General features: G+C 57.8%; 841 protein-coding genes, 16 tRNA genes, 2 other RNA genes and 20 pseudogenes (1 of these 879 cut by a window edge). 410 read left to right on the forward strand and 469 right to left on the reverse strand.

The window, feature by feature from the left end; genetic code table 11:
- Nucleotides 1–115: 115 nt before the first annotated feature.
- The 5 genes from ACVBAU_RS09105 to ACVBAU_RS09125 all read left to right on the forward strand — a co-directional run bounded on the left by ACVBAU_RS09105 (nt 116) and on the right by ACVBAU_RS09125 (nt 7911).
- Nucleotides 116–2866, forward strand: a complete 2751-nt coding sequence (locus tag ACVBAU_RS09105) for a class I SAM-dependent DNA methyltransferase (protein WP_448325844.1) — start codon at nt 116–118, stop codon at nt 2864–2866.
- On the forward strand, nt 2863–4179 hold the full coding sequence (locus ACVBAU_RS09110) for a PDDEXK-like family protein (RefSeq protein ID WP_448325846.1): 1317 nt from the start codon (nt 2863–2865) through the stop codon (nt 4177–4179). The genes ACVBAU_RS09105 and ACVBAU_RS09110 overlap by 4 nt, the downstream gene beginning before the upstream one ends.
- 105 nt (nt 4180–4284) lie before the next feature.
- Nucleotides 4285–4698: a hypothetical protein gene (locus tag ACVBAU_RS09115; RefSeq protein WP_448325848.1), complete on the forward strand. Its 414-nt coding sequence runs from the start codon at nt 4285–4287 to the stop codon at nt 4696–4698.
- A complete protein-coding gene (locus ACVBAU_RS09120; RefSeq protein WP_448325850.1) occupies nt 4695–6740 on the forward strand; it encodes a DEAD/DEAH box helicase in 2046 nt (681 codons plus the stop codon). Before ACVBAU_RS09115 ends, ACVBAU_RS09120 begins: the two co-directional genes overlap by 4 nt.
- Complete coding sequence (locus tag ACVBAU_RS09125) at nt 6730–7911, forward strand: GIY-YIG nuclease family protein (protein ID WP_448325852.1); 1182 nt, start codon at nt 6730–6732, stop codon at nt 7909–7911. Before ACVBAU_RS09120 ends, ACVBAU_RS09125 begins: the two co-directional genes overlap by 11 nt.
- Before the next feature lie 917 nt (nt 7912–8828).
- Here the strand turns inward: ACVBAU_RS09125 and ACVBAU_RS09130 are convergent.
- Nucleotides 8829–9916, reverse strand: a protein-coding gene (locus tag ACVBAU_RS09130) for an IS3 family transposase (protein ID WP_448325853.1) whose coding sequence is annotated in 2 segments (ribosomal slippage) — nt 8829–9655 and nt 9655–9916 — 1089 coding nt in all. Because the reading frame shifts where the segments join, the coding sequence is not laid out codon by codon here.
- A 660-nt stretch (nt 9917–10576) separates the two neighbouring features.
- Here ACVBAU_RS09130 and ACVBAU_RS09135 point away from each other — a divergent pair.
- The 3 genes from ACVBAU_RS09135 to mcrC are packed head-to-tail and all read left to right on the forward strand — an operon-like array spanning nt 10577 to nt 13445.
- Nucleotides 10577–11599 carry a winged helix-turn-helix domain-containing protein gene (locus ACVBAU_RS09135; protein WP_448325855.1) on the forward strand — a complete coding sequence of 341 codons (1023 nt, stop codon included), beginning with the start codon at nt 10577–10579 and terminating at the stop codon, nt 11597–11599.
- The gene (locus tag ACVBAU_RS09140; RefSeq protein WP_448325856.1) at nt 11596–12384 is read left to right on the forward strand and encodes an McrB family protein; all 789 of its coding nucleotides are present in this window, start codon (nt 11596–11598) and stop codon (nt 12382–12384) included. Before ACVBAU_RS09135 ends, ACVBAU_RS09140 begins: the two co-directional genes overlap by 4 nt.
- On the forward strand, nt 12384–13445 hold the full coding sequence (gene mcrC, locus ACVBAU_RS09145) for a 5-methylcytosine-specific restriction endonuclease system specificity protein McrC (protein ID WP_448325858.1): 1062 nt from the start codon (nt 12384–12386) through the stop codon (nt 13443–13445). Before ACVBAU_RS09140 ends, mcrC begins: the two co-directional genes overlap by 1 nt.
- A 337-nt stretch (nt 13446–13782) precedes the next feature.
- On the opposite strand, the gene ACVBAU_RS09150 is transcribed toward mcrC, so the two are convergent.
- The 4 genes from ACVBAU_RS09150 to ACVBAU_RS09165 form a co-directional block, all read right to left on the reverse strand.
- On the reverse strand, nt 13783–14331 hold the full coding sequence (locus ACVBAU_RS09150) for a 3'-5' exonuclease (protein ID WP_448325860.1): 549 nt from the start codon (nt 14329–14331) through the stop codon (nt 13783–13785).
- Between the two features lie 158 nt (nt 14332–14489).
- A complete protein-coding gene (locus ACVBAU_RS09155; RefSeq protein WP_448325862.1) occupies nt 14490–16550 on the reverse strand; it encodes a site-specific integrase in 2061 nt (686 codons plus the stop codon).
- A gap of 117 nt (nt 16551–16667) precedes the next feature.
- Nucleotides 16668–16742: transfer RNA gene (locus ACVBAU_RS09160), tRNA-Asn, on the reverse strand.
- 81 nt (nt 16743–16823) lie between these two features.
- A complete protein-coding gene (locus tag ACVBAU_RS09165; protein WP_448325864.1) occupies nt 16824–17735 on the reverse strand; it encodes an MBL fold metallo-hydrolase in 912 nt (303 codons plus the stop codon).
- 45 nt (nt 17736–17780) lie between these two features.
- Between ACVBAU_RS09165 and ACVBAU_RS09170 the strand changes: the two genes are divergently transcribed.
- The 3 genes from ACVBAU_RS09170 (at nt 17781) to ACVBAU_RS09180 (ending at nt 20961) form a co-directional block, all read left to right on the forward strand.
- Nucleotides 17781–19109, forward strand: a complete 1329-nt coding sequence (locus ACVBAU_RS09170) for an ATP-binding protein (protein WP_448325866.1) — start codon at nt 17781–17783, stop codon at nt 19107–19109.
- A gap of 98 nt (nt 19110–19207) precedes the next feature.
- Complete coding sequence (locus tag ACVBAU_RS09175; protein WP_448325868.1) at nt 19208–20158, forward strand: L,D-transpeptidase family protein; 951 nt, start codon at nt 19208–19210, stop codon at nt 20156–20158.
- A gap of 197 nt (nt 20159–20355) precedes the next feature.
- Complete coding sequence (locus ACVBAU_RS09180; protein ID WP_448325869.1) at nt 20356–20961, forward strand: extensin-like domain-containing protein; 606 nt, start codon at nt 20356–20358, stop codon at nt 20959–20961.
- Nucleotides 20962–21033: 72 nt separating this feature from the next.
- On the opposite strand, the gene ACVBAU_RS09185 is transcribed toward ACVBAU_RS09180, so the two are convergent.
- Both ACVBAU_RS09185 and ACVBAU_RS09190 read right to left on the reverse strand, forming a co-directional pair.
- Nucleotides 21034–21107 (reverse strand) — tRNA-Gly (locus tag ACVBAU_RS09185).
- A gap of 88 nt (nt 21108–21195) precedes the next feature.
- Nucleotides 21196–23232, reverse strand: a complete 2037-nt coding sequence (locus ACVBAU_RS09190; protein WP_448325871.1) for an ASKHA domain-containing protein — start codon at nt 23230–23232, stop codon at nt 21196–21198.
- A gap of 227 nt (nt 23233–23459) precedes the next feature.
- Between ACVBAU_RS09190 and guaB the strand changes: the two genes are divergently transcribed.
- From guaB to ACVBAU_RS09205, 3 genes are all read left to right on the forward strand, one after another.
- Complete coding sequence (gene guaB, locus ACVBAU_RS09195) at nt 23460–24908, forward strand: IMP dehydrogenase (RefSeq protein WP_138923454.1); 1449 nt, start codon at nt 23460–23462, stop codon at nt 24906–24908.
- 265 nt (nt 24909–25173) lie between these two features.
- Nucleotides 25174–27975: an AAA family ATPase gene (locus ACVBAU_RS09200; RefSeq protein ID WP_448325873.1), complete on the forward strand. Its 2802-nt coding sequence runs from the start codon at nt 25174–25176 to the stop codon at nt 27973–27975.
- Entirely contained in the window at nt 27975–29258 is a 1284-nt protein-coding gene (locus ACVBAU_RS09205; protein ID WP_448325875.1) for an McrC family protein, read from the forward strand. Before ACVBAU_RS09200 ends, ACVBAU_RS09205 begins: the two co-directional genes overlap by 1 nt.
- A gap of 99 nt (nt 29259–29357) precedes the next feature.
- Here ACVBAU_RS09205 and ACVBAU_RS09210 read toward each other — a convergent pair whose 3' ends face one another.
- Nucleotides 29358–30185 carry an LEM-3-like GIY-YIG domain-containing protein gene (locus ACVBAU_RS09210; protein ID WP_448325877.1) on the reverse strand — a complete coding sequence of 276 codons (828 nt, stop codon included), beginning with the start codon at nt 30183–30185 and terminating at the stop codon, nt 29358–29360.
- A 354-nt stretch (nt 30186–30539) separates the two neighbouring features.
- On the opposite strand from ACVBAU_RS09210, the gene ACVBAU_RS09215 reads away from it, so the two are divergent.
- Together ACVBAU_RS09215 and ACVBAU_RS09220 are read left to right on the forward strand one after the other, a co-directional pair.
- Nucleotides 30540–31184, forward strand: a complete 645-nt coding sequence (locus tag ACVBAU_RS09215; protein ID WP_448325878.1) for a thermonuclease family protein — start codon at nt 30540–30542, stop codon at nt 31182–31184.
- Between the two features lie 147 nt (nt 31185–31331).
- Nucleotides 31332–31787, forward strand: coding sequence for a hypothetical protein (locus ACVBAU_RS09220; RefSeq protein WP_448325880.1), 456 nt, complete (start codon nt 31332–31334; stop codon nt 31785–31787).
- Between the two features lie 530 nt (nt 31788–32317).
- On the opposite strand, the gene ACVBAU_RS09225 is transcribed toward ACVBAU_RS09220, so the two are convergent.
- A protein-coding gene (locus ACVBAU_RS09225) for an IS3 family transposase (protein ID WP_448325853.1) occupies nt 32318–33405 on the reverse strand; the annotation gives its coding sequence in 2 pieces (ribosomal slippage) (nt 32318–33144 and nt 33144–33405; 1089 coding nt in all).
- A gap of 221 nt (nt 33406–33626) precedes the next feature.
- Between ACVBAU_RS09225 and ACVBAU_RS09230 the strand changes: the two genes are divergently transcribed.
- Nucleotides 33627–34412, forward strand: a complete 786-nt coding sequence (locus ACVBAU_RS09230; protein WP_448325882.1) for a sialidase family protein — start codon at nt 33627–33629, stop codon at nt 34410–34412.
- On the forward strand, nt 34409–34948 hold the full coding sequence (locus tag ACVBAU_RS09235) for a TlpA family protein disulfide reductase (protein WP_448325884.1): 540 nt from the start codon (nt 34409–34411) through the stop codon (nt 34946–34948). Before ACVBAU_RS09230 ends, ACVBAU_RS09235 begins: the two co-directional genes overlap by 4 nt.
- 302 nt (nt 34949–35250) lie before the next feature.
- Here ACVBAU_RS09235 and petA (ACVBAU_RS09240) read toward each other — a convergent pair whose 3' ends face one another.
- From petA (ACVBAU_RS09240) to ACVBAU_RS09250, 3 genes are all read right to left on the reverse strand, one after another.
- A complete protein-coding gene (petA, locus tag ACVBAU_RS09240; RefSeq protein WP_448325887.1) occupies nt 35251–35820 on the reverse strand; it encodes a ubiquinol-cytochrome c reductase iron-sulfur subunit in 570 nt (189 codons plus the stop codon).
- A 41-nt stretch (nt 35821–35861) separates the two neighbouring features.
- Nucleotides 35862–36554: a CBS domain-containing protein gene (locus ACVBAU_RS09245; RefSeq protein ID WP_448325889.1), complete on the reverse strand. Its 693-nt coding sequence runs from the start codon at nt 36552–36554 to the stop codon at nt 35862–35864.
- A 210-nt stretch (nt 36555–36764) separates the two neighbouring features.
- Complete coding sequence (locus ACVBAU_RS09250) at nt 36765–37361, reverse strand: hypothetical protein (RefSeq protein ID WP_448325891.1); 597 nt, start codon at nt 37359–37361, stop codon at nt 36765–36767.
- Between the two features lie 491 nt (nt 37362–37852).
- Here ACVBAU_RS09250 and ACVBAU_RS09255 point away from each other — a divergent pair, with 491 nt between their 5' ends.
- The 5 genes from ACVBAU_RS09255 to ACVBAU_RS09275 all read left to right on the forward strand — a co-directional run bounded on the left by ACVBAU_RS09255 (nt 37853) and on the right by ACVBAU_RS09275 (nt 42078).
- Nucleotides 37853–38482 carry an RNA polymerase sigma factor gene (locus tag ACVBAU_RS09255; RefSeq protein WP_448325893.1) on the forward strand — a complete coding sequence of 210 codons (630 nt, stop codon included), beginning with the start codon at nt 37853–37855 and terminating at the stop codon, nt 38480–38482.
- A 167-nt stretch (nt 38483–38649) separates the two neighbouring features.
- A complete protein-coding gene (locus ACVBAU_RS09260; RefSeq protein WP_448325894.1) occupies nt 38650–38958 on the forward strand; it encodes a hypothetical protein in 309 nt (102 codons plus the stop codon).
- Nucleotides 38959–39713: 755 nt separating this feature from the next.
- The gene (locus ACVBAU_RS09265) at nt 39714–39971 is read left to right on the forward strand and encodes a hypothetical protein (RefSeq protein ID WP_448325896.1); all 258 of its coding nucleotides are present in this window, start codon (nt 39714–39716) and stop codon (nt 39969–39971) included.
- 57 nt (nt 39972–40028) lie between these two features.
- Complete coding sequence (locus ACVBAU_RS09270; protein ID WP_448325898.1) at nt 40029–40931, forward strand: DMT family transporter; 903 nt, start codon at nt 40029–40031, stop codon at nt 40929–40931.
- Between the two features lie 271 nt (nt 40932–41202).
- Nucleotides 41203–42078 (forward strand): patatin-like phospholipase family protein, encoded by an 876-nt coding sequence (locus ACVBAU_RS09275; protein ID WP_448325900.1) that lies wholly within the window; start codon nt 41203–41205, stop codon nt 42076–42078.
- A gap of 112 nt (nt 42079–42190) precedes the next feature.
- Here the strand turns inward: ACVBAU_RS09275 and ACVBAU_RS09280 are convergent, their stop codons facing one another.
- The 8 genes from ACVBAU_RS09280 to ACVBAU_RS09315 all read right to left on the reverse strand — a co-directional run bounded on the left by ACVBAU_RS09280 (nt 42191) and on the right by ACVBAU_RS09315 (nt 52102).
- Nucleotides 42191–44596 (reverse strand): copper-transporting P-type ATPase, encoded by a 2406-nt coding sequence (locus ACVBAU_RS09280; protein WP_448325902.1) that lies wholly within the window; start codon nt 44594–44596, stop codon nt 42191–42193.
- Between the two features lie 43 nt (nt 44597–44639).
- Complete coding sequence (gene fabI / locus ACVBAU_RS09285) at nt 44640–45452, reverse strand: enoyl-ACP reductase FabI (RefSeq protein WP_448328957.1); 813 nt, start codon at nt 45450–45452, stop codon at nt 44640–44642.
- Nucleotides 45449–46513, reverse strand: a complete 1065-nt coding sequence (locus tag ACVBAU_RS09290; protein WP_448325903.1) for a bifunctional enoyl-CoA hydratase/phosphate acetyltransferase — start codon at nt 46511–46513, stop codon at nt 45449–45451. Before ACVBAU_RS09290 ends, fabI (ACVBAU_RS09285) begins: the two co-directional genes overlap by 4 nt.
- Nucleotides 46514–46516: 3 nt before the next feature.
- Complete coding sequence (locus ACVBAU_RS09295) at nt 46517–47713, reverse strand: acetate/propionate family kinase (RefSeq protein ID WP_448325905.1); 1197 nt, start codon at nt 47711–47713, stop codon at nt 46517–46519.
- 122 nt (nt 47714–47835) lie between these two features.
- Nucleotides 47836–49662 (reverse strand): DUF3141 domain-containing protein, encoded by a 1827-nt coding sequence (locus ACVBAU_RS09300; RefSeq protein WP_448325907.1) that lies wholly within the window; start codon nt 49660–49662, stop codon nt 47836–47838.
- On the reverse strand, nt 49659–49961 hold the full coding sequence (locus ACVBAU_RS09305; RefSeq protein ID WP_448325908.1) for a DUF5676 family membrane protein: 303 nt from the start codon (nt 49959–49961) through the stop codon (nt 49659–49661). Before ACVBAU_RS09305 ends, ACVBAU_RS09300 begins: the two co-directional genes overlap by 4 nt.
- A gap of 431 nt (nt 49962–50392) precedes the next feature.
- A complete protein-coding gene (locus tag ACVBAU_RS09310; RefSeq protein ID WP_448325910.1) occupies nt 50393–51316 on the reverse strand; it encodes a heparin lyase I family protein in 924 nt (307 codons plus the stop codon).
- 201 nt (nt 51317–51517) lie between these two features.
- Nucleotides 51518–52102, reverse strand: coding sequence for an RNA polymerase sigma factor (locus tag ACVBAU_RS09315; protein WP_448325912.1), 585 nt, complete (start codon nt 52100–52102; stop codon nt 51518–51520).
- 701 nt (nt 52103–52803) lie between these two features.
- Here ACVBAU_RS09315 and ACVBAU_RS09320 point away from each other — a divergent pair.
- The 10 genes from ACVBAU_RS09320 (at nt 52804) to ACVBAU_RS09365 (ending at nt 61459) form a co-directional block, all read left to right on the forward strand.
- Entirely contained in the window at nt 52804–53055 is a 252-nt protein-coding gene (locus tag ACVBAU_RS09320) for a DUF2933 domain-containing protein (protein WP_448325914.1), read from the forward strand.
- Nucleotides 53052–53705 carry a methyltransferase family protein gene (locus ACVBAU_RS09325; protein WP_448325916.1) on the forward strand — a complete coding sequence of 218 codons (654 nt, stop codon included), beginning with the start codon at nt 53052–53054 and terminating at the stop codon, nt 53703–53705. The genes ACVBAU_RS09320 and ACVBAU_RS09325 overlap by 4 nt, the downstream gene beginning before the upstream one ends.
- Before the next feature lie 18 nt (nt 53706–53723).
- Nucleotides 53724–54011: a hypothetical protein gene (locus tag ACVBAU_RS09330; protein ID WP_448325918.1), complete on the forward strand. Its 288-nt coding sequence runs from the start codon at nt 53724–53726 to the stop codon at nt 54009–54011.
- 161 nt (nt 54012–54172) lie between these two features.
- Nucleotides 54173–54790, forward strand: a complete 618-nt coding sequence (locus ACVBAU_RS09335; RefSeq protein ID WP_448325919.1) for a hypothetical protein — start codon at nt 54173–54175, stop codon at nt 54788–54790.
- Entirely contained in the window at nt 54769–55455 is a 687-nt protein-coding gene (locus ACVBAU_RS09340; RefSeq protein ID WP_448325921.1) for a DUF6629 family protein, read from the forward strand. Before ACVBAU_RS09335 ends, ACVBAU_RS09340 begins: the two co-directional genes overlap by 22 nt.
- Before the next feature lie 32 nt (nt 55456–55487).
- Nucleotides 55488–56582 (forward strand): hypothetical protein, encoded by a 1095-nt coding sequence (locus ACVBAU_RS09345; RefSeq protein WP_448325923.1) that lies wholly within the window; start codon nt 55488–55490, stop codon nt 56580–56582.
- Nucleotides 56583–57478: 896 nt separating this feature from the next.
- Nucleotides 57479–58147, forward strand: coding sequence for a methyltransferase family protein (locus ACVBAU_RS09350; RefSeq protein WP_448325925.1), 669 nt, complete (start codon nt 57479–57481; stop codon nt 58145–58147).
- A 442-nt stretch (nt 58148–58589) separates the two neighbouring features.
- Complete coding sequence (locus tag ACVBAU_RS09355) at nt 58590–59402, forward strand: PRC-barrel domain-containing protein (protein WP_448325927.1); 813 nt, start codon at nt 58590–58592, stop codon at nt 59400–59402.
- Between the two features lie 137 nt (nt 59403–59539).
- Nucleotides 59540–60829 carry a hypothetical protein gene (locus tag ACVBAU_RS09360; protein WP_448325929.1) on the forward strand — a complete coding sequence of 430 codons (1290 nt, stop codon included), beginning with the start codon at nt 59540–59542 and terminating at the stop codon, nt 60827–60829.
- A 219-nt stretch (nt 60830–61048) separates the two neighbouring features.
- Nucleotides 61049–61459, forward strand: coding sequence for a hypothetical protein (locus ACVBAU_RS09365; RefSeq protein WP_448325931.1), 411 nt, complete (start codon nt 61049–61051; stop codon nt 61457–61459).
- Here the strand turns inward: ACVBAU_RS09365 and ACVBAU_RS09370 are convergent.
- The 5 genes from ACVBAU_RS09370 to ACVBAU_RS09390 all read right to left on the reverse strand — a co-directional run bounded on the left by ACVBAU_RS09370 (nt 61380) and on the right by ACVBAU_RS09390 (nt 65386).
- Nucleotides 61380–62198: an N-acetyltransferase family protein gene (locus ACVBAU_RS09370; protein ID WP_448325933.1), complete on the reverse strand. Its 819-nt coding sequence runs from the start codon at nt 62196–62198 to the stop codon at nt 61380–61382. The genes ACVBAU_RS09365 and ACVBAU_RS09370 overlap by 80 nt on opposite strands.
- 4 nt (nt 62199–62202) lie before the next feature.
- Nucleotides 62203–63522: an ABC transporter ATP-binding protein gene (locus ACVBAU_RS09375; protein WP_448325935.1), complete on the reverse strand. Its 1320-nt coding sequence runs from the start codon at nt 63520–63522 to the stop codon at nt 62203–62205.
- An 11-nt stretch (nt 63523–63533) separates the two neighbouring features.
- Complete coding sequence (locus ACVBAU_RS09380; RefSeq protein WP_448325937.1) at nt 63534–64067, reverse strand: cupredoxin domain-containing protein; 534 nt, start codon at nt 64065–64067, stop codon at nt 63534–63536.
- An 88-nt stretch (nt 64068–64155) separates the two neighbouring features.
- Entirely contained in the window at nt 64156–64881 is a 726-nt protein-coding gene (locus tag ACVBAU_RS09385; protein ID WP_448325939.1) for a copper-binding protein, read from the reverse strand.
- A 46-nt stretch (nt 64882–64927) separates the two neighbouring features.
- Nucleotides 64928–65386 (reverse strand): hypothetical protein, encoded by a 459-nt coding sequence (locus ACVBAU_RS09390; RefSeq protein WP_448325941.1) that lies wholly within the window; start codon nt 65384–65386, stop codon nt 64928–64930.
- Between the two features lie 92 nt (nt 65387–65478).
- Between ACVBAU_RS09390 and ACVBAU_RS09395 the strand changes: the two genes are divergently transcribed.
- The 9 genes from ACVBAU_RS09395 (at nt 65479) to ACVBAU_RS09435 (ending at nt 71912) form a co-directional block, all read left to right on the forward strand.
- Entirely contained in the window at nt 65479–65823 is a 345-nt protein-coding gene (locus ACVBAU_RS09395) for a hypothetical protein (RefSeq protein ID WP_448325943.1), read from the forward strand.
- A gap of 278 nt (nt 65824–66101) precedes the next feature.
- A complete protein-coding gene (locus ACVBAU_RS09400) occupies nt 66102–66635 on the forward strand; it encodes a DUF305 domain-containing protein (RefSeq protein ID WP_448325945.1) in 534 nt (177 codons plus the stop codon).
- A gap of 21 nt (nt 66636–66656) precedes the next feature.
- Nucleotides 66657–66914, forward strand: a complete 258-nt coding sequence (locus ACVBAU_RS09405) for a hypothetical protein (RefSeq protein WP_414718554.1) — start codon at nt 66657–66659, stop codon at nt 66912–66914.
- Nucleotides 66905–67108 carry a hypothetical protein gene (locus ACVBAU_RS09410; protein WP_448325947.1) on the forward strand — a complete coding sequence of 68 codons (204 nt, stop codon included), beginning with the start codon at nt 66905–66907 and terminating at the stop codon, nt 67106–67108. The genes ACVBAU_RS09405 and ACVBAU_RS09410 overlap by 10 nt, the downstream gene beginning before the upstream one ends.
- Before the next feature lie 69 nt (nt 67109–67177).
- Nucleotides 67178–67519 (forward strand): hypothetical protein, encoded by a 342-nt coding sequence (locus tag ACVBAU_RS09415; RefSeq protein ID WP_448325949.1) that lies wholly within the window; start codon nt 67178–67180, stop codon nt 67517–67519.
- Nucleotides 67520–67684: 165 nt separating this feature from the next.
- Nucleotides 67685–69583, forward strand: coding sequence for a copper resistance system multicopper oxidase (locus ACVBAU_RS09420; protein WP_448325951.1), 1899 nt, complete (start codon nt 67685–67687; stop codon nt 69581–69583).
- 29 nt (nt 69584–69612) lie between these two features.
- The gene (locus ACVBAU_RS09425; protein ID WP_448325554.1) at nt 69613–70329 is read left to right on the forward strand and encodes a copper resistance protein B; all 717 of its coding nucleotides are present in this window, start codon (nt 69613–69615) and stop codon (nt 70327–70329) included.
- Between the two features lie 355 nt (nt 70330–70684).
- Nucleotides 70685–71137, forward strand: coding sequence for a hypothetical protein (locus tag ACVBAU_RS09430; RefSeq protein WP_448325953.1), 453 nt, complete (start codon nt 70685–70687; stop codon nt 71135–71137).
- Nucleotides 71138–71210: 73 nt separating this feature from the next.
- Nucleotides 71211–71912 (forward strand): IS6 family transposase, encoded by a 702-nt coding sequence (locus ACVBAU_RS09435; RefSeq protein WP_448325955.1) that lies wholly within the window; start codon nt 71211–71213, stop codon nt 71910–71912.
- Between the two features lie 216 nt (nt 71913–72128).
- Here the strand turns inward: ACVBAU_RS09435 and petA (ACVBAU_RS09440) are convergent, their stop codons facing one another.
- The 4 genes from petA (ACVBAU_RS09440) to ACVBAU_RS09455 all read right to left on the reverse strand — a co-directional run bounded on the left by petA (ACVBAU_RS09440) (nt 72129) and on the right by ACVBAU_RS09455 (nt 74661).
- Complete coding sequence (gene petA / locus ACVBAU_RS09440; RefSeq protein ID WP_448325957.1) at nt 72129–72710, reverse strand: ubiquinol-cytochrome c reductase iron-sulfur subunit; 582 nt, start codon at nt 72708–72710, stop codon at nt 72129–72131.
- Between the two features lie 29 nt (nt 72711–72739).
- Nucleotides 72740–72943 (reverse strand): hypothetical protein, encoded by a 204-nt coding sequence (locus ACVBAU_RS09445; protein WP_448325959.1) that lies wholly within the window; start codon nt 72941–72943, stop codon nt 72740–72742.
- A 114-nt stretch (nt 72944–73057) separates the two neighbouring features.
- Nucleotides 73058–73759, reverse strand: a complete 702-nt coding sequence (locus ACVBAU_RS09450) for an IS6 family transposase (protein ID WP_448325961.1) — start codon at nt 73757–73759, stop codon at nt 73058–73060.
- Nucleotides 73760–74019: 260 nt separating this feature from the next.
- Complete coding sequence (locus tag ACVBAU_RS09455) at nt 74020–74661, reverse strand: TorF family putative porin (RefSeq protein WP_448325963.1); 642 nt, start codon at nt 74659–74661, stop codon at nt 74020–74022.
- 811 nt (nt 74662–75472) lie between these two features.
- Between ACVBAU_RS09455 and ACVBAU_RS09460 the strand changes: the two genes are divergently transcribed.
- Nucleotides 75473–76798, forward strand: coding sequence for an APC family permease (locus ACVBAU_RS09460; RefSeq protein ID WP_413842014.1), 1326 nt, complete (start codon nt 75473–75475; stop codon nt 76796–76798).
- 53 nt (nt 76799–76851) lie between these two features.
- On the opposite strand, the gene ACVBAU_RS09465 is transcribed toward ACVBAU_RS09460, so the two are convergent.
- The 16 genes from ACVBAU_RS09465 to ACVBAU_RS09540 form a co-directional block, all read right to left on the reverse strand.
- Nucleotides 76852–77220 carry a potassium channel family protein gene (locus ACVBAU_RS09465; RefSeq protein WP_448325965.1) on the reverse strand — a complete coding sequence of 123 codons (369 nt, stop codon included), beginning with the start codon at nt 77218–77220 and terminating at the stop codon, nt 76852–76854.
- Nucleotides 77221–77346: 126 nt separating this feature from the next.
- Nucleotides 77347–78033 (reverse strand): DUF6629 family protein, encoded by a 687-nt coding sequence (locus ACVBAU_RS09470; RefSeq protein ID WP_448325967.1) that lies wholly within the window; start codon nt 78031–78033, stop codon nt 77347–77349.
- 77 nt (nt 78034–78110) lie between these two features.
- Nucleotides 78111–78803, reverse strand: a complete 693-nt coding sequence (locus tag ACVBAU_RS09475) for a CBS domain-containing protein (protein WP_448325969.1) — start codon at nt 78801–78803, stop codon at nt 78111–78113.
- A gap of 63 nt (nt 78804–78866) precedes the next feature.
- On the reverse strand, nt 78867–79223 hold the full coding sequence (locus ACVBAU_RS09480) for a c-type cytochrome (RefSeq protein ID WP_448325971.1): 357 nt from the start codon (nt 79221–79223) through the stop codon (nt 78867–78869).
- Between the two features lie 165 nt (nt 79224–79388).
- Nucleotides 79389–80039, reverse strand: a complete 651-nt coding sequence (locus tag ACVBAU_RS09485) for a methyltransferase family protein (RefSeq protein WP_448325973.1) — start codon at nt 80037–80039, stop codon at nt 79389–79391.
- Nucleotides 80036–80287: a DUF2933 domain-containing protein gene (locus ACVBAU_RS09490; protein WP_448325975.1), complete on the reverse strand. Its 252-nt coding sequence runs from the start codon at nt 80285–80287 to the stop codon at nt 80036–80038. Before ACVBAU_RS09490 ends, ACVBAU_RS09485 begins: the two co-directional genes overlap by 4 nt.
- 88 nt (nt 80288–80375) lie before the next feature.
- Nucleotides 80376–81557, reverse strand: a complete 1182-nt coding sequence (gene nirK / locus ACVBAU_RS09495) for a copper-containing nitrite reductase (RefSeq protein ID WP_448325977.1) — start codon at nt 81555–81557, stop codon at nt 80376–80378.
- A 102-nt stretch (nt 81558–81659) separates the two neighbouring features.
- Nucleotides 81660–84080 (reverse strand): copper-transporting P-type ATPase, encoded by a 2421-nt coding sequence (locus ACVBAU_RS09500; RefSeq protein ID WP_448325979.1) that lies wholly within the window; start codon nt 84078–84080, stop codon nt 81660–81662.
- 50 nt (nt 84081–84130) lie between these two features.
- The gene (fabI, locus tag ACVBAU_RS09505; protein WP_448325981.1) at nt 84131–84943 is read right to left on the reverse strand and encodes an enoyl-ACP reductase FabI; all 813 of its coding nucleotides are present in this window, start codon (nt 84941–84943) and stop codon (nt 84131–84133) included.
- Nucleotides 84940–85971 (reverse strand): bifunctional enoyl-CoA hydratase/phosphate acetyltransferase, encoded by a 1032-nt coding sequence (locus tag ACVBAU_RS09510; protein ID WP_448325983.1) that lies wholly within the window; start codon nt 85969–85971, stop codon nt 84940–84942. Before ACVBAU_RS09510 ends, fabI (ACVBAU_RS09505) begins: the two co-directional genes overlap by 4 nt.
- Nucleotides 85972–85974: 3 nt before the next feature.
- Nucleotides 85975–87183: an acetate/propionate family kinase gene (locus ACVBAU_RS09515; protein WP_448325985.1), complete on the reverse strand. Its 1209-nt coding sequence runs from the start codon at nt 87181–87183 to the stop codon at nt 85975–85977.
- 16 nt (nt 87184–87199) lie between these two features.
- Complete coding sequence (locus ACVBAU_RS09520; protein ID WP_448325986.1) at nt 87200–87352, reverse strand: hypothetical protein; 153 nt, start codon at nt 87350–87352, stop codon at nt 87200–87202.
- An 18-nt stretch (nt 87353–87370) separates the two neighbouring features.
- Nucleotides 87371–89125 (reverse strand): DUF3141 domain-containing protein, encoded by a 1755-nt coding sequence (locus tag ACVBAU_RS09525; protein ID WP_448325988.1) that lies wholly within the window; start codon nt 89123–89125, stop codon nt 87371–87373.
- Nucleotides 89122–89391: a DUF5676 family membrane protein gene (locus ACVBAU_RS09530; protein ID WP_448325990.1), complete on the reverse strand. Its 270-nt coding sequence runs from the start codon at nt 89389–89391 to the stop codon at nt 89122–89124. Before ACVBAU_RS09530 ends, ACVBAU_RS09525 begins: the two co-directional genes overlap by 4 nt.
- A 181-nt stretch (nt 89392–89572) precedes the next feature.
- The gene (nhaA, locus tag ACVBAU_RS09535) at nt 89573–90763 is read right to left on the reverse strand and encodes a Na+/H+ antiporter NhaA (RefSeq protein WP_448325992.1); all 1191 of its coding nucleotides are present in this window, start codon (nt 90761–90763) and stop codon (nt 89573–89575) included.
- Nucleotides 90764–90831: 68 nt separating this feature from the next.
- Nucleotides 90832–91068, reverse strand: a complete 237-nt coding sequence (locus ACVBAU_RS09540; RefSeq protein WP_448328959.1) for a DUF7884 domain-containing protein — start codon at nt 91066–91068, stop codon at nt 90832–90834.
- A gap of 109 nt (nt 91069–91177) precedes the next feature.
- On the opposite strand from ACVBAU_RS09540, the gene ACVBAU_RS09545 reads away from it, so the two are divergent.
- The 6 genes from ACVBAU_RS09545 (at nt 91178) to ACVBAU_RS09570 (ending at nt 99082) form a co-directional block, all read left to right on the forward strand.
- On the forward strand, nt 91178–91879 hold the full coding sequence (locus tag ACVBAU_RS09545) for an IS6 family transposase (RefSeq protein WP_448325955.1): 702 nt from the start codon (nt 91178–91180) through the stop codon (nt 91877–91879).
- 1055 nt (nt 91880–92934) lie between these two features.
- Nucleotides 92935–94830, forward strand: a complete 1896-nt coding sequence (locus ACVBAU_RS09550) for a heavy metal translocating P-type ATPase (RefSeq protein ID WP_448325994.1) — start codon at nt 92935–92937, stop codon at nt 94828–94830.
- A complete protein-coding gene (locus tag ACVBAU_RS09555; RefSeq protein ID WP_448325996.1) occupies nt 94827–95957 on the forward strand; it encodes an MlaE family lipid ABC transporter permease subunit in 1131 nt (376 codons plus the stop codon). Before ACVBAU_RS09550 ends, ACVBAU_RS09555 begins: the two co-directional genes overlap by 4 nt.
- Nucleotides 95957–96745, forward strand: coding sequence for an ABC transporter ATP-binding protein (locus ACVBAU_RS09560; RefSeq protein WP_448325998.1), 789 nt, complete (start codon nt 95957–95959; stop codon nt 96743–96745). The genes ACVBAU_RS09555 and ACVBAU_RS09560 overlap by 1 nt, the downstream gene beginning before the upstream one ends.
- Entirely contained in the window at nt 96745–98460 is a 1716-nt protein-coding gene (locus ACVBAU_RS09565; RefSeq protein ID WP_448326000.1) for an MlaD family protein, read from the forward strand. Before ACVBAU_RS09560 ends, ACVBAU_RS09565 begins: the two co-directional genes overlap by 1 nt.
- Nucleotides 98461–98464: 4 nt before the next feature.
- Complete coding sequence (locus ACVBAU_RS09570; protein WP_448326003.1) at nt 98465–99082, forward strand: ABC-type transport auxiliary lipoprotein family protein; 618 nt, start codon at nt 98465–98467, stop codon at nt 99080–99082.
- A 40-nt stretch (nt 99083–99122) separates the two neighbouring features.
- Here ACVBAU_RS09570 and ACVBAU_RS09575 read toward each other — a convergent pair whose 3' ends face one another.
- Nucleotides 99123–99536 carry an STAS/SEC14 domain-containing protein gene (locus tag ACVBAU_RS09575; RefSeq protein WP_448326005.1) on the reverse strand — a complete coding sequence of 138 codons (414 nt, stop codon included), beginning with the start codon at nt 99534–99536 and terminating at the stop codon, nt 99123–99125.
- Nucleotides 99537–99721: 185 nt separating this feature from the next.
- Between ACVBAU_RS09575 and ACVBAU_RS09580 the strand changes: the two genes are divergently transcribed.
- The 5 genes and pseudogenes from ACVBAU_RS09580 to ACVBAU_RS09600 all read left to right on the forward strand — a co-directional run bounded on the left by ACVBAU_RS09580 (nt 99722) and on the right by ACVBAU_RS09600 (nt 104220).
- Complete coding sequence (locus ACVBAU_RS09580) at nt 99722–100657, forward strand: DnaJ C-terminal domain-containing protein (RefSeq protein WP_448326007.1); 936 nt, start codon at nt 99722–99724, stop codon at nt 100655–100657.
- Entirely contained in the window at nt 100654–100953 is a 300-nt protein-coding gene (locus ACVBAU_RS09585; protein WP_448326009.1) for a chaperone modulator CbpM, read from the forward strand. Before ACVBAU_RS09580 ends, ACVBAU_RS09585 begins: the two co-directional genes overlap by 4 nt.
- A gap of 88 nt (nt 100954–101041) precedes the next feature.
- Nucleotides 101042–101758: a copper resistance protein B gene (locus tag ACVBAU_RS09590; protein ID WP_448326011.1), complete on the forward strand. Its 717-nt coding sequence runs from the start codon at nt 101042–101044 to the stop codon at nt 101756–101758.
- A gap of 355 nt (nt 101759–102113) precedes the next feature.
- Nucleotides 102114–102566, forward strand: coding sequence for a hypothetical protein (locus ACVBAU_RS09595; RefSeq protein WP_448325953.1), 453 nt, complete (start codon nt 102114–102116; stop codon nt 102564–102566).
- A 435-nt stretch (nt 102567–103001) separates the two neighbouring features.
- Nucleotides 103002–104220: pseudogene (locus ACVBAU_RS09600) on the forward strand (IS256 family transposase).
- Here the strand turns inward: ACVBAU_RS09600 and ACVBAU_RS09605 are convergent.
- From ACVBAU_RS09605 to ACVBAU_RS09615, 3 genes are all read right to left on the reverse strand, one after another.
- Nucleotides 104181–105272 (reverse strand): porin, encoded by a 1092-nt coding sequence (locus ACVBAU_RS09605; protein ID WP_448326013.1) that lies wholly within the window; start codon nt 105270–105272, stop codon nt 104181–104183. The pseudogene ACVBAU_RS09600 and the gene ACVBAU_RS09605 overlap by 40 nt on opposite strands.
- A 232-nt stretch (nt 105273–105504) precedes the next feature.
- A complete protein-coding gene (locus ACVBAU_RS09610; protein WP_448326015.1) occupies nt 105505–106608 on the reverse strand; it encodes a CobW family GTP-binding protein in 1104 nt (367 codons plus the stop codon).
- A gap of 167 nt (nt 106609–106775) precedes the next feature.
- Nucleotides 106776–107747, reverse strand: a complete 972-nt coding sequence (locus ACVBAU_RS09615; RefSeq protein WP_448326017.1) for a zinc ABC transporter substrate-binding protein — start codon at nt 107745–107747, stop codon at nt 106776–106778.
- Nucleotides 107748–107803: 56 nt separating this feature from the next.
- Between ACVBAU_RS09615 and ACVBAU_RS09620 the strand changes: the two genes are divergently transcribed.
- The 6 genes from ACVBAU_RS09620 (at nt 107804) to ACVBAU_RS09645 (ending at nt 112531) form a co-directional block, all read left to right on the forward strand.
- Nucleotides 107804–108322, forward strand: coding sequence for a Fur family transcriptional regulator (locus ACVBAU_RS09620; protein ID WP_448326019.1), 519 nt, complete (start codon nt 107804–107806; stop codon nt 108320–108322).
- Nucleotides 108319–109059 (forward strand): metal ABC transporter ATP-binding protein, encoded by a 741-nt coding sequence (locus ACVBAU_RS09625; RefSeq protein ID WP_448326021.1) that lies wholly within the window; start codon nt 108319–108321, stop codon nt 109057–109059. The genes ACVBAU_RS09620 and ACVBAU_RS09625 overlap by 4 nt, the downstream gene beginning before the upstream one ends.
- Entirely contained in the window at nt 109059–109850 is a 792-nt protein-coding gene (locus ACVBAU_RS09630; RefSeq protein ID WP_448328961.1) for a metal ABC transporter permease, read from the forward strand. Before ACVBAU_RS09625 ends, ACVBAU_RS09630 begins: the two co-directional genes overlap by 1 nt.
- A gap of 277 nt (nt 109851–110127) precedes the next feature.
- Nucleotides 110128–110412, forward strand: a complete 285-nt coding sequence (locus tag ACVBAU_RS09635; protein ID WP_448326022.1) for a TniQ family protein — start codon at nt 110128–110130, stop codon at nt 110410–110412.
- 93 nt (nt 110413–110505) lie between these two features.
- Nucleotides 110506–111084: a hypothetical protein gene (locus ACVBAU_RS09640; RefSeq protein ID WP_448326024.1), complete on the forward strand. Its 579-nt coding sequence runs from the start codon at nt 110506–110508 to the stop codon at nt 111082–111084.
- Between the two features lie 343 nt (nt 111085–111427).
- Nucleotides 111428–112531 (forward strand): porin, encoded by a 1104-nt coding sequence (locus ACVBAU_RS09645; RefSeq protein WP_448326026.1) that lies wholly within the window; start codon nt 111428–111430, stop codon nt 112529–112531.
- 212 nt (nt 112532–112743) lie between these two features.
- On the opposite strand, the gene ACVBAU_RS09650 is transcribed toward ACVBAU_RS09645, so the two are convergent.
- Genes ACVBAU_RS09650 through ACVBAU_RS09660 form a run of 3 tightly spaced genes read right to left on the reverse strand, consistent with a single transcriptional unit; the run spans nt 112744 to nt 113492 of the window.
- On the reverse strand, nt 112744–113028 hold the full coding sequence (locus ACVBAU_RS09650) for a hypothetical protein (RefSeq protein WP_448326027.1): 285 nt from the start codon (nt 113026–113028) through the stop codon (nt 112744–112746).
- Entirely contained in the window at nt 113021–113287 is a 267-nt protein-coding gene (locus tag ACVBAU_RS09655) for a hypothetical protein (protein WP_448326029.1), read from the reverse strand. The genes ACVBAU_RS09650 and ACVBAU_RS09655 overlap by 8 nt, the downstream gene beginning before the upstream one ends.
- A complete protein-coding gene (locus ACVBAU_RS09660; protein ID WP_448326031.1) occupies nt 113241–113492 on the reverse strand; it encodes a hypothetical protein in 252 nt (83 codons plus the stop codon). The genes ACVBAU_RS09655 and ACVBAU_RS09660 overlap by 47 nt, the downstream gene beginning before the upstream one ends.
- Nucleotides 113493–113532: 40 nt before the next feature.
- On the opposite strand from ACVBAU_RS09660, the pseudogene ACVBAU_RS09665 reads away from it, so the two are divergent.
- From ACVBAU_RS09665 to ACVBAU_RS09680, 4 genes and pseudogenes are all read left to right on the forward strand, one after another.
- Nucleotides 113533–114618, forward strand: a pseudogene (locus tag ACVBAU_RS09665) (IS3 family transposase).
- 133 nt (nt 114619–114751) lie between these two features.
- Nucleotides 114752–115633 (forward strand): hypothetical protein, encoded by an 882-nt coding sequence (locus tag ACVBAU_RS09670; protein ID WP_448326033.1) that lies wholly within the window; start codon nt 114752–114754, stop codon nt 115631–115633.
- A gap of 157 nt (nt 115634–115790) precedes the next feature.
- Complete coding sequence (locus ACVBAU_RS09675) at nt 115791–116951, forward strand: RsmB/NOP family class I SAM-dependent RNA methyltransferase (RefSeq protein WP_448326035.1); 1161 nt, start codon at nt 115791–115793, stop codon at nt 116949–116951.
- Between the two features lie 81 nt (nt 116952–117032).
- Nucleotides 117033–119357, forward strand: a complete 2325-nt coding sequence (locus ACVBAU_RS09680) for an ATP-binding protein (protein WP_448326037.1) — start codon at nt 117033–117035, stop codon at nt 119355–119357.
- A gap of 12 nt (nt 119358–119369) precedes the next feature.
- Here the strand turns inward: ACVBAU_RS09680 and ACVBAU_RS09685 are convergent, their stop codons facing one another.
- Complete coding sequence (locus ACVBAU_RS09685) at nt 119370–119963, reverse strand: gamma-glutamyl kinase (RefSeq protein ID WP_138923451.1); 594 nt, start codon at nt 119961–119963, stop codon at nt 119370–119372.
- A gap of 206 nt (nt 119964–120169) precedes the next feature.
- Here ACVBAU_RS09685 and recA point away from each other — a divergent pair, with 206 nt between their 5' ends.
- The 3 genes from recA (at nt 120170) to ACVBAU_RS09700 (ending at nt 124328) form a co-directional block, all read left to right on the forward strand.
- The gene (gene recA / locus ACVBAU_RS09690) at nt 120170–121240 is read left to right on the forward strand and encodes a recombinase RecA (protein WP_138923450.1); all 1071 of its coding nucleotides are present in this window, start codon (nt 120170–120172) and stop codon (nt 121238–121240) included.
- 134 nt (nt 121241–121374) lie between these two features.
- Nucleotides 121375–124035 (forward strand): alanine--tRNA ligase, encoded by a 2661-nt coding sequence (alaS, locus tag ACVBAU_RS09695; protein WP_448326040.1) that lies wholly within the window; start codon nt 121375–121377, stop codon nt 124033–124035.
- Nucleotides 124036–124040: 5 nt separating this feature from the next.
- Entirely contained in the window at nt 124041–124328 is a 288-nt protein-coding gene (locus tag ACVBAU_RS09700) for a DUF1330 domain-containing protein (RefSeq protein WP_009826907.1), read from the forward strand.
- Nucleotides 124329–124495: 167 nt separating this feature from the next.
- Here ACVBAU_RS09700 and typA read toward each other — a convergent pair whose 3' ends face one another.
- The 8 genes from typA to ACVBAU_RS09740 all read right to left on the reverse strand — a co-directional run bounded on the left by typA (nt 124496) and on the right by ACVBAU_RS09740 (nt 131435).
- Nucleotides 124496–126313: a translational GTPase TypA gene (gene typA / locus ACVBAU_RS09705; RefSeq protein WP_138923448.1), complete on the reverse strand. Its 1818-nt coding sequence runs from the start codon at nt 126311–126313 to the stop codon at nt 124496–124498.
- A gap of 104 nt (nt 126314–126417) precedes the next feature.
- On the reverse strand, nt 126418–127299 hold the full coding sequence (locus ACVBAU_RS09710) for a mechanosensitive ion channel family protein (RefSeq protein WP_448328963.1): 882 nt from the start codon (nt 127297–127299) through the stop codon (nt 126418–126420).
- A 114-nt stretch (nt 127300–127413) separates the two neighbouring features.
- Nucleotides 127414–127743: a DMT family transporter gene (locus ACVBAU_RS09715; protein ID WP_138923447.1), complete on the reverse strand. Its 330-nt coding sequence runs from the start codon at nt 127741–127743 to the stop codon at nt 127414–127416.
- A gap of 73 nt (nt 127744–127816) precedes the next feature.
- Nucleotides 127817–128425 (reverse strand): YitT family protein, encoded by a 609-nt coding sequence (locus ACVBAU_RS09720; RefSeq protein WP_448326042.1) that lies wholly within the window; start codon nt 128423–128425, stop codon nt 127817–127819.
- 147 nt (nt 128426–128572) lie between these two features.
- Nucleotides 128573–129790, reverse strand: a complete 1218-nt coding sequence (locus ACVBAU_RS09725; protein ID WP_138923445.1) for an NADP-dependent isocitrate dehydrogenase — start codon at nt 129788–129790, stop codon at nt 128573–128575.
- 173 nt (nt 129791–129963) lie between these two features.
- Nucleotides 129964–130545, reverse strand: a complete 582-nt coding sequence (locus ACVBAU_RS09730; protein WP_138923444.1) for an HD domain-containing protein — start codon at nt 130543–130545, stop codon at nt 129964–129966.
- Between the two features lie 3 nt (nt 130546–130548).
- A complete protein-coding gene (locus tag ACVBAU_RS09735; protein WP_138923443.1) occupies nt 130549–130782 on the reverse strand; it encodes a hypothetical protein in 234 nt (77 codons plus the stop codon).
- Entirely contained in the window at nt 130782–131435 is a 654-nt protein-coding gene (locus ACVBAU_RS09740) for an alpha/beta hydrolase (RefSeq protein WP_138923442.1), read from the reverse strand. Before ACVBAU_RS09740 ends, ACVBAU_RS09735 begins: the two co-directional genes overlap by 1 nt.
- Nucleotides 131436–131610: 175 nt before the next feature.
- Here ACVBAU_RS09740 and iscR point away from each other — a divergent pair, with 175 nt between their 5' ends.
- The 11 genes from iscR (at nt 131611) to ACVBAU_RS09795 (ending at nt 140416) form a co-directional block, all read left to right on the forward strand.
- Nucleotides 131611–132081, forward strand: coding sequence for a Fe-S cluster assembly transcriptional regulator IscR (gene iscR / locus ACVBAU_RS09745; protein ID WP_448326045.1), 471 nt, complete (start codon nt 131611–131613; stop codon nt 132079–132081).
- 51 nt (nt 132082–132132) lie between these two features.
- On the forward strand, nt 132133–133257 hold the full coding sequence (locus ACVBAU_RS09750) for a cysteine desulfurase family protein (RefSeq protein WP_448326047.1): 1125 nt from the start codon (nt 132133–132135) through the stop codon (nt 133255–133257).
- Nucleotides 133258–133286: 29 nt separating this feature from the next.
- The gene (sufB, locus tag ACVBAU_RS09755) at nt 133287–134822 is read left to right on the forward strand and encodes a Fe-S cluster assembly protein SufB (RefSeq protein WP_171048898.1); all 1536 of its coding nucleotides are present in this window, start codon (nt 133287–133289) and stop codon (nt 134820–134822) included.
- Nucleotides 134823–134827: 5 nt separating this feature from the next.
- Nucleotides 134828–135019 (forward strand): hypothetical protein, encoded by a 192-nt coding sequence (locus ACVBAU_RS09760; RefSeq protein WP_138923438.1) that lies wholly within the window; start codon nt 134828–134830, stop codon nt 135017–135019.
- Entirely contained in the window at nt 135009–135857 is an 849-nt protein-coding gene (locus tag ACVBAU_RS09765; protein WP_448326050.1) for a polysaccharide pyruvyl transferase family protein, read from the forward strand. The genes ACVBAU_RS09760 and ACVBAU_RS09765 overlap by 11 nt, the downstream gene beginning before the upstream one ends.
- 91 nt (nt 135858–135948) lie before the next feature.
- Nucleotides 135949–136704: a Fe-S cluster assembly ATPase SufC gene (sufC, locus tag ACVBAU_RS09770; protein ID WP_138923437.1), complete on the forward strand. Its 756-nt coding sequence runs from the start codon at nt 135949–135951 to the stop codon at nt 136702–136704.
- Nucleotides 136704–137987, forward strand: coding sequence for a Fe-S cluster assembly protein SufD (gene sufD / locus ACVBAU_RS09775; RefSeq protein WP_448326052.1), 1284 nt, complete (start codon nt 136704–136706; stop codon nt 137985–137987). Before sufC ends, sufD begins: the two co-directional genes overlap by 1 nt.
- Nucleotides 137987–138472, forward strand: coding sequence for a YIP1 family protein (locus ACVBAU_RS09780; RefSeq protein ID WP_138923435.1), 486 nt, complete (start codon nt 137987–137989; stop codon nt 138470–138472). The genes sufD and ACVBAU_RS09780 overlap by 1 nt, the downstream gene beginning before the upstream one ends.
- Nucleotides 138469–139068 (forward strand): Yip1 family protein, encoded by a 600-nt coding sequence (locus tag ACVBAU_RS09785; RefSeq protein ID WP_138923434.1) that lies wholly within the window; start codon nt 138469–138471, stop codon nt 139066–139068. Before ACVBAU_RS09780 ends, ACVBAU_RS09785 begins: the two co-directional genes overlap by 4 nt.
- Nucleotides 139061–140281 (forward strand): cysteine desulfurase, encoded by a 1221-nt coding sequence (locus ACVBAU_RS09790; RefSeq protein WP_335743960.1) that lies wholly within the window; start codon nt 139061–139063, stop codon nt 140279–140281. The genes ACVBAU_RS09785 and ACVBAU_RS09790 overlap by 8 nt, the downstream gene beginning before the upstream one ends.
- 58 nt (nt 140282–140339) lie before the next feature.
- Nucleotides 140340–140416, forward strand: a tRNA-Arg gene (locus tag ACVBAU_RS09795).
- 41 nt (nt 140417–140457) lie between these two features.
- On the opposite strand, the gene ACVBAU_RS09800 is transcribed toward ACVBAU_RS09795, so the two are convergent.
- The 4 genes from ACVBAU_RS09800 to ACVBAU_RS09815 all read right to left on the reverse strand — a co-directional run bounded on the left by ACVBAU_RS09800 (nt 140458) and on the right by ACVBAU_RS09815 (nt 144954).
- A complete protein-coding gene (locus ACVBAU_RS09800; RefSeq protein WP_448326055.1) occupies nt 140458–142311 on the reverse strand; it encodes a histidine kinase N-terminal 7TM domain-containing protein in 1854 nt (617 codons plus the stop codon).
- Between the two features lie 275 nt (nt 142312–142586).
- Nucleotides 142587–143663, reverse strand: coding sequence for a dihydropteroate synthase (locus ACVBAU_RS09805; RefSeq protein ID WP_448326057.1), 1077 nt, complete (start codon nt 143661–143663; stop codon nt 142587–142589).
- A 16-nt stretch (nt 143664–143679) separates the two neighbouring features.
- A complete protein-coding gene (locus ACVBAU_RS09810) occupies nt 143680–144609 on the reverse strand; it encodes a methylenetetrahydrofolate reductase (RefSeq protein WP_138923430.1) in 930 nt (309 codons plus the stop codon).
- Between the two features lie 48 nt (nt 144610–144657).
- Nucleotides 144658–144954, reverse strand: a complete 297-nt coding sequence (locus ACVBAU_RS09815; RefSeq protein ID WP_138923429.1) for a virulence factor — start codon at nt 144952–144954, stop codon at nt 144658–144660.
- A 262-nt stretch (nt 144955–145216) separates the two neighbouring features.
- Between ACVBAU_RS09815 and ACVBAU_RS09820 the strand changes: the two genes are divergently transcribed.
- From ACVBAU_RS09820 to ACVBAU_RS09865, 10 genes are all read left to right on the forward strand, one after another.
- On the forward strand, nt 145217–146332 hold the full coding sequence (locus ACVBAU_RS09820; RefSeq protein WP_005853251.1) for a Ppx/GppA phosphatase family protein: 1116 nt from the start codon (nt 145217–145219) through the stop codon (nt 146330–146332).
- The gene (locus ACVBAU_RS09825) at nt 146332–147120 is read left to right on the forward strand and encodes an RlmE family RNA methyltransferase (protein WP_138923428.1); all 789 of its coding nucleotides are present in this window, start codon (nt 146332–146334) and stop codon (nt 147118–147120) included. The genes ACVBAU_RS09820 and ACVBAU_RS09825 overlap by 1 nt, the downstream gene beginning before the upstream one ends.
- Nucleotides 147121–147369: 249 nt before the next feature.
- A complete protein-coding gene (locus ACVBAU_RS09830; RefSeq protein ID WP_448326060.1) occupies nt 147370–150231 on the forward strand; it encodes a monovalent cation/H+ antiporter subunit A in 2862 nt (953 codons plus the stop codon).
- 1 nt (nt 150232) lies between these two features.
- Nucleotides 150233–150610: a Na+/H+ antiporter subunit C gene (locus ACVBAU_RS09835; protein WP_448326062.1), complete on the forward strand. Its 378-nt coding sequence runs from the start codon at nt 150233–150235 to the stop codon at nt 150608–150610.
- Nucleotides 150607–152256 (forward strand): monovalent cation/H+ antiporter subunit D, encoded by a 1650-nt coding sequence (locus ACVBAU_RS09840; RefSeq protein ID WP_448326064.1) that lies wholly within the window; start codon nt 150607–150609, stop codon nt 152254–152256. The genes ACVBAU_RS09835 and ACVBAU_RS09840 overlap by 4 nt, the downstream gene beginning before the upstream one ends.
- A 1-nt stretch (nt 152257) precedes the next feature.
- On the forward strand, nt 152258–152749 hold the full coding sequence (locus ACVBAU_RS09845; RefSeq protein ID WP_138923424.1) for a Na+/H+ antiporter subunit E: 492 nt from the start codon (nt 152258–152260) through the stop codon (nt 152747–152749).
- Nucleotides 152746–153015, forward strand: coding sequence for a K+/H+ antiporter subunit F (locus tag ACVBAU_RS09850; RefSeq protein WP_138923423.1), 270 nt, complete (start codon nt 152746–152748; stop codon nt 153013–153015). The genes ACVBAU_RS09845 and ACVBAU_RS09850 overlap by 4 nt, the downstream gene beginning before the upstream one ends.
- A complete protein-coding gene (locus tag ACVBAU_RS09855; protein ID WP_093733865.1) occupies nt 153008–153367 on the forward strand; it encodes a Na+/H+ antiporter subunit G in 360 nt (119 codons plus the stop codon). The genes ACVBAU_RS09850 and ACVBAU_RS09855 overlap by 8 nt, the downstream gene beginning before the upstream one ends.
- Before the next feature lie 185 nt (nt 153368–153552).
- Nucleotides 153553–153629: transfer RNA gene (locus ACVBAU_RS09860), tRNA-Asp, on the forward strand.
- Between the two features lie 217 nt (nt 153630–153846).
- Nucleotides 153847–153923 (forward strand) — tRNA-Asp (locus ACVBAU_RS09865).
- Between the two features lie 75 nt (nt 153924–153998).
- Here ACVBAU_RS09865 and ACVBAU_RS09870 read toward each other — a convergent pair.
- On the reverse strand, nt 153999–155375 hold the full coding sequence (locus tag ACVBAU_RS09870; RefSeq protein ID WP_335743967.1) for a M20/M25/M40 family metallo-hydrolase: 1377 nt from the start codon (nt 155373–155375) through the stop codon (nt 153999–154001).
- Nucleotides 155376–155713: 338 nt separating this feature from the next.
- Between ACVBAU_RS09870 and hemA the strand changes: the two genes are divergently transcribed.
- From hemA to ACVBAU_RS09895, 5 genes are all read left to right on the forward strand, one after another.
- Entirely contained in the window at nt 155714–156937 is a 1224-nt protein-coding gene (gene hemA, locus ACVBAU_RS09875; protein WP_448326068.1) for a 5-aminolevulinate synthase, read from the forward strand.
- A 117-nt stretch (nt 156938–157054) separates the two neighbouring features.
- The gene (locus ACVBAU_RS09880; RefSeq protein WP_138923420.1) at nt 157055–158308 is read left to right on the forward strand and encodes a helix-turn-helix domain-containing protein; all 1254 of its coding nucleotides are present in this window, start codon (nt 157055–157057) and stop codon (nt 158306–158308) included.
- A 98-nt stretch (nt 158309–158406) separates the two neighbouring features.
- Entirely contained in the window at nt 158407–159540 is a 1134-nt protein-coding gene (ispG, locus tag ACVBAU_RS09885; RefSeq protein WP_323802538.1) for a flavodoxin-dependent (E)-4-hydroxy-3-methylbut-2-enyl-diphosphate synthase, read from the forward strand.
- A 60-nt stretch (nt 159541–159600) separates the two neighbouring features.
- Nucleotides 159601–160755 carry a DNA cytosine methyltransferase gene (locus ACVBAU_RS09890; RefSeq protein WP_448326071.1) on the forward strand — a complete coding sequence of 385 codons (1155 nt, stop codon included), beginning with the start codon at nt 159601–159603 and terminating at the stop codon, nt 160753–160755.
- The gene (locus ACVBAU_RS09895) at nt 160752–161291 is read left to right on the forward strand and encodes a GIY-YIG nuclease family protein (RefSeq protein WP_448326073.1); all 540 of its coding nucleotides are present in this window, start codon (nt 160752–160754) and stop codon (nt 161289–161291) included. Before ACVBAU_RS09890 ends, ACVBAU_RS09895 begins: the two co-directional genes overlap by 4 nt.
- Before the next feature lie 3 nt (nt 161292–161294).
- Here ACVBAU_RS09895 and ACVBAU_RS09900 read toward each other — a convergent pair whose 3' ends face one another.
- Both ACVBAU_RS09900 and ACVBAU_RS09905 read right to left on the reverse strand, forming a co-directional pair.
- Nucleotides 161295–161777: a disulfide bond formation protein DsbA gene (locus tag ACVBAU_RS09900; RefSeq protein WP_448326074.1), complete on the reverse strand. Its 483-nt coding sequence runs from the start codon at nt 161775–161777 to the stop codon at nt 161295–161297.
- Between the two features lies 1 nt (nt 161778).
- Nucleotides 161779–162522, reverse strand: a complete 744-nt coding sequence (locus tag ACVBAU_RS09905) for a DsbA family protein (RefSeq protein ID WP_093733900.1) — start codon at nt 162520–162522, stop codon at nt 161779–161781.
- Between the two features lie 139 nt (nt 162523–162661).
- On the opposite strand from ACVBAU_RS09905, the gene ACVBAU_RS09910 reads away from it, so the two are divergent.
- From ACVBAU_RS09910 to ACVBAU_RS09930, 5 genes are all read left to right on the forward strand, one after another.
- Complete coding sequence (locus ACVBAU_RS09910) at nt 162662–163804, forward strand: pyridoxal phosphate-dependent aminotransferase (protein ID WP_448326077.1); 1143 nt, start codon at nt 162662–162664, stop codon at nt 163802–163804.
- Nucleotides 163805–163872: 68 nt separating this feature from the next.
- Complete coding sequence (locus tag ACVBAU_RS09915; RefSeq protein WP_448326079.1) at nt 163873–165087, forward strand: N-acetylmuramoyl-L-alanine amidase; 1215 nt, start codon at nt 163873–163875, stop codon at nt 165085–165087.
- Nucleotides 165088–165216: 129 nt separating this feature from the next.
- Nucleotides 165217–167769, forward strand: a complete 2553-nt coding sequence (locus tag ACVBAU_RS09920) for a penicillin-binding protein 1A (protein ID WP_448326081.1) — start codon at nt 165217–165219, stop codon at nt 167767–167769.
- A 103-nt stretch (nt 167770–167872) separates the two neighbouring features.
- A complete protein-coding gene (gene prfB, locus ACVBAU_RS09925) occupies nt 167873–168994 on the forward strand; it encodes a peptide chain release factor 2 (RefSeq protein WP_335743976.1) in 1122 nt (373 codons plus the stop codon).
- A 115-nt stretch (nt 168995–169109) separates the two neighbouring features.
- Nucleotides 169110–170522, forward strand: coding sequence for an amidase (locus ACVBAU_RS09930; protein ID WP_448326083.1), 1413 nt, complete (start codon nt 169110–169112; stop codon nt 170520–170522).
- Between the two features lie 8 nt (nt 170523–170530).
- Here ACVBAU_RS09930 and ACVBAU_RS09935 read toward each other — a convergent pair whose 3' ends face one another.
- On the reverse strand, nt 170531–171313 hold the full coding sequence (locus ACVBAU_RS09935; RefSeq protein WP_448326085.1) for a helix-turn-helix domain-containing protein: 783 nt from the start codon (nt 171311–171313) through the stop codon (nt 170531–170533).
- A gap of 208 nt (nt 171314–171521) precedes the next feature.
- Here ACVBAU_RS09935 and ACVBAU_RS09940 point away from each other — a divergent pair, with 208 nt between their 5' ends.
- On the forward strand, nt 171522–171866 hold the full coding sequence (locus tag ACVBAU_RS09940) for a hypothetical protein (protein ID WP_138923409.1): 345 nt from the start codon (nt 171522–171524) through the stop codon (nt 171864–171866).
- A gap of 41 nt (nt 171867–171907) precedes the next feature.
- Here the strand turns inward: ACVBAU_RS09940 and ilvN are convergent, their stop codons facing one another.
- From ilvN to ACVBAU_RS09960, 4 genes are all read right to left on the reverse strand, one after another.
- The gene (gene ilvN, locus ACVBAU_RS09945) at nt 171908–172468 is read right to left on the reverse strand and encodes an acetolactate synthase small subunit (RefSeq protein ID WP_138923408.1); all 561 of its coding nucleotides are present in this window, start codon (nt 172466–172468) and stop codon (nt 171908–171910) included.
- Between the two features lie 74 nt (nt 172469–172542).
- Nucleotides 172543–174294: an acetolactate synthase 3 large subunit gene (locus ACVBAU_RS09950; protein ID WP_335743978.1), complete on the reverse strand. Its 1752-nt coding sequence runs from the start codon at nt 174292–174294 to the stop codon at nt 172543–172545.
- A 335-nt stretch (nt 174295–174629) separates the two neighbouring features.
- On the reverse strand, nt 174630–175292 hold the full coding sequence (locus ACVBAU_RS09955) for a response regulator transcription factor (protein WP_138923406.1): 663 nt from the start codon (nt 175290–175292) through the stop codon (nt 174630–174632).
- Between the two features lie 34 nt (nt 175293–175326).
- Complete coding sequence (locus tag ACVBAU_RS09960; RefSeq protein WP_138923405.1) at nt 175327–176730, reverse strand: cache domain-containing protein; 1404 nt, start codon at nt 176728–176730, stop codon at nt 175327–175329.
- A gap of 261 nt (nt 176731–176991) precedes the next feature.
- Between ACVBAU_RS09960 and ACVBAU_RS09965 the strand changes: the two genes are divergently transcribed.
- The 3 genes from ACVBAU_RS09965 to ACVBAU_RS09975 all read left to right on the forward strand — a co-directional run bounded on the left by ACVBAU_RS09965 (nt 176992) and on the right by ACVBAU_RS09975 (nt 181560).
- Nucleotides 176992–178080, forward strand: coding sequence for a TRAP transporter substrate-binding protein (locus ACVBAU_RS09965; protein ID WP_093733846.1), 1089 nt, complete (start codon nt 176992–176994; stop codon nt 178078–178080).
- 141 nt (nt 178081–178221) lie between these two features.
- The gene (locus tag ACVBAU_RS09970; RefSeq protein WP_448326089.1) at nt 178222–179190 is read left to right on the forward strand and encodes a TRAP transporter small permease subunit; all 969 of its coding nucleotides are present in this window, start codon (nt 178222–178224) and stop codon (nt 179188–179190) included.
- A gap of 15 nt (nt 179191–179205) precedes the next feature.
- Nucleotides 179206–181560 carry a TRAP transporter large permease gene (locus tag ACVBAU_RS09975; RefSeq protein ID WP_448326091.1) on the forward strand — a complete coding sequence of 785 codons (2355 nt, stop codon included), beginning with the start codon at nt 179206–179208 and terminating at the stop codon, nt 181558–181560.
- A 100-nt stretch (nt 181561–181660) separates the two neighbouring features.
- On the opposite strand, the gene ACVBAU_RS09980 is transcribed toward ACVBAU_RS09975, so the two are convergent.
- The 3 genes from ACVBAU_RS09980 to ACVBAU_RS09990 all read right to left on the reverse strand — a co-directional run bounded on the left by ACVBAU_RS09980 (nt 181661) and on the right by ACVBAU_RS09990 (nt 183472).
- Nucleotides 181661–182482: an arginyltransferase gene (locus tag ACVBAU_RS09980; protein ID WP_138923402.1), complete on the reverse strand. Its 822-nt coding sequence runs from the start codon at nt 182480–182482 to the stop codon at nt 181661–181663.
- A 66-nt stretch (nt 182483–182548) separates the two neighbouring features.
- On the reverse strand, nt 182549–182995 hold the full coding sequence (locus tag ACVBAU_RS09985; protein ID WP_093733899.1) for an RDD family protein: 447 nt from the start codon (nt 182993–182995) through the stop codon (nt 182549–182551).
- A gap of 69 nt (nt 182996–183064) precedes the next feature.
- Complete coding sequence (locus ACVBAU_RS09990; protein WP_448326093.1) at nt 183065–183472, reverse strand: DUF2852 domain-containing protein; 408 nt, start codon at nt 183470–183472, stop codon at nt 183065–183067.
- Between the two features lie 227 nt (nt 183473–183699).
- Here ACVBAU_RS09990 and ACVBAU_RS09995 point away from each other — a divergent pair, with 227 nt between their 5' ends.
- The 5 genes from ACVBAU_RS09995 (at nt 183700) to ACVBAU_RS10015 (ending at nt 189389) form a co-directional block, all read left to right on the forward strand.
- The gene (locus ACVBAU_RS09995) at nt 183700–186513 is read left to right on the forward strand and encodes a bifunctional [glutamine synthetase] adenylyltransferase/[glutamine synthetase]-adenylyl-L-tyrosine phosphorylase (protein WP_448326095.1); all 2814 of its coding nucleotides are present in this window, start codon (nt 183700–183702) and stop codon (nt 186511–186513) included.
- Nucleotides 186510–186782: a hypothetical protein gene (locus tag ACVBAU_RS10000; protein ID WP_335743981.1), complete on the forward strand. Its 273-nt coding sequence runs from the start codon at nt 186510–186512 to the stop codon at nt 186780–186782. The genes ACVBAU_RS09995 and ACVBAU_RS10000 overlap by 4 nt, the downstream gene beginning before the upstream one ends.
- A 148-nt stretch (nt 186783–186930) precedes the next feature.
- Nucleotides 186931–187560, forward strand: coding sequence for a DUF6778 family protein (locus ACVBAU_RS10005; protein ID WP_335743982.1), 630 nt, complete (start codon nt 186931–186933; stop codon nt 187558–187560).
- 57 nt (nt 187561–187617) lie between these two features.
- Nucleotides 187618–188847 (forward strand): RSP_2647 family RNA methyltransferase, encoded by a 1230-nt coding sequence (locus ACVBAU_RS10010; protein ID WP_335743983.1) that lies wholly within the window; start codon nt 187618–187620, stop codon nt 188845–188847.
- Nucleotides 188844–189389 (forward strand): RSP_2648 family PIN domain-containing protein, encoded by a 546-nt coding sequence (locus ACVBAU_RS10015; RefSeq protein WP_448326098.1) that lies wholly within the window; start codon nt 188844–188846, stop codon nt 189387–189389. Before ACVBAU_RS10010 ends, ACVBAU_RS10015 begins: the two co-directional genes overlap by 4 nt.
- On the opposite strand, the gene ACVBAU_RS10020 is transcribed toward ACVBAU_RS10015, so the two are convergent.
- The 6 genes from ACVBAU_RS10020 to ACVBAU_RS10045 all read right to left on the reverse strand — a co-directional run bounded on the left by ACVBAU_RS10020 (nt 189386) and on the right by ACVBAU_RS10045 (nt 194614).
- A complete protein-coding gene (locus ACVBAU_RS10020) occupies nt 189386–190069 on the reverse strand; it encodes a M48 family metalloprotease (protein ID WP_448326100.1) in 684 nt (227 codons plus the stop codon). The genes ACVBAU_RS10015 and ACVBAU_RS10020 overlap by 4 nt on opposite strands.
- A gap of 110 nt (nt 190070–190179) precedes the next feature.
- Nucleotides 190180–190605, reverse strand: a complete 426-nt coding sequence (locus ACVBAU_RS10025) for an OsmC family protein (RefSeq protein WP_448326102.1) — start codon at nt 190603–190605, stop codon at nt 190180–190182.
- Between the two features lie 83 nt (nt 190606–190688).
- Nucleotides 190689–191876 carry a vWA domain-containing protein gene (locus ACVBAU_RS10030; RefSeq protein ID WP_138923393.1) on the reverse strand — a complete coding sequence of 396 codons (1188 nt, stop codon included), beginning with the start codon at nt 191874–191876 and terminating at the stop codon, nt 190689–190691.
- Between the two features lie 3 nt (nt 191877–191879).
- Nucleotides 191880–192053, reverse strand: a complete 174-nt coding sequence (locus ACVBAU_RS10035) for an apolipoprotein acyltransferase (protein ID WP_093732157.1) — start codon at nt 192051–192053, stop codon at nt 191880–191882.
- 18 nt (nt 192054–192071) lie between these two features.
- On the reverse strand, nt 192072–193436 hold the full coding sequence (locus ACVBAU_RS10040; RefSeq protein ID WP_138923392.1) for a DUF2927 domain-containing protein: 1365 nt from the start codon (nt 193434–193436) through the stop codon (nt 192072–192074).
- A 338-nt stretch (nt 193437–193774) separates the two neighbouring features.
- Nucleotides 193775–194614, reverse strand: coding sequence for an AAA family ATPase (locus ACVBAU_RS10045; RefSeq protein WP_138923391.1), 840 nt, complete (start codon nt 194612–194614; stop codon nt 193775–193777).
- Nucleotides 194615–194766: 152 nt separating this feature from the next.
- On the opposite strand from ACVBAU_RS10045, the gene dksA reads away from it, so the two are divergent.
- The gene (dksA, locus tag ACVBAU_RS10050) at nt 194767–195201 is read left to right on the forward strand and encodes an RNA polymerase-binding protein DksA (RefSeq protein ID WP_138923390.1); all 435 of its coding nucleotides are present in this window, start codon (nt 194767–194769) and stop codon (nt 195199–195201) included.
- Between the two features lie 112 nt (nt 195202–195313).
- Complete coding sequence (locus tag ACVBAU_RS10055) at nt 195314–196483, forward strand: FAD-dependent monooxygenase (RefSeq protein ID WP_448326106.1); 1170 nt, start codon at nt 195314–195316, stop codon at nt 196481–196483.
- A gap of 14 nt (nt 196484–196497) precedes the next feature.
- Here the strand turns inward: ACVBAU_RS10055 and ACVBAU_RS10060 are convergent, their stop codons facing one another.
- Complete coding sequence (locus tag ACVBAU_RS10060; protein WP_448326107.1) at nt 196498–197547, reverse strand: ornithine cyclodeaminase; 1050 nt, start codon at nt 197545–197547, stop codon at nt 196498–196500.
- Nucleotides 197548–197569: 22 nt separating this feature from the next.
- Nucleotides 197570–198490: an arginase gene (gene rocF / locus ACVBAU_RS10065; protein WP_138923387.1), complete on the reverse strand. Its 921-nt coding sequence runs from the start codon at nt 198488–198490 to the stop codon at nt 197570–197572.
- 111 nt (nt 198491–198601) lie between these two features.
- On the opposite strand from rocF, the gene ACVBAU_RS10070 reads away from it, so the two are divergent.
- Nucleotides 198602–199039, forward strand: coding sequence for an Lrp/AsnC family transcriptional regulator (locus tag ACVBAU_RS10070; protein ID WP_138923386.1), 438 nt, complete (start codon nt 198602–198604; stop codon nt 199037–199039).
- A 21-nt stretch (nt 199040–199060) separates the two neighbouring features.
- On the opposite strand, the gene ACVBAU_RS10075 is transcribed toward ACVBAU_RS10070, so the two are convergent.
- A complete protein-coding gene (locus ACVBAU_RS10075; protein WP_448326110.1) occupies nt 199061–199528 on the reverse strand; it encodes a disulfide bond formation protein B in 468 nt (155 codons plus the stop codon).
- Nucleotides 199528–200106 (reverse strand): YqaA family protein, encoded by a 579-nt coding sequence (locus ACVBAU_RS10080; protein ID WP_335743988.1) that lies wholly within the window; start codon nt 200104–200106, stop codon nt 199528–199530. The genes ACVBAU_RS10075 and ACVBAU_RS10080 overlap by 1 nt, the downstream gene beginning before the upstream one ends.
- Before the next feature lie 124 nt (nt 200107–200230).
- Here ACVBAU_RS10080 and ACVBAU_RS10085 point away from each other — a divergent pair.
- Nucleotides 200231–200314, forward strand: a tRNA-Leu gene (locus tag ACVBAU_RS10085).
- 90 nt (nt 200315–200404) lie between these two features.
- Here ACVBAU_RS10085 and ACVBAU_RS10090 read toward each other — a convergent pair.
- The 4 genes from ACVBAU_RS10090 to ACVBAU_RS10105 form a co-directional block, all read right to left on the reverse strand.
- The gene (locus tag ACVBAU_RS10090) at nt 200405–201454 is read right to left on the reverse strand and encodes a tyrosine-type recombinase/integrase (protein ID WP_448326112.1); all 1050 of its coding nucleotides are present in this window, start codon (nt 201452–201454) and stop codon (nt 200405–200407) included.
- The gene (locus ACVBAU_RS10095) at nt 201451–201657 is read right to left on the reverse strand and encodes a helix-turn-helix transcriptional regulator (protein ID WP_448326114.1); all 207 of its coding nucleotides are present in this window, start codon (nt 201655–201657) and stop codon (nt 201451–201453) included. Before ACVBAU_RS10095 ends, ACVBAU_RS10090 begins: the two co-directional genes overlap by 4 nt.
- A 78-nt stretch (nt 201658–201735) precedes the next feature.
- Nucleotides 201736–202227 (reverse strand): hypothetical protein, encoded by a 492-nt coding sequence (locus ACVBAU_RS10100; protein ID WP_448326116.1) that lies wholly within the window; start codon nt 202225–202227, stop codon nt 201736–201738.
- Between the two features lie 34 nt (nt 202228–202261).
- Entirely contained in the window at nt 202262–202498 is a 237-nt protein-coding gene (locus ACVBAU_RS10105; RefSeq protein ID WP_448326117.1) for a hypothetical protein, read from the reverse strand.
- A gap of 312 nt (nt 202499–202810) precedes the next feature.
- Between ACVBAU_RS10105 and ACVBAU_RS10110 the strand changes: the two genes are divergently transcribed.
- A complete protein-coding gene (locus ACVBAU_RS10110; protein WP_448326119.1) occupies nt 202811–202990 on the forward strand; it encodes a YodC family protein in 180 nt (59 codons plus the stop codon).
- A gap of 114 nt (nt 202991–203104) precedes the next feature.
- Here ACVBAU_RS10110 and ACVBAU_RS10115 read toward each other — a convergent pair whose 3' ends face one another.
- The 9 genes from ACVBAU_RS10115 to ACVBAU_RS10155 form a co-directional block, all read right to left on the reverse strand.
- The gene (locus ACVBAU_RS10115) at nt 203105–204169 is read right to left on the reverse strand and encodes a phage portal protein (protein ID WP_448326121.1); all 1065 of its coding nucleotides are present in this window, start codon (nt 204167–204169) and stop codon (nt 203105–203107) included.
- A gap of 2 nt (nt 204170–204171) precedes the next feature.
- Nucleotides 204172–204750, reverse strand: coding sequence for an HK97 family phage prohead protease (locus tag ACVBAU_RS10120; RefSeq protein WP_448326123.1), 579 nt, complete (start codon nt 204748–204750; stop codon nt 204172–204174).
- Entirely contained in the window at nt 204750–206021 is a 1272-nt protein-coding gene (locus ACVBAU_RS10125; protein ID WP_448326125.1) for a phage major capsid protein, read from the reverse strand. The genes ACVBAU_RS10120 and ACVBAU_RS10125 overlap by 1 nt, the downstream gene beginning before the upstream one ends.
- Nucleotides 206014–206289 (reverse strand): HNH endonuclease, encoded by a 276-nt coding sequence (locus ACVBAU_RS10130; protein ID WP_235183781.1) that lies wholly within the window; start codon nt 206287–206289, stop codon nt 206014–206016. The genes ACVBAU_RS10125 and ACVBAU_RS10130 overlap by 8 nt, the downstream gene beginning before the upstream one ends.
- 74 nt (nt 206290–206363) lie before the next feature.
- Nucleotides 206364–206699, reverse strand: a complete 336-nt coding sequence (locus tag ACVBAU_RS10135) for a phage head closure protein (RefSeq protein ID WP_037944203.1) — start codon at nt 206697–206699, stop codon at nt 206364–206366.
- The gene (locus tag ACVBAU_RS10140; RefSeq protein WP_448326128.1) at nt 206690–208339 is read right to left on the reverse strand and encodes a terminase large subunit domain-containing protein; all 1650 of its coding nucleotides are present in this window, start codon (nt 208337–208339) and stop codon (nt 206690–206692) included. Before ACVBAU_RS10140 ends, ACVBAU_RS10135 begins: the two co-directional genes overlap by 10 nt.
- Before the next feature lie 382 nt (nt 208340–208721).
- Nucleotides 208722–208949 (reverse strand): hypothetical protein, encoded by a 228-nt coding sequence (locus tag ACVBAU_RS10145; RefSeq protein ID WP_448326130.1) that lies wholly within the window; start codon nt 208947–208949, stop codon nt 208722–208724.
- A complete protein-coding gene (locus ACVBAU_RS10150) occupies nt 208946–209494 on the reverse strand; it encodes a head-tail connector protein (protein ID WP_448326132.1) in 549 nt (182 codons plus the stop codon). The genes ACVBAU_RS10145 and ACVBAU_RS10150 overlap by 4 nt, the downstream gene beginning before the upstream one ends.
- Entirely contained in the window at nt 209491–209865 is a 375-nt protein-coding gene (locus ACVBAU_RS10155) for a hypothetical protein (RefSeq protein ID WP_448326134.1), read from the reverse strand. The genes ACVBAU_RS10150 and ACVBAU_RS10155 overlap by 4 nt, the downstream gene beginning before the upstream one ends.
- A 1576-nt stretch (nt 209866–211441) precedes the next feature.
- Between ACVBAU_RS10155 and ACVBAU_RS10160 the strand changes: the two genes are divergently transcribed.
- Nucleotides 211442–217114 (forward strand): Hint domain-containing protein, encoded by a 5673-nt coding sequence (locus ACVBAU_RS10160; protein ID WP_448326136.1) that lies wholly within the window; start codon nt 211442–211444, stop codon nt 217112–217114.
- Nucleotides 217115–217231: 117 nt separating this feature from the next.
- Here ACVBAU_RS10160 and ACVBAU_RS10165 read toward each other — a convergent pair whose 3' ends face one another.
- The gene (locus ACVBAU_RS10165; protein ID WP_448326138.1) at nt 217232–217834 is read right to left on the reverse strand and encodes a nucleotidyltransferase family protein; all 603 of its coding nucleotides are present in this window, start codon (nt 217832–217834) and stop codon (nt 217232–217234) included.
- Between the two features lie 173 nt (nt 217835–218007).
- Between ACVBAU_RS10165 and ACVBAU_RS10170 the strand changes: the two genes are divergently transcribed.
- Entirely contained in the window at nt 218008–219375 is a 1368-nt protein-coding gene (locus tag ACVBAU_RS10170) for a DUF2254 domain-containing protein (protein ID WP_448326140.1), read from the forward strand.
- A gap of 25 nt (nt 219376–219400) precedes the next feature.
- Here ACVBAU_RS10170 and ACVBAU_RS10175 read toward each other — a convergent pair whose 3' ends face one another.
- Nucleotides 219401–220705 (reverse strand): HlyC/CorC family transporter, encoded by a 1305-nt coding sequence (locus ACVBAU_RS10175; protein WP_138923380.1) that lies wholly within the window; start codon nt 220703–220705, stop codon nt 219401–219403.
- 64 nt (nt 220706–220769) lie between these two features.
- Between ACVBAU_RS10175 and ACVBAU_RS10180 the strand changes: the two genes are divergently transcribed.
- Entirely contained in the window at nt 220770–221597 is an 828-nt protein-coding gene (locus tag ACVBAU_RS10180) for a metallophosphoesterase family protein (RefSeq protein ID WP_138923379.1), read from the forward strand.
- Here ACVBAU_RS10180 and ACVBAU_RS10185 read toward each other — a convergent pair.
- Genes ACVBAU_RS10185 through ACVBAU_RS10195 form a run of 3 tightly spaced genes read right to left on the reverse strand, consistent with a single transcriptional unit; the run spans nt 221534 to nt 224222 of the window.
- A complete protein-coding gene (locus tag ACVBAU_RS10185) occupies nt 221534–222508 on the reverse strand; it encodes a site-specific tyrosine recombinase XerD (RefSeq protein ID WP_138923378.1) in 975 nt (324 codons plus the stop codon). The two genes, ACVBAU_RS10180 and ACVBAU_RS10185, sit on opposite strands and share 64 nt — an antisense overlap.
- Nucleotides 222508–224076 carry a hypothetical protein gene (locus ACVBAU_RS10190; protein WP_335743994.1) on the reverse strand — a complete coding sequence of 523 codons (1569 nt, stop codon included), beginning with the start codon at nt 224074–224076 and terminating at the stop codon, nt 222508–222510. The genes ACVBAU_RS10185 and ACVBAU_RS10190 overlap by 1 nt, the downstream gene beginning before the upstream one ends.
- Nucleotides 224073–224222 carry a hypothetical protein gene (locus ACVBAU_RS10195; RefSeq protein WP_005853380.1) on the reverse strand — a complete coding sequence of 50 codons (150 nt, stop codon included), beginning with the start codon at nt 224220–224222 and terminating at the stop codon, nt 224073–224075. The genes ACVBAU_RS10190 and ACVBAU_RS10195 overlap by 4 nt, the downstream gene beginning before the upstream one ends.
- A gap of 80 nt (nt 224223–224302) precedes the next feature.
- On the opposite strand from ACVBAU_RS10195, the gene ACVBAU_RS10200 reads away from it, so the two are divergent.
- Both ACVBAU_RS10200 and aroB read left to right on the forward strand, forming a co-directional pair.
- Nucleotides 224303–224893, forward strand: a complete 591-nt coding sequence (locus tag ACVBAU_RS10200) for a shikimate kinase (protein ID WP_448326144.1) — start codon at nt 224303–224305, stop codon at nt 224891–224893.
- Nucleotides 224893–226008: a 3-dehydroquinate synthase gene (aroB, locus tag ACVBAU_RS10205; RefSeq protein ID WP_448326146.1), complete on the forward strand. Its 1116-nt coding sequence runs from the start codon at nt 224893–224895 to the stop codon at nt 226006–226008. The genes ACVBAU_RS10200 and aroB overlap by 1 nt, the downstream gene beginning before the upstream one ends.
- Before the next feature lie 86 nt (nt 226009–226094).
- Here aroB and ACVBAU_RS10210 read toward each other — a convergent pair whose 3' ends face one another.
- Complete coding sequence (locus ACVBAU_RS10210) at nt 226095–226628, reverse strand: single-stranded DNA-binding protein (RefSeq protein WP_448326147.1); 534 nt, start codon at nt 226626–226628, stop codon at nt 226095–226097.
- Between the two features lie 222 nt (nt 226629–226850).
- On the opposite strand from ACVBAU_RS10210, the gene ACVBAU_RS10215 reads away from it, so the two are divergent.
- Together ACVBAU_RS10215 and ACVBAU_RS10220 are read left to right on the forward strand one after the other, a co-directional pair.
- Entirely contained in the window at nt 226851–227435 is a 585-nt protein-coding gene (locus ACVBAU_RS10215) for a lytic transglycosylase domain-containing protein (RefSeq protein ID WP_448326149.1), read from the forward strand.
- Nucleotides 227436–227609: 174 nt separating this feature from the next.
- Nucleotides 227610–228137 carry a hypothetical protein gene (locus ACVBAU_RS10220; RefSeq protein WP_138923373.1) on the forward strand — a complete coding sequence of 176 codons (528 nt, stop codon included), beginning with the start codon at nt 227610–227612 and terminating at the stop codon, nt 228135–228137.
- A 108-nt stretch (nt 228138–228245) separates the two neighbouring features.
- Here the strand turns inward: ACVBAU_RS10220 and ACVBAU_RS10225 are convergent, their stop codons facing one another.
- Together ACVBAU_RS10225 and miaA are read right to left on the reverse strand one after the other, a co-directional pair.
- Nucleotides 228246–229034, reverse strand: a complete 789-nt coding sequence (locus ACVBAU_RS10225; RefSeq protein ID WP_448326151.1) for an AraC family transcriptional regulator — start codon at nt 229032–229034, stop codon at nt 228246–228248.
- A gap of 102 nt (nt 229035–229136) precedes the next feature.
- Complete coding sequence (gene miaA / locus ACVBAU_RS10230) at nt 229137–230027, reverse strand: tRNA (adenosine(37)-N6)-dimethylallyltransferase MiaA (RefSeq protein WP_448326152.1); 891 nt, start codon at nt 230025–230027, stop codon at nt 229137–229139.
- A 99-nt stretch (nt 230028–230126) separates the two neighbouring features.
- Here miaA and pyrH point away from each other — a divergent pair, with 99 nt between their 5' ends.
- The 13 genes from pyrH to lpxB all read left to right on the forward strand — a co-directional run bounded on the left by pyrH (nt 230127) and on the right by lpxB (nt 242259).
- Nucleotides 230127–230855, forward strand: coding sequence for a UMP kinase (gene pyrH / locus ACVBAU_RS10235; protein WP_138923370.1), 729 nt, complete (start codon nt 230127–230129; stop codon nt 230853–230855).
- A 99-nt stretch (nt 230856–230954) separates the two neighbouring features.
- Nucleotides 230955–231518 carry a ribosome recycling factor gene (gene frr, locus ACVBAU_RS10240; RefSeq protein WP_138923369.1) on the forward strand — a complete coding sequence of 188 codons (564 nt, stop codon included), beginning with the start codon at nt 230955–230957 and terminating at the stop codon, nt 231516–231518.
- A gap of 66 nt (nt 231519–231584) precedes the next feature.
- Nucleotides 231585–232325 (forward strand): polyprenyl diphosphate synthase, encoded by a 741-nt coding sequence (gene uppS / locus ACVBAU_RS10245; protein WP_448326155.1) that lies wholly within the window; start codon nt 231585–231587, stop codon nt 232323–232325.
- 23 nt (nt 232326–232348) lie between these two features.
- Nucleotides 232349–233146: a phosphatidate cytidylyltransferase gene (locus tag ACVBAU_RS10250; RefSeq protein ID WP_448326157.1), complete on the forward strand. Its 798-nt coding sequence runs from the start codon at nt 232349–232351 to the stop codon at nt 233144–233146.
- 10 nt (nt 233147–233156) lie between these two features.
- Nucleotides 233157–234329: a 1-deoxy-D-xylulose-5-phosphate reductoisomerase gene (dxr, locus tag ACVBAU_RS10255; protein WP_448326159.1), complete on the forward strand. Its 1173-nt coding sequence runs from the start codon at nt 233157–233159 to the stop codon at nt 234327–234329.
- Between the two features lie 4 nt (nt 234330–234333).
- Nucleotides 234334–235686, forward strand: a complete 1353-nt coding sequence (gene rseP, locus ACVBAU_RS10260; RefSeq protein ID WP_448326161.1) for an RIP metalloprotease RseP — start codon at nt 234334–234336, stop codon at nt 235684–235686.
- A gap of 121 nt (nt 235687–235807) precedes the next feature.
- Nucleotides 235808–235930 (forward strand): hypothetical protein, encoded by a 123-nt coding sequence (locus ACVBAU_RS10265; RefSeq protein WP_302664657.1) that lies wholly within the window; start codon nt 235808–235810, stop codon nt 235928–235930.
- Between the two features lie 251 nt (nt 235931–236181).
- Nucleotides 236182–238452 carry an outer membrane protein assembly factor BamA gene (gene bamA / locus ACVBAU_RS10270; RefSeq protein WP_335744002.1) on the forward strand — a complete coding sequence of 757 codons (2271 nt, stop codon included), beginning with the start codon at nt 236182–236184 and terminating at the stop codon, nt 238450–238452.
- Between the two features lie 7 nt (nt 238453–238459).
- Nucleotides 238460–239011: an OmpH family outer membrane protein gene (locus tag ACVBAU_RS10275; protein WP_448326163.1), complete on the forward strand. Its 552-nt coding sequence runs from the start codon at nt 238460–238462 to the stop codon at nt 239009–239011.
- 68 nt (nt 239012–239079) lie between these two features.
- Nucleotides 239080–239538, forward strand: coding sequence for a 3-hydroxyacyl-ACP dehydratase FabZ (gene fabZ / locus ACVBAU_RS10280; RefSeq protein ID WP_138923362.1), 459 nt, complete (start codon nt 239080–239082; stop codon nt 239536–239538).
- Nucleotides 239538–240320: an acyl-ACP--UDP-N-acetylglucosamine O-acyltransferase gene (lpxA, locus tag ACVBAU_RS10285; RefSeq protein WP_138923361.1), complete on the forward strand. Its 783-nt coding sequence runs from the start codon at nt 239538–239540 to the stop codon at nt 240318–240320. Before fabZ ends, lpxA begins: the two co-directional genes overlap by 1 nt.
- The gene (locus tag ACVBAU_RS10290) at nt 240320–241111 is read left to right on the forward strand and encodes an LpxI family protein (RefSeq protein WP_448326166.1); all 792 of its coding nucleotides are present in this window, start codon (nt 240320–240322) and stop codon (nt 241109–241111) included. Before lpxA ends, ACVBAU_RS10290 begins: the two co-directional genes overlap by 1 nt.
- Nucleotides 241108–242259, forward strand: a complete 1152-nt coding sequence (gene lpxB / locus ACVBAU_RS10295; RefSeq protein WP_448326168.1) for a lipid-A-disaccharide synthase — start codon at nt 241108–241110, stop codon at nt 242257–242259. Before ACVBAU_RS10290 ends, lpxB begins: the two co-directional genes overlap by 4 nt.
- Nucleotides 242260–242369: 110 nt before the next feature.
- On the opposite strand, the gene mnmA is transcribed toward lpxB, so the two are convergent.
- Nucleotides 242370–243512 (reverse strand): tRNA 2-thiouridine(34) synthase MnmA, encoded by a 1143-nt coding sequence (mnmA, locus tag ACVBAU_RS10300; protein ID WP_448326170.1) that lies wholly within the window; start codon nt 243510–243512, stop codon nt 242370–242372.
- Between the two features lie 148 nt (nt 243513–243660).
- Between mnmA and sciP the strand changes: the two genes are divergently transcribed.
- The 5 genes from sciP to ACVBAU_RS10325 all read left to right on the forward strand — a co-directional run bounded on the left by sciP (nt 243661) and on the right by ACVBAU_RS10325 (nt 249281).
- On the forward strand, nt 243661–243945 hold the full coding sequence (sciP, locus tag ACVBAU_RS10305; RefSeq protein WP_138923357.1) for a CtrA inhibitor SciP: 285 nt from the start codon (nt 243661–243663) through the stop codon (nt 243943–243945).
- Nucleotides 243946–244041: 96 nt separating this feature from the next.
- Nucleotides 244042–244761: a response regulator transcription factor CtrA gene (gene ctrA, locus ACVBAU_RS10310; protein ID WP_335744005.1), complete on the forward strand. Its 720-nt coding sequence runs from the start codon at nt 244042–244044 to the stop codon at nt 244759–244761.
- Between the two features lie 85 nt (nt 244762–244846).
- A complete protein-coding gene (gene ligA / locus ACVBAU_RS10315; protein ID WP_448326173.1) occupies nt 244847–246967 on the forward strand; it encodes an NAD-dependent DNA ligase LigA in 2121 nt (706 codons plus the stop codon).
- Nucleotides 246964–249054 (forward strand): ATP-dependent DNA helicase RecG, encoded by a 2091-nt coding sequence (recG, locus tag ACVBAU_RS10320; RefSeq protein ID WP_448326175.1) that lies wholly within the window; start codon nt 246964–246966, stop codon nt 249052–249054. Before ligA ends, recG begins: the two co-directional genes overlap by 4 nt.
- Nucleotides 249055–249152: 98 nt before the next feature.
- Nucleotides 249153–249281, forward strand: coding sequence for a hypothetical protein (locus ACVBAU_RS10325; protein WP_302664656.1), 129 nt, complete (start codon nt 249153–249155; stop codon nt 249279–249281).
- A gap of 270 nt (nt 249282–249551) precedes the next feature.
- Here the strand turns inward: ACVBAU_RS10325 and ACVBAU_RS10330 are convergent, their stop codons facing one another.
- Nucleotides 249552–250007 carry an iron-sulfur cluster assembly scaffold protein gene (locus ACVBAU_RS10330; RefSeq protein WP_335744009.1) on the reverse strand — a complete coding sequence of 152 codons (456 nt, stop codon included), beginning with the start codon at nt 250005–250007 and terminating at the stop codon, nt 249552–249554.
- Between the two features lie 75 nt (nt 250008–250082).
- Here ACVBAU_RS10330 and hisI point away from each other — a divergent pair, with 75 nt between their 5' ends.
- Nucleotides 250083–250448, forward strand: coding sequence for a phosphoribosyl-AMP cyclohydrolase (gene hisI / locus ACVBAU_RS10335; RefSeq protein ID WP_335744010.1), 366 nt, complete (start codon nt 250083–250085; stop codon nt 250446–250448).
- A 3-nt stretch (nt 250449–250451) separates the two neighbouring features.
- On the opposite strand, the gene gluQRS is transcribed toward hisI, so the two are convergent.
- The 3 genes from gluQRS to ACVBAU_RS10350 form a co-directional block, all read right to left on the reverse strand.
- Nucleotides 250452–251288: a tRNA glutamyl-Q(34) synthetase GluQRS gene (gene gluQRS / locus ACVBAU_RS10340; protein ID WP_448326178.1), complete on the reverse strand. Its 837-nt coding sequence runs from the start codon at nt 251286–251288 to the stop codon at nt 250452–250454.
- Nucleotides 251285–252637, reverse strand: a complete 1353-nt coding sequence (gene trmFO, locus ACVBAU_RS10345) for a methylenetetrahydrofolate--tRNA-(uracil(54)-C(5))-methyltransferase (FADH(2)-oxidizing) TrmFO (RefSeq protein ID WP_448326180.1) — start codon at nt 252635–252637, stop codon at nt 251285–251287. Before trmFO ends, gluQRS begins: the two co-directional genes overlap by 4 nt.
- A gap of 306 nt (nt 252638–252943) precedes the next feature.
- The gene (locus ACVBAU_RS10350) at nt 252944–253729 is read right to left on the reverse strand and encodes an enoyl-CoA hydratase (protein ID WP_448326182.1); all 786 of its coding nucleotides are present in this window, start codon (nt 253727–253729) and stop codon (nt 252944–252946) included.
- A gap of 57 nt (nt 253730–253786) precedes the next feature.
- On the opposite strand from ACVBAU_RS10350, the gene ACVBAU_RS10355 reads away from it, so the two are divergent.
- The gene (locus ACVBAU_RS10355; RefSeq protein ID WP_138923348.1) at nt 253787–254206 is read left to right on the forward strand and encodes a PaaI family thioesterase; all 420 of its coding nucleotides are present in this window, start codon (nt 253787–253789) and stop codon (nt 254204–254206) included.
- An 87-nt stretch (nt 254207–254293) separates the two neighbouring features.
- Here the strand turns inward: ACVBAU_RS10355 and ACVBAU_RS10360 are convergent, their stop codons facing one another.
- Nucleotides 254294–254524: a DUF1127 domain-containing protein gene (locus tag ACVBAU_RS10360; protein WP_093732200.1), complete on the reverse strand. Its 231-nt coding sequence runs from the start codon at nt 254522–254524 to the stop codon at nt 254294–254296.
- A 98-nt stretch (nt 254525–254622) separates the two neighbouring features.
- Here ACVBAU_RS10360 and ACVBAU_RS10365 point away from each other — a divergent pair, with 98 nt between their 5' ends.
- From ACVBAU_RS10365 to ACVBAU_RS10380, 4 genes are all read left to right on the forward strand, one after another.
- A complete protein-coding gene (locus ACVBAU_RS10365) occupies nt 254623–256053 on the forward strand; it encodes an aminotransferase-like domain-containing protein (protein WP_448326184.1) in 1431 nt (476 codons plus the stop codon).
- A 162-nt stretch (nt 256054–256215) separates the two neighbouring features.
- Nucleotides 256216–256677, forward strand: coding sequence for a 50S ribosomal protein L13 (gene rplM, locus ACVBAU_RS10370; RefSeq protein ID WP_093732202.1), 462 nt, complete (start codon nt 256216–256218; stop codon nt 256675–256677).
- Nucleotides 256678–256679: 2 nt separating this feature from the next.
- A complete protein-coding gene (gene rpsI, locus ACVBAU_RS10375; RefSeq protein ID WP_093732203.1) occupies nt 256680–257180 on the forward strand; it encodes a 30S ribosomal protein S9 in 501 nt (166 codons plus the stop codon).
- 177 nt (nt 257181–257357) lie between these two features.
- Nucleotides 257358–258338, forward strand: coding sequence for an LLM class flavin-dependent oxidoreductase (locus ACVBAU_RS10380; RefSeq protein ID WP_138923346.1), 981 nt, complete (start codon nt 257358–257360; stop codon nt 258336–258338).
- Nucleotides 258339–258343: 5 nt separating this feature from the next.
- Here ACVBAU_RS10380 and ACVBAU_RS10385 read toward each other — a convergent pair whose 3' ends face one another.
- From ACVBAU_RS10385 to guaA, 8 genes are all read right to left on the reverse strand, one after another.
- Nucleotides 258344–258961, reverse strand: a complete 618-nt coding sequence (locus ACVBAU_RS10385) for a TetR/AcrR family transcriptional regulator (protein WP_448328965.1) — start codon at nt 258959–258961, stop codon at nt 258344–258346.
- A complete protein-coding gene (gene ppk2 / locus ACVBAU_RS10390) occupies nt 258954–259823 on the reverse strand; it encodes a polyphosphate kinase 2 (protein WP_138923344.1) in 870 nt (289 codons plus the stop codon). The genes ACVBAU_RS10385 and ppk2 overlap by 8 nt, the downstream gene beginning before the upstream one ends.
- 52 nt (nt 259824–259875) lie before the next feature.
- Nucleotides 259876–260844 carry an alpha/beta fold hydrolase gene (locus tag ACVBAU_RS10395; RefSeq protein ID WP_138923343.1) on the reverse strand — a complete coding sequence of 323 codons (969 nt, stop codon included), beginning with the start codon at nt 260842–260844 and terminating at the stop codon, nt 259876–259878.
- 1 nt (nt 260845) lies between these two features.
- On the reverse strand, nt 260846–261778 hold the full coding sequence (metA, locus tag ACVBAU_RS10400; RefSeq protein ID WP_335744016.1) for a homoserine O-acetyltransferase MetA: 933 nt from the start codon (nt 261776–261778) through the stop codon (nt 260846–260848).
- A gap of 81 nt (nt 261779–261859) precedes the next feature.
- Nucleotides 261860–262714 carry an ATPase gene (locus ACVBAU_RS10405; protein WP_448326187.1) on the reverse strand — a complete coding sequence of 285 codons (855 nt, stop codon included), beginning with the start codon at nt 262712–262714 and terminating at the stop codon, nt 261860–261862.
- Between the two features lie 134 nt (nt 262715–262848).
- Nucleotides 262849–263964, reverse strand: a complete 1116-nt coding sequence (locus ACVBAU_RS10410) for an OmpP1/FadL family transporter (protein WP_448326189.1) — start codon at nt 263962–263964, stop codon at nt 262849–262851.
- Nucleotides 263965–264108: 144 nt separating this feature from the next.
- Nucleotides 264109–264972: a DMT family transporter gene (locus ACVBAU_RS10415; protein ID WP_448326191.1), complete on the reverse strand. Its 864-nt coding sequence runs from the start codon at nt 264970–264972 to the stop codon at nt 264109–264111.
- Nucleotides 264973–265045: 73 nt separating this feature from the next.
- The gene (guaA, locus tag ACVBAU_RS10420; protein ID WP_138923340.1) at nt 265046–266608 is read right to left on the reverse strand and encodes a glutamine-hydrolyzing GMP synthase; all 1563 of its coding nucleotides are present in this window, start codon (nt 266606–266608) and stop codon (nt 265046–265048) included.
- 198 nt (nt 266609–266806) lie between these two features.
- Between guaA and ACVBAU_RS10425 the strand changes: the two genes are divergently transcribed.
- Nucleotides 266807–268345 (forward strand): trimethylamine methyltransferase family protein, encoded by a 1539-nt coding sequence (locus ACVBAU_RS10425; protein ID WP_138923339.1) that lies wholly within the window; start codon nt 266807–266809, stop codon nt 268343–268345.
- A 4-nt stretch (nt 268346–268349) separates the two neighbouring features.
- On the opposite strand, the gene ACVBAU_RS10430 is transcribed toward ACVBAU_RS10425, so the two are convergent.
- Nucleotides 268350–268649 carry a DUF6477 family protein gene (locus ACVBAU_RS10430; protein WP_138923338.1) on the reverse strand — a complete coding sequence of 100 codons (300 nt, stop codon included), beginning with the start codon at nt 268647–268649 and terminating at the stop codon, nt 268350–268352.
- A 243-nt stretch (nt 268650–268892) separates the two neighbouring features.
- On the opposite strand from ACVBAU_RS10430, the gene ACVBAU_RS10435 reads away from it, so the two are divergent.
- Together ACVBAU_RS10435 and lipA are read left to right on the forward strand one after the other, a co-directional pair.
- Nucleotides 268893–269996 carry a DUF6456 domain-containing protein gene (locus ACVBAU_RS10435; protein WP_448326194.1) on the forward strand — a complete coding sequence of 368 codons (1104 nt, stop codon included), beginning with the start codon at nt 268893–268895 and terminating at the stop codon, nt 269994–269996.
- 115 nt (nt 269997–270111) lie between these two features.
- Nucleotides 270112–271059, forward strand: coding sequence for a lipoyl synthase (gene lipA / locus ACVBAU_RS10440; protein ID WP_093732216.1), 948 nt, complete (start codon nt 270112–270114; stop codon nt 271057–271059).
- Between the two features lie 89 nt (nt 271060–271148).
- On the opposite strand, the gene ACVBAU_RS10445 is transcribed toward lipA, so the two are convergent.
- Both ACVBAU_RS10445 and hpt read right to left on the reverse strand, forming a co-directional pair.
- A complete protein-coding gene (locus tag ACVBAU_RS10445; RefSeq protein WP_167354508.1) occupies nt 271149–271322 on the reverse strand; it encodes a hypothetical protein in 174 nt (57 codons plus the stop codon).
- Nucleotides 271319–271855 (reverse strand): hypoxanthine phosphoribosyltransferase, encoded by a 537-nt coding sequence (gene hpt / locus ACVBAU_RS10450; RefSeq protein WP_093732217.1) that lies wholly within the window; start codon nt 271853–271855, stop codon nt 271319–271321. Before hpt ends, ACVBAU_RS10445 begins: the two co-directional genes overlap by 4 nt.
- Before the next feature lie 67 nt (nt 271856–271922).
- Here hpt and ACVBAU_RS10455 point away from each other — a divergent pair, with 67 nt between their 5' ends.
- Entirely contained in the window at nt 271923–272378 is a 456-nt protein-coding gene (locus tag ACVBAU_RS10455) for a type II toxin-antitoxin system RatA family toxin (RefSeq protein ID WP_448326196.1), read from the forward strand.
- Between the two features lie 61 nt (nt 272379–272439).
- On the opposite strand, the gene ACVBAU_RS10460 is transcribed toward ACVBAU_RS10455, so the two are convergent.
- The 4 genes from ACVBAU_RS10460 to ACVBAU_RS10475 form a co-directional block, all read right to left on the reverse strand.
- A complete protein-coding gene (locus ACVBAU_RS10460; protein ID WP_273099183.1) occupies nt 272440–273621 on the reverse strand; it encodes an ammonium transporter in 1182 nt (393 codons plus the stop codon).
- Between the two features lie 160 nt (nt 273622–273781).
- The gene (locus tag ACVBAU_RS10465) at nt 273782–274249 is read right to left on the reverse strand and encodes a CinA family protein (RefSeq protein WP_138923334.1); all 468 of its coding nucleotides are present in this window, start codon (nt 274247–274249) and stop codon (nt 273782–273784) included.
- Complete coding sequence (locus ACVBAU_RS10470; protein WP_138923333.1) at nt 274242–274739, reverse strand: phosphatidylglycerophosphatase A family protein; 498 nt, start codon at nt 274737–274739, stop codon at nt 274242–274244. The genes ACVBAU_RS10465 and ACVBAU_RS10470 overlap by 8 nt, the downstream gene beginning before the upstream one ends.
- Nucleotides 274736–275878, reverse strand: coding sequence for a bifunctional 2-C-methyl-D-erythritol 4-phosphate cytidylyltransferase/2-C-methyl-D-erythritol 2,4-cyclodiphosphate synthase (locus ACVBAU_RS10475; RefSeq protein ID WP_448326199.1), 1143 nt, complete (start codon nt 275876–275878; stop codon nt 274736–274738). The genes ACVBAU_RS10470 and ACVBAU_RS10475 overlap by 4 nt, the downstream gene beginning before the upstream one ends.
- Before the next feature lie 182 nt (nt 275879–276060).
- Between ACVBAU_RS10475 and dusB the strand changes: the two genes are divergently transcribed.
- From dusB to ntrX, 5 genes are all read left to right on the forward strand, one after another.
- Nucleotides 276061–277047: a tRNA dihydrouridine synthase DusB gene (gene dusB / locus ACVBAU_RS10480; protein ID WP_138923331.1), complete on the forward strand. Its 987-nt coding sequence runs from the start codon at nt 276061–276063 to the stop codon at nt 277045–277047.
- The gene (locus tag ACVBAU_RS10485) at nt 277047–278138 is read left to right on the forward strand and encodes a two-component system sensor histidine kinase NtrB (RefSeq protein WP_335744025.1); all 1092 of its coding nucleotides are present in this window, start codon (nt 277047–277049) and stop codon (nt 278136–278138) included. The genes dusB and ACVBAU_RS10485 overlap by 1 nt, the downstream gene beginning before the upstream one ends.
- Nucleotides 278139–278141: 3 nt before the next feature.
- Nucleotides 278142–279515 (forward strand): response regulator, encoded by a 1374-nt coding sequence (locus ACVBAU_RS10490; RefSeq protein ID WP_335744026.1) that lies wholly within the window; start codon nt 278142–278144, stop codon nt 279513–279515.
- Between the two features lie 132 nt (nt 279516–279647).
- Nucleotides 279648–281870 carry an ATP-binding protein gene (locus ACVBAU_RS10495; RefSeq protein WP_448328967.1) on the forward strand — a complete coding sequence of 741 codons (2223 nt, stop codon included), beginning with the start codon at nt 279648–279650 and terminating at the stop codon, nt 281868–281870.
- On the forward strand, nt 281863–283275 hold the full coding sequence (gene ntrX, locus ACVBAU_RS10500) for a nitrogen assimilation response regulator NtrX (RefSeq protein WP_138923328.1): 1413 nt from the start codon (nt 281863–281865) through the stop codon (nt 283273–283275). The genes ACVBAU_RS10495 and ntrX overlap by 8 nt, the downstream gene beginning before the upstream one ends.
- 10 nt (nt 283276–283285) lie before the next feature.
- Here the strand turns inward: ntrX and ACVBAU_RS10505 are convergent, their stop codons facing one another.
- Nucleotides 283286–283756, reverse strand: coding sequence for a hypothetical protein (locus ACVBAU_RS10505; protein ID WP_448326203.1), 471 nt, complete (start codon nt 283754–283756; stop codon nt 283286–283288).
- 152 nt (nt 283757–283908) lie between these two features.
- Here ACVBAU_RS10505 and trkA point away from each other — a divergent pair, with 152 nt between their 5' ends.
- From trkA to ACVBAU_RS10530, 5 genes are all read left to right on the forward strand, one after another.
- Nucleotides 283909–285285, forward strand: a complete 1377-nt coding sequence (gene trkA, locus ACVBAU_RS10510; RefSeq protein WP_138923326.1) for a Trk system potassium transporter TrkA — start codon at nt 283909–283911, stop codon at nt 285283–285285.
- A gap of 34 nt (nt 285286–285319) precedes the next feature.
- Nucleotides 285320–286855 (forward strand): TrkH family potassium uptake protein, encoded by a 1536-nt coding sequence (locus ACVBAU_RS10515; RefSeq protein WP_448326206.1) that lies wholly within the window; start codon nt 285320–285322, stop codon nt 286853–286855.
- A gap of 140 nt (nt 286856–286995) precedes the next feature.
- On the forward strand, nt 286996–287235 hold the full coding sequence (gene hfq / locus ACVBAU_RS10520) for an RNA chaperone Hfq (RefSeq protein WP_005853497.1): 240 nt from the start codon (nt 286996–286998) through the stop codon (nt 287233–287235).
- Nucleotides 287232–288530, forward strand: coding sequence for a GTPase HflX (hflX, locus tag ACVBAU_RS10525; RefSeq protein ID WP_448326208.1), 1299 nt, complete (start codon nt 287232–287234; stop codon nt 288528–288530). Before hfq ends, hflX begins: the two co-directional genes overlap by 4 nt.
- Before the next feature lie 97 nt (nt 288531–288627).
- Entirely contained in the window at nt 288628–289029 is a 402-nt protein-coding gene (locus tag ACVBAU_RS10530) for a DUF2177 family protein (protein ID WP_138923323.1), read from the forward strand.
- A 77-nt stretch (nt 289030–289106) separates the two neighbouring features.
- On the opposite strand, the gene ACVBAU_RS10535 is transcribed toward ACVBAU_RS10530, so the two are convergent.
- Both ACVBAU_RS10535 and ACVBAU_RS10540 read right to left on the reverse strand, forming a co-directional pair.
- Nucleotides 289107–289670: a pseudouridine synthase gene (locus ACVBAU_RS10535; RefSeq protein WP_448326210.1), complete on the reverse strand. Its 564-nt coding sequence runs from the start codon at nt 289668–289670 to the stop codon at nt 289107–289109.
- Nucleotides 289667–292135 carry a penicillin acylase family protein gene (locus ACVBAU_RS10540; RefSeq protein ID WP_448326212.1) on the reverse strand — a complete coding sequence of 823 codons (2469 nt, stop codon included), beginning with the start codon at nt 292133–292135 and terminating at the stop codon, nt 289667–289669. The genes ACVBAU_RS10535 and ACVBAU_RS10540 overlap by 4 nt, the downstream gene beginning before the upstream one ends.
- Before the next feature lie 99 nt (nt 292136–292234).
- Between ACVBAU_RS10540 and ACVBAU_RS10545 the strand changes: the two genes are divergently transcribed.
- The gene (locus ACVBAU_RS10545) at nt 292235–293107 is read left to right on the forward strand and encodes an NAD(P)-dependent oxidoreductase (RefSeq protein ID WP_448326214.1); all 873 of its coding nucleotides are present in this window, start codon (nt 292235–292237) and stop codon (nt 293105–293107) included.
- 45 nt (nt 293108–293152) lie between these two features.
- Here ACVBAU_RS10545 and ACVBAU_RS10550 read toward each other — a convergent pair whose 3' ends face one another.
- Both ACVBAU_RS10550 and hemB read right to left on the reverse strand, forming a co-directional pair.
- Nucleotides 293153–293719 (reverse strand): lipid-binding SYLF domain-containing protein, encoded by a 567-nt coding sequence (locus ACVBAU_RS10550; protein ID WP_138923319.1) that lies wholly within the window; start codon nt 293717–293719, stop codon nt 293153–293155.
- A 143-nt stretch (nt 293720–293862) separates the two neighbouring features.
- Nucleotides 293863–294861 carry a porphobilinogen synthase gene (gene hemB, locus ACVBAU_RS10555; RefSeq protein ID WP_138923318.1) on the reverse strand — a complete coding sequence of 333 codons (999 nt, stop codon included), beginning with the start codon at nt 294859–294861 and terminating at the stop codon, nt 293863–293865.
- Between the two features lie 152 nt (nt 294862–295013).
- Here hemB and ACVBAU_RS10560 point away from each other — a divergent pair, with 152 nt between their 5' ends.
- Nucleotides 295014–295541 carry a component of SufBCD complex gene (locus ACVBAU_RS10560; protein ID WP_448326216.1) on the forward strand — a complete coding sequence of 176 codons (528 nt, stop codon included), beginning with the start codon at nt 295014–295016 and terminating at the stop codon, nt 295539–295541.
- Between the two features lie 31 nt (nt 295542–295572).
- Complete coding sequence (gene mfd / locus ACVBAU_RS10565; RefSeq protein ID WP_448326218.1) at nt 295573–299061, forward strand: transcription-repair coupling factor; 3489 nt, start codon at nt 295573–295575, stop codon at nt 299059–299061.
- A 49-nt stretch (nt 299062–299110) separates the two neighbouring features.
- Here mfd and ACVBAU_RS10570 read toward each other — a convergent pair whose 3' ends face one another.
- From ACVBAU_RS10570 to mazG, 5 genes are all read right to left on the reverse strand, one after another.
- Nucleotides 299111–299857 carry a DUF533 domain-containing protein gene (locus ACVBAU_RS10570; protein ID WP_448326220.1) on the reverse strand — a complete coding sequence of 249 codons (747 nt, stop codon included), beginning with the start codon at nt 299855–299857 and terminating at the stop codon, nt 299111–299113.
- Between the two features lie 140 nt (nt 299858–299997).
- Entirely contained in the window at nt 299998–301410 is a 1413-nt protein-coding gene (locus ACVBAU_RS10575; RefSeq protein WP_448326222.1) for a protein adenylyltransferase SelO, read from the reverse strand.
- A gap of 42 nt (nt 301411–301452) precedes the next feature.
- Nucleotides 301453–301902 carry a GNAT family N-acetyltransferase gene (locus tag ACVBAU_RS10580; RefSeq protein ID WP_335744030.1) on the reverse strand — a complete coding sequence of 150 codons (450 nt, stop codon included), beginning with the start codon at nt 301900–301902 and terminating at the stop codon, nt 301453–301455.
- On the reverse strand, nt 301899–302840 hold the full coding sequence (locus ACVBAU_RS10585) for a nucleoside hydrolase (protein WP_448326224.1): 942 nt from the start codon (nt 302838–302840) through the stop codon (nt 301899–301901). Before ACVBAU_RS10585 ends, ACVBAU_RS10580 begins: the two co-directional genes overlap by 4 nt.
- Nucleotides 302841–302913: 73 nt before the next feature.
- Nucleotides 302914–303738, reverse strand: a complete 825-nt coding sequence (gene mazG, locus ACVBAU_RS10590) for a nucleoside triphosphate pyrophosphohydrolase (protein ID WP_448326226.1) — start codon at nt 303736–303738, stop codon at nt 302914–302916.
- A gap of 62 nt (nt 303739–303800) precedes the next feature.
- On the opposite strand from mazG, the gene ACVBAU_RS10595 reads away from it, so the two are divergent.
- From ACVBAU_RS10595 to ACVBAU_RS10605, 3 genes are all read left to right on the forward strand, one after another.
- On the forward strand, nt 303801–304970 hold the full coding sequence (locus ACVBAU_RS10595) for a M20 aminoacylase family protein (protein WP_448326228.1): 1170 nt from the start codon (nt 303801–303803) through the stop codon (nt 304968–304970).
- A 1-nt stretch (nt 304971) separates the two neighbouring features.
- A complete protein-coding gene (gene speB / locus ACVBAU_RS10600; protein ID WP_448326230.1) occupies nt 304972–305949 on the forward strand; it encodes an agmatinase in 978 nt (325 codons plus the stop codon).
- Between the two features lie 72 nt (nt 305950–306021).
- Complete coding sequence (locus tag ACVBAU_RS10605; protein WP_448326232.1) at nt 306022–306453, forward strand: DUF1499 domain-containing protein; 432 nt, start codon at nt 306022–306024, stop codon at nt 306451–306453.
- On the opposite strand, the gene ACVBAU_RS10610 is transcribed toward ACVBAU_RS10605, so the two are convergent.
- Complete coding sequence (locus ACVBAU_RS10610; RefSeq protein ID WP_206338726.1) at nt 306394–306699, reverse strand: hypothetical protein; 306 nt, start codon at nt 306697–306699, stop codon at nt 306394–306396. The two genes, ACVBAU_RS10605 and ACVBAU_RS10610, sit on opposite strands and share 60 nt — an antisense overlap.
- Nucleotides 306700–306761: 62 nt before the next feature.
- Between ACVBAU_RS10610 and prfA the strand changes: the two genes are divergently transcribed.
- From prfA to ACVBAU_RS10625, 3 genes are all read left to right on the forward strand, one after another.
- On the forward strand, nt 306762–307817 hold the full coding sequence (gene prfA / locus ACVBAU_RS10615; RefSeq protein WP_138923307.1) for a peptide chain release factor 1: 1056 nt from the start codon (nt 306762–306764) through the stop codon (nt 307815–307817).
- The gene (gene prmC, locus ACVBAU_RS10620; protein ID WP_448326234.1) at nt 307814–308656 is read left to right on the forward strand and encodes a peptide chain release factor N(5)-glutamine methyltransferase; all 843 of its coding nucleotides are present in this window, start codon (nt 307814–307816) and stop codon (nt 308654–308656) included. The genes prfA and prmC overlap by 4 nt, the downstream gene beginning before the upstream one ends.
- A gap of 216 nt (nt 308657–308872) precedes the next feature.
- Complete coding sequence (locus tag ACVBAU_RS10625) at nt 308873–309544, forward strand: DUF4167 domain-containing protein (RefSeq protein WP_448326236.1); 672 nt, start codon at nt 308873–308875, stop codon at nt 309542–309544.
- Nucleotides 309545–309617: 73 nt separating this feature from the next.
- Here the strand turns inward: ACVBAU_RS10625 and rsmA are convergent, their stop codons facing one another.
- Genes rsmA through lptF form a run of 6 tightly spaced genes read right to left on the reverse strand, consistent with a single transcriptional unit; the run spans nt 309618 to nt 317047 of the window.
- Nucleotides 309618–310460, reverse strand: coding sequence for a 16S rRNA (adenine(1518)-N(6)/adenine(1519)-N(6))-dimethyltransferase RsmA (gene rsmA, locus ACVBAU_RS10630; RefSeq protein ID WP_093732250.1), 843 nt, complete (start codon nt 310458–310460; stop codon nt 309618–309620).
- 40 nt (nt 310461–310500) lie between these two features.
- Nucleotides 310501–311487, reverse strand: a complete 987-nt coding sequence (pdxA, locus tag ACVBAU_RS10635) for a 4-hydroxythreonine-4-phosphate dehydrogenase PdxA (protein WP_138923304.1) — start codon at nt 311485–311487, stop codon at nt 310501–310503.
- Complete coding sequence (locus ACVBAU_RS10640; protein WP_448326239.1) at nt 311484–312701, reverse strand: peptidylprolyl isomerase; 1218 nt, start codon at nt 312699–312701, stop codon at nt 311484–311486. The genes pdxA and ACVBAU_RS10640 overlap by 4 nt, the downstream gene beginning before the upstream one ends.
- A 5-nt stretch (nt 312702–312706) precedes the next feature.
- Nucleotides 312707–314821, reverse strand: coding sequence for an LPS-assembly protein LptD (locus tag ACVBAU_RS10645; protein WP_448326241.1), 2115 nt, complete (start codon nt 314819–314821; stop codon nt 312707–312709).
- A gap of 1 nt (nt 314822) precedes the next feature.
- Nucleotides 314823–315920, reverse strand: a complete 1098-nt coding sequence (gene lptG, locus ACVBAU_RS10650) for an LPS export ABC transporter permease LptG (RefSeq protein WP_138923302.1) — start codon at nt 315918–315920, stop codon at nt 314823–314825.
- Nucleotides 315917–317047, reverse strand: a complete 1131-nt coding sequence (gene lptF, locus ACVBAU_RS10655; RefSeq protein ID WP_448326243.1) for an LPS export ABC transporter permease LptF — start codon at nt 317045–317047, stop codon at nt 315917–315919. The genes lptG and lptF overlap by 4 nt, the downstream gene beginning before the upstream one ends.
- A gap of 137 nt (nt 317048–317184) precedes the next feature.
- On the opposite strand from lptF, the gene ACVBAU_RS10660 reads away from it, so the two are divergent.
- Both ACVBAU_RS10660 and ACVBAU_RS10665 read left to right on the forward strand, forming a co-directional pair.
- Nucleotides 317185–318657, forward strand: a complete 1473-nt coding sequence (locus ACVBAU_RS10660) for a leucyl aminopeptidase (protein ID WP_448328969.1) — start codon at nt 317185–317187, stop codon at nt 318655–318657.
- A gap of 5 nt (nt 318658–318662) precedes the next feature.
- The gene (locus ACVBAU_RS10665; protein WP_448326245.1) at nt 318663–319121 is read left to right on the forward strand and encodes a DNA polymerase III subunit chi; all 459 of its coding nucleotides are present in this window, start codon (nt 318663–318665) and stop codon (nt 319119–319121) included.
- A 17-nt stretch (nt 319122–319138) separates the two neighbouring features.
- Here the strand turns inward: ACVBAU_RS10665 and ACVBAU_RS10670 are convergent, their stop codons facing one another.
- Genes ACVBAU_RS10670 through ACVBAU_RS10680 form a run of 3 tightly spaced genes read right to left on the reverse strand, consistent with a single transcriptional unit; the run spans nt 319139 to nt 322332 of the window.
- Nucleotides 319139–319723: a retropepsin-like aspartic protease family protein gene (locus tag ACVBAU_RS10670; protein WP_448326247.1), complete on the reverse strand. Its 585-nt coding sequence runs from the start codon at nt 319721–319723 to the stop codon at nt 319139–319141.
- Nucleotides 319724–319774: 51 nt separating this feature from the next.
- A complete protein-coding gene (locus ACVBAU_RS10675; protein ID WP_448326250.1) occupies nt 319775–320413 on the reverse strand; it encodes a MarC family protein in 639 nt (212 codons plus the stop codon).
- A 56-nt stretch (nt 320414–320469) separates the two neighbouring features.
- The gene (locus ACVBAU_RS10680; protein ID WP_448328971.1) at nt 320470–322332 is read right to left on the reverse strand and encodes an ABC-F family ATP-binding cassette domain-containing protein; all 1863 of its coding nucleotides are present in this window, start codon (nt 322330–322332) and stop codon (nt 320470–320472) included.
- Nucleotides 322333–322436: 104 nt separating this feature from the next.
- Between ACVBAU_RS10680 and ndk the strand changes: the two genes are divergently transcribed.
- Nucleotides 322437–322859 (forward strand): nucleoside-diphosphate kinase, encoded by a 423-nt coding sequence (ndk, locus tag ACVBAU_RS10685; RefSeq protein WP_093732261.1) that lies wholly within the window; start codon nt 322437–322439, stop codon nt 322857–322859.
- Nucleotides 322860–322932: 73 nt separating this feature from the next.
- Here the strand turns inward: ndk and ACVBAU_RS10690 are convergent, their stop codons facing one another.
- Nucleotides 322933–323349, reverse strand: a complete 417-nt coding sequence (locus tag ACVBAU_RS10690) for a DUF4112 domain-containing protein (RefSeq protein ID WP_138923295.1) — start codon at nt 323347–323349, stop codon at nt 322933–322935.
- Between the two features lie 78 nt (nt 323350–323427).
- Nucleotides 323428–323754, reverse strand: coding sequence for a TfoX/Sxy family protein (locus ACVBAU_RS10695; RefSeq protein WP_093732263.1), 327 nt, complete (start codon nt 323752–323754; stop codon nt 323428–323430).
- A gap of 377 nt (nt 323755–324131) precedes the next feature.
- Between ACVBAU_RS10695 and ACVBAU_RS10700 the strand changes: the two genes are divergently transcribed.
- From ACVBAU_RS10700 to ACVBAU_RS10725, 6 genes are all read left to right on the forward strand, one after another.
- Complete coding sequence (locus tag ACVBAU_RS10700) at nt 324132–324299, forward strand: RSP_7527 family protein (RefSeq protein ID WP_254700527.1); 168 nt, start codon at nt 324132–324134, stop codon at nt 324297–324299.
- Nucleotides 324300–324382: 83 nt separating this feature from the next.
- Nucleotides 324383–324601, forward strand: coding sequence for a DUF1127 domain-containing protein (locus ACVBAU_RS10705; protein WP_138923293.1), 219 nt, complete (start codon nt 324383–324385; stop codon nt 324599–324601).
- 321 nt (nt 324602–324922) lie between these two features.
- On the forward strand, nt 324923–325675 hold the full coding sequence (locus ACVBAU_RS10710) for an amino acid ABC transporter substrate-binding protein (RefSeq protein ID WP_448326254.1): 753 nt from the start codon (nt 324923–324925) through the stop codon (nt 325673–325675).
- A gap of 6 nt (nt 325676–325681) precedes the next feature.
- Nucleotides 325682–326356 carry an amino acid ABC transporter permease gene (locus tag ACVBAU_RS10715; RefSeq protein ID WP_448326256.1) on the forward strand — a complete coding sequence of 225 codons (675 nt, stop codon included), beginning with the start codon at nt 325682–325684 and terminating at the stop codon, nt 326354–326356.
- On the forward strand, nt 326353–327132 hold the full coding sequence (locus ACVBAU_RS10720; protein WP_448326258.1) for an amino acid ABC transporter ATP-binding protein: 780 nt from the start codon (nt 326353–326355) through the stop codon (nt 327130–327132). Before ACVBAU_RS10715 ends, ACVBAU_RS10720 begins: the two co-directional genes overlap by 4 nt.
- Nucleotides 327133–327617: 485 nt before the next feature.
- Entirely contained in the window at nt 327618–328130 is a 513-nt protein-coding gene (locus ACVBAU_RS10725) for an AAA family ATPase (protein WP_448326260.1), read from the forward strand.
- Here ACVBAU_RS10725 and tnpC read toward each other — a convergent pair.
- Genes tnpC through tnpA form a run of 3 tightly spaced genes read right to left on the reverse strand, consistent with a single transcriptional unit; the run spans nt 328122 to nt 330517 of the window.
- Complete coding sequence (gene tnpC, locus ACVBAU_RS10730) at nt 328122–329681, reverse strand: IS66 family transposase (RefSeq protein ID WP_237271760.1); 1560 nt, start codon at nt 329679–329681, stop codon at nt 328122–328124. The two genes, ACVBAU_RS10725 and tnpC, sit on opposite strands and share 9 nt — an antisense overlap.
- 54 nt (nt 329682–329735) lie before the next feature.
- Complete coding sequence (tnpB, locus tag ACVBAU_RS10735) at nt 329736–330089, reverse strand: IS66 family insertion sequence element accessory protein TnpB (protein WP_067629907.1); 354 nt, start codon at nt 330087–330089, stop codon at nt 329736–329738.
- Entirely contained in the window at nt 330086–330517 is a 432-nt protein-coding gene (gene tnpA, locus ACVBAU_RS10740; RefSeq protein WP_067629910.1) for an IS66-like element accessory protein TnpA, read from the reverse strand. Before tnpA ends, tnpB begins: the two co-directional genes overlap by 4 nt.
- A gap of 247 nt (nt 330518–330764) precedes the next feature.
- Here tnpA and ACVBAU_RS10745 point away from each other — a divergent pair, with 247 nt between their 5' ends.
- The 3 genes from ACVBAU_RS10745 to ACVBAU_RS10755 all read left to right on the forward strand — a co-directional run bounded on the left by ACVBAU_RS10745 (nt 330765) and on the right by ACVBAU_RS10755 (nt 334676).
- Entirely contained in the window at nt 330765–331265 is a 501-nt protein-coding gene (locus tag ACVBAU_RS10745) for a hypothetical protein (RefSeq protein WP_448326262.1), read from the forward strand.
- A gap of 327 nt (nt 331266–331592) precedes the next feature.
- Nucleotides 331593–332807, forward strand: coding sequence for a MobA/MobL family protein (locus ACVBAU_RS10750; protein ID WP_448326264.1), 1215 nt, complete (start codon nt 331593–331595; stop codon nt 332805–332807).
- A 171-nt stretch (nt 332808–332978) separates the two neighbouring features.
- The gene (locus ACVBAU_RS10755; RefSeq protein WP_448326266.1) at nt 332979–334676 is read left to right on the forward strand and encodes a DUF262 domain-containing protein; all 1698 of its coding nucleotides are present in this window, start codon (nt 332979–332981) and stop codon (nt 334674–334676) included.
- Nucleotides 334677–334925: 249 nt separating this feature from the next.
- Here the strand turns inward: ACVBAU_RS10755 and ACVBAU_RS10760 are convergent, their stop codons facing one another.
- On the reverse strand, nt 334926–335177 hold the full coding sequence (locus tag ACVBAU_RS10760; protein ID WP_448326268.1) for a hypothetical protein: 252 nt from the start codon (nt 335175–335177) through the stop codon (nt 334926–334928).
- Between the two features lie 40 nt (nt 335178–335217).
- On the opposite strand from ACVBAU_RS10760, the gene ACVBAU_RS10765 reads away from it, so the two are divergent.
- Nucleotides 335218–336365 (forward strand): IS3 family transposase gene (locus ACVBAU_RS10765; protein WP_448326270.1). Its coding sequence is split into 2 segments (ribosomal slippage): nt 335218–335479 and nt 335479–336365, totalling 1149 coding nucleotides; the frame shifts between segments, so codons are not numbered across the junction.
- Between the two features lie 8 nt (nt 336366–336373).
- Here the strand turns inward: ACVBAU_RS10765 and istB are convergent.
- A complete protein-coding gene (gene istB / locus ACVBAU_RS10770; RefSeq protein ID WP_448326272.1) occupies nt 336374–337135 on the reverse strand; it encodes an IS21-like element helper ATPase IstB in 762 nt (253 codons plus the stop codon).
- A 12-nt stretch (nt 337136–337147) separates the two neighbouring features.
- Nucleotides 337148–338677, reverse strand: a complete 1530-nt coding sequence (istA, locus tag ACVBAU_RS10775; RefSeq protein ID WP_448326274.1) for an IS21 family transposase — start codon at nt 338675–338677, stop codon at nt 337148–337150.
- A gap of 269 nt (nt 338678–338946) precedes the next feature.
- Between istA and ACVBAU_RS10780 the strand changes: the two genes are divergently transcribed.
- The 3 genes from ACVBAU_RS10780 (at nt 338947) to ACVBAU_RS10790 (ending at nt 341654) form a co-directional block, all read left to right on the forward strand.
- Nucleotides 338947–339435 carry a hypothetical protein gene (locus tag ACVBAU_RS10780; RefSeq protein WP_448326276.1) on the forward strand — a complete coding sequence of 163 codons (489 nt, stop codon included), beginning with the start codon at nt 338947–338949 and terminating at the stop codon, nt 339433–339435.
- Nucleotides 339432–339857 (forward strand): hypothetical protein, encoded by a 426-nt coding sequence (locus ACVBAU_RS10785; RefSeq protein ID WP_448326277.1) that lies wholly within the window; start codon nt 339432–339434, stop codon nt 339855–339857. Before ACVBAU_RS10780 ends, ACVBAU_RS10785 begins: the two co-directional genes overlap by 4 nt.
- Before the next feature lie 714 nt (nt 339858–340571).
- Nucleotides 340572–341654 (forward strand): tyrosine-type recombinase/integrase, encoded by a 1083-nt coding sequence (locus ACVBAU_RS10790; protein ID WP_448326279.1) that lies wholly within the window; start codon nt 340572–340574, stop codon nt 341652–341654.
- A gap of 227 nt (nt 341655–341881) precedes the next feature.
- Here ACVBAU_RS10790 and ACVBAU_RS10795 read toward each other — a convergent pair.
- Nucleotides 341882–341971: transfer RNA gene (locus ACVBAU_RS10795), tRNA-Ser, on the reverse strand.
- Between the two features lie 145 nt (nt 341972–342116).
- On the opposite strand from ACVBAU_RS10795, the gene ACVBAU_RS10800 reads away from it, so the two are divergent.
- The 8 genes and pseudogenes from ACVBAU_RS10800 to ACVBAU_RS10835 all read left to right on the forward strand — a co-directional run bounded on the left by ACVBAU_RS10800 (nt 342117) and on the right by ACVBAU_RS10835 (nt 349440).
- Nucleotides 342117–342959: a DUF2059 domain-containing protein gene (locus ACVBAU_RS10800; protein WP_448326281.1), complete on the forward strand. Its 843-nt coding sequence runs from the start codon at nt 342117–342119 to the stop codon at nt 342957–342959.
- A 2-nt stretch (nt 342960–342961) separates the two neighbouring features.
- Nucleotides 342962–343771: a hypothetical protein gene (locus tag ACVBAU_RS10805; RefSeq protein ID WP_448326282.1), complete on the forward strand. Its 810-nt coding sequence runs from the start codon at nt 342962–342964 to the stop codon at nt 343769–343771.
- A gap of 222 nt (nt 343772–343993) precedes the next feature.
- Nucleotides 343994–344707: a 50S ribosomal protein L21 gene (locus tag ACVBAU_RS10810; RefSeq protein WP_448326284.1), complete on the forward strand. Its 714-nt coding sequence runs from the start codon at nt 343994–343996 to the stop codon at nt 344705–344707.
- Nucleotides 344708–344719: 12 nt separating this feature from the next.
- Nucleotides 344720–344989, forward strand: coding sequence for a 50S ribosomal protein L27 (gene rpmA, locus ACVBAU_RS10815; RefSeq protein ID WP_138923286.1), 270 nt, complete (start codon nt 344720–344722; stop codon nt 344987–344989).
- A 397-nt stretch (nt 344990–345386) separates the two neighbouring features.
- The gene (locus tag ACVBAU_RS10820; RefSeq protein WP_138923285.1) at nt 345387–345923 is read left to right on the forward strand and encodes a GNAT family N-acetyltransferase; all 537 of its coding nucleotides are present in this window, start codon (nt 345387–345389) and stop codon (nt 345921–345923) included.
- Nucleotides 345924–345950: 27 nt separating this feature from the next.
- Entirely contained in the window at nt 345951–346988 is a 1038-nt protein-coding gene (gene obgE / locus ACVBAU_RS10825; RefSeq protein ID WP_138923284.1) for a GTPase ObgE, read from the forward strand.
- The gene (proB, locus tag ACVBAU_RS10830) at nt 346976–348085 is read left to right on the forward strand and encodes a glutamate 5-kinase (RefSeq protein WP_448326287.1); all 1110 of its coding nucleotides are present in this window, start codon (nt 346976–346978) and stop codon (nt 348083–348085) included. Before obgE ends, proB begins: the two co-directional genes overlap by 13 nt.
- Nucleotides 348086–348175: 90 nt before the next feature.
- Nucleotides 348176–349440 (forward strand): annotated as a pseudogene (locus ACVBAU_RS10835) (glutamate-5-semialdehyde dehydrogenase).
- On the opposite strand, the gene ACVBAU_RS10840 reads toward ACVBAU_RS10835, so the two are convergent.
- Both ACVBAU_RS10840 and ACVBAU_RS10845 read right to left on the reverse strand, forming a co-directional pair.
- On the reverse strand, nt 349437–349634 hold the full coding sequence (locus ACVBAU_RS10840; protein ID WP_448326289.1) for a histidine phosphotransferase family protein: 198 nt from the start codon (nt 349632–349634) through the stop codon (nt 349437–349439). The pseudogene ACVBAU_RS10835 and the gene ACVBAU_RS10840 sit on opposite strands and share 4 nt — an antisense overlap.
- Nucleotides 349597–350037 carry a hypothetical protein gene (locus ACVBAU_RS10845; RefSeq protein WP_448326291.1) on the reverse strand — a complete coding sequence of 147 codons (441 nt, stop codon included), beginning with the start codon at nt 350035–350037 and terminating at the stop codon, nt 349597–349599. Before ACVBAU_RS10845 ends, ACVBAU_RS10840 begins: the two co-directional genes overlap by 38 nt.
- 69 nt (nt 350038–350106) lie before the next feature.
- Between ACVBAU_RS10845 and ACVBAU_RS10850 the strand changes: the two are divergent.
- A pseudogene (locus ACVBAU_RS10850) lies at nt 350107–350311 on the forward strand (DUF3553 domain-containing protein).
- Nucleotides 350312–350794: 483 nt separating this feature from the next.
- On the opposite strand, the pseudogene ACVBAU_RS10855 reads toward ACVBAU_RS10850, so the two are convergent.
- The 8 genes and pseudogenes from ACVBAU_RS10855 to ACVBAU_RS10890 form a co-directional block, all read right to left on the reverse strand.
- Nucleotides 350795–351543, reverse strand: a pseudogene (locus tag ACVBAU_RS10855) (TlpA family protein disulfide reductase); the annotation flags it as partial.
- 63 nt (nt 351544–351606) lie between these two features.
- Nucleotides 351607–351704 (reverse strand) — tRNA-Sec (locus ACVBAU_RS10860).
- A gap of 42 nt (nt 351705–351746) precedes the next feature.
- Nucleotides 351747–352091, reverse strand: a complete 345-nt coding sequence (locus ACVBAU_RS10865; protein WP_448326293.1) for a SelB domain-containing protein — start codon at nt 352089–352091, stop codon at nt 351747–351749.
- A complete protein-coding gene (locus ACVBAU_RS10870) occupies nt 352054–352374 on the reverse strand; it encodes a hypothetical protein (RefSeq protein ID WP_448326295.1) in 321 nt (106 codons plus the stop codon). The genes ACVBAU_RS10865 and ACVBAU_RS10870 overlap by 38 nt, the downstream gene beginning before the upstream one ends.
- A 65-nt stretch (nt 352375–352439) precedes the next feature.
- Nucleotides 352440–353615: a selenocysteine-specific translation elongation factor gene (selB, locus tag ACVBAU_RS10875; RefSeq protein WP_448326297.1), complete on the reverse strand. Its 1176-nt coding sequence runs from the start codon at nt 353613–353615 to the stop codon at nt 352440–352442.
- Nucleotides 353612–355003, reverse strand: coding sequence for an L-seryl-tRNA(Sec) selenium transferase (selA, locus tag ACVBAU_RS10880; protein WP_448326299.1), 1392 nt, complete (start codon nt 355001–355003; stop codon nt 353612–353614). The genes selB and selA overlap by 4 nt, the downstream gene beginning before the upstream one ends.
- Before the next feature lie 140 nt (nt 355004–355143).
- Nucleotides 355144–356070, reverse strand: a complete 927-nt coding sequence (locus ACVBAU_RS10885) for an MYG1 family protein (protein WP_448326301.1) — start codon at nt 356068–356070, stop codon at nt 355144–355146.
- Nucleotides 356071–356200: 130 nt separating this feature from the next.
- Nucleotides 356201–356512 carry an ETC complex I subunit gene (locus tag ACVBAU_RS10890; protein WP_138924336.1) on the reverse strand — a complete coding sequence of 104 codons (312 nt, stop codon included), beginning with the start codon at nt 356510–356512 and terminating at the stop codon, nt 356201–356203.
- A 140-nt stretch (nt 356513–356652) separates the two neighbouring features.
- Between ACVBAU_RS10890 and ACVBAU_RS10895 the strand changes: the two genes are divergently transcribed.
- Together ACVBAU_RS10895 and uvrB are read left to right on the forward strand one after the other, a co-directional pair.
- Complete coding sequence (locus ACVBAU_RS10895) at nt 356653–356937, forward strand: antifreeze protein (protein WP_138924337.1); 285 nt, start codon at nt 356653–356655, stop codon at nt 356935–356937.
- Between the two features lie 99 nt (nt 356938–357036).
- Complete coding sequence (gene uvrB / locus ACVBAU_RS10900) at nt 357037–359253, forward strand: excinuclease ABC subunit UvrB (RefSeq protein ID WP_448326304.1); 2217 nt, start codon at nt 357037–357039, stop codon at nt 359251–359253.
- Nucleotides 359254–359264: 11 nt separating this feature from the next.
- Here uvrB and ACVBAU_RS10905 read toward each other — a convergent pair whose 3' ends face one another.
- Complete coding sequence (locus ACVBAU_RS10905; protein ID WP_448326306.1) at nt 359265–359450, reverse strand: DUF3008 family protein; 186 nt, start codon at nt 359448–359450, stop codon at nt 359265–359267.
- Nucleotides 359451–359615: 165 nt separating this feature from the next.
- Between ACVBAU_RS10905 and ACVBAU_RS10910 the strand changes: the two genes are divergently transcribed.
- Complete coding sequence (locus ACVBAU_RS10910; protein ID WP_138924339.1) at nt 359616–359870, forward strand: hypothetical protein; 255 nt, start codon at nt 359616–359618, stop codon at nt 359868–359870.
- A 78-nt stretch (nt 359871–359948) separates the two neighbouring features.
- On the opposite strand, the gene ACVBAU_RS10915 is transcribed toward ACVBAU_RS10910, so the two are convergent.
- Complete coding sequence (locus ACVBAU_RS10915; RefSeq protein WP_448326308.1) at nt 359949–360227, reverse strand: hypothetical protein; 279 nt, start codon at nt 360225–360227, stop codon at nt 359949–359951.
- A 156-nt stretch (nt 360228–360383) separates the two neighbouring features.
- On the opposite strand from ACVBAU_RS10915, the gene ACVBAU_RS10920 reads away from it, so the two are divergent.
- Nucleotides 360384–360569, forward strand: a complete 186-nt coding sequence (locus ACVBAU_RS10920) for a PLDc N-terminal domain-containing protein (protein WP_138924341.1) — start codon at nt 360384–360386, stop codon at nt 360567–360569.
- Nucleotides 360570–360710: 141 nt separating this feature from the next.
- Nucleotides 360711–361382 (forward strand): hypothetical protein, encoded by a 672-nt coding sequence (locus ACVBAU_RS10925; protein ID WP_448326310.1) that lies wholly within the window; start codon nt 360711–360713, stop codon nt 361380–361382.
- On the opposite strand, the pseudogene ACVBAU_RS10930 reads toward ACVBAU_RS10925, so the two are convergent.
- The 3 genes and pseudogenes from ACVBAU_RS10930 to lysK form a co-directional block, all read right to left on the reverse strand.
- Nucleotides 361379–363666: pseudogene (locus ACVBAU_RS10930) on the reverse strand (glycosyl hydrolase family 28-related protein). The gene ACVBAU_RS10925 and the pseudogene ACVBAU_RS10930 sit on opposite strands and share 4 nt — an antisense overlap.
- 135 nt (nt 363667–363801) lie before the next feature.
- A complete protein-coding gene (locus tag ACVBAU_RS10935; RefSeq protein WP_138924344.1) occupies nt 363802–364215 on the reverse strand; it encodes a DUF4864 domain-containing protein in 414 nt (137 codons plus the stop codon).
- Between the two features lie 62 nt (nt 364216–364277).
- Nucleotides 364278–365146: pseudogene (lysK, locus tag ACVBAU_RS10940) on the reverse strand (lysine--tRNA ligase); the annotation flags it as partial.
- On the opposite strand from lysK, the gene ACVBAU_RS10945 reads away from it, so the two are divergent.
- The 4 genes from ACVBAU_RS10945 (at nt 365133) to tsf (ending at nt 368807) form a co-directional block, all read left to right on the forward strand.
- Nucleotides 365133–365897, forward strand: a complete 765-nt coding sequence (locus tag ACVBAU_RS10945) for a GNAT family N-acetyltransferase (RefSeq protein ID WP_448326312.1) — start codon at nt 365133–365135, stop codon at nt 365895–365897. The pseudogene lysK and the gene ACVBAU_RS10945 overlap by 14 nt on opposite strands.
- Nucleotides 365894–366748: a lysophospholipid acyltransferase family protein gene (locus ACVBAU_RS10950; RefSeq protein WP_138923278.1), complete on the forward strand. Its 855-nt coding sequence runs from the start codon at nt 365894–365896 to the stop codon at nt 366746–366748. Before ACVBAU_RS10945 ends, ACVBAU_RS10950 begins: the two co-directional genes overlap by 4 nt.
- 188 nt (nt 366749–366936) lie before the next feature.
- Nucleotides 366937–367806 (forward strand): 30S ribosomal protein S2, encoded by an 870-nt coding sequence (gene rpsB, locus ACVBAU_RS10955; RefSeq protein WP_448326314.1) that lies wholly within the window; start codon nt 366937–366939, stop codon nt 367804–367806.
- Between the two features lie 125 nt (nt 367807–367931).
- Nucleotides 367932–368807, forward strand: a complete 876-nt coding sequence (gene tsf, locus ACVBAU_RS10960; RefSeq protein ID WP_448326316.1) for a translation elongation factor Ts — start codon at nt 367932–367934, stop codon at nt 368805–368807.
- 88 nt (nt 368808–368895) lie between these two features.
- On the opposite strand, the gene aroQ is transcribed toward tsf, so the two are convergent.
- Nucleotides 368896–369333 carry a type II 3-dehydroquinate dehydratase gene (aroQ, locus tag ACVBAU_RS10965; protein ID WP_448326318.1) on the reverse strand — a complete coding sequence of 146 codons (438 nt, stop codon included), beginning with the start codon at nt 369331–369333 and terminating at the stop codon, nt 368896–368898.
- A gap of 60 nt (nt 369334–369393) precedes the next feature.
- A complete protein-coding gene (locus tag ACVBAU_RS10970) occupies nt 369394–369792 on the reverse strand; it encodes a rhodanese-like domain-containing protein (RefSeq protein ID WP_448326320.1) in 399 nt (132 codons plus the stop codon).
- 307 nt (nt 369793–370099) lie between these two features.
- On the opposite strand from ACVBAU_RS10970, the gene ACVBAU_RS10975 reads away from it, so the two are divergent.
- The gene (locus ACVBAU_RS10975) at nt 370100–370939 is read left to right on the forward strand and encodes a fumarylacetoacetate hydrolase family protein (protein ID WP_448326322.1); all 840 of its coding nucleotides are present in this window, start codon (nt 370100–370102) and stop codon (nt 370937–370939) included.
- Between the two features lie 5 nt (nt 370940–370944).
- On the opposite strand, the gene phoB is transcribed toward ACVBAU_RS10975, so the two are convergent.
- The 10 genes from phoB to ACVBAU_RS11025 all read right to left on the reverse strand — a co-directional run bounded on the left by phoB (nt 370945) and on the right by ACVBAU_RS11025 (nt 380404).
- Entirely contained in the window at nt 370945–371634 is a 690-nt protein-coding gene (gene phoB, locus ACVBAU_RS10980) for a phosphate regulon transcriptional regulator PhoB (RefSeq protein WP_138923273.1), read from the reverse strand.
- 4 nt (nt 371635–371638) lie between these two features.
- Entirely contained in the window at nt 371639–372346 is a 708-nt protein-coding gene (gene phoU, locus ACVBAU_RS10985; protein WP_138923272.1) for a phosphate signaling complex protein PhoU, read from the reverse strand.
- 5 nt (nt 372347–372351) lie between these two features.
- Nucleotides 372352–373149: a phosphate ABC transporter ATP-binding protein PstB gene (pstB, locus tag ACVBAU_RS10990; RefSeq protein WP_093732288.1), complete on the reverse strand. Its 798-nt coding sequence runs from the start codon at nt 373147–373149 to the stop codon at nt 372352–372354.
- 17 nt (nt 373150–373166) lie between these two features.
- Nucleotides 373167–374507, reverse strand: coding sequence for a phosphate ABC transporter permease PstA (gene pstA, locus ACVBAU_RS10995; RefSeq protein ID WP_448326325.1), 1341 nt, complete (start codon nt 374505–374507; stop codon nt 373167–373169).
- A complete protein-coding gene (gene pstC, locus ACVBAU_RS11000) occupies nt 374504–376003 on the reverse strand; it encodes a phosphate ABC transporter permease subunit PstC (protein ID WP_138923270.1) in 1500 nt (499 codons plus the stop codon). Before pstC ends, pstA begins: the two co-directional genes overlap by 4 nt.
- 108 nt (nt 376004–376111) lie before the next feature.
- The gene (locus ACVBAU_RS11005) at nt 376112–377152 is read right to left on the reverse strand and encodes a substrate-binding domain-containing protein (RefSeq protein ID WP_448326328.1); all 1041 of its coding nucleotides are present in this window, start codon (nt 377150–377152) and stop codon (nt 376112–376114) included.
- Between the two features lie 152 nt (nt 377153–377304).
- A complete protein-coding gene (locus ACVBAU_RS11010) occupies nt 377305–378348 on the reverse strand; it encodes a sensor histidine kinase (protein WP_448326329.1) in 1044 nt (347 codons plus the stop codon).
- 2 nt (nt 378349–378350) lie between these two features.
- Nucleotides 378351–378872, reverse strand: a complete 522-nt coding sequence (locus tag ACVBAU_RS11015) for a gamma carbonic anhydrase family protein (protein ID WP_448326331.1) — start codon at nt 378870–378872, stop codon at nt 378351–378353.
- Nucleotides 378869–379510, reverse strand: coding sequence for a guanylate kinase (gene gmk, locus ACVBAU_RS11020; RefSeq protein WP_448326333.1), 642 nt, complete (start codon nt 379508–379510; stop codon nt 378869–378871). The genes ACVBAU_RS11015 and gmk overlap by 4 nt, the downstream gene beginning before the upstream one ends.
- A 3-nt stretch (nt 379511–379513) precedes the next feature.
- Nucleotides 379514–380404: a YicC/YloC family endoribonuclease gene (locus ACVBAU_RS11025; protein ID WP_448326335.1), complete on the reverse strand. Its 891-nt coding sequence runs from the start codon at nt 380402–380404 to the stop codon at nt 379514–379516.
- Nucleotides 380405–380666: 262 nt separating this feature from the next.
- On the opposite strand from ACVBAU_RS11025, the gene ACVBAU_RS11030 reads away from it, so the two are divergent.
- Nucleotides 380667–381335 carry a PAS domain-containing protein gene (locus tag ACVBAU_RS11030; protein ID WP_138923264.1) on the forward strand — a complete coding sequence of 223 codons (669 nt, stop codon included), beginning with the start codon at nt 380667–380669 and terminating at the stop codon, nt 381333–381335.
- Nucleotides 381336–381425: 90 nt separating this feature from the next.
- Here the strand turns inward: ACVBAU_RS11030 and ACVBAU_RS11035 are convergent, their stop codons facing one another.
- Complete coding sequence (locus ACVBAU_RS11035; RefSeq protein ID WP_138923263.1) at nt 381426–382796, reverse strand: class II 3-deoxy-7-phosphoheptulonate synthase; 1371 nt, start codon at nt 382794–382796, stop codon at nt 381426–381428.
- Between the two features lie 203 nt (nt 382797–382999).
- Between ACVBAU_RS11035 and ACVBAU_RS11040 the strand changes: the two genes are divergently transcribed.
- Nucleotides 383000–384004, forward strand: coding sequence for a GlxA family transcriptional regulator (locus tag ACVBAU_RS11040; protein ID WP_138925110.1), 1005 nt, complete (start codon nt 383000–383002; stop codon nt 384002–384004).
- Here ACVBAU_RS11040 and ACVBAU_RS11045 read toward each other — a convergent pair.
- Nucleotides 384001–385047 carry a PQQ-dependent sugar dehydrogenase gene (locus tag ACVBAU_RS11045; RefSeq protein ID WP_448328972.1) on the reverse strand — a complete coding sequence of 349 codons (1047 nt, stop codon included), beginning with the start codon at nt 385045–385047 and terminating at the stop codon, nt 384001–384003. The genes ACVBAU_RS11040 and ACVBAU_RS11045 overlap by 4 nt on opposite strands.
- Nucleotides 385048–385254: 207 nt before the next feature.
- Here ACVBAU_RS11045 and ACVBAU_RS11050 point away from each other — a divergent pair, with 207 nt between their 5' ends.
- The 6 genes from ACVBAU_RS11050 to ACVBAU_RS11075 all read left to right on the forward strand — a co-directional run bounded on the left by ACVBAU_RS11050 (nt 385255) and on the right by ACVBAU_RS11075 (nt 391031).
- Nucleotides 385255–386445, forward strand: coding sequence for an ABC transporter substrate-binding protein (locus tag ACVBAU_RS11050; RefSeq protein WP_138923261.1), 1191 nt, complete (start codon nt 385255–385257; stop codon nt 386443–386445).
- A 90-nt stretch (nt 386446–386535) separates the two neighbouring features.
- The gene (locus ACVBAU_RS11055; protein WP_138923260.1) at nt 386536–387315 is read left to right on the forward strand and encodes an ABC transporter ATP-binding protein; all 780 of its coding nucleotides are present in this window, start codon (nt 386536–386538) and stop codon (nt 387313–387315) included.
- A gap of 133 nt (nt 387316–387448) precedes the next feature.
- On the forward strand, nt 387449–388270 hold the full coding sequence (locus ACVBAU_RS11060) for an ABC transporter ATP-binding protein (protein WP_138923259.1): 822 nt from the start codon (nt 387449–387451) through the stop codon (nt 388268–388270).
- A gap of 3 nt (nt 388271–388273) precedes the next feature.
- Nucleotides 388274–388720, forward strand: a complete 447-nt coding sequence (locus tag ACVBAU_RS11065; protein WP_448326339.1) for a hypothetical protein — start codon at nt 388274–388276, stop codon at nt 388718–388720.
- Nucleotides 388720–389730 (forward strand): branched-chain amino acid ABC transporter permease, encoded by a 1011-nt coding sequence (locus ACVBAU_RS11070; protein ID WP_093732301.1) that lies wholly within the window; start codon nt 388720–388722, stop codon nt 389728–389730. Before ACVBAU_RS11065 ends, ACVBAU_RS11070 begins: the two co-directional genes overlap by 1 nt.
- Nucleotides 389727–391031, forward strand: a complete 1305-nt coding sequence (locus ACVBAU_RS11075; protein ID WP_448326341.1) for an ABC transporter permease subunit — start codon at nt 389727–389729, stop codon at nt 391029–391031. The genes ACVBAU_RS11070 and ACVBAU_RS11075 overlap by 4 nt, the downstream gene beginning before the upstream one ends.
- 71 nt (nt 391032–391102) lie before the next feature.
- On the opposite strand, the gene ACVBAU_RS11080 is transcribed toward ACVBAU_RS11075, so the two are convergent.
- Nucleotides 391103–392653 carry a helicase HerA-like domain-containing protein gene (locus tag ACVBAU_RS11080; RefSeq protein ID WP_448326343.1) on the reverse strand — a complete coding sequence of 517 codons (1551 nt, stop codon included), beginning with the start codon at nt 392651–392653 and terminating at the stop codon, nt 391103–391105.
- 520 nt (nt 392654–393173) lie between these two features.
- Here ACVBAU_RS11080 and ACVBAU_RS11085 point away from each other — a divergent pair.
- Nucleotides 393174–393821, forward strand: coding sequence for an invasion associated locus B family protein (locus tag ACVBAU_RS11085; RefSeq protein ID WP_254700525.1), 648 nt, complete (start codon nt 393174–393176; stop codon nt 393819–393821).
- A gap of 95 nt (nt 393822–393916) precedes the next feature.
- Here the strand turns inward: ACVBAU_RS11085 and ACVBAU_RS11090 are convergent, their stop codons facing one another.
- From ACVBAU_RS11090 to ACVBAU_RS11105, 4 genes are read right to left on the reverse strand one after another with little or no spacing between them, the layout of a single operon-like run.
- Nucleotides 393917–395125 (reverse strand): beta-ketoacyl-[acyl-carrier-protein] synthase family protein, encoded by a 1209-nt coding sequence (locus tag ACVBAU_RS11090; protein ID WP_138923256.1) that lies wholly within the window; start codon nt 395123–395125, stop codon nt 393917–393919.
- 3 nt (nt 395126–395128) lie between these two features.
- The gene (locus ACVBAU_RS11095) at nt 395129–395386 is read right to left on the reverse strand and encodes an acyl carrier protein (protein ID WP_138923255.1); all 258 of its coding nucleotides are present in this window, start codon (nt 395384–395386) and stop codon (nt 395129–395131) included.
- Between the two features lie 34 nt (nt 395387–395420).
- Nucleotides 395421–396518 (reverse strand): UDP-3-O-(3-hydroxymyristoyl)glucosamine N-acyltransferase, encoded by a 1098-nt coding sequence (lpxD, locus tag ACVBAU_RS11100; RefSeq protein WP_448326346.1) that lies wholly within the window; start codon nt 396516–396518, stop codon nt 395421–395423.
- Nucleotides 396519–396545: 27 nt separating this feature from the next.
- On the reverse strand, nt 396546–398174 hold the full coding sequence (locus tag ACVBAU_RS11105; RefSeq protein WP_448326348.1) for a L,D-transpeptidase family protein: 1629 nt from the start codon (nt 398172–398174) through the stop codon (nt 396546–396548).
- 337 nt (nt 398175–398511) lie between these two features.
- Here ACVBAU_RS11105 and ACVBAU_RS11110 point away from each other — a divergent pair, with 337 nt between their 5' ends.
- On the forward strand, nt 398512–399057 hold the full coding sequence (locus ACVBAU_RS11110; RefSeq protein ID WP_425263960.1) for a YcbK family protein: 546 nt from the start codon (nt 398512–398514) through the stop codon (nt 399055–399057).
- A gap of 85 nt (nt 399058–399142) precedes the next feature.
- Here ACVBAU_RS11110 and ACVBAU_RS11115 read toward each other — a convergent pair whose 3' ends face one another.
- From ACVBAU_RS11115 to acuI, 10 genes are all read right to left on the reverse strand, one after another.
- Entirely contained in the window at nt 399143–399574 is a 432-nt protein-coding gene (locus ACVBAU_RS11115) for a YqaA family protein (RefSeq protein ID WP_138925107.1), read from the reverse strand.
- A gap of 89 nt (nt 399575–399663) precedes the next feature.
- A tRNA-Ser gene (locus ACVBAU_RS11120) sits at nt 399664–399753 on the reverse strand.
- An 82-nt stretch (nt 399754–399835) separates the two neighbouring features.
- The gene (locus ACVBAU_RS11125; RefSeq protein WP_138923252.1) at nt 399836–400555 is read right to left on the reverse strand and encodes an alanyl-tRNA editing protein; all 720 of its coding nucleotides are present in this window, start codon (nt 400553–400555) and stop codon (nt 399836–399838) included.
- Nucleotides 400552–402906, reverse strand: a complete 2355-nt coding sequence (locus tag ACVBAU_RS11130) for a DUF3772 domain-containing protein (RefSeq protein WP_448326351.1) — start codon at nt 402904–402906, stop codon at nt 400552–400554. The genes ACVBAU_RS11125 and ACVBAU_RS11130 overlap by 4 nt, the downstream gene beginning before the upstream one ends.
- Nucleotides 402903–403937, reverse strand: a complete 1035-nt coding sequence (locus ACVBAU_RS11135; protein WP_448326353.1) for a cysteine synthase A — start codon at nt 403935–403937, stop codon at nt 402903–402905. The genes ACVBAU_RS11130 and ACVBAU_RS11135 overlap by 4 nt, the downstream gene beginning before the upstream one ends.
- A gap of 14 nt (nt 403938–403951) precedes the next feature.
- Nucleotides 403952–405085 (reverse strand): NUDIX domain-containing protein, encoded by a 1134-nt coding sequence (locus ACVBAU_RS11140; protein WP_448326355.1) that lies wholly within the window; start codon nt 405083–405085, stop codon nt 403952–403954.
- 4 nt (nt 405086–405089) lie between these two features.
- Nucleotides 405090–405530 (reverse strand): TrgA family protein, encoded by a 441-nt coding sequence (locus ACVBAU_RS11145; RefSeq protein WP_138923248.1) that lies wholly within the window; start codon nt 405528–405530, stop codon nt 405090–405092.
- A 32-nt stretch (nt 405531–405562) separates the two neighbouring features.
- Nucleotides 405563–406771 carry a class I SAM-dependent methyltransferase gene (locus ACVBAU_RS11150; protein ID WP_448326358.1) on the reverse strand — a complete coding sequence of 403 codons (1209 nt, stop codon included), beginning with the start codon at nt 406769–406771 and terminating at the stop codon, nt 405563–405565.
- 77 nt (nt 406772–406848) lie between these two features.
- The gene (locus tag ACVBAU_RS11155) at nt 406849–408270 is read right to left on the reverse strand and encodes a cryptochrome/photolyase family protein (protein WP_448326360.1); all 1422 of its coding nucleotides are present in this window, start codon (nt 408268–408270) and stop codon (nt 406849–406851) included.
- A 133-nt stretch (nt 408271–408403) separates the two neighbouring features.
- Complete coding sequence (acuI, locus tag ACVBAU_RS11160; protein ID WP_448326361.1) at nt 408404–409396, reverse strand: acryloyl-CoA reductase; 993 nt, start codon at nt 409394–409396, stop codon at nt 408404–408406.
- 189 nt (nt 409397–409585) lie between these two features.
- On the opposite strand from acuI, the gene ACVBAU_RS11165 reads away from it, so the two are divergent.
- The 7 genes from ACVBAU_RS11165 to ACVBAU_RS11195 all read left to right on the forward strand — a co-directional run bounded on the left by ACVBAU_RS11165 (nt 409586) and on the right by ACVBAU_RS11195 (nt 414619).
- The gene (locus tag ACVBAU_RS11165; protein WP_138923244.1) at nt 409586–410329 is read left to right on the forward strand and encodes a FadR/GntR family transcriptional regulator; all 744 of its coding nucleotides are present in this window, start codon (nt 409586–409588) and stop codon (nt 410327–410329) included.
- 30 nt (nt 410330–410359) lie between these two features.
- Nucleotides 410360–410706: a transfer-messenger RNA gene (gene ssrA / locus ACVBAU_RS11170) on the forward strand.
- A gap of 205 nt (nt 410707–410911) precedes the next feature.
- Complete coding sequence (chrA, locus tag ACVBAU_RS11175; protein ID WP_448326363.1) at nt 410912–412168, forward strand: chromate efflux transporter; 1257 nt, start codon at nt 410912–410914, stop codon at nt 412166–412168.
- A 73-nt stretch (nt 412169–412241) separates the two neighbouring features.
- Nucleotides 412242–412712: an SspB family protein gene (locus ACVBAU_RS11180; protein ID WP_093732320.1), complete on the forward strand. Its 471-nt coding sequence runs from the start codon at nt 412242–412244 to the stop codon at nt 412710–412712.
- Between the two features lie 112 nt (nt 412713–412824).
- Nucleotides 412825–414219 (forward strand): class II fumarate hydratase, encoded by a 1395-nt coding sequence (gene fumC, locus ACVBAU_RS11185; protein WP_448326366.1) that lies wholly within the window; start codon nt 412825–412827, stop codon nt 414217–414219.
- Nucleotides 414216–414392, forward strand: a complete 177-nt coding sequence (locus tag ACVBAU_RS11190) for a DUF4169 family protein (protein ID WP_138923241.1) — start codon at nt 414216–414218, stop codon at nt 414390–414392. The genes fumC and ACVBAU_RS11190 overlap by 4 nt, the downstream gene beginning before the upstream one ends.
- Nucleotides 414389–414619, forward strand: a complete 231-nt coding sequence (locus ACVBAU_RS11195) for a ribbon-helix-helix domain-containing protein (RefSeq protein WP_335744073.1) — start codon at nt 414389–414391, stop codon at nt 414617–414619. Before ACVBAU_RS11190 ends, ACVBAU_RS11195 begins: the two co-directional genes overlap by 4 nt.
- Nucleotides 414620–414703: 84 nt before the next feature.
- Here the strand turns inward: ACVBAU_RS11195 and ACVBAU_RS11200 are convergent, their stop codons facing one another.
- The 4 genes from ACVBAU_RS11200 to ACVBAU_RS11215 all read right to left on the reverse strand — a co-directional run bounded on the left by ACVBAU_RS11200 (nt 414704) and on the right by ACVBAU_RS11215 (nt 419051).
- Complete coding sequence (locus tag ACVBAU_RS11200) at nt 414704–415597, reverse strand: fructose bisphosphate aldolase (RefSeq protein WP_448326368.1); 894 nt, start codon at nt 415595–415597, stop codon at nt 414704–414706.
- Nucleotides 415598–415666: 69 nt separating this feature from the next.
- Nucleotides 415667–417019: a cytochrome P450 gene (locus ACVBAU_RS11205; protein WP_448326370.1), complete on the reverse strand. Its 1353-nt coding sequence runs from the start codon at nt 417017–417019 to the stop codon at nt 415667–415669.
- Nucleotides 417016–418242, reverse strand: a complete 1227-nt coding sequence (locus tag ACVBAU_RS11210; protein ID WP_448326372.1) for a hypothetical protein — start codon at nt 418240–418242, stop codon at nt 417016–417018. Before ACVBAU_RS11210 ends, ACVBAU_RS11205 begins: the two co-directional genes overlap by 4 nt.
- A 56-nt stretch (nt 418243–418298) precedes the next feature.
- Entirely contained in the window at nt 418299–419051 is a 753-nt protein-coding gene (locus ACVBAU_RS11215; RefSeq protein WP_138923236.1) for a cytochrome c biogenesis CcdA family protein, read from the reverse strand.
- A gap of 104 nt (nt 419052–419155) precedes the next feature.
- Between ACVBAU_RS11215 and ACVBAU_RS11220 the strand changes: the two genes are divergently transcribed.
- Complete coding sequence (locus ACVBAU_RS11220) at nt 419156–419383, forward strand: sulfurtransferase TusA family protein (RefSeq protein ID WP_093732369.1); 228 nt, start codon at nt 419156–419158, stop codon at nt 419381–419383.
- A gap of 85 nt (nt 419384–419468) precedes the next feature.
- Here the strand turns inward: ACVBAU_RS11220 and ACVBAU_RS11225 are convergent, their stop codons facing one another.
- Nucleotides 419469–422369, reverse strand: coding sequence for an Rne/Rng family ribonuclease (locus ACVBAU_RS11225; RefSeq protein ID WP_448326375.1), 2901 nt, complete (start codon nt 422367–422369; stop codon nt 419469–419471).
- Nucleotides 422370–422935: 566 nt separating this feature from the next.
- Here ACVBAU_RS11225 and ACVBAU_RS11230 point away from each other — a divergent pair.
- Complete coding sequence (locus tag ACVBAU_RS11230; RefSeq protein ID WP_448326377.1) at nt 422936–423220, forward strand: hypothetical protein; 285 nt, start codon at nt 422936–422938, stop codon at nt 423218–423220.
- A 21-nt stretch (nt 423221–423241) separates the two neighbouring features.
- Here the strand turns inward: ACVBAU_RS11230 and ACVBAU_RS11235 are convergent, their stop codons facing one another.
- From ACVBAU_RS11235 to purC, 5 genes are read right to left on the reverse strand one after another with little or no spacing between them, the layout of a single operon-like run.
- Nucleotides 423242–424576 carry a sigma-54-dependent transcriptional regulator gene (locus tag ACVBAU_RS11235; RefSeq protein ID WP_093732330.1) on the reverse strand — a complete coding sequence of 445 codons (1335 nt, stop codon included), beginning with the start codon at nt 424574–424576 and terminating at the stop codon, nt 423242–423244.
- 4 nt (nt 424577–424580) lie between these two features.
- Nucleotides 424581–426341 carry a sensor histidine kinase gene (locus tag ACVBAU_RS11240; protein ID WP_093732331.1) on the reverse strand — a complete coding sequence of 587 codons (1761 nt, stop codon included), beginning with the start codon at nt 426339–426341 and terminating at the stop codon, nt 424581–424583.
- Nucleotides 426342–426377: 36 nt separating this feature from the next.
- Nucleotides 426378–427046, reverse strand: a complete 669-nt coding sequence (purQ, locus tag ACVBAU_RS11245) for a phosphoribosylformylglycinamidine synthase subunit PurQ (RefSeq protein ID WP_138923232.1) — start codon at nt 427044–427046, stop codon at nt 426378–426380.
- On the reverse strand, nt 427046–427276 hold the full coding sequence (purS, locus tag ACVBAU_RS11250) for a phosphoribosylformylglycinamidine synthase subunit PurS (RefSeq protein WP_138923231.1): 231 nt from the start codon (nt 427274–427276) through the stop codon (nt 427046–427048). The genes purQ and purS overlap by 1 nt, the downstream gene beginning before the upstream one ends.
- A 51-nt stretch (nt 427277–427327) precedes the next feature.
- Complete coding sequence (gene purC / locus ACVBAU_RS11255; RefSeq protein WP_093732334.1) at nt 427328–428089, reverse strand: phosphoribosylaminoimidazolesuccinocarboxamide synthase; 762 nt, start codon at nt 428087–428089, stop codon at nt 427328–427330.
- A gap of 223 nt (nt 428090–428312) precedes the next feature.
- Between purC and bmt the strand changes: the two genes are divergently transcribed.
- Entirely contained in the window at nt 428313–429326 is a 1014-nt protein-coding gene (gene bmt, locus ACVBAU_RS11260; RefSeq protein ID WP_448326380.1) for a betaine--homocysteine S-methyltransferase, read from the forward strand.
- Here bmt and ACVBAU_RS11265 read toward each other — a convergent pair.
- Nucleotides 429323–430408: a PA0069 family radical SAM protein gene (locus tag ACVBAU_RS11265; protein ID WP_448326382.1), complete on the reverse strand. Its 1086-nt coding sequence runs from the start codon at nt 430406–430408 to the stop codon at nt 429323–429325. The two genes, bmt and ACVBAU_RS11265, sit on opposite strands and share 4 nt — an antisense overlap.
- A 203-nt stretch (nt 430409–430611) precedes the next feature.
- On the opposite strand from ACVBAU_RS11265, the gene ACVBAU_RS11270 reads away from it, so the two are divergent.
- Complete coding sequence (locus ACVBAU_RS11270; RefSeq protein ID WP_138923228.1) at nt 430612–431310, forward strand: corrinoid protein; 699 nt, start codon at nt 430612–430614, stop codon at nt 431308–431310.
- A 65-nt stretch (nt 431311–431375) separates the two neighbouring features.
- Nucleotides 431376–432014, forward strand: coding sequence for a DUF1638 domain-containing protein (locus tag ACVBAU_RS11275; protein ID WP_448326384.1), 639 nt, complete (start codon nt 431376–431378; stop codon nt 432012–432014).
- Nucleotides 432015–432075: 61 nt separating this feature from the next.
- Here ACVBAU_RS11275 and ACVBAU_RS11280 read toward each other — a convergent pair whose 3' ends face one another.
- Nucleotides 432076–432486: a SufE family protein gene (locus ACVBAU_RS11280; protein ID WP_448326386.1), complete on the reverse strand. Its 411-nt coding sequence runs from the start codon at nt 432484–432486 to the stop codon at nt 432076–432078.
- A 120-nt stretch (nt 432487–432606) separates the two neighbouring features.
- Here ACVBAU_RS11280 and ACVBAU_RS11285 point away from each other — a divergent pair, with 120 nt between their 5' ends.
- Nucleotides 432607–433128, forward strand: a complete 522-nt coding sequence (locus ACVBAU_RS11285; protein ID WP_448326388.1) for a hypothetical protein — start codon at nt 432607–432609, stop codon at nt 433126–433128.
- Nucleotides 433129–433163: 35 nt separating this feature from the next.
- Here ACVBAU_RS11285 and rnd read toward each other — a convergent pair whose 3' ends face one another.
- The 3 genes from rnd to purM all read right to left on the reverse strand — a co-directional run bounded on the left by rnd (nt 433164) and on the right by purM (nt 436034).
- The gene (gene rnd / locus ACVBAU_RS11290) at nt 433164–434321 is read right to left on the reverse strand and encodes a ribonuclease D (protein WP_448326390.1); all 1158 of its coding nucleotides are present in this window, start codon (nt 434319–434321) and stop codon (nt 433164–433166) included.
- 73 nt (nt 434322–434394) lie between these two features.
- Nucleotides 434395–434991 carry a phosphoribosylglycinamide formyltransferase gene (gene purN, locus ACVBAU_RS11295; protein ID WP_448326392.1) on the reverse strand — a complete coding sequence of 199 codons (597 nt, stop codon included), beginning with the start codon at nt 434989–434991 and terminating at the stop codon, nt 434395–434397.
- Nucleotides 434988–436034 (reverse strand): phosphoribosylformylglycinamidine cyclo-ligase, encoded by a 1047-nt coding sequence (gene purM / locus ACVBAU_RS11300; RefSeq protein ID WP_448326394.1) that lies wholly within the window; start codon nt 436032–436034, stop codon nt 434988–434990. Before purM ends, purN begins: the two co-directional genes overlap by 4 nt.
- Nucleotides 436035–436170: 136 nt before the next feature.
- Between purM and ACVBAU_RS11305 the strand changes: the two genes are divergently transcribed.
- Nucleotides 436171–436247, forward strand: a tRNA-Ile gene (locus tag ACVBAU_RS11305).
- 196 nt (nt 436248–436443) lie between these two features.
- Here the strand turns inward: ACVBAU_RS11305 and ACVBAU_RS11310 are convergent.
- Complete coding sequence (locus tag ACVBAU_RS11310; RefSeq protein WP_448326396.1) at nt 436444–436779, reverse strand: integrase core domain-containing protein; 336 nt, start codon at nt 436777–436779, stop codon at nt 436444–436446.
- Nucleotides 436780–437298: 519 nt separating this feature from the next.
- Complete coding sequence (gene soxR / locus ACVBAU_RS11315) at nt 437299–437748, reverse strand: redox-sensitive transcriptional activator SoxR (protein ID WP_448326398.1); 450 nt, start codon at nt 437746–437748, stop codon at nt 437299–437301.
- Nucleotides 437749–437830: 82 nt separating this feature from the next.
- Here soxR and ACVBAU_RS11320 point away from each other — a divergent pair, with 82 nt between their 5' ends.
- The gene (locus tag ACVBAU_RS11320; RefSeq protein ID WP_448326400.1) at nt 437831–439111 is read left to right on the forward strand and encodes an MFS transporter; all 1281 of its coding nucleotides are present in this window, start codon (nt 437831–437833) and stop codon (nt 439109–439111) included.
- A gap of 171 nt (nt 439112–439282) precedes the next feature.
- Here ACVBAU_RS11320 and ACVBAU_RS11325 read toward each other — a convergent pair whose 3' ends face one another.
- Nucleotides 439283–440215: a DMT family transporter gene (locus ACVBAU_RS11325; RefSeq protein ID WP_448326402.1), complete on the reverse strand. Its 933-nt coding sequence runs from the start codon at nt 440213–440215 to the stop codon at nt 439283–439285.
- 70 nt (nt 440216–440285) lie between these two features.
- Between ACVBAU_RS11325 and ACVBAU_RS11330 the strand changes: the two genes are divergently transcribed.
- Entirely contained in the window at nt 440286–440621 is a 336-nt protein-coding gene (locus tag ACVBAU_RS11330; RefSeq protein WP_448326404.1) for a MarR family winged helix-turn-helix transcriptional regulator, read from the forward strand.
- A 23-nt stretch (nt 440622–440644) separates the two neighbouring features.
- Entirely contained in the window at nt 440645–440785 is a 141-nt protein-coding gene (locus ACVBAU_RS11335; RefSeq protein WP_448326406.1) for a hypothetical protein, read from the forward strand.
- 35 nt (nt 440786–440820) lie between these two features.
- Here ACVBAU_RS11335 and ACVBAU_RS11340 read toward each other — a convergent pair whose 3' ends face one another.
- Nucleotides 440821–441282, reverse strand: coding sequence for an Lrp/AsnC family transcriptional regulator (locus ACVBAU_RS11340; RefSeq protein ID WP_448326408.1), 462 nt, complete (start codon nt 441280–441282; stop codon nt 440821–440823).
- A 128-nt stretch (nt 441283–441410) separates the two neighbouring features.
- Between ACVBAU_RS11340 and ACVBAU_RS11345 the strand changes: the two genes are divergently transcribed.
- From ACVBAU_RS11345 to ACVBAU_RS11355, 3 genes and pseudogenes are all read left to right on the forward strand, one after another.
- Entirely contained in the window at nt 441411–442142 is a 732-nt protein-coding gene (locus ACVBAU_RS11345; protein WP_448326410.1) for a PhzF family phenazine biosynthesis protein, read from the forward strand.
- 557 nt (nt 442143–442699) lie between these two features.
- A complete protein-coding gene (locus tag ACVBAU_RS11350) occupies nt 442700–445600 on the forward strand; it encodes a response regulator (RefSeq protein WP_448326412.1) in 2901 nt (966 codons plus the stop codon).
- A 288-nt stretch (nt 445601–445888) separates the two neighbouring features.
- A pseudogene (locus ACVBAU_RS11355) lies at nt 445889–446107 on the forward strand (DUF6500 family protein).
- Between the two features lie 52 nt (nt 446108–446159).
- Here ACVBAU_RS11355 and ACVBAU_RS11360 read toward each other — a convergent pair.
- From ACVBAU_RS11360 to ACVBAU_RS11380, 5 genes and pseudogenes are all read right to left on the reverse strand, one after another.
- Nucleotides 446160–446261: pseudogene (locus tag ACVBAU_RS11360) on the reverse strand (co-chaperone GroES); the annotation flags it as partial.
- A 189-nt stretch (nt 446262–446450) separates the two neighbouring features.
- On the reverse strand, nt 446451–446579 hold the full coding sequence (locus tag ACVBAU_RS11365; RefSeq protein ID WP_302664654.1) for a hypothetical protein: 129 nt from the start codon (nt 446577–446579) through the stop codon (nt 446451–446453).
- Nucleotides 446580–446687: 108 nt separating this feature from the next.
- Nucleotides 446688–447509, reverse strand: a complete 822-nt coding sequence (locus tag ACVBAU_RS11370) for a phosphocholine cytidylyltransferase family protein (RefSeq protein ID WP_448326414.1) — start codon at nt 447507–447509, stop codon at nt 446688–446690.
- 34 nt (nt 447510–447543) lie between these two features.
- Nucleotides 447544–448311: a CDP-alcohol phosphatidyltransferase family protein gene (locus ACVBAU_RS11375; protein ID WP_335744092.1), complete on the reverse strand. Its 768-nt coding sequence runs from the start codon at nt 448309–448311 to the stop codon at nt 447544–447546.
- Nucleotides 448308–449456, reverse strand: coding sequence for a pyridoxal-phosphate-dependent aminotransferase family protein (locus ACVBAU_RS11380; RefSeq protein ID WP_448326416.1), 1149 nt, complete (start codon nt 449454–449456; stop codon nt 448308–448310). Before ACVBAU_RS11380 ends, ACVBAU_RS11375 begins: the two co-directional genes overlap by 4 nt.
- Before the next feature lie 668 nt (nt 449457–450124).
- Between ACVBAU_RS11380 and ACVBAU_RS11385 the strand changes: the two genes are divergently transcribed.
- Both ACVBAU_RS11385 and ACVBAU_RS11390 read left to right on the forward strand, forming a co-directional pair.
- On the forward strand, nt 450125–450964 hold the full coding sequence (locus ACVBAU_RS11385) for a TIGR01459 family HAD-type hydrolase (RefSeq protein ID WP_448326418.1): 840 nt from the start codon (nt 450125–450127) through the stop codon (nt 450962–450964).
- Between the two features lie 392 nt (nt 450965–451356).
- On the forward strand, nt 451357–451776 hold the full coding sequence (locus ACVBAU_RS11390; RefSeq protein WP_448326420.1) for an antitoxin Xre/MbcA/ParS toxin-binding domain-containing protein: 420 nt from the start codon (nt 451357–451359) through the stop codon (nt 451774–451776).
- Between the two features lie 562 nt (nt 451777–452338).
- Here ACVBAU_RS11390 and ACVBAU_RS11395 read toward each other — a convergent pair.
- The 3 genes from ACVBAU_RS11395 to ACVBAU_RS11405 form a co-directional block, all read right to left on the reverse strand.
- On the reverse strand, nt 452339–454420 hold the full coding sequence (locus ACVBAU_RS11395; protein WP_448326422.1) for an ATP-binding protein: 2082 nt from the start codon (nt 454418–454420) through the stop codon (nt 452339–452341).
- A 328-nt stretch (nt 454421–454748) separates the two neighbouring features.
- Nucleotides 454749–455330 (reverse strand): DUF1190 domain-containing protein, encoded by a 582-nt coding sequence (locus ACVBAU_RS11400; protein ID WP_448326424.1) that lies wholly within the window; start codon nt 455328–455330, stop codon nt 454749–454751.
- A 43-nt stretch (nt 455331–455373) separates the two neighbouring features.
- Complete coding sequence (locus ACVBAU_RS11405) at nt 455374–456609, reverse strand: glutathionylspermidine synthase family protein (RefSeq protein WP_335744096.1); 1236 nt, start codon at nt 456607–456609, stop codon at nt 455374–455376.
- A 230-nt stretch (nt 456610–456839) separates the two neighbouring features.
- Between ACVBAU_RS11405 and ACVBAU_RS11410 the strand changes: the two genes are divergently transcribed.
- From ACVBAU_RS11410 to queF, 6 genes are all read left to right on the forward strand, one after another.
- Nucleotides 456840–457514: a type 1 glutamine amidotransferase domain-containing protein gene (locus tag ACVBAU_RS11410; protein ID WP_448326426.1), complete on the forward strand. Its 675-nt coding sequence runs from the start codon at nt 456840–456842 to the stop codon at nt 457512–457514.
- 74 nt (nt 457515–457588) lie between these two features.
- Nucleotides 457589–458185, forward strand: a complete 597-nt coding sequence (locus ACVBAU_RS11415; RefSeq protein ID WP_448326427.1) for an SDR family oxidoreductase — start codon at nt 457589–457591, stop codon at nt 458183–458185.
- 220 nt (nt 458186–458405) lie between these two features.
- The gene (gene queC, locus ACVBAU_RS11420) at nt 458406–459107 is read left to right on the forward strand and encodes a 7-cyano-7-deazaguanine synthase QueC (protein ID WP_335744098.1); all 702 of its coding nucleotides are present in this window, start codon (nt 458406–458408) and stop codon (nt 459105–459107) included.
- On the forward strand, nt 459107–459460 hold the full coding sequence (gene queD, locus ACVBAU_RS11425; RefSeq protein ID WP_335744099.1) for a 6-carboxytetrahydropterin synthase QueD: 354 nt from the start codon (nt 459107–459109) through the stop codon (nt 459458–459460). Before queC ends, queD begins: the two co-directional genes overlap by 1 nt.
- Complete coding sequence (queE, locus tag ACVBAU_RS11430; protein ID WP_335744100.1) at nt 459457–460167, forward strand: 7-carboxy-7-deazaguanine synthase QueE; 711 nt, start codon at nt 459457–459459, stop codon at nt 460165–460167. Before queD ends, queE begins: the two co-directional genes overlap by 4 nt.
- A gap of 18 nt (nt 460168–460185) precedes the next feature.
- Nucleotides 460186–460647, forward strand: a complete 462-nt coding sequence (queF, locus tag ACVBAU_RS11435; RefSeq protein WP_335744101.1) for a preQ(1) synthase — start codon at nt 460186–460188, stop codon at nt 460645–460647.
- 596 nt (nt 460648–461243) lie between these two features.
- Here queF and ACVBAU_RS11440 read toward each other — a convergent pair.
- Entirely contained in the window at nt 461244–462869 is a 1626-nt protein-coding gene (locus tag ACVBAU_RS11440) for a long-chain-fatty-acid--CoA ligase (RefSeq protein ID WP_448326430.1), read from the reverse strand.
- Nucleotides 462870–462958: 89 nt separating this feature from the next.
- Between ACVBAU_RS11440 and ACVBAU_RS11445 the strand changes: the two genes are divergently transcribed.
- Both ACVBAU_RS11445 and ACVBAU_RS11450 read left to right on the forward strand, forming a co-directional pair.
- Nucleotides 462959–463438: an acyl-CoA thioesterase gene (locus ACVBAU_RS11445; RefSeq protein WP_138923208.1), complete on the forward strand. Its 480-nt coding sequence runs from the start codon at nt 462959–462961 to the stop codon at nt 463436–463438.
- Between the two features lie 36 nt (nt 463439–463474).
- Nucleotides 463475–463927 (forward strand): N-acetyltransferase family protein, encoded by a 453-nt coding sequence (locus tag ACVBAU_RS11450; RefSeq protein WP_448326432.1) that lies wholly within the window; start codon nt 463475–463477, stop codon nt 463925–463927.
- 87 nt (nt 463928–464014) lie between these two features.
- On the opposite strand, the gene pgi is transcribed toward ACVBAU_RS11450, so the two are convergent.
- The 3 genes from pgi to zwf are packed head-to-tail and all read right to left on the reverse strand — an operon-like array spanning nt 464015 to nt 467738.
- Nucleotides 464015–465604 (reverse strand): glucose-6-phosphate isomerase, encoded by a 1590-nt coding sequence (pgi, locus tag ACVBAU_RS11455; RefSeq protein ID WP_448326434.1) that lies wholly within the window; start codon nt 465602–465604, stop codon nt 464015–464017.
- Nucleotides 465601–466272 carry a 6-phosphogluconolactonase gene (pgl, locus tag ACVBAU_RS11460; RefSeq protein ID WP_138923205.1) on the reverse strand — a complete coding sequence of 224 codons (672 nt, stop codon included), beginning with the start codon at nt 466270–466272 and terminating at the stop codon, nt 465601–465603. The genes pgi and pgl overlap by 4 nt, the downstream gene beginning before the upstream one ends.
- Nucleotides 466269–467738 (reverse strand): glucose-6-phosphate dehydrogenase, encoded by a 1470-nt coding sequence (gene zwf, locus ACVBAU_RS11465; protein ID WP_448326437.1) that lies wholly within the window; start codon nt 467736–467738, stop codon nt 466269–466271. The genes pgl and zwf overlap by 4 nt, the downstream gene beginning before the upstream one ends.
- A gap of 178 nt (nt 467739–467916) precedes the next feature.
- Here zwf and ACVBAU_RS11470 point away from each other — a divergent pair, with 178 nt between their 5' ends.
- A complete protein-coding gene (locus ACVBAU_RS11470; protein WP_335744107.1) occupies nt 467917–468864 on the forward strand; it encodes a radical SAM protein in 948 nt (315 codons plus the stop codon).
- Nucleotides 468865–468882: 18 nt separating this feature from the next.
- Here ACVBAU_RS11470 and ACVBAU_RS11475 read toward each other — a convergent pair whose 3' ends face one another.
- Entirely contained in the window at nt 468883–469944 is a 1062-nt protein-coding gene (locus tag ACVBAU_RS11475) for a DUF2855 family protein (RefSeq protein WP_448326439.1), read from the reverse strand.
- A 238-nt stretch (nt 469945–470182) separates the two neighbouring features.
- Here ACVBAU_RS11475 and gyrA point away from each other — a divergent pair, with 238 nt between their 5' ends.
- Nucleotides 470183–472939 carry a DNA gyrase subunit A gene (gene gyrA / locus ACVBAU_RS11480; RefSeq protein WP_448326441.1) on the forward strand — a complete coding sequence of 919 codons (2757 nt, stop codon included), beginning with the start codon at nt 470183–470185 and terminating at the stop codon, nt 472937–472939.
- A 137-nt stretch (nt 472940–473076) separates the two neighbouring features.
- On the opposite strand, the gene ACVBAU_RS11485 is transcribed toward gyrA, so the two are convergent.
- The 4 genes from ACVBAU_RS11485 to ACVBAU_RS11500 all read right to left on the reverse strand — a co-directional run bounded on the left by ACVBAU_RS11485 (nt 473077) and on the right by ACVBAU_RS11500 (nt 476991).
- Nucleotides 473077–473412: a hypothetical protein gene (locus tag ACVBAU_RS11485; RefSeq protein WP_448326443.1), complete on the reverse strand. Its 336-nt coding sequence runs from the start codon at nt 473410–473412 to the stop codon at nt 473077–473079.
- A gap of 143 nt (nt 473413–473555) precedes the next feature.
- Nucleotides 473556–475031: a carboxypeptidase M32 gene (locus ACVBAU_RS11490; protein WP_448326445.1), complete on the reverse strand. Its 1476-nt coding sequence runs from the start codon at nt 475029–475031 to the stop codon at nt 473556–473558.
- On the reverse strand, nt 475031–476182 hold the full coding sequence (gene ctaA / locus ACVBAU_RS11495; protein WP_448326447.1) for a heme A synthase: 1152 nt from the start codon (nt 476180–476182) through the stop codon (nt 475031–475033). Before ctaA ends, ACVBAU_RS11490 begins: the two co-directional genes overlap by 1 nt.
- 56 nt (nt 476183–476238) lie before the next feature.
- A complete protein-coding gene (locus tag ACVBAU_RS11500) occupies nt 476239–476991 on the reverse strand; it encodes an RNA methyltransferase (RefSeq protein ID WP_138923197.1) in 753 nt (250 codons plus the stop codon).
- 156 nt (nt 476992–477147) lie between these two features.
- Here ACVBAU_RS11500 and ACVBAU_RS11505 point away from each other — a divergent pair.
- A pseudogene (locus ACVBAU_RS11505) lies at nt 477148–477770 on the forward strand (thiamine phosphate synthase).
- A 16-nt stretch (nt 477771–477786) separates the two neighbouring features.
- Here ACVBAU_RS11505 and ACVBAU_RS11510 read toward each other — a convergent pair.
- Entirely contained in the window at nt 477787–479112 is a 1326-nt protein-coding gene (locus tag ACVBAU_RS11510) for a HupE/UreJ family protein (protein WP_448326449.1), read from the reverse strand.
- Here ACVBAU_RS11510 and ACVBAU_RS11515 point away from each other — a divergent pair.
- From ACVBAU_RS11515 to ACVBAU_RS11530, 4 genes are all read left to right on the forward strand, one after another.
- A complete protein-coding gene (locus ACVBAU_RS11515) occupies nt 479111–479926 on the forward strand; it encodes a DUF4198 domain-containing protein (protein WP_448326451.1) in 816 nt (271 codons plus the stop codon). The genes ACVBAU_RS11510 and ACVBAU_RS11515 overlap by 2 nt on opposite strands.
- 57 nt (nt 479927–479983) lie before the next feature.
- A complete protein-coding gene (locus tag ACVBAU_RS11520; RefSeq protein WP_448326453.1) occupies nt 479984–480868 on the forward strand; it encodes a PfkB family carbohydrate kinase in 885 nt (294 codons plus the stop codon).
- Nucleotides 480865–481779, forward strand: coding sequence for a pseudouridine-5'-phosphate glycosidase (locus tag ACVBAU_RS11525; RefSeq protein WP_448326455.1), 915 nt, complete (start codon nt 480865–480867; stop codon nt 481777–481779). The genes ACVBAU_RS11520 and ACVBAU_RS11525 overlap by 4 nt, the downstream gene beginning before the upstream one ends.
- 86 nt (nt 481780–481865) lie before the next feature.
- Nucleotides 481866–482612 (forward strand): DUF502 domain-containing protein, encoded by a 747-nt coding sequence (locus ACVBAU_RS11530; protein WP_138923192.1) that lies wholly within the window; start codon nt 481866–481868, stop codon nt 482610–482612.
- Nucleotides 482613–482691: 79 nt separating this feature from the next.
- On the opposite strand, the gene ACVBAU_RS11535 is transcribed toward ACVBAU_RS11530, so the two are convergent.
- The gene (locus tag ACVBAU_RS11535) at nt 482692–483465 is read right to left on the reverse strand and encodes a 3-hydroxybutyrate dehydrogenase (RefSeq protein WP_448328973.1); all 774 of its coding nucleotides are present in this window, start codon (nt 483463–483465) and stop codon (nt 482692–482694) included.
- A gap of 426 nt (nt 483466–483891) precedes the next feature.
- On the opposite strand from ACVBAU_RS11535, the gene ACVBAU_RS11540 reads away from it, so the two are divergent.
- On the forward strand, nt 483892–485610 hold the full coding sequence (locus tag ACVBAU_RS11540; RefSeq protein ID WP_448326457.1) for an extracellular solute-binding protein: 1719 nt from the start codon (nt 483892–483894) through the stop codon (nt 485608–485610).
- Nucleotides 485611–485735: 125 nt separating this feature from the next.
- Here the strand turns inward: ACVBAU_RS11540 and ACVBAU_RS11545 are convergent, their stop codons facing one another.
- Entirely contained in the window at nt 485736–486359 is a 624-nt protein-coding gene (locus tag ACVBAU_RS11545; protein ID WP_138925103.1) for a helix-turn-helix domain-containing protein, read from the reverse strand.
- Between the two features lie 64 nt (nt 486360–486423).
- Here ACVBAU_RS11545 and ACVBAU_RS11550 point away from each other — a divergent pair, with 64 nt between their 5' ends.
- From ACVBAU_RS11550 to ACVBAU_RS11565, 4 genes are all read left to right on the forward strand, one after another.
- Nucleotides 486424–487938, forward strand: coding sequence for a class I adenylate-forming enzyme family protein (locus ACVBAU_RS11550; protein ID WP_448326461.1), 1515 nt, complete (start codon nt 486424–486426; stop codon nt 487936–487938).
- A complete protein-coding gene (locus tag ACVBAU_RS11555) occupies nt 487935–488576 on the forward strand; it encodes a DsbA family oxidoreductase (protein WP_448326463.1) in 642 nt (213 codons plus the stop codon). Before ACVBAU_RS11550 ends, ACVBAU_RS11555 begins: the two co-directional genes overlap by 4 nt.
- Nucleotides 488577–488691: 115 nt before the next feature.
- Nucleotides 488692–489165 (forward strand): adenylyltransferase/cytidyltransferase family protein, encoded by a 474-nt coding sequence (locus ACVBAU_RS11560; RefSeq protein WP_448326465.1) that lies wholly within the window; start codon nt 488692–488694, stop codon nt 489163–489165.
- 101 nt (nt 489166–489266) lie between these two features.
- Nucleotides 489267–490505 carry a multidrug effflux MFS transporter gene (locus tag ACVBAU_RS11565; protein ID WP_448326467.1) on the forward strand — a complete coding sequence of 413 codons (1239 nt, stop codon included), beginning with the start codon at nt 489267–489269 and terminating at the stop codon, nt 490503–490505.
- A 162-nt stretch (nt 490506–490667) separates the two neighbouring features.
- Here ACVBAU_RS11565 and ACVBAU_RS11570 read toward each other — a convergent pair whose 3' ends face one another.
- A complete protein-coding gene (locus tag ACVBAU_RS11570) occupies nt 490668–491963 on the reverse strand; it encodes a DEAD/DEAH box helicase (protein WP_448326469.1) in 1296 nt (431 codons plus the stop codon).
- A 315-nt stretch (nt 491964–492278) separates the two neighbouring features.
- Entirely contained in the window at nt 492279–493322 is a 1044-nt protein-coding gene (locus ACVBAU_RS11575; protein ID WP_448326471.1) for an AbrB family transcriptional regulator, read from the reverse strand.
- 133 nt (nt 493323–493455) lie between these two features.
- On the opposite strand from ACVBAU_RS11575, the gene ACVBAU_RS11580 reads away from it, so the two are divergent.
- A complete protein-coding gene (locus tag ACVBAU_RS11580) occupies nt 493456–494325 on the forward strand; it encodes a DMT family transporter (protein WP_138923184.1) in 870 nt (289 codons plus the stop codon).
- A gap of 69 nt (nt 494326–494394) precedes the next feature.
- On the forward strand, nt 494395–495672 hold the full coding sequence (gene eno / locus ACVBAU_RS11585) for a phosphopyruvate hydratase (RefSeq protein WP_138923183.1): 1278 nt from the start codon (nt 494395–494397) through the stop codon (nt 495670–495672).
- Between the two features lie 80 nt (nt 495673–495752).
- On the opposite strand, the gene ACVBAU_RS11590 is transcribed toward eno, so the two are convergent.
- The gene (locus tag ACVBAU_RS11590) at nt 495753–496424 is read right to left on the reverse strand and encodes a hypothetical protein (RefSeq protein WP_448326474.1); all 672 of its coding nucleotides are present in this window, start codon (nt 496422–496424) and stop codon (nt 495753–495755) included.
- 328 nt (nt 496425–496752) lie between these two features.
- Nucleotides 496753–497904 carry an anhydro-N-acetylmuramic acid kinase gene (locus ACVBAU_RS11595; RefSeq protein WP_448326476.1) on the reverse strand — a complete coding sequence of 384 codons (1152 nt, stop codon included), beginning with the start codon at nt 497902–497904 and terminating at the stop codon, nt 496753–496755.
- A 65-nt stretch (nt 497905–497969) separates the two neighbouring features.
- On the opposite strand from ACVBAU_RS11595, the gene tyrS reads away from it, so the two are divergent.
- Nucleotides 497970–499220 (forward strand): tyrosine--tRNA ligase, encoded by a 1251-nt coding sequence (tyrS, locus tag ACVBAU_RS11600; protein WP_448326478.1) that lies wholly within the window; start codon nt 497970–497972, stop codon nt 499218–499220.
- A gap of 44 nt (nt 499221–499264) precedes the next feature.
- On the opposite strand, the gene ACVBAU_RS11605 is transcribed toward tyrS, so the two are convergent.
- The 3 genes from ACVBAU_RS11605 to ACVBAU_RS11615 all read right to left on the reverse strand — a co-directional run bounded on the left by ACVBAU_RS11605 (nt 499265) and on the right by ACVBAU_RS11615 (nt 502385).
- Nucleotides 499265–501076 carry an ABC-F family ATP-binding cassette domain-containing protein gene (locus tag ACVBAU_RS11605; RefSeq protein WP_138923180.1) on the reverse strand — a complete coding sequence of 604 codons (1812 nt, stop codon included), beginning with the start codon at nt 501074–501076 and terminating at the stop codon, nt 499265–499267.
- 85 nt (nt 501077–501161) lie between these two features.
- A complete protein-coding gene (locus ACVBAU_RS11610; RefSeq protein ID WP_448326480.1) occupies nt 501162–501911 on the reverse strand; it encodes a GNAT family N-acetyltransferase in 750 nt (249 codons plus the stop codon).
- A gap of 9 nt (nt 501912–501920) precedes the next feature.
- Complete coding sequence (locus tag ACVBAU_RS11615; RefSeq protein ID WP_448326483.1) at nt 501921–502385, reverse strand: outer membrane protein assembly factor BamE; 465 nt, start codon at nt 502383–502385, stop codon at nt 501921–501923.
- Nucleotides 502386–502476: 91 nt separating this feature from the next.
- Here ACVBAU_RS11615 and ACVBAU_RS11620 point away from each other — a divergent pair, with 91 nt between their 5' ends.
- The 8 genes from ACVBAU_RS11620 (at nt 502477) to ACVBAU_RS11655 (ending at nt 508190) form a co-directional block, all read left to right on the forward strand.
- A complete protein-coding gene (locus tag ACVBAU_RS11620; RefSeq protein WP_171048890.1) occupies nt 502477–503031 on the forward strand; it encodes a YceD family protein in 555 nt (184 codons plus the stop codon).
- A 194-nt stretch (nt 503032–503225) separates the two neighbouring features.
- Complete coding sequence (gene rpmF, locus ACVBAU_RS11625) at nt 503226–503432, forward strand: 50S ribosomal protein L32 (RefSeq protein WP_093733647.1); 207 nt, start codon at nt 503226–503228, stop codon at nt 503430–503432.
- Between the two features lie 42 nt (nt 503433–503474).
- Nucleotides 503475–504551: a phosphate acyltransferase PlsX gene (plsX, locus tag ACVBAU_RS11630; protein WP_138923177.1), complete on the forward strand. Its 1077-nt coding sequence runs from the start codon at nt 503475–503477 to the stop codon at nt 504549–504551.
- The gene (locus ACVBAU_RS11635; protein WP_138923176.1) at nt 504548–505519 is read left to right on the forward strand and encodes a beta-ketoacyl-ACP synthase III; all 972 of its coding nucleotides are present in this window, start codon (nt 504548–504550) and stop codon (nt 505517–505519) included. The genes plsX and ACVBAU_RS11635 overlap by 4 nt, the downstream gene beginning before the upstream one ends.
- Nucleotides 505520–505615: 96 nt before the next feature.
- Nucleotides 505616–505918, forward strand: coding sequence for an integration host factor subunit alpha (gene ihfA, locus ACVBAU_RS11640; RefSeq protein ID WP_093733680.1), 303 nt, complete (start codon nt 505616–505618; stop codon nt 505916–505918).
- A gap of 4 nt (nt 505919–505922) precedes the next feature.
- A complete protein-coding gene (locus ACVBAU_RS11645; protein WP_448326486.1) occupies nt 505923–506900 on the forward strand; it encodes a MerR family transcriptional regulator in 978 nt (325 codons plus the stop codon).
- Nucleotides 506901–506969: 69 nt separating this feature from the next.
- Nucleotides 506970–507046 (forward strand) — tRNA-Pro (locus ACVBAU_RS11650).
- A gap of 64 nt (nt 507047–507110) precedes the next feature.
- Nucleotides 507111–508190 (forward strand): 2'-deoxycytidine 5'-triphosphate deaminase, encoded by a 1080-nt coding sequence (locus ACVBAU_RS11655; protein WP_138923174.1) that lies wholly within the window; start codon nt 507111–507113, stop codon nt 508188–508190.
- A gap of 28 nt (nt 508191–508218) precedes the next feature.
- Here the strand turns inward: ACVBAU_RS11655 and ACVBAU_RS11660 are convergent, their stop codons facing one another.
- The 7 genes from ACVBAU_RS11660 to ACVBAU_RS11690 form a co-directional block, all read right to left on the reverse strand.
- A complete protein-coding gene (locus ACVBAU_RS11660) occupies nt 508219–508461 on the reverse strand; it encodes a hypothetical protein (RefSeq protein ID WP_138923173.1) in 243 nt (80 codons plus the stop codon).
- 80 nt (nt 508462–508541) lie between these two features.
- Nucleotides 508542–509195 carry an SMC-Scp complex subunit ScpB gene (gene scpB / locus ACVBAU_RS11665; protein ID WP_335744129.1) on the reverse strand — a complete coding sequence of 218 codons (654 nt, stop codon included), beginning with the start codon at nt 509193–509195 and terminating at the stop codon, nt 508542–508544.
- 1 nt (nt 509196) lies between these two features.
- The gene (locus tag ACVBAU_RS11670; protein WP_448326489.1) at nt 509197–509982 is read right to left on the reverse strand and encodes a segregation and condensation protein A; all 786 of its coding nucleotides are present in this window, start codon (nt 509980–509982) and stop codon (nt 509197–509199) included.
- Entirely contained in the window at nt 509975–510979 is a 1005-nt protein-coding gene (gene nagZ / locus ACVBAU_RS11675; protein WP_448326491.1) for a beta-N-acetylhexosaminidase, read from the reverse strand. The genes ACVBAU_RS11670 and nagZ overlap by 8 nt, the downstream gene beginning before the upstream one ends.
- Nucleotides 510979–511896, reverse strand: coding sequence for an SPOR domain-containing protein (locus tag ACVBAU_RS11680; RefSeq protein WP_448326493.1), 918 nt, complete (start codon nt 511894–511896; stop codon nt 510979–510981). Before ACVBAU_RS11680 ends, nagZ begins: the two co-directional genes overlap by 1 nt.
- Before the next feature lie 162 nt (nt 511897–512058).
- Nucleotides 512059–513801 carry an arginine--tRNA ligase gene (gene argS, locus ACVBAU_RS11685; protein ID WP_138923168.1) on the reverse strand — a complete coding sequence of 581 codons (1743 nt, stop codon included), beginning with the start codon at nt 513799–513801 and terminating at the stop codon, nt 512059–512061.
- 63 nt (nt 513802–513864) lie between these two features.
- Nucleotides 513865–515007 (reverse strand): deoxyguanosinetriphosphate triphosphohydrolase, encoded by a 1143-nt coding sequence (locus ACVBAU_RS11690; RefSeq protein WP_448326495.1) that lies wholly within the window; start codon nt 515005–515007, stop codon nt 513865–513867.
- A gap of 85 nt (nt 515008–515092) precedes the next feature.
- Here ACVBAU_RS11690 and ACVBAU_RS11695 point away from each other — a divergent pair, with 85 nt between their 5' ends.
- Nucleotides 515093–515416: a HesB/IscA family protein gene (locus ACVBAU_RS11695; protein WP_138925101.1), complete on the forward strand. Its 324-nt coding sequence runs from the start codon at nt 515093–515095 to the stop codon at nt 515414–515416.
- Between the two features lie 70 nt (nt 515417–515486).
- On the opposite strand, the gene ACVBAU_RS11700 is transcribed toward ACVBAU_RS11695, so the two are convergent.
- Nucleotides 515487–516578 (reverse strand): DUF6902 family protein, encoded by a 1092-nt coding sequence (locus ACVBAU_RS11700; RefSeq protein WP_448326497.1) that lies wholly within the window; start codon nt 516576–516578, stop codon nt 515487–515489.
- 60 nt (nt 516579–516638) lie between these two features.
- Nucleotides 516639–516866: a hypothetical protein gene (locus ACVBAU_RS11705; protein ID WP_138923165.1), complete on the reverse strand. Its 228-nt coding sequence runs from the start codon at nt 516864–516866 to the stop codon at nt 516639–516641.
- A gap of 362 nt (nt 516867–517228) precedes the next feature.
- Between ACVBAU_RS11705 and xth the strand changes: the two genes are divergently transcribed.
- A complete protein-coding gene (gene xth / locus ACVBAU_RS11710; RefSeq protein ID WP_448326499.1) occupies nt 517229–518011 on the forward strand; it encodes an exodeoxyribonuclease III in 783 nt (260 codons plus the stop codon).
- Nucleotides 518012–518177: 166 nt separating this feature from the next.
- On the opposite strand, the gene ACVBAU_RS11715 is transcribed toward xth, so the two are convergent.
- The 14 genes and pseudogenes from ACVBAU_RS11715 to ACVBAU_RS11780 all read right to left on the reverse strand — a co-directional run bounded on the left by ACVBAU_RS11715 (nt 518178) and on the right by ACVBAU_RS11780 (nt 531754).
- Entirely contained in the window at nt 518178–519683 is a 1506-nt protein-coding gene (locus tag ACVBAU_RS11715; protein WP_448326501.1) for a mannitol dehydrogenase family protein, read from the reverse strand.
- 72 nt (nt 519684–519755) lie between these two features.
- Complete coding sequence (locus tag ACVBAU_RS11720; protein ID WP_138923162.1) at nt 519756–520760, reverse strand: ABC transporter ATP-binding protein; 1005 nt, start codon at nt 520758–520760, stop codon at nt 519756–519758.
- Between the two features lie 15 nt (nt 520761–520775).
- Entirely contained in the window at nt 520776–521606 is an 831-nt protein-coding gene (locus tag ACVBAU_RS11725; protein ID WP_138923161.1) for a carbohydrate ABC transporter permease, read from the reverse strand.
- A gap of 12 nt (nt 521607–521618) precedes the next feature.
- The gene (locus tag ACVBAU_RS11730; RefSeq protein WP_093733631.1) at nt 521619–522485 is read right to left on the reverse strand and encodes a carbohydrate ABC transporter permease; all 867 of its coding nucleotides are present in this window, start codon (nt 522483–522485) and stop codon (nt 521619–521621) included.
- A 118-nt stretch (nt 522486–522603) separates the two neighbouring features.
- Nucleotides 522604–523449, reverse strand: a pseudogene (locus ACVBAU_RS11735) (extracellular solute-binding protein); the annotation flags it as partial.
- A 51-nt stretch (nt 523450–523500) separates the two neighbouring features.
- Nucleotides 523501–524715 (reverse strand): IS256 family transposase, encoded by a 1215-nt coding sequence (locus tag ACVBAU_RS11740; protein ID WP_448326504.1) that lies wholly within the window; start codon nt 524713–524715, stop codon nt 523501–523503.
- Between the two features lie 74 nt (nt 524716–524789).
- Nucleotides 524790–525251, reverse strand: a pseudogene (locus ACVBAU_RS11745) (ABC transporter substrate-binding protein); the annotation flags it as partial.
- Nucleotides 525252–525366: 115 nt separating this feature from the next.
- Nucleotides 525367–526398 (reverse strand): LacI family DNA-binding transcriptional regulator, encoded by a 1032-nt coding sequence (locus ACVBAU_RS11750; RefSeq protein ID WP_448326506.1) that lies wholly within the window; start codon nt 526396–526398, stop codon nt 525367–525369.
- A gap of 192 nt (nt 526399–526590) precedes the next feature.
- Nucleotides 526591–527532, reverse strand: a pseudogene (locus ACVBAU_RS11755) (carbohydrate kinase family protein).
- A gap of 3 nt (nt 527533–527535) precedes the next feature.
- A complete protein-coding gene (locus ACVBAU_RS11760; protein WP_448326508.1) occupies nt 527536–528726 on the reverse strand; it encodes an ROK family transcriptional regulator in 1191 nt (396 codons plus the stop codon).
- Nucleotides 528727–528906: 180 nt separating this feature from the next.
- Entirely contained in the window at nt 528907–529491 is a 585-nt protein-coding gene (locus ACVBAU_RS11765; RefSeq protein WP_138923157.1) for an HNH endonuclease, read from the reverse strand.
- A 213-nt stretch (nt 529492–529704) separates the two neighbouring features.
- A complete protein-coding gene (locus ACVBAU_RS11770) occupies nt 529705–530370 on the reverse strand; it encodes an alpha/beta hydrolase (RefSeq protein ID WP_138923156.1) in 666 nt (221 codons plus the stop codon).
- Nucleotides 530367–530999 carry a DNA-3-methyladenine glycosylase family protein gene (locus ACVBAU_RS11775; RefSeq protein WP_448326511.1) on the reverse strand — a complete coding sequence of 211 codons (633 nt, stop codon included), beginning with the start codon at nt 530997–530999 and terminating at the stop codon, nt 530367–530369. The genes ACVBAU_RS11770 and ACVBAU_RS11775 overlap by 4 nt, the downstream gene beginning before the upstream one ends.
- Entirely contained in the window at nt 530996–531754 is a 759-nt protein-coding gene (locus ACVBAU_RS11780) for a precorrin-6A/cobalt-precorrin-6A reductase (protein WP_448326513.1), read from the reverse strand. The genes ACVBAU_RS11775 and ACVBAU_RS11780 overlap by 4 nt, the downstream gene beginning before the upstream one ends.
- Before the next feature lie 75 nt (nt 531755–531829).
- Between ACVBAU_RS11780 and ACVBAU_RS11785 the strand changes: the two genes are divergently transcribed.
- A complete protein-coding gene (locus tag ACVBAU_RS11785) occupies nt 531830–533053 on the forward strand; it encodes an MFS transporter (RefSeq protein WP_448328975.1) in 1224 nt (407 codons plus the stop codon).
- A 2-nt stretch (nt 533054–533055) separates the two neighbouring features.
- Here ACVBAU_RS11785 and ACVBAU_RS11790 read toward each other — a convergent pair whose 3' ends face one another.
- From ACVBAU_RS11790 to cysS, 3 genes are all read right to left on the reverse strand, one after another.
- On the reverse strand, nt 533056–533823 hold the full coding sequence (locus tag ACVBAU_RS11790; RefSeq protein ID WP_448328977.1) for a squalene/phytoene synthase family protein: 768 nt from the start codon (nt 533821–533823) through the stop codon (nt 533056–533058).
- A gap of 6 nt (nt 533824–533829) precedes the next feature.
- Entirely contained in the window at nt 533830–535446 is a 1617-nt protein-coding gene (gene cimA, locus ACVBAU_RS11795; RefSeq protein ID WP_448326515.1) for a citramalate synthase, read from the reverse strand.
- Between the two features lie 127 nt (nt 535447–535573).
- Nucleotides 535574–537034, reverse strand: coding sequence for a cysteine--tRNA ligase (cysS, locus tag ACVBAU_RS11800; RefSeq protein ID WP_448326517.1), 1461 nt, complete (start codon nt 537032–537034; stop codon nt 535574–535576).
- Between the two features lie 225 nt (nt 537035–537259).
- Between cysS and ACVBAU_RS11805 the strand changes: the two genes are divergently transcribed.
- Nucleotides 537260–538438 carry a pyridoxal phosphate-dependent aminotransferase gene (locus ACVBAU_RS11805; protein ID WP_448326519.1) on the forward strand — a complete coding sequence of 393 codons (1179 nt, stop codon included), beginning with the start codon at nt 537260–537262 and terminating at the stop codon, nt 538436–538438.
- 156 nt (nt 538439–538594) lie between these two features.
- Here the strand turns inward: ACVBAU_RS11805 and ACVBAU_RS11810 are convergent, their stop codons facing one another.
- Nucleotides 538595–539203 carry an outer membrane protein gene (locus ACVBAU_RS11810; RefSeq protein WP_323802332.1) on the reverse strand — a complete coding sequence of 203 codons (609 nt, stop codon included), beginning with the start codon at nt 539201–539203 and terminating at the stop codon, nt 538595–538597.
- A gap of 371 nt (nt 539204–539574) precedes the next feature.
- On the opposite strand from ACVBAU_RS11810, the gene ACVBAU_RS11815 reads away from it, so the two are divergent.
- Together ACVBAU_RS11815 and ACVBAU_RS11820 are read left to right on the forward strand one after the other, a co-directional pair.
- Nucleotides 539575–540939, forward strand: coding sequence for a phospholipase D-like domain-containing protein (locus tag ACVBAU_RS11815; protein WP_448326522.1), 1365 nt, complete (start codon nt 539575–539577; stop codon nt 540937–540939).
- The gene (locus ACVBAU_RS11820; protein ID WP_448326524.1) at nt 540936–541640 is read left to right on the forward strand and encodes an endonuclease/exonuclease/phosphatase family protein; all 705 of its coding nucleotides are present in this window, start codon (nt 540936–540938) and stop codon (nt 541638–541640) included. The genes ACVBAU_RS11815 and ACVBAU_RS11820 overlap by 4 nt, the downstream gene beginning before the upstream one ends.
- Before the next feature lie 103 nt (nt 541641–541743).
- Here ACVBAU_RS11820 and ACVBAU_RS11825 read toward each other — a convergent pair whose 3' ends face one another.
- Nucleotides 541744–545160, reverse strand: coding sequence for an indolepyruvate ferredoxin oxidoreductase family protein (locus ACVBAU_RS11825; RefSeq protein ID WP_448326526.1), 3417 nt, complete (start codon nt 545158–545160; stop codon nt 541744–541746).
- A 118-nt stretch (nt 545161–545278) separates the two neighbouring features.
- On the opposite strand from ACVBAU_RS11825, the gene ACVBAU_RS11830 reads away from it, so the two are divergent.
- Nucleotides 545279–545749: an Lrp/AsnC family transcriptional regulator gene (locus tag ACVBAU_RS11830; RefSeq protein ID WP_138923144.1), complete on the forward strand. Its 471-nt coding sequence runs from the start codon at nt 545279–545281 to the stop codon at nt 545747–545749.
- A 227-nt stretch (nt 545750–545976) separates the two neighbouring features.
- Here the strand turns inward: ACVBAU_RS11830 and ACVBAU_RS11835 are convergent, their stop codons facing one another.
- Nucleotides 545977–547059: a hypothetical protein gene (locus ACVBAU_RS11835; RefSeq protein ID WP_448326528.1), complete on the reverse strand. Its 1083-nt coding sequence runs from the start codon at nt 547057–547059 to the stop codon at nt 545977–545979.
- 37 nt (nt 547060–547096) lie between these two features.
- Nucleotides 547097–547741 (reverse strand): transferrin-binding protein-like solute binding protein, encoded by a 645-nt coding sequence (locus ACVBAU_RS11840; RefSeq protein WP_448326530.1) that lies wholly within the window; start codon nt 547739–547741, stop codon nt 547097–547099.
- A gap of 683 nt (nt 547742–548424) precedes the next feature.
- Here ACVBAU_RS11840 and ACVBAU_RS11845 point away from each other — a divergent pair.
- The 8 genes from ACVBAU_RS11845 to ACVBAU_RS11880 all read left to right on the forward strand — a co-directional run bounded on the left by ACVBAU_RS11845 (nt 548425) and on the right by ACVBAU_RS11880 (nt 555589).
- Nucleotides 548425–548826 (forward strand): nuclear transport factor 2 family protein, encoded by a 402-nt coding sequence (locus ACVBAU_RS11845; RefSeq protein WP_448326532.1) that lies wholly within the window; start codon nt 548425–548427, stop codon nt 548824–548826.
- 193 nt (nt 548827–549019) lie between these two features.
- On the forward strand, nt 549020–549361 hold the full coding sequence (locus ACVBAU_RS11850) for a zinc ribbon domain-containing protein YjdM (protein ID WP_138923140.1): 342 nt from the start codon (nt 549020–549022) through the stop codon (nt 549359–549361).
- 612 nt (nt 549362–549973) lie between these two features.
- Nucleotides 549974–550201 (forward strand): hypothetical protein, encoded by a 228-nt coding sequence (locus ACVBAU_RS11855; RefSeq protein ID WP_448326534.1) that lies wholly within the window; start codon nt 549974–549976, stop codon nt 550199–550201.
- Nucleotides 550202–550287: 86 nt separating this feature from the next.
- Nucleotides 550288–550566: a hypothetical protein gene (locus ACVBAU_RS11860; RefSeq protein WP_138923138.1), complete on the forward strand. Its 279-nt coding sequence runs from the start codon at nt 550288–550290 to the stop codon at nt 550564–550566.
- A complete protein-coding gene (locus ACVBAU_RS11865) occupies nt 550566–552029 on the forward strand; it encodes a TolC family protein (RefSeq protein WP_138923137.1) in 1464 nt (487 codons plus the stop codon). The genes ACVBAU_RS11860 and ACVBAU_RS11865 overlap by 1 nt, the downstream gene beginning before the upstream one ends.
- 17 nt (nt 552030–552046) lie before the next feature.
- Nucleotides 552047–553405 carry a multicopper oxidase family protein gene (locus ACVBAU_RS11870; protein ID WP_138923136.1) on the forward strand — a complete coding sequence of 453 codons (1359 nt, stop codon included), beginning with the start codon at nt 552047–552049 and terminating at the stop codon, nt 553403–553405.
- 55 nt (nt 553406–553460) lie between these two features.
- The gene (locus ACVBAU_RS11875) at nt 553461–554195 is read left to right on the forward strand and encodes a copper-binding protein (RefSeq protein WP_138923135.1); all 735 of its coding nucleotides are present in this window, start codon (nt 553461–553463) and stop codon (nt 554193–554195) included.
- A gap of 92 nt (nt 554196–554287) precedes the next feature.
- Nucleotides 554288–555589 carry a multicopper oxidase family protein gene (locus ACVBAU_RS11880; protein WP_448326538.1) on the forward strand — a complete coding sequence of 434 codons (1302 nt, stop codon included), beginning with the start codon at nt 554288–554290 and terminating at the stop codon, nt 555587–555589.
- 2 nt (nt 555590–555591) lie between these two features.
- Here the strand turns inward: ACVBAU_RS11880 and ACVBAU_RS11885 are convergent, their stop codons facing one another.
- From ACVBAU_RS11885 to ACVBAU_RS11895, 3 genes are read right to left on the reverse strand one after another with little or no spacing between them, the layout of a single operon-like run.
- Complete coding sequence (locus ACVBAU_RS11885; protein ID WP_448326540.1) at nt 555592–556539, reverse strand: cation diffusion facilitator family transporter; 948 nt, start codon at nt 556537–556539, stop codon at nt 555592–555594.
- Between the two features lie 39 nt (nt 556540–556578).
- Nucleotides 556579–557046 (reverse strand): DUF411 domain-containing protein, encoded by a 468-nt coding sequence (locus ACVBAU_RS11890; protein WP_448326542.1) that lies wholly within the window; start codon nt 557044–557046, stop codon nt 556579–556581.
- Nucleotides 557043–559322, reverse strand: a complete 2280-nt coding sequence (locus ACVBAU_RS11895; protein WP_448328979.1) for a heavy metal translocating P-type ATPase — start codon at nt 559320–559322, stop codon at nt 557043–557045. Before ACVBAU_RS11895 ends, ACVBAU_RS11890 begins: the two co-directional genes overlap by 4 nt.
- A 229-nt stretch (nt 559323–559551) precedes the next feature.
- Here ACVBAU_RS11895 and ACVBAU_RS11900 point away from each other — a divergent pair, with 229 nt between their 5' ends.
- Both ACVBAU_RS11900 and ACVBAU_RS11905 read left to right on the forward strand, forming a co-directional pair.
- Complete coding sequence (locus ACVBAU_RS11900; protein WP_448326544.1) at nt 559552–559977, forward strand: MerR family transcriptional regulator; 426 nt, start codon at nt 559552–559554, stop codon at nt 559975–559977.
- Nucleotides 559977–560304, forward strand: a pseudogene (locus ACVBAU_RS11905) (YnfA family protein). Before ACVBAU_RS11900 ends, ACVBAU_RS11905 begins: the two are co-directional and overlap by 1 nt.
- A gap of 69 nt (nt 560305–560373) precedes the next feature.
- Here ACVBAU_RS11905 and ACVBAU_RS11910 read toward each other — a convergent pair.
- Nucleotides 560374–562029, reverse strand: a complete 1656-nt coding sequence (locus ACVBAU_RS11910) for a Hint domain-containing protein (protein WP_448326545.1) — start codon at nt 562027–562029, stop codon at nt 560374–560376.
- Between the two features lie 378 nt (nt 562030–562407).
- Between ACVBAU_RS11910 and ACVBAU_RS11915 the strand changes: the two genes are divergently transcribed.
- Entirely contained in the window at nt 562408–563421 is a 1014-nt protein-coding gene (locus ACVBAU_RS11915) for a hypothetical protein (protein ID WP_448326546.1), read from the forward strand.
- A 101-nt stretch (nt 563422–563522) separates the two neighbouring features.
- Here the strand turns inward: ACVBAU_RS11915 and ACVBAU_RS11920 are convergent, their stop codons facing one another.
- From ACVBAU_RS11920 to ACVBAU_RS11930, 3 genes are read right to left on the reverse strand one after another with little or no spacing between them, the layout of a single operon-like run.
- Nucleotides 563523–564275, reverse strand: a complete 753-nt coding sequence (locus ACVBAU_RS11920) for a glycosyltransferase family 25 protein (protein ID WP_448326548.1) — start codon at nt 564273–564275, stop codon at nt 563523–563525.
- 4 nt (nt 564276–564279) lie between these two features.
- A complete protein-coding gene (locus ACVBAU_RS11925; protein ID WP_448326550.1) occupies nt 564280–565332 on the reverse strand; it encodes a glycosyltransferase in 1053 nt (350 codons plus the stop codon).
- The gene (locus ACVBAU_RS11930; RefSeq protein WP_335744156.1) at nt 565329–566084 is read right to left on the reverse strand and encodes a glycosyltransferase family 25 protein; all 756 of its coding nucleotides are present in this window, start codon (nt 566082–566084) and stop codon (nt 565329–565331) included. Before ACVBAU_RS11930 ends, ACVBAU_RS11925 begins: the two co-directional genes overlap by 4 nt.
- Before the next feature lie 668 nt (nt 566085–566752).
- Here ACVBAU_RS11930 and ACVBAU_RS11935 point away from each other — a divergent pair.
- From ACVBAU_RS11935 to ACVBAU_RS11980, 10 genes are all read left to right on the forward strand, one after another.
- Nucleotides 566753–567817, forward strand: coding sequence for a glycosyltransferase family 2 protein (locus ACVBAU_RS11935; RefSeq protein WP_448326552.1), 1065 nt, complete (start codon nt 566753–566755; stop codon nt 567815–567817).
- A gap of 232 nt (nt 567818–568049) precedes the next feature.
- Nucleotides 568050–568580 (forward strand): hypothetical protein, encoded by a 531-nt coding sequence (locus ACVBAU_RS11940; RefSeq protein ID WP_448326554.1) that lies wholly within the window; start codon nt 568050–568052, stop codon nt 568578–568580.
- Nucleotides 568581–568587: 7 nt separating this feature from the next.
- Complete coding sequence (locus tag ACVBAU_RS11945) at nt 568588–570381, forward strand: response regulator (RefSeq protein ID WP_448326556.1); 1794 nt, start codon at nt 568588–568590, stop codon at nt 570379–570381.
- Between the two features lie 47 nt (nt 570382–570428).
- Nucleotides 570429–571820, forward strand: coding sequence for an HWE histidine kinase domain-containing protein (locus ACVBAU_RS11950; RefSeq protein WP_448326558.1), 1392 nt, complete (start codon nt 570429–570431; stop codon nt 571818–571820).
- A gap of 821 nt (nt 571821–572641) precedes the next feature.
- The gene (locus ACVBAU_RS11955) at nt 572642–573367 is read left to right on the forward strand and encodes a ribonuclease activity regulator RraA (protein ID WP_448326559.1); all 726 of its coding nucleotides are present in this window, start codon (nt 572642–572644) and stop codon (nt 573365–573367) included.
- A 2-nt stretch (nt 573368–573369) separates the two neighbouring features.
- Nucleotides 573370–574890 carry an aldehyde dehydrogenase (NADP(+)) gene (locus tag ACVBAU_RS11960; protein ID WP_448326561.1) on the forward strand — a complete coding sequence of 507 codons (1521 nt, stop codon included), beginning with the start codon at nt 573370–573372 and terminating at the stop codon, nt 574888–574890.
- 578 nt (nt 574891–575468) lie between these two features.
- Complete coding sequence (locus ACVBAU_RS11965; RefSeq protein ID WP_138923119.1) at nt 575469–576434, forward strand: Bug family tripartite tricarboxylate transporter substrate binding protein; 966 nt, start codon at nt 575469–575471, stop codon at nt 576432–576434.
- Between the two features lie 191 nt (nt 576435–576625).
- Nucleotides 576626–577087 (forward strand): tripartite tricarboxylate transporter TctB family protein, encoded by a 462-nt coding sequence (locus tag ACVBAU_RS11970; RefSeq protein ID WP_254700520.1) that lies wholly within the window; start codon nt 576626–576628, stop codon nt 577085–577087.
- A 3-nt stretch (nt 577088–577090) separates the two neighbouring features.
- Nucleotides 577091–578620, forward strand: a complete 1530-nt coding sequence (locus ACVBAU_RS11975) for a tripartite tricarboxylate transporter permease (RefSeq protein WP_448326563.1) — start codon at nt 577091–577093, stop codon at nt 578618–578620.
- Between the two features lie 137 nt (nt 578621–578757).
- On the forward strand, nt 578758–579459 hold the full coding sequence (locus ACVBAU_RS11980) for a FadR/GntR family transcriptional regulator (protein ID WP_335744161.1): 702 nt from the start codon (nt 578758–578760) through the stop codon (nt 579457–579459).
- A 415-nt stretch (nt 579460–579874) separates the two neighbouring features.
- On the opposite strand, the gene ACVBAU_RS11985 is transcribed toward ACVBAU_RS11980, so the two are convergent.
- Complete coding sequence (locus tag ACVBAU_RS11985; RefSeq protein ID WP_335744162.1) at nt 579875–580297, reverse strand: GFA family protein; 423 nt, start codon at nt 580295–580297, stop codon at nt 579875–579877.
- 847 nt (nt 580298–581144) lie between these two features.
- Between ACVBAU_RS11985 and ACVBAU_RS11990 the strand changes: the two genes are divergently transcribed.
- Genes ACVBAU_RS11990 through ACVBAU_RS12000 form a run of 3 tightly spaced genes read left to right on the forward strand, consistent with a single transcriptional unit; the run spans nt 581145 to nt 582697 of the window.
- A complete protein-coding gene (locus ACVBAU_RS11990; RefSeq protein WP_448326565.1) occupies nt 581145–581705 on the forward strand; it encodes a helix-turn-helix domain-containing protein in 561 nt (186 codons plus the stop codon).
- Nucleotides 581702–582235: a GNAT family N-acetyltransferase gene (locus ACVBAU_RS11995; RefSeq protein ID WP_448326567.1), complete on the forward strand. Its 534-nt coding sequence runs from the start codon at nt 581702–581704 to the stop codon at nt 582233–582235. Before ACVBAU_RS11990 ends, ACVBAU_RS11995 begins: the two co-directional genes overlap by 4 nt.
- A gap of 18 nt (nt 582236–582253) precedes the next feature.
- Nucleotides 582254–582697, forward strand: a complete 444-nt coding sequence (locus ACVBAU_RS12000; protein ID WP_448326569.1) for a DMT family transporter — start codon at nt 582254–582256, stop codon at nt 582695–582697.
- Between the two features lie 378 nt (nt 582698–583075).
- On the opposite strand, the gene ACVBAU_RS12005 is transcribed toward ACVBAU_RS12000, so the two are convergent.
- The 4 genes and pseudogenes from ACVBAU_RS12005 to ACVBAU_RS12020 form a co-directional block, all read right to left on the reverse strand.
- Nucleotides 583076–583549 carry a beta-lactamase hydrolase domain-containing protein gene (locus ACVBAU_RS12005; protein WP_448326571.1) on the reverse strand — a complete coding sequence of 158 codons (474 nt, stop codon included), beginning with the start codon at nt 583547–583549 and terminating at the stop codon, nt 583076–583078.
- A gap of 2 nt (nt 583550–583551) precedes the next feature.
- A complete protein-coding gene (locus tag ACVBAU_RS12010; protein WP_448326573.1) occupies nt 583552–584943 on the reverse strand; it encodes a rhodanese-like domain-containing protein in 1392 nt (463 codons plus the stop codon).
- A gap of 482 nt (nt 584944–585425) precedes the next feature.
- Nucleotides 585426–586058: pseudogene (locus ACVBAU_RS12015) on the reverse strand (tyrosine-type recombinase/integrase).
- Between the two features lie 262 nt (nt 586059–586320).
- Nucleotides 586321–586875, reverse strand: coding sequence for a helix-turn-helix domain-containing protein (locus tag ACVBAU_RS12020; protein ID WP_448326575.1), 555 nt, complete (start codon nt 586873–586875; stop codon nt 586321–586323).
- Between the two features lie 146 nt (nt 586876–587021).
- Between ACVBAU_RS12020 and ACVBAU_RS12025 the strand changes: the two genes are divergently transcribed.
- Complete coding sequence (locus tag ACVBAU_RS12025; RefSeq protein WP_448326577.1) at nt 587022–589472, forward strand: GcvT family protein; 2451 nt, start codon at nt 587022–587024, stop codon at nt 589470–589472.
- 390 nt (nt 589473–589862) lie between these two features.
- Here ACVBAU_RS12025 and ACVBAU_RS12030 read toward each other — a convergent pair.
- The 3 genes and pseudogenes from ACVBAU_RS12030 to ACVBAU_RS12040 form a co-directional block, all read right to left on the reverse strand.
- Nucleotides 589863–591108: pseudogene (locus ACVBAU_RS12030) on the reverse strand (IS91 family transposase).
- An 11-nt stretch (nt 591109–591119) separates the two neighbouring features.
- Nucleotides 591120–592019 carry a tyrosine-type recombinase/integrase gene (locus ACVBAU_RS12035; RefSeq protein WP_448326579.1) on the reverse strand — a complete coding sequence of 300 codons (900 nt, stop codon included), beginning with the start codon at nt 592017–592019 and terminating at the stop codon, nt 591120–591122.
- Between the two features lie 414 nt (nt 592020–592433).
- Entirely contained in the window at nt 592434–593033 is a 600-nt protein-coding gene (locus tag ACVBAU_RS12040) for an HD domain-containing protein (protein WP_448328981.1), read from the reverse strand.
- 64 nt (nt 593034–593097) lie between these two features.
- On the opposite strand from ACVBAU_RS12040, the gene ACVBAU_RS12045 reads away from it, so the two are divergent.
- A complete protein-coding gene (locus tag ACVBAU_RS12045) occupies nt 593098–594063 on the forward strand; it encodes a LysR family transcriptional regulator (protein ID WP_448326581.1) in 966 nt (321 codons plus the stop codon).
- Between the two features lie 147 nt (nt 594064–594210).
- On the opposite strand, the pseudogene ACVBAU_RS12050 reads toward ACVBAU_RS12045, so the two are convergent.
- Nucleotides 594211–594843, reverse strand: a pseudogene (locus tag ACVBAU_RS12050) (tyrosine-type recombinase/integrase).
- Between the two features lie 230 nt (nt 594844–595073).
- Between ACVBAU_RS12050 and ACVBAU_RS12055 the strand changes: the two are divergent.
- A pseudogene (locus ACVBAU_RS12055) lies at nt 595074–596410 on the forward strand (IS3 family transposase).
- Nucleotides 596411–596809: 399 nt separating this feature from the next.
- On the opposite strand, the gene ACVBAU_RS12060 reads toward ACVBAU_RS12055, so the two are convergent.
- The 5 genes from ACVBAU_RS12060 to pdxH form a co-directional block, all read right to left on the reverse strand.
- Nucleotides 596810–600463: a vitamin B12-dependent ribonucleotide reductase gene (locus tag ACVBAU_RS12060; RefSeq protein WP_448326583.1), complete on the reverse strand. Its 3654-nt coding sequence runs from the start codon at nt 600461–600463 to the stop codon at nt 596810–596812.
- 643 nt (nt 600464–601106) lie between these two features.
- Nucleotides 601107–601183: transfer RNA gene (locus ACVBAU_RS12065), tRNA-Pro, on the reverse strand.
- 74 nt (nt 601184–601257) lie between these two features.
- On the reverse strand, nt 601258–601767 hold the full coding sequence (locus ACVBAU_RS12070; RefSeq protein WP_335744166.1) for a DUF192 domain-containing protein: 510 nt from the start codon (nt 601765–601767) through the stop codon (nt 601258–601260).
- On the reverse strand, nt 601722–602270 hold the full coding sequence (locus tag ACVBAU_RS12075; RefSeq protein ID WP_171048887.1) for a cold-shock protein: 549 nt from the start codon (nt 602268–602270) through the stop codon (nt 601722–601724). The genes ACVBAU_RS12070 and ACVBAU_RS12075 overlap by 46 nt, the downstream gene beginning before the upstream one ends.
- Before the next feature lie 73 nt (nt 602271–602343).
- A complete protein-coding gene (gene pdxH / locus ACVBAU_RS12080) occupies nt 602344–602949 on the reverse strand; it encodes a pyridoxamine 5'-phosphate oxidase (protein ID WP_335744167.1) in 606 nt (201 codons plus the stop codon).
- 219 nt (nt 602950–603168) lie between these two features.
- Here pdxH and fabI (ACVBAU_RS12085) point away from each other — a divergent pair, with 219 nt between their 5' ends.
- The 6 genes from fabI (ACVBAU_RS12085) (at nt 603169) to ACVBAU_RS12110 (ending at nt 610274) form a co-directional block, all read left to right on the forward strand.
- Nucleotides 603169–603975, forward strand: a complete 807-nt coding sequence (gene fabI, locus ACVBAU_RS12085; RefSeq protein ID WP_138923101.1) for an enoyl-ACP reductase FabI — start codon at nt 603169–603171, stop codon at nt 603973–603975.
- 4 nt (nt 603976–603979) lie between these two features.
- On the forward strand, nt 603980–604492 hold the full coding sequence (gene gpt, locus ACVBAU_RS12090) for a xanthine phosphoribosyltransferase (protein ID WP_138923100.1): 513 nt from the start codon (nt 603980–603982) through the stop codon (nt 604490–604492).
- Between the two features lie 136 nt (nt 604493–604628).
- The gene (locus ACVBAU_RS12095; RefSeq protein ID WP_448326587.1) at nt 604629–605795 is read left to right on the forward strand and encodes an aminotransferase; all 1167 of its coding nucleotides are present in this window, start codon (nt 604629–604631) and stop codon (nt 605793–605795) included.
- Between the two features lie 67 nt (nt 605796–605862).
- Nucleotides 605863–607707, forward strand: a complete 1845-nt coding sequence (locus ACVBAU_RS12100) for a peptidyl-prolyl cis-trans isomerase (protein WP_448326588.1) — start codon at nt 605863–605865, stop codon at nt 607705–607707.
- 12 nt (nt 607708–607719) lie between these two features.
- Complete coding sequence (gene trpE / locus ACVBAU_RS12105) at nt 607720–609231, forward strand: anthranilate synthase component I (RefSeq protein WP_448326590.1); 1512 nt, start codon at nt 607720–607722, stop codon at nt 609229–609231.
- A 2-nt stretch (nt 609232–609233) separates the two neighbouring features.
- The gene (locus tag ACVBAU_RS12110) at nt 609234–610274 is read left to right on the forward strand and encodes a succinylglutamate desuccinylase/aspartoacylase family protein (RefSeq protein ID WP_448326592.1); all 1041 of its coding nucleotides are present in this window, start codon (nt 609234–609236) and stop codon (nt 610272–610274) included.
- A 51-nt stretch (nt 610275–610325) separates the two neighbouring features.
- Here the strand turns inward: ACVBAU_RS12110 and ACVBAU_RS12115 are convergent, their stop codons facing one another.
- Nucleotides 610326–611909 (reverse strand): divergent polysaccharide deacetylase family protein, encoded by a 1584-nt coding sequence (locus ACVBAU_RS12115; RefSeq protein WP_448326594.1) that lies wholly within the window; start codon nt 611907–611909, stop codon nt 610326–610328.
- A 160-nt stretch (nt 611910–612069) separates the two neighbouring features.
- On the opposite strand from ACVBAU_RS12115, the gene ACVBAU_RS12120 reads away from it, so the two are divergent.
- From ACVBAU_RS12120 to lexA, 7 genes are all read left to right on the forward strand, one after another.
- Nucleotides 612070–612651, forward strand: coding sequence for an anthranilate synthase component II (locus ACVBAU_RS12120; protein WP_448326596.1), 582 nt, complete (start codon nt 612070–612072; stop codon nt 612649–612651).
- Nucleotides 612648–613667, forward strand: a complete 1020-nt coding sequence (trpD, locus tag ACVBAU_RS12125) for an anthranilate phosphoribosyltransferase (protein ID WP_138923093.1) — start codon at nt 612648–612650, stop codon at nt 613665–613667. The genes ACVBAU_RS12120 and trpD overlap by 4 nt, the downstream gene beginning before the upstream one ends.
- On the forward strand, nt 613664–614332 hold the full coding sequence (locus tag ACVBAU_RS12130) for a uracil-DNA glycosylase (RefSeq protein WP_448326598.1): 669 nt from the start codon (nt 613664–613666) through the stop codon (nt 614330–614332). The genes trpD and ACVBAU_RS12130 overlap by 4 nt, the downstream gene beginning before the upstream one ends.
- Nucleotides 614329–615153 (forward strand): indole-3-glycerol phosphate synthase TrpC, encoded by an 825-nt coding sequence (gene trpC, locus ACVBAU_RS12135; RefSeq protein ID WP_448326600.1) that lies wholly within the window; start codon nt 614329–614331, stop codon nt 615151–615153. Before ACVBAU_RS12130 ends, trpC begins: the two co-directional genes overlap by 4 nt.
- The gene (moaC, locus tag ACVBAU_RS12140) at nt 615153–615626 is read left to right on the forward strand and encodes a cyclic pyranopterin monophosphate synthase MoaC (protein WP_138923090.1); all 474 of its coding nucleotides are present in this window, start codon (nt 615153–615155) and stop codon (nt 615624–615626) included. Before trpC ends, moaC begins: the two co-directional genes overlap by 1 nt.
- On the forward strand, nt 615623–616795 hold the full coding sequence (locus ACVBAU_RS12145; RefSeq protein WP_448326602.1) for a molybdopterin molybdotransferase MoeA: 1173 nt from the start codon (nt 615623–615625) through the stop codon (nt 616793–616795). Before moaC ends, ACVBAU_RS12145 begins: the two co-directional genes overlap by 4 nt.
- A 62-nt stretch (nt 616796–616857) precedes the next feature.
- A complete protein-coding gene (lexA, locus tag ACVBAU_RS12150) occupies nt 616858–617556 on the forward strand; it encodes a transcriptional repressor LexA (protein WP_138923088.1) in 699 nt (232 codons plus the stop codon).
- Nucleotides 617557–617559: 3 nt separating this feature from the next.
- Here lexA and ACVBAU_RS12155 read toward each other — a convergent pair whose 3' ends face one another.
- Nucleotides 617560–619605, reverse strand: coding sequence for a ComEC/Rec2 family competence protein (locus ACVBAU_RS12155; RefSeq protein ID WP_448326605.1), 2046 nt, complete (start codon nt 619603–619605; stop codon nt 617560–617562).
- Between the two features lie 126 nt (nt 619606–619731).
- Between ACVBAU_RS12155 and gltX the strand changes: the two genes are divergently transcribed.
- The 3 genes from gltX (at nt 619732) to ACVBAU_RS12170 (ending at nt 623198) form a co-directional block, all read left to right on the forward strand.
- Nucleotides 619732–621132, forward strand: coding sequence for a glutamate--tRNA ligase (gene gltX / locus ACVBAU_RS12160; protein ID WP_448326607.1), 1401 nt, complete (start codon nt 619732–619734; stop codon nt 621130–621132).
- A gap of 114 nt (nt 621133–621246) precedes the next feature.
- A complete protein-coding gene (gltA, locus tag ACVBAU_RS12165; protein ID WP_138923085.1) occupies nt 621247–622542 on the forward strand; it encodes a citrate synthase in 1296 nt (431 codons plus the stop codon).
- Nucleotides 622543–622997: 455 nt separating this feature from the next.
- Nucleotides 622998–623198 carry a hypothetical protein gene (locus ACVBAU_RS12170; RefSeq protein ID WP_254700519.1) on the forward strand — a complete coding sequence of 67 codons (201 nt, stop codon included), beginning with the start codon at nt 622998–623000 and terminating at the stop codon, nt 623196–623198.
- A 5-nt stretch (nt 623199–623203) separates the two neighbouring features.
- Here ACVBAU_RS12170 and ACVBAU_RS12175 read toward each other — a convergent pair whose 3' ends face one another.
- From ACVBAU_RS12175 to ACVBAU_RS12220, 10 genes are all read right to left on the reverse strand, one after another.
- Complete coding sequence (locus tag ACVBAU_RS12175) at nt 623204–623980, reverse strand: enoyl-CoA hydratase-related protein (RefSeq protein ID WP_335744178.1); 777 nt, start codon at nt 623978–623980, stop codon at nt 623204–623206.
- Between the two features lie 72 nt (nt 623981–624052).
- Nucleotides 624053–624505 (reverse strand): cytochrome c-type biogenesis protein, encoded by a 453-nt coding sequence (locus ACVBAU_RS12180; RefSeq protein ID WP_448326610.1) that lies wholly within the window; start codon nt 624503–624505, stop codon nt 624053–624055.
- On the reverse strand, nt 624502–626463 hold the full coding sequence (locus tag ACVBAU_RS12185) for a heme lyase CcmF/NrfE family subunit (RefSeq protein ID WP_335744179.1): 1962 nt from the start codon (nt 626461–626463) through the stop codon (nt 624502–624504). Before ACVBAU_RS12185 ends, ACVBAU_RS12180 begins: the two co-directional genes overlap by 4 nt.
- Nucleotides 626464–626555: 92 nt before the next feature.
- Nucleotides 626556–627131: a holin family protein gene (locus ACVBAU_RS12190; RefSeq protein WP_448326612.1), complete on the reverse strand. Its 576-nt coding sequence runs from the start codon at nt 627129–627131 to the stop codon at nt 626556–626558.
- A complete protein-coding gene (locus ACVBAU_RS12195) occupies nt 627122–627733 on the reverse strand; it encodes a holin-associated N-acetylmuramidase (RefSeq protein ID WP_448326614.1) in 612 nt (203 codons plus the stop codon). The genes ACVBAU_RS12190 and ACVBAU_RS12195 overlap by 10 nt, the downstream gene beginning before the upstream one ends.
- Nucleotides 627734–627812: 79 nt before the next feature.
- The gene (ccmE, locus tag ACVBAU_RS12200) at nt 627813–628256 is read right to left on the reverse strand and encodes a cytochrome c maturation protein CcmE (protein ID WP_138923079.1); all 444 of its coding nucleotides are present in this window, start codon (nt 628254–628256) and stop codon (nt 627813–627815) included.
- 6 nt (nt 628257–628262) lie between these two features.
- Complete coding sequence (gene argC, locus ACVBAU_RS12205) at nt 628263–629291, reverse strand: N-acetyl-gamma-glutamyl-phosphate reductase (RefSeq protein WP_448326616.1); 1029 nt, start codon at nt 629289–629291, stop codon at nt 628263–628265.
- A gap of 36 nt (nt 629292–629327) precedes the next feature.
- Nucleotides 629328–630137, reverse strand: coding sequence for a glutamate racemase (locus ACVBAU_RS12210; RefSeq protein WP_138923077.1), 810 nt, complete (start codon nt 630135–630137; stop codon nt 629328–629330).
- A 12-nt stretch (nt 630138–630149) separates the two neighbouring features.
- A complete protein-coding gene (locus ACVBAU_RS12215) occupies nt 630150–631019 on the reverse strand; it encodes a lysophospholipid acyltransferase family protein (protein WP_448328983.1) in 870 nt (289 codons plus the stop codon).
- 100 nt (nt 631020–631119) lie between these two features.
- The gene (locus ACVBAU_RS12220) at nt 631120–634536 is read right to left on the reverse strand and encodes an indolepyruvate ferredoxin oxidoreductase family protein (protein WP_448326618.1); all 3417 of its coding nucleotides are present in this window, start codon (nt 634534–634536) and stop codon (nt 631120–631122) included.
- 262 nt (nt 634537–634798) lie between these two features.
- Here ACVBAU_RS12220 and ACVBAU_RS12225 point away from each other — a divergent pair, with 262 nt between their 5' ends.
- Nucleotides 634799–635704: a LysR family transcriptional regulator gene (locus ACVBAU_RS12225; RefSeq protein WP_138923075.1), complete on the forward strand. Its 906-nt coding sequence runs from the start codon at nt 634799–634801 to the stop codon at nt 635702–635704.
- 252 nt (nt 635705–635956) lie between these two features.
- Entirely contained in the window at nt 635957–638116 is a 2160-nt protein-coding gene (gene purL, locus ACVBAU_RS12230; protein WP_138923074.1) for a phosphoribosylformylglycinamidine synthase subunit PurL, read from the forward strand.
- A 3-nt stretch (nt 638117–638119) separates the two neighbouring features.
- Here purL and ACVBAU_RS12235 read toward each other — a convergent pair whose 3' ends face one another.
- Nucleotides 638120–639376, reverse strand: coding sequence for a vWA domain-containing protein (locus ACVBAU_RS12235; RefSeq protein ID WP_335744185.1), 1257 nt, complete (start codon nt 639374–639376; stop codon nt 638120–638122).
- A gap of 76 nt (nt 639377–639452) precedes the next feature.
- A complete protein-coding gene (locus ACVBAU_RS12240; protein WP_138923072.1) occupies nt 639453–640364 on the reverse strand; it encodes an AAA family ATPase in 912 nt (303 codons plus the stop codon).
- Between the two features lie 211 nt (nt 640365–640575).
- Between ACVBAU_RS12240 and ACVBAU_RS12245 the strand changes: the two genes are divergently transcribed.
- The 4 genes from ACVBAU_RS12245 (at nt 640576) to ACVBAU_RS12260 (ending at nt 645111) form a co-directional block, all read left to right on the forward strand.
- On the forward strand, nt 640576–641565 hold the full coding sequence (locus tag ACVBAU_RS12245) for a phosphoadenosine phosphosulfate reductase (protein WP_138923071.1): 990 nt from the start codon (nt 640576–640578) through the stop codon (nt 641563–641565).
- A gap of 71 nt (nt 641566–641636) precedes the next feature.
- A complete protein-coding gene (pyrC, locus tag ACVBAU_RS12250; protein ID WP_448326622.1) occupies nt 641637–642677 on the forward strand; it encodes a dihydroorotase in 1041 nt (346 codons plus the stop codon).
- 93 nt (nt 642678–642770) lie between these two features.
- On the forward strand, nt 642771–643451 hold the full coding sequence (locus ACVBAU_RS12255; protein ID WP_138923069.1) for an orotate phosphoribosyltransferase: 681 nt from the start codon (nt 642771–642773) through the stop codon (nt 643449–643451).
- A gap of 157 nt (nt 643452–643608) precedes the next feature.
- Nucleotides 643609–645111: a replicative DNA helicase gene (locus tag ACVBAU_RS12260; protein WP_138923068.1), complete on the forward strand. Its 1503-nt coding sequence runs from the start codon at nt 643609–643611 to the stop codon at nt 645109–645111.
- Between the two features lie 31 nt (nt 645112–645142).
- Here ACVBAU_RS12260 and ACVBAU_RS12265 read toward each other — a convergent pair whose 3' ends face one another.
- Entirely contained in the window at nt 645143–645868 is a 726-nt protein-coding gene (locus tag ACVBAU_RS12265; RefSeq protein WP_448326625.1) for a sterol desaturase family protein, read from the reverse strand.
- Between the two features lie 12 nt (nt 645869–645880).
- Nucleotides 645881–647212 carry an alpha/beta hydrolase family protein gene (locus tag ACVBAU_RS12270; protein WP_448326627.1) on the reverse strand — a complete coding sequence of 444 codons (1332 nt, stop codon included), beginning with the start codon at nt 647210–647212 and terminating at the stop codon, nt 645881–645883.
- 219 nt (nt 647213–647431) lie between these two features.
- Between ACVBAU_RS12270 and alr the strand changes: the two genes are divergently transcribed.
- The 11 genes from alr (at nt 647432) to ACVBAU_RS12325 (ending at nt 657644) form a co-directional block, all read left to right on the forward strand.
- Nucleotides 647432–648466, forward strand: coding sequence for an alanine racemase (gene alr, locus ACVBAU_RS12275; protein ID WP_448326629.1), 1035 nt, complete (start codon nt 647432–647434; stop codon nt 648464–648466).
- Entirely contained in the window at nt 648456–648965 is a 510-nt protein-coding gene (locus ACVBAU_RS12280) for a paraquat-inducible protein A (protein ID WP_448326631.1), read from the forward strand. The genes alr and ACVBAU_RS12280 overlap by 11 nt, the downstream gene beginning before the upstream one ends.
- A gap of 128 nt (nt 648966–649093) precedes the next feature.
- Entirely contained in the window at nt 649094–649861 is a 768-nt protein-coding gene (locus ACVBAU_RS12285; protein ID WP_448326633.1) for a DNA repair protein, read from the forward strand.
- 60 nt (nt 649862–649921) lie between these two features.
- Nucleotides 649922–651289 carry a DNA repair protein RadA gene (radA, locus tag ACVBAU_RS12290; protein ID WP_335744190.1) on the forward strand — a complete coding sequence of 456 codons (1368 nt, stop codon included), beginning with the start codon at nt 649922–649924 and terminating at the stop codon, nt 651287–651289.
- A gap of 28 nt (nt 651290–651317) precedes the next feature.
- Nucleotides 651318–651872: a CvpA family protein gene (locus tag ACVBAU_RS12295; RefSeq protein WP_093732581.1), complete on the forward strand. Its 555-nt coding sequence runs from the start codon at nt 651318–651320 to the stop codon at nt 651870–651872.
- A 186-nt stretch (nt 651873–652058) separates the two neighbouring features.
- The gene (gene purF, locus ACVBAU_RS12300; RefSeq protein WP_448326635.1) at nt 652059–653543 is read left to right on the forward strand and encodes an amidophosphoribosyltransferase; all 1485 of its coding nucleotides are present in this window, start codon (nt 652059–652061) and stop codon (nt 653541–653543) included.
- 216 nt (nt 653544–653759) lie between these two features.
- Entirely contained in the window at nt 653760–654026 is a 267-nt protein-coding gene (locus ACVBAU_RS12305) for a pilus assembly protein PilP (RefSeq protein ID WP_138923060.1), read from the forward strand.
- 105 nt (nt 654027–654131) lie between these two features.
- Nucleotides 654132–654782, forward strand: coding sequence for an SDR family NAD(P)-dependent oxidoreductase (locus ACVBAU_RS12310; RefSeq protein WP_448326638.1), 651 nt, complete (start codon nt 654132–654134; stop codon nt 654780–654782).
- Between the two features lie 72 nt (nt 654783–654854).
- Nucleotides 654855–655640, forward strand: coding sequence for a 5'/3'-nucleotidase SurE (surE, locus tag ACVBAU_RS12315; RefSeq protein ID WP_448326640.1), 786 nt, complete (start codon nt 654855–654857; stop codon nt 655638–655640).
- Nucleotides 655637–656296, forward strand: coding sequence for a protein-L-isoaspartate(D-aspartate) O-methyltransferase (locus ACVBAU_RS12320; RefSeq protein WP_138923057.1), 660 nt, complete (start codon nt 655637–655639; stop codon nt 656294–656296). Before surE ends, ACVBAU_RS12320 begins: the two co-directional genes overlap by 4 nt.
- Nucleotides 656297–656372: 76 nt before the next feature.
- Complete coding sequence (locus ACVBAU_RS12325; RefSeq protein ID WP_335744192.1) at nt 656373–657644, forward strand: LysM peptidoglycan-binding domain-containing M23 family metallopeptidase; 1272 nt, start codon at nt 656373–656375, stop codon at nt 657642–657644.
- An 87-nt stretch (nt 657645–657731) separates the two neighbouring features.
- Here ACVBAU_RS12325 and ACVBAU_RS12330 read toward each other — a convergent pair whose 3' ends face one another.
- From ACVBAU_RS12330 to ACVBAU_RS12345, 4 genes are read right to left on the reverse strand one after another with little or no spacing between them, the layout of a single operon-like run.
- Nucleotides 657732–658571, reverse strand: coding sequence for an ATP-binding protein (locus tag ACVBAU_RS12330; protein WP_335744193.1), 840 nt, complete (start codon nt 658569–658571; stop codon nt 657732–657734).
- The gene (gene tatC, locus ACVBAU_RS12335) at nt 658568–659452 is read right to left on the reverse strand and encodes a twin-arginine translocase subunit TatC (RefSeq protein WP_093732589.1); all 885 of its coding nucleotides are present in this window, start codon (nt 659450–659452) and stop codon (nt 658568–658570) included. The genes ACVBAU_RS12330 and tatC overlap by 4 nt, the downstream gene beginning before the upstream one ends.
- Nucleotides 659449–660099, reverse strand: coding sequence for a Sec-independent protein translocase protein TatB (tatB, locus tag ACVBAU_RS12340; protein ID WP_448326643.1), 651 nt, complete (start codon nt 660097–660099; stop codon nt 659449–659451). The genes tatC and tatB overlap by 4 nt, the downstream gene beginning before the upstream one ends.
- A gap of 6 nt (nt 660100–660105) precedes the next feature.
- Entirely contained in the window at nt 660106–660342 is a 237-nt protein-coding gene (locus ACVBAU_RS12345) for a twin-arginine translocase TatA/TatE family subunit (protein ID WP_138923053.1), read from the reverse strand.
- A 176-nt stretch (nt 660343–660518) separates the two neighbouring features.
- Between ACVBAU_RS12345 and ACVBAU_RS12350 the strand changes: the two genes are divergently transcribed.
- Nucleotides 660519–661220, forward strand: a complete 702-nt coding sequence (locus tag ACVBAU_RS12350) for a helix-turn-helix transcriptional regulator (RefSeq protein WP_448326646.1) — start codon at nt 660519–660521, stop codon at nt 661218–661220.
- Between the two features lie 51 nt (nt 661221–661271).
- On the opposite strand, the gene ACVBAU_RS12355 is transcribed toward ACVBAU_RS12350, so the two are convergent.
- The 3 genes from ACVBAU_RS12355 to ACVBAU_RS12365 all read right to left on the reverse strand — a co-directional run bounded on the left by ACVBAU_RS12355 (nt 661272) and on the right by ACVBAU_RS12365 (nt 664712).
- A complete protein-coding gene (locus ACVBAU_RS12355) occupies nt 661272–662375 on the reverse strand; it encodes an ABC transporter ATP-binding protein (protein WP_138923052.1) in 1104 nt (367 codons plus the stop codon).
- A gap of 43 nt (nt 662376–662418) precedes the next feature.
- Complete coding sequence (locus ACVBAU_RS12360; RefSeq protein ID WP_335744196.1) at nt 662419–663777, reverse strand: sodium:proline symporter; 1359 nt, start codon at nt 663775–663777, stop codon at nt 662419–662421.
- A 155-nt stretch (nt 663778–663932) separates the two neighbouring features.
- A complete protein-coding gene (locus tag ACVBAU_RS12365) occupies nt 663933–664712 on the reverse strand; it encodes an SDR family oxidoreductase (RefSeq protein ID WP_448326649.1) in 780 nt (259 codons plus the stop codon).
- Nucleotides 664713–664895: 183 nt separating this feature from the next.
- On the opposite strand from ACVBAU_RS12365, the gene ACVBAU_RS12370 reads away from it, so the two are divergent.
- Nucleotides 664896–665909, forward strand: a complete 1014-nt coding sequence (locus ACVBAU_RS12370; protein ID WP_448326651.1) for a Hint domain-containing protein — start codon at nt 664896–664898, stop codon at nt 665907–665909.
- Here the strand turns inward: ACVBAU_RS12370 and ACVBAU_RS12375 are convergent, their stop codons facing one another.
- A complete protein-coding gene (locus ACVBAU_RS12375; protein WP_335744199.1) occupies nt 665910–666269 on the reverse strand; it encodes a nuclear transport factor 2 family protein in 360 nt (119 codons plus the stop codon).
- Nucleotides 666270–666401: 132 nt separating this feature from the next.
- Here ACVBAU_RS12375 and ACVBAU_RS12380 point away from each other — a divergent pair, with 132 nt between their 5' ends.
- The 3 genes from ACVBAU_RS12380 to ACVBAU_RS12390 all read left to right on the forward strand — a co-directional run bounded on the left by ACVBAU_RS12380 (nt 666402) and on the right by ACVBAU_RS12390 (nt 670804).
- Complete coding sequence (locus ACVBAU_RS12380) at nt 666402–668021, forward strand: peptide chain release factor 3 (RefSeq protein ID WP_138923048.1); 1620 nt, start codon at nt 666402–666404, stop codon at nt 668019–668021.
- A 42-nt stretch (nt 668022–668063) separates the two neighbouring features.
- Nucleotides 668064–669008: a glycosyltransferase family 2 protein gene (locus ACVBAU_RS12385; RefSeq protein WP_448326653.1), complete on the forward strand. Its 945-nt coding sequence runs from the start codon at nt 668064–668066 to the stop codon at nt 669006–669008.
- A gap of 137 nt (nt 669009–669145) precedes the next feature.
- The gene (locus ACVBAU_RS12390; protein WP_448326655.1) at nt 669146–670804 is read left to right on the forward strand and encodes a DEAD/DEAH box helicase; all 1659 of its coding nucleotides are present in this window, start codon (nt 669146–669148) and stop codon (nt 670802–670804) included.
- Nucleotides 670805–670964: 160 nt separating this feature from the next.
- Here ACVBAU_RS12390 and ACVBAU_RS12395 read toward each other — a convergent pair whose 3' ends face one another.
- The 34 genes from ACVBAU_RS12395 to ACVBAU_RS12560 all read right to left on the reverse strand — a co-directional run bounded on the left by ACVBAU_RS12395 (nt 670965) and on the right by ACVBAU_RS12560 (nt 702862).
- On the reverse strand, nt 670965–672632 hold the full coding sequence (locus ACVBAU_RS12395; protein WP_448326656.1) for a ribonuclease J: 1668 nt from the start codon (nt 672630–672632) through the stop codon (nt 670965–670967).
- Between the two features lie 4 nt (nt 672633–672636).
- Nucleotides 672637–673410, reverse strand: a complete 774-nt coding sequence (locus tag ACVBAU_RS12400) for a type III pantothenate kinase (RefSeq protein ID WP_138923044.1) — start codon at nt 673408–673410, stop codon at nt 672637–672639.
- A 21-nt stretch (nt 673411–673431) separates the two neighbouring features.
- Entirely contained in the window at nt 673432–674193 is a 762-nt protein-coding gene (locus tag ACVBAU_RS12405; RefSeq protein WP_138923043.1) for a biotin--[acetyl-CoA-carboxylase] ligase, read from the reverse strand.
- A 37-nt stretch (nt 674194–674230) separates the two neighbouring features.
- Complete coding sequence (gene nuoN / locus ACVBAU_RS12410; RefSeq protein ID WP_448326657.1) at nt 674231–675676, reverse strand: NADH-quinone oxidoreductase subunit NuoN; 1446 nt, start codon at nt 675674–675676, stop codon at nt 674231–674233.
- An 11-nt stretch (nt 675677–675687) separates the two neighbouring features.
- Nucleotides 675688–677244, reverse strand: coding sequence for an NADH-quinone oxidoreductase subunit M (locus ACVBAU_RS12415; protein ID WP_138923041.1), 1557 nt, complete (start codon nt 677242–677244; stop codon nt 675688–675690).
- The gene (gene nuoL / locus ACVBAU_RS12420) at nt 677244–679355 is read right to left on the reverse strand and encodes an NADH-quinone oxidoreductase subunit L (RefSeq protein ID WP_448326658.1); all 2112 of its coding nucleotides are present in this window, start codon (nt 679353–679355) and stop codon (nt 677244–677246) included. Before nuoL ends, ACVBAU_RS12415 begins: the two co-directional genes overlap by 1 nt.
- Before the next feature lie 4 nt (nt 679356–679359).
- Nucleotides 679360–679665 (reverse strand): NADH-quinone oxidoreductase subunit NuoK, encoded by a 306-nt coding sequence (nuoK, locus tag ACVBAU_RS12425; protein WP_005853964.1) that lies wholly within the window; start codon nt 679663–679665, stop codon nt 679360–679362.
- A 180-nt stretch (nt 679666–679845) separates the two neighbouring features.
- Entirely contained in the window at nt 679846–680448 is a 603-nt protein-coding gene (locus ACVBAU_RS12430) for an NADH-quinone oxidoreductase subunit J (RefSeq protein ID WP_138923039.1), read from the reverse strand.
- Entirely contained in the window at nt 680445–680846 is a 402-nt protein-coding gene (locus ACVBAU_RS12435) for a carboxymuconolactone decarboxylase family protein (RefSeq protein ID WP_093732606.1), read from the reverse strand. The genes ACVBAU_RS12430 and ACVBAU_RS12435 overlap by 4 nt, the downstream gene beginning before the upstream one ends.
- On the reverse strand, nt 680843–681337 hold the full coding sequence (gene nuoI / locus ACVBAU_RS12440; RefSeq protein ID WP_138923038.1) for an NADH-quinone oxidoreductase subunit NuoI: 495 nt from the start codon (nt 681335–681337) through the stop codon (nt 680843–680845). The genes ACVBAU_RS12435 and nuoI overlap by 4 nt, the downstream gene beginning before the upstream one ends.
- Nucleotide 681338: 1 nt before the next feature.
- The gene (gene nuoH, locus ACVBAU_RS12445) at nt 681339–682379 is read right to left on the reverse strand and encodes an NADH-quinone oxidoreductase subunit NuoH (protein ID WP_138923037.1); all 1041 of its coding nucleotides are present in this window, start codon (nt 682377–682379) and stop codon (nt 681339–681341) included.
- Between the two features lie 6 nt (nt 682380–682385).
- On the reverse strand, nt 682386–682754 hold the full coding sequence (locus ACVBAU_RS12450; protein ID WP_093732609.1) for a hypothetical protein: 369 nt from the start codon (nt 682752–682754) through the stop codon (nt 682386–682388).
- Between the two features lie 11 nt (nt 682755–682765).
- Nucleotides 682766–684781, reverse strand: coding sequence for an NADH-quinone oxidoreductase subunit NuoG (gene nuoG, locus ACVBAU_RS12455; RefSeq protein WP_448326659.1), 2016 nt, complete (start codon nt 684779–684781; stop codon nt 682766–682768).
- 4 nt (nt 684782–684785) lie between these two features.
- Nucleotides 684786–685187: a DUF5333 domain-containing protein gene (locus ACVBAU_RS12460; protein ID WP_138923035.1), complete on the reverse strand. Its 402-nt coding sequence runs from the start codon at nt 685185–685187 to the stop codon at nt 684786–684788.
- A gap of 117 nt (nt 685188–685304) precedes the next feature.
- The gene (locus ACVBAU_RS12465) at nt 685305–685631 is read right to left on the reverse strand and encodes a hypothetical protein (RefSeq protein WP_138923034.1); all 327 of its coding nucleotides are present in this window, start codon (nt 685629–685631) and stop codon (nt 685305–685307) included.
- A 91-nt stretch (nt 685632–685722) separates the two neighbouring features.
- Nucleotides 685723–686130 carry an MAPEG family protein gene (locus ACVBAU_RS12470; RefSeq protein WP_448326660.1) on the reverse strand — a complete coding sequence of 136 codons (408 nt, stop codon included), beginning with the start codon at nt 686128–686130 and terminating at the stop codon, nt 685723–685725.
- Between the two features lie 6 nt (nt 686131–686136).
- On the reverse strand, nt 686137–687432 hold the full coding sequence (gene nuoF, locus ACVBAU_RS12475; protein WP_138923032.1) for an NADH-quinone oxidoreductase subunit NuoF: 1296 nt from the start codon (nt 687430–687432) through the stop codon (nt 686137–686139).
- An 11-nt stretch (nt 687433–687443) separates the two neighbouring features.
- Nucleotides 687444–687671: a DUF5337 domain-containing protein gene (locus tag ACVBAU_RS12480; protein WP_093732615.1), complete on the reverse strand. Its 228-nt coding sequence runs from the start codon at nt 687669–687671 to the stop codon at nt 687444–687446.
- A 21-nt stretch (nt 687672–687692) separates the two neighbouring features.
- A complete protein-coding gene (locus ACVBAU_RS12485; protein ID WP_448326661.1) occupies nt 687693–688682 on the reverse strand; it encodes an endonuclease in 990 nt (329 codons plus the stop codon).
- Nucleotides 688683–688725: 43 nt separating this feature from the next.
- On the reverse strand, nt 688726–690027 hold the full coding sequence (locus tag ACVBAU_RS12490; RefSeq protein ID WP_448326662.1) for an NADH-quinone oxidoreductase subunit E: 1302 nt from the start codon (nt 690025–690027) through the stop codon (nt 688726–688728).
- Between the two features lie 78 nt (nt 690028–690105).
- Complete coding sequence (locus ACVBAU_RS12495) at nt 690106–691329, reverse strand: NADH-quinone oxidoreductase subunit D (RefSeq protein ID WP_138925093.1); 1224 nt, start codon at nt 691327–691329, stop codon at nt 690106–690108.
- Complete coding sequence (locus ACVBAU_RS12500; RefSeq protein ID WP_273056137.1) at nt 691329–691502, reverse strand: hypothetical protein; 174 nt, start codon at nt 691500–691502, stop codon at nt 691329–691331. The genes ACVBAU_RS12495 and ACVBAU_RS12500 overlap by 1 nt, the downstream gene beginning before the upstream one ends.
- Entirely contained in the window at nt 691502–692107 is a 606-nt protein-coding gene (locus tag ACVBAU_RS12505; protein WP_138923029.1) for an NADH-quinone oxidoreductase subunit C, read from the reverse strand. Before ACVBAU_RS12505 ends, ACVBAU_RS12500 begins: the two co-directional genes overlap by 1 nt.
- 9 nt (nt 692108–692116) lie before the next feature.
- Nucleotides 692117–692653, reverse strand: coding sequence for a NuoB/complex I 20 kDa subunit family protein (locus ACVBAU_RS12510; protein WP_093732620.1), 537 nt, complete (start codon nt 692651–692653; stop codon nt 692117–692119).
- Nucleotides 692644–693009 carry an NADH-quinone oxidoreductase subunit A gene (locus tag ACVBAU_RS12515; protein ID WP_093732621.1) on the reverse strand — a complete coding sequence of 122 codons (366 nt, stop codon included), beginning with the start codon at nt 693007–693009 and terminating at the stop codon, nt 692644–692646. Before ACVBAU_RS12515 ends, ACVBAU_RS12510 begins: the two co-directional genes overlap by 10 nt.
- A 287-nt stretch (nt 693010–693296) precedes the next feature.
- Nucleotides 693297–694082, reverse strand: a complete 786-nt coding sequence (locus ACVBAU_RS12520) for a crotonase/enoyl-CoA hydratase family protein (protein ID WP_448326663.1) — start codon at nt 694080–694082, stop codon at nt 693297–693299.
- A complete protein-coding gene (locus ACVBAU_RS12525) occupies nt 694082–694939 on the reverse strand; it encodes a hydroxymethylglutaryl-CoA lyase (protein WP_448326664.1) in 858 nt (285 codons plus the stop codon). The genes ACVBAU_RS12520 and ACVBAU_RS12525 overlap by 1 nt, the downstream gene beginning before the upstream one ends.
- 53 nt (nt 694940–694992) lie before the next feature.
- Nucleotides 694993–695658, reverse strand: coding sequence for a glutathione S-transferase family protein (locus ACVBAU_RS12530; protein ID WP_138923026.1), 666 nt, complete (start codon nt 695656–695658; stop codon nt 694993–694995).
- Between the two features lie 11 nt (nt 695659–695669).
- Nucleotides 695670–697604: an acetyl/propionyl/methylcrotonyl-CoA carboxylase subunit alpha gene (locus ACVBAU_RS12535; RefSeq protein WP_448326665.1), complete on the reverse strand. Its 1935-nt coding sequence runs from the start codon at nt 697602–697604 to the stop codon at nt 695670–695672.
- Entirely contained in the window at nt 697604–698020 is a 417-nt protein-coding gene (locus tag ACVBAU_RS12540) for an ASCH domain-containing protein (RefSeq protein WP_335744212.1), read from the reverse strand. Before ACVBAU_RS12540 ends, ACVBAU_RS12535 begins: the two co-directional genes overlap by 1 nt.
- Nucleotides 698021–698030: 10 nt before the next feature.
- Nucleotides 698031–699635, reverse strand: coding sequence for a carboxyl transferase domain-containing protein (locus tag ACVBAU_RS12545; protein WP_448326666.1), 1605 nt, complete (start codon nt 699633–699635; stop codon nt 698031–698033).
- 52 nt (nt 699636–699687) lie between these two features.
- Nucleotides 699688–701211, reverse strand: coding sequence for an AMP-binding protein (locus tag ACVBAU_RS12550; RefSeq protein ID WP_448326667.1), 1524 nt, complete (start codon nt 701209–701211; stop codon nt 699688–699690).
- Complete coding sequence (locus ACVBAU_RS12555) at nt 701211–701702, reverse strand: lysozyme inhibitor LprI family protein (RefSeq protein WP_448326668.1); 492 nt, start codon at nt 701700–701702, stop codon at nt 701211–701213. The genes ACVBAU_RS12550 and ACVBAU_RS12555 overlap by 1 nt, the downstream gene beginning before the upstream one ends.
- On the reverse strand, nt 701699–702862 hold the full coding sequence (locus ACVBAU_RS12560; RefSeq protein ID WP_138923020.1) for an isovaleryl-CoA dehydrogenase: 1164 nt from the start codon (nt 702860–702862) through the stop codon (nt 701699–701701). Before ACVBAU_RS12560 ends, ACVBAU_RS12555 begins: the two co-directional genes overlap by 4 nt.
- Before the next feature lie 144 nt (nt 702863–703006).
- Between ACVBAU_RS12560 and ACVBAU_RS12565 the strand changes: the two genes are divergently transcribed.
- Nucleotides 703007–703477, forward strand: a complete 471-nt coding sequence (locus ACVBAU_RS12565) for a pyridoxamine 5'-phosphate oxidase family protein (protein WP_138923019.1) — start codon at nt 703007–703009, stop codon at nt 703475–703477.
- A gap of 98 nt (nt 703478–703575) precedes the next feature.
- Here ACVBAU_RS12565 and ACVBAU_RS12570 read toward each other — a convergent pair whose 3' ends face one another.
- Both ACVBAU_RS12570 and ACVBAU_RS12575 read right to left on the reverse strand, forming a co-directional pair.
- Complete coding sequence (locus ACVBAU_RS12570; protein ID WP_448328985.1) at nt 703576–704769, reverse strand: DegT/DnrJ/EryC1/StrS family aminotransferase; 1194 nt, start codon at nt 704767–704769, stop codon at nt 703576–703578.
- Nucleotides 704770–704782: 13 nt separating this feature from the next.
- Complete coding sequence (locus tag ACVBAU_RS12575; protein WP_138923017.1) at nt 704783–705454, reverse strand: HAD-IA family hydrolase; 672 nt, start codon at nt 705452–705454, stop codon at nt 704783–704785.
- Between the two features lie 118 nt (nt 705455–705572).
- Here ACVBAU_RS12575 and glmU point away from each other — a divergent pair, with 118 nt between their 5' ends.
- Genes glmU through ACVBAU_RS12590 form a run of 3 tightly spaced genes read left to right on the forward strand, consistent with a single transcriptional unit; the run spans nt 705573 to nt 709500 of the window.
- Entirely contained in the window at nt 705573–706925 is a 1353-nt protein-coding gene (glmU, locus tag ACVBAU_RS12580) for a bifunctional UDP-N-acetylglucosamine diphosphorylase/glucosamine-1-phosphate N-acetyltransferase GlmU (RefSeq protein ID WP_448326669.1), read from the forward strand.
- Nucleotides 706926–706927: 2 nt separating this feature from the next.
- Nucleotides 706928–708748, forward strand: a complete 1821-nt coding sequence (glmS, locus tag ACVBAU_RS12585; RefSeq protein ID WP_448326670.1) for a glutamine--fructose-6-phosphate transaminase (isomerizing) — start codon at nt 706928–706930, stop codon at nt 708746–708748.
- Nucleotides 708749–708768: 20 nt separating this feature from the next.
- A complete protein-coding gene (locus ACVBAU_RS12590) occupies nt 708769–709500 on the forward strand; it encodes a DNA alkylation repair protein (protein ID WP_448328987.1) in 732 nt (243 codons plus the stop codon).
- Nucleotides 709501–709588: 88 nt separating this feature from the next.
- Here ACVBAU_RS12590 and ACVBAU_RS12595 read toward each other — a convergent pair whose 3' ends face one another.
- Nucleotides 709589–710110, reverse strand: a complete 522-nt coding sequence (locus ACVBAU_RS12595) for a hypothetical protein (protein WP_138923013.1) — start codon at nt 710108–710110, stop codon at nt 709589–709591.
- A gap of 85 nt (nt 710111–710195) precedes the next feature.
- On the opposite strand from ACVBAU_RS12595, the gene moaA reads away from it, so the two are divergent.
- Genes moaA through ACVBAU_RS12610 form a run of 3 tightly spaced genes read left to right on the forward strand, consistent with a single transcriptional unit; the run spans nt 710196 to nt 713555 of the window.
- Nucleotides 710196–711203 carry a GTP 3',8-cyclase MoaA gene (gene moaA / locus ACVBAU_RS12600; RefSeq protein WP_448326671.1) on the forward strand — a complete coding sequence of 336 codons (1008 nt, stop codon included), beginning with the start codon at nt 710196–710198 and terminating at the stop codon, nt 711201–711203.
- A gap of 7 nt (nt 711204–711210) precedes the next feature.
- Nucleotides 711211–712497, forward strand: coding sequence for a 3-deoxy-D-manno-octulosonic acid transferase (locus ACVBAU_RS12605; RefSeq protein ID WP_448326672.1), 1287 nt, complete (start codon nt 711211–711213; stop codon nt 712495–712497).
- On the forward strand, nt 712494–713555 hold the full coding sequence (locus ACVBAU_RS12610) for a glycosyltransferase family 4 protein (RefSeq protein WP_448326673.1): 1062 nt from the start codon (nt 712494–712496) through the stop codon (nt 713553–713555). Before ACVBAU_RS12605 ends, ACVBAU_RS12610 begins: the two co-directional genes overlap by 4 nt.
- A gap of 35 nt (nt 713556–713590) precedes the next feature.
- Here ACVBAU_RS12610 and ACVBAU_RS12615 read toward each other — a convergent pair whose 3' ends face one another.
- From ACVBAU_RS12615 to ACVBAU_RS12635, 5 genes are all read right to left on the reverse strand, one after another.
- The gene (locus ACVBAU_RS12615; protein ID WP_448326674.1) at nt 713591–714754 is read right to left on the reverse strand and encodes a M20 aminoacylase family protein; all 1164 of its coding nucleotides are present in this window, start codon (nt 714752–714754) and stop codon (nt 713591–713593) included.
- A 68-nt stretch (nt 714755–714822) separates the two neighbouring features.
- Nucleotides 714823–715986, reverse strand: coding sequence for a M20 aminoacylase family protein (locus tag ACVBAU_RS12620; protein WP_335744223.1), 1164 nt, complete (start codon nt 715984–715986; stop codon nt 714823–714825).
- 25 nt (nt 715987–716011) lie between these two features.
- Entirely contained in the window at nt 716012–717358 is a 1347-nt protein-coding gene (locus tag ACVBAU_RS12625; protein ID WP_448326675.1) for an NAD(P)/FAD-dependent oxidoreductase, read from the reverse strand.
- Between the two features lie 130 nt (nt 717359–717488).
- Nucleotides 717489–718649: an acetylornithine deacetylase gene (argE, locus tag ACVBAU_RS12630; protein WP_138923006.1), complete on the reverse strand. Its 1161-nt coding sequence runs from the start codon at nt 718647–718649 to the stop codon at nt 717489–717491.
- A gap of 12 nt (nt 718650–718661) precedes the next feature.
- Entirely contained in the window at nt 718662–720494 is a 1833-nt protein-coding gene (locus ACVBAU_RS12635; protein WP_448328989.1) for an ABC transporter ATP-binding protein, read from the reverse strand.
- A 309-nt stretch (nt 720495–720803) separates the two neighbouring features.
- Here ACVBAU_RS12635 and ACVBAU_RS12640 point away from each other — a divergent pair, with 309 nt between their 5' ends.
- The 4 genes from ACVBAU_RS12640 (at nt 720804) to ACVBAU_RS12655 (ending at nt 725921) form a co-directional block, all read left to right on the forward strand.
- Entirely contained in the window at nt 720804–722525 is a 1722-nt protein-coding gene (locus tag ACVBAU_RS12640; RefSeq protein ID WP_448326676.1) for a peptide ABC transporter substrate-binding protein, read from the forward strand.
- A gap of 139 nt (nt 722526–722664) precedes the next feature.
- The gene (locus ACVBAU_RS12645) at nt 722665–723732 is read left to right on the forward strand and encodes an ABC transporter permease (protein ID WP_138923004.1); all 1068 of its coding nucleotides are present in this window, start codon (nt 722665–722667) and stop codon (nt 723730–723732) included.
- Nucleotides 723725–724723, forward strand: coding sequence for an ABC transporter permease (locus ACVBAU_RS12650; protein ID WP_448326677.1), 999 nt, complete (start codon nt 723725–723727; stop codon nt 724721–724723). Before ACVBAU_RS12645 ends, ACVBAU_RS12650 begins: the two co-directional genes overlap by 8 nt.
- Before the next feature lie 163 nt (nt 724724–724886).
- The gene (locus ACVBAU_RS12655; RefSeq protein WP_448326678.1) at nt 724887–725921 is read left to right on the forward strand and encodes a YeeE/YedE thiosulfate transporter family protein; all 1035 of its coding nucleotides are present in this window, start codon (nt 724887–724889) and stop codon (nt 725919–725921) included.
- A 2-nt stretch (nt 725922–725923) separates the two neighbouring features.
- Here ACVBAU_RS12655 and ACVBAU_RS12660 read toward each other — a convergent pair whose 3' ends face one another.
- From ACVBAU_RS12660 to ACVBAU_RS12675, 4 genes are all read right to left on the reverse strand, one after another.
- A complete protein-coding gene (locus ACVBAU_RS12660; protein WP_448326679.1) occupies nt 725924–727207 on the reverse strand; it encodes a DUF3422 family protein in 1284 nt (427 codons plus the stop codon).
- Nucleotides 727208–727340: 133 nt separating this feature from the next.
- On the reverse strand, nt 727341–728240 hold the full coding sequence (locus ACVBAU_RS12665; protein WP_448326680.1) for an MBL fold metallo-hydrolase: 900 nt from the start codon (nt 728238–728240) through the stop codon (nt 727341–727343).
- A gap of 122 nt (nt 728241–728362) precedes the next feature.
- Complete coding sequence (locus ACVBAU_RS12670) at nt 728363–729796, reverse strand: NAD(P)(+) transhydrogenase (Re/Si-specific) subunit beta (protein WP_138922999.1); 1434 nt, start codon at nt 729794–729796, stop codon at nt 728363–728365.
- Between the two features lie 13 nt (nt 729797–729809).
- Nucleotides 729810–731384: a Re/Si-specific NAD(P)(+) transhydrogenase subunit alpha gene (locus ACVBAU_RS12675; protein WP_138922998.1), complete on the reverse strand. Its 1575-nt coding sequence runs from the start codon at nt 731382–731384 to the stop codon at nt 729810–729812.
- 246 nt (nt 731385–731630) lie between these two features.
- Here ACVBAU_RS12675 and ACVBAU_RS12680 point away from each other — a divergent pair, with 246 nt between their 5' ends.
- Complete coding sequence (locus ACVBAU_RS12680) at nt 731631–732383, forward strand: SDR family NAD(P)-dependent oxidoreductase (protein ID WP_138922997.1); 753 nt, start codon at nt 731631–731633, stop codon at nt 732381–732383.
- A gap of 257 nt (nt 732384–732640) precedes the next feature.
- On the opposite strand, the gene ACVBAU_RS12685 is transcribed toward ACVBAU_RS12680, so the two are convergent.
- The 5 genes from ACVBAU_RS12685 to ACVBAU_RS12705 all read right to left on the reverse strand — a co-directional run bounded on the left by ACVBAU_RS12685 (nt 732641) and on the right by ACVBAU_RS12705 (nt 736823).
- Nucleotides 732641–733417: a gamma-glutamyl-gamma-aminobutyrate hydrolase family protein gene (locus ACVBAU_RS12685; protein ID WP_138922995.1), complete on the reverse strand. Its 777-nt coding sequence runs from the start codon at nt 733415–733417 to the stop codon at nt 732641–732643.
- 75 nt (nt 733418–733492) lie between these two features.
- Nucleotides 733493–733918: a GlcG/HbpS family heme-binding protein gene (locus ACVBAU_RS12690; protein WP_093732656.1), complete on the reverse strand. Its 426-nt coding sequence runs from the start codon at nt 733916–733918 to the stop codon at nt 733493–733495.
- A gap of 86 nt (nt 733919–734004) precedes the next feature.
- Nucleotides 734005–736146, reverse strand: coding sequence for a malate synthase G (locus tag ACVBAU_RS12695; RefSeq protein WP_448326681.1), 2142 nt, complete (start codon nt 736144–736146; stop codon nt 734005–734007).
- Nucleotides 736147–736220: 74 nt separating this feature from the next.
- Nucleotides 736221–736415, reverse strand: coding sequence for a DUF2256 domain-containing protein (locus ACVBAU_RS12700; protein ID WP_448326682.1), 195 nt, complete (start codon nt 736413–736415; stop codon nt 736221–736223).
- A gap of 111 nt (nt 736416–736526) precedes the next feature.
- The gene (locus ACVBAU_RS12705; RefSeq protein ID WP_138922993.1) at nt 736527–736823 is read right to left on the reverse strand and encodes a hypothetical protein; all 297 of its coding nucleotides are present in this window, start codon (nt 736821–736823) and stop codon (nt 736527–736529) included.
- A 115-nt stretch (nt 736824–736938) separates the two neighbouring features.
- Here ACVBAU_RS12705 and pepN point away from each other — a divergent pair, with 115 nt between their 5' ends.
- On the forward strand, nt 736939–739491 hold the full coding sequence (gene pepN / locus ACVBAU_RS12710; RefSeq protein ID WP_448326683.1) for an aminopeptidase N: 2553 nt from the start codon (nt 736939–736941) through the stop codon (nt 739489–739491).
- A gap of 88 nt (nt 739492–739579) precedes the next feature.
- Here pepN and ACVBAU_RS12715 read toward each other — a convergent pair whose 3' ends face one another.
- Nucleotides 739580–740425 carry a lytic transglycosylase gene (locus ACVBAU_RS12715; protein ID WP_448326684.1) on the reverse strand — a complete coding sequence of 282 codons (846 nt, stop codon included), beginning with the start codon at nt 740423–740425 and terminating at the stop codon, nt 739580–739582.
- Nucleotides 740426–740665: 240 nt separating this feature from the next.
- On the opposite strand from ACVBAU_RS12715, the gene ACVBAU_RS12720 reads away from it, so the two are divergent.
- The 4 genes from ACVBAU_RS12720 to ACVBAU_RS12735 all read left to right on the forward strand — a co-directional run bounded on the left by ACVBAU_RS12720 (nt 740666) and on the right by ACVBAU_RS12735 (nt 744856).
- Entirely contained in the window at nt 740666–741946 is a 1281-nt protein-coding gene (locus tag ACVBAU_RS12720; RefSeq protein ID WP_448326685.1) for a hypothetical protein, read from the forward strand.
- Between the two features lie 112 nt (nt 741947–742058).
- A complete protein-coding gene (gatB, locus tag ACVBAU_RS12725; protein WP_335744231.1) occupies nt 742059–743588 on the forward strand; it encodes an Asp-tRNA(Asn)/Glu-tRNA(Gln) amidotransferase subunit GatB in 1530 nt (509 codons plus the stop codon).
- Nucleotides 743589–743667: 79 nt separating this feature from the next.
- Complete coding sequence (locus ACVBAU_RS12730) at nt 743668–744135, forward strand: thioesterase family protein (RefSeq protein WP_138922988.1); 468 nt, start codon at nt 743668–743670, stop codon at nt 744133–744135.
- A gap of 46 nt (nt 744136–744181) precedes the next feature.
- Nucleotides 744182–744856: a hypothetical protein gene (locus ACVBAU_RS12735; RefSeq protein ID WP_448326686.1), complete on the forward strand. Its 675-nt coding sequence runs from the start codon at nt 744182–744184 to the stop codon at nt 744854–744856.
- 10 nt (nt 744857–744866) lie between these two features.
- On the opposite strand, the gene ACVBAU_RS12740 is transcribed toward ACVBAU_RS12735, so the two are convergent.
- Nucleotides 744867–745124, reverse strand: a complete 258-nt coding sequence (locus ACVBAU_RS12740) for a BolA family protein (protein ID WP_138922987.1) — start codon at nt 745122–745124, stop codon at nt 744867–744869.
- Between the two features lie 74 nt (nt 745125–745198).
- Between ACVBAU_RS12740 and ACVBAU_RS12745 the strand changes: the two genes are divergently transcribed.
- From ACVBAU_RS12745 to ACVBAU_RS12765, 5 genes are all read left to right on the forward strand, one after another.
- Complete coding sequence (locus ACVBAU_RS12745) at nt 745199–745825, forward strand: J domain-containing protein (protein WP_138922986.1); 627 nt, start codon at nt 745199–745201, stop codon at nt 745823–745825.
- Nucleotides 745826–746049: 224 nt separating this feature from the next.
- Nucleotides 746050–747054, forward strand: a complete 1005-nt coding sequence (gene cobS / locus ACVBAU_RS12750) for a cobaltochelatase subunit CobS (RefSeq protein ID WP_448326687.1) — start codon at nt 746050–746052, stop codon at nt 747052–747054.
- A gap of 155 nt (nt 747055–747209) precedes the next feature.
- A complete protein-coding gene (cobT, locus tag ACVBAU_RS12755) occupies nt 747210–749087 on the forward strand; it encodes a cobaltochelatase subunit CobT (RefSeq protein ID WP_138922984.1) in 1878 nt (625 codons plus the stop codon).
- 57 nt (nt 749088–749144) lie between these two features.
- The gene (locus tag ACVBAU_RS12760) at nt 749145–750935 is read left to right on the forward strand and encodes an aminopeptidase P family protein (RefSeq protein WP_448326688.1); all 1791 of its coding nucleotides are present in this window, start codon (nt 749145–749147) and stop codon (nt 750933–750935) included.
- A gap of 40 nt (nt 750936–750975) precedes the next feature.
- Nucleotides 750976–751320 carry a DUF427 domain-containing protein gene (locus tag ACVBAU_RS12765; protein ID WP_448326689.1) on the forward strand — a complete coding sequence of 115 codons (345 nt, stop codon included), beginning with the start codon at nt 750976–750978 and terminating at the stop codon, nt 751318–751320.
- A gap of 58 nt (nt 751321–751378) precedes the next feature.
- On the opposite strand, the gene ACVBAU_RS12770 is transcribed toward ACVBAU_RS12765, so the two are convergent.
- The 17 genes from ACVBAU_RS12770 to ACVBAU_RS12850 form a co-directional block, all read right to left on the reverse strand.
- Complete coding sequence (locus ACVBAU_RS12770) at nt 751379–753139, reverse strand: calcium-binding protein (protein WP_448326690.1); 1761 nt, start codon at nt 753137–753139, stop codon at nt 751379–751381.
- Nucleotides 753140–753284: 145 nt separating this feature from the next.
- Complete coding sequence (locus tag ACVBAU_RS12775) at nt 753285–754970, reverse strand: chloride channel protein (protein WP_448326691.1); 1686 nt, start codon at nt 754968–754970, stop codon at nt 753285–753287.
- 79 nt (nt 754971–755049) lie between these two features.
- Nucleotides 755050–756711: a DNA repair protein RecN gene (gene recN, locus ACVBAU_RS12780; protein WP_448326692.1), complete on the reverse strand. Its 1662-nt coding sequence runs from the start codon at nt 756709–756711 to the stop codon at nt 755050–755052.
- A 37-nt stretch (nt 756712–756748) separates the two neighbouring features.
- Complete coding sequence (locus ACVBAU_RS12785; RefSeq protein WP_448326693.1) at nt 756749–757621, reverse strand: outer membrane protein assembly factor BamD; 873 nt, start codon at nt 757619–757621, stop codon at nt 756749–756751.
- A 211-nt stretch (nt 757622–757832) separates the two neighbouring features.
- The gene (lpxC, locus tag ACVBAU_RS12790; RefSeq protein ID WP_448326694.1) at nt 757833–758756 is read right to left on the reverse strand and encodes a UDP-3-O-acyl-N-acetylglucosamine deacetylase; all 924 of its coding nucleotides are present in this window, start codon (nt 758754–758756) and stop codon (nt 757833–757835) included.
- Between the two features lie 337 nt (nt 758757–759093).
- A complete protein-coding gene (gene ftsZ / locus ACVBAU_RS12795) occupies nt 759094–760743 on the reverse strand; it encodes a cell division protein FtsZ (RefSeq protein ID WP_138922976.1) in 1650 nt (549 codons plus the stop codon).
- A 172-nt stretch (nt 760744–760915) separates the two neighbouring features.
- A complete protein-coding gene (ftsA, locus tag ACVBAU_RS12800) occupies nt 760916–762250 on the reverse strand; it encodes a cell division protein FtsA (protein ID WP_138922975.1) in 1335 nt (444 codons plus the stop codon).
- A 4-nt stretch (nt 762251–762254) separates the two neighbouring features.
- Nucleotides 762255–763142 (reverse strand): cell division protein FtsQ/DivIB, encoded by an 888-nt coding sequence (locus tag ACVBAU_RS12805; protein ID WP_448326695.1) that lies wholly within the window; start codon nt 763140–763142, stop codon nt 762255–762257.
- Nucleotides 763130–764050 carry a D-alanine--D-alanine ligase gene (locus ACVBAU_RS12810; RefSeq protein ID WP_335744240.1) on the reverse strand — a complete coding sequence of 307 codons (921 nt, stop codon included), beginning with the start codon at nt 764048–764050 and terminating at the stop codon, nt 763130–763132. The genes ACVBAU_RS12805 and ACVBAU_RS12810 overlap by 13 nt, the downstream gene beginning before the upstream one ends.
- 89 nt (nt 764051–764139) lie before the next feature.
- Nucleotides 764140–765063: a UDP-N-acetylmuramate dehydrogenase gene (gene murB / locus ACVBAU_RS12815; protein ID WP_448326696.1), complete on the reverse strand. Its 924-nt coding sequence runs from the start codon at nt 765061–765063 to the stop codon at nt 764140–764142.
- Between the two features lie 74 nt (nt 765064–765137).
- Nucleotides 765138–765419, reverse strand: a complete 282-nt coding sequence (locus ACVBAU_RS12820) for a hypothetical protein (protein WP_448326697.1) — start codon at nt 765417–765419, stop codon at nt 765138–765140.
- Nucleotides 765416–765676, reverse strand: coding sequence for a DUF2484 family protein (locus ACVBAU_RS12825; RefSeq protein ID WP_138922970.1), 261 nt, complete (start codon nt 765674–765676; stop codon nt 765416–765418). Before ACVBAU_RS12825 ends, ACVBAU_RS12820 begins: the two co-directional genes overlap by 4 nt.
- Nucleotides 765673–765924: a DUF2484 family protein gene (locus tag ACVBAU_RS12830; protein WP_138922969.1), complete on the reverse strand. Its 252-nt coding sequence runs from the start codon at nt 765922–765924 to the stop codon at nt 765673–765675. Before ACVBAU_RS12830 ends, ACVBAU_RS12825 begins: the two co-directional genes overlap by 4 nt.
- 32 nt (nt 765925–765956) lie before the next feature.
- Nucleotides 765957–767372 (reverse strand): UDP-N-acetylmuramate--L-alanine ligase, encoded by a 1416-nt coding sequence (gene murC, locus ACVBAU_RS12835; protein WP_138922968.1) that lies wholly within the window; start codon nt 767370–767372, stop codon nt 765957–765959.
- Complete coding sequence (locus tag ACVBAU_RS12840; protein ID WP_138922967.1) at nt 767369–768469, reverse strand: UDP-N-acetylglucosamine--N-acetylmuramyl-(pentapeptide) pyrophosphoryl-undecaprenol N-acetylglucosamine transferase; 1101 nt, start codon at nt 768467–768469, stop codon at nt 767369–767371. The genes murC and ACVBAU_RS12840 overlap by 4 nt, the downstream gene beginning before the upstream one ends.
- The gene (ftsW, locus tag ACVBAU_RS12845) at nt 768466–769635 is read right to left on the reverse strand and encodes a putative lipid II flippase FtsW (protein ID WP_448326698.1); all 1170 of its coding nucleotides are present in this window, start codon (nt 769633–769635) and stop codon (nt 768466–768468) included. The genes ACVBAU_RS12840 and ftsW overlap by 4 nt, the downstream gene beginning before the upstream one ends.
- Before the next feature lie 111 nt (nt 769636–769746).
- Entirely contained in the window at nt 769747–770274 is a 528-nt protein-coding gene (locus tag ACVBAU_RS12850; protein WP_138922965.1) for a peroxiredoxin-like family protein, read from the reverse strand.
- Nucleotides 770275–770384: 110 nt separating this feature from the next.
- Between ACVBAU_RS12850 and ACVBAU_RS12855 the strand changes: the two genes are divergently transcribed.
- Together ACVBAU_RS12855 and ACVBAU_RS12860 are read left to right on the forward strand one after the other, a co-directional pair.
- Nucleotides 770385–771563, forward strand: coding sequence for an NAD(P)/FAD-dependent oxidoreductase (locus ACVBAU_RS12855; RefSeq protein ID WP_448326699.1), 1179 nt, complete (start codon nt 770385–770387; stop codon nt 771561–771563).
- A 480-nt stretch (nt 771564–772043) separates the two neighbouring features.
- The gene (locus ACVBAU_RS12860) at nt 772044–772757 is read left to right on the forward strand and encodes a lysophospholipid acyltransferase family protein (protein ID WP_138922963.1); all 714 of its coding nucleotides are present in this window, start codon (nt 772044–772046) and stop codon (nt 772755–772757) included.
- A gap of 1196 nt (nt 772758–773953) precedes the next feature.
- Here ACVBAU_RS12860 and ACVBAU_RS12865 read toward each other — a convergent pair.
- Both ACVBAU_RS12865 and murD read right to left on the reverse strand, forming a co-directional pair.
- Nucleotides 773954–774772, reverse strand: a complete 819-nt coding sequence (locus ACVBAU_RS12865; protein ID WP_448326700.1) for an HNH endonuclease — start codon at nt 774770–774772, stop codon at nt 773954–773956.
- 173 nt (nt 774773–774945) lie between these two features.
- Nucleotides 774946–776349, reverse strand: coding sequence for a UDP-N-acetylmuramoyl-L-alanine--D-glutamate ligase (gene murD, locus ACVBAU_RS12870; protein ID WP_448326701.1), 1404 nt, complete (start codon nt 776347–776349; stop codon nt 774946–774948).
- Between the two features lie 46 nt (nt 776350–776395).
- On the opposite strand from murD, the gene ACVBAU_RS12875 reads away from it, so the two are divergent.
- Complete coding sequence (locus ACVBAU_RS12875; RefSeq protein ID WP_254700514.1) at nt 776396–777307, forward strand: glutaminase; 912 nt, start codon at nt 776396–776398, stop codon at nt 777305–777307.
- 141 nt (nt 777308–777448) lie between these two features.
- On the opposite strand, the gene mraY is transcribed toward ACVBAU_RS12875, so the two are convergent.
- The 8 genes from mraY to ACVBAU_RS12915 form a co-directional block, all read right to left on the reverse strand.
- Nucleotides 777449–778531, reverse strand: a complete 1083-nt coding sequence (gene mraY, locus ACVBAU_RS12880; RefSeq protein ID WP_138922961.1) for a phospho-N-acetylmuramoyl-pentapeptide-transferase — start codon at nt 778529–778531, stop codon at nt 777449–777451.
- Nucleotides 778532–778562: 31 nt separating this feature from the next.
- Entirely contained in the window at nt 778563–779999 is a 1437-nt protein-coding gene (locus ACVBAU_RS12885) for a UDP-N-acetylmuramoyl-tripeptide--D-alanyl-D-alanine ligase (RefSeq protein ID WP_448326702.1), read from the reverse strand.
- Nucleotides 779996–781483 (reverse strand): UDP-N-acetylmuramoyl-L-alanyl-D-glutamate--2,6-diaminopimelate ligase, encoded by a 1488-nt coding sequence (locus tag ACVBAU_RS12890; RefSeq protein ID WP_448326703.1) that lies wholly within the window; start codon nt 781481–781483, stop codon nt 779996–779998. Before ACVBAU_RS12890 ends, ACVBAU_RS12885 begins: the two co-directional genes overlap by 4 nt.
- A 16-nt stretch (nt 781484–781499) precedes the next feature.
- On the reverse strand, nt 781500–783287 hold the full coding sequence (locus ACVBAU_RS12895; protein ID WP_138922958.1) for a peptidoglycan D,D-transpeptidase FtsI family protein: 1788 nt from the start codon (nt 783285–783287) through the stop codon (nt 781500–781502).
- The gene (gene ftsL, locus ACVBAU_RS12900; RefSeq protein WP_005854161.1) at nt 783284–783637 is read right to left on the reverse strand and encodes a cell division protein FtsL; all 354 of its coding nucleotides are present in this window, start codon (nt 783635–783637) and stop codon (nt 783284–783286) included. Before ftsL ends, ACVBAU_RS12895 begins: the two co-directional genes overlap by 4 nt.
- Nucleotides 783634–784626 (reverse strand): 16S rRNA (cytosine(1402)-N(4))-methyltransferase RsmH, encoded by a 993-nt coding sequence (gene rsmH / locus ACVBAU_RS12905; RefSeq protein WP_448326704.1) that lies wholly within the window; start codon nt 784624–784626, stop codon nt 783634–783636. Before rsmH ends, ftsL begins: the two co-directional genes overlap by 4 nt.
- A 5-nt stretch (nt 784627–784631) precedes the next feature.
- Complete coding sequence (gene mraZ, locus ACVBAU_RS12910; protein WP_138922956.1) at nt 784632–785135, reverse strand: division/cell wall cluster transcriptional repressor MraZ; 504 nt, start codon at nt 785133–785135, stop codon at nt 784632–784634.
- Nucleotides 785136–785905: 770 nt separating this feature from the next.
- Nucleotides 785906–786976, reverse strand: coding sequence for an Mrp/NBP35 family ATP-binding protein (locus ACVBAU_RS12915; protein ID WP_448326705.1), 1071 nt, complete (start codon nt 786974–786976; stop codon nt 785906–785908).
- A 514-nt stretch (nt 786977–787490) separates the two neighbouring features.
- Here ACVBAU_RS12915 and ACVBAU_RS12920 point away from each other — a divergent pair.
- Nucleotides 787491–787703, forward strand: a complete 213-nt coding sequence (locus ACVBAU_RS12920; RefSeq protein ID WP_093732517.1) for a DUF1127 domain-containing protein — start codon at nt 787491–787493, stop codon at nt 787701–787703.
- Nucleotides 787704–787924: 221 nt separating this feature from the next.
- Here the strand turns inward: ACVBAU_RS12920 and ACVBAU_RS12925 are convergent, their stop codons facing one another.
- A complete protein-coding gene (locus tag ACVBAU_RS12925) occupies nt 787925–790345 on the reverse strand; it encodes an ATP-dependent helicase (RefSeq protein WP_448326706.1) in 2421 nt (806 codons plus the stop codon).
- A 331-nt stretch (nt 790346–790676) separates the two neighbouring features.
- Between ACVBAU_RS12925 and ACVBAU_RS12930 the strand changes: the two genes are divergently transcribed.
- Together ACVBAU_RS12930 and ACVBAU_RS12935 are read left to right on the forward strand one after the other, a co-directional pair.
- Nucleotides 790677–794117, forward strand: a complete 3441-nt coding sequence (locus tag ACVBAU_RS12930; RefSeq protein ID WP_448326707.1) for a pyruvate carboxylase — start codon at nt 790677–790679, stop codon at nt 794115–794117.
- Nucleotides 794118–794205: 88 nt separating this feature from the next.
- The gene (locus ACVBAU_RS12935) at nt 794206–794688 is read left to right on the forward strand and encodes a DUF2244 domain-containing protein (RefSeq protein WP_448326708.1); all 483 of its coding nucleotides are present in this window, start codon (nt 794206–794208) and stop codon (nt 794686–794688) included.
- 3 nt (nt 794689–794691) lie between these two features.
- On the opposite strand, the gene ACVBAU_RS12940 is transcribed toward ACVBAU_RS12935, so the two are convergent.
- Nucleotides 794692–795150 carry a GatB/YqeY domain-containing protein gene (locus tag ACVBAU_RS12940; RefSeq protein ID WP_138922951.1) on the reverse strand — a complete coding sequence of 153 codons (459 nt, stop codon included), beginning with the start codon at nt 795148–795150 and terminating at the stop codon, nt 794692–794694.
- A gap of 199 nt (nt 795151–795349) precedes the next feature.
- Here ACVBAU_RS12940 and carA point away from each other — a divergent pair, with 199 nt between their 5' ends.
- Both carA and ACVBAU_RS12950 read left to right on the forward strand, forming a co-directional pair.
- On the forward strand, nt 795350–796510 hold the full coding sequence (carA, locus tag ACVBAU_RS12945; RefSeq protein WP_335744253.1) for a glutamine-hydrolyzing carbamoyl-phosphate synthase small subunit: 1161 nt from the start codon (nt 795350–795352) through the stop codon (nt 796508–796510).
- 97 nt (nt 796511–796607) lie between these two features.
- Nucleotides 796608–798521, forward strand: coding sequence for a glycosyltransferase family 2 protein (locus ACVBAU_RS12950; RefSeq protein WP_448326709.1), 1914 nt, complete (start codon nt 796608–796610; stop codon nt 798519–798521).
- On the opposite strand, the gene ACVBAU_RS12955 is transcribed toward ACVBAU_RS12950, so the two are convergent.
- Nucleotides 798518–799171, reverse strand: a complete 654-nt coding sequence (locus tag ACVBAU_RS12955) for a GntR family transcriptional regulator (protein ID WP_093732510.1) — start codon at nt 799169–799171, stop codon at nt 798518–798520. The two genes, ACVBAU_RS12950 and ACVBAU_RS12955, sit on opposite strands and share 4 nt — an antisense overlap.
- Before the next feature lie 98 nt (nt 799172–799269).
- Here ACVBAU_RS12955 and ACVBAU_RS12960 point away from each other — a divergent pair, with 98 nt between their 5' ends.
- The gene (locus tag ACVBAU_RS12960; RefSeq protein ID WP_138922948.1) at nt 799270–799917 is read left to right on the forward strand and encodes a pyrimidine 5'-nucleotidase; all 648 of its coding nucleotides are present in this window, start codon (nt 799270–799272) and stop codon (nt 799915–799917) included.
- Nucleotides 799918–799920: 3 nt separating this feature from the next.
- Nucleotides 799921–801123 carry a UbiH/UbiF family hydroxylase gene (locus ACVBAU_RS12965; RefSeq protein ID WP_171048885.1) on the forward strand — a complete coding sequence of 401 codons (1203 nt, stop codon included), beginning with the start codon at nt 799921–799923 and terminating at the stop codon, nt 801121–801123.
- 19 nt (nt 801124–801142) lie between these two features.
- On the opposite strand, the gene ACVBAU_RS12970 is transcribed toward ACVBAU_RS12965, so the two are convergent.
- The 3 genes from ACVBAU_RS12970 to ACVBAU_RS12980 are packed head-to-tail and all read right to left on the reverse strand — an operon-like array spanning nt 801143 to nt 803233.
- Nucleotides 801143–802270: an aminotransferase class V-fold PLP-dependent enzyme gene (locus ACVBAU_RS12970; protein WP_448326710.1), complete on the reverse strand. Its 1128-nt coding sequence runs from the start codon at nt 802268–802270 to the stop codon at nt 801143–801145.
- A gap of 49 nt (nt 802271–802319) precedes the next feature.
- Nucleotides 802320–802781, reverse strand: coding sequence for an Lrp/AsnC family transcriptional regulator (locus ACVBAU_RS12975; protein ID WP_448326711.1), 462 nt, complete (start codon nt 802779–802781; stop codon nt 802320–802322).
- Nucleotides 802778–803233 (reverse strand): Lrp/AsnC family transcriptional regulator, encoded by a 456-nt coding sequence (locus tag ACVBAU_RS12980; RefSeq protein WP_138922944.1) that lies wholly within the window; start codon nt 803231–803233, stop codon nt 802778–802780. Before ACVBAU_RS12980 ends, ACVBAU_RS12975 begins: the two co-directional genes overlap by 4 nt.
- A 135-nt stretch (nt 803234–803368) precedes the next feature.
- On the opposite strand from ACVBAU_RS12980, the gene ilvC reads away from it, so the two are divergent.
- Nucleotides 803369–804391: a ketol-acid reductoisomerase gene (gene ilvC, locus ACVBAU_RS12985; protein WP_138922943.1), complete on the forward strand. Its 1023-nt coding sequence runs from the start codon at nt 803369–803371 to the stop codon at nt 804389–804391.
- 105 nt (nt 804392–804496) lie between these two features.
- A complete protein-coding gene (locus tag ACVBAU_RS12990) occupies nt 804497–805423 on the forward strand; it encodes a DMT family transporter (RefSeq protein WP_448326712.1) in 927 nt (308 codons plus the stop codon).
- A gap of 119 nt (nt 805424–805542) precedes the next feature.
- Here the strand turns inward: ACVBAU_RS12990 and glmM are convergent, their stop codons facing one another.
- The 8 genes from glmM to ACVBAU_RS13030 form a co-directional block, all read right to left on the reverse strand.
- The gene (gene glmM / locus ACVBAU_RS12995) at nt 805543–806889 is read right to left on the reverse strand and encodes a phosphoglucosamine mutase (protein ID WP_448326713.1); all 1347 of its coding nucleotides are present in this window, start codon (nt 806887–806889) and stop codon (nt 805543–805545) included.
- Nucleotides 806886–807902, reverse strand: coding sequence for a dihydropteroate synthase (folP, locus tag ACVBAU_RS13000; protein ID WP_448326714.1), 1017 nt, complete (start codon nt 807900–807902; stop codon nt 806886–806888). Before folP ends, glmM begins: the two co-directional genes overlap by 4 nt.
- A 3-nt stretch (nt 807903–807905) precedes the next feature.
- Nucleotides 807906–808829, reverse strand: a complete 924-nt coding sequence (locus ACVBAU_RS13005; RefSeq protein WP_448326715.1) for a dihydroneopterin aldolase — start codon at nt 808827–808829, stop codon at nt 807906–807908.
- A 108-nt stretch (nt 808830–808937) separates the two neighbouring features.
- Nucleotides 808938–809576, reverse strand: a complete 639-nt coding sequence (locus ACVBAU_RS13010; RefSeq protein WP_448326716.1) for a cell wall hydrolase — start codon at nt 809574–809576, stop codon at nt 808938–808940.
- Nucleotides 809577–809704: 128 nt separating this feature from the next.
- Nucleotides 809705–812227, reverse strand: coding sequence for a putative PEP-binding protein (locus ACVBAU_RS13015; protein WP_171048884.1), 2523 nt, complete (start codon nt 812225–812227; stop codon nt 809705–809707).
- Between the two features lie 104 nt (nt 812228–812331).
- The gene (gene glyS, locus ACVBAU_RS13020; protein ID WP_448326717.1) at nt 812332–814653 is read right to left on the reverse strand and encodes a glycine--tRNA ligase subunit beta; all 2322 of its coding nucleotides are present in this window, start codon (nt 814651–814653) and stop codon (nt 812332–812334) included.
- 97 nt (nt 814654–814750) lie between these two features.
- Nucleotides 814751–815272, reverse strand: a complete 522-nt coding sequence (locus ACVBAU_RS13025) for a DUF6446 family protein (protein WP_138922935.1) — start codon at nt 815270–815272, stop codon at nt 814751–814753.
- Complete coding sequence (locus tag ACVBAU_RS13030) at nt 815269–816207, reverse strand: glycine--tRNA ligase subunit alpha (protein ID WP_237271420.1); 939 nt, start codon at nt 816205–816207, stop codon at nt 815269–815271. The genes ACVBAU_RS13025 and ACVBAU_RS13030 overlap by 4 nt, the downstream gene beginning before the upstream one ends.
- Nucleotides 816208–816364: 157 nt before the next feature.
- On the opposite strand from ACVBAU_RS13030, the gene ACVBAU_RS13035 reads away from it, so the two are divergent.
- Nucleotides 816365–818194, forward strand: a complete 1830-nt coding sequence (locus ACVBAU_RS13035; RefSeq protein WP_448326718.1) for a serine protease — start codon at nt 816365–816367, stop codon at nt 818192–818194.
- 75 nt (nt 818195–818269) lie between these two features.
- Here ACVBAU_RS13035 and ACVBAU_RS13040 read toward each other — a convergent pair whose 3' ends face one another.
- From ACVBAU_RS13040 to ftsY, 8 genes are all read right to left on the reverse strand, one after another.
- Nucleotides 818270–819817: a 5-guanidino-2-oxopentanoate decarboxylase gene (locus tag ACVBAU_RS13040; RefSeq protein ID WP_448328991.1), complete on the reverse strand. Its 1548-nt coding sequence runs from the start codon at nt 819815–819817 to the stop codon at nt 818270–818272.
- A gap of 44 nt (nt 819818–819861) precedes the next feature.
- Nucleotides 819862–821310, reverse strand: a complete 1449-nt coding sequence (locus ACVBAU_RS13045) for a TrkH family potassium uptake protein (protein ID WP_171048964.1) — start codon at nt 821308–821310, stop codon at nt 819862–819864.
- 113 nt (nt 821311–821423) lie between these two features.
- Nucleotides 821424–821660 carry a hypothetical protein gene (locus tag ACVBAU_RS13050; protein ID WP_138922931.1) on the reverse strand — a complete coding sequence of 79 codons (237 nt, stop codon included), beginning with the start codon at nt 821658–821660 and terminating at the stop codon, nt 821424–821426.
- Nucleotides 821661–821886: 226 nt separating this feature from the next.
- Nucleotides 821887–822975, reverse strand: a complete 1089-nt coding sequence (folE2, locus tag ACVBAU_RS13055; protein ID WP_138922930.1) for a GTP cyclohydrolase FolE2 — start codon at nt 822973–822975, stop codon at nt 821887–821889.
- Nucleotides 822976–823068: 93 nt separating this feature from the next.
- Nucleotides 823069–824253: an aminotransferase class V-fold PLP-dependent enzyme gene (locus ACVBAU_RS13060; protein WP_138922929.1), complete on the reverse strand. Its 1185-nt coding sequence runs from the start codon at nt 824251–824253 to the stop codon at nt 823069–823071.
- A gap of 276 nt (nt 824254–824529) precedes the next feature.
- A complete protein-coding gene (locus ACVBAU_RS13065) occupies nt 824530–825135 on the reverse strand; it encodes an inner membrane-spanning protein YciB (RefSeq protein WP_093732489.1) in 606 nt (201 codons plus the stop codon).
- 12 nt (nt 825136–825147) lie between these two features.
- The gene (locus tag ACVBAU_RS13070) at nt 825148–826050 is read right to left on the reverse strand and encodes a DMT family transporter (protein WP_138922928.1); all 903 of its coding nucleotides are present in this window, start codon (nt 826048–826050) and stop codon (nt 825148–825150) included.
- A 22-nt stretch (nt 826051–826072) separates the two neighbouring features.
- Nucleotides 826073–827269, reverse strand: coding sequence for a signal recognition particle-docking protein FtsY (gene ftsY / locus ACVBAU_RS13075; RefSeq protein ID WP_448326719.1), 1197 nt, complete (start codon nt 827267–827269; stop codon nt 826073–826075).
- Between the two features lie 126 nt (nt 827270–827395).
- On the opposite strand from ftsY, the gene ACVBAU_RS13080 reads away from it, so the two are divergent.
- A complete protein-coding gene (locus tag ACVBAU_RS13080; RefSeq protein WP_448326720.1) occupies nt 827396–828265 on the forward strand; it encodes a lytic transglycosylase domain-containing protein in 870 nt (289 codons plus the stop codon).
- 46 nt (nt 828266–828311) lie between these two features.
- Here the strand turns inward: ACVBAU_RS13080 and ACVBAU_RS13085 are convergent, their stop codons facing one another.
- Nucleotides 828312–830024: an NAD(P)H-dependent oxidoreductase subunit E gene (locus tag ACVBAU_RS13085; protein WP_448326721.1), complete on the reverse strand. Its 1713-nt coding sequence runs from the start codon at nt 830022–830024 to the stop codon at nt 828312–828314.
- A 169-nt stretch (nt 830025–830193) separates the two neighbouring features.
- Between ACVBAU_RS13085 and ACVBAU_RS13090 the strand changes: the two genes are divergently transcribed.
- Together ACVBAU_RS13090 and ACVBAU_RS13095 are read left to right on the forward strand one after the other, a co-directional pair.
- Nucleotides 830194–831207 carry an alkane 1-monooxygenase gene (locus ACVBAU_RS13090; protein ID WP_448326722.1) on the forward strand — a complete coding sequence of 338 codons (1014 nt, stop codon included), beginning with the start codon at nt 830194–830196 and terminating at the stop codon, nt 831205–831207.
- Between the two features lie 32 nt (nt 831208–831239).
- On the forward strand, nt 831240–831635 hold the full coding sequence (locus tag ACVBAU_RS13095; protein WP_138922923.1) for a hypothetical protein: 396 nt from the start codon (nt 831240–831242) through the stop codon (nt 831633–831635).
- A gap of 4 nt (nt 831636–831639) precedes the next feature.
- Here the strand turns inward: ACVBAU_RS13095 and xseA are convergent, their stop codons facing one another.
- A complete protein-coding gene (xseA, locus tag ACVBAU_RS13100) occupies nt 831640–833175 on the reverse strand; it encodes an exodeoxyribonuclease VII large subunit (protein ID WP_448326723.1) in 1536 nt (511 codons plus the stop codon).
- 84 nt (nt 833176–833259) lie between these two features.
- On the opposite strand from xseA, the gene purD reads away from it, so the two are divergent.
- Nucleotides 833260–834525, forward strand: a complete 1266-nt coding sequence (purD, locus tag ACVBAU_RS13105) for a phosphoribosylamine--glycine ligase (protein ID WP_448326724.1) — start codon at nt 833260–833262, stop codon at nt 834523–834525.
- A gap of 90 nt (nt 834526–834615) precedes the next feature.
- On the opposite strand, the gene ACVBAU_RS13110 is transcribed toward purD, so the two are convergent.
- Both ACVBAU_RS13110 and ACVBAU_RS13115 read right to left on the reverse strand, forming a co-directional pair.
- Nucleotides 834616–835371 carry an FG-GAP repeat domain-containing protein gene (locus ACVBAU_RS13110; protein ID WP_448326725.1) on the reverse strand — a complete coding sequence of 252 codons (756 nt, stop codon included), beginning with the start codon at nt 835369–835371 and terminating at the stop codon, nt 834616–834618.
- Complete coding sequence (locus tag ACVBAU_RS13115) at nt 835368–835691, reverse strand: 2Fe-2S iron-sulfur cluster-binding protein (RefSeq protein WP_005854231.1); 324 nt, start codon at nt 835689–835691, stop codon at nt 835368–835370. Before ACVBAU_RS13115 ends, ACVBAU_RS13110 begins: the two co-directional genes overlap by 4 nt.
- Nucleotides 835692–835875: 184 nt before the next feature.
- Between ACVBAU_RS13115 and ACVBAU_RS13120 the strand changes: the two genes are divergently transcribed.
- A complete protein-coding gene (locus ACVBAU_RS13120) occupies nt 835876–836445 on the forward strand; it encodes a peptidoglycan-binding domain-containing protein (protein WP_448326726.1) in 570 nt (189 codons plus the stop codon).
- On the opposite strand, the gene ACVBAU_RS13125 is transcribed toward ACVBAU_RS13120, so the two are convergent.
- The gene (locus tag ACVBAU_RS13125) at nt 836442–837200 is read right to left on the reverse strand and encodes an ABC transporter ATP-binding protein (RefSeq protein WP_138922920.1); all 759 of its coding nucleotides are present in this window, start codon (nt 837198–837200) and stop codon (nt 836442–836444) included. The two genes, ACVBAU_RS13120 and ACVBAU_RS13125, sit on opposite strands and share 4 nt — an antisense overlap.
- The gene (locus ACVBAU_RS13130; RefSeq protein ID WP_448328994.1) at nt 837197–838189 is read right to left on the reverse strand and encodes a FecCD family ABC transporter permease; all 993 of its coding nucleotides are present in this window, start codon (nt 838187–838189) and stop codon (nt 837197–837199) included. Before ACVBAU_RS13130 ends, ACVBAU_RS13125 begins: the two co-directional genes overlap by 4 nt.
- A gap of 304 nt (nt 838190–838493) precedes the next feature.
- Between ACVBAU_RS13130 and ACVBAU_RS13135 the strand changes: the two genes are divergently transcribed.
- Entirely contained in the window at nt 838494–839552 is a 1059-nt protein-coding gene (locus ACVBAU_RS13135; RefSeq protein WP_448326727.1) for an AI-2E family transporter, read from the forward strand.
- Here the strand turns inward: ACVBAU_RS13135 and ACVBAU_RS13140 are convergent.
- The 3 genes from ACVBAU_RS13140 to dctP form a co-directional block, all read right to left on the reverse strand.
- Complete coding sequence (locus ACVBAU_RS13140; RefSeq protein WP_138922918.1) at nt 839538–840938, reverse strand: TRAP transporter large permease; 1401 nt, start codon at nt 840936–840938, stop codon at nt 839538–839540. The two genes, ACVBAU_RS13135 and ACVBAU_RS13140, sit on opposite strands and share 15 nt — an antisense overlap.
- A gap of 2 nt (nt 840939–840940) precedes the next feature.
- A complete protein-coding gene (locus ACVBAU_RS13145) occupies nt 840941–841570 on the reverse strand; it encodes a TRAP transporter small permease subunit (protein ID WP_448326728.1) in 630 nt (209 codons plus the stop codon).
- 81 nt (nt 841571–841651) lie between these two features.
- The gene (gene dctP, locus ACVBAU_RS13150; protein WP_138922916.1) at nt 841652–842668 is read right to left on the reverse strand and encodes a TRAP transporter substrate-binding protein DctP; all 1017 of its coding nucleotides are present in this window, start codon (nt 842666–842668) and stop codon (nt 841652–841654) included.
- A 381-nt stretch (nt 842669–843049) separates the two neighbouring features.
- On the opposite strand from dctP, the gene acs reads away from it, so the two are divergent.
- On the forward strand, nt 843050–845005 hold the full coding sequence (gene acs, locus ACVBAU_RS13155; RefSeq protein WP_448326729.1) for an acetate--CoA ligase: 1956 nt from the start codon (nt 843050–843052) through the stop codon (nt 845003–845005).
- Between the two features lie 66 nt (nt 845006–845071).
- On the opposite strand, the gene ACVBAU_RS13160 is transcribed toward acs, so the two are convergent.
- A complete protein-coding gene (locus ACVBAU_RS13160; protein ID WP_448326730.1) occupies nt 845072–845587 on the reverse strand; it encodes a DUF992 domain-containing protein in 516 nt (171 codons plus the stop codon).
- A 255-nt stretch (nt 845588–845842) separates the two neighbouring features.
- Here ACVBAU_RS13160 and ACVBAU_RS13165 point away from each other — a divergent pair, with 255 nt between their 5' ends.
- Nucleotides 845843–846361: a flavin reductase family protein gene (locus ACVBAU_RS13165; RefSeq protein ID WP_448328996.1), complete on the forward strand. Its 519-nt coding sequence runs from the start codon at nt 845843–845845 to the stop codon at nt 846359–846361.
- Nucleotides 846362–846471: 110 nt separating this feature from the next.
- Here ACVBAU_RS13165 and ACVBAU_RS13170 read toward each other — a convergent pair whose 3' ends face one another.
- The 3 genes from ACVBAU_RS13170 to acnA all read right to left on the reverse strand — a co-directional run bounded on the left by ACVBAU_RS13170 (nt 846472) and on the right by acnA (nt 855523).
- Entirely contained in the window at nt 846472–850629 is a 4158-nt protein-coding gene (locus ACVBAU_RS13170; RefSeq protein ID WP_448326731.1) for a translocation/assembly module TamB domain-containing protein, read from the reverse strand.
- On the reverse strand, nt 850626–852449 hold the full coding sequence (locus ACVBAU_RS13175; RefSeq protein ID WP_448326732.1) for an autotransporter assembly complex protein TamA: 1824 nt from the start codon (nt 852447–852449) through the stop codon (nt 850626–850628). Before ACVBAU_RS13175 ends, ACVBAU_RS13170 begins: the two co-directional genes overlap by 4 nt.
- A gap of 299 nt (nt 852450–852748) precedes the next feature.
- A complete protein-coding gene (gene acnA, locus ACVBAU_RS13180; protein ID WP_138922910.1) occupies nt 852749–855523 on the reverse strand; it encodes an aconitate hydratase AcnA in 2775 nt (924 codons plus the stop codon).
- Between the two features lie 234 nt (nt 855524–855757).
- Here acnA and ACVBAU_RS13185 point away from each other — a divergent pair, with 234 nt between their 5' ends.
- A complete protein-coding gene (locus ACVBAU_RS13185) occupies nt 855758–856456 on the forward strand; it encodes a DUF1223 domain-containing protein (protein ID WP_448326733.1) in 699 nt (232 codons plus the stop codon).
- Nucleotides 856457–856495: 39 nt separating this feature from the next.
- Here ACVBAU_RS13185 and ACVBAU_RS13190 read toward each other — a convergent pair whose 3' ends face one another.
- From ACVBAU_RS13190 to purB, 3 genes are all read right to left on the reverse strand, one after another.
- Nucleotides 856496–857398, reverse strand: coding sequence for a lysophospholipid acyltransferase family protein (locus ACVBAU_RS13190; RefSeq protein ID WP_448328998.1), 903 nt, complete (start codon nt 857396–857398; stop codon nt 856496–856498).
- A gap of 123 nt (nt 857399–857521) precedes the next feature.
- A complete protein-coding gene (locus tag ACVBAU_RS13195) occupies nt 857522–858046 on the reverse strand; it encodes a hypothetical protein (RefSeq protein WP_448326734.1) in 525 nt (174 codons plus the stop codon).
- Nucleotides 858047–858209: 163 nt separating this feature from the next.
- Nucleotides 858210–859514 carry an adenylosuccinate lyase gene (purB, locus tag ACVBAU_RS13200; protein ID WP_335744276.1) on the reverse strand — a complete coding sequence of 435 codons (1305 nt, stop codon included), beginning with the start codon at nt 859512–859514 and terminating at the stop codon, nt 858210–858212.
- A 254-nt stretch (nt 859515–859768) separates the two neighbouring features.
- On the opposite strand from purB, the gene ACVBAU_RS13205 reads away from it, so the two are divergent.
- The 3 genes from ACVBAU_RS13205 to ACVBAU_RS13215 all read left to right on the forward strand — a co-directional run bounded on the left by ACVBAU_RS13205 (nt 859769) and on the right by ACVBAU_RS13215 (nt 862262).
- A complete protein-coding gene (locus ACVBAU_RS13205) occupies nt 859769–860917 on the forward strand; it encodes a trans-sulfuration enzyme family protein (protein ID WP_335744277.1) in 1149 nt (382 codons plus the stop codon).
- Between the two features lie 528 nt (nt 860918–861445).
- Nucleotides 861446–861973 carry a hypothetical protein gene (locus ACVBAU_RS13210; protein WP_448326735.1) on the forward strand — a complete coding sequence of 176 codons (528 nt, stop codon included), beginning with the start codon at nt 861446–861448 and terminating at the stop codon, nt 861971–861973.
- A complete protein-coding gene (locus tag ACVBAU_RS13215) occupies nt 861960–862262 on the forward strand; it encodes a hypothetical protein (RefSeq protein ID WP_448326736.1) in 303 nt (100 codons plus the stop codon). The genes ACVBAU_RS13210 and ACVBAU_RS13215 overlap by 14 nt, the downstream gene beginning before the upstream one ends.
- A gap of 11 nt (nt 862263–862273) precedes the next feature.
- Here ACVBAU_RS13215 and ACVBAU_RS13220 read toward each other — a convergent pair whose 3' ends face one another.
- The 6 genes from ACVBAU_RS13220 to ACVBAU_RS13245 form a co-directional block, all read right to left on the reverse strand.
- A complete protein-coding gene (locus tag ACVBAU_RS13220) occupies nt 862274–865177 on the reverse strand; it encodes a phage tail length tape measure family protein (RefSeq protein WP_448326737.1) in 2904 nt (967 codons plus the stop codon).
- A 615-nt stretch (nt 865178–865792) separates the two neighbouring features.
- Nucleotides 865793–866398 carry a recombinase family protein gene (locus tag ACVBAU_RS13225; RefSeq protein WP_448326738.1) on the reverse strand — a complete coding sequence of 202 codons (606 nt, stop codon included), beginning with the start codon at nt 866396–866398 and terminating at the stop codon, nt 865793–865795.
- Between the two features lie 855 nt (nt 866399–867253).
- A complete protein-coding gene (locus ACVBAU_RS13230; RefSeq protein ID WP_448326739.1) occupies nt 867254–870493 on the reverse strand; it encodes a DUF927 domain-containing protein in 3240 nt (1079 codons plus the stop codon).
- Nucleotides 870494–870892: 399 nt separating this feature from the next.
- The gene (locus ACVBAU_RS13235) at nt 870893–871447 is read right to left on the reverse strand and encodes a hypothetical protein (protein WP_448326740.1); all 555 of its coding nucleotides are present in this window, start codon (nt 871445–871447) and stop codon (nt 870893–870895) included.
- Between the two features lie 674 nt (nt 871448–872121).
- Nucleotides 872122–872583: a hypothetical protein gene (locus ACVBAU_RS13240; RefSeq protein ID WP_448326741.1), complete on the reverse strand. Its 462-nt coding sequence runs from the start codon at nt 872581–872583 to the stop codon at nt 872122–872124.
- 24 nt (nt 872584–872607) lie between these two features.
- On the reverse strand, nt 872608–873282 hold the full coding sequence (locus tag ACVBAU_RS13245) for a hypothetical protein (RefSeq protein ID WP_448326742.1): 675 nt from the start codon (nt 873280–873282) through the stop codon (nt 872608–872610).
- Nucleotides 873283–873419: 137 nt separating this feature from the next.
- On the opposite strand from ACVBAU_RS13245, the gene ACVBAU_RS13250 reads away from it, so the two are divergent.
- Complete coding sequence (locus tag ACVBAU_RS13250; RefSeq protein ID WP_448326743.1) at nt 873420–873611, forward strand: hypothetical protein; 192 nt, start codon at nt 873420–873422, stop codon at nt 873609–873611.
- Between the two features lie 162 nt (nt 873612–873773).
- On the opposite strand, the gene ACVBAU_RS13255 is transcribed toward ACVBAU_RS13250, so the two are convergent.
- Nucleotides 873774–875438, reverse strand: coding sequence for a site-specific integrase (locus ACVBAU_RS13255; RefSeq protein WP_448326744.1), 1665 nt, complete (start codon nt 875436–875438; stop codon nt 873774–873776).
- 103 nt (nt 875439–875541) lie between these two features.
- A tRNA-Leu gene (locus ACVBAU_RS13260) sits at nt 875542–875627 on the reverse strand.
- Nucleotides 875628–875802: 175 nt separating this feature from the next.
- Between ACVBAU_RS13260 and ACVBAU_RS13265 the strand changes: the two genes are divergently transcribed.
- From ACVBAU_RS13265 to ACVBAU_RS13280, 4 genes are all read left to right on the forward strand, one after another.
- A complete protein-coding gene (locus ACVBAU_RS13265) occupies nt 875803–876471 on the forward strand; it encodes a DsbA family oxidoreductase (RefSeq protein WP_138922904.1) in 669 nt (222 codons plus the stop codon).
- A gap of 39 nt (nt 876472–876510) precedes the next feature.
- Entirely contained in the window at nt 876511–877167 is a 657-nt protein-coding gene (lipB, locus tag ACVBAU_RS13270; protein WP_448326745.1) for a lipoyl(octanoyl) transferase LipB, read from the forward strand.
- A gap of 326 nt (nt 877168–877493) precedes the next feature.
- Nucleotides 877494–879167 (forward strand): cytochrome c oxidase subunit I, encoded by a 1674-nt coding sequence (ctaD, locus tag ACVBAU_RS13275; RefSeq protein WP_138922902.1) that lies wholly within the window; start codon nt 877494–877496, stop codon nt 879165–879167.
- Nucleotides 879168–879399: 232 nt separating this feature from the next.
- Nucleotides 879400–879474 (forward strand) — tRNA-Gly (locus tag ACVBAU_RS13280).
- Nucleotides 879475–880240: 766 nt separating this feature from the next.
- Here the strand turns inward: ACVBAU_RS13280 and ACVBAU_RS13285 are convergent.
- Nucleotides 880241–880822, reverse strand: coding sequence for a hypothetical protein (locus ACVBAU_RS13285; RefSeq protein WP_448326746.1), 582 nt, complete (start codon nt 880820–880822; stop codon nt 880241–880243).
- A 397-nt stretch (nt 880823–881219) separates the two neighbouring features.
- Between ACVBAU_RS13285 and ACVBAU_RS13290 the strand changes: the two genes are divergently transcribed.
- Nucleotides 881220–882164, forward strand: coding sequence for a response regulator (locus tag ACVBAU_RS13290; protein WP_448326747.1), 945 nt, complete (start codon nt 881220–881222; stop codon nt 882162–882164).
- Nucleotides 882165–882167: 3 nt separating this feature from the next.
- Here the strand turns inward: ACVBAU_RS13290 and ACVBAU_RS13295 are convergent, their stop codons facing one another.
- Nucleotides 882168–882503: a hypothetical protein gene (locus ACVBAU_RS13295; RefSeq protein ID WP_448326748.1), complete on the reverse strand. Its 336-nt coding sequence runs from the start codon at nt 882501–882503 to the stop codon at nt 882168–882170.
- On the reverse strand, nt 882500–882739 hold the full coding sequence (locus tag ACVBAU_RS13300) for an Lrp/AsnC ligand binding domain-containing protein (RefSeq protein ID WP_093732457.1): 240 nt from the start codon (nt 882737–882739) through the stop codon (nt 882500–882502). Before ACVBAU_RS13300 ends, ACVBAU_RS13295 begins: the two co-directional genes overlap by 4 nt.
- 150 nt (nt 882740–882889) lie before the next feature.
- Here ACVBAU_RS13300 and hisB point away from each other — a divergent pair, with 150 nt between their 5' ends.
- Both hisB and hisH read left to right on the forward strand, forming a co-directional pair.
- The gene (gene hisB / locus ACVBAU_RS13305; protein WP_448326749.1) at nt 882890–883477 is read left to right on the forward strand and encodes an imidazoleglycerol-phosphate dehydratase HisB; all 588 of its coding nucleotides are present in this window, start codon (nt 882890–882892) and stop codon (nt 883475–883477) included.
- 2 nt (nt 883478–883479) lie between these two features.
- Nucleotides 883480–884118 carry an imidazole glycerol phosphate synthase subunit HisH gene (gene hisH / locus ACVBAU_RS13310; RefSeq protein ID WP_448329000.1) on the forward strand — a complete coding sequence of 213 codons (639 nt, stop codon included), beginning with the start codon at nt 883480–883482 and terminating at the stop codon, nt 884116–884118.
- 15 nt (nt 884119–884133) lie between these two features.
- On the opposite strand, the gene ACVBAU_RS13315 is transcribed toward hisH, so the two are convergent.
- Nucleotides 884134–884526, reverse strand: a complete 393-nt coding sequence (locus tag ACVBAU_RS13315; RefSeq protein ID WP_237271403.1) for a DUF2147 domain-containing protein — start codon at nt 884524–884526, stop codon at nt 884134–884136.
- Nucleotides 884527–884657: 131 nt separating this feature from the next.
- The gene (locus ACVBAU_RS13320; RefSeq protein WP_138922895.1) at nt 884658–885047 is read right to left on the reverse strand and encodes a DUF2147 domain-containing protein; all 390 of its coding nucleotides are present in this window, start codon (nt 885045–885047) and stop codon (nt 884658–884660) included.
- Nucleotides 885048–885190: 143 nt separating this feature from the next.
- Here ACVBAU_RS13320 and hisA point away from each other — a divergent pair, with 143 nt between their 5' ends.
- The 3 genes from hisA to ACVBAU_RS13335 all read left to right on the forward strand — a co-directional run bounded on the left by hisA (nt 885191) and on the right by ACVBAU_RS13335 (nt 887062).
- Nucleotides 885191–885907 (forward strand): 1-(5-phosphoribosyl)-5-[(5-phosphoribosylamino)methylideneamino]imidazole-4-carboxamide isomerase, encoded by a 717-nt coding sequence (hisA, locus tag ACVBAU_RS13325; RefSeq protein ID WP_138922894.1) that lies wholly within the window; start codon nt 885191–885193, stop codon nt 885905–885907.
- Nucleotides 885908–885998: 91 nt separating this feature from the next.
- Nucleotides 885999–886760 carry an imidazole glycerol phosphate synthase subunit HisF gene (gene hisF, locus ACVBAU_RS13330; protein ID WP_138922893.1) on the forward strand — a complete coding sequence of 254 codons (762 nt, stop codon included), beginning with the start codon at nt 885999–886001 and terminating at the stop codon, nt 886758–886760.
- Nucleotides 886757–887062, forward strand: a complete 306-nt coding sequence (locus tag ACVBAU_RS13335) for a phosphoribosyl-ATP diphosphatase (protein ID WP_138922892.1) — start codon at nt 886757–886759, stop codon at nt 887060–887062. The genes hisF and ACVBAU_RS13335 overlap by 4 nt, the downstream gene beginning before the upstream one ends.
- 89 nt (nt 887063–887151) lie before the next feature.
- Here ACVBAU_RS13335 and ACVBAU_RS13340 read toward each other — a convergent pair whose 3' ends face one another.
- Both ACVBAU_RS13340 and rlmB read right to left on the reverse strand, forming a co-directional pair.
- Nucleotides 887152–887571, reverse strand: a complete 420-nt coding sequence (locus ACVBAU_RS13340) for a CoA-binding protein (RefSeq protein WP_448326750.1) — start codon at nt 887569–887571, stop codon at nt 887152–887154.
- Nucleotides 887572–888125: 554 nt separating this feature from the next.
- Nucleotides 888126–888902 (reverse strand): 23S rRNA (guanosine(2251)-2'-O)-methyltransferase RlmB, encoded by a 777-nt coding sequence (gene rlmB / locus ACVBAU_RS13345; protein WP_448326751.1) that lies wholly within the window; start codon nt 888900–888902, stop codon nt 888126–888128.
- A 129-nt stretch (nt 888903–889031) separates the two neighbouring features.
- Here rlmB and ACVBAU_RS13350 point away from each other — a divergent pair.
- The 3 genes from ACVBAU_RS13350 to ACVBAU_RS13360 all read left to right on the forward strand — a co-directional run bounded on the left by ACVBAU_RS13350 (nt 889032) and on the right by ACVBAU_RS13360 (nt 891659).
- Nucleotides 889032–889115: transfer RNA gene (locus ACVBAU_RS13350), tRNA-Tyr, on the forward strand.
- Between the two features lie 122 nt (nt 889116–889237).
- Nucleotides 889238–890242, forward strand: coding sequence for a hypothetical protein (locus tag ACVBAU_RS13355; RefSeq protein WP_138922889.1), 1005 nt, complete (start codon nt 889238–889240; stop codon nt 890240–890242).
- Nucleotides 890243–890366: 124 nt separating this feature from the next.
- Nucleotides 890367–891659 (forward strand): O-acetylhomoserine aminocarboxypropyltransferase/cysteine synthase family protein, encoded by a 1293-nt coding sequence (locus tag ACVBAU_RS13360; RefSeq protein ID WP_138922888.1) that lies wholly within the window; start codon nt 890367–890369, stop codon nt 891657–891659.
- Between the two features lie 88 nt (nt 891660–891747).
- On the opposite strand, the gene ACVBAU_RS13365 is transcribed toward ACVBAU_RS13360, so the two are convergent.
- A complete protein-coding gene (locus ACVBAU_RS13365; RefSeq protein ID WP_254700508.1) occupies nt 891748–892461 on the reverse strand; it encodes an SIMPL domain-containing protein in 714 nt (237 codons plus the stop codon).
- 223 nt (nt 892462–892684) lie between these two features.
- Here ACVBAU_RS13365 and ACVBAU_RS13370 point away from each other — a divergent pair, with 223 nt between their 5' ends.
- The 3 genes and pseudogenes from ACVBAU_RS13370 (at nt 892685) to ACVBAU_RS13380 (ending at nt 898099) form a co-directional block, all read left to right on the forward strand.
- Nucleotides 892685–895402 carry a hypothetical protein gene (locus ACVBAU_RS13370; RefSeq protein WP_448326752.1) on the forward strand — a complete coding sequence of 906 codons (2718 nt, stop codon included), beginning with the start codon at nt 892685–892687 and terminating at the stop codon, nt 895400–895402.
- 259 nt (nt 895403–895661) lie between these two features.
- Nucleotides 895662–896119, forward strand: a pseudogene (locus ACVBAU_RS13375) (Lrp/AsnC family transcriptional regulator).
- Between the two features lie 45 nt (nt 896120–896164).
- Entirely contained in the window at nt 896165–898099 is a 1935-nt protein-coding gene (locus ACVBAU_RS13380) for a cation:proton antiporter domain-containing protein (protein ID WP_448326753.1), read from the forward strand.
- 85 nt (nt 898100–898184) lie between these two features.
- Here the strand turns inward: ACVBAU_RS13380 and ACVBAU_RS13385 are convergent.
- From ACVBAU_RS13385 to ACVBAU_RS13405, 5 genes and pseudogenes are all read right to left on the reverse strand, one after another.
- Nucleotides 898185–898702 (reverse strand): annotated as a pseudogene (locus ACVBAU_RS13385) (CarD family transcriptional regulator).
- Between the two features lie 304 nt (nt 898703–899006).
- The gene (gene fdxA, locus ACVBAU_RS13390; RefSeq protein ID WP_093732442.1) at nt 899007–899345 is read right to left on the reverse strand and encodes a ferredoxin FdxA; all 339 of its coding nucleotides are present in this window, start codon (nt 899343–899345) and stop codon (nt 899007–899009) included.
- Between the two features lie 52 nt (nt 899346–899397).
- Nucleotides 899398–899784, reverse strand: a complete 387-nt coding sequence (locus ACVBAU_RS13395; protein ID WP_448326754.1) for an RNA-binding S4 domain-containing protein — start codon at nt 899782–899784, stop codon at nt 899398–899400.
- Nucleotides 899785–902712, reverse strand: a complete 2928-nt coding sequence (locus tag ACVBAU_RS13400) for a helicase-related protein (RefSeq protein ID WP_448326755.1) — start codon at nt 902710–902712, stop codon at nt 899785–899787.
- 18 nt (nt 902713–902730) lie between these two features.
- Complete coding sequence (locus ACVBAU_RS13405) at nt 902731–903297, reverse strand: tetratricopeptide repeat protein (protein WP_448329003.1); 567 nt, start codon at nt 903295–903297, stop codon at nt 902731–902733.
- A gap of 75 nt (nt 903298–903372) precedes the next feature.
- Between ACVBAU_RS13405 and ACVBAU_RS13410 the strand changes: the two genes are divergently transcribed.
- The 5 genes from ACVBAU_RS13410 to ACVBAU_RS13430 all read left to right on the forward strand — a co-directional run bounded on the left by ACVBAU_RS13410 (nt 903373) and on the right by ACVBAU_RS13430 (nt 909232).
- Nucleotides 903373–903663, forward strand: coding sequence for an SCP2 sterol-binding domain-containing protein (locus ACVBAU_RS13410; RefSeq protein WP_138925083.1), 291 nt, complete (start codon nt 903373–903375; stop codon nt 903661–903663).
- A 1-nt stretch (nt 903664) separates the two neighbouring features.
- The gene (locus ACVBAU_RS13415) at nt 903665–904609 is read left to right on the forward strand and encodes an alpha/beta fold hydrolase (RefSeq protein WP_448326756.1); all 945 of its coding nucleotides are present in this window, start codon (nt 903665–903667) and stop codon (nt 904607–904609) included.
- A gap of 115 nt (nt 904610–904724) precedes the next feature.
- Nucleotides 904725–905744, forward strand: coding sequence for a ligase-associated DNA damage response exonuclease (locus tag ACVBAU_RS13420; protein ID WP_448326757.1), 1020 nt, complete (start codon nt 904725–904727; stop codon nt 905742–905744).
- Nucleotides 905741–907339 (forward strand): ATP-dependent DNA ligase, encoded by a 1599-nt coding sequence (locus ACVBAU_RS13425; RefSeq protein WP_448326758.1) that lies wholly within the window; start codon nt 905741–905743, stop codon nt 907337–907339. The genes ACVBAU_RS13420 and ACVBAU_RS13425 overlap by 4 nt, the downstream gene beginning before the upstream one ends.
- Nucleotides 907340–907411: 72 nt before the next feature.
- A complete protein-coding gene (locus ACVBAU_RS13430) occupies nt 907412–909232 on the forward strand; it encodes a M3 family oligoendopeptidase (RefSeq protein ID WP_448326759.1) in 1821 nt (606 codons plus the stop codon).
- A gap of 103 nt (nt 909233–909335) precedes the next feature.
- Here the strand turns inward: ACVBAU_RS13430 and ACVBAU_RS13435 are convergent, their stop codons facing one another.
- The 3 genes from ACVBAU_RS13435 to ACVBAU_RS13445 form a co-directional block, all read right to left on the reverse strand.
- Nucleotides 909336–909605 (reverse strand): DksA/TraR family C4-type zinc finger protein, encoded by a 270-nt coding sequence (locus ACVBAU_RS13435; protein WP_138922878.1) that lies wholly within the window; start codon nt 909603–909605, stop codon nt 909336–909338.
- Nucleotides 909606–909781: 176 nt separating this feature from the next.
- Nucleotides 909782–910678: an RNA polymerase sigma factor RpoH gene (gene rpoH, locus ACVBAU_RS13440; RefSeq protein WP_138922877.1), complete on the reverse strand. Its 897-nt coding sequence runs from the start codon at nt 910676–910678 to the stop codon at nt 909782–909784.
- A gap of 166 nt (nt 910679–910844) precedes the next feature.
- On the reverse strand, nt 910845–911879 hold the full coding sequence (locus ACVBAU_RS13445; RefSeq protein ID WP_448326760.1) for an RluA family pseudouridine synthase: 1035 nt from the start codon (nt 911877–911879) through the stop codon (nt 910845–910847).
- On the opposite strand from ACVBAU_RS13445, the gene ACVBAU_RS13450 reads away from it, so the two are divergent.
- Nucleotides 911878–912162 (forward strand): DUF6476 family protein, encoded by a 285-nt coding sequence (locus tag ACVBAU_RS13450; RefSeq protein ID WP_138922875.1) that lies wholly within the window; start codon nt 911878–911880, stop codon nt 912160–912162. The two genes, ACVBAU_RS13445 and ACVBAU_RS13450, sit on opposite strands and share 2 nt — an antisense overlap.
- Before the next feature lie 109 nt (nt 912163–912271).
- Here the strand turns inward: ACVBAU_RS13450 and ACVBAU_RS13455 are convergent.
- Nucleotides 912272–912348 (reverse strand) — tRNA-His (locus ACVBAU_RS13455).
- Nucleotides 912349–912496: 148 nt separating this feature from the next.
- Here ACVBAU_RS13455 and ACVBAU_RS13460 point away from each other — a divergent pair.
- On the forward strand, nt 912497–912697 hold the full coding sequence (locus tag ACVBAU_RS13460) for a DUF6324 family protein (RefSeq protein ID WP_138922874.1): 201 nt from the start codon (nt 912497–912499) through the stop codon (nt 912695–912697).
- A gap of 90 nt (nt 912698–912787) precedes the next feature.
- Here ACVBAU_RS13460 and ACVBAU_RS13465 read toward each other — a convergent pair whose 3' ends face one another.
- Nucleotides 912788–913255 carry an MmcB family DNA repair protein gene (locus tag ACVBAU_RS13465; protein ID WP_448326761.1) on the reverse strand — a complete coding sequence of 156 codons (468 nt, stop codon included), beginning with the start codon at nt 913253–913255 and terminating at the stop codon, nt 912788–912790.
- Between the two features lie 93 nt (nt 913256–913348).
- Here ACVBAU_RS13465 and ACVBAU_RS13470 point away from each other — a divergent pair, with 93 nt between their 5' ends.
- The 3 genes from ACVBAU_RS13470 to ssrS all read left to right on the forward strand — a co-directional run bounded on the left by ACVBAU_RS13470 (nt 913349) and on the right by ssrS (nt 915639).
- Nucleotides 913349–914686, forward strand: coding sequence for a hypothetical protein (locus ACVBAU_RS13470; protein WP_448326762.1), 1338 nt, complete (start codon nt 913349–913351; stop codon nt 914684–914686).
- On the forward strand, nt 914683–915438 hold the full coding sequence (locus ACVBAU_RS13475; protein WP_448326763.1) for a hypothetical protein: 756 nt from the start codon (nt 914683–914685) through the stop codon (nt 915436–915438). Before ACVBAU_RS13470 ends, ACVBAU_RS13475 begins: the two co-directional genes overlap by 4 nt.
- Nucleotides 915439–915485: 47 nt before the next feature.
- Nucleotides 915486–915639, forward strand: a non-coding RNA gene (ssrS, locus tag ACVBAU_RS13480) — 6S RNA.
- A gap of 63 nt (nt 915640–915702) precedes the next feature.
- On the opposite strand, the gene nusB is transcribed toward ssrS, so the two are convergent.
- The 3 genes in view from nusB to ribB are tightly spaced (at most 5 nt apart) and all read right to left on the reverse strand, a layout consistent with a single transcriptional unit that may run on beyond the window.
- Entirely contained in the window at nt 915703–916182 is a 480-nt protein-coding gene (nusB, locus tag ACVBAU_RS13485; protein WP_093732428.1) for a transcription antitermination factor NusB, read from the reverse strand.
- Nucleotides 916179–916727, reverse strand: a complete 549-nt coding sequence (locus ACVBAU_RS13490) for a 6,7-dimethyl-8-ribityllumazine synthase (RefSeq protein WP_335744298.1) — start codon at nt 916725–916727, stop codon at nt 916179–916181. Before ACVBAU_RS13490 ends, nusB begins: the two co-directional genes overlap by 4 nt.
- Before the next feature lie 5 nt (nt 916728–916732).
- Nucleotides 916733–917170, reverse strand: the 3' portion of a protein-coding gene (ribB, locus tag ACVBAU_RS13495) for a 3,4-dihydroxy-2-butanone-4-phosphate synthase (protein ID WP_138922870.1). The gene runs 687 nt beyond the window's last position; the window shows 438 of its 1125 coding nt (coding positions 688–1125); its start codon lies off the right edge, out of view; the stop codon is at nt 916733–916735.

Here is a 917170-nt window from a genome sequence, read left to right on the forward strand (position 1 = left end):
TCAGAACACAACGACCACACTCAGTGGAAAGACAGACAAAGAGGTCCGGATAGCTGGATCAAATGCAGACGTTCTTATCACTGAGAAGGGGGCGTCGCAGAATAAGGAAGTGTAAATGAACCCCGTCGAGATCGAACAAGCTATCTCCGAACTCGCCGAAGTACCATTTGACCCAGCTGAATTCCCTTTTGCTTTTCTTGAGGCTTTTGGGCGCAAGCCGACCGAGGTCAAGAAGCTTCGCAAGGGCGACACGAATAAATCCGATCTGGGTGGCGTCCTACAGCGCAACAATATCCACATCGCCACCTGCGCCCCCGGTGCTGTCTCCGACACCCTCGTGGCGCTCAAAAACAGCGCGTCCACCACCAAGTTCAAAGCCAAGTTCATCCTCGCCACCGATGGTCAGGATTTCGAGGCAGAAGACCTGATCGGTGGAGAAACGGTCGCCTGCACATATCAGCAGTTTCCTGATCACTTTGGCGTCTTCCTGCCGCTTGCGGGTATCTCGACTGTCAAACAAATCCGCGAGAGCGCCTTTGACATCAAGGCCACAGGCCGCCTTAACCGTCTTTATATGGAGCTGCTGAAAGATAACCCTGATTGGGGTACCTCTGAGCGCCGTCATGATCTGAACCACTTCATGGCGCGGCTGATCTTCTGCTTCTTTGCTGAGGATACCGATATTTTCGGTGGCGACGACCTGTTCACCTCTACGATCGACCGTATGTCAAACCGCGATGGCAGTAACACGCATCAGGTCATCTCCGACATCTTCCGTGCGATGAACGTAGCGCCGAAGGACCGGACCGCCGCCAATCTGCCCCGCTGGGCCGATGCCTTTCCCTATGTGAACGGCGGGCTGTTTTCGGGCAGCACCGAGGTGCCGCGCTTTTCCAAGATCGCACAGCGCTATCTGAGCCATATCGGTGGACTGGACTGGACCAAGATCAACCCCGACATCTTCGGCTCCATGATCCAGGCCGTCGCGGATGAGGATGAACGCTCTGTCCTTGGCATGCACTACACCTCTGTGCCAAATATCCTGAAGGTGTTGAACCCGCTGTTTCTGGATGATCTGAACGCTGCATTGGAAGAGGCGGGCGACAATCGCCGCAAACTGGCCAACCTGCGTGCCCGTATCGCCAAGATCCGTGTGTTTGATCCGGCCTGTGGGTCGGGCAACTTTTTAGTCATCGCCTACAAGGAACTGCGCGCGATAGAGGCAGTGATCAATGAGCGGCGAGGGGAGGCGGACCGCAAGACGGACATCCCCCTAACCAACTACCGCGGGATTGAGTTGCGAGACTTTTCGGCCGAGATTGCGCGGCTGGCGCTGATCATCGCGGAATACCAATGCGATGTGACGTATAGGGGCCAGAAAGAGGCGCTGGCTGAGTTCCTGCCACTGGATAGCCAGAACTGGATCACCTGCGGCAACGCCCTGCGGCTCGACTGGCTGTCGATCTGCCCGCCCACGGGGACAGGGGTGAAGTTTCAATCCGAGGATCTGTTTCAAAGCCCGCTGGATCAGGCGCAGATTGATTTCGAGAATGAAGGGGGAGAGACGTATATTTGCGGGAACCCGCCGTATCTGGGGGCGAAGTGGCAGAGCGCAGGGCAAAAGGCAGATTTGCAGCGCATATTCGACGGCCGCACGAGGAGCTGGAAGTCGCTCGACTATGTGGCTGGCTGGTTTATGAAGGCTGCTGATTACGGGCTACATACCCCCACTGTCTCGGCGTTTGTAACGACCAATTCGATCAATCAGGGGCAGCAGGTGCCAATCCTTTGGCCGCTAATTTTCGAGACCGGGCATGAGATAGCGTTCGCTCATACGTCTTTCAAATGGGCGAACCTTGCGAGCCACAACGCGGGCGTTACCGTTGCGATCGTGGCGGTATCCAACCACGCCGGCGCGGTGAGGCGACTTTACGCGCTGAACAACGAGGGCCAAACAGTGGTAAAAGAGGCTGACAATATCAACGCTTATTTAGTGCCCGCAAACAACGTTGTGGTAGAGCCACTACGGAAACCTGCTTCACAACTGGGGCGTATGCTGTTTGGAAACATGCCACGAGACGGTGGCGCGTTCATTCTTTCAGAAGACCAACGGATGTCGTTACTCAACCAAGCCCCCGTATCCGAAAAATACGTTAAGTCTTACTTGGGGTCAGAGCAGATGATCCACGGAAAATCACGCTGGTGCATCTGGATCGAAGATGAAGACAAAGAGTCAGCATCTAAAATTCCTCAAATCGCAGAAGTCTTGGCAAAGGTTTCTGGTTTTCGATCTGGGAGTAACGCTGCATCAACGAAAGAATTTGCTGCTAAACCGCATAGATTTGTCCAGATTGCAGGAACGGCCCGTGAGCACTCATTGGCCGTGGCCAAGGTTTCGTCAGAAAATCGGGAATACATGCCCGTCAGTCTGTTTGGAAAAAGCACAATCGTCAGTGACCTTTTGTTCGCCCTTTACGACGCCCCGCTTTGGAATATGGCGCTGATCGCATCACGTCTGCATCTGGTCTGGATCGCCACAGTCTGTGGCAAGCTGGAAACGCGATACCGCTATTCCAACACCATGGGCTGGAACACCTTCGCCGTCCCCAAACTCACCGAAAAGAACCGCGAGGACCTGACTCGTTGCGCCGAGGATATCCTTCTGGCCCGCGAGGCGCATTTCCCCGCCACCATCGCCGATCTCTACAACCCCGAAACCATGCCCGAAAACCTCCGCGCCGCCCACGACCGCAACGACGAGACACTTGAGCGCATCTACATCGGCCGGCGCTTCAAGAACGACACCGAACGGCTCGAGAAGCTGTTCGACATGTACACCAAAATGACCACGAAGGTATCGGGATGAGCCTCGACAACAACGACGCCCATTTGCCGACATTGGACGATTTGGAAAGCCTGTTTGTCAACAATGCCGATCTGGACAATATTCGTGCCCACCTCAGTCGCTTCAATCCCATCAAAACCATGGGCATGGAACGGATGGAAATCCGACACTCCGCGATTTTGGGCTGGCTGTTGAACCCTCAAGAAACCCATGGGCTGGGCGACACCTTTCTCAAGGCGTTTCTGGCCCAGGCGTTGCGCGGCGATGACAGTAAGGCACGACCAACAGCGTTGGATGTCTCGCAAGCCGATATGCTGGACGCCGAAATTAGGCGTGAGTGGCGCAACATTGATCTGCTTGTTCTAAGCCCACGCAACGGCTGGGTTTTTGTGATCGAGAACAAATTCGACAGTGGTCAGCATAGCAACCAGCTGAAACGATATATGGACGTAGTGGATGCGACTTTCATGGGATCGGATAGCTTTCATTTGGTGCGCGGGATCTTTTTAACCCTTTGGGAAGAAAAGCCCGAAGACGATCGATACGCGGCAATTGAATACGGCACTATCTGCGAGTTGTTACGTCAGACCGCGTTGTCGGGTCGGCAGCCGTTGACGCCGGAAGTACAAACATTTTTGGAGCATTATTTAGACGTTATTCGAGAGGCGACAGGCATGAGCAATGAGCAGGCCGAAATGGAGAAACTGGCGCGGCAACTCTACCGAGATCATAGGCGTGCTCTTGATTTTATTGTGGAGCACGGGAAAAGCACGGATTTCTCTTTTGCTTGCGATGCTGTCTTTGGGGAGGACCTTGAAGACGAAGCAGAAATCAAAGTTGGAAAACAGGAATTCATTTTTAACCACTCGGATGCTCATTCATTCAGCTTTTTGCCAAAGGCTTGGTACGATGCATTTGGGGGTGATGAATATTGGTGGCATGGGTGTGAAAACTGGTGGGCAGGCTTCCCCCTCATCACTTGGGTCCAGCTTACAAGTGATGCAAATGGGGCCAGTGGTCAGGTTCGCCTATACGCGGAGGTTGGCCCTCTCAGCGATCATGACTTTAGGCGCGACTTGATCGCTGCCATTACGGGTGTAGCAAATAAGAAATCATTGACGACAATTGGTTTTCAACGTGGCGCGGCCGACGAGCACAAAAAGTATTCAAAGTTCTTTAAGAAAAACTTTTTTGCAGTCGATGACATCCATGACCACGACAAGATTGCAAACGCCATCAAGAAGGCGTTGAAGTCTTTCGACGCGGAGATGAATGCTGTTGCTGAGGTTTTGCCGCAGTTCCTACCGCACGGCCAGGAAGAGAGTTCGGAATGATTTGGTGTGCCAACCACGTAGTGGGTTGTAGCGAAAACGACATCCGACGGCTGGAGAAATTGTTCAGCATGTACAACAAGATGACCGCGAAGGTGTCTGCCTGATATGTTTACCGCCGTGCCCTATAGTGAGCTGAATTCACGCCAACAGGAAAACTACAACTTCCACAAAATCGCGGCGCGCATGGCCGACTATGGGTTTAACTGCATCCGTCTAACTGATGACTGGCAGGGCGCTGATTTCATCGCAGTGCATGTGGATGGAGAGACCTTTCTCAAGGTACAGCTTAAAGGGCGGTTGATTATCGACCGGAAATATCAGGGCAAGCAAATCCATGTAGCGTTTCTTCACGGAGGTACGGCCTATGTTTACGACCACGATGCCTTGGTACGTCATCTGCAAGGTAATGACCGGATCGGTGATGCCAGTAGGACTTGGCACGTGAAGGGCTTTCGCAGTTGGCCGACCCCGCCAGCTTGGGCGATACAATTTTTACAAGATTACAGGATTTCCCAATGACAAAAGCCGTTCCCTCTGTCTGTGTTTCCTATCCAGCCAATGGCAGCTCGACCACGTCCAACGAAATGGGTATGCGCGCCATGCAGGAACGCGCCTATGAAAAGCGGGGGGAGCAGTACCTGCTGATCAAATCACCGCCCGCTTCAGGGAAAAGCCGGGCGCTGATGTTCATCGCGCTGGACAAGCTGCACAACCAGGGTATCAAACAGGCGATCATCGTGGTGCCTGAGAAATCTATCGGATCGAGCTTTGCTGATGAGCCGCTGACCAAGTTTGGCTTTTGGGCGGATTGGACCGTCGCGCCGCGCTGGAACCTGTGTAATGCCCCAGGGGGCGATGATGGTAAAGTCGGGTCGGTGCGCACATTCCTTGACAGTGATGACCAGATCCTTGTCTGCACCCATGCCACCTTCCGCTTTGCAGTCGACAAATTCGGGATTGAAGCCTTTGACGACCGCTTGATCGCGGTGGATGAATTCCACCATGTCTCGGCCAACCCCGACAACAAGCTGGGGGCCCATCTCGGGGCCATGATCGCCCGCGACAAGCTGCATGTGGTCGCCATGACCGGTTCCTATTTTCGTGGCGATACAGAGGCTGTGTTGGGGCCAGAGGATGAGGCCAAGTTCGAGACGGTCACCTATACCTATTACGAACAGCTCAGCGGCTATACTTATCTCAAGACGCTGGACATCGGGTATTTCTTTTACAGCGGCTCCTATGCGGATGAACTGCTGAAGGTCTTGGAACCTGATGAGAAAACAATCTTGCACATCCCCAATGTTAACTCCCGCGAGAGCACCAAGGACAAGCATCGGGAGGTTGAGCATATCCTGGATGCTTTGGGGGAATGGCAGGGGACAGATGCTGACACTGGGTTTCAACTGATCAAACGGCCTGATGGGCGTGTGCTGCGGGTGGCGGATCTGGTGGATGACGAAGCCGCCAAGCGCGAGCGGGTTTCTGCGGCGTTGAAAGATCCCAAGCAGAAGAACAATCGCGACCACGTAGACATCATCATTGCTCTTGGTATGGCCAAGGAGGGGTTCGACTGGATCTGGTGTGAACATGCGCTGACGGTTGGCTATCGGTCCAGTCTGACCGAGATCGTGCAGATCATCGGGCGTGCCACGCGGGATGCCAAGGGTAAGACCCATTCTCGCTTCACTAATCTTATCGCGGAGCCTGATGCCTCTGAGGAGGCCGTCAAGGAAGCCGTGAACGACACCCTCAAGGCCATTGCCGCCAGCCTCTTGATGGAACAGGTGCTGACGCCGAAATTTGAGTTCAAGCCCAAAGTCGCCACCAATACGGCGCAGGAAGGTTTTGACTATGGTGAGGGCGGCTTCGATCCGGAAAAGTGCAATGTCGGTTTCAATGACGACAGCGGCAAGTTTCAAATCGAGATCAAGGGCCTGACCCAACCCAAGAGCCCGGAGGCCAGCCGGATCTGCGAGAATGATCTGAATGAGGTCATCATCGCCTTTGTCCAGGATAAAACCACCATAGAGCGCGGGCTGTTTGATGAAGAGCTTGTACCGGAAGAACTCACCCAGGTCCGGATGGGCAAAATCGTGCAATCCAAATTTCCCGAACTTGATGCGGAGGATCAAGAGGCCGTGCGGCAACATGCTGTCGCGGCGCTGAATTTCACGCAACAAGCCAAGCAGACCTTGCTGGGTGATGACCCAGAAGCGCAGGCCAACACGGCCTTTGTGACTGGGGTCCGGCAGTTCGCAATGAATGTCCGCGATCTCGATATCGACCTCATCGATCGCATAAACCCCTTCAGCGAAGCCTATGCGATCCTGGCAAAAACTATGAGTGAGGAAAGCCTGAAACAGATTGCCGCTGTCATCGAAACCAAGAAGATCAAGCTATCCCCGGAGGAGGCGCGTGATCTCGCCAAGCGAGCTTTGAAATTCAAGCAAGAGCGGGGTGTTTTGCCGTCATTGTCCTCTTCGGATGCTTGGGAAAAGAAGATGGCTGAGGGTGTCGCATATCTGGCCCGGATGAAGCAGGAGGCGATGTATGCCAAGTAATTTTACGGATAGCGACGATGCGCTCCTTGCTGAGCTCGGCGTGGAGATCGAGCAGAAGAAGCAGGTCAAAAGAACGCCGAGAGAAGAGCGGATCATCGCGGGTTTCGAGGATATTCAGAAGTTCGTAACCGACCATGATCGCTTGCCTGGACATTCACCAGACGGGGACATCTTTGAGCGGCTATTCGCGGTCAGATTAGAACGTATGCGCGAGTTGCCAGAGGCACATGATCTGCTTGAACCTCTTGATCATCAAGGTCTACTGAACGCACTGCCTCTTGCAGACCAAAGCGATGACTTGGATGACGACGCACTGCTCGCGGAACTCGGTGTGAACATCGCACCATCTCCGATAACCGAGCTGAAACACGTTCGATCCGCAGCAGAGAAGAAGGCTGCAGAGAACGTTGCAAATCGAGAAACATGCAAAGATTTTGATGAGTTCCAACCTCTGTTTGAAAAGGTCCAGAGAGAGCTGGACAATGGCGAAAGGGAGACTCTTCCATTTGAGCTGAAAGCTCAAATTGAGTCGGGACGGTTCTTTATCGTCCAAGGGCAGAAAGCTTACGTTGCTGAGATGGGGGAGGTGACCCTCACAGATCAGGGTCGGACAGATGCGCGACTTCGGGTCATCTTTGACAATGGCACCGAAAGCAAGATGCTTATGCGTTCATTGCAGCGCGCTTTGAACAATGATGATGCGGGCAGGCGGATCACGGAGCCTTTGGCTGGGCCTTTGTTCTCAGACACGCCGGAAGAGGGGGATGATACAACGGGGGCCATCTACGTCCTTCGCAGTAAGTCTGATAACCCGACGGTCGCCGCCAACAGACATCTGGTGCACAAGATTGGCGTGACAACTATGAGTGTCGAAAAGCGGGTCGCCGGGGCACAGCTTCAGCCAACTTTTTTAATGGCACCGGTCGAAGTTGTCGCGACGTATGAGCTTTATAATATCAATCAAACAAGACTTGAAAACCTCATCCATCGGATCTTTGACAGTGCAAGGCTTGATATTCAAATCGCGGACCGTTTCGGTCGCCCCGTCGTGCCACAAGAGTGGTTTTTGGTGCCGCTATTCGCGATTGATGAGGCGGTAAAAAAGATCAAAAAGGGTACGATAACGAAATACGTATATGATCCTCGCCAAGCCAAACTTATTCTAAGATAAGCCTGATTGCATATGGAAGTATCGAGGGCTGAGCGACCAGACATAGCAAACCTCTACCACTAATGCCGATCGCAGCCAGCGCGCCTTCTTCTCGAAGTCGTTGATGAGCAGGAATGTAAACATCGGCGCATGATTGAACAGCTAAGGTGCTTTAGGTGAATTTGTGCCAACGTCGTAGTTGTTTAGAACCAACGCTAATCGTTCAAATGGTGCATTGCGAACAAGTCTTCTGACGCTCTCGGGATCTCGGGGGCGGTCTCGACCGCTGACCTTTACCAAGTGCGCAACATAAAATAATCCAAAAATAGCGGTCACAACTGACGTTATTGTCAGGGCGAATTCAAATCCATTCATCGTATTGCTCCAAAGTTAAGTGTGGCCTTTGTTATATCTCCGCACTGAAATTTGGCAGCGAACTGGCCGTGTTTGATGCAGTTTTTGGCAGTTTAGCAGCTCTTAGCTTTGTAGACGTTGGCACTGGTATTTCGCTGCAAATCAATAACTTTCATCAAGACAGTATCGTTAAATTGGATATCGTGCCTGTGCTTACTGATCCCAGATGAATTGAAGAACGAGATTTCTTCGCTCATACCTTAACATGAATTTTGAACTGACGTTGGATATCTGTAAACGGTCTATTTTTGTGAGAATGAATACCCATCGTCATACTCGTTTAGCTTCGTGGAATGGAAAGGAAAGCAGGCTCTCGTTGGGCCCCACAAAAGCCTGTTTTCCTCGAAGCCGCCGGCCGTCGGTCTTCGCCATAGTTCTGAGGCGTTGAGCCTCAGACGGTTGCCTGGCCCCCAACGGGATCAGGCGGTTTCATGGTCGCCATGGCGACAAGTTGTGCGTTTGAACGAGATTTTAGAACGTTGCACGGTAATCCCCCCATTTTTAATGAGGTCCAGCGGTAGAATTCAGGCGGCTGTTTTCAGTTTCATTGCGGGTGTTATGCCGCCGATGCCCATGTTGGGTCGTTCGTTGTTGTAAGTCCAGAGCCATTCCGTGGCCTGATCCTGTGCCTCCTCGATGGTTTCAAAGATGTACTGGCTGAGCCATTCGCCGCGAACCGTGCGGTTGTAGCGTTCGATATAGGCGTTCTGTTGGGGCTTTCCGGGTTGGATGTATTCCAGCCTAACGCCTTGTTTTTCTGCCCATTCCATGAGCTTTCCACTGACATATTCGGGTCCATTATCAATACGAATAGCCTTGGGTTTTCCACGCCATTCGATGATCTGGTTCAGACTCCGCACCACGCGCTCGGCTGGCAATGAGAAGTCGACTTCGATGCAAAGGCCCTCGCGATTGAAGTCATCCAGGACGTTCAGTGTCCGGATCGACCGGCCGTCAGAGAGCTGATCGGCCATAAAATCCATCGACCACGTCTCATTTGGCTTGTCAGGCACAGCCAGCGGTTCTGGCTTGTCGCGCTTCAGCCGTTTCTTGGGTTTGATCCGTAGATTCAGCTCCAGTTCGCAGTAAATCCGGTACACGCGTTTATGGTTCCAACAATAGCCCTGCACGTTGCGCAGATACAGAAAGCACAGGCCAAAGCCCCAGGTGCGCTTGTTTGCCGTCAGACGTTCCAACCAATCGGCGATCTCCTCGTTCTCGGTGCTCAGCGTTGGACTGTAGCGATAGCAGGTCTCACTGATCTGGAACGTGCGGCACGCCAGCGCGACACTGACCCCATGCACCGCCACCATCTTCATGGCCATCTCTCGTCGATGAGACGGCCTCAAGACTTTTTTCCGAGGGCTTCCTTGAGCAACTCATTCTGCATGCTCATCTCCGCATACATCTTCTTGAGGCGGCGATTCTGCTCGGCCATGTCCTTCATCTCTGCGATGAGCGACGCGTCCATACCGCCAAATTTAGCCCGCCATTTGTAAAAGCTGGCACTGCTCATCCCGTGCTCCCGGCAAAGCTCAGAGACCGGCACACCGCCCTCCGCCTGCTTCAACACAGCCATGATCTGCGCATCGCTAAATCGTCCGTTCTTCATCGTAAATCTCCTCAGATATCTTGCCGAGAAAATTCTACTTTTGAACACCACTAATTTTAGGGGGGATTACCGCACCGCTGCGCGCCGCAGTGCTTCATTCCAGTACCTCGTTCAGCGGATGCATCTGCCTCGGCACAAGAAGTATATGGAGCGATTTTTCGAAGAGAAAAACCTTTTAGAAAACCGACGTGACGGCTCTTTCTAATAGATTCAAGATTCTAAAAGATTCGGGGGCGAATAAGCTATTCTAAATCAATCTGTTACAGAGGGTGCGACGCAAAAGTTCCCCGTTGTGACGCAAGAACTCCCCGCAAAGACGCAAAAACTCCTCAAAATGACGCAAAAAATCCCGGTAAAGACGCAAAAATTCCCCGCTGAAATGATGTAGTATTTTTTGTCCGATTTTGCATCCGCTCTCATTCCGAAAAGTGGATTATTGAAGACTTTGTATATCGGGGCTGTTCTTCGGCAGTTCTACAAATGTTAGCTGGTAGGCTCGGAAGAATCCAATGTCTGGACTGGGCCCAAAATGAATACGGTGAAACCTCCATATCAATCCGGTCCCGATAGTTAGAGACCACTATCCACTTGGCCTTTAATTGAAACCCTGCGATCTTCATAAAAATTGATGAAAATTGATGAAAAGCGGAGGTTCGTATCATGGGCTTGAATGAGAAAAAAATTGCGGGTGTGCCTCAGTTCTTGAGCTATTTTGTTCCTGTAATCGAATCTATGAGACAATTTGAAGGTCAGGCACAGCCTAAGCAGGTATTTCAGAAGATAATCGAAAACTATGAAATACCAGTCGAGTTCTTGGCTCTTACCCATAAAAAAGGTGGATCACAGTTCGAGAACAAGGTTTCTTTCGCTCGGGCTTACCTCGTCAAGGCTGGTGTTATGACTGCTCCGGCGAGAGGAATTTGGGGCCTGTCTGACGCTGGTTGGAAAGCCACCCTTTCTGATGAATGGGCTGCGAATATTTTTCGTATTGCCCGCGAAGGCTTTGCCGTGGATGACGAAGAGGAGAAGGCACCCGAAGATGAAGTGGTTTCCGACAGCTTAGGTTTCTGGTTTGTGGGCGCGTCTTGGTCAGAGGGTGACCAGACAGAACGTTTCCTGCGCGATGGAATCTGGCAGAATGGCTACGATGACAAATTTTCAAAGCTTGTCCGACAGATGAAACCCGGAGACCGAATTGCGATTAAGTCGTCCTTTACTCGAAAGAATGATGTTCCTTTCGAAAACTATGGCCGCGCCGCAAGCGTAATGCGGATTAAGGTTATTGGTACGATCATGGGCAACCGAGGCGACGGCCTGACCGTCGAAGTGAACTGGGAAGAAATCGATCCGCCCAAAGAATGGTATTTCTATACCTATCGTACAATGGTTGCGCGGGCGCGTGTCGAAGAAGATGACATGGCCCGCCGGTTGGTAGCATTCACGTTCGATGGAGCAGAACAGGATTATGGATATTTCCTCGGCCACTCATACTGGGCCGAACGCTTTGCCCCCAACGTTGATCCCATGAGCATTAGCGAGGCGGAAGATGCCGCGGAAGACGACAACCTTTCAGAGCAGGAAATCTTGCCTTACACGGTGGACAACATCATCTCTGAAGGCGGTTTTCTTGAACGCGAAACGCTTACTGGTCTTGTCGACCGTCTGTCCTCCAAAAAAATATGATCTTGCAAGGGCCGCCTGGGACGGGAAAAACATGGTTAGCCAAGCGCCTGGCAAAGGCCTTGATCGACCGCAAATCGCCTCTGCCAGATCAGCTACGGTCGGTTCAGTTTCACCCCTCATTGTCCTACGAAGATTTTGTCCGTGGTTATCGCCCGTCAAGTAATGGGTTGACCCTGACCGACGGGATATTTCTGCAAGTGATCGAGGCTGCACGCGCCCAGCCAGACCTGGCGCACGTGCTGATCATCGAAGAAATCAACAGGGGAAATCCTGCGCAGGTCTTTGGTGAAATGTTGACCTTACTGGAAAACACCAAGCGCAACAGGGCCGATGCTATGGAACTCGCATACCGGAAAATTCCTGGCGAGAAAATCCATGTGCCTGACAACTTGTATATCATCGGCACGATGAATATCGCCGACCGTTCACTTGCGCTGGTTGACCTGGCCCTGAGGCGCAGGTTTGCTTTTGTGACGTTGGAGCCTCTATTGAATGATGCCTGGGCAGACTGGTGCCGCGACAAGAGTTTTCCGGAGGATGTGATCGCCTTCGTCCGTGACCGAGCAGGCGCTTTGAATGAAGTGATTGCGCAAGATCGTGCGTTGGGTCCTCAATTTAGGGTAGGTCACTCGTACGTCACACCAAGCGATGATGACTGTTCCGATGCTCGCGTTTGGTTCTCCGAGCTAATCGATACTGAAATCGCCCCATTGTTGGAAGATTATTGGTTCGATGCCCCAGAGCGAGCGCGGGACGCGACCCAAGCCCTGCGCGTAGGGCTGTAATGGCAGAACCGATCCCACTTCGGAATATTTGGCTTCTCTTTCTTTATGCTTCCGATCTTGTTCAATATCAGGGGAGGTTCGATCATCAGGTGGAAGTCGCTCGGGACCTGCCTGATCTGGTAGCTGGGTTGTTGACTGATGTGGTGGAAGAACGCTTACGGCGTAACCTCTCGCGCGGGTACAGTTCAAAGACTGCAATTCTTTCGCGGGTGCGTGGGCGCATCGACATGCTTGAAACCACAACTCGGCGTTTGATGGATAGGGGCCGAGTTGCATGTCGTTTTGAAGAGCATACCATGCAAACTCCTCGAAACAGAGTTGTCCGGGCCGCCCTTGACCATCTGGCCAGCCGGGTATCGGACGATCTGGTGGCCCATCGCTGCCGACAGTTGTCGGGGGACTTTACGCGTTTGGGCGTGACCGGACCACGTCCGTCTTGGGCGGAACTGGCCAGTGACCAGATAGGGCGTAATGAGACTGCAGATCGCTTCATGGTGGCACTGGCCAAGATGGTGTTTGACACCATCATTCCGACCGAGGACGCAGGACGTGTCACTGGCACCTTGCCTGACGCCAGCGACCACCTTATCCGCCGGTTGTTTGAAAAGGCTATGGGGAATGCGCTACGTCTCGAACTGCAACCCAAAGGTTGGATCGTCAACACGGGCAAGCGTTTGTCATGGCCAGTCGAAAGCGCATCAGCTGGAATAGCTGCAGTCCTGCCCGGGATGCAGACTGATATTGAGCTAACCAATGTCGGATTTACGCATCGGATAGTAATCGACACTAAATTTACAGCAATTTTCACCGCGTCGACATACCGAGACAACATCCTGAAAAGTGGCTATCTTTATCAGATTTACGCATACTTACGCAGCCAAGAACGGCCCGAGGACGCGGCCAGCCTAACAGCAGAAGGGATGCTCTTGCATCCACAAACGGGAGGTTCCATCGATGAGGTGATGGTTGTTCAGGGTCACAGAATGCGTTTCAAAACGATTGACCTCATGGGGGATGCTAAATCATTCGAGATGCAGCTGCAGAGTGTTTACGGAAGTTAAAACGTTGTTTGATCTGTGACCAGTGGAGCTGATCACAAATCACTATGTGAAGATTAGTTTTGCTGCCTTTGGTAGCAGCCCTTTCTGGTGTCTTGTGAGAAATCAGCGCCGCCAGTCAAATAAGGTCCATGTGACAGTTTCAGCTGTGAGGCGTTGAGGGTAGGAGCGCAGTAAGCTGCGCACCTTGCTTTCGGTCGTAAACCGAAGTTTTTTGAACCAATTGAAGCTTTGACATTTTACCGGAACCGACCTCCAATGTTACGGCTTTTTGGGGCTCGCAGTGTCGATTTAGCGAAGAATATCGAGAGTGCCGGCCGAACTTAATATATGTTGGCCGTCAGTTTTTTCTGTCTGTTTTTCCTCCCTTTAGTTCGGCGTCGATTTCCTTTGCCTTCAACCATGCTTTGGTAAGTCTTGCGCTATCGGGGCCTGCGCGATGCGGAGCCGTGGTCCGCTCCAAGACCTCGTAGAGCATGTCGAGCGCATACCCATCGAAAAGCGCAGCGCTGACGCTGTCAAAGTTCGCAACAGTTGGGACATCACACGTTGGATCAGTTTCCAGCAGTTTGGAGAGCCAGTGTTGCTCGTGGTTCGGGGCGTCTGACACAAGGGTCTTGCCGTGTATCTGTTTTATTACCTCAGGCGCGATCTCCGCCGCGACTGGTGCGCCGCGTAAATGAGCGAAGGATATTTTGTGAACTGCAGCGCTTTGGATTGACCAATCCAAAAGATCCCATTCAGGGGCAGGGTAAATCAATGAAGACCATGTTTGCACCTTTCCCTGCTCGATCCAAGATATGCCGACTTCAATCGGCCAGCTGTCGAGGGAGAGGCTTGAAGCTTCAAAATCGAGTACAGCGTATTGTTCTACAGTGGTTTTTGTCATGAAATGTCCTTTGTTTAACGCGTGCTGGTCCATTGGCGGTAGGCTTTATTTGGTACCAAACACTTTGGATAAAGGGGGGGGCTAATTGGCTACTCGGGACCTCCCGTTAAAGCAATAAATTGCGGTTTAGGGTTCGTCCCGGTGCCGCAATGGAGGGGCTATGAGGGCATTGCCAGACGGTGATCAGCCAGATGGGTTACGCTGTTCGGTTTGGCATTTTCGAACGGGCTACGGATCATCGAAATGTCGATCTTGACGGCATTGACGGCGTCCAACAAAAGCGCTTTGGAAAAACTGTCAGGGTTGTAGTGTCTAATACCAACATCCCGATCGACATGTCCCATCATGTAGCGTCGGTGGCTATCGAAGCATCTGCTCTCAATCAAAAGGTGATTAAAAGTCGTGCGGAAGCTGTGGAAGTCGCGCTGGGAATCGTAGCAGCCGACCTCTTGACGGTAGCGCGTGAACTTTTTCGAAAAGTTCTCTGTAAACGTTTCTTTCGAAGCGCTTCGTTGCAACCATGGGAACAGACGTTCTTCCCCTTCACGCTTGCGCTTCTCGACCAGAATCAAAAAGCCGAGGTCAATCAGGTTCTTGTGGATTGGGACAGTGCGACGCGCGGCACTGCTCTTCAGATTTTGCCCCGGACCTTGTTGAAGACAAATGCACGGCACACCGCCGATGATTTCGATATCTGTCAAGTTCAGCTGCAAGATTTCTTCGCTGCGAAAACCCATATGGACCGCGATCAGGGGTGCCCAGAATAACGGGTCGCCAATATCGTCGAGCTTGTCTTGAAAAATAGCGGTTCGGAACAGCTTATCCAAGCGACCGACCCACGTCTGGCGTTCTGTATCATCGGCCTCCAAAATCCGTTGTTCAACGTCTGCTTTTTCCCAAATATGTTCAGCCATGATGTTTTCTGAGAGATCGCCTTGGATGACGGCAAACCTACAGATGCGCTGAAAATCCTGCATGTGGCGGTAAATCGTATTCGGGCTCAGCCGCCTGATGCGCTCTCTTAGAATGGTGACCTCAATTTTGCCTGGGCTTGCACCTTGGCTTTCCATTCTTGCGCGGGTGATTTGGGCGTTGTGTTGTTCCTGTGTGTCGGCTTCGTCTGCCGCTTGTTGCGGGCTGAGTTTGCTTGTCGCAGCTTGATAGTTCCGCGGGACCCGTTGGAGCAAGTTAAAGGCGGCAGTTAAGTCGCTATTGGAAACCTGGTCCAGAGGGGCGTCATCGAATGTCCGGGACATCAACCGTGCTGTCGAGTATACATTTGCGCTGGAGTTTTTCTTCCAGCTTACGCCGGCTTCTTTATTGACGGTCTCATTTTCTTTGAATTTGGAATATCCTTGGGATCTGAGTTTAACGTAGTGCTCTGTAATCTCGTTGATTTTGCGACCCTTTCGGGTGGTTTTAGGCACCTGCGGGTTTGAGGCCGGTTCAATTGGAGAAGCATCTTCGGCAACAGGAGCGCAGGTCTGAGACTGCACAGGGGCCGTTCCTTCAAATGGTGTCGTACCAACGGCCGGTTGCGTGGATTGCACGGGAGAGACAGCAACTGGTGAGGGAAGGGGGGCGGGAGCTATAGCTGTCCGTTGCAATTGCGCCATTAGTTGATTGGGCTGAGTACGATATTGCGTTGAACCTGCATATATTCCCTGCTCACGGCTCAAATTCTCTTCCTGTGCCTCCACCATGACGCGAAGGGCCCGAAAGGCCAGTCTTTGCCAGTCGGGGTCGTTCTCATCGAGGACAAGACCAAGGCGGTGTGCGACCTCCTGTAGCGGGCCTCTTGCTGATTGGCGGTCGCGCATTGCAATTGCATGGCGAAGTGTATCGATGGCGGCATTTACGCAGGCCAACTCATAAGCTGCGATTTCAGGAGTGCGGCATGGTGCAATCTCACGCGCGGCTTCGGCTGCATCAATGATGAAGCGGCAGAGCTCGGTCAGAATTGATTCCATTGTGTGGGGCGCAATCGCCATCGTTCTCTCCGTCAACCCGGCGAAGGCGATCTCGCTCAGAAGGGTCAGTTTCAGAGCAAGTGCCTTGGCCTCAGGAATGACATGGGAACGAAGTGGAAAGATCAGTGACATTTTTTTGTTTGAAGGGGGTTCACCCCAGGCCCGTAGGGCCTGGGGGAGGCGTCTGCGCCAGTGAAAACCGGTTTTTCGATATTCGAGATGAATCTGTGATGTGATTGAGGTGCGCAAGTCTGCGACTCCTGTGCCAGCAATTGTGCCAAGCGGAGGGACAGGCTTTGTGCCAAGGGGATAACTCTCCGAATCCAGGGAGAGAAATGCCATATAAATCAGGTATTTAAGATTTAATGGCTCCGACGGTAGGGATCGAACCTACGACCAATTGATTAACAGTCAACTGCTCTACCGCTGAGCTACGTCGGAACGGTCTGCACCGTATAGCTATGGTAATTTACGGCGTCCAGAGGGATTTGTCACTTTTTTCCAGATTTTTTCAAAAGAGTTTTAAACCCTCCGAAATGAGGCCGTGGCGCAAAGCGGACCTAGGGGCGCAATCTTGTTTTTTCCTGTAAGGTCAATCAGATGTGCAAGGACGTTGCGGGTCGCGGCACCCAACAATGCAGGCGGGGTTTCGGTGTAGATTTCGGCGGCGAGCGCTGCAGCAGTGGCGGGGCCGTGTTCGAGGGCACGCAGGATATCTGCCTCGCGGGAAAGCCGATGCGAGACCAACCAATCCAGTCGCGCGGCAGGGTCTGTCACCGGGGCACCGTGGCCAGGGTAGAACACCCGCCAGCGGGTTTGCTGCAGTTCCGCGCAGGACGCCATAAAGTCTGTCAGATCCCCATCCGGGGGCGACACAAGCGAACTGGCCCAGCCCATAACGTGGTCTGCGGTGAAACAGGCGTCGCCCCACCGCAGGCTAATATGGTTGCCGATATGTCCGGGTGTGTGAATCACCTGAACTTCCCAATCGTCACCGGCGATGGTCTCTCCGTGGCGGAGAAGCTGGTCGGGGATGAATTCCGCATCGATGCCTTCGCCACCGCCGATGTCTGATGCGGCGGCCAGTTGCTGCATCACGTCGGACCGACCGGCGAAAGCATCCCCGAATGCAAGGATTGGTGCGGCACATACGCGGGCAAGGTCTCGTGCCAGCGGCGAGTGGTCAAGATGGGTGTGGGTCACAATGATATGGCTGATGTGCTGGTCGGGCCCGATCGCATCAAGGATCGCCTGCAGATGGGACTGCGAGGCGGGCCCGGGATCAATCACCGCGATGCCGCGGGTTCCTAGCAGATAGGTATTGGTCCCGCGATAGGTCATGGGCGAGGGGTTGTCGGCCACAATGCGGCGCAAACCTGGCTCTAGCGTTTCGGCAGGTCCGATGGCGGGGTCAAAGTCGTCTGGGGGCAGCATGGTTTTGCCTTTCACTGGGGCAGGGGGCTGGCTAAGGTCTATCTCATGTTCTTTGTCTGGCTCAAACGTTATATGCCCCGCGGCATCTATGGGCGTGCTGCCCTGATCTTGCTGTTGCCGGTGGTGATCTTGCAACTGGTGATGACCGTTATCTTCGCGCAGCGGAACTATGAGGGGGTCACCAACCAGATGACCGATACGGTCCTGCGCGAGGTCGCCTTGGTCATGCAGCTGGTAGAGGCGGCCCCCACAGCCGATGCCGTTGCAGCCGCTGTGCAAAATCAGCTCGCGGTGCTCGAAATGCGCGTTATCCCAGTTTCCGCCGCCGAGATTCCGTCGCGCAACCGGATGAAATGGTATGACTATTCCGGCCGGGTGATGGTGGCGCGGTTCGAGAGTAAGCTGCCGTCGTTTTTGAGCCTCGACTTGACCCAACCAGGGGGGGTGCATCTTTATACCCGGTCACGGTTCGGCCCGCTGGATATCCAATTTGAACGCCGCCGTATTTCAGCGTCAAACCCCCATCAGCTGTTTGTGTATACCTTTAGCTTCGGCTTTTTGATGACGTTGATTTCGTTCGTTTATCTGCGCAACCAGCTGCGCCCGATCAAACGTCTGGCCCGCGCAGCCGAAGCCTTTGGACGGGGGCGACATGTGCCATATACGCCCACCGGAGCGGTCGAAGTGCGCGCGGCGGGGGCTGCTTTTGTCGATATGCGCGCGCGGATCGAGCGGCAGATCGAACAGCGGACCTTGATGTTGTCGGGCGTCAGTCATGACTTGCGCACGCCGCTCACCCGGATGCGGCTTGGGCTGGCGATGATAGACGATGACGATGCAGAGCCGCTGTTACAAGATGTCAACGATATGCAGGGGATGCTGGACGCGTTTCTGGATTTCGCAAAAGGCACAGCCGAGGGCGAGGCCGAAGCGCTGGACCCCCACGCGCTGATGCAAACCGCGGTAGAAGACGCGCAGCGTGCGGGGCGCAACGTGACCTTGCTGCCGCCCGAGGGGGACGGGACGGGCACTGTCCGTCTGCGCCGGATGGCGATTTTGCGGGCAGTGGATAATCTGATTTCGAATGCGGTGCGGTATGGCGCGCGGGCCGAGGTGTCGGTGCTGCTGACGGACAAGACGTTACGGATCAGGGTCGAGGATGACGGACCAGGCATCCCCGAAGACCTTCGTATTGAAGCCGTGCGACCGTTCTCTCGACTTGATCCTGCACGCAATCAAAACAGTGGTAGCGGCGGTGTTGGGCTGGGCCTCGCCATCGCGACGGACATCGCCCGCGCTCATGGTGGAATGCTGCGCTTGGGGTCTTCGGACAGTCTTGGCGGTCTGCGCGCCGATATTATCGTCGCCCGATAAGGGGGACAGCCGAGTTCATCATATTCGAACATTTTCTCGATACCTTGAACCAAACACCCCCTTGCGCGTTGGTACTCAAATTAATGAGGATTATGTTGATGCGTATTGTTACTGCAGCCCTTCCGTTTTTGCTGGCGTCTCCCGCCTTTGCCGTCAACCCTGATGAAATCGCGTCCACCACGTATCAGGGGGGGGCATTGACTGACGGTCAATCCGGTCTCACCGTTGTCTTGCAGGTTCTTTTGGACCGCGCCGGCATCTCTCCGGGGATCATCGATGGATATAAGGGCGCGATGAGCGAGAGCGCGTTGCGCGGCTTTGAAGCGCGCGAAGGCTTTGTGATCGACGGATTGTTGGATTCCGAAGTGTGGTCGGCCCTTGGCGGGGACGCATCGCCCTCCGTGCTGATGCAATACACGGTGACCGAAGAGGACACCAGCGACCTCACCGCTTCCATTCCCGAACACGTGGCCGAGAAGGCCAAGATGGAAAAGCTGGGCTATACCAGCGTGTCCGAACGTCTGGCTGAGCGCTTTCATATGGACGAGGATTTCTTGAAGTCGCTGAACCCCGGCGCGCGTTTTACCGCAGGTGAAACGCTGACCGTGGCCGATGTGGGGCCAAAGATGGAAGGCGAAGTCGCGCGGATCGAGATCCGAAAATCCGAACGCCGCGCTGTTGTTTACGCAGCAGACGGTCACATGATGACCAATTACCCCGTAGCCATCGGGTCGGATGAAACCCCGTCCCCCAGCGGCAATATGACCGTCGAAGCCGTGGCAATTGATCCCACCTATAGCTACAATCCGGATGTCAATTTTGTCGCCGATGGCGTCAAGGAACAGCTGACACTGCCGCCAGGTCCGAACGGTCCGGTGGGGTCGGTCTGGATTGACCTGTCCAAGCCAACCTATGGTCTGCACGGCACGGACACGCCGGCGTCGTTGTTCACCGCTGAAAGCCACGGTTGCGTGCGGTTCACAAACTGGGACGTCGAGGAATTGGCCCATATGGTCAGCGAAGGCGTTGAAGTCGTGTTTGTCGATTGATGCGGGCTGCGGTTTTTGTCCTTTGTTTGTTGGAACCGGTGGCCGTTTTGGCTGCCGGAGCTGACAGCTCAGCCCGTCCTGTTCCCCGCCCAACGGTGCAGATCGATGCAGATACAGGCGCGGAAGCTGAAACTGAGGTCGAAACGCCCGATGAAGGGTCCATCGATCCCGCGATTTCCCAGCCACGAGGCAAAGGAATGCGCGATACCTTGCGGCTTAACGATCCGGATTATGCCACATGTCTTGCAAACCTAGAGGGGCTTGGGGTCACCTATAGCGAAGCGGCACCCATCGTTCCGACCGACGATACCGATTGCGGCATATTACGCCCCTTGACCGTGAGCGAGATTGCGCCGGGCGTGGAAATTACCCCCGCCGCCACCATGCGCTGCCCTGCTGTCAATGCGCTGGCGACATGGACCCGAGATTTCGTTCTTCCTGCTGCGCGGCGCATGACCGACCGTGGCGCTTTGGTGTCTATCCAAAACGGGTCCGGCTACATTTGCCGACGCCGCAACAATGCACCCGATGGGAAATTGTCAGAGCATGCTTTCGGGAATGCGTTTGACGTTATGGGGTTCACCTTCGCGGAGGGTCCCCCCATCTCAGTCGAACCGCGCGAGGCGCAGGGCACTATGGCCGAGGCGTTCCAAGATGCTGTAAGGGCGTCAGCCTGTCTGGATTTTTCGACCGTGCTGGGGCCGGGATCGAACGCTTCGCATGCGGACCACTTGCATCTTGATGTGATTGAACGGTCGCGGGGGTACCGCCTGTGCGAACAGGGAGGTGGCGCGATAGAGTAAGCATCGCCCAAAACTGTGCTAAATTCAGCGCCGAAACACCTTGTCTGAATAACCAAAACTGAATGGAAGACCTGGAGCGGGTAACGAGAATCGAACTCGTAACTAAAGCTTGGGAAGCTGCCGTGATACCTTTTCACCATACCCGCGCGCCGTGAGGTGACTTAATCCGATGTGGCGGGTGCGTCAAGCGGGGTTTTTGCCCGACGCACCCTTTGCTGCCCTTGAGAACACCAATCAGCGGCGGCGGCGTCTGCGGGTACCGCCTGAGCTGTCGCCGCCGGTATTGAACGTCTCGGTTGGCAGGGTGACGATGCTATTGAGGATCGGGAAGGGCTCTACCGCGTTGGGGATGGCAGAGGCGTTGACGAAATGCTCTTGGAAACGCGGTTCGATGGCGGTCTCGATCTTGTGGATGTTACGGACCGTCTCTTCGATCTCGGCTCGGCTTGAGGTGTTGAGCAATGCGATGCGTGCGCCGGTGCCCGCCGCGTTGCCAGCCGATGTGACCTTGTCCAGCGGTGCGTCAGGGATCATGCCAAGGATCATCGCGTGTTTAGGGCTGATATGCGCACCGAATGCGCCGGCCAGCACCACGCGGTCTACCTTGTCGACACCGAATTTATCCATCAGCAGACGCGCCCCTGAGTAAAGCGCGGCCTTGGCCATCTGGATTTCGCGGATGTCGCGGTTGGTCACGGTGATGCGTGGCCCGCCATCGGCAGTGCCGTCATAGACCAGATAGGAATTGGTGCGCCCGTCGGCAAAGACATTTGCCGATCCGGTTTGTTCAGCCGTACCGATCAGGCCAGGGGCGTCGACGATGCCGTGGACGCGCATTTCAGCGACCATTTCAATGATGCCCGAGCCACAGATGCCGGTGACGCCACTGGCCCCAATCTCGGCCTCGAAGGCGGGATCATCAGACCACAGGTCGCTGCCGATCACCTTGAAACGGGCAATCTTGGTGACGGGGTCGATCTCTACCCGTTCGATCGCGCCGGGTGCGGCGCGTTGGCCGCTGCTGATCTGCGCGCCCTCAAACGCGGGACCCGTGGGGGAGGAACAGGCCAGCACTTTTTCGCGGTTGCCCAGCAAGATTTCAGCGTTGGTGCCCACATCGACGACCAGCACCAAATCGTCTGATTTATCTGGCGCTTCCGACAGGGCGACGGCCGCCGCATCCGCACCAACGTGGCCCGCGATACAGGGCAGCAGATAGACCCGTGCCGAAGGGTGGATGCTCAGGTCCAGGTCCATAGCGCGTAGACGCAGCGCGTTCGACGTGGCCAGCGCAAAGGGAGCTTGCCCCAGTTCAAACGGGTCGATCCCCAAAAACAGGTGGTGCATGACCGGGTTACAAACGAAAACCGCGTCCACGATCAAGCCTTTGTCGATCCCGCTCTCGGTGGCGATTTCGTCAAACAACGTGTTCATGCCGGCGCGCACCGCGCGGGTCATCTCTGCCGCGCCGCCTTCGTTCATCATCGAATAGCTGACCCGGCTCATCAGGTCTTCGCCAAAGCGGATCTGCGGGTTCATCACGCCCGAAGAGGCCACGACCTCTCCGGTTTGCAGATCGCACAGGTGCGCCGCGATGGTGGTCGACCCAAGATCGACCGCGACCCCGTAAAGCGACCCTTCGTAGAAACCGGGCCAGAGATGCATGATCCGCGGCGGGTTTTCATCATCGCCCAAATGCACGGCAACTGTGACTTTCCATGCGCCCTTGCGCAGAGCGGGTTGCAGCGTTTGCAGGATTTGCAAATCGGCCTTTACGTTCTCAAGCTCCCATTGGTCGCGCAGAGCATCGCACAGACGCTCAAGATCGCCCGAGGGGTCGTGCATGTCGGGTTCAAGAACCTCGACGTAAAAGAGCTTGGTCGACGGGTTCAGGACGATATCGCGTGCTTCGGCCCGTTTGCGGACGACTTGTTTGTGGACCTGACTTTCGGCGGGCACATCGATCACCACATCGCCCATGATTTGCGCCTGGCAGCCCAGACGGCGGCCCTCGATCAGTCCGCGCTTGTCCTGATACCGCTGCTCTACGCTGTTCCATTCCGACAAGGCATCCTGGGCCACGGTGACCCCGTGTTTGGAAAACTGCCCATAGCCGGGAGAGACCTGACATTTCGAACAAATCCCGCGCCCGCCGCAAACGGAGTCCAGATCGACGCCCAACTGCCGCGCCGCCGTAAGCACCGGTGTGCCCTTGGCAAAGTGACCGCGTTTGCCCGAAGGCGTGAATACCACAAGGGGATCGTTGCTCATCTATCTTTATCCTCAACACTTTGCCGCACCATAGCGTAGCAGGCGGCAGGCGAAAGCCACGATGCGGCATAATGCCGGTCATCTGCGCCTGTGCGCCTCTGTGCGCGCACGCCGTGGTGACATAGCTGCGTTGCACAATGTCGTTAAGGTGCAAAAGGGTCTTTCCAATGCGACCCATCCATGAAATATGAAACCGCCAAATGAACCCATGCAAGCCGAGGTGCAAAATGGAGATTCGTGAGGCTCTGACCTTTGATGATGTACTACTGGTGCCAGCGGCATCCACCGTGTTGCCGTCTACGGCTGACACGCGGACCCGCGTGACCAAATCAATCGCGCTGAACATTCCGCTGCTTAGCTCTGCGATGGATACGGTGACCGAAAGCCGCATGGCGATTGCCATGGCACAGGCGGGCGGCATGGGGGTTATCCACCGCAACCTTACGGTCGACGAACAGTCCAAGGAAGTGCGCCGTGTCAAACGGTTTGAATCCGGCATCGTCTATAACCCGATCACCCTGCGGCCCGACCAAACGCTGGCGGATGCCAAGGCGTTGCAGGAACGCTATCGGGTCACAGGCTTTCCTGTGGTGGACGAAGCAGGTCGCGTCGTCGGTATCGTAACCAACCGCGACATGCGTTTTGCTTCTGACGATGCGACGCCTGTACGGGTGATGATGTCGAGCGATAATCTGGCCTTGCTGCAAGAGCCCGCAGATCGGGACGAGGCGATCAGCCTGATGAAGGCGCGCCGGATCGAAAAGCTGTTGGTCACGGATGCGCATGGCAAGCTGACCGGGTTGCTGACCTTGAAAGACACCGAGCTGTCGGTGCTGAACCCCACCGCGTGCAAGGATGATCTTGGGCGGCTGCGGGTTGCTGCAGCGACGACTGTCGGGGACGCGGGCTATGAGCGTTCGCAGGCCTTGGTGGAAGCCGGTGTCGACATGATCGTGATTGACACCGCGCATGGCCACTCTGCCGGCGTCGCAGAAGCCGTCCGCCGTGCGCGGGGGCTATCAAGCACGGTCCAGATCGTTGCGGGCAACGTTGCCACGGGCGACGCCACGCGTGCGTTGATTGATGCGGGTGCGGATGCCGTTAAGGTCGGTATCGGCCCGGGGTCGATCTGCACCACGCGGATGGTCGCCGGTGTTGGGGTGCCCCAATTGACCGCGATCATGGATTGCGTCAAAGCGGCGGGCGATGTGCCAATCATCGCAGATGGCGGCATCAAGTTTTCGGGCGATTTTGCCAAGGCAATTGCGGCAGGCGCGTCCTGCGCGATGGTCGGCAGCATGATCGCCGGCACCGATGAATCCCCCGGCGAAGTGATCCTGTATCAGGGCCGCAGTTTCAAAAGCTATCGTGGGATGGGCAGCCTTGGCGCAATGGCGCGCGGTTCGGCCGACCGGTATTTCCAAAAAGATGCCGCCTCGGACAAGCTCGTGCCCGAAGGGATCGAGGGGCAGGTGCCTTACAAAGGCTCCGCCAATGCGGTGGTACATCAGTTGGTTGGCGGTCTTCGCGCGGCCATGGGGTATACCGGCTGTGCCACGGTCGACGAGATGCGCAATAACTGTACCTTCGTAAAGATCACCAACGCGGGTCTGTCTGAAAGCCACGTGCATGACGTTCAAATCACGCGGGAATCTCCGAACTACCGCATCGGGTAAAGTCATATATTATTGAAGTTTTAGAGGGCCGAGGCGAGAAGTCGCTTCGGCCCTTTGTTTGGAACCAAAGGGGAACTGTACGGAACTAACCCAGAACTTGACACTGCATCAGTTGTCGAACTGATGCAAAATGAGATAGTGAAGCGCCATGACTGATGCAGGGGATGGGGCTTCTTTGGAGAGCTTTTCTTCACAGATCCAAATACCTTTGAAAGTGGAGCCGTAAAGGATACGGCAGGCCCAGCAGGAATACTGAGAGTTTGAGATGCAAGAAACTGAATTTCAAAAGTGGCTCGAAGCTCAGGGGCAGATTGAGGGATCGATCAGTTCCAGAATTAGCACAGTGCGCCGCATTGAAAAAGCACTGGGCGATTTGGATGAGGTTCTAAATAAACAGAAGTTAGAAGACCTTTTGCGTCAGTTCGAGTACGGCGCAGAAGACGAGAGAGCAAATGCGCCGAACCCATCGCCCGTTCGGATTGATGGCAATCTGAGGAACGGGCTGGCAAGCGTGCGTCAGTCGATCAGCCTCTACGCTGACTTTATTCGCGACAGTTCATCTATGCCCAATAAACTCGAACACTCACAATATCTCCGTGATTTGACGAAACATGAAGTTGTTTCTGCCATGGACGACTGTGACGCTGAAGGACTTGAAGCATTTCTGCAGAACCGCAGCTTTGCAAAGCCACAAGTTTGGACACTTCGGCCTATGGCTAAGGTAGAACTAAGCGATGATGAACCGCAGCGGTATCCAGCTAAGGCGATCGTCGCTGCGGCTATCGCAAAATTGCCAGGAAGATTAGCTTTGACGGCAAAGGAGTTCTTCAACGGATTTGGTGAAAGCCAGTCTTTTAAACGTTTGAAAGAGCTGGGCTTTGAACTAATCGATCACGGCCGAGAACAGGACCAAACCGAGTTATTTTCTCGCATAAACATAGAATCTGCTATGGCGGCTTACGATGAATTTGAAGAGACGGGCACGCATTCCGAAATATTTTCATTGTTCGGCAACCCAAAAGATTTTTGGGTCCGTTCGACAAGGGATACGGCAAAAGTGCCTTATCCAACAAAGCCCTTAGTCGGTTTTATTTTGAGAAAGACCAAATTCAACGGGGGATGGTCAACTGGTGCAGCAGCAGCACACCTCCACAATGCTGGCTATATTATCGTCGATAAGGAGAACACTCCTTTAATGCCGCCAGAGCGCTATAGCCACCTCATTCGAGATGCCGACCGGATCCGAGCATGCGCTGTGAACTATCACATCGAGCCCGCTCTGGAAACGGGGCAGATGTCCGTTACGATCAGAGCAGGGGATTTAGGGAAGGAAATAGGTCTGCACAACTCACACCCAAATATTTGCAGCGCACTTCTGGGTCCAAAGCTTCAACAAATGACAGGCCTTCCCAGGCCCACTCACACAGAACCACAACCAAGCAGTACGACGGAATTCACATTCGAATTGATGGGTTCTCTCAAGGCGGCCCTGTCAGAGACAACCCCGCGGCCAGAACAGAGAATAAAAATGCAAGAAGCGAAAAACCTGATCCTGTACGGCCCGCCTGGCACTGGCAAAACACATGCGACAGCGACAGAGGCACTGCGTCTTTGCGGCGAAGAGGTCCCTCAGAACCGTGGGTCTGTTATGGCCGCATACAACCGCCTGAAAGCGGAAAAGCGAATCCAATTTGTAACCTTCCATCAATCGATGTCCTACGAAGACTTTGTTGAAGGCCGACAACCTACCACCGATGCGGAAGGCGACGGCAGTTCTGGATCCGGTTTTCGCTTGCAAACGGTTCGAGGCATTATTCGGCGCATGGCTGAGCAGGCTCAGTTCGGCGCAGCCGAAACCAATGGAGACGACGACATTTCCTTAGGGAGCAAACAGGTTTTTAAGATGTCCATCGCGCGTGCTGGCGCGAGTTCCGAAGAATATCTGTTTGAAGAAGCCATTACCGAAGGCCACGTGCTCTTGGGATGGGAGGACATTGATTTCAGTGATCCGAAATATTCTGATCCACAAGAAATTTTAGAAATATGTAGATCACAGGGACGCCGCGAAGGGCCAGTTACGATGCAATCCGGTCAGGTCGCCCTTGTTGATGCCTTCCGCAATCAAGTTCAGGTTGGAGATATTATAGTAGTTTCAAAGGGAAACAGCCTGTTCCGAGCAATTGGCGAAGTTACCGGAGAGTACGAGTACAACCAAAGAGACAATCGAAGATACTGCCATCGAAGAGCTGTAAACTGGCTTTGGGTGGATCGTCAGGGACTTCCTGTATCAGAGGTTTACGACTCGAACTTCACGATGCGTTCGATCTATCGTCTTGCGGGAAGCAAGCTTAAGACTTCCGCCCTTACCCGTCTTATTAACGGGGTGAATGAAAATGTGGTTCTCGACCAGCTACCTCATGTACTTATTATTGATGAAATTAATCGTGCCAATATCTCTAAAGTTTTCGGTGAGCTCATTACTTTGATTGAGCCTGACAAACGGTTGGGAATGGAAAACGCGCTGAAAGTACGCCTACCCTACTCTGGTGAGGATTTCGGATTGCCATCCAATCTTCACATCCTTGGCACCATGAACACCGCTGACCGCTCGATTGCACTTCTCGACACAGCGCTGCGTCGAAGGTTTGACTTTAGAGAAATTGAACCTGACCCTGAAACTCTCCGCGACGCGGCACAGCTTTGCGGGCTCGACCTGCCCAGAATTTTACGCGTAATCAACGATCGTATTGAGTACCTGTATGATCGCGATCATCGGATCGGGCACGCCTATTTCATTGGCTGCGCGTCACGTGAAGGTGTTGACCAAGCAATGCGCCATAAGGTGATCCCGCTGCTGGCAGAATATTTTTTCGAGGACTGGCATAAGGTTGCCGCTGTGTTGGGGGATGCCGAAGCACATGATGGCTCAATTGTAGGCGGCTTTCTGAAGCGTGAGCTGTTGAAGGTACCGCCAGGTATGGACGGTGACGCAGATGGCCCGACAAGGTTCCGTTGGTTTGTTAAGAATGAAAATGAAGGCTTTGATTACTCGCGATTGACCAACTGATGATCCAGATCAGCATCCGGGAATGGGAAAAGATTGCCTTTGGTACGGATGGCGAGCTTATATCCGATGGGCAGGCTGACGGCTTGGCTAAAGTAGCACGTAATTCGGATTTTTCAGGCACCAATGGTGAAGGTGTGTTGGAACACCGCCGAAAACACCTGCGTGCTCGTGGTGTGGTCGGGGTGATTGCCGCTGCAGATTGCCAGCTTGAGATACTTCCCAAAATTGACGCCTCAGGGGAGGCAGACGCAGCCCCAGAAGCATTACGTCGGCGTCTCATTCACATGCTGTCTGTGACGCACGACCTTCGCATTGATGCACAGGCAAAAGCGAGTCTCGGGTGGCAGCGCGATACCCTGCTTGAGATCCTGATCAGGATATTTTGCCACAAAATGACCGAAGCCGTGCGGCACGGGATCCCCCGTCGCTACATTGCCTACGCGGATGACCTATCAGCCTTACGCGGGCGTCTGAATGTCACAAGGCAGTTTTCTGTTTTAGCCGCACAGCCTCAGAATCTGGCGTGCGAGTATGATGAGCTATCTCCGGATATTGATCTCAACCGCATCATGAAAGCTGCAATCATTAAGCTGTCACGCATCGCAACGGCCGCAGACAACCTACGGTCTTTGCGCGAACTCTCTTTTGTCTATGCGGACATCACCGACGTGGCACCTTCTGCGCTTCGCTGGGACCGCATTACTCTTGATCGCACCAATGACCGATGGCGCGTGTTACTTTCACTTGCGAGGTTGCTTTTGGGCGATCGCCATCAAACAACAAATGCGGGGAACAGTAACGGCCACGCGCTCTTGTTCGAAATGAATGTTCTTTTCGAGGAATACGTCGCTAAGCTGCTCAAACGTGGGCTTGCAGGATCTTCGTTCAGCATTTCTACGCAAGGAGGCAAAAAAGCCTGTTTGTTTGAGGGTGATCAAGGCCGATTTGGAACGCGTCCAGACATCCTAATTCGTCATCAGGATAAAGTGGTTATGGTGATTGACACTAAATGGAAGCGCATTTCGCCCCGAATTCAGGATGCAAAGCAAGGGATCAACCAAAGCGATGTGTATCAAATGATGGCTTACTCACAGCTATACGAATGCGATCGTGTAATGCTGCTATATCCGTACCATCAAGGGCTATCGGGATCCCTGCCGCAACAAGCTTATGCGATTGGCTCCGCTGGGGCCTCCAGAAAACTCTTGATATCTACCATTGACGTATCGCAACGACACTCGACGGTAACAGCATCTTTGTCGAAACTGGTAATGACAGAATAAGTGGCATTGGTGCAATCGCGTTCATCTATGTCGATTAGTCACCGCTGTCATGTTATTTGTGCATGCATGAGGATAGCCATATTTGCGGATGCTTGAGCTTTAACAATTATGGTACCGTATTGGATTTTGACCATGACGCATGCCTTCAGGCAATCTCTTGCCACGTAGTCCGACATAATGTTCCCATACGCCAGCAGGTGCGCTTAGTCCGTGAAACCCGAGCCGAAGTGGGTCTGTCGCACCGAACCGATCGGAAGGAAAATGCTCTGCCGTAGCTGGATACCAAATCGTTGGAACAAACACTCCATGAACAACGCCGTGAATGACCGCAAGGACATATTGCGCTTTCTCGGCACGTTGACGAGAGATACGCCACGCATACCTTGTGCGGTCTAATAACTCATCAGTTGAGCCATGATCTGCGGAATTTATGTTGATCAGAATGAGTTTGTCATCTCGTAAGGCAAGTTCAGGGAGGGCGTATTTATCTGCGATTTGTAGGGCATGCATTGGACCGCGATCAGTGCTGTGATGGCCGCCTGAAACATTTGAAAGCCCTGCAAAGGCGTCTATAAGCGCAGCTTCGACCTCAAATGCCGTTTTCGGATCTTCGATGCCGTGACGATGGACAACGTGGATGACATCAAGTCCCGCGCGATGAATCTCGTTTAGTCGGGAGATTTTTAGGCTCTTATCGTCGTCTCGAGGTTCGTCCAAATCAAAATTTGTATCGACGTCTATCGTGACATCCGCAGATTTAGTCGCTTTGGCATGTTGAAAAATACGGTCATTTTTACCTTTCCCAATGTAAAAAGTTTCACCGTTACGCGGGTCTATCAAACGGTAAACATAAAATTTAAGCTTTTCTCCAACGCCAACAGGAAATGCGTCCATTTCAACCCCAGCTACAATAACTTTAAATTTCAAATAGCAGTTTATTCACGAATTCCATGATGGAAGGAACTCATCGTTTGCACAAGAGACATTCCCAGCATCGGGCCGGTTGATGCACCGTAATAGTAAAATTAGGCAAAGCCGACACATTGTATAAACTGCGCTTATGTAGCGGACGTCCCATTGCTGCCGTTCGTTAATTACCTTTAATGCTGCGATGCGGCCAGTCATTCCGGACTTTAGCTGAGGGAAAACTATTCCATCGCTGGGCGAACGCCGAGCTTGGAACACTGAACATATTCAATCTAACGAGAGACTGATGATGTTGGCTCGTACTTCCTTTTCAATTTGTTTGCCCTGAGTAGCACTGCCTCCTATAGTTGAGCTATGTTGAAATTTCTTTTTAGAGCGCTGTTCAAGCCGTCTTATCGGCATAAGGCCAAGTCAAACACTCACCCCGTTAAAGAGACGTCTGCCGATGACACAGTTCGCGGCATATCTGCTTCTTCTGCGCAGCCAAAAGCGCCGCAGTCTAATACGCCAGCATGGGGCGAAGCATTCGATGAAACGACAGCTCACTCGGTCACGCTGCCACGCATGTTGGAAGGGCCAGCATACGTTACAGACGGCGACACAATTACGATCCAAAAGACCCAAGTGCGCCTTTACGGGATCGATGCGCCTGAACTACATCACCCCTACGGCAAAAAGGCCAAATGGGCGATGGTCAATCTGTGTAAGGGGCATAGTATACGCGCCGAGATTACTGATGAAGACGAATATGGCCGCACAGTCGCAAAGTGCTTTCTTCCTGATGGTCGTGACCTATCCGAGGAAATGGTTAAGCTGGGGCTCGCTATCGACTGGCCGAAGTTCTCAGGTGGTAAATACGGTAATCTTGAGATCACGGGCATCCGCAAGAAACTTTGGCTTGCCGATGCACGTCAGAAAGGCCGCATGCATGTTTGGGAAAAATTTGACGCGCAAAAGAATGGTCAAAGCAAGGGAAATGAAGGAACGGCCCAAAGCTGACACCCATCAGCAAGTCCGCCTGATGCGGTGTGGCAGCCTTTCCGGGTCTTTGACCTCAACTGATAGCGAGCGGATAACAACGTATACCCAGCGCTGGTTTTAGGGCAAACTTTTTTATCGTGGAAAGTGTTCAAAGGGGATCACTCTGTGGCTGAAGATCCAAATCCAAATGCAATGAGAGATGTCGAAGCCGTTCGCAGGCTTCTGACGAACGCAGTTCGCTTGAAGCGAGAAGATATAGCAAATGCGTGTAGAATTCGCATTTATGAGCTATCTGGCTGTGACTACGGTGACCCTATCGAACGACGATTGTGGCAGGCGGTAACCGCTTATGAGGAAACCCTTAGAGAGAAGCACGGTCGCAAACAACAGGCCAGCTACACCCGTCGAAAAATCGCGGCCAAGGGGGCTCTACAAACCTTGACGGATTGGGCACTTGATCCAAAAGTAACTCCTGGTTTCGAGGCCTTGGTAGCTGCCGACGCAGCTAAATTCACTGGGGAATACGTCGTGGTCGAATTTGCCGAGAGGTTTCCTGCAGAAGCCGTGCAAGCCGCTCAATTTAAGCTCGAAGCCTATGGTGTTGAAGTCATTAAGTCCTAAAATAAACGGCCCTTAGCTGCCATTCTCTCACTGTCCCCTTGCTGGGCGGCAGCAGAGGGAGGCTACGCTCGAAGGTATTCACCACCTTGTAATACCTCCCAAGCAATTCCGGCGCTATTAGGGTCCTGGAACTGGGTTTATTCAAGAGGGAAAGCTAATGTAGATCGTAGAAAACCTCGAGGGAATCGATCTTTGAATATCAAGACATCTCAAGTCGCGTTAGATCGCAGAGTAAGTATCGTTGAGGGTGTCAACAAAGGCGCTCATCTAATTCGTACTGTTAGTGACCTTCGACGCTTCAGCCGGGTCGTATTGATCGGCGAACCTGGGATGGGAAAATCTGCTGTTTTGAGACAAGAAGCTCAGGACGCCGATTCAATAAAGATCAATGTCAGATCCTTAGTAAATTCGCCGGCAGAAACAAAATTTTTCGAGCGGGCGTACCTTGATGCTCTTGATGAATATCGATCTGACGGGTCCGCAGCTGATAAGGTAATCCCCCCATTTTTAATGAGGTCCAGCGGTAGAATTCAGGCGGCTGTTTTCAGTTTCATTGCGGGTGTTATGCCGCCGATGCCCATGTTGGGTCGTTCGTTGTTGTAAGTCCAGAGCCATTCCGTGGCCTGATCCTGTGCCTCCTCGATGGTTTCAAAGATGTACTGGCTGAGCCATTCGCCGCGAACCGTGCGGTTGTAGCGTTCGATATAGGCGTTCTGTTGGGGCTTTCCGGGTTGGATGTATTCCAGCCTAACGCCTTGTTTTTCTGCCCATTCCATGAGCTTTCCACTGACATATTCGGGTCCATTATCAATACGAATAGCCTTGGGTTTTCCACGCCATTCGATGATCTGGTTCAGACTCCGCACCACGCGCTCGGCTGGCAATGAGAAGTCGACTTCGATGCAAAGGCCCTCGCGATTGAAGTCATCCAGGACGTTCAGTGTCCGGATCGACCGGCCGTCAGAGAGCTGATCGGCCATAAAATCCATCGACCACGTCTCATTTGGCTTGTCAGGCACAGCCAGCGGTTCTGGCTTGTCGCGCTTCAGCCGTTTCTTGGGTTTGATCCGTAGATTCAGCTCCAGTTCGCAGTAAATCCGGTACACGCGTTTATGGTTCCAACAATAGCCCTGCACGTTGCGCAGATACAGAAAGCACAGGCCAAAGCCCCAGGTGCGCTTGTTTGCCGTCAGACGTTCCAACCAATCGGCGATCTCCTCGTTCTCGGTGCTCAGCGTTGGACTGTAGCGATAGCAGGTCTCACTGATCTGGAACGTGCGGCACGCCAGCGCGACACTGACCCCATGCACCGCCACCATCTTCATGGCCATCTCTCGTCGATGAGACGGCCTCAAGACTTTTTTCCGAGGGCTTCCTTGAGCAACTCATTCTGCATGCTCATCTCCGCATACATCTTCTTGAGGCGGCGATTCTGCTCGGCCATGTCCTTCATCTCTGCGATGAGCGACGCGTCCATACCGCCAAATTTAGCCCGCCATTTGTAAAAGCTGGCACTGCTCATCCCGTGCTCCCGGCAAAGCTCAGAGACCGGCACACCGCCCTCCGCCTGCTTCAACACAGCCATGATCTGCGCATCGCTAAATCGTCCGTTCTTCATCGTAAATCTCCTCAGATATCTTGCCGAGAAAATTCTACTTTTGAACACCACTAATTTTAGGGGGGATTACCGGACCACTTTGAGGACTACGACGAACCGAAAAATCTCGCTAAGCAAAAGTGTCGCTCTGACTCAAAAGTCGCGACGGGATACACGCGGATAATCTTTCAAAAAATGCAACTTTTGACGACCGTTCACAACGCCAACACGGTTTCGCGACAATGCTGCCAAACGATGACGGTGGATTTTTGGTGATCTGGTTGGACGGGCAGAGTTATGACACCTACGCGTCGCAAGATATTGCAAAAAATGCCATGCAACTGCGTTTGCGCAAATTCTCGGCCGATGGCAGCATGGGCAAAGATACATTGCTCGACGCGCGTACCTGCACGTGCTGTCAGACTGCGGCCGTTGTCACGGACAACGGGGATGTTCTTGTCGTCTACCGAGACCGGTCGCTCGAAGAAATTCGAGACATTTCAATTGTGCGCCAAACCCGTCAGGGATGGTCCACCCCGAAACCGGTAAGCGGAGACGGCTGGAACATCGAAGGTTGCCCTGTGAATGGCCCGGCGATTGATGCGGCAAATGAAGGGTCTGTTGTGGCTTGGTTCACGGCGGCGAATGACCTTCCCAAAGTCAAAGTCGCGTTTTCAAGTGATGACGGCGTGACGTTCGGAGAAGCGCTGGAAATCGACACCAGTGCACCGTCCGGTAGGGTTGATGTCTTACAATTGAAAGATGGCTCTGCGCTGGTGACTTGGGTCAAACAAACAGCACAGGGTGAAGCAATTCTGATCTGCGCCGTCAATCCGCAAGAAGGTTGCCTGCGCCCCGAAGTCGTGGCGATCAGCCCAGGCGGGAGAACGGTCGGTTTCCCCAGAATGACACTTGGCAAGGAGGGGGTGTTCATCGCCTGGACAGAACCCACCAAACCGTCTGCCACGCAACCCAGAGGCGGGACGACGATACGCACGGTGTTGGCAAGAGCGGAGGAGTTGAAATGAAACAATTCACAAAACGTTTTTTGCCCGTCGTGATGTTGCTTGCACTGTTGCCGGGAACAACATTCGCAGAGGGAAAAAGGTTCGTTTTCGGCATTCATTCGATACCGAAAGAAATCCCAGAAATCACGTTCGAAGATTTGGAAGAGCAACAGTTTACGCTTGAAGATTTTGAAGGGAAATACCTTCTCCTAAACGTCTGGGCAACGTGGTGTCCGCCATGTCGCAAGGAGCTCCCAGACTTGCAGGGTTTGCAGCAAAAACTTGGGGGACAACAATTCCAGGTCGTTGCCCTTTCAACCGATGCCGGAAAGCGCGCCAGCGTGCTCCGCCTTTATCAAGAACTTGGTCTCGATGAGGACAGCATATTCATAGACCAAACCGGATCAGCCATGCGCAAGCTTGGAATTTTTGCGATGCCGACAACCCTTCTGATCGATCCTGAAGGGCGCGAAATAGGTCGCAAACCTGGCCCGGCAGACTGGGACAGCACGTCAGCTCTGACCTTTTTCCAAGGACAGCTAGCTAGCCCGGAGTGATAATGCCAAATCTTTAGCATTGACTAGCGTTTAACAAGCTGTGCTCTGACATTCGTCTAAAAATGTTGATCACCGTCCACGTCAAACGGGTGTTGCGACAATCGCGAGAAGCGAGGATGCACACATTGCGCGACGGCTTCGTGGCGTTCGACGACTATGATCGACCCTGCGAGTTCGCACAGTTTGAATCTACATATTTGGATCAAATCGGACCGCTGCTGGCATGAAAACCAACATGGTTTACGGGAAAGTAAGAGATTGAACTTTGGGACATCCAGAACAGTGTTGGTGGACAGCAGTTATTATCCAATTCGAAGAATCGTCTCCGTGAGGAAAGTATATGGCGGGAGATCAAGGTTCCGCGGGGCAGGGCCTTTGCGAATGCGTCCCGCGGTATCATAATGTGAGCCGTGGCAAGGGCAGAACCAGCCTTTCCAATCCCCTCGTGGTTCACCGCCGTCTTGGCCAAGCGGAATGCACCCTAGATGGGTACAGACTCCGATAACGATCAACCATTCTGGCCGCTCTGCGCGATCCGCATCAAGCGCGGGGTCAATAAGGTCAGCTCCGTCGTCGGCTTTCGCAAGCGCGATCTCTTCTTGGGTACGTCGGTCAATGAAGACAGGTTTTCCGCGCCACTTTACAGTGATGCGAGAGCCAGCCTGCACGCCTTCTATATCAACCCGAATTGATGACAACGCCGTGACATCCGCGCTCGGGTTCATCGAATTGATCAGAGGCCATATGGCAGCACCAGCTCCGACAGCCCCTGCGCCAGCGGTAGCATAATAAAGAAAGTCACGCCGCGGAGTTTCCGAGGGTTTCTCGGGATTCGGTGGAAGTGGATCGGCGGTAGAATTATGATCTGTCATGTCATTTTCCACACATAGGGTATTTCGGATCAGCCATTTACCTAGATACCCCAGGCGTAGTTTGGGATCCGACCCAGTTGCACCGATATATCGCCCAGACCGTCAATCGCTTCCAACGCAACTTTGGCCGCGTTTTCTTCATCGTTGGAATTGACAATGCCCCAGACGTCGACGCGATTGTCTGCGACAACCACATTCAGGTGGACCGGATTCAACCCGGGCACCTGTGCCAGCGCTCCCAAGACAATGTTGCGCTTTTCGTTGTCGGTTGCTTCTGATTCAACGTGAACGACGGGTTGCGCAGCCATTGCCTGCAACAGATTGGCACGGCTCACAATCCCGACAATCTCCCCATTTTCCAAAACCGGAACCCGCTTGATGTGCTTCTCTTCGAGCAATCTGGCGATCTGGCCGACGGGAACTTCCGGTGTGACGATGGTGACATCGGTGGTCATGATGTCTTTGAGATACCTACCGTGGTCGAGCACGAAGCCTTTTGCACTATTTTGGTCCCCGGAAAAGAGCGATAGCCACCAGGATCGGGTCTGTTCATGAGCCCCTTCCACACGGCGCATCAAATCCCCCTCACTCACGATGCCTGCTAGTGCACCGTCTTTGTCGAGAACAGGAACCGCACTTATTCGGTGCTGCGACATGAGTTCAGCCGCTTGCTTCACGGTTGTCTCTGGGTTTGCAGTCACAACATTTTTGGTCATGACATCAAAAGCGTTCATTTTGGATTCTCCTCATGCTCGGTTGTCCGAAGACCCCGCGAGATCAATGGCTGCTTCTGCCAATACTTTTCGTGGTCTCTGAATTTATTGACGCAGGACATGGATGAACATTACAGCGACGGGCTCTTGAAACAATTTGAGGGGTAACCGGGAGTTTGTTGAGCGCCGCGAGCTGTTGCTCCGTCTGCCCGACAATCCAGTAAATAGCGACTAAGAACGCCGTGAAGCACAGATATTTGCATCCAGTCTGCGCAGGTACCACAGAACCAACAGCGGTACAAAAATCCATTGCAGGATCGGGGTCAGACCGGTGCCAACTACCGGTAGGAGCGGCATTAGCCCGTCGTAGGCCCAACGGCCCGTGATCTCGGTGTGGACGAACTCCAAACCGATGGTCAGCAGCAGCCCTACCGCAAAAAATACAGCCAGAGCACGCCTGCTAGGGTGTATGAACCACTTGCGACTTCGGCCCAGGACGGCCGCGCACCAGAACGCCGCAAGTGCGATTGCCAGATCGCCCATCGTCGCCTTCAGACAAATGTATATACCGGCAATGTGATCCGTCTGACTCAAGCTTGAGAACAAGGGGGCTTGGAGTATTTCCCACGCAAAGTGCCCAAGGAACGACAATACCAGAAGATCAAACTCCGGAGGTAGTCGGCGAAAACGTGCAAAAGGCGATAACATCGTAATCCTACTTAACTTTTTAAGTACAAGCCATTGTGCCAATTCGGTTGCCTTCGCACGATATTGCAAACCAGAGCGTTGATCGCACTTTTTGTAAGCTGCGCCCAACGTGATGCCCAAGATTGATCTAAGTCAAGGCGAGCAATGAAAGGGAAGCCTACAAGGAATGGACCGGATTCGGGGAAATTAGGCGTATGTTCAGACTAAAGCTAGCAAAGTGGATCGGCTGGGCGCACGCGGTAACTGTTACCGCAGCAATCTTGGCGCTTCTTTTCGCGGTGCTAACTGTGGATCTTGGGAATGATCATGGCACTCTGCCGGAGCAGTCCGCCAACGAATTGATCACCGAAGCAGGAATTGTAGGCGCTCAATTAGGGCAAACTACTTCTGATACCAGTTGCCATTTTGGCCATAGCTGTCTTGCCGTGATTATTCCGAGCAGAGGCCTAGTACTACTGGGTGTCGTGGACACATCAGAACCCTCGACCGAACCACACTTCAATCCATCTGAAGTAATACGCCTACCATTCCAACCGCCACGAATCCTTTCACAGATCTGACTGCCGGCATCGGTTTCCGGTGCTGCACAACATCACGTGAAAGGATCAAAAATGTTCACTGAACAAAACAATCGCGCGACAACAGTTTCGCGCCGCGACGTTGAGGCAAAACTCGTTAAATCCCGCAATCGGTTCCTTGGCTTCCTTCGTCGACGACTGAGCAGGCCACAAGATGCCGAGGATGTTCTTCAAGACTTCTGCGTCAAGGTGCTGCGCCACCATTCACAGATTCAGAATCATGAGCGCCTTGATGCTTGGCTCGGCATCACATTGAAGCACACTCTGACTGATCACTACCGACGGCAAGCGACGCGAAATCGTGGCGCAGAAGCCTATGCGATCGAGACCAAAGTATTCCAGCAAGAAGCAACAGACCTTGATGACCCCGCCTGCACCTGCATCGTTGCCGCGATGAAGATGCTTAAGAGATCTCAGGCCGACTTGTTGACTCGGATCGATTTGAAAGATGAGTCGCGGAAGTCAGTCGCAACTGACCTGGGGCTGAGCTTGAACTCTTTGGGAGTTCGAATTCATCGCTCCAGAACCGCGCTGAAAGGAAAAATAGCGGAGGTCTGCCCGGTCTGTGGGAATGGCGACTTCATGATTTGTGACTGCGACCATTCTCCTGGCAAGCAGCCTTTGTCGACAATTCGTCGGTCTGAAATACCGACGCTGGTGTAATGGCCGCGTCTGTAGCACGTCTTCTGATCTGGAAGGGTGGAGATTATGGGAAGTGCCAGTGACAGATCAGAGTCAAATATCCCTGAAAATGCCGCCGTGCAATCGGTGGAACTCAATTTGGACTGTCGCCGTGCGCAACAGTTCGACGCCCATCAAGGAATGAGTTCGTGAAACGTCCGACTATCTCTGATCCGGCGAGTGACCCTGAACTCGACGAATTGATATGTGATTGTATCGATATGTTCCTGTCCACGCTTCCAACTGAACAGGCAAACATTCTTCAACGCGTCGATGTCGATGGAGAGCGGCCCGAGGACGTCGCACCCAGCCTGGGGCTCAGCGCAAGCGCGATAGCCGATCAACTAGGTTGTGCGCGTCAGGCACTGAAGGAGCGGTTCGCAGAGATGTCTCGGATCTGCCCGGAACACGGCTTGGCCGGGTGCGATTGCGATCTGTCGAACCGAGCGAAACTCTGACGTTCTTTGTTCCAGCGTAATGTTAGGTCGCTTCGGGCGTCTATACCTTCAACGAGACACTTACTAATGGAGAAAACGAAAATGCCGTCAAAGAATAACCCGCTCGGGACAACGTCTGATCAACAGTCAAAAGGCTGCTGTTGCGGATCCTCTTCCGAGAAGCAAGAGGCTACTGCGGCACAACCGCTCAGTGGTGACGCGCCTGTCGCAACTAGAGTTGAAAAAAGCAGTGCCATCGATACCCGAACTGACGGGTGCTGTGGCACACACTGATCCGTCACATCCCGGCGTGTGTCGCCGGGTTTCGTCCTATGAGGAGAAATAACTATGACACTCATCCTATTCGCCTTTGCATCCGGCCTACTCATATTTGCGTCCAGCGTGAGCCACCGGCGTTTCGAAATTGTCGCGTTGAGAGCTGATGAAAGCGATGGCGGCAAACCACCCGGCACATCAGAAGGATTGCCCTTATAATCGGCCTGATCGGGGCTCCGCTGTACTGATCGCGGCGCGGCACCTTTGTCTAGCTAGGTTGTTTCGCACTCCCAGAGAACGGTTTGGCTCCGATCTCGGACGACGCAGGCCGGCGGATGTAAGCATGCGTGACCCAATGCGTCTGTATTTTCAATGCAGCATTTGAGATCGGAGGCACAGACATGAGGTATGAAAATCGCCGAGATGCATATGCGAATAACGCAAAAACGCCATCCTATTGGTCACGCTGGCCTGATCTAAAGAACATCGACGATAGGGAATTGTTCGCACTGATTGACGAAATGACCGCAACGCTGCTGGGTTTTCTGGATGCGGACGACGCAGATATCTTGTCGCGAGCCGACCTGACTGGTCAAACTGTTGAGCACATAGCGCGGGAAACCGGGCGGACCGTGACCGACGTTGAGATACGATTGCGCGAAGCGCGTGAGCATCTATGTCGCTTCGTCATCCTGACACTCAGGCCGCTGGAGAAGGCGGTTCAGAATCAATCGAAAAAGCGGTTCATTAACGTATAGATCAAACAGAATATGCGCGCCAATCCTGGGGCTAAAGGACAATGAATTGTTGAACTCTTGAGCATTCTGACAACTGCAAAGATCATCCTCGTGATGTTCCTTTGGGCGAGCTGTTATCCGTTGATAACGATTGGCATTGCCTATGCTCCGCATCTGACGTTCGCGACGATGCGGGCAATGATGGCTGGGATAACTCTGTTGGGGCTCGCGCTGGTTCTGCGCCGCCCGTTTCCAAGTGGCCGGAAGACTTGGATGAGCCTCGCGATCATAGGTTTAGGGGCCACCAGCCTGGGATATTTTGGCATGTTCCATGCGGCCGAATTTGTTTCGCCAGGGATTGCCACAGTTATCGCAAACACCCAGCCCTTGTTGGCTGCGGGCCTTGCCAGTGTCGTCCTAGGTGAGCGCTTAACGGTTTGGGGAAAATTGGGCCTCGGCCTCGGGTTTCTGGGAATCGTCGTCATCGCTGCCCCGCGGTTATTTTCAGGTGGCCAGGAGAGTTATATAATCGGGGTTGCGTACATCGTTCTGGCTGCTCTCGGCATTACCATCAGCAATGTGATGCTCAAACGGATTGCGGATACGGTTGATCCGCTGATGGCCATCGGTCTGCAATTGCTGATCGGTAGTATCCCACTGGCGATTATTGCCGCGGTGACCGAAGACTTCAGTCTGGTCCAGTGGTCCCCCGGTTTCTTTTTCGCATTGATTGGATTGGCACTGTTCGGGTCTGCGCTAGTCTATGTAATCTGGCTGTCGGTTCTTGTCGAAGTGCCGCTGAGCAAGGCCAATGCATACAGCTTTCTGGTGCCGGTGTTCGGGCTGACTATGGGCATGTTATTCTATGGCGAATCTCTAGGCTGGCCAGAAATGATGGGCGTCACCCTCGCCCTTGTTGGGGTCACGATGGTAACTCAAAAGGGCATTGCACAACCCAAACCTGTCGGCGCTACACTGTGATGCGGCGACCTTGTTCAGATCAAAGTGGTCAACTTGTGAACATCAGTGCTCGTCGCGCGGTCCATTCCCCGCCCTGGGGCAAGAGGCTCCTTAAAGGACGGCGGTCAGGCCACAACCAACTGGATCTCACTATACTTGTCTGTAGCCTTTCCAGCGAAAATTTCCAGTCGCTGGTGCAATCAGAAGACCCGCGCATTGTCCCGCCGTGTGCAGTTTGCCTCAGACCGACACGGCGTTCCGGCTGTCGAGCGCCGAAACTGAAGGCTGGAAAGTGACGGACGCTAGCACCCAGACGAGTGTTCAGCACAAGTCCTTCGCCCTCGTTTTCAGCGGTGGTGGGGGAAGAGGGCTTTCACATGTTGGGGTTCTGAAGGCGCTGAACAGTTGGGGCCATTTCCCAAATGCAATAGTCGGCGTGTCGAAGGGGGCTGTGGTCGGCGCAACCTATGCGCTGAACCCGAACTGGTACCGGGATCTGGTCGAAATGGATACCAGCGGTTTCCCGTCGACGCCGAATTTTCAGGGCCAGCGCCTTACCGAAAGAGTGAGGGGCCTCACAATTGCGCTGCTCGCAGCGCGCGACATGTATTTTGGCTGGGGCGCCGGAGCACGCACCGAGAGTTGGGGGCGGGGCGTGCTTTCCTCTTTGACAAAGGGTAAAAACTTAGAGGAAGGGCGCATTCCCTTCTTTGCCTGCGCTACTGATGTGCTGTCAGGCGAACGGGTTGTGCATAGCAGGGGGTCTGCCGCTGACTACGTCTATGCTAGTGCCGCCCTTGCAGGTATCCTACCCCCGCTGATTGATGGCCCGCATGTCCTGATGGATGGCGTATATGCGGACATCGCACCCATTGATGTGGCGCGGAGCACGGGCGTTGATGTGGTGATCGCCGTTGATCCAAGTCAGCCAGAAACCAAGGTCGCACCACGCAACTGGGTTCAGGCGATGTTAAGATCTGTTGAAATTTGCCAGAATGAACACGCCCGGTTGCGGTTTAGCCAGGCCGATATGGTTATCAGGCCAAAATTTCGTAACAGTATAGGAACACTGGAGTTTCGCTCCAAGCGCCATTGCATCGCTTCAGGTGTGATGGCTGTGCGCCGCTCGGGTGTTCAATTCAGATCTCTACTCCTTCAGGACGTTTGAAATATGCCCAACCGCTCCCAAAGTTAGGGATGCCGCATTTCCTGAATAGATGCAGCACACCCGAATTGTTATAGTCCAAACTACCCACGTGGCAGTTCGGACCGAGTGGTAGCTAGATCTTGAGCCGTCGCAAACGTAATGCGTTCAGCACCACAGACAGCGATGAGGCGCTCATCGCAAAGGCCGCGAATATCGGACCGATCAAGATGCCTGTAAAGGGGTAGAGAATGCCTGCAGCGATCGGTACGCCCGCTGCATTGTAGATCAGCGCAAAGAACAAGTTTTGCTTTATGTTTGCCATCGTGCCTGTTGACAGTTTGCGCGCCCGCACGATGCCGTTCAGATCCCCCTTGACCAAGGTGAAACCTGCACTTTCGATCGCTACGTCGGCACCCGTGCCCATTGCAATCCCGACATCTGCTTGAGCTAGGGCAGGGGCATCATTGACGCCGTCGCCTGCCATTGCCACCTTATGGCCCTCTGCCTGCAACTCCTTAATGATGCGGGCCTTGTCTTCGGGCATCACATCGGCGCGTATCTCGTCGATACCGAGCCGACCGGCCACCGCCCGCGCAGTGCGTTCGTTGTCACCGGTTGCCATTATGATACGGAACCCCAAATCGTGAAGCGCCTTCAAAGCGCCCGGTGTGGTTTCCTTGACCGGATCTGCAACGCTGACCAACCCTGCGATGGTACCATCAAGCACCACGAACATCACCGTCTCACCATCGTCACGACGTGCATCGGCGGTCTTGATCAAATCGCCACCGTCAAGACCAAGTTGCTGCATCAGCTTAGCATTACCAAGCGCCACAGCTTTGCCATCGACAACACCTTTAACCCCCATGCCGGTAACAGCCTCGAAGTCGTCGGCCTTGCCGAGGCTCACGCCACGTTCTTCGGCACCGCGTACGATTGCATCGGCCAAGGGGTGTTCCGATCCCTTTTCGAGCGTGGCAGCCAGACGCAACACTTCTGCCTCGTTATGGCCTGTTTCGGGCAGTACTGCGACCAGTTTGGGTTTGCCTTCGGTGAGGGTGCCGGTCTTATCAACGATCAGCGTGTCGACCTTTGCAAACCGTTCTAGGGACTCGGCGTTCTTGATGAGCACGCCCATCTGCGCGCCCCGTCCGGTTGCCGTCATGATCGACATCGGCGTCGCTAAACCCAGTGCACAGGGACAGGCGATGATCAGTACGGCTACAGCCGAAACTAGCGCGTAGGCCAAGGCTGGTGCCGGTCCCCAGATCGCCCAGGAAATGAACGAAAGGATTGCGATGCCGATCACCGCAGGCACAAACTTGCCCGCCACCATGTCGGCGAATTTCTGGATCGGTGCACGGCTTTTCTGGGCATTGGCCACCATCTCGACGATCTGACTCAGCATCGTGTCGGCACCGACTCTGGTGGCCGTCATCACCAGACTGCCGGTGCCGTTGATCGTGGCCCCTGTCACCTTGTCGCCCGCGACTTTCTCAACCGGCACAGGTTCTCCCGAGATCATGCTTTCATCTATCGATGACCGGCCTTCGATCACCTCGCCATCAACCGGCACCTTGTCGCCCGGACGTACCCGCAAATGATCGCCAACCTGCACATCTTCCAGCGGAATCTCTTCTTCGCTGTCGTCGGCCCTGATCACCCGCGCGGTCTTGGCAGCCATGTCCAACAACGCTCGGATCGCTCTGCCGGTGCCCTCGCGGGCGCGCAGTTCCATTACTTGGCCCAACAGTACCAACACAACTATGACCGCGGCGGCCTCGAAGTAGACACCAACGTTGCCACTTTCGTCGCGGAATCCATCAGGAAAGATTCCGGGAGCCAGCACAGCGACGATACTGAAGATGTAGGCTGCCGAAACGCCCATACCGATCAGACTGAACATGTTAAGATTCATTGTGCGGAACGAATTGAAGCCGCGAACGAAAAAGGGCCATCCTGACCAAAGAATTATTGGAGTGCCGATTATCAGCTCAAGCCACAATGAAGTGCGTTCGCCGAAGGTTTCCATGAACCAAGTGAAGCCAACGAATGGCCCCATCGAGAGTACCAAAAGAGGCACAGTGAGTACGGCACCAAACCAGAACCGGCGCGTGAAATCTACGAGTTCGGGGTTCGCTCCCTGATCGCCGGTTGAACCGGCCTCCATTTGCAGCCCCATGCCGCAGATCGGACAGGCTTCGGGTTTGGTGCTTCGCACTTCGGCGTGCATCGGGCAGGTATAAACAGGCCCGGTAAAGCCGGACGGAACGGTATCGTATTTACCACCTTTAACCGGGGCCGCTGCGGTATGGCCGTGGGCGTGACCGGAATGACCGCGACTTTCGCCCTCCGGGACAAGGTGCATTTTGCATTTGGGGCAGTCGCCCGCCTCGGTACGGCGGACCTCCGGGTGCATTTGACAGGTGTAGACTGTCCCGGAAAACCCTGTTGGCACTGTGTCATCGGATTGATCCGGGACTGTGACTGTTGGTCTGTCCTGACCACCAGACACCAAATTAAGTCGTTCCTTAGTCATTTTTATGTCTCCTTTTCATCTCTTTGAGATTTCAGCTTTGGGTCTAGTGAAACACCATGCCGGCTACATTGAACCCTGCGTCCACGTGCAGAACTTCGCCTGTCGTGCCGGTCGTGTAGTCGCTGGCTAGAAGCAGCGCGGCGCGGCCAACCTCATCCGGTGTCACTGTCCGCCGCAAGGGCGCTTTGGCGACGGTTTCATCGATCAATTCGTCGAAATGCTCGATGCCGGACGACGCGCGCGTCCGTATTGCGCCTGCAGAAATCGCGTTGACCCGGATCGCTTTTGGGCCAAGTTCGTGCGCAAGATAACGCACCGATGATTCAAGGGCTGCCTTGACCGGTCCCATGACATTGTAGTGGTCCACAACCTTTTCGGCACCCAGAAAACTGAGCGTAGTCAGGCTGCCACCTTGCGTCATGAGCGGCTCGGCCAATTTGGCCATCCGGATGAACGAATGGCACGAGACCAGCATTGATTGGGCGAACCCTGCACCCGAACTGTCTATCAGGCGGCCGTGCAGATCCTCTGCCGGTGCCCAGGCTATCGAGTGGAGGAGGAAGTCGAGACGGCCCCAAGTTTTTTCGATGGTCGCGAAAACCGCTTCCAACGACCCCTCCTGCGTCACATCGCAGGACAGAAAAATCGTTGCGGCGACACGCTTTGCCACCGGTTCGACATAGGTCCGGGCTTTGTCGTTGAAATAAGTCAGGGCCAACTCGGCCCCGGCGGCGTGAAAATGCTGTGCGGCGGCCCAGGCGAGGCTGTGTTCATTGGCGATACCCACGACAAGGCCCTTCTTTCCTGAAAGGTCGAGAGCTTCCGCCGGATTCAAGGGTTTGTCGCAAGTGGTCATTGCGCGGCTTCCCGAACTTGCGGCGGCGTGCCGACCGGACAGGGTTGAAGGTTTGTTACGGCGGGCAGGGGACAGCATGCAGCTTCCGGCTGCGGTGCGGCGGCAATGCTACTTTCGGCAGGACTTGCTCGCGGTTCAACCTTGGGTCTGCGGTGGTGCATCAGGGCGGCAATCGCCAGGGCCGCGAGTCTTGCCGGTGCCGGATCAGCGCGCGAGGTCAGCACGACCGGTGCTGCCAATCCGATAGCAATCCCCGCCGCAACGCCTCCGGCCAAGTATTCCAGCGACTTGGCCAGGATATTGCCCGAGACGAGATCGGGCACCAGCAAGATATCAGCAGAGCCTGCCACATCAGACAGGATACCTTTTTCGGTCGCGGCACGCGCCGATATGGCATTGTCGAGCGCCAGCGGTCCATCCACCTCGGCCCCGGTGATCTGGCCGCGTCGGGACATCAAAGTGAGACAGGCGGCATCCAGTGTCGAGGCGATGTCGGCCGTCACTGTCTCTACCGCCGACAACACTGCAACCTTTGGTCTCACCACCCCCAACATACGAAACAGATCGACCGCATTCTGGCAGATCTGCGCTTTGGCGGCCAGATTGGGCGCAATGTTGATTGCGGCGTCGGTGATACCGAGCAGTCGCTCATGACCAGGGAGCGTCACCACGTAAACATGACTGACACGCTGCCCCGGAAGCCGAAGTCCAAGATCCTTTTCGAGAAGTGCGCGCATGAAGATGTCGGTGTGCAGGTTACCCTTCATCACCACATCCGCCTTGCCCGTCCGTACCAGTGCGACCACGCGGGCGGCCGCTTCGGCATCGTCGGCCACGGCGATGATCGCGTCCTGCCCAACCGTCCAGCCTAGATCGGCGGCGATCGTGCGGATTGCGTTTGGGTCACCGACAAGTAGCGGTGTCGCCAGACCAACTCGTTCGGCATCGCGCAGTGTTTCCATCACCACTTTCTGAGCGGCGTCGGCCACCGCGACCCGGACCGGGCCTGCCTTGCAGGCCGCGCGCGTCAGGTCATCGAATGGCGCGAGGTTATCGTTCATTGTTCACGCCTCCCGCGCCATCGGTTGGCTGGCCATGAAGTCGTGGACATGACCTGCGATCATCGCCTCTTCATCGGTCTGACGCACCTCGACCGCAACGCCCGCTGACCCGGTCGAAATCACCGGATCGCCGCTAAGGTTTGCGGTTTTGTCCAATACGATGCCGAGATAACCCAGCCCGCTACAAATGCCCGCCCTGACCTGCGGCGCATTGGCACCGATGCCGCCGGTAAACACCAAACGGTCGATCCCACCCAAAGCCGCTGTCAGGCCCGCAAGATGCCGCCGGGCATGGTAGCAGAAATACGCCACCGCCTCTGTTGCCGCGTCATCAGGGCGTTGCAGCAATTCCTGCATGTTGCGGCTGATGCCGGACAGGCCAAGAAGACCGCTTTCGGCGTAGAGCATCTGCGAAACCGCCTGTGGCGTCATACCTTTCTCGATCAGAAGGTGTAACAGCAGGCCGGGGTCAACATCGCCTGACCTCGTACCCATCGGCAACCCGGCGATTGTCGAAAACCCCATCGTCGTCTCGAGGCTCTTTCCATCGCGGATCGCACACATCGACGCACCGTTGCCAAGATGAGCCACGACGATCCGTTCGGCATCAACAGCGACACCCGCGTCGCGCAGCGCCTTGACGATGTATTCGTAAGACAGCCCGTGGAAACCGTAGCGGCGCAGCCCTCCATCTTGAAGCGTTCGAGGCAAGCCCGACAGGCGGGCAATGTGCGGCAGGTCATGATGGAAAGACGTGTCAAAGCAGGCAATCTGAGTAAGATCGGGTCGCGCGATCCGCACCGCATCGATCCCGGCAAGGTTGGCAGGAAGATGCAGCGGGGCAAGCACCGTCAGCTGTTGCAATTGCGCCCTTAGCGCGGGCGTCACCTGTTCGGGACAGTCGCAATCCGGTCCGCCATGCGCAATCCGGTGACCGACGGCAACCAATTTGACGTCGCTTGCTTCATGTTCAGTGGCGAGTAACAGCCGTTTCAGAGCGGTCTCATGGTCGTCGAAGTTCCCGGTTGCCTCGCGGACTACCGTGTCGCGGGCGTCTGAAAGTCGAAACCGGGCACCGGGCAGCCCGATGCGCTCGATCGCGCCCGACCAAAGTCGGCGAGGCGGTTCGCTATTGGTTAAGATCGCGAACTTCAGACTGGATGAGCCGGCGTTGAGTGTCAGCAAGGCGCTATCTGGCATCTAGGCGAACCTTCTGATTGGTCAGAAGCATCCTGACAGCCGGAACGGTTGGTTGTTCGCGCAGATGCGAGAACAGCGACTTGGCCGTCAAGCTACTGTCGATGAAGTCGCTCAATACAACCTCACTTCCCGACAGCATGGCGTTTTCCTTTGGCTGGATTGGATTTGGCCGGGCTGACCTTTGATTTGACTTCACCTGACACAGACGGGGCCAGGGGGGCAGGTTTGGGGTAGCCGCCATAGAGCAGCCGGAAGACTTGCTCATGGTTTGCGTCACGGCGTTCGCGCGCGCCCTTTATCATCTGCCCGACATCAGACATCGCCTTGCGTTCCGCGACGATACCCGGATGATCGGCGGGCAGAGGCTGGCGGGTGTCGCGCAGGGAGTCTGCCATCATCCGCACACCGCGCATCCATGGATTATACGCCTCGGAAAACATGTACCGGCTTGTCCGCATCGGATGCAGTGATTTCAGCAACTTGGCACTGGCTGGCGTGGTCATCGCTCGCACCCATGGGCTGACGAAGGCGCTGTAGAAGCTGTCCAGCGTCGTCGAGACCTCGGCTACCTTTTCGAAAGCTTCGCGCGGATAATCCGCCTTTAGATCTGATACCTCGCGCGGCTCGTAGGTCACGATCAGATCGGCCTTGTGGCAATCGGGATCGCCTGTGGGGTTTTCGATCTTCATCTCATACAGACCGGGCTCAAGCGCCTCGATCTCGTCCAGGCTTTCCAGGATGGCCCTGTGTTCCAGCTTGGCCACGCTGGCCGAGACGAAAATACCCAGGTGCCCGACATGCGGGTTGGTCAGATAAACGATGCGCTGCCCGGAGGCGATCAGGTCAGCAGTGTCGGTATAGACTTCGGCGACCCACCCGAGCGCTTGCGCAGGCGGCGTGATATTGTCGCCAAAAGACGCAAAGACGATGATCGGGTTGGTGATCTGCCGCAAATCCACCGCGCAGTCGTCGTCGATTTCCATCGTGCCCTTCTCCAGCTTGTTGCCGATGAACAGGTTTTTGACGATCGACATCATTTCGGGGCTGCTGAGCGCGTAATAGCCTCCCCACCAGCGTTCAAATTCCAGAAAGCGGTCGGCTTCGGTGTCGATATTCGTCAAAAGATTGGCGTGCTTTTCCCAGATCGCCTTTTCCGGCTGCAGGCTTTCGAAATTCTTCGCAAGCCATGCACCGTCGAACCTTCCGTCGCCCAGATCGCCCATCAGGTGCGTCAGCCAGGCCCCGCCCAGCAGGCCACCGGAAATACGCATCGGGTTCACGCCGTCTTCGCCTGCCCAATACGACAGCGGCGAGCCGTTCAGAACCACCGGCCCCGCCAAACCTTCGCAATCGGCGGCCAGCAGCGTTACTGCCCAGCCCGCCTGACAGTTGCCATAGAGTACAGGCGGTTTTCCCGGGTGAAGCACAGCGACTTCCTCAACGAAGCGGCGTAAAGCGTGCAGCACATCCGCCAATGTCTGTCCGGGCATTGGTTCGGAAAAAAACACGACGAAATAGACAGGATTGCCCTCGTGCATCGCCATTCCGACCTCGCTGTCGCGCTTGAACCCGCCAATCCCGGGGCCATGCCCGGCGCGCGGATCAATGACGATCACCGGCGGTTTTTCGGGATCGAGACAGTCGACAAGACATTCGTCGTCGATTTCGGTGATTTTCAGCAGGGCATAGTTCGCCGGAGTGTCAAACCGGCGGGCATCCAACACAGTCTCGTACTTGAAATCCAGCAACGGCGGCATTCCGGCCCGTTCATGGTCGCGCATGTTGTCGGCGCGCTGCCGCAGAGTGTCAAAGAACAGGATTGAACGTTCCCACAGATCCTGCGGGTAGGAAACTGGCGATGCCACCGGCGTTGTCGGAGAGACGACCGGTAGCTTGTCCATGGTCGGAGCTTTCGGTTTCGCAGCGAGCATGTGGTGAACATCACTCATTTGGCAGCCCTTTCGGAGAAGTAATTGAACAGCGGTACGAAGAGGACCGCGATAAACCAGCCATAGGCGAAGGCCTCGACCAGACCGATGACAAAGCTAGACATACTTATCCACGCAAAGCCCGGAAGCAGCGGGAGCCAGGCTTGATACATCGTCATCGTGGGAAAGATCAGGCCGAAGCCGACGCACAAGACGAAGGATATCGCGAGGAATATCCCGGTGCTCATCCCAATCGCATAGATCGAAAGCCGCCCAACGGTAACTCCCATCGAACCGGTGAATTCATGGTCCTGCGTCATATTCTGGTCTCCAACTTGTAAGTCTGCTTCGTAGAACTTCTGTCTATGGAGACGCGCGATGCAGGTGGGCCTTACAATCCCAGCACTATTATTTTGGCCGAAAGTGAAAAGCCTGCAGATATGGGAGAGAAGTCGCTCACCGGTTGTCTCTTTTTTGGACAACACCCAACCGGATTGACACAGCTATGCGTCAGGATAGTGAACTGGATGTCAGAGATGATACCTCTCGATATGACGAGCGGCGCATTGTGCTTGTTCACTGATACAAAGATTTTCAAGCACGTGAGGGCCAGAGCCTGATCAAATATGCATCGAATTAGTCCTCGGGTTATTTTGGCCGCAGCAGGATGGTCCAATAGTCTTGGAACTGCTGCGGTCAAAATGCACAGAACACAAACGGTACTGCGATTTTGAGGGGTCCAAAGTTTTAGTCACTTGTTGCTCAGCGCATTTTCAGGTGTGATGCTTTCCCGTCGGAAATTGTCAAAATAGACCGCGCCATCGCCTTGCATTACATCGCGATAAATTCCGAACTTGAAGTACTGTGTTGCTCCTGACTCTATGGGGTACCCGATAGAGCCAGTAACCGTGGCGATGAACTTGCCATTGGCCCATATCTCTATGAGGCCCGTACCGTAAAGTCCTGCGCGAACCCGGTATTTCATGTCTATCCAACTGCCGAGCGGTTCAGGTAGTGTTGGATCGGCCGATTGCTGGACTTTTACGTCAGTGCTACAATTATGTTGGAATTTTTCTGGCAGAACGGAATGACTTAGTGCGCTCGCATCGGAAAGCTCGTCAGCTTGATGTTCCGAATGCGCCGTACTCGGGATCGGCAAGTTTTGTAACGACGATTGCGCAACAAGCACACGGCAATTACCGTCCTGAACGGTGATGTGAAATACACCATGTTCAAAGCGTTGTGCCAGAAACGGGCTTCCGCTGCCTTCCTGTTTCCACTGTCCCGACACCCACCGCGTGTTTTCGCGAATGGGCGTTTCCGATGTCAGGAAGAAGCTGAAGCTGTACCAGGCGTCGGTCCCAAACGGAATGCGGTATTTTTTGGCCAGGCGTACTTCCGTACGTTGACAGTAATTGTCGCAGGATAGATCCTGGACTCTAGTGCCAAAGGCCAATGACTGTTTGCCGTTCCTGAATTGTCCGTTTTCCAGCCAATAGCTGGCAGGAGAAGCTTGCTGTACTGACCAAATGTCAGCTTTGAGAATTTTCGATTCGAAGCCATCATAAACGACGTCAGCACGCGCGCTTGTCGAAATGACGAGAGTCAACAAGACCAAGAGCGCAAGAGTACGACAAGGTGTTCCACTGTCAGAAACGCGTGTTTTTAACATCATTCCTTTCCCGATCCGTCTGCGTGAGCTTCGTTTCTCAATCACGCAAGCAGTTTCTAAATAATCATGTCAAAGTGAGTTTGACATCCTTTTGATGTCAGCAAAAATTGAACAGATTAGTAGTACTTCAAGGCAAAATGGTCTTTGTGAGCTGCTGCCGGTTGCGTGGACACTGGCAGCAGCTCAGTCTGTACGTTTTCGGGGTCATTTGAACTCACAATCCATGAAAGTTCCGGCACGACAGGCTGGGCACGATTTTTCAAGCGTGGCTTTCAGCGCCTGACGAGCCCGATGCAGTCGCACATTTAGACTATTGGCCGTGACACCAAGATCGACCGCGATGCGATCGCGCGGTTCTTCGGCCAGATCGGCACGTTGCAGGAGGGTGGCATATGCGGGTTTCAGATTTAATAGGGCCGCGCCGAGGCATTTGCACGGTGTCTCGGTCTGGCTCAGTTCGACTACGTTCGCGGTGATCTTAACTTCTTGTGCATATGCTGTTTCAGCATGTTTTCTTGTCGCGCGTCGGCGATAATGGTCAATCAGCGTGTTGCGCATTGTGCGGCCAAGCCAGGCATCGGTCTTCTCGGTGTTTTGCAACGATCGTGCGGATCGGATGACTTTGAAGTTAAAATCCTGAAACGCATCCTCCGCATCTTGCGGGTTGCCAAGTTTATGTCGGAAATACGCCAGAAATGCGCTTCTCCTCTCTAGCAAGCGCTGGTTGACGAAGTTGCAGTCGGACAGCGATTTTCGAGCCCGGTCCGGGCCATGGTTCTGGGTAAGCATGTGAATCTCCGTATTCGGAAAGTTTGAACTACGAAGGAGTAGAGTGCCGTCGTATTGCGCCGCTCCGCCCCAATCAGGCTTGCTCTGGCACAGCCTTCGGTGGGCGAAATAGTTGGAATATGTGGCCATTCGGAGTGGCAATTGTAGTCTCTGTTCGCCAAATTTCGGAACTGGGCAGAAGCGGAAATGGCGAGGGAAATTTCAACGTTCGTGTGACCGCAACATCCAAGACACGGCAGTGGGCACCGTTCGAGGAATGACGAATGACGCCTAGGTCAGGCTGCGCAGCAGCAACGTCAGTATGCGTGGTAAATTCGTCTTCTGCCGCCGAGCCTGGCCAATGTGCAAAAGAAACAAAGACGAACACAGCCAATAGAAGGGCAACTGCTACCCGCAGTGTCGCGTCGCATTTCGAAGTAGGCCGCTGTGCACGTCTGTTCATCAGGCCATCCCAAATAAAGTTCTCAGGCTCAAAGATAAGGGTATGACACAGGCGGTGTCCTGATTTGGATTAGTCACAATGTATGTTCGTCAGCCCGAGGGGCCCCCAAATCTTTCGATGAAATGGTTGTGACATCTCGAAGGCGTATCGGAACTTGGCAATTCGGGTATTCTGTAAGGTTTGGGTTCAGCCCGCGTCTAACCAAAACAGAAGCGGATAAGGCGGACTTGTCTGCGCACAAAAATGGGACGCATCTGCAATGACAGACCATGACCAACGAAAGAACGACCCAGCACCAGCGCCTGGTTTCTGGAAATCACGCACAGGGGTCGGGCTGATCGTTTTTCTTGCTGTTGCTGCAATACTGCTCGGTTTTGAACACCGCATTCATATCTTCGCGGGTAATGGCCTGATAGCCGTCTTGTTGCTTGCCTGCATCGTAATGCACTTTTTCATGCATGGTGGCCACGGGGGCGGAGGTCATGGCGGGCACGGAGGGGACAAGTCGTGAACGACGTTGCCTCCTCATATGGTCTTTGGCTCTTTGCCGCCCTCAACGCCGCAATCTTCATCATCTTTGCCTTCAGCTTTTTCAAACCGCAGACCTCGCGCGACTGGCGCAGCTTTGGCGCGTTCAGCGCCTTTCTGGTGGCGCTGTTCTCCGAAATGTATGGCTTTCCGCTGACCATCTATCTGCTGTCGGGCTGGTTGCAGACCAACTATCCTGGGGTCGACTGGTTCGCGCATGATGCGGGACACTTGCCCGAAATGATGTTCGGTTGGCAGGCCAACCCGCATTTCGGACCGTTCCATATGCTCAGCTTTGTGCTGATCGGTGGCGGCTTTTGGATGATTTCCGCTGCATGGCCGGTTTTGTACGCCGCGCAGCGCAAAGGTGAGCTTGCCACTACCGGACTCTATGCCCGGATGCGGCATCCGCAATATGCGGGCTTCGTCTTGGTCCTGACCGGGTTCTTGGTGCAATGGCCGACGCTTTTGACCTTGGCGATGTATCCGTTTCTGATCTGGATGTACGCCCGTCTGGCGCGCACGGAGGAGCGCGAAACACGAGAACGGTTCGGTGCGGTCTTCGAGGGTTATGCCCGACACGTTCCAGCCTTTTTTCCGGCGCTACGGTCAAGCCCTCGGCGAGCACATTGATCGAAAAAGGACAGAACCTTGACAACCGAACCAGCCAAGACAGATACTCAGGCCGAAAAGCTCGCCTCCCGGTTTCCAACCGCCTACACGATCTTGCTCCTGCTCATCGTTCTTTTGGCCGCTCTGACCTGGATCATTCCGGCAGGTCAATATGACCGCGAGATGAACGAAGCGGTCGGGCGAGAAGTCGCCGTGGCAGTTGCATACAAGACGGTTGAAGCCAATTCGCAAGGTTTCATCGATGTTCTGTTGGCCCCGAAGAGCCGTTTGAAACGCCAAAACAGGCGCAGATCGGAAGCAACTTGAACCCCAATGGCAAAACCGGCACGAAACTGCTCCTTCCGGTGGTTCGTCGGATCGTGATTCGGCTCCTAAAAGGTGCCGCCAGCGGTGTCCTGTTATCGCGCGAGATTGACTATACGGATGGTCGAAAACTTCGTTGGCATAGGGCTGATCTGATCCGCTTTATGCGGGATCTTGCTGCAGAGGCCGCGTCACAGCGCAAAATTGCCAATCAAGTGGAACTTCCCCGTTTTGGCAATCGGCTGATGGTTGAACTGGCGGTGTTCACCAGCGCCGCCTATCGGGTTTTGCTGGACGCCGGTGTCGCCCCCCCAACGGCCCGGCAATTGGTCGCCGATACGGGCTGGGTGGTCTATGCACGAATGATTGCGCTTTCGTCATTGCCGTTTCGCCTCGTCACCCGCGATCCGGCGCGCCGGTTGCAATGGACGATCAAGTCCTTGCTACGCTTTCCCTTCAGCGCGCCGGGTGCGCCGGGTTATGGGGTCGAGACGTATCTGGACGGCGACGATATCATTACCAACTTCACCCACTGCCCGCCGCAGAGCTTCGTACGGGCCTTGGTTGCGGCGCGCGGCGACCGTGGTGATCTGGAGGCGTTCTTTGCAAGCTGGTGTCAATACGACTGGCCAGGAGCTGATATCATCGCCGGTGACGGTGAACGCGGACACCATGCCAGGACCCAAACACTGTCGCGGGGCGACCCGCGATGCGATATGTGCTGGAAAGCAAAAGCGAACGCGAATTTGGGAGTGTCGACATGTGTCTCTCAGCCCAAGTAAGCTTTGCGGCCAGCGTCTTTCTGGTAGGCGGCGGTGCGGCGATTTCAGTCACGGCATGGCGCCGCAACATGCGCTATCTCCCGATTGCGCTGATGCCACTCTTTGCCGGTTTGCAACAGTTCATGGAAGGCAATGTCTGGCTGGGCATGACCGGCAATGACCCGTTTACAGTGCTCTGGGGGGCGATGGGGTTCATCTTTTTCACTTGGTTCATGTGGCCGATCTGGATCCCGTTCTCGGTCTATGTGCTGGAGCCCAATGATAGCCCACGCAAGCGCCTGTTCCTGATCTTCGCGTTGGTCGGGCTAGCCTTCGGGTTGCTGCTCTATATCCCGCACGGACTAAACAGCTCAATGGTGGTGGTGGAGATCAACAATCAGTCTCTGGCCTATGAAAAGTCGATGTGGCTCGACTTCATGATGCCATGCTGGCTGACCAACACGATCTACGGCGCATTGATCATCCTTCCCCCGGCGCTGTCGCGCTACCGGCATATACGTCACTTTGCGCTGACGTTAGTGGCGGTCGTAGTGGTCGATTTCGTGTTTCTTCGATATGCTTACATCTCGTTCTTCTGCCTTCTGGCGGGGTTGGCGACACTACATCTAGTCTACATCATCCTGACCAATAAATGTGCCCGCGAATGCCCGGAGCTCTTTGCTTGATCGAGAAATCCAAATGACGAGAGACGATGCGCGTGAGTGATCCCCGAATAGCTCAACCTGAGATTTGGCTGATCGGAGGCTATGGCGATGTTGGACTGCGCACCGCCTTTCACCTCGCAAAGCTTCCAGGTTTTGGTGTCGTTCTCGCCGGGCGCGACGCGGCAAAAGCGGCCTCAGCAGCAGCTTCGCTGGGAGGCAACGTGCGCGGCGTCGGCCTTGATATCTCGTCTCCCACCGCCCAAGAACAGATCAGCCGGGCCGCCGCTGTCATCAACTTCGTTGAAACCTGCCCACCCGACCTGCCAGCGGCTATTGCCAAGGCCGGGGGCATTTTTATCGAGACTTCGGCCGAGGCGATCTATCTGGGCAAGATCGCCGATAGAATAGCGGACGGAGTGCGCGGAAATGAAAAGGTCAATTCCAAAGGGCTGGTAGTGCTCAGTGTTGGTACCTCTCCTGGGCTGACTAATATTCTGGCACGACAGATCAAAGATCAGTTCCCGCAAACATCAAGGATCGACCTTTGCCTCGAAATGGGTCTCGGGCGGCATTATGGGCAGGCTGCTACTGCGTGGTTCTTGCGAAACCTGTCCCAGAGCTACTCCACCATGATAGAAGGCCGCCTGCAGCAGATGAAACCCGGGCAACTGTCGCGGCGATTTTGCTTTACCCCCGGAGGTCGGAGCGTCCCGGCAATTGGCTACGGGTTATCCGATCAGCTTGATATCGCGCGAGAGCTTGACATGAAAACCGTGCGTACTTTTTCGGCCTTTGCCCCATCAATGGGAACCGGTTTCGTGCGCCTGATCGTGAACAGCTTCCTCGCGCGCGCGATCTCACGCAATGCCCGGCGCTGTGCCAAATGGATGTCCGCACTACCGACGATAGGACCCGTCCGCACCCGGATGTCGCTGGAGGGTTTTGACGATGCGGGGCGGGAAACCGGGTCGGTCCAGGTCGTTACATCCGATCAGTCTGAAGTGACGGCGGCAATGACTGCTCTGACGACTGAAATGGCCTTAACCGCGTCGCTTAGTGGGATAACTCACTCCGACTACTTGGTGTCTGCAGATGCCGCTATCTCGCGCATTTCCAGGGACGTTCCAGGCTCGACAATTTCGTGGTAATGTTGTGCCTGAAAGTCCCCTCTCATCGGAGATGCTATCGCCTAAGCCTATCCAATTGTCGCGATGACTGATCAATGCTGTTCACGACCTACTCATCATGCCAACCTTACTATCGCTTTGCTGATTTGTGCGCCATTTTGCGATAACTTTGGTTGCGGTCGTATTAGTGGATATTGCATAATTGCAAGGTCATTTTTTTCCTACTTCTGCCTGCTGGCAGGACTGGCCACTTACATCTTGTAGACGACATTCCTCGAACTAATTTGCTCAGGAAAGCCCGAATCTCATTGCTTGAGCACAATTGGACAGAGCACTGTTAACCGGGCTGACCAAGATGATGGGTCGCAATTCGAGGAGAACGAGATGGATTACTTTTTTGGGCGCTGAACTGCTGTTCAGCGCGCTCTGTTCGGATAGCAGCATTAACGAATAGTGACATAGAGTGGTATTCTGCGCTCAGCCTGAACCGACCCTTGTAATGTCGCGCCGCCCCGAGCGTCTAAACCCTATAGATGCCAAATCTCGATGGGAAATGGCTCATGACATGACGGGCGATGACTGTAATCCGCTTATCTCCCTGGTGGTATGGCCACCATAAACCAGAAAGGTCTGAATTATGTATGGATATGGTATGGAATTCGGCGGCTTAGCTATTGCAGTCCTGCTGAAACATCTGCGCAGATGACAATTGTCCCTGAAAGCTGCTCTGTTTTGCACTCCCCAAACATTGGCTGTGAGTTGCATGGGTCGGACCTGGCAGATGATCGCTCGACCCTACTTGTTCCCTTGCATCGTAAAAAATCCATTACAGCGGTCGCGCATTCCCTCGGAGCCATCTCGTGCGCGATTTTTTTTCAGAAACCCTATTATCTGACCAATATCCCAAGGATCCAACCATGAATGAGTCGTTTAACCATGCCGGAGCCTGGGGCATCACATTGATCGTTATCGTCTTGGCGTCTTGGTTCTTCTATCGCTACTTTGCCCCTAAAAACTGGCGGGAATGGGTTGGTGCCGGGGTGGTTCAGGCCTTTATCATTGCTCTCTATGCCGAAATGTATGGCTTTCCACTGACAATCTATCTGTTGGTTCGTTTTTTCGGTCTGGACAGCGAATATGTCAGTGCCAGCCTTTGGTCGACCTTAGTGGGGCTCGGCGAAACTGGCATGCTAATTTCAATGTTAATTGGATATGCGATCGCCTTCGTTGGAATTGGTCTCTTTGTTCAGGGGTGGCGTCAAGTCCACAGGGCGCGAAGCGAAAACCGTCTGGTGACTGACGGCTTGTATGCGTACGTGCGGCATCCGCAGTATACAGGGCTGTTTATCGCTTTGTTCGGAGAAGGCATTGTGCATTGGCCAACGCTTTTCTCGGTTGGGCTTTTCCCAGTAATCGTGCTTGTCTACACATGGCTGGCTTGGCGTGAGGAACAGCAGGTACTCAAACATTTTGGCAAAGAATATCGCACCTATCAGCGGCGGGTGCCAATGTTTGTCCCTCGTTGGGGCCGTTGGCATCAACTCGCCGCTGCTTCACGAGACAGAATTGATGATGATACAGCGTGAACATGATCTATCGTGTCTCCGTTTCAGAAGGTTTTTGTTAGCGCACAAACGGATCAACCTCACATTCCGCTCCCGCCGTCATTCACCACTGCAAGTTCACTCCGCCTTGGCCGAGCAGATGGGTTTAGTCTTTTAGCCTTTAGACTGGGTAATCCATCAAAATGACGCTCTGAGGATTTCTTGATAGCCCGTCACGACTGGGAACCAAAAAATTGGCAAGGTATCGAAAAGAATATCCGATACGGAGATTCATCATCAAACAGGACACGCTGCTGACCAGAGCGATCAACGAATGAACCCTCCGTGGTTGCACGAAGTGTAACTATTTGGCCTGCCGGGCGTCTATAAGAACATCCTGCGGCGCATCTGGTGTGTCGGTCTCAGGACTGTGACGACATAGACCGTTTACTGGTCAGACTGTGTTGAAAGAAAGGACCTTCTCATGCGACTAACTAGTTTACTTGCTTCGACGATCATTGTTGCGTTGACGAACACCCCCTTGGCTGTTCGCGCGGATGATGTGGAGACATTGCCCGATGTGTCAGCTTCCGATGGACAAGGGGCCGAGCAGTGTCAGAGCGACCTTCGGGCGTTCGAGCGCGAACTGTCTGACGTCGGCTTTGGTGTCTTGGCGCCGGGTGGCTACAGCGCGGGAAACGCTAGCTACGGTGCGGGATATTATGGCTATGGCGTGATCGGCACGTCGCGTGCGCAGATTCAGGCGTTGCGAAACGCCGCCCAAGTGTATGCGTTTCAGGACAACGAGGAGGCCTGCCAGACCGAGCTTGCCTCCATGCGTCAAATTTACGAACAGCATGGCAAGCGTGTTGGTACCGCGGCCGACAACCCGGCGATCCGGACAGCGTGGCGACGCGCCCATCTCGCGAACGCGGTTCCAGTCACAGAGATGGATAGGCTGATGCGCGCGAATTTGGTCACGGGAGCCGATCTGCGCACCCCTGATGATGAGGCGCTGGGGAAAATTGTGGACGTCGTACTCGACCCGCAACGGCAATCGATTGCCTACGTGTTGGTCTCAAGCGGGGGCTTTCTTGGAATAGGCGAAGAGTTAGTGGCGGTGCGTTGGTCCGATCTGCGCGCAACAGAGGATCACGAGATTTTCGTGCTCGATGCGACGCCAGAAGCCTTTGCGGCAGCACCTAAGGTGGAGCGGCGGAACTTCGAGGAAAGCGCGGGTGAGGCTTGGCGTGACAGCCTCGATCAATACTGGGGCAGCGTAATCGATAACACATAACTGAAAAATCTTGACTTCAAGCCGTGGGATCACACACCTAAACAGCGCCCAAGATGCCATGAGGTAACCTAGCAACTTGGCCGGACTGGCCGCTCGCCAACCGCGACATCCCGTGCCTCTATCCCAAAGGACAACAGATGCCCGACGTCATAAAACCTGTAACTCCCAGCAATTTGATGTATGCTCCGGAGCATCTGAACCAGACCTGTTTCTGCATCACACTCGACCAGAGCGAACTGACGCGGGAGCTGGACACGGCTTCAGGCCAGCATGGATTTCGAGAACGGATCACGGTCAATCAACCGCATCTGTTCTCCAATGTGCCGGTATTTCTGACTTCTTCGGCTCTTCTCGCTATGCAGGATATCGTCGCGGCTATCGAACAGGTGGCACGGATTCCAGCCTATAAGGCGGCGGTTCTGAGTTGGGCCCCGGACATTGCGCATCCTGATCATGGGCCGCAAGGCGCGCTGATGGGTTATGACTTTCATCTATCCGGCGACAGCCCGAAATTAATCGAAGTGAACACCAACGCCGGTGGTGCGTTTCTGAACGCGCTGTTGGCGCAGGCGCAGACGTTGTGCTGTATTGGCCGGGTGCAGGTCGCGGACGAGAGCCTGGTCGCAAGGTTCGAAGATGCAGTAATTGCGATGTTCCGCGCAGAATGGCAGCGACAGCGTGGGGCAGCGCCGCTGCGCCGCATCGCAATAGTTGATGATGCACCACAGGATCAATACCTTTATCCCGAGTTAGTGCTGGCCCAGCAGATGCTGGCGCGGCACAATATTAACGCGGTGATCTGTGATCCGAAGGATCTCACCTCCCGCGACGATGGGCTTTTCTTTGGCGATCTACTGATTGATCTGGTCTATAATCGTCTGGTGGATTTCACCCTGTCTGAAACGCGTCACGCCGTATTGCAGGACGCCTATCAAACGGGTGCTGTGGTGGTCACGCCAAATCCGCACAATCACGCTTTGCTGGCGCATAAGCGCAACCTGACGGTATTGTCAGACCCTGCGGCATTGGCGGCACTTGATGTAGGTCCCGCGCTCGCTGCCCGGTTGCACTCCAACCCTCAGACCCGGATGGTTACTCCGGACAACGCTGACGATCTTTGGCAGACCAGACGGCAGTTGTTCTTCAAGCCCGTCTCGGGGCATGGCGGCAAAGCGGTCTATCGCGGCGACAAGCTAACTAAATCGGTCTGGGCCAACATCATGCGTGAAGATTATGTTGCGCAGGCGCTGGCGACTCCTAGCCAGAGGATGATCGAGATCGACGGCGTGCCTACACCGCGCAAGGTAGATCTGCGGCTTTATACCTATGACGCTCGGCCTTTGTTGGTCGCAGCCAGAATTTATCAGGGACAGACCACAAATTTCAGAACCACTGGTGGTGGATTTTCGCCGGTTCTGGTCCTTTGAACGCTCTTGCTGCCGAATTGCGGCGAACCTGAGCACGGTACTGTAATCCGCAGCAAGCGCACACGTCTAAATGATCAGGACGCCCAAACTGCTCAGCGTGGGAGGCTCCACCCGACGGCTTGAGCAGGATGACGTTATGAGCATCAATTCCGAAACGCCGTGGTTCGAGCTGCCCGTCCGATCCGACGCATCTTGCCCCTTGTGCCCGGCGGGGAGATTTTGCTGTGCCTTTTTGTGAGAAAGATCATCCGCACCGGTTGGCTCGATGTGCAATTGCCCAGCGGACGGAGGCATGTCCTTGGCGAAGGCCCGCCGCTGGTCGCCGTGCGCATTGCCAAATCGGCCACAGTCTGGAAGCTGCTGCGTAACCCAGAACTAGCGTCGGGTGAAGCCTTCATTGACGGAACGCTTGCGGTTGAAAGCGGGGCGATCTACGATCTACTGGAACTGGTGATGGCCAAGCTGAAAATGAGTTCTGGTCCCGGTCCGATACGCCTGCAAACTCAGTTCCGGAAACCGCTGCGCGGGGTTGTTCAGCATAATCCGGTTGTCACTGTTGCTCAGCAAACAGTTTCAGTATCGCACCGCCGTCATCTTCCCACACTGATTCAGGTTGGTTCGGGCCATTGAATTTCAAGTTTTTCTGCCATGATGGTGCGGCGGGTTGACCGGAATCCAGAGGAACTGGAAATCTGACATCTATTTCTGCTCCACCATGCGACGTTTTGGCGCCCTCGAAATGGCTTAACATTCCCAGCATTGCGGTGTTTTGGCTGTGCACCAGCGCGTTGAATTCGGCAATGCCGTGGCGCTGCGCGAACTTGGCTAGAACTTCGAGCAGAAGACTGCCCAGCCCCTGCCTTTGATGACAGTCCACTATGGTGATCGCGATCTCAGCAACATGCTTCTGACTGGGCAGCCGAATGTAACGGGCAATCCCGATCGGTTGAAGTTCAGCAGTGCCGATCAACAAGGCGCCGATAGCGACATGATCCGGTTCGTTGGTCGCAGTGAACTCGTCCAATTCCTTTTTCGAGAGATTTTTATGCGCGCCCAGAAAGCGGAAATATTTTGCGCGCGCCGACAAATGCTCGAAACCAACCTCCAGAAGATGACGGTCGTCTTGTGTTACCTCCCTGATCAGTACAAGAGTGCCGTTTTTCAGGGCTGCTGAGAAGGGTGGGAAGTTCATCTCTAGGTGCTCCTGCTCCGTGAAACTGGCGGGCAGTTCGGCAGCGGCGAGCGCGCCTGCGGGCAGGGCCATGTTTCCGTCCGCGGGGACGTTCGTTTCCTGAACGGTCGGCTGCGTGACGTACCATCCTGCCGCTGCCACGGCGATCAGAGCAAGAAATATCGCTGCCCGTTTCATTCTATTAGATTCCATCTTTCATGATGCCGTGCTGGCCAAATGTATCGGCAAATTCAAAGCCGGTCTTTCTCGCCTTGGCGCGCTCGGCTTTGCTGACCTTCTCGGGCGGCCTGCTGTCCACCGGTTCTCGTCCCGATCGTTGCAAGGGTTTGGTGAAAAAGGTGGTGATTTCCTGATACCTGATCCGAGTATCTTCCAGCGTCTGATAATAGCTAAACAGCTCTTTCAAAGGCGCTGAAAAGTCCTTGTGTGCAGCAAGGACCGCGACGAGCGCCCCGAGACTGATGCGCCCCTCGATGACGAAGTAGCCGCCAAGCGAGTAGAACAGGAACGGGGTCAGGGCTGTCAGGAAGTTGTTCAGTGCCTTGATGAAGAACTTGAGCCGGAATATCCGCCTTCTCACCTGCTCCAATGCCCGGAAGCTGGCGCTCGTCGGCATGTGACGGGACAGCCCATCCGGGCCGTCACGCAACTGGTCGCTGAGTTGTCGACCCAATTGCCGCACTTCCTGTATTCTGGTCCGTGACAGCAAGTTGACGCGGCGCTGGAGATTGGGAAGCAAGACAAGCTGAATGGGCAAGACGGTCAGCGCCGCAGCCCCCAGTACCGGGTCCTGAACAAACATGAAGAGCAGGATAGTTGCGAGGGTCCCGCCTTGCAGGATCGGCTGGGTGAGGACATCGGCCGCGAACCCGCCAACGGGTTCGACCTCTTGGGCGAGAATTGGCACGATCTCACTCTGATTCCGGGCTTTTGGATCATTGCGCCATTGCCGGTAAACCAGCAGTCGGAAGCGACGCAGGAACCGCTCCGCAACGTAGCCTTTGAATACGTTGAGTGCATACTTGTTCAGACCATTCAGGATGATCGCCAGCAGATAGAGGCCGCACAGGATCATCAGGAATGCGACCTGATCAAACTCGAACCCGAAAAAATCCAGCGGGAAGCGATCAGAATCCAGGGCGTTGTTCACGATCTGCTTGGGCAACTCCAGTGTCATATAGAGGATCGGCATGGCGATCAGGCTCAGGACGATCATCAGCGCCTGCTGGTTCTTCGAATAGCGCAACACCGAACTGAACAGGCCGGGGTCCAGCCCGCGAATGGGTTCCAGCCGGGGCTCGGCCAGTTTCGTGCGCCGCCAGAACCTGAGCAGACCATTGATGAGCAGATAGGCCGCAACGCCCGTCAGCAACGCGGGCGCGATGACCAGGATCAGGTGCAAGAATGGATGCACCCAATCCGGTGTCGTTTCATTGTAGTCGTAGCCGAAAGCCGCGGAGACGTTGTGCACAAACACATGATATGCGTCCAAAAGAGACACTTGCTAGATCCTCAGCTCTTCGATTTTGGCGCCAGATGATCATGTACGATGATCACGCCCCACATCCCAGCGTCGCGGTGACCGGGGATCAGGCAGGCAAATTCCAGATTGGTCTTGGACGAAAACTTCCAGACCAGTTCGGCGGTCTCACCGCTCGGGATTGCGACGGCATTCGCGTCCTGATGCTTCATGTCGGGATGGTTTCGCATCCAGATTTGGTGCTTCTCGATCTCGTTGAAAGAACCGAGGAAAAATTCGTGATCCAGCGCGCCGGGGTTTCTTATGACAAAGCGCACAACAGATCCGTTCTCGATAGAAATCGCATCCGGCTCGAAAAGCATGTAGCCGCTGGCCGTTTCCTTGATGTTGATAGCGATAGTTCTGGTGATTTCGGCTCCATTTCCCGGTTTCCCAATAGGATCATGGTCAGGTAAATCATGTGCCCCTGTATGGGGGTGTGGGCTTTTCCCGGAGTTCGCCTCAGCGGCCCAACCGGACAATGTTAGCGCAAGGCCGAGGGTGCATGTTCTTAAAAATTTTTTCATGGTCTGCTCCGCCCCACCGAATATCTGGTCAAATTCACGCATAGGATCGTGAAGGCCACGGCGGTTGCCGCGGCCTTCACGGAAAAGGTTATTTGATTGTAGTGACGGTCAGCTTGCCTTTGACCCGGTCAGCGACGAACTCGATGTCCTGGCCTTCCGCCATCTTGGCAATCAGCACTTCGTCCGCGCGGAACACCATGGTCATCGCAGGCATGTCGAGGTTGACCAATGGGCCATGGGAAATGGTCACTTTGCCTGCCTTGGCATCGATTTTCTTGATGGAGCCCGTGCTGTATTCCACATCCGCCTGCACCATCTTCTCGCCCACAGTAATCGGGCCGTGCATGCCGGATTCGTAGTGACCGGGGATCAGGCAGGCGAACTCGAACGTGCCTTCGTTTGCGAACGTCCAGATCACCTCACCGCTACCACCTTCGGTTAGACGGACAGAATTTGGGTCGTCATGCTCCATGTCCATCGCGGCCATCATTTCCTTGTGCTCGGCATTGCCTTCGACCGTGTCGATGACGAACTCATGCTCGATCTCGCCCTTGTTCATGACATTGAAGCGGATGGTTTCACCCTTCGCGATTTCAAGCGAATTGGGTTCGAACACCATTTCGCCGTCGTCTGTCTCGCGCATTGTCACGTCGATGGTCCGATCCACTTTCGCCAGATCACCGGGCATGCCGATCATCATTTCGGCATGCTCGTCCGCGTGGGTCTCGTCATGGCCGCCGCTGTGGGTGCCTGCGGCAAACGCGGGAACGGAGAGGGCCATGGTCAGGGTTGTCGTCAGTAGAAGATTTTTCATTTCGTTGTCCTGTAGGTTGGTTGGTGAGTTGAAGTCGAAGGGCCGGTCAGCCCTTAGAAGCTGGTTTTGGAGGCAGTAGGGTCTTGGGGCTGTTGTTGGAGACGAACTCGGGCAATTCACCCGTCCATTCGTAGGCCTGCTCGCCCGGCTGGTTTTCGTACCAACCGGGGTCTTCGTAATCGTCCGCGTCGATGCCGTCCCGCACCTTCACGACCGAAAACATGCCGCCCATTTCGATGGGCCCGTAGGGTCCCCACCCCGTAATCATCGGGATGGAGTTGTCGGGCAGCGGCATTTCCATCTTAGCCAAATCTCCCATGCCGTTGGTGTCCCTGGGCATGTATTCCGGCTGGAACTGACGGATTTTTTGCGTGCGCGGTTTCTCATGCACGCCGATGAAGGTCCAGAGGTTGAAACCCGTCATCGTCATGATCCGTGGCACATAAGTGCCGGGATCGATGTCGAAGGCATTGGCCGAAGCCCCGGTAAAAACGTGGATTTTCATGATTGGTACCTAACTGATGAACTTCGGATTCACGCACATCAGCGCACAAAACGAAGACCCGCTAAGGGCCTTGAATCAGATCAGGAGCTGGGGTGGCCGAAGAAAACCAGAAGGCTCAATCGAGTTTGTCTGCGCACGAAGAGGCAGGTATTTGTCACCTGTCGATTGCTCGACAAAATGGCCGCCAGTTTCATCCAGAAAAACGGAAAAACAGATCCCGCTACAACACTGACCTGCCGCATCATCTTCATCAGCCGACGCCAACATCGAACCGCTTTTGTCATGCTGCGCATGTGAGCATGTCGGGTTATGCGATTCTTGGCGCACTTCATGGCCAGACTGAGAAGTCGAATAATGGTGATCGCCGTGCGTGCCGGAAGCCGCATGGGATGCAGACGGTTGTGAAAACACCAACACCAACGACAACGCAAAGATAAGGCACGCGAGGGCCTTGAGCAATCCAGAAATGGAGCGGCTTCGATACATAAGTGGATTATGAAAGATGTGTGATCGGTTGTCAATCCTTTAGCGTCAGGCTCAGATCACCTTATGCTATTCAGAAGTTTGCGACATAACCGCCAAGCGTGCGACATTTCTGAACATTTAATGGAACCAAAGCAAGGCACAGTCACTTGTCTGCTATATGGGTATCTCAAACCTTCCACTAGGATGTGCTGAAGCGCAGCATGCCAATCAATATAAGGATGACATACCAATGGTTTCACATTCGACACATCAGGATAGCTCATCAACGACAGGCGGCGGTTACGGACGCTTCTTTGCAATGATCGCAACGTCGACTGTGGTCATGTACGGTCTCATGTATTTAAACACATATGCCATTGACCACGTTTTCTTTTCGCAAACACGGATGTGGATGGCGCTGTATATGGGCGGCATGATGGCAATTATCATGCTGGTCTTCATGCTGGGGATGTATACTAACAGATCCACAAATATCGCGATCTTTGTTGGTGCGGCCTTGGCGTTTGTCGCGGGCGTCGCACTTGTACGCACTCAGGCGACGGTCGGTGATGTTGCGTGGATGAAAGCTATGATCCCGCACCACTCTATCGCAATTCTGGTGAGTGAGCGTGCAAACTTCTCCGACCCACGAGTGCAAGGACTCGCTAATGCAATCATCGAAGCTCAGCTTAGCGAAATTGCAGAAATGAAGAGCTATATCGCGGATATTGAAGCGAATGGTGACGCATCTGCGGGCACGTCGCGCACGATTCCATCCGAATAACTCCCAAAAGGAGGAGCCGCCATGTCGGTAGCTGAAAATATTGATGGTTCTGATGTGGCGAAAACAAAGAGCGTGGGCGATGGAAAAGTCGCCTCGTTATACCGGATGGCCATGCCTGGGCACCTTTGCCCTTACGGACTGAAATCCAAATCTCTACTGGAACGCAAGAGGTTGAGTTTCGACGACATTCTTTTGACCACCCGTGATGAGGTGGATGCCTTTAAGGCGGCTCACGGCGTCGAAACCACACCGATTTTGTTGATCGGGGGATGGCGTTAATTGGAACTGGCAGCGCGCTCGTCTGGCTTGTCTCCCCCGTCGGCATCTTTATCGGAACAATCGGCGCGATCAGTGTCATTATGGCTGTCTATATCGAAAAACGCGAATTGAAATGCGCCTGTATTGGCGGAGAAGTGGCGGCGGCCGCGACGGCAATTCACAGCAGCTTGCCTCGTTCAAGCTGCGAAGGGTGAATGCTCTTTCAAAGTTTAACTGACTATGCTACTCCCTCTGGGCAATATTGACTTGCCAAACTGGATATTATGATTCATGCGGGTAACGCTTTTCTGGCTTTTCTGCTGGCGTTGACAATTACGTTGTCGTCGTTGTTGACGCATGGAGCAGGTGATGCGCACGCTGGCTTAGCGGCCAGTGAAACGGCTAACGTTCACGCGATCTCAATGTGCGGCTCGCCAAGCAATATGAGCGATGGCTGGGATGGTTGCGATGGAATGGCAGGACACTGCCTGATTGCCTCTTGTGAGACCTACAGTCTGTCGCAACCCTCGCCGATCCGGATTGATATCAGCCACCCGGCGCTGCAGGCCAAATCCTACAGGATTTTCGCTACGATCGAGATCCCGCCGCCACGCGCGCCACAATAACGCCAGAGCCTAATGTCACGCCGCCCGCTGGGGAGGGGTTCCTTTAGATTTGTCGTCTCGATATAATGCATAGACCGTCTCTCGCGTCTTTTCACATAAGCAAGCAAACAATGCGCCGCGTGCTCGCGCGTCGCTCTCATCTGTATATTTTTGAAAGGAATGGAAATGAATTCCATTGCCATGTTCCGCGCGGCCCTTCTGGGGTTGGCGGTAACCACTCTGGGCGGGTTCAGCGCCACTGCCGGAACCTATGACATCAGTGTCGACAACATCCGCATCGACACCGGTGACTTCAAGAAAAAGGGCGTCGGCTATAATAATAGCCAAATTCCGACCGTTCTGCGCTTCAAAGAGGGTGAAAACGTCACCCTGAACGTCAAAAACAACCTGCGCGAGTCGACGTCGATCCACTGGCACGGACTGATCCTGCCGTTCCGCCAAGACGGTGTGCCCGGTATCAGCTTTAACGGCATCAAGCCGGGCACGACCTTCACCTACAACTTCCCGATCAAGCAGGCGGGCACATATTGGTTCCACAGCCACTCCGGCTTTCAAGAGCCTGATGGTGCCTATGGAGCGATCGTGATCGAGCCAAAAGGCCACGATCCTGTTCATGCCGATCGCGACTATGTCGTGCAGTTGACCGATAAGCACCCCCACAGCGGCAACAAGATCTTCCGAAACGTGAAACGCTCGGCCGACTATTATAACCGCTCCCAACGCACGCTCGATGATCTTGTTAACGACGCTCGGGCAGACGGGCTGAAAGCGACCCTCAAAGACCGCAAGATGTGGGGCAAAATGCGGATGACCCCGACTGACGTTGAGGACATCCAAGGCTTTACCGCCCTGATTAACGGGCAGAGCACCAAACAAAACTGGACCGGCCTGTTCAAAGCAGGCGAGAAAGTGCGCCTGCGGCTCATCAACTCGTCAGCAATGACGTACTTCGATGTGCGGGTACCGGGCCTGAAGATGACTGTCGTGCAAGCGGACGGCAACAACGTGAAACCTGTCGTCGTTGACGAGCTGCGCATCGCTGTCGCAGAGACCTACGACGTGATCGTCGAGCCGCGTAAGAACATGCCCTATTCGGTGATCGCTGAATCGATGGGCCGTACGGGACTGGTGCGGGGCACCCTTACACCGCAGGCCGGACTTGTCGGCGGTGTCCCTCATTTGCGCCCGCAACCGCTTCTTACCATGGCTGATATGTCAGGCATGATGGGTGGTATGGGCATGGACATGGATGGCATGAGCATGGGGAACATGGACATGGGCGGTATGAAAATGAACCTTACCGATACCGGCATGAACGACATGGCCGGAATGGAAATGCCGAAAACTGATGCCGATCCACACGCAGGGCATGACATGGGAAACATGGATATGGGCGATATGAAGATGCCCAATAAGGAGGCCGATGCTCACGCGGGGCACAACATGAAGAACATGGATATGGGCGGCATGAAGATGCCCAAAAAGAAGGCCGGTGCTCACGCGGGGCACAACATGAAGAACATGGATATGGGCGGCATGAAAATGTCCAAGAAATCCATGGCAGGCATGAACGACATGAACGGCAAAACCGAGTTCTATGCGAAAGGGAGCGGGCTGACGCCTCATGCAGCGAACGGCGGCAAGTTTCTGTCTTATGACGACCTGAAAGCAAGCCAACCACTGTTCCGGGATCGCAAGGCGACGCGCACCATTGAACTGCGTTTGACCGGTAACATGGAGCGTTATATCTGGTCGATCAACGGCGTTAAAATGCAGGATGCCGACCCGATCGTACTGAACTATGGCGAGCGTGTACGCTTTAAGTTCGTGAACGAGACGATGATGGCGCACCCGATGCACCTGCACGGCATGTGGTCCTTGCTTGATACCGGCAAGGGCAAGTGGAACCCCATCAAGCATACCGTCAACATCAATCCCGGCACCACGGTCTATACCGAAACCGAAGTTGATGCCTCGGGTCAGTGGGCCTTCCACTGCCACCTGTCCTACCACGCCGAAGCGGGCATGTTCCGCAAAGTCGTCGTTGTCGGTGGTCCGACATGAGCTCCCATACAAATCTAAAAGGTACTCAGATGAAAAACCTTATCACGTCCGGAGCAGTGGCTCTGGCAACCTTTACTGCCGGCGCTGTCTTTGCAGAGCCTGGTGTGCCACCGCTGATCTATGGCGTCCAAGTCGAGCAGCTTGAATATCGTTTAGGCGAAAATGACGAAGATGTTCTGGTTTGGGATTTCGACGCCATGGTCGGCAACGACGAACTGCGGCTGGTATTCAGAAGCGAAGCGGAGATGGAGACATCGTCAAACGACTTCGAAACGCTCGAAAACCAGCTGCGTCTGCAAATGCCGATTTCAACATTCTTTGATGCTGTGGTCGGTGCGCATGCCAGCACCCCGACCGAGGGCCCGAACCGGTACAATCTGGTGGTCGGTGTCAAAGGGCTCGCCCCGCAGTGGTTCGAAATTGACGCGGATCTCTATCTCTCCGAGTACCCGTTCGGCCGGTTTGAGGCTGAATACGAGGCTCTGCTAACCAATCGGTTGATCCTGACGCCAAGCCTCGAAGTCAACATGCCGTTTAAGGACGACATCGAAGCGGGCCAAGCGGCTGGTGGTGCGACGATCGAAATCGGCGCACGGCTAAGTTATGACCTCGTAGGTCGCGCCATTTCGCCTTACGTCGGGGTGAATTACGAGAAGTCTTTTGGCGGCACGGCTGACCTGATCGAGGCTGGCGGGGGGCAAAGTGACAACCTGTCCCTCGTGGTCGGTACGCGTCTGTTTTTCTAACGCTTGATGAGTAAGGCACCGTCCCGCAGGTAATTGTTTGCGGGACGGGGTCAATTTCTAAACAGGCTTGAATTCTGTCATGCGCTAAGATGAAAACAGCGCGGCCTGACGACCCCATCCCGATGATGTCGGGGTGGGATTCGTATGGCCCCATAGAAATGGGCGGCATGTCTCGGTCTTGAACCCACGTTCTACGGCGACGGCAGCAGCGCCCCAGCGCCCTCCGCGCCGAAACATCTGTTGATTATAGGAGATAGCGCCAAGTTTCACAGAAACGTGAAGAGAATGATCCGGAACCAAGTCCGGCATTGGATCGTTGTTCCCTTAATTGAAACGTAGAGTTTGGAGACGACAAATGAAAACGACACTCAGCGTACTCGCAATGGCTGGCCTGATGGGTGCAATCTCTGCGCCCGCGTTTGCCGCAGCTCACATGAGCACCTCTATGACTTGTTCCGAATACAAAGGACTGGGCGCGGATGACCAGATGAAAGTGATGATGATGGCCATGGGCGAACTTCACTCTAACGAGGGGAACATGCCAAGCGAGGGAGAGCCAAAAGCGACCGAAGACTCTATTGGCCACTCAACAGGTGACGAAGCGACAGACAGCACTACCGCTGAGGGTTCCGTTTCAGACGGCGAGCCGAAAGCCGTGGAAGCGACAGGCGGTAACGAGCCGGCTTCCAACTTGCATGACGCACCGATGGACGAAGTCGCAATGGAACAGTTCATGACTATCTGCGATCAGAATTTGGACGCGACTGTGTCCGAAGCTGCCTTCGGTATGGGCAGCACAAGAAAATAAGCGACAGCGCCGGTGTTGTCACGTTAACGGGCCTGAGGTTGCTGGTTCACCGATCTGGGCGTCGGCGGTGTCGATGCAGACACAGAAGATCAGCTACAAACGCCACCGATTTCCGCCACAGATCATCGCGCATGTTGTCTGGCTCTACGTCCGGTTCAACTTGAGCCTGCGCGAGGTCGAGGAGCTGATGCTGGAACGTGGCGTGGACATTTCGTATGAGACGATCCGGCGCTGGAGCGTCAAGTTCGGCCCCCTGATCGCCCACGTTCTACGGCGACGGCAGCCGCGCCCCGGCGATGTCTGGCATCTGGACGAAGTCGTTGTGAAGATCGCGGGCCGGTCATACTGGCTCTGGCGCGCGGTCGACCAACACGGCGTTGTTCTTGAGGAAATTCTCCAATCGAGGCGAGACAAGCGCGCCGCAAAGCGGCTTTTGGTCAAGCTGATGAAGCGTTGGGGCTTCGTGCCGAAAAGGATCATTACGGACAAACTGCGCTCCTATGGTGCCGCAAAGCGCGAGGTCGCGCCTGGCCTTGATCATTGGTCACACAAGGGACTCAATAACCGCGCAGAAAACAGCCATTTGCCTTTCCGAAAACGAGAGCGGGTGATGCAGGGTTTCCGATCACCGGGTGGATTGCAACGGTTTGTCTCTATGCAGTCCGCAACTCGTAATTCCTTCTCCGTACCAGCCCGCCGTCGTTCCGCTCTTACTATCCGCTACCATCGGCTCGAAGCGTTCGAGGTTTGGAAGGCAGCGGCCAATGTTGCCTGATCTGCGACCGTCTTGCCAACTTGCCAACTCGGCGAGTTAACGTGACAACACCCTTCGCGGCGTTCGACGACTATGATCGAACCTGTGAGTTCGTATAGTTTGCAACGACGTATCTGGATCAAATCGGGCCGCTGCTGTCATGAAGGCCCACGCAGTTCATGGGCCCCAAATCATTAGAAATTGAAAATTCAGAACAATGTTTGCTGGCAGCGCGCGCTAACCAATACTTAGAAGTGTATCCGTGAGGAAAGTATATGGTGGGAGATCAAGGTTCCGCGGGGCAGGACCTTTGCGAATGCGTCCTGCGGTATCATAATGTGAACCGTGACAAGGGCAGAACCAGCCTTTCCAATCCCCACGTGGGTCACCGGCGTCTTGGCCAAGCGGAATGCATCCTAGATGGGTACAAACTCCGATAACGATCAACCATTCCGGCCGCTCTGCACGATCCGCATCAAGCGCAGGGTCAGTGAGGTCTGCCGCGTCGTCAGCTTTCGCAAGCGCGATCTCTTCTTGGGTTCGTCGGTCAATGAAGACAGGTTTTCCGCGCCACTTTAAAGTGATGCGAGAGCCAACCTGCACGCCTTCTATATCAACCCGAATTGATGACAGCGCTGTGACATCCGCGCTTGGGTTCATCGAATTGATCAAAGGCCATATGGCAGCACCGGTTGCGACAGTTGCTGTGCCAGCGGTTGCGTAGTAGAGAAAGTCGCGTCGTGCAGCTGCCGGATTTTTTTCCGCATCAGGTAGCGTGGCCTCAGCAGTAGAATTTTGCTCCGTCATGTCATGCTCCATACTTCCAGATCATCGGATCAGTCACTTTCCTAGATACCCCAAGCATAGTTTGGGATCCGACCCAATTGCACCGATACTTGGCCCAGACCGTCAATCGCTTCCAACGCGACTTTGGCAGCAGTTTCCTCATCGTTGGAATTGACAATGCCCCAGACGTCGATGCGATTGTCTGCGACAATCACACTAAGATGGACTGGGTTCAACCCTGGCACCTGCGCAAGGGCTCCCAACACGATGTTTCGCTTCTCGTCATTGGTCGCCTTTGATCCAACTTGAACAACGGGCTGCCCAGCCAGGTGTTGTCACGTTAACTCGCCGAGTTGGCAAGTTGGCAAGCCGGTCGCAGATCAGGCAACATTGGCCGCTGCCTTCCAAACCTCGAACGCTTCGAGCCGATGGTAGCGGATAGTAAGAGCGGAACGACGGCGGGCTGGTACGGAGAAGGAATTACGAGTTGCGGACTGCATAGAGACAAGCCGTTGCAATCCACCCGGTGATCGGAAACCCTGCATCACCCGCTCTCGTTTTCGGAAAGGCAAATGGCTGTTTTCTGCGCGGTTATTGAGTCCCTTGTGTGACCAATGATCAAGGCCAGGCGCGACCTCGCGCTTTGCGGCACCATAGGAGCGCAGTTTGTCCGTAATGATCCTTTTCGGCACGAAGCCCCAACGCTTCATCAGCTTGACCAAAAGCCGCTTTGCGGCGCGCTTGTCTCGCCTCGATTGGAGAATTTCCTCAAGAACAACGCCGTGTTGGTCGACCGCGCGCCAGAGCCAGTATGACCGGCCCGCGATCTTCACAACGACTTCGTCCAGATGCCAGACATCGCCGGGGCGCGGCTGCCGTCGCCGTAGAACGTGGGCGATCAGGGGGCCGAACTTGACGCTCCAGCGCCGGATCGTCTCATACGAAATGTCCACGCCACGTTCCAGCATCAGCTCCTCGACCTCGCGCAGGCTCAAGTTGAACCGGACGTAGAGCCAGACAACATGCGCGATGATCTGTGGCGGAAATCGGTGGCGTTTGTAGCTGATCTTCTGTGTCTGCATCGACACCGCCGACGCCCAGATCGGTGAACCAGCAACCTCAGGCCCGTTAACGTGACAACACCCCTGCTTGTTGTAGTGGTGACGGTTACTGCCCTGATTACCCTGTCTATGGGGGCATTTGCGGGGCTGTTGCCCAGTTGATCGCAAACCTTCAATGTGATTCATGCATAACCGACATGGATCATCAAATTTTGACAGCGCAACGCAAAGCGACCCGTCCAGCAAAAGCCGGATACGGCGCTTTGTCCGTCTTGAAAAACTTAGCGCAGGCTGAACTCGGTGGTCAGCGATACAATCAACAATCCGTCACTGACACTGGTGTCATGCCATGACGCGTCAATGCCGAAGTTATCGGAGATCGCATAGCTGCCACCGACACTCCAGTAGTCGTGTCCCCCATTGCTGATCGTGCCGTAGTTGGCTGAAGCACCAAATTTGTCATCGAATGCGTAGTCGATCGAGACGCTTGAATTAACGTAATCCGCAACGGGGTCATGCGCAAACCGAATGCCGACATCCAGCGGATCCAGTACGGAGTACCCCAATGACAGGATGACCTCTCCGCAGCAGTCATTGCTCGGGTTGCGATAATAGTATCGGGTATATCCCAGATCGTAGCTGAACTTGCCGACTTCATTGCGATAGCCCAGATAAAGGTCCACCTCAACAGAACTGCCAACAATTGATCTGGCAGTGTTTGACGCCCAGACGCCTGCATAAAAACCTTCGTACTCGGCCTCCGCCCAAGGCTGCAACGCCGCGCCAGTAGTCTGTTCAATGCCGTTGAAAACATATCGGCTGGTGAGGGTTGCACCTGCGGACAAACTTAACTCCTGAGCCATTGTCACGCCGGGTAAGCCCAGACCGATGACGACGGCGGAGGTCGCAAAAATATAACGCATCATTTCTCCTTACTGAAAGATTTTCCTGCTGCACTGTAACGACGCAAATCCGCCCGCCGGAAGCAGGGTGCCCGCATTTTTGTAATACCTGCTTCAATTTTGAACACCGTGACGGGCTGTTGCCCAAAATTTACGCGATAAAAACGGGCAACGATTATTCCACTGTAACGAAGTGGCGGTGATGGCGTCTGATATATGTACCCTTAGTATCAGGAGGCCCATATGGACCGCACAACGACCCAAACCGATAAAGCCCAAGTTGAAACTACCAAAAACGGCGGATGCTGCGGTGGACATAAAACCAGCACAGATTCTGAGGTTCAGCCTATATCTCAGCCATCAGCCCAAAAAGCACCTGTCGCCAAATCAGGCGGCTGCTGTTGTAGTAAGTAGAACTGAGAACGATTGGTGATAGTTACGTTTCCAAAACCGAAGGCGAGCGGCAGAAGTGTGTCGTGATGCATCTGCCGCTCATGTCTCCGCCGGACGCGTCGAAGTTTCTCACTCTTGCTCGTCGATAGAGACTGATTAGCGGGTTACTTTTCGATAGGGAGGCATCCAAATGGCTTTGCTTCCATATGGGTTTTCGGCGGCAGAGAGCGTAATTCAGACCGGACGCTTACCATATTCCTGTGCCACATCTTGAGCCAAACCTTCACCTCAAAGTCACTTATCTATATGATAGCCACGTGAGAGGCTTGACGCGGACCACCTGCCTTCAAGGCCCTTACACCCGAAATCATGGGACTGGACCGATGGGTGTTAAGGTCTGTTACACACCTGAAACGCATTGAAAATGAAAGCATTATAGATGGATCACCAACACAGTGACGACACCGAGAACAAAGGCTCTATCAGCCTGAGCGGCGGCGTGGCGATGGGCACCGGAGTGATGATCGGTGCCGGAATCTTCGCACTTACGGGTCAGATCGCGCAACTGGCTGGGCCACTCTTTCCGTTATCGTTTGTTGCCGGTGCAATTGTCACCAGTTTCAGCGCCTATAGTTATGTCAAAATGTCGAACGCGTTTCCATCTTCGGGTGGCATCGCGATGATCCTGCAAAAAGCGTACGGACCGGGCGCAATTGCCGCGGCTGCGGCGCTTCTAATGGCGCTGTCGATGGTGATTTCCGAAAGCCTCGTTGCGCGGACTTTCGCTACCTATGTGCTGCGTCCGTTCGACATTACCGGCGGCCCGCTGGTGCCCATACTCGCTGTTGGGGTTATCCTGTTTGCCTTTCTCGTCAATATCGCAGGCAGTCGCTCGGTTGGGCTGTTGTCGCTTATCATGGCGGTGGTGAAAATTGGCGGCATCGCACTTTTTGGTATTGCAGCACTTTGGGCCAGTGGATTTCAGTTCGCAGCAGCAAGCGAGGCATCTCCCGGGTTTGATATCACCGGATTCATTGCGTCCGTGGCACTTGCCATTCTGGCGTTCAAGGGCTTCACCACGATCACCAACAGCGGCGGAGAGATCACTGATCCGCACCGCAATGTTGGCCGCACGATCATGATCTCCATCGCGATCTGTGTTGTTGTCTATTTGATTGTGGCCTTTGCGGTTGGATCTAGCCTGACGATAGACCAGATCGTTGCCGCCAAGGACTATTCTCTTGCTGAGGCCGCAGCACCCGCACTTGGTAACGCGGGCTTCTACTTCACTGTCGTGCTGGCAGCTGTAGCGACAGCCTCGGGGGTTCTTGCCAGCGTCTTCGCGGTCTCGCGGATGTTGGCCATGCTTACAGATATGAAAATGATCCCGCATCGGCATTTTGGCATGTCGGGGCCGATCCGCAGTCACACGCTGGTCTACACGGTCGTTATCGCCTCCATCCTCGCGGTCTTTTTCGATCTGACAAGGATCGCGTCATTGGGCGCTTTCTTTTATCTGGTGATGGACATGATCGTGCATTGGGGGGTTCTGCGGTTTATGCGCAAAGAGGTGAACGCAAATGCTTCGATCATCATCCTGGCGCTAGTGTTTGACGCTATCGTGCTTGTTGCCTTCACGTCTATGAAGCTGCAGTCCGACCCTCTTATTGTCCTGTATGCAGCCGTCGCGATCACGGCAGTCTTCGCGTTCCAGCGGATATATCTGTCGCGCTGGACTGCGCCACAACCAAGCGAAGAACACTAGCACTCCCCAAACAACAGGCGCGTCCGGCGAGCAGGTGCCGGGTGTGCCCTTTTTCACTTTTCTGGGTCATCAGGCTCGGCACAGGGGGGCCAATCCCAAAGCCGGTTCATCATCGCGAAAAGATATGCCCCTGACCACGCGATCAGCAGCAGCCCGGTCAACGCCTCGACGCCTGTGAGAAAGCGAAGATGACCTGTCGGGAAAATATCGCCTAGGCCAAGGGAGGTATAGCTGACGACTGAAAAATAGAAGTAATCCAGCACCGTATCAACGCCATCACCGGAAAACCCGCCGATGCTCAAAAGCTGGTGACCGACGCCAAACATGCCTGCAAAGACAACTATTCCGGCGAAATGCGCGAAAAACAGGATCAGTACGGCCATCATGACACGATTGAACGGCTCCAAAGGTATCTTTGCCATGCCAACCGATACCCACCGCATGACCGCAAGATGTATCCAACTACTCGAAACGATGGCGATAACTGCAAGAATTAGTGAAAAAAGCAAAGAGACGCTCCTGATTGGATGAACTTGCCCAAGCGTATATCAGGCAAACAGCATCGGGCATTCGCGCGCACATTTATTGCGCAAGATGATGTAGATCAGGTGCAGTGTACCAAGACCCGCCAAGAGGCAGAAGAACGAAATATAGGCATAGCGCAGCAACAGAATATCCACCACCACAACGGCGATGATGGTGCCGCCGAAATACCGCATGTGCAGATAGCGTGACAGCAACGGTGGCGCGATGATCAGGGTCAGATAGATGAGATAGGTCACCCAGCGCGGCATCATATAATCCAGTAGCATCATGCCTTCATAGGCCAGTGAATCTTGATTGACTGTTACCCTGACCCATTCAGGGTTGATCAGATGGGGGATGTAAAGCAGCAGTCCAAACGCAATCCCGATTGCCGCAAAACCCAAGAAGAGCTTTTTGCGCGGGCTGTCGGGCGGTTCCAGCACATAGACAGAGATGGGTATCCAGATCGGCCACATGAACCATGTGAAAAAAATGAACCCTAACGCCCCCCAGAGGACCATGTCGGGATTACCTGTATTCATACCGATCCAGACGTGGCCTTCCATGAATTGCTGAATGCCGGCGAACAGCGGCATCAGGGCTACTGGAATGTACCGCCAATTGATCTGCGTCGCTTTCCATGTGGCGAATGTACCACCTGCTACAAGAAGGACACTGGCAGCAAAGCTGACTTCTGCTGATAGGCACATATCGAACTTTCTTTGTGGTTTTGATTTCTTCGGGTGCAGTTTCGTGCCCTAGAACGGGAAGTGTTTTGGGTCAGACACTAACCTAAGTACGCTATGTTCTGTATCCGCCCAAAGCTGACTGAGACCTCACCAAGACCCTCAATGTTGTCGAGCGCCACCCAAGCAGCCTTTTCCTCAGCATCCGAATCGGCAAGTCCCCAAACATTAACGCGACCACCTTCGACCACGACGTTCAGATGCGCAGGATTGAGCCCCGGAACCTGTCCCAGCGCCGTCATAACAATCGCGCGCTTTTCGCGGTTGGATGTCGATGGCTCAAGCGTCACCCTTGGCGTACTCGCAAGGGCTTGCATCAAATTGGCACGGCTGACAATACCAACGATCGTGCCATTCTCGACTACCGGAACGCGTTTGATCCGTTTTTTTTCAAGCAGCCGCGCAATGTCTGCGACAGGTGTATCCGGAGCCACAACCTCAACCTTTTGTGTCATGATATCCTTGGCCCGCCGACCGCGCATGGCGATGAAGTCGTGCGCCGTATTATCGGACCCCGAAAACAGGGAGAGCCACCAGGATTTATGGGCATTGCCTGATCCTTCAACCCGTCGCATCAGATCACCTTCGCTGATTAACCCGATTACCGTTCCATCGCCGTCGAGGATGGGCACCGCGCTGATGTGGTTCTCCATCATAAGCGCAGTGACTTGCTCCACTTTCGTATCAGCGGCGGCGGATATGACGTTTTTCGTCATGATGTCTTGAGCTTGCATTTTGTACTCCTTCTTTATGGTGAAAGTCGGCAGAAGACCTGCTAGATTTGGGGGATAAGGCACTCAGTCGTGGGGCACGCCTAGGTCCTCTGCTTCGAGATGGTCCATCAATTCCTGTATATCTTCAGGAATATCAGCGGTTGAGAACTTTGCCTGTTCCTGACGGTCGTGAACAAAAGCTGTGATGTCGGCCAGTTCCTTTCCTGACATCTGGATCACATTTCCCAGCTCCTCGCGCTGCATTATCACCATGGCCTCAGCACCGCGCCACATTTTCGCGGCAAAATCGAATGGGTTCATCGGTTGGTCCATCAATTCGGCGTCGAGCATGGGCGCATCTTCGCCGCCGATACTGTTCACTGAATGACAAACAACGCAGGCCTTCGAGCCGAATAAGAGCCTGCCGTTGGCGGCGTCCATTGGCGGGAGACTTAGGCCGCTGGCCACCATGCTGTCAGAGGTCTGTGCCGTGTGGGATGCAGCGATAGCTGCACCACCTGAGATTGAGGCGGTCACTGCAATAAATCCACAGAGCAGAAGCGCTTTCTTTTTTTTGATAACAACGATGATCTATGATCTTCCGCTTTATAGGGTCGCGTTGGGAGTTTGCGACCAGTTTGGAATAAACGCCGGTACACGGGCTGCATAAGCATCAAATTGCGTGCCGAAAGCTTCACGGGTTTCGCGCTCCTCGGCACGAGCAAGCCGGACGTACATCCAGATCAGCACCGGATACATCGCCAGTGTAAGCAGGGTTGGCCACTGAAAGAGAAAGCCTGTCAGGACCAGAACAAAGCCTACATACTGGGGGTGACGCACGCGCGCATAGGGACCGGTGTTCGCCAAAGTGCCACTGCGTTGGGCTTGATAGAGGACCTGCCATGCTGTCGAGATCATCCAGAACCCAAGGCCAATCAGAATGAAGCTGATCATGTGAAACGGGCCGAAGTGCGGATTCGTCTTCCAGCCGAACATCATTTCCGGCAAGTGTCCCGCGTCATGTGAGAACCAGTCGACGCCCGGATAGGTCGTCTGCAACCAGCCGGACAACAGATAGATCGTAAGCGGAAAACCATACATTTCGGCGAACAGCGCAACAAGAAAAGCACTGAACGCACCGAAGCTGCGCCAATCGCGCGGTGTTTTCGGCTTGAAGAAACTAAACGCAAATATGATAAATATTGCTGCGTTCAAAAAGGCGAAAAACCAGAGGCCATAGCCGGATACATCAGTCATGACTTGTCACCACCCCCATGCCCGCCGTGACCGCCGTGCATGAAAAAGTGGATCCCGACGCAGACCAACAGCAGCAATCCCAGAAATCCGTTGCCCGCAAAGATGTGAACGCGGTGCTCGAACCCCAGCAGCAGGGCGGCAATACCCAGCGATATAATCAGGCTTATTCCAAAGCGCGACTTCCAGAAAGGAGGTGGGGCTGATGGCTGTGGCGGGTGATCTGTATGGTCGTGTTTATCCATTTTCATCGAAGCGTCCTTTGTGTTTTCGTGCGAAATTCTCCGAGCCGATTGCTTCCGACCCAATCCAGATGCCGGGCGCACATCAGCTTCAGCGCTACCCGTCCGAAGCGGGTGTCTCGTCAAGTGAGGTGAATATGTCGGGGGCCTCATCACCCTCTACAAAAAGATATCCGGCGAGACCGCGTTCAGCCCGCGACAGTGCGTGATCGACAAGCACAAAACGGCCGGGAACCTCGCACTTGAATTCAACGATCGCTGATCCCCCTGGTGCCACCAGAATAGTCTGCACACTTTCGAGTGGGGGACTGACAAGGGAGCCGTGCAGGTACGCTTTGTCGAAAATCTCGCCGATGACGTGGAACGCGGACGTGTAGTTCGGCCCGCCAACGCCGAAGTAGATGCGCACTGTCTCACCTACTTTGGCCTGCAACGGATAGTGCTCGGTCAAAGCACCGACATGCCCGTTGAAGACCAGATACTCCGCATGCTCGTCGATCAGCTTGTCATAGCTTTCGTTCAGCAGACCACTGGTGCCGAACCGTTCCTCGGTATAGATTTCGCCCTGCATCACATAGAATTCACGATCGACAGGGGCCATGCCTTCTTCGGGTTCGACAAGGATCATCCCATACATGCCGTTGCTAATATGCTGGGCGACGGGCGACACAGCGCAGTGGTAGACATAAAGACCTGAATTCAGTGCCTTGAACTTGAAGCTGTAGCTTTCTCCAGGCCCGGGCGCACCCAGCGACGCGCCGCCACCAGGGCCAGTGACTGCGTGAAAATCGACATTGTGGGCGTACCAGCTTTCTTCGTTATTCTTGAGGTACACTTCGACCGTATCGCCAACGCGCACACGCTGGAACGGTCCGGGCACTGTGCCGTTATAGGTCCAAAACCGGTAACGTGTGTCACCGTCCAGATGAGCCTCGATTTCGATGGTTTCCAGATCAATGCGCACGGTCGCGGGTTCTCTGCGGGTGATCGGTGGCGGTACGTTCGCGGGGTTTTCGCTCACGTCCGCCAAACCGGGATGATCCGGGTTTGCGCTGTAGATACGATTGCCTAGGCTGGCGGAGGGGCGGCCATGTGAGGCATCGCCTGAGGAATCAGATTGCGCGATCGAAGCAGATGCACCAACTATACTGCCGACGGTCACGCCTGCAGTACCGACCAGAAGATTGCGGCGGCTTAATCCGGGGCTCTGAGGTTGCCGTGTGACTTGATCTGTCCCGTCTTCAGTGATGTTCGTGTCTTCAAGTTGCTTGTGTGACATTTGAATGTTTCCCTTTGCTGCTTGCGTTGTCTTTGTAGGATCTTCTTAATTGGGTCTTGGAAATTGAGACCCAATTAAGAGGAGGCAATTTACATGACCTTTTCAAAACTTCAGTCGTTTCAAACGCAATGCGTTCAGCACCACCGACAAGGACGAGGCGCTCATTGCGAAAGCGGCGAAGATCGGGCCGATCAGGATGCCGAGGAACGGATAAAGGATACCCGCCGCAATCGGCACGCCGGCGGAATTGTAGATCAGCGCAAAGAACAAGTTTTGGCGGATGTTGCGCATTGTCGCATGGCTGAGCTTGCGCGCCCGCACGATACCGTCGAGATTGCCTTTGACCAGTGTGAAACCGGCACTCTCAATCGCCACATCCGCACCTGTACCCATCGCGATACCAACATCAGCTTGGGCAAGGGCAGGGGCGTCATTTACTCCGTCACCAGCCATCGCGACTTTCTTGCCCTCGGCCTGCAATTCACGAATGATGCGGGCCTTGTCTTCAGGCAGTACATCGGCACGGATCTCGTCGATGCCCAAACGGCTGGCAACAGCCAGCGCTGTACGCTCGTTGTCGCCGGTTGCCATGATGATTCGAAATCCCAGTTCATGCAGCGCTTTGAGTGCCGCCGGAGTGGTTTCCTTGATCGGGTCGGCGACGCTGACCAATCCGGCAATGGCACCATCCAGAACGATAAACATCACAGTCTCACCTTCATCGCGCCGCGCGTTGGCAGTGTCGACCAGCGGGCCACTGTCCAGCCCCAGGTCCTTGATCAGTGCCGCATTGCCTAACGCGACGGATTTGCCATCGACGATGCCTTTGACGCCTTTGCCCGTCACCGCTTCGAAGTCTTCCGCCTTGGCAAATTCGATGCCGCGCTCTTCGGCGCCGCGCACGATGGCCTCTGCCAATGGATGCTCTGATCCCCGCTCCAGCGAGGCTGCAAGACGCAATACCTCTGCTTCGTCGTGGCCGTCTTCCGGGAGAACCGCGACCAGCTTTGGCTTGCCCTCGGTCAGGGTGCCGGTTTTGTCGACGATAAGCGTGTCGACTTTTTCAAATCGTTCCAGCGCTTCGGCGTTCTTGATCAGAACGCCCATTTGCGCTCCGGTGCCGGTCGCTGTCATTATTGACATCGGTGTTGCAAGACCAAGCGCACAGGGACAGGCGATGATCAGGACGGCAACTGCCGAAACCAGCCCGTAGGCCATCGCAGGGTCAGGTCCCCAGATCGACCAGATGACAAATGACGCAATCGCGATACCGATGACTACGGGCGCGAACATACCAGCGACCTGATCGGCGTACTTCTGGATTGGCGCTCGGCTGCGTTGTGCGTTGGCAACCATCTGCACAATTTGGCTAAGCATGGTGTCAGCGCCGATACGGGTCGCCTCGATAATGAGGCTTCCGGTTCCGTTGATCGTAGCCCCGGTGACAGGCTCACCCGCCACTTTTTCGACAGGCACGGGTTCACCCGAGATCATGGATTCATCAACCGAAGAGCGACCTTCCAGAACCACCCCATCTACGGGAACCTTGTCACCGGGACGCACGCGGACGTGATCTCCCAATTGTACTTGATCCAGATCGATATCTTCTTCAGTGCCATCGGGACGGATTACCAGTGCGGTTTTGGCGGCCATGTCCAGCAATGCGCGGATCGCCTTGCCAGTCCCTTCCCGAGCACGCAGTTCCATCACTTGCCCCAGTAAAACTAGTGTGACGATGACAGCGGCTGCCTCGAAATAGACACCTACGTTACCATTCTCGTCCCTGAAACCGTCGGGAAAAACCTGCGGCGCAATTACTGCAACGATACTGAAAACATAGGCAGCACCCACTCCCATTGAAATCAGGCTGAACATGTTCAGGTTCATTGTGCGGAAGGAATTCAGACCACGTGCAAAGAATGGCCAACCCGACCAAAGGATCACAGGTGTTGCGAGCGCGAGTTCAAACCAGAGCGACGTGCGTTCACCCAGCAGCTCCATGAAATATGTAAAGCCGACGAATGGCCCCATCGCCAAAACCAACAGTGGCACCGTGAGAACGGCTCCAACCCAAAACCGGTGGGTAAAATCGACTAACTCCGGGTTTGGGCCTTCGTCCTCAAGACTGATTGTTTCTGGCTCCAACCCCATACCACAGATCGGGCAAGAACCGGGACCGGGATGGCGCACTTGTGCGTGCATCGGGCAAGTATAAATCGTACCACTATAGTCCGCTGCCACGGTATCGTATTCGCCTCCCTTTTCAACGGCTGTAGCACTACCATGAGCGTGCACATCGTCATGCCCATGACTGTGCCCGGAGTGGTTGTGATGGCCGTGTTCGCTTTCCTCGCCTTCAGGCGTCAGGAACATGCCGCACTTTGGGCATGAACCTTCTTCGGTGCTGCGGACCTCGGGGTGCATCGAACAGGTATAGACTGTGCCCGAAAACCCTTCCGGCACCGTGTCAAAGCTTTCACCATCATCTGGTATCTTGCTAAATTGGCCTTTGGAGACATTCATTTTGCGTTCCTTTTATGTCGTCGATCTGCGTTTGCATGACAGTACGACGTTCAATGAAAAATCATACCATCGACGTGAAAGCCCGCATCGACATGCAGGATTTCACCGGTGATGGCCGTTGTGTGGTCGCTGGCCAGCAGCAGGGCGGCGCGCCCCACCTCGTCAGCGGTAACAGTGCGGCGCAGGGGTGATTTAGTCTCAGTCTCGCGGATCAGCTCGTCGAAGTGTTCGATACCAGAAGCCGCGCGCATTTTGATTGCGCCTGCGGAGATCGCGTTGACCCGTATGCCTTTCGGTCCAAGTTCATGCGCCAGATAGCGCACGGACGTCTCGAGTGCTGCTTTGACTGGACCCATCAGGCTGTAATGGTCCACAACCCTTTCCGCCCCGATAAAGCTGAGCGTGATCAAACTGCCGCCTTCGGCCATCAGCGGTTCGGCTAGTTTTGCCATGCGGATGAACGAATGGCATGACACCTGCATCGCCTGCGCAAAGCCATCGGCAGAACAATCGGTTAATCGCCCATGTAGGTCAGCCGCTGGTGCCCACGCGATGGCATGCACTAGAAAATTAGGTTTGCCCCAAGTCTTGTTGATTTTGGCAAAAACCGCTTCCAGTTGGCCTTCATGCGCCACATCGCAGGGCAGCAAAAGCGCCGCGGCAACGGATTGTGCCAACGGTTCAACGAAAGGCCACGCCTTGTCATTGAGATAGGTCAATGCAAGATCAGCGCCTGCCGCATGACAATTGCGGGCAGCAGCCCACGCCAGACTATGCTCATTGGCGACGCCGACAATCAGGCCTTTCTTGCCGGTCATGTCCAGCAATCGAACGGGATCGGGCGCAGGGTTGGGGGTGTTCATTCTGCTGCCTCCGCAAGGGCCGCTGTCACGCGCGGCGCGCAGCAGGCATGTTCGGGTTGTGGTGCTGCGGCAAGGCTTGTCTCTGCCATGGGGGCCGCTGTGCTCTGCGTTTTGCTGCGGTCAAGCATCAATGCCGCGACCGCCAGCGAGGCCAGCCGCGCCGGGGCCGGATCGGCGCGCGAGGTCAGAACGACCGGAGCCGACAGCACCAGTGCCACTCCTGCGGCAACCGCACCACCAAGATATTCCAGTGCTTTGGCGAGTATGTTCCCCGACACCAGATCAGGCACCAGAAGCATATCCGCCACCCCGGCAACCTCTGACAGGATGCCTTTTTCGCGGGCGGCCCCAACCGAAACGGCGTTGTCAAAGGCCAGCGGCCCTTCCACCTGCGCGCCGGTGATCTGTCCGCGCCGCGCCATCAGCGTCAAAGCGGCGGCATCAAGCGTGGATGGGATCGCATCTGTGACGGTCTCAACCGCGGATAGAACAGCAACACGCGGCGCAGGGATACCAAGCCTGTGAAACAGATCGACCGCATTTTGACAGATCTGGCCTTTTGCAGCCAGATCAGGCGCGATGTTGATAGCAGCGTCAGTGATGCCAATCAGGCGATCATGGCCCGGCACATCAAGCAGAAAAATATGGCTGCATCTCTGACCCGCGCGGCGCAAGCCCAGCTCGCTGTTCAATACGGCCCGCATCAAAGCATCTGTATGCAGATTACCCTTCATCAGAACATCGGCTTCGCCACCTCGCACCATCGCCACGGCAAGCGACGCGGCCTCGGTGTCGGTCCCTGCGGGGACGATCCAATCCGGATCAGCATGCCAATCAAGGTTGCGCGCCATTCTGAGGATTGTGTCATGGTCACCTACCAGTCGTGGCACGATCAGACCAAGCAACGTCGCATCCCGCAGTGTTTCCAAAACCACTGGTTGCGCGGCACAGGCGACAGCGACACGCACCGACGCCAAACCCTGTGCTTTATCAATCAGCACTTGCAGCTTTTCAGGATTCTGAAACACAGCTCACGCCCCCAATTTTGATGCTTGTGGCACTGGTTTTGCCAAGACTTTCACAGCCACATGGTGTGCAATCATCTGTTCTTCGTCCGTGGCACGCGCCTCGACAATCACCCGACTGTCCGGCTTTGATATCTTTGTGCAGCCCGCCTTATTGGCCGCGTTGTCGATGTTGACCCCCAGATAGCTGAGACCCGCACAAATCCTGCCGCGTATCTGAGCTGAATTCTCGCCGATCCCGCCCGTGAAAACGATGCGGTCCAGCCCACCAAGGGCCCCGGTCAGACGTGCCAGATGCAGCCTTGCCTGATAGCAGAAATATTCGACGGTTTCGGCGGCGACCTCTTCGTGGCTGTCCAGTAAGTCCTGCATGTTCCGGCTCAGGCCGGACATTCCCAACAGTCCGCTTTGTTCATAAAGCAGAGTGGAGATTTCATCAGGTGTAATGCCTTTTTCCTGCATTAGGAACAGCAGGATTCCGGGATCAAGATCGCCGGTGCGCGTTCCCATCGGAAGACCCGCAAGTGTTGAAAACCCCATGCTTGTTTCGATCGGCGTGCCATCACGAATAGCAGCCATAGAGGCCCCGTTTCCAAGATGTGCGACGATGATGCGCTCAGCATCAAGATCGACACTGTCATGGTACAGCGCCTCCATGATGTATTCGTAAGACAGTCCATGAAATCCGTAACGACGGATGCCGTCCTTAGCATAGGCTCGGGGCAGGGCAGTCATCCGCGCCAGATTGGGCAAGTCGTGGTGAAACGACGTATCGAAGCAGGCCACCTGTGGCAGGTTGGGCTGGGCTGCCAATACCGCGTCGATCCCTGCAAGGTTGGGCGGCATGTGTAGTGGTGCTAGATAGGCAAGCCGACGCAGCCGTGCCAACAGGGCCTGCGTGACATCCTTGGGACAGTCACATTCCGGGCCTCCGTGTACCACCCGGTGTCCCACGGCAACCAGATCAAGCGATCCCGGCAGTCTTGCGATCGCCTTAAGCAAGCGCGTGAGTGCTGCCTCGTGATTGTCGAGCCTTCCGGGTTCGTCGACAACAATGGTGCTACGTGCATCACTCAATTGAAAATGCCCGCCAGAAAGGCCGATCCGGTCAATCACCCCTGACCACAGCCGCTTTGGGTAATGGGACGCCGTAAAAAGCGCAAACTTGAGCGAAGAAGACCCGGCGTTGAGCGTAAGAATAACCCGTTCAGGCATCGGTAGCTTCCTCGGTCTAGTTCTTGTTCTTTTTGTCCTGCTTATGTGAATGGCCCTTTGAGCCATGATCGTGGCCCATCTTTTTCCCATGGCGATGTCCGAACAGATGCATTCCGATCATGCCCACCCCAAAAAGCAGGATCAGCCAGTTTTCTAATATCCATTGCATTTCTTTCTTCCTTTCAAATCAGACCGGCATGCGCGGGTTGCTGTCGGTGTCCAGTTTCTCGTTTCCGTAAAGCGTTCTGAACGTGCGTTCGTATGTTGCGTCGCGTTTGATGCGTGCGCGTTCAATAGCGTCTCCAACAGCCGAGATCGCAGTCCGCTCGCGCTGGATCATTGAATTGTCAGGCTCCAACGGCACCCGTGTTTCGGCAATGCTGGTCGCTGTTTGCCGGACAAACTGCATCCACGGATTGTAGCTTTCCGAAAACATCAGGCGGCTGACACGCATGGGGTGCATCAATCTCAGCATCTCGGCGCTGGCTGGCGTTGTCATCAAACGCACCCAAGGACTGACAAAAGTGCTATAGAAGGCCTCGTTGATTTTGGACACCTGCTCCACTTTTTCAAAGGCCTGTTCCGGCACATCGTGTTTCAGATCGCTTACCTTGCGGGGCTCGAACGTGACCTTATATTCGGGGGCGTGACAATCGGGGTCGCCTGACGGGTTGTCGATTTTCATCTCGTACAGGCCAGGTTTCAGCTTTTCGATCTTGTCCAGACTTTCCAGAATGGCACGGTGCTCAAGCTTGGCTACCGAGGCTGATACGAAAATGCCCAGATGGCCGACATGTGCATTGGTCAGATAGACGATCCGCTGGCCCGCCGCCTTGAGGTCCGCAGTGTCCTTGTAGACTTCTGGAATCCAGCCAAGTGCCTGTGCGGGCGGCGTAATATTGTCGCCGTAGGATGCAAAGACAATCATCGGGCTTTTAATCTTGCGCAAATCGGCGACGCAGTGATCCCCGATTGTCATTTCACCGCTTTCGAGCTGGTTGCCGATGAACAGGTTCTGGGTGATCGACAGGATTTCAGGGCGGCTGAGGGTGTAAAAACCGTTCCACCAGCGTTCAAAGTCAAGAAAGCGGTCGCGCTCTGTGTCCACATTGGTCAGCAGATTGGCGTATTTCTCCCAGATCGCCTTTTCTGGTTTTAGACTTTCGAAATTTTGCGCCAACCATGCGCCGTCGAACCGTCCATCGCCCAGATCAGCGGTCAGATGGGCCAGCCACGCCCCACCAAGTAATCCGCCGGTGACCCGCATCGGGTTGACGCCTTCTTCACCAGCCCAGTAGGACAACGGCGATCCGTTCAAAACCACCGGCCCCGCGAGGCCTTCGCAGTGCGCGGCCAACAGTGTAACGGCCCACCCAGCCTGACAATTACCGTAAAGGACGGGGGCGGCACCGTCGTGGCGCGCCGATACCTCTTCGACAAAGCGGCGCAGGGCGAACAAGACATCCTCGAGCGTCTGGTCTGGCTCTGGTTCAGGAAAGAAGATCACGAAATAGACAGGGTGGCCTTCGGCCATCGCCATGCCGACCTCGCTGTCGCGTTTGAACCCACCAATGCCGGGACCGTGGCCCGCACGGGGGTCCACCACGATGACGGGTGGTTTTGTATCGTCCACACAATCATCCCAGCAGTTTCCGTCCACTTCGGTGATCCTGAGTAGCGCATAATTGGCTGAGCGGCCGAACTGTCGCGCGTCCAGCAACGTTTCATATTTGAAATCCAGCAGCGGCGGCATTCCGGCGCGTTCGTGCGCTATCATGTTGTCGGCACGCTCGCGCAGCGTATCCATGAACAGCACAGAGCGTTCCCACAGATCGCGGCCATATGCAGCCGGATCGGGCGGGGGTTGTGATGTGTCAGGTGTTGAAGTGGTCACTTCTGAATGAACAGGAAGGAGAGATTTAATCGATGTTACGGTGTTCATGCTGACGCCCTCCGCGAAAAGAAGTTCCACGCAGGCACGAAGATCACAGCAACGTACCAACCATAGGCAAAGCTCTCAACCAGACCGAGCAGGGCGCTTTGCCAACTGATCCAGGTCACACCCGGCAGGAGTGGCAACCACGCCTGATACATTGTGGCCCCGGGAAGCAGCAGGCCGAACAAGACGCACAGAGCAAAACTGAGCGACAACAGAGTTCCGAGCGACATTCCGATAGCGTAGATGCTGATAGGTTTCGAATCTGACATATGGATCACTCCTCAAAAACGTGAAATTGCGAAAAATGCGACGTGTCCCATGTTTTCGCGGGTTCAATAGTAAGACGCTCTCGGTGAGAGACCGTTACACGCTGGGGAAAGAAATCCTGCGTGACGGCCATACATCGCCACAAAAGGCACCGACTAAGCGTGATAGCAATCGGCCGGATAATCAGATGGCGTCGCTTTGCGGCAGTGATATCTGCTTTTCGGGGTCGCTCTGTGCAGACCACAAGACAGCAAGCCCGACCAAGGCGGACAAGGTTGACCCAATCAATATCGCCAGACGCGCGCTAGCGGCCAAAACATCCGTATCAAACGCGAGTGCGGTAACAAAGAGGCCCATGGTAAATCCAACGCCAGCAAGAAGCCCTGCACAATAGATGTGTTTGAACCCGACAGCCGGCGGCAGCACACCAATGTTCAATTTTACAGCACACCATGTCGCGCCAAGTACGCCAATCTGCTTGCCCAGAAACAGTCCAAAGAAAACACCCAGCGACACGCCGCCCGTTACATTTTGCAAAGTTTCGATTTCGATTGTGACACCGGCATTGAAGAACCCGAAGATCGGGACGATCAGCAGACTTGCCCATGGGTGCAAAAGCCGTTGGGTTCTGAGCAGTGGCGAATGGCTGTCATCATGTTTGGCCCCATTCGGGACAACGGCTGCGATCAGGACGCCCGCCAGTGCAGCTTCAATCCCTGATTGGAACAATGCCAACCAAAGTATTGCGCCGAGCATAGCCAACGGCAGCGGCTTTGCCTGTCCAACACGGTTCAGTCCGACCATGGCCGCGAAGGTCAAAACGGCCAGCATCAATGGCAGAGTATGAACCTCCTCGCCGTAAAAGAACGCAATGATTGCGACCGCACCGAGGTCATCAAAAATCGCCAAAGCCATCAAAAATGCTTTTAAACCAACAGGAACGCGATTTCCCAGCAATGAGAGCAATGCAAGAGCAAGGGCAATATCGGTCGCCATCGGGATCGCCCAGCCGCGCAATGCTTCGCCGTCAGACGCCGCAAATGCAACATAGATGAGGGCAGGGACGATCATGCCCCCTAAGGCGGCAATTGCGGGCAACGCCGCCTTACGCAAAGTTGACAGGTGCCCTCCCACCAATTCATGCTTGATTTCGACTCCGACAAGCACAAAGAAAAAGGTCATCAGGCCCTGATTGATCCAAACGATCAGCGGCGCGTCGATTTTGTAGAGCCCCAAGCCAACGCGGATTGGCGTATGGTGAAACACTGCATACATCCCTGCCAGCGGAGAATTGGCCGCAATCAATGCAAGAATAATGGCGCTAAGAATCATAACGCCGGAGATCCTGTTGAGGGCTAGAGATTCAATTGCCACTTTGGGTCCAGTTCATCCAGCCGGCCTATACATTTGGACAGTGGCTTTGTTTCACGCCCGGAATATAGTTACGCGTCAACGGAACCGTGCCTGCGCGCTTTGCCAGCTGGAACTGAAAAACCACCAGTCCGGTATGCCGGAATGCGGTCTCGCATATACGCCTCACCCGTGGCCAGATCGGGATTCAGAGTAATCCGTTGCAAGGAACGCGCAGACGTAATTGTGGCTGCTACAAATGGATCACCTGAACCGAACTGACAGCTCGAGGCATCTGGGAAAGTCAAAGTCAGAGTGCCTGTCTTTATGGTTCGTTTTAAACATCCAGTGAGTAGATGATTCCATAGGTTGAAACGGTGTTGTCACGTTAACGGGCCTGAGGTTGCTGGTTCACCGATCTGGGCGTCGGCGGTGTCGATGCAGACACAGAAGATCAGCTACAAACGCCACCGATTTCCGCCACAGATCATCGCGCATGTTGTCTGGCTCTACGTCCGGTTCAACTTGAGCCTGCGCGAGGTCGAGGAGCTGATGCTGGAACGTGGCGTGGACATTTCGTATGAGACGATCCGGCGCTGGAGCGTCAAGTTCGGCCCCCTGATCGCCCACGTTCTACGGCGACGGCAGCCGCGCCCCGGCGATGTCTGGCATCTGGACGAAGTCGTTGTGAAGATCGCGGGCCGGTCATACTGGCTCTGGCGCGCGGTCGACCAACACGGCGTTGTTCTTGAGGAAATTCTCCAATCGAGGCGAGACAAGCGCGCCGCAAAGCGGCTTTTGGTCAAGCTGATGAAGCGTTGGGGCTTCGTGCCGAAAAGGATCATTACGGACAAACTGCGCTCCTATGGTGCCGCAAAGCGCGAGGTCGCGCCTGGCCTTGATCATTGGTCACACAAGGGACTCAATAACCGCGCAGAAAACAGCCATTTGCCTTTCCGAAAACGAGAGCGGGTGATGCAGGGTTTCCGATCACCGGGTGGATTGCAACGGTTTGTCTCTATGCAGTCCGCAACTCGTAATTCCTTCTCCGTACCAGCCCGCCGTCGTTCCGCTCTTACTATCCGCTACCATCGGCTCGAAGCGTTCGAGGTTTGGAAGGCAGCGGCCAATGTTGCCTGATCTGCGACCGGCTTGCCAACTTGCCAACTCGGCGAGTTAACGTGACAACACCTGCGCGCATTATATTTTACCCAACAAAGTCGAATCTAACCTCAAATAATCTCTTCATCTTCGGGTCCGAATGTTTCGCCCAATTTGAAAGACCGCTATCGCGACCATGCTTATGCAAATGCATGTTACCTTCGATTAGGCATATGTGCTACGTTTCATGCTATACTCAGTGCGACGCTCTTTGCTCGGTGGGGATATTGGGCATCACCGGCGCCGGATGAACGTATCGCTGCGTGGGGATATGCATCCAGCGCGTCACTGTCAGTGCAGACCGCCGCGAATGGCAATATTTCCGTTCTTGTCGCAAATGACGGAAACGGCCCAAGCCGGCCTTCAGAATAGGTTGCGAGGCTGCAGTGCGGCCCGTCAAAGTAGACATTCTTCGCGACGCCAAAATTCGGCGACGGATGAATTTACGCGACGCGGACAACACTGATACGAAACGGAGAATTCGTGGCGCATTTGGCTGTGTGATGCAATTTTTTCGCGGATGTTTGTGTAGGCTGCAAGATTGCGACTACCCCCATGACTTCTTGATTCTATCTGAATTTTCCCATTTCCTTATAGAAATGTTATCGTCGGGAAAAGCCGGAGGTTTTAATGACCCAGTCGACAATCAAAAAGCCGTCGCGTAACCCGTCACCCGCTGCCTTCATGTAGGCAGAAGGCTCTAACCAAATTCGAGTATGCTTTGGGTGATCTAATCAATGTCCAGTTGCCTTTTTCCTCCGTCGATAACGCAAAGCTCATTGGCGTTGATCCATATCAACCCGATGCGTCGTCTTGCATGTTAATAGATCAGACGGGCATCTAGGCTGCTCTGCGTCAGGCGCTTCGTCCTGATGGCTGGATCGGCCGTGCCGCAATCATAAAGGGGAAGGCTACTGTTGAGAAATTTGCAATTTGAAAGGTGTATATCTCTCGATAACTCCACTTCCAGTACGCCGATGACAGCGGTGCTCAAGTTTGCAAACAGCTCTGCCAAAGTAGTCGAGTGCCGCTGAATGTTTCATGACCACCTAAAGACGACTTTTCTCGCAATAGCAGCGTTTGGGCTGATCTGCGGCGGCGTATTTTGGTTGGTGGGCTTTGCGGATTTGGCCGCATGGGTCTGGACGGCCGGGGTCTTGCCGATCCTCGCGGCGCTGATCTTCGACATTGCCCGCAGCCTTGCAAAGGGCGAAGTTGGGCTTGATATCGTCGCGGCCCTGTCGATGTCAGCGGCGTTGATCTTTGGCGAGACGCTCGCTGCCGCAGTCGTGGCGCTGATGTATGCGGGCGGTACCTTTCTGGAAAGCTTCGCTGAGGGCCGTGCGCGGCGCGAAATGCAAAGCCTGCTGTCGCGGGTCGCCCGCACTGCCACGCTATACCGCGACAACCAGTTGCAAGCGGTGCCTCTGGAGGAGATCATGCCAGATGACCTGTTGCTGATCCGGCAGGGCGAGGTGGCGCCTGTCGACGGGACAATTGAGAGCGCGCAGGCAATGCTGGACCAATCTGCCCTGACCGGCGAGGCGATGCCCGTGCGGCTGGTGCGCGGCATGATGGTGATGAGTGGTGCCACTAATGCAGGTGCTGCATTCGATCTGAGGGCGACGCGCCCTGCCGTTGACAGCACCTATGCAGGGATTGTACGCTTGGTTGAAGCCGCACAAAAATCCAAAGCGCCGATGGCACGTTTGGCCGACAAGTACTCCATGCTGTTTCTGGCTGTGACGCTCGCCTTGGCAACCGCCGCTTGGTGGTTTACCGGCGATCCAATCCGCGCTGTGGCGGTGCTGGTTGTGGCCACGCCATGCCCGCTAATTTTGGCCGTTCCGGTGGCGCTTGTGGCGGGGCTATCGCGCGCGGCGCGATTTGGCGTGCTGATCAAAGGGGCAAAGCCGCTGGAGGCGATGGCTCGGATCACTACGCTGATCGTGGATAAAACCGGCACACTGACCGTCGGACACCCGCAACTGGTCTCAATCACATCGACTGGCGCATTGAGCGACGCCGAAGTGCTGACTTTCGCTGCCGCGCTTGATCAGGCGTCCCAGCATCCCGTGGCCCAAGCTGTTGTTGCTGCGGCGCAGGCGCGTGAGGTCCGATTGCCGGTGCCTACTAATGTCGTTGAATCTCCGGGGGAGGGCCTTTCAGGCATGGTTAACGGACGGCGTGTTGTGGTCGGTGGCACCACGTTTGTCGCGGCGCAGATCGGAATGGCGGCTTCGGACGAAATTCCGCAGGCAGCAGGCGCCGTCTTGGTCGCCGTTGCGGTGGATGGACAACCCGCCGGACAGCTGGTGATGGCCGATACGCTGCGGGCGGGCACGGCTAAATTACTCGACGGGCTAAGGCGCAACGGGGTGGCGCGTATCGTGTTGGCAACGGGAGACCGCAGCGCAGTGGCTGAGGCGGTGACGCAAAGGCTGGCTCTTGACGCGGTGCATGCCGATATGTTGCCGGATGACAAGTTGCGCCTTGTCCTGTCGGAGCGTGAAAACGGCCCGGTGATGATGGTTGGTGACGGGGTAAATGACGCCCCCGCGCTGGCTGCAGCAGATGTCGGTGTCGCGATGGGCGTACGCGGTGCCGCGGCATCAGCTGAAGCGGCAGACGTGGTTTTGCTGGTCGACCGTCTCGACCGACTGCTGACTGGCATCGTGGTGGCACGCGGGGCGCGGCGGATCGCCGTACAAAGCGTCGTCGCCGGTATCGGGCTGTCTTTCGCAGGCATGGTGGCCGCCGCTTTCGGATATCTGACCCCCGTACAGGGCGCATTGCTGCAAGAGGTGATCGACGTTGCGGTGATCCTGAATGCGCTGCGGGCGCTGAGGATCGAGCCGGATAGAGCGGCTGGGGTGTCGGAGCGCGATGCCACCGTACAAGCGACCGCGACGCAAGGTTTGCCTTTATGAGCGCGGCACAGCAGAGCGGCGCATCTGCACTGTTTACGCGCGCGCAAACGCGGCTCCTGGTGGCGGGGAATCTGCACATCAATGCGGTGGCAAAGCTGGATCGCGCCGCGCTCTTGGAGATTGTGCTTGGAATCACGGAGATCGATATTTCCGGTCTGACGCGGATCGAAACGGCTGGGGCATGGCTCCTCGTGGACCTGCAACAACAGGCGTCAGCCGATGGAATTAGCGTAGTGCTGACAGGGGCTAGCGAGGCGCAGGCGCAACTCATCGACGTCGTACGCCGCAGTTTGGCTCCGACCGGCGCAGCCTCACCTAGAGCTCTAACACTGGTCGACCAGATCGAGATTTTTGGCCGGATGGTGGTGCGCGGGTTGCGCAAAGCGGCAGAGTTGATTTCGTTTCTGGGGCAAGTGGTGGCGACCATGGCGGGGATCGTAATCCGCCCGCGCCGGTTACGCCTGACCTCGCTTGTGCACCACTGTCAGGAGGTCGGTCTCAACGCTGTACCCATTGTGGCGCTAATGGCCTTTTTAATCGGTGTTGTGCTGGCCTTTCAGGGCGCCGCGCAGCTACGCCAATTCGGGGCTGAGGTTTTTGTCGTCGATTTGATCGCGATTTCGGTCCTGCGTGAGCTTGGCATCCTGTTGACCGCAATCATCGTGGCGGGGCGGTCGGGGTCGGCCTTCACAGCGGCCATCGGCTCGATGAAAATGCGCGAAGAGATCGACGCGATGCGCACCATCGGGCTGGACCCTGTAACGATCCTTGTGGTGCCACGCGTGCTGGCTTTGATGATCATGCTGCCCGCGCTGGGATTTATCGCCGACATCTCGGGGCTGGTCGGCGGCGCGGTGATGTCATGGATTGAACTAGGGGTTTCTCCCTCAGTGTTCCAGTCGCGCTTGGTCAGCAACACTGATGTCTGGCATTTCGGAGTCGGGATGATCAAGGCGCCATTCTTCGCTTTGATCATCGGCATCATTGGCTGTTTTGAGGGGCTGAAAGTCGGCGGGGATGCGGAATCGCTGGGGCGGCTGACGTCGACCTCGGTCGTGCTGTCGATCTTCATGGTCATCGTAGTGGACGCTATGTTCTCGATTTTCTTTGCAATTGTGGGGGTGTGATGGCTGATCCGTTAGATGATCCGATCATCCGCGTGCAGGGGCTGGTGACCCGTTTTGGTACTCATACAGTCCATGACGGGTTGGATCTGGATGTGCGGCGCGGCGAGATTATTGGTGTTGTCGGCGGGTCGGGTACCGGCAAGTCGGTGCTGCTGCGCGCCATTGTCGGCCTGCTCAAGCCCGTGGCAGGGCGCATTGAGGTGTTTGGCGAAAGCGTGCGCGACACGCCGGAGGAAGAGTACCGGCGCCTGCGCCGCCGCTGGGGCGTGATGTTTCAGGACGGAGCCCTGTTTTCGTCGCTGACGGTGCAGCAAAACGTAGAGGCACCGATGCGCGAACAATTACAGCTGGACCAAAACCTGCGTGAAACCCTTGCAGGGATCAAAGTGCGGATGGTCGGCCTGCCGGAGAATGCGCTGGCCAACTATCCGTCGGAGTTGTCGGGCGGGATGCGCAAGCGGGCAGGATTTGCCCGCGCCATCGCGCTGGACCCCGAGATTGTGTTTCTGGATGAGCCGACGGCCGGCCTCGACCCGATAGGCGCAGCGGCCTTTGATATTCTGATCCGCCAGCTGCAGGCCGCACTCGGGCTTACGGTTTTTTTGGTGACCCATGATCTCGATAGTCTCTATGCGATCTGTGATCGCGTGGCGGTGCTGGCCGATAAACGTGTTCTGGCGGTTGGAACTGTGCAAGATATGCTCAAGGTCGATCACCCTTGGGTGCGTGAATATTTCCATGGCCCCCGTGCGCGAGCCGCCATGGACACTGCCGAGGGGGCTACCTAATGGAAACTCGCGCCAATTACATTCTGATCGGGGCGTTTACCCTGCTTGCTATCCTTGGCACGTTGGGGTTTTTCATCTGGCTGGCCAGTGTCCAGATCGACAGGCAATACGCCACCTACGGCATCCTGTTTGACAATGTCTCCGGCCTTGACCCCTCGGGGGCCGTTTTGTTTAACGGCATTTCCGTGGGTAAAGTGTCAGGGCTGCGGATCTACGACGAAGACCCATCAAAAGTGTTTACCACGATTCAGATTGACGCCGCGACGCCTGTGCGCAGCGACACTGTCGCGCAGTTGCAATCCCAAGGCGTAACCGGTGTGGCCTACATTGCGTTGTCAGGCGGCACGCCCGGTTCGGGCAGGCTCACGTCAGATGATGGCAGCCTGGCGATGATCGCCTCGGAACGGTCCACCGTGCAGACGTTGGTCGAGGATGCGCCGGATCTGTTGGTACAGGCGACAGATCTGTTGAAGCAGTTTCAAGCGCTGACGGGGCCTGAAAATCAAGCCTATGTCACCCGCATCTTGCGCAATTTGGATGCCTCCTCATCGCGGCTGGACCAGGCATTGACCGATTTCTCGCAGATCAGCAGAACCGTTGGTGATGCGACGGACCAGATATCCTTGTTCACGGGCAAGCTGGACAGCATCGGCGCTGCGGTTGCAATAACGCTGGAGAATGCCAACACGGCCTTGGCCTCGGCGCAGCGCACCTTTGAATCTGCCGACGCCGCGCTGATGGCATCCGGCCCAGCAATTGACAGCGTTGAAAAGACGTTCACCGAAGCCCAGACCATCCTGCGCGACACCCTCCCGCAAATGCTCAATCAGATCGCGGCGGTCGTGGCGCGATCTGACAGTGCCATCGCCGACTTGCAACACCGCTCCGGCGCGACGCTTGACGGCTTTGGCGAGACTGCAGGGCTGCTCAACGCGCGCCTTGTCGAACTCGACCAAACTTTGAAAGGTGCCAACACCGCCTTTGCTGCCGTCAGCGAAGCATCCGACAGCTTTGATGCACTGGTGGATGGCGACGGCACGCTGCTGGTCAGCGAAGCGCGCGCTGTGCTGGCGGACGCCAAATCAGCGATAGCCAAGATCGAAGCCTTGGTGATCGACGATCTGCCTTCGGTCATGGAGGATATCCGCGACGCTGTGGCAACAGCTTCCGGCGCGGTCGACCAGATCGCAGGCGATGTGACCGGAGTAACAGGGCGGTTAAACCCGATGGCAGATCGCGCCGAAGAGGCGCTGGCCTCGGCCAACACACTGTTGCAGCGCGCGCGGGTCAGCCTTGCCACGCTGGACACCGCAATGATCCGCGCGCAGGGCACGCTCGGCTCTGCCGAAACGGCGTTCGATGCTGCCACTGATGTTTTGCAAACGGACATCAGCCCTGTATTGGCAGATATGCGATCCGCGTCGGAGCGGATCAGCGTGGCGGTAGAAAGCGTGATCCGCGACATTCCCGCCATCTCGGCTGAGTTGCGCGCCTTGATTGCCCGCGCCGATGTGGTCGTGAAACAGGTTCAGGGGGCGGTTGCGGCCAGTGCGCCAGGCATCGGGACCTTTGCCAAGACCGGACTGCCGGAGCTTGCGCGGCTCAGCGCCGAGGCGCGCAATCTGGTGACCACCCTCAACAGCCTTGTCCGGCGGATCGAGCGCGACCCTGCACGCTTCCTGCTTGATGACCGTGTTCCAGAATATAGGAAATGATGCCATGCCTTCACTGACCCTCACACGCCGGATCGTTCTAATTGGGGCTGCTTCTGCCCTCGGGGGTTGTAGCGCGGTTTCGGCCTTGAATTCGGCGGCTCAGCCGCTTGATACCTATGACCTCGCCCCCGCAGCGGGCGCCAGCACTGGGCGGCGCACTTCGCACACGCTATTGGTGACACGGCCCGAAGCTTCGGCTGCCATTGCGACAGACCGCATCATGGTCAAACCCGATCCGGTTTCGATCACCTATTTGCCGGACGCGCGCTGGGGCGACGAGGCTCCGCTGGTTTTGCAGTCCCTCTTGATACGCAGCATCTCGGGGACCGGACGGATTGGCTATGTTGGGCGCAGCGAGGGCGGGCCGATACCCAACACAGCGCTTCTGGTGCGGATTGATGCTTTTCAGGTGAATGTCATGCCGGACGGCACGATGAACGCCGCTGTCGATATTGCGCTAACCGTGCTGGATGACCGCGACCAACGGGTAATCAGCACGCGCAACTTTGCACAAGCGGCGCACACGGCGAATGATAGCCCTACAGCGATCGTATCCGCGTTTCAGGCGGTGCTGGATCAGCTCTTACCTGCGATGGCGGATTGGGTTTTGCAGAACGCGTGAGGTAATTGCGGTGTATGCGGGTCATGATTGTAACGGTGCCTTAAACGGGAAAGTTCTCTTCTTCCGGCACATTTCCGTCCTGCCGCGCGTCGCCATCAAGCCAAGCCTCTGCAGCCTCAGCATCGGAAAGTGCAAAACTTTTGATCTTCAGGGACGGGATCACCGCGCCCTCCAACTCCGACGCCATTCGGATCCACGCCGTGTCCGAGAGCACGGCACATCTGTCGAACTTTTTAATCAGCGGTAGCAGTTGCGGCATGCGCTGCAATTCAATCGCCATTGCGCCCAAGGTCGGCATCGCAAAATCACTGATCCGGTAGAAGAGCTTGCCGTGGGCGATGTCTTTGCTCACTTCGACAATCGCGTCGAGCGCTGCGGCCATTTCATCTGCATCCAGAGCACCGGATAAGCTGATGTCGACGCGGTCGGCTGATGGTTTCGATACGTTCAGCATTTTCTCTATCCTTCTGTTTGATGCTGAAAATCATGCGCAGTTTAACGGCTGCGGTTATTGATGCAGGTCAACACCTTCGCAGGTGTTCCCGGGCAATATTAGGCCGCCCGGTTTGATAAAGATCAACGCCGGTCCTAATATCCGTGGTAGCTTGAGTTCACACTGGATGATTGGACAATCGGCAGATGGAATTTAAAGATTACTATAAGACGTTGGGTCTAGCCCGAGAGGCGAGCGCGGACGACATCAAGAAAGCGTTCCGCAAAGCGGCGCGCAAATATCACCCTGATATTAACACAGATGCGGGGACTGAGGCAAAATTTAAGGAAGTGAACGAGGCCTATGAGGTTCTAAAAGACCCCGAGCGCCGCGCGGCCTATGATCAGCTGGGTAAAGAGCCTCCTCAAGCACAGGGCGGTTTTCGGCCCCCGCCGGACTGGGACAGTAATTATTCCTTCTCGGACGGCGGCCCGCAAGGCGGGGCGGATTTCAGCGATTTCTTCGAGACGCTGTTTCGCCGCGAAGCGGGGCAATCGGCGCGAGTGCGGCCCCAGCAGGGCGCTGATAGCCACGGGCGTATCGAGATCTCGATTGAGGAGGCCTATCTCGGCGGTGAACGCACACTGAGCCTACGAACGCCCGTTGTCGGCCCCAATGGCACAGTATCCCAGCAGGACCGAAAAATCTCCGTGAAGGTGCCAAAAGGCATCGCGCAGGGCCAGCATATCAGGCTTGCAGGTCAAGGCGGGCAGGGCAGCGGTGGTGCGGGTGATCTATTTCTCGAGGTCGTCTTTGCGCCACATCCCGTTTATCGGCCGGACGGCAAAGACCTTTATCTGGATTTGCCGATCGCGCCATGGGAGGCCGCTCTCGGCGCTCATGTGGTCATGCCCATACCGGGCGGCAAGGTCGATCTACGTATCCCTGAAAATGCGCGGTCCGGCCAGAAAATGCGCCTCAAGGGAAAGGGGCTGCCCGGTGCACCAGCGGGCGATATCTATGCCACTCTGAAGATCGTCAATCCAAAGGTCACAACCGAACAGGCGCGTGCTTTCTTTGAACAGATGGCTGAGAAAATGCCGTTTGATCCGCGCGCGCATCTTGGAGGGAACGGGAGATGAAACAGACCAGACTGCACAGCGATATCGTTGATGCCCTGTCTTTGCAGGACCTGTGCCGCTTTTGTCAGGCCGAGGAGACTTGGGTAATAGAGCTGGTGGATTACGGCGTGTTGGAGCCCGTGGGCAGCACTCGCGGCAACTGGCGCTTTGTCGGCGCCAGCATTGCGCGGGCTAAAAAGGCCCAAAGGCTCAAGCGGGATCTTGGCATCAACACAGCAGGCGTCGCGCTCGTGCTGGAGCTGCTGGAAGAGCGCGATCATATCCTGCGCCGACTAGCGCAACATGAGGCGCTTTAAGCGCGGTGTCCGAACTTGCCAGTATCGGGAAGGGGTGTCCGCGCACGACCTCTGCCGGACCAATTCCTGAACTGGTCCGGCAACTCAGATGAAAAACCTTCTCGCGCCCGGAGCAGTGGCTCTGGCAACCCTAACTGCCGGCGCTGTCTTTGCAGAGCCTGGTGTGCCACCGCTGATCTATGGCGTCCAAGTCGAGCAGCTTGAATATCGTTTAGGCGAAAATGACGAAGATGTTCTGGTTTGGGATTTCGACGCCATGGTCGGCAACGACGAACTGCGGCTGGTATTCAGAAGCGAAGCGGAGATGGAGACATCGTCAAACGACTTCGAAACGCTCGAAAACCAGCTGCGTCTGCAAATGCCGATTTCAACATTCTTTGATGCTGTGGTCGGTGCGCATGCCAGCACCCCGACCGAGGGCCCGAACCGGTACAATCTGGTGGTCGGTGTCAAAGGGCTCGCCCCGCAGTGGTTCGAAATTGACGCGGATCTCTATCTCTCCGAGTACCCGTTCGGCCGGTTTGAGGCTGAATACGAGGCTCTGCTAACCAATCGGTTGATCCTGACGCCAAGCCTCGAAGTCAACATGCCGTTTAAGGACGACATCGAAGCGGGCCAAGCGGCTGGTGGTGCGACGATCGAAATCGGCGCACGGCTAAGTTATGACCTCGTAGGTCGCGCCATTTCGCCTTACGTCGGGGTGAATTACGAGAAGTCTTTTGGCGGCACGGCTGACCTGATCGAGGCTGGCGGGGGGCAAAGTGACAACCTGTCCCTCGTGGTCGGTACGCGTCTGTTTTTCTAACGCTTGATGAGTAAGGCACCGTCCCGCAGGTAATTGTTTGCGGGACGGGGTCAATTTCTAAACAGGCTTGAATTCTGTCATGCGCTAAGATGAAAACAGCGCGGCCTGACGACCCCATCCCGATGATGTCGGGGTGGGATTCGTATGGCCCCATAGAAATGGGCGGCATGTCTCGGTCTTGAACCCACGTTCTACGGCGACGGCAGCAGCGCCCCAGCGCCCTCCGCGCCGAAACATCTGTTGATTATAGGAGATAGCGCCAAGTTTCACAGAAACGTGAAGAGAATGATCCGGAACCAAGTCCGGCATTGGATCGTTGTTCCCTTAATTGAAACGTAGAGTTTGGAGACGACAAATGAAAACGACACTCAGCGTACTCGCAATGGCTGGCCTGATGGGTGCAATCTCTGCGCCCGCGTTTGCCGCAGCTCACATGAGCACCTCTATGACTTGTTCCGAATACAAAGGACTGGGCGCGGATGACCAGATGAAAGTGATGATGATGGCCATGGGCGAACTTCACTCTAACGAGGGGAACATGCCAAGCGAGGGAGAGCCAAAAGCGACCGAAGACTCTATTGGCCACTCAACAGGTGACGAAGCGACAGACAGCACTACCGCTGAGGGTTCCGTTTCAGACGGCGAGCCGAAAGCCGTGGAAGCGACAGGCGGTAACGAGCCGGCTTCCAACTTGCATGACGCACCGATGGACGAAGTCGCAATGGAACAGTTCATGACTATCTGCGATCAGAATTTGGACGCGACTGTGTCCGAAGCTGCCTTCGGTATGGGCAGCACAAGAAAATAAGCGACAGCGCCACATGTTAAGAGTTTGGGCACCTTTTGGTGCCCTTTTCTCTTTATGGGTCAGGGTTTTGTCAGGTTATTGACGCAAGCTCGTTGCGCCCGTAGGTGATGATCAGCCAACCATCCTCCTCCGTCCTAACGGCTTTCGTTTCCCTCGTTGTTGTTGTCACGTTATTTGGCCTGAGGTTGCTGGTTCATTGATCTGAGCGTAGGCGGTGCCGATGCAGGCACAAAACATAGATAACGTGGTCCGACCGTGAAAACTGGCGTGCAAAAATGAGTAAAGAGCAGCCAGCAAGATGGTTCTGTGCTCGACGGTGGCTGATCTAGTTCCATTTATTGCCAATCAGACTCTTAGAATGAAATGATTGCGGAGAGTGTCCGATCTTCTGTGTAATTGCGATCTGGTCCATGCTTCCTGAGAGGAGCAAGGACGATGACCATATCCAAGGAACTGCTGGACGAACTACTGAAGGGCTGCGAGCGGCCTGAAGATCTGCTTGGCGATGCCGGGCTAATGAAAGAGCTCAAGATCAAGCTGATGGAGCGAATGCTCGGTGCTGAGTTGACGTCACATTTGGGCTATGAAGACGGCAAGGATGCCCCGCCTGATCAGACCAACCGTCGCAACGGGTCATCCGCCAAGAGATTGAAGGGGCAAGACGGCGAACTGCCTATCGCTGTGCCACGGGACCGGGACGGTAGCTTCGAACCTGAACTGGTGAAGAAGGGTCAGACCCGCATTGATGGGATGGATGACAAGATCATTGGCCTCTACGCAGCCGGTCTGACGGTCCGCGATATCCGTGCTCATCTTGAGGACGTCTACGGCCTGCAAGTTTCGCCAGACTTGATCAGCCGCGTGACCGATGCGGTGCTGGATGAGGTTCGGGAATGGCAGTCCCGGGCGCTGGACCGGATGTATCCCATCGTCATTTTTGACGCTCTACGGGTCAAAATCCGTGACGCCGATAGCCGCATGGTCAAGAACAAAGCCGTCTACGTGGCCCTTGGCGTCAGCAAGGATGGCGTGCGTGCGCGAGGTTCTCGGTCTTTGGATCGCTGACAACGAGGGCGCCAAATTTTGGCTCTCCGTGATGACAGAGCTTAAGAACCGTGGGCTGCAAGACATCCTGATTGCTGTCGTAGACGGCCTCAAGGGTTTCCCTGACGCCATCACTGCAGCCTTTCCGGACACGGCCGTGCAAACGTGCATTGTCCATCTCGTGCGCCACTCGTTGAACTTCTGTGCCTGGAAAGATCGCAAGGAAGTGGCCGCTGATCTACGGCGGATTTACAGCGCCCCTACAGCCGATCAAGCTGGCTTGGAGTTGGATGCCTTCGAGGAAAAATGGGCCGGAAAATATGCCTCCATCGCACCGGCCTGGCGCAGGGCTTGGCAGGAAGTGATCCCGTTCTTTGCTTTTGATCCCGCCATCCGAAAGATCATCTACACCACCAACGCAATTGAAAGCTTGAACCGTGTAATCCGCAAATCGATTAAGACGCGGGGATCGTTCCCGACCGAAGACGCAGCCACGAAGCTGATCTACTTGGCGATCCGCAAGTTTGAGAAAGGCGGCCGAAATGTTCGAGAATGGTTTGCGGCCCGCAATCATTTCGCCATAATGTTTGAGGATCGCTTCAATGCGTGACTGTATCTAAAACCCGCATGGGCCAGACCAGATACACAAAGTTCATGACACTCCCTGATTGCGGCCAGACCGACGTTGGTCGAGATCACGCTACCAACGTCAAAGCGTGCCATGCCAAAGCTTACCTCGACGGCCTCGGTTAGGGCGCGGTCCACGCCAAACGCGATCATGCTGTCGTTGTCGCCTGGTGCATCAACAAGGGTGGTTGTGGCCGAAAGCGTCCAATCGTCCAATGCATATGCAGCGCCCAGCGTGGCGTACGTGACGTTAGTGTCCGTGCCACCCGCACCGTTGAAATGCGCCACTTCCCCGATCACGTCGAAACTATCACCGAAGTCATGGGACGCGCCCACAACGATGCCCTGCTCGTCAGATTCGTCACCCTCACCCCCCGACAAATGCCGCGCTCCAATCCACGCGGTCGTTTTCCCGATCTCCTGCGTGTACTGGACCGCGACATTGTTATGCTTCCCGGTGTTGCCCACACCACCTGTCGCCACTGAATTACGTCCCCGCTTGTTGCCGATGCTATCGCTAAGAAACGTGTCATCTGCATAGAACACCGAAAAAGACAAGAGGCCACCAGTGTTGCCCAGAGGTGTATCCACTGCCACACCCATCATCTCGCTCAGCTCGTAATCCTCCGCCAATGACGTGCCGTAGAAACCCGGCGCTTGATCCCATGCAGCAGCGAAAACAGGGCTGATCTTACCCGCAGACACCACCGTTTCCCCAAAGGCAAAACGCACGCCAATTTCGTTGATGTAGAGGTCCAGATCGTGAAATGTGCGGTCCTCTTCGGCGTCAGTCACTGATTCCAGCGTCAGGCCGACAAAGGCAGTAATGCGGTCCGTCAAGTCCGCCTCAAACGCCGCGCCGAGTAACAGGTATATATCTGTCAGTTCAGCGGTTGGATCACCGGCATCAACAGTGCTGTCTACGCCAATTTCGAGGCTGCCTTCCCAAGCGAAGCTTTTCTCTTGCGCGATTGCCGCAGAGCCGCCAGCGATTGTGAAGCCGTATAGCCCAGTAGTAAGTATCGTCTTTTTCATCTGGTGTTGTCCTGAATGTACGGAATAAGTTTCTCTGGTCGTCATGCTGGCGCGTTAGGTTGCCAAGACTGGCGCGAAGCCATCGAGCTCGGTTTGACCGAGGCGAAGCGTTGTTCAATAAGTGAATTCACCGCTCGCAAGATCAGCGCCTTGCCGCGCTGTGTCTCTGTAGCTGTCTTGCCCACGCGCGCAGAAAGCTTGAGAGGACGGTTGTGTGAATGCGGAGGTAGAGTCATAGGAAAGGTTCGTTGTATCTGTCTGGTGTCAGTGCAGTGGCGGGCGCGCAGGTGCGGAGCATGTCGAGGCTGCGTTGGAGTTCAGGGCGTGCCAGGTCGCGGGCAATGACGACGATGCGCGAGCGGCTATCGCCATCCGACCAGGCGGTCATCGGCACGGGAGGATCGAACACATGCTGGACACCGTGAAAGACGAACGGCGTTCCAAGGCCTTCGATATGAACGATGCCCTTGACCCTCAGAATGTCCGGGCCCCTGAGTGCGATCAGCGTATCAAGCCAAAGATCGAACGTGGCGGCCGGGATCGGATCGTCAAGCACGATCGACACGGAAGCGATACGTGCGTCGTGGGGCGACAGGGAAGCGGCGGGCGCACGTGCGCCCGGAACAAGGCCGCTAAGGTTCGCCAATGGGTCCTGAGTAACCACGGGCGCCTGGGGGGTTAGCCAGGCCAACGCCTGGTCTGGAATCGGTTCTCGCCGCATTCCACTCAGGGCCCAGAGTGCGCCCGGCGGAATTGTGCCGTGATCCGCGCGCAGAATTGGGGCGGTCGGGTTGAGCGCGGACAGGCGCGCTTCAAAGACGGCTGCCTCGATTGATGTCACGAGGTCCGTCTTGCTCAAGACGATCAGGTCGGCCATCGCCACCTGCGACACCGCCTCGAACTGCGCATCAAGGGTGGCCGGACCGACGGCGGCGTCGGCGACAGTTACCACGCCATCCATTCGGACCGTCTGCGCCAGCGTCGGGTCAACGACCAAGGTTTGCAGGATTGGTCCAGGCTCGGCAAGCCCCGTAGTTTCGATCACCACACGGTCGAACGTTAACTCACCCGCGCGTCGCCGGTCGATCAGCCCTGCAATCGTGCGCGCCAGATCTCCGCGTATCGAACAGCACAGGCAGCCTGACTGCATCAGGACCACCTCTTCGCGGACGGCCTCGATCAGATCGTGATCGAGGCCTGCATCGCCAAACTCGTTCACGATCACAGCAACCTTGCTGTCGGACTCGTCGCGCAAAACGGCATTCAGGAGCGTGGTTTTTCCCGCGCCAAGAAATCCGGTCAGCAGTGTTACAGGCAGGCGGAAATTGGGTCGCAATTCGTGAGCTCTCCGTATGATCAAAATGTTCAGGTCTAATTTAATTGCGATGTTATATCATATTGTCGTATTGCGCGAAAAGTGCTCACACCATCCAAAATGAGGCCGAAGCGGGCCAAGGCTGCCAGCGCAATACGCGCCAGCAGCCCTCATCGGTTCAGCTCCGTTCAGAGGCACTCCGCAAGCGCGGTTGCCAGATTGCGCATCAGTTGAGGATAAAGCGCGGGTCCCGGTTCAAGCGCGGACCCGAGAGGGTCGAGCACACCGGTTCCCGCCTCGGTGCCTTCAAGGACGGTGGCCACCAGACCCTGATTGAACTGTGGTTCTGCCAGCACGCAATCTATGCCCTCATCGGCGATCCGCGACTGAATTTCGGCGATCCGCGCCGGGCTTGGCGCAGATGCGTCACTGAGAGAAATCGCACCTGCTGCCGGAAAGTCAAAACCAACCTCAAAATACTGATAGGCATCGTGGAAGACGATGAACCGCTTGCCCCGCACCGGGAGGAGAATCTCGTTGATCTCGTCTGTCAAAGCCTCAATTTCAGATTGACCGGCCGTTGCATTTGCAAAGTATGCTCCCGCATTTTCAGGATCGGCCACGGACAGCTGACCTGCGATCACATTGAGCCAGGTTACTGCGTTCTGTGGTGCCAGCCAGGCGTGTGTGTCATGTGCGCCATCCTCATGTGCGTGATCGTCCTCACTCCCCGCTACGTCCTGGATGTCTCCCCCATGGTCCGTCTCAGGTGTAGCATGGTTCTCGTTATCATCATGCGCTTCGAAGATCGCACCTTCACGGAAGGCCAGCTCCATGGTCCCGTCTGCTTCCAGAAGTTCGGTCACGGCTGCATCCGTGGCTAGCGTCTGGATGGCATCTTTCATCCATGGGGTCAGATCTGGGCTCACCCAGAACACAAGATCGGCATGCTGTAAGGCTTTCGCCTCGGAGGGACGCAGGCTGTATTCATGCGCGCTGGCACCGGTTTGTACGATCAGGTCCGGCGTTCCGACACCTTGCATGACACGTGCAACCAGCGAATGCACAGGCGCAATGTCGACGGCGACGCGCGGCACCTCGGCCAGAGCTGTGCCGCCCATGAACATGGCCGCCACTGAGAGTGAGAGCTTTCTGGACATTATTTTCTCCATGTGATCTTATAACATCACTGACGCGATACATGATATGGAATAACATGACAAGTGACTCAGAAAACCCGACCGAATGTGACCGTGTCCCGCTTGGCTTCTCGCGGCACAATCACGGGACTTGTGTGACCGATGGGATGGCTGCTGCCGAAGCGCGCTGTGCCGAAGGCAATATCAGGTTCACTCCGGTCCGCCGCAAGGTGCTTGAGATCCTCTTGCAGGGACATCGAGCGCTTGGGGCCTACGCGATCCTTGATCGCCTGCGCGACGCCGGCTTTGGGTCGCAACCGCCGGTTGCCTATCGCGCACTTGAGTTTCTCGTGGCAAACGGGCTTGCGCATAAAGTCGAGCGGCTGAATGCTTTCATCGCCTGCTCCCAACCGGACGAAGCGCACGCACCCGCTTTCATGATCTGCCGCCTCTGCGATACCGTGGCTGAGACGCAATCAACACCCGCAAGGGTAGCCCTTAGTTCTGCCGCCCGTGCAACCGGCTTTCGGATCGAGCGCACGGTCGTGGAGGCCGAAGGCGTATGTCCGGACTGCGCCGGGATGGCTGACGCATGAGCCTTGTGACTGTCGAAGACCTGAGCGTCGTGTATGGTGGTCAGACGGTGCTGTCAGGCGTCTCAATGCAGGTCGAACCGGGCGAGATCGTCACCATTGTCGGCCCGAACGGCTCTGGTAAGACCAGTTTGCTGCGGGCGATCATTGGGGCGGTCACACCTGCTAAGGGGCGCGTCACCCGTGCCGTAGGTGTCCGCATTGGCTATGTGCCTCAACGGCTCCACGTCGATCCGACTTTGCCGATCACGGTCGCGCGGTTTCTGCGTCTTCCGGGTGGTATCGCTCCCGACGCAATTGCCGAAGCCCTCGCCGCTGCCGGTGTTCCTGACCTATCGTCTCGCCAGATGTCGCAGCTTTCAGGTGGACAGTTCCAGCGCGTGCTGCTGGCCCGCGCGCTGATCGGAAAGCCGGACATCCTTCTGCTGGACGAAGCTACGCAAGGCCTCGATCAGCCAGGGTCTGCCGCATTCTACCGCCAGATCGAGGAGGTGCGACGGCGCACCGGCTGCGCTGTCCTGATGATCAGCCACGAATTGCATGTGGTGATGAGCGCCTCTGACAGGGTCATTTGCCTTAACGGCCATGTCTGCTGCGAGGGCACACCCGCAGTCGTCGCCTCGGCGCCGGAATATCGCGCCCTCTTCGGCACCGGCACGGGGGGTGCATTCGCGCTTTACCAGCACGACCACGACCATGCGCATGATCATACCCACGACGACACCGGAGCCACGGAATGATGTTGGACGATTTCATGATGCGCGCCACGCTGGCCGGTGTCGGCGTGGCGCTTGCAGCTGCTCCCTTGGGCTGCTTCGTGGTGTGGCGGCGGATGGCCTATTTCGGCGATGCCACGGCCCACGCCGCCGTTCTGGGCATAGCCTTGTCGCTGGCGCTGTCGATATCTGTCTTCGCGGGAGCCATGGTCGTGGCACTTTTGATGGCCGTGACGGTCAACACGTTGACAGGTCGCGGCTATGCGATGGACACGCTGTTGGGCGTTCTTGCGCACTCCGCGCTCGCTTTCGGACTCGTCGCGGTGTCATTCCTCTCGGGTATTCGGATCGACCTGATGGCCTATCTGTTTGGCGACATTCTTGCCGTCTCGCGCTTTGATCTGGCGGTGATCTGGGGCGGTGCGGCATTGGTCATTACGTTGATTGGCTGGCGTTGGTCCGCGCTGCTGACTGCGACCCTGAACGCTGATCTGGCCTATGCGAGCGGGATAAATCCAAAGCGCGAACAACTCGTCCTGACCCTGTCACTGGCCATTGTCGTTGCCGTTGCGATCAAGGTTGTTGGCGTCCTGCTAATCGCCGCGATGCTGATCATTCCCGCCGCCGCCGCCCGCCCGCTAAGCCGGACCCCGGAAGGCATGGCGTTTGTTGCGGCCGCCATTGGCGGCCTGTCCTCTGTTCTTGGGCTGAGAGCGGCTTACCTTTTGGATACGCCAGCCGGCCCATCCATCGTATGTGTCGCGGCGCTGATCTTTGCAGCCAGCAGCGTTACGGGTGCTTTTCGCACGCTTTGATAAAGGCAAAATTCACGATGACCTAAATCACCTGCAATCAGTTAAACCGTACAGCGCGATCACTGCAACGTTCTGGCCTTACGGTAGGTTCTCTTCGCATCATATTAAATGTGACCGGCGGTGTGACGTCACGCGTGTTCACCATGATCAAGTCATTGGCAATTAGTGCCATTGAAAGCGGCGAAGAAAGGATCACAGATGAAGCCGTGCATGCGTGGCAGCCGGTTTGGGCAAAACATGCCTGGAATGTACGCCGACAGTCGGCCGCTGAACTTCAGTGAATATCAAACCTCTCCCATGCCGCCCTCCGCCGCTTGAAGATGAGTTACTTTCCAGTTGGATCACGAGATTAGCACAAGCTAATCACTGTTCCGTCGAGGAGCTTTGTGGTTATCTCGGCTTTGAGCAGGGTAGGGTGCCAGAAGCGGTGGTTGAACTCGGCCAGGTGAACTTGGACCACATGAGCTTTTTGCTTCAGCAAAAAGCCGACGAGATCGCGGCCATGACACTTCCGGATGGTGTTCGCTTTTACATCCGTTACGTGGCACAGGGCAACTTCTAGCATTGTCTCGGATGCCCGGCGCAGACCCCCGGTGTTATATTGCGACACTGGCGTTTTGTTTGGTCAACGGCCTGCGAAGCGTGTGGACGAGAATTGGTGCCGCTGCACTCTGCGGACGCCGAAATCGTTTCTGAAAAAATAAGACGTCGTGCAAATCGTGGGGCTGAAGTTCTGAAATCAGCCTTTTCTGATGCCGATTTACGGCTTGATCGACGACTTGGTAGGGCTTTCTATTTGTTGTGCGCTCGGGATTTGGCACAATCCACATCACTGACCTCGGGCGACAAGGTCGTCCGGTTCGCGATGCTGGCAGCGATTGGCATGTGTCTGTCGCGCACATTGTTGAAAGCAGCCCCGAGCCTTCGAAGGAATGCCACCCCAGCACGTCATTTGAGCCGCGTGTCCCCGCAGCATCGGGAGGTCATTGCAAAGATAGTAGCGCAGTCAGAAGAATTGGATGAGAACCTACCGGTGCGCTTCAATGGCGAGGCACCCTCACAACACGGTGCCGGAGCAATACTAGTCAAAGAGGTCTCATCACATGCCCTCGCAGCCGCTAGGCAGGCGATCAAAGAACTTGGTCCTGCCGCTAATCGATTCCAACTTCTCACCCGAGCGGACGCAATCTGGACGGGCAAAAAGGAGCTGAGCAGGCTCAATGAAAATCGATAGCGAGCCTGTGGATATCTTCAAATTAGGGATACAAAAACGTCCTAATCACTGCTCAATCCGTAGAATCTGATTGATTAGGGTGCAATCACAAACAGGATCGTCGCAGCTTACTGGTATTGCAGGTCGCTCATTCAATTTCTGGCAAAAATAGTCAGAAAATCACAACCCCCCCCCCTTTCCTTATTGAAACTGTAAGATTAAACACTCCCCCTGATCATGGACAAACCGTTGCGCGGCAAACTCGTTTTAACCAGCGGAACCAAGCGCTACGCAACTGTCACACTGCATCGATATCTAACGGGCAAATTGCCTAAACTAAGCTGTTAAATTTCAAGGAAACGAAATGCCAACCAAGTCGCTCGCCCCCTCTTTAGCCGCAGTGTTTGCCCTGAGTGCACTGCCTGCTGCTGCCGAATTAAGTTACTCCAATGCCACAGGAGGTACAGTCAAACTCTACGGTCAGCTGAGTCCGGGCTATCTCTCATTCAATGACGGCGTCGCCAGCTATGGCAATCTGGTAGACAACGAGGTGTCAAACAGCCGCGCCGGCATAACTGTAGCTCAGGAATTCGGGGCATCCGTGTTGACGTTTGATTTTCTGACGGCTTTGGGGTTTGCCCAGTCGTCAAATTTTAGTCAGCTTGGCGATCCTGATAATCTCGATTGGCGCCGAACCTCAGTACGCAAACTTGAAGTCAGTCTTGAGACTGAAAAAGCCGGTACTTTCTCCTTCGGTCAGGGCAGCATGGCATCCGATGGCGTGGCGCAAACTGATCTGTCTGGCACCACGGCCGCGATGTACAACGGCCTTGATACTGTTGCGGGAAACTACCAGTTTCGCACTTCATCTGGTGCGCTTTCCGGTATCGAAATCGACGATACGTTCGGGAGTCTCGATTCCACGCGCCGCGGTCGAATTCGGTACGACAGCCCGAGCTTGAACCACTTCACAATTTCAGCGGCCTACGGCAAAGACATCCTTTCGACCGACAACGACGACATCTTTGCTGACATCGCACTGCGCTATAAAAACGAGATCGGGGACGTAAAGGTTGCAGGATCGATAGGGTTTGCACGCAGAACACGCAACGGGGCCGATCGTGACGATACATTCGGTTCCATCAGCGCCCTGCATACATCCGGCGTCAACCTTACTCTTGCTGCCGGAAGCCGCAAAGATGATGGAAACTATGGCTTCGCAAAACTTGGGTATATCGCAGATTGGCTTCCAGTCGGGTCAACGTCTATTGCTGTTGATTATTACGACGGCAGTGACTTCGTGATGGAAAATTCAGAATCGAGGAGCGTTGGGTTCGGGGTCGTCCAAAGGATCGAAGACGCGAATATGGATGCCTACTTGGTGGTGCGCAAATACAGTTATAGTGATTCATCAGATAGCTATCTCGACGCATCATCAGTCCTGTTTGGCAGCCGATGGAAGTTCTGAGAAAAGTGGTGTTGGTTAATAAACCGAAACTGAAAATGCGACCTTAGCCCAGTAACTGACATCCACGACGTGCCCCGCCAAAAAACATATCCATATTGGCGGGGCATTTGAGCTAACCGTTCGTTTCGCAGCCTCGTAACCGAACCCAGCGCAACCGTTGACAACGGCAAATATTATTTGAGTTTTAATCAAAACTGGCACAGCGTATTTCTTTAATATCGCAGTGCAGGATACCGCCCGAACAGCCGGTCGCGCGCGGGTTCTAGAAAGCGCCTCTCCATATCGGAACTGGGCTTGGGCACTTGCAGTGTCAGTGCTGTGAATATCGAAAGCTTCAGCGAAGGGTTCTTTAGAGCTGCATGTGTCAGGGCATTGACCAAAGTAACCGGCTTGCCAAGGCCAAGCGGCAAGGCAAGGCGGATATGTCCGTCAGTCCGGTCAAAAAGGATATCTGCAATCGCCTCAGCATCGCTGTAACGTTCCGGATGCTCAGCCAAGGGAAGCCCATCCGTCGTCGGGGGAAAAGCGCGGACCATAGCTCCCGGCCAATTCCTGTAAACGGGTGACGACATCGCGGATGCCGCGGCTTCGGGCGTAGTGCATCGGGCCGCCCCGAAATGGCGCCCAGCCTGTGGCAAAGATCATTGCGCCATCAATCTGGTCGGCACTGACCGCAACGTTCAGGCGCAGGACCGTAACCGCGCCATTGTTACCGCGGCGATTTAGCTTTGATGCGTGCCACCAGATCGGTGTCATGCACGAAGTCATCAAGGAACTCATGCCAGCTTTTGTTGGTGATACGAGCGGCGCGGATCATGTCCATCAGCTCTTCGATCCCGTCATCGGTCAGTGTGGTGCTTGTTTCGTCGGGTCCGACGTAAACGCTGACGATGTTTCCATAGGTCAGGTTGTCGTCGTTGGAGATGATCGGGTAATCCCCCCTAAAATTAGTGGTGTTCAAAAGTAGAATTTTCTCGGCAAGATATCTGAGGAGATTTACGATGAAGAACGGACGATTTAGCGATGCGCAGATCATGGCTGTGTTGAAGCAGGCGGAGGGCGGTGTGCCGGTCTCTGATTTGCCGGGAGCACGGGATGAGCAGTGCCAGCTTTTACAAATGGCGGGCTAAATTTGGCGGTATGGACGCGTCGCTCATCGCAGAGATGAAGGACATGGCCGAGCAGAATCGCCGCCTCAAGAAGATGTATGCGGAGATGAGCATGCAGAATGAGTTGCTCAAGGAAGCCCTCGGAAAAAAGTCTTGAGGCCGTCTCATCGACGAGAGATGGCCATGAAGATGGTGGCGGTGCATGGGGTCAGTGTCGCGCTGGCGTGCCGCACGTTCCAGATCAGTGAGACCTGCTATCGCTACAGTCCAACGCTGAGCACCGAGAACGAGGAGATCGCCGATTGGTTGGAACGTCTGACGGCAAACAAGCGCACCTGGGGCTTTGGCCTGTGCTTTCTGTATCTGCGCAACGTGCAGGGCTATTGTTGGAACCATAAACGCGTGTACCGGATTTACTGCGAACTGGAGCTGAATCTACGGATCAAACCCAAGAAACGGCTGAAGCGCGACAAGCCAGAACCGCTGGCTGTGCCTGACAAGCCAAATGAGACGTGGTCGATGGATTTTATGGCCGATCAGCTCTCTGACGGCCGGTCGATCCGGACACTGAACGTCCTGGATGACTTCAATCGCGAGGGCCTTTGCATCGAAGTCGACTTCTCATTGCCAGCCGAGCGCGTGGTGCGGAGTCTGAACCAGATCATCGAATGGCGTGGAAAACCCAAGGCTATTCGTATTGATAATGGACCCGAATATGTCAGTGGAAAGCTCATGGAATGGGCAGAAAAACAAGGCGTTAGGCTGGAATACATCCAACCCGGAAAGCCCCAACAGAACGCCTATATCGAACGCTACAACCGCACGGTTCGCGGCGAATGGCTCAGCCAGTACATCTTTGAAACCATCGAGGAGGCACAGGATCAGGCCACGGAATGGCTCTGGACTTACAACAACGAACGACCCAACATGGGCATCGGCGGCATAACACCCGCAATGAAACTGAAAACAGCCGCCTGAATTCTACCGCTGGACCTCATTAAAAATGGGGGGATTACCGCTCCTGAACAGAAAAGAACTCTATTATAAACCGCACCTTTGGAACGTCAAAATGTCTCGTATGGGCCCGGCTCTCCGTGCTTTGGTACACGGGATGGAACAAGGTCGCATTCGGCCAGACAATGCCAAGTCAAAATTGAAAACTTTGACAAATAATGGCATTCCGCGCCTCCATCCCAATACCATCGCTGATGTCATAGGCAGCGCTGCTGAAGTTTGCGTGCTTGCTAAGAGTGATGGCGCAACAATACACAACCCTCCGAAAATCCCATACATTGATGGAATAACTGCACCGGAAGACAGAGATCCGAAGGGGCGGTACATCAGCTTCGAAGAAATTGGCGCGTTGATCGAAGCATGCCGAAGACCACACATGTTAGATCTTCTGCTCCTTGATCTCGGCTGTGGTGGGCGTATCGGTGCTGTCGCGGACATAAAGGGAAAAAAAGTAAGGTTGGATCTGGGGGTTATCGATCTTTTGGGGGGAGGTTTCATTGACAAAAATCGCCGAAAGAAAACTCCGATTGTCCCGGTCACCGGTCCAATGGCGCGGATTCTTGCTCGACTGATGGATGCATACGGTGATGACTTTCTTATTCGATCTTCAAACAAACCCCTCGCAGTTGGGTCTCGAAATTGGACGCAAATGATACAGCGTCTCGTTGAAAGATCGGGTATTGATAAGGACCTTAAAGTAGGTGAAGTGCCAGCTAACTGGTATTCGATCCGCCGCACATTTGCTGATTGGCTTGATGAGCGGGTTAGCGACGCCGCTATCTCGGCAGTAATGGGGCACTTCGATATCTCGGCTCGAACAAGGCGCCAGCTATTTGACGCTGGGAGTCCAACGACAGATCTATATAAGAGCACGAAACTTCATCCGGTACTCGAAGTAGCAGATGTTTTGGAGCGCGAATGGTGGCCTTCTATTCAGCCATTTACGAGTGTAGATCTAAGTTCTGACGTGATTCACTGATGTGCACTGATGTAACGCAGTAGGCTCAGACTATATAAACAAGGGCTAATCAATCAAAGGCGATGCACATGCATGACGTTCAGATCACGCGGGAATCTCCCAACTACCGCATCGGGTAAGTCCCTCCTATCAAAGGCGTAATCTACGTGACTCAAGCATGACCCCCGGCGCGCGCATCTCTGCCGCCATCGAGATTTTGAACACAATGGCGGATGGCGTTCCGGCAGAGCAAGCCTTGACCCGTTGGGCCCGTGGCAGCCGCTATGCAGGGTCCAAGGACCGTGCGGCGGTACGCGATCACGTGTTCGATGTCTTGCGGCAACGGCGATTGGCGGCGCACCTGGGGGCCGGCGAAACCGGGCGGGCGCTGATGATTGGGGTGCTGCGCGCGCAAGAGATCGACCTTGGGCCGCTGTTCAACGGGCAGGGCCACGCGCCGCTGCCGCTCTCCGAAGACGAGGCCACTGTGCCCGATGCGCCAAGCGATGCGGCGGTCTTATGGAACATGCCGGATTGGATCATACCCCTGTTTCAGGCATCGCTGGGGGAGCGGGCTGACACGGTCGCGCAGGCCCTCCAGTCGCGGGCCCCGATTTCTGTACGGGTTAATACGGCACAGGCATCGGTGGCCAATGTGACCCAGGCGCTAGCAGACGCCGGGATCGAAACGCGCGCCAATGATCTGTGCGAAACGGCCCTGACGGTGACTGCCGGAGAACGTAAACTTCGTAATTCTGACAGTTATTTGCACGGTGATGTTGAACTTCAGGATGCGGCCAGCCAAGCGGTTGTTGCAGCGCTGCCTGCCGGCACCCGTATGCTTGATTATTGCGCCGGTGGCGGTGGCAAGGCACTGGCGATGGCAGCGCGTCGCGATGTTTCGGTTTTTGCCCACGACATCGACCCGCGCCGGATGATCGATCTGCCAGCGCGTGCCGAACGCGCAGGTGCAACCGTTAAGCAGTTGGAAACGGACGAGCTTGAAGGGGCAGCGCCTTATGATGTTGTGCTGTGCGACGCGCCTTGTTCCGGTAGCGGTTCATGGCGTCGATCGCCCGAAGGGAAATGGACATTTACAGCCAGCCGTCTGGAAGAATTGACACATATCCAGGACAAAATTCTGGATCATGCGGCGACCTTAACTGCTGAAACGGGCACTTTAGCCTATGCAACGTGCTCTGTTCTGCAATCGGAGAACGAGGACCGCGCGGATGCATTCATTGCACGTAATTCCGGGTGGAAGCAGGTTTTTTCACAACGATTTGAAGTAGATAATCAGGGAGATGGATTTTTCACCGCACATTTTAAACGTGTTTAGGATAGTTTAAACCCAACTTTTGAGTGTCATTTTCTTTGACCTGATCACGAATTAACAGCACATTAACCTTCATACGCCTAAATGGACTTGGTTCCACAGGTCGGGGAGAATGTGTTGGCGGAATATGGTGCGGTTCGTGAAATATTTCTTGGTAAACGTCCGCTATTGCTTTTAGCTTTTGTCGTTTCCGCCGCCCTTCTAAGTCTCATCGCCCCCGCGCGCTCTCTTGCGATGGTGTTACAGGCCACCAGTGCCACGGTGGCGATCGCAGTGTTTGTTAAATGCGTCGATGCGGCGCTGCGCCAGAGCCAGAGCCAGAAAAAAAAGCACCGTAGCGCCGCCACGGCAACGATTGCCGAAGACCCGCACCCCTGCGTTTTGACCACCGTAGCTGGCGCGATCATCACGCAAAACCCCGCTGCAATAGAAACGTTTAACCGGCCCACGCCGGCGCAGGTATCAGATCTTTTTGTGACGTTTTTTGCCGATCCCGTTGCGCTGACTGCACGGTTGGCTCTGCGGGCTTCCGATACAGGCGCCGCAAAGGACGACATCACCACACGGGACGGCACCATGCGTTTGTCGGTCCACCGCGTTGGCGAGGATCTGCTGTGGCGGCTTGAAACACTGTATGGCGTAAGCGATGCGGTTGCCGGCACCAAAGGCTATGCGTTGCCGATGGTGATGGTTAGTCAGACAGACGTCATTTTGTTCATGAATGCCGCCGCGCGCGCAATGGTGGGCAAGCGTGTGACCGCGCTTAGCCAGATCATCGGGGCGCTGCCATCTAGCACGGGAAAAATGGTGACGGTGCAGACGGCGACGGGGCCCCTGTGTATGACGATCACCGAGGTGCCGGCGTCGGCCAATCGGCGAGCGCTGTATTTCCTGCCGCATGGTGACGACGGGTACAAGGAAGCCGGGTGGTCGGCGCTCCAGCAGCTTCCAATTCCGCTGATAAAGGTGGCCCCGGGAGGAGAGGTAGTATCCTTCAATGACCCCGCGCAATGTCTGGTTGGGGCAGAATTGCTGAAGGGGACCGCCCTGTCAGACCTTATGGAGGGGTTAGGCCGTTCAATCGGAGGCTGGTTACAAGACACGATTGATGGGCGTCTGCTGCAAAAGCCCGAATTTTTGCGACTAAAGCGGAGTGACAAGGAGATATTTGTTCAGGTGCGTCTGAGCCTGATCTCCGAAGGCGGAACGCCGGCGCTGATCGCCGTCCTTCACGATGCGACAGAGCTAAAGTCGCTTGAAGCGCAGTTTACCCAAAGCCAGAAGATGCAGGCAATTGGCCAGCTCGCCGGTGGCGTGGCGCATGATTTTAACAATCTGCTTACTGCAATTTCAGGACATTGTGATCTGCTGTTGCTTAGACATGACCCAAGCGACCGCGACTATAGTGATCTGGTTCAAATCGACCAAAACGCGAACCGCGCGGCCGCGCTGGTAGGGCAACTGCTCGCGTTTTCGCGCAAACAGACGCTGCGCCCTGAAACCGTGAATATGCGCGATACGTTGGCCGATCTTACTCATTTGCTGAACCGCCTCGTTGGTGAAACGGTGACCTTGACGCTAAGCCACGATCCCATTTTGCAGCCGATCAGAGCTGACAAAAGACAGCTCGAGCAGGTGTTGATGAACCTGATCGTCAACGCCCGCGATGCGATGCCGGCGGGCGGGGAAATCAAGGTAACGACTGAAAATACCCAGCTTATTGAGCCTTTGACCCGCGATCGGGTGACGGTGCCGGCGGGAAAATATGTGACGGTACAGGTCGCGGACGAAGGTGAAGGCATTGCGCCAGACCGTTTGCAGAAAGTTTTTGAGCCCTTCTACACAACCAAACGCACGGGCGAGGGGACGGGGCTGGGGCTGTCGACCGCATACGGTATCGTCAAGCAGTCTGGCGGCTATATCTTTATTGATAGCGTGGTGGGGAAAGGCACAATATTCACCCTTTATTTCCCTTGCCAAACCAAAGCAATCGACCCACCGAAGCCGCTGAAAGTGCCTCCGCCTCTTACAGGGGGAAAACGGGATGATGGTACCATTTTGCTTGTCGAAGACGAAGCGCCTGTACGCGCTTTTGCCAGCCGCGCACTGCGCATGCGCGGATATACCGTGCTGGAAGCGGATTCAGCGGAAATGGCGCTAAAGACCCTCGAGGATGAGGCGCTGACCGTTGATGTGTTTGTGACTGATGTGATCATGCCCGGAATGGATGGCCCGACCTGGGTACGCGAAGCGCTGAAAGAACGACCGGGTGTGCCGGTCGTCTTTGTATCAGGCTACGCCGAAGACAGCTTTGGGGACGCGCAGATGACGATACCGAATTCGGTGTTTCTGCCTAAGCCGTTTTCTCTGACAGAGCTGACCAATACCGTGAACAGTCAGATGCAGTAAGCTATCGCTTTTTCACGAAATCGAGTCGTAGAGCGCAAACTCCTGTTCGAACTTACGCCTGAACCGTTGCTCTACGTCATGTGATAGATGCAAATCCATCTGAGGAGAGACATTCTCGGACTTCAGGTCCAGCTTCACCTCGAGCCGTTGCTCAAGAAAGGACTTTAGCCGATCCTGATTTTCGTATTTGAAATAGTGGGTTATTCCTGTCCCATTCGGCTGAGACGCCAGAAAATTTGACTGGCTCCCCACATCGGCGAACCCCGGTTTCTTGCCCTTCATATAGGCGAGGATGAACTCGTCAAAACTGACGTCGAAGGTTGCATTTGGCTTGCCCTGCATGAAGGGGCGCCGGCGATAGCGATACCAGCTGCCCAGCCAGCTGATCGGCTCGCGCATGACCGCCATCAGTTCCAGTTCTGCGTCACAGACCTTCAGAAACATGGGGCGGATAAACCGATTGTAACGATAGACCGGCGCATGTTTCAGCATCGGCGGCTCCGATATGACCATATCGGCGCGGGGTGCGAGCGCGGTTTCATAGGCAGTTGTACCGGTCTTGGGGACCGACAAAAAAGCAAGGCGTTCTTTAAAGAAAACAAGCACTTGAAAGAATACCTTTGGTCAAGAAAATAAATAATCCAGCATATCAATAGAATGTTAATCAGTTCGCGAAATAGATGAAAGGGGAAACAAACACGTTGTAATGTTCTCACTTTAGTCCCATATGGAACATACAAAGAACATCAAGATGGTCGGGGCATGATGATTGCGGCTTGCAGACCACTGTGACAGTAAGAGGATAACCTATCATGGCAACGGCAGATCTTTTGACTATGGACAACAAGAAACAAGCTGAAAAGCAAAAGGCCCTAGACAGCGCACTGGCACAGATTGAACGCCAGTTCGGTAAGGGGTCGATCATGAAACTTGGGGCCGAAGGGGCCATTCAGGACATCACGGCAAGCTCGACCGGGTCTTTGGGTCTGGACATTGCGCTTGGCATTGGCGGTTTGCCTATGGGGCGGATCATCGAGATTTATGGTCCGGAATCTTCGGGTAAAACGACGCTCACCTTGCACTGCGTCGCAGAGCAGCAGAAAAACGGCGGCGTTTGTGCCTTTGTGGACGCTGAACACGCGCTTGACCCCCAATACGCGCGCAAACTGGGCGTCGATATTGACGAGTTGCTGATTTCCCAGCCCGACACGGGTGAACAGGCGCTCGAGATTACCGATACGCTGGTACGGTCCGGTGCGGTGAACATGGTGGTGGTCGATTCCGTCGCTGCGCTGACCCCGAAGTCCGAGCTGGAAGGCGACATGGGCGACAGCTCGGTTGGGGTTCAGGCCCGCCTGATGAGCCAAGCGATGCGCAAGCTCACCGGTTCGATCTCGCGGTCCAACTGTATGGTGATCTTTATTAATCAGATCCGGATGAAGATTGGCGTTATGTTTGGCTCGCCGGAAACGACAACCGGCGGCAACGCGCTCAAATTCTATTCCTCCGTCCGTCTGGATATTCGCCGCATCGGCGCGCTGAAAGATCGCGACGAAGTGGTCGGCAACGCCACACGGGTCAAAGTCGTCAAGAACAAGGTCGCGGCGCCGTTCAAGCAGGTCGAATTCGACATCATGTACGGGGAAGGCATCTCTAAGATGGGCGAACTGTTGGATCTGGGGGTCAAGGCCGGCGTGGTCGATAAATCGGGCTCGTGGTTCAGCTATGGCGACGAACGGATCGGGCAGGGGCGTGAGAATGCCAAGACCTTCCTGAAAGAGAACATCGCCATGGCCAATGAGATCGAGGACAAGATCCGCGCCGCTCATGGGCTGGATTTTGCTGGTTCTGGCAGCGATGACGCGGACATTCTAGAAGCGTAACGCTTTCACCGCAGATGATTAGAAAAGGCGTGCCCCAGTGGCGCGCCTTTTTTCGTGGGGGCTGCCTGTGGACAGTGGTCTGTCACGCAGGTATTCGAAGGTAATTGTTTTTTGCCCCTCGAAAGGCCCCGCATATGAAGACGCTCAACGATATCCGCTCAACCTTCCTTGGTTATTTTGAAAAGCAGGGTCACTCGATCCAGCCGTCCAGCCCGCTGGTGCCACGGAACGATCCTACATTGATGTTCGCGAATTCGGGTATGGTGCAGTTCAAGAACCTGTTCACCGGCGTTGAAACCCGCGACTATTCTCGTGCGACGACCGCGCAAAAATGCGTGCGCGCCGGGGGCAAACACAATGATCTGGATAACGTCGGCTATACCGCGCGGCACCATACGTTCTTTGAAATGTTGGGCAACTTCAGCTTCGGTGACTATTTCAAAGCCGAAGCTATCGCCTTTTCCTGGGAGCTAATCACCAAGGAACTGGGCATCGACCCCAACCGGCTTTATGTCACCATTTATCATACGGATGATGAAGCCGCAGAGATCTGGAAGAAAGTCGCGGGCTTGCCCGACGACCGGATCATCCGCATCGCGACGGATGATAACTTTTGGATGATGGGTCCGACAGGCCCTTGCGGCCCTTGCTCCGAGATTTTCTACGATCATGGCGATCACATTTGGGGCGGCCCTCCCGGCTCCCCCGAGGAAGACGGTGACCGGTTTGTCGAGATTTGGAACCTCGTATTCATGCAATACGAACAGTTCGAGGATGGCAGCCGCAAGGCATTGCCGAACCAATCCATCGACACGGGCATGGGGATCGAACGGGTTGCGGCGTTGCTGCAAGGCACCAACGACAACTATGCGACCGACCTAATGCGCAACTTGATCGAGGCGAGCGCAAATGCCTCCAACTCAGACCCCGACGGTCCGGGCAAAACGCACCACCGTGTGATCGCGGATCACCTGCGTTCGACGTCCTTCCTGATCGCGGACGGGGTGATGCCTTCGAATGACGGACGTGGCTATGTGCTCCGGCGGATCATGCGCCGCGCCATGCGTCACGCGCATCTTCTCGGTCTGAAAGACCCGCTGATGCACCGTCTTGTACCGGAACTGGTGCGCCAGATGGGTGGGGCCTACCCCGAATTGGGGCAGGCCCAGTCGCTGATCACAGAAACGCTCTTGCTTGAAGAAACCCGTTTCAAGCAGACGCTGGACCGCGGCCTAAAGCTGTTGGACGACGAATTGAAAGGCCTGCCCGCCGGTGCCGAACTGTCCGGCGAGGCCGCGTTCAAGCTTTATGATACCTATGGTTTCCCAGTCGACCTGACGCAGGACGCCCTGCGCGAACAGGATCGCAAGGTCGATCTGGACGGCTTCAATGCTGCGATGGATGCGCAAAAGGCCAAAGCACGCGCGGCGTGGTCCGGCTCGGGCGAAGCGGCGGATGCGACCGTTTGGTTCGACGTCGCCGAGAAATCCGGCACCACCGACTTTTTGGGCTATGACACCGAAACCGCCGAAGGGCAGATTGCCGCCTTGATCCAGGACGGGGCGCAGGTCACCGAGGTCAAACAGGGTGACAGCGTTCAAATCGCGCTGAACCAAACACCGTTTTACGCCGAAAGCGGCGGTCAGGTCGGGGACACCGGCACGATCAAAACCGACAGCGGCTTGGTCACTGTGACTGACACGCGCAAGACGGCTGGCGTGTTTATCCATATCGGCGAGGTGACCGAGGGAACGATAAAAACCTCTCAGGCTGCGGTGCTGGACGTTGATCACGCACGTCGGACATCGATCCGTGCGAACCACTCTGCCACCCACCTGCTGAACGAAGCGTTGCGCAACACGCTTGGGGATCATGTCATGCAGCGTGGCTCGCTGAATGCGGCAGACCGTTTGCGCTTTGATTACAGCCACAACCACCCGATGACAGCGGATCAGCTGGCCGCCGTCGAGGACGAGGTGAATAGCTTTATCCGTCAGAACACCGGCGTTGAGACACGGATCATGACCCCAGACGACGCCCGCGAGATGGGTGCACAGGCTCTCTTTGGCGAGAAATACGGCGATGAGGTCCGCGTTGTCTCAATGGGCCGAGAGGCCGGATCGGGCAAAGGCGTGGACAAGCAAACCTATTCGCTCGAACTTTGCGGCGGTACCCATGTGCGCCAGACCGGCGACATCGGGGCATTTGTTCTGCTTGGCGACAGCTCCAGCAGCTCGGGCATTCGCCGGATCGAGGCGTTGACCGGGACCGAGGCGTTGAAATGGCTGCGCACTCAGGAAACCGCCCTGTCGCGCGTTGCAGCTGAGCTCAAGACTTCCACCGTGGATGTGCCGGACCGTGTGCGCGCGCTGCTTGACGAACGCCGTGCGCTCGCCAATGAGGTCGCACAGCTGCGCCGTGAGTTGGCCATGTCCGGCGGCGGAGACGCGGGCGCTGCGGCCCCGCGCGACGTGGGCGGGATCAAGTTTATCGCTCAGGTTCTCAATGGTGTGACGGGCAAGGATCTTCCTGCGCTCATCGACGAACACAAGGCGAAGCTCGGGTCGGGCGCAGTCCTACTGATCGCTGATGCCGACGGTAAAGCCGCCGTTGCTGCGGGTGTCACTGCCGATTTGGCCGCCACGCTGTCGGCGGTGGATATCGTCAAGACAGTCGTTGCCGAACTGGGTGGCAAAGGTGGCGGTGGCCGTCCTGAGATGGCTCAGGGTGGCGCGAAAGATATCGCAAACGCCGAGGCAGCGATTGCCGCGGCTGAAAATGTTCTGAAAGGATAAACCCCATGCCTGCTCTCTGGATCGCTCATGTCACCGTCACTGATGAAGACGCCTATGGTAAATATGCCAAGCTTGCTGGCCCCGCTATCGCGGCGCATGGCGGCAGCTTTCTGGCCCGTGGTGGCCGGTTCGTCCAGCTCGAAGGCAAAGAGCGCCCGCGCAACGTCGTGGCCCGTTTTGCGTCGGTCGAAGATGCGGTGGACTGCTATAACTCCGACGCCTACCAAGAGGCGCTGAGCCATGCCAAAGATGCCTCAGAACGCGAACTGATGGTCGTCGAAATCGACGGCTAAAGCCTAGGTTGAACCTCTGTCGGCGGGCCAAACCGGGCCGCCGACCACACCAAATCTCCCCCCAACATCGCTAGACATAAAAAAAGCAGGGCCGAAACAGCCCCGCTTTCCAAATGGTATTAAATCCTGGGGTCTGGGGCAAAGCCCCAGTCCAGTGATCGTTTAGCTTAAGCTGATTTCGCCATCCGCTTCCGCTCGTGCGGGTCCAGATAACGCTTGCGCAGCCGGATAGCGTTTGGTGTCACTTCAACCAGTTCGTCGTCATCGATATAGGCGATGGCCTCTTCGAGGCTCAGCGTGATGGGTGTGGTCAGACGAACGGCTTCATCGGTGCCCGACGCGCGAACGTTGGTCAGCTTCTTGCCTTTCAGCGGGTTCACTTCAAGATCGTTCTCGCGGCTGTGTTCGCCAATGATCATGCCAGTGTAGACGTCGGCCTGTGGGCCGATCATCATTCTGCCACGCTCTTCGAGGTTCCACAGGGCGAATGCCACCGAGGTACCGTTTTCCATCGAGATCAGTACGCCAGCGCGACGGCCCGGGATCGGGCCCTTGTGCGGTGCCCAGGAATGGAAGACGCGGTTGATGACGCCTGTACCGCGTGTGTCGGTCAGGAATTCGCCGTGGTAACCGATCAGGCCGCGCGATGGGACATGGGCCACGATGCGGGTTTTACCGGCACCGGCGGGCTTCATCTCTACCAGCTCGCCTTTGCGGACGCCGGTGATCTTTTCGATGACCGCGCCAGAGTATTCGTCATCCACGTCAATGGTGGCTTCTTCGATAGGCTCGTGGCGGACGCCATCGATTTGTTGGAACAGAACCTGCGGGCGGGAGATCGAAAGCTCGAACCCTTCGCGGCGCATGTTCTCGATCAGAACGCCCATTTGCAATTCGCCACGACCGGCAACCTCAAAGGCGTCGCCACCCGGGGTATCGGAAATCTTGATCGCAACGTTGGATTCGGCTTCCTTCATCAGGCGCTCGCGGATCACGCGCGACTGAACTTTCTTGCCGTCACGACCGGCCAACGGGCTGTCGTTGATACCGAAGGTCACGGTGATGGTGGGCGGATCGATCGGCTGGGCCGGTATTGCTTCGGAAACTGAGGTTTCGGCCAGCGTATCGGCCACTGTTGCCTTGGACATACCGGCGATGGATACGATGTCGCCTGCCTCTGCCAGCTCGATGGCAGTCTGCTCAAGCCCGCGGAAGGCTAGGATCTTGGTGCAGCGGAAGTTTTCGATCAGCGTGCCGTCGCGCGACATGGCTTTGATGCTCTGGCCCGCTTTCAACGTGCCGGTTTCAACACGACCTGTCAGCAAGCGGCCCAGGAACGGGTCACCGCCAAGGGTAGTGGCAAGCATGGTGAACGGCTTGTCAGTGTTTTCGATTTGCTTTGGCGCGGGAACATGCTCGAGCACCAGTTTGAACAAAGCGTCAAGATCTTTGCGCGGGCCATCCAGCTCCAGATCAGCCCAGCCGGAACGACCGGAGGCGTACATGTGCGGGAATTCGAGCTGTTCATCTGTGGCATCAAGGCTGGCGAACAGATCAAAGCATTCGTCCAGCGCGCGGTCAGGCTCGGCGTCTGCCTTGTCGACTTTGTTCAGCACAACGATAGGGCGCAGGCCCAGTTTCAGCGCCTTGGAGGTCACAAATTTGGTCTGTGGCATCGGGCCTTCTGCGGCATCGACGAGCAGGACAACACCGTCTACCATCGACAGGATGCGTTCAACTTCGCCACCAAAGTCGGCGTGACCGGGGGTGTCGACGATGTTGATACGGGTGTTGTTCCAAACAACCGACGTCGGTTTTGCGAAGATCGTGATGCCGCGCTCGCGCTCCAGATCGTTGCTGTCCATCGCGCGCTCGGTCGTCGCCTGGTTTTCACGATAGGTGCCAGATTGTTTCAGAAGCTCGTCGACCAGCGTCGTTTTGCCGTGGTCAACGTGAGCGATGATTGCGATATTTCGCATGTCCATTGGGGTATGCCTTTGATACGGGAGGGGGCCGCGCACGCTCTCGCACCGCAGCATTTGGGCAGCGCTTAACGCGATACGCCACAGAAAGCTAGCCCTAAAGGATGTCAGCCGTCGGTGCTTGTGTCTTCTGCGCTTTCTTTGCGGTCGCGATAGTCCCGAACCGGTAGCGGTTCGTTAAAGGTCAGGGTGCGATAGGGGAAGGGGATTTCGATTCCTGCGTCATCCAGCGCCCGTTTCACGGCGGCGACGACTTTGTCGCGGCTGCTGCGGATGTCGATGGGCCGCGAGCCTGTCCACCAAGTAACCTCGAAGTTGATCGAACTGTCGGCAAATTCCTGCGCAAAGATTTCAACGTCGCGCACATCATCGCGCACCGCGTCCACCCCGCGCACCGCGTGGGCAATCACCTCGCGCGCGGCGTCTACGTCTTCGCCGTAGGCCACGCCGCAAATCACGGTGGTCCGGCGCACGTCGCGGGCGGTGCGGATGGTGACGGGATTCTTAAAGAACATCGCGTTTGGGGCCACGACAAGTTGTCCATCGGTCTGGCGCACATGGGTGTCGCGGATCGTGATTTCTTCGACCTGCCCCTCGAACCCCTCGCATTCAATGTAATCCTCGACAGAAAAAGGTTCGCGGATGAGCAGTAAGATCCCTGCTAGGAAGTTCTCGAACACATCCTTGAAGGCAAAACCGATGGCCACGCCACCCACACCCAACGCAGTCAGCGCCTTGCCGGGGGTGATTGTGGGAAAGGCGATTGTAACGGCGATCAAGACGCCAAACAGCCACATCCCCACGATAATCAGCATCATGATGACATCGACAAGCGACCGACGCATACGGGCGCGGCGCAGCACGCCCGGCACGATAGCCTGCACAATGCGGACGACAGCCCAGAGAAAACAAAGGAAGATGATCGACAAAATAAGCTGCGGCAGCACGCTCCAGAACCCGACGGCGTACCCCTCAAGCTGGTTACGCAAAGGATCGGGCAGGGTGCCCCAAACGGAGCTTAATGAATCGAGCATGCGGCACTTTCGGTCGTTGCGATATACGCTAACACCTTAACGCAGCGACGGGTTCCCGAGCAGGGCCATCTAATGGGTGGAACTGTTCGAAAATAGATGAATGACCAGCACGCCGCTGATGATCATCGACAGGCCCAAAACGGCGGCAAGGTCGAGCTTTTGCCCGAACACGAAATACCCGATGCCCGCGATGCAGACGATACCCAGCCCCGACCAGATCGCATAGACAATGCCCACCGGCATCACCTTGAGCGTCAGCCCCAGCAGATAGAACGAGATGGCATAGCACACAACGACCGCGACAGAGGGCCATAGCCGCGTAAATTGTTGCGAGGCTTGCAGCGCGCTGGTGCCCAGGGTTTCGGTCACGATGGCGATCATCAGCCAGAAATAATGCATATCACCGTGCCCCCAATGCTGGTTTCCGACCCAGTCCTGAGACGGGCGCGGGCCGGTGTCAAGAGCCGGCGGGTCAGGTGGCGATGTAGCGGTCGCGGCGGTGGTTGAAGGTAATGATCAGGTTCAGCACCACCGCGCCGAGCAAGGAATATCCCACAACAGAAGCAGGAAACAGGAATAACGCGACCGAAAAGATCACCCCATCGGTGATGAGCTGAACCCATCCCGCCTTGAACCCCGTGGTGTCTTGAACCAAGAGCGCGATCACGCCCAAGCCCCCAAGCGACCCATTATGTCGGAACATCGCCAGCAGCCCCAACCCGACCAGCGCGCCAAATATTACCGCTGCGAGGGCCGGGCTCAGCGACTGGATCGCAAACCCGTAGGGCAGAAATTCGGTGACAACAGACAGCATTGTGACCGAGATCAGCGATTTGATGGTAAATTCCGCCCCGAGGCGTTTGTAGGCAAGGAAGTAGAACGGCAGGTTGATCAAAAAGAACACCACGCCGAAGGAATACCCCGTGAGATAGGCGATGATCACCGCCAAGCCCGCCGTCTGGCCGGTGATCAGACCGGCAGAGGTCAACACGAAGATTCCGATACCGCACAAAAATACCCCGAGGCTTAGGCCTTGGACATCATCAAGCGAGCTGTGGTGGAGGGGGTCAGCATATGTCATATCGCGCAGATAGGGCAGCTATGTTGACCTGTCTAGGGGTGCTGCAGTGCAGAATAATAATTTCTCCTGTTACATAGCGTCACGCTGGGTCTGCTGCACAGAAAAAGGGCCACCCGTTCAGGATGGCCCTTGTTTTGAGCGGTCTGCTTATTGCGCGCCGAGCGCTTTGTTCAGGTTCTCGTCGACCTTCTCCAGGAAGCCCATCGTGGTCAGCCAGCCTTGGTCGGGGCCGACCAGCAGGGCCAGGTCTTTGGTCATAGAGCCTGATTCCACCGTATCCACGACCGTCTTTTCCAAGGTTTCGGCAAAGCGGATCAGTTCGGCGTTGTCATCCAGTTTACCGCGATGCTTGAGCCCGCCCGTCCACGCATAGATAGACGCAATGGAGTTGGTCGAGGTTTCCTCGCCCTTCTGGTGTTGGCGGTAATGGCGGGTGACGGTGCCGTGGGCGGCTTCTGCCTCTACGGTCTGGCCGTCGGGGGTCATCAGCACGGAGGTCATTAGCCCGAGCGAGCCAAACCCCTGCGCCACGGTATCCGACTGCACATCGCCGTCATAGTTCTTGCACGCCCAGACGTAACCGCCGTTCCACTTCATCGCACAGGCGACCATGTCGTCGATAAGACGGTGTTCATAGGTGATGCCCGCGGCTTTGAACTTATCTTCAAACTCGGTTTCGTAGATGTGTTGGAACAATTCAAGAAAGCGACCGTCGTATTGTTTGAGGATCGTGTTCTTGGTGCTCAGATAGACCGGCCAGCCAAGGTTCAGACCATAGTTCAGCGACGCGCGGGCAAAGTCGATGATGGATTTATCAAGGTTGTACATCGCCATAACGACGCCGGCGTCCGGCGCGTCGAAAACCTCGCGCTCGATTTCTGTCCCGTCCTCGCCGACGAATTTCAGCGTTAACTTGCCCTTGCCGGGAAATTTAAAATCGGTCGCTTTGTACTGGTCGCCAAAGGCGTGACGACCCACGACGATTGGTTTGGTCCATCCCGGCACAAGGCGGGGAACGTTCTTGCAGATGATCGGTTGACGGAAGATCACGCCGCCCAGAATATTGCGGATCGTCCCGTTCGGCGACCGCCACATCTCTTTGAGGCCGAATTCCTCGACCCGTGCTTCGTCGGGGGTGATGGTCGCGCATTTGACGCCAACACCGTGTTCCTTGATAGCGTGCGCGGCGTCTATGGTGATCTGGTCGTTGGTCTCGTCGCGAACCTCCATCCCTAGATCGTAGTATTTCAGATCCACGTCGAGATAGGGCAGGATCAGCTTTTTCTTGATGAAATCCCACATGATGCGGGTCATTTCATCACCGTCGAGCTCAACGATCGGGTTTTCCACTTTGATCTTGGTCATCGTCTGCGGTCCTTTGAGGTGAAACTGTCACCCGCATAGCCTACTCGGGCACGAATGCCTAGTCGGTATGCAATGGTATACTGAAAAGAACTGTGCTGTTTGCCAGATACCGCAGCCCTGCAACAGGGGTGTGACGCAAAGGAGAAAGGTCGGGCAGCTAAAGGCAGGGGGTGCTAGCCGCGGGCCGCGAACCATGCAGAGACGCGGCCTCGTGCGAATTCCCACAAGCCCGGCGCGCCGGCCTTGATCTTAGAGCCGACCTTTTCCACGAACTGGGCTTCCGTGACGTTATATTCGACCCAGCTGCCACCGCCTGCAGCAAGGTTTTGCATGGGGGGCTGGAAACGGTCCAACGATTTTGCAAAGCGGGCTGTGGGGGTCTTATTCGCTTCGAACTCTTCCCATGTCGCGCGAAGATCGTCGCGTAAATCGTTGGGAAGAAGGCCAAATATCCGGTCAGCGGCAAGCTGTTCCTGGGCCTCCATATCGGCCGCATCGTAGCTGCCAAAGATCGGGTTGTCGCCTGCGTCAATCTCGACGAGGTCATGCAGGATCAACATTTTGATGACGCGGGTGATATCGACGCCTTCGCCCGCCTGATCCGCCAGCACCAGCGCATAGAGCGTCAGGTGCCAGCTGTGTTCAGCCGAATTTTCCGCCCGCGAGGCATCGCATAAAAGCGTCCCGCGTGTGACCGACTTGAGCTTGTCTGCTTCGTTAAGGAAGGCAATCTGTTGCTCTAGTCTGGTGGTCATACGTCAGCTTTCTTTTGCGCGGTGCGCGGCAAGCGCCTTGGCGATAAAGTCACGCCCCTGTCCGGCAGAAAGCCGCGTACGGATCGCTGTGACAAAGGCTTCTTCCATGGTCTGCGACGACGCGCCCAGAACAGCAGCGACTTCCATAAAAAGCCGCTCCTGTCCGGTTTCGCGTTGTACTGCCAGACATTCTTCGGCCAGCTGATTGGCCAGATCGACGACTGTCTGATCCGCCATTAACGGGTCGTTTCCGTCAGGCGACGCTTCACATAGTCCGTGGTCGACGTGATGAGCGTATCCATATGCGGCTCTTCAAAGAAGTGGCCGGCACCCTCGACTTCTTGGTGGGTGATGGTGATGCCCTTTTGCTCGTGCAATTTATTCACGAGGGTCACGGTATCAGCCGGTGGTGCTACGCGGTCAGCCGTCCCGTTGATCACCAAACCGGAAGCCGGGCAGGGTGCGAGGAAGCTGAAGTCATACATGTTCGCAGGCGGTGCGACAGAGATGAAGCCCGTGATCTCGGGGCGGCGCATCAGCAATTGCATGCCGATCCATGCGCCGAACGAGAAGCCCGCAACCCAGCAGTGCTTGGAGTTGTTGTTCATCGACTGCAGATAATCCAGCGCTGACGCTGCATCAGAGAGTTCACCGACGCCTTGATCGTATTCGCCTTGACTGCGTCCCACGCCGCGGAAGTTGAAGCGCAAAACGGTGAAACCCATATTGTAGAAGGCATAGTGCATATTATACACGACCTTATGGTTCATCGTCCCGCCGAATTGTGGGTGTGGGTGAAGCAGAATGGCGATTGGCGCGTCGCGTTCTTTTTGTGGATGGTAGCGGCCTTCGAGGCGGCCTTCGGGTCCGGGAAAAATAACCTCGGGCATGAGCGTCCCTGCTTGGGGTTCTAAGTGCAGCGGAATAGTTGACGAATTCGCTAAGGCAGTTTAGAACGGTTCTAACTTGTGTGATCCCACCTTTACCGGGGGTCAGACATTGCGTTTAGGCATTTCATGCGTCCTCGTCAATCAAACAGGCGCCTTTGGGAAAGGGAACACTGCAATGAAGCTGTCTACCAAGGGGCGGTATGCCATGGTCGCGCTGGCTGATATAGCGTTGCAGCCTGCGGACCGCCTGGTCAATCTGGGCGATATCGCGGCGCGTCAGTCCATTTCCCTGCCGTATCTGGAACAGCTTTTCGTCAAACTGCGTCGGGCCGAGCTGGTGGCATCGGTGCGTGGCCCCGGCGGCGGCTATCGTTTAGCGCGACCAGCGACGAATATTCGCGTTGTCGATATTCTGGCGGCGGTCGATGAAAAGGTCGACGCGATGCATGTGGGGGCAGGTGCCTCTGGCGGGTCGTCAGGCAGTCGTGCGCAATCCCTGACCAACCGTTTGTGGGAAGGGTTGAGCGCGCAGGTCTATGTGTACTTGCACCAGACGCGGCTGTCAGACGTTGTCGCGAACGAGCTCGCCCCCTGTCCGGCGGTGCCGAACCTCTTTGCCATCGTGGACGAGGCCGACTCGGAATGAGGGACGCTGTCCCTCACACTCCCTGGGAATAAGGACCATCTGGAAGCTGATATGAGAACCTATCTGGATCATAACGCGACCACCCCGCTGAGGGCAGAGGCGCGCGCGGCCATGCTGGCGGCGATGGATGTGGCGGGCAATCCCTCGAGCGTCCATGCCGAAGGGCGTGCAGCCAAGATGATGGTTGAAAAGGCGCGGGGGCAGGTGGCCGGACTGGTCGGCTGCGATGTCTCGGAGGTGATCTTTACCAGCGGCGCCACTGAGGCGATTACAGGCGTGGTTCAGGACTCTACCGCGGTGACCGGCGCGCCGATTGAACATGAAGCGGTGCGGATCTGGTGCCCTGAGGCAGACCAATTGCCCGTGGATCGCAATGGTCACGTGGATTTGACCGCGCTGCCGGACGGTGCTTTGGCGGGGGTGACGCTGTTCTTGCAGCGGGCCAACAGCGAAACCGGCGTGCTGCAGCCTGACACTCTGTGCGCCGAGCTGTCTCGTTTGGGCGCGTCGCCCGCATCCGTGTTGCGCGATGCGGTGCAGGCGGCGGGCAAGCTTTCCGATCTGGGCCGTTGGCGGTCAGAGGTCGGGCGTCATGCCACATTGGCGCTCTCGGCGCATAAGTTGGGCGGTCCCAAGGGGATCGGCGCTTTGATCGCGGGGCCGCAATATACCCCTGGATTGATGCAGCCGATGCTGCGCGGGGGCGGGCAGGAGCTGGGGCGTCGTGCAGGGACCGAAAACGTCATCGGCATCGCCGGCTTTGGTGCTGCTTGCGCGGCAGCGGCGCAGGATTTGGCGGATGGTGTCTGGGAACGGGTTGCAGACCTTAGAAATGTTCTAGAGAAGGCTCTTGAGGCTGCGTCAAAGAAGACTATTTTTGTTGGGAAAGATGTGGCGCGTTTGCCGAACACCTCTTGCTTTATCACGCGTGGATGGCGCGGTGAGACGCAGGTGATGCAGATGGACCTTGCGGGCTTTGCGATCAGCGCGGGGTCTGCCTGTTCCAGCGGCAAGGTGGCGACAAGTCGGGTGTTGACGGCCATGGGCTTTGACGAGGCGTTGGCATCTTGTGCCGTGCGCGTGTCGCTGGGGCCGGACACCACAGAAGAAGAGGTCATGCGTTTTGTCGACGCATGGACCGCGAAATTGAAAAAACACGAGGCGCGGGCCGCTTGATGCGCACCGCCAGTTGAAGGATGAAAAGCATGGATAGCACATTGGTCAAAGACGTAAATGATGGCGTCAAAGAAGGTGTCGATCAGGACACCGTGGATGCCGTGCGCGAAGTCGGCGGTGCTTATAAATACGGTTGGTCCACCGATATCGAGATGGACTATGCCCCGCTGGGTCTGAACGTCGATATCGTCAAGCTGATCTCGGAAAAGAATGAAGAGCCGGAGTGGATGCTTGAATGGCGTCTGGCGGCCTATGAGCGCTGGTTGACCAAGAAAGAGCCGAATTGGGCGATGGTGGACTACCCTGAAATCGACTTTCAGAACCAGTATTACTATGCGCGTCCCAAATCCATGGCGGTCAAGCCCAAGTCCCTGGACGACGTAGATCCCAAGCTGCTCGAGACCTACAAGAAGCTGGGTATCCCCTTGAAAGAGCAAGCCATTCTGGCGGGCGTCGAGGGTGCAGAAAACATGGGCGATGAACCTCGCAAGGTTGCTGTGGACGCCGTGTTCGATTCTGTTTCCGTCGGGACCACCTTTCAGGACGAGCTGAAGAAAGCTGGCGTGATTTTCTGTTCGATCTCGGAAGCGATCCGCGAGCATCCGGAACTGGTCAAGAAATACCTTGGTTCGGTCGTGCCGGTGAATGATAACTTCTACGCGACGCTGAACTCGGCTGTCTTTTCAGACGGGTCGTTTGTCTATATTCCGCCGGGTGTGCGCTGCCCGATGGAACTGTCGACCTATTTCCGTATCAATGCGGAAAACACTGGCCAGTTCGAGCGCACGCTGATCATCGCCGACAAAGGGTCCTATGTGTCCTACCTCGAGGGTTGTACCGCGCCGCAGCGGGACGAAAGCCAACTGCACGCCGCGGTGGTCGAGATCATCATCGAAGAAGACGCCGAGGTGAAATATTCGACCGTTCAGAACTGGTATCCCGGTGACGAGAACGGCAAAGGCGGGATCTATAACTTTGTGACCAAACGTGCCGATTGCCGTGGCGACCGTGCCAAGGTGATGTGGACGCAGGTTGAAACCGGTTCGGCTGTGACATGGAAATACCCGTCCTGCATCCTGCGCGGCGATGATAGCCAAGGCGAGTTCTATTCCATCGCGATCGCCAACAACATGCAGCAGGCTGACACTGGCACCAAGATGATCCACCTGGGCAAGCGTACCAAGTCGCGCATCGTGTCCAAGGGGATTTCGGCGGGCAAGGCGCAGAACACATACCGTGGACTGGTGTCCATGCACCCCAAAGCCAAGGAATCGCGCAACTATACGCAATGTGACAGCTTGCTGATCGGCGACCAGTGCGGTGCCCACACTGTACCGTATATCGAGGTCAAGAATAACAGCAGCCGTGTCGAACACGAGGCAACGACATCCAAGGTGGACGACGACCAGCTGTTCTACTGCCGTTCGCGCGGGATGGACGAGGAAGAGGCGGTGGCCTTGGTGGTCAACGGCTTCTGCAAAGACGTGCTTCAGGCACTGCCGATGGAGTTCGCAATGGAAGCGCAAGCATTGGTTGCGATCTCTCTTGAAGGTTCTGTGGGGTAATCGCGATGATGCGCAAACTGACATGGGATGTGACCATCGCCGCCTTGGTTTTCTGGGTGCTGATGGCTCTGGTTCGGGGCGGCGGGCTGACGCTCGCCGCGTTTGAGAACACGTTCTTTCAGATGCTGATCTTTGCGATGATCTATGCTGCGATCCGTGTGGCGCTTTTGGTGCTGCGCAAGGGGGATGACACATGATCATCACCGTGTACGAGGACGCAGCAAGCTGATGCAACTATCGGCTGACACCATGCCTTTGCGATTGCACTGGTGGAAGGCGGTCCCGAATTTTGGGGACGCCATCAGCCCTGTGGTGCTGGCCCATGTCTCGGGCCGGCCTGTGGAGCATGCTGGTGCGCGCAAGGCTGATGTCTGGGCGATCGGATCGCTGTTGCAGGTGGTCAAGCGCAACTTTAGCGAGGCGCAGGATCATCGGCCGGTGATCTGGGGGGCAGGATTGCTGCATCCAGTGCAGGGCACAGGGTTTACCGACCATGTGGATATAGCGCTGGTACGCGGTCCGATCACAGCCGCGTTGTTGGGCTTGGAATTGTCCGAGTTTGGCGATCCGGGGTTGTTGATCAATGCCGTTTGGCCGCACAAACGGGCACCGAACGGCAGGATCGGTATCGTGCCGCATCACTCGCTGATTGATGATCCCGTGCTGCAAGCGCTTGTCGCCAGCGATACACGATATCAACTGATCGATCCACGCGGCGATGCCCAGGCGGTCTGCGACGCGATTGCAACGTGCGGTCATGTATTTGCATCATCCCTGCACGGGTTGATCGTGGCCGATGCCTATGGCGTCCCCAACAGTTGGTTGGCCCCGGCGGGGCAGTCACGGTTGAAGTACCTCGACTATGCAGCTTCAGTCGGTCGGCCGATGCAGGCCCCGATGCAGATCGAAGATATCCCCACAGCGGTTTTACCCGATCCGCTGTCACCGCTTTCCTATCAGGCGGGCATAGATGCCTGCCGAACCGCCCTTTATGCGCGTTTTCCTAAAGCCTTACAGGCAGGGAGAGCGGCATGAAATCTTACACCGATGACGGCCCCTTGGCGGGGTTTTCATTCACTCAATTCACTGTCATTGCAGCGCCAAAGCGCAAGAAAAGGAACCTCCCATGCTGAGCATCAAAGGCCTGAAGGTAAAACTGGAAGACGAAGACAAGCAAATCCTGAAAGGTGTCGATCTTGAGATCGAAGCCGGTAAGGTACACGCGATCATGGGCCCCAACGGGTCGGGTAAATCCACGTTGTCCTATGTCCTGTCTGGCAAAGGCGGCTATGAGGTCACTGAAGGCTCCGCCCATCTCGGCGATATCGACCTGCTCGACATCGATCCCGAAGAGCGTGCGGCGGCTGGCCTGTTTCTGGCGTTCCAGTATCCGGTTGAAATCCCCGGTGTCGGCAACATGACTTTCCTGCGGACGGCTGTGAATGCACAGCGCAAGGCTCGTGGCGAAGAAGAAATGTCTGCGGCAGAGTTCCTCAAGGTTGTGCGCGCACGTGCCAAAGACCTGAAGATCGACGCAGAGATGCTGAAGCGTCCCGTCAACGTCGGTTTCTCCGGTGGCGAGAAAAAGCGGAACGAAATCCTGCAAATGGCGATGCTCGAGCCAAAGATGTGCATCTTGGATGAAACAGACTCCGGTTTGGACGTCGACGCGATGAAATTGGTTGCTGATGGCGTGAACGCGCTGCGCACCGAAGGGCGCGGCTTCCTCGTGATCACCCACTACCAGCGTCTGCTGGACCACATCAAACCCGACGTCGTGCACATCATGGCTGACGGTCGGATCATCAAAACCGGTGGCCCCGAGCTGGCGCTTGAAGTTGAAAACAACGGGTATGCCGACATCCTGTCCGAGGTGGCGTAATGGCCGAAGCAGCGACACAACAAACCCCGACCGAGGCGTTGATCGCCACGTTGGATCTGCCCCAAGGGGGCTGGTCCGATGCGGCACGCAAAGACGCACTATCGCGGCTGCAACAGGCAGGTCTGCCGGAGCGTCGTGACGAGTACTGGAAATACACCCGCCCTGATACGCTGACCCAGCCGCAGGCGGCTTCGGCTGCCTTGCGGGCGTCTGATGATGTGGTCCTGTTCGACCAGATTGACCGGCTCAAGCTGGTGTTCGTCGATGGCGTGTTCGACGCGGATGCGTCTGACGCATTGGCGCTTGATGGCATCACGATTGAACGGCTGTCCCAGGCAGACGCGGACCTGCATTGGGCCCGCGATCTTTATGGTACGCTGGAAAAGAACGGCCAAACTCCTGTGGCACGGCCCTTGGCCGCGTTGAACACGGCGTTTGCGCCCGATGGCGTGCTGATCCATGTGACGGACAAAGTCTCCAAGCCGGTGAACATTATCTATCGCCGGACGTCGGAAACAGCCGATGTCATGCTGCACAGCGTCATCAAGCTGGACGCCGGTGCCGAATTCACGCTGCTGGAAAACGGCCCCGTGGCTGCGCGCTTTAACGGTGTGCTCGAAGTCGAGGTCGGCGACAACGCTGCGTTCCACCATGTGCGCGCCCAAGGGCGTGACCATGAACAACGCGCAGCGACGCATATCTTTACCCGTCTGGGGGCTGAATCCGCGTTCAAATCCTTTACGCTGACTGCCAATGGCGTGATGACGCGCAACGACTGCGTGATCGAGCTGACTGGCGATGATGCGGCGGCTCATGTCGCGGGTGCCAGCGTCGGGGATGGTTCTGATTTCCACCACGACGACACGGTGTTCGTAACCCACGACGCGGTAAACTGCGAAAGCCGTCAGGTGTTCAAGAAGGTTCTGCGCAACGGGGCGACCGGCGTGTTCCAAGGCAAGATCTTGGTCAAGAAAGACGCGCAAAAGACCGATGGCTATCAGATCAGCCAGTCGTTGCTGCTGGACGAAGATAGCCAGTTCCTCGCCAAGCCCGAGCTTGAAATCTACGCCGATGATGTCGCCTGTTCGCACGGGTCCACATCTGGTGCGATTGACGAGGATGCCTTGTTCTATCTGCGGTCGCGCGGTGTGCCCCACAATGTCGCGACTGATCTTCTGACCTTGTCCTTTTTGGCCGAGGCTGTCGAAGAGATCGAGGACGAAACTCTGCGCGAAGAGATCACCGCACGGCTTGCCGCGTGGCTTGAGCGGCACGCAGCCTGATGGCGGCGACACGCGATATCGTGGCCAGCTACCGCAACCCCGCCGCCGTTGTGCGGCGGTTGTTGGGGCAGGGCCCGCGGGAGGATCGCAACCTGATCTATCTGATGGTCGCGTGTCTGATCTTTTTCGTGGCCCAGACCCCGCGTCTGGCCCGCGAAGCCCATGTCACCGGCACCGAGCTGGACATGTTGCTGGGGGCGACCCTGATGGCATGGCTGTTCATCGCGCCGTTGATTTTCTATATGCTCGCGGCGGGCACGCAAATCATCCTCAAGGTGATGCGCGGCCGCCCGAGCGGGTATAGCACCCGTCTTGCGCTCTTCTGGGCCTTGCTGGCGTCCAGCCCCCTTGTGTTGCTGCACGGACTTACGGCAGGGTTCGTCGGCGAAGGGATCGAGCTGCGCATTGTCGGACTGATCTGGCTTTGCGTATTTTTATGGTTCTGGATCAGCGGCTTGCTGGTTGCATATCGGATACGCCCATGAACGCCCCTGACATACGATCGGTTTTGTCCGAGTTGGTCATTCTAAGCTTGCGCAACCCTCGCGCGGCGGCACAGCAGATTATCGGCTGGCGGCTTGATCGCAATGTATTGTGGACCGCGCTTGCGCTGGCGGCGGCGGTGAACACGTTGATTTTCTCGGTCAGCCTTGTGGTGCAACCGACACCTGGCATGCCCGCGTTCTTTACCAGTCCCTTGGCGATGTTCGTACTGCTGACAGGGGTGTTGGTGATCACCACACACGGGCTGTTCTGGACGGGCCGTGCGCTTGGCGGCGATGGCAACCTTGGCGATATATTGGCGTTGGTCGTGTTTTTGCAGGTCTTGCGCATTATCGCGCAGGCGGCGATTTTCTTGCTCATGTACATCTCTCCTGGCGTGTCGGTACTGGCATCGTTGGCGACTGGGATCATCGGTCTTTGGATATTGGTGAACTTCATTGCCGCGGCGTTCGACTTCGCCGGTTTGGGCAAGGCCGTAGGCGTGTTGCTGATTGCTATGGCGGCTGTCGTTTTGGGAATGAGCCTGCTTCTTTCTATCGTGGGCATTGCTGCCCAAGGAGTGCTTCTTGATGTATGATGTAAACGCCATCCGCCGCGATTTCCCGATCCTGTCCCGTGAAGTGAACGGCAAGCCGCTTGTCTATCTCGACAATGGTGCATCGGCGCAAAAGCCGCAGGCCGTGATCGATGCGATCAGCCGTGCCTATAGCCACGAATATTCCAATGTTCACCGCGGGTTGCACTATCTTTCTAACCTTGCAACCGACCAGTACGAAGCCGTGCGCGGGACCGTTGCGCGGTTCTTGAACGCCGGGAACGAGGATCACATCATCTTTAACTCCGGCACCACCGAAGGGATCAATCTGGTCGCCTATGGTTGGGCCATGCCGAACCTGTCGCCGGGCGACGAGATTATCCTGTCGGTGATGGAGCATCACGCCAACATCGTGCCGTGGCATTTTCTGCGCGAACGCCAAGGCGTGGTGATCAAATGGGTAGATGTGGATGCGTCTGGTGCGCTTGATCCGCAGGCGGTGATTGATGCGATCACCCCCAGAACCAAGCTGATTGCGGTGACGCAGGTGTCGAATGTGTTAGGAACGGTTGTGGACGTCAAGGCGATCACCGCCGGGGCCCACGCCAAAGGTGTGCCGGTACTGGTCGACGGGTCGCAAGCAGCGGTCCACATGCCGGTGGATGTGCAAGATATCGGCTGCGATTTCTATGCGATCACCGGTCACAAGCTCTATGGTCCATCAGGGTCCGGTGCGATCTATATCCACCCCGACCGCATGGCCGAGATGCGCCCGTTTCTCGGCGGTGGTGACATGATCCGCGAAGTCACTAAAGACGGCATTATCTACAACGATGCGCCGATGAAGTTCGAGGCGGGCACCCCCGGGATCGTGCAGACCATCGGTATGGGTGTCGGACTAGAATACATGATGAACGTCGGAATGGAAAATATCGCCGCTCATGAAGCATCCTTGCGTGATTATGCAGTGACCCGTCTGGCAGGATTGAACTGGTTGCAGGTTCAGGGCACCACGCCGGATAAGGCCGCGATCTTCAGCTTTACGCTGGACGGGGCGGCGCATGCGCATGATATCTCTACCATCTTGGACAAGAAGGGCGTTGCCGTACGTGCGGGGCAGCATTGTTGTGGGCCGCTTATGCAACATCTGGGGCAAACCGCCACCTGCCGCGCCTCTTTTGGGATGTACAACACCAATGCCGAGATCGACACGCTGATCGAAGCGCTTGAATTGGCGCATGATCTCTTTGCATGAGACTGAACTGATTTTGTAATTGCAGGGGGCGGGTAGTCTGGCTATACCGCCCCTATATGGTCCCATAGCTCAGCTGGATAGAGTGCTCGCCTCCGAAGCGAGAGGTCGCTGGTTCGAATCCAGCTGGGACCACCATTTCCTTTATTCCTGATATATTTACGAAGTCGTTTCGCGCGTTATACCTGTACGTTTTCTGGCAGGTCGTCACGGTGCTGGAGGGCAGGTGCGTCCGCTGAACCGGCATCTGCTGCGTGGATAACTTTCGGGTGCTGTGCCGCGACAGTGGCGTAGTCCATATGAAATACCGAGCCCTTGCCGACTTCGCTTTCGTAAAAGATCTTTCCCGACATCTGCTGGGCAAGCTGCTGCGAGATGTGCAAGCCCAGACCTGAGCCCTGCGTCGCGAATTGGCCGCCGTTTTTGACCTGCGCGAACCGGCCAAAGACCTGTTCTTCCATCCCATCAGGGATACCACGCCCGCTGTCTTTGATCGACAGGCGCACGTGGCCGTCAGAGACCGACAGCGCGCCTTCGACGACGCTGCCGGGTTTAGAGAATTTGATCGCGTTCGAGACAAGGTTGTCGATTATTTGCCTGATTGCAAAGGCGTCGCCGGTGATAATCGCGGATTGGTCACCCTTGGGCCGGACGAGCTTGATCCGCTGTTCGGCAGCGAACATTTGGTTTTCCTCGAGGCTGTCTTTTAAAAGGGCCCCCAGATCGACCGGCTGCTGATCAAGGGTAAGGGCGTCCCCATCGATTTTCTGGGACAATAGAATGTTGTCGACCAGCCGAGACAGGCGCACACCGTTACGCTGTGCGATTTCAAGCGGAGACCGGACGCGGTCGTCCATCTCGCCCAGACGTCCACTGAGGGCCAGAGCCAAGCCCCCTTTGAGCGACGTCAGCGGCGTGCGCAGCTCATGACTGACAGCCGAGATAAATTCGTCCTTGGCACGATTGGCGTCATCTGCACGCAGCAACGCATTCTCGAGGGCGCGGGTGATGGCGATGCGGTCAGTAATGTCGACCAACGTGACGCTCCAGCCCAGAATGGCACCGCCTGGGTCCAGCGGGCTTTCGATCTCTTGGATCCGAGGATCATAGACGCGTTCGTCGATGGTCACGGATGCATCGGTGGTCCTTAGGCTACGGGTATCAATAGTGGCGAGAAGGGCGGCGGCTTCGGCCTTGGGGACCTTGCAGAAGCCGCGGTTCTTTGCAGCTGTGTTCATCAAGACGACGTTTTTGTTATTATCCACAAGAACAACAGCTTCGCTCATTGTGTTAAACAAGGCGGATTGACCGACCGACGCCATATCCAACGTCTTGTTTGTTAGCAGCATAAACGTGAAGGCGAAGATACCTACGCTGAACATAAACGACGTCGGGTCCAGTCCGAAAATGGTGAAGCCCAGAAAGATATAGGCTGCATTTGCTGCAAGCGGGGTCATCGTTACGACGGCTAGCATCGTTAGCAGCGGCCACGCTGACCGGCGCGACCGCCTGAACCCTTTATAGAGACCATAGTAGGTGGCGCCGACAAAGGTATAGAGCACGGCCATAATCGCGTAGAAGCCGGGCCCGTGGATGTAGTCGATCTGGCGCGCGCCTGGTGGGATCGTGGTCGCGTGATCATATACCAGACCATGATGTGTGTTCGTCGCAGCAAAAGCGAAAGATAGCAGCGGGGCAAGCACAAGTGCTGCCACCACGCGTTTTTTGCTGAGCCAGCTGGACTGATGGACGTAGGCGTAGACAAAGAAACACCACGCCACCGGCACCAGCGCGTTCCCCAGCCACGCGGCAACGCCCAGTTTGTATTGACAGTCAAAGGCCGCCGCTGATGCTTCTGCACCAACGATAAGCAGCGTATAGATCATCGCAAAGAAGGTGAGCGCGTAGTAAAGCTTGCCCCGAAAGCGCTGGACCCGCAGCATCGAAATCATGACGATCGCCGCAATAAGGCTGACACCGCCTGCCGCCCAAAAAACGGGCTGCGTGGCTATTCCCTCAAAGCATGTCGTCATAGATCCACCTACGGGCTGCGTCTTGGCATTTCATACTAGCCACACAGTTGTGTTCATTTTTAGACCGAACTTGGACTGCCGGAATGGGCCATGCGAGGTGGTCGTTACCAGTGTCTAGGACAATACAAAGCCCTTTCGGCTTCGCGCCTAGATCATGCGTGCTTGAGGCATGCGGTCAACCTCTGATTGCTGGAAACAGGACTTTCATCCAAAAAGAAAACCCCGCAAACCAGAGTTTGCGAGGTTTTTGTTCTTGGCGGTAGGGAGAATCCCCATTACCGGCGACGGCCACCCTTGCGGCCAGCGCGTCCGCGACCCTCTTGGCCGGCCTTGGGCGCGACCTTGTTGAACTTGATCCATTCGGTCCCGTGGGGGTCACGGTCGAACAAGAAGTTGGCGGCACGGATTGCCTCCATCTCTTTGCCGGGAGTGGGTTTTGTCGATCCCATGCCGAGCAGCGTCACAAAAGTTTCATCGTCAATCTCGTCAGGCAGGATGATGCCCGCCGCGACCAGCTCGGCTTTTTTCTCGGCAATTTTTGTCGGGTTCACTGCCAGCGTGATCGGGTTCATGATTGCAGAGGTCATGCCCGCCCCCATCGCCATGGGCAGGAAAGCATTGTTGATGCCGTGGCGGTTGGGCAGACCAAAGCTGATGTTTGACGCACCGCAGGTGGTGTTTACGCCCAGTTCCTCGCGCAGACGACGCACAAGCGTAAAGACTTGATGCCCTGCCGTCGCCATCGCCCCAATCGGCATCACCAGCGGATCAACCACGATGTCGTGCGCCGGAATGCCGAAATCTGCGGCGCGTTCGACGATCCTCTTGGCGACTTCAAAGCGCACATCGGGGTCTTCGGAGATACCAGTGTCATCGTTAGAGATCGCAACCACCGGCACGTTGTATTTCTTGACCAAAGGCAGCACCAGTTCCAGCCGCTCTTCTTCGCCTGTTACCGAATTCAGGAGCGGACGGCCTTCGCATGCCTCAAGACCCGCTTCCAATGCGCCAGGAACAGAGCTGTCGATACAGATCGGAATATCGACGGCGTTTTGCACAATGCGGATCAGTTCTGGCATCAACATCGGTTCGACAAAGTTATTGTCGGCATAGCGCGGATCTTCGGCCATTTTATTCGAGAACACAGCACCGGAGTTCACGTCCAGAATGTTTGCCCCTGCTGCGGCCTGTGCGATGGCGTCGGCCTCGACGCGGCTGAAATCGCCACGTTCCAGCTCTTCGGCGAGGATCTTGCGGCCCGTTGGGTTGATACGTTCCCCGATCACGCAGAAGGGCTCGTCAAAGCCGATGATTGCTGTTTTGGTTTTGGATTCGACGACGGTTCTGGTCATGGTGTTCAGTCTTTCCTTAGACGGAGTTGGCTGGTTGCGCAGCAGGTCCGCCATTTTCAATGGCCCAGTTTGCATTCGTTTTGATCCCACCCAGCGGGAAGAAATGCACATGGGTAATGTTGAAATCTGGGTTGGCCGCTTTGTGCGTGGCCAGTTCGGTGATCACATCTGTCGGCTCGTAGGGCAACAGCAGTTTGGTAACGTCCATCGCGCGCTTTTGCAGCACCCTCAGCGAAGGGCCGACGCCGCAGGCGATGGCAAATTTGATCAAGGTTTGAAGCTTGGCGGGCCCCGCGATACCGATATGGATCGGCAGGTCGATTCCTGCGTGTTTCAGGGTGTCGGCCCATTCGATGATTGGTTGCGCCTCGAACGCGAACTGCGTGGCGATGGCCATTTTCGCGTCGGTGCGTTCGGAAAACCCCTGTTTCCAGCGCAGTGCATCGTCGACCCGCAGGCGGGTGCCGTCGGTGTCGATGTCACGGTTGCCTTCGGGGTGGCCTGCGATGTGCAGACGTTCGAACCCGTGTTTGTCAAACAGGCCCGTGTCCATCAGCTGCATGGAATCGCTGAAATCCCCGTGCGGTGTGGTGACGCCGCCGGCCAGCAGCAAGCCCTGCTTTACGTCAGCCTCGCCCTGATACATGGCGATCCAGTTTTCCAGCGTCGCGCGATCCTTGATAATGCGCGCGGGAAAATGGGGCATGACCTTGTAGCCGTCGGCGTTCAGACGCGCTGCGGTGGCGACCATGTCTTCGATCGGGGTGCCATCGATATGCGCGATGTAGACCCGTGTCCCTTCGGGCAGCAGATCGCGGAAATTTTCGACCTTTTCTGCCGTGCGGGGCATCACCTCGATCGAATAGTCCTGCAAAAAGGCCGCAACCTCGGGAGTGGGCAATTCAAACGCTGGGGCTTCTTTGCGCCGGAAGTTCAAAAGGGACATGAGCATTTCTTTCATGAGGGGATCAACTTTTGCACCGGCAAGAGGCGGTCAGGCCCAGCCGTCATTGGCAATCAATGTCTTGATGCGGTCGCGGTCGTATTCGGTATCGATACGCACGACTTCGGCATCGGCCACGGCGTCGGGATCGCCGTCGACCGTATAGGGATCGGCCTTGCGCCATTCGGCAAGATAGGAATCGCTGTCATCCGCGCCGATTTTCATCGCGGCGCGGTCGATGGCCTGTTCAAACCGTTCGGGCAGCGGGCGCTTTGATCCGCGCCGGCCTTTGCCAACGATGACCTGAGCTGGAATATCACGCCAATAGACGATGGTAACTTCGGGCATGATTGATTCCTCTGCTGTGCTTGTTTTTCTTAGCGGCTGTTGATCTGTCCCCGACGCCATTTTTCGACATTCAAAACGGCGTCTGCGACGTGACGACATTACCGCGCGTCCTCGCCACAGGCGAGGGGGGCGGGGTGTCATAATTTTCAAGATGGTTGTGAGGCCGACGATAGGCTCGAGCGTGCCTGCTCTCAAGTTTCCCGCTTGCTCCTTGCCCGCAGAAACATTACCTTGGGGGTAACTCAATATGAAAGGCGCAATCATGGCGCCACAGCGTCCCAAAGGTGCGGGCGCGCTCGATGTACCGCCGGCTCTGAGCCCCGCGCCAGTTCCGCCCAGATCGACCGAACTTTATGCGGCCCTTGATCTGGGCACAAATAGTTGTCGCATGTTGATCGCACAGCCGAAAGGCAGCGGTTTCCATGTCGTCGATAGCTTCTCGAAGTCCGTCCAGCTTGGGGCGGGGCTCGAGAAAACCGGGCGATTGTCGCGCGGATCGATGACGCGTACCATTCAGGCATTGCGCATTTGTCAGCAAAAGCTGCGCCGCAACAAGGTGCGGCGTATGCGGCTTGTCGCGACCGAGGCGTGCCGCCGTGCCGCCAATGGTGCCGAATTCATGCAGCGTATCCAGCGCGAGACGGGGTTGAAGCTTGATATCATCAAGCCGGAGGAAGAAGCGCAGCTTGCGGTAATTTCCTGCGCGCCACTGGTGAACCGCAAGACCCATAATCTGCTGGTCGTGGATATCGGTGGCGGCTCGACCGAGCTGGTCTGGATCGACATCTCCAAGGTGCCCAAAGCCGACCGTGCGCAATCCATCATGCGGCTGCATGGCGGGTTCCATCAGGCGAAAACCGATGTGCCCGCCGCGCGTGTGGTCGACTGGATCAGTGTGCCATTGGGCGTGGCGACCTTGCGCGACCAATTCTCTGACGTCGAAGATGACGCCGCGCGTTTCGCATTGATGAGCTGGTTCTTCGAGGAGAACCTGACGGACTTTACCCCCTATCAATCCATCCAGTCCCAGGACCATTTCCAGATTGTTGGCACCTCGGGCACGGTCACCACTGTTGCTGCCAGCCATTTGGGTCTAAAGCGCTACGACCGGACCAAGGTGGACGGGCTTCGGATGACCTCGGCGCAGATCGACAAGGTGATCCATTCCTATCTTGCGATGGGACCGGGGGGCCGGCGTGCCGATCCGCGTATCGGGCTGGACCGCCAGGCGTTGATCATGTCAGGTGCTGCGATTTTGCAGGCGTTGATGCGGTGCTGGCCGACAGATAGATTAAGTGTGGCAGACCGTGGTCTGCGCGAGGGGCTGTTATACGCCCAGATGAGCGCGGATGGCGTTTTGGAAGAAGGATTAGGCTGATGGCGAAAACTCCGACAGGCAAGACGCCAACGGGCGGTGCTTCGGGCGGGAAGACCCCCACAGGCAAGAATACATCAGGGCGCGGCCAGCGTGACCTTAAGGTCAAGGTAAAGTCAGCCCGCGGTCGCAAGCTGAGCTCGACTCGCTGGTTGCAGCGCCAATTGAATGACCCATACGTCAAACGCGCCAATGCCGAAGGTTATCGCGGGCGTGCGGCCTATAAGATCATGGAACTTGATGACAAATACCGCTTTCTCGTGCCGGGTGCGCGGATCGTTGACCTTGGGGCGGCCCCTGGTGGCTGGTGTCAGGTCGCGGTGAAACGTTGCAACGTTCTGGGCGAAAAGAAGGGCAAGAACGTCGGCACCATTCTTGGGATCGACCTGCAAGAGATGGAGCCGATTGCAGGCTGCGAATTGCACCAGCTTGATTTCATGGAAGACGACGCAGACGAGATCGTCAAAGGATGGCTGGGTGGCAAGGCCGATGTGGTGATGTCGGACATGGCGGCGTCAAGCTCGGGCCACAAGCAGACTGACCACAACCGGATCATTGCCCTGTGCGAGGCTGCGGCTTACTTTGCCTTTGATGTGCTGGAAGACGGCGGTACCTTTGTCGCCAAAGTGCTGGCCGGCGGGGCGGAGGGCGATTTGCAACAGCTGCTCAAGCGTCGGTTCGCCAAGGTCGCCAACACCAAGCCGCCTGCCAGCCGTTCCGACAGCTCCGAGAAATTTGTGGTCGCCACCGGTTTCAAAGGGGTGCTAGCTGACGATCAAGAGAATCTGTAGCAGCCGTGAGGCCCCAAGGGGCGCGGAATTATCAAATGTGATGCGGCAGTTAGACGACTGCCGCATTTTTTTTATGGGCAGGCGCGATTGCTCTCTTACATATTCGCAAAATGGACCTAAATTGGAACATCACGCCGCGCTGAAGTTCAATTACTGCGACAAGAAGTCCTCATAAATCGATATTTTTCCATCGTAATTTGGTAAAAGAGGGCTGGTCGTTTTAGCGCGGCTCATGACATAGTTGCGGCCATGTCATTGTTCCTGATTATAGCCCTCCCGTTTCTTGGCGCCTTGCTGCCCGGCCTGATGTATCAGGCCGGCCGACAAAGCTGCTTTTTGGTGACCCTTCTGGTGACGGCCTGCGCCGCGATCGGCCTTGCGACACACGCGCCGGCTGTCCTTGCGGGCGAGGTCGTGACCGCTAGCCTCACGTGGCTGCCTCAGCTGGGGTTGAACGTGAACCTCTTCCTCGATCCGTTGGGGCTGATGTTTGCGGGTCTAATCCTTGGGATCGGGATGTTGATCATCCTTTATGCGCGGTTCTACCTGTCGCGTGACGACAATATGGGCGCGTTCTTCACCTATCTGCTGCTGTTCCAAGGCGCGATGGTCGGGATCGTTCTGTCCGACAACATATTGATGTTGCTCATTTTCTGGGAACTCACGTCGCTATCGTCCTTCCTGCTGATCGGGTTCTGGAAGCATTTGCCCGAGGGGCGTCAGGGCGCGCGTATGGCCCTGACTGTAACGGGCATGGGTGGCCTGGCGATGATCGGTGGCATGCTGCTGCTGGGGCAGATTGTGGGCAGCTATGATTTGACGGTGATCCTTGAAAATCGTGACCTTATTCAGGCGTCGCCGCTGTATATCCCCGCGCTGATCCTGATTCTGCTGGGGTGTTTCACCAAGTCCGCGCAATTCCCGTTCCACTTCTGGCTGCCGCACGCCATGGCGGCACCAACGCCGGTCTCGGCCTATCTGCACTCTGCCACGATGGTGAAGGCGGGGCTGTTCTTGATGGCGCGGATGTGGCCGGTTCTGTCGGGCACGGAAATCTGGATCGTGTTGGTCTGCTCTGCCGGGTTGATCACGATGGTCCTTGGTGCGCTGATCGCGATCTTTAAAAACGACCTCAAGGCGCTGTTGGCATTTTCCACCGTGTCGCATCTGGGTTTGATCACGTTCCTGCTGGGCACCGGCACGTCCTTTGGCGCGATGGCGGCTGTATTCCACATTCTGAACCACGCGAGCTTTAAGGCGGCCTTGTTCATGAGCGCCGGTATTGTCGATCACGCGGTCCATACCCGCGACATGACCCGTTTGGGTGGGCTGCGCCGTTTGATGCCGATCACCTTTGCGATTGCAACGCTGGCCGCGTTGTCGATGGCGGGTATCCCGTTGCTGAACGGGTTCTTGTCAAAAGAGATGATGCTGGAAGAGGCGCTGCGCACAACGCTGTTCGGCTCGCCCTATCTGGTGGCGGCTGTGGCGACGCTGGGGGCATTGTTCTCTGCTGCGTATAGCTTCCGCTTTATCGCGCATACCTTCTTTGGCAAGGTCCGGAACGACTATCCGGCCAAGCCCCACGATCCCGAATTCGGTCTGTGGATTTCGCCCGCCTTGCTGATCATCCCCGTGATCGTGATCGGTGTGGCTCCGTTTCTGGCGGAACCTTTTGTTCGTACCGTGACGCAAGCCGTGATCGGCTCTGCTGCTGAAATGCCAAGCGAACATATCAAGCTGTGGCACGGGTTTGTGCCCGCTCTCGGGATGTCAGCGATTGCTGTGGTCGGTGGTTTGATCCTGCTGGCGGCGTGGAACCCGTTGGCGCGTCTTTGGGCCGCGACCCCGCGCCCCGAGGCAAAGGACATCTTTGACCGGATTATCGCAGGCGCTGTCGGGCTCGCAAGCCTCGTGTCGGAGCGTCTACATAACGGTTCCTTCACCCGCTACGCCGCGATCTTTGTGACCGCCGTCGTCGCCATTGGAGCACACGCATGGTTCACCGGCACCGACGGCGCACCTACGCGCGAGATGTTGCCGATCACGCCAGTGGGCTTTGCCGGCTGGTTGATGTTGATGATCGCGACGGGGTTCTTGGTCACGGTGCACCGGAACCGTCTGGCGGTTCTGATCCTGATGGGGATCATCGGCCTGATGGTATCCGTCGGGTTCAACTACTTCTCGGCCCCCGATCTTGCGCTCACCCAGATCTCGGTCGAGGTGGTGACGATCGTGCTGTTGTTGCTGGCGTTGAACTTCATGCCCAACAGCACGCCTAAGGAAAGCACTGTTTTGCACCGCAGCCGCGATATCGTGGTGTCGGTTGTGGCAGGGCTGGCCGCGGCGGGGTTGATCTATTCAATCCTGATGTCGGATTTCCCGATTGCCTCCATCGCCGACTACCATCTTGCGAACTCCTATAAGGGCGGCGGCGGGACCAATGTGGTGAACGTGATCCTTGTAGACTTCCGTGGCTTTGACACCTTTGGCGAAATCATCGTGCTCGGGATTGCTGCGCTGGTGATCTATGCCCTGACAGAGGCGCTTTTGTCAGGCCCCGTGCGCGCACGTTTGCTGAACCGTGGCTATGAGGAAAAGCGCGCGGGCGACGCCCACCCGATGATGATGGTGGTGCTGACCCGCGTCTTGATGCCTGTCGTGTTGCTGGTAGGTGTTTATATCTTCCTGCGTGGACACAACGAACCGGGCGGCGGGTTTGTCGCCGGTCTGATCGTGGCGATTGCGGTCGTAATGCAGTATATGGCCAGCGGCTTTGCTTGGGCCGACAACCGCCAGCGCTATCCTTATCACGGCATCATCGGGGCAGGGGTGCTTTGTGCCGGTCTGACCGGTATCGGCGCGTGGTTCGCCGGGGCCCCTTTCCTGTCCTCCGCGTTCGGCTATTTCCGCATTCCCCCAATGGAGAAATTTGAGCTGGCGACCGCGATGGGCTTTGACCTTGGGGTGTTCCTTGCGGTGGTCGGCGCGGTGATGCTGTCGCTTGAAAGCTTCTCGCGGCTGGGGCGTCGTGCGGGCATCGAGGAAAGCGAACACCCTATGGATATCGACCCGTCACGGGATGAACCGAAAACCGAGACGGAGACCTGATATGGAGCTTTTAGTCGCTTCCGCCATTGGCGTTCTCACTGCTGCCGGGGTCTATTTGATTCTGCGCTTGCGTACCTTTCCTGTGATCATCGGCACGTCGCTGGTCAGCTATGCGGTCAATGTTTTCCTCTTTGCGTCGGGCCGGTTGGCGTTGAATGCGCCGCCGATCCTGCGGGACGGGGTAGAGGTCTATACCGACCCGCTGCCCCAAGCACTGGTGCTAACGGCCATTGTTATTTCCTTTGGCATGACCGCCGTGGTGGTGATGATTGCGGTCGGGTCTTACCTGAGCGCGGGCGATGATCTGGTGAACGACCCCGACACGCTGGCCAACACCAAAAATGCTGAACCCTCACAGCGCGGAGGAGGCCCGGCATGACCCATTGGCTTATTCTTCCGATCGTTCTGCCGGCTATGCTGGCGGCTTTCATGGTATTGTCCGCACGCTATCATCTGTTGATCCAGCGCGCCTTGTCAGTTGCGGGGACGCTGGGGCTGCTGATGCTAGCGGTTGGATTGTTCTGGCAGGCCTCTGACGGCACGGTGAGCCTGTACCAGCTTGGCAATTGGGCCGCGCCTTTTGGCATTGTTCTGGTCGCGGATCGTCTGTCGACGCTGATGGTGCTGCTGACCTGTGTGCTTGCCGTGCCGGTGTTGCTGTATGCTATCGGGTCGGGCTGGGACAATCGCGGGCGGCATTTCCATCCACTGTTCCAGTTTCAGTTGATGGGGATATTGGGCGCTTTCCTGACCGGTGATGCGTTCAACCTCTTTGTGTTTTTCGAAGTGCTGCTGATTGCGTCATACGGGTTGATGATCCATGCAGGCGGGCAACGGCGTCTGCGGGCGGGCACGCAATATGTGCTTTATAATCTTTTGGGCTCGACGCTATTCCTGTTCGCGCTTGGCACGATCTATGCAGAAACCGGCACGCTGAACATGGCGGATCTGGCGATGCGCGTGGCTACATTGGACGCAGGCGATGGCGCGGGTATTCGCGTCGCTGCAGTTCTGTTGCTGCTGGTCTTTGCGGTAAAAGCCGCGATCCTGCCGCTGCATTTCTGGCTGCCAGCCAGCTATGCCGAAGCACCGGCGCCGGTGGCGGCGCTATTTGCGATCATGACCAAGGTTGGTGCTTACTGTATCATCCGTTTCTACACGCTGGTCTTCCCTCCTGACCTTGAGATCACGCAAGGACTGTTTGATGTCTGGCTGATGCCTGCGGCGTTGCTGACCGTGGCGCTCGGAATGGCGGGCGTGCTGGGAGCGAAACGAGCCGACCGGATGGTCGCGTTTTCCGTGATCGGGTCCATGGGGATGTTACTGGCCGCCGTGTCGGTCTTTACCCCCGCAGGGATTTCCGCAGCACTTTATTATGCGATCCATTCCACCTTTGCCGCTGCGGCGTTGTTTATGCTGATCGATGTGATCCGCAGTCGGCGCGGCGCGGCGGATGTAGCTTTCGTTGATGCGCCCCCCATGACAGGTGGCGCGCTGGTGGCGGGCATGTTCTTTGTTGCGGCGATTGCCATGACAGGTCTGCCGCCGCTTTCGGGTTTTGTCGGCAAACTGCTGATACTGGATGCAGCACGCAGCGCTGATCTGATGTGGTGGGTCTGGGCGACGATCCTTGGCGGGTCGTTGATCGCAGTCGTTGGTTTCTCTCGGGCTGGCAGCCAGATTTTCTGGAAAGCGCATCAGCGGGCTGAAACGCCTGCAGAGGACGCTGCTGCCGCGTCGGCGGCACCTGAAGGGCAGGGCGTTTTGGCCATGGTTTCCGTTGGCAGTCTGCTGGCCTTGCTTGTCGCGCTGACCGTCGCGGCGGGCCCTGTCACCCGCGTGCTAGAAGCGACGTCGGCACAGCTGTTCAACCCCGAACGCTATATATCGATTGTCCTGACCACGCCGGGCAAAGAGATCACCGACGATCACGCCGAAGACACTCACGGTGAGGCCGACGGATCAGGCTATGCTACTGATGGCCAAGGCGCAGACGCCGCGGCTGCACCAGAAAAGGATCACTGATATGTTATCCCGACTGCTTCCGCATCCGATGCTGACCGCGATCCTTGCGATTGCATGGTGTCTGTTGGTCAATGAAATCAAGCTTGGCACTGTTGTATTTGGGGTTATCCTTGGGCTGTTGATCCCCATTGCAACTGCCGCCTATTGGCCTGACCGCCCGCCGGTTGCCAAACCTGCCAAGCTGGTGGGGTATCTGATCATGGTGTTGTGGGATATTCTGGTGGCCAATGTCGTGGTCGCTATGATTGTCTTGTTCAAGTCGAACAAGAACATGCGTCCGGCCTGGGTCGTGATCCCGTTGGAGCTACGCACCCCCGAGGCGATTACCATGTTGGCCGGCACGATTACCCTGACGCCGGGTACGGTTTCTGCCGATGTCTCTGAAGATGGGAAAGCACTTTTGGTGCATGCGCTGGACGCGGCAAACCCTGACGAGGTCCGCGACGACATCAAACAGCGCTATGAGCGTCGCCTGAAGGAGATTTTCGAATGATTGTGATTGCTTTGAACATCGCCTTTGGTGCCGTTGCGGTTTCGCAGTTGCTGGCGATGCTACGCTTGCTAAAAGGCCCCAATACCGGCGACCGTATTCTGGCGCTGGATACAATGGTGGTGAATGCGATTGCCCTGATCATCCTGCTGGGTATGCGTTTGGGCACTGCCATCTATTTTGAAAGCGCGATGATCTTTGCCATGCTTGGGTTTGTGTCCACCGTGGCCATCGCGCGCTTTGTCCTGCGAGGTGATATCATTGAGTGATCTGCCCCTAATCCCCGAAATCATCATCTCTGCCCTGTTGATCGTAGGCGGGTTTTTCACACTCGTCGGGTCGATCGGGTTGATCAAGCTCGATAACTGCATGTCGCGGCTTCACGCGCCGACCAAGGCCTCGACACTGGGTGTCGGGTCCTTGTTGATGGCGGCGATGATATATTCCTTTGCGTCCGAGACAGGGTCGCTGCACGAAGTTCTGGTGATGGCGTTCCTGTTTGTGACGGCACCGATCACCGGGCATCTTATCGCCAAAGTAAATCTGCACCGGCTGCATCAAACCAAGGATATGCCGCCAGCCCCCAGTGACCACGTCTGGGGCACTTACTCTGAGAAATAACATAGACCCGCGCCGCAAAGCGCGGGTTTTTCTTTTGCCAAAACAGGGGCGGGCAGGGCATTTTGCTCCTGCCTAAAGAAAATTTCAATTTTCGTGCCATTCGGTGCAAAACCCTGCTTGACGCCATCGCGAGCAGACCCTATCACCACCAAACGCTTCGACGGCAACGACGAAGTACGCAGTGGGCGGTTGTAGCTCAGATGGTTAGAGTACCGGCCTGTCACGCCGGGGGTCGCGGGTTCGAGCCCCGTCAACCGCGCCACCGCTGCATTTTATCATACATCATGATGACAAGCACACGCCCTTCGGGGCGTGGTTTGCTTGTGCGTTCAGGCCATTGGTTTTCACCCATTTTTGGGGTGTCCGAGGCCGTATTTTGCCCTGCGCGGTCTGCGCTGAAATTTTCCAGAATTCTTTGTAATTTTCTGCGGTTAATCGCTTGACGCTCCGGGCTGGTTATCTTATTCCGCCCTTACTGCGCGGTTGTAGCTCAGCTGGTTAGAGTACCGGCCTGTCACGCCGGGGGTCGCGGGTTCGAGCCCCGTCAACCGCGCCACTTATCCCTTTTTAGACTGTCTGATTTACCTCGTCCTAAAAAGGGAAAAGCGGGCCGCGAGGCCCGCCCGTTTTCTTAGGTCATTGCATCCAATATCCGTGCCCAGCTTCGGATACCTTTGTGAAAGCTCTCCAGATCGTATTTTTCATTCGGAGAGTGGATGGCATCGTCATCCTTGCCGAATCCAATCAGCACCGGCGTGGTATCCAGAATTTTCTGGAAGTGGCCTGCGATGGGAATCGACCCGCCGCACCCGACATAGGCGGCGGGCACATTCCATTCGTCTGTCAGTGCCTTGCGCGCCTCCTCGAACGCGGGGGCGGTGGTTTCAAACACTGACCCCTGGCTCGACCCATGCGCGTGGAAGCTCGCTGTACAGTCTTCGGGCATCATATCGGTCACCATCTTGCGAAAACTTTCGCGGATGACGTGGGGGTCTTGCGTGCCCACCAGACGGAAGCTGATCTTGGCGTGTGCCTGCGACGGCAGAACGGTCTTGAAACCCGCGCCTGTATAGCCGCTCCACATGCCGTTGACTTCGCAGGTGGGGCGCGACCAGATCATCTCGATCGGCATACGGTCCTGCTCGCCGGCAGGTTTGGACAGGCCAACGTCGCCCAGAAAGCTGTCGTGATCAAAGGCGAGGCCCTGCCACTGGGCCTGAATATCGTCGGGCAGCTCGGGCACGCCGTCATAGAATCCCGGCACGGTGATGCGACCTGCGTCGTCATGCAGCGACGCGATCACCTTGGACAGGACACGCGCGGGGTTCATCGATACGCCGCCGTACATGCCGGAATGCAGGTCCAGATCGGGGCCGGTGATGGTGAGCTCTTCGCCCATCAATCCGCGCAACATGGTCACGATAGAGGGCACCTTGGACTGGAACATGCCTGTATCGCAGATCATCGCATAATCGGCGCGCAGCTCTTCGGCGTTTTCCTTCATGAAAGGCACCAGCGATGGCGAGCCCGATTCCTCTTCGCCCTCAAAGAAGAACGTCATCCGGCAGGGGAAGTCACCGTTCACGGCTTTCCACGCCCGCAACGCTTCGACAAAGGTCATCAGTTGGCCCTTGTCATCCGCCGCACCGCGCCCGCGGATCACGCGGCCCTTTGCTGTGTCTTCAACGGCAGGATCAAAGGGATCACGGTTCCACAGGTTTAGCGGATCAACGGGTTGAACATCATAGTGGCCATAGAACAGGATATGCGGCTTGTCTGCGGGGCCGTCGACATGACCCACGACCATCGGGTGACCGGGGGTGGGGCGTTTGGTGGTCTCAATACCGATGCTGTTCAGATCCTCGACCAGCCAGTCGGCAGCGCGGTCGCAGTCTTCCTTGAACGCGGGGTCGGTTGAAATAGAGGGGATGCGCAGCAGCTCCAGCAGGCGGTCGGTGGCCGCATCCAGATCGCTGTCGATCCGTGCCAAGACGTCGGGTAGGGACATGTGAGGTAAACCTTTCTGTCGGGGTGGATATTAGCGCGACCGTATCAGCGCGCTTGGCCGTGTCCAGTGGTGGGCTACATGCGCGCGATGTCTGCGCGCGAAACCGTACAAGAATCGCTTGAAAATCATTCGCTTGCGGTGCGCAGGGCAGCGCAAGGGTTTCCGATGCGCATCATCTGGTCGTGCTGCGCGGGGCCTTGCGGCAGGGCCTGCGACAATCGGTGCCTATTAAAGCATTGATTTGAATGGTTCTAACCGGTATTCATTCCAAGGCACGAATATGGCGAATGATCCGGTTGCCTTTGCTGGTCCCGCCACCGACGAAGGAGCAAGGCGCAATGGACTATACCAAACAGCTTGATGTGGCGATTGACCGGCTGCACGAGGAAGGTCGCTACCGGACTTTTATCGACATTGAGCGCCGCAACGGGCACTTTCCGCACGCCGTCTGGACGCAACCTGACGGGCAGGATAAAAACATCACTGTCTGGTGCGGGAACGACTATCTTGGGATGGGGCAAAACCCAGTTGTTCTTGCCGCCATGCACGAGGCGCTTGATGCGACCGGGGCTGGCTCTGGCGGGACGCGCAACATTTCGGGTACCACAGTCTATCACAAGCGCCTTGAAGAAGAACTGTCCGACCTGCACGGCAAAGAAGCCGCGTTGCTGTTCACCAGCGCCTATATCGCCAACGACGCAACGCTGAGCACGCTGCCCAAGCTCTTTCCAGGTCTGATCATTTATTCCGATGCGTTGAACCATGCCTCTATGATCGAAGGCGTGCGCCGCAATGGCGGGGCCAAGCGTATCTTCCGGCACAATGACGTGGATCACCTGCGCGAGCTGATGGCCGCCGACGATCCCGCAGCGCCTAAATTGATCGCGTTTGAATCGATTTATTCGATGGACGGCGACTTTGGCCCGATCGAAGCGATTTGCGACATTGCAGACGAGTTCGGCGCGCTGACCTATATCGACGAAGTCCACGCCGTAGGGATGTACGGACCACGCGGGGCAGGGGTTGCGGAACGTGACCGCCTGATGCACCGGCTTGATATTATCAATGGCACGCTCGCCAAGGCCTATGGCGTGATGGGTGGCTATATCGCGGCCTCCGCCAAGATGTGTGATGCGATCCGGTCCTACGCGCCGGGTTTTATCTTTACCACGTCGTTGCCGCCTGCGGTGGCTGCAGGCGCTGCGGCGTCGGTCGCATTTCTCAAGACCGCGCCCGAGCTGCGCGAGAAGCATCAGCAGCAGGCCAAAGTGCTTAAACTGCGGCTGAAGGGGTTGGGCTTGCCGATCATCGATCACGGCAGCCATATCGTCCCTGTGATCGTCGGGAACCCTGTTCATACCAAGATTTTGTCCGACCGCTTGCTGGAAGATCATGGCATTTACGTGCAGCCGATCAACTTCCCCACAGTCCCCCGCGGAACAGAGCGCTTACGCTTTACCCCGTCGCCTGTGCATGGCCCGCTGGAAATCGAAGGGCTGGTTCACGCAATGGACGTCCTATGGTCCCATTGTGCGCTGAATCGTGCCGAAATGGCGGGGTGACCCCGAATATTTCGTATAGTCCGTTGATTTATGCTACCGATAACGAAAGAAAAGCCTAATCTCGAATCAACATGTTGTTTCGATTAAGGGCAGCGGGCATAGCTACGGGACATTTTTATGATTGGGCGGTGGTCCTTCAAGTCAGCAGATGACGAGGAAGTTGAAGCCAAAGGCTTTGACGCTTTCGACTTGCGCCTAGGTGATTTGATGCGGGGCGAACGTGCGACCCTTGGTAAATCGCTCTTGGACGTGCAGCGCGAACTGCGGATCAAAGCATCCTATATCGCGGCAATCGAAAATGCTGACCCGGAAGCCTTTGATACACCTGGTTTTATTGCGGGTTATGTGCGTTCCTATGCGCGCTATCTGAATATGGACCCTGACAAGGCCTTTGCCGCATTCTGCGCTGAATCCGGCTTTGCTGTCGCGCATGGCATGTCGTCCAAAGCCTCGGTTGTTAAAAAGCCGTCCCGCGAAGAACGCCTGAAACACACCGGTGAAAGCGACATCTTTTCCCGCCCCGCGACCCCCTTCACGCCAGTGGGCGATTCCTTTCTCGCGCGAATCGAACCCGGTGCATTGGGGTCGGTTCTGGTGCTGGTCGCGCTGATTGGCGGGATCGGGTATGGCGGCTGGAGCGTGCTGAAAGAAGTGCAGCGCGTGCAGGTGTCCCCCGTGGACGAAACCCCCGTTGTGCTGTCTGACCTTGACCCGCTGCAGGGCGCGCTTGCCGCTGCGCCCGATACGACCGAGGACCCCGACGTTCCGGCGACGATGGCAGCCCCGCGGTCGGATGCGCTTGATCGGCTTTATCGTCCGGCGGCGCTGGATGTTCCCGTGCTTGTGGCCCGTGATGCGCCGATTTCCTCGATTGACCCGCGCAGCATCGGCAGCTTTGCCTCGATCTCGCGATCCCCGTCACCATCGATTGGCGTGACGCCGCAGCGTGTTGCCCAGAATGGTGATATCCAGCGCGATGTGGCGGATGTGGCCCCCGGTACGGTACCGCAGGTGGTCGAAGAATCCGCCCCGCAGGTGCGTATGGTTGCGGCCTATCCGTCTTGGGTGCGGGTCCGTGCTGCCGACGGCAAGGTCATCTTTGAAGGTATCATGAACAAGGGCGACAGCTGGGATATCCCCGCAACCGAAGAACCCCCAACATTGCGTACGGGCGAATCCGGCGCGCTCTATTTCGCGATGGATGGTCAGTATTTCGGACCTGTCGGTGATCGTGGTGCTGTAACGTCCAATCTGCCACTGCATCGTCAGGCCTTGGCTGAACTTTATGAACCCGCGGTGCTGGAAGAGAATTCCGCGCTTGCCACGATGGTGGCCGAGCTGAAGAATGCCGCGACTCCCCCGACTGAATAAGCCGGTTACCATTGCAACAACGCGACGGGCTGAATAGGTGTAGGGCGAACCGGCCCTGACCGATCCTTCGACTGTTTCATTGCCAAAGGTAGCTTTGCATGTCCCTCAATCACATTCGCCCGTGGCGCAACATTTACCGTCGGAAATCCCGCCAGATTATGGTGGGAAATGTGCCGGTCGGGGGGGATGCGCCGATCACCGTGCAGACGATGACGAACACGCTGACCACCGATGTCAAAGCGACGATCGCGCAGATTCAGGCTGCTGCTGATGCGGGCGCTGATATTGTGCGGGTGTCGGTACCTGATGTGGAAAGCTCGAAGGCGCTGAAAGAAATTGTGCGCGAAGTGACCGTGCCGATCGTTGCCGACATCCACTTTCACTACAAACGCGGGATCGAAGCCGCCGAGGCTGGGGCCGCTTGTCTGCGGATCAACCCCGGCAATATCGGCGACGAAAAGCGCGTCAAAGAGGTGATCAAGGCGGCGCGGGACAACAACTGTTCCATCCGTATTGGCGTGAACGCAGGCTCGCTTGAACGGCACCTGCTTGAAAAATATGGCGAACCTTGCCCGGATGCGATGGTCGAAAGCGGGATGGATCACATCAAGATCCTTCAGGACAACGATTTCCACGAATTCAAGATCAGCTGCAAAGCATCCGACGTCTTTATGGCTGCCGCTGCCTACCAACAGTTGGCAGAAGCCACGGACGCGCCCATTCACCTTGGGATCACCGAGGCTGGCGGGTTGACGTCGGGCACGATCAAATCGGCGATCGGTATGGGTAACCTGCTGTGGATGGGCATCGGTGACACGATCCGTGTGTCACTGTCTGCTGATCCCGTCGAAGAGGTGAAGGTGGGGTACGAAATCCTGAAATCCCTCGGCCTGCGCCACCGTGGTGTTAACATTATCAGCTGCCCCAGCTGCGCGCGTCAGGGGTTTGACGTAATCAAAACCGTCGAAGCGCTGGAGCGGCGGTTGGAACATATCAAAACACCGATGAGCCTGAGCATCATTGGTTGCGTCGTCAACGGCCCCGGCGAGGCGCTGATGACGGATGTTGGTTTTACTGGTGGCGGCAACGGGTCGGGGATGGTCTATCTTGCGGGCAAGCAAAGTCACAAGCTGGGCAACGAGGGCATGATCGACCACATCGTCGAACAGGTCGAAGCCCGCGCCGAAGCCATCGAGGCAGAGACCCAAGCGGCAGAGCAAGCAGCCGAGTGACTTTGCCCAAAGCGGCGCATTTGCCATCGACAGATATTTGCGTATTCCATATCAATAGATATGCCTGATCACGCCGCCAAGACCCCTACATACGCCGAGTTTTTCTGCGGCGGTGGCATGGTGCGTGCGGCTTTGCAGGGCCGGTGGGACTGTGTGCTGGCCAATGATATCGATGCGATGAAATGCAAGGTCTATGCCCGCAATTGGGGGCAGGACGCGCTGCATCACGGCGATATCGCCGAGATGCCGGACGATCTGCTGTCGCGTCAGGTAGATATGTATTGGGCCTCCAGTCCCTGTCAGGATTTCAGCCTCGCGGGCAAGGGCCAGGGCCTAAGCGGCGCGCGCAGTGGTGTTTTTGCGCATTGGGCCGACAAGATCGCAACGGCCATCCAAGCGGGTTTCGCACCGCGGATCATCGCCTTTGAAAATGTGGTCGGGCTGGTGTCACGCAACAGTGGCGCTGATATGAACACGGTGCTCGCGACGTTTGTGCGGCTTGGATATAAGGTTGGCGCGCTTGAAATCGACGCACGGCGGTTCCTGCCACAAAGCCGCCCGCGACTGTTTGTTGTCTGCGTGCGCGAGGATATCGACATTTCGGGTCTGACGGTGCCAAAGCCGTCCCATGTCTTTCACGGCAAGAAGTTGCAAAAGTTCCTGGCCTCTGCGTCGCGTCCTGTGCGGTCGAACTGGGTCTGGTGGAAGCTTGACGACGCCCCTGCCGATGAACAAGCGCTAGAGCGCGTGCTAGAACGCCGCGCCACGATGCCCTGGTTCAGTGCGGCGGACACCGACCGTTTGCTGACACTGATGTCAACGCCCAGCCTTGAACGGTTGCGTGTGGCGCGTACGGCAGGGCGTACGGTGGTCGGTACGATTTATAAACGTGGCCGCCCTGACGCAGACGGCAACGTCCGTCAACGGGCAGAGCTGCGCACCGACGGAATCGCAGGGTGCCTACGGACGCCCGCGGGCGGATCATCGCGGCAAATCCTGATGTTTATCAAGGGCAACCAGACCAAGGCGCGGCTTGTGTCCTCGCGTGAGGTGGCGCGGCTGATGGGGCTGCCCGATAGCTACAAGATGCCCGACACCTATAACAATGCCTACCGCGTGGCAGGGGACGGCGTTGCTGTCCCGGTGGTGCGTTATCTGGACGAGGTGCTGTTCGCCCCCATTCTGAAACGCCAAAGCTTGGGCGCAGTGGCATGAACGCGGCGCAGGCGTTTCGTGGCAAAGCATTGGCGGCGCTGACCAATCAGATCGGCGTCTATGCGCTGTGCGATCTGGACGGCAATCCGATTTACGTGGGCCAGTCAGTCGATGGCATCCGTACACGGGTGCGGCGGCATCTGACGTCGGCACGCTCGGATGTGATTGCAAACCGTCAGATCGACGTGTGGGAAATCGCATTTGTCTGGGCGTGGCCCGTCGCGACCAAGGCCGAAGTTGAGCCATTAGAGCGGTCGATCTTTGCCCATTACGACGCCGAATTGCCCTTGATGAACGGCAAGCCGATGGTGGCCGATGCGCCGGTATTCGAATGGCCCGAAAAGCAGGCGGTGCAAGTCATCGACGAAGAGGAACGGCAGTCGCGGCTGACGCCGTCAAACCGTCTGCCGCGCCAGATCAAGCAATATGATCTACTGGTCGACTACATTCTTAACGTGAAGGAAGCGCCGCATCTCAAGCGGTCGCTGGACGCGCATTTCAAACGCATGGTGCGCTATCATCAGCGCTTTCTCTAGCCGCTATTGCGTCAGATAGCGCCGCAGGACGATGTCAGGCATATGGCCGCGCAGGATACTGTCGGGCATGACGTAAAACGGCAAATCTGTCATCCCGAGCTGTTCTGCCAAGGCAGCGCTTGTCGGATCGGACATAACGTGATGCTTGAACGTCACGTTGTATGTATTTGATATTGTGTTAAGTTCTTCCAGCGCATTTGCACAGTCCGCGCAATCGTCACCGGTGAACAACGCAATCCGCGTGCCCGCCAGCACCTGCTGTGTGAGCGACGCGATTAGGTCAAGGTCGGCTTGTGCCTTCTCTTGATAGGCCTCGGCCGCGTAATTTGGAGGTGTCACTGCGGCGGCGACCAGCTCTGGCTCGGCGCGCAACAAGGCACGTAGCTCTGTCCCGAACGCCATACGCTCCGCATCTGTTAGCGCGCCAAAGTCAGTTTGCGCGACCACCGGAAGGGCGGCCACGCAAAACACCAGGGCCAGGCGCATCTTAGTCGCGCTTTTCTGCGACAATGGCTTTCATCTGGTCATAGGGCAGATAGCCGCGCAGGAGTTCATCTTGCATCACGAAAGTCGGGGTGCCAGAAATTTGCATCGCTTGTGCCAGCTCACGTGTGTTTGCGATCGCGGCTGTGACTTCGGCACTGTCCATTTCTTTCTGGATCGCGTCGGTATCCAGATCAAAGCTGCTGGCCAAGCGGCTTAGCGACGTCTGCGTAATGTCACCGTTAAAGCTCATCAGGGCGTCGTGGACGGATTTATAGGCCTCGTCGCCTGCCACGATTTTAGTCGCGATGGCAAAGCGCGAGGCGACCATGGATTGCTCGCCCAGGATCGGCAGCTCTTTTACGATAAAACGGATGTTGCCGTCGCCGTTCACAAGTTTTTCGACTTCGGAGAACGCTTTTTTGCAGTAGCCGCAGCGGTAATCCATGAACTCGACAATGGTCAAATCGCCGTCAGGGTTGCCGCCGACATAGGAATAGCCATCATCAAAGATCGCCGCTGCATTGTCGGATACCAGCGTGAAATCCGCCTGCGCCTGCGCTTCGGCCTCGCGTTGCTGTAGCTGGTTGACCGCTTCCATGATGACTTGGGGGTTTTCCATCAAATAGGCGCGAACCTCCGCGCGGAATTGCGCGCGCTCGGCGTCGGTCAGTTCGGTCAGGTCCATCGCTTGGGCGGGGGCTGTCAGGGACAGGGCCATCAAGGCGGGGGCGATCAGCTTTTTCATCAGGGTCACTCGCTTGTTGTTGCGCAGGGGTGCAGGCACCGGTTGCAGGGGTGGTGCGCGATTTTGAACGCACGCACAAGGGTTGACGGCACCAGCGGGGTGCGGTGAAAGGTCCAAGCCCAACAGTAGGATCAAGCTTATGCGTATTTCAACCCGGTCCCAGGTCGATCCCTTTATCGTGATGGATGTAATGCAGGCCGCCGCTGCCGCCGAGGCAGAAGGCCGCCACATCATCCATATGGAAGTCGGCCAGCCAGGCACCGGCGCGCCCAAAGGGGCCAGCGCCGCGCTGACAGCCGCGATGGAGCAGAACGCGCTTGGCTATACCGTCGCACTTGGCCTGCCGGCGCTGCGCAAGCGGATCGCGCAGATGTACGGCGAGTGGTACAATGTTGATCTGGACCCAAGCCGCGTGGTGATCACCTCTGGTTCGTCGGGCGGGTTTATTCTGACGTTCACATCGCTGTTTGATACGGGCGATCGGGTCGGTATCGGTGCGCCGGGCTACCCCAGCTATCGCCAAATTCTTAAGGCGCTGGACCTCACTCCGGTTGATCTGCCCACCTCGATCGAGAACCGTTTGCAGCCGGTGCCGTCGGATTTCGCCGATATGGACCTTCAGGGGCTTTTGGTCGCCTCGCCGGGCAACCCGACGGGGACGATGCTGGACCATGGGGCGATGTCTGCGCTGATTGACGCGACCCAAGGGCAGGGCGCGTCATTTATTTCGGACGAGATTTACCACGGCATCGAATACGAGAAAAAAGCCGTTACCGCGCTTGAGATCACGAACGACGCCTATGTGATCAATTCCTTCTCCAAGTATTTCTCTATGACGGGGTGGCGTGTGGGTTGGATGGTTGTGCCCGAGGATCACGTGCGCGTGGTTGAGCGGATCGCCCAGAATATGTTTATTTGTGCACCGCACGCCAGTCAGGTGGCCGCCCTTGCCGCGATGGATTGCACGGCAGAGCTTGAGGCAAACATGGACGTCTACCGCGCCAACCGTGCGATGATGGTCACGGGGCTGCGCGAAGCCGGGTTCACCAGTTTCGCTCCCCCTGACGGGGCATTCTATGTCTATGCGGATGTGTCATCGCTGACAACGGACAGCCGCGAATTGGCGCGTGACATTCTAAACAAGGCCGGCGTGGCTGTCACGCCCGGGCTGGATTTCGATCCGGTACGCGGGCATCAGACGCTACGCTTTTCCTATGCGCGCAGCACACAAGACATCGCCGAGGGTCTTGGGCGGCTCAAGGCCTATATGGCAGCACGCTGAAAGGCTGGTTCGGGGCGGGGCGGAATGTTATACCCGCCGCAACCACCCCAAGCAGAACGGTGACAGGCATGCGTATTTTCCCCATTATCGCAACGGTTTGCGCGCTGTCGTCGCCTGCTTCGGGGCAGGATCTGACGGCGCTTGCGCGGGTTGAACCGGACAAAAGCGCGATCTCGGATGGATGGTTCGGCGGGACAACCTTGACGTTGGGGCTAAGCCAGGGCGTGCCGTTTCGCGTGTTCCTGCTGGATGATCCGGCACGGCTGGTGGTTGATTTTCGCGAGGCCGATTGGAGCGGGGTCAACACCCAAGACCTGCTGCCAGAGCCGGGGCGGATCAGCGGATTGCGCTTTGGTCCGTTCCAGCCCGGTTGGTCACGTCTGGTGGCGGATCTGGCCGAACCAATGATCCCGCGCCAAATCGGGATGCCGGTGAACAAGGGCTCTGGTCAGGCTACGCTTGAGATCGAGTTGAAATCGGCCACCGTCGAAGAGTTTGCCGAAGCCGCTGGTGCGCCTGTGGATCCCGCGTGGACCATGGCGCTTGCTGCGCCGCCGAAGGTGGAGGCCGATACCAAAGCAAGCCCGTTCCGCGTTGTGCTGGACCCCGGACACGGCGGGGTCGATCCGGGGGCTGAAACGGACGGCGTTTTGGAAAAAGACCTGATGCTTTCCTTTGCCCAAGCGCTGCGGGACACGCTGGTGCGTGACGGAATCGACGTGGTGATGACTCGCAACACCGACCACTTCGTTGCGCTGGAAACACGTGTCGCCATCGCGCATCAGGCAGAGGGCGATCTGTTTATATCACTTCATGCTGATAGTTTGCCCCAAGGCGGGGCGAAGGGTGCGACGGTCTACACGCTGTCGGATGACGCCAGTGATTCCGCCACAGATCATCTGGCGGCCCGTCACAACCGCGCGGATATTATCGCGGGGGCTGATCTGACCGGATCGGACGATCAGGTGGCCAGCGTGCTGTTAGACCTCGCCCGCCAAGAGACAGAGCCACGGTCCGTTGCCGCCGCCTCCGCGCTGCTTGAGGGGATGAAAGCTGCCGGGGGGCCAATGAACCGGCACCCGCTGCGCAATGCCGGTTTCTCGGTGTTGAAATCCGCCGATATTCCATCGGTCCTGATCGAAATCGGGTTTCTCAGCTCCAAACGGGACCTGGCCAATCTGCGGGACCCGATCTGGCGTGCTGTGATGGTCTCAGCAATTGCCGATTCCATTGCCAAGTGGCGCGACGCGGATGCAGCGCTTAAGCCTTTGATTCGCCAGTAATCCACGGCACGTCCGATGGCGTTATCTGTGCGCGGGTTATCGCACAGGAAAACTGCATCGTGTTTTGACGATTCCCACAGGGTTGCGTATAGACGGTTCACCAACCCTCCTTGCAAGGAACTGCCAACCGTGTTTCGTTTGATCCTGTCTTTTTTCGGGGGTATTTTCACCACCCTCACCATGAGCATCGGTATGGTCGCCCTGACCATCGGCGCGGTGTTCTGGATGTATGGCCGCGATCTGCCCAGCCACGAATCCCTCGCGCAGTACACGCCGCCGACGATCAGCAGGATTTATTCCGGGCAGGGGCGGTTGATTGATGAATTCGCCAAGGAACGCCGCCTGTTCGCACCGGCCAATACGATCCCGGCACTGATCAAACAGGCGTTCATCTCGGCCGAAGACAAGAACTTTTACATCCACGAGGGGTACGATCTGCGCGGCATCGGTGCCGCTGCGGTGGATGCGGTGCGCACACGGGGCAAGGACGTGCGCGGTGCGTCGACCATCACGCAACAGGTCATGAAGAACTTTTTGCTGTCTGGCGACCGACGCGCAGAGCGCAAGGTAAAGGAAATCATCCTTGCCGCCCGCCTTGAAGAAACGCTCCCCAAAGAGAAAATCCTCGAACTTTACCTGAACGAGATTTTCCTTGGCCAAAACTCCTACGGTGTAGCTGCGGCCTCGCAGACCTATTTCAACAAGACGCTGGGGGAGCTGGCCCCGCATGAGGCAGCCTTCCTAGCGTCCTTGCCCAAAGCGCCGTCCGACTACCACCCTGTCCGCCAAAAAGAGCGGCTGCTGTCGCGTCGGAACTTTGTTCTGCGTGAGATGAAGGAAAACGGCTATATCACCGCCGCTGCTTATGACACCGAAGTCGCGCAGCCCCTGCGGTCGGTGCAGAATGGTGATTTCGAAAGCTTTAAGGCAGAACTGCCGCCGCGTGATTACTTTACCGATGAAATTCGCCGCCAGCTGTCTGAAAACTTTGGCGAGGGTGAATTTTTCACTGGCGGTCTGACCGTGCGCGCCACCATCGACAACGAAATGCAACCCATCGCGGCACAATCCCTGCAGCTTCAACTTGAACAATATGACCGGGGCATTGGTATCTATCGCGGCACCGGCAAGAAAATCGCGACTGAAAAGCTGATGTCAGAGGCAGATTGGCGCGAAGCGTTGTCTGACGTGCGGGTGCCGCGTGATGTTGATCTGGAAAATCAATGGCATCCGGCAGTTGTCCTGAACCTTGAAAATGGTGCCGCCCGTATCGGGATCGAGGGCGTGGACGAAGTTGAGGGCGGTCATTCTATTCCTGCCAAGGATGTCCAATGGGCGCGCAAACGTCTGGAAAACGGCAAGCTTGGCCCGCGGGCACAGGTGCCTGCAGATCTGCTTGAGGTCGGGGATGTGGTGCTTGTGCGTCGCATGACCACCGATAGCGACGGGTCGTTTATCCGCTGGACCTTGCGCCAAATCCCCGAAGTGCAGGGCGGCTTTGTTGCGATGGACGTTAACACAGGCCGCGTGATCGCGATGCAGGGCGGCTTTTCCTATCAGGCATCGGTGTTTAACCGCGCCACGCAGGCCAAGCGCCAGCCGGGGTCAAGCTTTAAACCCTTCGTCTATGCTGCGGCGCTCGACAGCGGCTATACCCCCGCGACCATCGTCGTGGATGCGCCGATCGAAATCAATACACCTCAGGGCATGTGGCGGCCGCGCAACTCGTCGAACAAGTTCTACGGGCCCACGCCCTTGCGGACAGGTATCGAACAGTCGCGCAACCTGATGACCATCCGGCTTGCACAAGAGGTCGGTATGAACACCGTGGGCGATTACGCCGAACGGTTCGGGGTGTACGACAATCTGTCGCCGGTACTTGCCAACGCGCTCGGCTCGCAGGAAACGACGCTGTACCAAATGGTGTCGGCCTATGCGATGTTCGCGAATGGCGGCGAGCGTGTGCAGCCGACCTTGGTTGACCGTGTACAGGATCGCTATGGCCGCACCGTTTATAAGCACGACCAGCGGATCTGTAACGACTGCCAGTTGGAAACCCTTGCCCCCGGTGTCGGGCCGCGCATTGTTTCCAACCGTGAACGGGTCATGGACCCGATTACCGCCTATCAGCTGACCTCCATGATGAAGGGCGTGGTTGATCGCGGGACGGCCCGCGGCGCGGTGAATTTGCCGGTGCCAATTGCGGGCAAGACCGGTACGACAAATGATGCGAAAGACGTCTGGTTCATTGGGTTCTCCAGCAACATCGTGGCGGGCTGCTATATCGGTTTCGACAATCCGCGCTCGCTGGGGCGTGGGGCGTATGGGGCCGGTATGTGCGGTCCGGTGTTCCAGCGTTTCATGAGCGAGGCCATTCAGAAATATGGCGGCGGCCCCTTCGAAGTGCCGCCCGGTGGGCGCTTTATCAAAATTGATCGCTTCAGCGGTGCGCGTCTGTCCGACAGTGCCTCGGGCTCAAATGTTGTGGCCGAATATTTCCGTGATGGCGAAGAGCCCCTGTTCGGGATCACCTTTGACGGTGGCTTTGCGATGGGTGCCGATCTGCCACTGGTGAACGAGGCAGGCAGTGGCGCACGCGAGGTTACGACCTCTACCGGTAAAAAAGCCCGTGTGGGGCCCAAGGCCAGCTTTGGGACGATCAACTCTGGCGGGCTGTACTGACGCCACAGGCACCGCCCTAGCGCTTGCCCAAGTTGCCGCGCTGGTCTATTTGAAACGCGGCCCCGGCTATTCGGGGCCGCGATCTATTTAAAGGCAGGATACCATGCGCGCAGATGCACAAAACACAGCAGACCAGATCAGCAAATCGCTGGAGCTGTTGGCGCAGCGTCTGAATGTCGAAACCGCGCCCTACCGGCTGGAAGAATTCAACGCCCGCGTCGAGAACCCCAACCTGTGGGATGACCCCGACGCAGCGCAAAAGCTGATGCGTGACCGCCAAGCGTTGGTCGATTCTATCGCCACCTACGAAGGCATCAAGCAAGAGCTGGCCGACAACATCGAGCTTATCGAACTGGGCGAGATGGAGGGCGACGAAGAGGTGGTTTCCGAGGCAGAAGGCTCCTTGAAAACACTGGCCAAAACAGCAGCCCAAAAAGAGCTTGAGGCGTTGCTGAACGGCGAGGCTGACGCGAATGATACCTTCCTTGAGATCAACGCAGGGGCGGGCGGCACCGAAAGCTGTGATTGGGCCAATATCTTGTCGCGGATGTACGTCCGTTGGGCCGAGAAAAAGGGGTATAAGGTCGAGCTGCAATCCGAAAGCGCGGGCGAAGAAGCCGGAATCAAATCAGCCACCTACAAGATCAGCGGTTTGAACGCTTATGGTTGGCTGAAGTCAGAATCCGGTGTGCACCGTCTGGTGCGGATCAGCCCCTTTGACAGCGCTGCGAAACGGCACACGTCCTTTACCTCTATCTGGGTATATCCGGTGGTCGACGACAATATTGAAATCGACATCAATCCGAGCGATATCCGCATCGATACCTACCGCTCTTCCGGTGCCGGTGGCCAGCACGTGAACACCACGGATTCTGCCGTTCGGATCACACACCACCCCACGGGGATCGTCGTCACCAGCTCTGAGAAATCGCAGCACCAGAACCGTGACATCGCAATGAAGGCGTTGAAATCGCGGCTTTATCAGATGGAGCTCGATCGTCGGAACGCTGCCATCAACGAAGCCCACGAGAATAAAGGCGACGCAGGCTGGGGCAACCAGATCCGGTCCTATGTTCTGCAGCCCTATCAGATGGTTAAAGACCTGCGCACCAACTATGAAACCTCGGATACAAAAGGGGTGCTGGATGGTGATCTTGACGGGTTGATGGGGGCCGCACTGGCGCTTGCGGTATCGGGTAAATCCCGTGCCGAGGCGCAAAGCTAAGACCATAATCTAGGCAACGCCGCGCGGACATACCGGTGACGCGCGACATTCGCGTCACCGCCTCTTGCATCTGCGCGCTGCCTTCCGTTTTATGACCCGAACGGAGGGCACAGGCATGAATATCCTAGACATCGGGGCATTGGCCCAATCCGAAGCGCTGGCGAACGGGAGCTTGACCGCCGTCGCGCTGATGGAGGCAACCTTGGCGCGCATTGACGCCGTCAACGGGCAGGTCCACGCCATCGTCGCGCTGCGCCCCCGGGCAGACCTGATGGCAGAGGCCGCACAGGCCGACGCAACGCCAAGAACCGGCTGGCTGCACGGTATCCCCATCGCGATCAAGGACTTATCCGATGCCAAGGGGTTGCCCACCAGCAAAGGCTCGCCTCTGTTTGCCGACACTATAGCGCAGAAGGACAGTGTGTTCGTCAGCCGTATTCGTGCGGCGGGGGCCATCATCATCGGCAAGACCAACACGCCCGAATTCGGTCTTGGCAGCCATACGTTCAATCCGGTCTACGGTGCCACACGCAACCCCTATGATCTGTCCCGCTCTGCTGGCGGCTCATCGGGCGGGGCGGCGGCGGCACTGGCCTGCGGTATGCTGAGCGTCGCGGATGGTTCAGATATGATGGGCAGCCTGCGCAACCCCGCCGGCTGGAACAACGTCTACGGTATGCGTCCAAGCTGGGGCACTGTTCCGGCAGAGCCCGAAGGGGATATGTTCCTGCATCAGCTCAGCACGGCAGGACCGATGGCGCGTACCCCGCGTGATTTGGCAGCCTTGCTGGATACCATGACCGGTAACGACCCCGATCAGCCATTGGGTCTGTCGCCAGGACCTAGCCTGCCCGAAATGGGCGCACCGGTTCATCCGCGGCACATCGGTTGGCTGGGTGATTGGGGCGGGGCTTTTCCGTACGAGGACGGGATCGACGCAACCAGTCGGGCGGCATTGGACCAGATGGCGGCTTTAGGGCACAAAATCACCCATCTGCCCGCGCCCTTTGATGCAGAAGCGATGTGGGAAAGCTGGATTACCCTACGCTCTTTTGCCGTAGCAGCCGGACTTGGTCCCTTTTACCAAAATGCGAAAACGCGTACGCATCTTAAACCCGCCGCCCAGTGGGAGGTAGAACGCGGCCTTGGGTTTTCGGCACATGAGGTACAAAAGGCCAGCCTGACGCGGTCCGATTGGTACCGCTGTGTGACGGCGCTGTTTGAAAAGGTCGATGTGCTGGTGCTGCCGTCTGCCCAGCTGTGGCCCTTTGACGTCGATCAAGTGCATCCGACACAGATCGCGGGTCGTGATATGGATACGTATCATCGCTGGATGCAGGTGGTGGTGCCGGCTGGCCTGATCGGACTGCCCGTCGTTAATATCCCCGCCGGGTTTGGCGCGGCAGGGCTGCCAGCGGGGCTACAACTAATCGGGCCGCGCGGTAGCGACGTGAAGCTGTTGCAATTAGCCCAGCGTTGGCACGAGACGACCCACTGGCCCCAAGCCCGCCGACCACAGCTCGGCTAGCGCGCGCATTATTCAAACGCGTACTCGGGACGCAGCAGACGCCGATGGAAGGGCTCAGGCTCTTCCTCGGCAAATAACCCGCCGTTACGGGCGACTTTCAACACGGCTGGCAGGGTTTGGGGCAGGTACTCATAGACCAGACGCGTTGCGCGCAGCCCGATGGCGCTTTCGGGTACGGTACGCGTGATATACCCGACCCAAAAGTTATTGTTAAATGTCCCAATTCGACCAAGATAGTTAAACGATGACGTCATCGCGCCGCGCCGTGACGCGATAATTGCGATGCCCTCTTCCTGCATCAAGACGACACCACGATATTCGCGAAACTCAGATTTGAGTGGCAACCCCTGCATGCGCATGGCCATCGCCGTTTCATAGCCTCTCACATAGGTTCTACGTCCGCGACGAAAGACCATCAAAAGCCCGACGGCAAATTTTTCGGGGATCAGAAAGCTTCGGCGCGAAAAGCGGTAGAACCCACTGGGAAGCATGGCTTCGGGAAGATCCAGCGCGCGGGCCGCTACAAAATCACGCATCAGTCCAGACGACGGGGGGGCAGGTTTTTTTATTTCATTTAAAGGTTCCAACAGAATGCGGGCATCGACACCGAAGAACTGGCAAATTCTGGCCAGAACGTCGGGTCGGGGGAAACTGTCCCCGGAGAGGTAGCGATTTAACTGGGTCCGGTTGACGCCGAGCTCATGTGCGAGGTAGGTCACCGACGGGTAGTCTGCTATTAACTGTTTTAAATTATCGCCAAAAATCGTTCTAATATCAGCTGGGCTTGTCATGAAAAAAGTCCATTAGAATAAAGTAATTAAACATCACAACCTTTGAATGAATTGGCAAGTGGATTTGCCCTTATTAGATGTTAATTGACGCTGATCAGCGTCAAAATAAGCAGCGACCGACACAAATTGAAATCGTAAAAAAATCGACAATTTATCAAAATGGCGCGAGTATATCTCATGTCTAGAAGTATTTAGGAGGGGTTCGGAAATGTACGGAGTAGTGCTTTGGAGCGACGCGAAAGCCAATAAAGCCGTTTTCTGGTGTGAAGATCACGGCGACCTCGCCTACTTTCACGGCGATCCGGACAGCGTAGACCCTACCGAGGCACCCTTTGATGCCGGCGACCTAGTTCAATTCGAAGTCTATCAGGATGCCAAGCTGCGTAAGGCGTTCAATCCCGCCATCGTGAAAAGCAAAGCGGATGCCGATCTGCCGGAAAAGCTGATGCAGCACTCAAACACGACCGTAAGGGATACTCTTGGGGGCGATATTTTGCATTTCCGGCCCAGAAACACACTGCCCGCAGAGCTTCGTCAACGTGACCTAGCCTAGCCTGTTGAGGCTAAGCTAGATCACGGAGCCTACTCGGGCATTTAGTTGCCGCGAGACAGCGCTGCGACACCGGTCCGCGCGACAGATACCAGCCCTAAGGGGCGCATCAGCTCGGCGAAGGCATCAATTTTCTCGGGCGCGCCGGTAATCTCGAAAACGAACGTTTCCAACGTGCTGTCAACGACATTGGCACGAAAAATATCCGCCAGACGCAGGGCTTCGACGCGTTTTTCGCCTGTGCCGCTGACCTTGAACATTGCAAGTTCGCGTTCGACCACCGGACCTTCGACGGTAAGGTCATTCACCTCATGTACCGGTACAATCCGACCCAGTTGCGCCTTGATCTGTTCGATGACCTGCGGTGTCCCCGAGGTGACGATCGTGATGCGGCTCAGGTGACCTGTATGATCCACCTCTGCCACGGTGAGGCTGTCGATGTTATAACCGCGGCCTGAAAACAGGCCGATGACACGCGCCAGCACGCCGGGTTCGTTTTCAACCAGAACCGCAAGCGTGTGCCGTTCAATAACATCCGAAAAGTTGGGACGCAGGTTGTAGGCTGAATGGCTGGTGGCGCCTTTTTTGATCTTTAGGGCTGACATGACACTGTCCTTTTAAGATGTATTCAATGTCGGCGCGCGGCCGCGCCGATGTGTTTGCTTGTGCCGTTCGCGGCTTAGACCAAGACCGATCCTTTGGCGTCGATCACACCCTGCGTACCGGCACCCGCCAGCATCATTTCGTTGTGGGCTTTACCTGACGGGATCATTGGAAAACAGTTTTCGTGTTTTTCCACCAGACAATCAAAGATAACGGGGCCATCGTAGTTCAACATCTCCATGATGGCATCGTCCAGATCATCGGGGTCGGAACAAATGATACCCTTGGCCCCGAAAGCCTCTGCCAGCTTTACAAAGTCGGGCAGGGATTCAGACCAGCTTTGGGAATAACGCTCGCCATGCAGCAATTCCTGCCACTGGCGTACCATACCCAGACGTTCATTGTTCAGGATGAACTGTTTGACCGGCAGGCCGTATTGCATCGCGGTGCCCATTTCTTGCATGTTCATCAGCCACGACGCTTCGCCAGCGACGTTGATTACCAGCGCGTCGGGGTGGGCCATCTGCACACCGATGGAGGCAGGAAAGCCGTAGCCCATTGTGCCAAGCCCACCGGATGTCATCCAGCGGTTCGGGTCTTCGAAATTCAGATATTGTGCCGCCCACATCTGGTGCTGGCCGACTTCGGTGGTGATATAACGGTCGTGATCCTTGGTCAGCGCCTCAAGCCGCGAGAGCGCGTATTGCGGTTTGATGATCTTGCCTTTTTGTTCAAACTTCAGGCAGTCAACATTGCGCCATTCCTCGATCTGTTTCCACCATTTGGCAACCGCGTCGGAGTTGGTTTTGCGGCCGCGGGATTTCCAGACTTTCAGCAGGTCTTCCAGCACATGGCCCACGTCACCGACGATAGGAATGTCGACACGGATGATCTTGTTGATCGACGACGGGTCGATGTCGATGTGCGCTTTCTTCGACTTTGGGCTAAACAGATCGACGACGCCGGTAATGCGGTCGTCAAAACGCGCCCCGACGTTGATCATCAGATCGCAGTCGTGCATCGCCATGTTGGCCTGGTAAAGACCGTGCATCCCCAGCATCCCCAGCCATTTGTCGCCGGACGCAGGATAGCTGCCAAGGCCCATCAACGTAGAGGTGATGGGAAAGCCCGTCGCCTCGACCAATTCGCGCAGCAGTTGCGATGCCGCGGGGCCAGAGTTGATGACGCCGCCGCCGGTATAAAAGACGGGGCGTTTGGCGGATTCGATGGCCTCTACCAGTGCGGTGATCTCGGTCATGTCGCCTTTGAGGGGCGGCTGATAATGCGAGGTCGACGGTTTCTTGGGGGTGTATTGCCCCGTGGCGAATTGCACATCCTTGGGGATGTCGACAAGAACCGGACCGGGGCGCCCGCTGGTGGCCACGTGGAATGCCTCGTGCAGGACAGCGCCCAGTTTGTCGGTCTCTTTCACCAACCAATTGTGTTTGGTGCAGGGGCGGGTGATGCCCACGGTGTCGGCCTCCTGAAAGGCGTCAGAGCCGATCATAAAGGTCGGAACCTGACCCGTCAGAACTACAAGCGGAATGGAATCGAGCAAGGCGTCCGTCAGACCAGTCACAGCGTTGGTGGCACCGGGGCCAGAGGTCACAAGCACAACGCCCGGTTTCCCGGTCGAGCGCGCATAGCCTTCGGCGGCATGCACCGCGCCCTGTTCGTGGCGCACCAGCACGTGTTTGATGCTGTTTTGTTGGAACACCTCGTCATAAATCGGTAGGACAGCGCCGCCGGGATAGCCAAATACGGTATCGACACCCTGATCAATCAGGGCTTGAACGATCATCTTCGCTCCGGTCATTTTACGTGTCATCTTGGTGCTCCGTCAGGCGGTGGTTTATCAAAAGGTGCGTTGCGCAAAAAAAAGCCCCCGATTTTGACGGGGGCGCATGGTGACTGGTATGGTCTGCCGTTACCGGCCCATGCGCGTGTGTCTTAGAATGACGACGATATCTGTAATCGCTAGATCTGTCATAGCCAAAGGCCCTTCATTGCGTGCGTGGACATTATGAGCGGCGCAAAGGGGCGTCAATGGCATATTTGATCTAAAAGTGTCGCTAGGGGCTTAAATTCTTTTCATTTGTTGCGTGAAATCGTAAATTTTCTAATTTTTGAAAAATTGTAGCCGTTTAAACCGGTTTTGCGGCGCTATAGCCGGACTCCCGTTCCCTGCAACACCCCATGTTCCATCGCATAACGTGTCAGCCCCGCAGTCGACGAGATGCCGAGCTTGCGTTTGATGTTCTTGCGGTGTGTCTCGACGGTACGCACGGAGATGTCCAAGGTCACCGCGACTTCTTTGTTGGATTTGCCCTGTGCCAGCTGCAGCAGGATCGTCTGCTCCCGCTCGGTTAGGGATTCACGCGTTGCGTCCTTGGGTTCAAGCGACCCTTGCGCACCGGTGCATAGATAGCGACTGCCGGCCATCACTGTATCGATCGCCAGCTTGATCTCGTCGGTGGGCACGTCTTTGAGGATATAGCCCAAAGCACCGTGGCTCAGCGCCGAAGAGATATATTCGGGGTTATCGTGCATGGACAGGATCACTATGCGGGTATCAGGTTCGCGCTCCAGCAAAATTTCAGTCGCCGAAAGTCCGCCGATCTCGGGCATGTTGAGGTCCATCAAGATCACATCAGGTGCCAGCTGCGCGACGCTATCAATGGCAGCGCGGCCGTTGGGCAGACAGCCAACCACCTCAATATCATCGTAGCTTTCTAGGATCGACTGAATGCCTTCGGCGACCATCGGGTGATCGTCGACAATCATGACCTTGATCATATGTGATGGCGGAGAGGCTGAAGGGGGCATGAGGTTGCTTTCGGCAGGAGGAAGATCATCGGGGTCAGGGCAGGGCGATCGGCGGCGGGCGCAGCATATGGGTCAGCGGTACGGTGGCGGTGATCTGGGTGCCGCCTTGGGCCGAGGCTTGCAGCGTCAGCGTCCCGTCAAGCTGTTCAATCCTTTCTTGCATATTGCGCAGCCCCAAGCCGCCTGAAACAGAGCGCGTCTTGGACAGCCCCAACCCGTCGTCAGAGATAGAGAGCGTCGCCCCCTGCCGGTGTCCCCGCAGGTCGACAATAACTTCCGTGGCGCGGGCATGGCGTTCGATATTGGTCAGCGCCTCTTGTGCGATCCGGTACAGTGCAATCTTAGCCTCGTCGTCCAGACGGTTGCGAAACACCACGGTGTTGAACTGGCATTTCACGCCTGTCCGTAGTGCAAACTGTTCTACCAGAGTTTTCAGCGCCGGACCAAGGCCTAGATCATCAAGGATGCTGGGGCGTAGCTCACGGCTGATACGGCGGACTTCTGCGATGGCTTCGGCAAGGCTGTCGATCCCCTTGGCCAAAGGCTCTGCTGCGCGGGTGTCGCCCCGTTCAAGCCTGCGGCGCGCATTGTCGAGCGCATAGCGCACCCCCACAAGAATCTGGCTGATCCCGTCGTGCAATTCGCGCGCCACACGCCCGCGTTCTTCTTCTTGGGCATCAAATACCCGTTGGGTGAGCTTCTTGAGCTTGGCATCCGCAAGGCGGCGTTCGCGCAGGTTGACCAGCATGCCCGACCCGAAGACCAGAAAAAGCGCGGTGACCGTGATCGCGCCAATATAGAAGAACGTGCGATGCACCCGCGCCAAGACGTCGAAACGGGCGGTGGCACCGCTGGCGAGCACGTCATCGATGAATACACCCGTGCCCACAGCCCACTGCCAACTTGGAAACGACGTCACATAGGTGATCATGCGTGCGTCTTCACCGGTCGACGGTTTAGGCCACATATAGGTGTGATACCCGCCGCCATTGCGCGCGATGCGGATCAGTTCGTCCACCACAGCAGTGCCCTGGCTGTCCGTCTCGCCGGCAAAGTTGCGGTTGATCCGGTCGGTTTGGCGCGGGCTGACGAGCGCGGTGCCGTCGTAGTCGTAGACAAAGAATTGCCCCTCTTCGCCATAAATCATCGCTGACAGGATCTGCGCGACCTGCGATTTTGCCCCCCCGTCATCGGGCGAGGCAGAGCCGTAGACAAAGTAAAACCCATTGCGTGCTTGGGTGACATAGTTGCGCAGTTCGACTTTTTTGGCGTCGATCAGTTGCTGTTCTAACGTCGAGATTTCACGGTTCGCGACGGCGCGGGCCTGTAATGCCACCACAAAGGCAATCGCCGTCACCGCCAGCACCAAAGGGACGGCAGCAATGAGCGTCAGCTTTTGAGCATAGGTGGGGGCGATCAGGAATGACGGGCGGCGCATGCATGGCTGATACTGGGAAATCCTCGCGAATCAAAGTGCTAGATGCAGCGAGCCTTTCACCCGCTATGCGTGCGGGTGCACAAGATATGGCGGGTCACTTCAGTCGTCTGCAGCATATTTGGGCGGTAAAACTGTGCTGTCTACGCAGTAGTTGGTATTTTCATGTTCGGGCATTTGCGTAAATTGAGTGTCACTTGAAATGACCTGCGCGCATATAATGAAGCGCGGGCACCCTCATATTACTCGGGAGGAGTATCCAACATGGACCGTCGTTCATTTCTGAAGACATCCGCGCTTGGCGGGTCTGCCGCTGCTGCAACCACACTAGCCGCACCGCTGTATGCCCAAGGCAAACGCACGCTGACCATGGTCACCGCTTGGCCCCGTGGCTTTGCCGTGCTCGATGACGCTGCCACCTATCTGAACAATATGGTTAACGAAATGTCTGACGGCACGTTGACCATCGAAAAGAAAGCCCCCGGCGAGCTTGTCGGCGCGTTCGAAGTCTTTGATGCCGTGTCCTCCGGTCAGGCGGATATGTACCACGCCGCCGACTATTACTTTATCGGCCAGCACCCCGGTCTGGCGTATTTCACCGCCGTGCCTTTCGGTGCCACAGCCCAAGAGCTGACAAACTGGTACCTGCACGGTGGCGGCCATGATCTGCACAACCAGATCGGTGAAATCTTCAACATGAAGATGTTCCTCGCCGGTAACTCCGGGTCGCAGTCCGGTGGCTGGTTCCGCAAGGAAATCAACTCTGCCGCAGACTTCAATGGTCTGAAATTCCGCATGCCCGGTCTGGGCGGCAAGGTTCTGGGTAAACTGGGCGCATCGGTTCAGAACATCCCTGGTGGTGAACTGTATCAGGCGCTGTCGTCGGGCGCGCTGGACGGTCTTGAGTGGGTTGGCCCATTTGCGGACGAACGCGCGGGCTTCCAGGAAGTCGCCAAGATCTATTACACCGCTGGTTTCCACGAGCCAGGTTCGGGTCTGACAGCATCGGTCAACCTTGATGTGTTCAACGACCTGACGCCTGCACAGCAAAAGATCATCGAATATGCATCGATGGCGACGACGCACACAGGTCTGGCCGAAACGCTGGCCAATAACGGTGCCGCATTGTCCCGTTTGCAGCAGCAGGGTGTTAAAACCATGCAGTTCCCCGACGATGTTTGGGATGCGTTCGGTGCCGCCTCCAAAGAGGTTATGGACGAGAACATGGACGATACCCTGTTCGCTGACATCCGTACCAGCTTTGAATCCTCGCTGTCCGCATCGGCAGAATGGCTGTCGAAATCCGACGCCTACTATGTCGAGCAACGCCAGCGCGTTCTTGGCAAAATGTAAGTCATCCCGTTGGGATGACATGGGGGCTGCCTTTGGGCGGCCCCGCACGCGACTTTGCATCTCTGAAACAGGGCACGCAAAGGGAGGATAATTTTCGCACCAAGCCCGCGCTGAAACCGGGCGGGCGAAGGGGGGATATCAATGGCAGAAGATGCAGTATGCGCAGGATTTTTCCGCGCGGCGGAAGGGGCCAAAATCAGCTGCTTGGACCAGTTCCAAGAGGGCAACCTGATCAGCTTTGTTCTGGGCAACCTACTTGAGGCGCTCTATAATTTCTTTGCAGCGCTGCTGAACCCGTCCATGTGGCTGGACTGGTCCAATGGCGAAGCGCTGATGCGGTTCATCTACTACGGTGCCTCGGCAGAGCTGTTCTTTGTCCTGCTGATCGGGCTGGTGATTGTCACGGCCATAGGGATTTGGAAGCGCAGCGTTATGTGGGCCTGTGTGCGCGGGCTGGAAGGTTTTGCCAACGCGACGGGGCGTCTTTTTGCGTGGGCCGGATTGCTGATGGTGCTGCAACAGATCATCATCGTCTTTATGCAGCGCATTTTTACTCGGCCTGATATCTCTATCGGCTTTGGTATTCCGCTGCAATTCGACATCAGCTGGTTTGCCGAAGAACTAAAGCTTTTCAACGCCTTGGTCGTCTGTCTTTGTGTGTCTTACACCTTTGTGCAAGGCGGGCACGTACGGGTTGACCTGTTCTATGCCGGTGCCAAGTTCCGCACCAAGCGCGTGATCGACATGCTCGGCGCGCTTTGCTTCATGATCCCCTTCGCGATTGTCACGTGGCTTTATGGCTGGTTCTTCCTGTGGCGCCATCTGGTGACACCGAACCCGTCGGCATCTGACCGGCTAGAGCTGTTGCTGCGCAAGGCGCGTTTGTTGAAGTGGAATGTGGAGACCATCGGCTTTTCGCCGAACGGGTTCAATGGCTACTTCCTGTTCAAGATCCTGCTTTGCGCCTTCTGCGTAATGGTGATTTTGCAGGCAATATCAGTTTTTTATCGTGCTTTGTTAGAGTTCCGCGAAGGGCCTGAGAGCGCAGATAAATATCTCGACCGCGATACGTTGGGCGAGGGCGAAGAAGCCTATGAGGGCACACATTAATTCAAGGGGCGTCCCATGCTATTTGGTCTCGACGGGGTCGAAGTTGGCCTGATCATTGTTTTTGCCTGCCTCTTTGGCGGCATCCTGTCCGGCTTTCCGGTGGCCTTTGCCATCGGTGGTGCTGGTATCATTTCTTTCGGCATCATTGCCGCGCTCGATAGTGCGGGGTTGATGGTGCATCAGGCGATTGACCAATCGTCCCAAGCGTATCGTGATCTGGTGAACTCTGGCGTTCCCAACGACGCGGTGTCCAAGTTCCGCTATCCCGATCTACCGCTCATTGGTGAATCGGTTTTCCCCCAAGGGTGGGAAGTCGCGCTGGATCGTAATGTTAGCTTTATCGTGAACCGAATGAACGAACGTGTTCTCGCCGGGCAGTCGATCGAGACGCTTCTTGCCGTTCTGATGTTCGTTCTCATGGGGATCACGCTCGAGCGTTCCAAGATTGCTAACGACTTGCTCACCACGATGGCGCGGGTGTTTGGCCCGTTGCCAGGTGGCCTTGCCGTGTCGATCGTAGTTGTTGGGGCATTTCTTGCCGCTTCGACAGGAATTGTGGGCGCGACTGTTGTTACGATGGGCCTGCTTGCCCTGCCTACGATGTTGCGGAACGGATATTCGCCCGAGCTTTCAACCGGTGTAATCGCCGCGTCTGGTACCTTGGGGCAAATTATCCCACCGTCCATTGTTATTGTTCTGTTGGGCACATTGGCTGGTGACTTGTACTCAGCGGCGCAAGAAGCACGGGCAACCTCGGCTGGATGTACGGATGCGTTGACCTATCTGGGCGAGCCTGCGGTCGTGTCTGTGGGCACGCTGTTTCAGGCGGCATTGCTTCCGGGGATCATGCTGGCGCTGCTTTATGCGCTCTATGCCTTTGTGTACGCGCTGCTGAACCCTGAAAAAGCGCCTGCTGTGCCAATGGGGGCGACCAATGCCGAACCCATCACGCGGGGCGAAGGTTTTACGTGGTTCCTTGGTATGCCGGCCATGCTGATCGTCGGGACGATTGTTCTGGGCAACCTTGGTATGGTGGGAAGCCAGTCGACAGTGGTTTCAAGCTTTAGCGACATCGGGAAAGGCGCCAGCCTGCGCACGAACGTCGGCGAAGCCTGTCAGGCCGCGATGATCGAACTGCACGGGCAAAGTGCATGGGATCAAGCGGTGACCGAACAAGCCGGGATCGAAGCCGCGGGTGGTCAACAGGCCAGCGAAAAGCTGACCGAAGAAGCACTGGCCCAAAAGCAGGCAGACAAGATCGCTGATGCCGCTCCGATCGGGACCGGTGTTGCGATCATCCTGATCCTGCTGGCCTTGGTCATGACGACGGGTCGCGGTGTGGCACCTTCGGCGGACAAGCGCCCCTTGATCATCGGCGGCATTGGTCTGGTTCTTGCCGTGCTGGTGGACATCCTGCTGATTGGCCCTGCAACGTCATCGGGTGGATTGGTGGTGCTGATGGCGCTGCCGTTCGTGGCTGTGATGTATGGTGTGGTCTATGCGCTGAAGCTTTGCGCAGGTAACGAACTGATCCGCGTGGTCTTTCCGCCGCTGGTCCTGATCGTTGCGGTGCTGGGGTCGATCCTTGGCGGTATCACCAACCCGACGCCTGCCGCGGCTTTGGGGGCAGGTGGTGCCATCATGCTGGCGGCGTATCGCAAGCTCAAGGATATGGATCGGTCACCCAAGGTGATCATCTGGTCCACGCTGGCGATCCTGATCAGCATCCTTGTGGGTGTGAACTTTGACCTGCGCATAAACCAAGAGGGCGTGAGCGTCGAAGGCTGGTTTGCCTTCTTCGTGGCCTATGGTGCGTATCTATACGCGGTCTTCGGTCTGCTGTTCTCGTGCTGGATTCTCTATACCTCGGGCGTGCTTAGCCCCGTGGTGCGCGAGACGGCCAAGGTGACCTCGATGGTATTTACCATCCTGATCGGGTCGCAGCTGCTGAACCTTGTTGTGATCTCCTTTGGCGGTGAACACTACATCCAGCAGTGGCTGAAAAGCTTTGACAACGAGCTGACAGTCTTTTTGATCGTGATGCTGGTGCTGTTTGTGCTGGGCTTTGTGCTCGACTTCCTCGAGATCATCTACATCGTGATCCCGATTGTCGGGCCGGTGATCTATGGCGGCACCTTTGATCCGAAATGGGTGACGATCATGATCGCGGTGAACCTGCAAACGTCGTTCCTGACGCCGCCCTTTGGCTTTGCGCTGTTCTACCTACGCGGCGTTGCGCCGGCGAGCGTGACCACGTCGCACATCTACCGTGGGATCATTCCTTTCGTCTTGATCCAGGTTGGGGCCTTGGCGCTGCTGTGGATGTTCCCGGTGATCGTGACAATTGTGCCGGATCTAATTCCGAACTAAACGGGCAGCACGGTTCTGCTAAAACAAAAGGCACCCCTCGGGGTGCCTTTTTTCGTTTCATTGAGAATGAAAGCGGTTCAAAGCGCAGCGCAGTCGCGTATCAGCCTCTGGTCGGGCTCAGATCGGGCAGCGCGATATTGGCGACCTGCTCGGCAATTGGAACGGTGTTCAGCGGATGCTCATCGGAGGAGAAATCATCGGGGTTACGCATCTTTTGCCACGCGCCCCCCATATAGACCTCAAGTCCCGAGAACTTGGCTTTATACCCCATCTTGGGGCTGCCGGGCACCCAATAGCCTAGATAAACATAGGGCAGGCCCGCCGAGCGGGCGATCTCAATATGATCGAGGATGATGTAGTTGCCCAACCCGTCACGGGGGCGGTCGGGGCTGTAGAAGGAATAGACCATGCTCACCCCATCCTCGAGCACGTCCGTCAGGCACACACCGATCAAATCACGGGTTTGCTTGTCATGATATTCGATCACACGGCTGCGGATCGGTGTTTCCTCGATCATCGCGGCAAATTCGAAAACATCCATATCCGCCATGCCACCATCCGCATGACGGCTGTCAAGATAGGTGCGAAACAGATCGTATTGTTCTTCTGTGGCCCATGGCGACGTCGCCCGTCGCGCTATCCCTGCGTTGCGTTTGATCGTGCGCCTTTGGCCCTTGCTCGGGCTGAAGTCGGCCACGTTGATGCGCGCGGACATACAGGCTGCGCAATCGGCGCAGGACGGGCGGTACAGCACATTCTGCGACCGCCGGAACCCTTGCCCCGACAGACTGTTGTTCAGCTTGGTCGCAGACTCTCCTTGTAGGGCGGTGAACAGCTTACGTTCCATCCGACCTTCAAGATAAGGGCAGGGCTGCGGTGCAGTGACATAGAACTGCGGTGCGATGGGGAGTGTATGGCGCATGAAAATCCGTTGTTGTTCCGCGAAATCCTAACAACTGGACCAAACCGCGCCAAGTACAAGTTTGGGTCAGTTCACGCTTTCGGCACGACGATTCAGCGGGACCGTGCCTAGGATCACATCCGTCAGGCTTTGGTGGCGCGAGGTAGAACAGATGAGGATGATCGAAATCACCTGCAACGGCATCATGGCAACGCTTACGCTATAGCCCGCCGTGTGCAAAAATGCCGACGCCAGATCAAGCGGTTCATCGCGTGCGGTGCGCAGTTCCATGCCGAACAGGCGCATCCCCCATGTGGCCGACCCGCTGGCCAGCGTAGCAACACGGTAGGTAAAGCCCACGATTAGCATCAACAACGGGAATAGAAACAACCCGATAAAGGCAGTGAACGGCACGATCAGCACACTGGCAATCAATACCAGCAAAGCATCAACAACCCATGCCATGAACCGTTTGGTCGGAATACCGCTATAGAATTCGGGCTGGTCGAATGGATCAGGGGTGGTGGGGGTCATCATGTCTCGTCCCTCAAGAATGGTTGTCCCCCCGCCAAGGCGGAGGGCACGGTTGTCTTCACGCAAGGCTCAGGCCTTTTGCGCATCGTCGTCATCGCGCGACCGTTCGGCCATGAACTGGTCGAACTCGGCCTTGTCCTTGGCGTCGCGCAGGCGGGTCAGGAAGGCTTCGAAGTTGGTTTGCTCTTCTTCCAGACGGGCAAGCGTATCGGCCTTATAGGCGTCAAATGCGGCGTTTCCAGTAGAACGCCCGGTGGCAACGCCACGGCGGGCACGTTTGCTGCAAGACATAGATTTAAACATGCGTTTGCTCCAGATCATATAGGCAAGAACGGCGAGGCCAAGCGGCCAGAATGCGATAAAGCCGACAACCATGGCGGCGATCCAGGCACCTTTGCCCTTGTCGTCAAGAAAATCCTCGGCACGGCCCAGCCAACTGCGTTGTGCGGCGTACGAGGGTGCATAGCTCTGTGTCATCAAGTTCCCTTTCGGTCAGAGTGTGGTGGCCCTGAACGCTGCGGGCCGGTGCGGTGGTGGGCAATGTAAATGCCTTTCACATTACAGTAGATCGGCATGCTGGGCCCGCTTTGCAAGGTTTAATGTAAATGTTTTTTACATTATTTGGTTTTGGCCGCGTTTGTTGGGGCTTAGCACTGTCTTTCCGCCCATTGACGAAGCCCCAGTAACCAGCGAATGCTGGGCATATGAGAACACTTGCCAGTCAGATCACCCGCTGTCCCCGCATTTTTACGACCGATCAGGCGCAGGATGCGCGCGCGCTGTTTCCTGATGTGCCGCCCGAGATCGCAGCCCTTGTTGCGGGGGCAGGGTCGACGTCGCCTTACCTTTTAGCGTTGATGCAAAAGGAAACCGACTGGTGTCGCACGGCGTTCGACGATCCCGCTGTGGCAGTCCAACAGGTGATCGACTGCGCAGGCGATGTGGCCCCCGACCAGCTTGCAAGCCACCTGCGTCAGGGCAAGCGACGCGTGGCGTTGATGACGGGGCTGGCCGATCTGGCAGGCGCTTGGTCGCTGGAGGACGTGACCGGTGCATTGACGGATTTCGCCGATGCCGCGACCCAGGCCGCGCTGACGGCAGGGCTGAAGGCGCAGATCAAACGCGGCAAACTGCCCGGCATGACCGAAGAGGATGCCGAAACCGGCGCGGGGATGGTCGTGCTTGCCATGGGCAAGATGGGCGCACGCGAGCTGAACTACTCCTCTGACATCGATCTGATCTGCCTGTTTGACGAGACCCGCTTTGATCCGGTTGATTTCCACGACGCACGCACCGCATTTGTGCGCGCCACCCGCGCCATGAGCGGAACGCTCAACGATCTCACGGGCGAGGGGTATGTTTTTCGCACCGACCTGCGTTTGCGGCCCGATTCCGGTGTCACACCGGTCTGCATGGCGATGGAAGCCGCCGAGAGATACTATGAAAGTCTTGGCCGGACGTGGGAACGCGCAGCCTATATCAAGGCGCGACCCGCGGCCGGGGATCTGGCGGCGGGGGATCAGTTTCTGTCGGTCCTGCGCCCCTTTGTCTGGCGCAAGCATCTGGACTTTGCCGCTATACAGGATGCGCATGACATGCGGCTTGCCATTCGCGAACACAAAGGGCTGGGGGGCAAGGTTTCACTGTCAGGCCACAATATGAAGCTGGGGCGCGGCGGCATCCGCGAGATCGAGTTCTTTACCCAGACCCGCCAGTTGATTGCGGGTGGGCGCGACCCTGACCTGCGGGTGCGCGGTACCTGCGAAGGCATGGCTGTATTGGCCGAAAAGGAATGGATTCCCGCAGACGCGGCCGAAACCCTTTGCGACCATTACCGTGCGCATCGCACCGTCGAGCACCGGGTACAAATGATCCGCGACGCGCAAACACACACGCTGCCACAGTCCGATGAAGGCTTTGACCGTCTGGCCGCGATGATGGACATGGATCTGCCCGCGCTGCGCAGCGATCTTGAACGGCGACTGGAAGAGGTTCACCAATTAACCGAAGGGTTTTTTGCGGGGTCGACCACAAGCCCTACACCGGCTGCCGCCCCTGACGAACATGTCTTTGACGCCGCCGTTGTTGATCGTTGGCTTAGTTATCCCGCTTTGCGTAGCGCCCGCGGGGCTGAGCTGTTTGCAGAGCTCAAGCCCGGCCTGCTGGCACGGCTGGCACGGGCCACCAAGCCGGACGAGGCGCTTTTGGCCTTTGACGGATTTTTGGGAGGGCTGCCCGCGGGCGTGCAGCTATTCTCTTTATTGAAGATCAACCCGCAACTGTCTGACTTACTTGTGGATATCGTCAGCGCATCGCCCGCCTTGGCGGCGTATCTGTCGCGCAATGCGTCAGTGTTCGATGCTGTGATCGGCGGCGATTTCTTTAGCGATTGGCCCGGTGAAGATGGGTTGCTCGAGAGCCTGAAAGAAGCGTTGGAGGCCGAGGAGGACTACGAGGCGCGGCTTGATACCTGCCGTCGATGGGCAAAGGAATGGCACTTTCGGATCGGTGTGCATCACCTGCGCGGGTTGCTTGATGCCGCGACGGTGGGCGCACAATATGCCGATCTCGCGCGGGCAGTTTTGCGCGGGCTATGGCCCGTGGTGATCGACGAATTTTCGCGGCGTCATGGGGCGCCGCCGGGACGCGGCGCTGTATTGGTGGGCATGGGGTCGCTTGGTGCGCGCCGCCTGACCGCGGCCTCTGATCTTGATATGATTGTCGTCTACGATTCCGCCGATGTCGAAAGCTCTGACGGAAAGCGGCCGCTTGCCTCGCGGCTGTATTACGCACGCCTGACCCAAGCGATGATCACTGCGATGACCGCCCCCATGGCCCAAGGCAAGCTTTACGAAGTGGACATGCGTTTGCGCCCCTCCGGCACGCAGGGTCCGGTGGCGACCAGTCTCGCCAGCTTTGAAAGCTACCAGATGGGGCAAGCTTGGGTCTGGGAGCATCTTGCGCTGACGCGAGCCGAATGTGTGGCCGGCCCCGATGACCTGATGCAGGAGGTGTCGGGGCTGTGTAACAAGGTGCTCGCACGCCCGCGCGACCGCGCCGATACCTTGCACGAGGTCGCCGCCATGCGCGCGCGTCTTGCCGCTGCAAAGGCTGCGGGCGGCATTTGGGACGCCAAAAACGGGCCGGGGCGCTTGCAGGATATCGAGCTATTGGCGCAAGCGGGTGCGTTGCTGGCAGGGACAACGGCGCGCGATATCGCCAGCGGCATTGCGCATGCGGAACAGCAAAATATCGTCAGTGCCGATCAGGCAGAGGTGTTGCGCAAGGTGTATCGCACGTGCTGGGCTTTGCAGGCCGCGACGCGGTTGCTGTCACCGTCGGTTCTGCGCGAGGATTCTCTGGGGCAGGCGGGCTTGCGGTTCTTGTGTCGCACGCATGAGGTCGAGACACCGAAAGAACTGCACGACCATTTGACCCGGAGCTATGCGCAGGCCGCGGCGATCATTGGCGAAGCATTGGCCGATTACGTTGATAAGGCCGACAGGGGACAGCCATGACCAAAGGTGATCTGAACGACCCTAAGGGGTTGATCTATGAATCCTACCGCATACCGGGGATCACGCCGCCGGAGTGCCGGTCGATCTTCCTGGATTGGGCGCTGAGCCTGCCGATAGAGTCAGACACCAAAACCGCCTTACGTGCGTTGCTGGATCAGGTCACGCCAGAAAATCTGGATCACCCGATGACCGACGTAATGCAGGAGGGGTTGATCGGTATGGCCACCCCGCGACGGCGTGGGGGATGGAAAACACGTCCCCGAAGCTAGAAAACATTACAATAAGACGCAAACGTGCCGAAATACCCAAATGTTGCCCGAGGTTCTGAACATTCTCGCCCCATTCCCGCCTTAATTGGACGGCATTACAATATCAACGCTGCACAGTCCTATTCACCGGCAGCTTTTGGAGGGGAATATGAAACATCAAAACCTGTTGATCGCTTTGGTCTGCGCCGCTGCCGTGTCCGGTTGTGCACCGGCGGATATTGCCAGCCGGAATGCGATGTATGATACATCCTCGTCCCGTATGTCTTTGCTGGATAACCTTAATTCTTACCAGCCCGATACGCTGTTGGATGCCGTTCATATCCAGCAAACCAACGTCTTTTTACCCAATCATCTTCGTGTAGCCCAAGAGACAAGCCTGCTGCAATCGGCGGACATCATCTGGCATGACGCAGCAAATACCGATCACCGCGATCAGGTCCGTGCTATCTTCGAGGCCGCAATCCAACAGGGTGCCGTCACCGCATATGGACCAGTTCCAGCGACACTTGAGGTGGAGGTCCTGCGCTTTCATAATCCCGCCTCAGGGTCTGCGACGGACGTGCCATCGGCCGAATTCATTCTGACCGTGGTGGATGCGCGCAATGGCAAGGCGCTGGCCGAGCCCCGTCAGGTCACGGTCGAACTGAACAGTTTTGCCCCGCCCATTGCCGAAGCGCAGCCAGACAACACCGTGCTGATCCACGATCTTGCCCGCGCGATTGAACAACAGCTGTCTACACCGGGCAGCTACAAACGTACGAAACTTGCCGCTTATTAAGCGTATCGGCGAACTCTGCGCTTCCCCAACCGTGTGGAACCGACTAATGGGGGCGGTATGACAACGCCCCTTTCCCCTCCCGCTTCGACCGACCCTTCCGATTTGCCTGTGGTGCGCCTGCTGCCCAAGGCCAATGCCCGCGCCATCCGGCACGGGTTTCCCTGGGTTTATGCCAATGAAATGGTCACCGACCGACGCACCAAAGCGTTGACCCCCGGCAGCCTCGCGCTGCTGGAAGATAGCGCCCGTCAGGTGATGGGGGTGGTCGCGGTGAACCCGACCTCCAAGATCTTCTGCCGGATGCTGGACCAGAATTCCGAAGCGGTGGTGAACCAAAGCTGGTTCGAGGCTCATATTAAACGCGCCGTACAGTTGCGTGACCAAATGTATGACGCGCCGTTTTACCGTTTGATCCACGCCGAAGCCGACGGGCTCCCCGGTGTCGTGATCGATCGCTTTGGCGATACGGCTGTTATTCAGGCGAATGCCGCTTGGGCCGACGTCCATATCGACGCGCTGACCGCGGCGCTGGTCGCACAATCCGGCGTGCGCCACGTGTTGAAAAACGCATCGGGCCGGACGCGCAGCCTTGAAGGGTTGGACGACGTTAGCGGTGTGCTGCACGGCGACGCGCCCGGCGCGGCAGTGCCCGTGCCGATGAACGGCGCGACCTATATGGCAGACCTTACAGGCGGCCAGAAAACCGGACTGTTTTACGATCAACGCCCCAACCACGCCTTTGCGGCCAACCTGTCCAAGGGCAAACGCGTGCTGGATGTGTTTGCACATGTCGGCGGGTTCTCTCTGGCAGCGCTGGCAAATGGCGCATCCTCTGCGGTTGCGGTCGATGGGTCTGCTCCGGCGCTGGAACTTGCCCAGCAGGGTGCCGATGCCATGGGCGTATCGGACCGTTTCGCGACGCGGCAGGGGGATGCGTTTGATATTCTGACCGCCCTGCGTGCCGAGGGCGAAGAATTTGATGTCGTGATCTGTGACCCGCCCGCATTTGCCCCCGGCAAGCCCGCGCTCGAGGCAGGGTTGCGTGCTTATGAACGTGTTGCCCGTTTGGCAGCGCAGCTGGTCGCAGAGAATGGTGTGCTAGGCTTGTGTTCGTGTTCGCACGCGGTCGATCTGACGCAGTTCCGCACTTCATCCGTGCGCGGCATTGGTCGCGCAGGACGTCGAGCGGCGCTGCTGCACACCGGTTTCGCCGGTCCGGACCACCCGCAGTTGCCACAACTGGCCGAAACGGGATACCTAAAGTCACTGTTCTTCCGTCTGTCGTGACGCTGCGCATCCTGATCGACGCCTGCGTCCTCTATCCCACCGTCATGCGTGAGATGGTGATGGGTGCTGCGCGGGTCGGGGTGTTTGAACCGCTGTGGTCGGCGCGCCTGTTGGAGGAATGGGCGTGCGCCGCGATCAAGCTTGGCCCCGAGGGCGAAGCACAGGCCCGCGCAGAGATCGCCTTGCTGCGCGCCGCATGGCCAAAGGCCGAGGTCCCCCCAAGCCCCGGTGTGGCAGAACGGTTGTATCTGCCGGACGAAAACGACGTGCATGTGCTGGCCGCGGCGATCACCGGCCATGCCGACATTATCATGACGCTGAACGCCAAGGATTTTCCCCGTGGCACTCTGGCCGAAGAAGGCTTGGCACGGGTGGATCCCGATAGCTATCTGCACGGTGTCTGGCTGGCCCAGCCAGAGATGATCGTGCAGGTTGCTGATTCCGTTCTGGAAGAAGCGCGCCGCCTATCAGGACAACCGTGGGAAATGCGCCCGCTGTTGAAGAAAGCGCGTTTGCCGCGGCTTGCCAAAGCGCTTAGTTAGCGGTCCCACGCGGATTTCAGCGCAGTCAACGCACTGATCCGGTCTGCCGTTTTGGGATGACTAAGCAACCATGCGGGCGACATCCCGTGGTTACTTTGCGTTAACGCTTCGAGCTTTTCGAACAAAGAGATCTGCGGCGCGATGCCGATGCCTGCTTTGGTCAAAAGAGCGGCGGCATAAGCATCCGCCTCGTATTCATCGCCACGCGACAGCCGTGCTGCCAGCAAACTCGCAAGCATATTGGCGATCCAGATTCCGACACCGGGGATAATGCGCCCCAAGATCATGCCAAGCGCAGCACGCATGGCGTTCTGGCCCGAAAAGTCGATCATCCGCCGCCGTGAATGGCCCAAGGCGACGTGTCCCAGCTCGTGTGCAACCACGCTGGCGAGCTCTTCGGCGGTGACAGCACCGGATTTAAATTTCTCGTAAAAGCCACGGGTGATGAAGATCCGCCCATCCGGCGCGGCAAGACCGTTGACGGGGGCCACCTCGTAGATGTGGACCTTGATCCGCGGCAGATCGAGTGCTTTCGCAAGCTTAAAGGTCATCTCACGCAGCGCAGGGTCCAGCAGCTCGGTCGATTTCTCGTCAAGCTCTCTGGCGGTGCGCCACGCAGAAAAGCGGTACATGGCAAGCCCGAAGAGCACGGCGAGGACGATGGGGAGGATGCGGATCATATGTCCAATATGGACGGGGGGGCGCGGGGTGCAAGGGTGGAATGAGTATTTGAGAAAAGGGTGAAGGGGTAAGTGCAAGGGCCGCGGCGTGCGCGGCCCTTGGGTCAAGGTCAGGACAGTTTCGCATCCATTGTGATCTCTGCGGTCATCAGCTTGGAAATCGGGCAATTTTCTTTGGCGGTTTTAGTCGCCTCTTCAAACTGCTCTTGCGTGGCATCTGGGATCACGCATTCTACATCGAGGTGGATTTTCGGCACGTGAAAGCCGCCATCTTTTTGTTCGAGAAATACGGTGGCCTTGGTTTCAATGCTGTCCGCGACCAGGTCGTAGTCTTCGAGGATCATTGACAGGGCCATGGAAAAGCAGGACGCATGGGCTGCGCCAATCAGCTCTTCGGGGTTGGTGCCGTCTTTGCCCTCAAAACGGGTGTTGAAACCGTAAGGCTGGTCACTGAGCACGCCGGTCTGGGTGGAGACGTGGCCTTTGCCCTCCTTGAGGTTACCGGTCCATTTTGCGGAGCCTGATTTCTTGATCATAGGAATTCCTTTCACCAATTGGGTTCTTGGTGAAACGCGAGGCACGGTTGAAATGTTCCTACCCGTATTGGCGCAGCAGTCGATTACCGCGTCAGCGTCTTCATTCCGCGGCTGAGCCCTTCGAGGGTCATAGGTACCATGGCATCCTGTCCAAAGATTTCCTGCACCATTTTGATGGATTGCGTGTAGGGCCAGTATTTCTCGGGGATCGGGTTGATCCAAAGGTTGCTGTTCCACTGCTCGCGCGCGCGAGACAGCCAGACTGATCCGGCTTCGGCATTCCAATGTTCGTTGGCCCCGCCGGGATAGGCGATCTCGTAGGGGGACATGGATGCGTCGCCAACAAAAATACATTTGTAATCAGAACCGTAGGTGCGCAGAACTTCCATTGTGTCCAGCTGTTCGGTCCAGCGGCGACGGTTGTCGCGCCAGACGCCTTCGTAGAGACAGTTGTGAAAATAGAAGTGTTCGAGGTGTTTGAATTCGGATTTGGCGGCGCTGAACAGTTCTTCGACAGTTTTGATATGCGGGTCCATCGAGCCGCCGATGTCCAAAAACAGCAAGACCTTGACTGCATTGCGCCGCTCGGGGCGGGTTTTCACGTCCAGGTAGCCGTGTTCTGCCGTGGCGCGGATCGTACCGCCCAGATCGAATTCGTCATTCGCCCCGTCGCGGGCCCACCGGCGCAGGCGCTTTAGCGCGACCTTGATGTTGCGTGTGCCCAGTTCAACGGAATCGTCGAGGTTCTTGAATTCGCGTTTATCCCAGACCTTGACCGCGCGTTGATGGCGCGATTCATTCTGGCCGATGCGTACGCCTTCGGGGTTGTAGCCATATGCGCCGAAAGGCGAGGTGCCCGCCGTTCCAACCCATTTGTTGCCGCCCTGATGCCGTTCTTTTTGTTCCTCAAGCCGCTTGCGCAGCGTCTCCATGAGTTTATCAAAACCGCCGGCGGCTTCGATCTCGGCTTTTTCTTCCGCGGTCAGATGCTTTTCAGCCATCTTTTCCAGCCATTCATGCGGTATATCCACCGCCTCCATCACCTCGTCGAGGCTGATGTTTTCAAGACCAGAGAACGCGGCCGAAAAGGCGCGGTCGAACTTGTCGATGTTGCGTTCGTCTTTGACCATGCTGGTGCGCGCAAGATAATAGAACGCGTCTACGTCATAGGTCGCAAGCCCGGCCGACATACCATCGAGAAAGGCCAGAAACTCGCGCATGGACACAGGCACCTTATGCTGGCGCAGTTGCTCAAAGAACGGCAGAAACATATATTACGCTCCGGTTAGGACTCGGTCCAGAACGACTGTAAGGATCATGCCGACGATGATAAAGGCCATCGCAAAGCCCACCGCGTATTGAGCAATATCCTTGCGGTTTCCGTTGCGTTTACGGGCGGTCAGCCCCCCGATAACAGCGCCGATCACGGCGAGAAGTATGACGATCATTTTAACCCGTTTCGCTATTTATTTGAGCGGGTTAAGCGACGCGATCTCGCGCATTTTGGCCCGCACAGCCCAGTCAGAGCCAAATCCGTACCGTGCCCAGCCCAGACTGTCCAGCCTGACGGCCTGCGCCTCGGCCGCGCGATTTTCCAGTTCGAGCGCTTCGGCACGCAGCAACAGCAGGGTGCTGAGCAAGGCGGCATTTTCGCGCAAGCGGGCGGTGTTGATATGGGGGGCGATCAGACGCAGCGCTTCGGCACCCTGACCCTTGGAGACAGAGTAAGCCCCAAGTTGCGTCGCGACATAGGCGCGGTGCAGGTCCGTTCCGGGGGTGCGGGCGTAGAACAGGTCGGACATCTTATACTGTTCATGCGCGGCTTCGGCGTCACCAGATTGCAAGGCGCGGCCCATTGCGTAATGGGCGAAGGCGCGGCGGTGATCTTGCCAGCCAAGGCTTTGCGCGATCTTAATGGCGCTATAGGCAGCGTCCTGACGTTGACCACTAGACCGGCCGGGGCCAAGAGCGCCTTGAACGGCGGCGTTCCATTCGCGTGGGGTGCGGGTCACAAACCGTGCTTGGGTCGAGGTGCCGCCGGGATTGATCCGTGCAAAAATGCCGGGCAGGGCGTTGGCCACTTGACCCCGTGTCATGCCGGACCGCAGCGCAGGATCGTAGTAGGCGCGTAGAATTGTCATATCAAAGCCGGTTAACACGGTATGCACGTTGTCGTCATTAAAGACGGAGTCCGGCAGGCGGTAGAGATCATTCAGCGGCCCGAGGGCTTGGGCCAGCTCTTCGTGCAGGCAGTCGCGGACCTCTTGGGGGCTGGCGTCATTGGGGATGAAGATAGAGACGCGGCTGCGGGTCTTCAGCAGTGACCAGTTGGTCTGCGCTGTGCGGCGGACTTTCTTATATTCATCAAGGCTGCTGACATTGGGAGCCACGAAACAGGCGGCTTGCGGCAGCACCTTGCTGATGGTGCGACGGCTGACGGCTTCGACCGTGATATTGGCTGCCGGGTTGGTTGTCGGGCTGATGTCGATGCGGGCCTCTTGCCGCAAACGGTTCATCAGCGCGGTCAAGTCAGGGCCGAGGGTCGGCGGCGGCGCACCGATGACGCGCACGCTGACGGGGCCTTCGAAACGGGTGAAAACAGGCAGCTCCTTGCCGCTTTCCATACGGAACGACAGCTCGATGAAATCAAGTGACAAATCGTTGTTGGATCGAGGCGCGGGCAGGGCCTGGTGCAGGGTGAACCGTTTCATCGCGGGCAGGGAGGACGTCGAGGCGGGCTCCATCGCGGCGCGGGTGACCACACCGGGGTGCGAGGCCGGAACACAGGCACTGACCGCCAGCACGAGGGGCAACAGGAGGATCTTTTTCATGGACGCGCCCCCGCTGCGACAGACGTAAAGACCGTTCGGGCGACTTTAACGATATCCAACGCGGGGCGCACGAACAGTGCGAAAATCATATGCATCATAAACCTGACTGCCCTTTTGAGCTGATTACAGGTGTTTTTTCGCCCGCTATCCCGACCATTCTAGGGAGCAAGCATGTCAATTTAGAGAAAAATGTTAACAAATAAGGCAGGCTTGTGACCATCGTTGCCGGAACGTCACAAGTAAAGTTATCGCATCGGCCGCCATGAAATAACGGGGCGGTGGAAAAATAGGGATCGTTTTAGGGGCGTCAGGGCGCGGCGTACCGCGCCCCTTTCCGGTCACTTTTGCGCGCGGGCCATAAAGGCAAGGCGTTCAAACAGATGCACATCCTGCTCGTTTTTCAGCAACGCGCCGTGCAGCTTGGGCAAGGCGGATTTGCCGTCTTTCTTCAGGTCGGATGCGTCCAGATCTTCGGCCAATAGAAGTTTCAACCAATCAAGCACTTCGGACGTCGACGGCTTTTTCTTCAGGCCCTGTTGATCGCGGATGTCGTAGAATTGGGTCAATGCGGTAGTCAGCAAGGCATCTTTGATGCCGGGGTGGTGGACTTCGACGATCTTGCGCAGTGTGTCCATCTCGGGGAACTGGATATAGTGGAAGAAGCAGCGGCGCAGGAAGGCGTCGGGCAGCTCTTTTTCGTTGTTTGAGGTGATGATCACGATGGGGCGGTTCACCGCCTTGATCGTTTCGCCGGTCTCATAGACGAAAAACTCCATCTTATCGAGCTCTTGCAAAAGGTCGTTGGGGAATTCGATGTCCGCCTTGTCGATCTCGTCGATCAAAAGCACCGTCTTGCCCTCCGCTTCGAAGGCCTGCCACATCTTTCCCTTGCGGATGTAGTTTTTCACGTCGTGCACGCGCTCTTCGCCAAGCTGGCTGTCGCGCAGACGGCTGACGGCGTCATATTCGTACAGGCCTTGTTGTGCCCGAGTCGTGGACTTGATGTTCCATTCAATCATCGGCAGGCCAAGCGCATTGGAAACCTGACGCGCAAGTTCCGTTTTGCCTGTACCCGGTTCGCCCTTTACAAGCAGAGGTCGTTCCAGTGTCACGGCCGCATTCACCGCAATCGTGAGGTCATCTGTGGCAACGTAATCTTGAGTACCTTGGAATTTCATCTTGTTTTCAACCTTCTTCAACGCGCTATTCTTGGTCCTTAAACCAACAAACATAAGCATTGTGTAGTGACAATCCGCTAACGCTGCGTTAGATGCACGCCACGGGAGTGATGTCGGGAGACGCGCCTTCATGACAGGGATTAAAGACCGCGATGGGGAATGATATGAAGCAGGAAGTTTTTTTGGCGGATGGCTATACACCCGCCGAAAACGAACCGTTCATGAATGATCGGCAAGTTGAATACTTCAGACGCAAACTACTGAATTGGAAATCCGAACTGCTGGCGGGAAGCCGCGATACCATCGAAGGCTTGCAGGACGGCACACGGAATATCCCAGATGTGAACGATCGCGCCTCCGAAGAGACGGACCGCGCGCTTGAACTGCGCACACGGGACCGCGCACGCAAGCTGGTCAGCAAGATCGACGGGGCGCTGCGCCGCATTGACGAAGGTGAATTCGGGTATTGCTCTGTCACGGGTGAACCTATCTCGCTGAAACGCCTGGATGCGCGTCCAATCGCAACAATGAGCCTTGAGGCGCAAGAGCGGCACGAGCGCCGCGAGAAAGTCCACCGCGACGATTGATCGCCTGCAGGCGGATCGCGTATGATGACATTCGCACTAGAACAATAATGAAAGCGTCGCGGTGAGAGCCCGGCGCTTTTGTGTATGAAGCTGGCAAGACAGGCTTGGTAACATGGGTATCAGCAACGCGATTGTAATTGGTGGTGGGATCGGCGGGCTGGCCGCAGCGGCGGCATTGTCACGTCGGGGCATGGCCGTCACTCTACTTGAACAGGCCCCCGCGATTACCGAGGTTGGCGCGGGCTTGCAGATCAGTCCAAACGGCATCGCGGTACTGCGCGCCATGGGGCTCGAATCCAAGCTGACCGAACGCGCCGCCGTGCGGGGGCAGGCGGTCGTGTTGCAGGACTATAAGACAGGCACGCGTGTCGCACGGCTGGACCTGATGCGCGGGCAGGGTGCGTACCCATATATGTTTGTGCATCGTGCCGATCTGGTGGATATCCTTCTGGGGGCTGCCAAACGAGGCAATGTGTCGATTGAGCTGGGCGTCGAGGTGGCAGAGGTGACGCCCGGTGCCACGCCGCAGCTGTGCCTCACAGACGGATCGCGCCGACGGGCCGAGTTGATCGTGGATGCCAGCGGCATTCATAGCCGCGCGCGCGCCGTTTTGAATGGCTTAGATCAGGCAGAGTTCACCGGACAGGTGGCATGGCGGGCTGTCGTGCCCAATACCTTTGACCATCCGAACGAGGCACATGTGACCATGGGACCGGGGCGGCATCTGGTGAGCTACCCCTTACGTGGTGGAGGACTGGTCAATCTGGTCGCGGTGGAAGAGCGGGACAGCTGGGCTGCCGAAGGATGGAACTGCTTTGACGATCCGGCCAACCTAAAGCAGGCGTTCGCAGGCTTTGGCGGGCGTGCTAAGGCAATGATCAACGCGGTTGAGACCTGCACGCTTTGGGGGCTACATCTACATCCCGTGGCACAGACGTGGCATCAGGGCGGGGTCGCGTTGCTTGGCGATGCTGCGCATCCGACGCTGCCGTTCCTCGCCCAAGGGGCGAACATGGCGCTAGAGGACGCGTGGGTGTTGGCTGACACCGTGTTGAACCACCCAGCAGACCATGCGCTAAGCCGCTACCAGACCCTACGCGAACCACGCGTGCGCCGGGTGATCAAGGCGGCGGCAGGTAACGCCACGCGCTATCACCTGCGCCCCGGTGCGGTACGGACAGCGGCCCATCTAGGATTGAAGGTGGCCAGTACCCTTGCCCCCGGGGCGATGGTCGGCGCGTTCAACTGGCTATACCGCCATGATGTGACCGCGCCGAGATAGCCCCGTTTTGCCAGTTACTTGGCGCGTTGGAGCATCCCGAAAAGGTCACGCGGATCTTCGGGGTCGGCCAGCAGGTCAAGGGGATCAAATAGATCGGTCGCCTTGATCTGGTCGCGCACATACCGCAGCGCCGAGAAATCCTCGATCGCGAAGCCGACGCTGTCGAACAGGGTGATCTGCTTGTCATCTGTGCGCCCCTGCGCCTGACCGGTCAGCACCTGCCAGATTTCCGTAACAGGATGGTCCGGTTCAAGCTGCTGGATCTCGCCCTCGATACGGGTCTGTTCGGAGTATTCCACAAAGATCCCTGCGCGGTGCAGGATCGCGGGGGCCAATTCTGTCTTGCCGGGGCAATCGCCGCCGATGGCGTTGATGTGGATGCCGCTCCCGATCATGTTATCGGTGAGGATGGTGGCGTATTGTTTATCTGCGGTGCAGGTGGTGACGATTTGCGCGCCCAGCATGGCCTCTTCGGCGGTGTCGCAGGGGACGACCTTAAGCCCCAGCCCTTGCAGGTTCGCCGCACATTTGGCGGTAGCGTCTTTGTCGATGTCATACAAACGCACCTCGTCGATGCCAACGATGGCCTTCATCGCGAGGGTCTGGAATTCGGACTGCGCCCCGTTGCCAATCATCGCCATGACATGCGCGCCCTTGGGGGCCAGCAGCCGCGCCACCACCGCCGACGTCGCCGCAGTGCGCAGTGCGGTTAGCATTGTCATCTCGGACAGCAGCACCGGATATCCATTGGCGACATTTGCCAGCAGGCCAAAGGCGGTCACGGTCTGCAAGCCCTCGGCGGTGTTCGAGGGGTGACCGTTGACGTATTTGAACCCGTACACCTCACCATCCGAGGTCGGCATCAGTTCGATCACACCTTGTTCCGAGTGGCTGGCAACGCGGGGCGTTTTGTCAAAAAGCTCCCATCGTTTGAAGTCAGCCTCGATATAGTCGCCGAGGCCAATCAGCATGGGCTCTAACCCGATGTGATGGATCAGCTTCATCATGTTGTCGACGGATACAAAGGGCACCAGCGCTTTGTCGGAGGGGGTCAGCTTGGTCATGCCAGGGAGCCTTTCAGTCAAATCAATATGCACGGGTGGGGCGGTCGAAAACCCGGCGGCCAAAGGCAGAGGCGGCCAGATCAACCATCAGTTGCGCAGTGCGGCCACGCTCGTCCAGAAACGGGTTTAACTCTACCAGATCAAGCGAGGTCATGAGGCCGCTGTCGTGCAGCATCTCCATGACCAGATGACCTTCGCGTACCGTCGCACCGCCGGGGACGGTTGTGCCAACAGCAGGCGCAACGGACGGGTCAAGGAAATCCACATCAAGCGAGACATGCAGCATCCCGTTCGCGGCGGCGACCTTTTCAAGGAAGGTGTTCAGTGGCGTGGCGATGCCGGTTTCATCAATCTCGCGCATGTCGACGCGCTGGATGGTGGTTTCTTGCAACGCAGCACGTTCGGCGGCGTCGACGGAACGCAGCCCGATGATCGCTATATTGTCATGCGGTAGGGCATAGGGCAGATCAGGGAAAGCGTCGAAGCCTTCGCGGCCCGTGACATAGCCCAATGGCGTGCCATGCAGATTGCCGCTGTCGGTGCTTTCGGGCGTGTGGAAATCGCTATGGGCATCCAGCCAAAGCACAAACAGCGGACGGTCCTGCGCCTGCGCATGGCGCATCGCGCCCAGAACGGTGCCGGACGCCAGCGCATGATCGCCGCCCATGATGATGGGTGTGCCGTCTTGCAGGGCCGCTTGGGTGGCGTCAGCCAGACTATGAGTCCAGGCGATGGTCTCTTCAAGCGCGTGCAGCTTGGGGTGCTGACCGGGGGTGAACGCTGCGGGGGCCACGTTGCCGCGATCGGTGACATCATGGCCCAGATCGGTCAGGGCGCGTGCCAGTCCAGCTGTACGATATGCGTCGGGGCCCATCAAACAGCCCAGACGACGTTTGCCGCTGTCCAGCGGCGCGCCAAGAAGAATGCAGTTTTGTCCAGTCATACAAGCGGTCCTTTATTCCGAGTTTCGTGCAGATTATCTGGTTGGTATGATCAGCAACAATCGACTAAAGTGACCAAATCGGAGAATAACTATCCAATTCGGGCAGGGGTTATGGACAATACGGACGAAGCAATTTTGGCAGCCCTGCGCGATGACGCGCGGGCCTCGCTTTCTGATCTTGCCACTGCCTTGCGGCTGTCGCGCACCACGGTGCGCGCGCGACTGGCGCGGTTGCAACAAAACGGAGAGATTTTGGGATTTACTGTCGTTACACGATCGGATGTCAGGGCGGATCCCGTGCGCGGCTTGATGATGATCGAAATCGAAGGCCGCGGGACGGAACGTATCACGCGTACGCTTGCCGGCATGGCGCCGCTGCGCGCGGTGCATTCAACCAATGGGCGGTGGGATGTGATTGTTGAAATCGGGACCAAAACGCTCGAGGAATTTGACGAGGTTCTGGCCCGTATTCGCAAGCTTGATGGGGTGGTCGCCAGCGAAACCAGCTTGTTGCTAAAGACCCGCAAGGCGGGGCAGGTCGCCGTTTAGCGCGGCGACCTGCCGGATATATTAGCGAGAACTGCGCGCCGCAGAGACCCAGAACGCCAGCAGTACGGCGCATGCGACGGCGTTCCATCCTGCCATGGAAAGCCCAAATAACTGCCAGACGATAGCGTCGCACATGACCAGACCGGAAGGCGCTGTTGTGGACAGCAGGTCGCTCCCGCTCATGGTGCCCAAATCCATGCCGCCACCTGTGCAGGACGACGGACCGGGCCAATATTTCCATTCGACCCCCGCATGATAGACGCCGATGAGGCCAGTAATGGCCACCGAGAGGGCCCCAAGCCAGATCAATGCACGCGGCGCGCCGAACAGCACAATCACCCCGATAACAATCGCCGCGGCATGGGGCCAACGCTGCCAGAGACACATTTTGCACGGGGCGTAGCCGCCGATATGCTGAAAGCCGAACGCCCCCAGCAGCAACGCCGCAGAGCCAAGCGTGGCGACCAGGACATAGGTGTTTCGGGTCATCACAGATACCTCAGTAAAAAGAAGCTGCCGAACAGCAGCACGACAAATACGGTAAACACCAAAGGCAGGCGGCGTTCAATAAAGTCACGGATCGGTGCGCCAAATTTCCACAGCAGCGCGGCGACGATAAAGAAGCGTAGCGCACGCGCGAGGATAGAGGTGACGATAAAGGTCGCCAGCGGCATCCCTGTCCAGCCAGACATGATTGTGATTACCTTGTACGGGAAGGGGGTGACCCCTGCGCCAAGCACGGCCCAAAAACCGACATCATTAAACCGCGTCGAGAATTCAGCCATCGCGTCGCCTTTGCCAAGGCTGGCGAGGATCGGCTGTCCCAACTGTTCAAACGCGAGCGCCCCGATGGCATAGCCCAACATCCCGCCCAAAACCGACGCCACAAGCGCAACCCCTGCGATCAACCATGCACGGCTGGGGCGAGCGAGGATCATCGGGATCATCAACACATCCGGTGGAATAGGAAAAACCGAGCTTTCGAGGAACGCGACAACCGCAAGCGCCCAAAGTGCGTGTGGATGGTTCGCCAGGCCAAGAACCCAGTCATAAAGCCGTCGGATCATACTGTTTTCTCCGGTAAAGGTTGTCCGTCAACTGGCAACACCAGAACAATCGAACGGGGTCAAGCAAAAGCGGTAAAATTGCTCTTGCCGCGGGGCGCGTTGCACGGTAACAGACCCCCATTGTGCCCAAGTGGCGGAATGGTAGACGCAGGGGATTCAAAATCCCCCGCCGCGAGGCGTGCCGGTTCGAGTCCGGCCTTGGGTACCATGGGCTTAGCCGATTTATCGGCAACATGACTGTAGTGAGTCCCACATGGGAGTCCTACAGTCATGTTTTGTTTCCGGTCTGTTTTCTTTTTCATGTTCTGCGCTCCTGCCCAGCTTTCGAAAGTTTTCGGCGGCTTGCCTTAGATCTATAATAAGCGACCATTTGAGCGCTTTGCCCCGTAATGGCTTGAATTTGAGCATCAGTCGCGTCCGCTTCGGCCAATTGGATGATCGCAAGCTTACGCAGGCCGTGAAGTGAATAGGGCAGGGCGTTGTCGCCTAGTCCTTTTCGCCAGCGCCGGAATGATTTTTCGACTGCATCATATCCGACCGGCTGATTTAGGTTCTTTGCAATAATGTGCGTTCCGCGTCTTGGTAGGGCCTCTATGTAGGCTCGCAGCTTTTGCGGGCAGAAAACTTCAAATTCTTGGTTTCCCTTCTCATCACGCACACTCATCCATTCCCCATTGAAGTGATCACGGCGCATCGATATTGCGGCACTGGGCCGCTGTCCCGTCCCGAGGATAAGCTCCGCCGCAGTCCGAACATTGAGGGGCGCACTTGCCAGCGCGTCGACCATCCAATCCGGCCAAGGTTCATATTGCCGCTTTGGCTGATTAGTCCCCAAGCCCTCCGCAGGGTTCGATCCTAGCGGCCAATCGAGTTCTTTCTTTGCGAAGTTCCAAAGGAGACTGATAGTTTGAGCAAACCGTGTGGCCTTACGTGGTGTTTCAACGTACTTTGCCATTGATGCACGAACAGCAGCGCGGGTCGTTTGTCGAATATCTTTATGCCCGTTCTTCTCCATGATTGTATCCATGGGCAGGCGGTAGCTTTTCTTAGTGCTGTCTGCCAACTTCTCCTGGATCAGGATATCTTTTCGCCAAGCAATAATCGCTTCGCCCCATGTATACCGGGCTGGCGCTACTTGAGCATCATGCATCCCAGATTCACATGCCCAGTAAAGGCGATCTAGTTGCTTCGCATCGCCAGCCCAATCCAACTTAATCTGCCGGGAAAGGCGCTTTCCGCCCTCCGTCCACGTTGTCAGGTGGTTTGGTTCCCACTCATTACGCGCGGCGCGCCAGACCCATTTCAGGCGTGGCTTAACAATTCTTGGTTTCTGCCGGCGGTAGCTCAAAACTCAAAGTCCTGTGAGGGCCGTGCCGCATGGCCACGGGCGATTGTATGTAGCTGTTCAACGTCCCATCGCGGATAGCGCCCCAAGTTCAGCGCCTTGGGCAGAACACCGTCTTGTACCAGCCCGCGAAACTCATCAGGCTTCAACCCAAGTAGGTGCGCGGCATTTTTTTCGTCAACAAAGAGAGGCGCGAGTTTGGACATGATTATGCTTTCGCATCCGAAATACGGACGGCGGCGGGGCTCAACTCATCCTGCTTTAATTCAGCCCAACGCGACATTCTAAACACTTTTAATCCAGGTGCCGATTGTGCTGTCGATTTGCGCAAAGGCATTTGCGACACACTTTTGCGCATCAACTCTCAGGGAAGTTACATGATCGCGCTCCGAAAACCCTTCATCTTGCGGTTCGGTTACTAAGAATGGGCCGTCGGCATGACCGGGTGAATGAAGGAAAAATACTGTTTTTTGCAGCGCAGCAAGTAGAGCATCTGCAGGGGTATTACGATATTCCAGCAGCAGCTCTGCTTTGCGGCTTAGAACGATATAAGCCATCATGTTGGCGTCCTCCACGTTAACCCCCCACCGCACCAGTTCACGGGTGACTGCCAGCACGGCAACGTCACCCATGGTAAACTCAGTCCAGCCACGTGTTTTGTGATCGCTCAAAAGGTTGAGCTCGTACCTCTGTAGCCAGTTCCGGAACGCCTTTGGTGTTAGGTCAATTGCATTCGCAACGTTCGAAAATCTGATTTTTTTATCAAGCCCATTCATAAAAGCGCCCTCCTGAGTAGTTTTTAATATGTGCTCAGGTGGGCGCTTTTGTCAACATCGTTTTTGCATCTTGTCGTTGGAGGTCATTCAACAGGTCATCGCTAATATTTGTGATGACCTCGAACAGTGTCGCGACCGCCTCACTAACATGTGGGTCGGTTAAATTGGTATTCAGTGCAGCTTGGCCGACAAGGGCGAGCTGGGCTATTTTTTCAACTTGACCTGACGGCAGGATTACTGCGTCAGCACGCGTATGGTTTTTCATTGTCATTGCGTCCTATGTTAGATTATCAATATTAAATGTTGATATAGGAAGGGCACTTATGGCGTCAACAGAAAATGTTGAAATCACACCAGCACAATGTCGAGCGGCGCGTGCTATGATCGGGATGACGCAGCCAGCTTTGGCGGGAATAGCGGGCATAGGTCTCTCGACAATTGTCGACTTTGAAAAAGAGCGTCGAATAGTTTCGACACTAGCCCGAGCCCGAATTCGCAAAGCTCTTGAGGATACAGGCGTTAGGTTTATAGATGAGAATGGTGGCGGTGCAGGTGTCCGCCTCAAAACAAAGGAATAATGAAAATGACTAGTCCGAACTTCAAAGTAGGCGATACAGTGATGCTCAAGTCGGGTGGACCGATTATGACAGTGGACTCTATTGGCCAGTACAATGGGCTGACAAAAGCGCGCTGCATTTGGTTTAACGATTCAGAAACTAAAAGTGACGTTTTCCCGTTGGAAACGCTATCTGTAGAAGAATAAATGCGCGCCACGCCTGGAAAGGATCGGGGCCGCGCGCTGTCGGGGTTGTTCCGGTACTCACCGACTAATCCGAAACGCTTTCGGGGAAAATCATAACCCCGGGAGCGTTTAACCCTATCTCTCCCAGTCAACCATGCGCATTGCGCCCGATACGTCAGCCGGTGCAATATCAGCGGCCTTAGCCTCAGCCAGCGTTTTGATGATCGCCGAGAGGGCACGGGCACGTCCACCAGCGTCGAAGGCTTGCAAAGGCCGGATCGTGTCAATCGTTACCTCTACGCCGAGCTTGGCTGTCGCCTCATCCGCCAGCATTGCCGCGATCGGCTGCAAGGTCCAAATCGCCAGCTGGCGTTGCGCCTCACGGATCACTGGGCCGGTGGCCGCCCGATTGAAGAGTGATGGCAAAACACCATAGGCCATGCCAACGCCCTCACGTGCTGCCGCCAGCGTCTCGCTTGTCATAGATTTTGACAGATCAGGCGAAAGCTGATCAGGTTTCTGCCCAATCGTCGGGTTCATGCCGGCCGCCGTCGCTTGGGCAACGCCTTCAATTACAAGCGTTGATCCGCGACGGCCTTTGAACGCGCCACGCATGTTCGCCATTTCGTCAGTACCGGTGTCGGGCAGTGGTACGATCAGACTGCCCAACGGGGCGTTTTCGAACGTCTCAGAAAGCGCCGATTCCACCGCATGAAGCATTGCCCCGGTCAGACTCGATCGCCGTAGCGGTGCCGTGCCGATCCAGGGCGTCAGGTTGTCCGAGCCGATCCGCAGGTGCAACACCTCGGCGGCAAGCGCGGTGACAGTGCGACCGCCACCAGCCTCGGGGATGGACAGGCGGTAGGCGCGGGGCTTGCCGTCGCGGGTGGTCACGTCCCAATCTGTCGCCGGCACAAGCCCCAATTCTGTGATTAGAAAGACCGCCTCGCCGTTCAACGCAACGCCACGAGCAATCATAGCCATCGTCTGCCGTGTCAGTAGGTCAGTGCCGCTCACGTCCGCCATAGCAAAGCCTCCCTCCCACAACGAGATTGATGACTGTACTACGGATGTCAGCTCGGCCACGCCGCGACGCCCGCTGATGTAGCTATCGCGCGCCGCCATAACCTGGGCAGTATATCCGCTGCCACTCGACCGCACCTCGATCGGGCGCAGTTTGTTCATGATCCATCCAAGCATTTTTATCTCCACCGGATTGCGGCGGGACGGTGCGTCGAGCGCTTTGCCACCTCGCCAATGGGTTGCCAGTTGCGCGCCTCGATCTGCGCTTGAGGGTAGGCCGGTTTCGTAACGGCACTAATCTCGATCAGATCAGCCGCCCGAATGGTGCGAAGGATTGCGGTTCCGCGTTCCTCTACGGTTTCACCGCCTGGACGGACGCGAAAGCCGGGTGATAGCCCGCGTACCAGACCGGCGGCATGAGCGGACAGAAAGTCGCGCACATAGCTGACCTGGCCCATAGCCGCGCTGATGATCGCGTCGATGGTCAAAGCCTCGTCAGTTTCCGTCAGGGTCAGACTGCCGGCGGAACGTGAGGCCAGCGGCTTGTTGAAGTCATGGCCGGCCAGAAAATGCACGTCCTCACCGCGCTCGATGCGATCGGCAAACGCGCGGGCTGCGATCATCTCACGACGCTCACGGCCTGCCCCGATACCTTCGGACAGCACGGTTTCCCGACCATAGGGAAAGGTTGCCCGAAGGCGGATTTCTCCGCCTTCGGTGCGCAGCTCAAGGCTGCCGGTATGTGCGCCCCAAAGCATTATGCGGCTGCCAATTCGAGACCGGTCAGCAGTTCGAGCTGCGCCGGGCGCGCTACTGTTACGTCCATCGTGGCCAGCGCCGTGATCCGCAGTCCGCCGGACTGTGCATCGCTGTAGGGGTCGCGGATCATATCGACCGCACCCCAAGCACCGATGAAAATCGGGGCCACGCCACCCGCCGCAGTGGTCAACAGCGATGAGGTGGCGAGAGGGACGCCAGACGGCGCGGGAAGCGCGTTATTCGTCATAGCGATGTTGGCCGAGGGGAGGTTCTTGAGCAGGCGATCCCATTCCGAAACGGCGGTGCCGCTGATCAGGGCGCTGTCCAGATAATCCCATAGCTCGGGCCGGATCAGTGCCCGTACCGCATCTGGTGAACCGGCGGCGTTTGAGGTCATGAAGCGGGTGACAGCAGAACGAAACGCACCCCAGCTCGCAAGCTCTGCCACCGCAGTTGCCGTGATGCCGTAGGTAGCCGCGCCACTGATGACGCCGAGGGGCTGACCGTCAGCGCCAGTGCCAAGGAATGCTGCCTGATCCATCGCTGCGCCCATCGCGCCGTTCATATCCCGCCGCACTGCCTGCTCGAGGGCAGCGCCGGACTGCTTCAGGGCTTTCCGCGTGATCCGCATCTGAATACCCAGATTGTGGTCTGGCGACATGGCGCGGTCAGTAGTGGCGTAGACAGTCGGGCCTGCGACATTGCCTGTCTCTGATGCCGCCCATCCCGCCGTGACTGCCGATGTGGTCACCGGCCATTCGATCGCGCCGGCCTCGATGCTGATCATCTGCGCACCCATGCGGGATGCCACGCTATCGGGGAAAAGGCGGTCAATGATAGGCCGGGTCTGGATCGGGTTCGGGGTGCCACCCGCTACCGTTTCGCCAGCGCGGGTTTCAAGCGCCTGCCACGGTACTGGGATGCCACGGAAACCGCCTGCATTGCGCAGCTCCGTCACAATTTCGGCGGTCTGGCCGTCAAGCTGACGGCCTTCGTCCAAAGCCAAGGCGACCTGGCGCATCTCGAAGCCGGCCATCAGATCCGCCCATTCCTGACTGGAACGGGTTTCCAATTCGCTGCCAGCATCACGGCGTTCGGTATCCTCGGCGATCAAGGCCGCACGATACCGCGTTTCGTTGGACCTGTATTCGGTGTCCATTTCACCCATCTTGCGGATTTCGTCCTCGGACGGGGTTTGGTTGTTTGCCAGCTCGGCAAGGTTTTGGCGGATCTCCGACTGTCGGCGGGCAATTTCTACTGATCTAAGCATCGTTGATTTCCTTTGTGATGATGCTGCATTCATCGGGGCTTGAGAGTGCCTCGACGGCTTCTTGCCATTGCTGGCAATTTCGGGACGGGGGATGCCCGCACTCGATTCTTGTTTTTTTCGCGTGACAGCTGGGGCAAAGCGATTGAAGATTGCTGGGGCTGTAAGCCAGATCGAAATGCGACCTGACAGGCTTGATGTGATCGACCTCGAGGCGTCCACCTATGCCGCATTCCTTGCAGCGAAAATGATCACGCTCGAGGATCTGCATTCGCAGAACCTTCCAGCGTTTGGTCGATGTGACCCGCTTCGAAAAGCGGAGGTATTCGGGCCTACTGTCTCCCATCACATCACCCGCGCTTTGCAGCTGATTTCGAGAAAGCTCATTCTGCCCTCGATCTGCTTGATGCCGATGATGTTAAATTCGAGCCCCTCGCAGGTCAGCCGATCCGATGGGCTGATATCGCGGGTGAAGGTTGAAGAGCGGACTATAAAGCGCGTGTCTAGCGTTGCTTGAACGGTGCCCGCTGCAAATTTTTCGACATCCGACACGTCGCGCCGTGCCGCAAAAACGAGCGTTCCATGATCCTGCCACTCCTCAACCTCGCTGAACCCATCATCGACGAGAACGGCACGGAGGAATTGAATTCGCCTATCAAGTTTTCCAGAATTCAAACCCATAGCGCGCGCCCCTTCTTTTGCGGAGCTGCTTTCATGCGCGCGCCTTGGGCTATTGCGACCACGGTTGCCGCCGCCGCGTCGATCCGGCCAAGTGATCGAGCCTTTGCCAGCTTATGGTTGCCCGCCGGGTCAACCAGCGTTATCGCGTCGGCGAAAGCAAAGCGCAGCAGCATCGAAGGTGCGACTTTGACTTCTCCATCGAAAAGCGCCCGCCTGAAACGCTCAATATCTTCGGCAGAATCCTTCCAGCCAAAGCCGCGCCAGATGAACGGTACCCGCGAAAGCCCGGCTGCCTGCATCGCCTCGACAAACTCCGCATGACGGAAACGGTCACCAACGATGCATACTGGTGTGATCCCGTCCAGCTGCCGCACGATCTCGGCCAGCCATGGACCAGGCGGAACGGTATTCTCACCCATGACGGAAAGTTCACCGCGTTCGTGCATCTGCGAATAACGATCAGACACCCCATCCGATGCGCCGCGATCTGCCAGACCAGGGAATGAAGGAAACGTGCCCAAGGCTTCGAGCCTGCCAGTCGACGGCCAATAGAAGGCCGCAGCCGACATGCTGCGCGACCCGCCCAAGTCGATACCAAGAACGCATGGCCCTTCGCGCTTAGGCAGTTCGTCCGGGTCAACCTCGGCAGACATCCATTCGTCAACGGTCACCAGTTGCGACCGATCCTCAGTTGATGTGCGCTCATTCCTGTTAAGGTTACGGAATGAAGACAGGGCCGAGCCACCTCGAGCGATCGCTCGACGTGCCTGGGACACGAGCCATTCAGACGTTGATCCAATTCCCTCGGCCGCGCCGGGATTGGCGATAAGCAGGCTTTCAAGATCATCGGCAGGCAAGCCCATAGGTGGGCGATGCTCTTGTACAAAGGTGCCGGGTGGAGGTTCATCCATCCATCGAGAAAAGGTGTTGGTGTCGTCGGGCGCTGACGTGGAAATGATCAAGGCACGGCCATCACGCTTGCCAAGACCGGATAAAATTGCGTTCTCGAGGCTGTCGCCTTTTTCGCGTTCCCATGCCGCGCGCTCGTCCATGATCGCCAATGTCGGCGCGCCGCCTAGGACGGACTTGCCATCAGCTGCGATGACCCGAGCCACGCCACCGCCGTTGCCCTCGAATTCCACCTCGAGTTTGGATCCGCGACGGATGATGAAATTCGCCTGGTCAGCCTCCGACATGCCTTGGATGAAACCCAGCAAGAAATTGAATGCGATCTTGGCTTGATCCCGGTTCCGGGCGGCAAGGATAATCTCGCGCTTGGGCTGAGGCCGCTCTTGCATCGCACCGACGAGCTCGGCCAATGCTAGGCCGGCGGACAAGGCAGTTTTTGCATTGCCCCGACCGATTGACAGCACACCAACCATGATTTGCTTGGAAAACGTACCTTTGATGAAATTTCGCTGGAAATTGGCGAGTTTTAGAGGTTTTCCAGCCTTTTTACCCTCAGGAACGTTTAAAAGCGCCAAAAACTGAATTGCGCGAACCGCCGGCGATTTTCCCCGGATTTTTTTGAGGAGAGAGAACGCAACAGTCCCACCACGGTCCCAAGCATTTTCAGAAACCGCGGCATTGGTACCAGATCCGAAGAGGTCTGTTTGGTCTTTCGATCGTGCGTGTCTCATTGTCTGTTCTCCATCTCTAACGTTGCTCTCTTCACTTCATCTCAATCAGTTCAGACCTCGGTTGACGGTCAGAAAGCGGGTTACTCTAGCGGGGTTGAAAACCCGCTTCCCGCCCTGACCGCCGCCATGTTGCCATCTCAATTCAGACGAGCCCCAGCATTAGGTCAGACCTGCCTTTCCCTCGGCGCAGTCCGCTCTCCCATGTTCACCGCCATAGGGTGGCAGTGGGGCCTTAGGGCGTGGAGAGACCGCGTGATGCGGAATAGCTGCCCTTGTGCTGTGGCCCGTTACCCGGTAGCACTGTGATGCGGCAGACCCGGCTAACCCGTGAACGCCATCTGCCGCATAGGCCCGCCGTGTCACCGGCGGGCTTTCCTTTTTCTTATCTCTCGATCAGCTCAACATCGCGCTCTGGTACGGTCCCGAGCTCTGACACCAGCCGCCGCATGAGCTGCTCTTGCTTGCCCGTAGGCCGCCACGTTGGCCGCTTCCCATGCTTGGCGATTGAGCGGACAAAGCCCTTGAGCCATTCGTCAGTGCCTGCCATGGATCGCCGCATGACAAGAGGCCAGCGGAACGTCAGCACCTCTTCGAGCTCTCTGTCGGTCATGCCTGTACCCCTCGATAGCGAGCGCCCACGCGAGCCATATGTGGCGAGGTCGTGAGTGACTTGGCATCCATCGGTGACCTGCCGTCATAGTGCAGAGCGGCCTGATCCATGAGGGCTTGAGCGAGGTCGTGCGGGATGCTCGGCGCGTCTGCACCAAACCCCGCCTGATATTCGATTGTGATCCGGCTCGGGGTCAGGTCGTGCCATGAAGCCAGCCACCGGATGTAGGGGCGATTGCCGCCTACAAAGTCGAATGCCGTGAAGATCTTGCCGTCGACTGTCACGGTCGGAGTGTCATCGTCTGCGACCGGCCCTACGGGCAGCAGCAACCCGCCTTCGCGAGTAGGCTCAAAGATCGTCACGCGGATAGTCTGGGCTAGCAGGGCGATCTGGGCAAACTGTTCAATCTCCGCCGCCGCCGTGTGGCCCATGTTCGTGATCGACGCATCGTCAACATCATCATTCACGCGGATATGGGACTTGAGGTCATCGAGGTCGAAAGGCAGCGCGGTGCTGACAGGTGTCCGGTGCACAAGCATTTTCATGCGGCAATCTCCACTTCCGAGATATGGTTGCGGAACGCCATTTGCTCGCGCATGGGCAGGGCCTCATAGGCTGCAAGTGCATACGCCTTGCGCTCTTGTAGAGAAGCGAAGGAAGCCCACCAGCGTGCATCTTCCATCGGATTGAGGAAGGTCGGCAGTGGGGCGTCTGCGAACGTCAGGAGGGTTGCAGCGACAATTTCCGCTTGTTCCGGGGTGTCGAGCGCGCGGAGGGCACCCCATGCCAAGGCGGCGCGTTCTTCGCTCGTCAGTCGCGCCCGCGCAACGGTTGTGAAACCGGCCCATGCGTCAGCATCGCCGAGGGTCAATGTGTAGCCGATCACCCGCGCCATGCGCTTGTGTTCCGGCTTCATGCTTCTTGAAAGAAACGAATTGCCGCGCGGTCCAACGTTCGCAAGAGGTTCTCGATCTGTCCGTAGGACAGATTTATCGGAAGTTATTGATTTTGAGGGTTTACGGTTAAATTCAAAATCCCCCGCCGCGAGGCGTGCCGGTTCGAGTCCGGCCTTGGGTACCACCTTGTTTCGACAGGGTTTTCCGTGAAATATAGTTTCGAGCAGCGTTGGCTTGCGGGATGTGTACGCTTTCCTTGTCGCGCGTGCGTTTGTTTTCTATGTCGATGACGGGATTTTATCCCTAGCGCCGGCTAGCGGCGTATTGGGCTGGTACCACAACGGCATTCTGGCGTGTTGCGTGGCAGCGTGTTTGTGATGTGGCCGGTATTCAAGCCAATGGCCACGCGAAGATAATTTTGCATCCAAAATTGACGTAAATACCGCTTTTGGTTGCGGGCGATGGGGCTGTTTAATGCCGCTGCCCGGTCAGCGTCCTGTGGGGAAACCGCGCTCTTTCAGCGGTAGTATTCTTTGCCATCTGCGCCGTTGACTACTCTTTTGCCTAGGGTGTGATTCGGCTGTATCAGAAAAAACTACCTACATTTTTTGAAAAAATCCTCGCTGTTTCAACTTATTGGTTCCAATTTGGGAATTTTGCAAAAGACCAGTATCGGTATAGTTGAATTTATTGTCAGACGTTGCTCGCTGTATCGTAAACCGAAACAATATTGATCTACCCCGGAACGTTCGGTCGAATTTTCTCTTTAATTTCTAAATTTCCGGCGCGTGGATAATTACCCTCTCAAAGGATTTGGAAACAGTACACCACCTATGCGGGTATCTTAATTCAGCAGACTTGGACAAAAGATGGCCGAAAAGGGGCGTCTCAGCACTTTCTTGCCACTTTCTTCTTCCTGCAAAGCAGACCGAAGAGTATTCATGAGCCTGCCCAACTGGGGGGCAAAGTTTTTAGGTTTCGGGGGCGACCGCATTGAACGCGCAAGTTGTGCGGGGAAGATGTGTCGCTCGGCTCTTAGGAGATCGTTGGATACACCACTGTCGATTGCTCGGCAGAGGGCGGCCTTGTTTGGCTGTCTCTCCCTCCAGAACGGTAAAGTTCTTTGCGCGTCGTCGATGGCCGCGAAGCATTGTTAGGGGGTTAGTGTTCGCCATTTTGCGATGGCCCGCCATATCGGTGGAAAACGGGAGAGACCGATGGGATCACATGCCTACTTAACGCGAAAGCCAGACCGGCTGGTTAAAGGCGATGACGCAACGCTGCGTTGCACCAGGCGCGCCGATTTCGCCTTGTTTAATCCCCCAAACCGCCGCCGTCGGATCACATCAAGAACACAAATGGCCCATACCCAGTTGATTACAGATTTAAACAATGGGCGCCGCGCTCTTTGTCCTGCACCGCTACGCCCCCAGCAGCGGCGTAAAGGGCAGGGCGGCACCGTGTCCTACCCTAAGGATTTGGCACGGGTTACGTGCCCCACGAACTGATGAGCTTCGCCCGTGAACGGGCAAACTACTATTTTGGGCTGGCGGCATCCACCGCAGCGTGCCCGAGCAAATTTTGGAGACGACTGATATGACCATCTTTTTGAACAAGCTATGGCTTTTTGGCAAAACCAGCACCGCCGAGGCCGAGCAAACCGCGACCGAGGCACCGAGCGAGGGGCCGAACGGTATTGTGGATGGTAACCAACAGGACAACCTGATCGACGCCAGCTATACAGACGACCCCCATGGCGACCGTGTTGATGCAAATGATGCGGTGTTTGGCTATGCCAACAACGACGACATCATCCTTGCGCGCGGCGGGAACGATACGGTCAAGGCGGGTTTGGGCGATGATACAGTTGTGGCGGGTTCGGGCGATGATTTGGTCGAAGGTGGCAGCGGTGATGACATCCTGATCGGTGACGGTGCGACCAAGGGTACCTATGGCGACAACCGCGAAAGTTTCGAATGGTCCAAGGCACCAGATCCTTCCGGCGACGGGTCCGAGATCGATGATGACGATTCCCTCAAGGGCGGGTTCACCCAGAACACCGGTTCGGTCAATGTAACGTTCGATCTGAAAAGCTTCTCGCCCAATAATCATGCCTCGCAGGAATTCAGCGATCGTGACCAGTTTATCGACAACATCGACAGCGGTTCCGAAGAAATCAACGACGAGAGCTCCTTTGAATCGCTGGCAAACTGCACCGGTGATACAAAGTTCGAGCTCCGTTTCGATCAAGCCGTTGGCAACGTATCGTTCAACGTGAATGATATCGACAACAATGGCGCCGTTAAAGTTCTGGCCTACGATGCGTCAGGGAAAATGATCGATGTCGATCTGATTGCGAACAGCAGTTCCAGCGGTGTGAAACTGACCGACAGCGACGGCAAATTCGGTGTCGATACAGCAACCAGCAAAGGCGGTGACGACTACCCCTCTGATAGCAAATATTCAGTAAACGTTTCTATCGAAGGCCCTGTGTCGCGAATCGAATTCATCCACACAGGTGCGACCAGCGGCAATTCAGGCGTGAACGTGACAGACGTGTTTTTTGACAGTCCCGTGGCCGCGCTACCTGACGACGACGGCGCAGTTGGCAACGACACTCTGGACGGCGGCGAAGGTGACGACATCATCTTTGGTGACAGCGCGGGCCTGACCAAGGCGGATCCTGTGTCGAAAGGGGTCGATCCTGTGGCAGGTGCAGATCACACTGTTTTGACGTGGGACTTGTCGAATGTGACCGTCGCTGGCGGCTCTAGCCCGTTCCGCGATAGCGATACCGGCTCCAGCGAGCTGGCGGGTAAATCATTCACTATTAACGATAATTCTGCCCCCGTAGCTGTTGGCGTCAAGGACGGGGACGACTCGTTGAATGACAACGATGGTACGCAGACCCTTGTTCAAACCACCAAGCTGAACGGCAACACCGAATACGCAGGGGATAAATTCATCCCCGAATATTCCTATGTCGTGCGTCCCTCGGACGCCGTGGATTCCTCGCAGGATGTGACCGTTTACGTGATGAACTTTGACGGTACGGATGCCGTCGGGATCGTGACAGACAAACCGCTTGAGGTCGGCAAATCCTATGATTTCGTCAGCCACAGCTCTGACCTTCCGTCGATTAAATATGACCACATTGCGAACACTTACACCACGCCAGGCGATGCGACATCGCCGACAGACGGGCTGGTTGGTGGCGACGATGTGCTGACCGGCGGTGCTGGGAATGACACGATCTTTGGCGAGGGTGGCAACGACAGCATCGAGGGCAACGAAGGCGACGACTACCTCGAAGGCAACAGCGGCGATGACACCATCTCCGGTGGCAGCGGCAAAGATACGATCTACGGCGACAACAACACCGGTGACGGTTCTTCGTCTGGCGGCACAACAGAGCGCGAGAGCTTTGAGTGGGACAAGGCACCAGACCCCCACGATACCTCCGCTGTCGACAATAATGATAATCTGGGCGGCGGCTTTGTTCAGGACACGGGCAACGTCAATGTGACCTTCTCTGTCACCGGCAGCACCAAAACGCCCGAGACGACATTCTCGACGGACCAGCAAAAGGTGCATTCGATCACTGGCGACGATCAGGCGACCAATGCCAACAGCTCCTTGGCATCGCTGGCGAACCAGGATGGCGAAAGCGCGACATATCGTTTGGACTTCTCCAAGGATGTGACCAACATCAGCTTCCGCATCAATGACATTGATAACGCTTCGAAAGTTGTCATCGTGGCGATCGGCCCCGATGGGACGCGCACGCCGATTAAGGTCGATACAGGCAGCGGCATCAACGCTCAGAACCAGGACGGCGTTGGCGGTTACGAAACCCTGATCAGCCGTGGAGATAATGGCCCCGATACTGACCCGGACCACTCTGCCCTGGTGAACATCGAAGGCCCGGTCGATTACCTCGAGATTACCCACACGATGGATCAGGATCTGTCGGATGGCAATCACGCGGGCATCAACATCACCGACGTCTATTTCGACGCACCTGTAGGCAGCGTTGACGATGGCGCGGGCAATGACCTGTTGCTGGGCGACGAGGGCGACGACTTTATAGACGGTGGCGCAGGCGACGACACGCTGTTTGGCGGCAATGACGACGATACGCTGGTCGGCGGTGACGGGAATGACCAGCTGACCGGCGGCGAGGGCAAAGACAAGATCAGCGGTGGCGCAGGCAAGGATACCATCTTTGGCGGCAACTATGGTGATGAAGTGGATGGCGGCGCAGGCGGCTTCGATTCTGACCCCAGCCAGAACACCGACGATGACACGCTTGACCTGACTGGCCTTAATTTCCGCTTGCGTGATCTGACACCCGACAGCAACGGCAATGGCCAGAACGGCACCGTCGACCTGTATAATGCTGATGGCAGCTCTGCTGGATCGTTCAAATTCACCGAAATTGAACATATCATCGGTGAAGAGATAGCAGGTCCGGTTGATGGTCTGGACAGCGGCGAAACCATGCAGCCGGAGTATACGGACGCGCAGGGTGACCAGATCGACGGCACCGACGGTATCAACGATACGATCTTTGGCAACGGCGGCGACGACACGATCGATAGCGGTCTGGGCGACGATACCGTTGACGGCGGGTCGGGCGATGACACCTTCGCGCTGACCGACGGCATTGATAATGACGTTATCATCGGCGGCGAAAGCGGCGAAACCACAGGCGACGTGATCGACAGCACCGCTGTGGATGACGATCTGACAGTGACCTTCACTGACGACGAGGAAGGGACACTGACCAACGGCTCTGGCATCACTGAATTCTCAGAGATCGAGAAGCTCGAACTGGGTGGCGGCGATGATACGGTCACAGGCTCTGGTGGTGACGAACATGTTTTGACCGGCGACGGGAACGACGTTGTGAACGCCGGTAGTGGCGATGATACCATTGATGGCCAAGGCGGCGATGATACCATCGACGGTGGCGGCTATGATGACAGCTTGATCGGTGGTGACGGCAACGACTCTCTTGTTGGCGGATCGGGCAATGATGTGCTGATCGGCAACAATTCGGGCGTGATCGGCGTGCCTGACGCGGATATTCCTTTGGTGGGCACACCATTTGATCAGGACGCAAACCCCAACGATGACAGGGACACGTTGATTGGTGGCCGCGGCAACGACACCATCGATGGCGGCGATGATGCTGACTACATCGACGGTGGCGCGGACGATGACGTCATCGAAGGCGGCATTGACAACGACACCATCTATGGCGGCAGCGGCAACGATACCATCACGGATATTCAAGGCGCGGATAGTATCTTTGGTGGTGACGGCGACGATCTGATCGATGCGGGTGTGGATACGTTCTCGGACTACAAGAATGACCAACCTACATTCATTCACCCGGTAACAGGTGAAACTGTTTCAAATCCGTTCTTCGGAACCGGCGATCCGAACAAGGACGACGGTCGTGACTTTGTCGATGGTGGTTCGGGCAACGATACGATCCGCACCGGTGACGACTCTGATACGATCTTTGGCGGAACGGGCGATGACTTTATCAATGCTGGCATCGACGACGACTTTGTCGAAGGTGGTGATGGCAATGATTTCATCATCGGCAGCCACGGTTCCGATACGCTCAAGGGCAACGGCGGCAACGACACCATCTATGGCGGCTTTGGCACAGAACCCATCGCGGGTTATGCTGGCGAAGAAGTAGATGCGACAGATCCTCAGCCCAACAATGGCAAAGATCTGATCGACGGTGGCGCCGGAGACGACGTTCTGTACGGTGAAGACGATGACGACACCATCTTTGGCGGTGCTGACAACGACTACATCGACGGTGGCATCGACGACGACAGCCTAGATGGCGGCCAAGGCAATGACACAATTTTGGGTGGCCAGGGCGATGACACCATACTCGGTGCGCAAGGCGATGACGTTATTGACGGTGGCGAGGGCAACGATTCTATCTTTGCGGGCAACGATAACGACAGCGTCATTGGCGGTAACGGCAACGACACAATCGACGGTGGTCTCGGCAACGATACCATCGACGGTGGTGACGGTGACGACTTCATCGAGGGTGGCTTCGGTGAAGACAGCATTCTTGGTGGCGACGGCGATGACACGATCATTGCGGCAGGCGACAACGATACCGTAGACGGTGGTGACGGTGACGACTCCATCAGCGGTGTCCGCGGCGACGACGTATTGTTCGGTGGCGAAGGTAACGATACCATCGACGGCGGCGAAGATAACGACACCATCTTTGGCGATGGCGGCGACGACAGCATCCTTGGCGGGTTCGGAGACGACAGTCTGATCGGTGGTGAAGGTGATGACACCATTATCGCAGGCGGCGGCGACGACACCATTCGCGGCGGTGCAGGCAATGATAGCCTAGACGGCAACGATGGTCGGGATACCTTCCTTGACGTTAATGGCGGCGATACCATCAATGGTGGCTCCGGCACCGACGCCAATGACTATGATGTCATCAACCTTGTCGGTTCGCTGAACGGTGGCGGCTACCGTCTTGAAAATGTCACTCCGGATAGTGATCCCGGTGACACGATTGACGGCGACGGCGTCAACGACGGCATCGACGGTACGATCGTCTTTACAGATGCGTCCGGCACTGAAACCGGTCGGTTGGACTTTACCAACATCGAAGAGATCATCCCCTGCTTTACGCCGGGCACCCTGATCGCAACGCCCAAAGGCGAACGTCGGGTCGAAGATCTGGAGGTTGGCGACCGTGTCATTACCCGCGACAACGGCATTCAGGAAATCCGCTGGGTCGGTGCACGTGAAATGTCCGGTCATGAGCTGGCGCGTAAGGCGCATCTGTTGCCGGTGCTGATCCGTCAGGGCGCATTGGGGAACAACCTGCCCGAGCGAGACATGCTGGTCAGCCCCAACCACCGCGTTCTGGTGGCCAACGACAAAACGGCGCTCTATTTCGAAGAGCGTGAAGTCCTCGTCGCGGCGAAGCACCTGACCGGTCTCGAAGGTGTTGATATCGTCGAGACCTCGGGCACGACCTACATCCACATGATGTTCGACCAACACGAGGTGATCCTGTCCGACGGTACATGGACTGAAAGCTTCCAGCCGGGCGATATGAGCCTTGCAGGTGTGGGCAACGCGCAGCGCAACGAGATTCTGGAGCTATTCCCAGAATTGGCGACGCGCGAAGGGGTGGACGGCTATGTCGCCGCGCGCCGCACGCTCAAAAAGCACGAGGCAAAACTTCTCACGAAGTAAGCGTCGAGCTGAATGCAGCAACACCCGTGTTCCCCACAAAAGGGGGTGCACGGCAATGAACGGGGCAGGAAACTGTCCCGTTTTGTCGTCCTTAGCTTTATCGTTGAAAGGCAGGGGTCAGCGAGCAGCGCGCCAAGCTGCCCATGCTTCAGGCGTATCCAGATCCAGCCGCGCACGGTTCTCCGGTAGGGGCACGATCAGCGTCTCTGCCTGCGCCTGTGCGATAATCTCTTTGGCACCAATATCACCGGACATCTGCGCAATGCGGTCAAAATGACACGCGGCAAACACCGTTGGATGTCCGGCCTTTCCATCAGAGGTCGCGCCGCGCCATATCGTATACTTCGTATTTAAATCAACGGACTGCAGCACGCACCTAAGGTCATATTCGGTTAGCTCCGGTAGATCGGCCAGCAGGATCATCGCAGCCAGAGAACTGCTCGGCAAGGCCGCAAACCCCGCGCGCAGCGATGCGTTTATCCCTTCCGCCGCATCTGGCACAGGCAACGGTGTGACATCCAAACCGCGCAGCAGATCATAGCGCGGATGGGGCGCGGGCGGCAACGCCACGATGATTGCGGCCTTTGTCGCGGCGCGTGCGATCCGTGCCTGCCGTCGCAAAAGCGGCTCTGCGTCAATCAGCTCTGTCAGCTTGTCGCGCCCTCGCATCCGCGAGGATTGGCCCGCGGCCAGCAAGATGATGGGAATGTCGTGGCGCATCCGGAGTCCCTGATAAAACTAGCGTGGTGTATAAAAGGCGTAAGCCTATTCGCTGCCTCAACTTTTCGTGCTACCAGTATGAACCAGTCGGACGACCTGCGCGTTGAGTGTAAAAGCCAAGTGATCTGCGCGCAAGTTTAGCGAACTCGGTAGCCCAAGCGCGGAATATATGAATGACACCTGATTTTTTGATCCCCTCGACGCTGATCCGTAAAGGCCGCGAATACAGCCGCAAACTTTGGGTGCGTGTTTTGATTATGGGGCTCTTGGCGGTGTTTTCTCTGTTGGTAAGCACGCTGATCGAAAGGTGGATACCACAGTCACTGGCGACATATCTGACGGGCAGTGCTGCGGACCGGCTTTTGTCGATTATCGCGAATGCGATGCTTGCGGTGACCACCTTTTCGTTAAGCGTCATGGTCACCGTGTATCGCAGCAGCTCCACTCAATGGACGCCACGGGTTCACCGTCTGATCGTAAAGGACCGCACAACGCAGAACACTCTGGCGGTCTTTATCGGCGCATATGTCTATGCGTTGATCGCGATCATCCTGCGCGAATTGGGGGTGTTCGACGACAAGCGGTCGTTTGTCTTGTTCATCATGACCGTGATCGTCTTGATCGTTATTGTGCTCAGCCTGATCCGCTGGGTGCTTCATCTGCAGTCCTTTGGTAGCCTGATCGACACGTCCCGTCAGGTCGAAGAACAGACCCGCCTGTCCTTCCGGGAGAGGTTGCAGAACCCCTGCCTTGGGGCCAATGCGCTGACCGGTGATATTCCCGAAAGTGCCGAACCGTTCACGGCCGACGAGAATGGCTATATCCAGCATCTTTATCCCGAGGCGTTGAACACTGTGGCGGCAAACCACGGGGTAAAAATTTACTTTAGACGCAACATCGGTAGCTTTGTTTTCGTGAATGAACCGATGATGATGATCGACCGCGTGTGCGATCCGATAGACGACGAACACACCGACGAAACCCTCGGCGCGGGGATTAGGGCCAGTGTAATCATCGGCGATCTGCGTACCTTTGACCAAGACCCCCGTTTTGGCCTGATCGTCATGGGAGAGGTTGCCTCAAAGGCGCTGTCACCGGGTGTGAACGATCCCGGAACCGCCATCGACATGATTACACGGATCGGGCGGGTTCTGACGGACTACGAGGACGAAACAGCGCGGGAGAGAGACGAGGTTTTGGACCATATATACGTCGAACCCCTAAAGGCTTCAGATCTGGTCCAAGACGCCTTTGGCGCGCTGGCGCGGGATGGCTGCACGGTCGTAGAGGTCCAGCAACGCCTGCAAACGACCTTGAACGGTTTGATGCGCCACCCCGACAAGGGGCTGCGCGATGCGGCGCGTACTTCGGCTGAACGTCACCTGCGTCGGGCCCTCTATGCTATCGAGTTTGAACCGGACCGCGCACAATTGATGGAAAGCGCGAGTGATGCCGTGCGCGACGCGGTCAGAAAGACCCTGCGCCAAAGCCAGGAACAGGACGATACGCCCGAAATGGACAATGGTACGGATACAAACTGACGCGTCAGCGCGACGGCAGCGCCGATCAGAGCGGCCGGATTTTCAGCTGGGTAATGCGGTTACCGTCACGCGCCATGACTTCGAACCGGAACCCGTGGAAGGAAAACACCTGACTGGGCGTCGGGATCATCTGCGCTTCGTGAATCACCAGACCGGCGACGGTGTTTGCCTCATCATCAGGCAGGTCCCATTCTGTCGCGCGGTTCAGGTCGCGGATGGTCATGGCCCCGTCGACGAAAAACTGCCCGTCTTCGGTCTTGGTGACCCCGTGATCTGCGTCTGGGTCAAACTCGTCAGTGATCTCGCCGACGATTTCTTCCAGAATGTCTTCGAGCGTGATCAGCCCTTGCAGCGATCCGTATTCATCTACCACGAGTGCAAAATGCGTACGCCGGCGGAGGAACTGGCGCATTTGTTCGTCGAGCGTGGACGTTTCTGGCACAAAATAGGGCTTCACCGCGATATCGGCGATTTTGAAAGACTTGAACGGCGCGTCGTCATCGGCGCCATTGATATGCTCGTACATGGCCCGCAGCACGTCCTTGGCGTGGATCACACCAATGATGTTTTCTGGGTCGTCGCGGTAGACGGGCAGGCGGGTGTGATTGCTTTCAAGTATCTGTTCAAGGATCTGTGACGGGTCATTCGCGGCGTCGATCATCTCGATCCCAGACCGGTGGAGCATGACCTCTTCGACCATACGTTCGCGCAGGTCCAAGGCGCCAAGAATACGGTCGCGATCCTCTTTTTCAACCACACCTTCGGATCGACCGATCTGAAGCGCACCAGCGATTTCTTCGCGCACGGCTAGGATGTTGCTGTCGGGATCGATTGTCACGCCGAACAATCGCAAGATACCACGGACCAAAAAGCGTACAGCCGACACAACGGGGCTGAAGACCAACACCACCAGCGCAATGGGGCGCGACACAGCGGCAGCGGCAGTTTCTGCATTGGTGATCGCATAGGTCTTGGGCAGCACCTCGGCAAATATCAGCACAAGCAGGGTCATCACCAGCGTCGCCAACGCCACACCGGATTCGCCGAAGACACGCGTAAACAGCGCCGTCGCAAGCGAGGCTGCAAGAATGTTCACAAGATTGTTGCCCAGCAAGACAGAGCCAATAAGCCGCTCGTTATCTTCGGTGATCCGAAGAGCCCGTTCAGCACCCTTGGACCCTTTGTCTGCTTGCCCGCGCAGCTTGCCCCGCGATGCAGCCGTCAGTGCCGTTTCAGACCCCGAAAAGAAGCCGGAAAGCACCAGAAGAAACAAGATGATACCGCAGCTGATCCAAAATGCGCCGTCTAGGATTGCGGGGGCCGTGTCCATTTGTGAATATACCTTATCCGTTTGCTCTTAGGGTTATGGGCGTGTGTGCGGTTTCATTCAAGGGATGAGCAGGGTGAACCATCAAGATTTGGGACAATTGAACGGGCCGATTGTGCTGTTCGGCGGTCCATATTCGAACCTGCAGGTGCTTGAAGCGCTGTTTGACCGTGCGCGCGCCCTAGGGGTTGGGCCGGATCGGATGATCTGCACCGGCGATGTGGTGGCCTATTGCGCTGATGCCTATGCGGTCAGCGAAAGGATGCGGTCCAGCGGTGTGCCTGTCGTCGCCGGAAACTGTGAAAAACAACTCGCCGCCGGGGCGATGGATTGCGGCTGTGGGTTCGAGGACGGCAGCGCCTGTGATCTGCTGTCTGTCGGCTGGTACGGCTACGCCAGTGCGCAGATCTCTGACGCGCAGTGCAATTGGATGGGGCAGGTGCCTGACATCATTAGTTTTGTCCACGCCGGAAAACGCTATGCCGTGATCCACGGCGGGCACCATGATATCGCCCGCTTTATCTGGCCAGTCTCGTCCGAGGCGGTGTTCGACGAAGAATGGCAAGCGGTTGAACGCAGCATCGGGCCCATAGGCGGGATCATCGCAGGGCATTGTGGTGTGCCGTTTGAACGCGAGACCCCGCGGGGGCCTTGGATTAACGCCGGTGTCATCGGTATGCCGCCCAATAACGGTGCGCCGCAGACCCGCTTTGCCGTACTGGACGCGGGACAGGTCACGTTCCACACGCTTGACTATGACCACGTTGGCGCCGCGTCTGCGATGGAGCAGGCTGGCTTAACGCAAGGGTATCACAGCGCGCTACTCACAGGTTATTGGCCGTCAGAGGATGTCTTGCCGCCGGAACTGCGCCGCCCCGCCTTGGCGAGCGGGTGATTTTCCAGCACCAGCTCGGACAGGCGCGCCTCTAGCACGTGGGTGTAGATTTCGGTCGTGGCAACGTCGGCGTGGCCCAGCATGGTCTGTATCGCCCGTAGATCGGCGCCGTTGGCCAACAGATGGGTGGCAAAGGCATGGCGCAGCGTGTGGGGCGTGACCTTGGAGGGCTCGACACCGGCGGCAAGCGCGAATTCCTTGATCAGAAGATAGAACCGGTGGCGCGTCAGGTATCCGCTGCTGCCACGGCTGGGAAAGAGGTAGATCGACACGGGCTTGCCTTTGGCATGTGCTGCTTCCTCGGTCTTGTCGCGCTGCACCAGCCATTCCGCAAGCGCCTGCCGCGCCGGATCAGACAGCGGCACCAACCGTTCCTTACTGCCTTTGCCCATGATCAACAGCAATCGCGGGTCGCCCCGTGCGGCGCTGACCTTGAGGCTGACAAGCTCGCTCACCCGCATACCCGTAGCGTAAAGCAGTTCCATCAGACAGGTGTTGCGCAACTGGTCAGATATGTTCCGGCCAGAATTATGCGCCGCGTCAAGCAGCAGGTCGACTTCGTGTTCGGACAGTATTTTAGGCAGGCGTTTATCTTGACCCGGTCCCGCAATCTGTATCGCGGGGTTATCCGTGCGCCAGCCTTCCTCGAAGGCAAAGCGGTACAGCTGTTTGATGGCCGATAGCCGTCGCGCACGGGTCGATTTGGCAAGACCCTGCGCATCGCACCAGATCAAATAGGCTTCGATGTCCTTGCGGCCCACACGCGCGAAATCCAAGGACCGGCGGGCAAGAAAGCTGTCGAAATCCTTGAGGTCGCGACCATAGGCGAGCTGCGTATTCGTTGCAGCACCCAATTCAGCTGCTTGCGCCTCTAGAAAGGTCGATATCCAATGCAGCAGGTCAGTTTGCATCAATCACGTTCCAGCAAGGACGTTTGAAGTGCCGCACGGCGGGCAGCATCCTCTAGCCCCAGGGCACGCAGGGTAGAGATGGCATCGCGCAAGGCAGCCGTGTCCCCGCGAGCGCCATCTTCCAGAAGGGCAATTGTATGCAAAATGGCGCTGCCGAGCTGGCCGTTTTGCGCCAGTTCAACCAACCCGCTGCGCGGCGTGGGGGTGCTGAACGCGCTCGCGATGCCCTGAGCATGGGGAATATCAGGCGTGATGGTCGGGGCTTCGCCTCGCGCGATTTGCGCGAGAAAGGCGATCTCTGCCGATTGCGTATCAGCCCCGGCGACCTGTTCGTATAGTGGCGAAAGAAGCAAGACACGATCGCGCAACGCGGCACTGGCGCCGGTGAGTTTCGTGCCCTGCAAGCCTTCGGCATAGAGTGTGGCGAATGTCACCTCCGTCTCGGCCTGTTGCATGGCACGCCACGCGGGGCGCAAGGTCTTTGCAATCGCCTCTGGATTACCGGAGGACATGGCACTGTCGAACCGCTGCAACGCGTCGACACGGTCCCAGATGCCGCCAGAAGCCGCGGGTTCGCGGTCTGTGTAGATCCCCAGAAACCGGTTATCGGGCAGGGCACCGATACGGGTCAGCCGTTCAGAGGCTTCCAGCTGCGCCTTCCACCCTGCGATGTCGCGCAGATCGGCGACGGCATAGGCGGGCGGTAGATTACGGGTCGATTGCGGTTCTCCGATGGCTTCAAGCAAACGGAACTTGAGCGGAGTCATCTCGCGCGGGCCGGGCAACGGCGCGGCACCCTCGTAAAGGTCGGGATTGAGAAACCGGTCGAGCAGCGACAGATCATTCTCGGGCAGCAGCGCCAGCGCTTGGGCAGAGCCCAGGGTCAGCGACGCCGTGTCCCATTCCCCCGACCGCGCGGCGCACAGGATCCGCACACCGTAATCTGTGGTCAGAAAGGGTTTGTCTTTCAGACGCAGACAGGCGCGATCCTCTGTGCCAAGCAGCAGGCTGACCTGCATCCACAGGTCAAAGTGAGCAACGGAGGTATCGACGCCGGCCTGTTCGATCAACGACATTGCCGGATCAAGGGCTGCGGCCTCCATCAAGGTACGCACGCGGGCGAGGGCGAGCGTATCGCCCTGCTTTGCGTCACCTTGCGGGGCGGTCGCTTGCGCAAGCAGTATGGTAAACAGCAATGAATGGGCCACAGGCAGATGCAGCTCTGGCAAGCGGTCGAGCTGGTGCGCGATATCCTCGGCGGTGCTGCCCACCCACAAATCCTGCGGCAGACCGGTGACCTTTGTGGGCACCAGCCCGATGGCACGTGGTCCGCCCTTGCCCAAGGGCGCAACAGTTACGGCAGGCGGCAGCGCGCTGCGCGCCACGGGGGCCTCTGCGGGTTTCACGGGGGCCTTGCGGCTGGGGCGTGGCGTTTTGGGACGTTCGCCCAGCCAGTCGATCACAGAAAGGGGCGCATCAGGTGCGTTCTGCGACGCGGCTTGCGCAGCGGCACCAAGGGGCAGGGCAATCAGGCAAAAAACGCTTAGCTGCCTGACAAATAGGATCATTGCTGCTCCAACGTCACGGATTCGCGGATTTCAACCTGAGGGGGGGCAAAGTCCGCGCCGAAGAACGGCCCCACATAGGCATAGACCGCAAGGCCGATAAACCCGATAATTGCGAGGTAAATCAGAAACTTGATTAGTTTGCCCATGAATTCCGCCTGCTTTGTTCTGCATATTTTGACTATTCTATATATGGCCTTTTGGGCAAGATCACGTCATTCACACAAGAATGAGCGAAATTCAGCAATCCCCAGCCGATACGGCGCAAAACCCACCCCGGTACCACTTGAAAAAGACGGTTGTCATGGTCGGCATGATGGGTGCAGGTAAAACTGCCGTGGGTCGCGCTTTGGCCACTAAACTTGGCGTGCCCTTTGTGGACAGCGACCACGAAATCGAAGCCGCTGCCAATCTAACCGTTCCCGAAATCTTTGAACGCGACGGCGAAGCCTTCTTTCGCAAGCGCGAGACCGAAGTGATCTCGCGTCTGCTCGACAAAGCACCGGGTATCCTGTCCACCGGCGGCGGGGCCTTTCTGGCAGAGGCCAACCGCGACAACATCTCGGCGCGTGGTCTGTCTGTCTGGCTGGATGCTGACCTCGACCTGCTTTGGAACCGGGTGCGGTATAAAACCTCGCGCCCGCTGTTGCGCACGGCAAACCCCCGCGGCACCCTGACCGAGCTTTTTGAAAAACGCGTACCGATCTACCGGCTTGCGGATATGACCGTCACCAGCACGCCGGCACTGTCGATTGATGCGATGGCGCAGCGCGTGGTGTATGCGCTGGCGGATCGCCCAGATGTACTTGAGGTGCTGTAATGCGAGAAACGGTTCATGTCGGCCTTGAGGGTCGCGAGTATGACGTGGTCATCGGCCCTGATCTGTTGGCAGAGGCAGGCACACTGATTGCTCCTTTTTTACGGCGCAAGCGTGTTGTGGTAGTCAGTGACGAGACAGTCGCGGCACACCACCTTGATACCTTGCGCGCCGGTCTGGCGACGGCCGGCATTACGGTAGAGGCGCTGGCGCTGCCACCGGGCGAGACGACAAAATGCTGGGCAGAGCTGACCCGCACTGTCGACTGGCTGATGAACCAGAAAGTTGAACGCAACGACATCGTAATCGCCTTTGGCGGCGGGGTGATTGGCGATCTTGTCGGCTTTGCCGCTGCGATCCTGCGCCGTGGCGTGCGGTTTGTGCAAATTCCGACGTCGCTGCTGGCACAGGTCGATAGCTCTGTCGGGGGCAAAACTGGAATCAACGTGTCGCAGGGCAAGAACCTTGTGGGGGCGTTTCATCAACCGTCACTGGTTTTGGCCGATACAGCCGTTCTGGGCACGCTACAAACGCGTGATTTCCTTGCCGGGTATGGTGAGGTGGTCAAATACGGGCTGCTTGGCGATGCCGCGTTCTTTGACTGGCTCGAAGAAAATGCCCCCGCGATGGCCGCAGGTGATATGGCGCTGCGGGTCGAAGCGGTGCGACGGTCGGTTCAGATGAAAGCCGACATCGTGCTACGCGACGAAAAAGAGCACGGCGACCGCGCGCTTTTGAACCTTGGTCACACCTTCTGCCACGCGCTAGAGGCGGCGACCGGCTACTCCGACCGGTTGTTGCACGGCGAAGGCGTGGCGATCGGGTGTGCGATGGCGTTCGAGCTTTCGGCACGATTGGGGCTTTGTGCGCAAGAAGATCCCAGCCGCGTGCGCGCCCACTTGCGTACAATGGGAATGAAGACCGACCTGCGCGATATCGACGGCGATTTGCCCGATGCAGGTCATCTGGTGGATTTGATGGGGCAGGACAAAAAGGTCATCGACGGCAAACTGCGCTTTATCCTTGCCCGCGGTATTGGCGACGCTTTCGTAACAGCGGATGTGCCGCCGGACGCCGTTCGCCGGCTTTTGTCTGATGCCTTGGCCGAGCGCGGATAACAAACAGCAGAGGCGCTGAATCTGAGGTCTGGATGCAGAAAAGGCGGGGAATTCCCCGCCTTAACTATATCTTATACTGGATTGTTTTAAAACGGGATTTCGTCGTCCAGATCGCGCGATGAGCTACGACCGCCTTCGTTGCCGCCGGCCGATGGGCCATTGTCGTAGCCGCCGCCATAGCCACCCGGATCGGATGGGCCGCTGTCATAGCCGCCACTGCCGCCGCCATAGTTGCCGCCACCACCACCGCCACCGGAGCCAGCGCCATCGCGGCCGTCGAGCATGGTCAATGTACCGCCAAAGCCCTGCAACACGACCTCTGTGCTATATTTATCCGCACCGGACTGGTCCTGCCATTTGCGCGTCTGCAGCTGGCCTTCGATATACACTTTGGAGCCTTTTTTCAGGTACTGCTCTGCGATGCGCACGAGGCCTTCCTGAAAGATTGCAACCGAGTGCCATTCGGTTTTTTCGCGACGCTCGCCTGTGTTGCGGTCTTTCCAAGTCTCGGAGGTCGCGATGCGCAGGTTGCACACTTTGCCGCCGTTCTGGAACGAGCGCACTTCGGGATCGCGCCCCAAATTGCCGATTAGGATCACTTTGTTAACTGAGCCGGCCATGATGCCCCCATTTGCTGCAAGATTAAGAGCCACGCGCGAATCCCGCACGCGCCTTGGATTGGCCGACGTTATACCTAGCAGGGTTTGCGATAAACAGGGGGGAGGCAGGATAATCGCAGCCAATTGCCCACGCTGAGTTGAACCGGATCATGAAAAGGCTGGCACGCATGAGCCAGTTTGCTATGGTCTGCCGGAATTGAGGCTATGCGGAGCAAGGACAATATGCGAATTTTGCTAACGGCGGCGCTGTGCTGCTTTTCAGTGGGTGCAGCACCGGTTGCTGCTGACGTATTTTCCTCAAAGAACCGGACCAAGCTTTTTGCGTCCCAGACCAAGATCTTGGACACGCGTGCTTCGAAACAATATGCGGCCTCGGTCCGGCTTCAGCCGCAGGGCGTGGTAACCCCGACCAAATGGGATACGCCAAAATACCGCGGGAAGTACAAGGGTGTTTACCACGGCATGGCCCGCGAAGCCGCGATGCGCCACGGTATCCCGACAGACCTGTTCTTGCGTCTTGTGCAACAGGAAAGCGGCTGGAACCCCACGGCAAAATCCCGCAAAGGCGCGCTTGGTCTGGCCCAACTGATGCCGGAAACGGCGCGTCATCTGCGCGTGGACCCGACCGATCCGTATCAGAACCTCGACGGAGGGGCGCGGTACCTCAAGCGGCAGTATCGGGCTTTTGGCTCGTGGAATTTGGCGCTGGCCGCATACAACGCTGGGCCAGGTGCGGTCAAAAAATACGGTGGTGTCCCGCCTTACGCCGAAACCAAAAACTATGTGAAGGTCATTGCCGGCCTTTGACCGGACGACCTAAGTTTTTGAAGTATAACTTAAAAAACATATCTTGCGCTATTATCCGCCGTTCCGTGCCTGTGCCCTTCGGAACCTAACTCTCAATTGCCGTGTTCCCTTTCCAGAGCGTCAGCAGGTTGTCTTCTACGATCGGCGCGCATCAGAAAGATAAGGAGCATTCGCATGTTCAACTCAGTTAAAACGATCGCATTGGCCACAGGTGTAAGCCTCGCCGCACTGTCCTCCGCCGCGTTTGCGGACGAGCCCGTATCCTTCTCGGCGATTGACGTAGACACGTCGATCAGCGCTGCGCAGGACGCGAATGCGATGGAATACTATCCGCAGATCACCGAGGACCTGAAAGCTGCCGTGGCCGCTCGTGTTCTGGGCAGCGATGACGCAAGCGACCCCACCATCAAGATCGACGTCCGCAAAGTTTCGCTGGATGGTGCCACGATGCTGAACGACGGCCAAGAGTTCAACGAGCTTGAGGGTGTTGTGAATATCTCGTCTCCCGATGAATCGATCGCCGCGCGCAGCTTCCCCGTTAACATAGCCGCCTATGCGGTGGATCAGGTCGTGCCAGAAGGCTACGTTGCAGTCGCGCCATCCGAGGGTGTATTCTATGACGTTATGATCAACGGTTTTGCCGATGAGGTGGCCAAACAGGTCGGCAATCTGAACACCGCAGGTAGCGGCGTCAGCAAATAAGCCACCCGGCCTCGATCAGGCTGATGCGGCCATCGCGAGAGCGGTGGCCGTTTTTCGTTCTGTTTGCAGCGTAGAAAAAATTGAATTCCGGCCTATGCGTGCATCACCTCAGGCAGTCGCTACACGAAGCCGCGATGGGGTGCTGCCGGTATGCTGTTGTATAAATCGCGTAAAATAGGCCGCCGAGCCAAAACCCAGATGACGCGCGATATCCTGAGCGGGGTGTTGCGTTGAGCCAAGCAGGTGCCGCGCCTCATGCAGGACGCGTTCGGTCAATATATCTGCTGCGGTTCGTCCCGTTGCGGATTTTACCGCACGAGACAGGTGAGTCGGCGTGACCTCAAGGGTTTCGGCATAGTGCGACATCGGCGCGCCGCTGCGATAGCGTTCAGAGACAAGCTGGCAGAACCGCGCGCTTAACCGTGACCCCGCATTGGGCCGGCTGGGAATGTGTTCGTCCTGCAATATCTGCCGCCGCAACCAGACCGACATGAGCGCGGCTTGCGCCTCTAGGGCGTCGTGGAAAAGCGGTCGTTTGGTTTGTTGTTCGCGCTGCGCTGCCTCGATCAGGCCAGTGAATTCGGTCTGCGCCTGTACATCGCGGATACGCAGATGGCGCGGCATCTGCGGCAGCCGTAATTCCGAGCCTTCAGGGATCACAACCACCTGACCGATGCCCTGTCGCCCCAAATCAAGGGCAAAAAGCGCGCCGGCGGGGATGAACACGGCGTTATGCGCCCCAAGTCCGCGGCGCTGCCCGTCAAGCTGCAACAGACCTTGGCCGCGCGTAATCCAGATCAATATATTCGCCGGCCGATCGTGACACAGATGCACACGCCAGTCTTGTCCTTGGGACAGTTGCGCAAGTGTCAGCAGTTCGATGATGTTCGCATTCATTGCATAGCCCCATCATAAAAAGACAAGTTTCAGCTATGTTTATACACAATTCGGCAAAGGTATAGGTTGAATAAGACAACGGCGCGAAACGGGGGCTGTGACTCAGCCGGGTGAATAGGGCAGCCAGTCAGCCGTGTTTCTGCGCAACCATGTGCGTTGCCGTTTGGCATACTGACGGGTTGCAATAATGGCCTCTTGCCGTGCCTCTTCAAGCGACAGGGCACCGTCAAGATAGCGCATCAGCTCGGGCACGCCAATGGCGCGATGCGCGGGCTGGGTCGGGTCATAGACGGGACGCACGGCGGCGACCTCGTCCAAAGCGCCTTGGTCCAGCATTTGATCAAAGCGGCGGATGATCCTGTCGTTCAACCAGTCTTTCGATGCGCTGACCGCGATGGCCTGACAGCGATCCAGCGGCAAGGTCGGCGGTGGCGTCGCGTCCTGCCACGCGGCCAGCCCGCGTCCTGTGGTTTGCTGCACCTCCCACGCGCGCTGCACCCGCATCGGGTTCTGCAGGTCGATCCGGCTGGCTGTCACGTCATCAAGCGTGTCGATCATGGCCGCGCGGGTCATCGTGTCGCCGATCTTGCGCACGCTGTCGGGCGTCGGGGGTATATCCACCAGTCCCTTGGTCAGCGCTGCAAAGTAAAGACCCGTACCGCCCACGATAATCGGGCGTGCCGGTTGCTGCAGAACCTCGGTGACCTCACGCAGCCAGTGACCGACGGAATAGGGGGCCCTGGCCGACACATGCCCGTACATAAGATGCGATGCCAATGCCTCTTCGTCGGCAGGCGGGCGGGCAGAGATGACACGCCAGCAGTCGTAAACCTGACTGGCATCCGCGTTCACGATCACGCCGCCTTGTTCTTGCGCAATCGCCAGCGCCAGCGCGGATTTACCCGACGCCGTGGGCCCCGCGATCAGCACAGGCTGCGCGGGGTTCATGCGGGATACGACGTCTAAAACGCGCGATAGCGGGGCTTCTGGCATTTCTTTGCGTGAACCTCTGACGGAGCATTGAATGTTTGCGCTATTTGCGACATTTTACGGCGCAATGAAAACCCCTCCCATACCCCGAAAGGTGCCCCCATGCCCGAGAGCCAGTCAAAAGTAACATTCAAGCGGGTTATGCTAAAAATTTCAGGCGAAGCATTGATGGGCGATCAGGGGTATGGCCTGCATCCGCCAACGGTGCAACGCATCGCGAACGAGGTCAAATCGGTTCATGACCTTGGCGTAGAGATTTGCATGGTCATCGGCGGCGGCAACATCTTTCGCGGGCTGCAAGGGTCTGCCCAGGGAATGGAACGCACGACCGCTGATTACATGGGAATGCTAGCCACAGTGATGAACGCGCTGGCGATGCAATCCGCGCTGGAAGAACTGGGGATCCACACGCGGGTCATCTCGGCGATTACCATGAACGAAGTGGCCGAGCCTTACATCCGTCGCCGCGCTGTGCGCCACCTTGAGAAAAAGCGCGTCTGCATCTTTGCCGCCGGTACCGGCAACCCGTATTTCACCACCGATACAGCCGCAACGCTGCGCGCCAATGAAATGGCCTGCGAAGCGATCTTTAAAGGCACCAAGGTCGATGGCGTCTATGACAAAGACCCCGCGAAGCACGCCGATGCGGTGCGCTATGACGATGTGACCTATGACGATGTCTTGCAAAAGCGCCTTGGGGTTATGGATGCCTCTGCCATCGCATTGGCGCGGGACAACAGCCTGCCGATCATCGTCTTCTCGCTGGACGAGCCGGGCGGGTTCAAGGGGATTCTCGCGGGCGAGGGGACGTATACGCGGGTGCAGGGCTAGCGCCCAACCTACGATAGATGCGTGCCTCTCTATACAAGAGGGGCACGATCGCGTTATATCGGTTCAAATTTAGATAGTTACAAAACCACCGGGGACATCATGTCAGACGATTTTATGCTGGACACAGACGATCTTGAGCGGCGCATGAACGGCGCGATTGCGTCGTTGCGTACCGAATTTGCCTCCCTACGCACAGGCCGCGCGTCCGCCTCCATGCTGGAGCCGATTATGGTTGATGCCTACGGCAGCAGCACGCCGATCAACCAAGTGGGTACCGTCAACGTGCCCGAACCCCGCATGGTCACTATCAACGTGTGGGACAAAGGGCTGGTCAGTAAAGTTGAAAAAGCGATCCGTGAATCCGGTCTGGGGATCAACCCCCAGCTGAACGGCACCATCATTATGCTGCCGATCCCCGAGCTGAACGAAGAGCGCCGGACACAGCTGACCAAGGTCGCTGGTCAATATGCCGAAAGCGCACGCGTTTCGATCCGTAACGTGCGCCGCGATGGCATGGACCAGATCAAGAAAGCCAAGGCCGATGGCATGTCCGAAGACGACCAGAAAGTCTGGGAGGGTGAGGTTCAGAACATGACCAACAAGTTCATTGGCCTCATCGACGAGCAGCTAGAGACGAAACAAGCAGAGATCATGCAGGTTTAAGCGGATTTCACGGTGCGCGTTGCCTTCGGTTTCGCGCATCGGCCTGCTGCTCGATAAGGATACATGATGCCTGCTGCGACCGACCAGACCACCCAGCTTGTCCCAGGGGCTCCGCGCCATGTTGCGATCATCATGGATGGAAATGGCCGTTGGGCAACCCAGCGGGGGCGTCCACGACTGTTCGGGCATCACGCCGGCGCGAAACGTGTGCGCGAGATCGTCGAGGCCTGTCCCGATTTCGGCGTCGAATATCTGACGATCTTTGCCTTCTCGACCGAGAATTGGAAGCGGACACAAGTCGAGGTTGCGGGCCTCATGAGCCTGTTTCGCCGCTACATTACAAAAGAAACCAGGGCGCTAAAGGCCAAGGGCGTGCGGGTGCGTTTTATCGGGGACCGTGTGCGTCTGGACGCCAAGCTGGTCAAGCTGATGAACGTGCTCGAGGCGGAAACCGCTGAAAATACATTGACCCATCTGACAATTGCCCTGAACTACGGTGGCCGCGACGAGGTCGCGCGGGCCACGCAGCGTCTGGCGCAGGATGTGGCGTCTGGCCTGCTGCACCCCGATGACGTCGACGAAGAAACGCTGCCACGCTATCTGGATACCCACGTATTGCCGGACCCCGATCTGGTTATCCGCACCAGTGGCGAGGCGCGGATCTCTAATTTTTTGCTGTGGCAATCGGCTTATGCGGAATATGAATTCATTGATACGCTTTGGCCCGACTTTACCAAGGCGGAGTTCGGTCACCTTTGCGCGGCCTACGGCAATCGCGACCGGCGCTTTGGCGCTGTGTCCTCCTGATCGCACGACGAAAGGAAATCACTATGACGACACCTTCATCGGAGCGTTGGTCAGACCTTACGGCGCGCGTTGGTTCAGCGCTGGCGATGATCGTCGTCGGTTTGGGCGGCATCTATCTGGGCGGGCCCGTTTTCCACGTTCTGGTCGCGCTGATTTGCGGCGTGATGGCGTGGGAACTGGTGGGCATGTTGAACCCGTCAAATCGCGGTGCGCGGATGCAGATGGGGCTATTGGTCGGGGCGGCGTCGCTTGCGTCGATCTATCTGCCCGTGGGATTTGCCTTGCCAGTCCTGCTCGCGCCAGCGCTGGTAGGCTTTGGCCAGCTGGAAAAACATCGCACGATCTTTATGTGTTTCACCGTGATGATCATGCTGGCGGGCTTTGGCCTGACGCAGGTGCGGGATGATTTCGGCTTTGGCTGGCTGATGTGGCTGGTGCTGGTTGTGGTGATCACCGACGTTGTCGGCTATTTTGCCGGTCGCGCCATTGGCGGGCCAAAGTTCTGGCCCAAGGTCAGCCCTAAAAAGACATGGTCGGGCACTGCCGCTGGCTGGATCGGGGCGGCGGCCGTGGGTTTCTTGTTTTCGATCAATACAGGTGTCGGCTTGCAACTTGTGGGCGTGTCCGTTGCGATGTCGATGGCGTCGCAGATGGGCGATATTGCTGAATCCGGTATGAAACGTCGCTTGGGCGTCAAGGACAGCTCTAACCTGATTCCGGGTCACGGTGGGCTGCTGGACCGGTTCGACGGCATGTTGGGCGCAGCACTTTTCCTGCTGATTATCGGCCAATTCCTGACTATTACACCCGCGCTAAGCTGACCCGTACCGCATGAAGAAGATTAGCATTTTCGGGGCTACGGGCTCTATCGGGCAGAACACCATTGATCTGATCGCGCGTGCGCCCGATACCTATGAGGTCGTGGCACTGACGGGGGCAAACAACATTGCGCAACTGGCACAGGATGCGCAGCGGTTGAACGCGAAAATTGCGGTCACTGCCCATGACCACCTTTTGGAAGACCTGCGCGATGCACTGGCTGGCACCGGGATAGAGGCCGCCGCCGGGACCCAAGCGATCAACGAGGCCGCCACACGACCCGCCGATTGGGTTATGTCTGCAATCATCGGTGCCGCCGGACTTGCACCAGGGATCGCCGCGCTGAAGCAAGGCGCGACACTGGCATTGGCCAACAAGGAATCGCTGGTCTGTGCGGGTCAGCTGATGCTGGAAACCGCTGCTGCGCACGGCGCGACCATGCTGCCGGTGGATAGCGAACATTCCGCAGTCTTTCAGGCCTTGATTGGCGAGGACATGGCCGCGGTCGAGCGGATCATCATCACCGCCAGCGGGGGTGCATTCCGCGACTGGCCGTTGGAAAAGCTCGCTGATGCGACGCTTGAGCAAGCGTCGAGCCATCCGAATTGGGATATGGGGCAGCGGATCACGATCGACAGTGCATCCATGTTTAACAAGGCCATGGAAGTTATTGAAACGCGTGAATATTTCCGCGTTTCACCGACCCAAATCGAAGTCTTGGTGCATCCGCAGTCGATGATCCATGCACTTGTGGGGTTTAACGACGGCGCGTTGATGGCGCATATCGGCCCGCCCGACATGCGCCACGCCATCGGTTTTGCCCTGCACCACCCGAGCCGCACACATTTGCCGGTCGAGCGGCTGGACCTTGCCAAAATCGGCAGTTTTGAATTCCGTGCGCCCGATGACGTCCGCTGGCCCGCTTTGCGCCTAGCGCGGGAAGTGATGGCGCGCGGCGGGATGGCCGGTGCGGTGTTCAACGCCGCCAAAGAGGTGGCGCTGGATGGCTTCGTAGAAGGCAAACTGCGTTTTCCGCAAATGGCCCAGATCGTCGAAGACACAATGGAAACACTTTTCCCTGACAATGGGGTGATCGACGCGGCCATCACTCTTGATAACGTGGCCCAAGTGGACCATCTGGCAAGACAGGCCGCGTGGGCCGCAATAACAAAAAGGGCAGGGTAGAGTTTTGGATATTTTCGCATTGATTCCGCAGTTTGGCGGGCTGATCTGGACGCTTCTGGCCTTTGTTATTGCCCTGTCGGTGATCGTCGCGATCCATGAATACGGCCATTATATCGTTGGTCGCTGGTCTGGTATCCATGCCGACGTCTTCTCTCTCGGGTTCGGGCCGGTGCTGTATAGTCGCGTCGATAAACGCGGCACACGCTGGCAGATCGCGGCGCTGCCCTTTGGTGGATACGTAAAGTTTGCCGGGGATGCGGATGCTGCATCGGGCAAGGACGTCGCCGCAATGGAAGCGGCCGAGACCGACCCCAAGCGTTTGCGCGCAACCATGCATGGCGCGCCGTTGTGGGCCCGTGCAGCAACCGTTGCGGCGGGGCCGGTGTTCAACTTTGCGTTGTCCATTCTGGTATTTGCAGCCATCGGGCTGTCGGTGGGCGTGCCTCGCGACCCCATGACCGTCGGTGAATTGCACCCTCTACCGTTTGAACAAAATGAACTGGCCTCGGGCGACGAGATTGTCTCTATCGGGGGGGTGACCTTGCCGCCGGTGACAGACGCGACCGCCTATGCCGAAGCCTTTGCCAGCATCCCGCTCAACCAGCCGCTGCTTTATGAGGTCAACCGCGAGGGCGCTGTGGTGACAGTGGATGGTCCCTATGTCATGCCGTCACTGATCAAGCAGGTCATGCCACAATCCGCCGCCTATGAGGCCGGCCTGAAAAGCGGCGACGTGATCACATCGGTCGACGGGGCCGAGATTTTCGCGTTCCGCCAGTTGAAGACCGCGGTTGAGGCATCCGACGGCGCTCCGCTCGCACTCGACATCTGGCGCGATGGCCAAATGCTCGACATCACCCTGCGTCCCAAAGTGACGGACGAGCCCCAACCCGACGGCAGCTTTAAGTCACAGATGCGCATTGGCATCGTCGGTGGCACCGCCTTTGATACAGCCACCACCAATCCCGGCGTCCTTTCAGCACTTTGGGGCGGGGTGGAAAACACGGGCCGGATCATCAACGGGTCGCTGTCGGGCCTTAAGCATATGATCGTGGGCAATATCAGCACCTGTAATCTCAGCGGGCCGGTAGGCATTGCGCAAACATCGGGGGCGATGGCATCGCAAGGGGCGCAAAGCTTTATCTATTTCATCGCAGTGCTGTCGACGGCAGTGGGGTTGCTGAACCTCTTTCCGATCCCTGCGTTGGACGGGGGGCATCTGGTGTTTTATGCCTATGAGGCCGTGACCGGCAAACCGCCAAGCGATGGCGCGCTGCGTGTGCTAATGACCATTGGTTTGGCATTGGTGCTTGGGCTGATGGTATTCGCATTGGGTAATGACCTGTTCTGCCCGTAAGCGATAATTCGCCGATTTCCGGGGGGCAAAAGGGGCAAAAATCTTACTTTTGCCACATTTGGCCCAAGCTGCGCCGTAATCCTCTGCCAACTTTTGCCTTAGGGTAACGAGGGGTAAGATTATGATGACACTTAAAACAAACTATCGCGGACTGAGCTTGTTGATGGACCTGAACTGGGACCGCGCTTTGTATTTCGGATTTTTGTTGATTGCGCTGACCGCAGGCGCATGGATCGGCGCATAAGGCGTTTTAAAACGCGCTGCCGATGTGCCCCGCCGCACTGTATCGTGATTAAATAGGCCGTCGGACACTCTATATAGGTGTCTGGCGGCCTCTTCGTTTTGACAATGGGTCTTAACCTGTCTAGTCAGTACGAAAGAGTTTTTTGACAGCGGGTAGGGCAGATGATGCACAACGACAAGTGGAATAAACCCACTGATACAGCGGTTTTCACTCCTTTTGCGAAATCCCTTCGGGGTGCTTCGTTTTGCGTAATGTTATCAGTCGCTTGGCTGGTGCCGGCGCCACATGCGGATGCACAGAGCTATCAGTTCAACACAGTTCAGATCGACGGCAACGAACGTATCGGTGACAGCGCCATTCTTGGTCAGGCTGGAATCGCACGCGGACGCGCCATTAGCGCGGGTGAATTGAACGACGCCTATCAGAAATTGCAGGCGTCCGGCTTGTTCGAAAGCGTCGCCATCGAACCTCGGGGCGGAACACTGGTCATCACCGTGGTCGAATTCCCCACGATCAACCGCATCAGCTTTGAAGGCAACGCGCGCATTGACGATGAAGCGCTGGCATCGGTTGTCGATTCAGACGAACGCCGTGTGTTCAATCCGACCCAAGCGGAAAAAGACGCAAACGCCATTGCCCAAGCCTATAACAACGACGGCCGCATCGCCGCCCGTGTTCAGCCCAAGGTCATCAAGCGCGACCAGAACCGCGTCGATCTGGTTTTCGAAGTCTTTGAAGGTGACAACGTCGAGATCGAACGTCTTAGCTTTGTTGGGAACCGCGAGTATTCCGACCGGCGTCTGCGCCGTGTTCTGGGGACCAAGCAGGCCGGCCTTTTCCGTCGACTGATTAAACGTGATACATTCGTTCCCGAACGCATCGAAGCTGACCGCCAGATGCTGCGTGATTTCTATCTGTCGCGCGGCTATGTCGATATGCGTATTGCCGCGGCGAACGCGCAGCTTACCCAAGAGCGTGACGGGTATTTCGTACAGTTCAATGTCCAAGAGGGGCAGCAGTTCAAGTTTGGCGAACTCACCGTCACCTCGACAATCAATGGCGTGAATGCGGATGATTACCGTGGTGTGGTCAAAACCAAGTCGGGTGCCGTTTATTCTCCGTCGCTGGTGGAAACCGACATCGCGCGGATGGAACGCAAAGCCATTCGTGATGGCGTCGACTTCCTCCGTGTCGAACCTGTGATCACCCGCAACGATCGCGATCTCACGTTGAATGTGGAATACCGCATTTCACGGGGTCCGCGCGTTTTTGTTGAACGGATCGATATCGAAGGCAACACCACCACGCTTGACCGTGTTATTCGGCGTCAGTTTGACAGCGTCGAGGGCGACCCGTTCAACCCACGCGAGATTCGTGAAAGCGCCGAGCGTATCCGTGCCCTTGGCTATTTCGAAGGTGCCGAAGTCAACGCCCGCGAGGGGTCTTCCCCCGAACAGGTCGTTGTCGATGTGAATGTCGTTGAGCAGCCTACAGGCTCGCTGAATTTCGGTGGTTCCTTCTCGTCCAGCGACGGCATCGGTATCGCGGTTAGCTTTGCGGAGGATAACTTCCTTGGGCGCGGCCAAAAACTGAAGCTCACGGTAAGCACCGCCGAAGACGCGCAACGCTATGGGTTCAACTTTGTAGAACCCAGCCTGCTGGGGCGGGACGTCGCATTCGGGCTGAACCTCGATTATGCTGAAACCAGCTCGTCCTATAGCTCGTTTGACACAAAGCGTATCGTTCTGCAGCCGACGCTGTCTTTCCCCGTTAGTGAAAACGGGCGCTTGGGGCTCAACTATACCTACGACGACCTCGAGATGTCAGAGCGCGACGATACCACTACCGGTTTTGTTGTTGCGAATGACATTGCTGCGGGCCGTCAGGTGACGTCTTCGGTCGGCTACAACTATAGCTATGATACCCGTCGCGCTGGTTTGGACCCGACCTCGGGCGTTTTGCTACAGTTCGGTCAGGATTTCGCTGGTATCGGTGGTGACACCAAGTTTGTAAAAACCACGGCCAAGGCCATCGGCGAAAAACGCATCTTTAACGAAGAGGTGACATTGCGCGCCACGTTGCAAGGTGGCGCACTGGCATGGAGCGAAGGCAACAACCGCGTGTCAGACCGTTTTGTGATTGGTCCGTCGATCATGCGTGGCTTTGAAACAGGTGGCATCGGCCCGCGTGATCAAAGCAACGGGTCGGACGACTCCCTTGGTGGTAACCTTTTTGTCGTTGGCAGCTTGGAGGCGGAATTCCCACTGGGTCTGCCCGAGGAATACGGCATCAGCGGCGGCGTTTTCTATGATGTGGGCAATGTCTGGAACCTGGATGATGTGGAGATCCCTACAGGGTCGTCTATTGTTGGTGAATCAGGGTCGTTCCGCCATGTGATTGGGGTCTCGCTCTTTTGGGATACACCTGTCGGTCCTTTGCAATTCAACATGTCTAAAGCGTTGAAAAAAGAAGACTACGACGAAGAACAGAAGTTCGAAGTGACCCTGCGGACTGACTTCTGAGGTCAATATGAAACTGCGGGCACTCTTGATCTGCCTCCTGCCGGTGCTGCCCCTTGGGGCGGTGCCGGTTTTTGCACAGCAACAGGCCGAGCGCCGCTTGGTGCAAAGCCCGATCCTGACCATTGATTCCGACCGTGTCTTCACCGAAAGCGCCTTCGGTCTGCGCGTCGCGGATGACGTCGAAACGCAAAGCGCTGAAATCTCGGCCGAAAATCGCTTGATAGAGGCGGATTTGAAGGCCGAAGAACGCAAGCTAACGGACCAGCGTAGCAAGCTCACTCCCGATGCCTTCAGCGGGCTTGCGGATGCATTTGACGAAAAAGTTCAGAAAACCCGAGCGTCTCAGGCAGCCAAGGGGCGGGCGCTGAATGAGCTGGTCGAGAAAGAGCGACAGGTATTTCTGGCCGCGGCGGGACCGGTGCTGGAACAAATGATGCGCGAAGCAGGGGCTGCTGTGATCCTTGAACGTCGATCGGTTTTTGTCAGCGCCAACGCCATCGACATCACCGACGAGGCCATCGAACGGCTGGACGCGTCGGTCGGCAGCGGCAAGAACTGATCCCCCCGCTTGCCCATGGCGGCCAGAATTGGTAGCCACAATACAGCTTTTAACAGACAGGACATGCAATGACCGACACCCTGCCAAGTGCCGATATCCAGATGATCCAACGGATCATTCCGCACCGCTATCCCTTTTTGCTGGTCGATAAAGTGGTCGATATCCAAGGCACGCAAAGCGCCGTAGGGATCAAGAACGTCACGATGAACGAACCGCATTTTCAGGGGCATTTTCCCGGTATGCCAATCATGCCTGGCGTCACCATCGTCGAAGCCATGGCGCAGACTGCGGCTGTGATGGTTGGCGTCACGCTCGAAATGGCGGACAAGGACATGAAGGTTTATTTCATGGCCATCGACAAGTGCAAATTCCGCCGCAAGGTCATTCCCGGGGACGTCGTACGGATGGAGTTGACCACCCTGCGCGGCAAGCCCGGTGGCAAGGTCTGGAAGTTCGGCGGCGTCGCGTCGGTCGAGGGTGAGATGGCCGCAGAAGTTGAATTTACAGCGATGATGGACCTGTCCTGATGGGCAATGTCCACCCAAGCGCGGTGATCGAAGAGGGCGCGCAGATTGCGGCCTCTGCCAAGGTTGGTCCGTTCTGCGTGATCGGGTCTCAAGTCGTGCTGCAGGACGACGTGGAGGTGAAATCCCACGCCATCGTCACCGGCAACACGGAAGTTGGTGAAGGCACGGTGATCTTTTCGTTCGCGGTGATCGGCGAGATCCCGCAGGACCTCAAGTTTAAGGGGGAAACCAGCCGGCTGGTGATCGGGAAACGCAACCGGATTCGTGAGCATGTCACCATGAACGGCGGGACCGAAGGTGGGGGTGGCCTGACCAAGATCGGCGACGACGGGCTGTTCATGGCAGGCTGTCACATTGCACACGACGCGATCCTTGGGGATCGGGTTATCGTGGTGAACAATGCCGCCGTGGCAGGGCATTGCATCATTGAAGACGACGTACTGATCGGCGGGCTTGCGGGTATCCACCAGTTCGTGCGCATCGGGCGTGGCGCTATTATCGGTGCCGTGACGATGGTGACCAATGACGTGATCCCCTACGGGCTGGTGCAAGCGCCGCGTGGCGTGCTGGACGGGTTGAACCTTGTCGGGCTCAAACGGCGCGGTGTCACCCGCGCGGATATCACAGCGTTGCGGGCGGCGTTTCAGATGCTGGCGCAGGGCGAGGGCACTTTCCACGACCGCGCACGCCGCTTGGGCGAGGAAACCGGCAGCGATTACGTGCGCGAGATCGTCGACTTCGTTCTTGCCGACACAGGTCGCCATTTTCTGACGCCGGGTTGATGCTGGCGCTGATCGCAGGGGGCGGCGGACTGCCTCAACGGGTGGTGTCGACGCTGTCCGACGCGCCTTTAGTTTGCGCCTACGAGGGGACAGCGCCGGTGGGGCTGGTCCCCGATCTTGGGTTCCGGCTTGAGACGCTTGGCAGCCTTCTGGTCGAGCTTCGCACGCGCGGCGTCACGCGGGTTTGTTTCTGTGGCGCGATTGCGCGCCCGTCGTTCGATCCGTCAAAGCTCGATGCCGCGACGCTGCCTTTGGTGCCGGTGTTCCAAAAGGCGCTTGCCGCTGGTGATGACGGTGCTTTGCGTGCCTTAGTTGATATCTTCGAGACAGCGGGCTTTGCCGTTGTGGCCGCACATGAACTTGTGCCCGACCTGATGGCGCGTGAAGGCGTGTACAGCCAGCGTCGGCCGGATGCGCAGATGAGCGACGACGCAGCCCGCGGTGCCGCGTTGGTGCATTGCCTCGCCCCGATGGACGTTGGCCAATGTTGCGTCATCGGCCAAGGGCAGATCATGGGCATAGAGGCGATCGGCGGAACCGATCACCTGCTGTCTACGTTGCCCACACGCGCGCGTGGCGTTGATGCAATCCTGTTCAAAGGACCGAAACCGGGCCAGAGCCATCTGGTTGATATGCCAACCATCGGCCCCGATACGCTGCGCCGCGCCCATGAGGCAGGGCTGTCAGGGGTCGTGATCGAAGCCGGTGCCGTGATCGTGCTTGAACCCGAGGCTTGCGCGGATCTGGCAGGTGAATTGAATCTCGTGCTATGGGCTAGGACCGCAGGATGAAGGTGTTTATCGTCGCGGGTGAACCGTCGGGCGACCGTCTGGGGGGCGCGTTGATGGCGGGACTGAAGTCGCTGCGCCCTGACATCACATTCGAAGGGATCGGTGGGACGGATATGGCGGCCGAGGGGCTGGCCAGCCGTTTCGACATGTCGGAACTGTCGGTCATGGGGATCACCGAGATTTTGCCCAAGTACAGATCACTGATGGCTCGGATCAACGAGACGGCGCAGGCCGTCGTGGACGCCAAGCCCGATGTGATGATCACCATCGACAGCCCCGATTTCTCGCTCCGCGTGGCCAAGCGGGTCAAGGCCGTGTCGACTATCCGCACCGTGCATTACGTAGCTCCGACGGTCTGGGCATGGCGACCCGGTCGGGCCAAAAAGATGGCACAGTTTATTGATCATGTGCTGGCGCTTTTCCCCTTTGAGCCCCCGTTGATGGCGGCCGAAGGCATGGCCTGTGATTTCGTCGGTCATCCGGTGGTCGGAGAAAAAATCGCATCCCATCGTGAAGCCGCCGCATTCCGGCAGGCCCATGAGATTGGTGACGCCCCCCTGCTTTTGGTGCTGCCGGGCTCGCGTCGGTCAGAGGTGGCGCGGCTGTCGGACGTCTTTGGCGAGGCCGTCGCGGGCTTTGCCAAAACGCATCCCGAAGCACGGGTCGTCATTCCAGCAGCAGGTCCTGTCGCCGAAGCGGTGATCGCACAGACCAAAGACTGGACCGTGCGCCCCATCGTCCTTGACCCGCGCGTAGGGACGCGTGCAGACAATGTAGCGATGAAACGCGCAGCCTTTGCTGCGGCCGATATCGCGTTAGCGGCCTCTGGCACTGTCTCGCTGGAACTGGCGGCGGCGTCTTTGCCCATGGTGATCGCCTATCGCATGAACTGGCTCAGCTTCCGTCTGATCAAGGCGATGGCGCTGATTGATACTGTAACGCTGGTGAACCTCGTCTCTGACACGCGGGTGGTGCCAGAATTTTTAGGCCCCGATTGCACGCCACAAAAGATCGCCGGCGGTTTGGAGCATGTCTTTGCCCATCCCGAAGAACAAAAAGACGCTATGGCCCTGACGATGGAGCGCCTTGGAAAGGGCGGCGACGCACCTGGCCTGCGTGCAGCGCGAGCGGTTCTGTCGCGTTTGTAGGTATCCACCTTATTGTCGTTGAAAGAGGGGCGCTGCCCCTCAAACTCACGACATAAATGAGGGGCTCCGCCCCTCAAACTCCCCGGGATTTTAAACCATTTGGAAGGGGTTCAGCCCTTGTGTATCCAGCCGCCGCCGAAAATACGGGTGCTTTCGGGGTCGTAGAACACACAGGCCTGACCGGGGGAAATTCCTTCCTCGGGCGTGAGCAGCTCTACCGTGGCTTCGGTGTCGGAGATGGGGCGCAGGATTGCATCAATGGGCGGGCGCGTGGAGCGGACACGCACGGCAATAGGCCATTCGGCCTGTGACATTAACGGGGTTTCGCCCAGCCAGTTGATCTCTCTTACAGGGACGGTACGGGTGGCCAACATCGATTTCGGCCCCACGATGACCTGCGCTTTGTCGGCGTCAAGTTTTACGACATAAAGCGGATCGGCCAGCCCGCCGATACCAAGACCGCGGCGCTGACCGATGGTGTAATTAATCACGCCATCATGCCGGGCAAGTACATTGCCCTCGGTATCGACAATATCACCGGGATTGGCCGCTTCGGGGCGCAGCTTGCGGATCACCGACGCGTAATCGCCATTTGGGACAAAGCAGATATCCTGGCTGTCCGGTTTGTCCGCAACGCTGAGGCCGTATTTCGCGGCAAGCGCTCGTGTGTCGTTCTTGGAGGGAAGGTGCCCCAGGGGAAAGCGCAAATAGTCGAGCTGTTCGGGCGTGGTGGAGAACAAAAAGTAGCTTTGATCCCGGTTGGCATCAGCCGCACAATGAAGCTCGGCCCCGTCGGGGCCCATCTTGCGTTGGATGTAGTGGCCCGTGGCCATGCAATCGGCGTCCAGATCTTTGGCTGTTTCCAGCAGATCCTTGAACTTGACCCGTTCGTTGCAGCGAATGCAGGGCACCGGCGTGGCCCCCCCCAGATAGCTGTCGGCGAATTCGTCGATCACCGCATCCTTGAACACATTTTCATAGTCGAGCACGTAATGTGGGAAGCCCATGGCTTCTGCGACGCGCCGCGCATCATGGATGTCGATCCCGGCACAGCAGGCCCCTTTGCGCACCAGTGCGGCACCGTGGTCATAAAGCTGTAGCGTGACCCCGACGACATCATAGCCTTCCTCGGCCAGCATCGCGGCAACGACGGAACTATCGACGCCGCCAGACATCGCCACAACGACGCGGGTGTCGGCAGGGGCTTTTGCAAAGCCCAAAGAATTGAGCGGCGGGGTGCGGTCAAGCGGCATGGTCATACTCCGGGAGGTTTGAGGCTTAATATAGGAAAATTGACGATACTCTCAAGGGGTGACTTCACCAGTCGTTAACGCACCGCGACCTAGCCTGCACGCGATATGATCGGTCGCGTGACCGGTGTTGGTAAGGGGTAGAAAGGGAATGATTGTGTATCTGAAGAAAGTGGAACGTCCCAGGGCTGTGACATTGCCCGACGGGTCCAGCTTTAGCCTCGCTGATCTGCCCGATTGCAACACACGCCGCTGGGTGGCATCGCGCAAAGCCGCCGTGGTGCGCGGCGTGCTGTATGGGTTGATCACCGAAGCTGATGCAGAAGAGCGATACGGGGTGGGGCGGGATGAATTTGTGGAATGGGTGCGCGCTGTTTCGGATCATGGGGAAACCGCTTTGCGTGCCACCGCGCTACAAAAGTATAGACAACTTTAAGTTGCTTGATTAACAATTTAAGCACTATTAACGAGTGGTTAAACTTTTTTGGTCACGGTGCATATTACACCCAATTCATATAAGCGGAGTGAGAACATGCGAATACTGCTGGTTGAAGATGACCCAACCACGTCCAAGAGCATCGAGCTGATGCTGACCCATGCCAATCTCAACACCTATACCACCGACCTTGGGGAGGAAGGGATCGATCTGGCAAAACTTTATGACTACGATCTTATCCTGCTTGACCTGGATCTGCCGGACATGAACGGGCACGAGGTCTTGCGGCAATTACGCCTGAGCAAGATAGAAACGCCAATTCTGATCCTCTCGGGCTCTGATGATACGGAAAACAAGATCAAAGGATTTGGCTTTGGCGCGGATGATTATCTGACCAAGCCGTTCCACCGCGAAGAGCTTGTCGCCCGTATTCACGCGATCATCCGTAGGTCAAAAGGCCATTCACAGTCAGTAATTAATGTCGGACGGGTGTCAGTCAACCTTGATGCTAAGTCGGTGACCGTGGAGGGCAAACCGGTCCATCTGACGGGCAAGGAATATCAAATGTTCGAGCTTTTGAGTCTGCGCAAAGGGTCCACGTTGACGAAGGAAATGTTTCTGAACCATCTTTACGGGGGAATGGACGAGCCGGAGCTGAAAATCATCGATGTTTTTATCTGCAAATTGCGAAAAAAGCTGAACATCGCGACCGGAGGAGAAAACTATATCGAGACGGTCTGGGGCCGTGGCTATGTGCTGCGTGATCCGATCAGCATGGGCTTCCCCGAACCGGAGAGATTGGCGGTTGGCGGCTAGCCACTCAAGCTAGGGAAATAATGTAGACGTCGGGTGGCTCCCTGCGTATCTAGCCCTCAGTCGAAACAGTAGGCTGGGGCAAACCGTGACTGATAAAACCGCACTTCAGGATCTCTCTCAGGAGGATGCAAAGGCTGAATTGGCGCGGCTGGCTGACCTGCTAAGCCGTGCGAATAAGGCGTATCACACGCAGGATGCGCCAGATCTGTCGGACGCGGAATACGATCGCCTGAAGCTGCGGAATAAGGCGATCGAAGACCGTTTTCCTGTTTTGAAACGCGCCGACAGCCCCAGCGACAAGGTTGGGGCTGCCCCGGCGGAAGGGTTCAGCAAGCTCCGACATGACGTGGCGATGCTGTCCTTGGGGAATGCGTTCGAAGATGATGACGTTGTCGATTTCAACGCGCGCATTCGTAAGTATTTGGGGCTACCGGCGGGGGTGCCATTGGCATTTACCGCCGAGCCAAAGATTGACGGGCTCTCGCTGTCGTTGCGCTATGAGAAGGGCGATCTGGTTCAGGCTGCCACGCGCGGCGACGGTGCGGTGGGGGAAAATGTCACCGCGAATGCGCGCACGATTGGCACAATCCCGACACGGATCGAGGGCGCACCGGATCTGTTTGAGGTGCGCGGCGAAGTCTATATGCGGCACGATGACTTTGAGGCGCTGAACGCCCGCCAGACTGCAAATGGCGGTAAGGTATTCGCCAACCCACGCAACGCTGCCGCAGGGTCTTTGCGTCAGCTGGATGCTGAAGTTACCCGCGCGCGGCCATTGGCCTTTTTTGCCTATGCATGGGGTGCGTTGTCTGAACCGCTGGCCGAAACGCAGTATCAGGCGATCGCGCGACTGAAAGAATTCGGATTTGACACCAACCCCCTGACCACCCTGTGCGACGGTCCGCAAGCGATGATCGCCCACTACCGCAAGATTGAAGAGCGACGTGCGACGCTAGGCTATGATATCGATGGCGTGGTCTACAAAGTGAATGACCTTGCCCTGCAAGATCGGCTTGGCTTTCGATCAACAACCCCCCGTTGGGCGATTGCGCATAAATTCCCGGCCGAACTTGCTTGGACCCGGCTCGAGGATATCACCATTCAGGTCGGGCGCACTGGTGCGCTGTCGCCCGTGGCCAGATTACAGCCTGTGACGGTGGGAGGTGTCGTCGTGTCGAACGCGACGCTTCACAACGAGGATTACATCAAAGGGCTGGACAGCAAAGGGGCCACTATACGCGAAGGTAAAGACGTGCGCATCGGCGATTGGGTGCAGGTGTACCGCGCAGGCGATGTGATCCCCAAGATCGCGGATGTGGACCTATCCAAACGACCCGAAGACGCCGACCCTTTCGTATACCCCACACGTTGCCCCGAATGCGGCAGTGACGCCATACGCGAAGAAGGCGACGCCGTCCGGCGTTGTACGGGCGGCCTGATTTGCCCGGCGCAAGCGGTTGAAAAGCTGAAACATTTCGTCTCGCGGGGGGCCTTTGACATTGACGGCTTGGGCGCGAAACAGGTCGAACAGTTCCATACCGACGGCTGGGTCGCAGAGCCCGCGGATATTTTCACGCTGAAGTCCCGCTTTGGAAGCGGCATGCAGCAGTTGAAAAACCGCGACGGCTGGGGTGAAAAATCTGCTGACAAGCTGTTCCAAGCCATTGACGATAAGCGGAAAATTCCGCTGTCCCGCGTGATCTTTGCGCTTGGTATCCGACACGTGGGGGAAGCGGCCTCTAATCTCATCGCACAACATTACGGCAGCTGGACAGCGTTCGAGCGCGCGATGGAGCAGGCCAAAACAGGTGACGGGCCCGCTTGGAACGATCTGATCGGAATCGATGGGGTCGGCAAAGTGATGGCGCAATCTTTGGTCAACACTTTCGCCCAAGAGGCCGAGCGCGCATCGATCGACCGTTTGGTCGCAGAACTCTCGGTGCAGGATGTGGCGCGCCCTGATACTGACGGATCGCCTGTGGCGGGCAAAATCGTCGTCTTTACCGGCACGCTGGAAAAAATGACCCGCGCAGAGGCCAAGGCGCGGGCGGAACGGCTCGGGGCCAAGGTCTCAGGTTCTGTCAGCGCCAAAACCGATATTCTGGTGGCGGGCCCAGGGGCCGGGTCCAAAGCGAAAAAGGCCGCTGATCTAGGCGTTCAGACGATGGATGAGGACGGCTGGCTTGCGCTGATCGCAGACGCATGACGGGCCGCCCCGAAGCGCTGTTCCCTTTATTTTCCAAGCTGGAAACGCTTGAGGGGGTCGGGCCGAAAACCGCGCAGAACTTCGCCCATCTTGGCGTGATGGCACCGCGTGACCTGTTGTTTACGTTGCCCTATTCCGGCATCGACCGGCGGCTCCAAGGCTCGGTTCAAGATGCGATCCTGCCCACGACGGTGACGGTCGCTGTTACCGTTGGGGCGCACCGCGCGCCCGCGAATAAAGGCGGTGCCTACCGTATTCATGTCGAGGACAGCGCCACCGCCTTTCAGCTGGTTTTTTTCCATGCCCGTGGGGATTACTGGAAGCGGCAGATGCCCGAAGGGTCGCGCCGTATCGTGTCGGGACGGGTAGAGCTCTTTGATGGCATCCCCCAGATGGTCCACCCTGATTTCGTCGTTCCCGAAGCAGAGGCGGACGATATTCCGACGTTTGAACCGGTGTACCCGCTGACCAGCGGGATTACGCAAAAGCTGATGTACAAAGCCACCCGTGCCGCGCTGTCGCGTGCGCCAGAGGTTGGCGAATGGATTGATCCCAATCAGAAAAAACAAGAAGACTGGCCCGATTTCGCCGACGCCCTGCAGCAGGCCCATGCGCCGGGCGACATGGCCGATCTGTCTTCTGCCGCGCCGGCACGGGCGCGGTTGGCCTATGATGAATTGCTGGCCCATCAACTGACGCTCGCCCTCGCGCGGGCCAAAGACCGGCGTAAGGCCGGGCGCGAAACGATTGGCAACGGCACGCTTCAGCAGCGCGTGCTAAAGGCGTTGCCCTATGCGCCGACCGGTGCGCAGACCCGTGCCATTGGCGAGATCACAAACGACATGGCCAGCGGTACGCGGATGAACCGTTTGCTTCAGGGGGACGTGGGGGCGGGCAAGACGTTGGTTGCGTTCATGGCGCTTTTGCGCGCGGTCGAGGCGGGCGGACAGGGTGTCCTGATGGCACCGACGGAAATCCTTGCACGTCAACACCTTGAAGGGCTGCAACCCCTGGCGGAACAAGCGGGTGTCGTGCTTGAACTGTTGACGGGGCGCGACAAGGGGGCAGAACGACGGGCGAAGCTTGCTGCGTTGGAAAATGGCGCGATCCAGATCCTGGTCGGCACTCATGCGGTGTTTCAAGCGGACGTCGCCTTTGGTGATCTGCGGCTGGCAGTGGTCGATGAACAGCATCGGTTCGGGGTGCGCCAGCGGCTTGAGCTTGGTAAAAAGGGGCAGGCGGTCGATGTTTTGGTGATGACAGCCACGCCGATTCCGCGGTCGCTGGCTCTGGCGCAATACGGCGATATGGATGTCTCTGTGCTGGACGAAAAGCCGCCCGGCCGGAAACCAATCCGCACAGCACTGATCGCGACCGACCGCATGGAAGAGGTCGTCACCCGCCTGCGCGCGGCGATAAGCGAGGGGCGACAGTGCTATTGGGTGTGTCCGCTGGTCGAAGAGAGCGAGGTCAGCGATTTGATCGCTGCCGAGGCGCGATTCAAGCACCTGCGCGCGGCCTTGGGCGAGGGCGTTGTTGGTTTGGTCCACGGGCAAATGCCCCCTGCGGACAAAGATGCCGCGATGCGCGCCTTTCAGAAGGGCGAGACCAAGCTGCTGGTCGCCACAACAGTGATCGAGGTTGGCGTCGACGTGCCAAGCGCAAGCATCATCGTGATTGAACGCGCCGAAAGCTTTGGTCTGGCACAGCTACACCAGTTGCGCGGGCGTGTGGGACGCGGGCAGGCGGCCTCTACCTGTTTGCTGATGTATCAGGCCCCGCTCAGCGAAACCGGCCGTCAGCGGCTCGAGGTTCTGCGTGAAAGTGAGGACGGGTTTGTGATCGCTGAAACCGATCTGAAGATGCGCGGCACCGGCGATCTGATCGGGACGGCGCAATCGGGCGTGCCACGGTTCAGGGTCGCAGACCTAGAGAAACAGGCCGCTCTGATGCAGGTGGCCCAATCAGATGCACGGGCGCTGCTCGCGGTGGACCCTGAATTGACGACCCCGCGCGGTACGGCGGCACGTCTGCTTTTGTGGCTGATGCGGCAGGATGAAGCGATACGTTTAATATCAGTGGGTTAACGCGAAAATCCTATTTTGTTCTCTTTTGTTCTCATAAAGTTCTTTACACAGAGGCGTGAAAATGAGAACAAATAGGCAACGAAAACGGGAGAACGCACATGACCACGATCCTTACAGTCAAAGCCATTGCTAAACGGTCGAAAGACACGCTGTTGCAAGACGCCGCAGGGGCAGCTGCCTTGGTTGTTATCCTCATGGTCGGCCTGCACCTTCCCGCCTTCGTTTGACTTCTGCCTGCGTACCCCGTGTCGTTTTGATCTAGCCCGCGCATCTGTCCCAAACTTTATGCGTTGGCGAAGTCCGCAATATCTTCGTCCCTGTGCCAGAGTTGTCCCCTCTGACGCGGATCAAAACGAGCCTTCACGGTCATCGCATCCTTACGCCGCCATCCTATCGGGATGTGCGGCGTTTTTTTTGGCAGTCATGTAGTGGCAAATGAACGATCAAGGCGCATCAACAGCGCTGCAACGACGTGGCCGGTGTCCCTACCGTACAGCTTATCCGTTCTGCGCGACCGTTTGGGTCTGTTCCATCGCTTCGGCCAACGCTTCAATCGTAAGCAGGATCGACGCGTGACGGTTTTTATAAGCGACAGCGGGGGTCAGTACCTCGAACCCGTCAAAGGGCGCGTCTGGCACAGGGCCTTTGCCCTTTAGCATCGCCTTCAGCTGGTCACGCGCCGTTTGGATCTGCGCGAGGGAAGCGCCAACTGCCGCAGCCCCAGCCACAGCGGCAGAGGCTTGTCCAAGCGCGCAGGCTTTGACGTCCTGTCCCATTTCGGCCAGCTCTCCGTCTTTGACCACCACGTCGACGGTCACTGTTGATCCGCAAAGGGGCGAACGGCGTGTCACACTGGCGTCTGGTTTGTCCAGGCGGCCCACATGCGGGATATCAGCCGCAAGCCCCAATATCCGCGCTGAATAGAGCTTGATCAGGTCTGTGTCGTCACTCATGGCTGTTCCTTTCCGCCGTTAATCCCTACATAAGCTTCCACGCGGATGATGCAAAAATAAACTGAAGGCTTGGCCATGGACTTTGACACCAGCACCTTGAAATACAACGAAGCAGGGCTGATCCCCGCAATCGCCCAGGATGCGGTTTCGGGCGAGGTATTGATGATGGCCTGGATGAATGCACAGGCCGTAAGCCAGACGCTGGATACCGGGCGCGTCACATACTGGAGCAGGTCACGCCAGTCGTTCTGGATCAAGGGTGACACCAGCGGCCATGTGCAAGAGCTGGTTGAACTGCGCATCGATTGCGACCGCGACTGTTTGCTGGTCAAGGTGAACCAGACCGGCGCGGCGTGTCACACAGGGCGGCGAACCTGTTTTTATACGGTTGTCGAAGACGGCATTGAACGCATCACGCTTGATGTGATGGATGATAAATAGCCTCTAGAGCCCTATCAGAAAACGAATATCATCCGGTGACGCGCCGTCTTTCCGATATACAGAGATCGCGCGCGCATCGTCACGTTTTGCCAGTCTCTTGCCATCATCATCACGAATAAGATCGTGGTGGTGATAGCGCGGCGGGGTGTGACCCAGCAAATCCAACAGCAAAATCTGAACCTGCGTGAATTCAAAAAGATCAACGCCGCGGACCACGTGGGTGATGTTCTGGCGGATGTCATCAACGGCCGAGGCGAGGAAATACGCTGCGGTCTGGATATCCTTGCGGCCAATGACAATATCGCCGATTTCATCCAAAAGTGTTACCGGATCAATGGGATGTACGCCGCAGTGCAGGGGCCCGTCTTCGATGAAACCCAGCCCAGCCGAAGCCTGGTCCAGCGCTCGGTCCATATGAAGGCGGACGGCATCGCCGGCATCACGCTCCGCCATGCTACGCGCTTTGCAGGTTTGGGGATAAACCGTATGCGGCGCGCCTTCTTGCGGGGCTGCTAATGCGGCGGCGATATCCTTGCGACTGCACCTGCATGGGTATGTCAGGCCACGTGAAGTAAGTGCCTCAACACTTTGATTGTAAAAATAAAAATTCTCTGATTGCATTAAGGGAGGCGCATCCCACGTGATGCCAAGCCACGCCAGATCGTCCAGCGCTTGCGCCACATACTCCGGCTTTGACCGCTCCAGATCCGTGTCCTCGAACCGGAGGAGAAATCTACCTCCCTGTGCGCGCGCCATATCGTGAGCTACCAGCGCAGAATAGGCGTGCCCCAGATGCAGCGGCCCGGTGGGCGATGGCGCAAACCGGGTGCAAAAGCTCATGCGGTGGGGGCGCTGCTGTCCAGCCAGTCCTGCCAGTCGACTTTGGCGCGATCAGTATAAGCCTTATAGCGATCCTTGCGCCCGCGGCGTCCCGCTTTCAAGCCCTCTACCGGTGGGAACAGACCGAAGTTGACGTTCATCGGCTGGAAGGTTTTTGCATCCGCACCCCCGGTGATGTGGGTGATCAATGCGCCTGTCGCCGTCGTCGGAGGGGGCGGCGTTGCTGCCTCGCCGTTGATTTCAGCCACCGCAAGACGTCCCGCAAGCAATCCCATTGCGGCACTTTCAACATACCCTTCGACGCCGGTGATCTGGCCCGCAAAACGCACATTCGGCTGGCTGCGCAGGCGCATCTGATCATCCAGCAGGGTGGGCGAATTGAGGAAAGTATTCCGGTGAATGCCCCCAAGGCGGGCGAAGGAAGCATTTTCCAGCCCCGGAATCATCCGCAGCACCTCTGTCTGGGCCCCGAATTTCATCTTGGTTTGAAAGCCGACGATATTATACAATGTTCCCAGCTTGTTATCGCGGCGCAGCTGCACCACGGCGTAGGCTTTGGTGTCGGGATCATGGGGGTTGGTCAGGCCTACGGGCTTCATCGGACCAAATCGCAGGGTTTCGCGACCCCGTTCTGCCATCACCTCGATCGGGAGACAGCCGTCAAAGTAGCCCGCGGTTTCGCCTTCTTTGAATTCGGTTTTATCGGCGGCCAAGAGCGCGTCGATGAACGCCTCGTATTGGTCCTTGGTCATCGGGCAATTGAGGTAAGCAGTGCGCTCCTCCTCGGTTTCGCCCTTGTCATAGCGCGACTGCATCCACGCTTTGCTCATGTCGATGCTGTCGTGATAGATAATCGGCGCGATGGCGTCGAAAAAGGCCAGCGCCTCGGCACCGGTTTGGGCTGCAATAGATTGCGCCAGATCACCCGAGGTCAGCGGGCCGGTCGCAATAATCCAGTGGCCGTCGCGGGGCAGGTCGGTGATCTCTCCATATTCGACAGAAATATTGGGGTGCGCCATCAGCGCATCTGTCACCGATTGCGCAAAAGGATCGCGGTCCACCGCCAAGGCGCCACCCGCAGGCAGGCGGTGCTTTTCCGCTGTGGCCATGATCAACCCGTTCGCAGCCCGCATTTCCCAATGAAGCAGGCCCACAGCGTTCTGTTCATCGTCATCGGAACGGAAGGAGTTGGAGCAAACCATCTCTCCCAATAGTCCCGTTTGATGCGCAAATGTGCCAACCTTTGGCCTCATTTCATGCAGCACAACCTGAATGCCTGCGTTTGCAGCCTGCCAAGCGGCCTCTGATCCGGCCATGCCGCCGCCGATGATATGGAGTGTATGTGTCATGCCTGCGATGTAGGGCAGGGGCTGGCGCGGCGCAATAGCCAGTGGTGTCTGCGAGGTAAAACATGGCTCAGGCCGCGGTCGACACAGCCACCTGAATTCATCGCATATCAAAGAGGGGGGATTTTTGGGGTCGCCGCTGCGGGAACGGTCGGTCAGTGAGAGGCTGACCTGGAGGGACCTTCCACCATCGGCGACCCAAAATCATCAAGGCAGATGCCTTGTCTTATTTGTGCCACAAAAGCGCCTGAATTGAAAGCACGAAAATGTGAGCATTCTGCGGGGCTTTGGAAACAGTCTGTTTCTGTCCTACTGATCCCAGTCCGGCGCGCGTTTCTCCAGAAACGCAGCGATGCCTTCGGCGGTATCAGGATTAAGCATGTTCTCCACCATGACGTCGCCGGTATAGACGTAGGCCTGCGCAACCGGCAGGGCGAGCTGCGCATAAAACGCCTGTTTCCCGATCTTAACGGCCGTGCCCAATTTGTCCGCGATCTGCCGAGCAAGGGCAGAGGTCTCGGCCCTGAGCTGGTCCGGCGCAACGACGCGGTTGATCAACCCAAGCTCGCGGGCACGGGTAGCGTCGACAAACGCGCCCGTTGTCAGCATTTCGAACGCTTGCTTGCGCGGGATATTGCGGCTTAGCGCGACCATCGGGGTCGAACAGAAAAGGCCGATGTTCACCCCGTTGACGCCAAAACGCGTGTCGTCGGCCGCGACGGCCATATCACAGGTCGCCACCAGCTGGCATCCTGCGGCGGTTGCGATACCGTGGACCTGAGCGATCACGGGCTGGGGCAGGGACTGGATGCGCGCCATGAGGCGGGCGCATCGGTCGAACAGATCCTTGAACCCCGCGGCCCCGTTATCGCGCGTCGCGCGCAATGCCGTCATCTGCTTGAGGTCATGACCGGCGCAAAATGCCTTGCCCGCGCCGGCGAGGATGACAACCCTTATATCGGGGCGATGCGCGATCTCGTCCAGGCGCGATTGCAACGCGGCCAGCATTTCGTCTGACAGCGCATTCAGCCGTGCCGGCGCGTTCATCGTTAACCGTGCTACCGCACCGTCACATTCCATTTCAACGATTGTCATCTTGCACCCCTCCCGCTTTTACCAGAGCCTAACCGCGACATATGAGGGAGGACAAGTATGCCGATCATGATGGATGCCGATGCGCTTTCGGTTTTTATGAAGGACGTGTTCAAGCAGGTTGCCGATGACTTTGCGATTGATCACGTGGGAGAAACGGATCTAACGACGCGCCTGCTGACCGCCGACCGCCACCTACGCCCCGGCGGGACCGTGTCGGGGCCATCAATTTTCGCGCTCGCGGATGTCAGCGCCTATCTGATGACACTTGCGCGGATCGGGCCAAAAGCGCTGGCAGTGACGACAAACTGCTCCATCGATTTTATGCGCAAGCCTGCGGCGAATACCGATCTGATCGCCAAAACGCGGCTGCTCAAGCTCGGTAAACTGCTGTCGATCTGTGATGTGCTGGTTTATTCCGACGGGCTGGACGACCCTGTCGCGCGGGCCTCGCTTACCTATGCGATTCCACCACGCTAATTGTATCACTTTTTGATTGGTACAATCGAAAAAAGGGCCGGTATATACCGGCCCGAGTGAAGAGGTCTGGACTGCGCCACAGGGACGTTACGCTTTCCAGAACACCCGAATAGACTCATCATGAGCCTGTCGCGGTGTGAGTCCCACGTCTGCCAACTGCCACGGCTCAAGCTGTGCGAGCGCTTTGCGGGTATGGCGACGCGATGCCATTTTCGTAACACAAACCGCAAATTTGACCGCTAGAACAGCAGCGAACGGCGTGCTGCGCTGGTTCAGGATCGCCACTGTATCGTGGGAAAGGGTCAGGGTCTGTGTCATGAGAGTCTCCTATTTTTAAATTGTATTGACACAATATTACATTTTGTCGTAATGAAGGGGTACAAAATACGATACATTTTGAAAAGGAAAACATTGTAATGGGTACAATTTGGCATCCCGAGCGCATTGATGGGCCAGGACCTAAATACAAAGCCGTTGTTACAATGATACGAAACGGCATCGCAAACGGGGGCCTGACGGCGGGTGAAAAGCTGCCCCCGGTCCGAGAACTGGCATGGATGCTGGGGGTGACACCGGGGACCGTGGCACGGGCCTATACGATGTTGACTGACAGCGGGATGTTGCAGGCAGAGGTTGGGCGCGGCACGTTTGTTGCCCTGCCGCCCAAGAAATCCGACCGCAACAGCCCGATCGAAATGGATGTCATTGCCCACCATGTGCACCAAGGCACCAAGAATTACCCCGCCGACACCTATGCGGTGAATATGTTCTCGCCTCACTTACCCTCCGCGGGGCAGGCCACCTTGATCCGCACGTTGATGGCAGAGGTCGCACAGGATCCGGCATCGGGTGTGATGCATTACCCAAGCCGTACCGGCGCCCGTCCTGCGCGCGAAGCGGTCGTCAAGTGGCTGGCCGGGACACCGCTGGGGTCATTCACTGAGGCGGATGTGATCCTGTCTCATGGGGGTCAGAACGGGCTGTCGCTGGTGTTTCAATCCATTCTGCAAGGACGCCGGCCCGCCATCGCCATAGAAGCGCTATCCTACCCCGGCTTCCGACGGGCGGGGGAACTTCTGCGGGCTGATGTTATCCCGATCGCGATGGACAAAGACGGCGTGATCCCCGAAGCGCTTGATGAAGCGGCGCGAAATCATGACGTCCAGATCTTCTGCACCTCGCCCGAAGTACATAACCCAACCGCCGGCTTCACCCCTGTCGCCCGCCGCGAGGCGCTGGTCGAGGTCGCGCGGAAACATGACATTCAAATCGTCGAGGATGACTGCTATCGGATGCGGGTAGAGCGTGCGCCCACCTACCGGATGTTGGCGCCTGAACGCGGGTGGTATGTATCGTCGCTGGCTAAAACCCTAACACCTGCGCTGCGCATCGGCTTTGCTATTGGCCCGCGCCAGCGCACGCCTGATCTGCGCCGTGTGGCTGAATACAACTGCTTCGGCCTCGCGACCCCGCTGATTGATCTATGCGCAAAGTTGCTCGTGCATCCGGACATCGACGCGATTGCTGAAGGAACGCGACAGGGCTTCAACGCCTATGTGCAAAGCGCGGTCAATATTCTGGGCGGCTATGATGTGGCGTGGCGGATTAATGTGCCATTCTTGTGGCTGAGCCTGCCTGTTGGCTGGCGGGCAGGGGCGTTCTGTCAGGCGGCAGAGGGGCAAGGCGTGCAAATCCGGTCAGCCGAAGAATTTGTTTGCCGCGACGCCCGCGCGCCTCATGCTGTGCGCCTCGCGATCAACGCCGGCGTCGCGCTGCACAGCTTTGAAGATGCGATCATGCGGCTGCGTCAGCTGCTGGACTCCCCGCCAGAGCAGCTGAGCGTGTGATTTTTATGGGGTAAAATAATACCTAATTTGCAGGGCATTGTTTTTAAACATAAAAATATCAAAAGCCGCGCTTGACGTGGCGAGGGGCGTGGTTATAACCCAGCCATCAGATAGCGGGGTTCGGTTTCGGACCCTTTCACCAAACTAACGGGAATTCCCTCCATGAAAACCTTTTCTGCAACACCGGCAGATATCGACAAGAAATGGATCATCGTCGACGCTGAAGGCGTCGTCCTTGGTCGTCTTGCATCGATCATTGCCACTCGTCTGCGCGGCAAGCACAAGCCTTCTTTCACACCTCACATGGATTGCGGCGACAACGTCATCGTCATCAATGCCGAGAAGATCCAGATGACCGGCAAGAAGCGTGAAGAAAACTTCTACTGGCACACAGGTCACCCCGGCGGGATCAAAGAGCGGACCAAAGCTCAGATCCTCGAAGGTGCCCACCCGGAGCGCGTTGTGACTCAAGCGGTCAAGCGCATGCTGCCCGGCAACCGTCTGAGCCGCCAGATCATGACCAACCTGCGCGTATACGCGGGTTCCGAACACCCCCACGAGGCGCAAAGCCCCGAGGTTCTGGACGTGAAATCCATGAACTCTAAAAACACGCGGAGTGCATAAGCATGGCTGATGAAATCAAAACACTCGAAGGCCTCGAAGCGGCCGTAACCGAGAACATCGGTGGCGTTCAGGGTACAGAAGTTGACATGACCCCGCGCGAGCCCGTTCGTGACGCGCTTGGCCGTGCCTATGCAACCGGTAAGCGTAAAGATGCGGTTGCCCGCGTCTGGATCAAACCAGGTTCCGGTAAAGTCATCGTAAACGGCAAGCCGCAAAACGAATATTTTGCACGCCCCGTTCTGCAGATGATCCTGGCACAACCATTCACCATCACAGGTACCGACGGTCAGTTTGACGTTGTTGCAACTGTGAAAGGTGGCGGTCTGTCCGGTCAAGCGGGCGCGGTAAAGCACGGTGTTTCCAAAGCACTGCAGCTTTATGATCCCTCGCTGCGCGGCGCGCTGAAAGCGGCAGGCTTCCTGACACGCGACAGCCGTGTTGTTGAACGTAAGAAGTACGGTCGTGCAAAAGCGCGTAAGAGCTTCCAGTTCTCCAAGCGTTAAGCTTTACTTTACAGTATTTGGAAAAGGCCGCTCCGGTATGGGGCGGCCTTTTTCGTTTGAGCATGGGGCCAGCCGACCCTTCGGGGAGAGTTTATTTCGCAAAATGAAGCGGGCGAGGTGGTTTTGTTTTCAAGGCAGCGTGCTTAGGTAAAGGATACGTAAAAACGGAGCCCTCCCATGCGATTTTCAGTTCTTGATCTTTCCCCCGTGCCGGAAGGATCAGATGCCCGCCAAGCCATTGCAAACACAATTGATCTGGCGAAGCGTGCCGAGGCTGCAGGCTACCATCGCTATTGGATGGCAGAGCATCACAACATGCCAGGTATCGCATCGGCTGCGACATCGGTTTTGATCGGGCATGTCGCTGATCATACTTCGACTATCCGCGTCGGCGCGGGGGGGATCATGCTTCCCAACCACGCGCCCTTGGCCATTGCAGAGCAATTTGGAACATTGGCCACGATCCATGGTGACCGGATCGATCTGGGCCTTGGCCGTGCGCCCGGCGGTGATCAGGCGGTGTATCATGCATTGCGGCGTGGGATGCAGGGGGGCGACCGGTTCCCCGAAGATGTAGCCGAGCTGATCGGTTATTTGGGAGACGCCCCTGCCGGTGCACGCGTCATGGCCCATCCTGGACAGGGCACCCATGTGCCGGTGTGGATCTTGGGGTCGTCGCTTTATGGCGCACAACTGGCTGCGCATTTCGGTCTGCCCTATGCCTTTGCCTCGCATTTCGCGCCAGACGCGTTAGAGGATGCTGTGGCGATCTACCGCCGCGATTTCAAACCATCCGCCCAGTGGGAAAAACCGCATTTCATGCTCGCGGCGAATGTATTTGCTGCCGATACGGATGAAGAGGGAGCTTACCTGCGCACATCCATGCAGCAAGCGTTCGTGCGTCTGCGCACCGGCACTCCGGGCAAGTTGCCGCGTCCGGTCCGTGATATTGATGCCGAGGTCGGCGTTCAGATGCGGCAGGCTGTCGATCAGGCATTGCGCGTCACAGCCGTAGGTAGCCCCGAAACTGTGGTACGTCAGCTGTCTGATATGATTGCGAAATATCAACCGGACGAGCTGATTCTGACAGGGCAGATCCATGACCATGCCGCGCGCGTAAAGTCGTTCGAGATCGCGGCGAAAGCTCTGGCCGGATAAGCGGTTCAGTCGTCGGGGCCGATCAGGCCGAGGCCCCGAAGGTAAATGCCGATGCCGCTTTCCAGCAGTTCATCTGCCGGGAACGGTGACGCACGACCCGGGGAGTTGCGCGCAAAAAGTTCAACCACCCCGTGGCTCAGTGCCCAAATATGGGCCGAAAACATGGACGCGGGCGGGCGTTTTTCAATGGGGATATGTTGGCTCAGATCGCTCGCGGCCTGTTCAAGCACCCCACTGGCACGCGCCGCTGCAGCGGCCAGATCGGTGGTTCGGTTGACCGAGATGCCGCTTTCGAACATTGCGATGTAATGGCCAGGGTAATCGCGGGCAAATGCGAGGTAGGCACGGCCTGTCGCTTCGAACGCCTTTAACGCCGAGGGTTGGCCGGATTGATAAGCCGCCTCCATCAGTTCGGCAAAGATATCATACCCTTGCAGCGCGCCTTCGGCGATCAGGTCTTCGCGGCCTTCGAAGTGGCGATAGACGGCGGCAGGGGTCACGCCCGCCTGCTTTGCGGCTTCTGACAGCGTGAACCCTGTGGGGCCGCGATCCTCGATCAGCTTAAGCGCACCGTCGATGAGCGCCTGTCGGAGGTTGCCGTGGTGATAGCCGCGTTTAGGCATCCCAGATATCGGGGGCACCGCAAATTTGGTCGTCAATGGTACCAATCGCCTTTGGGTCTTTATCGGCGTAGTCAAAGGCATGCAGCACGGTACGAATGGCGGCCAGCCGCGCGCGACGTTTGTCGTCAGAGCGGATCACGGTCCAAGGTGTGCGGGCTGTATGGGTGCGCTGCAAAGTCTCTTTGATCGCGGCGCTGTATTCATCCCATTTTGCCAAGCCTTCGACATCGATCAGACTGAGCTTCCACTGTTTTAACGGGTCGTGTTCGCGGGCAAGCATCCGGCGCAGCTGTTCGCCGCGGCCCACATTCAGCCAGAATTTGAACAGATGCAGCCCGTCGTCCACCAGCATCTTTTCAAGCGGCACGACCTGTTCGAAAAACGCCTCTCGTTCGGCGTCGGTGCAAAAGCCGAACACCGGTTCGACAACGCCGCGATTGTACCAACTACGGTCGAAAAACACCATGTCGCCTGCCGTTGGCAAATGCTTGATATAGCGTTGAAAATACCACTGTCCGGCTTCGGTTTCGGTGGGTTTCGGCAGGGCCACCACATGGGCTGCGCGTTGGTTCAGATTATGACGGAACCGCGCAATGGTGCCACCTTTGCCTGCCGCGTCACGCCCCTCGAATATCATCGCGATGCGCGTGCCGGTGTCGCGGGCCCATGCTTGCAGTTTGACCAGTTCGATCTGAACGCGGTCCATTTCGCGGTCATACTGCTTGCGTCCCAGACGTTCGGAATGGGGGTAGCTGTTGCTGAGGATGTCATCCTTATCGGCGCGCTTGATCGCTTTGTTGATCGGCGCGGGGGCATCGTTTTCAAAAAAGGCGCTGATCGCACCATCAAAGGGCAGGTCCATGGGGGCCTCCTCAAAAATTCTGTTCACCCTAACTTATGGAGCGTTCTGCGCCCTAGCGCAAACCCGCACGTGCAGCCGCGCGGTCGATGGCCGCGAGGACCTCGGGTTGAGAGACATGTTGCGGCATATGGCCGATACCGGGCAGGGTGGTCAGTCTCGCATCGGGCAGTTGCGGGGTCGCAATGGCGGCGTGTACCTCTAGCGGGACGATGGTGTCTGCGTTCCCGTGGATCAGCTCTATCGGCATGGTCAGCGTGGCATACTGCGAAACCATCTTTTTGATCTCGGGCAGCAAAGTGTTTACCTGCTGCGCATTGGCGCGCATGGATGTCCGGCGAAGGGCCAGACCTGTGCCGATATGGTCATTATAGCCGTCGGGTGTATCTTGCGGCGCGAAGATGGCGTTGACACTGGCGCGGATGAACCCCTGGGGCAGAAAGGCGGTGACCAACGGGATCACGACGCCGGACCCAAAGGCAGACCCAGTTACTTTGTACTGCCAGCCAAGGTCACCCTCCCACGGCTCTGAGACACCAGAGACAAGCACCAGCGCCGCCGTTTCATCGGGACGCGAGAGGCCCCAAGCCAGCGCAACCGCCCCGCCATAGCTGTGGCCCAACACAATCGGCGAGGTCACCCCAATTCGGTCGGCGGCCTTTTGCAACAACGCTGCCTGCTCCGCCGGCGTGGCTGCCGTCGCATTCCATGCGCCAGCGTGTTGCGGCAGATTGCCTGTCCACCCGAGACCCGGGCGGTCAAAGAGGATCACGCGGTAGCGGTCGGCAAGCCGGTCCACCATATCAAAGGTAAAATCCCGCATGTTGCCAGAGGCCCCGTGGATCAGCACCAGATCCGGCCCACTGCCTTGCACCTTGGTATGCACGGTGACGCCGTCGATATCGATCAATTCGCCAGTCGGGGGGGAGGCGGCGTCCGCTGCGGCCTCGCGCGTGCTGGCCCGCCATTGCACCAAGATGACCAGCCCCAGCACAACCGCAATCATTGTCAGAATAAACAGCATGTTACGTCCCAAAAGGACCACGACCAATGTCGTTCAGGTCATAGTGGGTCGTCTGGTAGATCTCGTTGATCCAATTGCCGTAGAGCAGATGTGCGTGGCTGCGCCAACGATTCAGCGGTACCTGCGTGGGATCGTCGTCGGGGTAGTAATTGCACGGAACGTTGATCGGCGTGCCTTGGGCGACGTCTCGGTCATATTCGTCCTTCAGCGTGTCGCGGTCGTATTCTAGGTGGTTGAAAATATACAGCGCGCGGTGGCCGGCATCTTCAACGAGACAGGGGCCGACCTCCTTGCTGCCGAGCAAGGTTGTCAGGCTTGGCACCGCGTCCACCTCTGCTGCGCGCATTTCAGTCCAGCGGCTGACGGGCACCACCAGATCATCCGAAAACCCCCGCAGGTAGGGTGAAGACGGCTCAAGATTGCTGTGCCGGAAGCACCCGAACGCTTTATCTTCCAGCAGGTGTTTTTTGATGCCGTGGAAATAATTGATCATCGCCATGCCGCCCCAGCATACGCCAAAGGTCGAATGGACATTGGTTTGCGTCCAATCAAAGACGCGGGTGAGCTCTTCCCAATAGGTGACATCGTTGAAATCAAGATGTTCGATCGGCGCGCCGGTGATGACCAGACCGTCGAATTTTTCGTCCGTGACCTCTTCGAAGGGACGGTAGAAGCTTTCAAGGTGGTCGGCGGCGGTATTGCGCGACTGGTGGTCCGACATACGGATCAGGCTGAATTCGATTTGCAGCGGTGTGGCCCCGATCAGCCGTGCGAACTGGTTCTCGGTCTGGATTTTCTTGGGCATGAGGTTGAGCAAGGCAATACGCAGCGGACGGATATCCTGACGCGCCGCCATTTCCTCGTCCAGCACCATGACACCCTCGCGCGTCAACACGTCATAGGCTGGCAGGTCGGAAGGCAGTTTAATCGGCATGTCAGTATTCCACGTCTTGGGTCATTGCTTGAATTCTCTGCGCCGCATTTAGATAAGCGCCCGCGCAAAGGGCGCCAAGGGTCACGCGTCTAACGTCCCCGCGATCAGATCGATAAAATCTGCCTCTGTCCTAAGCTGGGCCACCTGATCAGCGGTCACAGTCACGCCCCAACGCGACATCGCCTCGTAGCGCGGCTGTCGATGGGCCAACGCTTGGGCATAGGTCCAGCGGATAAAGGCATCCGGATCGACATCATCCTCTTGGCAATTGTATTCATTCAAATATTCCTGCCAGACACGAAGCAGAAACTCCGGCTGGTAGGCCATCGGTTTGGGCGCTTTGTCAAAACGGCGGATCAGCTCTTGGGTGTGGGCATCGTCGCCCTTGATCCAGACCGGCAGACATTCCGCCGAAAGCGTTTGCATCAGCGGATCATTATCGTCGTCGGGGTCCACCCATTCGCAGATCGATCCGCCGGTGTCACAGATGAAATGCGGGTACCCATACAGCATCTCGCCACGGCGGGCGAAGTGACCGGTGTCACGCAGCGCCGCGATCTCTGCCTGTTTGAACGCCTCTTGCCGCAACGCATATTCCGTCATGGGCAACCCGCCCTTGGCCGGATCACCGGGTTTGCCCAACCAGGTGGCGACAGGCGACAGGTTATCAAAGGTGATGTTGGACCCGATATAGATACTATCGCTCAGCAACAGATCGCGCAGGAAAGGCACCTTCATCGCCTCGGCCTTGGCGTTATCTGCGATGGTTTCGCCCAAGTAGCGGGTGCCAATCCGGTAATCGATGGAATAGTGGAACCAGTCGCCCGACTGCCGCAACAAATGCGCCATATGCGTCTTGCCCAGTCCCGACATGCCAAAGACCAGCACATGTTTATGCAGCGCAGCACGCCACGCATCGGCAGAGGGGTAAAGCATCGGTCGTCATCCTTGGAACGTCTTGTTTCGCAATGAGTACCGCAGCCAGACACAAGACGCCAGTGACCGCATTCCCACGAAAAAGCCCGCCACATTGCTGCGGCGGGCTGATATCGGGTTCGGTGTGGTAGGGCTTAGAAGGTAAAGCCGACTTTTACGCCGATTGCGACGGCATCATTGTCTTCGAAGACCGCTGCTGTTTGCCCGCCCCCGAGCGTTGTTTCCGCATCGCCGATGTTGATGTAACGGATGCCCGTCGTGATCTTCATGCTGTCGCGGGTATAGGTCGCTGCCAGACCGAGGCTCTTGTTGCCATCAGTCGGGCCGAGGTTGCTCGAGAAACCACCGTTGGATTTTTCATAGCCAGCAACTGCGGCGACGGACCATGTGTCGTTCAGACGGCGACCGACACCTAGGCTGTAGGTATAGACGTCATCTTCGTAGCTCAGCAGCTTGCCGCCACCAGTCAGCCTTCCGTAATCGTTTGGCGCAATCTCGAACGACGACCAGTCAACCCACCGGACACCACCGAAGACAAGCGTGTCTGCTGCGACACCAGTTTGAAACTCGAGGTTGACGGACTGAGGGGTCTCAACCTTTGTCTCTGTTACATTAGACCCGAGAACTGAATTCTCGGATGTTCTGACATCGTATTTGATCTTGGAGTTATAGGTCAAAGACACACGCAGCGCGATCTCAGGTTTTTCATAGGCAACACCGGCGACATAGCCCAAACCAGTATCACGGTCGCCATCGACGCTGTAGTTCCCAATGAAAGGGATGGCAGCGCTCGCTTCGATTGTCTGGACACGAATACCGCCGTGGACGCTAAAGTTATTCGGCATTTTGTACCGCAGCAGGCCTGTCAGCGCATTACTGTTGAACTCAGCATTTGCCCCTTGGGCAAAATAGCCAGTGCCCGCTGGATAATCCACATCAGCGCCAAAGGGCTGGTCATAGATGATTGCATAGGAAAGCTGATCATTGATGTCGGCCTTGTAGGCGGCACCAAAGGTAAAGAAGTTGTCCGTCATGCTGCCGGAATTCGCACCCGGCGTCGGCGCGACAGCAGACCGAGGCCCTGCACCAACACCTGACGTGTCAGGCGACACCGACCCGAGGCTAAACTCAGCATAGCGGCCGCTCTCAAACAAGGCCGTGATCGACTGACCAGACCTGTCGATGCCACCCGCGTGCACCGTGGACGCGCTGCCCAACAGGGCTGCCATTGCGATTACTCGATACGTCATCGTAGAATACTCCTCCCCAGAAGCGATGCAGCCACGGGCTCGCGGCTACAAGTTATAGAGCAACTGAACGGCAGGGTGCGTCAATCTGTCAATTCTTGACCAAGGGGAAGCCAGCGGGGCTGTCGCAAAACTGTTGCAGTTTCGTTACGCCGTGCGCCGGGCTTCGACCCAAAGGTTCAAATAATTGCCTGCGAAGATAATCGCGCCACCGGTGAAGGCCCAGATATCCAAGGCCTCGGCGTAAACCAGCATCCCGATCACGGCAATCAAAGGCAGGCGGACGAAATCTATCGGCACGACCACCGTCGCGGGCGCAATGGAAAGCGCATTGGTCAAACAGAAATGCGCCAAAAGCCCCGCAATCCCGATCAACAACAGCAATGGCATCTGTGCGGTATCCGGCACCGCAATTTCCCCATCATAGCCGGCCATGACCACCCCAAAAACCAGTTGCGTTACCGTCAGATAGAACAGGATGCAGGTGATTGTCTGCGTACGCGTCAGACGTTTGGTCAACATGATCGTCAGCGCAAAGAAGATCGCCGACGAGGCGGCGGTAATCACCCCCGTGTTCAGGCCGGCGATCGTGGGGCGCGCGACACATAGGATGCCAACAAACCCAAGCACCGCTGCCAAGGCCCGCACTTTGGTCAGCCGTTCGCCAAGGATAAAGGGTGACAGCACGATCACCCAAAGCGGAGACGTGAATTCAAGCGCGAACACCTGCGCCAGCGGGATCACCGTGACCGCGTAAAACCACAGGTTTTGTCCAGTAAAATGCGCCAAATTGCGCCCGATCTGTATCCCGAAGTTACGCCGGTTGATCTGCCCCCACGTGCCGTAGAAACTGGCCAGCGTAAAGACGGTGATCACCCCGACCAGCGATCGGTACATCATAATCTCGAAGGTATCGAGGTGGCCGCCAAGCTCGCGCCCGGCGACCGCCATCGCAGAAAACGATGTGATCGACCCCATCATCCACGAAGCCGCCCTAAGCGTCGGGGTCATGGTCTATTTTCCAAATGGAAAAAAATCCCCGCCGGAGGCATCTTCGTCATGCGGCCGATCACAGCCATTCAGATCATTCCCATTCAATGGTCCCGGGAGGTTTCGACGTGATATCGTAGGTCACACGGTTGATACCGGGGATCTCGTTGATGATCCGCGTCGCTGTCTCGCCCAGGAATTCATGGGTGAACGGATAGTAATCCGCAGTCATCCCGTCGACGGATGTCACCGCGCGCAGTGCACAGGCAAAATCATAAGTCCGGCCATCGCCCATGACACCGACGGTGCGCACGGGCAGGATTGCCACGAAAGCCTGCCAGATATCATCATAAAGCCCGTGTTTGCGGATTTGGTCGATATAGACCGCATCGGCTTCGCGCAGGATGTCCAGCTTTTCGCGGGTGATTTCGCCTGGGCAGCGGATCGCGAGGCCTGGTCCAGGGAAGGGGTGACGACCGATAAACGACGGCGGCAGACCCAGCTCGCGTCCCAGCTCGCGCACTTCGTCCTTAAAGAGTTCGCGCAAAGGTTCGACCAGTTTCAGCCCCATCTTTTCGGGCAGACCGCCGACGTTGTGGTGCGATTTGATCGTGACGGATGGACCGCCCGAAAAGGACACGGATTCAATTACATCGGGGTAAAGTGTACCCTGCGCCAGGAAGGTCGCATCGCCGACGTCTTTGGCGTGTTTCTGGAACACGTCGATGAACAGCTTGCCGATGATCTTGCGCTTGGTTTCCGGGTCCGAGACGCCGTCAAGCTGGCCAAGAAAAAGCTCCTGCTCTTCCGCGTGGATCAGCGGCAACTTATAGTTGTCGCGGAACATGGTCACGACTTCTTCGGCCTCGCCCTTGCGCAGCAGGCCGTGGTCAACAAAGACGCATGTCAGCTGGTCGCCGATGGCTTCGTGAATCAGCACTGCAGCGACAGAGGAATCGACCCCGCCGGACAAACCACAGATGACCTTTTGATCGCCGACCTGTTCGCGGATCGCCGCGATGGCTTCCTCGCGATAGGCGCTCATTGTCCAGTCGCCCTTGAAGCCCGCGAGACGGACAAAGTTTTCGTACAGGCGCGCGCCGTTGGGGGTGTGGTGGACTTCGGGATGGAACTGCACAGCGTAGAAGTTGCGCGAAACGTCACCGGTCACCGCAAAGGGGGCATGCGGCGAAGTGCCATAGACTTCGAAACCGGGGGCGATGGCGCTGACGTGGTCGCCGTGGCTCATCCAGACTTGTTCTTTTTCGGTCAGGAACCAACCCTCAAGCAATTCAAGACGTGCCTCAGAGGGTGTCACATAGGCGCGGCCGAATTCAGCGGTGCCGTGGCCCCGTTCAACCTTGCCGCCCAGACAATGCATCATCACCTGCTGGCCATAGCAAATGCCGAGGATCGGCACGCCAAGGTCGAACACGGATTGCGGTGGCATCGGTGCACCTTCGGCAAAAACCGAAGATGGCCCCCCGGACAGGATCACCGCCTTGGGCGCAAAATCCTTGAGGAAGGCATCATCCACCGTGTTGAACGGGTGGATTTCGCAGAACACATTGAGTTCACGCAAACGGCGGGCGATCAGCTGGGTGACCTGGCTGCCGAAGTCGATGATAAGAAGGCGGTCATGGGAGATATCTGTCATGCAGACTGATTATGGGCGGATGGCCTGCGTGGCAAGAGTGGAGTGGGGGCCAGCCCCCAGACCCCCGGAGTTTATTTCGCAAAATGAACGGGCGGCGGATCAGGATGTCGGTTTTTGACCTCTAAGGCCGTAATCCGCGTAAAGGCAGCTGCGCGAATGGGGTAGCTAGACCTCAGTTTTGGCGAAAAGGAATACCTCATGGCGGAATCAGCAAGACGCGGGCGCGGTGGTGGCGGTGCAGCACGGCGGGCAGCGCGGTCGGCGGTGTCGTTCGAGACAGCAAAGTACATCGAACGCAATATTCCCAACTATGAGGTGCTGACCGAAGAAGCGCTGGAGGTCATTGAATATAATGCCGATACAGTACTGGAAGAAATCGGCGTAAACTTTCCTGACAACCCTGAGGCATTGGCGCTGTGGCGCGAGGCCGGGGCCGATGTGACCGGCGACCGTGTGCGTATTCCACGTGGGCTGGCGCGCGAGCTGTGCAAGACCGCTCCGTCGCAATTTACCCAACATGCCCGCAATCCCGCCCGTAACGTCGAAATCGGCGGGCGCAATCTGGTGCTGGCGCCGGTCTATGGCCCCCCATTTGTGCGCGATACCGCCGGTGGCCGTCGCTATGCAACGATGGATGATTTCAATAAATTCGTGAAGCTGGGCTATATGTCCAAATGGTTACACCATTCTGGCGGCACAGTCTGCGAACCCACGGATGTGCCCGTGAACAAGCGCCATCTGGATATGTTGCACGCGCATATGACGCTGAGCGACAAACCGTTCATGGGGTCGGTGACTGAACCCAGCCGTGCTCAGGATTCGGTGGATATGTGCAAGATCCTGTTCGGGGCCGATTTTGTCGACCAGAACACGGTCATGACATCGCTGGTCAACATCAACTCGCCCCTGACCTTTGATGACGTGATGATGGGGGCGCTCAAGGTTTTTGCCGAGAACAATCAGGCGTCGATCATTTCGCCCTTTATTGTTGGCGGTGCGATGGCGCCGGTTTCCGTCGCCGGGACGCTGACGCAGGTTCTGGCAGAGGTCATGGCCGGCATCGCCTATAGCCAACTGATCCGCAAAGGCGCACCGGTGATCTTTGGGGCGTTTGTGACCTCGATCGACATGAATTCGGGCGCTCCAACCTTTGGGACGCCCGAGGCCGCGCATATCACCTACGGTGCAGGGCAACTGGCGCGGCGGATGAACCTGCCGTTCCGGTCTTCGGGGTCGTTCTGCGGGTCAAAGCTGCCCGATGCGCAAGCCGCGTACGAAACAGCCAACAGCCTGAACATGGGGCTGCTATCGGGTGTGAACTTTATGCTGCACGCCTGCGGCTGGCTGGAAGGCGGACTGGTTGCGTCGTTCGAGAAGTTTGTAATGGACGCCGACCAATTAGGCGCTTTGCACCATCTGGCGCGTGGCGTGCAAATTGATGAAAATGCGCAAGCAATGGACGCGATCCGCGAAGTTGGTCCCGGTGGGCATTATCTGGGCTGCGCCCATACCCAAGCCAACTTTAAGGAAGCGTTCTGGAAATCCGATCTGCTGGACTACAAGCCGTTCGAGACATGGTCGGACGAAGGCGCGCGCGATACGCAAGCACTGGCGGCGGCGCGGGTTGAAAAGCTGTTGGGCGACTATGTGCAGCCCGAGATGGACCCTGATACCCGCGCGGCGCTGGATGCCTTTGTCGCCGACCGCAAGGCAGCCGAACCCGACAGCTTTATGTAGGCGGTCAATCAGGCGCGCTGCGCGGGGTGGCGCGCAAAAGCTCTGCTTCGGCGACGATCGCGATCATGACTTCGATATGACGGACCAGGTTATAGCCTGCGTCCGTCTTTTTACGTCTGGTGTTCAGGTCTGCTTCGATCTCGATCAGTTGAAACAGCGCGACGGCGCTGCGGGGTAGGACGGTGCGCCCAAGAATACGACGCAAGATTGGCCCGCGCCGATACCCCCCTTTGCCAATATTAGCCGCACGAACAAGAATGGCAGGGCGGTGGATGTTGGCGAGCCGCGTTATAATATCTTGCATGATTTCATATCCTTGAATGACCTGAAGCCCCGAATAGACGCGGCCTAACGCACCAAGGATTCCACCCAAACCACGCGTGTTGCGCATCGGGACCACTCGCCGTGCGACGTGGTTACAAGTGTTTACCATTTGGAAACAATTATGGGGTTGGACCACATATATTAACAAATCCATAACCAATTAACCTTTTGCTACTGTGGATAAATCTGTGGATATCCACGCTGCTTTTGGAAAGGACAGTGCATGACGCAAATACTGAATACACGACCAGACGGGACCGGATTGCCGGGATGGGTGCCCGACGCGGCGCGGCATTACCTGTCTCATATAGAGATGGGGCACCCTATTCGGGCGTTAGCGCGATCTGCGGAATGCCATGCCTCGACGATTTTGCGCCAGATCCGTCGGCTGGAAACGCGGCGCGACGATCCGCTGGTGGATGATGCTCTGGATGTTCTGGGGCAGGTCAGCCGCTGTAAAACCCACCCCATGCAGGAGCCCGTTGCGATGAACAACAGTGCACAACCGATGATGCCCGATGATGAAACCCTGACCAGCGAAGCACAGCGGATCTTGCGCCGTTTATGTGAAACCGGTGCCCTGCTTGCTGTTGCTACCGAGATGGACAAAGGCGTCGTGGTGCGCAGCGGGCCTGAGGGCGCGCAGACGCGCACGGCAGTCGTGGATCGCTGCGTGGCCCAAGCGATGGCGTTGAACGGCTGGATCGCCACCGATGGCGAAGGGCGCATCTTGCGCTATCACATCACAGCTGCGGGACGGAACGCGCTAGAGGATATGCTGGCAAAGGCGACGCCAGAGGCATTAGGGACCGGGTTTGGCGAGGATCAGACATCCTTCGCCGCGACACCACCGCCTGCGGGAGCCCTCCAAAAGAACGCGCGGCGATTGCGCTATACGCTGGCGGAAAGCCCCTTGGCTGCCTTGGCCCGCCGTCGCGATGCTCACGGCGCGCCGTTCCTGTCCGATAATCTGGTACAGGCAGGCGAACGCCTGCGTGAAGACTTCGAACTGGCGCAAATGGGCGAGGCCGTGACCCAGAATTGGGACCGGTTTCTGGCACCAGGCGGGCAGGGGGACAGCGTCTCGTTTGAGGGCAGTGCGCCCTCTGCGGCGCGGGCACGCGTCGGATCAGCGCTTGCAGATCTGGGGCCGGGACTGTCGGACATTGTGCTGCGGTGCTGCTGTTACCTTGAGGGATTGGAGACCGCTGAAAAACGCCTTGGCTGGTCTGCGCGATCTGGCAAAATTGTGCTGCGCATTGCGCTTATGCGGTTGCGCAAACATTATGTCGAAACGCTTGGACCCGGCAGCGCCATGATTGGCTGACCAATGGGCTGCAAATCGTGACGACACCCAAGGCTGCCCTGCGCATGAGAACTCCCTCTTTCATGCGCCGCGCGAAGCGACTACATAAGGGGCGTATTCCCAACGGAGCCTGATCATGCGAGACCTGAAAATCCCCGAGCAGCGCCACCCTGAAAAGGCCCGACGCCCCGATAATCCACAGCCGAAAAAGCCGTCGTGGATTCGGGTAAAGGCACCGGGTGGCAAGGGGTATGCAGATACCGCCAAGATCATGCGCGAGAACAAACTGGTCACGGTTTGCGAAGAAGCAGGCTGCCCTAACGTCGGCGAATGCTGGTCGCAAGGCCACGCCACCATGATGATCATGGGTGAGGTTTGCACCCGCGCCTGCACCTTCTGCAACATCGCCACGGGGCGCCCGCCAGAAGCGCTTGATATCTTCGAGCCCGGGCGCGTCGCCGATGCGGTGTCAAAATTAGGGCTGAACCATGTGGTCATCACCAGCGTCGACCGCGACGATATCGAAGACGGCGGGGCAGAGCATTTCGCACAAACCATCCGCGCCGTGCGCAAACGGTCGCCGGGCACGACGATCGAGATTCTCACACCCGATTTCATCCGCTGTGACCCAAAGGTGCTTGAAACCGTGGTCGAGGCGCGGCCGGACGTGTTTAACCACAATCTGGAAACGGTCCCCGGCCTGTACCCCGAAGTCCGCCCCGGTGCGCGGTACTTCCATTCGCTGCGTTTGTTGCAACGGGTGAAGGAGCTCGACCCGACCATGTTCACCAAATCCGGCATCATGGTGGGCTTGGGCGAAAACCGTCAGTCCGTGATGCAGGTTATGGAAGACATGCGCGCGGCAGATATAGATTTTCTGACCATTGGGCAGTATTTGCAGCCGACGCCAAAGCACCACGCAGTAGACCGGTTTGTGCACCCTGACGAATTCGCCGCCTATGAAAAATCGGCCTACGGCAAGGGGTTCTTGATGGTGTCTGCGACGCCGTTAACACGGTCCAGCTATCACGCGGGCGACGACTTTGCGCGGTTACAGGCAGCGCGACTGGCAAAGCTGGGTTGAAGATAAGGGGCGCTGCCCCTCAAACTCAAAAACCATAATGAGGGGCGCTGCCCCTCAAACTCCCCGGGATTTTTTGCCATTTGGAAAAGTCAGAAGGGTTTCTTGATGCGTTCGGTTGTGGCCCATTCGGGCCAGTAGCCAAAGTATTCCGCGCCAAAGATCAACGCGCCGGCCAGTACAACCGCAAAGACAAACTTGACGCGACTGGCCGAGGGCGGATTTTGCACCCAACGTCTCATGCGCATCAGCCATGCGATGTTCATGTGAAGCGGACCTTGCCGATAAACGGCTGGTTGCGGTCGCGCTGTGCGTAATCGATGCCATACCCCACGACAAATTCATCGGGAATTTCAAAGCCGATCCAGTCGGCCTTCATGTCCACCTCGCGGCGGCTGGGTTTGTCGAGCAATGCGATGGTTTTCAGCCGCGCAGGTTCACGCGACAGCAGCAGATTGCGTACGTGATGCAAGGTGTGACCCGTGTCCACGATATCTTCGACGACCAATACGTCACGACCTTCAATTGCGCCGCGTAAGTCTTTGAGAATACGGACTTCCCGCGTGCTTTCCATACCATCGCCATAGCTGGACGCTTCTAGGAAATCGACTTCGATGGGCAGGTTTAGTTCGCGCACAAGATCAGCGATGAATACGAAGGACCCGCGCAGCAAACCGACAACTGTCAGCTTTTCAGTGCCTTCGAATTCGGTCTGAATTTCACGGCACAGGGTTTCGATCCGTGCGGCAATTGCCTTGGCCGAGATCATTTCGTCGATGACATATGGTCGCGTTGTCATTGGTTTTACCTTGAAAAAGGAGGAGTTAAGATTTCATAAGGGCTAACTTCATGACAGATGGAAATCAATGCCTACCCATTCAGAGACCCGCGAGCTGCCGTATACCGCCCAACAGATGTATGATCTGGTGGCCGATGTGGCGTCATACCCCGATTTTTTACCTTGGACCGCCGCCGCGCGGATTAAAAGCCGCGAGGACATGGGCGATCACGAGGTGATGGACGCCGATCTTGTCATCAGTTTCAAGGTGTTTCGTGAACGGTTCACCAGCCGCGTTGTCCTGTGGCCAGAGGCCAGAAAGATCGACACAGAATATCTGGACGGCCCGTTCAAGTATATGAAGTCGAACTGGGGGTTCGAGGACATCGGCGACGACAAATGCAAGATACATTTCTTTGTCGATTTCGAATTCAAGAATGCGATTTTGCAAAAGATCATCGGCGTCGTATTTAACGAGGCGATGCAGCGGGTGGTGCGCGCATTCGAGAAACGCGCCGCTGTGCTATATGGCGCGGGGGCATAGCGCCGCCTGAAACGACAAAGGCCCCAAGAAGGGGCCTTTGCGTGTGTTTGTTCGATTTGGGTTAGCTGCTTAGATCATAGGCGCGTTCACCGTGGACCGACAGATCGAGCCCGTTGACCTCAACCTCTTTGCTGACCCGCAATGGCGTGATCGCCTTGCAGACCAGCACCAGCACGACCGTCACCACCGTGGTATAGACCCCAACAATTGCCAGCGACCCCAGCTGCGCGGTCCACGTGCCTGCACCAAGTGCAGCGATCATGATGGTGCCAAAGATACCACCGACCCCGTGCACAGCGAAGACATCGAGCGTGTCGTCGATTTTGACCTTGTTGCGGATAAGCACGACGGCTTCTTGACACAGGATACCGGCGACAGCGCCGATCAGCAGGGCTGCCCACGGGCCGACGAATCCGGACGCCGGCGTGATTGATGCAAGGCCCGCAATGGTACCTGTGACGATGCCCACCAGAGACGCTTTGCCGAACTTGATCCGCTCCCACAGTGCCCATGTCAGCGACGCCGTCGCGGCAGAGATGTGGGTCACGGTGATTGCCATCGCGGCCCCGCCGTCTGCCGCCAGTTGCGAGCCACCATTAAAGCCGAACCAGCCGACCCACAGCATCGCCGCACCAATCATCACAAAGCCAGGGTTATGAGGCGGCGTGTTGTGGTTCAAACGTGGGCCGAGGAAAACGGCAAGGATCAACGCGGCAAGACCGGCTGTCTCATGCACGACGATGCCACCTGCAAAATCGCGCACGCCGACCTCGCCAAAGATACCGCCATCCGCAAGAAAGCCTCCGCCCCAAATCCAGTGCACCACCGGCGCATAGCACAGCAGCATCCACAGGCCCGAAAACAGCATCACAAAACCAAAGCCGATGCGTTCAACATAAGCGCCGACGATCAGCGCTGGTGTGATGATCGCAAAGGTCATCTGGAAGGCAAAAAACAGGATCTCGGGCAGGGTGCCAGACAGGCTTTCTGCGGTGACGCCCGACAGGCCGATCTTGCCCAAACCACCCCAGATACCCGAGGTGTCCGGTCCAAACGCGATGGAGTAGCCGGCAAAGAACCACAGCACGCTCATCAAACAAGCGACGCCGTAGCAATGCATAAACACGCTCAGCACGTTGCGGCTGCGCACGAGCCCGCCATAGAACAGGGCCAGTCCCGGTAATGTCATGAACAGGACCAAGGCCGTGGCCGTCATGATCCATGCCGTATCAGCTGCGTTCATCTTGGTTTCCTCCCGAAAGGTTTTAGGTTGCAAACGGGTGAAACGGATGTGCGCGTCGGAAAAAAGTTAAAAAGCGGGCAAAGCCGGTGATTAAACGGGCGTTTCTATATTCGCCACAAATATAGGCAGATAATCCGCAGTGTCGCTCAAATTATGGGCGTTATGCAATCGCTGCAAAAACCAGCTTTAGGGCGTAATTACGGGCAGCAAGACGAACGCTATCGCGGCCCAAGGCACCGAACTCTTGAGTGTGGGTGGTGATGCCTGCCGCGGATGCGAGGCCGAAACACACCCGACCTTCGGGCTTATGCTCTGACCCGCCGGGGCCTGCGATACCGGTGATAGAGACGGCAATCTGAGCCCCTGATCGTGCCAGCGCACCCCGCGCCATCTCTAACGCGACTTGCTCCGATACCGCACCGTGGACGTCCAGCGTCGCGGCGCTGACGCCCAGCAAGTCGATTTTGGCGGCATTCGTATAGGTGACAAAACCCCGGTCAAAGATCGCCGATGATCCGGGCAATTCGGTCAGCGCGGCAGCGACCATGCCGCCGGTGCAGCTTTCAGCACAAGCGATCATGACGCCACGGTCGCGGGCGCGGTCCAGAAGGGCGCGCAGATCAGGCAAAGAGATACACGTGATACAGCACCGCCAGTGCAATCACCCCGAGCAGCGCGAAGATGCCTGCAAAGATATCGTCCAGCATGACCCCAAGCGCATCGCCGCGCCGGTCGGCCCAGCCGATGACCAGCGGCTTCCAGATATCGAACAGACGGAACAGCACAAACGCTGCAATCCAGCCTGGCCACATCACAAGGATATTCATGTCCATGGTCCAGCTTGCATAGCTCAGTGGCAGCAGCGCGACCCACTGGCCGGCGACCTCGTCGATCACAATCTCGGACGGGTCATGGTCGGTGCTGCCTGCGGTCATCTGCGCAGTGGCCCACCAGCCTGCTGCAAATGTGAGGATCACGCCCGCAATCAGCAATGGCAGCCCGCCGATCACATGCAGCAGCCACGCCCAAGGCAGCGCCACAAGCGAGCCCCAAGTGCCTGACGCGGGGCGGATATAGCCAACCCCCAGAACGGTCGCGATCAGCTTTGCCAAAGTCATAGTTTCACCAATGTTGCTGTGGCCATGCAGGCGATGCCTTCGCCGCGGCCGGTAAATCCCAAACGTTCGGAAGTGGTTGCCTTGACCGAAACGCGGTTTTCTTCAAGCGACAGTATATCGGCCATGACGCGGCGCATCTCTGCGGCATGAGGCCCCACTTTGGGATATTCACAGATCAGCGTGCAATCGACATGGGTCAGGGTGAATCCTTCGCTGCGCGCCAGATCGGCGGCATGACGCAAGAAGATGTGGCTTTGCGCGCCTTTCCATTGCGGGTCAGACGGGGGGAAGTGCTGGCCGATGTCCCCCATAGCCAGCGCACCATAGATCGCATCGGTGACAGTATGCATGCCAACATCAGCGTCCGAGTGTCCCACAAGCCCTTGATCATGCGGAATTTCGACGCCGCAAAGGGTCACATGATCCCCCGGACCAAAGGCGTGTACGTCGAACCCGTTGCCGGTGCGAATATCCATCGAAGACTCCAATATACGGGCGGCGCGGGACAAATCACCCGGCACCGTGATTTTCAGGTTATCCACGCTGCCAAGGGTGATGGCAACCGCAACACCCGCGGCGCGGGCGACTTCGACATCATCGGCGGCGACACCTTTGAACGCGGCATGAGCGGCGCGGATTGTGGCAGCGTCGAAGCCTTGGGGGGTTTGCGCGGCATAAAGCGCCGTGCGGTCCTGCGTGCCTGCAACGGCACCGTCTTCGGCGACCCAAAGCGCGTCTGTGACAGGCAGACCCGGCGCGGCGGCAGCATGCGTGGCCAGCGCGTCGATCACGCCGTCGATAACATGCGGCGTGACACAGGGGCGGGCGGCATCGTGGATCAGCACCAGATCGGCATCCCCCAGCAACGCCAGCCCGTTGCGGACTGATGCTGCGCGATCTGCGCCACCTTCGGCCACAAGGCAGCCTTGCGCGGTAAACCTATCAGCCTGCGCCATGTCACCGGCGCTCAGAACGATGATGATCCGCTCGATCTTGGGATGCCTCTGAAATGCGGTCAGCGTGTGGTCGATCACACGTTTACCACACAGCGGCTGCCACTGCTTTGGCACTGCGCCACCCGCACGTGTGCCCCGTCCGGCAGCCACGATGAGAGCTGCGATTTTCGGTGTCGACGCCATCGTCCACTCCCTTGGATAAACTAGCCCCGTTCTAAGCAGGGAAAGCTGCCGGCGCAATCGGCTGCACTATGTGATTAAATTTTAGGCAATAGGTCAGTTTTTCACCGGCCAGAGCTGCTGGTTTGATTGAGTTCCCACCCTTGGCTCGGTACACCAAAGGCAACTGCACAAGGATTAAGCGTTTGGATCTCTCGGATCTGCCTTTCAAACTCGACCCGCCGGTTCTGCTGGCCCCGATGGCGGGGATCACCGATTTGCCGTTTCGCAATCTGGTGGCGTCCTTCGGCGCAGGGCTTGTGGTGTCTGAGATGGTCGCCAGCGTCGATATGATCAATGCCCGCCCCGGTGCGCTGGAAAAGGCTGAACTGGGTCTGGGCGTAGAAGGGACTGCCGTGCAACTGGCGGGCCGCGAAGCCGCGCCAATGGCCGAAGCCGCGCGCATGGTCGAAGGGCAGGGTGCGCGGGTGATCGACATCAATATGGGCTGTCCGGCCAAAAAAGTGACGCAAGGCTTTTCCGGCTCTGCGCTGATGAAAACGCCCGACCACGCGCTGCGCCTGATCGAAGCGGTCGTGAATGCCGTCAAGGTGCCCGTCACGCTCAAGACGCGGTTGGGTTGGGACGACGACATGCTTAACGCGCCGCAGATCGCTGCGCGGGCCGAAGAAGCGGGGATCACCATGATCACCATCCACGGGCGCACACGTTGCCAGTTCTATAAGGGTGCCGCCGATTGGGCTGCCATTGCGGGCGTCAAGCAGGCGGTCAGTATTCCGGTTATCGCCAATGGTGACATTATCAGCACCGCTGCCGCGCGTCAGGCGCTGGCGCAATCGGGTGCCGACGGTGTCATGATCGGGCGTGGAGCCCAAGGCAAACCATGGCTGCTGGCACAGGTCGCCCATGAACTGTTCGGCGCACCCGCGCCGGTGATCCCGCAGGGGGCCGATTTCGCGCGCATGGTAGCCGACCACTACGAGGCGATTATTCAGTTCTACGGAGAGGTCATCGGCCTGCGCGTCGCGCGCAAGCATCTGGGTTGGTACATGGACACCAGCAACACGCCCGCCGATCTGCGCCGTGCCATGTTGACCGCATCCAGCCCCGCCGATGTGCACCGTCTTATTCCGTCCGCTTGCTTGCCGGACCACCAGTTGGAGGCCGCCTGATGTCGCTGGATGCCGTCTTTGCATCGCTACCCGTGCCCGCCATTTTGATCGACATCGATGACACGATCGCCGAGCTGAACTCCGAAGCCGAAGGGTTTTTGAACGCCTCTGCCAAATCCGTGCGCGGCGTGCCGGTCTGGGACATGATTGCCGTCGATGCCCCGCTGGAAGAGGCGTTCACCCGCGCCCGAGAGAATGGCACGCCCTTGTTCGTGAATGATGTGGATGTCGGCAGCGGTCAGCGCCCGCCGGTGCAATGTGCGCTGCATTTTGCGCCGCTGATCGATGCCGCGGGGCAGATGATCCTGATGATCACCCCACGCGAGATGGCCGGACGCATGACGCAGAACAATTCTGTCAAATCCGCCGCCAAATCCGCCATTGGCATGGCCGAGATGCTGGCCCACGAGATCAAGAACCCGCTGGCGGGGATCACGGGTGCCGCGCAATTGCTCAGCATGAACCTGAGCACCGAGGATCTGGAGCTGACCGATCTGATCGTCGCGGAATCGCGCCGCATCGTGAAGCTGCTGGAGCAGGTCGAACAGTTCGGCAACCTGATGCCGCCGGAGCGCAAGGCTGTGAACCTGCATGATGCGCTTGATCGTGCGCGCCGTTCCGCGTTGTTGGGGTTTGGCGCGCGGATGAAGATCATCGAGGATTATGACCCCTCGCTGCCGCCGGCCTTGGGCGACAAGGACCAGCTGTTGCAGGTCGTGCTGAACCTGATCAAGAACGCGTCAGAGGCAGCGGGCCCGTCGGGCGGCACGATCCGGCTGCACAGCTATTACGAACATTCCTTCCGCCTGCGGCGCTCTGACGGGACGGCACAGTCGCTGCCGCTGCAGATCGAGGTGATTGATGACGGCCCCGGCCTGCCCGAAGCGATCCGCGCCGATGTCTTTGAACCCTTTGTGTCGGGGCGCGAGAACGGCACCGGTCTGGGGTTGGCGCTGGTGAGCAAGATCATTTCCGACCACGGCGGCTGGATCACGGTAGATTCGGTTCCCGGCAAGACCGTGTTCCGCATTTCGCTGCCGCGGGCCGACAAGACCCAAATTGAAAATACAGCTTCCGAACAGGAGAGATAACAGATGGATGGCACAGTTCTGGTTGCTGACGACGACCGCACAATTCGCACCGTTCTGACACAGGCACTGACCCGCGCAGGCTGCAAGGTGCACGCGACATCCAGCCTGACGACCCTGATGCGTTGGGTGGGCGAAGGCAAAGGCGATGTGGTCATCTCGGATGTGGTCATGCCTGACGGCAACGGGCTCGAGATGCTGCCAAAGATTGCACAGGACCGTCCCGGCCTGCCTGTGATCGTGATCTCGGCGCAGAACACGATCATGACCGCGATCAAGGCAGCAGAGGCCGAGGCCTATGACTATCTACCCAAGCCTTTCGATCTGCCTGACCTGATGAAACGTACGGCCCGCGCGCTTGAGCGCAGTGGCCCGACGCGGCGTCCGGCGCAGACAAGCTCTGACACCGATGGGGACCGCGATGATCTGCCGCTGGTGGGGCGCACGCCGGTGATGCAAGCGCTGTACCGCGTCGTGGCGCGGGTGATGAACACCGATCTACCGGTCCTGATCTGGGGTGAATCCGGTACAGGCAAGTCGCTGATCGGCAAGGCTATCCACGATTTTTCCGACCGGCGGAACCTGCCGTTTGTCACCGTGACCTCGGCCGATTTGCAAGACATCGAGGGCCCAATGCGCGCGCTGGCACGGGTGCGCGGCGGGACACTGTTGATCGACGAGATCGGCGATTTCCCAGAGGAACTTCAGGCGCGTATCGCGCGGATGATGGATTCTCCCGGTGAACATGCGCCGCGTTTTCTTGCGACCAGCCAGTCCGACATGGCCGCCGCAATGAAAGCGGGTACGCTGCGCCGCGACCTGTACTACCGTCTTTCGGGCGCAACGCTGCATGTCCCTGCGCTGCGTGACCGGGTAGATGACATTGCCTTGCTCGCCGCGCATTTTCTTGAACGGTCTGAAACCGGCAATTCCGCGCCACGTGCCCTGTCTGAAGGGGCGGAAAAAGTCTTTGCCAACTATCAATGGCCCGGCAACGTACGCCAGCTGGAACACGCGATGCGCCAACTGGCGCTGACCAGCCGTGCACCAGAGATCACCCAAACCGAGGCAGAGCAAGTTCTGGGGGCCCAGCCCGATCCCGAACCCCTGCGCGCGCAGGCCAATACCGAAAAGCTCGGGGCGTCCGTAGAGCGGCATTTGCAACGGTATTTCGATCAGCACGGATCAATGCTGCCGCCCCCCGGCCTTTACGCCCGTATTTTGCGCGAAATTGAAGCGCCCTTGATCGAGATTGCACTGGCCGCAACCGCAGGTAATCAGGCGAAATGTGCCGACTTGTTGGGAATCAACCGTAATACATTGAGAAAAAAGATCACCGATCTCGATATTGAGGTGACACGCGGTCGGAAAATGATGTAAAAGCGCCACATAACCGTGGCCATCTAGCCTCAAGGCTGGATCAGGATCACATAAATGGGCGGTTGATGCATTCGTGCATCACATCATCGGTGAGGATAGCGGGTGCTTACCCGGTCACGCAGCTATTATCTTATGCGGCTTGAGCGCCTGCGCCGGATCCGGCGCGTGCGCAATTTGGCGACCCTGGGGCTTGTGGTTCTGGGGCCGGTGCTTGCGCTTGTCACCTATCTGGTGCTTGGGCCCCTTGAACAGGGCGGCAATACCCCAAGCCTGCGCATCATTCTGCTGATTGATCTGGTCTATATCCTGCTGGTCGCAGCGCTTGTTCTAAGCGAGGTCGCGCGGTTGATCGCGGCACGTCGGGCGAAATCCGCAGGATCGCGGCTACACCTTCGGCTGACCGGCGTGTTCGCGTTGATGGCGTTGATCCCGACGGTCAGCGTCGCGGTTTTTGCGGGGCTGACGATCAATGTCGGGCTCGAGGGGTGGTTCTCGGATCGGGTTCGGTCTGTGGTGGGGAACTCTCTTGCTGCCGCCGAAGCCTACGAGAACGAGCAAAGCGATGATCTGCGGGAGGATGCGATAGCACTTGCTCGTGCGATTGATCAGGCCCGCAATCAGGGTGTTGATGTGCCCGATACGCAGCTTTTGGCGGATGGGCAGCGCCTGATCCAGCGGGGTCTGCGCGAGGCCTATATGATCGACGGCACCGGCGAGATCCGCGCGCGCGGCGACCGGTCCTATCTGTTTGATTTCGAACAACCGACGCCCGAACAGATCCGCGAGGCACAGGCGCTGGACGGTGCACCACTGGTGATCGAGGACTGGGCCAACAATGAATTCCGCGCACTGGTCGTGATGGATGCCTTCGTCGATCGCTACCTCTATGTCAGCCGCGACGTGGACGGAAAAATCCTGTCACTCCTTGATGATACCAAGGAAACCGTACGGCTGTACCAACAGCTTGAAAACGAACGCGGCAAGCTGCTTTTTGAATTCGGGCTGCTTTACGTAGGGTTTGCGGTGATCCTTATTCTGGCGTCGATCTGGCTGGGGCTCTGGTTCGCTGAACGTCTTTCGGGCCCCGTTGGCCGTTTGACGGGGGCGGCACAGCAGGTTGGTGCCGGTGATCTTGAGGTGCAGGTACGCGAGGAAGACGGCGATGACGAGATCGCGATGCTGGGGCGCTATTTCAACCAGATGACCAAGCAGCTTAAAGGCCAGCGTGAAACCTTGCTCGACAACACGCGCCAGATTGAACGCCGCCGCCGCTTGTTTGATTCGGTGCTCAGCTCGGTCACTTCGGGTGTTGTGGGTCTGGACCCTGAAGGGCGGGTCGCCTTTGTGAACCGGTCCGCCGCGCGGCTACTGGACTGGAGCGAGGACCAGCAATCGTTCGCGCTTTCTGTCGCGGTGCCTGAATTCGGGTCGTTGTTCAACACCGTGGTGACCGGTCAGAACGAGGTCGCGCAGAGCGAGATCAAAGTCTCGCGTCAGGGGCAGATGGAAAACCTGCTGGTCCGCGTCGCCACCCGTCGCAGTGAGGACGGTCGGCTGGAGGGCTATGTTGTGGCCTTTGACGATGTGACCGATCTGGTCAGCGCGCAGCGTATGGCGGCGTGGGGCGACGTGGCGCGCAGGATCGCACACGAGATCAAGAACCCGCTGACCCCGATCCAGTTGAGCGCAGAGCGGATCCAGCGCAAGTTCGGCCCCAAGCTGCCTGACGATGCCGCGAGCCTCGAGCAACTCACTGGCGTGATCATCCGACAGACCGGCGATTTGCGGCGCATCGTCGACGAATTCTCGAAATTTGCGCGCATGCCAGAGCCCGAGACATCGGTGCAAAACGTGGTTCAGGTGCTGCGGGATGCGGTCGTGCTACAGCAGTCCGGCCAGCCAGATGTCACCATCAGCGCCAATCTGCCGACGCAGGACGTCTTGGCGCGCATTGATCAGACAATGCTGTCGCAAGCCTTGACAAATTTAATTAAGAATGCGGGCGAAGCCATTGAAAGCCGTCATGAAAAAGACGCTGACGCAGAGATTGAGCCGCGGATCAATGTGCAGTTGACCACCAGCCAAACAGCGCTACAAATTACCATAGCGGACAATGGCATCGGATTGCCTGAAGACCGCGCACGACTGTTCGAGCCATATGTCACCACCCGCTCCGAAGGGACTGGTCTTGGCTTGTCCATCGTGAAAAAGATCATTGAAGAACACGGCGGGACACTATCGTTGGAAAACGCACCGGTCTTTGCGGGCGAAACACATTTCGGCGCAATGGCGGTCATCACGCTCCCCCTTGCTGCCCCCACCGGAACACCAGAACTGGAGACCCATAATGAGTGACATTCTGATCGTTGACGACGAGCGCGACATTCGCGAGTTGATTTCGGACATTCTGGAGGACGAAGGTTTTGTCACGCGACTGGCGGGCAATTCGGACGACGCGATCGCGGCGATCAATGCCGAACCGCCTGCGCTAATGATCCTTGATATCTGGCTAAAGGACAGCCGGATGGACGGAATCGATATTCTGAAAACAGTAAAACGGGACAATCCTGATGTGCCCGTTGTCATCATCTCGGGGCATGGGAATATTGAAATTGCGGTCGCGGCGATCAAGCAGGGTGCCTATGACTTCATCGAAAAACCCTTTAATATTGATCAGCTGATGGTGGTGATCCGCCGCGCGATGGAGACCTCTCGCTTGCGCCGCGAAAACCAGAGCCTCAAGCGGCGCGAGGTGGTGAGCACCGATATGATCGGCAGCTCGACCTCATTTAAGACCCTCATGGGGCAGCTCGATAAAGTTACCAAATCCAACGGCCGCGTCATGTTGCGCGGGCCTGCGGGCGCGGGCAAGGAAATCGCCGCGCGCTATATCCACGCCAATTCCAACCGCGCTTCGGCACCGTTTGTTACCGTCAATTGCGCCAGCGTTGCGCCGGACCGGATGGAAGAAGTGCTGTTTGGGCGCGAAACCCCCGAACGCGGCGTCGAACCTGGTCTGCTTGAACAGGCGCATGGCGGTGTGATCTTCTTTGACGAGGTCGCCGATCTACCGCTTGGGACGCAATCGAAAATCCTGCGGGTGCTGGTGGATCAGCAGTTCACACGCGTCGGAGGCAACGACAAGGTCCGCGTTGATCTACGCGTTATATCCAGCACAAGCAAAGACTTGGATGCCGCAATCAAGGAAGACACATTCCGTCAAGAACTCTTTCACCGGCTGAATGTCGTGCCGATCTCGGTCCCGTCGCTGGAAGAACGTCGCGATGATATTCCGGTCTTGGCCCGCCATTTCATCGCCGATTTCAACACCTCGCAGGGTCTGCCGCTGCGTGAATTCTCTGGTGATGCTGAAGCCCTTTTGCAGACCATGGTCTGGCCTGGCAACGTGCGCCAACTCAAGAACCTTGTGGAACGCGTGCTCATCCTTGGCGATGGGACTGGCCCGATTGAGGCGCGCGAACTGCCGGGCGAAGAAGAGACCACCGACGACGAAGGGCGTGTCGTCTTGTCGGGGGCCTTGGCCACTTTGCCGCTGCGTGAAGCCCGCGAAGCGTTTGAACGCGAATATCTGCTCACCCAGATCAACCGTTTCGGCGGCAACATCAGCCGCACGGCCAATTTCGTCGGAATGGAGCGATCTGCCCTACACCGCAAGCTCAAGAGCCTCGGGGTGGTGACCTCTGCCAAGTCAGGCACGCGGGTGGCGCATGTGGATGATGACGGGGCCAGCGAAGGCTGACCCCCGTGGCTTAGCCTTGGGTCACGATCTGAAAGCTACCGTCGCCGTTGCGGATCACGCAAGACTTGACGTTCAGCGCGGGCAGGGCGGTGGTGCGCCCTACTGGCGCGGATTTGGCGATGCCTGCAGGGCATTGCGGGATCGACACCGGCGCAAAGCCCGCGTCTGCCATGCACTGTGTTTCGACCCGTTTGCGCAGATCGGCACCTGGGTCCACCGTATAGGTTTGACCCGGTTCAAAATATCCCGTGCGGGTATAGCAGCGACCGTCAGACCGGCAGATCTGGCGCGGCGGGATAAAACGCGGCGGGGTGCGTAGGGTCTGTAGTGCCACCGGCACCTTCGCCAGGGCATCGACCTGGCATTGTGTTGTCTGCCGGTCAACCATCGCGACAGAGGCCCCGGGTTTGTAGTAGGTATTTAGCGGTGCGCAGGCCGCCAGTGCCACGCCACCCCATATGATCAATGCAGCTTTGCGCATCAGTTGACTCCTTCACACTATGGCGCAACTCTGACATTTGAATTGACCCTTGCATAGCCATCTGTCATTCAAATCACTGGCATATCACGGGTCACGCGGGCACGCTCAGCTGGTGACGCAAGGCAAGGCTTTACGCCAAAGGAACCCCATTTATGAAAGTGATCATTTGCGGCGCAGGGCAGGTCGGGTGGCAGATCGCCCGCCATCTTTCGGGCGAGCGCAACGACGTCACGATCGTTGACAGCAACGCCGATCTTGTGCGCCGCGCGACGGATACGCTGGACGTGCAAGGGATCGCGGGGTTTGCAAGCTATCCCGACGTGCTCGACCGTGCGGGGGCGCGCGACGCCGAGATGATCATCGCTGCGACACACTCGGACGAAGTCAATATGGTCACCTGTCAGGTGGCGCATTCGGTCTTTGGCATCAACCGCAAGATCGCACGCCTGCGCAGCCAATCCTATCTGACGGCGATCTATTCGGACCTTTACCGCCGCGACCACATGCCGATCGATGTTGTGATCTCGCCTGAAAAAGAGGTCGCGAATGCAGCGCTGCAACGGCTGTCCGCGCCGGCGGCCTTTGATACTGAAACCTTTATGGACGGTATGGCGCAATTGCTCGGCATCCAGATCGACGAGGACTGTCCGGTCGTGAACACGCCGCTGCGCCAATTGACCGACCTGTTTTCCACGCTGCGCGCGGTTGTGGTTGGCGTGCGCCGGGACGGCACGCTGTTTGCGCCTGAATCAAAAGACCAGCTGTTTGTCGGCGATGCCTGCTACGTCTTTTGTCACCGTGACGACATCCCGCGTACGCTCGAGATTTTTGGCAAGAAAACCAGCAAACTTGAGCGCGTCGTGCTGGTGGGTGGGGGCAATGTCGGGCTGGCCGTCGCACAAAACCTCGAAACACGCGGCAAGCGCGTCCGCACCAAGATGATCGAAAAGAACCGCCGCATTGCAGAACGGGCCGCCGAAGCATTGGAACGGACCATCGTCTTGAACGGCGATGGCCTTGATGCGTCTTTGTTGGCCGAAGCCGGCATTGGCCGTGCCGATGCGATGATGGCGATCACCGATGATGATAAAACCAACATGCTGGCCTGTGTGCGCGCCAAATCCGAAGGCTGCCCCTATGTCATCGCGCTGATCAACGACCCGACGCTGGTCCCCCTAATGGAACCCTTGGGCATCGACGCATATATCAACCCCCGCTCGACCACCGTCAGCTCTATTCTGCGCCACATCCGTCATGGTCGCGTGCGGTCGGTCTATTCCATCGGTGACGCCGAGGCCGAGGTGATCGAAGCCGAGGTACTTTCGACCTCTCCGATTGCGGGCAAGCGGGTGTCTGATATTGATTTCCCCGAAGGTGCGCTGATGGGCATGGTCCGCAAGGGCGACGAAGTGATGCGCCCGCTTGGCACGACCCGCATCGAAGAAGGCGACGTCATCGCTGTGTTCTGTCTGGCTAAAGACGTGCCGCAGGTCGAACAGCTGATGCAGGTCTCGATCGACTTTTTCTGATGGCACCTGCGCCCATATCACCGGAGCGCCGCACGTGAGACGCAAATCCTATATCCGCCGCGAGATCCTCGAGCTGCCGCTGTTCCTGCTGATCTTTGGCGTGTTCAGCGCCTCGACGATCTTTCCGGCGATCTTTGCCCTGTCCACGCAGGACCATCTGGCCGCGCGGGCATTTTTCTATTCGGGGCTGCTTGGCGTGACCGTCTTTACCCTGATCGCGGTTGCCCATGCCGGACGGCGCGCACGTCACGGGGCCTTGGGGCCGCTGATGTCGCTGTTTTCCAGCTTTGTGTTTTTACCCGCGCTTCTCGCGATACCCTTCCTCGAAGCCTTGCCAACGACGCGATTTTTGCACGCTTATTTCGATATGGTAAGCTCGATCACCACCACCGGAGCATCCTTGTTCGACGATCCGGGCCGGATCAGCGACACGCTTCATCTGTGGCGCGCGCAGGTCGCATGGATGGGAGGGCTGCTGATGTGGATCGCGGCCTCGGCGATTCTGGCTCCTTTGCACCTTGGCGGATTCGAGGTCACCTCGCAGGCCGAACCGGGGAACCCGGACGAGCGGCGCAGCAACATGGGCCAGATCGCGCCGCGCCAACGGCTGCTGCGGGCGGCTGGCGCGTTGACGCCCACATATTGCGCTTTGACGTTGATGCTGTGGGTGCTGCTGCTGGCCAATGGCGACCGGTCGTTGGTGGCGCTGTGCCACGCGATGTCGGTGCTTGCGACCTCGGGCATATCGCCCTTGGGCGGCACCCATGACACCGGCGTCGGCTTTGGGTCCGAAGCAATGATGATGCTGTTTATGCTGTTCGCGCTGTCGCGGCTGACCTTTTCAAAGGATACGGTGACGGCAACCCAAGGCGGTCTTTTCACCGACCCCGAATTTCGCATCGGCCTGGCGTTGATCCTTGGCGTCCCTGCGCTTCTTTTCGTGCGGCATTTCCTGGGGGCGTTCGATGTAGACGCAAGTGCCGAAGCGCTTGAAACCGGTAGCGCGTTCTGGGGGGCGATGTTCACGGTAACCTCGTTCCTGACGACCACCGGATTTGTCAGCGCATCCTGGGCCGAGGCCCAAAGCTGGTCGGGGCTCGAAACACCGGGGCTGATCCTGATGGGGCTGGCGCTGATCGGGGGCGGGGTGGCGACCACCGCGGGCGGGGTCAAACTGCTGCGGGTCTTTGCGCTTTATCGCAACGGTGTGCGCGAAATGGAGCGCTTGGTCCATCCGCACTCTGTTTCCGGAGCCGGACAGGCGGGGCGGCGGCTGCAAAGCAACGGGGCGTTTATCGCTTGGATCTTCTTCATGCTCTTTGCCTTGTCGCTCGCGGCGGTGACCTTGCTTCTGACCTTTGTGGGTGCGCCTTTTGCCGACGCGCTGGTCATGTCGGTGGCGACGCTTTCCACCACAGGCCCGTTAATGGAATTCGCCGCCGATGCGCCGATCGAGCTGATCCAGCTCGGAGACGGGGCCAAAATCATCCTATGTGCGGCAATGGTCCTGGGGCGCCTCGAAACTTTGGCTATTATTGCGCTGCTGACCCCTGATTTGTGGCGCACATGACACGCAAGGTAGCTTTGCGCGCAACAGTTCTGACATTTTGGGGTGGAAACTCCCTTCACAGGTCTTCATAGTCTTTCGAAGGGGGGACCGATCCGCGGTTGCCAGCAAGAATAACAGCAAGAACAAGAGCGAGACCAACAATGGCGGCTGACCGACAAAACCTGCAAGACGCATTCCTGAACCATGTGCGCAAGACAAAGGTGCCGGTAACGATTTTCTTGATTAACGGCGTGAAGCTGCAAGGCGTTATCACGTGGTTTGACAATTTCTGTGTTCTGCTACGCCGCGATGGCCAATCGCAGCTTGTTTACAAACACGCGATTTCTACGATCATGCCAAGCACGCCAATCTCACTATACGAGGGTGAAGACGCTAATTGAGCCGACCTCCATTTCAAATTGATGACACCGCAGGCCCGAAGCGTACCCGGGCTTGGGTGATTCACCCTGACATCAAGTCAGACAACGACCGCCGCGTTGCAGAGCCCGCCTTGGCAGAAGCCGTGGCACTGGCGCATGCCTTGCCGCATCTGGATGTCGAAGGGGCGAATATCGTGCCCCTGCGCACCGTGAGCGCGGGCATGCTGTTCGGCTCCGGTAAAATCGAAGAGCTCAAGAACATCTTTGAAGAGGCTGAAGTTGACCTTGTTTTGGTCGACGGGCCCGTCACGCCTGTGCAGCAGCGCAACCTTGAAAAGGCGTGGAACGTTAAACTGCTGGATCGTACCGGTCTCATCCTCGAGATTTTCAGCGACCGTGCGGCGACCCGCGAGGGTGTCTTGCAGGTCGAGATGGCAGCATTGAACTATCAGCGTACGCGGTTGGTCCGCGCCTGGACCCACCTTGAACGTCAACGTGGTGGTTTGGGCTTTGTCGGCGGCCCCGGCGAAACCCAGATTGAATCTGACCGTCGCGCCATTGACGAACAGCTTGTGCGTTTGCGCCGTCAGCTGGACAAGGTCGTCAAAACCCGCGCCCTGCACCGTGCCGCGCGGGCCAAGGTGCCGTTCCCGATTGTCGCGCTTGTCGGCTATACCAACGCCGGTAAATCGACGCTTTTCAATCGCATGACCGGCGCCGAGGTGATGGCCAAGGACATGCTTTTTGCCACGCTGGACCCGACGATGCGCAGCCTTGTGTTGCCCGATGGGCCAGAGATTATCCTCAGCGATACCGTGGGCTTTATCTCTGACCTGCCGACCGAACTGGTCGCGGCCTTCCGCGCGACGCTGGAAGAGGTGCTTGCCGCGGATATCATCTGCCACGTGCGCGACATTTCTCATGCCGAAAGCGAGAGCCAGGCCCAGAACGTGCGGGATATTCTGACGTCATTGGGCGTGCCCAAAGACACCCGTAGTTTTGAAGTTTGGAACAAGCTTGACCAGCTCGATGACGACCGCGCCGACGCCGTGCGCGCCCGTGCGCAACGTGATGACAGCGTGCTTGCCATTTCTGCCATCACGGGCGAGGGGCTGGACGAGCTGCAAGCGGTCATCGCCGAAGCGCTTCAGGGGGCCGTACGCGAGGCAGAGCTGACGCTGGCCTTTTCCGATGGCAAGAAGCGCGCGTGGCTGTTCGAACAGGACGTCGTGATCGAGGAAACCCAGACCGAAGACGGGTTCAATTTGATCGTACGCTGGTCCGCGCAACAAGAAGCGCAATACCAACGCCTTTGACCGCCGACCAAATTTCAGCAAAAAGCGCCCGCAAAATTCGCATTTTTCGGGCGCTGCCGCATATCAAAGGGTACCGTTGATTTTTCAGGAGCACCCGATGAGCTTGATCATCCTTTATGTACTGACCTTTGCGATTTTTCTGGCGCTCGATTTTCTGGGGCTCAGCTATCTGATCAAACCGGTTTTTAGCCGCGATATCGGTCCTTTGTTGCTTGATCAGTTCCGGCTTCTGCCCGCCTTTGTATTCTATGCTTTCTACATCGCGGTGCTGCTGTATTTCGTCAGCTGGCCAGCGATGACCCAAGATAAATCGCTGCTGTGGGTGTTCGGTAATGCCGCGCTGATCGGCGCGTTGGGGTATGGCACCTATGAGTTCACCAACCTTGCCACGTTGAAAGACTGGACGGCCCAGATGGTGGCGACGGATTTCACGTGGGGGGTGGTGCTGACCGGCACCTCTGCCACGCTCGGGGTGTGGGCCACGCGGGTGTTTTCCTGACGTACCGGCGCAAAGGTTAAGTGAGGGGCCAGCCCCCCGGCCTTTGGCCGTCCCCCGGGATTTCGGGCTATTTGTAATTAGCGGCCAAGCTCGGATGAAAAGCGCCAAGCGCCGGGTTGAAGCTTGTGCAGTTCCCAGTCTCCAACACGTGCACGGATGAGGCGGAGTGTCGGCAGATCCACATGCGCTGTCATGCGGCGGACCTGACGGTTGCGGCCTTCGGTGATGGTAATCTCGAGCCATGCGTCAGGCACGGATTTACGAAAGCGTACAGGCGGGTCGCGATCCCAAAGCGGGTCGGGCGGGTCGATCAGCCGCGCCTTTGCGGGCGCGGTTTTGCCGTCTTTGAGCATCACACCGCTGCGCAGAGCGCTAAGTGCCTGTTCATCCGGAGTGCCTTCGACCTGAACCCAATAGGTTTTGGTCAGCTTGTATTTCGGATGCGAAATGCGGGCCTGAAGCGGGCCGCTGTCGGTTAAGACCATAAGCCCTTCGCTATCACGATCGAGCCGGCCAGCAGGATAGAACCCTTTTTCGTCAATATAGGCCGACAAAGTCGGGCGCGGCGATCCTTCGGTGCCTTTATCAGTGAATTGAGACAGTACGCCAAAAGGTTTGTTGAACAGGATAACGCGGTTCATGGGGTCTCCGGTATCAGCTTGGTGATGCCAACGGGGGCAGCGCGGGCGAGATCTTGGTCAAGCGACATGGGGATGTATTCGCCGCGCCGCCATAGCTGTGCCAGATCGTCGTAGTGGTGTGACAGGAAGTGCCCCGACTGCCCCGTAGAGGTGACAAATACCGATGAATCCGGGTCGGCGAAGTCATAGACGCCGCGGAACCCTGCGCCGTGGACGTTGGCGAAAGGATCCGGCCCCGTGCCCCGTGTGCGGCCACGCAGCAGCGTGTTGTCGCCGCCTGAGGTCGACTGGCGGATGTTCATGAAATAGCGCAGCACGGGCACTTCGCCCAGGGTCTGGTGGTCGTGGGTCGCCTGATGCGCGTCGCCCCACCGCAGGGATTCAAGCTGGCTGCCCCATGTTTCATCGATCCAGACCAGCGCGTCGTCCAGCGCGAAACGCGCCATGTCGGGGCAGGTCTCTTTCGGCGCGGATTGCAAGATATCGCACCAGGCAGCGGCACCGTCCACATTGCGGAAAACCCGTTCAATGAACAGCGGATCGACGTGGTCATATTCCTGTGCCAATGCGCCCAGTTCATCCTGGATCAGGCGTTCTTGCAGAGCGCGTACCCACGCCGCATAGATCAGCGGTTCGGGCAGGTGTTCGCTCATCTCTCCTGACCAGCCTGCCAGCAGGGTAAGCGCCCGCTGGCGTTGACGTTCAGGCGTGCCTTCGGGCGCGGTTTCGCCCGTGAACCACAGTTCGGCACCGATCAGCGGGAGCAAAGAGCGGGCCGTAAAGCTGACGGTATCAAGCTGCGCTTCGATAAAGCTGTCACGGGTGTGGACCTGCCGGCGCTGCATCAGACTGCGCCAGCGCTGGATACGTTGGGTATCGCCCCAAAGGAAGGACACGTGGTTGGGAAAAGGCCGGTCAACGGTTTTGTTGTTCGTATTCCCGAGAATCCCGCCGCGCGGCGAGAGGAATTCGGGATTGGCGCTATAGGGCAAGCGGCCTTGCCAGCGGTTGGCACCGATCCACCCGGGAGTGGGCATCCGCCCTTGGCTTTGGTGGGCCGCGTCACGGGCAGGCAGCACGCCGATGGTTTTCATCGCGATCGTGTTTACATCCACCAGTGTCAGGTTTTGCGAGGGCGCGATATAGGCCTCGCCAGATGCGATCCCTTCCTCGACGGTCTTTGCCTCCATCAGCTGCATCGCGGCGGCGATCGACGTGTCGGCGGGGTCAAGCGCGGTCCAGTTCAGCGCCGCGACATGGCCGGGTGGCGTGATTGCCGCCAGGTTATAGTGGCTGCCGGGCAGCACCGGCCCGTTGTCCGTCCAGCGCAGAGTCAGCGTGATGGGGTCGGCGTCTTTGACGGTGATGATTGATGCGCGTTTGGCGAACCTTTTGAACCCGTCGGGGGTGCGGTATTCCTCTGAGTTATCGGGGTTCAGCTCTTCGATATAGACGTCCTGATCGTCGGCATAGGACGATGTGATGCCCCAGCCAAGCGCACTGCTGCGGCCGGTCAGCACTACTGGGATGCCGGGGATCGTACCGCCGATGACACCACCCGATCGCAGCTCAAGGCGCGCTAGGTACCAGATGGTCGGTGCGGTAAAGCCCAGATGCGGGTCATTGGCGATCAGCGTCCCCCCCGAGGCAGAGCGATCCCGCGCCGCGGCCCAAGCGTTTGAAGCGCCCGCAAGGTCAAAGGTTTTGAACGGCGACAGGGGTGATGGATCAAGCGGGATGTTTGCTGCAAATTGCGGCAGGCCCGGTGCCAGTTGCGCATATTCTGGCAAGGCTGCGATACCGCTGCCCGGCGCGTCGGGTAGGATGTCGGCCAGCCGATCTTGATCTGGCAGGGCAAGCGACGTGCGCGCACGTTTCACCTCGGCATCTAGATGGCCCGACAGTTGTAGCGCCATCAGCTTGACCAATGCGACAGAATCCGCCGCACGCCAAGGGGCAACAGGGGCATCGAACAGCAGCATTTCAGGGGCACCACGGCCCAAGGCTTCTTTGTTGATCTGGTCCAGACGGGCATTCACACCGGCGGCGTAAGCGTCCAACGCCGCACGGGTCGTGGGGTCGAGCGCCTGAAGCGACTGGACCGACAACGTATAAAGATCAAACCGGCGCATAAGGCGGTCAATGCGCACGGTGGCAGTGCCAAACACCTCTGACAGGCGCCCCTGAACCGTGCGGCGCATGGTAATCATCTGCCACAGACGGTCCTGCGCATGGGCGAAACCAAGCCCATAGAAGACATCGCGGTCATTCTCGCCAAAGATATGCGGCACATTGGCGTTGTCACGCACGATCTCTACCTCGGCGCTGAGGTTGGCCACCTTAACCGTATCGTCGTAATCGGGCAGCGACCGCGAGGCGAGCCAGTAGGCCCCGCCAACACCAATCACCGCGATCACCACCAATAGCGTTGCAATTCGCATCAGCCACCGAAAAACCACTGCCATGTCACGCTCCTGGGTAATATCCGGACGCAATTGACCAATGTGCGCGGGATGATAGGTTCCCCACAGGCAATAGCGCAACTGAATGATAAGGAAAAGACGATGACAAAACTCGCATTTTTGGGACTGGGTGTGATGGGGGGGCCGATGGCCGCACATCTGCAAAAAGAAGGGCATGACGTGACCGTCTATAACCGCACCACAGAAAAGGCCCGCACATGGGCGCAGACCCATAGCGGTACCATGGCCGAAACGCCCAAAGCCGCCGCAGAGGGTGCGGAAATCGTGTTTTCCTGCGTGGGAAATGATGATGATCTGCGGTCGGTTTGCCTGGGCGACGATGGCGCCTTTGCGGGAATGGACGAGGGCGCGATCTTTGTCGACCACACCACTGTATCAGCGGCCGTCACGCGCGAATTACATGCGGCTGCGGCTGAGGGCCAGATCAGCTTTATCGATGCGCCGATTTCGGGCGGTCAAGCGGGCGCCGAGAATGGCCAACTGTCGATTATGTGCGGCGGCGACTCCAGCGCGTTTGAAAGAGCATTGCCCATGATGGAGGTCTACGCCAAAATCTGCCGTCGCCTGGGCGACAGCGGCGCTGGCCAAATGACCAAGATGTGTAACCAGATCGCCATCGCCGGTCTGGTCCAAGGCCTGAGCGAGGCGCTCCATTTCGCTCAGAAGGCCGGATTGGACGGGCGCGATGTGGTCGAGGTGATCAGCCAAGGTGCCGCTGGCAGCTGGCAGATGGCCAACCGATACGAGACGATGCTGGATGATAAATTCGACCACGGGTTCGCCGTAGATTGGATGCGCAAGGATCTGGGGATTTGTCTGGACACTGGCAACGAGATTGACGCGAGCCTGCCTGTCACGGCGCTGGTCGACCAGTTCTATAAAGAAGTTCAGAAAATGGGTGGCGGACGTTGGGATACGTCGGCGCTGTTCAAACGACTGAACGCTTTGGGGTAGGGAAAAAGCTGCCCGACCCGCACAGATGCAGGTCGGGCGCATCCCTTAGGGAATGATGCGCGAGTATTTGGTGCCTTCGAGCGTCGCGCCAAGACGCAGACCGGCGCGGCCGAACACCGCCGCCACGACAGGGGCAAGCACGGTCGTCGTGTCTGCCTCCACGCTTTCGCCACGGTCCGAGATGACATATTCCAGATCTGCCCCCGCAGCCCAACCAGGGGAGCGGCGGAAATCGCTTAGGGCGGTTTCGGTCATAAAGAACAGCACGTGGGCATATTGCTGCGCCCCAATTTGCAGCCCGCCAGTTGCCTTGGTGACAGAGTAATAATCGACAGTCACATTGTTTACTTGCAGCGCGCCACGGCCATAGGCCCCGCCAAAGCCAAGCCCGGCTTCGGTCACCAGCGGCATCACAAGCATGCCGTTCGATTTATCGGCCAGTTGCCGCGTGTTGGGATAGGTGCGGTACATCGCGTCAAGCGTGGCTCTTACACGCGCATCGATCATCCCGCTGCCACGGCTGCCCACACCGTTGCCACATGCCGCAACGGCACCCGCGCTTGCAATCGCACCCAAGGCAAAAGCCCGGCGCGAGAAAGTGTTGTTTGTCATAGTATTCTGCCTGTAATTATCAATACCGGTTCATCCGGTTTCCTTGCGATCTTATGCGCAAAACCCGCGGGTGTCACGGATTTAGGGCCTAAATCGGCGATGATCTGCCACGTTTGCCGTGATTTACCCGCGTAAGAGCAGAATTAACCGTTCATCAGCCGCGCCACTGCAGGGGCGAAATAGGTCAACACCCCGTCGCAGCCCGCACGCTTAAAGCCCATCAGGCTTTCCATCATCACGCGTTCTTCGTCGATCCAGCCATTCTGCGCAGCGGCCTTGACCATGCTGTATTCCCCCGACACCTGATAGGCAAAAGTGGGGGCGCCAAAACTGGATTTCACGCGGTGGCAGATATCAAGGTAAGGCATGCCGGGTTTGACCATGACCATATCGGCCCCCTCGCGCAGGTCACGTTCAATCAGGCGCAACGCTTCGTTGCTGTTGGCGTAATCCATTTGATAGGTCTTTTTGTCGCCGGTCAGTGCGCCTGATGCACCAACGGCATCGCGGAACGGGCCGTAGAACGCCGAGGCGTATTTCGCGGCGTAGCTCATGATCATCACATCCGAATGGTTGGCCGCTTCAAGGCCTGCGCGGATCGCGGCGATACGCCCGTCCATCATATCCGACGGTCCGATGATATCCGCGCCCGCATCCGCCTGTGCCAGCGACATCTTGACCAGCGCTTCGACCGTACGATCATTCACGATGATACCGTCTTCGACAAAGCCATCGTGACCGTTGATATTATAGGTATCCAGCGCCACATCCGTCATGATGACCATATCCGGCACAGCCTTGCGGATCGCACGAATGGCGCGGTTGGCATTGTTTTGCGGATCCCACGCGCCGGCACACTCCTCTGTCCGGTCCTCGATTCCGGTGTAGGGAAAGATGCACATGGCCCCGATACCAAGATCCGCGGCCTCGCGAGCGGCCTCGACCAGCTTGTCGACGCTACGACGATAGACACCGGGCATAGAGGGCACCGGCTCTTCCATGCCGTCGCCGCTGCGCACGAAGACCGGCCAGATCAGATCCCCAAGAGACAAGGTGTTTTCACGCACCAAGGCGCGCACACCTTCGGATTGGCGGGTACGACGCAGGCGGGTGGCGGGAAAGGGGGCTTGTTGGGGTCTCATGTAAAATACCTCAGATGCTTTGACGCAAGGCTTGCCATGTATTTTTGCACGGCTCAAGGCTAGGAATTCCGCTTGACCGTCGTTATGACTGGCAGTGGATTGTAGGGCAGCACGTCTGAACGCAATGATTTCACTCAAAAGACGAGCGCACCTTGACCCTCTATCAGACAATCTTCGAAGTCATCGACATGCGATCTTTCTCCAACCTGTGGTACTGGATTGCCGTAGCTGTGGTCTGGTCGTCGGCCAGTCATTGGGTGTTGGGCGTGCCCTTTGATCTGGTGTTGCGGGCACGGCGCAATGGCGAACAGGCGCTTGCTGACCTCGAGGATTTGGCCCGCATCAATGTGAACCGTATTCTTTATATCACACAAGTGTCAGGCATCTGGATTATAGGCCTTAACTGCTTTTTCATGACGATGCTGTTTACACTGGCGATATTCTACAGCTTTGAATTCGCCCAAGCGGTGCTGCTACTGGCGTTTCCACTGTCGTTGGTTGGCCTTCTGAGCGTGTCGACCGCGCAGCAAATCCGCGAAGATTCCGCCACCGGCGAACGGCTGATCAAACGCCTGAACCGTCACCGTCTTTACACCCAGATCATCGGAATGTTCTCTATTTTCGTCACATCGATGTGGGGGATGTATCAAAACCTTTATACGGGTCCGTTTGGCGGTTGAAAAACACGCGATCGGATACAGGTAACTGCTGATGTCACAGAAATCCCAAATCACGCTGTCCGGCGTCCCCGAAGGCTTTGATGCACAGGCAGTGCTGAACGAACTGGGCAAAAGTGGCACGCCTGTGTTGCATATTGCACGCGATGACAAGCGCATGGCAGCGATGCAGGCCGCGTTGCGCTTTTTCGCGCCGGATGTGCCGGTTGTTGTGTTTCCGAGCTGGGATTGTTTGCCCTATGACCGTGTGTCGCCCAATGCCGATATTTCGGCGCAGCGCATGGCGACGTTGGCAGGGCTGGTGCACGGGATGCCGGACCAATTCATTCTGCTCACCTCTCTGAACGCCGCGACGCAACGGGTGCCGGCACGCGATGTGCTGCGAAATGCCGCGTTTTCCGCCCGTGTGGGTGACCGTATCGACGAATCCGCATTGCGGGGGTTTTTGGTGCGTATGGGATTTGTGCAAAGCCCGACGGTGACCGAACCGGGGGATTACGCGATCCGCGGTGGCATCATCGACATTTTTCCACCCGGTGACCTTGGCCCTGTGCGGCTTGATCTGTTCGGCGACACGCTGGACGGCGCGCGGCGCTTTGATCCCGCGACGCAGCGCACCACCGAAAAGCTGGAACTGATCGAACTGGCCCCCGTCAGTGAAGTCATTCTGGACGAAAGCGCGATCACCCGTTTTCGCCAGAACTACCGGATCGAATTTGGGGCCGCGGGCACCGATGATCCGCTGTACGAGGCGATCAGTGCAGGCCGCAAGCATCAGGGTGCGGAACACTGGATGTCGTTCTTTCACGAGACGCTTGAGACGCTGTTTGATTACGTGCCGCAAGCCACGATCACGCTGGACGACCAGCTCACTGCGCAGCGCCTGTCACGGTGGGACAGCATCGCCGACCAGTATGAAACCCGCAGGCTGGCCATGGCGAACCGGTCAAAGATGGACAGCGTGTATAAACCCGCGCCGCCCGAAGGGCTGTACCTGACCGATACCGCATGGGAAACCGCGTTGATCGGCAAGCGCGTGATTGATTTTAAGGCGCTGCCACAGCCGACGGGACCAAATGTGCTGGATGCGGGCGGGCGTTTGGGGCGTAACTTTGCACCTGAACGACAACAGGAAACTGTTAGCCTTTTCGGGGCTTTAGCAACGCATCTTAAAAAGAAACTTCAAGACGGCCCCGTGGTCATCGCCAGCTATTCCGATGGTGCCCGGGAACGGTTGACCGGCCTGATCGAAGACGAAGGCATGGGTGAAACCATCGCCATCAAGAACGGTACGCGGATTGGAAAACGCGGACTGCATCTGGCGGTTTGGGCGTTGGAACACGGGTTCGAGGCCCCCTGGGAAAGCGGCAGCAGCACGTCAAAGCTGACTGTTATCTCTGAGCAGGATATTCTTGGCGACCGTTTGATCCGCTCTGCCAAGCGCAAACGCCGTGCCGATAACTTCCTGACTGAAACCCAATCGCTGAGCCCCGGTGATCTGGTCGTGCATGTGGATCACGGCGTTGGCCGGTATCTGGGGATGGAGGTCGTCACCGCTGCCGGTGCCGCCCACGAATGCCTGCTGCTGGAATACGCCGAAAACTCTAAACTGTATTTGCCCGTTGAAAATATTGAACTGCTGTCGCGGTATGGGCACGACGAAGGATTGCTCGACAAACTTGGCGGCGGCGCGTGGCAATCCAAAAAGGCCAAGCTCAAGGAACGCATCCGCGAGATGGCGGACAAACTGATCCGCATCGCCGCCGAACGTGCGCTGCGCAAAGCCCCCGTGATGGATCCGCCGCCAGGCATGTGGGATGCGTTTTCTGCACGCTTTCCCTATGCCGAAACCGATGATCAGCTTAGCGCGATCTCGGACGTGCTGGACGATCTGACCAGCGGCAATCCGATGGACCGGTTGATCTGCGGCGACGTGGGCTTTGGCAAAACCGAAGTGGCAATGCGCGCGGCCTTTGTTGCGGCAATGTCGGGGCTACAGGTGGCCATTGTTGCGCCCACAACCCTGTTGGCACGCCAGCACTATAAATCCTTCGCCGAACGCTTTCGTGGTTTCCCGCTTGAAGTGCGCCAGCTGTCCCGCTTTGTCAGCGCAAAAGAGGCGAACGCCACGCGCGATGGCATCACCCGTGGCACGGTCGATGTGGTCATTGGCACTCATGCGTTGCTGGCGAAAAGCGTCAAGTTCAAGAATCTCGGCCTGCTGATCATCGACGAAGAGCAACACTTTGGCGTTAGTCACAAAGAGCGCCTGAAGGCGATGCGCACGGATATTCACGTGCTGACCCTGACCGCGACGCCGATCCCGCGGACCCTGCAGCTTAGCCTTACGGGCGTGCGCGACCTGTCGATCATCGGCACGCCGCCCGTCGACCGTTTGGCGATCCGCACCTATGTCAGTGAATTTGACGCCGTAACCTTACGCGAAGCGCTGCTGCGCGAGCATTATCGCGGCGGGCAATCCTTCTACGTGGTGCCGCGCATTACCGATCTTCCAGAGATCGAGGCGTTCTTGAAAGAGCAACTGCCCGAGCTCACCTACCTTGTCGCCCACGGCCAGATGGCCGCCGGAGAGTTGGACGACCGGATGAACGCGTTCTACGACGGTAAATATGACATCTTGCTAGCGACCACGATCGTGGAATCCGGTCTTGATATTCCGACGGCCAACACAATGATCGTGCACCGTGCCGATATGTTCGGACTGGCGCAGCTGTATCAGATCAGGGGCAGGGTGGGCCGATCCAAAACCCGCGCCTATGCCTATCTTACAACCAAACCCCGCGCCAAGCTGACCACCACTGCCGAAAAACGCCTGCGGGTGTTGGGCAGCCTCGACACGTTGGGAGCGGGCTTTACGTTGGCGTCACAGGATCTGGATATTCGTGGGGCCGGCAACCTGCTGGGCGAAGAGCAATCCGGCCAGATGCGCGATGTGGGCTTTGAGCTGTACCAATCCATGCTGGAAGACGCGATTGCCAAGATCAAGTCGGGCGAGATGGAAGGCGTGATTGACGATGATGGCCAATGGGCACCGCAAATCAATCTGGGCGTACCGGTGCTGATCCCCGAGGACTATGTGCCCGATCTGGATGTGCGTCTTGGCCTCTATCGTCGCTTGTCTGGGCTGACCACCAAAGTCGAGCTTGAAGGCTTTGCTGCAGAGCTGATCGACCGCTTTGGCAAGCTCCCACGCGAGGTGAACACGCTGATGCTGGTGATCCGGATCAAGGCGATGTGCAAACGTGCGGGAATTGCCAAGCTCGACGGGGGCCCCAAGGGTGTCACGATCCAGTTCCATAACGATAAATTCGCCTCGCCCGAAGGGTTGGTTAGCTTCATTCATGACCAACGTGGGCTGGCGAAAGTCAAAGAGAACAAGATCGTTGTCAAACGGGACTGGAAGACCGATGCCGACAAGATCAAAGGGGCTTTTGCCATCGCCCGTGATCTCGCCGAGCACGTGATCGCCAAGGAAAGGCAGACCAAAAAAACAAAAGCCTGACCCGTTGCGGGGTCAGGCTTTCATGATTGCTGCGTAAGACCGGATCGCGTCAGGTATAAAGCGACGGTACACCCATCTGTTCATGGATCTCATTAACTTCATCAGTTTGCATGCCATAGGCGCTGGCCAGCTTGTGCAAATACTGCGCCTCGTCCTGCGTATCAAGATCGATCGCCAGCAGAGACATGGCGTAGATCTGCGGCCCCAAACCATCTGGCGTTTGGGCAACCAACGCATCCACGTCCACTGGTGCCGCCATCTGAGCCTGAACAAATGCGGCCTCGTCGGCGTCAGCTTCGTCCAGATGGTTCAGCAGCTTTTCGCGTTCATTGTCATCAAAGACACCGTCTGATTTCGCCGCTTGGATCATCGCGGCGATCATAAGGGCTGCGGTCGCCTCTTGATCGCGCGACGGGGTGATTGCAGGCGTGGGGTTGCTGTCGAATTGAGAGTTCAAAACGGCACCGAAGTCAGCCTCGGGGCGTTCAGGGGCTGATTGGGTTTTTGCCCCTAATCCACCCAAGAGCCCGCCGGCACCGGCCAAACCGCCCAACAGGCCTCCCAGCCCGCCTGAGGAGCTTGTGCCACGGCTGCCGCCTAACTGGTTTAACAATCCGCCTAGACCGCCGCCGCTGGCCCCCGAAGAACCGCCCATCAACCCGCCAAGCAGACCGCCCAAGCCGCCGCTACTGCTGGCGCGACCGGAGGTGGATTTGTTCTTGTTCATCATGGCGTTGGCCCCTTTGGCCACAGCCACGCCGATTGCCACTTTGGCCAATGTTTTCATCAAGCTCATTGTCGGTAATCCTTCTGGGTCTGATCGACTGCAAGTCTGTTGCAGTTTGCCGAGCAAAACAACTGAAAGATCGCGGGGGTTCCCGCCTGAAAGTTGGTGAAGTGTGGGGAACGGGCGACCTGCGCCGCGTCCCCGCTGTTTTAGGTGCCGCAGAAGGTCGCGGGGACGATTTCCTGCGTTGTGGGGGCGCGGTGCAGTTCGGGGTCAGTTTCCTCGAACGGGCGGGCAAGGGCGGCCATCAGGCGGTGGAACGGGTCCATATCGCCGGCGACGGCTGCGTTGATCATAGCCTCTATCCGGTGGTTGCGCGGGATTACGGCAGGGTTGGCGGCCTTCATGACTGCTATGGCGTCGGGCTCGGATGCGATACGTTCTTGCCATGCGTCATGCCAATTGGCAAAGGACGCGCGGTCGGTGAACTGATCAGCTGCAGTATCGCCTGAAAGGCCATGGAAAGCATTGGTGAAATCAGCACCATCTGTCTGCATCAGCGACAGCAGCGCGTCAATCAGAGCGGGATCCTCCGCTTTGGGGGTTGTGATCCCGATCTTGGCGGCAAAGCGTTTCAGCCAGGCCTCTTCGATCAGCGCGGGCATGGCGTGCACAATCTCTGTCGCTTCGGCGACACCGGATTCAGGATCGTCAAGCTGCTGCAACAGCGACGTCGCCAGCTGCGCCATGTTCCACACTGCGATCTGCGGCTGGTTGGTATAGGCATAGCGCCCTTGGCGGTCGATAGAGCTGAACACGCGATTGGGGTGGAATGCGTCCATAAAGGCACAGGGGCCGTAATCGATTGTTTCGCCCGAGATGGCGCAATTGTCCGTGTTCATGACCCCGTGGATAAAGCCCACGGACATCCACGCTGCGATCAGATCGGCTTGGGCGGCACAAACGGCACGCAACAATCCCAAAGGACCATCGGCTTGCGGATAGTGACGCTGTATGGCGTAATCGGTCAAACGGCGCAGGTTTTCGATCTCGCCCCGATGGGCAAACACCTGAAACGTACCCACGCGCAGATGGCTTGCGGCGACGCGGGTCAGCACCGCACCGGGCAGGGCGGTTTCGCGGAACACGTCTTCTCCGCTTTGCACCGCTGCCAAGGCACGGGTCGTTGGGATGCCAAGAGCGTGCATCGCCTCTGACACCACGTATTCGCGCAGCACCGGCCCTAGCCAAGCACGCCCGTCGCCACCACGCGAATACGGCGTGCGGCCCGATCCCTTGAGCTGGATGTCGCGACGCATCCCGCTTTGGTCCAACACTTCGCCCAGCAGGATCGCGCGGCCATCGCCGAGCTGCGGATTGTAGTTGCCAAACTGATGCCCCGCATATCGCTGCGCCAACGGATCGGCACCCTCGGGCACCTCGTTGCCCCCAAAGATAAAGGCCAGATCGTCAGACGATCCGTGGGTGATCCCCAGCGTTTTGGCCAAAGGCGCATTAAACGCCAGCAGTTTGGGGTCGGCCACAGGGGTCGGCGTGGTGCGTGTGAAAAAGCCATCGGGCAACGCCGCATAGCTGTTATCGAAGGGGGCTGTTAATTTCATAAGGCAGATATAGGGTCCACGCGCCCTTTGTGCCAGCCCGCGTCAGAATTTGCGCGACATGAACATATAGTTTTCACGAGGGCGAAAGCCCGCACGGTGGTACAGCTTATGCGCGATCTCGTTGCCGCGCTCTACCTCAAGGTGGATCGCACGCAGACCACCGCCCGCCAATGCGTTCGGTACGGCCAGCAACGCTTCGGTTGCGATACCGCGACCGCGCACACCGGGCCGCACATAGATTTCGTCGATGATTGCGTCCAGACCGCCAAACTCCACCGACCATCCGAAGGTGATGATGATATAGCCGATGGGTGCACGAGCCGGGCCAATTAGATAAGCAACACCGTAAGGCGTCCCTTCCAGCAGCGGGGCCAGACCGTTGTGGCGGTCGTCATCCGTCTGTTCGATCCCTGTCTCGGCATGAAAGCTGGCCACAAGGGCGACCAACCGGTCCAGATGTTCGGGCTTGGCAAGGGTGAATGACGCGCTCATAGACGGGCCAGCCGTTCCGTCAGCAGCGCAAAGAAACCGTCGGCGTCCAGATCATTCATAAAGGTCGCATTGGGGGCGCGGTCTGTCACCCCCCACCAATCGGCCACGGTCATGCCCATGGTCAGCTCTGACTGTGTCTCGATCTCTACGTTGATGTGGCGGCCGCTGAACAAATCGGGATTGATCAGATAAGCGGTCACACATGGGTCATGCAGCGGAGCCCCGTCAGAGCCGTATTTCTCTTTGTCGAAACGTTCGAAAAAGTCGGTCATCTCGGCAACGGCGACGCCCGCAGGCGTGCCAATCGCGCGGAAGGCATCATTGCGGGCCTTGGTCACCAGCGCCTTATGGGTCACATCGAGCGGCATCACGACGATAGGTGCGCCTGATTTGAACACAATGTCAGCGGCTTGCGGGTCGACGTAAATGTTGAATTCGGCAGTAGGTGTGATGTTCCCGCCTTCGAAATAGCCGCCGCCCATCAGCACGATCTTGGCAATGCGGTCGGCGATATCGGGGGCTTTCAGCAGCGCGGTCGCGATATTGGTCAGCGGCCCTAGGGGGCACAGCGTGACCGTACCTGGTGCGTTCTCGCGCAGGGTATCGATGATGAAATCAACCGCGTGCCCCTCGGCCAACGACATCGTAGGCTCCGGCAGGTCGGGGCCATCCAATCCGGTTTTGCCGTGCACATGCTCAGCTGTGACCAGATCGCGACCCAAGGGACGGTCGCAGCCGGCAAATATCTTTACGTCGCGCTTGCCGGCCAGTTCACAAACAATCCGCGCATTTCGGGAGGTGAGGTCCAGCGGCACGTTCCCCGCGACACAGGTGATGCCCAGAATGTCGATCTCTTCCGGGCTTGCCAGAGCGACAAGGATCGCGACGGCATCATCCTGACCGGGGTCCGTATCGATAATTATCTTGCGCGGTGTCATGGTTTCTCCTGTCAAAGGTGGTGGCAGAGCCTTGCCGCAACTCCTGCCGCTTGTCCAGCAGGCTCGGGCTTGGCTAGCTGCGTTCCGCCCGTTTTACATCATCCCACAGCGCGTCCATTTCGGCCAGATCGCTGTCCGACGGCGTTTTACCCTGTGCGGCCAAGCGGGCCTCTACGCCGTTGAACCGACGGATAAATTTAGCATTGGCGGCCCGCAGGGCAGCTTCGGGTTCTACCCCCAGATGACGCCCCAGATTGGCCATAACGAACATCAGGTCACCGTATTCCTCGGTTACTTCGGCGTGGGTCAGGGTATCGCGTGCCTCGACCAGTTCGGTCGCTTCTTCGGTGATCTTGGCGATGACGTCATCGACCTGCGGCCAGTCAAAGCCCACGCGGGCCGCGCGCTTTTGCAACTTATAGGCGCGCAGCAACGCCGGAAGCCCCACGGCCACGCCATCAAGCGTCCCCCCTTGGGCCTTGCCGGCACGTTCTGTCGCTTTGATCTTCTCCCAGTCGGCGGTCTGTTGGTCTGCGGATTTATCGCGGCTTTCGTCGCCAAAAACATGGGGGTGCCGCGCGACCATCTTGTCCGAGATATTGCGCACCACCGACTGAAAGCTGAAACGCCCGTCTTCTTCGCCCATGGCAGTGTGATAGACGGTCTGGAGCAGCAGATCGCCCAACTCTCCCTCAAGCTCGGGCCAGTCGCGCCGTTCAATAGCATCGGCAACTTCATACGCTTCTTCAATGGTATAGGGGGCGATGCTGTCAAAATCCTGTTCGATATCCCACGGGCATCCGGTTTGGGGATCACGTAGGCGGCGCATGATTTCCAGCAAGCGTTCGATCCCGGCGTCCTGATCATGGATCAACGCATCATTTCTTGTCTCGGCCATTGCAGCCCCCATGTGTCTGATGTCAGATGCAACCTGACCAAGATCCCCACAGGAGTCCAGTAATGCCCGTCGTCAACCGTATCGCGGATTATGCCCCCCAGATGACAGAGTGGCGCAGATATCTGCACACGATCCCCGAGCTGGGGAATGACTGCTTTAAAACAGCGTCGTTTGTGGCCGACCGCCTACGCGAATTTGGCGTGGACGAACTGCACGAGGGGTTTGCGACAACAGGCATTGTTGCGATTATCAACGGGCAAGCCGACGGGCCGACCATCGGATTGCGTGCCGATATGGACGCGCTGCCGATCCCCGAGGAAACCGGACTGGACTATGCCAGCACCCACGCAGGCAAGATGCACGCCTGCGGTCATGACGGGCATACCACGATGCTGCTTGGCGCGGCGAAATACCTGGCGGAAACGCGCAATTTCTCAGGGCGCGTCGCGCTGATTTTTCAACCCGCCGAAGAAACCGGCGGCGGGGCCGAGGTGATGGTCGAGGAAGGCATTCTAGACCGTTTTGACATCGGCCAAGTCTATGCGCTGCACAATGCGCCTGGCTTTGAAAAGGGCGGCTTTTATACGTCCCCCGGCGCGATGATGGCCGCCGTCGATGAATTTCACATTCACATCAGCGGCTTGGGCGGTCATGGTGCCACGCCACATCTGACCCGCGATCCGGTTGTTGCAGCCTGCGGTATTGCCACTGCACTGCAAACGATCGTGAGCCGCAACCACTATGCGCAGGCTGATCTTGTGATCTCTGTCACGCAAATTCACACGGGCACGACGGATAACGTGATCCCCGAAACCGCCTATATCAACGGGACGGTACGCAGCTTTGACAAAGACGTGCAGGCCATGGTGATCCGCCGAATGGAGCAGATCGTCGCCGGTCAGGCCGCCAGCTATGATGTCAGCGCGACGCTTGAATATGAAAAGGGCTATCCCGCGACGGTGAACACCCCCGAAGAGGCAGGATTTGCCGCAGCGGTCGCGTCGGAGATTGCGGGCGAGGATCACGTCATCGCAGACAATGGCCGCGAGATGGGGGCAGAAGATTTCAGCTACATGCTGGAAAAACGCCCCGGTGCTTATCTGTTTATCGGACAGGGCGATACTGCGGGGCTGCACCATGCGGCCTATAATTTCGATGATGAAATCGCGCCGGTCGGCGCATCCTTCTTTGCCCGTATCGTCGAGCGGGCCCAACCATTGGGAGCCAAGTGATATGGGCTTAGAAGACGCGAAGAACCAAGTAGATCAGGCGTTTACGCGTGACGAACTGAAAGGCCCCAGCTTCGAGAACGCCTTTGGCGGCGCGACGTCCTTTTTACGGCGGCGCTATACCAAAGACCTGCGCGGCGTTGATATCGCCGTGACCGGCGTGCCGTTCGATCAGGCCGTGACCAACCGACCCGGCACGCGTTTGGGCCCGCGCGCGATCCGCGAGGCGTCGTCCTTGCAGCCCTATGATCCGCCTTACGGTTGGGATTTCGACGTGCTGAGCGAGTTTGCAATCGCAGATTACGGTGATCTGGCGTTCGACTACGGCCACACCAGCCAGTTCCCCGGGGCATTAACCAGCCATATCAAAGGGATACTGGATGCGGGTGCGGCAAGTGTCGTGTTGGGCGGCGATCATTATATCAGCTTCCCGATCCTCAAGGCCTATGCCGAAAAATACGGCCCTATCAGTCTGTTACAATTCGATGCGCATTCAGATACATGGCCCGATGATGATATGGACCGGATCGACCACGGTACGATGTTCTACAAGGCCGTAAAATCGGGCATCGTTGATCCCGAAACCTCGGTTCAGGTGGGTATCAGAACGACCAATCCGGATACGCTGGGGGTCACCACGATCGATGCGCGCGAGGTGCATGAAAAAGGGCCACAGGCCGCAGTTGCTAAGATAAAACAAGTGCTTGGCGACCGTCCTTGTTATCTTACATTCGATATTGATGCGCTTGATCCGGCTTTTGCACCGGGCACAGGCACGCCGGTCTGGGGCGGGCTCACGTCCGCGCAGGCGGCGATCATAATGCGGGATCTGGCCGGCATCAACATTGTGGGCGGTGACATTGTCGAGGTGTCTCCGCCGTTCGACACAACCGGCGCGACGGCGATTGCTGGGGCCCATGTGGCGACTGAAATCTTATGTCTGTTGGGATGGAACATGCGGCAGGCCAAGGCAGGAAAATAACAACTGGTGGAGCGTTCTGCGCCGGCGGGACGCTCCGCGGGGAGTTTAATCGGCAAAATGAAGGTGAAGATTATGATGATGTTTTTCTGGGTCGTTTTGGCGATTTTCGTGGGGCTACAGGCCTATATACGTCTGGCTCCTGCGCCGGCCGGTCGCTGGGAACTTGGCGCGGTCGACAAGGCACCGGGTGACTATCCGTCAGAGGGTGGTTTTATCGCAGTGCGTGATCTGGACAATGACGGCTCTGCGTTCTTGCAAAATTTCGACACCGCCATGCTAGAGCTACCCCGCACAGAGCGTGTGGAGACTGGCAGCGATCAGGCGCTGTATGTCACGCGGTCGGGGTTTTGGGGCTTTCCCGATTACACCAGTGCGGCTGTCACGCAGGTCGAGGGCACAGGCCATTCCCGAGCCGTCGTTTCTGGGAGGTTGCGGTTTGGCCGCTCAGATCTGGGTGTGAACCGTAAGCGGTTGCAAAAGGTTCTGGCCCAGGCCGGGGTCTGATCGCAGGGCAAGACCGGGGCAGGATTTGCCAATGTCGCGCCACATCGGCACATTCAGCGACATCTGGCACTGCGCGGCAAATCGGCGGCCGTTCACATCAAGGCAGATGGTTTGCCCCAGTTCGACCCGTTGCCCTTCGCGGTCCGTGCAATAGCATTCAACCGGTTTGCGGGCAGGGGATGAGGGTTCCGCCGCAAGGGGCGGGGCAAGGCAGATCAAGCTGAATACCAGTGAAATGCGTTTCATAGAGGCATCATAGCACAGGCTGCCTCTTGACCATAGCCACTCTATCGGCGACATCCAGCAGTATGATCCCCATGGACCGCCTTGCCCAAATCACCCAACGCTTCCAGTTTCTGGAGGCATCGATGTCTGCTGGCTCTGACGGGGCGGATTTTGCCAAGCTCGCCAAGGAATACGCCGATCTGCGGCCAGTGGTGGAACAGATCGACGCCTATCGCCAGCTGCTGCAAGACATGGACGAAGCCCGCGCCATGCTCAAAGATCCCGAGATGGCCGAGCTTGCCGAAGAAGAGTTGCCCCGCCTGAAAGCCGAACTGCCACGCGCGGAGGCCAATTTGCAACTGGCACTGCTGCCGCGCGACGAAGCCGACAAAAAGCCCGCGATGCTTGAAATTCGCCCCGGAACAGGGGGCGACGAGGCGGCGTTGTTTGCGGCGGATTTGTTGCGCATGTACCAACGGTATGCGGAGGCGCAGGGCTGGAAAGTCGAATTGATCGAACAGCAGTTTACCGAACTTGGCGGCGTGAAAGAAGTCGTGGCCCATATCAAGGGCGAAAACGTCTTTGCGCGGCTCAAGTACGAATCCGGCGTGCATCGGGTGCAGCGGGTGCCATCGACTGAGAGTGGCGGGCGCATTCATACCTCTGCCGCGACTGTCGCTGTGCTGCCAGAGGCTGAAGACGTCGATATCCACATTGGTGCCAATGACTTGCGGATCGATACAATGCGCAGCTCAGGCGCGGGCGGGCAGCACGTCAACACGACCGATTCAGCCGTTCGGATTACCCACTTGCCGACAGGGCTGGTTGTCACGTCCTCCGAGAAATCACAGCACCGCAACCGCGAGATCGCGATGCAGGTGCTCAAGGCGCGTTTATATGACATGGAGCGTCAGCGAGTCGATGGTGAGCGTTCTGCCAACCGTGCCGCGCAAGTGGGCTCGGGGGATCGCTCGGAACGGATCCGAACCTATAACTTCCCCCAAGGACGCATGACTGATCACCGGATCAACCTGACGCTCTACCGCCTAGAGGCCGTGATGCAAGGTGATCTGGACGAGATCATTTCGGCGCTGACGGCTGACGCGCAAGCGCAGCTGCTGGCCGAGATGGGGCAGTGAGCGCCCCCACTGCAGCGCAAGCGATGGTGGCCGCCACAGCGCGTTTGCGGGCTGCGGGTGTGCCCGATCCGGCGCGGGATGCGCGCATCTTGTTGGCACACGCGGCTTCTGTCGATGCGGCGCGCGTCACCCTGATCGCGCCCGAAGAGATCGCCCCCGATATTGCAGAACGGTTCGAAAAACTGGTCGCCTTGCGGGCGGTGCGGGTGCCGGTGTCCCATCTGGTCGGGCAGCGGGCGTTCTACGGGCGCGACTTCAAGGTCAGCCCTGATGTGCTTGACCCGCGCCCCGAAACCGAATCTCTAATAGAACTGGCGCTGTCCGAGCCCTTTGAGCGGGTGCTTGATCTGGGTGCGGGGTCGGGCTGCATCCTTGTGACGTTGCTGGCTGAACAACCCGACGCGCACGGCGTGGGGCTTGACCTGTCCGAAGCTGCCTGCCTGCAAGCCAGTGCCAATGCGGTGCTGCATGGGGTTCAGGCGCGGACCGAAATCCGGCAGTCCGATTGGTTTAGCGCGGCCGAAGGGCGGTTTGACCTGATCGTGTCCAATCCTCCCTATCTGGCACAAAGCGAGATGAACGATGTCTCTCCTGAAGTGCGCCTGCACGAGCCTGAGATGGCGCTGACCGACGGGCAGGACGGGCTGAGCGTGTACCGGATTATTGCCGCACAGGCGCAGGGCTTTTTGACACCGACGGGCCGTGTTCTGGCAGAGTTCGGCTGGCAGCAGGGCGCTGACGTCAAGGCAATCTTTGAAGCCGCCGGATGGGGCCGGGTGCGTATCTTGCCTGATATGGGCGGACGTGACCGGGTCGTTTGGGCCGATACACCAGCATAAACCTGCTAAAACTTGGCGTTTGACTATGTTTTTTGGTAATTTCTGCTTGCTCCAAAACCATAGCCGTGCTTATTCAAGGGTGTTGCAGCGGTGGATGCTTTTTTGGCGGTCCCGCGCGGCGTTAAGCCCAACAGAGCGTAAAGCTAGCCTTTCAGGGACGCGTCTGCGTCCGGCAGCTTATTCCGAAGCCCAGCATAACAAGGCTGAACTGATTACATGAAATCTTCCAGATCACGGTCCCGGTCCAAGAATACTCGCAACCGTCAGCCGCAGGGTGGCAACGTCGTTAACCGCGTTTTCGACAGTTCTGGCCCCGAAGGCAAGGTACGCGGCACGCCGCAGCAGATTATCGAGAAATACAGCCAGTTGGCGCGTGACGCCCATCTAGGCAATGACCGCGTGGCGGCAGAGAACTTTCAACAGCACGCCGAACACTACCTGCGGATGTTGTCCGAGGCACAGCGCGAGATCGACCAGCGTCGTGACCAGCAAGAACGTGAAAACCGTGAACGTCAGGCTGAGCGTGACCGCGAGCGGGTAGAACGTCAGGAACGCGAAGCGGCGCAAGGCGGGCAGAATAACGCTGACCAACCTGCTGCAGATGCCGACACAGGTGATAAGCCAGACAGCCAACAGCAGGGCAACAACGGTAACGCAGATGCGCCCAAGCGCCGCCGCCCCCGTAGTAACCCGAACCAGAACGACAACGCGCCCAAGTCGGACAGCGACGGCCAGCAAGATGGCGACGCACCCGAAGACAACCTTGTCGAGACACCCGAGAACAAGCCCAAGCCACGCCGTGCGCCGCGCCGCAAGCCTGCCCCGAAGGCAGACGCTGACGAGTCCGCCAAGGACAACAACGGCGACCTGCCCGAAGCGGCAGAATAAACACTTTGACCATGTAGCAAAGGCCCCGCGATTGCGGGGCCTTTAGCGTTTTGAAGCTAATGATAGGGGTGCATCAGGTCTTGGCGATCTCGCGGGCCAGTGCGCAGAACCCTTCCAGCGGCACCTGTTCCGCCCGTTCGGTCGGCTTTAGACCCGCGGCCAGCAAACGGTCCTCGATATCCGGTGCGGCACCTTTCAGTGCGGAACGCAGCATCTTGCGCCGCTGGTTAAACGCCGCAGCTACAATACGGTTCAACACGGCCGGATCGGCGGGAAACCGCGGTTCGGGCAGGGCCGTGAGATGCACCACCGCAGAGGATACTTTGGGCGGGGGAGTAAAGGCCTCGGGCGGCAGGTTCAGCACGATCCGTGCATCGGCCCGCCACTGTGCCAGCAGAGCCAGACGGCCATAGGCTTTGGAACCGGGTTTGGCCACGATCCGTTCAGCCACTTCGCGCTGAAACATCAGGGTAAGGCTTTGCCAGAACGGCGGCCATTCTTGCGGCGTCAACCAACGGACCAACAGCTCGGTGCCCACGTTATACGGCAGGTTCGCGGCAATGCGGATCGGTGGCGTCAGATGCGCCAACGGGTCAATCTCGAGCGCGTCGCCTTCGATGACCATCAGCCGATCGGGATAGGCGTCCGAAATTTCGGCAAGCGCAGGCAAGCAGCGTTTGTCCTTTTCGATCGCAAGAACGCGGCGCGCCCCTTCGGACAGCAATCCACGCGTCAACCCACCGGGACCTGGCCCGATTTCAAGCACATCACATTCAGTCATATCGCCCGCTTGCCGCGCGATCTTGGCCGTTAGGTTGAGGTCGAGCAAAAAGTTCTGCCCCAAGGATTTGCGTGCCTTGAGGTCATGGGTGTTAATCACATCGCGCAGGGGCGGAAGGTTGTCGATTGTGCTCATCTGGGGACCTGTGAAACGGCGAAAGACGGGGGGCGGACGCTCATGATTGCGCCATACGGTACGCCATACGCAGCGCTTCGACCATGCTGGTAGGATTGGCAATACCCTGACCCGCGATGTCAAACGCAGTGCCATGATCAGGCGAGGTTCGGATGAACGGCAGGCCGAGCGTAACGTTGACGCCGCGGTCGAAATCCAGCGTCTTGATCGGGATCAGCGCTTGATCGTGGTACATGGCAATCGCCGCGTCATATCGTGCCCGCGCGGCAGCATGGAACATCGTATCGGCAGGGTGCGGTCCGCTGAGGTCAAAGCCTTCGCCCTGCATCTGCGTAACGAGCGTGTTCATCCAGTCGGCTTCCTGACGGCCCATCGTGCCGCCTTCGCCAGCGTGGGGGTTCAGGCCCGCGATTGCAATTCTGGGTGTTTTGATCCCGAATTGGGACATCAGCCCCGCCGATGTAATCTCTATCACGCGGCGCAAATGGGCAGGGGTCAGGACATTTGGGACCTGATCCAATGCAATGTGGATTGTCGCCGGCACGACCCGCAGCTGATCCGAGGCCAGCATCATCACCACCTCAACACCACCGGCCAGCGCAGCAAGGTATTCCGTATGACCGGGATAGGCGAAAGCCGCGCCGTCTTTCAGCGCTTTCTTGTGGATCGGGGCCGTGGTCAAGGCACAGGCAACCCCGCTGCGCACCAGGTCAACGCCGCGCGCGATTACGTCGATCACGCCCTGCGCATTGGCCGGATCCGGGTGTCCTGCGACCGCGTCACCGGCAAAGTCGTGGCGCAACACGGGTAGGGCGGTGCTGCCTGCCTCTCGCGCGTCGGACGGGCTATCAATGATGCAATGGGGGATATCACGGGGCAGGTGGCGCGGATCGCCGATCCAGGCAAGTGGCACTTCGCCTGCCAGCATCGCCCAAGCCCGTGCGGCGACCTCTGGCCCGATGCCAGAGGGTTCGCCGCAAGAGATCACAACCGGCTTGTCGGCCAAGCCCGTTTTGGCTTGGGTCATTTGCGAACGATGCGCGCGTCGGCCCGCAGTTGTTCTAGCAGCTGTTCGGCATAGCCGGTCAGCCGTTCCTGACGCAGCGCGTTTGTCACCTCCTCGCGCGAGGCAGATGCGTTGGCAGCAGCGGTACGGCCACACATCATCAGCAGCATCAGCGTTTGACCATTGGCGCGGGTCAGCGTCGTTGAGACTTCGCCGGGGTCCAGCTTTGACAGCTCAATCGCCACGTCTTGCGGGATTTCTGCGGGGGCTTGGGTGACACGTTCCAGCACTTCGGCGGGCTGGCCTTTGGCAATACCGTACAGATCATCACATCTATCGATCCGGCCACGAATGCTTGCGGCCTGTGCCAGTGCTGCCTCGGTCCGTCCGCCGGGGATGTAGTAGGTCGCATATTCGATCGCCGAATAGGTCGGTGCAGTGACGTTCGTTTCCTCGATGTCGCGCAGCTGAAACAGCGCCACGGCGTTCGGGATTGGTAGAGGATCGGTGACTTCGCCCGGCGCAAGGCTGAGGATCAGCGGTTGCAGGCTCGGGGGCAGGTCAGTCAGGTTCTGCCACGGTAGATGCCCGCCACGACCCCGCGAAGCGGTCGCGGAATAGCGGCTGGCGTAGTTCGAAAATTCAGCCGCCGATTTGGACTGGGAAATCTGTTCGGCCAGTGCATTTACCCGTGCCGCCTGTTGCGTTGGGGCGGGTATGATGATCTCGGATACAAGAACGCGCACGCCACTGCCATTGCTTTCACCCAATGCGCGGTCGATTTCCGCATCAGTGATTTGCACCCGGCTGGCATAGCGGGCACGCACCAGTTCACGCCACCCGATGGAATTCACGACGAAATCGCGGAACGTTTCGGGCGAGATACCGGATTGACCTAGCGCTTGGGTAAATTCTTCGGTGCTCAGATCCGCGCGCGACGCAAATTCGGACAGGCTGTCAGCGATGCCTTGTGGGGTCAGTTCGATCCCCGCCTCGGCCACCGCTTCGTTGCGCAGGCGTTCGTCAATGAGTGAAGTCAGCGCCCCATCGCGGGTCGCACCAGGGGCGTTCAACACTTCAAGAAAGCGCCGGCGTTGCTGCACCTCAAATTCAGTCACAACGGATTCATTCACCTTGGCCACGGGCGCAAAGAGATTCTGCGCCGAAACGGGGGCGCTGGTCACCAGACCAAGCCCAAGGACGGCGATGCTTCGTGTCAGACGGTTCAGGTTCATCTTACTTATTTCCCACATGATCGCTCATATCTTTCTGTTCCGTTGGAGGCCGAGAAGCCCCGCAGGCCGACGTTAAACCCGATATCGGTAGAGGGCTCAACACTTGTTGAAGAGGTATAGCGGCGGCGCACCGAAAGGTCGACGCTCACGCATTCATTATTGTAGGTCAGGCCAAGCCCCGCCGTCGCTGCGGTACTGTTTTGCACGTCATAGCGCACATCCGCGCTGGCTGACCATTGCTGGTTGATGTCATAGCTGCCGTCCAGCGACACTTCTGAAATTGCCTCGGTCCGGTCTTCACCTGGATCAGCTTCGAGCCAGACATAGGTCCCTTCGACGGTGGTTTTGCCAAAGTTCCAGCCCCCGCGCAGCTCTGCCTTTGAGATGTCGAAGTCGGCATCCACCAGCGTGCGCGCGGTCAGCGAAAGCCCAGCGTTGTTCCTGATCTGGCCGGCCAGAAAGACATCTGAGCGCGCGCCAGACAGACCGGATGTATCGGTAAACTCGGGATCGATCACGCTGCGAAACACCTGACCAACAGCCACATAGGTATCCCAGCCATTGGGATCAAAGCGCGACCAGTTGACGGCCACCGCTGCGGTGGTGCCACGTTCACGCCGGTCGGGGCGCGGAAAGCGCGACAATGACAGGATATTGCCCTGATCGAACTCGACGCGCGTGCTTTCTTCGTTCGGAATGTCGAGCCTGCCCCCATCGGTCCAGCCCAGTTGCACCACAGGCGTCAGCACCTGCGAGGCGCCGCCCGCCTCGCGGCGGGCCATCGGATAGCTGAACCCAACAGCCCCAAAAGGAGCCACATCGCTGTGGTTCTGCGCAAAGCTGCTATCTTGGGTGATGGCAAAAAAATTGAACGTCGTCCCGACCTGCGTATCCGTCACAAGGCCCGAGCGGTGGGTAAAGCGGCGCAGATATTTGAGCGACCCGTTGATCCGAGATACATCACGGCCGATGATGTCCTCGTTTGAACTGCGCCAGTGGCTGTGTGCCTCGAGGCCGAACCGCAGTTCTCCTCCCCATGCTTTGGGGAAAAAGCGCCGTTCGAATTCGCCGTCGATCACGACGGTCGGCAGGGTGCTATTTAGTTCGCCAGCGCGCAGGGTTTCAAAGTTATAAAGGCTGGTGCGCACAAAACTGTCGCGCCGCGCACGAGACAGGGTCAGATCACTGCGCAGACGATCATCATCCGCATAACCGTATTCGGTGAAATACGAACTGTCGCTCACGGCCTCTATTGTGAAGCTCAGTTGATAGTCGCGCTCCAGATCAAACCGTCCTTCGCCAAACAGGTAGCCACGGGTGTCGCCGGGTTCCTGGTCATCCCGCGTGTAGGCACCGTCAAACTGGATCTCGCCATTGATGAACGCTTGGCGATAGCGAAATTCGAGGGTGCGGGTCGACGACGATAGATAAGGGGTCAACGTCAGGTCGCGGCTTTCCCCAAGCGTAATGAAATACGGCAGCTTCAGCCCCGTACCCAAAAGCGACGTCGTGCGGACCGACGGCGCGAGAAAGCCGTTCGCGCGTTCTAGTGTCGGATCGGGCAGGCGCAGGCGCGGCAGATAAAAGACTGGAACGGACCGGATGTGAAAAGTCGCATCGTCGAAATACAATTGTTGCGCCACGGTGTCATGCACCACGCGGCGGGCGCGTATCTGCCACAGGGGCAACTCGCCATCGTTGCAGGTTTTGCACGAGGTCACGGCGGTTTTATACAGTTGGCTATAGCGCCCTTCAACACGGTCGATCTGCACAGCGGCCATTTGCACCTGCTGGTTCAACACCATGCGCGCGCCGCGCAACAACCCGTTTTGCAGCCCCTGATCCAGCTCGGCGGCATCCGCAAGAATGACCGTACCGTCCCCATCGTTCAGCACGATCGGCCCTTCGATCACCAACGCACCGGTTTGGTCGTTATAGCGAATGGCGGACGCTCGAATACGGGTGGTGCCCTGAAACGCCTCTACGTTGCCTCGGGCGACCAGTTCCCTGTCACGGGTGATAAAAAGGTCATCGGCTACCAACACAGCGGGACGAGCGCTGTCTTGCGCAGCAGCAGGCAATCCAAGGGCCACAAGAAGGGTCAGGAGCAAACGGCGCATGTCAGCCATCCTCTGCGTGTAAAAGAAGACCAAGCGCCAAGAGAATTGACGCGACGGGCGGGGCCCATGCGGCAAGAAGAACCGGGATCTGCCCGTTCTCTCCCAGAATTTGCGCAAAGCTGCGAATAAAATACAACCCGAACCCCAACAAGACAGACGCCAACACGGCAACGCCCGTGCCTCCGAACCTCGTATGGCGCATGGTGAAAGCGCTCGCAACTAGAACCATCGCCACCAGAAAGAACGGCCGCGCCAGTTCGGTCTGTAGCCAGACCTTGTGGCGGCGCGGGCTGAATCCAGCGAGTTCAAGCTGTTCAATATAATCGGGCAAATCATAGATCGACACCGCGCCGGGGTCGGTAATGCTGTCACGGATGCGATCCAGTGTCAGGGTCGAGGGCAGGGTAAGCGTCTCAAACGTCTCTGCCGCGCCTTCGGCGTTCACACCCACTTCCAACGACCATGACTTTGCATCCGCCAATATCCAGATTCCGTCTTCAAGCGCGGCGCTGCCCGCTTCGATCCGGCGCTTCGGGCCACCATCCGGCGCGTAGGTCAGGAAAGTCACGTCATAAAGCACCGAGGCATCTTTGTTTGATCGCCAAGCACGGATCACGGTTTGCCCATCGTCGCTGCCTTGCCGCAGCCACAGCCCTTCGGCGCTGACCGACAAAACAGAGGTCCCGCCCGCGCGGATACTGTCCGTCATCTGGCCGTATTTTTTCGCGGTTGCCGCAACGATCGGGTTCAACATGCCCACGGCCATAACGCCGATAATGAAGGCCACCCAAATCGGTGCCTGCAACGCGCTAAGAGCCGACCGACCGGCGGCACGGGTCACAACCAGTTCAGACGACCGCGCCAACGACAAAAACAGCACCACCGTGGCGAGGATCATGATCAAAGGCAGGATCAGATTCATCGTCTCGGGTGTGTTCAGCAAGGTCATCCCGAAAAGCCGAGGCCAGCCGATGTCATAGCTGCTGAATTTCCGCGCCTGTTCAACCATGTCGACGAGGACCAGCAAGGAAAACAGCACGGCAGAGATCAGCACGAAGCCCATGATGAAACGGCGGGCGAAATAGAGATGCAGGATCATGCGACGTCCCTTTGTTTACCCAACCGTTTGGTCCAGCCGGGGTGCGCCGTTTGCCAGATCATCCCGATGACGATCACGGCACCGATCAGGCTGGGCAGGAACAACAATGGCCAGCGATCTGCGTTCTCTCGCACAGTTTCGACCAAACTGCCACGCAGCCCGTCAATCGCGATCAACAGGCCAAAGGCGATCACGATTTCGCGCCAGACCCCGAACCGGGAAAAGCCCCCGAGCACAAGCGTCGCATAGCCAATCATTGCAGCAATCATGCAAAAAGCGGCAGAGGCAAAGCGCGCGGTCAACTCTTCTGCGATCTCGCCCGATGTGGATTTCGTGGCGGTCTCAAGCTGGTCCCAGTCCGCGAACAGCTGTGCTGTGGTCATCGCGTCGATGGACGTGCTTTTCGCGCTTTTACTGCTGACCAAGGCCGAAATATCAAACGAGAAATCGCGGAACTTGGCGGTCGACAGACGCGTGCCCGCCACTTCAAGCCGCTGCGCCATGCCGTCAACCATGATCAAGGTCGTGCCGTCGCCGTTGCGGATCAGATAGGCTTCGGATGCGGTATAGATCACGCCCTCGTCGGGGTTGCGGCGGTCAGATAGAAACACATCACGCAAAACCCCATCGGCATCGATCACGCGGGTGTAGAACGTCACCTTTGACGTGGGGTGCAGGAATGTCCCTTCGGTGAGCAGCCGCGCCGTCACATTCTGCGAAATCTCGGCCTCGCGTTCTGATAGCTGGGCATTCGACAGGGGCAAAAGCAAATGGGTCAACACCGACATCATCAGCGCAACGCACAGCCCATAGACGAACACCGGCCGTGCCAGACGCCAAGGGCTGGTGCCCGTTGCCTGCAATACGGTCAGCTCGGATTCGCTGGTCATACGGTTGATCACATAAACCGACCCCGCGAAGGTCGCGATTGGCAGCACCGTGGTGATCAGCTTGGGCAGCCCCAACACGGTGAATTCAAGAAACACCAGCGCGGTCTGGCCGTCGCCGATCAGCCGGTCAAACAGCACCACAGCGCGGTTGATCCAGAAAATCGCCACCAGAACCAGCGCAAAAAAGCTGAACAGGATCAGGAACTGGGACAACATATAGCGGTCGAACTTGGCCAATCTGCATCCCTTAGGTATCAACGCGGGTTAACTTTCGCCGGACGTTAAAGGAAATTTCCGCCCGCGAAAACTGCTATCTGGCCTTACCGGCGCACGCAGGATACGTCTAAGGAAAATTCAGACAAAAGGGGTTCATGATGACCGCACTGACGCCAATGACATTCACCCAAACCGATATTGACCAGATTGCAGGCCATACAGGCCGCGTTGCTGTCACCGTGGGCGCGGATGGCACGCTGAACCCCTCGGCGCGACGCATCAACAAGCTTACCAAAGGCGCACTGGAGCGGCTCGTTGCCAGTGATAGCTTCACGAAATTGTCAGCGGGCGATGCCGTCAGCCTAGGGTTTCCGACCGGCATGGCGGCAGAGGCCGTGGATGTGGTGAAGTTGGAGAACAATGCCGACCAAGAAGCGCTGCGGGCTGCGGGTGCGTCGCTCGCCAAACGCCGTGGCACCGCTGATCTGCTGGTCCTGACCGGTGGCCTGCGCAAAACGGCAGAGTTGTGTTTTGGTCTGGCGATGCGTGATTACACGTTTGAAGATCGTAAAAGCAACGGCAAGCCGCGCACGGGGCAGGTCACGATCATGAACTCCAAGCCCGAAGAGGTCGAGGCTGCCGCAGCGCCGCTGATGGCAATCGCAGACGGCACCTTTATGACCCGCGACCTGACCAACGAACCCGCAAATATCCTGACCACCACCGAATTTGCCAACCGTCTCGCCGAGATGGAATCCCTTGGCCTCGAGGTCGAAGTGCTGGACGACGCCAAGCTCGAAGAGCTGGGCATGCGCACCTTGCTCAGCGTCGGGCAAGGGTCGGCAAGCCCGTCCTATGTTGTGGTGATGAAATGGAACGGCGGCGAGAAAGACGCGGCCCCGCTGGCGCTGGTCGGCAAGGGCGTCGTGTTTGACACCGGCGGGATCAGCCTGAAACCCGGCGCAGGCATGGAAGACATGACCATGGACATGGGCGGCGCGGGCGTCGTGTCCGGCGTGATGCGCAGCCTCGCGTTGCGCAAGGCTAAGGCAAATGTCGTCGGTCTTGTCGGGATTGTAGAGAACATGCCATCGAGCACGGCAACCCGCCCCGGTGACGTCATCAAAACAATGAAGGGTGACACGGTCGAGGTCATCAACACCGACGCCGAGGGGCGTTTGGTGCTGTGTGACGTGCTGTGGTACGCGCAGGAACGGTTTAATCCGGCGGGTGTGATTGATCTGGCGACACTCACCGGCGCGATCATTATCGGCTTGGGCCATGACAATGCGGGCGTCTTCTCGAACGACGACACGCTGTGCAACGCATTTCTTAAGGCAGCAAAAACCGAAGGCGAAGGCGCATGGCGCATGCCCATGGGCGCGGGCTACGACAAGCTGCTGAAAAGCCGCATCGCTGATATGAAAAACATTGGCGGTCGTCCTGCAGGGTCGATCACAGCGGCGCAATTCCTGCAACGGTTTATCAAAGACGGTATGCCCTGGATCCACCTTGATATCGCTGGCGTTGCCTCGGTTAAATCTGAAACAGCGCTCGCACCTGTGGGGGCGACCGGCTGGGGCGTTGCCTCGTTGAACCGTTTGATTTCAAACCTCTACGAGACAGAGTAAACCTGATGGGTGCCGCGTACTTCTACCATCTGACCCAGCGACCACTGGTCGAGACGCTGACCATGCTCTTGGGCAAGGCCCAAGGCGCTGGTTGGCGCGTGGCGGTACGTGGCACCGATCAAAACCTGCTCGAACAGCTGGATGTCGCCCTGTGGCGGGGGCCGGATGACGGGTTTTCACCGCATGGGTTGGCGGGCGGTCCCCATGATGCGGATCAGCCGGTGCTTTTGACCACCCAAAACGCTGCACCCAACCGTGCAACCTGCGTGTTTTCGATCCACGGAGCGCCCGTATCCGCCGAAGAAGTTGCCGCGCTGGACCGCGTTTGCATCCTGTTCGACGGGTTGGACGAGCACGCGTTGAACGTGGCCCGCGACCAATGGAAGTCTCTGAAGGCCGCGGGAGCATTGGCGCAATACTGGTCCGAAGAATCGGGCCGGTGGGAAAAAAAGGCAGAGACCTAAGGGCTTTACGCGCACAATTACCGCGTGAGGATTAGCTCTCCGTTGGTAATCTCGATCCGGCCCCAGCGTTGCAGATAGCCCATCCCGAGCAGCGATTGCCGCATCTCGCCTGCGTTGACGACAGCAGGCACATTGGTATCGCGCACGCCGCCCAGCTCAACCTCGGCCAGCCTGACATAGGCGGTGCGCACTTCGCCATTGGCGGTGCTGGCGCGCCCCAGATACTTCAGATCGTCTGGCTTTAGCCCCGCGGCCTCGGCATCTTTGCGGGTGAGCACCATATCGGTTGCGCCCGTATCCACAACAAAGCGCAGCGGCGTGCCATTGATCGTGGCGGTAAGATAATAATGACCGTCGCGCGCGCGCGGCAGGGTGACGCTGCCGGTTCCCGCCTGAAAGCTTTGGCGCGGGATATCACCGCTGCGGCTGATATCGCCCCAAAGCCCGTATCCCGCGGCAACGCCGATGAAAATCATGGCCCAAACTGCGACCTGCTGGAGCGTTTTATTCACCCCCTGACGGCTTTGCATAAAGAACCAGCCCGCAACCATCGCCACGAGCAAAATCAGGTAGATCAAACGCCCTGTTTCAATATCCGGCATCATATATCCTTTGGCAGTCTTCCAAGAATATGGGGGCAGGGCATGGGAATGTCAGCCCGGCCCCGGCCCGAAACCAAAGGCGCTCAGGCCATCTAGCACGAATTGCACCGAAAGGGCGGCCAATAGCATCCCCAAAAGTCGCGTGATCACGTTGATCCCGACCTTGCCCAAGGCGTTTTCAAGATAGCCGCTGGCCTGCATGGTGATGCCCATGATGAGCAGCACGGCAAAGGTAATGGCGACCACGGTCGCCAACCCTTCGAGGCCCGGCTTCTCGCCCGTCAGCAGGATCACCGACGCGATAGAGCCGGGACCGGCGATCAACGGAATGGCCAACGGGAACACCGACGGATCGTCGTGGTCATCATCCGCTTCGGCATGGCCTTCGCGGCGTTTGGTCCGGCGATCGAACAACATATCAAGGGCTGTCAGGAAAAGCAGCACGCCACCCGCCACCCGAAAGGCGGGCATGGAGATCCCGATGAACCCCAGCACGGCCTCGCCAAAGGCGGCAAAGACCAGCAAGATCAGTCCGGCAATGATAACCGAGCGCCATGCAACCATTCGCCGCTGGTGCGGGGTCATGCCGGGGGTCAGGGCCAGAAACATCGGGCCAATCGCAAAGGGGTCAATGATCACGATCATGGTCGCGAACGCCGTGATCGTGAATGCCAGATCAAGTGCCATCATAAACTGCCACCGGGGCCAGCCCCCGTCCTTATACCTTTAGTGCCGGCCCCGTGTCTTCAGGCAGACGCGGTTTCCAGCTTTTCCAATGCGCCCATCCAGATCGCCTCTGCACGTTCAAGGGCGGCCATGACTTCGGCGTATTTCTTGTTCCAAACCTCAAGTTCGCCGACTTTTTCCTTTTCGTAAAGGGCAGGGTCCGCAAGCTTTTTAGCCAGTTTGTCACGCATATCGTTGATCTTGGTCACCCGCGCCTCGGCGGTACGTACTTCCGAGCGCAGGGCAAGGATGTCTTCGCGGTTGGCGCGTTTCGGTTTAGGGGCTTCCTTGGCCTGTTTGGCGTTCTTACTGACAGGCTTTTCAACGGTCAGCAGCATCTTGCGATACGCCTCGAGGTCATCCTCATAGGGCTGAACAGTGCCGTTCGACACAAGCCACAGACGGTCTGCCACCATCGACAAGAGGTGCATGTCGTGGCTGACAAGGATCACAGCGCCAGAATAGCGCGTCAGTGCCTCGACCAGCGCTTCGCGCGATTCGATATCAAGGTGGTTGGTCGGCTCATCGAGGATCAGCAGATGCGGTGCATCCAGCGTGGCCAGCAGCAGGGACAGACGTGCCTTTTGCCCACCCGACAGGCGACCGACTTCGGTATCGGCCTGATCCGGCCCCAGACCAAACCCGGCCAACTGCGCCCGCAGCTTTGATTGCATCACACCGGGGCGTGCGCTGATCATGTGCTGAAGCGGCGTTTCGTAAACGACCAGTTCATCCACTTGGTGCTGCGCAAAGAAACCGATCCGCAGCTTGCTCGAGTTGATCGCCTTGCCATCAAACAGCACCAGACGGTTGGACAGCAGCTTGGACAGCGTCGATTTACCCTGACCGTTTTTACCCAACAACGCGATACGATCGTCTTGGTCGATCCGCAGATTCAGGCGCGACAGCACAGGCTGGCCTTCGGTGTATCCGGTCGACCCGTTTTCAATGCTGATGATCGGTGGCGACAGCTCGTCAGGTTGCGGGAAGGTAAAGACCTTGCGCGCGGCTTCTTCCGGTGGCGTGATCGTCACCATCTTTTCGATGGCCTTCATCCGCGATTGGGCCTGTTTGGCCTTGGACGCCTTGGCCTTAAAGCGGTCAACGAATGCCTGCATGTGTTGTTTATGCGCCTGCTGCTTTTTCGCCTGCGCGGTCAGCTGTGCGCGCTTTTCGGCCCGCATTTTCGCGAATTGATCGTAATTACCCTGATAATACGTGAGCTTACGGTCTTCGAGGTGCAGGATGCCACCAACGGCGCGGTTCAGCAGACCACGGTCGTGGCTGATGATGATCACCGTATGCGGGTATTTCGACAGGTAGTTTTCCAGCCATAGCGCACCCTCGAGGTCGAGGTAGTTGGTCGGTTCGTCCAATAGCAGCAAATCGGGCTGCGCAAACAGAACCCCCGCAAGTGCCACGCGCATCCGCCAGCCGCCCGAATAGGCAGAGCAGGGTTGCTGCTGGTCATGATCGTCAAAGCCGAGGCCTTTGAGGATCGCGGCGGCACGGCCTTCGGCGGACCAGGCGTCGATATCGGCCAAACGGGTCTGCACCTCGGCGATGCGCGCGGGGTCGTCCGTCGTCTCAGCCTCGTGCATCAGCGCGGCGCGTTCCACATCGGCGGCCAGAACCGTTTCAATCAGCGACACGTCAGACGACGGCACCTCTTGAGCGATGCCACCGATCTTGGCACGCGAGGGCAGGCTGATGTCGCCTGCGTCAAGTGACAGCTCTCCGCGAATGATTTTGAAAAGCGTGGTTTTACCCGCACCGTTTTGCCCGACGAGGCCCACTTTGTGGCCTTCGGGGATGACCGCACTGGCTTCCTCAAACAAGGGACGGCCTTCGACGGAATAGTTGATTTCTGAAATGCTTAACATGGACGCGGTGTGGACCATGTCTGGCCCCGCGTCAATCGCGGCTTTTCACGGGGGATGACCCATGCTAGGGAGCGGCCAAATCAACCCCACCTAGGAGAGCTATCATGGCCCTTGAGCGCACATTCTCGATCATCAAACCAGACGCGACACGCCGCAACCTGACCGGCAAAATCAACGCAAAATTCGAAGAAGCCGGCCTGCGCATCGTCGCACAAAAGCGTATTCACATGACCAAGGCACAAGCGGGCGTCTTCTATGCTGTACACGCCGAGCGTCCTTTCTATGACGAACTGTGCGAATTCATGGCGTCCGAGCCGGTTATCGTTCAGGTTCTTGAAGGTGAAGGCGCCATCGCGAAAAACCGTGAAGTTATGGGCGCAACCAACCCAGCCGACGCCGCAGCTGGCACCATCCGCGCAGAATTCGCTGAATCCGTTGGCGAGAACTCCGTTCACGGGTCCGATGCTCCAGAAACAGCCGCAGTAGAAATCGCGTATTTCTTCTCCGGTCTGGAACTGGTTGGCTAAGCCTTAACGGGTTTAGACCGATGAAAGGGGTCGCAGGAAGCTGCGGCCCCTTTTTTATGCGGCGTGTTTGGCATTAGCCTTTAAGGGTCGGGTGATGGGACGACAGCGCGCCATCGACAGGGCTGACCGTTTTCATCGGGGCCGTTTCCTCAAGGTGACGGTGCAAAAGATCGACGTTACGTGTGTTTGCCTTCCAACCGATGTCAAAGATATCACCGATTAAGGGGATTGCACCGATCGCAAGGTCGATGCCGACGTTCGCGCCCATGCGTGCCAAGACCGATCTGCTTGCGCCCATGCGATGCGCCTCTTTGACGATATAGCCCGCTGGTGCCAGCGCCAGAACATCGCCCACGCCGGGGATCAGGCCAAGGATACTGTCCCAGCCCAACCGGATGCCCAACAATGGCACGCGCAACGCGCTGTCCATCGTGCGGGCAAGACCGCGCAGGCGATCAAGATCGTGCTGAACATCAGGGGAATGGGGCATGGGGCAGGGTGTCCTGTTGGGGGTACTCTGCAGTATAACGCCGGTGAGGGCGGGGACGTTCCGACTAAGAGATCAAGCTCACGCTTCTCGGACACCGATGAGGTTCATCATCCGCTCGAACTCTGACTGGACAGGATCGTGCGCGCGGGCCTTGATCGCGTCGAATTTGACGCGCAGCGCCTTCTTTTCTTCGCCTTTGCAATCATTCCATGGGCGGCCTTGCAGCCCCATGACCAAGACATAATACCCGATGAAGTGCGGACGTTGCCCATTTTGCAGTAAACGCGCGTAGGCCGCATCGGCACCAAGATCACGCAAGGCTTCGGCAGAATGAATGCCCGCCTTGGCGCAGCTTTGCTCGAACGCGGGGCCAAGATTACGGATTGAGGAAACAGGGTCAGTCATACCCGACCACCTATACCGTAGGCTGCGCTATGTCACTTTCAGATGCTGGCATAATCCGTAAATATCACCGGCTGGGGTTTTTCCCGCGCGGGCTTGGGTGGGGCGGATTGCTGCGGCTGGTTCAGTTGCTTGGTCATGGGTCTTCTCCGGTTTGTGTTGGTCTCTCCGTTTCAGGGGCTACCAACGTTCGGGCGGCCCTATTGTTCAGTGTGAAGGTCAAAACTGCCTATACAAAGGCCGGATATGGGCCGTTATGGGGTAAAACTGTGCCATTTAAGCCATGCGTTTTTCGCATATCGACTATGGTTTGCACCTTTGCTGCACCGCCCACATATGACGATCACGGGCAACGAAGCCCTGAAATGGAAAGCTGGAAAATGAAAACCGAAGCTACATACAAAACCGCCACACCGGTCGAAGTCGACCGCCTGCTTGCCGAAGCCAATGCATTGCGTAGTGCCTATATCTCTGCCGCAGTCGCCAAAGCTTCGCGTAAGTTTACCGGCCTGTTCCGCACCGCACCCCGCGGCACGGTTGCAGCCTAAACCGCCAGCGCTTCGCTGACGGAACATACCAAACCGAATGCGGTGGATAGGCCGCCGCATAGACGTGAAAGAAAGAATAGAAAATGAGCTATACTTCCACATATACCGCCGCACCCGTTGCGGGTCTGATGCCCAAGCTGCGCATGTCGTTGAACGCATTCCGCGCCTACAGCGCCGATCAACGCGCCAAACGCCAGACCTTCCGCGAACTGTCGGCGATGAATGACCGAGACTTGGCAGATATCGGTGTTGCACGCGGCGAGATCCGCAATATTGCATCGCAAGCGGTTGCCCTGCGCTAAATCGTTCGTCTAAAGCCACAAGAATTTTCCCGCCGCAAAGTCCTCCCACTTTGCGGCGGTTTTACTTTGTCTGATCAAATGTTTACGGGGTGATTCTTGGCACCGGTAATTCCCCATATCGGCTGTCGTTTGACTTGATATCGCCCCCGAAAACCCCGTCCGCCGCTGCGCCCCCCAAAATAGCGTTTTGCAATCTCACCCCTTGCCAGAATTATATTCCTGACCAAGGATGAATGATACTATCGCGGACTTGCTTGCCGCAGCACCATTGAAGCGCGGCCGCGTCATGTTACCTCCTCATCAGAAGTAACGGAGAATATCATGATCAAACACGCCACACTCACCGCAATCGCCCTTGCTACCGGCGTCAGTGCTGCTCAGGCAGAGACGCTGAATGTCGGCATGTCGGGCGGGTACTTTCCCTTTACCTTTGTGAAGCTCGACGAGCTGCAGGGGTTCGAGGTCGATTTCATCAACGCTGTAGCCAAGGAAACCGGCGACGAGGTCAATTTCGTCACTATGTCGTTTTCCGGTCTGATCGGCGCGTTGGAATCCAACCGGATCGACACCATCGCCAACCAGATCACCATCACCCCCGAGCGCGAGGCGAAATTCGCCTTTTCGCAGCCTTACGTCTTTGACGGGGCGCAGGTCGTGGTTAAGGCCGGCAACGAAGACACCATCGGCAGCGTTGAAGACCTGAGCGGGAAAACCGTTGCGGTCAACCTCGGCTCCAACTTTGAGGAGTTGTTGAACGAACTGCCAAATGCGGGCGAGATCGACATTCGCACCTATGAAAGCAACATCGCTCAGGACACAGCGCTTGGTCGAGTGGATGCCTTTGTCATGGACCGCGTCTCGTCCGGCCAGCTGATTGCCGAAAGCCCGCTGCCGCTGGCGCTGGCCGGCAAGCCCTTTAGCGAAATCCGAAATGCGCTGCCGTTCCGCAACAACGACGAAGGCAAAGCCCTGCGCGACCGGTTCGACGTAGCAATCACCAAGTTGAAAGAAGACGGCACCCTGACCGAGATTTCGGAAAAGTGGTTCGGCTCTGACATCACGACAGCCGAGTAAGCCAAGATGCGAGGGCTGGATTTCGAATACATGTGGGGCTTGCTGCCGGTGTTGCTGGGCTATGTCCCGCTGACGCTTTTTATGGCGTTTATCGGCATGGTCTGCGCATTGGTGCTGGCCTCTGCGCTCGCGGTAGAGCGGGTGTTCCGGATTCCGGTCCTCGACGTCTTGGTGCGGCTGTTCATCAGCTTTTTTCGCGGCACGCCGTTATTGGTGCAGTTGTTTCTATTTTATTACGGCTTGCCGCAAGTCCTGGGCTTTCTGGGGAATATTGACGGCGTCACCGCGACGATCATGGGGCTAACACTGCATTTCTCGGCCTATATGGCCGAAAGCATCCGTGCCGCTATTCTGGGCGTGGACCGCAGCCAGTGGGAAGCCGCGCAAGCGGTTGGAATGACCCAAGTTCAGATGATGCGACAGATCATTCTACCACAGGCATCACGCGTCGCCGCGCCGACGCTCGTGAACTACTTTATCGATATGATTAAAGGGACCTCGCTGGCCTTCACCCTTGGCGTGACAGAGCTGATGGGTGCGACCCAGAAAGAAGCAGCCGGCAGCTTCTTGTACTTCGAAGCCTTCCTCGTTGTCGCCGCGATCTACTGGGTGTTGGTCGAAACGCTGGCCTTTGCGCAGCGTCACTTAGAGGTCTATTTGAACAAGGCGCATGCGCGATGACGAAGACAATGAATATTTCAGAGACGGGCAGGGCGACAGGCGACGGCATCACCATCGCGGGCCTGAGCAAATCATTCGGCAGCACCACCGTGTTGAAAGACATCTCGCTTGATATCGCCCAAGGGGAACGGGTGGTGATCATCGGCCCGTCGGGCACGGGAAAATCTACCTTGTTGCGCTGCCTGAACTTTCTTGATGCACCCGACGCGGGCGTTATCCGCATCGGCGATATGTCCGTCGATGCCGCAACCGCGAAACGCCCCGACATTCTAGCGCTGCGCCGGCGGACTTCTTTCGTATTCCAGAACTATGCTTTGTTTGCCAACAAGACCGCACGCGAAAATATCACCCAAGCGTTGATCACCGTGCAAGGCTACAGCAAGGCTGACGCTAACGCGCGAGCCGACGCGACACTGCGCGAAACCGGCCTATCCGAGAAAGCTGACAGCTATCCGGCCGCCCTGTCCGGTGGCCAACAGCAACGCGTGGGTATCGGCCGCGCAATGGCGCTGGATGCAGACCTGATGCTATTTGACGAACCGACATCTGCGCTGGATCCAGAGTGGGTCGGCGAAGTGCTGGACCTGATGCGCCGCGTGGCCGAAAAACGCCAGACCATGCTGATTGTTACCCACGAAATCCAGTTCGCACGCGAGATCGCCGACCGAATCATATTCATGGACGAAGGCCGCATCGTCGAACAAGGCACGCCGGCGGAGCTCATTGACGCGCCAAAAGATCCGCGCACCCAATCGTTCCTGCGCCGCGTGACCTGAAGGTTCGTTTTAATGCAGGTGACAAGCCGCGATTGCTAGGCAGAGTCCGGCGGAGTTAAAGCTACGCTTTGCATCTGCCGGTTCGAGGTGAATGTTTTGGTGCACTGCTCATTAACCACAGAAACTGGTCTGCCGGCATGGGCCGACTGCGGGACCCTGCGAGTGTAGATGAATGGCGGAGAGACAGGCTGACGCACTTCTGGCCTAATGTTCTGATAATAAACTCTTATCGGGGATCGGTGCAACCATTAACCATCATTCTACCCCACATCAAAATCAACCGTGCATTTGGCAAGGAAAACTGAGCCGATCAGTAGCAGTTCCGGACGGACGGACACCCCGCCCCCTATGGGGCGGTGAAGGTGTCCGTCCGTCCGGAACTTTTTTTGCGTTTTCATTTTGGTCCGGTCACATCCGGAACAATGTCTTCTTCAGGAGGGAGAGGCGCGGTGCCGATCCTGACTTACTCAAAATGAAAGATGACTATGAAAACTATGTCCCCCAACTCTCAATATAGCTCTGCACCTGCCGTAACCAAGGCTGGTGAGTTTCGACCCAAACTTAACGCCCCCTTTGTTGTTAAGAACCTTTTCAAACCCGGTGAGGTCTCAATGATTGCGGGCGCGCCGGGTCTCGGCAAATCAACTATTTCAGCAGCGATAGCGGCACACGCCGCGCAGGGTCGTGACTTTGGCGGTTTGTCCGTCCGGAAAACGGTGGTGATCTACTACGCCGCCGAAGACAGTTACGGAGTTCTTTGCCGCGCACATCCATACATGCGAGACCCAGCCTGTGCAAATGCACCGTTCTACGTAGTTCACGGTGCACCCAACCTCATGGACGCTGAAACGCCAGAGAAGGTCGCAAGGTTCATCAACGCCAAAAAGGCTGAATATGGTTGTGAGCAGGCGCTTGTAATCTTTGATACGCTGAATCGGTGTATAGGTGAGGCAGATGAGAGTAAGCGTTCTCAGGAGGGCACTGTCGGGTCAGCTTGACGTCTTGAAGTTCCACGGGAGCAGATCGTCGATGCCGCTTTGTGGGTGACCATTGGCGATCGCTGTGAGGGTTGCCTTGAGATAGGCGAAGGGCTCGATGCCGTTGATCTTGCAGGTCTCGATCAGTGAGGCGATGCGGCCCCAGGCGATACCACCCTCGTCATGCCCAGCGAAGAGGGCGTTTTTCCGATTGAGGGTGATGGGGCGGATCAGGTTTTCGACGCGGTTGTTGTCGATCTCGACGCGCCCATCGGCCAAGAAGGTCTGCAGTCCGTCCCAGTGATTGTGGATGTAAGTCAGCTTTTCACCCAGCCGGGATTTGGTGGAGATCTTGCGGCGCTCAGCCTCCAGCCATTCACCGAATGCTGCGACCAGCGGGGCACTGCGGGCCTGACGGGCAGACAATCGCTGGCCGGAGGAGATGCCACGAATGTCAGCTTCGACGGTATAGATTTCGGCGATGCGGCGCAGGCCTTCGGCGGCGATCTCTGAGCCATCTCGGTCAAAGACTTCCTTCAGCTTGCGGCGCGCATGCGCCCAGCAATGGGCCACCCGAATGGGGGCACCGCCCTTGCGCGTGGGTTTGGTCAGCCGATTATAGCCCTGATAGCCGTCGATCTGCAGGATGCCGTCGAAGCCTGTCAGGAAGGTTTCGGCATTCGCGCCCGCCCGACCGGGGGCATAGAAGTAAACCACACCGGGCGGATCTTCACCGCCCCATGGTCGGTCATCGCGGGCCAGTGCCCAGAGATAGCCAGTTTTGGTTTTACCGCGCCCCGGATCCAGCACCGGGGCCGTGGTTTCGTCCATGAACAGTTTGTCGGATCGTTTCAGGTGTTCGGCCAGCCGGTCGACGACGGGCTTGAGGTGGAAGGCCGCCTTGCCGACCCAGTCCGCCAGCACAGCGCGGTGCAGATCAAGACCCGCACGCGCCAGGATCTGGCTTTGGCGGTATAATGGCAGATGATCCGCATACTTGCTGACCAGCACATGGGCGATGGTGGCCTCGGTCGGCAGGGCACCTATGATCAGATGCGATGGTGCGGGAGCCTGGGTCACGCCGTCGGTGCAGGTCCGGCAGGCGTATTTCGGGCGGACGGTGACAATGACGCGCAACTGCGCCGGCACGATGTCCAGCCGCTCACTGCGGTCTTCCCCGATCTTGTGCATAACGCCGCAGCCGCAAGGGCAGCTCAGGCTGTCAGGTTCGATGACTTCTTGGATGCGCGGCAGTGCGGCCGGTAGATTGCCGATGGTGCGCTTTGGCGCAGATTTGGTTGTCGTCTTGTCACCTGTCTGAGCGGCCAGTTGGTCCTTCTGCACCTCGACCTCAGCCAGGGCGATGGACAGATCCTCGAACGCCAGCTGCCGCTCATCCTCGGTCAGCTTTTCCGACCGTTTGCCATGTAGGGCATGGTTCAGCTCCGCAATCAGGTGCTCTTGCCGTTGGGTGATTTCCGTAAGCGCCGCTACCTTTTCCATCAACGCCAAAACCGCCGCACGCTGCGCAGCAGGGATGGTGGATAGGTCAATGGCGGGTGTCGTGATCATGCCATCAGGATACGATAAAACCCCATTAAAAACACACAAAAGACAGCGGTTGATTCACTCTGCCGCAGCAGGTGGGCGCATCTCCAGAGCCTTGACCTTGCGCCAGTCCAGACCGGCAAACAGGGCCTCGAACTGGGCGTGGTTCAGCGCCATCATCCCGTCCTTGATCGCCGGCCAGGTGAAGGTCGCTTCTTCCAGCCGCTTATAAGCCATCACCAATCCGGTGCCGTCCCAATACAAAAGCTTCAGCCGATCCGCCCGGCGCGAGCGGAACACAAAAACCGTGCCGGTGAACGGATCCTTGCGCAGCACCGACGACACGATCGACGCCAGACCATCATGACCTTTCCTGAAGTCCACAGGCTGCGTCGAGACCAGAACCCGCACACGGTTTGATGGGAACATCATGGCTGACCCTCGATTGCCCGCACGATCTCGGCAACCCGGGACGAACTGGTCGTGCCATCGAGCCGGACTGTCACACGACCAATCCCAATCTCGATGGAGGTATGGGATGACTCGTCAGGCTTCGCGGACCGCCCCGCAACGGCCGACATATGCGCACCGCCGCCACCATCCGAGACTACGAGTGGCGCAAAACTAAAGGCGTCGTCATCGCCCGCAGGTAAAACCAACCGGCCATCGCGTGCTTGACTCCGCCATTCCGATAAATGGTTCGCCCGAAGCCCATACCGCGCCGCAACTGCATTCACGCTCACGCCCGGCTGCAAACTCTCAGCCACGATCCGTGCTTTGACCTCATTGGGCCACCGCTTCTGGCCATTGGCCCGTATCTCCACCCCGTAGTCCCTGAGAAACTCTACCGTAGTCGCCATCGCGAAACTCCCGCCCAATATCCGTCAGAAACGGAGTCGCAGCTCAGGCGAAAACTGGGAAGGTGCTGTCCAGGCAACGCTTACAGATGAGAACTCGTCGAGTGCTATGGGGACTGTTGTTGGGAATGCGACATTTATCGCTCAAATCACTCACTCGTCCGTCGTATTTGTTCACCACGTGGGGAACGGAAATCCCGACCGACCGCGGGGATCCTCGGCGTTCCATGGAAATGTTGACTGCCTTTGCTTGATTTCGAAAGCGTCTGTATCCGGGTCCGAAAAAGTCGTCCTACTCAACGCAATCAAACAAAAGAACGCACAAGAACTTGGCTCACTTCCGTTCAAGTTGGCGGCGTTGAACATCGGCGTAGACCGTGAAGGATGCGAAGTTACCGTTCCTATGGCAATCCCGATGGAACCGAAGGCATTTGCGAAAGCTTTGACGCGGACGAAAGTCGCCAACGACAACAAGCAACCTTCGCAGGACACCGTGGAACGCGTAGCTGACATTGAACGCGTGCTGATGGAACTCGCTGACACTGATCCCGGCTGCTATTTCTCTCAATCGGAGATAGCAGAGCGTTCAGGCTCAATCTTTAACAGTGTTAGAGGTTCCGACAGTCTGCGGGTTGCGGTGCGACGGGCGCTGTTAGCTTTGGAGAAGGCCGGCAAGGCAGAGCGCGGAACTAAGGGGTATAGGAGCTCTCTTTCGCCCTCTAACGCCAATGACAACGCCTTGAGCGACTAACTCCCAGAGGCGGCGCGCCCCCGGTCACGTTTCCAGAGGGCGCGCTTCCATCGGAGGCTCCTCCATCTTGCCCTGTCAGCCGCTCCATTTCGTCTTCGAAATAATCGAGCATAGAGGACGCCAGCTGCCGGAGATCCGAAGAGGGGATTGTTGTGAAGTCATGATCTACCAATCTGAATCTGATGCAGTGTCTCGAAGCGTGAGCCAAAATGGTATCAAGCGATTTTCTTAGTTTTTCGTCCATTACGTTTATTCCCTATGTTCAATTTTTGAAGGCGCACAACGGATAAAATAGTCATTTTATCCCTTTCTCCCAAAAGGCAATGCATGGCACTGTTTTCATTCCGGCACTCTGTGAAGACCTTCTCGCCGAAATGCGGAACCAAAAGCCGCATGGCTGAGATTGGTCAAACCGAAGCGCATTTGCATTATATTACTCGCTCCGCAGCGGCGCGGGATGTTGTGCGAAAGCAGATTGATCAGCCGACCGATACTCTACAAGGACGCGCCGCAGAGTCTGAAGCTCAGAAGCGACGCGGAAGAGTCTGCGAAAGATTTATAATCGCACTTCCGGTAGAGGCATCGCTTGAGCAGCGACTGGAGCTTGCTGCGGAGTTTGCGGACGCGCTTACGCAGGGAAAGGCTGGATATATTTTGGCCATTCACGACAAGGCTGGGAACGACCAACAAAACCCTCATTTCCATCTTGTGGCGTTCGACAAGCACGAAAAATCAGGAGCGCGTGGCCGTCCAAAGAGCGTTCTGGGTATGTCAAGAAAACACGCTGTGGAGATGTGGGCCGAGAGATGGGCCAGCCTTCATAATCGTAAGATGAGCGAATGGGGTTTCGGAGCTGCCTCTGCCATCAGTCATCTTTCTTTTGACAAGCAGGGGATCGACCGCATTCCGGAGATCCATGAAGGCCCTGGGTCTCGCGCCATGAGTTCACGGGGAGCCAAGGCTACAGCTAAACCTGAATGGAAACATATTGACGCCGGAAAAACGCGGGCCGAAGCGAACAGCGTTATCAGGGAAATCAATCAACTTATTGAGGAGAAAAAATATGCCACAGGCAATCGACTGGGAAGCGCAGATCGAAGAAATCCGGCGGAAAGCGACAGCCGCCGCTCGGCACTCCGAGAGGACTGTCAACGGGGTAGCTCAAACCCTTTCGCAGGTTGGAACCCAAGCACAACTGCTTGCGAAAATAGACAGAGAACAACAGGTGATCACAAGCCGCCTTGGATCGTTGGAGCGAAAGCTAATAGAGAAGTTGGATCACGCGAAGGTTCAGCCCATGAAAGGGGCAAACAGACATCCAGCGGTCCTTTTGAGATGGCTAAGTGGCGTCGTGCTCGGCGCACTCCTATCAGGCGCGTTTTTCTGGAGCTAATCTTCCTACGGGACACCCTCCGAGCACGGCTTGCGACTTTTAATGGTCGCCGCCGCACGCGGCCGCTGTCCAAGTCCATTGCAGCGTCGCCCACAACGGCAATCACAAAGAAGGTGGCCCGTGAGCGCGGCATAGAAAGATCAACGTAACATCTGACTAATGATCAGTTGCGAAAGTGGGAAGTCTCGGTATAGATTCTATCCAAAGTTGAGAAGACAAGTTTTGTTTCGCTATATAGACTTAACGCCATGGTTCAAGGCGTCCTCAGGCAGGGGGCGCAATGATCAGAACTTTGGGGTTTGGAAAGGTTTTTGAGTCCTATGAAGATTGAGTCCAAAGATACGAACGTTCTGCGCCTATTTACATCTGATTTCCTGCTTATCCCAAGATTCCAAAGACCCTATTCTTGGGATGATGAGAATCTCGACGAGTTCTGGAACGACGTCGTGAAGAATGAAGGAGGCGATTACTTTATCGGCTCTATGGTTCTCTATGAGTCAGGGGCAGAGGAATATGGGGTCGTCGATGGGCAGCAGCGATTAACGACCATTACGATCTTGCTGTGCGTGATCCGCAACGCTTTCAGCAAGCTCGGTAAAGATGACCTTGCAAAAGGGCTCCATGCAAAGATTGAAAGGGGAGATATTGATAGCGTTAATCGTTTCGTTGTTATGACCGAAACATCCTACCCTTTCTTTGCCGAAGAAATCCAAAAATATGGTGAGAAGGACTTTGCAACGATTCCACAAAGGGAAGAGAAACGGCTTCAAGCATCATTTGCTTTCTTCGAAAAGAAAATCGGAGGGATTTTGAGCGCGGTAGACGCGGATGGAATGATATCGAAGGACGACAAACTTGAGGCTAAGATCGTTCGCTTAAAAGAACTGCGAGACGCCGTCCTCAGTTTAAGCCTTATTAGGATAGAACTGGATAATGAGGACGATGCATATCTTATTTTTGAGACACTCAACACTCGCGGAAAAGACCTCGCCCTGACTGACCTCCTTAAAAACCACTTTTTGAAGACGATTAAGGGTGCAGGTTCTGTTGATGCTGCGAAGGAACTTTGGACAAGAATATTAACCACCTTGGGTAGTAGCGAAGTCGATATTGATCCGGATGTTTTCTTTACTCACTCATGGTCCTCAAAATTCGAAGCGACCACACAGCAGAAAGCCTATAAAAAAATAAAATCAGAGGTGAGTGAAAAAAATGCCAAAGATCACCTTAAAGGCTTTGCAACTGATGCATCAAACTACGTTTCGATTTTTAATCCCAATCAGGGCTGGAAGAAGGAACAGGTAGATATCATCTCATCGCTATCAGCGATGAGGGTTTTTCGAATAAGCCAACATACGCCCGGCGTCCTTTCGTTAGTTAGGGCGAACAAGGCTTCTTTGATCAGCGATAAAACTCTCAAACGTGCCCTTCGAGGGATTGAAAACTTCCACTTCCTGTTCACGGCAGTCACCTCGTCAAGGTCGTCAGGTGGCATTTCGGCTATGTATTCTTCGTTTGGTAGGAAAGTGTTCGAGGCGAAGGACGCCAACGAAGCTGGTTTAGTAATCAATGAGTTGCTTGAAAAACTTAAAGAGAGAATGCCGACCCAATCAGAGTTTATGGCTGGTTTCGATCAAATCCATCTCACCAACAGCAACACAAAGCAAGCAAGCCTTGTTCGCTATATCCTGAAGGGGTTTGCCAGTCATCAAAAACTCGCTTTTTCCGACGATGCAGCTAACCTGACGATCGAGCATATTTATCCACAGTCCAAAATAGATGGTCAATGGACACCCGAGGTAGTCGGGAGTCTGGGAAACCTTATTCTGCTCACATCTGCTGACAACGGTAAGATAAAGGATGATGATTTTTCAAAAAAAATGATTACTCTCAAGTCTCTCACTGGTTCCGTTCCCCAAGATGTGTTGGACGCCGAAGATTGGACTATTGAACGGGTTAAGCAGCGAACCCTGCAGATGGCTGAAACTGCATATAATCAGATTTGGAATATCGCGTAGGGCTCCTCCGGAGCCCTACAAGGGTATCTCCGAGATCAATACCTAAGCGTCGTTAGCGAACATCTGGATTGTCCGGCGATTTATCTCTGCCACCCGTGTTGTAGGGTCTGCGTAAAGCTCCAACTCGCCCATTGCCCACATCCCCCACTGCTCAAGCAGTTTGTGGCGCTCGTGGACCAGCATCGCGCGATTGTAAGCTTGGACTGTTTTAGAGCCAACAGAGTGAGCTAAGACGTAACCGCGCCATTGTTACCGCGGCGATTTAGCTTTGATGCGTGCCACCAGATCGGTGTCATGCACGAAGTCATCAAGGAACTCATGCCAGGTTTTGTTGGTGATACGAGCGGCGCGGATCATGTCCATCAGCTCTTCGATCCCGTCATCGGTCAGTGTGGTGCTTGTTTCGTCGGGTCCGACGTAAACGCTGACGATGTTTCCATAGGTCAGGTTGTCGTCGTTGGAGATGATCGGGTAATCCCCCCTAAAATTAGTGGTGTTCAAAAGTAGAATTTTCTCGGCAAGATATCTGAGGAGATTTACGATGAAGAACGGACGATTTAGCGATGCGCAGATCATGGCTGTGTTGAAGCAGGCGGAGGGCGGTGTGCCGGTCTCTGAGCTTTGCCGGGAGCACGGGATGAGCAGTGCCAGCTTTTACAAATGGCGGGCTAAATTTGGCGGTATGGACGCGTCGCTCATCGCAGAGATGAAGGACATGGCCGAGCAGAATCGCCGCCTCAAGAAGATGTATGCGGAGATGAGCATGCAGAATGAGTTGCTCAAGGAAGCCCTCGGAAAAAAGTCTTGAGGCCGTCTCATCGACGAGAGATGGCCATGAAGATGGTGGCGGTGCATGGGGTCAGTGTCGCGCTGGCGTGCCGCACGTTCCAGATCAGTGAGACCTGCTATCGCTACAGTCCAACGCTGAGCACCGAGAACGAGGAGATCGCCGATTGGTTGGAACGTCTGACGGCAAACAAGCGCACCTGGGGCTTTGGCCTGTGCTTTCTGTATCTGCGCAACGTGCAGGGCTATTGTTGGAACCATAAACGCGTGTACCGGATTTACTGCGAACTGGAGCTGAATCTACGGATCAAACCCAAGAAACGGCTGAAGCGCGACAAGCCAGAACCGCTGGCTGTGCCTGACAAGCCAAATGAGACGTGGTCGATGGATTTTATGGCCGATCAGCTCTCTGACGGCCGGTCGATCCGGACACTGAACGTCCTGGATGACTTCAATCGCGAGGGCCTTTGCATCGAAGTCGACTTCTCATTGCCAGCCGAGCGCGTGGTGCGGAGTCTGAACCAGATCATCGAATGGCGTGGAAAACCCAAGGCTATTCGTATTGATAATGGACCCGAATATGTCAGTGGAAAGCTCATGGAATGGGCAGAAAAACAAGGCGTTAGGCTGGAATACATCCAACCCGGAAAGCCCCAACAGAACGCCTATATCGAACGCTACAACCGCACGGTTCGCGGCGAATGGCTCAGCCAGTACATCTTTGAAACCATCGAGGAGGCACAGGATCAGGCCACGGAATGGCTCTGGACTTACAACAACGAACGACCCAACATGGGCATCGGCGGCTGCGTATTCCGGTGCATCCGGCCGGTCATTCCGACAACATCCGGCCACCTAAACCGGTGTATCCGGCCGCCCTTGTTTAGCGGCTGCGAGGCCTGAGTTTTTGGTTAACCGTTTTGGGCGCTTTCGTCACCTGTTTTGAGTTTGGTTTTTCGCATGCTCTGGCCGTCGAGTTCGACGCGATATGCGTTGTGTACGAGACGGTCGAGAATGGCATCTGCGAAGGTAGGTTCACCGATCACGTCATGCCAGGCGTCGATGGGCAATTGGCTGGTGATCAGCGTTGATCCGGCTTCATATCTGTCTTCGACGATCTCCATCAGGTCGCGCCGCTGGCTGGCGTTGAGACGGTCTGGGCCCCAATCGTCCAAGATCAGCAGCCGGGTTTTGGTGAGGGCTTTGAACAGGCGTGGGAAGCGTCCGTCGCCATGGGCCAGCTCCAACTCGTCAAAGAGACGCGGCATACGTTTGTAGAGCACGGTGACGCCGTCCCTACATGCGGCTTGCGCGAGCGCACAAGCCAACCACGTTTTGCCCACGCCGCAGGGGCCCGTGATCATCAGGTTACGACGGTCTTTGATCCAGCGCCCGGTCAACATCTGCTGGAACACGGCTTTGTCGAGACCGCGCCGGGATTTGTAATCAATGTCCTCGGGCGATGCGCCGACGTGGCGCAATTTTGCGGTGCGCATGCGGCTTTCAAAGCGTTTGGTTTCTCGGCTCGCGCTCTCACGGTCGACGAGCAGCCCCAGCCATTCGGCATGGCTGAGCGCGGCTGCACCGTCCTGTATTTGCATCTCAGCAAAGGCTTCCGCCATGCCGTCGAGCCTGAGTGATTTGAGCTGATCCAAGGTTGGATGATCAAGCATATCTTGTCCTCTTCAGTGGAAGTAATCCGCACCACGGATATTGGGGTGAGTGATCGCGGGGCCGTCCGTGGTGGGGTCGCGGCGCTTGCGATCCAGACCATTCTTTAGAATGGAATGTAGCGATGAGTAGGAATGGGCGTTGATCTCAAGCGCCCGGGCGCAGGCGGCATCCAGGCGATCATGACCAAAGGCTTTGGCGAGTTTGATGACGCCAAGACAGCTGCGATACCCTTGCTCGGGGTGCCGCCTTTTGCGCATGACCACATCAACAAAGATCTCAACGTTTGGGCCGATGCGGACGGCTTGCCTGCGAATGCGCTCAGGCGTCCAGTCATCACGGAACCGATGATGCGCAGGCATGTGATCTCGGTGCGTCGAGTGCTGGCGGTTGCCGGAGGTGCGGGCGTGAGAGGCCACGCGTTGCCCCTTAAAATATACCTCTACGGTGCGTGCGGTAATCCGGGCCCACAGTTTTTGCTTCAGTAACTGATGTGGCACTGAGTAATAATGGCGGCCAATATCGACGTGGTAATCAAGGCCAGCACGGCACTGCTTCCACTCGGCATAAACGTATGGGGCAACGGGCAGCGCCTTCAGCGCAGGGCGATCCAGGCGTTCAAAAAGATCACGACGGCTGGCCCCAAGATGGCGAGTCACCTTGCCATTGAGTTGATCCAGCAATGGCCGGATGGCCGCGTTCACCTCATCAAGGCCAAAGAAGCGCTGATTACGCAACCGCGCCAAAATCCAGCGCTCGGCCAGCAAGACAGCGCCTTCAACCTTGGCCTTGTCTTTGGGTTTGTGTGGGCGGGCCGGAATAATAGCTGTGTCATAGTGACTGGCCATATCCGCATAGGTGCGATTGATGGCTGGGTCATAAAAACAGGCCCTGGTGACGCCTGCCTTGAGGTTGTCCGGGATCAACTGCGCAGGTACGCCGCCGACGAACTCAAAGGCACGCACATGGCTCGATATCCAGTCCGGCAGGCTCTGCGTCCACGTCGCTTCAATATAGGTGTAATTGGACGCGCCCAACGTTGCGACAAAGATCTGCGCTGTGCGCACCTCGCCGGTTTTGGGACAGACAACATCCACGGTGTGGCCGGCATAGTCGACAAACAGGCGCTCGCCAGCAGGGTGACGTTGACGCATCACCGGCGACAGCTTGCCTTCCCAACGCGTATAGAGTTCGCAGTATCTGCTGTAGCCGTATCCATCCGGATAAACCCCGCGATACTCTTCCCACAGCAGTGAAAGCGTCACACCCTTGCGCCGTAACTCTGCGTGCACGTAGGCCCAGTCCGGTTGAGCAACGCTGCCACGCACTTCGCCAGGGCTATAGGGAAACAGCCGCTGCTCGAGGTCTGCATCAGACAAGGCGTCTGGCAGAGGCCAACTCAAGCCTTCAACATCGGCGCGCCGAAAATACTCCGATATCGTCGCGCGGCCCACCGACAGGCTTTGCGCAACACGGCGTCCTGAAAATCCATCTGATCGAAGCCGCAAAGCTTCCCGTATCTTCCGCATTGGCAATCTCTTCATTGGGCTCTCTCTCATTCAAATGAACGCCAGAGTAGCCCTGCTACAGATCGCCTCGCAGTCGCTTAAATCGTGTCAAAATAGGGGTGGCCGGATGCCCCGGAATCCATGGCCGGATCAAATCGGTATGGGTGGCCGGATGCTATCGGTACAGGTGGCCGGATCACCCCGGAATACGCAGGCGGCATAACACCCGCAATGAAACTGAAAACAGCCGCCTGAATTCTACCGCTGGACCTCATTAAAAATGGGGGGATTACCATACAATCAAGATGAACATCGCTACCCCTTTGGCGCTGAAGCCAGCTTTGCTACACGAGCGAGCCAATTTTCCAATTTATGAGTTCATAGAGGCGCATCAGTGTGCGCTCCGTCATGCCGCACACATATTGGGCGGCAAAGAAGGCGCGGGACTCGTTGATATGGTCGCTGACGCACTCAGTCGGGAGTTGTCGTTGTCACGCCGGACAATAGGTCTGCTTCGTCAGTTGAAGAGTCTTCTCTTTCTCGAACATGTCGATGACATCGAGCGGGTAGAGTGCGGTCACTTCGCTGCAATCGATCCTGCGGACCCTGTGGTGGAAGATATCTGTCTACTCGCTGATGGTTTGCAGCGCGTGCTACTATCGTTGAATGATCGGCCCGGTGGAGCAAAAATATCGATAGTCAGCCGTAAGGACCCTGACGTCTCAATCAGCAGTTCTCAGCATGTCGATGACACATCAGAGGTTCTCACAGACCCTGCGGGAGGCGCGAAATGACCTCCCATCCATTACAGCAGGCTGCCATGATTAGTCTGATTGCAGACGCGGTCGGATATGCCCGGCTGTCCCAGAAAACGGTCTTCGACATTGTCATCCCTCTGCTTCCGCCACAAAGGCGGGGCCTTGCGGAGGACATCCAGCGGAAGCTCGCAGGAGATCATTTCATCAGCGAGCCCTTTTTGCGCGATCTTGCGGCGTTGGTGGACTTCTTAGGACGTGAGATTGCAAATGGGACCCAGCAAGGCTGGATTGCCGACGAGCATGATGTGAACGGTGGTCGCCATGTCAAACAGGTCAGCGATCATGCCTTTGCGCTTATTAACGCGTCTGATCATTTGATCGATCTGCACCGCGCCATCAGTGATGTCTTGAACCACGCCAAAGCTGAGCAATTAGCGGAAACGCTGTTCGCGCGTTGAAACAGAGCGGTGCCGGTCCCGGCATCGTTCTTTAGAGGGCTTAGATGCCCGCAACCATCGTTTAGACACCGGTGGACAAGCATGTCGGCACCACATCCTGCTGCTACACACCGTCGGCATGCTTCTTGAAACGCAAATGTCTACAAAGCGCTTCTGTCGAGGTTGGTCCCAGCTGCAGAGACCTACGTCGAGAGAAGCGCCAACTGAATTAGGAATCCCAATGAATGTCTCGGCGATCGAATTAAAGCAGCAACGGCAGCGCTATACTTGATTGTCATATTAAGTCCAATACACTGTAAATATACAATTTTTAATATTATATCTTTTTTCGGCAGAGAGATATCGAACCTTAATCACAGGTTCGACCAATTTCTGAAAGACGTCGGCATCTCCTTTTCAGAGGCCAGAGAGAACTCTGCGACCTCCGGATAGAAAGGGCGACAAAACTTTCGAAACGAAGCGTTGTCTCCGCAATCAAGAGAGCACGGCGTTCATGACCACTCAATCAATGGCTGATTTCGTAATTTCGTTTCCGGCATTTGCCGACCTGAAACCTCGTGTCCGTTCGAAAGTAGCTTCACGGGTCTCCGGGCTTAGTCAGCGCCACATAACGGAGCTTGCGACAAAGGGATTGATTCCGGGTGCACTGAAGCACGGTGGAATCTGGACCTTCGATCAGGAACTTTTTGTCCTCTGGCTTAAAAAGGGAAACCAATGCCAAAAAACGTCTACAAGCCGAAGGGCAGCAAAAATTACCACCTTCGCGTCAAAATCGACGGCAAAGAATACAGAGAGTCGGTTCGCACAACTTCTCAAAGGGTCGCGGAAAAGCGAGCGCAAAAGCGGATCGAAGAGCTGAAAAGCAAAGCCGAACGTGGCGATACCGATTGGATGTTCCACGTTGGTTTTGCAAGTTTCTATGATGGCATGGATTCATTACGCAATAGCCACGGATGGACCGAAAACACATGTAAGCGCTATCGCACCAGCCTTCGTCAAATTGGATCGACGCTTAAGATTATATTCAAAGAACGGAACGAGGACATCGAGCAGGCTGCAGCTTGGGAGATTGGTCTGGCTGAAGTGGCTGAGTTTGTCTCGCTGCGCAAGGATGATGACGTATCCATCGCTACGATAAATCGGGATCTTACGGCGTTTAACCATCTGATGAGTCACATCAAGAATAAAGGGTGGATAGAGATGAATCCTGTTCAGCTTTTCGAGAAGACCGGTATGCGTGAGAAACTACCGTTGATCACACTACCTACAGATGTGGCTATTGAATTGTTGTCACAGCGTGCGCCAGGGACACTGACCTACTTCCCCGGTTTTTTGGTTGAGACAGGGGGGCGGATAACGGAGATGGCTATGATCAAGTGGGGGGACCTCTCTGGCATGGATCGGCCCGTCCAAGGCAATGTTACGCTTACCTTGAAAAATACCAAGGGTGGCAAAGTTCGCACGATCACCTTGCGCCAGCAGGCCATCGACATCCTGCTGCAGGTTCCGCGCTCAAACAGTTCTCCTCACGTATTCTGGAATAAGACAGAAGATGGATACTATCGGTCCGCTGCGAATTTGTTCTGGGACTACGCGCAGGAAGTCGACTTTGGAGCCAGGATGCATGATCTGAGGCACAAGTTTGCCATCGAGCGTTTGAAAGAAGGTTGGTCGGTTTATCGGGTGCAGCGCTACATTGGCCACGGGTCGGTGAAGACAACCGAGCGCTACTATTTCCGTTATCTGACCCAAGAGCAGCAGGTTATTGCAAATGCAGACGGTAATGTCGGTCTCTGACATCAATTCAGCAAGACATAATAAAGCCCCGCTTGAAAACGGCGGGGCTTTGCCGTTCTGAAACGGGTCGATTAGAGGGCATTAGACTGAAATCGTCCTCTGGCACAGAATAGCAGGTGCATCCGGAGGCGTGAAAAGCGTCATAGTATGCCGTAATTGCACCAAAATGATAAAATTCGCATTTCTGCAGATTTAGGCCATGAAATGCAATATTATCAATGAGTTAGTGGCGGAGAGACAGGGATTCGAACCCTGGGAACCCGTGAAGGCTCAACGGTTTTCGAGACCGCCCCGTTCGACCACTCCGGCACCTCTCCGCATCGGTGTGGTGCGTCCGTTTAGGATGGATTTTACGGGGTGGCAAGGGGGGCTAGGCCAGTTTTCGCGGACACGGGGAATTTCATTGCTGACAGATCAATTTTGCCTAAGGTCTTGGGTGGATAACCTCAAAGGAATACCGCGATGCGCCGACTGACCCGTTTACCGTTAACTTTATGTTTTGGATTAGCGGTCATGATCGCCGCGATTGCACCGATGGCGCGGGCTGCCGACAGGGAAAGGGTCGATGCATTTCTGGAAGTTACCGGGTTTGACGTCGCGCTTGAAAGCATCCGGCTGTCTGCTGATTCCGCGCCACAGATGCTGGGTATCAATGCGGATGCCTTTGGCTCTGAATGGTCACGATTGGTACGCGAGGTTTTTGAGACGGATTTGATGCTTGATATGGGGGCGGGCATACTTGCACAGGCTTTGAGCGATGAGGCACTGGACCACGCGTCCAACTTCTATGCTACCGATCTGGGGAAGCGGTTGGTCGCGGCTGAAAACGCCTCTCATATGGAGGAAGACGATGCTGCGAAGTCCGAAGCGGGCGATGCGATTTTGAATGGATTGCGCGGGATTAATTCTCCGCGTGTTGAATTATTGTCGCGCCTGAATGGTGCCAGCGATGTGGAGGAAAGCTCCATAAGGGCACTCCAAGAAGTGCAGGTCAGATTCCTGATGGCAGCGGCCGGCGCGGGGGTTATCGACCTACAGATGGAAGAGCCTGACCTGCGCGAAGCGATGCGCGCGCAGGAACCCGAGATGCGTGCCTCTATCAAAGAGAATGCGTTGGCGGGGGCGGCCTATACCTATCAGGCATTTTCGGATGAAGAGGTGCTGGCCTATGCAAAAGCCCTTGAAGACCCACAGATGCAGGAAGTTTATGCGCTGATGAATGCTGTGCAGTTCGAAATCATGGCGAACAGGTACGAACAGGTCGCGCAACGGCTGGGCAATATGCAACCCAGTCAGGACTTGTAATCATGCGGGCGTTTATTGTTGCGGTCGGCCTGTGGCTGCTGGCGCTGCCGGTTTGGGCAGATGCCCGAACCACGGTGCTGGTAGATGTGCTGCGCCTTGGCGAGCTGGCTGAAATCTTGCAGCGCGAGGGACTAGAGAACGCTGAACAGCTGGACCGTGACATGCTGGGTGGGCAGGGCGGACCGGGCTGGGAGCCTCAGGTGCGCGCAATTTATAGTCCGGAACGGATCGTTGAAACCGTTCGCACGGCGCTGGAGGTTGCTTTGGTGGGACAAGAGCGCGAAGATGTCATCAGCTTTTTCGCGCAAGGTACCGGCGCGCAGATCATCGCCCTAGAAAACGAAGCGCGGGCTGCGATCACCGACCCGGAAATCGAAGAGGCTGCGCGCGCGCGGTTTTCTGATCTGGACGGGACCGCGGACGCCCGCCTTGCGCAGATCACCGCATTGATCGACAGCGGCGACATGGTCGAACGGAATGTCGCTGCGGCGATGAACTCTAACTTTCAGTTCATGCGGGGTATGTCCGAGGGTGGCGCCCTGCAAATGACGGAGGCCGAGATGCTAGCCGACGTCACGCAGCAGCATGACGCGGTCACAGAAGACACCCGCAGTTGGCTGTACAGCTACCTGGCTTTGGCCTATTCTCCGTTGGAGGATGACGCTCTTGAACGCTACATTGCATTTTCGAAAACCGATGCTGGGCGCAGCCTGAACCGCGCCTTGTTTGACGGGTTCGGAGCAGCTTACGAGGACGTTTCCTATGCCCTTGGGCGTGCCGTGGCGCTGAACATGGTCGCCGAAGAACTATAGCCCCTCACGACGCCGCGCCAATATATCCCCGGCGGGCCCTGTGGCACTTGACATCAGGGGGGCGGTGCATCATACGGCAAGCCTCAACCTAAGGGTGCCCGTTTCGGGTGCCTTTGTTATTTCATGAACATCCCGAAATGGGATGCGCTGTCCGAGGTGGGCCAAGGCCCGACGAACTCCCGAATGGGGACCACAGGATGCGGAAACAGTAAAGGAAGACGCATGTTTGCGGTCATCAAGACAGGCGGCAAGCAGTACAAAGTTCAATCCGGCGATATGCTTCGGGTAGAACGTTTGGCTGCTGACGCGGGCGAAACAGTCCAATTCAACGAAGTTCTCATGCTGGGTGGCGATTCCCCCAAGCTGGGCGCACCTTTGGTTACAGGCGCCGGCGTACAAGCCGAAGTCGTCGACCAAATCAAAGGCGAGAAAGTTATTCACTTCGTCAAGCGTCGCCGGAAGCACTCCTCCAAGCGCACCAAGGGCCACCGTCAAAAACTGACGCTGGTTAAAATCGGCGAGATCCTGTCGTCCGGCGCGGATAAATCCGATGTCAAAGCGGCAATCGGTACCGGCTCCGTGAGCGCCTCTGCCGTGGCTGCCATGGAAGAGCGTTATGCGCTGAACAAAAGCGATCAGGCCGAAATGGCCAAGCGCGTGAAGAACAACCAAGCCGAAGAAAAATCGGCTAAGCCTGCCAAGGCGAAGAAGGCCAAAGCTGCCCCTGCAGCTGAAGGTTCCGACGATCTGAGCAAGATCTCGGGCGTTGGTCCGGTTATCGTTGGCAAGCTGAACGGTGAAGGCATCACAACCTTCGCACAGATCGCTGCTTGGACAGACGCTGACGTCGAAGCTATCGAAGAGAAACTGTCGTTCAAAGGTCGCGTCGGTCGTGAAGACTGGATCGCACAGGCCAAAGAACTCGCAAAAGGCTAAGGAGAGACACCAATGGCACATAAAAAAGCAGGCGGCTCATCCCGTAACGGCCGCGACTCAGCAGGTCGTCGTCTTGGCGTGAAGAAATATGGCGGCGAAGCTGTCATTCCCGGCAACATCCTGGTGCGCCAACGCGGTACAAAGTACTGGCCGGCTCAAGGCGTTGGCATGGGCAAGGATCACACGATCTTTGCTGTCGTCGACGGCAAGGTTCAGTTCCACAAAGGGCTGAAGAACCGGATGTTTATTTCGGTCCTGCCAGTGGCGGAAGCCGCAGAGTAAGCCGCGCCCGAGAGGTCTAAAAATTTAGGGATCGGCGGAAACGCCGGTCCCTTTTCTTTTCCATCGCCCAGTGTTCTTCTATTAGGGAAGGCCGTTGTGTCAGGATCGGATTGCCCGCCTTGAATGGCAGGATTATCAGTCTGCGTTCGGGCTGCTGCGGTGCGTCAAGCCATACGAAAGACACTTTAGACCGCTCTGCACTGACATCTTTTAGTGCTTTGCCGCAAAGGAAGCTCGGTTTCGGCAAACTGGGAAATCCGGCTTGAGTGGCTGATACATCAAGGCTGCAAGGGACGGTGCTTGGACACCGTTGGGAGAGACGAAATTTGAGATGGACCCTGGCCGCGCTGACGGTGGCCCCTGTCTTGTTCGTGCCGTTCGGAGGAGGAACATAGCGATGGAAGATTTAACAATGTCGCAACAGCAAGTGATTGCAACTGAACGGTTCGACCTGCGCCCTGTGCGTCTTTCGGATCGTGGCATGATTGAACATTACGCCAGCGATCCACGGGTTGCGATGCGCACCGCCTCTATTCCGCACCCGCTGCCGCCGGGGGTGATCGAAAGCTATGTCACACGCGCGACCAGCACGCCGCGAACCGAAGATGTCTGGGTGATGGACGGGCTGAAAACCGGTGGTTCCGAGGTGATGGGCGTCATTTCCCTGATCCGAATGGACCGAGACCAATCCGAAGTTGGATATTGGGTGGCCCCTGCGTTCTGGAATACGCATCTGGCCTCCGAAGCCGTGCAGGCGCTGGTACAAGCCAACCCGCTGCACAACCAAAATATGTTTGCCTCGGTGTTTCGCGACAACCCTGCGTCTGCCAAAGTGTTGACAAATGCGGGCTTCCGCTATCTTGGCAATGCTGAAACCTATTGTCTGGCCCGCGAGACCTGCGTACCTACCTGGACGTATAGCTGCAAACTATGACCACACGTGCCCCGAAAGGCCTTTTAGATGAAGTTTCTTGACCTGTGCAAAGTCTACATCCGCTCTGGCGGAGGCGGGGGCGGTTGCGTGTCTTTCCGGCGCGAAAAATACATCGAATACGGTGGCCCTGATGGTGGCGACGGCGGGTCTGGTGGCTCTGTCTGGGCCGAGGCCGTCGACGGGCTGAACACGCTGATCGACTTTCGCTACCAGCAACACTTCTTTGCCAAGAACGGCCAGCCCGGCATGGGCAAACAGCGCACCGGCAAAGATGGGGACGATATTATCCTCCGCGTACCCGTAGGGACCGAGATCCTCGACGAGGATCAGGAGACCGTACTGGTGGACATGACAGAGCTTGGCCAACGGGTTGAACTGGCGCGCGGTGGGAACGGCGGCTGGGGTAACCTGCACTTCAAATCAGCTACGAACCAAGCACCCCGTCGCGCGAACCCCGGTCAGGAGGGGGTTGAACGTACCGTTTGGCTGCGGCTCAAGCTGATCGCGGATGTGGGACTATTGGGTCTGCCGAACGCGGGCAAATCGACCTTCCTTGCCGCCACATCCAACGCGCGACCAAAGATCGCGGATTATCCCTTTACCACGCTGCATCCTAACTTGGGCGTTGTCGGGGTGGATAACACCGAATTCGTCGTTGCCGATATTCCCGGCTTGATCGAGGGCGCATCCGAAGGGCGGGGTCTGGGTGATCTGTTCTTGGGCCATGTCGAACGCTGCGCGGTGCTGTTGCACCTGATCGACGGCACCTCCGACACCGTTGCCGAAGACTACCGGACCATCATCAATGAACTCGAAGCCTATGGCGGCGAGCTGGCGGATAAACCTCGTATCACAGTGCTGAACAAGATTGATGCACTGGACGAAGATGATCGCGTAACCGCCCGGGAAGAATTGGAAAAAGCCTGCGGAGGCGAGGTTATGATGATGTCTGGCGTCGCCCGCGAAGGGGTCATCGAGGTCCTGCGCGCACTGCGTGGCCAGATTGACGACGACCGGCTACGTTTCCGCACTGAAGACGAAGAAGAGGCACCTTGGCAGCCTTAAGCGACGGCAATCGTATTGTTGTAAAAATCGGCTCTGCGCTTTTGGTAGATCGCGCAACCGGGCAGCTGCGCTCTGACTGGCTACAAAGTCTGGCGCAGGATGTGGCGTGGCTCAAGGGGCAGGGCAAGGACGTGGTGCTGGTGTCTTCTGGCTCGATCGCTTTGGGGCGTGGAGTGCTTGGGCTGCCCGCCACCACGCTCGCGCTCGAGCAATCACAGGCCGCTGCCGCTGTCGGGCAAATCCGCCTTGCCCGCGCTTACGAAGAAGCGCTGGAGCCCTACGGGATCACCGCAGCACAGGTGCTTGTCACCCTCGAAGACAGTGCGGACCGTCGGCGGTATCTCAACAGCCGCGCCACGATGGAACAGCTGTTGTCCATGGGCGCGGTGCCGATCGTCAATGAAAACGACACTGTCGCAACGGACGAGATCCGCTTTGGCGACAACGACCGGCTCGCAGCCCAAATTGCCGTGACCGTCGCTGCGGACCGTCTGATCCTGCTTTCCGACGTTGATGGCTTTTATTCGGCCAACCCCAACGACGACCCCGACGCCATCCGCTATGATGTCATCGGCACAATTACCCCAGAAATCGAAGCGCAGGCAGGTGACGCGGGCTCGGGCCTGTCCAAAGGTGGCATGAAGACAAAGCTGATGGCCGCAAAAACCGCCACGGCCGCGGGCTGCGCCATGGCGATATCCGAAGGGTCACCCTTGCGGCCCTTGCTGGCGCTGGAAAACGGTGCGAACGCGACGTGGTTCACCGCGCAATCTGACCCACAAACTGCGCGTAAACAATGGATTACGGCGATCAAACCCCGCGGCAGTGTCACATTAGATGCAGGCGCTGTCGCCGCCATGTCCAAGGGCAAATCGCTTTTGCCAGCGGGGGTGATCGCTGTCGCCGGCCCGTTCGGGCGCGGCGATTCCGTGGCGCTTTTGGACCCCGACGGGCGGCCCATCGGGCACGGGCTGACGCGGTATACCTCGGCTGAAGCAACATTAATCAAGGGGCGGCAATCCTCTGAAATCGAAGAAATATTAGGCGCGCCGGGGCGTGCTGCGTTGATCCACCGGGATGATCTTGCGCTTTCCTAACGTCCAAATGGTTTAAAATCCTCGCCGAAGGCTTTAGGTAGAGAATAACTCGAAATCATAAAAAGCAGTAATTAGGGTATGACCTTGGATATGACACAGACAGACGACATTCCCGCGTTGATGGCAGATATCGGCGCGCGCGCCAAAGCTGCCGCCGCGACGTTGGGCTTTGCCAGTGCCGATCAAAAGCAGACCGCGCTGGAAAAAGCCGCTGATGCTTTGGTCGCGAGCAGCGCCGATATTCTGGCGGCAAATGCCAAAGATCTTGAATTCGGCCGAGACAAGGGGCTGTCCGACGCAATGATGGACCGGCTGCTGCTCGACGACGCACGGATCAGCGCGATTGCCGACAGCTTGCGCAGCATCGCAGCCCAAGATGATCCCGTCGGGCAGGTGCTGACCGAATGGGACCGGCCCACCGGCCTCAACATCCAGCGCGTGCGCACGCCATTGGGCGTCATTGGGGTAATTTATGAATCGCGCCCCAATGTAACAGCCGACGCTGGGGCACTTTGCCTAAAGGCCGGCAATGCCGTGATCTTGCGGGGCGGTTCCGAAAGCTTTCATTCTTCCCGCGCGATCCACGCTGCGCTGAAAGTCGGGCTCGAAGCGGCTGGCCTGCCAGCGGATTCGATCCAGCTGGTGCCTACACGCGACCGTGCGGCCGTCAGTGAAATGTTGACCATGACCGACACGATTGACGTGATTGTACCGCGCGGCGGCAAGGGTCTGGTTGGTTTGGTTCAACGCGAAGCGCGGGTCCCGGTCTTTGCCCACCTCGAAGGGATCGTGCACATCTATATCGATGAAAATGCTGACCCTGAAAAAGTGTTGAAGGTCGTGTTGAACGCCAAAACCCGCCGCACCGGCATTTGCGGATCGGCCGAATGCTTGCTGATTCACGAAAAAGTAGCGCGGACCATGGGCAAGGGTGTGATCAAGGCCCTGCTGGATGCCGGCGTCGAGGTGCGCGCAGACGGGGAGCTATCGAGATCGAAGGCACCGTGGCAGCGACGCCCGACGATTGGGGTCACGAATATCTTGATATGATCATCGCGGCCAAGACCGTGGGCAGCATTGACGAAGCGATCACCCATATCCGGACTTATGGGTCGAACCACACTGACTGTATCATCACCGAAGACGATGCCGCCGCGACCAAATTTATGACGCGGCTCGATTCAGCGATCCTGATGCACAACGTATCCACGCAATTCGCGGACGGGGGCGAGTTTGGCATGGGGGCAGAGATTGGCATCGCCACGGGTAAGATGCACGCTCGTGGCCCTGTGGGCGCAGAGCAGCTGACCAGCTTCAAGTATCTCGTGCGCGGCGATGGTGCGGTGCGCAGCTAATCCTTGATACTTAGCGTGATTGTTGTCTCGGTCACGATAGACTTTAACTGTTGCCCGCTGTCTTTCACGATGGCGGGCAACAAGCCGAACTGAACCTGAGCAGGCAGCAGCCGCTCTGCCAGTGGTCGCCCTGCCAACACACCCCATAGTGCTGCGTTAATATTCAGACGGTCGGCGGTCCCGTAATATCCCACCCCGTAGTGCGGTGCTCGATTTCGATCCGACCGCCATAGGGCATCCCCGTTTCCAGACAGAGCAGCCCCAAAAACACCATCCGCAGGGCGCTTCGCGAGGGAGCCACCCCCACGGCCAGATCACCTCCCATTTGGACTGCGCATAGAGGTCGCGTAGGATATCGGTGGTCTCTTGTGCCGCGACAGGCTGCGTAGTGCCACTGCCAAAGGCCACGCGAAAGAACCGCAGCCGCGCACTGGCGTTACGTACGCTTTCGTCGATCAACGCGACTTCGGGGCTCATGTTCATGCCCGACATCAAAAGCAGTTCAAGCCCATTGTTGATCGCGCCCACGGGCGATATCAAGTCGTGACAGATACGGCTGCCGATCAACGCGGCGAAATCAGTGTCGGTCTCAGCCATGGGAATACCTCTCTTATAAAGTTGCCCGCGCTTTGAACGGCCGCACTGTACAGCAAAAAGGACGCACGTTTGGAAGACCTCAATGCGATACTGACACCCGGAATGCTGGTACGCCACCCTTCGTATCCCGATTGGGGTGTGGGGCAGGTGCAAAGCAACATTCGGCGGCAAGGTCACGGTAAACTTTCGCAGCGAGGGCAAGATCGTGGTCGACAGCTTTCGGGTGATGCTCACCCCTGTCTTTGATGAAGGCTCTTCGTTAGCAAATCGTTAATTATTCGCGGAAAAACACCGCTACGCGGTGCAAGCATTGCGCGACAGGCAGTAACTGCCTATTTATCCGCATAATTGCGACCGGAGACGAAACCAGCTCCCCACCATGCGTCCAATCCACATTTCCCATCCCATCCAGGCATGCCCCCCACATCCACCCCACACCCTTCATCCCATCACCATGCACATATCCCCCCCACCCCATCTCACCCCAACCCCCCCATCCCAGCTCACATACCACCCATCCCAGCCCCCATCCCATCCCCCATCATTCCCACCACATACCCCATCCCCCACCCCTCCACCCCCATCCCCATCCCCCACACCCCACCTTCCATCCTCCATCCTTCCACCACCCATCCCCCCATGCATCATCCCACCACCCATGTCATCCTCATCATCCCACCCACCCATTGCCCACATCCCATCATCCTTCCACCACACTCACCCCCCCATCCATTGCCACCATTCCCAACCCCCCATGCTTACACCCTGCCATCACCGCATTGATCGCGATCTTTTCGACCGTGGCGATGCCCATGTTTGGCGGCACCGTGGCAACGACATCCTGCGGATCACGGTGCGTCCCCTCTAGCATGCGGATCACCGTTTCAGGCGTCGGCGGCACCAAGGGCAACCCGTCCGAAAAGCCCTGATCGAACATGAATTCCGCCATGTCATCCCCGCTGGCGACCTCTACCTTGCGGGCGCGCAGACGGCTGCCGTCGGCCTCTGCCCGCAGGGTGTCATACACCTCGGGGTCAAAGTGTTTCGACCCGCATCCAGGGCGCCAGGCAGGCAGGCCGTCCCAATCAATCTGCGCCGCAGCTCTGCCCGTGGCACTGGCCATCTGATCAGACAACGCCTGCCAGTCATCGCGCACGAAGCCTTCGAAATGAGTCACAACCTCGCCGCTTTCGTCGATCCAGTACACCGCCGGCACGATCTCGAAATCCCAGTTGAACGAGGTCTTGCACCCCGCATCCTCCAGCACCGCATGGTCAGCCCGTGACGCTGTGCGAAATCGGCGTTCTTCTCGCCCGACTGCCCCGGCACCAAAAACCGGACAGCATCGCCATAGGCCTGCGACAGTGCTTGCAGAACAGGCCCCGCGATATTGCAGGTCTCGCAATCCTCTTTCACAAAACAGATCAACGCAGGGCCCGTGCCGTCAAAACGATGGGCTGCCCCCTCCAGATCATTCAGCGTAAATTCCGGTTTCTGATCGCTCATGTCGCCCCCTCCCAAGTATGCCGCTGCATACTGTGGGGGATCGAAGGGCATGTCCAGACGGGTTGGCGGAGAGAGGACGGATGGGAATCGAACCCACCACACGCCGTATCGACGCGTCCATGGTTTTGAAGACCAGGGAACCACAGACTCCGGTCGCCTCCGCACTGAGGGCAGACTAGCGGCGGTGGGGTGCGGGGGAAAGTCTAATGCGCAGGCTTTACCATGTGCCGTGTGTCGTCCTCCCGCAGGGTGATACCTTGGGCGTCCAGATGCTCAAGCAGCGGCACGATAAACTTGCGGCTCGTCGCCAAGGCACTGCGCGCCTCGCCGGTGGTAAAGACCATGGGCGGAGGGAAGGCCGCCGCGAGGGTCCGCTGCGCTTGTCTGATGGTCGCTTCATGAAACACAACCTGCTGCTTCAGCGCGATATTAGGCAGCGATACCAGCCGCCCCTGACCCACCATCAGGGCAATCAGATCAGCGTCGTCCGGCGCATCGAACTGCCGCAGGTCAGGGGGTGGTGCCGCCGGTACGAATACTCTCTTCAATCTCCGTCAGGCGCGCCGCCTGTTGCGCGGCAAGTGCTGCAAAGGGATCATGCTGCGCCAGACCAATCAAACCATCGCGCAACATGACCTCGCCCGCCTTGACCAGCGCGGCTTGGGCAAAAGGCACCAGCGCCCGCAGCGGCGTCACCTGTTGTAGCAAAGCAGGCGCGGCCCCCTGCTTTATCGGATGTTCGGCATGAAATCCCCGCAACGCCCCCAGCAGCGCCTCTTGCACCGCGGCAAAATCATCGGTCAACGCGAGATGATCTGCGGACAGGGGCACAGTGCCCTCTGGCAAGCCTACAGTCTCTGCACCACGCGCCAGTCGCATCATATCAGCCCGAAACGCTACACCGCGCCCTTGACCACATAGCGCTGCCGCGATGGCCGCCGCGTCTTGAGTGTGTGCCGCCTGCAGAACCGCAAGCCGCCGCTTGTCGCCCGCCCGACCGCAGTGGCTTGCGGGTCCAGAATCACCGCACCCGCCAGCGTCGCCGCGGGCGAAAGCTGGCGCAGCACCGCCGCCTGCCCCGCAAAGCCGACCACCGGCTGTTTAAACCGAAGCTGCCCCAGCCCCGTCCCACCCGGCGCGATCTGCCCGCCGCCCATCAGCCGCAGTGTCGCGACCTCATGCGCGGTGCCCCAGAGCACGCGTAGCTTTTGCATATGTTTGACCGGTCGCGCCGCACTGGCAGAGACGGTCAGCGCCACGTCCATACATGCAGACGGTGCGTATGCGGTCCCACACAGGACATCACCGCGCGCCACCTCTTCAACCGAGATGCCGCGCAGGTTCACGGCAACCCTCTCGCCTATCTCGACCCGTTTCCGCGCAGTACCGCGCGATTGCAGCCCGCGCACGACCGTTGCTGCGCCGCGTGGCTGAACCACAAGCGCATCGCCAACAGACAGCGCCGCCCCAAGCAACGTCCCCGTCACCACCGTGCCACGCCCCGCCAAAGTGAACACCCGATCCACCGGCAGGAAAGCGCCCGCCGGAACCGCCCGTGGTGGCAGGTCTGAAAACTGCGCCGCCAGCGCCTGTCTCAGCCCGTCCACCCCGCCAGCGGTCGTGGCTGAACAGGGCACCAGTTCGGCCCGCGTGACACCCTGCGCCGCAACGGCATCGCCAATCGCGGCCAGCCGCGCTGGCAGATCGTCAGCAGGGATCAAATCGGCCTTTGTCACCGCGACGACAGCTACTGGGACCTGCAACAGCTGCGCAATCTGCACATGCTCGCGCGTTTGCGCAGCGACGCCATCCACAGCAGAAACCACCAGCAGCGCGCCCTGCGCCCCGCTTGCGCCAGACACCATCGTGCGCATGAAATCCTCGTGTCCCGGTGCGTCAATCAGGTCAAGTGTACCGCCTGCCATCTCGCAATGCGCAAAGCCCAGCGCGATCGACAGACCACGGGCTTTCTCTTCGGCCAGCCGGTCCGTTTCCATGCCTGTCAACGCCCGCACCAACGCCGTCTTGCCATGGTCCACATGGCCGATCACGATCACACAGGCCGATGTCATGGGGCGGCAATCGTACCGAGTGCGGCAACGATATCAGGCAATTCCGCATCGGTGACTGTGCGCATATCCAGCCACAACTTTCCCTGATGGATGCGCGCGACGACCGGCACCGGCCCCCCGCGCAGCCGGTCGCTAAGCGCTTCCGGTGAAAGGGGATCACAGGCCACCACGACGCTTACGCTTTCCAAGTCCTGCTGTGGCAACGATCCGCCACCGACATAGGCAGCGGACGGGGTCACCGATGCTGTGACGCCATTCATAGCTTCTACAGACGCCGCCAGTTTGTGCGCCCGCACCTCGACTTCAGCCAGGGGCTGCGACAACGCTTGCAACACAGGCACCCGTGACAGCGGATTATGGGGCGGCAGGTACAGTCGCAAAGTTGCCTCAAGTGCGGCGAGGGACAGCTTATCGATCCGCAAAGCCCGCAGCAGCGGATGCTTGCGCAACCCTGCAATAATGTCGGCTCGCCCCGCAATGATGCCCGCCTGTGGCCCGCCCAACAGCTTGTCACCCGAGAACATGACCAGATCGACGCCCGCTTTCAAAATATCCGCCACCACCGGTTCATCCCGCAGACCGAAGGGCGACAGGTCAATCAGCACGCCGCTGCCCAGATCTTCCATCAGGATCAGGTCCCGCTCTGCTGCCAATTGCGCCAAAGCCGTGCGTGACGGGGCAGAGGTAAATCCAACAATGCGAAAATTGCTGGTATGGCTTTTCAACAGAACCGCCGTGTCCTCATCCACCGCGTCGGCATAATCGCTAAGCCGTGTTTTGTTCGTGGCGCCGACTTCTTTCAGGACTGCCCCGCTTTGAGCGATGACGTCGGGCAGGCGGAATGATCCGCCAATTTCGATCAGCTCCCCCCGCGACGCGATCACCTTGCGCCCCGACGCGGTTCCCATCAACGCCAGCACCACCGCCGCGGCGCAGTTGTTCACGATCAGCGCCGCCTCTGCACCCGTCAAATGGCAAATCAGCGCCTCGGCATGGTCATACCGCGATCCACGCTTGCCGGTAGCAAGGTTCAGTTCAAGGTTCGACGGACGCGCACCGATGTCGCGCATCGCTTGCAAGGCTTCGGGCGCAAGGCGGGCACGGCCAAGATTGGTGTGGATGATGATACCCGTCGCGTTGATCACGGGACGCAGGTTTGGCTGGCGGGCCACCTCGATCCGATCTGCAAGGGTGCGGGCAAAACCCTCGCTGGTAAAATCAGGCAGCTCGACAGCCGCGCCGCTCAGGATTTCGCCGCGCAGCGCGTCCAGTGTCAGCCGCAGGGCGCTGCGCACTTCCTCGTGGCTATAGGCGGCGACCACCTGGGCAATCGGTGGCTGCTGCAACAACGTGTCGATCTGTGGCAAATGTCTTAGCTGGCTGTTCACGCGTCGCCCCCCGATGGCTGGAGGTGCAGTGTATTCACGCCCGCCCGGGGGGCAAGCGAGATCGGTCACCGCATCAGCGCCGCGCGGTACAGCAGCACACCACCACCACCGGCAAACCGCGGCCCATTACATCGCCAATGCTAAGCCGCCGTGGCCTCGCGCACAGCGATATCGGCCATTTCCAAGATAGCCTCGCGGCTGTCGGCAACCGCAATAAAACGACCGTTGTGACAGAACTTGGCCCCCTTTACGCCGGACGCCTCTTCAAGCGCGGCGTCTTTCAGGCCAGCCCATGCTACCGGCAGATCTGCACGGTTTTCGAAGGTATCATCCCCCGACCGGATCGTCGTCAGCGTCCATTCAGACCCACGTGGGTGGATGACAAACAGCAGGTGGTCTGCACCCGCCTTGATCACCGGCCCCCGAAACGGCATGCCCATCGGCAAGTCCAGCACATGCCCGTCACCCGCAGCGTCAATCGCGGCCATTACCATCGCTTCGGCACGGAATTTGGCGGCCTTTCGGCGGATGGAGGCTTCGACAAAGGCGCGCGCAATGGGCAAGGCGGCGGCAAAGGCACGGTCGTCCACACCCTCTTCGCGGTCATCGAACACGGGCTTGAGGCTTTCCAGCAGTGCCGGCAGGGTAAGACCGGCAAACAGCGGCCCCGCCTCTGACGCGTTGACGGCACCATTGTCCAGCAGGTCGATCGGCAGGACAAACCCGCGATCAAAGCTGTCGTAAATGGTGATTACATCCGCCTCGGGCACATCAAGCGCGCGCAGATAATCGTGCCCGTAATGCGCCCAGATCAGCCCGAATGAACTGTAGGGCTGGCCGTCTTCGCGCAGTGGATTGGGACGTTGGTGGTGGTCAAATATCCCGGCTTCAGCGTCAAAGTCGCCGCCCACATCATAGATGATGCGCCCTTCCGCCGGCGTGATCAGCGCCGTGTCGCGGCTGCGCAGGATCGTTGCATCGGGGAACAGCCGTGTCAGGATGACTGACGACAATAGCTCGTCCGCATGAAAGCCGCCGGAGTGGGTCACGAGTTGGGTGATCGTCATGAGTTTGTACCTTTGCGCGTCTGTTCATCGGTCGAAAAGAAAACGGGCGACCTTGGAAGGGGCCGCCCTGTGTATTGCGTCTCGCTCACACCGCCCACATCGGGCCTAACATGAGAAAAAGTAGAAAGTGTTAATGCGTCCAGGACCCGCGGCGCGCTGTGGCAAAGTTTTCGCCATAGCCACCAGCACGCACATTCGCGCGGCGCTTGTTGGGGTCTTGAACCATCGCGTCGATATTGTGGTCACGGGCGTATTCGACCGCTTCTTCCTTGGTCGCGAACTGCAAACGCACCTGTGTTTGCGTGTCTTTCGACGAGGTCCAGCCCATCAGCGGGTCAATTTCGCGCGCGTGCTCCGGGTCAAACTCAAGCAACCAAACACGGGTTTTGGCAGTGCCCGAGGACATGGCAGTTCGGGAAGGCTGATAAATACGCGCGCGCATCGCTGAATCTCCGCTGTGATTAGGCGGTTTATCAGCCAAATACAGCCAAGGATCAAGGCATCACGGTGAATTGTGACAAATTCGGGTTACATATGCTGCGGCGCAGCATAAGCTGGTCCCATGCAATTGGAGCACATCCCATGAACCCTCTTACCCTGATGACGCTAAATACCAACCTCGCCAAGCTGATGATCGACACCCAAGCTGTTATGACGCTTAGGCTTTTGGGGATGGCCGGTGCCCTACCGCAGTCCCGCGGAGAAAACGCCCGCATGGTCAATGAAAAGGGCCCTGCCATGGCAAAAGCCTATGAGGCGGCCACCAAAGCAGCCTTTGCAGGCGGCACACCGGACCAGATTCTTTCGGCCGCGATGGCACCGGTTAGCAAAAAGGTCAGTGCCAACCGCAAGCGCCTGACCAAATAAGCCTGCGACGAAAGCGACATATGCGCCTCGCGCAGGGCTACGCCCCTTGAACCCGCGCAAAAACATGACACCTTAGGGGCACCCCCAAAGGACGATGTTATGGCCTACGCCCACTCTGATAGTTTGCCCGAGCGCAAAGACGCCTATCTTGCCAACCCCGCGCCCAATGTGCGCGACCGCCCCAAACTTGAGGGCGGCAAGAAGTTCATGCTTTCGACCGAATTCGAACCCGCAGGCGACCAGCCCACCGCAATCAAGGAACTGTCCGAAGGGGTGCGGTCAGGCGAGCGCGATCAGGTCCTGTTGGGGGCCACGGGGACGGGCAAGACGTTCACGATGGCCAAGGTGATCGAGGAAACACAGCGCCCCGCCATCATCCTTGCGCCGAACAAGACGCTGGCAGCGCAGCTTTATGGCGAATTCAAAGGGTTCTTTCCCGAAAACGCGGTTGAATATTTCGTCAGCTATTATGACTACTATCAACCCGAAGCCTATGTCGCCCGTTCTGACACCTTCATCGAGAAGGAAAGCCAGATTAACGAACAGATTGACCGGATGCGCCACTCTGCCACGCGGGCGCTGCTGGAACGCGATGATGTGATCATCATCGCCTCTGTCTCGTGCATCTACGGTATCGGCTCTGTCGAAACCTATGGCGCGATGACGCAGGATTTGAAAACCGGCAGCTCTTACGACCAGCGTCAGGTGATCGCCGACCTGATCGCACAGGCTTATAAACGCAACGACGCCGCCTTCCAGCGCGGCACCTTTCGTGTGCGCGGTGATAGCCTCGAAATTTTCCCCGCTCACCTTGAAGACCGCGCCTGGCGTCTGTCTTTCTTTGGCGAAGAGCTGGAAAGCATCACTGAATTCGACCCTCTTACGGGCGAGAAAACCGGTACCTTCGACCAAATCCGCGTCTACGCCAACAGCCACTATGTGACCCCAAAGCCGACGATGAATCAGGCGGTGATCGGCATCAAGAAAGAGCTGCGGATGCGGCTTGATCAATTGGTGGGCGAAGGCAAACTGCTGGAGGCGCAACGGCTTGAGCAGCGCTGCAACTTTGACATCGAAATGCTGGAAGCCACAGGCGTGTGCAACGGGATCGAGAACTACTCGCGCTATCTGACGGGCCGTGCCCCGGGCGAACCGCCCCCCACCCTGTTCGAATTCATTCCTGACAACGCCATTGTTTTTGCAGATGAATCCCACGTGTCGGTCCCGCAAATCGGTGGCATGTACAAGGGTGACTTTAGGCGCAAGATGACGCTGGCTGAACACGGGTTCCGCCTGCCCTCTTGTATGGACAACCGTCCTTTGAAGTTCGAGGAATGGGACGCCATGCGCCCGCAATCGGTGTTTGTCTCGGCGACGCCCGCAGCGTGGGAGATCGAACAAACCGGCGGTGTCTTCACCGAACAGATCATTCGTCCCACTGGACTGGTCGACCCTCAGATCGAAATTCGCCCCGTGGAAATGCAGGTCGACGATTTGCTGGACGAGGTGCGCAAGGTCGCTGCCGACGGCTTCCGCACGCTGTGTACCGTGCTGACCAAGCGCATGGCCGAAGACCTGACAGAATACATGCACGAACAGGGCATCCGCGTGCGCTATATGCACAGCGACATTGACACGATTGAGCGGATCGAGATTCTGCGCGACCTGCGGCTCGGCGCGTTTGACGTGCTGATCGGGATCAACCTGTTGCGTGAAGGCTTGGACATCCCCGAATGTGGGCTGGTGGCAATTCTCGACGCGGATAAAGAGGGCTTCCTGCGCTCTGAAACCTCGCTGATCCAGACCATCGGTCGTGCCGCGCGGAATGCCGAAGGCCGCGTGATCATGTACGCCGACCGCATCACCGGCTCGATGGAACGCGCCATGGGCGAAACCGATCGCCGTCGTGCCAAGCAAGTCGCCTATAACGAAGAGCACGGGATCACGCCGACCACAGTGAAAAAGAACGTCGATGACATCCTTGCCGGTCTCTACAAAGGCGATGTCGACATGAGCCGCGTCACCGCCAAGATCGACAACCCTTTGGCGGGCGGCAACCTGCAAACCGTGCTCGACGGGTTGCGCACCGACATGCGCAAAGCGGCCGAGAACCTTGAATTTGAAGAAGCCGCACGTCTGCGCGACGAGGTCAAACGGCTTGAAGCCGTCGATCTCGCCATCGCCGATGATCCAATGGCCCGCCAGTATGCGGTGGATAAAGCCGTTGACAACGCGCAAAAAGCATCGGGCCGGTCAACCGGTGGCCGCGGCGGGATGCGCGGTGGTAAATCCCGTTACGGTGGCAAAAAACGCTAAGAGGCGCGCGCCTAGTCTTCGACCTCGTCCGGCAATCCATCATGCTCGGTCGAGGCCATTTTCTCCAGCTCGTCCTCGGACATGCTGTCGTACATATCTTTCGACGCGCCTTGCAGATCGTTCACCTTTGTCTCGCCCCGTTTTGCAGACAGGGCCGCGCCAGCGGCACGTTGCTGGGATTTTGATTGGGCTTTCATCGCTCTCTCCTTTCGGCTGGATGTAGCGGCACAACACATCGAACAGTCCGCAGTTCCCCGACATCACATGACGCATAATTATTTTCATGCACCCGTTGTCAGGTGATTGCTTTGCACCCGCGCCCACCCCACATTCGGAATCTGCGCTTTATCGGAGGATCCCAAATGCGCCTGATCGCCCTTGCCACCCTGGGCCTGACCGCCCTCTCTGCCCCCGCCTTTGCCGACGAAACAACCGGCACGATCCTGGCCTACGATCGCTTGGCCAATATCATTGTTCTGCAAGACAAATCATCGTGGACCTTGGATGCAAAGACCCTTGTTCCGTCTGACCTGATGGCAGGCGACAAGGTCACGCTCACCTTTACATCTGACGGGGACAACGGCGCGAAACCTGCGTCTAAACTCACCCGAAACTGAGACCAACCAGACATGAAAAAACGCCCCCTGACCAAATCAGGGGGCGTTTTTTTTTTTCGTTGAAACTGATGCGTATTATCAGTCGTTCGACGGCGGCGTTACTTCAACACCGGGAACTTTGATGGTTTTCTCTTCGGTGGTGATTTCGACGTCAGGAACTTTAACATCGACCTCTTCTTCGGTCACGTTAACCGAACCGGTATCGGCGTCGAATTTAGGAAGGTTTCCCCCTTCAACAGAGACGTCGACATCAGGCAGCGCGCCTTCTTCTGTCTGATCAATATCGATGAAAAAGATTGCAAATGCGATCACCAGAATAGCGGCGAGCCCTGCGATAACTGCTGTAGAGGTCTTCATAGTATTTCCTTCAAATTACACTGTCCCGTCAGGGCTATCGGGAGAGCAACTCGGTCGATCACGAAAAAGTTCCAACAACAATTTCGGGAACATCTTTCGAAGATACGAAGTTGTGACCCCAGACAGTAATTCAGATTACAACTCAGGAGCTTTACAATGGAATTCGGCATTCTCGGACTAATCATTCTGATCGCAGACATTTACGCGATCTACCAAATCTTCACCTCCGGCGCTTCGGGCCTTGCGAAAATCCTCTGGATTCTCGGCGTCCTAATCTTCCCCGTCGTTGGCTTTATCGTATGGCTGATTGCTGGCCCACGCGGCAGCAGCGTCAAAGTCTAAACGGCCCTACATGATCTAACGAAAAAGGCCCGTAGCAACGCTACGGGCCTTTTTGCATGCCGTCGTCACCGCGCCCCCGCCCTCAGTTATAAGTAATTTATTAAGCATGAAGCGCCAAGCTACCCGTTGAAAGGGTACCCGATGCGCTTATGGTCAATCCTCCTTATCCTCCTCACTTTCCCAGCCCCCGCCCACAGCGGCGCTTGGTTACGGGAAAAAGGCAAAGGCTTCAGTTCAAATACTGTCAGTGTCACGCAAAATTATGACATCTCGGAAAGCACGTTTCTCGAATACGGCGCCCGCGATGACCTCACCCTCGGGGCAGAGATCAGTTTTCTCGCAAGCGCTTATGGGCTGCAGTCGGGGTCCGCTACCTTTTTCCTACGCCGTCCGTTGGGCCGACGGGATCGCCCAAGCGTTTGGTCCGCCGAACTGGGCATCGGCGCGGCGTGGGTGGGGGATGTGGTCACTCCGAATGTAAAAGCGGGGCTGTCATGGGGCCGCGGCTTCACGCTCGCGCAGAAAAACGGCTGGATCACCATCGACAGTTCGCTTTCGTGGGACGTATATCTTCAAGAGCATCTGGCCAAAGTGGACAGCACCTTCGGGATCAACTTTGGCGATAGGTTTTCAGGGATGCTGCAAATTTTCTACGCGTCGACCTCTGCCACCACCGCGACCTCTGTCGCGCCCTCCATCGTTGTGCGTCCGATCAAAAGCCGCCCTGATATTCGCCTGCAAATCGGGGCCGAGACGCTGATAAGCGACAGTTCCAACCCCGCGCTGAAACTGTCGATTTGGCGCGAATTCTAGCGTTTATCCATCCGCGCCTGCATAAAGATCGATCCTTTGACGCTGGTGCTCCAGACCAGATGCAACAGATCACGCTCCGTTCCCTGATCTGTCAAGACATAGGGTGCGCTGTACTGCGCTACGTTCGATCCGTCGCGCACCGGCCCATCCATTGTGATGCTGTCCACCGCGATCGCCCACCCGCCAAAGGGGAAACGGCCGGCAATATCCACCACCCAGGTCTTGGCCAAACTGCCTTCGGTATGTTCGACCTGCACGGGATTAGAGACCGGATTGCTGATGCCGTGAAACGAATTGCCGGTCATCTCTATGTTGCGCATGCGCGAGAAATCCATATCGGCAAAGCTCGTGTCGATACGCTCCACCCGATCAATAAACCCATTGATGCTGCGGAAACGGTTGTCGTTGATCGTAAGCCCGTTGATCACATGGCCCGCCCCATGGGGTTTGATCACGATATAGCTGAACCACGGGGCGACTTCGCCCGAAAGAAATATATTGCCGCTGATCGACAGGGAGCTGAAAGAATACTCGCTGCTGTATTCCGGCGCGGGGTCTTGTTCGTTGGTCCATTCGACGAAACAATTGTCGATGTAATTTCCGCTCACCACGCTCGCCGTATGCTGCGCCGCAAGGATCAACCCAGCAGAGCGGACGCCGTTTTTGACCGTATCCCCCTGAAAGAAATGGTTCCCCGTGACGATATTATTCTGCCCCGCAAGCAGCGCAAAGTGGCGAAAGCGCGTGGCACGGTTATCGCGGATCTTGACGTCATTGGCATTACAGTTGATCGCAATCGTGGTCCGGTCCGGCACGTCCAGCGCGTCTTCGGCGGACAGAAACTGGCAGCGATCCACGAACATCCCCTGACACCCGCCGCCGCTCGACGTGATCCCCCGATCCTTGGGTCGCGAGATAAAGCAGTCGCGCACATGGAAAATCGTCCCCGACGGCGCAAGGTTGATCCCGCTGGCCACGTTGTTGCACTGGATTTCGATGTCATCGAGGACGAACTTGCTTAGCTGGCTATAGTTGCCGAAATCCAGCAGATACTGAAACCGCGTAAAGGTAAAATTCTGTGTCCCCGCCGCGTCATACAGCGGTGCGTTCAGCGTGATCTCTCGTGTGGCGACATTCTTGGCCCGCACATAAATCTCGCGCCCCACCCCGTTGCCGGTGATCAACGCCCCCACAGGCACATTCGCGACGTTCACGACATTCGTCAGCTTGCGCGCATCCGAGGGCGAATAGCTTGCCTGCGAGGTCACCGTTACCGTGTCCCAATCGCCATTGCTCGCCGCCTCAAGCTGGCCGTTGCGGATTACCCGTCGCGTGGCATAGCTGGTGCGTTCAGGCGTCGCCGCCTGCATATCGATCGGGCCGGTAACGTTGACCTTGCGTCCGCCCAGATCAAGCGATTCATGATCCGCATTATTCAACAACGCCTGAAACGCCTTGCGAAACGCGATCTCTTCATTCCCGAACGCCTCGATATAATGGGGCAGATCGAAATTCCGCCGCAGCAGCAGGATCGCGCTGGCGGGCATGGTCACCGTCCCTTCAAACCGTGTCGGCGCGTCAAAGGTCACATCACCGTTCAGCAGATACGTCCCGCTCGGGATCAACACGCTGCGCCCCTGTGCACCCGCATTCGCCGCAACAAAGGAAGCCGTATCATCCGTGCTGCCATCCCCACCGCGCCATAGTCCCGCACGTCGACCTGTGCCAGCATGTCGCGCAGGAAAACGCTGGTCACATCCTCGATCCGCACATCATCAATACGAACGACACCGCCGTTCTGCCCCGTCAGATCCAGTCCAAAATGCCCGTAGACCGGCGCGTTGCCCCAGACCATATCGACACCGCCGCGCAGCCCCGACCCGACAATCGCGCTGACCTCGACCACTTCGCCATAGCTCGTAAGCGCCACCGCCGGCCCCACTTCGACCAGCCCTCCCACACGGGTGCCATTGCCAAGCGCCGGATACCCCGCGATCCGCACCGAGGGTAAATTCCCACCGATCGCTTTGACCCGCGCCGTAATCCGCAAATAGCACCCCGGTAAAAGCGGCGTCTGCCCCATGTACCGCAGCTTTTGCGTAGATTGCGTCTTGATCAGCTCAAGCGCCCCGCCAAAGTCCTGATCCGCAGGGATAAACGCCGCATTTATCGCATTTTCATAGGTGTCAGACCCCGCCGTGCCATCCCCGCTTGAATACACATCCAAGCCTTGTGCAAAAGCCGCAGGTGTCAGCAGCAGACCGTCCGTGATTGCCTTGTTCATCGTCATCCCCTTCGCCGAGGGTGCGATGTCGCCCCCATGAATTGCAAAACTCCGACGCTTGGCCGGCAGGGGGATAGAAATATTCACAAGTGGTTAATCACGGCTAACCGCAGCGTACGGCGCTCGGGGGCAACGTCACGCCGAAACGCTTGGCGCATCCAGCAGCTGAACAGAGGCAATGCGCCAGCCCTCCGGCGTCTCAACCATCTGATAATCCAGCAAATAGGTGAAACCCTTCAGGTCCGTCACCTGCACCTTCTGCCACTGTGCGCCCGCGATCTCGCGTAGGTCCAAAAACCGCACTTCGGTGTTTTTCCAGACCATCGGATAGCCCGAGGTCACCATACGTTTAAAATTTTCGGTGGATTGAAACATCATCTGCAGATTGGGACTCGCATATTCGAACGCGCCCTCGAAATCATCTGCCTTAAAGGCCTCGAACTGGCCGGTGATCGTGCTTTCGATATCCGACTGCTGCGCCGTGGCACCAAACGCCGTCGCAAAGGTCAAAACCATCCCGAAAAAGGCCGAAAGAACCGCGCCACGCATGAGAATGCTCCCTATGATGTGTTGGACTTAACTTAATCCACGCACACCATAGGGCAATAGTTTCACGCCGTGGTCAGCTTGCCTGCCAGCGCGTCGTCGATCAGTGCGACAGTCTCATCCACACCATAAAGCGCGATGAAGCCGCCGAAACGCGGGCCTTGGCTTGCGCCCAACAACACTTCGTAAAGCGCAGTAAACCAATCACGTAGCGGGTCGAAACGTTCTTTCCCGACAGCGAAAACCATCGTTTGCAACGCCTCGGCATCCAGCCCGCCGTCCCATGTTTTCAGCTGGTCACGCAGGTCTTCCAGCGCTTCTCGCTCCAGATCGGTGGGCGCGCGGAACACTTTGGTGGGCTTCACAAAGTCGTTGTAATAGCGCACCGCATGTTCGGCCGCCGCATCCATACCGGGGTTGCCTTCGGGCGTCGCATCAGGCGCATAACGCTGGATAAAGCCCCACAGCTGCGACTTTTCCTCGGCCGAGGAAACAGACGCAAGGTTCAGCAGCATCGAATACGGCACGATCATATCCGACTTGGGCACATCGCCCCCGTGGATATGCCAAACAGGTTGTTTAGCTTGCCCTTGTCATCCTGCGTCTCAAACGCGCGCAGCTGTTGGTGGTATTCATCAACCGCCTTGGGGATCACATCGAAATACATGCGCTTGGCCGTCTTGGGCTTGAGATACATGAAAATACGACAGCGATTCCGCGCTGCGTAGGTCAGCCATTCATCGATGGTCAGCCCGTTTCCCGACGACTTGGAAATCTTGTGCCCGTCCTGATCAAGGAACAGCTCGTAGGTGAAATGCTCTGGTGGGCGGTTGCCCAGAATGCGGCAAATTTTGTCATAGATCGGCGTGTTGGTGCTGTGGTCCTTGCCGTACATCTCAAAGTCGACATCCAGCGCTGCCATGACCATTGCAAAAGCGGCAGAGTTCGAAGTCCGTCTGGCGCGCACCCAAGCGGAGCTTCATGCGGCACAGCGGCTGCGCTATGATGTCTTTGTCACCGAACTGGGTGCGGGCGGCTCTTTGGTTGATCACGACAACAGGCTTGAAGTCGATCAATACGACGATTTTGTCGATCATTTGCTGCTTATCGACCGTAAAACCGCGCAAACGGTTGGTGTCTACCGTCTGATCCGCCGCTGCATGGCGACGCGGGCAGGCGGGTTCTATTCCGAAAACGAATATGATTTGACCGCGCTGAAATCCTCTGGGCGTGAAATCCTTGAGCTTGGGCGGTCGTGTCTGCATCCATCCTATCGCGGCGGCATCGCTATGCACCAGCTTTGGGCGGGGCTTGCATCCTATGTGGCGCGCCACGAGATCGAGATCCTGTTCGGCGTGGCAAGCTTTCACGGGACCCAAGCGGATGCTCTCGCAGAGCCTTTGTCGTTGCTGCACCACGCCTATCTTGCGCCCCCTGAACTGCGGGTCACGGCTTTGCCTAAAGCGCGGCAGAAGATGGATCTGATCCCCGCGGATACGCTGAACCGTCGACAGGCGATGGTACAAATGCCCAGCCTGATCAAAGCCTACCTGCGGCTTGGCGGCTGTGTGGGCGAGGGGGCCTTTATCGATCATGACTTTAACACAACGGACGTACTTTTGATGCTCGACACCGCGCGGCTCAGCGAACGGCAGGCCAAGATTTACAGCGGGCAACCCGCGTGAGCGCGGCTTGGGACAGCGCCGATCACCCGGCACTAGACGACATCGGGCCACTGGGGTGGGCGCTGGCGTTGATCCGCGGCCTTGTCCTGGCGACGGTGGTCTTTACAGGGCTGCTGGTCCTGCTAGCCATCCGCCTGATTGAGCGCCCCTTGTGCGGGCAAGGCCGCCCCGTCACACCGCATATCACGCAAACGGTCTGTTACATTGCGTTCTGGATCATGGGATTGCGCCGCGAAGTCGTGGGCACGCCCATGCGCCACCGTGGTGCGGTTGTCGCCAATCACACAAGCTGGCTCGATATCTTCAGCCTGAACGCTGCACAGCGCATTTATTTCGTATCAAAGTCTGAGGTCGCCAGCTGGCCCGGCATCGGGTGGCTGGCCAAGGCGACCGGCACGCTGTTCATTGAACGCAGCCCCAAACATGCCCGCAAACAGACCGAGATTTTCCAGCAACGACTGCTTGATAATCACCGGCTGCTGTTCTTTCCCGAAGGCACCAGCACCGACGGCAAGCAAGTATTGCCGTTCAAAACCACGCTGTTTCAATCGTTCTTTGCGCCAGAGCTGCGCGATGCAATCTGGGTTCAGCCTGTCACCGTGCTTTATACTGCGCCGCTTGGGGCCGATCCACGGTTCTATGGCTGGTGGGGTGACATGAGCTTTGGCGGGCATCTGGTGCGCACGCTGGCGTCCGCGCGGCAGGGGAAAGTGACCACGATCTACCACACGCCACTGGCCGTCGCCGATTTCGACAACCGCAAAACGCTGGCCCAAGCCTGCGAAACACAGGTCCGTAGTGCGCATCCGTCGGTTCGAATAGCAGCCCCAAACACCGCGGAACTGCGCTGAGATAGACGTTTAAGCGGCAAAATATGCGGCTTGAGCCTTGCGAAGCGTTCAAAACCGGACTATACGCGCGTCACTTAAACCCGCAGTCGGGGTTGGGCCTTTGGGGGAGAAATCCTCAAACGTCCGCCGGTTGGTCCCATTCTGGGATCGAGACCCCCGATGAGGCAAAACCGGAAAGGTATAAAGACATGGCTCTTCCTGAGTTCTCCATGCGCCAACTGCTTGAAGCAGGCGTACACTTTGGTCACCAAACACAGCGCTGGAACCCACGTATGGGTCCGTTCATCTACGGCGCGCGTAACGGCATCCACATCATGGACCTTACACAGACTGTTCCAATGCTGGATCAAGCTCTGCAAGTTATCCGTGATACCGTCGCCAAAGGCGGCAGCATTCTTTTCGTTGGTACCAAGCGTCAGGCTGCTCAGCCGATCGCCGACGCCGCAGAGAAATGCGCACAATACTACATGAACCACCGTTGGTTGGGCGGCACGCTGACAAACTGGCAGACTGTTTCCAAATCCATCCAGCGCCTGAAGTCCATCGACGAACAGTCCGAGCGTGGCTTTGGCGGTCTGACCAAGAAAGAGCGCCTTGGCATGGAGCGTGACCAGTTCAAACTGGAAGCATCGCTTGGTGGTATCCGTGAAATGGGCGGTCGCCCTGACCTGATCTTCGTCATCGACGTCAAAAAAGAAGCATTGGCCGTGGCCGAAGCGAACAAACTGGGCATCCCCGTTATCGCTGTTGTCGACACCAACTGCTCGCCCGACGGGATCGACTATATCATCCCAGGCAACGACGACGCTGCACGCGCGATCCACCTGTACTGCGATCTGGCCGCTCGTGCCGCGCTGGACGGTATGTCCGCTCAGCTGGGTGCGGCAGGAGTTGATATCGGTGCGATGGAAGAAGCGCCCGAAGAAGAAGCCCTGATCGACGGTGGCGTCGAAGTTGGCAACGCTTCGGAAGAAACCGTATCGAACGACGCAATGTCCAAAGACGCACCTCTGGATATCGAATCCAAGAAGGAAACGCTGGCCGACGCCAAGTCGTAAGCGACGCGAAAAGAGACGGGCAGGGGGCTGCTTTCCCTGCCTGTCACACCACCACTACATGATTGAGACAGTGGTGCAGGAAGTCCTGCCCCTCAATTTATCCCAATTCAAGGAGAACCAAAGCGATGGCAATTACAGCATCCATGGTCAAAGAACTGCGCGACACAACTGGTGCCGGCATGATGGACGCCAAAAAAGCGTTGACTGAAACAGACGGCGACATGGAAGCCGCCGTTGATTGGCTGCGCACCAAAGGTCTGGCGAAAGCTGCCAAGAAATCCGGTCGTACCGCAGCCGAAGGCCTCGTTGCCGTTAAGGTTGACGGCGGTCGCGGTGTTGCTGTCGAAGTAAACTCCGAAACCGACTTTGTTGGTAAAAACGCAGACTTCCAGAAAATGGTTTCCGGTATCGCAGACGTCGCAACCGGCGTTTCCGACCTTGATGCACTGAACGCGGCTGACATGGGCGGCAAGCCTGTTTCCACCATCATCACCGACGCCATCGCAAAAATCGGCGAGAACATGTCGGTTCGCCGCATGCAATCCATCGAAGGCGAACAGGTCGTGTCCTACGTGCACAACGCAGTGGCACCTGGCATGGGCAAAATCGGTGTTCTGGTCGCAATGACCGGCGGCAACGAAGAGCTGGGCAAACAGATCGCGATGCACATCGCTGCTGTAAACCCTGCGTCCTTGTCCGAAGCAGATCTGGACCCGGCTGTTGTTGAAAAAGAAAAGCAGGTTCAAATGGATATCGCACGCGAGTCCGGCAAGCCCGAAGCTGTGATCGAAAAAATGATCACCGGTCGTATGCAGAAATACATGTCCGAAGTGACACTGCTGAACCAAGCATTCGTTGTGAACCCTGACCTGTCCGTAGGTAAGGCCGCAGAAGAAGCAGGCGCGACCATCACCGGTTTCGTCCGTTTGGAAGTTGGCGAAGGCATCGAAGTCGTCAAAGAAGATTTCGCAGCAGAAGTCGCGAAAGCCGCCAAAGGCTAAACTGCAATACAGCAGACAAAGAAAAGGGCGAGGGCGCATCAGCACCTTCGCCCTTTTTCATTTAAAATCAGTTACTAAGGGGCGATACTTAAGATTCAAAATGAACTTTCAGCGCGTCGAGTGCCATCAGATAGCCGGTGGCACCAAAGCCGCAGATTTGGCCCAGTGCCACTGGCGCGATGTAAGACCGATGACGAAACTCCTCTCGCGCGTGGATATTGCTAAGGTGAACCTCGACCACGGGAAGCTCTACCGAAGCGATCGCATCCATTAGTGCAATCGACGTATGGGTATAGGCACCAGCATTCAATATAATCGCAGCATGCTTACCCTTGGCGGCGTGGATCAGATCGATCAGCGCGCCTTCATGATTGGACTGCTCGAACGCGATATCAAACCCCAGCAATTTTGCTTTATCGCTGCACATGGCATGCACGTCGGCCAAGGTCGTTTTGCCATAAACATCGGGTTGGCGCGTGCCAAGCAAGTTTAGGTTCGGACCGTTGAGGATCAGAATGGATGTCATAGTCGTGACCTTGTTGTTACAGTATGATTGCTGGGGCGTAGCATAGGCGCTTTGGCGGAGTTAGTCTTTCTTTTCAGGGAATTCGACCGGACCACCGAGATTCTCCCACGTTGAGAAACCTTCGCGCAGATGCACGGCGTCAAAGCCCATGTCTTGCAGCGTTGCCGTGGTGATCGCAGAGCGCCATCCAGAGGCGCAGTGAAACACAAAGGTTTTATCCTCGCCGAAGACCTCTTTGAAATACGGGCTGTCGGGATCGACCCAGAATTCGATCATCCCACGGGGCGCGTGAAAGCTGCCGGGAATATAGCCGCTGCGCTGGCGTTCACGGATATCGCGCAGATCAACGACCACGACGTCTGGGTCGTTCAGCATCGCGATCAGATCAGGCGTTTCGATCTCGCGGATGCGCGCACGGGCGGCAGCAACCATATCCGCCGAAGACATCTTGAGCGTCATATTCTTCCTTTCACTCTGGGGCTGTTGCCAGTCCGCGTCGCGTCCTGTTGCATCAGCGTTGTCGATGTGGATTATGTCACGCAGAACAACAGGGTAAAGGGAGAAGCAGCGCGGACGCTGAACCGATACTGCGGTGAACAAAATGGGTGTAGATCCGTTAATTTGCAATCAATTTCAACAGATAACCAGTCATATTTGCATCTTTACATCAACCGCAGCGCATCAATATTTTACATAATACTGATTATAGGCTTCAGATAAGCCGGCCTCGCTTCACTCTCACGCCCCTTATTAACAGGATAAAATCATGAAACTTTGCCGTATCGAAACCGCCGATGGCATCAAACCTGCGATCGTCGACGCCGATGGTGCCGCGCGTAACCTATCGCAACATCTATCTGACATTGAACTCTCCAGCATGGAACCCGCAGCGCTCGATAAGTTACGCAGCCTGGATGTAACGACGCTGCCCTTGATCTCTGGTCGTTTTGTACCGGTTATCAATGATATACGCCGCATTTTGTGTATCGGGCTGAATTATTCTGACCACGCGGCCGAAGCTGGGATGGCTGTACCTGATCATCCCATCCTGTTCAGCAAGCTCTGTGCTGCTACAGGTGCCAATGAACCGATCATCATCCCCAAGGATTCAGAAAAAACCGATTGGGAGGTCGAGCTTGCGGTCGTTATCGGCACCAAGGCGCAGCATGTGTCAGAAGCGGATGCGTTATCTCATGTGGCGGGCTACGCGACCTTCAACGACGTGTCAGAACGTGCCTTTCAGACTGAATTCGGCGGCCAATGGGTCAAGGGCAAGTCCTGCGACAGTTTTGCCCCCATCGGCCCGTATCTGGTGACCGCTGATGACGTTCCAGATCCTCAGAACCTTGATTTATGGCTGGATGTGAACGGCACCCGCCGCCAAACCGGCAACACCAGCACAATGGTGTTTTCTGTTGCCGAAATTATCTCTTTTCTCAGCCGTTTCATGACCTTACTGCCCGGAGATGTGATCGCCACTGGCACACCGCCCGGTGTGGGTATGGGGTTCAAACCGCCGATCTATCTACAAACCGGCGATGTGGTCGAGCTTGGCATCGAAGGATTGGGCGATCAACGTCAAGAAGTCATTAAATACAACGGGTAAGCGCCCTACCCTAATGCATAACCTGCACCGCGCACCGTGCGAATTGGATCATCGCCGCCGTGGGACGTCAGCGCTTTGCGCAGACGGGCGATATGAACATCAACGGTGCGCGTGTCGACATAGATATCGCGCCCCCAAACGTGATCTAGCAACTGGTCACGGCTGAAGACACGGCCGGGCCGCTCAAGCAACGTCACAAGCAAACGGTATTCTGTTGGCCCCAGCTTTAGCTCGTGCGCAGCACGGTTTACACGGTGACGTTCTGGATCAAGCGTAATGTCGGCATAGCTGAGCGCCGCACCGGAGGACGCAGGCCGCACGCGCCGCAGCTGCGTGCGCACGCGGGCCATCAGCTCGCGCATCGAATAGGGTTTTACCACATAATCATCTGCGCCCGTCTCCAGCCCGCGCACGGTGTCCACCTCTTCGGATCGTGCCGACAGCATAATCACGGGGATATTGCGCGTATCTTCGCGGGTCTTAAGCTGACGACAGACCTCGATCCCGCTTAGCAGAGGCATCATCCAATCAAGGATAACCAGGTCGGGCAGCGCCTCTGCAACCAGCAGGATCGCTTCCTCGCCATTCTCGGCACGCCGTACGTCAAACCCTTCGGATTCAAGGTTATACGCCAGAATTTCGCGCTGTGCGGGTTCGTCTTCTACCAACAAGATTTGAGGCTGAGCGGCAGACATGGCCCTACCCCTTCAGCTTGGTGGAGGTATTGTCCGCCTTGGGGCGATCCTCGTCCGGATGGGTGCCGGTTACAAGATAGACAACCTGTTCCGCGATGGATGTGACAAGATCGCCCATGCGTTCAACGTTCTTGGCAATGAAATGAAGGTGCATGCACGATGTGATATTGCGCGGGTCTTCCATCATGAAGGTCAGGAATTCGCGGAACAGCGCATTATACATCTGGTCGACGTCTTCGTCCCGCGCGATCACATCCATAGCCAGTTCTGCGTCGCGTTGAACATAGCAATCAAGCGCGTCCTTGAGCATGGATTCAACCGTCTTACACATGCGACGAATGGCACCAGTACTGTCGGCAACAGCAGGAAGCTGCGCCAACACGCTATTTCGCTTGGCCATATTTTTTGCATAGTCGCCAATACGTTCCAGGCTGGCGCTAATTTTTATGACGCTTAGGATCAAACGCAAATCAACAGCCGTCGGCGCACGCAGCGCGATAATACGGGCGGCCCGTTCGTTGATCAGCTCTTCGAGCGCGTCAATGGCTTTGTCCCCGCCGCGCACCTGATCGGCCAGCTCTTCGTCACGGGTTTCCAGCGACTGTGCGGCAAGGCGAATGGCATCTTCAACCATCCCGCCCATTTTCATGATCTGCGCTTGAACGCTTTCCAGGTCACGGTCAAAAGCAGAGGCAATGTGTTGTTCTTGCATGATACTTATCCAATCCGGCCAGTGATATAGCTTTCCGTCCGAGGGTCCTCGGGCGATGTGAAAATCTTGTCAGTCTCACCGAACTCAACCAGATTGCCGAGGTGGAAGAACGCCGTTCTCTGGCTCACCCGTGCGGCCTGCTGCATGGAGTGTGTGACAATCACGACCGAATAATCCTGACGCAGTTCGTCGATCAGCTCTTCGACTTGCGCGGTCGCAATCGGATCCAACGCGGAACAGGGTTCGTCCATCAGCAGAACTTCGGGCTCTGTCGCCACCGCGCGTGCGATACACAGACGTTGCTGCTGACCGCCCGACAGGCCGGTGCCCGGCGCGTGCAGGCGGTCTTTGACCTCGTTCCAGATGGCGCCGCGTTTCAGCGCACGCTCAACGATATCGTCCAGCTCTGACTTATTGCGGGCAAGACCGTGGATGCGGGGCCCATAAGCAACGTTGTCATAGATCGATTTCGGGAACGGGTTAGGCTTTTGGAAGACCATACCGACCTTGGCGCGCAGCTGTACCGGGTCAACCGCGCTGTCATAGATGTCTTCGCCGTCAATCAAGATATCGCCTTTGACAGTGCAGATATCAATCGTGTCGTTCATCCGATTGATACAGCGCAGAAAAGTCGACTTGCCACAGCCTGACGGACCGATAAAGGCAGTGACAGTTTTGTCTTGGATATCAACCGACACGTCTTTGATCGCGTGGGTGTCACCATAGTAAACCTGCACGTTGCGGGCGGCGATTTTTGTTTTGTGAGTTGTCACGTCCGTCTCCGAAATTACGTTGTCTTTCATTGCCTTGCCTCTCATTCTTACCAGCGCCGCTCGAACCTGCGCCGCAACATGACGGCGATGGCGTTCATGGTGATCAAAAAGACCAGCAGGATGATGATACCGCCCCAAGCACGTTCATAGAATGCCGGATCAGCGCGTTTCGCCCATTCGTAGATTTGCGCCGGCATAGCAGAGTTGGGGTCCATCAGACCCGATGCAATGCCGTCGGGCGGGTTCGACGCGATAAAGCCCACCATCCCGATCAGCAGCAAAGGGGCCGTTTCGCCAAGGGCTTGGGCCAGACCGATGATCGTGCCGGTCAGGATGCCGGGTGCGGCAAGGGGCAGCACGTGGTGGAACACCGATTGCATTTTGGATGCCCCTACCCCCAACGCCGCGTCACGGATACTGGGGGGCACCGACTTCAAAGACGCGCGGGTCGAAATAATGATCGTGGGCAACGTCATCAACGTCAGGACCAGCCCACCCACCAGCGGGGCGGAGTTTGGCAGGTGCATATAGTTGATAAAGACCGCCAGACCCAGAATACCGAACACAATAGACGGCACCGCTGCGAGGTTAGAAATATTCACCTCGATGATGTCTGTCAGCAGGTTCTTGGGCGCGAATTCCTCTAGGTAGATCGACGCGGCGACCCCGATGGGCAGTGCCAGCGCCAGCACTACCAGCATCATGAACAGCGATCCGATCATCGAAACGCCCATGCCGGCGGCTTCTGGCCGTGCGTCCGACGCGTCAGAACCAGTGATAAAGTCGACATTAAACCGCTTGTCCAGCGCCCCGTCCGCAATCAGCGCGTCCACCAGATCAAGCTGCTCTGTGTTGATGCTTTTGTCGTTGGCGATGCTCTCGCGGGTTACACGGCCCTTCAGGTATCCGTCGACGCGGCTGTTGGTCAGGAATTCGAATTCCACCGCAGTCCCGATCAGTTCGGGGTTCGCCAACACAAAGTCGCGCAGCTGTGCCGCCGCATCTTTAGAGATGATCGCACCCATTTCCTTGGGCTTCAAATCTGTGGTGATCCCGGCTTTTGCGACTTTGGCATCCAGTGCGGCAGCCATCAACGGAGCATAGCCAAAGGTCGAGACCTTTTTGATCTCTTCGATGTCACGATTACCGGTTTTGTCCAACTTTTCCTCAAGCAGCTGAACGTTCAACGTCAGAAATGTCTGTTGAAACGCCCCTGCACCGCGGCTGATGATCGTGGTCAGCAAGATCGCAAGCATCAGCAGGCCAACAGCAATGGCGGCGATGCCATAGGCTTTGAACCGGGCTTCGGCGCGGTTGCGTTTTACAGTACGTGCATCTGGTTTCAGCAACGATTGGCGCGGCTTTGCGGGGTTGGGCATATCGGTCATTCGTACTGCTCCCGGTATTTGCGCACGATCAAAAGCGCTAGAACGTTCAGCCCCAAGGTCAACACAAACAGCGTCAGACCAAGGGCAAAGGCGACCAGCGTTTCAGGGCTGGCAAAGTCGGTATCCCCTGTCAGCTGGCTGACAATGCGGGTGGTGATGGTGGTCATCGCATCAAGCGGATTGCCCGAGATGCGGGCGATAGCCCCTGCCCCCAGCACAACGATCATCGTCTCGCCGATGGCACGGCTTGCCGCGAGCAACACGGCCCCCACGATGCCCGGCAGTGCGGCAGGAAGCACAACTTGGCGGATGGTTTCCGAATGGGTTGCCCCCAGACCGAACGACCCGTCGCGCATCGACTGTGGTACCGCGTTGATGATGTCATCGCTGAGCGACGAGACAAACGGGATCAGCATGATGCCCATGACCAGCCCTGCCGTCAGAACAGATGTGGCCCCACTCATCCAGTCGACACCCAGCAGTCCGTCGTCGCCACGCCCAAAGACTTTGACCAGAAACGGACCGACCGTCAGCAGGGCAAACAGACCGTAAACGATGGTCGGGATGCCCGCGAGGATTTCCAGCAAAGGTTTGGCAAAGGCGCGTACTTTGCTGTTGGCGTATTCCGACAGGTAGATCGCGGCAAAAAGACCGATCGGCACAGCCACCAGCAAGGCGATGATCGAGATATACAAGGTGCCCCACAGCAGCGGCAGGATCGACAGTTCACTGTCGCCACGAAAGTTCGGAGCCCATGTCGTGCCTAGGAAGAAATCCTGCCACGGATGCAGGCGGAAGAAGTTCAATGTCTCGAACAGCATCGACAGCACGATGCCCACGGTTGTCAGGATCGCCAGCGACGCAGCAAGGATGAGCAACCCCAGCAGGAACCGTTCAACCGTATTGCGCGCCCGAAAATCGGCGCGCGCGGTGCGCAGCGCGATAAACATCCCGCCCAATACAAGCACGCTGATCACGGCGATCATCAGCCAACGGCCGGTGACCTCCATGCTGCGATAGCGTTGCGCTGCCGCCAGTACCTCTGGCGTGACGTCAGAGCCAAGTGCAACGCCGTTCCCCGCCAGAAGCGCACGTACATCGGTGGCGGTCACATCCAAATCGCGGGCGCTGTCGGCATCCAGCGTGCCGCTTTGCACGGCAGCATCCAGCCCGTTGGCCACGCGGCGCACGTCGCTCATGACCAGATTGACCGAAGACCCTTCGTTCACGGCACTTTGCGGGATCATGTCGATCACCGCGTTCTGGATCAGCATCGGCTGGACCAGCATCCAGATCGCCAGCACAAACAGCGCCGGAATGGCGGTGAGCATCGCGGCGTTATAGCCATAATAATTCGGGAGGGAGTGCAGCTTGCGCGAATCGCCCGAAACAGACGACATGGCCCGGCTGCGTACCAGACCAAAGGCAAGGACTGTTAATATCAAAACAACGACAACTAAGAGCGTGGTTGAACCCACATTGAATAAATCGCGCATGGTGGCCCTCGGTCGTGGCCTGTGTCAGGCCATCATTGTTTGGAAAGTATCAGTCGGCAGCAAAAAACCGGAGACGCCTTGCAGCGTCTCCGGGTCGCAAGGCAGGGTTTAGGAACCGCTGCCCAATACAGTTTCGTCAGCAACAACCGCCTGTGTTTTCGCCAGCTCTGGATCGGCAACCAGACCGTATTCGGCCAAAGGACCGTCGGGGCCTGCAATCTCGTCCGCCACGAAGAATTCAGCGTATTCTTTCAAACCTGGGATCACGCCGATGTGTGCTTTCTTGACGTAAAAGAACAGCGGGCGCGATACTGGGTAGTCGCCGCTCGAGATGGTTTCAACTGTGGGCTCGACGCCGCCCATGTTGGCAACGGTTAGCTTGTCTGTGTTGTTCTCGTAGAACGCCAGACCAAATACGCCGATGCCGTCTTTGTTGCTTTCGATGCGGGCAAGCGTTTCGGTGTAGTCACCGTCAATGTCCACGGACACACCATCGGTGCGCAGGGAAATACATGCTTTTTCAGCCGCTTTCTTGTCGTCGCCGTTCGCTGCTTTGAAGGCTTCGAAATCGCCAGTGGCTTCACAGCCTGCCAGGATCACTTTTTCTTCGAAAACTTCGCGCGTGCCATGCTTGGTGCCGGGGATATAGGCTTGGATCGGCTGGTCGGGGAAGCTGGCGTTGACGTCGGACCACATTTTGTTGGGGTTGGCGACAATGCTGCCGTCTACAACAACTTCGGCGGACAGCGCTTTGTACCAGTCTTCTGGGGTGAATTCGAACGTGTTGCCGTTAATGTCAGAAGCGAACACGATCCCGTCATAGCCGATCTGAACTTCGATGATGTCTGTCACACCGTTTGCAGCGCAGACTTCAATTTCGGAGTCTTTGATCTGGCGCGAGGCGTTTGCTACGTCGATTGTGTTTTCGCCCACACCTTCACAAAAACGCTTGAGACCCGCCGAGGAGCCACCGGATTCAACAACAGGTGTCGGAAAATCGAAGTTTTCGCCAAAGGCTTCGGCAACGATGGACGCATAGGGCAGAACAGTGGACGAACCGGCAACCTGTACCTGATCACGCGCGGCAGCGGCAGTTGCGGATACGGCGGCAATGGCCAGCGCGGAAGTGGTGAGTTTAACGAGCGACATGATGTCTCCTGTCAGCTTAGAATTGTCTGACCACCCCCATGGTGATCTTGCCGCAGCAATAGGCAAGCGACACTGAGCTTTTGTGACAGTCATGTTACAGTTTTATGACGCTGGCGGAAATTGTAAATTATTTTGGACCGAAACGTGGCATTTCACGCCGCATCCAAGGGTAAAATCACTGCAAACCGCGCTCCATCTCCCAGATCAGAGGTGATTTTCAACCGCCCCCGGTGCCGATTCAGGATATGTTTTACAATTGCCAACCCCAAGCCTGTCCCGCCAATCGCGCGACTGCGGTGGCTGTCGGCGCGGTAGAACCGTTCGGTCAGTCGCGGCAGGTGAACCGGATCGATTCCCGGTCCGTGATCGCGGACCGTGACCCGTACTGCGGGGCCTCGTAACGACGGGTCACGCAATGTGGTCTCTACCGAGATTTCGACCTCTTTTCCCACCCCACCGTATTTGATGCCGTTCTCAATAAGGTTCGTGAACACTTGCAACAGCTGGTCCGTGTCGCCCATCAGCGGCAGCGGATCGTCCCCCATCGTGGCCACAAGCGTCACGTCTGCCTCTACGGCCAAGGGGTTAAGATTGCGCATGGTCGATTGCAGCACGTAGCGCAGATCGACCTTGTCTGTCGGGCGCACCCGTTCGTTTGATTCCACCCGTGACAGCGACAGCAGATCCCCGACCAGCCGGTTCATGCGCTCGGCCTCTCCGGTCATGATGGTCAAAAACCTGTCCCGCGCGGGCGCATCGTCTCGCGCAGGGCCACGCAGCGTTTCGATAAACCCCATCATCGCGGTCAGCGGTGTGCGCAGCTCGTGGCTGACGTTGGCGACAAAATCGCGGCGCATCTGGCTGGCGTTGGTAACTTGGGTGATGTCCTGAAAGCTGAGCAAGACATAATTCATCCCCGTCACCTTGCGCACATGCACCCGAAAGGTCGTGTCATTGCCATTGTCGCTTGCCAGATACTGCGCCTCGCGCGGGGTGTCGTCCTGCTGGCATTGCTCGACCGCGTCCACCACCGCCGGTTGACGCAGGACGTTGATAAAGTGACGGTCCAGCGCACCCCGCCCCAGCAGAGATTCGGCAGGCGCGTTCATCGCAACGATACGTTCGGCACGGTCAACGGCCAGCGTTGGCAAAGGCAGCGCTGCCAGCAAGTCCGGCAGATGCGGGCGCAGCACCATGGTCAGACAGGTTTAAGCTGGCTGGCAAAACGTCGCGCATTGTCTTGGTAGTGTTTCGCGCTGGCGGTCAGACCGGAAATCGCCGCCGCGTCCAGTTCACGCACGACCTTGCCCGGTGCCCCCATCACAAGCGATCCGTCGGGGATCACCTTGTTTTCAGTGATCAACGCCCCTGCCCCGATCAAGCAGTTCTTGCCGATCTTGGCCCCGTTCAGGATCGTAACCCCCATTCCGACCAGCGAATTGTCACCGATGGTACAGCCGTGCAGCATGACCTTGTGACCGATGGTGCAGTTTTCCCCGACGGTCAGCGGGCAGCCGGGGTCCGTATGGAATACGCAGTTTTCCTGCACGTTACTGCCTTTGCCCACGAGAATAAGCTCGTTATCGCCGCGCAGCGTGCAGCCGAACCAGACAGAGGCCCCTGCTTCAAGCGTCACATTCCCGATGACATTCGCATCCGGGGCGACCCACGTGTCTGCGTGTACCTGCGGGGTGATGTCGGCCAGTGCGTAGAGCGTCATTTCGTGTCCTCGAATTCTGATTGCAATGCGCGCACATGATCCACCAGTTTTGGCTGCTGCGAAAGGCGCAATCTTTCGGCGGTGATGATCGACTTCAGCTTTGCCTCTGTCACTGTCAGGTCGTCATTGACCAGCACGTAGTCATAGCCGTCCCAGTGGCTGATCTCGTCCCAGCTTTTCTCCATCCGCAGGGCGATGGTATCGGGGGCGTCCTGCCCACGGGTTTCCAGACGGCGGCGCAGTTCCTTGATCGACGGAGGCAGGATAAAGATCGATAGCACATGCTGCTTGAGCGTCGAGTTGCTGATCTGCTGTGCGCCTTGCCAATCCACGTCGAACAACACGTCGCGGCCGCTGTCGATGGCCCTTTGCACCGGTCCCTTGGGCGAGCCGTAATAGTTATTGAAGACCCGCGCGTGCTCCAGCATGTCACCGTCGTTCACCATGGCGCGGAAATCATCTTCGGCGGTGAAGAAATAATCCTTACCGTCCACCTCGCCGACACGCGGGGCGCGGGTTGTGGCCGAAACAGAAAACTCAAGCGAGGTATCCCAATCGCGCAGCTTGCGCGCCAGCGTGGATTTACCAGCACCGGAGGGCGAGCTGAGGATGATCAATAGGCCGCGTCGGTCGCTCATGTCTTACTCCACATTCTGCACTTGTTCGCGCATCTGGTCTATCACCGCCTTCAACGCCAGCCCGATCTGGGTCAACGCCGTGTTTTGTGCCTTGGCGCACAGGGTATTTGCCTCGCGGTTGAATTCCTGCATCAAGAAATCTAGCTTGCGCCCCACGGCCCCGTCCTGCGCCAACAGCGCGCGGGCGGCACCCACATGGGCGTGCAGGCGGTCTATCTCTTCGGTGATATCGGATTTGACCGCGATCAGCGCCAGTTCCTGCGCCAGCCGGTCTGCATCCACGCCATCAGCATTGTCCAGCACCCGTGCAAGATTGCGCTGGAGCGTCTGCGCCACCTCTTTCTTGCGCGTCTCTGCCAGCGTTGCCGCTTGTGCCGTCAGTTCCGCGACTTCTGATAGTTGCGCCTCTAGCACCCGCGCCAAGGCTGCCCCTTCACGGGCGCGCATGTCGTTAAAGTCTTCGAACACCGCAGGGAACTCGGCCAGCAGCGTCGCACAAAGGGCCGCCACGTCATCCACCGTCGTCGCCTGTTCCAGCACGCCGCGCATGGTTACGATGTCCGTCGCTTTGGACGGCGCCAGCGAGATACCCGCGTCCATCGCGCGTGCTTCGATCTGGTGCAGCGCGTCTAGAACGGCCTCAAGCTGATCCGCGTTCACCGTCAATGCGCCGCTGCCGTCCTCGCGGGTAATCCGCAGATTGCAGGTAACATTGCCGCGGGCGATGGCTGTGGTCAGTTGCTTGCGCAGACCTGCCTCGAGCCCGTCGATCCAGTCCGGCACACGCAGCCGCAGATCAAGCCCCTTGCCATTAACCGACCGGAGTTCCCAGCCCCAGCTATGCGGGCCGGACGCCCCACTTGCCGAGGCAAAACCCGTCATCGAACGTATCATGGCATGGTCCTTGTCGATTGCGATCTTTGCGCGCCTTAAAAGCGAAAGAACCAAATGGGGCAAGTAAAAAGCCATTCCCGGTCCGCTGGCGGGTTTTGGAAGCCCGATTTACCCGTTTGCATTCTGCGTGAAGCTTAATGGTCTGTTAACCAAGTTTACTGTTTTATCTACAAACCACCGCTAATTTGACTAAACCCTTTGGAATTCTCTTGGCACCGCACTGCCGATACTTCGACCGCGACGATTGCAAAAAGGCTACTTTATGACACATCTTCCCCCTTTGGGCGACCATCCCCAACTCGAACCACGTCGCAGCATGCCGCCGTTTTCCCCTGCAATGTCAGAGGTGCATGCCTATTGGCAGGGTCTGTGCCGTGGTCAGCCGGTTCCGTTCCGGTCCCAGGTCGACCCATCCGAAATTGCCAGCTTGCTGGATCGTGCCTTTGTGCTTGAGCGAAAGCGATCCGAGGTCGCCCGCTTTCGCATTGCGGGATCCCATCTATGCGATGCTATGGCGATGGACCTGCGCGGGATGCCGATGATTTCGCTATTCGACCCGCATGAGAGACGCCGGTGCAGTGATTGGCTTGATCAGATCCTCGCTCAGCCCGCGATTGGGGAAATGACGCTCATTGGTCAGGATTTCACCGTTCACGCCCGCATGCTGGTGCTGCCTTTGCGCAGCGACATGGGTCAAATCGACCGGATGCTGGGCTGCCTGGAGCTTACGTCAAATGCCGGCGCGCACCCGGGCTTCTATAAAATCGGTGATCTGGCCACCACGGCGATCCCACGCCCCCCACGGGCCTATTTGACCCACGATACATGCGCGACGGCCACCGATGGGTTTGCCGACCCCGCCGCCGGTTTCACCACGCATGGCCCGCGTCCGCGTCCGTCCTATCTGCGGCTGGTCAAGTCCGACGTTTAAAAACGACCAGATTGGTCAAGCCCTCTGCCCAATGAAAAAAGGCCGCGCATTTTCCATGCACGGCCTTTAATTTTTCAACGTCTGCAGTGTTTATCCGACCGCTTTGACCTGCTGGCTGGACCGGCGTGCCGAAAGCTCCTCCGCGACGAGGAATGCGAGTTCAAGCGACTGACTGGCGTTCAAACGCGGATCACAGGCTGTGTGGTAGCGATCTGACAGGTCTTCGTCCTGCACGGCGCGCACACCGCCGGTGCATTCGGTCACGTCCTGTCCCGTCATCTCGAAATGCACGCCACCGGGTACAGTGCCTTCGGCAGCATGTACCGCAAAGAATTCGCGCACTTCACGTAGGACGGAATCAAACGGACGGGTTTTATAGCCGCTCGATGATTTGATCGTGTTGCCGTGCATCGCGTCACAGGTCCAGACGACGTTCGCGCCTTCTTCCTGCACGGTCTTGATCAAACGCGGCAGGTGTTCGCCCACATTACCAGCACCGAAACGCGCGATCAGGGTCAGACGGCCCTCTTCGTTTTCAGGGTTCAGCTTGTGCATCAACAGCTTGAGGTCGTCGCTGGTCATGCTTGGGCCGCATTTCAGCCCGATCGGGTTCTGCACACCGCGAGCAAATTCCACATGCGCGCCATCGGGTTGACGGGTGCGGTCGCCGATCCAGATCATGTGACCGGAACCCGCCAGCCATTTGCCGGTCTGGCTGTCTTGACGGCACAGCGCCTCTTCGTATTCCAACAGCAGCGATTCGTGGCTGGTATAATATTCCACCGATTGCAGCGTATGAGCCGTCTCGGATGTCACGCCAGCCGCTGCCATGAAATCAAGTGTATCTGAAATGCGGTTTGCGATCTCGCGGTATTTCTCTGCTTTTTCGCTTTCGGTAAATCCCAAGGTCCAGCCGTGCACCTGATGCACGTCCGCATACCCACCGGTCGAAAAGGCGCGGATCAGGTTCAACGTCGCAGCAGCTTGCGTGTAGGCGCGCAGCATCTTTTTCGGGTCCGGAATACGCGCCTCTGGTGTAAAGGCGAGCTCGTTGATGATGTCACCACGGTAGCTGGGCAGCTCTACGCCATCGACGGTCTCTGTCGCTGCGGAACGCGGCTTGGCGAACTGGCCTGCCATGCGGCCAAGTTTGATCACCGGCACTTTCGCGCCATGCGTCAGCACAATCGCCATCTGCAACATCACCTTGAAGGTGTCGCGGATCATGTCGCTGCTGAATTGCTCAAAGCTTTCGGCACAATCGCCCCCTTGTAGCAAGAACGCCTCGCCGCGACCGGCAGCCGCCAGATGCTTTTTAAGCCGCCGCGCTTCGCCTGCGAAAACCAACAATGGATAACGGGACAATTCAGCCTCGACCGCGCGCAGCGCGTCCTGATCAGGATAGTCGGGCATCTGGATCCGCGGTTTGTCGCGCCAGCTTGATTTTGTCCAATCGGTCATCATTTTTCTCCGAAGTCCGCAGCGCCCAGAGTGACAGGCGCAAAGAAGGTGAATGTGTGGTATATAAAGGTCAGGCTCAAGTGACCAGAACCGAAATTCAACCTATTGACCTTCGCCGCCGGTCATGGCCAAGTTTTCGGCAGGTTTTTGAGGGCATCGCCCGCTTTGCCCCGATGAATAACCCAAACCTGAAAGGCTGCGTGATGACTGACACCCGTCTGGCCAACCGCTTTCCCTCTGACTCCGAAAAGACACGTCGATTTGTCTTTGTGCTGTTGGAAAACTTTACGCTGCTGAGCTTTGCATCGGCGGTTGAATGCCTGCGTATTGCCAATCGTATGTCTGGGCGCGCGGCCTATGACTGGCGCTTGATCGGTGAAGACGGCGGGCGCGTACGCTGTTCGGCGGGGGCGGAATACACGCTGGATGGCAGCCTGGATGAACTGCGCCGCGAAGATACACTGGTTGTGTGCAGCGGTATCAACGTGCAGGCAGCGACCACGAAGAAACTGCTCGGCTGGCTACGCCGCGAGGCCCGTAAGGGCATGATGGTCGGCGGTCTGTGTACCGCCGCCTTTACGCTGGCCAAGGCCGGTTTGCTGGACGGTAAAAAGGCCACGATCCACTGGGAGAACCAGGATAGCTTTAGCGAGGATTTCGAGGACGTAATCCTGACCAAATCGGTCTTTGTGGTGGACGGGAACCGGATGACAACAGCGGGCGGGACGTCGTCGATCGATCTGATGCTCAAGCTGATTGCCGATGATCTGGGCGAGGATCTGGCGAATGCTGTCGCTGACCAGTTAATCTACAGCTCCATTCGTACCGACCAAGACACGCAGCGTCTGTCCGTGCCGACGCGCATCGGCGTGCGCCATCCCAAACTCGGGCAGGTCATCCAGATGATGGAGGCCAATATCGAAGAGCCGATCAGCCCTTCATCGCTCGCGCGTGATGTGGGCATGTCCACGCGGCAGTTGGAGCGCCTCTTTCGTCGGTATCTTAGCCGCAGCCCCAAGCGCTATTATATGGAACTGCGTCTGCAAAAGTCCCGCAACCTGCTGATGCAAACAGACATGAGCGTGATCAATGTCGCGCTGGCTTGTGGCTTTGCGTCCCCGTCGCATTTCTCAAAGTGCTACCGTGCACATTATGATACGACACCCTATCGTGAACGCGGGTCTCATGCGGCCAGGCCGGTCGCCTAATCTGTGCCGATCCGGTAGACCGCGCCGTTCCCGACCGAGATAAACCAGATCGCGCCGTCCGGTGCTTCGACAATGTCGCGCACGCGTGCGGTTTCGGGGGTTTTGATCTGGGCGACCTCACGCAGCGGATCCCCCTTAAGGCGCGCGATGTAGTTGAACTTGAGCGACCCCACCAAGATATCACCGCGCCAGTCCGGAAACATCTTGCCAGAATAAACCAGCAACCCCGAAGGGGCGATGGACGGGTTCCAGTAGTATGCGGGCTGTTCCATCCATTCTTTCGTGGTGCCCTCGCCTATTTTCGCACCGGAGTAGTGCCGCCCGTACGAAATCACAGGCCAGCCATAATTCGCGCCCTTGCGCACGGCGTTAACCTCATCCCCGCCGCGCGCACCGTGCTCTGACACCCAAAGCTCCCCGCTCGGGTCAAGACCCGCCCCTTGCGGGTTGCGATGCCCGTAGGACCAGATTTCAGGCAGCACGCCTTCGCGCCCGACAAAGGGATTGTCCTGCGGCACGCTCCCGTCGCGGTTCACGCGGACGACCGATCCGTTGTGCTGGCCCAGATCCTGCGCCGCAGGACGGTCGCCGCGCTCTCCGACGGTGACGAACAGTGTCCCGTCACGCGCCTCTACGACGCGGCTGCCAAAGTGCTGCCCCTTGGACGATCCCTGCGACATGCTGAACAGATCACGCAGGTTTTCCAACCGACTGCCATCTGGCGACAGCTCAGCGGCGGCGAGCGCGGTACCGGCCCCGCCGTCAAGCGCCTTGGCATAGGTTAGGAAAACGGTCCGGGTCGTATCAAAGTCGCGCGCGAGGGTGATATCAAGCAAACCACCCTGCCCTGCATCCACAACCTGCGGCGTGCCCGCGACCTCATTAATGGTACCCTCACGGGCGCGCAGCAACCGGCCGTCGCGTTCAGTGATAAGCACATCACCTTGGGGAAGCACCGCCAGCGCCCATGGGGTATCCAGCCCTGAAACGCGCTGTTCAATCGTCATCTCTTGCGCAAAAACGCATGGCGTACCAAAGACCATCGCGCCAAAAGTCAGTGCCAACACGCGTTTCGCTGCCCTGCAGATCATGGCTTTCTCTCCTGATAAAACCCTTTGATGTAAACCTAGAACAGACAGCGCTTTGATCCACATCGTCTTGCGCCGGTTTACCTAGGGATAACGCTTTTCTTTTTTCAAATCGGCGCATAGGTTCTTTTGCAGAACACGATGTTCAACAGGGAGAATAATATGAAAAAGATGCTTATGGCCACAACGGCTGCAGCATTGCTGGCCACCAACGCCTATGCCGATGCACACAGCAAAGATGTGAAGCTCGGCGTGATCTTTGGTTTCACCGGCCCGATTGAATCGCTGACCGGTATCATGGCGTCCAGCGCAGAGCTCGCCATGAAAGAAGTCACCGACAGCGGCATGCTGATGGATGGGGCCACGGTCACGGCCTCGCGCGCTGACACGGGCTGCGTGGACAACGCGCTTGCTGTATCCAGCGCCGAACGTTTGATCGCCGAAGGGATCAACGGCATTGTGGGCGCGGCCTGCTCTGGCGTGACTGGTGCGGTCTTGCAAAACGCTGCCTTGCCAAACGGAATGGTGATGATCTCGCCCTCTGCCACGTCCCCCGGCCTTACGTCGATGGAAGACGACGGCCTGTTCTTCCGCACCGCGCCTTCGGACGCCCGTCAGGGTGAAGTAATGGCCGACGTGCTGATGGAAGAAGGCATCAAACAGGTCGCAGTCACCTATACCAATAATGACTACGGAAAGGGTTTGGCAGACGCATTCCAGCAGGCCTATGAAGCCGTTGGTGGTACGATCACCATTTCCGCAGCCCACGAAGACGGCAAGGCCGATTACTCTGCCGAAGTTGGCGCGCTGGCCTCTGCCGGTGGCGACCGTCTTGTTGTGGCGGGTTATGTCGATCAGGGCGGCTCTGGCCTTGTGCGTGCAGCCATCGACGCTGGTGCGTTCGACACATTCCACTTCCCCGACGGGATGATCGCGGCGAACCTTGAAAACAACTTTGGCACCGAGCTGGACGGTTCTACCGGCCAGCACCCCGGCACCGACAGCCCCGGCGCTGACAAATTCACCGCGCTTGTCGACGGTGCGTTTGACACGACATCGCCTTTCGCCCCCGAAAGCTATGACGCAACCGCGCTGCTGATGTTGGCAATGCAGGCCGCGGGCTCGACGGATCCGCAAGTCTATAAGGATCAGATCATGTCGGTGGCCAACGCCCCCGGCGAAAAGATCTATCCCGGCGAACTGGGCAAAGCGCTTCAGATCCTCAAGGACGGTGGCGAAGTCGATTATGACGGCGCAACTGCGGTGGAGCTGATCGGACCCGGCGAATCTGCTGGCAGCTATCGTCAGATCAAGATCGAAGGCGGCAAAATCACGACGGTTCAATACCGCTAACATCACATAACATGACAGAAAACAGCCCGCTGCACTGCAGCCGGGCTGTTTTTGCAACGGGGCTTGGGCTCTGCACGGGGAGACATAGTAATGATCGTCGTAGACGACATCCATAAACATTTCGGCGGGTTTCACGCCGTGGACGGTGCCAATCTGACCATTGGCAAAGGCACGATCACCGGCTTGATCGGCCCGAACGGTGCGGGCAAAACCACGCTGTTCAACGTCATCGCCGGCGTGCTCAAGCCCACGTCGGGCCGTGTAACCATGGACGGCGAGGATATCACCGGCCTGCCCCCGCATACGCTGTTTCACAAGGGGTTGCTGCGGACCTTCCAGATCGCCCATGAATTTTCATCCATGAGCTGCCGCGAGAACCTGATGATGGTGCCCGGTGATCAGGTCGGCGAAACGCTGTGGAACACATGGTTCGGACGCAAGCGCATTGCCGATCAGGAACGCGCCCTGCGCGCCAAGGCGGACGAGGTGCTCGAGTTTTTGACGGTCGAACATCTGGCCGAGCAAAAGGCGGGGCAGATTTCGGGCGGTCAGAAAAAGCTGCTAGAGCTGGGGCGGACCATGATGGTCGACGCGAAAATCGTGTTTCTGGACGAAGTCGGTGCCGGTGTGAACCGCACGCTGCTGAACACCATCGGCGACGCGATTATCCGCCTGAACAAGGAACGCGGCTATACTTTCGTCGTGATCGAACACGACATGGATTTTATTGGCCGCTTGTGTGATCCGGTGATCTGTATGGCCGAGGGCAAAGTTCTGGCTCAAGGGACCCTGCCCGAAATCAAAGCAAACGAGCAAGTGATCGAGGCCTATCTGGGCACCGGGCTCAAGAACAAGGCTGTGTCAGCATGAGACGCACGCGGACTGCATCGCCCCTCTGTGCGGGACTAGCCCTGCCGCAGGCAGCAGCGGCTTGGACAGGCGAAAATTCCTGTGACGCGACGGTCCCCTGTGGCGGCCTTGATACCGAAAGAAAGAAACTGACATGAGCAACCCATATGGCGATCGGGGCAACAAGGACCTATCGATCGCGAACCCCAAAGGCCAAGGCACCGCGCAACCTGTCAAAACCGGCGGCAAGAGCCACCCCGCACCGGGCGGGCCGTTCTTGATCGGTGACACGATGACGGGTGGCTATGGCAAGGGGCCAGATATTCTGCACGGATGTACAATCGCTGTCGAAAGAGGCGAGATCGCAGTCATTGTCGGCCCCAATGGCGCGGGCAAGTCCACCGCAATGAAGGCCGTGTTCGGCATGCTGGATGTCCGACAGGGTCATGTGCGTCTGGACGGCGAAGACATAACCGCCCTGTCACCGCAGGACCGTGTGGCCAAGGGGATGGGCTTTGTGCCGCAAACCTCGAATATCTTTACCTCGATGACCGTCGAAGAAAACCTCGAGATGGGGGCCTTCATCCGCCGCGATGATTTCCGCGATACAATGGCGCAAGTCTATGACCTGTTTCCGATCCTCAAGGAAAAACGCTATCAGCCAGCGGGTGAGCTGTCGGGCGGCCAACGTCAGCAGGTGGCCGTGGGTCGCGCGCTGATGACCCAACCCAAAGTTCTGATGCTGGACGAACCTACCGCCGGTGTCTCGCCGATCGTGATGGACGAACTGTTTGACCGTATCATCGAAGTCGCCCGCACCGGCATTCCGATCCTGATGGTCGAACAGAACGCCCGTCAGGCGCTCGAGATTGCGGATAAGGGATATGTTCTGGTGCAAGGGGCGAACGCCTTTACCGGTACAGGCAAAGAGCTTTTGGAAGATCCCGAAGTTCGCAAATCCTTTTTGGGGGGTTAAGCGATGCGATGGACCCTTCCACTGGCCCTTATCGCCTATGCCGAGCCAGCCTTGGCACAGCAAAGCACCGACGCGGCACCGCCTGCCCCAGCGGCCGGCACTGTTTCAACAGCACCGCCAGAGCCGTTTCAGCAAACCATCGCCATCGGCTGCCGCTTTGTCTGGGAGTGCGTCGAAAACGAACCCTGCACAGAGACAGAGTTCACCCCCGACGTCACCGGCACTGCAGGCGGCGCATCTGCTGATGCGCTGGCGGTTCAATCACAAATGGTCAGCGACGCCGAAACCGTCACTCTGACCGGCACGAAACAGGCTAAGGCGCTGTCCCTGATGGGCGGCGGGTTTGACGCCCGCCACCTGCTCAGCATCGCCGCCGACGGGGCTGCCCGATACACCGTGCATTATGCTGATGGGCCTATCGCCATCAGCTATCTAGGGACATGCAAATAATGGATTTACTCAACGCTTTCGTCGCCTTGGCCAACTATGTGCTGGTCCCGGGCATTGCTTACGGGTCGCAACTGGCGCTTGGCGCGCTTGGGGTGACACTGGTTTACGGCATCTTGCGGTTCTCGAACTTTGCCCATGGCGATACCATGGCGCTTGGGGCCATGTCGGCAGTGCTGATCACGTGGGGGTTCCAGTCGCTGGGGCTGAGCCTGGGGGTCTTGCCGACCGCACTGCTGGCCCTGCCATTCGCGATCATCATCACCATCGGACTGCTGCTTGGCACCGACAAGCTGGTCTATAGCTTCTACCGCGAAAAGAAGGCCAAGCCGGTGATTTTCGTCATCGTCTCGTTGGGGGTGACTTTCGTCTACAACGGCATCACCCGCTTTATCATCGGCGCAGAGGATCAACGCTTTCTGGATGGGGAACGCTTCATCATCTCGGCGCGGGACTTCAAAGAGATGACCGGTCTCGAAGAAGGGTTGGCGATCAAGACCACCCAAGGGCTGACGGTTGTCACGGCTGTCATCGTCGTTGCCGCGCTGTTTTGGTTCTTGAACAAGACGCGGTCGGGCAAATCCATGCGCGCCTATTCCGACAACGAGGATCTGGCGCTGCTGTCGGGCATCAACCCTGAACGGGTGGTCATGATCACATGGATCATCGTCGCCTGCCTCGCGACCACCGCGGGCGTGCTTTACGGGCTGGACAAGTCCTTCAAACCCTTCACCTATTTCCAACTGCTGTTACCGATTTTCGCCGCCGCCATCGTGGGCGGGCTTGGCAGCCCCATCGGAGCAATTGCAGGCGGTTTTGTCATCGCGTTTTCCGAGGTGACAATCACCTATGCGTGGAAGAAAGTGTTCGGCTACCTCGCGCCCGAGGGGCTTGCCCCCGACGGATTGGTCCAGCTTCTGTCCACCGACTATAAATTCGCCGTCAGCTTCGTGATCTTATTGATCGTGCTGCTGTTCAAACCCACAGGTCTATTCAAGGGGCAATCGGTATGAACGAGACAGTCAAAAACACCGGCCTTTTCGCCATCGTCGCGGTTCTGATCATGCTGACCGGCGTGACCCAAAGCTGGAACGCCGCGCTGCTGATCATTGCGATGGGGCTGATTTCAAGCATCATGGCGCTTGGGGTAAACCTGCAATGGGGCTTTGCAGGGCTTTTCAACGTGGGCATCATGGGTTTTGTGGCACTGGGTGGTCTCGCCGCTGTGCTGATTGGTATGCCCCCCTCCGAAGGGGCTTGGTCCGCGGGCGGCTGGGGCATTGTCGCCGCCTTGCTAATGGGGGCTGCGACGATCCTGCTGGCGGTTCAAGTGATGAAGCGCATGGCCAAGGGCTGGCTCCGCACGTTGGTCGTGCTGGCGGTGCTGGTTGGCGGGTTCTTTATCTTTCGCGCCCTGCTCGACCCTTCGGTCAGCGCGGTAGAGGCCGTGAGCCCTGCCACCACAGGTTATCTCGGGGGGCTTGGCCTGCCGGTGATCTTTGCCTGGCCGGTTGGCGGGCTGTTTGCCGCCGGGGCTGCCTGGCTGATCGGAAAAACCGCCCTTGGGCTGCGGTCGGATTACCTTGCGATTGCCACCTTGGGAATCGCGGAAATCATCATCGCTGTGCTCAAGAACGAGGACTGGCTATCGCGCGGCGTCAAGAATGTTATCGGCATCCCACGCCCTGTGCCCTATGAGATCGACCTGCAAAACGACGCGGGCTTTGTGGCACAAGCGGCTGGGTTCGGGTTCAACCCTGTGGAAGCGTCGACGCTTTGGGTCAAGTTCCTGGACGTCTGCCTGTTCGCCGTGGTGCTGCTGGTGCTCATGTGGCTGAGCCAGCGGGCACTGAATTCGCCATGGGGACGGATGCTGCGCGCGATCCGCGATAACGAAGTTGCAGCCGAAGCCATGGGCAAAGACGTTACCGCGCGGCATTTGCAGGTGTTCATCCTCGGCTCTGCCATTTGCGGCATCGCGGGGGCGATGATGACCACGCTGGATGGCCAGCTGACGCCCGGATCCTATCAGCCGTTGCGGTTCACCTTCCTGATCTGGGTCATGGTGATCGTCGGCGGTTCTGGCAATAATCTGGGGGCCGTGTTGGGGGGCTTTTTGATGTGGTACCTTTGGGTGATGGTAGAACCCATGGGCCTGTGGCTGATGCACCTGGCGACCGCGGGCATGTCTGATGGCTATTGGCTAAAAGACCATCTGATCGACTCCGCCGCCCATATGCGGTTGCTGACCATGGGCGCAGTGCTGCTGCTGGTACTTAGGTTCAGCCCGCGCGGATTGATCCCCGAGAAGTAAAGGAATAGGCCTTATCCCCTGCGGGATAAGGCCTGCCTTCGGCGAGGATTTAGGTCCATTTGGAAGGGGCTTTAACGTCCTTTGAACAACCCGCCCAGAATACCACGCACGATGCGGCGGCCGGTTGTCCCCTTAAGCTCTTTGATCACCACGCTTGCGATGGCACCACCAAAGCTGTCATCTGGCTTCGTGCTGCGTTTCGACGTGGATCGTGTCACCCGTTTGCCAGCATAACGCCGCGCTGCGTTGAATTCGCGCAGGGCCGGCGATGTATCTTCGGCTTCCGCTTGCTCTTCGGCCTGTGCCGCCTCTTTCGCGGCGTCCTCTGCCCGTTTGGCCAACATTTCGAAAGCCGAGGCGCGGTCGAGGCGGGTGTCGTATTTCCCGGCCATCGGGCTTTGCGCCATCAGGGCAGCGCGGATGGCAGGATCAAGGGGGCCAAGCTGCGACGACGGCGGGCGGATCAAGGTCCGCTCGACAACACCGGGTATCCCCTTTTTCTGCAGCATCGACGTGACGGCTTCGCCCACGCCGACCTCGCGGATCGCTTCTTCGGTCTCGAAACGCGGGTTGTCGCGGTAGGTTTGGGCGGCGAGGCGCAGGTTTTTGCGGTCTCGGGCGGTAAAGGCGCGCAGGGCATGCTGGATACGGTTGCCCAACTGGCCAAGGATATCTTCGGGTACGTCGGCGGGGTTTTGCGTGATGAAATACACCCCCACCCCTTTGGAGCGGATCAGACGCGCCACCTGTTCCACCTTATCTACCAGCGCTTTAGGGGCATCATCGAACAGCAGATGTGCTTCGTCGAAAAAGAAGACAAGTTTGGGTTTGTCCGGATCACCAACCTCGGGAAGTTCCTCGAAAAGTTCGGACAGCAGCCATAGCAGAAAGGTCGCATAAAGTTTTGGGGCTTGCATCAGCTTGTCAGCGGCGAGGATGTTGATAAAGCCGCGCCCATCCGTGTCGGTCCGCATCAGATCGCTCAGCGCCAGTGCAGGTTCACCAAAAAGGTCAGCCGCCCCTTGGTTTTCAAGGACCAGGAGCCGCCGCTGGATCGCGCCCACGGACGCCGCAGACACATTGCCATAGCGCAGCGCCAACGTAGAGGCGTTCTTGCCGATCCAGACCAGCAAGGATTGCAAATCTTTCAGGTCCAGCAGCGGCAATCCGTCTTCGTCGGCGACACGAAAGGCAATGTTCAAAATGCCCTCTTGCGCCTCGGTCAGGTCCAACAGCTGCGCCAGCAGCAACGGGCCCATCTCCGAAATCGTCGTCCGGACGGGATGGCCCTGTTTGCCGTACATGTCCCAGAAGGTCACAGGGAAAGCGCTGTAGTCGAAATCGTCAAAACCGATGGTTTGCGCGCGCTCGGAAAAGGGGGTGTGCAACTTGTGGCTGGCGGATCCGGCCTGCGCGAGGCCTGATAGATCGCCCTTTACGTCGGACAAGAACACCGGCACGCCAGCGGCAGAGAAGCCTTCGGCGAGGATTTGCAGCGTGACCGTTTTGCCCGTGCCCGTCGCCCCCGCGATCAGACCGTGACGGTTGGCATAGCCGATGTTGAGAAATTGTTTGGTCGCATAGGCTTCGCCACCCCCGCCGATGAAAATATCATTTGTCACGTATTTAAGTCCTTTTAGGCCAATAGCCTGCAGTCAAAGTGCAGGGAGAGCATACAAACTTAACCTTTTCACACCATAGTGATTTTGTCGTCGGTCGTGATGTTCTTTTCGTATCGGCGACACTTCCTCCCTGTCAGACTTGGCCGTGCCTTCGGGTGCGGCCCTTTTTCATTTTGGACAGGTTCACCGGTCTGAAACGATTGTGATATTTTATATTGACGGTTCATCAATGCTTTCGTAACGTGCCCTTAATAAGTCGGCCAAGTCCGACGGGGAGAACGAAGAACAGGGAAAAGGGCGCTATGCGTCCTTTTTTCTATTTAGCCCCCTGCGATTGGCTAGCATTGCCATAACCCCCGATGAAATAGGCGAAACTTTGCCTTAAATCAGGATCGTTTCACCGCTATCATCCTGACATTGGCATTGGCGCATGGTAGATGGCGTCGAATTTAACTGATTTGGAACGAGCATGAAAAAGTATATCACACTTCTCCCTCTTTGCGCGGCGATGGCTCTGACTATGCCCGTTTCCGGTTATGCACAAACTGCAGCCACGGAAACACCCGCAGCAACAGACGCTCCGGAAACGACTGCGCCTACGGCACCAACCGCTGAAGCGGTGCCCTCGACCGAAGAGAACACCACCACCGGCAGCAGCACAGATGTGCAATCGCAGCTCAGCCTTGGTGAAGACTCTGACGGTGAGCCGACCCTTGGAAAGCCCTACACCAAAGAAGTGATCGGTGCGTGGGAAATGCGCTGCATCAAGACCGAAGAAGAGGTCGACCCCTGCCAAATGTACCAGCTGATGGATGATGGCCAAGGCGCACCTGTTGCCGAATTCTCGTTGTTCCGTCTGCCAAGCGGCGGCAAGGCAACGGCAGGTGCCACGGTTGTTGTACCATTGGAAACGGCCCTGCCCTCGCAAATGACCCTGACCGTCGATGGTGGCAAAGCCCGCCGTTATCCTTTCGCGTTCTGTAACCCCGTTGGCTGCTATGTGCGCATGGGTCTGACCGATGCCGACGTTGCCGCATTCAAGCGTGGCAAGGAAGCGGTGATCACGATTGTGCCCGCGCTGGCCCCCGACCAGAAGGTTGAACTGGCCTTGTCGCTTGACGGGTTCACAGCCAGCTTCGACAAATCCTCGATTGTTGAAAACAAGTAAGTCTTTGGTTGGTCATCTGGCCCCCTGAGTTACAAAAGCCGCCTCTGACCGAGGCGGCTTTTTTTATACGTCGACGTTTGGGTATTCTCGCGTGTTCAGATTGCGCGCAGGGCCAGCACCGCGTTCATGCCGCCAAAGGCAAAAGCATTGGACAGCGCAACAGTAACACGCGCATCCCGTGCGATATTGGGCACAACGTCCAGCGCACAGTCGGGGTCGGGTTCTTCGTAGCCGATGGTCGGGGCGATCACCCCATCACGCAGCGCCATGATGCAGGCCAAAAGCTCTACCGCGCCGGTGCCACCGATCAAATGGCCGTGCATCGACTTGGTTGAACTGATCATCAGCCTGTCCGCATGGGTCCCAAAGACATCCGCTACCGCTGCGCATTCGGTCTTGTCGTTGGCCATCGTTCCGGTGCCATGCGCGTTGATATAGCCCACCTCGTCAGGGTTGATCCGCGCGTCCTGCAACGCGCCTTTAATGGCGCGTGCGGCCCCTGCCTTGGAGGGCATCACAATATCTGAAGCATCCGATGTCATCGCAAACCCCGATACCTCACACAGGATTTCTGCCCCTCGGGCACGCGCGTGGTCGTAGTCCTCGAATACAAAGATTCCGGCCCCTTCGCCCTGCACCATCCCGTTCCGATTGGCCGAAAACGGGCGGCAGGCGTCGCGTGACATCACGCGCAGACCTTCCCACGCTTTGACGCCGCCGAAACACAGCATGGATTCCGATCCGCCCGTAACCATGACCGGTGCCATGCCGCTGCGGATCATTGAAAAGGCCTGCGCCATTGCGTGGTTTGATGATGCGCAAGCGGTAGAGACGGTGAACGACGGCCCCTTAAGGTGATGCTCCATGCTGACGTGGCTGGCTGCGGCGTTATTCATCAGACGTGGCACGACAAAGGGATGCACGCGGTTTTTTCCCTCGGCATAGACCGCGCGGTAGTTATCGTCCCACGTGCTAACCCCGCCGCCTGCCGTACCAAGCACCACGCCGGATTTTGCGGCAAGCTCTCCCGCGAAAACAAGCCCCGACTGGGTAATCGCCTCGTTGGCGGCGGCCAGCGTGAATTGGGTGAACCGGTCATAGAGCGCAATTTTCTGGCGGTTGTGCTGGCTTTCACCGTCAAACCCGTGCACCTGCCCGCCGATCTGGATCGACAGCCGTTCCACGTCTCGAAACGCAAGCGGCCCGATACCGCAGACACCGTTGCGCATGGCCTCAAGTGTATCGGGCACGTTCAACCCCAAAGGATTGACCGTGCCCGCGCCCGTAATGACGACCCGTTTCACGCGTCAGGCCTGCTCGGCGCGCAGCCGTTCCACCCCTGCGACGATGCTCGCAACGCTAGAGATATCAAACCCCGTAGCATCCGGCTGGTTCGCATTGAACGGAACCGTGACATCAAAGGTTTCTTCGATCGCAAAGATGCTTTCGACGATGCCCATGCTGTCGATGCCCAGACTGTCCAGCGTGCTGTTCATGCTCACATCCGATGGCGTCAGAAACGCTTGATCGGCAATGATGCTGATGACTTGATCTTTGATGTTCATCCTAAGTCTCCGTCAGAGCGGGCCGCGGACGACCCTAGCTTGTTTCACTGTCTTTGGAGCTGCCCATCTGGGATTTTAACGCCGCCACATCGCGAAGCAAGCGCGGCAAGCGACGCAGCGCCTTGTAGCCTTCGATCTGTTTGCCCATTTCCGTCGCGGGATAGCCCAGCAAGGACCGGCCTGCTGGCGCGTTCGACAGGATCTTGGTGCCGCCACCCGCGATCACACCGTCGCCGATGGTGATGTTGTCGCTGACACCCACCTGACCGCCAAGCACGACATTATCGCCAATCGTCACGGAGCCCGCGATGCCAACCTGACCACAAAGCAGACAGTTCTTGCCCACCACAACGTTGTGGCCCAAATGCACGAGGTTATCGAGCTTGGTGCCGTCGCCAATCGTGGTGTTGCGAATGGTGCCGCTATCCACCGTGCAGTTCATCCCACATTCCACATCATTTCCGATGGTCACACTTCCAAGCGTGTGAATACGGGTCCATTGTTGCGCTTTTGTGTCGCCGCGATCGCCAAGGGTCTTGCGGGTCTGCTCAACTGTGCTGGGTTCGGCTGTCACAAAGGAAAACCCGTCGCCGCCGATACGCGCGCCTGGTTGTGCGATGAAATCGTCGCCGATGCGGACCCGAGCACCGATGCTGACGTGATCCCGCAGATAGGCGTTCTTGCCCAGAACCGCGTCTGTTCCGATGTAGCATTGCGGCCCGATGACAGAGCCAGCGCCGATCTGCGCACCTGCCGCCACAATTGCCAGCGGCCCTACGGATACATCGTCTGCCAGCTGTGCTGTCGGGTCAATGACGGCAGAGGGGTGGATATCCGTCCCAAAGCCCTGCCCCGGGTCCATCATGCGGGTCAGTCCCGACATGGCAAAACGCGGACGGTCAGGCAGGATCGCCGCCTTCAATCCCATCCCTTGCCAGTCGGCATCGGGCCAGAGCATGGCAGCACGCGCCGCGCCGTCTGACAGGGATTGCGCGTATTTGGGGCTCATGGCGAGCGCCAAATCGTCGGGACCCGCGTCCGCTGGCTCTGCCAGTTTGGCAATGTACATGGACGTATCGCCGACCGCTGGCAAGCCAAGCGCGTCGGCGATCTGTTGGATGGTATAGGTCATATGCGGTCTCCCCTTATCAGGGACGAGTTAACCCTGAACCGCGCCCAATGCCACCCCCGCCTTGCTCAGCGCATCCCAAATGCGACCGTCGCGGCCATAGATGTCGGCACGATACTGCGTGTGACCGCGTGGCGTGGTAAAGGCGGTCCGATAGATGAGGTGGACGGGCAGTTCGTTGTCCAGATGCACAAAGGTTTCACGCCCTGTGGCTAACTGGCGTTTGAAATACCCGACCGGATCAGAAGTTTGCGCCGCCAGAAGTGTATAGGCAAAATCAAACGGATCCGCGAGCCGCACACAGCCGTGGCTAAAGGCGCGCACATCACGGCTGAACAGGCTTTTGGACGGCGTGTCGTGCAGGTAAATGTTGTATTTGTTGGGGAAGATGAACTTTACCAGACCAAGCGCATTGGTCTGCCCGGGCTTTTGGCGCATGCCATAGGGGAACGTGCGTTCAGTATAACGGCTAAAGTTCACCGAGCCTCGGCTGACAATCCGGCCGCGGCCATCGATTAGATCAATATGGCCCGCAGCATTCGGGTTCCGCTTCATCGACGGCAGGTATTCCTTGGTCACAATTGACCGCGGTACCGTCCATGTGGGGTTGATGACGATGTATTCCATCACATCCGAGAATTCCGGGGTCAGGCGGTCTGATTGGTTCGCGCCAACAACGGTACGGGTTTCGAAAGTTACCAGCCCGTTATCGACCACAGCCGCGGTAAACGCAGGAATATTAACCAGAATGTGGCGTGCACCGCGTTCCTTGTTCAGCCAGCGCTCCCGCTCCATCGCGACGATGACCGATTGCAGACGGGTTTCGACGGTTTTGTTGATCTCGGCCATGGTGCTAGGACCGGCCACGCCGTCCTCGTTCAAACCGTGGTCTTTCTGAAAGCTTAGAACGGCGTCTTGCAGCGTTGCGTCATAGGTCATCACGTTCGAGCGCTTGAGGTACCCCATCGACATCAATCGGTTGCGCAGCGCGACGACCTGCGCCCCTTGGGCGCCCGGTTTCAACGACGACGCGGGCACCGCAGGGCCCCAGCCGCCCTGGCTCAGCAAATGCTCCATCCGCAGCTTTTCACGCATCAGGGCATTATATTCCATCGTGTTCGGACGCAGATTGCGCAGAAACGGCGTGGGATCGGCGGCAATGAAATCAGTAAGAGTGGTTTGACGGTCGCGGTACGGCACCTCGCGGACGATGGACGGGTCGATGCGCGACGGCACCAGCACGCCGGTCTGCAGATCGCGCGCGTATTGCAGGAACACGCGCGTCATCTCTACCTCGGCGAGACCACGATCGCGCGGGGTTTGCGCATTCTTGAGCGTGTCCATCAACCCTTGGGGGTCATAGCGCGCGACGGGCAACCCGTGCAGATCAGCGGCGCGGATGGCCGACATCAACGCAGCGCGACGGGCACGCTGTGTGTCGTTTGCTTCGGTCCAGATCGGCGCGTACCCGTGAACCCGATAATACGCAGCGATGTCTTCGTCCCGCGCTGCGGCTTCCGCGACGGCTTGTTTGAACGCGGTCACCTGCGCAAAAGCGGGCTGCGGTGCGGTAAGGAGCGTCAAAGCAGTCGCAGCCGCCCCGAGAAAACCAGTAAGGCGGCGAAATTTCCGCGATTGAATAGCTAAAATATGAGTCATTGATTCCCCCGAAATCGGTGAGCTTTGGTTTCCCTAGATACGCATGGAACCCCGGCGTATTGTCCAATAACAAAGCCCGTGAACTGGAATCTAAGGGTAAATTGATGCTTATCCGCATCGCCCCTGTTGCAAAAATGATCACGCCACTAAGGGTTGCGCAAAAATTCGCCTAAATTTGTTGTGAGATGGAACCTTTTCGATTCAGCACTTGGTTCAAGAATCGCGCTATGCCATAAATTGTTGCATCTGGGGATCGATGGAAATTTCCATGTAACATCATGGAACCAAAGGCAGAAGACGGGACACATAAACAATGACTGGTAAGAGCACTTCGGGCATGACCCGGCGCTCCGTATTGGGCGCATTCGCAGCGACAGCCGTAGCAGCAGCACCGAGCTTTGCAAACGCAGCAGGATTTTTACGTGGGGCCGGCGATATTCGTCGCATCAAGATGTACTCCGGACGTACCGGCGAACGCATCGACATGATCTACTGGATCGAAGGCAACTACATTAAAGACGCCGTATCCGAGCTGAACTATTTTATGCGCGACTGGCGCACCGATGGCGTCAAATCGATGGACCTGCGTACTGTGGACATCATGGCAGCCTCGCACAACCTTCTCGACGTATCCGAACCCTACATGCTTTTGTCCGGCTATCGCAGCCCGCAGACAAACGCGATGCTGCGCTCCAGATCGGGCGGTGTGGCCAAAAACTCCTTGCACATGCGGGGTCAGGCTGCTGATTTGCGTCTGGCATCGCGTTCGGTGAACCAGATGGCCCGCGCGGCAATCGCCTGCAACGGCGGCGGTGTCGGTCGCTACTCGGGCTCGAACTTCGTCCACATGGATTGCGGCCAGGTGCGCAACTGGGGCGGCTAATCGCGCCTCTGAGTTTACCACGGAAACAAAGCGCCCTCGGGCGCTTTTTTCGTTTTTGAACAATACTATAGACCTTGTCAGATGGTCAGCCGATCCACGCCAGCGTGACCCAGGCCAACACCCCATAGCGCAGCGCCTTGCCGATCCCGACGATCGCCACAAAGGACCAAAGTGGTTCTTTCAACACCCCTGCCGTGACGGTCAGCGCATCCCCGACAACAGGGAACCAACTGACCAACAGCGACCAGCGCCCATAGCGCGCGTACCACATTTCGGCACGAGCCATCTGCGACGGCGATGCGGGGAACCAGCGCTTGTGTTGAAACCGCAGCACCGCATGACCTAGCCCCCAGTTCACCACTGACCCCAACACATTGCCGACAGTTGCCACAGCCAGCAACACAGGAACCCCGTGCTGCCCATGTAGCATCAGACCGACCAGCAGCGCTTCGGATTGCATCGGAAGAATCGTCGCTGCCAGAAAGGCGACGGTGAATAGGCTGAGGTATCCGGTCATCCGAACCACCGCCCCGAACGGCATGCCACGCCGCTATCGGGCGGCCGAGACCGTAAGTCATCGCGGTGAACTTTATCGTAAGAGGGGTATGGCGGACAGACAGGGATTCGAACCCTGGAGACGGTCTCCCGCCTACACACTTTCCAGGCGTGCGCCTTCGACCACTCGGCCACCTGTCCATTGAGGGGGTGTTTAGCGTGACCTGCTGTCGGGGTGCAAGGGGTAAAACGCGCGAATTTCAACAAGATTTCAATGCGCCGCTCAGCTGTCGAGATGGACGTAGATCCGACGGGTGTCGCGCCCCTTTTTCTCAATCTTACCAAGGCGTATCGCGCCGATCTCTCCGGTTCTGGCAACATGGGTACCGCCACAGGGCTGAAGGTCGATCCATGCGTCATCCTCGCCGATCTGCACCAACCGCACCTCGGCCGCTGTCGCCGGCGGGGCCACTGACAATGTCTTGACCAGATCAGGAGCGGCTTGCAGTTCTTCTTGGGTGATCCAATGATCGGTGATCGGTAAATCTTGCCCAATATAAGACAGCAGCGCGTCTTCTATCGCGTCGCGATCCTCTGGCGCATCGGCAAGATCAAAGTCGATCCGCCCGTGTGTCGCCGAAATCTGCCCGCCGACCACGGGAAACGGCACCACCACAGACAGCAAATGCAACAGGCTGTGCACGCGCATATGCCGGTGCCGGCGATCCCAATCCAATGCCTGGGTCACATGGGTGCCCGCCTGCGGTATTACCGCCGGTTCGGCGGGGACCAGAATAACACTGCCGTCCTGCCCCTTCACCGTGGTGGCAATAGGCATAGTTTGCTTGTCCCAGCTCAACCAACCGCTGTCGCCGGGTTGTCCGCCTCCGGTGGGATAGAACAGCGCACGGTCCAGAACGATCCCACCCTCGGGTGTGATAGAGACGACTTTTGCCGCGCTGTCGCGGGCGTATGTGTCGGTGAGGTAGATCGGTTGGCTCAACTGTCCGCTTCTCCGTCTGGTTTCGGCGCTTTCGGCGCTGGTTCGGTTGCGCGATTGCGCAACCAGACATCGCGCTGTGGAAAGGGTACTTCGATTTTTTCTTCGGCAAAGCGTTCGACAATGGCGTGGTTGATATCGCTTTGGACTGACATCATCCAGTTCACATCCCGCAAAAATGCCCGGATTTCAAACTCAAGCGCATCTGCACCAAAGCTCACCAACAGCACATTCGGCGCGGGGTTTGCCAGCACCAAGGGCTGTGCTTCAGCGATCTCTCGCAGAATGGCTTCGACCCGACGGGTATCGGTGCCATAGGCCACACCCACCTTTACGATAAGCCGCCCCACAGTATTGCCACGGGTAAAGTTCGTCACTGTGCCGCTGACCAAATCGGCGTTGGGGACAATAACGTCGGTACGGTCAAAGGTTTCGATCCGCGTCGACCGAACCGAAATGTCGCGCACGTAGCCCGACTTGCCCCCGACCTCGATCCAGTCGCCTTCCGAGATCGGCCGCTCGATCAGCAAGATGATCCCGGATACAAAGTTGCTGACGATGTTTTGCAGACCAAAACCGATACCGACTGACAAGGCACCAGCCACAATCGCGAGCGAGCTCAGGTCGATCCCCGCACCGGTGATCGCCGCAAGTGCGGCCAGAAAAATACCGACATACCCAAGCCCCGACAGCAAGGCGTTCTGCCCACCGATATCAATTTTGGTTTTGGGCAGCACGTTGCTCCGCAAGGTGCCTTGCAGCAAACGCGTCAGCAGATAACCGATGGCGAAAATGATGGCAAACGCCAGCAGGTTCGATGGCGCGATACGGCTTTCCCCGACGGTAAATCCGCGCCCGAATGCGGCCCAAAGCTCTGTCAGATCGGCGACCCGAGCCCCCCAAACCAGCGCCAGCGCAGGCGCGGCCAGCATCAGCAGGATCAACCCAAAGAGCAACGGCATCAAGGCTTCGCGGGCAGCCGGTCCCTGCCCTGTTATCGCGCCGTACACATCTGCCGAAAACCGTTGCAACGCCATGACCAGCCCCAACACCGCCAGCGTCGTGACGTAGGGACGCAAAATCGCGTCGGACAGGTCTTGGTAGCCAAAGGCGAACAGAACCGGCGCGGCAATCGACACAGCAATTGCCCCCAGCCCTGCGCTGCGCACGATTCGCGCATGGGTAGAGGCCTTGGTCACGCCATCTGCGTCTGGGGTGTCCTCGTCGGGGTCACGATAGCCGCGCAAAATCCGGCCAATCTGAAACAGCGCGAGGCTGGTCAGCACGGCCAGAGGAAACTGCACAACCGCACGGGTCGCCGTACTGGGATCACCAAATTCCAACACTGTCAGGGCGACAATCGACAAGATGACGACGAGGGTGATGGCATTCACATAGAGCCGCGCCATTTTTCGTTGGGCTGCGGGCAAAGGCAGCAGCGCCTCTTCCTGCTCGCGGGCAAACACGCGTTCAGACACCCAGCGAAACCCGAAGATCATTAACCCGATGAGCGGCAGCAGTTCGACCAGCAAAGAAGATCGCGCGCCTAGAAAACCGCTTTGACGGGCGGCAATTGACAGCAAAAACAAGCCCGCCAATGGGAACAGGATGCGCAGCAGCGAGACGATGAACCGCCAGATGCCCAAACCACGCGCCTGACGATCGCGCAGCTTATTCACGATCCCCATTGCCCACAGTCGGCCCCGAAAGAGCAGCAGCAGCCCCGCCAGACCCGCAAATAGTACGGTCGGCAGATTGCGTTCCAAAGTATCCAAAGCGCTGTCGGTGTCTTGCTCTGCACTTTCTTCCCAAAAAGCGGCAAAGGCGTTTTGCGCGTCCACCAGTGCCGGGGCCCAATACGTCGGGTTTAGTGGTGACGGCGTCGCACGCAAAAGCCGTTCGGTCTGTCGATCACGTATACGCTTGTCGATCTCGCGGACCAGACCGTCAGCCCGCAGGAACTCTCGTTCTGCGATCTGGACGGGGGCGAGCAGCGTGTTCAGTTGTTGATTAATATCGGCGCGGGTTTTAGCGACTTCAGGCGCTTCGGGTTCGGCATTCTCGCCCTCGGGGACCGGACCCAAAGCGGCAAGCTGATCGCGCAACGCAGCGATGCGATCGGCGTTCAGGGTGCGCGCCGCCTCGAATTCAGACCGGTAGCCGACGACACGCGCGCGCATGCTTTCAAGTTCGGTGGTCGGGGTATCGACCTCTTCTACCGATTGTTCAGCCTTTACGGCGACGCTGTCCCACCGCTCCGCCGTTTCTTCGACGTCGGTCTGTGCGATGGCCACGGTCGTCAGGCAAAGCGCCAAAAGACCGCTGGCCAGAAGCCCCCTGAGCGTGGCGTTCATTGGTCTTCGAAAACGCCGGGAATGGATTGTGGCGCACGGTCCAGCCAGCCTGGCACCGGCAGGTTCTTTTCGCGCAGGAATTCAGGGTTGAACAGTTTCGACTGATAACGCGTGCCAAAGTCACACAGGATCGTCACAATGGTATGGCCAGGCCCCATATCCTTGGCCAGACGCACGGCACCCGCCACATTCACACCCGACGACGCGCCAAGGCACAGCCCTTCGTGTTGCAGCAGGTCAAATACATAAGGCAGCGCCTCGGCGTCCGAGACGTTATAGCTGAAATCAGGCGTGAACCCTTCGAGGTTCTTGGTGATGCGCACCTGACCGATGCCCTCGGCGATCGATCCGCCTTCGGCAACCAGTTCACCCTTGGTGTAATAGTTATGCAGCGCGGCCCCATCGGGATCGGCAATCGCGATTTTTACGCCCTTGGGCTGCAACGCCATGCCGATACCGGCCAGTGTCCCGCCCGATCCGACCGCACAGCAGAACCCATCGACCTTGCCGCCGGTCTGTTCCCAGATTTCGGGGCCAGTGGTTTCAATATGCGCCTGACGGTTGGCAACGTTGTCAAACTGGTTGGCCCAGATCACGCCTTCGTTCGTCGTACGTGCCAGCTCGTTCGCAAGGCGCTCAGAATAGCGCACAAAGTTGTTGGGGTTGCGATACGGCGCGGCTGGCACCTGCACCAGCTCGGCACCGGCCAGACGCAGCATGTCCTTTTTTTCCTGACTTTGCGTTTCAGGAATGACAATGACGGTTTTGAATCCCATCGACGCGCCGACCAGCGCAAGCCCGATGCCGGTGTTGCCCGCCGTGCCTTCAACAATCGTGCCGCCTGGTTTCAACGTGCCGTTGGCGATGGCATCCTGAATGATGAACAGCGCGGCACGGTCCTTGACCGACTGGCCGGGGTTCATGAACTCTGCCTTGCCGTATATCTCGCAGCTAGTCTCCTCGCTCGCCTTGCGCAGACGGATAAGAGGTGTGTTGCCAATGGCCTGTGCCAGATCAGATGCGACGTGCATGGGATGCTCCTAAATCAAGTTACATCTGGTGTAGCTGCGGGCGCTTCCAACCTCAAGCGTTCCCGATGCCTTGCCAGCCAGTAAGCGGCGATCACCAAAGGGGCATTGGCAGCTTCAAGCTGATCAACCATTGTCATCAGCGCATCGAACCCGACTAAATGTGACCGAATATCCTCGTTCTCGGTCTCAAGCCCATTTACGCCGGTAATTTCGTCGGGCAAATCGGCAAGCCCCAGATAAATATAAAAGAACTCCGTTGAATCCCCCGGGGAGGCATAGACCTCGGCGATCTTTTCCAGCTTGGTCAGGGACAACCCTGCTTCTTCGTGCGCTTCGCGATGTGCTGCGTCCTCTGGGCTTTCGCCGGGATCAATGCGACCCGCGATGGGTTCAAGTTGCCACTGCGCCCGGTCCCCCCGTGCTACAGGCCCCATGCGAAGCTGTTCGACCAGCATCACCCGATCACGCTGCGGATCATAGGGCAGCACCAGCGCTGCATCCGTTGCCACAAAAACCGCGCGCTCCAACACGTCGGTCATGTTGCCGTCGAACCGTTCATGCGCCAGATGGTATTCGTTCAGCGCGAAATAATTGGTATAGGCGCGGTCGATCCGGTCGATCCGCACCTCGCCGCCCAACGTCCCCGCCCCGTGTTTCGACTGCTGCGCATTTATCTGCGCCGCGGCCCGCGATCGGATCATCGGGAACATCTGCGCCACACGGTCGGCGGAATAGACGCCAAAGTAATCCATCACCTCGCGGGCGGCAAAGCAGCTGAGCGCGCCCCATTCCGCCTGCCACTGTGACAGTGACCAACGATCGCGCGTGGTCCATTGTTCTGGCCGCGCGAAATACCCCAAGGCGCTGGCCCCGCTTTCCAGCATCACCTCTTGCAGATCGTAGGCGAAGCTGCCCTCGTAGAAATTCAACCGGTCCAGGTCATTTTGACCCAGCCCGCGAAGCAGCAGACCCTCGGCGCTTTGACCAGACGCAGGCACGAGGCAGGGAAAAGGCCCTTCCACCACCGACAAGGCCACGTGATCGGGCAGGCAGTCCGGTGCAATATCCAACCGGTCCGAGGTGCGGCCCAGTACGATTTCAAGCAGGGGCACATGGCGTAGGGATCCATAAACGAAAAGATCTGTCATCGCTTCAAGGGAACCTTCTATCAATAAGGTTGGTCACGATGCCGCTGACGGCCCCGCCCAAAAGGACGACCGCGATAATCGGCACCGTCGCCATAATCAGAAAGTACTCTGCGCCGATACCGATCATCCCGACGAGCGCATCACCGACCCCGTCGAAACGATGCATCATCGCTTTCTCGATCATCTCGCGCCCGCTTTGCACAAACAGCCCCCAGAATACCAAAACCACCGCACCTGTCACGCCGTTGGTGATACCCTCTGATACGCCGCCGCCGGCACGGGATCCGATGACCCGCCATCCCACGACAAGCCCGAGGGCGATATTGGTGGGGATGAAATACCCGAACTGCGTCGACGTGGGCATCAATGGCATGATCATGCGCGACAGGGCATAGCCCATCAGTGCCAGACAAACGGCAGCGGTCAGACGGGCGGCGGTCGGCATCGGAACATCCTTAGACTACGAGCAATGCGCCCTTAGGCTGGGCGTTTCACCGTGATCTGTGTCACATCGCAATTGCCGCTGTCAAAGGTAGACGCGCATGAGGTCAGATAGAAATCCCACATGCGTTTAAAGCGTTCGTCGAACCCCATGCGAGCGATCTCGTCCCATTTTTCATTGAAGGTCCGATGCCAACGTCGAAGCGTTACATCATAGCTTTTTCCAAACTCAATAGAGTTTTCAATGGCTAATCCGGCGTTCTCAACCTGTTGCTTCAACACGGTGGGACTTGGGAGCATACCGCCTGGAAAGATGTATTTCTGAATGAAATCAACGCCTCGCTTGTAGACCTTCCAGCGCCGATCTGGCACGGTGATGATCTGCAACGTTGCTTGACACCCAGGTTTAAGACAGTCGTGCAAGGTATTGAAATAGGACGGCCAATACTGTTCTCCGACGGCCTCGAACATCTCGATGCTGGCAATACCGTCATAGGTGCCGCGTTCGTCGCGATAATCTTGAAGCTTAAACTCAACGACGTCTGATAAACCTGCGTTTTCTATACGTTCTTTGGCGTAGCTAAACTGTTCTTTGCTGATTGTCAGACAGGTCACCTTTAATCCGCGTTCCTTAGCGGCATATTCCGCAAAACCGCCCCAACCGCAACCGATCTCCAGCACGTGATCCCCAGCAGAGACCCCCATCTGGTCGACCATAGAGGCGTATTTCGCTGTCTGCGCTGCCTCCAGTGATTGGTGAACCCCATCTTCGAAAATTGCGCTGGAATAGGTCATCGTGTCATCAAGCCATAATTTGTAAAAATCGTTACCCAAATCATAGTGATAGCTGATGTTCTTGCGTGCCTGCTTTTTGCTGTTGCGCTGCAACCAGAAGCGCAGGGATTCAAATTTACGGATCAGCCCCATACCGGGAAAGGAGTCGTAAATGTCCTCGTTCGCATGGGCGACGTCCATGAACGCCTGCAGGTCCGGCGTACTCCACCATTCATCAAGGTAGGCGTCGCTAAATCCAAGGTCACCCTCCCTGATAAGACGGGCGAACAAGTCATTGTTATGTATACGAATTTCCGCAACTGGCAAGGGGTTCGTACCAACCGCGCGAAAACACCGCCCGTCGGGCATAACAAAATCGACCTGCCCGTTTTGCATTTCTTGCGCCATCGCAAAAACACGCGAGAAATATCGAGGAAGGGCGGCCTGCCCCTCGGTGCTGGTCAAAATCATTCGCTCTCCTGTATGCGCTTGGACGCGTATCTTATTGGTTTATGGCTGTTACGTGGGAGATCCACGTTTCATAAGGGTTAAAAGTTTCGCCCCTTGTAGGTTTCCAGAGCCCGCTCACGCCCTTCATCCAGCGCAATGATCTTTTCGGGATAGTCATCTCGTGCCGACAAGGGCCAGCTGCGCGGGATTGCATCGAAAAACGCGAGCGCATCCTTATGTTGATTGGCCCGCCCCTCGGCGATCCAACGGCTGGCATAGTCTCTATTCTTATCAAATTTATCGAGCTGTGTCTCGGGGTTGAACACGCGAAAGTAAGGCGACGCATCTGGCCCCGACCCCGCCGCCCACTGCCACCCCATTGCGTTGCTGGCGGGATCCCAGTCGATCAAACAGTGTTCGAACCATTTTTGGCCGATCCGCCAATGGCACATCAGATGTTTCGTCAGATAGCTGGCAACGATCATGCGGCCCCGGTTGTGCATCCGTCCAGTCACGTACAGCTCGCGCATGGCGGCATCGACAAAGGGCTCGCCCGTGCGTCCCTGTTTCCAGGCGGTGACCTCGGTGCGGCGTTCGTCTTCGTTCCACGGAAAGGCATCCCATGCCTCGCGCCAGTTATCCGTCAGCATCCGTGGCGTGTGATACATCAGGTGGTACGCGAACTCGCGCCACACCAGTTCTTTCAGAAAGGTCTCTGCCCCTTGTTTGCCGTCATGCAGAGCGCGCTGGCCAGCGTGCCAACATTGGTGCGGGCTGATCTCGCCGAGAGACAGGTTCTCAGACAGGTTGGATGTGCCATCGGTGCCTGGAATATCGCGGTTTTGCTTATATCCTGCCACCCCATGGGCCATAAACGCCCCCAACCGCGACTGCGCGGCCTTTTCGCCAAGGCAGACAAAGGGGCGCACCACATCCGCGCCACGGTCCATCGCGGCCTCCAAGCCCCAGCCTTCCAGCGCATCGCTTGCAGGCCATTCCTCCGGCGCGCACAGATCAGACGGCGCGGCCAGCGGTGGCTCAACATCGCGGGTTTTGACGTTGTTCCAGAACGGCGTGTACACCTTGTAGCAATCGCCTGCCTTGGTCTCTACGCTCCACGGCTCAAACATCAAATGTCCGCCAAAGGACTTGGCATCAACGCCTTGGTCGCACAGGGTTTCTTTGATCTTGCTATCACGCTGTAAACTCGCCGGATCATACAGCCGCGACCAATAGACAGCACCCGCGCCTGTTTCCTTGATGAGGGTCTGCAACACGTCCAGCGCATCGCCTTCGCGCAGCACAAGCTTGCCGGATATTTCGCCCAGACTGTCGGCCAGCGCCCCGAGCCCCAGCCCGAGCCGCCATTTCGGCGCAGCGCCAAGGGCGTCGACCGTGGTGTCCTTGATAAAGACGGGAATAACCGGACGGCCGGACTGCACAGCAGCGGACAAGGCGGGATGATCGCTCAGCCGTAGATCGCGGCGATACCAAAGAAGAATGGGGCTGTTGTCGGACATATCAAACTTTACGTTAAGGTAATGCAAAGCTAGCACGCCCCCCGTAACGTCAAGACCATAACAGTCCCTATTAACGCCAAACGGCGACCCACAGGGGCCGCCGCTCGGTAAATTTAACTTAGGGAATGCCGTTTCAGGCGTTCACATCGACCACCACACGGCCCCGGACCTGCCCGTTCAGGATGTCCGCGCCCAGTTTCGGCAAATCGCTAAGCGTTGCAGGCACAACCATATCTTCCAGCTTGGAGAGCGGCAGGTCTTTCGCGACCCGCTGCCATGCACGCAGACGGTTCTCGTAGGGCTGCATGACGGAATCGATGCCCAGCAGGTTCACACCGCGCAGCAGAAAGGGGATGACAGTGGCGGGCAACCCTGCCCCGCCCGCAAGACCAACAGCGGCGACCGAGCCGCCGTATTTCATCTGGCCCAATACCCGCGCCAGCATCTCGCCCCCAACGGCATCAATGCAGCCGGCCCAGGTCTCGGCCTCGAGCGGGCGCTTGACGGTTTCGTTCAGCTCTTCGCGCGCAACGATCTGGCTGACGCCGAGAGATTTCAGGTAATCCGCTGTGTCCGGGCGCCCGGTTACGCCAGCAACCTCATACCCCAAATTGGCAAGAATCGCGACTGCAACCGACCCGACACCGCCTGCGGCACCTGTAACCAGAACCGGCCCGTTGCCTGATACCAGCCCGTGATCCTCCAGCGCCATGACCGACAACATCGCGGTAAAGCCCGCTGTTCCTACAGCCATCGCTTGCCGCGTATCCAGCCCCTCGGGTAGGGGCACCAGCCAGTCGGCCTTGACCCGCGCCTTTTGCGAATAGCCACCCCAATGCGCCTCCCCCACACGCCAACCGGTCAGCACAACCTTGTCGCCGGGTTTATAGCGGTCATCGTCGGACGCTTCGACCGTGCCTGCAAAATCAATACCGGGGATGTGCGGATACTTGCGTACCAGTCCGCCACCGGGCCCGATGCACAGCCCGTCTTTGTAGTTCACGGTCGAATATTCTACCGCAACTGTCACGTCACCCTCGGGCAAACGGTCAAGGTCAATCTGGGTCACCTCGGCATGGGTCTTGCCGGTTTCCTCATCTTTGTTCACCATCAACGCATCAAACATCATATCTCCTGTCTCGGACCGCCGTTAAGGGCCCGCTTCATTTTGCCAGTAAACTCCGGGGAGTCCGAGGGGCTGGCCCCTCGGTCCCGAACGTTAAAGCTGCACGCCGCGGATTTTGACCACCGACTCGCATCTTGCAAAATTAATGTCAGACATTTAAAGTTTTTCCAAATCATAAATGTAAGACAAATGAATACCACGCCAGAAACCGCCTCTGACCTGTCCAGCCAAATTGCTGCGAACATCCGCGATGCTATCATCAAGGGCGTGCTGATCGTGGACGAACGTTTGCCGTCTGAGGCAGAGCTTTCAGCCCAGTTCAATGTTTCGCGCGCGACAGTACGCGAAGCGCTAAAGCGATTGGCCGCGCAATCGCTGATCCGCACACAACGCGGTGCCACAGGCGGTGCCTTCGTGAACCGCATCAGCTTTGAGGCCGCGCAAGCGCAACAGATCACGACCTCCACCCTGCTTTTGTCAATGAACGATGTCAGCTTTGAAACCGCTTGCGAGGCCCGTTTCGCGCTTGAGAGAGCCTGCGCGCCTTTGTCGGCCGCCCGAAGACAAGACAGCCACCTAAAGGCGATGCAGGATGCGCTTGACGCACAATCAGCGCCGGCGCTGTCAGATGCAGGGTTTTGCGCTGCCGATGTGGCATTCCACCGCGCATTGGTCGACGCGGCGGGCAACCCGGTACTGTCTTACCAGCTCGCTGGCGCGGTTGAGGCAATGCAACCGTTGATGAACATGATTACCTTCACGGCGTGGTCCCGCGATGCAATCGTCGCGCGTCACCGCGAGATCGCCACCGCAATGACGACACGCGACGCTGCTGCCGTCGCGGCCGGACTGACGCTGCTTGAACAAGAGACCCAGGCCCTTGCCCGTACCGTCTTTGCCCGCCGCACCAAGCAGCCGAACGCGGCACCGTAACTGCTGCACTCCGCGGATTTTCATGGCTTTCCCCTTGCAAAGAAAGCCACGTCCCTTATATCTGAAGTGTCCTTAGGGACTATGGGTATAAACGCGCATGTAATAAGCGGTTCGGACCCGGGGGCGGTACCCGGCGACTCCACCAATCATCCTTCATTTGGGGATTATGGGGTCGAAACAGGATCGACGAACGTCTAAAGATGTAGCTTTATCTCGGCTGACTGCCACCGTTATCGGCGTAAAATGTACAATTGCAAATGACAATCGTGCTCCAATGGCGATGGCCGCGTAAGCGACCGGAACTATTGAAACTTAAGTCCTTGGGTTTAGCGACCTAAGGCGGGGTTCGCAGGTACCTGGCAACAGAAACCTGCACTTACCCCTCCCCGCCACTTTCTGATTTTTTTAAAACCTTGCGATCGCACGGCGCGGTGCCGGTTGACGCGCATGTCGCGCTGCCTTCGGCGAGGATTTTTTGCCATTTGGAAGCCGCTGGCGCGCTTGACCTCAGGCTCGGGTACTGCGACCTCTGACGTCAAGAATGTCGGGAGTATTTATGCGCAACAATAGCGAGCAATGCGGATGAGCGCCCCTGATATGCGCCTGATGGCGCGTGTGTTCGGGCGGATCGGGGTGTTGTCCTTTGGGGGGCCCGCGGCGCAGATCGCCTTGATGCACCGTGAGTTGGTGGACCGGCATCGGTGGTTATCCGAAGACAGTTTTTTGCGCGCCCTTTCCCTGTGCATGTTGTTGCCAGGCCCCGAAGCGATGCAGCTGGCGACCTACGCCGGATGGCGGCTGCGCGGTACCCTTGGCGGTTTGCTGGCCGGACTGCTTTTCGTGTTGCCGGGTGCGGCGGTCATTCTGGCGTTGGCATTCGGCTATGCGTATTTCGGGCAGATGCCTTTGGTTCAGGCCGCGTTTATGGGCATCAAAGCGGCTGTGATTGTCGTTGTTGTGCAGGCGCTGCGCAATCTGGGACGTAAAGCGCTGCACGGTCGTGAGGGGTGGATATTGGCCACACTGTCCTTTGTGGCGTTGTTTGCCTTTGGCGTGCCCTTCCCGCTGATCATTCTAACCGCCGGACTGTGGGGGGCCTTCAAGGCTGCTGATGGCGCGAGCCCTGTAGAAATTGACGCGGCACCCCCACACCCTGCCCGCCCCATCGGCGTCATCGCCCTTTGGGGCACGCTGTGGGCATCCCCGCTGCTGATCGTCTGGACGATGGGACATGAATTTCTGCTTCAAATCGGATTGTTCTTTTCAAAGCTGGCGGTGGTAACGTTTGGCGGGGCCTATGCCGTGCTGGCCTATATGGCGCAGACCGTGGTGCAGGATCACGGGTGGATCACCACCGAACAGATGATTGACGCCTTGGGGTTGGCCGAAACCACGCCGGGGCCGCTGATCTTGGTCACCGAATTTGTCGCCCTGCTTGCGGGTTTTGCGCAGGCAGGGCCTTGGGGTGCTGTATCTGCCGGAGTGCTGACGTTGTGGGTCACGTTTACACCTTGCTTTCTATGGATATTTTTCGCGGGACCGTATCTCGAGGTTATCTCGGCGCAGCCACGTCTGGCGGGGGCTTTGCGGGCGATTACTGCCGCTGTCGTTGGCGTAATTGCCAATCTGTCCGTCTGGTTCGCGCTGCATGTATTGTTCGAACGCGTGCTTCCCATGGCGCATCTTGCTGTGCCGTTGCCTGATTGGTCCAGCTTTGATCCCGTGGCCGGCGCGCTGACGTTGATTGCGGCCGTGTTGATGTTGGGTTTGCGGTTCGGCTTTGTGTTGACCATGGCAGTGACGGCGATGCTGGCGCTCGGCTGGAACCTCTTGCTATAAATTTTTGCGCCCCCTTTTCACTGGTGTGAAATGCCGTATGCTACTGTCATCAACAAGGGCCGGAGAAGAAATAATGAGCCGAAGCATTGAGTATGGCAATCTGATGCACGATGCCATGCGCGGGTTAATTCGTCAGGTATTACTTGACGTTGCAGCCAATGGATTGCCCGGCAACCATCATTTCTTTATCACCTTTGATACCGCGCACCCTGATGCGGAGCTGGCGGATTGGCTGTCGGATCGCTATCCCGGCGAAATGACGGTGGTGATGCAGCACTGGTACGACAAGCTTGAGGTTACCGAGGAAGGGTTCTCTGTCACGTTGAACTTTGGCGATGCGCCGGAACCGATGTATATCCCCTATGACGCGATCCGAACCTTTGTGGACCCGTCGGTAGAATTCGGCCTGAAATTCGAGCAGCAAGAACCCGGCCAGTCGGACGAGGACGAAGACCTTCCCCAGCAGGACGAAAGCGAGCTTGAGGTCGAAGAAGAAGCCCCCAAAGCCGCTGAAGTCGTATCGCTTGACAGCTTCCGCAAGTAATCGGTCAGCCAGCCACAGTTAGCCTTGAGGTTAGCGCCATCGTCTCATTGCACCGCTGCCCCCCGCGGGGTAAACCCTGATCAGACATAAGCCCAAGATCAGGAGCCTTTTCATGGCCGATACCCGTACCGAAACCGACAGCTTTGGCCCATTGGAAGTGCCGTCCGATAAATATTGGGGCGCACAGACGCAGCGGTCGATCATCAACTTCCCTATCGGGTGGGAAAAACAGCCCGTGCCGATTATCCGTGCCCTTGGCGTGGTGAAAAAAGCCTGCGCGATGGAAAACCTGAATCAGGGCAATCTGGATCAGAAACGAGCCGACGCCATCACCGCCGCCGCGACCGAAGTGATCGAGGGTAAATTCGACGACAACTTTCCGCTGGTTGTCTGGCAGACGGGTTCGGGCACGCAGTCGAACATGAACGCAAACGAGGTGATTTCGAACCGCGCGATTGAAATGCTGGGTGGCGAGAAAGGGTCGAAAGATCCGGTACACCCCAATGACCACTGCAACATGGGGCAGTCGTCAAACGACACATTCCCCACCGCGATGCACGTGGCCATCGGCATGCAGGCCCGCGACGTACTGCTGCCAGGCCTGCAAAAGCTCCATGACGCGCTGGCTGCAAAATCCGAAGAGTTCAAGGACATCATCAAGATCGGCCGGACCCACACGCAGGATGCGACACCGCTGACCTTGGGGCAGGAATTCTCGGGCTACACGCATCAGGTGAAAAAAGGCATCGAACGGGTAAACGCCTGTCTGCCCGACATCTACGAACTGGCCCAAGGCGGGACCGCCGTCGGCACCGGCCTGAACACCAAGAAAGGCTGGGCCGAGGCCGTGGCTGCACATATGGCTGACATCACCGGCCTGCCCTTTGTCACCGCCCCGAACAAGTTTGAATCACTGGCCGCCCATGACGCTATGGTCATGTTCTCGGGTGCGTTGAAAACCGTGGCCGGATCGCTGTTCAAGATCGCCAATGACATGCGTTTGCTGGGCTCTGGCCCGCGTTCCGGTCTGGGCGAATTGATCCTGCCCGAGAACGAGCCAGGATCGTCGATCATGCCAGGCAAGGTGAACCCGACGCAAGCCGAGGCGCTGACCATGGTGTGTGCGCACGTGATGGGGAATGACGCGGCAGTCGGTTTTGCCGGTTCGCAAGGGCACTTCGAGCTCAACGTCTACAACCCGATGATGAGCTATAACGTCTTGCAATCCATGCAGCTTTTGGGCGACAGCGCGTCGGCCTTTACCGACAATATGGTTGTTGGCACGCAAGCAAATATCGAACGTATCGACAAGCTGATGAAAGAAAGCCTGATGCTGGTGACAGCGCTGGCCCCTACCATCGGCTATGACAACGCGACCAAAGTTGCGAAAACTGCCCACAAAAATGGCACGACCCTCAAGGAAGAAGCAATCGCCTTGGGCTTTGTCGATGCCGAAACATTCGACCGCGTGGTGCGGCCGGAGCAAATGATCGGACCAAAAGAATGAGCGCCCCCATCAACCTCAACAAGGTCAAGAAAGAGCGCAACCGCGCGTCTCGAAAGGCCCGCGCTGATGAAAATTCAGTGCAGTTCGGCCAGAAGAAGGACCAGAAGGAAGTTCTGAAAGAACGTCTGGCTCAAATCTCGCGTAATTTGGAAGCTCACAAGCGCGAAACATGAGCGCGAGACCTGTAAAACATTCGGTGACCCTTCGGGGTCACCGCACGTCGATCTCGCTGGAGGATGAATTCTGGCAGGAATTGCGTAGTCTTGCGCAAGAGATGGACATGCCGATCAACGCGCTGGTCGCACAGATCGATGCCGAACGCGGCGTAGAGGCAGGATTGGCATCTGCGATCCGCGTCTACGTCTTGCGCGCGCTCAAGGAGCGTATGGCAGCCTCGTAGGGCACTCAAGCTCGAGGCAAACGCAAAGGGCCAGCGCCTGATCGCAATCAAACACCGGCCCTATTTTTTAGTCTTCAAACAATCTTAAGCGACGGATGCGTCGTAAATCTTGGTGATGTTCTGACCCAATGCTGCGTTGAACTCGGCATCGGTCATCTTGACGTTCAGCCCTTCTGTCAACGCACGCGAGAAGCTGGCGATCATCTTGGGGTTCTGGGTCAGGCGAACGCAGGCTTCTTCAGTCGAATAACCACCTGACAGCGCAACCACACGCAGAACGTTCGGCTGATCGGCAAGGCTGTCGTAAAGGCCTGCGGTCTCTGGTAGGGTGACTTTCAGCATCACCAGTTCGTCGACGGAAAGCTCCGCCAGATGCTTTTCAAGCTCGGACTTCAGGATCGTTTCGCATTCCGCTTTGCTGTCCGAATGAATGTTCACCTCGGGCTCGATGATCGGGACCAGACCGGCGGCGCACACGGTTTTAGCGACGGCGAATTGCTGCGCCACAACCGACGCGATGCCTTCGGGGCTGGCGGATTGGATGACCGACCGCTCCTTGGTGCCAAAGATACCTGCGGCTTTCGCGCGCGCCAGCAGATCAGCAAGCTCGGGCATGGGTTTAAGCAGCTGCACGCCGTTTGCTTCGTCTTCCAGACCTTTGTCGATCTTGAGGAAGGGCACGACGCCGCGGTCTTCCCACAGCAGCTGTGCCACGGGTTTGCCGTTGATCGAATTGTCCATCGTGCGCTCGAACAGGATCGCGCCCAGAACTTTGTCAGAGGTGAAATCATCGGCCAGAATGATCCGCGCGCGCATGTCGTGCATGGCTTGAAACATCTCGGCGTCGCCGGAATAATCAGAAGGTTCAACGCCATAGAGGCTTAGCGCCTTTGGGGTCGATCCGCCCGACTGGTCCAATGCGGCCACAAACCCCTGTCCTGTTTCCATTTGTGTGCGCTGTGCGTCTGTCGTGGTCATGATGATCCTGGCCCTTATTGATTCCGTCGTGTGTCCGTTTAGCGCATCTATTGCTGCGATGATATATCGTTAGCGCCGGACAAAACGCAGCAAAATGCCATCTTTTGACCGAACCGTCAGATGAGCGACCGGAACAGGTGGCTTTTCGCCGACAACCTCAATGCGGTAGTCGCGCAAGATGCGCGACAAGATCAATGGCCCCTCTACCATGGCAAACCCTGCGCCCGGACAGACCCGCGCACCGGCGCTAAAGGGCAGATAGGCCTCGCGCTGGCATTTCTTGCCGTTCTCGCTGTGCCAGCGCGCCGGATCAAACCCGTCGGGGTTGTCCCACAGACGTTCATGCCGGTGCAGGTGCCACGGGCTGATGACCACTTGCGCCCCCCGCGCCACTTGGCGATCCCGAAAGGTCGCGGGGCAGCTTGCCTCGCGCACCATCATCGGAACGGGCGGATACAGCCGCAGCGCCTCGCGGAAAACATCACGGCTTTGCCTTAGCTGCCCCATGACAGCAAAATCACACTGGTCGATCACCTGCGCCTCGTCGGCCAAACGGTCCTGCCAGTCGGGATGCGTCGCGACCAGATACATCGCCCAAGCGAGAGCCGATGCACTGGTCTCGTGGCCGGCAAGAAAGAAGATCGCGACTTGATCGACCATCTCGTCCGTGGTGAAGGTAGAGCCATCTTCGGGGTCAGGGGTCGTCATAATCTTGGTCGCCAGATCGTCTGGTGCGGTGCCTGCCTTGATCTCCTGCATGCGCTGCGCTGTCAGTGCGGTGATCAACTGACGGATCTTGGCAGCGCTGCGTTTTGTATCTTGTCGGAACAGACGCGGCAACCAACGCGGCAACGGGACAAACGCCGCGATGTTCAGGATCGGTTGGCTGCGCTGGTAGGTTTTGAATTCGTCAAAGACCTCGCGGGCCATATGGTGTTCAATGGGAATCGAAAACAGCGTGCGAAAGATCACATCCGCTGCCGCGTGGCTCGTCTGTGCCTCGGCCTCTAGGGGTTCACCGTCATGGGGGGCCAGCCGCGCCGCCGCCGCCTCTGCCGCGTCCCAGATCGCGGGGAATGTTTCGCGCAAGCGCCCACCCTCGAACGCAGGATCAATGATACGCCGCTGGCGCTTCCAGGTTTCACCGTTGGTCAGGAAAACTGAGTTGCCAAGCAGCGGCCGCAACCCTTCGCTGATCCGGTTGGACTTGGGGTAGTCGTCGGGGCGCGTCTTGAGCACGGTCTGGATCAGATCGGGTTGGTTGATCAGATAGCTTCGGAAAAATGGCGTTTTGAATTCCGCCATCCACGCACGATACAGCCGCGCGGGCTGCGCGGACAGGATGTCTTGCCGGAATAGCTTGGCATAGCGCCACAGAGACACTTTCGCGGGCCGGCTTTCGGGTTTGGGCGGCAGTGTCATGGCGCGGTCGAGGTGAATTTATTCACCGGTTTCACGATGCGGGATCGCGACGCGGGACGTTCGGCATAGCGTTCGGCCAAACTGTGCGGACCTGCGGTGATCTGGAAGTAGTCATAGTCCTTGGGCGCATCAAAGGCACAGAGGTATTGGAAATGCAGCCGGAAGAAGCGCCAGCGCAGCGCCTTCCAACGCGCCGGGGTCAGCGATTGCGTGAAGGCCGCAGAGAACACCAGCGGCCAGCGTTTATCTTCGGGGGCCACGCCCGACACTGCAACCGGATCGCACAGCGCAAATGCACAGCCGTCGCCGGGGGCAGTCACGTCGACCCAGGTAAGCGCGGCGCATCGCGACAGATAGCGTAGATCGGCGCGCAGACGGTGGGCATCCCGCAGGAAAGACACCATCGGGACCACCTGCCCCAATGTCATAAAGGCCAGTTTCGGTCCCTCTGTCGGTACCCTGCCCGCGCGGATCAGGTCGGCAAGGATCGACACCCCCAGATGCGCGCCCGACGAATGGCCCACAACCAGCACCTCGTCCACGCCAGACTTCAGCGCCTGCACGATTGCATCGCCAAATTCGGTCATGCGGGTTTCAAGCGCGGGCGGGTTTGCCCCCCGCGTCGCAGCCCCGAAGGCATAGTCATGCATCAGATAGTAGGCATAGAACTTGCCATCGTGCTTTTTGAACCACCGCAGCACCTGCCAACCAAGGCCCACACCAAGTGCGGCGACGATGCCCTTGAACCACGCGGGCCCGCCAAAGAATGTCAACGCGGTGTACAAAAGCTTGCCCGCAAGTACAGCGATCAGCAGTTGCAGCAGCAGCATCCCGACTGGATAGAGCGCCGCGATCACCGGCCCCTTGCGCAACTGCATCAACCGCCACAGCGCACCAGAGGCGATATACACCCACGCCGTTTGCACCAGCTGCCCATAGGTCGCGAGGATCGAGTTGCTCATGGAGATGCGCACGATGTCGGACCAGACGAGCACCTCGACGTTGGTCTCAACATCAACGCCATCGATATGGGCGGCGACGTTCCAACCATAGTTCCCGCCCTCCGTTTTGGGCGACAAGGCAATCTGATAATCCGATATCCGCGCCTGTTCGCCGCCTTCCTTGCGGTAAAGCTCGCGGTAGCGGCGCGGATGAATGGGGTCATAGCCCGGGATATAGAAAACCCGTCGCGTTTTGACTGTCTGCTCTATGTTCTCGGCCATCGTTCACCCTGTATTTCACCGCAGCTTAAACAGGTTTTCCGGCAAGAGTAAGGCGCTTAACCCAAGGATCCCAAGGCAGGAAATGTTTCCAGAAGCCAGAAAGAGAAAGTCGTGAATGCGCCCGTCAGCAACGCCAGCCCAACCACGATCAGCAATATGCCCATGCCCCGTTCAATCAGCCGCATATATGGTTTAATCCGGTTCATCAGGCGCGTGGCGCGGGTGATGAACATCGCGGCCAGCAAGAACGGAATACCAAGCCCCGCCGCATACACACCAAGCAGCAAGGTGCCACGTGTCACAGATGCTTCGGAAGCCGCAAGCGACAGGATCGCACCAAGCTGTGGCCCGATGCAGGGCGTCCAGCCAAAGGCGAAAGCGAGGCCCAGAATATAGGCACCAAAAGACGTGCCACCCTTATCACCAGCATCCAGACGCGCCTCTTGGTCCAGAAACGGAATACGGAACACGCCTAGAAAGTGCAGCCCGAAGATGATGACGACGATGCCAGACAGTCGCGCAAACAGAACCTGATTTTGCAGGAAGAACGCCCCGAAAATCGACGCGGTAAAGCCAAGGATTAAAAAGACTGTACTGAGCCCCATGACAAAGAACAGCGCCGCAATCACCGCCTTGCGTCGCGCAGCTGCGACCGACGACATGTCGTTCAAGGTCACGCCGCTCATATAGGCGAGGTACGGGGGCACGATGGGCAAAACGCAGGGGCTCAGAAAACTGATGATCCCTGCGGTCAGCGCGATGAGTATGGCGGGCAGAAGTCCCGCGTCGATCAGGTCAAATCCAAACATGACCCAAGCCTTAATCTGCTTTGTCCAGCGCGTCACCTGCTGTTGCGCGTGAACCCTGTCACAAGGTTGTGGACGCGCTGAAACATGTCGCCTATTTGGGACTTATGACAGATAAAAACTTTCTCGATGCGACGGGGCTGCTGTGCCCCCTTCCCGTCCTTAAGGCGCGTAAACGCCTGCAATCACTGGCTTCTGGCGATTTGCTGACGGTTCACGCAGATGATCCAGCCGCGATTATCGACATTCCACATTTCTGCGCCGAGGCAGGTCACAGCCTTGAAACTGCGTTGATGGACCAAACGCCGCAGGCCTATGTAATCCGCAAAAAGTAAACGCAGGTTTAATCGAAAACAAAAAAGGCAGACCCGAAGGTCTGCCTTTTGTCGTTTTAGTGTTCCGCCTTGGAGGACACGGTATTTAGCCGCCCAAGGACCACCAGCCGCGCCGCTTTGGCTTGGCGGGTTTTTCGGGCTGGGCCTGCGGGGCCACCTGAGGCTGCGGCACTTCGGTCATGGGGGGCTCCGGCTGAATTTCCTGCGCGGCAGGAATTTCAGTAGGGGTGCTGTCGGGCACCTCAGTCGGGGCCGGCGTTGGCTCCACCTCGGCAGGCTGCGACGGCTGCGCGGGGGTCGGTTCCGGCGTCGGGATCGGCGTCGGTTCCTTTGCGGGCTCAGGCGTCGGCGCGTCGGGCGTTACCTCTGGCTCTGGCTTGGGCTCGGGGGCTGGCTGCTCTTGCGGAGTAGGCGTTTCCTCGGGCTTTGGCGCGTCTTCAGCGGCATCGACGGGCGCAGCTTTGGGCTTGCGCGTGCGGGTCCGCTTGGGCTTGGGCGCTTCTTCTGCTGCGTCAGCATCCGAAGGTGCCGCATCAGCGGCGTCGGATGTCTTGGCGTCCGTATCTACCGTCGCTTCTGCCGCGGCATCTGCCTTGGGTTTGCGGGTTCGGCTGCGGGTGCGCTTGGGTTTGTCCTGCGCTGTGGCGTCGTCGTTCGTCGCCTCTGCAGGAACGTCGGCTTTCGCCTCTACGGTGGCGTCCGATTTATCCGCATCGCTGGAGCTATCGTTGTCACCGTCGGAATCGGTATCATTGCTGTTACCGTTGGCCGCATCATCGCCGTTAGCCTTGCCACCCCGACGCCGACGACGCCGACGACGGCGCTTGGGTTTGCCCTCGGCATCGTTGTCATCGTCAGACCCGCCCTGCTGGTTCTGCGTGCCATTGCCATTATCCGTGGGCTCGGCGTCGGTTGTTTCAACCTCGGCCTCTGCCTCTGTAGCAACCTCGAGTTCCATATCATCGATCTCGTCCATGATAGATGTATCCACCGACACCACATGTTCAATCGGCGTTACAACCCGTGTCGCGGTCTTGAACTTTTCAAGCGAGAAATCGGGGCTGACCAAAGCAGGGTCGCCTTCGATGCGAACGGACATGCCGTAGCGCCCTTCGATATGGGCGATATGTTCACGCTTTTGGTTCATCAGGAAGTTGGCGATCCCCACGGGCGCGGTGATCAACACTTCGCGCGACCGTTTGCGGGTGCCTTCTTCCTCGATCTGGCGCAGGATCGACAACGCGAGGTTGTCGTCCGACCGGATCAGACCAGTGCCGTGGCAGGCGTGGCACGGCTGTGTCGTCGCCTCGATCATGCCGGGACGCAGACGCTGGCGCGACATCTCCATCAGGCCAAAGCCCGAAATACGGCCAACTTGAATACGCGCACGGTCGGTTTTCAGCTTATCCTTCATCAATTTTTCGACGGCGACGTTGTTACGACGCTCGTCCATGTCGATAAAGTCGATGACGATCAGACCGGCGAGATCGCGCAAGCGCAGCTGGCGTGCGACTTCGGCAGCGGCTTCAAGGTTGGTCTTGGTCGCGGTCTGTTCGATGGAACCTTCCTTGGTCGCCCGGCCCGAGTTCACATCGATCGCAACTAGCGCTTCGGTCACACCGATAACGATATACCCGCCTGACGGTAGTTGAACCGTGGGGTTGAACATGCCCGACAGGTAGCTTTCGACCTGATAGCGTGCGAACAGCGGCAGCGTTTCGCTGTAAAGCTTCACGTTCTTGGCATGGGACGGCATGATCATCTTCATGAAGTCCTTGGCGATGCGGTAGCCGCGTTCGCCTTCGACAAACACCTCGTCGATCTCGCGGTTATAAAGGTCGCGGATCGAGCGTTTGATCAGGTCGCCTTCTTCGTAAATCTTGGCCGGCGCGATGGATTTCAGCGTCAGCTCGCGGATCTGTTCCCACAGGCGCTGCAGGTATTCATAGTCGCGCTTGATCTCTGCCTTGGTGCGCTGTGCGCCCGCGGTGCGTACGATCAGACCGGCACCCTTGGGCACCTGAATTTCGTTCGCGATCTCTTTCAACTTCTTGCGGTCCGCCGCGTTGGTGATCTTGCGGCTGATGCCGCCCCCACGTGCAGTGTTGGGCATCAAAACGCAGTACCGGCCGGCGAGCGACAGATAGGTTGTCAGTGCGGCACCCTTGTTGCCGCGTTCTTCTTTTACGACCTGCACCAGCAGGATTTGACGGACTTTTACGACTTCTTGGATCTTGTAACGCTTGGGCCGTGGCTTGCGGGCGGTACGCAGATCGTCGTGATCATCGTCATCCGCTACGGATTCGATGCTGTCATCCTTGGCGGACGCGTCGGTGGCTTTGGGAACGTCGTCACCGTCATCCGCATCATCGCTGTCATCGCGATCATTGTCATCGGACTTGGCCGCGTCGCCGTTTGCATCAACTTGTTCGCCAGCGGCGGTATCGTCGTCCTGCGCAGGCTCTTCGACGGGCGTTTCACCGACCCGCTCCATCGGAGATGAGCCTTCGTCGTCGTCGTCGTCCAGGTCCACGGTCTGCATGCCGTTGATCTGATCGCTGTCTGTGGTGTCCGCGTCTTTGCTGACAGTGGCATCATCAGACACAGTGTCTTCGGCCTTGGTCTTGCTGCGGCTGCGCGAACGGGTGCGGCGCTTGGGCTTTTCGTCTTCGTCTTCTTTGGCGGCCTGCGCTTCGGCGTAGGCGCGCTCTTCCTCCATCAGCGCCAAACGGTCGGCGACGGGGATCTGGTAATAATCAGGGTGAATTTCTGAAAAGGCGAGGAAACCATGACGGTTGCCGCCATAATCCACGAACGCCGCTTGCAACGAAGGTTCAACCCGCGTGACTTTCGCGAGGTAGATGTTGCCAGCTAGCTGGCGTTTATTCTCTGATTCAAAGTCAAATTCCTCGACCTTGTTTCCGTCAACCACAACAACGCGAGTTTCCTCAGCGTGGGTGGCATCGATAAGCATTTTCTTAGGCATAAATCCATTTTGCACAGCTGCGCAGACAGCAAGCCCGGTGGGGCGCTGCGAGGCAGGGTATGTCTTGTCAGGGCGATGGGTGACGCGGCTAAAACAGGGCCCCTAAGGCCGCCTGTCTGTCTGCTCTTGGCGTCTGCGCGCGTCATCGCGGTTCTTCTCCGACATGGGTGCTGCGTAACGCGCCCCCATATCCACTAATTAACTGCAACTGACCGGGCAAAGGCACGGCCTAATCGTCAGCGGTTCTTGAGCCTTTTTTAAGGGCCTAATCGGTCTGCCTGGTCACCACATGCCGGGGAACCGAGGCATCGAAACTGTCTGGGGTCTGGTTTGCCATCCAAAGAGGCAAACAGCCCTTCCTACAATTAACGGCAGAAGGGACCAAATGACAATGGGAAATCGCGTATTGCGGTTCTACAGCTACGCGATAGTAGAAGGTGTACCCACGCCTTGCGCCCTTGCTTGACAAGGGTCTGCGCTATGGGAAATGCTCGGTCAGCGGGATTACGCCGCGCTGCGTGCTGCCTGACGTTTGCACAAAAATAAGACACATAAGGATGATACGAATGCATATTTCCCTGCGCACAGCGCTTTGCCTACCCTTTTTAGCGCTGGCCGCCTGCGAAGACATGAGCGCCACAGGCAGCAGTGATCCTCAGGACCCTTCAAAACGCAGCTGCATCCGCGCAGTAGAAACGCACACGGGCATTTCAGGTGCGTCGATCAACACGACCATCCCGATTGTCGAAACCGGCCAGCATATCATCGACCTGCCAGGCAGCCCGTCCTGGACCTGCTACACCGATGAAACCGGTGCAGCACGTGAGTTGATCGAAACGCGACTTGGCTGACTTAGCCCCCGTTTGCAGCGCTCAGAGATAATCCGAGCGTTGCAGGCCGTACTTTGCCATTTTTTCGTTCAGGGTCCGGCGTGGCAGGCAGAGTTCTTCCATAACGCTCGCAATGGACCCTTTGTGCCGGCGCATGGTGTTGTCGATCAACATACGCTCGAACGCTTCGACATACTCTTTCAGCGGTTTGCCGTCCGTGGTCATCACCGGCTGCATCTCTTCGTGGTCGGACATCAACAACGACGCAATAGAACCGGACCCGCGACGCGACTGCAAAACAGCGCGTTCGGCCACATTAATCAGCTGGCGCACGTTACCGGGCCAAGGCGCTTGCAACAGTTGCGCGGCCTCTTGTGCTGAAACCTGCGGCGTCTCGCAGCCGTATTCATCCGCGAATTCTTCGGACAGACGGGTGAAGAGCGTCAGGATATCCTCGCCCCGCTGGCGCAGTGGCGGCACAGTGATGCGCAGGGCGGCCAAACGGTAGAACAGGTCAGAGCGCAGCGCATCTTCGGACGTGCGTCCGGCCTCTTGCAGGTTTGAAATCGCAACGATACGGGTTTCCGCAGGCGTGCCCTGATCGTTGATCGCACTTAGCAACCGCGCTTGCAGCGTCTCGCTCAGCGCCTCGATACCCTCAAGCACCAAAGTCCCACCGCGTGCTTCTTCGATCGCGGGAAGCTGGGCATCTTCGGGCATCATCGGGCCGAACAGACGTTTGCTCAGCGCATCTTCTTCCAGCGCGCCGCAACTGACCAAGACGAATTTTTTACCCGCGCGCGATCCAACAGCATGCAAAGCGTGCGCCACCAGTGTCTTGCCTGTACCGGTCTCACCGTCGATCAACACGTGGCCATCGGCCTGCCCCAGATCCAGAATATCCTCGCGCAAGCGTTCCATCACTGGCGAGCCACCGATGAGCTTTTTCATCAGCTGACTGCCATCCGACAGTTCGCGGCGCAGGGCACGGTTGTCCATCACCAGCCGGCGTGCGTTGGTCGCCTTTTTGGCCAACTCGCTCATCCGGTCGGGATTGAACGGCTTTTCCAGAAAATCAAACGCGCCGACGCGCATGGCTTCTACCGCCATCGGCACATCGCCGTGGCCGGTGATCATAATCACGGGCAACGCGCTATCGGTGCCCATCAGCTTTTTCAGAAACTGCATCCCGCCCATACCGGGCATCTTGATGTCAGAAATAACGATACCGGGATAGTCGGGCCCCAAGGTCTTTAGCGCATCCTCGGCGCTGCCGAATGTTTCGGTGTCATACCCCGAAAGCGCCAGCCACTGGCTGATCGACTGACGCATATCTTGTTCATCATCAACGATCGCGATTTTCATTACCTGAGCCATTGGTTTACTCTGCCGCCTGTGTCTTCTCTGTGCTGTCCATGATGGGCAGCTGCATTTCAAAAACCGCACCGCCATGCTGGCCGTTGCGGGCTGTCAGCCTGCCCCCCAGATCGGATACAATACCCGACGAGATCGCAAGCCCCAGCCCGACACCATCGCCGGGCTGTTTGGTCGTGTAAAACGGCTCGAACAGGCTATCGAGATCTTCGATCCCGGGGCCATTGTCGCGCACGGTAAGCGTCGCCGTCTCACCCGCTGATAGTATAATCTCTACCGTCGGGTTTCGTTCCGATTTGGTGGCATCCAATGCGTTGCGCAAGAGATTGACCAGTACTTGTTCGATCCGCATGCGATCGCCCATCACCTGCACCGGGTCTGACGGGAGGATACGATTGATCTGCACCTGACGTTGACGTAGCTGCGGTTCCATCATTGACAAGGCAGAGCCAAGGGCTTCCTCCATATCAAAGGGGGAAAACTGCTGCTGGCCCTTGCGCGCATAGCTTTTGAGCTGCCGCGTGATGGCCCCCATACGTTCGATCAGATCGTCAATACGCCCGAAAGATGCCAGCGCTTCCTCAAGCCGATTGCGCTGCATCAACAGCCGCGCCCCCGCCAAATAGGTTTTCATTGCCGCCAGAGGCTGGTTCAATTCGTGGCTGACAGCAGCCGACATTTCACCCAAGGCAGCAAGCTTGCTTGATTGTTCCAGCGTTTGCTCGGCCACGGCCAGTGTTTGTTGCACCCGTTTGCGTTCCGCCACCTCGCGTTGCAGCGCCGCGTTCAATGCGCGCAGCTCTGCGGATTCACGCTGGAACAATGCTGCACGTCCCGCCGTCCGGCGGCTTAGGGCATAGAAGGTCAACGCCAGCAGGATCGCAAAGCCCATTACCTCGAGCGCGAGCACCCCGTTCACCTTTTCGCGCACAGAGGCATAGGTGGTATAGCTGGTGATCCGCCAACCCCGAAACGGTATCCGCGACGATAGACGCATCACCGCCTCTCCTTGCAGATACGCATCGGCAGGCAGTGCGGTCCAGTCGGCGGTGGCCTTGATGGCCCGTTCAATCGCGCTTTGCGGGGTCTGGTTCGACAGCGCTTCGCTTTCGGTCAAGCCGCGCCAGCGCGGTTCGGTCGCCATGATGATATCGCCGGTGCTGTCGGTCACGATCACCGCGTCCGAAATACCCGCCCACGCCCGCTCAAACCGCTGCAAATCGACTTCGGCCGCGATCACACCAAGGTTCGTCCCCGCTTCGTGGATGCGGCGTGAATAGAAAAAACGATAGCCACCGGTATCGCGGGGGATCACGCTGAAGACGGTAGAATTAGAGCGTAACGCATCCACGAAATACGCTTCTTGGCGGTGCGACGCCCCCAGCCGGTTGCGGTCGGTCGCGGCGACCGTGCGCCCGTCGATGTCGTAGAGCATCAAGGAGGCAGCCCCGATTTCCTCTACGAAAGAGATCAACCGCTGGGTCGATAGGGAATAATCAGATCGGGTCAGCGCCTCTATCAAGGCGGGGTCGCGCGACAACAACTGCGGTACAATCGCGTTCTGGCGCAGTTCTGCCAGCAGGTTGCCGCTGTAGAGGGCGATCCGAAGCTCGGCGCGATTTCGCGTGCTTTCGGTAAAACGGTCCGTCAGCAGCTTGTTGGTGATCGAAATCGTGACAACCGCAAAGACCAATAGCAAAGCAACCGCCAGCCGGACGCGCCAGCTGACAGATAAAGTGGCTTCACGAGAGGACGCAGACCGGAACATGCCGGCAATCTACGCGTCCTCACCGTGGCACTCAAGTCACGCTGTGACCACAGACCCTGCCAATGCGCGGAAGAGCGCCGCCCCGTCCGTGCCACCATGCCCCGCATCCGCAGCGCGTTCAGGGTGGGGCATCATCCCCAGCACACGACGGTTGGACGACAGGATACCTGCAATGTCCGACTGCGACCCGTTGGGGTTGTCGCCATAGGTAAAGGCAACGCGATCCTCGCCATGCAGCTTGGCGATCGTATCGCCATCAGCAAAGTAGTTGCCGTCATGGTGCGCAATCGGGATATCGATCATCGCGCCGGCATCATACCCCGAGGTGTAATCACTGTCCGCCGTCGCCACGCGCAATGGCACGGTGCGGCAAATGTATTTAAGGCCTGCGTTGCGCAGCAAGGCACCGGGCAGCAAACCTGTTTCGGTCAGCACCTGAAAGCCGTTGCAGATGCCCACCACATAGCCGCCACGCTCCGCATGGGCCGCCACTTCGCGACAAATCGGAGAGTTCGCCGCAATCGCGCCGCAGCGCAGATAATCCCCGTAAGAGAACCCACCGGGTACGCCGACAATATCGACCCCGTCGGGCAGGCTGGTATCTTTATGCCAGACCATCGACACTTTGGCACCGACCGCCTTGAAAGCCACCGCCAGATCGCGGTCACAGTTAGAGCCCGGAAAAACGATGACCGCTGCGTGCATCAGCCCATCTCCACTGTGTAGGATTCGATCACCGTATTTGCGAGCAGCTTTTCACACATCACTTCGACATCCGCCTGCGTCGTGCCGTCGTTCAGATCCAGCTCGATCACCTTGCCCTGACGCACACCGTTCACGCCATCAAAGCCCATCGCCCCCAATGCGTGGCGCACGGCCTCGCCTTGCGGATCCAGAACACCGTTCTTCAACATCACATGCACCCGTGCTTTCATGGCGCGTCCCCCTGCTTCATTTTGCAAAATAAACTCATCTCCGACATCAGCCTAGTTGATCAACGTCGGTTTCATCATCGGTGTCGACGTCTTGGGCATGACCCCCAAACGTCGGGCGACTTCGGTGTAGGCATCCGTCAGCGACCCCAGGTCGCGACGGAACACATCCTTATCCAGCTTCTGACCGGTTTCGATATCCCACAGACGGCAGCTGTCTGGGCTGATCTCGTCGGCGACGATCAGACGCTGGAAATCGCCTTCGTAGATGCGCCCGACCTCAATCTTGAAGTCCACAAGCCGGATCCCCACCGCCATCATCACACCAGACATGAAATCATTAACCCGCAGTGACAGGCTCAGGATGTCTTCCATGTCCTGTTGGCCGGCCCAGCCAAAGGCCGCGATATGTTCTTCGGTGACCAGCGGATCGCCAAGGTCGTTGTTCTTATAGTGATATTCCACGATCGGGCGCGGCAATTGCATGCCTTCGTCGATCCCCAACCGCGTGGACAGATCACCAGCGGCATAGTTGCGCACCACGATCTCAAGCGGGATGATCTCTGCCTGACGGATCAACTGTTCGCGCATGTTCAGACGCTTGATGAAATGCGTCGGCACGCCGATGTTGTTCAAGCCCGTCATAAAGAATTCGGACAGACGGTTGTTCAGCACGCCTTTGCCTTCGATCACGGCCTTTTTCTCGGCGTTAAAGGCGGTTGTGTCGTCTTTGAAGTGCTGGACAATCGTCCCCGGTTCCGGCCCCTCATAGAGGATCTTTGCCGTACCTTCATAGATTTTCGTGCGACGGGCCATGCACATCCCTTCCAGACAACGGACCGGTTGGAATACCCATCGGCCTTTTCTAGCCTGTCACATAGTCCAAGCGCCCCTGCCGCGCAAGCACGCGCCCTGCCCTCATGGCAGCCATGCATGTAGAAACTATGGCGCGGCCTCATGACCATCATGAGAATAATGAAGTTGCTTCATGCCAGTTGTTGTGGGAAACGGCAAAATCACCCCTTTAGCGGAGCTTTTCATGTCCAATCCTCTTACCGATCTTCTGGCTGAAAAAGGCACGCTGCTGGCCGATGGTGCCACTGGCACGAACCTGTTCAACATGGGCCTGATGTCCGGTGACGCGCCAGAGATGTGGAACACGGAACAGCCGCAAAACATCATCAAGCTATACCAAGGTGCGGTTCAGTCGGGCAGCGATATCTTCCTGACCAACTCTTTTGGCGCGAATGCCTCGCGGTTGAAACTGCACAACGCTGAAAAGCGCGCTCATGAGCTTAGCCGCGTCTCTGCCGAACTGGCGCGTGAAGTTGCCGACAAGGCCGGCCGCAAGGTGATCGTCGCAGGCTCCGTCGGCCCCACCGGCGAAATCATGGAGCCGGTTGGCCCGCTCACTCACGCGCTGGCGGTCGAGATGTTTCACGAAACTGCGGACGGGCTGAAAGCCGGTGGTGCCGATGTGGGGTGGCTTGAAACCATCAGCGCCCCCGAAGAATACCGCGCCGCCGCCGAAGGGTTCAAGCTCGCGGGCCTTGATTGGGTCGGCACGATGAGCTTTGACACCGCGGGACGCACCATGATGGGCATGACATCCGAGGCGATGGTCGACATGGTGCACGAGCTAGACTATGGTCCGCTGGCCTATGGGGCCAACTGCGGCACCGGGGCGTCGGACGTGCTGCGCACAGTACTTGGTTTCGCTTCCAAAGGCATGCCAACGCCGATCGTGTCCAAGGGCAACGCCGGCATCCCCAAATACGTCGAAGGCCACATCCACTATGACGGCACACCCGAACTGATGGCCGATTACGCCGAAATGGCCCGCAATTGCGGCGCATCGATCATTGGCGGTTGCTGTGGCACCATGCCAGAACATCTGGTGCATATGCGTGCAGCACTCGACAGCCGCCCCAAGGGCGACGCTCCCACGCTGGAACAGATCGTCGAAGCGCTTGGTCCGTTTTCCTCGGCCAGCGATGGCACCGATGGCGAAGGCCCCACCCGCGCGCCGCGCCGCGGCCGCCGCCGGGGTTAATCTCCGAACAGATTCAACTGCGCGCTCGCCCGTTTGGGCGGGCGAAACAGATCGCACCGCATCGGCGGCAGTAGCGTATTTAGCCCTAAACGTTTAACGGCCAAAACGAACCGCTGCGCGATCATTTCGGCATAGGGGCCTTCCCCGCGCATCCGTCGGTGCCAATTCGCATCGTATTCCTTGCCCCCATGCATCTCGCGCAGGCGCGCCATGATCCGGCCCGCGCGATCGGGGTAATGCGTCGCCAGCCAGTCCTGCATCAAGGGCGATACCTCTCGCGGCAGCCGCAACATGATCCAGCTGGCAGCAACGGCACCGGCATCACGCCCGGCTTGCAAAATCGCTTCAAGCTCAGGGTCGGTCAACGCAGGCACCATAGGCGACGCCATCACACGCACAGGGATTCCCGCCGCCGCAAGACGTTCGATCATCTGCAATCGTCGCTTTGGCGCGGGCACCCGAGGCTCCATCAATCGCGATAACCGAGCGTCCAGAGTTGTTACCGACACCCCGACACGGCACAACCCGCGCGCGGCCATATCCGATAGAATATCAATGTCCCGCTCGATCAGACTGCCCTTGGTGACAATGGCGACAGGATGATTGGCCTCCGACAGAACCTCCAATAACGACCGCATAATCCGGTGATCCTGTTCAATTGGCTGATACGGGTCTGTATTCGTTCCTATCGCAATCGGTGCCACTTGATATTTCTTGGCTGCCAGTTCGCGCCTTAGAACCTCGGGCGCGCCCGGACGCGCAATAAGACGTGTTTCGAAATCCAGCCCCGGCGACAGCCCCAGATACGCATGGCTTGGCCGCGCGAAACAATAGACGCACCCATGTTCACACCCGCGATAGGGGTTGATCGACCGGTCAAACGGCAGGTCTGGCGACTGATTATAGCTGATCACACTGCGCGGCACTTCAAAGCTGACCTGCGTGCGCAAAACAGGTAACGGATCACCATCACCGTCCCATCCGTCGGCCACGGCTTCCACTGTCAGCGGCTCGAACCGGCCCGATTGGTTGCTTGCTGTGCCGCGTCCGGGCAGTCTGTATTTGCGGTACGCCTGATCCATCCAAATCTTTTGGAACAAATTAGGAACATGGTCAAGTATATTGCCCCAACCCATTGTTTTACAGGACGATCGGGCGTAATTTCGGATCAACCAAAAGCGTCGCACGCGGTGCCGAGTTTGTCGCAATAAGCACGAAGCTTTCGACGCTTGTGTGACAAAAAGGCACAAGCCCGCGCGGGTGAGTTAACCGATGAGGAACGACTATGTCGGATGAAGACGAAATTATCCTTGCCGATCTGGACGACGAAGAACTTGTTCAGCAGATGTTTGATGATCTTTACGACGGTCTGCGCGAAGAGATCGAAGAAAGCGTCAATATCCTGATTGCACGCGGATGGATTCCCTACGATGTCCTGACCAAAGCATTGGTCGGCGGCATGACCATCGTTGGCGCAGATTTCCGGGATGGCATCCTCTTTGTCCCCGAGGTGCTTCTGGCTGCAAACGCGATGAAAGGCGGCATGGCGATCCTCAAGCCGCTGCTAGCGGAAACCGGCGCACCGCGTGTGGGCAAGATGGTGATTGGCACTGTCAAAGGCGACATCCACGACATCGGCAAAAATCTAGTGTCGATGATGATGGAAGGTGCCGGCTTTGAAGTTGTCGATCTTGGCATCAACAACTCGGTCGAGGCCTACCTCGAAGCGATGGAAGCTGAAGGCCCGGATATCCTTGGCATGTCCGCCCTGCTGACCACGACGATGCCCTATATGAAAGTTGTGATCGACACGATGATCGAACAAGGCATCCGCGATGACTATATCGTACTGGTCGGCGGTGCCCCCCTGAACGAAGAATTCGGCAAAGCCATTGGTGCGGATGCCTACTGCCGCGATGCAGCTGTTGCTGTGGAAACGGCCAAGGAATGGGTCGGACGCAAGCACAATAACGCCAAAGCGTAAGCCCTTGATGTAACAGATAAAGGCCCCTCCCGATCGGAAGGGCCTTTGCCGTTCAGGAGCCCCAAATGAAACCGCCTTCGGACTGCGATCTAACGGAAACCGGCTTGCCGCTTGAACCGCAAACGGGCCGTATTCTATTGATCGCTTGCGGCGCCCTGGCACGTGAAATTCTCGACCTGAAAGCGGCCAACGGCTGGTCCCATCTCGACCTGACCTGCCTGCCCGCCAAGCTGCATCTTTACCCCGAGAAGATAACGCAAGAAGTCCGCGCGGCTGTAATCGAACACCGCGATGCCTACGACGACATCTTTGTGGTCTACGCCGATTGCGGGACCGGCGGGCTGCTCGCGGCAGAGTGTGAAAAACTGGGCGTTCAGATGGTGGCAGGACCTCATTGCTACAGTTTTTTCGAAGGCAACAATCGCTTCGCTACAATTTCGGAGGACGAGTTTACGGCCTTCTACCTCACGGATTTTCTGGTCCGCCAGTTCGATGCATTTATTATGAAACCCATGGGGCTCGACCGCCACCCGGAACTGCGCGATATGTATTTCGGCAACTACAAAAAGCTGGTGTATCAAGCCCAAACCGATGACCCCGCGCTGACAGCCAAGGCGCAAACCTGTGCTGAAACGCTCGGCCTCGCGTTCGAGCGGCGCTTTACCGGTTACGGTGATCTGGAAACGACGCTCCGGACACTCTGATCTTCATTTTGCCAAATAAACTCAACCGACAGATCAGTCGCCACACCCGCAACGCCAGCGTTTAAACCTGCTGCGCTGCCTCGGCGCGAATCCGTTCGATCATTGCCGTCAGGCCGTTGGACCGTTGCGCCGACAGATGTTCGTTCAGCCCCAAACGTCCCATCTCGGCGCGGGCATCAACGGCCCCGACCTCGGACGCGGGCACCCCGTTATACAGCTTTTGAAGCACGGCGATTAGCCCCGACACGATCATCGCATCGCTGGCGCCGTCGAAATGCAGCACCCCATTTTCGAACTGCGTGTGCAACCATACTTGGCTGGCACAGCCGTCCACTTTGGTCGCGGGAACGCGCAATGCTTCGGCCAGCAGGTCCATCGACTTGCCCAGATCAATCACGTGACGATAGCGGTCTTCCCAATCGTCCAGAAATTCGAAATCCTCGACCAGTTCTTCAAATGCCTCTGTCGCCACGGTGCGTCCCTCTTTTCGCTTGCCAAACAGGTAGGTTGCACGATGCCAAAGGTCCACCCCCTTCCCAACAGGTCCGGGATGGGTTAGTCAAATAGTACCGAAATTTCTACGGCGGACCCCATGCGCAAGACCTTTTCAGCCCTCTTGGTATCGACCCTTGTTTTGACAGGCTGTGCGACTGTGCGCGACAGCCGTGCGAACCCGTTCAATTGGTTCGGCAGTGCCCGGTCAGAACCAATCACCCGACAGGAAGCCTCTGATAATCCGTTGATTCCGCAGCGAACAGGGTTGTTTTCGTCCTCTAAGTCCAAAGAGGTTATCTATACCGGTCGCCCGTTCGAACAGATCATTGATCTCACGATCGAAGAGGTCCCCGGAGGTGCCGTGGTGCGGGCCACCGGGCGTGCGGATCGCCAAGGTATCTACCAAGTGCAACTGACGCCAGCCAACGAAGATGAACTGCCGGTTGATGGCGTCTTGACCTATCGCCTTGAGGGCATCGAGCCAAACGAAACGGCCGCCATCGGCACCGAGCCCACGCGAGAGGTTACCGCGGGGCGCAAGCTGACAAATCAGAAGCTGGCCGGTGTGTCGTCCATCCGCGTAGAGGGCCTGCGCAACGCGCTGACATCGCGTAGGTAGCCCCTAACTAACTAAAGATATCAAAAGGTTGAGCCTTAAAGCTCAACCACTTTCAGTTCGGACCCTACGGCGGTCAACGCGATCTCACCTTTGCACAAACGCAGCGCATCTTCCCCGAACACTTCGCGCCGCCACCCTTTCAGAGCATCCACATCGCGCAAACCGGCGGCAATCCCATCAAGGTCCGAAGCAGGCGCGATCAGCTTGGCCGCGACGCCCGCGCTTTCGGATTTCGCCTTGAGCAAGACCCGAAGCAGATCAGATAGGGCCGGATTGACCTGTAGCTTGTCGCGGCTGCGGTCTGGTTGCGGCATATCCGCAGGCGCGCAGTTCACACCAGCCTCTACCGCCTTGAGGATTCCATCCGCGATCTCGCCCTTGCGCGCATCGCGTAGCAATAGGCGGGCACGGCCCAATTCTTCGTGGTTTTTCGGCTTGTTACTGGCCAGCTCAACCATCGCGTCGTCCTTATAGACGCGGCTGCGCGGGATGTTGCGGGTTTGGGCATACTCTTCGCGGAAGGCCGCAAGCTCGCGCACCAGCGCCAGAAACTTTGGCGAATTGGTCCGCGTTTTGACCCGTCGCCAAGCTTCGCGCGGGGGCGTGACGTAGGTGTCGGGGCTGGTCAGAATCTCAAGCTCTTCCTCAACCCAGCGGCCACGGCCCGTCTGTTCAATCTTGCGGGCGAGAAACTCATAGATCTGGCGCAAGTGCGTTACGTCAGCAACCGCGTATTGCAGCTGCGCATCGCTCAGCGGACGCCGCGACCAATCGGTGAAACGTGATGTCTTATCAAGAGGTTGATGTGCAATCTTGCGAACCAGCGTCTCGTATCCGACCTGTTCGCCGAAACCGCAGACCATGGCCGCGACCTGCGTGTCGAACAAGGGCTTGGGAAAGACGCCCGCATCAACAAAGAAAATCTCGAGGTCCTGCCGCGCGGCATGGAAAACCTTGACCACCGATGTGTCGCGGAACAGCGTGTACAAAGGCTCTAGCGATAGGCCTTCGCTCAACGGGTCCACCAGCACGGCGTTGGACTCATCCGTGCCGGGCATGGCCAGCTGGATCAGGCAAAGTTTTGAATAATAGGTCCGTTCGCGCAGAAACTCGGTATCGACGGTCACATAATCATACTTGGCGGCCTCTGTGCAGTAGGCGTCAAGTTCAGCGGTGGTGGTGATTGTTTTCATAACGCTACTTTGGACAGAGGAAGCCGTTCAGGCAATGGAAAAGCGCATGGTTTCAGCGCAATAGGCCGCGTGCCTAGCCTTCCAGCATTAAAAGATCGCGATTACCGCTGGCAAAGCGCCGCAGGACCGCAGGATAAAGTCGATGTTCTTGCACCAGAACCCGCGCCGCCAGATCATCTGGCGTGTCGCCGGCCATAACCGGAATGGTGGCTTGGCCCAAAATCGGCCCGTCATCCAGCGCCGCCGTGACCTCGTGCACTGTGCAGCCGTGCTGGGTATCGCCTGCATCGAGCGCGCGGGCGTGGGTGTGCAGCCCTTTATACCGTGGCAAAAGCGAAGGATGGATGTTGATCATCCGACCGGCCCAAGCATCGGTAAATCCGCCGGTCAGCTTGCGCATGAAACCCGCAAGGCAGATGATATCCGGCGCATGGGGCATCAAACGCGCGGTCAGTTCGTTTTCAAAAGCGGCGCGATCCCCTGCAAAGGGTTTATGTTCTACAACTTCGGTCGGAATGCCCCGTTCTTTGGCCCAAGCGATCCCGCCCGCATCTGCCACATTCGACACGACGACACAGGGCCGCGCGGGGTGGTCGCTGGTCATGTCTTCGACCAGCGCCCGCATATTTGACCCGCCACCGGACAGAAAGATCGCAACCCGTTTGGTCACAGCAGGCTGCCGGTATAGGCAACGCCCGTGGTATCCGTGACGTCGCCCATCGGGTACACGGTTTCGCCCGCGTCGGTCAGCAGCGTCGTCAGCGCTTCGGCTTCGTCGGCCTTGACCACAAGGATCATGCCCACACCGCAATTGAATGTCTTGAGCATTTCGGCTTGAGACATGCTGCCAACGTCAGCCATCCATTTGAAAACACCGGGCAGTTCCCAGCTATCAAGATCAATCCGAGCACCAAGATTATCAGGCAGAACCCGTGGCAGGTTTTCGGTCAGACCGCCGCCGGTGATGTGGGCCAGCGCATGAACGCCCCCTGCCCGCACAGCCTGCAACGCCGGTTTTACATAAAGCCGCGTTGGCGTCAGCAGCACCTCGCCCAAGGTGCCGTCCGCCCAAGGGCAATCGGCGTCCCAGCCCAGGCCCGACATTTCAACCAGTTTGCGCACCAGCGAATAGCCGTTGGAATGCACCCCGTCCGAGGCAAGACCCAGCAGCACATCGCCCGCCGCCACATCGCGCGGCAGATCAGCGCCCCGTTCCATCGCCCCGACAGAGAACCCCGCGAGGTCAAAGTCACCTTCGGAATACATCCCCGGCATCTCGGCCGTTTCTCCGCCGATCAAGGCACAGCCCGACCCTTCGCAGCCCTTTGCGATACCTTCGATGATACGCGCAGCCTGCTCTGTCTCCAGCTTGCCGGTTGCGAAATAATCTAGGAAAAACAGAGGCTCCGCCCCTTGGCACACCAGATCGTTGACGCACATAGCGACCAGATCGACACCAACGCCATCGACATTTCCGGTATCAATCGCGATCCGCAGTTTGGTGCCAACACCATCGGTCGCGGCAACGAGGATCGGGTCGGTGTAGCCCGCCCCCTTGAGGTCGAACAGCGCGCCGAAACCGCCAAGGCCCGACATCACCCCCGGACGCTTGGTGCGCTTGGCCGCTGGCTTGATACGCTCTACCAGCGCATTGCCTGCATCAATATCAACACCCGCATCCGCGTAGGTGATCGAGTTCTTGGAGTTGGTCATGACACATCCCGCTGCCTGTTCCCTTTGCGAAAACGGGTTATAGCAGGTTGCGCAGGCGTGCAATGCACCTAAGCCACATCTACGCGTTTCTATCTCTTGACGCGCCGCCCCCGCACCCTTACCAAACCGCGCAGGCGGGCCTGTAGCTCAACTGGTTAGAGCAGAGCGCTCATAACGCTTTGGTTGCGGGTTCAAGTCCTGCCGGGCCTACCAACCCCTTTCTCCCCGCCCTATTTCTAAGGACTTATTCCTCGAATGTGGACCACGCATCAAACCCCGTGGTCCACATTGTCAAAATTTGACGCCTGACACCTTACGGATCGCTGTCGCCGCAAGGCCTGCTCTCTCGGCGGCCCTGGTATAGATTTCAGAAATTTTGGCTTTGACCCGCCCCCCGCGGACCCCTCATTTATAATGAGAGTTTACAGGTTTGGTTTTCACGTTCTTCGTCGTCCGTTTGGGCAAGCGCGCCGTGCGCGGAGCCCTCAAATTGCTCAATCGCGCGCACCATTGCCGGCAGTGGTTTGCAAAGCAAACCATGAGAGGGCGCTTCAGCCAGTGTTTGGTTGCCCAGAGATGAGTGCGGTCTGACGTGGTTGTAATCGTATCGCCAGAGGGCCAACTTTCTACGGGCGCCATCTAACGTATCGAATATCTCTTCATTCAGCGGCTCGTCTCTCAGGCTGCCGTTGAAGCTCTCAATGAGCCGTTCTGCTGCGGTTTTCCCGGATCGATTTAATACCAATCAACGTTGTTATCACCCGCCCATTTCAGGATCGCGCGACTGGTGAACTCCGTTGCCCCTCGCGGCAGATTTGCTATGCAAATCGCCTGCCGGTGAATGGTTGTCGCTGATAAAGCGAAATGGCTTTCCATAGACGCGCCCAAACGGATCCAGTTCCCGTGCGACCCGAGCGCCCGAGATGCTGGTGTCAGCTACCAAACATAGATTCTCGCGGCAACAATTATCATTCACGGCAAGCATGCGGAACTTGCGTGACGCACCACCTGACAGCCCTTGGTGAAGACCGTGAAGAGCCGTTTATTCTCAGCCCTGCTGAGCCTATAACACGCGGGATGCGCAACGTTGTGAGACTTGGCGCAATCGGTTCAGTTGAAGTAAGCAGCCATTCGACGCTCCGCAGCATGTTGGTAAGGAGCGCTCGGACCGAGCTTTAGCCGCGCATCGCATGATTGTTGCCTACTCGGGACAAAGCTGACTTCGCCCACCTAAAATTTAATGTTGGCCTCGCCATTTCACAGCTTATGAAGCGGCTATCTCCTTACCAAGTAGGTGCGCTCCTGCGCCAAGCTCAGCCAACTTGTCGCCTTTGTTGGCCAGTGGGCATTCATCAACGCTGAGACACCCACACCCGATGCAGCCGGTCAGCTCATCCCGAAGACTCGTCAGCAACTCAATGCGTTCGGTCAGATCATCACGCCAGGCTGTCGAAACACGCCCCCAGTCCATCGCGGATATCGCCCGATCTTTCGGAAGTTGATCCAGCGCGTCTGCGATTGCCGCCAGCGACAGCCCAGCCCGCTGCGCGATCTGAATAACGGTCACCCGCCGAATAATATTGCGGGGATAGACACGATGGTTCGAGCCTGTGCGCTGTGACCGAATAAGGTTCTTCCGTTCGTAGAAATGCAAAGCTGACACCGACACACCCGTGCGGTCTGATACTTCGCCTATCGGCAATTCACCTGCCACTTTTGATGCTCCTGACCTCTTGACCTCAACTTAAGTTGAGGCGGTATCAGTCACTAAGTCAAGTTTCGTCAAGGACAGGTTTATGGCAGATGTATCATCAGAAAATAGCGTGCAGAAAAGTCAGCCGGGGGCATTTGTAAAATTTGGAGCAGCCGTTGGGTTGGCAAACCTTGGCGATGGGATCGCGGTTGTCGCTTGGGCCTGGATTGCTTCGCTTTTAACCCGTGATCCGCTATGGATCGCGATCTTGCCTGCGGCGCTGCGCGTTCCATGGGTTCTGTTCGCGCTGCCCTCCGGCATCCTCGCGGATCGCATGGATCGCAAGCGGCTGATTGTAATCTGCGACCTGATCCGCACTCTTGCCTACGGTATGGCGGGCGGCGCGATGGTACTGAGCTTGCCACTTGCCGAGCCGGTCATTGATGGCATTGGGAGCCCAACCCTTTACTGGAACTTGCTGTCGCTTGGTTTCGTGACCGGCTGCGCGGAAGTCGCACGCGATAATGCCGCACAATCGATGCTTCCAAACATCGTTCCGTCCGACAGCCTTGAACGTGCCAACGGACTTATTGGCAGTATCGAGACCGTTGGGAACAGCATGGCGGGACCTGCACTTGGTGCCTTCATCGTCGCCATCTTCGTCCCCCTTCCCTTCCTCGCAATCGCTGTCACGCTGCTGTTTGCAGCGCTTCTGACCGCCTTTCTAAAGGGTGATTTCAAACCAGCGGAACAAAGGACGCATGCGTGGCAGGTCGAATTGATGGAAGGCTTCCGATTTGTCGTGGGCCATCCGATGTTGCGGGTTCTTGTTTTGATCACTGGCTTTTGGACTTTCTTCGCTGAAATGTCCGTTATAGCGCTCGTACTGCATATACAGGAGAACCTGAACGCAGGTGCCACAACTTACGGTCTGATCCTCGCTGTCGGGGCCATCGGGGGTGTTGTCGGCGGACTCGCGGTCGCGCCTTTAACGAAGCTTTTTCCCACAGGTGTGCTGGCGCAATGGATGAACCTTGTCGCAACACCGATGTTCCTGATGATCGCCTTTGCACCGGGGCCAATCACGGTCGCCGCCGCAATGTTCGTGTTCTATCTGAGCGGCATCGTCTGGAACACGCTTTCAATCTCCTACCGTCAGCGCGTTGTTCCTGATGAAATTAGAGCACGGGTCAACAGCGTCTATCGGCTCTTTGCATGGGGCATGATGCCCCTTGGGTTGGTCGCATCCGGGGCCATCGTGAGCATGGCCGAAGGACCGCTCGGTCGGGACACAGCACTCACCATGCCGTTTCTCGTTGCCGCAGCAGGAGTTTTCGTCTTGGCCGCGCTTTCATGGAGACCGCTTGGTAGTGGATTTCAGTAGTCAGAGCGAAGCTGCCATACCGGCCTTTCGCGCGCAGCGCAGCATCGGTAACTCTGGCCCCTTCAGATCTTCGTTGCACGTGCGCCAATGTCCTGTTTTGAACCCTCTTCAACAAACGGTCGTTTTTGTCACTGGCCGTGACGGTGATTTTTATCTCCCCCTCACTTCCCGCTACCGAGATGGCACTTTGATGCTATTTGTATCCTTCGTTGCTGTGCGGTTCGCTAGCAGTCCGCCTGCGATAATCGCGACCACTCCGATGAGTGAGGTGGCCCGGAGCACGTCGCCGAACAGCATGGCTGCTAGAATGACTCCGAAGCCCGTGCCCCAGTAACCGATTTGGCTGAACATAACCGGCCCGGCGATCTTCTGGAATGTGTAGTTCAGCAGGTATGACAGAGCCGATACGCCGATCAATACAACCAGCCAGAAAACCTGACCCTCCCCACTTATGCTCCAGGTCGCGGGGCTTTCGATCAGCGGGCCGACGAGCGCAAGCAGGACGCTTGAGATCAGCAGAGTCGCTGTCGCAAAGGACAGGGGCGATGCACCGCTTGGCCAAAACGCTGTGCGAATTATATTGCCCGATGCCGCCGCCAGCGGAACCGTGAGGCCGAGCAAGACCCAGAACACAGCCGAGAAGTTGATGCCCGCGATTTTCTGCTGAATCAGAGCGACCATCCCGACAAAACCCAAGGTGATTCCGAACGTCCGCCGGGCTGTCAGACCTTCAAGGCCGAAGATTGCCGCCAGTGTCATCGTGAGAACCGGCGATAGCGCATACAGAGAGGAAACGTAGGCTGGTCCCACCGGGTCAACGACCATGTATGTAACGACAGTTGGAACTGCAAAGCTGATGATGCCGAGGACGAGGTAAAGCGTCATATGCTGCCGCTCCCACAATATCGCTTGGCCTGTGGCTCGCGCGAAGATCAGCAGAACCATCGCAGCGCCGACGTTACCTAGAATGGCAAGCTGGAATGGCTTTAAACCAGTCGAGATCGCTACTTGGGCGATCATAATCTTAGCCGCGAGCAGAAAGCTGCACACGACGAGGAGAAGAAAGGGGGAGGAGGCGTGTCGCATATTATAACTCCAGCACATTTTGATATCTCGACGTCAAGATAAAAGGGAATGTCTTGATGTCAAGGCAAATGGGAGGTAGCGTCAGGTCATGGATGCAGTAGACCGAATTCTTAAACAGTGGTGCATTGCCCGGCCCGATCTGGATGTTGGACCAATGGGGCCGATTGGACGGCTTAGCCGGGTTGCTCATGGGCTTTCGCGAAGCATGGCGACAACCTTTGCTCACCATGGCCTTAATGCAGCAGGCTTCGACCTGCTGGCTACCCTGCGCCGTTCTCCACCTCCTCACGCGCTGCCGGCGGGCGAGTTGATGTCATCGATGATGATTACATCAGGAACGATGACGAACCGGATTGATCAATTGGTCAAAGCAGGACTGGTGAGCGCAGGGCAGATCCCGATGATGCGCGACGTGCTGTCGTGACCCTCACACCTCAGGGGTTCGGCTTGATCGATAAAGCGATTGCCGATCACGTGCTGACCCAAAAGCGGCTGCTGGCCGACATGAATGAAAGTGAGGTCAAACAACTGGACACGCTGTTGCGTAAGCTGATGGCGTCAATAGACACCGGAGAAAGTCCGCGGTGACGGTCGGAAACATAATCGCCACCTGAAACGGTGGTTTAGGTGGCCTTTGCTACAGGAGACAAACCGGGCATCCGGTTGCGCAAAAGCGACGACTTGACGATTGATGTGTGCGTCTCGGCGCGCTCATGAAGCGGAAGCAGAATATCGTCAAGTTCCGTGACGCTCACCAAGGCCAAGCGAGCGATGAAACAGTCATCCCCTGTAACCCGGTCGCAGGACGTGAAACGTGGCTCGTCCCGGATCATCTGCTCCACGTTATGAAGCTGTTTTGAACGCGGTTTGATACGGACAATGGCCTCCAGCGTATAGCCAAGGGCTTTGGTATCTACACATACCGTAAACCCCTCGATCACCCCGTCCGATTGTAAGCGCCGCAACCGTTCACCCACTGCTGGTCCAGAAAGGCCGACGACTTTCCCGATCTCGGCCAAGCTCGCTCGTCCATCATGCTCTAAGGTGGAAATGATTCTCCGGTCGATTTCATCAATAGCTTTCATCATAGTGGCTGAATACGGCACTAGACTGCCGATGTGAAAGCGTAATGCTAATAATACTTGCAGTATCGTCGGGACGTCATGCGATGGGAGCATGTATGGTCTGACCACACTCAAATGGAGAACCACACATGGATATTCAGCGCATTGCAGCCTTCAGCACTAACGGTAAAGGCGGCAACCCTGCCGGGGTCGTTCTGCTCGATAACGCAGCACCCGAGGCGGATATGCAAAGGGTGGCAGCAGAGGTCGGATACTCTGAGACAGCCTTTGCCGTTCCCGTAGAAGGGGCAGATCGGTCGTGGCGCGTCCGTTATTTTTCGCCAGAGTCGGAAGTATCGTTCTGCGGACATGCGACAATTGCACTCGGGGCTGCCCTTGGACAGCGCCATGGTCCGGGGACCTATAATCTGGATTTGAACAACGCTTCGATCACGGTCGATACGGCGACATCGGCTGAAGGCATGGCGGCAACACTGGCCTCGCCGCCAACCGAAAGTCGCGCAATAACCGGCGATGAGCTGGAGGATGCGATGGCGCTGCTTGGCCTGACCAAGGACGACCTGGATGTGCGCCTGCCCCCAGCCCGCATTCACGGTGGTGCCGATCACCTCGTTTTCGCGCTGCGTAATCGTGCCCGGCTGGCCGCAATGGCTTACGATCTCGATGAAGGACGCAACATGATGCGGCGGCACAAACTCGTAACGATTATGCTCGTTCATATCGAGGGTGATCGCGCCTTTTCCGTTCGCAATGCTTTTGCGTCCGGGGGTGTTCTGGAAGACCCTGCGACTGGTGCACGGCAGCGGCTTTTGCCGGTTATCTGCGGGATCGCAACTGGCCACATGGCGGGCAATTCATAATCCGGCAGGGCGAAGATATGGGAGCGCCATCAATCATTGAGGTTCAGTTGGACAGTGAGGTCGGATCGTCGGTCCGTGTCTCGGGCAACGCACGTTCGATGCAGGCAGCTTAGTGATTATCTGTGCAACGCGCCGCTGCATGTTGCGCATCCATTACCGTTCAAAAACCCTGATTTTTGGCACGGATGAGAAACGATCGATTTCGACTGACAAAAACCCCGCTCAAAACTCAAGCAGTTGTTGAACGTTTTAAGCTGTCTCGCGACAGCGGACATCCATGGATCGCGCAGCATCGGTCGATTTGGGCTCTTGCCTGCCATTAGCTGCGCAATAGACCAAGGTCCGGTTTGGGCCGTTCGCGGCTTTCGACAGGTCTGCGGATAGCAATCACCCCCTGCGACTACTCAGTTGACGAATTGTACAAATTTCAAGCTACTATTCAGGAGCGGGATTGCCGCTCCCTATTTCATATGTGTTATATGTCACGGTAGGCTGAATAAGTTGCAGAATACCTTTTGTCATGAAATCAAGCTGAATGGACTCAGAAGATCTACGCGATGAATATTGATCTGGACGCAATCTTTGCGAATGCACCTTCACCCTATATTTTGCTCGATCCTGATCTTAGGATGGTGTGGGCCAATAATGCCTATCTTGACGTCACAGGGAGAACCCGTGAGTCCATTATCGGCCGCCTCATAACTGAGGAATTCCCAGCCCAGCCGGACTCTGTCTCTGACAAAATGTTGCGCGGTTCTTTCAAACGTGTGTTGGCGAACGGAAAACCTGATCATCTTCCTCTGATCCCCTACCCTATTAAGGCTGCGGATGGTCATCTTGTTGAACGCTTTTGGAGTGCGACACATACCCCCATTCTGAATGAGGAAGGGCGCGTCGAATTTATCCTGCAGAATACTGTTGACGTTACCGACCTTTATCATGGCCCACAGGCCGAAAACCCCAAAGACATCTTACGCAATGCAGGGCTTTTGCAGCGCGCCGAAGCAGTTGCATCCGAAAACCTGGAGCTTGGGAAGGCCACGGAATTCTTTCAATCTGCCTTCGACCAAGCTCCTGGTTTCATGGCAGTCTTGAACGGGTCGCAACACGTCTTTCAGTTTGTGAACCAGGCCTATACCGACTTGATTGGCGCTCGCGATGTTGTTGGCCTATCCGTGCGAGAGGCATTGCCAGACATTGAGGGACAAGGGTTCTATGAGATGCTTGACCAAGTGTTTCAGTCAGGCGAGCCCGTCTCGGTCAAGTCCATGTCAGCGATACTCCGCGCCTCACCCGACGTGCCGGCTGAGGCGCGCTTTGTTGATTTCATATTTTACCCCCTGAAGGACAACGTCGGCATGCCAATGGGCATCTTTGTCCAAGGCCACGATATAACTGATCAAAAAACCGCCGAAGCCGCGCTCACTGCTACTCGCGAAAAATTTAGAACGATGGCACAGACGATGCCAGTTCATGTCTGGACGGCCGACAAAGATGGCGGGTTGAACTGGCTAAATGTGCGTATCTACGAATTTACCGGCTACGCAGAGGGCGAGCTTTATGGAGCCGATTGGGGGCGTGTCGTCCATCCTGACGATCTGGGGCTAGCAGTTGAAAACTGGACCGATGCGATCCAGAAAGGCGAAGGCTATGAAACTGAATTTCGCATCCGGAAAGCCGATGGCAGCTTTCGGTGGCACCTTGTACGGGCAACCCCCTTGCACGCCAATGACGGGACTTTGACAGGTTGGGTTGGCACGAACACCGATATCGAAGACCGGAAAAATGCCGAAGCGGTTATTACCAAGCTCAATTCAACGCTTGAAGAGCGGGTTGAAAAAAGAAACCGTGAACTGGATGCGTTGAACGCGGAGTTGCGCCAAAGCCAAAAACTTGAAGCTATTGGTAGCTTGGCCGGTGGAATTGCCCACGATTTCAACAACCTTCTTCAAGTTGTGATGGGTAACTTGCAGATTGCGATGCGCAGTATGCCGAAAGATTCGACCATTCAGAAGCGATTGGATCAGGCTGTGACAAGCGTGAAGCGCGGGGCGACGCTGGCCTCTCAACTTTTGTCCTTCGCCCGCAAACAACCACTTGCCCCTGTGGTGATCAAGCTGGACCGCTTGATAGAAGATACCATAGAGATATTGCGCAGCGCCGTCAGTGAAGGCGTGGAGCTTGAGACCCGATTTGACGACAGTCTATGGAATACGAGCGTGGATCCCAACAGTATGGAGAATGCTCTGCTCAACCTCGTTATAAATGCGCGTGACGCGATGGACGGGAAAGGGAAGCTAACGATACATGCGTCTAATGAGGCGCTGGATGAAGCATTTGTCCGAACCCATCCTGACGTAAAAGCAGGCCAATACATTAGGCTTGCGGTTACCGATACGGGATGTGGCATGTCACAAGAAACCGCTGATCGCATATTCGAGCCGTTTTTTACAACCAAGGAAAACGGCCACGGAACCGGGCTCGGTTTGTCCATGGCTTATGGCTTCGCAAAACAATCGGGAGGTCATATGACTGTCGATAGCAAAATCGGTGAAGGCACCACCATATGTATCTACCTGCCCCGTTCTCTCGAAGCTGAACAGGTACAGCTGTCCAACGCTGATCATGGGCTAAAAGGCGGGACAGAAACGATCCTGCTTGTCGAGGACGACGACGACGTTCGCGAAACCGCGGTCCACTTGCTGGCAGAGCTTGGATATAAGGTTCTTCAAGCATCCAATGCGGAACGGGCGTTAGCTATTGTGTACGATGATCCTGCCATAGATCTCTTATTCACGGATGTCGTGATGCCAGGCACAATGAACGGGCACGAACTGGCACAACAGCTTTACAAATTGCGTCCTGATATACCCGTGCTGTTCACGTCTGGATTTGTACAAGATGTAGTCGTTCATGACGGTCGTCTGGTTGACGGAGTTCAGCTGATCAGCAAGCCGTACTCGCAGGTTGAATTAGCCCACAAGGTGCGGAAAGTTCTTGGATACGAAGGGGTTTCGCTCGCCGATGTTCCCGCAGAAATGACACTCGAAACCGATCAAAGCAGATCGGAAAGTATCACATGGACCGGCAGTCTACGCCTTCTGATCTGCGAAGATGATGCATTGATACGAATGGATATTTCGGACGTGTTGCGCGAAGCTGGGCATTGCGTTCTCGAGGCAGAAAATGCAGCAAGTGCGCTCGATCTTTTGAAAGCGGAAGATGTAGATGTGTTGATCACTGATGTCGGCTTACCAGATCGGTCCGGGGAAGAGCTCGCCAAAGACGCCAGGGAACTGAATAATGATCTGCCGGTGGTCTTCGCGACTGGCGGCGTCCAAGTAGCCTCTGCTGCGGACCTGGGAAACTGCAAAGTTTTGACAAAGCCCTTTGCCGACACCGATTTACTGGCCGCGATAGAAACTGTAGTACCAAAAAACCGCACTTCTGAAATGTAATTTTCTCTGCTCAGCCTCCGCTGGCGGGATGTTTCCGATGGGACCAAGCAGATGTCGGTTGTTGAACCAATCGCCCCAGCCGAGGGGGGCCATTTCCAGACCCTGCATGTTGCGCTGGAATGACAGCCGCAGAACTGATCCGGTCGTCGTAACACCTATCTGGTGTGAAACGTGTCTCAACGAATGGCAGCTTCGGAGGCACACCGACCAAATATCCCAAGTTGCGGCCTTTGTCAGTTCGCCTTATGTTCTAATGGATCATTTATTTCCTAAGAGGCCGCAAACAGTATGAGAACAACCCTAAGAAACAAGGCGGTCGCGGTCTGTAATGACAAGATCGCCAAAAAGGGAGAGACCGTAGGTCTTTCTTTCTACGCGTTTTTTGCCAACAGAAATGATGATCCAGCGTTGCTTATGGAAGCCGCCTAATGGTGGATCAAAACGCACGAACTGGATCACTTTGAAAAAGCGGTGAAAATTCGAGGTATGATCATTTCGGGTGTTTGACCAACAGCGACTTTGCCCGCTTAGCGGACCAACTTAATATACGAACACCCCCCTTTTCTTTTGCGGTTTCGGGGATGATCAGACCGCCGGAAATCTTTTCCTCTTCTTCGATACTGCGCACCAAGACACGGTCATGTAAGTGGCTGAATTTTATGGAAATACTTCTTTCAAAGGTTTCCGAGGTCAGGGTGGCACGCTTAGACTCTATTGGCACTCGCCATACCCGAGTGCCAATATTAGTGAGGCGGTTGCGCTGACAGACCACTGCAAGAGGGCCACGAACTATATTTCTTCGGGATTTTTCATTCCAAAGATCAGTTCCTTTGCTCTTGATCCCGGAGAGTTACTTCACCGTCTTACCAGAAATCGAAAGCGCAGGTTTTCCGGCATTAGAATTCGCAGTTGCAGAAACTTTCGGCTTCTCTTGTTTTGGTTTCTTCGCCTCTTTCTTGCTGTTTTTACCTTTAGCCATTGTCTGTCCTTCCAAAATGCAGCGATCTGGTGCCGTTGTGGCAGCAGCTTGACTGCGATCGTCCACCCGTTGCCCTGTCGAGCGGGGGATGGTGTTGACTTGATGGGGCTACGCCAGCGTGCCTGTTTTCTCAGCAGCTTCGTCGATCGTCCTTTGTTGCGCACGCGAAATGGTTGAGATTGGCGTTCCAAATATCGCATTTGCTGCAGCGTAATCCTGCGCCGTATCAATCTCTGTCCAGCTCAAACCGGTGATATCGAGCGCACGAAAGGCTGTTCCTTTCACCACCAACCGTTCATAGGCGGCCTCGTAGTAATCCTGAAAATGGTTTCTGCTCTCCATCATTTCAGTAAGTTCAGCAAAGAGCGACGGGCCTGTCTTGGCACTGATTTTCTCAATCCCGATCGATTCACCCATAGCCAATTTGGGATCAACCGATTTGCCTACTTCAAGGATCTGCATCTGGTCGTCGGTGATGACTTTGACCTCTTCGTCCTCAAGCGCAATGTTTTGATCAATGCACAATACGTTTGGATGGTCACTATCAATAAGTTGGCGTAAAATTTTCACATCAAACACCACGTCCGCGTCGAACTTGATAAAGTCGGCAGTGCCAATAGCTTTCGAGGCCAACATAAGGGAATAGCCTGTGTTGGTCTCGCGATAACGCTCGTTGATTACATAGGTGACGCGAATGCCTCGGAATGTCTTGTCGACGAACTGCTTGATCTCGTCCGCGCGATGCCCCAGCACCAATACGAACTGTGATATGCCGCAACTCAGACAATTGCGGAGCATCCGTTCCAGAATAACGGACCCGCCGACGGACAACAGGCTTTTTGGGCAGTTGTCGGTTAAAGGGCTGAGCCGCGAGCCGATGCCTGCGGCCAGAATGACTGCCATAGGCGGGCGATTGATTTCATTTTTCATTTCTGATGTCCTTTATAAGGCGAGATGTGGGGTGCTATTTTTGAAGGGCCAATTTTAGGTTTTCCCCGATGTTCTTGCCTCTTTGCCATGACTTGAAGATGCCCCAGAACAGCTGGCTGGCCGCAAAAACCCAAAGCATTGGGACGATTTGATCAAAGATCAGCGCTGCTGAGAGCATGAAGATGAACACACCTTCATCGAATGCGAGAACTTTGCGTTGTTCGCGCAGAAACCACTCAAAGTTGGCACGTGGGCCAAAGCCCAAACCCGCCAATTTTTCCACCTTTTTCGAACTCGCCATGTTCATCGGATAATCTGAGTCACAGGCCGTTTCGATTTCGAGTGCCACGTATTTGGCATATCCACGCAACCCGTAGAACGCGATGCCGATCATAGCGAGGAATACAGGTACAACGCTCTCGGTCTGAGCATAAGCGGCGTATCCGACGGCCCCGAACCACAACCCAACCTGCACCTGATCGGTCAGGCGATCATAATAACTACCTTGCGGTGAGGACACGCGGCGGTAGCGTGCCATTTGTCCGTCCATGCAATCTAGGATGTGGCTGAGATGGATCAGGAGTGCAGCGGCAATGAAACAAGCAGTACCACCGACAAGAATCCCAACGGTCGCCAACACAGCCACCAAAAAAGAGGCCGCCGTGATCCGGTTCGGGGTGATCCATCGCGCTTCCACAGCCCCATAATTGGCGAGAATGGCCAGCGGTGACGTAACAAACGACGACCACCATTCATCATTGCGGGTTTTTGTGGCCCAAAGTTGTGTCAACTTGCCTGTCATGACACCACCTTTTCTTGTAAACGTTTTGGCATCGGCAGCATGACTAAAGTTGCTCCTGTAGGCCTTACAGGTGCGACGAGTTCAGCCGCTTCGGCTTGCAACGCCAGCAATACGTCTTTGAGCGCGGCCAGAAAGAAGCGAATGTCGTAGTCGGACAACTCTCCGATGTTGCCGACCTGAAAGACCTTGCCCGCAAAGCACCCTTTGCCTTCGTAGATGATGATGGATTTCTCACGCAATCTGTCGCGGAGATCGCGCACAGCAATCGACGGCGGCACCCGTACAGTGGTCAGGATCGAACACATGTCCGCCTCCTCGATTAGGAAATCGAGGTTCAGCCTGCGCATGCCGACACGAAGCAGATTAGCTCGGGCCTTGATGCGTGCATAGCGTTTCATGACCCCTTCGCGCAGGATGTCCGTGAGTGCTTGCTCCAGTGCAAAGAACAGTGGAACAGCGGGAGTATTAGGTGTCTGAGTGTGGTGTTTCAGGAAGGCATAGAATGTAGCCAAGTTCAGGTAGGTCGTCTTTGCCGCATGGTGCTTCAGCCGTTTGAAATGTTTTTTCCGTCCAACGACAAAGGACAGACCGGGATAAGAGCCGATGGCCTTGGAACTGGAGCTGGACACAAAAGCGATATTGCACGCCTCCATATCAATCACTTCAGCGCCGACGGAACTGACACCGTCGACCACGAACAACGCGCCGGCCTCTTTGCAGATGGCACCGACCTCGGCCAACGGGTTCAGCATCCCTGAACAGGTCTCATGATGGACCATCGCGACAACGTCGATCCTGTGCGTCGACAGATAGGCGGCAACTTGGGCTGGATCGAATGGCGTGCCCCAGGGCATCTCAATCAGATGGGTGTGTTTGTTGTGGATCCGCGATGTTTTATGCAGGCGCCCCCCAAATTCACCGTTCGATAGGATCAGAATAGCACCCTTGCCCACGACAGAAGACAAGATTGCCTCGTTGGCCGCCGTGCCGGAACCCGTAATCACCACTGCTCGATACCGGGCTCGGTTTCTGATCTGAAACAGCGAGATTAGTTTATGTTCGATGCTACTCAGAAGGGCATCGAAATCAGGTTCGCGATGGCAGATATCTTCTTTACAGATCGCCGCGCGCAAGGTTTCGGCCACATTCACGGGGCCAGGTGTGAACAGTAGATACTTGTCTAACATTAGTCATACTCCAACAGCACCAAGACATGATCTTGGAGCCGTCACACCCATGATACGTCCGCGCGCGAGGGTCAGGCGGGGACATCGAGAGGGCATAAATCGAGTTCGAAGGCGCAGCCCAAAAGAGAGCTATCGTTGTGTTGTCCAAAAATTGAACGCTTATAGAAAAAATTCCAAAACGCCTGATCCCGGCAATAAGTGCGGATCAAGCATGTCCAACGTGCTGAAAATCAGCATCAGAACAGTATCGAAGCAATGTCGAAGGTCCCCAACGCGACCCTGATGGGATGGTGTTGGAATTTGACCGGAAACATCCGGTAGCAATTTTCAGGCATCCTGGTCTGCTAAGGTTGACCTTAGAGAAAAAGATCGCGCGCGTTGATGGAGCGCCTGAGGAATAAGCCGTATGGAAAAATCGGAAAGATAGCAAGGAGTAGATGCGACCGTGCGCTTCCGCATATCACGCCCCCTACCAAAGAACACCTATTTCGGAGACATGCGTGTTGTCAGGTCCCATGAAGGTGGTGCTTGACCCTGGGTGCCATGAAACTTACCCCATCTTACTCATGGTACACAACCGTCACCCTTTGGACTCATCAGTCAGACTTACGCCGCTCAGTGAACTTGTGGATCACTACGACGGCCTTTTGTGTGACATCTGGGGCGTTATTCACAACGGCGGGGCTGCCTTAAATGATGCCGTCGATGCGCTCTGCAGAACACGTGCGGGTGGTCGGTTTGTCATTTTGATCACTAATGCGCCGCGACTATCCAAAGACATCTATCCGCAATTGGCGCGTTTTGGCGTTCCGCGTGAAGCGTTTGATACCATCATTACATCAGGCGACGTCACCGCACATTTGGTTGCAAACCAACCTGACCTTCCGCTGTTCCACTTTGGTCCGGCACGGGATCAGTCCATTTTGGAGGGTTTGGCCAACCCTATTGTAGGGATATCAGACGCCAAACTGTGCCTGCTAACCGGGCCATTAGATGACACGATCGAAACTGTCGATATTTACCACAGTCTTCTCAAAGAGATGCGCGACAACGCTGTCGAGATGATTTGCGCAAACCGACTTGACTTGGTAGTTCGAAGTGGCAAACGCATGGTCATCTGTGCTGGTTCCATTGCGCAATACTACAGGCAACTGGGCGGCACGGTTATCTTTGCCGGAAAACCGGAGCCGGCAATCTATCGCGAGTCGCTGAAAAGAGCCGCTACGCTGATGGGGCGAGATGCCCTAAAGGGCAGATTGCTGGCCATAGGTGATGGGTTGCCAACTGATATCAAAGGTGCCGCTGACAACGGCTTTGATGCATATTTCGTTGCGGGTGGCATTCATGCAAAGGAGTTTGGCCCATTAAACGTCGCGGACAATGCGGTGAAAGCTGTGAGTAACATCAAGAACAGATTTATCGGACTTAACCTTGTCGGGGTTTGCGACCAGTTGGTTTGGAACTGAATAAACTGGATGCTACTCACCAAAACTTCATTCGTATCTTTGATAACCGTGTTTTCCTTCCGAGCATGAGAAAGATCCTTTCGTGACGCAGAAAGTTTAAGCTGCCAAAATGCTGCAGGATCCCCGAATTACATCACTGCAAAAGCTGCAGCACAGCGTTGAAGACGTTGGCGAATGGCCGGTTAGGGCCGATCTTTGCATCGCTGGATGCATCTAATAACGCCGATGCTAACCCGAAACAGGTAAACAGCCCCATACAGCAATCAAGAGAATACAGCATTTTGTGGTTGCCTTTTCGATGCGCTTAAGTGGACGGGCATGGGCCCATTCAGCGGCTACGGTTGTGATATGCCTGCAGAGCTGTCAGTTGGCCCCTGAAGAGGAGATTTTCTATGACCACCAAGCTCACACGCTCAACGGATGTTGAGCGTGTCGCCGAAATTCTGGGACTACCTGAAGAAATCAACGATTCCGCGTCACTGGAGGTCAATATTGAATGTGGTCTTCCAGCTTCATCGGTTGAGAAAATTTTAGCAGTAATGTATTCACGGCCAGTATTGGAGCTCATTCCCGAGCGAGCTTTTCGCAGGGCCAAATCTGAAAAAATTCCCCTCAGTAGAACAAAAAGTCAGATACTCTATGACTTTTCGCGCGCTTATGTGGTCGTAGACAGAGTTCATCAAGGCCACGGAGCTCTCGTGATGCGGTTTTTAGAAAAGCCTAATCCTGACCTTGGAGGCGCAGTTCCAATGGCATTGGCAATATCGAGCCCTGCTGGGGCGGACGCAGTAATCGAACTGCTCACCAGATAAGGCAACCGGCCCCATAGGCGCTGACGTCAGACACGCCATTCAGCTACCTTAAATGCTTCGCTCGATGGTCAGCTTCTGCTTCCGGAAACAAGCCGCGGTACATGGCAATCAGGGCAAGATCGGTTTGGGGCCGAAAGCTGCGGGAAGAAAATCACCGTTTTTTTAGCGTACAAATCAGATCTACCGGTGGGAGAATGGCACTGGCTTGATAGACCCATAACCTACGTAGAACGCTTTAACCAAACGTAGCGTTTACAAATCTGCCTGCAAAATCAGACAGACGTTAGACCTGTTTGAAACTTCTATGAGCAGTCACGCAAGCCAAGTCCTGCCAAAAATCGTGGTCCACATTCCTTATAATTCATTGATCTGTATAGGGACAGAAATGGGCCTACATCGTCCACCTTGGTTCGTATTTTAATGAGGATTATGCGCATTCTGGTATGCCTGCCGGTCCTACCAGAATCCCGGTTTTCCCGCTGTGATCTACGACGGGGGTCGGCCTTCACAGGCCGTGCTGTGCGAGATGCAGTTATTGAGCTGAAACAGCGTACTACCCCGCTTAGGCAGCCTGCTTGCCGGCATTTTCATCTGCCTTGATGGGGAGCGTTAGGGTAAAGCAGCTGCCTTGCCCGATGACGCTTGAGACACTTAGGTCACCGCCTTGCATTTCTGCCAGACTGCGCGAGATGGCGAGCCCCATGCCAGTGCCTCCCGCGCGACGGGTTGCGGATGAATCGACCTGATAGAAAACTTCAAAAATGCTTTGCAGCTCTGCTTCGTCTATGCCTGCGCCGCTGTCGTGGACCTCGAATTTGACGACATCACCGACGGGCTTCACCACCAGCCGGACAAATCCGGTGTCGGTGAACTTGATCGCATTGCCAATAAGGTTGAACAGGATCTGCCGCGCGCGGAACTTGTCGGCGAAAACCACGTCGGCCTCTTGGACCACGTCAAAGGCCAGCCCTTTCTTGCTCGACAAGGTATTGAGCTGCTCAATGACCGGATCGACAATATCCTGCACCGCGCAATGCGTAGGCTCGATGACCAGACTGCCGGATTCGATTTTGGCCACATCAAGAATTTCGTTGATGAGATGCAGCAGATGGTCCCCGGACTGGACAAGCCGGTTCATCAAGTCGGACAGCTGGTCGTACATCTTGTCCAGCAGTCGTTTGGCTTCCGCAGGGCTGATATCGCCGGCTTCATACCCTTTCAGCAGCGCTTTGGATGCGGATAGCATGCGCGCATTGCGCGACAGTTGGGCCACCCCCATGATGACCGTCAGCGGGGTGCGCAGTTCGTGGCTAAGCACCCCCATAAAATTTGTCTTTGCCTTGCTCGCGGCCTCTGCCGCGTCCTTTGCATGGCTTAGCTCGGTCACATCGACACGCAGCCCGACATAACTGCCATCGGCCAGCGGCCGATCCGACGCTTTGATCACCCGACCGTCCGCCAAATGTTGTTCAGTTTCAAGAGTTTGCGACTGGCGGTGAACCGCAAGCCGGCGTTCGATCCACTTGGCTTCGTCAAGCCGGCCCACCGGGAACTGCTTGCTGTTCACCCCACTCCTCAGCAACACTTCGAACGGTGTCCCGCTTCTCAGCAGTTCGCTTGGAAGGTCGTACATTTCTTTGTACTTGGAGTTGCTCAGCAACAGCCGATCCTGCGCGTCGAACATGACAAAACCATCGTTCAGCGCTTCGATGCCGCTGCTAAGCAACGCCTCGGCGCGTTTACGTCGCTCGGAGACCTGCAGGACATACAGCAAAGTCCCCAATAGCATGAGGCCTGCAATAGCGATCAAGGCCCGTTTTTGCCATTGATCCGGCGCGACCTTCGGCCAGCCGCCCTTGGTGCGCGCTTCCAACACCCACTCTTCGAAAAAGAGATCAAACTCGAGCTTGACGGTATCCGCATCCCTGAGGCTTTCGTCACCGTAGGTAAACAAAAGCGCGTCATTTGTGGGCTTTGCGTCGGCTGCCTGGATCAGCATATCATAGCGTTCTTCGGCTGCACGTATGCCAGCTTCGACCAGAAACTCTTGGTAGTCGAGCACGAGAGAGACAATACCCCAAAGCCGGCGTGTGCTTTCGTCGATCTCACCCTCAGTGACAGCATCAGGGGCGGGCCAGTATACCGGGGCGCGCAGGATCATCCCCTGACCGCCCTGCACAAGATCAACAGGTCCCGCCATCAGCTCGGTCCCAACAGATAGCATCCGCTCGATGCCCGGATATTGTTCTTCGTTGGTGCGGTAGTTCAGCCCCAAGGCTCCGGCGTTCGGCTCTAGCGGATGTATCAGACGCACCACAAGATCGGGCGCCGCTGCAACGTTGATTACGATGCCGTCGATTTCGCGGATGTTTTGAACCCTCAGTGAAAAATCCCTTTGGGTTGCAAAAGGATTCTCACCAATAAAAACCGCGAGTTCTCGTAATGCGAGCATCTTTTCATGGATGATTTGTTCAAAATTCTCGCGAATATCGAGCATTTCAAGGTGGCTTTTAGCCCGCAATTCATACGTGAATGTCTCGGACAAAAGCCGATCAATCCGGCCTGCCGCATAGGTAATGATGATCGTTGCGCTAAAAAATGCGAACAACGCCCAAGCGCCGCCAATATGCGTCCTTTTCGACATGCTATGAGGCAACCGCTTGTCCATATAGGGCGCAGCCAGGCTGCGGAATTTCTAAACGATCATTCTAGGGCGCAACAAAAACGAATGTATCGGGTTTATTCGCCCATGTCGCCTTCGCGCCACTGTGTTGCTGTCATGCTGCACATCTTAACCTGAGATAAACCCGCAATCCCATCCTCACGCGCCGAATGCTCAAATAAGCGACAACGCGCCCGACGCTGGACCGGACGCGCTAGGCAGCACCTGAACCGTCAGCATGCTAACTGCACAGGAAAGATCGCCTTGGTGTCGGCATATTCAATCATGCCGAACCCGCTGTGCGTGCGCCCTAGCCGCCAAAGCCCGTACGACCGCTGGCTCCCTTGCCAAAACCGCCGCGCGATTTCGCTGTGGCACGGGTCATTGGCGTTTTGCCCGCGGTTGTCGCGGGACGGGTGAACTGCGAGGTGCTCAGCTTTGCCGCGCCTTTGTTGCTGGAATAGGTGCTGGTGCGCGCCGCGTTGGTAAATTTGCCATCGGCTGTTTTGTACATCGGCTGGCTTGAAGCCATACCCGACCGCCCGCCAAGCATGTTCCCGATCAGATAGCCCGCCAGCAACGGCATAAAAATACCGCCCGACCCGCCTTGGGTCTGCTGAGCCTCTGACCCGCAGGCCCCCACACCGTGCTGTTCTTCGCAAACTTCGACGCTGTTATAGCGAGGGGCTGATTCAACGTGCAGCGTCTCGGCTTCGGCAAAGGCTGTCTCGCAATCAGCACCTGTGAAGGTTCCGCCAAACGACGCCTCGTTCTTGCAACTTTGCACGTCAGGGAACGCTGCGGCATCAATCTTTTCGTCGCGGCAGCCGGCAAGGGTAAAGGCGGTGGCCCCGATGATCGCGATGGCGACGCGTTTTGACCGTTTTGTCATGATGATCTGCTTTCTGCTGTACTGCGACGAATAAGGGAAGATGCTAACCGGAATACGGCGCAATGTAATGGGGTTTGAAACGCGACAAATCCTGCGTGATCCTAGTGCGATCCTCGCGCAGGCCGATCCCGACACATTCTTGCCCGATGATCCAAGCCCCGACAACCGGACGCATCCCGTCGAATGTCGGCAATGGCGCATAAGCCTGCAGGATGCGCGGATGTTCGGCATACTCCGTGTTGGTGGCGCTTTCGATGATCTGGCCGTTTTTCACAATCTCGATTGAAGCCCCTTCGCGCGACAGGATCGGTTTGCGCACATGAGCAAGCGTCAGTGCTTCGCGCGCGCGCTCGAATGCCTCGGCAGCGCGTCCCGTAACCGACCCGCGCCCCGCCATCGCATCACCGACATCGTGTTCGAAAAACGCTGGCAGCAGGTTCGGGTGGTCCTCGAACATCTCCCACAGCACGGGCAGCAGCCCCTTGTTGGACAGCAGCGCCTTCCATGCGGGTTCAAGAAACAGACAGCCCGATCCGGCGATGTGGTCGGCATAGTCATCGCGCAACAGGTCTTCCCACGGGTAGAGCTTGAACAACACGGCGATCCGGCGGTCTTCGTCATCCAGAAACTGCCCGTCATCGCTCAGTGCGATCTTATCGAGGTCGAAATAATGCGCCCCAAGTCCCGCCTCCCGGGCGGCCCATCCCATCGCTTCGACGGTGCCGTAGTCTTCGGGATTGCCCGCGACCGCCGTGAAATGAAGATCGCTGTCGGGTTCGAACACATCCGCAAACCGTGCGACCAAGGCTTCGTGGATACCGTTGAACTGGTCGGCCCCTTCGGGCAGCGTGCCTGCCTCAAGATGGTCCTCAAGCCACTGCCACTGGAACGCGGCACTTTCATATAGCGACGTGGGTGTGTCGGCGTTGTATTCTAGCAGCTTGGCAGGCCCCTGCCCGTCATAGGCCAGATCAAAACGGCCATAGATTTCGGGATCAGCCCGTTTCCAGCTGTCGGCGACGAGGTCGCGGTGACCTTCTGGGATCGCAAGCCTGTCCAGCAATTCTTCGCTGGTCAGAATATGGTCCACCGCCTCACGGCACATGCCGTGCAGCGCGGTTGCGGGGTCTTCGATGTCATTCTCGATCTGGTCGAGCGAAAACGCATAGGCCGACGTTTCGTCCCAATAGGGTTCGCCGTGCATATCCGCAAAGCTAAAGCCGACCTCTTTCGCATGGTCGCGCCAATGCGGCCGCTCTGCTATTTCGATCTTGTGCATCCGGCGAAACTCCCCCGCGAAAAACTACCGCGGGTTTAGTCGCTTTGCCCTCGCGATGCCAGTGTGCTTCGCCGATTGCAGCGCCCGCTTCTACGCAGGTCACAAAAACGTCAGACAGGGTTGGGAACAACCCGCGCGCCCAATCGTTGGACGGTCTACGCGATCGCTATTGCGGTGTCACCCATGACGCCCCGATCGGTATGGCGAAATGAATTGAAAGGCCCTCACACATGAAAATTCTCATGGTACTCACCTCCCACGACAAGCTGGGCGATACTGGCAACAAAACCGGTTTCTGGCTCGAAGAGTTCGCGGCCCCCTACTACGTCTTTAAAGACGCTGGCGCAGAGGTCACGTTGGCCTCGCCCAAAGGCGGCCACCCCCCGCTCGATCCCACCAGCGATTCCGAAGATGCGCAGACAGAGGCGACAAAACGCTTCAAGGGCGACGATGCTGCGCAAAAAGAACTGGCCAACACCGAATTGCTGTCAGGCGTATCGGCTGACGGTTTCGATGCGATCTTCTACCCAGGCGGCCACGGCCCGCTGTGGGATCTGGCCGAAGACAAATCCAGCATCAACCTGATCGAAACCTTTGCCGCCAGCGACCGCCCCGTCGGGGCCGTCTGCCATGCGCCCGCGGTGTTCAAACACACCAAAGGTACCGACGACAAGCCGCTGGTATCTGGCAAAACCGTCACCGGTTTCACCAACACCGAAGAAGAGGCCGTGGGCCTCACGGACGTTGTGCCTTTCCTTGTCGAGGACATGCTTAAATCCAATGGCGGCACTTATAAAAAGGGTGACGACTGGGCATCCTTCGTTGTGACCGATGGCAAGTTGGTCACCGGCCAGAACCCCGCGTCCTCCGAGGAAGCGGCGCATAAACTCCTGTCGCTTCTCTAAGATATCGCCCACTGCGCACAGCCCGTGCGCAGTGGGCAACTTATACCGCGACCAAAGTGCAAAGGACCAAACTAATGAACATTCTCGTTGCCGGCGCGACCGGCAAAACCGGCATCCGTGTCACCGAACAACTGCGAGAACAGGGGCATACGCCAATCGCACTGGTCCGGAATTCTTCTGACACCAGCGCGCTTGCCTCCGACGTGGTGCTGCGCAAAGGCGATCTGACCAACCTGACCTCCGACGCCTGCGAAGGCTGTGACGCCGTGATCTTTGCCGCAGGGTCCGGCGGATCATCTGGGCCAGAGATGACCGATAAGGTTGACCGTGACGGTGCCAAAGATCTTATTGATATTGCCGCCAAGTCGGGTGTCTCGCGCTTTGTAATGCTAAGCAGTGTCGGTGCGGATACCCCCGACCCCGACAGCGAACTTGCGCATTACCTGCAAGCAAAACACGACGCTGATGTGCACTTGCAGAATTCAGGCATGGAATACGCCATACTGCGCCCCGTCGCGCTGACGGACGATGCGGGTAACCGCAACATGATTTTTGGTGACGACGTGGACGTAAAAGCGAAAGCGGCGCGTGGCGATGTGGCAGCGGCGTTGGTCAAAGCGGTGTCCGACCCTGAATGGGAAAACAAAGCGCTATTGATGCAATCGGCTTAAGCCCCCAGGCGTTTTTGCTTCCCGCCCCCCCCCGCTAGCGCAAATGCATCGAAACGCCGCCAGAATTTTCTACTCTGGCGGCGTTTCTACGTTGAGATGTCCCGACCTGTTGCATCTAAGGAATTTGTGACACCTGCCCCCCTTGGCATCTATGGTCACCTCGTTTATCAGGCGCCTTCCCGGTCGCAGCCTACCCGGGTATCAAAACAAGGGTTAAGATATGAAAACGATTGTTGTCTGCTCCGGCGGATTAGATTCTGTGTCGCTTGCTCATATGGTGGCGGCACAACGCAAGCTGACGGGCCTGGTGTCCTTTGACTATGGCCAGCGGCACCGCAAAGAGCTGGATTACGCGGCACTATGTGCAACGCGCCTTGGCGTCCCGCACGATATCATCGACATGCGCGGCATTGGGGCCGCATTGACGGGCTCGGCGTTGACCGATGATATTGACGTACCCGACGGGCATTACGCCGAAGATACCATGCGCGTCACTGTTGTGCCGAACCGCAACGCGATAATGCTGTCGGTCGCTTACGGGATCGCCGCGGCACGTGGGGATCAATCGGTCGCCACGGCTGTGCACGGGGGTGACCACTTCATCTACCCCGATTGCCGTCCCGATTTCACCCAAGCGTTTGAGTTCATGCAATATATGGCGCTGGATGGCTATGCAGACGTGTCGCTTTACACACCGTTCGTCCACCGAACCAAGGCCGATATCGTGACCGAAGGGCAGCGCCACAACACCCCCTTTGCCGAGACGTGGTCCTGCTATAAGGGCGGCGCACATCACTGCGGGCGGTGCGGCACGTGCGTGGAGCGGCGCGAGGCGTTCGACCTTGCAGGCGTGACCGACCCCACCCAGTATGAAGACCCTGACTTCTGGGCAGAGGCAATCAAACGCAGGATCCTGTCCTGATGTTCACAATCACCAAAGAGTTTCACTTTTCCGCCTCGCATCAGCTATCACATCTGCCCGAGGATCATCAATGTGCCCGCCTGCACGGGCATAACTATGTCGTGGTGGTCGAACTTCGGGCCAAAGAACTGAACGCTGATGGTTTTGTTCGCGACTACGGCGAGCTTAGGCCGCTCAAGACTTATATCGACGAGACGCTCGATCACCGCCATCTTAACGACGTGCTCAATTTTGCCTCGACCGGCGAAAACATGGCGCGGCATCTGTATGAATGGTGCGCGGGCCGTTGGCCTGAAACCACAGCCGTCAAGGTCAGCGAGACGCCCAAAACATGGGCCGAATATCGGCCATGAGCCAGCTACGCATCGCCGAAATTTTCGGCCCCACCATTCAGGGCGAAGGCGCGCTGATTGGTGAGCCCACCGTCTTCGTGCGCACGGGCGGATGTGATTATCGCTGCCTGTGGTGCGATAGTATGCATGCGGTCGACCCCGCGTTTCGCCACGATTGGGCCGCGATGTCCTCTGATGCGGTCTGGCAGGAAGTTCAGCGCCTGTCGGGAGACGCGCCGTTAACCGTGTCGCTGTCGGGCGGCAATCCCGCAATTCAGGACTTTGCCCCGCTGATCCGCCTTGGCCATGAGAAAGGCTACCGTTTCGCCTGCGAGACCCAGGGTTCAATTTCGAAACCGTGGTTCGGCCAGCTGGATTGTCTCGTGCTGAGCCCTAAACCACCGTCGAGCGGTGAAACGGTTGACTGGGCCGCGTTCGATCGTTGCATCGTTGCTGGTGAAACCGCCGGCCAAGTGGTGATGAAGATCGTGATCTTCGATGACCCCGACTATGACTGGGCCCGCGACGCCGCCGCACGCTATCCCAAGTTACCGCTCTACCTGCAACCGGGCAACGATGAGGTTGACCCCAATGTCGCCGTCGATCCGCAGATGTTGGCGGATAAGCTGCTTTGGCTGGTTGATAAAACCATGGCCGACCGCTGGTTCACCCCGCGCCTTCTGCCGCAGCTACATGTATTGCTTTGGGGCAACAAACGCGGGGTCTGACCCGCATCAGGAGAATTTATGGAAACGATTTATAGCGATTTGCAGCAGCTTGGCGGAAAGACCGAGCTTCCCGCTTCACCTGAAGAAGCGATGCTTGAAAAGGTGTCAAACCCGCAAGCTGACGTTGACTATTGCGTCCGCTTCACCGCGCCCGAATTTACGTCGCTTTGCCCGATGACCGGCCAGCCCGACTTTGCGCATCTGGTGATCGACTACGTACCGGATCAGTATCTGGTCGAGTCCAAATCGCTCAAACTGTATCTGGGCGCGTTCCGCAACCACGGTGCGTTTCACGAAGATTGCACCGTCTCGATCGGTCGCCGTCTGGTCGGGCTGCTATCGCCGCGCTGGCTGCGCATCGGCGGCTATTGGTACCCACGCGGCGGTATTCCTATCGATGTATTCTGGCAGACCGGCGAAACGCCGAAAAATATCTGGATTCCGGACCAAGGTGTGCCGCCCTATCGCGGACGCGGGTGACGCGTTGGAGGCGAAAAAATCGTGCCTAGTTCATAAATGCCGCGTAGTGGATGCCCCGCTCCGCGGCATTTTTATGGGCGGCGTAAAGTCAATTTCTGGCATGAATAAAAAGCGTAAGCCATTATCATTATATGAAAATGGGACGTACCAGCCTCTGTCTGACGGTCAGCCGCTAAACAGACCTATCACCCGACGTAGCGTTAAGCGTTAGGCGTTAACGCTAAAGCATAATACCCTCTGGACAATGCACCTTTAAATTGCGCTAATATTTAGATAACTAGTAAATATTTACGATTACCCATTTTAATTTTTTGCCATTATTGATTGGCAAACATCTCAGGTGAAACATGATTTCAAAGCTCGTTCGGGCGCTTTCGCGCGTGCCGTGCAAACTTAATTTCCACAAATGGCGTGACAGCACGACCATGCCACAAAAGGTCTGCACGCGGTGCAGATGTAGGCGACAAACCTACGTCTGACAACGGCCGCGTCGTGAAAAACCCTATATAAACGCTCTGCCCCGTTGATATTTCGGACACGGGACAGGGCCATGGCTGAACACCGGGGCAGCAAACCTGTCCCGGTGTAGGCTTTCATTAGCCTTTCATCAGCACGTCGCCGAAGCTTTCGCGCAGATCACGTTTGAGCACTTTTCCAGTTGCGTTCCGTGGCAACGCATCCGTGAAGACGACGCAATTGGGGATCTGCCACTTGGCAATCTTATCCTCAAAAATCGACAAGACATCCGCCTCGCTCGGGTCCTGGCCTTCAGCCTTCACGGCAATCAGGATCGGGCGTTCGTCCCATTTCTCGTGGCGCGCTCCGATGACCGCAGCGTCGGCGATCTGGGGGTGAGCGATCGCGATGTTTTCCAGCTCGACAGAGCTGATCCACTCCCCGCCCGACTTGATGATATCCTTGGATCGGTCACGGATCGTGACGTAGCCGTCAGCGTCCATTGTTGCCACGTCGCCCGTGTCGAACCAACCGTCCTTGTTCAACGTCTCGCTGCGTGTCTTGCGGAAATAGCTATCAAGGATCCAGTACCCTTTGGTGACCAGATCACCCTGCGTCACGCCATCATGGGCGACAGGATTGCCTTCGTCATCAAGAATTTCGAGATCGACGCCGTAAACCGGACGGCCTTGGTTTTCGCGTAGCTTGTTCTGCTCTGCTGCGGGCAGCTTGCTGTGTTTGGCCAGCAACTGGTTGATGCTGCCCACGGGCGACATTTCTGTCATGCCCCACGCGTGGATCGTCTCTACCCCGTATTTCTCGCGGAAGGTGGTCATCATCGACGGCGGACAGGCCGATCCACCGACGACCGTACGCTGCAAGCTTTCAAGCTTGCTGCCGATCTTGGCTGCTTCGTTCAGCAGGCCCAGCCAGATGGTCGGCACGCCAAGCGCTAGCGATACATGGTTCTCATCAATCAGCTTTACCAGCGACGGGCCATCCAGACCCGGGCCGGGCATCACCATCGCGGCGCCGACCATCGCGCAGGCATAGGGCGCGCCCCAAGCGTTGACGTGGAACATGGGCACAACGGGCAGAACCACGTCTTTCGCGGTGATCGCGATGCTGTCGGCCAAGTTGATGCCAAAGCTGTGCAGCACGGTAGAGCGGTGCGAATACAGAACGCCCTTGGGGTTGCCGGTGGTACCAGAGGTGTAGCACAGGCTCGATGCGGTGTTCTCGTCCAGATCGGGCCAGATAAACTCGGGGTCGCCGCTGGCGATAAAATCGTCATAGAACTTGATGCCGGGCAGCTGCGCGGCGGCCTCTTCGTCGGTGCCTTCCATCAGAACGACATGTTCGAGATGCTCAAGCTTGTCTTGAATGCCTGCAATCAGAGGCACGAAGGTCTTGTCGATGAACAGCACCTTATCTTCCGCGTGGTTCAGGATATAGACCAGCTGTTCGGGGAACAGACGCGGGTTGATGGTGTGACAGACAAAGCCGCCGCCCGATGCACCAAAGTAGATTTCAAGGTGGCGACGGTTGTTCCAAGCGATGGTGCCGCAACGGGCTTGCGGGTCCAGACCCAGATTGGTCAGCGCCGACGCAAGCGCACGGGAATTACGCGCAACCTGCCCCCACGAGGTCTGCTCTAGCCCGCCGGTGGTCTTGACCGAAACGATCTCTGTCTCGCTGTGAAAACGTTGTGCGTGTTCGATCAAGCTCGAGATCAGCAGTGGTTTATTCATCATTTGGCCAAGCATGGCGCATCCTCCCATTTGTTAGTTGGCTGCAAAATGGACAAATCACCCCGGTCTTGCAAGCGCCCTCATTGCTGCTTACGCAGGGTTCTATGACAGTCATTTACCATACCCCGCTTTCCTCCGATCAACAGCGTGCCGCCGGTATGCCCACGCCGCAGCCGTTGGCCATGGCAGATCAGGTCCGGTTCTCTGATTTGGACACGAATAACCACGTCAATAATACCGTCTATTTCGAATGGTTCGAACGGTTGCGCATCCGGTACACGCAGTCGTTGGTCGAACGTGGGCTGATCGATAGCCCTGGTCCGCGCGTGGTGATCCGATCAGGGTCGATCCGCTATTTGCAAGAGATGCTGGAGCGTGAGAACTACATCGTAACCTGTCGCTGTACCAGCTTTCGCAACACCTCTTACGCGCTGGCGCAAGAGGTCTGGGTCGGCAACGAGCTGCGCGCGACATTTGAATGTATACTGGTGATGCTAGAGCGGGACGGCGCTGGCCGCTATCCCCTGCCCGACCGTTTGAAACAGTATTTTGAGCAGACGGAAAACGCCCGCCCCGAGGGATAACCGCTGCGGGTAAAACCGAGAAAAGGACCACATGATATGACCATCACCACGCGCCCGATGGAAGCCGCTGATCGCAGCGCTTGGGAAGATCTCTTTGCCGGATATGCCGCCTTTTACAAGGTCGATCAGACCGCCCAAATGCGCGAGACCGTCTATGGCTGGCTGATGGACGCAGACCACGGCAGCAAGTGCATCTTGGCGCAGGATGAGAACGGCACCATCGTTGGCTTTACCCACTACCGCCCGTTTGTCAGTCAGCTGCGCGCGATGACGAACTGTTTTCTGGACGACCTGTTTGTCAGCCCTCAGGCGCGTGGTACCGGTGCTGCCCAAGCGCTGATCAAAGCGGTAGAGGCGGTGGCGCAGCAAAAAGGGTGCGGTACCGTGCGTTGGATCACGGCAGAAGACAACTATCGTGGCCGCGGCGTGTATGACAAGCTGGCGACGCGCACGGGCTGGGTTACCTATGACATCAAAGTTAATGGGTAATATTCAGCGTCATGCGTGCGGATGGGGATGAGGGGCGCTGCCCCTCACACTCCCCGGAGTTTATTTGGCAAAATGAAGCTGTGATCGTCAGTCAGCGTGTTTCGCGATGAAGGCGACCAGTGCCGCGGTTGAGCCGTCTTTATCTGTGGCAGGTGCCTCGCCATTGACGATGGGCTGGAGCGATGTTGCCAGTTCCTTGCCCAGTTCCACCCCCCATTGATCGAAAGAGTTGATCCCCAGAATGCTGCCCTCGACGAAGACGCGGTGTTCATAAAGCGCAATAATCTGGCCCAATGTGAAAGGGTCGAGCAGCGGATAGATCAGCGTCGTTGATGGGCGGTTCCCGGAAAACACGCGGTGTCGGGCTTGCCGGTCAAGCTCGGCCCCGGTCAGGCCTTTTGCAGCCATCAGTTCAGACGCTTCTTGCAGGGACCTGCCGCGCATCAATGCTTCGGATTGTGCGAGGCAGTTGGCGATCAACAGCTTGTGGTGGTGCGTAAGGTCAGGCTCATGGCCATTGGCTGCGATCAGGAATTCGCAGGGAACGACGCGGGTGCCCTGGTGGATCAGTTGATAGAATGCGTGCTGCCCATTGGTGCCGGCTGCCCCCCAGACGACGGGTCCTGTGTTATAGGGCGCATTCGTGCCGTCCATGAGGGTGGATTTGCCGTTTGATTCCATTTCGAGCTGTTGCAGATAATCGGGCAGCTGCCCCAGACGCTGATCATACGGCAGCACCGCGCGTGTTGCATAGTCGCAAATCTGATTGTGCCAGATGCCGACCAAAGCCAGCAACATCGGCATGTTTTCATGCGGGGCTGCAGCGCAAAAGTGGCGATCCATCGCTTGGCCGCCACGCAGGAACGCATCAAATGCACGCGGCCCGATGGCGATCATTAGCGAGAGGCCAATGGGCCCCCAGACAGAGTATCGTCCGCCGACCCAGTCTTCGAAACCAAAGACCTGATCCGCATCGATCCCGAAATCGGACGTTTTGTCCTGCGCCGTGCTGAGCGCTGCAAACTGTGTCGCGGGGTCGCCGTCATTTTCCGTCATCCATGCGCGCGCGGTGCGGGCGTTGGTCATTGTCTCTATCGTGGTAAAGGTCTTGGAGGCGACGATCACCAGCGTGGTTTTCGCGTTAAGTCCCCGCAGCGTATCCGAAATATGTGCCCCGTCGACGTTCGATACAAAGTGGCAGCGCGGCCCGTCATGATAGGGCGACAGCGCCTGTACAGCCATCGCAGGCCCCAGATCAGAGCCCCCGATACCGATATTGACCACATCGGTGATTTTGCTGCTGCGGATTTTGTCGGCGAAATCGCGCATCCGGTCGAGCGTGTGATGGATGCCCGGCATCACATCTTCCCCGTCTACCATCACTGGCCCGCCGTCGAGATTGCGAAGTGCGGTGTGCAGCACTGCACGGTCTTCGGTCTCGTTTATTTTGCCACCAGCGAACATCGCGTCACGCCGCGCAGGCACATCGGCGGCATCAATCAACCCGATCAGCGCATCCATTGTGGCGCGGTCGAGGTTGGTTTTAGAGAAATCGAACAGCATGTCCCCGGTCTGCGCGCTGAACTCGCGGGCTCGGTCGGGGGTGTCGAACAAGGACAGGATAGAGCGGTCCTGCACCGCCGCCTGCATCTGGCGCAAATCGTCAAAGGAATTCATGGTGCCCAATGTACTGTCGCCTCGTTCAATACTGCGCCGATGGGGGCCTCTAGGGCCGGCAGGCTTTGCGCCTGCTCCACCGCTGCGCGTTTTTCATCGCCGAAAATCACAAGATGCTTTGACATCGCGCCCTCAAGCACCCGACGCGACAGGGTAATGCGCCCGATATCCTGCCCGTCGACATTGATCGGACAGACCGCTGGCGCGTCCACGGCCATCGCGGCCTCCAGCCCATTGGAGCCGGGGAAAAGCGATGCAGTGTGCATATCCGTGCCCATTCCGAGCAACAGCACCGACAACGGCAGCTTGGATTCGATTTGCGGTGACAGCGTTTCTGCCGCCTCGGCCGAGGTCAGCCCGTCCACATAGAACGGCGTAAAGCCCGCCTGCGCCGCACGCCCGACCAGCAAGCGGTTGCGTAAAAGCCGTGCGTTTGACATCTCGTGATCCGGCGCGACCCAGCGTTCGTCCCCCAGCATAACCTGCACGCGCGACCAGTCCAGATTGGCCCCGCTGAGGCTGTCAAAGATCGGCCCCGGTGTTGTCCCGCCGGGCACGGCAAAGCTGACCGTGTCATGGGACAGGAGCGCATTTTTCAGCTCTCCCGCGATCAGATTGGCGAGGTCCATCGCAAGGACTTCGCGGTCGGCATATTCGATCAACTTCATGCAGAATACTCCCGCCATTGCCGCTGGTCACGGCGCATCAGTTCGTTGGCATCTGTCGGGCCATCAGACCCGCTGTCGTAGGGTTTGGGCACATCGTTGCGTGCTTCCCAGCCCTGGATGATCGGGTCGGTCCAGGCCCATGCGGCCTCCACCTCGTCGCCGCGCATGAACAGGGTCTGGTTGCCACGGATGACATCCATGATCAGACGTTCATAGGCGTCGACCTGTTCCGACCCATCAGGGCCCAATGCGTCGGCAAATGTCATATCCAAAGGCACATCCACCAAACGCATGCCGCCCGGGCCCGGTTCCTTGATCGTCACGCCAAGGGTAATGCCCTCGTTCGGCTGCAGTCGGATCGACAGGACGTTACGATGACGACCCGCATCTTCGGTGAAAATCGAATGCGGGGTTTCCTTGAACACGACTGTAATCTCGGACGAGCGCGCGGCCATGCGTTTGCCGGTGCGCAGATAGAAGGGCGTCCCAGCCCATCGCCAGTTGCTGATGTGGGTTTTCAGCGCGACAAAGCTTTCGGTGCGCGAGCGCGGATCGCCAACGGCGGTACGGTACCCCGGTTGTTCGGCCTCGTTGCACGGCTCTGCCTGATACTGTCCACGGGCAATGTGATGCGGTAGCACCGGGTCCAGCGCACGGATCACCTTGAGCTTTTCATCGCGCACCGCGTCGGGATCAAACCGCGCGGGGGGTTCCATCGCAATCAAACACAACAGTTGCATCAGGTGGTTTTGCACCATGTCGCGCATGGCACCCGACTTGTCGTAGTATTCACCCCTGCCCCCGACGCCGACGGTTTCGGCCACGGTGATCTGGATGTGATCGACGTATTGGCTGTTCCACAAGGGTTCAAACAGCATATTGCCAAAACGCACGGCCATCAGGTTTTGCACCGTCTCTTTGCCCAGATAATGGTCGATCCGGTAGATCTGGCTTTCGTCAAAATACTTGGCCAGCGTCGCGTTCAACGCTTGCGCGGTCTTGAGGTCGCGGCCGAACGGCTTTTCAACCACGATCCGGCTTTGCGCATCGGCCATGCCCCATTGTTGCAAACGCTCGGCCAGATCACCGAACAACGCGGGCGAGACAGAGAAATAATAGGCCTCTACCCGCTCGGTTCCTGCCATCAACTTTTGCAGCTCGGCCCAGCCGTCTTCGCCCTTTGCATCAATCGCAACATACTCAAGACGGTCAATGAACCCCTCAAGCTGAGCCTTGTCGTGCTCGAAGTCACCGTTGAATTCGGCAATCGCCTCGCGGATCATCTGCTGATAGCCTGCGCGGTCCATTTCCGTACGGGCTGCACCAATGACACGGGCGTTTTCGGGCATCTGCCCTGAACAAAAACGCCGAAACAACCCCGGCAGGATCTTGCGGCGGGCCAGATCGCCTGTGCCGCCGAAAATCACCAGATCAAAGGGGTCGACCGGAATGACGCGTGATACCATGTGGATGCTCCTTGTCGCGAGGCTACGACTTTTGGGTACCGAAATGTAATGTTAGCGCAAACATAACGAGATTTCCGCTTTTCACAAGTCTGTGCGCGAAATGACACGGGGTTTTATTGCGCATACCATTCGCATAGACAAAGAAAAGTTAATTATATCAGGTGAGGCCCGGTTCTTTATGAAAGACGTTGTCGACGCAAATATCGGTAAGTTTCAAGACCCTGCCTTGACCGCCAAGGGCGAACCCCGCGCGACGGTAAGCCTGACAAACCCGCAAACCCTGTGGTTCAATACCGGCACCCTGTGCAACATCGAATGCGTGAACTGCTATATCGCATCCAGCCCGACGAATGACGCGCTGGTCTATATTACCGCGGACGACGTGCGTGATTACCTGGGGCAAATCACGCAGCGGAACTGGCCCGTGACGGAAATCGCTTTTACCGGCGGCGAACCCTTCATGAACCCGCAGATGATCGAAATCACGGAAGCCTCGCTTGAAGCCGGATACGATGTGCTGATCCTCACCAACGCAATGCGCCCGATGATGCGCAAATCGGTGCAGGCCGGTCTGGCGCGCCTGAACGAGGCTTATCCCGACAAGCTGACCTTGCGGATTTCAGTGGATCATTACCGGACCGACTTGCATGACGCAGAGCGCGGTGCTGGTGCGCTGGAAAAGACGGTCACCGGTATGAAATGGCTACGCGACAACGGTATCCGCATGGCCGTCGCAGGGAGGTCGGTTTTCGGCGCGACAGATGAAGACAGCCGCGCCGGCTATGGGGCCTTCTATGCTGAACACGGCTTTGACATCGACGCGCAAGACCCTGGTATGACAGTCCTTTTCCCTGAAATGGATGAAACCGTCGAAGTGCCCGAAATCACGACATCCTGCTGGGGTATTCTAGACATATCGCCTGACGCGGTGATGTGTTCAAGCTCGCGGATGGTGGTCAAACGCAAGGGGGCCGCGACACCAGCGGTGCTGGCCTGCACGCTGCTGCCCTATAGCGAAGAGTTTGAGCTGGGGCATTCGCTGGAAGAGGCCGAGAAAGACGTCGCATTGAACCACCCCCATTGCGCCAAATTCTGCGTCTTGGGCGGGGCAAGCTGTTCAGCCTGACCCCTTGCCCGCGACGCGCTATGGACGGATAACCGCTCCGATTTTGGGGTCGGCTTCGCCTTTGGCCAACGCGGCATAGACCCCTTCTGTGGCTTCGACGCCTTCATGCACCTGCACATCCATCCAGTCCGATGCGCTGGCGGCGATACGTTTCCACGCCGCAGTAATCTGTGCCTCGATCTTACCAGGCCCCCACTCCTGCCGACGTTTAGCGACCTGAGAGGGCGCAAAGAAGAACTCCGGTTTTGGGCCTTCAAGGCGCATCGTTGGGGTGAATTGGTCCCAATGGCTCAGCCCCACTGCTGACGAATGTTTAAGCTGGTGCTTTAACGTGCCATGCAGCTCGGCCTTGACGGTACTGTTGCCGGACATGTCGACATAGACGGACGGCACGTGGTCGAGCTCGGCGATCTGGTCATAGGTCAGCACGGCATCGCAATGCCCCAACCCTTCGACGAAAGCGCGGTTACCGACGGATGTCAGGCCCACGATTTGATAGGCACGCGCTTTGGGTTCGGCCAGATAGCGGCAAAGCCCCAATCCGGTTTTGGACGACGCGCTGCCCACGATGATCTGCTCGGCACCAAAAAAGTCATTATCCTGCAACCAATCGTAGATCAGATAGGATGTCGCCAGCAAAGGTTGCAGCAAGGCACGCAGGTGGTCCTCTGATGCGGGGCCGGTTTTGACGGGGGTGTATTGATTATAGATCAGCGGAAGCTTTGCCCGATGTGCCGCTGCATCCACCAAACCGGCGGTGCCATTTTCAGGGGCGATCACCACCTCGGATGCCATCGGGTAGAAACCATAAAGCCGCGTACCGACGCTTAGCACGTCAGTGCGACTTTCAACGACTTTGGCGGTGCCCCAGACCGGCACAATGCCCCATCCGTTCTCGGACGTCGGAAAGAACTGCCAATAGCCGATGTCAAAGCCCGCTGCTGCGTAGGTGACATTGTTCGACGTGAGCGCAAAGCTTTCGATTGCCAGACGCGCCTGCCCCGGTGCCAGCGGCTCTGCTTGGGTTGTGACGACACGTGTTTCAGTGATTGCGTTTTGATTGACCAAAATCTGTTGCATGGTGATTTCCCCCTCGTTTGACTATACTCTAACCCCAAACCCACGCGCTGTTGCCGCCTATCGGAAAAGACGTTGCGCCACAAATATATCGTCAGAATTAGTATCGTTACATTTCAACCACTTAGCCTGACGCACAAGTGAATCCCTGCCAGTCAAGGCTGCAGGCATTGCACCCGATATGCCCCATCTGCTATACGAAACCGCAAGATATAGAACCAGCAAGAGCTAGGCAGATTACGTGAACGAGACGCCAGAAACCCATGAAAACGATGACGAAATCCCGGCAGCTCGCCCCGTGTACGATGGCCCATCGGTCGATATCGAACACGAGATGCGGACATCCTATCTGGATTACGCCATGTCGGTCATCGTTTCGCGCGCCATTCCCGACCTGCGAGACGGGCTAAAACCGGTTCATCGCCGCATCATTTATTCGATGTACGAAAAAGGCATTACGCACGATAAATCATACCGTAAGTCTGCGAAGTCTGTGGGCGATGTGATGGGCTCCTACCACCCGCATGGTGACAGCGCGATCTATGACGCGTTGGTGCGTATGGCTCAGGACTTTTCGATGTCGCTGCCGCTGATTGACGGTCAAGGTAACTTCGGCTCCATGGACGGCGATAGTGCTGCAGCCATGCGTTATACGGAATCGCGCCTTGATAAGGTCGCGTCATTCATGACCAGCGATCTGGACAAAGAAACCGTCAATTTCATCGACAACTACGATGGAAAAGAACGTGAGCCTACTGTTTTGCCTGCACGTTTTCCAAACATGCTGGTCAATGGCGCAGGCGGTATCGCCGTTGGTATGGCGACGAACATTCCGCCGCACAATCTGGGCGAAGTGATCGATGCCTGTCAGGCGTTGATCGAAAATCCCGATCTGACCTCGGAAGAGCTGATTGAATATATTCCCGGCCCCGACTTCCCCACAGGCGGGATCATGTTGGGCCGGTCCGGTGCACGCAAAGCCTACCTTGAGGGGCGCGGCAGCGTGATTATGCGGGCCAAGACCCGTGTCGAAGAAATTCGCAAGGACCGGTTTGCCATCGTCATCGACGAGATTTGCTATCAGGTCAACAAATCCACGATGATCGAAAAGATCGCCGAACAAGTGCGCGAGAAGAAGATCGACGGCATCGCCCATGTTCAGGATGAATCCGACCGGAACGGTGTGCGCGTCGTGATCGAGCTTAAGCGCGATGCCACCGCCGAAGTGGTCATGAACCAGCTCTATCGCTTTACACCGATGCAAACCTATTTCGGCTGTAACATGCTGGCGTTGAACGGCGGCCGGCCAGAGCAGCTTACCCTGCGCAAGTTCTTGACATCTTTCATTGATTTCCGCGAAGATGTTGTCGCCCGCCGCACCGCCTATTTGCTTCGCAAAGCGCGTGAACGCAGCCACATCCTGTGCGGTCTGGCCGTCGCGGTCACCAACATCGACGAGGTCGTCGCGACCATCCGATCCTCTGCGGATGCCGCCGAGGCGCGCGAAAAGCTGATGACGCGTCGCTGGCCTGCAGAGCAGATCTTGCAGTACATCGCGCTGATCGACGATCCGACACATACGGCCAACGAGGATGGGACCTATAACCTGTCTGAAACACAGGCCCGCGCCATCTTGGAGCTGCGCCTGCAGCGCCTGACTCAGATCGGCGTCAAAGAAGTCACCGACGAGCTGGAAGAACTGGCCAAGAAAATCCAGGAATACCTCGAGATTCTTGGCAGCCGTGAACGTATCATGGGCATCATATCGGACGAGCTGACCGAGGTGAAAGACCTCTTTGCCGTTCCGCGCCGCACAGAGATCGTCGATTGGTCCGGCGATATGGACGACGAAGATCTGATCGCACGCGAAGACATGGTCGTGACCGTAACTTCGGGCGGCTATATCAAACGCACCCCGTTGATCGATTTCCGCAGCCAACGTCGCGGCGGCAAAGGTGTTTCTGGCATGCAAACCAAAGAAGAGGACGTGGTTACCACCCTCTTTGTTGCCAATACCCACACGCAACTACTTTTCTTTACGACGGACGGCATGGTCTACAAGCTCAAGACCTGGCGCTTGCCCCAAGGCGGGCGTACGTCGAAAGGTAAGGCGATCGTTAACATCCTGCCGATCCCGACCGGCGTCTCCATTGCGGCGATTATGCCCGTGGATCGCGACGAGAAAGATTGGGACGATTTGCAGGTGGTCTTTGCGACCTCTGCCGGTACTGTTCGTCGGAACAAACTTTCGGATTTCACCAACGTCATGCGTAACGGCAAAATTGCCATGAAGTTTGAGGATGATCACGCCAAGACAACGCTGATTAACGCACGCATCGCCTCTAATGATGATGACGTAATGCTGGTCACAAACTCCGGCCGCGCAATCCGCTTTCCGGCCACCGACGTGCGCGTGTTCAACAGCCGCGCCTCTGTCGGGGTTCGTGGCATCAAGCTGAACGGGGACGATAAAGTCGTATCCATGTCGATCATTCGCCACTTCGACGCGACCTCGGAAGAGCGCACGGCCTACCTCAAGATGCGCCGTGCGATGGCGGGTCTTGTCGATGATGTGGAAAATGACGAGGACGAAGCACCCGCCGATCCGAATTTCTCGCAAGAACGCTATGCAGAAATGTCTGCGGCAGAGAATCTTCTCCTGACGATCACAGAAAAAGGCGCGGGCAAGCTTTCCTCCAGCCACGATTATCCCGTGCGCGGGCGCGGCGGTCTGGGTGTGACGGCGATGGACAAGGCAATGCGCGGCGGCGAAATCGTCGCTTCGTTCCCGGTCGAACTAGATGACCAGATCATGCTCGCCACGTCCAAAGGGCAATCGATTCGCGTTCCAGTAGAAGGTATTTCCTTCCGCTCGCGGAGCGCCGGGGGCGTCAAAGTCTTCGACACCGGCCGCGGCGAGGTCGTTGTAAGCGTTGCCTGGATCGCAGATCAGGGCGATGAAACAGTAGACGACGAGATCATCTCCCCCGAAGCGTAAGGCTACTTTTTCGAATCTTAAAGCCGTCCCTCGTGATGAGGGGCGGCTTTTTGTATTTTCAGACTTCAGACGTTAGAAGGCATAAAAAAAGCGCCCCCGAAGGGGCGCTTTAAAATATCCAACATTACTAAAAGAAATTAGTTAGTTGTTGTTGTCGATGTGTTGTTGTCATCGTCGTTTGCAATAACTGCGACGGCAACAATAACTGCTGCAATACCCGCGATAGCGGCAGGGCTCATGCTTTCAAAGCCAACACCACCAGCGGCGCTTGGATCAATACAACGACGGGCAAGGATGCCGTCGATTTGTGTCGGTGCTTTGCAAGCGTATGTAACGCCATTTGCGCCGACAACTGTCGTTGGGTACTCGGCAACGCCGGAGCTACCACCAACAGCGGCTTGAGTTGTTACTTGTGCGGAAGCCGCGCTTGCAGTCATCAAAAGCGCAGCGGCGAATGCTGTAAAGCGTGTCATTATGTCTTCTCCAGTTTGCGAAGTTCACTAATCTTGGGCTTGGTATCGCATATTTCGGTTGCAATAGCAAACTCGATATCTCTCAAAACATTGGTTCGTTCCGGCATTAAGCAGGCTTTAGGGCCTTTTTAAAGCAGAAATAACTATAGCGCATATAGGGCGCTAAACTTTTCGGTCAAATAGGAAAGCAGCGGGATCTCGCTTGGCTCTGCCCCCGTCGCTTGGGTGATTACTTCGCGCGGACTGTAAAGCCCACCATGGCGCTGCACTTTCTCGCGCAGCCAGCCAGTGGCAGCAGCAGTATCCCCCTCGGCCAGTTGAGTATCCAAGTCCTGCACATCGCGGCGCAGCGCTGTATTCAAACAGCCAGCATAGACGTTGCCCAAAGAATACGTCGGGAAATATCCGAACAGCCCCACCGACCAATGCACATCCTGCAATACACCGTTTGATGGCCTGTCAACGGCATACCCGAAGTCCGCCTTGAACCGGTCGTTCCATGCGGCTTCCAGATCGCCAACCAACAGATCGCCCGCCATTAACGCACGTTCCAGATCGAACCGCAGCAGCACATGTAGGTTGTACTGCAACTCATCCGATTCGGTTCGGATATACCCATCTGATACCCGATTTACGATCCGGTAGAATGTATTTTCATCCGCCACGCCAAAGTCACCAAAGGCATCGCGCATCTGCCCATAGAGCCAACCGGAAAATGCACGGCTCCGGCCAAGCTGGTTCTCGTAGATCCGGCTTTGGCTTTCGTGCACGCCCATAGAGACGCCCCCACCAAGAGGCGTCAAAAGGTACTCTTTGTCGATACCTTGCTCATAACACGCATGACCGACTTCGTGAATCGTTGAATAGAAACAGTTAAATGGATCGACCTCATTTGTGCGCGTCGTGATCCGCACATCCAGCCCCGACCCGCTTGAAAACGGGTGCACGGCTTTATCCACGCGGCCCATCGTCATATCGTAGCCAAACGTCTTGGCCAGCGTCCGTGTCAGCTTCATCTGGGCATCGGCGTCAAATCGCCCCGCCAACACAGGTGGAGCTTCGGCCTCGCGAACGGCTTCACGCAAACGGGTCAGCTCGGGGCGCAGGGCGCCGAACATAGCCTCTAGCTCGGCAGCGGTCGCACCGGGTTCATAGTCATCCAGCATCGCGTCATAGACATCGCCTCCGGCAGCAAGCGCCTGGCCTTCTTCACGCTTCAGCGCGATCACCTCGGCAAGGGTCGGGGCAAATGCCGCAACATCGTCGGCAGCACGCGCCTCGGCCCAAATGCCTTGCGCTTGCGAGGTGACCCGCGCAATCCGCGCTGCAAGCGCTGCGGGTACCTTAGAGGCGCGCGCATGCCCGCGCTTGATGTGGCGCACCTGCGCCTGCCCCACCTCATCTAGTCCAACCGCATCGATCCGGTCCAACCATTCGGGAATACGCGGATCGACACGGCGGGCGTGCAAAACGCCCTCCATCGCGGCCATTTCCTCGCCCCGCTGCGGGGCAGCACCGCGCGGCATGACTGTTTCCTGATCCCAGCCCAAACGCCCCGCAACCTGCGCAAGCGCCTCGGTTTCGCGCTGAAACGCCATCAACTCGTCAAAAACAGTCATCAAGATTTTCCTCGTACAGATGTCGGAATCGGGTAGGCGCTTAGGAACCGTGCGCGCAGGATCAAAACCCAAAGTATCACGGCCAACACCTGGTGGAAGATCGCGATGTGTACCGGTGCCGCGTTCAACACTGTAACGATCCCCAAGACAACCTGCCCTACCATCGCAACAATTATCAGGTTGAACGCCTTGCGCGTATTGGGATGCGCTGACTTACGGCCCCGCAGCCAAACCACGATAGCAAAAGCAAACAACAGATAGCCCGCCATCCGGTGCATGAACTGCACCAAACCGGGGTTCTCAAAGAAGTTGCGCCAGACCGGCATAATGTTGAAAGCCTCGGGCGGAAAGAACTGGCCCTGCATCAATGGCCAATCGACAAAGAACCGGCCAGCATCAATCCCCGCAACCAAGGCCCCAAGGAGAATTTGCAGGAACGCAAAATGCAGCACTCCCGTGGACATCCCAAAGAGCTTCGCTTCTTTCGCCCGCCGCGCCTGCATCAGATCACGCTCGGGCCGACCAAGCAGCAGCGCGTACCATGTGATGACCCCAAGGATAACGAAGGCCAGCCCCAAATGCGTGGCCAGACGGTAGCTGGCAACGTCTAGAACAGCCTCTCCGCTGGTGACGCCCGATGAGACCATCCACCAGCCGATCGCACCTTGCAAACCGCCAAGCCCGCCCAAAAACAAAAGACGCCCCGACCAGCCCACAGGGATCTGACGGCGCAGAAGAAACCACAAGAACCCGACAGCCCAAAATAGGCCGATCACCCGGCCCAACTGACGATGGCCCCATTCCCACCAGTAAATCGATTTAAAATCAGACAGTTCCATCCAAGAGTTCTGAACCTGAAACTCGTCAATTTCTTGATACTTGGAGAACTCAGATTGCCAGTCCGCCTCAGTCATCGGCGGCATGGCTCCGGTAAAGGGCCGCCACTCGGTGATGCTCAATCCGCTGTCGGTCAATCGGGTCAAACCGCCAACGGCGATCATCACAAAGACCAGGGCAAAGAGAATGAACAGCCAAATACGGATGCCGCGCCGTGCACCACCGCGCCCACGGTCAATGCCGCCTATCTGTGCCACAGGCCGCGCGGCCTGCGCCTCGCCCACTTCCTCGAACAGCTTTCGTTTCTCGGCCATTGGTGCCTCTTGTCTGCTATGTTTCACGCAGAAGTAGGACACAAGCACACAAAGGTCTAGCCGCGCTCTTTCCAGCGTACCATCTGTCGCAGGGTGCCATGCAGCGTCTGCACATCGGCGCGGGTCAACGGCAGACGTGACCACATGTTGCGCAGATTGACCTTCATACTGGCAGCCTTGTGGTCGGGATAAAAGAACCCGGCCGTGTCCAGACGTTCCTCGAAATGCCGCGCGAGATGTTCGATCTCGCTGTTGTCAGCCCAGTTTGTCCCCGCCATCTCGACTTGTTCAGAAACCACATCGCCTTGCGCCCGCATCCATTCGTATCCCATCAACAAAACACATTGTGCCAGATTAAGGGACGCAAAGGCAGGGTTCACCGGCACCGATACAATCGCATTCGCGCGTGAAATATCGTCGTTCTCAAGTCCTGCGCGTTCAGGCCCGAACAACACAGCCACGCGCCGGCCCTCGCTGATCATCTGGGCAGCTTTCGCCATTGCCGCCTCTGGGCTGTAAACCGGCTTGGTCAGATCACGATCACGCGCTGTGGTGGCAAAGACAAACGCTGCGTCGCCCACTGCACCGGCAAGATCGTCATACACCACGGCTTCGTCCAACAATCGCCCGGCGCCCGACGCCATCGCCACCGCCGACGGGTTCGGCCAGCCATCGCGGGGCGCTACAATACGCATCCGGTCCAGTCCAAAGTTCCACATGGCACGCGCCGCGGCCCCAATGTTTTCGCCCATTTGCGGGCGCACCAGCACAAAAGCCGGTATCTGCGGGTGTTCTATTGTATCATTCATGGGCACCTCATACGCGCGCCGCCATCGCCTCGCAAGAACGACGCGGCCCGTCTTTGGCCTTCCAAATGGGAAAAAATCCTCGCCGAAGGCATAAAAGTTTTTCTTTCCCCGCGCGATCCGTTAATTGACGCGCAATAACCCAAAGGACAGCAAGCCATGGATACGCCTGAACAGCCGCAGCTTTACCTGATGACCCCGCCCGAGCTTGAACTCTCCAGCTTTCCCGATGTGCTGGCCCGTGTGCTCGACGCGCATGATGTGGCGTGCGTGCGTCTGGCGCTCAGCACCCGCGACGAAGACCGCGTGATGCGCGCTGCCGATGCGCTGCGCGAAGTGACCGATGCGCGCGATATCGCATTGGTGATTGCGGATCACACATTGCTTGCAGAACGGCTGGGACTTGAAGGTGTGCACCTGACGGATGCGGCACGCTCGGTGCGGCACGCGCGCAAGACCCTGGGCGATGACGCCATCGTCGGCAGCTTTTGCAACGGTTCGCGCCATGACGGGATGGCAGCGGGCGAAGCCGGCGCGGATTATGTCAGCTTTGGTCCGGTCAATGCGTCCCTGCTGGACGATGGAACCCCCACGCCGAACAGGACCTCTTCAAGTGGTGGTCCGAAGTGATCGAGGTACCGGTTGTAGCCGAAGGCGGGCTGACCACCGATCTGATCCGCGCGCTCACCCCCATCACCGACTTTTTCGGAATCGGGGATGAAATCTGGACCAGCGAAAAGCCAGAACAGGCGCTCGCTGATCTGATTGCCGCGATGAAGTAACCGCGCAGGGCGGGTGTTACAGGAACACCCGCTCTACGAACCAATAGGCCCCGATGACAGCAATTGCGACCGACGCCGGTATGGCAACGAAGCGGCGGTAGGGTACCGCAACCTGCCGGAACTGCACCGACAGGAAACACCCCGTAAAGACCAGCGCCAGCGGGATCATGAACACCGCAACCGGTGCCTCTAGCAGCTTTGCCACCGCAGGCATCGGAATGATGCACAGCGCCAATGCAATCACAGCCAGCGCCACATACAATCCTTTGGCCGCACGCGGATCGCCCTGCCCGCGCATCACGCGCAGCGCTTGCCAGACACACAGGAACATAATTGCAATTACCGTCAGTTGACCGACCTCGACCCCGATGTTGAACCCGATCAATGCGGGGATAAACTGATCCTCCGGGAGGCCGAATTCGCCCAGTACGGATGCAAATCCTAGGCCGTGCAGCAAACCAAAGCCAAAGATTACCAAGGGCCGCCAAGGGCTGAGCCCGGCCAGAAAAATGTTTTCGACAGCGACATAGACGATAGACGCGGCGATCAAGGGCTCCACGATGCTACCGGGCACCGACACCCAGCCAAGCGCGCCAAGCGCCAGCGTCACCGTATGCGCTGCGGTAAACGCCGTGACCTGCCAGATAAGCGGCCGCAGCTGTGTCGACAAAAAGAGCAGGCCCAACACAAACAGAATATGGTCCAACCCTTTGGGTAAGATGTGGTCAAAACCCACCGGAATATAGGTGGCAAAGGCCTCCCATGCCGATTGCTGCCCGCCGCCCTCAAGCAGGATCTCGGGGCTTTCTGCGCCGCCCTCAAGGTAGCCGGTATAGGGGGTCTCGACCCCTTGCTGGCGCAACACGAAGGCACCCGCACCATCAGGCCATGAAACAACCAATCCGCGCGTGTCTTGAGGCAGCGTCGCGTGCAAGGACCATTCGGCAATACGGGGCAGCTCGCCGTTCACGTCCTCGGGGATTGTCAGCGCCACGGTCTCAAGTGCCACCGGTTCACCATCGGCACGTAGTACCGGCAAAGCGTTCCACCGTGCCAGAAGTTCGGGCGCACGCGCCAGGATTTCTGAAGGAGGTAAAGCGCGCAAGCTGTCGTAATCGCTGACATTTTCGGCGTCATTCGTATCGGCCACCTCGTCCAGATCAATGCCGGACAACATTGCCTCTAGATTGATGCGCATATCCAAGGTTGCCTGCCCGTCGGCGCTGCTTAGGTCACCTATCGTTGGCAAGACCTCATGCGCTTGTGCAAAGCCTGCCAGCCCACTTGACAAAACCAACGTATAGGCCAGCTTGAGTATCAGTTTATAAAAGGTTGTTCGCATGTTTCTGTCCCGTTTCGCACTCGTACTAACATCATTATTACCAACTTCAGGTGCGTTTGCGCATGAATTCTGGTTGGATACACCCGCGTATCAAGTACAGCCCGGCGCCGAAATGACAACCGACATCCGCAACGGGCAGTTGTTCGAGGGCACGCGGCTCGCGTATTTCCCCAATAACACCGAACGGTTCGACATAACCTTTGACGGTGCCACCACAGCGATCGAGGCGCGGATGGGTGATATTCCCGCGCTCAAGATGGCGGCACCCAACATGGATGGGCTGGCAATTATCGCCCATGAGGCCAAAGCGACTTTGCTAACCTATAGCGATTGGCAAACCTTTGTTGGCTTTACCGTCCACAAAGATTTCATGCAGGCCGTGGCTGACCACCGCGACAACGGCTACCCGCAAGACAAGGTGCGCGAACGCTACAGCCGGCATTCCAAGGCGCTGATTGCCGTGGGCGACGGGCATGGCGATGACAAAGCCTTGGGGCTGGAGACTGAGTTGGTCGCGCTCACCAACCCCTATACCTTGGGCGCGGATCAGCAGATGGAAGTCGCGTTGACTTACCAGCAGGAACCGCGCCGTGACGTTCAGGTCGAAGTGTATGAGCGCACTGCAAGCAAAGACGTCACCGTGACCAAATACCGGACAGACGACGCGGGACACGTGCAATTTCCGGTGACTGCTGGCATGACCTATTTGGTTGACGCTGTGGTGCTGCGCCCTGCCCCAGACGTGGAAACCACCCCCACCAGCCCCCACTGGGAGAGCCTTTGGGCATCGCTGACATTTGCCGTGCCGGAATAGGTCTTTTCGCGCCGCCTCGACTTGCGCCCGCCATATCGGTTGGGCCATACCGGCGGCATGACACATACACCTGACATTCTTTGCATCGGATCGGTGCTGTGGGACATCATCGGACGTGGCGATACGGTCATGCGGCAAGGGTCGGACATGCCTGGTCGCATCACGCGCCTGCCCGGTGGCGTTGCACTGAACATCGCGATGGCGCTGGCCCGCTTTGGCTTGTCCCCTGCGCTGATCAGTGCTGTTGGACGCGACCCCGAAGGCGACGAGCTTATTGCCGCGTGCAAACTCCGGGGGCTTCATACGGATCATGTGTATCGGTCGGATGATCTGCCCACTGACCGCTATATGGCGGTCGAGGGGACGAACGGTCTGATCGCCGCCATCGCCGATGCTCATTCGCTGGAGGCGGCAGGCGACAAGATCCTGCGCCCGTTCGAAGACGGATCACTGCCAACTCCCTATCGTGGTGCCGTGGCGCTGGATGGCAATCTCACACTCGACCTTTTGTCACAGATGGCGCGTAGCCCGCTATTGGAGCATGCCGATCTGCGCGTCGCCCCGGCATCGCCCGGCAAGGCGCTGCGGCTGGCCCCCTTTTTGCAGGCCGAACGCGGCACGCTTTACGTCAACCTCGAAGAAGCGGGTTTGCTGTGCCAAGCGACGTTCGACAGCTCGCGCGATGCGGCAGCGGCACTGCTGGCACGTGGTGCAGTTCGTGCTGTGGTGACTGACGGCGGAAATCCTGCGACCGTGGGTCAGCCCAGCGGGTTAATCACCCAAGACCCGCCCCCCGTTTCCGTCACACGCGTGACCGGCGCCGGTGATACCTTCATGGCTGCGCATATCGCGGCCGAAATCAAAGGGGCGGCACCAGACGCGGCCCTGACCCAAGCGCTTTCTGCCGCTGCCCAATATGTTTCTGGAGAGACCAAAATATGATCCCCCTGCACCGCTCTGCCGAAGTCGCCAAAGCCCATGCGAATGGCACCCCCGTTGTTGCGCTGGAAAGCACAATCATCACCCACGGGATGCCCTATCCGCAAAACCTTGAGGTCGCGCGCCAGGTCGAAGCAGACGTACGCGAGGCCGGTGCTATTCCCGCTACAATTGCGGTGATCGACGGGCGGCTGCACATCGGTCTGGAAGACAGCGAGCTGACGGCGCTGGCGCAAGCCAAGAATGTCGCGAAACTGTCGCGTGCCGATATGGCCGCCTGTATTGCCACGGGCGGTACTGGTGCCACCACGGTTGCCGCCACCATGATCGCCGCCCATCTGGCCGAGATCGCTGTTTTTGCCACTGGCGGGATCGGCGGCGTGCATAAGGGTGCGGAAAACAGCTTTGACATCTCTGCCGACCTGATGGAGCTGGCCCAAACGCCGGTGACCGTTGTCGCTGCCGGGGCCAAGGCCATTCTAGATGTGGCAAAAACACTTGAAGTGCTGGAAACCCAAGGCGTGCCGGTGATCACCGTCGGCCAAGACAGCTTTCCCGCGTTCTGGAGCAGCACGTCCCCCCTGAAATCCCCCCTACGCATGGACAATGCCGCAGATATCGCCGCCGCCCATACAATGCGCGGCAACATGGGCCTGCCCGGTGGTCAACTGGTGGCGAACCCGATCCCGAAAGAGGATGAAATCGCCGCCGCCGATCTTGCCCCGATCATCAAGGCGGCCCAGGCCGATGCCAACACCCACGGGATCAGTGGCAAAGCCGTTACCCCCTATCTGTTGCAGCGCATATTCGAGCTGACCGAGGGCCGGTCACTGACCGCAAATATCGCTCTGGTCCGCAATAACGCTCGTTTTGCGTCCAAAATTGCGGCTGCACTTATGTCAAAAGACGCATAAAGCCTAATATTTATGCGTCCTCCATTGTAGCAACGCGTGAAACGCCCTAGCTCTAACGCATTGCTGCAGTGGGATAACCTTCATTCATGAACACACCGTTTACGCCGCCTCTTCCTCCCGCACCGCGCCGGACTTTGTTCGCGCGAGTCAGGGCGTCGTTTTTGACCGGCCTGGTCGTCATCGCGCCGGTCGGTCTGACCATCTGGCTGATCTGGACCGTGATCGGCTGGATCGACGGTATCGTGTTGCCGATGGTTCCTTTGGCCTATCATCCTGACCGACTGATCCAGACCTATTTCGGGCTCGACCCGTCCGCACAAATCAACGTGCGCGGCATCGGTGTGATCATCTTTTTGCTGTTCACGGTGATTGTGGGCTGGTTGGCCAAGGGCATCATCGGGCGGTCGTTCATCCGCTTTGCAGAAAGCCTTGTGGAACGCACACCCGTTGTCCGCACGATCTATTCCGGCATCAAACAAATCTCTGAGACGATCTTTGCCCAGTCAGAGCGCAGCTTTGAAACCGCGTGCATGATCGAATATCCGCGTAAGGGCGTTTGGGCGCTTGGTTTTATTTCGATCCCCGCTAAGGGCGAAGTCGCCGCCGCAGGTGGTGAAGGGGCAAACCTCGTGGGGGTTTTCGTACCGACCACACCCAATCCCACGTCGGGATTCCTGCTGTTCGTGCCGCAAAGGGAAGTGACTGAACTGGACATGTCGGTGGAGGATGCAGCCAAGCTGGTGATCTCTGCAGGGCTGGTCTATCCCGCGCAAAAGCCCGTTCCAGTGGATCAGGCCCTTGGTCCACGCACGAACCGTATTTCACCAAGCTGAACCCCAAGCGCGGATCACACGAACTGCGCTTGAGGTTCTTCCACTATCGCCATCTTCGGTCGATCTGCGCGTGTACTGGCTACAGCGCGGTCCAGCCGCCATCGACGCTGATGGTTGTACCGGTGATCTGGTCGCCCGCCTCGGAACACAGGAACGTCGCGGTACCACCCAGCTGTTCCACGGTTGCAAACGCCTTGGAGGGTTGGCGCTTGAGCATGACGTTCTTGATCACCTCTTCGCGCGTCATGCCGTACTCTTTCATCGTGTCGGGGATCTGCTTTTCGACGATATCGGTCAGCACGTACCCCGGACAGATGGCGTTGCAGGTGATGGGATCTTCGGCCGTTTCCAGCGCGGTCGTCTTGGACAGGCCAACGATTCCGTGCTTTGCAGCGATATAGGCTGATTTATAGGGCGACGCGGTCAGCCCGTGCGCGGAGGCCACGTTGATCACACGACCCCAGCCTGCTTGGCGCATCATCGGCAAGGCAACGGCCGTGGTATGAAAAGCAGAGCTGAGGTTGATGGCGATGATGGCGTCCCATTTTTCGGTGGGAAAGCTCGGGATCGGTGCGACGTGCTGAATACCGGCATTGTTTACCAAGATATCGCAACGGCCCGCGTCAGTGATCAATTGGCGGCACTCAATCGATTTCGACATATCCGCCTGAATATAGCGTGCCGTCACACCGGTTTCGGTGGCGATGTCTTTGGCGATGGCATGGTCTTCTTCACGGTCGGTAAAGGAGTTCAGCACAACATCCGCCCCTGCCCGCGCCAAAGCCCAAGCGATGCCAAGGCCAATACCTGAATTGGATCCGGTGATGACGGCTGTTTTTCCTGAAAGGTCGATGCTGTAGGCCATGAATTTCTCCTCGCGTTTCTGCAGCTGCATCATGGCGAGCGCGTAAACGAATGGAAACGGCTAATTGAAAGCGCCAGCGGAATGCCCCTGATGCGACCACTGCAGCCCAATCACGGGCAAAAAAAAAAAACGTCCGCACGAAGCGGACGTTAAGTTATTGAGGCAGGTTTCATACAGGCAAGAAACCTATCGAGCAGTGAGTTAGTTATACGCAATTCGCCGCCGTAATCCAAGCTTAAAGTTTGAACTGTAGCCCCCGTATCGCTAAGGAATACGCTAATAAAACAAGGCTAGAGCGGGATTGTTGCTAAAATGGCGTTTAATTTTTTCCAAAGCTGTCGGGCAGTTGCAGCCGTTTCTTCACTGATTCTTCTCAGTGGATTCGCCCGTGCCGAGCCCGCACACGGTATATCTATGTATGGGGACCCCGCGCTCCCACCTGATTTTGTGTCTCTGCCCTATGCCAACCCGAATGCGCCCCCAGGCGGCTCGATTGTTCTGGGCAACACCGGCGGCTTTGACAGCCTCAATCCTTTCGTGCGCAAGGGCACGTCGCCTTGGCAGTTGCCATTCTTTACCCATGAAAGCCTGATGGGCCGTTCGTGGGATGAACCCTTCGCACTTTACGGACTTTTGGCCGAATCGATTGAGGTCCCCGACGACCGGTCATGGGTCGAATTCACCCTCCGCCCCGAAGCGCAGTTTGCGGATGGCACGCCGGTCACCCCCGAGGATGTGATTTTCAGTTACGAGCTTTTGGGCACCCAAGGACACCCGCGGTATCACGGACTTTACGCCCAGATCGACAGCATCACCCAAACTGGCCCCCACAGCGTGAAGATGGTGTTCAATACCGACAACCGCGAGCTCGCCCTGCTTGCCGGCATGCGCCCGATCCTGAGCAAAGCCCAATGGGACACCCGCGATTTCGCCAATGCACCTCTGGCAGAGATCCCGCTGGGCTCCGGCCCCTATGCGGTCAGCGACTATAAGGCAGGAAAACAGGTCACCCTAACGCGCAACCCCGACTACTGGGGCAAGGATGTTCCCTTTCGCAAAGGCACCCATAATATCGACGAAATAAAGCTCGACTTTTATGGCGATGCGAATGTGCTTTTCGAAGCGTTCAAAGCCGGAGAGATTTCGGCCCTGCGCGAGTTCAACGCCGAAACCTGGGCGACGCAGTATGACTTTCCCGCCGTACAGCGCGGTGACGTGGTTAAATCGACTTTTGCCCATAGCAAACCCTCGGGCATGACAGGGCTGGTGATGAACACCCGCCGTGCGCCCTTTGATGATATTCGTGTCCGCGATGCGCTGATCGCGGCGTTCAACTTTGAATATATAAACGAGACGCTGACCGGTGGCGCGCAGCCGCGCATCACCTCGTATTTCTCGAACTCTCCGCTGGCGATGCAAGCGGGGCCTGCGATGGGGCGTGTGGCTGAGCTGTTGACCCCCTTTGCTGACGCCCTGCCCCAAGGTGCTATCGACGGCTATGCGCTGCCCGTGTCCGACGGATCAGCCCGCAACCGCGCCGGCATACGCCGCGCCATGCGGGCACTGTCCGACGCAGGGTTTAGCGCGGACGGCGGCACGATGCGCGGCCCCGACAGGCAGCCGTTGTCGTTCAGCATCCTGCTGTCCAAAGGCAGCAGCGAAAATATCGCCATTGCAGAGTTGTATATTCAGGCTCTGGCCCGTTTGGGGATCACTGCCCGTGTGGATGCGGTGGATGATGCGCAATTCGTTGCCCGCAACGCGGCGTTCGACTTCGACATGGCTATCTTTCGCCGCGCCCTGTCGCTGAGCCCGGGCAATGAGCAACGCTATTACTGGGGATCCGAGGCGGCAGATCAGGATGGCAGCCGCAATCTCATGGGCGTGAAATCACCCGCCATTGACGCGATGATCGATACGATGGTCGGGGCCAGCAGCGCCGAGGATTTCAACGCGGCCACCCGTGCGCTTGACCGTGTGCTGACGGCCGGGCGTTATGTCATCCCGTTCTGGCAGTTCACCGAAGACCGCATCGCGCATGTCGCAGCGATGAAATACCCTGACCATGTACCGCTGTATGGAGATGGGCCGAACTATATGCCGGAAGTCTGGTGGATTAATCCAACGCAGTAGGGCGCGCGTGTGAGGCCGCGAAGGGGTGGGCGCGGCGCAGACCGGCCCTTCGGGGAGAGTTTATTGGGCAAAATGAAGCGCGCTGGTGCGGTCGATCAGGTAAGGCCGGATCAGACGAGGCCCAATCAGACGAGAGATGTGACCCAGAGGATTGTGGCGTCTTCATCGCTGGTCGATACAACGTTATGGCCCATCGTCGCGTCGTAATAGGCGCTGTCGCCACGGCGCATTTCGACGGGTTCGTAGAACTCTGTGTATAGAGTAATGACGCCGGTCAGCACATACAGAAACTCTTCGCCGTCGTGGCGCACCCAGCCGTCGAATTCATCCATTCTGCGCGCGCGAATACGGGCGCGGTACGGCAGCATCTGCTTTTTGCGCAACGTGTCGGCCAGCATCGTATGCTCGTAGGTGGTGGTCGCTTTGGCGGCACCCTCGTCCGATTTGGTAATCGCCATCCGCCCGTTGATTTGCCCCGCTGATGGCGGCGTAAAGAGCTGCGGCACCGATATTTCCAACCCGACGGCCAGCTTTTTCAATGCCTCGTAGGTGGGCGACATCTGACCGTTCTCGATCTTGCTGAGGGTCGATCGTGCCAGTCCTGCCTGATTGGCGGCCTGTTCCAATGTCCAGTTACGCGCCTTGCGCAACTCGCGCACGCGGGCCCCCAGATCAACCGGCGGCGTGGTTTCCGTCTCGCCGCTTTCGCGGGCGATCTGGATCATGGTTTTGGGGACATCCTGCGTCATGAACTGGCTATAGCGTCGGGTCGGCGTGCTTGCAACGCCGCTGCGTGCGGGGTAGCGATTGGGCATGAAATCACTCTCTGCTTCGACGGGGTTCACGCCCTGCCCCGCTTCGTTCAATCTTGCTGCTCATGTGTTGGCACGCGCTGCCGGCCTGGGTGCCAAACCGGCGCTGTCGATACTTGGGCCTGCCACCAACGAGACATGGAGCTTTGCCCGTCTGGAGGCTGCCGTGCGCGGCACAGCCACCGGATTGCTGCGGCGCGGTTTGGCACCGGGTGACATTGTCCTGATGCGCCTTGGGAATACCGTGGATTTTCCGTTGGCGTATCTGGGTGCCTTGGCCGCAGGGCTCGTGCCCGTGCCCACAGCCGCCGCGCTCACAGAGCCAGAAGTCGCCGCGATTATCGCGACCTTGGAGCCAAAGGCCATTCTGCGTGACCCCGCCGTGCCCTGCCCGCCAGCGGATACCCTCATTGATCTGGACGATTTGCGGGGCATGCCCGACCTGCCCCCTGCCGACTGGCAAATGGGCGACCCCGACCGGCTGGGCTATATCATCTATACCTCTGGCACATCCGGAAAACCAAGCGCTGTGATGCATGCGCATCGTGCCATCTGGGCGCGACAGATGATGGTGCGCGGCTGGTACGACCTGCGTCCCGACGACCGCGTGATGCATGCAGGGGCGTTCAATTGGACCTATACGCTTGGAACCGGCTTGATGGACCCCTGGACCGCGGGTGCAACTGCGCTGATCCCTGCGGCGGGCGTAGCTCCGGCTGATCTGCCGGCGCTTATGGCCTGCCATGAGGCAAGTATTTTTGCAGCAGCGCCCGGTGTTTACCGCCAGATCTTAAAACATCACGACCGTATTGACGCTCCAAGCCTCCGCCATGGCCTGAGCGCGGGGGAAAAGCTGCCTGCCGCAGTGGCACGCGCATGGAAGGCCGCAAGTGGCACCGAGATTTTCGAGGCCTACGGCATGTCTGAATGCTCGACCTTCTTATCCGCCTCCCCCGACCGGCCTGCGCGCAGGGGCACGCTTGGCCAGCCGCAAGACGGGCGGCGCATTGCTTTGATCGGGGCCGATGGTCCGGTCGAGATCGGACAGGAAGGTACCATCGCGATCCACAAGAGCGACCCGGGGCTAATGCTGGGATACCTCGGCGCGGCCGAGCAAACGGCGCGGAAATATCAGGGCGACTGGTTCCTGACCGGCGATCAGGGGGTGATGGGCGAGGATGGCCAGATCACCTATCTGGGACGCAATGACGATATGATGAACGCAGGCGGGTTCCGTGTGTCGCCGATCGAGGTAGAACAAAGCCTCGCCAAGTTTCCCGGTATCCGTGCCGTCGGCGCGGCGGAGGTCGAAGTGCGCCCCGATGTGACAGTAATCGCCGCCTTTTATACCGCAGACAGTCCGCTGGACGAAGCCGCGCTGGCGCTTTATGCACAAGACAACATGGCGCGCTACAAGCAGCCGCGCCTTTTCATCCACCTGCCAGAACTGCCCATGGGCGCGAATGGCAAACTGCTGCGCCGGTCCTTGCGCGCGGCCTATGAGGCGCAACGATGACCCAAACGATCAAGCTTGATATCATGTCCGATCCAATTTGCCCTTGGTGTTATATCGGCAAAGCGCATCTGGACCGCGCATTGGAAAGCGAACCCGACCACCCGTTTGCGATTGAATGGCACCCCTTTCAGCTGAACCCCGACATGCCCGCCGACGGCATGGACCGACGCGCCTATCTGGAGGGTAAGTTCGGCGGCAAGGACGGCGCGGTTCGGGCTTATGCCCCCGTGGTGGAACATGCCGAGAAAGCCGGGCTGAAGATCAATTTTGAAGCGATGCAGCGCACGGCAAATACGCTGAACGCCCATCGGCTGATCCATTGGGCGGGGATCGAGGGTCGCCAGACAGCTGCGGTATCCGCATTGTTCAAAGCGTATTTTGTTGATGCGCGGGATATTGGCGACGCAGAGGTTCTGGCCGACATCGCCGATGGCATCGAAATGGATGCCTCTGTTGTGACGCGGTTGCTGGCGACCGATGAGGATATGGACGTTATCCGCAAACGCGATGCCCACAGCCGCGAGATGGGGATTTCGTCGGTCCCTACCTTTATCGTCGGCGGACGTCATGCCGTGCCAGGTGCGCAACCACCCGAGCTTTGGAAAAAGGTTCTGGCAGAGCTGCGCAACGAGGGCTGAGGCCCCGTCGAACGAGATAGAAATTCGGACAGAAAGCCTTTGCCATCGTGACGAAACCCGCCTAGAATCAGTTGGATAAAGGGGCAAAGACCCCTCTCAGATACGAGCGGGCAGCATGAATTACGATATACCCTTTCCCTTTTTGGGACGCGGGCGGGCGGCGGTGGTGACACCAGCTGCGCCCCCTTCTTTAAGTGCGTTAAAGCGCCCTGTGGCGCGGACGATCCTGACCTATGGCGGGTTCGACGGGTTTCATACGGGCCATGGCGATTGGCTTCGTCAACTGTCCCGACTGGGCAGCGAACTGGTCGTCGGATGTCATAGCGACGAGTTTTGCACTCGGTTAGGCCAGCCTGCCCATACGGGCTTTGCCGCCCGTCGCGCGGTGCTGGAACGTTGCCGCTTTGTCTCGCGGGTCATTTCGCTTGAGACATGGGACCAGACCCGCAGCGATATTGTAAATTACAACGTCTCGGTGCTGGCGCTTCCAGAACATATTCGCCTGCCGATGTCAGGGCTGGACGAGATTGTCCAAGTGCTGCGTCTGCCGGTGCGCCGCCGCCAGACAGCGTTGCGTTTCAGCGCCTGAGACAGCCGGTGACACACCGTCGATTGCACTATCTGTAAGGCAGACTTATGAAAGGTCAACGGCTGCGCGACGTGGCCCCGCCGACACGATGGAGACCGTGGATGACCGACGACCGACCCGACATCAAGATGAGCCGCCCCGAGTTTGTGGCGCTGATTGCGATGATGTTTGCAATCATCGCGTTTTCAACCGACGCGATGCTGCCTGCCCTGCCACAAATCGGTAACGACCTGTCCCCTATGGATTTGACCAAAGTGCCGTTGATTGTCACCGCGTTCATTCTGGGCATGGGAATGGGCACTTTTGTGACCGGCCCGCTGTCCGATGCTTTTGGACGCAAGAACATCATTTATCTGGGTTCGGCGATCTATATCGCAGGGGCGGTCGTGGCGTGGATCAGTCAATCCCTAGAGCTGATGCTGGTGGCCCGGGTCATTCAGGGGATCGGAGCGGCAGGCCCTCGTGTGGTCGCGCTTGCTATTATCCGCGACCTTTATTCAGGAAGGCAGATGGCCAAGATCATGTCTTTTGTGATGATGATCTTTGTGATTGTGCCTGCCTTTGCCCCTGCCATGGGGGCCGTGATTATCGCGCTGTCCGACTGGCGCGGCGTGTTCCTATCTTTCATTGTCTTTTCAATGACCTGTGTCGTCTGGGCTATGCTCCGCCTGCCCGAAACCCTGCCCAAGCACAAGCGCCGCCCGATGCAGATCGGTCTTTTGTGGCGCGCGGTGAAAGAGATTTTCAGCAATCCGATGGTCTGCCTGTCGATCACGGTACAAACCCTTGTGATGGGGTTCTTGTTCTCGACGTTGATGCTGGTCCAGCCGATCTATGATCAGGTTTATGACCGCGCCGAGAGCTTTCCGTTTTGGTTCGGCGTTGCGGCGCTGATCTCTGGCACCTCGAGCTTGCTGAATGCGTTACTGGTTGTGCGATTGGGGATGCAGCGGATCGTGACACTGGCGCTGGGGCTGCAAATCGTGCTGTCAGGACTGATGCTGGGCCTTGGTCTGGGTGATCTACCCGAGCCCTATGGCTTTGTGTTTTTCCTAATGTGGCAGGCGTCGCTGTTCTTTCAGGTAGGGCTGGTGATGGGCAACCTTAACGCTCTGGCGATGGAGCCTTTGGGCCATATCGCGGGGATGGCCGCATCGGTCATCGGGGCGGTGTCGACGGTCATGGCGGCAGTGCTTGCCTCGGCCATCGGGATGACGTTCAACGGGACGATCACACCACTGATTGGCGCTGTGTTGGTGCTGGCAACGATTGCTTTTGCGCTGATGCTGCTTATCGGGCGGGTGGTCGACCGACAGCCGGTGACGGAAGCTGCGGAATAGGCTAAGCGACCGCGCTTGTCCAAAGCGGGTAGGTTTCGCCCTGCGGGCGAGGATTTAAAGCCATTTGGAAGCTGCAGTGTCGGCTAAGGCATATGGCCCAAAGCAAAAGGGGCACCGCGGATAGCGGTGCCCCTTTTATCATTTCATAACGGTTGGGCGACGTTAGGCCGCTTTTTGAGTGCTGGGTTTGCGCCGGCGCCGTGCTGCGCCGGCGGGTTTGCCCGCGCCGCCACCATTGCCACCACCGCCATTACCGCCGCCGCCAGCCGGACGACCACCGCGACCGCGGCCGCCGCGGCCTTTCGGTTTGGCGGGTTCATCAATCGCTTCCCATGGACGACCAGAGGCCACCGGGATCGAGATCTTCATAGTCTTCTGGATGTCTTTCAACTCGCCCATCTCGTCGGGAGCGCAGAACGCGATGGCCGCGCCATCTTTGCCCGCCCGCGCCGTCCGGCCGATACGGTGGACATAGTTGTCCGGCACGTTGGGCAGTTCGTAGTTATAGACGTGTTTGACGTCCGGGATATCCAAACCGCGTGCGGCAACATCTGTTGCCACAAGCACAGTGACTTCGCCCTTTTTGAAGGAATCAATCGCGCGGTCCCGTTGACCCTGGCTTTTGTTGCCGTGGATCGACGCGGCTTTAAAGCCCGATTTGACCAGATCTTTCATCAGCTTTTCACAGCCGTGTTTGGTGCGTCCGAAAACCAGCGCACGTTCTTCGGTGTGTTTGCCGAGCAGTTCGATCAACAAAGACTTTTTCTCGGCTTTGGCAATAAAGTGCACTTCTTGGGTGACCTTGTCCGCCGCCTTGCCCGGAGGCGAGACTTCGATCCGGATCGGGCTGTTGAGGTAGCTGTTGGCGATCTCGTTCATCAGCTTGGGCATGGTGGCCGAGAACAGCATCGTCTGGCGTTCTTTGGGCAGCACCGCCGCGATCTTGCGCAGATCGTGGATAAAGCCCATGTCGAGCATCTGGTCCGCTTCGTCCAGCACAAGGAACGTCGTCTTGTGCAGCAGCACCGCACGGCGGTCCATCAGGTCAAGCAGACGGCCTGGTGTGGCCACCAAAAGGTCAACGCCACGTTCCATCCGTTTGATCTGCGGGTTGATCGACTGCCCCCCTACGATCATCATGGTCTTCAGCTGGGTGCCTTCGCAGAAGCCCTTGAGGTTCTCCATGATCTGGTTGGCCAGTTCACGTGTCGGCGCCAGCACCAGCCCGCGCACGGTGCGCGGTTCGGGGCGGGCTTCGCGTTCCAGCATCTGCGCGATCAGCGGGATACCAAAGGCCGCGGTCTTGCCGGTGCCGGTCTGTGCCAGACCCATCACGTCGCGGCCGTTCATCCCGTGGGGGATCGCCTGTTTCTGGATCGGGGTCGGGTCGGTCATGCCCATGTTGGTCAATGCTTTGACCAGACGGCGCGGCAGGCCCATCATTTCAAAATCGCTCATAGTATTGTCGTCTTTCCGCGGAAAACAGGCATTGCGCCTTCCCGCCATAGCAGTCACGCGGGCCCTAACTCTCGAGGGAGGCCGCGAGGGACGCAAAGCAGATCGCAGGGGGCAGCCTAGTGCCAACACCCTGTCTGTTGCGCTTGGCCCCACGCGTGATTTTGGGAACATCGGCGGCCTTTTGTTCAGCACTCATACGAACCGGCGACTAAAGATCGACGGGTCAAGGCTGGTCTGCTCACGCGGCAGAAGGCATCGCTTGCGCCCCAGATGGGCTGTTTGGGCGGCAAAGTCAACGGGGCTGTGAAAAATTGCCTAGCGCGGTGCGCTGCGTGCCAGCATCAACGGCAAAACGGCGCTTAGGATGAACAGGCGCATCATATGGCAGGCCGCGACAAACCCCGGGCTGATGCCCAACACGCTGCCCATAGCGATCATTGTCTCGAAGCCGCCGGGCGCAAACGCTACGAGGATATGCGCAAGCGGCATACCAAGCGCCAAGGCAACGGGGATCGCGCCGACCATCGCCAGCCCCACCGCAAGACAGGTCACGGAAAGCCCGGCGGCAAGCCCTTTGGTCAGATCATCAAGGCGCACACCCGAGAACCGTGTGCCGATCATTGCCCCAAGCACGATATAGGCCGGCATCACCAGCCACATCGGCAGCACACCCGGTGCAATATCCGTCACATGCGTAAGGGACGACACCAGCATCGGTCCGATCAGCATCGGCGCGGGCACCCGTATGCGCCCCAGCAGCAGCCCTGCCCCGACCGACAAGCCGGCCATGACCGCGAGTGTTATGGCCCCCATTACAGCGCCGTCGGGTACGATGGTCCCGCCAAGGTCCACTCCCATTGCGAGCGCGACGAACGGCACAACCAGCGTCAGGGACAACAGCCGCACCGACTGCGTTGTCGAGATACGGGCCACGTTGTCGCCGCCTTCGGCCGCCATCGCCAAGACAAAGCTGAGATGTCCGGGAGCCGACGCAAGCAGTGCCGCGCGTCGGTCAAAGCCGAAAAACCGTGACAACAGCCACCGGCTGAGCACAAGCATCGCCCAAACCAGCACCGCCATCACCACAAATGCTAAGGGCCAGCGCAGCATCGCATCGACCGCATTGTGATCGAACCCGGCCCCGACCGACAGGCCAATGACCACAAAGCAGACATTGCGCAGTGACAGCGCAATTCCCATCCGCGCACCTGCCAGACCGGCAAGAGACACCAGCACGGCTGGCCCCAGCAACATGTAAATGGGGGCATTCAATAGCCAACCCAACCCCGCGCCGAGGACACCGATAAAGACGGTCAGAACGCTGGTCAGTATATCGGACGGAGGGCGCGGCAATTTCATGCGCTTGTGCTATCAGGTGACCCGGACCCCCGCCAGTCCCGGCCCCGTAAAACGACCGGGGCTTGCACATCTCCTGACAAAGGGACATGCATCCGCCGAAGATATTTAGAACGATTGTATGAAGGGATACGAAATGGATAATCTGCGCGGCGCTTTGATCATGGTGCTGTCGATGCTGGGCTTTGCCATTGAGGACATGTTCATCAAGCTGATCGGGACAGATATCCCGATTGGGCAGATTATCTTTTTGTTGGGGACCGGCGGGGCCATTTGTTATGGCGCGATGGTGTTGATCAAGGGTCAGTCGCTGGTAGATCGCGCCATGATGACCCGCCCTATCCTGCTGCGGGCCTTGGGCGAAATTATCGGGACCTTGGGCTTCGTATCGGCCATTGTGCTGACGCCGATTTCTTCGGCCTCGGCTATCTTGCAAGCTACCCCGTTGGTGGTCACCCTCGGGGCGGCGTTGTTTCTGGGCGACCCTGTCGGTTGGCGCCGGTGGAGCGCTATTTTAGTAGGCATGTTCGGCGTCTTGCTGGTTATCCGCCCCGGAATGGACAGCTTTCAAGCCTTGTCACTGCTTGCGGTTCTGGGCGTTCTGGGATTGTCCTTGCGGGATCTGGCGACACGGCGCGTGCCCAGATCGACGTCAACATTTCAATTGTCCTTTCTAGCGTTTCTGGCGCTGGTCCCCTCCAGCCTGCTGTACATGCTGGGCACCGGAACATCATTCGTACCCATGTCCGGGACACAATGGATTTTCATGGCAGCCGCGCTAACGACAGGGCTGGTCGCGTATTATGGCATCGTGGCTGCGATGCGGATCGGTGAAATCAGTTTTGTCACACCGTTCCGCTATGCACGGCTGCTGTTTGCCATGGTGGTCGGGATCACAATCTTTGGGGAACGCCCTGATCTGCTGACCTATGTTGGCGCAACCATCATTGTTGGCTCGGGCATCTATACGGTATGGCGTGAGCGAAAGGTCAAAGAACAGGCCTGAATACTTTCAATCCTCCCCTCGGCGCGGTAAACCGCTGCGCAATTGTCATCTGCAAAAGGATAGCCCCTTATGAGCACGATCATCGACATCCACGCCCGCGAAATCATTGACAGCCGGGGCAACCCCACGGTGGAGGTCGACGTGACGCTTGAAGACGGCACCATGGGCCGCGCCGCAGTCCCGTCGGGGGCGTCGACCGGTGCCTATGAAGCCGTCGAGCGCCGCGATGGCGACAAGGCCCGCTATATGGGTAAAGGCGTGCTGGAAGCCTGTGCGTCGGTCAACGGCGAGATCGCGGACGCACTGGTCGGCATTGACGCGACAGAGCAGGTCGAAATTGACGGCACCATGATCGAGCTTGACGGCACCGAAAACAAGTCGCGCCTGGGGGCAAATGCCATTCTGGGCGTATCGTTGGCCGCTGCCAAGGCCGCCGCGGATTACTGCTCCCAACCGCTGTATCGCTATGTCGGCGGTACCTCTGCGCGGATGCTGCCCGTGCCGATGATGAACATCATCAACGGCGGCGAACATGCTGATAATCCTATCGATATTCAAGAGTTCATGATCATGCCCGTTGCGGCAGAAAACATCCGCGACGCGGTGCGCATGGGCTCCGAGGTGTTCCACACGCTGAAAAAAGAGCTTTCGGCCGCGGGTCTGTCCACCGGTATCGGTGACGAAGGCGGCTTCGCACCCAACATTAGCTCCACCCGCGATGCGCTTGATTTTATTTTGAAATCCATTGAAAAAGCAGGCTACAAACCCGGTGAGGAGATTTATCTCGCGCTAGATTGCGCGGCGACAGAATACTTCAAGGACGGCAGCTATGTTCTTTCTGGCGAAGGGAAAACTCTGTCCAGCGCCGAGAATGTGGATTATCTGGCCGCGCTTTGTGCCGACTATCCGATCATCTCTATTGAAGACGGCATGTCCGAAGATGACTGGGACGGCTGGAAGCTGCTGACCGATCGTTTGGGTGACAAGATTCAACTGGTGGGCGACGATTTGTTCGTGACCAATCCCGAACGTCTGGCCCAAGGCATCAAGCGCGGCTCTGCCAATTCGATGTTGGTCAAGGTCAACCAGATCGGCACGTTGTCCGAGACACTGAAAGCGGTCGACATGGCACACCGTGCAGGTTTTACCAACGTGATGTCCCACCGGTCGGGCGAAACAGAGGACGCGACGATCGCGGATCTTGCTGTGGCGACCAACTGCGGGCAGATCAAAACCGGCTCGCTCGCGCGGTCCGACCGGTTGGCAAAGTACAACCAGCTGATCCGCATCGAAGAATCGCTGGGCGTGACGGCGGAATACGCTGGCCGCTCCATCCTCAAGGGCTGATCTTTGCCGACAGGCGTTGTCCTATAAATAACGAAAGCGCGCCCCCAAAAGGCGCGCTTTTTTTATGGCTGGTCGGATAATCAGCTTTGGATCTGCCGCAGCAACCCTGACTTCGTGAACCCGAGCCGGATACTATCCGTTGCGCGCTTCGGGACCGGCATATGGATCTGAATGGTCCGAGATGCCGCGCCAAATGCAACATTCATGCGGATGGTCGCCACGAATTTGCCCTGCGACGCGGGGCGCACATCTTCGATCATGCCAACGACCTGCCGGTCTGATGTCATTACCGTTGCACCCAACGCGGCCTGGATTGGTACCACCGATCCGGAAAGGCCTGCAACACCGCCCCCGGAGCTTTGCGATCCAGCCGAGGCCGTGGCCGTGGCGCCATTTGCACCTCCGGTCCCGCCGCCCGTCGTACCGCCGTTACCTGCTGTCGTGCCGCCACCAGTAGAACCGCCGCCGGTTGAACCTCCGCCGCTTGAACCGCCAGTGCTGCCGACGCTTACACCCGCACCGACACCGGCGACGGAATCGCCGCCAACAGAGGCACCTGCCCCCGCGCCAACGTTGCCTACACTAGCACCGACACCCGCGTCCGCGACAGAGCCGTGACCGACGCTGGCCCCCGCACCGACACCGACGCCGCCTACGCTTGCACCCACACCCACTTCCAATGCAAAGGCCGATGTCGCGATGAATACCGTCGCAACCGAAGCCGCGGTGCTTTTGAAAAATATACTCGTCATGGTCACTCTCCTTTTTGATGAGGAGCGGCGCGAGCAAAGCCCTCACTTTATGCACGACCGCTCTGAGGTAGTACACGTCAGGGTAGCGTCACTCGAATCTCTGGCAAGGAAACAGACTGTTGACAGAATTCGATTGTGCATCTGTGCAACAGGGGGCTGCGCGCAGATATTCCTGCCGGATACAGGTAACCTATTCGGGAGAAATGGATTTCAATTCTACTTTGGCACGTACAATACCATCGCGAATCGCTACATTTTTTATACTGTCAAGCCAAAAGCCTGCATCTACACGCCGCCTTCACTACAGCGCTGCACCACAGAAAAAACGTTATTCTAAAGGGTGGTTTGCCTCGGCTGGTAGGCTCACGGTGCCGCCCCCGACAGCGGCCCGCACCCCTGTGGTCCCGGGACAAGAGGTCGGCAGCCCCCGCGCCACCCGCACTGCAAGATAGCCGAACGCCTGTGCCTCAAGCATGTCGCCATCTAGCCCGATTTCCTCGATCGGAACGACGGGACAATCCAGACTCACACTGAGCATCTGCATCAACACAGGGTTGTGCCGCCCGCCGCCGGTGACCAACACGCGGTCCGGCAAGCGCGGGCAATGCTGCATCGCCTCGGCCACGCCGGCGGCACACATGGCCGTCAGGGTTGCAGCCGCGTCCGCGTCGGACAGCTCGGTCACCAGCGCCACCATCTCCTCGAAATCATTCCGGTCCAGCGACTTTGGCGGCATTCGCGCGAAATAAGGCTCCGCCAGAAACAGCTCCAGCGCGCCCGTCTCAACCTGTCCCCGCGCAGCAATCCTGCCGCCCTCGTCAAAGGGCAGCCCAAGGCGCGTCTGCATCAGGTCATTGATGGGCGCATTGGCGGGGCCGGTGTCAAATGCCAGTAGGGCCCCATCGGTTTCGGGCAAAGGCAGCGCCGGATCAACCCACGTCAGGTTTCCCACGCCACCGAGGTTCAGAAAGGCGACCGGCCCGGTCAGCCCCGCATAGCGGGCGCAGGCGTGGTGAAAGAACGGCGCAAGCGGCGCACCCTCTCCGCCCAAATGCACATCGGCGCTGCGAAAATCCCAAATCACGGGCAACCCCATATGATCCGCCAACGCGGCCCCGTCGCCGACCTGCAACGTCCCCTGCGTCCGCGGCGCATGTGCCAGCGTCTGACCGTGAAAACCGATCAGATCAACGTCGGTATAATTAGCCAATGCCTCAAGGTGTGCAGCTTCGACCACTTGCGTCGCCGCTGATACTTCTGGCCCCGACCATTTGCCAAAACCGGCAGCGATGGTGCGGCGCTCTGTCTCGGAATAGCTGCGGTAGCTTGAGGTGCCGAACCCGATGATATCGCGCCCGTCCGTCTCGATCACAGCGACATCCACCCCGTCCAACGACGTGCCGCTCATCGCCCCTGCGGCGCGCAGCGGGCCTGTTTTTGCAATCCGTGTCGGGGTTCTTGCCCCTTGGGCCTTATTCATGGCCTTTTCCTTTGTCTGCTCAGCACCTATAGAGTGCACCACCACCCAAGCTGAGGGCAAGCACCATGACATACCACCCCAAATCCGATTTCATCCGCATCATGATGGAGCGCGGCTTTCTCGCCGATTGTACGGACTATCAGGGCCTTGATGACGCGCTGATGAAAGGGGCTGTGCCTGCCTATATCGGCTATGACGCGACAGCGAAATCCCTTCATGTGGGGCATCTGATGAATATCATGGTGCTGCGCTGGTTGCAGAAATGCGGCGGCAAACCGATCACCCTGATGGGCGGCGGCACCACCAAAGTGGGCGATCCGTCGTTCCGGTCGGATGAACGCCCCCTGCTCGACAACGCCGCCATCGACGCCAACATTTCTGGCATGCAGCAGGTGTTCGAAAAATACCTGTCGTATGGCGACGCTGACAGCGACGCGATCATGCTGAACAACGCTGAATGGCTTGATAATCTGAACTACCTCGAATTCCTGCGCGACATCGGCCGGCATTTCAGCGTTAACCGCATGCTGTCGTTCGAAAGTGTGAAATCGCGTCTTGATCGCGAACAGTCGCTGTCCTTCCTCGAATTCAACTACATGATCCTGCAAGCCTATGATTTCCTTGAATTGAACCGCCGCTATGGCTGCTTGTTGCAGATGGGCGGATCGGATCAATGGGGCAATATTGTCAACGGCATCGACCTGACCCGCCGCGTGCTGGACCAAGAGATCTACGGCCTGACCACGCCCTTGCTCACCACCAGCGACGGCCGCAAAATGGGCAAGTCCCAAGGCGGCGCAATCTGGCTGAACGGTGACATGCTTTCGCCGTATGAGTTCTGGCAGTTCTGGCGCAACACGACCGATGCGGACACAGGCAAGTTCCTCAAGATTTTTACCGAGCTACCGGTCGAGGAATGTGACCGTCTGGGGACTTTGGAAGGGTCCGACATCAACGCTGCCAAGATCATCCTCGCCAATGAGGTGACGACGCTGCTGCACGGCGCAGAGGCGGCCAAAACCGCCGAAGCCACGGCGCACGAAGTGTTCGAAAAGGGCGGTGTCGGCGATGACCTACCAACCTTGACGCTCAGTGCTGCCGACATCGGCGATGGTATCTCTATCGTGCAGCTAATCGTGAAATCCGGTCTGGCGGGGTCGGGTAAAGAGGCAAAGCGTCTGATCACCGAAAACGGTGCCCGCTACAATGACGCCCCGCTGACAGATGCGGGCCTGATGGTCGACGCCGCCACGCTGGCCACACCGATCAAACTGAGCGCGGGCAAAAAACGCCACGCGCTCGTACAACTGGGTTAAGCTCTCAGAAGTATGCGAGGGGGGCGGGCGCGCCCTGCCCCCCCTTAGCTTTCGGCTTTCTCTTCCAGCATAAGCCACTCGGCCTCTGCATCTTGCAGCTTTTCATTCCGCTCGACCAACGCATCGGTCGCTTTTTGGAACTTCACCGGATGCTCGGAATACAGCGTCGGGTCGCTCATCAATTCTTCGAGCTTTGCGATCTCGGCTTCCAGACGTTTCATCTCTGCCGGCAACGCCTCAAGCCGGTGCTTTTCTGTAAAGCTCAGCCCCGATTGCGCTGCGGCCCTGGGCTTCTCGCCTTTGGCCGATGGTTTTGATTTGGCTACAACGCTTTGGTCAAAGTCGTCCTGCTGGCGCTGTGCCAGATAATCTGTCCAGCCGCCGGCATAAACCGTCGCCTTGCCGTCACCTTCCATCGCGATGGTGGTCGCGGCAACGCGGTCCAGAAAGTCACGGTCGTGGCTGACCAGCAGCACAGTCCCGTCATAGGTCGACAGCAATTCCTGCATGAGATCAAGCGTTTCGACGTCCAGATCGTTGGTCGGTTCATCGAGCACAAGCATGTTGCTGGACCGCGCCATGATCTTAGCCAGCAGCAACCGCGCCTTTTCACCCCCCGACAACGACCGCACAGGTGCCCGTGCTTGCCCCTCGTCAAAGAGAAATTCTTTCAGATAGCCAACCACGTGTTTCGGCTGCCCGCGCACCAGAATCTGGTCCGCCTTGCCCGACACGCGCATTTCAGGGTCGCCCGTCAGACTGTCCCATAGGGTCATATCCCCGTCGAGCTGCGCGCGCGCCTGATCAAACAGCGCAATCTCGAGGTTGGTGCCTTGCTTGATCTCACCGCCATCGGGCTGCTCTTTCCCGATCAGCATGTTCAGCAAAGTGGTTTTACCCACACCGTTTGGCCCGACCAAAGCAATGCGGTCCCCGCGCTGGATCGTGATATCAAACGGACGCAGAATCGTCTTGTCGCCATAAGCCTTGGTGATGCCAATGGCCTCGACCACCTTGCGGCCAGACTTTGGCCCTGCCTCAAGCGACATGGCTGCTGTGCCCTGACGCTTGATCTGGCCGGCACGTTCTGCACGCAGATCTTGCAAGGCGCGCACGCGGCCTTGGTTGCGCTTGCGCCGCGCTGAAATGCCCTCGACAGCCCACCGCGCTTCCGACTTGATCTTGCGGTTCAGCTTGTGGCGCTGCATGTCCTCTTCTTCCCACATCTGGTCGCGCCAGGCTTCGAACCCGCCGAAACCGATATCCTGACGACGGACAACGCCCCGATCGACCCAAAGCGTCGCACGGGTCAATTCGCGTAGGAACGCCCTATCGTGAGAAATGATAACAAATGCCGCACGGGTCGCCTTCAGCTCGTCTTCAAGCCAGCGGATCGCCTCGATATCCAGGTGGTTCGTCGGCTCGTCCAGCAACATCAACTCCGGCTCGGATGCCATCAGACGTGCAAGTGCCGCGCGACGACGCTCCCCGCCAGAGGCGGTGCTCACGGGGCGTGCAGGGTCGAACTTCAACCCTTCGCCCGCACGTTCGACCTTATACATCTCGGATGCATCCAGTCCGTGTGCTGCGAAATCGCCCAATGTCTCGAACCCGGTAAGATCCGGATCTTGCTCCATATAGCCAACCGAAACGCCTGGTCCGACGATCACATCACCGCTATCGGCTTCGATCAATCCGGCCATGACCTTCATGAGGGTGGATTTACCAGATCCGTTCCGGCCCACCAGCGCCAAACGGTCGCCGGATTGAACCACAAGGGACATGTCTTCGAATACGGGATCGCCGCCGAAAGTCAGCGAGATCTCGTTTACTTGTAAAAGGGGTGCGCGTGCCATGACAGCCAGCTAGCGTCGTGCCGCGTCAGCGTCAATGACCCCTGTTCCAAATGGGCTAAAATCCTCGCCGAAGGCATGAAATCTCTTAGGCGGTACCGCGCAGCAAACGTTTGCGCCCCTCGGGGATCGCCGCGATCTCGAGCCCGGTGAACACATGCAGCGTTTTCATCTGCCGGTCGATCACCGCATGATCGCCAACCCAGCCGCCCATCATCAGGTAACTGCGCAGCAAGGCCGGAAGCATCTGAAGTGCAGCCTTCTCGGCAGGTTTGTCCAGCTGCCCCTTTGCAAAACCCACCGTCTCGGGGGCTTTGACCTGCGGCCGCCATACCTGAGGTGCAAGGTGACGGTCCTGCAGCAAGCTCATGACATCACGATAAGGAGCCGGATCAGTGCCGCGGAAAGACGTGCACCCAAACAGCAGCGTTACCGCATGGGCGTCAACAACCTGCGCCAGCGCGGTCCAAGCCATACGCACCACGTCAGGATCCCGCACTTCGGGTGCCAGACAGAACCGACCCAGTTCCATCATCGGGCCGTCAAAACCTGCAAGTTTGGTCAGATCGTAAAACTGCGCTGCATAGCTTTGGTCTAGCGACGCGCCCTCCATCACCCCGATACGGTAACAACACAGCAGTTCGCCGCTGCCTTGATCACGCACGAGGATATGATGCTTTTTCGCGTCGAACCCGTCACTATCGTGCGTTTCATCCAAACCAAAGGCCCTTGCACGCAACGCCTGCGCGGCATCGATATCTTGTGGCGAGCTCGCACAATAGGCGCGGTACGGACCGCGCACCAGCGGCTCCAGTACAGCGCCGCGCAACACCGCCATAGCCTTGCCCTAGCCGGCCAGTGCCGCGGGGTTAAACCGGCCGATGTTGCCCAAAAGCTGACGGATAAAGGATTTGTCAGAAATTGGAGAACTGGTCACGCGACGATCAAGCGTGACGACATTACCGCGCTCGAGCCCGAACCGTTCGACGTTCTGCACCACACCGTTCCCGTCAAAGCTCACAGCCACCACTTCGCGCTCTGTTTCGCGCGGTGCCATGAACCACATTGCCTGACGGCGCGACCGGACATAGTAATAGCCCGAATTGGTCAACAGGCCCGCCGATGCAGGCACACCCACGGTTTCGGCCACAGTGTCGCGCGTATCCTGACCGACGGTGATCTTCGACAGATCTTCTTGCGGCGGGATATACCCGTGGTTGCTATATTGAGGGGAGCAGGCCCCGAGCGTTAGACCAGCAGCGAGAACTGTGGCGGTCAGCAGTGTCTTTTTGACATGGCGGTCGATACGCATTCTTGGTGCCCTCTTGCCCTTGGGGATCATGGCTTTTATCTCGCATACACTAAGCACGCCCCATGGTTCAAGAAACGAAAGTACCCCTAACATGTCTCGCACGCCCCCAAGCCCCACAGCATTGCGCGTCGCAGAGCTGTCGCAGAATGCGCAAACCCCTTTCTCCCTGCGCCCTGACGCCGACAGCTTGCGCAAAATCGCGGAAGAACTCGATCTCTCAGCGCTACGTAAACTCTCGTTCGAAGGGCGGCTCAAGGCGCTCGGGCGCAGTGACTGGCAGCTCGAAGCCCGTTTGGGTGCCACCGTGGTGCAGCCCTGTGTCGTCACGCTCGAGCCGGTTCAAACCCGGATAGACGTTGATATCACGCGTTTGTTTGTCCAAGACTACGAGCAGCCCGAAGAAACCGAAGTCGAGATACCAGAGGATGACCGTACCGAACCTCTGGGTGCCTGGATCGACCCCGCCGTTATCATGATAGAGGCGCTGGCACTGGAAGTTCCCGAATACCCCCGCGCCGACGGGGCTGAACTGGGTCAAGCCGTCTACACCAAGCCCGGCGAGGCCCCAATGACCGATGAAGACGCCCGCCCGTTCGCCGGTCTGGCTGATCTAAAGGACCAGCTAAAGGACAGTAACGGCGAATAACCCTGTCGGTTTGGGTGAATAAGGGTTGCTTCGGCAGTTTTTCGCAGTATTTTGCGCCCTTCACCCCAATTAAGGTTGGACATCGGATAGGCTTCGGCCTAAACGCACGTCACGCCCAAACCGGGAGTTGATCTGAAACACGGTCGTCTTTGGCAGGAAGCCGATGAACGACCCCGAAGGCAAAGGCACCAGACATGGCTGTCCAACAGAATAAAGTTTCCAAATCGCGTCGCAACAACCGCCGCGCGCACGATTCGCTGACTGCAGCGAACCCCAACGAATGCACCAACTGTGGTGAGCTCAAGCGCCCACACCACATCTGCGCTGCATGCGGTCACTATGACGACAACGAAGTTGTTTCTCTGAACGAAGAGATCGACCTCGACGAAGACGCAGCGTAAGCTCGTTACGTCAATCGCAGTTCATAAGAGGCATCGCACCAGATGACGGCCACGTCCGATCAGCCTAGCGCGAGTACTCAGCGCACCCTAATCTCAGTTGATGCGATGGGGGGCGATCAGGGCCCGGCAATCGTTGTTGCCGGGTGTTCTGCGTCCGCGCTCAAGAATCCCGATATCAGCTTTATCCTGCACGGCCCTGCCGACACGCTGGAACCGCTGGTGGCCAAGCGCCCCGAACTTAAAGGGCGCTGCACCATTCGGGATGCCCAAGGGGTTGTCACTATGGATGACAAACCCAGCAACGTTGTACGCAATGGCAAGGACACCTCGATGTGGTCCGCCATCGAATCCGTGCGCAACAAAGAGGCCTCTGTCGCAGTAAGCTGCGGCAACACCGGCGCGCTGATGGCGCTGTCAATGATCCGCCTGAAAAAGCTGCCGGGCGTCAACCGCCCTGCCATTGCCGTGCTTTATCCGTCGACCAACCCGCAAGGGTTCAATGTGTTGCTGGACGTGGGTGCGGATGTGCGTGCGGATGCCGATGATCTGTTGCGCTATGCGTTGATGGGGACATCTTATGCCCGTAACGGCATGGATATCGAACGCCCGCGCATCGGCCTGCTGAATGTCGGTACCGAAGAACACAAAGGCCGGACCGAGCTGAAAGAAGCCCACGAATTGATTCGCGACGCTGCGGATGAAGCGGGCTTTGATTTCGTCGGTTTCGTCGAAGGCGGCGATATCGCGGGCAATGCCGCGGATGTGATCGTCACGGACGGATTTACTGGTAATATCGCGATCAAGACTGGCGAAGGTACCGCCACGCTGATCGGGTCAGGTCTACGCCAAGCGTTCAAAAACTCGATCTGGTCCCGTGCGGCTTCGTTGTTTGCCTACAGCTCGCTGCGCCGCGTCAGCAAACGCTTTGACCCGAGAAACGTAAACGGCGGCGTGTTTCTGGGTTTGAACGGAACTGTTGTGAAATCCCACGGGGCAGCTGATGCCAAAGGGGTTTCATCAGCGATCAAGCTGGCCGCGCGATTAGCGGAAAGTGAATTTACACATCGTCTGGCCGCGCGTGTGGCCTCAGCAAAGCCGACGAAAGAGACCGAAGAATGACAAAAAGAGCCGTCGTAATTGGTGCCGGACACTACCTCCCGGAACGTATTGTCGAAAACGCAGAGTTTGAAGGCAAGATCGACACCACTGACGAATGGATCAGGTCACGCTCTGGAATCGAACGCCGCCACTTTGTCGGCGAAGGCGAAACCACATCGACGATGGCAACTGCTGCCGCCAAGGCCGCGCTGGCTGACGCAGGTAAAACAGCCGCAGATGTCGATGCTGTCATCGTCGCCACCTCTACCCCCGATCTCACGTTCCCGTCTGCCGCCACGATGGTGCAGGCCCAGCTTGGTATGGAACGTGGCTTTGCCTTTGATGTTCAGGCCGTTTGTGCGGGCTTTGTCTATGCCTTGGCCAATGCCAACGCGCTTATTGTTTCCGGGCAAGCCGACCGCGTGCTCGTCATCGGGTCCGAGACCTTTTCGAAAATCATGGACTGGACCGATCGCAGCACCAGCGTCCTGTTCGGCGACGGTGCTGGCGCGATCCTGCTCGAGGCACAGACTGGCGAAGGCACTTCGGATGACCGCGGTGTCCTGTCGATCGACCTGAACTCTGACGGGCGCTACAAAGATCTACTGTATGTCGACGGCGGCATCAGCACGGGCACCACCGGCTATCTGCGGATGCAAGGGAATCAGGTGTTCCGCCACGCGGTTGAAAAGCTCGCCGCCTCGGCAACTACCGCGATGGAGCGCGCCGGCGTGGCGCCGGATGAGGTTGACTGGATTGTCCCTCATCAGGCGAATATCCGTATTATTCAAGGCACTGCCAAGAAACTGAACCTGTCGATGGATAACGTCGTCGTAACGGTTCAAGACCACGGCAACACCTCAGCTGCATCGATTCCGCTGGCTCTTTCAGTCGGACAAGAGCGCGGCCAGATCAAGAAAGGCGACCTGCTGGTCACCGAAGCGATCGGCGGCGGGCTTGCATGGGGCGCAGTGGTTCTGCGCTGGTAAGCGGCTTTTCTTCGCGCGAACAGCACGTTACGTCCCATAGTTGTTGACTTGCGGAAAAATGACAGCCTATGCTGCTTAAAACACATGGGGGAAGTTATGGCCGACAAGACGTTGACCCGAATGGATTTAAGCGAAGCAGTTTTTCGTGAAGTAGGTCTTTCCCGCAATGAAAGCGCACAGCTTGTCGAATCTGTGCTGGATCATATGTCCGACGCGCTGGTCGACGGCGAGCAGGTCAAAATTTCCTCTTTTGGTACTTTCTCTGTGCGGGATAAATCGGCCCGCGTGGGTCGGAACCCTAAAACCGGCGAAGAGGTTCCGATCAACCCGCGCCGCGTTCTGACATTCCGCCCGTCCCATCTGATGAAGGACCGGGTTGCAGACGGGAACAAGCGATAACCTGATGCCCAAGTCCCCGGATGCATTCCGAACCATCTCAGAAGTTGCAGAGTGGCTTGAAATTCAGGCCCATGTTCTGCGTTTCTGGGAGAGCAAGTTCACACAGGTCAAACCGATCAAACGCGCAGGCGGGCGGCGATATTATCGCCCCAACGATATGCTGCTGCTTGGCGGGATCAAACGTTTGCTGCACGAAGACGGGCTGACGATCAAAGGCGTTCAGAAAGTCCTGCGCGAGGAAGGCATGGGCCATGTTGCCGCGCTTTCCGCCCCTCTTGAAGGTGTCACCCCAGAGGATCTGACCACGGCAGGCAACACCATCGACATGGCACCGATGCACGAAGATGCAGAGCAGCCCCATGAAGGCGTTGTGCTTGCGTTCGAATCGCGCGCGGGCAAAGCTTCAAAAGGTTCAGACCCACAACAAACCCCAGTTTCCGAGGTGCCAGAGCCACCGACGGCGGAAGCTGACACCCCATCTTCTACTCCGCCAGTCGAGAGCGAAGCACCCGCCGAAGCAGAGCCTACCCCATCCGCGCTGGATAAACGCATCGACGAAGACCTGCCAAGTTTCTTGCGCCATCCGATGACCTCTGCACCCGTGCCGCCAAGCGACAACACGCCTGACGAAGCGCCTGCTGCACCGCAAGCCGCGGCACCAGTCGAAGACGAAACGGCCAAGACACCTGCCCCATCTGCGCTACCGCCAGAGGCAGATATTGATCATAGCGCCGCCAACATCTTTGAGGATGACGAGGATCAAGAAGAACCACTCGAGGCTGGCCCCAAGCCGCGCGTGATCGACCTGCCCCCGCTGCTGGCAGAAGATGCGTTCCCGGCGAAACCCTCTGTGCTGTCTGCGGCATTGATGTGCCGCAATCTGCCACATGAATCGGCTCAGGATATTGCGCCATTGCTTAACCGCTTGGCCGAATTGCGTGATTCCATGCGCGCTGATGTGCTGCGTCGTACAAAAGTCTAAGCTGCCCGTGCGATTTGCAACAATTCCCCCTTGCGCGCCCGGTTTTATCAGGTATGAAACGCCTCATGTCGGGCTATGGCGCAGCCTGGTAGCGCGTCCGTCTGGGGGACGGAAGGTCGCAGGTTCGAGTCCTGCTAGCCCGACCAACCGACATACAACAAACGCCCGTACCCTGATGGGTGCGGGTGTTTGCATTTGAAAGGCCCGGATATGATCGGCGTAGTTCCCAACCAGCATATCACCGACATGATCGCATCGGGTCAGATCATCGGCACACCGCCCGTTGATGATGCTCAGATTCAACCGGCCAGCCTTGATCTGCGTTTGGGTACAGTGGCCTACCGAGTGCGTGCATCGTTCCTTGCAGGACACGGTGCCAAGGTGGCAGACCGTCTGACTGAGTTCGAGATGCACCGCGTGGATCTGACCGAGGGTGCTGTGCTGGAAAAGGGCTGTGTCTACGTCGTTCCGCTGATGGAGACCCTCGCCCTGCCCCAAGGCACCTCTGCGGCGGCCAATGCCAAAAGCTCTACGGGGCGGTTGGATCTACTCACACGGACAATCACCGACGGTGGCACGGAATTCGACCGCATCGCGCCAGGCTACACCGGCCCGCTGTACGCCGAGATTTGCCCGCGCTCGTTTTCAGTGCTGGTACGCCCCGGTATGCGGCTGAACCAGATCCGGTTTTCAACCGGGAATGCGACGTTAGACGACGACGCCCTGCGTGCGCTACATGCGGATACCCCACTGGTTGATGGCGAGGCCGTGATCGACGATGGTTTGGGCTTTTCCGTCGATCTGCGCCTGCCCGATACGACGCTTGTTGGCTATCGCGCCAAGCCGCATACCGGTGTGATTGATCTGGACAAGCTCGGCTATTACAAGCCGGCCCAATACTGGGAAGAGGTCCACAGCGACAATGGCCAGATTATCCTCGATCCCGGGGCGTTCTATATTCTGGTAAGCCGCGAAGCCGTGACGATCCCCCCCGAATATGCCGCCGAAATGGCCCCCTACCTCGCGATGGTAGGCGAATTTCGGGTGCATTATGCAGGGTTCTTCGACCCCGGGTTTGGCCATGCGTCCGCAGGCGGTGCAGGGTCACGCGGCGTGCTAGAAGTACGCTGCCACGAAGCCCCCTTTGTGCTTGAGCACGGTCAAGTCGTCGGGCGGCTCGTCTACGAGAAAATGACCCAAGTGCCAACCCAGCTCTACGGAGCAGGCATCGCGTCGAACTATCAGGGGCAAGGGCTCAAGCTAAGCAAGCATTTCAGCCCACCGAGGTAAGGTCAGCGTCAGGGCGCGCTGCCGGTTGCTAGAACCGCGTCAGCTTGCGCATGTTTCGCACCATTTTGCGCGCCTGTTTTCCCTGTTGGTTACCGGCTTTATTCCGCCGTGCGTTTTCAGCAGGGCTTGGCGGCACGGCATCGCTATCGCGACCTTCCACATCTTTTCGGCCCTTCCCAAGTTTAGAGGCTTGGTCAAATCCGATATTGATACCCTTATTGATCAATCGCCCCATAAAGCGACGCATGATCATGTTCACAATCTGGTTCATTTCGTGATTTCACTCCCGCATATATCTATATCTGGGCTTAATATAACATCCTTTGCGGCGATTTTCAGGCCCGCGGGGGATTAATCCTCGAACAGCTCGCTCTGGCCTTCGGTAGCCTCTGGTTCTTCGTCGCTGTCGACACCCGGAATTGCACTGAATGCGGGGCGCCCCTCGAGCAGCCCGGCAGAGCGGAGCTCCTGTAGACCTGGCAGATCGCGCGGGCTTTCCAGCCCGAAATGTGCCAGAAACTCTTGGGTCACGACAAAGGTCACGGGCCGGCCGGGCGTCATCTTGCGGCGGCCAAAGCGGATCCAGTCAAGTTCAATAAGCTGGTCCAAAGTCCCGCGCGATACCGACACGCCGCGGATCTCTTCGATTTCGGCACGGGTGGTGGGCTGGTGATAGGCAATGATCGCCAGCGTCTCGATTGCGGCGCGGGACAGTTTGCGGGTCTCGACTGTCTCATGCTGCATCAAATATCCCAGATCGGCGGCCGTGCGCATGGCATAGGCATCCCCAATCCGGCAAAGCTGCACCCCCCGCCCGGCATAGCGTTTGCGCAGATGTACCAGCGCTTCCGCAGGATCACAGCCGTGGGGCAGACGGGCTGTAATCTCGCGCAGGGTCATGGGATCTGCGGTGGCAAATAGGATCGCCTCGATCATGCGTTCCTGTTCGGCCAGAGGTGGCGCGTCAAACAGGCTTTCTTCGATTTGTTGGGCGGGGTCGGCCACGTCAGCTATCCTTCTTGCGCAACTGGATCGGGGCAAACATCCCGTCTTGGCGAATTTCCAGATGCCCTTCTTTTACCAATTCAAGCGACGCCGCAAACGTTGATGCCGTCGCCGAGCGGCGCATTGCCGGTTCCTTGTCCCAGCCTTCGGGCAGATAGCATGTTAGGTCGGACCAATCGCCCTCGAACCCGAAGAGACCGCGCATCCGTTCAAGCGCCTGCTCCATCGTAAAGACCTTTTCACGATCCATCACAAAGGGGCGAAACTCGTCGCGCGTCCGTGTGCGGGCATAGCCTTGCATCAGGTCCAGCAAGGTCGCGTTATATGTCACCCGGCGGGTCTGCTGCATTTCCTGGGTCTGGCCGCGGGCAAAAAAATCACGTCCCAACTGATCACGTGCCATAAGCTGCGAAGCGACGTCTCGTATTGCTTGCAGACGTTCCAGCTGAAAGGCCAGATGCGCGGCCAGCTCTTCGCCCGAGGGACCTTCGTCCTTGGGGTCAGGCGGTAGAAGCAAACGGGATTTCAGAAACGCCAGCCACGCCGCCATGACCAGATAATCCGCCGCCAGTTCAAGCCGCAGTGCCTTGGCCTTGTCCACGAACATCAGATATTGCCGCGCCAATTGCAGCACCGAAACCTTGCGAAGATCAACCTTTTGGGTCCGGCTAAGCGTCAGCAACAGGTCAAGAGGCCCCTCGAACCCGTCGACATCCACAATCAGCGCCTCGGCGGCGCGCCGTTCAGCAACTTTTGCCTGCCCATCGTCCATGACCGTATCAGCCATCTGACGCCCCGCCCAAAAGCGTGTCGAGTTGTGCATTTAGGGCAGGAATGTCGACATCATCAGGCTCACGGCGCATCGCCAGCGCCCGTTCTGCACGGGTTTGCGCAGCGTCGGTCATTTCGCCTGCTGCCTCGGCCACACGGGCGCGGTCTTCCAATGTGGCGTTGCAATAAAGGACGACATCACAGCCCGCCGACAAAGCATCAGCCGCAATCTGGTCTACTTCACCCGCCAATGCTTTCATCGAGATGTCATCGGTCATGATCAGATTGTCAAAGCCGATGTCCTCGCGGATCAGGTTCATCATCACCGGTGACAACGTGGCAGGACGTGGATCAATCGCATCATAGACAAGATGCGCTGTCATCCCCATCGGCAGGTCGCTCAGCGCCTTGAAGGGCGCGAAATCATGGGCATCCAGCGCGGCGCGCGGCGCATTGACCAGCGGCAGGTCATAGTGGCTGTCCATCGTGGCGCGCCCGTGCCCGGGTATGTGTTTGACCACGGGCAGTACGCCGCCCGCCAACATGCCATCTGCCGCAGCGCGGCCCAAGGCCGCGACCACGTCCGGCGTTGTGCCATAGCATCGGTTGCGTAGAAACTCGTGCGTTTGCGTGCCAGCCACATCGACCATAGGTGCACAATTGCTGTCTATGCCGACGCGGTAAAGCTCGTCTGCGATCAGACGAAAGCGCAGATACATCGCCTCTGCCGCATTGCTACCAGCAGCCTGTACAAAATCAAGCGGAGCCGACCAGTCGCGCCACTGTGGCGCACGCAGACGCTGCACCCGTCCGCCTTCTTGGTCGACGGTAACCACAGCGTCATGGCCCGCCGCGTCGCGCATTTCAGCGCAAAGGGCACGTACTTGATCAGGCGTGTCGATATTGCGTGCAAACAGAATGAACCCAAAGGGTTTTACGGCACGAAACAACGCCTTTTCTTGCGCCGTCAGCCGCAGCCCCGACGCATCCAGTATTGTCGCCCCGTACCGCATCAGCGTGTAACGACGGGAATGCAGTCAGTGTTTTCAGCCACCAGCGCCGAACAAAAGCGCCGTGCGTCCGCGATATCCGAAAACCCATGCGCGCGCAGACGATAGAACGTCCGACCGCCGCTGCTGGCCTCTTGGATGATGCGGTCTTTGCCGTCCATATAGGCGCCGAAACGTGCGTTCAGACGGACCCATTGTGCCCGCGCGATCTGCGGTGAATCGAATGCGCCCAGTTGCACCAGACGTGTGCCTGTGGGCAGGCTGTCGGGCGACAGCTCTTTGACTTCTGCCGCAGCCACGGGGGCGGATTCAAAGGATGCTTTGGTCGCAACCATTCGGCCACCGGGCCGATTTTGTGGCCGCAAGGATGCACGTACGCCGGGTTCTTCGCCCATTGCCACGGCTACAGCGTTCGACACGGCCATTTCGAGCGGATCCACATCCATCGTGGCGCTCGCGTTCATCGGCTCTGGCAGCGTGGTTCCGTCGTCTTGATCTTCCAGTGGCTCCATCCCATCCGTGAGAGAGGCAACCAAACCGTCTACATCCCCGTTTTGCAACGCCGCTGCAACGTCTACCGCTGGCGAGGTGGAGGCAGGGGCCTGTTGCACAGGTGCAACCATCGCGACGGGGATGGGCTGGTCTTCTTCTTCCAGATCCAATGGTTTCGGTGCCAGTATCAACTGTTCAGCGAACTGGTTCGCCGTCCCTTCAGAGGCAACGGCGTTGACCGACAGCCCCTGATTATCGGCCAGTTGCCCGCCCGGATTTTCAGGACGCACACGCATATCGCCTTGGGCGGCACGGACCACCGGAATACCCGTCACATCGCGCACAAGCAGCTTGTAACCCCACACCCCGATCCCGACGATCAAGGTGATAGAAAGCGCAGCACCTGTGAAGTTTGCAAACTTTGTCAAAGGCTTAGCCGGTGTCTGCGGGCCTAGTCCGGTGTCATGCTCAAAGGAATACCCCCCACCCTGGGAGGAGGACGTGTAATCTGCCATTTCTGCCTCACTGACCGCGTCCGGCATCGCCTGCGCGGGTCTGTTTTTTGAACCTGCCTGACCAGCGTGTGTGCGTTATCGCATCTCTTCCGCTGGCTTGACCCCAAGAATACCAAGACCTGACGCAATTACAATCGCTGCGGCCTGCGCAAGAGCGATTTTCGACTGCGAGACCGCAGCATCATCTTGCAAGAAACGCAGCTCTGGCACGTCATTCCCACGGTTCCAAAGCCCGTGGAAGTCGCCCGCAAGCTCGTAAAGGTAGAACGCGATCCGATGTGGTTCGTTGCTACGCGCCGCCGTCTCGACCATCCGCGGCCACTCTGCCAGCTTCTGCGCCAGTTTCAGCTCTGCCTCATGGTCCAGCTTGCTCAGATCGGCGCGTTGAAGCGTTTCAATATCTGTCGCGACGCCGGCCTCTGCCGCTTTGCGCAACACGGAATGAACGCGGGCGTTGGCGTATTGCACATAGAACACGGGGTTTTCGCGCGATTGCTCAAGCACTTTGGCAAAGTCGAAGTCCAGCATCGCGTCATTTTTACGAGTCAACATAACGAAACGCGTCACATCCGCGCCCACTTGATCAACAACATCACGCAGGGTCACGAATGTCCCTGCCCGCTTGGACATTTTGAATTCCTTGCCGTCCTTGAAAAGCTTGACCAGCTGCGTCAGCTTGATGTCGAGCGGCACAGCCCCTTCGGACAGTGCCGACACCGCGGCCTTCATCCGTTTGACATAGCCCCCATGATCCGCGCCGAACACGTCAATCAACATGTCAAAGCCGCGCTGCACCTTGTCGTAGTGGTACGCTATATCGGGCGCGAAATAGGTCCAGCCGCCGTCCGACTTCATCACCGGGCGGTCCACATCATCGCCATGCGCAGTGGATTTGAACAGCGTCTGCTCGCGCGGTTCCCAGTCTTCGGGCTTTTTGCCCTTTGGCGGCTCAAGCACACCTTCATAGATCAGACCCTTGGCCTTGAGGTCTTCAATCGCGGCTTCAATCCGGCCCGTGCCATAGAGCGATTTTTCCGAATAGAACACATCCATTTCCACCCCGAGAGAGGCCAGATCTTCGCGGATCAGCTTCATCATCTCGTCGGTGGCAAAATTGCGTACATCTTCAAGCCAGACGGATTCATCCTTATCGATATAAGCGTCGCCCACCTTGTCTTTCAGCGCCACGCCCACGTCGACCAGATAGTCGCCGGGGTATGTGCCTTCGGGGAAAGCAACCTCTTGGCCGTGTGCCTCAAGATACCGCAGATAGACAGAGCGCGCCAATACATCGACCTGTGCCCCGCCATCGTTGATGTAATATTCGCGCGTGACATCAAAGCCCGCAAAATCAAGCAATGACGCCAGCGCATCCCCAAAGACCGCCCCGCGGGTGTGGCCAACATGCAGCGGGCCGGTCGGGTTGGCGGATACATATTCAACGTTCACGCGTCTGCCCTGACCCAGATCGCCGCGCCCAAAATCAGTCCCTTGCCGCAGAACCGCGCCGACAACGCCCTGCCATACCGCAGCGCTTAGCCGCAGGTTCAAAAAGCCGGGCCCAGCCACATCAGCCGCAGTAATCCGCGCATCCTCACCCAGCTTTGCAGCCAGCTTGTCGGCGATATCGCGCGGCTTCATACGGGCAGGCTTGGCCAGCACCATCGCGGCATTGGTTGCCATATCCCCATGTGATGCATCGCGCGGAGGCTCAACAGTGATGGCGTCAAAGCTCAGGCCCTCGGGCAGAAACCCGTCAGCGACCAGCGTATCAAGGGTGGACAGCACAAGGCTGCGGATATCGGCAAATAGGTTCATAACGGGGTTCCTTCGACTTGGCCCCGTGTATCACCTGAATATGCGCCCATAATCAAGGGCGGTTCAGCCTTTAGCGATCAACCGCTCGTGCTCTTGCAGGGCAAAGCGATCGGTCATCCCCGAGATATAGTCACTGACGATCCGCGCGAGTGCCGTATCGCCGTCTGCGTCCTCTACATCTTTGCGCCACTGTTTGGGCAATTGATCCGTATGCGCGCAGAAATAAGGGAACAAATCCTCGACCACCTGCGTCACCTGCTTGCGCATAAGAACCACCGACGGCGCGCGGTACATCCGGTCAAACAGGAATGCGCGGATCACCTTGAGGTCTTGGAACACCGGATCGGAAAACTGGATCAGCGTGCGCCCCGCCATTCGAATATCAGTGGCGGTTTCGGGCTTCATTTCGGCCAAACGGGTCCGCGCGACTGTGATAACATCCTCGACCAGCACACCAAAGAACCGGCGTAGTGCCTCGTGGCGACGCCGGTAGTAGTTCAAACCGGGATAAAGCCGGTCCACCTCGGCAAAGTTATCCTTGAGGATCGGAAGCTCGGCCAGTTCATCCGTCGAAAACAGCTCCGCGCGCAGCCCGTCATGCAGATCGTGGTGGTTATAGGCCACGTCGTCGGCAATCGCCGCCACCTGCGCTTCGGCACTGGCGAATGTATCCAGCTCAAGATCATGCTGCCGCCCATAGGCCGCCAGAGCCCACGGCAGGTCTCCTGTCACCGGCCCATTATGTTTCGCCAGCCCCTCCAATGTTTCCCACGTCAGGTTCAACCCGTCGAATTCCGCATAGTGCCGTTCAAGATGGGTGACGATTCGAATGGCCTGCGCGTTGTGATCAAACCCGCCATAGGGGGCCATCAGCGTCTCCAGCGCATCCTCGCCGGTGTGACCAAAAGGCGGATGCCCCAGATCATGTGCCAGCGCGACCGCCTCCGTCAGCTCTGCGTTCAGACTCAAAGCACCGGCAATCGTGCGCGCCACCTGCGCCACCTCGATCGAATGGGTTAGCCGCGTGCGGTAATAATCGCCTTCATGTTCGATGAACACTTGGGTTTTATGCTTGAGCCGCCGAAAGGCGCTGGCGTGAATAATCCGGTCGCGATCCCGCTGAAAGCAGGAACGAAAGGTACTTTCCTCTTCGGGTATCAACCGGCCCCGGGTCAGTGCCGGATCAGAAGCAAAAGAAGCGCGCATAGTCGGTGGTCCTTGTGGCCTGTCCTGAGGGTTTCTATATTGTATGATAAGACAGATGGAAACCGATCACCCCGGAGCCCGAAAAATGAACCTGCCCCCCCAAGTCACCCCGCGCGCCTTTGACCGCCTTGCCGAAATCGGTGCCGCAGCAGAGGGCCAAGCCCTGCGCGTCGCAGTGGAAGGCGGCGGTTGCTCCGGCTTTCAGTACGATATCGCGCTGGATGCCCCAAAGGATGACGATCTCGTCCTTGAAGGTGCCGGCCAGAAAGTCGTGGTCGACAGCATCTCGCTGCCCTTCCTTGCCAATGCTGTCATCGACTTCTCCGAAGAACTGATCGGCGCGCGTTTCGTGGTTGAAAACCCTAACGCGACCAGCGCCTGCGGTTGCGGCACATCCTTCTCGATGTAGCACTCAGCCCGTTTCATTCTGCCCAAGAACCCCCCGCCGGAGGCTGGTCTCATGCCAGCATGAGGCCGCTCTAAAGCTGCACCCGCGCCGAACCTCCCCCCGTTTTGGCCGGCGCACGGGCGAAGCGGGCAAAAAACGCATTGAACCGCGGGCAAGACGCCTCTGCCTGTGCCAATATGTTTTGTGCCGAGGGGGCAAGCGACGCCATTATCCTCCCACGCATACGCGCCCAATCAGATTGCCGCGTGTCTCCCATCTTGAAAAGGGTTTCGGACAGCCCCAATAGCGCACCCTCTGGTGGCGCGTAGCGGATGGAGACCGGGCCCTGTGGCACCGCTTGGCTGAATGCCGGAGCCCCCGCCATCTGCGACAACCAGCCGGCCACCAAATAGATATGATACCCGTCGCCCGCCCTCTCCCCGTGGTGCGGCACGATCTGGCAGGCGTTTGCGGCAGTGCGGACAGCGTCTTCCCACAAGGCGGGCGCAGGCGAGCCGGCCAACCTCAAAGCAGCGCAGAGCTCTGCCAGCAAATCCATATCCTGATCCAGATAAGCCAGGACGCCGGCAAAGGTCAGGCTTTCAATTGCCGCGAGGGGCAGTGCCGGATCACGTTGACCATAGTCGGACAGGTAGAAAACAATATGCGCGAGCTCGTAAGATGCTTTTTTATTCGGCAGCACAAAGTTTTCTGATCTCAGGAAAAACCCGCGCAATCGCGCGTGCAAGGTTTCGTCTCGGGTGACGGGCATCCGCCGTGCCATCAACCGCTCTGCCTCGGCGCGTTGTAGGTCGGAAAGTTCCCCATCGACCAAGCGCATACGCGAGACCCAGTGCACCAGTCGCAGCCCTGTCTCTCCGGGCATGCCAAGATCCTCAAGATCAAGGGCCAGTGACAGGAAGAAACGGTAATACTGCGGGAAAAAACGGATCGTTTCCTCCAGTTGGTCATAGAAAGATGCGTAGGGCATCAAAGCACCCGACGACACTGGCATATTCGAGCTTGCCAACACCCCCAGCCATTCTGCGTTTTCCTTCAACCAGAACACATCCCCCGCACGGCGACGCTGCTGTGCAAACATGCGGCTGATCGCTGCTATATCGGCGTGTTTCGCAGCAATACCGCGGGCGCGAACGGACGAAAGTGTCACAACGTTAGACATAGAACTCCCTCTTCGTTGGTTACCCCTGCGCCGTTTCTGGCGCAGGGTGACACGGGAATATCAGCCAGCCGTAAACAGACCGCTAATCCCCGCGGTCGCCATGGGGCCTGCCTGTGGCTCTGACTGCAATCCGGTGGTGAACAATCCGGTCCCGTGACCGCAATGCGGGTCGCGTCCGGTACGGATTAGGCCGGTGGTATAAAGGCCGGTGCCCGAACCCAGCTGCAGCGTCGCATCAGCGGCACGAACGGAGGGAAGGGTGTTCTCGGCGTAGGCAATTGCGGTCATATTTTCTTCCTTTTAGGTGGTTTTTGAAATCGGCAGCTAAACCTGAGGCTGCACGTCCTTCATCAATCACCACAGCGCAGCGTGAACCTAGCCGTCAAAAAGATCGAATTTTAATGATGCAATTCATCCACATGCGCCACGTAGTTGATCCCATTGAAACTGCAAGACGACGTCGTGTTCTCCACATTAGAGACAACTTTACAGACCTATCCTGCACACCCCTGTCGGGCCGATGCCCCAATTAGATAAACGCCTGCACAACGCCCGAATCGCGTGCGAAAACCGGCCAAGCCGGCGCAGCCCCCTTGCCCCATATCGCGGTATGCGCGATAGCTGCGCGAACCAATATAGGGGGGGCTGTCATGAAAATCGCCACGTTCAACATCAACGGGATCAAAGCGCGGATCGATGCCCTGCCCCAATGGCTGGACGAAGCGCAGCCTGATGTCGCAATTCTGCAAGAAATAAAATCCGTCGACGAGGGTTTCCCGCGCGAAATTTTTGAGGACCGCGGTTATAACGTCGAAACCCACGGCCAGAAATCGTTTAACGGCGTCGCAATCCTGTCAAAGCTGCCGCTTGAGGATGTGACCCGTGGCCTGCCCGGTGACGACAGCGACCAACAGGCCCGCTATATCGAGGCGACCGTTGTGGGCGATCATTCGTCTGTCCGGCTGTGCGGGCTGTATCTGCCCAATGGCAACCCTGCGCCGGGCCCGAAATACGATTATAAACTGGCCTGGATGCAGCGCTTAGAAGACCGTGCCCGTGCGCTGCTGGCCGAAGAAACCCCGTTTTTGCTGACCGGCGATTTCAACATTATTCCGCAGGCCGAAGATGCGGCTACGCCGGACGCATGGCGCGAAGATGCGTTGTTTCGCCCGGAATCCCGTGCCGCATGGCGACGCCTGCTGGCGCTTGGCCTGACAGAGGCATTTCGTGCGCGCACCCAAGGGCCGGGGCACTACAGCTTTTGGGATTATCAAGCGGGCGCGTGGAACCGCAACAACGGCATCCGCATCGATCACTTCCTGCTGAGCCCCGCCATCGCCGACAGTCTGCGCGATTGCCAGATCGACAAGGACGTGCGCGGGCGTGAAAAACCGTCAGATCACGTGCCGGTCTGGGTCGACCTCGATCTCTGAGGCCAATCCAACTGTACCGAGCCAAATCCATTTTAGCCGTCTCTAATCAAGCCCGGACAGAAATCCTCGGGCCGTTGCCCCCTGCCACTCTATTTTGTCTCTGATAGAACAGAACAGGCAGCGGGGGGCATCTTGCACGCCGAACAGGGCACGGCCATAGGCTGCCTCAACCTGCCTTGTTAACCCGCCCACGCTGGTTGTCGGCCAGCACATAGGTGTTCATCGCGGCGACGGCTCCCTCTGCCCAGATCAACGTAAGCCAATGGGAAAACGCAGTCTTAAAGTCCTCGGCCAGCGCCAGATCACCGTAGTGGCGCTCTTGTTCCAGCCACGCGGCAGGGCGCGTGCGCGCAGCTTCGGCAACAGTGCGCAATTCGTCCCAGATCGGATCGTTTGGCACGATCTCGCTGCCGTCTTCCCGCGTGCCTGCGCACATCCGGGCCCAGAACGCTTCGACCAAGGCCAGACCGGCAACCGACCGACCTGCGGCCAATTGATCGCGCAGGATCGGCAGAACGAAACCTGCGTGCCGCGCCGAGCCGTCAAAAGCGACGCGGCGGGTGGTGTCGACTATGCGCGGGTTAGAGAAGCGCTGCTCAATCAACTCCAGATATGTCAGCGGCGTCATGCCGGGCACAGGGGCAACCGTCTGTGTGATCTCGTCGGCCTGCACACGGTGGAACATCGCGCGGATCGCCGGATGCGTCATACAGTCCGAGATTGCCTCGATCCCCAGTACTTCACCAACATTCGCCAAAACCTGATGGCCCGCGTTGAGAATGCGAATCTTCATTTTCTCATAAGCATGGACGTCGTCCGAAAAGGTTGCGCCCACCTTGTTCCAGTCTGGCCGTCCTGCGCAGAACTCGTCTTCGATCACCCATTGGCGAAAGGCTTCGTGGGTCACAGGGGCGGCGTCGATCACGCCAAATTCGCGCGCCTGCGCGATCTCGGCTGGACCGGTCACCGGGGCAATGCAATCGACCATGGAGTTGGGGAAGCTGCCGTTCGCGTCAATCCAATCAGCCAGCGACGGGTCCGACATCCGCGCAAGGGACACGACGGTTTGTCGTAGGATATCGCCGTTGCCTTGCAGGTTGTCGCAACTCAGCCCCGTGAAAGGCCCCTGCCCCGCATCGCGCCGCAGAAGCAATGCCGCGACAATGGCACCAAAGGCCGTGCGCGGGGTTTCAGGGTGGGCCGCGTCATGAACAATATCAGCATGGGACGCGTCAAAACCCTTGCTGACCGGATCAATGTAATAGCCGCTTTCGGTCACCGTCAGCCCGACAATACGAATGGCCGGATCGGCCATAGCCTGGATAAGCGCGCCGTTGCCGTCCTCGATCGGGAGGTAATCGATCATCGATCCTACAACCTCTGCCGAGGTTTGCGCAGGGTCGAGTTCAATCAGCGTTGTCAGGCAATCCTGCGCCAGAAGCTTTTCACGCATGGCCGCATCATAGGGACGCACGCCCGCACCAAGGATCGCCCAATCATGCGCCTGACCGATCTGCATCAACCTGTGTAGATACCACGCCTGATGGGCACGGTGGAAGTTGCCGACGCCGATATGGACAATGCCAGGCGTCAGCGCGCTGCGATCATAGGTGGGCCGGACGATATCAAGATCGCCGAGCGTCGCATTTGAGAGGTCTACCAACTTATCCATGATCCACATCCTTGTCGGATCGCGCGCCAGAAACACGGCGCGGGGTCCAACCTGTCATTCCTGCTGATTGCATCACTCGACCCTTAGGCCCTGCGCATCGAAACGGTGCAGCTTGTCAGCCTGTGGTGTCAGGAAAATCCGGTCCCCGTGTTTGACTGGCAACTCGCCGTCGACGCGCACAGTCATCGGCTCAGAGCCCGCGGCCCCGTGGACGTGCAAGAAGGTGTCAGAGCCCAAATGCTCGGCCACGCCGATGGTGCCTTCCCAAGCACCTGCGGTGGTGGATACGTCAAGATGTTCGGGCCGGATGCCGATGGTGGGCGCGCCGCGCGCTTCGGCTTCGGCACCTTTGATGAGGTTCATTTTAGGCGATCCGATGAAGCCCGCGACGAATTCATTGCGCGGCTTATAGTAAAGCTCAAGCGGGCTGCCGACCTGTTCGATATAGCCTGCGCGCAGCACGACGATCTTGTCGGCCATTGTCATCGCTTCGACCTGATCGTGGGTGACGTAGATCATCGTCGTTGCCAGCCGCTTGTGCAGCTCGCTGATTTCCAGACGCATCCCCACCCGCAGCGCGGCGTCGAGGTTCGACAGCGGCTCGTCAAATAGGAAGGCCGAAGGTTCGCGCACGATGGCACGCCCAATGGCGACACGCTGGCGCTGCCCGCCCGAAAGCTGGCCCGGCCGACGGTCCAGATAGTCGGTCAGATTAAGCGCATTGGCAGCGGCTTCGATCCGGCGCTTCTGCTCATCCGCAGGCAGACCGGCCATCTTCATCGGAAAGGCGATGTTCTTGCGCACCGACATATGCGGATAAAGCGCGTAGGATTGGAACACCATCGCCAGTCCGCGCTTGGCGGGCGGCACATGGGTCGCATCCATGCCGTCGATATCGATATGGCCGGATGTGATATCCTCTAGCCCTGCAATGAGCCGCAGCAGCGTCGACTTCCCGCAGCCCGAGGGGCCGACGAAGACGGTAAATTCGCCGTCTTCGATGGTCAGATCCAGAGGCGGAATGACCCGCACGTCGCCGAAGCTTTTGGAAACCTGATTAAGTCTAATTTGTCCCATGTGACTGTCCCTTACTTACTTGACCGCGCCGAATGTCAGGCCGCTGACAAGCTGCTTTTGGCTGAACCAGCCGAGGATGAGGATTGGCGCAATTGCCATCGTGGAGGCCGCGCTGAGCTTGGCATAGAAAAGGCCTTCGGGGCTGGAGTAGCTCGCGATGAAGGCGGTGAGCGGAGCGGCCTTGGCCGCGGTGAGGTTGAGCGTCCAGAAGGCTTCGTTCCACGCGAGGATAAAGTTCAACAGCAAGGTGGAGGCAATGCCGGGGATCGCCATCGGCGTGAGCACATAAAGCACCTCTTCGCGCAAGCTCGCCCCATCCATCCGTGCGGCTTCTAGGATCTCGCCGGGGATTTCGCGGAAGTAAGTGTAAAGCATCCAGACGATAATCGGCAGGTTGATGAGCATCAAAATGATGACCAGTGCGATCTTGCTGTCGAGCACGCCGAACTGGATGCAAAGCAGATAGATCGGGTAAAGCACACCTACCGCTGGCAGCATCTTGGTCGACAGCATCCACAGCAGAATGTCTTTGGTGCGCTTGCTAGGCACAAAGGCCATCGACCATGCGGCAGGTACAGCGATCAGGATACCAAGGACGGTAGACCCGCCCGCGATGATGATAGAGTTCCACAAGAAGCGCCCGTAGTTGGACCGCTCCAGAACCGCTTGGTAGTTGGCCAGCGTCCAATCAAAGCCGAGAAAAATCGGTGGATCGGCAATCGCCTGCGCCTCGGTCTTGAAGCTGGTGAGGATGGTCCAAAGGATGGGAAAGAAGATCAGGAAACCGATACCCCAAGCGAGGGCGGTGTTGATGATCTTGCGTTTCTGGGTGATTGCGCGTGCCATGATATCTCCTCCTCAGGCGTCCAGGTTCTTGCCGACGATGCGCATCAGGAAGATGGCAACGATATTGGCAAGAATGATTGCATAGACACCGCCCGCAGATCCGAGGCCGATGTTTTGGCTTTCCAGCACCCGCTGGTAGATGAGATAGGTCAGCGTTTTGGTCCCAAAGGCACCGCCCGTGGTCACAAAGATTTCCGCAAAGATCGACAGTAAAAAGATCGTCTGGATTAGTATCACCACGGTGGTCGCGCGGCCCAGATGCGGGAGTGTAATATAAGCGAAACGCTTGGTCGCGGGTGCGCCGTCCATCTCGGCGGCGTCCAACTGCTCGCGGTCGAGCGACTGAATTGCCGTCAGCAGGATCAGCGTCGCAAAAGGCAGCCATTGCCAAGACACGATGATGACAATCGAGGTCAGCGAGGCTTGGCTCATCCATTGGACCGGTGTCGCACCGAAGAATTCCCAAAGGTAGGCAAAGAGCCCGTAGTTCGGGTCCATGAACATGTTTTTCCACACCAGCGCCGAGACGGTCGGCATGACGAAAAAGGGTGCGATCACAAGGATGCGGACAAAGCCCTGCCCCCACATCGGCTGGTTCAGAAGGATGGCGAGCAAGATACCCAGGCCCACAGTAATCGCCAAAACACTGCAGACAATAATGAGCGTGGTCACCACAGAGGGCCAGAAGGCGCTGGATGTGATGAAGCGCACATAGTTGTCGAACCCTACCCAGCCCAGATCACCGCCGCGCATGGGCAGGTATTTCTTGAACGAAAAGTAAAGCGTCATGGTCAGCGGAATAAGCATCCATCCAAGGAGCAAGACCACCGCAGGGGCCATCATCAGACGTGCCGCTGATCGGGAATGTTGGGTCGCCATCTGGCACATCTCCTCTGCTGGCGGCGGATGCCGCGTTTAGGTGAAGGGTATCATATTAGGTGGTGGGGTGGAAAAGGGCGGCGGGGTCCGCCGCCCTTAATACCGGTGAAGCGGCGGCTTAGCGGTAGCCGGCGGCTTCCATTGCGTCGTTGGTCAGCGCCTGCGCCTTCTCGAGCGCCTCTTCGACGGTCTGTTGACCGGCATAGGCGGCAGAGAACTCTTGGCTCACGTCTGTCGCGATGCCCGCAAACTCAGGGATCGCGGCGAACTGAACACCGACGTAAGGCGTCGGATCAACCGTGGAGTTCTGCGGATCAGCCGACAGGATCGAGTCGAGCGTCATCTGAGCAAAGGGCACTTTCTGGTACTCTGGGTTCTCATAAAGCGACTTGCGTGCGCCGGGAGGAACGTTTGCCCAGCCTTCGTTCTCGGCAACCAGATTGATGTAGTCTTTGGACGTGGCCCATTCGATGAACTCTTTTGCCGCATCTTCTTTCTGAGTACCCGCCGGGATCGCCAGCGCCCATGCCCAAAGCCAGTTGGAACGTTTGCCAAGGCCCGTATCGGGTGCCAGCGCAAAGCCAACCTTGTCGGCCACGGTGGAATCGTCACCGTTGGTCACAAAGGATGCCGCAACTGTGGCGTCGATCCACATGCCGCATTTGCCCTGCTGGAACATCGAAAGGTTTTCGTTAAAGCCGTTGGACGCATATCCCGCAGGGCCGCTCTCATCCATCAGGTCTTTGTAGAAGTTGATCGTGTTGGCCCATGCGTCGGTGTCGAACTGGGCGTTCCAATCCTCGTCGAACCAGCGCGCGCCAAAGGAATTCGACATCGCTGTGATAAACGCGCCGCCCTCGCCCCAACCGGCTTTGCCCCGCAGGCAGATGCCGTTGATGTCGTTTTCGCGGTCGGTCATGGCAGCCGCGGCTTCGCGGATGAATTCCCAGGTGGGGTCTTTCGGGGAGTATCCTAAACTCTGTGTATGAGGCTTAGCCCATGCGAGTTTGGCGGCTCATTTGTTGAACCGTTCTGGGTATAGGATAGCGAACTGATTGCGGGCAGCAACCCATTCTCTGACGGCCCTGCCTGTCTTTTCAAAACTGCGGATGGCCAGATAGATCAGCTTTGTCGCAGCATCATCAGTGGGAAAGCTACCGCGCGTTTTGGTGGTTTTTCGGATGACGCGGTTCAAGCTTTCAATCGCATTTGTCGTGTAGATGATTTTGCGCACTGCTGGTGGGAAGGCGAAGAACGGGATGACTTCTTGCCACGCGCGTCGCCAGCTTGGAGCGATTGACGGGTACTTTTGGCCCCATTCGGCCTCAAAATCAGCAAGGGCTTTCTCCGCCTCGGTGTCATCCGTGGCCTGATAAATCCGCTTGAGGTCTTTTGCGACGTTCTTGCGATCTTTCCATCCGCAGAAGTTCAGGGAATGGCGCACGAGATGGACAATGCAGGTTTGGACTGTGGTCTCAGGGAATGCGGCATTGATGGCATCTGGAAAGCCCTTGAGGCCGTCCACAACGGCGATCAGGATGTCTTCGACGCCGCGATTGCGCAGGTTGTTCATTACCGAGAGCCAGAACTTGGCCCCTTCGTTGTTGGCAATCCACAGGCCGAGAACCTCGCGTTCGCCCTCGGCGTTGACGCCCAGGGCTACGTAAACGGCTTTATTCTTGACCTGACGGCTTTCCGCATCGCGGATTTTGACCCGAAGAGCATCAAGGAAAACAATGGGATACATCGGCTCCAGAGCCCGGTTCTGCCAGTCTGATACTTCCTCCAGAACGGCATCTGTGACGCGGCTGACAAGATCGGCAGACACCTTCAGCCCGTAGACCTCTTCGAGATGGGCGCGGATGTCGCGGGTCGATAACCCCGCTGCATATAAGCCGATGATTTTGTCATCCATACCGTCGATCCGGGTTTGACCCTTCTTGATCAGTTCCGGTTCAAAACTCCCCTCACGGTCGCGCGGGACATCAATCGGCAGCGCCCCATCATTGCCCTTCAACGTCTTGCGCGACGTGCCATTGCGGCGGTTGCTCTGTTGGTTTGTGGGCTGGGTGTCAGGCTCATAGCCTAAATGCTCGGTCAGTTCAGCGCCAAGCATCCGTTCCATCAGGCGCACCTTCAGCTCTTTCATCAAGCCCTGATCGCCCAGTAAATCGTCCGCGTTCTCAACGCCGCTCAGCAGCTCGTCTAAAACTTCCTTGGATATCGTCATTGTCGTCATGCTCCTTCGTTAATGAAGCATGGGCCAAATTACTCATACACAGAAGATCGGACACTCTCGTCTTTCGGCATTTCCATGCCGGCTTTTTCCATCAGATCCGTGCGGTACATGATCATGGAGCTTTCGCCATAGAAAGGTGCGGCGTAAAGCGTGCCCTCGTGGCTCAGGCCACCTGCCATAGCAGGAAGGATATCGTCTGCGTCATAGTCTTCGCTGAGGTCATCCAGCGGTACAAGCCAGCCGTTCGCACCCCAGATCGGCGTTTCATACATGCCGATGGTCATGATGTCGAAAGAGCCGCCCTTGGTCGAGATGTCGGTGGTGACGCGCTGGCGCAGCACGTTCTCTTCCAAGGTGACCCATTCCACTTCGTGGCCGGTCTCTTCGGTGAATTTGTCGGTGTAGCCTTGCATACGGATCATGTCGCCGTTGTTCACGGTGGCGATGGTGATCGTTTCAGCAAACGCACCCCCGCCCATGATCAGGGACAAGGCCGTAGCAGCATACAGTGAATTCTTGCAGAGCATCAATAGTTCCTCCCTCTATAGATGATGAAGCGAGAGTAGCCAGTGATGCAACGCGCAGTCAACTTAAATTTTACGCGCGTTAATTATTTTTCAGGCAACCTGAAAACACAACGACTTACGCCGACGCCCGCATGACCAGCGTTCCTTCAAACAACGTCTCTTCGCGTTCGGTCAGCCGGGTTTCGCTTTCGATGATACCGAACAAGGTGCTGGCTGCACGATTCGCGATGGCGCCATAATCCTGTGCGATGGTGGTCAGCGGCGGGCATGTGTAACGCGAAAACGGGTGGTCATCCTGCCCTGCGATCCGCATGACACAGCCCTTGCCATGACCGACCTGCATCCCCAGTTCATAGGCTGCCGACAGCATCCCGATGGCCAGTCGGTCGTTCGAGCATAGCACCGTATCCGTCTCGAACGCCCCCGCTGCCATCAGTTTCCCGCCTTCGGTGGCGCCAATCTCTTCAAACTTCCACCCCTCGCCAGGCACCTGATGGATATGTGGCGCAAACCCGTGACGCGCCATTGCCTCCAGATAGGCCTGACGACGTTTGTTGGCGTTGGGGTTGCTTGGGGTCTTCATTTCGAAAAAACACGGTGGCTCGCCGCTGCGACACAGGTATTCAACCATCAGATCGACACATTGAAAATTGTCGGTTCCGACGAACGCCTCGCAGACCCCTTCGATATTTGCATCAAAGGTCACAACGGGGACGTCTTTGCTAAAGCGTTCAATATCGGCCCTGTCAGAGGCTTTGCCAAACGGTGCCAGCAAAACGCCCGCCGGTTTAAGTGCCCTCAGGGATTCCAGATTAACCCGCTCCTGTGCGGGGTTGCCGTGCGAGCTGAGCAATATGGGGCTATAGCCTGCTGCCATACAGGCAAGTTCTACCTCGCGCCCGATCTCGGAAAAGAAAGGGTCAGCGAGGTTGGGCACGACGATGCCGATGTTGCGCGTCTTGCGGCGATTTTGGTTTACCGCATAGACATTGGGCCGGTAGTCATACTGGCTTAGCGCCGCTTCGATCCGTTCGCGGGTGGTGCGCCTTACACTGTCAGGGTCGTTGAAATACTTTGATAGCGTGGGCCGAGAGATCCCACTGACGGCGGCAAATTCCTCCATGTTACGGATTCTTTTCTCACCCATCTTGACCCTCGCTTAACAAAACGCTGCGCGCGTAAACTCTGGTCAATATAGGGAAAGGTTCGCCCGGACCGCAAGAGCGCTGAGCCTTGGCGCAGAAACGCCGCGACAGTGGGATTGCCGACACCGCCCCTACGGCGATGCGCGGCTAAACTGTTTAATCGCGACGCCTGATACCTGAGCGGGCGCGAGAGGTCATTGCGGACCCTGTCTCATCTCTTCGATCCACGGCGGATTGGCACCGGCACGCGAAACAGTCACCGCGGCGACCTGCGCGCCATAGGCCAATGTTTTTGCTAGCACCTCAGGCGTGAGGCGGCTCAGGGCGTCTTTGTGCAACTGCCCGAGCTCTGACATTTTTGCCAGAACACCTGCGTTGAACGTATCCCCAGCCCCGACCGTATCGACAACTTCCGTTTTCAAAGCGGGCACTTGCACTTCTGCGCCATTCGCCAAATAGCCTGTGGCCCCCTCGCTTCCGCGTGTAAGGATGACGACCGACGGTCCCTTATTCAGAAGATCTGCCACCTTATCTCAGAGCGCGAGCGGCGCGGGGTTGATCCAGTTAAGATCCTCGTCCGAGACTTTCACAATGTCCGCCAGCGCCAGCATATGATCGAGCCGCGCGCGGTAACGCGCTATATCCTTGATGAAACCCGGGCGGATATTGGGGTCGATCATCACCGCACGCCCGTCGGCATTGCGCGCCAGCAGCGCGGCGTAGGTATCTGCGCCCGGCTCGCACGCCAGGCTGATGCCGCCGAAATACAGCGCCGAAACCTCATCCGAAAGCGCGGGCAGTTCGTCTGCCGTGATCATGCGCCCGGCCGAGTTCTCGTCATAGAAATCATAGGTCGCGTGGCCGCCGATCAGCCGTACAAACGCAAGTGTCGTCGGTCGGTCGGAGACAATAAGATGCGACACATCTACATGGCTCTCCTTGAGGCCATTGACCAATTGCTGCCCGAACCTGTCGGAAGATAGACCCGAGAGCATCCCCACCTGCGCCCCGAGCCGCCCCAAAGCGATGGATGTATTAAAAACCGCCCCTCCCGCATGCGGCACGAAACCGTCAGGACCAGCATTGGTTGGTGTCGGGATCATATCGATCAGAGCTTCTCCGCAGCAAAGGATCATCTTTTAACCTTTCAAAAATGCGTCGCGGTCGACGAGGAAACGGTCCGAGAGCGGTAGGCTCGCCGCACCAAGCGCACGCGCGTCGGCACCGATGGTACCTTCACGCACTTCGGGAGTATTCACACCGGGCAACGGCTGGACGTCGAGCGCGCGCCGGGTCCGCACAACCAGGTCGGCACGGGTCTCTTCGGGCAGCGAGCCATCGATCATCACGGTGTCGAAATCGATCAGACAGGTCGCGGCACGGATCGCCTGAGCCAATGCCTTGGCGGCCGCATCCAGCCAACTATCCCGAATGTCTCGTGGGAACCGCCACGCCGCCGGATCGTTCCAGCCATGGCTGTGGCTCTCGCCAGCATCATGCAGCATCGCCTCCAGCGTGGAAAGAGACGCGACATCAACGAGCTGCTGTCCGGATGTACCCGAGCCCGCGACCGGCATGGAGCCAAGCGCCCCTGCGTCACCGCTTTTGCCGGTATAAAGCTTGTTGTCGAGCACCAGTCCACCGCCGACAAAATAACCGATATAAAAGTAAAGGAACTCGCGCGGTTTATCGTGAGCACCGAACACCAGCTCCGCCCCGCAGGCCGCCGAAGCGTCATTGCATAGGTAGATTGGGCCCTCAACAAACTTTGCCAACGCCGCCACGATATCGAAGTCCCGCCACGCACCGAGGCTTTGGTTTGCGACGTCCCATGCCCACATGTTGAACGGCAGCGCGACGCCCAATCCCGCCGTCCGCCTGCGCTGTGTGGCGGATAGAGTGGCGCGCATTTTTTCTAACGCCCGCTCAGTGAATCCCATAACCGCGCTCGGGGTCGGATGGCCATAAACCTCGCTGCTGTGGCGCAGCACCTTCCCCGCGAAATCGGTGAGGATCAGCTCTACGCTACGCCGACCGACCTTCAGTCCAAGGAAGAATGCACCGTTGGGGTCTAGCCCGATTGGAACAGATGGCTGCCCTACCCTGCCTTTTACCCGCACACCCTTTTTCAGCATGCCGTCGGCTTCGAGCGCGCGCATGATGACCGAGACAGTTTGCGCAGAGAGCCCCGTCGCGCGGGCGACTTCGGCCTTGGGTGTTGGCCCGTTACGGCGCAACAGAGACAGAACAAGCCTTTCGTTATAGGCCCGCATCCCGCTTTGGTTTGACCCGCGCGTCGGTCGGTCGGCGTGCGATGGATTGTCCTGCAAACCGACCTCCCCTTTGACATCTGCGTAGCTTTACCCGCAGTAATTCCCAAACAAGCGACAGCAAGTCAATAATTAAATCACTCTTATTTATTAAATAGAACATTTGGCAAAGAGTTCCATCCGCGCACCCTACAGGCGCGTTCAAATCTCGAGGATCCTGGAAACAGAGGTTTCTACGCCTCAGGCTTGGAGCTCAGCGTCCCAATACAGAAAATCCATCCAGCTTTCGTGCAGGTGATTAGGCGGGAATTTTCGGCCCATGTTACGCAGATCTTCGGCCTGAGGCTGGCGCGGTGGCTTGCGCAGCTGGAACCCGGTCAGGTGCAGCGCTTTGGACCCTTTTTTCAGATTACAGGGGCTACAGGCCGCGACGACATTTTGCCAGCTGGTGATCCCGCCTGCCGCGCGTGGCACCACGTGATCAAACGTCAGGTCCCCGCGCGCGCCGCAGTACTGGCAGCAAAATTCATCCCTCAGAAATAAATTAAAGCGCGTGAAGGCCACGCGCTTTTGAGGTTTGACATAATCTTTGAGAACAACCACCGACGGGATGCGAATTTGCATCGACGGGCTGTGAACATAATCGTCATACTCGGCGACGATATCCACCCGGTCCAGCCATTTGGCTTTGACGGCTTCTTGCCAAGGCCAAAGCGACAGCGGGTAATAAGACAAAGGTCTATAGTCCGCATTCAGCACAAGGGCCGGTTTGTTTTTAAGCCCTGCCGGGCTTCGCGTAAATTCAGTCCTAAAGTCGCCGTCCATTGTTCGATAGCCCCTTGCCGTTCCGCGTCCGGTCCAGCGAGACAGCCCCGCTGATGCTTTCGACTATATCTCGTGGTTTGCGTCTGACAAGTCGCAAACGGCTACAAGATGTCGCAGAAGGATTAGGGCGATTACGTAACAGGCATGTGACGGCAAGGGGCTTGCGTCGCAGGGGTCCCCCTGCGCACAGCCGAGGCCGCCGCAGGGATCAGGTCAAAGACCCAGTTTGTCGCGCATAAAGGCAAGCGCCACGCTCAGCCCATCGGGGGCGATCCCGTGGCCTGTACCCTTCATGATATGGGCAAAGACATCCGTCCATCCGGCTTCTTGCAGCGTCTCTGCGGCTTGGGGCAAGGACTGCGGTGGGACGACATCATCCGCATCACCATGCACCAGCAGCACCGGAGGGCGCACGACGATTTCGTCTTTCAGGCTTTCTGGTGACAGCAAGCGACCCGAGAATGCCACTACGCCAGCCACTGCATCCTCGCGCCGCGGTGCGACATGAAGCGCCATCATTGTGCCTTGGGAAAAGCCAAACAGCACAACCTGTTCGGGCAGCAGGTCTTCGTCCACCATCAGCGCGTCGAGAAAGGCATTCAGGTCATCGACTGCCTGCATCATGCCGCGCTCTGCTTCCTCTTCCGACGAATTGTCGATCCACGGGATCGGGAACCACTGGAATCCCATGGGCGCGCCAGCGCAGGCTTCGGGCGCATCGGGGGCCACGAACAGTGTATCGGGCAGATGTTCAGCCAACGGGTCGGCAAGCCCCAGCAGATCGGCACCATTCGCGCCATAGCCGTGCAGGAACACGACGGCAGACCGCGTTTCCCCCGAGACCGGTTCGCGGCGCTCTGCGTTTAGTACTCGTGTCATGAAATCCCTTCCCGTTGTTTTGCCACGCGGTAGTACGAAAACAAGATGCGGGCTGCAACCGATCGCCATGGCGACCAATCCTGCGCCATTGATGCAAGCTGTTTCGGCTTTGGTCGCTCTGGCAGATCAAACAGGATTTTCGCCGCCTCATGCAAGGCCAGATCGCCTTGGGGCAGGATATCGGCGCGGCCCAGCGAAAACATCGCATAGATCTGCGCCGTCCACAGCCCGACACCGGGCACCGCCGTCAGCGTTTCAATCACCAGGGCGTCCGGCACATTGTGCAACGCGGGATAGTCGATCCCCGCTTCTGCCAGCGCCAGAGCATAGCGAATTTTCTGCCGGCTCAGGCCCGCATTGCGCAGACCGTCTTCGCCCGCGGCAATAATCGCCGCCTCATGGGTCAGCCCCGCCGCATCCATCTTGGCCCGCATGGCGTTTGCCGACGCGACCGAGACTTGCTGACTGATGATCGCCCCGATCAGCGCGTCAAACCCGTCACTGCGCAGCCGTAACGGAAGCGCGCCAGTGGCGTCCAGCGCGATCGCGAATTGCGGCACCTGTGCTGCCAGCCACGCGGCACCTTCGGCGACATCGGCGTCGCAGGTGATGATCGGACCAATGCTCATATGCCCGCCCCTTTGCGTGGCAATGTTTCGATCCACGTCATCCCCGCCTCTGCCCCATGCAGCGCCTGAGCGCCTGCGGGAGGTGAGGGGCGATCAATGGCGATCACCCGCAGCCCAAGGTCTAGCGCCGCATCCAGCTTAGGGCGGCTTGGCGCGCCTCCGACATTGCGCAAGACCAGCGTGTCGATCTGCAATCGGCGAAACAATTCTGCTTCGGCTGCCCGCGTAAACGGCGGCTGACCAAAGACGGCTTCGGCAAAGGGTGGCAGCGCGGATCGCGCCTGTGCGTTGGTTTGACGCAGATACAGCCGCGCACCTGAGAAAGGGTGATACTGGTCTAACGTCCCCCGCCCGGTCGCGGCAAAGACGCGCGCCTCGGATCGGATCATCAGCGCGGCCTCGGCCACTGACGCAGCCCGCTCCGCTAGCGCGGTGATATCCCACATGGGCCGCACTATTCGCACATAGGGCAGGTTCAGCTGTGCCGCTGCGCCGAAAGCGATCTGGGATATATCAGCGTCAAACCCGTGCCCCGCGTCCAGAACGGCGGTAAATTTATGCACGCGAAGATAGGCCTCAACCTCATCCACATCGCGCGGTGACCAGATTTCAGAAGGTACGGGCAGCGGGCCAAAGCTCCGCTCCGCCCGTCGCAATACCGCCCGTGCAGACACGCCCGCCGCCGCCATGGCAGCAGCAATCTCATGCGCCTCAGCGCTGCCTGCGATCAGCAGGATATTCGGGCTCTGGTTCATGGCGCGACCATCGACGAGCCCGCCGCCGGACGCAAGGCCCTTGCAGCCCCCCAAAGCCCGGTCTACGCATTCACCATGACAGTGATTGATGACACCCGCGCCAAGCGCAACGTTGCCGTGCTGGTGACCGCGCAGGCCTTTCTTGGCAGCCAGATGCCGATGTATTTTGTGGTTGGCGGACTGGCGGGGCAGCAGTTGTCGCCCAATGTCTGCCTTGCCACGCTGCCGATCTCGATGATCGTGTTCGGGTCGATGACCACGGCACCTTGGCTGTCAACTGTGATGCAGCGCTTTGGCCGCCGTGCGGGGTTCGTTACGGGCGCGGTTGGCGGTATGACGGGGGCCGCACTTTGCGCCTATGCGCTGACGGTGCAAAGCTTCATGATCTTCCTGCTGGGCAGTTATCTGATCGGCATCTACATGAGCTCCCAAGGCTTTTTCCGCTTCGCCGCCACGGACACCGCCTCTGACGCGTTCCGGCCCAAAGCGATTTCTTATGTTATGGCGGGCGGGTTGATCTCGGCCATCATCGGGCCGCAGCTGGTGGGCTTTCTGACCGGCGCGAACGGTGACGCGACCGTCATGCGCTTTTATCCGGTCTATCTGGCCGCGATTGCGCTGAACGCTGTGGGCATGGTGCTTTTCGCCTTTCTCAACATCCCCAAACCACCCGTGCCTGCCGTGGATGCCCCCAAGGGCCGCAGCCGGATGGAGCTTTTGAAAACCCCGCGCATCGCCGTCGCAGTGATCTGCGGGATGGTGTCCTACGCGCTGATGAACCTCGTGATGACATCGACCCCGCTGGCGGTTGTGGGCTGCGGCTATGACATCGTCGATGCATCCCACGTGGTGACCGGCCACGTGCTTGCCATGTATGCGCCGTCATTTTTCACCGGTCACCTGATCGCGAAATTCGGGGTCGAGAAAATTCTTGGGATCGGAATCGTGATCCTCGCGGGGGCCGGTATGGTCGCCCTGCAGGGGGTTGACCTGAACAACTTCTACATCGCTCTGATCCTGCTTGGCATCGGTTGGAACTTTGGTTTTATCGGCGCGACATCCATGTTGGCCGGTGCGCACGAGCCCCATGAACGTGGGCGGATGCAGGGGCTGAACGATCTGCTGGTGTTTGGCGGCGTAACCTTCGCATCGCTGTCCAGCGGCGGGCTGATGAACTGTTCCGGCGGCAACCCTGTCGAAGGCTGGGCCGCCGTCAACATCGCGATGATCCCGTTTCTGGTTCTAGCGGGCGGGTCATTGATCTGGCTTATGCTGCGCCAGCGCAGCGAGCAGGTCTAGGGCTACCAGCGCCCCGACAGCGCACGCCATGACAGCGGGAAATCATTCATCGGCGGCAATTCCCCCGCGCTAACGCATGCGGGAGATGCCATCGCCGCGCTGAGCACCTTTTCAGCAGCCCCCACGCTATACATCGCCGGACGCGCCGCCTTGGAGATTTTGTTGCGATTTCGCCGTGCCCGCTGCAACCGCGCCCGCGCCTTTTCCGCCAGCGCCACGACGCCTGCGTCGGTGCCGTCCAACAGCGGCACGCGCCCCTGCTCGACCAGCTGCGGGATTGCATGCAGCCATGAAGCCACCCCCGCGCCATAGGCCGCATCTCGTACCGTCGCCTCATCCGCCGGCCCCAGACCGCGGGCAGCCACCCACATCAGATTGCCAGTGGTCTGGTCAATATAGGCGTCGAAATGCACGGTATCCTCAAAGGCGTCGCGGTAGATATCCCACCGCCGCGCCGCAGCCAGAGTATCCAGCAGCACCGCATCCTCGGGCGCGATGGCCAACGCCAGGGGCGTCGCCACCTCGTGCCGCCGCACGATGCCGCGCTTTGCGATCTCGTCACAGACGTCGCGCCACCATTGCAGACGCATCTCTGCGATCATGGTTTCCTGCGTCACCCACGGGGCCCGCGCCACTTCGATGTTAAATGCATAAAGCGGGAACAGCACGCGCCGCGCCGCGACAGGTGCGGCCATGCTGGCGCGAAACCGCAGCGGATCGGCACGCTCGACGATTCCCGCGCAGGCGTTCAGATCGGCATCAAACTCCATCATGTCTTACCCTTTACGGTCCCGGATCAGCTTCCAGCGGATCGCGTCCAGCAGCGCCTCGAATGACGCATCAACGATATTTGCCGACACGCCCACCGTGGACCAGCGTCGCCCCTGCCCGTCTTCGCTGTCGATGATAACGCGTGTCACCGCTTCGGTGCCGCCTTGGGTGATCCGCACCTTGAAATCGACCAGATGCATGTCTTCGAGCAACGCAGAATACTGCCCCAGATCTTTGACCAACGCCTTGCTCAGCGCATTGACGGGTCCGCGATCACAGCCCTCTGTGTCCATGCTTTCGCTCACCGACAGACGTTTTTCGCCGTCGACCTTCACAACGACAACGGCCTCTGACAGGCTGACCATCTGGTTATATTTGTTTTTGCGCCGCTCGACGGTGACGCGGTAGCGTTTGACCTCGAACAGGTCCGGCATCTGCCCCAAGGCCTTGCGCGCCAGCAGCTCAAAGCTCGCCTGCGCGGTGTCATAGCTATAGCCTTCGGCCTCGCGCGCTTTTACCTCGTCCAGGATCTGCCCCAAGGCGGGGTCTCCCTTGGTGATGGTCAGCCCTGCGCTTTCAAGTCGGCGGCGCAGGTTGGACTGGCCAGCCTGGTTCGACATGGGAATGATGCGCGTATTGCCGACTACAGCGGGATCGATATGCTCGTAGGTGGACGGGTCCTTCAGGATTGCACTGGCATGCAGCCCCGCTTTATGCGCAAAGGCCGACGACCCGACAAAGGCCGCTTGCTTTAGCGGCACGCGGTTCAATATCTCGTCCAGGGCGCGGCTGATCTGCGTCAGGTTGGCCAAGCCGCCCAAGGGGATTCCCGTGTCAAAGCGGCTGGTATAGGGTTCTTTCAGCAGTAGGATCGGGATCAGCGTGGTCAGGTTGGCATTGCCGCAGCGTTCACCCAGACCGTTCAACGTCCCCTGTATCTGCCGCGCACCTGCATCAACGGCGGCCAGCGAACAGGCGACCGCATTTTCGGTGTCATTATGGGTGTGGATGCCCAGACGATCGCCGGGAATGCCTGCGGCGATGACCTCGCCCGTGATGCGCCCGACCTCGGCTGGCATGGTGCCGCCATTGGTGTCGCAAAGCACAATCCAGCGCGCGCCCGCGTCATAAGCCGCCTTGATAGCGGTCAGGGCGTAATCGGGGTTGGCGCGGTAGCCGTCAAAGAAATGCTCTGCATCAAACAACGCCTCGCGTCCTTGGGCCACCAGATGCGCGATCGACTTTGCGATATTGTCGGTGTTTTCTTCCAGCGTGATGCCAAGGGCCGCCGAGACGTGGAAATCATGGGTTTTGCCCACCAGACAGACCGTATCCGTCCCCGCGTTCATCACCGCCGCAAGTACATCATCATTTTGCGCCGACATGCCGTTGCGCTTGGTCATGCCAAAGGCCGTCATTCGTGCCCGCGTGGTAGGTGCGGCGTCGAAAAAAGCACTATCCGTCGGGTTCGCGCCCGGCCAGCCGCCTTCGATATAATCAACGCCCAAAGTGTCGAGCGCAGTGGCGATGATGACCTTTTCAGCGGTAGAAAACTGCACCCCTTGCGTCTGCTGCCCGTCGCGCAGCGTGGTGTCGTAAAGGTAAAGGCGTTCGCGGGTCATAGGCTGCGCCCTTTCGATTGCTCAATCTTGAGGTTGTGCACTTCGCACGACCAGCCCCCGTCCGCCCCCACGGGCGGGGGCTTCGCCCCAACCCTCGGCCGGAGGCTGGTCTGCGTTGTGTTATGGGTCATTTGATAGCCTCAAGTTTCGAGCGGTCAAAACCTACTTGCGGTTCGATCGTCACCTCATTCGCGGACATTCGAACCGAAAAACCAGCCAAATCCAATTGTGTCTTAAGACGATCCAGCCCTGTAAAATCTTTCGTCTCTTTAGCAACGGTCCGGACTTCCTCCAGTTTCGAAGCAAGCTTGTTCAAATCCCTTTTTATATCCGAACGTTCGGCAACCTTGGTCTGAAGTGCACCCCATGAGTAAATACCAAGAAACACTAGATCTCGTGCCAGTTGGCTCGCGTTATTTCTATCCCTGAGGGTCTTCAACACGCCGAGTGCACCGTAGGTATCCAAGTCACGCGCAAGAGCTGAAATTATTTCGGGGCTTGGATCGAGCTCACGAGCTTTCTCAAGACTTACCGCAAACTCTTCGTAACCTTCGAGCGTACTAATGTAGCCAAACAGGGTCGCTTCTGCCTCCACTTTTTTCTCAACCGTCCAGTCCATCGGCTTGCGATAGTGGGTGCTGAGCATGACGAAACGGATCACTTCGCCCGGCACGCCCTGATCCAACAAGTCCCGTACCGTAAAGAAGTTACCAAGCGACTTGGACATCTTCTTGCCCTCGACCTGCAACATCTCGTTGTGCAGCCAGTAGCGCGCCATTTCGTCGGTGCCATTGGCGCAGCAGCTTTGGGCGATTTCGTCCTCGTGGTGCGGGAATTGCAGGTCCAGCCCGCCGCCGTGAATGTCAAAAACGTGGGGCTGGCTTTTCGCACCTTCAGACAGACGGTCCTGACGCAAGGGTTCTTTCCACAGCAGTTCGTCCGCCATAGCCGAACATTCGATATGCCAGCCCGGACGGCCGCGACCCCAAGGACTGTCCCACCCCGGCGTTGCGTCGTCCGACGGTTTCCACAAAACAAAATCCATTGGGTTGCGTTTGTAGGGGGCTACTTCGACGCGTGCGCCGGCGATCATGTCGTCGATCGACCGCCCCGACAGCGCACCATATTCCTTATAACTTTCAACGGCGAAGAGCACATGCCCATCGGCGGCATAGGCGTGGCCCTTGGCGATCAGCCCTTCGATCATCTCGACCATCTGCAGAATATAGGCCGTGGCGCGTGGCATGTGATCGGGCTCTAGCGCGCCAACGGCGGCCATATCATCCAGAAACCACTGCGTCGTTTCAGCGGTGATATCGCCGATTGACCGCCCGCTTTCGGCCGCCCGCGCGTTGATCTTGTCATCCACATCCGTGAAGTTGCGCACGTAGGTCACGTGATCCTCGCCATAGACATGGCGCAGCAGGCGGTTGAGCACGTCAAACACGATGACGGGGCGCGCGTTGCCCAAGTGGGCGCGGTCGTACACCGTCGGCCCACAGACATACATCCGCACGTTTTTATCATCGATTGGGATGAAATCCTCGCGTTTGCGGGTTTTCGTGTTGTGCAGCTTGATTGAGGTCATGGCGCGTCCTTACGCAAGGATTGCGCGGGCATGGCACTGAAATCTCGGGAAGAAAACGATGTGAGCAAGCCCGCCGGAAGGTCTTAGCAGGTAATACAGCAAATAAGGGGTGGCATCATCTTCATGCGGTCTGCGTAGCCCGACCCGCCCGTGGCGGTCAAGCCTGATTGACAAATCAACCCTGCTCTGCGCCCCTGCGTCTTCACGTTACGAGGGAGAGACGGCATGCAACTATCATCGCGTATTACAGGACTGCTTGGCGGCGGATCAGACGGTTGGGGCGTATTCTTGCGCGCGCGCCAGATGATCGCGGATGGTACCGATGTAACCGAACTGACCATTGGCGAACACGACATCCGTACTGCCGCGCCGATCTTGCAAGATATGCACCGTGCAGCGCTGGCCGGTCACACAGGCTATGCTGCCATTCCCGGCACCACCGACCTGCGCGATGCCGTGGCCGCGCGGCTGCAAGAACGCACCGGTGTCCCCACAACGCGCGATAATGTGCTGATCACACCCGGTGGGCAAAGTGCGCTGTTTGCGGCGCATATGGCGACCTGCAACCCCGGCGATACCGCGCTTTATATCGATCCGTACTATGCCACCTACCCCGGCACGATCCGCGGTGTCAGCGCCCTACCCCATGCCGTTTTCGCCAGTGCCGATGATGCATTTCAGCCCCGACCCGACGCGATAGCCGCCGCAGCCAAGCAGACCGGAGCAACATCACTGCTGGTCAATTCCCCCAACAACCCGACGGGCGTTGTCTATTCTCGCGAGACGCTTGAAGGCATCGCGCAGGTCTGCCGGGATCACAACATGTGGCTGATCTCGGACGAGGTGTATGACACGCAGGTTTGGGAAGGCGAACATCTGTCGCCGCGCGCGCTGGATGGTATGGCAGATCACACGCTGGTCGTGGGGTCGATGTCGAAAAGCCACGCTATGACCGGTTCCCGTTGTGGCTGGATCGTCGGGCCGGTCGACGCGATTGAACATCTGACTAATCTTGCGACCCACACGACCTATGGCGTGCCGGGATACATTCAGGATGCCGCCTTGTTCGCGCTGAACCAGGGCGTTGCGTTCGAGACCGAAATCTCGGCTCCCTTCCAACGTCGCCGGTTGTTGGCTCAGGATATTCTGGCACGGCAAAACGCCGTCAGCCTCGTTCCTGCCCAAGGCGCGATGTACGTAATGCTGGATATTCGCAGCACCGGCATGACGGGCGAGGAATTTGCCTATGCGTTGCTCGAGAAACACCACATCGCGGTCATGCCTGGCGAAAGTTTTGGCGAGGCCGCGGCGGGACATATCCGTGTCGCAATGACGATCGAGGACACGCGCTTTGCCCAAGCACTGGCCACCCTGTGCGATTTCGCCGAAGCGCTTGCGGCCTGACGCCGGCACCCCGACAAGAATAAATATAGAAGAATCCAAAAAGGCCGGAGGATAATCCTCCGGCCTTTTTGACTGGCACTTTTTATATATCATCTGCCGAAGAAATCGCGTTGCGACGCCCTCGGCAGATACACCGCCAGTTGTCAGCTTATCAGCTTAGAAACGGTAGGAACCACGAACGTTGAATGTGGTTGCTTCCAGATCGTCGCCGGACACACCATTGACGTCATCGAACTTGTGCTCGAGCAGTTCTGCACCGACACTGTATTGCTCGGTGATTTTGTAGTCCATGCCGATACCGTAGAAGGAACCGTCTTCGTCACCCATGGATGTGTCGGCACGAGCGTAACCACCGGTTGCGTAAACCAGAGTGTTGCCCAGGTCGTAGCCGCCTTTGATTTTCGCACGAGCAACGGAGTCAACAGTACCGATTGTGGTGCCTGCAGCGTTGTCCAGATCGATGTCTGTTTTGTCATAGTCCAGCTCGCCGCCCAGTACAAAACGACCGAAGTCATAGTTGTAACCAGCGTGGAAACCGTAGGAACCGTTGTCGCCTTCGAGGCCGCCATCGGTCTCAGCGTCGGCATAGCCCAACTGCAGACCTGTGTAGAAGCCTGTCCAGTCGCCGCCCAAGTTTGGTGCAGGAACGGGCGCGGTCATTACGGGCTCGATCACTGGCTCCGACAGGCTACCAGCGAATGCTGCGCCAGCGAATGCTGTGGATGCCAAAAAGGCTGCGGATGCAAGTTTCATAGTGCGTTTCATAATCGTAACTCCTCGATCAGTTTGTATCGGAGCGGGCGCTTCCCGCTTCATCGACACAACACGGCAGCTAAGCTTTGGTTGCAGGATTTCCCAATCACGGGTTGGTGATCGGTAATATGTTGCTCAAATACACATTCCTTCGGCAGGGCACTGCCGCCGTAGCCCCTTATAAATAACACCACGCAGGCGGTTTCACCGCACCCTGACACAACACTCGAAAATAAATTTTCCTAAAGCTGGAACCATACCCACGCGCACTGTAGTCAAAATTCGGCAAAAATGCTGCAAAATGTGGCGGCTAGACCGCTATGTGCTAGGTAGCTGAGCAGCCCGGATGGCGGGATTTTCTACGACTCAGGGGCAAAACGACCATGATTGCATTTCTCACCACTCATATAGAGGTTGTTGGCGTTATCCTGCTGACGCTTGGTGTGGCCTTTATTCTCTTGCAACAACGCCGCAGCCCGCAATCAACGGCCGCGTGGATCCTGTTTTTGGTGGTCATGCCTTATGTTGCCGCTCCGCTGTTTCTGGCACTGGGATTCCGCAAACAAGGGAAACGCTACGAGCCCATCCATTTCACTCAAAAGGAAGATCCACAAACTCCGGTGCATGCGCTTGACCAGATGTTCCAGAACTTCGGCCTGCCCCCCGCGCTAGAGGCGCAGCGGTTCAACCTGCATGAAACACCACAGACTGCCTACACCGCAGCGATGGAGCTGATCACCAGCGCGACACAGACCATCGATGTGCTGTTCTATATCGTTTCGGATGACGATACCGGTAATCATGTCGTCAATGCGCTGACCGAGAAAGCCCGCAATGGTGTAAAGGTCCGCTTGTTGATGGACCGGCTGGGCACGTTGCGCGGCCCCTCCAAAGCAGTCAAAGCGCTGCGTAAGGCGGGTGGCGAGGTTCTGTTCTTTTCGCCGATCCTGCAGTTGCCCAGCAGTGGCCACCTGAACCTGCGCAATCACCGCAAGATGATCATCGCCGATCACGCGCGCGTTTTTTCGGGCGGGATGAATATTGGCGAACACTATATGTCTGACCATCCCCACGCGGATCACTGGGTTGATCTGGCCTTTACCCTGGAAGGTCAGTCGGTGCAGATGTTTTGCGATGTGTTCCGGTCCGACTGGGAAGTCGCCTGTGGCGAAGATGTAGACCATATTACTACGCCCGCCCCCACAACGGCGGGCAATGCCACGGTACAGCTCATCCCGTCGGGCCCTGATATCGTCGAAGACCCGCTGCACGACGGGATCATTCGTGCGCTGCATCTGGCGCAAACCCGTATCTGGATCGCCACCCCGTACTTTGTCCCGACAGAGCCGCTGGCCAATGCGCTGCGCATCGCCGCGTTGCGCGGGGTCGATGTACGTATTCTGGTGCCGCATAGATCCAACCAGCATATTGCCGACTTCGCGCGCGGCGGGTACTTGCGGGATGCCCATACAGCGGGTGCTAAAGTCAAATATTACGAACCCGCCATGATCCATGCCAAGGCTGCGCTGATTGATGATGTGGGGCTGGTAGGCACTGCAAACTTTGATGTGCGCAGTATGCTTTTGAACTTTGAGGCGATGTTATTCGTTTATGACGCAAACAGCGTGGCAATCCTGTCGGATTGGTTCAAGGCCCGAGAGGCAGAGTGCCACGAAAACATGCCAAGCCCGCACTTGCCCCGCCGCCTAGCCGAGGGCGTCTTTCGCATAGGAGCACCGATCTTGTGACCCAGACCACCCTTCGCATCGCCAGCTATAACATGCGCAAGGCCATGGGCACGGATCGCAAGCGCGACCCGGACCGCGTGATGCGGGTGATAGAGACGCTCAATGCAGACATTGTCGTGCTGCAAGAAGCCGACATGCGGCTTGGGCCCCGCCCCTCGGCGCTGCCGGTGGATCAGGTGACCGCGCAAACCGGGCTGATCGCCGTGCCTGTCCCCAGTGAAGTCAGCATCGGGTGGCATGGCAACGCCGTTCTATTAAGCCCCGACACAAAGCTGGTCGATGTCAAACACCTGAACCTGCCCGGGATGGAACCCCGCGGTGCGATGGTTGTCGATTTCGACCTCTACGATATCCCCATGCGCATCATCGCCACCCATCTGGGCCTTATGCGTAGATCGCGTCGCGCGCAGCTTTCAGCGTTGATCGCGCATCTGGATGAACAGTCTCAACGCCCGACGCTTATCGCGGGCGACATGAATGAGTGGTCGCTGAACGTCGGTCTTGGACGGCTGGCGCATCATTTTGAAATCTATGCTCCGGGCAAAAGCTATCACGCACGCCTGCCGCTGGCAGCACTGGACCGCATCGCGGTAGACGCCGCGCTGAACGTCACAGACGGCGGCGTATGCGAGACGGACGACGCCCGCCGCGCCTCGGATCACCTGCCGATCTGGCTTGATTTTACGCAGTCAGCGGGTTAGTAAATTCAGACACTTAACGCTGAAGCATAACATTATAAAACCCCCACATACTACTGATTTTATTCGGTTTAAATCCGAAGTTAAACTGAACTATCAAGTTCTATTATAGCGCCGCTCTCAACTGTAGCTCTTGCGCACGCGCGGCTTCGACAGCGGCGTGTTTTACCGGTCCGAAACCGCGTATATCCAACGGCAACGCCAGCAGCTTATGCACTACCTCACTGCGTGCATCATCAACCTTGGCCGGCAGCTCCTCCATCAAACCTTCGTACCAGCGGATCAGGGCAACCTCTTCGCGGCGCTCTTGCGTGTAGCCAAACACATCCAGCGTCGCACCACGCAGCGGGCTGAGCTTCGCAAGGCCGGACAGCACAGGGGTGAGCCATCCACCGAAAGCACACTTAACCGGGCGCCCGCGTGCATCCTTGCGCAAGGATACGATTGGCGGGGCCATGTGATAGTTGATCTTGAACCCCGGCTCGAACTCTTCCTCCAGCAGCGCGGCAAAGGCGGGGTCGCTGTGCAGACGCGCGACCTCGTATTCATCTTTGAACGCCATCAGCTTGTACAACGCCTTGGCGGCAACCTGCGTCAGATCTTCGGCGTGAGCGCCCGGAAGTGCGCTGCGGAATTGAGCTAAGCGATCAAGATAGCGCTGCGCATATCCGTCGTCTTGATACGCACGCAGCCGTTCAGCCCGGTCTGCGATAATCGCGGGGCTGTCCGCTGTCGGCTTTGTCTTTTGCGGCAAGGCAAGCGCATCGGGCGTTGCCGCCATAATGCGACCCAGATCAAAGGCGCGGTGGTTTTTGTTTATAGCCACGCCGTTCAATACAATCGCCTGTCGCAATGCCGCGTGGGATACCGGCACCAGCCCTTTTTGCCACGCGAAGCCCAGCATCATCATATTTGCAAAAACCGTATCGCCTAAAAACCGTTCGGCCATGGCGTTGGCGTCAAAACCAACAAGGTTCTCGCGCCCCACTGTAGCGCGGATAACCTCCTCACGCAGATCGGTGTGCAGCTGCGCATCGCGGTGCAGCACCAGATCACCCGTCGGCATTTCCGCAAGGTTCAGCACAACCTTGGTGTCGGCCCCATAATATACCGAGGCCTGCGCGGCTGAAGACACGACGCTATCGCATCCAATCACGGCATCCGCCGCCCCGTGGTCAATACGCACCTGATGGATCGCATCGGGTGACGTCCCGATCCTGATAAAGCTCAGCACGGTCCCGAATTTCTGCGCAAAGCCGGTGAAATCCAGCACGCTTGACCCCTTGCCTTCCAGATGCGCCGCCATCGTGATCAACGCGCCCACGGTAATGACCCCCGTGCCGCCAACCCCTGTGACCAACAGGTCAAATGGCGTCTGCAACTTTGGCAATACGGGCGGGGTTATGTCGGACAGAAGCGCGTCGATATCCACCTCGGCACCGGTTTTCTTGCGCCGAACAGCGCCTTCAAGGGTCACAAAGCTCGGGCAGAAACCGTTCAGACAGGAAAAATCCTTGTTGCAGCTCGACAGGTTGATCTTGCGCTTGCGGCCCAGTTCAGTCTCCAGCGGCTCGATGCTCAGGCAGTTGCTTTCGAGCGAGCAATCGCAGCAGCCTTCGCAGACAGCCGGGTTGATGAAGGCAAAGCGTTTTGGGTCCTCCATCTGGCCGCGTTTGCGGCGGCGGCGTTTTTCGGTGGCACAGGTTTGCTCGTAGATCAGCACCGATACGCCTTTGACCTCGCGCAGGTCGCGCTGGACGATATCCATGTCTTCGCGCGAATGGAAGCTGGTGCCTTGCGGGAAATCAGCACGGTCGAATTTGTCGATGACATCCGACACCAGCGCGATCCGCGCCACCCCTTCGGCACGACACGTTTGGGCGATACCGGCCACGCTGATCGGCCCGTCCACGGGTTGCCCGCCCGTCATCGCAACCGCATCGTTATAAAGGATTTTATACGTTATATTCGTCTGTGCCGCGACCGCCTGACGAATGGCAAGCGAGCCCGAGTGGTACCACGTGCCCTCGCCCAGGTTCTGGAATAAATGCTTGCCACCGTTAAACTTGGACGCCACCACATGCGGCACGCCCTCGCCGCCCATTTGCGCATAACCGCCGGTTTCGCGGTCCATCCACCCCGCCATGACGTGACAGCCAATGCCCGATGCAGCCTGCGAGCCCTCGGGCAGTTTTGTCGATGTATTATGCGGACAACCCGAACAGAAATACGGCGTGCGCTTGGCCCCTGGCACGTTCAACAAAACAGGCGGCTTTTCAGTCAGCGCACGCGCCTTTTGCAGCAGATTTTCATCCGGAAAGAACGCATCAAGCCGTTCGGCCACGACCGGCACCAATGCCAGCGGGCTTAGCTCTCCGGTCCAAGGCAGCAGCGGATCGCCCGCCGCGCGGTGTTTACCGACCATGCGACCGGGCTTGTGCCCCGGCCAATCGTAAAAATATTCCTTAAGCTGGCTTTCGATGATGCCGCGTTTTTCCTCGATCACCAGCACCTCTTTGGTGTCGGACACAAATGCCAGCGCATCCCGTCGCGCCAAGGGCCAGACCATCCCGACCTTGTAAATATCGATCCCCAAGCGCCGACACGCCGCCTCGTCCAACCCCAACAGACGCAGCGCTTCCATCAGGTCCAGATGGCCCTTGCCGGTGGTGACGATGCCAAAGATCGCGTCTTCCAGATCATAGATGCGCTTGTCGATCGGGTTGGCTTCGACAAAGGCTTCGACGGCACGCAGCTTATGTTCCAGACGTGTCTCGATCTCAGGGCTCGGCATATCAGAGCGGCGTACATGCAGACCGCCGGGCGGTGGAGTGAACTGCGGAAGAGTGAACGCGCGGTCAGGGCGCAGGATCACCGATTGCCCGCTTTCCACCGTTTCAGAGATCGCCTTGAAACCGACCCATGTGCCCGAAAACCGGCTAAGCGCCAGCCCGTACGCGCCAAACTCAAGGAATTCGCCCACGTTTGCAGGGTTTAGCGTGGGCATCATCCACGTCATGAACGCCACATCGGACTGATGCGGCATCGACGACGACACGCACCCGTGGTCGTCCCCCGCAACAACCAGAACGCCGCCCTTGGGCGACGACCCATAGGCGTTGCCGTGGCGCAGGGCATCGCCTGACCGGTCAACGCCCGGTCCCTTGCCATACCACATGGAGAACACGCCCTCGACTTCGCAATGAGGGTCGAGCACCGCCTGCTGCGCGCCCAAGACGGCTGTCGCCCCGAGGTCTTCGTTCACAGCGGGCATAAAGGTGATATTATTGACCGTCGTCACATCCCGCGCGCGCCAAAGCTCTAGATCGACGGCCCCAAGCGGCGAGCCGCGATATCCCGAGATAAACCCCGCAGTGCTCAGTCCCTGCGCCGTATCGCGCCGCGCCTGATCCAGCATAATCCGTACCAGCGCTTGCGTGCCGGTCAGAAACACTGTTCCTTCGGTCCGCGTATAGCGGTCCGACAGGGCGTAGGGGTAAAAGTCGTGGGTCTCTTTGGTCATAATGGCGATCCTTGGCTGTCATGACAATCAAACCACATTTCCGTGAAATATCTGTCCCCACTTGCACCCGATTGCGGAATGATCGAAAATTCTATTCGCATATGACAAGGAAGATGAAATGTCTGACCAGATGAACTTTGACGACCGCGACCGTCGGTTGCTTGATCTCTTGCAGCGCGATTGCCGTATCTCGAATGCCGAATTGGCCGACAAGGCAGGCATGTCCGCTTCTGCCTGCTGGCGACGGGTCAAGGCCTTTGAAGACGCGGGCGTCATCGAGCGGTATCGCGCGGACGTATCCCCGACCAAGGCAGGCAATAGTTTTCAGGCCTTGGTACAAGTGCAATTGGCCCGCCATAATCAGGAGAAACTGGCCGAGTTCATCAACGCAATTGCGCATCGCGCCGAGGTGCTGGAATGTTATGCCACGACCGGGCAAGCCGACTACCAGATGCGCGTCCTATGTCGCGACATCGCCGCCTACAATCGGTTTCTAGAAGATTTTCTGTTTCGTCTGCCGGCGGTCGAAAGCGCCCAGACCAACGTCGTGCTGCGCGAAATCAAGCGTAACACCAGCATCCCGATGTGAGCGGATATCGCGGATGGGAACGCCGATATCTCGCTCAGTTGCATCCTCGCTTGAGCGCTGCCGACGCGAGGTCCCGATGCAACCAAAGAGATATCAACCCTGAGCTGAATAAGGGCGCAGTTTGATCCGTCAAAAACCTCCTATGGACACATATGCCATTAGGGTTATTCGCTATGGGAAACGTAATATGTTCTCATCAGGAATTGAAATACAAAACGAGGGGAATATCAAAATGAAATAGATTTTATATCTACGCCGAACAGCACGCTGTTCTCATCATAAAACGCGACGTTCGAGTTATTCCAGGAATAACCGAAACTCACGGCGACATTCTTGTGAACCTGACTTTTTATATTTACTGCGTACTGATTGTCTTCTCTCGGTTCTCCGAAGTGCGAACCTCCCCCGAAATTCCCATATGAAATAGACAGTGTTGTCTTTCGTTTTAATACGGGACGTGTGATCGACGCAGTCGCCCCCCATCGTGATGTGTGTTTTCCCGCGATTTCCTCGCCCCAACTTACACCCGTATAGATTGCACCCACATCGGGCATGGCGCTCAGCAAACCAACGTTGATATAACTTTTCGGATAGTCATCCCGGAACGATCTTTTGAACGCCCATTTTGCTTCGTGGTGCCCCCAGCCAGTCGCGAAGGCCTGCGATCCGCCAAGCGACGCGTACACTTCTTCGACGCTGGCGTTCTTCTTTTCGGCAACGCGCACGCCCGCGCAACTGTCGATCCAGGTATAAGACGCGACATGGCTGCCAAGGCACGCCGACGCCCCAACAGCGTGCTTCGATAGGCTATGTTCGGGGGCATATTCGTACGAGCCGTAGGCAGAAAACTTGAGAACATGCGCCGGTGCAACGCTGTACAACAGCGTACCTGTCGCCCTCGCGCCCACGGTCATCCCCGCCTTGGCCTGATCTTCCTCATCGGTGCGGAAGGTAAATTTTCCGATATTGAATTCGTCGCCTGGCAGTCCGTTGTTGATGTTGGAATCGTAGCCGATCAACGGCTTGAGCCCCACGTAAGACAGCAGCTCCTGTGGCCCCTTTCCGGGGCGGTGCATCAGACCATCATACCGCATAAGCCGCTTCAGGTAAGTCTCGTGTCCCGGCGGTTTGGCCTTGAGCACGCTAAAAAAGCTCAGTCGCTGAGATCCCGATATCATCGCGGATTTCCACACTGGCAGAGGATCTGCCAAGGGCGCGGTCGCCAAGCCGCACAGCAGAATAGCGGTGCCCGCTTTGAATAGGTTCAACAAATTAATTCTCAAAATTTTTAGGAGGTTAAGGGGCGACATATGCCGCCCCCAAATTTTACTGAAGTTCCGGAGAGTATTATTTCTCTTCGACAATCCAGCCGCCGCCGACAAAGGAGCCATCGCTCTCGCCGTTGCTGAGGGTCGCCTCAATTTCGCCTACAGCAGCTTCTGCGTTGTCGCCCACGAACGCGCCGGTTGTTGTCCCTACCAAGGTAAGAGTTTCATCAGGGCCGTCGCCGGTTGTTTCAATCGTTCCCGTAAGATCGGCCGTCAGATCACCGCCAGAGATGGAGCCGTTAGCCAGATCAATTTGACCGCTTACGGTCATGTCTTCCTCGTTCGTTTGCAGATTCGTCATCGAACCGGTGATGGAGGAGCTGTCGAAGTCCGCAGTCAGATTGAGTGCCGCAACAACGGCAGGATCTGCATCATTTTCCATGCGCTGCGCAAGGATTTCTTCGCTGTCGGCCACCCACAAACCGGCGACGCCGGTATATGTCGCCGAACCGGAACGCTGGGACATTTCCTCAGCGGTGGTGATGTTTTGGTACTCTTTCGTTTCCTCGTTGTAGTCGCCCACTACTTTTACGCGATCGATCACGGCGTCGGCTTTATTTCCCAGCTCTTCATAGTCAGCAATACCGTTGCTGCTGCCGCATGCACTCAGGGCGACTGCGATGACAGGGGTAGCCAAGGCGAGTTTGAATGTTGAGAATTTCATGAAATATTCACTTTCTATACTTACGTTTATACACGTCCAAATTGAACATCTTCTATTTTCCCCAGAGACTTCAGACGCACAACCCACGGTTCACAAACATTTGAACGAACGTATGTATTTGTTGCAGAATTGACACTCGTTTAAAGTGTACTGTGCTAATTCATAAATTGAGGGCACCGAGAAATACGGCACCCTCAGTTGGTAATGAAATAGATTTTTAGCATCCATACTGTAGCGTCATTGCAATAAATCCGACGCGGAAAACTCAAAATCGAGAAATATAAGTTTCACAAAACAAATGTCATCCATCTATACGCCCCATCGGATAGAAAGGGTAATCGATTCGATAACAATATACCTTGTCAAATATCTCTTTTTTAAACTCTCACGCAGGGCTGACCTGCGATCGATGAAAAGGTGTTACGATACCTTTTTCGACTCGTCTACCCCTGAGGGTATTATTTATCGCAAAAGTAGAATTACCGACGGATACCTCGGCGCGGGGGGTTAAAATTTGGCTCAGCGCGCAACCGTTCGGGCAATCATACAGACCTAGGCGCGTCAGCTCGAATAACGTCCTCCCGTATTTGTGGCATCCGACGGGATATTGTCACTTTTGCCAGTTCCGCGGCTTTTGGTTTGGTGGCAAGGTGATAACAGCAACGTCAGATGGAGATGATCTCATGACACTCGACCCCGATCTTCTTGCCGCAGTCGACACCTATTTCGAAGCGATCCATGACTGTGATATCCAAAAGCTGAACGCCGTCTTCCACCCGCAGTCCAGCTTGTTTGATGCCGACAACGGATCGATCTTTGTAGAGCCTATAGACAGCTTTAGTCGCGACGTTGCGGGGCGTCTGTCACCGGCGTCCAAAGGCCAACCGCGTGAGGCCGAGGTATTGATGATCGACCACCTGTCGCCGATCAGTGCAACGGTCAAAATCCGTATTCGCGCGCATCAAAACATCTTTGTCGACCATCTTGGCTTTGTGAGGGGTGAGAATGGGTGGCAGATCGTTTCCAAGATCTGGCACCTCGAAGATACGCTGGGCGCGGCAGACGCGGATGACGAAAGCGCCTAAACCTCGATCAATCCCGCTTTGGCCAAGCGATGGGTCAACGCCCCCCATCCCTCGTCCCTAGTCCCTCGTCCCCCGCGACAGGTCTTTCAACCCTGCGGATAGACAACGCCCATACGCCAGTCAGAACCCTGAAACTTGATGGCGCAGAGTTTCCTCTGTGCTCCGGTTTGGTTTCGGGGTATCGAACGGTCCTATGAATGACACAGCTCCCCCATGCCCCGAATGCGCCTCGATCTACGTCTATCAGGTCGATGCCTTGTTGAATTGCCCAGAGTGTGGACACGAATGGGGCGCTCAAGACCCCTCCGACACCGCGCCGGCCACCCGCGATAGCGTCGGGAATGTGCTAGAGGATGGTGACACCGTCACCGTGATTAAGGACCTGAAGATCAAAGGGTCTTCGTCCGTGGTTAAAGTCGGAACCAAGGTGCGCGGCATTCGGTTGGTCGACGGCGATCACGACATCGACTGCAAGGTTCCTGGAGTCGGCCAAATGGGCCTGAAATCCCAGTTCGTAAAGAAAGTGTTTGGATAGACGGCCCAAAAGGCTGGATTTTCCATCGCAAGGGCGAAGCTATCACGTGGCGGTCGCTGCTGCGTACGACGCACCACACCGGGCTACAGACCACCTGAATGCCGGGCGGGGCAAAGCCCTTGGTCGCTTACACCGACAGTGCAGCCAAGCGGCTGATACAGATCACACCGAAGCGCATGGCCGGCAAACAGGATTTTCACTCGCTCATCACGCCAACATCCGAACGAAACGCTGCAATTCATAGCGTCGTCGCATGGTTCTTGGCGCAGGCAGAAAAACGAGCCTAGCCTAGCTGCAGATCAGAACTTTGCGGAGGTTCTAATTCATGGCGCATGGCCCTAGGCTCAGACACAGCGTCAATCATGTGGGCCTTTGGCGGGTTTCTGCCACAAGTCGCCAAAGCTTCCAGCGCTGGACGCGTTGACAGATCGCTTTGTGTAAGGCACTGATTTGCCCATGCGTTGTCTTAAATCCATATCAAACCTCTTTCGCCTCGTTCTAGGCGCGGTATTGGTATGCGGCTTTTTGTTGCTGCCCCCCTCGTCGGCGCACGCGAACAGCGGGATGCACGAGGGTGCACATGCGACGCATCACACTGGGGCTGATTCTGAGATGGCCTTGCATCACGCGCAGCAAGCTGCGGTCGCTCAGCCTGCGCCCGACAACACACCTGACAGCTTTGAAGGTGACGCCTGCTGCGGCGGCATATGTATGACTGCTGCGCTTTGCGCATCGCAGCACGCTGAAGTGACAGCCGTTCAATCCGCCTGTTTCGCGCTCAGCTACCGGTCCATGGCCTCGGCCGACGCAACCAGCCAGCTGCGCCCCCCTCGAGCCTGACCTGATCGCCGCTGCATAGCGGCATTTGCGCCTGCGATACATTTGCGTCCGCGGGCAAGATCACCTAAATTTCAGGTCAAATATCCATGAAAACAGTATTGATTGCAGGGGCGATGTCCCTGACCCTTGGGGCTTGCGCAACCACGCTTCCGCCCTTTCCCGATGTCACGACTGCCTATGTGCAACAGCCCACCCCCCTGCCCGAAGTCGCCGCGATGACGGCTGCTGACAGCAGCGCGCGTGGCAGCGCCACAACCGCCACTGAACAGCCCTTTGCAGGCTACCGCCGACGTGGCGTGGTGGAACCGCTCGACTGGCGACGGCTGAACGCGGAACAGGCACCGATGCAGGGGATGAACCACTGATGCGTTGGACATTGAAAACAGCCGCTGTCATCACGCCGCTCGTTCTTGGCGCCTGCACAGCCTCGACCTTGCCCGTCAGCTATTCCGCACGCGATGCGGGCTTTGCCGCCGTCGAGACGCGCACCTCCAAAGCGATTGGCAAGCGCACCGTTTGGGCGCAGTCGCAGTCCGAAACGGTGGCCACTTCGAAACAAGTCCGCGCCATGGTGCAGGGCAAGACAATTAACGCCGAAACCGCCGTGCAAGTCGCTTTGCTGAATAACAAGGGGCTACAGGCGTCTTACGCGCAGATCGGTCTGTCGGCAGCAGAAGCATGGCAACAGTCCACGCCTGAAAACCCTGTCGTCTCGGTTGGTCTTTTGGGCATCGGCGCGCCTGAGGTGGGGCTGTACCGCGCCCTTGAAAGCATGATCGCGGTCAACCTGCTGGATGCTCGCACTCGCAAACAGCGCATCGCCGCTGCCGAAGTTCAGTTCCAACAGGCGCAGATGCAAGCCGTCAATGACACGCTGGCACTGGCAAACGAGACCCGCGAAGCTTGGGTCAACGCCGTCGCGGCGTTCGAGACGGTGAGCTATCTGAAACGCGCCGCCATCACCACCGATGCGGCCGCAGAACTGGCGCAACAGCTTGGCAAAACCGGTGCTCTTAACAAGGCGGCACAAGCGCGCGAGCAGGCCTTTAACGCCGAGATGGCCGGTCAGGTGGCGCGGGCGCGGCTTGATGCGGAATTGGCTAAGGAACAGCTGACCCGTTTGATGGGGCTCTGGGGGCAAGACGTGGCGTATTACGTGCCCGATGCCCTACCCCGCGTGCCCAACACAGTGAATGGTCACCGCGGGATCGAACGGCTGGCGCTTGCCAATCGGGTTGATCTGGAAGTGGCGCGGCTGGGGCTCGCGGCCACAGCCAAGGGTTATGGGCTGACCGATGCAACCCGCACCCTGACCGACCTTGAAGTGATCGCCGGCGCAGAGATTGAACGCGAGGTAGAAGACGGCGAGATCGAGACCAGCATCACCCCGCAGGTCGAGTTCGAATTCGTCATCCCGATCTTCGATAGCGGCAAGGCGCGGATGCGCAAGGCAGAGCTGAGCTACCTTCAGGCTGCGAATGTGCTGGCTGAACAAGCGGTGAATGTGCGGTCCGAGGCACGCGCAGCAGCCACGGCCTATCGCTCAAGCCACCAGATTGCGCGGCACTATTCGGACGTGGTGATGCCCCTGCGGCGCACAATCAACGAAGAGGCGCTGCTGAGCAATAACGGCATGATCACCAGCACCTTCGACCTGCTCAATGACGCGCGCGAGAAGCTGTCGAGCGAGTTGGAAGCGGCTAACGCCAAACGCGACTTCTGGCTGGCCTCGGCTGGTCTGACCGCCGCGATCTATGGCGGTGGCAGCGGCGGCGGTGGTGCAGGCGCAGAGACGCAAATCGCCGCCGGTGGCGGTGCAGGACATTGAGACAGGAAAACAATCACATGATGAACAGACGTCAACTGCTAGGGGCCGGCGCGGCTGGGGCCACGCTTGTTTCCTCCAAAGCATGGGGCCAGACCATGAACATGGGCCTGCCCGAAGCCGCGGTGATGGACAGTGCCCTCACCCAGACCCCCACCCGCCCCACCAGCGGGCCGGACTACAATCCGGTCGTAACGCTCAATGGGTGGACTTTGCCGCACCGGATGAACAACGGGGTTAAGGAATTCCACCTTGTTGCAGAACCGGTCGAGCGCGAATTGGCCGACGGGATGGTTGCGCGTCTTTGGGGGTACAATGGCCAATCCACCGGCCCAACCATCGAAGCCGTCGAAGGCGACCGCGTCCGCATCTATGTGACCAACCGCCTGCCCGAGCACACAACGGTACACTGGCACGGGCTGATCTTGCCCTCGGGCATGGACGGTGTCGGCGGGCTCAGCCACCCCGGTATTCCGCCGGGCAAGACCTTTGTCTATGAGTTCGATCTGACCAAATCCGGCACCTTCATGTATCACCCCCATGGGGATGAGATGGTGCAGATGGCGATGGGCATGATGGGCATGTTCGTGGTCCACCCCAAAGACCCGGACTTCATGCGGGTTGATCGGGATTTCCTGATCATGCTGAATGCTTTCGACATTGATCCGGGCACCTACATTCCGCGCATCATGACCATGGCAGATTTCAACTTGTGGACTTGGAACAGCCGGATTTTCCCTGACATTGACCCGCTGGTGGTCAACCAAGGGGATAAGGTGCGCGTGCGCGTCGGCAACCTGACGATGACAAACCACCCGATCCACATGCACGGCTATGACTTCAAGGTCACCTGCACCGATGGCGGCTGGGTGCCGGAATCGGCGCAATGGCCCGAGGTGTCGATCGACATCCCCGTGGGTGCCATGCGCGCCTACGAGTTCACCGCAGACCATCTGGGCGATTGGGCGATCCACTGCCACAAGTCGCACCATACCATGAATGCGATGGGTCATGACGTGCCGACGCTGATCGGCACCAACAGTTCGAACATGACGCGCCAAGTCCGCCGCGTGCAGCCGGAATTTATGCCCATGGGCACGGCCGGCATGGCGGATATGGGCGAAATGTCGATGCCGCTGCCCGACAATACCGTGCCGATGATGGCCGGCTGGGGGCCGCATGGCCCGCTGGAGATGGGCGGCATGTTTTCGGTCGTGAAGGTGCGCCAGGGCATCGACGCGGACGATTACGAAGATCCCGGTTGGTACGAAAACCCACCGGGCACCGAGGCGTATGAATGGACCGGAGAGCTGCCGGACTTTGCGCAGAACCACAGTCCTAAAACACAAATCACGCCCAAACCTACCTCCAAGGGCTGAAGGGCCCTTGGAACACTATGAAAAACCACAATCACCAAAACTTACAGGAAAAACCATGAACAAACTTCTTATCTCGACCGCCCTGACACTGCTCCTTTCGGCCCCTGCTTTTGCTGCTGGCAGCCATGACGGCGGCCACGGCAATGATGGCCACGGCGACATGCATAAAGAAATGGCGATCGGCATGCCCGGAAAGGCAGACGCCGTCGACCGCACGATCGAAGTCACCATGCGCGAGACCGACGACGGCGAGATGATCTTTGAACCGTCCGAGTTCGACATCAAAAAAGGTGAAACCATCCGCTTTGACGTCACCAACAAAGGCGAGATCGAGCATGAATTCGTGATCGACACGATGGACGGCAATTCCGAGCACAAAGAAGCCATGGCCAAGATGGATATGGAGCATGACGACCCGAATTCTGTGCGTCTGGATCCCGGCATGAATGGCGAAGTTATCTGGACCTTCAGCAATGACGGCAGCTTTGAGTTCGCCTGCCTGATCCCCGGCCACTATGAATCCGGCATGCACGGTCCGATTACTGTGGCGCAGTCAGACGAGGCCCCAGCGGCACCTGCTGTCTTCTCCACGGGCAAGATCAAAAAAGTCGACGCCAAAGGCAAAAAGGTCACCATCATCCACGGGCCGCTTGAAAACCTCGACATGCCGTCCATGACCATGGTGTTCAAAGCTGATGAGGCGCTGATCGCCAAGATGAAAGAAGGTCAGGACATCGCATTCGTCGCTGACCGCGTCAAAGGCAAGCTCACCGTCACACAGATGAAGTAAACCCAGCTTCGGGGCCGGTCACATTGGTCGGCCCCGAAAGCACTCTTTTTCCTAGCTAGCGCCAACTTTGAACTCATCCGGTAAGACACGATATGAATAGACGACAGTTTCTCGCGAGCGTTTCAGCCACAGCGATCTTCCCCCTGCCGGGATTGGCAGCTGGGGCTCCTTTCACGCTTAGGGCCGAACCCGTCACGCGGCAGATCCTGCCGGAAGGCGAAGGCAGAACCGCAATGCTGGGCTTCAACGGGTCGATGCCTGGGCCAGAGATCAGGGTGAAACGCGGCGAACGCATGACGGTGGAGGTCGAGAACGGTCTGGACGAAGGCACCGCTGTCCATTGGCATGGCATTCGGCTTGAAAACCGGATGGACGGGGTACCGATGATGACACAGGATCTGATCAACCCCGGCGACAACAAGACCTATAGCTTTGTGCCACCGGACGCGGGGACCTATTGGTATCATTCGCACTACATCTCGCAAGAGCAGGTCGCACGCGGCATGATGGGGCCATTGATCATCGAGGATGATCTGCCCCCAGATGTGGACCATGACATCACGGTACTTCTGTCTGATTGGATCATCGCCGAAGATGGCAGCCTCGTCGACGAATTCTCGGATATGCACAGCGTCGCCCACGCAGGCTATATGGGCAATTTCGCGCGGGGCTTCCTCTCGCAGGATGCGGTGAAAAAAGCTGACCGTGTCCGGCTCCGTATTATCAACGCGGCCACAAACCGCATCTTTCCGTTGGCGGTTACCGGCGTCACCGGATCGGTCGTTGCATTAGACGGCATGGCACTTGAAACGCCGCGCAACTTGACTGACCTCGTGCTGGCCCCCGCGCAGCGGGCGGATCTGATCGTTGATATCACCGGTCCCGTGGGCTTTGACATGCAGTCGCGGCAGGGGTCCTACCGTCTGGCTGAGTTGGCAATCTCTGGTACAAACACGGACCGATTGCCCAAACCGATTGCCCCGCTTGCAGTGCCGAACCTGCCAACGCCGGGCGACCCCAGCCAGCATCTGACGCTCACCATGATGGGCGGCGCTATGGGCGGGCGACACGGGGGGGCTAATATCTGGTCCTTCAACGATATCTCTGACCTGCACGACGACCCGTTTGGTGCGTTTGAGCGCGGCGAGACGGCGCGGATCACCTTCGCGAACGATACCGCATTCCCGCACGGCATTCACCTGCACGGCCACCATTTCTACGAGGTTGCCCCTGATGGTAGCCTCGGTGACCTGCGCGATACATCACTGGTTGCCGCAGGCGAAAGCAGGGATGTATTCTGCGTCTTCGACAATCCGGGGCGTTGGTTGATCCATTGCCACATGTTGAGCCACGCCGTCGGCGGGATGCGGACATGGGTCAAGGTCTCTGATTAGGGTCAGCTGTGCTCCGGCTTTGTGCCACCCGCCTTGGGTGGTTGCTCGTGACCAAACAACGATGCGCCGTCGTGCGCGCTGGCAGAGGTTTCAAATTCAAGGCTCGAATGGGAAATACCGAAATCAACCGCGAGCGTTCGTTTAAGCTCGCGCTTCACGGCGTCAAGTTCGGTCCAGTCTTGCCCCACCAACACGACATGACAATCAAGCGCCACCTCATGTTCTTGCATCTGCCATAGGTGCACGTGATGCACGTCACGCACCCCGTCCACTTTGGTCATCGCCTCGACGACTGCGGTGGCATCCATATCAGGTGGGCTGCCCAGCATAAGCATGCGGATCGGTCCGCCGATTTCGGTCAGCGCAAGATAGAGGATATACACAGCGATACCGATTATGATCGCAGGATCGACCCAACGCAGGTCATACAGAATAATGAGCGTACCGCCGAAAATCACTGCGACCGAGGCCAGCGCATCTGACAGGTTATGCAAGAACAGCGCCCTGATGTTCACACTGTCCTTTTGCATGGAATAGGTCAGCAGCGCTGTCAGGGTATCAATCACAAGCGCAACACAGCCCAGAATGACCACGGTCCAGCCCGCCACTTGAGGCGGGTCGATCAGGCGCATTCCGCCCTCGTATATTAGGTAAAAGCCGACCAGAATCAGCGTGGTATAGTTGATAAGGGCGGCCACGATTTCGATCCGGCCATAGCCGAATGTCATGCGCGCATCCGCCGGCCGCCGCGCAATTTTGCGGGCGACAAACGCAATGACCAAAGAGGCCATATCAGAAAAGTTGTGAAGCGCATCGGCGACAAGCGCAAGCGACCCCGATAACACCCCGCCCACAATCTGCGCGACCGTGAGCAGCGCATTCGCCCAAATCGCGACCGACACTCTGCAATCACCGCTTTGCGGGTCAATATGGGCGTGACCTTGGGACATGGGGGCTACCTTTTTTTTCGGGAGAGCAATCGCTGCGCGTTACGCGGCTTCGTAGCTCGAGAACACTTCGGTGCTGCCATCGCGGGCGATCAAAAACACGTCATACGCTTCGCGCTTGGTCTCTGGCCCCATTCCCGGCGAACCATAGGGCATCCCCGGTACGGCGAGGCCAATGGCGTCTGGACGCTCGGCCAGTAGTTTGCGGATGTCAGCGGGCGGCACATGGCCTTCAATCATATAGCCGTCGATCTTTCCGGTATGACAAGACGCCATGTTCTGCGGAATGCCGTTGTCTTGCTTGTAGCGGATCAAGAGCGTTCCTAGGCTGCGTTCAGTCGTGACAGCAAAGCCTTCTTTTTCCAGGATATCGATCCAAGCTGAGCAGCACCCGCAGTTGGGGTCTTTCATCACGTGGATCGCAGGTTTCTCTTTGGCCCATGCCGCAAAGGGTGCGGCGGCGGCAAAGCTCGCAGTACAGGCCAACAAGCTGCGTCGTGTGAGGGTCATATCGTGTCCTTCCGAGGGTTCAAAATGTGGTTATTATAGGTTGTAGTGCGGCTGGCGGGTTCGGCCAGCCCATCAGCAACGGTTGGCCGGAAGAACAGCAGACGCAGCGCGTTCAACGTCACCAGAACGGTTGCCCCAGTATCAGCCAGGATCGCGATCCAGAGGCCCGTCACGCCGAGCATCGTCGTAACAAGGAATATGCCCTTTAGTCCAAGAGCTATGGCAATGTTCTGCCGGATATTGCCCATCGTCGCGCGGGCAAGCCGGATTTGGGAGGGTACATCTGTCACCCGGTCGCGCAAAATCGCTGCATCAGCTGTCTCGAGCGCCACATCGGTGCCGGACCCCATCGCAACGCCCACATGCGCTGCGGCTAATGCAGGCGCGTCGTTGATTCCGTCGCCGATCATCATGACCTTGGCCTCAGCCGCGAGGCTTTGAATGGCCGCGACCTTATCCTCGGGCATCAGCTCTGACCTATGGTCGATGCCAAGCCCTTCTGCGATAGAAAAGGCTGTGCGGCTGTTGTCCCCTGTAAGCATGACCGATGAAATTCCCAAGGCGTTCAACTGCGCCACCGCCGCTGCCGCATCGGCGCGCGGTTCATCACGCAGGGCAATGATGCCTTGAGCAACGTCATCGCGCAGTACGATCACCACGGTTTTGCCCTGCGCCTCGAGTGTTTCGACATCGGCGCGCAAAGCCTCTGACAGCGCCCCGCGTCCTGCCGCCAAACGGGGTGAGCCCACGCAAATGGTAGCCCCTGCAATCACCGCCTCGGCCCCTTTGCCGGGCAAGGCGCGTGACTGTGTCGCAGTGGCGGGGTCGATCCCGTGCGCTTCAGCCGCGCTGCAAATGGCTTGGCCCAGCGGGTGGCTCGCGCCGCTCTCTACTCCGGCGGCAAGGGCCAAAAGACCGGTTTCGTCTCCGACGATGGTTTGCACATCGGTCACTTGCGGCTTTCCGTGGGTCAACGTTCCGGTCTTGTCAAAGGCCACATGCGTGACCCGCGCGGCCGCTTCAATCACCGCGCCGCCCTTCATCAACAACCCGTTGCGCGCCCCGGTGGACAGGGCCGAGGTGATCGACGCGGGCACCGAAATCACCAGTGCACAGGGGCAGCCGATCAGCAGCAAGGCCAGTGCACGATAAACCCATTCGTCCCACGCGCCTCCGAAGGCAAGCGGGGGCACGACGGCGACCAATACAGCCAAGCCCACCACGGCCGGCATATAGATGCGGCTGAACCGGTCAATGAACCGCTCGGTCGGCGCGCGGGCGCTTTCTGCCTCTTCGACCAGCCGCACAATTCGGGCGATGGTGTTGTCTGCCGCGGCTTTGGTGACGCGCACGCGCAGTAGGGCTTCGGTATTGATCGATCCGGCAAACACCTCCGCGTCCGGCTCTTTGAGGCGCGGCACGCTTTCGCCGGTAACGGGGCTTTCATCGACGCCCGAAGTGCCGCTGACCACCTTGCCATCACAAGGCACCCGGTCACCGGGGCGCACCTGCACGATCTGCCCGACGCTGAGCGTCTCTGCCGCCACCTCGCGTGTCTTACTGCCCACTTCAAGCCGCGCCGCTTTCGGCACCAGCTTGGTCAGCGCACGGATGCTGTTACGCGCCTTCCCGGCAGAGACACCTTCCAGCAATTCGCCCAAGGCAAAGAGAAAGACCACCAGCGCGGCCTCTTCCGGCTCTCCGATCACAAGCGCACCACTCGCGGCGATGGTCATCAGCATTTCGATGGTAAACGGCATCCCCACCCGCGCCATTGCGACCGCAGGGCGGGCCACGGGAATGAGCCCAATCAATGTGGCCAGAACGAACACCCAGTGTGAAACCTCGGCTGGCAGGATCAACCGCGAGGCCCATGCCGTAGCAAGCAAGGCACCGCTGCCAAGCACCAAACGCGCTTTCGCAGTCTGATACCAATTAGGTTCTGGCGGTGCATCAGGGGCGCTGCGTGGCTCAGGCCTCGCCCCGTCATCGTCAGGCATCGCGTCGTCAGGCAAAATGAAACCAACCTTCGGCTTTTCTGCCTTCGCCCCCTTCGCAGAGATGCAAAATCCAATGCCGCGCACCGCTTTCTCGATCCGCTCGGGCGAGGTTTCATTTTCGTCGAGCGTCAGACGCAGCTGTTCGGACATCAGCGCAACGTCGACCTCCGCAACCCCCGGCAAACGTTCCACCACGCCGCGCACCTTGGCCGCGCAGGCCCCGCAGTCCATTCCCGTAACCCGCCATTCCCGTTGTACCGCCTTGCCGTCCGCCATCTTATCTTCCAATCTGGTTCACCGTCAGAGGCAGACATACGACCTACAACAACTGTAGCTTCAAGCGTTATTTGAAACTTTCTTATCAGGCCCCGGCATTAGAGCACTGGGGACATAACGCCATTCAACGACGCCCACCTTGTGCGCAGCTGACGGGCGATTCTGACCTACAGGCTTGCGCGAAACGCCTCCAAAACCTACAACGACTGTAGGATAAAGGAGATCATACATGCTCGCCATCGGAACATTGGCAAAGCGCACCGGCACCAAGGTGCAAACGATCCGCTACTACGAACAGATTGGCCTTATGCCTGAACCCGATCGCACCGAAGGCGGGCAGCGGCGGTACGAAAATACCCAGTTGGACCGCCTCGCCTTCATCCGCCATTCCCGCCAGCTTGGCTTTTCGCTTGAAGCGATCCGAGAGCTCCTGGGCCTGTCAGACTCGCCCGATCGTTCTTGCGCTGAGGTCGATGCTATCGCCCAAAGGCAGCTCCGCGAAGTCGAGGCGCGGCTTGTGCGGCTCGAGGCGCTCCGCGTTGAATTGCAGCGAATGATCGGTGCGTGCAATGCGGATCGGGTGGCCGACTGTCGCATTCTCGAGGTGCTGCGCGATCACGAGGAATGCCTTGCTGACCACGGGGCCGCCGCATGATGCCAGCCGCCCTGCTCTATCCGCTTGCGGCCTTGGCCGAGATCGCGGGGTGTTTTGCGGTCTGGGCGTGGTGGCGTGGTGCGTCGCCGCTGTGGCTGGCTGGTGCCGGGGCTGCTATGTCTGGTGGTATTTGCGGGCTTGCTGGCGATGGTAGAGGCCGGTTTCGCTGGTCGGGCGTTTGCGGCCTATGGCGGCATCTATATCGCGGCATCGCTTGTGTGGATGTGGGTTGTGGAGGAGCAGCGGCCGGATCTTTGGGACGTTGCTGGCGCGGGCTTGTGCGTTCTTGGTGCAGGATTAATCCTTTTGGCACCCCGCGCGGGATAGACCACATAGGCACGCCGCTCTGACGACGGGACGGATAAGTCACCGCCGTCAGAGTGGCCCGCCCGCTTCTTACATGAGAAGTTGGGCTTCAAACCTTTTGGCAACCGTCCGCGCTGATTGGAATTTTTGCACCCCTTCGACAGAGTGCAGTTCGGGGAATAGGGTAAAGATCTCATTTCTCTGGGCGTCGTACAGCCCTTCTAATGAATATTCTCCGGGCTGGAAGCTTTCAGTCCACGCGCCATTGGCCAGGATCACTTGGTGTTGTTCGCACATGATGTGAATGTAATTCACGCCAGTATACGCCTCGACCGTCGTAATGCCGGCTTTTCCAGTCATATGTTTCGCAGCGATTAGAACTTCGGTTTCCGACATGATCATCTGTACGGAACTGCCGGTCATGAGCATTCTGTGGTTCGGCGACACCAGCATATCGACTTCTGGGATGTTGGGCGCGATTGAACCGGCCTGAATCAGAACAGGGCGCAGCTCGGGGTGGCCTTGCAGGTGCTGCGCAGAAAGGGCTTTCGATCCTACCCAACAAACGGGTTGCAAGCCGCTGTCACGGGTAATCAGGCGATCACCTTCGCGAATGTCTTCTACGCGCACCTGACCACGGTCCGTTGCGATCAACGTGCCGGGGGTAAAGCAGATGACTTTAGGGGGCGGGCTGGCATCCTCAACGGAAGCAATTTTACCGATGTCGTCAAATACTACGCGCGTGCCATCATCCAAGAGAACAACGCCGCCATCCTGAAGATCATCGTCGATGTCGTCATGCTTGTTTACGATCTGGCGCATTTGACCGGGCGTCAAAGTGAAGGTCTCTCCGCTTTGGAGCGTGACCGTCACGGGACCCTCGACATAAAGGATGTCGTTTATGTCTTGTCCGCTCGCAGACCCGTACGGAGGGTTCTTGCTTCCGCCGCTGCCACCTGTACCACCGCTTAAATACTTGCTCCCAGGAGCACCACCATAGACGGTGTCGGTACCACCGCCCTGCCGACCGACGTAAAAGGAGTCGCCCCCGCCACCGGAGCCGGAGCCGGAGCCATAACCGGAACCAGAGCCGCCTTTCCCGCCAAACATGAGGTCCTCTCCCGCGCCGCCGTACAGGCTGTCGTTGCCAGAGCCGCCGAAGATAACATCGTCACCGTCATCGCCGCAAATAATGTCGTCGCCGGATCCACCGCTAATGGTGTCATCGCCATCGTTTCCGCGGATGACATCATCGCCCGATCCGCCGTAGATCAGGTCATCGCCTTTACCGCCGGAAATGCTGTCGTCACCCTTTTGACCGTAGAGGGTGTCGTTCCCGTTACCCCCCAGAACAACGTCATCTCCGGAACCGGCCTTGATGTAATCGTCACCATCACCGCCTGCTAGACGGTCATCACCCTTGCTGCCGTAAATGGTATCATCGCCCGCTTCGCCATAGAGCTTATCCCCAGCACTGCTGCCAGATCCGCTGCCGGAGCCGCTGCCGGAACCTCCGCTTATCTTATCGTTGCCGGCGCCGCCGTAAACAGTGTCTTGCCCCTTGCCGCCGTCGATGGTGTCATCGCCATCACCGCCGTAAATAACGTCATTGCCATCATCACCATCGATATCGTCATTTCCCGCCATACCGAAGACGGTATCATCACCGTCTTTGGCGTTGATGGTGTCACCATTAGAAGTGCCGTTGATGACGTTGTCTTGATCATTACCTCGGATATCGGTCATTTGATAAGCATCCTTTGAACCTAAAAATACTAGGTGTGACTTTGCAGCATGACTGCGAATTTGAAAAACTGGGGTGTAGAGAACTAAACTAATCTATAGCGTGCAGGAAAAAGCGCGCAAGAGCCATGAAATCAGCGGACCAAGCCAAACGATGCGCAAAAAGGACTTTTATCTCTAATACGTTGATTTTAAACTGGAATAATGCACCATCATAGAATTGTGATACTTTTAAGGCAAAAGAAGAAACGTTTCTATTTCATACACAATAGCAATGAAACACCCCCGCTGTAATCAAAAAGAGGTAGATGCCGGCAGGTTATCCTTTTCGTTCCTAGCTTGATTCATTACACAGCGCCACCCGTACAGGTTGAATATCACGTGAATACGCCAGACCATCCAAACAAAAACCCCAAACCAAAGCGCCCGTCGGCAGATCATGCCGCACAGGCAGCAGAAGCTTTTTTTGGCAAACCCATAGAAAAAATAACCGCCCCCGGAGGGCGGGAACGGGCGAGCGTCCGGATACATTTTCACGACCAACAGATCATCATCGCGTCATGGCGCGCTGACCCAAAACGCCGGCTTAGAGAAATTCGTATTCTAGAATATCTTTCACAGGCCGAGGCGGACGTTCCAGCTTTGCTCGGTGTACACGACGGCTGGACATTTCAAAGCGATGTGGGCAGCAGACGTCTGACAAGTGCATTGTTGCGACGGTCGGGCGCTGACAGAGATGACCTTGCTGTTGCGGCAATCGAAAGTCTGATGCGTATAAAGCGGACTATTCAAAAGGACTTCTTGCGCGAGACCCCCTCGATTGCGACCAATCCTGCGTGGGCGATGCGCTTTGCATCCGGACCGCGGCGTCTTGGCCAAGCCCTAGATGCCCCTGCCCCCGAAATTGATGAAAACGCGCTCGCACATAGCATTCTTGGCTTGCCCGTAGAATTTGTGAAATGGGACGCCCGACCAGGAAACGCAGCCGTTTCAGATGACGGTAGGATCATATGGTTCGACTGGGAGGATTACGGCCGCAGAATTGGGATGGAGGATGCTGTCTTCCTTGTCGCCGACGAATTCTGGCCGTTTACAGCGGATAAATCGGTCGAACTTCTGGAGCAAACCGGCGTTTTGAAACAGAAAAATAGATCCGTTTTCTTCAGGTTCGCAGCGCTTCAGGCCATACATCGATGTCTCCTCATCGTAGACCAGCAACAAAAGTTCGGTTGGTACGATGCAGATCGCGCCAGACGGTATGATCGCATCGGCGTGACCAAAGAGCTCCTCGCGAACTGTATTAAAAATGCAGAATTTTTCGCAGCTCAGGATCAAAGCACCAAATCTTTGGCGCCCTGGCTTACAAGGCTGAGCACTTCATCGAAGGTGCTGTGAGTTCGAGGTGCCGATGACGCGTAGGGATTATGCGCATCGGTGCGCTCGGACTTGTGGCCGCGTCATGGCTTCGCACCGGCCCTTACGCAGCTTGGCAGCGTCTAACCATCTACCTGCGGCCAAAGCTCAATGCGTTCAGTGCCCGGGCGCAGCATGACAGCCCCCATCACCAACTGCCGCATATATCGCCTAAAACGATGACGGGTTCCGCCCTGCAACGGCCGCGCCACGCTAGAAATTGCGCTGCTCACCGGAATAGGAGGCGTGAGCCCATACCGTGACGCCATATCGATTTGGATGGCTTGTGCGGGGGCGGACTGCCAGCGCTTGAGCTGGGGGGTCTCTACGATCACGGCGTCTGCGAGCGCCGGCACTTTCGCCGACCGCTCAAGAAACTTACGCGCCCCTTCGGGCCAAAGGACATAAGCGGCGGCCCCGCTTCGGTCGAGCCACAGCCGCCGCAGGTCTGGCATCTGCGGGTGCGCGGCCCCCAACAGCTTTTTACGGCCGCGTGTTTCAAGGCTCAAGTGTTCTATGCCCGTAATCTGGCTGGCTTGGGCAAGAAACGGGGCAACAGAAGGCATAAGCCACGCGTCATCCTCCAGGATGAGGACCGGCTCGCCCGCTGCGACAACCCGCTGCCACGCAGACCGATGCGACAAAAGGCACGCTTTTTCGACATCTCGTAAAGGTCTTTGCCAGCGGCTCCAATCCAGATCATTCGCAAGGCTTGGCAGCTGCGCCACGCCTATCGCGGGCACCACATCAAGCCCTAAACCCAGCCGTTCAGCCTGGGCGCGCTGAAATGCCAACCGTTGCGTTTCACGGGCAAGATTGATGACAAGCGCGCGCATCAAGCTAACCGCTGAAGTCGCCAGAGAAGACTTTTAGATAGGCGTCCACAATGGCGGATTTGCTAAAATACTGGTCCAGACGCTCACGGGCGCCAGCAACAAAAGTCGCAGCGAGCGTTTTATCATCGCGGATGCGCGCCAAACCTGCCGCAATCGCGTCGTGATCATCGATTTCGGTTACGATACCGTCAATGCCATCCCGCATATACCAATCCGGCCCTTCGGACCGGGTGGCAACGGTTGGCACGCCGACTTTCCAGGCCTCCAAAAGAGTGTTGCCAAGCGGTTCATGGCGCGAGGGCATAACGAAAGCATCGGCGGCAGCCACGAGGTGAAATGGCTCGGATACCCAGCCGGTAAAATGAACCCTCTCTGCCATGCCAAGCTCGCGCGCTAACGCCTCAAGGTTGCCGCGTTCCCGACCGTCGCCCAGCAACCATAGATGAGCCCCAGGCAGCTTGGCCACAGCCCGTAACAGCACATCAAACCCCTTGCGCGGCACAAAGCGTCCGCTTGCAGCCACGACAAAAGCGTCCTCGGGCGTGTTCAGGCTGGCGCGGTCAATCGCGACCGGCGTAATGTCCCGTGCAAAGTTTGAGATTGTCAGCACAGGCTTGGTCCAGCCAAGATCCCGACACCGGGTTGCAATGCCGGGCAGATTACCGACAAGCAGGTCGCATTTGCCAAAATGCTTGAGGTTTTGCGGAAAGTCACCCATCCGGGCGAGCTTTACCGTATCAGGCCAGCTGTGCAAAAGCCGGCCCGCCCGTGGCATCCATGCCATTACCGCGTCTGGCTTCCAACTTTTCACCCAACGGTCAGCTTGATAATGCGCGACAAGCGACATCGGCGAGATGCGGCTGAAATTATTGCGTATCACCGGACCAAGCGGGGATATCTCCGGCTCCCAACTGCGGTTAGGCCGGATAATAAAACGCTGTTCGACGCCGCGCTCGGCAAAGGCATGGGCAAGGTTCACAAAGAACCGTTCGGCGCCACCTTCTTTACCAAAGTGAATGTGGAGAACCCGTGGCTCCCTGGTCTTGGCCGCGGTCACGTGCGCCATCCTTCGCGCCGTCTATGCCGCGCCAAAGCAAGGCGATACCTCAGCGCGTAACGTGCGCGGTGCAGAAATTGAACGAAACCGCCGCGCCGCGCTGTGCGCCGCGCCCGACCGACTGTTCCGGTAACGGTCTGCTGATCCCCAAGAACCACAGGCGGCGGCAAAACCAAAGCAACCCGCAGCCCGGTTTCCCAGACAAATTTTTGGTCTTCATCTACGGGACGGAAAAACGGCAAGGCTTGGGCAACCAAACGCGCAGCCGCGCTTTTGGTGAGCGCATAACCTATCAGACAGGTTGGCACACGGTAGGGCGTGCCGATCAAGACATCATCAAGCAATGACCGTGGGCCACAAAGCTCCACATCTTTATCCAGCGTGAACAGTTTGGTCATATCCCAGTCGCCAGCTGTGTCGGCGCTCAGCGCCCTTAAAACGGGCCCGAGCTGCGATGTTGCGTCGAAATCATCTTCAAAGATAAATCCGCCTGCGGCGTCACCGTCTGCAATGCGCTGCCACGCCGCTATATGCGACAGGTAACACCCGATTTCAGCCGGCACCAACGGATGACGGCCCTCTTTGGCATTGCGCATGGCGTCGTAGGTTCGGGCAATCTCGGCCTCGGTCAAGGCCCAGCCGTTCACGCCTTCGACCCGCTCGAAGGCAATGCCCTGTGCGGTCATAATTTTAGTGACCGCGTCAAGACGGGCGGTGTTGTCAGCAAGGTTAATCACATAGGAAGGCCACATTTTATGCGTTCCCGCATGACTGGAGGTTTTCGTGAACGCGTGCCGCATCAGTACATGCGCGGGCGCGACTATCCACAACCATCGCCTGACCTGCGGCCTTAGTCATATCAATCATTACTGTGCTCCAATCATCATCCATACCGTCGACGCGACGCAAATATTATCGACGCTGTGCCCACAAATAATTTTGATCGTGCAGCAGCGGCTTTGCCGTCAAGATATCAAGCAACATTGCTATATGTAACCACATCGATGGCAAGGGTCCATACGTGTCCGATTGAGGGTGCAGCGGTGAGAGTTACGACCTGTCAGGCCGGTTTAATCATAGCGTATTGCGAGGGGTTACCTTGGGCTGAACAGACCGCGCAGCAGAGGGCGCAATACCCGGCCCGCTCTCCTACCAACCCTGCATCGCGCATTTCACAGCTAACAGTTATCCTGCCGGCAAGTTTTTTTCTCACAACGATGTACCTTCCGACGGTCGGCCCAAGCCACATAGTTGAACCTCCGGCAGCACAGATGCAGAGACCGTGTTTAGGAACGCGAAGGTGTTCCATTGGATATCGAAACAGTTTACGAAGTCAGCTGTTTGGTGCCTAAGTTTTCATTGTGCAGTAGCTATTCTTGAAAAATGTTATATTGGGTGCTTTTTTGGAAAGAGACACGATATGACAGCTCCGTGGCAGGAATACCTAAACCATGTCAGCGGCCCTCTATCTTTCGATAAACGCATTCTCTGCCTGTTTTTAATCCATAACGAGGCACATCTGCTCCCCGATCTCTTCGCGCACTATCGCGCCATGGGGGACATGCAGTTCGTCGTAGTGGACGACCGTTCAACCGATGAAACCCCCGATATCTTTGCGCGCGAACCCGATGTCACCGTCTTTGCGCCCCAAGAGGGTTCCACCTATGCAAAGGATAAACGCGCCTGGCGCGGGACCCTTCTAGATGGGCTCTCAGAGGGAAGATGGTGCCTGAGCATTGATGTGGATGAACGACTGGTCTGGCGCGGCTACCCGCAGCGCTCTCTTGCGACGCTCATCGACGACATGGATCGCAAAGGCGCGCAGGCCTTAATCGCCAGCATGCTCGACATGTATGCTGACCGCCCGATCGCCGAACATATGGCGGGCCCCCGCCCGCTTGGGGAATCCTTTGACCACTATGACGACCCACGGAAAGATCCCTTTGCATACAGCTCGGCCCTGATGCCGCGACGTTTCCGCGAAAAATTCCCCCTGCCCAATACGATGCTGATGGGCGGCATGCGCGAGCGCCTTTTTGGGAGTTACACCGCCGGCCCGCTGGCGCGCTGGCTTCAACGCGATGCGCTGAAGCAACCGCGCCACCTGCCCCCGATCTGCCTTCCTCTTGCAGCGCTCGCCAAGAAACTTTCTACCCCGCACGGCGCAACGCCGCCCATGAACCAAACCAAAGTACCATTGGTGAAGTGGCGCACCGGCCTGTGCTACAATGGTGGCGCGCATCACCTTTCGCTCCCCCTCCGGCCTGCGTCAGAATACGGCATCCTTCTACATTACCCGATTACCCGCGGGGTCGAGGGGATCAATTATACCGCCACCCGTGGCCAACACGCCCATGGCTCTGCCCATTACCACACGATGGGGACCTCGGCATCGCTGAGCGCATTGAACCCTGTTTACAGCGGCACGTCCCGTCTTACTGACTTCTCGGCCCTTGCCCCCTTTTTCGGAGATCCAAACCAGTAAAATCTCGGGTCCGCAGCTTTAAAGATTGGGGACAGTCTGGCTAGTGCGTTGATAAAATTCCAACCAAAATGTCGACAAAGCTAGGGGTGCCTTACGGCTACAGGCACCGACCTAGATTTCAGTACCTTTTTTTATTCCCAGTGGGTTGTCACACAGGCTTCTCATTCTATTTTTGCCTAATCGGTGCCGCCAGAGCGACGTACAGACTTGGGACAGGGAAGGTAAGACCACTATGAGCAACCTCCGTTCGGAGCGTCGGCAGGAACATCTGTCCGATGTAGATTGGCCTTCCGTATTTAATCGACTTCACGAGGGGCTGGTGATTGCTGAAGTCGTTCACGAAAGCGACAATGAGGTCAATTGGCGGTACCTCCATGTGAACGAAGCGTGGTCGCAGCTTACAGGGCTGAGTTCGCAGGGCATTGCGGGAAAGCTCGTCACAGAGGTTATTCCCGGTGTAGAAAAACATTGGCTTGAAGGGTTCGCTCGGGTCGCGATCGATCAGCAGCCTCAAACTTTTGTTGGCCCTGTTTCAGAGCTCGGGCGCACCTACGATATTCGCGCATTCCCCGTCAGCGAAAATCGCTTCGGTTTGTTGTTTTTTGACGTCACCGAACGCGAACAGAACGAGCTGCGTTTGAAAGAACGTGCGGTTGAGCTGGAAAATAGGATCAAGGCTGAGCTAGGCGCTAGAGCCAAGACGTGGGACGTTTCCCCGGACGTCCCACGTCTCAAATCACCTTGGGATCTTCGAGCAGTGTAACCCGGCGATGACAGCGGTCTTGGGCTGGACGCAACAAGATCTTGCATCTATCCCCTTCCCAGATCTTGTTCACCCCGATGATCTTGAAGACACGCTTCAAGCGTTCGAGGCTGGCAAGAACAACCAGCCTGTTCTTCGTTTCGTCAACCGGTACCGCCACCGGAACGGCGGCTATCGCTGGCTGTCGTGGGTTTCAGTGCCTAACGATGGCAAAATCTATGCCACCGCACGAGACATCACTGAGGAAATGGCGCGGGAAGCCGAGCTGGAACTTCGCCGCGCCGAGCGCAGCAAGCTGTGGTCCGCGTCGCCTGATCTTCACCTTATCCTTTCCCTTGAAGGCCGCTATCTTGAGGCAAGTGACGCTTGGGAGAGACAGCTGGGATATGCGCCAGCCGCTCTAAAGGGTATGCTGTTTGACACGCTCATTGCCGAAGAGGACAAGGCATACGCGCACGACCTTTTCGCTGGGTTGTCGGAAACCGGGAAAGTCGATCATTCTGAAATCAGGATAGTAGACACGCAGGGCAATCGGCATTGGTACGGGTGGACCGCTGTTGTTAGTGGCGGGGTGATATTTGCAACAGGACGCAATGTCGACGAGCGTCGCAGGCAGGAAGAACAGCTTAGGCAGACCGAAGAGGCGCTGGCGCAATCCCGCAAGATCGAGACTTTGGGACAGCTTACCGGAGGCGTCGCGCACGATTTCAACAACTTACTTGCCGCCATCCAGTCTAGCCTGCACCTCTTGCAAAAACATGCGAGCAATGAGAGCGATCAAGCAAATGCCCTGCTGCAAAATGCGCTCGCAGGTGCGGATCGCGGGAAGCGGCTCGTTCAGCATATGCTTGCCTTCGCAAAGAAACAGGAACTTGCGCCTAAGGCTGTAGACCTACAAAGCATTCAAGACATGGACCAGCTTCTGCGCAGCTCTGTTGGACCCGGGATCGAGATATCGTACAACTTCGCACCTGATCTGCCTGCGGCTATGGTCGATATGGGTCAGCTGGAGATGGCGATACTGAACCTCGCAGTGAACGCACGAGATGCACTTGACGGCCAAGGCCAGCTATCAGTGAATGTCAAGAAGCTGGAAAACGACGCACCAGCGGATTTGCTTGACGGAGACTATTTGTCCATTTCGGTTATCGACGACGGACCGGGAATGGATGCCCAGACCCTATCGCAAGCCACCGAGCCTTTTTTCACGACAAAAGGCGTGGGCAAAGGTACGGGGCTTGGTTTGAGCATGGTTCACGGCCTTGCCAAACAGTCTGGCGGAGCATTTAGGCTTAAAAGCGCTCCGGGCCAAGGGACGACCGCGGAAATCGTGCTTCCGAGTTTGAGCAAAGAATCAATTATCGTGAACGAGCAAGAGCCATCGCACCAGTCTGCCCCCTCCCCTCTTGATAGGGATCTTCGGATACTTGTCGTCGACGATGACTGTCTTGTTCTGATGGGAACGGTCGCCATACTCGAGGATATGGGACATGATGTTTTGGATGCTACGAACGGTGATGATGCGCTCTCTATTCTTGCGGAAAATTCGGATATCGACCTTGTCATCACGGACCAAGGCATGCCCGGAATGACCGGCGTTCAGCTTTCAGAGAAGATTGCGGCGCACAAACCGGACCTACCCATTATCCTTTGCACTGGCTACGGCGAATTGCCGGAGGGGTCCTATCGTTACATGGCAGCACGCCTCGCAAAGCCGTTCGCGGACAGTCAGCTCGGCGACGTAGTTGCCAAGGCGCTCGCTTCCGGCTCACAGTTGAGCCAAGGTAATCGTGATGGGTGAATTGAGCGCTGCCTTCTGTGTGAAGCGTGATCCGTCAGGAGGCCACGTTGAAGGATAACCCTGCCCTTTTGGATAATTCAGGCGAGCACCTGGACCTTCTGCTTGCAACGTCTGAAATCGGAATTTGGGAGTTGGACGCCGTAACGGGCACGGCACTGCGAAATTTGCGACACGACCGGATATTTGGATATGACAGTCTGCTTCCTCATTGGAGCGCAGAGATCTTCCTTAAGCATGTTGTAGAAGAAGACCGGGAGCGGGTAAACGCCCTGTTGACCGCGTCCCTGAATGATCGGAAATCATGGTCCTTTGAGACGCGCATACAGCGCGCGGACGGCGTGGATCGCTGGATCAGCGCAAAGGGGATGCCAAAGTTTTCGGATAAAGGCGAGATCACCAAGCTTATTGGCCATGTCATCGATATTACCGAGACAAAGCAGAACGAGGATCGCCTCGGACTGCTATCAAACGAGCTTAACCACCGCGTTTCGAACACCTTTACAATCATGAACGCCATGATCCGTCAAACGTCAAAGAAGAATGATACTGTTGAGCAGTTCGCAAACACACTGGTAGAGCGTTTGGCGGCCCTTTCCCGTTCAAATAAAGTCCTGATCGCTAAAGAGGCCGAGCGCTCAAGCCTCTCCGAAATATTGAAAATGCAGATGGATGTGTTCGCCGACTGGCAAACCCGTATTTCTGTGACTGGCAACACAAGCGTCTGGTTCTCGGGTGAGGCATCCGAGGCCCTTGCTATGATCTTTCACGAGCTGCTGACAAATGCGTTGAAACACGGGGCGCTCTCGGTCGCGGCAGGCAAGGTTTCAGTATCCATCACCAGTGTCGGACGCGAGTGTCATATCAGATGGGCAGAGACTGATGGACCAACTGTTGCTGCTGAACGCAGCACTGGCATCGGCTCAACAATCCTGCAAAATTCCCTGCGGGATGAAGGCACTGTAAAGCTCGATTTCGCACCTCAAGGTTTGATATGTGACATCGTCATCAAAGACAGCTTTCAACGGGAAACGCCGGACAAACCTACGCCGGCAGCTACGAGGACGCGAGAGCAAGGCCTCGGGGGTGTCTCTTTCTCGGGCCAAAGGATATTGGTTATTGAAGATGATCCAATCATCGGTCTGGACATCGCAGATATCCTTGAGACTCGAGGCGCGACAGTGAGCGGGCCGTTCACGTCCGTGGCGAATGCGCTGGAAGCTATGCGTGAAATCCCAGACGCCGCACTACTTGATGTGAATCTCGGTCATGAGACGACCGATGCCATAGCGTTGCAGCTCTCTGAGCTGTCAGTCCCGTTTCTAATTCTAAGCGGTCAGGATAGGTCAGATTTGGGAAGTGCCTACAATGGAGCATCCATCATCAGCAAACCGTTTAGAGAACAAGACCTTGTGAACGAACTCTACCGGATTGTTTGTTAAGACTAAGCTTGCTGCAATGGATGTCGGTCCAAAGCGCCGTTCTTGACCTGTCGAAAAGCGGCATATCCATCCGGCAGTACAACCAAGACAATGCCCCTCGATGCATCGTATGCTCCGAGCTGGACCTGACCTGCCCCCGACGCCCCCTCATTTATGATGAGGGTTTGCGGGTTTGGTGAAGCTGCAAAGCAGTGCAATCTGACATCTGACACCGTGAAAGTCAGCTCGGAATCGCACGCGAATGATTTTATGACGGGCGCAGAGCGGTCCTTCGCTGCAGTAACAAGCGATGTCCGCTTCCTCATTTCCGAGCAGTCAAAAATTGTCGCGGGTTCCAACCGGCGCAGGACCAATCCGGTTCGAAACGCTAGACTTCCACATCCGGCAACCGACTATTTCCCAATCATCATTTAGTCTGTCTCGGAAGTACAAGGCGTTGCCCGCTTTTCGCCTGACATGCCTGAATCCTGATCAACGAAAGCCGTAGCGACGGTTCCGATGGCGACAGTGAGGCAGTTTTATTCGTATCGGAGTAAGGCAAAATGCAGCTCGAGCTGCTGCTCTCCCCAGCCATTATGTAATTATTAGTAATCTCTTTTGCGGCATATGTCGGGGTTAACTACGTATTTGGTACAAATTGTCATTACAAATATTGACACATATGTTGCGCGGGTATAGCTCATTGCCTAAGGCTTCGGGAGGAGCAGGCTAGAGATCTTCGAAAGTTCCGGACCCTGAGCGGTATCGCTGCGAAGGGAGGGAGAGATCTACAAAGCGCTATTTTTCCCGAAGTGCAAAACTCTACACCAGGGGAAGAAGTAATGAACGAATACAACCTGTCTGACGAAACCCGCGACAAATTACGCAAGGTGTCGACGGCCTCTGTGGCCACCGCGCTTTACAAGCGGGGATTGCGCAATCAGTTCGTACAGGGCGTCACGCCGGTAGAGCGCAAGGCAGTGACCATGGTGGGGCAGGCTTTTACGCTGCGCTACATCCCGGCGCGCGAGGATCGCAACCCAATCTCCGTATTCCGCAATCGTGACCACAAACAGCGTGTCGCCGTAGAGACTTGCCCCGAGGGGCATGTGCTGGTGATGGACGCGCGTAAGGATTGCCGCGCTGCAACAGCTGGTTCGATCCTTATTACACGGCTGCAGCACCGCGGTGTTGCAGGTGTGGTATCCGATGGCGGCGTGCGCGACGCGGCTGGCATTGGCGCGCTGGATATGCCCGCCTATTTTGCGCGGCCTTCCGCCCCTACGAACCTGACCCTGCACGAGGCGATCGATATCAATGTTCCGATCTCTTGCGGTGATGCAGCAGTCTTTCCTGGCGATGTGATGCTGGGTGATGGCGACGGTGTCATGGTTATCCCGGCGCATCTCGCAGATGAAATCGCGGGCGAATGCAGCGAAATGGAAGCTTATGAGGATTTTGTTCTCGAGCAGGTCAATGATGGCGCGGGGATCATCGGCCTCTACCCCGGCACCGACGACGATAGCATCGTGAAATTCAACGCATGGCGTAAAAAGGCAGGACGATAAATATGACATTCACACCACATGGCGACCATCTGATTGCTGGCAAGCGCGTGAGCGCTGAAGCCAAATTCTCCTCCGCACCGGCCAGCGGCGCGGCCTTCGAATACTCGGCCGGTTCGCCCGAGCTGGTCGCAGAGGCCTGTGCTGCCGCACATGCTGCCTTCCCTGAATTCGCAGCCACCTCACGCGAAGAGCGGGCCGTGCTGCTGGAAACCATCGCCGATGAGATCGACGCCCGTGGCGCTCAGATCACAGAGATCGGCACCGCTGAAACCGGCCTGCCCGATGCGCGGCTTGAGGGCGAGCGCGGCCGCACCACTGGTCAGCTGCGTTTGTTCGCAACTCATATTCGGGATGGTGCCTACCTCGACCGCCGCCACGACACCGCCCTGCCGGATCGCCAGCCGCTGCCGCGCCCTGATCTGCGGATGATGCAACGCCCCATCGGCCCGGTTGCCGTGTTTGGCGCTTCGAACTTCCCTCTCGCTTTCTCCACCGCTGGTGGCGACACCGCTGCGGCGCTGGCAGCGGGCTGTCCAGTCGTGGTCAAAGGCCATGGCGCGCACCCCGGTACCGGCGAAATTGTCGGCGATGCCATCGTTGCGGCGCTGGCCAAACTTGGCATGGACGGCGGCATCTTCAGCTTCGTGCAAGGCGGCAGTCGCGCGGTGGGTGAGACGCTTGTGACCGATCCTCGGATCAAGGCCGTTGGCTTTACCGGCAGCCTTGGCGGCGGGCGCGCGCTGTTTGACCTTTGCGCCAAACGCCCCGAGCCGATCCCGTTCTTTGGCGAGTTGGGCAGTGTCAATCCGATGTTCGTACTGCCGAAGGCTGCAGCCGCGCGGGGCGCCGACCTGGGCACCGGCTGGGCCGCGAGCCTGACCATGGGCGCGGGCCAATTCTGCACCAATCCCGGCATCGCGATCGTGGTAGACGGGCCAGAAGCGGATGCCTTCGTGAACGCTGCCAGCGAAGGTCTGAAAGCTGTGGCCGCCCAAACCATGCTGACCGATGGCATGGCCGATGCTTACCGTGACGGCGCGCGACGCGTGTCCGAAGGGGCTGGCGTGAAATCGCTGCTGACCAGTACCTGCGATGGCCGATCCGCTGCGCCCTATCTGTTCGATGTTTCGGCCGAAGATTGGATGACCAACGAAGAGCTGGCGGAAGAGGTGTTTGGCCCGCTGGGTCTGGTGATCCGGGTCAAGGACGCCGAGCAGATGCAGGCGGTGGCCGCCAATTTCAAGGGTCAGCTGACGACGACGCTGCAAATGGACGACGGTGACATCGATCTGGCGCGCACGCTTCTGCCTGTGCTTGAGCAGATGGCCGGACGGGTGCTTGCCAATGGCTTCCCCACCGGTGTCGAAGTGGCGGACACGATGGTCCATGGCGGACCTTATCCGGCCTCGACCAACTTTGGCGCGACATCTGTCGGCACCCTGTCGATTCGGCGGTTCCTGCGTCCTGTCTGTTACCAAAACTTGCCGGAGGCGCTGCTGCCTGCCGATCTTAGGGCAGATTGACAAAGTAGGCGCACAGACAGCCCGCCGTCCCTATGTCGGCGGGCTGATCCGAACTTTTGGGGAGTGACTTTACACCTTATGCGGAACGCGCCGTCTGAATAGAGGTTTACGACCATTTATGGGTGGATTTGGCGGGATGTGTATTTATTCCGAACAAATATTGCACATAAATAGGTGAATTAAGACGGTTTATCGGGCATATTTGTGTTGATTTGTAAAATATCACTGCATAATGTGACTGAAGCTTCAACGGCCACGCCCCCATGGGCAGACACCCGGTGAAGCAATAGGCCAAGGCGAAAGGGGAGGATCGCATCGACCGTATCGGAGGCACAGCTTTCGTGTTTCCGAGCGCAAGACAAAGACGGGACTGGTGCACGTCGTGCCTGCACCGCCACCAGAACCGGTAGCCATGCGATAGCCGATCTATCTGGCCCCATGGCGCAGCCCACCAACGACAATGCTGACCAACAGTCAGAATGCCGAGCCGGCAAAGCGCAGCTTTTCCGGACCAGTCGGCGCACGCATGACGCCAGACTCCGTCTGGCCCACGACATCTGTAGAGGAGGAACAGATCTATGTTTTACAAAAGCTTGAAAGCCACATTTGGTATTGCGCTTGGCGCAGCCGTTCTGGGTACAACCGTCGCGGCGGCGGAGTTCCCGGCCCGTGATATCCGTCTGATCGTGCCATGGCCTGCTGGGGGCGGCGCTGACGCGATCTCGCGCAAGATCAGCAACATCGCCGAGCAGGACTTGCCCAAATCCATCTATGTGGAAAACATCGCCGGCGCAGTCACCGCCACCGGGCTGATCCAGATGACCAACGCGCGCCCTGATGGACACACGGTCGGCGTGCTGACCTATGACAGCATCATCACCCTGCCCCGCGGCGAGATGGTGCCGGGCTATTCACTGGACAAGATGAAGCCGATCGCCCGCATCACCTCTGAGGCCGACGCCATTGTCGTCTCCAAGCATTCGGGCATCGAAAGCTACGAGGACCTGATCTCCCGCGCCAAGGAAAACCCTGGCCAAGTGCGGGTCGGCGTGGCCCCCAAGGGCTCTGGTCCGTATCTCTCGGCAATGCAGCTGGAAAAACTGCTCGACGTGGATTTCAACGTCATCACCTATGCGGGCTCGTCCAGCGCCGAAGCCGAAGCGCTGCTTTCGGGTGAGTTGGATGCGGCCATTTCGAGCCTTGGCGACTTCAGCGGCATCCTGGCCTCGGGCGATGCCAAGGGCGTGGTGGAGCTAACTTCGGTGCAGAACGCCACCTACACCGATGTGCCGACCTTGAAATCCAAAGGCCACGACCTGCAAACCGGCAGCTTCATCGTGCTCGCGGCTCCGGCCAACACCCCCGATGAGGCGGTCGAAACCTTGGAGGCCACCTTCAAGGCTGCCTACGACAGTCCCGAGTTCAAAGACTGGCTGGCGCAAATTGGGGTGACCGCCGATTGGTTGGGCTCGGATGAAGTTGTCGGTTGGATCGACGAATTGCAGACCAAGACGTTCACGCTGATGGACGAACTGAACCTGTAACCCTCATGCCCCCATGTCTCCGGCTCGATGGGTTGGAGACATGGCTTCGGCGCGGCCAGCGATACGACGTGACCGCTGGCCAACCGCTGTTTTACCTCATTCGAAGTCGAAGTCGAAGCCACCGGCACGCGGGGCAATGCACCCCACCGCACCGAAAGCCGGCTTGTGCGGGCGACCCCTCACACCCATCCTTGGAGAAGACGATGCTCATTAATAGGCAATTGGTATTTCTGTACGTCACTCTTGCAGTGTCCATTGGTTATCTGGTTACGGCCCTGAACATAGGCGCGCCGATTAGCGACGGCGGGCTGACACCTGCTTTCTTTCCGATTCTTGTGGGCGCAGCAGCGATTGTCTTTTGCAGCCTCCTGATCGTGCAGGCGCTGCGGGCCGAGCCAGAGACCGCACCAGCCGATCAGAAGCGCAGCTACACCCATGTCTGGGTGGTGGTGGCGATCTTCTTCTACATCGTGGCATTCAAGCCGTTGGGTTACTTCGTTTCATCCGGCCTTTTTGTCTTTGCGCTGATCCTGTTGTTTTCGCCCTTCGAGAAACTGGTCCTAAAGGCCATCATATCAGCGGCAATCGTCGGGGTCGCCTTTGTCATGTTCCAGCAATTGTTCGGGGTTCGCCTCCCGACCCTGTGGGGTTAAACCATGGACTTCATCTTCCTCGTTTTCAGCAGTTTTTCCCTGCTGGCCGACCCGGTCAACTTTACGTATGTGATCCTCGGCTTCGTGATCGGCACGATCTTTGCCGCCATTCCGGGCTTGACCGCGACACTGGCGATGGCGCTCTTGCTGCCCTTGACCTACACGCTCAGCGTTGAGACCGCGCTGATGGCCTGTGCCAGCATCTATATGGCCGGCATGTGTGGTGGGTCAATTACCGCCACTACGATCAACATTCCCGGCGCGCCGTCCTCCATGATGACCGCGCTTGACGGCTATCCCATGCAACAGCAGGGCAAAGGCGCGCTGGCGCTTGGCCATGCCGCATTGGGCTCGATGATCGGCGGCGCAATCGGGGCGCTATTGCTGATTGCGCTCGCCCCTTTCGTGGCCGAACTGTCGCTTTTGGTAAAAACCACGGGCAAGTTTTCGCTGCTGGCCTTTGCGATCATCGTCGTGGTGATCGCTCAGCGCGGGCGCATTCCGCAGGCAGGGCTTGCTGCTTGCACCGGTCTGATGCTCGCTACGGTTGGGCTTGACGCAATGGAGCCGATCACCCGCTTCACCTATGGCTATTCCAGCCTGACCGCCGGGATCGACTTGATGCCGGTGATCATCGGCACCTTTGCCATCGCCGAAGTGCTGACCCAAGCAGTCACGCGGGCCGATATCGGTGCCGCCGCCGCAGCCGCAGCGGACAAGGTCAAGATCCGCCGACGGGATTTCCTGCCCCCCTTGTCAGACATTCGCAAAATCGGCTTTGGTTGCTACGTCAAATCCAGTCTGATTGGCTATTTCGTCGGCACCCTGCCGGGCGCAGGTGGCTCGATGGGGTCGTTCCTCGCCTACACCGAAACCGTCCGCACCTCGAGCGAGCCCGAGACCTTTGGCAAGGGCAACCCCAAGGGCATTGCCGCGTCCGAAAGCGCCAACAATGCGGTCTGCGGCGGGGCCATGGTGCCGATGCTCACCTTCGGAATTCCCGGCGATCCGATCACCGCCATCATGCTCGGCGTTCTAGTGATCAACGGCATCCAGCCCGGGCCACAGCTGATGGCGGATCAGGCCGGGCTTATTGCCCCGATGCTGGCCGCGCTACTGTTCAGTGCCGTGGTGTTGATCCCACTGACGCTGTGGTTGATCGGGCCCTACTTCATCAAGATCGTCACGGTGCGCAAGGATGTGCTTTACGCCGTGATCGCGCTTCTGGCCGTGGTGGGCAGCTATGTTTCCACCTATTCGACCTTTCAGATGTTTATGGCACTGGCCATGGGGGTCTTGGCCTTCTACCTGCGCCGCAATGGCTTTCCAGTGATCACCATGTTGCTGGGCTATATTCTCGGGCCGAATCTGGAGGAGTTCCTGCGCCGCTCTCTAGCGCTGTCGAACGGCGATCCAACGACCTTCTTTACCAATCCCGATAGTCTATTTTTTGTCGTGCTCACGCTGGTTTTCTTCTACTTTTTGGTGATCCGAAAACCGACAAAGGCCCCAGCCGTCGGCACTGCAAAATAGCGACTCGGCCTTTGACCGTCCCTTTCGACAGGGGCGGTCAGTCATATTGCAGTCGCGCGCGCGCCACCCCTGTCTTTTACTCAAACGCGGGCTATAAAGAACGCACCGCACGTCCGGCATTAAGCAAGGAGATCACGTTGTCAGAAACAAGGCGGCCCTCACTGGCAGATCAAGTATATGATCAGCTCCTGACCAAGATCCTTGAAGAAGAGTATCCAGTACACAGTCGACTGCCGACCGAAGAGGTGCTGGCCGAAAACTTCGGTGTCTCGCGACCAGTGGTGCGCGGAGCGCTGTCGCGCCTGCGCGACGATGGCATCGTACAGTCGCGCCGGGGATCGGGAAGCTACGTACTGCGCCGTCCCGATCGCGAGTTGATCAGTTTTGTGCCACTTGAGTCGGTCTCGGATGTCCAACGTTGTTACGAGTTTCGCATCGAGGTCGAAGGGGCTGCGGCCGCTTGGGCGGCGCGGCGGCGCGATGACGAGGATATTGCGGCGATGGATGCGGCTTACCTGGAAATGGAGCAAACCTATCAGCAAAACGCCCCGGGCGTAGAGGCTGACCAGCGTCTTCATCTGGCAATCGCCCGCGCAGCCAAGAACCCGTTCTTTTCTTCAGTACTGGAATCCTTGAGCGAACAGATTGCTTATGGCGTCAAACTATCGCGTTCCCTGACCCTGCTTGATGCCCCGGTCAGGCAGGAGCTGGTGCTGGCAGAGCACCGTGCCATACTCGACGCGATCCGCCTACAACAGCCCGAAGTGGCGCAGGCTACGATGCGCCACCACATCACCGCTGCGAAAGACCGGATGTTCGTAGACCCGCAAGAGAATTAACGAGATAGGTATCGCCTGGTTTTCTACGGAAATGACACAGGACTTCTGCCAAGAAAGCATAAATTCAATAAGGAGCGTTGCAGAGATATTTTCACATCTGTTGGCATTTGGCGGTCTCAGGATCCGATCTAGGGAATACATTCGGGTAAAGGCTCGCATCTTGCCCATCGTGGCTAAGGTCAGCAACAAACCCGTTATGATCGATGCTACACTTTTCGCAAACCTCAGCGTCGCTGAGCAAAGTTAGCCTTCTGAGCAAGGAATAACCGCTTTTTACGCCCAGATGATAGCGCCCTAGAAAGCGCAGCTTATTCCAGAAAAGGTCATGTCGCTTGCGACTATCACAAACGTCGGCGCTGGCTTCTCTAATTGGGTGGGTTTCGTGAATGCAGCCGAAAGTGAGCCATATTGGTACTTAGCCCTCAGGTTTCCAATCAGGCTGGGTTGCAAATGAGACAACCTCTTTTCCGAGTTGATCCCAATGGGGTTTGTCGCGCTCGAATATGACAACCTCAACGTCCAATCCACTGGCATCGTCCATCGTGCCAAGCGTGAACGTCAGATGATCTTCTAATCTGGTATTCTTTCCATAAACTGGACTACCGCAATTCGAGCAAAAGGCCTTAGTAACCTCTGAATCCTTTCCGGATGAGTACTTGAATTCGCTCAGTTTTCCGCTCACGCTCACTGCCTCTGACTTGAACATGGCACCTACTGTATGACCTGTTCCGCTTAGGCGGCGACACTCTTCACAATGACATTGCGCAACGACGACTGGCCGCCCTTCAGCAATATATGTGACTTCGCCGCAAAGGCATTTCCCAAGGTATTTTATCATGGGTCGAATACTACAGAGCCAACCAAGTTGCGCAACCACGCAACCGCTCCACAAAGGACCGCTTGTTGAACGGATCACCGCAGTGCTGGGGCACAAGGCGAACGGCAGCTTTGGGCCGTTCGCGACATAATACCATCTCCCAGTGTAACAAAAATAGCGCCCGTTTCACCCGTTATAATTCAAGCGAAGGCCTGGTGTCTTCCAGCGCGCGCCATAAAGACATCCTGTTCCTAAAGCCGTAATCCATGCATCGCTCATATCCTCACCGCCAAATCAAATGTTTGTGGTATAAATGTTTGTGGTATAGGGGTCCCCCTCCACCTCGACGAATTCGACTTCGCCGCTTTCGGGGCACACTATGCTGATCCCGCCCCTATATTAGCCGGCTCCCGAACGCTGACGGCATCCACCATTAATTTATTGCGGACGACGACGCCAGGTAGACGATATTTTTTCCCTATTCTAATTTCTAAAATAGGGTAAACGCAGTTGCCGAATGAGAAGGTTTCAGACTTGTTCGTTAAGGACTGGTACTCAGGCTCTAAGTCATCGCCGAGCAGTCCAAGCATAAAGTAAATCAACCCACCGTCGGGCGACAGAGTACGATACGGAAAACCGACCGCTTAAAGTGATCCTTCTGCGTGCTTCACGGCATCAAAGTCCCCGCATGTAAAGGTAATTTCCAAGTTCGCGTTCGCGCCCCTCGCCACGAAGGGCGGGAAGCTGACCTTCGTGGCGCTCTGCATGGAGGCCCGCAGGGCGGGCGAAGGGGATCTTGAATGTATTAGCATGAACGGCAGCTTTTCACAGGTTGACTTCATTCCCATATTTGGGATATATCCCAAATATGGGAATTAAACACACATCAAACAACTCGAAGCTTGCCAGTCACCTGCGTAACTTGCGTGAAACACATGATATGACGCTGGCGGTTCTCGCAGAGCGCAGCGGCTTGAGCCGGGCAACACTGTCCCGGATAGAGAACGCCGATGTGAGCCCTACCGCCGAGACGCTTGGGCAGCTTGCAGCAGTCTATGCGATTCCCATTTCTCAACTCTTGTCACCACTCGAACATGGGTTTCAACCAGTTCTTAGGCGGGGCGAACAAAGCGTGTGGCGCGACCCAGGCCACGAGTTCGTGCGCCGCAGCGTGTCGCCCTCAAATGGCCAGCTCTCCGTTGAATTGATCGAGGGAGAGCTGGGTCCTGAACAACTGATCACCTATGCCGCTCCAGCGATCCCCGGTCAGGAGCATCACGTCTACGTCCTGTCCGGGCAGATGCAAATCACCGTTGAAGGCAATGCCCATGATCTGAGGCCGGGTGATTGCCTTAGATACATTCTGTTCGGTGAGACAATTTTCAGAACTTCAAACGCCTCGTGCAGATATGTGATTGCGCTTGCATGACACCTCTTTCCCCCCACATTTCCGACCTCAACGCCACCGACATCGCAAAACATGTGGACGATCTCTGCCGCGTGCTGGTGGACAGCGTCGCAGGCGGGGCCGCTATCAGCTTTATGACACCTGTTTCCAAAGCGGATGCCGAACGCTTCTGGTTGCAGGACGTAACCTCTGCTGTGGAAGGCGGAAGCAGGCGTTGTTTCGGTGCTTTTGTCGATCAACGTCTGGTGGGCACGGTCCAGTTAGTCCTCCGAATGCCTCCCAATCAACCTCACCGCGCTGAAATCTCGAAAATGATCGTTCATCCGGACGGTCGCCGCCTTGGTCTGGGCACGGCGCTCATGAACACGGCACTGAGGGTCGCCAAGAAAGCGGGAAAAACGCTTGTGACGCTGGATACGCGCACGGGTGACGTGGCCGAACCGCTCTATCGAGGTGTTGGTTTCAAAGAGGCCGGTGTCATTCCAGACTTCGCCTATGATCCGGACGGCGCGGCGAAGCATGCGACGACCTATATGTATAGGCACCTCTGATCCATGCAGGTGTCGGCCTTGATCTTTGGTGTCTTAGCGTTTCTGGGGGGCATGCTCGTAGCGGCTCAAGGGCCGATCTATGCGCGACTGGCTGAAGGGCTGAGCAGGAACTATCTTCTCGCCGTTTTCCTTGCCTTTGCAACCGCAGCGCTTGTGACAGGGATCATGGCTTTGGCTACCGGAAGTTTCCGTGGTCTAAGCGCTACGACACTGAGCGGTTTGCCGATTTGGGTCTGGCTTGGCGGTATGTTCGGCGCGGTCCATGTGGTTATCTCAATGCAAAGTATCCCTGCTCTCGGCGTCACGCTTTTTCTTGTAATCGTTGTGACGGGCAATCTCGCCGGTGCGGCTCTTTACGATCATTTTGGCGCTATGGGGTTGGCTGAGCGACCGTTTTCTTTGGTCAAGGCATTTGGGCTGGCGCTGGTGGTTTTAGGAGTTGGTTTGGTGGCGAGAGCCTGAACCCAAAAGCCGACGTTCATACATAACGCAGCATCGGTGAGTCTGGGCTCGGAACGGCCTTTAGCTGCGCATCACATGATTGTCGCCTACGCGGGGCTTTGCTGCCGTTCGCTGCGGAGGCACAGCTTCTGTAGCAGTTGAGAAGACCTCTTAGCGGAAGGGCGGTTAGCTGGCTTTCGCTGCATTGTGAACAAAGGTCTGCATAGAGAAATTATGGTCGTTCGCTGCAAGCGCGCCGACGTTCGGAAGGCCGCCGCGCGGGCCAGACGATCTTTTACAGCGTCAAAGGGCATAAGGCCGCCTCAGCACTGACAAGCCTGCACGCGCTTTACAGCGCCCACGAGAGTTAAAGCAACGCGCCCAGGCTGGCTGGACGCGCTATTTCCCGGCCTTTTCGTCCGCATAGGATTTCACGAACTCACCGATCTTCTCATCTGTCAGATCAATGCCTCGGGCGTTCCCTTCTTGCAGCGCCGTATGGCCATCCCAGCCCTTGTCTGCTGCCAGAGCCATCAGCGTCATCGCTCCGGCCCGCTTGCCAGAGGCGCAGTGCAGGAAGACCGGTTGGGGGAGATCATTCAAGGACCGCCGAAATTCATCGACAGTCGCCGCGTCGAGACTGTCAGCGGTGACCGGGTGGTGCAGATAGTTCAGTCCCAGCTTTTCAGCCTGCTGCCGCTCCTCCTCTGGCGTGAGCCCTTCTTTCTCCCCTTCCGCGCGGAAGTTCACTACTGTCTTGGCACCAGCCGAAGCCGCTTGTTCTAGCGTTCCCGCATCGGGGGTGAACAGCGCCACGGTATGTGTCGGGTCGATCGTTGCGATCTTCTGTTTCTGGTCTTTGGTATCGGTCATCCTTATTTCTCCTTTTTGGTGGGATAGCCGGCGGCAGTCCAAGCCTTCCAGCTTCCCGGTACGTTGCAAACGTTGGTAAACCCGTTGGCGGCGAGCAGGCTCGAAGCGATGCTGGCGCGAAAACCACTTGCACAATAGGTGGCGTAGGGTGCGGATTTGTCGAGGTTTTTCATTTTTTCACGCAGCTCGCCGAGAAAGGCGTGGGTCGCACCGGGGATATGCCCGCCGTACCATTCATCGGGCTTGCGCACGTCAAGCGGGGTGATGTCATCCGCGTCTTTCAGGTCATGCACCGAGATCTGCGGGATTTGAGCCAGCTCGCGCCCAGCCTCACGCCAAGCACCAATACCGCCCGCCAGATAGCCGCCAAAATCGGTAAACTCGGTGCGCCAGAGCAGGCGCAATACGTCGTCCACCTCTCCGTCACCCTCTGTCACCAGATAGATCGGGCGTTCGGGGTCCAAGAGCCACCCGGCCCAGACCGACAGTTCAGGCTGGGCCCCTATGTTGAGGCTGCCGCTGACGTAGCCCCCGCCAAAGGCCATCATGTCCCGCACGTCCAGCAGTTGCGCGCCATCGTCGGCGACCTTGGCAAAGGAGTCGACCGTCATTGGCGGGATGCGGGGCAAGTTGCGCTGTACCTCTGGCCCCTGTGAATTCACCTTCTTCATACGCGGATAATGCGTCGGCACCGGTGGCGCGTCGTTCAGCATTGTCTCCTTGAACTCATCCAGTTCCTGGATCTGCGCATAGCTGTTGAACCGCCGTTCATAGCCGATGGTCGAAGACATCCGATCCCCAATGTCGGGCCCACAGGCCGAGCCCGCGCCATGGCAGGGATAGATAATCACATCATCCGGCAGCGCCATGAAGACATCGCGCACCGTATGGAAAAGCTTCTCGGTCAGCTCCTCGGTTTCGTCATCGCCCAAAAGGTCTGGGCGGCCCACACTATCAACGAAGAACGCATCGCCTGACAGCACACCCCAAGGCGTGTTCTTGTCGCCGTCATAAAGCATGTAAGACATATGTTCAGGCGTATGGCCGGGGGTGAACCGCGCCTTCATCCGCATGCCGCCAAAGGTGAATTCATCCCCATCACGCACCGCTTCATGGTCAAAACCATATTTCACGCCGCCCTCAGTGCTGACATACAACTTGGCGTGTCCGCCCAAACGGTCCACCAGTTCGCGCGCGCCGCTAAGGAAATCGGCATGGATATGGGTCTCAAATACATGGGTGATCGCCATGCCAAAACGCCGGGCGGTCTCGATGTAGATGTCTACATCGGGGCGCGGGTCGATCACGGCGCAGACATGGGCGGCGTCATCGCCAAGCAGGTAAGAACACTCGGCCACGCCATCGGCGAGTATCTGTTCAAAGCGTAGGGTCATACCGTCCTCCTTTGCGAGAGCAACAGGGGAACGATAGGAGAAGTTCCAATCGTCTAAGAGACGACCTGCCGGATTGAGCGAGGATAAGTCCATGGGGGCTTGCTAAAAAAAGTTAGTACGTACGGCTGCGAAACCCGTCGAGTGCCGCCCGTATTGATTACGGACTTTGATGAATTGTTGGTAATAAGAGCCTTCATGTCCTTCGCAGCACATGAGATGAAAATGCCATTGGCCGGGATAAAGACACAGGCCCAGATCGCCTTAATCGCGCCAGACGAAGCGACCCGAAAGACCGCTCTAGCTCATATTCAGAAGAAATCGGACGGACCGACAGGATGGTGCGGCAAAGTCCGCTATCTGGTCGATCAGCCGCCAGAAATGCTGCGCGATACACGAACGACCGGTCTGAGGAAGCCGCGCTGCGGCATTGGAAGGCTGGGTCAATGCCAGGTTAGGGCGATTCTTGACGACAGCCCACTGTGTCAGATTTCAATGGCTTCCACGATGGCGAGTGCATCTTCGAGTTCGATACCCAAGTATCTGACAGTGCTGTCCATCTTGGTATCCCCCAACAAAAGCTGAACTTCGCGCAGGTTGCCTGTTTTCTTGTAGATCTGGGTCACCTTGATCCGACGCATCGAATGCGTGCCGTAGGCGCTGGCATCAAGAGCGATTGACGTCGCCCAATCCCGGACGATCCGAGATTACTGCCGGGTGGAGATATGTAGGCGCTCATGGAACCGTCCGGGCCAGAAGTATTCGGATCCGATCATTAGGGGCTCGTTCATCCATTTCGCCAGAGTGTCACGCGTGCCTTCCGAAATCTCGAACCTGACAAGCTTCTGCGTCTTACTTTGCAGAACAGACGCACGTGCCTTGATCTGGCCGGACGCCATGACATTGACAACCTTCATTCTGACCAGGTCGCAGCCACGCAGCTTGCTGTCGATATCCAGATTGAAAAGCGCCTGATCGCGGTGGTTTTCAGCAAGCTCAATCCGGACGCGGATTGCCCAGACGGGTTGGGGTTTCAGTGGGCGCTTCTGCCCTACGATCCGCGCCTTATTCCAAGCGTGACGAAGCGCGCGAATGGCAGGTAAGTTTGGCGTTTGCATGACTGATCCTCCAATCCGCCACGCCCCGACCACAACGACAACCCGACGTTGACTAAGATAGTATATCACAGGATGCTGCAACGTATCTTAGGTCAGGTTTGAGCCCATATTAACCGCGTTCCGCGCCGCAGGACTTAAAGTGACAGCACGTATCACATTCAACCGATGGCTTCGAAAGGCTCATGCATTCTGATCGTGCGCGGGCGCAAAATAGATATGATTGATCCGCTTCTTTATTTGCCTAATTGATCATCTCTCTCAATCAATAAACTGGCGGGGCCACGACCCAGATTGCGATAGCTGGCACATCGCCTAGGTTTTCCCATGCATAGTCCTTGTTCTCGAACTGGAAACTGTCGCCTAAGGCCAGACTGAACCGCACGTCGTCAACGATAAGATCAAGTTCACCCGAGAGAAGGACGCCGCCGTGCTCGGTTGGACGTAAAGGCTTTATTGTTCCAGAACGCGCCTGCGGTGCGAAGGTCGATTTTATCATCTCAAAGGACCCACTCAAGGTGGGCGACAGCAGTTCCTCTACCAGTCCGCTTTCGGGTGTTCCCAGAGGACATCGGTCTTGGGTGCGCACGACAAGCCCTCTTTCTTGATCATCCTGTCCAGACGATCGAAAGAAGAACGAGATATTGATGTCGAACAACGCCGCGATCTGTCGAAGATCATTGATCGCGGGTTGCGCCTGCCCGCGTTCGATTAGGCTAAGCCACCCCGGGGAACGACCGATTGCATCAGCCAAGTTTTGCAGGGTCATGCGGCGCAACCGGCGCATGGCGCGGATGTCCGAGCCCACGTAACTGTCCAACGGCGTCTCCTTGCGTTGCATTGCCAGCCAAACATATCGATGACGAAAGAATTTGAAACAAATATCGCACCTACTAAAAATATATGTTGATTTTTTAGTGCGGCGGCTTCTGATATAACGAAGCATCGATTTGAAGAGGCTCCATCATGACCGTCCTTCCGTCGTCAGCGCGTGTCGTCATTATTGGCGGCGGTATCTCTGGCTGCTCTGTCGCGTATCATCTGGCTAAACTGGGTTGGACAGACGTCATCCTGTTGGAGCGCAAGAAACTCACCAGCGGAACCACATGGCATGCGGCAGGCCTTGTTGGACAGTTGCGCGCCAGCCAGAACATGACGCGCTTGGCGAAATACTCCGCCGATCTTTACCGCACGCTGGAGGTAGAAACCGGGTTGGCTACAGGCCTGCGTCAATGTGGGTCGATCACAGTGGCGCTGACTGCCGAACGGCAAGAGGAGTTGCGCCGTCAGGCCGCGATGGCGCGTGTCTTCGGTGTCGAGGTGAACGAACTCTCCCCGTCGGACATCCTGTCGCTCTATCCGCATCTGAACATGAATGATGTTGTCTCTGGCGTACACCTCCCGGGCGACGGGCAGGCTGATCCAGGAAATATCGCGTTGGCCTTGGCCAAGGGTGCGCGGATGCTGGGCGCTCAGATCGTCGAGGGCGTGATCGTAAATGAGGTTACTCAGGCTGATGGCCGTGTCACCGGCGTGACCTGGCAGCAAGGCGAAGAGACCGGCACGATCGCAACCGAGCATGTGGTGAACTGCGGCGGTATGTGGGGCCGTGATCTGGCCGCACGCAACGGTGTCACCCTGCCGCTTCATGCCTGCGAACATTTCTACATCGTGACAGAGAGCATCCCGGGGCTTGCCCAATTGCCGGTCCTACGCGTGCCGGATGAATGTGCCTACTACAAGGAAGATGCGGGCAAGATCCTGCTGGGTGCGTTCGAACCAAAGGCTAAGCCTTGGGGCATGGATGGCATTCCAACGGACTTCTGCTTTGACCAACTGCCCGAGGATTTTGACCATTTCCAGCCGATTTTGGAAGCGGCCGTCAACCGAATGCCAATCCTCGCAGAAGCGGGCATCCACACCTTTTTTAATGGCCCTGAAAGTTTTACCCCCGATGACCGCTACTATTTGGGCGAAGCACCAGAGGTGACGGGCTATTGGGTGGCGGCGGGCTACAACTCTATCGGGATCGTGTCGTCTGGTGGCGCCGGTATGGCGCTGGCGCAATGGATGAACGATGGCGAGCCCCCTTTCGATTTATGGGAAGTCGATATCCGGCGTGCGCAGCCATTCCAAAAGAACCGCCGCTATCTGCAAGAGCGCGTGACCGAAACACTGGGTCTGCTTTATGCCGATCACTTTCCCTATCGGCAAATGGCAACGTCGCGGGGCATTCGCCGTTCGCCGTTGCACGAGCATCTAAAGGCGCGCGGTGCTGTCTTTGGTGAAGTCGCCGGCTGGGAGCGCGCCAACTGGTTTGCCAATGAAGGCCAGACAGCCGAATATGAATATACTTGGGACCGACCGAACTGGTTCCAGAATTCCCGCGCCGAGCACATGGCTTTGCGCGAAACCGTGGGGCTACTCGACATGACCTCGTTCGGGAAGATCAGGGTCGAGGGACGCGATGCACTGATCTTTTTACAGCGGATGTGCGCCAACCAGTTGGACGTGTCCATTGGCAGGATCGTCTATACGCAGATGCTCAATGAACGTGGCGGGATCGAATGCGATCTAACCGTCACGCGGTTGTCGGAAACCGCTTTCTTTTTGGTGGTGCCAGGGGCGACCCTGCAACGCGATCTGGCATGGTTGCGGCGGCATCTAGGCGATGAATTCGTCGTCATCACCGACGTGACCGCAGCCGAGGCTGTCCTGCCTTTGATGGGTCCGAATGCGCGAGCCCTATTGTGCGCGATCTCGCCCGCAGATCTATCAAACGATGTGCATCCCTTCGGCACTGCGCGCGAGATCGAGGTCGGCATGACCTTAGCCCGCGCCCACCGGGTGACTTACGTGGGGGAGCTGGGCTGGGAGCTATATGTCCCAACTGATCAGGCCGCGCATGTGTTCGAGGCGCTTGTCACAGCCGGTGCGGAATACGGGCTGAAACTCTGCGGGTTGCACGCCATGGACAGTTGCCGGATCGAAAAGGGCTATCGCCACTTCGGCCACGACATTACCGACGAAGATCACGTGCTAGAGGCGGGTCTTGGCTTTGCAGTGAAGACCGACAAAGGTGCCTTCATCGGACGCGAGGCCGTTTTGCGTAAACGTGACAACGGCCTTACGCGCCGGATGCTTCAGTTCCGCCTGACCGATCCCGAACCGCTGCTTTTCCACAACGAGCCGATTTTGCGCGACGGCGTGATTGTGGGCTACCTTACCTCAGGCAACTACGGTCATGCGCTCTGCGGTGCCGTGGGCCTTGGCTATGTGCCCTGCCGCCACGCAGGCGAGACCGTGAAAGAGATGCTGACCTCGACTTATCAGATCGACGTGGCCGGCCGTATTGTCGGTGCTGAGGCGTCGCTTAGCCCGCTCTATGACCCGAAATCGCAACGCATTCGCGTGTAGAAAGTGCCGGCGTAGTTGCGCTGGGCTTGTCTTTGTCTACCTACAGCTGGACGAAGACCGTGGTTAAATATTGTCGCAAGGAAGGTCCGAAATGTCTAAGGTTTGTGGCTGCTGTCAGCGCGAGCTGCAGCGGCGACAAATCCGACAAGGAGGAAAGCGCGGGCTGTTTTGGTGCTATGGGGATTGTGGCTTACTGCTGCGTTGTTCGATGCATTGAGCAAGGGTTTTGATGGTCTTGATAAGCACACAGTAGTTGGTTTTCACAATCTGACTTTGCCATCTGTGCTCTCCTGTCGCCCCCATTGATCTGCTTTGGATCCAACTGTGGGAAGCTGGCCGCAGTGATTGGTTCGGCGCATTGACATAAGAGCGGCGAGTATAAGCAGTTCGTCATGCGGCGTCCTCCCGTGGCGGTGCTCGGGATTTTGGAGCTTGGCCGCGTTTGAATGTTTCGATCACGATCATTGCACCGCCGCATTTAGGGCATGCTTGGTTCTGCTCGTTGGGTTCGGCACATTGTTCGTCATCCGTTTTAAGATCAGCCTCCGGGTCCACATCAAGCAACCTCCTGATCATCTCGATCCTGTTGCGACGAATGCCGTTCGCAAGGAAGCCTGTGTGGCGGATACGATGGAAGCCGGAGGGCAAGACATGGATCAGGAACCGCCGGATGAACTCAGACGTGGAAAGCCGCATGACCTTCATTCGATCGCCGGATTTGATGCGGTAGTCTTTCCACCGGAAGGCTGCGGTCTTGGCATCGGCGCTAATCAGGCGATGGTTCGAGATCGCGACCCGATGCGTGTAGCGGCTTAGGTAGGCCAACACGGCTTCCGGCCCGCCGAAGGGTTGTTTGGCGTAAACGACCCAGTTGATTTTGCGCAGTGGTGCAAGGTGTGATGCGAAGACCTTGGGATCGACCAGATTGGATAGATTGCCAAAGAATTTCAGCTTGCCCGCCTTGTGCAGCTTGGCCAATCCTTCGAAGAACAGGCGGCGGAATAACCGTGACAGGACTTTCACCGACACGAAGAACCCTTTGCGACAGGGGATCCAACGCTGAACGTCGGATGACAAGCCGCCGCCCGGCACAACAACATGGACATGGGGGTGGTGCGTCATTGCCGAGCCCGTCGCGCCAGAGGCGCGCCTCAGATGTATTGCAAACGCGCCTCTGGCGCGATGTATGCAGCACCGATGTCATGCCGATCTTTGCACCAAGATGTTTGGGGTCGGCTGCAATAGTCTGCAACGTCTGGGCCGACGCCTTAAACAGAAGACCATAGACCGCCTCTTTGTTTTGATAAACGATGTCAGCGATTTCCGACGATAAAGTGAAGACCACGTGGAAGTATTCGACTGGCAAGAGGTCTTCCATCCGCGCCTCCATCCAGTCCTGCGCCGCCGCGCCTTGACACTTCGGACAGTGCCGATTGCGGCATGAGTTATAGGCGATGTGCTGATGATCACACTTGGTGCAAGCCGCAACGTGACCGCCGAGGGCGGCAGTCCGACAGTTCTCGACTGCGGACATCACCTTCAGCTGTGGCAGGTTTAGATGCCCAGCATGTTCCCCGCGATAAGCTGGCCCATGGGCGCGAAAGATGTCCGCGACCTCCAGTTTTGAGCGTCCCATCTGGGCTGGGATTAACCAGGGCCAGCCTCTCGTCGTACCAGAAGATCAAGCGGGCTGGTCACGTTCTGAATCGTCTTGGTCGCCACCTTGGTATAGATCGTCGTCGTTTCCAGTTTAGCATGACCAAGCAAAACTTGGATTACTCGGATGTCAGTCCCGCTTTCCAGCAAGTGGGTCGCAAAACTATGGCGCATCGTGCTGGAAGCGCGTCTTCGACACGACGTATGAGGTGATACCTTCTTCTTGACCTCGGCAAAGTCGCAGGCCGCCCCGAAGGCACGGTTGAACTGGCGCGTCGAGATCGGATCGATGCGGTTGCGCCCCGGAAAGAGCCAGCCAGCGGGCCGGGCTTCGCGGTAGTAGTTGCGCAGCAGATCCAGCAGGCTTGGCGACAGCATGACCTGCCGATCCTTGAGGCCTTTACCTTGTTCGACCCGGATCAGCATCCGGTCACTGTCGATATCCCCGATCTTAAGATGGGTAACTTCACTGGCCCGCAGACCGCCGCCGTAAGCAACACTGAACGCCGCCCGGTACTTCAAGCCAGGTCCAGGCGCTACCTCAAGAATGCGCACAACTTCCTCGGCGCTGAGCACGATGGGGATCTTCTTGGCTGCCCGCTGATAGCGCATATGCGTCTTCATCTCTGGTCGAGGACAGGTCGCAGCGAAGAAGAAGCTCAGCACCGTCAGTCGAGAGTTGAAGGTCGGCGCGCCGACGCACCGTTCCTTCATATCCAGTTGAAACGCCCGTAAATCCTCCGGTGTCGCAGTATCCGGCGAGCGCCCCAAAAATCGCGTAAAATCCCGCATCCCGCGCAGATACATCGTCTGCGTCTTGGGCTGCAGCCCTTTGATTTGCATGTCTTCGAGAAATCGCTGGCGCAGCGCAGGTAAATATTGATCGGTCATAAAAACCTCCTGTTGGTCAGATTGAGAAGGTCTCAATCGTCCAACAGGTTCGTCAGTTCACAAAATCACCGCGCTCCAACCTATGCGCAACACACGCCAAAAGCGCCAATACCGCGAGAGCGGTTTCGTCCATGTCCGCAAACCGGCCTTCGAGCCGTCTTGCATCTTGGCGCGTGCAAAGATGGTCCGCTTTGCGGGTTGCCGCCGCAGCATCTTGTGGTTCGCTCGAAGGGCAGCTTTGGGCCTTTCGTGTTCCTCAAACACTATGGGCGGAAACCGGAAGTCCGCCGCACCTACGAGGTAAGATTGGTTCATAGGCGACAGCGGACATTCAAACGGAAACGAATTGGTGATTCTTTCAAAGGTGCGGGAAGCATCTCCGCGCCTTATTCACCGAACTTCGCCTCACTCTGGTCAGGGTGCTGTGCGCTCAGCGGCCAAGGCAGCATTCTCCAACGGGACACGTACTCCAGGCTTGGTTACATCCGGGTCGTAAGGCGTGCGCGCAAAGACCTCTTCAACCATAGGCGCAAAAAATTTGAGCGGCAGGTCATCATAGTCCGGGTCAAAGCTCGCCTGATCCCAATTTTCGCAAAAGGCTGCGCAGTCGTCGAAGTATGGGCTGTCCTTGAACCGATCCCGCTTGTTGGGGTCGCCGCCCACGTGGTGTCCATAATAGAGCATTTGGAAATCGCCATGCGCCTGGACACACCATACGCATTGCTCGCGCACAAAGGGGCGCAGGATCGTCGCTGCATATTCATCATGGTTATAGGGCGCGTAGATATCGCCAATGTCATGCAACAGCGCTGAGACTACCCAATCGATGTCGGCACCCGCGCGCCAAGCGCGTGTGGCGGACTGCAGTGAATGGCCCAAACGCGTGACCTTATAGCCCGACAAACTTTGGTCTAAATCAACCAATGCATCCATTAGCCGCTTCGCTGTATGCTTGGTGTGATCGACCTCATGGGCTGTCAGGAACTCGTATTCCTCTTTGGTGCCATCTTTCATCTGGGTGAACGCGACTTTTTCCAATATTTAACTCCTGCAATCTTTGCCACAGGATGCAGACCAATTGGCTTTACCGCAATCCATAAAAGTGGAATGCTACAATAACATATTGTTATCTAAACGAGACTTGATCGTGCGGCGAAAACTCCCCCCTCTCAACGCTTTTCTCGCCTTTGAGGCCGCTGCACGGCATAGAAACTTCACGCGTGCGGCGCAGGAATTGTCTGTCGCACAACCCGCCATTACGCGCCATGTGGCGCGGTTGGAGGACTGGATTGGCTCACCATTATTTCGTCGAAATGGCAGCGTCATCCAATTGACCCGTGAGGGAGCCCTTTTGTCAGATCTCGCGACAACCCTTTTGGACCGACTTGAACTTGGCATTCGGGATGTAACACGCATCGGCAAAAATGAGCTGGTCGTTGGTGCCTCGTTTGACGTTGCACATCTGTGGTTGATGCCAAAGATTAGTGCTCTGCGCCGGGCTTCCGAGGCCGCGGTAAATTTCATGACCGCCGATGATTATCGCGCCTTCGATGATCCGTCTGTCGACTTTTCGATCCGCTACGGTAAAGGAAGTTTTGGCGCAAATTGCGCGGACCTTCTGTTTAGTGAGCATTGCCAGATCATCGCATCACCCGGGTTTTTAGATAGTCATCCGGAATTCGATCCCGATGCGCCATTAACGACACTTGACCCACACCTTATTTTTGATCACGGCGACCCTCATGATGTCGGCTGGATCACTTGGCCCGTTTGGTGTGGCTTGACAGGTCAGTCCCTTCCCGACCCTGGGGAACTTTCCACGATCCGCAGTTACCCGACGATGCTTGACTTGGTAAGTGCAGGCGAAGGCATAGGGATTGGTACCAAGGGGTTAGAAGACGATCTGATTGCATCTGGAGCTATCGTCCGCGTTGGCGCACCGATCGCAAGGGAAGGCTTTGGATACTACATTGTTTATCGAAGGGAGCTTCTCGAAAAGCCGTCGTTCGCGCGACTTAGAGAACACCTACTTGACCAAGTGTGATTGGATATTTCTGTCCGTGTAGCGGTCATCCTAACCGAATAAAATACTGCGACCTGAACGAATGACTTCAAAACGGGCTGCGACCGCAGCATAAGCAGGTCGAGTCAAAGACCGGTATGGGCCGTTCTTGACGAACGGCCCAGAACATCAAATTTCGATGGCTTCGGCGATTGCGAGGGCATCTTCCAGCTCAAAGCCGAGATAGCGCACCGTACTGTCCATCTTGGTGTGACCCAATAGAAGCTGAACTGCGCGCAAGTTGCCCGTCTTTTTGTATATCTGCGTGACCTTCGTGCGCCGCATTGAGTGAGCTCCATAAGCGGTCACTTCTAAACCAATCGATGAAACCCATTCCCGCAGAATGCGGGCATACTGGCGGGTAGAGATGTGCAACCGCTCGTGAAAACGCCCGGGCCATAGGTACTCTGACCCAACCATCAGCGGGTGTTCCATTCACTTCGCGAGCGAGGCTCTGGTTCCCTCGGAAATCTCGAAGCGCACGGGTTTCTGGGTCTTGCTTTGGAGCACCGACGCCCGCGCCTTGATTTGGCCTGACGCCATAACATCGACCACTCTCATTTTGACCAAATCGCAGCCCAGCAGCTTGCTGTCGATGGCAAAGTTAAACAGCGCGAGATCGCGATGGTTCTCGGCAAGCTCAAGCCTGACCCGGATAGCCCACACATGCTTGAGTTTCAGTGGGCGCTTCTGACCGACAATGCGGCCCTTGTTCCAGGTGGGGCGAAGCGCGCGAATGGCAGGTAAGTTTTGTGTTTCAATGACTGATCCTCCGATCCGCCAATCCCTCCCACATCGACAACCCGACGTTGACTGAGCCAGCATATCACAGGATGCTGCAACGCATCCGAGGTCGGCTTGGAGCCCACAATAACGGATGCTGCGTTTAGTTTTAACGGCAGCTAAGCAGGTGAGCTACCCCCCCGAAAATCGGACACTGACGTAAGCTGCGATTTGTAGTCTGCTGATCTTCAACACGAAGGAGATCAGATATGTCGAAACGGAAGCAACATCATCCAGAGTTTAAGGCCAAGGTGGCGTTAGAGGCGCTGAAGGGTGAAGAGACGGTGAGCGAGCTTGCCAGCCGGTTCGGGGTTCATCCTACGATGATCCATCAATGGAAGCGGGCACTGCTTGAAGGCGCGTCAGGTGTCTTTGAACGCGGCGGTCGGAAGGCACCGGAAGTCGATGAAGAGCAGGTCAAAGATCTACATGCCAAGATCGGGGAGTTGGCCGTCGCCAACGATTTTTTGGCCAGAAAGCTCAAGCCTTGGACCGGCAGGTGAGGCGCAGGATGATTGAGCCGAACCTATCAGGTCTGTCAGTCAGCAAGCAGTGTGCGTTGCTGTCGATCTCGCGGGCGTCGTTTTACTATGAACCCAAGGGCGAGACGGAGAGGAACCTCGATCTGATGCGGCTGATCCATTGCCCGGCAGTCGAAACGCAGTTTCGATGAGAGGGGACAAGCAGTTCCTGGAGACCCCGTTTTACGGAGTGCGTCAGCCTCTCGGGACATTGCCTGCGGCAATACCCTGACGGCCAGTGGATGACATGGCATTTGCGCAATGAAGATCATCTGGTGAACGAAAAGCGGATCAGGCGTTTGATGCGGCTCATGCCGATTTATCAGAAACCCAACATCCCGCTGCCCGGCAACACATGCTTGCATGTGTGAGAGGGGCAAGGCTGCGAAAGGCCATAAGATTTACCCCTATCTGCTGCGTGGGCTGCGCGTGGACCGGCCCAACCAAGTCTGGTGCGCCGACATCACCTATCTACCGATGCGGCGAGGCTTTCTGTATTTGGTTGCCATCCTTTGCCCGGCAGTCGCTGCTTGCAGCGATGAGAGGGGTGGACTGGCACACGCGCAAGGTTCTGGCTTGGCGCATATCAAACACGCTCGAAGCGGAGTTCTGCGTCGACGCCCTGAACAAGGCCATCCACAAGTTTGGTTTGCCACAGATCATGAATACGGATCAGGGAAGCCAGTTCACATCGTTCGCATGGACGGATCGGCTGCGGCGATCAGCCGTGCGCATCCCCCCTCTCATGCATGTAAACATGCACTGCCGGGCAGTGGATGGACGGCAAAGGTCGCTTTCTCGACAATATCTTTGTCGAACGACTGTGGCGGTCTCTGAAATACGAGTGCGTATATCTGCATGCTTGGGAAACCGGCTCAGAAGCTAAGGCTGGCGTCAGAAAGTGGATCGCGTTCTACAACCACAAGCGCCCTCATTCCGCCCTTGGCGGCCAACCGCCTGCCGTGGTCTATTGGCAAAGAAACGAAACAACCAACCCCGATCAGCAGGTGCAAAGAGTAGCTTAATTTACGCCAGATACTGTCCAACTAATGGGCAGTAGCTCACTCGTTTGTTTTATGCCTGCGGCTTGGCCGTCGTTAGGGGCTAGCGCACCGGCCCCCTGTTCGCTGGAATGAGAGAACAAACTATCATCTTTCTCATTCCGAAACTGCTAAGATTTTGAAGTTAAAATAGCGCTCAATGCTATTCCGTATGTTTCCTCACGCCCTCAAGGATGTCTCGTTTATCCCCCTTTATTGCCGCACTAAACCATCGAACTCCATGAAGGATCCGTCCCCAGCCCGCGTCAATAAAATCAACAACTTACGCAAACTGGGCGCTAATCACCTTGTAAATGGCCGCCGAAACACTCCAAATGGGCTTCATATGCTTGTCTTTTCATCATCAAACTCACTCAAATTGCTTTAGCTGCAGCCGGATGTGCCGCCGCAGGTGTTGCACTTCATGCAAGTTCCATTGCGGACCAGTGTGTAGTTTCCGCATTCCCCACAGGCTTCGCCCTCGTAGCCTTGCATCTTTGCCTTCACCCGTGCGTCCATGCTGACTGCGCCGCTCGAGACCGCTGTGGTTGACCCCACGGTTGCTGACGCGGATAGCTGCGCAGCCTGAGGCATTGCACGGTCCAAAGTCTGGGTGCCGCCCTGCCCATGCCCGCCTTGCAGCAATACCAGATCCTGTGGCATCCGGTTGCGCAGATAGCCGGTTGAGCTAATCTGCCTGAGAACCTCCAGCGACCGCGTTGCCGCAGTTTCCGAGAGTTCTGAGACGTTCACAACGCTTTCCTGATCTCCGCGTCCGATGCTGTCAAAGCTGGCACCTTCAGGCTGGACATGGGCCAGATCAGTGCGATCTAGATAGGACACGGCCAGCTCGCGGAAGATATAGTCAAGAATAGAGGTCGCGTTCTTGATGCTGTCGTTTCCCTGAACCATGCCGGCGGGTTCGAACTTGGTGAAGGTGAATGCGTCAACGAATTCCTCGAGCGGGACACCGTATTGCAGGCCCACGGACACGGCGATGGCAAAATTGTTCATCATCGCGCGGAAGCCCGCGCCTTCCTTGTGCATGTCGATAAAGATCTCGCCCAAGGAGCCGTCTTCGTATTCACCGGTGCGCAGATAGACTTTGTGCCCGCCCACATTGGCCTTTTGGGTATAGCCCTTGCGCCGCTGAGGCATCTTTTCGCGGTGCGATTTGATGATCTCTTTGACAATAACTTTCTCGACGATCTTTTCAGCCAGCACGACAGCCTTCTCGTGGTTTGTGCCGGATTCCAGCGTTTCCGCCGCTTCATCGTCATCTTCGACCAACGCAGAGGCCAAGGGCTGCGACAGTTTCGATCCGTCACGGTAGAGCGCGTTGGCTTTCACCCCGAGGGACCAGGAAAGCTCGTACGCGCTTTGGCAGTCTTCGATGGTGGCGTCATTGGGCATGTTGATCGTCTTGGAGATCGCCCCCGATATAAACGACTGTGCTGCGGCCATCATGTAGATATGGCTGTCCACGGACAGATAGCGCTTGCCCTTTTTACCGCACGGGTTGGCACAATCGAAGATGGCATAGTGTACAGATTTGAGGAACGGCGCGCCTTCCAGCGTCATCGTCCCGCAGACGTGGTCGTTGGCTGCTTCGATGTCTTTTTTGGAAAAGCCCAAGGATTTCAACAGGTCAAACGTCGGATCATTCAGCTTTTCAGCCGGGATGCCCAGAACTTGGGTGCAGAATTCCTCGCCCAGGGTCCACTGGTTAAAGACAAAGCGGATGTCAAAGGCCTGCGCCAGTGCCGCGTCGATCTTGGCCAGCTCGTTGGGACCGAAACCGTGGCCGACCAGTGTCGTGTGGTTGATCGCCGGTGCGTTCCCGATGGTGCCGTGCCCAACAGCATAGCTTACAATTTCTTCGATCTGCGCAGAGCCATAGCCCAGTTTCGCGAGCGCTGCAGGTACCGATTGGTTGATGATCTTGAAATAACCACCCCCCGCGAGCTTCTTGAACTTGACCAGCGCAAAGTCGGGCTCGATCCCCGTGGTATCACAATCCATCACCAGACCAATAGTACCCGTAGGCGCGATGACGGATGTTTGCGCGTTGCGATACCCGTGTTTCTCGCCAAGGCGCAGGGCCTCGTCCCACGTTGCCGTTGCAATGGCGATCAGGTTGGCTTGGGGGCAGTTGGCTTGATCCAGCGGTACGGGCTTGACCGAAAGCGCCTCGTAGCCGTCTGCATTTCCATACGCCGCATTGCGGTGGTTGCGAATGACGCGCAGCATGTGGTCTGCGTTCTTGGCATGGCCCGGGAAGGCCCCCAATTCACCGGCCATCTCGGCCGAGGTTGCATAAGATACGCCGGTCATGATCGCGGTCAGCGCACCACAAAGCGCACGGCCTTCAACACTGTCGTAGCTAAAGCCCATGTTCATCAGCAAGCCGCCAATGTTGGCATAGCCCAGACCCAGCGTGCGGAAGTCGTAAGACCTCTGCGCGATTTCCTTGGACGGGAACTGCGCCATCATCACCGAAATTTCCAGCGTAACAGTCCACAAACGCGAAGCGTGCATATAATCTTCGACCATGAACTCCCCGTCTTGCAGGAAGGTCAGCAGGTTCATCGACGCCAGGTTACAGGCCGTGTCGTCCAAGAACATGTATTCAGAACAGGGATTTGACCCACGGATCGCACCATCTTCGGGGCATGTGTGCCAGTCGTTGACCGTGTCGTGGTACTGGATGCCGGGATCGGCGCAGGCCCATGCCGCGTGGCCGACCTGTTCCCACAGATCACGGGCGCGGATGGTTTTCGACACGCGCCCTGTGGTGCGGTCCAGCAGTTCCCAATCGGCGTCTTTCTCGACGGCATGCAGGAACGCGTTGGTGACGCGGATCGAGTTGTTGGAGTTCTGGCCCGAAACGGACGAATAGGCTTCGGAATCCCAGTCGGTATCATAGGTCGGGAATTCAATCGACGTGTGGCCCTGTTTGGCATAATCCAGTACGCGCTTGACGTATGTTTCTGGGATCGCGCATTTTTTGGCGCTGCGGATTGCTGCTTTCAGCTGTTCGTTTTTCGCGGGGTCATAGGCATCGGCTTGTGTCCCATCCCACGCCTTGATCGCGGCGAAAAGCTTGTTCAGCTCGCGTTCATGCATCTTGGAGCCGGCGACGATAGATGCGACCTTCTGTTCTTCGATGACCTTCCAGTTGATGAAGTCCTCGATATCGGGGTGGTCCGCATCGACGATAACCATCTTGGCCGCGCGCCGCGTGGTGCCGCCGGATTTGATCGCGCCCGCCGCACGGTCACCGATCTTGAGGAAGCCCATCAGACCCGACGACTTGCCGCCGCCCGACAGCTTCTCCCCTGCCCCGCGAAGGCTGGAAAAGTTGGTGCCCGTGCCGGACCCGTATTTGAACAGACGCGCTTCGCGGACCCACAGGTCCATAATGCCGCCGTCGCCGACCAGATCATCAGCAACCGACTGGATGAAACACGCATGGGGCTGCGGGTGTTCGTAAGAAGAGGTCGAACGCGTCAGCTTGCCAGTTTTATAATCAACGTAATAATGCCCCTGCGCCGGCCCATCGATGCCATAGGCCCAGTGCAGACCGGTGTTGAACCATTGCGGGCTGTTGGGAGCACCGCGCTGGCTGGCCAGAATGTGGCGCATCTCGTCATAATAGGCTTGGGCGTCTTCTTGGGTGGTGAAATAGCCACCTTTCCAGCCCCAATAGGCCCAGGCACCGGCAAGGCGGTCGAACACCTGCTTGGAGGATGTCTCTCCGCCCATCGTGGCACCCTCGGTGGGTACGGAACGCCACAGGAATTCCGGCACCCCCTTTTCTTTGACCTTCTTGGTCTCGGAGGGCACGCCCGCTTTGCGGAAATACTTCTGGGCAATCACATCAGAGGCGACCTGGCTCCAGCTTGAGGGCACTTCGACGTTATCGAGGCGAAAAACCACTGACCCGTCAGGATTGCGGATTTCGGAGGCGGTGCTCACAAAGTCCAGTTCAGCATATGCATCCTGACCGGATTGCGTGAATTTTCTTTCGATTTTCATAAGTGCCGCCCCAATTTCCAAACTCTCAACCCGCGGCATGATGAAGCCGCTCGACGCTGTCGCAGGTGTGCATCGTCGCCTGTACACCGGTCAGGCCGGCCTCGCATTGGTGCCATTTTAACTGGCGCAAACCCGCGATACCTGAAGTCACCTGATCCAAGCGCCGCCCCTATCTGACACCAGATATAGTGCCACGCCCATCAACTCACACAAACTGGCGTATGCAGCCCTATCGGGTCAACGGGTTTATTATCGTCTTACGGAAACTAGAGGCTTGACCGGATCGGCATTTTTTGAAGCTTTGGCGAATGCGGCGATTCAGCAAAATGATATGCACAGAGCACAAACGGGGTGACCCGAATGTGGCATCTCGGATAAAGTTAACAGACACTGGCGTTTAGCACAGTTGCCTCATGCATCGCCTGAGTTATCCACAAAACACCGCACAGCGGGCTGGGGATAAGAAATGCTGAACTGTGGACTATTATTTTTTTTAGCAGTCACCAGATCTAGACTGCAAGGCGGGGCTATTTGGCCACATCTAGAAGGCGGTTCTGTTGCAAAAAGGTAAGATTGCACACAAATACAGCGTTCTGATCTGCATAAAGCAGACCAGGAACACTATATGTGGTGGTTCTTAAAGTGGTCGGGGCGAGAAGATTCGAACTTCCGACCCCCTGTACCCAAAACAGGTGCGCTACCAGGCTGCGCCACGCCCCGACTGCGGCCTACTTAGCCCCAAGCAATCGGATTGAAAAGCCCTAACTGCACAGAAAATGATAGTTTTTGAAGAACTAACAAGGCCACGCGGGATTACGCCCTGCAAAGGCAGGATGGCGCAGCTGTGTGCCGGTGGTAATACCCATGCGCGCGCTTAATCCGCCGTTAATTTCCAACACAGCAAGCAACGCATCACTGCCCCCCTCCAGCGGAGATTCGTCGAGCGGAATGGCATTGCGGTGGATATTCTGAACCACACCCCGCGCATCGATGAACAACAGGTCCAGCGGAATCAATGTGTTACGCATCCAAAAGCTAAGACGTTGGGGTCTGTCATAAATAAATAGCATGCCTGCACTGCCCGGCAGCGATGTGCGATGCATCAACCCTTGGGCGCGTTCACCGTCATCATCGGCGACCTCGACGCTGAACCGCGCCTGCCCCCAGTCCCCGCGCAAGGTCACGCTGTCTACGCGACACGCAGCGGACGCGCCGCTTGCAACGGTAACCGCAGCAAGCGCAAGAACGCCCGCGCGGATCAGCTTTGCGCGGTGCCGGATGAATCGAGCCGTATCGTTTCCCATGCATGTACCTCTGCCGCCATTTGCCCGCGCTCACCTTGGATGACACGCAGCGCCAGCGCCTCGCCCGGCTGCAAATCCGACAGACCCGACTGGCGCAACACCTCTATATGTAGAAAGATGTCTTCGCTTTTGCCAAACACATTTGCGAAACCAAAGCCCTTTGACTTGTCGAACCATTTGACCCGGGCGGGTTCCAGTGGTGCTGCAGCCACAAGGGCGGGGTCGATGCCCACAATATCGGACAGGGCCATGGCCTGGGCTGAGGCAGGCGGGTGCACGGCATGGATTTGGGTCGCTTGCACACCGCGTTCGGTCTTGTGAACCGTGAGATCAATACGCGCGCCATCCGCGACAGAGCTTTGACCGTAATTGCGTAACACATTGACGTGCAACAGGATATCGGGCCCGCCTGAGTCAGAGACAACGAAACCGAACCCCTTTGCGGGGTCGAACCATTTCACCACGCCGGAAACGGCAGAGCTATTGCTGGATACTTCTGACACAAATGTCCTTTGGTCTTCTCTAGGTCAGGCAACTGTGTGCCCGCGTACAAAATATCAGCGACAAAAAATCGCCTTATGGGTTTAATCTCGTTACGCTCCAATCGTCGCTTGGTCCGGCACGTCGCCAGACAAAACGGTCATGCAATCTATACTCTCCGTCAGCCCAGAACTCTATCTCAACCGGCGTAATCCGGTAGCCGCCCCAAAAAGCGGGGCGGTCTGGGTTTGGTCCCTTCTTGGCGGTAACCTTTGCCACCTCGGTGACCAAGGCCGCGCGGCTGGCAAGAGGGGACGATTGGTCAGAGGCCCAAGCCCCCAACCGGCTTTTGAGCGACCGTGATTTATAATAAGCGTCCGCCTGTGGGCCTTCTTCTTTTGTAATGGTGCCGCGCACACGAATTTGTCGGCGCAGCGATTTCCAATGCATCACAAAGGCGGCTTTGCCCGCCTGATCCAGTTCCTGCGCTTTGGCGCTGGTATAATTGGTGTAAAAGACAAAGGCCGCGTCTTCTATATCTTTCAGCAGAACCATCCGCGCATTAGGCAACCCGTCCGCATCCACAGTGGAAAGCGCGATAGCGTTCGGGTCGTTGATCTCGGTATTTGTGGCTTCATCGAGCCAGCGGCGTGCAATGTTGAAAGGGTTATCGCCGGCAAATATACCTTTGCGCGCTTCCATAATCCTGACCCCCTTCTATGCGCAGCAGCGCAATCTTGCGCCATTGCTGTATATCAAATGACATATAAGAACAACTAAAGACACCCCCGCGCCTAGATCCGCCGAGGCGATTTTCTACGGAATGCTCTGAAAGTGCCGCGCTCATCGTGCAGCCTTGATGCCAAACTATCAATAGCATAAACCGGATAAAAGCTCAGTGACATAGTCGAAGGAAAAACAATGGCAAATGACCTTATGGCAGGCAAACGTGGACTTATCATGGGCCTTGCCAATGACAAGTCGATTGCCTGGGGAATCGCACGCATTCTTGCTGACGCCGGTGCAGAGCTGGCGTTTTCCTATCAGGGCGAAGCGCTGAAAAAGCGTGTTGGCCCGCTGGCAGAACAGTTGGGAAGCGACATTGTTCTGCCCTGTGACGTTGGGTCGGAAGAGTCGATCGATGCGTTGTTCACTTCTCTTGGCGAACGCTGGGACGGGATCGACTTTATCGTGCACGCGATCGGGTTCTCGGACAAAAACGAATTGCGCGGGCGTTATGTGGACACCAGCCGCGCCAACTTTGCAATGTCGATGGACATCTCTGTCTATTCCTTCACCGCTGTGATGCAGCGCGCGGAAAAGATGATGAAGCCGGGCAGTAGTGCGGTGACCCTCACCTATTACGGTGCGGAAAAAGTGATGCCGCATTATAACGTGATGGGCGTCGCCAAGGCTGCACTGGAAGCGTCGGTTAAATATCTGGCCGAAGATCTGGGCAAAGACGGCATCCGCGTCAACGCGATCAGCGCCGGCCCGATCAAGACTTTGGCCGCCTCGGGCATCGGCGACTTCCGCTATATCATGAAGTGGAACGAGTATAATTCGCCGCTGCGCCGCAATGTCACAATCGACGATGTGGGTAAATCGGCGCTGTTTCTGCTCAGCGATCTTGGGTCTGGCACCACGGGCGAGAACCTGCATGTGGACGCGGGCTATCATGTTGTTGGCATGAAAGCCGTCGACGCCCCAGACATGACAAAGGAATAACGACATGAGCAAGGATGCCTCGCGCCTGCCCCACGAAAAAGGGTTCCACATCAGCTGGGACCAGATTCACCGTGACAGCCGAGCGCTGGCGTGGCGATTGGACGGTATGGGCCCTGACGATGGCGGCTGGCGGGCTGTGGTCGCCATCACCCGTGGCGGTATGGCCCCCGCGATGATCGCCGCGCGCGAGCTGGACATCCGCACCGTCGATACGATTTCGATCAAGTCCTACGACCATCAGGACCAATCAGAAGCGGTCGTACTGAAAGCCCCCGATGCCGAGTTGATGGGCGACGGAACGGGCATCTTGATCATCGACGATCTGGTGGATTCAGGCAAAACCCTCGAGGTCGTCCGCCAGCTTTACCCCAATGCACATCTGGCGACGGTCTATGCCAAGCCCAAAGGACGCCCGCAGGTGGATACGTTCATCACCGAGGTCAGCCAGGATACTTGGATTTTCTTTCCTTGGGACATGGCCTTGCAATACGTCGAACCCTACCGCGGCAAGGACTGAACGCGCGCCCGAAGACACATGCCTTCGGCGAGGATTCAGAACCATTTGGAAGCAGACGCTGCGTGCAGTCTAGGGCTCCATCCAGGTTCGCTCGCCGGAGCATCCCCTCCCTCGCCTAGCCAGGAGCACCTTTGACATGATCCCGCGTACCGCAGCGACTTTCTCTCCTCCGGTGATGGAGGCGCGCCGGTGGTTGACAGGCGTCCATTTTGACGCTGACCGGCCCTTGATCAACGTCAGTCAGGCTGCCCCTGTCGACCCGCCCCCGCAGGCGATGCGTCAGGCTATGGCGGATGTCGCGCTGAATAATGATGACGCGCATCTTTATGGTCCAGTTTTGGGTCTGCCCGAATTGCGCGACGAGCTGGCCGCTCAGGTCAGCGCCCATTACGCCGGTGCCGTGGAACCTGCGCAGGCGGCAATTACATCAGGCTGCAATCAGGCATTTGCCGCTGCGATTGCCACGCTTTGTACCGAGGGCGACGAGGTGATCCTGCCGGTGCCTTGGTACTTTAACCATAAGATGTGGCTGGATATGTCGGGCGTGGCCGCCGTGCCGCTGGCTGTGGGCGACGCGCTTTTGCCTGATCCCGATCACGCGGCCTCGCTCATTACCGACCGCACCCGCGCCATTGCCTTGGTGACGCCAAATAACCCCGGCGGCGTCGAATATCCCGAAGAGCTGGTGCAGGCGTTTTTCGATCTGGCCCGCGCCCGCGGCATCGCGCTGATCGTAGATGAAACCTATCGTGATTTCGACAGCCGTTCAGGCCCGCCGCACCGTCTGTTTCAAGACCCCGACTGGCATGACACGCTGATCCACCTCTATTCCTTTTCCAAAGCATACCGTCTGACGGGGCACCGCGTGGGTGCGATTGTCGCATCAGAAGACCGGCTGACCGAAGTCGAGAAGTTCCTTGATACGGTTGCCATCTGCCCCGGGCAGATCGGACAGCATGCCGCCCTTTGGGGGATGCAGAACCTTGACAGCTGGCTTGCCGGCGAGCGGCGTGAAATACTTGCGCGGCGTCAGGCCATCGCGGATAGCATGCACAGGTTGGACGCCAAAGGCTGGAAGCTTTTGGGGCTTGGTGGCTATTTTGCCTATATGTCCCATCCGTTTGAGGAAAGCTCTGCTTTGCTGGCCCCGAGGTTGGTACGCGATGCGGCGGTTCTGACGTTGCCCGGCACGATGTTCCACCCGACAGACGACCCCACCGGCGCGCGTCATTTGCGGATCGCCTTTGCCAATCTGGATGTCGCAGGGATCGACGTGCTGTTTGACCGCCTGACACAGGTTTAACGGGCCTCTTGCCCCCCTGCTACGCACCGCATAGACAGGGCAAAATGTGCGTTTAAGGGATGAGACCATGAAAGCCAAAGGCAACAGCTTTACGAAAACCGCAGTATGGGGGCTCATGGGTCTTTTGATCCTGGGTCTAGGCGGTTTTGGGGCGGTCAATCTGAACGGCAGCGCACGCACCGTCGGCGAAGTGGGCGATAAATCGATCTCAGTCGATAATTATGCCCGCGAGCTGCAACAGCAGATCCGCGCCATCGAAAGCCAGTCCGGCGAGCAGCTTAGCTTCCAAGAGGCGCAAGCCATAGGTCTGGACCGCGCCGTGCTGCAACGTTTGGTGCGTTTGCGCGCGCTGGACAATGAGGCTGACGAAATGGGTTTGTCGATCGGTGACACAAACCTGCGCGAACGTGTTGTCGACATTCCGTCTTTCCAAGGCGTGGACGGCAACTTTGACCGCGAGGGATATCGTTTCGCGCTGCAACAGGCCGGTCTGAGCGAAAACGAATTCGAACAATCCCTGCGCGAAGAAGCAGGCCGGACGCTGCTGCAACAGGCAATCACCGGCGGTGTTTCCATGCCCGAAGCCTATGCGAATACGCTGGTGTCCTATGTGGGCGAGCAACGCAGTTTTACATGGGCCAAGCTGACCCAAGATGATCTTGATACGCCCCTGCCCGACGCGACTGATGCGCAGCTGCAAGCCTTTTATGACGACAATGCCGATCGCTTCATGCTGCCCGCCAGCAAGACGATCACCTACATCACGATGGGTCCGCAGGATCTTTTGGACGAGGTTGAGCTGACCGACGAAGAGCTGCAGTCCGCCTATGACGACCGCGCCGACGAGTACATCCAGCCAGAACGCCGTCTGATCGAACGTCTGGTCTTTCGTGATCAGGAAGCTGCCGATCAGGCCGCCGCCGCACTGGAGGTTGACGGCACCACCTTCGAGGCGCTTGTGGCCGACCGTGGTTTGTCCCTGTCGGATGTTGATTTGGGGGACCTGAGCCAGCAACAGCTTGGCGCAGCGGGCGACGCTGTGTTCAACGCTGAAGTCGGCGATATTGTCGGCCCCCTGCCCAGCAACCTCGGGCCTGCATTGTTCCGTGTAAACGGCGTGCTGCCGTCGCTGAATACCACCTTCGAAGAGGCGCGCCCGACGCTGGTACAAGACTTGGCCGCCGACCGCGCTGCGCGTCTGGTCGAGGTCCGCGCCCGTGATCTGGACGATCAACTGGCCGGTGGTGCCACGCTCGAACAGATCGCAGAAGACAGCAAAATGACCCTCAGCACTATTGAATGGACGCAGGACAGCAGCGAAAGCATCGCTGCCTATGCCGGTTTCCGCGAAGCCGCGACGCGCCTGACCGAGAATAATTTTCCACAGATCGAACAGCTGGATGACGGCAGCGTATTTGCCATGCGTCTTGACGGCACCAAAGAAGAACGCCCCAACCCGTTCGACGCCGCGCGCGCCGATGTGGCAGCGGCATGGCAAAACGAACAGTTGATCGACGCCCTGCGTGCCAAAGCAGAAACCTTGCAGGCAGAGCTTGCTGATGGAGGCGATTTCGCGGAGCTGGGGCTTGAGCCCAAGACCGGTACCGACCAGTCTCGCGATGCCGTTGTCAGTGCTGCCCCCCAAGGGTTCATTGCCGCTGTGTTTGATGCAGCAGCCGGTGATGTGAAGCTGCTTGAAGGCACCGACGAGGTCGCACTTGTGCGCCTTGATAGCATAAAAGATGCAGCCGAGGATGACCGGATGACACAGGTGAAAACCCAGATTGCCACGCAGCTGGATGATCAGCTTTCTCAGGCGCTGTTTGCTGCGTTTTCCGACGATGTGATCCGCCGCACGGCACCGCGCGTCGACCAGCAGGCGATTGACGCCGTTCACGTGAACTTCCCCTAAGGTAGGTCTCCCATGTCATTGACACCCGATTATGACAGCTTTGCCGCAGGATATGCCGCAGGCAAGAACCAGATCGTTTACACCCGTCTGGCAGCCGATCTGGACACGCCTGTCTCGTTAATGCTGAAACTCACCGGTGCCGCGCAGAACGCCTTTGTGCTGGAATCGGTGACCGGCGGCGAAGTGCGTGGACGCTATTCCATCATCGGCATGAAGCCGGACCTGATCTGGCGCTGTCAGGGTACCACGTCGGCGATCAACCGTGCGGCACGCTATGATGTCGATGCGTTTGACGACGTCGAAGGCAACCCGCTGGACACGTTGCGCGCAGTGATCGCGGAATCGAAAATCGACCTGCCCGATGACCTGCCGCAAGCCGCTGCCGGTTTGTTCGGGTATCTGGGCTATGACATGATCCGGCTGATCGAACACCTGCCGAATGTGAACCCCGATCCCTTGGGGCTGCCCGATGCAATGATGGTGCGCCCCTCGGTGATTGCGGTGCTGGACGGCGTCAAGGGAGAGGTCACTATCGTCTCCCCCGCTTGGGTGTCGGACGGGCAATCGGCCAAGGCCGCCTATGCCCAAGCCGCCGAGCGTGTGATGGATGCGGTGCGCGATCTGGAACGGTCCATGCCCGGCACCAGCCGTGATCTGGGCGAAGCGCACGAAGAAGCGGCCCCCGTCAGCAACTTCACCCGCGACGGCTATAAATCCGCGATCGAGAAAGCCCGTGAATATATCGTGGCAGGCGACATCTTTCAGGTGGTGCCGTCGCAACGGTGGGCGCAAGGGTTCTCGCAGCCGCCGTTCGCGCTCTATCGCAGTTTACGCCGGACCAATCCGTCGCCCTTCATGTTCTATTTCAATTTCGGTGACTTTCACGTCGTCGGGGCCTCGCCCGAAATCCTCGTACGAGTGTTCGGTGACGAGATCACGATCCGTCCCGTCGCGGGCACCCGCCGCCGTGGTGCTACGCCAGAGGAAGACCGCGCCCTCGAGGCCGACTTGCTGGCCGACGAGAAAGAGCTGGCCGAACACTTGATGCTGCTTGATCTGGGCCGCAACGATGTCGGCCGCGTCGCTAAAATCGGCACCGTGCGCCCAACCGAAGAATTCATCGTCGAACGCTATAGCCACGTGATGCATATCGTGTCCAATGTCGTGGGCGAGCTGCGTGAAGACCGCGATGCGCTGGACGCGTTCTTTGCCGGGATGCCAGCGGGCACCGTATCAGGGGCCCCCAAAGTCCGCGCGATGGAGATTATCGACGAGCTTGAGCCCGAGAAACGCGGGCTTTATGGCGGCGGTGTCGGATACTTCAGCGCGGGCGGAGACATGGACATGTGCATCGCGCTTCGGACTGCCGTGATCAAAGATAAAACCCTGTATATTCAAGCCGGTGGTGGTGTTGTCTATGACAGCGATGCCGAGTCCGAATATATGGAAACGGTCCATAAGTCCGATGCAATCCGGCGTGCTGCGGCGGATGCGGCACGGTTTGCGGGCCAAGGGAATAGCTGAGGATGCCGACGCAAGCCCCGTTCGAGATTTCGGGCCAACAAGTCGCGCCCGGCTCTCGTGTGCAGATTGACCTACCGATCTCGATCCTGCCGGACCACACGCCTGTTGGCCTCTCGCTTGAGGTGATACACGGCAAACGCCCCGGCCCTACGATGTTTGTCAGCGCCGCCGTCCATGGCGACGAGCTGATCGGGGTGGAGATCGTGCGCCGTCTGCTGCGCGCGCCGCAGTTGAAATCGTTGCGGGGCACGCTGCTGGTGATCCCAGTGGTAAACTCCTTTGGCTTTTTGAACCGGTCGCGGTATCTGCCGGACCGTCGCGATCTGAACCGCTGTTTTCCAGGGCATCCGTCGGGGTCATTGGGATCGCGGCTGGCGCATATCTTTTTGAATGACGTGGTGCTGCGCTGTGATTTCGGTATCGATCTACACTCTGCCGCGATCCATCGCACCAACCTGCCGCAGGTGCGTATTTCTCCATCAGACGCCGTAACGCGGCGCATGGCCGCCAGCTTTGCTGCGCCGGTTGTCCTGACCTCTCCGCTGCGCGACGGGTCGCTACGCGCGGTCGCTGCCGCCAAGGGTACGCCCGTGCTGCTGTACGAGGCTGGCGAAGGGCTGCGGTTTGACGAGATGGCTGTGCGGGCGGGCGTTGCGGGCATTCTGCGGGTGATGCATGTCGAAGACATGCTGCCTGCCAAGGGCATTGCCCCCTCGCGCCGCCAGTCACATGTCTGCTCCAGCTCGACCTGGTTGCGCGCGCCGGTCGGTGGCTTGCTGCGCACCTTCCGTGCCGAGGGTGAAACCGTTAAAGAAGGCGACGCTTTGGCAACCGTCTCCGATCCGTTTGGTAAGACCGAAGAAGACATTACCGCCCCTCATGACGGCATCCTGATCGGCCGCGCGATCCTACCTGTGGTGAACGAGGGCGATGCGGTGTTTCATCTGGCCAAGCTGCTGCCAAGGGCCGTGGCGGATACAGTCGAAGACATGATCACCCAGCTGGAAAGCGACCCGCTGTTCGACGAAGACGAGATTATCTAGGTCAATTGAAACGGGCGCAGTGCGTCCGTTTCAATTCCGTTTGCCTCTATGTCACTTTGCCGTGGCGCTTGTCAGGACGGCTGATATCGGTGCCAGCGCGACTTGGCTTGCACGGTCCTGCAATCCCCAGACCAACAACGCCGAGATCGTCTCGGGGCGCATCCGGCCCATCATGATCACCGACCCTTCGATGCCCGCCTTGAATGCGGCCTGATCCAGAAAGCGCCGGATCACGGTGGACGTCTGGCCCTTGCTGTCAAAGTCGCGGAACACAGGTGCTGCGGGCACACCCTCTTTGACGGCCAGTTTCGGCATGGTGTTCAACCCTTTATCCTGGGTCACCAGGCCATAGCCGCTCTGCCCGAGGATCGCCGTCACCTGATCGGCCGTGGCCCGGTCCGGTTGCAGGCCGGCACCCAACCCTTCAAGCACACCGATCACCTCTGGCAATCGCGAAAAGGCCACCGCCAGCGTGGTTTCGGCATCGCTGGGCTGCGCGCCTTGGGGCAGGTCGACCATCGCCAGCACCTCGAAGCCTTCGTCGCGGTAGATCTTCATGCGTTCTGCCGCGTCTGGCAGGCTGACATCAACCGCAAAGCTTAGAGGGTAGGGAAAGCTGCGTAATGCGGCGATGCCGACCTCGCCGCCCAGAAGATCGCTGCCGACATCCATCAACAGCACGCTCATCAGGGGTTTGTCGTCGGGGTTGGCAAAAGCCTGACCGAAACGGGTGATCGCCGGGCCTTGCATTGCGGCTTGGGCGTCGGGGGCGACCTGTTCACCTGACTGCGCCGTAGGCAAGCGGTTGATCGTGACGCCTGTATCGCGCTCCGATGTAATCGCCGCTGGCGTTCCAATCGTGGGGCGCCCGTCCGTGCGTTCGTCAGGCGCACCAAAAACGACATCGGCTGGTGTCTCCGTGGGCTGCGCGTCGGGGGCACTTGGCGCGGTGGCAATGTCGGTATCCGGCGTGGGTGTCGCGGGGGCCGCAATGTCTGCATCGGCCTGTACGCGCGGTGCCGTCTGGGTTTCAATCGCGAGCGTATCCGGTGCGGAGGGCTCCATCGGGGCAAGCGCCATCGGGTTCGGCAGGATCGGATCATCAAGCGCAATGTCCGGTGCCGCCGCATCAGGTAGGGTGACAGACGCTGCAGCGTCAATATCCAGCGCGACCAGCGGTGCGGGTGCAGGTTCAGGCGCTTGTTCTACCTCGGTTTCTGCCATCTTACCCAATTCTGCATCTGGCGCAGCATCGGGGGTGTTCTCTGCTTGAAGTACCTCGGCAGCAGCAGCCTCGCCCTCGCCCTCGGACACCGCAACGTCCGGTTCATCCCCCTCGGGCACCCCTTCACTCTGCGGTTCAGGCATCGGCTCTGCGACAGGATCAGGCACTACCACGATCACAACATCGTCAGTGCTTTGCGCCAAATCCTCGGGCGGCGCGACGACCAGTGGCCGAGGTACTTGCGCCGCCTCAGGGGCTTGGGTCGCATCGTCACGATCACCCTCACCGCTTTGCGCAGGTGCGGTCGGCAACGGCGCAGGCCCGATAGGCACCATAAACGAAGCAACCCCAGCCACGCCAACACTGAACACCGCACCAATAAGGATACCGCCAATAAACCCGCGTGACATATTATGATCGCTCCTGTTTTTGTTCCGGTTCGCGCGGCTCTGCCGGCCTGCTGCCCTTGACGATGGGTCTTAACCCTGAACATGTATTAGTGGACATTATACCGTGTTTTTGCGCGGTTCCTCTAGCCCTAAACCCTGCCCCAATACAAAGAATTACCGTATGCTGCTCTTGATCGATAACTACGATAGCTTCACCTACAACCTGGTACACTATCTGGGTGATCTCGGGGCCGAAGTTGAAATCCGCCGCAACGATCAAATCGACGTGCAGGCCGCGATGGCGATGAACCCGTCGGGGATCATCCTGTCCCCCGGTCCGTGCGACCCTGATCAGGCGGGCATCTGTCTGGCGCTGACCGCTGCGGCTGCCGAGACACGCACGCCGCTGTTGGGCGTGTGCCTCGGGCATCAAACGCTTGGTCAGGCATTTGGCGGCAAGGTCGTGCGCGCGGGTGAGATCGTGCACGGCAAAATGGGCATGATGCACCACGAGGGTCAGGGCGTTTTTGCGGGGCTGCCGTCACCCTTTGCAGCGACACGCTATCATTCGCTGATCGTCGAGCGCGCCACCCTGCCCGACTGCCTTGAGGTCACCGCAGAGCTTGAGGATGGTACGATCATGGGCTTGCAGCACCGCGACCTGCCCCTGCATGGCGTGCAGTTTCACCCTGAATCGATCCGTTCGGATCACGGGCACCAGATGCTGCAAAACTTTCTGAACAACGTAAAGGTGCCCGCATGAGCGATGCTCTGAAACCTCTTATCGATGCGGCTGCCAATGGCCCGCTGACGCGCGATCAGGCCGAAGCAGCGTTCCAGATCCTGTTCGAGGGCGAAGCCACCCCAAGCCAGATCGGCGGCTTCCTGATGGCCCTGCGCACCCGCGGCGAAACGGTGGATGAATATGCCGCCGCAGCCTATGTGATGCGCGCCAAATGCCACCCCGTCAACGCACCCGAAGGCGCAATGGACATCGTGGGCACCGGCGGAGATGGCAAGGGCACGCTGAATATCTCTACCGCGACGGCCTTTGTCGTGGCGGGTGCGGGCGTTGTGGTGGCCAAACATGGCAACCGGAACCTGTCGTCTAAATCCGGTGCCGCAGATGCGCTGACCCAGATGGGCCTCAAGGTCATGGTCGGGCCCAAGGTCGTCGAAGCTGCCCTGCGCGATGCCGGCATCGGTTTCATGATGGCCCCGATGCACCATCCCGCGATTGCCCATGTCATGCCCACACGGTCCGAGCTGGGGACCCGTACGATATTCAACATCCTCGGTCCGCTGACCAACCCCGCTGGCGTAAAGCGACAGCTCACCGGTGCCTATCGCCGCGATCTGATCCGCCCGATGGCCGAAACGCTTGGCGCGCTCGGGTCTGAAAAAGCGTGGCTTGTGCATGGGTCTGACGGAACGGACGAGCTGACGATCACGGGTACCAGCTGGGTCGCAGCCCTGAACCCAGACGGCACCATCTCCGAGTTCGAAATCACGCCCGAAGACGCCGGACTGCCCGTACATCCGTTCGAAGACATCATTGGCGGCACACCCGAAGAAAACGCACGTGATTTCAACGCACTGCTGGATGGCACCCCCTCGGCCTACCGTGACGCGGTTTTGCTTAATTCGGCAGCGGCACTGGTGGTGGCGGATGCGGCACCAGACCTGAAAGCCGGCGTTGAGATGGCGCGTCACAGCATCGACAGCGGTGCTGCGCGTGACAAAATTACCCAAGTCGCGCGGATCACACAAACCGCATGAGCACGCTCGATCTGTCGCGGCTCGGGGCTTGGCGCGATCTTGCATTTTTTGACGATACCCTGCCGGGGATCGCCACAACGCTCGCTGCGGAAGTGCGCCAAATTTTACCACCGCAACCGCAAATCTTTGCCGCGCTTGAACACACGCAACCCGATGCGGTGCGGGTGGTGATCCTGGGCCAAGACCCCTATCCCACCCCCGGCCATGCCCATGGTTTTGCCTTTTCGGCCCACGCCGACACCAAACCACTGCCCCGCTCGCTGTCCAACATCTTTAAAGAGATGACCGACGACCTCGGGGCCTGTCCGCGCACTGCCGACCTACGGTTCTGGGCGGATCAGGGCGTGCTGCTGCTGAACACGACGTTGACGGTCCCGGCAGGGGATGCAGGCGGCCATGCCAAGCTTGGGTGGCATCTGCTGACGATGCAAATTCTGGACCGCCTGTCGGACCGTCCCCGCGCCTATCTTCTGTGGGGGGCCCATGCGCAAAAGGCAGCACGAAACGTGGACGGCGTAGCGAACCTTAAGCTGGAAACCCCGCACCCTTCGCCGCTGTCTGCACGACGTGGGTTTTTCGGGTCACGCCCGTTCTCGCGCTGCAATGACTGGTTGCACGCCCAAGGCCAAGGCTCCATAAACTGGGCAACCCCGGAGACATCATGACCGATACCAACACTGGCACCATCCTAGACAAGATCAAAGCCTACAAGCTGGAAGAGATCGCCGCCGACAAGGCCGCCAAACCGCTTGAGGCCGTAGAGGCAGAGGCACGCGCAGCTTCGCCCGTGCGCCCCTTTGCCGACGCGCTGTTCGACGCGTCGCGCGAAGGCTACGGACTGATCGCAGAGGTCAAGAAAGCAAGCCCCTCCAAGGGATTGATCCGCGCCGACTTTGACCCTGCTACCCTGGCTGCTGCCTATGCCGCCGGTGGGGCGACCTGCCTGTCGGTACTGACGGATACGCCCAGTTTCCAAGGGGCAAAAGAGTATCTGGTGGCCGCGCGTGAGGCGTGCACCCTGCCCGTGCTGCGCAAGGATTTCATGTACGATCCCTATCAGGTCGCCGAAGCCCGCGCGCTTGGGGCCGATTGCATTTTGATCATCATGGCATCGGTCAGTGACGCACAGGCCATAGAGCTTGAAGACGCCGCCGCACAATGGGGCATGGACGCGCTGATCGAAGTGCATGACAAGCAAGAACTGGACCGCGCTGCCGTGCTCAACAGCCGCATGATGGGGATCAACAATCGCAACCTCAAAACCTTCGAGACATCGCTGGATACCACGCGTCTGCTGTCAAAACATGTGGATGTGGAAAAGATGATCGTGTCTGAAAGCGGGCTGAACACGCCCGGCGATCTGGCCGATATGGCGAAATACGGATCGCGTGTGTTCCTGATTGGGGAAAGCCTGATGCGCCAAGACGATGTAGAGGTCGCAACCCGCAACTTGCTTGCGACGCCGCTGCGTCCGGGGGGCATGTAATGGCGCTTACGCATTTTGACGGCAAGGGCGACGCTCATATGGTCGACGTGTCGGACAAGCCCGTCACATCACGCGTCGCCACCGCGAAAACCCACATCAAGATGCAGCGCGAAACCTTTGATATCATTACCGAAGGTCGCGCAAAGAAAGGTGACGTCATGGGCGTCGCCCGTTTGGCTGGCATCATGGCTGCAAAGCGTACCGCTGACCTGATCCCTCTGTGTCACCCGCTGCCCATCACCAAAGTCTCTGTTGAACTTACGCCGGACCCCGATCTGCCGGGGCTTCAGATCGAAGCGACGGTCAAGACTACCGGTCAGACCGGTGTCGAGATGGAAGCATTGACGGCTGCCTCGGTCACTGCGCTGACCGTCTATGACATGGCCAAGGCCGTGGACAAAGGCATGGAAATCGGCGGTTTGCGCGTCGTGCTGAAAGATGGCGGCAAATCCGGCCGGTATGAGGCCGAATGATCTCCGTCAGCGACGCCCTGTCGCACCTCTTTGATCTCGTAGACGCCACCACGGTGGAACAGGTCAGCCTACGACAGGCGGCCGGTCGCGTTCTGGCGACGGACGTCGTTGCAGCCCGCACGCAGCCCCCCTTTGCCGCGTCCTCAATGGACGGCTACGCGCTGCGCCAGACCGAGGTCGAACCAGACGCCATGTTCAAGGTCATCGGCGAAGCCGCCGCAGGCCACCGGTTTGACGGTGTGGTCAAGGCCGGACAAGCCGTGCGTATCTTTACCGGAGCCCCCGTGCCCGAGGGCGCTGATTTCGTTGTTATTCAAGAGGATACAACCCGTCGTGGCGATCTGATCATGCTTGGGCACGACATCGGAGCCAAAACCAACATCCGCCCGGCCGGCGGCGATTTTCACGCAGGCGACACGATGGAAGCCCCGCGTCTGCTGCGCCCCGCTGATATCGCCCTGCTTGCGTCAATGAACGTGGCAACGCTGCCAGTCTATGCCAAGCCCCGCGTGGCGATCATCGCCACCGGGGACGAACTGGTGCAACCAGGCGAGGTGCCAAACCCCGATCAGATCATTGCGTCAAATACCTTTGGCCTTGCCGCTTTGCTGGAACAACACGGTGCGCAGTGTCGCATGATCCCGATCGCCCGCGATACGGTACCATCGTTAACACAAGCCTTTACCATGGCGCAGGATGCCGACCTGATTATCACCATTGGCGGTGCTTCTGTCGGCGATCACGATCTGGTCGCCCCTGTCGCCGCGCAAATGGGGATGGAGCAGTCTTTTTACAAAGTCGCCATGCGCCCCGGCAAGCCTCTGATGGCGGGGCGGTTGCGCGATGTGGCGATGATCGGCCTGCCCGGCAATCCGGTATCAGCTATGGTCTGCGGCGCCGTCTTTGTCGTACCTGTCTTGCATAAAATGCTGGGGCTACCGGCCGTCCCTGCCACCCGTGTTGAGATGCCCCTTGGGGTCGATTTACCCGCCAACGGACCGCGTGAACATTACATGCGTGCGATGGTGCGTGACGGGGCGGTTCACCCCGAAAGCAACCAAGACAGTTCGCTGCTGGGTATCCTGTCACGCGCCGACGTGCTGATGGTCCGCCCGCCCGACGACGGCCCACGTCAAGCCGGAGAAACCATTGGTTGTATCGCCCTCTGACTGTTGACACAAAACAGGAACATCTCTAGAACAAACCCCAAATAGAAACGGGGAATGTCCGGATGCTGACCAAAAAACAACTCGATCTGCTGGCCTTTATTCACAAGCGTGTCCAACGCGATGGCGTGCCGCCCAGCTTTGACGAGATGAAAGAAGCACTGGATTTGCGGTCGAAATCCGGCATCCACCGGCTGATCACAGCATTGGAAGAACGCGGGTTTATCCGCCGCTTGGCGCACCGTGCCCGCGCGATCGAAGTTGTGAAACTGCCCGATACTCTGGGTGGTATGTCCGGTGCCGGCTTTACACCGCGCGTGATTGACGGCGACCGCCCCGACGGACCGCCCCCCTCTGCTGCGCAACCCGTCAGCGCGTCGTCCTTTGATGTGCCGATGATGGGTCGGATCGCCGCTGGTGTCCCGATCGAGGCGATCAGCACCATGACCCAATCGGTCGCCGTCCCAGGCGGCATGATCAGCGGCAGCGGCGAACATTACGCGCTTGAGGTTCAGGGCGATTCCATGATCGACGCTGGCATCAATGATGGTGACGTGGTGATCATCCGCGAAACCTCTGTCGCGGACGATGGCGATATCGTGGTTGCGTTGGTCGAGGATCACGAGGCGACGCTCAAGAAATTCCGCCGCCACGGCAGTTCGGTCGCATTGGAAGCGGCCAACCCCGCGTATGAAACGCGGGTGTTGCCATCGGATAAGGTCAAGGTTCAGGGCCGTTTGGTGGGGTTGATCCGCACCTACTAACGGTTATTTTTCTTCTTTTGACCGCCATGCTGTCCACAATCGCGCGCCCGCCTTTTGGCGGGCCGTTTGCATTGTCACCTGTCCCTTGTTGATCTTTAGTGCAACCGAACCCGTGGCACGCAGCCTTTCGGGGTCAAATATCTTACATCCGCCTCGAAGCGGTGAGTCAGCCATGACCGAGAGCACCACGATCTGACTGGCCTGACAGTCCCCGAAGGCAGTGCGCGCCCGTTTGCCTGACAGGTGAATGACCTCTGCGCCCCCCAGCTTGAGCCGAGCGCGCCAACGCGCTGCGGCTTGGGCTTGATCCGCACCGTCTCCGTCATTCTCTAGCCAGTTGAGCGCCACGAACCCCGCGCCTTTCGGCTTGCTGAGCGCCCGCCCTGACGGGGTCATCACACCGACCAGACTGCCGGTATCGGAGATCAAGACAGCAGGTCGGTTTGCACCGTACCAAAGCACAGCCGCGGCGAGGATGGCAGCGAGCCCAGCAAAGCGCATGCGCCCCTGCCAGAGCAATAGCCACAGAAACCCAAGCGAGAGCAGCGGCAACACCCATGGACCGGGAGCTGGCACATGGCCCTGCGCACCATCGATCCCGGCGATTATCTGGGCCACCCCCAAAATCCAGCGCAGACCTGCACCCATGATCCAAAGCGGGGCCCATTCAAGCCCAAGCGGCGCAACGACCAAGCCCATTACTGCGGCCGGCATCACCAAAACCCCCATCAAGGGCACCGACAGCAGGTTCGCAACCAACCCATACTGCGCGACCGTGTTGAAATGTGCAGCCCCGATCGGCGCGGTAGAGGCCCCCGCCACAGCAGAGGAAATCACCGTCGCAACCGCAGGAGCCAGCCATCTTGGCCCCAGCGAAATCTTGGCACTGCGCAGCCAACCGAACACCGCGACCAATCCGGTGGTGGCAGCAAAAGACATCTGGAACCCCGGCCCCGTCAACGCTTCGGGGCGCAGGACAAGCACGATGGTCGCAGCAATTGCGACGGCGCGCAGGGTCAGCGCCCGCCGCCCGATGATCAATGCACCAAGCGCTACGGCGACCATGATAAACGCACGTTCGGTTGCGACATTGCCGCCCGACAGCAACAGATAGCCGCTGGCCGCAATCAGCGCGCCCGCAGCTGCCATGCTGCGCGTCGGCCACCTGAGCGCGACCCACGGCACCAGCGCCAACATCGCGCGCAGCGCCCCGAACACCACGGCGCTCAGCAGCCCCATATGAAGCCCTGAAATTGCCAAAAGATGCGCGAGGTTGCTGGCGCGCAGATCGCGCAACGCGTCTTGGCTAATCGCACTCCGATCACCGGTAGTAATCGCTGTGGCGAACCCGCCTATGTCACCGGGCAGCACGGCTTGGATATGTGCCGACGCCGCCATCCGCAAACGGAACACGGCCAGCCCCCGGTGCCCCTCGGTGGCAGGGCTCGCCGCCAGCAAGGGCGTGCGACTATAGCCGACGGCCCCTAGGCGTGCGAACCAAGCGTGACGCTGAAAATCAAATCCCCCCGGCTCTACTGGTCCACTTGGCGGCGACAGATGCCCTGTTGTCATCACCCTTAATCCCGGTGTGATCGTTGCATCAAAGGCTCTGTCACCGTGCAATGACACGCGCACATGCAGGGGCGTACGCGTTGTCGAGATGCGTTCCAATACCACCTGATCGAGCGTCAGACGTTGCGCGTCAGACTGGCTCCGGTCCAGGGCCACCACCCGCCCAGAGATAGGCCCGTAGTAGCGCCACGCCAACACCGGTCCGCCAACCGCATGTGCCCGCCACGCCGCGAGATCAAACCCGATCAAAACCAGCGCAGCGCCCAGAATGACAGGCCCCGCTACCTCGCCCGCCCATACTGCGAGGGCCACCAGCAGTGCAGCACCACCAGCCCCCCACAGCAAAACCGACGCCGAAGGTTCCACGCGCTGCGTGAAATAGGCACCGATGCCCACGGCCAGACATACGGGCACCCAGCCGATCAGATGCCCGCGCTGCGCGCGCATCGTCTGCGTCCCATAGGACAACAGCCCCATACTTGCCCCCGTTCTCCGCACTGGGTAGATAGTCGGTAACGCTATCTCCAAAGGAGTTAGCAAATGATAAACGGCACCCCGAACGGGCGTTTTCCGTGAACTTCTGCTGCAAAGGATCCTCCGCCCATGACAACGCCCGTCGTTACCCGTTTCGCCCCGTCTCCTACCGGCTATCTACACATTGGCGGCGCACGGACGGCGCTGTTCAGCTGGCTTTATGCGCGCGGACGTGGCGGAAAGTTCCTGCTGCGCATCGAAGACACCGACCGCCAGCGCCACACCCCCGAGGCGACCGCAGCGATTCTGCAGGGCATGGCGTGGCTGGGTCTGGACCATGACGGAGATGTGGTCAGCCAGTTCGAAAACGCGCCCCGCCATGCCGAGGTTGCTTTGCAGCTTCTCGCCGAAGGAAAGGCCTATAAGTGCTTTGCATCGCAGGAAGAAATCGCAGCCTTCCGCGATCAAGCCAAGGCCGAAGGCCGCAGCACATTGTATCAGTCCCCGTGGCGTGATGCCGCGCCCGAGACGCATCCCGACGCCCCTTATGTCGTGCGTATCAAAGCCCCACAAACCGGCCAGACCATTATCCGCGACGCGGTGCAGGGCGATGTGGTAATCGGCAATGATCAGCTTGATGACATGGTTCTGTTACGTTCGGACGGTAGCCCCGTATACATGTTGGCCGTTGTTGTTGATGACCACGACATGGGCGTGACCCATGTTATTCGCGGGGATGATCACCTGAACAATGCCGCGCGTCAGATGATGATTTATAACGCCATGGGTTGGGACGTACCGGTCTGGGCCCACATCCCGCTGATTCACGGCGCAGATGGGAAAAAACTGTCGAAACGTCACGGTGCTTTGGGTGCGCAGGAATATCAGGCCATGGGCTTCCCTGCCGCCGGTATGCGCAATTACCTCGCCCGTCTGGGGTGGAGTCATGGCGACGACGAATTCTTTACCGACGCACAGGCGCAGGACTGGTTCGATCTGGACGGTATCCGCAAAAGCCCCGCGCAGTTCGATCTGAAAAAGCTGGAAAACATCTGTGGTCAGCATATTGCCGCGGCGGATGATGCTGCATTGCGGCACGAGATCGAGGCTTATTTGACCGCCGCCGGGTTGCCCGCGCTCACGTCTTCGCAAGCGGACGGGTTGGAGCGGGCCATGTATTGCCTAAAGGAACGCGCGAAGAAATTCCCAGATCTTCTTGAAAAGGCTGAATTTATCCTCGCTGAACGCCCCATTCAACCGGACGAGAAGGCAGAAAAGCATTTGGACAATGTATCCCGTGGTATGCTGACTGAATTGACGCCGCAGTTGCAGAATGTTACTTGGGATAGAGAAATGCTGGAGGAGGCGCTGAACGGCTTTGCTGCCGCTCACGATACCAAATTTGGCAAACTGGCGGGGCCGCTGCGCGCAGCACTCGCCGGGCGGGCGGCAACCCCATCAGTTTTCGATATGATGCTGGTACTTGGGCGCGACGAAAGCCTTGCCCGCTTAAACGATGCAGCTATCTAAAATATGCGAATGCATATTCCTGATATGCACAAAAATAACTGAGGGGCGGACCGTCTCGGTACCACCCCAGTCGACGGCATAACGCGCGTCGATACCACAATAGGAAGGGACTTCATGGCCGAAAGTACAAAATCCGCAACGTTGACCATCGACGGGAACAGCTTTGAACTGCCGATCTATTCCCCATCGGCGGGACCGGATGTTTTGGATATCCGCAAGCTGTTCTCCCAGGCGAATGTCTTTACATATGACCCTGGTTTCACCTCGACGGCGGCCTGCGACAGCACGATCACCTTCATTGACGGAGACGAAGGTGTGTTGCTGCATCGTGGGTATCCGATCGACCAGCTTGCCAGCGAATCCCACTACCTCGAGGTGTGCTATCTGCTGCTGTACGGCGAGCTTCCGTCGGCGACGCAGCTTGAAGAGTTCGAGGCTCTGGTCACCAACCATACCATGATCCACGAGCAAATGATCAACTTCTTCCGCGGCTTCCGCCGTGATGCGCACCCAATGGCGATCATGGTAGGCGTTGTCGGCGCGATGTCTGCATTCTATCATGACAGCACCGACATCAACGACGCGCACCAGCGGGAAGTGGCGACGATCCGTTTGATTGCAAAAATGCCGACGATTGCCGCGATGGCCTATAAGTACACCATCGGCCAGCCGTTCATCTATCCGCGCAATGATGTTGATTACGCCGGTAACTTCCTGCGCATGTGTTTCGCCGTCCCTGCCGAAGACTATGTGGTTGATCCGATCCTGTCGCGCGCGATGGACCGTATCTTTACCCTGCACGCGGACCACGAACAGAACGCATCGACATCGACCGTGCGTCTGGCATCGTCCTCGGGCGCGAACCCCTTTGCGTGTATCGCAGCGGGTATCGCCTGCCTTTGGGGTCCGGCGCATGGCGGCGCAAACCAGGCCTGTCTGGAAATGCTGAAAGAGATCGGCACGCCGGACCGCATCCCTGAATTCATCGCCCGCGCCAAGGACAAGAACGACCCGTTCCGCCTGATGGGCTTTGGTCACCGCGTTTACAAAAATCACGACCCACGTGCGACCGTGATGAAAGAAAGCGCTGACGAGGTTCTGGAACTGCTGGGCGTGGAAAACAACCCGATCCTGCAGGTTGCCAAAGAACTGGAAAAACAGGCGCTGGAAGATCCGTACTTCGCAGATAAAAAGCTGTTCCCGAACGTCGATTTCTATTCGGGCATCATCCTCGAAGCGATGGGTTTCCCCACGTCGATGTTCACGCCGATCTTTGCGCTGGCACGGACCGTTGGCTGGATTTCCCAGTGGAAAGAACAGATCAGCGACCCCCAGTTGAAAATCGGTCGCCCCCGTCAGCTGTATCTTGGCGAGACACCCCGCGATTACGTCGATATCGAAAAGCGCTGATTTCCAGTGTGTTAGATCTTAAACGCCCCGCCCCAGCGGCGGGGCGTTTTGCGTTTTGATCAAGGGTACAGGGCGCAGGAACGGCGCAAAGAGAATCGTTTCACTGAGGCACCACCGGGCCAGCGTGATCAAAGCACCTTTTTCGAGCCTACTGTTTCGACAGACTTTTCAACATTTCGAAACCATCCCGCCCGAAATATGACGGTTTTGTATCGTTGTTTCGAAACCGCGCATAATGGGCGAACGTCATTGACCAAGTGTCGCGATCACCCCAAGTTCAGCGTCTGTACATCACAACAGCGTCCTTTCAGACGCACCGTCGCGCAAATGACTCACGCCGCCTATGCGGAAAGGACCACCGTATGAAGGACCCTCGGCCCCGACTACAATGGGATAACGCGACCAGTCTCAGCTGCAAAACCGCACGGCACCACCCGGCGCCGCAGGGGTCTTTTGTGCACGATACTCAACAGAAATGTGACCAGATTGCGGTGGTATACGATAAGGGTCAGATGCCGCCCAGGATCACTGTTAAACAGGTGTCAGGCAGCGTCCATACCGTGCTGGCAGACGGTATCGCAGTCGCCGTCGTAGCAAGCGCCTCGCGCCCGACCCTCAACCCCGATGATGTGTTGCTGGTCGAACGCTCAGTCTAGACGGATTAACGGCCTTCAAAGCACGCAGGGCGTTTCTGCATGAAGGCGGTCACGCCCTCTTTGAAATCACGCGACTGACCGCATTTGCCCTGCTCCTGCGCCTCCAGCGACAGCTGATCCTCAAGCGTGTTGTCCCAGCTGGCACGGATGGCATTTTTTGCAGCGGCATATGCGCTGGTCGGACCTTGCGCCAGATGCGCTGCTTTGGCACGCCAATGCGCGTCAAAATCCGCATCAGCAACGGCTTCCCAGATCATGCCCCAATCATCGGCCTGACGGGCCGAAATCTTGTCCGCAAACAGGGCTGCGCCCATAGCCTTGGCGGTGCCCATTTGACGGGGCAGCGTGTACGTTCCGCCAGCGTCGGGCATCAATCCAATGCGCGTAAACGCTTGAAGAAAATAGGATGATTCCGTTGCAAAGACCACGTCCGTCGCCAGCGCGAGGTTCGCCCCTGCCCCTGCCGCCGGACCATTAACCGCCGCGATTGTTGGCACGGGGCAGTTGGTGATCGCCTGCAACATCGGGCCATATTCTTCGCGCAAGGTCCGTTCCAGATCCAGCGATCCCTTGCTGGTGCTATCACTCAGATCCTGGCCGGTGCAAAATGCGCGCCCGGCACCAGTGATAACTACGCACCGCGCTTCTTTACCAGCTTGGGTAAACGCGTGTTCGATCTCGGCCCGCATCTGCGTGGTGAGCGCATTCATTTTGTCCGGGCGGTTCATCGTGACCACGGCTAGCCCGTCGTTCAGGTCATAGGTCAGGGTTTGATAGTCCATGGCGCGGGTCCTTTTTGCACATTTCTTCTGCACATTACCCATAAGGCCACGCGCTGCCAGCGAAACCCCGCGTTAATCTTTTAGAATATCGTCCAGACGTGCCTGTTCACTCGCGCTCAGCGGGGCCTGTTCTTCGCCCGCGGTCCGAGCACGGCCCCGCAGATAGACAAGCCCGACCCCGCCTGCAAGCAATAGCATCAGCGGCCCGGCCGCCCAAAGCACCCAGGTCGACCCGCGCGCAGGTGGGTTGAGCAACACATACTCCCCATATCTGTCCACGATATAGGCCACCGCGTCTGCATCGGTGTCGCCTGCGACCAAACGCTCGCGCAGCAGGATACGCAGATCACGCGCGAGGCTGGCGTTGCTTTCGTCGATGCTTTCGTTGCGGCACACAAGGCAGCGCAACCCTTTGGACAAGGTCCGAGCGCGTTGTTCCAACACCGGATCAGACAGCACCTCGTCGGGTTGAACCGCCCATGCGGGCGTAACCAATAACATCAGCGCGAGGACCATCGCCCTCATTGCGCTGGTACCTGCTTTGCTTTTGCCGCCCCCGCCGCGACGCGGTAGCGACGGTCCGAAAGGCTTAGTAGCCCACCAAGTGCCATTAGAGCGCAGCCAATCCAAATCCAGTTGGTCAGCGGCTTGATATAGGTACGCACCACCCAACCGCCGCCGGCCTGTTCATCCCCGATCACGACATAGACGTCACGTAGCAGGTTATAATCAATCGCAGCCTCGGTTGTCGGCATCTGCGCCACGGGATAGAACCGTTTCTCAGGCCGTAGTTGCGCGATCTCTGCCCCGTCATGAAACAGTGTCACGCTTCCAGTGGTCGACACATAGTTCGGCCCCTGACTGCGCTTAACATCATCCAGCTGCACCGTATAACGCCCCACGTTATAGGATTCACCCAGCGGCACCGCGCGGATATCGTCCATCGACCACGCGGTAAGGCCAGCGACCCCTGCCATCGTGACGCCAAGCCCCGCATGGGCCACCATCTTGCCCCAGTCTGCCCGCGGCAATCGGCCAAGCCGGCGCAGACGGTTCTCACCGCGTCCGGTGCGGCCCCAGAGGTCGACAATGGTACCCATCACAATCCAGGCACCTAAGAACAACCCCAGCGGCCCCAATAAGCTGCGCCCTGATTGTATCGCATAGGCAAGCGCCCCGATCGCAATTGCCAAGACAAACACATACCGCAGCGGTTTCAGTGCGCGCGTAATTACCGCACGTTTCCACGGCATCGCTGACCCAATCGGTAGGATCAGACCCAACATAACCATGAAAGGTGTGAAGGCCGCGTTAAAGAACGGGGGGCCAACGCTTAATTTTCTGTCGAAAAACATTTCTGCCAGCAACGGCCACATGGTTCCGATAAAAACCACAAAACAAGCGACGGCCAACAAGACATTATTTACCAGCAGCGCCGACTCGCGGCTCACCATGCTGAATACGCCTTTCGCCTCTAATGCGCGGGCGCGAGCGGCGAAGAGCACAAGCGCGCCGCCCATGAAAAATGCCATGATCATCAAGATAAAGACGCCGCGTTCAGGGTCATTCGCAAACGCGTGGACCGAGGTCAGCAGGCCAGATCGCACGATAAACGTCCCGATCAACGAGAAGCCGAACGCAAGAATCGCCAAAAGGATTGTCCAGCTTTTCAAACTCTCGCGCTTTTCAACCACGACTGCCGAATGCAGCAGTGCTGCCGCCAGTAGCCATGGCATAAAGCTCGCGTTTTCAACGGGATCCCAGAACCAAAACCCGCCCCAGCCAAGTTCGTAATAGGCCCACCAGGACCCAAGCGCGATACCGATGGTCAGGAAAATCCACGCCGCAAGCGTCCAAGGACGTACCCATCGACCCCACGCGGCGTCGATACGCCCCTCGATCAGCGCGGCAACGGCAAAGCTGAACGTCATCGAAAGCCCGACATACCCCAGATACAAAAACGGCGGGTGGAACGCGAGCCCGGGATCTTGCAGCAGGGGGTTCAGATCCTGCCCGTCAAAGGGCGGCGTGGCGAGACGCAGGAACGGGTTAGAGGTAAACAGGATAAAAGCAAAAAACGCGACGCCAATCGCAGCCTGTACCGACAACACCCGCGCCCGCAAGGTTGGAGGTAAGTTACCTCCGAACCACGCGGCCATGGCCCCGAAGAGCGAGACAATTAACACCCAAAGCAACATTGAGCCTTCGTGATTGCCCCAAGTGCCGCTGATTTTATACAATATCGGCTTCATCGAATGGCTGTTCAATACCACCAGCCGAAGCGAGAAATCGGAGCTTACAAAGGCCCACATCAGTGCGCCGAATGCCAGTAATGTCAGTGCGAACTGCGCGCCAGCGGCTGGCTCTGCTACGGCCATCCACCCCGGCCAGCGTTTATGGGCACCGACAAGGGGTACCACCATTTGAACAATGGCGACACCAAAGGCGAGTATAAGGGCGAAATGTCCGAGCTCTGTAATCATCCTGCGACCATAGGGCGGAGCGCGGTGCCTTGCCATGGGAATTCACACCGAAATCACGTCAGTGTGCGCAGCAAAGCGTCGCAGGGCGCGCCTTAGGCCGCAGCCTTGCGCCAATCGTCCAGTGCAGCGTTGTCAGATTCACCCGGAGCCACCTTTGACGCAAATGGGACAACGTCTTCGGTCTCCATTTGTCCCTCACCAGTTTGCAGCGCGTTCAGGTGTTCGATGTTCCGTATTACCGCCGGTGTCTGCGCGATGGTACGCGCGATAGAGTGTTGGAACTCTTGCGTTTTCACCTGATGCCGCGCGCCAAAGTAGAACGATACCACAGCGCCTAGTAACCACCACAACGGTTCGGGCACCATCGCCACCCCTTGCATACGACTGGCAAACCAAACCGGGTCGACCATTGCCGCAACAAACAATCCTAACGTTCCAAGCGCTAAGGCCGGTCGTGGAAAACGATTCACACCATTCATAACGCGATCGAAGCGCCCCACCGGCGCTACGCTGAACTCAGCCGCAAACTGCACCATCGCCTGCTCTAGCGCGGCCGCATCACGCGCAGCGGTATTTTCGGCATTCTGGCGGAATACTTCGACCGTATCCCGCAAAACATTCCGACCATCACCAAAAACGAGGCCCAAAGCCTTATCAATCAACGCCATGCTGCGACCCTTTCGTTAAAGTCACGCGGGCTCAAATGATACTGCGGGGACATAAATTCCTCTGCGCGTTTGATCCATCCCCCTTTCATGCCAGCCCGCGTGCGGGCGTATTTGCGACTTGCCGGTCGCTGATCGGCCAGCCCAAAATAATAATTGCGGCGCGCCACAGCATAGGCGTTCACAAACTGTGCCGGAGCTTGAGCATAAGCGTGGCCCGCCGCACCCAAAGTCTGCGGCCCAAGCACACCATCTATAGCCACATCAAACCCCATATCCCTTAACAATCGCTGAAGAATTTTCACTGCATTGCCGCCAGCGTTCACGTACATATCGAATACAGACGGCTGCAACGGTTCGGGCAACTGTGCGATTTTGGGTTTGTGGAAATAATGTGTGATGAAAATCTCGGTCGCCTGAGCTTGGCTAAGCGCTTGAACATCTGCAACATTCACCGTGCCATCGCGATTTAAATCCAGCCCCAAACGGCGCATTGTATGGATAGTGACACCATGTTTGGTCGCCCCACCCGGATCATCTGGATCATTTACGAAGCCCCCTTCGCGCGCAACGATGGAATTGGCAATTTCTTCAACAGTTTGCATCAAATCGGCCCTTCTTACAGTTTTGTCCCTGCAAGAATGGCTGTTCAGATGTTAATTAATTCCGGCATCGCCGTACGCATCAGCCCTCGGGGGCCACGTAGACGCCCTGCTCTTTCAATGCGTCCACGACTTCTTTTGGCATGTAGTTTTCATCATGTTTAGCAAGGATTTCAGTCGCTTCGAACGTTCCGTTGATGTATCTTCCCGTACCGACCATACCCTGGTTCTCCTCGAAAAGATCGGGCAGCACACCGCTGTAGGTCACAGGAACAGTCGCGCCGCCATCGGTCACGGAAAAGCGGATGATCAGGCCATCGCCGCGCACAAGACTGCCTTCCTCGACCAGCCCGCCGATACGAAACACCTCTGTCGCGGCGGGCGGCTCTGCGATCACCTGACTGGGCGCGCGGAAAAAGTTGATCCCGTCACGCATGGCGTATCCAATCAGCGCGGTAGACAGCACAAGCGCCACCACTGCGACACCGATAACCTGAATACGTCGCTGCTTTTTAAGACTTTTCATGAGACCTCAGGGAAATAGCGGGGCCATCATCAGCCCCTCGACCTCGTCAATACCTAGCATCAGATTGGCGTTTTGCAACGCCTGCCCGCTTGAGCCCTTGGTCAAATTATCAAGTGCTGCGACCACAATTGCGCGCCCTTCAATCCGATCAGCCACCACGCCGATATGGCAAAAGTTCGACCCGCGAACATGACGAGTGCTCGGGGCTTCGCCAAACGGAAGCACCTCGATAAAAGGCTCGGCGTCATAGGCATCGGACAACGTCTGGTGGATTTTCTGCGCCTCACCTTTAACGTAGACGGTCGCGAGAATACCGCGGTTGGCCGGCAACAGATGCGGGGTAAACTGTACTTTGACCGGACGGCCCGCGATGGCTGAAAACTCCTGATCGAATTCTCCCAAATGCCGATGCGTGCCCCCCAATGCATAGGCGTGGTACCCCTCGGACAGCTCTGCGTGCAGCAAATTCTCCTTTAAAGAACGCCCCGCACCAGAGACCGCGCATTTCAAGTCCAGAATAATATCGTCTAGATCGATCACGCCCTTCTCGATCAAGGGGCGCAGGGCGAACTGACCAGTGGCGGCATTACATCCGGTGCCGGCAACCAAACGCGCGGATTTGATTTCTTCGCGGTAGAATTCGGTCAGCCCGTAGACCGCCTCTTTCTGCTGCTCTAGCGCGGCATGGGGATTGCCGTACCACTTGGCATAGGCTTCAGGATCGCGCAGCCGGAAATCGGCCGAAAGGTCAACGATCTTGAGGTCTTTGGGCAGGTTCGCGATGACCTCTTGGCTGGTTTTATGCGGCAGCGCACAAAAGCACAGATCGATCTGTGAAAAATCGATCTCGTCGATGGTGACCAAGGCGGGCAGATCCATGTGGCGCAGGTGTGGAAACACCTCTGCTATTGTTTGCCCCGCCTTAGAGTTCGCCCCCAAGGCTTTGATCTGCATCGATGAATGGCCAGCGATCAGCCGGATAAGTTCTGCGCCGGTATAGCCGGAAGCACCAAGAATGGCGATGTTATGGGTCATGTCGGGTTCCGTTTGGAAAGTGTTAGCAAATACGTGTTAGGCCGCTTGGAAGGTCAACGGTCGTCGCAAGAATTGCGTTGCACGGCTGCTGACTTTTTTGGGGTCGCCCGTGGTCAAGAAGGCGGCCTCGCCCGTGCCCAACATATTGGGGTGACGTTGCAGGTAATCGCCCAGGCTATGCGCGACCAAATTGGCTTGGCTGAACACTTTGACATCGGGGCCAAGCGCATCCTGAAAGGTTTCCTGCATCAGCGGATAATGAGTGCAGCCCAAAATCGCGGCCTCTGGCGCAGGCATTTTGCGCTTTAGCGCGTCCACATGGCTGCGTACCAAGGCCTCGGCGAGGATGAAATCACCGTCTTCGATCGCATCGACGACACCGCCACAGGCCTGCGCTTCGACATCGACACCAATCGCCCGAAACGCCAGTTCGCGTTGGAACGCACGGCTGGCAACTGTCGCGGGCGTCGCAAACAGCGCCACATGTTTCAGATCGACCTCGCGCGGGGGGGAATTATCACCCCACTGGCGCTCGGTCATCGACTCAATCAGCGGCACGAAAACACCCAAGACGCGCTTGCCTGACGGGACCCACCCTTCTTGCATACGGCGCAACGCGGCCGCAGAGGCGGTGTTGCATGCAAGAATCACCAGATCGCACCCCGCATCAAACAGCCGCTGGGTGGCCGCTGTCGTCAGGTTGTAAATGTCGTCGGCATTGCGCACGCCGTATGGGGCATGGGCGCTATCAGCCAAATACACGAAATCCACGTCGGGCAACTGCGCCTGAACGGCATCCCACACGGTCAGCCCGCCAAGACCAGAATCGAAAATACCAACTGCCATAACACCTTACCGTCATCTGTCGGCGCGATGCCGATCTTCAAATTCAAACCCCAGATCAAAGGATTTTGCGGGCTCTGGTGACAACTCATACGTCGCTTTGCGCAGGAAATCCATCATAGCTTTTGCGTCCTTTGCCATCGGGTCCAGCACATTCCTGCCGATGGGTTCGCCGATGACTACGCGCACAGGCGTATCGACCCGTTTCCGGAATTCTTTGATCAACAACCCCATGCGCAGGGTGTGATGAAAGTGGCTCGCAATCTGGAACATCCGACTGGTGTGCCCATCGAAATAGATCGGCACCACGGTCGCATTCGACTTGCCAATCATACGCGCCGTGAAACCGCGCCAGCCCGGATCCATCGGACGTGAGAAGGGTCGCGCCCCGGTGCTGACGGTACCGCCCGGAAAAACCCCGATAGCACCGCCCTGTCCCAGATAGTCCAGCGCGGTCTTGCGGGTGCGCAAGTTCAGCGCCAGCGCCGCCTTATCCTCATCAAAGCTGATCGGCAGCAGATGGCGGTTCAGGTTCGGCGCGCGGTTGAATACCGAATGGGCCATTATCTTGAATTCGCCTCGGCTGCGCGACAGCATGTGACCAAGCATCAATCCGTCAAGAATACCATAGGGATGGTTCGCCAACGCGATGATAGGGCCAGTGGTGGGGATGTTCGACAGGCTGCCGCCCACCACCTTAAGCGTCAGCCCATAGCGCTGGACCATCACGTCAAAGAACCCCATGCCGTGCGACATGTCATCTTCATAGCCGATGGCACGTTTCATCAGCCCCAGACGGCCTGTGCTGTTTTCCATCAGCCGGATAAATGCACGCGCAGGACGCGACTTGGCGGAATAGGCATAGCTGATGTCACGCGCTGTCATCGGTTTGAGGTCACGCTGCTGGAGGGTCAAGATCAGTTCCTTTTCAAGGGTCCTGCCTTGTCCTCTAGCAGCGCTTCATGACAGGCGCGTTACAGCCGCCCTATTCTGCCGCGCGCGACGTTTGCGTGCCCCCTGACCGGATCACCGCCAGCAGTTCCTCGCGGCGCTTGGCGGCCTTGGACTCATTCGCCTGCTTTACCGGGCCAAAGCCGCGGATTTGCAGGGGGAGTTCGGCCAGAGCGACAATCGCGTCATGCGTCGCTTCGGTCAGCTGGGGCAATACGTCCTTCATGTCGGCTTCATACTGGGTGATCAAGGACCGTTCCATCCGGCGTTCTTCGGTGCGGCCAAAAGGATCAAACGGCGTGCCGCGCAGGAACTTCATGCGCGACAGCAGCTTGAACGGTCCCTCCATCCATGCGCCAAAGGTCCGTTTCATCGGGCGGCCATCAGCGCCGGTTTTCGACATGATGGGCGGTGCGAGGTTAAAGGTCATCTTGGGGTCACCGTCAAACGCCTCTGCCACTTTGGCACGGGTGGATTTCAACAGGCGTGCGACCTCGTATTCGTCCTTGTAAGACAAGAGCTTGTGATAGCCCAACGCCATGGCCTCCTTCAGGCGGTCATCCGTGATCTCGTCCACCATTGCGCCATAGCGTTTCGCCAAACCCTTGCCCTGATAGGCCGTCAGGTGGTCTTTCCGGAAGGCGATTTTTTCGTCCAAGGTTTTTGGCAGCGCGACGACATTTGGCGTCATTACACGCTTGGCGTCTTCGGGGTGCAACACCGCCCAACGGCCAATTTCGAACGCACGCAGGTTTCGTTCAACCGCCGCGCCGTTCAGCGTGATCGCCTGTTGCAAACTATCAAGCGAGAGCGGGATCAACCCTTGCTGCCACGCCGCGCCAAAGATCATCATGTTTGAATAGATCGAATCCCCCAGCGTTGCCTTGGCCAAATCGGACGCATCAAACAGCGCCACATCATCTTTCAACCGCGCCTCTAGTGCGAGGGTCAGCCGGTCATAGGGCATCTGGAATTCAGTATCGCGGGTAAATTCCCCCGTGATGATCTGGTGCGAGTTCACAACCGCCCCCGTCCGCCCAGCGCGCGTCAGGCCAAGTGTCTTTGTGCCGGCAGAGACAACAAGGTCCCCCCCGATCAACGCATCCGCCTCGCCCGTTGCCACGCGAATGGCGCTGATGTCTTCGGGTCGGTTCGCAATACGGCAATGGATGTGCACGGCCCCGCCCTTTTGGGCCAGCCCCGCCATTTCCATCATCCCAGCGCCCTTGCCGTCAATCTGTGCCGCTTGCGCCAGCACAGCGCCGATCGTTACGACCCCGGTACCACCGACTCCGGTGATCACCACGTTATGCGTCCCGTTGATGGCAGGCAGCTTTGGCATGGGCAGGTCGGGGATTTTGACCTCGGTTGTAGGGTCCTTACGGATCTTGGCCCCTTCAAGTGTCACGAACGACGGGCAAAAGCCATTCACGCAAGAAAAATCCTTGTTGCATGACGATTGATCAATCGCCCGCTTGCGTCCCAGTTCGGTTTCTTCGGGCACGATAGAGACGCAGTTCGACTGCACACCACAGTCCCCACAGCCTTCGCAGACATCCGTGTTGATGAACACGCGCTTGTCGGGATCGGGGAACAGCCCCCGCTTGCGTCGACGACGTTTTTCGGCGGCACAGGTCTGGATATAGACGATTGCGCTGACGCCCTTAAGCTTTGCGAAGTTCTCTTGCACGGTTTGTAGATCGGCACGCTCGTACATGGGCACGTCGCCAAAGGCCTTTTGATCCACATCCTCTTTTTCGTCATAGACCACAGCGATATTCTTGACGCCCATGGCCTTGATCTCTGCCACGATACGCGGCGCGTCCAGATCGCCTTCGTTATGCTGGCCACCTGTCATCGCAACAGCATCGTTGTACAGGATCTTGTAGGTAATGTTCGTCTTGGCCGCGATGGCCGCACGGATCGCCAGATTGCCCGAGTGGTTGTATGTCCCGTCCCCGAGGTTCTGGAACACATGCTCGCGCGTTGAGAACTTGGACTCACCGATCCAGTTCGCCCCTTCGCCCCCCATATGGGTAAAGCCCGTCGTCTCGCGGTCCATCCATTGCACCATATAGTGGCAACCGATCCCGGCATAGGCGCGGCTCCCTTCTGGGAGCTTGGTTGATGAGTTATGTGGACAGCCTGAACAGAAGTACGGCACACGCGCGGCAATGTCTTCGGCGTTATCGGCACGTCGTGCGGTATCCAGCGCTTCCATACCGGCCTTGATGCCATCGGTATTCCGGCCTTCCTCGATAAAGATGCCCCCCAGCTTTTCGGCGATCCAGATCGGGTCCAGCGCGCCACGGGTGGGGAACAGCTCTTCGCCATGCTCCATCCCGGCACCACCGCCTTTGTGCCAGCCATAGACCCGACGATGCGTATCCGAGAACAAGGCCTCTTTGATCTGCACTTCGATCAGCTTGCGCTTTTCTTCGACGACAATGACCAGATCAAGCCCTTCAGCCCAGGAATGGAAGCCCTTCATATCCAGTGGGAAAGTCTGACCGATCTTGTAGAGTGTGAGGCCCAGACGCTCGGCTTCGTTTTCGTCGATGTTGAGCAGGCTCATAGCGTGGATCACATCCAGCCAGTTCTTACCCGCAGCCACGATGCCGATTTTGGCCCCGCGCTTGCCCCACATGCGTTTGTCCATCTTGTTGGCATGGCTGAACGCTTCGGCGGCATATCGTTTATAGTCAATCATCCGCGCCTCTTGCAGGTGCGGCGTATCTTGCAGACGAATATTGAGCCCCCCGTCGGGCATATCAAACTGCGGCGTGACCAGCTTCATCCTATTCGGGTCGCCATTCACCACCGATGTTGCCTCTACGGTATCTTTCATCGTCTTGAGACCGACCCATAGCCCGCTAAACCGACTTAGCGCCCATCCATAAATACCGTAATCAAGGATCTCTTGCACACCGGCAGGGCTGACAACGGGCATATAGGCATCCACCATCGCCCACTCGGACTGGTGCAACACGGTAGAGGATTCACCCGTGTGGTCATCCCCCATAGCCATCAGCACACCACCATGTGTGGACGAGCCTGCCATATTGGCATGGCGCATCACATCACCGGAACGGTCCACCCCCGGGCCTTTACCGTACCACAGGCCAAAGACACCGTCGTACTTGCCTTCGCCGCGCAGCTCTGCCTGCTGACTGCCCCAAAGGGCGGTAGCGGCAAGATCTTCGTTCAGGCCCGGCTCGAACACGACGTTATGCGCGGTCAGCGACTTGGCGGCGCGCTCCATCTGCAAGTCCACGGCCCCCAAGGGCGACCCGCGGTATCCGGTCACATAGCCCGCGGTGTTTAGACCTGCGGTTTTGTCCCTTGCGGCCTGCATCATCATCATGCGCACCAACGCTTGTGTGCCGTTCAGCAACACTGGCGATTTCTCAAGGTCATACCGGTCAGTTAGTGAAATTTTTTGCGTACCCATAGCGCGTCCTCCCCTACGTGCAATCAATAGCTATGGCTTCACACTAGGTCACAAAAGCTGACCTGTCTAGCGTTGTGTCCGCCCCAATATAACAATGCACCGGACGCGCGCCCTTGATCTTTTGCACACTGACCCGATCTATCCGTGATAAGATAAACGTATATGTCCCGATGCCCCCTGTCGGAGGGTTGTTTTTAAACCGTAATCCGCGCAAAGATGGCTGCTCTTGCGAACAGCGCGCACATCACAAAAGGTGGCCCTCATGGATTGGGACAAGCTCAGAATATTTCACGCCGTTGCGGATGCCGGCAGCTTGACCCATGCGGGGGACAAGCTGAACCTGTCGCAATCTGCGGTCAGCCGCCAGATCCGCGGGTTGGAAGAGCAGTTGAATACCAACCTGTTCCACCGCCATGCGCGCGGGCTGATCCTCACGGAACAAGGCGAGCTGCTGTTTGATGCCACAGTCGCCATGTCGAAACGGCTCGATACCGCTGCGGCGCGCATCCGCGACAGCGAAGAAGAGGTCTTTGGCGAACTGCGCGTCACCACGACAACCGGCTTTGGCACCTTATGGCTGGCACCTCGCCTGCCCAAGCTTTACGAAAAATACCCCGACCTCAAAGTCGACCTGATGCTGGAAGAGCGCGTGCTGGACCTTCCTATGCGTGAAGCCGATGTAGCCATCCGCATGAAAGAACCGTCGCAGGCCGATCTGGTGCGCAAAAAGCTGATGATGATCAAGATGTGCATGTACGCCTCACCCGCCTATCTCGAGGCGAACGGCACCCCGCAGCGGCTTGAAGATATGTCGGACCACCGCCTGATCTGCCAGAATACAGACAGCAACCAGGTGCACGCGGGCCTGAACCTGATCCAGCAGCTTATGATGCATGACGTGCGTTCGATGCTGACGGTAAACAACTACTTTGGTGTGCTCCAAGCGGTCATCAACAACCTCGGGATCGGGGTTCTGCCTGACTACCTGATCCAAGACTTCCCCGACCTCGTGCAGGTGCTCCCCGAGACCGAGTCGGCTGATGTACCTGTGTTCCTTGCCTACCCCGAAGAACTGCGCTCGTCCAAACGGGTCGCGGCGTTCAAGGATTTTGTCCAAGACGAGATCATCACCCACCGCAAACTGCTGCGTGAGAAGGAATCCCGCTAGCTATGCGAAAACCGCATATCGGGCATGTCATAGATTAACGATTCCAGCCTTGATCCACGCACTCGCGCCGCATAATTGGGCGGTATGAAGACGAGCGGCTCCGTGCCGCTTCTTCATACCTCCCTGTTGGACTCGGCCGAGCTTCGTGCTCGGCCTTTTTTTTGGCTGACGCTCTTCTCCCGCCTTAGGTCTTTTCCCCGCGCTGCGCTTGATCTAAGAGGTGTGGCATATTGCTAGGGGAAAACGCGCATCATGACCGAACCAGCCATCACGCAAGAACTGATTTCGAGCCACGGCATCAACGCCGATGAATATCAGCGTATTCTGGACATCATCGGGCGCGAACCCACATTTACCGAACTGGGCATCTTTTCGGCCATGTGGAACGAACACTGTTCCTACAAGTCGTCAAAGAAATGGCTGCGCACGCTGCCGACCGAGGGCCCTCAGGTGATCTGCGGACCGGGCGAAAACGCGGGTATCGTCGATATCGGCGACGGCCAGGCGCTGGTTTTCAAAATGGAAAGCCATAACCACCCGTCCTATATCGAACCCTACCAAGGGGCCGCGACTGGCGTGGGCGGCATCCTGCGGGATGTCTTCACCATGGGCGCGCGTCCTATTGCGGCGATGAATTCGCTTAGCTTTGGCTCGCCTGAGCATCGCAAGACCCGTCAACTGGTGCATGGCGTCGTTGCAGGCGTTGGCGGCTATGGTAACTGCTTTGGCGTTCCAACTGTGGGGGGCGAGGTTCGGTTTGACACCGCCTATGACGGCAACTGCCTTGTGAACGCTTTTGCTGCCGGTCTGGCCGACACAGACAAGATTTTCTACTCCGCCGCTTCCGGCGTCGGCATGCCTGTTGTGTATCTCGGCGCGAAAACCGGCCGCGATGGCGTCGGCGGCGCGACAATGGCTTCGGCTGAATTTGACGACACCATCGAAGACAAACGCCCCACCGTTCAGGTCGGCGACCCCTTTACCGAAAAGCGCCTGATGGAAGCCACGCTTGAGCTGATGGCGACCGGTGCTGTAATCTCCATTCAGGATATGGGTGCGGCGGGTCTGACCTGCTCTGCCGTGGAAATGGGCGACAAGGGCAACCTTGGTGTACGTCTGGACCTCGAAAAGGTCCCGACCCGCGAACATGCCATGACCGCCTATGAAATGATGCTGTCGGAATCCCAGGAACGTATGCTGATGGTCCTGCGCCCCGAACTCGAAGCCGAGGCGAAAGCCGTCTTTGACAAATGGGACCTCGACTTTGCTATCGTGGGCGAAACAATCGCCGAAGACCGTTTCTTGATCGTGCACAATGGCGAGGTCAAAGCCGACCTGCCGCTCAAGGCGCTGTCGGGCAACGCCCCCGAATATGACCGCCCCTACGTAGAGACACCCGCAGCCGAACCACTGTCGGATGTGCCGGGCATTGATCCCATCGACGGGCTGCACGCGCTGATCTCCAGCCCGAACTACGCATCCAAAGCGTGGGTCTATGAACAATATGATACGATGGTTATGGGCGACAGCGCCCGCACCCCGGGTCTGGGGTCGGGTATCGTGCGCATCCATGGCACAGACAAAGCCATAGCGTTCACCTCGGATGTGACGCCGCGCTACGTCAAGGCGAACCCTGTCGAGGGCGGCAAACAGGCCGTGGCCGAAGCCTACCGTAACCTTTGTGCCGTCGGGGCCCTGCCCCTTGCCACCACCGACAACCTGAACTTCGGCAACCCCGAAAAGCCCGAGATCATGGGCCAGTTCGTCGGCGCGCTGAAAGGCATCGGCGAGGCAGTTTCCGCGCTGGATATGCCCATCGTGTCGGGCAACGTATCGCTGTACAATGAAACCGACGGCAAAGGCATCCTGCCAACGCCCACCATCGGCGCAGTCGGCCTGCTGAAACACACAGACGAGATCATCGGCAAAGAGGTCCGTGACGGCCATGTCGCTTTGGTTCTGGGTGCCACCGAAGGGCACATCGGGCAATCTGCCCTGCTGCTCGAAGTCTTCAACCGTCGCGACGGCGATGCGCCCCATGTCGATCTGGCCTTAGAAAAAGCCCACGGTGAATTCATCCGTGCCAACCGCGCGCTGATCAAAGCCTGTACCGACCTGTCAGACGGTGGCCTCGCGCTTGCCGCGTTCGAGCTGGCCGAGGAAGCTGGCGTCGGGGTCACCCTGGATTCCGCCGATACACAGGTTCTGTTTGGCGAGGATCAGGCGCGCTACCTGATTGCGTGCAACTTCGACCAAGCCGAAGCCTTGATGGTCGCGGCCCAAAGCGCCGGTCTGCATCTCGAAAGCGTCGGGAAATTCGGCGGCGACCAAGTGAACTTTGGTGGTGTCAAAGCGCCGCTGGCAGATTTGTCGGCGACCTACCGCGGGGCCTTTGCAGCCACCTTTGCCTAAGCCCTAACGGTCGATCAGACCCATCAAACGCGTTTTCTCGCCCCTGTCATCGGGGCGGGAAATCACCTCTGCCAGCTCCTCGAGCGAGGCAATCGAATGGCCGGCGCGAAAACTGTCAACATAGGGCAGCATTGCGCGAATGCCCGCCGCCTTGGGCGCAAAACCGTCCCACCGCAACAACGGGTTCAACCAGATCAGCCGCCGCGCTGACAGGTGCAGGCGCTGCATCTGCCGCGCCAGATCGTCGGGCGCGTCGCGGTCCAACCCGTCAGTGATCAGCAGCACAACCGCACCCTGCCCCATGACCCGCCGCGACCAATCGCGGTTAAACGCCTCTATGCTTGCGCCTATACGGGTACCGCCTTCCCAATCCTGCGCCTGTGCCCCTGCCGCCTTCAGCGCGGCATCCACATCGCGGGTGGCCAGATGGCGCGTGATATTGGTCAACCGCGTCCCGAAGGTAAAGGCATGTACCTGCGCCCATCCCGCGCCCTTGGCATTGCTCACCGCATGCAGGAAATGCAGCACCATGCGGGAATACTGGCTCATCGAGCCGGATATATCGCAAAGCACCACCAGATTAGGATAGCGGGGGCGTGGGGTCTTAAATGCCAGCTTGTGCATCTCGCCGCCGCGCCGCAGAGCCGCCCGCAGGGTGCGCGCCGCGTCAATCCGCCCCCTCGGGGAAGTCATGGCGCGGCGCGAGGGCATGGGTTTAACCGGCAGGCTCAACCGCGCCAGCATCTTCTTGGCCTCAGCCACCTCGGCGAGGCTCATCAATTCAAAATCAAGACTGCGCAGACGTTCGCGCGAGGACATCGTGAGGCTCGCGTCGACCTTGATCTCTGTCTCGCGATCATCGTCGGGGCCGTCTTCTTCGCGTTCGGGCGCTTCGGCACCGTCCAGCAGGGCTTCGGCGGCACGTTTCTCGGCGGCTTGAGCAGGGCGGTCTTCCTGTACGCCACGGATCGCCGGCAACATCGCCGCCATCATATGTTCCAGATACCGCGGATCGCGCCAGTACAAACGAAAGAGCTGCGCAAAGATGATCCGGTGTTCGGGACGGTTCACGAAACAGGCGTGCAGCGTCCAGTAGAAATCGATCTTGTCCGTGAACCCCGCCACTTCGACCGCGCGGATCGCGTCGATTACGCGCCCGGGGCCGATAGGCAGTCCGGCACGCCGCAGTGCACGGGCGAAATGCGTGATGTTGCCCGCAAGTTTCGGATTATCCGGCAGCTCTAATGGCAGATGTTCCATCAGGCAGTTGCCCACCGGGGGCTGTCAGCCCCCGGACCCCCGAGGATTTTTGTCCATTTGGAAGCAGTGGCGCGGCTCAACTGGATGGGTCCAGACTGGCTTTGGCTTGATCCAGAATCCGTTTCGCTTCAGAACCTTGCAACTTGGCGATGTCATCTTGGTATTTCAGAATAGCGCCGAGCGTGTCGGCGATGGTTTCGGGGCTCAGGTTGATCACATCCAGTGCAAGCAAGCATTTTGCCCAGTCGATTGTTTCGGCCACGCCGGGTTTCTTGAACAGATCTTCAGTGCGCAACTGCTGAACAAAGGCCACCACCTCGCGGCTGAGCGCGCTGGAGGCTTCGGGGGCGCGGGCGGCCAAAATCTCCATCTCGCGGGTGAAGTCTGGATAATCGACCCAGTGGTAAAGGCACCTGCGTTTAAGCGCATCATGCACCTCTCGCGTGCGATTAGACGTCAGGATCACGATTGGTGGTTCGGGGGCCTTGATCGTGCCAAGCTCGGGGATCGTGACCTGAAAATCGCTGAGCGCTTCAAGCAAGAATGCCTCAAAGGGGGCGTCCGTGCGGTCAAGCTCATCAATCAACAAGATCGGCGCACCCCGATCGTCTGGGCGCATCGCCTCGAGCAAGGGCCGTTCAATCAGGAAATCATCGCTGAACAATTCGGTGGTAAGCTGACGTCGCGACGTATCGCCCGTCGCCTCCGCCGTTCGGATGGCGACCATCTGTGCCGGAAAGTTCCATTCGTAGACGGCTGTCGAAGCATCCAGACCTTCGTAGCATTGCAGCCGGATCAGTTTGCGGTTCAGCGCAAGGGCAAGCGCTTTGGCGATCTCTGTCTTGCCGACGCCCGCTTCGCCTTCCAGAAATAGCGGGCGGCCTAACGTAAGGCTCAGGAAGACGACTGTCGCCAGCGGACGGCCGCAGACATAGCCCTGCCCCGCAAGCAGCTCTTGCACGGCATCAATCGAAGGGGGCAGTTGCATGGCGTTCTCCCGTTTTGGCTGGCACGAGTGGTGCATTCTGATCCGGCGCGGTCAAGGGCCAAGCGCGTCGGAGGCACGAGACTTTGCCTTGGATGCACCACACAATGTGCTATAAATATGCCTTAAATCTCCGCATTTTTGCCTTAATGCGCCGATACCTCATACCAAAGCCTAGGGTTCCTTGGCCCATTTACGATTGAGGACGTTTACCATGATCGATACCCCCTTCACGCTCGAGACATCATTTGCCGATTTTTCGAAAGATGCGTGGCTAGATGCTGTTGCCCAAGTCGCGCAAGACGACGGGTTCTACGAGGCGCTCGGACGCAAACATCATGCAATCTTTATGAAAAAGACGAAAACTCTGCTGGTCAGCTTTGAAACCATCAGCGGGATGCGCGCCCTGTCGTCATTGGCACACCCTTTGGGATGGGAAATGGTCCGCAGCGAAGACTGGTCGCATTTGTGCATCGCCTCCGAAGGGGATACGTGGTTTCGCGACGAAAATGTCTATGCGTTCTTTGACCGGTTGATAGACGACGGGTTCTTTGACGGGTTCGACCGGGTGATTTTCTACGGTGCGGGTCCGGGTGGCTATGCGGCGGCGGCCTATTCTGTTGCGGCCCCCGGCGCACGGGTTGTTGCCATTCAACCGCAAGCGACGCTGGATCCTAGTGTGGCCGAATGGGACGATCGTTTCATCGAGATGCGCCGTACAGATTTCACATCCCGTTTCGGCTATGCGCCCGAAATGCTAGATGCCGCCGAAGCAGCGTATGTTATTTATGATCCAGCAGTGCCCTTAGATGCGATGCACGCCAGCCTCTTTACCCGCCCCAATGTCACCAAATTGCGCATGCGGCGTATGGGATCAGCATTGCAATCCAAGCTGCTAGATCTGGATCAGTTCGAAGCCGTGCTGACCTTGGCCGCCGAGGACGGATTGAACGTCGAAAGCTTTGCGCGCTGCGCACGTGCGCGTCGCGATCACCGCCCCTATCTGCGCAGCCTACTGAACGCACTGGAGCAGGATCAGCGCGAAACTTTTATCCTGATGCTATGTCGCTGGGTAAACGAGCGCATCTCTGCCCCGCGTTTCGCACGGCGTCAAAAACAAATCGAGGCCGACATCGCGCTTAGAAACGCGTCGGCGGGCGACGCTGACGCGGATCAAGACAAGGCCGCCCAAAAGTCGGGATAACTGCGATAGAACCGCCGCAGGTGCCATCCCAAGACTAGCGCGCCCGCACGCCCTGTGCTAGCGGGGAGCCCATGACACAGACCCTCACGCTTCGACGTCCCGATGATTGGCACCTGCACCTGCGCGACGGCGCGATGCTGGATGCCGTATTGCCCTATACCGCCGCGCATTTTGCCCGTGCAATCATTATGCCAAATCTTGTGCCTCCGGTGGTGCGCGGTGCGGATGCCGCAGCCTACCGTGATCGCATCCTTGGCGCTCTGCCAGAAGGCGCGGATTTCACGCCATTGATGACGCTTTATCTGACCGAAGACACCGACCCTGATGATGTGGCTGCGGCCCATGCCAGCGGTCTGATCACTGCGGTCAAGCTTTACCCTGCCGGTGCAACGACCAACTCTGCCAGCGGCGTCGCAAATTTCGACAACGTCGCGCCCGTGCTTGAACGGATGGCCGAGATCGGCCTGCCCTTGTGCACCCACGGCGAGGTGACCGACCCCGAAATTGATATTTTCGACCGCGAGGCCGTGTTCATCGACCGCGTTCTGGACCCGATCCGCAGCCGCCACGCTGGGCTGAAAGTCGTGATGGAGCACATCACCACCGCCGACGCCGCCCAGTATGTGACCGAAAGTACAGGCAATCTGGCAGCAACCATCACCACGCACCACCTGGTGATCAATCGCAATCATATCCTCGCGGGCGGGATTAAGCCGCATTACTACTGCTTGCCTGTTGCCAAACGCGAGATCCACCGGCTTGCCTTGCGTGCTGCAGCGACATCCGGCGATGCGCGGTTCTTTCTGGGCACGGATTCCGCGCCCCACACGGACGAGAACAAGCTGCTGCCCTGTGGCTGCGCGGGCTGCTTTACCGCGCCAAACACAATGTCGATCCTCGCCGAGGTGTTCGAACAGGAAGACGCGCTGGAGCAGCTTGAACGCTTTACCTCGTTGAACGGGCCGGATTTTTACGGGCTGGCACCGAATGATACGACGATGACGCTGACCCGCACACCGGCGACTTATCCCGATCATATTGACACGCCTGAAGGGCCGGTCACCGTTTTTGATCCTCTGATGCCGTTGAACTGGTCCGTCAACTCTGATTGACCACCCCGCGATATAGACTTTTGCCGGCCCAGCTATGATGCGGGCCGGCAACCAACGACTGCCTTTGCCAAGGCCCCAAAAGGAACGCACGACATGATCCCTACCAGCTACCCCGACTCGACCGAAATGGCGCGCCTGACTGCGCGGATGTTGCTGGAGATCAAAGCGGTCCATTTCAACGCGGCAGAGCCTTTCACCCTTGCTTCGGGTCTGCCAAGCCCAACCTATATCGACTGCCGCAAGCTGATCAGCTATCCGCGTATCCGCGCCACCTTGATGGATTTCCTGACGGTGACGGTGATGCGCGAAGCCGGTTTCGAGGCGTTCGACAATATCGCGGGCGGTGAAACAGCGGGTATTCCTTTTGCCGCGATGGTGGCCGAACGCATGGCTCTGCCGATGACCTATGTGCGCAAAAAGCCCAAAGGCTATGGCCGCAACGCCCGGATCGAGGGTGAAATGACGGAAGGCCAACGGGTTTTGCTTGTCGAAGACCTGACAACCGACGGCGGGTCAAAGATCAGCTTTGTCGACGCGATTCGTGATACGGGTGCGACCTGTGCGCATACGGCGGTGATCTTTTACTACGGTATTTTCCCGCAAACCGAAAAGACCTTGGGCGATCACGGGGTTACGCTGCATAGCCTGTGCACCTGGTGGGACGTGCTGGCCGAAGCCAAAGCGCAGAACGCTTTTGACACCGAAACCCTGACCGAAGTCGAAGCCTTCCTGAATGCGCCCGAAGCCTGGCAAGATGCGCGGAAAAACCCCTAATAGGTCCACATGATATTGTGTCGCGTGGTGCAATGCCACGCGACATATGCTACGCTAGCCCAGAGATCAGGTTATCCACAGCTTATAAAGATTGCGGGATGACGGGCGGCTCGGGTAGACAAGCCTCGGGTCATTTATCAGTGGGACGACACGTAGCATGAACGAAATTTCAAGCATCGACGGCAACCAGCTTACGGTCAAAGCGGCAGAGACGATGCCGCATTCCATCGAAGCGGAACAGCAGTTGCTGGGTGCAATTCTGACGAACAACGATATCTATGATCGGGTGGCGTCGGTCATTGGCCCCAAACATTTCTATGACCCCGTCCACGCACGTATTTTCGAAGTCGCCGCCGCACGGATTGCAAAAAACAACCTCGCCTCTCCCGTGACGCTCAAGGCGTTCATGGAGGATGACGAAGGGCTGAAAGAACTGGGCGGGCCTGCCTATCTCGTGCGTCTTGCCGGTGCCGCGATCAGTGCCTTTGCGGTGCGTGACTATGCGCAGATGATCTATGATCTGGCGGTGCGCCGTGACCTGATCCAGCTGGGCCGCGACATTTCCGCCAAAGCAGCACAGGTCGATGTCGCATCAGAGCCGCGTGAACAAATCGTCGAGGCAGAACAAAAGCTCTATAAGCTGGCGGAACAAGGCCAGACCGAAAGCGGTTTTCAGAGCTTTCTAAAGGCCGTTACCGATGCGGTGAATGTTGCCAACGCCGCCTATCAACGGGATGGGGGCCTGTCTGGTGTCTCTACCGGTTTGATTGATATGGATAAAAAGCTGGGTGGCTTGCACCCGTCTGACCTTTTGATCCTTGCGGGTCGTCCGTCGATGGGGAAAACCTCGCTGGCGACGAACATCGCCTTTAACGTGGCCAAAGCTTATCGGCGCGGCACCTTGCATGACGGCACCGAAGGCGCTGTCGATGGCGGGGTTGTCGGGTTCTATAGCCTCGAGATGAGCGCCGAACAGCTGGCCGCACGGATCCTGTCCGAAGCAGCAGAGATCCCGTCGCAGCAGATCCGGTCCGGTGATATGACCGAAACCGAATTCCGGCGCTTTGTGGACGCCGCCAAGGCGCTCGAGGCCTGCCCGCTGTATATCGACGACACGCCTGCCCTGCCGATCAGCCAGCTGGCTGCCCGTGCGCGGCGGCTCAAGCGGACCCACGGGTTGGACGTGTTGATCATCGACTACCTTCAACTGGTCCGCGGGACAGGCAAAGGCGAAAACCGGGTGAACGAAATCTCGGAGATTACCATGGGCCTCAAGGCCATTGCCAAGGAGCTGCACATCCCCGTGATCGCGCTGTCTCAGCTGTCGCGTCAGGTGGAAAACCGCGAAGACAAACGCCCGCAGCTGTCGGATTTGCGTGAATCCGGGTCGATCGAACAGGATGCCGACGTCGTGATGTTCGTGTTCCGCGAGGAATACTACAAAGAACGCGAAAAGCCCGGGGATCACGAGCTGGACAAAATGGCGATCTGGCAAGAAGAGATGGAGCGTCTGCACGGTCGCGCCGAGGTTGTGATCGGCAAGCAGCGTCACGGACCGATTGGCACTGTCGACCTAAGCTTCGAAGGACGCTTCACCCGTTTTGGCAACCTCGTGAAACCTTGGCAAAGTGATAACGGCGGCGGCGATCAGGAATTCTAATCACCCCACACATCACATCACGCGCAGCGGTTTAGACGACTGCTGCGCGTGAGATCTCTGCCTCTGACAGGTTGTATTTCGCGGCAAAGCGGTCCCGTGCCGCGACCAGCCTTTGGTCATCGGGACGCATCCCCAACGTTCGAATGAATTCGATCCGTTGTTGATGCTTCAGCGCCTCTCGGTTGATTGATGTCCCCATCACGCGATCGATCACTTCCCCGCCGGGGCTGACGTGAAACCATTTACTGAAATCGCGGAAATGGTGCTGGTTGTGCAGCGTGGTCACGTACCGCTCTACCCGCGTTTTGGACACGTTCACATGTGCTGTCATGTGGAACCACTCATAGATCAAAAACGTCAGCACGCCGCCTACAGGCACCACTGCCACCGAAACCCACCCCGCCTGCGGCACCCCGATCAGCGCGAGCACACCCCAAAGCACGCCCCCGTTCACCACCAGCATCGGCAACGCTAACCAGATCGGAACGAAAAACAGCTTGGTGTTCGTCGGAAAATCATGGTGGCCGTAATGCGCCATATAAAGCAGGTCAAACGCCCACTGCGCCCTTGGGGGTGTCAGGTGGAAAACATAACGATGCAGATTGTACTCATTCAGCATCTGCGCCGCGACCCCCAACGGGACCAGCGCCCAGACCCACAACGACGCGAACAGCGCCAAGCCGATAAGCCCTGCCACGCATGCGACCGCCATCACCGCGACAGCCGCATGCGAGAACATGATACGCAGACGCATCATGCGCGTGCCTCCTTATTCAGGAGACATGGTTTCATAGCGCAACCCCTTGGCGGTGTCCTTGTCGAACCCCTTCCAATAGTTGTGGTCCTCTTTCGGGGTACCGTCCTCGTTCATCGACCAGACCCCGTCGTTCGAGTTTTCGACGAGATCAAGATAGCCGTCCATTTCGGCGTCGCCTTTCAGGTGCTGCCCCATCCAGACCGTGGCGAAATGCTGGGCAATATTGTTCATACGCGCCGTGTCCCAGACCGGATCAGTGTAGTGGCTCGAGACATTGAACCCCAGATCAGCGTCATCGCGGAAGGATTCTGCCGGTGCAGGCATGGGTGCCGCCGCATTGTGGCCGCCATTTTCAAAAGTCAGCAAGGCACGGTCGACGCTGCTTGCGTTCTCCCAAATTCCGCGCACCCCTTTTTCGTAGAGCGATACCATGTCTTCCGACCCTGCCATGAACAGCATCGGAATCTGTACGCCCTTCAGCCCTTCGGCGTCCCAAAAGCCTGTGTTCATACCCCAGGGGCCGATTGCAATCGCGGTCTTGATCCGCGGGTCAGGCAGGTTGGTATGCGTCTCTGATCCCGCCTGATGGATACCCAAGGTGCCGTGCGGTCCGCCCCAGCCATATCCGACCGAAGCTTCCGTCACGCCGCCGCCTGCAGTAATCACCGCGCCGTAGCCGCCCATCGAATAACCGATCAAACCGGTGTTATCCGCGTTCACCAATCCGTTCAGGAATGAACTTTCATCCTGCGACAGACGCGCCATTTCATCCAGAACGAACAGCTGGTCCAGCGACCGGTTCACCAATGTGGAACCAAAGGCAGCCTGCGTGCGATAGGTCGAATCCGTGTGGTCTATCGACGCCACAACATAGCCTTTCGACGCGATATTTTCCGCCAGATGCGACATCAGGAACCGGTTACCGGGATATCCGTGAGAGACGATGACCAACGGATAGGCGGCGTCAGGTTGGGCAGGATCCACGTCGCGCATGGCTTTGCCTTGCAGGGTGACTTCGGTCTTGCCATCGCGAATGAACGCCTTGATCGCGGTGTCGCCCGTGGCCCCCTCTGCTGCGGGGTACCAGACCTCGACGGTCAGGGGGCGGTCATAGCGTGGTAGGGTTTCGGGTTTATCAGCCGCCGGATCAATTGACAGAATATCGATCTGGTCCTTATGCACCAGATCAAGCTGGCGCACCCCGATGGCAGCGTCCCCGTAGGCCGCCATATCCGGTGCGTTCGGCATCTGTGTGTCGATCTGGTTCTCTGCCTGCGCCATGGGCGCGGCCATTGCTGTGATCACCGCCAAAGCAGTCCCCGTCGTCTTTGTTGCAATTCGCATGATGTTTCTCCCGTCCTATATCCGGCTGCTGATCGTAGCCTGTCTTTTGTCAGGCACAGGCTACCCCGTTCGCGGCACCATGCAAGCGTCATGCGAAGGTTTCGTTACGTTAGGGAAATCAGTTCGATAAACCGCAGGTGGTCCCCAGGAGGACGGATATTTGAACGCGACGGGTGCTGGTGGCTTGACCTTCGCGGGTATCCGGTCGAAACAAATCCTATGACAACAGCGACCCTCTCCATCGACCTCAATGCGATTGCCGCCAACTGGCAGGCGCTGAATGAAATGACCGGCTGCGAAACCGGTGCCGTGATCAAGGCCAACGCCTATGGTCTGGGGATCGACCGCGTCGCCCCTGTTCTGGCAGCCCAAGGGGCGCGCAAGTTCTTTGTTGCCGTCGCCGAAGAGGGCGTAGCGCTGCGCCGCGTATTGGGGCCCGGCCCTGCGATCAACGTCTTTGCAGGGCATATGCCCGGAGACGCCGATATGATCCGCTCTGCCGCGCTGACACCGATGATCAATTCGGTCGACCAGCTGATCGCGCACGTCGAGACCCTTCCCGGCCATCGTTTCGGCGTTCAGCTCAACAGCGGTATGAACCGACTGGGCATGGACCCCGCCGAATGGAGCGCGCTGCGCGACATCGCACTGGCCCAGAACCCGACGCTCATTATCTCTCATCTGGCCTGCGCAGACGAACCGAACCACGCGATGAACGCCCGTCAGCTTGCAACCTTCCGCGAGATGACCGACGGGCTGAACGTACCGCGGTCACTGGCGGCCACGGGTGGCATTCTGCTCGGGCGTGACTATCACTTTGATATGACCCGCCCCGGTATCGGGCTTTATGGCGGGCTGCCCTTTCTGGACGCACAGCCCGTGGTGATGCTGGATGTGCCCGTTATTCAGGTACGCGAGGTCAGCACAGGCCACTCTGTCGGCTATGGCTGCGCTTGGACTGCACCGCGCCCGTCGCAGGTCGCCACCATCGCTGCCGGCTATGCCGATGGGCTGATCCGCGCCTTGGGCAACGGGGCGACCCTGACACACGAGGGCCGCAGATTGCCGGTCATCGGGCGTGTCTCAATGGATTTGATTACGGTCGACGTGACCAGCCTTGCCGAGGTGCCCGAACACCTGCAGTTGATCGGTGGCCATCAATCGGTCGATACCGTCGCAGGGTTTGCGGGCACCATCGGATACGAGGTGCTGACTGCGCTTGGGGCCCGCTATGATCGGGTCTATGTCGAATGATCCACCGCAAAAGGGCGTAGGCCGCGCAAAGACGCTGCTGCGGTTTTTGAACCTGTCGTTGCTGATCCTTTATCCCGTCGCATGGGGTGCGCCGCTGTTGCGTGCGGGCGTGCTGCCACTGTTCGGACTGACCGAGATCTCGGTTCTGAGCGGTTTGAAATCGCTTTGGCAAACCGACATGTTTCTAGCGCTGGTGGTGGCGCTATTTGCGTTGGCGGCCCCCTATGTAAAGACTGTCGGGCTGGCGCTGGTGCAGTTTGATCTTATCGGCCCGCGCACCCTAGCTATCTTGCAGGTAGTTGGCAAACTGGCGATGGCGGACGTTTTTTTAATTGCCCTCTATGTGACCTTGGTCAAAGAGATCGGGATCGGTCGGATAGAAACGGCCTGGGGTCTTTATCTTTTCACTGCATGTATTCTAGCGTCTGTTTTAATAGGCTATCTTACGCAAAAATTCGCCGACCATCGGGGGCGACCACGTCACCACACCTCCCGTTAAGGTTGAATATAGGGTATTTTGGCCCTTTTAGATCGATTCTTTTACCAAAAATAGAAGATTTTCTTCGCCTTTTGCCGGCGCCGGCATATTCTTGCTTATAACGGACACATAAGCACAAGGTGAGACAGATGAACGCGTTGACGGTACTTATCCAGTATATCTTTCAAAGACTCGCAGTCGCGCTATTCGCTGTTGCCGCCGTGGCGATTACCGTCTCGACTGTGATGGCGGCCTTGGGAATATGGGCGTGGGTCGAACTGCCCATCAGCTATGCCGGTGAACCGGTCGAGAACGCGGGCATGTACGCACAAATCGGGTTGACCTTTTTGGCCGTCGGCATCTGCTTTTTCCTTCCGACCAATCGCCGTGTCATGCAGCTTGAAACGTCACACCGCCAGTTCTCTATGAATATGAATGATGTGACCCGCGCTTACGGTGCGGTGCATGCGGCGGATCGCGGTGAAGTGTTTCAGATGTCGTCGGAGTTCGATTCCGTGCGTGAACGTCTGGCCTATCTGCGTGACCACCCTGACCTGAGCACGCTTGAGCCCGCCCTTCTCGAAGTTGCGGCACAGATGAGCCATATTTCCAGAGAGCTCGCGACGGTCTATGCCGACGAAAAGATCGAACGCGCGCGCAACTTCCTGAAAGAGCGTCAGGAAGAGGTGAACCTGTTCAACAGCCGTCTGGATCAGGCCAAAGGTATCACCACCGAGATGAAGCATTGGCTGCACGAGGTCGAGCTTGAAGAAAGCGTTGCTGCGGCACAGCTGGACCGTCTACGCGCCGAAATGCGCGAGATCATGCCAGAGCTCGGCATCGACCGCATGGTGACCGCCGATGATATGGCGCGTGATTCACGGGTTGTCGAACTGCCCCCCAAAGCCGCAGAGTAACTCTGCGTGATCTGCACGGTTTTGCTTTGACGTTGCTCGTTTGTTCGGCCAGAAAGACGCATGGCTAAATCTCCCGTTACATTCTCCTGCGCCGCCTGCGGTGCTACCTACAACAAATGGTCCGGGCGCTGTGACGCCTGCGGTGAGTGGAACACGATCCAGCAAGACAAGGGCGTGGCCTCGGGTCCGCCCAGCAAATCGCTGAGCACACGGCGCGGCGCGGCGATGGTGCTGACCAACCTCACGACCAAGGACACCCCCCCGCCCCGCAGCCAGTCCGGCATTGCTGAGCTTGACCGCGTGTTGGGCGGCGGGCTTGTACCCGCGTCTGCCATTCTGGTTGGCGGCGATCCGGGCATCGGGAAATCCACACTCTTGCTGCAGGCCGCCGCGCATTTCGCCCGCAACGGCTTGAAAACGATTTACGTCAGCGGCGAGGAAGCACCGGCACAGGTGCGTATGCGCGCACAGCGGTTGGGGCTGGCCGATGCCTCTGTGCAGCTGGCCGCCGAAACCAACCTGCGCGATATTCTGACCACGCTGGAAGAAGAAAAACCCGATCTCGTCGTCATCGATTCGATCCAGACAATGTGGGCTGATAATGTCGATTCCGCTCCCGGCTCCGTCAGTCAGGTCCGCGCCGCCGCGCACGAGCTGACAAGCTTTGCCAAACGGCGCGGCGTATCGGTGATCCTTGTGGGCCATGTCACCAAAGACGGTCAGATCGCCGGCCCTCGGGTGGTCGAACATATGGTCGACACCGTGCTCTATTTCGAAGGCGAGCGCGGGCACCAGTTCCGAATCCTGCGCGCGGTCAAAAACCGTTTTGGCCCGGCGGATGAAATTGGCGTGTTCGAAATGACGGGCCAGGGGCTGGCCGAGGTGACCAACCCCTCTGCCCTGTTCTTGTCCGAACGCGGCACCCCCGCGGCGGGGTCGGTTGTTTTCGCGGGTATTGAAGGTACACGCCCCGTCCTATGCGAGCTGCAGGCGCTTGTGGCCCCCTCGCCTCATTCGCAAGCACGGCGCACGGTCGTCGGCTGGGACGGCGGCCGTCTGGCAATGATCCTCGCCGTGCTAGAGGCGCGCTGCGGCATCCCCTTTGCAGGGCTGGATGTATATCTGAACGTCGCAGGCGGCATGAAAATCTCGGAGCCCGCAGCGGATCTTGCGGTCGCTGCGGCGCTGTTGAGTGCACGAGAAGACGTGGCCCTGCCCGCAGAAACCGTAGTTTTTGGGGAAATCAGCCTGTCCGGTGCGCTACGCCCCGCCAGTCAGACCGAAAATAGGTTGAAAGAAGCGCAAAAACTTGGTTTTACCAGCGCCATCGCGCCCGCGGGCGGAAAACCTGTGGGCAAGAACGGCATAACGCTTAATACCATGAGCGATCTAACCGGATTTGTAGGCGAAATATTCGGGGCTGGTTAACCGCCCCTTCAAGGAAGGCAAGACGATCATGGAAGGTTTTACCATCATTGACGGGGTTGTGGCGCTTGTCATTATTCTGTCCGCTTTGCTGGCCTATGGCCGCGGGCTTGTACGCGAATTTATGGCCATTGTCGGCTGGATCGCCGCCGCGATACTCGCGTTTCTCTTTGCGCCGCAGGTCGAACCGCTGGTGTCAGAAATTCCGGTTGTGGGCGAATTTCTTGCCGACAGTTGTGAATTATCGATTATCGGGGCCTTTGCCATTGTCTTTGCCATCGCGCTGATCGTGGTGTCGCTGTTCACCCCGCTGTTCTCGTCGCTGGTACAGCGATCGGTTCTGGGGGGGCTTGATCAGGGGCTTGGGTTCCTCTTTGGTGTGGCCCGCGGCATCCTGCTGGTTGCAATCGCGTTCTTTGTCTACAGCACCGTGATCACAGGCCAGTCCTTTACCATGGTTGATGAAAGCCGCTCTGCTCAAGTGTTCGGGCGCTTTACCGGCCAGATCGAAGACCAAAACCCCGAAGCTGCACTGGGTTGGATCACCACCCGCTATGAAGCGCTGGTTGGTGCCTGCGACGTCTGATCGCCGCCAAAACTTCGACATAACATACCTACGCCCCCGTTTTCGGGGGCGTTTGCGTTTTGGCAATATGTTGCATCGCAGCATTTGACCGTGCAAATTGTAACGGCGGGGTGACAAGGCGCGTTCTAAGTCCTACACAGCCCCTATCCTTTCATCGGATTCGGAGTTTCCCCGTTGTCCAAGATCATGCCCCCCGCACACCCATTTGATTCCTCGTATCTGCGTGACGCAGATGATGGGGATAAACTTAAAGAAGAATGTGGGGTGTTCGGCGTGATTGGCGTTGCAGACGCCTCGAACTTTGTCGCCCTCGGCCTGCACGCGCTGCAGCACCGTGGTCAAGAAGCGGGCGGGATCGTCAGCTATGACCCCACCGCCGGCTTCCAATCGGCGCGCCGCTTTGGCTATGTGCGCGATAACTTTACCTCGCAAAAAATCATGGAAACACTGCCCGGCGAACTGTCGATCGGGCACGTGCGCTACTCTACCTCGGGCAACAAAGGCCCGACAGCGATCCGTGACGTGCAACCGTTCTTTGGTGAATTCGCCATGGGCGGTGCCGCGATTGCCCATAACGGCAATATCACCAACGCCAACGCCCTGCGCCGCGAACTGATTGAACGCGGGTCGATCTTTCAGTCCTCGTCGGATAGCGAATGTATCATTCACCTGATGGCGCGCTCGCTTCAGCAAAACATCCCCGAGCGGATGGAAGACGCCCTGCGCCGTGTCGAAGGCGCGTTTTCGATTGTGGCCATGACCCGCACCAAACTGATCGGCGTGCGCGATCCATTGGGTGTGCGTCCGCTGGTTCTGGGCAAGCTCGGTGACGGTTGGGCGCTAAGCTCTGAAACCTGCGCACTGGACATCATCGGTGCCGAATTCGTTCGTGAAATCGAACCGGGCGAAATGGTGGTCATCACCCCCAAAGGTGTCGAAAGCCACTTTCCGTTTCGCCGCGTCGCATCGCGCTTTTGTATCTTTGAACACGTCTACTTCAGCCGTCCTGACAGCATCCTTGGCGGGCGGTCCGTCTATGAAACCCGCGAGGCGATCGGCCGTGAACTGGCCAAAGAATCCCCCGTCGACGCGGATCTTGTCTGCCCCGTGCCAGACAGCGGCACGCCGGCAGCCATCGGGTTTAGCCTCGAATCGGGTATCCCCTATGCGATGGGGATCATACGCAACCAATACATGGGCCGGACCTTCATCGAGCCGACCGAACAGATCCGTAACATGGGCGTGCGGCTGAAGCTCAACGTGAACCGGGCGCTGATCAAGGGCAAGCGGGTCATTCTGGTTGACGATTCGGTCGTCCGTGGGACCACCAGCCGCAAGATCAAAGAGATGATTCTTGATGCCGGCGCGAAGGAAGTTCACTTCCGCATCGCGTCGCCGCCCACAGCATGGCCGTGCTTTTACGGTGTGGACACGCCGCAGCGCGAAAAGCTGTTGGCCGCGACCATGTCAGAAGAAGAAATGCGCGAGCACCTTCAAGTGGATAGCCTCAAGTTCATCTCGCTTGACGGGTTGTATCGCGCCGTGGGCGAAGCAGAGGGCCGCAACAACAAATGCCCGCAGTATTGCGATGCGTGCTTCTCGGGCGACTACCCTGTCACCCCTAGTGACCAGATCAATCAAGGGTTCGAGATGAAGCCAGCCGCCGAATAGGGCCGCTTACTCCGTTACATTTCCGCAGGGGCGGGCGCAGGGATCAACCCCTCGCCCGCCCTTTTGCGTTTATGCCCCCGCGCCGCTGGCAAAGCTTTGCCGACCTGCAAGCCAGTCTTCGCCAGCCTCCGTCCTGCCCTCTTTCGAATGACCGGCGGCTTTGTTAGCTCAACGGTCTAACCACTTCCCGACACCAGAGCGCACCAAGAGGCACCTATGGCGACCGACGAAAAAGGCACTCCGACACCGCAAAAAGTTCTTAGTCTGGCAACGCAGCAGGCATCCTTGCCCAAGCTTGCCCTGATAGGTACTTTTGGCAGTCTGACCGAACCCGGCGCATTGATCCGGGACGGCCGCGGGCGTATCCACCGGGTCACGTTGAACGACAAGATCAGCGACGGAATCGTTGCAGCCATCGGCGACGACAGCGTGGTACTGTCGCAGCGCGGACGTACCGTGACGCTGAAACTGCCCAAGGGCTGACCCGCGCGCACGATTAGCCCCCGTATTGGCCCCCGTATTAGCCCCGTGCCGCTGCGACGCCCCGCCCCTCTTGACGGGGGACGGTGGCTCAGGCAAAGCCACCTCATGACAAAAACAGCTCTTATCACCGGCGCGTCCCGCGGCCTTGGTGCCGCTTTGGCCGAAGCGCTTTGCGACACCCACCACATCATTGCAGTGGCCAAAACCACCGGCGCCCTCGAAGAGCTGGATGACCGCATCCAGTCCCGTGGCGGCAGTGCAACGCTGGCCCCGATGGACATCACCAATGCCAATGCGATGGCGACCCTGTGCCGTGGCATTTACGACCGTTGGGGCAGCCTCGATCTATGGCTTCACACTGCCGTCCATGCCGCCCCATTGGCCCCGACCGATCACATCGACGCCAAGGACATGGCGAAATCTGTCGCGTGTAACGTCACGGCCACCTCGACGCTGATTACCTATGTGGCACCGCTGCTGGGGCAATCGGGTCAGGCTGTGTTCTTTGACGATCCCGTCGTGGCGACCAAGTTCTTTGGCAGCTATGGGGCCACCAAGGCCGCACAGATCGCGCTGGCCAAAAGCTGGCAGGCCGAAAGCGTGAAAATCGGGCCGCGCGTGCACGTCATGACGCCTGCCCCCATGCCAACCGCCACGCGCGCACGCTTCCACCCCGGCGAGGACCGCGAAACGCTAAACACGCCGCAGTCGCAGGCCGCTGAAATTCTGGCGCAACTTGCGGCTTCCCGGCCCTAAAACTTGATGCGGCGAAGGCTCCTGCCTTGCCGCGCCGCGCCCCGTCGCTTATCAAGGCGCAAAGGGGAATTTATGCGCATTCTGATCACGAACGACGACGGTATCCATGCTCCGGGTCTTAAGACCCTGCACGCCATTGCCACCGCACTGGCTGGACCCGACGGCGAAGTCTGGACTGTGGCCCCTGCCTATGAACAATCCGGCGTCGGCCATTGCATCAGCTACACCAAACCCATGATGGTCGAGAACGTCAGCGACCGCCGCTTTTCCGTCGAAGGCAGCCCGGCCGACTGCGTGATGGCGGCGCTGCACGACTGTATGCTGGATGCCCGTCCTGATCTGGTGCTGTCAGGCGTGAACCGCGGCAATAACGCGGCTGAAAACACGCTTTATTCCGGCACAATCGGCGGCGCGATGGAGGCCGCTTTGCAAGGCATCCCCGCAGTGGCCCTGTCGCAATACTATGGTCCGGAAAACCGCGATCTGGACGATCCCTTTGAAGCTGCCGCATCACACGGGGCCGATGTGATCCGGCGCATTCTGGACGCCACGCCGCCCCACGGGTCGGGCTACCGAATATTTTACAACGTGAACTTCCCCCCCGTGGCTGCCGTCGACGTCCAAGGTATCCGCCTTGCCGCTCAAGGGGTGCGGCGCGACACCACGTTCTCTACGATCCCGCAGCTGTCCCCCTCGGGGCGGCGGTTCTTGTGGATCAAGGGGGCCGACCAACAGATCCCGACAGACGCTGGCACCGATGCCGCGCTGAACCTCGACGGCTATATCACTGTCACGCCGATGCGCGCTGACCTGACGGCTCATGATACATTTGACGCGCTTAAAGCCATCAATACATGAGCGACGAAGAAGAAATCACGGACGCGACCCGCAAGATGCAGTTTCTTTACGCACTCCGCTCCAAAGGCGTGACCGACGCCCGTGTCTTGAACGCGATGGAACAGATCGACCGTGGCCCGTTTATCCGTGGCCTGTTTGCCTCGCGCGCCTACGAGGACATGCCCCTGCCGATTGCCTGCGGCCAAACGATCAGCCAGCCGTCCGTTGTCGCCCTGATGACGCAGGCGCTCGATGTGTCGTCGCGTGACAAGGTGCTCGAGGTCGGGACAGGATCTGGCTATCAGGCCGCGATCCTCAGCAAGCTTGCGCGGCGCGTCTATACCATCGACCGCCACCGTCGGTTGGTTGTGGAAGCCCGACAGATTTTCGATGACCTCGCCCTGTCAAACATCACCGCGATCATCGGCGATGGCAGCTTTGGTTTGCCCGAACAGGCCCCCTTTGACCGGATTATTGTCACCGCTGCGGCCGAAGACCCCCCCGGGCCCCTTCTGGCACAGCTCAAGGTGGGCGGCATAATGGTGGTGCCTGTAGGCCAATCGGACACGGTTCAACACCTCATACGGGTGCGCAAAACAGAGACCGGGCTGGAATACGACGAGCTGCGCAAAGTGCGCTTTGTTCCCTTGCTTGAAGGGCTGGGAAAAGACGGCTAATTGCAGTATAGCAAGGGGAACTCCGCCCGAACGGGGACCCCAAGGCGCATACGGCACCGAATACGAGGACGAGCAGATGACCCAACCAAACGTGACCCGTACCCTCAGGCTGACGGTACTGGCGGGCAGCTCTGCGCTTTTGCTCGCTGCCTGTGACCGCCCCCTGGATATGGATTTGCGCGGCGGCTTTGGTGACGGTTTCACCACCGCCCATGCAGCCACCGGACCGCTGGACGAACGCCCCGCACCGGACAACCGCGGGGTGATCTCTTACCCTAATTATCAGGTCGCCGTGGCGCGGCGTGGTGACACGCTGGCTGATGTCGCGACCCGCGTAGGGTCCGATGTGGGCAGCCTGTCGCGCTATAACGGCATCGACGCCACAGTCCCCCTCCGCAAGGGAGAGATCATCGCCTTGCCGACGCGTGTATCCGAACCGTCACCTGCAACGGGGGCATCTGGTACCGGTCCGATCACCACCGCTGCGGTCGATATTCAATCCATGGCCGGCGGCGCGATCAACCGCGCGCCCGCCACCCCCGGCGTCCAAACCACCGCACTACCGTCGGCCCAGACCATGACCCGCGAAAACCCAGCGAAACAGACCGGGATCGAACCCATCCGCCACAAGGTCGAACGCGGCGAGACCGCCTATACCATCGCACGCCTCTATGCCGTGCCGGTTGAAACACTGGCCGAATGGAACGGGCTTGGTGCTGATTTCTCTGTCCGCGAAGGTCAATTCCTGCTGATCCCTGTCGCGCAACAGGCCGCGCCAAACCGCAGCGCCGCCGTGCCCGCCGCGGCAACAGCCACTGCGCCGGCACCCACCGCCCCGACACCCACCAGCCTGCCGGGCACCGGATCGCCCACACCAACACCGCCAAGTGCAGCAAAGCCCCTGCCCCCCGTGGATGAAAAGCCCGCTGCACCAAAACCCGAACCCGCGGCGGCCAAACCCGTCGCTGACGTGGGCAAGACCACACAGCCCGCATCGTCGGGGCGCATGTCGCCGCCCGTTCAGGGCAGCATCATCCGCGCCTATTCCAAGGGCAAGAACGAAGGCATCAACATCAAGGGCACGCCGGGTGCTGCCGTGAAGGCCGCCGATAGCGGTACCGTCGCAGCGATCACCAAAAGCGCCGAAGGCGTGCCGATCGTCGTGATCCGCCATCCTGACAACCTGCTGACCGTCTATGCGAACGTCGCCAATGTGTCGGTCGCTAAGGGTGATAGTGTGGCAAAAGGGGCGAACATCGCCAAATTGCGGCCGGGCGACGATTCATTCGTCCATTTCGAGGTCCGCAACGGCTTTGATAGCGTCGACCCGACACCCTATCTGAACTAAGTTGCCTGAACTAAGCTGAATTTTCTGTGTTATGTTTGGTCCTGCGGCCCTCCAAAAGGGGGCCGCAGCTGACCTATATTGGCGTGGTCACAAAGTGACGCCGCGCCGCCCAGCCAGATCAACAAAATACTGCCACGCCACACGACCCGACCGCGCACCGCGCGTGGCCTGCCACTCAATCGCTTCGCTATGTAGGGTCTTGGCGTCAATCTCTACGCCATAAGCATCACAGTAGCCGCGGATCATATCCAAATATTGCTTTTGATCGCAGGGGTGAAAACCCAACCACAGCCCGAAGCGATCCGACAATGACACTTTTTCCTCAACCGCTTCGGCAGGGTTGATGGCCGAACCGCGTTCGTTTTCGATCATATCGCGGGGCATCAGGTGGCGGCGGTTCGACGTGGCATAAAGCACGACATTCTCGGGCCGCCCCTCGATCCCGCCATCCAGCACAGCCTTGAGCGATTTGTAATGCGCATCGTCATGACCAAAGCTGAGGTCATCACAATACAGGATAAAACGCTGCCGCGCGCCACGCAGCAGGTTCAGCAACCGGCCCACCGACGGCAGGTCTTCGCGCTGCAACTCAACGATGCGCAACCGGTCATGGCTTTCGCGGACATGGGCGTGCACGGCCTTGACCAGGCTCGACTTGCCCATCCCCCGCGCGCCCCAAAGCAGCGCGTTGTTTGCAGGCAGTCCAGCGGCGAACTGCGTGGTGTTGGCCAGCAACGTATCCCGCGCACGGTCTACACCGACCAGCAGGGACAGATCAACTTTGCTGACCGTCTCAACCGGCGCCAGATGGTCAGGCCCTGTCTGCCAGACAAAGGCCCCCGCCACATCAAAATCGGGGGCTTTCAGCGGCGCAGGAGACATTCTCTCCAACGCCGCTGCGATACGGTCCATAGGGTCACGGTTCACTTCAGGTCGTCCTCATCCTCTTCGAACTCTGCAAGGATCGGGTCATCATATTCGTCGTCATAATACCCGTCCGCACGCAGTTGTTCTTCTCGTTTGCGTTCGACACGCCGTACAAGAAAGATAGAGATTTCGTAAAGCCCATAGACCACAACAAACAGGATCCCTTGGGTGATAACATCGGGCGGTGTGACAAGTGCAGCCAGCACCAGAATACCGACAACCGCATATTTGCGCACGTTGCCAAGCCCTTCGGCGCTGACCAGACCGGCCTTGCCCATCAGCGTCAGCAGAACCGGCAGCTGGAAACACAGGCCAAAGGCCACAATAAACTTGATCGTCAGGCTCAGATATTCCTGCGCAGAGCCCTGAAAGGCGATCGCCGCGATCCCGCCTGCGTTATCCGTGCCCTCCCCCACAAGCGTACCGGCCTGCTGGAAACCAAGGAAGAAATCGAACGCCAGCGGCGTTACGACGTAAAACGCAAAGGACGCGCCCAAAAAGAACATCAGCGGGCTCGAGATCAGGAACGGCAGGAAGGCGCCCTTTTCGTTCTTGTAAAGACCCGGGGCCACAAACCGCCACAGCTGATAGCTGATATAAGGAAAGCCCAAGACCAGCCCGCCCAGCAAAGAGATAGAGATAGCGACGAAAAAGCCCTCTTGCAGCTTGATCAGGATCAACCCGCAATCATCCTGACCGCGTTCGGCCATCGCTGAACACAAAGGGTGCGTCAGAAAGTTAAATATCGGATTCCACACGGTAAAACAGATCACCATCCCGATGATAAAGGCGATCACCGAATGGATCAGCCGCGTGCGCAGCTCTGCCAGATGCTCGATCAGCGGGGCGGCACTGTCGTCAATATCGTCCGAAGCACTCATGTGTCACTCTTTTTGGCCGCTGGTTTTTTGGGCGCGGTTTTCTTGGCGGCAGGTTTCGCTGCAGCAGGTTTCTTTGCGGCTGGCTTTTTTGCAGGCGTCGTTTTTGCAAGCGGGGCTTTGGCTGCCGGAGCCTTCTTGGCCGGCGCATTTTTCGCAGGGGCCTTCGCAGCCTCTGTCGCCGTCTTTTCGATCTGGGGTGCTGCGGACGGCGTGGCCAGATTTGCCTCGGCGGCTTCGGCCTGCGCCAATGCGTCCGAGGCTTCACGCTGCTTGCGCTCTGCCCCGGCGCGCGCGGTCGCGGCCTGGATCTTCTTCACATCCTCGGCGCGCTCGGCGGCCAGCTTGCCGGTATTGCTCTCGGGGTCAAACTTCGTAAGCGATTTGGTCGCCGATTTCACCTCGTCCATCGCCGATCCCAGCGGGTTTGTGGCTGTCTTCAACGACTTACTCAAGCCCGCCGACATCTCGCGCATGCCGGTGTCGTCGGCCGCATCATTCATTGCGCTGCTGAATTCACGCGCCATACCCTTGGCCTTGCCGACAAACTGGCCGACCTTACGAAACAGCACCGGCAGGTCTTTTGGACCCACCACGATCAGCGCAACAACGCCGACGACCAACAGCTCTGACCACCCCATATCAAACATGAGAGCTTACACCCGGTCCTTGTCGGTCTTCGTTTCGGTGACAACAATTGTGTCATCGCCCAGCTCTGCGGTATCCTTGTCGCCATTTTTGACGTCGTCTTCGCCTTCGCTGATGCCTTTTTTAAAGCTGGTGATGCCTTTGCCCACTTCGCCCATCAGGCTGGAAATCTTGCCGCGCCCGAACAGGACCAACACCACAACTGCAATCAGCAAAAGACCCGGAAGGCCGATATTGTTCAACATAGTCTCAACTCCATATTCCGAATGTATGCACAGGGGGACTGCCCCCGCGCCAGAAAACTCTGATCCTTTTTAGGCCCGCGTCGGGGCAGCTTGAAGAGCCAAACCAACGGCCGCGCTACCTCGTGTCGCAAAATTTGTGTGACCGGACTGCGCCCCCATACGCTCCTGACAGTTTTTTGACAGTTGCCTTGCGCCGCCGTCCGACACGTGGCACATCCTTTACCATGCGCCGCAGTGATCGATTGTTTTCCCTGCTCACCACTTTGGGTGACCACCAGTTGCACCGTGCCGAAGATCTGGCGCGGGCGGCAGGCGTGTCCTTGCGCACGCTTTACCGAGACATCGCGAGATTACAGGCGTCGGGTGTGGCGATCACGGGCACCCGTGGTGCAGGCTACCGTTTGACGCCCGCCACCGTGCTGCCGCCGCTGTCCCTGTCGCAAGAAGAGATAGAGGCCCTGCAGCTTGCCCTCGCGGTTGTGCTTGAAACCACCGATCCCGACTTGAAGGCAGGCGCGACGTCCCTCGCCCAAAAGATCGACGCGGCGCTGCCTGAAACGGCGCATCCAGACACGCTGGACTGGCAACGGGTCGAACACCCGTTCGCCAATGCCGCACGCGGGATGGCGCATCTGCCGGTACTTCGCGCCGCCATTCGCGCACGCCAGAAACTCAGGATCGTCTATAATGCCGACGACGGATCGCTCAGGACGTTGGTTTTGCATCCCCTTGCCCTGACCCACGCGGCCCGCAGCTGGCTCCTGTCAGGCTGGAATGAAGCTAACGAGAAAACTGAAACCCTTCGCCTTGACCTGATCGAAGACACGCACCCGCTGCCCGAACTGTTCACCGCGCCGCCAGCCTTCCAAATGGATTAGAATCCTCGCCGAAGGCATCCCGCGTGCACACCACAGACAGGTGTCCGCGTTTTACCTCGCAGGATGCACTGGGAAGACAAAACAGCGGTCACGGCGCACGGTCAGCCACATCACGGCCCCCGGTTGCGGCAGGAAGACATTAGGCACGGTGGCACGCAGGGTGCTGCCGTCATGGTCCATCACGAATTCCACCAGACTTTCATTGCCCATGAACCGCGCACGGGCGACCACAGCGCGGGCCGCTGTCCCATCCGTAGACGTCGGCAAAGGCCCTTTGCCCCCGCGGTCAAAGTCGATCCGTAAATGCTGGGGCCGGAACACGATATCCACCTGCGTTCCATCTGGTACGCCGGGGGCCAGGAACCGGCCAAAGACCGTATATGCCAGCGCCCCCGTAACCTCGGCCCGCAGCACATTGGCGTCCGAGAAAAACGCGACCGAGGCACGATCGACAGGACGCGTATAGACGTTATAGGGGGCCCCCTGCTGCACGATTCTACCGTCGCGCATCAACGCGATTTCGTCGGCCATGCGCATGGCTTCTTCGGGTTCGTGGGTCACCAGCAATACGGCGGTGCCTTCTTCTTTCAAAATACCCAACGTCTCGTCGCGGATGTCATCCCGCAGACGGTTATCAAGACCCGAGAAAGGCTCGTCCATCAGCATGATCTTGGGCCGCGGAGCCAAAGCCCGCGCCAGCGCCACGCGCTGCTGTTCACCGCCAGACAGCTGATGTGGGTAGCCGTCGATGAACCGCAAAAGGTCGACACGTTCCAACAGTTCTTCGATGCGGGCGCGGCGTTCAGCCTTATTGCCCGTTTTCAGGCCAAAGCCTACGTTATCGGCTACGCTCAGGTGCGGAAACAGGGCAAAGTCCTGAAACATCAACCCGATCTCGCGCCGCTCGGGCGGCACGCGGAACACCGTGTCGCAAATCAGCTTGCCGTCCACATGGATCGTGCCGCTGTCCTGCATCTCGACACCCGCGATCATCCGCAGGGTGGTCGACTTGCCGCAGCCCGACGGACCCAGCAGGCAGGTCACCTGCCCCGGCATTATCTTCAGGCTGACGTCATCCACGACAGCCCGCCCGCCATAGGCGCGCTGAAGGTTCTTGATTTCAAGCCGGGGATGCTTCTCGGTGAAGTCTGTCATGGGCGCGGTCTAATCCGATCAATTCACTCGGGATCGACCGGTATCAGCCCCGCCGCGTGCCCGCAAGCACCGCTGCAAAGCCTGCGACCAGTACGCTCACACAAATCACCAAAAGCTGTTCGTATTTATGCCCCTCGGGCAGCACGGCAGCAAAGGCGGGCCATGCACGCGCGAAATAGGCAAACGCCCCCAGCATCGCGGCCCCAAAGGCGGCGAAATAGGCCCAAGGTGCAATCTGGCGCTGCATCACCAGCCCCACAATCAGAACCGGCGTCAAAAACATCGACGCCGTCCCGGACACCGCCACCGCGTCAAACAGCGTCGCATTGCCCCACAGCGTCAGCACCGTGCCTGCGACCATAAAGCCCAGCATCACAACCCGCCCGCCATTCAGGCTGCGCGGCGCGAGCTTCAGCTCTTCGACCACCAGCCGTGCGGCAGAAGAGAGCGCGGAATCCAGCGTGCTCAGCGCCGATACCAGCAGCGAGATCATGAGCGCGACAAAAACCCATGCGGGGAACATCGTGGCCCATGTGCCGATCAGCTCGCCCTCGTATGCGGCACCGGCAAGGCTTGCTTGAATACCAAAAAAACCAAAGCCGATGATGCACAGCGTCGAGATCCAGAACGCATGCACGAATGAACGGCGCGTCGTCTGTGGATCAGCAATGAACCCGCGATCCATCATCACCGGATCATGTGCGGGGTAGGAAAACACCTGCAACAACGCCACCGCCAGTAGCACCCAACCGTTATAGGCCCCCGCCGTCCCCGGTGCCGTGACAACCGCGCCCAGATCAAAACCGGGCGAGACGACCAGCGCCACAAAAGCGACGCCGAAGACCACCAGGAACACCACCATCTGCACCACATCGGTGCGCAGCGCAGCACTGAGCCCACCCCAAGCGGAATAGCCCAAGCCCACAAGCGCCACGATCAGGATCGCCGGCGTGCCGCTGCCCTCAAGCACAGCGTTAAAGATCAGTCCCACCACCAGCAGGTTCGCAAATACCTCGGACAAGAGCCGCAGGGCGATCACCAGATTATAGCAAGCGTTCCCTGCTCCGCCAAAGCGTGCCCCTAGCCAATCCTGCACGGACATGGCCCCGTTCTGGCGCAAACGGCCCACGATAAAACCGCCGGTTAGGAATGACCCGTAATATGCGGCATAGGCCAACGTCCCCGCGATGCCGTAGTAGTAGCCCAAGATCGCCGCGTTCATCAGGCTGCGGGCGAAAATCCACGTGGTGACCTGGCTCAGCACCAGCGTCCAAAGCCCCGGTGCCCCGCCTTGGGCCGTCATTCCGCCAAAGAACCCTTCGACAGAGGCACGCCGAGGTGCAGCCAGAAGGCTGACGGCGATAACGACACCGAACAGGACAAACAGAACAATGGGGGACATCAGGGGTTACCTTTACAAAAGACTGTAGCAACTATGGGTAACCGAGCAAAAACTGCCGCGCTATCTATCGCGCGGCAGTCTGTCGTAAACGTGATGGAATATGTCAGCCCGTCCGCTGCGCTACCCCATGGGTGCCGCAGCGTCAGACCCACAGCTTACATCGTCATGTTTGTCGCGCCACCGTCGAGCAGAAGGTTCTGCCCCACAATAAAGCCCGCGTGCGTTGAGCACAGAAAGGCGCAAGCCGCCCCGAATTCATGACGTGTGCCGTAACGCCCTGCGGGAATTGTTGATGCGCGCTCGGTGCGGGCCTCTTCCAGCGTGATGCCCTTTTGTTTGACGACCCCCCCATCCAGCGCATCGGCGCGGTCGGTGGCGTGAATGCCCGGCAGCAGGTTGTTGATCGTGACACCCTTGCCCGCGACCTGACGCGAGGTACCCGCGACATAGCCGGTCAGACCGGTACGGGCAGAGTTGCTGAGCCCCAGAACACCAATTGGCGCACGTACGGATTGCGAGGTAATGTTGACAACACGGCCCCAGCCACGGTCCATCATCGCAGGCACCAGCGCTTTGATCATCGCGATGGGGGCGAGCATGTTCGCGTCGAGCGCCTTGATGAAATCCTCACGGTCCCAATCGCTCCACATGCCGGGGGGCGGGCCACCTGCGTTGTTGACCAGAATGTCGATGTCACCAGCAGCGTCCAGCACCAGCTTCTGGCCTTCGTCCGTGGCGATATCGGCGGCAATGGTGGTGACCTCTACGCCATAGTCCTGACGGATGCGTTCAGCGGCTGTTTCCAGATCAGCGGCACCGCGTGCGTTCATCACCAGATTCACACCCGCTTCGGCCAGCGCCTCTGCACAGCCCAGGCCAAGACCCTTTGACGATGCGCAAACCAATGCGCGTTTTCCTTTGATTCCCAGATCCATAGCGATCTCTCCCGATTAATGTTCGCGCAAGTCGTAGCACTGTCACTGCGAACAATGCCAGCAAAAGGCCAAAGGCTTGACCACAATGAGACACAATCTTATGGCAAAGATGCTATAACCACCGACGGTTATGCGACCGCCGGTATCGATTTACCTTACCATTCGTGCGCAAAGGCCCGCCCCATGACCTCGCCCCGCCCTTCCTCACCGCAAAGCGTCCCTGTCTACCATGCGACGCAATTCACGGCGACGGATGGTGCGAATATGGGCGATCCGATGTCCTTTGCATCAGAGCTGCTGCTGGATGATGTCTACGAGCTATCCTATGGCGCGGCCCCTGTGCGCCTGTCGATACAGACGGCAGCAAACGGCAGCTTGTCGATCGCGCCTGATACGCAAACCGGCACCAACGGCGCAGCGCTGCATCTGGATTGTGCGCTGACCTTCATGTCGCCCGATGGGCAAATCAACGACGCGATCCTGCTGGTCGAGGTGGCGGACGATGGCCACGCCGAGGCGATTTACCTTATCCCGCTGAGCGCGCTGTCGCCGAAAGTGGAATACCGGCTGGTTGGCATCGACACCCAAACCATGCGCCAGAAATTCGCGCAGGTCGCCTGCGTGTCGTTTACCCGCGGCACGCACATCACCATGGGTACCGGCGAACAGCTTCCGATTGAAGATCTGGTGGTGGGCGACAAGATACTCACCCGCGATGATGGCGTGCAGGCCATCCGCTGGATCAGCCAGAGCACAGTGCGTGCCGTCGGTGAATTTGCACCGATCTGCATTGATGCGGGCACACTGAACAACGACAATGACCTTATCGTCAGCCCCGACCACCGCCTGTTCATTTACCAACGCCAAGACCGTCTGGGCGCGGGCCGCTCGGAACTGCTGGTCAAGGCACGGCATCTGGTGAACGGTGATACAGTGCGCGTGCAAGACGGCGGCTTCGTCGATTACTTCCAGCTGCTGTTTGACAGCCATCAGATCATCTATGCCGAAGGGATCGCAGCGGAATCCATGCTGATCGACAGCCGCACCAAGGGCGTGCTGCCGCAAGAGCTGTCGGATGCCATGGGCGATGTCATCCCCGGTCATTCCGACCTGCCCCATGCGGGGCTTGATGTGTCCGAACCGCTGCTTGACCGTCCCGACGCAGCTGAACTGCTGCGCCGCGCCAGCATGCGCTAATCAGCCAAAGAACTCCTCGCGTACTATTTTGCCATTTGCCACATGGTAAACAGCGACCTCTTTCATCTCCATCACGTTGCCGCTGGCCTTTTCGCGTGCGGCAACGTCGAACATAACGGCAAAGCGTTCGTCGCCATGTAGCATCGGGTCGCTGACGTTCTGACGCGTGACCTCCATCGCGCCGTCCCACCAGGCATGCTTGCCCTTGATCCCGTCGAGGCCCTTGATTTCACGCCCGTTACCGTGATCCATCGCTTCGATCGACACGGCATCCGCCGCATAAAGCCGATCAAGGTTCGCCACCTCGTGCCCCTCGCGGCACCCTTTCACCAAAGCTTCTGCAATCTCTTTCAGCTCCATCGTCTTCTCCCTTTCTATGACCTCACGCGCCTCATAGTACCCGATTTTCGCGAGCGGCCCCAAAGAAATGCCACCCACCGCCTGATCCAAGCAGCCTTGCGCGTGTGTTCGGGCGTGGATATATGCCAATCCATGTTGGATACCCCCTCAAACCGCCCCGCTTTGCCTGCCGAAATCGCTCGGCGTCGCACCTTTGCGATCATTTCCCACCCCGATGCAGGGAAAACCACGCTGACAGAGAAATTCCTGTTGTTCGGTGGGGCGATCCAGATGGCCGGACAGGTGCGTGCCAAGGGCGAGGCCCGGCGCACACGGTCCGACTTTATGGCGATGGAAAAAGACCGCGGCATCTCTGTCTCGGCGTCCGCCATGTCGTTCGACTTTGTGAACAAGGGCACGAACTACCGTTTTAACCTTGTGGACACGCCCGGCCACTCGGACTTTTCCGAAGATACCTACCGCACGCTCACGGCGGTGGACGCAGCCGTGATGGTAATCGACGGCGCGAAAGGCGTGGAAAGCCAGACGCAAAAGCTGTTCGAGGTCTGCCGCATGCGCGACCTGCCGATCCTGACCTTTTGTAACAAGATGGACCGCGAAAGCCGCGATGTGTTCGAGATCATCGACGAAATTCAGGAAAACCTCGCGATTGACGTGACCCCCGCGAGTTGGCCCATCGGCGTGGGCCGCGACTTTATTGGTTGCTATGACATCCTGCGTGACCGGCTGGAACTGATGGACCGTGCCGACCGCAACAAAGTATCCGCAAGCATCGCGATCGAAGGGTTGGACGACCCAAAGCTGGCCGAACATGTGCCCGCCGCGCTGCTCGAAAAACTGCGTGAGGATCTGGAAATGGTGCGCGAGCTGATGCCGCCGCTGGATGCTGAACTGATGGCCGAAGGGTCACTGACGCCGATCTGGTTCGGGTCCGCGATCAACAGCTTTGGCGTCAAGGAACTGATGGATGGCATCGCTACCTACGGGCCGGAACCACAAATTCAGTCGGCGCAGCCAAGGAATATTTTACCTGAAGAAACAAAGGTTTCCGGCTTTGTCTTCAAGGTTCAAGCGAATATGGACCCCAAGCACCGCGACCGGGTTGCCTTTGTCCGCCTTGCCTCGGGCCACTTTACTCGCGGCATGAAACTGACCCATGTGCGATCCAAAAAAGTCATGTCTGTGACCAACCCTGTGATGTTCCTTGCCGCCGACCGCGAGCTGGCAGAGGAAGCCTGGGCCGGTGACATCATCGGCATTCCCAACCACGGCCAATTGCGCATCGGTGACACGCTGACCGAAGGCGAAGCGATCCGCGTAAGCGGTATCCCCTCCTTTGCGCCGGAATTGCTGCAAGGCGTCCGTGCGGGCGACCCGATGAAGTCAAAGCACCTCGAAAAAGCGCTGATGCAGTTCGCCGAAGAAGGTGCCGCGAAAGTGTTCAAGCCCGCCATCGGGTCCGGCTTTGTCGTGGGCGTTGTCGGGCAGTTGCAGTTCGAAGTGCTCGCCAGCCGAATTGAACTGGAATATGGCTTGCCTGTGCGCTTTGAGCAATCACAGTTCACCTCGGCACGATGGGTGAACGGTGACCGGCAAGCCGTTGAGAAGTTTACCGAAGCCAACAAGCAGCATATCGCCCTCGATCATGACGGCGACGTCGTTTACCTGACGCGGTTGCAATGGGATATCGATCGCGTCGACCGCGACTATCCTGATGTGCGTCTGACCGCGACCAAGGAAATGATGGTCTAACTTGGGCTTGCCAGCCCGACACGCGCGCCGCACATTGGCCCCATGACTGATGTGACATGGGGCATCGCCTCTACCATTCTGGCACCGACGCGCGACATATTGCAGTTCGCCGCCTATCATTTGGCGGCGGGCGCGCACCGGCTGTATATCTATCTTGATGCGCCCAACGACGAAGCCTTTGCCCATCTGGACGCCCACCCCAAGATCCGCGTCATTACCTGTGACGCCGCCTATTGGAAGCAGCGCAAGCGCGATCGTCCCGAGGCACACCAGCAACGTCAGACCGCCAATGCTACCCACGCCTATAATCGTCGGCGCGAGGTCGACTGGCTGATCCATATGGATGTCGACGAATACCTTGTCGCCGACCGCCTCATCGCTGACATACTGGCGCAGTGCCCCACCGATCCGCCCGCCACCCGCATCCGCCCGATGGAGCAGCTGTCGGGCGACCCGTCTGTGTTCAAGGATTTCATTCCCAGCGGCCCCGACCGCGCACGCATCGTGGCAGAGCTTTACCCGACCTATGGGGCCTATCTGAAAGGCGGATTTCTCAGCCATCTGGCAGGTAAGGTCCTTGTCCGCACGGGGCTGCCGAACATGCATTTGCGCATCCACAATGTCTTTCAGAAAGGCGAGATGCTGGCCTGTCATGATGCCCCGACGGGCATCTCGCTGGCCCATGCCCATGCAAAATCATGGGATGACTGGATCGGTGCCTATCGCTACCGTGTGACGAAAGGCAGCTACCGCCCCGAACTGCGCCCCAACCGCCCCTATGACCAAGGAGGCCTGTCCCTCAATGACCTATTTTCAATGATCGAGGGCGAAAGTGGCGAAGCGGGACTGCGCGCGTTTTTCGACGAAGTCTGCGCTGATACTCCCCAATTACGCGCCCGTCTGCGCAGCCACGGCCTGCTGCGCGAGGTCGATCTGGCGCTACCCGACCATCTGGCAACACATTTCCCCCGCTTCACAGCGCCTTAGCGCATCTGTTTGACCTGACGGGCAGTTCTTGCTAATGGGTGCAGAACATGTCGCGGAGAGCCTCCGCCCCTTGGGCCATGCGGGCCGACATGAATGCTGCCGCGGGCCAAATGAGCGTCCGCTATCATCGGACACACATGACAAAATTTTCTGATCTAAACCTTAATCCTAAAGTCCTAAAAGCCATTGATGAGGCCGGGTATGAAACCCCCACGCCGATCCAGGCCGGTGCGATTCCACCTGCCCTTGCTGGCAGAGACGTGTTGGGAATCGCCCAGACAGGTACCGGCAAAACTGCCAGCTTTACCCTGCCCATGATCACCCTGCTTGCCCGTGGACGCGCTCGCGCGCGGATGCCACGCAGTCTGGTGTTGTGTCCCACGCGGGAACTGGCAGCACAGGTCGCCGAAAACTTCGACACCTATACCAAGCACCTGAAATTAACCAAGGCGCTGTTGATCGGCGGCGTTTCGTTCGGCGAGCAGGACAAGCTGATCGACAAAGGGGTCGACGTTCTGATTGCGACGCCAGGCCGTCTGATTGACCATTTTGAACGCGGCAAACTGATCTTGTCTGACGTCAAGATCATGGTCGTCGACGAAGCGGACCGGATGCTCGACATGGGGTTTATCCCCGATATCGAACGTATCTTCCAGATGACGCCCTTTACCCGTCAAACGCTGTTCTTCTCGGCCACCATGGCCCCAGAGATCGAACGTATCACAAACACCTTCCTGTCCGCTCCCGCGCGTATCGAAGTCGCGCGTCAGGCGACCACGAGCGAAAATATCAAGCAAGGCGTGCTGATGTTCAAACCCTCGCGCAAGGACCGCGAAGCGACGGAAAAGCGCAAGGTTCTGCGCGCGTTGATCGACGCCGAGGGCGACAAATGCACCAACGCCATCATCTTCTGCAACCGCAAGATGGATGTGGATACCGTGGCCAAGTCGTTGAAAAAATACGGCTATGACGCCGCACCAATCCACGGCGATCTGGACCAAAGCCAGCGGACCAAAACCCTCGACGGGTTCCGCAATGGCGATCTGCGCTTCCTTGTTGCTTCTGATGTTGCGGCACGGGGCCTTGATGTGCCGTCGGTCAGCCATGTCTATAACTTTGATGTGCCGTCCCATGCCGAAGACTATGTGCACCGCATTGGCCGGACCGGCCGCGCGGGCCGCGACGGCAAGGCGATCATGATCTGCGTACCACGTGATGAAAAGAACCTCGAAGACGTGGAACGTCTGGTACAGCGCGAGATTCCGCGACTGGAAAACCCGTTGGGTGGACAAGAAGTCAAAGCTGACGTCCAAACGGATGCCAAGACGACAGATGCCCCTGCTGCTACAACCGACGCTGGGACCTCCGCGGATAAGCCCAAGCGGACCCGTTCGCGCAGCCGCAAGAAGCCTGAAGCGGCTAAGACTGACGCCGATCAGACAGTGACCCTACAGGCAGATACGCCACAGGCAGATACGGCGCAGACGGATACAGCGCAGGCCAGCAGCCCAAAGGCTGACGCTCCGAAAGCTGGCGCCAAGCCAGCGGCCAAGCCGCAAGCGAACAAATCCGAGAAACCTGCGCAGGGCAGCACCGAAAAGGCCGCTCCGCAAAAGGTGGACGCCACGCAGGACGACAAGTCGACCAACCGTCGGAGCCCCCGTGGCGGGCGTGGGGATAACACCCGCAATGACAACAACCGCCAGCAGAACAACCGCAATGACAACCGTGTCGTCGGTCTAGGCGATCACACGCCCGAGTTCATCGGCCTGAGCTTTGCCGAGCGCTGCGAATAACCCTTCGCTTCCGCTGACCATCTAATAAAAAGGCGCAGAGCATTCTCTGCGCCTTTTCTTTTGCGCAGTACCCTGCCGCGTGTCCCCCATCAGTCTTCCATACAAACGCAAAACGCCGCGCAGTGGCCTGCGCGGCGTTTCGATTTAGTGTGTCGATGCCTTAGCTTAGACGGCTGACAACGATGGTGACTTCGGGCTTTTTACCGATTTCATCATTAGCCGACTGACGCACAGTGCGCTTCAGTCCGTCGTGCAGCTTGTCGTCGTCGCGCAGTGTCTTGGCATTGGCGCGGCCAAGGAACTGCGCCAGATCGGCCTCAAGCACTTCGACGAGCGACGTCTTGGACCGGCCCTGCTCTGGCAAGCCCATAGCGTCGACCCAAGGGTCGCCCAAAGCTTCGTCGTTTTCGTCCATGATCACCGTCACGGTGACGTGGCCGTTCAGCGCCATGCGAATACGGTCGCGTACAACGCCGTCCATCGCGCCAATTTGCGTCGACCCGTCCAGATAGGTGCGCCCGCTGTCGACATATTCAACAACCTTCGGCTCGTTGCCCGATAGGTCGATCATCATGCCGTTCACGGCCAGAACACCCTTCATTCCCTTGGCGTTGGCGATTTTGGTATGTTCGCGCAGGTGGCGGTGTTCGCCGTGCATCGGGATCAGGATCTGAGGTTTTACCACATCATGCAGCGTTTCCAGATCAGGACGGTTGGCGTGGCCCGACACGTGGTACAGACCCGAACTGTCATCGACGATATCAACGCCCATTTCAGAAAACGCGTTGATGACCTTAATCACGCCACGTTCATTGCCCGGGATGGTTTTGGAGGAGAACAGGAACATATCCCCTTCTTTCATCTCCAGCCCCATGTATTTGCCACGCGCCAGCTGCGCCGACGCCGCACGGCGTTCGCCTTGCGAACCGGTCACCAACAGCATCAGGTTTTCACGCGGGATGCCGCGGGCCTCTTCCGGGCTCACGACCGGTGGGAAGTCCTTCATCACGCCCGTTTCAAGCGAGGCTTCGACCATGCGTTTCATCGCACGACCCAGCAGAACGACGGAACGCCCTGCCCGTTCGCCAGCATCGGCCAGGGTCTTCACACGCGCGACGTTCGAGGCAAAGGTCGTCGCGACGACCATACCCTGTGCGGTACCCAGAAGCTTTTCGATCTCGGGCCCGACGGTCGCCTCAGACCGGCCGGCGTTCTGCGAGAACACATTGGTACTGTCACAGATCAACGCTTTGACGCCGTCCTTGGACACATCGGCCCAAAGTTCGGGGTCATAGGCCTCACCGACGCCCGGTGTCATGTCGATCTTGAAGTCACCCGAGTGGATCAGGCGATCGCCCGCCACGTCGATCACCAAGGACGACGATTCAGGGATAGAGTGGGACATGGGCAGGAAGCCGACCGTGAACGGCCCGACCGTGGTCTGCTGCGGCCACGGTGCCACGGTGGTCACCGCGTCTTCGGGGTGGCCGTACTCGTCCATCTTGCGCTTGGCAATGTTCGCGGTGAACTTGCGCGTATAGATAGGGGCGCGCAGACGGTCATAGGTATGGGCCACGGCACCGACGTGGTCTTCGTGGGCGTGGGTGATAAATATCGCCTCGATCTGGTCGCGGCGTTGTTCAAGCCAGGAGATATCGGGGATGATCAGATCCACGCCGGGGCTTGTGTCCATATCAGGGAAAGCAACGCCGAGGTCGACAACAATCAGCCGCTCCTTGCCGGGTTTCCCGTATCCATAAACATAGGCATTCATGCCAATTTCACCTGCCCCACCGAGGGGCAGATAGATCAATCTTTCGCTGCTCATATGACTAAGCGGTATCCTTGTTATAGTTATAAATCACGGTCAAGCCGTGCATCGTCAAATCATCTTGGTATGCATCAAACAGATCGACTGTCTGTTGAAACAGCGGGGCCAGCCCGCCTGTCGCAATCACGCGCATCTCGCGGCCGCGTTCAGCCTTTATTTGGGCACATATCTCACGGACGAGGCCGACATAACCCCAAAAAATGCCCGATTGTATGCAAGAGACGGTATTTGTACCGATTACCGCCTGTGGTTTAGAGATGTCTACATGAGGTAAGGCGGCTGCGGCGTTATGCAATGCTTCGAGGCTCAGGTTCACGCCGGGGGCGATCACACCGCCGATATAGGCCCCGTCGCTGTCTACCACGTCAAAGGTCGTCGCGGTGCCGAAATCGACAACAATCAAGTCCCCACCGAACAGATCATGCCCGGCAACTGTGTTAACCAGACGGTCCGGCCCCACGGCTGTGCCCACGTCTACCCGAACATCAACGGGCAATCGGCAATCGGGTTTACCCACCACAATCGGGCGTGTGTTAAAATATCGATCCGCCAGCACACGCAGATTGAACACCACCCGCGGCACTGTCGAGCTGATGATCACATCGGTGATATCGGCCTTTACGCCCTGAAACTTCATCAAGGTGCTGAGCCAGACGTAATATTGGTCAGAGGTGCGTTGCCATTCGGTTGATGTGCGCCAGGTCGCAATAAACCGCGTTCCGTCCCAGATTGAAAAGACTGTATTGGTATTTCCGCAGTCAATCGCCAATAGCATGGCACATCCCTTCGCTCGCGTTTAGAAAAATACATCCGCCGCTGTGATGGGCACGCGGCCTTTTGGGGTGCGCAGGATCAGGTTGCCTTGCGCATCCACGTCCTCGAATACACCACGGGTTTCATCCCTCATGGTGCGCGCGACGATCTCCTCGCCCAACCGCGCGGCATGGGACAGCCACGCAGCACGGATCGGCGCAAAACCATAGGTCTGGAACTGTGTTTCCAGCAGGGCGTATTCCGCGGCCAAGGCATCAAGAAAAACCTCCGGCGGAACGACCTTGCCCGTCTCTGCCACAACCGACACAGGGCGCAAGGCCCCCGGTTCAACCTGATCGGCACCCGGCGCATGGGCGAGGTTGACCCCGATCCCGATGGCCAGAAAATCGCCGATGCTTTCAAGCAAAATGCCAGCGACTTTACCGCCGTTCAGCAGCACGTCGTTGGGCCATTTCAGGGTAAACGCACCTTCATCACGCGTGGTCGCCACAAACGCACGGCGCAGTGCAAGGGACGCGACAAAGCTGCGCAGCGCAGCAGTCGAAGGTGCCTCGGTACGACGCATCATCAAGGTTGCGGCGAAATTTCCCCGGGGCGTTGCCCAGGACCGTCCGCGCCGGCCACGTGCGGCAGTCTGTTCTTGCGCAAGGATCCATGTCGCACCGGCAAGCTGCGAGGACTGCCGCGCCGCTTCGCTAAGTGTGGAATCGACGCTATCGAAAACCTGCCGCCCATAGCCGTCGGGCCAAGCCGCTGTTTGCGCCTTGGCCCCTGTTGGATTCATGTCGGAGCCTGTGTTGCCCAGGGGTGCCACCCTAGGATCAATTGACCAGCGTCGCCGCCGCAGAGATCGCAGCAGTTTCGACGCCGAACAGATTAACAATGCCAACCACCATGATCACGGCAGCGGCAACAACAACTCCGGACAGCAGGCTGCTTTTACCCTCGTCCAGACGGTCATCCCCTTCGGCCCCGAAATACATCAAAAAGACAATGCGCAGGTAATAGTAGGCCCCGATGGCTGAGGCGACAGCACTGGCCACGACCAGCCAGATCAGCCCCGCGTCGACGCCCGCTTGCCACACGCCCAGTTTGGCAAAGAACCCCAGCATCGGCGGCACACCAGCAAGCGAGAACAGCAGCACCAGCATCGCCAGCGCCTTACCCGGTGCGCGCTTGGAATACATGTTCAGCGCAGTGATGTCTGTGACCGGCTGGCCATCTTTCTCCATCCCGAGGATGAAGGCAAAGGTCCCGATGTTCATTGTCACGTAGATCGCCAGATAGACCAGCATAGATTTGACACCCAGCTCTGTGCCCGCCGCAAGGCCGATCAACGCATAGCCCATGTGGGCAATCGAGGAATAGGCCATCAGACGTTTGATGTTGGTCTGACCAATTGCAGCAATCGCACCAAGGAACATAGACAGCACCGACAGCAGCGCAATGATCTGGCTCCAATCGGCGACAGCATTGCCAAAGGCATCATGCAACACGCGGGCAAACAGCGCCATCGCGGCAACCTTGGGGGCTGTGGCAAAAAAGGCCGTGACCGGCGTCGGCGCGCCCTCGTAGACGTCAGGCGTCCACATGTGGAAGGGCACAGCGGACACTTTGAATGCCAGCCCAGACACGACAAAGACGATACCGAACAGCAGGCCAAGTGAGGTCGGGCCTTCGCTCGCCAGGCTCATCACGCCCGCGAATTGGGTAGTGCCGGCATAACCATAGACCAGCGATACACCATAGAGCAGCAGACCGGATGACAGTGCACCCAGAACGAAATACTTCAGCCCTGCTTCAGTAGACTTCACGCTATCGCGGCGTAGGGACGCAACGACGTACAGTGCCAGCGATTGCAGCTCGAGGCCCATGTACAGCGTCATCAGATCGCCCGCGCTGACCATCATCATCATGCCGACGACGCTCAGTGCGATCAGAACCGGATACTCAAAGCGCAGCAGCCCGCGCTTTTTCATATAGGCTTCGGACATGGCCAGCACCGCCGCCGCGCTCAGCAGCATGGTGACTTTGGCAAAACGGGCAAAGCTGTCTTCGATGAACAGACCGTTAAACGCGATGCGCGTTGTGCCACCGCTGGTCATACCGATCCAGATCGCCAGCAATGCCATCACGATAGCCGCGGCCCAGACCATGACGCCTGCAGCGGCGTCCTTGTTGGTGTAAACCGCCCCGAGCAGTGCCAGGATCGCAAAGAGCGCCAGCAGGATTTCGGGCAGGATGACATTCAGATCAGCGGAAATCATCGCGCAGTCCTTTATTCTGAGGCCGTCTGGACAGCGGCACCTGCCGCCTCCAGGGCCGTATCATAGCTATCAACAAGGGCGGCGACCGAGGGCCCGATTATATCGAGCACCAGCGCCGGGTAGACACCCAACAGCAAGGTCATCGCCACCAAGGGTGCAAAGATCCAGCGTTCACGGCCCGACATATCGGTGATCGTGCGCAGGCTTTCCTTGATCAGGTCGCCCATCACCACGCGACGATACAGCCACAGCGCGTAACCCGCCGAAAAGATAACACCCGATGCAGCAACCGCTGCGACCCAAGTGTTCACCTGGAACGCGCCCATGATCGTCAGGAATTCCCCGACAAAACCCGATGTGCCCGGCAGGCCGACATTTGCCATGGTGAAGAACATGAACACCAGCGCATAGGCGGGCATCCGGTTCACCAGACCGCCATAGGCGTCAATCTCGCGGGTGTGCATCCGGTCATAGATAACACCAACGCACAGGAACAGCGCGGCAGAGATGAAGCCGTGGCTGATCATCTGAAAGATCGCCCCGTCCAGCCCCTGCTGGTTAAAGGTAAAGATCCCCATCGTCACAAAGCCCATGTGCGCCACCGACGAATAGGCGATCAGCTTTTTCATATCCTGCTGCACCAGTGCCACAAGCGAGGTATAGACAATCGCAATCGCCGACATCCACAGCACCAGCGGTGCCAACACGTCAGAGCCCACAGGGAACATCGGTACCGAGAACCGCAAGAAGCCGTAGCCACCCATCTTGAGCAAGATTGCCGCAAGCACGACAGACCCTGCCGTCGGTGCCTGAACGTGCGCATCGGGCAACCACGTGTGGACCGGCCACATCGGCATTTTGACCGCAAAGCTGGCAAAGAACGCCAAGAACATCATGGTCTGCAAACCGCCGACCACAGTGATCCCCGCAATCGAGAAGGTGTCGGATGCAAAGGTATGCGTCAGAAGACTGACTTCGCAGCCTCCGATGCAAGTCGTGCCCGCATCCGCATACATCATCACCATCGCCACCAGCATCAGGACCGACCCGAGGAAGGTGTAGAGGAAGAACTTGAACGATGCGTAAATACGGTTCGCCCCGCCCCAAATGCCAATAATCAGGAACATCGGGATCAGACCTGCTTCGAAGAACAGGTAAAAGAGCACGAGATCCAGCGCCATGAACACGCCCAGCATCAGCGTCTCGAGCAGCAGGAAGGCGATCATGTATTCCTTGACCCGCGTCTCTACGTTCCAGCTGGCAGCGATCACCAGCGGCATCATAAACGTGGTCAGCATCACAAACAGGATCGAAATGCCGTCAACGCCCAGACGGTACTGAAGGCCCATCAACCATTGTGCCTCGTCGACGAACTGGAAGCCGGTGTTGGACGGGTCAAAGTCGAACAGAATGAACAGCGAGATCAGGAACGTGACTGTTGTGGTGATCAGTGCCAGCCATTTTGCATTGCGCCCCGCCGCGGCGTCTTCGCCCCGCAGGAACACAGCCAGAATAAGCGCCGCAAAGCTGGGCATGAAGGTAATGATGGAAAGCAAGTGATGATCCATTAGTGTGCCCCCCCGCTCATCGTCATCCAGGTCACAAAGACCGCGATGCCGATCACCATGGCGAAGGCGTAGGTAAAGATATAGCCGGACTGCGCGCGCCCTGCCAGACGGGTGAGGAACGGGATGATCCCCATGGCGACACCGTTCAGCGTGCCGTCGATCACATCACCGTCCCCGCGCTTCCAGAAGAAGCGGCCGATGGCCATCGCGGGTTTGACAAAGATGACGTTGTACAGCTCGTCGAAATACCATTTGTTCAGGAAGAACAGGTACAGCGGGCGTTGGTTGGCTGCCAGACGGGCCGGCAGGCTCGGGTTCCAGATGTAGAACCACAGCGCCATGACGAGGCCAAAGACCATCGCGATGAACGGGCTGACCTTGACCCATGCCGGTGCGGCGTGGGCGTCATCCAGTACGTGATTGTCTGGCGCGATGTACAACGCCCCCTCGCCCGGTGCGCCGGCAAAGGCTGGACCGTGATGGCCTGCGTCTTCACCGTGATCGCCCGCAGCTTGATCGCCAGCATCGGCGTGGTCGTCTTCGGCCCCTTCGACGTGGGTTTCACCACCGGCCGCCATTTCGGCCATCGGGATACCGTAGAACTTTCCTACATCCTTGGCGTGACCAAAGAAGCTGTTGTACCACACCATACCGGCAAAGATCGCACCAAGGCTAAGGACGCCAAGCGGTACCAGCATGACCATCGGGCTTTCATGCGCGTGATCATGGGTATGCTTATCGCCGCGTGCCTTGCCAAAGAAGGTCAGGAACATCAGGCGCCAGCTGTAGAAGCTTGTCATCGCAGCAGCGATCACCAGCATCCAGAAGCCGTACATGGACCCGCCACCCCAAGCGCTTTCGATAACCGCATCCTTGGAGAGGAAGCCCGCGAAACCGAAGTGTGTCAGCGGAATACCGACACCGGTGATCGCCAGCGTACCAATCATCATCGCCCAGAAGGTATAAGGAATTTTCTTACGCAGTGCGCCATAGTTGCGCATGTCCTGTTCGTGATGCATCGCGTGGATCACCGACCCTGCGCCGAGGAACAACATTGCCTTAAAGAACGCGTGCGTGAACAGGTGGAACATCGCGGCGGAATACATACCGACGCCAGCGGCCACGAACATATAGCCAAGCTGCGACATGGTCGAATAGGCGATCACGCGTTTAATATCGTTCTGAACCAGACCGATTGTCGCTGCCACAAATGCTGTGGTGGCCCCCACGAAGGTAACGAACATCATCGCCTCAGGCGCGACCTCCATCAATGGCGACATACGGCAGATAAGGAAGACCCCTGCAGTTACCATCGTCGCCGCGTGGATCAGCGCCGACACGGGTGTCGGGCCTTCCATCGCGTCAGGCAACCAAGTGTGCAGGAACAGCTGCGCCGATTTACCCATCGCGCCGATAAACAGCAGGATCGCAATCAGGTTCGCGGCGTTCCATTCGGACCAAAGAAAGCCCAAAGTGGTTTCGGCCAGATCAGGCGTCGCGGCAAAGACATCATCGAACTTGATCGAGTCCGTGAGGTAGAACAGCGCCATGATCCCCAGCAGAAAGCCAAAGTCGCCCACGCGGTTCACCACGAAAGCCTTGATCGCCGCAGCATTCGCAGATGGCTTTTTATAGTAAAAGCCGATCAGCAGATAAGACGCGACGCCCACGCCTTCCCAGCCAAAGAACATCTGAACCAGATTGTCCGATGTTACGAGCATCAGCATCGCGAAGGTAAAGAATGACAGGTAGGCGAAAAAGCGGGCACGGTAAGGTTCCGCATCCGAGAAATTCTCGTCGTGGGCCATGTAGCCAAAGGAATAAAGGTGCACGAGGCTGGAGACCGTGGTGATGACGATCAACATGATCGCGGTCAACCGGTCCAGACGGATCGCCCAGTCGGTCGACAGGCTGCCGCTTTCGATCCAGCGCAGAATCTGGATGTGCTGGGTTTCGCCGTCAAACGATAGAAAGACGATCCAGCTTAGCAGTGCCGCAAGGAACAGCAGACCCGTTGCCACATACTGACCGGCTTTCTCACCAATCAGCTTCCAGCCGAAACCACAGATCAATGCACCCACGAGTGGTGCGAAAAGAATGATCGTTTCCATGATCTTAGCCCTTCATCACGTTGACATCTTCGACCGCGATCGTACCCCGATTGCGGAAGAAGCAGACCAGAATGGCCAGCCCGATTGCAGCTTCGGCAGCGGCGACGGTCAGGACGAACAGTGTGAACACCTGCCCCACCAGATCACCCAAATAGTAAGAGAAAGCGACAAAGTTGATGTTCACCGCCAAGAGCATCAGCTCGATCGACATCAACATGATGATGATGTTCTTGCGGTTCAGGAATAGCCCGAAAATGCCAATGACGAACAGCGTCGCCGCTACCGTCAGGTAATGTTCAATTCCGATCATGTCGTCCCTCGGTTCTTTTGCCTTTTTCAGGCGTTCTTTAGTTCTTGTCGCGGAATGTTTCCATCCCGATCCCGTCGCATCTAGAAAATGCTGTAGCCACCCACGACCACAATCAAAACAACGACAAGCACTACAATTGTATTACGTGACATGGAGTATATCCTTGAAAGGACAGGCCGATTATAGGCCCTGCCCGGGTTTCACATCATTCAGTTTCATTGCCAGTTTCGGATCGCGCATCATCTGGTCGACCACGTTCTGCCGTTTGACATCGCCGCGATGGCGCAGCGTCAGTACGATCGCACCGATCATAGCGACCAACAGGATCAGCCCCGATAGTTGGAACAGCAAAAAGTATTGGTCATACAGGATCAGACCCAGGGCGGCAGTGTTATGCACCTCGTCTGTGATCACCTGCGTGCGCAGCCCTTCGGCGGCAGAGTTCGCGTCCCATGCGCCAAACGCCATGACGAACTGCATCAGGATGACCAGACCGATCAGCAATGCCAGCGGCATATAGCGCGCCATTTCGGCCTTGAGTTCGGCGAAATCAACGTCCAGCATCATGACAACGAACAGGAACAATACCGCGACCGCGCCCACATAGACGATGATCAACAGCATCGCGACAAATTCGGCGTTCAGCAGCACGAAAAGCCCCGCCGCGCTGAGGAAGGACAGGATCAACCACAGCACCGAATGCACGGGGTTGCGGCTGATCACAGTGAACAGCCCGCCGGCGATCAAGCTGATCGCGAAGAGGTAAAATGCGAAAACGCTCATGCGTCACCTTCCTTGTCATCCAAAACACCCTGCGCAATCTCCATCGCGCGGGTCATGGCGGGGATGCCGGCGAAAACCGCCATCTGCCCGATCGTCTCTATCACCTGCTGCTTGTGCGCACCGGCCTCTACCGCGTGGATTACGGCTTGGCGCAGCGCAATGTCATTCTGGGCACCTTGCATGGTCAGCCCCGAAATCGTCAGCAACATCCGCGTCTTGGCATCCAACCCGTTGGGGTTCATCGTATTGCCAAAAAACGTTTCCATCATGTCTTTGGGCATCTTGCCCATCATCGCCTCGAACCCTTTTGGCGAAAACGCATCCATTGCAGGAAAGCCTTTGGCCATGTCCTGCATTTGACGCATCATCTCTTCAAAGGGGTTTTGGCTATCGGTCATCGGTACGGCGCGTCCAGTTCGAGGTTGCGGGCGATCTCTGCTTCCCAGCGTTCGCCGTTGTCCAGCAGCTTGGTCTTGTCATAGAATAGCTCTTCGCGGGTCTCGGTCGAGAATTCGAAATTCGGGCCTTCGACAATCGCGTCAACCGGGCAGGCTTCCTGACAGAAACCGCAATAGATGCATTTGGTCATGTCGATATCATAGCGCGTGGTGCGGCGACTGCCGTCTTCGCGCGGCTCAGCATCAATCGTAATTGCCTGCGCCGGGCAGACCGCTTCACACAATTTACACGCGATGCAACGCTCTTCGCCGTTGGGATAACGACGCAGCGCATGTTCACCACGGAAACGCGGGCTTAGCGGACCTTTTTCGTGCGGGTAGTTGATCGTCGCCTTGGGCTTGAACATATACTTAATGCCAAGCTTCATGCCTTGGTAAAAATCCTGCAGCAGGAAGTATTTTACGTGACGGGTATAGTCGGTGTTAGCCATATCAGCCCCCTACTGTCCAACGGGCATAAATGCCCCAGAACCAATCGAATTTCGCGGCGAAGGAGACGAAGACAACCCAGAACAGGCTGAACGGCAGGAATACTTTCCATCCCAAACGCATCAGCTGGTCATAGCGGTACCGCGGGGTGATCGCCTTGACCAACGAGAAGAAGAAGAACACCAGCCCCATCTTGGCGATCATCCAGAAAATACCATCGGGCAAGCCGGGGATCGGCGACAGCCAGCCGCCAAAGAACATCAGCGAGATCAGCGCGCACATCAGCACAACGGCAACCAACTCACCGATCATGAACAGCAAAAAGGGCGTGGAGGAATATTCGACCTGATAGCCGGCAACCAGTTCGGATTCCGCTTCGGGAAGGTCAAACGGTGGGCGGTTGGTTTCGGCCAGTGCCGAGATGAAGAACAGGATCAGCATCGGGAAGTGCGGTAGCCAGTACCAGTTCAGCAGACCGTAATCCCCACTTTGCGACAAGACGATGTCGCCGAAGTTCATCGAACCGGAGCTGATGACGACGCCGATGATGATCAGACCGATCGACACCTCGTAGGAAATCATCTGCGCCGCAGATCGCAGCGACCCCAAGAACGGGTATTTGGAGTTTGACGCCCACCCGCCCATGATCACGCCGTAAACTTCAAGCGACGAGACCGCGAAGACATACAAGATCGCGACGTTGATATTCGACAAGACCCAGCCGTCGTTGAACGGGATCACCGCCCATGCGACCAGCGCCATGACCAAGGTCACCATCGGGGCCATAAAGAACACGGCGCGGTCAGCACCGGCGGGCACGATCACCTCTTTGACGATGTATTTCGCGAAATCCGCAAAGGATTGCAGCAAACCGTAGATGCCCACAACGTTGGGCCCGCGGCGCAGCTGTACCGACGCCCAGATTTTCCGGTCGGCGTACATCAGGAACGCAAGGGCAAGAAGCAGGGGAATCACAACAAGGAAAATCTGGCCAATAATCAGCAGGATCGTCCCCAGCGTGGTGTTGAAAAAGAAGTCAGCCATAGGTCCTCACACCGTCGGTATGCCTTTTTCCATGCAGTTCTGCACGGTCACTTCGGCATCTATTGTCTTCAAGCCCGCAGGCAGGCTCGGCGAGATGGTGTAAACAGCATCTGCGTGCCAGACACCACCCTCGATCTCAACATTTGTACGCACGTGGCGGGCAAAACCAAAGCCCCGGATCAAAGTATATCGGGCCGCAGCACATTCCGCGTATTCCGCTACATTCTCGGATGACCGCGCTTTGGTCATCGCCACGTCAAACTGGACAAGATCCCCGTCCAGCAATTTGGTTTCGACACCGCGATATTCAGGAATGAAATCTTCGGCCATGGGCGCTTGCGTTTCGCAGGCTCCCAAAACCAAAGGCAACATCATCCCCAAAATCCTCACTCCGCCGCCAGTGGTTTTTCGCGGCGGGCTTTGGCGTTTGCCGAAAGCTCTGCCATCAACTGGCTGGCACGGGCGATCGGGTTGGACAGGTAGAAATCGGCAATCGCGGGGCGGAACGGGCTGTCGCCCAACGTACCTTGCGCAACCGGCTTCCAGTCGTTTTCCGCGACCTGATCGATATCCCCCAGATGCGGCACATCAGCGACCAGCGCCTTGCGCAGTGCCGCCAGCGAATCGAAGGGCAGTTTTGCGTCCAGCTCGGCGCTGAGCGCACGCAGGATGGCCCAGTTTTCCTTGGCCTGACCGGGGGCAAAGCTGGCGCGTGCGGCAAGCTGCGGGCGGCCTTCGGTGTTGACGAACAAACCACCTTCTTCGGTATAGGCGGCACCGGGCAGGATGATATCGGCGCGGTGCGCCCCGCGATCCCCATGCGAGCCTTGATAAATCACGACGGGACCTGCAGGAATGTCGCCTTCGTCCGCACCAAGGTTATAGATCACATCGGCGGCCAGCACATCGTTGATGCCGTTTTCAGCTACGGCCCCGATATCCATCGCGCCCACACGTGATGCGGCGGTGTGCAAGACCATAAAGCCGGATTTCGTCGCTTCGGCCAGCGCCATAGCAGCGGCCAGAATCTCGGCCCCGTCTTCACGGGCCAATGCGCCCATGCCCACCATAATAACCGAGGATTTCTCGGCGATGTCGGCATGATCCTTTTTCAGCAGTTCGTTCAGCAACGACGGGCTGTCGCCCAGATGGTCGTAATCATAGGTCAGATCGACGGCGGGGCCCATCAGGGCAACGTCGGCCCCACGCGTCCAGGCTTTACGGATACGCGCGTTAAGCACCGGTGCTTCCACGGCGGGGTTTGCGCCGATCAACATGACGGCTTGTGCCGTGTCCAGATCTTCGACCGTGGCGGTTCCGACATAGCCCGACCGGTTGCCCGCAGGCAGCTTCGCGCCATCGGTACGGCATTCGACAACGCCGCTCTGCCCTTCGATCAACTGCTTCAATGCATATGTCGCCTCGACCGACGCAAGATCACCGATCAGGCCCGCGACTTTCTTGCCTTTCATCGCAGCGGCGGCAGCGGCAAGCGCGTCGGGCCAGTCGGCTTTGCGCAGTTTGCCGTTTTCGCGAATATAAGGCGTGTCCAGACGCTGGCGGCGCAGACCGTCCCAGACGAAACGGGTTTTATCGGAAATCCATTCCTCGTTCACGCCGTCGTGGTTGCGCGGCAGGAAGCGCATGACTTCGCGGCCTTTGGTATCCACACGGATGTTCGACCCGAGCGCGTCCATCACATCAATCGATTCTGTCTTAGACAGTTCCCAAGGCCGTGCGGTGAAGGCGTAGGGTTTAGAGACCAGCGCACCCACGGGGCACAGATCAATGATGTTGCCCTGTAGGTTCGAATCGAGCGTTTGGCCCAGATAGGCTGTAATTTCGGCGTCCTCACCACGGCCGGTCTGGCCCATCTGGTGAATGCCCGCGACCTCGGTGGTGAAGCGTACACAACGGGTGCACGAGATGCAGCGCGTCATATGGGTTTCAACCAGCGGGCCCAGATCCAGATCTTCGGTTGCGCGCTTAGGCTCGCGGTAGCGGCTAAAGTCGACCCCGTACGCCATCGCCTGATCCTGCAAGTCACACTCGCCGCCCTGATCGCAGATCGGGCAATCCAGCGGGTGGTTGATCAGCAGGAATTCCATCACGCCCTCGCGGGCCTTTTTCACCATGGGCGAATTGGTTTTAACGACCGGCGGCTGGCCTTCGGGGCCAGGCCGCAAATCGCGCACCTGCATGGCGCAAGACGCCGCAGGCTTGGGCGGGCCGCCTACGACCTCCACAAGACACATCCGGCAGTTACCGGCAATCGACAGACGTTCGTGGTAACAGAAACGCGGAATTTCCACCCCTGCTTCCTCACACGCCTGAATGAGCGTCATCGCCCCTTCGACTTCGACTTCCTTGCCGTCAATGATGATCTTGCGGGTATCGCTCATATGCTTATTTCGCTCTCAGTAACGAACCGATCCGGCTCGATTTTTGGATTTCTGCACGCCCTAACGCACAATAGCTTTGCGGGTCAGAAGTATCGACCCCCTTCGCCTTTAAATATGCAGCCCCCCGGGCCTTCATGCGCGCCTTTTCAGCATCGCTTTTGCGGTAGGCGTCAATTTCGTCCGACGTATAGCCCAAAGATTTGGCCGTGCTTTGCACATTGTTCAGATAGCTAAGCGCGCGCAGCATGCGGGCCGAGATATCAGGACATTCCTTGCGAATCCGGTCGGCCAGTCCAAGATCAAGCAGCGCATCATCAACAGCCGGTACATCACGCAGCGGCGGTTTTGCGGCGACAGGGCTGGCCATCATGGCCACGGTGGTTACGGCGATCAATACGTTACGCATCTTACTCTCCTCATGTAGCGGGGCGGACTGCCCCTTGCTACACATGGGAACTGACCCCGATGTTATTCAATAACATCCCTAGATCAGCCATTTGCCAGCGGTATGTCGCGCAAACGATCAGGAAGGGCAAGCCCCCTGAAACGTCAAAGCGTCGTCCACAAGGCGCAAATTCTCGGGCGGGGTGTCCGGCCCCACGACCCATTTGATATCGGAACTGCCATAGTTGGTCACACAATACACCGTCGCCTCATAGCGCGCGGCTTCGCGGGCACCGGTGATCGACTGCGAGGCATTGCGCACCCGCAGGGTAAAGACATCGCGCTGCCCGTCGACTTTGCTCAGCTTGGTGCGGAAGTATTTACCATCAAAGGCCAGACGGTCTTCGCGGGCGGTACAGCCAGCCAATACCGCAGCCGTCATACAAAATAGAACAATCTGCTTCATCTTCCCTCGCTCTGCCGGTGTGGCCGGACCCGTCTTTTTTATGCAGCCCCCTGCCGATCGATGGCGGGGGCTGTTGTTCCTCGGTCGCGCCTTAAAAGGCCGCGAAAATTGCCAGCACGGCCAAGGCCAGAATACAGACCAACCCCAGCGTAAAGAACAACGACCGCATCGGCTGGTTGGTTGTCCCGATATGCACCACGGCCATCGCGACCCGCACCGCCACGAAAAGCGCCGCAAAGAGGTTCACCCAGAACACAGGCGCGCCAAGCAGCACCGCCGCCAGCGTCGATGCCAGAAACGGGCCCGACGCCTCTATCGCGTTCATAAACGCGCGATCACGGCGATAGACTACATCGTCATAGTTCCGCTTGGGGTTGCCGCACTCACAACGCCCCTCTGGCGTGCGCCCCATAGTAGAGAGCGCGCCCAGAACACTCATAAGAATGGCCCAAAAGGCCAAAGCTGCCAGCGCATGGCTATAGGCGGCAAAGGTTTCCATCACCGTTTACTCCGCCGCGACGGCGCTGACGCGGCCGGTACGCTTGTGCTTGATGCGATCCTCGATCTCGTCACGGAAGTGCCGGATCAAACCCTGAATAGGCCAAGCCGCCGCATCGCCAAGGGCGCAGATCGTGTGGCCTTCGACCTGTTTGGTCACATCGAGCAACATGTCGATTTCTTCGGGTTCTGCATCGCCGCGCACCAGACGGTCCATCACGCGCATCATCCAGCCCGTGCCTTCGCGGCACGGCGTACACTGGCCGCAGGATTCGTGCTTGTAGAACTTCGCCAGACGCCAGATCGCCTTGATCACATCGGTGGAGTTATCCATCACGATTACAGCCGCCGTACCAAGGCCCGAGCGTTGTTCGCGCAGATAGTCAAAATCCATGATCGCGTCGCGCATCTGCGCACCGGGGATCATCGGCACTGACGACCCACCGGGGATCACAGCCTTGAGGTTGTCCCAGCCGCCACGGATACCGCCGCAATGTTTTTCGATCAGTTCTTCGAAAGAGATGCTCATCGCTTCTTCGACGACGCAGGGGTTGTTCACATGGCCCGAGATCGCGAACAGCTTTGTGCCCGCGTTGTTCGGACGCCCGAAGCTTGAAAACCATTCAGGACCGCGACGCAGGATCGTTGGCACCACAGCAATGGATTCCACGTTGTTCACCGTTGTCGGGCAACCGTACAGACCGGCACCCGCGGGGAACGGAGGCTTCATCCGAGGCATGCCCTTTTTGCCCTCTAGGCTTTCGAGCAGCGCGGTTTCTTCGCCGCAGATATACGCACCGGCACCGTGGTGAACATAGATGTCAAAGTCATAGCCCGATTTACAGGCATTCTTGCCGACCAGACCGGCGTCATACGCCTCGTCGATGGCGGCTTGCAGCGCTTCGCGCTCGCGGATGTATTCGCCGCGAATGTAGATGTAGCAGGCGTTGGCGTTCATAGCGAAGCTGGCAATCAGGCAACCTTCGATCAGCGTGTGCGGATCGTGGCGCATGATTTCGCGGTCTTTACAGGTACCGGGTTCGGATTCATCGGCGTTCACCACCAGATAGCTCGGGCGACCGTCGCTTTCCTTGGGCATGAAGGACCACTTTAGGCCCGTTGGAAAGCCCGCACCGCCACGACCACGCAAACCCGACTCTTTCATCTGGCTGATGATCCAGTCACGCCCGTTTTTCAGAATGCCAGCTGTGCCATCCCAATGGCCACGCGCCTGCGCGCCCTTCAGCGTGCGGTCGTGCATACCGTAGATATTGGTAAAGATGCGGTCTTGATCCTGAAGCATGAAGCTAACCTTTATGTGTCACGGCTGGCCGCGCGGGCCCGCCTCATCTGATATATATTGACCATCGCCCAAATCAGGGCTGCCAGCGCGGCAAAGTCGAACAGCAGCGCATAGCGTCCGGGCAAGCCGAACTGCGGTGCAAGCCATTGCGCCGCGATCCAAAGCACCATTGTGCCGGCAATGACAAGGCCCACCATCCGGCCTTTGCGGGCCAAGGCAATTTCTTCCTTATCTGTCATTCGTGGGCATCCATGTCAGGCTCAGGTCTTTTTGTTGCGTGCAGAGAAGTCGGTTTCTGCGCCGGCGGCGAGGGTCTTTGCTTGCGCCGTCCAGTCGTCGCGTTGAATGCGGCCCTTGAATGGCAAGCGGGCGTCGACCCAAGCAATTTCGGTCGCTGTCCACCGCGCGATCTGGTCAAAGTGATAGATCCCCAGAGCGTTCAACGTCTGCTCGATCTTCGGCCCGACTCCACTGAGAAGCTTGAGGTTATCGGCCCCGCCTTCGCGCGGCTGGTCCAGTGTTTCAGGGCTGCTCTCAACGGTCCCCACCGGAATATCAGCGATCCCCGGACGGGTTGAGGTCGCCCCCTCGATTGTCGCCGGTGCCTCTGGCACCTCGGTAGCTTTCGGCGCAGGGATAGAGGCAACGGGTTCAGCCGCGGCCTCTGGTGCCGCAGCAGGTGCAGGCTTGGTGTCGATCGGCGTCGCCGCTGGGGCTTCGTATTTATAGGTACCCTTGCGCGCGGCAAGCTCTTCTTGGCCCTTCAGCTTGGCTGTGGGTTTGATCCCTGAAAAGCCCGCGGGCTCATCCAACGCAGCAGGAGACGTGCCCGCTGTCGCTTCGGATGCAGCACCGCCGACATCGGCTGTTGCCTGACCACCGGTGGTATCTTCGGGGCGGTTTTCGACAGTTTCGACTGCTGCAGGTGCCGCATCTAGCTTTGGCTCGGGCTCTACGGGCGCATCGCTTGTGGGGGCAGCGCTGGCGGCTTGCCTTGTTGCCGCCGTCGCAGGTGCTGCTGCGGCGGCTGGGGCGCGGGACGCCTCTGCCGTGTCGTCCGCCACCGTGCTGCATAGCAGCTTTGACATCACCACAAATGTCACAAGTCCCAGAATGATCCCGAGGAACAACGAGGCGATGAAACCCCAGCCGAAGACCTGCCAAAATAGCAAAGCGAGGGCAAGGCCGACACCGCCCCCCCACCGTGTGCAACCGCGCTTGCATTGCTCTTTTTGCGTCAAATCAGTCATATCCGTCCCCTCGTCCGCCATTCAAGATGATCTATTATGTGTATTAGATATCATCTTTTGTGGCGCGGGACGAGAATTCTGTTTGATCACCAGCGGCAAGCTTTTTTGCCTGTTCAACCCAGTTATCGCGGGACACGCGGCCCTTGAACCCTTCGAGGTTCTGGTCGACCCAAGATACCTCGTTCGGGCCCCAGCCCGCGATCTGGCTAAAGTGGTAGAAACCCATCTTGTTCACCAGCGTTTCGAGCTTTGGACCGATGCCCTTGATCAGCTTGAGGTCATCCGCAGCACCGCCTTCGGGGGCATCCAGCGCCTTGGGCTTGGTGGCAGCGGCCTCTGCGTTGGCTTCCGCCGATTTAGCGACGGATGCTTTCTTGGTGCCTGCTGTCGGTGCTTTGGGCGCGGGTGCCGGATCGCCCGGCGCGACGCTGCCTGTCTCGGGTTTGCCGACGGCTTCAACGCCATCCGCCTCTCCGGGTGCTTCGGAGCGCTTATCAGAGGCATCGCCCACATCACGCGGTGCGTCTTCCTCGGCCGGCGTGCGGCCCCCTTGGGCACCATCGGGGCCTTCGGGCGGCATATTGTCATCGCGCGAGACGGGCTGTTCCTTGTCGGAACCAGCGCTATCGGCACCGTCCTTGCCCTGCCACGGCGCGGTCAGGGGGACTTCGGTACCGTCAATGCGTTTGATGGTGTCGCCAATGTCCACCGCCAGCTGTGCACTGGCGTTATATTGTGTCTTGCCGCTGTCGTGGTCAGTCAGGCTGGACAGACCCGACAGGGGTTCGGACGCATAGCGCCCGTTCTGCGGCCCCGGCACAGGCACCTGCCCTGCGGCCATGTCGTCAATCATGGCGCGGAAGCCGTCGACCGTCAGGTCTTCGTAGTAATCCTTGCCGATCTGCGCCATCGGCGCGTTCGAACACGCCCCCAGACATTCGACTTCTTCCCACGAGAATTTGCCGTCTGCGCTGATCTGATGCGCCTTGGGCGCGATGCGGTCCTTGCAGACCTCGATCAGGTCTTCGGCACCGCAGATCATGCACGATGTCGTACCGCAAATCTGGAAGTGGGCGACCTCGCCCACCGGCTGAAGCTGGAACATAAAGTAGAATGTCGCGACTTCGAGCCCGCGAATATAGGCCATCCCCAGCATTTCAGAGACATGTTCGATGGCAGGACGGCTGAGCCAGCCTTCCTGTTCCTGCGCACGCCACAGCAAAGGGATGATCGCGCTGGCCTGACGGCCTTCGGGGTATTTCGTGATCTGCGCTTCGGCCCATGCCTGGTTGGCGGGGGTGAAGGCAAAGCTTGTCGGTTGGTCAGGGTGCAAACGGCGCAGCATCAGATCAGGCTTTCGTTCTTGCGGAAACGGCGGGCGCCTCCGGCGGGAGTTTATTTGGCAAAATGAAGAGGTACCGTCTCAACGGTCGACCTCTCCGAAAACGATATCCATGGTGCCGATGATCGCCGCGACATCCGCCAGCTGGTGCCCCTTGGCGATGTAATCCATCGCTTGCAGATGCAGATAGCCGGGCGCGCGCAGTTTGGCACGGTAAGGTTTGTTCGATCCATCCGCCACAAGGTAGACGCCGAATTCGCCTTTGGGGGCTTCGACGGCGCAATAGACTTCGCCGGCGGGGACGTGGAACCCTTCGGTATACAGCTTGAAGTGGTGGATCAGGCTTTCCATGTCGGTTTTCATCGCAGTCCGGCTGGGCGGCGTGATTTTGCCCCGTGCCAGAATATCGCCCTGCCCTTCGGGCGCGCGCAGCTTTTCGATCGCTTGCTGGATGATGTAGGTAGACTGACGCATTTCCTCCATCCGGACGAGATAGCGGTCATAGCAATCGCCGTTCACACCGGTCGGGATTTGGAAGTCGAATTCATCGTAGCATTCATAGGGTTGCGCACGGCGCAGGTCCCACGCCAAGCCAGACCCGCGCACCATCACGCCCGAGAAACCCCAATCCTGAATGTCCTGTTCAGAGACGATGCCAATGTCAGCGTTACGCTGTTTGAAAATCCGATTTTCGGTCAGCAGTAGGTCCACGTCGACCATGAAGCCCGACAGGAATTTATGCGACCACGTTTCGATATCGTCCAGCAGCGCGGGCGGCAGATCCTGATGAACCCCACCGGGGCGGAAATAGGCGGCGTGCAGACGCGCACCGGAGGCCCGTTCGTAAAAGATCATCAGATCTTCGCGTTCCTCGAATCCCCAAAGCGGCGGCGTCAGCGCGCCCACGTCCATCGCCTGCGTGGTTACGTTCAGCAGGTGCGACAGGATGCGGCCAATTTCGGAGTAAAGCACGCGGATCAACGAAGCGCGACGGGGCACTTCGACACCAGTCAGCTTTTCGATGGCCAGACACCAGGCGTGTTCCTGGTTCATCGGGGCCACGTAATCCAGCCGGTCAAAATACGGCAGGTTTTGCAGGTAGGTGCGGCTTTCCATCAGCTTTTCGGTACCGCGGTGCAGCAGACCAATGTGCGGATCGCAACGTTCGACGATCTCGCCGTCAAGTTCAAGGACAAGACGCAAAACCCCGTGCGCCGCAGGGTGTTGCGGGCCGAAGTTAATGTTGAAGTTGCGGATCTTCTGTTCGCCGGTCAGGGCATCTTCGAAACCTTTGGTGCCGTCCATCATTTACGCTCCAGCTCGGTCAGTTTGACGCCCATCCACCACAAAAGGGCAAGCGTACCCAAAGGCACGATACAGGCAACGGACCAGTATTTATTGATCCCGAAAAACGGCAACAGCTTGACCATCGGGATGATTGTGAGGGCAGACAGTACGAACCACCAAATGCCACCCATTATTTTGCCTCCGGCTTTTCATCGCCGGGGAGAATATATTCAGCCCCTTCCCAAGGCGACATAAAGTCGAATTGGCGATATTCCTGCACGAGGCTTACGGGTTCATACACCACGCGCTTTTCGCTCTCGTCATAGCGGACTTCGGTATAGCCGGTGGTCGGGAAATCCTTGCGCAGCGGATAGCCACGGAACCCATAATCTGTCAGCAGGCGACGCAGATCGGGGTGACCCGCAAAAATGATGCCGAACATATCAAAGACTTCGCGTTCAAACCAGTTGGCCGACGGGTGGATATCGACGATCGACGGGACCATGTCCTCTTCGCGCGCGGCAACGCGCAGACGGATGCGTTGGTTCTGGTACATCGACAAGAAGTGATAGATGACGTCAAAGCGTTTGGCGCGCCCCGGGTAATCCACCGCCGTGATGTCCACCAACGACGAGAAACGACAGGTGGCGTCGCTTTTGATAAATTCCACCAGACCGGGCAGATTGGCCTGCGTGACGTCCATGTTCAGCTCGTCAAAGGAGATGTCCCAGCCAAGGATACAGTCAGGCCGTTTCGCTTCGATATACGCGCCAAGTTCGTTCAGTTGTTCTGACATATCAGCCCCTTAGCGAACAATTGTGCCGGTGCGGCGGATTTTACGCTGCAATTGCATGATGCCGTACAGCAAGGCCTCTGCCGTTGGAGGGCAGCCGGGCACATAGACGTCGACGGGAACAATCCGGTCGCAGCCGCGCACCACAGAATAGCTGTAGTGGTAATAGCCGCCGCCGTTGGCGCAAGACCCCATAGAGATCACATACCGCGGTTCCGGCATCTGGTCATAGACCTTGCGCAGGGCCGGTGCCATCTTGTTGGTCAGCGTGCCCGCGACGATCATCAGGTCCGACTGACGCGGAGACGCGCGCGGTGCGGTCCCAAAGCGTTCCAGATCATAGCGCGGCATCGAAGTGTGCATCATCTCGACCGCGCAGCAGGCCAGACCAAATGTCATCCAGTGCAGCGATCCGGTACGGGCCCAGTTGATGATGTCTTCGGTGGAGGTCAGCAGGAAGCCTTTGTCCTGCAGTTCCTTGTTCAGATTCTGGGTGGCCACATCGCGGTCCATCCCGGCCACATTGGCCCCGGCGGCTGCTACTGCCATTCCAGTGCTCCTTTTTTCCACTCATACGCAAAACCGGCGGTCAGCACGGCAAGAAACACCATCATCGACCAGAAGCCGGCCATGCTCACGTCCTGAAAGGCCACGGCCCAGGGAAAGAGGAAAGCAATTTCGAGGTCAAAGATGATAAACAGGATCGACACGAGGTAGAACCGCACGTCGAATTTCATTCGGGCGTCGTCAAAAGCGTTAAACCCGCATTCATAGGCCGACACTTTTTCAGGGTCTGGGTTGCGCACGGCCAGCACGAAGGCGGCCAGGATCAAAACAATGCCAAGGACAATCGCCACGGCTAGAAAAAGTAGGATCGGCAGGTATTCCCGCATCATGTCGTCCAAGGGGAAGCTCCTTTTGCGTATGTGACGCGCCACGCGCCCTGTCAGCCAAACGGCACTATTGGCTTTGGTCGGTTTACTCCGCTGTCCGGTCAGGGTCAACCGAGCCCGCCATATTTGCGTCATCCCAGCCAGAAGCGGTTTTACCCCTGCCCCGTCCTGTGCGAACGGCGCATTTTTCCAAGCCGATCGCGCCCTTTGCACAGGTCTGCACTGTCGTGCTTGGATGCTGGTCACTGGCATTCAACAATCGATAGTTCATCTGTCTCCATCCGCGCCTCAGCCAGGTGTCACCCCGTGATCCACGACGCCTTGCGTTTGTCAAAAAAGGCGCCGATTCCCTCGGCTGCTTCTTCGGTCTCCCAGCGGTCCGCGAGCGCCGCGATGGTATGCTCCACGACCTGAGCGTCGATCCGCGGCCCCAAATCCCGCGCAAGTTGCTTGGCGGCAGCCACAGCCCCCGGCGCACAGGACAGATAGGGCACAACCTCGGCCTCGATCGCGCCGTCCAGTTCATCCGCTGGCACCGCGCGCGCGAGCAGCCCCAGATCAATTGCCTCTGCCGCATCAAACAGACGGGCCGACATGAACACGCGCCGCGCCCGCCCTTCGCCCATTCGCGCCAATACATAAGGGCCGATTGTCGCTGGAATGATCCCCAGCCGCGTCTCGGTAAAGCCCATCTTGAGCGTATCCACCCCGATCGCCACATCGCAGACCGACGCCATGCCAACACCGCCGCCAAAGGCATTGCCCTGCACGCGCCCGATCAACGGCTTGGGCAGCGTGTTTAGCGCGCCCAGCATGGTGGCAAGCTTTCCCGCCTCGGCCGAGCGTGTCGGCCCCTCCATCTCGCGCTGCGCCTGCATCCAGCCCAGATCGCCACCCGCGCAAAAGCTTTTGCCTGCGCCCGTGAGCACCACGACCCGTACGGCGTCATCGGCGGCCAATGCGGCAGCGGCTTGCGTCAGTTCGTCGATCATCTGCGCGGACATCGCATTGTGCTTGTCCGCGCGCGCCAAGGTCAAGGTGGCGACACCGCGATCATCGTTCGCCAGCTTCAACGTCTCGTACATCACACTGCCCTCATGCCGCGCGCCATCGCGGCGGCCTCTTCAATTAATGCCTGATCCAGCCCTGTGTCATAGCCCAACCCTACCAGATGCGCGTTGACCCTTTCGGTGGCGACGTTGCCGGCGGCACCCGGCGCATAGGGGCATCCCCCCAGTCCACCGACCGCGGCATCAAACACCCGCACACCCATCGATAGCGAGGCATCAATATTATCCATCGCCCGACCGTTGGTGTCGTGATAATGTCCGGCCAAACGGCTCACTGGGACAGCCTCGCGCACTGCCAGTAGCATCCGTGCGATCGTGTCCGGCGTGCCTGCCCCGATGGTATCGCCCAAGGATACCTCATAGCAGCCCATCGAAAACAAGCGGTCTGCGACCTCTACCACTTTCGACGGATCAACCGCCCCGTCAAAGGGGCATTTCACCACGCAAGAGACATAGCCCCGCACCGGAATGTCCACGTGGCGCGCTTGCTCGAGGATGGGGGCGAAACGCGCGAACGCCTCTTCGATGCTGGCGTTGATATTCTTCTGGCTGAACCCCTCGCTGGCGGAGGCGAAAACAGCGATCTCGCCCGCCTTCGCGGCAACCGCATCCTCATAGCCGCGCATATTCGGCGTCAACGCCGCATAGCGGACCCCTTCTGCGCGCCGGATACCGCCAAGCACCTCGCCCGAACCAGCCATCTGCGGCACCCATTTGGGGCTGACAAAGCTTGCCACCTCGATCCGAGAGAACCCCGCACGGCTGAGCAGATCCACCAGCGCAATTTTCTCCGCCACTGGTATTTCGCGTGCCTCGTTTTGCAACCCGTCCCTCGGACCGACCTCGAAAATCTCGCAGAACCCTTTATCCATAACGCCGCCTCCCCTTCATTTTGCAAAATAAACTCACCTGCGCGACGGTAGCATCACTCGACCGGCCACGGGTCATAAAAAGATCGGTCAAACAGCGGCACGTCTTTGGGCAGCGACAACTGGAACGCCTCGCGGTCGGTGATGCGCGCATACCAGGCCGCGACATTGGGGTGGTTGTCCAGTTTGGCGAAATGCTGCGCCATATAGACCGCCTGCCCTACATTCACATCCGCCGCGGTAAAGCCGCTCATCAACAGATAATCCTGCGACACGATCCCGCCGTCCAACCGCGCCTCGATCGCGTCATAACACTTGATGATCCGCGCGGCTTCCAGCTTCATCACAATGGGGCTGCGCATGGAATCGTCGCGCAGCGCCACATGCTGCTGGGTCAGCGCCGCGCAATGCTGCGATACCGTCTCGGCGAAATGGATCCACACCAACCACGCCATCCGGTCCGGTGCGCCCGGCATACGACCCAAACGGTCGGGGCTGAACCGTTCGCAGAGGTATTCGGCAATGGCACCGGTTTCGAACATCCGTTCCCCGTCGATCTCAAGCGAGGGGACGCGCCCAGCCGGTGAAATTGCCAGATACCCCGGGTCACGCAAAGACTTGTCAAACGCGTGGATCGACACTTCAAAGGGCACCTCTAGCTCGTGCAGCAACCACAGTGTGCGCATTGATCTGGTCTGTTCGACGTGGTGCAGGGTAATCATGGTGCGGGCTCCTATTCTTCGGGGTCTAGCCGCACCAGTGCTACACCCGCCTCGACCTGATCACCAGCCTGCGCCAGAACCTCGGCGACGGTGCCATCACGCGCGGCAAGCAGGCTGTGCTCCATCTTCATCGCTTCCAGCACGGCAAGGCGGTCGCCTTTGGTGACCTTCTGGCCCACCTTGGCATCCACGACACGTACAAGACCGGGCATCGGGGCCTCGATCAAGTTGCCGTCGCCATGTCCACCCGCAGCCCGCGCCAACGGGTCGATGACGTCAAACACCAAGCCGTAGCCGTCAAACACGGTCACACGCCCCGCTGCGACAAACACCGCGGCCGCGTGTTGCCCGCCCACAGACCAGCGCCCGCCGATCCGCTGCGCGATAACTTCGGTCCCGTCAACGGACCAGACTTGATGATCGGACGATACCACCTGCACATGCAGCAGATGATCCTCGCCGCCCCAGGTCAAGCCGACTTCACGGCGCAAGGGCTGCCACAGGGTGAACCCTGCCGCCTCGATCGGGTCCAGCAAAGACAGAGCCGCCATCCCCGCAAGGGCTGCATGGCGCGGCTGAACCTCGGGGGCTTGGGTTAACGCTTCGATATCGCGCCCGATCAGGCCGGTATCCACATCCCCCGCAGCAAAGTCTTCGTGGCCCGCCAACGCGCCCAGAAACGCAAGGTTTGTCACCGTCCCCGCGACCTCGCACCCGTTTAGGGCTGCGCGCAACCGCGACAAGGCGATCTCGCGCGTGTCCCCATGCACGATTACCTTGGCGATCATCGGATCATAGAACGGGCTGATCGTATCGCCTGCGCGCACGCCGCTGTCGGCACGACACGCGGGTGTAAACTGCAAATGGGTCAACGTGCCCGTGGCGGGCAAGAACCCTTTAGGCACATCCTCGGCATAGAGCCGCGCCTCGAACGCGTGCCCTTGGATCGACAGTTCATCCTGCCGCAACGGCAACCCTTCGCCCGCGGCAACCCGCAACTGCCATGCCACTAGATCGATGCCAGTGATGGCCTCGGTCACGGGATGTTCCACCTGCAAACGGGTGTTCATCTCCATGAAAAAGAACCCGTCCGTTTGCAGCCCGCCAGAGCCGTCGACGATGAATTCAATTGTGCCCGCACCGGCATAACCGATTGCCTCGGCCGCCGTGACCGCTGCCTGCCCCATCGCATCGCGCATCTCGGGCGTCATACCAGGAGCAGGGGCCTCCTCGATCACCTTCTGATGGCGGCGCTGAAGCGAGCAATCGCGTTCAAACAGATGCACGGCTTTGGTCCCGTCGCCAAAGACCTGCACCTCGATATGACGAGGCTTGGTGACGAATTTCTCGACCAATACATCGGCATTGCCAAAGGACGTCTTGGCCTCTGAACGTGCGCTGTCCAGCGCCGCCTGAAACCCGCCCGCCTCTTCGACCAGCCGCATGCCTTTGCCGCCGCCCCCGGCCACAGCCTTAATCAATACCGGATACCCGATCTTGTCTGCCTCTGACGCCAGCAACGCATCGTCCTGATCCGCCCCGTGATACCCCGGCACAACCGGCACACCTGCTTTGACCATCAACGCCTTGGCCGCATCCTTCAGCCCCATCGCACGAATGGCCTTGGCCGACGGGCCGATGAAGACCAGCCCCGCCGCCTCTACCGCGTCCACGAAATCGGGATTTTCGGACAGAAAGCCATATCCCGGATGGATCGCCTGTGCGCCGGTATCCAGCGCGGCCTGAATAATCACCTCGCCGCGCAGATAGCTATCCGCAGGGGAAGACCCGCCGATATGCACGGCGGTATCCGCCATCGCCACATGTTTCGCCGCGCGGTCCGCGTCCGAATACACCGCCACACAGCGTACCCCCATGGCCTGCGCTGTCTCCATCACGCGGCAAGCAATCTCGCCCCGGTTCGCAATTAATATTGTATCAAACATCAGGCGTAATCCTCGATCAAAGTGAAGCGCTCGCACATCAGCTTCATGTCGGGCTTGAACCCGCCGGTCCGGTGGAAATACGCTTCGTACGCCGCGCGCCAGTGGTCCAGATCCCTGAACTCGCCCTGTGCTGCGACAAACTCGGCGTCTACCTCGTTGAACCTTCGGGTCGCGACCTCGACCGTTTCAATCATCACCGCCGGTGTGCCATCCCAGTTCAGCGCGATATCGCGACGGCCCACCTCGGGGTAGGCATCGCCCCCCGCCCCGTAAGCAGAAGCCGCCTCGCAGGTCGCTGTTTTCTTGCCCGCACGCACGAGGGCGATAATTTCGGCGCATACGGTCGGGCTGTCGCCAAACCGGAATGTTTCCGCGTCCGGATTGGCGTCTACGATCTGTTGCAATGATTTTGTCATAACGGTCCCCTTACATCCGGAACACGCCAAAGCGTGTATCCTCGATCGGCGCATTCAAACTTGCCCGCAGCGATAGCGACAGCACCTCGCGGCTGTGGCGCGGGTCGATCACGCCGTCATCCCAAAGCCGCGCGGTTGCATACAGCGGGTGCGACTGTTCTTCGAACATATCTATCGTGGGCTGCTTGAACGCGGTCTCTTCTTCTTCGGTCCAGCTGTCGCCTGCGCGCTCAATTGCGTCACGTTTGACCGTGGCCAGAACCCCAGCGGCCTGCGCCCCGCCCATAACCGAGATGCGCGAGTTGGGCCATGTCCACATGAAGCGCGGGCTATATGCGCGCCCCGCCATGCCGTAGTTCCCCGCGCCGAACGATCCGCCAACCAACATGGTGATCTTGGGGACGTTGGTCGAGGCCACGGCTGTCACCATCTTGGCCCCGTGCCGCGCGATGCCTTCGTTCTCGTATTTCCGCCCGACCATAAAGCCGGTGATATTTTGCAAAAAGACCAGCGGGATTTTGCGCTGCGAACAGAGCTCTACAAAATGCGCACCTTTCTGGGCTGATTCCGAAAACAGCACGCCGTTATTTGCGACGATCCCCACGGGACAGCCTTTGACATGGGCAAAACCGCAGACCAGCGTTTCGCCGTAGCGGGCCTTGAACTCGTCAAAGCGACTGCCATCGACCAGGCGCATGATCACTTCGCGGATGTCATAGGGCGTGCGCAAATCGGCGGGAACAACTCCCAGCATTTCCGCCGGATCATAGGCGGGCTCTTCGACGGGTTGCCACTGCACATTGGCCACGGGTTTACGGTTCAGCCCGGCCACAGCGCGCCGCGCCAGTGCCAGCGCATGGGCGTCATCCTCGGCCAGATAATCCGCCACGCCTGACAGACGCGTGTGCACATCGCCACCGCCCAGATCCTCGGCGCTCACTAACTCGCCTGTGGCGGCCTTGACCAGCGGCGGTCCCGCCAAAAAGATCGTGCCTTGCTCTTTGACGATGATCGACACATCCGACATCGCGGGCACATAGGCCCCCCCTGCGGTGCACGAGCCCATGACCACCGCGATCTGGGGGATGCCCTTGCCGCTCATCCGCGCCTGATTATAGAAAATCCGGCCAAAGTGATCACGGTCGGGAAAAACCTCGTCCTGATTAGGCAGGTTCGCGCCGCCACTATCCACCAGATAGATGCAGGGCAGATGGTTTTCCTCGGCGATCTCTTGGGCGCGCAGGTGTTTCTTGACGCTCATCGGAAAGTAGGTGCCGCCCTTAACCGTCGCGTCGTTGCATACGATCATACAGTCGATGCCCTGCACCTTGCCGACGCCCGCAATCACCCCTGCCGCGGGGGCCGCACCACCGTAAAGCCCATGAGCAGCCAACGCGCCGACCTCAAGAAAGGGCGATCCGGGATCAAGCAAATTGGCCACCCGTTCACGGGGTAGCATCTTGCCTCGGCTCACGTGGCGGGCACGGGATTTCTCGCCGCCGCCCAGTTCTGCCGCACCCGCCGCTTCGCGGATTGTTTGCAGCGCAGCCAGATGCGCCGCCTCGTTCGCCTTGAAACTTTCGGACGAGGGCAAAGCTTGCGAAATCAGCTTCATTTCGGTCTCCTTGATCGAATGGAATGGGGGGACGTCACGGTCGGGTGTCGCATCATGCGGCCCCTTCGGCAGCGGCGCGGGCCTTGAGCTCGCGGCGGATCACCTTGCCTGTGACGGTCATTGGCAAAGCGTCCAGAAAGGCCACCTCGCGCGGGTAGGAATAGCTGGCAAGGCGGGTCTTGACCCAGTCTTGCAGGGTCTGTGCGTCAACGGTCGCACCGGATTTGCGCACGACATAAGCTTTGACGATCTCGGTCCTCAGCGCATCGGGCTTGCCGACGACACCGCAGGTTGCGACTTCTGGATGGGTCAGCAGGCAATCCTCGATCTCTGCCGGACCGATGCGGTAGCCGCTTGACGTAATCACATCATCCTCGCGCCCGACAAAGCGCAGATAGTCGCCATCGAATACGCCGCGATCGCCGGTCAGCATCCAATCGCCGCGATATTTCTGCGCCGTTTCATCCTGCCTCTGCCAATAGCCCAGCATCATCGACGCCGATCCCTTGCGGATTGCGACGTCGCCTTCGTCTTTTGTCGGATTTCCATCCACGTCGAGCACCGCGACATCATGGCCTGGAACAGGTTTTCCGATACATCCCGGGCGGGGTGGAAACTGGCTGCTTGCGCTGGTGGCGACCATATTGCATTCGGTCTGGCCGTAGAATTCGTTGATCGACAGGCCAAAGGCCTGTCGCCCCCACGCCAGCATCTCTGCCCCCAAAGGCTCCCCGCCCGATGCGACCGATCGCAGGACCGCAATCTCGGCCCCTTCGGCCTTGAGCATCCGCAGCGCGGTTGGCGGAAAGAACACGTTACGCACATCGCCGTCCCGGATAATACGGGCGCAGGCCTCGGGCGAGAATTTGGGCAACCGCGCGGCGACCACCGGCACGCCAAGTGCCAACGCCGGCATCAGCACATCAAACAGTCCGCCGATCCATGCCCAATCCGCCGGGGTCCACAGGCAATCGCCGCTTTGCCCCAAAATATCATGGCTCAGCGAGACGCCAGGCAAGTGGCCTGTAAGCAGCCGGTGCCCATGCAGCGCGCCCTTGGGTGGACCGGTTGTGCCAGAGGTATAAATCAGCACCGCCGGATCGTCGGGTTTAGTGCTGGCAAAAGGCACAGGATCACCCGCAACACCGAACCTATCGGCCATCAACGGGGTCGCCAGATCGCCCAACAGGTCGCGCCCTTCGGGATCGGTCAGAACCAGCGGTACGCCCGCATCCCGCACCCGCGACGCCAGCGCATCATACTTGAAGAGCTTGAACAAAGGCACTGAAATTGCACCGATTTTCCAGATCGCAAGATGGGCAGCCGCGCACCATGGGCTTTGCCCTAACAGCACGCCGACACGATCGCCAACTTGCACGCGTTGCACCAACGCGCGTGCCAATCCGTCAACCATATCGGACAGCGCGCCAAAGCTTACATCGTGCCGTGCGTCGCCCGTCATGTCGATGATCGCCAGCTGCGCGGGATCCTGCGCCAGACATTGTGCTGCCATGTTCATCCGCGCCGGAATATCCCATGCGCCCGAACGGTCCAGTCCTGGCAGGGCGTGGGCCATCAGTCTTCCCACACGTCCAGCGACAGAGCCTGACGCGCTGTCTGCTCCATCAGGCAGCTGATCGCAGCAGGCCCCTGACCTGTGCCGCCTTGCCACAGCGCAGCCTCATAGGTGCAGGCTTTGTCACGAAATTCGATCCAGGCGCGTTGCATCGCGCGCAGGGCGTCAGCCACACCGGCTCTGTCTTCGGAAGAGGGTACCGCATCCGCATCCCTCCGTTTTGCCTGAACCATCACAGCGGCGTAATTGTCATTCAACCGCTGGTCCCAGAATTGCAGTTCACGGTCCAGACAGCCGCCCATGCCGTAGGTGCTGCTTCCGCCTGGCGTATCCTCCATACACTGGTTCGCCGACGCGCCCGCGCAGGCCAGCTTTGCCGCATAGCCCTCTGCGTCGGCCAGACAGAGCTCTGTCCCGCGATCGCTATACTGCAGGTCCTGCGCGGCAAGCGGTGAGGCGCACAGCATCAAGGCAAGGGCGACGCGTTTCACGCCATCGCTCCCATCATCTCGCGGCCCACCAGCATACGACGGATTTCCGAGGTCCCTGCCCCGATCTCCATCAGCTTGGCGTCGCGGAAGATACGGCCCACGGGGTTGTCAGACAGATAGCCCGCGCCCCCCATTGCCTGCACCGCCTGATGCGCCTGTTTCATCGCTTCTTCGCTGGCATAGAGACAGCAGGCGGCGGCATCGGCGCGGGTCACATCACCGCGGTCGCAGGCCTTGGCGACCTCGTAAACATAGGCACGGGCAGAATTCATCGCGGTGTACATATCCGCCATCTTGCCCTGCATCAGCTGGAAGTTCCCGATGGGCTGCCCGAACTGCTTGCGCTCGGCCATATAGGGCATGATCTCGTCCAGACAGGCGGCCATAATCCCAAGGCCGATGCCTGCCAGCACCACACGTTCGTAGTCCAGGCCAGACATCAGCACAGCCACGCCGCGTCCTTCATTGCCCAGAACGTTTTCGAACGGGACCTCGACATTATCAAAGATCAGCTCGGCCGTGTTCGACCCGCGCATCCCCAGCTTGTCGAAATGCTGACCAGTTGAGAACCCCTTCATATCTTTCTCGATCAAGAAGGCGGTGATCCCTTTTGATCCGGCATCGGGGTCGGTCTTGGCATAGACGACCAGCGTGTCGGCATCGGGGCCATTGGTGATCCAATATTTGTTGCCCGACAGGCGGTAGTGGTCGTTGCGCTTTTCCGCGCGTAGCTTCATCGATACCACGTCGCTGCCCGCAGAGGGTTCGGACATCGCCAGCGCGCCCACATGCTTACCAGAGCACAGACCCGGCAGAAATTTCGCCTTTTGTTCGGGGGTACCGTTCAGGCGGATCTGGTTGACGCACAGATTAGAATGCGCGCCGTAAGAAAGTGAGACAGAGGCAGAAGCACGCGCGATTTCTTCCACCGCGACGGTATGCGCGACATACCCCATGCCAGAGCCGCCGAACTCTTCCTCTACCGTCATACCCAGCAGACCAAGGCCGCCCATCTCTTCCCAAAGCTCGGGCGGGAATTCGTTTTTAGTATCAATATCAGCGGCCATTGGTTTGACCCGCTCTTGCGCCCAGCGATGCACCATATCGCGCATCTCGTTCACATCATCGCCCAAATCGAATTTCATGGTGGTGTTGAACATAGACCCCTCCCCGAGTTTATTGAACAGTTGTTCATTACACTACACTTCTCGTGGATTCGGTCAAGCGAATGTCGCACGGGCGGGGAACTGGACCTGCATCGTTGATGTTACACCTATAACACATTTACGAAAGGACGCAGCGACATGAGTACATCATTGAAGAAAGAATTCTGGGACCGCATTGATGACACCCGCATCGGGATGCTGGCCACCGACACCGCCCGCGCCATCCCGATGAGCCACTATGCCGACCATGACGCGAACTGCCTGTGGTTCATCACTGCACGTGATACCGATCTGGCGAAATCGGCCCAAACGGGTGCCGCGGCAGAGTATCTGGTGACCAGCAAGGACGAACATCTATACGCTCGCATCGACGGCACGGTTCAGGCTGTTACGGACCCCGCCAAGCTGGACGAACTATGGAACGCCTTTGCCGCGGCATGGTTCAAGGACGGGCGCAAGGACGACGACGTGCAACTCGTGCGCATGGACCTGAAACAGGCCGAGGTCTGGTTGACCGGCGGCAGCCTGTCCTTCCTCTACGAGATCGCCAAAGCCAACGTGACCAAGCAGGTTCCAGATGCAGGCGAACACGGGGTCATCAATTTCTAAAGGGGCGGTCTCTGGATAGACGTCCATCTCACGGATAAGGGTCCGGCAGACGTCCGGCCCTTTGGAAATTTAAACGAACGCGACGGGCCGGTGCGCCGTTACCCCTGCTGGAACACACGCGAGACTTCGCCGCGGATAATGCGCGCAATCATGGCACAATCCTCTAACGAGAATGTCAGCGGTACGCGCATGTCAATGATGCTGGCAAGCACTGCATCGCTGGCGGGCAGCGCGGGGGATTTGGCGTAGTGCCATGAATCATAGCGGCTGGTGAAACCGACAGGTTCTGCGCCGCCGAACCACTTAAGCTCCACGCCGCGGGCGGCACAGCGTGACAGGACGGCTTCTATGGCGGATGACTGCCAGCCTGATAGCAGGAACTGAATTGATGATCCGACAAAGTCTTCTGCCTCGGGGCGGCCGATCACGGTCAGCCCAGGGGTATCGCGCAAACCGTCGTCGACGACCTGATACCGCGCATTCCACTTGGCAATCTGAGCATCAAGCCGCCGCACCTGCGGACGCAGGATCGCGGCGCGCAGATTGTCCATCCGGCCTGAAATATTGGGCGTGTCGTATTTGATCGCCTCGAAGGTTTCGGGCGGGGGGCCATCCACATGCCGTTCATAGAGCATATAAGACCCCGACAGCATGATCGCCCGCGCTGCCACCTCGGGATCATCGGTGACCAGCAGTCCGCCCTCGCCTGCGTTAACATGTTTATACGTCTGGCACGAATAGCATCCCACAGCCCCATGCCGCCCCGAAGGCACGCCGTTCCAGCTGGCCCCCATGGTATGCGCGCAATCCTCGACCACGGTGACACCGGCGGCATCACAAAGCGTCATCAGCGCGTCCATATCGCAAATGTGACCCCGCATATGGCTTAGCAGCAGAACCCGCGCATGATCCAGTTTGCCAGCCAGATCCTCCAGATCGATCACCAGCCCCTCTGTCACATCGACAAAGACAGGCTCTGCCCCGACCGCGGCAATTGCACCGGGCACAGGGGCGAGTGTAAAGGCGTTGGATAACACCCGGTCTCCGGGTTTGACGCCGACAGCCCGCAGGGCGGTCGCGATGGCATAGCCGCCCGATGCGACGGCAAGGCAGTATTTCGCCCCGACAATCGCTGCGAATTCCTGCTCAAGCAGCGCGACCTCTGCAGTCTCTCCGACCACGGTGTTATAGCGGTGCAGTCGCCCGTGGCGCATTACGGCGACAGCGGCGTCAATGGCGTCTTCGGGAATGGGTTCTTGTTGGGTAAAGCTGCCGGTGAAGACCTCTGCCATTTTTGCTGCCATGTCAGGCTGCACCGATCAGACGGGTCACGATATCAGGCAGGTCGTCATAGTGGTCCAGCAAGGCTTCGGGGGCCAGTGCCGCCATATCGTCACCCGAGGGGCCAAAGGACACCAGCACGCAAGGCACCCCCGCCGCGCGCGCCGTCTCGCGGTCGGTGTTGGTATCCCCCACCAGCAAGCACAGCGCCGGATCACCCCCGGCACGGCGGGCCGTTTCGAACAGATGTTCGGGATCAGGCTTGCGCATCGCCAGCGTGTCAGCCCCCACCATCGCGCCAAAGGCATCACGCACGCCGAGCCTTGTCAGCAGCGTATGGGCCAGCGCTTCGGGTTTGTTGGTGCAGATTGCCACGCGGTAACCTGCGGCTTTCAACGCCGCTACTGCCTGCATCGCGCCGGGGTAAAGCACCGTATGCGTGTCGATCTCGCGGCCATAGGCCTCTAGCAGCATGGGATAATAGCGGTCGATCGTTGCCTCGTCTTCTGCCCGACCCAGCCGTTCCATTCCCAAACGCAGCATCGCGCGCCCGCCCTTCAAGGCCGTGCCCGCGTCGGTTTTCGCGTCCAGAACATCGCCCTCGCCCATATCCCGGAAGCACGCATTGGCCGCGGCAATCAAGTCACCGCTGGTGTCTGCCAAGGTCCCGTCGAGGTCGAATACTACCGTTTTCATCGGCATTCCTTTGCTGAATGTGTTGCAGGCGGAAATCTTCTTTGATGACCCCTAGCCTTGCGCAAAATCGTCAACAAGGTAAAGAGAGCGGACATTAAATTGATTAAAGAGATTATACATGGAAGTCGCACTGATCCTTTTGGCCGCAGGCAAAGGTACCCGTATGCAATCGGACCTGCCAAAGGTTCTGCATGCCGTCGCCCACGCACCGCTTTTAGAACACGCTATGGCCTCTGGCGCGGCATTATCGCCTGCCCGTACGGTCGTTGTTGCGGGTCACGGTGCCGATCAGGTGCGTGCCGCAGCCCAAGCATTTGACGACGAAGCGCAGGTTGTGGTCCAAGAAGAGCAGCTTGGCACGGCCCATGCCGTTGGACAGGCACGCGAGGCCCTTGCAGGGTTCGACGGGACGGCCATCGTGCTGTACGGAGATACGCCTTTTGTGCAGACTGAAACCCTCGAAAAAATGTGTGACGCGCTGAAGTCGAACGATGTCGTTGTGTTGGGCTTCGACGCTGCCGATCCCGCGCGCTATGGCCGGCTGGTAATGCAAGGCGACAGCCTGGATCGCATCGTCGAATACAAAGACGCCACAGATGAAGAGCGCGCGATAACGCTTTGTAATAGTGGCGTTGTTGCTTGCAAATCTGATCTATTGTTTGACCTAGTTGACGCCGTTAGCAATGACAACGCGTCGGAAGAATACTACCTCACCGACATCATCGGCATTGCACGGGATCGCGGGCTGAAAGCCACTGCTGTCACCTGTGACGAGGCCGAAACAATGGGCGTGAATTCCCGCGCTGATCTGGCCGCTGCCGATGCCGCGTTCCAATCGCGGGCTCGTGCGGCGATGCTGGAAGACGGCATCACGCTGATGGCCCCCGATACCGTCTATTTCGCACGCGATACCTATATCGGCCGCGATACGGTGATCGAACCCAACGTGGTTTTCGGCCCCGGCGTGACCATCGAATCCGGTGCCACTATCCGCGCGTTCAGCCACCTTGAAGGGTGCCATGTCGCCCGTGGTGGCATCATCGGCCCCTACGCCCGTCTGCGCCCCGGTGCAGAGCTGTCCGAGGATGTGCGCATCGGCAACTTTGTCGAGGTTAAGAACGCGCAGATCGCCGAAGGGGCCAAGGTGAACCACCTAAGCTACATCGGCGACGCCACCATCGGTGCCAAAGCCAACATCGGCGCGGGGACAATCACCTGCAACTACGACGGCGTGATGAAGCACCATACCCATATCGGGGCCAATGCGTTTATCGGGTCAAACACCATGCTGGTGGCACCCGTGCATATCGGCGACGGCGCGATGACAGGATCAGGCTCGGTGATCACGTCGGATGTAGAGGCAGACGCACTGGCGCTTGCGCGCGCACCGCAGGTAGAAAAACCCGGCATGGCCCGGAAATTGTTCGAAATGTTAAAGGCTAAGAAGGCCAAACAGCAGAGAGGCAGCTAATTATGTGTGGTATTGTCGGTATCCTTGGCCAACACGAAGTTGCGCCTACCCTCGTCGAAGCCCTGAAACGCCTAGAATACCGCGGCTATGACAGCGCCGGTATCGCCACGGTTGACGCAGGCAAGCTGGACCGCCGCCGGGCAGTCGGAAAGCTGGTAAACCTGTCAGACCTGTTGGTGCATGAGCCGCTGGCCGGCAAGTCAGGCATCGGCCACACCCGTTGGGCCACCCACGGTGCCCCCTCCGTCACCAACGCCCACCCGCATCAGGCGGGACCCGTGGCAGTCGTGCACAACGGTATCATCGAGAACTTCCGCGAACTGCGGGCTGAGCTGGCCGAGGACGGCGTAAAATTCGTGACCGAAACGGACACGGAAACCGTTGCGCTGCTCACCCAGAAGTACATGGCCGAAGGATTGGGCCCGGTTGATGCCGCAACCAAAACCATCGCACGTCTGCACGGGGCCTTTGCGCTGGCGTTCCTGTTTGACGGCGAAGACGATCTGATGATCGGCGCACGCAAAGGGGCCCCGCTTGCCGTGGGCTATGGCGACAACGAGATGTATCTGGGCAGCGACGCGATTGCCCTGTCGCCGATGACGGACCGCGTGACCTACCTTGAAGAAGGCGACCGCGCTGTGCTGACCCGTACATCGGTCAAGATTTACGATGCCAATGACGCGCCCGTTGATCGTGTGGTTAAGAAAATCAGCCTCGACACCACCCGCATCGACAAAGGCGGCCACAAACACTTTATGGCGAAAGAGATCGCCGAACAGCCTGCCGTCATCGGCGAGGCGCTGTCGCGCTACCTGACCGCGGACGGAGAGATCATGCTGCCCGATCCGGGCCTCGACTTCACCAAGCTCGACCGGATCACCATGGTCGCCTGCGGGACGGCCTTTTATGCTTGCCTCACGGCAAAATACTGGTTCGAGCAGATTGCCCGCCTGCCGGTTGAGGTCGATGTGGCCTCGGAATTCCGGTACCGCGAACCGCCGATTTCCGACCGGACGATGGCCCTGTTTGTCAGCCAGTCGGGCGAAACCGCCGATACACTCGCAGCCCTGCGCTATTGCGCGGGCAAGGCTGATCTGATCGCCTCGGTCGTGAATGTCACTGAGTCCTCAATTGCACGTGAAAGCAATCTGGCGCTGCCGATCCATGCTGGCGTAGAGGTCGGTGTGGCATCCACCAAAGCGTTCACCTGCCAGTTGACCGTCCTGTTCCTTATGGTGCTGAAAGGCGCCGTGGACCGCGGTGCAATCACCAAGGAAGAGCAGGCAGATTACGTCTCTGGCCTGCGGTCCATGCCGTCGCTGATCAATACTGCGCTCGAACAAAACGAGGCGCTGCGCGACGAGGCCTACAAGCTGTCTTCGGCACGCGACGTGCTGTTTCTGGGGCGCGGCGCGATGTTCCCCCTCGCCCTAGAAGGTGCATTGAAACTAAAAGAAATCAGCTATATACACGCCGAAGCTTATGCATCCGGAGAGCTAAAGCACGGGCCCATCGCTCTGATCGACGAGAACGTTCCCGTGGTGGTCATGGCCCCCAACGACGCGTTGTTCGATAAAACCGTCAGCAACATGCAAGAAGTCATGGCGCGCAAGGGCAAGGTCATCTTGATCTCGGACCGCGCAGGACTGGATGCAGAATCCGAAGGCACATGGGGGCAGATCGAAATGCCGCCGGTTGCAGATGCACTCGCCCCGATCCTTTATGCCATCCCTGCCCAACTGCTGGCCTATCATACTGCCATCGCCAAGGGGACAGATGTCGACCAGCCACGCAACCTAGCCAAATCGGTGACCGTAGAATGAACCTAACTCCCTATATGAGAATGAACCTAACTCCCTATATGGCGCAGCTCAACGCATTGGCTGACCACACTGCCGTCGACAAACTGCACAGCACTCACAAGGTGGATCGCCCCTATCTGGGCGTGACCAACCCGCAGATCAACGATCTGACCAAAACCTGGCGGGCCGAGCTGTCGTTGGCTGACCGGATTTCACTGGCGGACGCACTGTGGCAGACTGACATTTTCGAAGCCCGGCTCGCGGCGGCGAAACTGCTGACCCAAGCCCGCCTGCGCCCCGATGACGAAGCGGCGTGGCAGTTGATCCAAAGCTGGGTGCCCGATTTTGACAGCTGGGCCATCGCCGATCACGCCTGTATGGCGGCGCAAAAGCGGTTGCTTGCCGATCCTCAGCGTCTGGATGTTGTCGAAATCTGGGCCCAATCCGGAGAGCTTTGGTCAAAGCGCGCAGCTTTGGTCGCCACATTACCGTGGACCAAGCAGAATAACCCAAAACCCGAAGAGCTGGACGCCCGCGAGCGTATTCTTGGCTGGGCGGCGGGCTATCTGCCGGTCAAGAACGGTATCTTGCAAAAGGCCATCGCGTGGTGGGTACGCGACCTCAGCCGTCATGATCCAGCGCGGGCCGCAGAGTTTATCGAAGCCAACCGCACGCCCCTCAAGCCTTATGCGATCAAAGAGGCGGCACGGTATATGCCAGACTTCCCGCTTGAAGCAGCAGCCGATGACACCGACGCAACGTCGGAAGACTGAAATTGCATGGCTGATCCTGAACGAGAACGGGCGTCCAAGGTTTTCCTCGGACGCCCGTTTTGCATTTGATGTTATAGGACCGCCAGAGTTACCCGTTCGTTGACACTTCGACCTTGGTCAGATCCGTCAGCGACGCCCCGATCAACCGCAATGCAGACAGTGACATACGGCTGCCGCCCGATGCAGGTCCGTCCAGCGGGATCAGCTCTACGGTAGAGGATTTACCAGTCGCGGGGTTGGTCACGCGGCCCTGCATCTCTGATTTCACCAGCGGCGTTTTCAGCCACAGCCCCGGTTCGGTCGCACTGCCAAGCGAGGCCACGGTCGTGCCAAGTGACTTGGCCCCCGACGCTGCGGGTTTGGACGCCTCGGCGCGCTGTTCAGCCGTCGTGGTATCCAAGGCATCCGCCGTGCGCGCAGCTGCAGGCGGGCGCGGCGCGGTGGTGGCCGGCGACGGTGTTGCCGTTTCGCCCGTTTCGACACCAGTTTCTGCTGTAACCGCGGGCGTACTTTCGTCGCCGGCCTTGTTACCCAGACCCATACGATCCGTTACGCCGGCACATCCGGCCAGACCCACGACAGCGATACCTAAAATAATATAATGTTTCATGGAATAAATCTAACCTTCCAACGAAGCCGCTTCAATCTCCTAAATGCTACTTGCCCCGCGATGGGCCGATGTTTACCTATGGGATATGAATGCACCTTTGATTGACCCGTTCGCCCGCGCTATCACCTATCTGCGCGTCTCTGTTACAGATCGCTGTGACTTTCGCTGTGTTTATTGCATGTCCGAGAATATGACCTTCCTGCCCAAAAAGGAACTTCTGTCCTTGGAAGAGCTGGATCGGCTGTGCACCAACTTTGTCGATCTCGGCGTGCAAAAGCTGCGCATCACAGGGGGCGAGCCTTTGGTGCGGAAGGGTATCATGACCTTCTTTAACAGCATGACCCGCCATCTGGACGCCGGCACGCTCAAAGAGCTGACGTTGACGACCAATGGCAGCCAGCTGGAGCGTTACGCCGCCGACCTTTATGCCGCCGGTGTGCGCCGCGTGAATGTGTCGCTGGATACGCTGGACGATCAAAAGTTTGCCGATATCACACGCTGGGGCCGCCTGCCCCAAGTCCTGCGCGGTATTGATGCTGCGCAAAATGCGGGGCTGCGGGTCAAAATCAACGCCGTGGCGCTGAAGGGCTTTAACGAGGCCGAGCTGCCCAGCATGACCGCGTGGTGTGCCGAGCGCGGCATTGATCTGACGTGGATAGAGGTGATGCCCATGGGCGATCTCGGGAACGAGGACCGTTTGGGCCAGTACTGGTCCCTCAAAGACGTGCGCCGCGCCTACGAGGATCACTACACCGTTACCGATTTGGCAGAGAACACTGGCGGGCCTGCCCGTTATGTGCGGCTTGAAGAGACCGGTCAGAAGATCGGGTTTATCACGCCGTTGTCCCATAATTTCTGCGAAAGCTGTAACCGCGTGCGGATCACCTGCACGGGCGAGATCTATATGTGTCTGGGTCAGGAAGACGTGGCCGACCTGCGTGCGCCCTTGCGCAACCACCCCGAGGATGACGCCCCCCTAAAAGACGCCATCCGCGCGGCGATCAACCTAAAGCCCAAGGGCCATGACTTTGATTACTCACGGCAAAAGCTGGATGGGCAGATGCCCCGCCACATGAGCCACACAGGCGGCTGACCCGACCGTGTCCGCGCCCTTTCTGTACCGCGCCTGGGTTCTTGCCAGCCGCTGCCTGATCCCCTTTGCCGCCAGCGCAGAGGCCCGCAAACTGCACGGGCAAGATGTGCCCGCTGCCCGCGCGGGCGAGAAACGCGGTATTGCGACGCTGCCGCGCCAGACGGATGGCAAGCTGGTCTGGGTCCATGCAGCATCGGTCGGAGAAAGCCTGTCGGTGCTGGCGTTGATCACCCGCATGGGCATCATGCTGCCCGACGCGCAATTCCTGATCACATCGGGCACCGCGACCTCGGCCAAGCTGGTGGCGCAGCGTCTGCCGCCGCGCAGCGTGCACCAGTTCGCCCCGCTTGACGCGCCCGGCCCCCTTAAGCGCTTTTTGTCCCACTGGCGCCCCGATGCCGCGATTTTTGTCGAAAGCGAGATTTGGCCCCAGATGCTGCGCCGGACCCATGCGACAGGTGCGCCGATGGCCTTGGTCAATGCACGGATGTCTGACAAGACCGTGGATTTCTGGGAGAAATGGCCTCGCACAGCCTGCTATCTGTTTGATGTTTTTACGCTGATCCTGACCCAGAATGACGCGATGGCACGCAATATGATCCGCATGCACGCCCCTGCCGATCGCGTGTCGCGCGGGGTGAATCTAAAATCTATGGCCGGCCCTCTGCCTGTCGACGACAAGGCGCTTGCACGGGTGACCGCGGCGCTTGACGGGCGGCCCGTATGGGTTGCCTCCTCGACCCACGAAGGCGAAGAACGGACTGTACTTGCGACGCACCGCAAGCTGTTACGCGACCTGCCCGATCTCTGTCTGATACTTGCCCCCCGCCATCCCGAACGCGGCGACGCGGTCGAGGTACTGGCCCATGATGCTGGCCTGACCGTCCAACGGCGCAGCCGCGGCGACGCGCCGGGCGGGCAAGTCTATCTGGCGGATACGCTGGGTGAATTGGGTCTGTGGTACAGCCTGTCTGACGTGGTTTTTCTGGGCGGCTCTCTTTTGCCCATTGGCGGGCACAACCCGTTCGAGGTGGCGCAATCGGGCGCTGCTGTGCTTTCAGGCAACCATGTCGCGGCTTTTGCAGAGACCTATGCGCAGCTTGAAACCGAAGGGGCCGCGCGGATTGTGGCGGACGGCGAAGACCTGACCGCCCGTGTTCTGTCGCTCTTGACCAATCCCCAAGAGCTCGCGACGATGACCGCAGCCGCATCCCGTTTCATCGCCGCGCAGGACGACCAGCTGGATGCGATAGCCAGCCGTCTGATCACCACTCTCAAGTTGGATACCCCATGACGCACCCTCTTGCCCGCACCGATGTGATCGCCCCGAACTTCAAGCGCCGGCTGAGCGGCGTCACCGCCACTGTGATGCGGCTGGTGCCGGTGCAATCACGTGACATATCGATCGTAGCGACCGGTCCTGTCGTCCCCGAGGACGTGCCACAGGTGCCTTTGTCGTCGCTGATCACCATGTCGCGGCGGGGGCCATCAGCCTCTGGTTGGCGGGTCTGGCACGCGCGGCGTAACGTAGAGATGCTGAGCGGGCTGGCGCTGCGCTATCTGCTGGGCAAACGGCTCAGGCTGATGTTCACCTCGGCCAGCCAACGCGAGCAGACCGGCCTGACGCGCTGGCTGATCCGGCGGATGGATACCGTGGTTGCGACCTCGGACCGGACCAACGCCTATCTGGAAAACCCCGGCCATGTGATCATGCATGGCATCAACACCGAAGGTTTTGCCCCCTCGCCCGACCGCGCCGCCTTGCGCGTCGAGCTTAAGCTGCCGGTGAATGCGACGCTGGTGGGCTGCTATGGCCGTATCCGCGCGCAAAAGGGCACTGATGCCTTTGTCGAGGCCATGCTGCCCATCCTGCGCGATCATCCCGATGTCGTGGCCCTTGTGATGGGGCGCGCGACCGAGAAATACGAAGCTTTCGAGAAAGGCCTGAAAGACCGCGCCCGTGCCGAGGGCCTGTCGGACCGGATGCTCTTTCTGCCAGAGGTGCCCGTAGGCGATATGGCCGATTTCTACCGTGTGCTGGATCTTTATGTCGCGCCGCAACGCTGGGAAGGGTTCGGACTGACCCCGATCGAAGCGATGGCCTGCGGTGTGCCAGTCGTCGCTACCCGTGTGGGCGCGTTTGAAAAGCTTGTGGTGCAAGGCACAACCGGCCTGCTGGTGGACCCAGACAATATCCCCGCGCTTGAGGCCGCGACACGCGATGCCCTGTCTGACCGGACGCGTCTGGCGGCGTGGGCAGAGGCCGGGCGCAGCTATGTCGTGTCGGATTTTTCGATTGCGCGCGAAGCCGCGGCATTGGTCAAGATTTACCGTAAACTGCTGGCCGCATAGGGCGCGGGTTTCCCCACGCCCCATGCGCATGAGCCTTAGCCGATTGGCATACGCTGTTCGGCGATACCTGCCCACCAGCTGCAGCCGGCAGGGATGATATCGTCGTTAAAGTTATACATCGGGTGGTGCACCATCGCGGTGTCGCCATTGCCGACCAGAATATAAGCACCCGGACGCTCTTCGAGCATAAAGGCGAAATCCTCGCCGCCCATGACCAAGGGCGCTTCGTCACATTGCCCTGAAATACCGCGCGCGACATCCGCCGCGAATTCGGTCTGCGCGTCGTGGTTCACCATCACCGGATAGTTGCGCACGTATTTGACCCGTGCCGTCGCGCCAAAGGTGGTGGCGATGCCTTCGCAAATCTCTGTCACGCGTTTTTCTGCAAGATCGCGCAGGTCGTTTGACAAAGTGCGCACGGTGCCCAGCAGGTTCACACGCTGCGGGATGACGTTGAATGCCTTGGAGGAGGATTCAATCGAGGTAATGGACACCACGATATTGCCCACAGGGTCCGCATTCCGGCTGACGATGGTTTGCAGCGCAGTGATGATATGCGCGGTCACAACGCCTGTATCGATGGTCTCATGCGGCTTGGCAGCGTGGCCGCCCAGACCTTCGACCTCGATCTCGAGCAGATCGGTGGCCGCAAAGAACGGGCCGGGGCGAATGCTGAACTGACCTGCGGGAATACCGGGCCAGTTGTGCATGCCATAGACTTCTTGGATGCCCCAGCGGTCCATCATGCCATCTTCGCACATCTCGCGCCCGCCGCCGCCACCTTCTTCGGCGGGCTGAAAGATCACCACGACCGTCCCGTCAAAGTTCCGCGTTTCGGCCAGATATTGCGCCGCCCCCAAAAGCATCGCCGTGTGGCCGTCGTGGCCGCAGGCGTGCATCGCGTTGGGCGTCTTGGAGGCATAGTCCAACCCGGTTTGCTCGTGGATCGGCAGCGCGTCCATATCTGCGCGCAGCCCGATGACCTTGCCCGACGCGGTAGAGTTGCCCTTGATCACGCCGACAACGCCCGTACGCCCGATGCCTTCGACGACTTCGTCGCAGCCAAAGGCCCGCAGCTTATCAGCAACCGTGCCAGAGGTGCGGTGTGTCTCAAACAAGATTTCGGGGTGTTCATGCAGATCACGTCGCCATGCGGTGATGTCGGTGTGCAATTCGGCAAATCGGTTCTTAACGGGCATTTTTCGAAGTCCTCGAAGTCTGGGGGATAAAAGCATGCGGCGTGCCCCTTTTCAGGGCAAGCCGCTGGCTAGGCTGGCAATCTTGTTTCAATCATTTCCGCGTACCAGCTACAACCTGCGGGGATCGCGTCATCGTTGAAATTATACATAGGGTGGTGGACGGTGGGCCCGTCGCCATTGCCCAACATGATATAGGCACCGGGGCGCTGGTTCAGCATATACGAGAAATCCTCCCCCGCCATAATCGGGGGCGTGTCACGGTCCACACCGGGCGTGATGTTTTCCGCCACATCGGCGGCATAGCCGGTGTTGGTCTCAGCATTCACCGTGATCGGGTATCCGCGTTCATAGGTGATGTCGGCGGTACATTGATGGGCCGCGCAGGTATGGGTCACGACCGATTGCAAGCGGTCTTGCACCAGATCGCGGATGCTTGCATCAAGTGTGCGGACCGTGCCGCGCAAACGCACTGTCTGCGGCAAGACGTTGTGGCTGTCGGTGTCGGATCGCATGGTGCAGACCGACACCACCGCATTCTTGATCGGGTCGACATTGCGCGCGGCAATGGATTGCAGTGCCACGACGACATGGGCCGCAGCAAGGTTGGTATCAATCGCTTCATGGGGGGCAGCGGCATGACCACCCTGCCCGGTGATTGTAATATCGAATTCATCCGCCGCCGCCAGCAACGCCCCACACCGGATCGCGAATGTGCCGACAGGCTGATCAGGCATATTGTGCATGCCGTACACTTCGTCGATCGACCACCGCTCCATCAGACCTTCCTCGACCATGACATTGCCGCCACCGCCGCCCTCTTCGGCGGGTTGAAAGATCAGCACTGCGCGCCCGTCGAAATTGCGTGTTTCCGCCAGGTATTGCGCCGCACCAAGCAGCATAGCGGTATGCCCGTCGTGGCCGCAGGCGTGCATCTTGCCCGCTGTTTTTGACGCATATTCAAGCCCCGTCGCCTCTGTGATCGGTAGCGCGTCCATATCCGCCCGCAACCCGATGCTGCGCCCCGAGGTATTGGTCTTTCCCTCGATCACCGCGACGATACCGGTTTGCGCCACGCCTGTCGTGATATCGGTGATGCCAAAACTGCGCAGCTTCTCTTCGACAAAACCCGCGGTCTGTGGAAGATCGAATTGCAGTTCGGGAATGGTGTGCAGGTGACGCCGCCATGCTGTGATCTCGGCGTGTGTTTCGGCAAAGCGGTTCTTGATCGGCATCGGCGCGCGTTCCTTTTTATTATGACTAAACGTTGGGGCCCAATATCATGGGACTTCCATCGGTGAACCGCGCAAGGCGGAACCGGCTAAGATCATGGCCAGCACCCTCTCCGGTTGCCAGACGAGCCAAAACGCGGCCCATACCCGGCCCTATGCCGAAGCCGTGGCCTGACATGCCGGTGCCAATCGTGAGCCCCGGCAGTGCTCCCACGGTATCTACGACAGGGACAATATCGGGCATGGTGTCGATCATACCTGCCCATGCGGATTTCAGCTTTATCGGACCAAATTCCGGAAACATCGCCGAAAAATCACGCAGCAGGCGGCGGATCTTGGCCATATTGGGGGCGGGATCCAGGATGCGCATCGCCTCGAACGGGGATGGGGCGTCCGGCTGCCAGCGCCGTTTGGTTCCCCATGCATCGGGGAAGCCTTTGGGTGCAAACGGATGGAGCCGTTGGCCAAAGGGATCGGCAAGCAATTGCGTCATAAAGTGAGGCAACGCGCGGAACGCATCCGGCCCGACGAACAGCTCGGGCGCACCGGGTGGGGCAAGGGTATAGCCGCCATCCTCGCGGCGACGGAATGCGACCCGCCCGTCTGATACCGCACCCGCATAGACTTCGGGCAAGGGCTCTGTCGCTGCCACATTTTCGCGCACAGAGAGTTGCGGCATCGAAATACCGTGGTTGCGTAGAAACAGCGCCGACCAGGCACCGCCCGCCAGAACCACCTGCGAGGATTTGATACGGCCCTGTTCGGTGATCACCCCTGCAACACGCCCCGCAGCAATGTCGAGTGCACGTACGGCGCAATTTTCGATGATCTGCACGCCCTCGCGGGCGGCGATACCGGCCAGTGCGGGCACGGCGACCCAAGGCTCCGCGCGCATGTCCGACGGCGTGATCAACGCGCCGATCTGCGGTGTGGCGAGGGTGGGAAAGAGCCGCGTCACCTCGGCAGCCGTCAACATCTTGCTATCCGCGCCATTGGCCCGCGCATGGGGCAGCCAGTCTTCGTAGCCGGCAAGTTGCGCCGGTTTCTGCGCCAAATAGGCAATTCCGCCTTGCCGTAGACCGATATCGACGTCTGTTTGCCCTGCCAGATCACGCCAGATCGCCTGCGCCTCGGCCATGATAGGCATCTCGTCAGGATCCCGCCCCTGTTGCCGGATCCAGCCCCAGTTGCGGCTGGATTGTTCGGCAGCGATGCGGCCTTTTTCCAGCAAGGTCACAGAATGCCCGTCACGCGCAAGAAAGAGCGCGGTGCAGACCCCGATGATCCCGCCGCCGATCACAATGATATCCGAGGCCGCAGGGGGCGGGCCGGGATAGGTGATGGGGGTGATGGCATTAATCGGGAACGGCTGCATGGTCAGGCTCTGTTCTGCGTTGGCGTCGCGGGCGGCGCAGGCCTGGGTCGGGGGCCAGCCCCCGGCGCCGCAGGGCGGTCCCTCCCCCGGGATTTGGTACCATTTGGAAGAAGAGGGCCGCTGCGCTGGGTCATTTCAACCGTTCAAGCAGGTCGCGCATGAATTGATGGCCGGCCTCAAATTGGGTGACTTCGATGTATTCGTTGGGCTGGTGCGCCTGCGCAATGTCGCCGGGGCCGCAGACCACCGCGCTGTAGCCTGCTTCCTGAAACTGCCCTGCCTCGGTGCCGTAGCTGACTTTGTGGCTGGCGTTGTCGCCGGTGATCTGGCGCACAAAGGTTTCGGCCAGCCCGTCTTTCTCGGGTTTGAGTGCTGGCACGTCAAAACGGGGCGTGATCTCGATATAGGTTTCGGGGACGACCTCTTGCATCTGCTGTTCGACTTCGCGCACTTTTTCAAGATAGGCGGTGCCCCAGGCGTCTTTGTCTTCGCCGGGGACAACCCGGAAATCCATTGCAAAATGGCAATCCTTGGCGGTGATATTATGGGCCGTCCCGCCAGAGATCACGCCCACATGTGCGGTGGTGAAAGGCGGGTTGAACATCGCGGCAAGGTCGCTGGGTTTGCGCGCCATGTTTTCGGTGTTCACCTCATTGGCCCACTCGATCAGCTTGGCCCCTGCCATGATCGCGTTGACGCCGGTGTGCAGCAGCGACGAATGGACCTCGAAGCCAACGACATGGGTGTTGAACCCCGTCCCACCCTTGTGCCCTGTCACCGCCTGCATCGTGGAGGGTTCGCCCACGATCACTAACGCGCCCTTGGGCAGCACCGGCTGCATCGCTTCGATCATCGGAGGCGCACCGGTGCAGCCGATTTCCTCGTCAAAGCTCAGCGCGATTTGCAGCGGGCGTTGCACGCCAGCATGATGTGCCTCTACCAAGGCCCAGATCGCCAGCGCGTCGAAACCCTTCATATCGCAGCAGCCACGGCCATAATAGCGCCCGTCCCGTTCGACCACGGTGAACGGATCACTGTCCCAGGGCTGGCCGTCGACAGGCACCACATCTGTATGACCAGAGAGGACAACCGCGCCTTCTTCCCACGGGCCGGCATGCGCAAAAAGCGCGTGCTTGGGCTGATCGGGGTGAATATAGCGGTGTGACGCGATGCCGTGGCTTTCGAGATACTCCGCCACCCAGTCGATCAGCGGGATATTTGTGTCTCGTGAGACGGTGGGAAAGCTGACAAGTTTTTCCATCAGCTCAAACGGGGTCATGCGCGCAGTCATCAATGAGGTCCTTTAGTATCCGCTATCGGTGATCAGCACCTGATGGCCCGCGGATACGGTTTTGTAAACAGAGGGTTCCGCGACATAGCTTGTCGGATGGATCGGCGACGGGATCGGTTTAAAGTTCAGTTCGCTTTCCTTTTTGCGGCGACGCGGATCAGCGATGGGAACGGCCTTCATCAAGGCTTGGGTATAAGGGTGCTGCGGATTTTCGAACACCTGCGCCCGGGTGCCCATCTCTACGATCCGTCCCAGATACATGACGCCGACATAGTGGCTGACCCGTTCGACCACCGCCATGTCGTGGCTGATGAAAAGGAAGGACAGTCCCAATTCCTGCTGCAGCTCAAGCATCAGATTGACCACCTGCGCCTGCACCGACACATCCAGCGCCGACACGGCCTCGTCTGCCACAATCAGCTTAGGGTTCAGGGCCAAGGCGCGTGCGATCGCCACCCGTTGGCGTTGCCCGCCTGACAATTCATGGGGGAAACGCCGCATAAAGCTGCGCGGTAGTTCCACGCGGTCAAACAGCATCTCGATGCGTTTGGTCAGCTCGGCCCCCTTGAGCGTGCCATAGTTATGGATCGGTTCGGCCACTTGATCCGACAGCTGCATTTGCGGATTGAGCGAGGCAAACGGGTCCTGAAAGATCATCTGCATGTCCAGCCGCGCCTTGTGCAGGCCACGCGGATCCAGTGCCATGATGTCTTTGCCGTCAAGGTTGACCTCCCCCGACTGGGGTTCGACCAGCCGCAGAATAGACCGCCCTGCCGTGGATTTACCGCAGCCGGATTCGCCCACAAGGCTCAGCGTCTGGCCCTTGTTGATGGTGAACGACAGGTCTTCGACCGCATGGACATTAGCAACCGTGCGGCGCAGAAAGCCGCCCTGGACCGGAAAGCGCGTGGTCAGGTTCTTGACCGTCAGCAGCGTCTCCTCGGTCCCTTTGATGGGCACGATTTCCTTGTCTTCGGTGCCGAGCAGCCTCATCGGTTCGGGGTAGGCCTTGCCGCGCATTTCGCCCAGCTTCGGCACAGCGGCCAGCAGCGCTTTGGTATAGGGGTGCTGCGGGTTCTCGAAGATTTCCTCGACCGTGCCCTCTTCGACCTTCTTGCCGCGGAACATGACGACGACGCGGTCAGCCATCTGGGCCACAACCGCCATATCATGGGTGATAAACATCACCGCGGTGCCGGTCTCGCGTTTAAGCCGGTCTATCAGCGCAAGGATTTCGGCCTGAATGGTCACATCAAGTGCGGTGGTGGGTTCATCCGCGATCAGCAACCGTGGCGAACAGGCAAGCGCCATGGCGATCACAACCCGCTGGCGCATCCCGCCTGACAGTTCATGCGGGTATTGCTTGATCCGGCGGGCGGGCTCGGGAATGCGTACTTGGGTCAACAGTTCGAGCGCACGCGCCTCGGCTTGCGACTTGGACATGTTTTTGTGCAGGCGCAGCCCTTCGGTCAGCTGGCGGCCCACGGTAAAGACCGGGTTCAGCGCGGTCATCGGTTCCTGAAAGATCATGCCGATCTCATTGCCGCGAATTTTGCGCATCACATCTTGATCTGTGCGCGCTAAATCGACAGCGGGGTCGTTCTGTCGCTCAAATAATAGGCGTCCGCCAGCAATTTTTCCGCCGCCGAACTCGACCAGACGCATCAACGACAAAGAAGACACCGACTTACCCGAGCCGGATTCGCCCACAACGCAGACGGTTTCACCCGCATTAATGTCAAAGCTGACGTCCTCCACCCCCAAGACGGGTCCGTCCTGAGTTTGAAATTCGACCCTAAGCTCTTGAATTTGCGCGATTGGTGTCGGCTTTGCCTCGTCTAGCATGGTATTTTCCAGCGCTTCTCGTTTAATCAATCCGACGACGCTAAGGCCAATCATCCTCTGGTGTCAAATCCGTCAGCGCGACCGCTAACATCCACAGCTTTGGAGGCTTGCTTTTTTTTTCAAACCTGTTTCGATGCTTCAACGTAATTGGCGTGGCCGAAAAAACGGGCAATGTAGCGGGCAACTTTGCCAGCCCCGACGCCCCACCTACCCTGCGTCGATCAAGAGTGACGGTTTTGGCAGTGCCAGAAAGACGGACCATAAAAAAGGCACCAAAAAAAATCACCGGTGTCCAACAAGGAGTAAGCTATGAACATGAAAACCCTGTTACTGGGGGCTGCGGCTTCCGTAGCGATTGCCCCCGCCGCATTTGGCGCCGCCCATGAAGGCGAGCGTGGACGCGACGGCGAGGTAAAAGTGATCTACTGGCAAGCGCCCTCGATCATGACCCCCTATCTGTCGGGCGGCACCAAGGACCTCGAGGCCGCGAGCCTCGTGCTCGAACCACTGGGCCGCTATGACGAAACCGGCGCACTGGTGCCCTATCTGGCTGCCGAAATTCCCACCGTTGAAAACGGCGGCGTGTCCGAAGATCTGAAATCTGTAACTTGGAAGTTGCAAGAAGGCCTGCTGTGGTCTGATGGTACGCCGGTGACGTCCGCAGACCTGAAATTCACCGCTGAATACTGTATGCACCCCGAAGGCGGTTGCGCGCAGGCGTCAAAATTTGATGGTGTCGAAAGCATCGATATCGTGGATGATCTGACGGTGACCGTCCATTTTTCTGATGCCAAGCCCAACCCTTACGGCCCGTTCATGGGCGCGCAATCCCCGATCATTCAGGCTGCGCAGTTCAAGGATTGTCTGGGGTCCAAGGCACCGGAATGTACCGAAGCGAACTTTAACCCCATCGGCACCGGCCCGTTCCGCGTCACGGACTTCCGTCCCAATGACGTGATCCAGATGGAAGCCAACCCCAACTACCGCGATCCGAACAAACCTGCGTTTGCGACCCTGACCCTCAAGGGTGGTGGTGATGCGAATGCGGCGGGCCGTGCCGTGATGGAAACCGGCGAATACGACTATGCCTGGAACATGCAGCTGGCCCCCGACGTACTGGCGAAGATGGCTGAAGGCGGTAAAGGTCAGGCGATCTCTGCATTCGGTACCTTGGTCGAACGGATCGAAATGAACATGACCGATCCGTCGCCAGACCTGCCAGAAGGTGAACGTGCGACGCTTGCGCATCCGCACCCGATTCTGTCGGACTTCAAAGTCCGCAAGGCGCTTTCCATGGCGATCGACCGTCCTTTGCTGGTCGAAGTCGGGTACGGCCAAGCCGGCCGTGCAACCTGTAACCTTGTCCCCGCCCCCGAGCTTTACGCATCCGACAACACTGAATGTCTGACGCAGGATCTTGAAGGCGCCAAAGCCTTGCTGGAAGAAGCCGGCTGGACTGACACCGATGGCGATGGCATCCGTGACAAAGACGGTGAGAAACTGGCCCTGCTGTTCCAGAGCTCGACCAACGCTGTGCGGCAGGATTTCCAGGCGCTGATCAAAGACTGGTGGAACCAGATCGGTGTCGAAGTCGAGCTGCGCAACCTTGATTCTTCGGTCTTCTTCGGTGGTGACCCCGGTTCGCCTGACACCTTCCAGAAGTTCTATGCCGACGTTGAAATGTACGCGAACAACTTTGACGGCACCGACCCGCAGGCCTACTTGTCTGCCTACCGTTGCGGCAACGAACCCAAGCCATCCAGCCAATGGCAGGGTGAAAACATCAACCGTTTCTGCAGCGAAGAATATGATGAGCTGCTGGACGAACTGTCGCGCACGGGCGCGTTGGACAAGCGTGGCGAGATCGCCAAAAAGCTGAACAACATCATCACGCGTGACACCATGACCATCGTTCCGCTGGTCGACCGTGGCCGGGTTTCCGCTGCGTCCAACACATTGGGCGGCGTGATCCTGAACACATGGGATTCCGAACTTTGGAATGCCGCCGACTGGTACCGCGTGAAAGAATAATCACGCCCAAGGTCAGAGGAGCACGCGCCCTGCGTGCTCCTCTGACCTTGATGCCATTTTGAATGTGTGCGAAATCGCGCCTCCCTTCGATTTTGACACGCTTCCCCTCCTCCTAGACCGACTTGCAAAGGCGCTGTGCATGCTGACCTTCACCATTCGTCGACTACTTTTGTCGATACCAACGCTTTTGTTTATCAGCCTGATTATCTTCTTGCTGCTGCAACTGGCCCCCGGCGATCCGATGGCTCAGGTGCCCCTGACTGTCCCACCAGAAGTGAAACAGAAAATGCGCGAGGCGCTTGGCCTCGGGCAGCCGATTTATGTGCAATACTACAAATGGTTGATCCAGTTTTTCTGGGTAGAGCCTCAGGTCTTCATCGACTGGGCCACCCGTGACAGTTTCCTGTTGGGCTGGCTGCCCGACACCAGCCTGTCGACCTTCATCGACCCCGACACCGGCGCCGTACGCCCTGTGCAACGCGCCATCAGCTGGCAGACCCGCAGCCCGATCATGGATATCGTGATCCAGCGGATGCCGCAGACCCTTTGGGTGGTTGGGCTCAGCTATATCGTGGGGATCCTGATCGCGATCCCCATCGGTATCTATTCTGCCTATCGCCACTATTCGCTGTTCGATCAGGCCGGGACATTCGTGACAATGGTTGGCTTTTCGATCCCGCCCTTTTTTACTGGCCCGCTGCTGATCGTTGTATTCTCTGTATCGCTAGGGTGGTTGCCGTCGATCTATGACACCACCCATGTCGTGACGGACTGGGAAAGCTTTAAGGTCCAGTTCATGCAGATGGTCATGCCCGTGATGGTGCTGGCGCTGCAAACCACCGCACAGATCAGCCGCTATATGCGGGGGGCGATGCTGGACAACCTGAATCAGGATTACGTCCGCACCGCCCGTGCCAAGGGCCTGCGTGAGACATCCGTCGTGCTGGTTCACGTCTTGCGCAACTCTATGATCCCGGTGGTCACGGTCATAGCACTTGGGATGCCCGCGATCTTTGGGGGCGCGATCATCACCGAAAACGTGTTCAAGGTAAACGGGATCGGGCAGCTGCTGCTGACTGCGCTCTTTGCCAATGACCTTCCCATGGTGATGACGCTGACCTTTATCTTCGCCATCCTCATCGTTCTGTTCAACCTGATTGCCGATGTTCTATACGGCCTGCTTGACCCAAGGATCCGCTATGACTGAGCAAGCCACTCCCGCAAGCCCGCTTGAGGCTGACATCGAACTTTACGGCGCGCTGGTCGACAAAGAGCCACAAAAACCGCCGCGGAGCCAATGGATCGACGTCTGGCAGCAGTTTCGCAAGCACAAGGGTGCTGTATTTGGCGGAGGCTTCTTGCTGTTCATCACGCTCGCCGTGCTGTTTGGCCCCTTCCTTTGGGACGTGGATCCCAAAACGCTTGATATCCGCAACAAGAACTGGCGCCCGATCTATCAACTGCTGTTTGACAGCGAAGCAAAGGCCGGTTGGGCGCACCCCTTTGGAACAGATCAGCTGGGCCGTGATATCATGGCGCAGATGATCGCCGGAGGCCGCGTATCGATGGCCGTGGGGTGGCTCGCGATGGGACTGGCACTGGTGATCGGGTCGGCCATCGGGGTAATCTCGGGCTACTTCAAACGGCTCGATTTCTGGCTGATGCGGTTCACTGATCTGGTGTTGTCGCTGCCGATCCTGCCTTTGACGCTGCTGGCGGTGACCCTGTTCCGGCAACCGCTGAATGCGCGGTTCGGCCCCGAAGGCGGCATGTTTATTCTGATTGTGGGGATCATCGGGCTGACGTCCTGGATGCAGACGGCGCGGATCGTACGCGGCGACATCCTGGCGCTGAAAGAGCGTGAATTCATCCTCGCGGCGCGGTCCATCGGCACGCGGTCAGGCAAGATCATCCGCAAGCACCTGCTGCCCAATGTGATTTCCCCAATCATGGTATCTGCTACACTTGGGCTCGCCACGGCGATCATCACTGAAAGCGCGCTAAGCTTTCTGGGCGTGGGCTTCCCGTCGGACTATCCGACATGGGGCAAGCTGCTGTCGGATGCCGTGTCGCGTATGCAGGAATTCCCCGAACGGGTGATCCTGCCCGGTATCGCGATTTCCCTGACTGTGCTTAGCGTGAACTATCTGGGCGACGGGCTGCGCGATGCGCTTGACCCGCGGTTGCGCGGGCGGTGATCCTCTGCCGGTCATAGCGCTTGGGGCTGCGGACAGGATTGAGTATTTATAAAAAGGGTGAAGGGGGGCTGCGGCCTCCCTTTGTCGTTGAGGCGCAAAAGGCTTGAACTCGGGCGGTTTCCGCGTCAGTGAACTGGCGTGCTGTCGTCAGGGGAACGCAAAGATGTTTGAGCAATTCGGTTTTGAAAACACCACGCCGCAACAGGCTGCTGTCTGGTTCGCGCTGGCCTTGGGCGTGGTCTTTGGCGTTCTGGGGCAGATCACCAAGTTCTGTTTTCGCCGGTCGCTGGTTGGCGAAGACCGACGCGCGGCTAAAGGGGTCTGGCTGACGGCACTGGCCTTTGCTGTCTCGGGCACGCAAGCCGCTGTGGCGCTGGGCTGGATCAGCTTTGCCGATCATCGTTTTCTGGTGCCTGACCTCCCCTATCTGGCGATTGGGTTTGGCGGGCTCCTGTTTGGTGCGGGCATGGTGCTGACACGGGGCTGTATTTCGCGGCTGACCATTCTGGCGGGCTCTGGCAATTTACGGGCGGCCCTGGTCGTTGTGGTGTTCGCAGTCGTGGCCCATGCGACATTGAAAGGCGTGTTGGCCCCGATGCGCGTGGCGCTTGGCAGCGTCACACTTGGGCTTGGTGATTATATCAGCCTCGCCGCTCTGCCCGGTGGCGTGGCCCTTTGGGGTGGCTTGATCGTCGTGGCCGCCTTGGCCGTGGCGCTACGGTCGGGGAACCGTCCGGCCCATCTGATGATGGCAGCGCTGATTGGTTTGCTGGTCCCGTTGGCGTGGGTCGGTACCGGCTTTATTCTGTTCGACGAATTTGATCCCATCGCGATGGAGAGCCTGTCGTTCACGTCGCCCTCTGCCGATACGTTGTTCTGGCTGGTGGCAAGCAGTTCCATCCCCGCAGGCTTTGGCGTCGGGTTGCTGGGCGGCGTATTTCTGGGAGCCTGTGCGGCCAGTCTGTTGTTTGGCGGCTTTGGCTGGCAGAGTTTCGAGACCCCCACCCAGACCGGCCGCTATCTGGCCGGTGCCGCGCTGATGGGTGTCGGCGGTGTACTTGCAGGGGGCTGTACGCTGGGTGCCGGACTATCCGGCGTGCCTACGCTGTCGCTGGCTGCCATATTGGCTATCGTGATGATCGGCATCGGCGTGTTGGCCATGCATGCCCTATTGCGCGCAACCCCTGCAGGCAGCTGACGCTATTTGATCTTGTGGCGCAAACGGCGCAGAAGACCCCAAACGAGGATCACCACGACAGGCACGGCAACGGCCGTCAGCGTGCCCTTGCTGATCCCGCTACGTTCGGCCAGCGGGTAGAGCATATAACCCACCAGTGACACCGCGTAGTAGCTGATGGCGACGACCGAGAGCCCTTCGACCGTGTGCTGCAGACGCAGCTGCAGGTCCGAGCGTTTATCCATGCTGGCCAGTATCGCCTGGTTCTGCGCCGACCTTTCCACATCCACCCGTGTGCGCAGCAGTTCAGCGGCGCGGCTGGCACGGGCGGACATCTTGTTCAGGCGTGTTTCCGACGATTTCACCGTGCGCATCGCAGGCTCGTAGCGGCGCATCATGAATTCATCAAAACCCTGTCGCGCCATAAAGCGGGTTTCGCGGAGGGCCCCGATCCGCTGCGCGACAATGGCCTGATAGGCCTCTGTCGCACCAAGCCGATAAGAAGCATCCGCCGAAAGCGCCTCTAGCCCGACCGAGATATCCAGCAAGCGGTGCAGCGTGTCTTCGGCCATAGCAGAGGTGCCTGCCATGCCCGCCATCAGGTCAATCAGCTCTGCGTCGAGCCGGTCAAGCTGGGCGGCGAACTCACGCACCTTTGCAAAGCCGAGCATGGACATCGATTTATAGGTCTCGATCTCGCACAACCGTTGCACGATGCGCCCCAGACGGCGGCTGCCGGTGCCTTCCGATGCGAAGACCGCCATGCGCATGTGGCCCGCCGGATCGATGCGGAAATCACTGGCGATAACTGCAGCATCTTCCAGCACAGACGCCACTGCCAAGCTTTCCGGGACGAACCAATCTTGCAGCGCCTCCGCGATCTGCGCGTCCTCGGCAGGACGCGGCACCAGCCGCAGCAAGATCGACGTAATGCGTTCTGCCTTCAGGCCAGCGCGCCAATTCTCGGGAAAGACATCAAACTCTGCCGGATCAAAGGGGCGCTGGCCGATCTGGTCAAGAAACACGGTATAGGTCACGAATTCGGTATGCTGTTCCCATTTCAGGGTATATTTGCCCATCGGCCCGAAATAATGGGTCGCGTCCTCCGACGGGAGGGGCGCACCGTAGTGGGTCAGCAAGGTACGTAGCTGCTGTAGGTCAACCGACCGGTCGCGCGTTGCGGCGTCCCCTATCGGTCGCACCGCCAGATAGGCCGCCACATGGGGCGCGACCAGCGATGGAAACGGGCGCGCGTGAAGCTCGCTATTCAGGGTATAGCGCAGGGGGTGATCGTCGAGAGCAGGCACGATGAGGGCTTTCTGCAGGGATATGATCGGGGCAACCTAGCGCGGTTACCGCCGTTCGCCTAGATATATTTTACATAGCTTTCATAGGGTTATCCGTATACCGCAGGATACCGCCCGCAGTTGCATCGCCTTTTTAGAACCGGTTGAGCGGAATTTTCAGATAGGCGTGGCCGTCTTCTTCTGCGTCCGGCAAGCGCCCTGCCCTCAGGTTCAGCTGCAAGACATGCAACATCCGATCCGGTAAGGACAGCGTCTTGTCCCGTGCCTCGCGTAGATCGACAAAGCGGTCGAGTGACACACCGCTACCGATATGCGCATTATGTCTGCGCTGTTCAGCCACGCTAGATTCCCACGTGGGCTGCGGGCGATAGTCAGTACCGTAGTCATGGCCGACGAACAGCCGCGTCGCATCGGGCAGTGCAAGAATTTCTTGTAGCGACTGATACAGCTCTGCCGCGGTACCACCGGGGAAATCAGCGCGGGCGGTGCCGACATCGGGCTGCATAAAGCTATCGTGCACAAAGGCGGCATCCGACCCCACGACATAGGAAATCGACCCCAGCGTATGCCCCGGGGACAGCATCACGCGGACCGGCAGATCGCCGATGGTAAAGGTATCACCGTCGTCAAACAGATGGTCAAAATCGGACGCGGGGTCAAAGGCGTCAGGCATGTGGTAGTAGTCGCGCCAGAGCTCGGCAATCTCGGTGATTTTGGACCCGATGGCATTGGGTTTGTTCAGCCGGCGTTTCAGCTCATGGGATGCCATCAGGTGATCGGCATGGGGATGCGTGTCGAGAATCCATTCGATCTGGTACCCTGCCGCGTCGGCATGGCGCAGGATCGTATCGACATTCTGCGTATCAGTGGCGGCGCTTTGCGGGCTGAAGCCCAGAACCACGTCAATCACCGCCGCTTTGGATGTGGCGGGATCAGCGACCAGATACTGGATACTGCCGCTATCGTCATCGTAAAAGCCGGTGACTTCGGGGGAACCGGGGCCGGTTGACGGGCTGGTGCGCGAAAACTTCATATTCAAATCCTCCTATATGACAATTCAACACCCGCAAGGCGCTTGAGTTCCATGTATCACCCCGAATGTAAAAAGGGCGGCGCATCGCTGCACCGCCCTTTGGTTTGTCATCTGTCGCCGGATCAGTCGATCAGCGGCAGCAGCTTGTCCAGGCTCGCCTTGGCGTCGCCATAAAGCATCCGCGTGTTGTCTTTGAAGAACAACGGGTTCTCGATACCGGAATAGCCAGTCCCCTGCCCGCGCTTGGACACGATGACGTTCTTGGCCTTCCAGCATTCCAGCACGGGCATACCGGCGATCGGGCTGTTGGGATCATCCTGTGCGGCGGGGTTCACGATGTCGTTCGACCCGATCACGATCGCAACGTCGGTGGATTTGAAATCATCGTTGATCTCGTCCATCTCCATCACGATGTCATAGGGCACCTTGGCCTCGGCCAGCAGCACGTTCATGTGACCCGGCAAACGACCCGCAACGGGGTGAATGGCGAAACGCACGTTCTTGCCTTGGGCCCGCAACTTTTTAACCAACTCGCTGACCGCTTGCTGTGCCTGAGCCACCGCCATCCCGTAACCGGGGATGATGATGACGCTATCGGCTTCGTTCAGCATGCTCGCCACACCGTCGACTTCGATCGAGATCTGTTCGCCCTCGACTGCCATCTGTGGACCAGAGGTGCCACCAAAGCCGCCCAAGATCACGCTGACGAACGAACGGTTCATCGCTTTACACATGATATAGGACAGGATCGCACCTGACGAACCAACCAGCGCACCGACCACGATCAGCAGATCGTTGCCAAGGCTGAAACCGATCGCCGCTGCAGCCCAGCCGGAATAGCTGTTCAGCATCGACACAACCACGGGCATATCTGCGCCGCCAATACCCATGATCAGGTGATAGCCAATGAACAGCGCCGCCAGTGTCATGATGAACAGCGGCAGGAACCCACCGGTGTTAAAGTACCAAACCAAGCACAGCAGCGATACGGCCGCAGCGGTTGCGTTCAGGACGTGGCCACCGGGCAGTTTGGTTGCCGAAGAGTTCACCCGACCCGCCAGCTTGCCATAGGCAATGACCGAACCGGTAAAGGTGATCGCACCGATGAACACACCAAGGAACAGCTCGACCCGCAGGATTGCGATCTCGACGCTGTCCTTCTTGGCCAGAAGGGCGGCGAAGCCCTCGGTTGCCTTGCGGGCGGTGTCATCCATCGCCAGCACGTTGCCCAGTTCGATATGCGCGTTATAGCCGACGAAAACCGCCGCCAGACCCACAAGGCTGTGCATTGCAGCAACCAGTTCGGGCATTTGCGTCATCTGTACTTTTGTCGCCAGTTGATAACCGATGGCACCGCCACCCGCGATCAGGATCAGCGACAGCACCCAAAAACCAGCCCCCGGCCCGATCAATGTCGCAACCACGGCCAAGGCCATGCCCACGATCCCGTACCATACGGCACGCTTTGCGCTTTCCTGCCCCGACAGCCCGCCAAGGCTGAGGATGAAGAGGATGGCGGCGACTACGTAAGCCGCTGTTGTAAAACCAAAATCCATTTACCTGAACCCTTTACGATTTTTGGAACATGGCAAGCATGCGCCGTGTCACGAGGAACCCACCAAAGATGTTGATCCCGCACATAAACACCGACAGCGCGGCCAGAATAATCACCAAGAACGATCCGGACCCGATCTGCATGACCGCCCCCAGAATGATGATTGACGAAATCGCGTTGGTCACGGCCATCAGCGGGGTGTGCAGGCTATGTGCGACGCCCCAGATCACCTGAAAACCAATGAACACGGCCAGAACGAACACGATAAAGTGCTGCATAAAGCTGGCTGGTGCGACCAGGCCAACCGCCAACAGCAACACGCCACCAATGGCCAGCAAGCCGACCTGATTGCGCGTCTGTGCTTTGAACGCCGCCGTCTCTTTGGCACGCTTTTCTTCCGGCGTCAGTTCCTTGGGCTTGTCCTTTTTCGGCGCTGCCGCAATCGCTGCTACCTTGGGCGGGGGCGGCGGGAAGGTGACTTCTTTGTCGTGGGTGATGGTTGCCCCACGGATCACGTCGTCTTCCATGTTGTGGTTGATCACACCGTCTTTTTCCGGTGTCAGATCGGTCAGCAAGTGGCGAATGTTGGTCGAGAACAGCGTCGACGCCTGCGTTGCCATCCGGCTTGGGAAATCGGTGTAGCCGATGATGGTCACACCATTCTCGGTCACGATTTTCTCGTCCATCTTGGTCAGCTTGCAGTTGCCGCCCTTTTCCGCCGCCAGATCGATGATGACCGACCCGGGCTTCATTGCGGCGACCATATCTTCGGTCCACAGCTCTGGCGCTTCGCGGTTGGGAATCAACGCCGTGGTGATGACGATATCAACTTCGGGGGCCAGTTCGCGGAACTTGGCCAGCTGCGCTTCGCGGAATTCCGGCGAAGAAACAGAAGCGTAGCCACCCGAGGCGGAGCCGTCCTGCTGCTCTTCTTCGAAATCGAGGTACACAAATTCGGCACCCATCGATTCGACCTGCTCGGCGACTTCGGGACGTACGTCAAAGGCCAGCGTGATCGCGCCCAACGACGTTGAGGTCCCGATCGCTGCCAGACCGGCAACACCTGCACCGACAACCAGAACCTTGGCCGGAGGGACTTTGCCCGCGGCTGTGATCTGACCGGTAAAGAAGCGGCCAAAGTTGTTGCCCGCCTCGATCACCGCACGGTAGCCCGCGATGTTCGCCATCGACGACAGTGCATCCATTTTCTGCGCACGGCTGATCCGAGGGATCATCTCCATCGCGACAACAGTGGTGCCTTTTTCAGCCGCCTCTTTCATCTTGGCTTCGTCGGCAACAGGGCTAAAGAAGGAAATCAGCGTCTGGTCGGACCGCATCATCGCCATCTCGGCGGTGCTGGGGACACGGACCTTGGCCACGACATCTGCCGTTTCCCAAAGCTCAGCCGCTGTGTCGATCACCTCTACCCCGGCTTCGACATATTTATCGTTGGAAAAACCAGCCGCCTCGCCTGCGCCAGCTTCAATCAGACAAGTGTGACCGAGCTTTTGCAGCTGAAGTGCTGATTCCGGGGTCATCGCAACGCGATTTTCCCCTTCAAATGTTTCTTTTGGCGTCCCGATCTTCAATCCAGAGTCCCCCGTTGGTGCTTCTACGCCTCGCGTGGCGCAATAATATTACCCAGAGCGATAGCGCTTGGGTTCCTATAGTACAAGAGACGGACATAATTAGAACAGCGATTTGCACCAGCAATAGCGCTAACAGCCGCATTTATGGGTTTGCGACGTTGCGTGAAAACGCGCGCGCCCTTGCACCTGCCCCTCGCTGCCGACAGCATGTCCGTCATCACGTTCCATTTCATAAGGGAGAGCAGAATGGACCTACAGGGAAAACACGCACTGATCACAGGCGGCGGCACCGGCATCGGGCTGGATATCGCACGGGATTTGGCGGCACGGGGCGCGCATGTAACGATCACCGGCCGCCGCCAAGAGGTGCTCGATGAGGTTGCGGGCGACAATATGACCGGCATGGCGATGGACGTGCGCAGCGAAGACGACGTGGTGGCCAAGATCGCCGCAGCCGTCAAAGCCCACGGCCCGATCCAGATTTGCATCCCCAACGCCGGTATTGCCGAGGGCAAGGCCGTGCATAAGACCGATATGGAATTCTGGCGCAACATGATGTCCACCAACCTGGACGGTGCCTTTCTTACGATCCGCGAATCACTGAAGACAATGCGCGACACCGAATGGGGCCGGGTCATTGCGATCTCTTCCATGGCCGGATTGCGCGGCCTGCCCGGCGCGGCGGCCTACTCTGCGTCGAAACACGGGATGATTGGGCTGATCAAATCACTGGCCGCGGACTATCTGGGGCAGCCCTATACGTTTAACGCGATCTGCCCTGGCTACGTGGACACCCCGATCGTATCGCGCAACACCGCGTCAATCTCGGAACGTGCTGGTATTTCAGAAGAAAAAGCACGCGCGATCATGGTGAATTCAAACCCGCATAAACGTCTGATCGACGTGTCCGAGGTCACAGCTGCCGCCACATGGCTAACCGGCCCCGGTTCGCAAAGCATCAACGGACAGTGCATTCAGGTCACCGGCGGCGACATGTAACTGCGTTGCCGGTCATAATTTGATAACTTTGGGGCGGCTAAGGTCGCCCCATGCATAAGATCACAGCCCCCCTTATACCGCCCCGAAATGCCGCAGCCTTTCGTAGCTGCCGGATAAGGCGAGCGTCCGGCAAGCGGCCTCAAAAACCTGCCGTGCAGCACAGCGATTTCACCTGGAAAAAGATCGACACATTGACAACACGCTATTTTTCTCACCCCGTCGAATCATCGCGACGGCGCATCACGTTGACAGAGGGATCAGGCTGATTTCAGCATCCGCTGTTGTTTGCTGTCGGCCCAAGCTTGCGCTGCGGCACCGAACCTTTCGAACAAGGGACGCGACACAGGGTCATTCCCCGCGTCCCATTCTGGATGCCACTGCACGGCGAGCGTGAAACCGGGGGCGTCCTTGATATAAATCGCCTCTGGCGTGCCATCCTCGGCGAAGCCGTCGATGATCACGCGCGGGCCCGCGGCCTTGATCCCCTGCCCGTGCAACGTGTTGGTGCGCACCTTTGGCGCACCCAGAAGCTCGTGAAACACGCCGCCTTGGGTAAAGGTCACATCGTGACGCAGCTCGAATTTCTGCTCCATCGTGCCATCGGGCGGCATGCGGTGGTTCATCCGTCCCGGCAATTCACGGATCTCAGGGTAGAGCGTCCCGCCCATGGCCACATTGACCTCTTGGAACCCACGGCACACGCCAAAGAACGGCTGTCCCCGCTCGACACAGGCGCGCACAAGCCCAAGGGCAATGGCGTCGCGGGCACGGTCAAAGGTGCCATGCGCCTCTGTCGCGGACTCGCCATATTCTTCGGGGTGCACATTCGGTCGCCCGCCGGTCAACAAGAAGCCGTCGCAGGTTTCAAGCAACTCGTCGACCGACACCAAGGACGGGTCGCTGGGAATGATCAACGGCAAACAGCCAGACACCTGCGCCACCGCGATGGTGTTCATCGTGCCGGCCGCGTGGATCGGGTATTGGTCATTCAACAGGCTGGTGTTTCCGACAATACCAACAACAGGACGCGCCATATTCAGCCTCAGATTTTGATTTCACTCAAAGCCTACCGCGTCCTCAATCCGACCTCAACACCCCAAAGCCCACCGCTATTCCTCGCCGATCAGCCCTGCAGCGCCAATCCCGGCCAGCGCAGCCAGTACATCATTGTCCGATGTATCCCCGGTCACGCCCAGCGCGCCGATCACAACGCCCGCCGCGTCGCGCAGCAGCAAACCGCCCGGTACAGGCACCACGGCCCCGCCATAAACACCGTTCACCGCCGCCATAAAATAGGCTTGCTGCTCGGCCCGCGCCATTTGCGCCCGCCCGGCCATACCCAACATCACCGCGCCATAGGCTTTGCCGTGGGCGATGCCGAACCGGCCAGGGGCCGCGCCGTCTTCACGCTCGAAAGCCTGCACGTGGCCGCCTGCGTCCAGCACCACGGCTGACAGGGGTTTCAACCCCAGCTCGTGGCCCTTTTTAAACGTTTCGGCGATCATGATCCGCGCCTGCTCTAATGTGACTGTCATTCTATCCTCATCTTTGCTTCATTTTGCTAAGTAAACTCCGGGGAGCACGAGGGGCTTGGCCCCTCGCCTCTTCCGGTAAGACACGTTCAGCCTTGTGCGGCTTTCAGCTCCAACCGGCGTGCGTGCAGGACAGGTTCGGTATAGCCCGACGGCTGCACGCGCCCTTTCAGCACCAGATCGCAAGCGGCCTGAAAGGCAATCCCGTCAAAGCCGGGGGCCATCGGCTGGTAAAGCGGATCGCCCGCGTTCTGCCGGTCCACGACGGCGGCCATCTTTTTCAGCGCTGTGGTCACCTGATCCTCGGAAACCACCCCGTGGTGTAGCCAATTCGCCAACGCCTGTGCCGAGATGCGGCAGGTCGCGCGGTCTTCCATGAGGCCGACGTCATGGATGTCCGGCACCTTTGAACAGCCAACGCCCTGATCGACCCAGCGCACGACGTAGCCCAGAATACCCTGAGCGTTGTTCTCTACCTCCTGTGCGATATCGGCGTCAGACAGGTTGCGCCCCGCAAGTACGGGGATCGTCAGCAGGTCTTCCAGCGTACCACGGGCACCGCCCTGTTTGATCTCGTCCTGACGCGCCAGAACATCGACGGTATGATAGTGCATCGCGTGCAACGTCGCAGCCGTAGGCGATGGCACCCAAGCGCAGTTTGCGCCTGCTTTGGGATGGCCGATCTTGGCGTCCAGCATGGCTTCCATCAGATCAGGCATGGCCCACATCCCCTTGCCGATCTGCGCGCGCCCCTGCAGGCCGCAGGCCAAACCGATATCGACGTTGCGATCCTCATAGGCGCTGATCCACGGCGCGTTCTTCATCTCGCCCTTGGGCACCATTGGCCCTGCCTCCATCGAGGTGTGAATTTCGTCGCCCGTGCGGTCGAGGAAACCGGTGTTGATAAAAGCAACGCGGGACTTGGCTGCGCGGATACACTCGGCAAGGTTGACCGATGTGCGACGCTCTTCATCCATGATGCCGAGTTTGACGGTATTGGCCGGCAGCCCCAGCGCGATCTCTACCCGGGTAAACATCTCATCCGCAAAGGCGACTTCTTCGGGCCCGTGCATCTTGGGTTTGACCACATAGACCGAGCCCGCGACCGAATTGCGCATTCCGCCCTTTTTCTTCAGATCGTGCATCGCGAGCAATGTTGTGACCATCGCGTCCATCAGGCCTTCGCCGATCTCCAGCCCGTCGCGGTCCAGAATGGCGGGGTTGGTCATGAGGTGACCCACGTTGCGTACCAACATCAACGACCGCCCCTTAAGCGTCAGCGTACTGCCGTCGGGGGCGGTGTAGTCGCGATCGCCGTTCATCTCGCGCGTCACCTGCCGGCCACCCTTTTCGAACGTCTCGGACAGATCGCCCTTCATCAGGCCCAACCAGTTGCCATAGGCGACAACCTTGTCTTCGGCATCCACAGCGGCAACGCTATCTTCGCAATCCATGATCGTAGACATCGCGGATTCCAGCAGCACATCGGCCACGCCTGCCCGATCGGTTTTGCCAATGTTATGCGCAGCGTCGATCTGAATTTCGATGTGCAAGCCGTTGTTGCGCAGCAAGATCGCGTCAGGCGCAGCCGCATCCCCGCGGTAGCCGATAAACTGCGCCGCATCTTTCAACGCAGGTGTCAGTGCCCCGTCTGCGACGGCATAACCGGTCACATCCGTATGGCTGCCAGAGGCAAGCGGGGCTGCTTCATCCAGAAACGCCTTGGCCTGCACCACAACCCGCGCGCCACGCTCTGCGTCATAGCCCTTGCCCTTCGGCAAATCCCCTAGCGCATCCGTGCCGTAATACGCGTCATATAGGCTGCCCCACCGCGCGTTGGCGGCGTTCAGGGCAAAGCGGGCGTTGGTAATAGGAACGACCAGCTGCGGTCCGGGGACCTGCGCGATTTCGGGATCGACACCTTGGGTATCAATCTCGAATGCGGGGCCTTCGGGCACGAGATACCCGATCTCACGCAGAAAGGCATTATAGGCGTCGGCGTCATGGTTCTGGCCGGCGCGGTCTTTGTGCCAAGCATCTATCTTGGCCTGCATCTCTTCACGCGTCTGCAACAAGGCGCGGTTTTTTGGCCCCAGATCATGCACGAGATCACTTAGCCCCGCCCAGAACGTGCCCGCATCAATGCCGGTGGCGGGCAGCGCCGAGCCTTCAATAAATTCTACCAGTTCGGCGGCAACCTGAAGGCCGTTCTTATCGCTACGCTGTGTCATCTCTTAGCTCCTGTTGCTCGCATGGATATCGCTTTGACAACAGGCTTAGAAGGTATGCCAGCATGGGGCAACATTTATTGGTAATAATATATTACCAATGCGCAGCTACCATACCGCTCGGCCGCAGAGGCCCCCGCCTTCCGACACCTCTCAGAGCAGTATTTCACCGCTTCCCAATCGCGCGTCCACTTGCGTCGCCAGCTAAAGGGCAGGCCACAACGCTGGCAGATCTTTGTTGGCAACTCTGACTTTTTGCGCATTTTCGCCATGGCACTTCCCTCGTTCGCAATGCAGCACGCATAAAAAACGGCAGACCTTGTTGCCAAAGTCTGCCGTCCAAATCGTTAAATTCTCAATCGTTAATTATGCGCCGCGGAAACTCAGTTACTTTCGTTCGTTCCCGGTGCGACGGGATCAACCGGCGCGGCGTTTGTATCATCAGCTTGCGATGCGCCATTGGGTTCGGCGTCGCTCACGGCGGGCACGGTGCTATCGGTGGTGATGCCTTGTGTCGCTTCCTCTGCCGCGGGCTGATGATCTTCGCGGCCATTACCGATCAGAATAAATCCGAGAATGGCGGTGATGACGACGCCGAAGATGATCGCCCCCTTTACGCCAAGCAGCGCAGGCTTGTGCTGTTTCTCTTGCTTCTCAATATTTGTGTCGGGTGCAGACATGGTGCCCTCCGATGGGTCGGTGTAGGTTGCTCTTATCGGGTGGCGACCTTGCAGGCGCCATTGTGCAGGACTAACTTGAACATTGGACATTCGGTTCCAAACAGAAGGAAAATACATGCGCGACGCTGCTCCCCAGACGATATACTTGGCCGACTATACCCCCTACGGCTTCATCATCGACCATGTCGCGCTGCATTTCGATCTGGACCCACGCAAGACCCGCGTCAAAAGCCGGATTGCCTTCCGCCCCAACCCCGACACCAGTGACCGCAGCTTTTTTCTACATGGTGAAAACCTGTCGCTTGTCTCTGCCGCAATTGATGGCACGCCGGTATCGCCCGAAGTCACCCCCCAAGGGCTAACCTGTGACGTGCCTGACGCTCCGTTTATCTGGGAAGCCGAGGTGGAGATCGACCCGCAGGGCAATACCGCGCTTGAGGGGCTTTATATGTCGAATGGCATGTATTGCACCCAATGCGAGGCCGAAGGCTTTCGCAAGATCACCTATTATCCCGACCGCCCCGATGTGATGGCGGTCTTTACTGTCACCATCAACGGCCCGCACCCCGTTCTACTGTCCAACGGCAACCCCGTCAGCAGCGATACCGACACAGCTGAATGGCATGACCCGTGGCCCAAGCCCGCCTATCTGTTCGCGCTGGTTGCTGGCGATCTGGTCGCACATCCCGGAAGCTTCACCACAAAATCGGGCCGCGCCGTCGATCTGAACCTCTATGTACGTCCCGGTGACGAGGGCAAATGCGCCTTTGGCATGCAGGCGCTCAAGGACAGTATGAAGTGGGACGAAGACGTCTATGGCCGTGAATACGATCTTGATCTGTTCAACATCGTTGCAGTGGATGATTTCAACATGGGCGCAATGGAGAATAAGGGGCTGAACATCTTCAACTCCTCCGCCGTGCTGGCCAGCCCCGAAACCTCGACCGACATGAACTTTGAGCGGATCGAGGCGATCATCGCGCATGAATACTTCCACAACTGGACCGGCAACCGGATCACCTGCCGCGATTGGTTCCAGCTGTGCCTCAAGGAAGGGCTGACCGTTTACCGCGACAGCCAATTCACCTCTGACATGCGCTCGGCTGCGGTGAAACGGATTGGCGATGTGATCGATCTGCGCGCCCGACAGTTTCCCGAAGACCAAGGCCCGCTGGCCCACCCCGTGCGGCCCGAAAGCTTTCAAGAGATCAACAACTTCTACACCGCCACGGTCTACGAAAAAGGTGCCGAGGTGATTGGCATGCTCAAGCTGCTGGTCGGTGATGAGGCATATTCAAAAGCGCTCGACCTCTTTTTTGACCGTCACGACGGGCAGGCCTGCACCATCGAAGATTGGCTGCAAGTGTTCGAAGACACCACTGGCCGCGATCTGGCGCAATTCAAGCGCTGGTATTCCCAAGCCGGCACACCGCTGTTGTCCGTTACGGAAAGCTGGGATCACGGCACGTTGACGCTGCACTTTAAACAACACACGCCGGCCAGCGATGCCACAGCCGATCCGCAGCCTCATGTGCTGCCGATTGCCGTCGGGCTGATCGGTCAAGACGGCGACGAGGTCGAGGAAACAACGGTGCTCGAGATGACACAGGCCGAACAGAGCTTTGTCTTTGAAGGTCTGGGGACGCGACCCGTCGCATCGGTGCTGCGCGGCTTTTCCGCGCCCGTGGTCCTGACCCAAGACCTGTCGGACGCAGATCGTGCGCATCTGCTGGCCCATGATACAGACCCCTTTAACCGCTGGGAACAGGGGCGCATGCTGGCCTATGGCTCCCTGTTGGGGATGATCCGCGATGGCAAGGCCCCCAACAAGGACTGGCTGGCCGGTATCCGTGCGGTGATCGGTGATGAAACTCTTGATCCGGCGTATCGTGCGCTGATGTTGGGCCTGCCGTCGCAATCCGATCTGGCCCGCGCACTGGCAGAGGCGGGTGACACCCCCGACCCTGACATCATCTATGCCGCTACCGAGGCGGCCCGCGCCACGATGGCAGAGGTTTTTGCCGATCTGCTGCCGACGCTCTATCGCCGTCACACGGTCGACGCTCCGTTTGAACCCAACGCGAAACAAGCGGGCAAGCGGGCGCTGTCCAATGCTGCGCTGTCCCTGCTGACGCGCAATGACGATGGCGCACTGGCGCAAGAACAGTATGACGTGGCTGACAACATGACCCAGCAGCTTTCCGCGCTGGCCAACCTGATCCGCACCGGTCGCGGCAACAAAGCCGTCGACGCGTTCGAGGGACAATGGAAAGCGGACCGGCTGGTCATGGACAAATGGTTTGGCCTGCAAGTGATCGAAGCCGACCCCGAAGACGCCCACGAAGTCGTCGAAACGCTGACCAAACATCCCGACTTCAACTGGAAGAACCCCAACCGTTTCCGCGCCGTGCTGGGGGCCTTTGCCGCGCACCACGCGGGCTTTCACCATGCTTCGGGCGCAGGCTACCGTTTGCTGGCGGACTGGCTGATCAAGCTTGATCCGGTGAACCCGCAAACCACCGCGCGCATGTGTTCAGCGTTCCAGACGTGGAAGCGCTATGACAGCGACCGCCAAGCGATGATCAAGACAGAGCTGGACCGCATCCTGTCGCAGTCTGGTCTGTCGCGCGACACCACCGAGATGCTGTCGCGTATCCGCGGTGCGTGATGAAAACTGAGGTGTCCCGCATGGGGGCACCTTGCCCCCGCTTATGGTGGTCGCAGGACGGTTCTGAGCATAGGCTGATTGATCCACCTCAGGGGCGGGCTTTTGGGCGCACAGCGTCAAGCGGTTTGCAATAGGTCTGCCGCTTTAACCAACCCGCCATGTCATGGCGCTTTGCGGGGCTGCGCATGGGGCCCCAATCGGCGGCCACGCCTTTTCCGCCGCGCCCATAGATCACACCATCGCGGGGCACCGTGACCGCCATGATCCGTATTGCGCAGCTCAGGTTCGCGCCGCCGTTTTGCAGACTAGCGCCCGTGCCAGCATTGCACCCATAGCCGCGTGCCGTGGCAGGTAAAATCTGTAGCAACCCATACCAAAGCCCGCCGCCACCGACGGCGCGCGCCTTATAGGTGCTTTCATATTTTGCGAGGGTCGACATAAACCCGACCCAGAACGCGCGACGATCCGCGTCCGAAGCGGTGGGATAGGCAGGGCACCATTCTTCGGCATCGGCGGGCACCATATCAACCAAGGGCTTGCCATGAGACTTCAGCGCCGACAGCGCTGTTCGGGTCCAGATCGCGTGACCGCGCCGATGTTGCCACCTTGTGCGCGGGATAACCGCGCTGCGCGCAGGCGGAGAGACATCGTAAAGGGTGATCGGTGCCGCAGTGGTAAGGTCAGGATTGGACGCGCCGCCCTCTCCGGCCAGCGCAGGGGCGGGTTCGATCGGGGGGGCCGTCGGGGTCGTAGCAGACGCAGGGTCACTGACCGCGCCGCGCGCAATAGGGCGCAGAACATTCACCGTCTCGGCAACAGCGGGCAGCGTCATGCCCCCCCACAGGCAAAGCGCGATCACAGCAGACCCAAGAATCACGCGCGGCGAGCCATCGCGCCGCAGTCCTTTGCGGCGTGCACTATTCTTTACAGACATTTGTCCCCCCACTCGTATTCGCGCACAACATAGCGCGTTCCGCGCCATCGTCTCCAGTCTTTGAACAATCAGGCATTATTCAGCCTTAAACTGCTTTCCAGCGGTGGGAAAATCCCAGACTGACCACCGCGATGCCATCTTGGTGCCTAAATATCCCGCCAGTTTCATCAGCAGAAGACGGGCTTACCCAAGACTGGACAGACGATGCTGCACCTCAAGAATTTATTCAAACGCAAAAGCATGCCAACGCTGCTATTGGAAACAGACGACCTTGGTTGTGCACCGCGTCGCCGCGAACCCCGTGCGCAGGGGCAAGAAACGCCTGCCCCCTCTGCCCCTGCGCGCGCCGACACTGTCCCGGCGTCACCGCAAGAGATGCTTTGCATCGACTGCCCCGATCCCACTGCCGAAGACCGCCTATGCGATGAAAACCACCAACTCGGGCAAAAGCTTGTGCGACAGGAAAACTGGGCTGGTCTGTCCAAGGCAATTCGCCGCGCTGACGCAGACAACACCCTTACCCCCGGATCTATGCCTGTGGCCGAGCTGATGGCCCTTGGTGCGCGCGCTGATGTTGTGATGGCAACGGAACACGCGATCGAAGATGTTGACAGCGGCTTTGCCAAAGCGTTGCTCAGCGGGATCGAGGATTTCGAACATGTGCTGGATGCGCATCAAGACGATTATGTCGTCGCCTGTGTCGTCGCCCAGGCCCATATCGACATCGGCTGGGCCTGGCGCGGCAAGGGCGAAAGCACCGTGCTGCCCCAACGCAACCGCGACGCCTGCATCGCCCACTTTGAGCGCGCCGGAGAGATTATCGTGCCGTTCATCGAACAGCACCCCACCAGCGCGCTGGTTGCGGCGACCCGTTGTGCTCATGTCAGCGGCCCGCTTCACCACCAAGGCGGGCTCCGCGAAAGCTACGAACAGCTCATTCTGCTCAACCCGCTCAACCCTCGCCCGATGCGCGCCTTGGGCAACCACATGCTGCCTCGCCACCACGGTGGCTATACCGAGCTTGAGCTTGAGGCGCGCCGCACCGCCGCACGTGTGCAGAATGTCTGGGGTGCCGGTGGCTATACCTGGGTTATGTTTGACGCCATCTGCGCCGATGACACGGCTTGCGCCAATCTAGACGTTGATTATTTCATCGACGGGCTGCGCGATATTCTAGCCCATCATTCGACCGCGTATTGTGCGAACCTACTGGCTGCCTATTGCGCCAATATGCCAAGCTTTGGCGGTGGCGGGGATGAACGCGCTGACAATATCCGCGCCCAAATCGGGGCCTGCACCGACTGGATCATCCGCGCACATCTGACCGAACTCCACCCGATGATCTGGGCCCACGCGGCCCACGGGTTCAACAATAACCTGCGCATCCGGTCGCCGCATAAATTCGCAGCCTCGGGCCGCGACGACGCGATGCAAGTCATAAACAGCCTGTTTCGCTCCGAACTCGCATCGGGGCAACGTATTGTGTTCACCAGCAACGGCCCGCAAGCAATGACCGCCTAACACCGACATCCAAAGCGGATCAGCACACGCATTGGCGCTGCCCCCCTCTTGCAGCACCCCGCCCCCTGTCTTATGACCAAGGCGTTCTGTTTCTGACGCCAAAGGTGCCCCCATGCTTGACCTGACCTATGACACCCCCAAAGTGCGCACCATTGCGGGTGCCAAACATGACTGGGAACTGGTCATCGGGATGGAGGTTCACGCGCAGGTAATGTCGAACGCGAAACTCTTTTCCGCCGCTTCGACAAAATTCGGCGCAGAGCCCAACAACAACGTTTCCTTCGTGGATGCGGCCATGCCTGGCATGCTGCCCACCATCAATGAATTCTGTGTCGAACAGGCCGTGCGCACGGGTCTGGGCCTCAAGGCCGAGATCAACCTGCACAGCGCCTTTGACCGCAAGAACTACTTTTACCCCGATCTACCGCAGGGCTATCAGATTTCGCAGCTGTACCACCCCATTGTGGGCGAAGGCGAAGTGCTGGTGGAGATGGGGGCCGGGGTCGCAGGTGAAAATCCTACGGCGCGCCTGGTGCGTGTGGAACGCATCCACCTGGAACAGGACGCGGGCAAATCGATTCACGATATGGACCCGAACATGTCCTTTGTGGACCTGAACCGTACCGGTGTCGCGCTGATGGAAATCGTCAGCAAGCCCGACATTCGCGGCCCCGAAGAGGCTGCTGCCTATCTGACCAAGCTGCGTCAGATCTTGCGGTATCTTGGTACGTGCAATGGCGACATGCAGTCGGGCGCGATGCGTGCGGATGTGAACGTGTCGATCTGCCTGCCTGGCCAATACGAAAAATATCAGGCGACGCAGGACTTTAGCCATCTCGGGACGCGCTGTGAAATCAAGAACATGAACTCCATGCGGTTCATCCAACAAGCGATCGACGTCGAAGCAAAGCGCCAGATTGCCATCGTCGAAGCCGGCGGCGAAGTGGTGCAGGAAACCCGTTTGTTCGATCCCGACAAGCAGGAAACCCGCTCCATGCGGTCAAAGGAAGAGGCGCATGACTACCGCTATTTCCCCGACCCCGATCTGCTGCCACTGGTGATCGAACAGGCGTGGGTTGATGACATCGGTGCCAACCTGCCCGAACTACCCGATGCCAAGAAAGCGCGCTTTATCAATGACTTTGGCCTCAGCGACTATGATGCGTCGGTTCTGACCTCAGATCTGGACAGCGCGGGCTACTTCGAGGCGACCGCACAGGGCCGAGATGGCAAGATGACGGCGAACTGGGTGATCAACGAACTTTTCGGCCGCCTCAAGAAAGACGAGAAAGCCATCAATGACAGCCCCGTCAGCCCTGCCCAGCTGGGCGGCGTTATCGACCTGATCGCGTCTGATGCGATTTCCGGCAAGATCGCCAAGGACCTGTTTGAAATCGTCTATACCGAAGGCGGTGACCCTGCCTTGATCGTCGAAGAACGCGGGATGAAGCAGGTCACAGACACCAGTGCTATCGAGGCCGCGGTGGACGAGATCATCGCCGCGAACCCCGATCAGGTTGCCAAAGCGCGCGAGAATCCGAAGCTAGCGGGCTGGTTCGTCGGGCAAACGATGAAGGCCACCGGCGGCAAGGCGAATCCGAAAGCGGTGAACCAGATCGTTGCACAAAAACTGAACGGCTAAGACGTCGGGCCGGGGTTTACCAAAGCCCCGGCCCTTTTCTCGCCACGCTCCCCCTCTGACACGCTTTGAAAGGTCTTTTATGGATACGCCCTTCCGGTCATCGCCGCGCCTTGTACAGCCCGAATGGATCGACTTTAACGGCCATTTGAACATGGCTTATTATTCGGTGTTGATGGATAACGCGGTCGATGATGCCTACCATCAGATCGGGTTCGGACCAGAGTATCAGAAGACAGGCCACACCACTTATGTGGCCGAATTCCACGTCTGCTATCTGCGCGAGTTGCACGAGGGCGCGTCGACCTATTGCACGTTCCAACTGCTCGACTTTGATGAAAAGCGTTTCCATTCGTTTACGCAGCTCTGGCACGAAGACGGCTGGCTGGCTGCCACCGGCGAAGCGCTGACGCTGCATATCGACCAGTCTGGCCCCCGTGTGGCCCCGATGCCCGCCGATATTATGGCCCGGCTAGAAGCGATGAAATCGGCCCACGCGACGTTACCTTATCCTGAACAGGCCGGCCGCAAAATCGGACTGAAACGCTGATCCGCGCGCCCTTGTTTGACCTCCTTTGACCCGAAAGCCAGCTCATATGCCACGCTATGAATACAAAGTTGTACCCGCCCCCACCAAAGGGCTGAAGGTCAAGAATATCAAAGGCGATGAAGCGCGGTTTTCCCATGCGCTTCAGGAGCTTATGAATGGTCTTTCAGGTTACGGCTGGGAGTATCAGCGGGCAGAGACTCTGCCATCGACTGAACGCGTGGGGCTGACCGGCAGCACGACGGAATGGCGCAATGTACTGGTGTTTCGCCGCCGACGCGAGGAAGCGCCGGACGCGGCCCCTACTGAGCTGCTCCCCCCACCGTCAGACGCCATGGAAAAGCCCGAAGCCACTGCCTTGAACGCGGACACGGACAAGACAGAGGACGAAAGCTATTTCGAGGATCAGCACGGTGAAACCGACGAGGACGAGGAAACGGCGGAGGTTGCTCCGTCAATGCTGAACGCGCTGGCGTCGCGGCGCAAATCCAGCACGGTTGAAATACCCGCCGAGACCAAACCCGAGGGCGGACAGCAAGCATCAAAGACGGAAGCCAAGACCGACACCCAGACAAAAGCAAACGACGCGACCGAGGAAAAACCCGCAGGCGATCCCCAGACAAAGTCCGTGGACGAAAAAGGCGCGAAGGCTTCGGATGAAACAGAAGCCGCCCCCGCCTCCGAAGACGCCCCCGCCCCCAAGGTCGATAAGACCCCGGACTAAGGGGCCCCTGTCAGACGTCGAGATCCAGCGCCAGTGCATGAATGCGGCCGATCAAGTCGGGACCAAGCGCCTCATGCACGGCGCGGTGCCGCGCAACCCGGGACAGCCCCTTGAAATGGGCCGCCCGAATTTTCACATTAAAATGACTTTCACCCCCCTCGCGGAAGCCGCCATGTCCACGGTGGCTTTCACTATCGTCAACGACGCTTAACTCCGACGGTGCAAACGCCTCTTCCAGCCGGTCGGCGATTTCTTGTGTCACTGACATTTTTTAGCTTAGCCCCCTTCAATCTCACAGCCCAAGGTCTAAACTGACCGGCCTGAGTCGGAAAGGTCCATATCATGCCCAAAAGTGATCCCTTTGGATTCGACATGTCTGTGTCGTCTTCAAAAAAGAAAAATCCCCGCGGCCGTCGCGGGATGTCCGGTGCGTCCGAGACATCACAGCGCGTCTGTTCGCACGAAGGCTGCGAGGAAGCCGGCAAATACCGTGCGCCAAAAGCACCTGACGTGCTGGATGACTATTTCTGGTTCTGCCAGCAGCACGTGCGCGAATACAATCTCAAGTGGAACTTCTTTGACGGCACAACAGAGGCCGAATTGAACGCCCAGCAATCCAAGGACAAAGTGTGGGAACGCACCACCAAGCCGCTTGGCGATCCGGAAGCACGGGCCTGGGCGCGTTTGGGCATCGAAGACCCGCATCAGGTCTTGGGCAAAAACGCGACGCAGAACCCCGGCAAGGGGCCTGCCGCCGGACGCCGCCTCCCCCCCACAGAACGTCGCGCGCTGGAAATCCTCGAGGCCAAGGACACCTGGAGCAAGCCAGAAGTGCGCAAGGCGTATAAGGCGCTCATCAAGGTACTCCACCCCGATATGAACGGCGGTGATCGCAGTCAGGAAGAGCAGTTGCAGCTGGTCGTCTGGGCCTGGGACCAGCTCAAGGGCAGCCGCAACTTCAGGGACTGACGCCGCGCCATTCCGGCAGGCCGTGGGCATCGGCCACCGCGTGAAGCGCGTGCCATAGACAGAGAGACGGGGCGGTGCAGATAGGTGCGCCGCCCCTTTTCCGTCCCCCGCAGGGCTTTGCGACTTTGCCGCAGGTGCGAATTGCCCCTTTCCCTCGCGCTCAGGAAAGATATGTTGCCGTGGACGCCACCCCCTGATCCGCAGGCGGTGCGCAGGACAGAAGCATGAAGGACGTACAGAATATGGCCGAGACCTCATTGGACCTCACAACCAAACCCACCAAAGAGATCTCCGTTCGCGAAGTCTTTGGCATCGACACAGATATGGTCGTGCACGGCTTTGACGAACGTACAAGCCGCGTTCCTGAGCTGGACAGCACTTATAAATTCGACCCTGACACCACGATGGCGATCCTTGCGGGGTTCAACCACAACCGCCGCGTGATGGTTCAAGGCTACCACGGGACAGGTAAGTCCACCCACATCGAACAGGTGGCAAGCCTGTTGAACTGGCCTTGTGTACGGGTCAACCTTGATAGCCACATCAGCCGGATCGACCTGATCGGTAAGGATGCGATCAAGCTGAAAGACGGCAAGCAGGTTACCGATTTCCAGGAAGGCATCCTGCCTTGGGCGCTGCGCAACCCGACTGCGATTGTGTTCGACGAATATGATGCGGGCCGTGCCGACGTGATGTTCGTGATCCAGCGCGTGCTGGAAGTTGACGGCAAGCTGACGCTGCTTGACCAGAACAAAGTGATCGAACCCCACCCCTATTTCCGCATTTTTGCAACCGCCAACACTGTTGGTCTGGGCGATACCACGGGTCTCTATCACGGCACGCAGCAGATTAACCAAGGTCAGATGGACCGTTGGTCGCTGGTCGCCACGTTGAACTATCTCAGCATCGATGCGGAAACGCAGATCGTTCTGTCCAAGAACCCGCATTACAACACGGACAAGGGCCGCAAGACGATCAAGCAGATGGTCACCGTCGCCGACCTGACGCGGACCGCCTTTATGAACGGCGAACTGTCGACCGTCATGTCGCCTCGGACCGTGATTGCCTGGGCCCAGAACGCCGAGATCTTCCGCGATGTGGGCTATGCCTTCCGTCTCTCGTTCCTCAACAAATGTGATGAACTTGAACGCCAGACCGTCGCCGAGTTCTATCAGCGCCTGTTCGACGAAGAGCTGCCGGAATCCGCCGCAAGCCTGAGCCTTGGCTGAGGCACAACCCGCCCTGTGCCAACGTCGGCAGGGGTGAATAACACGACGTTCACCGGCACTTAGGGCCGGTGAATGGCAGTTTGACCGCAGTGCCAGTTTCGCGTGGCCGCGGTGACAAAAGCCGCATACCGGCCGCACTCGGATGGGAGAATGACATGAGCAAACAATCAGATAACCCCGCCGACGCGTTCAAAAAGGCTTTGGCCGAAGCAACCAAAGTCATGTCGAAGGATCCCGATCTGACGGTGAGCTTTTCCGTCGATCCCTCGGGGCTGAGCGGCGATTCAATGCGCTTGCCACAGGTCAGCCGCCGCATGACCCGCGAAGAAGTCCTGCTTGCCCGGGGCACCGCCGATGCGCTGGCGCTGAACCGGCGCTATCACAACGGCCAGACCCATTCGAAATACATGCCCGCCGGTGACATGGCCCGCGACCTATATGAGGCGATGGAAACCGCCCGCTGCGAAGCCGTGGGCGCACGTGACATGCCCGGCACCGCCGGCAACATCGACGCGAAGATCAAATATGACTCCCTGCGCAAAGGGTACGATCAGGCGAAACAGCCCTCGGATGTGCCTTTGGCCACGGCAGCAGGCTATCTTGTGCGCCATCTGGCGACGGGGCGCGATATGCCCGCCGGTGCCGCCAACGCAATGGAGCTGTGGCGCGGTTATATCGAGGATCAGGCCGGCGGCACGCTCGAGACACTGAACGACACGCTAGACGATCAGGCCGCCTTCGCCCGCTTTGCCCGCAAGATGATCTTCGATCTGGGCTATGGCGACCAACTGGGCGATGACCCAGATCAAGGCGACGATGATCAGGACAGTGCCGAGGAAGAAGGCACCGAAGAAGAGCAAGAGCCCGATAGCACCGGTCAAGACGAACAAGACGAGGACGAGGCAGAGGCCTCTCCGGAACAGTCGCAAGAACAACAGCAAGATGAATCCCAAGCGCAGGTGTCAATGGATGATACCGCCGACCAAGAGCTTGGCGAAGAAGCAGAAATGCCCGACGGCGACGCCCCGATGGAGCCCCCCGCCCCGCCGCAGGCATCGGATGCGGACCCAAATTATCTGGTGTACCAGACCGACCACGACGAGGTGATCGGTGCCGCAGATTTGGCCGAACCGGCAGAGCTTGAACGGTTGCGCGCCTATCTCGACCAGCAGCTTGAACCATTGAAGGGCGCGGTGAGCCGACTGGCGAACAAGCTGCAGCGCCGCTTGCAGGCGCAGCAAAACCGGTCATGGGAATTTGATCTCGAAGAAGGCACGCTGGACGCCGGTCGTCTGGCCCGCGTGGTGGCCAACCCCACGACGCCACTGTCATTTAAGGTCGAACAGGACACCGAATTCCGCGATACCTGCGTGACGCTGCTGCTCGACAACTCCGGCTCGATGCGCGGGCGTCCGATCTCTATCGCCGCGATTTGCGCCGATGTTCTGGCCCGCACGCTGGAGCGCTGCAACGTCAAAGTCGAGATTTTGGGCTTTACCACCCGCGCATGGAAAGGCGGCCAAGCCCGTGAGGCATGGCTGAACGATGGCCGTCCGGTACAACCAGGCCGTCTGAATGATTTGCGCCACATCATCTATAAATCCGCAGACGCCCCCTGGCGGCGTACGCGGCCCAACCTGGGGCTGATGATGAAGGAAGGCCTGCTGAAAGAGAACATCGACGGCGAGGCGCTGGAATGGGCCCACCGCCGGATGATCGCACGACACGAATCCCGCAAAATCTTGATGGTGATCAGCGACGGCGCGCCCGTGGATGACAGCACCCTGTCGGTGAACCCTGCCAACTATCTGGAAAAACATCTGCGCGACGTGATCGCGATGGTCGAAAAGCGCAAGGCCGTCGAACTGCTGGCCATCGGCATCGGCCACGACGTGACCCGCTATTATGACCGCGCCGTCACGATCACGGATGTGGACCAGTTGGCCGGTGCCATGACAGAGCAGCTGGCCGCCCTTTTCGACACCGATCCGCGCAAACGCGCCCGTGTCATGGGCATGCGCCGCGCAAGCTGAGGGTCAAGGACGCTCCGCGGGGAGTTTTAAGAGCAAAATGAAGAATGGGGTGGTGACATGTTTCAATCGTTCGAGGCGACCTCGCGGCCGGAACAAGGGCCGCCACGGCTGGCCGCGCTGCGCAAGCAATTGCAAACCGACGCGCTTGACGGGTTTCTGGTGCCCCGCGCCGATGCCCATCAGGGCGAATATGTTGCCCCCCGCGATGACCGGCTGAAGTGGCTGACAGGGTTTACCGGATCGGCTGGTTTCTGTGCCGCCTTGCGGGATGTGGCGGGCGTGTTCATCGACGGGCGCTATCGCACGCAGGTCAAGGCGCAGGTGGCGGATGTCTATACGCCGGTCGCATGGCCCGAGGTGTCACTGGCAGATTGGCTGCGCACAGAGCTGCCTCAGGGCGGCATCGTGGGCTTCGATCCGTGGCTGCATGCCGCCGGACAGATCGAGCAATTGGAGACAGCGCTGGAAGGCAGCAGCGTGACGCTACGCCGTACCGGTAATCTGGTGGACCGCATCTGGGCAGACCAGCCCGCACTGCCGATGCAACCCGCCAAATTGCATCCGATCGAATTTGCCGGCGAGGCACATGGTGACAAAATCGCACGGCTTGCAGGATCGTTGCGCGACAAGGGCCGTGCCGCGGCAGTAATCACCCTGCCCGATAGCCTGTGCTGGCTGCTTAATATTCGCGGGTCCGATATTGCACGCAATCCGGTCGTCCACGGCTTTGCCGTGCTGCACGATGCCGGTCATGTTGATCTGTTCGTCGCCCCCGCCAAGCTGGAGGGGCTGGAGGCGCATCTGGGCCCGCACGTGACCATTCATGCACCAGAGGCGTTTCTGGCTTCTCTCGCCGACCTATCTGGTGCCGTTCTGGCCGAGAAAGCGACTGTGCCGGTGGCTGTCGCGGATGCTTTGGGCGACAAGATCGTGTGGGGCGACGACCCCTGCGCTCTGCCCAAGGCCCGCAAGAACGAGGCCGAGATCAACGGATCTATCGCCGCGCACCTGCGCGATGGGGCGGCCTTGGTCGAGGTGCTGGCCTGGCTTGATGCACAGCCAGCGGGCAGCGTGACGGAGACACAGGTCGTCACCAAGCTCGAGACCGCGCGCCGCCGCGATCCGGCGCTGCAAGAGATCAGCTTTGAGACCATCGCCGGCACCGGCCCCAATGGCGCGATTATGCATTACCGCGTGACCGAAGACACCGATAGTGTTCTGCAAGACGGGCATCTGCTGGTGTTGGACTCCGGTGGCCAATATCTGGATGGCACCACCGACATCACCCGCACCATTGCCATCGGCACGCCGCCGGCCGAGGCGAAAGAGGCGTTTACCCGTGTGCTCAACGGTTTGATCGCCATGAGCCGCCTGCGCTGGCCTAAAGGGTTGGCTGGCCGCGATATCGAAGCCGTGGGCCGATTGCCCCTTTGGATGGCAGGGCAGGATTTCGATCATGGGCTGGGCCATGGCGTCGGAGCCTATCTGAGCGTCCACGAAGGGCCGCAACGGCTCAGCAAGCTGAGCACGGTGCCCCTGTCCGACGGTATGATCCTGAGCATCGAGCCCGGCTATTACCGCGAGGGGGCCTTTGGCATTCGGCTGGAAAACCTTGCCGTGGTACGGCCTGCGGGTAACATGCCGGGCGGGGATGCGCACCGCGCCATGCTCGCTTGGGAAACGCTGAGCTTTGCCCCCATTGATACGCGGTTGATCGTGCCCGACATGCTGAGCATGGATGCGCGGGACTGGCTGAACGCCTATCACCGCGACGTTGCGGAAAAGATCGGACCGCAGCTATCACCGGTTGCGAAACTGTGGTTGGATGCGGCAACAGCGCCGGTTTGAGCGCGATATAAATCAGTTCATTCAGGGAGGACGGTCAGCAATGGCAGACCATATCAAGATTTTGAAGTCAAACGGGACATGGACAGTGCGCGCAGGCGGTGCGGTATTGGCCGAAACACGCAATGCGCTGGAACTGCGCGAGGGCGACCGCGACGCGGTAATCTATATCCCCCGCTCGGATATCGCGATGGCGTTTCTGGACAAGACCGACAAGACCACCCACTGCCCCCACAAGGGTGACGCGCATTATTTCTCGGTCGTGACCAAAAGCCGGACGCTCGACAACGTTGCATGGTCATATGAGGACCCGAGCAACGCCGTAGCCGAGATCAAAGACCATCTGGCGTTCTACCAGCTGCCCGAGGTCGCGGTAGAGCAAATCTAGGGGCCCCCGCGAGGGCCCCAAAATTTCAAGGTTGATGTAAGGGGGGCTGCGGCCCCTCTTATGCGTTCAGCAACCAGCTTGTGTCCGCGCCGAGATCGGCGGCGCTGGTGTTTTGCACGATCACCACGACATTGCCGTTGACCACAAGCTCGCTGTCGGTGCCATTGGCCGCGGCGCGGATTTCGAACATGCCGTCCCCGGGGGCGAAGCTGGCGGGCGATCCTTGGGTTTCTTGCAGGTACAGACCGTCTTCGGCAAGGTTGAAATCGGTCACGATCACCGGTGCCTTTCCAATCTGATCATAGCCGATGGCGTTGATTACATCGGCCCCGTCACCCCCTGTCACGGTATCGCCGTCGTTGGCGCTGATGGTGTCGTCGCCGTCGCCTCCCAGCACCACATCGGCCATCGTATCCGTATCGCCTGACACATTGCCGTCGAGGTTGAAGTCAAACGCACGGATCACGTCATCACCGGCACCGCCGTCGATGCTGTCAGCACCCAGCCCCGAGATAAGGAAATCATTCCCCGCCCCGCCGTTCAACGTGTCATCGCCCATACCGCCGAACAATGCGTCATTCCCGGCATCACCATCGATCAGGTCGTCACCCTTGTTGCCCGCCAACTTGTCCGGCCCTTCGCCGCCTGACAGCGTGTCATTGCCAGGGCCCGCGTTGATCGTATCGGCCCCTGCATCGCCCGACAGGTCGTCATTGCCGCTGCCACCATTGATCAGATCGCTTTGGGTGCCGCCGCTGATCACGTCATCGCCCCCGTTGCCGTTCAGCGTGTCGTTCAACCCGCCGCCCATCAACGTGTCGTTCCCACCGTTGCCATTCAGCAGATCGTTGCCACCCTCACCGTCGAGCACATCATCGCCCGCCAGCCCGCTGAGCGTATCGCTGCCGACGCCGCCCATAAGGGTATCGTTGCCCGCGCCGCCGCTGAGCCCGTCGTTGCCCGCGTTGCCCATCAGGATGTCGTCACCATCATTCCCTTCAAGGTAGTCAAAGCCTTCGCCACCGCTAAGCGTGTCATTGCCGCGGCCCCCCAGCACAGTATCCGCGCCAAAGTTGCCCATGGCGTCGTCATTGCCCGCCCCACCGTTGACCAGATCGTTGTTGGTGCCACCGCGCAGCACATCGTCGCCGGAACCGCCAAAGAGCGTGTCCGTCAGCCCGCCGCCCAAAAGCGTATCATTGTCGGACCCGCCGATCAGGTTGTCGGACCCAAGACCGCCCACAAGGGAATCCGCACCGCCGAAACCCGCCAAGCTGTCGTCGCCGCTGCCACCTATCAGGGTGTCATTGTCGGCACCGCCGTCGAGTGTATCGCTGCCGTTGTTCCCGTTCAGCAGATCGTCGCCCACGCCACCGCGCAGCATGTCGCTGCCCTGCCCGCCAGACAGATCATCGTCGCCCCCGAAACCGGTCAGGCTGTCCGCGCCATTGCCACCCAAAAGCGTATCACTGCCGGGGCCACCGTTGACGGTATCGCGGCCCTCTTCGCCATTGCCAAGGTTGTCGCCACCGCCAAGGTGCAGCATGTCGTTGCCCGCACCGCCCTGGACGGTATCATCCCCACCAAAGCCGTTTACCGTGTCGTCCCCGCCAAAGGCATCGATGTCATCATTTGCCCCCGTGCCGGTGACCAGGTCAGGCCCATTGGTGCCCTGTTGCAGTACAATCTGCGGGGATGCGACATTTGGCTCTGACACGTCTTCGATGTCCTCCGATATGTCATCATCACCGTCGTCGCTGCCCATCAGCCCTGCCATTCCAAAAAGCGCGAGCGCCGGCAGTAAAGTCAATCCAAGCATGTTCAAATCCCCCAGAACTATACTTAAGAGTGTAGTTCACGGGGACCGTCCCAGCAAAGCCAAATTCCTGCCGCAATTCAGCCGCATTTCAATATTTCACGACAATCATATCTCGCACGACCTACTGTGCTGAAAGTAGCAACAATTAAGAATGTTCTTCGGCGGCGGTTTCGGCCAGGGCGCGGTTATAGGCCTTGAGGGCATCGACATGGAACAACGCGCCCAGCAGTTCGGGCGGCGATTCGGGTTTCAGCGTGACCACTGGAATAAAGGCAGCACCGGTCTGCTCGAAAATCGGCATGGCGGCCTCTAGTGTGGCGGTGCCGTCAATATAGGTCCCTTCGCCGATCAGTTCCCAACAGGTTTCCTCGTTCGCGGCACGCAGATCGTCGGGGCGGCGCATGATGCGGCCGACCATGAACATGCCCAGCAAATAGGCCTGTGGACCGGCCGCAAGGTGAATACCACGCCGCTCCATCTGGGTGAGAAAAAAGCTGCGGTGCACCAGACGTGACGCCAACCCCGTAGACATGCTGACAGCGACCATGACCGCAAGACCCGTCTGCCAGTCACCTGTCAGTTCGAACACAATCAACGTCGTAGAAATCGGCGCGCCCAGAACGGCTGCCGCCACCGCCCCCATTCCCGCCAGCGCATAAAGCGAGGTCGCACCCGACATCGTGGGGAATACGCCCGTGGCGATCAGACCAAACGCCAGCCCCGTCAACGCGCCCAGCATCAGCGAGGGCGAGAACACACCGCCGCCCATGCGCCCCCCAAGTGTGATCGACACGGCGATGATCTTGAGCACGGCAAAAACGACCGCCTCGTGCAGGATCATATCGCCGCTCAGAGCGCGGGTTGTCGTCTCGTACCCGACGCCGATGATATGGGGGAACCACAGCGCGATTACGCCAAGGATCGCACCCGCCACAGCCGGCCGCAGATACCGTGGCAGCTTGCTGCGGGCCTGAATGAAATTGCCGATATCCTCGGCCCAAAAGATGCCGCGCATCAGGAATACCGCGACCACGCCGCAGGTCAGCCCGAGCAGCAAAAACGCTGGCAGTTCCGCGTAGAACGACATGTCGCCCACGGTAGGCAGGACAAATTCGGTCAGGCCGCCAAACTCTAGCCGGTTAATCACCGTCCCCGCGGCAGAGGCGATGACGATCGGGGCGAACGCATGCACGGCAAAGTGGCGCAACACGATCTCTAGCGCAAAAAGCGCCCCTGCAATCGGTGCGTTAAAGCTGGCCGATACAGCTGCCGCCACAGCGCAGCCCAGCAGGTCGCGCCCGGTGATGCCGCTTGCGTTGATCCGACGACTAACCAACGTCGCGATCACGCCAGCAAGGTGAACAACCGGCCCTTCGCGCCCCGACGACCCTCCGGTGCTGAGCGTGATCAGCGAGGCCAAAGCGGACGCGATCCCTGCCCGCGTTTCCACACGCCCTTCGTGTAGTGCGGCACCGAGGATCACATCGCCGACACTGCGCGCGCGGGCATCGCGGGTGAAATTATGCAGGATGAGCCCCACAGTAAGCCCGCCGATCGTGGGAATTAAAACGACCCAATACCATTCGAGGCTGCCAATATAGCTGTGCAAACGCTGGACATCTTCGGTGCCATAGAGAAGCGCCTGTAACGCGTTGATCCCTTTGCGAAAAAATAGCGCGGCAAAACCCGCGCAAATACCGATCACCAGCGCGATAAACCAAAAGGTAACCTTGCCCGGCCCCTTTTCACGCAGCACGCCCCAGCCAAAACGCGCATGGCTGCACAGCGTGTCATATTGCTGGTTCAGAAAGGGGCGCGGTTTCAAAGGCATGGCGGCTTTGCTGTCAGGGTTTCCCCATGTCTAGGACAGAGCCGCCTGCGTTAAAACCCCTGCAATCAAGACGAGGCTCTTAGCTGGCGAATTCTTCGCCCAAAAGCTCGCGTGCAGCAGCGCGGGCGGCGTCGGTGATCGTGTCTCCGGCCAGCATACGCGCGACCTCGTCCACCCGTTCGGGGGCCGACAGCGGCGTGACCGTCGACAAAGTCATCCCTTTGGACACGGCCTTGGACACACGCCAGTGGTGTGCGCCCAAAGCGGCCACCTGCGGCGAGTGGGTGACAACAAGCACCTGACCGCCCTGCGACAGCGCCGCCAGACGCCGCCCCACCGCATCGGCTGTTGCACCGCCAACACCACGGTCGATTTCGTCAAAGATCATCGTCAGGCCGGTTTGCCCCTTGGCCAGACAAACCTTGAGCGCGAGCAGAAAGCGGCTTAGTTCCCCGCCCGATGCGATCTTGCCCAAAGGTCCCGCAGGCGCGCCGGGGTTGGTGGCAACGGTGAAGGATACCGCGTCACGCCCCTCGGGGCCCGGTGTTTCGGTTGTGATCTGGGTCGCAAAAACCGCGCGTTCCATTTTAAGCGGGGCAAGCTCAGCGGCGACGGCCTTGTCCAGCTTGCCTGCTTTCTTTTGGCGTGCATCGGTCAGTGCCTCAGCGGCGGCGTCATAGGCGGCTTGGGCATCACGCACGGCTTTCTCGAGACCGGCCTGTGCTGCCTCGCCCGCGTCTAGCGCATCCAGCTTGCCGCGCAGCGTGTCGGCAAAGCCAGCCAGCTCATCGGCCTGTACCTCGTGCTTGCGGGCCATGCCGCGGATGGCGAACAGTCGTTCTTCGGCTTCCTCGAGCTCGATCGGGTTGAACGACATGGTGTCGATCGCGGCGACCACGCCCTCCGTCGCGTCGTCCAGTTCGACCATCGCACGTGACAGCGCGGCCATCGGGGCCTCTAGCGCGCCGTCGGCTTTGTGGGCGACGCCGTCAAGCCAGCGCAGGGCGTCGCCCAACTGGGTCTCTGCGCCGCCCTGTCCCATCATCTCGTAAGCGTTGACCACATCGCTGCGGATCTTTTCGGCGCTTTGCATCAAACGACGGCGCGCATCCAGCTGTTCTTCCTCGCCCGCTTGCGGGTCCAGCTTGTCCAGCTCTGCGACGGCATGGCGCAGGTATTCTTCTTCGGCTGCAATGGCTTCGCGGTCCGCAGCGGCCTGTTTCGCCGCCTTGCGTGCCGCAGCGAGGGTGGACCACGCCTGACGCACCTTGGCCCGCAGCGCAACCGTGCCCGCGAATTCATCCAGAATGGCGCGGTGGCCCTTTGGGTCAAGAAGCCCGCGGTCGTCATGCTGGCCGTGCAGCTCTACCAACGTCTCGGACAGCGCGCGCAGCACCTCGCCCGAACAGCGCCGATCGTTGACCCACGCCGTCTTGCGTCCGTCAGAGCCGTTGATCCGGCGCAGGATCAGCTCGCTCCCACCCGGCAGTCCGGCCTCTTCCAGTACCGCATGGGCCGCGTGCCCCTCTGGCAGATCGAACCACGCTGTCACCTCGCCCTGAGACGCGCCCTGACGCACCAGATCAGCACGTCCACGCCAGCCCAGCACAAATCCCAGACTATCAAGCAGGATCGATTTGCCCGCGCCTGTTTCACCGGTCAGAACGTTCAAACCCGGCTGAAACGCAAGCTCCAGCCGGTCGATGATCAGCATATCCGAAATATCTAGGCCGCGTAGCATGGGTCACTATCCGTGAGGGCCGTAAAAAGGCGCGTGGTCAGATCCATTCGCCCTTGATCGTTTGGCGGTAAATCGCGGTCAGCCAGTTGTCCCCAAGGGACTTCATTTCAAGCCCTTGACCGGTCAACAACTTATAGCTGGCGGCGTACCACTCGGTCGACTGGTAGTTGTGGCCCAAAATGGCCCCGGCAGTCTGTGCTTCGTCGGTCAGGCCAAGCGAGAGATAGGCCTCGACCAAGCGATGCAGCGCTTCGGCTGTGTGGGTAGTGGTCTGGAAATCCTCGACGACAACGCGGAACCGGTTGATCGACGCGGTGTAATGCTCGCGGCGCAGATAATAGCGCCCGACTTCCATTTCCTTGCCCGCCAGATGGTCGAAGGCAAGATCGAACTTAAGCACCGCAGACCGCGCATATTCGCTGTCAGGGTAATCCTCTATCACGCGGCGCAACGCTTGCAGCGCCTGAAAAGTCAGGCCCTGATCGCGGCCGACTTCGTCGATCTGGTCATAATAGCTAAGCGCCAGCAGATAGCTGGCATAAGACGCGTCATCGTCATCGGGGAAGAAATCGATATAGCGCTGCGCGGCAGACCGGCTGCTGGGGTAGTCCTGATCCTGATGGAAGGCAAAAGCCTGCATGATCAGCGCGCGTTTGGCCCATTCGGAATAGGGATACAGGCGCTCGATTTCCGAGAAATACTCAGCGGCTTCGGCGGGGCGTTTGCGGTTGAGTTCGAATTCGCCGCGTTCAAAAATCTGTTCGGCCGAATAGGTTTCAAGCGGGATTTCCTGAGGGTTGAAGAAGCTGTTGGTCGTCCGACCCGTATCCTGAGCACCACCGCACGCGCCAAGAACGCCCACCAAAAGCACCGCACCGACCACCCGCTTGCGCGACATCGTACCCGTCATGCGTTTCACCCTCGCTTTAAACTCTGCGTCACGTTTCACGATACGCCTTTGCCCGTGACTAGCACAAGGTTTCGCGCAACAAAACGACCATTCGGCAGTCCCCCGCAAGGGCAGCTGTCGACCGGCCAAATCGTAAACAAAGGATTACCCAAGCACCACCGGAGTTTCAACCGTCGTTAATGCCCTGCCCTGCATCACCGCGATCACGATTTCAGGCAACGGCGGGAATTTCATCCCACTCAAGGCCAAAGCCCGGCAGACGCGACGCCATCTGTCCGTCGCATTCGACCATACGCACCGCGCCGGGGGTCGCGAACAGCGCGCGCAGCAGCGTGTTGGTCAGGCTATGGCCCGCGCGAACACCGGTATAGTGTCCAATAAGCGGCGCACCTGCCAGCGCCAGATCGCCCAAGGCATCCAGCATCTTGTGGCGTACAGGTTCGTCCGAATGGCGCAGACCGCCCGGGCTGAGGACTTGGTCGCCGTCAAATACGACCGCGTTCTCGCCGGCGTTCCCGCCCAAGGCCAGACCGTTGGCTTGCATCGCATCCACATCCGCCTGACGGCAGAAGGTACGGCTGTCGCAAAGTTCACGCGCGAAGCTGCCGTTGTTCATCACCAGCGACTTTTCCTGATGGCCGATGGCGGCGTCTGCAAAATCGATGACAAAGTCGATCTTCAGTGTGTCCGCAGGCGAGATGGTGGCCGATGCTTCGCCGTCGGTCACAGTGACGGTCTTGAGCACCTCAAATGCCCGTACAGGGGCCGCCAGCATGCGCACACCGCGCTGCATGATACCACGCACGAACGGCGCGGCAGACCCGTCAAGGATCGGCACTTCGGGGCCGTCGATCTCGATTAATGCGTTATGGATACCGCAACCGGCCAGCGCCGCCATCAGGTGCTCAACAGTAGAGACCTGCAGGCCCGTCGCATTCTCAAGCTTGGTGCAAAGCGGCGAACGGTTCACCGCATCCCAACGCGCAGGGATCAAACGATCACCCACATCAACGTCGCTGCGTGAGAACCAGATACCGTGATGCGCACCAGCAGGACGGATGGTCACAGTTGCGGGACGACCCGAATGAAGGCCGGTGCCGCTAAAGCTGATCGCTGTCTTGATGGTTGTCTGCACGGTTAATACTCACTGTCCAAAGATCATCTGTCTAAGTTGAACTCTGTCCTATCTGGGCCGTTCCGATTGCTCAATTCAATGATTACTACCGTCTGAAACATGACTGTCACAATTAAGGGGTAATATCCGCTCATTCACGGCAAGCAACTGATTTCAATAGAAACTTAAGAATTCAGGCATGTCGCATGTCTGGCAAAGCGTGAAGACTGAGCTGCGGTTTTTTAACAAATATTATCGCACTTGCTGCACCGCAGCATCCCTGAAGCTGTACCGCTAACGAAAAAGACCACCCCGAAGGGTGGCCTTTTAGACGCATACGAGGACGTCTTGCCGTTTCTTAGTTCGCCTGACGACGCAGGAACGCGGGGATCTCGATCCGCTCTTGATCTTCGTCTTGCAGATCGCGCGGCTGTGGCGCGGCAGAGGACGCGCGGGTCTGGACCGGCGGCTGCTGGCGTGCGGGGCGCTGCTGCTGGGTTTCCGCCTCACCGTGGCCGGTCATGCGGTTGATCAACGAATTGATACCGAAACGCTTTTCGCCCTGATCGGCCGCGGCAGGTTGCTGACGCTGCTGCTGGGGCTGTGCCTGAGGCTGGCGTTGCGGTTGTTGCTGCTGGGTTGGCGACGCTTTCTGAGCGGCCGCGCGCAGGCGGGCCAAAGCTTCGGGTGATGGGGTGCCCGGTGCAGACGCGCGTGGCGCGACAAATGCTTCTTGCTGTTGCGCGTCGACATTCACCTCTTCGTGGCGCGGCTGAAAAGACGCAACCTCGGGACGGTAAGCAGGGGGGGGAAGATCATCGGCGTTGGACGCGTTGTCTTCGTAGCGGTTGTCAGAGAAACCACCGTGCTGGGAAGACTGGTCTTCCTGGAACAACTGCTGCTGCGGCTCTTCTTCGTATTCCGCTTGGGCAGCAAGTGGTGCAGGCGTCTCGGTGGCTGGGGCTTGTTCAACCTCAAGCGTTCTGGCTGGCAACGGCTGCGACATCGAACGGCGTGGCACAGGCATTTCTGTGTTCACGTCAACCGCATCGATACCTGTCGCGACAACGCTCACGCGCATAACGCCACCCAGTTCAGTGTCGAGCGTGGACCCAACGATGATATTCGCGTCTGGGTCGACTTCTTCGCGGATACGGTTCGCCGCCTCGTCCAGTTCGAACAAGGTCAGGTCGTGGCCGCCGGTGATGTTGATCAGAACGCCCTTGGCACCGCGCAGGCTGATTTCGTCCAGCAGCGGGTTCGCGATGGCCTTCTCGGCAGCCTGGATGGCGCGATCTTCGCCCTCGGCCTCGCCGGTACCCATCATCGCCTTGCCCATTTCGTCCATCACAGCGCGAACGTCAGCAAAGTCGAGGTTGATCAGGCCGGGACGGACCATCAGGTCTGTAACGCCTTTGACGCCTTGATACAGCACGTCATCTGCAAGCGAGAATGCTTCGGTAAAGGTGGTTTTTTCATTCGCCAGACGGAACAGGTTCTGGTTGGGAATGATGATCAGTGTGTCGACAACTTTTTGCAGCGCCTCGATGCCGTCCTCGGCTTGGCGCATCCGCTTGATGCCCTCGAACTGGAACGGTTTGGTCACGACGCCTACGGTCAGGACACCCAGCTCGCGTGCGGCTTGGGCGATAATTGGCGCAGCACCTGTCCCGGTGCCCCCGCCCATACCTGCCGTGATAAAGCACATGTGTGCGCCGGCCAGGTGATCTACAATCTGTTCAATGCTTTCTTCCGCAGCAGCAGCACCGACCGACGCCCGTGCGCCAGCACCCAGACCTTCGGTAACTTTGATGCCCAGCTGAACGCGGTTCTCCGCCTTGGCTTGCTGCAACGCTTGCGCGTCCGTGTTGGCAACCACGAAATCAACACCATCGAGTTCTTTTTCGATCATGTTGTTCACGGCGTTGCCGCCTGCCCCGCCAACACCAAACACTGTGATGCGGGGTTTCAGGTCGCCCTGTCCGGGCATTGAAAGATTGAGGGTCATGAGCCGTCCGCCTGTATTGTTTAGCTCGCTTACGGAGCATTTTTTGTGCAATTCCCCTTGTTGTATAGGGATAACGCCCTTGCGTCACCTAGAAAACACGATTTTGACACATTATATGGGCGTTTTTTTGCCGGTTTTCTCATGATTTCGACGCGCGCACCGCATCTGGGGGTTACCAGTTGTCGCGGAACCACTTGACAGCGCGCTTCAACGATCGGGCCGGATATCGGTCGGCAGGAATGTCGAAATCCCACCACTCGTCCTGCGGGTGCGCGGCGAATAACGCGAGCCCCACGGCAGAGGCAAAACCGGGTCCGGTTGCAGCCTGTGGCAGGCCGTGGACGCGCAACGGGCGGCCCAAACGGACCTGTTGGCCCAAGATCTTGCTGGCAAGCCCATCAAGGCCCGGAATTTGACTACCCCCACCCGTCAGCACGATCTGCTGGCTTGGTAGGTGATCAAATCCCGCGGCATCCAGACGGGCGCGGACCTCTTCGAGAATTTCTTCGACACGCGGGCGCATAATGCCGATCAGCTCTGCGCGGCTGACGGTACGGCGGTCGTGTTCATAGTCACCGGTATCCCCACCGATATCGATCATCTCGCGGTCATCCATGCCTGTCGCATGCACCCCACCATAGAACGTCTTGATCCGCTCGGCGTTGGCCGTCGGCACCTGCAATCCCATAGAGATATCAGAGGTGATGTGGTCGCCGCCCATACGGACGCTATCGGCATAAATCATGTGTTTGCGGATAAAGATCGACACAGAGGTCGATCCGCCGCCCAAATCGATGCAGGCCGCCCCCAGCTCTTGTTCGTCTTCGACCAGCGATGAAATCCCCGAAACATAGCCAGAGGACGCGATACCTGCCAATTCAAGGTCACAGCGTTTGATGCAATGGGCAAGGTGTTGAACCGCAGCGGCATCGACGGTCAGCATATGCATGTCGACCGACAGCGTATTGCCCAATTGTCCGCGCGGATCGGACAGACCCGACCGGTTATCCAGCGCAAAGTTCACGGGCTGCGCGTGCAGGACCTCGCGGCCTTCGCCGTATTCCGGGACATCGCAATTGGCCAGAACCTGCGCGACGTCCTGCTCCGATACGACTTGCCCTTCCAGTTCAAGCGTGGCGTCCAGACCATAGCTGCGCGGCTCGGCCCCCGAGAAACAGGCGATCACGTGATCCACGCGGATGTTCGCCATTTTCTGAGCAGCCTGCAGCGCGGTGCGCACGGCACGTTCTGTTTCCTGCATGGCGCAAATTTCGCCAAAGCGGACCCCGCGCGACCGTGTGGTTGCAGCCCCGATCACACGAAAGCCCGACTGCCCCGCAAGCGACCCGATTTCACCTTCTTCGGACATGCGGCCCGTGCCATCAAAACGCAAGACAAGGCAGGCAATCTTAGAGCTGCCCACATCCAGAATAGCCACCACGCCGCGTTGCATCGCAAGCTTACGCATGTGGCGCATGGATCGCTGACTATCGTATAGGTCCATCATGTTTTCACTGTCCCGAAATCTGCCTGATGCGCCACAATTCTTGTGTGGCTTCTTTGTTCATTTGCACGGTGGGCCGCTGCGCCAACCGCATATCTACCCGCGCCACATCGCGGCTTAGCACCTCTTCCGCGCCTTCCAGCGCGATCACCCGCTCCAGCGCCTGAACGGCCAGTGTTTCGGGCAGCAAGATACGCTGCTCACGGTCAAGAACGACGTCCCAACGACGTTCTCCCATGCGCACCAACCCCCGCAGCCTCTCCCCCAACGGAGCCGCCGTGCGGATCAATTCAAGCGCTTCGCCCACGCGTATGTTCGCAGCTTCACCCACGACCAGCGGAAGGTCCGTACGCTCGCCACGTGCCGCGATCTGCCCGATGGTGCTGCCCTCGGCGTCGATCAGCGACAGCCCGTCCTGACTGCGCCAAACAGCGACCGGCACCCGCGGCTGCACCGATACTTGCAATACACCGCCCGGCTTGACCCGAAGCGACGCCTGTTTGACGCCGGGAAGATTGGTGATCGCGTCGCGCAGCGCTGGAAGATCCAGATCGAACGAGCTGGTCGGAAATTCAACAGGCACCGTGGCGCGGACATCGGCGGCCAAGGTCCCTTCTACGCCGTCGATCGCCATCAGCTTGACCATGAATTCGGGCCGCTGCTGGATGCTGGTGCGCGCGTTTGCGTAGATATCGAACAGCTGTCCGCGCCGTGCTTCGTCCGCGAGGTAAATTGTCCCCGCCGTCATCGCCAGACAAAACGGCACCCCGACGCGCAACCCGAACCGGAAGGTCGGCGTCAGCATAAGGCGCTGCATCCGCCATGCCCAACGTGATGGCGCTGGATCAGTCTTGCCCAGCTTGGCGGGTTTAACGCGTTTGATCAACGATTGCATGACGCGTCCTCGATCATCCAGGCGCACAGCTCGCCGAAGGAAATACCCACTGACTGTGCCTGTTCTGGCGACAGCGACGTGGGGGTCATGCCAGGTTGTGTGTTGGTCTCGAGCAGGAAAAGACCCGCAGCGCCCTTGCTTTCATCCCAGCGGAAATCTGTGCGGCTGACGCCACGACACCCAAGCGCGTTATGCGCGCGCAGGGCGTAATCCATGCAAAGTTCGAAAATCTCGTGCGGGATGTCGGCAGGCACCACATGGGTTGATCCGCCGGCTTTGTATTTCGCGTCGTAATCATACCAGCCCGTGGTCTGGATATCGGTCACGGTGAGCGCCCGCTGCCCCATCACGGTGGTGGTCAGCTCGCGACCGGCGACAAATTTCTCGACCATCACCTCGGCGGGCATGGCGTCGTCCAACTGCGGCGGGCCGTTGTTTTCGACCTCGACCAGATAAACGCCAACGGACGAACCTTCGTTGTTCGGCTTCACGACGTAGGGCGGATCCATCACATGCGACCCGCGCACAGTAGAGGCCGGAACGATCACGCTTTCAACAATGGGCAGACCTGCGGCACGGAAAACTTCCTTGCTGCGCTGCTTGTCCATCGCCAGTGCAGAGGCCAGCACGCCGGAGTGCGTGTAAGGCAGCCCCATCCATTCAAGGATCCCCTGAACGCAACCATCTTCGCCCCAGCGACCATGCAGGCAGTTCAGAACCACATCAGGCTTGGCTGTAACCAAGTCAGCACAAAGATCGGGGCCGCAATCGACCTCGATGACTTCGAAATTCCGGTCCCGCAAAGCCGCTGCGCACGCGCGCCCTGTTGAAAGAGACACCTCGCGCTCAGCGGAGGGGCCACCCAACAATACTGCAACTCTCGGGGGTGTCCTGCTCGACAATCCCACTCAATCTGCCTTTTTAAATGGGCCTGTTGCGACCCTTATTTATTCTGTGTCGGGTCACTTACGGACCCTGAATCATGACGCTCGAACGATTATTTTTCGCCGATCCGCATAATTTCCCACTCTAGCGTAATCCCGCTGGAATCGTAAACCTTTTTTCGCACCAACTCGCCTAATGCCTCAAGGTCGGCCGCCGTCGCGGACCCGGTATTGATCAGGAAGTTGGGATGTTTCGGGCTCATCTGCGCACCGCCCAAGGTGGCACCGCGCAACCCTGCATCGTCAATGACCTTCCACGCCTTCATATCGTGGCGGTCGTCGGCCTGCCCCGTGCTGGAAAATCCTGCCGGATTGCGAAACGTCGACCCTGCGCTGCGGTCCTTGGTGGGTTGTGTTTCGTCGCGTTTGCGCAGCTGCTCTTCCATCCGCGCATGCAGCGCATCGGCATCGCCTTGGGGCGGCGCAAACGTGGCCGAGGTGATGACACACCCGTCCGGCAGCGCGGACTGGCGATAGGCGAATTTCATGTCATCAGGCCCAAGCGTGACATGTTCGCCCTCACGGGTGATCGCCTCTGCGCTGATGAAATAATCAGCGGTATAGGTGCCGTAGCAACCCGCGTTCATCCGCACCGCGCCGCCGATGCTACCTGGTATTGTGCGCAGAAACGTTAGATCAAGCCCCGCGTCCGCCGCCTTGCGCGCCACATGGGCGTCGAGCGCGGCTGCGCCCGCGGTGACGTTACCATCCTCGCAGCTGATGGCATTGAACCCGCGCCCCAACCGGATCACCACAGCGCGCAAGCCGCCGTCGCGCACGATCACATTCGACCCGACGCCCATTGGCATGACAACCACATCGCGCGGCAACGCCTTCAGGAACGCCGCCAGATCATCCGCATCCGCAGGCTGGTAGAAATAATCGGCAGGGCCGCCCACACGCAGCCACGTCAGATCAGCCAAGGGACGGTTTTGCGTCAGCTTGCCGCGCATATCGGGAAAGGAAATATCTATCATGGGCTTCGCGTAGCTCTCTTTGGCGGGGAGGTCAATTTTCCACACGTCTTAAAGACAGGTGGACCGCAAGCGCGTTAATCGGGGCGGTTTGCACGCAGGGTGCGGGTTAGGCGACCGGCCACCCAGCCGACAAGAAACGCACAGATTGCATATCCTGTGGCCGCGGCTTGGGCCATAAACACCGGTCGCTCGAACGGTTTCGCGCCTAAGCCCCAGATCATCCACGCCCAGTTCAACGCCAATCCGGTCAGCAAGACCAGCACAAAGCCACCATAGCGCCGCGCCAGCCCACACCAACCAGAGGCCAGCATCCACACAACGAGAATGCCGATAAGAATGACCAACGTCAGATTCATTCTGCCGCATCCCTAACTGCAGCACCGCGCAACCAGCGCATCAAATAGATAACGGGCCAGCGCAGCACCGAACAGCCGCCCGCAAACACCAGCATTCCGACCCAAGGGCCATGCTGCATGGTGACATAGCCCAGTACGGGAATTCCCACGGCAATCAACACATAGGCGCTGCGCCAGTGCTGGTCAGAACTGGGTGTCATCGCCAACACATTCGCAACGACGGCCCAGAAACAGGCAAGAACCAGTGATGTACTCATTTGGGTACCTCGGGGTTTTGTCCGCGCAGCTTGGCCAGCAAAAAGCGCAAGGGATTGCGGAACATGGACACAAAGGCAGCAAGTGCGAGCAAGGTGAACAGCCAGCCCTCCTGAAGACCGATCAAGACGATCAGCACAGGTGCGGCGATCAGCAGTAAGATACCGGGAATATATTGAAGACGCATCGGCAGCGTCGCCACCGTGGCCGAGCAAAAGACCCACAGGATGCAAGCCCAAATCAAGGTCATGACCGGCCCCCATATACAGGGGTCGGTTCCATTTACACGGCTTCCTTCTTTAGCGCAGCCAGCGCGTCGGGCAAGGCGTTGGCCCATGTGCTTATGGTGCCCGCCCCGAGGCAAACAACCATATCCCCCGGACCTGCCTTCTCGCGCACAAGCCGCGCCAGATCTTCCTCGCTTTGGACGGCGCGGGCATCGCGGTGGCCGTGACGGATCAGCCCTGCAACCAGATCGTCGCGCCCTGCCCCTTCGATGGGGTCTTCGCCCGCGGCATAGACCTCGGCGATGCCGACCACATCGGCATCGTTAAAGCAGGCACAGAACTCTTCAAAGTGATGGTGCAGGCGGCTGTAGCGGTGTGGCTGGTGCACGGCGATGACGCGCCCTTCGGTGGCCTGACGCGCAGCCTTGAGCACAGCGGTGATTTCAACCGGGTGGTGACCGTAGTCATCGATAATTGTCACACCGTCGACTTCGCCCACTTTGGTAAAGCGCCGGTTCACACCGCCAAAGCCCGCCAGTGCGGCCCGGATTTCTTCGGCTTTCATGCCAAGGTGTCTGGACACAGCAACCGCCGCCATTGCGTTCGAAACGTTGTGGTCCCCCGGCATGGGCAAGCTACAATCCTTGATTGTGATCCCTTCGGCCTGAAACACGATATCGAAATGCGCCACGCCCGCCTTGTAGTGCAGGTTGATCGCGCGCACATCGGCTTGCGTGTTAAAGCCATAGGTCATCACGCGGCGGTCGGTGATCTTACCCACCAGCGCTTGCACTTCGGGGTGGTCAATGCAGCAAACAGCCAGCCCGTAAAACGGAATGTTTGATACGAAGTCCAGAAACCCTTTGCGCAGGGTATCAAAGTCGCCCCAATGCTCCATATGTTCAGGGTCGATGTTGGTCACGATCGCAATGGTCGCCGGCAGACGGTTAAAGGTGCCGTCGGATTCATCCGCTTCGACCACCATCCATTCGCCCTGCCCCATACGTGCATTCGAGCCATAGGCGTGGATGATCCCGCCATTCACGACAGTCGGGTCGATGCCACCTTTGACCAGCAGTTCGGCCACCATCGTTGTCGTGGTTGTCTTGCCGTGGGTTCCGGCAACGGCGATGTTGGATTTCAAGCGCATCAGCTCTGCCAGCATCTCTGCGCGGCGCACGATCGGCAGCCCTGCCACCCGTGCCGCATCAAGTTCGGGGTTGCCCGGTTTGATCGCGGAAGAGATCACGATAACCGCGGCCCCTTCGATGTTCGCGGCCTGCTGCCCTTCAAAAACAGTCGCGCCAAGATCCACCAGACGGTCTGTGATCTTGGTCGACTTCAGATCAGACCCCTGCACGCGATAGCCGTGGTTCAACAACACTTCGGCAATGCCTGACATGCCGATACCGCCGATGCCTACGAAATGGATCGGGCCCACATCAGTCGGAAGCTTCGTGGCTGCGTTCATCGTTTCTTTCCTTCGGTTGCCAGGGCTTCCACCATCTGGGCGAGTTCTTCTGCGGCGTCTGGTTTGGCGACAGATAGTGCTGCGCGTGACATCTGCAACGCACCATCGGCGTGGGTCAGCACCATTTCAATTTGGGCGCGCAGGCTGTCGGGGTTTGCCATGTTTTCGGGCACCATGATCGCGGCACCGGCGTCGACAAGCCCGCGGGCATTCGCGGATTGGTGATCGCCTGTGGCAGCCGCATAGGGGATCAGGATTGAGGGCCGCCCGATAATAGAGATATCGGCGACGCTGGACGCGCCCGCGCGGCTGATCACCAGCTGGGCTTCGGACATGCGGCGCGGCACATCGTGGAAAAACGGCTGCACATCTGCGTTGATACCGTTTTCGGCATAGAAAGCCGCGACGCGTTCACCGTCTTCGTCGCGTGCCTGATGGCTCACGCGGATATTGCGCAACAGATCCAGCGGCAGATCGGCGATGGCGGGGGGGATGACCTCGCTGAGGATCCGCGCGCCCTGGCTGCCGCCCATCACCAACAGCTCCATCGGATAATCACCGGGCGCGATATAACCGGCACCGGCCCGTTCCAGCACAGAAGCACGCACCGGATTGCCAGTATGCTGTGCGCTTACCCCGTCGGGGAGCGTGGTCGGCCATGTCCCGCACGCCACCGCATCGACGCGTTTGGCGAACAGATTATTGACGCGCCCCAAGACGCCGTTTTGTTCATGGATCATGCGTGGTTTGCGCAGCACCCATGCCGCGGCCAGCGCGGGGATCGACGGATAGCCGCCAAAGCCGACAACCACATCGGGTTTATCGCGCAGCATCCCAAAGACGCCGCCAATCACACCGCCCATAATTCGAAACGGTGCCATCGCCTTGGCCATGAGCCCACCGCGCGCGAAAGTTGCGCTGCTGACCTGCTGGATCTCGACCGCGTCGGGAAAGCCGCTTGTGTAGCGCGCACCGCGCGCGTCCGTCGACAGCTTTACCCGCCAGCCGCGGGCCAGCATGACTTCGGCCAGCGCCTGCGCGGGGAACATATGCCCGCCCGTGCCGCCCGCCGCGATCACCAGCAGCGGGGCGCTCATCGGGCGCGACCTCGTCCAAGCAGGTCAGAAATCTGCCCCTGCGGCCGCGACCGTGTAAATGCCAGCAACATGCCCACGGCGATACCCGACGCAATCACCGACGACCCGCCATAGCTGACAAACGGCAATGTCATGCCCTTGGCCGGCAGCAGCCGCACGGCAACGCCCATATTGATCATCGCCTGCACGCCGAACATACACGCAAGACCGGTGCCCGCCAGACGCACGAAGGGATCGCGCTCGCGCACCAGACGCAGCAGCGACCGCACAACGATCACGGCATAAAGTGCGATAACGCACATCACGAGGATCAGCCCGTATTCTTCGGCCGCAACGGCAATGATAAAATCGGTATGCGCATCGGGCAGCGACCATTTCACCTGCCCCTCGCCCACACCAACACCGAACAAACCGCCTTCGCGGATCGCATCAGTGGCATAGCCAAGCTGCGTGCGCGGGTCGATATCGGGCGACAAGAAGCCGTCAATCCGGCGGGCAAAGTGTTCTGAATTGGAATAGGCAAAAGTGCCCGCCAGTACGACGAGGCCGGCCATACCGACCAGCAGCACCAAAGGGGCACCTGCCACAAAATACATCACGCCCCAGCCGAACAGCACCAGACACGCCTGCCCAAAGTCGGGCTGTAGCGCCAGCATCAACACAATAGAAATACACAAGGCAAAGGACCACGTCTTGCCCGGGGGGCCGTTGATCTCAAGCGACGCCGCCATCATCCACGCCGCTACGACCACAAAGCCGGGCTTGAGGAATTCTGATGGCTGAAAGGACGCAAAACCCATCGAATACCAGCGCACAGCACCCTTGCCGAAATCCGTTCCAAAGAACGGCAGCAGGGCCAGCGCGACAAAGGAAAGAAGAAAACCGACGATCGCCAAGCGACGGACCACAATCGGTGTCATCATTGACGTCAGCACCATCGCGATCACAGCCAGTATACCAAAGACGGCCTGCCGCTGTACATAATGGAACGAGTCAAACCCGTTTTTCGCGGCCAAGGGCGGCGACGCGGCCAGCCCTAGCAACATGCCCACGGCAAACAACAGGAGGATGCAAGACATCGCCCATTTGTCGATCGTACGCCACCATTTTGGAAGAATTGGTTCGCCATCCCGAACGGGAACCGCACCATAGACCATTTCTGTCATGGGACCTGCCTTACACTGCCTCGTTCCGCCCCTTTTCGGGGTCTAACTTGCAGTGTAGCGCGAAAGGTCACGCGGGGCTAGTCTGTTTTAACCAGCCCCGCGCAAAGCTGCCTATGCCCCCGCGTGTGTGCCGCGGATCGGATAGTCGTTGTCACGCACGAACTTGATACCTTTCAGCAGCCCTTGCAGATCGGGCCTCGCGAAAGGCGCGTTCGAGATGTCGACAATCTGGATGTTCCCCTCGGCGTTGACGACAAAGACACCCGGCTCGGCGAAGGGTTGGTCGGTTTCTTGCGGGCTGCGTGGGTCGGAAATATACAGCCCCAGATCCTGCATCTGCGCGATGCTCAAATCATAGCCCACAGTCAGGGACAGGTCTTGCTCTTGCGCCATCTCGCGCGCTTTGTCTTTCGGGTCGCCCGACACGGCCACGACGTCTACCCCGGCCTTGTTAAAGTCCGCGACCAACCCGTCCAGCGTCTTCAGATAGGTTTTGCAAATCGGGCAGTGCAGCCCGCGGTATACAACCACCAACTGCCAGTCAAATTCACCCCGCGGGGTGCCAAGGGTCAGCATCCCGCCCTGCAGCTCGGCGACGGTCAGTTTCGGAAATGCGTTGCCTGCGTCTAGTACGTTCATCGGGTCTCTCCTATAATTGCTTCGTTATCGGAGGTAATCCTCATCCGCGTGATTGCCACCCCGCTCACATCCACTTGACCGACCTGCCCCGCTCAGGCAAAGGCGGGAGCATGCAATATGATACGGTAATTTTAGGCGCAGGGGCCGCAGGCATGATGTGCGCGGCCCACGCGGGCGGATCGGTGTTGGTCGTGGACCATGCCAAAGCACCGGGCGAGAAAATCCGCATCTCGGGCGGCGGGCGCTGTAACTTTACCAACATGCACTGCACGCCCCAAGCCTTCATCTGCGCCAATCCCCATTTCGCCAAATCAGCCCTTGCCCGCTATACCCAGTGGGATTTCATCGAACTGGTCGACGCGCATGGCATCGCGTGGCACGAAAAAACCCTCGGACAGCTGTTCTGCGACACCTCCGCCAAAGAGATCGTCGCCATGCTGCGCGGACTGATGCAAAAAGCTGGTGTGGATTTGCGGTTGCTCAGCACCCTGACTGATATCGCCGCGACGGATGCCGGTTACAGCATGACCTTGCACACGCCCGACGGCACAACGCCGATCACCGCACGCAATCTTGTCGTTGCTTCAGGCGGGAAATCCATTCCCAAGATGGGCGCGACCGGCCGCGCCTACGAGATCGCGGCGCAGATGGGCATCCCCGTCACCGACACCCGCGCAGGGCTGGTTCCCTTTACTTTCACCGACGCACGCTTCGCCCCCATATCCGGCACAGCAACGCCTGCGCGTGTGACCGCCCAAGGCCCCGCCTTTGACGAAGCCTTGCTTTTTACCCACCGCGGCCTTTCCGGCCCCGCGATCCTTCAAGCCTCCAGCTACTGGACCGAAGGCGCACCGATCACGGTAAATCTGCTGCCTGACAACGATCTGTTGGGCAAGCTGCGCGCGCAACGCCAAAGCTATGGCCGCCGCAACCTCACGACCGAACTGGCCCACCATCTGCCCGCGCGGCTGGTCGATCATCTTGCGGGCATCATGGATCTGGGCGGCAACCTCGCCGATTGGTCGGACGCAAAGCTCACCGCGTTGATCGACGCGCTGTCGAACTGGACGATGACCCCTTCGGGCACCGAAGGCTACCGGACAGCCGAAGTCACCCTTGGCGGGATCGACACCGACGCGCTGTCCTCCAAAACGATGGAGACCAAGGCCCGCACCGGTCTCTATTTTATCGGCGAGGCCGTGGATGTTACCGGTTGGCTAGGCGGCTATAACTTCCAGTGGGCATGGTCCTCGGCGATGGCGTGCGCCGCCCATATCGCAACGAAATAACCAGTTCCAAATGGCCTTAAATCCCGGGGGAGCAGCCAAAGGCTGCGGGGGCAGCGCCCCTTGCCCGCGTTAAATGTCGAACGTTTCGAAGCCTAGAAGCGCACCTTCCGCTTCGAGCCCACCTTGATTTTGGTCGCACGTGGTGACTTTGCAGGGGCAGCAACGGCTGCAATGTCGAGACCGGCCCATAACCGATCTTGGCCGCAGTACTTGACGGCGCGCTGCGATTTTCGCATTGCTGACGTTCATGCATCGCGCAGCATTTCGGTAGCCAAAGCATCGACCAGTGGACAATCCGGATTGATGCTGTTGCGGCATTGATCGTCATGAGGCCTTAGGTTACTTTCCCGCAGAGGACATTCCCGACATGCGCGTTGTCTCACTTTTAGTCCCATTTCTCGTTGCAAATGGGGTTCAATCTACCATTGATCGCAGTGTGACTTGACCTCTTCCACCCCTCATATAATGACGAAATATCACATGAACACGATCAAAATAAAATCACTTCTGTTCGACGGATTTTTCGCCGGCTGGACCACCTTATTCTCCTTGGGAGTGCTGGCCTTTTGGCTGCTTGGGTCGCCGCGAAAAGCAATCAGGGCTGCAACCCGTCTTTGGGTGCGCGGGGTTTTGTTCGGGCTGAGGCATATCGTCGGGCTGCGTTACGTCGAGAAAGGTCGCGACCTGATTCCGGCTGAACCCTGTCTCATTATCTGCAATCACGAATCCACTTGGGAAACGCTCGCGGCTCTGGTTCTTTTCCCTGACGTCGCAATTGTCGCTAAACAGGAACTGCTGCGAATTCCGATAATCGGCTGGTATCTCCGTAAATCACCGATGATCGTCATCGATCGGGAGAGCGGCTCCAAGGCACTAAAGGCTATGCTCAACCAAAGTCGTGAAGCACTTGCCGCTGGCCGATCGGTTCTCGTTTTTCCGCAAGGGACACGTATGGACGAGAGTGAACCAATCAGGTTCAAGCGGGGGGTCGAGCTGATGTATTCAAAGCTGGGGGTACCCGTGCTCCCCGTCTTGGTGAACGCGGGCAAATTCTGGGGGGCCAGCGGATCAAGCAAGCGTGGGGGGGCAATTACGGTCTCGTATCTACCACCGATCCCACCTGGGATGTCGTCCGAACTGTTCGTCCGAAAGGCCGAAACGCAGATGGAGGCGGAGCGATCAACGTTGCCCTAACCTGCCGTATCAGATGGTGTATTCTATGAAGTAGGGGTGCTGTCCTGAAAAGTTGCGTCAGCACTTCAGCCCCAAGGGCATCGACCCGCAATGCCCTTGAGATACAATCAATTGGAAAGAGCACCGCATCGCGACGCCATTTTCCCTGAAACGCGTTTCCGCTTTCTGTCGACATCTGAACTCGAGTTTCTGGTTCGTGCCCGTCATGATGTGCGCGGTTGCGATCGGGCTGTCATTCCTGCTGATCGAGCTTAATACCATGCCATTTCAGCAATAGCCCGCTACGGGGTCTACGACGTAGATGTGGTTCCGCGATTGGTAGACATGATGGACAAGTTGAGCCTATCCCTCCCCCCCCACGGCGTCTGGAAGCATTGCCACGCTAAGTGATCAAGTGCTCGTTGAGGGAGATCGCTACGCTTCTACGAGCTTTGATCGCAAAAAAGGGCAAGAGCTGCAGCGTTGCCATAAATTCTAAAGCCCACGTTCTAAAGCCTTATGAATACCTGCTCGTGTCGCTAATATAATTTCTTCGCGCAGTTGCAGCAAAGGTCGGCTCTCCGCCCTTCCTCCCAAAGGTCTTTCCAAACGCAGCGGAATCTATGCGTCCGCAGCGCACGACAGGAAAGTCCGCCAAACCGACCTCCAGCGCAGAAGGCTCCCGAGGATTTCTTCTGGAGCCTTGGCCGAACCTAACGTTTGGGGTAGTCCCGAAAACTGGACAATGACCTAAGCTTGGATTTGCTGTCTGCTGATCTTCACCACGAAGGGGATCGAAGATGTCGAAACGAAAGCAGCATGCCCCTGAGTTCAAGGCGAAGGTGGCGCTGAAATCCTAAACGATCCTGACGGAATTACCCCCCGGATTGTGGCTACTCTCTTCCGGGAACTGCTTGAGAAAACAAACGTAGAAAATGCACGGAAAATCGCTTCTTATGCGCTCTGCGCCTCCGATCTCGCCAACCGCTACCAGCCCTTAACCTGACCAACTCGTCATCTTGATGCCAGCAAGGGCGCAGTAATTTCTGCGTTCTTCTGCGTTGGCGGATCAGTACTTGCCTGAGACTCCACTATAGTCAGCACTCAGGGCTAATCGCTCCACGGCATCGCGCCCTCATGGAGGCTACGGCCAAACACGTTCTCTCGATGCCAACGCAGGTTTTCCGGGTGAGGCGCGTTTCGCGGGTCTTCCGGCCTTACCAGCTTGCCGTCCGGTGCCAGGAGTCGCCCGACGACATCCCCAGGAACCTTGTTTGCGACACAAGGATCGTCTCGCAGTCGTCAGCGACCGAGATTAGACCCCGGTCAAACATCCAGTGCAATGTTCCCGACAGCGCGAGCCCGTTGCGCGCCGAGTCGCTTCCTTGGCTCTCAACAGGCCGAATGTGCGCCGCCTGCACCTCCGGACGCCCGCCACCATTGCGTAACATCAAGCCCGACATCGCACAGCGGTAGCCATAGGCAGCGCGCACATTCCGCCGGAACGCAACATCCCGATAAGGCCGGCGCGTCAGCCGCTCCAATACGGGTCGCTCAAAGGGCTCGGCTCCCTCGCCAAGCTCAGCCAACTGCGGATCGTAGCGCGTCGCCTCGATGCGCTCTAGGTCCTGCGGTAGGCCGAGGTTAATGATATGCGCAAAGTCTGCCTCCGGCAGACGCCTCACGGCCAGCTGTGCGGCACCGCCTCTTTTCGGCGAGCCATCCGGCTGAGTCATGGACGTCTCTAGTGGCCGCCCATTCAAAAGCCGCGGCACTTCGCGGTCGAAAGGAAGGAAGCTCCTGGACTCAATCAGCGCGAGGAACCGCCCGTCTACGCCCGGCTTTGCGATCACCTGTTCGATCTTGGCCACAGCGAAGTAGCCGCGCGGCCCAGACTTGACCGGCTCGAAATATTCGACCCAGTCGCCGACAGTCTCCTCAACCGCCTTAAGATAGCGGCGTGGAAATTCGTAGACGACGTCCGGCTCGTCCTCGTAGATCGAGTCGGCTTTATGAAAGAGAACAAGTTTAACCATGCGCCCAGGAAAGCGTTAACTGATCCAGAGGCAAGCATTTCCTGCATGGTAGGTGCCTTCGTAGCGTGGAGCACGCTATTGAGCGCGCACCATCGGGTTGCTTTGGATCAGATCGGGCATAAACACTGCGATGAACGGCCGGGCAGCACCTCCGCCTCCCCTCAAGGGCGCTGCTACCCGTCTGAGATATGCTTTTGCACCTGCGCGACAAAGTCCTCTCCGCGTCGTTCGAAACTGTCGTATTGATCAAAGCTCGCCGCCGCCGGGGCCAGCAACACGACGTCCCCCGCCTCTGCCTCTTCGACAGCGCGCGCGACTGCGACCTCCATCGTGCCGCAGACCTCTGCCTCTACGCCCAGCTTCATGGCGAACTGCGCCGCCTCGCGCCCGATGACATAGGCTTTGCGCACGGTCTCAATGGGCTCTGACAAGCTGCCCAAGCCCCCCTCTTTCTCCAGCCCACCGCAAATCCAACGTATATTCTGGAACGCCGCCAGCGCCTTGACGGCGCTGTCCACATTGGTGGCCTTGCTGTCGTTGACAAAGCGAACACCACCCGCCTCGCCCACGGTCTGGCTGCGATGCGGCAGGCCGCCAAACGAATGGAACGCCGCCTCGATAATCTTGGGCGCGAACCCCAGCGTGCGGCAGGCGGCATAGGCGGCGCAGGCGTTTTGATGGTTATGCGCGCCGGGCAGTCCGGTTACTCCGCGCAGATCGATCGACGCCACTTGTTTGCCATTGCGATATTCCGACAAGAACCCCTTGCGCGCAAAGACCTGCCAGCCAAGCCCGGTGAGCTTGCGATCAACCGAAACGCGGATCACCCTGTCGTCGGCGGCCCCTTCGCTCAGCTGCCCCGCAAGAAAACGCCCTTCGGGTTCGTCCACACCGATGACGGCGCGGTCCGGCCCCCCTTCGGCAAACAGCCGGCGTTTGGCCGCGAAATAGCCGCCCATACCGGCGTGCCGGTCCAGATGATCCGGGCTAAGGTTCGTGAACACAGCGACATCCGGGGTCAGGTTGCGCGCCAGATCGGTCTGGTAGCTCGACAATTCCAACACAACGACCTCGCCATCAATCGCGGGCTCGATGTCCAGCACGCCGCGTCCGATGTTACCAGCCAACTGGGTCGGTCGCCCTGCATGCTTAAGGATGTGATGCACCAACGCCGATGTGGTTGATTTTCCGTTCGATCCGGTGATCGCGATGATCTTGGGCACGACGTCAAAGTTGTCCCAAGCAAACGTCGCAAAGCTTTGAAAAAACAGCCCAATATCGTTGTCGACCGCGACGCCGGCCTCTTGTGCGGCCACGATGACGGGATTGGGCGCGGGGTACAGATGCGGGATACCGGGCGAGACGATCAACCGCGCGATATCGTCAAAGGCACCCGATTGGCCAAGATCAACGCAATCGAACCCTTCTGCCTGCGCCGCGCCACGCGCTGCGGGGTTATCGTCCCAACAGACCGGCACCGCGCCCCCTGCCGCCAGCGCGCGGGCCGCAGACAAGCCCGACCGCCCGAGCCCCAGAATGGCGACCTTTGCGCCGGTCAAACCTTGAACTGGTATCATGCCTGCTCTCCTGTTAGCGATGACCCTGAAACGTTCGGAGCCCTTAATGCCCCATCTGCCAGAGATTTTAGCCCAGCTCAACGCTGACATGCGCGCCACGGATGACTGGGGTGATGTGGCAGCCTATATCCCGCAGCTGGCCTCTGTCGATCCCGCGCAATTTGCGATCGTCGTGACCACGGCGGATGGCGAAGTATTTACCGCCGGTGACGTGGATACGCCGTTCTCTGTGCAATCCATCACCAAGATTTTCACCCTCGCCATCGCCCTTGGTAGATCCGGCGACCAATTGTGGAAACGCGTGGGCCGCGAACCCTCGGGACTGGCGTTCAACTCTATCGTGCAGCTCGAAGCGGAACAGGGCCGCCCCCGCAATCCCTTCATCAACGCTGGCGCGATTGTCACCACAGACGAAGTGCTGACGGGGCGCGAACCGCGCGAAACTCTGGCCGAGATCCTGCAGTTCGTGCGCGCAGCCGCGAGCGATGATAACATCCACATCAATGAAAAAGTCGCGGCATCCGAAACTGCTCACGGCCACCGCAACTTTGCGCTGGCGCATTTTCTGGCGTCCTGTGGCAATCTGAACAATCCACCTGAAAAGACGCTCGGCACCTATTTCCACCACTGCGCTATCGATATGTCAGCGCGGCAACTGGCGATGGCCGGACGGTTCTTGATTGAAACCGACAAGCTGCCGCGCATGATCCTGCCGCCACGCATCCGGCGGCTGAACGCGCTGATGCTGACCTGTGGGCACTATGACGGGTCGGGCGACTTTGCCTACCGAGTGGGGCTTCCGGCGAAGTCGGGCGTGGGCGGCGGCATCCTTGCCATTGTCCCCGGCCGCGCCAGCATCGCGGTCTGGTCGCCGGGCCTCAACCGCTATGGCAATTCGAAAAAAGGCACCCAAGCCATGGCGCGGCTCGCCCGCGAAATGGGCTGGTCGATCTTCTAACCCCGCCCCGCTTCATTTTGACAAATAAACTCCGGGGGAAGCGGCCAAGGGCCGCAGGGGGCTGGTCCCCCTTCCTCCAAAAGCAAAACGCGCCACATTCCTGCAGCGCGCCTTCCTGTTTTCATCAATTCCGATACCGGCTTAGCGAACCTTGAGCGTCGCCAGACCGATCATCGCCAGGATCAACGAAATGATCCAAAAGCGGATGACGATCTGCGGCTCGGCCCAGCCCTTTTTCTCGTAGTGGTGATGGATCGGTGCCATCAAGAACACGCGTTTTCCCGTGCGTTTAAAGTACAGCACCTGAATGATCACCGACAGGGCTTCGACCACGAACAGACCGCCGACAATGGCCAACACCAGTTCGTGTTTCGTGGCGACCGCGATGGCCCCCAACGCGCCGCCAAGGGCCAATGATCCGGTGTCGCCCATAAAGACAGCAGCGGGCGGAGCGTTGTACCACAAGAACCCCAGACCACCGCCAAAGATTCCGGCGGTGAACACCAATATCTCGCCTGTGCCCGGCACATAGTGCACGTCCAGATACTCGGTGAAATCGACGCGGCCCACGGCATAGGCGATCACGCCAAGCGCACCGGCTGCAATCATCACCGGCATGATCGCCAGCCCGTCAAGCCCGTCCGTCAGGTTCACGGCATTCGCCGCGCCTACGATCACGATGATCGAGAAGGGCACGAAAAGATAACCAAGGTTGATCAGCGTGTTTTTGAATACGGGAAGGGCCAGCTGGTTCTGCAGCTCTTCGGGGTGGAACTGCGCCGCCCAATAGGCCGCACTGCCCGCGATGATAAAGCCCAGCAACAGGCGCATCCGGCTCGAAACACCTGCGGTCGTCTGCTTGCTGACCTTGGCGTAATCATCCGCAAAACCGATCGCGGCAAAGCCAATTGTGACCAGCAGCACCATCCAGACGAACGGGTTGTCCAGCCGCGCCCAAAGCAGCGTCGAGGTCAGCAACGCGCCGACAATCAGCAATCCGCCCATGGTCGGCGTGCCCGCCTTGACGAAATGCCCTTCTGGGCCGTCATCACGGATCGGCTGCCCTTTGCCCTGCCGTTTGCGCAGCACCGCGATCAGCGGTTTTCCAAACAGAAAGCCGAAAATCAGCGCTGTCAGAAAGGCCCCACCGGCACGGAAGGTGATGTAGCGGAAGAGGTTAAAGAAATCGCCGCCATCCGACAGGAGGGTCAACCAATAGAGCATCGTACGCGTCCTAACTCAAAATCTAGTGGGCTCAGCCCCGTCGTTCATTCGGGACCGGATGGCCCATTTTGCGGATCGCGTCAACGATCAGTCCTAGTTTCATGGACAAGGACCCTTTGGCGAGCACAACATCGCCACAGTCCAGATGCCCCGACAGCCCCGGCAACAGCTCGGCTGCGGTTTCGGCCCATTCCCCGCGTTGATGCGCGGGCAGCAGATCATACAAGGACTTCATCAGCGGACCGACGCAATGAACCACATCCAGTGTTTTAGTCGCCTCCAGATGCGCCAAACCGGCATGCAGCGCGATCTCGTCGGGGCCGAGTTCTTTCATGTCGCCCAGATAGGCAATACGCCTGCCCTTGCTGACCCGCCCGATGTCATGGGTCACGTCGGCAGCGGCCAGCACCTCGAGAGCCGCGGCCATCGAGGTGGGGTTCGCGTTATAGCTATCGTCGATGAGGTTCAGCGTCAGATGGGTGTCCACAATATCCAGTTGGATCACTTCGCGCACGCCGCGGCCTTTATACGGGGTCCAACGTCCCAGCGACGCGGCAGCAAGGGCCAGATCAGCCCCCATCGCCTGCGCGGAGGCCAAAGCGCCCAAAGCGTTCATCGCAAAATGCCGTCCCGGTGTGCCGATCTTGAACAGCAGTGGTGTGCCGTCCGCGTCGGCACGCACCACCGTGGTATCGCCTTGCACCTGCACATCCAGCAGTTTGTACTGATAGCCATGTTCGCCGAATTCGACCTCGCGCAGGCGACGATCCACGGCCTTGGCCATCAGGATCGCGGCATGTTCGATATCGGCGTTGATCACGGCAACGCCACCCGGCTGCAGCCCGTCAAACACCGCGGCTTTTTCCACGGCGATCTCGGCGACATTCGCAAACGCCTCTAGGTGGACGGCGGCGACGGTGGTGATCATGGCAACGTCAGGCTTCGCCATTTGCGCCAGCGGAGAGATTTCTCCGGGGTGGTTCATGCCGATCTCGATCACGGCGTATTCGGTATCGGCAGGCATCCGCGCGAGCGTCAGCGGCACGCCCCAGTGGTTGTTATAGCTGTCGACAGAGGCATGCGCCCGCCCTTGATCCGCAAAGATCGCGAGCAGCATTTCCTTGGTCGAGGTTTTGCCGACGCTGCCTGTCACCGCGACGACCTTGGCCTGCGTGCGGGCACGCGCGGCTGCGCCAAGCGTCTCCAGCGCCTTGAGCACATCGTCGACGATCAGCAACGGCGCATCTTTGGCCACGCCCTCGGGCACATGGGTGACCAATGCAGCCCCTGCCCCTTTGTCCAGCGCCATGGCGACAAAGTCGTGCCCGTCGCGCACATCCTTCAGCGCGACAAACAGATCGCCTGGTGCGATGGTGCGGGTATCAATCGACACGCCGTCACAAGACCATGCGCCGATGGCGCGGCCACCTGTGGCGCATTCAGCTTCTTTTGCTGTCCATAAGCTCATGCCAGTCTCCCATCCAGCGCCGCGACAGCGACACTGGCTTGTTCCACATCATCAAAGGGGAGCACATCGTCCCCGATGGTTTGTCCGGTTTCATGTCCCTTGCCCGCGATCAGCAGCGCGTCGCCTGCGCCAATCGCGTCGATGCCGCGCAAAATCGCTTCGGCGCGGTCGCCGACTTCGGTGGCGTCGGGAGCGCCTTGCATCACGGCATGACGGATGCTTGCGGGATCTTCGGAGCGCGGATTGTCATCGGTCACAAACACCATATCTGCATGGGCCGCAGCGGCTTGTCCCATCAGCGGACGCTTGGCGCGGTCACGATCGCCGCCTGCCCCGACGATCGCCACCAGACGCCCCATCACATGCGGGCGCATCGCCTGAAGTGCTGTGGCGATGGCGTCGGGGGTGTGGGCATAATCCACAAATACCGCCCCGCCATTGTCGCGGGTCGCGGCAAGCTGCATGCGACCGCGCACGGTGGTCAGATGTGGCAACGTATCAAACACATGCGCAGGAGTGCCGCCGCAAGCGATTACCAGCCCCGCTGCAAGCAGGACGTTGTCGGCCTGAAAGCCGCCAATGAGGTTCAGCCGTTTCTGATAGGTCTTGCCACGATAGCTAAAACGCAGGTCTTGCCCCGTGGCGTCAAAACGCTGACCCGACAGGTTCAAATCGCCACCGTCGCGCCCAACCGTGATCGTCTCGCATCCCCGCGCCCGCGCGATGGCGACCATATCCACGCCTTTGGCATCGTCGATATTGATCACCGCGGTACCGTCTTCCGGCAGCACGCGCGAGAACAGACCGGCCTTGGCGTCGAAATAGGCGTCGAAAGTCTCGTGATAGTCGAGGTGGTCTTGGGTGAAATTCGTGAACCCCGCCGCCTTGAGCGTCACACCGTCCAGCCTGCGCTGGTCGAGCCCGTGACTCGAGGCCTCCATCGCGGCGTGAGTGATGCCGTTGGCGGCGGCCTCTGCCAAAGTGCGGTGCAGGGTGATCGGTTCGGGTGTGGTATGGGCCAACGGCGCTGCCCATGCGCCCTCTACGCCGGTGGTGCCAAGGTTGACGGCGGCCAGTCCCATTTCGATCCAGATTTGCCGGACAAAGGTGCTGACAGAGGTTTTCCCATTGGTTCCCGTGACGGCGATCATAACCTCGGGCTGTGCACCGAACCATAGGGCTGCCGCGCGGGACAGTGCCTCGCGGGGGGCATCAGTGACGACAACGGCCACCTTTGCCTTTGCCTGCGCCAACGCGTCAGCGGCCAGCGCCGCCCCTGCGGCGTCGGTCAGCACGGCCACCGCGCCCATGCGCAGCGCATATTGGATGAATTCGGCCCCATGTACCTTGCTGCCGGGCATGGCGGCAAACAAGGTGCCGGGCTGGACCTGACGGCTGTCAACGGCGACGCCTGTGACGGGCGGGTTGCCCCCCCCTTTTGCGGTCAGACCAAGGGAGGATAACGGGACGGCCTGTATGCCCATGGGGACGCTCTTTATATTAGTTGCTGCTGGACAGCGTTATACCAGCGAGGCTGTCCGGTTCAACAGTCGGTCGTAGCCCCAACAAGGGTGCGACGCGACGGACCATCTCTGCGGCGACGGGCACGGCTGTCCAACCGGCGGTGCGGCGCGGTTTATCGCCCGAGGTTTCAACCGGTTCGTCCAGCGTGACGATCAGCACATATTTCGGATCATGGGCGGGAAAGATGCTAGCAAAGGTCGCGATGACCGTATCCTCAAGGTATCCGCCGCGGGGGCCGGGCTTGTCCGCTGTCCCTGTCTTGCCGCCGATCTGGTAGCCGGGCACTTCCGCGAAGCTCGCTGTCCCTTCGGTTACCACGGCGCGCAGCATGGCACGGGCATCCGCCGCTGCACCCTCTGACATCACGCGGGGGCCCACCACAGGGGCCGATTGTTTGCGCAGCGTTGGCGTGACCTTATGACCGCCATTCGCGATTGCGGCGTAGCCTGCCGCCAAATGCATCGGGCTAGACGACAGGCCGTGGCCATAGGACACAGTCACGGTGCTCAGTTCCTGCCAGCGCTGCGGCAGCAAAGGCTTACCACCAGAGGCTTCGACGATTTCGAACCCGGTCGGCTCAAAGAAACCAAGGCTCTTGAGGAACTCTTGCTGGCGCTCGGCCCCGATCTCGAGCGCGAGCCGCCCGGTCCCGCGGTTGGAGCTGTGAACGATGATACCGGTCACGGACTGCTTGCCGTAGTTTTTCCCGTGGAATTCGCCAATGCGGAAGCCACCGACCTTCATCGGGCCGGAGGTGTCGATCACCGTGTCCGCCGTGACGATGCCAAGATCGATTGCCTGCGCTGCAGTGAAAATCTTGAAGACCGAACCCAGCTCGTACACACCCTGAACGGACCGGTTGAATAATGGGCTGTCTGACGCATCGCCCTTTACCGCCGCATGGGGACGATCGTTGGGGTCAAAGGACGGCAAAGATACGGCGCTGATGACCTCGCCCGTATGGACGTCCATCAGAATAGAGGTCGCCCCTTTGGCGTTCATCAGCTTCATGCCGCCATAGAGGATACGTTCGGATGCAGCCTGCACGGTCATGTCCAGCGACAGCTCGAGCGGCTTGTTACCATTGGCAGGGTCACGGAGATAATCGTCAAAGTATTTCTCAGCACCCGCAACGCCGATCACCTCGGCGGCGTGCACGCCCTCACGGCCATAGCTGGCCCCGCCCATGATGTGCGCAGCCAGTGCCCCGTTGGGATAAAGGCGCATGTCACGCGGGGCAAACAACAGGCCCGGTTCGCCAATCTCATGTACTGCCTGCATTTGCTCGGGGCTGATTTTCTTCTTGATCCACAAGAACTTACGCTTGCCTGTAAAGTCACGCATCAGGCGTTCTTCGTTCAGGTCCGGGAACACGCCCATCAGCTTTTTCACGGCACCGCGCGGGTCAATCATATGGTGCGGTTGCGCATAAAGCGCGTGTGTCTCAAAGTTGGTCGCCAGCAGGTTGCCGTTACGATCCACAATATCGGCGCGGGTGGCAGAAATCACCGAACCGGGGGCCGCCGCACGCGGCTCTGTCGGGTCTGTAGTGGCCATGACGCCCATGCGCGCGCCAACGACGGCGAAGGCACAAAAGAAGAATACACCCAGAACCAACAAACGCCCTTCTGCCCGCTGCCGTGACGCGTCGCGCATCTGCTCGTGACGAATGCGCTTGTTCTCGCGTTCGATCGCATCGGGGTTTTCGCCCTTTTGGCGGGCTTCAAGAATACGGGCCAGCGGGCGTAGCGGGGTGCGGATCATTCGGGTGCCTCCATGGAGGATACATCAACGCCGTCGGTGATCTCGAATAGGGGCAGTTCGGGCAAGGGCGGATAGCTGACCTGATCGATGGAGCCGAACTGGTCGGGATGCAGCGGCAACAGGTTGAGACGGTCAAAGTTCAGCTCTGCCAGATCGCGCAGACGGTCGGGGCGGTTCTGGTAGGCCCATTCCGCCTTGAGCACGGCAAGTCGGCTATAGGCTTCGCGAATTTCATAGCGCAGGTCATCGGCGTCGCTCAGGGCTTGCTGGGTCGCGTAATTCTCGCGGTAGGCCCAAAAGGCAAGGCCGATCACCGAAAAGGTGGTCAGGATGTAAAGCACGGTTCTCATACGGTTAATCCCCTAACCATAGGCATGCCAAGCGCCCTGCCGTCGATGCTGCCGGCAGGCGCATCTGTGCGTACTGCAACGCGCAGCTTGGCCGACCGGCTGCGCGGGTTTTCATCAAGCTCTTGCGCGTCGGGCCCGATGGCCTTGCGCTTGAGGATTTTAAACTGTGGCGCGGGCGCGTCGATTTCGGGCGCAAAACGGTTCGCATTTCCCCCTGCCCCGGCGCGGGCGGTCAAAAAGCGTTTGACCATGCGATCTTCGACCGAATGGAAGGTCACAACAGCCAGCTGGCCGCCGGGCTTTAACGCGCGTTCCGCCGCCATCAACCCGTTGAAAAGCTCGCCATATTCGTTATTCACAGCAATGCGCAGCGCCTGAAAGCTGCGGGTCGCGGGGTGGGACTGACCGGGCTTTGACCGCGGCAAACAGCCCTCTACCAGACCCGCAAGCGTCAGCGTTGTGGTGATCGGAGCGTCTTCGCGGGCGCGCACAATGGCTTTGGCGATCCGGCGACTGGCGCGTTCTTCGCCGTACTGAAAGAGGATATTAGCGATCATCTCTTCCTCGGCGTCATTGACGATATCCGCCGCTGAGGGGCCGTCCTGGCTCATGCGCATGTCGAGCGGCCCGTCGCGCATGAACGAAAACCCGCGCTCTGCCAGATCCAGCTGCATAGAGGACACGCCGAGGTCCAGCACGATGCCGTCCAGATCCTGCGCATAGTCGTCCATCTTGGAAAACACGCCGCGCTGCATGACGATTTTATCGCCATAGTCACCGGCCCAGGCCTGCGCCATCTCGAACGCCAAAGGGTCGCGGTCAACCGCCACCACCTGCGCAGCACCGGCATCCAGCAGCCCGCGGGTATAGCCCCCCGCGCCAAAGGTGCCATCCAGCCAACGCCCCGACACAGGTGCCACCGCCGCCAGCAAGGGGCGCAGCAGAACCGGAGTATGGGGGGCGGAAGGGGTGTCGTTGCGTCCGCTCATATCGATCAGGCCTCCGGCGTGCCGTCCAAAAAGGCCATCGGATCAAAGTCTTCTGGCAACTCGTCCAGCCATTCCTCTTCGCGGGCCTTTTCTTCGGTCTCGTAGGTTTCGGGCTTCCAGATCTGGAAGGTATCACCGGCGGCGATAAAGAATGCTTCGTTTTCGAGATCAATTTTGTTGCGCAGCTTGGCTGGCAGCACCAAACGGCCCGTTTCATCGACCGAGGTCGGAAAGGACTGACCGTGGAACAGACGTTGCAACATCTTACGCTGCATCGATCCACGTGGGAGGGCGTCGATCTTGTCGTCGACCTCGTCGATGGCCTGCATGGTGTAGCATTCAAGATAGCTGCGGCGGCTGTCGCCATAGACGATTACCAGCTCGGGCGTGCCACCGTTCTGCCAATTCGGATCACCGGCTTCCAACACACGACGAAAAGAGGCTGGGATAGACACCCGCCCCTTCGTATCGACCTTGTGTTGGCTTTCGCCTCTGAACCTGCGGCTCACGTGTTTGTCCCTGCCTGTGACGCTGATGCGCCTTAAACTTTTGCCCCCGGCGGTAGATGTAGAAACGGCGGGTTGATCTGCTGCCACTGATCAACCCGCCGCCCGTCCCGCCTTGGCGGGGAAGTCCGACTGCGCGCGCCACCTGGGGGGATGTCTGCTCGCTCGCGCGCCGGATCTCTTGGTCTGATGAAAGCGAGGTGCCTGTATGAACCTGCTAGAGTTTTATTTGGTCGTTGGGGTCGTTTGGTGCCCCGTGTCCCGTTCTCATCCGATGCACTAGGGATGCCATGGGAATTGATGGGCGTCTATAAGTTTTTTGGGAAATGCACACTAAACTTGGTTTTACACAGGGTTGTAAAACAACATGTGGGGAGAACATCGGGGGCATTTCTGGCTCATATCGGTAAGTTATGGCGTATAAACACAATATATTGACAAAAAATGAACGCGCCAAATTTTCCCACAATTTCCCAACATTTTTTGACCACAGAGTTATCCACAAGCCAGGTTCGCCACTTGTTCCGCAATTTATACATCAGATATTTAGCTTTGTTCCGCAAACTGGGGCTTCCGCGCCGCAGACGGCCAATTTCCGCCGAATCATCTTGCCAATCCAGCACAAGAAGCTGAGCGGGCTCCCATGATTTCCCATGGCAATTCCCATACGCTCCCATAGCTCGGATTTATTGGCGCTCGCGTCAGATACAGAAACGCCGCACAAAATACATGCGCGGCGTTAAACTTTAATACAGAGGTAGCTGCGGGCCGCTCTAAGCCATCCCGCCCTTGATCAACCCTTCGGCGATACGCGCATAGGCCTGCGCCATTGGACCATCACCCGCTGCCACCGGCGTCCCACTATCGCCCGAGAGGCGCGTGTCCAGATCAATGGGTAGGCTACCTAATAACGGTATATCCATCCTGGCGGCCTCTGCGGCAACACCACCGTGACCAAAAATTTCATGCTGCGATCCGCAATCGGGACAGACAAACAGCGACATATTCTCAATCAACCCCAGTACGGGCGTCTTTAGTGTATTGAACATATCAATCGCCTTGCGCGCATCAATCAACGCCACATCCTGCGGCGTCGACACCACGATCGCGCCGGACAGCTCGGATTTGGTGCAAAGGGTCAGTTGCACGTCGCCCGTCCCCGGCGGCAGATCGACGAGCAGCACGTCAAGCTCGCCCCACTCCACCTGCCCAAGCATCTGCTGCAGCGCGCCCATCAACATAGGACCACGCCAAACGACCGCTTTACCCTCTTCCATCATAAAGCCGATAGACATCAAGGTTACCCCATGGGCATGCAGCGGGATGATCGTCTTGCCATCGGGCGACGCAGGCCGCTTGTTCACGCCCATCATGCGCGGCTGGCTGGGGCCATAGATATCGGCATCGAGCAGACCAACTTTGCGCCCTGCCCGCGCCAGCGCGACCGCAAGGTTGGAGCTGACGGTAGATTTACCCACCCCGCCCTTACCAGATCCGATGGCTAGAATACGCTGAACCCCTGCCGGCTTCATCGGACCCTCCTGCGCCTTCGGATGTCCGCCGATCTTGAGGCTGGGTGCCGCCTGCTTGGGCGCAGGGCCGTGGGCGGTCAAAGCAACCGTGACGGAACCGACACCATCAACTTCACGCACCACCGCCTCCGCCGCGTCGCGCAAGGGGGCCATCTGCGCCGCGACCTGCGCATTCGGTGCCTCTATAACAAACCGCACCACATCGCCCTCAATAGTTAAAGCGCGGATAAGGTCGTGATCGAGAATCGACTTACCGTCTGGCAACTTCACGCGAGCCAGAGCTGTTTCAACGTCGGATTTAGAGAGTGGCATGGCGTATTCCTTTAGAGACCGCCTTTGACATGGCAGTTTCTGGCTAAATCGCAACCCTGCGTTCAAATCCCGCACAGGACCAAGGCAAAACGAACATTTTCCGCCCAATAATTACGCATTCACCCCATGTTTTCGCTGCATAGCAGCATTGCACGATTAGATAATTGTGCAGGCGCAGCAAATAGGTCAAAAAGACTTCAGGAACGCAGATACTGCGCTCCAAGTTTAAGACCAAACCATCCATCCTCCTCCCGGATGTGTTTGTTTTCGGCGGCGATACCCTCCTCCTCCCTGGTATCGTCGCCATTTTTTTTCACATCATCGCAATTCCGGATCCAAGCGTTTACGCTGTGGTTATTTTTGTTCCCGTTCAGGACGTTACGTCACCTTCCCCTATGCACTTTCTGCATAGCAGCATTGCCGATCTGGCTGTTGTGCAGATGCAGCATTTTCATACATAACCAACACAAGACGAATGATAACGAACTCAGACGAAACAAGACGAGGTACTCCGATGGCCTACTTGAACACCACAACCGCACCGACCCTGGCAGACCGTTTTGCCGCGCTGATGTCCACATTTGAGACTCGCCGCAAGCAACGCCGGGTATACCGCTCGACCTTCAACGAACTCAGCTCTCTGTCCAACCGCGAGCTGAACGACTTGGGCATGGGCCGCTCGCAAATTCGCGGCATCGCACTGGAAACAGCGCGCAACGCTGCTTAACTGATACCGGATCGGGCACACGCACCCTCCCTGTTGTGTGCCTGTAGAAAGCTTCGGGTCTCCTCCTCCTCCCTGAGACCGGCGGCTTTCACTAACGTCCCCTTCCCCCTTTCCTCCCGATTGGATTGGGGACGTAGATAAAGACGGCGGTGCTTTCCTCCCAAAGCACCGCCGTTCTTGCATTCAAAGTTTGATATTCGGTTAAGCTGACATCGCTCCGTTCAAAACGGGACGTCGTCCGACGTGCTCAGGTAGCGCGAAACAACCTTTTTGACGCCCGCCTTGTCAAAGGCGATCTCGAGCTTATCCCCTTCGATTCCAATAACTTCACCGTAGCCGAACTTTTGGTGGAAAACGCGTTCCCCCATGGCAAAGCTGCTAACGGCAGACATATCGATTGTCATATTGCGGGCCTCGGTGGGTTGACTGGTCCCGCGTCCCTGGCTGCGCGTCTGCAACCTGCGCCACCCCGGCGAGTTATAAACATTCGCCTCGGCCGCCTTTTCGTGCAGATTCGATTTGGGCATCGCGGCACCATACCCGCCGCCATACAGACCAGGCGGTGTCAGCACGTCGACGTGCGCTTCGGGAAGTTCATCAATAAACCGCGACGGCATGGCGCTTTGCCACTGCCCGAACACGCGCCGATTGGCCGCAAATGAGATCGTGCACAGCTGCTCCGCCCGCGTGATCCCAACATAAGCAAGCCGGCGCTCTTCCTCCAAGCCCTTAAGGCCGGATTCATCCATAGACCGTTGCGACGGGAACAGCCCATCTTCCCAACCGGGCAGAAATACGGCCGGGAATTCCAGCCCCTTGGCCGCGTGCAACGTCATGATCGACACCTTTGCGCCACCATCGTCACTTTCATTGTCCATGATCAGGCTGACGTGTTCCAGAAAGCCCTGTAGATTCTCGAACTGCTCCAGCGCCTTAACCAGCTCCTTCAAGTTCTCAAGCCGCCCGGGTGCCTCTGGCGTTTTGTCGTTCTGCCAAAAACCGGTATAGCCGCTTTCATCCAGTATGATCTGTGCCAGTTCGATATGGCTTACTTCAGGCGGGCCATATTCATTGTGAAACAGCGGCGCGCCCTCGTCGATCACGCTATCATCATCGACCATAACTTGCAGCCGAGGGCCCCTTGCCAGTTCAGACCACCTTTGAATACCATTAATAAGCAAGCGCAGCTGCGCCGCGCCGCGACCACCGATGCCCCCATTCGCCAACAGAATGCGGGCCCCTTCAACGAGGTTAACACCATTCTCCCGCGCTGTTTTCTGAATATTCTGCTGCGCCTTGTCGCCCAAACCACGTTTCGGCGTATTAACGATTCTCTCGAACGCGAGATCGTCATCCGGTGATGTCACCACTCGGAAATAAGCCATTGCGTCGCGAATCTCTAACCGCTCATAGAACCGCGGGCCGCCAATCACGCGGTATGGTAGCCCAATGGTCAAAAAACGGTCTTCAAAAGCGCGCATCTGGTGCGAGGCCCGCACGAGAATTGCCATTTCATCCAACGTATAAGGGTCCAGCGCTCTGGTTCCGCGCTGCAACGCTTCGATTTCGTCACCGATCCAGCGCGCCTCTTCCTCACCATCCCAATGCCCGATCAAACGAACTTTTTCCCCTTCACGGGATTCCGTCCACAACGTCTTGCCCAAACGCCCCTCGTTTCCGGCAATCACGCCCGACGCTGCGGCTAGAATATGCGGGGTTGAACGATAATTCTGCTCAAGCCGGACGACATGCGCCCCGGGAAAATCCTTTTCGAACCGTAGAATGTTACCCACTTCGGCACCACGCCACCCATAGATCGACTGGTCGTCATCCCCGACGCAGCAAATATTCTTGTGGCCGGATGCAAGCAGGCGAAGCCACATATACTGGGCGACGTTGGTATCCTGATATTCGTCCACCAAGATAAATTTGAACCAGCGCTGGTATTGCCCCAACACATCTTCGTGCTTTTGAAAGATGGTGACCATATGCAATAGCAAGTCACCAAAATCACAGGCGTTCAGGTCCTTCAGCCGCGCCTGATACTGCGCATAAAGCTCTGCCCCGCGGTGGTTGTAAGCCCCCGCATCGGCCGCAGGAATCTTGTCAGGTGTCAGCGCACGGTTTTTCCAACCATCAATCACCCCCGCAAGTAGCCGCGCGGGCCAACGCTTGTCATCAACGCCTTCCGCCTTAATCAACTGCTTGAGCAGGCGCAGCTGGTCGTCCGTATCCAGAATGGTAAAGTTCGATTTAAGCCCCACCAATTCAGCATGACGACGCAACAGCTTAACGCAGATCGCGTGAAAAGTGCCGAGCCAAGGCATCCCTTCGATACTTTGCCCCAGCATATGTCCGACGCGGTTTTTCATCTCTCGCGCGGCCTTGTTGGTAAAGGTCACGGCAAGAATTTCATTCGGCCGGGCGCGTCCGGTATTCATCAGATGCACGATCCGCGCGGTTAACGCCTTGGTCTTGCCCGTCCCCGCACCGGCCAGCATCAAGACGGGACCGTCCATCTGTTCTACCGCGGCGCGCTGCGCAGGGTTTAACCCGTCTAGATAGGGTTGCGGACGCGCAGCCATAGCGCGCGATGATAAGGAAGCGCCTTCGAAGGCGGCCATTTCGTCGAAATCATTCATGCCACCAATCTATCGTGCAAAAGCACCAAATAAAAGACGCGTTCGCAAAATGTTCTTGGTGCAATTCTAACAATTTCTTCGCTGAATGCGTTCTAGGGCGAAGATGTGATTTGTATCTTAGCTGTCCGCTCCTCCTTCTATCGGCTGCCGCTTTTGGACCTCCCCCTTCGTACCAGCCAACATCTTTCCAAAGGGTAAAAAATCCAAGCAATTCAAAAAAACTTCTGCTTGCACGTAACTTCATTCAGACGCAACAATGCCGCAGCGCAGCGTTACAGATCACGCTACATGCTTGAAAACGAAGATTTCTTGCCAGCAGGAAGGCCTATATATGACCGACTTTAAGAAAATTCTAATCGCGAACCGCGGCGAGATCGCCATTCGAATTATGCGTGCGGCCAACGAGATGGGAAAAAAGACGGTCGCCGTGTTCGCCGAGGAAGATAAGCTGGGGCTGCACCGATTTAAAGCGGACGAAGCCTACCGAATCGGAGCCGGATTAGGGCCCGTTGCCGCTTATCTTAGCATTGATGAAATTATTCGTGTCGCAAAAGCCTCTGGGGCGGATGCGATCCATCCCGGTTATGGCCTCTTGTCGGAAAATCCCGATTTTGTAGATGCTTGCGCGCAAAATGGCATTACCTTCATCGGCCCTCGGGCTGAAACGATGCGCGCTTTGGGTGACAAGGCCAGCGCGCGCCGCGTCGCGATGGAAGCCGGTGTGCCGGTCGTGCCCGCGACGGATGTATTGGGCGACGACATGGAGCTCGTGCGGAAACAGGCTGCAGAAGTTGGCTATCCGCTTATGCTCAAGGCATCTTGGGGGGGTGGTGGACGCGGGATGCGTCCCATCGACAACGAAGGCGAGCTTAAAGAAAAAGTTTTAGAAGGGCGGCGCGAGGCCGAAGCTGCCTTTGGAAACGGCGAAGGATATTTGGAAAAGATGATCCTCAAGGCGCGCCATGTCGAAGTGCAGATTCTCGGCGACAGCCACGGCGAAATCTACCATCTATTTGAACGGGATTGTTCGGTTCAGCGCCGCAACCAAAAGGTTGTAGAACGCGCACCCGCCCCCTACCTCACCGAAGAGCAGCGCGCCGAGATTTGCGAATTGGGCCGAAAAATCTGCGCTCATGTGAACTATGAATGTGCTGGTACCGTCGAATTCCTCATGGATATGGACGACGGTAAGTTCTATTTTATCGAAGTAAATCCAAGGGTTCAGGTTGAACACACCGTGACCGAGGAAGTCACCGGCATCGACATCGTACAAGCCCAGATCCTGATCGCTGAGGGCAAGACCATCGCCGAGGCGACAGGCAAGGCGACACAGGCCGATGTCCAGCTGAACGGCCATGCCCTACAGACACGGATCACCACCGAAGACCCGCAAAATAACTTCATCCCTGATTACGGTCGCATCACCGCCTTTCGCGAGGCGACAGGTATGGGCATCCGCCTTGATGGCGGCACTGCCTATTCCGGCGGCGTTATCACGCGGTATTACGATAGCCTGTTGGTCAAAGTCACCGCCAAAGCGCAAACGCCAGAGCAGGCGATCGCCCGCATGGACCGCGCCCTGCGCGAATTCCGCATTAGGGGCGTTTCCACGAATATTGCATTTGTCGAAAACCTGCTGAAACACCCGACTTTCCTCAATAACAGCTACCACACCAAATTTATTGACCAGACGCCCGAGCTGTTCACGTTTGAAAAGAGACGCGACCGGGCGACGAAAGTGTTGACTTATATCGCCGACATCACGGTGAACGGGCACCCTGAAACAAAAGGGTTCGAGCGCCCCGCTGCAGCCGTGCGCGCGCCACAACCCCCTGCTGCCCGCGCCGAACCCATGATGGGCACACGTAACTTGCTCGAGCAGAAGGGCCCACAGGCTGTCGCCGACTGGATGGGACAACAGCGGCAGCTGCTGATCACCGATACCACCATGCGCGACGGCCACCAGTCCTTGCTTGCCACGCGGATGCGCAGCCATGATATGATCAAGGTTGCCCCGGCCTATGCTGCTAATCTTCCACGACTTTTTTCTATGGAATGTTGGGGTGGTGCCACGTTCGACGTGGCCTACCGGTTCTTGCAGGAATGTCCGTGGCAACGCCTGCGCGACCTGCGCGCGGCCTTGCCCAACGTGATGACCCAGATGCTGCTGCGGGGATCGAACGGCGTTGGTTACACCAACTACCCCGACAATGTGGTACAGGAATTTGTCCGCGTTGCCGCAACCGAAGGCGTAGATGTATTTCGCGTTTTCGATAGCCTGAACTGGGTTGAGAACATGCGCGTCGCGATGGACGCGGTGATCGAGAATGACAAAATTTGTGAAGGTACCGTTTGTTATACCGGTGATATTTTTGACCCTGACCGCGCCAAATACGACCTAAAATACTATGTCGCCATGGGCAAAGAGCTGAAAGCGGCCGGCGCACATGTTTTGGGCCTGAAAGACATGGCCGGTGTGCTTAAACCAAATGCCGCCAGAGCGTTAATTAAAGCGCTGAAATCCGAGGTCGGACTGCCGATACACTTCCACACCCATGACACCGCAGGCGCAGCCATCGCGACCATCATGGCGGCGTCAGAAGCGGGTGTCGACGCAGTGGATTGCGCGATGGACGCGCTATCGGGGAACACCTCTCAGGCGACGCTCGGGTCTGTTGTAGAGGCGCTGAAACACACGGATCGCGACACAGGTTTGTCGATGGACGCGGTGCGCGAAATCTCGAACTATTGGGAAGAGGTACGCAAGGAATATGCAGCCTTTGAGACAGGCATGCAGGCCCCCTCCTCCGAGGTATATTTGCACGAGATGCCCGGTGGTCAGTTCACCAATCTCAAGGCGCAAGCCGCGTCAATGGGGCTGGACGACAGGTGGCCCGAGGTTGCCAAAACCTATGCCGAAGTGAACCAGATGTTCGGCGATATCGTCAAAGTCACCCCGTCTTCCAAAGTAGTGGGCGATATGGCGTTAATGATGGTATCCCAAGGGTTAACCCGCACGCAGGTCGAAGACCCCAAAGCGGAAATGTCCTTTCCAGACAGTGTGATCGATATGATGCGCGGCAATTTGGGCCAACCCCCCGGCGGGTTCCCTGCCGCGATTGTCGACAAGATTCTAAAGGGCGAAAAACCTAATACAGCACGTCCCGGTGCCCATCTGCCCTCCACGGACCTAGAGGCAACCCGCAATGAGCTGCGCGACTTGCTAAAAGGGGCTCAGGTCGAAGACGACGATCTGTCAGGCTATTTGATGTATCCCAAGGTCTTTTTGGACTACATGGGCCGGCACCGCACCTACGGTCCCGTCCGTGTTCTCCCGACGCGCACTTTTTTCTACGGGATGGAGCCCGGCGAAGAAATCACCGCAGAGATCGACCCGGGCAAGACACTCGAGATCCGCCTGCAAGCGCTGAGCGAGACCAACGAAGACGGCGACGTCAAAGTCTTTTTCGAGCTGAACGGTCAGCCGCGCGTGGTGCGTGTGCCCAACCGCCTGGTCAAAGCAACGACCGCGCAGCGTCCGAAGGCCGAGATCGGCAACGTCAATCACATCGGCGCACCGATGCCGGGGGTTGTGGCCTCTGTCGGGGCGACTGTGGGGCAAAAGGTCAAATCAGGCGACCTGCTGCTCACCATCGAAGCCATGAAGATGGAAACCGGAATTCATGCGGACCGTGATGCAGTGGTCAAGGCGGTGCATGTCACCCCAGGTGGCCAGATCGACGCCAAGGATCTGCTGATCGAACTAGAGTAACCGATTAAGGGGCCAAGCGTGTCTATGCCGTGTCGCTTGGCCCTGATCCCCCCTATATTCCAAGCCAGCGCTGCGGATGGACGTCCCAATGCCCTATGAATGGACAACGCACCGTACCCCCCCAACGCAGATCCTAACCCTGCGGCCGCATCAATCCCTGTCGGCAAAGGGCTTTGCCAGTTTTATCCTGACAACATTTATCCTGATTCTGATCCCTGTACTGTCCCTCTTGGGGACCGTGTTGCTATGGGGATTGCTTCCTTTCATTCTGGCCGCCGTAGCAGGCATTTACTGGGCGCTTCAGCGCAACCATAAGGCCAGAGAGATTGAAGAAGTGTTCACACTCGACCACCACACCGCCCATTTATTGCACCGCACAGCCGGAGGCGACGTCAAGGAGTGGCAATGCAATCGCCATTGGACCGTCGTCACTAAATATGAAAAAGACGGCCCCGTACCCCATTATGTGACCCTGCGCGGTATGGGACGCGAGGTCGAAATAGGCGCATTCCTGAGCGAGGAAGAACGGATCACCCTTTACGATGAGCTGAACCGTTCATTGCTCCGTTGAGCGTTAGCTCAGACGCTCTTTAACCTTGGGCCCAACCGCGCCAAAATCCATTTGTCCCGTGTACTTAGCCTTGAGCAAGCCGATCACCTTGCCCATGTCACGGATCGAGGTCGCGCCCACTTCGGCGATCGCGTCATCCACCGCTTTGGTGCTTTCTTCTTCGGTCAGTTGGCGCGGCAAGAACTCTTCGATTACGCCGATCTCTTCACGCTCACGGTCGGCTAGGTCAAGCCGGCCACCCTCTTCATAGGCGCGTACCGATTCCATACGTTGTTTCGCCATTTTGCCTAAAATCGCGAGCACTTCTGCATCGCCAACACCGGCATCGCCTTCATCAGCGCGCGCCGCGATGTCTTTGTCCTTGATCGCCGCGTTGATCAGCCGCAAGGTCGAAAGGCGCTTGGCCGCCTTGTCCTTCATTGCCTGTTTCAGTGCTTCCGAAATGCGAGTCCGCAGTACCATTACCATCGTCCTTTTGACCCTAAGGGGAATTAAGCCGTGCAACATAGACATATTGCGCCGCGCAGGCAATGCCACGCAGGCCTGCTAAGCCATTGTTAAATATGTATATTTCATTTTAGACACCCTATTGACCCCGGCAGCACGCCGCCTTAGGTTGCCACCGTTTAACTCCATATACCTGCCGCTGGAGGCCCCCCACATGACCGCGACCACATCACCTCGTCCGACTGCCTGCTTGGCGCTAGCGGACGGATCGCTTTTCTACGGCATGGGCTTTGGCGCAACGGGCGAAACCGTGGCCGAGCTTTGCTTTAATACAGCAATGACCGGCTATCAGGAAATCATGACCGATCCGTCTTATGCGGGGCAAATCGTGACGTTCACCTTCCCTCACATCGGCAACACCGGCACCACCCCCGAAGACGACGAAACCGGCGATCCGGTAGCGGCGGGTATGGTCGTAAAGTGGATGCCTACGGACCCAAGCAGCTGGCGCTCCGTGCAGCCGCTGTCCGATTGGTTGGCGTCCCGCGGGCGTATCGCCATCGGTGGCATTGATACACGCCGCCTGACCCGGGCAATCCGTCAGCAAGGCGCGCCCCATGCGGCACTGGCACACAACCCGGACGGCATTTTCGATGTCGAAGCTCTGGTCGCCGCCGCCCGCGCGTTCGCCGGTCTAGAGGGTATGGATCTGGCAAAAGACGTCAGCTGTAAGCAATCTTATCGCTGGAATGAAATGCGTTGGGCTTGGCCAGAGGGATATACCGAGCAGGAGAATGCGCCACATAAAGTTGTCGCGATCGACTATGGTGCCAAACGCAACATCCTGCGCTGCCTCGCCTCGGTTGGCTGTGATGTCACGGTCCTGCCCGCATCTGCAACATATGAAGATGTAATGGCTCATAATCCCGATGGCGTTTTCCTGTCGAACGGCCCTGGCGACCCCGCTGCAACCGGTGTTTATGCCGTGCCGATGATCAAGGAAGTTCTTGAAAAAACGCAACTTCCGGTTTTCGGCATCTGCCTTGGTCACCAGATGCTAGCGCTCGCGTTGGGCGGTCAGACGGTCAAGATGAGCCACGGCCACCACGGTGCGAACCACCCCGTCAAAGATATCGATACGGGGAAAGTCGAAATTACCTCGATGAACCACGGGTTCGCCGTTGATGCGCAAAGCTTGCCAAGCGGTGTCGTGGAAACGCATCAATCGCTGTTTGACGGATCCAACTGCGGCATTCGGATGGAGGGGCGTCCGGTTTGGTCCGTCCAGCACCACCCCGAAGCCAGCCCCGGCCCGCAAGACAGTTTTTATCTATTCGAACGTTTCGCCGCAGCCATGGCGGAACGGGCCAGCTAGGCTGGTAGGGCGCGGACGCTTCATTCACCCGCAATTAATGCCCCATTAAGGTAACTCTGCCACGGTCGAATTATTCCGAAAGGAAGGGATTCGACCGATGAGCAACCTTGGGCTAGAGCTGAAATTACCAGAACCCGCGCGCGTGCGCGGGCGGCATCGACCACTGGGCCGGATATTGGTGGACGCCGGTCTGATCGATCAGGCCGCTTTGGTTCACGCGCTCGAAGCTCAGCATGTTCTTGATGCGCCCCTTGGGGATATACTCGTTGCCCAAGGCCTCGTCTCGCGTAGCGAGGTGACCAAGGCGCTGGCACTTCAACATCAGATCCAGCAGGTCGATCTTGACACTGACCCGCCCAAAGCGACCCTCGCGCGCCATCTATCAGCAGAAGAATGTCTACAGCACAAGGTTGTGCCGTGGCGACGCTTGGGTAAAACTCTTTTTTTAGCAACAAGCAGGCCAGATCGCCTGAGCGAAATCGAAGGGGAAGCCTTCCGTGATATCGACCTTGATATTGTCCCCGTGCTCGCAGAGTCCGCCCAGATTGATCGGCGGATCACAGCACTTTATGGAACTGTTTTAGCCAAGCGGGCTGCGACCCGTGTTCCTGCAGGTCAAAGCTGCCGCACGTGGCGCATCTCCGGTCCAGGGCGACGTCTTTGGGCCGGCACTGCAAGCGGAGCCGCAGCTCTTCTTTTTATAGCGCTTCCGGCATGGACGTTCACCGTATTTGTCATCTTGGCGTTGTGTTGTAGCGCCATGATCATGACCCTGCGGCTGTCGTCGTTCGTTGCACGGTGCTTATGGGGGAACACCCCACATGTGGCTGATGCCGCCCCGCCGTCAATGCCCGCAAAACGCCCTAAAGTATCCGTTCTTGTGCCCCTTCTGCACGAAGAGGAAATCGCGGGTGCTTTGATTGCGCGACTCGGTCAACTTACCTACCCCAAGGCTTTGCTACAGGTCGTGTTGGTGTTGGAAGAAGGCGATCAGATGACCCGCGACACGATTGCGCGCACCGAACTGCCTTTTTGGTTCGATGTCATCGAAGTCCCTCAAGCAGGAAAGCTGCGCACCAAACCGCGCGCGCTGAACTATGCACTGGATTTTTGCAACGGTAGCATCATCGGCGTGTGGGACGCCGAAGATGCGCCCGAGGTCGACCAGCTTGACCGTGTCGTACAACATTTTGAACGCGCACCCCAAAACGTCGCCTGCGTCCAAGGGGTACTGGACTATTACAACGCCCGGACCAATTGGATCTCGCGCTGTTTCGCGCTGGAATATGCTTCTTGGTGGCGCGTTATTCTTCCGGGCGTCGCACATCTGGGGCTGATCATTCCGTTAGGCGGCACGACGCTTTTCTTCCGACGTCCTATCCTGGAAAAGCTATGTGGCTGGGATGCCCATAATGTCACCGAAGACGCAGACCTCGGGGTGCGGCTTGCACGGCATGGGTACCGAACCGACCTGTTGCCAACGGTAACCTACGAAGAAGCCAACTTTCGCGCATGGCCCTGGATCAAGCAACGGTCGCGTTGGCTGAAAGGCTTCTTGATCACATGGGTCGTACACAGCCGCGCGCCGCTCCAGCTGATCCGGGACGTGGGGCTCATCCGCTTCCTTGGTGTGCAAACGCTGTTCCTCGCGACATTTTGCCAGTTTATCTTCGCCCCATTTCTCTGGACCTTCTGCCTTCCGCTTTTCGGTGCATCACATCCTGTTGAAACCACCCTTGGGCCTGAAGCATTCTATAGCCTCTTTGGGTTTTTCGTATTTGCCGAAATCCTTAGTATTGCCATCGCAATGACGGCCGTATCCGGGTCTCAGCACCGGCACCTTATTCCGTGGGCAATAACGTTGCCGTTCTATTTTATTCTAGGGTCATTCGCGGCCTATAAGGCACTTTATGAATTCGTGGTCATGCCGTTCTATTGGGACAAAACCGAACACGGCGTCAGCCACAAATCCGACAATGGGATGCAAACCAGATCGGCTCGCCCCCCTTAACCCTCCTCCTTGCGTTGCGCCGCCTCTTGCTTCAGCCGCGTCATGAACGCGACCGAGATATGCGTGCGCAGCGCTTCGTCCGCGCCGTCTTCGTCTCGCTGTTCAATCATCTGCACAATGCGATCATGTTCATCCTGTGCAATTGCGCCGCGTCCGTCCACCGCCAATGACGACGTCGCCATCAGGGCCATGGACCGATGTACCAGATCAAGTTGCTGCACGAGATATCGATTATGGGATGCCAGATGAATTTGTTTGTGAAATCGCCTGTTTGCCCGTGCCAGCGCGGCCGGGTTATCGCGCAACGCGTCGTCTTCCTCGACCATCTCCCGTAGCACGCGGACTTCTTCAGTCGTTGCATGACGCGCTGCAAGCCGCGCGGCGAGCCCCTCCAGCTCTCCGCGCACAACGTAAAGCTCGGCCATCTGGTTGTGATCCAGCGATGCAACGATCAAACTCCGACCGTCCCGCGCCAGCAAAGATTGCGTCTCAAGCCGTTGTAATGCTTCGCGAACCGGCGTTCGGGACACGCCAAACCGTTCGGCCAGTTCGCTTTCTACCAAGCGATCGCCGGGTCGATAGGTGCCCACATCAATCGCGTCCAAGATCATCGAATAGGCGTCAGTGGGTCCGGAGCGTGGCGTCGTCATGGGTTCTCTTTCAAAAGGCTCTGGCACCTTAGCCCCCGCGTCCAATTGCGCAACCCCGTGATCTTGCACAGTACCCTCAGGCGGCGTAGCAAGTCCTTATGAAAAATACCGATTTCTCTCACGTGAACACTTGGGTCTTCGACCTTGATAACACGCTCTACCCGCCGTCGGCACGCCTGTTTGACCAAATCGAACAGCGCATGACCGACTGGGTAATGACCGCGCTGAACGTAGACCGACAGCGCGCGGATCATCTGCGCAAGCACTACTGGCACACCTACGGCACGACTTTGGCGGGGCTGATGCGCGAACACGACCTTGATCCTGGCCCGTATCTGCATGAGGTGCACGAGATTACCTTTGACGCGCTGGTACCTGATCCGCTGCTTGCGGCGCGGATCGCCGCACTGCCGGGGCGTCGGATTATCTATACCAACGGGACAGCCCCCTACGCCGAGAAGGTCATTGCCGCACGGGGATTATCGGGGTTGTTTGATGCAGTCTATGGCGTTGAGCACGCTCAATATCTACCCAAACCCGAACGTGCCGCCTATGATCTGATTTTCGCCACCGATGCGTTGACCCCAACGACCGCTGTCATGTTCGAAGACGACCCGCGCAACCTGATCGCCCCGCACGAAATGGGGATGGGCACGGTGCACGTCGCAGAAAGAGCAGAGCCCGCGCCGCATATTCATTTTCACACCGATGACCTTTCAGCTTTTCTTGCGAAAATTACGGACTAACTGATGACCATGACATGTGACATTTTGATTTCGGGCGGCGGCATTGCCGGTTTGACAGCGGCGGCAGCCTTCGGCAGTGCAGGGTTCAATGTGGTCTGCGTCGACCCGACGCCCCCGGTTACCGATGGGATGGCGCAGGGGGCCGATATGCGCTCTACTGCGATGTTGCAGCCGGCCCGCCGCGTGCTCGAGGCGGCAGGGATATGGGCGCATCTGTCGGATCATGCAGCACCCTTGCAGGTCATGCGCATTATTGACGCCGGCGGGGATGGCGACGCACCGCTGACCAGTCGCGCATTTGATGCCGCTGATATTTCGGATCAACCCTTTGGCTGGAATTTTCCGAACTGGCTGCTGCGGCGTGCTTTGCTAGAGCGTTTGTGCGCCCTACCGAACGTCGAGTTCCGCCCTGGAACAGCGACAACTTCATTATTCACGCGCACCATCGGCGCACGCGTGGGGCTCGACGATGGCACCAAAATATCGGCCAAACTGGTGATTGCCGCTGACGGGCGCGACAGCCCGATGCGGGATGCAGCAGGCATAGAGGTGACCCGCCAAAGCTATGGTCAAAAAGCGCTTGCCTTTGCGGTCACGCACCCGACCCCACATGAAAATGTTTCGACCGAAGTCCACCGTAGCGGCGGGCCCTTCACCCTTGTGCCCCTGCCCGACCGCGACGGCCTGCCCTGCTCTGCGGTGGTGTGGATGGACGACGGCGCGGCATCGCTCGCCCGGATGGAGCTAGACGCCGACGCCTTCTCCCTCGCCGCAACCGAGCGCAGCGCGCAGGTGCTTGGTCCGCTCACATTGGCATCACAGCGCGCCATCTGGCCGATCATCAGCCAGCACGCGGCGCGGCTGTCGGGGGAACGCATTGCCCTGATCGCCGAAGCTGCACACGTCATGCCCCCCATCGGCGCACAGGGGTTGAACATGTCGCTGCAAGACATCGCGACGCTGCTGGAACTGTCCCAAAAACACCGCGACGATCTGGGAAGCCAGCCGATGCTGGACGCCTACCACAAGGCCCGTTTTGGCGATATCCAGCTGCGCCTGCGCGGCATTGATCTGCTGAACCGCGCCAGTCAGGCGAAAACGCCCTTGGCCCGCGACGCCCGCGCCAAAGGGCTGAGCGCGCTTTATGCGCTGCCACCTGTCCGGCGTATGTTGATGGAAATGGGGCTCGGTATGCGGCAGGAATAACCTGCCGCATAGCTTTTATTTACAGCACCTTATCAACCACGGCAGCCAAACGCGCGAGCGTTGCATCCACATCATAAAGCTTGTCCAGTCCGAACAACCCCAGCCGGAACGTCTGAAAGTTCTCCGGCTCGTCACACATCAGCGGCACGCCAGCAGCAATCTGCATCCCTTCGGCGGCAAAGGCTTTGCCATTATGCACCGATGGATCAGAGGTATAGCTGACCACCACACCCGGCGCGGCAAACCCCTCCGCCGCGACAGAGACGACGCCCTTGTCGGCCAGCATCTTGCGAGCAGAATCCCCCAGACGCCACTGCGCTTCCTTCAGCCGGTCGAAACCATAGGATTTGGTTTCCAGCATCGTATCGCGAAACAGGCGCAACGCATCGGTCGGCATGGTGGCATGATAGGCGTGACCGCCATCTTCATAGGCCCTCATGATGCTGTGCCACTTGGCCAGATCAATCGCAAAGCTGTCGGACTTGGTCTCTGCCATCCGCGCAACCGCACGGTCCGACATCATGACCAAGCCGGCAGAGGGGGATGCGCTCCAGCCCTTTTGCGGTGCAGAAAGTAACACATCGACGCCAAGCGCCTTCATATCCACCCAAGCGCAGCCCGACGCGATGCAATCCAGCACCACGAGCGCGCCAACGGCATGGGCTGCCTCTGACATCTGTTTGATGTAGTCGTCCGGCAGGATAACACCGGCGCTGGTCTCCACGTGCGGCGCAAACACCACCTGCGGTTTGTGCGTCTCAATGGCTTTTACCACGTCATCGATGGGGCATGGCGCGAACGGCGACGGCGTGCTGTTGCCCTGCATCTGCGCTTTCATCACTGTCGCATTGCCGGTCAGGTCGCCGTTTTCAATAATCTGGCTCCAGCGGTACGAGAACCAGCCATTGCGCACGACCAGAACATCTTCACCCCGCGCAAACTGACGCGCGACGGCCTCCATCCCGTAGGTGCCGCCACCGGGCACGACGGCGACCGCATCAGCGTTATAGACCTCCTTCAGCAGGAAGCTTATATCGCGCATGACCTTTTGGAATACCGCACTCATGTGGTTCAAAGACCGGTCGGTGAACACGACCGAAAACTCTTCAAGCCCTTCTGGATCAACTGAATTTAGCAAAGCGGGCATGGGTTCCTCCTGTTGGTTTCTTGCGAACATAGCTCCTCGTGGGGCAAAGTCACAGACCCAATGGCCCGGTCAGTCGTTCCTCGCTGAGCAGCACGTTTGCCTCGACCGCACCCGCCCCCGGCAACGTCATGACCCTCCGCCGCAGAACCCGCTCAAAGTCTGCCAGATCCCGCGCGACGACCCGCAAGCGATAGTCATAAAGCCCCAAGACGTGCTCCACGGTTTGCACCTCGGGGATGGCGCTGACCGCGCGTTCGAAATCCTCAAGGCTCACACGGCCCTTGGTGGCAAGCTTAACGCCAAGAAAGACGGTCACGCCAAACCCCAAGGCTTCGCGGTTCAATCTCAGCCGCTTGCCTCGCAGGATACCTGCGTCCTCCAGCCGTTTGATCCGCCGCCATGTAGCAGGCTGTGACAGGCCCAGATGGCGGCCCAAGGCCCCCGCACTTTGGGTCGCATCCCGTGCAAGTGACCGGATCAGCCGGTGGTCTATATTATCCAGCGCAATCATAGCGGCAACGCCTCGTCAGACTTGATCCGCGCGACATGCATCAAGGCCTCGATATCCGCGATATGCGGCAAGGTCAGAATACCCGCGCGGTAGATCTTTTGATAATGTGCCATGTCTCGCGCAATAATCGACAGGCGGACATCGACCCGCCCCAGAAATGTCTGGATCTCGATCACCTCCGGCAATTTTCGCGCCTCTTCAAGAAATCGGTCGAAGGCGTTGCCTTGTGTCTTGTCCAGCGTGATCCGCAAAGACACCTCGACAGTGTACCCCAAGGCTGCCCAGTCCACGACAGCCGCCACCCCTTGCACGACACCTGCCTCCTGCATGCGTACGATGCGGCGCGACACCTTGCCCGCCGTCAGCCCTGTCAGGTCCGCCAATTCCGCCGGTGTCAGCCCCGCATCCGCCTGCCAGTGGCGTAGAATGCGACGATCCATGTCATCAAGCATGATTTTTCCATTTTTTAAACTTAATGCGCATTACCATCTTCATTTTGCCAAATAAACTCATAATCTGGCAATGGCATCTCGCGTCAGCTTCGATATGGTCACCTCAGATTTTAACGAACCCGAAAGGACGCCCCAATGCGCGTTTATTACGACCGTGACTGCGACGTTAACCTGATCAAGGACAAAAAAGTCGCCATCCTCGGCTATGGCTCCCAGGGCCACGCCCACGCGCTGAACCTGCGTGATTCCGGTGCGAAAAACCTCGTCGTAGCCCTGCGTGAAGGGTCCGCTTCGAAAGCCAAAGCCGAAGGCGAAGGCCTGAAAGTTATGGAAATCGCCGAAGCCGCAGCTTGGGCCGATGTGATCATGTTCACCATGCCCGACGAATTGCAGGCCGAAACCTACAAAAAATACGTTCACGACAACATCCGCGAGGGCGCTGCGATCGCATTCGCCCACGGCCTGAACGTTCACTTCGGCCTGATCGAACCAAAGCCTGGTATTGACGTAATCATGATGGCCCCCAAAGGCCCCGGCCACACAGTGCGCGGCGAATACACCAAAGGCGGCGGCGTGCCTTGCCTTGTTGCGGTAAACACCGACGCCACCGGCAAAGCGCTGGAAATCGGCCTGTCCTATTGTTCCGCCATCGGTGGCGGCCGGTCCGGCATCATCGAAACCAACTTCCGCGAAGAATGCGAAACCGACCTGTTCGGCGAACAGGCTGTTTTGTGTGGTGGCATCGTCGAACTGATCCGCTGCGGCTTTGAAACACTGGTCGAAGCCGGCTACGAGCCCGAAATGGCGTATTTCGAATGTTTGCACGAAACCAAGCTGATCGTTGATCTGATCTATGAAGGCGGCATCGCCAACATGGATTATTCGATCTCGAACACCGCGGAATACGGCCAGTACGTATCCGGTCCGCGCATCCTGCCCTACGACGAGACCAAAGCGCGTATGAAAGCCGTGCTGAGCGATATCCAGTCGGGCAAGTTCGTACGCGACTTCATGCTGGAGAACTCTGTTGGCCAGCCCACGCTGAAGTCCTCGCGTCGCGCCAATGACGAGCACCAGATCGAAGTCGTCGGCGGCAAGCTGCGCGAAATGATGCCTTGGATCTCTGCCGGCAAGATGGTCGACAAATCCAAGAACTAATCGCTGCTTTAAGCGACATGAAAAGGCCCGGTTTCGCACCGGGCCTTTTCTTTTGACGAACCGACTGTCACAGATTGCGCGCTGATCGTTGACCAAGGAAACTGCATGTCAGACGTGCCCGCCATCACCAAATCCAGCTGGCTGCTGATCCTGTTGCTGGCTTTCATCTGGGGCGGCACATTTCTGGTGACGGAAATCGCGCTGACCGAAATGCCCCCGTTTTGGATCGCCGCCACCCGTGTGGGGCTCGCCGCCACTGTGATGATCCCGATCTGGGGCCTACGCGGGTTCCGCCTGTTTACCACGCCGCCGACCCGCGCAGACATCGCCGCGGTGATCTTCATCGGGGCCGCCAGCTCTGCGGTGCCGTTCAGCTTGCTCGCCTGGGGGCAACAATACGTGACGTCGGGGTTTGCGGGGGTCACGATGGCCGCAACCGCGCTGATCATCCTTCCGCTGGCCCATTTCTTCGTTCCAGGCGAAGCGATGAGCCCGCGCAAGGCAATCGGGTTTTCATTAGGTTTTCTCGGCGTCGTCATCCTGATCGGTGCGCAGGCTTTTGAAAGCACGGGCACCGCGCTTGAAACCCAAGGGCGACTGGCCTGCTTGGCCGCGGCGGGATGCTATGCCACCAGTTCTATCGTGATGCGCCGCCTGCCCGCGATCGACGCCATCGGGCTCGCTACGATCCTGCTGATCATCGCCACTTTCATCACCATCCCCATGGCCCTGACTGTCGAGGGGCTGCCGCCCCGCCCGTCGCCCCCGATCCTCGCTGCACTGGTGTTTCTGGGGCTCCTCCCCACCGCCGCTGCGAACTTCCTACGCGTCGTGGTCATACGCAGCGCGGGACCGGTCTTCATGTCACTGGTGAACTACCAAGTACCTGTCTGGTCCGTCTGCCTCGGCGCGCTTGTGCTGAACGAACCGCTGCCACCCTCGCTGCTTTATGCGATGGTGCTGATCCTTGCGGGCGTCGCACTCAGCCAATACGGAGCCTTCCGCCGCCTGCTGACACGCGCGCGTCCCTGATTTCCAAATGGCCTAAAATCCTCGCCGAAGGCATCCCTCAGACGCCCACGATGTAACACCGGCAAAAGCAGAGCCCAGGCCGCCAAGCAGGTTTCCCCGCCAGCGGCCTAGCTCTCAACTCAAGGTGCGACAGCTGCCGTTACAGCATCCACCACGGAATCGACTGCCCGCTCCATCAGCCCTGCATCCTCATGCTCGGCCATGACACGAACCAGCGGCTCGGTTCCGGATTTGCGGATGAGCAAACGCCCCTGTCCCGCCAGATCAGCCTCGGCCTGCGCGATGGCGCCTTGAACCTGCGCGTCTTCGAGCGGCACTTGACCCGCTGAAAACCGCACGTTCTTAAGCAGCTGCGGCACGGGCTCAAAGCTGTTCAGCAGCTCCGAAGACGTCTTTTCCGACCGGATCATCTCTGCCAGAAATTGCAGCCCCGCCATCAGCCCGTCGCCGGTGGTAGCGTGGTCAGTCATGACAATATGTCCTGACTGTTCGCCGCCCAGATTGAACCCGCCTTCACGCATACGTTCGACGACATAGCGATCCCCGACCGAGGTCCGCTCGAGCCGCAGCCCCTTGCCTTGCAGAAAGTGTTCAAGGCCAAGGTTGCTCATCACCGTGGCGACCAAGGCGTTATTGGCCAGCCGGTCTTCGGCCGCCCAACGGGACGCCATGAGCGCCATAAATTGATCCCCGTCGCCGACTTTGCCGGTTTCGTCGATCAAGATCACCCGATCCGCGTCACCGTCCAGACAGATGCCGACATGTGCGCCGTGTTCGACAACCGCAGCCGCCGCCCGTTCAGGGTGGGTAGAGCCGCAATTTTCGTTTATATTGAAACCGTTAGGCGACACACCGATCTCGATCACCTCGGCCCCAAGCTCCCACAGTGTTTCAGGTGCGACGCGGTGCGCGGCCCCGTTCGCGCAGTCGATTACAACCTTCAACCCGTCCAGACGCATCTGGCGTGGAAACGAGGATTTGACCCGCTCTACATACCGAAAACGCCCGTCATCGATCCGTTTGGCACGACCGATTTTGTCGGCGGGGTTCATCTCTACGCCACCCGCGATCAGGGCTTCGATCTCTGCCTCCACCGCATCGCTCAGCTTGAACCCGTCGGGGCCGAAAAACTTGATACCATTATCCGTCGCCGGATTGTGACTGGCCGAAATCATGACACCCAGATCGGCCCGCATGGACCGCGTCAGCAGCCCCACAGCCGGCGTCGGCACCGGCCCCAACAGAAGAACGTTCATCCCCGAGGATGTCAGCCCAGCCGTCAGCGCGTTTTCAAACATATAGCCCGAAAGGCGCGTGTCCTTGCCGATAACGACACGGCGCACGCCATCGCGGCCTGCGCTGAAATAGCGCCCGACAGCGGCCCCGATTTTTAATGCGACCTCGGCTGTCATCGGGTAAACGTTTGCCCGTCCGCGAATACCGTCAGTTCCAAATAACTTTGTCATAAAATGCTCCCAAAATAGGCGGCATGCCACAAAGCAACCGCTTGGCGGGTGTCTTCGACGTCATGCACACGGATCATTTGCACACCATGCCCTAATCCTGCAAGCGCCACGGCGATTGATCCCGGCGCCCGGTCCTGCGCCTGCGGTGCATTGCCGATCGTACCGATGAACCGTTTGCGCGATACCCCCAACAGAATTGGCGTCCCCAGGCTGTGAAACAGGCTCAGCCGCGCTAACAGTTCCAGATTGTGCTCTTGGGTTTTGCCAAACCCGATGCCAGGGTCTGCCAGAATGGCACTGCGGGGGATGCCCGAAGCCTCCAGCAGGGCGATCTGCCGTTCCAGCGCGTCGTAGACATCCAACAGCACATTGTCATAGCGCGGGTCCAGATGCATCGTCGCTGGGTCGCCTTGGGCGTGCATGACACAGACCGGCAGCCCGAGCGTCTGGCACAAAGGCGCAAGCGCGGGATCAAAGGTAAACCCCGACACATCATTCACCAGATTGGCACCGGCGCTAACCGCAGCTTTGGCCACAGCGGACTTGCGCGTGTCGATGGAGATCGGCGTGTGCAGCCCTGCCCCCCGCAACGCGGCGATAACGGGCGCTGTGCGCGTGATCTCTTCGGATACGGGCACGAAATCGGCACCGGGGCGCGTGGATTCGCCCCCAATGTCCAAAATATCGGCACCTGCGGCCACCATCGCCTGCCCTGCTCGGACCGCGTCAGGCACGGCAGCATGCTGGCCACCGTCAGAAAAGCTATCGGGTGTGGTGTTCAGAATACCCATGACACGAGGGCGGTCCAGCGGCAGACCGGCAATTGCAGCACGGGGTGCGGTCAGCCGAGCCAAGACACTTGCGGGAATGTCGGCCGCGGGCACGACGCGGGGCGACGCGCTGCGGGACAGAACCTCTGCATGGGTGAACCAGCCCCACCCCCCCGCAAGCGGCACCGCAGCATCAGGCCGCGCAGGGCCAATCTGGACGAGAGGTCTGAAATAGTCGGTCATTGCTCACAGCCTGTCTTGATCCACCGCAACGGCGCGCAACGGCACCGACGCTTTGGCGGGCAAACTGGCCCCGATCACCAGCATCTCTGTCGCGTCAAAACTGGCGGCGAACCATGCAGCCAGTGCCACGGCATCGCGTGGCTGTACGGACGGGGTATCGACGCTGTCCAACACGATCTTTGACGGAGCCCACACACTGGTTTGCCCATTCTTCATCGCCCAGTCGAGCTCTGTCCGGGTGGCCACAACGACGCAGCGGACATCCTTTGACGCCAGCACCCATGCGTTCTGTTCAATCGCCAGCAAATCAATGCGGCGCTGCGCCATCTTATGCGCGAGCTGTGGTGCAGTGGCATCTGACGCCCCGACACATAGGATCAAGGGACGCCCCATCTGATGCAACTGATCCAGCCAGCCCGCCAAAAAAGGCGATGCGATGGCTTCGTTGCTCAGATAAACCAATTCGGGATGCGGGACCTCTTGCGCGTCGGGCTGATTGCCGGGTGCATCATCCCGCGCGCGCACAATTTCAACACCCAAAGCTCCGGGGCCACGGTCCAGCTTTTCGATACGGACAAAAACCCGCATCGCTTGCCGCTCCAGCAAGATACGGTCCGCGACCCGTTCGGCCAAGGTTTCAAGCAGGTTCAGCCGTTCGTCTGACAGCTCATAGGCGATGGCCTCGGTCACGCGGTCATAGGACAGAATGCGATCAACGTCGTCATCTACAGGGCCGGTCAACGGCTGGACTTCTACGACGATATTAAAACAGATACGTTGCGTGACGCCGCGTTCGGCCTGAAAGGCACCGATCTCGACCTCAACAATATGATCGCGCAGGGAAATCCGGTCTAGAGGTTCAGGCCCCGCCGTCGCTGCCGCACGTTCGGATGGGTGCGCAAAGGCAAGCCGCGTGTCACTCGTCATAGGATCTGGCCTCTGCTTGTCTCACCTGCACACGATCCTAGACCGTTCGCCCGGATGTACCAAAGCCAGACACGGCTGACCAGCCATCAAAGGCGACAGAAACGCTGCTTAGTTCGACGCGGTCTGGACACCATCGCGGTAGAACATATGCACGCCGATCTTGGTGGTGCGCGTAAACACGCGGGACCAGCGGGGGCTTACGGCTGTGGTGTGATAGTAGGTAGCACCGCCCGTCAGCGAAGGTGCCTTGCCATCCAGAACGGCACGCGCAACTTTTCCGACCTGCGTGTAGGCGCGCGGTTCGGCGATCACTTCGGCGTTGCCATCACAGGTGTAGGTAAACTGGCACTGGTATTTGCGGCCGGTCCCTTGGTTGATCACACTGCAAAGCGATCCGGGAAACTGCGAAGACTTCACGCGGTTCATGATGACTTCGGCCACAGCGAACTGACCTTTGACTGTCTCGCCACGCGCCTCGAAATACAGCGCTTCTGCCAGACACCGCCACTGCTCTCCGCCGGACGCTTTGGGCTGCTCGGACAACCACGCGCGGGTGAATTCAACATCGCTGGCAGCGTTGGCGGATGCGATCATGCTTTCCAGACGTTCCGACCCGACAGACCTCAGCCCTTTGGCCTCGATGTCAGCCAGTGCTTTGGCCTGTTGCGGGCTAGCGGAGGCCACGGCAGGAATAAGCAAAGACAGCGCCAACAGAGCGCAGGAAGAGATTTTCTGAAAAGAACGCATTGAGCGCCTCGCAAGTAGTTTCGGACAGCGCCGCGTACCCAAGAAGAACACGGGCGTAAACCCTGCTGAAACCGGTTGCGCGGGAACCCGCGGACAGACTCTATATATAGGCGATTAGACGCCAGAACCTACTTTATCTTGTCTGCGATTGCCAATTGCGCCGCGGCGAGTCTGGCAACCGGAACACGAAAAGGTGAGCAAGAAACATAATCGAACCCCGCTGCGCGACAAAAATCTATCGATTCGGGGTTGCCGCCGTGCTCTCCGCAGATCGATAGCGTAATCCCAGGTTGTGCTGCCCGCCCCCGCGCGGCCCCCAGCTGAAGCAGCTCTCCGACGCCGTCACGGTCAAGCATGTGGAACGGATCTTCGGGGAAGACGCCCTGCTGAACGTAGGTCGACATGAACCGTCCCGCGTCATCCCGGCTAAGCCCATAGGTCATTTGCGTCAAATCGTTCGTCCCGAAACTGAGGAACGAACAATAGGGCGAAATCTCTCCGGCGCGCAGCGCTGCACGTGGCGTTTCGACCATCACCCCCAACCGGTAGGTGAAGGTAGCGCCGCGTTCGGATTTCACCGCCATTGCGATCTTGTCGACGCTGGCCTTGATCAGCTCGACCTCGCGCTTGGCCGACACCAGCGGGATCATGATCTCGGGCACGACAGGTTCACCATCGCGACTGGCTTCGATCGTGGCCTCAAAGATCGCGCGAGCCTGCATCTCGTAGATTTCGGGCACAGTCACGCCAAGACGCACGCCACGCAGGCCAAGCATCGGGTTGTATTCTGTCATCGCCTCGATCCGGCGGGTCACATCCGACAGCGGCAAATCCAACGCTTCGGCCAGATCGCGTTGGCCGGTGCGGCTTGAGGGCAGGAATTCGTGCAAGGGCGGATCGAACAGCCGGATACAGACCGGTTGCCCTTGCATGATGCGGAACAGCTGGATGAAATCCTCGCGTTGCATTGGCAAAAGGCGCTCCAACACCGCACGACGGCCTTCGCTGGTGTCGGCAAAAATCATCTCGCGCATCACGGTAAGGCGGCTGGGGTCAAAGAACATATGCTCTGTCCGGCAAAGCCCGATCCCCTGCGCATCGAAGTTCCGTGCGGTCTGCGCGTCGGCGGGTGTGTCGGCATTGGCACGAATACCGATGTCCGCTGCGTCCTTGGCCCAGGACATGAGCTTTTGAAAGGTCGCGTCCAGCAACGGCTCTAGCATGTCCGCGGCCCCACAAAGCACCTCGCCCGAGGTGCCATCGAGCGTAATTTCGTCGCCCGCCTTAAACATCCGCCCGTCCGAGGCCGTGATCAACCCCTTGACCAGATCAAATCGCATAGAGGACGCGCCAACAACGCACGGCAGGCCCATGCCGCGCCCGATCACCGCCGCGTGGCTGGTGATGCCGCCGCGTTCGGTCAACACGGCCTGGGCCGCATGCATACCGCGAATATCCTCGGGCGAGGTTTCGCGGCGCACCAGAATACATTTCTCGCCGCGTGCGGCGCTGGCTTGTGCGTCATTGGCGTTGAACACGATCTTGCCCGTGGCAGCGCCGGGGCTGGCAGCAATGCCGCGCCCGATCACATCGCGTTTCACGCGGGGGTCAACCTGTCGGTGCAACAGCTCTGTCAGCGTGCGGGGCTGGACGCGCATCAGTGCCTCTTCGCGCGGGATAATCCCTTCGTCCGCCAGCGCAACGGCAATCCGCACCGCCGCACGTGACGACCGTGATACGCGCACCCCGTCGAGGATGAACAGCTCTCCGTCCGAGATGACGAATTCCACCTGCATTTCAGCGCGCAGCCGCACCCGCATCAGCGCGGCATGCTGTTTGAGCATCTCGAACGCTTCGGGTGCGTGTTCCTCAAGCGATGGCCCGCGTGGATCACGCGTCAGATACAGCGCATCGGCCGTATCCTGCAACGCATCGCGACCCTGCGACTGGCTCAGGTAGCGTCCGGTGATCTGTGGCAGGCCGGTGGTGCTGTCCACCAGCTGCAACACGCCCGACCCGCAGATGCCGGTGCCCACACCGAACACCATCTCTTGCACGATCAGACCAAGCCCCGCATCCGCTGGCGCGCCTTTGGCCTGTCGCAGCAGCCGCGCCGAGGTGCCTTCCCACGCCCGCGCCATCGAACTGAGCACGGCGGTCAGTTGCGTCACGCGGTCTTGGGGGAAGCTTTCTTCGGTCTCAAGCTCGTAGGCACGCAGGGATTGCAGCAGCGCCTCGCGCCCATCCCCTTCGACGTCGTCAAACATATCAGGGTCCAGCCGTGCCACATTGACGGCATAGGATTGCACGAAACGGGTATACAGAGCCGATGCGGGCCCCTCGCCCATGCGTTCGCAATAATAGGCATAACGCGCGTCGTTCATGCCGATGTTCATCACCGCCCCCGGCCCGCCCCAGTCGGGGTCCTGGCTAGAGGGGCGCACACACAGCAACGCGTCTTGGGGGAATTCATCGGCGACCGCTTGCAGATCGGGGATCTGCCCCTGCGCGATATCAAGCACGACACCAAAGGGCAGCGCCACGGTACGCGGCACCGGCAGATCAAGACGGACCAGACGCTGCAAACATTTCGCCCGCCCACCGTGGGTATCATTCGCGATGGGGGCCGTTTGGGTCACAAGGGTTGTCATGGCGATTTTCTGCACTGCGGCACCTTTTGGTTCCTGCGCAGCATAGGCTTTCACCGTGGTCTGGCAAGGCGTGATCGCCTTGCCCACGTGTCGGGTCTGCTGCGTTACCCGTCGATTTTCGTCAGATCCGCAACCGAGCTACAGATCGTGCGGATACGGCTGAGCAGGTTCAAACGATTGCGCCGGATCGTCGCGTTGTCAGAGTTCACCTGCACCGCATCAAAGAACGCATCAATCGGCCCGCGCAAGGATGCCATCGCTGACATGGCCGTGCCAAAATCCTGAGCCTCCATCGCCGGTTTGATCTGCGCCTCTGCGGTATCAAGGGCTGCAAACAGCGCGCGCTCTTCTTCCGTCTCGGCAAACTTGATGTCCGCGCCAAAGGAGTATTCCACCCCATCCGCATCCTCGGCTTGGCTCAGTATGTTGTTGGCGCGTTTGAACCCTTGGATCAGGTTTTCCCCATCGTCAGTTTTCAACGTCTCGCTCAACGCCTTGGCGCGTTTGACAAGCAAGGTCAGGTCGTCGTTGCCGTCCGTCGCACCCGCAGGTGCGCCATCAGAAGAACTGATGCAGGCATCGATGATGTCATGACGGACACCTTGTTCTTTGAGATAGACTTTGAGGCGGTCATGTAGGAAGGAGAGGAGGTTGTAAATCTTTTGGTAATACGTCGATTTTAGAACATCAAATTCTGCGACTGTTGCGTTTGTTTCTTCGATGTTTTGGTCGTGCGTAGGATGCAATAGGGCGAAAGCCTCATCGATTAATTCTTTCGTCGCTTCAGTATGTTTCTCGCTGTAGACACGCGAAAATTTCTCATACTGCTTTTCTGACTCCTTATTTTTATGTGTCACCGATGTTAAACGAGCAACTAACTCTTGCATTTCCGACGAGCTAAAAAACAGTTCTTCCAGTATTAAAAACCATGGAGGACTAATTTCGTTTTCGACTGAAATTCGAATTACTCCGAGCGCAGCTCTTCTCAAAGCAAACGGATCTTTTGATCCTGTCGGCTTTTCGTTAATACGCCAGAATCCGGCTAACTTGTCGATTTTCTCTGCCAGCGCCACGGCGATGGACACCGGCGCGGTTGGCACGTCGTCGGATGGGCCAAGCGGCGCATAGTGGTCTTGGGCGGCGGCCGCGATGGCATCGGATTTGCCGGCGGCTTTCGCGTAATAGCTGCCCATAAGCCCCTGAAGTTCAGGGAATTCATAGACCATTTCGGACGACAGATCGGCCTTGGCGAAACGGGCGGCGGCGCGGGCCTCATCAGCATCGGCCCCGACCATCGGAGCGAGCTCTCCGGCCAGTGCTTCCATGCGCGAGATCAGCTCGGCCTGTGTGCCCAGCTTATTGTGGAAGGTCACATTGGACAGACGGTCCACCCAAGTCTGCATCCCGGCATCCGATTGCGCGATGCGCAGGTCGTTTTCCCAGAAGAATTTGGCGTCCGACAGACGTGCCGACAGCACTTTTTCGTTCCCCGCCAGAATGGTCGCGCCATCATCGGCGGTGGTGCGATTGGCGACGGTGACAAAGCGTTCGATGCGGCCCGTCTTGGGGTTGCGCACGGAAAAGAACTTCTGGTGCTCTTTCATGGAGGTTTGCAGCACCTCCGGTGGCAGACCAAGGAAATCTTCGCCAATCTGCCCCATCAGCACGACCGGATATTCCACCAGCCCTGCGACCTCGGCCAAAAGCCCCGCATCCTCGACGACCTCAAGTCCGTTGGCAAAGGCCATATTGGTCGCGTCGTTCCAGATCGTATCGCGCCGCTCTGCGGGGTCCAGCACGACAAAGGCGCGTTTCAGCTTGGCGCTATAGTCGTCAAAGCTGCTGACCGTGATCGTATCAGGTGCCATAAAGCGGTGCCCGCGCGTGGTGTCGCCAGCGGTGATCCCATCGACGGTCAGGGGCACAACCTGCGCGCCGTCTTCGGCAGAAAGGATGCACAGGATCGAATGCAGCGGACGCACCCACCGCAACGTGCCGGTGCCCCACCGCATGGATTTGGGCCATGGGAAGGTGCGAATGGTGGTTTCCAGCACCTCTGCCACGATCTCGGCTGCGGGGCGGCCCGGCTTGTCGATCATGGCGAACAGGATCTTGCCCTTGGGGGTGTCGCGCTCTTCCAACTGGTCACGGGTCAGGCCCGCGCCGCGCAAGAACCCTTCGATGGCTTTTTCGGGCGCGTCGGCCTTGGGGCCTTTGCGCTCTTCGGTCAGGGACGGGCTGGCGTCCAGCATTCCCTCGATCGTGAGGGTCAGGCGGCGCGGTGTCGAAAAGGCCGCGGCAGAGGCATAGGTCAGACCCGCATCCACCAATCCGTTCGTCACCAGTTTCTTAAGATCATCCGCCGCGCGCGCCTGCATACGGGCGGGAATTTCTTCCGAGAAAAGCTCAATCAGGAGGTCGGGCATGGGTTCGTACCTTTCGGGGCCGCGTGTCGTTCGGTGCGGTTAAATATGTGTCGCGCAAACAGCGCAAAGTTCAAAGGGCCGGTGATCCGCGTGGGGGTCAATCGGCAGGGCGTTCCGGGCAGGCTTCGCCCACCACGGTGCCGTCATAGGATTTGTCGCCACAGTCGTTCAGCTCGTGCCAGACATAGCCGCGTCCGTCCGAGGTGATCGCGACGATGCGGTCCACGCCGTAATTAATGTTCTTCTGGCCCAGAAAGGTCAGCGCGGTGCCTTCCTCTATTTCTGCGGCGATGGCTTTGGCGTCGAAGCAATGAAACCACCCCGGCGCGTTGCGCGGCGTCATTTCGTCGCTGACGACATAGGTCTCGGTCAGCATCGCGAGGCTCAGCGAGGTTTCAAAACACGCGCGATAGCGGATGGGCGAGCTGTCGGCGTCGATGGCGCGAAAGTTATCGGTCAGGATCGGTTCAGATGTGTTCGAATTGATCGACACCAGTAACACGCCTTCGTCCGGCGCGTCGACCTCGTGATAATATCCGTAGACCTGCAAATAATAAAGCGCGAGACCTGCAATGGCTGCTGCAACCAAGATGACGCCTCCTACGATTTTACCGTTCATGCCGCATCTTCCGACCAGCCGCCGGCCCGTGTCTGAACAAACGCGTCAGCGCAGGCTTTGGCAAGGGTGCGCACGCGTCCGATATAGGCCTGACGCTCGGTGACCGAGATAACGCCGCGCGCGTCCAGCAGGTTAAAGATGTGGCTGGCCTTGATGCATTGGTCATAGGCGGGGTGCGCCATGACGATGCGCTTGCCGGTCTTGGGGTCAAGGGCATCATGCGCAAGGATCGCCTTGCACTCGTTTTCAGCCTCGACAAAGTGATCCAGCAGCACGTCGGTATTGGCAACATCAAAGTTCCAGCGGGCGTATTCTTCTTCGGTCTGCTTGAACACATCGCCATAGGTCAGCGGGATCGGCGCGTCGGGGCTGTTGAACGGCATGTCCATCACGTGATCGACCCCCAGAACATACATCGCCAGACGCTCAAGCCCGTAGGTCAACTCTCCCGATACAGGATGGCAGTCGTGACCGCCGACCTGCTGGAAATAGGTGAACTGCGACACTTCCATACCATCGCACCAGACTTCCCAGCCCAGACCCCATGCGCCCAATGTCGGGCTTTCCCAGTCATCTTCGACAAAGCGGATGTCATGCAGCGCCATGTCGATCCCGATTGCCTCGAGCGACCCAAGGTACAGCTCTTGCAGATTGGGCGGGCTGGGTTTGATCAGCGCCTGAAACTGGTAGTAGTGCTGCAAGCGGTTCGGGTTTTCACCATATCGCCCATCGGTCGGACGACGCGACGGCTGCACATAGGCCGCGGCCCATGGGTTGGTGCCAAGCGCGCGCAGGGTCGTCGCCGGGTGGAACGTACCCGCGCCGACTTCCATGTCGTAGGGTTGTAGAATCGCACAGCCCTGACGCGCCCAATAGGACTGTAGAGCGAGGATGATTTCCTGAAATGAACGGGGGCGCTGGACCGGGTCGGACATAAGATTTTGCCTTTGCTGCTGCGCGCCTTTCCTAAGGCGCTGTCGCGGTCGGGTCAATTGGCAGCTTTGTGATGATTTGCCCTGTCTCAAGCATGGTATTTTGCGCGCGTTCCTGCTTATCTACTGCAAGTTTAAATCCTTGAGAGCACCCGTACCTATGACGCGACTGTTTGCGGCCCTGATCGCCGCCTTGTTTATCGCCCCGTTCGCCTTTGCACAGTCTGCCGATGATGTGGTTTGGATACAGGTAGAAGCCCAGCCTAATCTGGCGGCGGCGACCGATCGCGCGCGTGCCTACAGTGCCAGCCTTGAGGATGTAAACGGGTTTGCCCTTGGGGGCAGCTGGTATGGAATCGCGGTTGGTCCCTATTTGCGCGACGACGCCGAACTGCTGCTGCGGCGCTACCGACAGGACGGGGTGATTCCACGCGACAGTTTCATCCAGCTCTCCGATAAATTCCAACAGCAATTCTGGCCCGTGGGTGCGAATGTCTTGAACATTCCGCTAATCTCTCCGATTGAACCCGCCGCCCCGAGCGAGGCGCAGACGGACGAAGAGATTACACAGACCACCCTGCCCCCCGCCGGCGAAACGCTGGACCAAGAAGAAGCCCCCACTGCAGAAGCCGAGACGACACAGGTGCCCGTCCTGCCAGAGCCGCCCAAAGACGAGACCCTGTCAGAGGCCCGCGCCAGCGAGCGTGATCTGGACCTCACCGCACGTGAACAGCTACAGATCGCGCTGAAGTGGGCCGGCTTTTACAATGCATCGATTGACGGTGCCTTCGGGCGAGGCACGCGTGGGTCTATGGCCGATTGGCAAGAGGCCAACGGCTATGAAGCGACCGGCGTGCTGACCACGTTGCAGCGGGCAGATTTGATAGGCCAATATAATGCCGTGCTAGAAGGGCTGGGCCTGCAGACCGTGCGCAACGCCGATGCTGGCATCGAAATGGTGATGCCCACCAAAGTGGTCACCTTTGACCGGTTCGAGCCCCCCTTTGCCCATTACAATGGTACCGGCGACATTGATGCGCGGGTTCTGCTGATCAGTCAGGCTGGCGATCAGGACACGCTCTTTGGTTTGTATGACATCATGCAGACCCTTGAAATCGTGCCCGAAGAAGGCCCACGTGACCGTAAATCCAACAGCTTTGAACTGATCGGCGAAGACGGGCGGATCGTCAGCCAGACGCAGGTGTCCCTCGAGAATGGCGAGATCAAAGGCTTTACCCTGATCTGGCCCGCCGGTGACGAAGACCGCCGTCGCCGCGTGATCGCCGAGATGACGAAATCCTTTAGCCGCCTACCTGGCACGCTGGATGCCGCTGCAGGGTCCGGTGATCGTCAGGCTGTCGATCTGGTTTCCGGTCTGCAAATCCGGTCGCCAAAGATCTCGCGCTCGGGCTTTTTCATCGACGGGCGTGGTACGGTTGCGACGACCTCTGAGGCTGTGCAAAGCTGTGGCCGCCTGACGCTGGACGACGAGACAGAGCTCGACGTGTTGGTCGATGATACGGCCAGCGGCATCAGCTTGCTGAAACCCCGCGTTGCTCTGTCACCGCTGGATGTGGCCGCGTTCAACACAGTGCCCCCGCGGTTGCAGTCTGAAATCGCGGTTGCGGGCTTCCCCTATGAGGGCGTGCTTGGCTCTGCCACCGTGACCTATGGCACTCTGGCCGATGTGCGTGGGCTACAGGGCGAGGAAAACATCGCCCGCCTCGCGCTTTCTGCCCGCAGTGGCGACGCAGGCGGCCCGATCCTTGATAGCGACGGGCGCGTGCTGGGGATGCTGCTGCCCCGTGCGAATGGCGCGCGCGAACTGCCCGAAGATGTCGCCTTTGCCGTGGAAGCCAAGGTCATTGCGGACCTCGCGCAAAGGGCCGGTGTCAGCGTGGATACAACGGTTGCCAGCACCGCGTTCAAGCCGCACGACCTGCGCGAAAAAGCCAAGGGTATGACCGTTCTGGTCAGCTGCTGGGAATAAAGAAAACCCCGGCCCTCGGCGTTATGCTGGGGACCGGGGCAAAGCTGCAATTGCTGCCATAAAAGTTAAGACAGATCAGCCCGCGGTTTGCGGCGTCAGATAGATCAACGTCGGACGATCTGCCCTGAACGCTTTGGCCAGAACCTCGGGTAGGTCTGCCAATGATTTTGGGGCGACTGCATTTGCGCCGTAGGCCTCTGCCAATTTACAGAAATCGGGATTGTGGGCGATGACCGCATTCGGTGCGATCTGCGCACGGGTCATGCTGTCTTCGATCTCGCCCAATTTGCCGTTGTCCCAAAGGATGATGGGCAATGCCAGGCCCAGTTCTACCGCTGCGCCAAGTTCTTGCACCGTGTATTGAAAACCGTAGTCGCCGATGATCGCCAGTGTGGGCAGCCCGGGTCGTCCGATGGCCCCGCCAATCGCCGCAGGCGTGGCATAGCCCAAGGTGCCAAAGCCGTAGGGGTGGTGCCAATGGCCGGGGCGGTCCACCTCCCATACTTCGGTTGCGGCATAGGCGAATTGCGTCATGTCGGAATAGACCATCGTGCCCTCGGGCGTGGCGGCCTTAACGGCGTCAACCACGGCGAGGATGCCCGGACGCTCCATATCCACCTCGGAACGCCAACGCTTGCACCACTTCGCGACCTCGGCGGCGGTCCACCCCTTCGCGGTCCCGTTCGCGGGCAAGGCGGCATCCAGCGCTCCCATCACCTGCGCCGCATCCCCAAGGATTGCAAAGCCCGCCGCCTGCGGGTCGGCCAGAACGGAAGGATCAATATCAATCCGTACCAGTTCGCCCGAATGTCCCAATTCAGGGCGCCACATATCCACCTCTGCCAGTTCCGTGCCGACTGCGATCACCAGATCTGCCTGCGCGATCACATCCACGCTGCTTTCCCGCGCAAGGCAGGCCCCAAAGTGCAATGGCGCGTCGGGCGATACGATGCCGCGACCTGCATAAGTGGTCATGCTCGCGGCCTGCCAGCGGGCCAGCAACGCGTCGGTGTTTTGCACACCAACAGCGCCGCCGCCAAAGATGAACAACGGCTTTTGCGCGGCCTGCAGCTTTTGCGCCAGCGCTTTGATCTGGGCGGGATCGCCGGCGGGTCGTGTTGCGCTGACCGACCTAGGCTGCGCGGGCGCGGCTTCGGCTTCCAGCAGATGGATCGGCACAGAGATGTGTTTGGATCGCGCCCGACCGGAGGCGAATTCGGTCAAGGCCCGGTCGATCAACTGATATGCCGCGGGCGCGGTCAACGCCACTTCGGACCAGTCGCAGACGGTTTCTGCCGCGGCGCGCTGGTCTTTCATCTGGTGCAACTGCCCCTTGCGTGCCGCCGTTTCGTCCAGACACGAGGACAGCACCAACACCGGCACGGAATCGCTATAGGCCTGCCCCATGGGCGTCATCACGTTGCACAGACCCGGACCGGTAATAACGTATGCTACCCCGGGCTTGCCCGTCGCACGGGCATAGCCGTCGGCCATGAAGCCGGCCCCCTGCTCGTGTCGCGCAAGCACATGGGTCAGCCCCGCCTCTTCGATGCCGCGATACATTTCCTGGTTGTGCACGCCGGGGATCCCAAAGATCACCTCTACCCCGCGGGCCTTTAGCATATGAGACATCTGGGCCCCCAAGGGACGGGTTTGTGTATCGCTCATTATGCTCTCCAAAATTTGAATGTCAGAATAACGTAGACCGCCATAAGTTCCAGCCGTCCGACCAGCATCGCAGCCGTCAGGATCCACTTGGCCGTATCGTTTAGCGTGCTAAAATTGCCAGCAGGGCCGATGATCTTGCCCAGACCCGGCCCGATGTTGCCCAACGCGGCCCCCGCCCCCGATACCGAGGTCACAAAATCCAGTCCGGTCATGCTCAGCGCCACGGCAACCAGCCCCAGCGTCAGCGTGAAGAACATAAAGAAAGACATGACCGAAATCATGACATCGCCACTGATAGGACGGCCATCATAGCGCGGGGTAAAGATGCCGTGGGGCGAGCGGATGCGCTGCAACTGGGCGCGGATTGACGCGAACAACAACTGATATCGGAAGATCTTGATCGAACAGGCCGTCGACCCCGCGCAGCCGCCGATCAGGCCGGTGAAAAAGAACAGCGCAACGGGAAACGGGCCCCAGGTCATATAATCGACCGACGCAAACCCTGTACCCGAAATGATGGAAGTGATGTTGAACAATGCTTCGCGCAGGGATTGCTCCCAGTGCTGCGGAAACACAGACTGGATCGAGATGAAGATCAGCCCGACCAAGACAGCAATCGTCATCAAGAACCCCCGCACCTGCGGATCACGGTGGAGCGCCAGCGGGTTGCCGTTCAACAATTGCACATAGCGCACGAACGGTAACGCCGCGAGCACCATGAAGATCGACGCCGCGTATTCCGCATTGCCAGCGAATGTCCCAAAAGACGCGTCATAGTTCGAAAACCCGCCCGTGGACACGGTTGTGAGCGCATGAACCGTGGCGTCAAAGACGTTCATCCCCAAGGTTAAATACGTCAGGGCACAGGCAAAAGTAAGCCATACATAGATGACCGAAATCTGGCTGGCGATCTGACCGGCGCGTGGCAGAATTTTTCCAAAGGTGTCAAAGGCTTCGGATTTGAAGATCTGCATACCGCCAACCCGCAGCTCGGGCAGGAAAACCATCGCAACAACAATGATACCAATACCACCAAGCCACTGCAGAATTGCACGCCACAGCAGCAACCCTTTGGGCAAATCATCCAATCCGGTAAATACCGTCGATCCGGTGGTGGTCATGCCCGACATGGCCTCGAACACAGCATCGACGAAACGTGCTTCGGTCGCGCCCAGCATAAACGGCAGTGCGCCGAACAGCGGCAGCATCAACCAGACGGCTGTGGTCAGCAAAAAGGTCTGCTGGATGGTCAGCCCTTCTTTGACGCCATTGGCGCAGGCCAGCGCGATCATACTCCCGCCCAGCATCGTGATCAGACCCGCCTCTACGAACACGGGCCAGTGGCCGCGCCCTTCGGCAATATCGACCAGCATCGGCACGATCATCGCAATACCAAGCACCGACACCAACAGGCCGATGACGTATCCAACAGGGCGCAAATCCAACATCCGCGCAGCGTTGGCGCGGTGGCGCGTCGGTGTCAAGGACACGCCCTATCGTAAAACGCAAAACGACCCGAGCAAGACACACTCGGGCCGTTCAAAATCAAACTGAAAGACGTTCAGACGTAGAATGTATCGCGGAAGACATGGTGCACGATTTCGTCACGCTTGATGCCCATTGCCGACAGCTCTTCGTCCGTTCTGGACTGCAGGAACGTCACCTGACGCATCCGGCCCGAGTTTGCGCCCATATTAACCAAGCCCGTCCAGATCGCTGCGAAAAATCCGCCGATGACGGCGAAAGGCGCTTTGATGGTTGGGACGTTACTGTGCGAAATTGTGTTGTTATAAGCCATACTAAACTCTCGATTTACCTTGGCATTTCTGCCGGTTACCTTGTTCTACCTCTCAATATAGCGAAGCAGTGGGGGATGAGAACCGACGTTTCTGCATAGCAGCATCCCGAACATGCCGCATCGCAGCATAGCTGCGCCCATGTTTCAAGCAAACACCCCGAGGGCCTGCGTATAAACCGCGCAATGTGAAAATTCTGGACGCCACCCCTGCAAAGGGGGCACGTGCTCAGCCGACGTGGAACAGCGTGCTGAACAGTTTTGGGTCGATGCTCTGTGCGGCAAAGGTTTCCCCCTGCGTGAGCATCGAAATCGCGTCATGACTGTGCAGGCTTTCTTGATGGCTGGCCACGACACGAAAATCGCCCACCCGAGGTTCAGCCTGTAGCTGTTCACAAAACAGCCGCGCCGCATCTTCGACAAAAATCGGATTGGCTGCATTCAGCTCGGCAAAGGCCTGTTCATCCTCACGTTTCACCATCACTTGCGTCTCTGTCGGAACAGCACGGCGTGCGAGGTCGATCAGGTCTTCGAACCACAGGCAGGTTTCATCGCAATTCACTTCAACGGAAATACGCGCGACCGACCGTTGCGAATGCGGCGTGGCCAACTGCCCCCGCGTGGCACGCGCATGTTCGGACAGTTCCAGCGAACACGGGCAGGTCGAGGAATAGACGTAATCGAGGTGAATGATCTTCTTGCGCGCGCCGCCTGCCTCGACCAGTTCCAGCGCGATGTCGTAATACTGATATCCCGAAAGACCGGACCGCAGGCTTCCGATTTTTACCGGAAAGGAGAACCGCATTTGGATACGCGCGTCATAGCTCTCGAGGTCGGATTTATAGTCGTCCAGCGCGGCTTCCATCACCTCGAAGCTGAACACCTCATCCGCGTGCTTGTAGAAACTGCGCATAATGCGGGACATGTTGATGCCCTTTTTATCCGCCTCCAGACTGACCGATCCGGTGACCGAGGTCTCGAGTGTTAGATCGCCGCCGTCACGTGTATGGAATCGCATTGGCAGGCGAAAATTCGAAATCCCAACATGCTGGATTTGCTGTTTAGCACCGCGGATCAGGCTGGACGGGCCGTTCTGCAAATCCGGCAACGTCGCTTTATAATTATCGCCGACCGCAAAATCACTGGGATAGTCACGGTTGAACTGCGGATAGCTTTCGACGTTCTGCAACAATTTGGCGAGCGACGGATCCAGCGCTTCTATCTCGATCGCATCGGCCTTGCGCGCCCAGGCCCGCAACGTATCAAGTGCTGCAACCGCGTCATCACGGTCCGGTATCACTGTCGCGGCGATATTCATGGCAGGGCCCTTTCGCAAGATATCCCCTATATAAGCGAAAACGGGGGCTTTACCAATGTTCCGTCCAGCGGAACGGGTAAAGCCCCTGCTGCATCACTTCAATGTGTCCAATGCCTGGTGGATGTCGGCGATCAGATCATCCACGTCCTCAAGCCCGGCTGACAAGCGCACAAGACCCGGTGTGATCCCGAGGGTTGCTTTCTGGTCGTCTGGCAAACGCTGGTGCGTTGTCGTAGCCGGATGGGTTGCGATGGATTTCGCATCGGCAAAATTATTCGAGATGGTGATGATCTCGAGCGCGTTAAGAAAGGCAAAACACGCCTCCTTGCCACCTTTGACCTCTACCGCAAAAACGGTACCCGCCGAAGGCGCATGAGACATAGCCAGCGCGTGCTGTGGATGGCTGGCGTGGGTTGGATAGCGCACCGCGCTGAGCTTGGGGTGCCCGTTCAACGCGTCAGCGATCTTCCAGGCGGCGTCGGCTTGGGCCCGCACCCGCAGGTCGATTGTTTCAAGCGCCTTAAGATGTGTCCAGGCGGTGAACGGATTCATCGCGCCACCGGTATGCTTCATATAGGCCTCGACGGGGCCGCGGATCAGCTCTTTGGGCCCGCAGATTGCGCCGCCCAGCATACGTCCCTGCCCGTCCACATGTTTCGTGGTCGAGATGATCGCGATATCCGCGCCACATTCCTTGGCATAGGAAAACACCGGCGTCGCCATCGCGTCATCCACCAGCACCAGCGCGCCCACGGCATGCGCCGCCTTCACCACATGGCGCATATCGACGACTTCCAACGTGGGGTTCGAAATGCTCTCGAAGAAAACCATGGTCGTGTCAGGGCGGATAGCGGCATCCCATGCAGCATTATCCGTTCCGTCAATCAAGGTGACCTCGACCCCGAAACGTGCCAAGATATCCTCAAGCACATACAGGCACGACCCAAACAGCGCGCGCGCAGCCACCACATGATCGCCTGCCTTCAAAAGCGACGTTAGCGCGCCGCTGACTGCAGCCATGCCGGAGGTACAAGCGAAACAATCCTCATATCCCAACAGGTCGGAAATACGGTCTTCGAACATGCGCACGGTCGGGTTGCCGTAGCGTGCGTAGATGAATTCGTCGTCACCCAGCGACTGGAACCGCGCCTCGGCCTGTTCGGCGCTTTCATAGACGAACCCCTGGGTCAGGAACACTGCCTCAGAGACTTCGTTATACTGGCTGCGGCGCGTGCCACTGTGCACAGCCTTGGTCCGTGGTTTCCAATTGTCGCTCATGCTTTTATCCTTCCTGACCTGCTGCGCAGCAGGCGTAAAAAAACCCCAGACGCGGTCAAGCGAAAGGGGGCTTTCATCCTGACCTTTTAGCGGAATTTGGCAGATTTCTCTGCCCGTGGCCCGCAATCCGGTATCAAATCGCCACATATCATCTGCTACGCCCCTCGCCCGCTCTCGTCAACTACAACAGCAGGATGCCTTGCCAGCCGCCTTCCAAATGGCAAAAAATCCCGGGGGTGCTGCCCCATTTGGGGCAGCGGGGGCTGGCCCCTTTTTTCAACTTTCGTCCTTCTCCAGACCGTAGGTCTGAAACAACCGCCCTTGCGTCATGAAAAACACAAACACCGCTGCCGTCAGCCCGAAGGTTTTGAAATAAACCCATGTCTCGGTGCTGGTGAAACGCCAGATCAGCTCATTCGCGAGCGCCAGACCAAAGAAACAGAGCATCAGCCGTTTGGTCAGGATCATCCAGCCCGCGTCGTTCAGGGGCATCATCTCTTCCATCACGTATTTCAAATACGATTGCCCGCGCGCCAAGCCGATCGCCAGCAGCACCGCGAACAGAAGGTAGATCGCAGTAGGTTTCATCTTGAAGAACCGTTCGTCGTTCAGCCAGACCGAGAGCCCGCCAAACAGTGTCACCAGAATGACTGTGGTGACCTGCATCCGGCTGATCTTGCCCGTCAGCGCCCAAAGCGCCCCCGTCGCCAGGATCAACAGCGGTACAAAGGCCGCCGTGACAACAATAAAGCCACTGTAGTCGGTCCCCCAAAGGGTGAACGTCTCGTCCTTGAAGCGCAGATAGGCGACAAAGAATATCAGCACCGGCCCGTATTCAAGCGCCGATTTGACAAAGGGGTTAATCTCGCGTGTCGTGCTCATCTTGCTCTCCAGTTATCCGCCCATTTCCACGATCACCGCCCCAAGCGCGATCAGCGCCATTAGGGCAATGCGGCGCGGGCCTACGGTTTCTTTCAGCACCAACCAGCCGATCAGCGCCGCAAACACGGTCGACGTTTCGCGCAGCACTGCGGCCTCGCCCACTTTGTCCAAACGCGTTGCCAGCATGATCGACCCAAAGCTGAAGAACGCGACAAAGCCCCCCGCGACGCCGCGGGTCATCAGCGGGCCAAGGTCGGGACGGTCTTCCATGCGCAGCCAGCGTCGGGAGGCGATCACGGGCATCACCAGACCGTCGATCATGAAAAACCACGCCAGAAAGGTAAACGGATCCCCTGTCGCGCGGATGCCGTATGCGTCAAAGGTCGTGTACAGCGCGACAAACAGCCCTGTTAGAACAGCAAGCCCCAAGGCCGCATTCAGCGTATCGCGTTCGGACACGAGGTACACAAAGTTGTAAAGCGCCAGCCCAAAGATCCCCGCGACGAGCACGCCAACCCCCAACCACTGTACGCCGGTAAAGCTCTCTTCGAAAATCAGATAGGCACCAATGACCGTGAACAAAGGCCCCGTCCCGCGCACCACCGGATAGACGACAGTATAAGCCCCTTTGGTATAGGCCCAAGCCTGCAACAGTTTGTAAACAATGTGGATCGCCCATGCGCCGGCAAAAATGGCCCACATGTGCGGCTCGGGCCATGGCACGACAAAAAGCGCGAAAGGTGCCGCCATCAGGCAATAGGAAAAGTCGATCGCTCCGCGGGTCAGCCACGGGTCATGCCGCCCTTTTTGCAATGCGCCAAACACCGCATGCAAAAGCGCCGCGGCCAACGCCAACCAAAGCGCCGCTTGGTGCCCCGCTTCGGTGCCTTCGATCTGGGTGATCCATTCGGTCATTTTGCCGACCCATTATGGTGCGTCACTGCGGGTCCAACCCCAACAAGGCATCTGCAAATTCTTGTGGATCAAAAGGCTGCAGGTCATCGATCTGCTCGCCAACACCAATCGCGTGGATCGGCAACCCGAACTTATCTGCAAGTGCCACCAGAACGCCGCCCTTAGCGGTGCCGTCAAGCTTGGTCATGACCAGACCGGAAACATCTGAAATCTCTTGGAAAACCTTGACTTGATTCAAGGCATTCTGTCCCGTCGTCGCGTCCAACACCAACAGGGTGTTATGCGGCGCGCTTGGGTCTTTCTTGCGGATCACGCGCACGATCTTGGCCAGTTCCTCCATCAGGTCGCCACGATTTTGCAGCCGCCCGGCCGTATCGATCAGCAGCAGGTCCGCCCCGTCACGTTCGGCCTGTGTCATCGCATCAAACGCAAGACTTGCCGGATCGGAGCCCTGCGCCGCCGTCAGCACAGGCACATCGGCGCGTTCACCCCAGACCTGCAACTGTTCGACCGCGGCGGCCCGAAAAGTATCGCCCGCTGCGATGACCACGTTCTTGCCTGCAGCCTTGAACTGACTCGCGAGCTTGCCAATTGTGGTCGTTTTGCCCGAACCGTTTACGCCCACCACCAGCACGACCTGCGGCATCTTGGCATAAATCGGCAAAGGTTTCGCGATCGGGTCCATGATCCGTGCGACCTCTGTCGCCAGCAAGCGTTTGATTTCATCGACAGAAAGCCGCTTGCCGAACCGACCCTCGGCCATGTTCGCGGTGACGCGCAACGCGGTATCCACACCCATGTCGGTCGAAATCAGCAGCTCTTCCAGCTGCTCCAGCATTTCGTCGTCCAACACGCGCCGCACCACGGGGGCTGCGGCACTGCGACCCATCAACCGGCCCATCAGGCCCGGCTTGGTCGGTGCCGGCTGTTGTGGCGCTGGCTCCAGATCGGGGCCCGCGGGTGCGATGGTTTCGCGCAAAGGGACCGGTGCGGGGCGGTCGCCCTCATCCGCTGGCAATGGTGCAGGTTCATCATCCACTGCTTCGGGCAGGGCCTCGGCAGCGGCTTCGGGGGCGTCCATCACCTGATCCACAGGAACTTCGTCGATTGTTTCGGGCGTATCCGTGGCCCCGCCGTCTTCGACAATCGCCTCAAGCCCCTCGTCAATCTTGGACGAGGATTTGAACATTTTGGATTTCAGCTTTTGAAAAAAGGCCAAGCGCGCTCTCCGAATTGTCAGGCGTTTTCCATGATCTATAGGCTCAATAGACAGGATGGAAGGGCGACAACAGCAATTGACAGCGCAGAGCATGTCGCACACCAAGTCCCTATGCGATTTTTATGGATGCTCTGTGTGATAGTGTTGGCGGGAACGGCGCAGGCCGAACCGGATCGGCGGTACTGTTCCAGCACCAAATGGGGCCACGCCCACTGCATCCGGCCTGCGCATTTTGTTTATGACACCTGCAACGCGATCAAGGTTTTTTCGGATCGGCATGAGCTGGACAGCGGTTTTTTTGCGCGGTTAATCTGGCAGGAAAGTCGGTTTGATCAAAACGCGCTGAGCCACGCCAACGCGCGTGGGATCGCGCAATTCATCCCTTCAACCGCGGCGCTGCGGGGGCTGAAAGACCCGTATAACCCCGCCGATGCGCTAGAGCATTCGGCACAATATCTCGCTGAAATGAAACAGAAATACGGCAACGAAGGTCTGGCTGCGATCGGCTATAACGGCGGCGAACGACGCGCCGAAGGGTTTCTGGAAGGCAGGGGGCTTGCGCCCGAAACCATCGCCTACGTCCCGATCATCACCGGCCTCACAGCAGAGCAATGGCGCGACAGTCCGCCCAAGGCACCTGATTTTCGATTGTCCAAAACCCAACCCTTCTTGCCTGCCTGCTACGAGATGGCACGTAACCGCCGCGTCACCGCGCTTAGGGTCACGCCCCCTGCTCCGGTGATCAAACCCTGGGGGGTTCAGGTGTCGTTCGGGACCAGCAAAGCGCGTGCGCGCGATAAGGCCAACGCCCAAACCGCAAGTTGCCGCAGCGCGATCAATGGGAAGCGACTGGACTTTATATTCAAGAAAAACCGCGTCTCGCGCCGAAAGGGGTTCTTTTTCGGGCAATATGGCAGCGACACACGCACCGGTGCCCAGCGCCTGTGTGACAGGATGCGGACCACGGGATGCAGCTGTCTGGTGGTACAGAACTAGCGGCCTGCTTGGCTGGCGAGGTCAAGCGGGCCGCCGTGTTGCGTGGTCAAACCTCGTCGGGAAAGTGTTTGATAACCATGCGGATCGGGTTCGGCGCGGCCTGCCCCAGACCGCAGATGGACGCGTCGACCATGGCGGTCGACAATTCCTCAAGCAGCGGCTTATCCCATCGATCTGCCTGCATTAGCTTCACCGCTTTTTCGCAGCCAACGCGACAGGGCGTGCATTGACCGCAGCTTTCATCCTCGAAAAAGCGCAGCATGTTCAACGCAGCACCTTTTGCACTGTCACGGTCCGACAGCACCACGACTGCGGCGGACCCAATGAACGACCCATGCGGCTGCAACGTATCAAAGTCGAGTGGGATGTCATTCATAGAGGCGGGAAGCAGCCCCGATGACGGGCCGCCCGGTTGGTAAGCCTTGAACCGATGCCCGTCGGCCATGCCACCGGCAGCTTCGATCACATCCGTGATGGTTGAGCCAGCGGGCAGTTCATAAATACCAGGTTTTGCCACGCGGCCCGACACTGAATAGCTGCGCAGCCCCTTGCGCCCATTCTTTTCCGTGCTGTTCAGCACCTGGGGCCCTTCGCGACAAATACGTGCCACCCAATGCAGTGTTTCGACATTGTGCACCAATGTCGGGCGACCGAAAATGCCGACTTGCGCCACATAGGGCGGACGATGACGCGGCAGCCCGCGCTTGCCTTCGATGCTTTCGATCATGGCGGATTCTTCACCGCAGATATAAGCCCCCGCGCCACGCCGCAGGTCGATATATCCCGCAGCGACAATCCCAGCATCCTCCAGCGCCGTAATTTCCCTGCGAAGCAGCGCAAGCACCTGCGGATATTCGTCCCGCATGTATAAGAACACTTTTTCTGCCTCGACGGCCCAGGCGGCGATCAGCATCCCTTCGAGGAACAGATGCGGTACCCGTTCCAGATACCAGCGGTCTTTGAATGTGCCCGGCTCGCCTTCGTCGCCGTTGACGGCCAAGTAGCGTGGTCCAGCGTTGTCACGGACAAAACCCCATTTCTTACCGGATGGGAAACCGGCACCACCAAGCCCGCGCAAACCGGCCCCCAACAGGCTTTCTTGGACTGCCTCCCAATCGCCATCACGACGCAGTTCCTTGAGCGTGTCATACCCCCCGCCGGCGGTATAAGCGTCAAAGCCTTCGTAGTCAGGCACATGCACATGGGTATCGCCTGCCACGATAACCTGTTTCACCTTGTCCAACGTCGCGTGATCGACAAAGTTATGCCCGATCTCGAGCGCCGGCGCGGTATCGCAACGCCCCATACAAGGCGCGCGTACGACACGTACCGCTGACGCATCCAACCCATCCTCTAGCGCGGCCTTCAGCGCCTGCGCCCCGGCGAGTTCGCATGATAGCGAATCGCAGACCCGTATGGTGAGCGCGGGCGGTGGTGTTTCCCCCTCCTTCACCACGTCAAAGTGGGCATAAAAAGTTGCGACTTCGTAAACTTCCGCCATGCTCATGCGCATTTCTTCGGCCAAAGCCCGCAAATGCGCGGCAGAAAGATGCCCGTATTTATCTTGAATAAGATGCAAATATTCAATCAGCAGGTCTGCACGACGGGGCTTGTCCTCCAGCAAGGCGCGGACGTCTTCCCATGGGCCATCCTGCAACTGACGCCCCTTGGGGTGGCTGCGCCCCTTCCCCTTACCGGATTTCCAGACGCCTTTTCGCGGCGCGTTTGCACCCGCCGTTTCGTGATCATCCAACGCCATCGATCTGCCCTCTCGTATCGCTTTGTCGTCACGCTACCAAAGCCGTAGCGGCTTGCGCAGGTAAAAAGCGACCAATCCGCAGCGCTTTACGCGGTGGGTGCGGCGCCGGATGCTCTTTTTCACGCGCGGTTTCACGTATATGAAACACATACCTTAGCGGAGCCGCCCTATGTTCTGGTATAGCATCGCCAGCCTGACCCCAGCGATACTTTTGATCGTCGCCTGTCTGCGGGGTGGTCCCTGGCCGCTATTCGCCGTGTTTTCGATCACTGTGGTGGTGTTCTTCCTCGACCGGCTGTCGCGCAGACTGCCAACGCTGGCCCATACAGGTCGCGCGCTCAGCCTGATGCTTGCAGCAGTGCATTTCATCCTTTTACCGCTTGGCGTTTGGGCGCTGGCGGACAGCCCCATTTTGAATACGACGGACAAGGTACTGATCTATATCGGGCTTGGTCTGTTCTTCGGCCAGATCTCGAACTCCAACGCGCATGAACTGATCCACGCCTCGACGAAATGGCCCAGACGGATCGGCACCGCGATCTATTGCAGCTTACTGCATGGGCATCACGTCTCTGCCCATCTGCGCGTGCATCACATCCATGTGGCAACGGACAGCGATCCCAATTCGGCCAGATTGAGCGAAGGATTCTATGCCTATGCCCTGCGTGCACTGCGCGGGGAGTTCATGGCCGGCTTACATGCCGATAGCCGCCAACGGCGCGGCAAGCGGCATGTGCTGACACACCCTTATGTCGTATATATCTTGGGGGCGATATTTACGCTCGCCGCCAGCTTTGCGCTGGCCGGCTGGCGCGGGGTCGTCGCGATGCTGGCCGTAGCGGCCTACGCCCAGCTGCAACTGCTGCTGTCTGACTATGTGCAGCACTATGGCCTGCGTCGCACCGTCAAAGAGGATGGCAAAACCGAACCCGTGGGACCGCAGCACAGCTGGAATGCGCCCGCATGGTATTCCTCGGCAATGATGTTGAACGCGCCGCGCCATTCCGACCACCATATGCGGCCTTTGCGCGCTTTTCCGGCACTCGACCTGATACCGGGCACCATGCCTATGCTTCCGCGATCCCTGCCGGTGATGGCCGTTCTAGCCCTTGTACCACCGCTTTGGCGTCGGGTGATGGACCGCCGCGTGGCCCGCTGGCAGCCCCTAAGCGATCAAGACTAGATAACGCGCAGGGTTTCTGGCACGCTGCAGCAATGAAGCAATTTGCACTGATACTTGCCCTAGCATCCGCCACCCCTCTGGCCGCGCAGTCGACGATGTCAGCGGATGAGTTTGATACCTATACCCGCGGCAAAACTCTGTTTTATGCGCAGAACGGAGAGACCTATGGCGCGGAGCGGTATCTACGCAACCGCCGCGTCGAATGGTCATTTCTGGATGGAGAATGCAAATCCGGTAGCTGGTACGAAGATGACGGCAAGATTTGCTTTACCTATGACGAACGTCCCACGCCACAGTGCTGGCGTTTTCGCGAAGGGGCAGCTGGCCTGATCGCGCAGTTTGAAGAAGATCCCGCCACAACCGAATTATACGAGGCGCAAAATAGCGGGCAGGATTTTACCTGTTTCGGGCCAAAGGTGGGGGTTTGATCCCTTAAAACAGACTGCCTTGCTCTGGCGGTTTCTTGGTTGCCTTTTTGGGTGCGGCACCACCGCCGATTTTCATGGTGCCATCGACAAATTCGATCTCAAGCGCTGACGCATCCTGTGCCGCTTGTTTGGTGGTCACAACACCGCCGTCGCCCCGTACCACGGCATAACCACGTGCAAGGGTGGACTTATAACTTAGCGTTTCGTGCACACGGTCAAGGCCGGCCAGCTGCTTGTGCCACCCTTGGGTCTGGCGCTGCCCCGCATCTGAAATTCGCTGAGCAAGGGATTGAAAGGCTTCCTCTTTTCTCTTTCGGTCCTGTACCAGCGCATCGGGACGAAAGCGGGCGACCAATCCCTCAAGACGGCGCTTTTGCTCACGCCCCAAGGCCTCGGGGCGGAAGCGTTCGGTCAGGGCGGCCAGCCTGCGTTGCTCTGCCTGAAGGGTACGCCGCAGGGTCGCTGGACGCAGCGCGCCGGAGATATCAGATAAATGCACTTTGCGTTTTTGAACGCCGGCGGTCAGCGCGGGCCCCAAACGTGCGCCGCGCATATCCAGCCGCTGACGCGGGCCATCAAGCAGGCTGTCAGGGCGCGGCAACGCGCGCGCCATGTCGCGCAGTCGCTGATCGCGACGAGAAAGGCCCTGGCTCAGCGCTTGGGTCATCCGCGCCTCTTGCCCGTCCAGCAAGGCGACAAGCTCGTGCCGCACGGGCACGGCCAGTTCGGCCGCAGCCGTGGGCGTCGGCGCCCGCATGTCAGAGACAAAGTCGATCAGCGTTGTATCAGTTTCATGCCCGACCGCAGAGATCAGCGGGATATCCGACGCAGCAGCCGCCCGCGCGACGATCTCTTCGTTGAAACCCCATAGATCCTCGACCGAGCCGCCCCCACGCGCCACGATCAAGAGGTCGGGACGCGGCAACGCCCCGCCTGGGGTTAGCGCGTTGAAACCCTCAATGGCGCGGGCGACCTCGGGGGCGCATTTCGCCCCTTGTACGGCCACGGGCCAGATCAACACCTTGCGCGGAAACCGGTCGCGCAGACGGTGTAAAATGTCGCGGATCACCGCACCCGAGGGCGACGTTACCACCCCGATCACCTCTGGAAGATAGGGTAGCGGGCGTTTGCGTTCAGGGGCAAACAGCCCCTCTGCCGCCAGCGCTGCCTTGCGTTTTTCCAGCAATGCCATCAGCGCGCCCATGCCCGCCGGTTTAATATCCTCGATCACAATCTGGTACTTCGACTGCCCGCCGAACGTGGTGATGCGGCCTGTTGCGATCACCTCCATGCCCTCTTCGGGCTGGGTCTCAAGGCGGGCCGAAACCCCTTTCCAGATCACGCCGGAAATAACCGAACTGTCATCTTTGAGGTCCAGATAGATATGCCCCGACCGCGGGCGGCTGACGCGGCCCACCTCACCGCGAATCCGCACATGGCCAAATTCGCCCTCGATCACGCGTTTAATCGCACCCGAAAGCTCGGTTACGGTGAATTCGGGGCTGTTCTCCCCCTCGCGCGCGTCGTCGATCAAATCCATCAGCGGTGTCTTTCCGTCTTTATCTTGTGTCGGGCTCAGTCCCAGCTTAGAACGCGCAGCAACCAAGGCCAAGGGAGTGCAACCATGAACATCCTCATTCTGGGCAGCGGCGGGCGCGAACACAGTCTAGCCTGGGCCGTATTGCAAAACCCTAAATGCGACAAGCTGATCGTAGCACCGGGAAATGCCGGGATCGCCGCCATCGCAGACTGCGCCACTTTCGACATCAACGACGGCGCGGCAGTGGTCGGTTTTGTCGATGAAAACAACATTGATTTCGTCATTATCGGGCCAGAAGCCCCTCTTGCCGCAGGTGTGGGCGATGATCTGCGTGCTGCAGGCGTGCTGGTCTTTGGACCGTCGAAAGCAGCCGCGACGCTGGAAGCCTCCAAAGCCTTCACAAAAGAGATCTGCGACGCGGCAAACGCCCCCACCGCAGCCTATGGCCACTTTACCGACGCGGCTTCGGCGCGGGCCTATTTGGCCGACCACCCTGCCCCGATTGTGATAAAGGCCGATGGGCTTGCAGCGGGCAAAGGCGTCATCATCGCCGAAACCGATGACGAAGCCCTTGCCGCAGTCGATACAATGTTTGACGGCACATTTGGCGACGCGGGAGCCGAGGTGGTGATCGAAGAGTTCATGGACGGCGAAGAAGCGTCGTTTTTCGTGCTGTGCGACGGCGACACCGTGCTGCCCATCGGCACTGCGCAAGATCACAAACGTGTGGGCGACGGCGATACTGGGCCGAACACGGGCGGTATGGGTGCCTACTCCCCAGCACCCGTTTTGACCGACGAGATCGCCGAACGCGCTCTAGCGGAAATTATCCGCCCCACAATGGCCGAAATGGCCAAGCGTGGGACACCCTACCAAGGGGTGTTGTACGCGGGGTTGATGATCAAGGATGGTGCACCGAGATTGGTAGAATATAACGCCCGCTTCGGCGACCCAGAATGTCAGGTACTGATGATGCGCCTAGGTGCGCAGGCCTTTGATCTAATGCACGCCGCCGCCGAAGGCCGCCTGAACGAGGCACGCGTGAACTGGGCCGAAGATCACGCCGTCACCATTGTCATGGCCGCCCGAGGCTATCCCGGAATTTATGATAAAGGCAGCGTTATCAAAGGGCTGGATGCCCTACCCGAAGACAGCCGCAACATGGTGTTTCACGCCGGCACAGCCACGCAAGACGGTGTCATTACGGCTGTCGGCGGGCGGGTTCTGAATGTCACGGCACGGGGCGACACCTTGGCCGAGGCTCAAGCGCGTGCCTATGAAATGGTCGAGGCGATCGACTGGCCGGGCGGGTTCTATCGCCGTGATATTGGCTGGCGCGCGTTGTCCTGAGAGCGGGCTTGTTACGCATCTCGCTGGCTTAACCGGGGGCTAGCCCCCGGACCCCCCGGGATTTTTAACCATTTGGAAACTGATCTGTGCCTAACGTGGGTTAAGCGCGCAGGCTTGGGCGGCTGCCACATTTTTAGCCGTAAAGGGTGCGCTAAAACTATGCGGGCTGAGTGCTGTGCCATTTAGGTGCAAGGCGACCATCTGTGCGGACGATGCGCGGTGCCATGGCATTTGGGCAAGGATCAACTCGGGCTGCGGACCACAGGTGCGGATCCCCCCTGCGATTTCTGCGTCGCCTATGCGGTGGTTTGTATAGCCCTCGGCCGTCGCAATGACGCTAAGACTGCTGTTCTCGTAGGAAAGCAGTTGCACGGAGCCTGACAGATGCGGGGTAACAACGATTGCAATCTCCAGCCGTCCGTTGCCAGTAAAATCCGCCGCGCCGATTGGGGCCAACCACCGGTTCTTGCGCCCGATATGGGGTGTGTGTGCAACCCGTCCCGATGCGTCATAGACCGCCAGCCGCGCGCCTTGGGTTTGGCTGCTTTCGACCACGATAACTTCGGGACTGCCGTCGCCGTCTAGATCAGCAAGACGAGGCGATGTGTCTTCGAATACAAGAGATCGTGGCAGGATGACACGCCGTGTGGTGCCGTCAGTCAGTACGAACGTGAGGCTGCCCCATTCCACCGCGTCACCCAAAACACCGTGATCATACCGTGTCGTCGGGTCGCCGAAACTGGCGCGGGCTATCACGTCGGCAAACACAGGAACCGCGCTGATGGAACCCGCCACCAGAATGGGCAGAAGGCGCGACAGGGTGTATCGCGCCAACATCTGCATCATATCTGCTTTTCGGGCATTTTGACGCGCAAGCCGTCCAAGGCGTCGGTCACCTTGATCTGGCAGGTCAGGCGCGACGTGGCGGGGTCAGGCTCGAACGCAAAGTCGAGCATGTCTTCTTCCATGTCATCCTTCGCAGGGACTTTTTCGACCCAATCGGGGTCCACATAGACATGGCACGTGGAACAGGCGCATGCACCGCCGCAGTCGGCTTCGATCCCGGGGATATTGTTGTCGCGGGCCCCTTCCATGACGGTCAGGCCATTGGCCACATCGACGACATGTTCGGTGCCATTGTGTTCTACATAAGTGATCTTGGCCATCTGACTGCCCCTTCGATTTTAGAATTTCGACATGTGTACCCAGCAGCTCGCGGCTTCGCCAGCCCCCTTTTTTTCCCAACTACGGCATTGCCGCATTATTCAGATCGCGGTCGGCCTATCAGCTAGGCATTGCTGCGAAAACCCGCTAGCGTGCGGCGGACCCTATGACCCGCAAGGCCCGGCTGTGCAGTATTTTCGACGATCACATTTAGCTCAATTTGCCTGCATATTCACGGTTCTTGCAACGCTAAGCGCCTGTGGTGCCCCCGCTGAGGAATCAGACCTGCCCGAACCCGGCGTCCGCGAGGCGACGACGAACGGCCCTGCAGGGGCGGCACCGGGCAGCTGTTGGGGTCGGACCGTTTCACCAGCCGTGATCGAGACCGTGACGGAACAGGTACAGGTACAGCCGGCGCAAATCAGTTCCACCGGTGAAATCCAGTCACTGCCGATCTACCGCACGGAAACGCGCCAAAAGATTGTCAGCCCGCGGGTGGACAACTGGTTCGAAACCCCCTGCACCAGCGCACTTACGCCTGACGTGATCGCCACGCTGCAACGCGCGCTAGAGGCGCGGGGGTTCTATGGCGGGGCCATTTCATCGCAACTAGATGACGCGACCCGCAGCGCAATGCGGGCGTATCAAGTGAGCACCGCAGGACCCGACAGCCCCGTGCTGGCGTTGGCGACAGCGCGGTCCTTGGGCGTGATTGCCGTGTATATCCCCGGCGTCGACACGAAGACCGAAGGCTAAGAAGCCAGATCAAGCGCCTGAAAAACAAAACCTTTGTCTGTGATCTCGCTATAGGCTGTGATGCCGAAGACGGTTTTTACGGTGCTCGGGGTCAGCGTGTCTTGGGGCAGCCCATCCGCGGCGATTTTCCCGTTGTGCAGCACGACCAACCTTGTGCAATGCCGTGCGGCCAGCCCTAGATCGTGAAGCGAAACCAACACACCACGCCCCTGTGCCGCTGCTTGGGTAAAGCTGCGCATTGCGGCAATTTGATGGGCCGGGTCAAGTCCCGCGGTCGGTTCATCCGCGATCAGCAGCGGGGCCTCTTGGGCAAGGCTACGGGCGATCAGCACCCGCGCTTGTTCACCGCCAGATAGCTGCGTCGCGGGGCGATCACGAAACCGGTCCAAGCCCATCTGCTCTATCGCGCGGTCAACCGCTGCCTGATCTTCTGGCCGCTGCTTTTGCCCCGCACGTAAATGGGGTGTGCGACCCAAACGGATGACGGTTTCGACTGTCACCGGCCATGCAATTTCGCGCGATTGAGGCATCCACGCGACCGCCTGCCCCCGCTTCCGGGCGGAAAGCCCCGCGAGCGAGCTTTGCCCGTCGGCGGGGATAAGTCCCAATGCAGCGCGCATCAATGTCGTCTTGCCTGCGCCGTTAGGGCCAACCAACCCCACCACCTCGCCTTCGCCGAGCGTCAGGTCAACTCCGGATAAAACCGTCTTATGCCCCCTCCTGACCGATAGGTTTTGCAATGAAAGCAATGTCATACCCCCTCCTTCCGCGTGCGGTATATAAGATGGAGGAACAACGGCGCGCCGACCAATGCAGTCACAACGCCGAGCTTGAGGTCGCGGTCCGGCACCACAAGTCGGACCAGAATATCGGAGGCGAGGATCATCGCCGCGCCCCCAAGCGTCGCAGCCCACAGCAAAGCCCCGGGTCGTGCACCGACAAATCCGCGCAGTAGATGCGGCATGACCAGCCCGACAAATCCAATCGCTCCCGCAACGGCGGTAGAGGCGCCCACGACCGCCGCCGTGCCAAGGATCACAGTCAGCCGTAGCCTTAAAAGGTTGATCCCCATCGCTTCTGCCGCATCTTCACCCAAGGTTAGCGCATCCAGCCCGCGCCCAAGAGACCCCAGCAGAAGGCCGCCCCCCAGCAGGAAGGGCAGCGCAATCCAGACGTGGGTCATCGACCGGTCCGCCAACGACCCCATCATCCAAAACACGATCTCATTCGCCGCATAAGGGTTTGGCGACAGGTTCAACACCAACGACGTCAAGGCTGCGGCAAAAGCGGATATCGCGATACCAGCTAGGATCAGCGCCAGTGACGTGCCCCGCGGGCCCGCCAGTAGTAATACCAGCAGTACACCCAATAAAGCACCGCCAAGCGCCATCGCGGGCAGCGCCAAAGCGGCAATTGCCGCCAGCCCCGTCTGAATCGCCAACACAGCGCCCAAAGCCGCCGACCCCGACACGCCGATCAATCCCGGGTCGGCCAACGGATTACGCAGGTAGCCCTGCATCGCTGCACCGGAAAGCCCCAAGGCACCGCCGATCAACACCCCTAAAAGCGCACGAGGAAGCCTGATTTCGCGCATGACGATGGCCAAGGGGCCGCCCTGCCCCGATATCAGTGCGTTCATGCTATCGCCCACCGATGCCGTCGACGGGCCTATCAGCAGAGATACGACAAACAGCCCGAGCACCAGCCCGATTAGACTAAGCGCCAAGATAGCTGACCGCCCCATCAGCAGCGCCCCAAAAGGGGCCAGCACGCAATATACCCCTGTGCATAACCATTAAGAATTAACGTCGGGTGAATAGACCTGCTCATAATTTTCCTTGGTCTCATGCTCTTGCTTGTTCAACCCCGTTCGATTTCACCACATTTTCAGGCGCGCCGCGAGGGGCGTTCGGCGGTGGGGTATAACTTAAACTTTGCAGCACGTGAACTTTTCCGCCGCCTTGTGCGTTAGCCTTTAAATATATTAGCGTCTGGAGCTTTACTTGGAACATTTGCCTTCAATTCGGCGCTCGCTTCAGCTGATAGTTTTGATTTCTCTTTTCGTTACAGCCTATTTTGCTAAGGATCTGATACTTCCTATTGTTTTGGGATTTTTACTTGCCCTGACCCTATCGCCCGTCGGGCGCGCCCTAAATCGCGTCGGTGTGCCACATCCGGTGTCAGCATTTCTACTGGTGACCGCGACAACGCTGGTGATTGCGGCCGTGGTCCTCTTATCGGCCGGTACCGTCGCAATCTGGAGCGATGAAATCCCGCAAATGGGTCGCGAAATTCAGATAAAGCTCAGCGGAGTCAGCAATGCTGTTGAAACGATGCGCTCTGCATCCGAAGAAGTTCAGAAACTGGGAACCGACTCCAACACCGCTACCGCGCCGCAAGAGGTGGTCGTGCGCCAACCTGGTCTGCTTGATACTGCGATGGATACCGTAAGCAAGACCGGCGCTTCGCTGGCTGTGATCCTTATTCTGGCGCTGTTCCTTTTGGGGTCCGGAGAGCTCTTTTACCTAAAACTTGTACAGTCCATGCCGACGTTAACGGAAAAGAAACGCGCGTTGCATACAGTTTATGCAGTGGAAAAGCGGGTGTCTCGCTATTTGCTTACCATTGCTACAATCAACGCGGTCTTGGGGGTCCTCGTCGGCACCTACCTGACGATCTTAGGGCTGCCGTCCGCTTATATCTGGGGCATTGCGGCGTTCATGTTGAACTTCCTGCCCTATATTGGCGGGTTCGCGGGTGTCTTGCTGGTTGCTGGCTTCTCGCTTGTGACGTTTGATACCGTCGGTTATGCGATGCTCGCCCCGATCGGCTATTTGACCCTGACCCTGCTTGAAGGTCAGATCATCACCCCATGGCTGGTAGGCCGCCGGCTTGAGATGAACACGGTGGCCGTGTTCCTTACTGTGGTTTTCTGGGGGTGGTTATGGGGCATCCCCGGCGCGTTGGTCGCGGTGCCCTTTCTTGTGGTGTTCAAAGTGGTCTGCGAGAACTTTGAACCGCTTCATACCATCGGGAGCTTCCTGTCCGCAGAGCAGGTCAAACCCGATGATATGAGGGATCAAGCAGTGATGTCAGCCAGCGAGTGATGGCAGCCAAAGCACGATAGACGGGAACGCCACGAGTAACGCGATCGTCACAGCATCTGCGATGAAGAACGGCGTTACACCTTTGAACACGTCCTGAACGCTTAGATCAGGGCGCACACCGGCAACGACGAAACAGTTCAAGCCAATGGGCGGCGTGATCAGACAGAACTCTGCCATCTTCACCACCAAAATCCCGAACCAGATCGCACACATCGGACCCGACATGCCAAAGGCACTATCCGCAGCAGAGACGAACTCTCCGCCATTGAGCGCCATCACCGCGGGATAGACAACCGGAAGCGTGAGCAACAGCATGCCGATAGCATCCATGAACATACCCAAGACTGCATAGGCCAACAGGATGCACACGAGGATCAGGACCGGCGACGCCTCAAGCCCTGAAATCCAGTCGGCAAACGCGCCGGGCAGATCGGCAAAGCCCAAGAAACGTACATAGATCAGCACGCCCCAGATGATGGTAAAGATCATCACGGTCAGCTTGGCAGTCTCAAGCAAAGCGTCTTTCAACTCTGCCCACCGCATGCCACGATACAGAGCCATCAGGAACACGATGAACGCACCCACAGCCCCACCTTCGGTCGGGGTACCCCACGCGTCGCCGAACGGGTTATAGACGAAGAAGATGATGATGATCACTACCGCAAAGATCGGCATGGCTGCAGGAAGCGAGGCGAAACGCTGTTTCCACGTAAAACCGGTAACAGGAGGACCGACGTTTTTCCAGATGGAGGCGATGCCAACGATCAGGATCGCATAGACGATGGCCGAAAATGCACCGGGGATAAAACCCGCCAAGAGCAGTTTGCCAACGTCTTGTTCAACGATGATCGCATAGATAACGAGGATCGCAGACGGCGGGATCAGCGACGCCAATGTGCCCCCTGCCGCGACAACGCCCGCGGCGAATTTCTTGTTATAGCCGATCGCCAGCATTTCCGGGATCGCAATGCGCGCGAACACAGCCGCGGTTGCGACGGACGCACCAGAGACGGCCGCAAAACCGGCCGTCGCAAAGACGGTAGAAACAGCAAGCCCACCTGGCAGCCACGCGATCCAGCGCTTTGCCGCTTCGAAAAGGGCGCGGGTCAAACCGGCATAATAGGCCAGAAACCCGATCAATATGAAGGTCGGGATCAGGCTCAGCGTCTGGCTAGACACTTTGGAGTGAGGCACCTGCCCCGCGGTTTTGATCGCAACGGTCAGCGCCCAGTCCAGTTCAGACCACTGCATCCCTTTTTTAGCCCAAAAGATCCAGATCAGGCCAATCAAGCCTGCCATCGCTGCGGCAAACGCCACACGCATACCGAGCACCACCATAAGCAGCAGCCCGCCCGAGACCCAAAGGCCAATTTCAATAGGGTCCATTATCAGTCCCGCCCGTCTAGATGTTCAGCTTCCGCCATGGCCTGTTCGGCTGCGGATTGTACCAAAGGTACGGCAACGGGGCTTTCCAACCCCAGTACGAATGCGCGTCCATATCCCCAGATTTGCAGCAACAACCGCAAAGCCAGAACCGAGAACGCCATCGGCACGATCAGTTTCGCAGGCCAGATCGGCAGCCCGATGTCGATAGAGCTATCGCGGCTCCACATGGGGGCGGCAAAATCAAAGCTTCGCTGGAAATGCGCCCACGATCCCCAGATGAGCGCGATCATCAGGATAAAGATCAACAGAACCGAGAACGTCTCCGCGGCCCATAATGCGCGGCCTTTAAGCTGGCCGATCAGGATATCCATGCGCACATGGCCCCCGTTCCGCTGGGTATAGGAAATGCCCATGATCGCGATCAGTGGCATGGCGAATTCAATCCAGTCGACATAGCCGGGAAGCGGCGAGGCAAAGAACTTACGCCCGCCGACGGACCAGACGGCAAGCACCATCAGCATGAAGACGGCAATTCCGGAGACAAGGGCAAACACGGTTTCAAGGCGTAACAGCCCTTTGTCGATACGGCTGAGCAGACTGCCGTCTTCGAGCACGGCGGAGGAACCGGCCATGATGCTTTCCTTTCAAATGAGTGGGAGGGAGGTATTGGAAACAAAGAGGGCCTGAAAAACAGGCCCTCTTCACCGTGCGGCTTAGTTAGACGCGCGTTTTTCTTCGAGTGTTTTGATAACCAGATCGTACAGCTCTTGGCCAGGGATGCCTTGGGCTTCCATGTCTTTGATCCAGGCTTCACGTGCAGGGTCGGCAGCTTTGGCTTTGAACTCGGCCAACACCTCGGGCGAGAACATAACTTTTTCCACGCCTTTTTCTTCCAGCACGGTATCCCAGCGGCCCAGCAGCTCGCCGTAGTTCGCCAGATAGTGATCCAGCGCCTCGTCAACGGAACCGTCCAGCGCTTCTTTTTCTGCGTCCGACAGGGCATCATAGGCGTCGATGTTGACCACAACAGGGCAGTTCACAGTGCCGGGGTTCAGGTTCGCCGTCCACCAGTCAGCCTTGTTGATCGTGCCAAAGCTGAGGTGTGCGTGCTGTGCGAAAGCCACTGTATCGACAACACCAGATTCCATCGCGTTATACGCTTCGGAAGAGGTAACGGAGGTCGGAACACCGCCAACGGCTTCAAAGGCTTTGCCCAAACCGCCTGTCGCACGTACGCGCATGCCTTCGAATGATTCCAGCGTGTCGCGCGCTTCGCCCGTGCCCACAAGGTTGTACTGTGGCATCGGCGAGGTCATCAGCATTCTGGCATTCCACTGCGCCATTTCCTTGGCCACGGCGGGGTGCGCATAAACGGCACGGGAAACAGCGACTTCTTCTTCGAGGTTCTGAACGCCGAGGAATGGCAGCTCTAGCACGGTGATCGCGCGGTTCTTATCCGCGTGGTAGCCCGCGCAGAATTGAGCCATCTCGAAGGCGCCGATCGAAATACCATCAAGGTTGTCAGAGTTCTTGGACAGACCGCCATAGCTTACATTAATGGTGAATTCGCCGTCTGTCTTTTCCGAGACAAGCTCGGCGATCTTTTCAACGTGCTCTGTAAAGGCGCGACGCTTACCCCAGACGGAAGCGCTCCATTCCGTTGCGGCTGCTTGCGAGGCAAAAGCAAAAGTCAGGGCGCAGACAGCTGCGCCGTTTAGTAGATTATTCATTGTTATCTCCCTTATGCGGACTGTTGGTGGCCCGCTTGGGCGAAATACTACCTTCAGGGGGGCGGGCTGCCAACCCCCCAAGACAGGTCGCAGCCGCGGTTGCAGGAGCCTTCGGCGAGGATTTCAGGCCATTTGGAAGCACGCCCTGTGCGTAATGCGCACCCGTTGACAGGCAATCGGCGAAGTTTGCTAGGGATTTTGCATCGCGAGCGGTGAAATTTACTAATTTGTGCGGAATGCGGAAAAATATTTACAGACAAACCGCGTGTTTACATATGCTTATTTCCTTCTTTTCACTTCGCGTTATGATCTGCCGAGGGAGAGCCGCCGCGCGCAAGCGTCTGTGCGGCAGCAAACGAACAGAGTTCTGAGGGAGGAACCATGTCCAACGTCGCAACACCAACCTATCCGCCGTCCGACAAAATCGCCGACGCGGCCCATGTGAACGCCGCCAAATATGATGCGATGTATGATACCTCTATCTCGGACCCCGAGGGGTTCTGGAAAGAACAGGCGCAACGCGTTGACTGGATGGCACCGTTCACCAAGGTCAAAGACGTCGATTTCACTTTTGGGCAGGTCAAGATCAATTGGTTCGCCGATGGCGCGCTGAACGTCAGCGCCAACTGTATCGACCGCCACCTTGAAACGCGCGGCGATCAGACCGCGATCATCTGGGAACCCGACAGCCCTAAAGAAGAGGCGCAGCATATCAGCTATCGCGCCCTGCACAGCCAGACGTGCAAGATGGCGAATATCCTGCGCGACATGGGCGTAGGTAAAGGCGACCGTGTAATTATCTATATGCCGATGATCCCCGAGGCCGCCTATGCCATGCTGGCCTGCGCGCGCATTGGTGCGATCCACTCAATCGTGTTTGCCGGGTTCTCTCCTGATGCGTTGGCAGCACGGGTGCAAGGTTCGGACGCAAAGGTCGTCATCACCGCAGATTTTGCGCCGCGCGGTGGCAAGGCTACCCCGCTGAAAGCCAACGCCGACAAGGCGCTGGCGTCCTGCGACGCTTCGGTCAAATGTCTGGTGGTGCGTCGGACCGGCGGCGATGTTGCGTGGAACGACACGCGAGATGTGGATTGTACAGCACTGGCCAAAGAGGCGTCAGACAGTTGCGCGCCAGAAGCGATGAACGCAGAAGACCCGTTGTTCATCCTCTACACCTCCGGCTCGACCGGCCAGCCCAAGGGGGTTGTGCATACCACGGGCGGCTATCTGGTCTATGCTGCACTAACCCACGAGGTGACCTTTGATTACCACGACGGTGACGTCTATTGGTGTACCGCGGATGTGGGATGGGTGACGGGTCATAGCTATATCGTCTATGGCCCACTTGCCAACGGGGCGACCACATTGATGTTTGAAGGCGTCCCCACCTACCCCGACGCCAGCCGGTTCTGGCAGATCTGCGAAAAGCACAAGGTCAATCAATTTTACACTGCGCCGACCGCCATTCGTGCATTGATGGGCAAAGGCCGCGCATTCGTAGATGGATGCGACCTGAGCAGCCTGAAGTTGTTGGGCACCGTAGGTGAACCGATCAACCCCGAAGCCTGGAACTGGTACAATGATGTGGTTGGCAAAGGGAATTGCCCCATCGTCGATACGTGGTGGCAGACCGAAACCGGGGGTCACCTTATGACCCCGCTACCGGGGGCACATGCAACAAAGCCCGGCGCCGCGATGAAGCCGTTCTTTGGTATCAAACCGGTCGTACTTGACCCGACAACGGGTGCCGAGATTGACGGGAATGATGTCGAGGGTGTTTTGTGTATTGCCGACAGCTGGCCCGGCCAGATGCGTACAATTTGGGGCGATCATGAACGGTTCGAGCAGACCTATTTCAGCGACTACAAAGGCTATTACTTCACCGGCGATGGGTGTCGGCGCGACGCGGACGGCGACTATTGGATCACCGGCCGCGTGGATGATGTGATCAACGTGTCTGGCCACCGTATGGGGACGGCAGAGGTGGAAAGCGCCCTTGTCGCACATCCAAAGGTAGCCGAGGCCGCGGTTGTCGGCTTTCCACATGATATCAAGGGTCAGGGCATTTATTGCTACGTATCCCTGATGAGCGGCGAAAGCCCGAGCGATGAGCTGCGAACCGAATTGCGCAACTGGGTCCGCACCGAGATTGGGCCGATTGCATCGCCAGACCTGATCCAGTGGGCCCCCGGGCTGCCCAAAACACGCTCGGGTAAAATCATGCGGCGTATCCTGCGCAAGATTGCAGAAAACGACTATGGCGCGCTTGGCGATACCTCGACCCTTGCAGAACCAGAAGTCGTCGACGATTTGATCGCAAACAGAATGAACCGCTAGGGAGCGACAACGAAAAAGGGGCACCACGCGGTGCCCCTTATGTCTTAAATTACCTAGATATCGAATTTAGCCTTCGACACGTTGCAAGGTGATTTCACCCACACCGATAGCAAAGTTCACACCATTTTGGGTGTTCAAGCTAATCGGCTGCAACGCCAGTGTATCTTCAGAACCACCGACCATCACATTGGCCCCAAGTCCGACGCCAAAGGTCGCTTCTGCCGATATGCCCTGATAATCGCCGTTTAGACCACCCTCGTAATATTCGGATTCAGTCGGTGCCAGAACAAGCCAGGACATTTGGCCGTTCTGTGTCTTGCCGATATCGATGCCATAACGCTTGATATCGCCGACATATGTCTCGTCTGCCAAACCTTCCTGCACGGGGTTGAAGGTACAGGTCAGTTCACGGGTAGAACCGAAGATAAAGCCCGTGCCATCACCGACATCACAGCTCAGCGAGCCGACTTCAGTGTGGTCCACAGTCTCGCCGTCATCTGCCAAGGCAGGCGCGGACAACGCAGCGCCGGTTACAAGTGCGGCTACAGTCAGCTTGAGGGGTGCAAAACGATTCAGTGTCATAATCTATCCTTCCGGCGGGAAAACCGCCTGTATCAGTCGTGAGCGTCGGCATTCGGGTGCCTGTTGGCGGTGGATGGAACGTCATGCTCCAGCACCCCTTTTCCGACAGGCATTCCGGTATGTTACGGTCACGCCTCTCAGTGAAGGGACAACACGTTGGGGACGGTTCGGTTCCACCAAACCGCTATTATCGGCGGCCAAGGCACGGGGGTTTGCCGTCTGGACAAATCCAGCGTCGCGTGGCACCGCTGCGATATGGCTGACAATATGCACCACTTCATCCCCCTGCCCGACGCAACAGTCGAACTGCGCCGCGCTTTTGGCCGGTTTGGCACAGGCGTGACGATCATCACGGTTCAGACCGCCGATGGCCCCTTGGGGATGACCGCGAATTCATTCTCCTCAGTTTCGCTCGACCCGCCGTTGGTGCAATGGTCCCCCGCGCTCAGCTCCAAACGCCATGACGCGTTTACACAGGCTGCGCAGTTCGCCGTGCATATCTTGGACTCACGCCAACGCGCTCTTGCGGATGCTTTTGCTGTTTCCGGCGATGCCTTTGGCGCATTCGACTGGTCAACAGGCCCCAACGGCGCCCCAGCGTTGTCAGGCTGTCTTGCAAGCTTTCACTGCGACACCTACGCCGTCCACCCGGCGGGCGACCATTCGATCATCCTTGGCCAAGTCACCCACGCTGCCTATGCAACAGACGAAAACGCTTCTGGCTTGATGTACGATCAGGGCCGCTACGGCCGCTTCACGCCGCGCGTAGGGTAGCAGGCTAAGCTCTTCCAAATGGATCAAATCCCGGGGGTGCCTCGGCCACGCCGAGGCGGGGGCTGGCCCCCTTCGGTGTTATCCCTGTCTTTGCAGCCTCTCGGATCAGATCAATAATCTTTTTCAAAGAAAATACCGATCCCGGTATTCCCGTCGGACCCCACCGTTCCCTTGGCCGTCAAGTTTTTGGTTAGATCGAGGTTAATGGACACATCGGCCGTCCCATCCGAGGCTGCGGTGACATCCGTATAGACATTTTCCGAGATGTATTTCCCTGCGCGCACGGCCGTGGCCCCGCTGTCAGTGGTGGTCACATCCAGATCATCCAGTCCGAAGCCTGTGCGCAAGTTAGCAACGATCCCCGCGCCTCCACGTCCGGCCAGGGTCGCAACGGCACTGGCCAATTGCAGAGCTTGAAACGTCGAAATCTCCGAGATGTTTCGCCCAAAGAGCAACTGCGCCAGCACCTCATCTTGGGGTGAGTCAGGGGTCGATTCAAACGAGACTTTGGGCGACGTGGCTTTTCCCTCAATGATGACACGCACCTCTCCTGTGTTGGTAGAGGTCGATGTAGCAAAACGAAGATAGGGTACCAAATCGCCTTGAAAGCGTACGGACCCCTCGTCCAGCTCGAACCGCTTGCCAAGAATATCGAGCCGCCCGCGGATTAGATCAAACCGACCGGCCGAGATGATTTGGTTGGTCGATCCTGTCAACAACAGGCTGCCCCCCAATTCAGCATCCAGCCCGCGGCCCCGCACAAAGATACGGCGCGGCGCGTTGATACGAATATTCAGGCCGAACCCAGGCCCACTGTCGCTGCTGGCCGCAGGGTCGGTTCCGGTGTCGGCACCGGTCAACCCGGCCTTGCGACGGGTAGCTATGACATCGGCGGGTGCCCCGATAAAGTCGATCTGCGGAATATCCCCGATGCTCGTCATACCGGTCGACGGCACGCTGACTTCGGTCTCGCCCACATCGATCTGGCCGCTGATACTTGCCCCGCCCGCGAGGGGACCTGACAGTCGAAGATTCCCATCCAGCGACGTTCGGTAGAGCGACGGATCGATCAGCACGAGACTATTCAGACCGATCTGGATGTCGGCTGGCAGCGATCCCGTCAGGGTCACCCCACCTCCGACCTTGATCTGCCCACCATCGGCACCGCGAGCGGACAGATCGATCTGCGCACGGTTATTGCCCAATCGGATATCCGCAGCAATATTTTGTAATGACACCCTTAGATTAGGTGCCGATAGCGACGCGTCAGAGGTTTGCAATGTCCCCGTAACAGAACCAAGCGCAGGAGGACCGTTTACCATAAGGTCAAACCGGGCTTGGCCCTGCAATATGCGCGGCGCGATGAAGGGGGCCGACAGGCCCAGTGGCACGTTCCCGTTCACATCAAGGTTCAGGTTTCCATCATTCCCAACAAGTCCAGCAATTGTGGCGCGGGTGCCTGCAGGTCCGGTGGCATTGGTATTTACACGCCAGCCTGTGTTTTCCTGCTGGGCGGTGCCTGTCACATTCAGCGGACCGGAGAGTTTCGGCACCACCGCCCCAAGATTGGGGATCGTGATATCGTAGGTCAACGCGGGCGCATCCCCCGTGACCACCCCCCGCACCGACGCACGTGCGGCATAGGGACCGGTCGCGTTGGTGTTCACGACGATGCCGGCGGGCGTTTGCCGCACCGTTCCCTTTGCCGCAAGCGGGCCGGACACGCCCGGCACCAAGGGCTGCACATTGGGCACCGACACGTCAAAGGTCAGTGACATCTCGGGGCCTGTGGCCAATCCTTCAACCATGGCGCGCGCACCATATGGGCCGGTCGCGCTGGTATCGACAAAAAACCCCTTTTCCGTCTGGCGCACGGTCCCGGTCGCAGCAAGTGGCCCGTTCACCTGCGGCACCACCGCTTGAAGATTCGGGACCGATGCGTCGAAAGAGATATCAACCATAGGTGTTAACATACCTTGAACGGCGACCTTCGCCGCGTAAGGACCGCTGGCTTTGGCATTGATCTGGAAGCCTTCGTCTAATTGCTTGAGCGTCCCCGATGCCTCGACCGCGCCTATGACCAGAGGGGCAAACGCCTCCACCCGCGGGATCGACGCGGTAAAGTCTAGATCAAGCGGCGTCAGCAAGCCCTCGACAGTGGCGGTAACCTCCTCGGGCGCAGTGGCTTTGGTGTCCACTTGCCACCCGTCCGGCGTCTGGCGCAGCACACCGGCCAAGGAAACCGGACCTTCCACGGGGGCTTCGGATACAAAATCGCGCAGCTCGGGTACATCGGCTGTGAAATTGAGTAAAGCATTTTCGCCTGTCGCGAGCCCCTTTGCTGTTAGTGCGGCTCCGTAAGGGCCGTCTGTCACTGCATCGACGGTCCAGCCGCGGCTGTCTTGGTCGGCCTCGGCCTTGATCGTGATCGGGCCGGAGTATTGTGGCAGCACCATCGCGATATCATTCAATTTTGCTTCAATTCGCGCCTGAGAATTATCGCTTCGCAATTCAACACCGCCGCTGGCGGTCAGCGCGTCGTTCTCAAGCATCAAATCGCGGACAAATGTACCCGTCTCATCCCGCGACGCGCCAAGGCTGAGCGTCGTTTCCCCAGCAAGCAAGGCATCGGCCTGTTCGATTCCGACCTTCAAATCTTGTGTCAGGCCAGAGATATTCAGATCAAACGTCCCATCCAAAGGCGTAATTTGGCCGACGATATCGACATTCGCCGCACCGTCCATCTCGCGTCCGGCAAGAGCGGAAAAGCGACTGATGTCAGTGGCTTCTAATCGTGCTTTCAACTGGGTCAGAAAACTTTCACCTGGGCCGCTGATCGTTACGTCCCCCGTCAAACCGTAGTCTGTGCCCGACAGATCAAGACCGGAAATCTGAACCGGTGTTCCTTCGGTGTAGACGATTGTCGTGCGACCGCTCAACGACTTGCCGACAGCTTCGGAGACGGCAGCATTGGTTAGCGACAGCCCCTGTGCTGAAAACCCGAGGTCGCCCATGAATTCGCCGACCGATCCCGCATCGCCTTGCAAGGTGCCGTTCAATGTCACTTGGGTCGTTTCGGTAGCGAGCGCTTCGGTGGCAAGCTCGGCGACGTCGAAAGTAGCATTGATCGCGTCGCCGTCTTGCGCGTCATAGTTCACGTCCAACCCAACGCGACGCACATATGTATTGCCACCTGCGACAGGCAGCAGAACAAGGCTCCCGTCGGCGCTGGCGACGGTACCGGTGATGTCGATCAGGCTGGGCCAATTGTCACTGTTCAGCGTGATCTTGCCTTGCAGTTCGGCTGACTGCGCCTTGAGAGCGAAGTCGCTGACATCGACACCGCCTTCCGCCTTGACCAGCGCGTCGAGAGACAACGCCACATCGGTTCCGAAGAATTCGCGGTATTGCGATAGGATCAACGCGGTCACGTCACCCTTCAGATCGGCCCGAATGCGGCGGTCCGGCGTGGTGTTATCCCCTTGAGCCGCCACAACAACCCGACCGGCCAGACGCTGTTCGCCATCCGTGGAAAGGTCAATATCCGTTTCAAAGTCCGACAACGGCCCGCGACCCGCAATAACAAGATCAACCGAGGGTTCATCCGGCAGTTTCAGCGTGCGCGAGATAATGCCCTTGGCTTCCTCAGAGAGGGTCACGGCCATTTCCAGCAAGCTATCGTTGCGGTCAAGGTCCGCAGTAATCTTGAACTCACCCTTCTTGCCATCGGTCCGTGCAGCAAGAATATCGACGGTCGCGGTATCATCGTTCAACAGCGCGGTCGCCTGCACAGTCAGCTGTGCCGGTTCGCCCAAAATCGGCGCGCCCAGGTTGATCTCGTCGACTGAAAAATCCGCCACGTCGATGGAGACGGGCAGATCAGGGATCGCAGGGAAGCTAAAGGGCTTGGCTTCCGGATCGGGAAGCGCTTCTACCTCCGAGACAGGTAGCCGCGGCACGTTCAACCGCTTTGCCGTCAGTGCCTGAACCTCTAGCCGCCCGCGCAGCAAGGCAGAGCGATTCCAGTCCAGTTCAACCTCTTCCAGTGTCAGCCAGACCCCTTGTTCATCAGCGATCGTCATCCTGTCAAAACGCGCACGCGAACTCAGCGCACCGGCAAAACCGTCGATGCTGACCGTGCGGCCTGCCCCGCTCAGGGCCTCTTGGATCGTGCGGGTAAGGAACCCTTTGTCATCCTCCTGTGCCGTGGCGACAGTACCGACAAAGATCAGGGCGGAAACCAGAAAACTGCGCATAAAGTGGATCAAAACGATTGTCCAATACCGATATAAACTTGAAAATTCTCATCTGTCTCGGGGCCTGAAACGGGTACCGCGAGGTCCACGCGGATCGGACCGATGCCTGTCGCATAGCGCAGGCCAAGGCCCGCCCCAGACTGCCATGTCCCTGACCCGTCATAGAACTCTTCCGCGCCGATATAGCCCGCATCGGCAAATGCAACGACGCCGATTTTGTCGCGGACCTGCCAGCGTGCCTCTGCGGATAGGCCCGCAAAGCTGCGCCCGCCCACTGTGTCACCACTGGCCAGATCCACGCCGAGCGATTGATAAGGTTGCCCCCGCACTGTGCCCCCGCCGCCCGAATAGAACAGGTAGTCTGCCGGAGATTCCGACAGCGTCGGGCCGTAGACCGACCCCAACTGACCGCGCAGCGCAAAGGTGACCGGCCGAGTGGTGCCAAAGGTTTTGTAGCCGCGCACATCGATATAGCTGCGCACGCCGTTATCCGACCCGGCCAGCGCGACAAATGGCGTCACGCTGGCCTTGGCATAGTATCCGTCTTTGGCATCCAGCCGGTTATCGCGATAATCATGCTCCGCGCTTAGCGGCAGGGTCAGCAACGTATATTCGTTCTCGCCAAAAGCATCACGGGTTTGCGCGGTGCGCAGCCCGACACCCAGACTGTAGGTACGTTCCTCGCTGGCGATGCGTTCGATGCCGGCTTCGAGGTCAAGTTGACGCGAGAAATAATTCACCTCGTCCAGTTGTTCGATTTCAGCCAGCGCATAGAAATTTGTGTCGGCGTTAAACGTCGCAGGGCGTTCAAAACGCGTCCCGAGGCGATAATCGGTACCGCCTGAATCGCCACCGATACCGGATACCTCCCCCTCGACGCGCAGCCTTTCGGCCCCGCCCAGCAAGTTGCGATGCAGCCAATAGGAGCTAACGCTCAGACCATCGAGCGATGAAAGTTCGGCGCCGAAACCAAAGCGACGCTTGGGCGCGTCAGTCACCTGGACGGTGATCGGCAGCACGTCTGGCGCTGTAATCTGATCGGCCTCGATCATGGCAACCGAACTGAAAGCACCCGTGCGCCGCAGCCGCGTTGCCGAGAGATCAAGCTGCTCTTGCGAATACACCTCTCCCGTCGGCAAGCCTGCGATCTTCTTGATCCGGCGCAGGGTCACGTCGCTTTGGCCCTTTACGGCCAGCTCACCAAACCGAAGACGTGGGCCTGGGCGCAGCCGCAGCGTGGCAGCCAAAGTCGCGTCAGGAACACGGGCCGTCAGCTGTTGTTCTGCCAATTCTGCTTTGGCGTGACCTTGATCGCGCCACCCCTTTATGCCAGCGGCAACGGCTTCCTTCATCACGCCCAACCTCGCAGTTTCGCCCGCGGCAAACTGTTCCGGCAGTTCGGTTTCCGGCGCCACAGGGGCAATCTCTGCCTTGGAAAAGCTGAACTTTCGCCCCGTCTCGATATCGATCACTGCACGGTTGATCTGTTTCGGCGGTGCCACCGGCGCAATGGCCGAAGCGTCTACACCGTCGAGGGTGATCTTGATGACGGCTGCGAAATACCCTTTGTCATAAAGCACGGCCAGCAGCCGAGCGTAATCAGCCTGAGCGGCAGCCAGCAACTCCTGGGTCGTGGGATCAGCGTCTTCGGCGGTTTCCTCGCGCAGCAGTGACCCGCCTGAGACCGTTTCGTAAAGGTCGGAGGCCTTGTCGATGCCCGTGATATCAAGCGTCGCGGCGAAACCAGCCGTGTATCCTCCCCAGAACAAAGCCGCCGCAGCTGTGGAGGCGCGCAGAAACGTCTTAAAATTGTCTGAATAAAACTGCGCCATGCGGTGCTCCCTGTACTCATGGTACGACGTGTCGTTGGGTGAGACTTAGAGCGCGCGACCGCAACGTCAGAAAACGAGTTTGTTATTAACTTATGCATAGCGGAAACCGCCTGCTTTCGGCAAACAGTCTGTTGGGCAAAATCAGGATTGTGAACCGCAAAACGCGCCGGATTGCGTCATTTCACGCATGACAGCGGAACTTTGCCGTGATGGCGTGGGCCTGATACGCAAAACGCCCGCCAAGCTGAAACTTGGCGGGCGTTTTTCTAGGGTCGCACACGGCGGCCCGTGGCCTGTGATCAGGCCGATTTCGCGAGGTTGCGCAGCACGTAATGCAGAACGCCACCGTGTTCGATGTATTCGATCTCGATCGCGGTATCGATGCGGCACTTGATCATGATCTCTTTGACCGAACCGTCTGCCATGGTGATTGTGCACGGCACTTCTTGCAGTGGCTTGATGGTGTCGAGACCGCTGATTGATACGGTTTCTTCGCCCGTCAGACCCAGGCTTTTGCGCGTGTCACCGTTGGTGAATTCGAACGGGATGACACCCATGCCAACAAGGTTCGACCGGTGAATACGTTCAAAGTTCTCTGCGATAACGGCTTTGACGCCCAGCAGAGCCGTACCCTTGGCCGCCCAGTCACGTGACGAACCTGCGCCGTATTGCTCGCCACCGAAGATCACCAGCGGCGTGCCGTTTTCCTGATGCGCCATCGCTGCATCAAAGATCGACGTCTGTTCGCCATCGGGGCCTTTGGTATAACCGCCCTCGACGCCATCCAGCATTTCGTTCTTGATCCGGATGTTGGCAAAAGTGCCGCGCATCATGACTTCGTGGTTACCACGACGGCTGCCGTACGAGTTGAATTCACGCACAGGCACCTGACGTTCAACCAGATACTGACCCGCAGGTGTGGTTTCCTTGAAGGAACCAGCAGGCGAGATGTGGTCGGTTGTGATCATGTCACCCAGAACTGCCAGAACTTTGGCGTTTTCGATGTTTGTGATCACGCCCGGCTCTGGCGACATGCCTTGGAAGTACGGCGGGTTCTGAACATAGGTCGATTGCGGTGGCCAGTCATAGGTCTTGGCGTCGGTGGTTTCGACGGACTGCCACTTTTCATCACCCTTAAAGACGTCGGCATATTTTTCCTGGAAGGCTGCGCGGGTCACGGTCTGCTCGACCAGATCAGCGACTTCCTTGGACGTTGGCCAGATGTCTTTTAGATAGACGTCGTTCCCGTCTTGATCCTGACCCAAAGGCGCACTTGCCAGATCGACGTTCATGTCACCGACCAGCGCATAGGCCACAACCAAGGGAGGCGACGCCAGATAGTTGGCACGTACGTCAGGCGAAATCCGGCCTTCGAAGTTCCGGTTGCCCGACAGGACCGACGTCCCGATCAGGTCGTAATCGTTAATCGCCTTGCTGATCGGAGCCTCAAGCGGACCGGAGTTCCCGATACAGGTGGTGCAACCATAGCCGACAAGGTTAAAGCCGATCGCATCCAGATCTTCTTGGAGGTTTGCGGCCTCAAGGTAGGCGGACACAACTTGGCTACCAGGGGCAAGCGATGTTTTGACCCAAGGCTTGCGGGTCAGACCCAAAGCGCGCGCCTTGCGGGCAACCAGACCGGCACCGATCATCACATAGGGGTTGGAGGTGTTGGTACACGATGTGATCGACGCGATCACGATGGACCCGTCATGCAACTGATAGTTGCCATCCTCGGTCTGAACATAACCGCGTTTGTGGTTACCTTCGTCCCCGGGGATGTCGCGAGGTTCAGGCTGGCCGCCCTCGCCTTCCCAACGGATTTCCGAATTGGCAGAGGTGTCTTTGCCCTCGCGCACGCCTTTGACGTATTCTGCAAATGCCGTGTGTGCCGACGTGAGTGCAATGTAGTCTTGTGGGCGTTTCGGGCCGGAAATCGCAGGTACGATCGTGCCCATATCCAGCGACAGCGTGTCGGTGTAGATGGGCGCATAGCCTTCGTCACGCCACATGCCGTTTTCCTTGGCATATGCTTCGACCAGCGCAATGCGGTCTTCGTCGCGGCCGGTTGTCCGCATGTAGCGCAGGGTTTCGGCATCGATCGGGAAGAAGCCACAGGTCGCGCCGTATTCGGGGGCCATGTTGGCAATAGTGGCACGGTCGGCCAATGGCAGCGTATCAAGGCCAGCGCCGTAGAATTCGACGAATTTGCTCACTACGCCTTTTTTGCGCAGCATTTCAACGACCTTCAGCACCAGATCGGTCCCGGTGGTGCCTTCCATCATGGCACCGGTCAGCTCGAACCCGATAACTTCTGGAATCAGCATCGAGATCGGCTGCCCCAGCATCGCGGCTTCGGCTTCGATACCGCCAACACCCCAGCCCAAAACGGCCATGCCGTTAACCATGGTGGTGTGGCTGTCGGTCCCTACAAGTGTATCGGGGTATGCGACTTCGACGCCGTCTTGGTCCGTGTCTGTCCAGACTGTTTGCGACAGATATTCAAGGTTCACCTGGTGGCAGATGCCTGTGCCTGGGGGAACAACGCGGAAGTTGTTAAACGCTTTTTGACCCCATTTCAGGAAGGTATAGCGTTCGATGTTGCGTTCATATTCGCGGTCGACGTTCATCTGGAACGCGCGTGGGTTGCCAAATTCGTCGATCATAACCGAGTGGTCAATAACCAGATCAACGGGGTTCAGCGGGTTGATCTTGTCGGCGTCGCCGCCCAAGGCCACCAGCCCGTCACGCATCGCAGCAAGGTCAACAACCGCAGGCACGCCGGTGAAATCCTGCATCAGCACGCGGGCGGGACGATACGCGATCTCGCGCGGGTTCTGACCGCCCTTGGCACCCCATTCGGCAAACGCCTTGATGTCGTCGACGGTGACGGTTTTGCCATCCTCGAAACGCAGCATGTTTTCCAGAACCACCTTAAGCGCGGCTGGCAAGTTCGAGAAATCACCCAGACCGGCTTCCTGCGCTGCAGGAATCGAATAATAAGCGATGGATTGGCTGCCCGCAGAAAGTGTTTTGCGGGTTTTGGCGGTGTCCTGGCCAACGATAATGGTCATGAATGGCTCCCTTTATGGGTTAAAAAAGGTCGGTGACTTGGGGTCTAAATGCCTTATTGCGCAGGTCGTTTCAACTGCAAACACGCGTTTCGACCGCTTTTGTATACCGTTGTGTACTGGAGTATGGCATTTTTCACATTGCACCATAACGTTTCAATGCCTCAACAAAGGTTGAGTGGTAATTGCAATACGCCCAGTCTACGAATTGAACATCCAAACCGAAAGTACCCTGCGATGTCCCGCCTGCTCACGTCCCTCATTGTTACCAGCTTGCTGTCCGTCGCACCTGCTTTTGCACAAGACCGTCCTGTCGTGGTCGAACTCTTTACGTCGCAGGGGTGCTCTTCCTGCCCACCCGCGGACGAGCTGTTCGCGGCGCTTTCCGAACGGGAGGACGTGATCGCGCTGGCGTTTCATGTGGACTATTGGGATTACATTGGCTGGAAAGACCCGTTCGGTGCGCCTGCGCACGCTGAACGGCAACGTGCCTACGCGATAACAGGGGGACGCACATCTATCTATACGCCCGAGATGATTGTGAACGGCAAGACAGATGTTGTCGGAGCCAAGCCGGTTGAACTGATGGAGGCCATTAACAAGCATAAGTCCGATGCCCCCCAAGTTGACCTGAGGATTGCACGTGACGGCGACATGCTGGAAATCAAAGCACACACTCTGTCCGGCGCGGCGGGTCCATTTGACGTGTTTTTGCTGCGGTATCACCCCATCGCTGCGACGCAGGTCAAACGCGGCGAAAACGCAGGCCATACGTTCGAGAACCGCAATATTGTCGCAGGCTGGCAGGCACTTGATCAATGGAGCGGGCAGGCACCGCTGTCCCTCACGGCAACCGTCACCGGAGACATGCCGAGTGTTGTTCTAGTCCAGCGCAGCAATGCCGGAGAGATCGTCGCTGCGGCGCGCATCAGGTAAAAAGACGCGCGACGCCGGTAGAATATCTTAAAATCGGATTTACTTGCCCCGATTGCGCCAGCGCCGATGGACCCAAAACCATTGTTCAGGATCCGCCTCTACACGCGCCGTCAGGCTGTCATTCAATGCTTGCGTCATCGTAGCCGCGTCGCTGTGCGGCACCGGAGCCTCAAGAACGGTCTCGAACGACACGCCATCCGGTTGGCGAATACCGTAAAACGGGATCAGCAAAGCATCATAGCGTAGCGCAAGCTCGGCGGCGGAGAGCGCGGTGTTTGCGGGCACGCCCAGAAAATCCAGCATCGGCGCACCAAATACATGCTGATCGAACAACAGCACCAACTGCCCTCCCTCCTTTAGATGACGCACAAAACCGGCGGTACCGCGGCGCCCTTGGGGGAAAACCGGACCGCCGAATGCTTCCATCGTCTGGACGTAGTGCGCGTTGAAGTAGGGGTTTTTCATATTTCGATAGAGGCCGCCAACGTCATACCCCCGCGCCACAAGACAAGCGCGCGTCGCCTCGTAGTTACCGTAGTGGCCGGTCACGAGAATGACGGGCTTGCCGTTTTTAGCGGCCGCCTCCAGCGCAGTGAAGCCTGGCCCGATCGGTGTGTTTTTAGCCATGCGCTTAGGGAAGTCACGCGCCGAGTAGTTTTCTATGAAACTGCGCCCGACATTATTCAGACATTTCGAAGCAATCTCTTCACGTCTCTCTTTGGACGTCTGCGGCCAGATCATGGCTAGGTTTTTTAGCGCACGCGCCCTATATCCCGCCACCGGCCCGATAACGCGCTGAACAACCCAACCAACGAAAGCCAACCGCGCCTCATAGGGCAGCAACAAGGCTAAACGGATGACACCAACTATAAACGCATTGGTTACATAGTGACCAGTGCGCCGTTTAAGCGGAACATTTGAAGCGTACTTAGGACTGGCCATGCGCATCTGCCTGCAAGGAAAAGCGCCCCAAAGGGGCGGGGCCTGCCGTTCATACCGTGCAGGGCACCGCGCAACAAGCGAGTTTCACCCGGCAGGCAATGCGTCACCGGGTGAAATGCGATTTCAATAGCTGAATGTCTGACCGGTAGAGATAGCTGTACGCAAGGAGGCTTCGGCCCACGTCCCTGCCCCGCCATGCGCACGAATGGCACGCAGCTCAGACAGCGCGGCGGGGATATCACCTTGCTCAACCAGCGCCTGCCCAAGATAGGACCGTGCAAAAATATTGGCAGGATTGGCTTCAAGAGCACGCGCGTAAAATGTCATGCTACCCGATAGATCGCCCATCTTGCGGGTGGTGAAACCCATATAGGTAAGACGCCTGTCGTCATATTCTGGCATAGTGGCGAGCACGACTTGCGCGTCCTCATAGGCCCCGGCATAGGCCAGTTCACGGACAGCTTGATATCGGTCGTCCGGCGTCAGGCGACTGTCTTTTGCATCGACGCAAGTTTTGGATTTCTTTTCATACACCTGCCCGTCTTCGCATTTCACGACATGCTTTGGCGGAGACGTATTACCGGAGCCCGCCGCAAAGGCTGCAATCGGCAGCGCCAATGACAGGATGGACGCAAACACAACACGCATACTCAAACGCTCCTGAACTAATCACACTGTAGATGTTAGCCGATCTGGACCACAGGTAAAGCGTAGCGTCACGATAGCGAGAGCGATAGGGCTAAATTGCGCACCCTTTTAATCAAAAAAGCTGCACCGTCGCAACGATGCAGCCTAGGATGCCAGCGCCAGATCAATCTTTGAAAACGCGCTTGAAGATCGTATCTACATGCTTCGTATGGTAGCCAAGGTCGAACTTTTCTTCGATCTCTTCAGCACTTAGCGCAGCCAAGACTTCGTCATCAGCCAACAACTCCGTTTTGAAGTCCTTGCCGTCCTCCCAAACCTTCATTGCGTTACGTTGCACGAGCTTATAGCTGTCTTCGCGGCTGACGCCGGCCTGCGTCAGAGCAAGCAAAACACGCTGAGACATCACCAAACCGCTGAATTTGTTCATGTTGGCCAGCATGTTATCTGGATAGATCAGCATATTGTCGATCACGCCGGTCAAACGGTGAAGTGCGAAGTCGAGTGTTATCGTAGTGTCCGGCCCGATCGCCCGCTCTACGCTGGAATGCGAAATATCGCGCTCGTGCCACGTGGTAACGTTTTCCATCGCAGGGATTACGGCCATGCGGATCGTGCGGGCCAGCCCGGTCAGGTTCTCAGTCAACACAGGGTTCTTTTTATGCGGCATTGCCGAAGAGCCCTTCTGGCCCGCCGAAAAGAACTCCGCCCCTTCAAGGACTTCGGTACGCTGCATATGGCGTACTTCGGTCGCGACGTTCTCAATCGAGCTGGCGATCACGCCGAGGGCGGCAAAGAACGCGGCATGGCGGTCGCGAGGGATGATCTGCGTGCTCACCGGCTCGGGCGACAGGCCGAGCTTTTCGCACACGTGCTCTTCAACGCGCGGATCGATATTCGCAAACGTGCCTACCGCGCCCGAGATGGCACCGGTCGCGATTTCGGATCGGGCCGTTTTCAGGCGTGTCAGGTTGCGGTCCATCTCTGCATAGAAGCGCGCAAAGGTAAGGCCCATCGTCGTTGGTTCGGCGTGGATGCCGTGGCTACGCCCGACGCGCAGCGTATTCTTATGTTCCATGGCACGGCGTTTCAGCGCGGCCAGCAGCAAGCCCATGTCATCAATCAGAATATCGGCGGCACGGGTTAATTGTACGTTAAAGCAAGTGTCTAAAACGTCAGAAGAGGTCATCCCCTGGTGCACGAACCGGGCCTCGTCACTGCCTACATGCTCTGCCAGGTGGGTCAGAAATGCGATAACATCATGTTTTGTAACGGCTTCGATTTCGTCAATCCGCGCCACATCAAACTCGACATCTTTGGCTTTCCAAACTGCTTCAGCGTTTTCGCGCGGGATCACCCCAAGGTCGGCCATTGCGTCACAGGCATGCGCCTCGATCTCGTACCAGATGCGGAACTTGGTTTCAGGGGACCAGATCGCAACCATCTCGGGGCGGGAATAACGGGGAATCATGTGGTGATACCTTTGTTTTGGGGTGTTTTGATGTAGCCGCGGGATAGACCGCGGGGGGGTAAAGAACAAGTCTGAACCCCTATAACGCCATTTCTAGATCAAAAGCGCGCCTTGATCATAGGCGCCTCCGGCGGGAGTTTACCGGCAAAATGAAGAAGCGGTCAGATTATCGCTTTCCGGGCTGGCAGTTTTTGTCGCGGCGGGCAAAGGTGCCATAGATTGAAAGAACTGTACCATTAGGGAATCGTTAAGAAATGTCTGATACGTCTCGTTTAAGCCCCGCTACAATCGCGGCCCAAGCGGCGGGTGCCATTGATGTTCAAACCGGCGGTGTCGTCCCAGCATTGCCAATGGCCACGACATACCTGCGGGACGCAGCATACCAGCCGCTACGTCCAGACAATATCTACCTGCGCGATCAAAGTGATATTGTGCGCGTCGCGGAGAACGTACTGGCACAGTTAGAAGGCGCAAAGGAAACGCTTTTGTTTCCATCAGGCATGGCAGCGCTGGCAGCTGCGTTTCGGACGGTGCCTAATGGTGGCCGCGTATTGGTACAAAGCCAGATCTATTGGGGCACAACAAAATGGATACGGGACTTCTGCACCCGCCGTGACATTGAAGTACGCGAGGTCGAAGCCTCGGATACTGATGCATTTAAAGAGAATTGCGCGAGCTTCAAGCCAACACTCGCATTGATTGAGACACCGTCGAATCCTTGGCTTCGTGTGGTTGACATCCAGGCCGCCGCTGATGCGGTTCACGCCGTCGGCGGGTTGCTTGTGGTCGATAGCACCGCCGCAACGCCGGTATTGCAACAGCCGCTGCGCCACGGCGCTGATATCGTAATGCACTCGGCCACCAAAGGGATCAACGGACACTCGGACGTATTGGCTGGGGTATTGGCAACCAACGACGTGACCGGGCGCGTTTGGGAGGATATTAAGATTGACCGTCATGATGCCGGCGCGGTCATCGGCCCATTCGAAGCATGGCTTCTGGTCCGGGGAATGCGTACGCTGCCACTTCGCGTTAGAGAGATGTCTTCCAATGCGGCGAAATTAGCCGTGTTCCTGCAGGATCATCCGAAAATCGAAACCGTATTTTATCCAGGCCTTCCATCCCATCCCGGCTATGAGCTGGCGCAAGCACAAATGACCGGCGGATTTGGTTCGCTTTTATCGTGTGTGGTCAAAGGTGGTGCAGAGGCCGCGCTAACGGTCGTTAGCAAGCTAGCTATCTTCCACCGGGCAACCTCGCTCGGTGGTGTAGAAAGCCTGGTCGAGCATCGCCACACAATCGAGCCACATACCGGGATACCAGAGGGGTTGCTACGACTGTCGGTCGGTATCGAAGGCATTGATGACCTGAGAAACGACTTGATACAAGCGCTTGACACATAACGAGAATTCGGGGCGTCCGCGTCCCGGAAGTCTTCGTCTGTGGTGAAATATGATGGAAAATCAAACCAGTGGTGCGGTCGGAGAGACTCGAACTCTCTATACAGCTTACTGCAAACCACTCAACATACTGTATTACAACGTATTTTTAAAATTGTCCCAATTGTGCTTGAGCATTTCTATGGGACAAATTGTGGGACAAAAATCTTTTCTGTTGCGTTTTTTTTACTGCGCATCAAGTTGCGTCAAAGTGGCCCCAATAGCCCGTTAGTGATTCGGATTTATTCACCGCCTGCGCCCGCGAATCCAATCCAAAATAGCGAAATACTGGGAATTTAGGGGGTCAATCACAACAAAGACCAACTATTGTCAAATTATATTTTACCCTGTATCGTCTAAGACGATACAGGGTAAGTTCAATACGTTGATTCTCTAAGTAGTTGAAAATACTAAGTATCTAGAAAATACCCCCTCTCACATCTGCGTGGAAACGCTTGACTGCTGAGGGCGTTTCACCTCTTTGTTGCAGACATGACAGACGCAACAGATCTTTTTGATGAACGTAATGCTGAACTTGAACGCCAGATTCAGGGGTTGCGAGCAGAGCAAGCAATGCTCGCGAAGTTTAAGCGGTTATTCGCAGGTTTTCCCAATGTATTACGCCCTGACGACCGCTTTACATCCCGCACTGCAGTCAAGTTTGAACTGCTTGCTAGGGTTGCAACGCATTTGAGCCGCCCTGATTGCTTTCTTTATGGAGGCGCTAGCACAAAGAGTATTTATGAAGCGGTAGTCGAAGACATCCGCGTAGATAAGCTCGCAACCCAAGCGGCTAACTCTGACCCTAACCGCATTGAACGTGGGGAAAAGAGAGCTTTTCTGTCTCCCTTAGAGAGGGATGACGAAAACCTGAACTACAACACCTTCAGAAGTTATCTAGCACGCTACCGTGATGAAGGCCGTATTTTTTTCAATGATGAAAAAAGGCGCTGGAGGATCACAGAAAATGAAATCGAAGTTCACACCCCCGAGCTAGAGGAAGAATATGACAGATCATGACTCTTCAAAAAGCCCCGATTCAAATCGGAGTGAAGCCTCCCCCGCCAAACATACGCAAAGGGATGTCCAACTAAAGGTTGTCGGAAATGGCGGGGAATCCCGTGATCGTTTCGGGACAGTATGCCTCACCATAATCATGTCCATCAAACACCTAGCGGACTACCGGACGCTTCGTGAACTGGGGGCAATGCTCCTCATCATTTATACTGTTTCGAGCTGCAATAAACCGGAAGCGAGTTTTACCCGGCCTCCGCAACTGGATGAAAAAACACAGAGTGCAGGCGGCTAACGCCGCCTCCACTAACTTCCCCGGGGATTAAGATATCCACCGTAGCGGGAATGCTCGATCATCTTCTCTTCGATCATCATCTCCATGCGCTCAGAGATTGATGTCGCGATGTTCATGGCGTTCTCCTGATCATCTTCTGAGCCTTCCACCGTCACGTTGTTCACGACGCTGAACGTCATCGGAGCTGGACCGCCTGCGTTACCCATTTCCACAGGAACCTTCCTGTTGTTGGAAAGCGGGATGACAGCTTCATTCGGATGTAGAACGGCAGGGATGCCCGACGTATTGGCGGTACCCGCTGCATAGCTGGGGACGTCGTCTGGACCATAGTAGCTGCTGACCTTCGTCACGGGTGTGTACGTGGAGCTGGAGGAGCTGCTACCTCCTCCGCCACCTAGGAGACCGCCTAGCAGGCCTACACCGATGCCCAGCCAGTTGCCGCCGCTGAACATACTACCGAAACCTCCACCACCATTACCGCCGCCGGATGTTGCAGACTCCATCTTCTGTGCACCTACCGTGGAACCTGCGATGATGCCTGATTGCATCTGTGTTGCGCCTGCAGAACCTGCGGCTGAGACGCCTGTCGCCATCGAAGTTGCAGAGGTTATACCAGCACGTTGTAGAGCACTTGCGCCCTGTATAGATGCCGTTCTGACGCCTGAGCCTAGTTTCTGGCCTGCTCCGGTTGCTCCGGTTGCCATCGCAGCTCTTATCTGTTGAGCAGCGTTAGCCCCGCCCGCTGTCAGCGCGGCCTGCATCTGCGCTGCTTCTGATGCGCCGCTATTCAGCTCTGGAAAGATCGCGTCTGTGATCTGCTCCGCCATAGCGTCAGCTAGGCTTGCGCGGATGCCTTCGGCGATGCTGGATAGGTCAAAATCGCCTTGCAGCGCACTGGATAGAGCGCTTTTAAAATTGCCCTCCAGATCACCCATCACGGCGTCCATGGGGCTGGCCTGTGCGTCCTTAAGCTGTTCCGCTGCATCGATCTGGGCAAGCATAGCCCGCGTCTTTGCATCGACATTAGCCGCGCCGGACAATTCAGCATCGGCGAAGAGCTTGGCAGCTTCCATCGTGGCAAAACTTCTATTGGACACCAACTCCATCGCACGTGCTTCACTCAGTAGGGCAGCGTGTCGGGATGCGATGGCATCAGTCGTGTTCTTGATTGCCTTAGCCTCGTCGGAAAGCTTGGCGGTGCGACCACCACCACCGCCGCGTACCTTGCTTGCCTTGGCCTGTGCCTTGTTGAAACGGTCAATATATACCTGCGGGTCTACGTAGTTGAGATCGCGTGTGTACTGGTCATTCATCTTCCGGGGATCACCACCGCGACCGGAATATACCAAACCGTCCTGCATATTCTTCAATGATAGCGCAGCGCTCAGAGACAGTTGCAGATTGCTAGCGAGCTTAAGAGCTTCTGCGCTGGCACTACTGATGCCACTGGTCATATCCACGCGTGACAGGTCCAGACCAGCGATAGCGCTGGCGGAGATTCCTTGGCGCAGTAGTTCTGCGGTAAGTTCGTTCTCGGCTAGCTGGCGTCCGGTGAGCTGCATCCCCTCGCCGACAGTTCGTTCATCATCTGCGAGGGTCCGGGTGGATGCGATCAGGCGTTCCTTGGCGTCCTGCAAAGACTTGATGGTCGAAAGTTGATCTTGTAGCGCGGCCTTCTCCTTCTGCAATGCTTCCAGAGCTTGGCGCTCGCCACCGATGACGTCCATATACATACGCGAGCCTTCCATACCCGCGATCTTCTCTTTCTGCTTTGCGATCTCAGCGCCTTTGGCAGCTAGCAAGTCCATGGCGATCAGTTCGTCACTGGACACGCCTAGACGCATACCGCGCACTGTATCGTTTAGCGTCCGCTGCGTCTCTGTTAGCTGCTTATGCTTCTCTGTCAGGCGCTCTGCCTCTTCGCTGGCATCGCTGGCACTGGATGCCCACTGGTACAGCGCTGCGCCCCCGGCGATCACACCCATGGTCGCTAGCGAAACAGGATTCAGCATCCCCCCAACGGCAGCACCTAGACCACTGATGACGCCCTTCGCGCCTCCTGCGGAGCGTGACATATCGTTAAGAACCATCGAAAGCTGCGAGCCTTGCTGTAGAGCGATGCGCATCGGCGACATGCCCATTTCAGCCGTAACGAAGACGTCCTGAAGCTGATAGCTGGCGTTTTGAGCCTGATGGCCTGCGACCTTCATAGAGGCCCCATACTTGCCCATGACACCGCTGGCGCTGGCGAGTGTCGTGGCGGCGTCCTTGCGGGCGGTGCTGGCCTGTACGGCGCTGATAGCACCCAGCCGCTCTGCTTCTGCGATCTCGCGAAGTGCACCCTCATACTGTGCCGATGCCGCGTAGAGGGGGTTATACTTTGCGCGGAGCTGATCCACCGCCGCCGCATGGCTTCTGTTTGCTGTAGCCGCGATATTGCTGGCACGTTCCTGCAGTTCAAGCTGGCGATTCAGGGACATAACACCTGCTGCGGAGTCCTGCCATTTGCCCTTGGCATCGGCGATATCCAGCGGCGTCTGTGCACGTGCTAGGCGTGTCTCAAGCCTTCCCATTTCTACAGTGAGTGTGCGGATGCCATCTGTATCGGATAGGCGCTGGGCCTTCTCGTAAAGGCGGTCAAACTGAGAACCAGCAACGCGGGATACTGACTTAGAACTAAGCTCCAGACGCTTCGCGGCGGCATCGAAGCTGGATAGCTCCGTCGAAGCCTTTTTGATGCCGGATGTATCGACTGTTACTTTCTTGTTCTGAAGCTTGCTGAAAGCGTTTTGGCTGTCGCGGTCGAGGTCTTTGATGGCGTTCTTTACTGCGATGATCGCAGCAGTAAAATCACGGCTACCGCGCTTGGCAGCAGCCGCGTTAATATTCAGGCGAATCTCGTGTGTGTTTGTCATTTTGGTATCTTTCGTGCTGGGTAAATTGGGGGGAGCGCACCCAGCAGCTCCCCCCGGTGGTGCGGTGACTGCCGCTCCGTCCTTGGATACCTAAAGTATAACACATGTCAGCACTTATGACCTAATTGCCAACGGGTCATTTCGAGCAACCTGCCAGCTAAAAAGTGAAAATTTCTGAGAAGGTATTTGCGATTCAGATGAGGGGGTGGGGGTACCCCCTCCCGACCGATGAAAAAATATTGCTACGCAGAGCAGAACTTTAACAACTAGCACTTGTGCCGCTGGTCGCTTGAGGCACCTGTGCGCTCGACTCACCCCCTCCCTACTCCCCGTCTTGGGTCCCTCCGTCGATAGTTATATATAAATATCAATTAGTTACACGTCTCTGCTAATGTGTTTCGCTTTGCGATCTGGATTGAATGGTGATGGTGATGGCACGGGCAGACCTGCTGACGCAGGCCACCACCGACTAACCGCCCCGGGTACATCGCTGGTCTACCGTGTCACCCGTGCCGATGCGTTCGCGGTAGATCGTGTCAGGTGTGTCGGTGGATCAGGTAAAGGTCGCTGACGTGCGTTAGCACGTGAGACGCATGCTGGAGCGCGTCAGCGCTGTTAGGCGTCAGCCTTGGCCTTGTGGTCCGCTAGGATGCGGTAGACCGACGCAACGCCGATGCCGAGCTGTTTGGCGATCTCAGGTGCTTTGAAGTCACGACCGTGCAATGCCAGCACATCGGCTGTCTTGGCCCGTGCCGTAGGTGCTCTGCCCTTGTACTTGCCCTCCTTCTTCGCCTTGGCGATGCCGACAGCGCGACGCTCTGCGAAGCGGTCTTTCTCGAATTGACCGATAGCGGCAAGGACATGGAAGTGCAGGCTCTGCGCGGCGTCCGTGGGGTCCAGCGGCGTCATAGCGATGTCATGCAGCGTAAAGCGGATACCATGCTTGTGTGAGCGCTTCACGGTCCGGATAGCATGTTCAATATCTCGGAAGGCGCGATCCATCTTAGTGATATGGATGTTGACGGGCTGGCCTGTCTGTTCCGCGCGGTCCATTGCCTGCTCTAGCATGTCTTCAAAGATAGGTCGGTGATGACCTGCGCTCGACTCTTCTTTGAAGATGTTCGTTGCGCCTGCCTGCGTCAGCAGGTCTGCTTGATGTTGCCATGTAGCAGCCTGCTTATCGGCATTCGTGCTCACCCTCACATAACCCCAGTTTTCCACGATACTCTCTCCTTTACCACATGCTACTAGATCAAGAGATAGTGTATCACTAGGATGGAGTCCAGCCTCAATTGATAGTGTATCAAAGATATCTATCAAATATCTTTAGGGACATCTCTATTGATAGCGATCCAAATCAGAAACCGGAGGGGCGCGGCGATCAGGTCCCCGCTAACGCGGGGGGATGCCCATTCGATAGGTCAAAGGGGCGATAGGTCAGCGGGATGTGGATGTGGTTAGGTCTGTGTGTCGGTGATGCCCCGCGTTAGCGGGATACAGGTCCACTTTGGCGAAAAGTAATTTTATTACATTCTCTGTGCTTCATGCGCAACTTTGTTACTTGGTGGTTGCAGGGGTCAAAGCCCCGTGTTTTATGGTATATATTCAATATTTTGAATTTGTTGTGGCAATTTTGGCGGGTTGCGCGATCAGGGTCGTGCGGCGGCTGGAGCCGGATTTGGGGCGACGTGGGGCGACGTTGGGGCGACATCGCAAAAAAGCAAAATATCCTTTAATATCAACGTGGGGCGACATGGGGCGACATGGGGCGACAAATATTTCCGGATTGTGTAAAACCGCTGTCTCCCACCGTGGGGGCAAGCAAATTAAAGAGGACTAGTTTATTTCTTTATTTTGTCGCCCCATGTCGCCCCACCCTTATTTTTATGATGCAAATGTCGCCCCAGCGTGTCGCCCCAACGTCGCCCCATGTCGCCCCATGTCGCCCCATGTCGCCCCAACTTCACCAACGGGGGGCAGACCAGTCCCAGCAGATTTGCAGAACGAACTTAGTATCCATCTCCTCGCAACAAAAGAGGCCTGCTAACGCAGGCCTTCATTCGCTATCTATTATAATTACATACCTATAGAGGCGCGTCGTATCTTCAGGTTCTTGATTGACCTTCCATCCCCATCGACGGCCTGTGCAACATGGGCAGGCAGCTTCGACTGTGGCGCTTCCCGTGTCGACTTACGCGCCACCGCATCCCCCAGCACCTTGACCAGCTCAACGCGCTTCACCGCCACACCAAGAGAGGTGCTAGGGTCTTCTAGCTGAGACCAATCGAGGTAGATATGTTCGTCGTCGTACCAACCTAACGGCGTACCTCTGGCGTCCTTTCCTTCAGCTTCACCGACACTTGTTCCATTCGACGCGATCCCACCCGCCGCGATGATTGTACGATCCCACATCCCTTGGAACTTTGAAGTGATCCTATCCAGCAAAGCGTCACCGCTAGACGCGGTCCCGGCCTCATCAGAGCTGCTAAACACGTCCCATGCGGCCTTTACAGCGGTTCTGACAGCATGCTTTGCCGCTGCTATGTCATCTCCCAACAGCAAGGCGTCAGCCGCCAGTTCGCCCGCCCGCTGGGCGATGGCAAAAGGCTTTGCCGCACGTGCGATAACAGCCGCCTTTCCTTGTGATAGCTGAGCAATGATTGCATCCACTTCCCGGACCAGCTTCGCCTTATCCTTCACCACACCTGAACTTATCAGATACTTGATGAAAGCCGGACCCGCGTGTCCATAGTTATGGTTAACTGCTTCCATGATATCGCGGCTCACCTTATCTACACTGACACCCCCTGAAACGTCGATGTCCGGAAAGCGGGCGACGAGTCCGGCACGATACTTACCACCGCCGGATTCGATTTCCTGCTTGATGCCGAATTCAGATGACATGACGACGAACGGATTGTACTTAACCCGCTGCGCCAGCCCAACATTTCGGTCCTTCTTCCGGGCCTTGGAGACACCGCCGGACATACCAAAAAGCATAGACTCAAGATACTTTTTGTCCTGAAACGCCCCGATCTCATCAAACATGAACGTGGTATGCGTGGTGATAACACAGAGGTCTTCAATTGCATTTGGCGTGGTCTTTGCGCTGTGCAACAATCCATCTCCGTCCTCTGGCGATGCAAAAACTGCCGCCCCTAGCTGTTGGCCTAGGGTCTTACCCAGTGATGAATGACCAGAGAAAACAAAGCCACACGACCGGTCCTTGAGGAGGCCAAGAATTGGTCCGGCGAACCCCGCCGCCACGCCTAATGTCCAGTAGAAGTTACTATCTGCATACTTGAATGTCTCCACCACAGCAGCAGTGAACATGTCAGCCGTTCCGCGCGGCTTCGGGAATGCCACACGCGCACCCTCAACCAGCCGTACAGGACGGGACCCTGCGCAGCCTACGTATTCGCCCGACGGAAGAGCAAAGCCCATCACTTCGCCATGTTCATCACGAAACCATCCGGGCGTTGTGACGGTCGGAATCTGGCGCTGTGGCGTGATCTCATTCAGAAGGTCTAGAAGCCTGTCATTTGCCTTCTTATTACGTCCGAAGATCAGCAGGCCAGAGTCAGCTAGGTCGCGCAGAACTGCGTTGCTATCGACCATGATATCCGCACGCGATATGGTACGCTCTACGATCATTCCGTTCTCGTTGGTGAACGAGATGATGCGTCCAGAACCTGCCGTGCCATCCTCGTTCGATGACCTTCCCACCACATCGAAAGCGGCGCAGATCGGTATAGGTGATTGACCATCATCGCTCTTGGCGTAAATAGTACCACCTCTCAAAACGTATCTCTTTGGAAGCCAAGTCTTTGGTTCTTCAAAGGCATTCGGCGGTGTGTCTGCATCTGCATCTGCATCTGCATCTGGAGGTGAAGTTTGCTCTTCCCCTTCAGGCCACAGGTATCCACCATTGTCATGATCTTCCCAGAGCCAGCTTTCGTCGAAGTCTTGATTTTGCGCGAGTGCGGCGAGCAGCACAAGGCGGTCATCCGGGCAGCTATGCTTACAGCCAAACCGAAAACCACCGCCGATGCCATCAGCATCGACTACATGCGTACCAGTGCCCCCCGGCGTACTGTGATAGTCTTCGTTGGGGCACTCAATCTCTAACAGGTCACCCTTACTGCTACGCACCATGTCCGGAAATTCTGTGTCGATCAAAGTAGCTAGCTGCAAACGGTCGGCGTTCTGAGCAGCCCATACGGTCCAAGGAGTACCACAGGACATTAGCAAATGATCAGCGCCATTATGGCCATTCTTATTCATCTTAAACGTTGCGACGTATTCGCTCTTATCCATTGACGGGACATCATCAAAAGCTAACGGGTCACCTTGGAAAATTGTGATAGACGGGCTAGCGCCCTTTGGGTGTTCGGGCATGTAGAACACGCGACTCATGTCCACGCAGGCAAGGTCGGGATGACCGCCAAGCAGATTATAGGCAGCGCCAACCACCTTGTTTGCCCATACATCCTTTCGGGGTTGCAGCTCTCGGTGAATGTCTTCTACGTCGACGGAATCTTGAAAGGGTAGGTAGACGCGGAACTTGTCCAAAGGCGCATGTGAATATTGAATAACCATACCTTCGTTAGTCGCATGGTTGGCATCCATCACTTCTACTGACGTGATATGCTCTTCAGTGTAAATGGCGCGTGCATAATCGCGCAGATACTCCTGAACATGTGCTGTTGTCGGCTCTCCGTCGATGTGTGGCATTTCCTTGAAAAGCGCCGTGCGCTTAATATCTGAAACTGTCTTCTGGTCAGAGAAAGATGTGTAAACAATCGCGGCAATGCCTAGCTCTTCGATCTTTCCCTCTACATCGGCACGTGCCGTGCCAGCATCAAAGTCGAGGCCGATTCCGTGCAGCCTTCGAACAGAATGAACACTACGCTTGGTACCTGTGAATTCTGCTGGAACAAAACAGAATCCTCCCTTGCGGCGGGTTTCACGATGCACAGAAAAACCCCAGTCAGGGCCTCCTATGATCAATGCCTTAAAGCTCTTAGAGACGACGTTCCAATCTGTCAGCTTCCCGTGCGCACCGACAAACAAAGTGATCGGCCTTTCCAGCAACTTCTCAAATGCAGGCGTGGAAACGCCTCTTAGCTTGGCGTCGTTCAATAGCTCGGGAGCAGAAGATTCATCTTCACCAGAACCTTCCGAAATAGCTCCACCCGCATCGGCATTGCTGTAGTAGTTGATGCTGATCACGTTGCTTGACGATAGCGCGTCTTCGAACTGATATTGATTAATCTCGCTGTCGTCTGGCAGGTCGTTAAGGTCTGGCATCAGCATCGCGTCGATCCTCGCGAGGTGCTTTCTCTTGGGCGCAGTAATGCGCTGGGTAGTAGTCGTGCTAGTCATGGGTCTTGGTCTTCTTTCTCTCTTTTTCGCCCGTGGTGGGCTGCTGTGTTATTTTAGCTTCAAGCTGAAATGTCTTTTCGCATTATATCTTGTAATTACCTTGTATTTGTGAATCACGATTCGATCAACGAATCATTTTGTGATTCTGATGTTTTCCGTTTTTTGTAGTGTCCGGGTCACGGAAAACCGCTACAGCTTAGAAAATGCTTGACAATTGAGGGCGTTCCGGGTTATGTTTATTGTAGCAGGGGGGTTGTGTCCCTATTGTCTTTTTTCCCGGTGTAGTGCTTTCTCCTACACCCTGCGCCGCTCCCCACGGGGCGGCGTTTTTTATTGCTCATCCCTTGCCGCAGCCCGGTGTGCCCTGTTCCGCGCGAGCATGCCTACCTCATCCGAGTCCTTCGCAGGCTGATCATCGACAATCTTGACCGTCGGCGCTGCTAGCTTTGCGAGAATGAACATCATGGACTCTAAGTCGATTTTCGCGCTGGACGTCTTAGGTGCGTCGCCACTCTCCGCTTGCGTCTCCGCTCTGACTAGCTTCTCTATGTTGTGCACGGCGGCACTGCTTGTCCGGTAGTCGCCCTCTGCCCTGCTTCTGGCCGCGATAATGCGATACTGGTCCGCTAGCCAGCTCACTGTGATACCAAGATCGGCGAGACTCCCGCCTGAGCTTCCACCCATGGTCGCGAAGATTTTCGCAGCCTCCTCATCACGAATGGATTTAATCAGCTCAACCACGTCAGGACGCTTTGCCAATCTGGACGCTGCGGCGCGGCAATCGCCATCCGGAGCATATACCTTTCGGTAAGCCGGAACCTGATTCCAACCTTTGGCCAAAAGACGGGCGTAAGCGTCGTGCCGTTCATTTTTTAGCTTGTGCATACTTGCCTCCAGTATTTTGCGACCGCCTCAACGGTATCCCACTTAATTTTTAGGTGAATCTTAGCCTCGTCACCGTGGGGTGATCTGGAACCTGTAGTCATCTGGTGTCGGTGGCGGTCATGCGGCCTGAATCCTGCTCCTTGCATGGCAAGGTCAGCGTCACCACCCAGCAAAAATCGAAACTTTTCAACATCTTCTCGCCGGAGGAAATACCCTCCCAGCCCGTTCCGGTTGTCGTGATTCAACATCTCCGCAAGGAGCAGCCGCTCAAACTCTCCAGCGACAGTTTTAGGTGGGTTGGATAGTTTAAACTTCGTCATTTCATTGGTCTTTCTCATGTGTGTGTGTGTGATTGGTGCCCCGGCGGCGTGGAGATCGCCGCCGCCGGAGCGACTGGCCATGGGCGGGCCAGTATTCTATGCTGCCTGATCCTGCTCACGGCGGGCGTCGAGGATTGCAGCGACCTCCGCCTGAATCGGGCCTCCTCCTCTTCTAGCTGCTCAGCGGTCCATTCCTTGCGGCGCTGAAGACCTCGCTCCAACCGCTCACGCACCTGTTTTCGCCGCTTATTATCCTGCTTTGATCTCTTCCGAGGTGGTGTCGCGGTGTCGCCGTGCGCACCGTATTGAAATCGCCCTGCATCGTTCATGACTCTGTCCAAAAAATCATTCATGTCAGGAGATGCCGTGCCGACGCGCATAGGCCATCCTCTGCTGCGGCCCTAGGCCCTTCAGGATGGCGAGATGTTCGTTCATCGTCATACTGTCAGCCACATCCGCCCGGGGGCGGTCTAGACCACGATCTCTCGCGTAGGTCATTTTCGCCTGTCTGCTCATGCCCGCTGTCTCCTTCCTGATCGTGTCGTGCTGAGTTTTTTCAGTTTCTGCGGCGATCAGCTTTGCGGAGATAGATGGATCAGCCTTCAAGGATGCAATCGCCGCTTCAAGGTCCAGCGCGATGGCACCACCTGACAGGACGTGCTCACGCACGGCAGGAAGGTTTTCGATCAGTGCTGGATTATCAACCTCAACCTTGGTGTACTCCGCAAAAGCTGACTTTACGGCGGCTAGCGCTTTTAAGTGATTTGCTCTGTCCTCATCGCTGAGATGTTGTAGCAGTTCGTTAATATCGCTCATTTTTCTTACCTCAAGTTGTTGTATTTATGTGTTTTTCTCAGGGTTTACTGCCCACAGGGCGCTGATCCAGCTTCGCCAGCCTGCATCACCCCATGGGAGTTCATCGGCTTGATTGCTCAGGACGTACCGCACCACCGCTGGGTGGATCAGAGTGATCTGGCGTAGATGTTCCACCCCCGGCAAACCGCTTCGGATAGCCGCTTCTCTTACTTGGCGCTGGATACCTCTGGCCCGCTCGGCCTCCTCAGGGGCTAGGGAGCAAGCAAACTCAGCAGATCGACACTGAGCGTGTTCACCTAGGTAGATATCGTCACCACGCCGTGCGCGTACCTGTGAGTCGAAGGTCACGACACGATGCAGAACATCGCCAGACAACCCACGCTGAGAGCGCTGCCGGATGCGTGCCACGACCTCAGGAAGAGGGTACAGGACGCCCTTAGGCGAGCCTGAAACCACGTGGGCTACTGGTCGCGGCTGGAACCACCGCACCAGTGATCTTTTGGTTGCAACACCGAGGTTCTGTAGATCAAGAATGCGCAGCGTCGCGCTGTTCGTATCAAGGCTCATCGACAGATGACTCCTATTATTTTTTTTTTGGGGATCGCTGGAACGCTCTGCGTCTTCCTGCTTGACACCTGTATGACAGCAAAAGTGACATCTGTCAACTTTTTGAGCAAAAAGGGTCATTTTATCTTGCATAAATGATTATATTGTGAATCAAAATTGCACCACGCCACTTTGCGTGCCATTTGCGGGCAAGAATCTCTTTCGTTTACAGTCACATAGCGAGGTTATAGCTTCCTAGGTGTTAATCACACCAATGGAGAAACCGAATCATGACAATTTCTGAGCAGATGCACGGCGACCTAATTACCGCGACATCGAGGATGGCTGACGCGGCTCTAGCCCCCATTTCTGCGGCGATGATGCGCCAGCTTAGCGGGATGTTGGATCACGCACAGCAGCAGCTATCCGCGATGCAGGAGGCCATACCTAAAGATAATGTGGTGATGCATCCACGCCGCTAACGCGGCTGAAGTAGAAACACACCTGCGTGCCACACTCGAGGTCCTGAAGTCGATAGGAGAGCCAATGCAGGCCATATCCGCGATGCTTTGGCGGGATGGTATATAGAATGAGCAGATGCCCCGTCAGGGGCCTCTCTGTAGGTCTGCTAGGTATCGTCCTGCCTAGTCTCGGACATACCTTGCGATCTCTTCCAGCGCTTCAAGCTTGGTCGCCAGCAGGTCGTCGCCGCCATACCCAGCCTCAACGACATCTTCACCGTCGAGACGCCCTGCAATCAGGCGGCGCGTTTCCTTATCGATCTTGGCGCGTCGTGCTGCGTCTGTCCAAGAATGCCGCAGGCTGTGGAAGGTCATACCCTCTTCGGTCAAACCCAACTTTTCACGAATGGTGCGGGGAAAGTTTTTGCCGTACACCTCAGTGAAACGCCCACGCCTGTCTGGAGCAACCTCAACCAAACTCTTCTTCTTCGTCAGATTGTCTGTGAAGCTGCGCTGGAAAAGGTACTTCGCCCCCGCCGCCATGCGACTTTGCCAGTATTCGACAAAACCTGCCGCCAAAATGGGTGAAGGTATCGGAATGGTTCGCAAGCTGTGCTTATTCTTAATTTTTTGATCTTCGCCTAGGTCTGTGATGTCCATGACGTATATGTTGCCCACCAACCGGACGTCATTGATCGTCAGCTGACCTATCTCCTCACGGCGTGCCCCCGTGTAAGCAGCGAACATAGGCATCCAATAGTCCATTACCTGACGATCAAAAGTTTTTGCGCAGTGATCCAAGATCATTCCCACTTGCGTGGGCGTATAAGGTATAACGTCCGATTGCTTTGCCTTGCTGTGCTTCACCTTCTCACCTACCGGCTCGTATCCCGCGAAGGGGTCCGACATAAGCAGGCCAGCCCTCGCCACCGCGTACTTGGTCATCGCTTTTAGGTGGTCACTGTATCGCTTCCGAGTCTTGTAGCTGATCGACTCTAGACCCTCCGCCCTCCCCTTCGCCACCGCATCCAAAATTGACAGACTACGCACATCACGCCGCCCGCTAGATGGCAGACCGCGTAGAACCTCATCGAACTTGTGAAGATGCGCCCGCGTCCATTGTTCAATCGGGATGTCACCATGAAGTTCGACCCAGCGGCGAACCGTGTTCGCGACCGCCTCACGGTTCTGCATGGTGTAATTGTGCGCGTCTATGAAACCCTCGGAAAGCTCACGGATTCCGGTTATCCCTTCGTCTATGCCATCCGGCGGCGGCGGGACGTCTTCACCTAGAGCACCCGCAACCACCTTTAGACGCCGCGTCTCTGCGGTAAGGTGATCTATCCGGGCATGCGCCTCTCTACGCCCTAGCTCCTGCTCCAGACGTCCTACAGAAGGTGTGTCAGGCTCCCCCCCGCTGACGCGGGTCGGCGGCGTTTCGTGACCACCTTCCACCTCGATATAATTATCATCTGCTAGCTCAGCCCCCGTCCCCGCCAACGTGAAAGCTGCCACCGCGCGTTGCTCTTTGATCTGACGCAGAAGGCCATGGACGCCGCCTAGCTCTGCCAGCAGCGCCGCGTCAGCGGGATCCAATGTCGCCGCTATACGCTCTTGCTCTTCTTTACGTTCTAGATTGCGAAGCTGCTGGCGAAAGATAGCCCTCTGGTCTTCCACCTTGTCCTTTGCGGTCTGGGCATCGGTTGTCTTCATAGTGCCATCAAAGATTAGCTTAAACTTACCCGGAGTCCTCGACGGGTACAGATTTTGAATCTTGGAGGGGATGGGGATGTTGAAATGGTATGTCCCGTTTCTCTTCTTCGTACCAGCTACCTTTGTCATGACCATTTGTCCCAAATTGATGTTGGGACATAAGTTGGGACAAATACTGGGACAAAACAAGCTGGAACTGCCTATTATGTACGAAATTCAATAATATAGGGGGACAAATTGGTGCGGTCGGAGAGACTCGAACTCTCACGGGTGTTACCCCACAGCGACCTCAACGCTGCGCGTCTACCATTCCGCCACGACCGCACGCCATGGTTTGTGAGGCTCGTTTAGACAAAGTTTTTCGCAAAGTGAAGAGCTAAAATGCGCTGGCTTAAGGGCTTGTTCAGATTCATGTGATTTACCACTCAATTAGGCAGCATGACTTGAAAATCAGCGCAAGGACGTAAACTTAAGGGAGGATATGAATCAAGGAAGAGATATGACCCAAGCGAGCCCAACCACCCTTGCCCTTCAGATCGATATTGTCTCTGATGTCATGTGTCCTTGGTGTATTGTCGGGTATCGCCAGCTAGAACAGGCGTTAGCTGCCTTGAACATCGGTGCTTTCATTCGCTGGCATCCGTTCGAGCTGAACCCCCAAATGGGCCCGGAGGGTCAAAACCTAGTGGAGCATATTGCCGAAAAATATGGCGCATCGCCCGAGCAGTCCGCTCAGAATCGTGCCCATCTTACTCAAATCGGCTCTCAACTCGGGATTGATTTTCAATTTGATGCGGAGAGCCGCATCGTCAACAGCTTTGCAGCCCACCAATTGCTGGATTGGGCACAAGATCAAAACCTTCAGCATCCACTGAAGCTCGCTCTGTTCGAAGCACATTTCACCGCGGGCTTGGATGTCTCTGACCCTAAAGTGCTTGTCGACGTTGCAGCTCAGGTTGGACTGGACCGTGATGAAGCGCGGCAGGTTCTGGACGGCAAAAGCCACGTTGAACGCGTTCGCGAGCGGCAATCGGTCTGGACATCCCAGGGAATCTCAGGCGTTCCGTCGATGGTTTTCGCCGGAAAATACCTGGTTACCGGTGCGCAGGGTGTCGATAACTATGTGCAAATTCTAGAAAAGGTCGTCAAAGAAATGAGTGCCGCATAATGCGCGCTCTGCCATTCCCTCCTAGCCGGTGCATTTAGTATGGTTGAATGGATCACGTCCAAAGAGCTTGTTGATTTCCGCGAAGCTGAAGCGTGGATGGAGGAACGCGCCTCCCTTATCGCCTCGAATTGCGCTGACGAGTGCATCTGGCTCGTAGAGCACCCCCCGCTATATTCAGCCGGCACTTCTGCCAAGATTGAAGACCTGACCGATCCAACGCGGTTTCCGGTATTTGAAACAAGGCGCGGTGGACAATACACCTACCACGGCCCAGGCCAACGCGTTGTCTACGTAATGCTAGATGTAGGTAAGCGCGGCCGAGACGTGAGACGTTTTGTGCAAGACCTTGAACACTGGGTCATCGCAACGCTAGCAAGCTTTACCGTCAGCGGAGAAATCAAAGAAGGTCGCGTCGGCGTCTGGGTGGAGCGCCGCGACAAACCGCTGAGTTCGAACGGGGATATTCGTGAAGACAAAATTGCAGCGATTGGCATTCGGCTACGAAAGTGGATCAGCTTCCACGGAATAAGTATAAATGTTGATCCAAATCTGGAACATTTTTCCGGAATCGTTCCCTGCGGCATTCAGCAACACGGTGTGACATCGCTCGTCGATCTTGGTCTGGCGGTTACGATGGAAGACGTCGACATCGCGCTGAAAAATCAATTCGCTAACATCTTCCCTGATCTATCTTGACCTAGCCCCTGAAATACTGGGCTCTCTTCTTGGCCGCTCCACGCCAGAGCGGGAGGCGTGAAATCCATGAAAGGTTCATGCTTTTTTCATTACTACATTATATGCCTCTACTCATACTACCTAACTTAGGACCAATGCTCACTCCCCGGGGCCACGTTCACAGGCCCATATGCCCCGGTGCTACCGTCGATAGATCGGTCTTTTTTCCTGCCCTGCGTCAAACGCGGCCATTGCCCATACTGGCAAGCCGCACTAGAACGATCTTTAATTCAATGCGCGTTCCCTGCCGGAGCGTGAGTTGACAACCCAATCTCAGGAGGCACCGCATGGCAGACGCAGCCATTCACGGGCAAGACCATCACGACGAGCGCGGCTTTTTCACGCGCTGGTTCATGTCCACAAACCACAAAGACATCGGGCTTTTGTACCTGATCGTTTCAGCCTTCGTTGGCTTTATATCAGTTTGCTTCACCATATATATGCGTTTGGAGCTTATGCACCCAGGCGTGCAATATATGTGTATGGAAGGCGCGCGGTTTATCGCTGATAGCGCTGCGACCTGTACGCCAAACGGGCACCTCTGGAACGTGTTGATCACGGCGCACGGCATCTTGATGATGTTTTTTGTCGTCATTCCAGCTTTGTTCGGTGGTTTCGGTAACTACCTGATGCCATTGCAAATTGGCGCGCCGGACATGGCGTTCCCGCGGATGAACAACCTGTCTTTCTGGCTCTACGTCGGCGGCACAACACTCGCCGTGTGTTCGGTGTTGACGCCAGGCGGCAGCGGCCAGCTTGGGTCTGGCGTGGGTTGGGTTCTGTACCCACCGCTGTCCGTTCGTGAAGGCGGTATGTCGATGGATTTCGCAATCTTCGCTGTACACGTATCGGGGGCGTCTTCGATCCTTGGCGCCATTAACATGATCACAACCTTCCTGAACATGCGTGCCCCCGGCATGACGTTGTTCAAGGTGCCGCTGTTCAGCTGGTCGATCTTTGTAACAAGCTGGCTCATCCTGCTATCCCTGCCCGTGCTGGCTGGTGCCATCACCATGCTTCTCATGGACCGCAACTTTGGATTCGCGTTCTTTGACCCTGCGGGCGGTGGCGATCCGGTTCTGTACCAACACATCCTGTGGTTTTTCGGTCACCCCGAAGTGTACATCATCATCCTCCCAGGGTTTGGCATTATCAGCCACGTCATTGCGACCTTCAGCCGCAAGCCTATTTTCGGCTATCTTCCAATGGTTTGGGCGATCATCGCAATTGGTGCGCTCGGCTTCGTTGTCTGGGCACACCACATGTACACCGTTGGCCTATCCCTGAACCAACAAGCCTATTTCATGTTGGCGACAATGGTTATCGCCGTGCCAACTGGCGTTAAAGTGTTCAGCTGGATCGCAACCATGTGGGGCGGATCGGTCGAGTTCAAGACACCTATGCTTTGGGCGTTCGGGTTCCTATTCCTTTTCACCGTTGGCGGTGTGACAGGTATCGTTCTCTCCCAAGCAGCGGTCGACCGCTATTACCACGACACATACTATGTCGTTGCACACTTCCACTACGTAATGAGCCTTGGTGCCGTCTTTGCGATCTTCGCAGGTATCTATTTCTACCTGCCCAAGTTTACTGGCCGCATGTATCCTGAATGGGCTGGGAAACTGCACTTTTGGGCGATGTTTATCGGTGCGAACCTTACCTTCTTCCCTCAGCACTTTTTGGGTCGTCAAGGTATGCCGCGTCGTTACATCGATTATCCTGAAGCATTCGCTTACTGGAACCTTTGGTCCTCGATCGGCGCGTTCCTCAGCTTTGCATCCTTCATATTCTTCTTCGGTGTTATGTTCTATACACTGACCCGTGGCGCGCGCAGCCCAGCTGCCAACCCATGGAATGAGTATGCGGATACGCTTGAATGGACGCTACCAAGCCCGCCACCAGAGCATACCTTCGAAATTCTTCCAAAACAGGAAGAATGGGACAAGCAACCCAGTCATTAATTGGCACCATAAAAAGCGAAAGGCTCCAACGGCGGTTGGGGCCTTTTTTTGTCAGCGCATGGCTACACTCAGCGTAAAAAAAGCAATCATCAGATGTAGTTACCCCCCGGACTCGCGAAAATGCTCGCTTAAGATACATGTGTGAAAGCTTCGCTAAATTAATTTTGAAAAAACTTATTTTTCTGCTTGCGGCTCACCGCTGCTATAGGTATTCCAAGCCTTACCAGATGATGCGGGCGTAGCTCAGGGGTAGAGCATAACCTTGCCAAGGTTAGGGTCGGGCGTTCGAATCGCCTCGCCCGCTCCATCTGGATTACTGCCTACCCAGCAGTACAGCAAGGCCACCTTCGGGTGGCCTTTTGCTGTTCCGGTATCCTGCAGGAATCTCTGATCCTTTGAGGCAGCATCGTGGGCACGTCGTCAATATGTTTCCAGCTAGAGGGCAATTCGACGGCTAGATTTCTCCATTTATTTTAGCAGTCTATTCAACGTCAGCCAAAGAAACTCGTGCGCCTAAAATGCGGCGATAAAAATGCCGTCGCGTAGCCATTGGATCAACTGCACTTGGCTTTGGCTCTGCCTCATTCAACCGGCATTCCAGACGGTGACAACGCAACCAATTCATCGCAAACGGCCGCAGGAGGTTTGAGTACACGGGCTCCCACCTCCCTCACCATCCGAGGTTGAACATGAGCGCATAGACCGAGCAACTGCGCAGTGTAGGTAAAGTCGTCAAACCTATTATCATCGAGATTTTGAAGCACTCGATAGGAAGTGCAAAATGCCTTAGTCAAAGCTTATAGAAAAGGGATGCTAAAGGCGTGTTGTTAAGTTGGTATATCCTGAAGCTACATCGTGAATTGATCAAACATGGGCATCGGCCCCAATCTGAAAGAGAGCATGAAATGAGTTATGAGCGCTCCGAGGCTTGGCCAGCTAAGGGTGGGAGGATCGCCTGGTGAACAGCATATAGGTTACTACCGCGTCGACATTTTCCGGTGTCCTTGGCTGCACCCCAGCCAAGGGTACTGCAGTTTGGGATCGCTTCCCGCCGGACGAACCTTAGTGATTTATCACAGTAAAGAGATCGTTGACCGTGCCGACAGTGTCTCGCGCTCCAACTGCTCAATGGCACGAATGTGCCACTCTAGACCTGTTTGGCCCTGCGCTGCCGCATCGGCAAGGTTGTGCTGCGCCAGTTTAGCCTGTTTGGAGGACAACATAAGCGCCTCAGCGACTTCTGCTTTACTGGCGCGAATATGTGCCACTTGGGATTCATACTCATCCTGTGAGAGTTCGCCTGAAGCCTTGCGATGCCCCAGTGTCGCGACGATATTTTCTTGCCGCGAGAGCATCTGCGGTAGATCGGTCATGATATGATCCAGCTTCTCGTTCGATTTACGAATGCTCCGCACCAGATCATTTGCCGACACCAGCTGCATTCGCCGAGCGACTTCGCGCCTGCCCGCCAAGTTACCGCTGACTGCACCGACAACGCCTCCCGCCGCGGCTGACCGTAGGCAACCTGACGCGTTGGCCGTGGCAAGTACCGAAATGCCGCACCCCAGCGCGGCACCAACCGCAGCATGCTTCACCGTCGAGCTGCGCACAATATCGCGCATCAACGCGTCAAGAGCCGCGGTCTGTTCGAGCATTGCAGCGTCGCTCTCATGAGTTTCTTGAAACCTCAGGGCCGCAATTGGGGAGCCTGTTTGCCCCGGAGAGCCCACGGTGGATGAGGCACACCCTGAAACCAGAACGACGATTGCAAATGAAATTGGCAGAGCGGTAATTTTCATGAGATGTATCCGATGGGCTAGGCACTTTCCCTATAATTGAATTAAAAATAAGCCGATTTTACGGCAACTGCCATGCGTTGTTCTTTCGATAGGCAAAGTTACCTATTCACCTTCCCTGAACAAAAGCGCATATTTCCCGCACAAGGCGAAACTTGCAAAAAGTCATATTGTTGCCGGTTTTGTTTACTAACGTTAAGGGAGTTTGACGTAGGTTGCTTCGAAACGTCGATGCAATTCTCGGAAGGAGACCAATGTGAAAATTTTAGCCGTTGATGACGATCCGTTCATCCTTGAGCTTCTTCCTGCAATGTTCGAACAGGCGGATTTGAACGACCTGCACACAGCCCCTTCAGGCCCCGCAGCACTCGAGATGATCGGGGCAGCAAAAGTGCCCTTTGACTGCCTTTTGTTAGACGTTGATATGCCTGAAATGGACGGCATCGAGCTTTGCGGCAGGATTCGTACGCTTCCAGGGTATGAAAACAAGCCGATCCTGATGCTGACAGCGAAGACTGATTCCATCTCGATCGAAAAAGCCTTTGCCGCAGGTGCAAATGACTACATCGCAAAGCCTTTCAATCTTAAAGATATTTATAACAGAATTCGCGTGGCCGAGCGTTTGCTGGTCTCTTCAAAAACGATAAAACGCATTGATACCAGCGACTTATCAGAAGATGGTACACTGATACCCCCGGATATCAACCTCGCCGATAAACTATATTTGGCGAATGTGGGCCGCCTGATTCTATCGTTCTCACTGGGGAATTACATCACCCAGCTTGAACGCAGTGAATTGGATAAATATCAGGTATTTTGCGTTTCTATTGACGATGCTGAACATCTGTTCGATCAAATATCCCATCACGACTACGTCCACGTTCTGACCAGCTTGGCCGATACGTTGTCGGACCTTATTACCTGCCCCCACCTGCTTATGTCGTACGAAGGCAATGGTGCATTCCTGTGTATCACGCGCGATCCAAACCTGCCCGAATGGGACCGGATGGAAACAGGGTTACAGGCGAAAATGGACGTATTGAATTTGCTCCAAGGCGACGCCAACGGCAAATCCATCAGTCTGTCAGTCGGCACCCCCATCCCACCGAATGCGAACCGAACTCAGCGGGTTAAAAAGACTTTTGAACGGGCGCTGTCGCGCGCCGAATCGCGCTATGCAACAAAATGCGCAGCGGCTTAAGGTTCAGTTGATCGGGAACTGAACCAAACAATGCGCGGCATGCTTGCGATAGTCTTCAAGCGTCTGATCGATCGTGCGACGGTCGCGCAAAATGGTCATGGCCGTCTTTTTCTGCCCGCGCGTTCCGCTCACATGCCGTTCTAGAATAAGGACAGTAACCCCGAGCATCACCGTCTTTTGGTCCTCACCAATCATTTCTGCCCGAGCCAATGTGACCGCCGTATGGGCGATCATATTTGCGCAACGCAAAGCTGCAGCTTCCTCGCCCTCATAGGTAAGGGCCAGCACGGCACCGGACAGTACAGACCAGACGATAGCAGTCGAGATCAGAAGCTTCAAAACGCTTTGAACGTCATCGTCGTGAGCGAGCGCTCAATGCCGTCGATGTCCAGAAGGTTATCATTGATATAGACGCCGATGTCTTTGCCCGACGGAATGTACAGCTTCATCAAAAGATCAAAATCGCCAGATGTTGAATACAGTTCGGAGTGTATTTCCCGCAGAGCGACCTCTTCGGCAACGCGATAGGTTGTGCCCGGCCGACACCGAATCTGAATAAACACGCAGGTGGACATGGGGAGACTTTCGACTATTTGCGACAGGCCCAAGCTGACATAAGGCGGGTATCGCCGCAATCGCTGATTAACCCAGACCTGACTAAAGACGCTTGGACTTGGCGCGACGGTTTGCACTGCTATAAGATACCGAAAGACAAGGATACTCACGTGCGCAAGACCACCATCAATCGCTCCACTGCTGAAACCGAAATCAGTGTCGAAATCAACCTAGACGGAACAGGTTCCTATGCCAATCAAACCGGTATTGGTTTCTTTGACCATATGCTCGACCAACTGGCACGCCATTCGTTAATCGACATGAAAATCTCCGCGAAAGGTGATTTGCATATTGATGACCACCACACAGTGGAAGATGTGGGGATCACACTTGGGCAGGCCCTTAGCACTGCCCTTGGCGATAAGCGCGGAATTCGTCGTTACGGTGCCTGTCTGTTGCCAATGGATGACGCGTTAATCCGCACGGCGCTGGACCTTTCAGCGCGTCCCTTTCTGATCTGGAACGTCGATCTGCCCACCGCGAAAATTGGTAATTTTGATACCGAACTGGTACGTGAATTCTTTCAGGCACTCAGCACCCATGGCGGCATCACGCTCCACATCGACATGCTGCACGGCATTAATAGCCATCACATCGCAGAGGCTGTATTCAAGTCCGTTGCCCGCGCTCTGCGCGACGCAGTTGAGACGGATCCGCGTAAAGCGTCCGATATACCATCTACCAAAGGTGCGCTTTGACGATGTTGACAGCGATAATCGACTACGAGTCGGGTAACCTTCACTCGGCCCACAAAGCGTTCCAACGGATGGCGCGGGAATGTGATGCAGGTGATGTCATCGTTACCGCGGATGCCGATATTGTTGCCCGCGCTGACCGTATTGTGCTGCCGGGTGATGGTGCGTTTCCGTCGTGCATGGCAGCTTTAAAGGGTCAAAGCGGGATCTATGCCGCTATGATCGAAGCAGCCGTAGAGAAGGGGCGCCCTTTCCTCGGCATTTGTGTCGGCATGCAGTTGATGGCATCCATGGGCCGCGAATATGAGGATACGGCAGGGCTCGATTGGATTGAAGGTGAAGTAACCAAAATCACGCCGCGAGACCCCTCTTTGAAGGTGCCGCACATGGGCTGGAATGATTTGGTCATCGACCACCCTCACCCTGTTTTTGATGGTATCAAGACTGGCGATCATACCTATTTTGTACATAGTTATCATATGGACGTGCGTCATAATTCAGAACGTCTGGCCCATGTCGATTACGCAGGCGACGTCACCGCAGTCATTGGTCGCGACACCATGATCGGCATGCAATTCCATCCTGAAAAGAGCCAGACTACCGGTCTTCGCATGATCGCAAATTTCTTGAACTGGCGCCCCTAACAACGGGGATGCCTTCTATCGGAGGCGCGTCCAGATCATCTCGTTGCAAGCATCGCCGATACAGGTCTGTAGCCGCATCGCATTGCCATGGACTAACATTGTCGCCTTGCGCATTTCCGAGGCAGAAGTCCCCAGCAATGTGCCGACATAGCTGCCATCAGGCTGCGGTTTCATATCCCAGAATACCCGCTTACCAACCGCGGTTGAGCGCTTGTCATATCCACGCCGGTCTTTGGCACGTTCAACTGTCCCACACAGCGCTGGCCCACAGGGCTTTGCGCGTACATGAACAACTAACCCATTAACATCCGGTGTAGATTTCCAAACACCTTCGACGACATCAGCAAATACAGTGGTCGAAGAAACTGCAAAAATAGCAGCACAGTAAATATATTTTAATAAAAACATCGTATCACTCCCCCAAGCGACACATGCCTTACAGCTTTTTAGCAACGCACCAAAAAACCAAGGCGCGAGTGCATCCTACACCCGCGCCCCGATTCGTGCAAATTTAGCCAGATTACGGTACGCTCAGAGGTTTATTTAACCCGCTGCCAGTCCTGTTTAGAGCACAGCAATCCGCCAGCCACACAACCAGAAAGCTTTAGGCTGTTGCCCGCGACCGTCATCTTGCCGATGTATATTTTGTTATTCGAAGGCCGCCAGACTTTACCGGCGTATTTACCGCTGCCGTCGGGCTTCATGTCGATAACCAGCTGCTTGCCAATATTCTCGGATTTGTACTCGCCAGACGCATTGAACGTCCGCTGGATCGTCCCACACACCGCGGCACCACAAGGGCCTATTTTGACATGTGCATAGGCCCCGTCATCCGGTTGCGTCTGCCAAACGCCTACCGCGGGATCCGCTGCCATCGCGACCCCGGCAAATCCCAAGCTCGCGATGACCGCAAAAATCGTCTTTTTCATCATATATCCTCCCGATATGACCGTAGATTGAAGCGATTATGACGATTCAGGCAAGCTTGACGTAGGGGACACCTCTGCCGCGTTGCAATAGAGCGCGCAGCGTGGCAATTGAAGCCAACTCCCCCAAAGCCAAGGGCAACGCTATGATCCTCTACCCCGCTATCGACCTCAAAGATGGGCAAGCCGTACGTCTCGTGCACGGCGACATGGAAAAATCTACTGTTTTCAACGACGACCCCGCGGCTCAGGCGCAGTCTTTTGTTGATGCCGGTTGTACTTGGCTTCATCTTGTGGACCTGAACGGCGCGTTCGCCGGCACGCCGGTTAATGCTGCCCCAGTCGAAGCCATACTAAAGTCCTGCAAAGTTCCTGCCCAGCTTGGCGGTGGAATCCGCGATATGGCGACAATCGAAGCCTGGTTGGATAAAGGCCTAGCACGCGTGATTTTGGGCACTGTCGCTGTCGAGAACCCAGCACTCGTGCGCGAAGCCGCCCGCGCTTTTCCAGGCAAGGTTGCGGTTGGTATTGATGCTAGAAACGGTCGCGTGGCGACGAAAGGCTGGGCTGAAGAAACCGATGTAATGGTTACCGATCTTGCTAAATCGTTCGAAGATGCCGGCGTCGCGGCGATTATTTATACGGACATCATGCGGGATGGTGCCATGGGAGGCCCTAATATCGATGCGACCGCCGCATTGGCCCGCGCTGTAAACATTCCCGTCATCGCCTCCGGCGGCGTAAGCTCTCTTGCTGATCTTCAAGCGCTGAAAAAAACCGGCGTGATTTCCGGTGCCATTTCCGGCCGGGCGCTTTATGATGGTGCAATCAACCTAACCGAAGCATTGAAGGCGCTTGCCTAAGCTTCCAACTGGTTTCAAATTCTCGGGTGGTTTGTGGGGGGCGGACAGCCGTCCAACCGCTTTCGCCCGCCCCCGTCGCGAGAAAGATCACATGCTAAAGACCCGTATCATTCCTTGCCTCGATGTCGCTGATGGTCGCGTTGTCAAAGGCGTTAACTTCGTTGGTCTTCGCGATGCAGGCGATCCCGTGGACGCAGCAATCGCGTATGACGCCGCGGGGGCCGACGAGCTTTGTTTTCTTGATATTCATGCAACCCACGAAAACCGCGGCACAATGTTCGATCTCGTGACGCGTACTGCCGAACACTGCTACATTCCGCTAACAGTTGGCGGTGGTGTCCGCGCTGTCGCAGATGTGCGTGCGCTGCTCTTAGCCGGGGCCGACAAGGTTAGCTTTAATTCTGCCGCAGTGGCCGACCCAGATGTCATTGCACGTGCTGCCGATCAGTTTGGCAGTCAATGTATCGTATGCGCGATCGATGCGAAAACCGTCGCTCCCGGAAAGTGGGAAATATTCACCCACGGCGGTCGTAAGGCCACGGGCATCGACGCGGTCGAGTTTGCAAAGACCGTCGCAAAAAAAGGTGCTGGAGAGATTCTTCTTACCTCCATGGATCGAGACGGTACCAAACAAGGATTTAACATTCCGTTGACGCGAGCCATCTCCGATGCAGTTTCCGTTCCTGTGATCGCTTCCGGCGGGGTGGGCACCCTGGATCACTTGGTCGATGGCGTGACCAAGGGCGGCGCTTCTGCAGTCCTAGCAGCGTCAATTTTTCACTTCGGCGAATTCACGGTCGCTCAGGCTAAACAACATATGTCCGATGCCGGTATCCCTATGAGGCTCTCATGATGCTCGAAGATTTATTTGCGACGATCCAGTCTCGAAAGCATTCGGATCCCTCTAGCAGCTGGACCGCCCAACTGCTAGCCAAAGGGCCTGAGAAGTGTGCTGAAAAGTTCGGCGAAGAGGCCATAGAAGCAATTATCGAAGCCGTTAAGGATGACAAAGCAAAGCTGACCTCAGAGGCGGCGGATGTGCTGTATCACCTTCTCGTCATGCTTGCGTCGCGAGATGTGGCGTTGTCCGACGTATTCGCCGAACTGACCCGCCGCCAACACCGAAGCGGTCTGGCTGAAAAAGAATCTCGCTGACGCGCACCAAACTTAGTGGCGCAGTGCCGCTCATTTACGGCATCACGACCTAGCGCAACATCTTTGATCGCGACGGGTTCAAGCGAGCTTCATCCAAATAGCCTCTGAAACTCGATTTTCGGGCATCTATTCTGAATCACAGCTACACCCTTTGCTTCAGCCTTTGCCGCAGCGACAGGATGCTGGACCCCAATTTGCATCCAGATAGTGCCAAGATCGGGAAATACCTCCAATGCCTCGTCAACAATTTCGGGGACCGCTTCGGACCGCCGAAATATATCGACCATATCGACTGGCCCTTCTATATCGGACAATCGCGCCAATACAGTCGCATCAAACAAGGTCAGTCCCGCATGCGCTGGATTGACCGGAACGATATCGTAGCCTTTCGTTAGCAAATACTGCGCGACATAGTAGCTCGGCCGCGACGGGTTCATTGAGGCCCCGACAACAGCAATGCGTTTCGTATTCTTAAAAATCTTCGTCAGCTGAGTGTCTGAGTAATGCATATGTCTTACTAAACTTTAAATGCGCCCAAAAAAAGCGCCCTTCACGTTAAACGTGAGGGCGCAAAGGTACGGAACGAGGGACAGTTAGGTGATCAGCAGGAGTTCCAAGCCTGCCGTCATGAAAGACAAATAAGAATGATTTGCTTCATTCAAAGAGCTTCTGACATATCCGTGAACAAACTATGAAGACATCAGCTGTTTTTTGCCATCCCCTTTAGCAACGATTAAAATAACTCAAAAAAGTTCCCGTTCTTATCCGCCACTTCATTCGCGATTTTCGAACGTCATGTTGTCTTTTTCTTAAGTTTTTGGGTTTAGTCACACGGTCATCGGCACGGGCTTAAGCCGAATGAAATTTTTACACAGCGCTTTTACATTCCTGCGGCTGGCGGGAAGATACAGGAGGTTGATACGTCGGGACCCGTTTTTTAATCGTGCAACGGAGCCCTATATTAAGCACAGGCCAGCTCGCGCCGCCCTGTGCCTAAATTAAGGGCCGCTTTGCTGCCGCGATAACCGCAGCTTGCAATCCCTACAGGAGGCTAAAAGAAATGCTAGCTATGGTCGCGCGACGCATACAGCGCGATCGCAGCTGCGTTTGACACGTTGAGAGAGCCAAACCCGCCCGTGGCGTCTATGCGTACCAAGGCATCCACCGTCTCTTTGGTCTTCTCGCGCAAACCCGGCCCCTCTGCCCCAAGAACAAGCGCGACGGGGCGGTCTCGCTTTCCTTCAAGTACGGATTCAACCGTTGCTTCGGCTTCGCCGTCTAGACCAAGAACGAGATACCCCATGGACTGAAGCTCTTTTATCGCGTCGGCCAGATTCCGAACGCGCAAATAGGGCTGTCGCTCAAGCGCCCCGCTCGCAGTTTTCGCGAGTGCGCCGGTTTCGGGCGCGGCATGGTGGCGCATCCCAACAACGGCGGATGCGCCCAATACCTCTGCTGAACGCAGAATTGCGCCAACATTATGGGGGTCCGTCACCCGATCAAGCAACAATACCCGCGGGGCCTCTGCACCGATGCAGACATCCTTCAGTGAGCCCCAGCTTAGTGGCTTTACTTCAAGCACGGCACCCTGATGGACCGAGCCTGGATCAAGCGGAGGACGGAATTTCCGGGGGTCAACGACTTCAGGCTCTATGCCAGCTTTGACGATTGCCTCTTCCAACTTGATTTGCGCGTTGGGGGTCACCATCAATTTTATTTTTTCTCGCTCAGGGTTTTCGAGCGCATCACGCACCGCATGAAGCCCGAACAACCAAACTGTTTGGTTCGCATCCGCCTTCTTTTCCTGCTCTTTTTGTACAACCCACTTAGGTTTTTTCATGACCGAACCTTCTATCTTTTTTCGCAAGGCAAAATTCACTGCAGTTTACACAGGTTTTCGCCTTGACGCTTATACTGCCCGCTTGTAATCACGCCTTCACAGCCGGTGCAATGCACTGGGTTAAAGTGTGGGCGACAGGCCGCAAGGTGTGGCAGGGGACTGTAACTCCCTCGCGGAGACGCACGCCTGGTTCGATTCCAGGGTCGCCCACCACTTTATCCTCAAATTATATGCTGAAGTATAGCGACATACTCTTTTGTCGCGTTGTGTTTGAGCATGGTTTTGTGACACACGTTAGCTGTTGAGTTTGCTTACGCAGAAATAGGGGTGTGCGTGTGGCCCAAGCTTCCGAATCGGATCAGATATTCAATATCGCTATTGTCGGCCAACACGGGCGGCTAGCGTATGAGGCACTTCTTTTTGCCGCTTCGCTGCGCCACAACAGCCCAGATTTCAAAGGCAAACTTTATGTAATGGAGCCTCAGCCAGGCCCGTTATGGTCCACTGATCCGCGGATCAAAAATCCTGATATTATTTCAGCTTTGCAGCATCTCGGCGCTAGCATCGTCCCCTTTGAAACGCATCACTTTGGAGACGCGTATCCCTATGGCAATAAAATCGAAATGCTCAGCGCGCTTCCCAAGGGGGAGTCGTTTGTGTTCTTTGACACAGATACATTGCTCACGGGTGATCTCGCCTCAGTTCCGTTCGATTTTGACCGCCCGATGGCCTCTATGCGCCGCACCAACACTTGGCCCGTTCCTCAGCTTTATGGGCCCCAGTACGGGGGCCTGTGGAAATCTCTCTATGATAAATTTGATCTAGATTTCGATAGCAGTCTCGATCATGGCCAGCCCGATGACTATTGGCAGCGCTATTTATACTTTAACGCAGGTTTCTTTTTTTATCGCTGTCCCCATGAATTTGGCGCAAAGTTTCTTGAGTACGCTTTGGCAATTCGGGATGATCCGCCGACAGAGCTCTGCGCGCAGTCCTTTGACCCCTGGCTCGATCAGGTTGCTTTACCGCTAGTGATTCACGCGCTTGGGGGAGGACGAGACACTTTGCCAGATGGGATGATAGATGGGTCAATCAGCTGCCACTATCGTTTTATCCCGCTGCTTTACGCGCGTGAACCAGATTATGTTGTTGATCTATTAGAAAAGATTGCGGCACCAAATAAGCTTAAAAAAGTTCTTAAAGGATCTGAGCCGATTAAGCGGATGGTCTATAATGGGCGCGGCCGCAAAGCTCGGGCTCTGTTTGATCAGGCCAACCTGCCACGCAAAGAGCAAGCCATTCGAAATCGTCTAAAATCAAACGGCTACTGGCTTCGGTAGGCATAATCGAAGGTTAGACCCACGCCAGCCAGAAGCATCATAGCCGGTGTCCCTGCGACCTACGGCTTGTGCGCCTACATCGGTTCACCTAACCATATTGCAGACCATTTTAGGGAGAATACTGATGACAGATAGCAGCAATTATGGTTTCGATACCTTGCAGATACATGCAGGGGCCAAACCTGATCCGGCGACCGGTGCGCGACAGACGCCGATCTATCAAACGACAGCCTATGTGTTTCGAGATGCTGACCACGCAGCAGCATTGTTCAACTTGCAAGAGGTGGGATTTATCTATTCTCGCCTGACAAACCCAACCGTTGCGGTCTTGCAAGAACGGATCGCGACGCTTGAGGGAGGCGTTGGGGCTGTTTGTTGTTCTTCTGGGCATGCGGCACAGATCATGGCGCTATTTCCGCTCATGGGGCCGGGTAAGAACATTATCGCCTCTACCCGTCTGTACGGCGGCACGGTGACGCAGTTCAGCCAGACGATCAAACGTTTCGGCTGGTCCTGCAAGTTCGTGGATTTTGATGATATCGATGCCGTCAAGGACGCGGTTGACGACGATACACGCGCCATCTTTGGCGAGGCGATCGCGAACCCCGGCGGCTACATTATGGACGTACGGGCAATTGCAGACGTTGCAGACGATGCGGGGGTACCGCTGATCATCGATAACACAACGGCGACGCCATACCTGTGTCGTCCGATCGAACTTGGGGCGACTCTCGTGGTCCATTCTACGACCAAATACCTCACCGGCAACGGAACAGTTACTGGAGGTTGCATCGTCGACTCGGGCAAATTTGACTGGTCGGCGAATGACAAGTTTCCGTCGCTTAGCCAGCCCGAGCCGGCCTACCACGGGCTCAACTTCCACGAGACGTTTGGCGGGCTGGCCTTTACGTTTCATGGCATTGCCATCGGGTTGCGCGACCTTGGGATGACGATGAACCCCCAGGCTGCGCATTACACGCTGATGGGCACCGAGACGTTGTCGTTGCGGATGGAACGGCATGTTGAAAACGCACAGAAAATCGCGACTTGGCTCGAGAACGATGACCGGGTCGACTATGTCACCTATGCGGGGCTGCAATCATCTCCCTATTTCGAACGCGCGAAAAAAGTGTGCCCCAAAGGGGCCGGTGGTTTGTTCACCTTTGCTGTCAAAGGCGGGTACGATGCCTGCGTCAAACTGGTGAACGCGCTGGAGATTTTTAGCCACGTCGCCAACCTCGGTGATACGCGGTCGCTGATCATCCACTCCGCCTCCACCACGCACCGCCAGTTGAGCCCAGAGCAGCAAGAAGCTGCCGGTGCCGGGGCAAATGTCGTGCGGTTGTCGATCGGGACCGAGGATGCGGTGGACCTGATCGCCGACCTTGATCAAGCTTTGTCCATAGCCACCGCTTAACCATAAAAAACCCCGCCAAAGCCTAATGCTGGCGGGGTTTTCCTTAACCAGAGCAACCTATGGTACGCCCTTGGTCTATCTCAGACGGTTAGTCTGCTTCGACGATTTCAAACTGCAAGGACACCTGAGCGCTAACGTCGACCTCTCCGGTTTCGATGGGCATATCCATGCTCTTCATCTGCGCGCTGCGCATCTCCATTGGGCGAAAACCTTGGCTGGTTTCGGACATGCTAATCACTTTACCAAGCTTAACCCCGGCAGCATCGGCAAGTTGTTGCGCCCGCGCCATAGCATCTGAAACGGCATCTTTACGAGCCTGCTCTAACGCGGCTTCGTTATCCTGCAACCCGAATTGCAAACCATTAAAGTCATTCGCTCCTTCGGCCACCACGGCATCCAGTAGCTGCCCCAGCTTGCTAAGATCGCGCACTGTCACACTCACGGTATTCCCCGCTTCATACCCCGAGACTTGCACAGGCGTTGTGTCGCTGCGAGACCCATTGTCGTATACTGGACGCAGGTAGAGTCCGCTTGTCTGACGGTCGAGACCAGCGATTTTTAGTGAATCTAATTGATCTAAAATTCCGCGCACTTTTTCGGACGTTTGCGCCATTGCTTCCGCTGCAGACGCGGCGCGTTCGCTTACCCCCAAGCGGATCGTGGCCGTATCCGGAGCAATCGAAACGACACCCTGCCCGTTCACGGTGATCCCTTGCGGGGCTTGTTGCGCCAATGCACCAGAAGCAAAACCCGCGCAAAGAATTGCAGCAAATTTGAAAATTCTCATATTTAACATTCGCATATTGTTGATCCTTTTCCTGATAATATCCCCTAGGCTACTGTGTGGCCTTCCGCCAAGTTCGCTGCAAGTCCCATGTGCGCTCGACTCTTTTCATGAGCAAACTACTGCTCTATTCCTTTGCTCTGAACGGGCACACTGTTTTGCTGGCGATCCACGTGGTATTGGCAATCTACTGCTGTCCTGAATGTTTCACCGCCTCCAAGCCTCTAGTAAAAGCGTATCCATGAAGCCTAACTTTGCACTGTCTCTCTCCTTTCAAGGAATTCGCCTGCTGCACCGTGTCCCTAACGGCTGGCGGCAAATTGGCGAAGTCGCGGTCGACGCCGAAGATATGGCCGCCGAACTGGCGACCCTGCGCGCCACCGCCACCGCTCTTGAACCAGGCGGTTTACGCAGCAAGGTTCTGATCCCTAACGATCAAATCAAGTTCATGTCGATCAATACGGCTGGGCTGGACGATCAGGCGCGACGTGAAAAAGCCAAGCGCGCGCTGGACGGGGCCACGCCCTATGCCGTTACGGATCTGGTCTTTGACACACGCAACGATGGCCCCCTCACCCACATTGCCGCCGTCGCGCGCGAAACCTTGATCGAGGCTGAAGCGTTTGCGACGGAGCACCGGTTTCATCCCGTCAGTTTCGTTGCGCAGGCTGACGATCATGATTTCAAGGGCGAGGCGTTTTTCGGGCCGACAGACACGGCCTTCCAATGGCTAAAACCGGGCGAAGAAGTGGAGCCCGATACACAGCCTCTCGTTATTTTGGACGATGTTGCGCCGCCCGAGGAAAAACAATCGCAATCTGACCCTATCGCTGAAACCTCTGTCGCACCTCCAAAGACCGATCTGGGGCGGACTGCGCCGATAATCCAAGCCGAAGCCGAGGCAACGCCCCTCCCTTCCAAAGCCGAAAAGCCAGCGCCGAAGGCCTCGGCTGCTCCCGAACGGACGAGCCAGCAGAGCAGCGATACCTCTGTGGGAACGGCCGCACCGGATGCGCACCCCGTCGCCCAATCGGTCACGCCGCCGTTGGCGAAACCGTCGGCCACCGCGAAAGCACCGGCGATCTCAGGTGGCAAAACGTCTACAGCCTTGGTCGAGAGCAAAGTCCCCCCTGCCCTCGGCGCACCAACAGCAGCGCCGTCGAAGTCGACACCTGCGGCCCCTGCTGCAACGAAAGTCACTGCGGATTTTTCCAGCCGCCGAAGCGCACCACGGGTGGCAGCCGCGGTCGGCCGCGGCCACGTGCAACCACTTGAAAACGCCGGCGGTCCCGTACCAGATAGCAGCTCTTTGACCGGCGCAAAGCCAGCCCGCGAGACCAAAGCCTCGCCCTTTGCATTTCTGAAACGCCTCAGACCTCTCCCTGTACCGCCACCGTCCAAACGAACAAGCGCGAGCGTGCCTGCGGTCACCGGCAAAACCCGCGCCAAAGACGAAAACGAAGCCGACCGGATGACTGTCTTCGGGGCACGCAACGACCAAACTGTCGGGGGCAAGCCCCGCTTTCTGGCACTGGCACTAACAGCGGCTTTGCTGGTGTTTCTGGCAGGTGTTGCGGCTTGGGCTTCCGTATTTCTTGACGACGGGCTAACGCTTTCGCGGATATTTGGCAGCCGTGACACCACTCAGACGGCATCGTCAGCTCCCACACCAACGGAGAAGCGCACGCAGGCCGTAAAGCGCGTTGCAGCCCCCCCTGCGCCGACAAAGCGAGCGACCGATACGACGGTCGCGGCACTTGCCCCCCCGCCGCGCGATGAAAGCGGCCCCGTTCTTGATGCGACGCCTGCGCCACAGACCCTTCGCTCGGTTGAAATGACCGCGCAGGAAATCGAGGCGAAATACGCCACCACGGGCATCTGGGCCCTTGCGCCCAAAACACCTCAGGTCCCTGCGATTTTGAGCTTGGATAACGTGCTCGCAAGGGGTCTTGATCCGGTCAGCACCTCCAATAAAGCAATGGCTTTGCCCAAGCTTGCGTCGTTTGGCGGCGATGTTGTCGACATCATATCGGCACCGCCCGCGACCGCGGGCACAACCTTCAAGCTGGATGATCGCGGTTTGGTCATCCCAAGCGAAAAAGGTACGTTGAATGCAGATGGGGTGCTTGTGTTTGCCGGCCGGCCAGCCCGCGTTCCCCCTGCCACCTTAGCGCGGCCTGACGCACCTAAGGCCGCTGAAGTGATCGAGGCTTCTGTACCTTCCGCTCCGCCCAAGTTCAGGCCCAAATTGCGCCCAGAAGAGCCCGCTGAAGCGACAGACAGCACAAATCTAGAAAATATCAACCTAGATAGCACAAACTCGGACAGCTCTGACACGGATAACTCTGGCTCGGATAACTCTGACACGGATAACTCTGGCTCGGATAACTCTGACAGCGCGATCCGGAACGAGCTCGCCGCACTCCGCCCAACGGCACGGTCCGCTCAGTTGATCAAAGCCGCAGCCGTCGCCCAACAGGCCGAAGTTGACGCTGCAGCAAAAGCGGCGGCCGAGGCGCTCAAGGCTGCGCTTCCTCAGGAACCGGTCAACAACGCCACCCGATACGCGACCGATACCTCCAAACGCCCTGACCTGCGCCCGGGCAATTTTTCCCGCCTCGTGCGCCGTGCCGAACGCGCGCAACCGATGCCGGTAACTGTCACCAGCGCGGCAAAAACGGTGACGCCGCAGGTGGTCAAGCCGGCCGTTCCCTCCAAAACATCGGTTTCAAAGCAAGCGACCGTAAAAAATGCGATCAAACTTCGTTCCATCAATCTGATCGGGGTTTACGGCAAACCTTCCAGTCGGCGCGCACTGATACGGCTTAGCAACGGGCGCTATCAGAAAGTCGCAGTCGGAGATCGTTTGGACGGCGGCCGCGTTTCTGCCATCGGCGAAAGCGAGCTGCGCTATAACCGACGTGGGCGCGATGTTGTACTGAAGATGCCGCGCGGATAACGGCTTGCCGCTTGGATCCCCCCTTTGTCCCATCCACGGACCGAGTATATCAGGTGCAGCGGCGTTCCCTAGATCGACCGAGGTCTCACACCGCCTAAAATTTGAGCGGTAAGAGGCGAGCGGCAATTCGCCAATGCTCGCTCTAGCCATAGGTACGAATTTGCGCGGCAATTCCGTAGTAGGCGGCCAAATTCCAGACCCAAACGGTAATAGGTGCGGGGTTGACGCATTGTTCCTCCGATCTATGTAATATTCTCGCATGGCATTGGATGAGACAGATAAACGCCTTTTGGCTTCGTTGCAGAGTAACGCCCACCTCACCGCGCAAGAGCTCGGAGAGACGTTGAATCTATCGCCTTCCCAGGCAGGCCGACGGCGACAACGCCTTGAATCCGAAGGCTATATTCAGAACTATACTGCGCAGCTCGACCCCCAACAACTGGGGCTTATGGTCCAAGGATTTGTGCAGGTGCATCTAAGCACACATCAACCCGAACATTCAGTCAGCTTCGCGCAGCTTGTAACGACGCACGCTGAAATCGTTAGCGCCTGGACGATGACCGGGGATGCGGATTATTTGCTACGCGTCTATTGTACAGACCTGTCTAGCCTAAACCGCCTGATCCATGAGTGCTGCTGCCCCACCCGGCTGTCGCGAAAGTGCATAGCCAGATTGTTATGGATCAGCCTAAACGAGACGGGCCGCTGCCCATCTGATTGACCCGTTCGGGACCAGCCCGACAAAATGAAAGTTTGCCCCTTATGGAAGGTTTCTTGTTCCAAGCCTCGATCTATCTCGCCGCGGCGGTGATAGCGGTTCCGATCGCGTCACGCTTGGGGCTGGGGTCGGTGCTGGGATATCTCGCGGCGGGCATCCTGATCGGACCAGCCTTTGGGCTGGTGGGGTCAGAAACCAAGGACCTTCAGCATTTCGCCGAATTTGGCGTCGTGATGATGTTGTTCCTCATCGGGCTAGAGCTTGAACCCCGCGCCTTGTGGAACATGCGGCATCGATTGCTGGGGCTTGGTGGCATGCAGGTCGTGTTAAGCGCTGCGGCCTTGATGGGCATCGCCATGGCCTATGACCAGCCCCTGGGTGTGGCGATCGCGATTGGCTTGACGCTGTCGTTGTCATCGACTGCGATCGTGCTGCAAACCCTGTCGGAAAAGGGGCTGATGCAGACGGCCGGCGGGCGGTCGGTGTTCTCGGTCCTGTTAACGCAGGATATCGCGGTAATTCCGATCCTGGCCTTCCTCCCCCTGCTCGTAGCGCAGCTTCCCGCACAAATGCGGCCCGACGGATCGATATCGATCAACCCAGAGGATGCAGCCCATGGGGCGGAGGCTGCCTCGGGACACGGGCCAGCGGCTGCCGGTCAAGGTGCCGAAACAGCACAGGCAGCGATCTCGCTGGTGCAAGGGCTGCCGGGGTGGGGGATTACACTGGTGACCCTCGGGGCGATTGCGGGGATCATCATCACCGGCGTGTTTTTCACCCGACCCGTCTTTCGCTTTATTCACGCGGCCAATCTGCGCGAGATGTACACCGCGCTGGCGCTGCTGATCGTCGTAGGTATATCGTTTTTAATGATGCTGGTGGGCCTGTCCCCAGCCCTTGGGGCCTTTCTCGCGGGGGTGGTTCTGGCCAGCAGCGAATTCCGACACGAGCTTGAAACCGACCTTGAACCCTTCAAGGGGCTGCTGCTGGGGCTGTTCTTTATCACTGTTGGCGCAGGCATTAACTTTGATTTACTGTTCGCCGACACCACCATCATCGTAGGCATGGCGCTGCTCGTTATTCTGGTGAAAGGGCTTATCCTGTACGGGTTGGGCACCCTATTCAAACTACACGGCCGCGATCGATGGCTCTTTGCACTTGGTCTGGCACAGGCGGGTGAGTTCGGGTTTGTTTTGGTCAGCTTCTCGGTAGCCACAGGGGTTATTCCAAATGATGTGGCTGAGACCCTGCTGCTAGTGGTTGCACTGTCCATGCTGATCACGCCACTTTTGTTCATCCTTTACGACCAGATCAGCAAACGAATGGACAAGAAATCCGGCCCGATCGTTGCCGACGAAATCGACGAGCAAGGAACAGTGATCATCGCCGGTGTCGGACGGTTCGGCCAGATCGTGAACCGGCTCGTGCAGGCCAGCGGATTTCGCACCGTCGTCTTGGACCATAACCCTGAAACCATCGCCGTTATGCGACGCTTTGGCTTCAAGGCGTTTCTGGGCGACCCCACCCGTGCGGATATCCTGCGCAAGGCCGGCCTGCGCGACGCCAAGGTTCTTGTCGTCGCATTGGACGACCCCAAATCGGCGCTCCAACTGATTGCGTATGCCCGTAAGGAATGCCCCGACTTGCACATTGTGACCCGTGCCCATGACCGGACGGACGTCTACCAACAGTACCAGGCCGGCGCGAATGACATCGTCCGCGAGATGTTCGACAGCTCGCTGCGTGCGGGGCGCTATGTGCTCGAAAACCTCGGCCTGTCCGACTACGAGGCTGCTGAAGCGCAGCGGATGTTCTATTCGCACGACCGTGCCTCTGTGCGCGAGCTCGCCGCGCTATGGCGCCCTGACGTCCCGCCAAGCGAGAACAAGGCCTACGTCGCGCGCGCCAAAGAGCTGCAAAAGGATCTGGAAACCGCATTCCTGAAGCGCATCGATCAAGAGGATAAGCGCAACTCGTAACACCCGCCTACCGCCTGTTCATGACATAAAAAAACCGCGCCCGATATCGCATCAGGCGCGGCTAAATTGATACTAATGTCGTAGATCAAGCCGCGGCGACACGGCTTTCCAGAACGTCACCAACCTGCTTGGACGCGGCCAGCTCATCGCCACCGGCAACAGCAGCAACTTCGCGGGTCAGACGCTCTAGCGCTGCTTCATACAGCTGGCGCTCGGAATAGCTTTGCTCGCGTTGATCATCGGTGCGGTGCAGGTCGCGCACCACCTCGGCAATCGCGATCAGATCGCCAGAGTTGATCTTTTGCTCATATTCCTGAGCACGCCGCGACCACATGGCCCGCTTGACCTTTGCCTTACCCTTAAGCGTTTTCATCGCGTGGCTGATCACATCGGGGCTGCTAAGGGCGCGCATACCGATTTCAGTCGCTTTGTGCGCGTAGGCACCCGCAGCGTCATCTTGTCTTTCTCGAAGGCGATCACAAACAGCTCCAGCGAGATGCCTGCAACTTCCTGCTCTTCGACCGAAACGATCTGGCCAACGCCATGTGCCGGATACACAACGAATTCATTCGGACGGAAATCTAGCTTCTTCGACTTGCTCATAAAGTGGCTCCTTGGGCGCGGGGACGGCCCGCATGGGTAAATATACAGTCACGACGACAAAAACCGACCGGCCCAAAGAGCCGTCAGCCTCATTTCATAACTTCAGATGTCCTGATTCAACCTGTGCAAAACGGTTGGTAATTGGCGCGTGGGTATCATCATTTGATGATAACGTATATCACAAATTTCGACGCCCCGAAAGCGGTGGCGAAGCCTATTCGATCAAATACACGTTAATCCAGCGTTTATTCGGGGCTGCCGACAGATTTCACCGCCCGCAGCCAGTCGCCAAAGGCCGAATCGCTTAGCCGCCTTCTCCGGGTGCCTCAGAGAAGTATTTCTCCAGCTTGCCCTCTTCACCGTCGCGTTCCTCTGCCTCGGGCAGCGGGTCTTTCTTGGTGATGATTACTGGCCAAAGTTCGGAGTATTTGCGGTTGAATTCAACCCACTTTTCCATGTCCGGCTCTGTGTCGGGGCGGATCGCATCCGCAGGGCATTCAGGCTCGCAAACGCCGCAATCGATACATTCATCGGGATGAATGACCAGCATGTTCTCGCCTTCATAAAAGCAATCCACCGGACATACTTCAACGCAGTCAGTGTATTTGCAGGAGATACAGGCATCGTTAACGATATAGGTCATAACATCATCTTTTATGGCAGCTTTAGCCCACGAGATACGTCAGCATAGCGTATCATTCAAGGTGGCGCGCCCGAGAAAGATCAAGCACACGGCGATCGCGCTTACTGGGGCGTCCTTTTCCCTCAAATGCCGGATTTTCAGGTTGTTTTTTCTCGGAGCGGGGAACCGGCGGGGACAGATCTGTGTAAAGCATCTGCGCCTCGGGGGCTGGACCGCGCCGAATACCGATCGCGTCGATCTGGATGACCCGCACGTCGTCGCCGATGGGAAAGGTCAGCACGTCTCCGACGACGATCAGCGTCGCGCGTTTCTGCGCAATGCTGCCGTTGACCCTGACGGCCCCCGCTTGAACGCGAGAGGCCGCCAGAGAGCGCGTTTTATAGAACCGCGCATGCCACAGCCATTTATCAAGCCGCAGCTTTGTCGCCGCCTGCGACAATTACTTGTTGTCTTTCAGTCCCATCAGCGCAGCGGCGAATGGGTTGTCAGGATCAATCGGCTTTTCGGCGCGTGCGGGCTTGCTGCTGAACTTTTGCGGCTTCCCGCCCTTGTCACCGCGCGGCGCACCCTTTTTGCCACGGGGTCCGGGTTTCCCCTTGCCCTGCGGACGATCACCGCCACCGCGACGCTGCCCCTGCGCATTCCCACGCGGAGCACGGCCCCAGGTGAAGACATAGAATGTCTCGAGCTCGGCACCGGCGATCTCCGCATCAGGCGCAGTGCCTTGTGGGGTCTCTTCGGCAGGTACATCGGGGATGTGGTCGTCGACTTCGGGCGTCTCGGCCAGCTCTTCGACCAACGGGGCGATACCGTCGTCGGGCATGTCTGCAGTCGCGGGTACGATATCATCCGCTTGCGCCACGGCAGGGTCTTCGATGATCCCACCGGCGGGCTGTTCGGCAGCCACATCCATCACAGGCGTATCTGCATCGGCACCTTTGTCGGCGGCCATTGGCGCGCCGTCATGCGGCACGACTGTGTCGACAGCCTTGACCTTTGTCCGTTCGGATTTCTCGGCCTTGTATCCAAGCCCTTCCATCAGCGTGGCGAACTGTTCGAGCGTCATGCCAGTGATCGACAGCATATCGGCCTTGGCCTCAAACCCGCCACGCGAATCTTCCGACCGCAACATGTCAGCAAGTCGTTCCAGCATATCGATACGGATCGCGCGTTCACCGGCGTTGCGGTACCCTGCCATCGTCGCGGCCCCTTCGGGCGCACTGGTGTCAACAGGGATCGTCACCAGACCGGGAGGAGGCGATTCCGGGAATTCGTTCAACCCTTTAGTGATCGACCAAAGCACCAGACGCAGGCGCGTCGGAGCAGGCTTGAGCAGCAAAGGCATAAAGATGGTGAACTGCCCGAAACGCAGACCATGCTTGCGCAATGCGCCACGTGCATCTTGATCCAGCGCTTTAACCTCGTCGCCCACATCAGCGCGCGGCAGAATGCCAAAGTTCTCGACCATACGGAAGGCAAAGCCCCGCGCCAAACCGGTCAGCGCCTCGTCCTTGGAGATGGCGATCAGCGGCTCGAACAACGCTGCGACTTTGCGGTCAATGAAGTGCTGCAAACGGCGTTGCACTTTTTGCGCGACCTCGGGGCCCGCAACGTCGTCGACGAACACCTCGACACCGGGCTTTAGCGGATCAGAGCCCGAAACTAGCTTGCCCACCGCGGAACTGCCCCACATAAGGCCGCCCTGCTCTGTGAAATCAATTTCTGTGTCGGGGGCGTTATAGAAACGATCCGCCCGCAAATGGAACTGAGGAGCCAGCGCCTGCAACGATGCAGTTTTGATCGTTTTATCTTCGGCAACGCCTGCGCCTTTGTCTTGGCGAAAGCGGAACCCGTCCAACTTGCCAACAAATTCGCCTTCAACGGTTACTTCACCGGTCTCGTTTACTTCGGCCACCATGGCTTCCTTCTGTCCTAGCCGGCGCAAAAGCACGGATGTGCGCCGATCTACAAATCTTTGGGTCAAACGCTCGTGCAGCGCGTCCGACAGTCTGTCTTCTACGACACGTGCTTCGTGTCGCCAATGACTTTCGTCACCTGTCCAACCTTTGCGCTGTGTTACGTAGGTCCACGTTCGAATAAACGCCAACCGTTTGGATAACGCATCAATGTCCCCATCGGTTCGATCAATGCGTTTAATTTGTCGCGCAAGCCAGTCGTCGGGGATGGTGTCACGCTGATGCAGGTAGTTGAAAATCTTCTCAAGCAGGTTGGCGTGCTCTGCATGGCCTATACCACGAAAATCGGGAACCCGGCAAACATCCCACAGCAATCGGACCGAAGGGCCGTCGGTGCAGCGCGCCGCGATTTCGGCATCAACGGCCATGTTCTTCAGCGCTTGCAGGTCGTCGGCCTCGCGTGCCTTGAACAGCCGTTCATTGTCAGGCGACACCTCGAGCGTCTGGATCAAGCGGTCAATCGACCCAAATTGCAGCGCCGGGTTTCGCCAGTTCAGCTTTTTCTGGGGCGTAAAGCTGTGGTCCATAATCGCACGTGCAACACCATCGTCCAATGGGGGCGCATCGCCGGTCACGCCAAAGGTCCCGCTTTTGAATCCGCGCCCCGCACGCCCTGCGATCTGCGCGAGCTCGTTAGGGGCTAATGGACGCATACGCCGGCCGTCAAACTTGCTCAGCGCAGAAAAAGCAACGTGGTCCACATCAAGGTTTAGCCCCATCCCGATGGCATCGGTGGCCACCAGATAGTCGACTTCGCCGTTTTGATACATCGCGACCTGAGCATTGCGCGTACGGGGGCTGAGCGCCCCCATCACCACCGCTGCACCGCCCTTTTGACGGCGGATCAACTCTGCGATGGCATATACATTCTCAACCGAAAACCCGACAATCGCACTACGTGGACGCATTCGACTTATCTTTTTCTGACCAGAATAGATTAATTCTGACATTCGCTCGCGCCGAATGAATTGCGCCTCTGGCACCAGGGCAGCAATGGACCCGCGCATGGTATCGGACCCCATAAACAACGTCTCGTGCAGACCTCGTGCACGCAAAAGCCGGTCGGTAAAAACATGCCCCCGTTCAGGATCGGCACACAGTTGGATTTCATCGACCGCCACCAAATCAGCGCCCAAGCCTTCGGGCATCGCCTCGACCGTGCAGACCCAATACTGGGTGCGCGGCGGCACGACCCGTTCTTCGCCCGTGACAAGCGCCACGACGGACGGCCCCCTTAGGGCGACGATGCGGTCATAGACTTCGCGCGCGAGCAGCCGCAGGGGAAGTCCGATGACCCCTGTGCGATGCGCCAACATCCGTTCGATTGCATAGGTCGTCTTGCCTGTATTGGTCGGGCCTAAAACGGCCACGACCCTGCTGTCACCTGCCACCAGAAATTCCTTAGATCGTTAAAGCCTGCGCCCAATGCCGTCGCGCCGCAGCCCGTCCAGCGCCCTTTGCGCGTTATCATGGTGAGGGTTAATGCTTAACACTCGGCGATAGAGATCGGCAGCCGCACGTAGGTCGCCAAACTCCTGCAGGATCGCTCCCAGACCGAAAATGGCGTTATACTGCTGCGGGTTCAAGGCAAGCGTGGTTTCTAGGTCATCAATGGCCGGACCATATAGGCCCGCGGCGAAATACGCCTGTGCACGGGCATGAAAGCCTTCGGCAAATTCGGGCGCGTGATCCGTCAACGCCGTCAGATGCGCGATGGCAAGCGTCGTATCCCCCTGAAACATCGCGTCCTTACCCCGAGAATACAGCAGATCCATTGCTGGAGATCCCGACCGCGCCCAGACCGTCAGCACGTCACGTTCGATTCGCGCGGCCTCGGATGCGGGGGCATTGCGCAAATCCTGCAACAAATCCGCCGCCATTGGGGGCGACACTTGTGCGAAACTTATACCCCCGAGCAACACCCAAAGACCAAGTGCCGCGACGGTATGTTTGAGGTTGACGATGCAGTTGCCCATAACAACAGTGAATGTAACAGGCTGCCGCCACAATTCCAGACGTGTCGGCACCATTTGCCAAGAAAAGGGCCTATGATGAGCGATATCGTGAACCAAGCTGTAACAGTACTGAATGAAAAACTGGCAGGCGCTGACTTTGACGGGACCGCCAAGTTCGACATTGAAGGCGAAGGCGCTGTCATGATGGATTCAACCGGCGCACGCAAAGGAGATGAGGAAGCCGACGTAACCCTCTCTGCAGACGCTGAAACTTTCGAGGCAATCCTGTCCGGCGACACCAACCCGACCGGTGCCTTCATGAGCGGCAAGCTCAAGATTGACGGCGACATGGGTATGGCAATGAAGCTGGCAGCTGTTCTGTCCTAATATGTTGGAAACCGCGCCCTTTTTCACCGACATCGCGCCCCTCCCCGAGACGGGTCAGGCGCATTGGGCCGAGACATCGGACGGTAAGAAGCTGCGCGTCGCGCATTGGCCGCTGGACGGGGCAAAGGGCACAGTGCTGCTTTTCCCCGGCCGCACCGAATACGTGGAAAAATATGCGATGACCGCAAGCGATCTTGCCAAAAAAGGGCTGGCGGTCATTGCGATTGATTGGCGAGGGCAAGGTCTGTCGGATCGGCTGATCCCCGACCGTAATATCGGCCACGTCGATGTTTTCTCTGATTATCAAAAAGATGTGGCAGCGATGATGCGGACCGCCCGCGCTTTGCAGCTGCCGCGCCCGTTTTTCTTGCTAGCGCATTCCATGGGTGGGGCCATCGGTCTGCGCGCCTGTATGGAGGGACTGTCGGTGCAAGCCGCAGCCTTTACCGCGCCGATGTGGGGCATTCATATTGCACCGCATATGCGTCTTGTCGCCGCGGGACTAAGCCAGCTGATGCCGCGTATTGGTCAGGGGTATCGTTTGCCGATGGGAACGCAGGCGGCGTCCTACGTCTCGACCGCGCCGTTTGAAGGCAACATGCTGACGACCGACCCCGAGATGTACGAAATGATGCGCACTCAGATCAACGCGCACCCCGAGCTATCGCTGGGCGGACCCAGCTTTATCTGGCTGCGCGAAGCTTTGACCGAAACCAAACATCTGTCGCTGCGCGCTGCCCCTAGCCTGCCTTGCGCCACGTTCCTCGGGTCGAACGAGCGTATCGTCCACAAGGATCGCATCCATGCGCGGATGGAGACTTGGAAAGGCGGCAAGCTGCATATCATTGACGGCGCAGAGCACGAAGTCTTGATGGAAACCGCCGCCACCCGCAACAACGCAATAGAGGAAATGGCAGCGCTATTCTTCGGCACCGCCAAGAAATAGCGTTGTGCCTGACTTTAAGCTCTCTCGGTAAATATTTAAAAACAAACGACATATATTGAACATCTGTCGAGATTTCTGTGTTCCCCCTGTTCAAACCGCTTCGCTCCGCTAGCTTATGCGCATGGCCAAGCAACCTGTCCTCACGTTCAACGAAAACGGCATCTACTGCCCCTCGGGTGATTTCTATATCGACCCGTGGCGCCCCGTTGACCGCGCGTTAATTACCCACGGACATTCAGATCACGCCCGCTGGGGCATGAGCCGCTACCTTGCCACTGACATCGCCCTGCCCGTCATGCGGCACCGCTTGGGCGACATTACCGCCGACGCAATCGCGTATGGCGAAGTGCGGCAGATTGGCGGTGCGCAGGTGTCGTTTCATCCAGCGGGCCACGTCCCCGGTTCCGCCCAGATCCGCGTCGAAGTAGACGGCGAGGTCTGGGTTGCCTCGGGCGACTACAAGGTTGTAGACGACGGGCTGTCTGATCCGTTCGTGCCGATCAAGTGTCATCATTTTATCACCGAAAGCACCTTTGGCCTGCCGGTGTTTCGCTGGGCCGATCAATCCACCATCGCGGCAGAGATCAACGCCTGGTGGGCGGGATGCGCGGCGCAAGGCAAGACGGCGTTTCTGGGGGCCTACGCCTTGGGCAAAGCGCAACGTCTGTTGTCGATGCTCGACCCCGAAATCGGCCCTATCCTGACCCATACTGCAACCGAAAACACCAACCGCGTGCTGCGCGATCAAGGGATCACCCTGCCCGACACGATCCTCGCGGATGCGGGTTTGAACCCCAAGGACCACCCCGGCGCGATTGTGCTGGCCCCACCCGGTGCCTTGGGCAGTGCATGGTCCAAGAAGTTCGGCCCGCAGGAGACCGCTTTCGCCAGCGGATGGATGGCCGTGCGGGGTGTACGTCGACGCCGTGCGGGCGATCGCGGTTTTATCATCTCGGACCATGCGGACTGGGATGGGCTGCTGTCGGCGATCAAGGCGACCGAGGCAGAAAATATATATGTCACACACGGTTATACGGATGTCTTCAGCCGCTATCTGGCGGACAGTGGCTGGCAGGCGCAGGTGGTGCCTACCCAGTTCGAAGGCGAGTCCCTTGATAAGGACGCGAACGAATGAAACGTTTTGCTGCCCTGTTCAACGCCATCGACCAAAGCACCAAGACGACGGTCAAAGTGGCCGCTCTTGCCGATTACTTTAGCGCCGCGCCGGATGATGACCGCCTATGGACCATTGCGCTGTTTTCCGGCCGCCGCCCCAAACGCGCCGTCACTACAACCAAGCTGCGCGAATGGGCCGCTGAACGTGCGGGGATTCCACTGTGGTTGTTCGAGGAAAGCTATAGCATCGTCGGCGATCTGGCCGAGACGATCACGCTGGTGCTGCCCCCCAACCCGACGCAAGACGACCAATCTCTATCTACCTGGATCGCGGCCCTGCGCGAAATTTACATGCAGGACGAAGAGGCGCGCAAAGCCTTTGTGCTGGACGCATGGACAATCCTGGGCGGAACCGAACGCTTTATCTTTAACAAGCTCATCACCGGTGGTTTTCGTGTGGGCGTCAGCCAAAAGCTGATGACCCGCGCCCTTGCCCGCGCCACAGACAAACCCGAACCCGAGCTGGCGCATCGGCTCATGGGGAACTGGCATCCCGACGACACAACCTGGCACACGCTGGTCGAGGCCGAAGATGCCTCTGCCGACGCGTCACGGCCCTATCCCTTCTATCTGGCCTACGGGCTGGAAGCCGAGCCGCAAGAGCTGGGTGATCCGCAAGACTGGCGCGCAGAATGGAAGTGGGACGGTATCCGCGGCCAATTGATCCTGCGCGACGGCGAATATTTCGTGTGGTCGCGCGGCGAAGAGCTGATGACTGACCGTTTTCCGGAACTTGCCCGCGCGGTGGATTTCATGCCCGATGGCACGGTTCTGGATGGCGAATTGCTCGTCTGGCCCAATGGTCAGCCTGCACCGTCATCCTTCAACGCACTGCAAGCCCGTATCGGGCGCAAGACCGTGCCGAAGAAGCTACTGGCCGAAGCCCCCGTCGTGCTGCACGCCTATGATCTGCTGGAATGGCAAGGCGAGGATATCCGAGAACGCCCCTTTGCCGACCGTCGTGCGCTGCTTGAACAAGCCTGCGCCGCCTTGCCCGACGACGCACCGATCCGCCTGTCGCCGCAGCTGAGCTTTGCCACATGGGATGCGCTGGCCGATCAACGCGGCACTGCACGCGATGCCCAAGCCGAAGGGGTCATGCTGAAGCGTGCGGATAGCCCCTATCTGGCGGGGCGCAAGAAGGGCGATTGGTGGAAATGGAAGCTGGACCCGCTGACCATCGACGCAGTGATGATCTATGCCCAGTCGGGGTCTGGCCGACGCGCCAACCTGTTCACAGACTTCACCTTTGCGGTCTGGAATGGCAATGATCTGGTGCCCTTTACCAAAGCCTATAGCGGCCTGACGGATGCCGAGTTTCGCAAGATCACGGCTTGGGTCCGCAAGAATACCCTCGAGCGGTTTGGCCCTGTGCGCAAAGTCACGCCGCACCACGTGTTCGAAATCGCGTTCGAGGGTATCCAGCGCAGCACACGGCATAAATCCGGCGTCGCCCTGCGCTTTCCACGGATGCTGCGGTGGCGGCAGGATAAGCCGCTTCAAGAGGCCAACACCTTGGCCGATCTTGAAGAAATGCTGCGGATTTACGGTTGATCCACCCTGCCATCGCCTTGCTTTGCCGCAGACCCGTGCTTAGGTAGAATTAACGTCAAAAAGAGGTTTCTCATGTTTCAACTGCCCGTCCCCGTCCTTGATGCCAACGCCGGTTCCGGGGCCTCTGCCTTCGGCAAGCTGCCCGAATGGAATCTTGACGATCTTTACACCGGTGAAGACGCCCCCGAGCTCAAGCGTGATCTGGACTGGCTGGAAGAAGGCTGCCGCAGTTTTGCCGAAGATTACGAAGGCAAGCTGGCGGATTTGGATGCGAACGAACTGCTGGATTGCGTGCTGCGCAACGAGAAAATCAACCAGATCGCCGGGCGTATCATGTCCTATGCCGGCCTGCGCTACTACCAGATGACCACAGATTCCGGCCGTGCCAAGTTCATGTCGGACGCGCAGGAGAAGATCACCAACTTCACCACACCGCTGGTGTTTTTCACGTTGGAACTGAACCGGCTGCAAGACGATCACCTTGCCAACCTGCTGAGCCAAAAGGCCGATCTTGCCCGTTATAAACCCGTGTTTGACCGTATCCGCGCCATGAAAGATTACCAGCTTTCGGACGAGATGGAGAAATTCCTCCATGATCTGGGCGTCGTCGGCGACGCGTGGGAACGGTTGTTCGACGAAACCATCGCCGGGCTTGAGTTCGAGGTAAACGACGAACCGCTGAACATCGAAGGCGTGCTGAACCTGCTGACCGACCCATCGCGTGACCTACGCGAAGCGGCGGCGCGCGAACTGGCGGATGTGTTTCAGGCCAATATCCGCACCTTTGCCCGCGTGCATAACACGCAAGCCAAAGAGAAAGAGGTCATCGACCGCTGGCGTGGCATGCCCACACCGCAAACCGGTCGCCACCTGTCGAACCACGTCGAACCCGAGGTGGTCGAAGCGCTGCGCAATGCCGTCGTCAACGCCTACCCCAAGCTCAGCCACCGTTACTACGAGCTAAAGCGCAAGTGGCTTGGGCTTGACACCATGCAGGTCTGGGACCGCAACGCGCCGCTGCCGATGGACGACCCTAAAACCGTCAGCTGGGAGCAAGCTGAAAAGACGGTCATGGATGCCTACAACGCGTTTGATCCCCGTATGGGCGAAATCGCGGCCCCCTTCTTCTCTGATGGTTGGATCGATGCGGGCGTGAAACCGGGTAAGGCGCCCGGTGCTTTCGCGCACCCCACCGTGACTGATGTGCACCCTTATGTGATGCTCAACTATCTGGGCAAACCTCGCGACGTGATGACACTGGCACACGAACTGGGTCACGGAGTTCACCAAGTGTTGGCCGCCGGTCAGGGTGAAATGTTATCCTCCACGCCGCTGACCTTGGCTGAAACGGCGTCGGTGTTCGGCGAAATGCTGACCTTCCGCAAGATGCTGGACGGAGCTAAAACCAACGCAGAACGCAAAATACTGCTGGCCGGCAAAGTCGAAGACATGATCAACACGGTCGTGCGCCAGATTGCGTTCTATGATTTCGAATGCAAACTGCATGACGCCCGTCGTGGCGGAGAGCTGACGCCAGATGACATCAATGCCCTGTGGATGTCGGTTCAGGCCGAAAGCCTTGGGCCGGTGTTCGAGTATATGGACGGCTATGAAACTTTCTGGGCATATATCCCCCACTTCGTGCACTCGCCCTTCTACGTCTATGCCTACGCCTTTGGCGACGGCTTGGTGAACGCGCTTTATGCTGTGTATGAAGAAGGCGAGCCCGGGTTCGAGGACAAGTATTTCGACATGTTGAAAGCCGGTGGGTCGAAGCATCACAAGGAGCTTCTGGCCCCCTTCGGGTTGGACGCCTCTGACCCCGCGTTCTGGGATAAGGGCCTGTCGATGATTTCGGGCTTTATCGATGAATTGGAAGCAATGGAGGACTGATCCAACGGACCGGCACAAGAGTTTAGTGCCTTCGGCGAGGATTTAAGACCATCTGGAAAGCGGAACGGGGCGGTGCAGATACAGCGTCCCGTTTTTTCATGGCTTACTTCAGTTGGCTGTCCTTGCTGCCGCGCCGGTTGATGCCGCCACGTGCTTGCGCAATTCCGTCGCGTTCGCGCACACAATCAATGCAGAGCTTGACGCCCGGTAGCGCTTGGCGGCGCGCCTCGGGGATTGGTTCTTCGCATTCGGCACAATGGGTGCGGCTTTCGCCTTGGTGTGATTTTCTTGATTTCAGGCGGGCCAGCTCGTCATTGATCGACGCTTCGATCTGTTCGCTGACAGCACCGTCTTTTGCCCAACCTCCGGCCATGATCATCCCCTTCTAGATTACCTCTTATAGGTAGGTCAGCGGGGAAACGGTGCAACCCCCGATAGCGAATGCCACGGTTACGGGCTTTTGACACGGGAGGGAACGGCGATGAATAAACAAAAAATCCCCGCAAAGCGAACGCTTTGCGGGGATCGACAAATCACGTGTATTACGGATCAAGCTGTCGCCATGAGACCTTTTTCGCGGGCAAGGTCACGCATACGTTTTTGCAACTTTTCAAATGCGCGCACCTCGATCTGGCGGATACGCTCGCGGCTGACGTCATACTGGCCACTCAGGTCTTCCAGCGTGACCGTCTTGTCGGACAGACGCCGTTGGGTCAGAATGTCCTTTTCGCGGTCATTCAAAACATCCAGCGCCTCGGCCAGCATTTCACGGCGGGTTTCCAGCTCGTCACGTTCTTCGTAATCGGTGGCCTGGTCAGCATCTTCATCCTCCAACCAGTCCTGCCACTGCATCGTCCCTTCACCTTCGGACCCGACCGTGGCATTCAACGACGCGTCACCGCCGGACATACGCCGGTTCATAGAGATCACTTCGGTCTCGGTCACGCCGAGGTCAGTGGCAATGCGGGTGACGTTGTCAGGGTGCAAATCACCCTCCTCCAACGCGCCAATGCGGTTCTTGGCCTTACGCAGGTTAAAGAACAATTTCTTTTGACCCGACGTGGTGCCCAGTTTGACCAAAGACCACGAGCGCAGGATGTATTCCTGAATAGATGCACGGATCCACCACATCGCATAGGTCGCAAGACGGAAGCCCTTTTCAGGGTCAAACCGTTTAACAGCCTGCATTAAACCGACGTTCGCTTCTGAAATCACTTCGGCCTGAGGCAGGCCGTAGCCGCGATACCCCATGGCGATTTTCGCCGCGAGCCTTAGGTGTGAGGTGACCATACGGTGTGCAGCTTTGGTATCTTGCTCTTCCACCCAGCGTTTGGCGAGCATGTATTCTTCTTCTGGTTCCAACAGGGGAAACTTGCGGATTTCCTGCATGTAGCGGTTTAATCCGCCTTCCGGTGTTGGTGCTGGCAGATTTGCATAATTAGCCATCTTTGTCCCTTTCCCCAATTTCCGGGGCCCATGTTATTTGGATTAACATAGATATGGAGAGCGCCCCGCTCTGTTTCAAGTGTACAGCCTAACGCGTGAAAGGGCGTATTGGGCCCAAAAAACCTTAAATTACCGTTATGCTACAGGTCGTTCACACAACTGTGCATCAGGTTGTGCTGTAGCCCACGGCCGCTAGCAGGTTGGTCAGGTCAGCCGGCAGCGGGGCTTCGAACCGAACGTAGTCCCCTGTTACGGGGTGATCGAACCCCAGAACAGCCGCGTGCAGCGCTTGTCGAGGAAAGCTGCGGATGGCATCGGCTGCAGAGTCAGAAACCGCGCCTTTGGCCAGCTTGCGTTTGCCGCCATAGGTCGGATCACCCACCAGCGCATGACCGGCATGGGCCATATGAACCCGGATTTGGTGCGTGCGCCCCGTCTCTAGCCAACACTCCATTAACGCTAATACCTCAGGTGATCCAAGGCGGGCCACGGTGCGTGCGCGGGTAACGGCGTGACGCCCACCTTGGAAAAACACCGCCTGCCGTTGCCGGTCGGTGCGGTGACGGGCCAACTGCGTCGTGAGCTTAAGGATATTGCCGGGCTCAAAACTGGTCCCCTTCACGCCGCGCAGGCGAGGGTCGTTGGCATCGGGAACGCCGTAGACCAACGCTTGATAGTAGCGCTCAACCGTGTGTTTTTCAAACTGTTTGGCCAGCCCGTGGTGCGCCGCGTCGGATTTGGCGACGACCAATAGGCCAGAGGTGTCCTTGTCGATCCGGTGCACAATGCCGGGGCGCTTCATGCCCCCCACCCCAGAAAGATCATCACCGCAATGGGCCAGCAGCGCATTGACCAGCGTGCCGGAGGGGCTGCCCGGTGCGGGGTGCACAACCATGCCAGCGGGCTTGTTGATCACAATCAGGTCGGCATCCTCGAAGACCACACTTAACGGGATCTCTTCGGCAAGGATATGGCTGTCTTCGGCCTCTTCCACATCCACGGTAATTTCTTGGCCTTCGTCGGCGCGGCTGCGCGGATCGGTTACGACCTGCCCATTCACCCGCACGGCACCTTGCTCAAGCAAACGGCCAAGCCGTGTGCGCGACAGGTTCGCATCCTCTGGAACATCCCGCGCAAGCGCCTTATCAAGGCGGGGTGGCGGGTTGTCCGTGATGGTAAACTTAATTTGACGGTGCGACATGACTGATCCTTCCGAGCCTCCGAACATCAAATTCCTGCGGCGGCTGGTGACGGTACTTACCGCCACAATGATTTTCGGCCTTCTAATCGTGATCGGGCTACTTGTCATCCGCTTCTCGAACAAGAGCCCCGATTTACCGACGTCTGTTACCCTGCCCGATGGCGCAAAAGCAGTGACATTCACCCAAGGTCCCGACTGGTATGCCGTTGTGACGAAAGACGATGTGATTCTGATCTTTGACAGAATGACTGGCGAATTGCGTCAAAGCGTGAAGATTAAATAATCTCCGAACTACTAGGAAACCGCAATGCATCAGAGCGTCAGGCTCAGCAAATAAGCTGACACGCGTGCCAAAGGCGATATGGGATTATTTTTTTTTTGGGGGGGGGTAGTGGTACCACCTCCTGGTCTCGAACCAGGGACCTCCTGATCCACAATCAGGCGCTCTAACCAACTGAGCTAAGGCGGCACTGCGGTCGATCTAGCGCCCATGAAAAAGGAATGCAAGCCCCTAAGTGCCGCAAAATCAGAATTGTCCGCCCATAGCAGAAAACGCAGAAACTTGCCATTTGCATCGTCGCGCGGTACGGGATCTGACACAGTTTCGGAGAAACCTCATGGGCATTGACACAGAACGCGACATTGAAGCCAACCTGCAGATCGGTCCGACCGATAAGGGCATGGTACGGCTGTTCATCGAAGCAGAAGGCGGGATTGAAATTCCGATGGATTTCACCCCGGATGAAGCCGTCGAAATCGCAGAAGAGATCATGGCCGCAGCGCATCGCGCGGGCAAGGCAGCCAAAAGCAAGCGCTAAGCTAAGCTTCACCTTCCGGCGGGGGCCAGCCCCCACCGCGCTTGGGCGCGGTTCCCCGGGGATATTTTCCATTTGGAACGCTAGAACGCGCTATCCCCATTGCGGCATCGCATGGGGGTCGCGCAACAAATGCAACCGCCGTGCGGCGTGCGTGGCAAAGAGATGCGTCATTTTCTTACGGCGCGCCGCCGCAAGTCGATTTTCAGGGCCCATGCGCACCAGCTCTGCACCGTAGCTGTCGCCGATGAACAGACCGGTATCATCGGGTAAAAGGTCAATGTCGAAATCGGCATCCACAGCCCAAAAAAACCTGTCTGACCATTCCAGATAGCCGTCCCATTTGCTGTCCGACATGAAATCGGCGCGGCTGGATTTACATTCTACGATCCAGATTTCCCCTTTGGGCCCAAGTGCCATAACATCCACGCGCAGCCCCCGTGTCGGCACCAGTTCTTCAACGCTGGCAAAGCCAAGCGCCGAAAGCTGGCGCGTCACGCCACGGGCGATGAGCTGTCCGGGTTGCAAGGATGGGGCGGTCATCAGGTTGGTTTGGGTCATGCCCGCAATATGAACAATTCATGAACATCAAGCAAGCGCTTGGTAATCGTCAGTCTGCAACCTATCTAGTTTAAAAGAAAACAGGGTGGCTATATGGCGCGCGACGGCGAAAATTCGACACATCAGCAGCGTGGCATTCGCTACGCCCGCGAGCTTGAGGCACATCTGGGCTGGCTTGACACGTTTTCGGGCACAGCGCTTGGGGTGTTGGCTGTGGCATCGGGCATCTACACCTATCTTGGGGTGTCCTCTTTGCTGGATGACAACGGCGCGATGTCAGCATTTGCAGCGATCGCATATTCTGCGGCAGTGTCCGTCGGCATTTTTGTATTCTGGTCCTATATGATGCGCTTGTTTCCAGCGGTGCGCAGCGTCCGGGCACGGGTTGGTCTGCTGGGGGCGATGTCGTTGGGGGCCGTGGCCATTATCGCCATGTCGAGCTGGCTGAACGCGGCTGCTCTTGCTGGCTCAGCTGCGGTGGAACAACATCTGGCCGAGACCGTACAGGATTACCAAGGGTCGCTGGAGCGCGCACATGAAATCACCCTCTCGGCCCAAGGTCTCGAGCGGGATGTGGCCCGCGTGCGGCAAAGTTTCGAGGATCTAAGCGAACAAGAGGCCACCGGCGGGCTGTCAGGGCTGGCCGGTCGGGGCGCTGTGTTTCGCGTGCTGCGCCAGAAATCGGCAGAGCTGTCGGGGCTGGAGGCCCAGATCGCCACCCAGACGCCACTGGTGAGCGACGCCTTTGTCGAGGGCAACCAGATCCTAAGCCGGATGCGTGCCCTTACTGTCGAACCCGGACCGGTTGAAGCGCGATCGGTTGAGTTTTCGGAACAGGCCGTACGCCTTGCGGGGCTGATCACGCGGTTGCGCCAACTGTCTGTAGCCCCGCTTGTCGAACGTGCCGCGCAGGATTTGTCAGCCTCGGTCGTTCTGCCCGAACTGGACGGCAGCAGCGTCGAAGTCCGCGGCAATCAGGCCTCTACCATCACCGCCGTGCTAGAGGTGCTGGCTCAACGTGCAGCTACGCTAGAACGCGCAGCCCAGGACGTGCTTGCCATGGCCCCACCGACAGAGACGACCTACACGCCGATTTCCAGCGCGGATGCCGTTATCAAATATGCGCGTAACTTTATCCCGTCCTGGGCCGGTGCCATCGCGATTGATCTACTGCCAGCGGTATTGGTGTTTATCCTTGCGATCACCCAAGGAGCGATTCGCGAAGGCCGCGAGGGTGCCGCCATCGAAGAAACGCTGACGTTGGCAGAACTGCGGGCCGCCGTGCTAGCAATGCGTGACATGGATGCGGCGATGAAGGGTGTGTCAATGGTGGACACCCCCACGCCGGATGCCAATGCGCGCGATGCCACTCTAACGCCAGATATCGCAGCGGACACCACGGTCACGTCGACGCCGTCCAAGACCACATGAAACCGCTGCGCGACTCTCCAAAACGTCCACCCGCCGCCCGAGTCCTTGGCGGCGTCCTGATGCTTCAGCTTGGACTGGCCGGTATGTTGTTCTGGGGCGATCTTGGCGACGGGTTACGTTTGCCCGGCTTCTCCCCCCGCGCACCAAGTCTGACAGAGCCGACACGCCCTGGCGACCAGACCCGCCGCTTTCAGCCCGACCGCGCCCGTCCCATGCCTGACACTCCCCTGCCCAAGCGTCTGACCCTCACGGTCGTCGAAGGTGGGGCGCGGGTGTTGCTGGAAGGCGGCATTATGGCGGGCGATGCCGAACGGATCGAAAAACAGATCACCGCGCTCGAGCCCCAACCCGACGGGGTTATCCTGAATTCCCCCGGTGGGTCGGTCAGCGATGCGCTGCGTCTGGGGCGTTATATTCGCGATACCGATCTGACAACGGCACTGCGCAGCGGCGATATCTGCTATTCCGCTTGCCCGTATATGTTGGCGGCCGGCACCCGCCGCGATGTGCCAGACGATGCCTCTGTCGGGGTGCATCAACACTTTTTCGGCGAAAGCACCCTGCTGCCCGCCTTTGTGGCCGTCGAAGACATCCAGCGCGGACAGGGAGAGGTCATGACCTATCTAGATCAGATGGGAATCGACCCGTTGGTCATGCAGCACGCATTGGTTACCCCCCCCGATGAGATCTATCTGCTGCTGCCCGAAGAGCTGACCCGCTATCGCTTTGTGGAAAACGCCGACGCAAGCTAAGATACCCCTTGTCGCAAGCCATCGTCGCGCCTACTTAACGGGGGTGACGGGTTCTGCCCTGTTTGTAAAAGTTACATTCCAGTGGCCTTAAGCAAATCCGAGGGAGCTGGCTCTGTTCGAGCCCTGGTTCGTTTATCTGGCGCCCACCTGTACATACAGGTCCTCGGGAATATACAACAGAACGGCAGCGGTGGTCCCGTCACACTTTCTTACAGTTAAACGTCGCAGGCTGCCGGTTCGCACCGGTCAGACGGTGCGACCAGATCAGAATGCTTCGGGGCGTGCCTCTCGGGCCATGTGATCCAGAACGGCGTTCACGAACTTTGGCTCGTCGCCGCCCTCAAAGAAGGCGCGGGCCACGTCGACATATTCATTGATCACAACCTTGGGCGGGGTTTCCTGCTCGCGCAGCTCTGCGCCGGCGGCGCGAAAGAGCGCACGCAAAGTAGGGTCAATGCGCGCGATGGCCCATTTGGCAACCAAGGCACGGTCCGTCATCTGGTCAATCGCCGCCTGATAGTTCACGGCTGTCTCAAGCAATTCCGCAAAATGCCGAATGTCGCCGTCAATCATTTCCTGACCGTCATAGGTCGCGCCAAAGCGGTGCTCGAGGAACTCTTTGCGTACTGTGTCAAAGCTCTGCGAGGAATGTTCCATCTGGAACAAGGCCTGCACGGCATAAAGCCGCGAAGCTGATTTCATCTTGCGTTTTTGATTGCCCGAAAGGCCGGCGGAGGATGTCATGCTGTCTTGGGTCCGTCATTGTTGCCCGCCATCAGAAATTCATCCGAGCGGGGCTTGAAACCGATATCTTTACGAATGTCGCCCCACTTACGGCTCAGCGCGATCAGATGCAAGGCCGCAGCTGCAGCGCCACCGCCCTTGTTTTGCCCATCAGGATCGGCGCGCACGGCGGCCTGTTCATGGTTTTCGACCGTCAGGATACCGTTGCCGATGCAGATGCCCTGCAAACCCATCAACTGCAACGCGCGGCTGCTGTCGTTGCACACGGTCTCGTAATGCGTCGTCTCGCCACGGATCACGCAGCCGAGGGCAACATAACCGTCAAAATTGCTCTTGCGGTCAGAGATGCCGATGGCAGTCGGTATCTCAAGCGCGCCGGGCATTTCCACCACGTCCCACTCTGCCCCTGCAGCCTCAAGTTCAGCTTTGGCCCCTTTCATCAGCCCTTCGGCGATATCCGAGTAATAGGGCGAAATGACGATCAAAACCTTAACAGGCGTCTCGAATCTCGGGGTCGTCAGCGTGGTGTGATTTCCAGCAGCCATTGCACTTACTCCTGCGTGATCGGGCGCGTGCCCACGATGCTAAGGTCATATGCGTCCAGCCCCAGATAACGGGTATCGGGGTTGTCGGTCAGCAAGATCAGCTTGTGCAGGCCAAGGCTCGCCATGATCTGCGACCCCAGACCGGTCCGTTTGACGGTACGGGGACGGTCGTCCTCTTCGTCTTCGAAACGCAAACGCGGATCGGGGTCGCGGAACAGCAATACCGCACCGCGGCCTTCGTCAGCGATAATCTGCATTGCACGGGGCAATTCGTCAGCGGGGCTTGGGCCAAGGCCCAAGATATCTTCAAGCGCATTGATCGCGTGGGTCCGAACCAGAACAGGCTCATCCGTGGTGATATCACCCTTTGACAGCGCAACGTGATCGGTGCCGCTGATCTCGTCGGTGAAAATCTGCATCTTCCAGTCGCCGCCATAAGCGGA

This window comes from Sulfitobacter sp. M13, from assembly GCF_053474885.1.

What these genes read in the sequence shown, in the direction of transcription:
- ACVBAU_RS09940 (WP_138923409.1), top strand. Translation starts at nt 171,522, where the DNA reads ATGTACGGAGTAGTGCTTTGGAGCGACGCGAAAGCCAATAAAGCCGTT.
- ACVBAU_RS12130 (WP_448326598.1), top strand. Translation starts at nt 613,664, where the DNA reads ATGAGCACGCTCGATCTGTCGCGGCTCGGGGCTTGGCGCGATCTTGCA.
- ACVBAU_RS09215 (WP_448325878.1), top strand. Translation starts at nt 30,540, where the DNA reads ATGTTGAAATTTCTTTTTAGAGCGCTGTTCAAGCCGTCTTATCGGCAT.
- ACVBAU_RS11285 (WP_448326388.1), top strand. Translation starts at nt 432,607, where the DNA reads ATGCGCAAGACCTTTTCAGCCCTCTTGGTATCGACCCTTGTTTTGACA.
- ACVBAU_RS09840 (WP_448326064.1), top strand. Translation starts at nt 150,607, where the DNA reads ATGACCCATTGGCTTATTCTTCCGATCGTTCTGCCGGCTATGCTGGCG.
- sufB (WP_171048898.1), top strand. Translation starts at nt 133,287, where the DNA reads ATGGATAGCACATTGGTCAAAGACGTAAATGATGGCGTCAAAGAAGGT.
- ACVBAU_RS11855 (WP_448326534.1), top strand. Translation starts at nt 549,974, where the DNA reads ATGGCCTTGCATCACGCGCAGCAAGCTGCGGTCGCTCAGCCTGCGCCC.
- ACVBAU_RS10225 (WP_448326151.1), bottom strand. Translation starts at nt 229,034, where the DNA reads ATGAATGCGAACATCATCGAACTGCTGACACTTGCGCAACTGTCCCAA.
- ACVBAU_RS10425 (WP_138923339.1), top strand. Translation starts at nt 266,807, where the DNA reads ATGGCGGAATCAGCAAGACGCGGGCGCGGTGGTGGCGGTGCAGCACGG.
- hpt (WP_093732217.1), bottom strand. Translation starts at nt 271,855, where the DNA reads ATGACAACGCGACCATATGTCATCGACGAAATGATCTCGGCCAAGGCA.
- ACVBAU_RS10705 (WP_138923293.1), top strand. Translation starts at nt 324,383, where the DNA reads ATGAGCTATACTTCCACATATACCGCCGCACCCGTTGCGGGTCTGATG.
- ACVBAU_RS09110 (WP_448325846.1), top strand. Translation starts at nt 2,863, where the DNA reads ATGAGCCTCGACAACAACGACGCCCATTTGCCGACATTGGACGATTTG.
- ACVBAU_RS11375 (WP_335744092.1), bottom strand. Translation starts at nt 448,311, where the DNA reads ATGACAGGCAAGTTGACACAACTTTGGGCCACAAAAACCCGCAATGAT.
- ACVBAU_RS12820 (WP_448326697.1), bottom strand. Translation starts at nt 765,419, where the DNA reads ATGAATCTGACGTTGGTCATTCTTATCGGCATTCTCGTTGTGTGGATG.
- ACVBAU_RS13235 (WP_448326740.1), bottom strand. Translation starts at nt 871,447, where the DNA reads ATGCACAAGCTAAAAAATGAACGGCACGACGCTTACGCCCGTCTTTTG.
- ACVBAU_RS10660 (WP_448328969.1), top strand. Translation starts at nt 317,185, where the DNA reads ATGACCGCACTGACGCCAATGACATTCACCCAAACCGATATTGACCAG.
- ACVBAU_RS12980 (WP_138922944.1), bottom strand. Translation starts at nt 803,233, where the DNA reads ATGCTTGATGACATGGATCGTCGCATTCTACGCCACTGGCAGGCGGAT.
- ACVBAU_RS10625 (WP_448326236.1), top strand. Translation starts at nt 308,873, where the DNA reads ATGAAATCTTCCAGATCACGGTCCCGGTCCAAGAATACTCGCAACCGT.
- ACVBAU_RS09370 (WP_448325933.1), bottom strand. Translation starts at nt 62,198, where the DNA reads ATGAAACGGGCAGCGATATTTCTTGCTCTGATCGCCGTGGCAGCGGCA.
- ACVBAU_RS12260 (WP_138923068.1), top strand. Translation starts at nt 643,609, where the DNA reads ATGAACGAAATTTCAAGCATCGACGGCAACCAGCTTACGGTCAAAGCG.
- ACVBAU_RS11225 (WP_448326375.1), bottom strand. Translation starts at nt 422,369, where the DNA reads ATGCCTAAGAAAATGCTTATCGATGCCACCCACGCTGAGGAAACTCGC.
- ACVBAU_RS12930 (WP_448326707.1), top strand. Translation starts at nt 790,677, where the DNA reads ATGACCGACTTTAAGAAAATTCTAATCGCGAACCGCGGCGAGATCGCC.
- ACVBAU_RS11075 (WP_448326341.1), top strand. Translation starts at nt 389,727, where the DNA reads ATGAACGAGACAGTCAAAAACACCGGCCTTTTCGCCATCGTCGCGGTT.
- ACVBAU_RS09480 (WP_448325971.1), bottom strand. Translation starts at nt 79,223, where the DNA reads ATGGACGCCGCCAACGGCAGGCTCTTATTCGGCTCGAAGGCCTGCGTT.
- ACVBAU_RS10680 (WP_448328971.1), bottom strand. Translation starts at nt 322,332, where the DNA reads ATGTTAAGCATTTCAGAAATCAACTATTCCGTCGAAGGCCGTCCCTTG.
- ctaD (WP_138922902.1), top strand. Translation starts at nt 877,494, where the DNA reads ATGGCAGACGCAGCCATTCACGGGCAAGACCATCACGACGAGCGCGGC.
- hfq (WP_005853497.1), top strand. Translation starts at nt 286,996, where the DNA reads ATGGCGGCTGACCGACAAAACCTGCAAGACGCATTCCTGAACCATGTG.
- ACVBAU_RS12005 (WP_448326571.1), bottom strand. Translation starts at nt 583,549, where the DNA reads ATGACCGATACCAAAGACCAGAAACAGAAGATCGCAACGATCGACCCG.
- ACVBAU_RS11840 (WP_448326530.1), bottom strand. Translation starts at nt 547,741, where the DNA reads ATGAAATTCTCAACATTCAAACTCGCCTTGGCTACCCCTGTCATCGCA.
- ACVBAU_RS11790 (WP_448328977.1), bottom strand. Translation starts at nt 533,823, where the DNA reads ATGGAGTTTGATGCCGATCTGAACGCCTGCGCGGGAATCGTCGAGCGT.
- ACVBAU_RS09790 (WP_335743960.1), top strand. Translation starts at nt 139,061, where the DNA reads ATGTATGATGTAAACGCCATCCGCCGCGATTTCCCGATCCTGTCCCGT.
- ACVBAU_RS11190 (WP_138923241.1), top strand. Translation starts at nt 414,216, where the DNA reads ATGAGCGCCCCCATCAACCTCAACAAGGTCAAGAAAGAGCGCAACCGC.
- queE (WP_335744100.1), top strand. Translation starts at nt 459,457, where the DNA reads ATGAGCCAGCTACGCATCGCCGAAATTTTCGGCCCCACCATTCAGGGC.
- ACVBAU_RS11620 (WP_171048890.1), top strand. Translation starts at nt 502,477, where the DNA reads ATGTCTCGCACGCCCCCAAGCCCCACAGCATTGCGCGTCGCAGAGCTG.
- nuoG (WP_448326659.1), bottom strand. Translation starts at nt 684,781, where the DNA reads ATGAGCGATACCCGCAAGATCATCATTGACGGCAAGGAAGTCGAAGTC.
- ACVBAU_RS12765 (WP_448326689.1), top strand. Translation starts at nt 750,976, where the DNA reads ATGGCAGACCATATCAAGATTTTGAAGTCAAACGGGACATGGACAGTG.
- ACVBAU_RS10910 (WP_138924339.1), top strand. Translation starts at nt 359,616, where the DNA reads ATGCGCCTGATCGCCCTTGCCACCCTGGGCCTGACCGCCCTCTCTGCC.
- pyrC (WP_448326622.1), top strand. Translation starts at nt 641,637, where the DNA reads ATGACACAGACCCTCACGCTTCGACGTCCCGATGATTGGCACCTGCAC.
- ACVBAU_RS12925 (WP_448326706.1), bottom strand. Translation starts at nt 790,345, where the DNA reads ATGAATGATTTCGACGAAATGGCCGCCTTCGAAGGCGCTTCCTTATCA.
- ACVBAU_RS09525 (WP_448325988.1), bottom strand. Translation starts at nt 89,125, where the DNA reads ATGAACACCGTAACATCGATTAAATCTCTCCTTCCTGTTCATTCAGAA.
- ACVBAU_RS09450 (WP_448325961.1), bottom strand. Translation starts at nt 73,759, where the DNA reads ATGCAGACACAGAAGATCAGCTACAAACGCCACCGATTTCCGCCACAG.
- xseA (WP_448326723.1), bottom strand. Translation starts at nt 833,175, where the DNA reads ATGGATTTGATCGACGACGCGCGCGAGGGGGAGAACAGCCCCGAATTC.
- ACVBAU_RS13360 (WP_138922888.1), top strand. Translation starts at nt 890,367, where the DNA reads ATGACAGATAGCAGCAATTATGGTTTCGATACCTTGCAGATACATGCA.
- ACVBAU_RS12990 (WP_448326712.1), top strand. Translation starts at nt 804,497, where the DNA reads ATGTCAGACGTGCCCGCCATCACCAAATCCAGCTGGCTGCTGATCCTG.
- ACVBAU_RS11575 (WP_448326471.1), bottom strand. Translation starts at nt 493,322, where the DNA reads ATGAAATTGCCGCGCCCTCCGTCCGATATACTGACCAGCGTTCTGACC.
- glmM (WP_448326713.1), bottom strand. Translation starts at nt 806,889, where the DNA reads ATGACAAAGTTATTTGGAACTGACGGTATTCGCGGACGGGCAAACGTT.
- ACVBAU_RS11850 (WP_138923140.1), top strand. Translation starts at nt 549,020, where the DNA reads ATGAATGACACAGCTCCCCCATGCCCCGAATGCGCCTCGATCTACGTC.
- ACVBAU_RS12375 (WP_335744199.1), bottom strand. Translation starts at nt 666,269, where the DNA reads ATGGAGCTGAAAGAGATTGCAGAAGCTTTGGTGAAAGGGTGCCGCGAG.
- ACVBAU_RS11540 (WP_448326457.1), top strand. Translation starts at nt 483,892, where the DNA reads ATGTATGGGGACCCCGCGCTCCCACCTGATTTTGTGTCTCTGCCCTAT.
- ACVBAU_RS12460 (WP_138923035.1), bottom strand. Translation starts at nt 685,187, where the DNA reads ATGCGTAACGTATTGATCGCCGTAACCACCGTGGCCATGATGGCCAGC.
- obgE (WP_138923284.1), top strand. Translation starts at nt 345,951, where the DNA reads ATGAAGTTTCTTGACCTGTGCAAAGTCTACATCCGCTCTGGCGGAGGC.
- tatB (WP_448326643.1), bottom strand. Translation starts at nt 660,099, where the DNA reads ATGTTTGATATGGGGTGGTCAGAGCTGTTGGTCGTCGGCGTTGTTGCG.
- ACVBAU_RS09200 (WP_448325873.1), top strand. Translation starts at nt 25,174, where the DNA reads ATGCAAGAAACTGAATTTCAAAAGTGGCTCGAAGCTCAGGGGCAGATT.
- lipA (WP_093732216.1), top strand. Translation starts at nt 270,112, where the DNA reads ATGCGAGACCTGAAAATCCCCGAGCAGCGCCACCCTGAAAAGGCCCGA.
- rpoH (WP_138922877.1), bottom strand. Translation starts at nt 910,678, where the DNA reads ATGGCTAATTATGCAAATCTGCCAGCACCAACACCGGAAGGCGGATTA.
- ACVBAU_RS10395 (WP_138923343.1), bottom strand. Translation starts at nt 260,844, where the DNA reads ATGCTGTTTATTCTGACAATGATTGCGGTTGTGCTGGGGCTGGTCATC.
- purC (WP_093732334.1), bottom strand. Translation starts at nt 428,089, where the DNA reads ATGGCCCGTCGCACGAAAATCTATGAAGGTACGGCAAAGATCCTCTAT.
- ACVBAU_RS12100 (WP_448326588.1), top strand. Translation starts at nt 605,863, where the DNA reads ATGAAAGCCAAAGGCAACAGCTTTACGAAAACCGCAGTATGGGGGCTC.
- ACVBAU_RS10540 (WP_448326212.1), bottom strand. Translation starts at nt 292,135, where the DNA reads ATGGCAGTGGTTTTTCGGTGGCTGATGCGAATTGCAACGCTATTGGTG.
- purM (WP_448326394.1), bottom strand. Translation starts at nt 436,034, where the DNA reads ATGACCAACTCCAAGAACTCGATCACCTACGCGGATGCGGGTGTTGAT.
- ACVBAU_RS11065 (WP_448326339.1), top strand. Translation starts at nt 388,274, where the DNA reads ATGCGATGGACCCTTCCACTGGCCCTTATCGCCTATGCCGAGCCAGCC.
- ACVBAU_RS13435 (WP_138922878.1), bottom strand. Translation starts at nt 909,605, where the DNA reads ATGGCCGGAGGTTGGGCAAAAGACGGTGCTGTCAGCGAACAGATCGAA.
- ACVBAU_RS10570 (WP_448326220.1), bottom strand. Translation starts at nt 299,857, where the DNA reads ATGAGCTTGATGAAAACATTGGCCAAAGTGGCAATCGGCGTGGCTGTG.
- ACVBAU_RS09680 (WP_448326037.1), top strand. Translation starts at nt 117,033, where the DNA reads ATGGACTTGGTTCCACAGGTCGGGGAGAATGTGTTGGCGGAATATGGT.
- ACVBAU_RS09580 (WP_448326007.1), top strand. Translation starts at nt 99,722, where the DNA reads ATGGAATTTAAAGATTACTATAAGACGTTGGGTCTAGCCCGAGAGGCG.
- ACVBAU_RS09575 (WP_448326005.1), bottom strand. Translation starts at nt 99,536, where the DNA reads ATGCTGAACGTATCGAAACCATCAGCCGACCGCGTCGACATCAGCTTA.
- pstB (WP_093732288.1), bottom strand. Translation starts at nt 373,149, where the DNA reads ATGAAAGACAACGTAATTTCGGAGACGGACGTGACAACTCACAAAACA.
- ACVBAU_RS10595 (WP_448326228.1), top strand. Translation starts at nt 303,801, where the DNA reads ATGCCCGTCGTCAACCGTATCGCGGATTATGCCCCCCAGATGACAGAG.
- ACVBAU_RS11815 (WP_448326522.1), top strand. Translation starts at nt 539,575, where the DNA reads ATGATTGCATTTCTCACCACTCATATAGAGGTTGTTGGCGTTATCCTG.
- ACVBAU_RS11330 (WP_448326404.1), top strand. Translation starts at nt 440,286, where the DNA reads ATGGATGCAGTAGACCGAATTCTTAAACAGTGGTGCATTGCCCGGCCC.
- ACVBAU_RS10755 (WP_448326266.1), top strand. Translation starts at nt 332,979, where the DNA reads ATGAAGATTGAGTCCAAAGATACGAACGTTCTGCGCCTATTTACATCT.
- ACVBAU_RS09380 (WP_448325937.1), bottom strand. Translation starts at nt 64,067, where the DNA reads ATGAAAAAATTTTTAAGAACATGCACCCTCGGCCTTGCGCTAACATTG.
- eno (WP_138923183.1), top strand. Translation starts at nt 494,395, where the DNA reads ATGAGCACGATCATCGACATCCACGCCCGCGAAATCATTGACAGCCGG.
- ACVBAU_RS11320 (WP_448326400.1), top strand. Translation starts at nt 437,831, where the DNA reads ATGGCAGATGTATCATCAGAAAATAGCGTGCAGAAAAGTCAGCCGGGG.
- ACVBAU_RS09255 (WP_448325893.1), top strand. Translation starts at nt 37,853, where the DNA reads ATGTTCACTGAACAAAACAATCGCGCGACAACAGTTTCGCGCCGCGAC.
- ACVBAU_RS09655 (WP_448326029.1), bottom strand. Translation starts at nt 113,287, where the DNA reads ATGACACCGATCTGGTGGCACGCATCAAAGCTAAATCGCCGCGGTAAC.
- ACVBAU_RS12785 (WP_448326693.1), bottom strand. Translation starts at nt 757,621, where the DNA reads ATGACGGGTACGATGTCGCGCAAGCGGGTGGTCGGTGCGGTGCTTTTG.
- ACVBAU_RS09735 (WP_138923443.1), bottom strand. Translation starts at nt 130,782, where the DNA reads ATGGCGGATCAGACAGTCGTCGATCTGGCCAATCAGCTGGCCGAAGAA.
- ACVBAU_RS12400 (WP_138923044.1), bottom strand. Translation starts at nt 673,410, where the DNA reads ATGCTATTGGCGATTGACTGCGGAAATACCAATACAGTCTTTTCAATC.
- ACVBAU_RS12655 (WP_448326678.1), top strand. Translation starts at nt 724,887, where the DNA reads ATGTTTGAGCAATTCGGTTTTGAAAACACCACGCCGCAACAGGCTGCT.
- ACVBAU_RS12210 (WP_138923077.1), bottom strand. Translation starts at nt 630,137, where the DNA reads ATGGCAGTTGGTATTTTCGATTCTGGTCTTGGCGGGCTGACCGTGTGG.
- ACVBAU_RS13045 (WP_171048964.1), bottom strand. Translation starts at nt 821,310, where the DNA reads ATGTTGGATTTGCGCCCTGTTGGATACGTCATCGGCCTGTTGGTGTCG.
- ACVBAU_RS10820 (WP_138923285.1), top strand. Translation starts at nt 345,387, where the DNA reads ATGGAAGATTTAACAATGTCGCAACAGCAAGTGATTGCAACTGAACGG.
- ACVBAU_RS10490 (WP_335744026.1), top strand. Translation starts at nt 278,142, where the DNA reads ATGGATGGCACAGTTCTGGTTGCTGACGACGACCGCACAATTCGCACC.
- ACVBAU_RS10170 (WP_448326140.1), top strand. Translation starts at nt 218,008, where the DNA reads ATGACACCTGATTTTTTGATCCCCTCGACGCTGATCCGTAAAGGCCGC.
- queC (WP_335744098.1), top strand. Translation starts at nt 458,406, where the DNA reads ATGAAAACGATTGTTGTCTGCTCCGGCGGATTAGATTCTGTGTCGCTT.
- ACVBAU_RS11690 (WP_448326495.1), bottom strand. Translation starts at nt 515,007, where the DNA reads ATGCGCGCTTCTTTTGCTTCTGATCCGGCACTGACCCGGGGCCGGTTG.
- ACVBAU_RS09720 (WP_448326042.1), bottom strand. Translation starts at nt 128,425, where the DNA reads ATGACATATGCTGACCCCCTCCACCACAGCTCGCTTGATGATGTCCAA.
- xth (WP_448326499.1), top strand. Translation starts at nt 517,229, where the DNA reads ATGAAAATCGCCACGTTCAACATCAACGGGATCAAAGCGCGGATCGAT.
- ACVBAU_RS10185 (WP_138923378.1), bottom strand. Translation starts at nt 222,508, where the DNA reads ATGCAAACTGACCTGCTGCATTGGATATCGACCTTTCTAGAGGCGCAA.
- ACVBAU_RS09475 (WP_448325969.1), bottom strand. Translation starts at nt 78,803, where the DNA reads ATGCAAGCTCAAGACATCATGACGAAAAACGTCATATCCGCCGCCGCT.
- ACVBAU_RS09555 (WP_448325996.1), top strand. Translation starts at nt 94,827, where the DNA reads ATGAGCGCGGCACAGCAGAGCGGCGCATCTGCACTGTTTACGCGCGCG.
- ACVBAU_RS13420 (WP_448326757.1), top strand. Translation starts at nt 904,725, where the DNA reads ATGCGCATGGCCAAGCAACCTGTCCTCACGTTCAACGAAAACGGCATC.
- glmS (WP_448326670.1), top strand. Translation starts at nt 706,928, where the DNA reads ATGTGTGGTATTGTCGGTATCCTTGGCCAACACGAAGTTGCGCCTACC.
- ACVBAU_RS13320 (WP_138922895.1), bottom strand. Translation starts at nt 885,047, where the DNA reads ATGAAAAAGACGATTTTTGCGGTCATCGCGAGCTTGGGATTTGCCGGG.
- ACVBAU_RS11615 (WP_448326483.1), bottom strand. Translation starts at nt 502,385, where the DNA reads ATGCGTATCGACCGCCATGTCAAAAAGACACTGCTGACCGCCACAGTT.
- ACVBAU_RS09615 (WP_448326017.1), bottom strand. Translation starts at nt 107,747, where the DNA reads ATGTCCAGAAAGCTCTCACTCTCAGTGGCGGCCATGTTCATGGGCGGC.
- ACVBAU_RS09290 (WP_448325903.1), bottom strand. Translation starts at nt 46,513, where the DNA reads ATGAACGATAACCTCGCGCCATTCGATGACCTGACGCGCGCGGCCTGC.
- ACVBAU_RS11670 (WP_448326489.1), bottom strand. Translation starts at nt 509,982, where the DNA reads ATGGCTGATACGGTCATGGACGATGGGCAGGCAAAAGTTGCTGAACGG.
- ACVBAU_RS11610 (WP_448326480.1), bottom strand. Translation starts at nt 501,911, where the DNA reads ATGGCGGTGTTGCGCGGCGCTGTACTGGAGCCGCTGGTGCGCGGTCCG.
- pdxA (WP_138923304.1), bottom strand. Translation starts at nt 311,487, where the DNA reads ATGACCCAAGCCAAAACGGGCTTGGCCGACAAGCCGGTTGTGATCTCT.
- ACVBAU_RS12570 (WP_448328985.1), bottom strand. Translation starts at nt 704,769, where the DNA reads ATGGCAGAGGTCTTCACCGGCAGCTTTACCCAACAAGAACCCATTCCC.
- pgi (WP_448326434.1), bottom strand. Translation starts at nt 465,604, where the DNA reads ATGAATTCCTTTGACGATTTGCGCCAGATGCAGGCGGCGGTGCAGGAC.
- ACVBAU_RS13085 (WP_448326721.1), bottom strand. Translation starts at nt 830,024, where the DNA reads ATGGCGTTGGATGATCACGAAACGGCGGGTGCAAACGCGCCGCGAAAA.
- ACVBAU_RS10020 (WP_448326100.1), bottom strand. Translation starts at nt 190,069, where the DNA reads ATGATCCGCATCCTCCCCATCGTCCTCGCCGTGCTCTTCGGGCTTGCC.
- miaA (WP_448326152.1), bottom strand. Translation starts at nt 230,027, where the DNA reads ATGCCAGAAGCCCCGCTATCGCGCGTTTTAGACGTCGTATCCCGCATG.
- ACVBAU_RS09630 (WP_448328961.1), top strand. Translation starts at nt 109,059, where the DNA reads ATGTTGGACGATTTCATGATGCGCGCCACGCTGGCCGGTGTCGGCGTG.
- ACVBAU_RS12565 (WP_138923019.1), top strand. Translation starts at nt 703,007, where the DNA reads ATGAGTACATCATTGAAGAAAGAATTCTGGGACCGCATTGATGACACC.
- fabI (WP_138923101.1), top strand. Translation starts at nt 603,169, where the DNA reads ATGGCAAATGACCTTATGGCAGGCAAACGTGGACTTATCATGGGCCTT.
- ACVBAU_RS11045 (WP_448328972.1), bottom strand. Translation starts at nt 385,047, where the DNA reads ATGGTCTTTGGTACGCCATGCGTTTTTGCGCAAGAGATGACGATTGAA.
- lpxB (WP_448326168.1), top strand. Translation starts at nt 241,108, where the DNA reads ATGAAGGTGTTTATCGTCGCGGGTGAACCGTCGGGCGACCGTCTGGGG.
- ACVBAU_RS09800 (WP_448326055.1), bottom strand. Translation starts at nt 142,311, where the DNA reads ATGACGACATGCTTTGAGGGAATAGCCACGCAGCCCGTTTTTTGGGCG.
- rnd (WP_448326390.1), bottom strand. Translation starts at nt 434,321, where the DNA reads ATGAAAACAATCACCACCACCGCTGAACTTGACGCCTACTGCACAGAG.
- ACVBAU_RS13125 (WP_138922920.1), bottom strand. Translation starts at nt 837,200, where the DNA reads ATGACATTGCTTTCATTGCAAAACCTATCGGTCAGGAGGGGGCATAAG.
- ACVBAU_RS12175 (WP_335744178.1), bottom strand. Translation starts at nt 623,980, where the DNA reads ATGGACTATCAAACCCTGACCTATGACCTGAACGACGGGCTAGCCGTG.
- ACVBAU_RS13265 (WP_138922904.1), top strand. Translation starts at nt 875,803, where the DNA reads ATGACCCAAGCGAGCCCAACCACCCTTGCCCTTCAGATCGATATTGTC.
- ACVBAU_RS10670 (WP_448326247.1), bottom strand. Translation starts at nt 319,723, where the DNA reads ATGCCGGATATTGAAACAGGGCGTTTGATCTACCTGATTTTGCTCGTG.
- ACVBAU_RS10790 (WP_448326279.1), top strand. Translation starts at nt 340,572, where the DNA reads ATGCCAAAAAACGTCTACAAGCCGAAGGGCAGCAAAAATTACCACCTT.
- ACVBAU_RS13185 (WP_448326733.1), top strand. Translation starts at nt 855,758, where the DNA reads ATGTCCCGCCTGCTCACGTCCCTCATTGTTACCAGCTTGCTGTCCGTC.
- ACVBAU_RS12775 (WP_448326691.1), bottom strand. Translation starts at nt 754,970, where the DNA reads ATGCCTTTGAAACCGCGCCCCTTTCTGAACCAGCAATATGACACGCTG.
- glyS (WP_448326717.1), bottom strand. Translation starts at nt 814,653, where the DNA reads ATGCCCGACCTCCTGATTGAGCTTTTCTCGGAAGAAATTCCCGCCCGT.
- ACVBAU_RS12485 (WP_448326661.1), bottom strand. Translation starts at nt 688,682, where the DNA reads ATGACTGATTTGACGCAAAAAGAGCAATGCAAGCGCGGTTGCACACGG.
- ACVBAU_RS09835 (WP_448326062.1), top strand. Translation starts at nt 150,233, where the DNA reads ATGGAGCTTTTAGTCGCTTCCGCCATTGGCGTTCTCACTGCTGCCGGG.
- ACVBAU_RS12480 (WP_093732615.1), bottom strand. Translation starts at nt 687,671, where the DNA reads ATGACAGATAAGGAAGAAATTGCCTTGGCCCGCAAAGGCCGGATGGTG.
- ACVBAU_RS13195 (WP_448326734.1), bottom strand. Translation starts at nt 858,046, where the DNA reads ATGCGTGTTGTGTTTGCGTCCATCCTGTCATTGGCGCTGCCGATTGCA.
- ACVBAU_RS11740 (WP_448326504.1), bottom strand. Translation starts at nt 524,715, where the DNA reads ATGACGATATCCAAGGAAGTTTTAGACGAGCTGCTGAGCGGCGTTGAG.
- ACVBAU_RS10430 (WP_138923338.1), bottom strand. Translation starts at nt 268,649, where the DNA reads ATGCAAGATATTATAACGCGGCTCGCCAACATCCACCGCCCTGCCATT.
- ACVBAU_RS09165 (WP_448325864.1), bottom strand. Translation starts at nt 17,735, where the DNA reads ATGCTGCCCCCAGACGACTTTGACCCCGCCATCGGACCTGCCGAAACG.
- ACVBAU_RS11525 (WP_448326455.1), top strand. Translation starts at nt 480,865, where the DNA reads ATGATCCCCCTGCACCGCTCTGCCGAAGTCGCCAAAGCCCATGCGAAT.
- ACVBAU_RS09350 (WP_448325925.1), top strand. Translation starts at nt 57,479, where the DNA reads ATGAATGAGTCGTTTAACCATGCCGGAGCCTGGGGCATCACATTGATC.
- ACVBAU_RS12115 (WP_448326594.1), bottom strand. Translation starts at nt 611,909, where the DNA reads ATGTCACGCGGGTTTATTGGCGGTATCCTTATTGGTGCGGTGTTCAGT.
- ACVBAU_RS10535 (WP_448326210.1), bottom strand. Translation starts at nt 289,670, where the DNA reads ATGAACCGCGTTATCCTGTTCAACAAACCTTTTGGCGTACTGTCTCAA.
- ACVBAU_RS09900 (WP_448326074.1), bottom strand. Translation starts at nt 161,777, where the DNA reads ATGCGCCTGGCCCTGGTGTTTTGCGTGGCCGCCCTTCCGGTGGTCGCG.
- dksA (WP_138923390.1), top strand. Translation starts at nt 194,767, where the DNA reads ATGGGGAATGATATGAAGCAGGAAGTTTTTTTGGCGGATGGCTATACA.
- ACVBAU_RS11940 (WP_448326554.1), top strand. Translation starts at nt 568,050, where the DNA reads ATGAGCAACCTCCGTTCGGAGCGTCGGCAGGAACATCTGTCCGATGTA.
- ACVBAU_RS12965 (WP_171048885.1), top strand. Translation starts at nt 799,921, where the DNA reads ATGACCATGACATGTGACATTTTGATTTCGGGCGGCGGCATTGCCGGT.
- ACVBAU_RS09950 (WP_335743978.1), bottom strand. Translation starts at nt 174,294, where the DNA reads ATGACACGTAAAATGACCGGAGCGAAGATGATCGTTCAAGCCCTGATT.
- ACVBAU_RS11830 (WP_138923144.1), top strand. Translation starts at nt 545,279, where the DNA reads ATGTCTGACCAGATGAACTTTGACGACCGCGACCGTCGGTTGCTTGAT.
- ACVBAU_RS12010 (WP_448326573.1), bottom strand. Translation starts at nt 584,943, where the DNA reads ATGACCCTACGCTTTGAACAGATACTCGCCGATGGCGTGGCCGAGTGT.
- ACVBAU_RS11780 (WP_448326513.1), bottom strand. Translation starts at nt 531,754, where the DNA reads ATGAACCAGAGCCCGAATATCCTGCTGATCGCAGGCAGCGCTGAGGCG.
- ACVBAU_RS09545 (WP_448325955.1), top strand. Translation starts at nt 91,178, where the DNA reads ATGCAGACACAGAAGATCAGCTACAAACGCCACCGATTTCCGCCACAG.
- ACVBAU_RS10575 (WP_448326222.1), bottom strand. Translation starts at nt 301,410, where the DNA reads ATGAAATTAACAGCCCCCTTCGATAACAGCTATGCGGCGTTGCCCGAT.
- ACVBAU_RS09550 (WP_448325994.1), top strand. Translation starts at nt 92,935, where the DNA reads ATGTTTCATGACCACCTAAAGACGACTTTTCTCGCAATAGCAGCGTTT.
- ACVBAU_RS09485 (WP_448325973.1), bottom strand. Translation starts at nt 80,039, where the DNA reads ATGACTGATGTATCCGGCTATGGCCTCTGGTTTTTCGCCTTTTTGAAC.
- ACVBAU_RS13210 (WP_448326735.1), top strand. Translation starts at nt 861,446, where the DNA reads ATGACAGACGCAACAGATCTTTTTGATGAACGTAATGCTGAACTTGAA.
- ACVBAU_RS12380 (WP_138923048.1), top strand. Translation starts at nt 666,402, where the DNA reads ATGTTGGATACCCCCTCAAACCGCCCCGCTTTGCCTGCCGAAATCGCT.
- trkA (WP_138923326.1), top strand. Translation starts at nt 283,909, where the DNA reads ATGAAAGTGATCATTTGCGGCGCAGGGCAGGTCGGGTGGCAGATCGCC.
- ACVBAU_RS09425 (WP_448325554.1), top strand. Translation starts at nt 69,613, where the DNA reads ATGAAAAACCTTATCACGTCCGGAGCAGTGGCTCTGGCAACCTTTACT.
- ACVBAU_RS10915 (WP_448326308.1), bottom strand. Translation starts at nt 360,227, where the DNA reads ATGAAGACCTCTACAGCAGTTATCGCAGGGCTCGCCGCTATTCTGGTG.
- ACVBAU_RS13445 (WP_448326760.1), bottom strand. Translation starts at nt 911,879, where the DNA reads ATGTCGCACCGTCAAATTAAGTTTACCATCACGGACAACCCGCCACCC.
- ACVBAU_RS11025 (WP_448326335.1), bottom strand. Translation starts at nt 380,404, where the DNA reads ATGATACGTTCGATGACGGGTTTTGCCTCGGCAAGTGGGGCGTCCGGC.
- ACVBAU_RS09595 (WP_448325953.1), top strand. Translation starts at nt 102,114, where the DNA reads ATGAAAACGACACTCAGCGTACTCGCAATGGCTGGCCTGATGGGTGCA.
- ACVBAU_RS12825 (WP_138922970.1), bottom strand. Translation starts at nt 765,676, where the DNA reads ATGAGTACATCACTGGTTCTTGCCTGTTTCTGGGCCGTCGTTGCGAAT.
- ACVBAU_RS09235 (WP_448325884.1), top strand. Translation starts at nt 34,409, where the DNA reads ATGAAACAATTCACAAAACGTTTTTTGCCCGTCGTGATGTTGCTTGCA.
- lptG (WP_138923302.1), bottom strand. Translation starts at nt 315,920, where the DNA reads ATGATCCTGCATCTCTATTTCGCCCGCCGTTTCATCATGGGCTTCGTG.
- ACVBAU_RS11105 (WP_448326348.1), bottom strand. Translation starts at nt 398,174, where the DNA reads ATGACTCATATTTTAGCTATTCAATCGCGGAAATTTCGCCGCCTTACT.
- ACVBAU_RS11325 (WP_448326402.1), bottom strand. Translation starts at nt 440,215, where the DNA reads ATGTGCTGGAGTTATAATATGCGACACGCCTCCTCCCCCTTTCTTCTC.
- ACVBAU_RS10715 (WP_448326256.1), top strand. Translation starts at nt 325,682, where the DNA reads ATGCGAGGGCTGGATTTCGAATACATGTGGGGCTTGCTGCCGGTGTTG.
- speB (WP_448326230.1), top strand. Translation starts at nt 304,972, where the DNA reads ATGGGCTTAGAAGACGCGAAGAACCAAGTAGATCAGGCGTTTACGCGT.
- ACVBAU_RS12705 (WP_138922993.1), bottom strand. Translation starts at nt 736,823, where the DNA reads ATGTCTGCACCCGACACAAATATTGAGAAGCAAGAGAAACAGCACAAG.
- trpE (WP_448326590.1), top strand. Translation starts at nt 607,720, where the DNA reads ATGTCATTGACACCCGATTATGACAGCTTTGCCGCAGGATATGCCGCA.
- ACVBAU_RS09740 (WP_138923442.1), bottom strand. Translation starts at nt 131,435, where the DNA reads ATGCCCGAGGTTATTTTTCCCGGACCCGAAGGCCGCCTCGAAGGCCGC.
- ACVBAU_RS10530 (WP_138923323.1), top strand. Translation starts at nt 288,628, where the DNA reads ATGAGCTTGATCATCCTTTATGTACTGACCTTTGCGATTTTTCTGGCG.
- ACVBAU_RS12215 (WP_448328983.1), bottom strand. Translation starts at nt 631,019, where the DNA reads ATGACAGCGCGTGACATCAGCTATGCCTATTCCGCCAAGTCGCGTCCT.
- ACVBAU_RS10290 (WP_448326166.1), top strand. Translation starts at nt 240,320, where the DNA reads ATGCTGGCGCTGATCGCAGGGGGCGGCGGACTGCCTCAACGGGTGGTG.
- ACVBAU_RS13430 (WP_448326759.1), top strand. Translation starts at nt 907,412, where the DNA reads ATGTTTCAACTGCCCGTCCCCGTCCTTGATGCCAACGCCGGTTCCGGG.
- ACVBAU_RS09625 (WP_448326021.1), top strand. Translation starts at nt 108,319, where the DNA reads ATGAGCCTTGTGACTGTCGAAGACCTGAGCGTCGTGTATGGTGGTCAG.
- ACVBAU_RS12365 (WP_448326649.1), bottom strand. Translation starts at nt 664,712, where the DNA reads ATGGATCTGGGAATCAAAGGAAAACGCGCATTGGTTTGCGCATCGTCA.
- ACVBAU_RS10325 (WP_302664656.1), top strand. Translation starts at nt 249,153, where the DNA reads ATGACCACGATCCTTACAGTCAAAGCCATTGCTAAACGGTCGAAAGAC.
- ACVBAU_RS12370 (WP_448326651.1), top strand. Translation starts at nt 664,896, where the DNA reads ATGACCTCGCCCCGCCCTTCCTCACCGCAAAGCGTCCCTGTCTACCAT.
- purF (WP_448326635.1), top strand. Translation starts at nt 652,059, where the DNA reads ATGCCCCCCGCACACCCATTTGATTCCTCGTATCTGCGTGACGCAGAT.
- ACVBAU_RS11895 (WP_448328979.1), bottom strand. Translation starts at nt 559,322, where the DNA reads ATGGCGGACGGCAAGGCGGTACAACGGGAATGGCGGGTTACGGGAATG.
- ACVBAU_RS12700 (WP_448326682.1), bottom strand. Translation starts at nt 736,415, where the DNA reads ATGGCGAAAATGCGCAAAAAGTCAGAGTTGCCAACAAAGATCTGCCAG.
- ccmE (WP_138923079.1), bottom strand. Translation starts at nt 628,256, where the DNA reads ATGAAAAGTCTTAAAAAGCAGCGACGTATTCAGGTTATCGGTGTCGCA.
- hemA (WP_448326068.1), top strand. Translation starts at nt 155,714, where the DNA reads ATGGACTATACCAAACAGCTTGATGTGGCGATTGACCGGCTGCACGAG.
- selB (WP_448326297.1), bottom strand. Translation starts at nt 353,615, where the DNA reads ATGACATCGGCCTGTGTGATCGTGATCGGCCATGTGGACCATGGCAAG.
- ACVBAU_RS11955 (WP_448326559.1), top strand. Translation starts at nt 572,642, where the DNA reads ATGAACGAATACAACCTGTCTGACGAAACCCGCGACAAATTACGCAAG.
- ACVBAU_RS12525 (WP_448326664.1), bottom strand. Translation starts at nt 694,939, where the DNA reads ATGGATAAAGGGTTCTGCGAGATTTTCGAGGTCGGTCCGAGGGACGGG.
- lpxD (WP_448326346.1), bottom strand. Translation starts at nt 396,518, where the DNA reads ATGACCTATACCATCCAACAGATCGCCGACGCGCTTGGCTTGCCAGCG.
- ACVBAU_RS10110 (WP_448326119.1), top strand. Translation starts at nt 202,811, where the DNA reads ATGACTAGTCCGAACTTCAAAGTAGGCGATACAGTGATGCTCAAGTCG.
- ACVBAU_RS10810 (WP_448326284.1), top strand. Translation starts at nt 343,994, where the DNA reads ATGTTTGCGGTCATCAAGACAGGCGGCAAGCAGTACAAAGTTCAATCC.
- argE (WP_138923006.1), bottom strand. Translation starts at nt 718,649, where the DNA reads ATGACTGCGCGCATGACCCCGTTTGAGCTGATGGAAAAACTTGTCAGC.
- ACVBAU_RS13140 (WP_138922918.1), bottom strand. Translation starts at nt 840,938, where the DNA reads ATGGACCCTATTGAAATTGGCCTTTGGGTCTCGGGCGGGCTGCTGCTT.
- ftsA (WP_138922975.1), bottom strand. Translation starts at nt 762,250, where the DNA reads ATGATGGACCTATACGATAGTCAGCGATCCATGCGCCACATGCGTAAG.
- ACVBAU_RS10470 (WP_138923333.1), bottom strand. Translation starts at nt 274,739, where the DNA reads ATGACTTTGGCAAAGCTGATCGCGACCGTTCTGGGGGTTGGCTATATC.
- uppS (WP_448326155.1), top strand. Translation starts at nt 231,585, where the DNA reads ATGCCTGCTGCGACCGACCAGACCACCCAGCTTGTCCCAGGGGCTCCG.
- ACVBAU_RS13035 (WP_448326718.1), top strand. Translation starts at nt 816,365, where the DNA reads ATGACGCGACTGTTTGCGGCCCTGATCGCCGCCTTGTTTATCGCCCCG.
- ACVBAU_RS10195 (WP_005853380.1), bottom strand. Translation starts at nt 224,222, where the DNA reads ATGGGCAAACTAATCAAGTTTCTGATTTACCTCGCAATTATCGGGTTT.
- ACVBAU_RS11050 (WP_138923261.1), top strand. Translation starts at nt 385,255, where the DNA reads ATGAAAAAGATGCTTATGGCCACAACGGCTGCAGCATTGCTGGCCACC.
- gmk (WP_448326333.1), bottom strand. Translation starts at nt 379,510, where the DNA reads ATGAGCGACCGACGCGGCCTATTGATCATCCTCAGCTCGCCCTCCGGT.
- ACVBAU_RS12280 (WP_448326631.1), top strand. Translation starts at nt 648,456, where the DNA reads ATGTCGAATGATCCACCGCAAAAGGGCGTAGGCCGCGCAAAGACGCTG.
- ACVBAU_RS11220 (WP_093732369.1), top strand. Translation starts at nt 419,156, where the DNA reads ATGACAGATAAAAACTTTCTCGATGCGACGGGGCTGCTGTGCCCCCTT.
- ACVBAU_RS11545 (WP_138925103.1), bottom strand. Translation starts at nt 486,359, where the DNA reads ATGACGCAGGATGTCCCCAAAACCATGATCCAGATCGCCCGCGAAAGC.
- ACVBAU_RS10580 (WP_335744030.1), bottom strand. Translation starts at nt 301,902, where the DNA reads ATGAGCGCGTCATTCACCCTTGCCAAGCCCGAACATCTGGACCGGTTG.
- ACVBAU_RS11555 (WP_448326463.1), top strand. Translation starts at nt 487,935, where the DNA reads ATGACCCAAACGATCAAGCTTGATATCATGTCCGATCCAATTTGCCCT.
- ACVBAU_RS09585 (WP_448326009.1), top strand. Translation starts at nt 100,654, where the DNA reads ATGAAACAGACCAGACTGCACAGCGATATCGTTGATGCCCTGTCTTTG.
- ACVBAU_RS11515 (WP_448326451.1), top strand. Translation starts at nt 479,111, where the DNA reads ATGTTTCTGTCCCGTTTCGCACTCGTACTAACATCATTATTACCAACT.
- prfA (WP_138923307.1), top strand. Translation starts at nt 306,762, where the DNA reads ATGATCCCCATGGACCGCCTTGCCCAAATCACCCAACGCTTCCAGTTT.
- ACVBAU_RS11730 (WP_093733631.1), bottom strand. Translation starts at nt 522,485, where the DNA reads ATGGCGACCCAACATTCCCGATCAGCGGCACGTCTGATGATGGCCCCT.
- ACVBAU_RS13060 (WP_138922929.1), bottom strand. Translation starts at nt 824,253, where the DNA reads ATGAGCGACAATTGGAAACCACGGACCAAGGCTGTGCACAGTGGCACG.
- ACVBAU_RS12740 (WP_138922987.1), bottom strand. Translation starts at nt 745,124, where the DNA reads ATGTCAGTGACACAAGAAATCGCCGACCGGCTGGAAGAGGCGTTTGCA.
- ACVBAU_RS10545 (WP_448326214.1), top strand. Translation starts at nt 292,235, where the DNA reads ATGACAAAACTCGCATTTTTGGGACTGGGTGTGATGGGGGGGCCGATG.
- ACVBAU_RS09670 (WP_448326033.1), top strand. Translation starts at nt 114,752, where the DNA reads ATGGAACAAGGTCGCATTCGGCCAGACAATGCCAAGTCAAAATTGAAA.
- ACVBAU_RS09565 (WP_448326000.1), top strand. Translation starts at nt 96,745, where the DNA reads ATGGAAACTCGCGCCAATTACATTCTGATCGGGGCGTTTACCCTGCTT.
- ACVBAU_RS11215 (WP_138923236.1), bottom strand. Translation starts at nt 419,051, where the DNA reads ATGTTTGGATTTGACCTGATCGACGCGGGACTTCTGCCCGCCATACTC.
- queF (WP_335744101.1), top strand. Translation starts at nt 460,186, where the DNA reads ATGGAAACGATTTATAGCGATTTGCAGCAGCTTGGCGGAAAGACCGAG.
- ACVBAU_RS10350 (WP_448326182.1), bottom strand. Translation starts at nt 253,729, where the DNA reads ATGACAATCGTTGAAATGGAATGTGACGGTGCGGTAGCACGGTTAACG.
- ACVBAU_RS12665 (WP_448326680.1), bottom strand. Translation starts at nt 728,240, where the DNA reads ATGAAGTTTTCGCGCACCAGCCCGTCAACCGGCCCCGGTTCCCCCGAA.
- mraY (WP_138922961.1), bottom strand. Translation starts at nt 778,531, where the DNA reads ATGCTCTATTGGTTGACCCTCCTGTCGGATGGCGGCGATTTCTTTAAC.
- ACVBAU_RS13250 (WP_448326743.1), top strand. Translation starts at nt 873,420, where the DNA reads ATGACAATTTCTGAGCAGATGCACGGCGACCTAATTACCGCGACATCG.
- ACVBAU_RS09605 (WP_448326013.1), bottom strand. Translation starts at nt 105,272, where the DNA reads ATGAAAAAGACGATACTTACTACTGGGCTATACGGCTTCACAATCGCT.
- plsX (WP_138923177.1), top strand. Translation starts at nt 503,475, where the DNA reads ATGACGGCCACGTCCGATCAGCCTAGCGCGAGTACTCAGCGCACCCTA.
- ACVBAU_RS09340 (WP_448325921.1), top strand. Translation starts at nt 54,769, where the DNA reads ATGTGTCTCTCAGCCCAAGTAAGCTTTGCGGCCAGCGTCTTTCTGGTA.
- nuoH (WP_138923037.1), bottom strand. Translation starts at nt 682,379, where the DNA reads ATGGCTGACTTCTTTTTCAACACCACGCTGGGGACGATCCTGCTGATT.
- rpsI (WP_093732203.1), top strand. Translation starts at nt 256,680, where the DNA reads ATGGCTGATGAAATCAAAACACTCGAAGGCCTCGAAGCGGCCGTAACC.
- frr (WP_138923369.1), top strand. Translation starts at nt 230,955, where the DNA reads ATGTCAGACGATTTTATGCTGGACACAGACGATCTTGAGCGGCGCATG.
- ACVBAU_RS09935 (WP_448326085.1), bottom strand. Translation starts at nt 171,313, where the DNA reads ATGACAAGCCCAGCTGATATTAGAACGATTTTTGGCGATAATTTAAAA.
- ACVBAU_RS10455 (WP_448326196.1), top strand. Translation starts at nt 271,923, where the DNA reads ATGCCTACCCATTCAGAGACCCGCGAGCTGCCGTATACCGCCCAACAG.
- ACVBAU_RS10890 (WP_138924336.1), bottom strand. Translation starts at nt 356,512, where the DNA reads ATGCGCGCGCGTATTTATCAGCCTTCCCGAACTGCCATGTCCTCGGGC.
- ACVBAU_RS10125 (WP_448326125.1), bottom strand. Translation starts at nt 206,021, where the DNA reads ATGCTTAGATCAGTAGAAATTGCCCGCCGACAGTCGGAGATCCGCCAA.
- ACVBAU_RS12805 (WP_448326695.1), bottom strand. Translation starts at nt 763,142, where the DNA reads ATGCAATCGTTGATCAAACGCGTTAAACCCGCCAAGCTGGGCAAGACT.
- ACVBAU_RS13245 (WP_448326742.1), bottom strand. Translation starts at nt 873,282, where the DNA reads ATGCAAGATAAAATGACCCTTTTTGCTCAAAAAGTTGACAGATGTCAC.
- ilvN (WP_138923408.1), bottom strand. Translation starts at nt 172,468, where the DNA reads ATGTCAGCCCTAAAGATCAAAAAAGGCGCCACCAGCCATTCAGCCTAC.
- ACVBAU_RS12145 (WP_448326602.1), top strand. Translation starts at nt 615,623, where the DNA reads ATGATCTCCGTCAGCGACGCCCTGTCGCACCTCTTTGATCTCGTAGAC.
- ACVBAU_RS10385 (WP_448328965.1), bottom strand. Translation starts at nt 258,961, where the DNA reads ATGCCTAAACGCGGCTATCACCACGGCAACCTCCGACAGGCGCTCATC.
- ftsL (WP_005854161.1), bottom strand. Translation starts at nt 783,637, where the DNA reads ATGAGAACCGTGCTTTACATCCTGACCACCTTTTCGGTGATCGGCCTT.
- ACVBAU_RS12040 (WP_448328981.1), bottom strand. Translation starts at nt 593,033, where the DNA reads ATGAAAGATGGCACCAAAGAGGAATACGAGTTCCTGACAGCCCATGAG.
- ACVBAU_RS11900 (WP_448326544.1), top strand. Translation starts at nt 559,552, where the DNA reads ATGCTCGCCATCGGAACATTGGCAAAGCGCACCGGCACCAAGGTGCAA.
- alr (WP_448326629.1), top strand. Translation starts at nt 647,432, where the DNA reads ATGACAACAGCGACCCTCTCCATCGACCTCAATGCGATTGCCGCCAAC.
- ACVBAU_RS12450 (WP_093732609.1), bottom strand. Translation starts at nt 682,754, where the DNA reads ATGATGTTGCCTTTGGTTTTGGGAGCCTGCGAAACGCAAGCGCCCATG.
- ACVBAU_RS13050 (WP_138922931.1), bottom strand. Translation starts at nt 821,660, where the DNA reads ATGGCTTATAACAACACAATTTCGCACAGTAACGTCCCAACCATCAAA.
- ACVBAU_RS13230 (WP_448326739.1), bottom strand. Translation starts at nt 870,493, where the DNA reads ATGCTGATGCCAGACCTTAACGACCTGCCAGACGACAGCGAGATTAAT.
- ACVBAU_RS09420 (WP_448325951.1), top strand. Translation starts at nt 67,685, where the DNA reads ATGAATTCCATTGCCATGTTCCGCGCGGCCCTTCTGGGGTTGGCGGTA.
- ACVBAU_RS11920 (WP_448326548.1), bottom strand. Translation starts at nt 564,275, where the DNA reads ATGCGCGCGCTTGTCATCAATCTTGCCCGTGAAACGCAACGGTTGGCA.
- ACVBAU_RS11470 (WP_335744107.1), top strand. Translation starts at nt 467,917, where the DNA reads ATGAAAGACGTTGTCGACGCAAATATCGGTAAGTTTCAAGACCCTGCC.
- ACVBAU_RS12220 (WP_448326618.1), bottom strand. Translation starts at nt 634,536, where the DNA reads ATGGGTACGCAAAAAATTTCACTAACTGACCGGTATGACCTTGAGAAA.
- ACVBAU_RS11410 (WP_448326426.1), top strand. Translation starts at nt 456,840, where the DNA reads ATGAAAATTCTCATGGTACTCACCTCCCACGACAAGCTGGGCGATACT.
- ACVBAU_RS09700 (WP_009826907.1), top strand. Translation starts at nt 124,041, where the DNA reads ATGCCTGCTCTCTGGATCGCTCATGTCACCGTCACTGATGAAGACGCC.
- ACVBAU_RS11475 (WP_448326439.1), bottom strand. Translation starts at nt 469,944, where the DNA reads ATGCAACAGATTTTGGTCAATCAAAACGCAATCACTGAAACACGTGTC.
- ACVBAU_RS12520 (WP_448326663.1), bottom strand. Translation starts at nt 694,082, where the DNA reads ATGTACGAGACGTTGAAGCTGGCGAACGATGATCGCGGTGTCGCCACC.
- ACVBAU_RS13130 (WP_448328994.1), bottom strand. Translation starts at nt 838,189, where the DNA reads ATGGGGCGGTCAGCTATCTTGGCGCTTAGTCTAATCGGGCTGGTGCTC.
- ACVBAU_RS13145 (WP_448326728.1), bottom strand. Translation starts at nt 841,570, where the DNA reads ATGGCCGGTTCCTCCGCCGTGCTCGAAGACGGCAGTCTGCTCAGCCGT.
- ACVBAU_RS13040 (WP_448328991.1), bottom strand. Translation starts at nt 819,817, where the DNA reads ATGCTAAAGGCCCGCGGGGTAGAGGTGATCTTTGGGATCCCCGGCGTG.
- nusB (WP_093732428.1), bottom strand. Translation starts at nt 916,182, where the DNA reads ATGACATCCTCCGCCGGCCTTTCGGGCAATCAAAAACGCAAGATGAAA.
- ACVBAU_RS12110 (WP_448326592.1), top strand. Translation starts at nt 609,234, where the DNA reads ATGCCGACGCAAGCCCCGTTCGAGATTTCGGGCCAACAAGTCGCGCCC.
- pyrH (WP_138923370.1), top strand. Translation starts at nt 230,127, where the DNA reads ATGCCCGAGAGCCAGTCAAAAGTAACATTCAAGCGGGTTATGCTAAAA.
- ACVBAU_RS09890 (WP_448326071.1), top strand. Translation starts at nt 159,601, where the DNA reads ATGCCTGATCACGCCGCCAAGACCCCTACATACGCCGAGTTTTTCTGC.
- pepN (WP_448326683.1), top strand. Translation starts at nt 736,939, where the DNA reads ATGCGCGACGCTGCTCCCCAGACGATATACTTGGCCGACTATACCCCC.
- ACVBAU_RS11785 (WP_448328975.1), top strand. Translation starts at nt 531,830, where the DNA reads ATGACAGTGATTGATGACACCCGCGCCAAGCGCAACGTTGCCGTGCTG.
- ACVBAU_RS12225 (WP_138923075.1), top strand. Translation starts at nt 634,799, where the DNA reads ATGGATTGGGACAAGCTCAGAATATTTCACGCCGTTGCGGATGCCGGC.
- ACVBAU_RS12505 (WP_138923029.1), bottom strand. Translation starts at nt 692,107, where the DNA reads ATGTCAGAACAACTGAACGAACTTGGCGCGTATATCGAAGCGAAACGG.
- ACVBAU_RS11365 (WP_302664654.1), bottom strand. Translation starts at nt 446,579, where the DNA reads ATGGCTAAAGGTAAAAACAGCAAGAAAGAGGCGAAGAAACCAAAACAA.
- ispG (WP_323802538.1), top strand. Translation starts at nt 158,407, where the DNA reads ATGTCCCTCAATCACATTCGCCCGTGGCGCAACATTTACCGTCGGAAA.
- ACVBAU_RS09645 (WP_448326026.1), top strand. Translation starts at nt 111,428, where the DNA reads ATGCCAACCAAGTCGCTCGCCCCCTCTTTAGCCGCAGTGTTTGCCCTG.
- ACVBAU_RS12500 (WP_273056137.1), bottom strand. Translation starts at nt 691,502, where the DNA reads ATGGGTGGCATTTGGTGGTTCGTACTGTCTGCCCTCACAATCATCCCG.
- ACVBAU_RS09360 (WP_448325929.1), top strand. Translation starts at nt 59,540, where the DNA reads ATGCCCGACGTCATAAAACCTGTAACTCCCAGCAATTTGATGTATGCT.
- ACVBAU_RS09760 (WP_138923438.1), top strand. Translation starts at nt 134,828, where the DNA reads ATGATGCGCAAACTGACATGGGATGTGACCATCGCCGCCTTGGTTTTC.
- ACVBAU_RS12915 (WP_448326705.1), bottom strand. Translation starts at nt 786,976, where the DNA reads ATGCCACTCTCTAAATCCGACGTTGAAACAGCTCTGGCTCGCGTGAAG.
- ACVBAU_RS11510 (WP_448326449.1), bottom strand. Translation starts at nt 479,112, where the DNA reads ATGCGAACAACCTTTTATAAACTGATACTCAAGCTGGCCTATACGTTG.
- ACVBAU_RS11805 (WP_448326519.1), top strand. Translation starts at nt 537,260, where the DNA reads ATGCAACTATCATCGCGTATTACAGGACTGCTTGGCGGCGGATCAGAC.
- ACVBAU_RS09530 (WP_448325990.1), bottom strand. Translation starts at nt 89,391, where the DNA reads ATGTCAGATTCGAAACCTATCAGCATCTACGCTATCGGAATGTCGCTC.
- ACVBAU_RS11405 (WP_335744096.1), bottom strand. Translation starts at nt 456,609, where the DNA reads ATGCACAAGATCGAAATAGCAGAGCGGCCGCATTGGCGCGACCATGCG.
- ACVBAU_RS10710 (WP_448326254.1), top strand. Translation starts at nt 324,923, where the DNA reads ATGATCAAACACGCCACACTCACCGCAATCGCCCTTGCTACCGGCGTC.
- ACVBAU_RS10905 (WP_448326306.1), bottom strand. Translation starts at nt 359,450, where the DNA reads ATGAAAGCCCAATCAAAATCCCAGCAACGTGCCGCTGGCGCGGCCCTG.
- ACVBAU_RS11945 (WP_448326556.1), top strand. Translation starts at nt 568,588, where the DNA reads ATGACAGCGGTCTTGGGCTGGACGCAACAAGATCTTGCATCTATCCCC.
- ACVBAU_RS09730 (WP_138923444.1), bottom strand. Translation starts at nt 130,545, where the DNA reads ATGACCACCAGACTAGAGCAACAGATTGCCTTCCTTAACGAAGCAGAC.
- ACVBAU_RS12890 (WP_448326703.1), bottom strand. Translation starts at nt 781,483, where the DNA reads ATGGGCATACAGGCCGTCCCGTTATCCTCCCTTGGTCTGACCGCAAAA.
- nagZ (WP_448326491.1), bottom strand. Translation starts at nt 510,979, where the DNA reads ATGCGGTACGGGGCGACAATACTGGATGCGTCGGGGCTGCGGCTGACG.
- aroQ (WP_448326318.1), bottom strand. Translation starts at nt 369,333, where the DNA reads ATGACATCCATTCTGATCCTCAACGGTCCGAACCTAAACTTGCTTGGC.
- ACVBAU_RS11695 (WP_138925101.1), top strand. Translation starts at nt 515,093, where the DNA reads ATGAACCTGCCCCCCCAAGTCACCCCGCGCGCCTTTGACCGCCTTGCC.
- ACVBAU_RS11115 (WP_138925107.1), bottom strand. Translation starts at nt 399,574, where the DNA reads ATGACCGGATACCTCAGCCTATTCACCGTCGCCTTTCTGGCAGCGACG.
- phoU (WP_138923272.1), bottom strand. Translation starts at nt 372,346, where the DNA reads ATGCAAGAACAACACATTGCCTCTGCTTTTGACCGTGACCTGGAAAGC.
- ACVBAU_RS10215 (WP_448326149.1), top strand. Translation starts at nt 226,851, where the DNA reads ATGCGAATTTTGCTAACGGCGGCGCTGTGCTGCTTTTCAGTGGGTGCA.
- ACVBAU_RS09845 (WP_138923424.1), top strand. Translation starts at nt 152,258, where the DNA reads ATGTTATCCCGACTGCTTCCGCATCCGATGCTGACCGCGATCCTTGCG.
- ACVBAU_RS10105 (WP_448326117.1), bottom strand. Translation starts at nt 202,498, where the DNA reads ATGACAATGAAAAACCATACGCGTGCTGACGCAGTAATCCTGCCGTCA.
- ACVBAU_RS09315 (WP_448325912.1), bottom strand. Translation starts at nt 52,102, where the DNA reads ATGCTTACCCAGAACCATGGCCCGGACCGGGCTCGAAAATCGCTGTCC.
- iscR (WP_448326045.1), top strand. Translation starts at nt 131,611, where the DNA reads ATGAAGCTGTCTACCAAGGGGCGGTATGCCATGGTCGCGCTGGCTGAT.
- ACVBAU_RS09675 (WP_448326035.1), top strand. Translation starts at nt 115,791, where the DNA reads ATGACCCCCGGCGCGCGCATCTCTGCCGCCATCGAGATTTTGAACACA.
- ACVBAU_RS10920 (WP_138924341.1), top strand. Translation starts at nt 360,384, where the DNA reads ATGGAATTCGGCATTCTCGGACTAATCATTCTGATCGCAGACATTTAC.
- ACVBAU_RS11530 (WP_138923192.1), top strand. Translation starts at nt 481,866, where the DNA reads ATGAACACACCGTTTACGCCGCCTCTTCCTCCCGCACCGCGCCGGACT.
- ACVBAU_RS12465 (WP_138923034.1), bottom strand. Translation starts at nt 685,631, where the DNA reads ATGAAGCAGATTGTTCTATTTTGTATGACGGCTGCGGTATTGGCTGGC.
- cobT (WP_138922984.1), top strand. Translation starts at nt 747,210, where the DNA reads ATGAGCAAACAATCAGATAACCCCGCCGACGCGTTCAAAAAGGCTTTG.
- ACVBAU_RS11110 (WP_425263960.1), top strand. Translation starts at nt 398,512, where the DNA reads ATGACCCGGCGCTCCGTATTGGGCGCATTCGCAGCGACAGCCGTAGCA.
- tnpC (WP_237271760.1), bottom strand. Translation starts at nt 329,681, where the DNA reads ATGATCACGACACCCGCCATTGACCTATCCACCATCCCTGCTGCGCAG.
- hemB (WP_138923318.1), bottom strand. Translation starts at nt 294,861, where the DNA reads ATGAGACCCCAACAAGCCCCCTTTCCCGCCACCCGCCTGCGTCGTACC.
- ACVBAU_RS12645 (WP_138923004.1), top strand. Translation starts at nt 722,665, where the DNA reads ATGCTGACCTTCACCATTCGTCGACTACTTTTGTCGATACCAACGCTT.
- ACVBAU_RS09955 (WP_138923406.1), bottom strand. Translation starts at nt 175,292, where the DNA reads ATGCCCCCTTCAGCCTCTCCGCCATCACATATGATCAAGGTCATGATT.
- ACVBAU_RS09930 (WP_448326083.1), top strand. Translation starts at nt 169,110, where the DNA reads ATGAATATCCTAGACATCGGGGCATTGGCCCAATCCGAAGCGCTGGCG.
- ACVBAU_RS13030 (WP_237271420.1), bottom strand. Translation starts at nt 816,207, where the DNA reads ATGTCCGACCCGGTCCAGCGCCCCCGTTCATTTCAGGAAATCATCCTC.
- ACVBAU_RS11660 (WP_138923173.1), bottom strand. Translation starts at nt 508,461, where the DNA reads ATGAACCAGATTGTGAACATGATCATGCGTCGCTTTATGGGGCGATTG.
- ACVBAU_RS09500 (WP_448325979.1), bottom strand. Translation starts at nt 84,080, where the DNA reads ATGAATGTCTCCAAAGGCCAATTTAGCAAGATACCAGATGATGGTGAA.
- ACVBAU_RS12070 (WP_335744166.1), bottom strand. Translation starts at nt 601,767, where the DNA reads ATGGGAAACGATACGGCTCGATTCATCCGGCACCGCGCAAAGCTGATC.
- ACVBAU_RS10190 (WP_335743994.1), bottom strand. Translation starts at nt 224,076, where the DNA reads ATGATCCTATTTGTCAGGCAGCTAAGCGTTTTTTGCCTGATTGCCCTG.
- ACVBAU_RS12615 (WP_448326674.1), bottom strand. Translation starts at nt 714,754, where the DNA reads ATGCCCGTTAAGAACCGATTTGCCGAATTGCACACCGACATCACCGCA.
- ACVBAU_RS12875 (WP_254700514.1), top strand. Translation starts at nt 776,396, where the DNA reads ATGCCCCATCTGCCAGAGATTTTAGCCCAGCTCAACGCTGACATGCGC.
- ACVBAU_RS10970 (WP_448326320.1), bottom strand. Translation starts at nt 369,792, where the DNA reads ATGACGCTCAAGATGTCTTCGGCGGATATGGTTGCTGCCGCCCGTGCG.
- ACVBAU_RS10690 (WP_138923295.1), bottom strand. Translation starts at nt 323,349, where the DNA reads ATGCCCCATTCCCCTGATGTTCAGCACGATCTTGATCGCCTGCGCGGT.
- ACVBAU_RS13025 (WP_138922935.1), bottom strand. Translation starts at nt 815,272, where the DNA reads ATGAACGGTAAAATCGTAGGAGGCGTCATCTTGGTTGCAGCAGCCATT.
- ACVBAU_RS13475 (WP_448326763.1), top strand. Translation starts at nt 914,683, where the DNA reads ATGAAACCGCTGCGCGACTCTCCAAAACGTCCACCCGCCGCCCGAGTC.
- ACVBAU_RS12720 (WP_448326685.1), top strand. Translation starts at nt 740,666, where the DNA reads ATGCCAACGCTGCTATTGGAAACAGACGACCTTGGTTGTGCACCGCGT.
- ACVBAU_RS09905 (WP_093733900.1), bottom strand. Translation starts at nt 162,522, where the DNA reads ATGAAAAAGCTGATCGCCCCCGCCTTGATGGCCCTGTCCCTGACAGCC.
- ACVBAU_RS10045 (WP_138923391.1), bottom strand. Translation starts at nt 194,614, where the DNA reads ATGAAATTCCAAGGTACTCAAGATTACGTTGCCACAGATGACCTCACG.
- ACVBAU_RS13470 (WP_448326762.1), top strand. Translation starts at nt 913,349, where the DNA reads ATGGCGCGCGACGGCGAAAATTCGACACATCAGCAGCGTGGCATTCGC.
- ACVBAU_RS11005 (WP_448326328.1), bottom strand. Translation starts at nt 377,152, where the DNA reads ATGTCGCTCGTTAAACTCACCACTTCCGCGCTGGCCATTGCCGCCGTA.
- glmU (WP_448326669.1), top strand. Translation starts at nt 705,573, where the DNA reads ATGGAAGTCGCACTGATCCTTTTGGCCGCAGGCAAAGGTACCCGTATG.
- ACVBAU_RS11765 (WP_138923157.1), bottom strand. Translation starts at nt 529,491, where the DNA reads ATGGACGGCGACTTTAGGACTGAATTTACGCGAAGCCCGGCAGGGCTT.
- ACVBAU_RS10975 (WP_448326322.1), top strand. Translation starts at nt 370,100, where the DNA reads ATGAAACTTTGCCGTATCGAAACCGCCGATGGCATCAAACCTGCGATC.
- ACVBAU_RS09180 (WP_448325869.1), top strand. Translation starts at nt 20,356, where the DNA reads ATGCGCGATACCTTGCGGCTTAACGATCCGGATTATGCCACATGTCTT.
- ACVBAU_RS10845 (WP_448326291.1), bottom strand. Translation starts at nt 350,037, where the DNA reads ATGGCTGAGACCGACACTGATTTCGCCGCGTTGATCGGCAGCCGTATC.
- ACVBAU_RS10115 (WP_448326121.1), bottom strand. Translation starts at nt 204,169, where the DNA reads ATGCTTGGATGGATCATGAACAAACTGCGCCCGATCGAGGTGCGGTCG.
- ACVBAU_RS12355 (WP_138923052.1), bottom strand. Translation starts at nt 662,375, where the DNA reads ATGACAGACTTCACCGAGAAGCATCCCCGGCTTGAAATCAAGAACCTT.
- ACVBAU_RS10445 (WP_167354508.1), bottom strand. Translation starts at nt 271,322, where the DNA reads ATGAACATCGCATGGCTGATGCGCATGAGACGTTGGGTGCAAAATCCG.
- ACVBAU_RS10675 (WP_448326250.1), bottom strand. Translation starts at nt 320,413, where the DNA reads ATGATGGCACTTGATCTGGCATTCACGATCACGGCGTTCGCGACCATG.
- ACVBAU_RS13205 (WP_335744277.1), top strand. Translation starts at nt 859,769, where the DNA reads ATGTCTGATACGTCTCGTTTAAGCCCCGCTACAATCGCGGCCCAAGCG.
- ACVBAU_RS09520 (WP_448325986.1), bottom strand. Translation starts at nt 87,352, where the DNA reads ATGCAATGGATATTAGAAAACTGGCTGATCCTGCTTTTTGGGGTGGGC.
- ACVBAU_RS09590 (WP_448326011.1), top strand. Translation starts at nt 101,042, where the DNA reads ATGAAAAACCTTCTCGCGCCCGGAGCAGTGGCTCTGGCAACCCTAACT.
- pdxH (WP_335744167.1), bottom strand. Translation starts at nt 602,949, where the DNA reads ATGGAAGCGCGCAAAGGTATATTTGCCGGCGATAACCCTTTCAACATT.
- ACVBAU_RS09470 (WP_448325967.1), bottom strand. Translation starts at nt 78,033, where the DNA reads ATGTGCCTATCAGCAGAAGTCAGCTTTGCTGCCAGTGTCCTTCTTGTA.
- ACVBAU_RS11810 (WP_323802332.1), bottom strand. Translation starts at nt 539,203, where the DNA reads ATGAAACGCACTATGAAACTTGCATCCGCAGCCTTTTTGGCATCCACA.
- ACVBAU_RS09140 (WP_448325856.1), top strand. Translation starts at nt 11,596, where the DNA reads ATGATCTTGCAAGGGCCGCCTGGGACGGGAAAAACATGGTTAGCCAAG.
- ACVBAU_RS12495 (WP_138925093.1), bottom strand. Translation starts at nt 691,329, where the DNA reads ATGGACGGCACCAAAGGTTTCGAAGATGCCCTGACCGGCGAACAGAAG.
- zwf (WP_448326437.1), bottom strand. Translation starts at nt 467,738, where the DNA reads ATGGTATCACGCGTCATTCCGGTCGACCCCTTTGATCTGGTGATTTTC.
- ACVBAU_RS12195 (WP_448326614.1), bottom strand. Translation starts at nt 627,733, where the DNA reads ATGCAAACTGTTGAAGAAATTGCCAATTCCATCGTTGCGCGCGAAGGG.
- ACVBAU_RS11725 (WP_138923161.1), bottom strand. Translation starts at nt 521,606, where the DNA reads ATGGCACGCGCAATCACCCAGAAACGCAAGATCATCAACACCGCCCTC.
- ACVBAU_RS13465 (WP_448326761.1), bottom strand. Translation starts at nt 913,255, where the DNA reads ATGACCCAAACCAACCTGATGACCGCCCCATCCTTGCAACCCGGACAG.
- ACVBAU_RS11180 (WP_093732320.1), top strand. Translation starts at nt 412,242, where the DNA reads ATGAGCCGAAGCATTGAGTATGGCAATCTGATGCACGATGCCATGCGC.
- ACVBAU_RS12190 (WP_448326612.1), bottom strand. Translation starts at nt 627,131, where the DNA reads ATGGCGTTGATTGATAAGGCTTTGGGCCTCGTTTTTGGTGATGGTCGG.
- dctP (WP_138922916.1), bottom strand. Translation starts at nt 842,668, where the DNA reads ATGAATAATCTACTAAACGGCGCAGCTGTCTGCGCCCTGACTTTTGCT.
- ACVBAU_RS09895 (WP_448326073.1), top strand. Translation starts at nt 160,752, where the DNA reads ATGAACGCGGCGCAGGCGTTTCGTGGCAAAGCATTGGCGGCGCTGACC.
- ACVBAU_RS09390 (WP_448325941.1), bottom strand. Translation starts at nt 65,386, where the DNA reads ATGAAAATCCACGTTTTTACCGGGGCTTCGGCCAATGCCTTCGACATC.
- ACVBAU_RS11985 (WP_335744162.1), bottom strand. Translation starts at nt 580,297, where the DNA reads ATGATAAAATACCTTGGGAAATGCCTTTGCGGCGAAGTCACATATATT.
- metA (WP_335744016.1), bottom strand. Translation starts at nt 261,778, where the DNA reads ATGCCGATTAAACTGCCTTCCGACCTGCCAGCCTATGACGTGTTGACG.
- alaS (WP_448326040.1), top strand. Translation starts at nt 121,375, where the DNA reads ATGAAGACGCTCAACGATATCCGCTCAACCTTCCTTGGTTATTTTGAA.
- ACVBAU_RS11240 (WP_093732331.1), bottom strand. Translation starts at nt 426,341, where the DNA reads ATGTTCCGGTCTGCGTCCTCTCGTGAAGCCACTTTATCTGTCAGCTGG.
- ACVBAU_RS11060 (WP_138923259.1), top strand. Translation starts at nt 387,449, where the DNA reads ATGAGCAACCCATATGGCGATCGGGGCAACAAGGACCTATCGATCGCG.
- ACVBAU_RS11880 (WP_448326538.1), top strand. Translation starts at nt 554,288, where the DNA reads ATGAATAGACGACAGTTTCTCGCGAGCGTTTCAGCCACAGCGATCTTC.
- ACVBAU_RS11265 (WP_448326382.1), bottom strand. Translation starts at nt 430,408, where the DNA reads ATGGATCAGGCGTACCGCAAATACAGACTGCCCGGACGCGGCACAGCA.
- bmt (WP_448326380.1), top strand. Translation starts at nt 428,313, where the DNA reads ATGTCCAATCCTCTTACCGATCTTCTGGCTGAAAAAGGCACGCTGCTG.
- ACVBAU_RS11885 (WP_448326540.1), bottom strand. Translation starts at nt 556,539, where the DNA reads ATGTCCCAAGGTCACGCCCATATTGACCCGCAAAGCGGTGATTGCAGA.
- ACVBAU_RS13340 (WP_448326750.1), bottom strand. Translation starts at nt 887,571, where the DNA reads ATGCATTACTCAGACACTCAGCTGACGAAGATTTTTAAGAATACGAAA.
- gatB (WP_335744231.1), top strand. Translation starts at nt 742,059, where the DNA reads ATGCTTGACCTGACCTATGACACCCCCAAAGTGCGCACCATTGCGGGT.
- nuoK (WP_005853964.1), bottom strand. Translation starts at nt 679,665, where the DNA reads ATGATCGGAATTGAACATTACCTGACGGTAGCGGCGACGCTGTTCGTC.
- ACVBAU_RS13160 (WP_448326730.1), bottom strand. Translation starts at nt 845,587, where the DNA reads ATGACACTGAATCGTTTTGCACCCCTCAAGCTGACTGTAGCCGCACTT.
- ACVBAU_RS10040 (WP_138923392.1), bottom strand. Translation starts at nt 193,436, where the DNA reads ATGAAAAAGATCCTCCTGTTGCCCCTCGTGCTGGCGGTCAGTGCCTGT.
- ACVBAU_RS13335 (WP_138922892.1), top strand. Translation starts at nt 886,757, where the DNA reads ATGATGCTCGAAGATTTATTTGCGACGATCCAGTCTCGAAAGCATTCG.
- ACVBAU_RS12885 (WP_448326702.1), bottom strand. Translation starts at nt 779,999, where the DNA reads ATGAGCTTATGGACAGCAAAAGAAGCTGAATGCGCCACAGGTGGCCGC.
- ACVBAU_RS11965 (WP_138923119.1), top strand. Translation starts at nt 575,469, where the DNA reads ATGTTTTACAAAAGCTTGAAAGCCACATTTGGTATTGCGCTTGGCGCA.
- ACVBAU_RS12760 (WP_448326688.1), top strand. Translation starts at nt 749,145, where the DNA reads ATGTTTCAATCGTTCGAGGCGACCTCGCGGCCGGAACAAGGGCCGCCA.
- ACVBAU_RS10415 (WP_448326191.1), bottom strand. Translation starts at nt 264,972, where the DNA reads ATGACCCCGACGCTTAGGGCGGCTTCGTGGATGATGGGGTCGATCACA.
- ACVBAU_RS12680 (WP_138922997.1), top strand. Translation starts at nt 731,631, where the DNA reads ATGGACCTACAGGGAAAACACGCACTGATCACAGGCGGCGGCACCGGC.
- ACVBAU_RS12060 (WP_448326583.1), bottom strand. Translation starts at nt 600,463, where the DNA reads ATGAAAATCGAAAGAAAATTCACGCAATCCGGTCAGGATGCATATGCT.
- ACVBAU_RS10805 (WP_448326282.1), top strand. Translation starts at nt 342,962, where the DNA reads ATGCGGGCGTTTATTGTTGCGGTCGGCCTGTGGCTGCTGGCGCTGCCG.
- ACVBAU_RS12950 (WP_448326709.1), top strand. Translation starts at nt 796,608, where the DNA reads ATGAGCAACCTTGGGCTAGAGCTGAAATTACCAGAACCCGCGCGCGTG.
- ACVBAU_RS10475 (WP_448326199.1), bottom strand. Translation starts at nt 275,878, where the DNA reads ATGGCGTCGACACCGAAAATCGCAGCTCTCATCGTGGCTGCCGGACGG.
- ACVBAU_RS09515 (WP_448325985.1), bottom strand. Translation starts at nt 87,183, where the DNA reads ATGCCTGAACGGGTTATTCTTACGCTCAACGCCGGGTCTTCTTCGCTC.
- ACVBAU_RS09570 (WP_448326003.1), top strand. Translation starts at nt 98,465, where the DNA reads ATGCCTTCACTGACCCTCACACGCCGGATCGTTCTAATTGGGGCTGCT.
- ACVBAU_RS10180 (WP_138923379.1), top strand. Translation starts at nt 220,770, where the DNA reads ATGAGCAGGGTGAACCATCAAGATTTGGGACAATTGAACGGGCCGATT.
- ACVBAU_RS12695 (WP_448326681.1), bottom strand. Translation starts at nt 736,146, where the DNA reads ATGACACAGCGTAGCGATAAGAACGGCCTTCAGGTTGCCGCCGAACTG.
- ACVBAU_RS09830 (WP_448326060.1), top strand. Translation starts at nt 147,370, where the DNA reads ATGTCATTGTTCCTGATTATAGCCCTCCCGTTTCTTGGCGCCTTGCTG.
- ACVBAU_RS09355 (WP_448325927.1), top strand. Translation starts at nt 58,590, where the DNA reads ATGCGACTAACTAGTTTACTTGCTTCGACGATCATTGTTGCGTTGACG.
- ftsW (WP_448326698.1), bottom strand. Translation starts at nt 769,635, where the DNA reads ATGACAGAAATGGTCTATGGTGCGGTTCCCGTTCGGGATGGCGAACCA.
- ACVBAU_RS11210 (WP_448326372.1), bottom strand. Translation starts at nt 418,242, where the DNA reads ATGGCCGAGAACATAGAGCAGACAGTCAAAACGCGACGGGTTTTCTAT.
- ACVBAU_RS10165 (WP_448326138.1), bottom strand. Translation starts at nt 217,834, where the DNA reads ATGCGCCACGACATTCCCATCATCTTGCTGGCCGCGGGCCAATCCTCG.
- ihfA (WP_093733680.1), top strand. Translation starts at nt 505,616, where the DNA reads ATGGCCGACAAGACGTTGACCCGAATGGATTTAAGCGAAGCAGTTTTT.
- argC (WP_448326616.1), bottom strand. Translation starts at nt 629,291, where the DNA reads ATGACCCATAACATCGCCATTCTTGGTGCTTCCGGCTATACCGGCGCA.
- ACVBAU_RS11645 (WP_448326486.1), top strand. Translation starts at nt 505,923, where the DNA reads ATGCCCAAGTCCCCGGATGCATTCCGAACCATCTCAGAAGTTGCAGAG.
- ACVBAU_RS12715 (WP_448326684.1), bottom strand. Translation starts at nt 740,425, where the DNA reads ATGTCTGTAAAGAATAGTGCACGCCGCAAAGGACTGCGGCGCGATGGC.
- ACVBAU_RS11165 (WP_138923244.1), top strand. Translation starts at nt 409,586, where the DNA reads ATGAATACCACGCCAGAAACCGCCTCTGACCTGTCCAGCCAAATTGCT.
- typA (WP_138923448.1), bottom strand. Translation starts at nt 126,313, where the DNA reads ATGGACATGCGAAATATCGCAATCATCGCTCACGTTGACCACGGCAAA.
- tnpB (WP_067629907.1), bottom strand. Translation starts at nt 330,089, where the DNA reads ATGATGTTCCCATCAAACCGTGTGCGGGTTCTGGTCTCGACGCAGCCT.
- ACVBAU_RS11390 (WP_448326420.1), top strand. Translation starts at nt 451,357, where the DNA reads ATGACCACCAAGCTCACACGCTCAACGGATGTTGAGCGTGTCGCCGAA.
- ACVBAU_RS10080 (WP_335743988.1), bottom strand. Translation starts at nt 200,106, where the DNA reads ATGATCCGACGGCTTTATGACTGGGTTCTTGGCCTGGCGAACCATCCA.
- ACVBAU_RS09405 (WP_414718554.1), top strand. Translation starts at nt 66,657, where the DNA reads ATGTCGGTAGCTGAAAATATTGATGGTTCTGATGTGGCGAAAACAAAG.
- gltX (WP_448326607.1), top strand. Translation starts at nt 619,732, where the DNA reads ATGACAACGCCCGTCGTTACCCGTTTCGCCCCGTCTCCTACCGGCTAT.
- ACVBAU_RS11350 (WP_448326412.1), top strand. Translation starts at nt 442,700, where the DNA reads ATGAATATTGATCTGGACGCAATCTTTGCGAATGCACCTTCACCCTAT.
- ACVBAU_RS11580 (WP_138923184.1), top strand. Translation starts at nt 493,456, where the DNA reads ATGGATAATCTGCGCGGCGCTTTGATCATGGTGCTGTCGATGCTGGGC.
- ACVBAU_RS12840 (WP_138922967.1), bottom strand. Translation starts at nt 768,469, where the DNA reads ATGAGCGCCCCGCTGCTGGTGATCGCGGCGGGCGGCACGGGCGGGCAT.
- surE (WP_448326640.1), top strand. Translation starts at nt 654,855, where the DNA reads ATGCGCATTCTGATCACGAACGACGACGGTATCCATGCTCCGGGTCTT.
- ACVBAU_RS12510 (WP_093732620.1), bottom strand. Translation starts at nt 692,653, where the DNA reads ATGGCAGTAGCAGCCGCCGGGGCCAATGTGGCCGGGATGGACCGCGAT.
- ACVBAU_RS10885 (WP_448326301.1), bottom strand. Translation starts at nt 356,070, where the DNA reads ATGACGATCACCCAACTCGTGACCCACTCCGGCGGCTTTCATGCGGAC.
- ACVBAU_RS12865 (WP_448326700.1), bottom strand. Translation starts at nt 774,772, where the DNA reads ATGGTTAAACTTGTTCTCTTTCATAAAGCCGACTCGATCTACGAGGAC.
- prfB (WP_335743976.1), top strand. Translation starts at nt 167,873, where the DNA reads ATGCGCGCAGATGCACAAAACACAGCAGACCAGATCAGCAAATCGCTG.
- ACVBAU_RS10585 (WP_448326224.1), bottom strand. Translation starts at nt 302,840, where the DNA reads ATGACACCGCGCAAGATAATTATCGATACGGACCCCGGTCAGGATGAT.
- ACVBAU_RS10030 (WP_138923393.1), bottom strand. Translation starts at nt 191,876, where the DNA reads ATGTTTCTGCCGTTCTTTGAGCAACTGCGCCAGCATAAGGTGCCTGTG.
- ACVBAU_RS11750 (WP_448326506.1), bottom strand. Translation starts at nt 526,398, where the DNA reads ATGGGTGAGAAAAGAATCCGTAACATGGAGGAATTTGCCGCCGTCAGT.
- gpt (WP_138923100.1), top strand. Translation starts at nt 603,980, where the DNA reads ATGAGCAAGGATGCCTCGCGCCTGCCCCACGAAAAAGGGTTCCACATC.
- ACVBAU_RS12185 (WP_335744179.1), bottom strand. Translation starts at nt 626,463, where the DNA reads ATGATTACAGAGCTCGGACATTTCGCCCTTATACTCGCCTTTGGTGTC.
- ACVBAU_RS12975 (WP_448326711.1), bottom strand. Translation starts at nt 802,781, where the DNA reads ATGATTGCGCTGGATAATATAGACCACCGGCTGATCCGGTCACTTGCA.
- tyrS (WP_448326478.1), top strand. Translation starts at nt 497,970, where the DNA reads ATGACATACCACCCCAAATCCGATTTCATCCGCATCATGATGGAGCGC.
- ACVBAU_RS09810 (WP_138923430.1), bottom strand. Translation starts at nt 144,609, where the DNA reads ATGTCCCTTTTGAACTTCCGGCGCAAAGAAGCCCCAGCGTTTGAATTG.
- ACVBAU_RS13450 (WP_138922875.1), top strand. Translation starts at nt 911,878, where the DNA reads ATGACTGATCCTTCCGAGCCTCCGAACATCAAATTCCTGCGGCGGCTG.
- ACVBAU_RS10640 (WP_448326239.1), bottom strand. Translation starts at nt 312,701, where the DNA reads ATGAACCTGAACCGTCTGACACGAAGCATCGCCGTCCTTGGGCTTGGT.
- rpmA (WP_138923286.1), top strand. Translation starts at nt 344,720, where the DNA reads ATGGCACATAAAAAAGCAGGCGGCTCATCCCGTAACGGCCGCGACTCA.
- ACVBAU_RS09245 (WP_448325889.1), bottom strand. Translation starts at nt 36,554, where the DNA reads ATGAACGCTTTTGATGTCATGACCAAAAATGTTGTGACTGCAAACCCA.
- ACVBAU_RS12855 (WP_448326699.1), top strand. Translation starts at nt 770,385, where the DNA reads ATGCAATATGATACGGTAATTTTAGGCGCAGGGGCCGCAGGCATGATG.
- murB (WP_448326696.1), bottom strand. Translation starts at nt 765,063, where the DNA reads ATGATAGATATTTCCTTTCCCGATATGCGCGGCAAGCTGACGCAAAAC.
- ACVBAU_RS13090 (WP_448326722.1), top strand. Translation starts at nt 830,194, where the DNA reads ATGTTCTGGTATAGCATCGCCAGCCTGACCCCAGCGATACTTTTGATC.
- ACVBAU_RS09455 (WP_448325963.1), bottom strand. Translation starts at nt 74,661, where the DNA reads ATGCGTTATATTTTTGCGACCTCCGCCGTCGTCATCGGTCTGGGCTTA.
- ACVBAU_RS12960 (WP_138922948.1), top strand. Translation starts at nt 799,270, where the DNA reads ATGAAAAATACCGATTTCTCTCACGTGAACACTTGGGTCTTCGACCTT.
- ACVBAU_RS10380 (WP_138923346.1), top strand. Translation starts at nt 257,358, where the DNA reads ATGCGATTTTCAGTTCTTGATCTTTCCCCCGTGCCGGAAGGATCAGAT.
- ACVBAU_RS10935 (WP_138924344.1), bottom strand. Translation starts at nt 364,215, where the DNA reads ATGCGTGGCGCGGTTCTTTCGGCCTTTTTCGGGATGGTTTTGACCTTT.
- ACVBAU_RS11590 (WP_448326474.1), bottom strand. Translation starts at nt 496,424, where the DNA reads ATGACGAGTATATTTTTCAAAAGCACCGCGGCTTCGGTTGCGACGGTA.
- ACVBAU_RS10330 (WP_335744009.1), bottom strand. Translation starts at nt 250,007, where the DNA reads ATGAGTGACGACACAGACCTGATCAAGCTCTATTCAGCGCGGATATTG.
- gluQRS (WP_448326178.1), bottom strand. Translation starts at nt 251,288, where the DNA reads ATGAGCTTTTGCACCCGGTTTGCGCCATCGCCCACCGGGCCGCTGCAT.
- chrA (WP_448326363.1), top strand. Translation starts at nt 410,912, where the DNA reads ATGAGCGCCCCTGATATGCGCCTGATGGCGCGTGTGTTCGGGCGGATC.
- ACVBAU_RS09120 (WP_448325850.1), top strand. Translation starts at nt 4,695, where the DNA reads ATGACAAAAGCCGTTCCCTCTGTCTGTGTTTCCTATCCAGCCAATGGC.
- ACVBAU_RS09465 (WP_448325965.1), bottom strand. Translation starts at nt 77,220, where the DNA reads ATGGCAAAGATACCTTTGGAGCCGTTCAATCGTGTCATGATGGCCGTA.
- ACVBAU_RS11565 (WP_448326467.1), top strand. Translation starts at nt 489,267, where the DNA reads ATGACCGACGACCGACCCGACATCAAGATGAGCCGCCCCGAGTTTGTG.
- ACVBAU_RS11230 (WP_448326377.1), top strand. Translation starts at nt 422,936, where the DNA reads ATGCATATTTCCCTGCGCACAGCGCTTTGCCTACCCTTTTTAGCGCTG.
- ilvC (WP_138922943.1), top strand. Translation starts at nt 803,369, where the DNA reads ATGCGCGTTTATTACGACCGTGACTGCGACGTTAACCTGATCAAGGAC.
- ACVBAU_RS11195 (WP_335744073.1), top strand. Translation starts at nt 414,389, where the DNA reads ATGAGCGCGAGACCTGTAAAACATTCGGTGACCCTTCGGGGTCACCGC.
- petA (WP_448325887.1), bottom strand. Translation starts at nt 35,820, where the DNA reads ATGACAGATCATAATTCTACCGCCGATCCACTTCCACCGAATCCCGAG.
- ACVBAU_RS13215 (WP_448326736.1), top strand. Translation starts at nt 861,960, where the DNA reads ATGACAGATCATGACTCTTCAAAAAGCCCCGATTCAAATCGGAGTGAA.
- ACVBAU_RS09995 (WP_448326095.1), top strand. Translation starts at nt 183,700, where the DNA reads ATGAGAACACTTGCCAGTCAGATCACCCGCTGTCCCCGCATTTTTACG.
- rsmH (WP_448326704.1), bottom strand. Translation starts at nt 784,626, where the DNA reads ATGAGCGGACGCAACGACACCCCTTCCGCCCCCCATACTCCGGTTCTG.
- ACVBAU_RS11825 (WP_448326526.1), bottom strand. Translation starts at nt 545,160, where the DNA reads ATGACCAAAGAGACCCACGACTTTTACCCCTACGCCCTGTCGGACCGC.
- ACVBAU_RS10800 (WP_448326281.1), top strand. Translation starts at nt 342,117, where the DNA reads ATGCGCCGACTGACCCGTTTACCGTTAACTTTATGTTTTGGATTAGCG.
- ACVBAU_RS10250 (WP_448326157.1), top strand. Translation starts at nt 232,349, where the DNA reads ATGACGACACCTTCATCGGAGCGTTGGTCAGACCTTACGGCGCGCGTT.
- ACVBAU_RS11930 (WP_335744156.1), bottom strand. Translation starts at nt 566,084, where the DNA reads ATGTGGCCTTCCTATGTGATTAACCTTGCTGACAACACCGCCCGTCTT.
- ACVBAU_RS11130 (WP_448326351.1), bottom strand. Translation starts at nt 402,906, where the DNA reads ATGAACGCCACGCTCAGGGGGCTTCTGGCCAGCGGTCTTTTGGCGCTT.
- tnpA (WP_067629910.1), bottom strand. Translation starts at nt 330,517, where the DNA reads ATGGCGACTACGGTAGAGTTTCTCAGGGACTACGGGGTGGAGATACGG.
- trmFO (WP_448326180.1), bottom strand. Translation starts at nt 252,637, where the DNA reads ATGACACATACACTCCATATCATCGGCGGCGGCATGGCCGGATCAGAG.
- rplM (WP_093732202.1), top strand. Translation starts at nt 256,216, where the DNA reads ATGAAAACCTTTTCTGCAACACCGGCAGATATCGACAAGAAATGGATC.
- nirK (WP_448325977.1), bottom strand. Translation starts at nt 81,557, where the DNA reads ATGTCACACAAGCAACTTGAAGACACGAACATCACTGAAGACGGGACA.
- ACVBAU_RS10360 (WP_093732200.1), bottom strand. Translation starts at nt 254,524, where the DNA reads ATGACACAGACCCTGACCCTTTCCCACGATACAGTGGCGATCCTGAAC.
- murC (WP_138922968.1), bottom strand. Translation starts at nt 767,372, where the DNA reads ATGAACGCAGCCACGAAGCTTCCGACTGATGTGGGCCCGATCCATTTC.
- pgl (WP_138923205.1), bottom strand. Translation starts at nt 466,272, where the DNA reads ATGAAGTTGATCGAATATGCCGACCGCGAAGTCCTTGCGATGGACCTC.
- ACVBAU_RS12610 (WP_448326673.1), top strand. Translation starts at nt 712,494, where the DNA reads ATGACGCACCCTCTTGCCCGCACCGATGTGATCGCCCCGAACTTCAAG.
- rocF (WP_138923387.1), bottom strand. Translation starts at nt 198,490, where the DNA reads ATGACTGGACAAAACTGCATTCTTCTTGGCGCGCCGCTGGACAGCGGC.
- ACVBAU_RS12745 (WP_138922986.1), top strand. Translation starts at nt 745,199, where the DNA reads ATGCCCAAAAGTGATCCCTTTGGATTCGACATGTCTGTGTCGTCTTCA.
- ACVBAU_RS12285 (WP_448326633.1), top strand. Translation starts at nt 649,094, where the DNA reads ATGAACGCGTTGACGGTACTTATCCAGTATATCTTTCAAAGACTCGCA.
- ACVBAU_RS09965 (WP_093733846.1), top strand. Translation starts at nt 176,992, where the DNA reads ATGGACCGTCGTTCATTTCTGAAGACATCCGCGCTTGGCGGGTCTGCC.
- rpmF (WP_093733647.1), top strand. Translation starts at nt 503,226, where the DNA reads ATGGCTGTCCAACAGAATAAAGTTTCCAAATCGCGTCGCAACAACCGC.
- nuoF (WP_138923032.1), bottom strand. Translation starts at nt 687,432, where the DNA reads ATGCTTCAGGATCAAGACCGCATCTTTACCAATATCTACGGTATGCAC.
- ACVBAU_RS12435 (WP_093732606.1), bottom strand. Translation starts at nt 680,846, where the DNA reads ATGACCGATAGCCAAAACCCCTTTGAAGAGATGATGCGTCAAATGCAG.
- ACVBAU_RS11205 (WP_448326370.1), bottom strand. Translation starts at nt 417,019, where the DNA reads ATGACACTGCCGCCCAAACCCGAAAGCCGGCCCGCGAAAGTGTCTCTG.
- carA (WP_335744253.1), top strand. Translation starts at nt 795,350, where the DNA reads ATGACCGCGACCACATCACCTCGTCCGACTGCCTGCTTGGCGCTAGCG.
- ACVBAU_RS11570 (WP_448326469.1), bottom strand. Translation starts at nt 491,963, where the DNA reads ATGAGCGATTTTGAAATGATGGGCCTGCCGCGCCGTCTGGTCAAAGCA.
- hisI (WP_335744010.1), top strand. Translation starts at nt 250,083, where the DNA reads ATGGACTTTGACACCAGCACCTTGAAATACAACGAAGCAGGGCTGATC.
- lpxA (WP_138923361.1), top strand. Translation starts at nt 239,538, where the DNA reads ATGGGCAATGTCCACCCAAGCGCGGTGATCGAAGAGGGCGCGCAGATT.
- mazG (WP_448326226.1), bottom strand. Translation starts at nt 303,738, where the DNA reads ATGGCCGAGACAAGAAATGATGCGTTGATCCATGATCAGGACGCCGGG.
- ACVBAU_RS10945 (WP_448326312.1), top strand. Translation starts at nt 365,133, where the DNA reads ATGACCATTGCAAAAGCGGCAGAGTTCGAAGTCCGTCTGGCGCGCACC.
- ACVBAU_RS12830 (WP_138922969.1), bottom strand. Translation starts at nt 765,924, where the DNA reads ATGACCTTGATTTGGGCTTGCATCCTGTGGGTCTTTTGCTCGGCCACG.
- ACVBAU_RS11155 (WP_448326360.1), bottom strand. Translation starts at nt 408,270, where the DNA reads ATGTCCGACAACAGCCCCATTCTTCTTTGGTATCGCCGCGATCTACGG.
- ACVBAU_RS09230 (WP_448325882.1), top strand. Translation starts at nt 33,627, where the DNA reads ATGCTGCCAAACGATGACGGTGGATTTTTGGTGATCTGGTTGGACGGG.
- ACVBAU_RS09910 (WP_448326077.1), top strand. Translation starts at nt 162,662, where the DNA reads ATGCGTATTTCAACCCGGTCCCAGGTCGATCCCTTTATCGTGATGGAT.
- ACVBAU_RS13490 (WP_335744298.1), bottom strand. Translation starts at nt 916,727, where the DNA reads ATGGCTGCTGGAAATCACACCACGCTGACGACCCCGAGATTCGAGACG.
- ACVBAU_RS12640 (WP_448326676.1), top strand. Translation starts at nt 720,804, where the DNA reads ATGAACATGAAAACCCTGTTACTGGGGGCTGCGGCTTCCGTAGCGATT.
- ACVBAU_RS12625 (WP_448326675.1), bottom strand. Translation starts at nt 717,358, where the DNA reads ATGCAGCCGTTCCCGATTAATGCCATCACCCCCATCACCTATCCCGGC.
- sufD (WP_448326052.1), top strand. Translation starts at nt 136,704, where the DNA reads ATGGCCGAAGCAGCGACACAACAAACCCCGACCGAGGCGTTGATCGCC.
- ACVBAU_RS13370 (WP_448326752.1), top strand. Translation starts at nt 892,685, where the DNA reads ATGAAGCCTAACTTTGCACTGTCTCTCTCCTTTCAAGGAATTCGCCTG.
- mcrC (WP_448325858.1), top strand. Translation starts at nt 12,384, where the DNA reads ATGGCAGAACCGATCCCACTTCGGAATATTTGGCTTCTCTTTCTTTAT.
- ACVBAU_RS11440 (WP_448326430.1), bottom strand. Translation starts at nt 462,869, where the DNA reads ATGCTTGGCCAAATGATGAATAAACCACTGCTGATCTCGAGCTTGATC.
- ACVBAU_RS12390 (WP_448326655.1), top strand. Translation starts at nt 669,146, where the DNA reads ATGACAAAATTTTCTGATCTAAACCTTAATCCTAAAGTCCTAAAAGCC.
- ACVBAU_RS13415 (WP_448326756.1), top strand. Translation starts at nt 903,665, where the DNA reads ATGTTGGAAACCGCGCCCTTTTTCACCGACATCGCGCCCCTCCCCGAG.
- folP (WP_448326714.1), bottom strand. Translation starts at nt 807,902, where the DNA reads ATGACCGACTATTTCAGACCTCTCGTCCAGATTGGCCCTGCGCGGCCT.
- ACVBAU_RS13095 (WP_138922923.1), top strand. Translation starts at nt 831,240, where the DNA reads ATGAAGCAATTTGCACTGATACTTGCCCTAGCATCCGCCACCCCTCTG.
- ACVBAU_RS13220 (WP_448326737.1), bottom strand. Translation starts at nt 865,177, where the DNA reads ATGACAAACACACACGAGATTCGCCTGAATATTAACGCGGCTGCTGCC.
- ACVBAU_RS11520 (WP_448326453.1), top strand. Translation starts at nt 479,984, where the DNA reads ATGACACATACACCTGACATTCTTTGCATCGGATCGGTGCTGTGGGAC.
- ACVBAU_RS09970 (WP_448326089.1), top strand. Translation starts at nt 178,222, where the DNA reads ATGGCAGAAGATGCAGTATGCGCAGGATTTTTCCGCGCGGCGGAAGGG.
- ndk (WP_093732261.1), top strand. Translation starts at nt 322,437, where the DNA reads ATGGCCCTTGAGCGCACATTCTCGATCATCAAACCAGACGCGACACGC.
- purD (WP_448326724.1), top strand. Translation starts at nt 833,260, where the DNA reads ATGAACATCCTCATTCTGGGCAGCGGCGGGCGCGAACACAGTCTAGCC.
- ACVBAU_RS09300 (WP_448325907.1), bottom strand. Translation starts at nt 49,662, where the DNA reads ATGAGTGATGTTCACCACATGCTCGCTGCGAAACCGAAAGCTCCGACC.
- ACVBAU_RS11035 (WP_138923263.1), bottom strand. Translation starts at nt 382,796, where the DNA reads ATGACCGATTGGACAAAATCAAGCTGGCGCGACAAACCGCGGATCCAG.
- uvrB (WP_448326304.1), top strand. Translation starts at nt 357,037, where the DNA reads ATGGCCTACGCCCACTCTGATAGTTTGCCCGAGCGCAAAGACGCCTAT.
- hisH (WP_448329000.1), top strand. Translation starts at nt 883,480, where the DNA reads ATGTTGACAGCGATAATCGACTACGAGTCGGGTAACCTTCACTCGGCC.
- ACVBAU_RS11560 (WP_448326465.1), top strand. Translation starts at nt 488,692, where the DNA reads ATGAATTACGATATACCCTTTCCCTTTTTGGGACGCGGGCGGGCGGCG.
- ACVBAU_RS12395 (WP_448326656.1), bottom strand. Translation starts at nt 672,632, where the DNA reads ATGAGCAGCGAAAGATTGATCTATCTGCCCCTCGGTGGGGCAGGTGAA.
- ACVBAU_RS10265 (WP_302664657.1), top strand. Translation starts at nt 235,808, where the DNA reads ATGATGACACTTAAAACAAACTATCGCGGACTGAGCTTGTTGATGGAC.
- fabI (WP_448325981.1), bottom strand. Translation starts at nt 84,943, where the DNA reads ATGAACACCCCCAACCCTGCGCCCGATCCCGTTCGATTGCTGGACATG.
- moaC (WP_138923090.1), top strand. Translation starts at nt 615,153, where the DNA reads ATGGCGCTTACGCATTTTGACGGCAAGGGCGACGCTCATATGGTCGAC.
- ACVBAU_RS13190 (WP_448328998.1), bottom strand. Translation starts at nt 857,398, where the DNA reads ATGGCCAGTCCTAAGTACGCTTCAAATGTTCCGCTTAAACGGCGCACT.
- ACVBAU_RS11605 (WP_138923180.1), bottom strand. Translation starts at nt 501,076, where the DNA reads ATGGCACGCGCACCCCTTTTACAAGTAAACGAGATCTCGCTGACTTTC.
- ACVBAU_RS09115 (WP_448325848.1), top strand. Translation starts at nt 4,285, where the DNA reads ATGTTTACCGCCGTGCCCTATAGTGAGCTGAATTCACGCCAACAGGAA.
- ACVBAU_RS10140 (WP_448326128.1), bottom strand. Translation starts at nt 208,339, where the DNA reads ATGAGACACGCACGATCGAAAGACCAAACAGACCTCTTCGGATCTGGT.
- rlmB (WP_448326751.1), bottom strand. Translation starts at nt 888,902, where the DNA reads ATGAAAAAACCTAAGTGGGTTGTACAAAAAGAGCAGGAAAAGAAGGCG.
- ACVBAU_RS10100 (WP_448326116.1), bottom strand. Translation starts at nt 202,227, where the DNA reads ATGAATGGGCTTGATAAAAAAATCAGATTTTCGAACGTTGCGAATGCA.
- ACVBAU_RS11450 (WP_448326432.1), top strand. Translation starts at nt 463,475, where the DNA reads ATGACCATCACCACGCGCCCGATGGAAGCCGCTGATCGCAGCGCTTGG.
- ACVBAU_RS12415 (WP_138923041.1), bottom strand. Translation starts at nt 677,244, where the DNA reads ATGGATCATCACTTGCTTTCCATCATTACCTTCATGCCCAGCTTTGCG.
- ACVBAU_RS13165 (WP_448328996.1), top strand. Translation starts at nt 845,843, where the DNA reads ATGGCTGACAATATGCACCACTTCATCCCCCTGCCCGACGCAACAGTC.
- ACVBAU_RS11055 (WP_138923260.1), top strand. Translation starts at nt 386,536, where the DNA reads ATGATCGTCGTAGACGACATCCATAAACATTTCGGCGGGTTTCACGCC.
- ACVBAU_RS10700 (WP_254700527.1), top strand. Translation starts at nt 324,132, where the DNA reads ATGAAAACCGAAGCTACATACAAAACCGCCACACCGGTCGAAGTCGAC.
- ACVBAU_RS10405 (WP_448326187.1), bottom strand. Translation starts at nt 262,714, where the DNA reads ATGCTTTACCCCTCTGCCGATGCGTGGCGTGCTGCGCTGCATAAACAT.
- trpC (WP_448326600.1), top strand. Translation starts at nt 614,329, where the DNA reads ATGACCGATACCAACACTGGCACCATCCTAGACAAGATCAAAGCCTAC.
- ACVBAU_RS09305 (WP_448325908.1), bottom strand. Translation starts at nt 49,961, where the DNA reads ATGACGCAGGACCATGAATTCACCGGTTCGATGGGAGTTACCGTTGGG.
- ACVBAU_RS10155 (WP_448326134.1), bottom strand. Translation starts at nt 209,865, where the DNA reads ATGAAGCCGGAACACAAGCGCATGGCGCGGGTGATCGGCTACACATTG.
- ACVBAU_RS12025 (WP_448326577.1), top strand. Translation starts at nt 587,022, where the DNA reads ATGACCGTCCTTCCGTCGTCAGCGCGTGTCGTCATTATTGGCGGCGGT.
- radA (WP_335744190.1), top strand. Translation starts at nt 649,922, where the DNA reads ATGGCTAAATCTCCCGTTACATTCTCCTGCGCCGCCTGCGGTGCTACC.
- ACVBAU_RS11990 (WP_448326565.1), top strand. Translation starts at nt 581,145, where the DNA reads ATGGGAATTAAACACACATCAAACAACTCGAAGCTTGCCAGTCACCTG.
- ftsZ (WP_138922976.1), bottom strand. Translation starts at nt 760,743, where the DNA reads ATGACCCTCAATCTTTCAATGCCCGGACAGGGCGACCTGAAACCCCGC.
- ACVBAU_RS12860 (WP_138922963.1), top strand. Translation starts at nt 772,044, where the DNA reads ATGAACACGATCAAAATAAAATCACTTCTGTTCGACGGATTTTTCGCC.
- ACVBAU_RS09410 (WP_448325947.1), top strand. Translation starts at nt 66,905, where the DNA reads ATGGCGTTAATTGGAACTGGCAGCGCGCTCGTCTGGCTTGTCTCCCCC.
- ACVBAU_RS13070 (WP_138922928.1), bottom strand. Translation starts at nt 826,050, where the DNA reads ATGACCGAATGGATCACCCAGATCGAAGGCACCGAAGCGGGGCACCAA.
- ACVBAU_RS11030 (WP_138923264.1), top strand. Translation starts at nt 380,667, where the DNA reads ATGACACATCTTCCCCCTTTGGGCGACCATCCCCAACTCGAACCACGT.
- ACVBAU_RS13065 (WP_093732489.1), bottom strand. Translation starts at nt 825,135, where the DNA reads ATGAGCACGACACGCGAGATTAACCCCTTTGTCAAATCGGCGCTTGAA.
- ACVBAU_RS09985 (WP_093733899.1), bottom strand. Translation starts at nt 182,995, where the DNA reads ATGACCCCCACCACCCCTGATCCATTCGACCAGCCCGAATTCTATAGC.
- ACVBAU_RS10160 (WP_448326136.1), top strand. Translation starts at nt 211,442, where the DNA reads ATGACCATCTTTTTGAACAAGCTATGGCTTTTTGGCAAAACCAGCACC.
- fumC (WP_448326366.1), top strand. Translation starts at nt 412,825, where the DNA reads ATGGCCGATACCCGTACCGAAACCGACAGCTTTGGCCCATTGGAAGTG.
- ACVBAU_RS09785 (WP_138923434.1), top strand. Translation starts at nt 138,469, where the DNA reads ATGAACGCCCCTGACATACGATCGGTTTTGTCCGAGTTGGTCATTCTA.
- ACVBAU_RS10025 (WP_448326102.1), bottom strand. Translation starts at nt 190,605, where the DNA reads ATGATCAAGAAATCAGGCTCCGCAAAATGGACCGGTAACCTCAAGGAG.
- ACVBAU_RS11595 (WP_448326476.1), bottom strand. Translation starts at nt 497,904, where the DNA reads ATGAATAAGGCCCAAGGGGCAAGAACCCCGACACGGATTGCAAAAACA.
- ACVBAU_RS11635 (WP_138923176.1), top strand. Translation starts at nt 504,548, where the DNA reads ATGACAAAAAGAGCCGTCGTAATTGGTGCCGGACACTACCTCCCGGAA.
- pstC (WP_138923270.1), bottom strand. Translation starts at nt 376,003, where the DNA reads ATGCGCGATTTATTCAATGTGGGTTCAACCACGCTCTTAGTTGTCGTT.
- ACVBAU_RS12535 (WP_448326665.1), bottom strand. Translation starts at nt 697,604, where the DNA reads ATGTTTGATACAATATTAATTGCGAACCGGGGCGAGATTGCTTGCCGC.
- ACVBAU_RS09400 (WP_448325945.1), top strand. Translation starts at nt 66,102, where the DNA reads ATGGTTTCACATTCGACACATCAGGATAGCTCATCAACGACAGGCGGC.
- ACVBAU_RS12575 (WP_138923017.1), bottom strand. Translation starts at nt 705,454, where the DNA reads ATGAAAACGGTAGTATTCGACCTCGACGGGACCTTGGCAGACACCAGC.
- lexA (WP_138923088.1), top strand. Translation starts at nt 616,858, where the DNA reads ATGCTGACCAAAAAACAACTCGATCTGCTGGCCTTTATTCACAAGCGT.
- ACVBAU_RS12385 (WP_448326653.1), top strand. Translation starts at nt 668,064, where the DNA reads ATGACTGATGTGACATGGGGCATCGCCTCTACCATTCTGGCACCGACG.
- ACVBAU_RS11145 (WP_138923248.1), bottom strand. Translation starts at nt 405,530, where the DNA reads ATGCCGACCGCCGCCCGTCTGACCGCTGCCGTTTGTCTGGCACTGATG.
- sciP (WP_138923357.1), top strand. Translation starts at nt 243,661, where the DNA reads ATGATTGTGTATCTGAAGAAAGTGGAACGTCCCAGGGCTGTGACATTG.
- ACVBAU_RS11395 (WP_448326422.1), bottom strand. Translation starts at nt 454,420, where the DNA reads ATGTCGAAAAGGACGCATATTGGCGGCGCTTGGGCGTTGTTCGCATTT.
- ACVBAU_RS11875 (WP_138923135.1), top strand. Translation starts at nt 553,461, where the DNA reads ATGAACAAACTTCTTATCTCGACCGCCCTGACACTGCTCCTTTCGGCC.
- ACVBAU_RS13255 (WP_448326744.1), bottom strand. Translation starts at nt 875,438, where the DNA reads ATGGTCATGACAAAGGTAGCTGGTACGAAGAAGAGAAACGGGACATAC.
- ACVBAU_RS10200 (WP_448326144.1), top strand. Translation starts at nt 224,303, where the DNA reads ATGAGCGAAATTCAGCAATCCCCAGCCGATACGGCGCAAAACCCACCC.
- ACVBAU_RS09825 (WP_138923428.1), top strand. Translation starts at nt 146,332, where the DNA reads ATGGCGAAAACTCCGACAGGCAAGACGCCAACGGGCGGTGCTTCGGGC.
- ACVBAU_RS09715 (WP_138923447.1), bottom strand. Translation starts at nt 127,743, where the DNA reads ATGCATTATTTCTGGCTGATGATCGCCATCGTGACCGAAACCCTGGGC.
- ACVBAU_RS09175 (WP_448325868.1), top strand. Translation starts at nt 19,208, where the DNA reads ATGCGTATTGTTACTGCAGCCCTTCCGTTTTTGCTGGCGTCTCCCGCC.
- ACVBAU_RS13285 (WP_448326746.1), bottom strand. Translation starts at nt 880,822, where the DNA reads ATGCTCGAACAGACCGCGGCTCTTGACGCGTTGATGCGCGATATTGTG.
- phoB (WP_138923273.1), bottom strand. Translation starts at nt 371,634, where the DNA reads ATGTCTGCCGCTCAGCCTCAAATCTTGTTGGTAGAAGACGAACCCGCA.
- ACVBAU_RS10895 (WP_138924337.1), top strand. Translation starts at nt 356,653, where the DNA reads ATGAACCCTCTTACCCTGATGACGCTAAATACCAACCTCGCCAAGCTG.
- ACVBAU_RS11775 (WP_448326511.1), bottom strand. Translation starts at nt 530,999, where the DNA reads ATGAGCATTGGTCCGATCATCACCTGCGACGCCGATGTCGCCGAAGGT.
- ACVBAU_RS12920 (WP_093732517.1), top strand. Translation starts at nt 787,491, where the DNA reads ATGGCCTACTTGAACACCACAACCGCACCGACCCTGGCAGACCGTTTT.
- rpsB (WP_448326314.1), top strand. Translation starts at nt 366,937, where the DNA reads ATGGCTCTTCCTGAGTTCTCCATGCGCCAACTGCTTGAAGCAGGCGTA.
- cysS (WP_448326517.1), bottom strand. Translation starts at nt 537,034, where the DNA reads ATGACCTCAATCAAGCTGCACAACACGAAAACCCGCAAACGCGAGGAT.
- ACVBAU_RS12635 (WP_448328989.1), bottom strand. Translation starts at nt 720,494, where the DNA reads ATGCTAGACGAGGCAAAGCCGACACCAATCGCGCAAATTCAAGAGCTT.
- ACVBAU_RS13005 (WP_448326715.1), bottom strand. Translation starts at nt 808,829, where the DNA reads ATGACGAGTGACACGCGGCTTGCCTTTGCGCACCCATCCGAACGTGCG.
- ACVBAU_RS09125 (WP_448325852.1), top strand. Translation starts at nt 6,730, where the DNA reads ATGCCAAGTAATTTTACGGATAGCGACGATGCGCTCCTTGCTGAGCTC.
- ACVBAU_RS11200 (WP_448326368.1), bottom strand. Translation starts at nt 415,597, where the DNA reads ATGACCACGACAGACGCACAGCGCACACAAATGGAAACAGGACAGGGG.
- ACVBAU_RS11770 (WP_138923156.1), bottom strand. Translation starts at nt 530,370, where the DNA reads ATGACACGAGTACTAAACGCAGAGCGCCGCGAACCGGTCTCGGGGGAA.
- ACVBAU_RS11485 (WP_448326443.1), bottom strand. Translation starts at nt 473,412, where the DNA reads ATGACACGCTTTACAGCATTCGCCGCTGCGCTTTTGATGACTGCAAGC.
- murD (WP_448326701.1), bottom strand. Translation starts at nt 776,349, where the DNA reads ATGATACCAGTTCAAGGTTTGACCGGCGCAAAGGTCGCCATTCTGGGG.
- ACVBAU_RS09980 (WP_138923402.1), bottom strand. Translation starts at nt 182,482, where the DNA reads ATGCGCCATACACTCCCCATCGCACCGCAGTTCTATGTCACTGCACCG.
- fdxA (WP_093732442.1), bottom strand. Translation starts at nt 899,345, where the DNA reads ATGACCTATATCGTTAACGATGCCTGTATCTCCTGCAAATACACTGAC.
- ACVBAU_RS12325 (WP_335744192.1), top strand. Translation starts at nt 656,373, where the DNA reads ATGACCCAACCAAACGTGACCCGTACCCTCAGGCTGACGGTACTGGCG.
- ACVBAU_RS10355 (WP_138923348.1), top strand. Translation starts at nt 253,787, where the DNA reads ATGCCGATCATGATGGATGCCGATGCGCTTTCGGTTTTTATGAAGGAC.
- ACVBAU_RS09915 (WP_448326079.1), top strand. Translation starts at nt 163,873, where the DNA reads ATGCGTATTTTCCCCATTATCGCAACGGTTTGCGCGCTGTCGTCGCCT.
- ACVBAU_RS12245 (WP_138923071.1), top strand. Translation starts at nt 640,576, where the DNA reads ATGATCGATACCCCCTTCACGCTCGAGACATCATTTGCCGATTTTTCG.
- ACVBAU_RS13380 (WP_448326753.1), top strand. Translation starts at nt 896,165, where the DNA reads ATGGAAGGTTTCTTGTTCCAAGCCTCGATCTATCTCGCCGCGGCGGTG.
- dxr (WP_448326159.1), top strand. Translation starts at nt 233,157, where the DNA reads ATGAAGAAGATTAGCATTTTCGGGGCTACGGGCTCTATCGGGCAGAAC.
- ACVBAU_RS12305 (WP_138923060.1), top strand. Translation starts at nt 653,760, where the DNA reads ATGGCGACCGACGAAAAAGGCACTCCGACACCGCAAAAAGTTCTTAGT.
- bamA (WP_335744002.1), top strand. Translation starts at nt 236,182, where the DNA reads ATGTTATCAGTCGCTTGGCTGGTGCCGGCGCCACATGCGGATGCACAG.
- ACVBAU_RS13410 (WP_138925083.1), top strand. Translation starts at nt 903,373, where the DNA reads ATGAGCGATATCGTGAACCAAGCTGTAACAGTACTGAATGAAAAACTG.
- ACVBAU_RS13115 (WP_005854231.1), bottom strand. Translation starts at nt 835,691, where the DNA reads ATGGCCAAGATCACTTATGTAGAACACAATGGCACCGAACATGTCGTC.
- ACVBAU_RS10485 (WP_335744025.1), top strand. Translation starts at nt 277,047, where the DNA reads ATGTCGCTGGATGCCGTCTTTGCATCGCTACCCGTGCCCGCCATTTTG.
- purS (WP_138923231.1), bottom strand. Translation starts at nt 427,276, where the DNA reads ATGAAAGCACGGGTGCATGTGATGTTGAAGAACGGTGTTCTGGATCCG.
- ACVBAU_RS09490 (WP_448325975.1), bottom strand. Translation starts at nt 80,287, where the DNA reads ATGAAAATGGATAAACACGACCATACAGATCACCCGCCACAGCCATCA.
- ACVBAU_RS10780 (WP_448326276.1), top strand. Translation starts at nt 338,947, where the DNA reads ATGAACATCGCTACCCCTTTGGCGCTGAAGCCAGCTTTGCTACACGAG.
- ACVBAU_RS11070 (WP_093732301.1), top strand. Translation starts at nt 388,720, where the DNA reads ATGGATTTACTCAACGCTTTCGTCGCCTTGGCCAACTATGTGCTGGTC.
- ACVBAU_RS12540 (WP_335744212.1), bottom strand. Translation starts at nt 698,020, where the DNA reads ATGACAAAATCATTGCAACAGATCGTAGACGCCAATCCGGACGCGGAA.
- ACVBAU_RS12955 (WP_093732510.1), bottom strand. Translation starts at nt 799,171, where the DNA reads ATGACGACGCCACGCTCCGGACCCACTGACGCCTATTCGATGATCTTG.
- ACVBAU_RS11995 (WP_448326567.1), top strand. Translation starts at nt 581,702, where the DNA reads ATGACACCTCTTTCCCCCCACATTTCCGACCTCAACGCCACCGACATC.
- ACVBAU_RS11910 (WP_448326545.1), bottom strand. Translation starts at nt 562,029, where the DNA reads ATGACCGATATCCGAGGTAATGATCAAGACAACGTCATCAACGGCACT.
- fabI (WP_448328957.1), bottom strand. Translation starts at nt 45,452, where the DNA reads ATGACCACTTGCGACAAACCCTTGAATCCGGCGGAAGCTCTCGACCTT.
- ACVBAU_RS09725 (WP_138923445.1), bottom strand. Translation starts at nt 129,790, where the DNA reads ATGACCAAGATCAAAGTGGAAAACCCGATCGTTGAGCTCGACGGTGAT.
- guaA (WP_138923340.1), bottom strand. Translation starts at nt 266,608, where the DNA reads ATGACAGATATCTCCCATGACCGCCTTCTTATCATCGACTTCGGCAGC.
- ACVBAU_RS10435 (WP_448326194.1), top strand. Translation starts at nt 268,893, where the DNA reads ATGACGCAAATACTGAATACACGACCAGACGGGACCGGATTGCCGGGA.
- ACVBAU_RS12120 (WP_448326596.1), top strand. Translation starts at nt 612,070, where the DNA reads ATGCTGCTCTTGATCGATAACTACGATAGCTTCACCTACAACCTGGTA.
- ACVBAU_RS12590 (WP_448328987.1), top strand. Translation starts at nt 708,769, where the DNA reads ATGAACCTAACTCCCTATATGGCGCAGCTCAACGCATTGGCTGACCAC.
- nuoI (WP_138923038.1), bottom strand. Translation starts at nt 681,337, where the DNA reads ATGGCTAACACCGACTATACCCGTCACGTAAAATACTTCCTGCTGCAG.
- ACVBAU_RS12935 (WP_448326708.1), top strand. Translation starts at nt 794,206, where the DNA reads ATGCCCTATGAATGGACAACGCACCGTACCCCCCCAACGCAGATCCTA.
- ACVBAU_RS12970 (WP_448326710.1), bottom strand. Translation starts at nt 802,270, where the DNA reads ATGCCCGCTTTGCTAAATTCAGTTGATCCAGAAGGGCTTGAAGAGTTT.
- ppk2 (WP_138923344.1), bottom strand. Translation starts at nt 259,823, where the DNA reads ATGGACCTGCCCTTTGATGGTGCGATCAGCGCCTTTTTTGAAAACGAT.
- ACVBAU_RS09320 (WP_448325914.1), top strand. Translation starts at nt 52,804, where the DNA reads ATGACAGACCATGACCAACGAAAGAACGACCCAGCACCAGCGCCTGGT.
- ACVBAU_RS13425 (WP_448326758.1), top strand. Translation starts at nt 905,741, where the DNA reads ATGAAACGTTTTGCTGCCCTGTTCAACGCCATCGACCAAAGCACCAAG.
- ACVBAU_RS10725 (WP_448326260.1), top strand. Translation starts at nt 327,618, where the DNA reads ATGAAAACTATGTCCCCCAACTCTCAATATAGCTCTGCACCTGCCGTA.
- istB (WP_448326272.1), bottom strand. Translation starts at nt 337,135, where the DNA reads ATGCTTGATCATCCAACCTTGGATCAGCTCAAATCACTCAGGCTCGAC.
- ACVBAU_RS12255 (WP_138923069.1), top strand. Translation starts at nt 642,771, where the DNA reads ATGATCCCTACCAGCTACCCCGACTCGACCGAAATGGCGCGCCTGACT.
- ACVBAU_RS10000 (WP_335743981.1), top strand. Translation starts at nt 186,510, where the DNA reads ATGACCAAAGGTGATCTGAACGACCCTAAGGGGTTGATCTATGAATCC.
- istA (WP_448326274.1), bottom strand. Translation starts at nt 338,677, where the DNA reads ATGAAGAGATTGCCAATGCGGAAGATACGGGAAGCTTTGCGGCTTCGA.
- recN (WP_448326692.1), bottom strand. Translation starts at nt 756,711, where the DNA reads ATGCTACGCGGCCTAGATATTTCGGATATGCTGATCATCGACCGGCTG.
- ACVBAU_RS11550 (WP_448326461.1), top strand. Translation starts at nt 486,424, where the DNA reads ATGAAATCACTCTCTGCTTCGACGGGGTTCACGCCCTGCCCCGCTTCG.
- ACVBAU_RS13300 (WP_093732457.1), bottom strand. Translation starts at nt 882,739, where the DNA reads ATGTCCACCTGCGTGTTTATTCAGATTCGGTGTCGGCCGGGCACAACC.
- ACVBAU_RS10010 (WP_335743983.1), top strand. Translation starts at nt 187,618, where the DNA reads ATGACAACGCCCCTTTCCCCTCCCGCTTCGACCGACCCTTCCGATTTG.
- moaA (WP_448326671.1), top strand. Translation starts at nt 710,196, where the DNA reads ATGAATGCACCTTTGATTGACCCGTTCGCCCGCGCTATCACCTATCTG.
- ACVBAU_RS09820 (WP_005853251.1), top strand. Translation starts at nt 145,217, where the DNA reads ATGGCGCCACAGCGTCCCAAAGGTGCGGGCGCGCTCGATGTACCGCCG.
- ACVBAU_RS09295 (WP_448325905.1), bottom strand. Translation starts at nt 47,713, where the DNA reads ATGCCAGATAGCGCCTTGCTGACACTCAACGCCGGCTCATCCAGTCTG.
- ACVBAU_RS12560 (WP_138923020.1), bottom strand. Translation starts at nt 702,862, where the DNA reads ATGTTCAACACCACCATGAAATTCGATTTGGGCGATGATGTGAACGAG.
- recG (WP_448326175.1), top strand. Translation starts at nt 246,964, where the DNA reads ATGACGGGCCGCCCCGAAGCGCTGTTCCCTTTATTTTCCAAGCTGGAA.
- ACVBAU_RS10145 (WP_448326130.1), bottom strand. Translation starts at nt 208,949, where the DNA reads ATGACCGACAGAGAGCTCGAAGAGGTGCTGACGTTCCGCTGGCCTCTT.
- ACVBAU_RS09880 (WP_138923420.1), top strand. Translation starts at nt 157,055, where the DNA reads ATGATTGGGCGGTGGTCCTTCAAGTCAGCAGATGACGAGGAAGTTGAA.
- petA (WP_448325957.1), bottom strand. Translation starts at nt 72,710, where the DNA reads ATGGAGCATGACATGACGGAGCAAAATTCTACTGCTGAGGCCACGCTA.
- ACVBAU_RS12320 (WP_138923057.1), top strand. Translation starts at nt 655,637, where the DNA reads ATGAGCGACGAAGAAGAAATCACGGACGCGACCCGCAAGATGCAGTTT.
- ACVBAU_RS09805 (WP_448326057.1), bottom strand. Translation starts at nt 143,663, where the DNA reads ATGACCAGAACCGTCGTCGAATCCAAAACCAAAACAGCAATCATCGGC.
- ACVBAU_RS09870 (WP_335743967.1), bottom strand. Translation starts at nt 155,375, where the DNA reads ATGTCCCTACCCGACGTCTTGGCACGGATCGACAGCGATCTGGATGCG.
- ACVBAU_RS10695 (WP_093732263.1), bottom strand. Translation starts at nt 323,754, where the DNA reads ATGACTGACCCTGTTTCCTCAATCCGTAATCTTGGCCCCGCGTTCGAG.
- ACVBAU_RS12235 (WP_335744185.1), bottom strand. Translation starts at nt 639,376, where the DNA reads ATGGAACATCTGCCATTAGAGCTGCCGGATAATCCGAAACTTGCGGGC.
- ACVBAU_RS11935 (WP_448326552.1), top strand. Translation starts at nt 566,753, where the DNA reads ATGACAGCTCCGTGGCAGGAATACCTAAACCATGTCAGCGGCCCTCTA.
- purB (WP_335744276.1), bottom strand. Translation starts at nt 859,514, where the DNA reads ATGATTCCCCGTTATTCCCGCCCCGAGATGGTTGCGATCTGGTCCCCT.
- ACVBAU_RS12490 (WP_448326662.1), bottom strand. Translation starts at nt 690,027, where the DNA reads ATGCTGCGCCGTTTGCACCCTGACCAACCGACAAGCTTTGCCTTCACC.
- ACVBAU_RS10095 (WP_448326114.1), bottom strand. Translation starts at nt 201,657, where the DNA reads ATGTCCAAACTCGCGCCTCTCTTTGTTGACGAAAAAAATGCCGCGCAC.
- ACVBAU_RS11275 (WP_448326384.1), top strand. Translation starts at nt 431,376, where the DNA reads ATGAAACCGCCTTCGGACTGCGATCTAACGGAAACCGGCTTGCCGCTT.
- ACVBAU_RS10550 (WP_138923319.1), bottom strand. Translation starts at nt 293,719, where the DNA reads ATGACAAACAACACTTTCTCGCGCCGGGCTTTTGCCTTGGGTGCGATT.
- ACVBAU_RS11490 (WP_448326445.1), bottom strand. Translation starts at nt 475,031, where the DNA reads ATGACTGTTTTTGACGAGTTGATGGCGTTTCAGCGCGAAACCGAGGCG.
- ACVBAU_RS11720 (WP_138923162.1), bottom strand. Translation starts at nt 520,760, where the DNA reads ATGGGACAAATTAGACTTAATCAGGTTTCCAAAAGCTTCGGCGACGTG.
- ACVBAU_RS12670 (WP_138922999.1), bottom strand. Translation starts at nt 729,796, where the DNA reads ATGGATTTTGGTTTTACAACAGCGGCTTACGTAGTCGCCGCCATCCTC.
- ACVBAU_RS12345 (WP_138923053.1), bottom strand. Translation starts at nt 660,342, where the DNA reads ATGTTGAACAATATCGGCCTTCCGGGTCTTTTGCTGATTGCAGTTGTG.
- ACVBAU_RS10505 (WP_448326203.1), bottom strand. Translation starts at nt 283,756, where the DNA reads ATGCGCAAAGCTGCATTGATCATATGGGGTGGCGTGGCACTGGCGGCC.
- ACVBAU_RS12265 (WP_448326625.1), bottom strand. Translation starts at nt 645,868, where the DNA reads ATGATGCGTCTGCGTATCATGTTCTCGCATGCGGCTGTCGCGGTGATG.
- nuoL (WP_448326658.1), bottom strand. Translation starts at nt 679,355, where the DNA reads ATGGAAACGATCATTCTTTTCGCACCACTCGTGGGTGCATTGATCTGT.
- ACVBAU_RS12270 (WP_448326627.1), bottom strand. Translation starts at nt 647,212, where the DNA reads ATGCGAATTGCAACAAAGACGACGGGGACTGCTTTGGCGGTGATCACA.
- ACVBAU_RS10605 (WP_448326232.1), top strand. Translation starts at nt 306,022, where the DNA reads ATGATGATGTTTTTCTGGGTCGTTTTGGCGATTTTCGTGGGGCTACAG.
- ACVBAU_RS09310 (WP_448325910.1), bottom strand. Translation starts at nt 51,316, where the DNA reads ATGATGTTAAAAACACGCGTTTCTGACAGTGGAACACCTTGTCGTACT.
- ACVBAU_RS13365 (WP_254700508.1), bottom strand. Translation starts at nt 892,461, where the DNA reads ATGCGAATGTTAAATATGAGAATTTTCAAATTTGCTGCAATTCTTTGC.
- ACVBAU_RS12530 (WP_138923026.1), bottom strand. Translation starts at nt 695,658, where the DNA reads ATGATTACCCTGCACCACGTCGAACAGACCAGATCAATGCGCACACTG.
- ACVBAU_RS13015 (WP_171048884.1), bottom strand. Translation starts at nt 812,227, where the DNA reads ATGACAACCCTTGTGACCCAAACGGCCCCCATCGCGAATGATACCCAC.
- ACVBAU_RS12690 (WP_093732656.1), bottom strand. Translation starts at nt 733,918, where the DNA reads ATGACAGTCACATTAGAGCAGGCGCGGATCATGATCGCCGAAACGTTT.
- lipB (WP_448326745.1), top strand. Translation starts at nt 876,511, where the DNA reads ATGGTTGAATGGATCACGTCCAAAGAGCTTGTTGATTTCCGCGAAGCT.
- ACVBAU_RS10035 (WP_093732157.1), bottom strand. Translation starts at nt 192,053, where the DNA reads ATGATCGTCATACTTCTCGCCGTGATCGGCGCTGTTATCGGGGGGCTG.
- ACVBAU_RS12850 (WP_138922965.1), bottom strand. Translation starts at nt 770,274, where the DNA reads ATGAACGTACTAGACGCAGGCAACGCATTTCCGAAACTGACCGTCGCC.
- ACVBAU_RS10365 (WP_448326184.1), top strand. Translation starts at nt 254,623, where the DNA reads ATGGGTACAATTTGGCATCCCGAGCGCATTGATGGGCCAGGACCTAAA.
- ACVBAU_RS12405 (WP_138923043.1), bottom strand. Translation starts at nt 674,193, where the DNA reads ATGAATCCAACAGGGGCCAAGGCGCAAACAGCGGCTTGGCCCGACGGC.
- ACVBAU_RS11890 (WP_448326542.1), bottom strand. Translation starts at nt 557,046, where the DNA reads ATGACCCTCACACGACGCAGCTTGTTGGCCTGTACTGCGAGCTTTGCC.
- ACVBAU_RS11040 (WP_138925110.1), top strand. Translation starts at nt 383,000, where the DNA reads ATGACTGACACCCGTCTGGCCAACCGCTTTCCCTCTGACTCCGAAAAG.
- ACVBAU_RS11010 (WP_448326329.1), bottom strand. Translation starts at nt 378,348, where the DNA reads ATGGTGCTGCGCCCGCATCTGCCGGACTTGCTGGCAGCGCTGCCTTTG.
- ACVBAU_RS10150 (WP_448326132.1), bottom strand. Translation starts at nt 209,494, where the DNA reads ATGAAAATGCTTGTGCACCGGACACCTGTCAGCACCGCGCTGCCTTTC.
- ACVBAU_RS09975 (WP_448326091.1), top strand. Translation starts at nt 179,206, where the DNA reads ATGCTATTTGGTCTCGACGGGGTCGAAGTTGGCCTGATCATTGTTTTT.
- guaB (WP_138923454.1), top strand. Translation starts at nt 23,460, where the DNA reads ATGGAGATTCGTGAGGCTCTGACCTTTGATGATGTACTACTGGTGCCA.
- fabZ (WP_138923362.1), top strand. Translation starts at nt 239,080, where the DNA reads ATGACCGACACCCTGCCAAGTGCCGATATCCAGATGATCCAACGGATC.
- mnmA (WP_448326170.1), bottom strand. Translation starts at nt 243,512, where the DNA reads ATGCCGCTTGACCGCACCCCGCCGCTCAATTCTTTGGGCTTTGCAAAA.
- ACVBAU_RS13080 (WP_448326720.1), top strand. Translation starts at nt 827,396, where the DNA reads ATGCTCTGTGTGATAGTGTTGGCGGGAACGGCGCAGGCCGAACCGGAT.
- ACVBAU_RS10785 (WP_448326277.1), top strand. Translation starts at nt 339,432, where the DNA reads ATGACCTCCCATCCATTACAGCAGGCTGCCATGATTAGTCTGATTGCA.
- ACVBAU_RS11865 (WP_138923137.1), top strand. Translation starts at nt 550,566, where the DNA reads ATGCGTTGGACATTGAAAACAGCCGCTGTCATCACGCCGCTCGTTCTT.
- acuI (WP_448326361.1), bottom strand. Translation starts at nt 409,396, where the DNA reads ATGTTTGATGCGTTGATGGTGAACAAAGATGAGGAAACCGGCAAGACC.
- acs (WP_448326729.1), top strand. Translation starts at nt 843,050, where the DNA reads ATGTCCAACGTCGCAACACCAACCTATCCGCCGTCCGACAAAATCGCC.
- ACVBAU_RS09560 (WP_448325998.1), top strand. Translation starts at nt 95,957, where the DNA reads ATGGCTGATCCGTTAGATGATCCGATCATCCGCGTGCAGGGGCTGGTG.
- rsmA (WP_093732250.1), bottom strand. Translation starts at nt 310,460, where the DNA reads ATGAGCACAATCGACAACCTTCCGCCCCTGCGCGATGTGATTAACACC.
- ACVBAU_RS12735 (WP_448326686.1), top strand. Translation starts at nt 744,182, where the DNA reads ATGCCACGCTATGAATACAAAGTTGTACCCGCCCCCACCAAAGGGCTG.
- ACVBAU_RS12310 (WP_448326638.1), top strand. Translation starts at nt 654,132, where the DNA reads ATGACAAAAACAGCTCTTATCACCGGCGCGTCCCGCGGCCTTGGTGCC.
- ACVBAU_RS11870 (WP_138923136.1), top strand. Translation starts at nt 552,047, where the DNA reads ATGATGAACAGACGTCAACTGCTAGGGGCCGGCGCGGCTGGGGCCACG.
- ACVBAU_RS12650 (WP_448326677.1), top strand. Translation starts at nt 723,725, where the DNA reads ATGACTGAGCAAGCCACTCCCGCAAGCCCGCTTGAGGCTGACATCGAA.
- ACVBAU_RS11085 (WP_254700525.1), top strand. Translation starts at nt 393,174, where the DNA reads ATGCCCGTTTCCGGTTATGCACAAACTGCAGCCACGGAAACACCCGCA.
- ACVBAU_RS09765 (WP_448326050.1), top strand. Translation starts at nt 135,009, where the DNA reads ATGACACATGATCATCACCGTGTACGAGGACGCAGCAAGCTGATGCAA.
- ACVBAU_RS11960 (WP_448326561.1), top strand. Translation starts at nt 573,370, where the DNA reads ATGACATTCACACCACATGGCGACCATCTGATTGCTGGCAAGCGCGTG.
- ACVBAU_RS11370 (WP_448326414.1), bottom strand. Translation starts at nt 447,509, where the DNA reads ATGAAAAATGAAATCAATCGCCCGCCTATGGCAGTCATTCTGGCCGCA.
- pstA (WP_448326325.1), bottom strand. Translation starts at nt 374,507, where the DNA reads ATGACCGATATGCCCAACCCCGCAAAGCCGCGCCAATCGTTGCTGAAA.
- aroB (WP_448326146.1), top strand. Translation starts at nt 224,893, where the DNA reads ATGCGAGAAACGGTTCATGTCGGCCTTGAGGGTCGCGAGTATGACGTG.
- ACVBAU_RS12550 (WP_448326667.1), bottom strand. Translation starts at nt 701,211, where the DNA reads ATGGCCCACGCCCTGCCAGGACTGGACCGTTCGGGCGCATGGGATATT.
- ACVBAU_RS09815 (WP_138923429.1), bottom strand. Translation starts at nt 144,954, where the DNA reads ATGCCCGAAGTTACCATCGTCTATTGGCGTGATATTCCAGCTCAGGTC.
- ACVBAU_RS10005 (WP_335743982.1), top strand. Translation starts at nt 186,931, where the DNA reads ATGAAACATCAAAACCTGTTGATCGCTTTGGTCTGCGCCGCTGCCGTG.
- hisA (WP_138922894.1), top strand. Translation starts at nt 885,191, where the DNA reads ATGATCCTCTACCCCGCTATCGACCTCAAAGATGGGCAAGCCGTACGT.
- ACVBAU_RS10720 (WP_448326258.1), top strand. Translation starts at nt 326,353, where the DNA reads ATGACGAAGACAATGAATATTTCAGAGACGGGCAGGGCGACAGGCGAC.
- ACVBAU_RS10130 (WP_235183781.1), bottom strand. Translation starts at nt 206,289, where the DNA reads ATGCAGATCCTCGAGCGTGATCATTTTCGCTGCAAGGAATGCGGCATA.
- ACVBAU_RS09960 (WP_138923405.1), bottom strand. Translation starts at nt 176,730, where the DNA reads ATGCGCCGCCCGTCATTCCTGATCGCCCCCACCTATGCTCAAAAGCTG.
- ACVBAU_RS12545 (WP_448326666.1), bottom strand. Translation starts at nt 699,635, where the DNA reads ATGAAGCTGATTTCGCAAGCTTTGCCCTCGTCCGAAAGTTTCAAGGCG.
- ACVBAU_RS12595 (WP_138923013.1), bottom strand. Translation starts at nt 710,110, where the DNA reads ATGAAACATTATATTATTTTAGGTATCGCTGTCGTGGGTCTGGCCGGA.
- ACVBAU_RS11015 (WP_448326331.1), bottom strand. Translation starts at nt 378,872, where the DNA reads ATGACGCTCTACGCACTGGCCGACATCACCCCGCAGGTACACGCAGAC.
- ACVBAU_RS13460 (WP_138922874.1), top strand. Translation starts at nt 912,497, where the DNA reads ATGGGCATTGACACAGAACGCGACATTGAAGCCAACCTGCAGATCGGT.
- ACVBAU_RS11500 (WP_138923197.1), bottom strand. Translation starts at nt 476,991, where the DNA reads ATGAATGATACAATAGAACACCCGCAGATACCGGCTTTTGTGCTGGTG.
- ntrX (WP_138923328.1), top strand. Translation starts at nt 281,863, where the DNA reads ATGAGTGACATTCTGATCGTTGACGACGAGCGCGACATTCGCGAGTTG.
- ACVBAU_RS09150 (WP_448325860.1), bottom strand. Translation starts at nt 14,331, where the DNA reads ATGACAAAAACCACTGTAGAACAATACGCTGTACTCGATTTTGAAGCT.
- ACVBAU_RS12940 (WP_138922951.1), bottom strand. Translation starts at nt 795,150, where the DNA reads ATGGTACTGCGGACTCGCATTTCGGAAGCACTGAAACAGGCAATGAAG.
- ACVBAU_RS09170 (WP_448325866.1), top strand. Translation starts at nt 17,781, where the DNA reads ATGTTCTTTGTCTGGCTCAAACGTTATATGCCCCGCGGCATCTATGGG.
- ACVBAU_RS10135 (WP_037944203.1), bottom strand. Translation starts at nt 206,699, where the DNA reads ATGGGTTTGAATTCTGGAAAACTTGATAGGCGAATTCAATTCCTCCGT.
- ACVBAU_RS11860 (WP_138923138.1), top strand. Translation starts at nt 550,288, where the DNA reads ATGAAAACAGTATTGATTGCAGGGGCGATGTCCCTGACCCTTGGGGCT.
- ACVBAU_RS09135 (WP_448325855.1), top strand. Translation starts at nt 10,577, where the DNA reads ATGGGCTTGAATGAGAAAAAAATTGCGGGTGTGCCTCAGTTCTTGAGC.
- nuoN (WP_448326657.1), bottom strand. Translation starts at nt 675,676, where the DNA reads ATGATTTCCGCTGATCTGAATGTCATCCTGCCCGAAATCCTGCTGGCG.
- ACVBAU_RS09190 (WP_448325871.1), bottom strand. Translation starts at nt 23,232, where the DNA reads ATGAGCAACGATCCCCTTGTGGTATTCACGCCTTCGGGCAAACGCGGT.
- ACVBAU_RS10275 (WP_448326163.1), top strand. Translation starts at nt 238,460, where the DNA reads ATGAAACTGCGGGCACTCTTGATCTGCCTCCTGCCGGTGCTGCCCCTT.
- ctaA (WP_448326447.1), bottom strand. Translation starts at nt 476,182, where the DNA reads ATGGCCGAGAAACGAAAGCTGTTCGAGGAAGTGGGCGAGGCGCAGGCC.
- tatC (WP_093732589.1), bottom strand. Translation starts at nt 659,452, where the DNA reads ATGAGTGCTTCGGACGATATTGACGACAGTGCCGCCCCGCTGATCGAG.
- argS (WP_138923168.1), bottom strand. Translation starts at nt 513,801, where the DNA reads ATGAACCTATTTGCCGATATCCGCAGCCTTGTGCTGTCCACCCTTGAT.
- ACVBAU_RS11095 (WP_138923255.1), bottom strand. Translation starts at nt 395,386, where the DNA reads ATGAACATCAAAGATCAAGTCATCAGCATCATTGCCGATCAAGCGTTT.
- ACVBAU_RS09105 (WP_448325844.1), top strand. Translation starts at nt 116, where the DNA reads ATGAACCCCGTCGAGATCGAACAAGCTATCTCCGAACTCGCCGAAGTA.
- ACVBAU_RS13315 (WP_237271403.1), bottom strand. Translation starts at nt 884,526, where the DNA reads ATGTTTTTATTAAAATATATTTACTGTGCTGCTATTTTTGCAGTTTCT.
- purQ (WP_138923232.1), bottom strand. Translation starts at nt 427,046, where the DNA reads ATGCACGCAGCGGTCATCGTTTTTCCGGGCTCTAACTGTGACCGCGAT.
- ACVBAU_RS12155 (WP_448326605.1), bottom strand. Translation starts at nt 619,605, where the DNA reads ATGGGGCTGTTGTCCTATGGGACGCAGACGATGCGCGCGCAGCGCGGG.
- ACVBAU_RS11135 (WP_448326353.1), bottom strand. Translation starts at nt 403,937, where the DNA reads ATGCACGTCGCATCTGATCTGGCACAGGCCATTGGCAACACACCTCTT.
- queD (WP_335744099.1), top strand. Translation starts at nt 459,107, where the DNA reads ATGTTCACAATCACCAAAGAGTTTCACTTTTCCGCCTCGCATCAGCTA.
- ctrA (WP_335744005.1), top strand. Translation starts at nt 244,042, where the DNA reads ATGCGAATACTGCTGGTTGAAGATGACCCAACCACGTCCAAGAGCATC.
- ACVBAU_RS12470 (WP_448326660.1), bottom strand. Translation starts at nt 686,130, where the DNA reads ATGGAAACCTTTGCCGCCTATAGCCATGCGCTGGCAGCTTTGGCCTTT.
- ACVBAU_RS11705 (WP_138923165.1), bottom strand. Translation starts at nt 516,866, where the DNA reads ATGACCGCAATTGCCTACGCCGAGAACACCCTTCCCTCCGTTCGTGCC.
- ACVBAU_RS11270 (WP_138923228.1), top strand. Translation starts at nt 430,612, where the DNA reads ATGTCGGATGAAGACGAAATTATCCTTGCCGATCTGGACGACGAAGAA.
- ACVBAU_RS09435 (WP_448325955.1), top strand. Translation starts at nt 71,211, where the DNA reads ATGCAGACACAGAAGATCAGCTACAAACGCCACCGATTTCCGCCACAG.
- mfd (WP_448326218.1), top strand. Translation starts at nt 295,573, where the DNA reads ATGTCACAGAAATCCCAAATCACGCTGTCCGGCGTCCCCGAAGGCTTT.
- ACVBAU_RS11700 (WP_448326497.1), bottom strand. Translation starts at nt 516,578, where the DNA reads ATGTCTAACGTTGTGACACTTTCGTCCGTTCGCGCCCGCGGTATTGCT.
- ACVBAU_RS12620 (WP_335744223.1), bottom strand. Translation starts at nt 715,986, where the DNA reads ATGCCGATCAAGAACCGCTTTGCCGAAACACACGCCGAGATCACAGCA.
- ACVBAU_RS13405 (WP_448329003.1), bottom strand. Translation starts at nt 903,297, where the DNA reads ATGGGCAACTGCATCGTCAACCTCAAACATACCGTCGCGGCACTTGGT.
- ACVBAU_RS10075 (WP_448326110.1), bottom strand. Translation starts at nt 199,528, where the DNA reads ATGACCCGAAACACCTATGTCCTGGTCGCCACGCTTGGCTCTGCGGCG.
- ACVBAU_RS09850 (WP_138923423.1), top strand. Translation starts at nt 152,746, where the DNA reads ATGATTGTGATTGCTTTGAACATCGCCTTTGGTGCCGTTGCGGTTTCG.
- ACVBAU_RS12430 (WP_138923039.1), bottom strand. Translation starts at nt 680,448, where the DNA reads ATGAGCGTTTTCGCATTTTACCTCTTCGCGATCAGCTTGATCGCCGGC.
- ACVBAU_RS09430 (WP_448325953.1), top strand. Translation starts at nt 70,685, where the DNA reads ATGAAAACGACACTCAGCGTACTCGCAATGGCTGGCCTGATGGGTGCA.
- ACVBAU_RS13010 (WP_448326716.1), bottom strand. Translation starts at nt 809,576, where the DNA reads ATGCGTTCTTTTCAGAAAATCTCTTCCTGCGCTCTGTTGGCGCTGTCT.
- ACVBAU_RS12770 (WP_448326690.1), bottom strand. Translation starts at nt 753,139, where the DNA reads ATGCTTGGATTGACTTTACTGCCGGCGCTCGCGCTTTTTGGAATGGCA.
- ACVBAU_RS12685 (WP_138922995.1), bottom strand. Translation starts at nt 733,417, where the DNA reads ATGGCGCGTCCTGTTGTTGGTATTGTCGGAAACACCAGCCTGTTGAAT.
- ACVBAU_RS12730 (WP_138922988.1), top strand. Translation starts at nt 743,668, where the DNA reads ATGGATACGCCCTTCCGGTCATCGCCGCGCCTTGTACAGCCCGAATGG.
- ACVBAU_RS10460 (WP_273099183.1), bottom strand. Translation starts at nt 273,621, where the DNA reads ATGAACGCAGCTGATACGGCATGGATCATGACGGCCACGGCCTTGGTC.
- ACVBAU_RS11140 (WP_448326355.1), bottom strand. Translation starts at nt 405,085, where the DNA reads ATGACAGATCTTTTCGTTTATGGATCCCTACGCCATGTGCCCCTGCTT.
- ACVBAU_RS11345 (WP_448326410.1), top strand. Translation starts at nt 441,411, where the DNA reads ATGGATATTCAGCGCATTGCAGCCTTCAGCACTAACGGTAAAGGCGGC.
- ACVBAU_RS11445 (WP_138923208.1), top strand. Translation starts at nt 462,959, where the DNA reads ATGACAGTCATTTACCATACCCCGCTTTCCTCCGATCAACAGCGTGCC.
- ACVBAU_RS10665 (WP_448326245.1), top strand. Translation starts at nt 318,663, where the DNA reads ATGGGTGCCGCGTACTTCTACCATCTGACCCAGCGACCACTGGTCGAG.
- ACVBAU_RS10055 (WP_448326106.1), top strand. Translation starts at nt 195,314, where the DNA reads ATGGGTATCAGCAACGCGATTGTAATTGGTGGTGGGATCGGCGGGCTG.
- ACVBAU_RS11845 (WP_448326532.1), top strand. Translation starts at nt 548,425, where the DNA reads ATGACACTCGACCCCGATCTTCTTGCCGCAGTCGACACCTATTTCGAA.
- ACVBAU_RS10060 (WP_448326107.1), bottom strand. Translation starts at nt 197,547, where the DNA reads ATGACCAAGCTGACCCCCTCCGACAAAGCGCTGGTGCCCTTTGTATCC.
- gltA (WP_138923085.1), top strand. Translation starts at nt 621,247, where the DNA reads ATGGCCGAAAGTACAAAATCCGCAACGTTGACCATCGACGGGAACAGC.
- ACVBAU_RS10925 (WP_448326310.1), top strand. Translation starts at nt 360,711, where the DNA reads ATGCGCTTATGGTCAATCCTCCTTATCCTCCTCACTTTCCCAGCCCCC.
- ACVBAU_RS09415 (WP_448325949.1), top strand. Translation starts at nt 67,178, where the DNA reads ATGATTCATGCGGGTAACGCTTTTCTGGCTTTTCTGCTGGCGTTGACA.
- ACVBAU_RS10750 (WP_448326264.1), top strand. Translation starts at nt 331,593, where the DNA reads ATGGCACTGTTTTCATTCCGGCACTCTGTGAAGACCTTCTCGCCGAAA.
- ACVBAU_RS10220 (WP_138923373.1), top strand. Translation starts at nt 227,610, where the DNA reads ATGTTCAACTCAGTTAAAACGATCGCATTGGCCACAGGTGTAAGCCTC.
- ACVBAU_RS10210 (WP_448326147.1), bottom strand. Translation starts at nt 226,628, where the DNA reads ATGGCCGGCTCAGTTAACAAAGTGATCCTAATCGGCAATTTGGGGCGC.
- hisF (WP_138922893.1), top strand. Translation starts at nt 885,999, where the DNA reads ATGCTAAAGACCCGTATCATTCCTTGCCTCGATGTCGCTGATGGTCGC.
- ACVBAU_RS11340 (WP_448326408.1), bottom strand. Translation starts at nt 441,282, where the DNA reads ATGAAAGCTATTGATGAAATCGACCGGAGAATCATTTCCACCTTAGAG.
- ACVBAU_RS11715 (WP_448326501.1), bottom strand. Translation starts at nt 519,683, where the DNA reads ATGGATAAGTTGGTAGACCTCTCAAATGCGACGCTCGGCGATCTTGAT.
- ACVBAU_RS09205 (WP_448325875.1), top strand. Translation starts at nt 27,975, where the DNA reads ATGATCCAGATCAGCATCCGGGAATGGGAAAAGATTGCCTTTGGTACG.
- ACVBAU_RS11835 (WP_448326528.1), bottom strand. Translation starts at nt 547,059, where the DNA reads ATGTCGCCCCTTAACCTCCTAAAAATTTTGAGAATTAATTTGTTGAAC.
- ACVBAU_RS11975 (WP_448326563.1), top strand. Translation starts at nt 577,091, where the DNA reads ATGGACTTCATCTTCCTCGTTTTCAGCAGTTTTTCCCTGCTGGCCGAC.
- ACVBAU_RS10070 (WP_138923386.1), top strand. Translation starts at nt 198,602, where the DNA reads ATGGACAATACGGACGAAGCAATTTTGGCAGCCCTGCGCGATGACGCG.
- ACVBAU_RS09385 (WP_448325939.1), bottom strand. Translation starts at nt 64,881, where the DNA reads ATGAAAAATCTTCTACTGACGACAACCCTGACCATGGCCCTCTCCGTT.
- cimA (WP_448326515.1), bottom strand. Translation starts at nt 535,446, where the DNA reads ATGACCCGCGAACGCCTTTACCTTTACGACACCACGCTGCGCGACGGG.
- folE2 (WP_138922930.1), bottom strand. Translation starts at nt 822,975, where the DNA reads ATGAATATCGCCGCGACAGTGATACCGGACCGTGATGACGCGGTTGCA.
- trpD (WP_138923093.1), top strand. Translation starts at nt 612,648, where the DNA reads ATGAGCGATGCTCTGAAACCTCTTATCGATGCGGCTGCCAATGGCCCG.
- ACVBAU_RS13240 (WP_448326741.1), bottom strand. Translation starts at nt 872,583, where the DNA reads ATGAGCGATATTAACGAACTGCTACAACATCTCAGCGATGAGGACAGA.
- ACVBAU_RS13110 (WP_448326725.1), bottom strand. Translation starts at nt 835,371, where the DNA reads ATGATGCAGATGTTGGCGCGATACACCCTGTCGCGCCTTCTGCCCATT.
- ACVBAU_RS10610 (WP_206338726.1), bottom strand. Translation starts at nt 306,699, where the DNA reads ATGAAACGCATTTCACTGGTATTCAGCTTGATCTGCCTTGCCCCGCCC.
- ACVBAU_RS09990 (WP_448326093.1), bottom strand. Translation starts at nt 183,472, where the DNA reads ATGACACAGAGCTATGCACCCTCGTACGCCGCACAACGCAGTTGGCTG.
- ACVBAU_RS09780 (WP_138923435.1), top strand. Translation starts at nt 137,987, where the DNA reads ATGGCGGCGACACGCGATATCGTGGCCAGCTACCGCAACCCCGCCGCC.
- ACVBAU_RS10410 (WP_448326189.1), bottom strand. Translation starts at nt 263,964, where the DNA reads ATGACGTATCGAGTAATCGCAATGGCAGCCCTGTTGGGCAGCGCGTCC.
- ACVBAU_RS12035 (WP_448326579.1), bottom strand. Translation starts at nt 592,019, where the DNA reads ATGACCGATCAATATTTACCTGCGCTGCGCCAGCGATTTCTCGAAGAC.
- ACVBAU_RS12360 (WP_335744196.1), bottom strand. Translation starts at nt 663,777, where the DNA reads ATGTCCCCCATTGTTCTGTTTGTCCTGTTCGGTGTCGTTATCGCCGTC.
- ACVBAU_RS10120 (WP_448326123.1), bottom strand. Translation starts at nt 204,750, where the DNA reads ATGCTTTGGGGCGCACATACCGGCAGCCTTGAGCTGCGCACCGAAGGC.
- ACVBAU_RS10175 (WP_138923380.1), bottom strand. Translation starts at nt 220,705, where the DNA reads ATGGACACGGCCCCCGCAATCCTAGACGGCGCATTTTGGATCAGCTGC.
- recA (WP_138923450.1), top strand. Translation starts at nt 120,170, where the DNA reads ATGGCAACGGCAGATCTTTTGACTATGGACAACAAGAAACAAGCTGAA.
- ACVBAU_RS12895 (WP_138922958.1), bottom strand. Translation starts at nt 783,287, where the DNA reads ATGATCCGCACCCCGCTACGCCCGCTGGCCCGTATTCTTGAAGCCCGC.
- ACVBAU_RS09620 (WP_448326019.1), top strand. Translation starts at nt 107,804, where the DNA reads ATGACAAGTGACTCAGAAAACCCGACCGAATGTGACCGTGTCCCGCTT.
- ACVBAU_RS10645 (WP_448326241.1), bottom strand. Translation starts at nt 314,821, where the DNA reads ATGCGCCGTTTGCTCCTGACCCTTCTTGTGGCCCTTGGATTGCCTGCT.
- ACVBAU_RS12180 (WP_448326610.1), bottom strand. Translation starts at nt 624,505, where the DNA reads ATGAGGGCGATGGTCCTCGCGCTGATGTTATTGGTTACGCCCGCATGG.
- ACVBAU_RS11415 (WP_448326427.1), top strand. Translation starts at nt 457,589, where the DNA reads ATGAACATTCTCGTTGCCGGCGCGACCGGCAAAACCGGCATCCGTGTC.
- ACVBAU_RS09280 (WP_448325902.1), bottom strand. Translation starts at nt 44,596, where the DNA reads ATGACTAAGGAACGACTTAATTTGGTGTCTGGTGGTCAGGACAGACCA.
- ACVBAU_RS12240 (WP_138923072.1), bottom strand. Translation starts at nt 640,364, where the DNA reads ATGCAACTGCCCCCTTCGATTGATGCCGTGCAAGAGCTGCTTGCGGGG.
- acnA (WP_138922910.1), bottom strand. Translation starts at nt 855,523, where the DNA reads ATGACCATTATCGTTGGCCAGGACACCGCCAAAACCCGCAAAACACTT.
- tsf (WP_448326316.1), top strand. Translation starts at nt 367,932, where the DNA reads ATGGCAATTACAGCATCCATGGTCAAAGAACTGCGCGACACAACTGGT.
- ACVBAU_RS11235 (WP_093732330.1), bottom strand. Translation starts at nt 424,576, where the DNA reads ATGGCTCAGGTAATGAAAATCGCGATCGTTGATGATGAACAAGATATG.
- ACVBAU_RS09460 (WP_413842014.1), top strand. Translation starts at nt 75,473, where the DNA reads ATGGATCACCAACACAGTGACGACACCGAGAACAAAGGCTCTATCAGC.
- ACVBAU_RS12295 (WP_093732581.1), top strand. Translation starts at nt 651,318, where the DNA reads ATGGAAGGTTTTACCATCATTGACGGGGTTGTGGCGCTTGTCATTATT.
- ACVBAU_RS11150 (WP_448326358.1), bottom strand. Translation starts at nt 406,771, where the DNA reads ATGATTTTGACCAGCACCGAGGGGCAGGCCGCCCTTCCTCGATATTTC.
- cobS (WP_448326687.1), top strand. Translation starts at nt 746,050, where the DNA reads ATGAAGGACGTACAGAATATGGCCGAGACCTCATTGGACCTCACAACC.
- purL (WP_138923074.1), top strand. Translation starts at nt 635,957, where the DNA reads ATGACCGAACCAGCCATCACGCAAGAACTGATTTCGAGCCACGGCATC.
- ACVBAU_RS09750 (WP_448326047.1), top strand. Translation starts at nt 132,133, where the DNA reads ATGAGAACCTATCTGGATCATAACGCGACCACCCCGCTGAGGGCAGAG.
- ACVBAU_RS12095 (WP_448326587.1), top strand. Translation starts at nt 604,629, where the DNA reads ATGATCCCGCGTACCGCAGCGACTTTCTCTCCTCCGGTGATGGAGGCG.
- sufC (WP_138923437.1), top strand. Translation starts at nt 135,949, where the DNA reads ATGCTGAGCATCAAAGGCCTGAAGGTAAAACTGGAAGACGAAGACAAG.
- ACVBAU_RS10495 (WP_448328967.1), top strand. Translation starts at nt 279,648, where the DNA reads ATGCGGCTTGAGCGCCTGCGCCGGATCCGGCGCGTGCGCAATTTGGCG.
- ACVBAU_RS11655 (WP_138923174.1), top strand. Translation starts at nt 507,111, where the DNA reads ATGATCGGCGTAGTTCCCAACCAGCATATCACCGACATGATCGCATCG.
- ACVBAU_RS11400 (WP_448326424.1), bottom strand. Translation starts at nt 455,330, where the DNA reads ATGACAAAACGGTCAAAACGCGTCGCCATCGCGATCATCGGGGCCACC.
- ACVBAU_RS13175 (WP_448326732.1), bottom strand. Translation starts at nt 852,449, where the DNA reads ATGGCGCAGTTTTATTCAGACAATTTTAAGACGTTTCTGCGCGCCTCC.
- ACVBAU_RS09335 (WP_448325919.1), top strand. Translation starts at nt 54,173, where the DNA reads ATGCGGGATCTTGCTGCAGAGGCCGCGTCACAGCGCAAAATTGCCAAT.